The organism is Cronobacter turicensis (genome assembly GCF_041222865.1).
GTDB lineage: Bacteria > Pseudomonadota > Gammaproteobacteria > Enterobacterales > Enterobacteriaceae > Cronobacter > Cronobacter turicensis.
This window is the reverse complement of sequence record NZ_CP165997.1, coordinates 856,276-1,779,021: the sequence shown is the minus strand read 5'-3', so window position 1 is coordinate 1,779,021 and position 922,746 is coordinate 856,276. Positions and strand designations below refer to the sequence as shown.

Sequence of the window (922,746 nt, the reverse complement as noted above, 5' to 3'; positions counted from 1 at the left end):
TTCTGTGGACAGATGATTTTGCTAAGCCCTTTCAGCCCTATGAACCCACTGATTCTTCGCAACGACGTTTACATCAAAGCTATACTCACCCCTTCCGGCGCCTTGCGTGGCGTGTCGATTATTCGGCAGCCGGGTAATGAAACCTGGATGACGATTATCGCGCAGCCGTGTGAGCATCTTGAGGAACAAATTGCGCGTTTTTTATCCCTCAATGCCGATGAGCACGCTACACTGCGTCAGTTCCTTGAACCCTTCTGTAAACCAGAATGATCGGTTATTTACCTTCAATTAATGAAAACGCAATTATTCAGTATTGCTTAAGAAATATCTCAGAGTGATCTGAGCGAATAATCTGATTTTTAAAATTTGCAGATGCGTCGCAATAAACAATAGCTATACTCGCTATGTCTTAAAAACATGTCCGGAGTATTGTATGGAGATTTCAAGCAGAACTGCGGTTTTACTTAACCTGTTCGCCTTTGCTGGTCTACTCCTTTCCTTATCCGTCAGGTTTGGCTGGCTCTGAGAGGCGCACTGAGCCTCACCGCCGTCAACAGTCCCTCGCGCGACGTATCCCCCCGCTCCGGCGGTGAAAGAACATACTACGTTAACGCCTCGGATAAAAAAGCCGCTAATTAAGAGCGGCTTTTTTATGCATATTATTTAGTGCGGGGATATTCGCTGCGGTAAGAAAATATCAGCTGAGATTATTCTGTCCAATACAGCTTATTTAAAATAGGCTGGCGTTTGTGGTGATAGTGGGTTGATGTGGCAGAAAGCCAGGTTACAAGCAATGCATTAGCGCAAGACGAATCGACACATTCTAGTGTTTTGAGTTGTTTTGCGCTAATTTTTTGCCCCATCCATGCCCCATTGCCCATCGATCGAAGCCACCTCTGATGCTAGACTCTGCCCCTTCAAATCTAACGGAATTAGATATGCTCAAGCTCTTTACAAAGTATGCGTCCGTTGGCGTGCTTAACACCCTCATCCATTGGGTGGTGTTTGCCGGGTGCTTCTACGCGCTCGGAACCAGCCAGGCGCTTGCTAACTTCAGCGGATTCGTTGTTGCGGTAAGCTTTAGCTTCTTCGCAAACGCTCGCTTTACATTCAACAGTTCTACGACCACGACGCGCTATGTGCTTTATGTTGGTTTTATGGGGTCGCTTAGCGCTGCTGTCGGATGGGCGGCCGATGAATGCTCTCTTCCACCATTAGTGACGCTGGTCGTATTCTCCGCAATCAGCCTGGTGTGCGGTTTCATCTATTCAAAATACATCGTCTTCAGGGAAGCAAAATGAAGATTTCACTCGTGGTTCCTGTCTTCAATGAAGAAGACACAATACCTATTTTCTATAAAACCGTCAGAGAATATGAGCCACTCAAATCGTTTGAGGTGGAAATCGTATTCATTAATGACGGCAGTAAAGACGCTACAGAGTCGATTATCAACGCGCTGGCCGTGTCAGATCCGCTTGTCGTGCCGTTATCATTCACTCGCAACTTTGGCAAAGAGCCAGCGCTATTTGCAGGCCTGGACCATGCCACCGGCGACGCAGTGATTCCGATTGACGTCGATTTGCAGGACCCGATTGAAGTTATCCCGCAACTGATTGAACGCTGGCAAGCTGGGGCAGATGTCGTACTGGCTAAACGCACAGACCGCTCTACAGATGGCCGCCTGAAGCGCAAAAGCGCTGAAATGTTCTATAAGCTGCACAACAAAATCAGCAACCCGAGGATTGAGGAGAACGTAGGTGATTTCCGACTAATGTCTCGGGAAATAGTGGATAACATCAGGCTGCTGCCGGAACGCAACCTGTTCATGAAGGGTGTCCTGAGCTGGGTTGGCGGTCGCACAGACGTAGTAGAATATTCGCGCGCTGAACGCGTGGCCGGAAGCACCAAATTCAACGGGTGGAAGCTCTGGAACCTTGCGCTGGAAGGGATTACAAGCTTCTCAACTTTTCCGCTTCGCGTATGGACGTACATAGGCCTCATCGTGGCCGGAGTCGCATTTGTGTACGGAGCATGGATGATTATCGATACGTTAGCATTTGGCAATGCTGTACGTGGATATCCATCTCTGCTTGTTTCCATCCTGTTCCTTGGTGGCGTGCAACTTATTGGTATTGGCGTTCTTGGGGAATATATTGGCAGGATTTATGTTGAGTCCAAGCAACGCCCAAGATTTATTCTGAGGAAAAGGAATAAAGATGTTTAAGTTGAATAGATTTGATAGTGGGTGCTGGGTAATAGTTGGTGTTACCGCTCTCTTTGTTTTGCCTATCCTGCTTTCAGGTGTTTTGTATCAGGACGATATACTCAGGGCGGCAAATGGTGAAGCGTATTGGGGCGTACTTGGACGCCCTCTGTCTGACGTCGCTGTCATGGCACTTGGGTTTGGTTCAGGATTCGTTGTTGATTCTTTCCCATTATCTCTAATGCTGGCAGGAGCATTGCTTGGCGCTTCTTCAGTCATGCTTTACTGTCGTTTCGCGATCAGCCGCGGCATTGCCTCTGGCTTAGTTTTTTCTTTATTTTCATTAAGCCCGTTCTTACTTCAAAATCTTTCTTATCACTTTGACTCCTTCCCCATGATGCTTGGAGTTTTCCTTGCCGCATTGCCTTACTCTAAAATGGCTACATCATTTAAGTTGGCGTTTAGGGTGTTATTTGGGGCTGTATGCCTTGTACTTGCCTTGAGTCTCTATCAGGCAACAATAAATGTGTTCCTATCTTTGTGCGCCATAGAAATAGCTTACGTACTTTACAGTAGGGAAAACGGAACAGATGCATTGCGAATGTCTGTCGAAAGAGCGGCCAGCGCAATTATTGGAATGATAATCTACATGAAGGGTGTGACCCCATTCTTCTTGTCGAAAAATGTTCACTCAGATCTTGTCTTAAAAGCTGATGACCCGGCTAAAAGCCTGTTTTACAACTTTGAACGATTCTGGAATATCGCATCGAGCCTGATGAATGACTCGCTTTACATGGCCTGGGTACTGATTATTGTAGTTGCGATTGTTGGCTTGATAATTCTGTCTTTCAGAGTGGCAAAGTCTGATTTTTCTTTACCATCCAAAATTATTGGCTTTGCTGTATTTGCTTCAGGCATTGCAGTGACACTGTTCTCAATTGCTGGGCCATTTATCTTTATAGATAAGACTGTGGTTGCTCCACGCGTAATGATGGGAGTTCCGGGGTTTATGCTGCTTATCGGCTATCTGGCATCAATGTTGCCATCAAAAAGACTAACAACTATCGCATGCATTATTCCTGTAATGTTCTCCTTGTCTTACTCGTCTGCATATGGAAATGCAAGTAAGCATCAGCGCTCGCTCGAAGATAAGGTGTTCTATGATATAGCATCTTCGTTGCCACCTAAGCTGGATGGCAAAAAGGTGTATATCTCTGGTCAGATATCTACCGCCGTCTCTACTGACATGGAATTTAAGAGATTCCCTTCCCTTAAGTGGATGGTAATGCCGTTGTACAACTGGTCTGGGATGATAATGCTGAAGCATTATGGAATAACCGCTGAGATGGAAAGCAATAGTAAAAACGCAATCAGCGGATCAATTTTGAAGTCCAGCAGGTATTTCGACATAACATCGGATAAAGATATTTATGTAACACTTAAATAGCCCCGAAAGGGGCTTTTTATTTTGTCACAAATACACTCAGCCGGTAATAGAGGTTATATCCAGTGGAAGAGACAGCCGTTTGAAGTGTTACGCTACTACTATCGGCCGCTGCATTCTTAAGTGCAGTAGCACCGGTTGCCCCGGTGTTATCAACAACGAATGCTTCCACTCCCATAAAAAGCCCACCTGAGTGGGTCAATGAATACTTGAGTAATATGGGATGGGAGATAAACCACCTCCTGTCCCATCCGGCATCTTGCTCAGACCGAACTGCATCTGCTACTTGTCGGGATTTTTAGCTCTTCATTACTTTAGCCATTTGATGCTGTTTTTTTCTCTGATTTTCTCTGCAAGCTGGTGACCAAGGTTTACGCAGGGCCTCTCGATGAAGTGATAGGTTATGCAGGACATCACGAAAGTTAAAATCAGAAGGATGATAAAAAGCGTCACGCCTCCGTTTCCCTTATATATTCCGAAATCCCTCAGATAAATCCCCGCCAGTTTTTTAATCACCATGTGGTTAAGATAGAGTGAATACGACATCTCACCCATTACCAGCCAGAAGTTGCCAAATCGTAACTCCCTTCCCTTGCTGAGCATTACCAGTGAGCCAACCAGTGCAAATGAGACGAGCCCCCATCGCTCCACTCCAGCTCCGCGATTGTATCCAGAGATTATTGTGGCTACTGAAATGCAGAGGACGCAAAGCATCAGCAATGAAAACGTCTTATTAAAGATGATCTTATCGCTTACTCTACTGTATAGCTCAGCTATCAGCATTCCGTAAATGAAATCATATACTATTGGGTTTGAAATAAATGTTAGGTTTCTTAGGATGGAATTATCACCGGTGTCTCTAGTGATTGGATCTAATTGCAAGTGCCCACGGAAATAAATTTGAGATGCACATACGATAGCAACCATCAATATAATGCAGACCACCGTTCTGTGTTTGTGGCTAACTGCTATAGAAGCTGCAAATATTGCATAAAATAGCATTTCATAGGTTAGCGTCCAGGCGGGTAGATTTATGCTGTATCCATACCATGGGCCAATAAAGTTGTAATCATTAGGGATCAGGAAAATGCTTTTTACTACTTGAGATATTGTGTGCTGAGCGCTGACATCAAGAAGCAGCAAGAATAACAAAACGCAAAGGTAAACAGGATATAAGCGAAACATTCTTTTAATTGAGAACTCAACAGGCGTGTTCTTTTCTCTATTGCGAGAAGAGTAGACAATGATAAATCCGCTTATCACAAAAAATATATCAACGCCTACTTCTCCAAGACCAAAAAGTCGATCACCTAAATCAGACTGTGCATATACTGAATTTAAGTATTGTCTAAAGTGAAATGCAATCACAAGAAGAACAGCTATTCCTCTTAAAAACTGAATGCTATCTAGTCGATTTGTTTTCACGCCTGAGTCCATTTCAATATCAAATGCGCCCATTATAAGCGCATTTTGATATCATACATGAAAATTTATTTACTTTGTGATCTGCAATGTCAGACGAGAGTACAAGGCATATGCTGTTGATGCCTGTCCCGCCTGGTTGACCTGCCCCCAGTATTAGATACAACGATCAGTTAGTAATGTCGGTTTGTTTACCTTCTAATTTTCCATTTCTCCAGCTTGCTGAAAATTCAGCCAGCGTCTGGTAATTCAGCGATGAATGAGGTCTGGACTCGTTATAGTCCTGCCGCCAGTCATTAATGATTTTCCGGGCATGAAGAATATCGCTGAACCCGTGCTCATTCAGGCATTCATCCCGAAAGCGACCGTTGAAACTCTCAATAAATCCGTTCTGCGTTGGCTTGCCTGGCTGGATTAAGCGCAACTCAACACCATGCTCAAAGGCCCATTAATCCAGTGCGCGGCAGGTGAACTCCGGCCCCTGGTCAGTTCTTATCGTCGCCGGATAGCCCCGAAACAGTGCAATACTGTCCAGAACACGCGTGACCTGAACGCCTGAAATCCCGAATGCGACGGTAATTGTTAGACACTCCTTCGTGAAGTCGTCCACACAGGTCAGGCACTTGATCCTGCGACCGGTGGCGAGCGCGTCCATGACAAAATCCATCGACCAGGTCAGGTTCGGCGCTGCCGGGCGGAGCAGCGGCAGACGTTCTGTTGCCAGGCCTTTACGACGTCGTCTGCGTTTTACGCCCAGCCCGCTCAGATGATAAAGGCGGTACACGCGCTTGTGATTAACATGAAGGCCTTCACGGCGCAGCAACTACCAGATGCGGCGGTATCCAGAACGCCTTCGCTCCAGTGCCAGCTCAGTGATGCGCCCTGATAAATGCGCATCAGCCGCCGGACGCTGAGCCTCATAGCGGCAGGTCGACAGGGACAAACCTGTAAGCCTGCAGGCACGACGTTGCGACAGACCGGTCGCATCACACATAAACTCTACGGCTTCGCGCTTCTGGTCTGTCGTCAGTACTTTCGCCCTGGAGCCACCTGAAGCGCCTCCTTATCCAGCATGGCTTCGGCGAGCAGCTTCCTGAGTCTGGCGTTCTCTTCCTCAAGCGACTTCAGGCGCTTAACTTCGGGCACCTCCATTCCGCCATACTTTTTACGCCAGATATAAAAGGTGGCGTCGGAAATGGCGTGCTTGCGGCAGAGCTCACGGGCAGAAACCCCGGCTTCAGCCTCGCGGAGGATACTGATGATCTGTTCGTCGGAAAAACGCTTCTTCATGGGGATGTCTTCATGTGGCTTATGAAGACATTACTAACATCGCGGTGTGTTAATCAACGGGGAGCAGGTCAATAAATCAGAAGTAAGAAAATCCTTTCATATCAACGCCTCACTCCGCCCAATCCGGCTTATTTAAAATGTGGTCCTGCCAGTCGCGCACTTCAGATTCTTTGACCGCAATATGGCGCACCGAAATACGTTCGGCGTGCATCGCGGCTTTTGAGCCAGCACGCAGCGGGTGCCACTGTGGCAGATTTTTCCCCTCGGCCAGCAGACGGTAAGCGCAGGTGGGCGGCAGCCACTCGAAGGTCGGCAGGTTGTCGCGGGTCAGTTTGATGCAGTCCGGCTCATACTCGAAGCGTCGTTCATAGTTGCGGCACTGGCAGGTTTTGATATTAAGCTGACGACAGGCGACGTTGGTGAAGTAGATTTCGTCGGTGTCTTCATCCATCAGCTTATGCAGGCAGCACTGACCGCACCCGTCGCAGAGCGATTCCCACTCGGCATCGCTCATCTCATCCAGGGTTTTACGCTGCCAGAAAGGGGTTTCGGTCATAACAGTGTCCGCGCATCAAAAATTAAGCTGCACCTTATAAACACTCTGGCGCCAGGATGCAAGTTTTGCCGCCCCACGGGCGGCATCTTTACAGAACCCGTGTGGTCAGGGTGTGATCGTCAAAGGCGATGTCCAGCGCGTCGCCGCTGTTGAGCGGGCCGACGCCTTCCGGCGTCCCGGTGAGGATCACATCCCCCGCGCGGAGTGTGAAGAAACGGCTCATATAAGCGATAAGCGGCACGATCTTATGGATCATATCGGCGGTATTGCCGCTCTGGCGCACCTCGCCGTTCACGCGCAGGCTGAGCGGCGTGTTTTGCGGATCGCCTGCAAACTCCCCTGCCGGGATAAACCCGGAAATCGGGCAGGCGTTATCAAACGCTTTCGCCTTTTCCCACGGCTGCCCGGCCTTTTTCATTTTGCCCTGAATATCGCGAAGCGTGAGATCGAGCGCAACACCATAGCCAGCTATCGCTTTGGCGACATGCTCTTCGCTCGCCTGACGGAGCGTTCCGCCAATCAGCACCGCCAGTTCGACCTCGTGATGCACCGAGCCGAGTCCCTGCGGCAGCACGAGCGGCTGGCGCAGATCGCACAGTGCGGTTTCAGGTTTGATAAACAGCACCGGCTCTTCCGGCGTGGCGCTGCCCATCTCCTGAATATGCTTTGCGTAGTTGCTGCCGACGCAAACGACTTTGCTGACCGGGTAGTCAAGCAGCGCGCCCTGCCAGTGATGATGTTGATACATAGCGTCCCTCTGGGTTCGATGGTAAGACAGTACGTAACTATTCGTCCCGGCCGCGCAAAAAGTCAAACCGCGCGCGTCGCTACAAAAAAAGCGCCGTATGAAACGGCGCGTGGGACTATTTTTTACCGAGCGACTCGAGATGCTGTTTTAGCAAATTTTCCGGCGGCGGCGGCATCTGTAAATAATAGCCCTGATCTTTTAACGCCTGTTTCACTTTTTCGAGATCGGCGTTGGCTAATTTTTTACGACCGTCCAGCGGAAGCATCATGGTCATAATTGGCTGGCCGAAACCAGCCAGCAATTCTTCCGGCACACGCGAAAAATCGTCTTTTTTTTCAACATAAAGATAAGTTTGTTCGCGACGCGCGCTTCGATAGATCACACAAAACATGTTTTTACTCTAATTTAGCCAGATGGTTACTTGCCTGAATATAAGGCTGACTATAACATGCCTGATGTGCTTCGGAATATCATCCCACTGCGGTGGGGATTTAAACTGAATTGAGTAAGGCCAGGATGTCAAACACGCCCATCGAGCTAAAAGGCAGTAGTTTCACCTTATCAGTGGTTCATTTGCATGATGCTCACCCCGAGGTTATTCGCAAGGCGCTTGAAGAAAAAATTGCTCAGGCGCCGGCCTTTCTCAAAAATGCGCCGGTGGTAGTGAATGTTGCAGGGCTTGACGGGTCGATAAACTGGCAGCAGTTACATCAGACGTTTATCGACAGCGGCCTGCACCTGGTCGGCATCAGCGGCTGTCAGGATGACGCGCTGAAAGCGGAGATCGCTCGTGCGGGCCTGGCGCTGCTGACCGAGGGAAAGGCCAGCGCGCCGCGCGCCGCAAAGCCCGCTGAAGCGCCTGTACCGCCTGCCCCGGCGGCAGCGCTGCGTACCCGGTTAGTGGATCTGCCGGTGCGTTCCGGGCAGCGGATCTACGCGCCGGGCGCCGATCTGGTGGTCACAAGCCACGTCAGCGCGGGCGCGGAGCTTATCGCTGATGGCAATATTCACGTCTATGGCACCATGCGCGGGCGCGCCCTCGCCGGTGCCAGCGGCGATAAAGAAGCACAAATCTTTTCAACAAATCTCGCGGCGGAACTGGTTTCCATCGCCGGGGTTTACTGGCTGAGCGATCAAATCCCGGCCGAGTTTTACAACAAAGCGGCACGCCTGCGTCTGGCCGACGGCGCGCTGACGGTTCAACCATTAAATTAAGCCCTTTTAACAAGGAATTCCTTTATGGCACGCATTATTGTAGTTACATCAGGTAAAGGGGGCGTTGGCAAAACCACCTCCAGCGCGGCCATCGCTACGGGTCTGGCCCAGAAGGGAAAGAAGACCGTAGTTATCGATTTCGATATCGGCCTGCGTAACCTTGATCTGATCATGGGTTGTGAACGCCGTGTCGTATACGATTTCGTGAACGTCATTCAGGGCGATGCCACACTGAATCAGGCGCTTATCCGCGATAAACGTACCGAAAGCCTCTACATTCTGCCCGCATCGCAGACGCGCGACAAAGACGCGCTGACCCGCGAAGGCGTGGAAAAGGTACTGGATGAGCTGAAAAAGATGGAGTTCGACTTCATTGTCTGCGACTCCCCTGCCGGTATCGAAACCGGCGCGCTGATGGCGCTCTATTTTGCTGATGAAGCCATCATTACCACTAACCCGGAAGTCTCCTCCGTGCGCGACTCCGACCGTATCCTGGGTATCCTCTCTTCCAAATCGCGCCGCGCCGAAAATGGCGAAGCGCCGATTAAAGAGCATCTGCTGCTGACCCGCTACAACCCGGGACGCGTCAGTAAGGGCGATATGCTCAGCATGGAAGATGTGCTGGAGATCCTGCGTATTCCTCTGGTGGGCGTTATCCCGGAAGATCAGTCCGTGCTGCGCGCCTCCAACCAGGGCGAGCCGGTTATTCTTGACGATACCTCTGATGCCGGGAAAGCCTACGCCGATACCGTCGATCGCCTGATGGGAGAAGAACGTCCTTTCCGCTTCATTGAAGAAGAGAAGAAAGGTTTCCTCAAACGCCTGTTCGGAGGATAAGTTATGGCATTACTCGACTTTTTTCTCTCCAGAAAAAAGAACACCGCGAATATCGCTAAAGAGCGCTTACAAATTATTGTTGCTGAGCGTCGTCGTAGCGATGCTGAACCGCATTATTTACCGCAGCTGAAGCGGGATATTCTGGAAGTGATTTGTAAATACGTTCAGATTGATCCGGAAATGGTCACCGTTCAGCTGGAACAAAAAGGCGACGATATTTCGATTCTCGAACTTAACGTCACCTTACCGGAAGCGGAAGAGACGAAATAACGATAAAAAATACCCCGGCATGCCGGGGTATTTTTTTTGCCGCTTCACTGTATATATTCTCAGTGAATCTCACTTTTCCTGTGAATAATTACAGGTATTGTATTAATAATTCTGCAGCAGCGTTTTTAACGCCTCGCCTAATAACTCGCCGCGCCAGCCACTAATTAATTCCGGCAGTTGATTCTGCGGTTTCAGCTTCCAGTGCCAGTTCAGCAACTGGTTAATCTGGCGGCGCGACGCCATCAGCTCGGCGCTGATCTTGTGCGCCTCGCTTGTCTCCTGCACCAGCGCTTTGATCTCTTTAAACACTTTGCGATAACCCGGCATGTCGACCAGATTCGCCAGCGGCTCCGGCAGCGCGTCTTCCAGCAACGCCTGCGCTTGCGCGACCAGCGCCAGCAGCGTCTTGCCATGGAAGCGGATTTCGCTGCCTGACAGCCCCAGCCCGTCGAGTTCGCCAAGCGAGCCCGGCATGTGGCGCGCCACCTTCCAGAGATTCTCTTCGCGCACCACGAAATTGACCGCCATATCGCGCTCGCGCGCTTTACGCAGGCGCCAGCCGGCCAGCAGCTTCAGGCACGCAAGCTGACGCGGACGCAGCTGCCAGGCGTTGGTGATTTCACGCCAGGCTTCATCCGGATCGAGAACCTCGCCGCGGCGCTGGGTCATCAGGCGGCATTCGTTGATGGCGGCGGTGAGCCAGCCTGCTTCGCGCACCTGCTCCATCAGTTTGTGGGCGATCGGCAGCAGATACCAGACGTCCGCCGCCGCGTAGTCGCACTGGCGCTCCGTCAGCGGGCGCGCCAGCCAGTCGGTACGCGACTCGCTTTTATCCAGCGCCACGCCGGTGTGATGCTCTACCAGCGTCGCAAAACCGCAGGAGAGCGGATGACCGACAAACGAGGCCAGCACCTGGGTGTCGATAAACGGATCGGGCATCATGCCGAACGCGTTCTGGAACACTTCCAGATCTTCGCTGCCCGCATGGAGAAATTTGGTGATGTTCTGATCCTGCAGCAGCGCCTGAAACGGCGCCCACTCGGTAATGGTCAGCGGATCGATCAGCGCGACGTTTTCGCCGTCATAGAGCTGGATGAGCCCCAGTTGCGGATAGTAAGTGCGGGTACGGACAAATTCGGTGTCCAGCGCCAGGGCGCGCTGCGTGCGTGCGGTTTCGCACAGCGCCGCCAGCGCGTCATTGGTGGTTATCATCTGGTAATTCAAATCGCTCTCTCTTTGTCTGCGCCCATAAAAAACGCCGGTAGAACCGGCGTCAGGGCGACGTGATTGCAGCTCAGGCAGTATTGTCACCTGCCCGGCGCGCTTCGTCACGTAGTTCTCGTCGTAAAATTTTCCCGACGTTCGATTTTGGCAGCTCGGTGCGAAATTCCACCTGTTTCGGGACTTTATAGCCCGTCAGGTGCCGACGGCAGAAGGTGATCAGCGCTTCTTCCGTAAGCGACGCCTCTTTCTTCACCACGAAGATTTTCACCAGCTCCCCGCTGGCTTCCGAGGGGATGCCCACCGCCGCGACTTCCTGCACCCCGCTGTGCTGCATCACCACATCTTCGATTTCATTCGGGTAGACGTTAAAACCGGAGACCAGAATCATATCTTTTTTGCGATCGACGATGCGCATGAAACCTTCTTCATCCATCACCGCGATATCGCCGGTGCGCAGCCAGCCGTCCTGGATAATCTCATCAGTGGCGTCCGGGCGCTGCCAGTAACCCAGCATCACCTGCGGGCCTTTAATGCACAGCTCGCCAGGCGCGCCGGGCGCCACTTCGTTGCCCTCGTCGTCAATCAGTTTGACTTCGGTGGACGGCACCGGCAGGCCGATGCTGCCGCTGTGGTAGTCGATATCGTGCGGGTTGACGCTCACCAGCGGCGAGCATTCCGTCAGTCCGTAGCCTTCCAGCAGGAACTGGCCGGTCAGTTTCTCCCAGCGCTCCGCCACGGCCTGATGCACCGGCATGCCGCCGCCCGCCGAGAGGTGCAGCGAGGAGAAATCGAGCTTGTGGAATTCTTTGTTATTCAGCAGCGCGTTAAACAGCGTGTTCACGCCGGTCATCGCGGTAAACGGGTATTTGCCGAGCTCTTTCACCAGCCCCGGAATATCGCGTGGGTTGGTAATCAGCACGTTCTGGCCGCCGAGTTCGATAAACAGCAGGCAGTTCATGGTCAGCGCGAAAATGTGGTACAGCGGCAGCGCGGTGATCACCAACTCTTTACCGCGATGCAGCAGCGGGCCGTACGTGCCGAGCACCTGCTCAAGGTTGGCGAGCATGTTGCGGTGGGTCAGCATCGCGCCTTTAGCCACCCCCGTGGTGCCGCCGGTGTATTGCAGGAAAGCGAGATCGTCAGGCGTCACTTCCGGCTTGATGTACTGCAACCGGTAGCCATTATGCAACGCGCTGCGAAACGAAATGGCGTCCGGCAGATGATACTTCGGCACCAGGCGTTTCACATACTTCACCACAAAGTTCACCAGCGTGCCTTTGGCGGTGGAGAGCTGATCGCCCATGCGGGTCAGAATGACATGCTTTACCGGGGTCTTATCGACGACTTTTTCCAGCGTGTGCGCAAAGTTGGACACAATCACAATGGCGCTGGCGCCGCTGTCGTTCAGCTGATGCTCCAGTTCGCGCGGCGTGTAGAGCGGGTTGACGTTCACGACGATCATCCCGGCGCGCAGAATGCCAAACAGCGCCACCGGGTATTGCAGGAGGTTGGGCATCATCAGCGCCACGCGATCGCCTTTTTGCAGGCCCAGGCCCTGTTGCAGCCAGGCGGCGAAGGCGCGGCTGCGCTCTTCCAGCTTACGGAAGGTCATCACCTCGCCCATGTTGGTGAAGGCGGGTTGATCGGCGAAGCGTGTGCAGGATTGCTCAAACAGATCCACCAGGGAGTGATAACGGTCCGGGTTTATCTCCGCCGGAACATCCGCCGGATAACGGTTAAGCCAAACCTTCTTCAATGCGTCACCTCTGAATGTATTATTCGTCGTCATCACAACCCCAAAGCAATAAACACGGCGTTAACATAATATTAACTCATTGTACCAGTTTATTAATTCACCTGATTTAAGGTTGCGAAGCGCGTCACTAATTATTTTTGTTATACCGATAAAACAAATAAACAGCGGACCGGCCGCTGTTTATTTTATTTACTAAATCAATTGCTTACTCGGTTACTACGGTCTGAACCTGCGCCGGGCCGGGATTATACCAGCCCCACGGGCCATAGCCATATCCCCAACCAGGGCGCGGCCCCCACATCCACGGGTCGATGGGCTGCGGCGGCATCACCACCTGCTGCGTTACGCGCCAGCGCTTGAAGCCGTTCACCTGCATCACCATGAACTTATACGGGCTGGAACCGATTTTACCTTCCACCGTGCCGGTAATGGGGCCTACGACAGTAACAAGTTGATTACGGAAGTCGACCGGGTCGAGAAAGCCGTTCACGTCGGCATAGATGCGCCCGCGCGACGGCTGGCCAAGCAGGGGTCGTGCGGCGCTATCGAGCGGCAACGTGGCGATTTCCAGGCGGGTTTTCCCCTGCTGATTATCGACATTCACCACCCGCCCGCCGAAGCGCGCTTCCTGCCCGATGTAAAGCTGCGGCGCGTTCATCACGCGCACCAGATCCTGTTGCGGCGTCGGGCTGGTGCCTTTAATCGCGTCGGGTACGCTGACGCACCCGCCGAGAAGCAAAACGCTCAGCGCCAGAAACCCGCAGCGCATCATTGATTGTTGACCCACCATAAGCGACTCCTTAAACCCGCCCGCGGCTTGCGTCGGGATGTTATTCCCGGCCTGGCAATTTTTTCCACGCCACTTCGTTGCGCAGATAGACCGGTTCTGCATGTTCGACCGCGACAACGCGCTGTTGTTCGAACAACCGGCACGCCAGCGGCAACATATCTTCCGCCGCCGGGAGGGTTACCTGCCCGTCGGTAAGCGTCAGTCCACTCTCCTGGGCCATATCCGGCCACGCCTGCCAGCCGGTGCCGACCGTCACCCATTCGCCGCTGAGCGTCTTCAGGCGCTCCGCGACCGCGTCCGGCTTAAGCACCGCCTCGGTCTCTTCGCCATGCCAGACGCCCTGCGCGTCGCGCTGGTACTCAGCCCAGTAGACTTCGCCCATGCGGGCGTCGATCGCCGCCAGCACGCGGGTCGCGCCGCTGACGCGCCATGCGCCCTGGGCCATGGTCATCAGCGTCGATACGCCGACCATCGGCAGTTCTGCACCGAGCGCCAGCCCCTGCGCGATGCCAATGCCGATTCGCACGCCGGTGAAACTTCCCGGCCCGCGGCCAAAGGCCAGCGCGTCCATCGCCGCCAGCGCAACGCCGCTGTCGGTGAGGATCTCACTGACCATCGGCAGAATACGCTGGGTGTGCTCGCGCGGGCAGAGTTCAAAGAGGGCGGACGTTTTACCGTTATCCCACAAGGCGACGGAACAGGCCTCAGTGGCGGTATCAATAGCCAGAATTCGCATGGATCAATAACACTCTTACGCGTCGTGGTGGTTCAAAAAGGGGCGCATCTTATCACAGTCTGGCATAAATTACTGCCGCGCCGCGTCGGTGAGAAAGCGCGCCGCCTCGCCGATATCGCGGGTGCGCGGCGTCGGCGGCAGGCTTTTCAGGAAGACGGCGCCGTAGGGGCGCATTACCAGGCGGTTGTCGCAAATCACCAGCACGCCGCGGTCGTCGACGTCGCGGATAAGCCGCCCCACGCCCTGCTTGAGCGTGATCACCGCGTCCGGTAACTGGACTTCATCGAACGGATCGCCGCCGCGCAGGCGGCAATCTTCCATGCGCGCTTTCAGCAGCGGATCGTCCGGCGAGGTAAACGGCAGTTTGTCGATAATGACCAGCGACAGCGCGTCGCCGCGCACGTCCACGCCTTCCCAGAAACTGCTGGTCGCCACCAGCAGCGCGTTACCCGCGCTGATGAACTGCTCAAGCAGCTGGCTTTTGCTGGTTTCGCCCTGGAGCAGCACCGGCAACGTCATGGTGGCGCGGAATTGCTCCGCCAGCTCGCGCATCATGGCGTGCGACGTGCAGAGCATAAAACAGCGGCCCTGGTTGGCCTCAATCAGCGGTTGCAACATTCGCGCCAGCGCCTTTCCGGCCTGCGGCTGGTTGGTTTGCGGCAGGCCGCGCGGCACGCAGAGGAGCGCCTGGCGGGCATAGTCGAATGGGCTTGGCAGCAGCAGCGTTTGCGCGTCGTGAATGCCGAGCCGCTCCGTGAAGTGATGCAGTTCGTCATTCACCGAGAGCGTCGCGGAGGTAAAGATCCAGCTGCCGCCCTTTTCGGCGATAACGTCCTGAAATTTATCCGCGACGGTCAGCGGCGTGAGCGCCAGCGTGAAGTGACGCGAGTTGCATTCATACCAGTAGCTGTAGCCCGGCTGATTGATCTCTTTTAAGCGTTTGAGGCGCGCGCGATAGAGCGTGGCGCGCTCAAAGGCGGCGTCCAGCAGCGCCGAACGGCCAAGCGACAGCTTCGCCACGTCGTAGCAGAGCTCCAGCGCGTCATCAAGCAGCAGCAGCGCGCGGCTGATGGAGGCGTCTGCCAGCAGTTCGCGCAGGTTGCCGCGAAAGCCGGGGTCGCCCAGCTGGAGCCTGAAATCCTGGGTGCTTTGCGCCAGACGGTCGGCGCACTTTTGCAGCTGCTGGGTATCTTTCACCTCGGTGCGGTAGGCGATGATAATGTCTCTCGCGAGGTCAAGCAGCTGGCGGCTGGAGAGCGACTGGCCGAAATACTGGCTGGCGATATCCGGCAACTGATGGGCTTCGTCGAAAATAATCACTTCAGCCTCCGGGATAAGCTCCGCAAAGCCGCTCTCTTTGACCACCATATCGGCGAGAAACAGGTGATGGTTCACCACGACGACGTCGGCTTCCATCGCCTTTTTACGCGCTTTCACGACAAAGCAGTCTTTATAGAGCGGGCAGTCGCTGCCGAGGCAGTTATCGTTGGTGCTGGTGACGAGCGGCCAGACGGGGGCATCTTCCGCCACGCGCCCGCAGGTGCTGATGTCGCCATCCACGGTTTCGTTGGCCCAGCCGCGCAGATGGATAACGTCGCTTAAGGTTTGTACCGGCAGATCGCCGCCCGCCAGCGCCTGTTGCTCCAGGCGCTCAAGGCACAGATAGTTGGAGCGCCCTTTTAAAAGCGCCAGGCGGCCCTTGTACTCCAGCGCTTTGGCGACCGTGGGTAGATCGCGGCTGTAGAGCTGATCCTGCAGCGCCTTCGAGCCGGTGGAGACAATCACTTTCTTACCGGCGCGCAGCGCGGGCGCCAGATACGCGTAGGTTTTCCCGGTCCCGGTGCCCGCTTCCACCACCAGCGGTCTGGCGGCCTCAATGGCGGCGCTGACCGCCTGCGCCATCTGACGCTGCGGCTCGCGCGGTTTAAAGCCGGGTATCGCTGTGGCTAGCTGGCCATCTGCTGCAAAATCGTCCGTCACACTGCCCCCTGGTTAAATTGCCAGTGATTATGTCAGGGCGGCCACGCTTACGCCAGCCGAACAGATGACGGCGGGCGCGCTTTATGGCAGGCTTGCGCTTTGCTGAACAGAACAGGAAAAGGAAACAGCGATGACAATCGTGCGTATCGATCCCGCAGATCGTTGGTCTGACGCGGTGATTCACAACCAGACGATTTACTACACGGGCGTGCCGGAAAATCTCGATGCCGACGCTTATGAACAAACCGCCAATACGCTGGCGCAAATCGACACCCTGTTAACCGCACAGGGCAGCGATAAATCCCGCATTCTTGATGCCACGATTTTCCTGGCCGACAGCGACGATTTCGCGCTAATGAACAAAGCGTGGGATGAGTGGGTGGTGGCAGGCTCCGCGCCGGTACGCTGCACCGTACAGGCCCGCCTGATGAATCCACGCTATAAAGTAGAAATCAAAATTATCGCCGCCGTGTGATCCCGCCGCCACTGTTCGCCGGTGGCGGTCACTTCAGGTTTTTCCCCATACGAATCAGATGTTGCCGCTGCAGGCGCAGCAAATCGCGCACGGACAATAACGGGTACGGCAGGCCGTGTTCGCGCGCCACCTCCGCGATAATGGCGCTCAGCGCCGGAAAATGGCGATGGCTCCAGTCAGGGAAGAGATGATGCGTCAGGTGCAGGTTTAAACCGCCGAGCCAGTACCCTATCTGGCGTGGCCGCGTACGCCAGTCAAACGTGGTGGCAAACGCATGGTGATAAGGGCTGTTCGGCATGACGTTATCTTCCGGCGTCGGATAAAAATGCCCTTTTGCCCAGTGCGTACCGATAAGCAGCGAGACAAACATCCCTGAAACCAGCATCTGGCTTACCAAATAGACCGCGAGAACAGCAGGCCAGGAGCGCGTCCCGGCAAGGGCCAGCGCCGGTATTCCCAGCGCCAGCATAAAATGCCCGATTTTTAGCAGCAGAAAGAGCGCAACGCCTCTTGCGCCCGGATGGGGTAAATGGCGCGTGAAGGGCGTGTTTCCCAGTCGGTCACGCCAGTCCATCCACCAGCCATACCAGGGAAAGGTCAGCGCCGCCACCAGCGGCCAGTAGAGATATTGCGCGCGCATAAAGGGCTTCCAGCGCTGGAACGGCGTCTGGCAGAGAACGCCATTTTCATCGATATCCGGATCGTAGTCCTGAATATTGGTGTACGGGTGATGAAACTGCACGTGGCGGACCTGCCAGCTGTCGGCATCCAGGCCCAGCGGAAGACTGATCGCACGCCCGAGCCAGGCGTTCGCCGCGCCGGTGCGGCAGAATGCGTTGTGGCTGGCATCGTGCAGCACGTTCACCACCAGCAGCATGGCGAAAAAGATAAAGCCAAAATACCAGAGCGCGAAGCCCATCGCTGCCGATGCCGTCAGGCTCAGCAGATAACAGGCCGCGCAACAGAGCGCGAGAAAAGCGAGCTTCGCCCACATGCCTTTGTCGGCAAAGCGATGCTCCTGCTGCGTCGTCAGATAATGCCGACAGGCCGTGCGAAACGCTTTATGCAGCGCCGGATCGTGGCGTTCCACACGTAACGGCGGCAGGTTACGCTTCATGCGGGTGCCCCATCTGTGTCAAAAATGCCCGCTGCGCGGCGCGCAGTTCGCGATAGCTGATGCAGCGGTACGGCAGGTTATGTTCCTGGGCCAGCCGCGCTACGATCCGCGCGAGCGCCGGGTAATGGCGATGGTGCCAGCCTGGAAACAGATGGTGCGTCAGGTGATAATTCAGCCCGCCGGTAAAGGCCTCCTGCCAGCGCCGGGGCGTGAGCCAGTCGCAGGCGGTGGTGAAATTATGGTGATACCAGCCATGCGTCATCTGTTGGCTTTCGCCTTCCGGCGCCTGATAAAACGTCGTCCCGGCCCAGTGCGTGCCCAGCAATAAAAACACCACCAGCAGCGAGGCGCACATCTGGATCAGCAGATAAATACCCGCCACCATCCACAGGTTATGGCCCGCCATGATCGGCACGCCCAGCATCAGCGTCAGATGCGCTATTTTGCTGAAAATAAAAGCTCCCCACCCTCTCACGCCAGGCAGCAGGCGCTCCGCCTGCAGCGGCGTGCGGCCCAGCCTGTCGGCCCAGTCAAACACGATGCCTATCCAGCTCAGGGATAACGCCGCCACCAGCGGCCAGTAAAGATGCTGAAAGCGCATCCAGCCGCGCCAGCGCTGAAACGGCGTCTGGCGTAAAATCCCGTTCTCTTCGGTATCCAGATCGTAGTGTTCAATATTCGCGTAGCGATGATGAAAACTGACGTGACGGGCGCGCCAGTAGACGGGCTCAATACCGGTTGAGATAGTCACCGCGCGGCTGATAAACGCATTCCAGAAACGGCTGCGGGTAAAGGTCTGGTGAGAGGCGTCATGGTTAACGTCAATATTCAGCCACATCATCAGCATGGCAAAGGCCGCATACCCCGCCATAAATACCACCGGCTGCGACGCCGCCAGCGCCTGGATATAACACGCCACGCTTGCCAGCAGGATCAGGGCCGCCTTGACGCGCGCCCGCCGGTCGGCGAAACGATGGTCGCCGCGGCGGCGGAGATAACCATACGCCTCCCGGTGCAGCGCCCGGTGAAATGCGCCCTCTTCTGCCGGGCTGAAGCGCAGCGGAGCGAGCGTGTTAGCCATGGCCCAGCGCCCTCGTCTTCACGACAGGCATGACCAGGACTATCAAACCGTGCAGCGCCAGCGCGGGCAGGCTGACCTGCCAGATAAGCGCCTGCCAGCCAAAAACCGACAGACACAGCAGCGGCATCAGGCTGGTCACGACCGCCCAGCCGAGGCGACTGGCGCGATGCCCGTCGCTCATCAGTCCCATCATGACTGATGCGGCCACCAGCAGTAAAAACAGCGTGATTTGCTCCCCGCCGATATCGTCATAGCCATACCCGTAACGTTGTATGTAGCCGATAACCGGGATAAACAGCAGCAGCGTACCGCTCACCATTATCAGCGGCGCGGGGCTCGGTCTGGCGGGAGACGGCTGCGGACGAAAACCAAGCAGGCGGGCGAACGGCGCGTTGCTCTCCCGCAGCGGATTGGCAGAGGCGCTATAGCCTTTTACGCCGTACTGATGCTCATCCCGCGCGGGCGGCGTCTGGCTAAACGATCCGAAAAGCTTATCCCAGACGATCAATGTACCGCCGTAGTTACTGTCGGAGAAACGCCGCTCGCGCAGGTGGTGAACACGGTGATGGGACGGCGTCACCAGCAGCCGCTCCAGAATGCCGAGCCGTCCGGTAAAGGCGTTGTGGTTAAAAAACTGAATACTGTAGTGAATGACGGAGACTGCAAGAAACACCGACAGCGGCACGCCCGCCACCGCCAGCAGCATAAAAAAGGGCACCGAGGTCAACGACGAATACCAGGAATTGCGCACGCCAAGCGAGAGGTTATAGTGCTCGCCGTGGTGATGCACGCTGTGTACCGCCCAGAGCAGCGGCCATTGATGATGCAGCCGGTGCAGCCAGTAGAACCCAAAATCCCAGGCGATAAAGGCGAATACCCACACCGCCACGGCAGGCAGCGACTGGAACAGATCGAGACTCGCCGTGCGGGACACCAGGCTGTAGCACAGCACTTCCAGCCCGCGAAACAGCCACAGCATCATCTGGCCTGAGTTGACGTTAAACACCACATCGCGCCAGTTAACCGCCGCGTTGCCGCGCCACTTAAGCAGCAAGGCCTCTCCGAAAACCAGCCCCAGCATCACTACGATGGGCAGCGTTAACTCATTCATGATTCAATTCCTTTTGTATCATCCGGTAAGACAGCATTTTACGCGCCAGCATGCCTGCCAGCAGCGTGAGGGCGACGCCCCCGACGAGATCGATAAACAGGTGTCGCCGCAGTTGTAAAATCGAGACGCTGATCGCCGCGCCCCAGAGCACGGCGGTGAGCGTGTAGCGCCACTGCCCGCGTTGGCTGATGCCCCAGACCATTAACAGGGTGAGCGCCATATGGAGCGACGGGAAACAGTTTTGCGGCGAATCCACCGCCAGCAAAAGACGCAGCGCCTCGACGCTGATCCCCTCGCCGCTGACCGCGGGGTACGCCATCGTCGTCGGCCAGGCCAGATAGATAACCCCGGCGCACAGCGCGGCCAGCTGGGTCGCGCGCATCAGCCATTTCACCTGCGACAGCGGCGTCAGCCAGTAGCCTGCGGGAACGAGCAGGAAAAACGACATATAGAGCCAGATGGCCGACGGTGAGAAGTCTGTCAGCGAATCGAACCACAGCGGCGGCAGTTTATGCCCGGCACGCTGAAGCAGGTCGGTCGTGGAATAGACCACGCCGACGCTTCCCCACCCCAGCAGCAGCGCTCTCAGGCGATAACTCGCTTCCTTCATGCGGTCTCCCTCATGCGCACAATGCGCCGACGCTTGGCCCCGGCGGCAGCCGCGGGGATCTGTGTTAAATGCGTCCAGCGAATGTCGCCGCACGCCACGCCCTGTTGTTCAAAAAGCGCCATTAGCGCGGCCTGCGCCTGCGCGCGCTGCGCGTCGTCAGCCTCAACGATGAGCGTCAGGCTCTCCGCGCCGTGCTGGATCAGCCGGTAATCCGCCGTGAGCGGCAGAACGCGCGCCAGCGCCCGGTTGCAGAGATCGCCGAAGATGGCGCGCTCGCCGCCCTGGCCATCCGGCAGCAGGAGCTGATCGTCCTGTCGCCCTTCAATATGCGCCAGCGCAAGCGACGGATCGCCGCAGGCGCAGGGCGTGTCGCGCACCGCCAGCACATCATCCAGCCGGTAACGCACGATGGGCTGCGTGGTACGGGTGAAATCGGTGATGACCGGGACAAAGCGCCGCGCATCCAGCCATTCTTTTTCAACAAAGATAAACGCCTCGTTCAGGTGCAATACCCCGTGCGCGCAGGTGGCGGCGAGGAAACCTTCGGTCGCCTGATAGACTTCGCCGACGTCAGGAAAGACCTGCGCCAGCAGCGCGCGATCCTGCGCGTCGAGCACCTCCGCCACCGATATCACCTTCTTCGGCGCTATCTTCAGCTCGCCTGCCTGTACAGCCAGCGCCAGCGCGCGCAACACCTGCGCAGGCGCAACGACTATCGACGGCGATTCGGCTGCAAGCCGCGCCAGTAAGGTGTCGAAGGGCTGAAAGAGATCGTAAAAACCAAGACTCAACCAGCGGCTGTTCACGCTCTGGTAGAGGTTATTATCCGCGCGTAAAAAGAGCGCCACCCGCTCGCCGGCGAACAGACCGTCAGGCAGCATCTTCGCGAGCATCGCTCCGGCCCACAGCGCCTGCTCCTGCGGGCTGACGGCAAAAATCCCGCGCCGCCCTGATGTACCGCTCGACAGCCCCACGCTGTAGCGCCCGACCGTCGGCGTAAAGTTTCGGTCATTTTCACTCTGTAGCGCGCACGCCATGACTTCATCGGCTTTCAGGCCGCCGGTGTTCATCTCATCGAAATGCGCCATCATCCGCGCTTTGTCCATGGTCGGCCATTCGCTGAACGACAGCGTGCTGTAGCGCCTGAACCACGGGCTTTTCGCCAGCACGCGCGCCGCAAACCGCCCGAGCTGTTTTTGCTGGTAGCGTTCAAGCGCCGCGCGGCTGTGAAAACGCAGACGCCGCACACGGAAATAGTGCCAGAGCATGGCAAGCTTATTCACAAATCGCCCTCGTGCGCGAGACGGATCTCCGCGCCGCCATCGCGCCAGAGCTGATGCAGTAAATCGAGCGTGCGCGAGGCGGCCGCCGGATCGGCAATCACCAGATTCGCCAGCCGCGACGGGCCGCGCAGTTCGCGATAGCTGACCGGCGACCAGGCCGCGTCGGCGGCGAGCAGCACCCAGCCGTTATCCGTCAGCACAAACGCGCCGATATGCCCGGCGGCGTGTCCCGGCAGCGGCACCAGCAACACCTCGCCGTGACTACCAGGCAGTAAAAAGCCGGTGTCGAATGGCGCGAGCGCGGCGGGCAGCGCCACGCGCTCAAAGCGCTCAATAAAGCTGACTGCGCTTTCGAAATTCTCAGGTATCAGCCCCGGCACGAACGCCTGGCGCAACGCGGCGAACCCGCGCAGCGTGCGGGTCTGCGTCCAGCCCTCTCCGGAGCAGATAAAACGGTTGTCAGCGAAATCGCGCAGCCCGGCAATATGATCGGCGTGAAAGTGCGACAGGATCAGCGCGTCAATGTCATCAGGGCGATAGCCTTTCTCCGCAAGCTGACGCACCAGCGACTGTTCCGGCGAAAAGTAAACCGGCGTGACGCGACGGTAGAGTTGATAGATCCCGCGGCGGGTGTAGTCGTCAAACCACGAGGCGTAGCCGGTATCCCACAGCCAGCGTTTGCCGCCCGCTTCGATAAGGCTCGCCCGGGCCAGAAATTTGCAGACTTTCCATGCCGCGCCCTTCAGCGCGATACAGCCTAAATGGGTGCAGTAGCCGGTTTCAAATGTCGTGATCGTCGCCATTCAGCCTCTCCTTTCGCGCAGCCAGGCGCCGGTAAGCCGCACGCCTTCCGCCAGCGAGATCGGCGGGCGATAGCCGAGCCGGGTTATCGCCTTCTCCTGGCTTAACGTCATATCAAAGCTGACGGTGCCCGCGCTGTAGCGCGTCAGGCGCGGTTCAGCGCCGGTGAGATGTCCGTGGATTTCCATGCCCTGCGCCACAACCGCGAGCAGCGGCCAGGGCACCGACTGTACCCGATACTGCAACTGAAGCTCGTCGCCGAGCAGGCTGTCGAGCATCTCCACCAGCCGCTGCGGCTGGTGGTTGGTAATATTGAACGCCTCGCCGGAGACCAGCCCCGGCTGCCCGGTGGCAAGGCGCATCGCATGCACCACGTTGCCCACCCAGGTTAAATCCAGCAGCGCCTCGCCGCCGCGCGGCAGACGCAGCACGCCGCGGTCGGCCTCAAGCTGGCGCAGCAGGCGTGGAATAATGACGCGATCGTGCGCGCCGAACAGCCCGCGCGGGCGCAGAATAATAAATGTGACATGCGTAAATCGCCTGGCCGCCGTCTGAATCACCTGTTCGGCCGCATATTTACTGCTGGCGTAGTGGCAGGCGAAACGGACGGCCCGGTACTGTTCATCGACATCATGATGATGTTGAAAATCGAAATAGATAGCGGGCGTGGAGATATGAATAAAGCGCGTGACGCCCGCCCGCGCGGCGGCGTGGGCCAGCCTTTCGGTCGCCGCGACATTCACCGCGTGAAACGCCTGCGCGCGGCCCCACGGCGACGACTTTGCCGCGCAGTGCCATACCACATCACAGCCCTGCATCAGCGCGTCGCAGCGGGCATCGTCGGCCTGCGCAAGCTCCAGCGGCACGAAGTGCGCGCCGAGCGCGGTCAGTTCGGCCCCGGCCTTTTCGTCACGCCCGGTCGCGCGCACGTCACACCCTTGCGCCAGCAGCGCCTCGACCGCATTACGCCCAAGCCCGCTAGTCGCGCCCGTCACCAGATATTTCATGGCAGCAGCACCATACCGGCGAGCGTTAACCCGGCGGCCGTGCCGACCAGCATCAACGGCTCGCCCGGTTTCACGCGCCCGGTGATGAACGCCTCGTGAAGCGCGGTGGGAATCGAGGCCGCGACCTGGTTGCCGTGCAGGCGGTAGATATCCACTAACACCTCCGGCTTCACCTTCAGCCGTTTGCGCATATGCTCAAGCGACAGATGGCTCGCCTGGTGCGGCACCACGGTGGCGATGTCATCAAGCGTTAGCCCGGCGGCATCAAGCAGCCGCTGCCAGAACCCGTCAACCAGCGACGAGGCCTGGCGGAACAGCGCCTTGCCCTGCATATGAAACAGAAAGTCGCTTTCCTCCATGCCGGCGCGGGGGTTTTTCCTCGTGCCGCCTGCGCGGATCTCGCACAATTCGCTGCCCTGCGGGTAGGTTTCCGCTTTCATGGCCAGGATCCCCGCGCGCGCATCGCCCGCCTCGACAATCGCGCAGGCCGCGCCGTCGCCGAAAATCAGCGACGACTCTTCATGCTCCCAGTCAATGCCGCGCGAGGCGATATCGGCTGAAACAATGGCGATACGTCGATAGCTGCCGCTCGTTAACAGCGCCGAGGCCACCTGCATGGCGCTGATAAAGCTCACGCAACTGCTGTTGATGTCGAACCCCGCCGTACCGGCCGGTAAGCCCGCGGCTTTCATGATGTGTACCGCCGAACAGGGCAGCGCCTGGACGGCGATGGCCGAGGCGGAGATCAGCAGATCGATGGAGGCCGGATTAATCGCGTGACGACGGCAGGCGTCGTGCAGCGCGGCGGCGGCGAGCGCGGCCTGACTGTCGTCGTTCGCGGCATGGTAGCGGTGCAGAATGCCTGAGCGGCGCTCGACGTATCCCTCCCGCTTGCCGAGGCGGCGATCCAGTTCGGCGGACGTAATAAGGTGTTCAGGCAGCGCCTTGCCGGTCGCGATGAGATGCAGCCGTGAGGCTGGCGGGGAGTGAGGTGTAAAGTCCATGAAGCGCTGTCCCTAAGCTAAACGTCCCCGCCAGGCAGGGACGTAAACGGAAGTGATGTCTGGCGTTGTTATGCGTGGTGCGCACGATAACACGTCAGCAGGGACAAAAAAATTCTCGCTACCTTTTCCAGGAGTCGAACGCTTATTCCTCTTCGTCCTCGTCTTCAAAGCGCGCGACGATGCGATCGCCTGTATGGGTGGCGCGGATCTCCTGCGCGACCTGTGTAATGGCCTCGCCGCTGCTCATGCCCTGCGACATCAGCTCCTGAATACGTTCGACCGCTTGCTGTTGTTGTTCATGGGTGAGAGAAGGTAAACCTGCAAACATCGCTGACTCCTGTTACATTGATGAGTTCAATTATTTCACGCCGCGCGCGCAGGCGCCAGACGCCCCGCGCCGTTGTTAGCTGTCGTCCTGATGAATACGAACCTGACTCCTGAACTGATCTCCCTGCCCTGGCGCGCCGATGCGCTGCAACAGACCTTTTCTGCGCTACAACATCTGCCCTGGGCGATGTTGCTGCACTCGGGTTTTGCCGAGCACGCCCATAACCGTTTCGACATTCTGGTGGCCGACCCGCGCGTCACGCTGACCACGCGGGGGGCGCTCACTATGACGCAAGACGCAGAGGGTTGCCAGCACAGTGAAGACGATCCGCTGCGTCTGCTGCACGCGGCGCTGGCGCGTTTTCCGTTTACACCCGCGCCAGCGGACGATTTCCCGTTTCAGGGCGGCGCGCTCGGGCTGTTCGGCTACGATCTCGGGCGACGCTTCGAGCGGCTGCCCGCCAAGGCCAGCGCCGATCTCAACGCGCCGGACATGGCGGTCGGCATTTATGACTGGGCGCTGATTGCCGATCATCACCGCGAGCGGCTGACGCTGCTCTGCTATGGCGACGCCAACGCGCGCCTCGCCTGGCTTGAAGCCCAGCAGCCTGTTAACACCGCGCCGTTTCGCTTAACCACGCCCTGGCGCTCGAACATGACGCGCGAAGAATATGGCGAGAAATTCCGCCAGGTGCAGGCGTATCTGCGAAGCGGCGACTGCTACCAGGTCAATCTCGCGCAGCGTTTTCGCGCGCAATACGAGGGCAGCGAATGGGAAGCGTTTTTAACGCTCAATGCCGCTAACCGCGCCCCGTTCAGCGCCTTTCTGCGCCTGCCGGATCAGGCGATTTTAAGCCTGTCGCCGGAGCGGTTTATTCGTCTGCATGACGGCGCGATTGAAACGCGCCCGATCAAAGGCACGCTGCCGCGTCTGGCCGACCCGGCTGAAGACGCCCGTCAGGCCGCGCGGCTGGCGCACTCGCCTAAAGATCGCGCCGAGAACCTGATGATTGTCGATCTGCTGCGTAACGATATTGGCCGCGTGGCGACGCCTGGCAGCGTGAAAGTGCCGGAGCTGTTTGTGGTCGAGCCGTTCCCGGCGGTGCATCATCTGGTCAGCACTATTACCGCGACGCTGCCGCCGCAACTACACGCGACCGATCTGCTGCGCGCGAGTTTCCCCGGCGGCTCTATCACCGGCGCGCCCAAGGTGCGGGCGATGGAAATTATCGAAGAGCTGGAGCCGCAACGGCGCAACGCCTGGTGCGGCAGCATCGGTTATCTCAGCTTCTGCGGCGCGATGGACACCAGTATTACCATCCGCACGCTGACCGCCGACGGCGGCGCGCTCTGTTGCTCTGCGGGCGGCGGCATCGTGGCGGACAGCGAGGAAGCGGCGGAATATCAGGAAACTTTTGATAAAGTTAACCGTATCCTGCACGCATTAGAGAGGTAACGATGGAGAATAATCCGCTGACGCTCGACCGGTTTTTATCGCGTTTCCAGCTCCTGCGCCCGCAGATGAGCCGCTCCAGTCTGAATCAGCGCCAGGCCGCGGTGCTGGTGCCGGTGGTGCGCCGCCCGGAACCGGGCCTGCTGCTGACGCAGCGCGCCGCCACGCTTCGCAAACACGCGGGCCAGGTGGCATTCCCCGGCGGGGCCGTGGATGCCACCGATGCGTCGCTGATTGCGGCGGCGCTGCGCGAAGCCCAGGAAGAAGTGGCCATCCCGCCCGAGGCGGTAGAGGTTATCGGCGTGCTGCCGCCGGTCGACAGCGTGACCGGGTTTCAGGTGACGCCCGTGGTGGGCATTATCCCGCCGGATCTACCTTATCACGCCAGCGAAGATGAAGTGGCGGCGGTCTTTGAGATGCCGCTCGCCGAGGCGTTACGGCTCGGTCGCTATTACCCGCTCGACATCCACCGGCGCGGCAACCATCACCGCGTGTGGCTCTCCTGGTATCAGCACTATTTTGTCTGGGGCATGACCGCAGGCATTATTCGTGAGCTGGCGCTACAAATCGGCCAGAAACCCTGACTATTATTGTGGGTGAAAAGTGCGATCCGCAGCACTTTATTAGGCGGCTTCGCCTTATTCATTAGTTTAATTCATGTGAATAGTTAACTGCGCAGCACAATAACCTTTTACACTATGCGCTGTTTTCACACCGTCATTTGCCATGCAAATGACTCTGTCAGGAGTTACCACGTGATTAGTCTATTCGACATGTTTAAGGTGGGCATTGGCCCCTCCTCTTCCCATACCGTAGGTCCGATGAAGGCCGGGAAGCAGTTCGTCGATGACCTGGTCGAAAAAGGATTATTGCAGGACGTGACCCGCGTCGCGGTGGACGTCTACGGCTCGCTCTCATTGACCGGCAAAGGCCACCACACTGATATCGCCATTATTATGGGCCTGGCGGGCAACGAACCCGCCACGGTGGATATCGACGCCATACCTGCGTTTATCCGTGATGTCGAAACCCGCGGTCGCCTGCTGCTCGCGCAGGGCGCACATGAAGTCGATTTCCCGAAAGACAACGGCATGCGTTTTCAGAGCGACAATCTGCCGCTGCATGAAAACGGCATGACCATTCACGCCTGGAGCGGCGAGAAAGAGATCTACACCAAAACCTATTATTCCATCGGCGGCGGTTTTATCGTCGACGAAGAGCATTTCGGCAAAGCCGACAGCAATGAAGTGAGCGTGCCGTATCCGTTCCACTCCGCCAAAGATTTGCTGGCGCATTGCAAAGAGACCGGCCTGTCGCTCTCCGGCCTGATGATGAAAAACGAGCTGGCCCTGCACAGCAAAAAAGAGATTGAAGACTATTTCGCCGATGTCTGGCAGACCATGCGCGCCTGTATCGATCGCGGTATGAATACCGAAGGCGTGCTGCCGGGCCCACTGCGCGTACCGCGTCGCGCCTCCGCGCTGCGCCGCCTGCTGGTTTCCAGCGACAAGCTCTCCAACGACCCGATGATCGTGGTGGACTGGGTGAATATGTTTGCGCTTGCCGTGAACGAAGAGAACGCCGCGGGCGGCCGTGTGGTCACCGCGCCGACCAACGGCGCGTGCGGTATCGTACCGGCGGTACTGGCCTACTACGATCACTTTATCGAGTCGGTCAGCCCCGATATTTACATTCGTTACTTCCTGGCGGCGGGCGCTATCGGCGCGCTGTATAAGATGAACGCGTCTATCTCCGGCGCCGAAGTGGGCTGTCAGGGCGAAGTAGGCGTCGCGTGCTCAATGGCGGCGGCGGGCCTGGCGGAACTGCTGGGCGCGAGCCCGGAGCAGGTCTGCGTGGCGGCGGAAATCGGTATGGAGCATAACCTGGGGCTGACCTGCGACCCTGTCGCGGGCCAGGTGCAGGTGCCGTGCATCGAACGTAACGCGATTGCCTCCGTGAAGGCGATCAACGCCTCGCGTATGGCGATGCGCCGCACCAGCGAGCCGCGCGTCTCGCTCGATAAAGTCATCGAGACCATGTACGAAACCGGCAAAGATATGAACGCCAAATACCGTGAAACCTCACGTGGCGGCCTGGCCATTAAGGTCCAGTGCGATTAATGCCTTAAGCGCCGCCCTCGCGGCGCTTTTTTTATCCCTGCCCGCCTTTTATTTCTCCCGTCGCGTCAACGCCCACTACACTCTTAACATTCGCCTTCATAACTCAGATGAGTCTGAGAGACCGAGCCTATGCAAAAAGCGCAGCGCATTATCCGTGCTTACCGCCGTCGGCGGTTAATCCTCTGTTTTGCCCTCGCCCTTCTGACGTTATTGCTGACGCTGGGAATACGCTATCTTGCCGACCGTAAACAGTATCAGCACGACACCACGCGCTACGCCGCCCGCGCGGTAGAAACGATTGAAGAACTCCTGGTGCCGCTCGATGCCGCCCGCGCCGCGCTGCTGCCGCTGGTGGGCATGCCGTGCCTGCAGGTGCATCGCCAGTTGCGCGAAATGGCCGCCAGCCTGCAGACGGTACGCTCCATTGCGCTGGTTAATGACGGCATCCTCTACTGCTCAAGTATTTTCGGCGAGCGCAACGTGCCGGTGCATCAGTTACAGCCCCACCTCCCCGCTCCGAAACCCCTGATGCGACTGTCGCGCGACAGCTCGCTGATTAAGGGAAGCCCGGTGCTGATCCTCTGGACGCCCTCTCTCGATAACGGCCAGTCGGGCGTATTGCAGTCGGTCAATATTGAGTTCATCGCCAGCCTTCTGCTGAACCCGGACCCGCCCGTTATCGAGCATGTGCTGTTCGACGTGGCGGGCAAACATCTGGAATATGGTCGTGGTCTGAGCGAAACGTCGCACGCGAGCGAAGGGCTGACGCAATACCAGCAGACCTCGGAGCGCTACCCGTTCTCCGTGACACTGCTGGGCCCCTCGCCGGACGCGCTGGCGCTGAAAAATCTGCCGGGCCAGTTGCCGCTTGCGGTGCTGCTGAGCCTGCTGATTGGTTATATCGCCTGGCTTGCGACCGCCCGACGCATGAGTTTCTCCTGGGAGATTAATCTCGGCATCGCTAACAATGAGTTTGAAGTCTATTGCCAGCCGCTGGTGAGCGGGAAAACCGGCGAATGCACAGGCGTGGAGCTGTTGCTGCGCTGGAACAACCCGCGTCTTGGGCCGATTGCGCCGGATGTGTTTATCCCGCTTGCCGAACAGCTCAAGCTGATTAACGCGCTGACGCGTTATGTGCTGATAAAGACCGTCGCGCAGCGCCACTATTTTCCGGCGTCTGCCGATTTTCATATCGGGGTGAATATCGCCGCCAGCCATTTTCATCAGGGGGTGATCATTGACGATCTGAAGCGCTACTGGTATCCCTCCAGCCCGGTCCAGCCGCTGTTTCTGGAACTCACCGAGCGCGACGCGTTGCCGGAAGTGGATTATCGCGTGGCCCATGATTTACGTCAGCTGGGCGTGAAACTGGCGATCGACGATTTCGGCACCGGTCAGAGCTCGCTCTCGTATCTGGAAACGCTCAGCCCGGATGTCCTCAAAATGGATAAACGCTTTACGGCCGCTATTGGCACCGACGCGGTGAACTCGACCGTCACGGACATTATTATCGCGATGGCGAGAAGGCTGAAAATCGAACTGGTGGCGGAAGGGGTGGAAACTGAAGAGCAGGCCGCGTATTTGTGCCGCCTTGGCGTGCCGGTATTGCAGGGGTATTTATTCGCGCACCCGATGCCGCTCAGCGAGCTGCCGCAGTGGCTGGAACAACGGCGCGCCCATCCGGGCACGCCGTTCTGGCGCCGGAGACTTCCGGCGCCGATGGTCTGACGGTTACTCTTCTTCGTCGTGGTGCGGCGTGTCTTTCACCACACGCACCAGATCGACGCGGTAAGGGTTAGCCTCGACGATAGTAATACGCAGCGGCGGCATCGCCAGTTCATCGCCCACGCACGGGATCTGCCCGTTGATGGCGATAACCAGCCCGGCGACCGTCGCGATATCCTCTTCGTCATTAACGAGCGACGGGAGATCCAGCGTCTGCTGCAGCGCATGGAGGTCGGTTGAGCCTTTCACCAGCCAGCCGTCGCCATCGTTGACGATTTCCGGCGTTTCGTCGGCGTCCGGGAATTCCCCGGCGATGGCCTCCAGCACGTCCAGCGGCGTCACCAGCCCTTGCACCACGCCAAACTCGTTATTAACGATAACAAAGCTGCCGCGCGCGCGACGCAGCACGCCGAGCAGGTTGATGGGGTCCAGCGTCTCCGGCACGACAATCACTGGCGTCGCCGAGGCGATTGCCGCGACGTCAACGCCCTCTTCCAGCGCCACTAACAGCTCCTTCGCACGCACCACGCCGATGATTTCATCCAGCTCGCCGCGGCACACCGGGAACAGGCTGTGCGGTGAGGACAATAACTGCTCGCGAATTTCATCCACGCTGCGGTTCGCATCCACCCAGCTGATTTCGCCGCGCGGCGTCATGATGCTGCGAAGCGAACGGGACGCCAGCGTCAGCACGCCGTTGATCATGTAACGCTCTTCTTCCGCAAACGCCTCGGCATGGACAGGCACCACGGTGTGATGCTCCGTTTCACTGACCGGCGCCGGACGGCGACGATTGCCCATCAGACGCAGAATCGCTTCCGCCGTACGCGCGCGCAGCGGCAGGTTAGACTGATGCTTCAGGAAGTTGCGACGCGCCACCTGGTTGAAGAATTCAATAATGATAGAGAAGCCAATCGCCGCGTAGAGGTAGCCTTTCGGAATATGGAAACCAAAGCCTTCCGCCACGAGACTCAGACCAATCATCAGCAGGAAGCTCAGACAGAGCACCACGACCGTTGGATGCGCGTTGACGAAGTTCGTCAGCGGCTTCGAGGCGAGCAGCATGACGCCCATCGCAATCACCACCGCAGCCATCATTACCGGCAGATGGTTCACCATGCCCACGGCGGTAATCACAGCATCCAGCGAGAAGACGGCGTCCAGTACCACAATCTGCGCCACGACAACCCAGAAGCTGGCATAGCCTTTACCGTGGCTGTCATTATGCTGACGGTTTTCCAGCCTTTCATGGAGCTCGGTCGTGGCCTTGAACAACAGGAACAGACCGCCGAACAGCATGATCAAATCACGGCCGGAGAAGCTCAGTTCCCATACGCTGAAGAGCGGACGGGTGAGCGTCACCATCCAGGAGATCAGCGACAACAGACCCAGACGCATCACCAGCGCCAGGGATAAACCAATCAAACGCGCTTTATCGCGCTGCTTCGGCGGCAGTTTATCCGCGAGAATGGCAATAAACACCAGGTTGTCGATGCCGAGGACTATCTCCAGCACCACAAGCGTTGCTAAGCCCACCCATATCGAGGGGTCCATTAAGAATTCCATAACAGGCTCCTGCACAAGGAATGACTAAACGGCACCCCAACGATGTCGGGCGCTTTGACATGATTTATCAGAGAGTTAAGGCGAAAGCCTTGTGACATGACGGCTGATGAAAGCCTGGAAAAGAAAAGACGTCGGTGACGGTCCATACGGTGGGCTGCTGCCCGCTACTCCTGTAAGTTAATCGGAAAACTACCTTAACAAAGGGTAATAGCCTTTGGCAAAGATTTACCAGAATTTGCAATCGACGTGACACAAAAAACGCGCATATTTTGAGCTTACGCCGAATGCCTTGTTTTGATGGCAAAATTACTGACCTTCATCACATACATTATTTTTTCGCGTTCTAAAATAAATCGTGCTTGGGTTTTGAAAGCTTACAAATCCTTATCTGAATCGATTCGATAAGCGAATCACTGTTAGCGGTGCCTCTAGGGGCATTGACAATAACCACGGAGGTAGCAAGTGACCATTGCTATTGTCATAGGCACGCATGGCTGGGCGGCTGAACAACTGCTCAAAACAGCAGAAATGCTGTTGGGCGAGCAGGAAAACGTAGGCTGGATCGATTTCGTCCCCGGCGAAAATGCGGAAACCTTGATCGAAAAATATAACGCACAGCTCGAAAAACTGGACACCAGCAAAGGCGTTGTCTTTCTGGTCGATACCTGGGGCGGCAGTCCGTTCAACGCGGCGAGCCGCATTGTTGTGGACAAGCCCAATTATGAAGTCGTCGCCGGGGTGAATATCCCGATGCTCGTCGAAACCTTAATGGCGCGCGATGATGACCCCTCTTTCGATGAACTGATAGCGATTGCCGTTGAGACCGGCCGCGAAGGCGTTAAGGCGCTGAAAGCCAAACCCGCTGTAAAAGCCGCTCCCGCAGCTCCTGCCCCGAAAGCGGCGGCGCCTGCCAGGCCGATGGGGCCGAACGACTATATGGTCATCGGCCTCGCCCGTATCGACGACCGTCTGATTCACGGCCAGGTCGCCACCCGCTGGACCAAAGAGACCAACGTTTCGCGCATTATCGTGGTGAGCGATGAAGTCGCCGCCGACAACGTGCGTAAAACGCTGCTCACTCAGGTGGCTCCACCAGGCGTCACCGCGCACGTGGTGGATGTCGCCAAAATGATCCGCGTTTATAACAACCCGAAATATGCGGGCGAGCGCGTAATGCTGCTGTTCACCAACCCGACCGATGTTGAGCGCGTCGTGGAAGGCGGCGTCAAAATCACCTCCGTCAATATCGGCGGGATGGCCTATCGCCAGGGCAAAACCCAGGTGAATAACGCGGTGTCTGTCGATGAGAAAGACATCGAGGCCTTTAAGAAACTCAACGCGCGCGGCATTGAGCTGGAAGTGCGTAAAGTCTCTAACGATCCCCGTTTAAAAATGATGGATTTGCTCAGCAAAGCCGCGAAATAACGGCATTGCGGGTTCACGATTACTCAGTTTTTACACGTAAGTTTGATATCACAGGAGAAGTACAATGGAGATTACCACTCTTCAGATTGTGCTGGTGTTCATCGTCGCCTGTATCGCTGGTATGGAATCGGTGCTTGATGAATTTCAGTTCCACCGCCCGCTGGTGGCCTGTACTCTGATCGGTGCAGTACTGGGGGATATGAAAACCGGCATTATCATCGGCGGTACGCTGGAAATGATAGCGCTCGGTTGGATGAACATCGGTGCTGCCGTGGCGCCTGACGCCGCGCTGGCGTCCATCATCTCGACCATTCTGGTTATCGCCGGGCATCAGAGCATCGGCGCCGGTATCGCGCTGGCGATTCCGCTGGCCGCGGCAGGCCAGGTGCTGACCATCATCGTGCGTACCATTACCGTCGGCTTCCAGCACGCGGCGGATAAGGCGGCGGAAAGCGGCAACCTCAGTGCGCTGTCCTGGATCCACGTCTCGTCCCTCTTCCTGCAGGCGATGCGTATCGCTATTCCGGCAGTCATCGTGGCGATTTCCGTCGGCACCAGCGAAGTGCAGAGCATGCTGAGCGCTATCCCGCAAGTCGTGACCGGCGGCCTTAACATCGCAGGCGGCATGATTGTGGTGGTCGGTTACGCGATGGTCATCAACATGATGCGCGCGGGCTACCTGATGCCGTTCTTCTATCTCGGCTTCGTTACCGCCGCGTTCACCAACTTCAACCTCGTGGCGCTGGGCGTCATCGGCGCCGTTATGGCGGTGCTCTATATCCAGCTGAGCCCGAAATATAACCGCTCCGCAGCGGCACCCGCGCACACTGCTGGCGCGAACGATCTTGATAACGAACTGGATTAACAGGTGAGCGACATGGTTGATATGACTAAAACAACTGGTGAGAAAAAACTGACCCCGGGCGACGTGCGCGGCGTGTTTATCCGCTCCAACCTCTTCCAGGGATCGTGGAACTTTGAACGCATGCAGGCGCTCGGCTTCTGCTTCTCGATGATACCGGCGATCCGCCGCCTCTATCCGGAAAACAACGAGGCGCGTCGTCAGGCCATTAAACGTCATCTGGAGTTTTTCAACACGCATCCGTATGTGGCGGCCCCGGTGCTCGGCGTGACGCTGGCGATGGAAGAGCAGCGCGCCAACGGCGCGGAGATCGACGACGGCGCGATTAACGGTATCAAAGTGGGCCTGATGGGGCCGCTGGCAGGCGTCGGCGACCCGATTTTCTGGGGTACGGTACGTCCGGTGTTCGCCGCGCTCGGCGCGGGTATCGCCATGAGCGGCAGCCTGCTCGGCCCGCTGCTGTTCTTCGTGCTGTTTAACCTGGTGCGCCTCGCCACGCGCTACTACGGCGTGGCTTACGGCTACCGTAAAGGCGTCGATATCGTTAAAGACATGGGCGGCGGATTCCTGCAAAAACTGACCGAGGGGGCGTCAATTCTCGGCCTGTTTGTGATGGGGGCGTTGGTTAACAAGTGGACGCATGTGAACATTCCACTGGTGGTATCACGCATCACCGACCAGAACGGCACGGAAAAAGTCACCACGGTGCAAACTATCCTTGACCAGTTGATGCCGGGCCTGGTGCCGCTGCTGCTCACCTTCGCCTGTATGTGGCTGCTGCGCAGGAAAGTGAACCCGCTGTGGATTATCGTTGGGTTCTTCGTGATTGGTATTGCCGGTTACGCGGTCGGCCTGCTCGGCCAGTAACGGTTAATGTTATGCGCCGGGGCCAGTGGCTCCCGGCTTTTTTATTTAAGGGAGACGGCATGACGCTGACTGATGGAGTTCTGGTCATTTTTATTATCGCGCTGCTGGGCTGGGCCATGTATGACCAGTGGGGAACCGAGCGTCGCCACGGGAATACCCTGCTGCGCGTACCGCTGCTAAAACGCGGACGCGCCGACAGCCTGATCTTCACTGGCCTGGTCGCCATTCTTATCTGGCAGAACATCGCCTCACACGGCGCGCTGCTCACCACCTGGCTGCTGGGTGCGCTGGCGTTAGTCGCGATTTATCTTTTCTGGCTCAGAGAGCCGCAATTACGCTTTAAACGTGAAGGCTTTTTCTTTGCCGGCGGCTGGGTGAAATATGACCAGATTAAAGCAATGAATTTATCTGAAGACGGCATTCTGGTCATGCAATTAGCAAGGCGCAGATTGCTTATCCGCGTTAAAAATATCGATGATCTGGAGAGCATTTATCAATTTATGATTAACAATCAATAAGTTAAAAAATATAGCACAGGCTATTTTTGCGGGCAAAAAATAACCATGCTTATAGCCCGTGCTATATTTTTATACGCTGCTTTTCTTTAATTCTTAACAAGTCCGTCACGTCCTGCCATTAAGCGAAAACCATTCTCATTTATAACCAAAAGGTTATTCGCTCATTATTGTCTTTGCCGTCTGGAATATGGTAAGGTTGCGCCCGTCATTGGGGAGTAGCCAATTTCCTTAAGGAAATGTACGCGTCAACATACTCGTTGCAAAACGTGGCGCGTACGGACTGAAGCCCTTTCAGTCAGGCGAGACCATAGGCACGCGGCCGCTGTTTACTGGGGGCGGTCGGCGTGTATATGGTGATCCCGGTCAGGACCTCAATATGAATCTTTCCGCAACCCTGCTTCTCGCCTTCGGCATGTCTATGGACGCGTTCGCGGCCTCCATCGGCAAAGGCGCCACGCTCCATAAACCGAAATTTTCCGAAGCGCTCCGTACGGGCCTGATCTTTGGCGTTATCGAAGCGATCACGCCGCTGGTAGGCTGGCTGCTGGGCCTGCTGGCCACGCAGTTTGTCCTCACCTGGAACCACTGGATTGCATTTGTACTGCTGGTATTTCTCGGCGGCCGAATGATTATCGAAGGCGTGCGTGGGTGTGATGAAACGCCTGAAAAAATCCGTCGCCACAGCTTCTGGCTGCTGGTGACCACAGCGTTCGCCACCAGCCTTGACGCGATGGCGGTCGGCGTGGGCCTCGCCTTTCTTCAGGTCGATATTGTGAAAACGGCGCTCGCCATCGGCTGCGCCACGCTGATTATGTCAACGCTCGGCATGATGGTCGGCCGCTTTATCGGCCCGCTGCTTGGCAAACGGGCCGAAATTCTGGGCGGCGTGGTGCTTATCGGTATCGGCTGCCAGATCCTCTGGAGCCACTTCGCGGGCTAATCCTCGCGTCGCCAGACCCGCAGGCAAAAATCCGTTTCACAGCGAAACGCGCTCTGCGCGCGCAGCGTCTCCCACACTTCCGGGCGCGCGCGCCACGCGAATGGCGTCATCTGCAAAAGCGTCGTCGCCTCTTCGCCGTTCAGGCTCATCTCATAACGTAACGCCTGCTCTTCAGCGAGCGTAAAGCCGTGGAGCGACTCCTCATTCGGCGCATGCAGCCGCACCTCATCATAGATAAGCCCTTTAAGCTGGATAAGATGGCGCGGGCCAGGCGTGACGGTCACTACAACGCCACCAGGCTTCACCACGCGCGCCAGCTCTTCGGCTTTGCAGGGCGCGTAGATGCGCACGATGGCATCGAAAAAAGCATCCGGGAACGGCAACCGGTGGCTGGATGCCACGCAAAACGCAATATCGGCGTAACGCTTCGCGGCAAAGCGGATGGCGCTGCGCGACACATCAAGCCCAAAGCTCTGCCCGCCGTGGGCGGCGGTAAGCGCCGCGAAGGCGCTGGTGTAGTACCCTTCGCCACAGCCAAGATCCAGCAGCGTCGCGCCGCTCTGCGGCAGATTCTCAGCCAGCCGTCTTGCGGTATGCTCTCGCAGCGGCGCGTAGTGGCCAGCGTCAAGAAACGCGCGGCGCGCCTGCATCATTTCGGTACTGTCGCCCGGATCCCGCGAGCGCTTATGCTGCACCGGGAGAAGATTCACATACCCTTCCTTTGCGATATCGAACTGATGGTTGCTGGCGCACCGGAAGCTTCTGGCTTGCGCCTGTAATGGCAAATGGCAAAGGGGGCAGATAAAAGACATGACGACTCCGGAACAGCGCAAAACGCGAAGTTTAACGTGATTCGGCGAGCGGGGAAACGCTGATACGCGTCATGAATGAAAAAGCCCCGCCAGTGGGCGGGGCTTTAAAATAGCTGGCCGGTGGAAACAAGGCACCGGGTCAGTTTAAGTGCGATTAGATAGCAACTACGTTAACAGCTGCCGGACCTTTCTGACCGTCCTGAATCTCGAACTCAACGTTCTGGCCTTCAGCCAGAGTTTTGAAGCCATTACCCTGGATTGCAGAGAAGTGTACAAACACATCTTTGCTGCCGTCAGCAGGAGTAATGAAACCAAAACCTTTAGATTCGTTGAACCACTTAACTTGACCTTTAATCTTTGCCATTTCGCAAATTCCTTCAATTGTTTTGTTCGCCCGCAGGCGCTGACTTAGATAAAACAGAGACATTACTGCTTGAGGCACTAAAATAAGGTTCGGCAGAGAAGCGGTATTCAACGACAACGTGTTTACTCAGGACTTCTTTACTGAAAATGCCACACATAAACAGAACTGTACCTCGTTTAACCCAAAACTTGTTATCACATACAACGTAACCAATGGCAAGCCATTTTTATACGCTGCACGATCTGTCGCACAGATTCCTCAACAGATCGCTATGTCACTGACAATAAAGCACAGAACGGGCACGCGAAGCCCTGTAGAGGTTGCCTCGCCGCCCGGTTCTGGCTTACAGCCAGAATGCACTTTTTAACAGTAGCTCAATAACTTCGGTTCGTCCAGGCGACACGGGAAAGCAATCGGGTTATTTTCCGCTCTGTTATTATTTCTGCAAAAGCTTATTCATAAATGTGGTTAAACTTCATTTTAACGAGGCTTTATTACAGCCTGACGGCAGTAAACAATGTACAAATCAAAAAAGCTTGTACAAGCTAATTTCTCTCTGCACCAAAATAATGACATTTTAATGAAAGTTGCCTCAAAAAGAGGCAAGCGGAATAAGACAAAGTGATTAATAAATCATCTTACAGAAGCGACTTTAACCCGCCAGATATATTCTTACTCGGGCTTATTCGTCGCCAGCGATAAATATTGTCCGATACGGCGCGGCGCGAACGTTTCCGCTTTTTCGCCTCGTTCGGCAAGGGCGCTTATCAGCTCGGCAGGCGGCGCATCCAACGATTCATCCGCCAGCTCAAACACGCCCCAGTGGATGGGAATGGCGAGCGGGCGCCCTACATCCTGCCAGAGCCCGACCGCCTGCTGCGGATCCATATGGTGCGGCGCCATAAACCAGCGTGGCGCATAGGCGCCGATGGGAATGGCCGCGCCCGTCAGCGGCCCCAGACGGCGTGGGATTTCCAGCAACTCAGACGTATAACCGCTGTCGCCGCTGAACCAGAAACGCTGCGAAACGCTTTCAATGACCCAACCACACCACAGTGAACGGTTTCGGTCCCACGGGGTGCGCATGCTCCAGTGCTGCGCCGGAACGGCGGTCATGTGCAGGCCACCCCAGGACCGGCTCTCCCACCAGTCGAGTTCAGTAACGTCACGGATGCCACGCTTCACAAACCACCCTTTCAGGCCCAGCGGCACAAAAAACGCCGCGTCAGGAAAGCGTTTCACAAGGCGGCGTACCGTGTTGTTGTCCAGATGATCGTAATGATTGTGTGAAATCAGCACCGCGTCGATACGCGGCAGGCGGGCAAGCTCCAGCGGCAACGGCGTTTTACGGGCGGGGCCGTAAAAGCTCACCGGCGAAGCCCGGCGGGAAAAAAGGGGATCGGTGAGAATATAACGGCCATTGAGACGAATCAGCAGCGTGGCGTGACCGAGCCACCAGACGCCGTCCTCTTCGCCCTCAATAACCGCAGGCTGCCACCACTGCCGGATAAACGCGTCGTACCCGCCACCAGGCGGGTGCGGCAGCCCCTGGGCTTTGCGTTCATCCTGCCAGCGGCGCAAATCGCCGGGCTGATGCCCGACCTCATGCGTGTTGCAAAAGCCGTCAGGGCGGTGATGCGCTTTCGTGGGATCGTACCAGGGATTCTTCCAGACCATGCTAATCACCTCCGGGGCGTTGGCGATTAGCGCTCAGCCACCAGGCGGACGAAACCGTCGTCGTCGTCCTGCGTCGCCGCGGGCGTGGCCGTTGGCGTCTGCGCCTCCGGCTCGTTCGCGTCGCACAGACGACGCAGCAGCGCCGTCTGGCGCTTTTCCTGCTCAAGCAGCGCTTCCAGCAGTTCAACCTGTTGGTTTGCGCGCACGCTTGCACGGTTAATAAAGAACCAGGCCACCAGCGCCACGAGAGCGCCAAAGAGAGAAATCGCCAGGGAGGCGACGTTTAAAGCACCAGAATTTACAATATCGTTCATGCTAACCACCTCAAGGAAACGCGCTATCTTACCACCGCTGCGGCGTAAGGGCATCGCCTGACTGACGCGTTACCAGGGAATGAACTTATTGATGGTGCAAATGCCGCTGAAAAACTGAACGTCCTGATCGCACATCACATTGATAGTCTGCGTCCACAGCAATAAACAGGCCACCAGCACGGCCAGCAAAATAGCCCATCTGAATTTTTTCACTACCTTCTCCGTTACGGCATCTACAGGGCCAAATTATCACGGAAACCTTAAACCAAATATCACTGTAACGTTAAGTCACCTAATACGGAATCCTCTCCTTGCGACGAAGCGGCAGGCGCGGCAGGCTGTACGTCTGAACGTAAACAAACGGAGCCGTTATGCGCTATTTGATTCGTATCGCCGCACTCGTCATCGTGGCCTGGGTTGCGCTGCTTTTCAGCGGTTATGGAGTGTTGATTGGCAGTCATGAGAATGCCGCGGGCTTAGGATTGCAGTGCCGCTATCTGACAGCGAGACAGGTGGTCAACGCGCAGTTCATCCATTCTGACACCGGGATCATCGGCATTACCGCCTGCCCGGTGCTGCGTAAAAGCGAAACCGTCGTGGATAACAGCTAACGCGACGCAATAAGACGCCGCAGACCCGCTGCGGCGCTTTCATCAGAACGGGTAATCGTTATAACCCATCTGTTCGGAGATTTTCCGCGCGGCGGTATGCAGAATTTCCACATACTCGTGCAGACGCTCTTCGGAGAAACGCAGCGTCGGGAAAGAGATACTCAACCCGGCGATCACTACGCCAAAGCGGTCGAATACCGGCACCGCGATGCAACGCAGCCCTTCTTCCTGCTCTTCGTTATCTTCGCCGTAACCGTGTTCACGGACCTGATCCAGCACCGGCAGCAGCGCCTCCGTAGAGACAATTGTGCGATCGGTGCTGCGTTTATACTCGACGCCTTCGAGGATTTGTCGTACCTCGTCGCGATCGCGCCAGGCCAGCAGCACTTTACCGATAGCGGTACTGTAGAGCGGATTGCGGCGACCGATGCGCGAATACATGCGCAGGTTATACATCGAGTCGATTTTATGGATGTAGACAATGCTGTCCTCGTCCAGCGCGCCCAGGTGAATCGTCTCCTTTGTCAGGCGCGACAGTTCACGCATCTGGATATCCGCGCTGCGGATAAGATCGACATTCTGTAGCGCACGGGCGCCAAGCTCAAAGAGCTTGAGCGTCAGAGAATACTTTTCTGACTCTCCTTCCTGAGCGACATAGCCCAGAGATTTCATGGTCTGCAAAAAGCGGTAAACCGTGCTTTTTGACATCATGACGCGCTGCGACAATTCGGTGATACCAATTTCCCGCTCTTCACCCAACGCCTGCAAGATACCAAAGACCTTGAGCACCGAAGAGACGGAGTCAGGCTGTTTATCTAAGTCTGCGATTGCCATTGATCACCTCGATCGCATTTGTTTTATAAAAATCAGAACCGGTTTTTATTATAAATTCCGGGCGACGGCGCCGCAATGTATCTGTGCTCGCGCATGAAAATTCTGCGACATAAAACCTGATTAGCGCTCAGGATATATCTTCAGCGGCGGATCAAGCGCTTAGCTTCTGTCTGACAGACGTAAAAAAACGCGAGAGGCTTCTGACGCCCAAAAAAAAGCGCGCCCTCAGGCGCGCTTTCGACGTTATCGCGTATGCGATTACTTCAGGTATTCACCGCTACGCAGCGCTTCGATACGTTTATCCAGCGGCGGGTGCGTCATGAACAGTTCACTCAGCGATTTCGATTTACCGTTGATGCAAAACGCCATCATGCTGCTCGCTTCCTGCGGCTCGTAGCTGGTTTTCAGGCGCTGGAGCGCTGCAATCATCTTTTCGCGGCCCACCAGTTTCGCGGAGCCGGCGTCAGCGTGGAATTCACGGTAGCGTGAGAACCACATCGTGATAATGCTCGCGAGGATACCAAACACCAGTTCCAGCACGGTCGCAACTGCAAAGTAAATCAGCGGGTTGCCGTTGCTCTCTTCGCCTTCGTCGCGGTTGCCGCCGAGAAAACCTGCCGCCACCTGCGCGATGATACGCGAAATGAAAATCACAAAGGTGTTCACCACGCCCTGAATCAGCGTCATGGTGACCATGTCGCCGTTGGCGATGTGGCTGATTTCATGCGCGATAACCGCTTCCGCTTCATCGCGGCTCATGTTCTGCAACAGGCCGGTACTCACCGCCACCAGCGAGGCGTCGCGACGCGCGCCCGTAGCAAATGCGTTGATATCCGGCGCGTGATAGATAGCCACCTGCGGCATGGCGATGCCAGCCTGGCGCGACTGCTGCGCCACGGTATCCATCAGCCAGCGTTCCGTTTCATTACGCGGCGCTTCGATAACTTCACCACCCACCGATTTCAGCGCCATCCATTTGGACATCAACAGCGAAATAATCGAGCCGCCGAAGCCAAACAGCAGCGCCATGATCAGAAGGCCCGTCACGCTGCTTGACTGGATCCCTGTCAGGCTGAGCACCAGACCGAACACCATCATGACGGCCAGGTTAGTCAACAGGAAAAGCGCAATTCGCATCATAATTTTCTTTTTACCTCGGTTTAACAATACGCAGTATGCGATTACACACATCGTAGGGGCGCGCACGGCGTTTTCAAGCATCAGAGGCTGGCAAGTCTCTAAAAATACGAAACTTTACATTTTGTAGCATTTCGCTGACGGGGCTAAACACGACGCTAAAAAACCGGCGCCTCAGAGGGCGCCGGTTGGGGAGTTTTATTTCTGCGGATCAGCGGGCTGCGCCGTTTTCTCTTTGGTCATCTTCGCCAGGTCAAGGGCGATATGCACCGTTTCATCAAGATACGGATCGGGCTCCTGATAATCCTTCGGCAGATCCTCAAGCTTCGCCAGCGGCGGTTTGCCTGCACGCTTCAGACGATCGTTGATACGCGCCAGTCGGGTTGCGTCATCTTCATGGTTCTCTTTTTCACGCTGGGCAAGGTTAAGCGAAACCATATTGCGCTTATCTTTCATCGCGTTATAACGAGCAATATCCTTGATGATGTACTGGAACTCCGGATCTTTCGCGATACGTTCGTTGTGGTCTTTCAGCAGCTCAGGACCGAGCGGTTTCAGATCGCCGGATTTCTCATACGTAGCCGCATTGATGCTGTCCCACGGCAGTGCGTTATCCTCGAATTTCTCGCCGGTTTCCGTCTCTTCATTGCCGGTTGGCATGATGATATCCGGCGTGACCCCTTTACGCTGGGTACTGCCGCCGTTAACGCGGTAGAATTTCTGGATGGTGTACTGCACGGAACCCAGCGCCGGCCATTCCGGACGCAGCATCTGATCGTAGATGCGGTTCAGCGAACGGTATTGCTGCACGGTGCCCTTGCCGAAGGTCGGTTCGCCGACAATCAACGCGCGGCCGTAATCCTGCATGGCGGCGGCGAAAATCTCAGACGCCGAGGCGCTGAAACGGTCGACCATCACTACCAGCGGACCTTTGTAATACACCACGCCGTCGGTGTCGCGATCTTCACGCACCTTGCCGTTGTTATCACGCACCTGCACCACCGGGCCAGACGGAATAAACAGACCGGAGAGCGAAACCGCTTCCGTCAGCGCACCGCCGCCGTTTGAGCGCAGGTCGATGATCACGCCCGCCACATTCTGCTTCTCAAGCTTCTGGAGCTGCACTTTCACGTCATCGGTTAGGCCGACATAGAAGCCCGGGATATCCAGCACGCCGATTTTTTCTTTACCGACATTTTTCACCGACATCTTCACCGCGCGATCTTCGAGACGAATGCGCTCGCGCGTCAGCGTCACGATGCGGGTCTTGGTGCCTTTACCGGCAGGCAGAACTTCAAGGCGTACTTTACTGCCCTTCGGTCCTTTGATGAGCGCGACGACGTCGTCCAGGCGCCAGCCGATCACATCCTGCATCTGCTGGCCGACCTGGCCTACGCCGACAATGCGATCGCCAACGCTTATCGCCTTGCTTTTCGCGGCCGGGCCGCCCGCGACCATGGAGTTGATGACGGTATAGTCATCGTCCATTTGCAGAACGGCGCCGATGCCCTCAAGCGAGAGACTCATTTCGGTGTTGAACTGCTCGGTGCTGCGCGGCGAGAGATAGTTGGTATGCGGGTCAATCTCATGCGCGAAGGCGGTCATCGCCAGCGAGAACACATCTTCGCTGTTGGTCTGCGCCAGACGGCGGATCGCGAATTTATAACGCTTGGTCAGCGTTTCGCGGATTTCCGCATCGGTTTTACCGGTCAGCTTCAGGCTCAGCTCGTCATATTTGACTTTGCCGTCCCAGAGTTTATTCAACTCCGCTTCGCTGGCAAGCCAGGGCGCCTTGCTGCGATCGATATCAAACGTATCGTTACCGGTAAAATCCATGGGTCTTTCCAGCACTTTCAGCGCGTACTGATAACGTTCAAAACGACGCTGCTGTGCCAGATTGTAGAGATCGTAAAACACATCAAGCTTGCCGCTACGCAGTTCATCGCCAATCTGCCCTTTTTTCTTCGCGAACTGCTCAACATCCCCCGCCAGCAGCACGTTATGGCTGTAGTCGAGGAGGTTGAGGTAACGATCGAAGATTTTGGCGGAGAAGGCTTCGTTAAGATCGAACTGGCGGTAGTGAGAGCGGGTGAACCTTGAGGTCACGCGCTCGCTAACGGTGGCATGCTGCGGCTCTTCTTTCAGAACCGGGATCTGGTCAGGACGGGTAATGTCATCCACGGCCAACGCCTGACCCGCCATCAGCAGCAGGCCGGCGACGGCGGTAAGCTTAAAAAAAGTGTTCATGCCCTGGTTGACCTCCGTTTCAGAACAATAAATGTTCTGCGCGTACAATCATCGACATACCAGAAGTCAGCTGTACACGGACGCCATCTTTGGTAATTTCCTGCACGGTGGCGTCCATCGCGTTGTTGCCTGCTTTGACCTTAATGGCCTGGCCGACGCTAAGCGCCGTAATGTCAGACACCGGAGTATGGCGCTCTTCACGCGCAGGGCGCGATGGTTTGGCGGCGGCAGGTTTAGCGGCGCGAGGTTTGCGCTCGGCGTTTTCCTGGCGACGCGGAGCCGGACGCGGCTTACGTTCACGACGCGCAGCGCCGTTCTCTTCGCCTTCAGCGCCTGCCGCTTCGCGTTTTTTCGCCTGCTGTTCGGCACGCTGCGCCTGAACGCGGGCTTTCGCTTCTTCAAGCTGCTTGCGGGCGTGTTCAACGTGCTGTTCTTCCAGAACGCCGCACGGGTTGCCGTCGAGATCGACGCGCGTGGCACCGGGTTTGATGCCGTAAAGATAGCGCCAGCTCGACGTATAAAGACGTAATGCGGAACGAAGTTGCGTTTTGCTGAGGTTCATTTCGCCCTCAACACGCTCCACCAGATCCTGAAAAATGCCGATCTTCAGAGGACGCGCTTCGCCTTCAGCACTGAAACACTGTGGAAAACGTTCGGCCAGAAAGGCGATAACTTCTTTACTGCTATTCAACTTAGGTTGATTTTCCATGAAATTTCCTGATTACAACGGATGTTGCCAACAAGCCGCAGGCATGAACAGGCGTCATTATAATGACGCCATCCGTAAATGCCACGTTATCCGTTGCTTATCATGCGACTGGCGCAAAGAATTTTTTAAAGTCGGTGGCGGCGATAACGGCTTCAAGCTGTTCTGTCAGGGTACGCAGCCCCTGCTCGTCCTCAGCATCGAAGCGGTTAAAGACGGTGCTGTCGATATCCAGAACGCCGATAATCTGTCCGCCCGCGCGCAGCGGCAGTACGATTTCAGCATTGCTGGAAGCGTCGCAGGCGATATGGCCGTCGAACGCATGCACGTCATCCACGCGCTGCACCTCACCGGTCGCGACCGCTGTACCGCATACGCCGCGGCCGTAAGGGATACGCACACAGGCGATTTTGCCCTGGAACGGGCCGAGCACCAGCGTCTTGTCTTCGAGCAGGTAAAAACCCGCCCAGTTCACGCCCTCAAGGCGTTCGAAGAGCAGCGCGCTGGTATTCGCGAGCGTCGCGAGAAAACTGGTTTCCCCTGCCATAAGGGATTGAAAATCGCGATTGAGTTCCGCGTAAAATTGTGTTTTGTTCATTAATCCGATCGCTTTGTTGTCTTACTTACTCTGCCAGCCTACTAAAATAAGCATTAAATGCGCTCATGCTCAAGATTAATCATTTCATGAGTTACGATAACAGAATCATATAAAAACATGCTTCGCACATGGCACTCAAAACTCAACAGCTTGCTTCTGGCAAAAAACTGAACATTCACGCCATCGGCGAGCCGTTGCCGATGGCACATTATCAGCGTTGTCCGCAATGCGATATCCTTTTTATGCTGCCCGTGGTGAAGTCGAACCAGACTGCGCACTGCCCGCGCTGCGATGCAAAAATTCGCGACGGGCGCGACTGGTCATTAACCCGGCTGGCGGCGATGGCCATCACTATGCTGCTGTTGATGCCCTTCGCGTATAGCGAACCATTGCTGCGCCTGTATCTGCTCGGCACGCGCATCGACGCCAACCTTTTCCAGGGCATCTGGCAGATGACGCGCCAGGGCGATACCATCACCGCCGCAATGGTGCTGTTCTGCTCGGTGGGTGCGCCCGCGACGCTGGTCGCCGCCATCGCCTATCTCTGGTTCGGCAATATTCTCGGCATGAATCTGCGCCCGGTGCTGCTGATGCTGGAGCGATTGCGGGAATGGGTGATGCTGGATATCTATCTGGTCGGTATCGGCGTTGCGTCCATTAAAGTTCGCGAATACGCCTGGCTTGAGCCGGGCATCGGGCTGCTCGCGTTTGTGGCGCTGGTGGTGTTGAGCGTGCTGACGCTGATTCATCTGAATGTTGAAGAGCTCTGGGAGCGATTTTATCCCCAGCGCCCCGCCACGCGCTATCATGAGGATCTCCGCGTCTGTCTCGGCTGCCATTATACCGGCGTGCCGGATAACCGCGGGCGCTGCTCGCGCTGTCATATTCCGCTGCGCCGCCGTCGCCGTCAGAGTTTGCAGAAATGCTGGGCGGCGCTGATTGCCTCGATGGTCTTTCTGCTGCCCGCCAACCTGCTGCCTATCTCCATTATCTATATCAACGGCTCGCGCCAGGAAGATACGATCATGTCGGGTATCATCTCGCTGGCGCAGAGCAATATTCTGGTGGCAGGCGTAGTATTCGTCGCCAGTATTCTGGTGCCGTTCACCAAAGTGCTGGTGCTGCTGACGCTTTTAGTAAGCATTCATTTTAAATGTCAGCAGGGGTTGCGCGCGCGCGTGCTGATGTTACGCCTGGTGGCCTGGATTGGCCGCTGGTCGATGCTCGATCTGTTTGTGATTTCTCTTACGATGTCGCTGGTCAACCGTGATCAGCTGTTGTCGTTTGTCATGGGGCCGGCGGCGTTTTATTTCGGCGCGTCGGTGATTTTGACTATTCTTGCTGTTGAATGGCTGGACAGCCGCTTACTTTGGGACGCACATGAGTCAGGAAACGCCCGCTTCACAGACTGAAGCGCGAATTAAAACAAAACGTCGCATCTCCCCGTTCTGGATCCTGCCCGTTATCGCGTTGATGATAGCGTGCTGGCTTATCTGGACCACCTACGAGGAGCGAGGCACCACCGTGACTATCGACTTTATGTCCGCCGACGGCATCGTGGCCGGGCGCACGCCGGTGCGCTATCAGGGCGTCGAAGTCGGCACCGTACAGGATATTCGCCTGAGCGAAGATCTGAATAAAATCGAAGTCACGGTCAGTATCAAGAACGACATGAAAGACGCGCTGCGCGACCAGACGCAGTTCTGGCTGGTGACGCCCAAAGCGTCGCTGGCGGGCGTGTCCGGGCTGGATGCGCTGGTAGGCGGTAACTATATCGGCATGATGCCGGGCGAAGGCGAGCCGCGCGACCACTTCCGGGCGCTCGATACCCAGCCGAAATACCGTCTGAATACCGGCGAGCTGATGATCCATCTGCACGCGCCGGACCTCGGCTCGCTCAACAGCGGCTCGCTGGTTTATTACCGTAAAATCCCGGTCGGCCGGGTGTATGACTACTCGATTAACACCGATAAACAGGGCGTCACTATCGACGTTATCATTGAGCGGCGCTTTACCAATCTGGTGAAAAAAGGCAGTCGCTTCTGGAACGTCTCCGGCGTGAAAACCAACATCGGGCTTAGCGGCGCCAAAGTGGAGCTGGAGAGCCTGGCGGCGCTGGTCAACGGGGCAATCGCCTTTGACTCGCCTGCGGATTCCGCTCATGCCGATCAGAACGACACCTTCGGGCTGTATGAAGATCTCGCCCACAGCCAGCGCGGCGTGCTGGTGAAGCTCGATCTGCCTGGCGGTCAGGGTCTGAAAGAGAACGCCACCCCGCTGATGTATCAGGGGCTTGAAGTAGGCACGCTCACCAAACTCAATCTCAACCCTGGCGGCGCCGTTACCGGCGAACTGACGGTCGATCCGAGCGTAGTGAATCTGCTGCGCGACGGCACGCGCATTGAGATGCACAGCCCCAAAATTTCGCTGAGTAATCCGGAAATCAGCACGCTGCTGACGGGCAGTACGCTGGAGCTGGTGCCGGGCGAAGGCCAGCCGCGTAATCATTTTGTCGTTCTGCCGGATGACAAAACGCCGCTGCAAAAGCCGGGCGTGCTGACGCTGACGCTGAACGCGCCGGAAAGTTACGGCATCGACGCCGGCCAGCCGGTGATCCTGCACGGCATTCAGATAGGCCAGGTGCTGGAGCGCTCGCTGACGGCCAAAGGCGTCAGCTTCGCGGTGGCGATTGATCCGCAGTACCGCGAGTTGCTCAAAGGCGACAGTAAATTTGTGGTTAACAGCCGCGTGGATGTGAAAGTCGGTCTCGATGGCGTGGAGTTTCTCGGCGCCAGCGCCAGCGAATGGCTGAGCGGCGGTATTCGCGTGCTGCCGGGCGCTAAAGGCGAGATGAAAAACGACTATCCGCTCTACGCGAATCTGGAAAAAGCGGTCGAAAACAGTTTAAGCGACATGCCAACCACGACGCTGACGCTGACCGCCGAAAGCCTGCCGGACGTCCAGGCCGGGTCGGTGGTGTTGTACCGTAAATTCGAGGTGGGCGAAGTCATTACCGTGCGCCCGCGCACCAACGCCTTTGATATCGAAGTGCATATCAAACCGGAGTACCGCAAGCTGCTCACGCCGAACAGCGTCTTCTGGGCCGAAGGCGGCGCGAAAGTGCAGCTCAACGGCAGCGGATTGACGGTACAGGCCTCGCCGCTCTCCCGCGCGCTCAAAGGCGCCATCAGCTTTGATAATCTCAACGGCGCCAGCGCAGGTCTTGGCGAAAAAGACAAGCGCACGCTCTACCCGTCGGAAACCGCCGCCCGCGCGGTGGGCAGTCAGATAACGCTGCACGCGTTTGATGCCGGGAAGATCGCGCCGGACATGCCGATTCGCTATCTTGGTATTAACATCGGCCAGATTGAATCGCTGAAGCTCCTCACCGATCGCAACGAAGTGCAGGCGACGGCGGTGCTCTACCCCGAATATGTAAATACCTTCGCGCGCGCCGGCACGCGGTTCTCGGTCGTCACGCCGCAGATCTCCGCCGCGGGCGTCGAGAATCTCGACACCATCCTGCAACCCTACATCAACGTTGAGCCAGGCCGCGGGCCGGGCCGCCGTAGTTTTGAACTGCAGGAAGCAACGATAACCGATTCCCGCTACCTCGACGGCCTGAGCATTACCGTGGAAGCGCCGGAAGCCGGTTCGCTGAATATCGGCACGCCGGTGTTGTTCCGCGGCATCGAAGTGGGCACGGTGACCGGGATGTCGCTTGGCAGCATGTCCGATCGCGTGATGGTGGCGATGCGCATCAGCAAGCGCTATCAGCACCTCGTGCGCGAGAACTCGGTGTTCTGGCTCGCCTCCGGCTACAGCCTGAACTTCGGGCTGGTGGGCGGCGTGGTGAAAACCGGCACGTTTAACCAGTTCATTCGCGGCGGCATCGCGTTCGCCACCCCGCCCGAAACGCCGCTCGCGCCGAAAGCGCAGGCCGGTAAGCACTTCCTGCTGCAGGATGGCGAGCCGAAAGAGTGGCGTCAGTGGGGCACTGCCCTTCCCCGTTAACGCCCGCGCCCCGGTGTCACGCCGGGGCGTTTGTGTTACACTTCGCGCCCTCTTTTTCTGCCCGCTGAGGTGTCCCGTGGCGCAATCCGGTTCTGTCTGCCTTCCTGAAGCTTTCCTTGATGTTATGCGTGACGCGATGCCCGCCGGGCTTGCGATGGACGATTTCATCGCCGCCTGCCAGCGCCCGTTGCGTCGCAGCATCCGCGTCAACACCCTGAAAATCAGTGTTGAGGCGTTTCTTGCGCAGGTCGCGCCTTATGGCTGGCAGTTAACGCCAGTGCCGTGGTGCCCGGAAGGCTTCTGGATCGAACGCGAGGACGAGGACGCGCTGCCGCTCGGCAGCACCGCCGAGCACTTAAGCGGCCAGTTTTATATTCAGGAAGCAAGCTCCATGCTGCCGGTGGCGGCGCTGTTCGCCGACAACAACGCGCCCGCGCGGGTGATGGATGTGGCGGCGGCCCCCGGCTCAAAAACCACGCAGATCGCCGCGCTGATGCAAAACCAGGGCTTTATTCTCGCCAACGAATACTCCGCCAGCCGGGTTAAAGTCCTGCACGCGAATATCAGCCGCTGCGGTATTCGCAATGTCGGGTTGACCCATTTTGACGGCCGCGTTTTCGGCGCCGCGCTGCCGGAACAGTTCGACGCCATTCTGCTGGACGCGCCCTGCTCCGGCGAAGGCGTTGTCAGAAAAGATCCGGATGCGCTGCGCAACTGGTCGCCGCAAAGCAATCAGGAAATCGCCGCCACCCAGCGCGAGCTTATCGACAGCGCGTTCCATGCGCTCGCCCCCGGCGGCACGCTGGTCTACTCCACCTGCACGCTAAACCGCGAAGAGAACCAGGAGACGGTGCGCTGGTTGCTGGCGCGCTACCCGCAGGCCGTGGAAGTGCTCTCGCTTGAAGCGCTCTTCCCGGGCGCCGACGCGGCGCTGACCGAAGAAGGCTTTCTGCATGTCTTCCCGCAGATTTACGACTGCGAAGGTTTTTTTGTCGCACGACTGCGTAAAACCGCGGGCGTCGAGCCGCTGCCCGCGCCGACCTACAAAGTGGGCGCCTTCCCCTTCGCGCCGATGAAAACCCGTGAGGCGCAGGCGGTCATCACTGCGGCCAGCAAAGTCGGGCTCGCCTGGGACGAGACGCTGGCCCTGTGGCAGCGCGATAAAGAGATCTGGCTTTTCCCGCAGGCGTTTACGCCGTTCATTGGCAAGGTGCGCTTTTCCCGCACTGGCATTCGACTGGCTGAGGTCCATAATAAAGGGTACCGCTGGCAGCATGAAGCCGTAGTGGCGCTGGCCGGAAGCGATAACCCACTGGCCTTTGAGCTGACCGCCGAAGAGGCTCAGGAGTGGTATCGCGGGCGCGATGTCTGGCCACAGACGGCGCCGGATACCGATGACGTGATTGTCACTTTCCAGCATCAGCCGCTGGGGCTTGCCAAAAAAGTGGGCAGCCGACTGAAGAACAGTTATCCACGCGAGCTGGTGCGCGACGGCGTCTTGTTCGGCGCGCCGCTGTAAGGCGCGCAAAAAATCACCAACGCATTTTTGGCATTTCTTGCGCTTTGGACTACGCTTAACGGTGGGGCCTGACTGGTCATACCACCTGTGTACTGTCTGAGGGAGAACGTTATGTCAAAAACCAGCGTAAAAATCGGCACTTTCGAGATAGATGATGCAGAGCTGCACGGCAACGCGCCTGGCGAGCGCAAACTGAGCATTCCCTGTAAATCGGATCCGGATCTCTGCATGCAGCTTGATGCCTGGGACGCCGAAACCAGTATTCCTGCCGTCCTGAACGGCGAACACTCTGTGCTATACCGCGAACATTACGATCAACAAGCTGATGCCTGGATCATGCGCCTTGCCTGATTCAAAAAGAACCCGTCGCTGAAGGCGGGTTATTTATTTACGCCCTCTGATTCAGAACCTTCGGTTTTCCCTTCGCCCTCGCTTCTCCTACACTTATACCAAACGTTGTCACTCAGAGGACGCCATGTTCGCTCTGGTTTTATTTGTTTGTTATCTGGATGGCGGTTGCGATGACATCGTCGTGGATGTGTTCAATACGGAACAGCAGTGTCTGAAAGCGATGGATGAGCAACGGATGCGCCATGGAGGCTGCTATCCGGTTGAAGATTTTATTGATGGCTTCTGGCGCCCGGCGCGGGAGTACAGCGATTTCTGATCACTGCACGCGAATCAGCGTCAGTGGATTGCCGAAGACCGCGCCGGTATCAATATAATGCAGATTCCCGCCGATAAGCGGTTCGCGCAGCGGCGTGTGACCAAAATAGAACGCGTCCGCGCCCTGGATATCCTCTTCTTCCCCCGCCAATACCCGGTTTATTCTCGTCCGGCTCCAGACCACGGCGTGTTCATCAAGCGCCTGCTCCCATACATAGCGCGACGCCGGATAATCGGCGTGCGCCACTACGATTAACCTGTCGTGACTTTGCAGCTCAATGACCAGCGGCAGTTCGCGCGCTTTAGCGAGCTGCGCCTGAGCCTCCTGCTTCGCCACGTCAGAGAGCCCGAAATACCAGTTGCCGCCGTTGATCGCCCACAGCGCGTTATCGCCAGTGTCGAGCGCCTCCAGCGCCATCGCCTCGTGATTGCCGCGCACCGCAAAAAACCAGCGTTTACCGATAAGCCGCAGACAGCCCAGGCTGTCGGGGCCGCGATCGATTACATCGCCGACCGAAATCAGCGCATCGACGCGCGGGTCAAAACGTTCGCGCCTGAGCGTGCTGACCAGCGCCTGCAAACAACCGTGCAGATCGCCCACGATATATATGTGCCGCCACGCCGCGCCGTCGATTCGCTGATACATCGCCTGCTCCTCTGGTTATCAGGCAAGTATAGCGCTGCGCGCCATGCCGTATGGCACTTTACCCGGCGATACTCTCGCTGGCGTGTTGTCCTTGCGCCCATCGCACCAACCAAAAGTATGTTGTAACTAATGACCACACGTAAAATAGCCGTTGTCTCATTAATTCGTGGCAGGACGCTTACCCGGCTACGGATGTTCTATGCTTAAGAAAAGCAACGTCGGGAGGTGTCCTGTGAACATTTTTACTCACGAAGCTATCGTCAGTTTTATCGGATGCGTGGTGGCGGCGATTTTTATGCTCTGGCTGTTTAGCCGCAAGCACGATAAATAGCCCTGCACGCGTCAGGCCGGTTTACCACAGCCCCATAACGGATGAGGCGCCGGCCAGTTCACGCAGCGCGTCGAGTGTCAGAAGCAGGCCAAAAACATAGATAAACGGATTCATCGGGATTAACTCCTTGTTTTCCTTCTTCCACTATACTTCATCCCTTAGCCTGCTACCGGTTCGCTCTCACAAATCCACCAGATTTGGTGGGCAAAAATCCTTCAGTCTGCAACCCGCGCCAGATGAAACCGCGCCTCGTACCGCTGGCGTGCCTGTGCCGCCGTGATGGTTTTAACGGTGGCGATAAAAAAGCCTGGACGACGATACCGCAGCCTGTGTTATGGTTGAGGCAGGAAGGTAAAGCGGAAGTTATGGATGAACGCGCGACCCTTCCCCTGGACAAAAAAAGACCGAATACGATTCCTGTATTCGGTCCAGGGAAATGGCTCTTGGGAGAGAGCCGTGCGCTAAAAGTTGGCATTAATGCAGGCTCAGTCGCCTTGCCTTTTAAGAATAGATGACGACACCAGCTTTTCCAGTCTGCGACCAAACTCGCAGCAAAAAGCGGTAAGAACGTCATAAAAAAGAAAAACCGCAACGCGCCTTGCTGCGCTGTTGCGGTTTTTTTATGCGTGGCAGGAAATTAGCAGAGTTTCTGCGCGCGCTCGATAAACGGCGCCAGGCTCATCTTCTGCCCCGGATGCGCCGGATCGTCAATCTGAATGACTGAAATCGGCTGGCCGGTTACTTTCCCCTGCGCCAGCTGTTTTTCAGCGATGTCGTTCAGCGGATACTGCATCAGCGTGCTGGGATTGATAGCAAACAGCGCATCGCCCGGACGGCACGCGAGCATCACCTCCTCACGGTTGAACGCCCATTTGTCTTTGCCTATCTCATAGCGGCTGACCGTAATAATCTGCGGCGCGGCGAGAGCCATGCCGGAACAAGAGAGCATCAGCAGCGCAAGCAGCGATTTCTTCATTTATTTCTCACCCGTTAAAAAGGTTCCCAGGTGGCGAACAGGCTGACGCTTAGCAGCACCAGCGCACCGAGCGCCACCTCCAGTTTTGTCATCAGGATAAACCGGCGCTGCGCCGTCGCCTGACGTGAAAATTTCGGCACCAGAACATAGCGGTTAATCAGCGCGATGGCCACCATGACCGCCACCAGCGCGATTTTAAATGCCAGCATCCGGACATAGCCGCTCTCAAAGGGCCAGACCATGCCGAGGATCAGTATGCCGTTAATGATGCCTGTCGCGATAACTCCCGCCACCGCTACGTGCCCGTAGCGTGAAAAACGCATCATGGCGGTGATGGCGTCCGCGCGCCACGGCGCGTCTTTCGCAACGCGCATCAGGATCAGGAGCGGCACGAGACCGCCGAACCACCAGGCGGCACACAGCACATGCAGCGCATAACAGAGCCGCTGGAGCGCGCCGGTTAGCCCCTCGTACATCGCGCCATGCCCGACGCCCGCAAGCAACACAAGCTGCACGCAAAATAAGATAAGCAGCAGTCCACTGCGCCGCGCCGCCAGCCAGACGCACGGCAGCGTCACGAGCGCCAGCAGGATTTGCCACAGCCACACCGCGCCAAAGCGCGTCGATAACATCGCCTGCCAGATAGCCGGGCGCAGACTGTCCGCCGCGCCGTCGCCCATCAGTCCCGCCTGAACCGCGAAAATCGCTACGGCGCTGATAACCGTCGCCAGCGCAGCACTGCGCCAGCGCGCGCGCAGGCGCTGCGCGAGATGTCGTCCGAGCGCGTCAGGCGCCAGCCACGCGCAGAACAGCGCCCCGCCCGCGCCGAGCATCAGCGCGGCGACATGGACGAAACGCAGCGCGACATAAACGCTTTCCAGCACGACGTTACTTCACGCTAAACCGGTAGCTGCCTTTGGTTTTATGACCGTCCACCGACACCACGTGCCACTGCACCTGGTACTCGCCGCTCGCGAGCGGCGCGGCAAGCGGCGCTACCAGCTGTTTATCATCATTCGGCGCGCGTTTGACCGCGCCGGTATCCGTTTTTTTGCCATCCGGGCCTGTCAGCGTCACGCCGCTGAACGCAGGCTCGATGCCTTCGGAAAAGGTTAAGGTCAGCGCCTCGGGCGATGCGTCAACCGTCGCGTTGGCGGCGGGCTGTTGCGTTTTAAGGTGCGCATGCGCCAGTACGGCGGGCGTGGTCATGACGGCGGCGACAAGCGCCAGCGCACGGCAAAAACGTGCGGCAAAAGGTGCCATATTATTCATTCCTTTTTATTATAAATCAGTCGCAAGAATACCCTCGCGTCAATGGCAAGTCGAGCCGGGAAGGCACATCCCGCCACATAAGGCTTGTCATCCGGCGCGCGGCGCAGTACCTTCACGGCGATTAAGAGGAGCACACCATGAACCAGAACCTTGCCCTACTTCCGCAGGAAGAGATGGATAAAGTGAACGTCGATCTGGCGGCTTCCGGCGTGGCGTTTAAAGAGCGCTACAATATGCCGGTCATCGCCGAAGCCGTAGAGCGCGAACAGCCTGAGCATTTGCGCGACTGGTTTCGCGAGCGTCTTATCGCGCATCGCCTGGCGTCGGTGAATCTCTCCCGCCTGCCCTACGAACCTAAAATGAAATAACGGCTTTCTGCCTCGCCCGCGGTCATCACTGATGACGGCGGGCGTCTGTTTTCCCTTCCGGCGGAGCGCATATGCTACGGATTATTGATACCGAAACCTGCGGACTGCAGGGCGGCGTTGTCGAAGTGGCGTCGGTGGACATCATCGACGGCGCGATAGTCAACCCGATGAGCGATCTGGTGCGCCCGGACCGCCCTATCAGCCATCAGGCGATGGCGATACATAAGATTACCGAGGCGATGGTCGCGGATAAGCCGTATATCGAAGACGTTATCCCGCGTTACCACGGCAGCCCGTGGTATGTGGCGCATAACGCCAGCTTTGATCGTAAAGTCCTGCCCGAAATGCCGGGCGAATGGATATGCACCGTCAAGCTGGCGCGCCGCCTGTGGCCAGGCATTCGCTACAGCAATATGGGGCTGTATAAATCCCTCAAGCTACAGGTTGAAACGCCTGCGGGCCTGCATCATCACCGCGCGCTGTTTGACTGCTACATTACGGCGGCGCTGCTGCTGGAGATCATGAAAGTCTCCGGCTGGACGCCGGAAGAGATGGTCAATATTACCGGGCGTCCGCAGCTTATCGCCACGCTGCCGTTTGGCAAATACCGCGGCGAGCCGGTGGCCGACATCGCCGGGCGCGATCCAGGGTATCTGCGCTGGATGCTGAATAACGTCAAACAGCTTAACCCGGATTTGCGTCTGACGTTAAAGCACTACCTCGATAACGATTAATCCGCGAGCGGGTCCGGCGGCAGCGTGCCCTGGGCCAGCCCAATCAGAAACGCGTACTCCATCGCCACGCCCTCGTAAGATTTAAATCGCCCCGATTTCCCGCCGTGCCCGGAATCCATATCGGTACACAGCAGCAGCAGATTGTCATCGGTTTTCAGTTCGCGCAGCTTCGCCACCCATTTTGCCGGCTCCCAGTACTGCACCTGCGAATCATGCAGGCCGGTCGTCACCAGCAGATGCGGATAGCGCTGCGCGCTCACGCAGTCATAAGGGCTGTAACTCTTCATGTAGAAGTAATATTCCTTATCCGCCGGATTGCCCCACTCTTCAAATTCACCGGTGGTAAGCGGAATGGATTCGTCGAGCATAGTGGTGACGACATCCACAAACGGCACCTGCGCAATCACGCCGCGAAACAGCGTCGGGCGCTCGTTAATCGCCGTGCCCATCAGCATACCGCCCGCGCTACCGCCCATGCCGAAGAGATAATCCGGGTCGCCATAGCGCTGCGCCAGCAGCGCGTCGCACACGTCCAGGTAGTCGTTAAAGGTATTTTTCTTCTTCAGGAATTTCCCTTCTTCATACCACTGCTGGCCGAGCTCGCCGCCGCCGCGCACATGGGCGATAGCGTAGACGAAGCCGCGATCCAGCAGGCTCAACCGGCTGGCGCTGAAATCGGCGTCGATACAAGTGCCGTAAGAGCCGTAGCCGTAGACCAGCAGCGGGTTTTTCCCTTCCCGGAAATGGCCTTTGTGCCAGACGAGCGACACTGGCACCTCGACGCCGTCGCGCGCGGTGATCCAGAGGTGTTCGCTCTGGTAGTTGGCGGCGTCAAACCCCGCCACTTCGGTCTGTTTCAGTACGCGGCGCTCGCCGGTTTCCATGTTCAGCTCAAAGAGCGTGTCCGGCATGGTCATCGATGAGTAACCATAACGCAGCTTGCAGGTTTCCGGCTCCGGGTTATAGGCAACCCAGGTGACATACGCCGGATCGTCAAAGGCAATGCCTGTTGATTCATGCGTTTTGCGGTTGATTTGCCGCAGGCTGGTGAGGCCGCGCTGGCGCTCTTCCACGACCAGCCAGTCGGCAAACAGCGTAAAGCCCTCCAGCATCACGTGCTCGCGCGCCGGGATTATCTCTTCCCAGCGAGCTTCATCGCGCACGCGGCTGCGGTACAGCCCGAAGTTTTTCCCGGCGCGGTTAGAACGGATGTAAAACATATGCTGGAAGTGATCGACGCTGTATTCGTGATCTTTACGACGCGGCAGGAAGCTTAGCGGCGGCGCGTCCGGGAGATCGGCGTTCACCAGCAACACCTCTGTCGTGGTGGCGCTGCCGAGGAAAATCAGAATGAAATTCTGCGACGTAGTTTTATAGAGGCTGACGTAAAACGTCTCGTCTTTCTCTTCATAGACCAGTTCATCCTGATCGGCGGCGGTATCGAGGGTATGACGCCAGATCTGGTACGGCAGCAGCGTTACCGGATGTTTACGCACGTAATAGAGCGTGCGCGAGTCGTTGGCCCAGACAAAGCTCGCCGAAACATTTTCCAGCACCTCCGGGTACCACTGCCCGGTGTCCAGATTACGAAAGCGCAGCCCATACTGTCGGCGCGAAAGAAAATCTTCCGCCACCGCCATCACGGTGTTATCCGGCGCGATATCCATACCGCCGAGCGTATAAAATTCGCTGCGGGCGGCGCGCTTATTGCCATCCAGCAGAACGTCCCACTCTTCCCACTCGCTGTGTATCACCGACTGACGCTGATAAATCGCGTATTCGCAGCCGGTTTCGTAAATCTGCCGGTAGCGATAGCCGTTTTTGACGTAAGGCGCCGAGACGTCACGCGGCGGAATACGGCTGACCATTTCAGAGAGCAACCGCTCTTCCAGCGCGCTTTGCGTGGACATCACGCGTCGCCCGTAGTCGTTTTCCTGATGCAGGTAATCCAGCACGTCCGGCTGCGCGCGCGTGTCGTCCCGCAGCCAGTAGTAGTTGTCGATGCGGGTGTCGCCATGCTGTGTAATGGCGTAGGGGATCTGTTTCGCTTTCGGTGGCATGTCGCTGTTCTTTTTGTTTAACACACTGTAAGGGTGGCAAAACCCACGCGCGTTGCAAGCGAAACATGCCTGTTTATGGCATTATCTGCTTATCCCGGCAGCGCTTTTTTCTCCTGCTGGATGTCGCGTTCAATCTCGTCACGCACGTCCTGCGGGATTTTCAGAGCGTCGCCGAGCGCCTGCAGATAGCTGCGCTCCATGAAGTGGTCGATATCGATTGCCGCACAGCTCAGGAAGTAAAGCTCCAGCGCCTCTTCTTCGTTTTTCACGTCGGCGGCAAGACGCATCGGATCGAGCGGCTGATTAATCGCCTGCTCCACCAGTACGCGCCCCTGCGCTTCAATACCGGCTTCACGCAGCTGACGTTCAATGGCTGCGCGCTCGCTGTCATCAATGTGCCCGTCGCTTTTAGCGGCGAACACCAGCGCCAGCACAAGACGCTCTGCGCGGCGATCCAGCGGCGTGTGCTGCTGGCCGTACTGCGGCTCATCCTGATGCGCGGCGCGAATTCTGTCTTTGTATTTGTTCCACAGCACCGTCCCGGCAACGGCACCGCCGCCCACCAGCAATGCGCCGCCGCCATATTTCGCGAGCAGTTTGCGCGATGATTTGCTGGCCACCAATAAGCCCGCGAGACCGCCGAGCGCGCCGGGGGTGATCAGATTACTGAGTCCTTTGGAGCGCAATGCATCCTGAATGCCGGACTTACCGGATGCAGCTGCGCCGCTTTGCCCCAGCATTGACTGAAGCTGTGTTAACCAGTTGCTCATTATGTTCCTCTGCGCTGATGAGTGATAACCCAAGCGTAAGCGAGCGGACGTCAAGATGTGTCGGGGAACCGCAAGGAAGGGAAAAGACGCGGCCCCGGTAAGGGCCGCAGAGGATCAGTGCTGATAGTGCGCCTGGCCCGCGGCGCAGTCGACCATCACCTGGTAGTGAATATCGGTGTTTTTACCGCGCACGGTCAGCGGCACTTTCCATTTATCGTTTTTGCCCACGATCTCTTTGCTGTTGATCCAGGCGACCGGATCGGCCTGCCCCAGCGTTTTCTGATCGTCAGCCCATTTCACAATACGGTTTTGCAGATAGTCGCGCTTGACGCTCGCCGCGATACCTTCCGCCGTCATGCCTTCGCATTTCGGGAAATGCACCTGGCGCGGGTCATCCGCGTGCGCAGCGCTTGCGGCGGTGAGTAATGCAAAAGAAATCAGGGCTCCTGCGATTTTTTTCATCGTGCTTCTCCGAAGACGGGTGATGAAAAAAGTCTGGTACAAAAACAGCGAAGCGCAAGGGAACCCTACAAAATGAGGGGGTAAAACTGAGGGGGGAACGTGAGAGTAGGCAGCGGACAGCGGACTATGTAACCGTAGTCCCACCCAAAACACCCGCTAACGTGAAAATGGTACTCACGTTGAGCAAACGCGAAAGATCAGCCGCAAGAACCCGACGCGCGAGAAACCGCGCCGCTGGCGCTATAATGCCGCCAGCGGCACAGGGAGAAGACGATCAGGCCGCTTTGGTGCGTTTACGCGCGCTGTGCAGCGCGACAGCGCCCTCTTCACCTTCAGCCGACGCTTCCGGGGCAGCTTCTGCCGCGCCGTCAGTGTGCTCGCTGGTTTCCTGCGGCAGACGACCGGTGCGCACGATAGTGCTGAGGTTGTCTTTCTGCTCGGCCATCCACAGCGCCAGCTGCTCGACCTGACCTTCCGCGAAACCGACAGGCGCCTGTCCCAGCCAGCCTTCCAGGGCTTCGGCTAAGTCCAGCATTTTGTCCCAGGCGTCGGCTTCCTTCTTACTGGCAAATGACATTTTTTCCACACCCTCACGGATAACGACGTATTTAATTTCTACCGCCATGATGCAACTCCCGTTACTGTATTTATATACAGTATAAACCTGCGCGAACCGAAATGCAAACCGTCTGCGATGCGCAAAGCAAACGTTTTCGTATATACTGCCGCCAGAATTTCACACAGCAGGAATACCGCTATGGCTATGTTAGGTACCGCACTGCGCCCGTCAGCAACCCGCGTGATGCTGCTTGGCTCAGGAGAACTCGGAAAAGAAGTGGCGCTTGAATGCCAGCGTCTGGGCATTGAGGTGATCGCCGTTGATCGCTACGCCGATGCGCCCGCCATGCAGGTGGCGCACCGCAGTCACGTTATCAATATGCTCGACGGCGCAGCGCTGAAAAAACTGGTAGCGCAGGAGATGCCGGACTTTATCGTGCCGGAAATCGAAGCTATCGCCACCGACGCGCTCGTTGAGCTTGAACAGCAGGGCCAGCGCGTGGTGCCTGGCGCCCGCGCCGCCCGTCTGACCATGAACCGTGAAGGCATCCGTCGCCTCGCCGCCGAAGAGCTTGGCCTGCCGACCTCAACTTATCGCTTCGCCGAAAACGAAGCGGAATTTCGCGAGGCGGTGGCGGAAATCGGCCTGCCGTGCATCGTCAAACCGGTCATGAGTTCCTCCGGCAAGGGCCAGAGCGTTGTTCGTAGCAGCGATGCGCTGGACGGTGCCTGGCAGTATGCGCAGCAGGGCGGACGCGCCGGCGCGGGGAAAGTCATCGTCGAAGGCGTAGTGCAGTTTGATTTTGAAATCACGCTACTCACCATCAGCGCCGTGGACGGCGTGCATTTCTGCGCGCCTATCGGTCATCGCCAGGAAGACGGCGATTACCGCGAATCCTGGCAGCCCCAACAGATGAGCGAGGCGGCGCTGGCGCGCGCCCAGGAGATTGCGCAGAAGGTGGTGCAGGCGCTCGGCGGTTACGGCCTGTTCGGCGTCGAGCTGTTTGTCTGCGGCGACGAGGTGATATTCAGTGAAGTATCGCCACGGCCGCACGATACCGGGATGGTGACGCTTATCTCTCAGGATCTCTCAGAGTTCGCGCTGCACGTGCGCGCGTTTCTCGGTCTGCCGGTCGGCGGTATTCGCCAGTACGGCCCGGCCGCCTCGGCGGTGATCCTGCCGACGCTGAAAAGTGATGACGTGAAGTTTGGCGAGCTCTCCGGGGCATTGGGCGCCGGTCTGCAACTGCGCCTCTTCGGCAAGCCGGAAATCGACGGTTCACGCCGTCTGGGCGTGGCGCTCGCCACCGGCGAGACGGTTGATGACGCCATCGCGCGCGCGAAGGCCTCCGCCGCCGCCGTGATCGTAAAAGGCTAAAAAAAACGCGCCGCCCGTGAAGGCGGCGCGCTGCATTTCAGGTCGCGTAAAAAGTTACTGCGCGCCTTCCACCGCTTCGCGGGCAAGTTTCGTAATGCGATCCCAGTCGCCCGCTTCCATCGCATCCGCCGGCACCAGCCAGGAGCCGCCGATGCACAGCACGCTTTTTAGCGCCAGATAGTCACGGTAGTTGGCAGGCGAAATGCCGCCCGTCGGGCAGAAACGCACCTGGGAGAACGGGCCTGCGATAGCCTGCAGCGCTTTGGTGCCGCCGTTGGCTTCCGCCGGGAAGAATTTAAACTCTTTCAGGCCGTAATCCATGCCCAGCATCAGTTCGGAAACGGTGCTGATGCCAGGGATCAGCGGGATGGTGCCTTCGGTCGCGGCTTTCAGCAGCGGCTCGGTGAGGCCCGGGCTGATGGCGAACTGCGCGCCAGCCTCAGTCACCTCTTTGAGCTGCTGCGCGTTCAGCACGGTGCCCGCGCCGATGATGGCGTCCGGCACTTCTTTGGCGATAGCGCGGATAGCGTCCATCGCACATGCGGTGCGCAGGGTCACTTCCAGCACGCGCACGCCGCCTGCCAGCAACGCCTTCGCCATCGGGACCGCGTGCTCCAGCTTGTTAATCACAATCACCGGCACGACCGGACCGCTTTTCAGGATCTGTTCGGCACTCGTTTTCCAGTTTTTCATCTGTGGATCTCTCCCGCCATTTTTAAAGAGTGTGGCGCGCGCCTGCGCACCTGATAGTTAAAAGTCGATGCAGGTCGCGCCCTGCTCCGCCCCGGACAGTTTTTCACGCAGCGCACCGAACAGCTCGCGCCCCGTTCCCACGCGCTGGGCGCTGAGATTCGGGTGGTAAGGCTCACGCCGCGCCAGTTCGTCTTCATCCACCAGCAGCGTCAGTTCGCCGGTCTGTCCGTTGACGCGGATGATATCGCCGTCGCGCACTTTCGCGAGCAGCCCGCCGTCGTAAGCTTCGGGCGTCACGTGGATGGCCGAAGGCACTTTCCCCGACGCGCCGGAGAGGCGACCATCCGTGACCAATGCAATTTTGAAACAGCGGTCCAATAATACACCAAGCGGCGGCATAAGTTTATGTAATTCTGGCATCCCGTTCGCTTTTGGCCCCTGATGGCGCACCACCACGACGCAATCGCGGTCCAGCAGCCCGGCCTCAAAGGCAGGCAAGACGTCGTGCTGGCTTTCGAACACCACGGCGGGCGCTTCGACGACCTGGTTTTCCACCGGCACGGCAGACGTTTTCATCACCGCGCGGCCAAGGTTGCCGCTCAGCACTTTGGTGCCGCCATGCTTCGAGAACGGGGTGTCGAGGGTCGCGATAGTGGCGTTATCCAGCGAGGCTGGCGCCCCGTCGCGCCAGGCAAGTTCGCCGTTGTCGAGCCACGGCTCCTGGGTATAGCGCGCAAGACCAAAGCCCGCCACCGTGTTGACATCTTCATGCAGCAACCCGCCTTTCAGCAGCTCGCGCATCAGCACCGGTACGCCGCCCGCAGCCTGGAAGTGGTTGATATCCGCCGGACCGTTCGGGTAGAGGCGCGCCAGCAGCGGCACAATGTCGGAGATCGCGGAGAAATCATCCCAGTTAATGATGATGCCCGCTGCACGCGCCATCGCCACCAGATGCATGGTGTGGTTGGTGGAGCCGCCGGTGGCGAGCAGCGCCACGATGCCGTTCACCACTACTTTTTCATCCACCAGTTTGCCAAGCGGCATCCAGTCGTTGCCGTTGCCGGTAAGGCGCGTGACCTGACGCGCGGCGGCGGCGGTCAGCGCGTGGCGCAGCGGCGCGTCCGGGTGAACAAACGAGGAGCCTGGCAGTTGCATCCCCATAAATTCAATGACCATCTGGTTGGTATTGGCGGTGCCGTAGAAGGTGCAGGTGCCGGGCTCGTGATAAGACGCGGCTTCGGATTCCAGCAGCGCCGCGCGATCCACTTTGCCTTCGGCGTAGAGCTGGCGAATGCGTACTTTTTCTTTGTTCGGCAGGCCGCTCGACATCGGGCCGGACGGGATAAATACGGCGGGCAGATGCCCGAAAGAGAGCGCCGCCATCGCCAGCCCCGGCACGATTTTGTCGCACACGCCGAGGTAGAGCGCGCCGTCAAACATGTTGTGCGACAGCCCCACCGCCGCCGACATAGCTATCACTTCGCGGCTCAGCAGCGACAGTTCCATACCGTCCTGCCCCTGCGTCACGCCGTCGCACATGGCGGGCACGCCGCCTGCGACCTGCGCCACCGCGCCGACGCTGTGCAGCGCCTCGCGGATCTGCTGCGGATAGTTTTCGTAAGGCTGGTGCGCGGAGAGCATGTCGTTATAGGAAGTAATGATGCCGATATTGTTACGCAGCATACTTTTCAGCGCCGCTTTGTCATCCGGCTGGCAGGCGGCGAAGCCGTGGGCCAGATTGCCGCAGGCGAGGCTGGCGCGATGCACGGTCTGGCTTTTCGCCTCTTCGATGCGGGCCAGGTAAGCGTCACGCGTGGCGCGGGAGCGTTCGGTAATACGTTTTGTTACCCGTAACAATTCAGGATGCATAAAAAGTCCTCTCTGGTTTTCTGCCTGAGGCCGCCTTTCCAGACGTTGCGCAACATACCGGAGTTGTCACGTATACGCGCCAGCCGCGCCTCGCAAGAGCAAAATCGCTTCAGCCAGTGTAATGAAAAAAGCCCCGCTGGTGAATCCAGTCGGGGCTTTAAAACAGAATTTTTTACACAACCACTGTTCCGGATCATGTTACCGGTAAAGTAACACGCTTCCGCGATGGTCGATTATTCGAATTCGTTCCAGGAGCGGCCATCGCGTGTGATCATCGCTACCGAGGCGACAGGGCCCCAGGTGCCGGCCTGATACGGTTTCGGCGCATCGTTGTCCGCCGCCCAGGCTTCGGTGATGGAATCGACCCACTTCCAGGCCTCTTCCACTTCATCACGACGCACGAACAGCGCCTGGATGCCGCGCATGGTTTCCAGCAGCAGACGCTCGTAGGCATCGGCCAGATGGCTTTCATTGAAGGTTTCGGAATAGCTCAGATCGAGTTTGGTGATTTGCAGGTTGTGCTTGTGATCCAGTCCCGGCACTTTGTTCAGCACCTGGATATCCACGCCTTCGTCCGGCTGCAGACGGATAGTCAGCTTGTTCTGCGGCAGATCCTGCCAGGAATCTTTAAACAGATTCAGCTCCGGCGTTTTGAAATAGACCACGACTTCAGAGCATTTGGTCGGCAGACGCTTACCGGTACGCAGGTAGAACGGCACGCCAGCCCAGCGCCAGTTGTCGATGTCGACGCGGATAGCCACAAAGGTTTCCGTATGGCTGGTCTTGTTGGCGCCCTCTTCTTCCAGGTAGCCCGGCACTTTTTTGCCCTGGGCAAAACCCGCGGTGTACTGGCCGCGCACGGTTTTCTCACGCACGTTGGAGCGGTCGATACGGCGCAGCGAGCGCAGTACTTTCACTTTTTCGTCGCGAATGCTGTCGGCGGTCAGATCAGATGGCGGCGACATCGCAATCATGCAGAGAATTTGCAGCAGGTGGTTCTGGATCATGTCGCGCATCTGGCCCGCCTGATCGAAATAGCCCCAGCGGCCTTCGATGCCCACTTCTTCGGCCACGGTGATTTCCACGTGATCGATAGTGCGGTTGTCCCAGTTATTGACGAACAGCGAGTTCGCAAAACGCAGCGCCAGCAGGTTCAGCACCGTCTCTTTACCGAGGTAATGGTCGATACGGTAGACCTGGCACTCTTCGAAGAATTTACCCACCTGATCGTTGATCTCGCGGGAGGTTTCAAGCGAGGTGCCGAGCGGTTTTTCCATGACCACGCGCGCCGGTTTGGCGTTAAGCTTCGCCGCGCCGAGACCTTCGCAGATCGCGCCGAACGTGCTTGGCGGCATCGCGAAATAGTTAATGGTGACGCGGTTTTTCTGATCCAGCATTTTGCCGAGACGAGTAAACGCGGCGGTGTCATTGACGTCCAGATTACAGAAATCGAGACGGCCGCTGAGGGTATCCCACAGGGCTTCGTCGATTTTCTCTTTCATGAAGGTTTCAAGCGCTTCACGGACGACTTTGGTATAGGCTTCTTTATCCCAGTCCGCGCGGCCTACCCCCAGAATGCGGGTATCCGGATGGATTTGGCCCGCTTTTTCCAGCTGATACAGGGAAGGCAACAGTTTTCGGCGCGCCAGATCGCCTTTGGCGCCGAAAATCACTAAGTCGCACGCCTGCGCTGTTTGCGTTACCGCCATGTCTTTCTCCTCGTTTCGGAATACCTGTCGGGACAGGTCATCATTGTAATTTTCTTACACTGCACTCTACTGCTTTTAAGACTTTCAGGATACTCCTAAGCGTCCGGCGTCGGTCACTAAAGCGCCACGCGCCGCGGTGATCGCTGAGAAATTGGGCCGTCGCGCCCGGCTGGCGCTTTTTACGGCATCGCCGCCATAACAAAATCAGACAGCGATCATGTTATGAAAAAAAACAACAACATTGTCTTTAGACGCCAGCCCGCACCTGTACTATCAGGAGTATATTCTTGATAAAACTAATCGTCGTTTCCCAATCGTGTGAAATGACTCTTTCTGCGGGTCTCATGTTAGCAATGAACATGCTGGAAAAGATCCAGTCGCAACTGGAACATCTGAGTAAATCTGAACGCAAAGTCGCCGAAGTGATACTGGAATCGCCTTCACAGGCCATTCATTCGAGTATCGCGACGCTGGCAAGCGAGGCGGGCGTCAGCGAGCCGACCGTCAACCGCTTCTGCCGGAGCCTTGAGACCAAAGGCTTTCCCGATTTCAAACTACATCTCGCCCAGAGCCTCGCCAACGGCACGCCGTATGTGAATCGCAACGTCGATGAAGATGACAGCGTCGAAGCCTATACCACCAAAATTTTCGAATCGGCGATGGCGAGCCTCGATCACGTGCGCCAGTCGCTTGATATGGCGACGGTGAACCGGGCCGTGGATATGCTCACCCAGGCGAAGAAAATCGCGTTTTTCGGGCTGGGCTCTTCCGCGGCCGTGGCGCATGACGCCATGAATAAATTCTTTCGCTTCAACGTCCCTGTCGTCTATTCCGACGATATCGTAGTACAGCGCATGAGCTGCATGAACGGCGGCCCCGATGACGTCGTGGTGCTGATTTCGCACACCGGGCGCACCAAAAGCCTGGTGGAGCTGGCGCGACTCGCCCGTGACAACGATGCGCTGGTGCTGGCGATCACCTCGCGCGGTTCACCACTCGCCCGCGAAGCGAGCCTCGCCCTGCTGCTGGACGTGCCGGAAGATACCGACATCTATATGCCGATGGTATCGCGGCTTGCGCAACTGACGGTGATTGATGTGCTGGCGACCGGGTTTACGCTGCGCCGCGGGGCAAAATTCCGGGATAACTTGAAGCGGGTCAAAGAAGCGCTCAAGGAATCGCGTTTTGATAAGAGCTTACTGATTTCTGACGACCAGTAAGCATTTCTATAACAAAGTTGTAACTTATAAAGCCATTCGGTTATGGTTTGTGTCTCTATTCGAAACAGGCCACCGCGCCGAATTTATGTTCACGCAACACCAAAGTTGTTTCAGTCAACGGAGTAATACATGTCCAGACGGCTTCGCAGAACCAAAATCGTTACCACGTTAGGCCCGGCTACCGACCGCGATAATAACCTGGAAAAAATTATCGCCGCCGGCGCGAACGTAGTACGTATGAACTTCTCGCACGGGACGCCGGAAGATCATCAGCTTCGCGCTGATAAAGTCCGCGAGATCGCGGCCAAACTGGGACGCCACGTCGCTATTCTTGGCGACCTTCAGGGACCGAAAATTCGCGTCTCCACCTTTAAAGAAGGCAAAGTTTTCCTCAATATTGGCGATAAATTCCTGCTCGACGCCAACCTCGGCAAAGGCGAAGGCGATAAAGAAAAAGTCGGTATCGACTACAAAGGCCTGCCGGCGGACGTGGTGCCTGGCGACATCCTGCTGCTGGATGATGGCCGTGTGCAGCTGAAAGTGCTGGATGTTCAGGGCATGCAAGTCTTTACCGAAGTCACCGTGGGCGGCCCGCTGTCGAATAACAAGGGCATTAACAAGCTGGGCGGCGGTCTTTCCGCTGAGGCGCTGACTGAAAAAGACAAAGCGGACATTATCACCGCGGCGAAAATCGGCGTGGATTATCTGGCCGTCTCCTTCCCGCGTTGCGGCGAAGATCTGAACTATGCCCGCCGCCTGGCGCGCGATGCAGGCTGCGACGCCAAAATTTGTGCCAAAGTCGAGCGCGCCGAAGCGGTGTGCAGCAATGAAGCGATGGATGACATCATTCTGGCGTCTGACGTGGTGATGGTCGCGCGCGGCGATCTGGGCGTTGAAATCGGCGACCCGGAGCTGGTCGGCATCCAGAAAACCCTCATTCGTCGTGCCCGTAAGCTGAATCGTGCCGTCATTACCGCGACACAGATGATGGAATCGATGATCACCAACCCGATGCCGACCCGTGCGGAAGTGATGGACGTGGCGAACGCCGTGCTGGACGGCACCGACGCCGTCATGCTGTCAGCTGAAACCGCCGCGGGCCAGTACCCGGCAGAAACCGTTTCAGCCATGGCGCGCGTCTGTCTCGGCGCGGAGAAAATCCCAAGCATCAACGTGTCCAAACACCGTCTGGACGTTGAATTTGATAACGTCGAAGAAGCGATTGCGATGTCGGCCATGTACGCCGCCAACCACCTGAAAGGCGTGAGCGCGATTATCACCATGACCGAATCGGGCCGTACGGCGCTGATGACGTCCCGTATCAGCTCCGGTCTGCCGATTTTCGCTATGTCCCGCCATGAGCGCACCCTGAACCTCACCGCGCTCTATCGCGGCGTGACGCCGGTCTATTTCGACAGCGCCAACGACGGCGTGGCGGCGGCGCAGGATGCCGTTAATCTGCTGCGTGACAAAGGCTATCTGGTGACCGGCGATCTGGTTATCGTTACCCAGGGCGATATGATGGGCACCACCGGCAGCACCAACACCACGCGCGTGCTGACCGTCGAGTAAACCTCATAAAAAAGGGGCCTGCGCCCCTTTTCGTAATGCATAAGCCGCTCGCTCTGAGCGGCTTTTTTATTTCGGATAGAGATCTTTGCGGCGGTACGGCTCAATCTCGCCCTCTTTGCGCGTTTTCAGAAGCTTGAGGATCCAGGCGTACTGCTCCGGATGCGGGCCGACAAAATGCTCCACCTCTTCGTTCATGCGGCGCGCCAGCGTCACGTCATCGGCATCCATCAGGTCATCCATCGGCGGGCGCACCAGCACGTCCAGACGGTGCGTTGTGCCGTTATAGACCGGGAAAAGCGGGATCACGCGCGCGCGGCAGACTTTCATCAGGCGGCCCACCGCAGGCAGCGTCGCTTTGTAGGTCGCGAAGAAATCGACAAATTCGCTCTGCTCCGGTCCGTGGTCTTCATCCGGCAGGTAGTAGCCCCAGAAGCCGTCGCGTACCGATTTGATAAACGGCTTAATGCCGTCCTGGCGGGCATGCAGACGACCGCCAAAACGCAGGCGGACTTTATTCCAGACATAATCCAGCAGCCGGTTGCCCTGATGATGGAACATCGCCGCCACGTGTACGCCGCGCGAGGCCAGCAGCATCGCCGGAATATCCACGCCCCAGCCGTGCGGGACGAGCAGGATCACACTCTCTTTGCTTTCCAGCATCTCGTTGAGAATGGCTTCGCCGTGCCAGTCGACGCGGCTGAGCACTTTTTCCGGGCCGCGCAGCGCCAGCTCGGCCATGAAGACCATCGACTGCGGCGCCGTGGCGAACATATTGTCGATAATCGCTTCACGCTGCGCCTCGGAGAGCGCCGGGAAGCAATAAAACAGGTTGATGCGCGCGCGACGGCGGGCGCTCTTGCCAAACTTCCCTGCCAGCCGCCCGACTTTACCGAGCAGCGGATCGCGAAAAGACGGCGGCGTCAGAGCCAGCGCCGCGCAGGCGCCAATCCCAAGCCAGGAGCCCCAGTAGCGCGGATGCAGGAACGCACGCTCAAAGGTGGGTATGTATTCACTTTTTGTTTTTGTTGGGTCCATGACGGTTCTCAGGCCAGAGCCGGGTAATCAAAAGAGAAAATAATGAAGGAGTTTAGCGGCGCGAAGGCCGTCAGACAAAATAAAAAGCCGGCGCGCGAAGGCACCGGCTGTTAATTGCCGCGCTTTTAATCAAGCGTCAGTTGCGGCACCACTTGTTTAACCTGCGCCAGGTAATCGCTGCGATCCGAACCGGTAAGCCCTTCAGAGCGCGGCAGTTTGGCGGTCAGCGGGTTAACGGCCTGCTGGTTGATCCACATTTCATAGTGCAGGTGCGGGCCGGTAGAGCGGCCGGTGTTGCCGGAAAGCGCGATGCGATCGCCGCGTTTCACTTTCTGGCCCGGTTTCACCAGCAGCTTCTTCAGGTGCATATAGCGTGTGGTATAGGTGCGGCCATGACGGATAGCGACATAATACCCCGCCGCCCCGCTACGCTTCGCCATGACCACCTCGCCATCGCCCACGGCCAGTACCGGCGTACCTTGCGGCATCGCGAAATCGACGCCTTTATGCGGCGCGACACGCCCGGTCACCGGATTCAGACGGCGCGGGTTGAAGTTAGAGGAGACGCGGAACTGACGCGACGTCGGGAAGCGCATAAAGCCTTTGGCAAGGCCGGAGCCGTTGCGGTCATAGAATTTGCCGTCTTCCGCGCGGATCGCATAGTAATCTTTACCGGACGAACGCAGACGCACGCCGAGCAGCTGGCTCTGTTCGCGCTTGCCGTCGAGCATTTCACGCGACATCAGCACCGAGAACTCGTCGCCCTTTTTCAGCTTGCGGAAGTCCATCTGCCACTGCATCGCTTTGATAACCGCGCTGATCTCCGCGCTGGTGAGCCCCGCCTCTTTAGCGCTGGCGACAAAGCTGCCGCCGACGGTGCCTTTCATGACGTTATTGACCCAGTCGCCCTGCTGCACTTCGCTGCTCATTTTAAAGCCGCCGGCAGGCGTGCGGTCATAGGTGCGGGTTTCGCGGCGCGACATCTCCCAGGTCAGGCGCTGTAACTCGCCGCTGTCGGTAAGCGTCCAGGAGATTTGCTGGCCGATTTTAAGGTTACGCAGGTCTTTATCGACCGACGCGAGCTGGCTGATATCCCCCATGTCGATACCGTACTGGTTAAGCACGCTGCTTAAGGTATCGCCGGTGGAGACTACATATTCATGCACCCCGGCTTCGCCGGCGGTTTTATCGTCAAGTTCATCCTGCGGAATAGCTTCGTCATCTTCTGGTGCTGCCTGATCGATAGGCTCGCTCGCCTCCGGCAGCAGAGAGCGGATCTCGCTCTTACGCAGCTCGATGGTTTTAACGACAGGCGCCGATTCAGATTCGGGGTGGTAAATGTACGGCCGCCAGACGGCGACCGCGAGTGTGAGAACTGTAAGAGACCCCAGCATAACGCGATGGGGTCGTGGCAGGTTGTTAAATGCCAGGGCGACAGAGCGGGCTATCTGTTGCACGTATCCACTTCCTCGTTAATCTCCTTTCAGGCAGCTGGCATATTGGTTAGATAACTGAGTCAGGAACTGCATGTAGCTGTCCTTACCCAGGCTGACAGACGTTCCCAGCGGGTCGAGCGTTCCCATTCGAACTTTCGTGCCCCTGGCAACGGCTTCAATCACCGCTGGCCTGAACTGTGGCTCAGCAAAAACGCATTCTGCTTTTTGCTCAACCAACTGTGTTCTTATTTCATGTAAACGCTGCGCACCAGGCTGGATTTCGGGATTCACGGTAAAATGGCCGAGCGATGTCAGGCCGTAATGTTTTTCGTAATAGCCATAAGCGTCATGAAAAACGAAGTATCCTTTCCCTTTCAGCGGTGCCAGCTCGTTCGCCACCTGTTTGTCTGTTCGGGCCAGTTCGGCCTCGAAGCGCTGGAGGTTGGCGTCCAGTTTGGCTTTGCTTTGCGGCATAAGTTCCACTAATTTTTCGTGGATTGCAACCGCCGACGCCCGGGCGATTTCCGGCGACAGCCAGATGTGCATGTTATAATCGCCATGATGGTGATGTTCGTCACTTTCTGCGCCATGATGAGCGTGATCTTCATGCTCGTCATCGTCATCATCAACGCCTTTCATCAGCAGCGGTTTCACAGAAGCGAGCTCAGCCAGCGCCAGATTTTTTTGTGCGGGTAGCGCCTTCACGGATTTATCCATAAAGGCTTCCATGTCAGGACCGATCCAGACCACTAAATCCGCTTTCTGTAAGCGTTTAACATCGGAAGGGCGCAGCGCATAGTCATGCTCTGACGCGCCGTCTGGCAGGAGAACTTCGGTGGGAGTCACGCCATCGGCGATAGCCGCGGCGATAAAGCCTACCGGCTTAAGCGAAGCGACCACGGCGGCCTGAGCGCTGGTGGCTGCGCCACCCAGGATTGCTGCACTGAGTGCAGCGCAAAGAAGCGTATTTTTATGTAACATAATGCGACTTATCATCGTTATGAATGTTGGAAGTGTGATATTATAACATTCGAAAACTTCTGCAATCACTAAATTGCCATGACTAATCTTGTATCGCTTCAGAATGTTAGCGTCTCCTTCGGGCAACGCCGCGTTTTATCTGACATTTCTTTAACACTGACGGGTGGCCGCATCCTGACATTGCTGGGCCCCAACGGCGCCGGAAAATCGACGCTGGTAAAAGTGGTTCTTGGGCTGGTAGCACCCGATGAAGGGGTTATCAAGCGTGAACCCCAGTTGCGCATCGGCTACGTGCCGCAAAAGTTGCACCTCGACGCCACCCTGCCGCTCACGGTCAGTCGTTTTTTACGTCTGCGCCCCGGCACCCGCAAAGCGGATATCCTGCCTGCGCTCAAGCGCGTCCAGGCCGGGCACCTCATCGACGCCCCGATGCAGAAACTCTCGGGCGGCGAAACCCAGCGCGTGCTGCTGGCGCGCGCCCTGCTCAACCAACCGCAACTGCTGGTGCTCGACGAACCGACCCAGGGCGTGGATGTCAACGGCCAGGTGGCGCTGTATGATTTAATCAACCAGTTACGTAATGAACTCAACTGCGGCGTGCTGATGGTGTCGCACGACTTGCATCTGGTGATGGCCAAGACCGACGAAGTGCTGTGTCTGAACCATCACATTTGCTGCTCCGGCGCGCCGGAAGTTATCTCCACTCACCCCGAATTTATCTCTATGTTTGGCCCGCGCGGCGCAGAGCAACTGGGGATTTATCGTCACGAACATAACCACCGTCACGATTTGCAGGGACGGATTATTCTGCGCAAGGGAAATGGCTCGTTATGATTGAACTTCTGCTTCCCGGCTGGATGGCCGGTATGCTGCTGGCCTGCGCCGCAGGCCCGCTGGGCTCATTCGTGGTCTGGCGCCGGATGTCTTATTTTGGCGATACGCTGGCGCACGCTTCGCTCCTCGGCGTGGCGTTCGGGCTGCTGTTTGATGTCAATCCGTTTTATGCGGTGATTGTCGTCACGCTGATGCTGGCGGGCGGGCTGGTGTGGCTTGAGAAGCGCCCGCATCTGGCGATCGACACGCTGCTTGGCATTATGGCGCACAGCGCGCTGTCGCTGGGTCTGGTAGTGGTGAGCCTGATGGGCAATATCCGTGTTGATTTAATGGCCTATCTGTTTGGCGATCTGCTGGCGGTGACGCCTGCCGATCTGATCTCCGTGGGGCTCGGCGTCGCGGTTGTCCTCGGCGTGCTGTGCTGGCAGTGGCGCAATTTGCTCTCCATGACCATCAGCCCGGATCTGGCGTTTGTGGATGGCGTGCCCTTACAGCGCGTTAAAATTTTGCTGATGATGGTGACGGCCCTGACGATTGGCGTGGCAATGAAATTTGTCGGCGCGCTGATTATTACGTCGCTGCTGATTATCCCGGCGGCCACGGCACGTCGTTTTGCCCGCACGCCGGAGCAGATGGCAGGCATTGCCGTCGTGCTTGGCATGGTGGCGGTGACCGGCGGCCTGACATTCTCCGCGTTCTACGACACGCCCGCCGGGCCGTCGGTAGTCCTGTGCGCGGCGCTGCTGTTTATTCTCAGCATGACGAAGCGCCCGCCTGCCTGACGCGGGCCGCCCGGTGAGCTTGTTAACAAAAAAGCGCCCTGAGGGCGCTTTTTTTATGCATGGCTTTCACTCTCAACAGTGATGTCACGGCATCTGCGGCGGCGTAATGCCGAAGTGGTTCCAGGCGCGGGTCGTCGCCATTCTTCCGCGCGGCGTGCGCTGCAAAAAACCCTGCTGGATGAGGAACGGCTCCAGCACATCTTCGATAGTTTCACGCTCTTCGCCGATGGCCGCCGCCAGGTTGTCCAGCCCGACCGGGCCGCCGAAGAATTTATCGATCACCGCCAGCAGCAGTTTGCGGTCCATATAGTCAAAGCCTTCGGCATCGACATTAAGCATATCCAGCGCCAGAGATGCCACATGCTGGTTGATAACGCCATCGTGACGCACCTCGGCGAAATCGCGCACGCGCCGCAGCAGGCGGTTGGCGATACGCGGCGTGCCGCGCGAGCGTTTCGCCACTTCGAAGGACGCCTCGTCATTCATCTCAAGCCCCATATGGCGCGCGCTTCGGCTGACGATGTGTTGCAAATCGGCGACCTGATAGAACTCCAGACGCTGCACGATGCCGAAGCGGTCACGCAGCGGCGAAGTGAGCGACCCGGCGCGGGTCGTGGCGCCAATCAGGGTAAACGGCGGCAAATCGATTTTGATCGAGCGCGCCGCCGGGCCTTCGCCAATCATGATATCGAGCTGGTAATCTTCCATCGCCGGATAGAGCACCTCTTCCACAACGGGCGAGAGGCGATGGATTTCATCGATAAACAGGACGTCGTGTGGCTCAAGGTTGGTGAGCATTGCCGCCAGATCGCCCGCCTTTTCCAGTACCGGCCCGGAGGTGGTGCGCAGATTAACGCCCATTTCGTTGGCGACGATATTCGCAAGCGTGGTTTTCCCAAGCCCCGGCGGGCCGAAAATCAGCAGATGATCGAGCGCATCGCCGCGCAGCTTCGCCGCCTGGATAAAAATCTCCATCTGGGAACGCACCTGCGGCTGGCCGATGTACTCGTCGAGTAATTTGGGGCGCATGGCGCGATCGGCCACCTCTTCCGCCACGATGCTGCCCGGCGCCACCAGGCGGTCTGCTTCAATCATCCTCTACCTCACAATGCCGCGCGCAGCGCTTCGCGAATCAGCGTTTCGCTGCTCGCATCCGGCTGGGCGACTTTACTGACCATACGACTGGCTTCCTGAGGTTTATAACCCAGCGACACCAGCGCGGCAACGGCTTCCGCCTCGGCATCATCCACCGCAGGGCTGGCAGGCGACGTCAGTACCAGATCCGCCGCTGGCGTGAAAAGATCGCCATGCAGACCCTTGAAGCGGTCTTTCATCTCCACCACCAGACGTTCGGCGGTTTTCTTGCCGATGCCCGGCAGTTTCACCAGCGCGGCTGGCTCTTCGCGCTCAACCGCGTTAACGAACTGCTGGGCGGACATGCCGGAGAGAATAGCCAGCGCCAGTTTCGGCCCGACGCCGTTCACTTTGATCAGTTCGCGAAACAGCGTGCGCTCTTGTTTGTTATTAAAGCCGAACAGTAAATGCGCGTCTTCACGCACCACAAAATGGGTGAAGACCACCGCTTCTTTGCCGGTTTCCGGCAATTCATAGAAGCAGGTCATCGGCATATGGATTTCATAACCGACGCCGCCCGCCTCCAGTAACACCAGCGGGGGCTGTTTTTCCAGTACGATGCCTCTGAGTCTGCCTATCACGTTGCGCTCCTGCGTAGGGCTTATAAAGTTGCTGGCTATAATATAAAAAAAGCTGGACAGATATCCAGTCAAGAAATCGCGGCGCCGGTAAGGGATGTGACAGTTGCGAGTCGTCTCGCAAAGGAACGGTAACGCCGGTTACCGTTAGCGCAAACGCCCGCGCGCCAGATTCAGGCGCGATTCGCTGACCTGCATCGCGTTCTGGCTGACGTGGCAATGGGTAATGGCGATGGCGAGCGCATCCGCCGCATCCGCCTGCGGGTTAGCGGAGAGTTTCAGCAGCGTGCGCACCATATGCTGCACCTGGCTTTTTTCCGCGCTGCCGATGCCCACCACCGTTTGCTTCACCTGACGCGCCGCATATTCAAACACCGGCAGATCCTGGTTCACCGCCGCGACAATCGCCGCGCCGCGCGCCTGCCCAAGCTTGAGCGCCGAATCGGCGTTTTTCGCCATAAAGACCTGTTCGATAGCGAAATAGTCGGGGTGGAACTGGGTGATGATTTCGCTGACGCCCGCGTAAATAAGCTTCAGACGAGAAGGCAAATCCGTGACGCTGGTGCGGATACAGCCGCTGCCGAGATAGGTCAGCTGGCGCCCGGTCTGGCGGATAACGCCGTAACCGGTGACGCGCGACCCCGGGTCGATGCCCAGAATAATGCTCATTGCGCGTCTCCTGGAGAAAAGCCTGTGAGAACAAGAGAAGAGATCAGGCTGCGGACGTCGCCGCCCGCAGCCTGAAAGATGACGGGTATCACAGGGTCGCCGCAACCTCGTCGGAGATCTCACCGTTGTGGTAAACCTCCTGCACGTCGTCGCAGTCTTCCAGCATATCGATAAGACGCAGCAGCTTCGGCGCGGTTTCCGCATCCATATCGGCTTTGGTGGACGGGATCATGGACACTTCCGCGTTATCGGCTTTCAGGCCCGCCGATTCCAGCGCGTCACGTACCGCGCCCATCTCTTCCCAGGCGGTGTAGACGTCGATAGCGCCGTCGTCATACGTCACCACATCTTCAGCGCCCGCTTCCAGCGCGGCTTCCATAATGGTGTCTTCGTCGCCCGCGTCGAAGGAGATAACGCCTTTCTTGCTGAACAGGTACGCCACGGAGCCATCGGTGCCGAGGTTGCCGCCGCACTTGCTGAAGGCGTGACGCACTTCGGCAACGGTACGGTTACGGTTGTCGGAGAGACATTCCACCATGACCGCGGTGCCGCCAGGGCCGTAACCTTCATAAATGATGGTTTCCATGTTCGCGTCTTCGTCACCGCCGACGCCGCGCGCGATGGCGCGGTTCAGGGTGTCGCGCGTCATGTTATTGGCCAGCGCTTTATCGATAGCCGCGCGCAGACGCGGGTTAGAGCCCGGATCGCCGCCGCCCAGACGCGCCGCGGTGACCAGCTCGCGAATAATTTTAGTGAAGATTTTACCGCGCTTGGCATCCTGTGCCGCTTTGCGGTGTTTGGTGTTGGCCCATTTACTATGACCTGCCATAAAAATATCTCCAGAAAGCACGCCTTTTCAGGCGGCGTTAATAACAAATTCTTCAATCGCCTGCCGGTTGCTCCAGGACTTGGTCAGCGTGGCCGCCTCGGCGGCGTCCACCCAGCGGTACGTCAGATGCTCGGTAAACACGATCTCCCGCTCCGTCGGCAGCGCCAGACAGAACCAGGACTCCGTATTACGCGTGACCCCCGGCGCATAGCGATGACGTAAATGACTGAAAATTTCAAACTCCACCGTGCGCTGACAGTCCATCAAGGTCAGTCGCTCAGAAGCAACGTCAATGGAGACCTCTTCCTTTACTTCGCGCACGGCGGCCTGCGGCGCGGTTTCCCCTTCTTCCAGGCTGCCGGTGACCGACTGCCAGAAATCGGGATCGTCGCGCCGCTGCAACATGAGCACCCGTTTCGTGTCCTGGGCGTAGATAACCACCAGCACAGAGACAGGGTGCTTATAGTGCATATTACTTATTCTCCGGCGACGCTTTTTTCACGACTTCGATGCCCAACTCAGCCAGCGCTGTCGGGTTCCCGAAGCTCGGCGCTTCGGTCATCAGACAGGCGGCCGCGGTGGTTTTCGGGAAAGCGATGACATCGCGGATGTTATCCGTGCCGGTCAGCAGCATGGTCAGACGGTCAAGACCGAACGCCAGGCCCGCGTGCGGCGGCGTACCGAATTTCAGCGCGTCCAGCAGGAAGCCAAACTTCTCGCGCTGCTCTTGCTCATTGATGCCCAGAATGCCGAACACGGTCTGCTGCATTTCGCCACGGTGGATACGCACCGAGCCGCCGCCCACTTCATAACCGTTGATAACCATGTCATAGGCGTTCGCCACGGCCTCTTCCGGCGCCGCTTTCAGCTCGTCGGCGCTCATGTCTTTCGGCGCGGTAAACGGATGGTGCATCGCGCTCAGGCCGACTTCGCCGTCGTCTTCAAACATCGGGAAGTCGATAACCCACAGCGGCGCCCATTTGGCGTCGTCGGTCAGGCTCAGGTCTTTACCGAGCTTCAGGCGCAGCGCGCCCAGCGCGTCGGCGACCACTTTTTTGTTGTCGGCGCCGAAGAAAATCATGTCGCCATCCTGCGCGCCGGTGCGCTCAAGGATAGCCTCGACGATTTCCGCGTTCAGGAATTTGGCCACCGGGCTGTTAATGCCGTCCAGGCCCTTCGCGCGCTCGTTGACTTTGATATACGCGAGCCCTTTAGCGCCGTAAATTTTGACGAAGTTGCCGTAGTCGTCAATCTGCTTACGGCTCAGTTGGGCACCGCCCGGCACGCGCAACGCAGCGACGCGGCCTTTCGGATCGTTAGCCGGGCCCGCGAAGACCGCGAACTCTACGTTTTTCAGCAGATCGGCAACGTCCACCAGCTCCATCGGGTTACGCAGGTCCGGTTTATCGGAGCCGTAACGGCGCTCGGCTTCGGCGAAGGTCATGACCGGGAAATCGCCCAGATCCACGCCTTTCACGTCAAGCCACAGCTGACGGATCAGTTTTTCCATCACTTCACGCACCTGCGGCGCGGTCATGAAGGAGGTTTCGACGTCGATCTGGGTAAATTCAGGCTGACGGTCAGCGCGCAGGTCTTCGTCGCGGAAGCATTTTACAATCTGATAGTAGCGATCGAAGCCGGACATCATCAGCAGCTGTTTAAAAAGCTGCGGAGACTGCGGCAGCGCGTAGAACTTGCCTTTATGTACGCGAGACGGCACGAGGTAGTCACGCGCGCCTTCCGGCGTGGCTTTGGTCAGCATCGGAGTTTCGATGTCGAGGAAACCGTGGTCATCCATAAAGCGGCGCACGAAGCTGGTGATTTTCGCGCGGGTTTTCAGGCGCTGGGCCATCTCCGGGCGACGCAGGTCGAGATAGCGGTATTTCAGACGCGCTTCTTCGCTGTTGACCTGGTTGGAGTCGAGCGGCAGCGGCTCGGCGCGGTTGATGATGGTCAGTTCAGTGGCGAACACTTCCACTTCGCCGGTCGCCATATCGCGGTTGACGTTTTTCTCGTCGCGCGCACGCACGGTCCCGGTGATTTGAATGCAGAACTCATTACGCAGTTCAGAGGCGAGGCTGAAGGCGTCGGCACGATCCGGGTCGAAGAACACCTGAACGATGCCTTCACGATCGCGCATGTCGATAAAAATCAGACTGCCGAGATCGCGACGACGGTTGACCCAACCACACAGAGTCACTTGCTGTCCGACGTGGGACAGATTGAGCTGCCCGCAATATTCTGTACGCATGAGATTTCCCTTAATTTAGCCGCAGGCCGTTTGTCACCTGCCCTGCAGGCACCACTGTCGCAGCTTTGGCTGAATGTCACTACTGGGTGAAAAGGGGGATATTATACTGGAAATTCCGCGCCGCGATAAGCCCGAAGCCGCGCGCTCGCGCGATTGCTGCGCGTAAAATGTCGCTTCTCACAAAATTTAACAAAAATAGACAACCGCCCGGCGCGGGACGCCAGTAAGGTACTCATCCAAAACCTACTTTCAAGGGGAGTCTCTATGTTAACGCTTAATCCCGCCACCACCGCGCTGGTGGTTATTGATTTACAGGAAGGGATCCTTCCCTTTGCCGGCGGCCCGCACAGCGCCGACGACGTCGTGGCCCGCGCCGCAAGGCTTGCCGAGAAGTGCCGCGCCGCGGGCGCGCCGGTAGTGATGGTGCGTGTCGGCTGGTCGAAGGATTTCAGCGAAGCATTGAAGCAGCCCGTAGATGCGCCGATTGCCGGTCATACGCTGCCCGAAGAGTGGTGGCGCTACCCGGTCGCGCTCGGCAAACGCGACAGCGACATCGAAGTGACCAAACGCCAGTGGGGCGCCTTCTACGGCACCGATCTGGAGCTACAATTACGTCGTCGCGGCATCACGACGATCATTCTGTGCGGCATCTCGACCAACATTGGCGTGGAATCCACCGCGCGCAACGCCTGGGAGATGGGTTTTGAACTGGTGATCGCCGAAGACGCCTGCTCAGCCGCCGACGCCGACCAGCACAACGGCAGCATGACGCATATTTTCCCGCGCATCGGGCGGGTTCGTTCTACAGAGGAGATCCTCGCAGCCCTATGATTTATCTTGGTCTGCCGCAGTGGTCGCACCCGAAATGGGTGCGACTTGGCATTACATCGCTTGAAGATTACGCCCGCTACTTTAACTGCGTGGAAGGCAACACCACGCTGTACGCGCTGCCGAAGGCGGAGATCGTCGAGCGCTGGCACGCGCAGACCCATGACGATTTCCGCTTCTGCTTTAAATTCCCGGCCACCATTTCGCATAACGCCGCGCTGCGTCACTGCGACGATTTAACCGCCGAGTTTTTCGCGCGGATGGCGCCGCTCGAAACCCGCATTGGACAGTACTGGCTGCAGTTGCCCGCCGCGTTCGGCCCGCGCGATCTGCCTGCATTGTGGGCGTTTCTCGACGCCCTGCCCGGCGGTTTTACGTATGGCGTTGAAGTGCGCCACCCCGATTTCTTCGCCAAAGGCGAGGCGGAGCTTTCGCTCAACCGCGGGCTTATCGCGCGCGGCGTCAACCGCGTGATGCTCGACAGCCGTCCGGTGCATGCCGCCCTGCCTCACAGCCCGGCGGTGATCGACGCCCAGCGCAAAAAGCCTAAAGTGCCGGTCCATGCGCTCGTCACGGCGCAGCATCCAATGGTGCGGTTTATCGGCAGCGATGATATGGCGCAAAACGCGGCGTTTTTCGCGGTCTGGCTTGCCAAACTCGCGCAGTGGCAGCAGACCACGACGCCCTATCTCTTTCTCCACACGCCGGATATCGAGCATGCGCCGGAGCTGGTGCACACGCTCTGGCCCGCGCTTCGCGAGGCGCTGCCGACCCTTGGCGACGAGCCCGCCATCCCCCACCAGGACACCCTCTTTTAGGGCAGCGACAATATGGCCGCGCCACGCTATCATAAAGGCGCCATTAACAGCGTTAAACGGAGTTTCTATGGTAAGCGCGCTTTATGCGGTTCTGGGTGCGTTGTTGTTGATGAAGTTCTCTTTCGATGTGGTTCGTCTGCGCATGCAGTACCGCGTCGCCTATGGCGATGGGGGTTTTAGCGAACTGCAAAGCGCTATCCGCATACATGGCAACGCGGTGGAGTATCTGCCCATCGGCCTGTTGCTGCTGCTGTTTATGGAGATGAACGGCGCGCAGAACTGGATGCTGCACGTCTGCGGCCTGCTGCTGCTTGTCGGTCGTCTGATGCACTATTACGGCTTCCATCACCGGCTGTTGCGCTGGCGGCGCAGCGGCATGAGCGCCACCTATACCGCGCTGCTGCTGATGGTGCTGGCCAACATCTGGTATATGCCCTGGGAGTTGGTTTTCTCGTTTCATTAGCGCAAAATACGCCCCTTTCGTTTTCCCCAGGATTTACGCTATGTCAAATCGCGACACGCTGTTCTCCGCGCCTATCGCCCGTCTGGGCGACTGGACTTTCGATGAGCGGGTGGCTGAAGTCTTCCCCGATATGATCCAGCGTTCCGTGCCGGGCTATTCCAATATCATCTCTATGATTGGCATGCTGGCGGAGCGCTTTGTCCAGCCCGCAAGCCAGGTTTACGATCTTGGCTGTTCGCTCGGCGCCGCCACGCTCTCGGTGCGCCGCAACGTGCATCATGACGGCTGTAAAATCATCGCGGTGGATAACTCGCCCGCCATGGTGGAGCGCTGCCGTCGCCATCTTGATGCCTTCAAAGCGCAGACCCCGGTCGAGGTGATTGAGGACGATATCCGCAATATCACCATTGAGAACGCCTCTATGGTGGTGCTGAACTTCACGCTCCAGTTCCTGAACCCGGACGATCGCCAGCTGCTGCTCAATAAAATCTATCAGGGGCTGAATCCTGGCGGCGCGCTGGTGCTGTCGGAAAAATTCAGTTTCGAAGACAGCGTGGTGGGCGAACTGCTGTTCAATATGCACCACGACTTCAAGCGCGCGAATGGCTATAGCGAACTGGAAATTAGCCAGAAACGCAGCATGCTGGAAAACGTGATGCTTACCGACTCCGTGGAAACCCACAAAGCGCGCCTGCGCAAAGCAGGGTTTGAGCACAGCGAACTCTGGTTCCAGTGCTTTAATTTCGGCTCGCTGGTGGCGGTGAAAGCCGGGAGCGCAGCATGATCGATTTCGGCAAATTTTATCAGCAGATCGCCTGCGGCCCGCTCGCCCACTGGCTGGAAACCCTGCCCGCCCAGGTCGCGGCCTGGCAACGCGACGCCCTGCACGGCCAGTTTAAACAGTGGTACAACTCTCTCGACAATCTGCCTGCCCTTGTGCCGGACCAGCTTGATTTGCTGCACAGCGTCAGCGCGCAGAGCGCCGAGCCGCTGAGCGACGGCCAGCGTAAGCGCATCGAACAGCTGCTGCGCACGCTGATGCCGTGGCGTAAAGGGCCGTTCTCGCTCTACGGTATCGATATCGACACCGAGTGGCGATCCGATCTCAAATGGGACCGCGTGCTGCCGCATATCACGCCGTTGGCCGGGCGCACCATTCTGGATGTCGGCTGCGGGAGCGGCTATCACCTGTGGCGTATGGTCGGCGCGGGCGCGCAGCTCGCGGTCGGCATCGATCCGACGCAGCTTTTCCTGTGTCAGTTCGAGGCGGTGCGTAAGCTTTTAGGCGGTGACAACCGCGCCCATGTGCTGCCGCTCGGTATTGAGCAGATGCCCGCGCTGAACGCATTCGACACCGTCTTTTCGATGGGCGTGCTCTATCATCGCCGCTCGCCGCTGGATCATCTCTGGCAGCTTAAAGATCAGCTGGTGAAAGAAGGCGAGCTGGTGCTGGAAACGCTGGTGGTGGAAGGCGATGAAAACACCGTGCTGGTGCCGGGCGAGCGCTACGCGCAGATGCGTAACGTCTATTTTATTCCGTCCGCGCCTGCGCTGAAAAACTGGCTGGAGAAGTGCGGTTTTGTGGATGTGAAAATCGCTGATTTCTCGGTCACCACCGTAGAAGAGCAGCGCCGCACCGCCTGGATGGAAACGGAATCGCTGGCGGATTTCCTCGATCCCGATGACGCCACCAAAACCCGCGAAGGCTACCCCGCCCCGCTGCGCGCCGTCCTGGTCGCACGTAAGCCCTGATGGGTTCTCCCGCACCGGCGTGCGGGAGAGGCGTTTTTATTTCGGAATACGCAGCACCTGGCCTGGATAAATTTTTTCCGGGCTGGTCAGCATCGGTTTATTGGCTTCAAAGATTTTTGGATATTGATTCGCGTCGCCATAAACCTCTTTCGAGATAGCGCTGAGCGTGTCGCCTTTTTTCACCGTATAGTACTGGCTTTCCGGCGCCGGGCTCGCCACCGCGACATTATCATCGACATGCCCGATACCCGCGATATTGCCGACGGCCACCAGGATTTTCTCTTTCGCTTCCTGGCTTAAGCCCTGCCCGGTTACGGTCGCTTTGCCGTCATCCACCTGCACCTGCACTTTATCCGCATCCGGGATGCCGGTTTTTTTGAGGTGCTCCTGCACTTTGGCATTCTGCGCCGCCGCATCGTTATGTCCGGAAACGCTGTCCCAGATTTTCTCGCCCGCTTCTTTCACAAAATTCAGTAATCCCATAGTTCCTCCTCAAAAAAAATTCACCCTGAGAAGTCTGGCAAACAAATCGAGGAATAAACCAGGCGGCAACGTGCTGGTTGCGTTAAAAGCGACCAGCCTGGCGGGAAAACCGTCAGCGGGCGCAGAGAAAACAACAAGCCCGGCGATGCCGGGCTGATAAGCGCTAGTTGTCGCAGCGCGCGTGCCATTCATGATTAACCCGCTCGCTGCATGCCTGCGGATCGTTGAGGTTACGGCACAGCGGCGGCATGGGCGGCGGCGTGCCGCAATCCGTCGGCGCAGGCCCGACGCGCCCGGGGCTTGCCTCGCCGCGCGTGACGACAGGCTGCGTATCCTGCGGCGGCGTGGCCTGCGGTTTGCCCGGCAGCAGCGCGCGCACGCCGGTGATGATGGCGAAAAACAGCAATGCCAGCAGCACCTGTTTCTTCAAACCGCTGCGTTTCGGCGTCGGGGGTTTGCGATACCGCCGCAGCGCGCCGGGATAGCGCCAGAGATCGGTCCAGGCCAGCGATAGCGTCACAATGACAAATACCCACATCGCCAGCCGGCCGCAGATCGCCGCGATAACGAGGCTGACCACGCAGAACGGAATTACATGCGCGAACAGCCGCCAGCGTTTGCGCCGCCGGGAGTAGATAAACCGCGGCAGCAGCCGCTCGCTCAGCGCCGCGTCACTGCCTGAGAATGGCTGGGTTAATCCCTGCCATAAGACCAGCGGGAAGATACCCACCAGCATCGCCACAACAGGTGCCACCAGCACACGCACTACCACGCCCCAGGGGGTGATGGTTCCGTGATATAACGCGGGCAGCATCCAGCTGAAGGTCGCCATCATCAGCCCGACAAACCAGATGCTGCGCAGCATCGGACCGTGCGCCTCATTAAGCTTGTGGTACGTCTGTTGCCACGCGTGGATATCCGCGCCCGCAAAACGCGGGATAAGCGCCGGATGGCCGAGCGTCAGCAGGTCGTTCAGCCTGGCGCAGGCCTGCCAGTCTTCATCGGTGTAGTCGATCCCGGCCAGCATGCGGGCGTCTTCATCCTGCACGCGCAATACCATCTGCGCCGCCCGGTGCGCCGGGCTGTCGCCTGGGGCGTCGCGCTGCGCCGCAAGCTGCGCATACAGGCGTTCATCCTCGTCGCGGGCGATGACCTGCGCCCACAGCTCCGGCAAATCCGGCCGCTCGCCGCGCGTCTCATCCCAGTGAAATAGCCTGCACAGCGCCGCGAAGCGCTCTGGCAACCAGTCAGGCTGCGCGTCCAGCAGCGTCAGCGCCAGCTGTTGCAACTGGCGTTGCCCGTCGTAGCTTTGCAGCCAGGGCGTATTCGCCAGCGCGCGCAGGCAGGCGATATAACGGGCATCGTGCCCCTCCTCCAACGCCGCCTGCATCTGTTCGGCATAAGGCGCGAGCAGCACGGTGCGCAGCCGGTTTTGCTGTGCGTCGTCCGGGGTCAGGCGTTGCCCTGGCGTCAGCCACTGAAAAAGCGCCTGCGCGCGGGCGGCAAAAGCGTGCTCATCAGGGGCGAGATGCCACAGACAGCGCGTCAGCACCGCCTCTTCGAAGACACGCGCCTCCCCCGCCTCCTGGGCCGTCAGCCAGCGCGCGTTAAGGTTTTCTTCATTTAACCCGTCGATCAAGGCCGCCGTGCGCGGCGGCGCATATACCGGCGCCCGGCGAACAGGCTCGCTTTGTGGCGGCTCAGGCTCGCTGAAGTGCGGCGTCAGCGGCGGGGCATCGGCCTCCCTGCGCGCGTCTGCTTCGCTGTCGTCATCGTGCTCTTCGTCGGTATCGTCACAGGCGTCGTCTTCGTCGTATTCGTCTTCGTCGTCCGCGACGCCGCGACGCGCCTGCTCCAGCGCCTGTTCATAGGCGTCGCGCAGTTGCTGAAAACCTTGCGGATCGTCATCCGGTCGGCACCCTTTCAGTAATCTGGCGTAGGCACGTTTAATGGCGCGCTCGTCCGCGCCGGGCGCAAGCCCGAGGATCTGCAGCGCGCGCATCAGAAGAGCCACATCCCGGCTTCGATAGCGTCCGCCTGCTGCGTTATCTCGTGACGGACTTTATCGATGCGCGCGTCATCCTGGCTCTCCAGCGCCTGCTGGAAGCGCACCCCGAGATAGCTAATCTCCTCGCGCAGTTCGCCGGTGTTTTCCTGGTACAGGCGGTCGAGCCGGGCCAGCAGATGCGTGTTGGGCTGACGTTCGCGCGGATGAATTTTCAGCGCGCTCAGCTGTGCAAGGCGTTCGGCAATCTCTTGCGGCGTCAGCACGCCGGGGTTATTTTCGATAATCAGCTGCTGGCGCTCGCCGGTCAGCGGCACCGTGACTTCCGCTTCCAGAATGCCGTTGACGTCGTAAGTAAAGCGCACATCCAGCGCTACCTCGCCCGCCGGTTTCGGCGGCACCGATACGCGCATCCTGCCAAGCTCAATGTTGTCCTTCACCAGACGGCTCTCGCCCTGGTAAATGGTAAACTCCACCACCGTCTGGTTATCCGCCAGCGTGCAGACTCTTTTCATCCGGCTCACCGGCACCACGACGTTGCGCTCAATCACCGGCAGATAGTGGCCCTCGTCAAGGTGACGGCCAAAGGCTTTAACGGTTTCAATGCCCAGCGTATAGGGGCAGACATCGGTCAGCACCACTTCTTCCAGCGCCGCGTCGCGTTTTTTCAGCGCGGCCTGAACGGCGGCGCCGAGCGCCACCGTCTCGTCAGGGTTTATCGACACCGACGGAAAACGGCCAAACAGGCTGGCGGCCAGACGGCGCACCAGCGGCATACGGGTCGCGCCGCCCACCAGCAGAATGTCGTCGAGATCCGCCACGCGGATGCGGGCGTCGCGCAGCGCGCGCTCAATCGGCTGGCGAAGCCGGGTCAACAGCGGCACGAAAATATCATTCAGATCGCCCTGATGAATCGTCTGACTCCAGATCTGGTCTTCGGCGCGCAGCGTAAAGGTGGCGACATGACTCTCGCCAAGCGCATGGCGCACCCGTTCGGCCTCGCGGCGCAGGGCGTGGGTGTGCGCCGCCGGGTCCGGCAGGCCGCCCGACGCCCTCTGGCGCGCCACGAAAACCTCAATCAGCGCCTGGTCGAAATCTTCGCCGCCGAGAAAGTTGTCCCCGGCGCTGGCGCGCACTTCCATCACGCCCTCGAACAACTCCAGCACCGAGACGTCAAAGGTGCCGCCGCCGAGATCGAACACCAGAAACGTGCCCTCTTCTTCCCGCCGATGCAGGCCGTAGGCCAGCGCCGCCGCGGTGGGTTCGTTAATCAGTTTTTCAACCTTCAGCCCGGCCAGTTCGCCCGCGATGCGCGTGGCTTTACGCTGGGCATCGCTGAAGTACGCCGGTACGCTGATGACCGCTTCGGTAACCGGCTCGCCGCAGGCGCGCTCAATATCTTCTTTCAGGCTGCGCAGCACCAGCGCCGACAGCTCTTCGGCGCGGAACAGTTTATCCCCGAGCCGGACGGTCCAGGCGGTGCCCATATGACGTTTGAAAAGCGCGGTAGTGAGGTGTGGGTGCGTATGCAGGCGCTCACGGGCGGCTTTGCCCACCAGCACGCGCCCTTCGTCGTCAAGGCCGACGACGCTTGGCGTAAGCCATTCGCCCATCGCGTTGGTGATGAGTCTGGGGCTGCCTTCCTGCCAGATGGCGGCGAGGCTATTGGTGGTGCCGAGATCGATGCCGACGATCATCCTGTTCTCCCTTTGCAGGTCTGCGACAGACATTGACAATGCGTGGCATCTTCCCTGAGCGGCCCGGTAAAGACAAGACGACCACCAGATCTGGTAGGCGGCCGCGCGCGCATAAAAAAAGCCCCGGCAAAAGACCGGGGCCTGGTACGAGCAAGCATCATATTGGGCGACATGATGTGCGGTAAAAACTGAGGGCAAAAATCAGTGCGCTGACGAAAGCACCGCCTTCATGGCGGCTACCGCGTCGCCATCCACCTGGTAACGTGAGTATTCGTCGGCGCTGGCGTCCGATGACATCGAGACGCCGGTATTGCGATAACGCATGGGAGAGGCAACGTGGATGCCCGCCGAGCTGTGAAGCTCGTCAATCCCCTGCGCCAGGAACAGGTTAAGGTTGCTAAGCCGTACCCCTGCACCGGCCATAATGATTGGAGCACGGGTTCTGCGCTTTAGTTCCGTAATTAATAAAATTCCTTTTTCCGCGCTCGCCTGCTGGCCGGAAGTCAGGATGCGCGCCACGCCGAGATCGGTTAATTCTTCCAGCGCTTTCAAGGGGCTGGCGCACATATCAAAGGCGCGATGAAACGTCACCGCCATCCCTTCGGCAGCGCGCATTATCTTGCGCATCCGCGCCAGATCCACCTCGCCGTCTTCATTCAGCACGCCCGTCACCAGCCCCGGAAAGCCCAGGTCGCGGGTAAACGCGATGTCGTCCAGCATCGCCGCAAACTCGCTCTCGCTGTAGCAAAAATCGCCGCCGCGCGGGCGCACGATAGGATGAACGGGGATCGATATCTGCGCCCGCACGCCTTTGAGCACACCCGCGGAGGGCGTCAGGCCGCCCTCATTCACCGCAGAGCACAGCTCAATACGATCAGCGCCCGCCGCCTCTGCGGTCTTCGCGCAGGCCTGGCTGTAACAGCAAATTTCCAGTACCGCCATGGGTAACTCCCTGTAAATTAAAGTAGTGGTCAGCGCCCGGTAAACGGCTTAGTCTGAAAGCCCCTTTGGCGCAGGACAACGTATCATGGCATTCAATTTCGACGAAGAGATCAACCGCCGTCACAGCGACAGTATTAAGTGGAACGCCCATGAGGAATCGGTGCTGCCGATGTGGGTGGCCGACACCGATTTCCGCTCGCCCGCCTGCATTACCGACGCGCTGATGGCGCGCGTGCAGCACGGCGTGTTTGGCTACGGCGCGCATCCGCAGGGGCTGGCCGAGGCCTTCGTTGAATGGTGCCAGCGCCGCTACCAGTGGCGCGTCGACCCGCAGTGGCTGGTCTTTATGCCGGGCATTGTCGCGGGGCTGAATCTCTCGGTACGCGCGTTTACCACGCCTGAAGAAACCACGGTTGCGCCCACGCCGATTTACCCGCCGTTTCGTAAATCCGCCGCGCTTGCCGGACGCGCCCAGCTTAACGCGCCGTTACAGGCGCGCGGCGAGCGGCGGGTGCTGGATCTCGAAAGCCTGCGCCCGCAGCTCACCGGGCGCGAAAAACTGCTGATGCTCTGTAATCCGCAAAACCCCGGCGGCACCGCGTATCGACGCGACGAGCTGGAGGCGCAGCTCGCGTTCGCGCAGGAGCATGACCTTATCGTCTGCTCCGATGAAATACACTGCGATCTGATCCTCACGCCCGGCGTGCAGCATATTCCGTTCGCCTCGCTGAGCGAAGACGCGGCGCGGCGCTCCATTACGCTGATGTCGCCTTCGAAAACGTTTAATATCGCGGGGCTTGGCGCCTCGGTGGCGGTTATCCCGGATGCCGCGCTGCGTCAGCGTTTTTGCGCCGCGCGCGAAGGTATTGTGCCGCATGTGGATGTACTGGCGCTGACCGCCGCTGAAGCGGCCTGGCGCGGCGGCGAGACATGGCTTGCCGAACAGCTTTCGTATTTACGTCGCAACCGCGACCGCTTATACGCGGCTATTGATGCGCTGCCGGGGTTGGAAATGGCGCGCCCGGAGGCGACCTATCTGGCGTGGGTGGATGCAGCCGGGCTTGGTGTGGAAAACCCGACGCGCTTTTTTAAGCGCCAGGGGCTCGGTTTCTCCCCCGGCGCGGATTTCGGGGCGCCGCAGCACGTGCGGATTAACTTCGGCTGCACGGCCGCCACGCTGGAGATCGCCATTACGCGTCTGCAGCGTGCGGTCGAAGCCGCGAACGTCAGGGCTTAAACACCGCCCGCACGCAGCCGTCCTCTTTATTTTTGAACATTTCATAGCCGCGCGGCGCGTCTTCCAGCGAGAAGCGGTGCGTGGCGAGGAAATCGGTGCGCAGTTCGCCACGCGCGGCGTGATCCAGCAGGCGTTTCATGTAGGTCTGTCCGTGCTGCTGGGCGGTGCGGATGGTTAACCCTTTATTCATCGCCACGCCGAGCGGGAATTTATCCATCATCCCGTAGACGCCCAGAATGGCGAGCGTGCCGCCTTTACGGCAGGCGCGGATCGCCTGGCGCAGCGCGGCGCCGATGTCGGTATGCATTTTGAGCGCTTGTTTGGTGCGGTCATACGCGTACTCCAGACCTTCGCCGTGCGCTTCCATCCCTACCGCATCGATGCAGCTGTCCGGGCCGCGGCCGCCGGTTATCTCAAGCAACGCTTCGTAAATATCCACTTTGGTGTAATCCAGCGGGATCGCGCCGATGATGTCGCGCGCCATCGCCAGCCGCTCCGGGAAACGGTCAATGGCGATCACTTTCTCAGCGCCCATCAGATACGCGCTCTGGGCCGCCATCAGCCCGACGCCGCCGCAGCCCCACACCGCGACCGTATCGCCGGGGTGGATATTGCAAAAATCCGCGCCCATGTAGCCCGTCGGCGCGGCGTCGGACAGAAACAGCGCCTGCTCGTCAGAGACGGTTTCCGGCACGATAAAGCAGTCGTTATCGGCGAACGGCACGCGCACATATTCGGCGTGCGAACCGGCGTAACCGCCGAACGCATGGCTGTAGGCATAAATACCTGCCGTCGGGTAGCCCAGGATTTTTTCCTGCATGTGCGCGTTCGGGTTGGTGTTATCGCAGCAGGAGGTCAGCCCGTGGCTACAGTACCAGCAGGAGCCGCACGAGATAAACGACGGCACCACGACGCGGTCGCCGCGGCGGATGTTTTTGACCTCCGGGCCCACTTCCACTACTTCGCCCATAAATTCATGGCCGAGAATATCGCCCTCTTCCATGCTCGGGATAAGCCCGTCGATGACGTGCAAATCGGAGCCGCAGGTCGTGGTCAGCCCCACTTTAAGGATCACATCATGCGGGTTGACGATAGTCGGATCGCCCACGGTCTCGACACGCAAATCGTTGACGCCGTTCCAGCAGAGTGCTCGCATCGGTTATTCCTCCACTTTATCCATACCCTCGTGACGCCCCGCCGGTTGCGGTTTGTTGGTCGCGATTTCGCCCGTCTCGGCAAGGCTTTTAAAGCGCCGCAGCGCCTGGCTTAGCATCGCCTCCGGCACCAGATCGATTTTCTTCGACAGCCACTCGCCTAAAAAGCCGCCCGGCGGATCGAAGTGCAGCGCCAGCGTCACTTCTGTGCCGCGCTCGTCCGAAATATGACGAAACGTCAGCCTGCCGGCATTTGGTACGGTGGCTTTTTTCTCAGACGCCCAGCTGATGTAGTGGCCGCGCTCTTCATCGACGATATGCGCATCCCACTCGACCGTTTTGCCAAGCGGCATCCGCACGGCCCAGTGGGACGCGGTATTGCTGAGAATGGTGATGCGGGCGAAGTGTTCCATGATGCGCGGCAGGGTTGAGGGGGCGCGCCACAAATCAAACAGCTCCTCGGCGGAGCGGTGGATAAGCAGGGAGCGGCGCAGCCCAGGCTCATCACGGTTAATCCACAGATCGGTACGTTTTACGGTTTGTTGCATGAGTCTCTCCCATCGGTCGAAAACAGGCGTCGGGTTTCTCCTTACTCTTTTCATGCGGGGGCGTGCGGGAAAAGGTCCCCTGAATACTATAGACAAAAAACGGGGCCAGACTTTGCGCCAGTCGGGCCCCGTGCGTTATCGCGAGCGATTATTGCTGTTCGCTTGCGACGATCTCTTCAATGGAATAGGGATGGAATTTGATGGTGACGATACGGTCGGTGACGGCAAGCGTCGGGTTCGGCAGCCGCTCATGCTCGCCCGCCGGCGAACTGGTTTTCACCGAAATGTCCGGCGCCATCAGGCCTTCGTCGCCCAGCAGCGCCAGCGCGCGCTGGTTGAGCGTTTCCGGCGCGCCGGGCAGGACGATTTCAATATGCTCCCAGCCTTCGTGCGGGTAGCGCTTCTCGCCAGGCCACGGCAGCTCGACGACCGTAAAGCGCCACGGCCCGACGCAGACCGGCTCATCAAGACGAAAGAGGCAAATCGGGCGGCCATTAATGATGTTTTCGCTAAGCAGCGTGCCGCACTGCTCGAACCCTTTACGCCAGCGCTCGGCAGTCGCGTTCTGGTGGCAGCGCAGGGAGATGTGATCGGCGTGCAGCCCGTTAATATCGAGCGCAAGACGCCCGGCAAGCGTCTGTAACGCCGCGTCAAAGCGCGGCAGATCCGCGCGGATATCATGGAGTGCTTCTGGTGAGTGCCAGTGGGTCATCGGCTTTTCCCGTACGGTGACAAAGGCGCTAATCTACCCTGTTTGACGCCCGCGCTCCAGCGCGCGCCGCCCTGCCCGACGGTGCTGACGCCGCCGCCTAAATGCAGTATACTTTTGCCCTCTTTTTTCTTAAGTCCGCACGCTGCCGCCTTCGACAGGCAGCGTTATTAACGTAAGGTATCCCGGTGAATATTCAGGCTCTTCTCTCAGAAAAAGTCAGTCAGGCGCTGATTGCCGCAGGTGCGCCTGCGGATTGCGAACCGCAGGTTCGTCAGTCAGCCAGAGCGCAGTTCGGCGACTATCAGGCTAACGGCGTGATGGCTATCGCGAAAAAACTGGGCATGCCGCCGCGACAATTCGCCGAGCAGGCTCTGGCCCATCTGGATCTCACCGGGATCGCCGCGAAGACCGAAATCGCGGGCCCTGGCTTTATCAATATTTTCCTCGACCCGGCTTTCCTTGCGAAAAACGTTGAAGCGGCGGTCGCCTCCGATCGCGCGGGCGTTGAGAAAGTGAGCGCGCCGCAGACTATCGTTGTCGATTACTCCGCGCCGAACGTCGCTAAAGAGATGCACGTGGGCCACGTTCGCTCCACCATCATCGGCGACGCCTCCGTTCGCACGCTGGAGTTCCTGGGCCATAAGGTCATTCGCGCCAACCACGTCGGCGACTGGGGCACCCAGTTCGGTATGCTGATCGCTTACCTTGAGAAGCAGCAGAAAGAAAACGCCGGCGAGATGGCGCTCTCTGACCTCGAAGGGTTCTACCGCGAAGCCAAAAAGCATTATGACGAAGATGAAGCGTTCGCCGAGCGCGCGCGCAGCTACGTGGTGAAACTGCAGGGCGGCGACGACTATTGCCGCGACATGTGGCGCAAGCTCGTGGACATCACCATGACGCAGAACCAGATTACCTATCAGCGTCTTAACGTCACCCTGACGCGCGATGACGTCATGGGCGAAAGCCTCTATAACCCGATGTTGCCAGGCATCGTCGCCGATCTGAAAGCCAAAGGGCTGGCGGTGGAGAGCGAAGGCGCCACCGTGGTGTTCCTGGACGAGTTCAAAAATAAAGAAGGCGAGCCGATGGGCGTCATCATCCAGAAAAAGGATGGCGGCTACCTCTACACCACGACGGATATCGCCTGTGCGAAATATCGCTACGAAACGCTGCACGCCGACCGCGTGCTTTACTACATTGACTCCCGTCAGCACCAGCATCTGATGCAGGCGTGGACCATTGTGCGTAAAGCAGGCTACGTGCCGGAATCCGTCCCACTGGAACACCACATGTTCGGCATGATGCTCGGCAAAGACGGCAAACCGTTTAAAACCCGCGCGGGTGGCACCATCAAGCTTTCCGAGCTGCTGGACGAGGCGCTGGATCGCGCGCGTCGTCTGGTCGCCGAGAAGAACCCGGATATGCCTGCCGACGAGCTGGAAAAACTGGCCAACGCCGTGGGCATCGGCGCGGTGAAATATGCCGATCTCTCAAAGAGCCGCACCACCGACTACATTTTCGACTGGGATAACATGCTGGCCTTTGAGGGCAACACCGCGCCGTATATGCAATACGCCTATACCCGCGTGCTGTCAGTGTTCCGCAAAGCGGGCGTGTCGGAGAGCGAACTGACCGCGCCGGTTGTCATTCAGGACGATCGCGAAGCGCAGCTCGCCGCGCGCCTGTTGCAGTTCGAAGAGACGCTGGGCGTCGTTGCCCGCGACGGTACGCCGCATGTCATGTGCGCCTATCTCTACGATCTGGCGGGTCTGTTCTCCGGTTTCTATGAGCACTGCCCTATTCTCAGCGCGGAAACCGACGCGCTGCGCCAGAGCCGTCTGAAGCTGGCGCTGCTGACCGCGAAAACCCTGAAGCTGGGTCTGGATACGCTCGGTATCGAAACTGTCGAACGTATGTAACATAAGGTTCAGCGGTAAAAAAAGGCCCGTCACTGACGGGCCTTTTTATGGCTACTCTCCGGCGGCTTAATATTTTTGCGGCAGCTTGCCGAGGGAAATCAGACGGCCACGCTGAATTTCGATATACCCGCCTTTGCGTAACTCCTGAATCACTTTCATCACGTAGCTTTTCGATAAATTAGTCGTGCTGGTAATGTACTGGCTGGCGTTAATATTCATACGCGTTTCCGGCGTCATTTCACCAAGCGTAATGAGCGATTTCCTCACTAATACGTAAGAATCAGCCGCATAAAAATGATAGCTTTTCCACAACAGAACATGGTAATAAAAAGAGATTACGTGGCTCGTTTCCTGCCACAGTTTTTGCTCTTCGATAACTTTAAAAAAATCCGCCCGACTTATCTTTTTGACCAGACTGTCTTCTTTTATTATTAAACGAAAACGTTCAAACCGGGGGTTATGGGGCTCCAGAGAAATACCAATAATGTTGGGCCGGTGAATTTCAAAGAAAATGAGGTTATCCCAATCCCGCGTCATTGCGAGACTGCCTGACAGTAAAATATTTACAGACTCCTCATTCTGCGTCAGACAGGCGCCGCGCGGATATTCTTTAATGGTCCCATGACCCTGCAGAGCGTTAATCAGCGCGTTTATCTGGGCGTCTGGCCGTTGAGGTAAAGGATAGTGGTTCATTTATATGATCCATCAGGATTAACGGCTTCGCATACCCGTACTGTGATTCCGGCGACTATCCGGGATTCAGGCCGGCAGGCGAATGCGTTATCAGTTATGCCATCGCGTAGCCAGACGAAAAACAGTATCCTTTAGTCAGCTTAATGCCGTAACGGTCATTAACGCGACATAAAAACACCGAGCGAAATATATCCATGAACAGCATTTAAAGAGAATATTCTTCGCATAATGCAAAGAATCACAGGCGTCATAGCAACGAAATTACGAAAAATTACCTGATTATTGTTTCTGATAAAATGAATCAACAATAATGGCAGTGCGGCTGGCATTTTAAGGAATGACTACAAAGAAACAAGCTACAATGAATTACTTTTTTGGAAAAATTTAATATTGAAAATATAATAATAGCCGAATAAGCGCATTATAAATATCATCAGAGCCATAAGAAGAGGCGTACTGTATAAATAAGCTAATACTGATGATTTAAATGCCTTAATGGTAATGAGGGTAGCCGGACAGGTGTCGCAGCACGACAGTTAACATTAAAAGCCGTGTAAGGATAATCAAATCGCCGCCGCGCGACGGGGGTGGCGCGCGGCGGACAGCGTTACAGGTAAGTGCGCAGATATTCCGTCAGACAAAGAATAGCCATCGCCTGACCGTAAGGCATCGAGGTAAGCGGGATCTGGCGATAAAAGTCGAGATCGCTCCCCATGCCGGTGCCGAATGAGACCTGCAGCAGCTCACCCTGCGGCGAGACGTTCGCCACCACGCCTTTGATGGCTTTCTCCGCTACCGCGGCGTACGCCTTGCCGATATAGCGTTTGCGCACCGCTTTCAGCAGGCCGCAGGCGAACCCGGCGGTGGCGGACGCCTCCAGGTAGGAATCAGGATCGTCCAGAAGCGTATGCCACAGGCCGCTTTCATCCTGACACGCCGCCAGCGCCGCCGCCTGGCGCTCCAGCACCTGCGTCAGGTAGCGGCGCACCGGGTGACGTTCGGGCCAGTCCATCAGCTCCAGGAAATCGGGGATAACGATAGTCACCCAGCTATTGCCGCGCGCCCAGCGGGCGTTAGCGAAATTATGGCAACCCTCATAATTCCAGCCGTGGAACCACAGCCCGGTTTCCCTGTCCATCAGGTTCTCAACGTGCAGCAGGAACTGATAGACCGCCTCATCGACATACTCCTGACGCCCGAGCAGCTTGCCGATTTTCGCAAGCGGCAGCACGGTCATCATCAGCGTGTCGTCCCACATCTGCTGGTGATTCTCCTCGGCGAGCGTAATGTGCTGCATCCCGCCGTGGTCGGTGCGCGGCATCTCATACATCGCCCACTCCGCCCAGGTTTCAAGCCAGGGCAACAGCGCGGCGTCGCGCGTCTCTTCATAGCGGTACGCCAGCGTCAGGAACGGGGCCATCGTATTGACGTTTTTGGTGGTGGCGCCTTCGGCAAAGCGCGCCGCGAACCAGTCGTCAATCACCGCGCGCATCCGGTCGTCGCCGGTCTGACGGTAATATTGATAAATACCGTACAGCCCCACGCCGTGCGTCCACTCCCAGCCAGCCCAGCCTTTGGTGTCAATGACGCGCCCGTCGTCCAGGCGCAGCAGGAACTGTCCGGTTTCATCCTTAATGTTGATCAGGTTGTCGGTAATTTTGTGGATCATTGCCTTGAGTTCGTCACGGGCAATGAAACGCTCCGGCTGACGCAGCAGCGGGCTGTGTTTTACAGGCCAGACAATCATTAACTTAACCTCTGTGTCGTATCGAATTCGGGAGTGACGGTTTTAAGCGCCGGTGCCGCCGGCTTATTGCGATTCAGATAACCGATATTGTTGTTGCCCCACAGGTTTTCGTAAGGCATTCCCGCCAGCATTTCGACCGTCGCGCGGTTTGCCGGGCTGATGCTCTCCGGCATCACGCGGCCGCTGGCGCGCATCTTCGCGGTTTCATCACGCAGAATGCTATGGGTTTTCAGGTTGAGCTTAAAGCGCAGGGAAATCAGGAAGCCGCAGGCCAGTACAATTAAGGTGCCGACGCTTAAAATCATCAGAATGGTATGACTCACCGCGGGCGCCTGGGTGCTCTGGCCGGAGACGAAACCGGACATCTGCATCACGATCCCGACCAGCATCACTGCGCCCGCCTGGGAGGCCTTACGGGTCAGCGTCATAATGCCTGCGAAAATCCCTTCACGGCGCTGCCCGGTCACCACTTCATCGACATCGGCGATATAGGTATAGGTGTTCCACGGTACATAGTTAATGCCGCCGCGCCCGAGGCCCGCCAGCGCGGAGACCAGCAACAGCAACGAGTAAATATCGCTCATGCCGGCGTAATAGAGCAGCGCGTAGGAAAGCGAGCTCAGACCAAACAGCACCACCACCATGCGGTAAGACGGCGCAGGCCCGAAGCGGATACACAGCGGGATCATCGCGATGACGGCGATAAACTGGAAAATCGCCATCGTACCGAGCAGGTTAGACGCGACTGACGCCTCCTGCATCAGCACAAACACGACGTAATAGGTAAACACGGCATTGAACACGTCCTGCGCGATATAGCCGCCGAGATACATACCGAGATGCTGACGGAAAATGCGGATGCGCAGCGTAGAGGAGAGTTCAACCACCAGGCGGCGCAGACTTTGGCTGAGCGTCAGGGTTTTCTTCTCTTCTTCGGCGCGCAGCGCGGCTTCAGACCAGTCTTCACGCGGGCGCTCCCAGGTGAAAATCCACACCAGCGTCAGCATAATCGCGCAGAGTACCGAGAAGACCAGGCTTGCATAGAAGAACGACACCGCATTGTCTTTCCCGAAGTGCGTCAGCAGCACGCCAGGCAGGAACGAGGCCAGAATGGCGGACATCTGCGCCATGGAAATGCGCGCGCCGGAGAATTTGGTTTTCTGTTTGAAATCGTCAGTCATCTCCGGCACCAGGGTTTCATATGGCACCAGGATCATGGTGTAGACAATATCAAACAGCAGATAGGTCAGCAGGTAGTACCAGAAACCCATATCCCCCACCCACATCAGCGAATAGCTGAATACGCAGGGAATGCCGAGCAGGATAAAGAACTTACGGCGCCCGAAACGGCGACCAAGCCAGGTGGTGCCGAAGTTATCGGTCAGAAAGCCCATTAGCGGGCTGACCACGGCGTCGGCGACTCTCGCCGTCGCGAAAATAAAGGTCGCCTCAATCGGGCTTAAACCGCAGAAGGTAGTGTAGAAATACAGAAGCCATGCTGCCGTCAGGGCGGTCGTTCCTGCACCGAGGAAGTCTCCTGACCCGTAGGCAAGGTAATTTGCCAGTCCTGGTTTACGCGTTTTCATCGCCGTCACCCTGTGTGTTTTTATTGGGAGCCCCTCAGGGCACTGGGGAGCTATCAGGGCTAAAGTAAAAGTATGGCGGGTGGGAAACCTTTCCTTTTCTGCCACCTGAAACGGAAAACTGGCAAAAATACAAAGAGCGCTGCCACCAGCTTCACTGATTTATAAAACAGCGTTTCGAAGTGTTCAAAGCGGGAGTTCAGAATTGCGAGCCAGCCGCCAAAAAACGTGGCGGCTGAAAGAGTAAAACGCGCATGGCGCGTTTTACAGGAGAGAATTAGCGGTAGTTGACGATGACCTGACTGCGGCGCACGTCCAGCGCGGGAAATAGCCTGCCGCCGCCCGGCACTTCAAAGATAAAGCGCAGCGGCTCGGCGGCGGAAACATTGGTAAAAGCGCGCGTAGTGCCCGTCTGGTCTTCCACTTCCACACAGCGGGTCTGAGAACAGAGCCGCGCCACCATACCGGCAGGCGTCGGGCCTGCCAGTTCATAGCGCCAGACCACCACGGTCATGACGCCCTGCGGCGGCGGAGAGTTCGGCGCCAGCACCGGCGACGAGGCCGCCATGCCGCGCTGGCTTAATACCGGCCCCATTGCGCTCGCCTCCCAGGCGCCTTCGCCCGCGGCGTTCGCCAGGACAGGCAGCGTCAGTAATGCCATCAGCCAGAGCGCGCGCATTATTTACCTCCGATGCTGGACGTCATGCGGATATTGCGATTATCGGACAGCTCGAGGTTCGAGAGCACCACCAGCTGCGGCAGATTGCGGCGCAGGAAGCGCGCCAGCAACGGACGCAGCGCATGGTTAACCAGCAACACCGGCGGCGCGCCGAGCATCTCCTGGCGCGACAGCGCCTCTTGCGCCTGCTCAAGCAGACGATCAGCCAGACCCGGCTCCAGACCGCCGCCGCCCTGCAGGGCCTGTAGCAGCAGACGCTCAAGCGAGGTATCCAGCCCGATGACCTGAACTTCATCATTACCCGGGAACCACTGCTGGGTAATGGCGCGGCCCAGCGCCACACGGACCACGGTAGTGAGTTCGTTCGGATCGTTCTGTACCGGCGCGTGCTCGGCGAGCGTCTCCAGAATGGTGCGCATATCGCGAATGGGCACTTTCTCGGCAAGCAGGTTTTGCAGCACTTTATGCAGCGTCGTCAGCGTCACCACGCCCGGCACCAGATCTTCGGTCAGTTTCGGCAGTTCTTTGCTGACGCGCTCAAGCAACTGTTGCGCCTCCTGACGGCCAAACAGCTCTGCGGAGTATTGCGCGATCAGGTGGTTCAGATGCGTCGCCACCACGGTGCTGGCCTCAACCACCGTAAAGCCCTGGATTTGCGCCTGCTCTTTGAGCGCGCTTTCAATCCAGATAGCCGCCAGGCCAAAGGCCGGATCGATGGTCGGCTCGCCCGGCAGAGAGCCTGCGGCCGTGCCCGGGTTAATCGCCAGCCAGCGGCCCGGATAGGCTTCGCCGCTGCCGATTTCGACGCCTTTCATCAGAATGCGATAACGGGCCGGCGGCAGATCCATATTGTCACGGATATGCACCACCGGCGGCAGGAAGCCGAGATCCTGCGCGAATTTCTTACGAATACTGCGGATACGGCCTAACAGTTCGCCGTCCTGCTGCATATCCACCATGGGGATCAGGCGGTAGCCCACTTCCATCCCGAGCGAATCTTCCAGCTGCACGTCGTTCCAGGTCGCTTCCACCGCCTGCGGGTTATCCTGCTGGATAACCGGCGCGGGCGCGGCAGGCGCCTGCAGATCGCGGCCGCGCATCCACCAGGCGAGGCCCAGCAGCGCGGCGGTAAACAGCAGGAACACAAAGTTAGGCATCCCCGGCACCATACCGAGCAGGCCGAGAACGGCGGCGCTCAGCACCATCACGCGCGGGTTATTGAACAGCTGGCCGACCATCTGCTCGCCGACATCCTGATCGGTGGCGACGCGGGTCACGATAACGCCCGCTGCGGTCGAAATCACCAGCGCCGGGATCTGTGCGACCAGGCCGTCACCGATGGTCAACAGCGTATAGCTTTCCGCCGCCTGACCGACCGGCATACCGTGCTGTATGACACCCACCAGCAGGCCGCCGATGACATTGATAACCATAATGAGCAGACCGGCGACGGCGTCGCCGCGCACGAATTTACTCGCACCGTCCATCGAGCCGTAAAAGTCCGCTTCCTGGGTGACTTCGGTACGACGTTTTTTCGCTTCCTCTTCGCCGATAAGCCCGGCGTTAAGGTCGGCGTCGATAGCCATCTGCTTGCCTGGCATCCCGTCAAGCACGAAGCGCGCGCCCACTTCCGCGATACGCCCCGCACCCTTGGTGATAACCATGAAGTTGATGATGACGAGAATGATGAACACCACGATACCGATGGCGAAGTTGCCGCCGACCAGGAAGTGGCCGAACGCTTCCACCACTTTACCCGCCGCCGCCGCGCCGGTATGGCCGTCCATCAGAATGATACGCGTGGACGCAATGTTCAGCGCCAGACGCAGCAAGGTGGTAAACAGAAGAATGGTCGGGAACGCCGCGAACTCCAGCGTGCGCTGGGTGAACATCGCCACCAGCAGCACCATAATGGAAAGCGCGATGTTAAAGGTGAATAGCAAATCCAGGATGAAGGCCGGCAATGGCAGCACCATCATCGACAGGATCATCAGGATGATAACCGGCCCGGCGAGGATCTGCCATTGGGTCGATTTCAAATTGCCAGGCAGGCGCAGCATTGCCACCAGATTAGCCATCAGTGTCCTTCTCGTTCAAGAAATCCAGCGCCTCAGGCACCGGAAGGTTTTCAGGTTTCTTCGGAATCAAGCCGCCAGCCAGACGCCAGCGCTTGAGTTGCCATACCCATGCCAGCACTTCCGCCACGGCGGCGTACAGCTGCCCCGGGATCTGCTGGCCGATCTCCGCATGCCGGTATAACGCACGCGCCAGCGGCGGCGCTTCCAGCATCGGAATTCGGTGTTCATTACCAATCTCACGAATACGCAGGGCCACCAGCCCTGCGCCTTTGGCCACCACTTTCGGGGCGCTCATTTTGTTCTCGTCATACTGCAACGCCACCGAGTAGTGCGTCGGGTTAGTGACGATAACGTCGGCTTTCGGCACGTCCGCCATCATGCGACGACGAGCCGCTTCGCGCTGCTGCTGGCGAATACGCCCTTTAACGTGCGGGTCGCCTTCCTGGTTTTTGAATTCGTCGCGAATATCCTGGCGCGACATACGTAATTTTTTGGTGTGGCTGACTATCTGCCAGAACACGTCGAAGCCAACCATCGGCACCAGACCCATCACGATCAAAATGCAGCAAAGCGCGACCAGATTCATCGCGTTGCGCATCGCGGAGATGGGCGATTCGCTGATAAGGCGCATCATGTCCGGCCAGTTGTACCAGAGGAAACACCCGGTCACGATGCCCACCAGTACCGACTTCAGCACCGCTTTTAACAGCTCCGCCAGCGACTGCGATGAGAAAATACGCTTGATACCCGGCAGCGGGTTCAGTTTTTCGGGCTTAAACGCCACGGCTTTGGTGTTAAACAGCAGGCCGCCCAGCAGCATCGGGGCGAACAGCGCCACGATCACCACGCCCATAATCAGCGGTACCAGCGCCACCAGCGCCTGCTTTATCAAAAAGCTGATCTGTCCGACCACGAGTTTCGGGTCGTTAATAATGCTGTGATCAAAATGGAGGCCGTGAGAGAGCATTGCTGCCAGCTGACGTGCTAACAACGAACCGCCCATCCAAATCACCGCGACGCCGACCAGCAGCATCAGCATGGAGGTCAGTTCACGGGAACGGGGGATCTGCCCTTCTTCTCGCGCCTTTTCTCGTCGGTGGGGTGTGGGGGCTTCTGTTTTGTCGTCGCTATCGTCTGACACGATTCGATTCTCGCAGCTACTATTACGCAGCTAGCATGCCAGAGGCGGGAAAAGCTAATGGGAAGAGAAAAGCGCAAAACCGGTGGTTGTTTCGCGCTTTAATGCCCTCCCCGAAGGGAGGGTTAACTGGGATCAGAAGCCCAGACTGTCGAGCAGGTCGTCGACCTGATCCTGGCTTGCCACGACGCCGGCGGCGGTAGCGTCCAGCTGCGGACCATTGAGCAGGCTCTCGTTCGGGCGCTTGGCGCGCGCGTTCGGCTCCGGCATGTTCTCCAGCAGCACCATCAGAAGCTGGCGCTCAATCTCCTGGATAACATCCATCATGCGCTTGATCACCTGACCGGTCAGATCCTGGAAATCCTGCGCCATCATGATTTCCAGAAGCTGGGCGTTGGTGAAGCTCGTGTGATCCGGAACCTCTGCCAGATACTGGCGGGTGTCGGTCACGAGTTCGCGCGCGTCGCTCAGTTCGATCGGGTTCTCGAACCATTCGTCCCAGCGGCCGCTCAGCGCTTTCGCGTCGTTTTCCAGTTTGTTCTGGTGAGGCTGCGAGGCCTCGACGCAGTTCAGGGCGCGTTCTGCGGCCTGCGCCGTCATCTGCACCACGTAATCCAGACGGTCGCGCGCGTCCGGTATAGCTTCCGCCGCTTCCGCAATCGCCTGATCAAGCCCCAGTTCGCGCAGGCTGTCACGCAGCATGCGGGTCAGACTGCCGATACGGACAATAATGTCGCCAGTCGAATGCTCGTCAGTCGGTTTTATCGATGCCGTCATCTGCCTGTCCTCACATGCCGAGTTTTTCGAAAATCTTGCTCAGTTTTTCTTCAAGCGTCGCCGCCGTGAACGGTTTCACCACGTAGCCGCTGGCGCCTGCCTGCGCTGCCGCGATGATGTTCTCTTTCTTGGCTTCCGCTGTCACCATCAGTACCGGCATGGAAGCCATGCCACCGTCGGCGCGAATGGTTTTGAGCAATTCAAGACCATCCATATTGGGCATGTTCCAGTCGGAGATGACAAAACCGAAACCGCCGGTCTGCAGTTTGTTGAGTGCATCCACACCATCTTCCGCTTCTTCTACGTTGTTAAAACCCAGCTCTTTGAGCAGGTTACGTACAATGCGGCGCATGGTGGAGAAGTCATCCACAACCAGAAACTTGAGATCTTTATCCGCCATAAAAACTGTACTCCTCGTTAAATACGTATTGCCTGTCCGGCACTGATTTTCGCCAGCATCTGCTGGCTGACCTGGCTTAGATCGACGACTTCGCTGACGCCACCCATATTGATGGCCTCACGCGGCATGCCGAACACCACACAACTCGCTTCGTTTTGGGCAATGGTCCAGGCGCCCGCCTGGTGCATCGCCAGCATTCCCGCCGCGCCATCGTTGCCCATCCCGGTGAGGATCACGCCCACCGCATTGCGCCCCGCATGTTTGGCTACGGAGTGAAACAACACATCCACGGCCGGACGGTGCCGGTTAACCGGCGGCCCGTCGTGGATCTTGATCTGGTAGTTAGCGCCGCTGCGCGCGAGTTCCATATGCTTATCGCCCGGGGCGATATAAGCATGGCCCGGCAGCACGCGCTCGCCGTCTTCGGCTTCTTTCACGCTAATCTGGCACAGCTTGTTCAGTCGCTCGGCGAAAGAACGGGTAAAACCTGGCGGCATGTGCTGGGTAATCAGCACCGCCGGGCTTGAGAGCGGCAGCGGCTGGAGCACATGGCGGATAGCTTCGGTGCCGCCCGTGGAGGCGCCGATGGCAATCAGTTTTTCCGAGCTCAGCAGCGGGCCTGCTTTCAGCGTTTTCGGCACCACGTCCGGCATGCGGGCGGAGATCCGCGCGCGCGATGCGGTACGCACTTTATCGGCAATCAGTTCGCTGTAGGCCAGCATCCCTTCGCGGATGCCGAGCTGCGGCTTGGTCACGAAATCCACGGCGCCCAGCTCCAGCGCGCGCAGGGTGACTTCTGACCCTTTGCCCGTCAGCGACGACACCATCACCACCGGCATCGGACGCAGACGCATCAGTTTTTCCAGGAAATCGAGGCCGTCCATACGCGGCATTTCGACATCCAGCGTTAACACATCCGGATTGAACTGCTTAATCAGATCGCGGGCCACCAGGGGGTCCGGCGCTGTCGCCACCATCTCCATATCGCTGTGGCTGTTGATAATTTCGGTCATGATCTGACGCATCAGCGCCGAATCATCTACTGACAACACTCTGATTTTACTCATTCTTTTTCCTTACTCAGGGCATACACCGTCTGACCGCGCAGCGAGAAATCCCGACTGAGGTTACTGAAGTTTTCTGAGTGGCCCGCGAACAGCAGACCGCCCGGCTTCAGCAGCGGAACAAAGCGTTTGAGGATCTCCTGCTGTGTCTCTTTATCGAAATAAATCATCACATTGCGGCAGAAAATCGCATCAAATGGCCCTGGTACGTTGTACTGCTTATCAAGCAGGTTCAGCGAGGCGAACTCAATCTGGTTCGCCAGTTCGTTACGCACGCGCACCAGCCCCTGGTGAGGACCTGTGCCGCGCATAAAATAGCGTTGCATCTGCTGCGGAGAGAGGGTTTTCAACTCCTCCTGCCGGTAAACGCCGCTTTGCGCCTTTTGCAGCACTTCGGTATCGATATCCGTGCCGTAAACTTTCCAGCGGCCCGGCGCGGTGCCAAGCGTATCGGCAAGCGTAATGGCGATAGAGTAAGGCTCCTCGCCGGTCGATGCCGCGGCGCTCCAGATACGGTACTCGCCGCTGCGCTTACGCGCGTGCTCCGCCAGAACCGGAAAATGGTGCGCCTCGCGGAAAAACGCCGTCAGGTTCGTGGTCAGCGAGTTGATAAACGCTTGCCACTCGGCGCTGTTCGCGTTGGCTTCCAGCATGCTGAGATAACGTCCGAAATCATCCAGCCCGAGCGTACGCAGACGTCGAACCAGACGGTTGTAGACCATATCTCGCTTATGTTCGGCCAGCACGATCCCAGCGCGCTGGTATATCAATTGACATATCCGACGGAAGTGGGTGTCGGACAGCGCGAGGCGCTGTGTCATCTGTACTAATAATGACGTTTGCCCAGCAGGCATGGATGATGTCATATTGCCTTCTTCTTCACAGTCAGAGTGTTACTGGCACCACGCTCAGGGTGGTGCGGCCATCTTGTTACGCTTACAAAAGCCGTGTTCAAGGTTTAAGACTGAATCTTTTTTCATCTCAGACGCGCCGTGCAGCGCGCATCTGATTCTGTTCGTTTGCACGGACGTGCTGCGCAGTACGTCCCCTGCTTTAGCGCTGCGCGCTGATCCCAAAAACCCTTCCGACAGCGTTCCCCTTTGGTACAACATGCCTGCTTCCTTAGCCGGTCATACGCCGGAGTCTGTTCAGAATGTTTCCCAGTTATCCTGGCCTGCGACGGCCGGTTTGCTTGCCGCCGCGAGCGCCGGGCTTGCGCTCACTGGCGCGGCCGCGGGTTCGCTACGCGGGGCGTTAGCACGCGCGCTGGCGAGACGGAAGGCGGCGACCGCCTGCGACAGACGGCTTGCCTGGTCTTCCAGCGCGCTCGCGGCAGCGGCAGACTGCTGCACCAGCGAGGCGTTTTGCTGCGTAACGCGATCCATCTCGGAGACGGCCAGCGCCACCTGATCGATGCCGCGACTCTGTTCGTCGGAGGCGGAGGCGATCTCGCCCATAATGTCGGTCACGCGCGTTACCGCCCCGACAATCTCCTGCATCGTCTCGCCCGCGCTTTCTACCAGTACGGAGCCGGAATCGACGCGTGAGACGGAATCTTCAATCAGCGCCTTAATCTCTTTGGCGGCCTGGGCGCTGCGGCTGGCGAGGTTACGCACTTCGCCCGCCACCACCGCGAATCCGCGGCCCTGCTCCCCTGCCCTCGCCGCTTCCACCGCGGCGTTCAGCGCCAGGATGTTGGTCTGGAAGGCGATGCCGTCAATGACGCTGGTAATGTCAGAAATCTTTTTCGAGCTGGCGGCGATGTCGTGCATGGTGTTCACCACGCCGTCCACCACTTTGCCGCCGCGCTGCGCGGTATCCGATGCGCTCAGCGCCAGTTGCGACGCCTGACGGGCGTTCTCGGCGTTCTGCTTCACGGTCGCGGTCAGCTCTTCCATACTGGCGGCCGTCTGCTCCAGCGCCGAGGCCTGCTCTTCGGTACGTGAAGAGAGATCGGTATTGCCCGCGGCGATTTCGCTGGTGCCGCTGTAAATCGCATCAGTGCCTTCACGCACGCTGCTTACCGTCTGGATCAGCGCCTGTTGCATATGCTGAACGCTCGCGGAAAGCTCCGTAATCTCGTTACGGCCGGAGACCGTAATGGTTTCAGTCAGGTTGCCGCCCGCTATCTCGCGAATGTGGTGGATAACGCTCGCCAGCGGCGTCAGCAGAACGTGGCGAATGCCGTACCACACCAGCGCGATAACCAGCACCACCAGCACGGCCAGAATGGCGGTCTGCCACTGGGCCAGACGGAAATCGCTGCGGCTTTCGTCCCAGGCCTGCTGCGCCAGACGCACGTTCACGTCGTCATAACGGGTGACGGCTTTTTCCAGCGCGTTCTGTTTGCCCTGGGTCGCCTGCGCGAAGTAGGCGTCCATGTTGCTGGTTTCCAGGTACTGCACCAGTTCGCTCAGCGCCTGGTAGTAGTCGCGATAGCTTTGCTCAACGTCGCCTGCGACGGCGTTGATTTCCGGCACATCCACTTTTACGCCTTTAAACGCGCTGAAATGGGTATCCGCTTCAGCCAGCACTTTTTTCGCCGTGTTGAGCAGATCGGTTTTCGCGCTGCTCTGCTGGTTGCTGGCGTCCATCATCATGCGCGCCGCCGAACGGCTTAAGTTGATGCGGGTTTGCAGCAGCAGGTTCCACGACTGGTTGAGCTGCGCCTGTTGCAGTCGCAACTGGTGCGACGCGGCGAAACTCTGCTGGTTTTCATTCAGCGACGAAAAAAACACCCCACCGGAAATGAATTGCAGCAGTGCGAACACCACCAGCACCATCATCAGCAGTGAGACAACGCGGATACGATTCAACATGCGACACCTTCCTTCTGGTTCCTGAAGGGGTTATCGGCATGGCCTGGGGGAACTTTATCGTTGTGTAAAGGAAATTTGCGTTAGTCGGCGGCGGGGTCAGAAGGCGACGTCCACCACCAGCGTATCGGTGTAGCTCCCGGCGGGCGGCGTGTTCTGGGTCGCAAGGATACGCGCCGTGTATTGATAGGATTTCAGCAGGCCGTCGGTGCTGACCTGCGAGGCGCTGGCGCTGGCCCAGCGTTCGGTGCCGCTGACGCCCCAGCGGTTCGTGGTGTTGCCTTTATAAATCTCATAGCTCAGCCGGTTCGCCCCGCTCGCCATATTGCGCACGCTACCCACGGCATTGTTGCCGTTATTGATGCCGACGGTATAGGCGCTGCCTTTGGTGCAGGTGATAGCGATGGTTTGCGATACCGGCGCGAAGTCTTTTACCAGCGGCGCGCTGGCGAAGTTAAGGTTCGGCGCGGTGATGGTGCTGCAATCGTTGGTGACGGTGAGCGTTACCAGGCTGGTAAAGGTGGTGGTGCCGTTCTGCGGGGTCAGGCAGACCGCGACGCCCAGCGCGCAGATGCTGTAGTTAACGCTGAAGTTGAGCGTCACCTGATAGGCGCCTGCCGCGACGTTCTGCCCCTGAAGCGTGCGCAGGTAAATCGGGAAGGTATAGCGTTTACTGGTTAACAGATTCAGTAACGACTGCCCGGTCCAGCGGTAGTTGCCATTGATGGCAAGCTCACTGCCGGACGGGCAGCCGCTCTGGGCGCACACCTGGAGCGGAATACGGTCGGTGGTATCGCCGCTGCGCCCGAGCGTGGCGCGGGTGCCGGAGGTCGTGGTGGCGCCGGTCAACGTCAGGGTCACAAAGTCATTATTGAGCACGTTCAGCACCGAGTCGCAGTCCAGCGTCAGCGTCGCCGTGGTGGTCTGTACGGCGCTGTTGATGACAAAGGACGTCTGGCTGCCGTAAGCGGCGCTGGTGCCGCTGACGCGGCACTCCGCGAGCGCAGGCAGGCTGACAAGAGACAAGACGATGACCAGCAGCAGACGAATCATGGCGCAACCTCACGACAAATAAGCGGACCATAGGTTTCCAGGCGATGCGTGCGGTTCGCCCCGACCGTCAGGGTGACGCGGCACGTTTTACCGTCAGGCTTCATGACGCGCAGCGGGTTAACTTCACCGATATCTTCAATCCATGCGATGCCGTCATAGCCCACGACCGCCGTCGGGCGATCGTCGCGAAACACCTGGCTTGATACCGGCAGCGGCTGGTCGTTTTCATCATGCAGGATGACGCTTGCCACGCGCTCCTGCTCCATCGGGAACGTCACCAGATAACCGCTGTTGCGCCGCAACGCGAGGCGCCGCTCGGTATCGCGAATGCGGGTATCGGCGGGCAGATTCAGCGCGTCGATGCTGTAGGTCGCCGGGTAGTAGGATGTCACCCCGCTTACCAGCAGATAGCCCTCCTCGTCGGTCTCCCCTATCGGCTGGTTTTCAAAGTTCACCGTCACGCCCGGCTGCCCTTCGGTACTGACTACCGCGAAAGCGTCGTTAATCTGGTTGGCCGCAAACAGCTCGCCGTCCATCGTCACCAGCGAGCCGGTGGCCTCGCCCCAGCGCGTGAAGTTTTTGGACTGACCGTAGATGCCGCCCTGCGTCTCGACGTGGTTATTGCGCCAGCCCAGTGTGGCCTGCTGATAGTTGTCATCGCGCGACTGATTCGCATACGCCAGGTTCCAGCTAAAACCGCCGTCGCTTGGCATCGCGCTATTCACGTTAACGCGCTGGGTCGAGCCGCCCTGCGGCGTGTTTTCGGCGCTGATCGCCACAGAACTTTGCGCACCGAGCGGAATTTGCAACGAGAGCGCGAATGTCCAGTCGCGCTCCTCGTAGTCGTGGCTCGCGGCCAGATAGAGACTGCTGTTCCACAGCGTTTTATTCCAGGAGACGTTCAGCAGCCGCGTGTGGTCGCGGTTGAATGATTGCACATCAAGCCAGGCCGCGCCGACGCTGCCCGCCGCGTCCATATTGAGCGTCAGCGCATACTGCGTGGTGGCGCGGCTTAACGTGATGATAGGCTCCTGATACTGATCGTAGCGCACGGGCTGATCGTAGAGCGCCAGGTTGCCGAACCCGCGCGTGCGGCGGGTCTGCTGCGTGGAAAGGCTAAAGCCCGCCGTGTTGTACTGATAACCCCAGTTCCACTGCTGGCCGCTGTTATCACGCATCTGGCTCCAGCTGCCTGCGCCGTTGACCACGCCGAAGCGGCCAAGCTTCACCAGCGACCCGACGCCGCCGAGTTTCAGTTTTTCCGCCGCTTCGCCGTGGGTCTCCAGCGTCCAGAAATCCGTCACCCCGTAGCGCCAGGAACCGCTCGCCGCCGCCGGGCCGTAATCGAAATTTTTCACGCCGTAATTGCGGCGCAGCGCGCCCGCGCTGAACGAGCCGTCGCTTAAGCCGGGCTTGAGCAGCTCGCTTGCCACATAGAATGGCAGCGTGGTGGAGACCTGACGGCCCAGGGCGTCGGTCGTGACCAGCACCGCATCGCCGGAGCCATTGATATAAGGCAGATTGGTCAGCGTGAACGGGCCGGGGGCGAGCTCGGTGGAGCCGGAGCGGTAGCCGTTGATAAACACATCGACCGTGCTCGGCACCGCCGCCTCGCCGGAAAAAGCGGGCAGCGGATAGGTGATGAGATCGGGGCGCAGCGAGAAATCGCGCCCGACCGAGATGCCGCCCATGCGCACGCTGTTGCTCCAGCTCAGGCTGTCGCTTATCACATCGCCCAGCGACCAGCTCCAGGCATTGTCGTCGTTGGTGCTGTTAAACATCGTGTCGTAGCGCATATAGCCTTCATCCTGGCCCGGATAGCCGCGAAAGACTTCCCGTAACGCCCCGGTGGACGAGAACGACCCCGCGTTGCCAAAGAGGCGCATCTCGTGCCAGAGCGACGCCTGGCGCAGGCCGTGATTGGTGTCGCTGGCGTAAAAATCGTAATTGAGCACCGCGCCGTTGCTGGCGCGCGGCCGCACCCGCCGCTCCTGCTCGCCGAGCGCTACGGTACGCGCAGGCACCCAGTCGGCGGGTACGGTCAGCAAGAGCCGCTGGCCGGTACTGTCATAACGGCTCTTCACCTGCGGGAGCGCATCGACATTCACCTCGCCCTGCGGGATTTTATCGCCCGGCAGCCCGGCGCGCTGAAGATCCGCCGACGAGACCCACATGGCGCCGCCGCGCCGCGTCACCGGCGCCACCAGCCCGGTATCGTAATAGTTCACCACCAGCGACAGGTGAAACACCGCCTGGCGGTCGATAGCCTGCGCGTCCGGCGGCGGCGGCAGCGCATCGTCTCCGTCCAGCGCGTTTACGGCGGGAGAGACGACACACAGCAGGCTGATTATCACCCCCCGACTCACCGGGCGGCGGCTTGCCATGTCCCCTCGCGGGCATTGACGGAGGCGCTAAGCTGCGTGGGCTGCGATATACCGGCGGGCAGAGCAAAAACGCGCGACTGCCCTGGCAGCACGTAACCCAGTAACCCTTCCGCCAGCACGCGCGGCTTGCCGCCCTGCTGCACCGTCACTTTACTGATCCGCGCATGGATCTGGTCACGGTTGGTGATTTCAATCGCGGGCTGGCCGTTTTCCCTGACCACGCGCCAGGAGAGGTTTTCCGGCTGCAGATAAGCGTGATGGGCGCCCGCGCGCTCGGTGGCGACGCCCTGGCCATAGACAAATAGCGGGATCGAGTAGCGCATCTGCAGCTTCAGCCCGAGCTGCGGTTTGCCAGGATCGGTCGGCTGCGGGATCTCATCGACCACAATACGGTAAGCCTGCTCCACGCCTGCCGGTACCTGAGCCTGGCTTATCAGGCGGATTAACTGCTTTTTGCCGCCGTCGATGCGCACGATGGGCGGGCTTGCCGCGACATCCTGCTGTTGCTGATAGCGCTCGTTGCCGCCCTCCTGCCGCCAGCGCACGATACGCACCTGCATGGTCATTGGCGTGGCGCCCTGATTCTGTATCCACAGTTCTGCGGCGTTGTCGTCTGCCGCGAGGTAAGGATCGATAGGCCAGATAAGCATATTACCGGCGGCCCAGGCGCTGCCTGTGGCCAGCCAAAACGCGGCGGCCAGTCCGAGCCGCCTGAGAGACGTTGCGCCTTGCATCATGTCTGCTCTCCCTGTATCACCATGATAATGTCACCGTCAGCGTGTCGGTATAGCTGCCGGCGGGGCTAAAGCCCGTGAGCTGCGCTGCGCCAAAGAGAGGCAGCGAAATGTTATTGCTGTTGCTGTAAGCGATGGACACCGCCTGGTTGACGCCGATTTCACTCGTCGCATTTAACGAACTCGACGTATAGAGACGATACGGCACCCGCTCGGTGCCGCCGCCGCGCACCATATTGCGCACCGAGGAGCCATAATTCTGCCCGCCGTCAATGCTCATGCTGAGCGCCACGCCTGGCGTGCAGGCGAGCAGTAATGAAGAGGACGGGACAAAGCTGGTGCTGACGCGCGTGCTTTCCACGCCGCTGCGGGTGCCGAAATTAAGCGTTCCCATCACGCCGCCGGCACCAGTGGTGACGGAGCAGCCAGCGGCAATGGCGGCGCTCACCTGAAACGACTGCGTCGTCACAGCCTGCGCGCCGCCGCAAGCGACGCCGAACAGACCCATGGCTCCCCACAGAATGCGCCGCACAGCGCTCTCCAGGGGCAACCGCACCCGGTTGCCCTTCATCCTCATCGTGGTTCTGCTGGCGCTTAGTACGTGACGCTGACGTTAATGGTGTCAGTGTAAGTGCCCGGTACGACCGTGACGCTGTTACCGCCGCCCTGGATACGGCCATAAATGGTGTAGTTGCTTACCCCGCCCGTGGTTGAGGCGGCCGGAATGGAGGCGTTATTGGCGATAACGTTCTGGAAGGCGCTATCGCTGTAGAGGCTGTAGGCCACCCCCTGCGCGGTGTTGGTGGTATTGACCAGATAACGCCCCGGCGTCCCTGGCGTACCGACGACGGTGCCTGGGGCCTGATTGGTGCTGCCCGTTATCTGTACGGTGTATTCGGGCGTGGTGCACTGAATAGAGAAGGTGTTGCCGCCGCCTGCGCCGGCCAGCTGAGTCGTCAATGTGGAGAAGGTGGCCGGGCTGGTCCCGAAGTTCAGGGTACCGAAGTTAATCCCGTTCTGGCTCGGCGAGCCGTTGATCAGACAACCATTAGTCAGCGTTAAGGTTGCGCCGATGGTCCCGCTACTGGTGACCGCAAAGCTTACCGGCGCGCTCAGCATCATGCCGGCACCGAAGATAACCGCTAACAGACGTGTTTTCATCGTGTTTATCCTCAAACTCTCAACGGAAGTGATGCTGTGCCGGACCGGGATGACCACCTGAACCATAAAGCGCAGCGCGTCAGACGAGACGCTAATCTGAAATTTAGTTTATGTTTCAAAACATCACAAAAGTTGTAAAAAGTATCAGTGAGGCTGAGTGAGAGGAGATAAACAACAATGATAACAACCAGTTAAACAGTTTTTGAGATTTCAGAATGTAAATGGCAAATGATATATTGATTTATATGTGACATTCATCACGTTTTAAACGGCAATTCCTTCCAGAGCGCCTGCTCCTTGTTCGCGACGCAGGGCGCGGCCCGACGCGATGTTCCCGGATAGCAGGCGAAAAAAAGGGGCGCTTACGCGCCCCGTGCCACTGCTTTTCTTGTTGTCACGCCACGCGGGCGGTTGCGCTGTCAATCAGCTCCATCTCTTCGCTGTTGAGCAGCTTCTCAATGTGTACCAGAATCAGCATACGTTCGCCAATAGCGCCGAGGCCGGTCAGGTATTCTGTGGAGAGCGTCACAGCGAATTCCGGCGCCGGGCGGATCTGTTCGGCGGTGAGGGACAGGACGTCGGAGACGCCGTCAACCACGATGCCGACCACACGCTGGCCGAAGTTCAGAACGATCACCACGGTGTTTTCATTGTATTCCACATCGCCCTGCTCAAACTTCACGCGCAGGTCAACGATAGGCACGATAACACCGCGCAGGTTGGTCACGCCTTTGATGAAAGACGGCGTGTTGGCAATGCGGGTTACCTGATCGTAACCGCGGATTTCCTGCACTTTCAGAATATCGATACCATATTCTTCGTCGCCCAGGGTGAATACCAGGAACTCCTGGCCAGACGGCTCGCCGGCCAGTTTAGTGACGTTGCTCATACCGGTCATATTACTTACCTTTTCTACGATAGTGGCTTCAGGCGGCGGTCGGCGCCATACGTTGCTCACGGTTTAAACTTTGCAGCGCGGATACATCAACAATCAGCGCCACGCTACCATCGCCCAGAATCGTGGCGGCCGAAATACCCGGCACCTTGCGATAGTTACTCTCAAGGTTTTTCACGACGACCTGGTGCTGACCAATCAGCTGATCGACCAGCAGTGCATAACGGCGGCCGGCGCTTTGCAGGATAACGACAATGCCCTGCGTCGCTTCGGTTTTCGCCCCTTGCACATCAAAGACTTTCCACAACTCAACCAGCGGCAGATATTCGCCGCGCACTTCCAGTACGCGCTCGCCGCCTGCCAGCGGATGCAGATCTTCTTCACGCGGTTGCAGCGATTCCATTACCGCGTTCAACGGCAGAATAAAGACTTCTTCGTTTACCTTAACCGACATGCCGTCGAGGATCGCCAGCGTCAGCGGCAGCAGGATACGGATTGTTGTGCCCTGGCCCTGACGGGAAGCGATTTCAACATGGCCGCCCATCTCCTGAATGTTACGTTTCACCACGTCCATGCCGACGCCACGACCGGAAACATCGGTCACCTGCTCCGCCGTGGAGAAGCCAGGGGCGAAGATGAGCATGCCCACGTCTTCATCGGTCATGCTTTCGCTGACGGCCATGCCCTGAGACATCGCTTTCGCCAGAATACGCTCACGGTTCAGGCCTGCGCCGTCGTCGGTCACTTCGATACAGATATTGCCGCCCTGATGCTCTGCGGAGAGGATCAGGTTGCCTACCTGGGATTTACCCGCGGCCTCGCGTTTTTCCGGCGACTCGATACCGTGGTCAAGACTGTTACGCACCAGGTGCGTTAACGGGTCGATAATGCGTTCGATCAGGCTCTTGTCGAGTTCGGTGGAACTGCCCTGCAGCGTCAGTTCAACCTGTTTGCCAAGCTTGCTTGCCAGATCGCGAACCAGACGCGGGAAGCGGCTGAAGACGTATTCCATCGGCATCATACGGATGGACATCACCGATTCCTGAAGATCGCGGGCGTTACGTTGTAACTGACTCATGCTGGTGATCAGGTCGCCATGGGTGACCGGATCAAGCTCATTGGAGCGCTGCTGGAGCATAGACTGGGTAATCACCAGCTCGCCCACCAGGTTAATCAGCTGGTCAACTTTCTCTACGGCCACGCGGATACTGGTGTTTTCTTTTTCGCGGGCCGGTTTGTTCTGCTCGGCGCGCGGCGCGCTGGCGGCAGGCGCTTTGGCTACCGGTGCGGCAACCGGCGCGACGGCCGCAGGCGCTGCCTGGACCTCCGGCTCAGCCGGCGCGGCAGGCGCTGCTTCGGCGGCGGGCAGCGGCAGGAATTCAATCTGATCGCCTTCGATGACAAAGCAGAGCACCGCGGTGATGTCATCCGCGCTGGCGCTGGTCTCGAGGGTGGCGACCAGATAATCCTCACCCTTTTCAATCTGGCTTAAGGCGCCGAGATTGCCGAGCTCTTCCTGCAAGAGTTCCGTCTCAGTGCCTTTGAGTTTGCCAAGCTTTATGCGCAGCTTGCCGCCATCCGTGGTTGCGGCAGGCGCAGCGGATTCGGTTTCGACAACAGAAAGTTTCGCCGCCGCCGCAGGCGCTTCGCCTTTGGCTTCGAGCGCCAGTTGGCGCAGCGCCTGACAGATATATTCAAAGCTGGCTGCGTCCGGCTCCGAAGAGCTTTTATAAGCGTCAAGCTGTTCCTGCATAATATCTTTGGTTTCCAAAAACAGGTTGATGATGTCGGTGTTGAGTTGCATTTCACCCCGACGTGCTTCATCCAGCAGGTTCTCCATCAGATGGGTGGTTTCCTGCAGGATGGTGAAGCCAAAGGTCCCCGCACCACCCTTAATAGAGTGTGCGGCGCGGAATATGGCATTTAGCTGTTCGGCATCCGGCGCCTCGGGCACCAGATCGAGCAAATGCTGCTCCATGTCAGCTAACAGTTCGTCAGCCTCATCGAAAAATGTTTGATAAAAATCGCTAATATCCATACTCACGCTATCACCTCGTAACCGGTTGGGACGGTGTTGGGTTTGAGGCCGGGGGGACGGCGCCCGGTTGTTGTAATACGCTCAGTGACTCATTTTCGCTTTCGGCGTTTTCATGCACGATGGCATCTTCCGATTGCTTGTTAAGTACCAGCAAACTTATGCGGCGGTTCAGGGCTTCATTCGCACCTTTCTCCGCCAGGCGCATCGTGGCGGCCATGCCGACCACGCGCAAAACTTTGCCATCATCAAGCCCGCCGATAACCAGCTCGCGGCGCGACGAGTTAGCGCGGTCTGCCGAGAGTTCCCAGTTGCTGTAACCGCGTTCGCCATTCGCGTACGGGAAGTCATCGGTGTGGCCTGACAGGCTCACTTTATTCGGTATTCCGTTCAGCACCGGCGCGATGGCGCGCAGGATGTCGCGCATGTAAGGCTCGACTTCGGCGCTGCCGGTTTTAAACATCGGGCGGTTCTGGCTGTCGATAATCTGAATACGCAGCCCTTCCTGCACCAGATCGATGCGCAGATGCGGGCGCAGCGCGCGCAGTTTCGGGTCGGCCTCGATCAGCTGATCCAGATCGCCGCGCAGTTTCTGCAGGCGGTTACGCTCCATGCGTTTTTTGAGCTCATCAATATTCGGCTCTTGTTTTTTCACTTCGCCTTGCGTCTGCGTGACATCATCCCCACCCCCGGAATCGGGCTATCGCTATCCGCGATGCGATGCCCGCCGGTGATGGCGGCCGACAGCGGCGTGCGGAAATATTCCGCAATCTGCGTCAGTTCCTTCGGACTGGAGATGGAGATAAGCCACATCACCAGGAAGAAGGCCATCATGGCTGTCATAAAGTCGGCGTAAGCGATTTTCCAGGAGCCGTGCGAACCGCCGCCGTGCCCTTTATGCTTGCGCTTTTTTACGATAACGACGGGGTGGTTGCTGTTTTTCATGCGTCTTCTGTCACCTGCTGCTGGTTAGGCGATTTCACCGCGCGAACGTGTTCATCCAGTTCGGTGAAGGACGGACGCTCGCTCGAATAGAGCGTCTTACGACCAAACTCTACGGCGATAGGCGGCGCGTAACCGTTAAGGCTCGACAGCAGCGTCACTTTCACGCACTGCATCATCTTGGTGGTTTCAGCGCTCTTCTGACGCAGCACGGTGGCGAGCGGCGAGACAAAGCCGTACGCCAGCAGGATGCCGAGGAACGTCCCCACCATCGCGTGCGCGATAAGCGCGCCGAGTTCCGCCGCCGGACGGTCTGCGGAGGCCAGCGCATGCACCACGCCCATAACCGCCGCCACAATCCCGAACGCCGGGAGCGAGTCACCCATCAGCGCCAGGCTGTTAGCCGGCACTTCCGCCTCGCTTTCGTGCGTTTCAATCTCTTCGTCCATCAGCGCTTCAATCTCAAACGTGTTCATGTTGCCGCTGATGATGAGGCGCAGATAATCGGTGATGAACTCCAGCATGGTGTTGTCCGCGAGGATGCGCGGGTAGCTGGTGAAAATCTCGCTCTCTTTCGGGTTCTCGATATCACGCTCCAGCGAGAACATGCCCTGCTGGCGCGATTTGGTCATCAGGCGGTACAGCAGTGCCATCAGATCCATGTACATACTTTTGGTGTATTTCGAACGGCGAAACAGCAGCGGCAACGCTTTTACCGTGCCCTTAATCGCTTTCCCGTTGTTACCGACGATAAACGCACCCACACCCGCTCCGCCGATGATAATTAATTCAGCAGGCTGATAGAGTGCACCAAGCTCCCCTCCGGTCATCATGTATCCACCGAAGACTGTTCCCAGAATGACCAGGTAACCTATTAAAATCAGCACGACATCATCCTTCCGCTGTTGGCTATGGCGAGGACGTTCAGGTGAGCAGAAAACGTTGCCGGTTTAAGTTAGGAAAAAAAAAGCAGCGGCCTTTTGGGCCGCTGCTGGAGTGGTTTTCCACACCTATCCGGTTAAACGGCCTGTTCGACCTGTTCATCCAGCAGTTGTGGAATAATATCGGCAGCATCTCGCGAAAGTTTACGTCTTTTTACGGCGCGAGACGGTGGTTGGCACAGGCTGCATGCGAAGCTGCCAACCGGCTGGTGTGCATGGGTAACAAAATTGCCGCCGCAGCTGTTGCAGCGAGATAATTCAAGCATTCCGCTGTCCACGAAGCGGACCAGCGTCCAGGCGCGAGTCAGCGCCAGCAGCGGGCCTGCGTCATTTTCTTGCGGGCATTGCTCCAGGTACAGACGGTACGCTTTGATAACAGCGTCAACGCCTGAACATAACCCGGTGCGCAGCAGATACTGCCATGCGTTACAGAACATCGATGCGTGGATGTTCTGCTCCCAGGTCATGAACCAGTCCGTGGAAAAGGGCAACATACCTTTTGGCGGCGGGCTGCCCCGCAGCTCTTTATAAAGTTTGATGAGTCTACCGCGGCTAAGTTGCGTTTCACTTTCCAGCATCTGTAAACGTGCGCCAAGGGTAATGAGTTCCATGGCGAGCTGGATATCACGGGCTTCCTGAACAATGCTCTTGTCGGTCATAGATTACGCCCTTTTCTTCCTGGCGACGTCTTCGGTGCCATTGGCCTCGTTGAGCAGACGCGTGGAGAGCAAAATACCGGTGTGGATCTGTTGCAGATCGTCTACGCGTGATTCTTGTGTTAAACGCGTAATCGACTGATGATCCTGGAAGCGGAACTGACAGACAAGCTGATTGGTTTCAGCCAGTTTCACCATCTGCGGAAGCGTCAGGTCGCCAAGCGTGGACGCCATCTCTTCGCTGATACCCAGGCGAAACATCGCAGACGCTTTATCCTGACTAATCAAGCGCTGTGCAAGCAACAAATATGACAGGTTGATGTCGTAGATATGTTTCAGCAACTCGGATGTATGCATTTTTCCCATCCAATAACAAACTATTATTTTAACGCGGCTACGCCGCACCCCGTGATGTCGCCGGGCAAATCCCGGTAAAAAAATAAATCGTTACGGCCAAAATGCATCGGTGAAACCAGACTTGTCGGTGAAACATTGTTCCCGTCAAATTCGAGTTATCCCTGGCAGGCTCCGTGCACGCCTTTCATCATTTCCTTACACTTACTTAAGATTTTTCCTAAATCGAGCAAATCGTACTCGGCGGACACCGTTCACACAATGTGCTTATGAAGAGAATTTGGAAAAAGTGTGACGAGTATCACACATTTTCGGAAAAAGTCACTAAAAAACCATCAGAATCGCTTTTCTTTTGTACAAAAAATAGACAATCAAGCGGCTTGCAATGCGTAAAATTCCGAATATTCATTCATCCTTAACTAGGATGTAGCATCCGGTCATACTTTCATTTCGTAACTATTTGACATCACCTGATCACGTAAAGTCACTATAAAAGAAACAGTACTATTCGAGGAGTACTTAAATCAACTTAATGAATAAAAACAGTGAGTTGCTTCAAAGAAATGCAAGCATGCTAATGATGTTATTTTGAACGGAATGCCAGGAAATTTGTGTCAGGGCGCGCCTCACGGCGAAGTTACAAGATGTTACCAGACAGAAATAATGGTTAAATTATTCCTTTGATAAGAATACCTAATGTATTCAGAAGAGGCGTTTCACCGTTCTTAAAGCGGCTTCACATTCTTTCGTGGCACGTCCGTCGTACTATTTCATCATTGCTGCTTCCTGCAGTTTTCTCTGGCGAAAGGACATCACTATGAGCTATTCCCATGTACTGGTTGCCGTGGCTGTTACGCCCGAAAGTCATCGCCTTATCAGGCGGGCGGTTTCTCTTGTGAAACCGGTAAACGGCAGTATCACCCTTATTACTATCGCCACAGATCCGGAACTCTTTAATCAAATGTCAGCCCCAATGCTCGAAAACTTGCGCGACGTCATGTATGAGGAGACACAAACGTTCCTGGAAGCCCTGAAAAACGGGGCCGGATACCCGATCGCAAAAACCATCATCGCCAGTGGTGAACTCGGAGAATATATTCAGGATATATGTGAGAAAGATGACATCGACCTGGTGATTTGCGGGAATCACAACCACAGTTTTTTCAGCAAAGCGCTGTGCTCAGCGAAAAAAATCGTCGCCACCAGCAGAACCGATCTTCTGCTGGTGGCGCTCGATTAGTATGGCGTCCCCGGGCGGGCGCCCGGGAGGGCGAGATGGCCCGTCAGGCCAGTTTCGGGAAGGTCGCCACTTTATTCTGCAGCTCGCGTTCAGGGCTGCGTGGCGATATCTGCTTTAGATCCTGGATAAAGGCCTCCTGCCAGTGGTTGATGTCGTTTTTACGGACAATCTCCAGCATCTCACTGTGGCGCGCGATACGCTCGGCGAGCGGCATTTTCAGCGCACGGTCAAGCGCGGCCGCGACATCATCGCGATCGTAAGGGTTAACCAGCAGCGCGGCGGTCAGCTCATTGGCGGCGCCGGCAAACTGAGACAGCACCAGCACGCCCGGATTTTTCGGGTCCTGCGCCGCCACGTACTCTTTCGCCACCAGGTTCATCCCGTCGCGCAGCGGCGTCACCAGGCCCACATCGGAGTAGCGGAAGACTTTCATCAGCAGCTTGCGGTCGAAATGCTGATTGAGGTAATAGAGCGGCGTCCAGCCAAGCTGACCATATTTGCCGTTGATACGCCCGGCTTCGGTCTCCAGCTGATGACGAATATCCTGATACGCCTGGACATCGCCACGCGACGTCGGCGCAATCTGGGTATAGCGGATTTTACCGTGGTGCTCAGGGTATTTCTCAAGCAGCGTCTCAAACGCCTGGAAACGCTCCGGCAGCCCTTTGGAATAGTCCAGGCGCTCCACGGAGAAGATATTCTTCACGCTGGCAAGCTCAGCCTTAAGCTGGGCCAGCTTCGGCGGCAGCGGGCCTGCGGAGGCCTGCGCAATCTCTTCCGGTTCAATACCAATCGGATAGACTTGCGTGCGGAAGGTTTTACCGTAAGCGGTATGGTCGCCGTCGTTGCTGGTGGAAAGGTGCGTATGCATCGCCAGACATTCCAGGAAGGCGACACGGTCATTTTCCGTCTGGAAGCCCAGCAGATCGTAATCGCACAGTTGCTCCAGCAGCTCGGTATTCGGCGGCAGCGCGTTGAAAATTTCCGGAGTCGGGAACGGGATATGCAGGAAGAACCCGATGCGGTTATTCACGCCGCGCTTGCGCAGCTCGCTTGCAAACGGCAGCAAATGGTAATCGTGGATCCACAGGTTATCGTCAGGCTCAATCAGCGGTTTGAGCTTATCCGCCAGCAGGCTGTTGACGCGCAGATACCCTTCCCACGCTTCACGCTGGAAGTTCACCAGATCCAGACGGTAGTGGAACGCAGGCCACAGAACGCCGTTGGAGAACTGGTTGTAATACTGGTCGTGATCCTGTTCGCTCAGGTTAAATGACGCCCAGGTAATGTTGTCACGGGTGACTTTTTTAAGCGGGGCATCCTCATTGCCGATTTCACCGCTCCAGCCAAACCACAGGCCGCCTGCTGCTTTCAGCGCTCCCAGTATCCCTACCGCGAGGCCCCCCGCGCTGCTCTTTTTGTCATCCGGCGGGGCGATACGATTAGATACTACGACTAAGCGACTCATAGCCTTCTCTCCTTTTATTTGACGTTTTTTTTTCTTGTTCTTGAACTAATTGTTCCAGCCACGCGTGGACCGCCGGGACATCGGCAAGTTGCCACTTCGCCTGGGTGTCCCCCTGCCCGACTTTCACGCTAATGCCATTAAGCTGGTTTACGACGTAAAACCCGGCTTCGTCGGTGAGATCGTCACCCACAAATACCGGTACGCGGCCTGCGAACGGCGCTTCATTCATGAATGCCTCGATAGCCGCGCCTTTATTGATGCCCAGCGGTTTTAACTCCACTACGCATTTGCCCGGTTGCAGCCCCAGCTGCTTATGTTCGCTGGCGATGCCTTCCGCCAGCGCCAAAATCTGGTTTTCATACTCCGGCGCGCCGCGATAGTGCAGCGCAAACGCCATCCCTTTTGCCTCAAGCTCGGTGCCAGGCATCTGTGAGAGCGCCGCTTCAAGACGCTGATGCAGATGCTCTACCAGCGATTCCGGCAGCGACACGACATGGCTCTGACCACGGATATCACGACGCTCGGCACCGTGGACCCCGGCCAGCGGAAAATGGTGCGGCGCGGCAAGCTGGTCCAGCTCCGTCATGGAACGTCCTGAAATCAATGCCAGGGCTCCGTCATTCATGTCGGCGAGTTTTTGCAGCAGGCGACGAACATCGGAGGGGATGAACACTTGATCGGGATGCGGCTTGATGTCGGCAAGCGTGCCGTCAAGGTCGAAAAAAAAGGCAAGATTATCGCGGGCTACGGGCGGTACTGCTAACACTTCGTCCACCAGTGTTTCCTCCTATCCTTACGGGTTAAACAGCTAACCCTGAGGTTATCTGATAGTTTTACTGACCGTGTAAGTATAGACAGTGTGACGAGTGTCGCCATTCGGCAACGCCTTCCGACTGTCTGAAAAAACAGGTCGGAAGGCGTTTTTGCGAGGATTTAAGACGGGTCAAAACGCATTATGCGACGCGTTTCGCTTTCTGTTTGTAACGGTCGAAAATCACCGCCGCAAGCAGGATCAGCCCGCGTACCACGTACTGCGCAAACGGGGAGATATTCAGTAAATTCATTGCGTTTTCAACGGTGCCAAGGATAAGAATACCCGCCACCACATACGAGATTTTTCCTATGCCGCCTTTCAGAGAAACGCCACCCAGCACGCACGCCGAAATCACGATCAGCTCATAACCGATGGAGGTCATCGGCTGGCCGCTGGTCATACGCGAGGCGAGAATAATGCCTGCCGCAGCGGAGACCAGGCCCGAGAGCACAAAGATAATGATTTTGGTGCGCACCACCGGCACGCCCGCCAGACGCGCGGCCTCTTCGTTGCCGCCAATCGCCAGCGTATTACGCCCGAAGGTGGTTTTATTCAGCAGGAAGCCGAACACGATAAGACAGGCGACCGTCAGCCAGATAGGCGCCGGCAGCCCGAGCCAGTTGGCATAGCCGAGGGTAAAGAAGCTTTCGTCTTCGATGCCGACCGCTTTACCGTCAGAGATGATGTACGCGAGGCCGCGCACAATCTGCATGGTGGCAAGCGTGGTGATCAGCGCGTTGATTTTAAGCTTCGCGATGACAAAACCGTTGACCAGGCCGCTCGCGACCCCAAGCAGCAGGCCCGCCGCGACGCCCAGCCACAGGCTTTCAGTCATGTTGATGACTACCGCCGTGGTGACGCCCGCGCAGGCGATTACTGACGCCACGGAGAGGTCGAAATCCCCGGAGGCGAGGCAGAACAGCATGCCGCAGGCCACCATCCCGGACATCGAGATAGCCAGCCCCAGGCCTTTCATATTGATAAAGGTGGCGAAATTCGGCACGAAGATAGCGCAGGCAAGGAACAGCACGGCGAAGACCACCAGCATGCCGTACTGATCCCAGATGCGACCCACGGAGAATGAGGACTTCGGCGCACCGGATGTAGTTAGTGATGACATAATTTCTCCTTACTTAAGCGACAGCCTGGCTGGTTTTAGGCATAGCGAGGCTGAGCGCCGTTGATTCGCTGGCCTCCTCGTGCAGTAATTCACCGGCGATTTCGCCTTCGCGCATCACAAGAATGCGGTCGGCCACGCCGAGGACTTCCGGCAGATCGCTGGAGGCGAAGAGCACCGCCACCCCCTGCGCCGCCAGCGCGTAAATCACGTTGTAGATTTCATGCTTCGCCCCGACGTCAATGCCGCGGGTCGGCTCATCAAGCAAAATCACTTTCATCTCTTCCGACAGCCAGCGGCCCAGAATCGCCTTCTGCTGGTTGCCGCCGGAGAGATTCATAATCAGCTGCTCAGCGCCAGGCGTTTTAATATTCAGCGAGCGAATATGATGGCGGGCGTTTTCCTGCTCCCAGCCATTGTTGATAAGACAGCCCGCGCTGATGTGTTTGCGTCGCGCGCTGATGTTGATGTTGTCCTGCACCGAATGCACCGGAATGATGCCGTCGGCTTTACGGTCTTCGGGGCAGAGCATCATGCCCGCGCGAATGGCGTCGCCCGGCGCGCGGATAGCGATAGGTTTACCGTCGATCAGCACCTGGCCGCTGGTAATGCGCGTGCCGCCAAACATGCCTTTCATTAACTCGCTGCGCCCGGCGCCCACCAGCCCAAACAGGCCGACGATTTCGCCGCTCCTGACGCTTAAGCTCACCGGCGCGCGTACGCCCGGCGCTTTCACCGCGTCGAGACGCAACCGCTCCGGGCCATAGTCGCGCGGCTGCCAGCCATAGATATCCCCCAGATCGCGCCCAACCATCGCCTGCACCAGGCTGTCGTTGTTCACCTGCTGCATATCGCTGAAGGTACGCACGTAGCGGCCATCCTTGAAGACGGTGATGGCGTCGCTTAAGGCGAAGATCTCTTCCATGCGGTGCGACACATAGAGAATGACGCGCCCTTCTTTGCGCAGCTCGCGGATAACGCGGAACAGGTGTTCAATCTCACGCGCCGAGAGCGAACTGGTCGGCTCGTCGAAGGCGATGATTTTGGCGTTGCGGGCCAGCGCTTTGGCGATTTCCACCATCTGCCACTGGCCGATGGAGAGATATTTCAGCGGGGTCTGCGGGTCGATATCGAGCCCCAGATGCTCCAGTTGCAGCTTCGCCTCGTAGTTGAGCAGCGAGCGGTTGACTATCCCGGCCTTGTGAGGGATCTGGCCCAGATAGATGTTTTCCGCCACGCTCATCTCCGGCACCAGATGCAGCTCCTGGTAGATGATGGCGACGCCCGCGTTGAGCGCCGCCGTGGTGTCGCTAAAGGTGACTTCTTCGCCTTTGATGGCGATGGTGCCAGTGGTCGGCGCGTAGTTGCCGCTGAGAATTTTTAACAGCGTCGATTTACCGGCGCCGTTTTCGCCCATCAGCGCATGAACCTGGCCTGCGTGGCAGTCAAAGCTGATGTCCGAAAGCGCCTTCACACCGGGAAAAGTTTTCCCGATGCCGCGAAACGAGAGATAGGGTGAAGATGTCTGCATGATACCTCCGGGCCACTCAAAAAGCGGGCGCGCAGGCGCGCCCGAACCGCGATAAATCGCCCATTACTTGCCGCCGAGACCTTTTTTCGCCAGTTCTTCTTTAAAGTTGTCGCGGGTGATCAGCACCACATCGGTGACTTCGGTGAACGTCGGCGGCTCGGCGCCTTTGGTCACCCAGTTGTAGAGCATTTCGCTGGATTTATAGCCGTGAACGTCCGGGCTTGGCAGCAGCGAGCCATAGAAGCCGGTCGCCTGCGCTTTGGAAAGCTCGCTCACCGCATCCACGCCGTTGATGCCGATGCCGATAACGTCAGCCGCTTTAAAGCCCTGCCCTTCGGTCGCGCGCACGCCGCCCAGCACGGTGTTGTCGTTCATGCCGACCACCAGCCAGTGTTTCACTTCCGGATGCTGAACGAGCATAGAGTTGGCGGCGTCAAACGCGCCGGGGATATCGTTGGATTTAGTCGGTACTTTGTAGATCTGTTTTTCCGGGAAGCCTGCCGCTTTCAGCGCGTCCATAGAGCCGCTGGTGCGGCGGCGCGCGGTGTCGAGTTCATCGGCGGTAATCGCCATCACGCCGGTTTCTTTCACATCCCAGCCGCGTTTCTGCATCTCTTTATAGAGTTCCTGCCCCTGGCGCTCGCCGATTTTGGTCGCGGCCATCATTACCAGCGGCACGGTTTCCATCGGTTTGCCTTTGGCCGTCACAAACTGGTCATCCACGGCGATGACTTTCATATCGTAGCCACGCGCCTTGGCGACAATCGCCGAGCCGAGTTTCGGGTCCGGCGTACAGATAACAAAGCCTTTCGCGCCGCTCGCCGCGAGGCTGTCGATGGCGTTCAGGGTTTTCTCGCCATCCGGCACCGCAATTTTGATTACCTCAAAACCCAGGTCCTTACCGGCTTTATCCGCGAATTTCCATTCGGTCTGGAACCACGGTTCTTCAGGCTGTTTCACCAGAAAACCGAGCTTCATGGTCTCGGCGATAGCGGATTGTGACATAACGGCAGCGAGCCCAATGGCCGCCAGCGCTTTAGTAAATTTGTGCATGGTTATCTCCAGCTTTAGCTTTCTTTTATGCAGGGTAAAAACCTGAAAGGTTCTGTTAATCGGACAGAAAACAACGTATTAGCCGTTCCCTCCCGGAAGCGGCGAACGCTGGAGATAGTTTTAGCGGGAAATTAATTCTCCATAGGAGAGCGAAATCACATCATGGAATTACAGTGATTGCGTACATAAATACAGCAATATCGGGCATAAATCTGACCCGATATGTATGATGATTAAAGAGGGGTTTAGCAGATATCTCCATAAGCCCAGCCGGGGAATCCCTGAGGGCTACCAGAGTGTGACAAGACCGCCTTCAGTGCCAAAGAGCGGATCGCGTGACGGCTTCGCGACCTGGGCCACATTTTTGCGCGTTTGCGCCAGTTGCGCAGGCTCATCAAGGAATTTATCGGGCGATAGCCCTTCCGGGTAGGCGCCTGCGGCCATGAAATCGGCGCTGGCGTCAATTTGCTTATGACCCACACCCGCCGGGATCAACACCGCATCGCCCGCGCGAAGGGTGACGACTGGCCCCGCTTCGCCGCCCAACTGGATCTGCGCCTCTCCGGCGTAGATGCCGAGCACCTCATGGGTGTTAGTATGAAAGTGGGTATAAGTAAACACCGGATAGCGCCAGCGTGCCGGCCACTGGTGCTGCGCGAAGCGCTGCTCAAACCAGACCGCCGCATCGTCCGCGTCGGCGGGCAGCGCCTGGCGATAAAGCAGCACCGGCAGCGCGTTGTTCGGCACGCCGCCGCAGGGCTCGCGCAGATAAAGGGTTTCACACGGTTGCGTCATACTTTCCTCCTTATCGCGAACAAAGGTTAAGTATAGCCCGCCGCGCCGCGCGGCTTTACCAGGGGTAATAGATATGGTCGGCGTGTTCGCGCGCGGCGGGCTCATCGCCGGTAAGACGTGACGCCACCGTCAGCGCAAAATCAAATACTCGCCCCAGCCCCTTGCCGCTGATGAGATTGCCATCCTCAACGACCGGCGCATCCACATACTCGCCATCGCGCACGTCCTGCCACAGATCGCCCGAGCAGACATAGCGGCGGCCTTTTAAGAGGCCATTCGCGCCGAGCACGCGCGCGGCGGCGGAGCAGATGGGGCAGATGAGCTTTCCGGCGGCGTCGTGGCGCGCCACAAACGCGATAACCTGCGGGTCTGCCGCCAGATTTACGCTGCCCTGCGGGCCGCCCGGCAGCACCAGCGCGTCATAGGTGTCTTCGAGACGCTCCGCCAGACGCGCATCGGCCACCAGCGGAATGGCGTGGTAGCTTACGACAGCGCGCGTATCGGCGCAGGCGAGCGTGTCGACCTCAATGTTCAGCCGCCGTAATATATCGATAGTGACAATCGCTTCTCCTTCTTCAAACCCTGGCGCCAGCAGCACCGCCGCTCTTTTCATTTCTCGCTCCTTATACGTGAATAAACCGTGCCCGGCACGCCGGGGGTTTAATAATGAAACAATGTTTCAAAAGTATTCCGGCGCTGCGTCACGTTTTAAGAAAGAAACGGTTGGAGTGGCAAATAGCCACAGTTATACCAGGCTTAATACATCAGGGAACGATAATGCACGCTTCTCAATTATGACTGACGAGTGGCCACCCGCCGGGAACTGGCGGACCCGCGCTCACCCGTCGCGGTCATTGACCGTTCCCCTTATCTCCTCAATAAGGATATTTATATGGCTCCCCCCGGCGTAGTGCAGAAACTGAATGCTCAAATGAATCAGGAATTTTATGCATCGAACCTGTGCCTTTATTACAGCGACTGGTGCGCGCAGCAGAGCCTGAACGGCAGCGCGACGGTGCTGAGACAGCAGGCGCAGCACAACGTCACCCAGATGATGCGGCTGTTCGATTACCTTAAACAAACCGGCGCGAACCCGGTGGTCGGCGCGCTTAAGTCGATGAAACCCGACTGCTCAAGCCTTGAGGCGATTTTTCGCCAGATGCAGGATGAGCTGAGCGGTCGCCATGCGGCGCTGGCGCGTCTGATGAGTGAAGCGCAGGCGGCGCATGACGACGCGATGCTCGCCATGCTTGGCGACTTCGAACAGGAGTTGCGGCTGGATGAAGCGCTGCTCGCCACCATCCTTCATGAACTGACCCTGGCGCGTCAGGCCGGGCTATGCGCCGAAGAAGGCGGACCAGCGCCTGCTGGAGATGATGGAACAGACCCACTGATTTTCACTCAGCCCCGCGCCCTCGCCCGAGGGCGCTTACGTTTCTCCCCTGCCTTTTCCTCGCCTTTCGCTGCAATGTTAGCGCTAGGTTAACAATGTATTGTTTTTGTTATGTTTTTATAAATCCGATCTGGCTCCCGTTGATTAACCGCACAATTTGTAATGCTTAAGCGATTCACCCAACATTGCGTGGCAGGAGCCTTATGATCACCCTTGAATTTATCGTCATTATTCTGTGCTTGCTGGCGGGAACCCGTTTCGGCGGAATGGGGCTTGGCCTCATCAGCGGCATCGGTCTGTTTCTTTTAACGTTTATCTTTGGGCTGGAGCCTGGCAAGCCGCCGGTGGATGTGATGCTGACCATCCTTGCGGTGATTGGCTGCGCCGCCACGCTGCAAACCGCTGGCGGCCTGAATGTGATGATGCAGTTCGCCGAGCGGCTGCTGCGCCGTCACCCGCAGCACATCACGCTGCTGGCGCCGCTCACCACCTGGACGCTGACCTTTCTGTGCGGCACCGGGCATGTGGTCTACACCATGTTCCCTATCATCGCGGACATCGCGCTGAAGAAAAATATTCGCCCGGAGCGGCCGATGGCCGTGGCGTCCGTCGCCTCGCAGATGGCGATCACCGCCTCGCCGGTGTCGGTGGCGGTGGTGTCGCTGGTGTCGATTCTTGGCGCGCAGCATGGCGTCGGGGAGGCCTGGAGTATTCTGGAGATCCTCGCGGTTTCCGTACCGGCCTCGCTCTTTGGCGTACTGATTGCCGCGCTCTGGAGCCTGCGTCGCGGTAAAGATTTAAAAGACGACGAGGCATTCCAGGCGCGCCTGCGCGATCCGAAACAGCGTGAATACATTTATGGCGGCAGCGAAACGCTGATGAACCAGCGCTTTGACAAACATGCCTGGTGGTCAACCTGGATTTTCTTCGCCGCGATAGCGCTGGTGGTGCTGCTCGGCGCGCTGCCTGCGCTGCGCCCGGCGTTTGAGGTGAAAGGCAAAATCGCCCCGCTCTCCATGAACCTGGTTATCCAGATGATGATGCTGATTGCGGGCGCCGTGATGCTGGTGGTCTGCAAAGTGAACGCGGCGTCCATTTCCAGCGGGGCGGTGTTCAAGGCCGGGATGGTGGCGATTTTCTCGGTGTTTGGCGTGGCGTGGATGAGCGACACCTTTTTCCAGGCGCATCTCGACGAGCTGAAGCTGGTGCTGGAAGGCGTGGTGAAAAGCCATCCGTGGACCTACGCGATTGTACTGTTCCTGGTCTCAAAACTAGTGAACAGCCAGGCGGCGGCGCTCACCGCTGTCGCGCCGATGGGGCTGATGCTGGGCGTTGAGCCCAAAATGCTGGTGGCATTTTTCCCGGCGTCTTACGGCTATTTCGTTCTGCCCACCTACCCAAGCGATCTGGCGTGCATTGGTTTTGACCGCTCCGGCACCACGCGCATCGGCAAATTCATTTTAAACCACAGCTTTATTCTGCCCGGCCTGATTGGCGTAAGCTGCGCCTGCGCCGCCAGCTATCTGCTGGTGCAACTGTTCTTCTGACCACGTTTTTTACCAGTGCGGCCTGCGGGCCGCCTGCACAAATCTTCCAGACTTTTGTTAAAGACTCGTTATGCTAGAGTTTCCTTTCACAGGAGACGCTATGGCTAAAGACTGGATAGAATTACGTCAGCACGCTGATACCGGCATCGAAACCATTCGCGCCCATTTTGAAGGCCACGCCTACGATCCACACTGGCACGACAGTTATCTGGTGGGCATCACGCAGTCCGGCACCCAGCAGTTTCACTGCCGCCGGGAGCGGCATCAGAGCACGCCGGGAGCGGCGTTTTTGCTGGAGCCGGGCGAAACCCACGACGGCGACGCGCCGCTCGCGGGCGGCTTTACCTATCTCACCTTTTATCTTGATGAACGCTGGCTGCGAGAAACGCTTGGCGGGCTTTACGCCGCCGTACCGGATAGCTACGAGCTGCACTTTGCAAAGACCATTGCCCGCGAGCCCGCGCTGGTACAGGCGATCGCCTCGACGTTTACGGCGCTGCATCACGATGAGATGCGTATTGTGCAGCAGGGTGTAATGGATAATCTGTTAAGTCAGCTGACGCGTCACTGTCAGTGGCGCAAACGGCTGCCGGGCGACATCCGCGACGCGCAGATGGCCCAGCGCGCCCGCGACTACCTCTGGGCGCACCTTGGCGATAATATCGGGCTGGCGGAACTGGCCGCGGCGCTCGGCACCGATCGCTTTACATTGTCGCGCACGTTTAAACACGCGTTTGGCATGGCGCCCCACGCCTGGCTGGTGCAGTTGCGCCTCGCCCGCGCCAGATCACTGCTCGCGCGCGGCATGACGCCCGTGGATGTGGCGGCGGCGCTCGGTTTCGCCGATCAAAGCCATCTTGGACGCTGGTTCCAGCGCGCCTACCGGCTCTCCCCGGCACACTACCGCAGGCTGTGCACAAATCTTCCAGACGTCAGCGGGTAAGCGCCCGAAGATAGAGGCTCAGACAACGGGAGATGCCATGAGCCTGCTTACACAACAACTGCCTTTCTTATTCTTTGCCTTTGTGGCCTCTATTACGCCGGGGCCGACCAATATTCTGATCCTCACCAACAGCCAGCGCTACGGTACACGCGCGTCGCTGCCCGCGGTGCTCGGCGCCTGTTTCGCCTCCAGCGCCATTGTGCTGCTGTGCGGCGTCGGGCCTGGCGAAGTGCTGCGCCACGCCCCGTGGCTGGCGCGCCTGATGGCGCTCACCGGCGCGTTGTGGCTGAGCTGGATGAGCTGGCAGTTGTTCACCTCGCCCGCGGTAGCGCTCTCGGGCGAGGCGACAAAACCGTTCGGCGCCCGCGCGGCGGCGGCGTTACAGCTGATTAACCCGAAAACCTGGATGATGGCGATGGCGGTCGTCACGGTGTTTGCGCCGCATAATGGCCGCGCGCTGACTACGCTCGGGTTTCAGGCGCTGGGCTTTCTTGTGATTTCGCTGGCGTGTCTCGCCGCCTGGGCCTGGCTTGGCAGCGGCGTGCATCGGGTGTTTCGCAGCGACAAAGCGCTGGTGCGCTTTCAGCGGCTGATGGCGCTGTGGCTGTTCGCCTGCGCCTGGATGGGATTTTTTAACTGACAACGGCCCCGACGGGGCCGTTTTGCTTAGTGCGCTTCGCTCTGCGGGGTAAAGCGCAGTTCAATCAGCGCTACCGCTTTCTGAATGGCGCGCAGCGTCACCGGATCGGCGGAAGGATGGCCGGAAAAATCGATGCTTTTCAGCTGGCTCGCCATTTTGTCGCGCACTTCCACCGGCGCGATGACGTCGATAACGTCGAGGATCTGTTTAATCACCAACTGGCAGGCGACCACGTCGGAAACCAGTTCATCTTCGGCAGTGAGGGATTGTGACATTGCGTTCTCCTTAGCGTGAAGCGGCACATAGTAGCGGCAAAGCCCGGCGATTGCGAACCCGGCGCGCGAAACGCGTAAAAATGAACCGTGATTTCAGAAAACGAAAAGCGAGGGTTTCAGAACGTTGCGAAGGCGGGTATAACGGGAGTCGCAGACATAAAAAAACCTGCCATGCGGCAGGTTTTTTATCAGAACATCCCGCCCGGCGGAACGTCTTTAAAGGTTTTGCAGTAGTTTTCAAACATGCTTTTGAGGATTTTACGCAGTTTCATGGCGTGCTCCGGTTTTATTCATTCTGGTTAGCGTGTTGCTTCCGGTCAATAATATGACTTGCGTCACAAAAATCAACCATTTTGTGATTAAAATCACGTCTCATGGTTAATGAAAATGAGCACAATGTTAATAAAATGCTGTTAATTCCGGCGCTTAGTCACTGTACTTTTTGGTGAATTTTACAAAAAAATTTTAGGGAGCAGGCATGGGGCAGAAGACGGCGAAAGCAGGCGCAGGCGGAGTCTCTCCCGCCGCGCTGCTGGTGGCGGGCGCCTTTTTTATGGAATTTCTCGACGGAACGGTGATCGCCACCGCCCTGCCGACCATGGCGCAGACCTTCGGCGTCGAAGCCGTCGCGCTTAATATCGGCATCAGCGCTTATCTGCTGACGCTCGCGGTATTGATACCGGCAAGCGGCTGGATTGCCGATCGCTTCGGCGCGCGTAAGGTGTTTACGCTGGCGCTGGGAATTTTTACCGGCGCCTCGGTGCTGTGCGGGCTGGCGAATTCGCTGGAGATGTTCGTGCTGATGCGCGTATTGCAGGGCGCGGGCGGCGCGCTGATGGTGCCGGTCGGGCGCCTGGCGGTGCTGCGCGTGACGCCCAAACACCAGCTGATTACGGCCATCGCCACGCTGACGTGGCCCGCCCTGGTGGCGCCGATTATCGGGCCGCCGCTCGGCGGATTTATCACCAGCTATGCGAACTGGCGCTGGATCTTCTTTATTAACCTGCCCGCCGGGCTTATCGCGATGGCGCTCGCCTGGCGCCTGATTCCTGACCATCACGACAATGACCGCCGTCCGTTCGATACGCCCGGTTTTCTCGCCACCGCGCTGGCGATGGTAGCGCTGGTGTGCGCCATGGAGATGCTGGCCGCGCGCGACGCGAACGGCCTGTTCGCGGGCGCGCTGTTGCTGGCGGGCTGCGGCGCGCTTATCTACGCGCTGCGCCATTTTCGCCGCGCGCCGTTCCCGATGATCCGCCTTGATGCCATGGCGGTGCCGACGTTTCGCGTCACGATGTATGGCGGGTCGCTGTTTCGCGCCTCTATTAGCGCCGTGCCGTTTTTATTGCCGTTGCTGTTTCAGGTGGGTTTCGGGATGGACGCGTTTCATTCGGGGTTGCTGGTGTTGGCGGTCTTTGCGGGCAACCTGACTATCAAGCCCGCTACCACGCCGCTCATCCGCTGGCTGGGCTTTAAAAAATTGCTGCTGATTAACGGTCTGCTGAACGTGCTGGCGCTGCTCGCCTGCGCGCTGCTGACGCCCCAGACGCCGGTGTGGCTTATTCTGCTGATCCTTTTTCTGGGCGGCGTCTTTCGCTCGATTCAGTTTACCGGCATCAGTACGCTGGCGTTTGCGGACGTGCCTTCCGGCGAGATGAGTTACGCCAACACGTTGTTCAGCACTGCCACGCAGCTCGCCGTGGGGCTTGGGGTGACGCTCGGCGCCATCGGCATCCGCCTTGGCGAGGTCGTCAGCGCGTCCTTTTTCACTGGCGATATTCCGGGCGTGAGCTTCCGGCTGGCATTTGTGATAATTGCGTTGATAAGCCTGGCGGGAATGATAGATACGCTGCGCCTCGCCGCGCATGCCGGGCATAGCGTCTCCGGCAAACAGGCATAAAAAAAGCCAGCCCGCGGGCTGGCTTTTTCATCAGGCTTTATCAGCCAAGGATTTCACGCACGAAACCTTCGATCGCTTTATCCTGGCAGTTATCAAAGAAGCACTGCTGGAAACGCTCGCCGGAAACGGCGGTTTTTACCAGTTCAGGATCGATGGCGCGCAGGGTATCAAGATAGTTCTCTTTCACCACAGCGGCTTTCACCTGATTCAGGATACCCGCGTTGCGCACCTGCGGCTCTTTACGCTCCGGCGGATAGCCCTCGCCGTTGCGGCCGGTGAACGCTTTTTCAAAGATGAAGCGCACGTTGAGTTCGGCGCCCCAGCCAAAGCCTTTCGCGAACGGCAGCGCCAGCGCGTTGCCGTTGTTGATCTGCGCGAACAGGAACGCGTCCGCCGGATCGATGCAGTAGCCGCACACCACGCCCGGATGAATATTCAGGGACATCAGCGCGCCCTGCCCGGTGCCGCAGCCGGTAACCACGAAATCCACCGCTCTGGAATTCAGCAGGATGCTCGCCATAATCCCGAGGTGAATGTAGGTCAGATGATGATCGTTCTCATCGCTCATGCCGACGTTGTACACCGGGAAGGCTTTTTCATCCGCCACCGCTTTCAGCTCTTTATAGATGATCGCGTTTTTGGCCGCCTGACTGTTTTCCATCATCAGTGCAATTTTCATTGGGTTGTCTCCTGAAAAGGCTATGAATAGCAAACTGTGCATTCACCATACTATTCACCAAACGCACTTTCAAATTAAATGAAAGATTGTTTTAAAAAATAGAGTGGTGCTCACAGTTTTCTTTCAGGCCCGGTTTTTCAGAAGGTTTCCCAGTTCGTTTCCGTGGCGACCGCTTTCGGCGCGCTAACGCCTGCTGGCGATGGACGCACAAGCGACGCGGCAGCGGCAGGCTTCGCGCGCTCCGTCTGACCGCGCAGGCGGAACAACCCGACCACTTCGGTCAGGTGTGCAGCCTGACGCTCCAGATCGGCGGAGGCCAGCACGGATTGCTGCACCAGCTGGACGTTCTGCTGGGTTACGGCATCCATTTCTTTCACCGCGATGCCCACCTGGCTGATGCCGTCGCTCTGCTCGCCGGACGCGCTGGCAATCTCGGCCATAATGTCGTTGACCTGACGCACGGCGGCCAGGATTTCATCCATCGCCTCGCCCGCCTTTTTCACCTGACCAGAGCCGGTCTGAACATTACTGACCGATTCGTTAAGCAGCGTTTCTATCTCTTTCGCCGCCTGCGCGCTGCGGCTCGCGAGATTGCGCACTTCACCCGCCACCACCGCAAAACCGCGCCCCTGCTCACCCGCGCGCGCGGCTTCCACCGCGGCGTTGAGGGCCAGAATGTTGGTCTGGAACGCGATGCTGTTAATCACATTAGTGATATCGACGATTTTGCTGGAGCTGCTGGAGATGCGCGACATGGTTTCCATCACCTGCTTCACGGATTCCCCGCCCGTCTGCGCGGTGCGTGTGGCGTTACCGGAAAGCTTACTGGCATGGCTCGCGTTTTCCGCGTTGAGTTTTACCGTGCTGCTGAGTTGCTGCATGCTGGAGCTGGTCTGCTCAAGCGCCGCCGCCTGTTCTTCCGAGCGCGTAGAGAGTTCTGTATTGACGCCCGACACATCCCCCGCGTGGCTGCGAATCGTTTCAGCACTGACGCGAATGGCAGTAACGGTTTTCTCCCAGTTATCCTGCATCCGCTGAATATATGGCACCATCAGCCCGACGCAGTTGCGCCCGAGATCCTGAAGCTTCACCTCCAGATTCCCGTCCGCCAGCACGTTCAGATGGCCGCGGATGATCTCCACGGGACGCACCAGGCAGAAGTAGAGATAACGCTCCATCAGAATGGTGAGGGTAATACTGCCCACTACCGAGAGGACTAACAGGAGCTGGGCGGTGTCGACCCAGCCAGCCTGCTCGGCGTTCAGTTTAAGACTATTTTCCAGGTGATGTAGAAACCAGAGCGTCGCTCCGGAGACCCCCACCCAGGCGATGGTGGATAAGAGCAAGACCCATACCACCATCGCGCGGATTTTAACGTTGCGAATAAAGTTCATAGTGTCGATTCCCGGTGTTTAAGAAGCCGTCCCTGAGCGAAGCATGACGGTATCTGTCCCGGTCCTCTCTGCACTTCTTTTTACGTCGCAGATAAAGACTTACCGTATCGTAGTTGTCGGCCTGCGCTCCTAAAACTTAAGTAATGTAACAATAAAGTTAAGTAATTATTTAAAATCACCCTGCGTTATCATAAGGCCAAAGGCGCGGGAAACGGGGTGAACCGGGGGCTTTTCAGGCGATTGCGAATGGCGCTTCCATGGCATGATGTTATGAAGGCAAACTTTGTGAGAACACCGATGCGCAAGGTCATTTTCATTACCGCGCTGCTCGCCCTGAGCGGTTGCACCATTACCAAAACGCCGGAAATCGTCGGCGGCAGTAAAGTTACCGGCACCGTGAGACTCGGCATCAGCGAACAACCGCTGCAACATGCGAAAGTGGATAACTACGTCGCGCAGTCGATGGCGAATCGCCAGTGTCAGGACTGGGGCTATGCGGTTGCTGAAGCGTATGGCGCGCCAGTAAAAACCTGCTCCGTCGTGACAGGCACCCAATGCATGACGGAATCTATCGTCCTGGAGTATCAGTGCCGCGGCTTTACCATTAATAACCGCGCGGTTAGCGGCTGGTAAAGTGGCTTTACAGCTGCCGTCGCCCGGCGGTGGCTGTGCGCCCTCTTTTTATACGTGTATTTCCCCGTCGCGATCAGGTTTATCGTCTTATTCCAGGATGCTTTTATTTCCGCCTCCCCGCACAATAATAATTCTCATTTAATTAATGAATGACTTTAATTCCCATTTGCATTATTAACGCCGCGCATTTTTATTTTATCTTTTGCAAACAGTTTAATAACAAATTATAGTGCAGCGATAATTACCCCCCTTATTGCGGAGAGAAATATGCTGAAGCCGGATATGATTGAAAAACTCAATGAGCAAATGAATCTTGAACTCTATTCTTCTCTGCTTTATCAACAGATGAGCGCCTGGTGCAGCTATCACAGTTTTGAAGGGGCGGCGGCGTTTTTAAGCCGTCACGCGCAGGAAGAGATGACGCATATGCAGCGTCTCTTTAACTACCTGACAGATACCGGGAGTTTCCCGCGCATCAACGCCGTGCCGTCGCCGTTTGCCGACTACGCCTCTCTCGATGCGCTGTTCCAGGCGACTTATGAGCATGAGCAACTGATCACCCGTCAGATTAATGCACTGGCGCATGTGGCCATGACCACTCAGGATTACCCGACGTTTAATTTCCTGCAATGGTATGTTGCGGAACAGCATGAAGAAGAAAAACTCTTTAAATCCGTGCTGGATAAACTGAGCCTCGCGGGTAAAAGCGGCGAAGGGCTTTATTTCATCGATAAAGAACTGGCGACGCTCGACACTCAGGCCTGATATTGCCCCGGTAATGGCGCCCGTCATTACCGGTTTTAATTTCCCTTCCCTTTTATTTCTTTTAACGCCTCCCTTTTTCTGTATGCGCATACTGCGCCGGACGATTGTTGCCCGAGATAAGTTCGTAAAGATAAAATTACACTTCGCGTAACGCCAGTTTGACGAAGCCGTCAGAATTCTTTACCCTGCGCAGCATAAATTTTCAGTCGATCATTGCAGGGCAGAACACCGCGTGAAGAACCGCACTCTTGGCAGTATTTTTATCGTCGCCGGTACCACCATCGGCGCAGGGATGCTGGCGATGCCGCTGGCGGCGGCGGGCGTCGGCTTCGGCGTTACCGCGCTGCTGCTTTTCTTACTCTGGGCAGTGATGTGCTATACGGCGCTGCTACTGGTGGAAGTCTATCAGCATCATCCGGCCTCCACGGGCCTTGGTACGCTGGCATTGCACTATCTTGGTAAGCCAGGCCAGTGGCTGGCGGGCTTTAGCATGTTGTTTTTGATGTATGCGCTGACGGCGGCCTATATCAGCGGCGCGGGTGAACTGCTGGCCTCAAGCCTCAGCCAGTGGCTCGACATGCATATCACGCCTGCGACCGGCGTGCTGGCGTTTACGCTGGTGGGCGGGCTTATCGTCAGCATCGGCACGCACAGCGTTGATATGGTGAACCGTCTGCTGTTTACCGCCAAAACGGTATTCCTGGTCGTGATGCTGGCGATGATGATGCCGCATATTCATCAGGTGAATCTGCTGACGCTGCCGGTGGAAAAAGGCCTGGCGCTCTCTGCACTGCCGGTTATCTTTACCTCGTTCGGCTTTCACGGCAGCGTGCCGAGTGTCGTGAGCTACATGAAAGGCGACGTGCGCAAGCTTAAGCTGGTTTTCATTACCGGCAGCGCGATCCCGCTGGTGGCGTATCTGTTCTGGCAGCTTGCGACGCTGGGCGCCATTCCGTCAGACACCTTTATGGGCCTGCTCGCCAACCATGCCGGGCTGAACGGGCTGCTGCAGGCGGTGCGCGACGTCGTCGCCTCGCCGCATGTTGAGCTCGCGGTACATCTGTTCGCCGATCTGGCGCTCGCCACCTCGTTCCTCGGCGTGTCGCTCGGGTTGTTTGATTATCTGGCGGATATGTTTAAACGCCGCCGTACCGTGGCAGGCCGCGCCCAGAGCGGACTGATGACGTTTGTACCGCCGCTGGCCTTCGCGCTGTTCTACCCTCAGGGGTTTGTCATGGCGCTCGGCTATGCGGGCGTGGCGCTGGCGGTACTGGCGCTGCTGCTCCCGGCGCTGCTGGCCTGGCAGAGCCGTAAACGCCACGCGATGGCCTGGCAGGTCACGGGCGGCAACATCATGCTGGCGGTTATCTTCGCCTGCGGCATCGGCATTGTGGCTATCCAGTGCCTGATTAGCGCAGGCGTATTGCGCGAAGTCGGTTAAACATAAAAGGCCCCCTGACTCGGGGCCTTGTTTTTAGCCGTGACTGAGCGCCTTACCGAGATAAAAGCGGGAATGGCCTGCGTGATAATCCGGCGCCACACCGTAAATCTCATAGCCCTGTTTGCGGTAAAATTCCGGCGCCTGAAAACTAAAGGTATCGACAAATACTCGTTTGCAGCCGCGCTTACGCCCTTCTTCTTCGGCCATCGCCATCAGCGCCGCGCCGGTACCCTGCCCGCGCAGCGATTCATCAACCCAGAGAAACTCGATATGCAGGCAGCCCCAGTAGCTGCGCCCGGTAAGGCCTGCGCAGAGCTCTCCCTGCGCATCGTTCACGCTGATAATCAGCTCCTGCGCGTCAGCCGTCATATGCGCTGCGTTATACCGGCCAAGCTGTTTTTTAATGCGCGTCTTGAGTTCGTCATCGGGGGTGTCGGTCAGAAGGTATTCCATCATCGTCTCCTTGTTATCATAAAGAGACCATAAGCGTTTTAGCCAAAAGGGGGTAAGCCCTCAAATCCGGCAGGCGCCATTTTGAGAAGATTTTGGGGTTAGCAGGCCGCCTGCGGCCAAAAAACAGCCAGTCCTCATGGACTGGCTCAGTATGTAGTAGTTTGCGCCGTCCTGGCCCTTGTTCCGCAATGTACGATTCTCCCCGAGGGGTCCGCGGCAGAATGGCTCAACCCTGGGGCCTGCCCGCAGACCTGGAAAACTCACTGCAGCTTATGGATAGCACCATGATGGGGTGCATTTAAAAGGTAGCAGCCGCCCCGAAAAGTGCATACATGATATATTGTCATGCACCATTTTCTTGCGGGAGTGTGATTATGATCAAGCCGCACAGCAGAACGCCTCTCGCCTCTGCAAATGGTGGTCGTCGTCATCTCGTTAACCACTGTTATCAGGACGCCCGCTTAACGTTTTACGTCATTGCATGAGCGCCCGGCGTGACGCTCTGACACTGACGAAGCTATGCCCAACGCTTTCTTAATACGAAACGGGCCAACGCGTCCAAATCCTTATGTGCCTCGCCCCCACTCTGTTTAAAAACGCGGCGAATAAAACCGAGATGAATAGCCCTATAGCCGTCCGGGCATATAAGCGGTTAAAATAAACGTTGCTAAACAAAATTTTATATGACTTAATAGCGTCATCGGTTTGGAATACAGACCTTATGAAAGCAGTTTTAGTAAAGCAGTCCTCAGTTCAAGTGTTATCAGCAGATATCCTTCCTCATGAGCCTTCTCCTAAGTGCCAAATAAGTATCTCTCTAATGACAGGCCATCATCGCCACACTTAGTGGCTCATAAATTAAGGAAGTATCTATGTCTAATAAAATGACTGGTTTAGTAAAATGGTTTAACGCTGATAAAGGTTTTGGCTTTATCACCCCGAACGACGGCAGCAAAGATGTGTTCGTACACTTCTCTGCGATTCAGAGCGACAACTTCAAAACGCTTGATGAAGGCCAGCAGGTTTCTTTCACCATTGAAAATGGTGCTAAAGGCCCGGCAGCAGGTAATGTCACTCCGCTGTAAGCGATGAGAGTATCAGCAGGTCTTACGACTGCGACGAAGGTTATCACCTGAGCAGCTAAGCGCTACTGATAATAAAAGAACCCGCCTTGTGCGGGTTTTTTATTATATTAATTCAGCCCCCCTTCATTTCACCCTCCCCGCTTCGAATAAAATATTAGTCTGGAAAGTGTTAATACTCAGGGCAGCATTAAAGATTCTATACCAATCCACTTCACCGTGGGCTGCCAGCACAGTTTTAGCGGAGGGAGAGGAATTTTCTGTCCTTCTGATTCAAGCTCACCCGGATAAATAGTCCATTTTACGTTTGCATATTCTTGATAAATTTTAAATACGACATACGCTGACCCATAATCATCGTTATTCGTGATCCTTGGGACATTACGGTGCACTTCATCACTGTTGATGTCATAAGGTGAAGGCCTGGCATATTTCATATTGTCCCCCGGGAAATCGTAGGGAAACGACGTCGTACCGAGAAAAACGTCGGGCCGGGCGCTAAGACGTTTCCCATCGCCCAGGTCGATCCAGCCTTTACGGGTATCCAGCATAATGGGTACAGGCGGCTGGCCTTTGCTTCCCGGTCGCGAAGGACGTTGTCGGCCTTTGTTCCAGGGCACCAGCTGAACATAAAATTCGGGCCGGGCTTCAGGCCCCTGCACAAACGGGATAGTAAAATAGCTCCGTTTCTGCGGCATATAATTGCCAGGGATCGCATGATCGTAAAGATAGGTTTCAATAATGATGTCTTTCTTCCCGCCCGGGCTGTCGATACTGAATTCATACTCACTTTTACACAGATCGATATAGCCAGGCCGTTCTCTCGGATAGGGTATACATCCCCCTGAAAGCGTAACGGCGAAGCGTAGCAACCACGCCCCATTTGAGGTGTCCTGATAGTGACATGACGAAGTCCTTTTGAAATATCGGGAGGCGTTGCGTAGATGAGTAGTACTTTCGTCATCAACCTGGCATATTTGCCCTCCTGCTTCGCTTAGAGGACGCGCTTCGGGCAAAGAGGGTCATGAGGCTATATGTGAGTAAGCCAGGCCGTGAAAGAAGCCGGGAAGGATTTCACAAGGGAATCAGGAAAGAAATCAGGAAAAGACGGTACAAAATAAAAAACCACCCGAAGGTGGTTTGCACGACACTGCTTATTGCTTTGATTATTCTTGTTTTTCCCATGGTGCCCGGGGCGGGACTTGAACCCGCACAGCGCGAACGCCGAGGGATTTTAAATCCCTTGTGTCTACCGATTTCACCACCCGGGCTCGGGAAGAAAGTGGAGGCGCGTTCCGGAGTCGAACCGGACTAGGCGGATTTGCAATCCGCTACATAACCGCTTTGTTAACGCGCCAGAATTGCTTTGCCTTTTCAGGCTGACACCAGCAAAAGGCTGATATCGAAATTTGGAGCGGGAAACGAGACTCGAACTCGCGACCCCGACCTTGGCAAGGTCGTGCTCTACCAACTGAGCTATTCCCGCTTATCGAAGTAACTGAAGCGAATCGCTTAATCTAATTACTTGATTTACTTATCGTCCAACGAACCGTGCCGCCGTTCGATGCGTTGCATTCTACTTACCTCACGCAACGAGTCAACGAAATTTTCAGGCAACGCGATTCGTTTGCTGAATTTTGCGCCGTATAGATCACCGTTCGAGCAAATCGCCGCGTGCGGCGTTCAAATACTGGAACATCGACCAGAACGTCAGCACCGCGGCGACGAAAAAGAGCGCAATCCCGGCATATTCGATCCACATGTTCGGGCGCCACAGTAAGCCTATCAGCGCCAGCATCTGCGCCGTGGTTTTTACTTTGCCAATCCACGAGACCGCCACGCTGCTGCGTTTGCCGAGTTCCGCCATCCATTCGCGCAACGCGGAGATAATAATTTCGCGCGCGATCATGGTGGCCGCCGGCAGGGTTATCCACCAGCTGTGGTAATGCTCCACCACCAGCACCATCGCGATACCCACCATCACTTTATCTGCGACCGGGTCAAGGAACGCGCCGAAGCGCGTGCTTTGATTCCAGCGGCGGGCGAGAAAACCGTCAAACCAGTCGGTGATCGCCGCAAAGCAGAAGATCAGCGCGCAGAGGAAAGGCGCCCAGTGAAAAGGCAGATAGAACGCGAGCACGAAAAACGGGATCAGAATGACACGAAACAGCGTCAGCAATGTAGGGATATTAAATCGCATAGTGCAGGTAACTATTTGTCATAATTTGAGATTACCGCTATGTTGCTACATAGCCCTTAATGTTTCAACGAGTAGTAGATCTTTTCTGCGAGGGCCTGAGAGATACCCGGCACTTTCGCAATTTCTTCAACCGACGCGTTCAACAGCGGCTGCAATCCACCCATGTATTTGAGCAGCATCTGGCGGCGTTTCGGCCCGATGCCTTCAATCGTCTCAAGCGTGCTGGTGTTCTTCACTTTGGCGCGTTTTTTACGGTGACCAGTAATCGCATGGTTGTGCGACTCATCGCGAATATGCTGAATCACATGCAGCGCCGGGGAATCGGACGGTAACGCGAAGCCCTCCCCTTCCGGCTCCAGAAACAGCGTTTCCAGCCCGGCCTTGCGGTCGCTGCCTTTCGCCACGCCAAGCAGCAGCGGATGATGTTTATCCCAGGGCACGTCCAGTTCGGCAAAAACCGTTTTCGCCTGGCTAAGCTGCCCTTTGCCGCCATCGATGAGGATGATATCCGGCACTTTACTCTCTTCGATGGCTTTGCCGTAACGACGGCGCAGCACCTGGTTCATCGCCGCGTAATCATCGCCCGGCGTGATGTCGGTAATATTATAACGGCGATATTCCGCGCGCAGCGGCCCGTTGGCGTCAAATACCACGCAGGAAGCCACCGTCTGCTCGCCCATCGTATGGCTGATGTCGAAACACTCCATACGCTTTATTTCCGGCAGATGCAGCGCCTGCGCCAGCGCGGTGAGGCGCTGGCTGATTGTCGACTGCTGAGAAAGCCGCGTGGTCAGCGCCGTCGCCGCATTGGTGCGGGCAAGCTTCAGGTAGCGCGCGCGATCGCCGCGCGGCCGGGTCTGGACATTCACCCGGCGTCCGGCGATTTCAGTCAGCGTCTCAGCCAGCAGCTCCGGCGTGGTAAGCGGGAAATCAAGCAGGATCTCGCCAGGCAACGTGCGCATCTGGCTGCCCTGCAGATAGAACTGCCCGACAAAGGTTTCCACGACTTCCGCCAGTTCAGTGCCGCTCGGCACTTTCGGGTAGTAGCTGCGGCTGCCCAACACTTTCCCCTGGCGGATAAACAGCACGTGCAGACAGGCCATGCCCGACTCAAACGCCACACCGATGACGTCCAGATCGTCGCCGTTATTCGAGACAAACTGTTTTTCCGTCACGCGGCGCACCGCCTGAATCTGATCGCGCAGGCGCGCGGCCTCTTCAAACGCCAGATTCTGGCTCGCCTGCTCCATGCGCGACACCAGCTGGTTAATCACCTGATCGTCTTTACCGGCGAGAAACAGCCGCACGTACTCCACCTGCTGCGCGTAATCTTCTTCGCTCACCAGCCCTTCGACGCACGGCCCGAGGCAGCGGCCAATCTGATATTGCAGACACGGGCGCGAACGGTTGCGATAGACGCTGTTCTCACACTGGCGAATCGGGAAAATCTTCTGCAGCAGCGCGAGGGTTTCACGCACCGCGTAGCCGTTCGGGAACGGGCCGAAATACTCGCCTTTGGCGTGTTTGGCGCCGCGGTGTGTCGCAAGCCGCGGATGCGTATCGCCGCTCAGGAAAATATACGGGTAAGATTTATCATCGCGCAGCAGCACGTTATAGCGCGGCTGGTAGAGCTTAATGTAGTTATGCTCCAGCAGCAGCGCTTCGGTTTCGGTGTGGGTTACCGTCACGTCGATATTCTGGATTTGCGCCACCAGCGCTTCGGTTTTACGGCTGGCGAGATTGCTGCGGAAATAGCTGGCAAGGCGTTTTTTGAGATCTTTGGCCTTGCCGACGTAGATAACCGTCCCGCTGGCGTCATACATACGGTAGACGCCAGGCTGGCTGGTGACGGTTTTCAGAAACGACTTGGAATCAAAAACTTCACTCACTGACTTGATAAGGTCTCCGCGTTACACAGGCCATGGCGGATGGCCAGATGCGTCAATTCGACATCGCCGTGAATGTTTAGCTTACTAAACATACGATAGCGGTAGCTGTTGACGGTTTTGGGACTGAGATTAAGCTGCTCAGAGATTTCATTGACCTTCTGGCCTTTGGTAATCATCAGCATAATCTGCAATTCCCTTTCCGACAAACTTGCGAAGGGGGATTCGCTGCGGTCGGGCTCAATCTGACTGAGCGCCATCTGCTGTGCGATGTCGGAAGCAATATAGCGCCGCCCGGCGTGTACCGATCGAATAGCGCTCACCACTTCGGCGGGAGCCGCACCTTTACTCAGATATCCTGCGGCACCGGCCTGCATCACTTTAGCCGGAAGCGGATTTTCCGTATGTACGGTTAACATGATCACTTTAATGTCTGAAGAATAACGAGCGATTTTGCGAGTCGCCTCCAGGCCGCCAATGCCCGGCATATTCATGTCCATCAGCACGACATCCACGGGGTGAATGCGGCACCATTTGATGGCGTCCTCGCCGCAGCAGGCTTCGCCTGCCACTTTAATGCCCTTCATATCTTCAAGTATGCGTCGTATCCCTGCGCGCACCAGTTCGTGGTCATCAACAAGAAGAACGTTGATCAAAGGAAAACACTCCTCAAAAAGGGATAACGCTGCTGGTAACTTATTCGCCCCATATTAGCGTTTTTTAACTCAATTTTGAAACGCAAAAAATGCACTTATGTAAGCATCAGCACTGTTAAACCCTATTAAAACGCCTTTTTAAACCACTGACAGAAGCGCAGACACTTAAAAACCGCCGAAAAATCAAGGTACAGCATTTTTGGGTATAACTTATTACAGGCTGACAATTTTAAAGCACTGATAAACAACTTTTAAATTTACAACGAAGAAACTTATTAGAAACATATATTTTTACCGCTACGCCAGCGAACCCTGTGTAATCCGGCATATCAGGGAAAGCTTATTATAATAAGCCGGGCGCGCGGTAAAACGCTCAAAAAATCGGCGCTAATTACTTTTTTGGACCTTATGGTATACTCCGCCGCCTTATAACATCGACAGGCGTGCCCCGCGCACGTAGTTACACTGACAGAGGACAAAATATGAGCGCTCCCGATATTTCCACCGCAGAGAACAACCAGGAACTGGCCACCGAGGTGTCCTGCCTGAAATCCCTCCTGACCCTGATGCTACAGGCGATGGGTCAGGCGGACGCGGGCCGGGTTATCCTTAAAATGGAAAAACAGATAGCCGAAATGGAAGACGCGGAGCAGGCGGCGGTTTACACCAACACTGTTAAGCAGATTAAACAGGCTTACCGCCGTTAATAAAAAAACCGGCTGGAGAGCGGTTATTCTTCCAGCCGGTTCGAGTGTCTGACACGCAGAACAAATTACCCGATCAAATCAGCCCTATTGCAGCAGCATAACAGGCAATTTGGGTTTTGTTCGGAGCATTAAACTTCTTCTGCATATTTTTCTGGTGGAAATTAACGGTATTTTCCGAGATAGATAATATTATCGCTATTTCCGCAGATGTTTTACCTTCCGCCGTCCACTGCAATATCTCTTTTTCTCGCTTACTCAGTTTCATTTCCAGCACGGTCGCCGCCGGATCTTCCAGACGCATCATCGCGACGAGGCTTTGTTCCACTAAATGCTGAAGTCGCAACGCCAGTTCGTCATCCGGCATGGAGTGTCCACGCGGGCTGGTTCCAGAGACGGACAAAAATCCCTGGGCGCGGTTAGGCGCAATGACGCACTGCGTTACGCCCTTGACCAGACCGTGGTCGCGCGCGGCATTCCAGAGCTCCTCTGCGGCGCCGGCAAACAGCGCGTCATTCCATGAGAGCGGGCCTATAAGATAGTTGGCGGGCTTCAGCACCGGATCTATCACGAAGTAATTTTCCGCCTGATAATGCTCAAGCCAGGCTTCAGGATAGGTGGTGTGCAGCGTCAGTTTGGGGCGCGTGAAAGGCACAGGATGGCGAACGCAAAGTGCGAAATAATCATATTCCATGTTCTGCGTTTCGGTTTTCAGGAGCGAATAAATGTCGCCTGAATCCTGAATTTCCTGAAAGCGGGTCGTCATTTCCCGACGCCAGTTAAAAAAGTCACTTTCCTTCATGCTGTGGGGCGAAACTCCTGTCGTGCTGTAAGCATTATTTTTTGTGATATGACAAAGTAACACATTCTACATAATTATTAATATCAATAATCGGCATTCTGCACGGGACATTGCGCCAGACGCAGGCTTTAAGGCAAATTAAATCGCTAAGGGACTGTTGATGCTGATTAATTGGCCAGGCGTATTTTAAAGCTTATTTTTTACAGGGTTTCCAGGGGAGCACCCGGCGCGGGAAACACGCCGGGCAACGAGTCAGGCATTGAGAAACTTATCTAAAAACTGCCGGGTGCGCGGCTGCGTCGGGTTGGCAAACAGGGTTTTCGCCTCGCCCTGTTCGACGATTTTTCCCTGATCCATAAAGATGGCGCGATCGGCCACATCACGCGCAAAACTCATCTCATGGGTCACAATCACCATCGTGCGCTTCTCCTGCGCCAGCTGGCGAATCGTGTTCAGCACTTCGCCCACCAGTTCCGGATCCAGCGCAGACGTCGGCTCATCGAACAGAATCACCTCCGGGCGCATCGCCAGCGCGCGGGCGATCGCCACACGCTGCTGTTGTCCGCCGGAGAGGCGCTTCGGGTAGCTATTTTCTTTACCGGAAAGCCCCACTTTCGCCAGCAGTTCGCGGGCGCGCGCCGTGGCGTCGGCTTTCGGTTCGCCTTTGACGATAACCGGGCCTTCGATAATGTTCTCAAGCACTGTGCGATGCGGGAACAGATTGAAGCTCTGAAAGACAAAGCCAACCTGCTGGCGCAGCTGACGGACCAGACCACGCTGTTCGCGAATCGATTTGGCGGTATCAATCATGATATCCCCCACGCGCACAGTGCCGCTCTCAGGCTGTTCCAGCAGGTTAATGCTGCGCAGGAGCGTGGTTTTACCGGAGCCGCTGGGGCCGATAATCGCCACCACTTCCCCGGTCTGTACTTCCAGGTCGATGCCGTGCAGCACCGTCTGCCCGTGAAACGACTTCACCAGGTTTTTGACCTCTATGGCACTCATTTCGGATCGCGCTCCTGTCGGTTCAGCTGGTTTTCAAAATGGTTTTGCAACGCGGAAAGCACCGTCGCCATCACCCAGTAAATCAGCGACGCGGCCAGATACATGGTAAAGACTTCCAGCGTGCGCGAGGTAATGAGCTGCGCCTGGCGGAACAGTTCCGGCACCTGAATGGTGGCGGCGAGCGAGGTATCTTTCACGAGGCTGATAAAACTGTTGCCGAGCGGCGGCAGCGCCACGCGGGCGGCCTGCGGCAGGATGGCGCGGCGTAGCGTCTGCCACGGCGTCATGCCGATACTGGCCGCCGCTTCCCACTGCCCTTTATCGATAGACGAAATCGCCGCGCGCAGCGTCTCGGAGGTGTACGCCGCCGTATTAAGCGAAAGGCCGATCATTGCCGCCGGGATCGGGTCCAGCTCAATACCGAACTGCGGCAGACCGTAGTAGATCATAAACAGCTGTGCGATAAGCGGCGTACCGCGAAACACCGAAATATAAAAGCGCGCCAGCCACGATACCGGCCAGAAAGGCGAAAGGCGCATCATCGCCAGCAGAAAGCCTAACACCAGGCCGAAAAACATGCCGCCGATGCTCAGCTGTAGCGTAAAAACGGCCCCTTTCAGAAGAAAGGGCGCCGAATCGATAACCAGTTGGATACTTTCCTGCATTATGTTGGTTTCACCCTGCGTTTTCAGACATGCGGATGGTACGCGAACAGCGCCGGAGCGCCGCCGGTGTGAATAAAGAGAATCGGTCCGTTATCTTTGAAACGGTTCTGCGAGATGCCGTCAATCAGCCCGGCCATCGCTTTGCCGGTATAAACCGGATCCAGCAGAATGCCTTCAAGGCGCGCCAGCAGCTTCACCGCTTCCATGCCTTCGTCATTCGGCATGCCGTAGCCTGGCGCGAAGTAATCGTCCCACAGCACAATATCGGCCCGCGCTTCCAGCTCCAGCGCCTCGGCGACGCCCTGCTGCAACGCCACCACTTTCGGCTTCTGCATCGCAACGCTTCGCGACACCGTTACGCCGATAAGCTCGGCGTCGGGCATCCCCTGCTCCAGCCCGACGGCCAGCCCCGCGTGCGTACCGGCGCTGCCGGAAGCTACCACCACGGAAGACGGACGCACGATGCCTTCGCACTGCTGCACAATTTCAAGCGTGCTTTCGACATAGCCGAGCGCGCCCAGCACATTCGAGCCGCCGACCGGGATCACATAAGGCCGAAAGCCCTGTGCCTCCAGACGCACCGCCAGTTCGTCAAGCTGCTGGTCCGGCGCGTCCAGCGCGTCGCACATTTCAACCTGCACGTTAAAGAGATCCAGCAACAGCCGGTTGCCGTTCGTCAGATAGTTCTCTTCACGCGTGGCGATCGGGTTTTCCAGTAGCGCCACGCAATGTAAACCGAGGCGCGCGGCGACCGCCGCCGTCTGGCGCACATGGTTAGACTGGATAGCGCCCGCGGTCACCAGCGTGTCGGCGCCTTCGCGCAGCGCCTGAGCCGCGAGAAACTCCAGCTTGCGCAGCTTATTGCCACCCATTGCCACCGGCATCGCGTCATCGCGCTTGATAAAAATTTCACGGCCCAGGTAGTCGGACAGGCGCGGCAGGAAATCCAGCGGCGTGGGCGCGCCGATAAGCTCAAGACGCGCAAAGCGGGTAAGATTATGCATGGTGAAACCTCATGCCAGTTCAGCGGTTAAACCGTCATTATGCAGCAATTCTTCGCAGGCATAAAAAAAGGCGCTGATATCAGCACCTTTTTTGCGCAACGAAACCCTTATTTGGTCACGTCCGCGCCAAACCACTTCTCAGAGATTTTCTTCAGCGTGCCATCTTTCTGCATCTCAGCGATGGCGCTGTCGACGGCCTTCACGAAATCGTCGTTGCCTTTACGCACCGCGACGCCCGCTTCCTGACGAGAGAACGGCTCACCGGCCGCGGCCAGCGTATTATTGGTTTTCTTCACCAGATCCAGCGCCGCCAGGCGATCCACCAGAATGGCGTCAATGCGGCCTACGCGCAGATCCTGATATTTGGTCGGGTCGTCGTCATAGGTACGGATATCCACACCCTGCACGTTCTGGCGCAGCCACTCTTCGTAGTTGGTACCAAGCCCGACGCCGACTTTTTTGCCCTTGAGATCGGCGGCGGTTTTAATGCTCTGCGCGTTCTCTTTCTTCACCAGCGCCTGAATACCGGAAACGGTATACGGCGTTGAGAAATCATATTTTTTCTTGCGCTCGTCGGAGATAGTGACCTGGTTAATCACCACGTCAATACGCTTAGAATCCAGCGATGCCAGCATCCCGTCCCATTTGGTCGGCTTAAGGGAGGCTTTCACGCCCAGGTGCTTTGCGAGCGCCTCGGCGAACTCCACTTCAAAGCCAGTCAGCTTGCCGTCATCGCCCTGGAAGCTAAACGGCGGATAGGTGCCTTCCAGCCCCACCAGCAGCGTGCCGCGTTCTTTAACTTTATTCAGCAAATTTTCCGCAGCATAGGTTTTCACGCTCATGCCTGCTACCAGCGCGACCGCCATGACGCCCATGAGTGCCTGACGACCAAAAAGTGCAAGTTTCATAAGTACCCCGAATTAACGAAATTGAGTGCTAGTGTAAGTAGTTACGCAAAGAAATCAAAATCACTGTGCTACAACTTATGCTTTTTTAATATATATCAGAAGTTGCCGAGGAGTCGGTTTTCTCCGTCGGGACTAAGGAGACTTGCTGATACTGGGCATACTTACGAAGCGCAATACGGTAATTATTGGTACTGGTGAGCGGCAGCCACGCCTCCAGATGCTCGTCGAGATTATCCTGACGGGCAAGGGAGAGCGGCACCTGGCGTTGGGTGAGATGCGCGCCGAGACGGCGCAGGCGCACCACATATTCGCGAATCGTGCCATGGCTCATATCGGTCTGCTCGAAGAGATATTGCTTAAAGCCGATGATATCGAAATAGTTGCTCTGCTCTTTGCAGTGCAGATCGCCACAGAAGCGACAGAGCGCCACCCAGTCCTGCTTTTCCTGCTCCCAGGCGGTCTCGTCAAGTAACGTATCAAGCGCAGCGATAGCGACCTTGTTCACAATCTCGCCGCGATGGACCAACGTAATGCGATCCAGCAGCTTGTGACAATGGGCACAATGCGTCTGTGAGTGCTTAAAATCTTTAAGGTAGCGGCTCAGGGGCCGCCTTTTAGGTTGCTGCGCCGTCATGATAACTCCTGGTTGTCGTAACTGTATGCGGCATTACCAGGATGATGACGAATCAACAACCTATAGCTTACCCAGCTTGGTTCGCAGACGTTTAATGGCCTGGCTATGCAACTGGCTAACCCTTGACTCGCCCACTTCCAGTACCGCGCCAATCTCTTTGAGATTGAGCTCTTCCTGGTAGTACAGCGTCAGCACCATCTGCTCGCGCTCCGGCAGCGATTCAATCGCTTCCATGACACGCTCGCGCAAATTGCCTTCCAGCAGTTGATGCAGCGGGTTTTCGTTCTGGTTATCTTCCGTCACCAGTTCGATACTATCGCCATGCTCTTCACGCCATTCGTCATAAGAGAACAGTTGACTATTGTTCGTGTCGAGCAACATCTGACGATATTCTTCAAGCGGGATACTCAGTCGCTCTGCGACCTCCAGTTCCGTCGCGTTACGTCCCAGTTCCTGCTCCAGTTGGCCTATTGCCTGCGCCACCTCGCGCGCGTTGCGTCGGACACTGCGTGGCACCCAGTCACGGCTGCGCAGCTCGTCCAGCATCGCGCCACGTATACGCTGCACTGCGTAAGTGGTAAATGCCGTTCCTTGCAGGGCGTCGTAGCGTTCTACAGCATTCAGCAAGCCGATGCCGCCCGCCTGTAACAAATCGTCCAGTTCGACGCTCGCCGGCAAACGCACCTGCAGGCGCAACGCTTCGTGACGCACCAGCGGGACATAACGCTGCCAGAGCGAGTGTTTATCCATTACACCATCAGCGGTATAGAGAGAATTCACGATAAACAGCCCTGCGTTAGTTGAGTTATCGGCGTGATTATCTAATTCTACAGCGCTTTTTAATCGGGAGAATAATGGTCTAAATAAGGGGTTATTTTAAGGTTATGCGTTAAATCACTGAAAATAAGCTGATTAATAAGAAATTAAAGTTAAACGTCGGGTCAGCATTTCGGCCAACGGGTACCCATCCCAGAGCAAAGAAAACTGCATACTCTGCCCAATCGGGACTATGCGATCGACGCCGCGCGGTTTGGCGGTCGCCAGAAACCGTTGAAATTCCTCAGGATCAACCCCGAACGTGACGATCGTCTGGCACTTCTCCCCGCACAACGGCGCGATGTCCAGTAGATCCTGCGCGACATATTCAATAAACAACCCGCTCTGGTGATGATCCGCCAGCAACGCGCCATTCGGCGTGTCAGTTTGCGCCAGGAAAAGACGATTGTCCGGCTGCGCGATGCGCCTGAGCGTCGGATCCTTCACCGTCTGCGCGCAAAACCACGCCAGGTTACTTACCGCCGTCGTCGGCAGCGGCGCATAGCGCTCGCCGCACCAGTCGCGAAACGCGGGCCAGAACTGCGCGCGCGCTTCAGCGGCACGATCGCCGGTCCAGACCACCATTTTCGCAGCTGTGCACGCCTGCTGGCTCGTCAACAGCGTATCGTTATAAAACCCTTCCAGCAGGCGCGCTTTATCAGGCGCGGCAAGCCAGGCGTCGGCGTCGATCACCGCAAAGGAGTAACGATCCGCAAAGGCGATATCCACCGCGCGCGGACGCAGCGCCGAGCGCCGCACCTCGCTAATAGTGCGATCGCCGCCCCAGATAAGCCGCGCGTCGCACAGCGCGGAGAAATAATCGGTCAGCGCCGCGTCGTGCGGGTACTGCACCAGACAAAGGCTATCAGCCATCGCGGGCACATGGGCCAGCGCCCCTTTCAGCGCATCGCAAATCAGCGCGGTCTGGGGAAACGGTTTTGAAGAGAGTCGGACAATATTGGCGTTGCCGGTAAGCAGCCCCGCCGCCAGCGAAAACGCGAAGTTCACTGCCACGTTGGACGGGGCGATATGAAACGCGACGCCGCGGCCCTGGGTGATGCCCTGCGGCATAAACTCCTGGCGCAGCTTTTCCAGCGACGCCGGTCGACACCAGAACGCCAGACTCACCACATCGCTGTAGGCGCGCGCGCGCGGGTCGGCCAGCAGCTGACGGGAGAACTCGCTTAAGAACGTAAGCGTCTCGTCATCGAACGGCGCGCGCGGGCGAAACGCTTCCAGCGCGGCAAGCTGGGCGGCATCGCCCAGCAGAAAAGTCAGGTTGTCAAAACTGGGCTGCATAAGTGTCGCTACATCCTCTGATTTCGGCCTGTTGCAGGCGTCCGTTGATGCGGAAATATTTACCGTGCCGCCCACAGGGACAGTCATCCTCGCCAAGCAAAACGCCCTCATCTTCCGTGAGCAGCGAATGCCCCGGATAGGATTCCGGGATCAGCGACAGCACCTGCACGATCCCCGCGCGCCCCGGTGGACAGACCGAGAAATCGTGCGGATCGCGAATAATCACATCGGAAAAAATACTGGCGTGCAGATGGCCCTGTTCGCACTGCATATAAATGCAGCCGGTCTGCTCCACCATGCCGTAATAATCATAAATACGCGTCAGCCCGCATACGTCGTGCAGACGGCGGGCGAACTCCTGCGGCGATACCGCCTCGCTGATAAGCTTTTTCCAGCCGCCGCCGTGGATCAAAATCCCCTGGCTGAGATCGAGCCGCTGGCCACTTTGCGCCAGCGCGCGCCAGAAGTGCTGCCAGATCATAAAGGTGAAACCGAACAGCAGCACCGGCTTGCCCGCGTGTTTCGCAAGAAACGCCGTGATGCCGTCGATATCAAGATTCATCTCGTCATCGAGCGCAAACGCGCGATCGGCGCCGAAGATCGAAAACCCCAGAATGCCCGCGCCGCGCGCGGAAAACATGGTGCGATCTTTGAGCACCGACGGCGCGTCGATAATCAACATCGGCAGACGCCCCGCGCCGGTAAAGGCGCTGACGATCTTCACCAGCGTTTTTTGCTGGTTGGCCGCCGTTTGCTTATCAAGATAAATGCGCGATACCGCCTGGCCCGTGGTGCCGGATGAGGTCATCACCTTCACGGCTTCGTCGGGCGGAATGCTGGCAAGCGTCAGGGTTTTAAACAGCGACACCGGCAGAAATGGCACATCTTCCGGCGCTTTCAGGGCGGCGACATCCACGCCGAGGCCGTCAAGCATGGCGCGGTACGGCGCGCAGTGCGCGCGGTGATGGTCCGTCAGCCATTGCAGGCGCTGCGTCATCAGCGCGCGCTTTTCATCGCGCGCCAGCGAATAAGGGGGTTGCTGTAACCACTGCGCGTAATCAAGCACTGAGCGCCTCCAGTTGTGCGTAAAGCGTTTTTCCGGCCGCGTTTTTCGGAATCGCGTCCAGGATCACCACGCGAAACGCGCTGTGATGTAACTGGCAGGTCTGCGCCAGCCAGCTTTTTACCGTTTCGGCCTGGGTTTCATCGGTGAGAAACAGCGTAATACGGTCATCGACGCCGCCCGTGGCGCACTCCAGCCCAACAAACTGGTTTTTCACCAGTTGTTCCAGCTCATCCAGCCCGACGCGATTGCCGAACACTTTCAGGAACCGTTTTTTGCGCCCGACGATGGTATAAACGCCGTTGTCGTCGCGGCGGGCCAGATCGCCTGTCGCGAGCCGCCCTTTAAAATCATCGCCGCGCGCCAGGCACTCGCGCGTTTGCGCGTAGCCAGGACAAACGTTCGGGCCATAATAGATAAGCTCGCCGGTTTCCTGCGCCGCGGTAATTTCCGCGCCGTTCTCATCTTCAAGCGTAAAGCGCCCGCCCGGAATAGCCACTCCCATCGCGCCCGCCATGGTTGCCGCGTGCTCCGCAGGCAAATAGCCCATCCGCGAGGTGGCTTCCGACGCGCCATACATCACCACGAAACGCTTGCCCTGCTCCTGCGCCCAGGCGGCGAACGCCTCATGCAGCGCCGTGGAAAGCTTACCGCCCGCCTGCGTTAACGTGCGCAGCGAGGGGAGCGTCATGCGCATAAAGCGCAGCTTATTGAGCATTTCGAAAGTATAAGGCACGCCCGCGAGCGACGTGGCCTGCTGGCTTTTTACGAACGCCCAGAAGCCCGGCTGCACCGGGCCGCTGCGGGTCATCAGCAACGTCGCCCCTTGCGCCAGGTGGGAATGGATAACCGATAAGCCATACACATAATTCATCGGCAGATAGACCAGCGGACGCTCGTTCGCGTCTATAGCCAGATAGTCGCAAATGCTGGCGCAGTTACTGAGGAGATTCTCATAGCTCTGGCGCACCAGCTTCGGGCTGCCGGTCGAGCCGGAAGTGGTTATCAGCAGCGCCAGCGCGTCGTCCATCGCCGGTGCCGGCTCATGGGTGGCGATAAGCTGATAACCGTTGTGGCGCAGCAGCACCTCGCCCGGCCACGCGCGGCCTTCCGGCAGCCAGAGAAAACCCGGCCGCCAGCGCGCCAGCAGCGCATCAGCCAGCGTCTCATCGAGTTGACCGTCGAGCATCACCGGCACCGCGCGGGCGTTCAGCGCCGCCAGATAACCGGTCAGCGACGCCGCGCTGTTTTCGCAAAAGCAGAACATCAGCGCGCGAGCGGGCAGATGCGCGCGCACCTGCGTCACGCGGTCAGCCAGCTCGCCGTATGAGAGCGTCGCCCCGCCGTCTTCAATCAGCGCCACGGCATCGCGCGGCGCCTGTGTCAGTTGCCAGAAAGGCACAGCATTCATAACACCGCGTCCAGAATCTGTTGTGTTACCTGTGGCGCGGTCAGGCCGCACTGCTCCAGCATCCAGGCGTATTCGCCCGCCGGGCCGTAGCCCTGAGGAATGCCAAGACGCAGCAGGCGCGGCGCCCCGCCCTGTTCAGCGAGATACTCCGCCACCGCGCCGCCAAGGCCGCCCACGACGCTGTGTTCTTCCAGCGTCACCAGCAGACGGCTGCCGAACAGGCTCTTAAGCGTGTCGGTGTCGAGCGGTTTGATGGTGTGCATATCAACGACCGCGCAGCGCAGCCCGTGAGCTTCCAGCGCATCGGCGGCTTTCAGCGCCACCGCGACCATGCTGCCGGTGGCGACCAGCGCGATATCGTCGCCGTCACGCAGGCGCATCGCTTTACCGAGCTCAAACACGGCCTGCTCCCGGTAGACCACCGGCGTGCGCATCCCGCCGGTCAGGCGCAGATAGACCGGACCGTGATGGCGCGCGGCCAGTTCGGTCAGTTGCGCCGTCGCCGTCGCGTCGGCGGGCGAAAGAATGGTCAGCCCTGAAATCGCACGCAGCGTGGCGATATCTTCAATGCCGTAATGCGTGGTGCCGAACATCCCCATCGCAAAACCGGAGGCCAGCCCCACCACTTTAACGTTCTCTTGTAAGTAGCCGAGATAGTGGCGCATCTGCTCGCAGGCGCGCAGCGCCGCGAAATTGGCGAACGTGGTGGCGAACGGCACCAGCCCCTGAGAGGCCATGCCCGCCGCCACGCCGATTAAATTCTGCTCGGCGATGCCGAGGTTAAAAAAGCGCTCCGGATAGGTGCTGCTAAAGCGCTCCATCCCGGAGGTGATGGCGAGATCGGCGGTCAGGCCGACCAGCGCCGGGTTCTCTTCGGCAAGCTTTAACAGCGTGACGCCAAAGGTGCCGCGCGTGCCCATCATGGACCAGGCGCGGATCTCGGCAGGCGTAATCGTCAGGCTCATGCGTGTGCCTCCAGTTCGGCGAGCGCGGCGTCGCGCTGGGCCGCCGACAGACGCGCGCGGTGAAACGCGTTGTTATGCTCCATAAACGACACCCCTTTGCCTTTCACGGTGCGCGCCACAATCGCTTTCGGCTTGCCGTGCGACGGCGCGTCGAGCGCGGCCAGCAGCGCCGCGATATCGTGGCCGTCGCAGGTTTCCACGTGCCAGCCGCAGGCGGCCCACAGCGCCGGGAAATCCATTTTTATCGTCTGCTCGCAGGACCAGTCGGACTGAAAACCGTTGCAGTCAACGATAGCGGTAAGCTGATCCAGCCCCTGCTGGGCGGCGAAAAACGCGCTTTCCCAGACCGAGCCTTCATTGCACTCGCCGTCGCCGAGCACGATGTAATGACGCCAGCTTTCGCCGCGCAGACGCTGCGCCAGCGCCGCGCCGCAGGCGTAACCGACGCCCATGCCGAGCGAGCCGCCCGCGAAATCAATCCCGAGCGGCGGGTTCATTGGCGTCAGCGCCGGAAAGCGCGAGCCGCTGTGATCGAACGTCGCCAGTTCTTCGTCGCTCAGCACGCCGTAGTGGTGCAGCGTGGCGTAGAGCGCCAGCGCCGCATGGCCTTTACTGAGCAGAAAACGGTCGCGCGCCATCGACGCCATATTCTTCGGATCAAAGCGCATCACCGCGCCATACAGCGCGGCGGCGATCTCCACCATCGAGAGCGCCGGGCCAAGATGCACGCCGTCTACCGGCGCCGCGCTGGCGGTGCGAATAATCGACTGACGGATGGCGCGCGCGTCGAGGGCGAGCTTACCGACGCGGGCGTTCATCGCAGACCGCCGTCAACGCGCAGCGTCTGGCCGGTCACGTAGGACGAGAGATCGGACGCCAGCCAGACGGCGGCGGCGGCTATCTCCTGCGGCGCGCCGAGGCGGCGCAGATCGGTGCCGTTACGGGTCTCTTCGATAATGTAATCCGGCATCGTGGAGAGCATGTCTGTTTCGGTCATGCCCGGCGCGATGCAGTTGGCGCGAATGCCCTGCTCGCCCAGTTCCGTGGCGATGGTGCGGGTCAGCGCGACGACCGCCGCTTTGGCCGCGCCATAAGCCGCTTTACCGGCATTGCCGTCTTCGGCGGCGGTCGAGGCGATATTCACAATGCTGCCGAAACGCTGACGGGTCATCAGTTTTGACACCATCTGGGTAAAGCTGAACAGCGAGAAGAAGTTCACTTCGAATTGCTCACGCAGCGCCTGCATCGTGGTCATCTGGAACAGCGCGTTCCAGGTGACGCCCGCGTTGTTCACCAGCGCATGCAGCTGTCGTTTGTCGCTCATCAGGCGTTTAACCGCGCCTTTCATCGCGTCGTTATCGGTCAGATCGAAGCACAGCGGCCAGATCTCGACCTGGTAACGTTCGGCAAGCGCCGCCATGTCGGCCAGAAATTCCGGCGTTTCGCTGCGCGCATGGGCGTAAATGCACGCGCCTTCGGCGGCGAAAGCCTCCACCATCGCGCGCCCGATACCGCGCGCGCAACCGGTGATAATGACGTTTTTCTCTTTTAACAACATGGGCTTCCCCTTTTAATAGCCGATCCCGCCGTCGACGCGCACCACCTGGCCCGTCACGTAGCTTGCCGCGTCTGAGCCGAGCCATACCAGCGTGTCGGCCACTTCGTCCGCCCGTCCGGTACGGCGCAGGGCGCTCTGCGCCAGCTTGCTGTCCACCACGTCGCTTGCAAGGTTTTCGGTCATCGGCGTGGCGATAACGCCTGGCGCCACCGCGTTCACGCGAATGCCCTGCGGCGCCAGCTCAATGGAAAGCGTTTTGGTCGCCGCCACCATCGCGGCTTTCGAGGCCGCGTAGGCGAGCTGACCGCTGTTGCCGTCGAGGCCGGAAATACTCGCGATGTTAATGATGCTGCCGCGTTTATTGCGCAGCATCAGGCGGGTGAGATACTGGGTGAACACCATCTGTGAAAAGAAGTTGATGGCGAAGGTCTTGTGCAGCTGCTCCATGGTGACCATCGGGAACAGCGCGTCGAGCGTCACGCCCGCCACGTTCACCAGGATATCCACCGGCACTTTCGCTTTCTGAATCGCCATCGCGGCCTGCTTGATGGACGCATCGTCCAGCAGATCAAAGCAAACCGGCGTGATGGTCACGCCGTATTGCGAAGCGAGTTCAGCGATTTGCGCGCTGAACGCCGCGTCTTCCTGCTGAACGCAGGCGAAGATATTCGCCCCGTGGCGCGCGTAAGCGACCATCGTGGCGTTGCCGATCCCCTGCAGACAGCCGGTAATTACCGCATTTTTTCCTGCGAGCAGCATGCTGACCTCCGTCATATCAGGCGATTTCTACGTCGTATTTTTGCAGGATCTCTTTACCTTTCTGCCACGAGGAGAAATCGATGATGTCTTCGGTATCCATCATGATGTCGAAGGTTTCTTCCAGTGCGGCGATCATGGTCATGTGGCCGACGGAATCCCAGGACGGGGTGTCCTGATATTTGTAATCCGCGAGCACCTCTTCCGGCACTTCAAACGTTTCCATAAAAATGGTGTTGTACTTCGCTAAGTTAGTCATGGTCATACTCCAGATAAAAAATGTTCTGTCGCGGCGCTTATTTAAACACCTTGCCCTGGGTGTTCTGGCGCATCGCCCTGGCCGGGTTGCCCAGTACGATCGTGGCGTCCGCCACGTCGCTGAATACCGCAGAGCCCATGCCGACGATGGCGTCATCGCCGATGCGGGTCTGCTCTTTTACGCAACTGTTCATACCGATAAACACGCGCTCGCCCACTTCACAGTGTCCCGCGAGCGCCACCAGGCTTGAGACGACGCTGTACGCGCCGATAGCGCAGTCATGGCCGACGCAGGCGCGCGGCTGGATCAGCACGTTTTCGCCGATCGTCACGCCGCAGGAGATCAGCGCGCCGTCGCAGAGGATCGCGCCGGGGCGGATCTCGCTTTGCGACGGAACATCGACATTCGGGTGAATGAGCGTCGCGAGTGGCGCGACGCCTGAGAGCTTCTGCGCCAGGCGCTGACGCAGCGCGGGTTCGCCGATAGCGATAGCCACTTCGCACTCTGCCGGGCGCGCGTCGAAACGCACCACCGACGCGCCGTAGACCTCCTGCGCGTCGGTCACATCGTCAATAAAGAAAATCTCGCTCCAGCGCGACGTGCACTGGTTAATGGCGCGCGCCAGCATCAGCACCTCGCGCCCTAACCCGCCTGCGCCGTAAATGCCAAGCTTCATGCCACTTTCTCCGCAAGCCCCAGCGCGGCCTGCGCGCGGATGGCATCCACCACGCGGCGCTGATCGTCTTCGGTCAGATCCGGGAAAATCGGCAGACACAGGATGCGCTCGGCGATACCGGTGGCGATCGGCAGGTGCTGCGGCTGCGCCGACGGCAGATGGCGGTACATGGAGAACGCGCTGATCAGCGGGTAGAAATAGCGGCGCGAATAAATGTTTTCGGCTTTCAGCGCTTCATAGAGCGCGTCGCGGCTTACCGGGAACTCCTCGTTCACGCGGATCGGGAAGTAAGAGTGGTTCCACTCCACGTCATCCGGCGCGCTGAAGGTTTCGATGCCAGGGATATCGGCCAGCCATTCGCAGTAGCGGTCGTGGATAGCCGCGCGATTCGCCAGCGCTTTATCGATATGCCCAAGCTGCACCAGGCCAAAGGCCGCCTGCACTTCGTTCATTTTGGCGTTGATACCCGGCGCGACCACGGTCGTTTCCCCGGCGAAGCCGAAGTTTTTCAGGTAGTCGATGCGCTGTTTCATGCGCGCGTCCGGGCAGATGATCGCCCCGCCCTCAAAGGTGTTGAAAACTTTGGTGGCATGGAAGCTCAGGATCGACAGATCGCCGCAGTTCAGGATGCTCTGGTGGTTTTTCTTTACGCCGAACGCATGCGCGGCGTCATAGATAACCTTCAGACCCCAGGCGTCGGCGATGGACTGAATTTTGTCGACATCGCACGGCAGGCCGTAGCAGTGGACCGGCAGGATAGCCGAGGTCGCTGGCGTTATCAGCTGTTCGATTTTGTTCGGATCGATGTTGCAGGTGACCGGATCGATATCGGCGAAAACCGGCGTCAGGCCATTCCACAGCAGCGAATGCGAGGTGGCGACGAACGAATACGGGGTGGTGATCACTTCGCCCGTAATGCGCAGCGCCTGAAGCGCGGTCAGCAAGGCCAGCGTGCCGTTGGAAAACAGGCAGAGGTGTTCCACGCCGAGATACTCAGCGAGCCGGGTTTCCAGCTCCTGATGAAACGGGCCGCCGTTGGTCAGGTATTTGTTTTCCCAGATCTGCTCAAGATACGGGATAAACTCTTCCAGCGGCGGAAGCAGCGGGCTGGTGACAAAAAGATTTTGCATAGTACACCTCGGTGTTTTACACCAAACGTTTCCGGCCCCGGCCGGTATGGGTGATGCCGTCGCGACGCGTTATTCCTCGACGAAGAACGAACGCGGCGCCTCTCCGGTACAGTAAATTTTCCACGCTTCGCGCAGCCCTTTTTCAAAGGTGTCGGCCACCCGGAACCCGTCGGCGTTATCGGTCGGGATGCGGCTGCGCATAGAGAGGCGAATCGCGTTCAGTTCCTCAAAGCGGCCCTGCCAGGAGAGCGCTTTTTCGACGTAGTCCGCTTTATCGTTCGCCACGAATTCCGGCAATCCATAGCCGTTCATAATGTCCACGCCCTGACGCCCCGCCATCGTTTCGCCGCAGAGCGTGAGCGTAGGAACGCCCATCCACGCGCCGTGGTTGGTGGTGGTGCCGCCGGTATACGGGAAGGCGTCGAGCAAAATATCGATGTGATGGTGGTATTCGAGATACTCGATAAGCCCGGTACGCGTTCTGAAAATGAGCTGTTCCGGGCGCGCGCCGAAATGCGTCAGGCGGCGCGTCATCATCGCTATCATCTCGTCATCGGCCATAAAGCCCATCAGCAGCTTCGCGCTCGGTTCGCGCACCAGGATCTGCGCCCAGAGCTCAAGCACGTCATCGTTGACTTTTTTCGGGCGGTTGAAGCTCGCGAACGTCAGATGGCCGTTACGCAGCGCCGGCAGCGAGTTAACGTCCGGGCTTTGCGGATGCGGCTCGAAAATTTTGCGCATCGGCACCCAGAGGATCTGTTCGGTAAACTGCTCGGTCATGCCCGGCGGGCTTGCCAGCGTCGAGGAGAGCAGGCGGTAATCCATCGCCGGCACGCCGGTGGTGCCGGGGTAGCCAATCCAGGTCATTTGCAGCGGCGCCGGACGCAGCGCGAACATCGGCAGTCGCGTCCAGGTGGTATGCCCGGAGAGATCGATAAGAATGTCCACGCCATCGTCGTTGATCTGGCGCGCCAGCTCGCGATCGCTTAACTGATACGCGTCGCGCCACAGTACGGCGCCCGCGCGCAGATGATCCGTCACCTCGTCATGCATCGGCGCGGCGTTATAGCCCACCAGCTCAAACTGCGTGCGGTCAAACGACGCCCAGAACGGCAGCAGAAAGTTGCTGACCGGATGCGTGCGCAGATCGCCTGAAACAAACCCGACGCGCAGTTTGCGGTTCGGATCTTTCACATTATTGAGCGGCAGATCGAGCGCGCAACGTACGGCGTGGGCGGTGACGCGCTCGCCATATTCGCGGTGCTTCGCCAGCAGCTCCTGTGCGCTGACGCGATTGTCATGGGTCAGTACAAACAGCAGGCTGGTGAAGCAGTCGAAATCCTGCGGCGCTATCTCAAGGGATTTTTCCAGGAAGTAACGCGCTTCGTCGAGCTTCTGGTTATCGCTCAGCACCACGCCCATCATCGCCAGATAGCGCGGGTTACGCGGCTGGAAGCGAAACGCCTCGCGGGCGCATTTTTCCGCAAGCGTCATATCGCCGCGCGCGTGATAAAGCGTACCGAGCGAGTTCCAGAACCCGGCGTTTTTCTCATCGAGACGCAGCAGGCCGCGCACCACTTTACGGGCGTTGAAGTGATCGAGCGTTTTTTGCAGCGCCGTCGCCAGATCGTAATAGATGTCGAGGCTGGAAAAGTAATGGCCCATCAGGCGGCAGAGCGCCTCCAGCGCCTCGTCCCACGCGCCGGTCAGCACGCAGGTGCGCGAGTAGCAGCGCAGGACATGCATATTCTGCGGATCCTGCGCCAGCAACTCGCGGGTATACTCGCGCGCTTCTTTCGCCATTCCTTTGCCAATCAGCCGGTTCGCCTCTTCATAGACGGCATCCATTTTGACGCTGTCGGTCTGGCTGTCGGCGTCCATATTGGTTTCGCTTTGCAGCAGGCCGCCGCGCCGCTCGCTGACGCTTAACAGCAGCAGCGTATTCAGGCACTGTTTCAGCCAGGCCACTTTGCCGGTGCGCAGAAACGGCTGAATGGCGTTTTTCCAGGCCAGCGGCGAGCCGTTCAGCACGCCGCGAATGCGCAGCGCGGTAAAACTCGCCCACGCCTCGTCATCGGTCGCGCACATGCCATCGCGCAGCCAGCGCCAGTGCGCGGGCGCGACGGTAACCGCCTCGCCCCACAAGTTCAGCACGCGGGTCTCTTCGTCGGTCTCAGGTAGCGGCGCAACCGGTGCCAGAATGTCGTTTTCCGCGAGATTATAGGGCCCCGGCGCCGCACTCCAGTGCAGCCCGTCGAGGTTATTGAGAAACAGATCGCGCAGCGATTCCAGCACCAGCTTGCGGGTGTCGTCGCCCGGACGCTCCGGCAGGCGGCAGTTAAAGACCAGCTGGTCGACGCTCAGGCTCATCGGCCAGGCGCCCGCCAGCAGGTCGAGAATTTGCAGCGTTACCGGGTTTTCTGTACGCACCGGCACGCCGGACTGTGAAATATGGCCGCTGACCACTTGCCCGTTAATTGTGAAAACGCGGGTGAAGTTGCCGGCCCAGTGCAGCGACTCAAGGACAGCCAGATCCGGCACGAACGACGGCTCTGCCGCGCCTGTGGCGCACAGCAGGGTGAAACGCTCGCGGCGGTTGACCGCGAAGTCGAGATACTGGCGCGCGCTGTGGCGATCGCTCTGCCCCGCGATCATGGCATGGAGCTGCTGCTGGCGTTCGCCCCAGGACGCGGCAAGCTCGGTCTGCGGGAGCGCATCGCCGATGCACGCCAGATCCAGCGCCTGCATTTCGCGGGCGAAATCGGTGTAGTCGCTCGCCGCCGCGTCGCTGGCCGGATAGCGCTGCATCAGCGATGCATCGTCCAGCGCTTCCGCCTCCAGCACCTGGGTTTTCAGCGCGCCGTCCGGCAGCGTCATCGCCAGATACCCGAGCATGGCGCGCGCCGAGGCGAGCTTTTCATTGTGAGTTGCGGCACGCTGGCAGTGAAACGCGAGCGCGTCGCGAAGGGTGGCGTCGTCGCGGTTCTCCGCAAGCGCCGCGTGATACGCAATAATCCCCTGCGCGGAGAGATGCTGACGGCACCAGCGCAGCAGGATGTCGCGCGTGTCTGCGTCGGTGCGCGAAAAGAGGCCGTGAATGATGATGTAGTCGAATTCGCCCGGCGATACCGCCAGCAGATCGCCAAGCCCTGCGGCGAACAGTTCGATATTGTTAAGGCCGCTTGCCTGGATCTGTCGCTGCCCTTCGCCGATACGCGCCTCATCAAGGTCGATACCGAGCGCGATACTGTTCGGCCAGGCGCGGGCGTGCGCGATCAGCGCCTCGCCTGCCCCACAGCCAATCTCCAGCACCCGCGCGAACGCAGGCGACGCCGCCGCCACATGGTTAAGCGCGGCGCTGGCGTGCAGGGCGACAGGGCTAATGCGGTGTTCCGGGTAGAGCGTCTTCACATCATTCATCCGTTTTATAAAGTCCAGAGCTTATGCGGCGAGGTATTTCGCCATCAGGCTGGTTTTGTAATCGTTATAAGTGCCAATACCCTCTTTGGAGGTGGTCACTACCCAGCTGAAGGCGTCCGCCGTGTGGTTAATACTGATAAGACGCGCGGCCTCTTCGCGGCGGATCCGCATCTGCTCTACCGCAGGCAGCGTGTCGAGCGCAAAGGAGAGCGCCACCTGATCGAGGAACCATTCGTTGTTTTCCGCCGCCAGGTTGCGGTCGATAAACCGGGCCACGATATCCAGATAGCGGCAATTCGCCTCTGTCGGCCGGGCATAGATAAAGCCGCCCAGCACGCGCTCCCAGAGCGGGGCCCCGTTGCTGCAGGTAAGGATAAGGTCGGCGTCGTCAAGGCCCGCATGCACGTCGGCCCACGGCTGGCGTACCAGGCAGTCGGCGTCCAGCAAAATAACCGGCGCGTCGAACTGCTCCAGCGCATGGCGCAGAAAGACAAAACGGCGCGAGGCGAAATGCACGTTAATCCCGCGCACCGGCGTGATGATTTCGCTGCTAAGAGAAAGGTTCAGCCCAGGGAACGCCGCCTGCATCTCATGCACGCGGGCTTCGCAGCGCGCGTCGCAGTTATAGATGTGCAGATGCACATCCAGCGCCGTGCCGTTTGTTTCATAGACCGAGGCCACCAGCGCCTGGGCGTGATTGAAGAAATATTTCGGATCGCAGGAGACCAGCACGGTGGTATTGCCGGTCGCCGCTTTCGGGATGTGCCAGGTATAACGGCTGTAGTCCGGCAGCGGCAGCGGTTCGGTCAACGGGCGAAAATCGATAAAGGAATCCGGGCAGCCGCCGAGCTTATAAATGCCGCAGACGATCATCAGCAGCACCAGCGACTCTTCTTCTATTAAGGCAGAATCCGCCGTCAGCGCCTGAATCACGACCTGCGCCTGGTTGTAGTCTTCTTCCATCAGGCAAATGAGCAGCAGAATTTTCAAAACCGGCGCGCTGGTACTGAGGTTTGACAGGTGGTTGGAAATTAAAAACACCGCGCCGTCGATTTCGCCCACGCGAAACAGCAGCTGAATGGCGACCACCACAAAATTGACCGAATCGTCACGCTGAAGCGCTTCGACGACATGCGCCGTCACCTGCTCGCTGAAACCGTCTACCGCGGCCACCTGATGGCCCTGCTTTTTGCTGTCGAAAGCCTGGTTGGCAAGCGTCGCCGCGCACAGCAGATGCTTAATCGCCAGCGCTTTTTCTTCATCAAGATCGGGTGGGGTTGGCGCCGCCATGATGGCAGGCTCCATCGCCGCGTAATCGGTGCTCCAGAAGTGCAGCACTTCCGCCACAAGGTGGGACGGCATCACATCCGCTTCAGGGAGATAAATATTGCGGGTGAAGATGTCACGATAGTACTGGTGCATTGCACGACACTGGGCAAACTGATTCATCGGTTTTAACTCATCATTAATTGCAACGCGCGACGGCGTTTTGCCAGTCAACCCGGCCATATCTGTCGCAACCTGGAGATTATTCCCGTTCGCGGCACGCAAAGAGGAAGCTTTCCTGAAAGGGTAACATCGGGCGCGCAGGCATAATGGAGGGAAAAACCCTGCGAATAGCGGCTTATTTTGGAGATTGCATTTAAGGAGAAGGCCGATAACTAACAGGCAAAAAAAAGGTTGCTGTTTCCAGCAACCTTTTTGAAAGCTTGAGCGTCTATTAACGCAGCAGGGACAGCATGGACTGCGGAACCTGGTTTGCCTGAGACAGTACAGAAGTACCAGCCTGTTGCAGGATCTGAGCGCGAGACATGTTAGAAACTTCGGTCGCGTAGTCAGCGTCCTGAATACGGGACTGTGCCGCAGACAGGTTGTTGATAGAGTTGTTCAGGTTGTTGATGGTAGATTCAAAACGGTTCTGAATCGCACCCATGTTAGAACGCGCGGTATCGATCTTAGCGATAGCAGCATCAGCAGCAGAAATCACAGCCTGAGCGGTGGAGTTGTCTGCGATAGAGGTGCTCAGGCTAGAGTCCAGAGTACCAGAAGTCGCGTTGATCAGGGCGTTGCTGTCGATGGAGATGGTATCGTTAGAAGAAGTACCAGCGCCAACCTGAATTTTCAGAGCGGTGCTTACAGAACCGTCCAGCAGTTTTTTGCCGTTGAAGTTAGCACCACCAGCGATACGGTCGATTTCAGACAGACGCTGAGTGATTTCCGTGTTGATGGAAGTCAGGTCGGTAGAACCGTTGGTGTCGTTCGCAGCCTGAACAGCCAGCTCACGGATACGCTGTAAGTTGGTGTTGATTTCGTTCAGGTTACCTTCAGCGGTCTGAACCAGGGAGATGCCGTCGTTTGCGTTACGAGCAGCCTGGGTCATACCTTTAACCTGAGAGGTCATACGGTTAGCAATCGCCTGGCCAGCAGCGTCGTCTTTCGCGCTGTTGATACGCAGACCAGAGGACAGACGCTCGATAGCAGTGCCCAGAGCAGACTGAGATTTGTTCAGGTTGGTCTGAGTGGTCAGGGACAAAAGGTTAGTATTGATAACTGACATAATTTAATTCCTTCAAAAATTGGGTTTAGGTTCGGTGCCTAACACTCACGGCGTCTCTCACCGTCAACAAGGTTATCGACGCTTCTTAAAAAGACTTTAGAAACAAACTCAAAAAATTTACATGTTATTGTTTATTAAAGGTTTATTTTATTTAATGTCTTTTTATAAGTCTCGGAACTAAGATTTTTCTTATGTATTGTATAAATAAATTCTGGCTGCATTTTCCCTTTTATTAATGCGCCATTGCTCTTTTTTGCAGACTTTTTTCCAGACATATAAAGAAGGGGAATATTTCGCTTAAGGCAGGCTATCGGTTCAATAGCCTGCGTCTGCGTCATCTATTCCTGGGATCATTTTTTTGCCGCCGGGAGTAAACTTTTGCTTTGCGTCGCCGATAAGAGACTGAAACGACCATCGACTTCAAGGAAATCACGCATGGCTACAATCAGTAATCTCGGGGTAGGCTCGAATCTTGGGCTTGCCGATCTGTATGACAAGCTGGAAGCGGCAGAACAAACCAAACTGACGGTTATCACGAAACAGCAGAGTGCTTATAACACGCAGCTGAGCGCCTACAGTAAGCTGCAAAGCTCGCTGCAGAGCCTGCAAACCGCGACAGCGACCCTTGGTAAAACCGCAACATGGAACTCCACGTCGGTCAGCAGCACCAATACCGCGTTTGCCGCGACCACCACCAGTGATGCGATGACCGGTGACTACACCGTTAACGTGAAACAGATGGCGAAAGCCCAGGTGCTGACCTCCGGCTCTATCGCCAGCAGCACCACGCAGCTGGGGGCCACAACGGGCACCACCCGTACCGTCACCATCAGCCAGCCGGGCACCTCAAAACCGCTGACCGTTTCTCTGGCTGATGGCGATACGTCGCTGAACGGCATTGCGAAAGCTATCAACAAAGCGGGCGGTAATGTCTCTGCGAGCGTGATTAAGGCCTCTGACGGCGATTTCCGCCTGATGCTGACCTCCAAAACCACCGGCACCACCAATGACATGACCGTAACGGTCACCGGCGACGATACCCTGCAGGGCATTATCGGCTTCGATTCCAGCACTAAAACCGGCGCGCTCTCCATCCAGACGGCCTCTCAGAACGCCAAAGTGGTGGTGAACGATATCGAGATCGAGCGTTCCACCAACGTCATTTCCGATGCCCTGCCGGGCACCACCCTGACGCTGAAAGCGCAGAGCACCGCTAACGAAACGCTCTCTGTGACCCGCGCGACCGACGCCAACAAAAAGGCGGTCACCGACTGGGTTACCGCGTACAACTCGCTGCAGTCCACCATCGCTTCTGTGACCAAATACGTCAAAGTTGATAAGGGCGACACCCAGTCCTCCAGCAACGGCGCGCTGATTGGCGACAGTAACGTACGTTCTATCCAGTCTCAGCTGCGCAGTACGCTGACGCAGGTGCAGAGCGGCAGCGTCGCTATTCTGGCGCAGCTCGGCGTGACGCAGGATCCGGTTCTGGCCGCTGATGGCGCCGCCGGCGTACTGAAAATTGACGATGCGAAGCTGACCAAAGCGCTGAACGAAAACCCGGACGCCGTTCAGGCGTACTTTGTGGGTGACGGTAAAACCACCGGTTTGGCTACGCAGATGAATAACACCCTGACCTCAATGCTCAGCACCACGACGGGCAAAGAAGGGGTGATTCAGAACGCGAAAGACAGTATTAACGACACGCTGAAATCGCTGGATAAACGCTATACCTCGATGGAAGCTTCAATCGAAGCCACCATGGCGCGTTATAAGGCGCAGTTTAGCAACCTGGACTCCCTGGTGAGCAAACTGAACAGCACCTCAACGTACCTGACTAAACAGTTCTCCTCTTCAAGCAGTTAAGGAACGGATATGTACAATAGCTCTGGTGTTCAGGCCTACCAGCAGGTGGGCCTGGAAAGTGCGGTAATGAGCGCAAGTCCACACCAGCTGGTCGTAATGTTGTTTGACGGGGCACTCAGTGCCCTTGTCCGCGCGCGTCTGTTTATTGAACAGGGCGACACGCAGGCGAAAGGTCAGGCCCTGACCAAAGCCATCAACATTATTGATAACGGACTTAAGGCCGGCCTGAATATGGATATTGGCGGTGATTTACCCCAAAACCTGGCCTCGCTTTATGAATATATGGTGCGACGTTTACTGCATGCGAACCTGCGTAACGATGTTGATGCCATCAATGAAGTCGAAACCCTGATGACCAATATTGCTGACGCCTGGAAGCAGATTGGTCCCGGCAACACTCTCGCGCAGGAAACCTATTGATGAATGATTTCATCTCATCCCTAAATAACTGGCAGGCGCTTTACGCGCTTAGTAATACCATGCTCAGCCTGGCGAATTCAGGACAGTGGGATGAGCTGATTGAACAGGAAGTAAAATACGTCACCCTGGTCGAGGCGATTGCCCGTAACCCGATTGAGCCGGACAACAGCGTGTTTCATGAGAAAGCGCGTGACCTGCTGACGAAGGTGCTGGCCAACGAAGCCGAGCTAAGAATTAAACTTCAGGCGCGCATGGAAGATTTGCGCGTTTTAATAGAGCAGAACGGCAATCAGAAATCCCTGGTGACAGCCTACGGTAATCTTTCCGGCAACGTATTGATGCCAAACGATCTGAATCAATAATTTCCTGTCATCCAGGGCCGTGGCGTTAAAACCACGGCCCTGCGCTTTTCTCCCGTCCGGGAACGTAAAAATTGTAGTGTGATGTGTGAAGCGGGTGTCTGGCCTGAGGGTGGGTGTTTCGCCTGAGGGTGGGTGCGCTTACGCTTACCCACCCTACAAAAATACTCCAGCCCGCAGGGCGGGTAAGCGCAGGCGCACTCGCCACCCGGCGCCCATAAAAAAGCCCGGCACGCATATACGCGCCAGGCGCATTTTCACTGCCAACACACGGTTACGGCAGCGGCGTGTCCAGCGGATTTTTGGCGAGGAAATCCGCGCACTCGGCCGTCGGACGGTCCACGCGCACAAGCGTCATCCCCGCGTACTCCAGCGTGTCGCCTTCGCGCGCGAGCTTATAAACCTCCAGCTTCCTGGTCACGTTATAAAGCGCATCGCCGCGCCGCATCAGCTTGCCGGGCAGCGCTATCACCCGCTGCCACTGACGGCAATCAAGCGTATCGCCGTCGGCCGTCACCACCAGGCTCGCCATCGCTTCCGGGCTCACCAGCTCGCTCTGCGGCCCTTTCGACTGCCAGTACCCCGCAAGCCCCGCCGGCGGCGGCGTTTTCACCACGTCGTTATAATTCTCCACCTGAACGCATCCGCTCAGTCCCAGCATCATCAATCCCAGTGCGATTTTTTTCATCGTTTGTCCTGCCCGTGAAGAAAAAAAGATTGTGGCATTAAAGCGTTAACGCTTCCACCCCAACGCCGCGCCGCAGGAATTGATCCAGATTCACTTTTGCCGAATTTTTGCTGTGCGAAAGCCGCCAGCGGCGTAATATGCGGGCTTCTTTTGGCGCCCGCGCGGCGCCTTTTAGTTCCGTCTGAGTTCAGAGGCTAAAATTCATGTCATGGCACGACTTTAAACAGCAATACCTCATTCGTTTCTGGGCCCCGCTGCCCGCCGTAATCGCCGCAGGCATCCTCTCCACTTACTATTTCGGGATAACCGGCACCTTCTGGGCCGTCACCGGCGAATTCACCCGCTGGGGCGGACAGCTCTTACAGCTCTTTGGCGTTCACGCCGAAACCTGGGGCTACTATAAGCTGATTCATCTGGAAGGCACCCCGCTCACCCGCATCGACGGGATGATGATCATCGGGATGTTTGGCGGCTGCTTTGCAGCGGCGCTGTGGGCGAACAATGTGAAGCTACGTATGCCGCAGCACCGCATCCGCATTATCCAGGCGGTGGCGGGCGGCATTATCGCGGGCTTCGGCGCGCGTCTGGCGATGGGCTGTAACCTGGCGGCGTTCTTTACCGGCATTCCGCAATTCTCCCTGCACGCGTGGTTTTTCGCGCTGGCGACGGCCATCGGCTCGTGGTTCGGCGCGCGCTTTACCCTGCTGCCGCTGTTTCGTATTCCGGTGAAAATGCAGAAAGTGAGCGCCGCCGCGCCGCTGACGCAAAAGCCGGACCAGGCAAAGCGCCGCTTTCGCATCGGGATGCTGGTGTTCGCGGGGATGGTAGGCTGGGCGCTGCTCACCGCAATGAACGCGCCGAAACTGGGTCTGGCGATGCTGTTTGGCGTCGGTTTCGGCCTGCTTATCGAACGCGCCCAGATCTGCTTTACCTCGGCGTTTCGCGATATGTGGATAACCGGCCGCACCCATATGGCCAAAGCGATTATTTTCGGTATGGCGGTCAGCGCCATCGGTATTTTCAGCTATGTGCAACTGGGCGCCGAGCCGAAAATCATGTGGGCCGGCCCGAATGCGGTGCTGGGCGGGCTGCTGTTCGGCTTCGGTATTGTGCTGGCGGGCGGCTGTGAAACCGGCTGGATGTATCGCGCCGTGGAAGGTCAGGTGCACTACTGGTGGGTGGGGCTTGGCAACGTGATAGGCTCGACCGTGCTGGCCTATTTCTGGGACGACCTCGCGCCGTCGCTTGCCACTAACTGGGATAAAATCAACCTGCTGAATACGTTCGGCCCGCTTGGCGGGCTGCTGGTGACGTATCTGCTGCTCTTTGCCGCGCTGATGCTGGTCATTGCGCAGGAGAAACGCTTTTTCCGCCGTCAGAAACCTGCTACCACCGTTGCTGCTGTTAAGGAGGGCGCATGAACGCCATTACCCCTGATTATCGCCTGGATATGTCCGGCGAGCCCTGCCCTTACCCGGCTGTCGCCACGCTTGAAGCGCTGCCGCAGCTGAAAAAAGGCGAAATACTGGAAGTGATCAGCGACTGCCCGCAGTCTATCAATAACATTCCTTTAGACGCCCGCAACCACGGCTATACGGTGCTGGATATCCAGCAGGATGGCCCGACCATCCGTTATCTCATCCAGAAATAACCCTCTGCGCCCTCCCCGCCGGGAGGGCGCGCGGTTCCTGCCCTATACTTCGGTAAAGCCTGTTAACCGGAGCCTGCTATGTGCGGCAGATTTGCCCAGACATTAAGCCGTGAAGCATACCTTACGGCGCTTGATGAGACGAGCGAGCGTGATATCGCTTTCGATCCAGAGCCGCTGGCGCGCTATAACGTAGCGCCCGGCACGCGCGTGCTGCTGCTGAACCAGCGCGACGATCTGTTGCATCTCGACCCTGTCCACTGGGGCTATGCGCCGCAGTGGTGGCATAAAACCCCGCTGATTAACGCGCGAGTGGAAACCGCCGCCGCCAGCCGGATGTTTAAGCCGCTGTGGCAACACGGGCGCGCCATCGTTTTCGCCGACGGGTGGTATGAGTGGAAACGCGAGGGCGATAAAAAGCAGCCTTATTTCATTCACCGCGCCGATGGCCAGCCGCTGTTTTTCGCCGCGATCGGCAAAGCGCCGTTTGAGCATGGCGACGTTCGGGAAGGTTTTGTGATTGTCACCGCAGCGGCGGATAAAGGGCTTATCGACATCCACGACCGCCGCCCCGTGGCGCTGACGGCGGAGGCCGCGCTCGCCTGGCTGAGCCCGGAGACCTCAGACGCCCGGGCCGAAACGCTCGCGCACGACGGCGCTCTCGGCCCGGACGCGTTTCTCTGGCACCCGGTGGATCGCGCGGTCGGGAATATCAGAAACCAGAGCCCTGACCTGCTCGCACCCATTAATGACCCCGTAGTGTGACGCTTTTATTAGATAATCCGCCGCGTTACGGGCATGATGTTAAGGAAGAACTTAATCAGGGAACAGAGACGATGCGCAAGACGACGATTATTTTAGTGGTAGTGGCGGCCGTGGTCTGGGGCGCCGATTATATGGGCTGGCTGTAAATCCTGATAATGTGGCCCGTCGCGACGGGCCGCAGGGGAAATAATGGTCAGCGCGCCACCGCCAGCCAGACGGTTCGACCGCCGCTTGCAGCGTCATTAGGGCGAAACGTGAGAACGTCAAACTCGTGCGCATTCAGCAATTGCGTATATTCTTGCGGCGATAAACTCGCGTGATATAAAGGCGCCCCCAAAAACTCCCCCACCGCTTCGCCATTTTCCGGCCCGCTGTTGAAAAGTATTTTTGCGCCCGGCTTCGCGTGCTGCTGAAAAATGGCAAACATGGCGCGCTGATCCTCTCGGGTGAGATGAAAAAAACTGTCCCAGGCAATCAGCGCATCAAAACGCGCGTTAAGCGACAACGTTCTCATATCGCCGGTTAACCAGCGGTGGCGCGGCAGTCGCTCCCGACAAAGCGCAATTAGCGCAGGCGTAACGTCAACGCCGGTGATGTCAAACCCTTTGCTGTCGATGTACGTGCCAATCGGGCTCCCCGACCCACAGCCGATATCAAGCACCTGGCCGCCCGCCTCAACCCCTTCCAGTACGACATCGAGCCACGGCTGCTCAACAAACCGCGCCTGTCTTATCTCGTCCCACTGCAGGGCATGGTGACGGTAAAAATGGGCGACGGACTTTGAGGAAGGATGGTTCATGTGGCGTATCCTGAGTCAAATTGAAAAAGAGAGTATACGCGCCGTGGCGAGCGCCAGAAGCCGCGGATTCCAGGTGGGTTACAGCAAGCGCATCGTAGGTTACGCGGCCATGAATGGCGTTCAGTCTTGTTACCTTATTGCGTATACCAGGCAGCTCACGATGACGGTTTTTAGCAGGTTGACAACCCTGTACGCATCGGTGAGGATCAATATAAATTAATGCACGGAAAGCAGATGCAGCAAATAATGAATGTTTTATTAAGCTTATTACCCCTGATTGTGATTTGTATTCTGCTCAGGCTGTTCCTTCGCAATCTGCGCAACCCAAAGCCTGCCTTATCAGATAGCAACGAAATGAAACAGATATCATATAATCCTTCGCTATTTGGCTGGGGCCTGACGAAAGAACGCTATTTTTTTGACAAGCACTCTTTATACAGAATCAAGGGAGATAATACGGAAGAAATTAATCTTTCTGACATCGTCAGTGTTAAACCAGGCTATACCACGGTCAATAACCGCCGTAACTGGGTGGTGATTTATAATAATAATGGCATGAAAAAAGAAGCGCGCTTTTTTCATAACATCACGCTGCTAAATCACAACTTCGCACAATTCCTTGTTGCGGTAAAACAAGCCAACCCTGAAGCGGACGTTAAAGAAATATCGCTTTTTAACGTCTGAAGCCAGAATCATGGGCGCTTCTCTGATGCGGTGCTATGCCATCCCTGCTCTCCATGCTCGCTCCAGCCTCACGCCCCATTCTGATGACCTCGCCTGGCGTGATGCCGCTGATGTTTGCGAAAGGTGCAAGCGACAGTACCCAGCCTGCAACAGGCACGGGCGTGTTCGGCGGCATGATAAGCGGGACGCTGCTGGCGGTGTTTTTCGCTACCTGCTTTTATGTTGTTATTACGCGCGCCGTTGAATATCGCCAGCGAAAGCGGGATTAAAAACGCGCTATGTAATGGCGTGCTTATTACGGCGGTTCGATTTACTGAAGCGCCGTAGTTCATGTACCGAATTATGCCCGGCAAAGTGACTGCAACAAACTGATATTAGGCGGTATTGTATCCACTCAATAAGTTATCCCTTATGTTTTCCTTTCGGGTAGCAAATCTTATCATCCCTGTGTGTTCTGTAGCCTATAAATGCGCCGCCATTAGCATCGACATAATAGTTGATCGGAGAGGAGAAAAACGCACCTTCCCAATCCAGGTCTGCGGGAGAACCAACATTGGTGCTAACTTCCCAACATGTCCCTCCGTCCATAACAATAACCCTGGCCTGACAGAATTTGTCATCCCATCCGTTTTCTATTAATTTAACCGCGTTATCTCTGGCTATTCTTATTGCCTCTTTTTCTGTGATCATTTTTGCATACCTTAGTAAACATTATACATTACCCCTCCGACAACCACCGGACCCAGAAGTATACCAGCTGTCTCATGCCATAATGCGGCATAAGTGATTTGATAATGATTGGTTAAAGGGAACTTAAGACTTTCTATTATATATCTTGAAGACACGCCATTAGCGCGAAGTTTTGCTACCGTTTCCGCTAATGCTTCTTCGAGATATCTTAGCAAGTAAGACTTCGTATAAGCGCTGTGGCGCATAAATGTCCTGAACTCACGGAGGAAAAAGAATTTCGCAGCAATGAACTGATGAACCCGTTCATGATATATTGCCTCCAGAACATGGTGAGCAGCTTCTTTTGAGGACTTTTGTGTTCTGTCATACATTCTCCCAATGGTTATGTCTCCACCCGGAGAAGTACTACCCAATCCTGCCGGCAGCCTGTCAGTAAATCTGATTTTCGGACGATACCGCCAGCCTCCGTCAGAATTCACTGGCAGATGCATACGTGCCGAAACCGCCTTGCCATAACGTGGCATAATCGTACCCCTATGAGGGGTTTTAAAGGTATCAGCTGGTTTTTTCTTTAATAAAATAGCCAGAACGGTATTTACCCCGATCAACGTTATAGCATCTGCCAGATCTTGTGCCGCCTCATCAAGCTCGGCTTCATTGTGAGCATTGTTTGTCTTTAGGGCAAAATCATACAATTTTTTTCCAGCCTCCACCGCTACACCACCTGGCGCAACCCACCCCACAATTAAAAGAATAACATCAGCAATTTCACCAATACCGAAGAAATGCGCGCCTGCCCAGATAACTACAATTGCAGCCATCGTTGCCAGGGCTTCTGGCGTGATTACAGCAAGAAGGTGTTGTCCCACATCAGCAGGCAGCAGTACTGCAGCTTTTCTGATTACAACGTCAAGTCTTGACGATAAGTTAAGGCGAATGACTTCCATTTTATATCCTCCATGAAATACCTTTATAGAAATGCATTATATAAGAACGAAAGCATCGAAAACTTTAAATTACTGGAATACAAAACACCAGCACCTTTCATAATTATAAATTTATGCATTTAAAAACAATAACATCGAAATATTCACTTCATAAAGGACTTAGCAGATATAAAAACCACCATGAATATATATTTAACCCATTAACTTTAGAATTAATAATTTAACTCAACTCATTTCTTCAACGAATAACAGATTGTGACACGGTGAATAACGATCCTTCATTCCCGTCATTCGGTCTTAAATGAGATAATCAAGGAAACATGCCTGCTTGCGCGCCTGGGGTCTGATTTTACTTTAAGGGGGGAATCCGTATGCAGGAATAGCGTTATTGAAAACAGCCAGACATGGGGCAGTTGTACTAATGCAAAAGAATTTTTGAGGGTAACAGGTTTCTGCGTCAACCGCCGCGCATATCACTCGGCACCGGGATGTCCCACTGCATCATCCCGCACGCTTCAATCCCCTGTCAGTTAGATTAGCCCGTACCGCCAACCCGCTTGCGGCACACAGCCCATAAAACAAAAAAGCAGGCAGCCCTGAACAGACAGAGATTCTCTGCCAGCTCATCGCCACCTGCTCATAAAAGCGTGCCTGATAGTTTTCTATCAACGCATTTAGCGGGTTACTACACCTGCATATTCATAATGTCCTGGTATGCCGCAACCAGCTTGTTACGCACCTGGACGCCCATCTGCAGTGAAATGGACGATTTTTGCAGGTCAACCATCACATCGTTCAGCGCCACGCCCGGCGTGCCGATTGCGAATTTTTCCGACTGAGTGCGGGCGGCGTTTTGCGTATCGCTGATACGTCCAAGCGCGGCCTGTAACTCTCCGGCGAAACTCACGGAGGGCGGGGTCTCGACAGCATTATTGCGCGCCACCTGCATGGTGGCCTGCATCTGCTGGAGTACCCCTTCAATACCCTGAATAGCCATCTTTTACCCCTGGATGATTTTTCAACGGGGTGCAGAGTAACATTTTGTCAATGGGATAAAGGCTCTAAATAACGATAAAAAACCAACCTATTTGACCCATAGAAAATCGCGTAACAGCCAATAATGACCCTCGCCATCATAGTGGAACTTTAGTCGTGCTTGCCGACCCTGGAGTCCGTTTTGCTTCATAACACGCATTATTCTGTCAACGCTGAGTCAAGAGGGGCGCAATGACTGCCGCAGCTTCAACTCAAACGCCACAAAATAAAACCGTAGAGTGGCTCAACCGCTTACGCGCAAACCCGAAGATCCCCTTAATGGTGGCCGGGGCCGCCGCGGTTGCTATCATTGTGGCTCTGGTGCTCTGGGCAAAACAGCCGGAGTACCGCGTGCTTTACAGCAATCTGAGCGATCAGGACGGCGGCGCTATCGTCACCCAACTGACTCAGATGAACATCCCTTACAACTTCGCGGATAACGGCGCCTCTATCATGGTGCCTGCCGAGAAGGTGTACGATCTGCGTCTGCGTCTCGCCCAGCAGGGGCTGCCGAAAGGCGGCGCCGTGGGCTTTGAGCTGATGGATCAGGAAAAATTCGGCATCAGCCAGTTCAGCGAGCAGGTTAACTACCAGCGCGCGCTGGAAGGCGAACTGGCGCGTACCATCGAGACCTTAGGTCCGGTGAAGTCGGCGCGTGTTCACCTCGCCATGCCAAAACCTTCTTTATTCGTTCGCGAGCAGAAATCGCCTTCCGCGTCGGTCACCCTGAGCCTGCAGCCGGGTCGCACGCTTGATGACGGCCAGGTCGCTGCCGTCGTGCATATGGTTTCCAGCGCGGTCGCGGGCCTGCCGCCGGGTAACGTGACGCTTGTGGATCAGGCAGGTCGCCTGCTGACCCAGTCCGGCACCGGCGCTCGCGATCTTAACGACGCCCAGCTGAAATACGCCTCCGACGTTGAAGGCCGTATCCAGCGCCGTATCGAATCTATCCTTGCGCCTATCGTCGGCAGTGGCAACGTCCATGCTCAGGTTACCGCGCAGATCGATTTCTCTAATAAAGAACAGACTGAAGAGCAGTACCGTCCGAACAGCGACCCGTCGCAGATGGCGGTACGTTCTCGCCAGCTGAACACCAACGACCAGGTGGGCGCTGGCAATCCGGGCGGCGTACCGGGCGCGCTCTCTAACCAGCCGGCACCGGCGAACAGCGCGCCTATCGATGCGCCTGCCGGGCAGAATGCCAACGGACAGAACGCTAACGGTCAGAATGCGAATGGCCAGAACGCGCAGCGTACGCAGAGCACCAGCACCACTGGCGCCAGCAGCGGCCCGCACAGCAGCCAGCGTGACGAAACCACGAACTACGAAGTGGATCGCACCATTCGCCATACCAAAATGAATGTGGGCGACGTGCAGCGTCTCTCTGTTGCCGTGGTGGTGAACTACCGTCAGTTGGGCAACGGCAAGCCGCTCGCGCTGACCGCCGATCAACTGAAACAGATTGAAGACCTGACCCGCGAAGCGATGGGCTACTCCGACAAGCGCGGCGACACCCTGAACGTGGTCAACTCGCCGTTTACCGCGAGCGATGAAGCCGGTGCCGAACTGCCATTCTGGAAGCAGCAAGCCTTCATCGATCAGCTCCTGTCCGCAGGTCGCTGGCTGGTGGTGCTGATTGTCGCCTGGCTGCTGTGGCGTAAAGCGGTCCGTCCGCAGCTGCAGCGCCGCGCTGAAGAAGTTAAGCGCGTACAGGAAATTCAGCAGCAGCGTCAAGAAGTGGAAGAGTCCGTGGAAGTTCGCCTGAGCAAAGACGAACAGACGCAGCAGCGCCGCGCTAACCAGCGCCTGAGCGCAGAAGTGATGAGCCAGCGTATCCGCGAAATGTCAGATAACGATCCGCGCGTGGTCGCGCTGGTCATCCGCCAGTGGATGAGTAACGAGCTATGAGTAACGCTAATTCCAACGCTAATCCGAATGGGCTGTCCGGTACCGACAAAAGCGCCATTCTGCTGATGACCATCGGCGAAGACCGCGCGGCGGAGGTGTTCAAACACCTCTCGCCTCGCGAGGTGCAGCACCTCAGCGCCGCGATGGCGAGCGTGCGTCAGATCTCAAACAAACAGCTGACTGACGTGCTGGCGGAGTTTGAACAGGAAGCGGAACAGTTCGCGGCGCTGAGCATCAACACCAACGACTACCTGCGTTCGGTGCTGGTCAAAGCGCTGGGCGAAGAACGCGCCTCCAGCCTGCTCGAAGATATTCTCGACTCCAAAGAGACCACTTCGGGTATGGAAACGCTCAACTTTATGGAGCCGCAGAGCGCCGCCGACCTTATTCGCGACGAGCACCCGCAGATTATCGCCACCATTCTTGTGCACCTCAAACGTGCCCAGGCGGCGGATATCCTGGCGCTGTTCGACGAGCGTCTGCGTCACGACGTGATGCTGCGTATCGCCACCTTCGGCGGCGTCCAGCCGGCGGCGCTGGCGGAACTGACCGAAGTGCTGAACAACCTGCTCGACGGCCAGAACCTCAAGCGCAGCAAAATGGGCGGCGTGAGAACCGCGGCGGAAATCATCAACCTGATGAAAACCCAGCAGGAAGAAGCCGTTATTACGGCGGTTCGCGAGTTCGACGGCGATCTGGCGCAGAAAATCATCGACGAGATGTTCCTGTTCGAAAACCTGGTGGAAGTCGACGACCGTTCCATCCAGCGCCTGCTGCAGGAAGTGGAGTCCGAATCTCTGCTTATCGCCCTCAAAGGCGCCGAGCAGCCGCTACGCGAGAAGTTCCTGCGCAACATGTCGCAGCGTGCGGCGGATATCCTGCGCGACGACCTGGCCAACCGCGGTCCGGTGCGTCTGTCTCAGGTGGAAAACGAACAGAAAGCTATCCTGCTCGTCGTCCGTCGTCTGGCGGAAACCGGCGAGATGGTAATTGGCAGCGGCGAGGATACCTATGTCTAATAAGCTTCCCTGGCAGCGCTGGATGCCGGATGACCTCGCCCCGCCTGTAATGCCGGAATTTATGGCATTCGAGGAGACGGTCAACGGCGAAAGCGAAGAAGTCGACGAAGAGCAGTTACGCCTGCAACAGCAGCAGCAAGCGCTGGTGATGATGCAAACCCAGGCGCATGAGCAAGGCTATAACGCCGGGCTCGCCGAAGGGCGTCAGCAAGGCTTCGAGCAGGGCCGCCAGGAAGGCCATTCGAAAGGACTTGAACAAGGGCTCGCCGAAGCGCGCGCCCAGCAGGGGCCGATCCATGCGCGTATGCAGCAGCTGGTGAGCGAATTCCAGTACACGCTGGACGCGCTCGACAGCGTGATCGCCTCTCGCCTGATGCAGATGGCGCTGGAAGCCGCGCGCCAGGTGATCGGCCACGTCCAGGTGGATAACAACCATCTGATTAAGCAGATCCAGACGCTGCTGCAGCAGGAGCCGCTGTTCAGCGGAAAACCGCAGCTGCGCGTACACCCGGACGATTTACAGCGTATCGAAGAGATGCTCGGCGCGACCTTAAGCCTGCACGGCTGGCGTCTGCGCGGCGACCCGACGCTGCATCCGGGCGGTTGCAAAGTCTCCGCCGATGAAGGCGATCTTGATGCGAGCGTGGCGACGCGCTGGCAGGAACTGTGCCGCCTGGCCGCACCAGGAGTGGTGTAATGACCGCCCGTCTGACTCGCTGGCTCAATACCCTCGATAATTTCGAGGCCAAAATGGCGCAACTGCCGTCGGTGCGCCGCTACGGTCGCCTGACCCGCGCCACCGGCCTGGTGCTGGAAGCGACCGGGCTGCAACTGCCGCTCGGCGCGACCTGCATTATCGAGCGTCAGGAAGGCACGCAGCTCCAGGAAGTGGAAAGCGAAGTGGTCGGCTTTAATGGCCAGAAACTGTTTTTAATGCCGCTTGAAGAAGTGGAAGGCATTTTACCAGGCGCGCGCGTTTATGCCCGCGCGGGCCTGGGCGAAGGGTTACAGAGCAGCAAACAGCTGCCGCTCGGCCCGCAACTCCTCGGCCGCGTGCTGGATGGCGCGGGCAAGCCGCTTGACGGTCTGCCCTCCCCTGACACCGAAACCACCGGGGCGTTGATCACGCCGCCGTTCAACCCGCTGCAGCGTACCGCGATTGAAGATGTGCTGGATGTCGGCGTGCGCCCGATCAACGCCCTGCTCACCGTTGGTCGCGGCCAGCGTATGGGCCTGTTCGCAGGTTCCGGCGTCGGTAAATCGGTGCTGCTCGGCATGATGGCGCGCTACACCCAGGCGGATGTCATCGTCGTAGGGCTTATCGGCGAGCGTGGCCGCGAAGTCAAAGACTTTATCGAGAACATCCTTGGCGCCGAAGGGCGCGCCCGCTCGGTGGTGATCGCCGCCCCGGCGGATGTCTCTCCTTTATTACGTATGCAGGGCGCCGCGTATGCCACCCGCATCGCAGAAGATTTCCGCGACCGTGGTCAGCACGTACTGCTGATCATGGATTCGCTGACCCGTTACGCGATGGCGCAGCGTGAAATCGCGCTGGCCATCGGCGAGCCGCCGGCGACCAAAGGCTATCCGCCTTCTGTTTTCGCCAAACTGCCCGCGCTGGTGGAACGCGCCGGTAACGGCATCACCGGCGGCGGCTCGATTACCGCGTTTTATACCGTACTGACCGAAGGCGACGACCAGCAGGATCCGATCGCCGACTCCGCGCGCGCCATTCTCGACGGCCACATTGTGCTGTCGCGCCGCCTCGCGGAAGCCGGTCACTATCCGGCAATTGATATCGAAGCGTCCATCAGCCGCGTGATGACAGCCATCATCAGCGAAGAACATTACGCGCGCGTGCGGACCTTCAAACAGCTGCTCTCAAGCTTCCAGCGCAACCGCGATCTGGTGAGCGTCGGAGCTTATGCCAAAGGCAGCGATCCGATGCTGGATCGCGCCATTACGCTGTGGCCGCAACTGGAAGCGTTTCTGCAGCAGGGTATTTACGAACGTTCCGGTGTAGAGGATGCGTTGCAGGCACTGGAACTTATCTTCCCGTCAGTATGATGAGGTATGAGGGAGGTAGCCATGAAACAAAATGGCGCGCTGAACACGCTTAAAGATATGGCTGAGAAAGAAGTCGACGATGCCGCGTTGCGGCTTGGCGAAATGCGTCGCGGCTGTCAGCAGGCGGAAGAACAACTTTCGATGCTGATGAACTATCAGCAGGAATATCGCAATAACCTGAATCAGACCATGACGCAGGGGATTGCCAGTAACCGCTGGGTCAATTACCAGCAGTTTATCCAGACGCTGGAAAAAGCGATTGAACAGCATCGCCTCCAGCTGTCGCAGTGGAACAACAAAGTCGATCAGGCGCTCTCGTTCTGGAAAGAGAAAAAGCAGCGTCTTCAGGCCTGGCAAACACTCCAGGACCGGCAGGCCAGCGCGGCGCTGCTGGCGGAAAACCGGCTCGATCAAAAAAGAATGGATGAATTTGCCCAGCGGGCATCAATGAGGAAAGGCGAATGATTACGTTGCCCAATGTTGTGCTGACCAGCGACGTCGATGCGACCGGCACCGGTGCCGGGCTGAAAGGCCTCGATGCGAAAGGCGGCGACGCGGCGCAGGATTTCCTGGCGCTGTTAGGCCAGCATTTCGCAGGCGGGCTCCCGCTTGCTGACGGTAAAACGCTGTCGCTCGCGCAGTTGCAGGGCGCTGGTAAAGAGACGCTGGCGGGGAAAACGCTGGCCGACGCCACGGCAGGCCAGCCAGGCGTGCAGAACGATCTGGCGCGACTGCTGGATCAACTGACCAACGGCGAAATCACCCCGGCCGATCTGACGCTTGCCGCAGGCGATGCGCAGGCGGTGACGGCTGACGCCGCGAAGCCCGCGCTGAAAACCGCCGGTCTTGACGACGATAAAAAGCTCAGCGATGAAGATATGGCCGCCTTAAGCGCCCTCTTCGCCATGCTGCCGCCGACTCAGCAGCCGAACGCGGCCGCGGGCGCAACGATGCAGACCCAGGCTCAGGGCGTCGCCGCACTGAGCGCCAGCGGCTTTAGCCCGGCGGCGAGCCTGACTCAGACGCTCGGCAACGCCAAAAGCGATGCCAAAACCAGCGCTAAAAGCGATGACGCCGCCACCCCGCTGACGGCGGCCGCCGCCAGCGCGCCGGTGACCGGCCAGGTTGCCGCGGATGTCGTCGCGCCTGTGTCAACGCTCGATAAAACCGCCGCCGACGTCAGCAGTACGCAGGTGCCGCACAACCTGAACCTGCATGCGCTGTCCTCCACGACGACTCAGGGTTCGCAGAACACCGCCCCGGTGATCGCGATGCCGACCCCGCAGGTCACCGCGCCGCTCGGTACCCCGGACTGGCAGAACTCGGTGAGCCAGCACATTACGCTCTTTACCCGCAACGGCCAGCAGAGCGCCGAGCTGCGCCTGCACCCGGAAGAACTGGGCGCGGTACAGATCAGCCTGAAGCTTGACGACAATATGGCGCAGGTGCGGATGGTGTCGCCGCACAGCCACGTGCGCGCCGCGCTGGAAGCGGCCCTCCCGACGCTGCGCGCGCAGCTCGCGGAGAGCGGTATTCAGCTGGGTCAGAGCAGCATCAGCAGCGAAAACTTTAGCGGTCAGCAGCAGCAAAACAACCCGCAACAGTCTGCCTCATCCCGTTCCGGCGGCGGTTTTAGCCTGAATGGTGAAGAAGAAGCGATTGCCGCTCCGGCAAGCCTTCAGGCAGCCGCTCGCGGCAACGGCGCGGTCGATATCTTTGCCTAACGCCAGAGGTAACGTGATTATTCCCGTTTTTTCCAGGCTTTGACTGCGCGCAGAGACGGGATAATCACTCTATCGCAGTACTGATACAGGAAACCCGAGTCTGATGACTGACAGCGCAATCACCAAAGGTAAAGGCCGTAAACGCTCCATCTGGATCCCGTTACTGGTCATTATAACTCTCGCTGCCTGTGCGACGGCAGGCTATAGCTACTGGCGTATGCAGCAGCATGGCACCACCGCGGCTAAAGCGGCGCCAGAACCGCCGCCGGCGCCGGTCTTTTTCGCACTGGACACCTTCACCGTGAACCTGGGTGATGCCGACCGCGTGCTGTACGTCGGCATTACGCTGCGTCTGAAGGACGAGGCGACCCGCCAGCGTCTGAGCGACTATCTGCCGGAAGTGCGCAGCCGTCTGCTGCTACTCTTCTCTCGTCAGGACGCCTCGCAACTGGCGACCGATGAAGGCAAGCAGAAGCTGGTGGAGGCTATCAAACAGACGCTCTCCGCGCCGCTGGTGGCAGGACAACCGAAGCAGGTAGTGACTGACGTCCTCTACACTGCCTTTATCTTGCGGTAAAGCCATGGGCGACAGCATTCTTTCTCAGGCCGAAATCGATGCGCTGTTAAACGGCGACAGCGAGCAGAGCGCGGAACAGCAAGCGACAGGCGGCGATGGCGACATCCGCCCCTACGATCCCAATACCCAGCGTCGCGTGGTGCGCGAGCGCCTCCAGGCGCTGGAGATTATCAACGAACGCTTCGCGCGCCAGTTCCGTATGGGGTTGTTTAACCTGCTGCGCCGCAGCCCGGACATCACCGTGGGGGCGATTCGTATTCAGCCTTACCACGAGTTTGCCCGCAACCTGCCGGTGCCGACCAACCTTAACCTGATTCATTTAAAACCGCTGCGCGGCACCGGGCTGTTTGTGTTTTCGCCAAGCCTGGTGTTTATCGCGGTGGACAACCTGTTCGGCGGTGACGGCCGCTTCCCGACTAAAGTGGAAGGCCGCGAATTTACCCACACCGAACAGCGCGTCATCAACCGTATGCTCAAGCTGGCGCTTGAAGCCTACAGCGACGCGTGGAAAGCGATTAACCCGCTGGACGTAGAGTATGTGCGTTCAGAAATGCAGGTGAAATTCACCAACATCACCACCTCGCCGAACGATATCGTGGTTAACACCCCGTTTCACGTTGAGATTGGTAACCTGACCGGCGAGTTTAATATCTGCCTGCCGTTCAGCATGATTGAGCCGCTGCGCGAGCTGCTGGTCAACCCGCCGCTGGAAAACTCCCGTCAGGAAGACCAGCACTGGCGCGACAACCTGGTACGCCAGGTTCAGCACTCGGAGCTGGAGTTGATTGCCAACTTCGCCGAGATCCCGCTGCGACTCTCGAAGATCCTGAAGCTGAAGCCAGGCGATGTGCTGCCCATTGAGAAGCCAGATCGCATTCTGGTGCACGTGGATGGCGTACCGGTTCTCACCAGTCAGTACGGCACCGTGAGCGGACAATATGCCCTGCGCGTTGAACATTTGATCAACCCAATTTTGAATTCGCTGAATGAGGAACAGCCCAATGAGTGACATTAACAAACCGTCCGATGAAAAAGCAGGTGACGTGGACGATCTGTGGGCTGATGCATTGAACGAACAAAAAGGCACCGGCGATTCCGCAGAGGATCTGTGGGCCGATGCGTTGAGCGAGCAGAAAACCGCGGGCAAGAGTTCGGCGGACAGCGTGTTCCGCGCGCTGGAAGGCGGCGACATGATTGGTGCGTTGCAGGATATCAACCTGATTATGGATATCCCGGTCAAACTCACCGTGGAGCTGGGCCGCACCCGCATGACCATCAAAGAGCTGCTGCGTCTGACGCAGGGTTCCGTGGTCGCGCTTGACGGTCTCGCCGGCGAACCGCTGGATATTCTGATTAACGGTTACCTGATTGCTCAGGGTGAAGTCGTGGTCGTCGCCGATAAATATGGCGTGCGCATCACCGATATCATCACCCCGTCAGAACGTATGCGTCGCCTGAGTCGTTAAATGAAAAATCAGACCACTGTCCCACAGCCGGCAATGCCCGACGCCGGCTCATCCTTAATCCAGGTAAGCGGCGCGCTAACGCTGATTATCCTCTTTATTCTGCTGTTTGCCTGGATGGCAAAGCGTTTTGGCTTCGCGGCTAAAACCACCGGGATCCGTGGTCTGAAGCTTCACAGCAGCCTGAGCGTTGGGGCTCGCGAAAAGATTGTGATTGTCGAAGTGGAAGATGCCCGCCTGGTGCTGGGTGTGACCGCCACCTCGATTACGCCGCTGCACACCCTCCCGCCTGCGCCGCCCGCGCAGGAGCCGGAAACCGTGCCTGGCGCTGAATTCCAGAACCTGATGAAAAATCTGCTTAAGCGTAGCGGGAGAAAGTAATGCGTCGTTGGTTGAATCTTTCTTTCCTCGCGCTCGGCCTGCTGGCCGCGCCGGCGATGGCACAACTGCCGGGTCTTGTCAGCCAGCCGATGTCTGGCGGCGGTCAGAGCTGGTCGCTGCCGGTACAGACGCTGGTGTTTATCACCTCGCTGACGTTCCTGCCCGCCATTCTGTTAATGATGACCAGCTTTACGCGCATCATCATTGTGTTCGGTCTGCTGCGTAACGCGCTCGGCACCCCTTCCGCGCCGCCAAACCAGGTGCTGCTGGGCCTCGCGCTATTCCTGACCTTTTTTATCATGTCGCCGGTTATCGATAAGATCTATTCCGACGCCTATCAGCCGTTCACCGAAAATAAAATTTCGATGGAAGTGGCGCTCGACCGCGGCGCGCAACCGCTGCGTGAATTTATGCTGCGTCAGACCCGCGAGGCGGATCTGGCGCTGTTCGCGAAGCTTGCCAATACGCAGCCGATTCAGGGGCCGGAAGCGGTGCCGATGCGCATCCTGCTGCCCGCGTATGTCACCAGCGAACTGAAAACCGCATTCCAGATTGGCTTTACCGTGTTTATCCCCTTCCTGATCATCGATCTGGTGGTGGCGAGCGTATTAATGGCGCTCGGGATGATGATGGTGCCGCCTGCGTCTATCGCCCTGCCCTTCAAGCTGATGCTGTTTGTGCTGGTCGATGGCTGGCAGCTCCTTGTCGGTTCGCTTGCCCAAAGCTTTTACAGTTAACGAGGTGCATGATGACGCCAGAATCGGTCATGATGATGGGCACGGAAGCCATGAAAGTCGCGCTCGCGCTTGCAGCGCCCCTGCTGCTGGTGGCGCTGGTTACCGGCCTGTTTATCAGTATTTTGCAGGCGGCTACCCAGATTAACGAAATGACGCTGTCGTTCATTCCGAAAATTCTGGCGGTGTTTGTGGTTATCGTGGCGGCGGGCCCGTGGATGCTCAACCTGCTGCTCGACTATATGCGCACCCTGTTTTCTAACCTGCCGTATATCATCGGCTGACGGCCGCGCCCATGCTGCAATTCACCAGCGACCAGTGGCTTCACTGGCTGACTCTGTACTTCTGGCCGCTGCTGCGGGTGCTGGCGTTGATCAGCACCGCGCCTATCCTGAGCGAGCGCGCTATCAGCATCCGCGTCAAAATTGGTCTGGCGCTGCTGATTACCATTGCGCTTGCGCCGAATATCCCTGGCAGCAACGTGCCGATTTTCTCGCTGGAAGGGCTGTGGCTGGGGCTACAGCAAATGCTCATCGGCGTCGCCATCGGGTTTACCATGCAGTTCGCGTTCGCGGCGGTGCGTACCGCAGGCGAGCTTATCGGGCTGCAAATGGGACTGTCATTTGCCACGTTTTTCGATCCGGGCAGCCGCCTGAATATGCCGGTACTGGCGCGTTTTATCGACATGCTGGCGATGTTGCTGTTTCTCACGGTTAACGGTCATCTGTGGCTTATCTCCATTCTTGCCGATACGTTTTATACCCTGCCCATTGGCGGTGACGCGATTAACAGCAACGCCTTTATGGCCCTGGCCCGCGCCGGCGGTTTGATATTTGTTAACGGGGTTATGATGGCGCTGCCGATGATTACGCTGCTGCTGTCATTAAACCTGGCGCTTGGCCTGTTAAACCGTATGGCGCCGCAGCTGACCGTTTTCGCTATTGGCTTCCCGCTGACGCTGAGTATCGGGATAATCGTTCTGGCTGCGTTAATGCCTTTAATAGCACCGTTCTGTGAACATTTATTCGCAGAAATATTTCACTTGTTGACTGATATCGTTAGCGAAATTCCTGCTAAGGGTTAACCCTCCTTTTTAAATGGTCATCCTAAGGATATTCCTAATGTGGAGAATATATTCTCCGGCTGACCATACATCCCAGGCGGAATTAATGATTTTACGCCTCTCACAGAACCGGATCGCCTCTTTACTTTAAGAACTTTCCTGGCAAATTATACGTAACTTTACGGGATAGTTGGGGTCGCCTGAATGACTTCGATACCCGGCTGATACGATTCACGCTATCGGTCTGCGGTACGCCGTTTGACGCTTTATTATCCCGTAAATGCTGGTCTTAGCAGAACGGCGGTCGTTCTCAGGCTGGTGGAGCAATCGTTGTGCTTTAACGGATAACGCGTTTAGTGAGGGTAGGCTATGTCAACGATTATTATGGATCTCTGCAGCTATACCAGGCTCGGGCTAACCGGTTATTTATCGACGAGAGGAGTGAGGAAACGACAGATATTTCATGCTGATAGCGTTGAAACTCTGGAAGAAGCCTGTCAGCTACGTAAGCCCCATGTGGTGTTTATTAATGAAGACTGTTTTATTCACGATCCCGAAAGCAGTCAGCATATAAAGCACATCATTAATCAGCATCCCGGTACGTTATTTATCGTTTTTATGGCGATTGCTAATATTCACTTTGATGAATATTTACGGGTGCGTAAAAATCTGTTAATTAGCTCTAAATCGATTAAACCGGAGTCGCTGGATGCCATTCTGGGAGATTATTTAACCAAAGATATGCAGTGCATTGGCAAAATCAGTTTGCCTACACTTTCTTTAAGCCGTACTGAATCCAGTATGCTGAAAATGTGGATGTCGGGCCAGGATACGATTCAGATTTCCGATCAGATGAATATTAAGGCCAAAACCGTTTCGTCACATAAAGGCAATATAAAACGTAAAATCAAGACCCATAATAAGCAAGTGATCTATCATGTCGTCCGGTTGACCGATAACGTTACCAACGGCATTTTTGTGAATATGCGCTAACGCCATATATTACTATTACCCTGTACCCTGCACGCTTCGCTTCTGGCGCTCGCTGGAAGGATAAATGAATTCTTCATCGTATCGCTCAGGCGAGGATGAACCCTGCCGTAAAATAACGCCGCCCCGAATTAACGGGGCGGCGTAACAATAAGCAGAAAGTATGACGCGTTATTCTACTTTTTCGACAAATACGCCGTCCGGGTGATCTTTCTCATTAAAGAACCATATTCCCAGCGGATACTCCTCAAGCGAAACCAGATACATCGTACCTTCATTAAAAGGCTCAACGGCCAGCACGACGCCTGGGCGGCGCGGCCCGCCATCCGTCTTAACGGTAACCCGATCGTTAACGTTCATAACTGCTCCTCTTATCACTATTGAGCCAGTGTAGAACAAAACCGCTTTGCTGGCACCGGGTACAGGGTAGCGACTGCGTAAGGAGAGCTATAATTAGCGTGATGGGGCCGCCTGAGGTAAATGCCATGAAACCGGAAAACCCAACGCCAGAAACGCCGCAGGCCGACATCGACGCTCTGCTGGACGCGATCGAGGTGATTAGCGAAGACGAGCAGCACACGCCAGAATGCGTCTCCCCGACGCAGGCGGATGCGCGCAGGCAGGATGCGTGTCGGGAGCTTGGCGAGGAGTTCGAACTGGATATCCGCGACGCGGGGCCGAGCGAAGTGAACCGCTGAGCATAAAAATATCCCGGCCTGGGGAGCCGGGATAAGCTTGCGAAAGCAAGAAGCACTTAAAATTCGTTACACCAGGGAAACTGATGTCGATGAACAACATACCGCAAAATTTTTGTGGCACAAGGATATATTCTCTTGGTGAATAATACACTGCTAATATTATGCGAAGATATATTCACTGCGAGCCAATAACCGCGCGCCTTCCATGGAACCGATCCCGAAATAACCCTGCAAACGAGGCCGATTAATTGAGATTATTCCTGGTCAGCCGCGTAGTCGGCAGCGCATAAAAAGGAGCCAACATGGCGCATCTGAATGACGATTTGCTGGTGATCACCGACCTTGACGGCACGCTGCTTGACCCGAACACGCATGAGTGGGAGCCCGCGCAGGCGTGGCTAACGCGCCTTATCGACCATCAGGTGCCGGTTATTCTCTCCAGCACCAAAACCGCAGCGGAGATCGTCGCATTACAGGACGCGCTGGGGCTCTCCGGGCAGCCGTTTATCGCCGAGAACGGCGCGATTATTCAGCTCGACGCCCGCTGGGAAGATAACCCCGATTTCCCTCGCCTGCTGAATGGCATTCCTCATGACGATATTCTCGCGGTGATCAATCGCCTGCGCGACGAACATGGCTATAAGCTTTTCTGCTTCAGCGATGTCGACGAGAAAACCATTGCCGAATGGACCGGACTTAACCCGAAACTCGCGGCGATGGCGAAGCTGCTGGAGGCTTCAGAGACGGTTATCTGGCGCGACAGCGACGACAACCTGGCGCGCTTTACCGCAAGCCTTGAGGCGCTCGGTTTGATGATGATTGAGGGCGGTCGTTTCTGGCATGTGCTGGACGCGCGCGGCGGCAAAGGCCAGGCGGTGAACTGGCTTAAGGAGCAATACCGCAAGCGCGAAGGCACACTGCGCACCACGCTTGGGCTCGGCGACGGGCCGGACGACGCCTCGCTGCTGGATAACGTCGATTTCGCGGTGGTGGTGAAGGGCCTTAACCGTCAGGGCGTCACGCTAAAGCAGGATGAGCCGCAGCGTGTCTTTCGCACCCAGGAAAGCGGCCCCGCGGGGTTTCGCGAGGGGCTCGATCACTTTCTGGGTAAGGCGTAAGCCCTACCCTTCGTCGCACACCAGGTTGCGCCCGCGCTGCTTGGCAAGATACAGCCGGCGATCGGCTATTGATTGCAGATGCTCGAAATCGTAATCGCCGTCTCGTAACGCCTCGCTGATGCCGACGGACACGCTGATGCGAATGGTGGTGTCCGGGCGCACCAGAATCTCCTGGCTGTTAATACGCTGGCGTATCCGCTCAGCCACCTGCCGCGCGCCTTCCGAGGGCGTACCCGGCAGGATAATGCAGAACTCTTCGCCGCCGACGCGCCCGGCAATATCTTCCGCGCGCAGCGAACGGCTTAACATCCCCGCCGCCCATGTCAGCACCTTATCCCCCGCCTGATGGCCGTAGCGGTCGTTGATGCTCTTGAAGTGATCGAGATCGAGCTGGATAACCGAGAACGGCGCCTGCTGCGCGTCGCATGTCTTCGCGGCCAGACGCGCGCGCTCAAAGAACGCGCCGCGGTTATAGAGCCGGGTGAGCGTATCGTACCAGGCGCGCCACTTCAGCGAACGCTGCATGGTAAGCATATTGCGCACCATCCCGACAATCACTCGCCAGGAGATAAACAGCATGGCGGTAAAGAGCAGCCACAGCAGGCCGAGCACCATCGCCACCTTGCCGAATTTCCCTTCCGCGCTTTGGGACACCGTGGTGACTTTCACCAGTACGCCGTCGAAATAGTCGAGCTTTGCCCAGGCGATAAAACGGGTATCCATGCGCGCGTCGCCCTCATTAGCAAGCTCCATCTGGCGCGCCAGCGCCGCTTTATCCTGCGCCGTGAAGTGCAGCGCGGTGTCGTTGCGGGACGAGGTGGTGGTGATGGGGCTGAGCTGGCGATCGAACAGCAGGATCTCGCCGCCGCTGTCGTCGTCATTAAGCGCGTTTTGCAGGAAATCACGCATCGCAGGGATAGGGAAATCCATCGCCAGCACGCCAAACCAGCGGCCGTTATCATCCAGCGGAATACTGGCGGTAACGCGCTGACCGGACGGCATGCTGAGATCGCGCCCGTGCAGCCAGCGCACGCCGCGTCCCGGATTGCGCCGCAAAGATTGATCGAGAAACCAGCGGCTGCTGACCTGCTGATAATAGAGCTCCGGAATGCTTCCGTGGCCGAAAAACGGCAGATTGGTGAGGTAAAACCCGGCGCGCGAGACATAGAAGGTACGCACTTCCGGGCGCTCGCTACGGGCATCGGCGATACTCAGCATATGGCCGAGCGCCAGCGTGGCATTCAGTTCGTTGTATAACAGCGCCTCGTCGCGCTCAAGCAGCGTACTCTGGGCGATAAACGCATCCGACACGCCCTGTATCTCCGGCGCCAGATCGCGCCCCGTAGGCAGCATCCATTCACGCTTGTGGCGATCCGCGTTGAAGCCTGCCATCACGGCGTCGGTCTGCGGGCCCTCCAGCAGATTGTGCATGGCATAGCGCATACCGGCGCGATAGAACAGCAGTTTATCAACGCTGTATTGCAGATTGCGGTCCATCGCCGTGGCGATACTGTCAAGCTGGTTGCGCTGCGAGGAGATAAACGCATCCTGCAAAATCACCCCCTCACGCCATGTCAGCAGCGTGGAGAAGATAAATACGACGCAAAAACAGAAGTTGACGACCCGTATGGGGTTTTTGGTCCGCCAGCGGCTGATGAGTATCTTGTCAGGCACGTCAGACTCCCTGTACTGATAAAGGCTCGACTCGTTGAGGTTGAGTGAAGATCGGGCGGCTCAGATAATACCAGGCGGCGCGGATATTAAAAGTGTGGCCGGTTTTTTACGGATTGTCGCCTGAAACGTGAAAGGATGTCGTTGATCTGTTACAGGATGGGGAAGGAAAGAAAACGCCCGGCGCAGTGGCCGGGCGTTATGTTAACGACGTTCTTCGCGAGACTTCCTTTCGCCCGGAAGGAGTTCGTCTTCACGAAACGCCTCCCGCTGCACGCCGTACCCGTCATACCAGCGGCATTCCACCATGCCGCTCGAATAACCGGTCACAACCATGCGTTGACCACTCTTTTTGCGCTGGACTTCATCGCTGACTAAAAAGACCATGACTGCCTCCTTTATCAGTGTGAAAACATCCAGAAGATAGTCAACGCGCGCGATTTTCGCCTGTCACGCCGCAAATTTCAGGACTATTCTCAGTGCGCCGGTTTGCGGCGCAGCCGTCCGATAAGCGAAACAACCGCGAGCACAAGGGCGCCGATGATAAAACCGAGCACCAGATTCAGCACGGTGGGCATCACCGCCGCGCCAATACCGCCGAGACCCTGCGCCCAGTATTCAATGGCGTGATGCAGCGGCGCGATACCATGCACCACAATGCCGCCACCTACCAGGAACATCGCCACTGTGCCGAGGATCGAGAGCGCCTTCATCAGCCACGGCGCCGTGACCAACAGCCCTTTGCCGACGCCGCGCGCCAGCGCCGAGCGCTTATCCGCCAGCCAGTAGCCCATATCGTCAAGCTTCACGATAACCCCGACGATGCCATACACGCCGAGCGTCACGAGAATGGCTATCCCGCTCAGCACCAGCACCTGGTTTAACAGCGGCGCTTCGGCCACGATGCCAAGCGTAATGGCGACGATTTCCGCCGAGAGGATAAAATCGGTGCGCACCGCGCCTTTCACTTTATCGCGCTCGTAGAGTTTAGGGTCTTGTTTTGCGATGTCGTTAAGACGCTGCTGCTTCTGCTCCGGCGTCTCTTTATGTTTACGCGCGTGCAGGCTGTGCACCACCTTTTCCACGCCTTCGAAGCACAGAAACGCGCCGCCGACCATCAGCAGCGGCGTAATCGCCCAGGGCGCGAAGGCGCTGATGATAAGCGCGAGCGGCACCAGAATCAGTTTATTGAGCAGCGAACCTTTCGCCACCGCCCAGACCACCGGCAGCTCGCGGTTGGCGCGTACCCCGGTCACCTGCTGAGCGTTAAGCGAGAGATCGTCGCCCAGTACGCCTGCGGTCTTTTTTGCCGCGAGTTTTCCCATCATTGAGATATCGTCAAGTAAGGTGGCGATATCATCCAGCAGCGTTAATAAACTACTTCCGGCCAAAATTTCATTCCTTCGTGTTGTGATTCTGGAGTGTTAAGTATGGAGCAAAAGCCGTGGCCCCGAAACTACCACCTTCTGTCAACGCAAAATTAACCTAAGTGAAACAATTAAAAACCTCGCCTCGGCAATAATTTTATCGTTCACTATAAGCGTTCTTTATTTCGCGTCGTGAGGGCGTATGCGTTTCGGTCGAGTTTTACCGCTGTTGGGCGCGCTGTTCGCGCTGTATATCATCTGGGGTTCCACCTATTTTGCTATTGCCGTCGGCGTGAAAAGCTGGCCGCCGTTTATGATGGCGGGCGTGCGCTTTCTGTGCGCGGGCGTCCTGCTATTGACGTATCTGCTGGCGACCGGCCATAAACTCCCGGCGCGGCGCCCGATGCTGAACGCGGCGCTGATTGGCGTTCTTCTGCTGGCCGTCGGCAACGGCTTTGTGACGGTCGCTGAGCATCAGCATGTGCCGTCAGGCATCGCCGCCGTGATGGTCGCGACCGTGCCGCTCTTCGCCCTCATTTTCAGCCGTTTCTTCGGCATCCAGACCCGCAAGCTGGAGTGGCTGGGCGTCGCCATCGGCCTTGCAGGCATCGTGCTGTTAAACAGCGGCGGCAACCTGAACGGCAACCCCTGGGGGGCGCTGTTGATTCTGATTGGCTCGTTAAGCTGGGCGTTCGGCTCGGTCTACGGCTCGCGTATCGAACTGCCGACCGGCATGATGGCGGGCGCCATTGAGATGCTGGCGGCGGGGCTGGTGCTGATGGCGGCGTCGCTGCTGACCGGCGAACGGATGACTGCGATGCCCGACCTCTCCGGCTTTCTGGCGGTGGGCTATCTGGCGCTATTCGGTTCGGTTATCGCCATTAACGCCTATATGTACCTTATCCGTAACGTCTCGCCTGCGGTGGCCACCAGCTACGCCTATGTCAACCCGGTCGTGGCGGTGCTGCTCGGCACCGGTTTTGGCGGGGAAAGCCTGTCACAGATTGAATGGATGGCGCTGGGCGTAATCATTGTGGCGGTACTGCTGGTGACGCTCGGTAAATATCTGCTGCCGGCCAAACCGGTCATTACGCCCTGTGACGTTCAGAAGTAAACCTTAACCGGCGGGCGGCGCAGGCGGCTCGCCGTCAAGGGCGTGAATGCCCTGAATGTCTATTTCGGCATGCGCCCCGCCGCTGCAAATCCACTCTTCCAGCCGTTCGGCAAGCGCCTCGTCAGAGAGCTTTTCGCGGCCCCGCAACGCGCACTCCCAGACTAACAGCACGCGCCAGCCCTCGTTTAACAGGGTCGCCACGTCGCGCTTATCGCGCGCCACGTTTTTGCCAATTTTATCGAGCCAGAAATCGGTGCGGGTAGCGGGCACTTTAAAGAGATAACAGTGGTGGTGATGCCAGAAACAGCCGTGGGTGAAAATGACGCAGCGGTAGTCGTCGAGCACAAAATCAGGACGTCCGGCGAGCGCGGCGTCCTGTACGCGAAAGGTAAAGCCTTGTTCTGTGAGCAGCGCGCCGAGCCGCTTTTCAATGGCGGTATCGCGCGTGGCGATGGCGCGCATATTTTTACTACGAATGGCCTTGCTATGAACGTCCGCCATCGGTCTTCTCCAGACGCTGACGCACCGCCTGCGCGATGCGCGGGCGCAGTAGCTGGGCGACGGCGGCAAAGGCGGGCACCACGACCGAGTTGCCGAACTGGCGATAGGCCTGAGTATCGGAAACCGGAATGCGAAACGCGTGGCTCTGCGGCGCTTCAAAACCCATCAGCCGCGCGCATTCGCGCGGCGTCAGGCGGCGCGGACGGCGCTGCTGGTTGGTCGCATCATCAAAATCCTGCTCGCCCAGCGCTTTATCCCAGCCGCGGTCGATTAAAATTTCCGCGCCATCTTTGTAATAGCGCGCCGAGAGGGTGCGCGCCACGCTGGCGGGGTTTTGCGGGTCCACCAGGCCATAGCCGAAGCCGTTGCCCTTCGCCTGATGCTTCTGGGCGTAGCGGTAGAGATATTTCCACAGCGTCGGCGTCAGCACATAGCGCGCGTCGACGGTCGGGTCGAGCAGCTCGCCAAACGCCGGGCGTCGCGCCGGGTAGAGCTCAGGCAGCGCGCGCAGCGTAAAGCCGTCGTGCAGGTTGAGATCGCGACGAAAGCCCACCAGCACGATGCGCTCGCGGTGCTGGGGCAGGAAATGTTTGCCGTCGATAATTTTCGGATCGTCCGGGCCCATCTCGGCGGCGTCCGCCACTTCATAGCCCAGTTCATCCAGCGTCTGCATGATGATTCGAAAGGTAATGCCTTTGTCGTGACTCTTGAGGTTTTTGACGTTCTCCAGCACGAAGATCGCGGGCTGACGCGCGGCGATAATACGCACCACGTCGAAAAAGAGCGTGCCCTGGGTTTCACAGGCGAAACCGTGCGCGCGGCCCAGCGCATTTTTCTTCGAGACGCCCGCCAGCGAAAACGGCTGACACGGAAAGCCCGCCAGCAGAACGTCATGCGGCGGAATGCACGCGCGGATGTGGTCGGCGGCGGCCTCGTCGCTCACCTCGGGCTTGTGGCTTAGCGTGACATCGCGGATGTCTTCATTGAACTGGTGCAGTTGCGGGTCGCAATACCAGTTAGCTTTATAGGTGCGCACCGCGTGTTTGTTCCATTCACTGGTAAACACGCACTGACCGCCCGCGGCTTCAAAGCCGCTGCGGATGCCGCCGATACCGGCAAAGAGATCGATAAAGCGAAAGGCGTAGTTCGGATGATGGCGCGGCGGCGTGGGGAGCAGCGCAAGAAGACGGCGATACTCTTCGGCGCCAAGGCGCGCGCCGCCCGCGATGAGCTGCTGGCGTTTCAGCCTGGCGCGGCTCCAGCGTTTTTCGCCTGCGTCATTTAAGATAGCCACCAGCGTTTTGGTGTCGTAAATCTCCAGCACTTTTTGCAGCAGCGCATGCGCGCTCAGCGCAGGGGCGGCGTTAAGATCCGCGCCTGCCAGTACATCCTCAGTAACAGAGTGATTGTCGAGCATTACCTTCGCCATACAAAACCGATATCTGACAGAGTAACACACTTTCGCGCGGGGCTGCGGTTAAGGCGTGACCTGAATAAAGCGCCGCAACACCTCTTCATCAAGCTGGCAAAAATCGCCTTTCAGCTCGGCGCAAAGCTTAGCCATGTAGTGAACGAGAAAATCGGCGTTATGGCGCGCCAGCGCCCTGCCCGCCTCAGTTTGCATGGTGGCAGGCAACGTCAGCAGTTTTTTCTGGAAGTGATCAAGCGCCCAGGCGGTGTCGTCAAGCTCACGATCTTCAGCGAGCGGATCCTCACTGTCAAACAGCGCCCTGCCCAGCGCGCCGGAGACATAAAAGACCCGCGCCAGTCCGATGGCCCCGAGCGACTCCAGACGGTCGGCGTCCTGGACGATTTTCGCCTCAAGCGTCGTGGGGGCTATCCCGGCGCTGAAGCTGTGCGCCCGCACCGCATGGGCCACATCGTCATACGCGTCGCGGGGGAAATCGGGAAAGTGAGTTTCCAGAATGCGCAGCGTCTCCTGGGCGGCAAGCGTCGACGCCAGATGGCGCTGCGGATGATTCTTGGGAAGATTAACAATATCGTGGAAGTAACAGGCGGTCAGCACCACCAGGCGGTTGGCTTCGCTGCCTGCCATGATCTGCTGGGCCGTATTCCAGACGCGGCGAAAGTGCGCGACATCATGTGCTTTATCGTCCTGATTCCAGCTTTGATGCAGCCAGTCGTCAAAACGCTGCTGCCAGTGGGTTAGCGACATAAAGGCTCCTTGTGCGCGGGTCAACCCGGTTTATTTCTGTAATGCAGATCACAAAATTAGCACGCTTTGCACGCTTTTGCGCGAGTCGATTTTTCCACGGCGCAGCGCTGCCGGTGATTTCTGGCTGTTCGCCACGTGCGGGGCCGTTTATATATTCACTTAACAAATATTTTGCAATTAAAGCTGGCTGTTATTCAACGTGCTTACCGCCATTCATTGGCGGGAAATAAATATTCTCCACGCCGAAACCAGACTTTTTTCGGCATTTTTTAATGGATTTAATACCGCTATATTTTCCGAAAATTCGTTATCCTGATAATAATTCACAGGGGAATGATATGTTAACGACGGGCGGATTAACAGAGCGTTTCGCGGCAGCCATTTATCGTGCGCAAACGCAGGCCCTGCGCGCGTCGCCAGATTTCCCCGGACAGGTTTATTATCGGCCGTCATTTTCTGCATCGGCTTAATAAATAGATATAAATAATAATTAAAACGATACAATAACCCCGACGAATACAGAAAATAAAACGACGACACGCACAGGAAAATAACTTTTGTGGCGATTTTTCATTCTGCTAATATGCGTGCCGCGGACACCCTTCCGCCACGTCATTCATTTACACCATTCATTGATATTATTTATGACGATAAGGAAATTAATAATGAAAAGAAAAGTACTGGCTCTTGTTGTACCCGCATTATTATTCGCAGGCGCTGCCAATGCTGCAGAGATTTATAATAAAGACGGCAATAAACTTGATCTGTTTGGTAAAGTTGACGCGCGTCATACGTTTTCCGATAACCCGGGCGACGACGGCGATGGCACCTATATCGAGTTTGGCTTTAAAGGCGAAACCCAAATCAGCACGGAACTGACCGGCTATGGCATGTGGAACTACAAAATCATGGCCAACAGCCCGGAGGACAGCAACACCTCCTATAACAAACTCGCTTTCGCAGGCCTGAAATATGGCGATTACGGCTCTTTCGATTACGGCCGTAACTATGGCGTGATTTACGACGTCGAAGCCTGGACCGATATGCTGCCGGTGTTCGGCGGCGACTCCTATACTTACAGCGACAACTACATGGTGGGTCGCGGTAATGGTATGGCGACGTATCGCAACACCGATTTCTTCGGCATGGTCGATGGGCTTAACTTCGCGCTGCAATACCAGGGCAATAACGAAGACGACGGCAACGGCAACGAAGGCACCGCGGGCGGTCACGGTATCCAGACCCAGAACGGCGACGGCTTCGGTCTGTCCACCACTTACGATTTCGGCATGGGCTTTAGCGCATCAGCCGCTTACTCCAGCGCCGATCGTACCACCAAACAGGTCAACTATGGCCGTGGCGATTCTATCGTCGCAGGCGGCGATCGCGCCGATGCGTGGGCCGCCGGTCTGAAATATGACGCTAACGATATCTATCTCGCCGCCACCTATGCCGAAACCCGCAACATGACGCCGTATGGCGACGGCGATGGCATCGCCAACAAAACGCAGAACATCGAAATCGTGGCGCAGTACCAGTTTGATTTCGGCCTGCGTCCGTCGCTGGCGTACCTGCAGTCCCGCGGCAAAGACCTGTGGCATGCCGGGAAGTACCAGGACAACGATCTGGTCAAATACGCGGATATCGGCGCCAGCTGGTATCTCAACAAAAACTTCCTGACCTATGTTGATTACAAAATCAACCTGCTGGATGAAGACGACGACTTCTACAAAGACAACGGCATTGCGACCGATGACATCGTCGGTATCGGCATGGTGTATCAGTTCTGACGCGTAACGCATCTCCCCTTTCAGGCCCGCCGCGCGCGGGCCTTTTTATTTTTCACGCATCTTCGCGCGCGCCTTCACTCTCCACTTTACCGGACGTCATACGGGCGCTATAGTGTGCCAGGACTGTATATATATCCATACTGTGGAGTTTTCCATGTTTGTTGAACTGGTTTATGACAAACGCAATGTCGCAGGCTTGCCCGGCGCGCGTGAGATTATCCTGGCCGAGCTGACCCGCCGCGTACACCGCATCTTCCCGGATGCTGACGTGCGTGTTAAGCCAATGCAGGCCAACGGTCTGAATTCCGACGCCACTAAAAACGATCGCGAAAAGCTGAACCGGATGCTGGAAGAGATGTTCGACGAAGCCGATATGTGGCTGGTCAACGAATAAGCGACGCTAAAAAACCCGCCGGTGCGGGTTTTTTAGTCTCTGCGGGCCTTATGGAACCACGCTCAGCCCGCGTGTGATTACAGAATCGAGCGGTAGGTACCGCCTTCCACGCGTACCGCCGCGCCGTTCGACGCCGCCCCCAGCGGGCTTGCCAGCAGCGCCACCATCGCAGCTATCTCATCGGCTTCAATCATGCGCGCAATCAGCGAGCTCGGACGATACGTGGCGAAGAAATTCGCTTCGACCTGCGCGTCGGTCATACCCGGCCGCGGCGCGGTCTGTCGCAGATATTCCATAATGCCTTCCGAGCGGGTGGCTGAGGGCAGCACGCTGTTCACCGTCACGCCGGTGCCTTTGGTTAACTCCGCCATGCCGCGCGACACGGCAAGCTGCGCCGATTTACTCATCCCGTAGTGCACCATATCCGGCGGCGTAAACGCGCCCACCTCGCTTGAAATAAAAATGACGCGGCCCTGGTTCTTCGCCAGCATCTGCGGGAAATAGTGCCTGGAGAGCCGCACCCCGGACATCACATTAACCTCAAACATCCGTAGCCACGCTTCGTCGGTGATCTCCGCAAACGGCGTCGCCTCATAAAACCCGAGATTATTGATCAGAATATCCGTCTCAGGCTGGTTTGCGGTCAGCGTCGCGACGCCTTCTGGCGTGCTGACATCCGCCAGCACACCGGTAACGCGGGCGCCTTTTGCCCCGCTTTCAATCGCCGCTACCGCCTCGGCCAGCTTCTCTCGGTCGCGGCCGGTAATCGTCACCGCCGCGCCTTCCTGCGCCAGCGTCCGGGCGATGGCAAGGCCAATGCCCGCCGTCGCCGCCGTCACTATCGCCGTTTTGTGGTTCAGTTGCAGATCCATTTTGGTTCCTTAATGCAGTGCGTCAGGGGTTAGTGGAGACGTTCCAGTAGCGCCTGCGCTACCGCCGTCGCCGAAGCCGGGTTCTGGCCGGTGATCAGTTCCCGATCCGTCACGATATGCGACGTGAACGGTTCGCTATTGCTGCTGTACTTTCCGCCTGCCTGCTCAAGCGCCGTTTGCGGGTAAAATTTCATCGCGCCGCCTTTCGGCAACAGGCCTTTGGCTATCTCCTCTTCCGCATTGCTGATGACCGTCATCCGGTAGCCCGCGTAGATCCAGTCGCGCTGCGCCGAAGCGTGGCCCGTTTCCGCCAGTTGTCGGGTAAACGCCGGGGCGTCCGGCAAAGTGGAGAGCAGCGCGATGGGGCCGTGACAGACCAGCGCCGTGGGCTTACCGGCGGCATGGAACGCGGCCAGCGCCTGTCCGAGCGCCGGGCTGGTCAGCAGATCCTGCATCGGCGCATGGCCGCCCGGAATGTAGATAGCGTCAAACTCGCCGTAGCCGCGCTGCGCGGCGCGCGCCAGGCTGATAACCGGCGAAGACACAGGCGAAGTGAGCCTGAGCTTATCGAGTAGCGCGCGATGCGTGCGCCACGCGTTGACGTCGTTGTTGAAATACATTTTGTCGTCAGAGGATTTATCAAGCGTCGGTGCCAGCCCGTTTGGCGTGGCAAACGTGACCTGATGCCCGGCGTCCAGCAGACGTTTTACCGGCTGCATCAGCTCATTCAGATAAAATCCCGTCGGGAACACCTTACCGTCTTTGAGATCCAGATGGTCAGCGTCAGACAGCACCACCAGTACGCTGGCGGCGTGCGCGTTCAACGCAGAGAGGCCCAGCGCTGCGGCGAGCGCGAGATGACGAACGATTTTCACGATGTACTCCTGTTCATGTCGGTGGATTCGCAAGCCTCGCCTGCGTTATGCGCACACTGTAGTGTTTCCTTAAAAGTGGATAAACTACCGCTAAAGACATTCATTTGTTCTTCAGGAGACATAATGAGCCGACGCTTTGCCCATCTCAGCGATGTGGAAATCTTCGTGACGATAATTGAGAAAGGCTCGATCACCGCGGCGGCAGTGGCGCTGGGCACGACGGCATCGGTGCTGAGCCGCGCGCTGACGCGGCTTGAGACGCGCCTTGGGGTTCAACTGGTGAGGCGCACCACGCGCCAGCTCAGCCTGACGCAGGCCGGGCGGCACTATTACGAACAGGCGTGCAGCGCCTTCAGCGTTTTCGAACGCGCCGAGCGCGATATCCAGGGGCGTGGGGCCGAGACGGTGGGCCATGTCAGGCTAAGCGCGCCGACCACCTACGCACATTACCGGCTCCCGGCGCTGTTGACGCGTTTCGCCGCGCAATATCCGGGCATTACCGTTGAGCTTAACATCGCCAACCGTAACGTGGATTTAGTGGCGGAGGGGTACGATCTGGCGATCCGTCTGGGCACGCTGCCGGACAGTCGCCTGGTCGCGCGTAAGCTGGAGGAGGCGCCGCTGTGTCTGGTCGCCGCACCGTCCTACCTGCGCCAGCACGGCGAGCCGCAGCAGCGAGCGGATCTGGAAAATCATCGCTGCCTGCCGTTTATTATGCCGAGCAGCGGACGCGTCGCGCAGTGGAGCCTGTGTGAGGAGGAAAAGCCAGTCGAGTGGACGCCGAAGGGGCAGATTCAGGTCTCTGATGACATTCTGGGCGTTATCTCGCTTGCCGTCAGCGGCGCGGGCATCTGCCAGACGTATGATTTTATCGCACGCCCGTTTATGGAAAACGGCCTGCTGACGGAGATCCTCCGCCAGACCCGTGGGCGAACACGTCCTTTCTCGCTCATCTATGCGCCGCATAAAGGCCTGTCGTCCGCCTGTGAAGCGTTTATCCACTTTATGCAGCAGGCGACAGGCTAACACCTCCATCAGGGCAGACGCACCGCGCGGTCGCGGCCGGTGCTTTTGGCCTGATACAGCGCCTCATCCGCCCCTTTGATAAGCTCGGTCAGGCACGCCATCCTGCCATCCGCCGTCATGCTGTAACAGCCTGCGCTGATAGTCACCACCCCTTCGGGCAGCTCGGTATCCGGGTGCGGCAACGCCTGCTCTCTGACCATCCGCACCACCTTTTCCGCCACATGCAGCGCGTCGTCTGAGGCGGTCTCTGAGAGAATAATCGCAAACTCTTCGCCGCCGTAGCGCGCCACCAGATCGCCATGGTTAAAAGAGGCCTGTTGCAGCACGCCGCCGATACGGCGTAAACAGGCATCCCCGGCGACATGACCGCGGTTATCGTTATAGCGTTTGAAAAAGTCGACATCGATAAGAATGAGCGAAACGGGGTGCCCGGTCACGGCGGAGTCCGCCAGCGCCTGTTCAAGGAAGGCATCAAAACGTCGCCGGTTGGCAAGCCCCGTCAGGCCGTCGATCATCGCCATCGAGTGCAGCGTATGGTTGATTTTGACCAGTTCGTCACGCAGCGTCGCCAGCTCGTTACGGTCGCGAATGTTGACCCTCACCTGCCTGAACAGCACGATGCCCATCAGAATGATGGCAGTCAGCAGCGCGCCATTGATGAGTAAATCCGGAATACTGTTTTTAAGCCAGGTCGCGCGCAGATTGTCTTTGTCATACCCCGCCACCACGACAATCGGATAACGCGTCGAGCGTGCGAACCCGTAAATCCGGACCACCTGATCGAGCGCGGAGAGCCAGGTGGCGCTTCCCTGCCGCGATCGCAACAGCACCTGCGTAAAGAGCGGGCTGGCAGAGAGATCTTTACTCAGCACGTTTTCATCAAAGGGGCGAATGTACAGCGGTTTACCATCCACCAGCAGCAGCGCCAGAATGTCGTTATTGGTCAGTTCAAAATAGCTGTAAAACTGACGGAAATAGTCCATTTTCACCGTAGCCATCACAACGCCCGCGAAGCCGCCGGTGATGTCGTTGAGGCGCAGAGAAACCGGAATAACCAGCTGGCCGCTGATTTTACTGCGCACGACATGTCCGATGTGTACGCCCATCCAGCCATGATCCTTGTGATAGAGAAAATCATTGCTCTCCGCCATGTTTTCCTCATCGGGCGCCTGCGCGAACGAACTATTACGCCACGCGCCGCGCGCATCGTAAATAAACAGCCCGTCGAGCTGCGGCAGGCGCTGTTCCAGCTCGGCAAGCGAGGCATTAAGCTCCTGATCGGGAAGATAGCCATAGGCGAGGTTGCGACGGATCTCCTGTAAGGTCAGCTCCGTCTGTAAAAAAGTGTCATCCGCCTGCCGTACCTGGGAGAGCGATAAATTAATCGCCTTGCTCTCCGCCTCCTCAACGGTGCGCTCCCAGGAGAGATACAGCGTCACCGCATTGGCCGCAATGCTTCCTGCCAGCAGAATAAACAGAAAGAAGGCCAGGCTGCGGCCCAGCGGCGTATCCAGCGCCAGTATACGGATAAACTGTTTTTTCTCAGGCACGACGGCCACCTCCTGCGTATCCTGCCCGCGTCTCATTAATAGTACTGAAGTTTATCAGAAACCGCGTCCGGCCCACCTTTTTACACGCAGGGGTAGCCCATGGACGACAAACCTGAAAATTCCGGGGCTTATCTTCAGCCGTGTTGAGGTAAGAATAGACCCGATCACGCCGTTGACGGCACTTTTCTGAAGACGAGAGCAGGAACCGTTAAATATGCTGTTGTTTAACGGGCGCGCATTTTTACGCAGAAAAAACCGCCCGGAGGCGGATTAACGCCAGTGTGAATTAATACCAGCTTACTGCGGTTTTACTGAAATAATGATTCTCTTGCGCAACCTTATCATCACGAACTTTTTTCGTGATGGCGGTGCATTCGCGCGGGACTTTCCGGTCATCATAAAGACAGGTACTTTCGCCATAAACGGTATACTCCTGGCCAAATACCGTTTTCATTTTAAAATCGAGCGGCTTATTGTTGATATCGGAATACGTCACGTCTGAATAGGTGGCAACCTTATCATTCAGGTAATACTCACTTCCGGCAAAGCTGTCGCCAGCAATATAGCGGTAGGCAGAGAATTTTTCGCTGTTAGCCATTGTCTGTTCAATCAGGCCCGCGTTATTAAGCTTAAACGTTTTAACGCCGTATTTGTCCGTCATGCTGACCAGATTGCACTGGTTATCGAAGACATAGCTGACCGGGCTGTTATCAAACGTGCCTGTTAAATCATTTCCCTGGCGCTTCAACGCGATATTGCCATAAGCCCTGTCACCGCTGCGCTCGAATTGTTCAATACAACCCTGCGGGGACAGCGTTAGCGTAATACTGAAATTTTCCGTTTCACTGCGCACGGTGGTTGTCAGCGTTTTAACGTGTCCTCGCACCGGGTTAAAATCGTACATCACGGAGAAATTATATAATGAGGGAATATATTTTTCGGCGGCCAGCGCATTACATGCCAGGAGACCTGTCGTCAGCGCCAGTACGTTTTTGATGAGTGCCATCTTTATTGCTTTCCCTGTTATGAAAAGCCAAAAATATCAGAATAGCCTTATCAGGTCGACCTTATGAACAGCCCGGCCCGGTGAACGGCACATGCACAGAAAGCACGCCAGGGCACACTAAATAATGCAAAGAAAGGTAAAAAGCACGCAGTCGAGACGAGAACATGGGCACAATTCACGGCGCGATTAATCTCAATTTATCTCAACGGGATTGTTATCACTGAAAAACGAGGCGGTAAGTGCTTGAATAGTGGCGGAGAGAGGGGGATTTGAACCCCCGGTAGAGTTGCCCCTACTCCGGTTTTCGAGACCGGTCCGTTCAGCCGCTCCGGCATCTCTCCGTACTTGAGGTTGCCATGATGCCAGGATCTTTGGCATTTTAACAGCCCCTGCCTCTTCGATTTTGTTCAAGTGACGAGTTTGCGAGCAATAAGATGATTAAGTGGCCCTGGAAAGCAAATGAAACCGCCGAACTGGCGCCCCTTCCCTGGGAAGCGGCGCTTGCCATTCCGTTACTGGCGGGCCTGAGCGACGAACAGCAGCAAAAGCTGGTGCGCCTCGGCGAGCGTTTTTTACAGCAAAAACGGCTGGTCCCGTTACAGGGCTTTGAGCTGGATGAACTGAAAAGCACCCGTGTCGCCCTGCTCTTCTGTCTGCCGGTGCTGGAGCTCGGTTTCGAGTGGCTGGACGGCTTTCACGAAGTGCTGATTTACCCCGCGCCGTTCGTGGTGGATGATGAATGGGAAGATGATATCGGGCTGGTGCACAATCAGCGCGTGGTGCAGTCCGGTCAGAGCTGGCAGCAGGGGCCGATTATCCTCAACTGGCTCGATATTCAGGATTCGTTCGATGCCTCCGGTTTTAATCTCATCATTCACGAAGTGGCGCATAAGCTCGATATGCGTAACGGCGATCGTGCAAGCGGCATCCCGCTTATCGCCCTGCGCGAAGTGGCTGGCTGGGAGCATGACCTGCACGCGGCGATGGAAAATATTCAGGATGAGATAGATCTGGTGGGTGAAAGCGCCGCCAGCATCGATGCCTACGCCGCCACCGACCCGGCGGAGTGTTTCGCGGTGCTCTCCGAATATTTCTTTAGCGCGCCAGAGCTTTTCGCGCCGCGCTTCCCGTCGTTGTGGCAGCGCTTTTGTCACTTTTACGGCCAGGATCCGCTGTTGCGCCTGCGCCAGCGCGAGACCACCGCTTTTCCCGAAGGCGGTCAGGTGCATTGAAACCGCAAACTGACGCAGAATTAAGCATTTGAATCCATAGCGTAATTTTTTGCGTTGACACCGATACGGGGCATGATTATTATGCGCCCCGTTCACACGATTCCTCTGTAGTTCAGTCGGTAGAACGGCGGACTGTTAATCCGTATGTCACTGGTTCGAGTCCAGTCAGAGGAGCCAAATTCAAAAAAGCCCGCTTTTTAGCGGGCTTTTTGCTTTTCAGCTTCCGCGCCTCGTTGTTTTACACCTTGCTGTTTTCATACACCGTCGTGATTCTCGCCACATAATCCTCTGTTCACACCGCTTCCCTGAGTCAAATGGTCCTTTCACGCCCGTCACGGCGCAAAACGGTTTTCACCCGACGGCTGTCGCTGTAGTCTCAGTGACGGCTTTTTTGGCTGCGTACGATGTGAGTAACCTTCAATCTGCTTTGATAACAATAAAAATACAGAATGTTGACGAATGGACAGGACAACGATGGATTCCACGCTCATGACTCCCCGCCCTAATGAGGCGCTCCCTCCTTTCAACCGTGCACGCCGTGCCGCCTGGGGCAGCTTTGCCGGCGCGGTCGTAGACTGGTTTGATTTCTTACTCTATGGCATTACTGCGGCGCTGGTGTTTAACACCGAGTTTTTCCCGCAAATCTCGCCAGCGATGGGAACCCTCGCCGCCTTCGCCACCTTCGGCGTCGGCTTTCTATTCCGCCCGCTCGGCGGCATTGTCTTTGGTCACTTCGGCGACCGCCTGGGCCGCAAGCGGATGCTGATGATGACCGTCTGGATGATGGGCATCGCCACTGCCTGCATCGGCATTCTGCCGTCGTTCGCCACGATTGGCTGGTGGGCGCCTGCGCTGCTGGTGACGCTGCGCGCCATCCAGGGGTTCGCCGTAGGCGGCGAATGGGGCGGCGCGGCGCTACTTGCCGTAGAAAGCGCGCCCGCTGGCAAAAAAGCGTTTTACAGTAGCGGCATTCAGGTGGGATATGGCGTCGGGCTGCTGCTTTCCACTGGTCTGGTGTCGCTTATCAGCTATCTGACGACCGATGCGCAGTTCCTGAGCTGGGGCTGGCGCCTGCCATTCCTGTTCAGCATTGTGCTGGTGCTGGGCGCGCTGTGGGTGCGTAACGGCATGGAAGAGTCCGCCGAATTCGAGCGGGCGCAGGCAGCAAAGCCTGCCGGGGCGAAAAAGCGGCTACCGGTCTTTGAGGCGCTGGTGCGTCACCCCGGCGCATTCCTGAAAATTATCGCCCTGCGCCTGTGCGAACTGCTGACCATGTATATCGTCACCGCGTTTGCGCTTAGCTACTCGACGCAGAATCTGGGCCTGCCGCGCGAGCTGTTTCTCAATATCGGCCTGCTGGTGGGCGGCGTGAGCTGTCTGACCATTCCGCTGTTCGCCTGGATGGCCGATCGTTACGGACGTCGACGCATTTACATTACCGGCGCGCTGCTCGGCGCGCTGAGCGCCTTCCCCTTCTTTATGGCGCTGGAAGCTCGCTCGATTGTCGGCGTAGTGATTTTCTCGCTGATGCTCGCGAATATTGCGCACGATATGGTGGTCTGCGTGCAGCAGCCGATGTTTACCGAAATGTTCGGCGCGGGGTACCGCTACAGCGGCGCGGGCGTCGGGTATCAGGTGGCAAGCGTCGTAGGCGGCGGCTTTACGCCGTTTATCGCCGCCGCCCTGCTGACCTTCTCCGGCGGCGCATGGCATACCGTGGCGATTTACCTGATGGCGGGTTGTCTGCTGTCGGCGCTTACCGCGCTCTTTATTAAAACGCCGCAACCGCAGTAATCATCACGCCCCGTCAGCTGCCCGCTGGCGGGGCGCTCGCCGCTAAATCTGATAATCGATCACCACTTCACCGGCAGGCTCCAGCGCCTGCTGCTTAATCTCCTCAAGCGACAATCCGGCGTTGCACAGTTCAATAAAGCGCCAGACGTAGTTGCGCTGAAGTTGCCCGCGCTTCAGGCCCAGCCAGACGGTGTTGGCGTCGAAAAGATGCTTTGTGTCGAGCCGCGCGAGGAGGCTTTCTTCATGGGGTTCGCTCGCCTGCTCTGCCACCAGCCCGATGCCCAGCCCCAGTTCAACGTAGGTTTTGATGACGTCGGAATCCTGCGCGCTCAGGACGATATCCGGCGTCAGCCCTTTGCGGCTGAAGGCTTCGTCAATACGCGAGCGACCCGTAATGCCTTGCCGGTAGGTAATAAGCGGCCAGCGGCTGATCTCTTCAAGCGTCAGCGGGCTGGCCTGCGTGAGCGGGTGATCCTTCGGCACGAGCAGGCTGTGATGCCAGCGAAACCACGGATAAGCCACCAGCCCCGGATCGGCGCTTAAGCGTTCGCTGGCGATACCGATATCCGCCGTCCCGCTTTGCAGGAGTGATTCTATCTCCTGCGGCGTGCCCTGAATCAGCTCAAGGCGCACCTCGGGAAAGAGCGAACGAAAGGTTTTGATAACCGATGGCAGGCTGTAACGGGCCTGGGTGTGCGTCGTGGCGATAGTCAGCACGCCACTGGCGTCGTTGGTGAAGAGATCGGCTAAGCGGCGCACGTTACTGGCTTCGTTAAGGATGCGCTCGGCAATCACCAGCAGCGCTTTGCCAGGCTCGGTCATGCCCAGAAGGCGTTTGCCGCGGCGAATGAAAATCTCAATGCCGAGCTCTTCTTCCAGCTCGCGGATATGACGGCTGACGCCGGACTGCGAGGTATAAAGCATGTTGGCTACTTCGGTGAGATTAAAATCCCGCCTCGCCGCCTCACGAATAATTTTCAGTTGCTGGAAATTCACAGCGCCCCCGGGAGCGATTTAACATGACGCTATTGTTAAAGTCCCCCGGCGGGCATCACAAATAATAAAAAGCTGTCTGTTATTCCGTTGTGGAATATCTGTCAGCCCACCAGCAACAGCTCGCGGTTTTCCAGCGCCGGACGCGCCACCAGCGACAGCAGAATATCTTTCACGGCCTGCGCCTGCGGCGTTAACGGCGCGCGGGAGGAGACATTGAGCGAGAGCGGCAGCGTCATTGACGGGCTGGTAATACGGGCGAGCCAGCCGTTCGTCGAGCTGGCGAGCGAGCGCGCCGCGGATTCCGGCAACACCGTTACCCCCATACCGCTGGCAATTGCGGCGCTCAACGTGGACACCGATTCGATTTCTCCGATGATTTTCGCGGTCAGTCGGCGTAGCGAGAAAGCTTCATCCACACGCTTGCGCACGGCGCTGTAATCGCGCGGCAGGAAGAGATTCATCTGGGCGACGCTCGTCAGATCCACGCTCTGCCCCGGACAATCGCGCGTGCCGACCAGGAACAGATCTTCTTTAATGAGCGGCTGGCTGGTGAGCCCGGCCACCGGCGCGCGGTCATATAACACCGCCATATCGAGCTGGCCGCTCAGCAGTTTATCGTTCAGCGCAGCACCGCTGTCTTCATGCAGATACACCAACACGTCCGGGAGTTCGGCGCGCACGGCCTGCAACAGCGGCATAGTCACCGAGGAGGCGGCCGTACCAGGCGCAAGCCCGACAGAAACCTGGCCCTGAAGCGTCTGGCCGACATTGTTGACGGCAAGCTGCGCCTGCTCACACTGGCGCAAAATGGTGCGGGCATGCGCATAAAGGATTTTCCCGGCTTCCGTTGGCGTGACGCCCCGTTTGGTACGAATCAACAGTTGCTGATCCATCTCCCCTTCGAGCGTCGCGACCTGCTGGCTTAACGCGGGCTGCGCGATATGCAGCACTTCCGCCGCCTGCGTCAGGCTACCGATATCGACGATTTTCACGAAGTATTTCAGTCGTCTTAAGTTCATTTTGCCTCCTGTACGGAATGCCAGAGCCAATGCCGGCAATGATGTCGTAACAGGTTTTGCAAGATGCTTGCCAGTTTTTAAAAAGATGGCATGGCTTATATAAGCGCTTAAATTATAAGAGGAAGCGATAACTTATCGCTGGTAATGATTGAAACACTGTTTTGCTTATGCCCCATAAGAGGTACTTTCGCACCAGAATAGTGCACGAGCAGAAGGCGCGTGCAATTTGACGGTTTTCTCAGCAAACGAATTATCTGGCGCGTTCAGGGCTTTACAACGTCAGGCGACCCCGGTACTATGCGCCCCGTTCACACGATTCCTCTGTAGTTCAGTCGGTAGAACGGCGGACTGTTAATCCGTATGTCACTGGTTCGAGTCCAGTCAGAGGAGCCAAATTCAAAAAAGCCCGCTTTTTAGCGGGCTTTTTGCTTTTCTACGGTATGTGTTAATCGCGCCATCCCATTGCCGGTGCGATGTGGCGCAGAACAGCCTCAATAACGTGTACGTTATAGTCCACGCCCAGCTGATTCGGCACCGTCAGCAGCAGGGTATCCGCTTCGGCAATCGCCTCGTCCTGCTTAAGCTGCTCAATGAGTTTCTCGGGTTCGGCGGCGTAACTGCGCCCGAAAATGGCGCTGGTTTTCTCATCCAGAAAACCGACCTTATCGCTGTCGTCACGGCTACTGCCGAACCAGGCGCGATCCCGGCTGTCCATCAGCGGAAAAATACTGCGGCTCACCGATACCCGGGGCGTGCGGGTATGCCCTGCCTCGGCCCAGGCGGCGCGGTAGGCGCGGATCTGCTGCGCCTGCTGAATGTGGAACGGCTCGCCGGTTTCATCATCCTTCAGGGTCGAGCTTTGCAGGTTCATGCCGAGCTTCGCCGCCCAGACGGCGGTGGCATTGGAGCCCGCTCCCCACCAGATGCGCTCGCGCAGTCCCTCAGACCAGGGTTCGAGTCTTAACAGGCCGGGCGGGTTAGCAAACATCGGCTGCGGATTGGGTTTGGCAAACCCTTCCCCACGCAGCACCTCCAGCAACGCTTCGGTGTGACGGCGCGCCATGTCGGATTCGTTTTCACCGGCGGCGGGCTCATAGCCGAAATAGCGCCAGCCATCGATGACCTGTTCCGGCGATCCGCGGCTGATCCCCAGTTGCAGACGTCCGCCGGCGATGAGGTCCGCAGCACCTGCGCTTTCCGCCATATAGAGCGGGTTTTCATAGCGCATGTCGATAACGCCGGTGCCTATCTCAATATGGCGGGTTCTGGCGCCGATAGCGGCCAGCAGCGGAAATGGCGAGGCGAGCTGACGGGCGAAGTGGTGCACGCGAAAATACGCCCCATCCGCGCCCAGCTCTTCTGCCGCGACGGCCAGATCGATGGATTGCAGCAGGGCATCCGCCGCGGTTCGCGTGGCGGACTGCGGCGATGAGGTCCAGTGACCAAATGATAAAAAGCCTATCTTTTTCATGCTTATCCCGTTTTCAGGGCGGGCGTTGCTGGCGCACGCGCCATGCCCGCCGCATGGTCTGGTTCAGATACCCTACTCTGTCCTGATCTCGGGGAAGAATAAATGCCCTTTGTTTAACATAATGGTTCAAATTTATTGACGGACAGGCTGCGTCGCGGGTTTTAAAGATAATAACGCCTGGCTGGCGCCAGGAATACTGGCAATAATGCATTCGGGGCCTGCGCCCCGTGACATTTTCTTATCTGGCCGTGGGCCAGCTTACCGACGGGGCGCGGTTTAATAGCGGCCTGGCGAACAGATAGCCCTGGAAATATTTAATGCCCACCGTTTCCAGCCAGCACCACTCCTCCACTTTCTCCACGCCTTCCGCTACCACCGTTATCTCAAGCTCAGCACAGCACCGGATGATGCCGAGGACAATGGCCTGTTTCGGGCCATGAAGATGGATATCAGCAACGATGCTGCGGTCGATTTTAATGCGCCCGGGCTGAAAGCGCGTAAGCAGCGACAGCCCGGCAAACCCGGCGCCAAAGTCGTCTATCGCCAGGTTGATGCCCGCAGCGCGTAACTGGCGAATCACAAACTCAAACTCATCAAAACGCGAAATCACTTCGCTCTCGGTGACCTCAACAATGACTTGCTGCGGTAACAGGCCCTGACGCGCTATCTGTGCCAGTAAGATCTCAACCGCATCCGGAGCCTGCACCAGCGATCCGGGCAGCAGGTTGACTGAAATCATCTGGCTGCCGATATTCACCGCTTTCGCCAGCGCGAAAGCTTTTTCTTTGGAATGAAGATCGACGTTATAGAGCGTTTCGCTGGACATCGACGCAAACAAGGCGGCAGGCGAGCCGCCATCGGGAGAACGGATCAGCGCCTCAAACGCTTTAATTTTGCAGGTCAGCGGCTCCACAATCGGCTGCAGGGCAAACTGGCAGGCGATATCCATCAAGGCGGGCGGCAAGTCGTACCCAGGTTGCTGCTGGGGCGGCGGTTCGACCCGCCAGGCATCCGGTGTAAACTGGCGCGAGATCTGCTGGCGATGCGGGTTACGAAGGAAGGAGCGGATAAATTTATACACCCTCGCTTCACGGGCGAGATTGAACGGCACCACGCTGGATTTAACTACCGACTTCAGTACCGCATGGGCTTTGACATGGCGCAGGTCGAACAGCGCCATGCCGACGTTTTCAAAGTGCCGATGCGGCGCGTAGTCGCGCATCAGCTCAACGATGAAATCGTGCCGCTCGTCCCGGCTGATGCGTTCGAACAGGGCGTCAACCGAGCTCAACGGCCCTTCAAGCACCTGCAGAAACTGGTAGCCATCAAACACCAGAATGCCGCTGACCTGCATCGCGGCATTACGCGTCTGTGCCTGCCTCACGATCGCGGCCAGACTTTCATGGTCGATATCAGCTTTAAGCCGACTGCGGTAAATGAGGGTAGATAGCATCGTTTTTCTGCATTCTTAGGTCATATAGAGGGGCAGTATACCCGGTTGCCTTTCGTTGCAATCCGCGAAGTTGCCCGCATATATTCTTTCAATCAATGCCATTGCGCCCTTTAATTAGCAAAAACAGGCGTATAGCCGGTGCAAATATTTATTCATAAAGTGAATGTTCAAGGGAAACGGCGAAGGCAGGAAAATCAGCGAACAGAAAGGGATACATTAAACGCAATGCGATCGGCCGGGCATTTTACAGATTAATGCCATTGCGCCATTCCCTTAAGTTTCATAAACCTGTGCCATATTAACAGACATAGTGCAGCTTCCCGCTGTGCCACGTGGGATCAGGAGACCAGATGAATACCACTGCAACACCTCTGACGCCCGATGAGGCGCTCGACAAACTGGAAGCGTTATATGATGACGCGGTTAACGCGCTGCGCGACGCGATTGCAGCCTTTATTAACGAAGGACGCCTGCCGGATGAGGCGCAGCGCGCGCAGGGATTATTTGTGTATCCGCAGTTGCGGGTATGCTGGGACGGCGACGGAAGCAAAGCCGAGAAGACGCGCGCCTACGGGCGATTCACCCATGCGGGGTGTTACACCACGACCGTGACGCGCCCCGGACTGTTTCGCAGCTACCTGCGCGAACAGCTGATCCTGCTGTATGAAGATTACGGCGCGACGATTGAAGTCGGCCCGTCGCAGCATGAAATCCCCTACCCGTATGTGATTGACGGCTCGGCGCTGACGCTGGACCGCTCGATGAGCGCGGGTCTGACCCGCCACTTCCCGACCACCGAGCTGGCGCAAATTGGCGATGAGACCGCCGACGGTATTTTCCACCCGACCGAGTTTTACCCGCTGTCGCACTTCGACGCCCGCCGCGTTGATTTCTCACTGGCGCGCCTGCGCCACTACACCGGCACGCCGGTCGAGCATTTCCAGCCCTTCGTGCTCTTTACCAACTATACGCGCTATGTCGATGAGTTCGTGCGCTGGGGATGCAGCCAGATCCTTGATCCGGACAGCCCCTACGTGGCCCTCTCCTGCGCGGGCGGCAGCTGGATCACCGCCGATACCGAAGCGCCGGAAGCGGCGATTTCCGATCTCGCCTGGAAAAAACATCAGATGCCCGCCTGGCATTTAATTACCGCCGACGGTCAGGGCATTACGCTGGTGAATATCGGCGTCGGGCCGTCGAACGCCAAAACGATTTGCGACCACCTCGCGGTACTGCGCCCGGATGTCTGGCTGATGATCGGCCACTGCGGCGGCCTGCGCGAAAGCCAGTCGATCGGCGATTATGTGCTGGCGCACGCGTATCTGCGCGACGATCACGTGCTGGACGCGGTGCTGCCGCCGGATATTCCGGTGCCGAGCATCGCCGAAGTGCAGCGCGCGCTCTATGACGCTACGAAGCTGGTGAGCAATATGCCGGGCGAGGAAGTGAAGCAGCGGCTGCGCACCGGCACCGTGGTGACCACGGACGACCGCAACTGGGAGCTGCGCTACTCCGCCTCGGCGCTGCGCTTTAACCTGAGCCGTGCGGTGGCTATCGATATGGAAAGCGCGACTATCGCCGCCCAGGGTTATCGCTTCCGTGTGCCCTATGGCACGCTGCTGTGTGTTTCCGATAAACCGCTGCATGGCGAGATCAAGTTGCCGGGCCAGGCGAACCGCTTCTACGAGGGCGCGATTTCCGAACACCTGCAGATTGGCATTCGCGCCATCGATTTGCTGCGTGCCGAGGGTGAACGCCTGCACTCGCGCAAACTGCGCACCTTTAACGAGCCGCCCTTCCGCTGATGTCAGCGCAGCCCCGGCGTGGCGCTGGCTGCGCCGGGGTTTGCGGAATTATTCAGCAAAAGGTTCAGCATTTTACATTCAGGCTTTGACAACCCGGAACGCTGCCGTTACTATGCGCCCCGTTCTCGCAATTCCTCTGTAGTTCAGTCGGTAGAACGGCGGACTGTTAATCCGTATGTCACTGGTTCGAGTCCAGTCAGAGGAGCCAGATTTTAGTTCTGAGATGTTTTAGTGAATCTTGGGATGCAATACAAAACACATTAACCCGGCGCTTCTGCAGAAGATCGCCGGGTTTTTTGTATTTTAAATTTACGCGCTGGCCTCACGGTTCACGGGATCTCTCTGCTTCGGCTTTATCCAGTTGAGCGCTGGCGTCGTCAAACCGTGCAAACCAGGCCATGGACGACGCTTTCTCAAACTGTACGTTTTCATAGCCTGAAAAGAAGTGCAGACCATTATGCCCGTCATACCGCACCGGGCGAATAATCTGGTTCACCTTAATCAGGAGTGGCGATAACCCTTCCGTTTTCATGTCGCCCAACGCCGGAGGAAGCTCTCCCGCCTTAAGGATCACACCGTTGTTGTAAGGCAACAGCCTGATTTCGGGCGTTTTAACCAGGCGATGCGTTAACTGTTCTGCGCCGCCAAGTTTTTCCAGCCACGGGGTGCCGAGAATGGTGTACCAGCAGGCGCCTTTTAATCTATTCACTGCAACTCTGCCTTCAAGCGTACCAATAGAGTCCACCATCACGCCGGAAAAACGCTGCGCCAGGGCGTACTCATACGGGAACATCCGTTCGAATGCGTAAGGAAGAACAAAGGACAGCCCGGCATAGCCGCTTTCCACAGCAAAGGTGTTACACAGCCACAGCAGCCAGCCTTCATATCGCGCTTTACCGTCAGGCTCTTTCAGCAGCGAGAGCGGAAATGTCAGTTTAATAACGGAGCGATCAGTATCTTTATGGAAGATACGCTTGCCCATAATAAGAATGTCGTAATCGGGCGCTAAGAAGTCTTTCTCTGCGCTGCCCATATACCAGGAAAAGATTTCTTCAGGTGTTGAGTCGATAATTTCCTGTCGCTTTTTGGCGTAATTCTTCTCCGTAATACCAACCCAGTTTTTGGTGAGATGCTTTTTCAGATATGGCTTAAATGCCGTATAAAAGCGATCGACACACTCCACCATCCTGCGGCGCACGTCAGGCGTATGCCCGTCTTTAAAAAATACCGTGATAATCAGACCAAGATTAACTGCCGGGCTGCCGTCTTTATATTTCACCGATGCTTCCGGCAGCCACTTCTCAATGTAGTTCAGCTCAAAATCCCGTAATAACATACCTGCTCCTTTTTAACCGGCACCCAGCGCCGCTGCGCCTGCGCCACCGCCGAGAATTGTTACAAGGGTTTCCCATGCGCTTATCGCCAGACGAATAATCAGTAAAAATGCGCTAATAATGGCCTCCGGGATACCCAGCGTCACGACCAGCACGCCGACGCCGACAGCAACCAGGATAACGCCCACCGTTTTCGCTACATTCGTTAGAATCTGTACCCAGTCCACCTGCTCTAGCATGTCCAGCGTCATATCGGTGGCGTGCTGGATTTCTGCCCATGCAGTTTTAATCTGGGCGTTGGTCCAGGATTTCACCACTTTACCGTTTCTGCTTGCCCAGACCCAGACTTCACTTCCCTGCCGGTAGATCCACTCCCCGCTGTCGTTAAGCCAGCCTGCCGCCGAGTTCAGGTGCTGCTGAGTCTCTTTTGAGAGGGCATTCCAGCCTTCAGCGATGCCATGAAGCGCGCCCTCGCTGAGGTCGGCCACGGCTTTACCGGCATAAGTCCACGGTTCAATTCTAACGGCTACAGGTGTGGAGGGCGGGCCAGGCATAAATATCGGCGGGTACAGAAACAGCGGCCAGTATTTTGCCCTGCTGGTTTGCCAGGCTTTCATCGTCACATTCACGACCTGATCGACCCACTGCTGCTTTTGCGGGCGGCAATCGTGGATCTCAAGAATGGTCATACGCGTGGCATCGTCAGCAACAATCTGCATATATTCGTCATATTGCTCACGGTACAGAACATCACCCGGAAACTTGACCTCTACCAGACGGGCCAGATTGTCGCCATGCATACCTGGAGGGTCATCGTGATCCGGCCCCGCCAGCCCAGGCCAGCGATCCTGTTTGTCTTTCACGATAATCACGTCAGGGCGGCGGTAAATGCCTTTACCGGGTACCGGGAAGGGATTGGTAGTGTGGCGTCTGCGAGCGCCGTCGTCTTGCTTCAATGTACGGCTAAGAAACGGACGTGGCGGCGTGGTGCGCATATCAAACGGCACTTCTGCTTTGTAATACCAGTAGTAATTACGGGCGATTTCATCCGCGCGGATGAGACCACTCATCATGAGCTGTTTCAGGCTCATCGGGTACGTTTTTCCTTCACGACAAATTTTTGCTGCCAGTTGAGGAAAACGCATGGCGTATTCCACCTTAAGATGCAGGTATTGACGGTTTTCGGTAGTTGGCAGACGCGACTGTTTTTCAACCATCTCAACCCCTGTCGTCGTGCAGTCCCATGGCTGATTTTTCTCGCCGGTGGGGGTGATGGGCGTGGTTGTCGGTGTGTCGGGTAAAGCGGGCATGTCCATTATGACGGGTTCTCCCTGAGTTCGGTTTGCAGTTGATATACATTCGTTTCGCCTACAAACCACATTGATTCTTCCGGCGATGCTGTTTTGTGCAGAATATGCAGTTCCACATCTTCCGGCTGGCGGGTATAGACCGGTACGGAACGGCCTTCAGTATCGCTGTATCCAGCTATCGTCTGCCCAGAGGGCGTGGTGAGGCGGTAAGGTGTGTTGATGAGAATATTGCCGCGCTTGTCCTGGAGTTGATAAATCGCGGAATATATATAGGCCGTTCCCACGCGGTGCACTTTCAATGGCATACTCTTCGGTGCGCCCACCATTGTCCGCTCCACCTTGCGTAAATACGTGGCCGTCGTTCCGTACTCTATTTTCCCCTGCTCTATTTTCAGGTAGCTGCCGCCACCAATCAGCGTCACCTTCTTCTTGCCGGCAAACAGCATATCGCTTGTCGAAACCAGACTTATTTTTCGCTGCGCGCTCAAAGACATCGCGCCGTTCTGTGCCTGAAACTGCACCGGACCTTCACCGGAGATAACGTTCAGTTTGCCCGTGCGGGCAAACAGGCCGATTTTTTCACCGGCGTTCAGGGTCATGTTGCCCATTGCGCCCATACTGAGAGAGCCTCCGGCGTTCATCGCCATGTTCTGGCTGGCCGTCATCTGTAGATGTTCGCCGCTGGTGAACGCCACTCCTTCCGGGCCATGAAAATGCACCATCTGGTTTAGCGGTTTTAATCGTTCATCAAACATCGCTATCTGACTGGCAATATCTGCCTCCAGCGCCTGTGCCTGCGCTGCGGCGTCAGCTAACTGTTGGATCTGGTTAAGGCAAATTTCAATTTCTCTGAGCGCCGCCGCCCTCTCCAGCACCTCGCCTGCGGCTTTCGTCTGGCCATCAGCGGTGACAAACAGCCCTTTCGCCACGCGGATAACGCCATATTCATCCGTTCTGAGTTCAAAACCCGCGCCCCTTTGCTGGCTCTGTTCATCTGTAATATGGCCCTGATTCAAAGAGGTGGCGCCGTAAGGGGTGGAGAGCGCGATATGCTCCTGCCCGCGCAGGTCTTCCAGCCGCAGTTCATTGTGCGCCGCGGTGCGCAGGATGTTCTGGCTGCGGTTGTCACGCGTGACGATGTCGGCATGTTTAGCGTCATGAAACGTATGGGCGATATACGGACGGTCGATATTGCCGTCGTCATACGCAATGCTGACTTCGGTGCCGTCCAGAAGCGGCGTGTGCCAGCCGATAGTGTCACCGGCATAGGGCTTTGCCTGACGAACCCACAGGTAGTGGTAACCCGGCTCTGCGTCTTCACGGCTGAAATCCAGCTTAACCCGGTAGCGACCTGCGCCGTCGAGGTGAGCATAAATGTCATGTGGCTCACGGCTTTCGATACGCGCAGGCAGCGTACCGTGAATTTCCGGGCGGACGATCTCAGCGGGGCGATAATTCACCCGTTCGGAATAAGGAATGCCCCACAGCGACACATGCAGGCGGGTGTCCCGCGCGGCACGGTACGTGGCAAGCGTAATCAGCATCCCCTCTTTCAGCGCGGTAACCGGGCTTTCCGGCGTTTCCAGCACCTGCCCCGGCGCGAGATGTGAGGCGTTGCTGAACAGATGCAGCCGCGTGGCCTTGTTCAGTTCGCGCTCATGGTGGAGGCGTGCATAAAACGCGCCGCTTTCCGTTTCCGGCGCAGAAATCGCGTCGTCGCCCGCTTCAAGAAACGGCGCGCCGTACCGGTAGTGCTCGCCGGTGGTGGTAGCATCGCTTCTTACCGTCACGGCAGAGTCCATGGGGGTCTCAGCGGTGCGATAGTTGTAATCACGGGTCCGGACTACCCCGGTGACCGTGTTATGCCAGCACCGCACGTCCCACACGGCGTCTTGCGCGCCGTCATACAGGCCGGATGGCTCCTGGTATGGCATGCTGATGTCGAACACGCAGTTAAGCTGGCTGTCGCCAATGATGAGGGTTTCCAGTTGCGTCACCGCGTTCATTTCTGTGCGAAACCAGATACCCACCTCAGAGAGAATGCGCTGAATAAATTCGAGATCGGTTTCCCGCCACTGTGTGATGAGTTCCCGCTGCGGATACGCACGCTCCAGACGGAAATCAAAGTCTGGCCCTTCCAGACCGTGGGCGCGCAATATCTGCTCCACCAGCTCGGGCACAGAGAGATTCTGGTACACCGCGCAGCGGCGGGTCAGGCTCAGCAGCGCCAGCCGCGAAGCGAGTGTCACCGCGTAGCGCGTCTGGTCTGCTGACGTCCCCAGCCATTCAAAACGGGTAATGACGCCATATATGACGCGGCCAGAAAGCATACTCAGACTGCCGTATCTCAAGAGAAGATCATCGGCCGCCAGGTCGCTCTGCGGTGTGGTGAACTCAATGCGCCACGTGTATGGCTCGCTAAGGGCTTCGCGCCCGTGAAAATTAAGTACGTCGGGTTGTATACGGCTGTGGGCAATTTCAAGCGTATAACGTGAAGGCTCACTAAACCCTTTACCGGAAATATCCATCCTTCATTCCTTTGAAAAAAGATTGCCGCGTCCGGCAATCGGCTGAGCATTTTTAATAACGAAAAAACAGGATAAGCCGCAAAAAAATGGGGTCAATCGGGGAAAAGGTAATAAATCATTTTTAGCCAGGGTTATTTCGATGCGAATACCTGCTATAGCTGCCACGCAAGAAAAACAATGCATAATATTTATTGTTTGACTACCGGAATATATAGCCAATTATATTTACCACGCAAATAAATTAACTTATTAAATAAATAATAAGAATAAATAGATTTATAAACGAATTTTTGCGGGGGGTAAGGAATACCGTTTCGCTGAAAAATAGTCGTCATAAGGCGAGGTAACGAGCATAAAAAAGCCCGCGTAGTGCGGGCTTTTACTTTTACGTCTCAGGCTTACATCGCCCTCGGCTGACCTGGTGGCGCAGGGGTGTCCAGCACTACGGGTCGCTTCGGCGGCCGCGGATATTTTTGCAGCCATTTGCCGCTCACCATACGCCAGTAGAAGAAGACGCCGCGCACCGCCCAGTCGAGGAACATCCCGAGCCATACGCCCACAACGCCCATGCCGAGCACGATCCCAAGCGTATAGCCCGCGACGACGCGACAACCCCACATGCCGAGCATCGACACCCACATCGCAAACCGTGCGTCGCGCGCGCCCTTAAGCCCCGCCGGCAGCACCCACGAGGCCGCCCAGATCGGCATAAACGCGGCGTTGAGCCATAGCAGAATTTTAACGACCTCTTTGACATCCTCTTCCTGGGTGTAAAACGAAGCAAACAGCCCGGCAAACGGCGCACTCACCCAGGCGATGGCGGTTAGCATAATCGTTGAAAGCCAAAAGACATGGCGCAGCTCGCGCTCGGCCTGGCCAATCTGCCCTTTGCCGAGGCGTTTGCCGGTGATGATGGTCGAAGCCGAGCCGAGCGCGTTACCCGGCAGGTTAATCAGGGCGGCGACCGAGAACGCGATAAAGTTACCGGCAATGACGTTGGTGCCCATGCCCGCCACAAACATTTGCGTCAGCAATTTGCCGCCGTTAAACAGTACCGATTCAATGCTCGCGGGCAGCCCGATGCCAAGCACTTCCCAGAGAATATTGAGCTTAAGCGGCGAAAAATAGCTTTTGAGCGAGATACGCAGCGCCGGGTTGAAGCCAATCATCAACACATAAAGAATGGCGATAGCGCCGATATAACGCGAAATGGTCAGCCCCAGCCCGGCGCCGATAAAGCCCAGACCGTCCCAGGAGAACAGCCCGTAAATCAGAAAGCCGCTGATGACGATATTCAGGATGTTCATCCCGCCGTTAATCAGCAGCGGAATTTTGGTGTTGCCCGCCCCGCGCAGCGCGCCGCTGCCGATAAGCGCGATGGCCGCCGCCGGATAGCTCCAGGCCGTAAGCTGCAGATAGACGAGCGCGAGCGCTTTGACCTGCGGCGCCGCATCGCCCGCCACCACGTTAATGATGTATTCGCCGGTTACATGCACCAGCGCCGCCAGCAGAATCGAGACGATGGTCATCAGCACCAGCGACTGTCTGGCCGCCGCCCTCGCCCGCTTGCGATCGCGCTTGCCGAGGCTGAACGCCACAACAACCGTTGTGCCTAAATCCACCGCGGCGAAGAAAGAGAGCACCACCATATTGAAGCTGTCGGCAAGGCCCACGCCCGCCATCGCTTCTTTCCCGAGCCAGCTCACAAGGAACGTGCTTAGCACCCCCATCAGCAACACACAGGTGTTTTCCAGCAGAATAGGCACCGCCAGCGGCGTGATTTCACGCCAGAACAGAACCCGATAGCTTTTTCGTTTCTTGTACCAGGGCGTGCGAGCGATGGCCTGGCGAACAGTGGTGGTTACACTCAAAATGAACCTGCGCGCGAAAGTTGAAACCTCATTTCAAATAATGAGTTAGAACCCGCGATCCTGCAAAGGCTTTCCACAGATATTGTCGGAAAATAACTCGTTATGTTCATAGAATGTCCGAACGCGCAGACCGAAGGAAAATGGCATTTGACAATTGGCGCGGGGCCGCTATGATTAGCCTCCACACGATTCCTCTGTAGTTCAGTCGGTAGAACGGCGGACTGTTAATCCGTATGTCACTGGTTCGAGTCCAGTCAGAGGAGCCAGATTCAAAAAAGCCCGCTTTTTAGCGGGCTTTTTGCTTTTGGTCCAGCGTAATGTCGTTCCACCTCTTCCTGCTGTATTTTCTGGCTTCTCTGCTTCATAAATTCCGCGCCTGATGCATTTCTTATGATGTAAAACCCACATGCCATAAAAAACCTTTAAAAATAAATTTCTGCGTCGTCAGTAACTATCAGCGTGCATCGGGTACAACTCGCTGTTTGATAATGCCAGCATCACCCCGGCACAGTAGCGCTGTTGCAGACCAGTGAGCTTATTCCAGAAAGGTGCCTAAACCTATGACATCGGCCGTAAGGTTCAACGGCACACACCGGAGCATCGTCTGATCAATATTTCATGATTTTTTAAAGTTTAATATCCGCAGACGAAAGCCAGGCTGGCAGGGAATAAAAATGGGATTTTATAGTCGACTGGAAAAAATAGATGCGGCAATTAACCGGGGATATACCCGCTGGGGCAAATGGATCTGGTTTGGGTTATCACTGCCAGTGATGATATACGCCGCGTGGCTGGTATGGGCAAGCATCTGGGGACCGCCAACCGGGGCGGTAACGCTGATAATTCATAGCGAACTGGATCGTCCGGTTCTGGGCTTTAGTGTTAATGGCGTGGCGGGTTCTAATGCATCAGCCCATGGCGGTGGTGGTGCTACCTGCTGCGGCAGTATTGAAGGTAAGACAGCAGAGGTTATCTGGACGTTGAGTACCACTCGCGCTCAGTATGATGCCGGAATGCGTAAAGAAACTCGCCGTGTCCTTATGCCACTTCCGAGGCGAGAATGGGGAGAAAACTATTTGCATGTTTATTTCCTTGCAAAGGATAAAATTTATTTATGGTGGGGATCAGGATTCTCACATCCGAATATAGACTCTCTTTATAAAAAAAACAGATTAATAGTCAGGAATTGCAATAATGGATATCGAAACTTTAATTGCGGCGGCAAGCCGCGCACAGCAGGCCAGTGAGCATAATATTGGTAATTGTTCACGTATCTGGCATGTCGGTTTCTTTTCTGATGGCGTTGGCCGCAATATTTGGAAGGGCGTTACGGCGCAACGTCTGGTTAACATTTAATAAGTGTGTAAACAAAAACCACCTAAAAATAAACGTCACACTGACAAGGAATAAAAATGGGATTTTATAGTCGGCTCGAAAAAATAGATATGGCAGTTAACCGGGGATATGCACGCTGGGGCAAATGGATCTGGTTTGGGTTATCACTGCCAGTAATGATATACGCCGCGTGGCTGGTATGGGCAAGCATCTGGGGGCCACCAACCGGGGCGGTAACGCTAATAATTCATAGCGATCTTGATCGCCCTGTTTTGGGTTTTAGTGTTAATGGTGTGGCGGGAGGAAATGCTTTTGTTCGGGATCCCTCAAACCCTTATTCATCTGATACCGGGGGTGTTACCTGTTGCGGCAGCATTGAAGGTAAGACGGCGGAGGTTATCTGGACGTTAGATATAACGCACGAGCAGTATTTGAAAGGTATGCGTTTAGAAACTCGCCGTGTCGTTATACCACTCCCGAAGCGTGAATGGGGCGAGGATAATTTACATGTCCATTTCTTACCGGGTGATGAAGTGCTGCTGGGCTGGAGTAAGGATGCCTGGTCACCCTATGAGAAGCGCCCGGATAACATCAAACAACCGAAGAGTTAAAGGGAAAAAATGGATATGGATATAGAAAGTCTAATAGCGGCAGCAAGCCGCGCCCAGCAGGACAGTGAGCATAATCTTGGTAATTGTTCCCGTATCTGGCATATCGGTTTCTTTTTTGATGGTGTAGGTCGTAATCTCGAGCATGATGCGCCGAATCGTCGTCTGAGTAATATTGCGCGCTTGTTCAGAGCTTATCCAACACCCCAAATGAATACTTCACATATAAGTTACTCAAAGCTTTATTTCTCAGGTCTCGGCACCCCCTTCCATGAAGATTTAACCACAAAACTTCACACCCTTATGGATAGCGCGCAAGACACTGCGCTGGATGATTTAAAAGATCAGCCCAAAGAGATGGCAAAAGACGCTGGTAAAGAAATACTGAAGGGCAATAACTGGTATGAGGTTCTAAAAGAGAGCGGTAAGAAACTGCTTAATCCTGCTGAATGGCGTAATCTGATGACGGGTATTGGTACTGATATCGTAAAAAAAGTCGGTATTGAAGCGACGCCCTGTATACGTGATAACCCACTGGTTGCTGATATTCTGGTCACAGGCGTGGATACACGGATAACGTCTGCCGAAGTGCGTTTTAAAGAATATTTTGAAAGAGCCAAAGCCAGTAGCGAAGTTCCCATCAAACTTATCTCCGTCTCCCTGTTTGGTTTCGATCTTGGCGGCACGCTGGTGCGGAAATTTATTGATGAATTTCTGAGCGAGATGTGCCAGAAGCAAGGCGACAGCTACACCTGGCAGGGTATTCCGGTAGATATTATCTTTACCGGGCTGTTTGACTGTTCGCGGGACACTGCCGCCAGTAACAATAATGGCCTGGACTACGTTATCAGCGCCGCTGGCGGGCCATTACGCTCGCTCAGCGTGATGTTTGGTAGAAAATATATCGACCACTTTTCGGTATTACCGGAGGCGGTAAAAAATGCGCTGCATCTGGTGGCGGCGCATGAGCGGCGGGTATGGCGGTGCCTGTACCGGCTTGGCAGTAATCATCCTAAACATCGGGAAGAGCTAATGCCGGGCTGTAGCGAAGATATCGGCGGTGGGCTGAAACCCGGCGAACAAAAACCCAGTGCAGAGTTATGCCGGGTCGCCCTGCAGCGTATGTACCGGGAAGCGACGATGGCTGGCGTGCCGTTTCCTGATTTTCGGACATTGCAGCAAGTGTCTGAAACTGTCGCCAGCTATTTCATCATGCAGGATAACGTTAAAAACGCGTCCGTGGAGCAGTGGGTGCAGCGTTATCAGAAAGCCGTGTGGTACAAAGCCGTCAGCCCTTCCACGCAAAACCTGCATCTCGACAGCTATTTTGAGTGGCTGGGGCTGCAATATTATCAGTACCGCTGTGAGCGCCAGCGGCTGGAGAAGCGTCAGGCAGAAATCACGCTGGCGGCAGGCAGCAGCGCCGGGCTGCTGGGAATAACCCCGCAGGGCAAGGAGCAGGCGATGAATGTCCAGAATAAAACAGAGGTCCTGGACCGCCACTGGGGCTGGTTAAATGAAATTAATGATGCCGCTCGCGCATTGATTAACACGATTGAACACCCCGGCCCGCATGATACACAGATGTGGCTCTTCCCGGATGTTTACGAGCCTGCCTACCAGCGGGCGAAGTGGTTTCACCAGTGCAGGATTAACGCTTATCTTGGAGAAGCGCCACCGCAGCCCTGGTTTACTGCGACGCCGGAAATATTCGCTTATTTTGTCCATGACCTCATTACGGTTGACAGAGGCGCACGCATTTCACGGGATTTTCTGGTGGTACGCGCATCGGAAATTCCCCAGTCTGAATAAGCGGAAAATGCAATACGGCGTTTAGCTTATCAGGCTGTTCATAGCGAAAGCGCACCCGCTAAAAACAGATTCAAAAAGCCCGCTTTTTAGCGGGCTTTTTGCTTTGGAGATTCGCCAACCAACAGAGACGTGCGCCACGCCGCAGACATAAAAAAACCGCCGAAGCGGTTTTTTTAAACTTATTCTTCGCCTTTCGGCTCGTGCACTTTCAGCTCGCCCATCGCTTTGAGCTTTTTCGAAATCTCGCGGCGCTCTTTGGAGATCTCGGCGTTTTTGATGATGTAGTCATCAACACGGTCTTCGTAGTCGCTCTTCATGCTGGCGATAATGCCCTGGATGGCTTCCACGCTCATGCCCGGCTTAATGTAGTCGCTCAGGTTGTCGAGCAGCAGCACGCGCTTCTGGTTGTCACGAATTTTCTTCTCGACGTCCTGAATTTCACGCTGCAGCTTGTTCTTACGGCGGAACAGACGTACGAACTCAAGAACGTCCTGGAATGAAGGTTTGCTGTTTTCCATTTTTACACCCCTGCTGAATATAAGACTCGGATTCGTTAAAACAACCGCATAGCGTAAACCTTACTGGCAGCGGCGGTTGATGACAATGGTTTTATCCCGTTCAGGATGCCTGCGGCTATCATACTCTGAAACGGCGCTGAATCGAAACAAGCGCCTGCCGTCTGCGGATTATTTGCGCAGCGCCCGGCAGATGAGCTGTGAAAGGCGCTCCAGCTGCTGCGCCAGTTCCATGCTTAACCATACATAGCCGTGAATCGGCGTTTCCACCAGTTCACTCTGCTGCCCCTCTTTCATCAGCGCACGCAGTTCAAGGGCAATTTCCACCAGCTTCTCACGGTTTGCCATGACCGGCGACGGGTTGCCTTCGCGCAGCGCCTCGGCAATCGCCGCCAGCGTGTTTTCGGTCATCTGCTGCGAATCACGCAGGGTACGGGCGTTAATCATCAGAAAATGGCTTTCCCGCGAGGCCCACCAGGCGTTGATCTGCATCTCCAGCGTACAGACCATATTGCGGCTGGTGGTCTGAATCGCTTCGAAAATCGCCCGCTGAATGTGCGTCTCTTTACTGGCGGGCGTGATAAACGCGCGCAGCTTCACCACACTGCCAAGCATATTCTGTAGCGGCTTATCGAGCCGCGGGCGCTCCACCAGGTTGGGCGACAGCCCGGCGTGATAAATCTTTGCGAAATCGCCGACAAACTTCGCCATCTGGATACGCCAGTGGATAAATGCTCGCTGCGGCCAGAGGCTCGTAAAAAGCATCGCCAGCAGCGAACCGAAAATCACATCACCGCCGCGCCAGAGCGCAACCAGCATATCGCCCTGCGGCGCGCCGACCACCACCGAGAGCGTGATGCCAATCAGCAGCGCCTGATAAGGCCGTTTGCCGAGCGCCAGAAAGCCGCACAGAAACATCGCCAGCGCGCACCACAGCAGCATCAGCGGCAGCGACCAGCCTTCGAGTTGCAGCGCCACCAGGCCCAGCGCTGCGCCAAGAATTGTGCCGCCGATACGTTCAAACGCGCGCGGTACGACATTCCCCCAGAACGAGATGGGCCCCATCACCACCACCAGCGTGATGAGCGGCCAGGTGCCTTCCGGCACGTTCAGCATCCGCACCAGTAAAAATGTCAGGATAAACGCCAGCGCAATGCGCACGCCATGCACGATGCGGTAATGCTCGTAGAGACGAATTTCAAAAGAGGAGAGCGATTTATCAGCACGCACGCTTTCTTTCCCGTTAACAGCCTTGATGAAACGTCGATTCAGGCGAAGCGCCTGAAAATGAGGGGCGTTATTTTCTGACAAAAATCGGGGAAAAGCTGTAAATTTTCGGAAAAGGTGGACGAATAATCGAGGAATTAACGTAATTTCGCCATTTGCTTAACAAAAAATCGCGCCCGCCGTGACAACGGGGGCGCCAGTGGGTTATTCGCCTGAGGTTTGCACCGGGATATACATGTCTATCTCCCAGTAGCCGTCCCGTTTACCATCGTTGAGATAGATTTCAAAACACGGACGCGCCGCCATCTGGTAACGCACGTCCTGATGCAGACGGGTAAAGAACGCGAGCCACGGCGTGCCGAAATCGTGGTTCTCAACGCGCGCGCGCGCCACCGCATACTGACCGCCCGGCAGGTCCGTCAGGATAACGCCGACGCTGTTCTCCGGCAGGGTGAAATCCGCCGGCACCTCAACCACCGTATCGGCGCGAAGCTTCTCCGGGGCGACCTGCTGCGGATTATCGTAATAAACCGCCAGCCACGCCTGCGGCTGGATATGGAAGTTATCCACCCACAGCGTGAGCTGTTCAAACCCCTGCGGCACTGTTTTCTCCCACGGGCCGACCAGATGAAAACCGGCAATTTTACGCGTTAAGACATGCTCGATGGTGTAATCCATGTTCACTCCTCGCTGTTCAAAATAGCGAGTATAGTGTGCGGCGCTCATCCGAGCGTCTGTGAGCGCCTTCGCGTTCGCAAAAAACGGTTACAGCGTCAGGTGCAGCCAGTCGCCAAAGCGCGAGAACACGCCGCCCTTTTTCACTTTCTCAAGCGTCACCAGCGGCATACGCGCAATGATCGTATCGCCGTTATAGAGCTCTATCTCACCCACTTTTTCATTGGCGTCCAGCGGCGCGTCGAGGCGCTCGCGATCGAGCAGATATTTCGCCTTCACGTTGGCGAGCTGCGCCTTCGGCAGCGTCAGCCAGAAATCGCGATCGGTGCCGACCGCCACCTGCTCGTTTTTGCCGTACCAGACGCGCTCGGTGCCCACTTTTTTGCCTTTTTGCAGGATCTCCACGGTGTCGAAAGTCTGCTGCCCCCAGTGCAGCAGTTTACGCGCCTGGTCTTCGCGCCCTTTCGGGCTGTCAGCCCCCATAATCACCGCGATCAGACGGCGTTTGCCGTCGACGCTGGAGGCAATCAGGTTAAAGCCCGCCCCGGAGGTGTGGCCGGTTTTCAGCCCGTCGACATTGAGCGTCTTATCCCACAGCAGGCCGTTGCGGTTCTGCTGGGTGATGCCGTTCCAGGTCAGGCTCTTTTCGCTGTACATATGATAAAACGCGGGCTCGCCGTGAATGATGGCGCGCGACAGCACCGCCAGGTCGTAAGCGGAGCTGTGCTGCCCCGGCGCGTCCAGACCGTGCACCGTTTCAAAATGGGTGTCTTTCAGGCCGAGCTTTTGGACATAGTCATTCATCATCGAGACGAACTGCGGCTGGCCGCCCGCCACGTAATCCGCCAGCGCCACGCAGGCGTCATTGCCGGAATCGACAATCAGACCGCGGCTGAGGTCGCGCACCGTGACGCGATCGCCCGCCTTCAGGAACATCAGCGACGAGCCTTCGAACACCGGGTTATCTTTCGCCCAGGCGTCTTTCCCGACCGTGACCACGTCATCCGGCGTGATGCGATGGCTGTCGATGGCGCGGTCCACTACATAGCCGGTCATTAGTTTGGTCAGGCTCGCCGGGTTACGCTGTTGATGTTCGTTATTTGCCGCCAGTATTTGTCCGGTCGTGTAATCCATCAACACATAGCTACCCGCCATAATGGCTGGCGGCTGCGGCATGGAAAGCGCGGCGGCGTGCGCCTGCGCGGTAATACCGGCCAGCATGATGCAGGAAGCGGCAATCATTGGTCTAAATTTCAACAGCATATCCTCTGTAACTTCGCGATGGGGCGCCTTTTTTACGGCAGTTTGTATTTCCTTGCTCCGGTAAATTGCAAGGAAATATGAATAAGACGTGTCTTAACCGAAATTTCTGGCTTTTCGCTTATCCCTGATTACCGGGCTGCGGAAAATCTGATAATAAACATTTCACGTACTCTTCCGATTGTTATAGAGGCCGACTCTTTTTAGCCTGGTGACTTTTAAAAGGCTGAGGAGAAGGAGTATGGCGCAGGGTAAAAGCTGGTCGCCGGAGCTAGAGGGGTTACGCGGCCTCGCGTCGCTGTGGGTACTGCTGGGGCATATTTGTCTGCTGGTGCAGTGCCGCATTCCTCTGTTATACGATCCGGGTATGGGCGTCGATCTATTTATTTTGCTGTCGGGTTTTCTGATGGCGAAAAATTATATGGAACGACGGGACATTGAGCCGTGGACCAGTGGCCATACTATGCGTAATTTCTGGCTGCGGCGCTTTTTCCGCATCGCGCCGCTCTATTATTTCCTGTTGCTGCTGGCGCTTATTTTCGGCGCGGCGTTCGGCGAATGGCGCGACGTCATCGCCCAGGCCTGGCCGTCGACGCAAACCGAAAGCCAGCGCTATGCCGATACCTCCGCAGGCAATATTCTCGCGCATATTTCGTTTGTCTTCGGCGCTATCCCTTATTATTCGTTCCGCACGGTATTGCCGGACTGGAGCATCGGGCTCGAAATGCAGTTCTACGTGCTGTTCCCGTTCATTATGCTGCTGGTGATGCGCTGGGGCTTCTTCGCCGCCGCTTTCGCGGTGATGGTGGGTTGTTTTGGCGCGCGCTGGGCGTTGCCGGGGTATTTCGAGGCGTTCCCGATGCCCTCGATGATCCTGATTAAGCTGCCGCTGTTTGTCGCGGGCATGCTGATTGCCGCCGCCGTGCGCGACAGCCGCCGCCTGTTATTGCTGCTGGCGTTTCTGGCGCCGGTGCTGGCCTGGCAGATGCATATCGCGGTGACGCCGGTTCGTCTTATCGCCCAGTGCGTGATGATTGCCGGCCTCGGCGCGCTGCTGTGGCAGGCGCAGGCAAGCTCGCTGCTGCATCAGGCGATGCGGCTGCCGCGCTGGCTGCTGACGCGTCGTATCAGCCAGTTCCTGGGCGATGTCTCCTATTCGGTCTATCTGCTGCATCTGATGATTGTCATTCCGGTTATCGGGCTACTGGTGGAGCACAGCGCGTTTGAACAACACGCCTCGCCGGTGCGCCTGCTGATTGCCGCGGCCATTAGCCTGCCGGTGACGTACGGACTGGCGACGGTTCTCTTCCATCGCGTCGAAAAACCAGGCATTGCGCTCGGCAAACGGCTGATTACCCGCAAACCGGTGCAACCGGAGCAGGTCATGCCTTAAGACCGCTGCCACTTCTTCCGGAGAGGGCTATGGTTTACCATAGCCCTGTTTTTTTACTTACTCTGGATGGTGACCTGGTGTCTGATTCTGCCGCGCAACCGACTTTTCTGTTCCACGATTACGAAACCTTCGGCAAAAGCCCCTCGCTGGATCGACCGGCGCAGTTTGCTGCCCTGCGCACCGATGAGAATTTCACGGTCATCGGCGAACCGGACGTCTTTTACTGCAAGCCCGCCGACGATTATCTCCCGCAGCCGGAAGCGGTGCTGATAACCGGCATCACGCCGCAGGTGGCGCGCGCGCGCGGCGAAAACGAAGCCGACTTCGCCAGACGCATTCACGCGCTGTTTACCGTGCCGAAAACCTGCGTGGTCGGCTATAACAACGTGCGCTTCGATGACGAAGTGACGCGTAATATTTTCTATCGCAACTTCTACGATCCTTACGCCTGGAGCTGGCAGAACGATAACTCGCGCTGGGATCTGCTGGATGTAATGCGCGCCTGTTACGCGCTGCGACCGGAAGGCATCGTCTGGCCGGAAAACAGCGACGGCCTGCCAAGCTTTCGTCTTGAGCATTTAACCGTCGCCAATGGGATTGAACACGCCAACGCGCACGATGCGATGGCGGATGTCTACGCCACCATCGCGATGGCGCAGCTGGTGAAAACCCGCCAGCCGCGGATGTTTGACTATCTCTACACCTACCGCAGTAAGCAAAAGCTGGCGACGCTCGTTGATATCGTCCAGATGAAACCGCTGGTGCATGTTTCTGGCATGTTCGGCGCGTGGCGCGGGAATACCAGCTGGATAGCGCCCATCGCCTGGCATCCGGACAACCGTAACGCGGTGATTGTGGTGGATCTGGCAGGCGATATCAGCCCGCTGCTGGAGCTGAACGCCGACGACCTGCGCGAGCGGCTCTATACGCCGAAAGCGGCGCTTAACGACGCGAGCCCGGTGCCGGTGAAGCTGGTGCATCTTAATAAGTGTCCGGTGCTGGCGCAGGCCAATACGCTGCGCCCGGAAGACGCAGAGCGTCTGGGCATCGACCGCCAGCGTTGTCTGGATAATCTGAAGGTGCTGCGCGATTCGCCGCAGGTGCGCGAAAAGCTGGTGGCGCTGTTTGCCGAAGCCCCGCCCTTCCCGCCCACCGATAACGTGGATGCGCAGCTCTACGACGGCTTTTTCAGCGACGCCGATCGCGCCGCGATGCGTATCGTGCTGGAAACGCCGCCGCAGAATCTGCCGGCGCTGGATATTACGTTCGTGGATAAGCGGATCGGGAAGCTGCTGTTTAACTACAGGGCGCGCAATTTCCCCGGCACGCTCAGCGAGCAGGAACAAGAGCGCTGGCTTGCGCACCGCCGCGATGTGTTTACGCCGGAATTCCTCCAGACGTATGCCCAGGAATTAGAGATGCTCTATAACCAGTACGAGAGCGACAAAGAGAAAACGGCGCTGTTAAAAGCGTTGTATCAGTATGCGCAGGAGATTGTCGGGTAAGCGCGGGGGACGGCCTGACGGGAAAATGGCGGGTGCGTGTTTCGGTTGGGAATTTGTAGGGCGGGTAAGCAACGCGCACCCGCCGCTCCACGCCATCGACATCCCCATCCGCCGCCCCGACCAAAACCACCGCCAACAAAAAAGGCTCCCGACGGGAGCCTTTTTGCTGTGCGTATCGCTGTAATTACGCGATATCTTCACGGTACTGCGGTACCGGGTTACGGAAGCTGCGGGTCACGCACGCCAGGTAAACCACACCGATACCCGCCCAGATCAGGCCCAGCACCATTGAGCTTTCTTCCAGGTTCAGCCACAGAGCGCCCACGGTCAGCGCGCCGCAGACCGGCAGCAGCAGGTAGGTGAAGTGGTCTTTCAGCGTCTTGTTGCGGCCTTCGCGGATCCAGAACTGCGAAATCACAGACAGGTTCACGAAGGTAAACGCCACCAGCGCACCGAAGTTAATCAGCGCGGTCGCCATCACCAGGTCGAAGTTAATCGCCATCAGCGCAATCGCGCCCACCAACACCACGTTCAGCGCCGGGGTGCGCCATTTCGGATGCACGTAGCCGAAGAAGCGGTTCGGGAACACGCCGTCACGGCCCATCACGTACATCAGACGCGCAACGCCTGCATGCGCCGCCATACCGGAAGCCAGTACGGTCACGGTGGAGAAAATCAGCGCGCCGACCTGGAAGGCTTTGCCCGCCACGTACAGCATGATTTCCGGCTGAGATGCATCCGGATCTTTAAAGCGCGAGATATCCGGGAAGTAAAGCTGGATAAAGTACGTCGCGAAAATAAAGATCATGCCGCCAATCAACGCAGTCAGGAAGATAGCGCGCGGGATCACGCGTTCAGCGTCTTTGGTTTCTTCCGACAGGTTGCTGATGCCGTCAAAGCCGGTAAATGAGAAGCACAGAATGGTCGCCCCGGTGATCATCGGGATGACGTGCGCATTCTCAGACCAGAACGGCCGTGAGCTGGTCAGCGTACCCGCGCCTTCGCCGTGCGCCACACCGTAAATCACCATGCCCAGAATCACGGCGATCAGCACCACCTGCAACACCACGATAATGGTGTTGAAGTTCGCCACGCCTTTCAGGGTACGCATGTTGAAAACGGTCATGAACGCAACCAGCAGCACCACGAAAATCCACGACGGGATCCCAGGCACCAGCGCTTCAAAGTAAATTTTCGCGAGCAGGATGTTGATCATCGGCGCGAACAGGTAATCGAGCAGCGACGACCAGCCCACCATGAAGCCCACGGTCGGGTTAATCGCTTTCTGCGCGTAGGTGTACGCCGAGCCCGCAGACGGGAAGCGTTTGACCAGTTTGCCGTAGCTCAGCGCGGTAAAGAGGATCGCGACCAGCGCGAAGGCGTAGGCGGTCGGCACATGGCCGTCCGTCAGGCCGGATACGATACCGAATGTATCGAACAGCGTCATAGGTTGCATATAGGCAAGGCCCATCATAACAACCGGAATCAACGTAAGCGTTTTACGTAATTCCACGCGAGAGGTTTTTGGAGTTGCGTTAAGCGACATAATTATTCTCCTTTACGGTGAACATCGCCGCATAAGCGAAAAATTGCCCCATTTTCTGTATTCCTCAGCGACAACAACTGTCGGATTTTAAGTAAGTATCTATCCGGTACGAAGCCCGGCCTCTTGAATTTAATTACGATGCTCTTGACTGCAAAAAAATAACCGACGCGTTGACGTCGGTTAATATCTTATTTTGCAGGGCGCGTATTTTGCACCACTTTGAGGCAGGATGACAAGACGTTGAGACCTTCTGTCACAATTTCTTTCTCGGCGGTCAGCGGAACAAGAAAACGAATGACGTTCGCACGCACGCCGCAGGTCAATAAAATCAGCCCCTGACGCCCTGCCTCCTGCACCAGTTGCTGGGTCAATTCTTTATCCGGGCGATGGCTGTCGCGCTCATGCACCAGCTCCATCGCCACCATCGCGCCAACGCCGCGCACATCGCCGATAAAGTCATACTCCTGCGCCAGTTCGCGCAGGCGGCTCATCAGCAGTTCGCCCTGGGCGACGGCGCGCTCGTTCAGATGCTCCTTTTCGATGAGATCGGTCACCGCCAGCGCCGCCGCGATACTCACCGGCGACCCGGCGTAGGTGCCGCCAAGCCCACCCGGCAGCGCCTTGTCAAACAGCGCCTTTTTACCCACCAGCGCCGAGAGCGGGAAGCCGCCCGCCAGGCTTTTCGCCATGGTAATGAGATCCGGCTCGACGCCTGAATGTTCAATGGCGAAGGTTTTGCCCGTACGGCAGAAGCCGCTCTGGATCTCATCGACAATCAACACGATGCCGTGTTTATCGCACAGGGCGCGCAGCTGCTGCATAAACTCGGCAGACGCGGCGTAAAACCCGCCCTCCCCCTGCACCGGCTCGATGATAATCGCCGCAACCTCTTCCGGCGCCACGTCCGCGGCGAAAATCCCCGCCAGCGACGCCAGCGCCTGGGTGTCGCTCACGCCCAGATACGCCGCCGGATAAGGCGCGTGGTAAATACCTGCCGGGAACGGGCCATAGCCTTTTTTGTAGGGCTGCACTTTGCCGGTGAGCGCCATGCCAAGCAGCGTGCGGCCATGAAACGCGCCGCGAAACGCAATTATCGCCGAGCGCCCCGTGGCGATACGCGCCACTTTGATGGCGTTTTCCACCGCCTCGGCGCCGGTCGAAAGAAACAGCGTCTGGCAGGGCTCGCTGATGGGGGCCAGCGTATTGAGCCGCTCCGCCAGTTCAATGTAATTTCCGTAAGGCGTCACCTGGAAACAGGGGTGCGTAAAATTATCGAGCTGCGCCTTCACCGCCGCGATAACCGCCGGGTGGTTGTGTCCGGTATTGAGCACCGCAATGCCGGAGGCGAAATCGATATAGCGCCGCCCCTCCACATCCCAGATTTCCGCGTTCTTTGCCCGCGCGACAAATACCGGCAGCGCGTTGCCCACGCCCTGCGGCACCGCCTGCTCGCGTCTCTCCTGCCACTGCTCGTTGCTTTGCATCATTGACTCCTGTGCGCAAAAAGCCTCCGCCCAAAAAGACGGAGGCAACATTATTCTCATCGGTATGTTGGGGACGTTAACGCCAGGAAAAAAAGCGGATCGGCTACGTGGTATCGCGAAGAAGGATGGCGAAAACCGCTCAAATAACGCCCGTGATCAAAACATAGCTCAAGGCGAAAGTTCCGCCAGAGCGGGCGCGTGGAAAGTTGACCCGCTGCGAATGCTCAACTACAGGATCTGTATCCCAGCGAAACAGGCCAGCAAGCATGACCGTAAACACACCGCCGTTGATTGGCGTATTGATGTGTCAGAGTAATCAGCAAGGACAGTTGATCTTAACCGTAGAAAACCTTTACCTGGCGCCGCTCTACCACGCAGGCGCCGTAGCCATACCCCTGCCTCACCATCTGGCGGATGACCCGCTGTATCTGGCGGCGGCCCTGAAATCGCTGAGCGGGATTTTTCTCCCCGGCAGCCCGTGCAACATTGAACCGCACCACTACGGCGAGGAGGCGCAGGAAACCAGCAACGATCCGGGGCGCGACAAACTGGCGCTGATGCTGGTGCGCCATGCGCTCAATACCGGCCTGCCGCTGCTCGGCTCATGCCGCGGCGTGCATGAAATGGCTGTAGCCACCGGCGGCAAGCTCTGGCGACAGCTACACAATGTTGAAGGGCTGCGTGAGCATGAAGTCAACCCGAGCGGCAGCCCGGAGGAGAAATTCGCGCCGGTGCACGGGCTTGAGATTACGCCTGGCGGCTGGCTCGATAGCTGGGTAACGCCCGGTGAAACCGTGCGGGTCAATACGCTGCACCAGCAAGGGATACGCGAGGTGGGGCCGGGCGTGTTTATCGAAGCGCGGGCTGACGACGGGCTGATTGAGGCTATCAGTATTCCTGAGCACCCGTTCGCCTTCGGCGTACAGTGGCACCCGGAATGGGGCGCGCTGCATGACGAACCGCTCTCAAAGCAGATGTTTGACGCCTTTGTGGCGGCCTGCCGCGTCTGGCAGGCCGACCATCAGGCGCTTACTCCATTGGCATAACCAACGGGTTCGGGTAGAGATACTCGAACCCCAGTTCATGGCAAATCCGGTTGCCGTCAATCAGCTTGCCTTTGGTGCCCGCCGGGCTTTCGCTAAAGCGCGGCGGCTCAAGGCCAAGCTGGCGCGCCATCACCGGATAGAACTCGGCGCGCGCCGGGTGCTGCGGGGCGCACAGATTATAAATGTGTCCGCCTTTCGGCGACTGCAACAGAAGGGTAATCGCGCCGATCACGTCCTCAAGATGCACGAGATTGACGCCATGATCGCCATTCGGCGCCATTTTTCCGGCAAAGAAGCGGCCCGGATGACGCCCCGGCCCCACCAGCCCCGCGAGGCGCAGAATATCCACCGACGTGCCCGGTAAATTGTGCAGCCACTGCTCAAGCTCTCTTAACACGCGGCCGCTTTCCGTCACCGGATTAGCAGGCGTGGTCTCTTTACAGATACCTTCCGCTTCACCGTACACCGAGGTGGAGCTGGTAAAAATAATGCGTGGGATCTGGTGCGCCAGCGCGCTGTCCACTACCTGCTGTACCGCCTGCAAATAATACTCCCCGTTGCCGCCGGTACGCCGCGCGGGCAGCGTCACCACCAGCGCGTCGGCGTTAAACAGCGCCTCCAGATCGTCGCTGTCGCATACCATTTCCGGCAACAGCTCAAGCTGATAACTTTCGATACCGCACATGCGCGCGGCTTCCACGCCGTCGGCTGTGGTTTTGCTGCCGGCAACCTGCCAGCCACGGGCGTTAAGCGCGAGCGCCAGCGGCATGCCCAACCACCCTAATCCGACAATCGCGACCTTTTTCATTTCTCTCTCCTGCTCCGTCTTTGCGCCTGCATCTTTTCAGGCTACGCCAGCCGCCGCGGGCTGACAATTGATGTAGTGAATATGAAAGGTTTTAATGATGAAAAAAAGCCCTTGCCTTCTCTCCCCGGTATGGTTTACGGTTAAGACAGGTTTTGAATAAGCATTCAACAAGAGAATTTTATGACACGCGTTCAGTTTAACAACCACCACCATCACCATCATCCTGACTAGTCTTTCAGGCGATGTGTGCTGGAAGACGATCGGATCTTCCAGTGGTGCATGAACGCTAAGAGAGCCCCCGGAAGATCATCTTCCGGGGGCTTTTTTATTGGGCGTTGGCAGACGAATTTAACGAGATCAACAAGGATAAGGCGAGATGACAGACAACAACCGTTTACGCATAGCTATTCAGAAATCCGGCCGTTTAAGCGATGATTCGCGCGAACTGCTGGCCCGCTGCGGCATAAAAATTAATCTGCACACCCAGCGTCTGATCGCGCTGGCGGAGAATATGCCCATCGACATCCTGCGCGTGCGTGATGACGATATTCCGGGTCTGGTGATGGATGGCGTGGTCGATCTCGGCATCATCGGCGAAAACGTGCTGGAAGAAGAGTTGCTGACCCGCCGCGCCCAGGGCGACGACCCGCGCTATTACACCCTGCGTCGCCTCGATTTCGGCGGCTGCCGCCTCTCGCTCGCCACGCCGGTAGATGACGTCTGGGAAGGCCCTGAAAGCCTGAATAACAAGCGTATCGCCACTTCCTATCCGCACCTGCTCAAACGTTATCTCGATCAAAAAGGCGTGCAGTTTAAATCCTGTCTGCTGAACGGTTCGGTGGAAGTCGCGCCGCGCGCCGGGCTTGCCGACGCTATCTGCGATTTGGTTTCTACCGGCGCGACCCTTGAGGCCAACGGCCTGCGCGAAGTGGAAGTGATTTACCGCTCCAAAGCCTGCCTCATCCAGCGCGACGGCGACATGCCTGACGTGAAGCAGCAGCTTATCGACAAACTGCTGACCCGCATCCAGGGCGTTATCCAGGCGCGCGAATCGAAATACATCATGCTGCACGCGCCGACTGAGCGTCTCGATGAAGTTATCGCCCTGCTGCCGGGCGCCGAGCGTCCGACCATTCTGCCGCTGGCAGGCGATCAACAGCGCGTGGCGATGCACATGGTGAGCAGCGAAACCCTGTTCTGGGAAACCATGGAAAAACTGAAAGCGCTGGGCGCCAGCTCCATTCTGGTGCTGCCGATTGAGAAGATGATGGAGTGACCGCCATGACCTTTACGACGATCGTTGACTGGAATACCTGTAGCGCGCAGGCGCAGCGTGAACTGCTGATGCGCCCGGCCATTTCGGCCTCAGAGAGTATCACCCGCACCGTGGCCGATATCCTGAATAACGTCAAGGCGCGCGGCGACGCGGCGCTGCGCGAGTACAGCGCGAAGTTTGATAAAACTGACGTCGCGGCGCTGAACGTCACCCCGGAAGAAATTGACGCCGCCGCCGCGCGCCTTGACGACAAGGTAAAACAGGCGATGGCGGTCGCGGTCGCGAATATCGAGAAATTCCACCGCGCGCAGCAACTCGCGCCCGTTGATATCGAAACCCTGCCCGGCGTGCGCTGCCAGCAGGTGACGCGCCCGGTGGCGTCGGTCGGGCTCTATATTCCCGGCGGCTCCGCGCCGCTTTTCTCAACGGTGCTGATGCTGGCGACGCCCGCGCGCATCGCGGGCTGCAAACGCGTGGTGCTCTGCTCCCCGCCGCCCATCGCCGATGAAATCCTCTACGCCGCGAAGCTCTGCGGCGTGCAGGAAGTGTTCCAGGCGGGCGGCGCCCAGGCGATTGCCGCGCTCGCCTTTGGTACGGAAAGCGTGCCGAAAGTGGATAAAATTTTCGGGCCGGGCAACGCGTTTGTCACCGAAGCCAAACGCCAGGTGAGCCAGCGTCTTGACGGCGCGGCGATCGACATGCCCGCCGGGCCTTCCGAAGTGCTGGTAATTGCCGACAGCGGCGCGACGCCGGATTTCGTCGCCTCCGATTTACTCTCACAGGCCGAGCACGGCCCGGATTCGCAGGTGATTCTGCTCACGCCGGACGCCGCCATGGCGCAGGCCGTGGCCGACGCCACCGCCCGCCAGCTTGAGGCGCTGCCGCGCGCGGAAACCGCCCGCCAGGCGCTTTCCGCAAGCCGTCTCATCGTGGCGCGCGATCTCGCGCAGTGCGTGGAAATCTCCAATCAGTACGGCCCGGAGCATTTAATTATCCAGACCCGCAACGCGCGCGATCTGGTCGATGGCATCACCAGCGCGGGGTCAGTGTTTTTAGGCGACTGGTCACCGGAATCGGCGGGCGATTACGCCTCCGGCACCAACCACGTATTGCCGACTTACGGCTATACCGCCACCAGCTCAAGCCTCGGCCTGGCGGATTTCCAGAAGCGCATGACGGTACAGGAGCTAACGCCCGCGGGCTTTTCCGCGCTCGCTGAAACCATCGAAACCCTGGCGGCGGCAGAACAGCTCACCGCCCACAAAAACGCCGTGACGCTGCGTGTGGCAGCCCTGAAGGAGCAAGCATGAGCATTGAAGAACTCGCGCGCGAGAACGTGCGTAATCTGACGCCCTATCAGTCTGCGCGCCGTCTTGGCGGCAACGGCGATGTGTGGCTTAACGCCAATGAATACCCGCAAGCCGTGGAGTTTCAGTTGACTGCGCAGACGCTCAACCGCTACCCGGAGTGCCAGCCGAAAAGTGTCATTGAACGTTACGCGCAGTACGCGGGGGTTAAGCCAGAGCAAGTGCTTGTGAGCCGCGGCGCGGATGAAGGCATTGAGCTGCTGATCCGCGCGTTCTGCGAGCCGGGCCGCGACGCGGTGCTCTACTGTCCGCCGACCTACGGCATGTACAGCGTCAGCGCCGAAACCATTGGCGTCGAGTGCCGCACCGTACAGGCGACGGACGGCTGGCAGCTTGATCTGCCGGCGATTGCCGGACAGCTGGATGGCGTTAAAGTCATTTTTGTCTGTAGCCCCAATAACCCGACCGGTCAGCTGATTAACCCGCAGGATCTGCGCACGCTGCTGGAGATGGCGCGCGGCAAAGCCATTGTGGTGGCCGATGAAGCCTATATTGAGTTTTGCCCGCAGGCGACGCTCGCGGGCTGGCTTGGCGAGTACCCGCACCTTGTCGTGCTGCGCACGCTCTCTAAAGCTTTCGCGCTCGCCGGGCTGCGCTGCGGCTTTACGCTCGCGAATGAAGAAGTCATTAATCTGCTGCTGAAGGTCATTGCGCCCTACCCGCTCTCGACGCCGGTCGCGGATATCGCCGCCCAGGCATTAAGCCCGGAGGGCATTGCCGCGATGCGTGATCGCGTGGCGCAGGTGCTGGCTAACCGCGATGCCCTGATAGCGGGCCTGCGCGAGACGCCGTGCGTCGAGGCGATTTTCGACAGCGAAACCAACTATGTGCTGGCGCGCATCACGGCCTCCAGCGCAGTATTTAAATCGCTGTGGGATCAGGGCATTATCCTGAGAGACCAGAACAGACAACCGACACTCAGCGGCTGCCTGCGCATTACCGTCGGCACCCGCGAAGAGTGCCAGCGCGTGATTGACGCCCTGCGTGACCAACCCGGCCTTGCGGCCACGGAGCGAGTATGAGCCAGAAGTATCTCTTTATTGACCGCGACGGCACCCTGATTGCCGAGCCGCCGGAAGATTTCCAGGTCGATCGTTTTGACAAGCTGGCCTTTGAGCCGGATGCGATCCCGGTACTGCTGCAACTGCAAAAAGCGGGATTTAAGCTGGTGATGATTACTAATCAGGACGGTCTTGGCACTGACAGCCTGCCGCAGGCGGATTTCGACGGCCCGCATAACCTGATGATGCAGATTTTTACCTCTCAGGGCGTGCTGTTTGAAGACGTGCTGATCTGCCCGCATTTCCCGACGGACCATTGCGACTGCCGCAAGCCTAAAACGAAGCTGGTTGAACGCTATCTGGTGCCGGGCGTGATGGACGCGGCGAACAGCTATGTGATTGGCGATCGCGCGACCGATGTGGAGCTTGCCGACAACATGGGCATTACGGGCCTGCGCTACAACCGCGCCGACCTGAACTGGTCCGCCATCGGCGAGCACCTGACAAAGCGCGATCGCTACGCGCACGTCGAGCGCAGCACCCGCGAAACGCAGATTGACGTCAAAGTGTGGCTGGACCGCGAAGGCGGCAGCAAAATCAACACCGGCGTCGGCTTCTTCGACCATATGCTTGACCAGATTGCCACCCACGGCGGCTTTCGCATGGAAATCGGCGTCAAAGGCGATCTCTATATCGACGATCACCACACCGTGGAAGATACCGGCCTGGCGCTGGGCGAAGCGCTGAAACTGGCGCTCGGCGACAAGCGCGGCATTAACCGCTTTGGCTTTGTACTGCCGATGGATGAGTGTCTGGCGCGCTGCGCGCTCGATATTTCCGGGCGTCCGCACCTCGAATATAAAGCCGAGTTCAATTACCAGCGCGTGGGCGATCTCAGCACCGAAATGGTGGAGCACTTCTTCCGTTCGCTCTCCTACACCATGGGCGTCACGCTGCACCTGAAGACCAAAGGAAAAAACGATCACCACCGCGTCGAAAGCCTGTTTAAAGCGTTTGGCCGCACGCTGCGCCAGGCTATTCGTGTCGAAGGCGAAACCCTGCCCTCATCAAAAGGAGTGCTGTGATGAACGTGGTGATTCTGGACACCGGCTGCGCCAACCTGCACTCGGTACAGTCTGCGGTGCGCCGCCACGGCTATGAGCCTGTGGTGAGCCGCGACCCGGATCTGGTATTGCGCGCCGATAAACTCTTTCTGCCAGGCGTCGGCACCGCCGAGGCGGCGATGCAGCAGATCATCGCGCGCGATCTGGTCGATTTAATCAAAGCCTGTACCCAGCCGGTGCTGGGGATCTGCCTCGGTATGCAGTTGCTCGGCAGCCGCAGCGAAGAGAGCAACGGGGTCGATCTGCTGGGCATTGTCGACCAGCCGGTGCCGAAGATGACCGACCACGGCCTGCCGCTGCCCCACATGGGCTGGAACCGCGTGTATGCCAAAGCGGGCGACCGGCTTTTCCGCGGCATCGAAGATGGCGCCTGGTTTTACTTCGTGCACAGCTACGCGATGCCGGTGAACGCCAGTACGATCGCACAGTGTACCTATGGCGAGGCGTTTACCGCCGCGGTGCAGAAAGATAACTTCTGGGGGGTGCAGTTCCACCCGGAGCGCTCAGGTGCCGCGGGCGCGCAGCTGCTGAAAAACTTCCTGGAGATGTAAATGATTATTCCGGCTCTCGATTTAATTGACGGCGCGGTAGTGCGCCTGCATCAGGGCGATTACGGTAAGCAACGTGATTATGGTCGCGACCCGCTGCCGCGCCTGCAGGATTACGAAGCGCAGGGCGCAAAGCTGCTGCATCTGGTGGATTTAACCGGCGCGAAAGATCCGACGCAGCGCCAGATCGCGCTGATTCAAAAGCTGGTGGCGGGCGTGAGCGTGCCGGTGCAGGTTGGCGGCGGCGTGCGCAGCGAAGACGACGTGGCGGCGCTGCTGGATGCGGGCGTAGCGCGCGTGGTGGTCGGCTCAACGGCGGTGAAAGCGCCGCAGGATGTGCAGCGCTGGTTTAAACGCTTCGGCGCAGACGCGCTGGTGCTGGCGCTCGACGTGCGTATCGACGACGCGGGCAATAAGCAGGTCGCCGTGAGCGGCTGGCAGGAAAATTCCGGCGTGACGCTGGAAACGCTGGTGGAGAGCTATCTGCCCGTAGGGCTTAAACATGTGCTGTGCACGGATATCTCCCGTGACGGGACGCTGTCGGGCTCAAACGTGGCGCTGTATGACGAAGTCTGCGCGCGCTATCCGCAGGTGGCGTTCCAGTCCTCCGGCGGCATCGGCGAGCTTTCGGATATTCGCGCGCTGCGCGGCAGCGGTGTCGGCGGCGTGATCGTCGGCCGCGCGCTGCTGGAAGGCAAATTTAACGTAACGGAGGCGATCCAATGCTGGCAAAACGGATAATCCCCTGTCTGGACGTCCGCGACGGACAGGTCGTAAAAGGCGTACAGTTTCGCAACCATGAAATCATCGGCGATATCGTGCCGCTCGCGAAACGCTACGCCGAAGAAGGCGCCGATGAACTGGTGTTTTACGATATCACCGCCTCCAGTGACGGCCGCGTGGTGGATAAAAGCTGGGTGACCCGCGTAGCGGAAGTCATCGATATCCCCTTCTGCGTGGCGGGCGGGATCAAAACGCTGGAAGACGCGGCGCAAATTCTCTCTTTCGGCGCGGATAAAATTTCCGTCAACTCACCGGCGCTGGCGGACCCGACGCTGATCACCCGGCTTGCGGATCGCTTCGGCGTGCAGTGCATCGTGGTGGGCATCGATACCTGGTTTGATGAGCAGACCGGTAAATATCACGTCAACCAGTATACCGGCGACGAGAGCCGCACCCGTGTGACCCAGTGGGAAACGCTGGACTGGGTGCGCGAAGTGCAACAGCGCGGCGCGGGTGAAATTGTGCTGAACATGATGAACCAGGATGGCGTGCGTAACGGCTATGATCTGGTGCAACTGAAAAAAGTGCGTGAGGCGTGCCGTGTGCCGCTGATTGCTTCCGGCGGCGCCGGAACGATGGAGCACTTCCTGGACGCGTTTCGCGAGGCGAATGTCGACGGCGCGCTGGCGGCGTCAGTGTTTCACAAACAGATCATTAATATTGGCGAGCTGAAAGCGTTTCTGGCTCAGCAAGGCGTGGAGATACGGGTGTGTTAACAGAACAACAGCGGGCCCAACTGGACTGGGCAAAAACCGACGGGCTGCTGCCGGTCGTGGTGCAGCATGCGGTTTCCGGCGAGGTGCTGATGCTGGGGTATATGAATCAGGACGCGCTGCGTGAAACCGAGCAGAGCGGTAAGGTCACTTTTTTCTCGCGCACCAAAGGGCGTCTGTGGACCAAAGGCGAGACGTCGGGTCACTTTCTCAATGTGGTGAGCATTACGCCGGACTGCGATAACGATACGCTGCTGGTGCTGGTTAACCCGATTGGCCCGACGTGTCATCTTGGCACTTCCAGCTGCTTTGGCGAGGCGCATCACCAGTGGCACTTCCTTTATCAGCTCGAAGCGCTGCTGGCGTCACGTAAAACCGCGTCGCCGGAGAGTTCTTACACCGCGAAGCTGTACGCCAGCGGCACCAAGCGTATCGCGCAAAAAGTGGGGGAAGAAGGTGTTGAGACAGCGCTGGCTGCCACCGTTCATGACCGCGACGAGCTGGTGAACGAAGCTTCTGATCTGGTGTATCACCTGCTGGTGCTGCTTCAGGATCAGGAACTCGATTTAAGCGCGGTGATTGAAAACCTGCGCGCAAGACACAAATAACCTTGCGTGAAACACCATTAAAAAAGGCCGCGCGATGCGGCCTTTTTTCTGTGTGGCAGATTAACGCAGCTGGCGGGCGGTGTGCTCGCGGATCGCGTTGCGGCACAGCACAATCGCCGAGCCAATCAACCCGCCCAGCAGTACGGCGAGGACCAGAACCAGCGCGCGTTTCGGACTGTCGCGACGCAGCGGCTCGGTCGGCTTCATCACATAGCGATACGCATGCAGTGACGCTTCGTCGATTTTAAGCTTCGAGATATCCAGCATGTTCTGTTTCGTCAGGTAGTAGGCATCCGTAAAGACCAGCGGACGCGTTGACTCGTTTTTGATCATTGACGAGAGCGCCTCGCTGCCTAACAGGAACAGCGTATCCTGTGTGATTTCCTGCGCCTGCGGCATCTGCGGCGAGGTGACATTCGATTCCTGCGCGAATTTCAGCGCTTCGGCGATCTGCTTGATACGCAAATCTTTCTGCTCCTGCGCTACTTTCTCCTGCGTGGAGAGCGACTCCTGCAACTCTTTTGCACGAGCCGTCACGTTATCGGTGATGTCTTTGTTTAACTCTTTCGCGATCTGCTCATCGACCTGCTGAATGTATTCCGCCAGCTTTTTCTGGGCCGCCTGCGCGGATGCCCCCTGATAAGTCACTTTCAGCGGTAGCGGCTGGCCTTTCACTGCCATATCGATGGTCAGCTGTTCCGGCTCTTGCTGGTTTTGCAGCGTTTCAGACAGTGCGGAAAACGCAGAGCTGAAGCGCCCTACCACGCGTTGCTGCACGTCGGTGACGTTCGGCGCGTTGGTGCCATACAGGATATTCATCGCGTTGTTGTAGCTGGCAATCTGACCGGCATCCGGCATCGTTACGATAGCGGTCGACGTCCATTTTTCTTTGGCGACGAAAAGATAAAGCACGGCCAGAATAATCATCACAATAATGGTCGCAACGATGGTGACTTTGCCCCTCCAGAGTTGCATCAGAAGGTCAATAAGATCGATTTGCTCCGGGTTCCCATTGCTGTGCGGTAAAGCGCCACCCTGAAATTCTTTGCTCATAGAATCCTTGTTTCTCATCTAATTATTATGTTGAAGCCACACCAGCCATGAGTGTAGATGCAAGCCATAATGATTGCATAGCGAAGCGCAAAAGAGAGCTGGGAAAATACTGAAAAGCAACGCGCTTACTGGCTACATTTAAGGCTGTTGGCAGCTCCTGGTGCTATCATCAGACGTAAAAAAAGCCCGGCGAAACCGGGCTTGTCTTCTGAATACGTAAAGGTTATTCCATCCACTCGGTGTGGAAGACGCCTTCTTTGTCAGTGCGCTTATAGGTATGCGCACCGAAGTAGTCGCGCTGCGCCTGAATCAGGTTCGCCGGCAGTACCGCAGAACGGTAGCTGTCGTAGTACGCGACAGCAGCGGAGAAGGTCGGCGTCGGGATACCGTTCTGAACGGCATACGCCACGACATCACGCAGTGCCTGCTGGTAATCATCAGCCGCTTTCTTAAAGTACGGCGCCAGCAGCAGGTTAGCGATGGACGGGTTCTCAGCGTAAGCGTCAGTGATTTTCTGCAGGAACTGGGCGCGGATAATGCAGCCCGCACGGAAAATCTTCGCGATTTCACCGTAGTTCAGATCCCAGTTGTACTCTTCGGACGCAGCACGCAGCTGAGAGAAGCCCTGCGCGTAAGAAACGATTTTACCGAGGTACAGCGCGCGGCGGACTTTCTCGATGAATTCGCCTTTATCGCCTGCGAACGGTTTCGCTTGCGGGCCGCTCAGCACTTTGGATGCTGCGACACGCTGCTCTTTCAGGGAGGAGATGTAACGCGCGAATACCGATTCAGTAATAAGAGACAGCGGTTCGCCGAGATCCAGCGAGCTCTGGCTGGTCCATTTACCGGTACCTTTGTTCGCCGCTTCATCCAGAATCACGTCAACGAGGTATTTACCGTCTTCGTCTTTTTTGGTGAAGATGTCTTTAGTGATATCGATCAGGTAGCTGCTCAGCTCGCCTTCGTTCCACTCAGCAAAGGTTTTCGCCAGATCGTCGTTAGACAGGTTCAGACCATGCTTCAGCAGAGAGTACGCTTCAGCGATCAACTGCATATCGCCGTATTCAATGCCGTTATGCACCATTTTCACGTAGTGACCTGCGCCATCCGCACCGATATAGGTCACGCACGGTTCGCCTTCCGCAACGGCTGCGATCTCTTTGAGGATCGGCGCAACCAGTTCGTAAGCTTCTTTCTGACCGCCAGGCATGATGGACGGGCCTTTCAGGGCGCCCTCTTCGCCACCGGAGACGCCGGTGCCGATAAAGTTAAAGCCTTCAGCCGACAGTTCGCGGTTACGACGGATAGTGTCCTGGAAGAACGTGTTGCCACCATCAATGATGATGTCGCCTTTTTCCAGATACGGCTTCAGGGAGTCGATGGCCGCATCAGTGCCCGCGCCTGCTTTCACCATTAACAGGATGCGGCGCGGAGTTTCCAGCGACTCGACAAATTCCTGAACGGTATAATAAGGAACCAGTTTTTTGCCTGGATTTTCGGCAATCACTTCTTCGGTTTTGTCACGAGAACGGTTGAATACGGAGACGGTATAACCGCGGCTTTCAATGTTGAGCGCCAGGTTGCGCCCCATGACTGCCATACCGACGACGCCGATCTGTTGCTTGGACATTACATACTCCTGTCAGGTGTGGTCACCGCGGCGAGTGCGCGGCTTGAAAATGTATTGAAAATGTTAACTCATGATGCACACAAGTAGATAGCGGAAGATGCGTTTCAGCTCTCACCAATGCGGGAAGGCTTTCGCATAAGCGGGATCGAATGGACCTTCCTTAACTTCCATCATTATGGCCTTCTCACTGACGCATTCGACGCTATGTATGTCGCCAGGAGAAAGTTCAACGATGCTCACTCCAGTACCTTCACCTGCAAGAAACTGAGTGAGTATTTCACCTTTAATATTAAAAAGAGTGACTTGTATCTGGCCCTGTAAGATCGTGAACATTTCCCATTGCTGAGGGAGCTCATGGTAGTGAGGTTCAACATAACTTCCTCTAACCATCGCTATCAGCAAGCGCTGGACTTTCTCCTGATGGGAATCATGTAGCAACAAATGCGATCGCAAACGTTCAGAACTTTTTGCTTGTTCAAAAAGTACATCTAATTGCGAAGTTTCTATCAGGCGCATTGCGAAGCCTCCAGACGCATAACAATAGCCTGAGCAGCAGAATGCACTGAAAACTGTTCTTTTAACAATGTATGCGCTCCTGCTCCCATTTGCTGGCGTAACGTGGCATCCATGAGTAACAACTTAGCCGAGTGATAAAGTTTGTCATCTTCACCATTCACATGGATAAAACCAGCGTTGTTACCATTGACAATATCAAGCAAATCATTACCAACATTAACACTACCTAATATTGGGAGTGACTCTACCATATACCCTAAGAGTTTCCCTGGGAAATTATGGGCAGAATGTCTGGCTGAAAGAGAAAACAAACCGACATCCATTTCCGACAAAATAAATTTAAAAGCGTCTTGTTTAACGGAAGGCAAATAAGTGAAATTATTTAAATCCCACTTCCTTGCCAAATTATTAATTAACTCAACTTCATCGCCTTGTCCGATAAAAAGAAAATGAGCTTGCGGATGAATACTCATCTTACGTGCAAGCCGCAACAGATTAGACATATCTTGTGCATGCCCAATATTTCCACCATAAAAAAAGATAACTTTATCTTCAAGTCCTAGTCTTTGGCGGAGAGAAGCATAATTTTCCGGTAATGTTACAGGCTCAACTGAAGCCCAGTTCCTTAATACTTCACATGGATAACCTTTATTGAGAGTCCGAAAAAGCTCAAGATTCTTTTCAGACATAAGCCCTATTCGATCTGCATGTGCATAAGTTTCTTTTTCGAATAAACGAAAATATTGCGCTATCACAGAGTCGTTTTTTATCATGCCTGCATCGATGATCCATTGAGGGAACAAATCACGTAAGATGAGATAAGCCGGACACTGGCAGTGAGTCTTAATTTTTTTACAAGACCTCCCCAAAAAATAGAGGGGGAGTAATAAATAATCCCGTCGAAAGTATCGTTTTGCACACGATATTTAATCGAACGCCATGCTCTCCATGAGAGCAACGTTTCATTGACTGCACGCAGAATTTTATTCACATCTTTAAGAGCGCCACTTTTAAAACGCCACGTTGTCACACCATCTACAATATCTATTGAAAGCGATTTATTGATAGTTGTATCTGGTGTAATTACCGTTACGTCATGTCCGTTCCTTAAAAACTCCTGTGCTAGCTCATGAAACATTTTAGCGCCAACGCGTGTACTATTGGGCAAATAATCGTCTATGATTAACGCAAGCTTCATTAATATTCTTTCCAGACCACTCTTTTAACGTAATCAGTATAGGACTGAATAATCCTGACAACTTTGTCGGATACATTTGGCATAGAATAATCACTTACCTGTCTTAATAAGCGCTCTTCACCGCGTGGCTGGGCAGATAAGATTTCCAGAGCCTGTAATACACGATTGCATTCCAGTCCAACCATCATCACCGAGGCTTCTTCGAACCCTTCCGGGCGTTCGTGAGCTTCGCGAATATTTAATGCTGGAAAATTCATAATAGACGACTCTTCCGTAATCGTTCCGCTATCAGACAGGACAGCTCTGGAATTTTTTTGCAAATGATTATAGTCGTGAAAACCCAGTGGTTTTAGTAATTGAATATTGGGGTGGAATTCAATACCTTGCTCGTTAATGCGTTTACGAGTCCGTGGGTGAGTCGATACAATGACCGGCAAATCATATCTTTCAGCGATGGTATTAAGAATGGTGGCTAGTTTAACCAACTGCTTAGGTGAGTCGACATTTTCTTCACGATGTGCACTGACAACAAAAAAATCTCCCACACGTAAGTTCAGACGAGACAGCACATCAGAGTTGTCGATTTGTGGCATATAGTAGGAAAGCACTTCAAACATAGGGCTGCCGGTTTTGATGATTCTGTCCGGAGGCAGACCTTCAGCGAGAAGGTACTCACGCGCAATATCACTATAGGTCATATTAATATCGGCAGTGTGATCAACAATACGACGATTAGTTTCTTCAGGAACGCGCTGATCGAAACAACGATTACCCGCTTCCATATGAAAAATTGGGATCTTACGGCGCTTAGCGGGAATGGCAGAAATACATGAATTGGTATCACCCAAAACAAGCATTGCTTCCGGCATTTCTTTTTCGAGCACCTCATCAACCTTTATGATGACTTGCCCAATTGTTTCCGCCGCATTTTTACCAGCAGCATTTAAAAAATAATCAGGCTTTCGAACCTCAAGGTCTGTAAAAAAAACTTCGTTTAATTCGTAATCATAGTTTTGACCAGTATGAACAATAATATGTTCGCAGTATTCATCAAGCTTAGACAAAACCCGTGACAAACGGATAATCTCAGGGCGGGTCCCAACAATAGATACAATCTTTAATTTTTTCATTACAAAGGTCTCGCAATAGTATCAGGCTCATCACGGTTGAATATTTCGTTTGCCCAGAGCATGACTATTAATTCCTCAGTTCCAATATTCGTAATGTCATGGGTCCATCCAGGGACTGTTTCAACGATTTTAAACTCATCTGAAGAAACATTGAGCTCATATCGCTCACCTGTAATCACATGTTCAAATTTGAAGCATGCCTGACCCCGAATGACCAGGAACTTCTCATTTTTGCTATGATGATAATGACCGCCGCGAGTAATACCTGGATGCGCTGTGAAGAATGAGAACTGACCTGCTGAGGAAGTTTTCAACATCTCACAAAAGACGCCGCGGTTGTCCTCATAAGACGGTACTGTGTACGAAAATTTATCGACTGGTAAATAACTTAACCACGTTGAGTACAACGCACGAGTGAATCCCAGTCCCACATCCTCAGTGATAAGAGTAGAACGACTTTCCTTGAAGCGATAGAGTAATTCTGCTACCTCGCCTACCGTTGTGGAATATATTGGCTTAACGGTTTTGTAGCCGCTTCCATCCGTGTCAGACAAAAGTTTTATTGCGTCAGTGCAAATATCATCAATATAGACTAAATTGACCACTGCTGATGGGTCATTGATTGTAATATCAATATCATTGACTATGTTGTGACAGAAGGTAGCCACAAAAGAATTGTAATTCGGTTTACACCATTTACCAAAAACGTTTGGATAACGATAAATAAAGTACGCTGCGCCACTTTCTGCTGCATAACGTTGAATTTCTTTTTCAGCAACAGCTTTACTCTCTCCATAAGCATTATCAAGTTCTGCCTGGATGGAAGAACTGATCATAATGGGTATATTTTTTTTCTGCGCTAACAGAGAATCAACAATCTGCTTAGTCAGATTGCTATTTACCTCTGAAAACTCATCAATATTTTTTGGACGATTGACACCTGCAAGATGATAAATGAAATCAGCCTCTTGTAAACCAAGTTCTAAGTCGGCCTCAGTCGAAGTACGGTCTATTTTAACAAGGTCATGATACCCTGCTTCCTGCAGACGTAAGCACAAATTACGTCCAATAAAACCTTCTGCTCCAGTAATCAGGATTTTCATATCATGCATCCAGATCGTATTGTTCACCCGCACGCAATGCGCGTATAAAAGGCAATTTAAGAAGAAGAGCTTTCATCCCTTCAACATCCAGCCGCTCTGTGTTGTGCGAATTATAATCCTCTACGACTGAGATACGGCTATCACCTTGCTCAACATATTTCCCATAGTTAAGATCACGTAGATCAGGTGGCACACGATAGTAATCACCCATATCAATTGCCGCAATCATCTCTTCACGGCTCAGCAACGCTTCATATAGCTTTTCGCCATGGCGAGTTCCTATTACATTGACAGGATGATGCTCGACGTTGAGCAGCTCTTTAAGAGCGATGGCCAATGTTTCAATCGTAGCGGCTGGCGCTTTTTGAACAAAAATATCGCCATTATTACCATGTTTAAATGCGTAAAGAACCAAATCAACCGCATCTTCGAGAGTCATCATGAAACGGGTCATGTTCGGATCGGTAATAGTCAGCGCTTTGCCAGCTTTAATAAGATCAACAAACAATGGAATAACAGAACCGCGCGAGGCCATCACGTTACCGTAGCGAGTGCCACATATGACGGTTTTGTCGCTATTAACATTACGTGATTTCGCAACCATCACTTTTTCCATCATTGCCTTAGATATGCCCATAGCATTGATAGGATAAACTGCTTTATCGGTACTTAAGCAAACAACGCGTTTTACTTGGTTGGCGATTGCTGCTTCAAGAACATTTTCTGTTCCGAGAACGTTAGTTTTAACAGCTTCCAATGGGTGAAATTCACATGAAGGAACTTGTTTTAATGCAGCTGCATGATAGATAAAATCCACTCCGCGTGCAGCACTCAGAATGCTTGAATAATCCCTGACATCACCAATGTAAAATTTCAACTTTGAATTATTGTATTTTTTCCGCATATCGTCTTGTTTTTTCTCATCTCGGGAAAAAATTCGTATTTCTTTAATATCTGTTTCAAGGAAGCGGTTTAACACAGCGTTACCAAAAGAGCCTGTTCCGCCAGTAATGAGTAAAACTTTATCTTTAAACATAGTTAATACCTCAAAATCAAAAAAAATTATAGCAAATTGGATTTTATTATATCCATATACTGTAATGCTCTTGCTTTTGCAGAGGGGAATTGTTCATAAATGGTCGAACCCATAGATACTTTATGGGCAAGAGCTTCCTTATTTAGAAAGCCATTAATAAGGGTATCCCTGATATTTTTGACGTCATAAGGACAAAAATAAAATGCTGCATCTTTGCAAACAGTGTGAGCAAATGGAAGATCAGATGTGAAGATAATTTTTTTCATGTACATTGCTTCCAGATAAGATGCACTAAAGCACTCTAATAAAGTTGGCATGAATAATCCATCACTTGCTTCATACAATGGAGCGCATTGATTAATAGTAATATTACCTATTGTTATGACTTGGTCTCTATACTCTTTTGGTATTAGCTGCAAAAAATCACTTGAAACTGTTAAAACAAATTTATAATGAGAAGGCAAAATTTTTACTAATTCACTAATGACTTCTAGATTTTTATGCGGATAGTTGTGAGAAATAGTCACCAACCATATATCATTGATTTTTTTCTCAGGCAATTTATCTAAAATACTATAGTCATAGCCTTTTGAACTTGTAAATAAACCATTCAACGTATTTGAAACAGTATAGACTTTTCCTTTATCAAAGCTAAGAAGCTTCGTTACACGTTGATTAACGTCATCAGTTTCAGTAAATATTAAATCAGCATTTTTCTTAAAATAGTATGGCTGTAAAAACCTTAAGATACTGGACTTTAATCGAGCTTTGATACCTAATTTTTTGAAAATATGGCTGGTATCATAAATCAGCCATGGAAGAGCAAAACCAATAGCATGCTTAATATTTTTGGGAGACCAATAGCTAGGACCAAAGATTGTGAAAACGACAGAGATATCATTCTCTATGACGATCTCATCAAGTTGTTTTCTTACTTTGAAATTGAGTAATTTTGATGGTGTAGATTTAATAACAATACAGTTTAATGAAGCATTCTTACTTAATTGTGAATAAACTACAGGAGAAACAACTGCAATAAAATCAAACGCTGAATCAGAAAGTTCTTCCAGCACAGAAACAGCAACTTGTACCCCGCCACCAACATACAGATTACTTGCATTAATTAAAATCTTCACTGCAAAAATTCCTTATTGCTGAAATAATATTCCACATCCCACTCTCTGTCATTATAAGCGCCTGGATTTAGAAATTCATATATGTAGTTTTGATAAGGACTATAGAATTTCTCGAAATAATATCCATTCATTATACTGAAATAATTCACAGCAAAATAAATCATGATAAAACAAAAGAAGATCAGACGACTTATTCCTTGTTTAAAATTATAAATTAAATAATTTAACGCCACTAAAAAGCAAGGTACGAAATAAACATCTAGCCTTGTGCTAATAGTACCGAATCTACCAAGATAAACGTCAAGGAATATCATCAAGAAAAGCGATGCATGAATTAAATCATACTTTTTAGTATTAATAAAAATTGGCTCATTAGATTTGATGTAATTAAATCTGTAATCAAATAAAAAAACAGCAATCAACTTAAATGTTAAAGAGAATGTTAATACGGTTCCAGCATAATCATCCTGACTGTACCACTTTATTTTTTCTATGTAACCGCCCGCTGGCAGCATTGAAATTAATTTAATAATGTACTCAATTGGATAAATATTCAGCACAGCAAGAATAACACCAACAACTGTCAGCATTTTTAATATATTCACATTTCTATGGTTTGAAAATGGAATAATCGCGAACACAATAATAGCCGACACATGAAATAGAATAGCTAAGATAGAAAGAGCACAAAATTGAAAAATATTTTTTTGATACAGTTTTTTATATGCTATCAATATAATCGACAAAGCAATTATCTGTCTTAATGCTTCCGAAACAAATATAAACTGATATAAGAAAAAAATACCGATGCAAAATAGATAATTTTTAGTGTATTCTTTGAAATAACGATGCAGACATATTAAGAGAAATGCTGTGATTAGGCCTTGATAAAACCAATATCCTATAAAGAAAGATGACACATAAGAAAGCAGATAATATCCCGGTTCAATAGCTAATGAAGAAGAACTTCCTTTATAAAGATTAATATAAAATGACCAATCAAGTCCAGTTTGATATCTTAGGCCTACAAAGACTACGATTATCGTAAATAGTATAGTATAAAAAAAAGCACGTATCTTTGCATCTGTAACAAAGAAAATATCAGCTAATATGACCAGGAATACGAAAGAGATAAATAGATAATATATCACCACTATTATTCCTTCAACTCATTATGAATTTTTGTCTTCATAACCATAATGAGGACGAAAATACAGGTTATTACTTTTATGAATAATGAAAGCCACAACGTTAAAGAGTCAAGATAAACCACAAAGAAATATGAAGCCAATAATATAACAGAATACCATAACAGTAGAATCCATGATATTGGATTAGATCTTAACATTTTTGTAGCTATAAGATAATGGAAAAATGCAAGCATCAAATATGCTACAACTGTAGCCCATGCCGCGCCATGTATCCCGTACTTGGGTATAAGAAGATAATTAAGTGAAATGTTAATTGTTACAGCAAGTAATGTTCCAATAGAAACAAGTATTGTCTTCTTCTTATAAAATGTAAAGTTTACATAGCTTAAGTAAATATGAATTAAAGAGTTACCTATCAAAATGACTGGAACTACAGTGAAACTTTCTCTATATCGATAATCAGCTAAAATTTCAACCATTTGCTTTGAAAAGAGAATAGTTAAAAAAGATATCACAAGCATCAATATTGAGCTTTTATTTATAATATGAACTATTTTTTCATTTTGGTTTGAATCAAGCAGTTTATATAATCTAGGCTGCCAGGAAGAGTTCCAAGCCATAACCACTACCAATATGCACATTCCGATGTTATATGCAAAAGAATATATACCCGCTTGCCCTTCACCTAACATTTTAGCGATAAATAATCTATCAACTTGAGAAAGTAACGCATTTGAAAGGACATGTATAATTAAAGGAGAACTAAATGCTATTGCAGAGATAAAATATTTTAAATTAAACTTAAAAACAGCTATTTTCTTCAATTGCACAGCGATATAAATTAACAATATTAAACTAACAACAAGCTGAGCATAAATTTTAGCAAGATATTTATCTTTAGTTAATAGCCATGCAAATAAAAAAATAACAAAAACTTCCGATACTTTACTCACTATATTTATTTTAACAAAACCAGAACTAAGCCGTGCCCCTTGTAAATAACTAGTATATATATATATATAGCTTAATAAAATACAAATGGAAACAACCCAATATATATCGGGTTTACTAATGCTCAGTAAAACTGCAAGCGGTGCAGCAAAATACACACTTAAAGCCACTAATATTACTTGTGCAGCGGTTAGCCCCCACAAGACAGACCCAAGATATACTGGAAAATCAACATCATTTTTCATGTAGGCATTGATGACTGCATTCTGCAGATTCAAGCTTATAAAAACATATAAAATCATGACTGCAGAATTAATAAGAGACATTCGCCCATAATCCTCTGGCGAAATTATTCTTGATAGCAATGGCAGCGAGATGAACATGAATCCTTTAACAAAAAGATCACCTAAAAAATAATTTAAAAAATCTTTAAATGTTTTATTTTTATTGCTCATAATCAAATGCTATCCACATAAGCAGCGACCTGTGCTTGTGCTATTTCTTTTTCATTATATAAGCTAGCACCGCAGGCGTAGTGTTCATAATTTTCATCCATTATATTTAACGCATCAATAAAAGATTTTTCATTATTTACATCAAAAACAATACCGTTCTTGTCATTGACTAAATCACTGTGACAGCCTACATGGTTACTAACTATTACGGGAAGCCCTAATGTTAAAGCTTCTTCTACTACTAGCCCCCATGGTTCAGATAAAGAGGGAAGAATAAAACAATCACTCATAAGTAATTCATGTGATAATTTTTTATTTTCAATATACCCTAAAAATTTGATGTTATTGTATCTTTCATCTTCAAGCTGTTTTTTTAAAGAGCCCTCGCCGATTAGAATCAATTCATAAGGAAGAGATTTGAATACATTGACGATGAATTCAATATTTTTTTCAGGTGAAATCCTCCCAACATAGATAAATCGAAGAGGCTTGTTTCTACGATATTTTTTTTTATTAAGCAATTCAGTTTCGTTAAAGTTAGAAAGACCAACACCATGCGTAATCACAGTCTGGCCTTTAAAAGATAAAGTTTCCAGTATCGCTTTTTGTAACTGCCCTGAAGGATAAGCTAATGACATACGCCCTATAGCTAATTTCTTCAAAAACCAAGTTAAACCGCTTTTCTTTGTTTCGATAATACTACTTTCGATTACTATCGCATTTTTTTCCCTTTTGTTAAATAATGCTGCTAAGGTAACCTCTTTCACTTCCCATCCTGAAAAAACAATTTTTTTGTATGAGATCGTTCGTAATTTTTTCAGCAGATTAAATAATGTTAAAGTTTTGCTTCGATCTTCAAAATTACCTTCATTTAGGAACAAATGGTCAAACTTAAAATCAAAAGAATAAAAATTTTCGTTCCGAATTTTAGACTCATTTGAAACGAATATAACTAATATTTCTTTATGCTTACTTATCTCATTAAATAGATTGACTTTATAAAAAGCAGGCACGTTAGTAAGAAATACTGCATCATATTCTTTTCTATTAGATTTCATTCAATAACTCTCGCCATTTAGCAATTACATTTGATTCCTTGAATTTATCTACAGAAGCCGCAGATTTTTTCTGTAACATTTTTCTTTTGTCTTCATTATTTATAAGGAATGATATCGATTGCGATAGCTTTTTTATATCCCCGGTGGGAACTAAAACGCCGTTATCGCGTGTGATTATGGTTTTTGGACCTGCTGGGCAGTCGAAACTAATACATGCTAAACCGCAGCTAAGTGCTTCTATGAGCACCATTCCCAGACCTTCGAATCGAGAAGAGAGTACAAATATTTCGGATGAATAATATAACTGCTGAATATCAGTTTGGAAGGGGATTATTTTAGCGTTGGCTATTTTTAATTTTGTTATGAGCGCAGTTAAATTATCATGCTCTTCTCCATCTCCAACAATCTTTAAGCACCAGTCATGAGTATCGGCTTCAGCCCATGCCTGGAGGAGCAGGTCAAACCCCTTTTGTTTAGTTAATCGCCCTACAGCCAACACAATCTTTTGTTTTATTTCATTTTGAGAAGTATCAAATTCTTTAAAGCTGACAATATTTGGTATGATTTTATGCTTCTTCCGCGGTAGCCATTTTAAGTATTTATGCTGATCTTCAGGGGTCTGTGATACTACTGCTGAAAATCTTGGATATAACTTCTCCCTAATTTTCCTTAACACCGCATTACCGACATCGTGTTCAAAATGCTCAATCGCAATAATTTTGCTTTTTTTTGCAAGCAAAGCTAACAAAAACGACATTTTTATATCGCATGACAGAAGTACATCATTTTTACTAGGGTTAAAATTTATATTTTTTAGCTGCTTAAGTTTCCTCATTATGTATATGAAATCAAATTTTAATCCTGAAATCCCTTTTAGATTACGATTGTACATACTTGTTTCGAAATCATCGTATAAGTATATTACATTGATCTCTTCAGCCGGAATAAATGTCAGATTCTTAGAAGATCGATATAAGCTAATGATAGTAACATCATAATATTTAGCCAAACCATTGGCTAAAGCTACTGAAACACGTTCAATTCCACCTTTCGCGCTTAAATCGCCTAGGAAAATATACAGTTTCATGACAAACTCTTCATCAATTCAACGACTCTCTGGCTACTATTAGCATCATCATATTTGTTTATTATGCTATTTACCTGACCGCGTCTTTCAGTATACTCATCGTTACCGGAGATAATTTTATCAATCGATTCTAATAAAGAATTCTGATTATTTACCTTATCTCCGGGCGTCCAAAAATCAAACGGCTCTAATGTAAATCCACCCCGCGATGAGCTATACGCATCAACATCTGGAACAAGAAAGACTATAGGTTTATTTAAAATTAGGTAATCCAGATAAATTGAAGAATAATCTGTGATTAAAATATCGATTAAGGAAAGTAGCTGATTCAAGTCAATATTTTTTTGAGTAAGTTCTTCAGAACTTATGATAGTAATATTGGAACTTAATGTTGCAACCCCTCGGAAATATTCTTCTTCGTAAGGGTGAAGTTTTAATATCAGATGCGCATTATTTTTTTCAAGGTAACCATCTATTTCATTTAATGAAAAATCATCTACTCTAAGGAAATTGTTATCAGTAATCTCAACACCATCAGAATATCTTTTATCTTCATTATTCATTCGAAAAGTAGGTGCAAGCATAATTATTTTTTTATTCTTGCAAGATTCAAGACCAACATTAGCTAACTCAATTGGTTTGAATAAAAAATCATTACGAGGCTGGCCTGTGATATATACATTATTAGCTTTTTCACGAAAACTAGCTGATATTATTGAGCGCATTACTTCTGAAGTGGCAATCCTGATTGCGGAATAGTCAATCATTCCTTTATAATCATTCTCACCCAAATAACAAATTTTCTTAAAAGGCATCCCATGCCACAAACTAATGTATCTTTGATTTCTGGCAACAGGTCCTATCATTTCATTATGCGTTGTAATTATATATTTACTGGTGAAGTAGTAATAATATTCCTTTAAAGAACCAGTAATAACCTTGCTAAAATTGGACTGATTTATATCCTTTTTTAAGGACCAAACGATGTGATAAGGTAGGTTATTTTCTATAATATAATCGCTTAATGCTTTGCAATTACCCGAGTAGTCTGGTTTGCTTTTAAAAAAAATTCTATTATTTTTCTTTGGAATGAAATAATTTAGCAGTGATATTGTTTTACTTACTGTTTTTCTTAATATTTTTTTAAAGGTAATCATCTCAGTGTCTTCACAACTTCAATAATTTCTGTAGTTGATACTGATGGTGTTCTTGGTAAATATATTACATCACATATATCATTTACCCAGTCGAATCGTCCAGCCCAGTCATCACCCATAACCAGCGTATCCGCTTTGTAATGCTTTATATATTCTTTTTTTAGCTCTAAAGATTCTTCAATAAATACCTCATTTACCACTCTAAGAGAATTTATAATACGACAACGGTCTTCCTGATTATAAATAGGGTAACGTCCTTTTTTACTGAAGTTTAATTTATCTGAACTTACACCAACGATTAAATGATCGCCAAAAGATGCTGCACGCTCAAGGATATTTACATGACCAACATGAAAAACATCAAATGTTCCAAATGTAATGATTCTCTTCATCGTTCTCTCGCAATAAGTAAGCTACCGCCCCTGGCTCAACAGCTACCAGTGCACTGCATAAAAATTCATGTTTCCACAAGCTCATTTTACGTGCTGCCAGTTACCCAGTATCCTCAGTATATTGAATTCACTATTTGCTCGTTCAATCTCTTCGTCTAGCAAGGATGAAACTAGTCTTTTTCACGAAGTATTTTTATTAGGAATTTTGTAAATTCTTATAAGAAAAAAGGCAGACATTGTGAATTGAGATGTTCATCAATCACAACAACCTGCCGTTTTGTAAAGACTTAGAGTTCAACCACGCTCCACTGCGTTTTATTTAGAAAGCAGCTTCTGAATCTGGTTACGGAACTTCTGCCCTTCTTTCAGGTTACGCAGGCCGTAGTTGACGAACGCCTTCATATAACCCATTTTTTTGCCGCAATCGTAGCTTTCGCCGGTCATCAGCATCGCTTCAACAGGCTGATTCTCGTTAAGGCGCGCGATGGCGTCAGTCAACTGGATACGTCCCCAGGCGCCCGGCTCGGTTTTCGCGAGTTCTTCCCAGACATCCGCGGACAGCACATAACGCCCGACCGCCATCAGATCAGAATTCAGCGTCTGCGGCTGGTCTGGCTTCTCGATGAAGTCGACGATACGGCTGATTTTACCTTCGGTATCCAGCGCATCCTGGGTGGTGATCACGGAGTATTCAGAGAGATCGCCTGCCATACGCTTGGCCAGTACCTGGCTGCGGCCATTTTCCTGGAAGCGCGCAATCATAGCGGCCAGGTTATAACGCAGCGGGTCAGCAGAAGCGGCGTCAATAATAACATCCGGCAGTACGACCACAAACGGGTTGTCGCCAATAATCGGGCGGGCACACAGAATGGAGTGCCCAAGGCCCAGCGGCTGCGCCTGACGCACGTTCATGATGGTCACGCCCGGCGGGCAGATAGACTGCACTTCTGCAAGCAGCTGACGCTTCACACGCTGTTCAAGCAGCGCTTCGAGTTCGTAAGAGGTGTCGAAGTGGTTCTCAACCGCGTTCTTGGAGGAGTGGGTAACCAGCACAATTTCCTTGATTCCCGCCGCTACGATTTCGTCGACAATATACTGAATCATTGGCTTATCGACGATAGGTAGCATTTCCTTCGGAATAGCCTTAGTGGCTGGCAGCATATGCATGCCGAGCCCGGCTACCGGGATGACTGCTTTTAAATTAATCATTTTCTCTCCCACCTCAAAAGGTTGATGAATTATAGTCGTTTACCGGACATAAGCCAGTATGAATTTATCCATGGCGTAAGCGCCACAGCCCCGCGACTCTCAGGGAAAGTGGTTATACCTTCTATGAATTCATACCGTTAATCGCCAGGATAATTCGTAAAGTCCGGTCAATCATTTTGTGATCCGCGTCGGCAGCGCAAAATTCAGCATTTCCGTATTCACGTGCTGATGATCCACCCGGTCGATGTCGACTGAACTCTGCCCTTTCTCGTTCACGGCCTGGATGTTCGCAAGCGACAGTAGCGTATCGTCTTTAGCCATAAAGCGGCCGCGCACATCTTTGCGCAGATCAAAGCGCATCTTCAGCGCCGGGCCAACGGACGACTCCTGCATCACTTTCACGTTACGCACAAACAGGTGCTGCGGCTTGTTATGCAGCTCAAGCGTCGCGCGCTTCATATCCACGTTCGTGATAGCGACAAACGAGGTGGCATTCCCGGAGGAGATCTGGATCCCGCGCAGCTTATAAGGCAGGGTGCGGTTATCCATGCAGATATTGTTCAGCTTGAAGTTCTGCGGAATCGACAGGTAATTGCCTTTAATAACCCCGTAGCCGATCAGCATCCCGGCGCTGTTCACCATATTCACGTCATCAATGAGGAAGTTATCGCAGCCGTAAATCGCGACCGTCGCGTTATCGATGCCCGCGGTTTTACTGAAGTCCGGCGTGATGTTTTTCGCTTTTACATTGCGGATGACGAAATGTTTGCCGTTCTCCACATGCACCAGCTGGCGACAGTTGCTGCCGGTGATGTTCGCCACCACGAAGTTCTTCACCGCCTGGCTTTCCGGGTAGGCATTATCGTAGGTGCTGCCCGCAAGGCCGATGCCGATGCCCCAGTTGATTTTGCCGTTGGTGCAGTTGATCTGGTCAAGGACGTGGTCGGAGATAAGAAGCTCCGAATCGTTGATCGCGACGTTCCATTCGATGGCGTCGCCCTGGAGCCGTTCAAAGCGTCCATGAGTGATACGCACGTCGCGCAGTTCGTTATGAAATCCCTGGCGCAGAATGCCGTAGTTGGCGTCGTGGATGTAGATATCGTCAATCACCAAGCCCTGCATCTTCTGCGGCTTTTTGCCGCCGATGTAAATCTGCATCACCGGGCCGAAGCCGCTCATCTCGATGCCTTTAATCGCCACCTGCGAGCCGCGCACGTCGAGAATGATGTTATGCAGGCGCCCTTTTTTCTCGCCCAGGATCTGGCAGCCGTCCTGGAGAATAAAACGTCCTTTGCCGTTGCCTTTGAGCGCGCCGAGCACCCGCAGGGTTTTCCCGGCCGGCATAAACACCGGGCTGTTGATATTGTCACAGGTGAGACTGGCGGGCACTTCTACGGTCTGCGCCTCACTGAAGGCAAGCTTAAACGCCTGGGGCCAGTTGTCCTTGTAGAAATCAGCGACATTCACGGTTTTGCCGCCCGTCACGGCATGGGCGGCGCGGCTGTGCAGCAGCGGCATCAGCGCCGCAGCGGCGCCGGCCTGCACGAAAGTCCGGCGGGAAAGACGCCCGGACGACATGATTTTACGCATAAAACCTCGGGTTACAGGGTTTGCAGCAGGCCCGCGAGTTCGCGGTAGATGCGCTGCTGGTTAAACTCGGTTTCCACTTTTTCACGGGCGCGGCTCAGCATTGGGCGCAGCGTCTGCTCGTCGATTTGCGCAAAGGCCTGAAGCTTGTCCGCCAGCGCATGCGCGTCGTTTTCCGGCACCAGCCAGCCCGATTTTTCGGCGTCGATCAGCTCCGGAATACCGCTGTGCTGCGTAGAGATAACCGGAATGCCGACCGCCATCGCTTCCATCAGCGCGACCGGAATACCTTCCATATCGCCATCCACGCCGGTGACGGAAGGCAGCAGGAACAGATCCGCCTCGTCGAGCATCGCTTTCACTTCATGGCTTGGCTTAAAGCCCGGCATAAACACGCAATCATCAAGACCATATTGCTCAATCAGCGTGCGCAGACGGCGCTCCCACGGCCCGGTGCCCAGGATGTTGTAACGAAAGTCCACCCCGCGGCCTTTCAGCAGGCGGCAGGCCTCGATCGCCACATGCAGCCCCTTTTTCTCGGTCAGGCGCGCAACGGAGATAATCTCCAGCGGCGTACCCGGCTGCTTCAGCGGGCGCAGCGAGAACTTCTCCATGTCCACGCCCATACGGGAGACCGCGATTTTCTCCTGCGGGCAGCCCATCGCCTTCAGGCGTTCGGCCCACAGTTCGCTAATCGGCAGCATTAAATCGCCGCGGCGAAACAGTTGCTGATACTCCGGCGTGTAGCGCGTGAGGACTTCACGGTGCGACACATCGATGCCATGAAACACGGTCGCGATTTTGCCGTCCAGCACGCCCAGTTCGCGAAGCTTGGCGGCAGTGACGCCCGCCGGGCCGAAATGCGCGATAAACACATCGGCCTTCAGCGTGCCGGGCACACGCCCGCAAATGGCCGAGAGAATCAGGTTACGCGCCTCATCGCCGTAGCGGGCCATATTGAGCGCCCGCCAGGTGCGGCCGTTGAACAGCCCGCGGGCGGTATGTCTGGCGCGATATTTCAGCTTGGCGGCTTTGCCTTCCGGCTCTTCCAGCAGAAAGCGGGTTTTCTGCGCCAGGTTGTACTCGGTATACGCGGCATGGGTGTTTTTCAGATCGCCCTTCTGCAGCGAGACGATCTCCACCTCATACCCCATGTTGATAAAGCCGACTATCTGGTTCAGGACGAACGTTTCCGAGGCGACCGGAAATTTCAGCAGAAAGAAGCTGACTTTCATCGGGCTCCTCCCGCGCGCATCAGCACGGATTTCACCATCTGATGACCCTTTTCGCGCTCGGCGGCGACCGCCGTGGCGAGGCGTTCATTAATCGCCGGCAGCTGGCCGAGCGTATCGCCCACCATCGACTGCAACGAGCCGTCCAGCAGATGGCGGATCTCAATCGCCATTTCCGGCATGCCGAGCTGCTGCATGATGCCCGCGGACTTGTGTTCGTAGTTAATGGCAATCGCTGGCGTCCCGAAGTTCATCGAGATAATCGCCGAGTGCAGACGGGTGCCGACGGTCAGCTCGCACGCGCCGAGAATTTTGCCCATCTCAAGGTCGTTCAGTTCATCCATCACCACGTGGAAGCGCGACGGATCTTTCACGAGCTTGCTCAGGTTCAGCGCCACCATACGGTCATCTTTGTTGTAGCTGTCGATGCCGGTGCAGGTGGAGAGCGCCAGCACCTGATAACCTTCGTCGATAATGCGGTTCACCACATTCGCGAAAGCCTGTTCGTAGGCCTGCTGGGTGGTGCCGAGACGTTTGTCGAACGGCGCCAGTTCGCGCAGCGTAATCGCCACGGTCTTGTCGCGCGCCGCCACGTCCAGCCAGTGCTGCACCGCGTAGCTCGCGACGAAATCCTCATTATGATGTTCAACCAGCCAGGCGGTATCGACGCCCAGCTCCACTTTCGAGGTGTCGATCTGGCCTTTCTTCATCAGGTCGAGACTCACGGTTTCACGCAGGATCAGCGCGTCGCAGTGGCCGAACACGTAGTTCGCGAGCTGATTAAACTGCGGCTCCTGGAACGGCCCGACGCTGTGGCCCACCATAAACAGCGGCTTTTTGGCCATAAAGGCGCACAGCGCATGTTCAAATTGCGGGGTGCCGTAGAGATCGACGAAGAACGAGCCGCCGACCTGGATAATCGCGTCATAACCGCCAAGCAGCCCGACGAAATCGGTAAAGCCCTGCGGCAGAGAGATATTGCGCAGCTTCCCGTTGCCGGTCACTTTGGCGAGCAGCACCTGGTGCTGGTAGCGGCGGCGCAGCACTTTCTTCACGCGGCCCATCACGCCCGCCGCGTTATTAAACTGCTTCATCTGTTTGTAGAGCGGATCAGGCATGACCTCTCTGTCCAGCAGCCAGGCGGAGCTCACCGGGTAGCGGCTCATCACGTCCACGTCCGCGGCAGGATCCTGAAGCGCTATCGCATCGATCAATCCGCGCAGGATAGCGCTGTCGCCACGGTTTCCGCAGGTGTGGTTGCCAAGAATGAGTAACTTCATGTTGACCTCTGAAATATGCGCTCGCCCTGTTCGCCGCACGCTGGCAGCAGGGGCTTGCGCATCAATAATTTTTAACGGGATCAGCCTGCACGGAGCAGCATTTTCATTTTATCGTTGCGGCAAAACTGACGTTTCAGCTCTACCACCAGCGCATTGCGCGACAGCACTATCGTCACGACGAAGGCCAGCACGCCGGCGCCAATCTGCACCGCCAGCAGCGGGGCGAGCGCCAGATGTCCTTTCAGCGCCACGCCGAGCGCGTAGCTGACCACAAGCGTAGGCAGAGAGAGCCAGAATGGCAGCAGAATGCTCTGGATATACTCGCGGTAGCTGGAGCCCAGCACCGGTTTAATCATGATGAAATAGCTCAGCACGGTATTGATTATCTGCACCAGCAGGAAGCCGAGCGTCACGCCGAGCGCGCCGCCAAGATGCCCGCCCGCGACAATCGCCGGAATAAACAGGAAGGTTTTAAAGACGTTGAATTTAAAGCTGATATCCACGCGCGCTTTCGCCATCAACAGCGAGCCAATCGGGTTGCCAATGGAGCGCAGGAGACCTACGACACACAGCAGCTGCAGAATCGGCACAATGCCCACCCACTTCTCGCCAAACACCAGCGGCACGAAGTTATTCGACACCACCATCAGGCCGAGCAGCGCCGGGAAGTTAATGATGCCGACCACCGAGAGCAGCTTGTAGAAGTTCACGCGCAGCTTGTCGATATCGTCCTGGATTTTGGCGAACGCCGGAAACAGTACGCGGGTGATAATCGGGTTAAGCTTCATTGGCGGTACGACCGCCACGTTGTACGCGAGGTTATACCCGCCCGCGACCGCCGCGCCGAGAATGCGCGCCAGCACCAGCGTGGAGAGGTTGGTATTGACGTAGTTCACCAGGCTGTCCGCGGTCAGCCACGCGCCGAACTTCAGGTTAGAGGAGACCGACGCCAGCGAGAAATGCAGGCCCGGACGGTAAATCTTGCGCCCGAAGAACCCGAACAGCGCGGTGCGCACCGCCGTGTTGACCAGATAACCGAGAATGGCGGTCATCGCCACCGGCCAGTACTGGGCGGAAATCACCGTAAAGGTGAAGCCCGCCAGCACCGAAAAAGTCTCAATGGCGCCAATCTTGTTGAACTCCAGCTCTTTTTGCATCAGCGCGCGGAACTGCTGGCCGTGCGGGATCACCACGAAGGCGAACGCCAGGGTCCGGATAAGCGGCGCCAGATCCGGGTTATGCAGCACGCCCGCGATAAGATCGCTTAACAGAAACACCACCACACAGACCACAATCCCCAGGCCCACGTTCAGCCAGTAGAGCGTGGTCAGCTCCAGGTTGCTGATGGTTTTGCGCTGGATAATCGAGTTCGCAATCCCGAAATCGGAAAGCGTATCGGCCAGCGCGATAATCACCAGACTGATGGTCAGCAGACCGAACTGATGCCCATCCATCAGCCGCGCCAGGATGGTCATCTGCACCAGCCCCAGGCTGATGATAATCACCGTCGAAATGGCGGACCACTTGGCGCCGCTAATGGTTTTGTCGCGAAGGCTCATGACCCACTACCCTTAATATGCCGCTTTGTTAACAAAGCCTTTGAACACGGTCAGGAAGACGATTTTGATATCGAGCCACACGCTCCACTCGCGGATGTACTCCAGATCGAACTCGATGCGTTTTTCCATCTTCTCCAGGGTATCGGTCTCGCCGCGCCAGCCGTTGATCTGCGCCCAGCCGGTAATGCCCGGTTTCACTTTATGGCGCAGCATGTAGCCCTGAATCAGCGCGCGATATTGCTCGTTATGCGCCACCGCGTGCGGACGCGGGCCGACAATCGACATCTCACCGGTGAGCACGTTAATAAACTGCGGCAGCTCATCAAGGGAGGTGCGGCGCAGGAAGTTGCCCACTTTGGTGACGCGCGGATCGTTCTGCGTCGCCTGCTTCACGACTTTGTCGTTTTCCATCACGCGCATGGAGCGGAATTTCCACACCATAATCGGCTTGCCGTCCATGCCGTAGCGCGTCTGGCGGAAGATAATCGGGCCTGGCGAGCTGAGCTTCACGGCCACCGCGATACAGCACAGCACTGGCGAAATCAGCAGCAGGATCATGGAGGCCAGAACGATATCTTCCAGACGTTTCAGCACGCGGTTAATGCCGGAGAGCGGCGTATCGTACAGCGGCACCACCGGCACGCCGTTCACGTCATCCAGGCGCGAGTGCAGAATGTTGAACGTAAACACATCCGGGATCAGCATCACCGAGCAGGTAGTATCGGAAAGCTGGCGCACAAGTTTCTTCATCTGCGCCCCTTCGCTCATGGACATCGCGATATAGACGTTATGAATTTTGCCCGCGCGGGCGTCTTCCACCAGTTGTTCCAGATTACCCGCCCAGCCCGTCGGCACGCCGCCCGGCTCCGGATCGTGGTAAATGCCTGCGACTTCCAGCCCCAGCCAGGGCTCGTTGCGAAAGCTCTCGGCGAGTTGCAGACCGACCGGCTGCGCGCCCGCAATCGCCACGCGACGGGTGTTATAACCGCGATTACGCAGCCAGCCCGCGCCGAAGCGAATCGCCGAACGGCACATCACCATCCCGACCCCGGTCAACAGATACCAGGCGAAGAACACGCGCACCGGGCTGTCGAAATCGGGATTAAAGGCCATCAGACCGGCGCTGAACACCAGGCTCATGGTCCAGTTCTGTAACAGCAGCAGCAGTTCGGTCGAAATTTTGACGCCGCGCCAGGAGCGGTAAAAATCGGTGATCCCGCCAATCATCTGGAATACAACGAGGGTGGTCAGGGCCATCAGCAGATGCATGTAGAAAAACGGCAGCTCATTGATCCTGCACACCACCCACAGTCCGACGAACATAATGGTTATGTCGGAGAATCGTTGCACCAGAGAGATTAACGATGCATTCGTTTTGGCTCGTTCGCGCTTTTTTAGATTTGTCATCGTCGTACCTTCAGGCGCCGTAAGGCGCAGTTAAGCGACTGTCTGGTCCCGGCAGGCGGGACGTAAGCGTCGCGGCGCACCGCGACGCGCAGACGGCCGCGCCGTTTTACTGATTCAGCAGCGCAAGGATTTCCTGGGTTTTCGCCTGCATCAGTTCCGTATCCGCACGCGACTCCACGTTAAGGCGCACTACCGGCTCGGTGTTGGACGAGCGCAGGTTAAAGCGCCACTCGCCAAACTCCATGCTGATGCCGTCGGTGCGGTCAATGCTGTCCGCCTGCGGCGCGAAGTGATCTTCAACGCGCTTAATCGCGACAGCCGGCTGCGCCAGTTTGCTGTTGATTTCGCCGCTCGCCGGGAACGCCGCCATGCGGTCGCGCACCAGCTCGCCCAGAGACTGGCCTTTCAGACACAGCAGCTCGGTCACCAGCAGCCACGGGATCATGCCGCTGTCGCAGTAGGCGAAATCGCGGAAGTAGTGATGCGCGCTCATTTCGCCGCCATAAATGGCGTCTTCCTGGCGCATACGCTCTTTGATAAACGCATGACCGGTTTTCGACATCACCGGCGTGCCGCCCGCGCCCTGCACCACGTCAACGGTGTTCCAGGACAGACGCGGATCGTGAATGATTTTCGCGCCGGGGTGCTTTTCGAGGAACGCTTCGGCCAGCAGACCGACAATGTAGTAGCCCTCGATAAACTGCCCGGTTTCGTCGAACAGGAAGCAGCGGTCGAAATCGCCGTCAAACGCGATGCCCATATCCGCGCCATGTTCGATAACCGCGTTGCGGGTGTCGTCTCGGCACTCCGGCAGCAGCGGGTTAGGGATACCGTTCGGGAAGTTGCCGTCCGGATTGTTATGCACCTTAATGAACTGCACCGGCACATTCAGCGCCTTAAAGCGCGCTTCGATGGCGTCCACCACCGGGCCCGCGGCGCCGTTGCCGGAGTTAATGACAAGCTTCAGCGGCGTGAGGTTTTTCACGTCGATGTAGCCCAGCAGATGGTCGATATACGCGTCGCGCAGGTCGATTGTTTTGTAGCTGCCGCGGGCGGCTTCATTCACCGGCGGGAAGTCGTTCGCTTCGGCAAGACGCTGCACGTCGCGCAGACCGGTATCGCCGCTAATCGGGCGCGCGCCTTCGCGGACCAGCTTCATACCGTTGTAATCCATCGGGTTGTGGCTCGCGGTCACTTCGATGCCGCCGTCCACGCCCAGATGGAACGTCGCGAAGTAGATCTCTTCGGTGCCGGAAAGGCCGATATCCAGCACGTCGACGCCCGCGTCCTGCAGCCCTTTCGCCAGCGCCAGCTTCAGCGCTTCGCTGGTCAGACGCACATCGCCGCCCAGCACGATAGTTTTCGGTTTCAGGAACTCGCCATACGCGCGGCCGATGCGCCACGCGATATCTTCATTTAACTCTTCGCCCAGACGCCCACGAATGTCGTAGGCTTTGAAACACGTTAACTTTTCCATTTTTTATCTCTTGGGTTCTCTTTTTTGTCGGAAAAAATGCGCAGGATGCCGCCGGATCACACCCGGCCGTAACGGTCGGCGAAGCGAATCACATCGTCCTCTTCCAGATAAGTGCCGGAGCGCACTTCAATCAGGTCGAGCGGGATCTTGCCGGGGTTTTCCAGGCAGTGCGTCGCGCCCAGCGGGATGTAGACTGATTCGTTCTCGCCCACCAGCTTCACGTCGTCGTTGATGGTCACCTTCGCGGTGCCCGCCACCACAATCCAGTGCTCGGCGCGGTGATGGTGCATCTGCAGCGACAGCCCTTCGCCCGGCTTCACGGTGATGCGTTTCACCTGGTAACGTTCGCCCTGATCGATGGAGTCATATTTGCCCCACGGACGGTAAACTTCGCGGTGGATGTGATGCTCATGGCGGCCGTCGGCTTTGATTTTCTCGACCACTTTTTTCACGTCCTGGACGTGATTACGGTCGGCGATTAGCACCGCGTCTTTGGTCTGCACCACGACGAGATCTTTCACGCCGACGGTGGTCACAAGGCCGGACTCGGCATAGACGTAGCTGTTTTCGGTGTTGTGCGAAATCACATCGCCGTGATGCACGTTGCCTTCCGGCGAATGGTTGGAGATCTCCCAGAGCGAAGACCAGGAGCCGACATCGCTCCAGCCTGCGTCCATCGGCACCACCACCGCGTCGGCGGTTTTTTCCATCACCGCGTAGTCGATGGACTCTTCCGGGCAGGCCAGGAAGGCTTCTTCATCAACGCGGATAAAATCGAGGTCCGGGTCAACGGTGCTCATGGCTTTTTCGCAGGCGTCCAGGATATCCGGGCGGTATTTGGCGAGTTCTTCCAGGTAGCGACCGGCGCGGAACAGGAACATGCCGCTGTTCCAGTAATATTCGCCGCTATTGACGTAGGACTGCGCGGTTTCCAGATCCGGTTTTTCGACAAACTGCGCGACGCTGAAGGCGACGGCGTCGACCGCCACTTCCGGGTTAGAGACTTCGCCACGGCGGATGTAGCCGTAGCCGGTTTCCGGCAGGTTCGGCACGATGCCGAAGGTGACCAGCTTGCCGCTCTCGGCGAACGGCATCGCGGCGCGTACGGCATTGCGAAACGCGTCTTCATCCTGAATGATATGGTCAGCCGCCAGCACCAGCATCAGCGGATCGGTCTCCGGGCTGTTGCGTTTTGCCGCCAGCGCCGCCAGCGCGATAGCCGGCGCGGTGTTACGTCCGGCAGGCTCCAGAATGATGTTTTCGGTCAGCTTGTTGAGCTGGCGCAGCTGCTCGGCGACGATAAAGCGATGCTGTTCGTTACAGATAACCACCGGGCTTTCGCACTGCACGCCGTTTAAGCGGCAGACGGTGGTCTGAAGCATTGTCAGATCCCCTTTCAGACAGAGGAACTGTTTTGGGTAAAGCACGCGGGAAAGCGGCCACAGACGGCTGCCGGAGCCGCCTGCCATAATTACCGGAAAGAGTTTTGACTGACTCATGGCTTAACCCCGAATATCAGCGATAAATTGGCTTAACACGTTCTCTTTTTCGAGCGTGCGTTCGGCATATTCACGTGCCACCGTGTTGTCTTTGGGAAGCGCAAGCGCGCTGACGATCCCTTCTGCCAGCGCGTCAACCGACTCTGGCTCTACGCAGACGGCGATGCCTGGCTCCGCGATACAAAGCTGTCCAAGCTCGGTGTCATGCTCGGCGGTGATCACCGCGTTGCCGCCCACCGCCAGGATATTGGTGAGCTTCGACGGCAGTACCGCGTCGGCTGCGCCGCGCTTCTGAATCACCAGATGGCAATCCGCCATCTTGAGAAGCGCCGGGAGCGCTTCATAAGGTTGCAGCGGGAAGAACTTCACGTTCGTAAGCCCCCGCTCTGCGACCATCTTCTCAAGGCGCGCTTTACCGCCGCCCTGGCCGACAATCGCGAAAATCCACGGCTGGTCGGTAAACCGCGCCGCCACGTCAATGGCGCTCTCCAGCCCCTGTTTCTCCCCGATGTTGCCGGAGTAGAGGATGATTTTTTTATCCGCCGGCAGGCCAAGCTGGCTGCGCAGCGCCAGGACGTCCTCTGTCTTCACATCCCGGAACCGCGCCACTTCGGACCAGTTCGGGAAAAAGATCACGCGCTCCGGGGGAACCCCTTTTTCTTTGGCTTTGTTCATCATTGAGCGCGAAATGGTCGAGACGTTATCAACGTTATGCAGACCGCTACGCTCAAAGCGGCTGGCGAGACGGGCGATTTTGCCCCCCTTGCCGCGGCCCGCCATGCCAAGGCCAAGCATGGCGTCCACTTCGTAATCCTGAATGTGCAACAGCGTTTTCGCGCCGGAGAGCTTCGCCAGCAGGCGCATGCCCGGCGTGCAGAACAGCGTTGGCACGACGCCGATGATGCGATCCGGCTTCCAGCGACGCTGGGCCAGCAGCGGGAAGAATGAGCTCGCCGCAAAGCTGCCGAGATGGATCAGGCGTTTTAACGTGGAAGGTTGTTTCGGGACATAAAGCGGGCAGCGCCACACCGTGGCGGCGCCCTGCTCTTTGCGCCAGCGCCAGGAGGAGTAGTTCTCCCCCACTTTCCAGGCCGGGTAGTAAGGCGGTGCGGTAATCACCCGCACCTCATGGCCCTGACGGGCCATCCATTCCACCATCTCGCCGGTGTACTTACCGATACCGGTCAGCTCCGGCGAGTAGTTGATGCCGTAAACCAGGATTTTCATAAGCCCGGCACTCCGGCAAAACGTTCAGCCATGAAATAGGCGCGGCTGTTGTCGTGCACATCTTCACTCGCCACAATCGAGGAGGGCGACTGCCAGCGGTACGCTTCGTGCTGCTCTTTGGGCAGGTTGAGCGCATCCGCTTTTACGCGCAGCCGGAAACCCAGCACGATGTAATGCGTGGTGAAATCGGTCCCGGAGAAGTTGTCGTCATAGAAGTGCTGCCAGACGCCGTAAAACTCTCCCTCCGGCATCGTAAAGCGTTTGCCAAGCTCCGCCTGCGTCAGACGTTCAAACGCCTGCGCCAGCGGCTCATCTTTCTGAACCCGACCGCCTGGCACGAACCAGAAGCCCTGCGCCGGACGGTTGGTGCGATGTCCGAGCAGGAACTCCCCCTGCTCGTTCTCGACAATCAGATCGATGGAGATAAGCGGCGTGGAGCGCACCACGGTGGCAAAATCTTCCTGACTTAAAAACATCCTTACCCCCGGAAACGATGCTGGTTTTCAAGGAACCACTGGTAAGTGCTGGCAAGGCCCGCCTCCAGTGAAATCTCGTGATACCAGCCCAGTGAGTGCAGACGGGTGACGTCGAGCAGTTTGCGCGGCGTACCGTCCGGTTTAGAGGCGTCAAACACCACGCGGCCTTTGTAGCCCACCACTTTGGCGATGGTCTGCGCCAGCTCGCGGATAGTGCAATCCACCCCGGTGCCCACGTTGATGTGCGACAGCATCGGCTCGGTGTTTTCCTGCCACACCTCGCGGTCGAGCTCCATGACGTGAATGCTGGCGGCGGCCATGTCATCCACATGCAGGAATTCACGCATCGGCGTACCGCTGCCCCACACCACCACGTCGGCGGCGTTTTCCTGGGTCGCTTCATGGAAGCGGCGCAGCAGCGCCGGGATCACGTGCGAGTTACTGGGGTGGAAGTTGTCGTGCGGCCCGTACAGGTTCGTCGGCATCACCGAGCGGTAGTCGCGGTTATGCTGGCGGTTGTAAGACTCGCACAGCTTGATGCCCGCGATTTTGGCGATAGCGTACGGCTCGTTGGTCGGCTCCAGCGTGCCCTGTAACAGCTCGCTTTCCGCAATCGGCTGGTTCGCCAGTTTCGGATAGATGCACGACGATCCGAGGAACAACAGCTTGTTCACGTTGTGCAGATGCGCCGCGTGAATGATGTTGCTCTCAATCATCATATTTTCGTAGATGAAGTCCGCCGGGTAGGTGTTGTTGGCGACAATGCCGCCCACCTTCGCCGCCGCCAGGTAAACCTGATCCAGCGCGGCGTCCGCGAAGAACGCGTTCACTGCCGCGCTGTCCAGCAGGTTCAGCTCGTCGCGCCCTTTGAGCACCAGCTCGACATCGTCGCGCTGCTCAAGCTGGCGAACGATGGCCGACCCCACCATCCCGCGGTGGCCGGCCACAAAAATACGTTGCTTTTTCATGCTCAGGACTCCAGCGCGATGGCAACCTCGTAGCCGTGAGATTTCAGCAGCGAGTGTTTCTTCGCGGCTTCGAGATCTTTCGCGACCATTTCAGAGACCATTTCCTGCAGGGTGATTTCCGGTTTCCAGCCCAGTTTTTCGTGTGCTTTGGTCGGGTCGCCCAGCAGGGTTTCCACTTCAGCAGGACGGAAGTAACGCGGGTCAACTTCAACGATAACGTCGCCCGGTTTCACGCCCGGCGCGTCATGGCCGGTCACGGAAACCACGATGCCTTTCTCTTCCACGCCTTTGCCTTCAAAGCGCAGTTTGATACCCAGCTGCGCGGCCGCCATTTCGACGAATTGACGCACGGAGTACTGCACGCCGGTCGCGATAACGAAATCTTCCGGCTGTTCCTGCTGCAGCATCATCCACTGCATTTTCACGTAGTCTTTGGCATGGCCCCAGTCACGCAGGGAGTCCATGTTGCCCAGGTGCAGGCAAGATTCCAGACCCTGTGCGATGTTGGCGATAGCGCGGGTGATTTTGCGGGTGACGAAGGTTTCACCGCGGCGCGGGGATTCGTGGTTGAACAGAATGCCGTTGCACGCGTACATGCCGTAGGATTCACGGTAGTTTACGGTGATCCAGTAAGCGTACAGTTTCGCGACCGCATACGGAGAACGCGGGTAGAACGGGGTGGTTTCTTTCTGCGGGATTTCCTGCACCAGGCCATATAGCTCAGAGGTGGATGCCTGATAGAAACGGGTTTTCTTTTCCAGACCCAGGAAGCGGATAGCTTCCAGCAGGCGCAGAGTGCCCATGGCATCTACGTCTGCGGTGTATTCCGGGGATTCGAAGGAGACCGCTACGTGGCTCATCGCGCCCAGGTTGTACACTTCGTCCGGCTGCACTTCCTGCAGGATACGGGTCAGGTTGGAGGTATCGGTCAGGTCGCCATAGTGCAGGTGGAATTTCGGGTTGGTGCTGTGCGGATCCTGGTAGATATGGTCAACGCGCTCGGTATTGAAGGAAGACGCGCGGCGTTTGATACCGTGGACTTCATAACCTTTCTCAAGCAGAAACTCAGCCAGATAGGAGCCATCTTGTCCGGTTACGCCGGTAATGAGAGCAACTTTACTCATAATTTGTTTTTCCTCTGTTTAAATCGGACTTTGCCTGGCTCACCAGGCCGTTTATTAATTCAGGGATCAGTGTCCTGCTCCCCTTTCCCAAACCCTCTCGGCTTGAGAGGGGAAATCGATGTGGCGCAAAGGGTTACTGCCCCTCCACCCGGTCGCGAACGATCTGCGCCGGATTGCCACGACAAATTTTGTTCGCCGGCAGCGTCTTAAAGACGCTGCTGCGCGCGCCGACCACCGTGCCTGCGCCGATGGTGACACCAGGCGCGACAAACACATCCGTCGCAAGCCAGGCCTTCTCGCCAATCACAATCGGCTCGGCGGTAATATCAAAATGCGGACTCATGTAGTCGTGGCTGCCGGTGCACAGGTAGCATTTCTGCGATACCACGGCGTTCGCGCCGATGGTGATATCCCCGAGCGTATAGAGCACCGCGTCATCCCCGACCCAGGCGTAATCACCGATGGTTAATTTCCACGGGTAGGTAATTTGCACCGAAGGGCGAATCACCACGCCTTTGCCAATTCGCGCGCCAAATAACCGTAATAAAAAGGCGCGCCAGCGATATAATATTTGCGGAGACCAGGCAAACAGCGTCGCCTGAACCGCCCACCACAGTTGAACCTTAATAGGGTGCCCGCCCCGGAAGCCTTTCGGCACCGAGAATCCGCTTAAATCTTGCATATGCTTTCCTTATGGCCAGGCTTTATGCTTTGTTATACAGCGCCTTAGCTTTTCCGGTCGTACGCATGCGTAATAAATAAGAAAGTTCTGTTAATATTCCAGGAACCCGCAATATGTTGCGTTGCACTTTTTTAGCGTCCTGACATAATTCCAGATTATTCGAGGTTGACACGCCACCCATTGAGAATTCTGACACCAGCCCTTTCAGCTTTTTAAAGCCGTAGCCGGATTTATACATTTTGGCGGTTAACGCGTAATCGGATGAGACTTTATATTGCAGATCGTAGGGGTACTTTTTAAGCCCGGAAACCGGGAAGAAAATCGCCTGATGGCTGGCAGGCAGGCTGTGGTAAATATACCAGCCGCTTTTCGCGTTGCGGCGCATTTTATTGCCGTCGCCGAAATCGAGCAGCGCATCGCCAATATACATCGCGTTTTCATTTTCCGGCGCAGCGGCCAGCTGGCGCGCCACGTCGGCTACGCCTGGATGAAATACGTCGCCGGAATTCAGAAAAATCGCAAAGCGGCCGTTGGCCATTTCGATGCCTTTATTCATCGCATCGTAAATGCCGTGGTCTTTTTCGCTGACGAAACGCAGGTTGTACTGACCGTTGAGATCTTCCAGGAACTGCGCGGTGCCGTCGTTAGAGCCGCCGTCCACCACAATCCATTCGAACTCGATTTCAGGCGCCTGCGCAAGATGGGCCAGGGACTGCCAGGTCTTCACCACCCCTTCATAATTGCGCCAGGCGACAGTAATTACACTTAAAAGCATCCGGGCCTACCTCATCAGGAATCTGTAATGTTTAACGCTTTACGCAGAATAAACGGACAAACAATTAAGAACGCATATTCCGGGCTAAAAATCGAACCGGTAAAAAACAGGGATACAGGTGTAAATAACCACAGCTGTACACGAAAATTCTGATTATTACCAAATGCGTTAATCATCATTTTCCCGACCCTGAACATATACCAGCCGGTGAGTAACACTGCGAACCATGAAAAATAAATGATTAGCAGGTAGAGCCCATTGTCTATTGTTTTTCCGACGTCCGCACCGTTAAAAATTCCGAATGATGCGACATATTCGTAAAGCGAACCAAAACGCACTACACCATCGATATTCGTCAGCGAATATCCCACCATCACCAGCGGTCCGATGATGCGATAATAGGATGACGAACCCTCTGTGCCTAAATCACCGATACGCTCCGCGATATACGGGAAGGCGAACACTACGCCTACGATAAACACAGCCAGGGAAACAATTGCCAGCGGCAACTTTTTACGAATCGCGTTTTTATTAAGATACTGAAACGCCCACTCCAGCAAATAAAACAGGATAAATGTCATCACGCCCGAAAACGAACCCGATAAGACTATCCCTAAAAGAATCATACCATCGGTTTTTGGGGTTTTGATACCAAACTGTTTGATGCTGAGCCAAATTGAGATTAACGCCAGAGCGAAGAACGCCGGCTCGAAATACATCGCCGTGGTGCGCCTGCCGCCAAACTTAATGAAATTGAGTACATAGCTGTTGCTGTAGATGAGAAACTTCGAGATGGTTTCCATCAGACTACTGCCGCCGGAGAGGATAATCTGCGCCATCTCCAGCGCCGCCAGCGTAACGATAAAGCCCACCACCAGGTAAAACAGCCGCAGAATTTTGCGGTAGTTACGCGGCGAGATGGTCTTGAAGCGAATGCTCCAGGTCATCCCGATGATGATAACCGTATACAGAAACAGCATCGTCGACGTGACATATTTACTGGCGTCGAGCGATTTACCGAACAGGTAGTTGAACATCGTCAGACCGGCGCCGAGTCCCAGCGCGATCATCAGCTTCTTCAGGTTAATCTTGTCCACGAACAGCAGCAGCAGCACCGGCAAAAACGTCACAATCGTAATCGGGAAACTCTCGCCGAGCTGCGCCAGTTTGACGTTCACCACCAGATAGATGAACGGCAGCAGCAGATAGCTACAGACTCTGATAGAACGAGACATATTCCTCCAGCATCTGTTGGCCGCTGTACGCTTCCCGGCTACGCGCCCGGAAGGCTTCAAGCGTGGTGCCGAAAACCGCTTCGGCGATCTGCGCTTTACCGCGCTGCGCCAGCAGCAGCACGTCATTGTCATCGACCGTTTTACCGCCCGACTTGTTCAGCACTTCCTGCGCCGCCTCGCTATGGGTGGCGATAACCGGCACGCCGATGGAAAGCGCTTCGCACAGAATCAGCGGGTAGTTATCGACGCGCGACGTAAACAGCAGCGCGTCCATCTGATTCAGTTCATTCATCAGTTTACGTTTGTCGGTCAAAAAGCCGTGGTTGACCACGTTGGCGCCTTCAAACGGCGAGAATTTGCCGAAGGTGTGCACTTCCACTTTATCGCCGAGCGCCACCAGATCGCGCACCAGACGCTGATTGGTTTTACCGTCGTAACGTAAATCGTGGGCCACAACGGCGATTTTTGGCGCGCCCGCGCCCGGCGGCATCAGCGGCAGTTCGGCGAGAATGGCCTCCGTCGCCACGTCGATGCCGTTGTTGATGATTTTGCAGCGCCCTGCCCCGTAGAGGCTGTTAAAGGCGTCGGCCACGTGCTGGCTTGGCGAAATAAAATGGCAGCCGAGCGCCAGCATGTCGCGAAAGCGCTGACGTTTGTTGTCGACCAAGCTGTGCGCGCGGTCGACTTTGACCGGCGGATAGTTATCCAGCGTCGGGCATTTCTGGCAGCCGCTTTTCCAGCCTTCGCAGCCGTCGAGAAAGGCGCAGCGGCCGGTGACGCTCCAGTGATCGTGCAGCGTCCAGACGAAAGTGACATCGCGCTTGTGCGCTTTCAGCTTCTGGCAGAACGCCACCACCTTATCGAGATTCAGCCAGTAGCTGTGCAATACATGAAAGTGCAGCACCACCGGCCCGTCGATGCGCGTTACGCGACGGTAGAGGCTGTCGAGCGAGCCAAAGAGATCCTGGTTTACGAAGCGGAACAGCGCGATATTGGCGATCGAGGTCAGTCGCGGCGTATGTTTTTCCACCTCCGGGAAATTATCGTGACTGACGCTTTTTTTACCGCCCTTGCCGTAGCCGTAAATAAAACGGGAACGCATCCCTTTTTGCAGGGCGCGCTGATGAAGATCCAGCGCTACGCCTGCCGCGCCGCCTTCTGCGAGGCGGACATTAAATTGTAATATGTTCATTTAATTACCTTCACCCGCGCTTTTTCGCCGACGACCAGCGCATTATCCGGCACGCTGTCCAGCACCACGCTGCCCGCGCCTATCGTGACGTTATTGCCAATGGTGATATCGCCAATGATCACCACGTTCGCCCCGAGCTCCACGCCGTTGCCGATAACCGGACAGGCGAGGCTTTCCGCGCCGCGGTTGCCGATGGTGACGCCGTGGCGAATGGTGAAATCATCGCCCGCCACCACGTTTTTATTGATAACGACGGCATAACCGTGGTGAATGGTGAAACGGCGGCCAATGGTGGCGGCGGCCTGAATTTCATACCCGAAAAAACATTCGGTAAAGAAGCGGTAGAGCAGCAGCACCGGCGCCGCCCACAGGTTGTTAAGCACGTTTTTTTTGCGCCACACCGAGCAGAAGTGCGCGATGCGATAGGCGACCACCATGCAGCAGGGGCGCAGGTTCCATGAATTCGCGCGCAGATCCTCAAGCAGCATTATTTCCCCCGCAGGCTGTCAGCCAGACGTTTGGTATTACGCACCGACAAAAGCGTCAGCAGCGTGCGCCAGTTCATGCGTTTATTACGGATCTGATAGAGCGTAAACAGCTGATATTTTTTGCTGGCGCGGTCGAATTTATCTTTGTGTTTGCGGTAGAAGTGGAAATAACCGGCAAACTTTTTCGCCGATTTGGTTATCTGCATTTCACCGTGGTTGATATGCAGAATTTGCGTCGCGTCTTCCACTTTCCACGGCTCGCCATAGGTCACGACCATACGCAGGAACATGTCGTAGTCCTGCGCGGCGGCAAGCTCGTTATCAAACAGCGACTCTTTGAAACGCCACGCCCAGGTGAACACCTGGTTGCCGACGATGTTGCGCTTAAAGAACAGCTTCAGCGACCACGGCGATTTCGGGTAGAGCGGCAGGCTGGTCGGCTGCGAGTAGACCTGGCCTTCGCACAGATAGTCGTTGGCGTAGAGAAACGCGTGCTGATTAAGCTTCTCTTTGTGCGCCAGGAAAACGGACAACCGATTCGGCATCCATTCGTCGTCATCGTCGATGCCGGTAATGAAATCGCCCTTCGCCTGCAGAATGGCCTGGTTGCGCACCGCGCACGCGCCGGAGTTAAAATCATTGCGCGTGTAGCTGACGCGCGGATCGTTAAGCGCCAGAACGAAGTTTTGCAGCTGCTCCCAGTTGCTGGAGCAGTCGTCGACAATGATAAGTTCCCAGTTGTCGTAGTCCTGGCGCAGCACGGAATTGATCGCCCGGATAGCCAGTTGCTGGCGGTTCCACGTCGGCATGTAAACAGACACTAAGGGGCGCGCGGTGCTGGTCATTGTGGTTTCTCCGAATGCTTAATGGATGTTATGCACGTTGCCGCAAGGGCGTAGCCGTTTAAGGCTGCGCCGTGTTCATTGCCCTCACCCCCGCCCTCCTCCTCAGAAAAGAGGAAGAAAATAAGCCTGCCGTTGGGGTTGCTTACCCTCCCGCAGAGAGCGGGAGGGCGAGGTGGGGAGGGACGCCGTTACTTGTGGTCCGATTTGTACTCGTACTCGTAGTAGCCGTAGTCCTGGTAGCCGGAAGCGCGACGGAAGATGGAGTTAAGGATAACCCCCCGGACTTCAATGCCGTTCTGCTCGAAGCGGCTCAGGCTGGTCTGTACTTCTTTAAGCGTGTTGACCGCATAACGCGCGACCATCAGCGTGGTGCCGGCGTGGCGGCCGACGACGGCGGCATCGGTGACGGCCAGAATCGGCGGCGTATCGATAAGCACCATGTCGTAGTTCGCGCTCGCCCATTTCACCAGCTCCGCGAAGCGTTCGCTCATCAGCAGCTCAGACGGGTTCGGCGGCACCTGACCGCGCGGCACCAGGTCAAAGCCCGGCACAGAGGTTTTCTGCGCGCAGCGGCTGATATCGCCCTGCCCTGCCAGCACATCAGAGAGCCCGTTGACGTTGGTCGTGCCGAGCAGCTCATGGGTGTAGCCCTTACGCATATCGCAGTCGATCAGCAGCACGCGTTTGTGGGTCTGGCTAATCACCGCCGCCAGGTTGGCGCAGACAAACGTTTTACCGATAGACGGGCTCACGCCGGTCAGCATCAGGACGTTGTTCGGCGCCTGCATCATGGCGAAGTGCAGACTGGTGCGCAGGCTGCGGATAGCTTCGATGGCGAGATCCGTCGGGTTGCCTACCGCCAGCAGCTGGCTCTGTTTGAAGCGTTTAACCCCTTTGACGGTCTTCACGCTGTCGCGCGATTTCTGCCATTCAGAGAGCGGGATACTGGCGTAGACGTTGATTCCCGCCTCTTCCAGCGCCAGCGGGCTTTCGATACCGCGGTTAAACAGCGAGCGCAGCAGCACAATCACGATGGAGAGCAGCAGGCCGAGAATAATGCTGCCAAGCACGATCAGCGCTTTCTTCGGCTTCACAACACCCGGTTGAGTGATAGCCGGGTCGACGATACGCACATCGCCCACGGTGCTCGCCTCGGTGATTTTCAGCTCCTGCTGTTTGTTCAGCAGTTGCATGTACACCTGCTGGCCCGATTCCACATCACGGGTCAGACGGACGATCTCCTGCTGGGTTTTCGGCATCGCGGTGACGCGGTTATTCAGCTTCGCTTTTTCATCTTCCAGCGCCTGGCGTTTTTCCAGCAGCGTGCGGTACGCCGGGTGCGCTTTGGTGTAGAGCTTGGAGATTTCCGCCTCTTTGAACGTCAGCTCGTTGAGCTGAGCGTCAATGTTCACCATCGAGTCCAGCACCGCTTTGGCCTCCAGCGGCAGGTCGACAGAATCCTGCTGCTGGCGATACGCGTTGAGTTTGTTCTCGGCGATATCCAGATTCGAACGCACTTCCGGAAGCTGTTTGGCGAGGAACGCCAGGCTTTTGGCCGCTTCTTCCGATTTACGCTCGATATTCTGCTCAAGGTAATTACGGGTGATGCTGTTCAGGATATCGCGGATCTGATCGCGATCTTCGCCCATATACGTCAGGCTCAGCACGCCGGTGTCTTTACCCGTTTCGGTAACCGTCAGGTTGTTTTGCAGCTGATTGATCATGCCGAGCGTGGAGTATTTGGTGACGGTAAATTCACTGCCTTCCTGCGCGTGAATCTGGTCCACCATCATTTTCACACCGTCTTTGCTCAGCGGTTTACCCACTTCGCCGCGGGCGCTAAAACCGCCGCTGCTGGTAAGCTGATACTGTTTCGGGCCCAGCACCGCGACCGTGAACTCATCCTCCGCCATGCCTTTCGGCAGCTCGAAAGTGGTCACTTTAATCGTTTCGTCGGCGCGGCCCATCAGGCGTTCCCAGCCCGAACCAAACAGCGGGAACGTCTTTTTCTGAACGGCGATGTCGAGATCAAGATCGTCGACGGTTTTGCCGAGCACCAGACGGGACTGGATCAGCTGAATTTCCGCATCCGACGCGGGCGGCTTGTTTTGCAGCGCCGTGCTGATGTCCTGCACCAGGGAGTTGCCCTGATTCTGCTCGATTTGCACCAGCGCGTCGGCGCTGTAGATGGGAGTGGCGAACATGACATAAATCAGCGCGCCCAGCGCAAACAGCGCCGTAATGCCAAGCACCCACCAGCGTGCTTCCACCACAGTGCCCACCAGGCGTCCAATATCTATCTCGTCGCCGCCCTCCACCGGGGCGGCAGAATGTCTCACTTTATCAGTCATCGTTATCCCTGCTGCGTTTTCAGTGCCTGCGCCCACTGGCGGGCAGAGTGATCCAGAAGTGCGTAAACCGCCTCAAAGGCGTCCCGGCTCTTACGATACGGGTCGGGAATATCGCGCTGGTCGTCCCAGTGACCAAACAGCATCACTTTGCCGCGCATCTCCGGCGCCATGTCGCAAATCGAGGAGACATGACGCTTTTCCATGGCGAGGATTAAGTCGTACTCGCGGCACATCGCGCTGGTTAACTGGCGGGCCTCATGGCCCTCCAGAGAGAGGTCGTGCGCGGCCGCCACGCTCACCGCGCTGGCGTCTGCACCCTTCCCGACCAGCGCCCCAAGGCCTGCGGACGCGACCGTCACGTCCGGCAGATGGCGTTTAAGCAATCGCTCCGCGGTAGGGGAACGACAGATGTTCCCCACGCAAACCACAAGTATTTTGTTAAACATAGGCGTTACCACTTGTGAATGTCGTTTGCTGTATCCGTCATGTAACGGACGCCACTGATGGTCGGCAGCAACTGGTTGATAAGACGGTTCCAGCGCGCCACCGGTGCGGTGGTCACATAGACCACGTCATACGGTTGCAGACGGAATTCCGTCGCCATAATGAGCGAAGTCGCATCGGACATATCAAGCTGGTAAATGTTGGCAATCTTGCCGCCGCGCTGGGTGTCGCCGCGCAGAGGACGGATAACAAAGATGCCGCTCGCGTTAGACGTCGTCAGATCGATACCTTCGGCCTGGCCGAGCGCTTCGGTCAGCGTCATACCGCTGAAGTCCATTTTGAGCGTGCTCTGTTTCTTCACTTCGCCCATCACGAAGACTTTCAGATCGTCATTACGTGGAACGAATAAGATATCGCCCGGATAAAGCAGATGGTTCTGGCTCAGATCGCCGTTCTGCATCAGCGCCTGCAGGGAGATGCGGCGCTCCTGACCGTTATGGGTCAGCACGACGTTGCGCCAGTCAGCGGCGTCCGTCAGACCGCCTGCGGCGTTGATAGCATCCAGCACGGTCAGCGGCACGTTGGTGATGGCCTGCTGGCCCGATTTCGCCACCTGCCCTGAGATATAGGCTTTTTGCGAACGGAATGCGGCGATATTAACGTCCACCTGCGGGTCAGCGATGTACTGCGCTAAACGGCCGGTAATATCGCTGCGGATTTCAGCGAGGGTTTTGCCAACAACGTGGACCTTACCAATGTAGGGATAGAACATGGTGCCGTCCGGCTGCACCCAGTTACCGGTGTCGCTGGAGCTGCGGTACTGGCCCGCAGGCGTGGTGAGTTCCGGGTGATCCCAGACGGTAACGTTGAGTACATCGCCCGGCCCTACGCGATACTGGTAGTTGGCAATCTCCTGGTCGAGAGACATATTCGGCTGAGCCACGTTCGGACGAGGACGTAATTGTTCTACCAGTCGCGGCGTCAGCGGATATACGTTCACCATCCGGTCAAGATCAAAGTCTGCATCCTGTTGCTTGATCACGTCCTTTCCCATCGTAGACATATTGCTGCCGGGAAAAACAGTGCAACCGCTCATCAAGGTTACAGACACCAATAAAGGCATCAATTTCAGTCTGGATTTCATCATTGAATTTTTATCACTTTGGCAGAGTAATTATTCTGACCCTTTAAATAAGCCACCGTACCGCTTGTTCCTGCATCAAGAATGCGGCGTCAGGCGCCAGAATATAACTGGAATCATTCCTAAAAGTCGCTTATTTACCCATATACTATTGACAGAATAATTGAGGCTAATTGACAGACTTCAGGCACGCTACCGCCCTTGGCTTTCAGTTACCAATCTACTGCAAAAACAGACGGTTATATTGACACACCCCTGTGGAGCCTCTTCCAATTGGATTTATCTTATTGCAAGAGACGGTTCATTACGCTGGCGCACTGCTCATCCAGAACGCACAAAGAAAAATCCTTGTGTGCCGGTGGGAATAAGAAATGCTGAGTGGATTGTTGCAGCTAAAGTTTTGGCAGGCAAGTTAACGCATCGTTGCAAGGCTGTTTTTAAGAATAATATGAACAGCCCATTTTATTACTTTTAGGATTTTCTTCATGTTGACAGACAGGGGTGTATAAACTACGCAGACAATATAATTAAGATATATCCGGGTAATATTATTATTTCATTCTTTTTCATTATGACCAAAATATGGCATCTGGCTATTTATTAGCTTTTATTTGCCACATTTGGTTAATTTCCCGCCACTCTTCGCCGTTAAGATAATTCTGCCTCGCGTTGCAATTTAAGCGCGATTTATCCAGGATCATCAGACTGCTATTTATCTTAAAAGGTAACTGACCTCATATGGAATGGATTGCCGACCCCTCGATCTGGGCAGGTCTGGCCACGCTTATCGTGCTGGAGCTGGTGCTCGGAATCGACAACCTGGTGTTTATCGCCATCTTGGCTGAAAAACTGCCCCCCGCCCAGCGCGACCGCGCGCGCGTTACCGGCCTGATGCTGGCGATGGTGATGCGTCTCGGCCTGCTGGCCTCCGTCTCGTGGCTGGTGACCCTCACCACACCGCTGTTAACCATCAAAAGCTTCAGCTTCAGCGCCCGCGATTTAATCATGCTGCTGGGCGGCCTGTTCCTGCTGTTTAAAGCGACCGTGGAGCTTAACGAGCGGCTCGAAGGCAAAGACACGGAAAACCCGACGCAGCGGCGCGGCGCGAAATTCTGGGCCGTGGTGGCGCAGATTGTCATCCTCGATGCGGTCTTCTCGCTTGATTCGGTCATCACCGCGGTCGGCATGGTGGATCACCTGGCGGTCATGATGGCGGCGGTGATTATCGCCGTCTCCCTGATGCTGATGGCAAGCAAGGCGCTGACGCGCTTTGTGAATCATCACCCGACGATTGTTATCCTCTGTCTCAGCTTTCTGCTGATGATAGGCTTCAGCCTGATTGCCGACGGCTTCGGCTTCCATATTCCAAAAGGCTATCTCTACGCGGCCATTGGCTTTTCTATTATTATCGAGGCCCTCAACCAGCTCGCGATTTTCAACCGCCGCCGTTTTCTCTCCACCGCCAATCAGACGCTGCGCCAGCGCACCACGGAAGCCGTGATGCGGCTTATCAGCGGTAAGAAAGAAGACGCCGATCTCGACCCGCAGACGGCGTCGCTGCTCGCTGATTACGACAACCATCCCCTGTTCAATCCTCAGGAACAACGGATGATTGAACGCGTGCTGAACCTTAACCAGCGCACCGTCAATAGCATTATGACCTCCCGTCACGACGTCGAGCATATCGATATCAACGCGCCGGAGGCGCAGGTACGCGCCCTGCTTGAGCGCAATCAGCATACCCGCGTGGTTATCCGCAGTGACGAAGACGAGGACGCACTGCTCGGCGTGGTGCACATCATCGATTTGCTGCAACAGTCGCTGCGCGGCGAGCCGCTCGACCTGCGCGCGCTGGTGCGCCAGCCGCTGGTGTTCCCGGAAGGATTGCCGCTGTTAAAAGCGCTGGAGCAGTTTCGCAACGCCCGCACTCACTTTGCGTTTGTGGTCGACGAGTTTGGCTCGGTGGAGGGGGTGGTGACGCTGAGCGACGTGATGGAAACCATCGCCGGTAATCTGCCAAACGAAGTGGAAGAGATTGACGCGCGCCACGACATTCAGAAAAACGCCGACGGTAGCTGGACCGCCAACGGCCATATGCCGCTGGAAGACTTGATTCAGTATGTTCCGCTGCCGCTTGACGAGAAGCGGGAGTACCACACGCTCGCCGGACTGATGATGGAGTATCTGCAACGCATTCCGGGCGTGGGCGAAACGGTCCAGGTGGGACATTACCGGCTCACCACGCTTGCGGTGGAACACCATCGTATTCAGAAAGTGCGAATCACCTCGCAGGCTGTGCCGCAGGAAACACCGACCGCCGCGGCGTAACGCCATAAAAAAAGCGGCCGCCTGGGCCGCTTTTTCGTGTGGTGGTGTTCACAGTTTATCGAGCAATTTTTTCACATCCTGCGCGTCGTTGCTGCCTTTATGGCGCTCGCTCCAGTCGCTCAGCCGACGTTTGGCTTCATCCTGCAGATGCTTACGCAACAGCTGATCGACCTGCAAACTGTAGTTGAGCGCTTTCCACGGGCCGTAGACGCGCAGTGGCACTGGCGTGGCTTTAAGCCACTGCACCAGTTTATCGTCGCCTTTCCAGCCGTCGGTCACCTGCACTTTAAAGCGCGTGTCGCACTGCTCGCGCACCAGATCGAGCGTGCCCTCCCCGCGTAACGCCAGCAGTGAAGACTGCCCCTGCATCTCGTCAAGCGTCAGCTCGCCGTGATCCAGCGTCGCGTACGTGGTGAAGCTGTCGAGCGTGGTGGCGTTGTCGAAATCTTCACGCGCGCTCACCCCGCCGCCGCTGCGTTCTACCGCCTGCTGGATAAGCTGCTGGAAATTCAGCCCTTCCATGCGGCTGCCTTTGAGCGCAAGCGTCGCCTCGCCTTCCCAGTTTTCACGAAACGCCTGGGCGTCGATGCGATCGCCCTGAAACTTACCGTCAACGCTCATTTTGCCGGTCAGCGCGATAGGATAATTAAAGGCGCGCAGGATCTCGCCCACTTCAATATCTTTCGCGTTGACCGTAAAACGCGCGTCCGGGACATCATCGCGCGCGTCAAGCCTTCCCGGCAGCGACAGTTCGCCCGCGCCGAGTTTGCCGGTCAGCGCGCTAAGCGTCAGCAGCCCCGCCTGATTGCGCATCTGCGTGTTGACGTTGCTGAAGGTCAGCCCACGCCAGCGCACGCTGTCGGCCCGAATACGGGCGCTGGCGTTAAAACCACGCAGCCCCACATACGGCGCCTGGTCCACTTCAGCGGCAATCACCGGGCGCGGCAACGCGCTCTGCTGGCCCTGCTGGGCGACGGCGGTAGTGGTGGCCGGGTCCGGCGCGAGCAGTTTATCCAGATCCAGCGCGCTGAAATGCAGATCGAGATCCCAGGCCGGCGTGTCGCCAAGCGTCACGCTCCCCTGCCCGGCAAGCTGGCTGTCGTTGGCTTTCAGGTTAAGCGCGCTGAATTCCAGCCGCTTGTCGCCCTCAAGCCAGCGGGCCTGGAACGTGCCCTCGCCTGTGATGCCGTCACGGGGAAGATCGGCGCCGTGCAGTTGCCAGGAGAGCTGCGACACCGTGGCGCTCAGGGTTTGCGGATAGTCGGCGGCGTTCAGCGCGGCGGTGAGTGAGAGCGTCAGATCGCGCTGATCGCGGCTGATTTTGCCGCTCAGTTCAAGCTGCGCGTCGTGGTGCTCGTTCTGCTCCATTTGCAAATTGATGTTGCGAACAGTGACCTGCTCATCATCTTTATGCTGGAACACCAGCACGCTGTCGGCCACTTTAAGCCGGGCGATGTCGAACGACCAGCCGCGGGTATCTTCTACCAGCGGCGCGCTGCTTTTCGGTCCGACCGGCGCACCGGGTTCGTGCCGCGCCTCGCTCTGGGGCGTGAGCTGCACCACCGCGCCTTTCAGCATCACCTGACGCACAGAAAGCTGGTGCGAGAGCAGCGGAAACAGCGCCACATCCAGACGCATGTTATCGGCGCTGACCAGCGGCTGGCTGGCGCCGGGCGCGGTAAGGCTCATCCGTCCCGAGAGAATGCTAAGCTGCGGCCAGACGTGCCAGCGCAGCGGGCCATCCAGCTTCAGCTGATACCCGCTGCGCCGCTCGACCTGGCTTATCATGTAACTGCGAAAATCGTTGGGATTTACCAGCATCACCAGCGCGGAGAGACCGGCGAAAAACACCACCAGTAAGATCATCAGCGTGGTCAGAACTCGTCTCATGGCATCCTCTGCAGACCGGCCCGCGGGCGCTTAGTCTTTGTCTATACGGCTGGCGACAGCACCCTGCTGATCGCGATATTTCGCATCCTGACGGCGGTTGTACGGGCGCTCTGCCGGGCCGGAAAGCGGCTCGAAGCTCAGCGCGCCAATCAACATGCCAGGACGCAACGCCAGGGGCAACTTACCTGAATTATAGAACTCCAGCACAATACAGCCCTGCCAGCCCGGATCGATACGGTGCGCCGTGACGTGCACCATCAGCCCGAGCCGCGCCAGCGACGAACGGCCGTCAAGCCAGCCGACCAGATCCGCAGGCAGCGTGACGGACTCATAGGTCACCGCCAGCGCCAGCTCGCCCGGATGGAGGTAAAACGCCTCGCCGTCGTTCAGCACGATTTCGTCGCTCATGACGCGATCGAGCGCCGCGCTCACTTCATCTTTCGGGCCGCTTAAATCGATAAACGCGGCGGTATGGCCGCGGAAGGTGCGGAATTTATTGCCAAGACGCACATCCACCGTGGCGCCGTTAATGCGCTCCACCGGCGGACGCGGGGTAATCGCCAGTCGGCCTTCATCCAGCCAGGCTTCAATATCTCGGTCACAAAGACGCATTACACTCTCCTGATGTGTTCAGGCTTCCGGCAAACGCCGAAAGCCTGAGGGTAACTTCTGGAACGGTACACGCAAAACGCAGCTTATTCAAAGAACTGGCTGATTTTCGCCTTGAGAATATCGATAGCGATGCGGTTCTTGCCTCCGCGCGGCACGATGATGTCGGCGTACTGCTTGGAAGGATCGATAAATTGCAGGAACATCGGGCGCACCGTTTTCTGATACTGCGTCATCACAGAGTCCATAGAACGGCCGCGCTCGTTGACGTCACGCTTAATGCGGCGCATCAGGCAGATATCCAGCGGGGTATCGACGAAAATCGAGAAATTCATCTCTTCGCGCAGACGCGCGTCGGTGAGCAGCAGGATCCCTTCCAGAATAATCACCTTTTTCGGTTCGATATGCACCGTCTGCGCGGTACGGGTGTGCTCCACGTAGCTGTAAACCGGCAGCTCGATGGGTTTACCTGCTTTCAGCATTTGCAGGTGTTGAAACAGCAGGTTGTGATCCATCGCGTTCGGATGGTCATAGTTGGTTTTAACCCGCTCCTCCATGGACAGATGACTTTGATCCTTGTAATAGCTGTCTTCTGGAATAACACCAATGTGTTCATCACCGACCTGCTCACGCAGCTCCCGATAGAGGGTACTTGCGATAAGGCTTTTACCTGAAGCCGATGCGCCGGCGATGCCGATGATGACGCATTGATGGGACTTGTCAGTCATAAATTAGCGACCTGGTTTACATAATAAAGAGAAAAGGAAGGGTGACGCCGTCGCGTCAGACGCGGCAATTATAGGGATTTCACGAAATTGATACCAGTCGATGCTGCGATCGTGAGAATAAGTGCGCAAATTCTGTCGTCTGCGGCAGGTGAAAAGCGGTGTTTTTCGCCGTGTAAACAGGCATTAAGCGAGGCGCAGGCTCTCCGGCGCGCTTTTTATTATTCACCACAGTTAATTTATGAGCAGACGCCATAGGAATTGTAAATTGTTTGTACTAGCATAACCGAAACATTTTTCCTGATGCGTCCGGGTATTGCACCTGACGGCAATGCCTATGCGGATTATGTGGTAATGATTAAAAAAAAGAACAAGCAGGAGCTTGCGGCCACGCCGCATCCTCTGCTGCGCTTAGTAAGCCTGGGCTTACTGACCTACATTTTTACGCTCTTTTCGCTTGAGCTGACGCTATTCGACACGCTGCTGGCCCCGCTGTGGTTCCCGACCTCCATTATGATGGTGGCGTTCTTTCGTCACGCCCTGCGCCTGTGGGCGCCGATTGCGCTGGTCTGCGGCGCGGGCACGGTACTGGCGAGCCTGACGCTGTTCCCGGCCGCGCACCTTGAGATCTCTTATACCGCGATCAACATTGTTGAAGCGCTCGTGGGCGCAATCCTGTTGCGCAAACTGCTGCCCTGGTACAACCCCCTAAAAAATCTCAGCAACTGGATTCGGCTGGCGTTCGCCAGCGCCGTGGTGCCGCCGCTGGTGGGGGCATTGCTCCTGACGGCCATCAGCGATGTCCACATCACGCTGCGCCTGGCGCTGGTGTGGATCTTATCGGAAACCATCGGCGCGCTCGCGCTGGTGCCGCTCGGGCTGCTGTTTAAAGCGCGCTACCTGCTGCGTCATCGCAGCCCGCGCCTGCTGGCCGAAAGCCTGGCGACGCTCTGCGTCACGCTGCTGTGCAGCTGGCTGGCGCTGCACTATATGCCGTGGCCCTTCACCTTCGTGATTGTGCTGCTGATGTGGAGCGCCATCCGCCTGCCGCGGCTGGAGGCGTTCACGGTCTTTCTCGCCACCGTCATGATGGTCTCTTTTGTTATCGCCACTAACCCGACGCTTATCGATTTGCCGCACGAAGGCGTGGTAGTCAATGCGCCCTGGCTGCCCTTTTTAATGATCCTGCTGCCCGCTAACGTGATGACAATGGTGATGTACGCCTCCCGGGAAGAGCGCAAGCTCATTACCGAGAGCGAAACGCGCTTTCGCAACGCGATGGAATATTCCGCCATCGGCATGGCGCTGGTCTCGACAGAAGGCGCCTTCCTGCAGGTTAACAAAGCGCTCTGTACGTTTCTTGGCTATACGCCCGAGCAGCTCGCGAATATGAGCTTCCAGCAGATGACCTACCCGGAAGATCTGCATGCCGATATGGCGCAGGTCGAGAAGCTGCTGAACGGCGAGATGAATAACTACTCGATGGAGAAGCGCTACTACACCCGCGCGGGCGATGTGGTATGGGCGCTGCTGGCGGTCTCTATCGTGCGCCAGCGCGACGGCTCGCCGCTCTATTTTATCGCCCAGGTGGAGGACATTACCGATCTCAAGCGCACCGAATGGGTGAACAAACGCCTCATGGAGCGTATTACGCTCGCCAACGAAGCAGGCGGCATCGGCATCTGGGAGTGGGAACTTGGCACCGATGTGCTCGCCTGGGATCAGCGCATGTTTGAGCTTTACGAAGTGCCGCCGCACACGCGCCCGACCTATCAGCTCTGGAAATCGCGGTTGCTCAAAGAAGATGTCGCCCAGGCGGAAGCCACCATCCAGGAGGCGCTGCGCGCGCGCGTGCCGTTTAAGATGGAATATCGCATTCAGGTGAAAAACGGCGTGCGTCACATTCGCGCGCTGGCCAACCGCGTGCTGAATAAACAGGGCGAGGTGGAGCGGCTGCTCGGCGTGAACATGGACATGACCGAGGTGAAACAGCTTAACGAGGCGCTGTTCCAGGAGAAAGAGCGGCTGCATATCACGCTCGATTCTATCGGCGAAGCGGTGATTTGTACCGATATCGACATGAACGTCACTTTTATGAACCCGGTCGCCGAGAAAATGAGCGGCTGGCGTCAGGAAGAGGCTATTGGCCAGCCAATCCTCGCGATTCTGCGTATCACGTTTGGCGATAACGGCCCGCTGCTTAACGATATTCACAACGGCGAAGCCACGCAGGCCGGCACCGGCATTGAACAGGATGTGGTGCTGCACTGCCGCAGCGGCGGCAATTACGACATTCATTACACCATTACGCCGCTCAGCACGCTGGAAGGGGAAAATATCGGCTCGGTGCTGGTTATCCATGACGTTACCGAATCGCGCAAAATGCTGCGCCAGCTGAGCTACAGCGCCTCGCACGACGCCCTCACCCATCTCGCCAACCGCGTAAGCTTTGAAACCCATCTCAAGCGGCTGCTGCAAAGCGTCAGCGACAACCATCAGCGCCACGCGCTGGTTTATATCGATCTCGATCGTTTTAAAGCGGTGAACGATTCCGCCGGGCATGCGGCAGGCGACGCGCTGCTGCGGGAACTCGCGTCGCTGATGCTGGGGATGCTGCGCACGACTGACGTGCTGGCGCGCCTTGGCGGCGATGAATTTGGCCTGCTGCTGCCGGATTGCAGCCTGGAGAACGCCCGCACTATCTGCGAGCGCATCGTGGCGGCCATCAATGAATACCCGTTTGTCTGGGAGAGCCGTCTGCACCGCATCGGCGCCAGCGCGGGGATTACCCTTATCGAGGCGACAAATAACCAGGCGCAGGAAGTGATGTCGCAGGCGGATATCGCCTGTTACACCTCGAAGAACGCCGGGCGCGGCGTGGTGACGGTTTACGAACCGCACCAGCAGCAGCTTCATAATGGCCGCGGCACCCTGACCGCCCAGGAGCAGCAGCGCATGATAAGCGAACACCATCATGTGCTGATGGTGCGTCCAGTCGCCTCGCCGCGCGTGCCGGAAAGCGCCAGTTTCTGGCTGCTGTCGCTGCGCCTGTGGACCAGCGAAGGCGAAATGATAGAGGAGCGCAGCTTCCGCGCGGGGCTGACCGACCCGGAGCTGATACAGGCGCTGGACACCCGCATGATGACCGATTTCTTTCGCGATCACGCCGCAAATGTGGCGCGCAAAGGGGTCGGCGTGGCGCTGACGCTCTCCGGCGCGACGCTGTTAAACGCGCAGCGCCTTGATGCGTTGCTGGCGCAGCTTGCCGCCAGCCCGCTGCCGCCGCGCCTGCTGCATCTGATTATCAACAGCGAGGTGTTAATGCAGGATGCCGCGACGGCGCGCCGCCATCTGGCGCGTCTGCGTGAAGCGGGTTGCCGGGTCGTGCTGAGCCACATCGGCCGCGAGCTGGAAGTGTTTGAACATTTCTCTGCCGCCTGCGCCGATTACATCATGGTGGCAAGCGATCTGGTGACCGACGCCCATGCGAGCCTGATGGATGAAATGCTGCTGACGATTGTGATGGGCAATGCGCGCCGTCTCGGCCTGCAAACCATCGCCGGCCCCGCCGACCAGCAATCGTTGCTGGAAACGCTTGCCAACGTCGGCATCGATCTGGTTTACGGCGAAACGGTGGCCCAGACGCAGGCGCTAACCGCACGCCTCGCCACCAGCTATTTCGCTATTCACTAAGCGGCGTCTGCCAGTCCTGAGCGTACCAGATGTGTAAAAGCGCGTAGGTGCGCCACGGCTGCCAGCGCGCGGCATAGCGGCGGATCTGCGCGGGCGTCATCGGCGCGAAACGCTGCTTAATCAGATAGTCGTCCGGCAGAAAGATATCCGGCGCCTGCCAGCCGCGCATCGCGAAATAATTCGCCGTCCAGGGACCGATGCCCGGCAGTTGCGTCAGCGCTTTCACGCCTGCCGCCACATCCTCCGGGCAGGTGATCGGAAACCGCCCGGCCAGATGTTCATGGGCAAGCTGGATAAGCGCCCCCGCGCGCATCAGCGGCATCCCGAGCGCTTTGAGCGTCGCAGGCTCAGCGCCTGCCATCTCTTCAGGCGTCGGAAAGCGCCAGCCGGTTCCATCCTCAAGCGGCGCGCCCACCGCCTGCACCACTTTGCCGGTCAGCTTCGCCGCCATCGCCACGCTGACGAGCTGCCCGAGAATAGCGCGCACGCCCTGCTCAAACACATCCACCGAACCCGGTAACCGCAGCCCTGGCCTGCTGGCTGCGAGCGGCCCGAGCGTCTCCAGCATCGGCGTCGGGTCGAAATCCAGATCGAACAGCCGCGCCACACGCACCTGCACCGCTTCCGCCACCGGCAGCAGGCCGTCGCTCATGTCGAGCGTCAGCGTCGCGCGCGCCGGATGCGGCGTGACGCTAAACCAACCCTGATGCACGCCGATAGCCAGCGTGCGCCGGTAGCGGCTTTCGCTCACCTCTTCAATGCCCGCCACGGCACGATCGCTGAGAAAACGTAACATCCATGGCCAGTCGTAAGGCGGCTGATAGCGAAGCGTAAACATGGCGTCTCCTTTGTTGATGATTTCTAAAGCTTAATCGCTACGGCCTTTTTTTGCCTTGCGCGGTTATTCCATTTGCCGCCGACGCGACATTTCGCTAAAGTCGCCCCCCTTCTTCACGGCATGGGGAATATGTGAATGTTTATCGGTTTTGACTACGGCACCGCCAACTGCTCTGTGGCCGTCATGCGCGACGGTGTACCGCAGATGTTGCCGCTTGAGCAGGGCTCGACGCTGCTGCCGTCCATGATTGGCGCGCCGGTGCGCGAGGCGATAAGCGAATGGCTTTATCGTCATCAGAATGTCGAGGCGAGCGGCGCGGAAACGCAGGCGCTGCTGCGTCGCGCGGTGAGCTATAACCGCGAAGAGAGCATCGACGTCACGCCCGGTAGCGTGCAGTTCGGCCTGAGCGCGCTGCGCCAGTACATGGACGATCCGGAAGAGGTCTGGTTCGTGAAGTCGCCAAAGTCGTTTCTCGGCGCCAGCGGGCTGAAACCGCAGCAGGTCGCGCTGTTTGAAGATCTGGTCTGCGCGATGATGGTACATATTCGTCAGACGGCGCAGCAGCAGGCGAACGCGGAGATAGACCAGGCGGTGATTGGCCGTCCGATCAACTTCCAGGGGCTCGGCGGCGATGAGGCCAACCGTCAGGCGCAGGGCATTCTGGAACGTGCGGCGCACCGCGCCGGTTTTCGCGATGTGGTGTTTCAGTATGAGCCGGTCGCGGCCGGTCTCGACTTTGAAGCGACGCTTCGTGAAGAACAGCGCGTGCTGGTTGTGGATATCGGCGGCGGCACCACCGACTGTTCGCTGCTGCTGATGGGTCCGCAGTGGCGCGCCCGTCGCGACCGCGATCAAAGCCTTCTCGGCCACAGCGGCTGTCGTGTGGGCGGTAACGATCTGGATATCGCGCTGGCGTTTAAACAGCTGATGCCATTACTTGGCATGGGCGGCGAAACCGAAAAAGGCACCGCGCTGCCGGTACTGCCATGGTGGAACGCCTGCGCTATCAACGATGTTCCGGCGCAGAGCGATTTTTACAGCGCCGCCTGTGGACGCCTGCTGGCGGATTTAGCGCGCGATGCCCGCGAGCCGCAAAAAGTGGCGTTGCTGCAAAAAGTGTGGCGACAGCGTCTGAGCTACCGGCTGGTGCGCGCGGCGGAAGAGAGCAAAATCGCGCTTTCGCAGGCTCCACTCTGCCAGACCGCGCTGCCGTTTATCGAGGCGCAACTGAGCCAGGAAATCACCCAGCAGGCGCTCGCGCTGGCGCTTAACCCGCCGCTACAGCGTATTCTTGAGCAGGTCACGCTGGCGCTTGCGGCAAGCAACGAACGCCCCGACGTGATTTATCTCACCGGCGGCAGCGCGCGTTCACCGCTGATCCGCGAGGCGCTGCAAACGCAACTGCCGGGTATTCCGGTACAGGGCGGCGACGATTTCGGCTCCGTCACCGCCGGTCTTGCACGCTGGGCGCAGGTGGTGTTTCAGTAACAAGCGCCGTCAGACCGGGATCACTTTGCTGCCTTCGGGCAGCTCTACCAGCAAAGAGAGCTTGCCGCCCAGCGCTTCGACATAACGCTTGAGCGTCAACAGTTTGATCTCCTTGCCGCGCTGCTCAATGGCGGCGATAGCGGGCTGCGTCACGCCCATTATCTCCGCCAGCTGCTGCTGCGAAAACGCTCTCTCTTCGCGAATGCGCGGCAGGCCGTGCTCCAGCGCGATTTGGTCAGCCATACGCAGAATTTCAGCTTGCCGTTCCGGGGAAAAGTCCGCCATTACGTCATCAAGAGTTTTCATTTTGTTTCTCCATCGCTTGCACATGCAGGAAGAATTCTTCCTCCGCCTGCCTGATTAACGCGTCATAAAAAAGTTTCTGGCTACGTTTATTGCCAGCGCAGAGCACCACGGCCTGCCGGGCGGCGTCGAACGCAAAAAATACGCGCCAGGGCTCACCGCCATACTGAACACGCAGCTCTTTAAGGTTGGGATAGCGTGAACCTTTTACCGTATCCACCAGCGGACGCCCGACGAGGGGGCCGGAGCAGCGCAAAGTCCATAACAGCGCAGCGATACGATCCTGTAATCCTTCGGGCTGTTGTTGATACCAGTCGTTGAAACGATCGGTAAAAATCACCGTCCATGCCATAACCATCCCTCATAAACTATAGTTTATACCCACCGATAAAACCATACTTTAAAAGCGGTTTTAAGGCCCTGCCAGAGACGGATACCAGCGCTGCGAGACGTCTCGTAAACGTGCGCGATTCAGACACTTCTAAACGGTGTTTCATATTTCCTCCATCTTTCCGCGGTGAAGGCTCACTAAACTTGTATCATTACGCCTAATCGTTTCAGGAAAAGAAGACGTACTGCTTATGAAAAGCACGGTTAAAAAGCGCGGGTGGGTCATCGCCGGTATTGTTGTGGTGGCATTGGCCGCTCTCCTCTACTGGCGTTACGCCGCAACAGAGGCTCCTTCAGGTAAAGCACAGCACGCGGGCGGTCGCGCCGCGATGCGCATGGGCAGCGCCCCTGCCCCGGTGCAGGCCGCGACAGCGCGCAGCGAGGCGGTGCCGCGCTATCTCACCGGCCTTGGGACTATCACCGCCGCGAATACCGTGACGGTGCGCAGCCGTGTGGACGGTCAGCTGATGGCGATTCACTTTAAAGAAGGCCAGCAGGTGAAAGCGGGGGATCTGCTGGCGGAAATCGACCCGAGCCAGTTTAAAGTGGCGCTCGCCCAGGCGCAGGGACAGCTTGCCAAAGATCGCGCCACGCTCGCCAATGCCCGCCGCGATCTGGCGCGCTATCAGCAGCTTGGCAAGACGAATCTGGTCTCCCGCCAGGAGCTGGATGCCCAGCAGGCGCTGGTCAGTGAAAGCGAAGGCACGCTGAAAGCCGATGAAGCCGCCGTCGCCAGCGCGCAGTTACAGCTCGACTGGAGCCGCATCACCGCGCCGATTGACGGGCGCGTCGGCCTAAAACAGGTGGATATCGGCAACCAGATTTCCAGCGGCGACACCACCGGCATCGTGGTGCTGACCCAGACGCACCCTATCGATCTTGTCTTTACCCTGCCGGAGAGCGATATCGCCGCCGTGATGCAGGCGCAAAAGGCGGGGAAACCCCTGACGGTGGAAGCCTGGGATCGCACCAACAGCACAAAGCTCAGCACCGGCGAGTTGTTGAGCCTTGATAACCAGATTGACGCCACGACCGGCACCATCAAGCTCAAGGCGCGCTTCGCCAATGAAGATGACGCGCTGTTCCCGAATCAGTTCGTTAATGCCCGTATGCTGATTGATACCCAGCAGAACGCGGTCGTGATCCCCACCGCCGCCTTGCAGATGGGTAACGAAGGCCACTTCGTCTGGGTGCTGAACGATGACAATAAAGTGAGCAAACACACCGTCACTACCGGCATTCAGAACAGCGAAAGCGTGGTCATCACCGCGGGCCTCTCCGCCGGCGATCGCGTGGTGACGGACGGCATCGACCGCCTGACCGAAGGCGCGAAAGTGGACGTGGTGGAAGCGCAAACGGCGGCGGATGCCGCGAAGCCTGAACGCGGCGAGCGCGCCCCGACCGACAGCGCCCGCGCGGCCAAAGGAGCGCGTTCCTGATGCAGGTGTTACCTCCGAGCGCCACCGGCGGCCCGTCCCGCCTGTTTATTCTGCGCCCCGTCGCCACCACGCTACTGATGGTGGCTATCCTGCTTGCCGGGATCATCGGCTATCGCTTTTTGCCGGTCTCCGCCCTGCCGGAAGTAGACTACCCGACGATTCAGGTGGTGACGCTCTACCCCGGCGCCAGCCCGGATGTCGTGACCTCCGCCATTACCGCGCCGCTGGAGCGCCAGTTCGGCCAGATGTCGGGCTTAAAGCAGATGGCCTCGCAAAGCGCGGGCGGCGCCTCGGTGGTGACGTTGCAGTTTCAGCTAACGCTGCCGCTGGATGTCGCCGAACAGGAGGTGCAGGCCGCCATTAACGCCGCCACCAACCTGCTGCCGGACGATCTCCCCAACCCGCCGGTCTACAGCAAAGTGAACCCGGCGGACCCACCGATTATGACGCTTGCGGTCACCTCGTCGGCGCTGCCGATGACCCAGGTGGAAGATATGGTGGAAACCCGCGTCGCGCAGCGTATCTCGCAGGTGACCGGCGTGGGGCTGGTGACGCTCTCCGGCGGGCAGCGTCCGGCGGTGCGGGTGAAGCTCAACGCGCAGGCGCTGGCGTCGCTGGGCATTGATAGCGAGACGGTGCGCACCGCCATTACCGGCGCGAACGTCAACTCGGCGAAGGGCAGTTTCGACGGCCCGGAGCGCGCAGTGACGCTCTCCGCGAACGATCAGATGAAATCCGCCGACGAGTACCGCAACCTGATCATCGCCTATAAGAACGGCGCGCCGGTGCGGCTTGGCGACGTGGCGACAGTCGAGCAAGGGGCGGAGAACGCCTGGCTTGGCGCATGGGCTAATAAACAGCCTGCGATTGTGATGAACGTCCAGCGCCAGCCGGGCGCCAACATCATCACCACCGCCGAAACCATTCAGAAACTTCTGCCGCAGCTTACGGAAAGCCTGCCGAAATCGGTGCAGGTGAAATTGCTGACCGATCGCACCACGAATATCAGCGCCTCGGTCAACGACACGCAGTTTGAGCTGATGCTGGCGATAGCGCTGGTGGTGATGATTATCTACCTGTTCCTGCGCAATATTCCGGCGACCATTATCCCGGCGGTGGCGGTGCCGCTGTCGCTGGTGGGCACCTTCGCGCTCATGGTGTTCCTCGATTTCTCCATCAATAACCTGACGCTGATGGCGCTGACCATTGCCACCGGGTTCGTGGTGGATGACGCCATTGTGGTGATTGAAAACATCTCACGCTATATCGAGAAAGGCGAAAAACCGCTGGCGGCCGCGCTCAAGGGCGCAGGCGAGATAGGCTTTACCATTATCTCCCTGACCGTTTCGCTTATCGCCGTGCTGATCCCGCTACTGTTTATGGGCGATATCGTAGGCCGTCTGTTCCGCGAATTCGCGGTGACGCTGGCAGTGGCGATTTTGATCTCGGCCGTGGTGTCGCTGACGCTGACGCCGATGATGTGCGCGCGCATGTTAAGCCATGAATCGCTGCGCAAACAGAACCGCTTCTCGCGCGCCTCAGAGCGCGTCATTAACCGTGTCATTGCCCGCTACGGCCAGCTCCTGAAGCGCGTACTGAACCATCCGTGGCTGACGCTCGGCGTCGCGTTCGGCACGCTGGCACTGACGGTGCTGCTGTGGGTTGTCATCCCGAAAGGCTTTTTCCCGGTGCAGGACAACGGCATCATCCAGGGCACGTTGCAGGCGCCGCAGTCGGTGTCGTTCGCCAGCATGGCTGAACGCCAGCGCGCGGTGGCGGATATCATTCTGAAAGATCCGGCGGTGGAGAGCCTCACCTCGTTTGTCGGCGTCGACGGCACCAACCCGTCGCTGAACAGCGCGCGGCTGCAAATCAACTTAAAACCGCTCGATGACCGTGACGACCGCGTGCAGACGGTTATTACGCGCCTCCAGGAGGCCGCGAGCCGCGTGCCGGGGGCAACGCTGTATCTGCAACCGATTCAGGATCTCACCATCGACACGCAGGTGAGCCGCACGCAGTACCAGTTTACCCTCCAGGCCAATTCGCTGGAGGCGCTCAGCACCTGGGTGCCGAAACTGGTGGCGCGTCTGCAAACGCTGCCGCAGCTCGCGGATGTCAGCAGCGACTGGCAGGACAAAGGTCTCGTGGCTTACGTGAATGTGGATCGCGCCAGCGCCAGCCGGCTTGGCATCAGCATGAGCGATGTCGATAACGCGCTCTATAACGCCTTCGGCCAGCGGCTCATCTCCACCATTTACACTCAGGCCAACCAGTACCGGGTGGTGCTGGAGCACGACACCGCCGCCACGCCGGGCCTGTCGGCGCTTGACGGCATTCGACTGACCAGCAGCGACGGCGGCACGGTGCCGCTCAGCGCCATTGCGAAAGTCGAGCAGCGCTTCGGTCCGCTCACGATTAACCATCTCGACCAGTTCCCGTCGACGACGATCTCTTTCAACGTGCCGGAAGAGTATTCGCTCGGCGACGCGGTAGAGGCCATCACCCAGGCGGAGGCGGATCTCGCCTTTCCGGCCGAGATAACCACCCAGTTCCAGGGCAGCACCCTCGCCTTCCAGGCGGCGCTTGGCAGCACTATCTGGTTGATTGTGGCGTCGGTGGTGGCGATGTATATCGTGCTCGGCGTGCTGTATGAGAGCTTTATCCACCCGATTACCATTCTCTCGACGCTGCCCACCGCGGGCGTCGGCGCGCTGCTGGCGTTGCTTATCGCCGGTGCCGAGCTGGACGTTATCGCCATCATCGGCATTATTCTGCTGATAGGCATCGTCAAGAAAAACGCCATCATGATGATCGACTTTGCGCTGGCCGCCGAGCGCGAACAGGGCATGACGCCGCGCGAGGCCATTTACCAGGCGTGCCTGCTGCGTTTTCGGCCTATCCTGATGACCACGCTCGCCGCGCTCCTCGGCGCGCTGCCGCTGATGCTCAGTACCGGCGTCGGCGCGGAGCTGCGCCGACCGCTCGGTATCGGCATGGTCGGCGGCCTGCTGGTAAGCCAGGTGTTGACGCTCTTTACCACGCCGGTGATTTACCTGCTGTTCGACCGCCTTGGCCACGCCGTTCGCCGCCGTCTGCCCGCGCGTGATGAGGAGGCGTAAGTGAAGTTTTACGCGCTCTTTATCTACCGCCCGGTGGCGACGATTCTGCTTTCCATCGCCGTAACGCTCTGCGGCGTGCTTGGCTTCCGGCTGCTGCCGGTGGCCCCGCTGCCGCAGGTCGATTTCCCGGTGATCATGATAAGCGCCTCGCTGCCGGGCGCGTCGCCGGAAACCATGGCGTCGTCGGTCGCAACGCCGCTTGAACGCTCGCTCGGGCGCATCGCAGGCGTCAACGAGATGACCTCCACCAGCTCGCTTGGCAGTACGCGCATCATTCTGGAGTTTAATTTCGATCGCGATATCAACGGCGCGGCGCGCGACGTGCAGGCGGCGATCAACGCCGCGCAGAGCCTGCTGCCGAGCGGGATGCCCTCGCGCCCGACGTACCGCAAAGCGAACCCGTCCGATGCGCCGATCATGATCCTGACGCTCACCTCGGATACCTTCTCCCAGGGCGAGCTTTACGACTACGCCTCGACGCAACTCGCCCAGACCATCGCACAGATTGACGGCGTGGGGGATGTCGATGTGGGCGGCAGCTCGCTGCCCGCCGTCAGGGTGGCGCTCAATCCGCAGGCGCTGTTTAACCAGGGCGTCTCGCTGGATACGGTGCGCAGCGCCATCAGCAACGCCAACGTGCGCCGTCCGCAGGGGGCGATAGAAGACACGCAGCGCCGCTGGCAGCTTCAGACCAACGATGAACTCAAAACCGCCGCCGACTATGAGCCGCTGATCATTCACTACAATAACGGCGCGGCGGTGCATCTGCGCGATGTGGCGACCGTTACCGATTCGGTACAGGACGTGCGCAACGCGGGCATGACCAACGCCAAACCGGCCATTCTGCTGATGATCCGCAAGCTCCCGGAAGCCAATATTATCGAGACCGTGGACAGGATCCGCGCCGCGCTGCCGGAGCTGCGTGAAACCATCCCCGCCGCCATTGATATGCAAATCGCGCAGGACCGCTCACCGACCATTCGCGCGTCGCTGGCGGAAGTGGAGCAGTCGCTGGCGATTTCCGTCGGTCTGGTGATTCTGGTGGTGTTCCTGTTTCTGCGCTCCGGGCGCGCGACGCTTATCCCCGCCGTCGCGGTGCCGGTATCGCTTATCGGCACCTTCGCCGCCATGTATCTGTGCGGCTTCAGCCTCAATAACCTCTCGTTAATGGCGCTCACCATCGCTACCGGTTTTGTGGTCGATGACGCCATCGTGGTGCTGGAGAATATCTCGCGCCATCTGGAGGCGGGCATGAAACCACTGCAGGCGGCGCTTCAGGGCGTGCGTGAAGTGGGCTTTACGGTGCTCTCCATGAGCCTGTCGCTGGTGGCGGTCTTTCTGCCGCTGCTGCTGATGGGCGGGCTGCCGGGGCGGCTGTTCCGGGAATTCGCCGTGACGCTCTCGGTCGCCATTGGGATTTCGCTGGTGGTGTCGCTGACGCTTACGCCGATGATGTGCGGCTGGCTGCTGAAGACCAAACCGCGTGAAGAGACGCGCCGTCGTGTCGGCGTGAACCGCCTGTTGCTGGCGCTGCAGGGCGGTTACGCCCGCTCGCTCGGCTGGGTGCTGAACCACGCCCGGCTGGTCGGGCTGGTGCTGCTGGCCACCATCGCGCTAAACGTCTGGCTCTATGTTTCCATTCCCAAAACCTTTTTCCCGGAGCAGGACACCGGGCGGCTGATGGGCGGCATTCAGGCTGACCAGAGCATTTCGTTCCAGGCGATGCGCGGCAAATTGCAGGATTTCATGAAAATCATTCGCGAAGATCCGGCGGTGGATAACGTCACTGGCTTTACCGGCGGCTCGCGGGTGAACAGCGGCATGATGTTTATCTCGCTTAAACCGCTCGGCGAGCGCACCGAAAGCGCCCAGCAGGTCATTGACCGGCTGCGCAAAAAACTCGCGCGCGAGCCGGGGGCCAGCCTGTTTTTAATGGCGGTGCAGGATATTCGCGTCGGCGGGCGGCAGTCGAACGCCAGCTATCAATACACGCTGTTGTCAGACGATCTGGCGGCGCTGCGCGAATGGGAGCCAAAAATTCGTCAGGCGCTCGCTAAGCTGCCGCAGCTCGCGGATGTGAACTCCGATCAACAGGACAACGGCGCGGAAATGAGCCTGGTGTATGACCGCGAATCGATGGCGCGTCTGGGCATCAGCGTGCAGGACGCCAATAGCCTGCTGAATAACGCCTTCGGGCAGCGCCAGATTTCGACCATCTATCAGCCGCTTAATCAGTACAAAGTGGTGATGGAAGTCGACCCGCGTTATACGCAGGATATCAGCGCGCTGGATCAGATGTTCGTCATGAACAGCGAAGGTAAGCCGATTCCGCTCTCGTGGTTTGCAACATGGCGGCCCGCCAACGCGCCGCTGTCAGTTAACCATCAGGGGCTGTCGGCGGCGTCCACCATCGCGTTTAACCTGCCGACCGGCGTGTCGCTTTCGGAGGCCAGCGACGCCATTACCCGCACCATGACCTCCCTTGGGGTGCCGTCGTCGGTGCGCGGCAGCTTCGCGGGTACGGCGCAGGTTTTCCAGGAGACGATGAATTCGCAGGTGATCTTAATCCTCGCGGCTATCGCCACGGTCTATATCGTGCTGGGGATTTTGTATGAGAGCTACGTGCATCCGCTGACCATTCTCTCCACGCTCCCGTCGGCGGGCGTCGGCGCGCTGCTGGCCCTGGAGGCGTTTGACGCCCCGTTTAGCCTTATCGCGCTTATCGGTATTATGCTATTGATTGGTATCGTGAAGAAGAACGCGATACTGATGGTGGACTTCGCGCTGGAGGCCCAGCGCAACGGCCAGCTCAGCGCCCGCGACGCCATTTTCCAGGCCTGCCTGCTGCGTTTTCGTCCGATCATGATGACGACGCTGGCGGCGCTGTTCGGCGCGTTGCCGCTGATGATTGCAAGCGGTGACGGCGCGGAATTGCGCCAGCCGCTCGGGATTACGATCGTCGGCGGTCTGGTGATGAGCCAGTTGCTGACGCTCTATACCACGCCGGTGGTCTACCTCTTCTTCGACAGACTGCGCCTGCGTTTTACGCGCCGGGCGAAACCTGAGGACACCCTGACCGCGAGCGAATAATTTATGACCGACCTGCCCCAGAACGTGCGCTGGCAATTGTGGATCGTCGCCTTCGGCTTTTTTATGCAGGCGCTGGATACCACTATCGTCAATACCGCCCTCCCCTCAATGGCCGCAAGCCTCGGGGAGAGCCCGCTGCGGATGCATATGGTTATCGTCGCGTATGTGCTGACGGTGGCGGTGATGCTGCCCGCGAGCGGCTGGCTGGCGGACCGCGTCGGGGTGCGCAACATCTTCTTCAGCGCCATTGTGCTGTTCACGCTCGGATCGCTCTTTTGCGCGCAGTCGTCGACGCTCAATGAGCTGGTGGCGGCGCGGGTGCTACAGGGCGTCGGCGGCGCGATGATGGTGCCGGTCGGCAGGCTGACGGTGATGAAAATCGTTCCGCGCGATCAATACATGGCGGCGATGACGTTTGTGACGCTCCCCGGCCAGGTGGGGCCGCTGCTCGGCCCGGCGCTCGGCGGGTTGCTGGTGGAGTACGCCTCCTGGCACTGGATCTTTTTCATCAACCTGCCGGTAGGGATTGCGGGCGCCGCCGCAACGCTCTGGCTGATGCCGAACTACACCATGCAGACGCGGCGTTTCGATTTCTCCGGTTTTGTGCTGCTCGCCTTCGGCATGGCGGCGCTGACCATTGCGCTCGACGGCTACCGCAGCACCGGCCTCTCCCCTGCCGGACTCGGCGCGCTGGTGGCGGGCGGCAGCGCGGCCCTGCTGTTCTACCTGTGGCACGCGCGCGGCAACGAGCGGGCGTTATTCAGCCTGGGGCTTTTCCATACCCGTACCTTTTCGCTCGGGCTGTTCGGCAGTTTATGTGGACGCATCGGCAGCGGCATGTTGCCGTTTATGACGCCGGTGTTTTTACAGATTGGGCTTGGCTTTTCACCGTTTCACGCCGGGCTGATGATGATCCCGATGGTGCTTGGCAGCATGGGAATGAAACGCATCGTGGTGCAGGTGGTAAACCGCTTTGGCTATCGCCATGTGCTGGTGGCCTCGACGCTTGCGCTGGCGCTGGTGAGCCTGCTGTTTATGGGCGTGGCGCTGGCGGGTTGGTACTGGCTGTTGCCGGTGGTGATGCTCTTTCAGGGGATGGTGAACTCGGTGCGGTTCTCGACGATGAATACGCTGACGCTGCGCGATCTGCCCGATGCCATGGCGAGCAGCGGCAATAGCCTGCTGTCGATGGTGATGCAACTCTCCATGAGCGTAGGGGTCAGTATCGCGGGCCTGCTGCTGGGCGCGTTTGGCCACAACCAGCTGGCCGCTGACAGCAGCGACGCCCACGGCGTCTTTTTCTGGACATACCTGTGCATGGCGCTAATTATCGCCGTTCCGGCGCTGGTGTTTGCTCGCGTACCTGACGATGTCAGTAAAAACGCCGTCATCGCACGGCGTAAAAGGAGTGCTTCATGAGGTTCTGGCGGCCCGGCATTACGGGCAAGCTGTTTTTAGCCATTTTCGCCACCTGTATCCTGCTCTTGATAACGATGCACTGGGCGGTGCGCTTTAGCTTTGAGCGCGGCTTCATCGACTATATCAAACACGGCAACGAGCAGCGGCTGGCGCTGTTAAGCGACGCGCTGAGCGATCAGTATCAGCAGCACGGCGACTGGGGTTTTCTGCGCCATAACGATCGCGTGGTGTTCCAGATTTTACGCTCTTTCGAGCGTGAGAACGCCCACGACGGCCCGCCACCGCCGCCGGACGGCAGGCCGCCGCCCCATATGCCCCCGCACGGCTGGCGCACGCAGTTCTGGGTGGTGGATGCCGAACAGAATGTGCTGGTCGGCCCACGGTCGCCGGTGCCGCAGGATGGCGCGCGGCGCGCCATTGTCGTTGACGGCAAACGCGTCGGCTGGGTCATCGCCTCGCCGGTCGAGCGTCTGACGCGCAGTACCGATATCAACTTCGATAAACAGCAGCGGCGCACCAGCTGGCTTATCGTCGCGCTCTCGACGCTGCTCGCGGCGGCCGCCACCTTGCTACTCGCCCGCGGCCTGCTGGCCCCCGTGAAACGGCTGGTGGAAGGCACCCATCGTCTGGCGGCAGGCGATTTCACTACCCGCGTCGTCGCCACCGGGCAGGATGAGCTGGGGCGACTGGCGCAGGATTTCAACCAGCTCGCCAGTACGCTTGAGAAAAACCAGCAGATGCGCCAGGCGTTTATGGCGGACATCTCCCATGAGCTACGCACGCCGCTGGCGGTGCTGCGTGGCGAGCTGGAGGCGATTCAGGACGGCGTGCGCCAGTTTACGCCGGAATCGGTCGCCTCGTTGCAGGCGGAAGTGGGCACGCTGACCAAACTGGTGGATGACCTGCACCAGCTGTCGCTCTCTGACGAAGGCGCCCTCGCCTACCAGAAAAAGCCGCTGGAGATCGTGGCGTTGATTGAGGTGGCTGCGGGCGCGTTCCGCGAGCGTTTTGCCGCGCGCGGGCTGACGCTGAATTTGTCGATGCCGGAAAACGTGACGCTTTTTGGCGATCGCGACCGTCTGATGCAGCTTTTTAATAATCTGCTGGAAAACAGCCTGCGCTACACGGACGCGGGCGGCGGGCTGCTGATTCAGGGCGAGCGTCAGGCGCAGCGCTTTGTGCTGCGGTTTAGCGACAGCACGCCGGGCGTGAGCGATGAACAGCTCGCGAAACTGTTTGAGCGCTTTTACCGGGCGGAAGGCTCGCGTAACCGCGCCAGCGGCGGCTCGGGCCTCGGCCTTGCCATCTGCGCCAATATTGTGGCGGCGCATGGCGGGACGATTACTGCCGATCATTCTTCATCAGGTGGTGTTAGCATCACCGTATCCTTACCGCTTGATGCCGTACTTCCGGGAGACGTATGACAGAGTTACCGATTAACGACAAAACCCCGCGCATTCTGGTTGTCGAGGATGAGCCCAAACTCGGCGCGCTGCTGGTGGATTACCTGCGGGCGGCCAGCTACGCGCCCACGCTGATTAACCATGGCGATCAGGTGCTGCCGTATGTACGCCAGACGCCGCCGGATTTGATTCTGCTGGATCTGATGCTGCCCGGCACCGACGGGCTGACGCTGTGCCGCGAAATCCGTCGCTTCTCTGAGGTGCCGATTGTGATGGTCACGGCCAGAATCGAAGAGATTGACCGCCTGCTGGGGCTTGAGATCGGCGCCGATGATTACATCTGCAAGCCCTTTAGCCCCCGCGAGGTGGTGGCGCGCGTGAAAACGATCCTGCGCCGCTGCAAGCCGCAACGCGATCTGCAAACGCTTGACGCTCAGAGCCCGCTGGTTATTGATGAAGGACGTTTCCAGGCGAGCTGGCGGCAGAAGCCGCTCGATCTGACCCCCGCCGAATTCCGGCTGCTGAAGACGCTCTCCAGTGAGCCTGGCAAAGTGTTTTCCCGCGAGCAGTTGCTGAATCACCTGTATGACGATTATCGCGTGGTGACCGACCGCACGATCGACAGTCATATCAAAAACTTGCGCCGCAAGCTGGAAGCGCTGGACGACGATCAGCCGTTTATCCGCGCCGTATACGGCGTGGGCTATCGCTGGGAAGCCGACGCGGGCCGGGTGGTGTAGAGATAATCGCTGGCGGGTGCGGGTTGCATGGCGGGTGCGGGTTGCATGGCGGGTGCGGGTTGCATGGCGGGTGCGCTGCGCTTACCCGCCCTACAGAAAAGTGTTAACCCGATGCCTCGGTTTCGTAGGGTGGGTAAGCGCAGCGCACCCGCCGTCACGTTCATAAGCCCCCATAACGGTTTGCACGCCCAGGCTGCGGGCGCTACAATTCCCGCCCTTAACGTGGGGGTAAACGTGCCCCCGACCGCTTCACTGTTGAAGCGGGTCTGACCTGTCATCAGAACGAGTTCATCATGTTTAAACCAGAATTACTGTCGCCTGCGGGAACGCTGAAAAATATGCGTTACGCCTTCGCCTATGGCGCCGATGCCGTCTACGCCGGCCAGCCGCGCTACTCGCTGCGCGTGCGCAATAACGAATTCAACCACGAGAATTTGCAGCTCGGCATTAATGAAGCCCATGCGCTGGGCAAAAAATTCTACGTGGTAGTTAACATTGCGCCGCACAACGCCAAGCTGAAAACCTTTATTCGCGATCTCAAACCTGTTGTGGAGATGGGTCCGGATGCGCTGATTATGTCCGATCCGGGGCTTATCATGCTGGTGCGCGAGCACTTCCCGCAGATGGATATCCACCTTTCGGTGCAGGCTAACGCGGTGAACTGGGCGACGGTAAAATTCTGGCAGCAGATGGGGCTGACGCGCGTCATTCTTTCCCGCGAGCTGTCGCTGGAAGAAATTGCTGAAATCCGCGAACAGGTGCCGGAAATGGAGCTGGAAATCTTCGTCCACGGCGCGCTCTGCATGGCCTATTCCGGCCGCTGCCTGCTTTCCGGCTACATCAATAAACGCGATCCGAACCAGGGCACCTGCACCAACGCCTGCCGCTGGGAATATAACGTTCAGGAAGGCAAAGAGGACAGCATCGGCAATATCGTGCATATCCATGAGCCGATCCCGGTGCAGAACGTCGAGCCGACGCTCGGCATCGGCGCGCCGACCGACAAAGTCTTTATGATTGAAGAGGCCCAGCGCCCTGGTGAATACATGACCGCGTTCGAAGATGAACATGGCACGTACATTATGAACTCCAAAGATCTGCGCGCGATCCAGCACGTCGAGCGGCTCACGAAGATGGGCGTCCACTCGCTGAAAATCGAAGGCCGCACCAAATCGTTCTACTACTGCGCCCGCACCGCCCAGGTCTATCGCCGCGCGATTGACGACGCCGCCGCTGGCAAGCCGTTCGACCCGAGCCTGCTGGAGACGCTCGAAGGCCTGGCGCACCGCGGCTACACCGAAGGTTTTCTGCGCCGTCACACCCACGACGACTATCAGAATTATGACTATGGCTACTCGGTATCGGACCGTCAGCAATTCGTAGGCGAGTTTACCGGCGAACGCAACGGCGCGCTGGCCGCGGTGGCGGTGAAAAACAAGTTTTCCATCGGCGACAGCCTGGAGCTAATGACGCCGCAGGGCAATGTCAGCTTTACGCTTGAGCATATGGAAAACGCCAAAGGCGAGAAAATGGACGTGGCGCCGGGAGACGGATACACCATCTGGATGCCGGTTCCGGAAGATTTAGCACTGGAATATGCGCTGTTGATGCGTAATTTCTCTGGCCAGACCACCAGACATCCATACGGCAAATAATTTATAAGGGTTATTTTTACTGCGCGAATGTTTCTTCGAATGGGATCACAAACCGTTATGTTTAAAGCGGTTATTATCCCTGGCGCTGAAAAACATAAACCATAAATGCCCGATGTACCAGGAACCACCTCCTTCAGCCTGCGTAATCTCCCTTACGCAGGCTTATTTTTTTGTCCTTTCAGTCAGTTCTTAAGCGACTCGCCAGACTCTGCGATAAACTCTGTGAATCGGTATTCACTGGAGTGCATTCATGTCCCGTTCCCCTGGTTCATTTCTGATTTTAAATGGTAAAAGCGCTGACAATGAAATTCTGCGCGGCAGCGTCAAGCTGCTGCGTGACCAGGGCCACCCGATAGAGGTGCGCGTGACCTGGGAAAAAGGCGATGCGGCGCGCTATGTCAGTGAGGCGGCGGAACAGGGTTCGCAGACGGTGATCGCCGCAGGCGGCGACGGCACGATTAATGAAGTGGCGGCGGCGCTGGCCTCGCTGAGCGGCGAAGAACGTCCGGCGCTCGGCCTGCTGCCGCTCGGCACCGCGAACGATTTCGCGACCAGCGCAGCCGTACCCGATGACATTGAACTGGCGCTGAAACTGGCGATTGAAGGCCGCGCCGTGCCGATTGATATCGCGCACGTGAATGATAAAACCTGGTTTATCAATATGGCGACCGGCGGTTTCGGTACGCGCATCACCACCGAAACGCCGGAACGATTAAAAGCGGCGCTGGGCGGAGTGTCGTATCTGATCCACGGTTTGATGCGGATGGACGCCCTGAAAGCGGATCGCTGCGAAATTCGCGGCGAGAATTTTCAGTGGCAGGGCGACGCGCTGGTGATTGGCATCGGCAACGGGCGTCAGGCGGGCGGCGGACAGGAACTGTGCCCGGAGGCGTTGATTAACGACGGCCTGCTGCATCTGCGTATTTTTACCGGCGAAGAGTTATTGCCCGCGCTGTTTACCACGCTGACGCAGCCGGAAGAGAGCCCGAATATTATCGATGGCGCGTCGGCCTGGTTTGAGATAACCGCGCCGCATGACATCACCTTTAATCTCGACGGCGAGCCGCTGAGCGGACAGCATTTCCATATTCAGGTGCAGCCCGGCGCGCTGCATTGCCGCCTGCCGCCGGATTGCCCGCTGCTTAAATAAGGTATGCGCGGGTCGGCGTAACGGTTTGCGGGACGGCGGGTGCGCTGCGCTTACCCGCCCTACCACGATGCAAGGGTTTGAGATGTTCCAGGCTGGGTAAGCGCACCCACCAGCACATCACGGAACGGTTGCGAACCGTAGGGTGGGTAAGCGCAGCGCACCCACCGTATCCCACGCCCCACCATATGCCACGCCCACAAAAAACGCGCCCACAGGCGCGTTTTTTGCTGCGTAACCTCAATCGCCGTCAGGCAATCGTCACGCTCTTGTCCAGATAGACGTCCTGCACCGCATTAATCAGCTTCACGCCATCGGCCATCGTTTTCTTAAACGCCTTGCGTCCCAGAATCAGCCCCATGCCGCCCGCGCGCTTGTTAATCACCGCCGTGCGCACCGCATCGGTAAGATCCGCCTCGCCGCCGGACGCGCCGCCGGAGTTAATCAGCCCCGCGCGGCCCATATAGCAGTTGGCGAGCTGGTAGCGCACCAGATCAATCGGGTTATCGCTCGTCAGCGTGCTGTAAACGCGCTCGTCGGTATAGCCGAACTTCAGCGCGGTATAGCCGCCATTATTCTCGGCCATCTTCTGCTTCACGATATCCGCGCCGATAGTGGCGGCCAGATGGTTGGCCTGACCGGTGAGGTCGGCGCTGGAGTGATAATCCACGCCATCTTTCTTGAAATTACTGTTACGCAGATACGCCCACAGCACCGTCACCATGCCGAGCTCATGCGCGCGCTCAAACGCGGCGGAGATCTCCTCAATCTGGCGGCGCGACTCTTCAGAACCGAAATAGATAGTCGCCCCGACCGCCACCGCGCCCATATTGAACGCCTGCTCGACGCTCGCATACAGCGTCTGGTCATACTGCGTGGGGTAACTCAGGGTTTCGTTATGGTTAATTTTCACCAGGAACGGAATGCGGTGCGCGTAGCGGCGCGAGACCGACGCCAGCACGCCGTAGGTCGACGCCACGCAGTTGCAGCCCGCCTCAATCGCCAGCTCGACAATATTTTTAGGGTCGAAATACATCGGATTGGCGGCGAACGACGCGCCCGCCGAATGCTCGACGCCCTGGTCCACCGGCAGAATGGACAGATAGCCGGTGCCCGCGAGACGCCCGGTGTTGTAGAGGGTCTGCATATTTCGCAGCACCGCAGGCGGACGGTTGTTATCGATCATCACGCGATCGACATAATCCGGCCCTGGCAGATAAAGCTGGTCGGAGGAAATGGTCGTACAGCGGTGCTGTAACAGGCTATCAGCATCGTTGCCGAGCAACTGCACAATATCAGTCATCATACGCTCCCGTTATGGTCGACAGGCACAGACCTGCCGGACGATAAAAATCCTTACCCACATCTTAACTGGGCCCTCTTAGCCTGGACTTTATTAGCACAGATTGCCAGACCCGAGCGCATTTTCAGCTAATTCTGCTGGCTCGCTTCACCACCACGCATGAAAATGATGGACGGGCCCAATCCCCTCTCCCACCTCCAGGCTATCCGCCTGTTGCAGCGCTTTAGTGAGCCATGCTTTCGCCGCCGTCACCGTCTCAACCCAGTCAGAATGCTGCGGACGCAGCGCCGCAAGCGCGCTGGAGAGTGTGCAGCCGGTGCCGTGGGTGTTTTTGGTGATGACACGTGGCGCCGTGAAGCGCGTCGCGCCGTCGGGCGTAAAGAGCCAGTCCGGGCTTTCGGCGTCGTCCAGATGCCCGCCTTTCATCAGCACCGCCCCGCAGCCGAGCGCCAGCAACGCCTCGCCCTGCTGGCGCATCTCCGCTTCGCTGCGGGCATGTGTGGTTTCCAGCAGCGCCGCCGCCTCCGGCAAATTCGGCGTGATGATCGCCACCTGCGGCAATAACCGTTCGCGCAGCGTGCGCACGGCCGACGGGCTTAGCAGCGGATCGCCGCTTTTCGCGAGCATGACCGTATCCAGCACGATATTGCGCACCTGGTAGCGTGCGAGCCGCTCCGCCACGGCCTCCACCACATCGGTTTCCGCCAGCATGCCGATTTTGGTGGTGTCGATGCGCACATCGCTTAATACCGAGTCAAGCTGTGCGGCGACGAACGACGGCTCAACCCGATACACCGACTGCACGCCCCGCGTATTCTGCGCCACCAGGGCCGTGATCACTGACGTTCCGTAAGCGCCGAGCGCCGAGAAGGTTTTGAGATCGGCCTGAATGCCTGCGCCGCCGCTCGGATCGGTACCGGCGATGGCGAGCGCGTTAATGCGTTTCATGAGCACCTCCGAACGCCTGCGCGTGCAGACTATCCAGCAACGCGCTGGCGAAACTGCCGGGCCCACGGGAAATGGCCTGCGCCTGTTCGCCCGCCCGCTTCATGAGCCAGCAGGCCGTCGCGACATTTTCCAGCCGATCGCCCGGCAGCGCGCAGCAGGCGGCGACGACCGCCGAGAGCGCGCAGCCGGTGCCCACCACGCGGGTGAGCATCGCGGTGCCGCCCTCGACCGCCAGCGTGCGTTCGCCATCGGTGATGTAATCAACCTCGCCGGTAACGGCGACGACAGCGCCGCTGCGGCGCGCCAGCAAGATGGCCGCCTCGCGGGCCTGATGCGCGCTTTCAGTGGCGTCAACGCCTCGCCCGCCGCCGCTCTCGCCTGCCAGCGCGCGAATTTCCGAAGCGTTCCCGCGGATCGCGGCAGGACGACGCGCCAGGATCTCCTGCGCGAATTCAGTGCGTAGCGTGAGCGCGCCGACGGCGACCGGGTCGAGCGTCCAGGGCTTGCCCGCCGCGCAGGCGCTGTCGATGGCTGCCCGCATCGCCTGCTGCTGCGGGCGCGTCAGCGTGCCGAGGTTGATGAGTAAGGCATCGGCGATGGCCGCGAACTGCGCGGCTTCTTCGGCATCCACCACCATCGCGGGCGAGGCGCCAAGCGCGAGCAGGACATTGGCAGTGAAATTTTGGACAACATCGTTGGTGATACAGTGCACCAGCGGCGCGTGACGACGAAGGTGGGTGACAACAGGCGCGGCGTGCGAGCCGCAAAGCAGGTCAGAAGACATGGTTCTCTCCTGCCAGGCGCGAAGACGGGATACCGGACAGGCATCTGACTTCCCTACGCTGGCATTATCCAGATCAGGTAATACGGGTATTTCTCAGCCTTCACGAAGAAGGGCACCCCGAGTCATTTACTACAAAATCAAAAGGTTGCGATTAACGTCACGTTAATCCCTGTTCTGGATCATGCCAGCGGGAAGCCAAAGACTCAACCCTAAAAAAATACGCTGTGCCCTGACTTATGTCTTCTGCTGTATCCCCTAAGGCGTCAGGCACCATGAAGAATACCCAGGCTCACTTGTTGCTGATTTTTCACTATCGCTAATGCGTTAGTGCAGAGCCAGCGCGTAAGTGTTGAAGAAAAAATAATTACCATGGGTTATGGCATTATTAAAGAAATCGTTAAAAGAATGAGCGCCAGAGAGTCATTAAAAATTAGCCCCCCTAACCGCAAGACTGAATATTCTGTCAATTAGTAGTTCCCTGACTAAGAAGTATCCCTTGCACCTTATCACCTTTCAGATAGTACATAATGCTGTTACTCTGCGTGTATTCATCTGATTTTTCGATATCCTTGTAGTACATAACAATATCTTTCTTAGGTTTATGATTAAAATATTTTTCTGTTTCTTCTTTAGTCGTTAACACAGGCGCCTTAACGGATACGTGTAATACTCCCTTATAAGGTGTACAAGGCGATCCATCTTTCGCTATAGCAACAGCGGTCAAATCCCCCGCCCCCATCTCATTATCAGAAATAAACCAATAGTTGATGCCCTTTGATTCAAGGCAAATCCATGAGGCCAGATTATCTTTATTTATCTTTATGCCCACATTCCTGGCTATAGATTCAACTGTGTTAACCTCAAATTTATACTCGGTGGTTCCTACGACAATGATGGGCGCCAGATCTTTATCTGTCTCATGATTATCTGAATAGACTTCAGTAATATCATCGTAATACCTTGCGCCAAATCCCGTCATTTGGGTTGCCCCGCACGTACCCGCAACTAACCATAAGAATACAAAACTATATTTCATCTCAGTCTTCCACTACCAGTATCTTGTCATTACTGTTATTAATCGTCATACGACCTTGCAGCATCACGATCTAACAGAAACCCACAGAGTCACTTAAAATGACTTCCGATAATGCCACCGCAACCTCAGGTGTTCAATGCGTTAATCTTCAATCCAGCACCCCACCTTTGCCGATGTAATCAGCATTTGCACGGTAAGCGGCGAAGGTTGATGCTTATCGCTTTTTAAATAGTCGGGAAGAATCATATTGGGCAGGAAAAATATCCCTTCGCGCGGAAAATATTTACGAAAGTCGAAAGAGCAATAATTTACGTTGAATTCCGCAAAGTATTCTTCGAAGAATTCTTCAGCATCTTCTGGCAGGACGCCATATTGACCGGTGCTTAACGAATCTTCATCAGCCATCTCCCAGAAATGCTTTTTTATTAACGCCCGAACGCGATCTGCTGTATTCATATAAACGTTCCTTGTAAAGAAGCCTTTAAGCTGCATAGTAAGCAGCTTGCCATGCACGCGGCTACTTTTATTATCCTTACCACCATGACATGAGGATAACCCACCCACTTCTGCCCGCCCGTGAGCAAGCCCCTACCAAATCAGCTCAACGCCGATTGCTATCCGCTTCATTTTTTTATACATAATTAGCCTTGCCCGGCCGGGGATGGCGCAGGAAGATAGCGGCCTGACGGTAACAAAATCAACGGGGCGCAGCGCCCTGACATGTGGAGAAGGTATGTTGAAAACCAGAATGATCGTAGCGGGAGTGCTGTTGATGTCGGTGGCCTCTGCATTCGCCGCAGATGTCGTAAAACCGAAATCCATTGATAGCTATGAAGTGAAAGAGTTTCACTCCGATTCCAAAAAATACACCATCGGCGACATCGTGCCGGACCTCTACCGCACCGAGCAGTACAACATCAAACAGTGGCAGATCCGCAACCTGCCTGCCCCGGAAGCGGGCACCCACTGGACGTACATGGGCGGCTACTACGTGCTTATTACCGATGCCGATGGCAAAGTCGTGCGCGCCATGAACGGCGACATTTTCTACCACCGTTAATTCTTCTGCGCCTGAAACGCCGCCCGGCACTCAGGCGCGTCTTTCCTGTCGTTTCCTCAAAACGCTTTTTAGCTCACACCCCTTAATACGCGTAGTGGTGCAAAAACGCGCCACTCGCTACACTCGCCCTACCCATCAACCTGATGAATATAAAAGGAGGACTCTTATGCTGTGCTGTGAATTGTTTGACTATTCACATCATTTTGGCGATCGCCAGAGCTCAGGCATTACCGGTATCGTGCTGCGATAACTGGACCCTGAGCGAAGATCCCATCACATAACCCTTCTCCAGGGCTTACCAGATTATCGTCAGCGATGTTTGACGAGGCATAACCGTGCCTGAAAATTCTGAGTAAGCGATGAGCACATTACTGACGGCGCACTCTCTGCGCATTGATTCCCCGTTTGGCCCGGTGCTGAACGCCCTTTCCTTTACCCTGAAAAAAGGCGACCGCATTGGCCTGATCGGTCATAACGGCTGTGGTAAAAGCACGCTTCTGAAAGCGCTGGACGGCACGCTTGCGCCTGCCGAAGGCGTTGTGACGCGCGCGGCGCGCTGCCTGCTGGCGCGCGTGGAGCAACATCTGCCGGACGCGCTGCATCAGCAGACGCTACTTGAAGCGCTGCTGGCCCGGCTGCCGGAAACCGAGCGCGAAAGCGGCGCCTGGCGGGCGCAGGCGTTGCTGGCGAATATGGGTTTTGCCGAGGCGGCCTGGTCGCTGACGGCGGGCTCGCTCAGCGGCGGCCAGCATACCCGTCTGCTGCTGGCGCGCGCCCTTATCGTCTCGCCCGATCTGTTGTTGCTTGATGAGCCAGGCAACCATCTCGATCTTCCCACCCTGCTGTGGCTGGAGCAGTTTCTGGCGCGCTGGAACGGCAGCTTTATTCTGGTCTCCCACGACAGCGCGCTGCTGGACAGCGTAACCAACCGCACCTGGATCCTGCGCGACGGTCAGCTCCAGGCGTTCGATCTCCCCTGTACAGCGGCCCGTGCGGCGCTGGTGGCGCGCGATGAGAGCGATGCGCTGCGCCGTAAAGCGGAGCAAAAAGAGATAGACCGCGTCACGGCGAGCGCGAAACGGCTCGCCACGTGGGGGCAGGTTTATGACAACGAAGACCTGGCGCGCAAAGCCAAACAGATGGAAAAACAGGTCGCACGGCTTAAGGAGGAGCAAACCGAACTGGCGCAGGGCAGCCGCTGGCAGCTGACGCTTTGCGGCGATGCGCTGGCGGCGGACCGTCTGCTTAAGCTGGAAAATCTGGCCGTCAGCGCGGCGCCTGACGCCCCCACGCTGTTTACTCTGCCGCTGGCGCGGCTCAAAAGCGGCGATCGCGTGGCGCTGCTCGGCCATAACGGCTGCGGCAAGTCGTCGTTGCTGCGCCTGCTGTGGCAGCAGTGGCAGACGGCGGAAACGGTTCCTGGCGTCACGTTTCATCCGCGCGTGTCGCTCGGGTATTACGATCAGTCGCTGCATCAGTTACCGGATAACGCCACGCTGCTGGAGGTGCTGGAGCCGTTCGCCCCTGAACGGCAACAGCGTAAGCTCGCGCTTATCAGCGCCGGTTTTCCATGGGCGCGGCATGGGCAGCGGGTCGACACGCTCAGCGGCGGCGAGCGCTCGCGCCTGCTGTTTGTCGGCCTGTCGCTCGCGCGCTATTCGCTGTTGATGCTTGATGAACCCACCAACCATCTCGACATGGAAGGCAAAGAGGCGCTGGCGCAAACCCTGCAAACGTTCGCAGGCGGGCTGTTGCTGGTGACGCACGACAGAATGCTGATGGAGGCGAGCTGTAACCGCTTCTGGCTCGTGGAGGATGGCGGTTTGAGCGAGTGGCACAATATGGACGCGCTGATGGCGCGCCTGCGCGCAGCGCCGACGCAGGAGGCGATGGATGAGGCTCATACAGTCACCACGCCGCCTGAGACGAACAGCGATACGCGCCTGCTGGAGCGGCTGATTGACCTGGAAACGCGGCTGAATGTCGATCTCGAACGCAAACTACGCCATCAAAAACCGGCGCTGCAAGCCGAGTGGCGTAAGGAGATAGCGCACCTCAGCGCCGCGCTGGGACTGGAGTAAAACAGCAAGAAAGACTCTCCATAAAGGAGGGTCTTTCTTATTTAATTTAAAAGTATAAGGGTACGCAGATGGATGTTTATCGTTTCGTTACGCCTGGCTGGTAAGCCTGATATTTAGCCTGTTCACGCAGAATACGGTTATAAAAGCCAAGGGCGATGGTTTCCATAAATAACCTGCTATTGATACAACGGACGCTGAATACCGAAAACAATATGCCCAGCAGGGAGCCGATAATATCCCAGCGTCCTGCCCCATCAGAAGAGAGCAGAGACACAAGCACACTAATAAAAAATATCACACTGACAAATACCGCTGCTGCCGCCAGTGTCAGCCACAACTGCAAAGCAAGGAGAGATCCTCTTGCGGCCCCTATCATTGCAGGGATAATCAGCACACAAAAAAGAAAATTGCTAATGAGCATGCCGATGAAAAATGTCGGTCCTGGTAACCCTAAGCTCTGCGAAATAGCCACCCAAAAAGAAACCTGAGGAATGGCGAAGCTAAGAACAGCCATGACCATTGCCAATACCAGTGGCATCCCAAGGCTCCGCCACCCCGTGGGCAGACAAACTTGTTCTTTGAGCTGCGTTTTAAGCCGCTCCAGCGCCTCGGGCCGCTTGTTTTTAATATCATTTTCTACGAAGCGGCCCAGTTGCAGGCTTTTTTTTAAATAATTAAACATCCTTGTTCTAACGGCTCCCGGCCAGTGAAATGGACTGAATAATACCCACAACAAATTTTCCGGTATTTTGTAAATTTTGCGGGTTTCTGATGGTTCCCGAGACGGCGCTTCCAGCAAAGGCAGACGCATTATTGAATGCTTTAATTAATTCATACTGCAAACTCTTTTGTAACGCTTCTGTTGGGAATCGGCTTGGGTAAGCACCAGCTTTAATGAGCGCTTTAATCCCATCATTGGAAATGCCGGGGTTTCTGTTGCGTATAATTTCAATAGTTATACGTTTACGCTCATGTCTGCTCAGTGTTCTGAGCCAATCCAAAGCTTTTGCTGAAGAACCCGCTTTCATCGCCATATAAGCCTTTATGGTACTTCTCAGACCCACGCTTGCTCCAGCAAGAGAAATAACATCAAGTGCTGTCATGGTAGAGGTATACCAATCCTGGGAATCAAACCAGGCGACATTTTCTTCGTAACCATATCCTATAGCAAATAAACGGCCTACGCCTACCGCGCACTGGAACCCTGTAGCCACTGTCCCGGCTGTCATTATTCCTGCAAGGATCCCCGTTGCTCCTGCCGTAAAAGGTATTACGAGCGTTGCACTCACAGTAATTAATGCAGTAGCAACTAATGCACCGCAAGATATTGCAGTTGAGGTTATTTCTGTTGTTAATGAAGGTGCCTGAAGCGGTTTGGTGATAGCTTTCCCTGCATTTTGCGGCGATGTATCATTTACCTGAGTAATAATTACGTGACTGACAGTAGTTTCATTTGGCGTCGCTATACGTCGTGAAGGTCTTACAAGCCAATCGCTAACTCCGTTAGAATAGATGATGCCTACACGATTAAAGTCGCGTGTGCGATCCAGTTCTTTTGCCAGCGCATGGAAATTAAAATCTACTATTCCTGGCCCGCCCCACGTTACTGGCTTATCGAATGAAGGGAGATTATTAGGCGTATTCATCCCTGATAAATAGTCAGACATGACTTTTCCTTCTGGACCCGTTTAAGTTGGGGCAAGGCTATAAATTTATTCAAACAAAAAAATTAAGAATATTCCCAATAGAAAGCTGTACCCCAAAATTTTGTGAGCTACGTCATAGCTCAACCAAGCGCCAGCTATCAGGAATTTGTGCCAAAGAATAAACCAAAAAGCCGCCCTCACAGGCGGCTTTTTTATTACAGCGACTAAGAAGATCAGGCCGAGAGGCGGAACTTCTGCACGGTGCTTTGCAGCTCTTCGGTCTGACGCTCCAGCGCGGCGGCAGCGGCGGAAACCTGCTCCACCAGCGAGGCGTTCTGCTGGGTGACGGTGTCCATCTGGGTGATAGCCAGCCCCACCTGCGAGATGCCCTTGCTCTGTTCTTCAGACGCCGAAGCGATCTGTTTGATGATCGTGCTGACGTTCGACACGCCGCGATAGATTTCCGCCATCGAATCCCCCGCCGCGTTGACCAGCTCCGAGCCTTTATCGATACGCTCGACCGATTCGGTGATGAGCGTTTCGATTTCACGGGCCGCCTCAGCGCTGCGGCTCGCAAGGTTGCGTACTTCGCCTGCGACCACCGCGAAGCCGCGGCCCTGCTCGCCTGCGCGCGCCGCTTCAACGGCGGCGTTGAGCGCCAGGATGTTGGTCTGGAACGCGATGCTGTTAATCACGCTGGTAATATCGGCGATTTTCTTCGAACTACCGGAAATCCCCTGCATGGTCTCGATAACATTCTGCGCCAGCTGGCCGCCTTTACCGGCGTTTTCAGAAGCGGCATGCGCCAGCTCGCTCGCCTGACGAGCATTTTCGGCGTTAAGGCGCACGGTAGAGGTCAACTCTTCCATGCTGGCGGCGGTCTGCTCCAGCGCGGCGGCCTGTTCTTCGGTACGTGACGAAAGATCATTATTGCCCGCGGAAATTTCCGACGCGCCGCGCCAGATATTTTCACTGCCGTGGCGAATCGCGCTCACGGCTTCGCGCAGTTGATCCTGCATCGCGGTCAGCAGCGGCACCAGCTTACCGACGCAGTTGCGGCCAAACGGTTCAACCGGCTGGCTGAGATCGCCGCCCGCAATCAGGGTGAAGTGGTTGCGGATTTTCTCAAGCGGCTTCACCAGCAGCGCCACCAGATAGCGGTCGGTCAGCAGCAACAGGAGCAGACCAATGATCACCGCAATAATAATCACCGTTTTGGTGGTGACGGTCATGCTGTCGACGCGCTCGCGGGTAGCGTCAAGCTTGGCGCCCGCCGCGGCGTTGAATTTCTCGGCGCTCGCGCCAAACGCGCGGCTGAAGACCGGCGTCACTTTGCCGGCGTGCGCGCGGTACGCGTCCGGCGTGCCTTCGCGCGCCAGTTTCATTTGCGGGATCACGCCTTCATCGAGCAGCTTCTGCCAGTCGGCGATCACTTTTTGCGACACCGCCGGATCGAGCGGACCGGGGGAGAGCTGTTTAAACGCGTCGAGCTGGCGCGACATATTGTCGAGCGCCTGCTGCACGGATTCGAGCGATTTGGCGTCCGGCGTGCCGTTTTCCATGGCGCGGGTAAGGCGGGTGACGAAGCGGAAATACTGATCGTTGCCTTTGCTGAGCACGGTCATTTGCGACACCAGCTGGCGGTCCACACGGTTGCCATCGGCCATCGCCGAGAGCGAGTAGACGCTGTAGACGCCCACGGCCGCCCATAACACGCAGAGTACGCCGAGCACCGTCAGCATCACTGCGCGGATGGAAAAGTCTTTAAGCAGGCCCATCAAGAAGTCCTCATTTTTGCCTGATACGGATATATCTTCCCGTTATCGGCAAACGAGGAAAAAGATGTACATAGCGGCGCTATTTATTTTACCGCCGCGATAATCACGCGCCTATCCGCGCAACCCGAGCGCTTCTTTCAGGGTTTTGAGATAACGGCGGCTGACCGGCACCGTCTGACCGTGGCGCAACAGCAGCTCCGCCTGGCCGTTCTCTTCCAGCCGGATTTCCTTCAGGTGCGCCATATTGACCAGATATTGCCGGTGACAGCGCATCAGCGGCGTGCGGCTCTCCAGCGTGCGCAGCGTCAGCTCGGTGAAACCTTCCTGCCCTTGCCCACTCGTCACATACACGCCGCTCATGCGGCTGGCGACAAACGCCACGTCCTCCATTTGCAGCAGGTAAATGCGGCTGTGGCCAGTGCAGGGAATAAATTTCAGCGCCTCCTGGCGCTCGGTGATCGGCGACATGTCCTGCTCGCGCCGCTCGTTGCGCATCCGCGTCAGCGTCTTTTGCAGGCGCGCGGTCTCAATAGGTTTGAGCAGATAATCAAAGGCGTGCTCTTCAAACGCCTGCACGGCGTATTCGTCAAACGCCGTCAGAAAGACAATCCACGGGCGGGTGTCGGGGTCGAGCATCCCGACCATTTCGAGACCGGAGATGCGCGGCATCTGGATATCGAGAAAGACCACGTCCGGGCGCAGGCGGTGTACCGCGCCGATAGCCTCCACGGCGTTGGCGCATTCGCCCACCACCTCGATATCCGCCTCTTCTTTCAGCAGAAGACGCAGATTCTCCCGCGCCAGCGGCTCGTCATCGACAATCAGCACGCTAATCATGTCGTTCCCTCCAGCGGTAAACGTAAGGTAATCCGGGTAAAGCGGTCCTGTTCACAGGCGACCGAAATGCCGCACTCGTCGCCGAAGCGCGCGCGCAGTCGTTTATCCACCAGGCTCATGCCAAGGCCGTTGCTCGCGGCGTTGGGCTGATAGAGCCCGGCATTGTCTTCAATTTCCAGCACCAGATGCTCATCGTCGCGGCTGGCGCGCAGGGCGATTTCGCCGGGGCCTAAAAGCTGCGAGGTGCCGTGTTTAATGGCGTTCTCGACAATCGGCTGCAACGTAAACGCGGGCAGCCGGATATGGCGCAGTTCATCGGGCAGGTTCATGCTCACCTGTAAATGCGACTGAAACCGCGCCTGTTCGATTTGCAGATACGCGTTCACATGGTCGATTTCATCGGCGAGCGACACCACATCCGTCGGGCGCTTGAGGTTTTTGCGGAAAAATGTCGAGAGATATTGCACCAGCTGGCAGGCCTGATCGCTGTCGCGGCGGATCACCGCCATCAGCGTGTTCAGCGCATTAAACAGGAAATGCGGGTTCACCTGGGCGTGCAGCAGCTTGATCTCCGACTGGGTGAGCAACTGCTTCTGGCGCTCATACTGGCCCGCCAGGATTTGCGCGGAAAGCAGTTGCGCGATCCCTTCTCCCAGCGTGCGATTAATCGAGCTGAACAGACGGTGCTTGGGCTCATACAGCTTGATGGTGCCGACCACCTTGCGGTTCTCGCCGCGCAGCGGGATCACCAGCGTCGAGCCGAGCTTACAGTTCGGGTGCAGCGAACAGCGGTACGGTACTTCGTTGCCGTCGGCGTAGACCACTTCGCCGGAATCGATCGCCCGCAGCGTCCAGGGCGACGAAATGGGGCTGCCGGGCAGATGGTGATCCATACCGATGCCGGTAAAGGCCAGCAGTTGTTCGCGATCGGTAATGGCGACCGCGCCTATCTCCAGCTCCTGGCGAATCACCTGCGCCACTTTCATGCTGTTTTCGACGTTAAACCCCTGGCGCAGGATCCCTTCTGTCGCAGAGGCGACCTTCAGCGCGGTGGCGGAAAACGCCGTGGTGTATTTCTCAAACATGGCGCGCTTGTCGAGCAGAATGCGCATGAACATCGCAGCCCCGACGGTATTCGTGACCACCATGGGCGCGGCGATGTTTTGCACCAGATGCAGCGCGTCGCCGAACGGGCGGGCAATCAGCAGAATAATGCCCATCTGGACCATCTCCGCCACCAGCGTAATCGCGCCTGCGGTAAAGGGGTTAAAGATTTTATCGGTGCGCCCGCGACGAATCAGCCAGCTGTGGACGATCCCGCCGAGCAGCCCTTCGACAATCGTTGACACCATGCAGCTCAGCGCGGTCATGCCGCCGAGCGAATAGCGATGCAGACCGCCGGTGAGCCCCACCAGGCCGCCCACCAGCGGCCCGCCGAGCAGGCCGCCCATGACGGCGCCAATCGCGCGGGTATTGGCGATGGAATCCTGGATATGCAGCCCGAAATACGTGCCCATAATGCAGAAACCGGAGAACGTGACGTAGCACAACAGCTTATGCGGCAGGCGAATCGACACCTGGATCAGCGGAATAAACAACCGCGTTTTGCTCATCAGCCAGGCGATCACCAGAAACACGCACATCTGCTGGAGCAGCAATAACACCAGATTGAACTCGTACACGTCCACGCTCCGCTCTGACAATTAAGAGCGCGTAAAATACGCTGCTGTGCCATAACTTTCTATGAAGCAAACCAAAAAAAGAACAGGTCAGCGTCGCTGATGAAGGAGACCGTTATGGAGATTAGACCCTGGGAGGAGAGCGATCGCCCGTTTTTACGCACGCTCTATTTGCACGCCCGCCGCGAGGGATGGCCGTGGCTTGACCCCAGCGAATGGCGACTGGAGGATTTTGACGCCGACACACTCGGCGAAACGATTCTCGTGGCGCAGGAGGATGGCCACCGGCTGGGGTTCGCGTCCATCGCTGAGAATGACAACTTTCTGCATCATCTCTTTGTGGCGCCAGACGCCCAGGGGCGCGGCGTCGGCGCGGCGCTGCTGGAGGCCGTGCAGGCGCGGTTCACCAGCACCGGCGCGCTGAAATGTATGGAGAAAAACGCGCGCGCGCTGCGCTTTTACGCCCGTCACGGCTGGGTGGAGGAAGGACACGGCGACGCCCCGGAAGGCGCCTATGTGCTCCTGCATTTTCGCAAACCCTGATCCATAAAAAACGCCTCCCGTGGGAGGCGTGTTTCATTTTAGCGACAACGACCCGGCATCACACCGCGCGAAACGCGATATCGCCCGGGATCACTTCGCCTTCCCAGTAGAGCTGCGCCGCCACACGGCCCGCCAGCTGGCGGTAAATGGTGGTGAACTCGCTCTCCGGGCGGGAGACCACGGTCGGCTGGCCGCGGTCGAGATCTTCACGCAGCGTAATATGCAGCGGCATCTGTCCCAGCAACTGGGTACGGTAGGTTTCCGCCAGCTTCTGCGCGCCGCCGGTGCCGAAAATCGGCTCGTGATGACCGCAGTTGCTGCAAATATGCATACTCATGTTCTCAACGATGCCAAGCACCGGCACTTCCACTTTTTCAAACATCACGATGCCTTTTTTGGCGTCGATAAGCGCGATGTCCTGCGGCGTGGTCACCACCACCGCGCCGGTCACCGGGATGTTCTGGGCAAGCGTCAGCTGAATGTCGCCGGTACCCGGCGGCATATCCAGCACCAGATAGTCGAGATCCGGCCACATGGTTTCCTGCAGCAGTTGCAGCAACGCTTTGCTCGCCATCGGACCACGCCACACCATGGCGTTATCGTCGGTCACCAGGTAACCGATGGAGTTGGTGGCAAGACCGTGAGACATAATCGGCGCCATGTGCGTGCCGTCCGGCGAGGTCGGGCGTTCGCCTTCCGCGCCCAGCATCGTCGGCACCGACGGGCCGTAGATATCGGCATCCAGAATGCCCACTTTGGCGCCTTCCGCCGCCAGCGCCAGCGCCAGGTTGACGGCAGTAGAGGATTTCCCTACCCCGCCCTTGCCGGAGCTGATCGCGATGATGTTTTTCACACCGTTCACGCCCGGCTGGTTTTTCACGCGTTTTAAGGTGGCGATGCTGTGGGACAGCTTCCAGTCGATCGCGCTCGCGCCGGTTAAATGCAGCAGCTCGGCGCTCACCTGCTCTTTCAGCTCCTCAAAACCGCTGCGCCAGGCGAACGGCATCAGCAGTTCGACATGGATGGTGTCATCAAGCCAGGCGACATGATGCAGCGCTTTCAGCGCCGTGAGGTTGTGCTTCAGGGTGGGGTGCTGGAAATTGGCTAACGTCCCGGCGACCAGCGCACGCAGCGCCTCGGGGGATTTGGCCTGGGATTGCGAATTCATCCCGACTCCTTTGTTGTTCTGATGTTAATAAATTGCAGTCATAGAATCATAACAGAGTCGTGGGGAGTAAGACGACATTAAACGCCCGCTGAGCCTGGCCTGATGTGCGCTTATGCAGATCAGCAGGCGTCTGGCTTCAGGGCGCGATAAACGATACGGCGTATTTTTGCAGTTCACCGCCCGGCTTCATCAGCACATACTCTGCCACCCACGCTTCACCCTTCTGGTAAGCGCCGTTCGGCAGACAGGTCTGATACGCAGGTAAAAGCACCGCGTGGCGCTTTGGGTTTGGGTCATGGCTGGAATAAACCGCATACTGCGTGAAGACATCCCCCGGCCCGGCCTGCGCGGTATAAATACAAACCTCGCCATTGATAATGCGCACGTCGCCGGCGCGATTAAACGTCGCCTGGTCAGCCACGCAGCCAGTTAAATTAACCAGCGACATCAGGAAAATAGCCGATAACGTTTTCATATCTGGCGAGCAGTCCTTTTTTATCCGATTGCGATACGCTTTAAAAACGCAGCCCACCTTTAAAGCATTAGCGCCAGCCTCACTGATATCCATCCCACGGACGCCCGCCATTCAGAATCCCTCGCGCGTGTTATTCCTGGCGGCTCATCGCCTCGCCGTAGGCCGCTATTTCGTCTGCTTTTTTGCGCGCTTTTACCGCCGCGCGGTACTCAACGCGGGTGGATTCGGGTACTATGACTGCCCCATTTGCCACAGAAGACGTAATACTCACTATGACTCAAGTCGCGAAGAAAATTCTGGTAACGTGCGCGCTGCCGTACGCCAACGGCTCCATCCACCTCGGCCATATGCTGGAGCACATCCAGGCTGATGTCTGGGTCCGTTACCAGCGAATGCGCGGCCACGAGGTTAACTTCATCTGCGCCGACGACGCCCACGGCACGCCCATCATGCTCAAGGCCCAGCAGCTTGGCATCACGCCGGAGCAGATGATTGCCGAGATGAGCAAAGAGCATCAGACCGATTTCGCGGGCTTTAACATCAGCTACGACAACTATCACTCTACGCACAGCGACGAAAACCGCGTGCTGTCGGAGCTGATTTACACCCGCCTGAAAGAGAACGGCTTTATTAAAAACCGTACCATTTCGCAGCTCTACGATCCTGAGAAAGGCATGTTCCTGCCGGACCGTTTCGTGAAAGGCACCTGCCCGAAATGTAAATCTGCGGATCAGTACGGCGATAACTGCGAAGTCTGCGGCGCAACCTACAGCCCGACCGAGCTTATCGAACCGAAATCGGTGGTCTCCGGCGCGACGCCGGTGATGCGTGATTCTGAACACTTCTTCTTCGATTTGCCGTCATTCAGCGAAATGCTGCAGGCGTGGACCCGCTCCGGCGCGCTCCAGGAGCAGGTGGCGAACAAAATGCAGGAGTGGTTTGAATCCGGACTGCAACAGTGGGATATCTCCCGTGACGCGCCTTACTTCGGCTTTGAAATCCCGAACGCGCCGGGCAAATATTTTTACGTCTGGCTGGATGCGCCTATCGGCTACATGGGGTCGTTCAAAAACCTGTGCGACAAGCGCGGCGATACCCAAAGCTTCGAGGAGTACTGGAAAAAAGACTCCGCCACCGAGCTGTATCACTTCATCGGTAAAGATATCGTCTATTTCCACAGCCTGTTCTGGCCGGCGATGCTGGAAGGCAGCGGTTTTCGCAAACCGACCAACCTGTTTGTGCACGGCTATGTGACGGTCAACGGCGCGAAAATGTCCAAATCGCGCGGCACGTTCATCAAGGCCAGCACCTGGCTGAACCATTTCGACGCCGACAGCCTGCGCTATTACTACGCGGCGAAACTCTCGTCACGCATCGACGATATCGACCTGAATCTGGAAGATTTCGTGCAGCGCGTGAACGCGGATATCGTCAATAAAGTGGTCAACCTGGCGTCGCGCAACGCGGGCTTTATCGCCAAACGTTTTGACGGCGAATTAGCCGCGGAACTGGCTGACCCGGCGCTCTACAAAACCTTCACCGACGCGGCTGCCGTGATTGGCGAGGCGTGGGAGAGCCGTGAATTCGGTAAAGCAATCCGTGAAATCATGGCGCTTGCCGATCTGGCGAACCGCTACGTTGACGAGCAGGCCCCGTGGGTGGTTGCTAAACAGGAAGGCCGCGACGCCGATCTGCAGGCGATCTGCTCTATGGGCATTAACCTGTTCCGCGTGCTGATGACGTACCTGAAGCCGGTACTGCCGGAGCTGTGTGCGCGCGCCGAGGCGTTCCTGAATGTCGAGCTGACCTGGGACGGCGTTAACGCCCCGCTGCTCGGCCATAAAGTGAACAGCTTCAAAGCGCTCTATAACCGTATTGAGATGAAACAGGTGGAAGCGTTAGTGGAAGCCTCCAGGGAAGAAGTGAAAGCGGCTGCGGCGCCTGCGACCGGCGAACTGGCGGATAACCCGATTCAGGAGACCATCACGTTTGACGATTTCGCGAAAATCGACCTGCGCGTGGCGCTGATTGAAAACGCGGAGTTCGTTGAGGGCTCCGACAAATTGCTGCGCCTGACGCTGGATCTCGACGGCGAAAAACGCAACGTCTTCTCCGGCATCCGCTCCGCCTACCCGGACCCGCAGGCGCTGATTGGCCGTCTGACGGTGATGGTGGCGAACCTCGCGCCGCGCAAAATGCGCTTCGGTATTTCTGAAGGCATGGTAATGGCCGCAGGTCCTGGCGGGAAAGATATCTTCCTGCTGAGCCCGGACAGCGGCGCGAAGCCGGGTCAGCAGGTGAAATAACCTGACGCCCAACGCGCCAGCCGCGCCATAAACCGAGGGGAGATGCATATCTCCCCTTTTTTCGTCCTGCGCCGTGGTTTTCGCCTTTTGTCGCCAGGATACAGGATACAAACTCTTTTTCCCGGTTCGTGCATCACCTACTACATTTAACGGGTAACATTTCCCGAAGAGAACCAGTATGGCGTTATATACGATTGGCGAAGTGGCCGATCTCTGCGAAGTAAACCCTGTGACGCTGCGCGCGTGGCAGCGCCGTTACGGACTGATCAAACCCGTACGCACCGACGGCGGCCACCGTCTGTTCAGCGAGGCGGACATCGACCGCATTCGCGAAATCAAACACTGGATTGAGCAAGGCGTCCAGGTCAGTAAAGTTAAAACGCTGCTCTGCGAGGACGGTGCCGATGAGCCGGAAGGCTGGCGCGAGCGACAGGAGATGCTGCTCGCGAAACTGCGCAGCGGCAATCCAGGCCAGGTGCGTCACTGGGTGAGCGAGCTTGGGCGCGACTACCCGGCCCAGATGCTGGTGCGCCATCTCTATACCCCGCTGCGCCGCCGGATGCAGTTACAGCATGCCACGCTGCATGCCCTGTTAAGCCTTCTTGACGGTATTCTGATTAACTACATCGCGCTCTGTCTGCAATCGGCATGGAAAAAGCCCGGCAACGACGCGCTGGTGGTCGGCTGGAATCATCAGGATGCGACGCAGGTCTGGCTCGCAGCCTGGGTGGCGGTGCAGAAAGGCTGGCGGGTGGATGTGCTGGCGCAGCCGCTGGTGCAGTTGCGCCCGGAGCTGTTTCCTGGCAAAACGCTGCTGGTGTGGTGCGGAGAGCTGCCCGCGGCGCGTCAGCTCGAGCAAATCGCCGCCTGGCATCAACAGGGACACGCCATCTTTTCACTCCATGAGCCGGAAACGATTTAAAGGTTCATTAACAGTCGCGCTTCACCGTATAATTACGCGGTTAACATAAGGAGCAACGCATGAAATTAGTCAGAATCGGGCTTATCACCGGCATGGTCCTGATGGCCATCGGGGGTATCGGCGGCGTTATGCTGGCCGGCTACACCGTTATCCTGCATTCCGGTTCATAACCCGCGCCAGGCGCTCAAAGAGCCGGTCCACCAGGACCGCCGCCAGCGCCACCAGCACCGCGCCCTGAATCACATATGCCGTGTTAAACCCACTCAGGCCGATGATAATCGGGGTGCCGAGCGTGCTGGCGCCCACGGTCGAGGCGATGGTGGCCGTGCCGATATTAATAATCACCGACGTACGGATCCCGGCGAGCATCACTCCAAACGCCAGCGGCAATTCCACTTTGCGTAAGATCTGAGTGCGGCTCATGCCGACGCCCCGCGCCACCTCTTTCACATCTTCCGGCACCGCGCTCAGGCCCGCGAGCGTCCCCTGCAAAACGGGCAACAGGCCGTAAAGAATGAGCGCGACAATCGCAGGCTCCCGTCCGAAGCCCATCACCGGCACGGCAATCGCCAGCACCGCCACCGGCGGGAATGTCTGCCCGGCGGCGGCGAGCGTTTCGGCAAGCGAGCGGAACTCGCGTCCCCACGGGCGCGTTACCGCAATCCCCACCGCGACGCCGCAGGCGACCGACACCGCGCCCGCGACCGCCACCAGGCCGAGATGCGAGAGCGTAAGCGCGACAAAGCTCTCCTGCAGATAGACCGGGCGCGACAGCCCCGGAAGCAGCCAGTGAAACAGTCCTTCGCTGTGCGGCATCGCCAGTAACAGCGCGACAAACAACAGCGCCAGCCAGAGCAGCGGATCGCGCAGTCTATTCACCCCGCGCCTCCCGCTGATTCACCAGATGACGAAAGCGCAGCACGCCGCGGTGCGCGCCTTGCGCGTCCACTACCGACAGCGCCTCGCACTGGCGCTCGACAAATACCGACATCGCCTCGCGCAGCGTTAAGGTGTCCGCCACCGGCGCGCCCTCGCCTGTGCCAGGCTCGATAAATTCCGCCACCTGTTTGAGCGACAGCAATCGCACGCCAAGCTCGCTGCGCCCGAAAAAATCACGCACGAAATCATTGCGCGGCGCGGTGAGCAGCGTCAGCGGCGCGCCCTGTTGCACCACTTCGCCGTTATCCATCAGCACCAGATGCTGGGCAAGCCCGAGCGCCTCGTCGATGTCGTGCGTGACCAGCACAATGGTGCGTCCGAGCAGCTGATGAATGCGGCGCATCTCCTGTTGCAGCGCGCTGCGCGTCACCGGGTCGAGCGCGCCGAACGGCTCGTCCATCAGCAATACCTCCGGGTCGGCCGCCAGCGCGCGCGCCACGCCGACCCGCTGCTGCTGCCCGCCGGAGAGCTGATGCGGGTAGCGATCGCGAAATGCTTCAGGCGCGAGCCCAAGTAGCGCGAGCAGTTCATCGACCCGCGCCTGAATGCGTGCCTTCGGCCACTTCAGCAACTGCGGCACCGTGGCGACGTTTTGCGCCACCGTCCAGTGCGGGAACAGCCCGACCGACTGAATCGCATACCCCATGCGCCTGCGCAGCGCCTCGGGCGAAAACTGACGGATTTCCTCGCCCGCGAAGCGGATCTCGCCTGCGTCGTGCTCCACCAGACGATTAATCATCTTCAGCGTGGTGGATTTACCGGAGCCGGAGGTGCCGATAAGCACCGAAAACGCGCCTTCGGCGAACGTCAGGCTTAAATCTTTTACCGCCGCGCCGCCGTCATAAAATTTACTGACCTGCTGAAATTCAATCATCTCGTTTCGTCTCCAGCGCGCCGATGGCGAGCGTAAACAGCGCGTCCAGCACTACCGCCAGCGCCACGACCGGGATCACCCCGAGCAGCACCAGATCGAGCGCGCTGCTGAGTAATCCCTGAAATACCAGCGCCCCGAAGCCGCCTGCGCCAATCAGGGCGGCAACGACCGCCATGCCGACCGTCTGCACCGCCACCACCCGCAGGCTGCGCAGCCAGACGGGCAGCGCCAGCGGCACATCGACATGCCAGAAGCGCTGCCAGGCGGACATGCCCATTCCGCGGGCGCTCTCCCGCACCGCGTCGGGCACCTGCCCAAGCCCCGCCACCACGCCGCGCACCAGCGGCAGCAGCGCATAGAGCGTGAGCGCAATCAGCGCAGGCGCAAGCCCGGTGCCGGAGACGCCCAGCGCGCCGAGCGCCGGAAATGCCTGCGCCAGCCCGGCGAGCGGGGCCATCAGCAGACCGAACAGCGCCACCGACGGCACCGTCTGAATAATATTGAGCGCGGCGAACAGACCGGGCTGCCAGCGCGGGCGCCGGTGACACAGGATCCCGAGCGGCAAGCCGATGACAAGCGCGGGCGCCAGCGTGCCGAAAATCAGCGTCAGGTGGCGCGCGGCGGCGTCATCAAACACCGTCTGGCGGTTGGCGTATTCTTTAAGAAGCGACAGCGCATCGAAATGACCGCTCAGCAGAAGCCAGAGCGGCGCCATCCAGATCTGCGCCTGTAGCAGCCAGCGCCAGAGCGGCTGGCGCGTCAGCCTGCCGATGGCGTCGCTTGCGGCGAGTAACGAGACCGCAAGCATCAGCCACAGGCCGCTGCCGGGCGAGGTCCGCGCCAGACGACTGCCGGTTTCAGCCAGTCGCGCCGCCTCATCGCCCGTCACAAACAGCAGCGTGATAAAGAGCGCCTGCGCGGCAATAAGAATCAGCAGCGCCCCTGGTTTTCCGGGCACGCAGGCGAGCAGACAGAGTAAAAGCGGCAGCGCCCACAAGGCAGGCGCGATGGCAGGAAAAAGCCCGGAGAGACCGAGCGGCGCGCCGGACACCAGCCGGTTCGGCGCGTAATTTAAAAAGGGCAACAGGGCGGCGGCGGCCAGCAAGACCGCCAGCAGCACCAGCACCCGGTTATGGCATCTGATTGACAAAACGTGTCCCGCAGGCAAACGCCGGAGGCGTTATTTCACCAGTCCTTTTTCTTTAAGCCACTGCGACGCCACTTTACCGGCATCGAGCCCTTCTACCGCGATTTGCGCATTCAGTTCCTGGAGCGTTTTCTCATCCAGCGCTTTAAAGACCGGCTCAAACCACTGCGCCATCTCCGGGTACGCCTTCAGTACCGCCTCACGCACGACGGGCGCTGGCGCGTAAACCGGCTGAACGCCTTTAGGATCGGTGAGCGTTTGCAGACCGAGCGCCGCTACCGGGCCGTCGGTGCCATACGCCATCGCGGCGTTAACGCCGGAGGTTTGCTGGGCCGCCGCTTTGATGGTCACCGCGGTATCGCCGCCCGCGAGCGACAGCATCTGATCCTGATTCAGTTTAAACTGGTAGGCTTTTTCAAAGGCTGGCAGCGCGTCCGGGCGCTCGATAAATTCCGCCGAGGCGGCAAGTTTGAACGTGCCGCCGTCTTTAAGGTAACGGCTGAGATCGGCAAGCGAGGTCAGTTTGTTTTTCTGCGCCAGATCCTGACGTACCGCGATGGTCCAGGTGTTGTTCGCCGCCGCGGGCGTCAGCCAGATAAGCTTATTCTGCTCGGCGTCGAGCTTTTTGACTTTGTCATAGCCCTGCTGTGCGTTTTTCCAGGCCGGATCGTTCTCCTGCTTAAAGAAAAACGCGCCGTTGCCGGTGTATTCCGGGTAGATATCCAGCTCGCCAGACGTTATCGCCCCGCGCACCACGGGTGTGGTGCCCAGCTGGATTTTGTTGACCGTTTTCACGCCGTGGCTGTCCAGCACCTGCAGAATAATGTTGCCAAGCAGCGCGCCTTCGGTGTCGATTTTCGAGCCCACTTTCACCGGCTCGGCCGCCTGCGCGCCTGCCGCCAGCAGTAACAGACCTGCCGCGCTCCAGAGTTTTAGCCTCATGATTTTCCTCTTTTATCCGCTTCGCTAAGGGCTTAAGAGAAAAGCGTAGTTGATAAATCTCAGGGGGAAAGGGAAAAGACGGGAAATGGCATTTTTTAACGGCCGAATGCCATAAAAAAGGGCCGGTTTCCCGGCCCTCTGACAATCGACAGCAGCTTACAGCAGTTCAAATTCGCCCTGCTTCACGCGGGCGGAATCCAGCCCGATGAAGACATTGAATTTGCCTGGCTCAGCGTCATATTTCATGCGCTGGTTCCAGAATTTCAGCGCGTCAATATCGATAGGGAAGCTGACGGTCTGGGTTTCGCCCGGCTTGAGGGTCACTTTTTCAAAGCCACGCAGCTGTTTCACCGGACGGCTCATGGAAGCCGTAACGTCCTGGAGATACATCTGCACCGCAGTCGCGCCTTCGCGCTTGCCGGTGTTGGTCACCGTCACGCTGGCGGTTACTTTGCCGTCGCGCTTCATGGTCGGCGCGGAAAGCTTCACATCGGAGACGCTGAACGTGGTGTAGCTCAGGCCGTAACCGAACGGATAGAGCGGGCCGTTGGCTTCATCAAAGTAGCGCGAGGTATATTTGTTCGGTTTTTCCGGGTTGTACGGACGGCCCGTGTTGAGATGGCTGTAGTACACCGGGATCTGCCCGACCGAGCGCGGGAAAGAGATAGGCAGCTTGCCTGACGGATTGTAATCGCCAAACAGCACATCGGCGATGGCGTTACCACCTTCGGTTCCGGCAAACCAGGTTTCCAGAATCGCATCGGCCTGCTGGTCTTCTTTCACCAGCGCCAGCGGACGGCCGTTCATCAGCACCAGCACCAGCGGTTTGCCAGTCGCTTTCAGCGCGCTGATAAGGTCACGCTGGCTCTGCGGAAGGGTGAGATCGGTGCGGCTGGATGCCTCATGCGCCATGCCCTGCGCTTCGCCCACGACCGCCACGACCACGTCAGACTGCTTCGCGACGTTTACCGCCTCGTCGATCATCTCTTTTGGCGTGCGTTTATCCACCACCACCGCTGGCTCGTAGAGATTCAGGAAGTCGACGATGCCTTTATCGTCGGTCACGTTAGCGCCTTTGGCGAACAGAATTTTCGCCTTATCGCCCGCCACGTTTTTCATACCCTGAAGCAGCGTCACGGACTGGTCAGCCACGCCTGCGGCAGACCAGCTGCCCATCATGTCGCGTTTGCTGTCGGCCAGCGGCCCGACCACCGCGATGGTGCCGGATTTTTTCAGCGGCAGCGTTTCAAGACGGTTTTTCAGCAGCACCAGGCTTTCGCGCGCCACGTTGCGCGCGTCGTCGCGGTGCAGACGGCTTTCGGCGTTGGTGTCTTTCGGGTCAGAGTCTTTCGGCCCCAGATGGCTGTACGGATCGTTAAACAGCCCCATGTCATATTTGACGTTCAGCACGTGACGGGTAGCGTCGTCGAGCTCTTCCATAGAGACTTTGCCGCTCTTGATAAGATTCGGCAGGTATTTGCTGTAGTACTCATCCGCCATACTCATATCGACGCCGGATTTAATCGCCACGCGCACCGCGTCTTCCGGATCGGACGCCGTACCGTGTTTAATCAGCTCTTTGATAGCGCCGTGGTCGGAGATCGTGATGCCTTTAAAGCCCCAGTCGCCGCGCAGCAGATCTTTCAGCAGCCAGCCGTCGGAGGCCGCCGGCGTGCCGTTCAGTGAGTTCAGCGCGATCATCACGCCGCCGCTGCCCGCGTCGAGCGCTTCTTTATAGGGCGGCATGTAGTCGTTGAACAGACGCTGGGAACTCATATCGACGGTGTTGTACTCTTTCCCGCCCTCCACCGCGCCGTAAGCGGCGAAGTGTTTCACGCTGGTCATGACGGAATAGCGGTCCGCCGGGCTTTTGCCCTGCATCGACTCAACCATCGTTTTACCCATCATGCTGGTGAGATAGGTATCTTCGCCGAACCCTTCAGAGCCGCGGCCCCAGCGCGGGTCGCGCGTGACGTCGACCATCGGCGCCCAGGTCATGTTGAGGCCGTCGTCGGCGGCTTCATACGCCGATATGCGGCCCACGGTTTTTACCGCGTCGAGGTTAAACGAGGAGGCAAGCCCGAGGCTGTTCGGGAAAATGGTGCGCTGACCGTGCAGCACGTCGTAGGCGAAAAACAGCGGAATTTTCAGGCGGCTAAGCTGCATTACCTGATCCTGCATCGCGCGGATATCCTGGCGGGTCACGGTGTTGAAAATCGCGCCGACCTGGCCTTCTTTGATCATGTCCCGAATCGCTTCTTTCGGGTTATCCGGCCCGACGCTTATCAGACGCAGCTGGCCGATTTTCTCATCGACCGTCATTTTTTTGAGTAAATCGGTGACGAACGCATCCCGCGCTTCGGGCGTCAGCGGATGGTCGCCAAACGGTTCAGACGCCAGGGCCGGTTGCAGCGCAAGGCTCACGGCCATACCCACAGAACAAAGCCATTTCATAGGATTAACTCTCTTTTAGACGCAGCCGCAACGTTGCCGCCACAACAAATATAAGGTGTGCAGTGTGCCATAAGCCTTAGCAGGGAAGAAGCCAAACGCAAGTTTATACGCTGATTTTTCAACCTTTTCGGACTCGTTGAGAAATTCGCGGCTATGCTTAGAGACGTGCGTTTTCTCTGCCACAAGGAGTGGAACATGACCCTGACACCAACCTCCGGTAACCATGAGGTTATCGCGGAGCTGACCCGCATTACCGGCGCCAGCCATCTTCTCACCGACCCGGCCAAAACCGCCCGTTACCGCAAAGGCTTTCGCTCAGGTCAGGGCGAGGCGCTGGCCGTCGTTTTTCCCGGTACGCTGCTGGAATTATGGCGCGTTCTGGAAGTTTGCGTCGCCAGCGACAAAATAATTCTGATGCAGGCGGCCAACACCGGCCTGACGGAAGGCTCGACGCCGAACGGCAACGACTACGATCGCGACATTATTATTATCAGTACGCTGCGCCTCGATAAGCTGCACCTGCTGGATAACGGCGAGCAGATCCTCGCTTACCCCGGCACCACGCTCTGGCAGCTGGAGCGCGCGCTGAAGCCGCTCGGACGTGAGCCGCACTCGGTGATTGGCTCCTCGTGCATCGGCGCCTCGGTGATGGGCGGCATCTGTAATAATTCCGGCGGCGCGCTGGTGCATCGCGGCCCCGCCTATACCGAAATGGCGCTGTTCGCGCAGATAGACGACACCGGGCGGCTGCGTCTGGTGAATCATCTGGGCATCGATCTCGGCCAGACGCCGGAGCAGATCCTGGGCCGCCTTGACGATGACCGCATTGATCCGACCGCCGTGCGCCATGACGAGCGCCAGGCTTCCGATCGTCATTATATTGAGCGCGTGCGCGATATCGAAGCCGACAGCCCGGCGCGCTACAACGCCAACCCGGAGCGGCTCTTTGAAGCCTCCGGCTGCGCCGGTAAGCTTGCCGTGTTCGCGGTGCGTCTCGATACGTTCGAAGCCGAAAAACGCCAGGAGGTGTTTTATATCGGCACCAATCAGCCTGACGTGCTGACCCATATTCGCCGTCATATTCTCGCGAATTTCCAGAGTCTGCCGGTCGCGGGCGAATATATGCATCGCGATATCTACGACATCGCCGAGCGCTACGGGAAAGACACGTTCCTGATGATCAACAAACTCGGCACCGACAAAATGCCGTTCTTCTTCACGACTAAAGGCCGCACCGACGCCTGGCTTGAGAAAGTGCCGTTCATCAAACCGCACTTTACCGACCGCGTGATGCAAAAACTGGGCGGGTTATTCCCCGGTCATTTGCCGCCGCGCATGAAAAGCTGGCGCGATAAATATGAGCATCATCTGCTGCTTAAAATGGCGGGCGACGGCATTGAAGAAGCGCGCAGCTGGCTGACGAGCTTCTTTAAAGAGGCCGAAGGCGATTTCTTCGCCTGCACGGCAGAAGAAGGCAGCAAAGCGTTTCTCCACCGCTTTGCGGCGGCGGGCGCGGCGGTGCGTTATCACGCGGTGCACGCCGACGAGGTGGAAGATATTCTGGCGCTGGATATCGCGCTGCGACGCAACGATACCGAGTGGTTCGAACACCTGCCGCCGGAGATCGACAGCAAACTCGTGCACAAGCTCTATTACGGCCACTTCTTCTGCCATGTTTTCCATCAGGATTACATCGTCAAAAAAGGCGTGGATGCGCATGCGCTGAAAGAAGAGATGCTGGCGCTGCTGCGCGCGCGCGGCGCGCAATACCCGGCGGAACATAACGTCGGCCATCTCTACGAAGCGCCGGAAAGCTTAAAACAGTTTTATAAGGCTAATGACCCGACCAACAGCATGAACCCCGGCATCGGCAAAACCTCGAAGCAGAAATACTGGGGTGAGCCGGACGGGATCGCACAAACGCCAGACGAGCATACCGCCCGCTGATTCTGGCAGGCTGTATTCTTTTTAAGCACAGGCATACTATATCGTCCATACCGCCGGAGCCCTCCGGCGGTATGTCTTTGAGGATACAGGTATGGCTGTTGTGGAAAATCTCACGGCGTCAAAAGCCGCGATTCGTGACGTTACGCCGGAAGATATCGAGGCTATCTGCGCCATTTACGGCTGGCATGTCGAACACGGTCGCGCTTCCTTTGAAGAAACGCCCCCTACCCTTGATGAGATGAGCGCGCGCGTCAACGCCGTCACGCAGCAGGATTTGCCCTGGCTTGTGGCGGAGATCGACGACATCGTGGTCGGCTACAGTTATGCCTCGCCCTGGCGCCCGCGCCCTGCGTATCGCTATACCCTCGAAGAATCGATTTATATCGACGCCAGCATGGTCGGGCGCGGCATCGGCAGCCGTCTGTTGCAGGCGCTGATCGAGCGCTGCGAGCAAGGCCCGTGGCGTCAGCTGATGGCGGTGATTGGCGATGGCGAAAATAATCGCGGCTCGACGCGTCTGCACCGGCTGCTGGGGTTTGAAGTGGTGGGGAGTTTGCGCAGCGTCGGGTTTAAATTCGGCGGCTGGCGCGACACGCTGATTATGCAGCGTCCGCTCAATCAGGGAGACTGGACGCTGCCGGAATAGCTTATTCGACGCTGTTATTGGCCATTTGCGCCGCTTTCTGGCGCTTATAGCTCAGCGCCGCTTCAGGCACCGGTTGCGCCTTGCCGGTTTCAAGCCAGGTACGCAGACGGCTGGCGTCAGCAAAGTGAGTGTATTTGCCAAAGGCGTCCATCACCACCAGCGTGACCGGGCGGTTTTTAATCAGCGTACGCATCATCAGGCAATGCCCCGCCGCGTTGGTAAACCCGGTTTTGGTCAGCTGGATATTCCAGTTATCGCGGTAGACCAGATGGTTGGTGTTACGAAACGGCAGCGTATACGCCGGGTTCGCGAACGTCGCCATCTCTTCGCGCGTGGTGCTGAGCTGGCCAATCAGCGGATACTGTTTGGTCGCGATTAACAGCTTCGTGAGATCGCGCGCGGTAGAGACGTTGTGGATGGACAGCCCCGTCGGCTCCACAAAGCGCGTGTTGCGCATGCCGAGCGCTTTCGCTTTGGCGTTCATGGCGCGAATAAACGCGTCGTAGCCGCCCGGGTAGTGATGCGCGAGGCTTGCCGCCGCGCGGTTTTCCGACGACATCAGCGCCAGCAGCAGCATATTTTTACGGCTGATCTGGCTGTTTAAGCGCACCCGCGAATAGATCCCTTTCATTTCCGGCGTATGGCTGATATCCACCGTCAGCATCTCATCCAGCGGCAGACTGGCGTCGAGCACGACCATCGCGGTCATCACTTTGGTAATCGACGCGATCGGGCGCACCAGATCCGGGTGGCTTGAGAACAGCACTTCATTGGTGCGCAGATCGACTATCATGGCGCTGCCGGAAGCAATTTGCGGCTCGGCGGCGGCAACAGGCGACGCGGCGGCTTTCGCGGCGGCCAGCGCCGGGGTGGAAAGCGGCGCGGCCAGCAGCAGCGCGAGACTTAACAGAGAAAGACGAATTTTTGTCGACATGGCGAAAGTTCGGAAAATAATTCACGCGCGTAATTAAACGCACCGCCACCAATGGAAAAAGCTATTGATGGCTGGCGCGGGCATCATACTCCGGCCTTCGCGTTTCCCGCTACAGAAGATTCAGCGCAGGGCGCGGTGCCGCCGGTTTTTTAGACCGGCGGCACGCGTCAGAACAGACGATAACCGTAGCCCCACAGCAGGACCGTCAGGGCCAGCAACACTTCCAGCAGCAGCACGCCGATAGCCAGCGTTGAACCGGAAAAGCGCAGCCCCTCTTCCTGGTTAATATTGAGAAACGCCGGAATGCCGATATACAGCAGATAGCCGGTATAAAGCAGCGCCAGCGTGCCCGCCAGCGCGCAGAGCCACACCAGCGGATAGAGCGCCACGATGCCGCTTAAAAAGAGCGGCGTCGCCACATAGCCCGCAAAGACCATACAGCCTGCGAGCGACGGGCGGCGCGGATAGTCGCGCGCCATCCACCAGATGACCCGCCCCATGACCGCCACACCGGCCAGCATCAGCGCATAGAACAGCACAGCCAGATAAAAACCGGTAAAGAGCGACAGCTTCACCACATTGCCGTCGCCGAAATCCCAGCCAATCTGGGTGGTGCCGATAAACGCGCACAGCACGGGAATGGCCGCCATGATGAGTACGTGGTGGGTATAGTGATGCGACACGGTTTCGTTTTCGCGACGAATCATCTGCATTTCGCGGAAAGGATGGGACAGAAGCCCCCAGACATGGTTCATAACGCCCCCTGACACAGGCCGCCCGGAACGGGTGCTTTAAGTATAATCCAGCCTGCGTGATTAAAAAGTAAACAGCACAAAAACACGTGGGCCGTTGTACGAGCAGGGTATGGCGGGCGCGTTATACTTTCGGTTTCGCGCGTGGCGCGAAGAGAAGAGAGGTATGACAAACGGGAGTAAGTGGAATTTATGGATATCAATAACCTGATTGAGCAGTACGGTTATGTGACGCTCTTACTGGGCAGCCTTGCCGAAGGCGAAACGGTCACGCTGCTGGGCGGCGTGGCGGCGCATGAAGGGCTGCTGCGCTTTCCGCTGGTGGTGCTGGTGGTGGCGCTCGGCGGCATGATTGGCGACCAGGCGCTTTACCTGTTAGGCCGTCGGTTCGGCACCCGGGCACTTGAGCGCTTTTCCGGCAAGCAAAAGCAAATCGCCCGTGCGCAGACGCTTATTCAGCGCCATCCGGCGTGGTTTGTGATTGGCACGCGCTTTATGTATGGCTTTCGCATTGTCGGCCCGCTGTTAATCGGCGCGAGCCGGGTTCCGCCGAAGCTCTTTGTGCCGCTGAATATTCTCGGGGCGCTGGTCTGGGCGACGCTGTTCACTACGCTGGGTTATCTGGGCGGACAGGTCATCGAGCCGTGGCTGCATCGCCTCGATCATCATCTCAAACAGCTGGTATGGGTGGCGCTGGCGGTGGGCATTGTGCTGCTGCTGCGCTGGCTGTGGCGTAAACGCAGCAGCAGAGAGGATTAAGCCTTCGGTTTAAACTGCGGGTTGGCAAGCGTAAACCCGCCGTCGATGATAAACGACTGGCCGGTGGTGTAGGTGGCGCCCTCAGAGCACAGCCACGCGACAATGCTGGCAATCTCATCGGTTTCGCCAGGGCGCGCTATCGGGATATTCGGCATCGAGCCGGGTTTCGCGTCGCCCTCTTCCATATCGTTCATCGGCGTGGCGATAGCGCCGGGCGCGACGGCATTCACGAGAATATTATGCTCTACGAGTTCCAGCGCCATTGATTTGGTCAGGCCGCCGAGCGCATGTTTAGCAGCGGTGTAAGCGCTCGCCTCCGGCAGCGGCGTATGTTCATGCACCGAGGTGATATTCACAATGCGCCCGCCCTGCCCCTGCTTCACCATCGCTTTGGCGGCGATTTGCGAGCACAGGAACGCGCCGTCCACGTCCACCGTCTGGATACTGCGCCACTCATCAAACGTCATCTCCAGAAACGGCTTTTTGATCATCGCGCCCGCGTTATTCACCAGCGCGTCGATACGGCCGAAGCGATCGATAAGCGTCTGGATGGCGTTCGCGCCTTCCGGCAGATGACTGAGGTTGAGCTGGATAAGCTCGGCGCGCCGCCCCAGGCTTTCGACTTCCTGCGCGGTCTCTTTCGCGCCTTTATCATCGCTGTGCCAGGTAATGCCGATATCAAACCCCTGCTTTGCGAGAAAAACCGCACACTTCTTGCCGATGCCTGAATCTGACGCGGTGACGATGGCCACTTTGTTTGCAGAACTCATGGTGCCTCCGGGAGTTGCGTTAAAGCGTTAAGTATAGCGAGGCCTGAACATTCGGCACCGGGGAGGGAAAAACGCCATCCGCACTTTTTTCTGCCGCCTTTGCAGGAGCTTCTATACTGATAATTACCTTCATGGATCAACGAGATCCCGCAAAGACAATAAGGAGTAAGTGATGAAAATCATTCTGTGGGCGGTACTGATTATTTTTCTGATTGGGCTGTTGGTGGTCACGGGCGTGTTTAAAATGATCTTCTGATGTACCGGGCGCCGCCTGTTCGCGGCGCCCTTTACGTTACTTCGCGCCGTGGCTGCTGTAGTTGACCGGCACCCAGCGATACCCGTCTCCCTGCGCTTTAATCTTCCCAATCCCCGGAAACGCGATATGCGCCGATGCCACCCAGGCATTGCTCTGCGCCGCCATGTTCAGCGTTTTCTCCCGCATGACCACCGCCTCGTCCTGATTGACGTCAAAATGAATCGCCACCTGCGGCTGCGGCATCTGCACCGCTTTCACATGGATAATGTCGCCCCACAGCAACAGCGTTTCGCCGCTGCGGCTCACTTTATAGATAACGCTGCCAGGCGTGTGACCGGGCGCGGCCAGCGCTTCAATGCCGGGCATAATTTGCGTGGGCGCGCGGAACGCCTTCATCTTTCCGGCGCGGATCACCGGGCGCAGCGACCGTTCAGATTCCGCAAACGTGTGGCGCTGGCTGGCTTCTACTTCCTTCTCGCGCGCCGGGTTCAGCCAGAGATCGAGATCGCGCTGATCCACCCGCACGGTGGCGTTCGGGAAGACCGGTTTACCGTCGCGCTGTACGCCGCCGGAGTGATCGGCGTGAACGTGCGTGAGCAATACCGTGTCGATTTGCGACGGATCGATACCGGCGGCGCGCAGGTTTTCCGGCAGATGACCGCCGTTATTCCCCAGCAGCGCGCCCGCGCCAGTGTCCACCAGGATGAGTTTATCGCCCGTGTTAATGACATAGGCGTTGATAGAGGTTTCGACCTGCGGCGTCAGCGCGTCATCGGCGAGGCGCGCGTTGAGAGCGTCGGGCGCGATGCGGGTGAGCAGTTTATCGGCGGGAATGGTCACGGTGCCGTCAGACACCGCCGTTATCTGCCAGTCGCCCAGCATCATGCGGTAATAGCCCGGCGCCTGGGCGTTGTTGACGGCCATCGGGGCCGCGCACAGCGGCGCGCCCAGCGCGACGGTGAAAAGAGCCAGTAAGGTAGCGGCGGTTTTCATGGTATTTCTCCAGGTGATTTATCTTGCTGAAGTATCCACGCCGCACTAGTATCACTCCAATTGATTGGAGCCATAATGACTATCAAAGAAAACGATTTCCGCAAAATCGACCTTAACCTGCTCATCGCTTTCGCCGTGCTGTTTCGCGAGCAGAGCGTGTCGCTCGCGGCCGATAAACTGCATCTCGGGCAGCCTGCGGTCAGCGGCGCGCTCGCACGCCTGCGCGATATGTTCGACGATCCGCTGTTTATCCGCAGCGGCCACCGGATGCAGCCGACCGCGCGCGCCGTCGCCCTGCATGGCGAGCTGATGCCGCTGCTGGAGCAGCTCCAGTCGGCGCTGTTTCAGCAGGCTGAATTCCACCCGCAGCAGGCGAGCGCCACTATTACGCTTGGCATGACCGACTGGGTGGAGATGTGGCTGATGCCGCAATTGATCCCGGCGCTGCGTGAGGCCGCGCCTGGCCTGCGGCTTAACGTGGTGGCGAGCTCGCCGTTTAGCGATCCGCGCCGCCTGGAAGAAGGCGAACTGGATATGGCGATAAGCGTGGCGCAGGCCGGGCCGCGCTGGCAGGAGCGCGAGGTGCTGGTCAGTATGCCTTTCGTGACGCTCTGGCACCCCTCGCAGCTCCGCCTCGCCGCACCGCTGACGCTCAGCGATTACGTGCGCGAACCGCACCTGATGGTGACGTACCGCGAGGCGACCAGCAGCCTTATCGACACGCTGCTGGCGCGTCAGGGAGAAAGCCGCCGCATTTGTTACACCACGCCGCACTTCGCGGGCCTGCCTGGTCTTCTGATGCAGATGTCCGCGCTCGCGACCGTGCCCGCCGGGCTGTGCGATATGTGGCAGACGGCCTGGGGACTGACGTCGAGCCCGGTGCCGCTCGACGTGCCGCCGTTTGAGGTGGCGCTGCTCTGGCATCAGCGCCATAACAGCGATCCGGCGTTGATGTGGTTGCGCGGGTTTATTCAGCGGCTGGTGGCGAACGGCGAATAACGTCAGTGACGGTTGATGGCGTCGGCAATAGCCGCTGAGGTGGTTAACGCGCGGATTTCGCGGAAAAGCTCTGTCGCCTCGGCGTACTCTTTACGCAGATAGCCCAGCCACTGCTTGATGCGCGCTACGTGGTACATGCCCGTATCGCCCTGTTTCTCAAGCCGGGTGTACTGTTGCAGCAATTGCACCACTTCCGGCCAGGGCATACGCGGCTCGTTATATTTAATCACGCGGCTTAAATTCGGCACGTTGAGCGCGCCGCGGCCTATCATCACCGCGTCGCAGCCCGTCTCTGCCATGCAGGCCTGCGCGCTGGCGTAATCCCAGATTTCGCCATTGGCGATAACCGGGATCGTCAACCGCTCGCGGATTTCGCCAATCGCCGCCCAGTTAATCCGCTCCGCTTTATAGCCATCTTCTTTAGTGCGCCCGTGCACCACCAGCTCCGTCGCGCCCGCCTGCTGGACGGCATCGGCGATTTCAAAACGGCGCGCGCCGCTGTCCCAGCCGAGACGGATTTTCACCGTTACCGGCAGGTGCGCAGGCACGGCTTCGCGCATCGCTTTCGCGCCGCGATAGATAAGATCCGGGTCTTTTAGAAGCGTGGCGCCGCCGCCGCTGCCGTTCACAAGCTTAGACGGGCAGCCGCAGTTGAGGTCAACGCCCCAGGAGCCCAGCGCCACCGCGCGGGCGGCGTTTTCCGCAAGCCACTGCGGATGCTGGCCGAGCAGTTGCACACGCACCCGCGTGCCGGACGGCGTGCGGCTCTCGTGATGCAGCTCCGGGCAGAGTTTATAAAACGATTTCACCGGCAGCAGGCTGTCCACCACGCGCAGAAACTCGGTGATGCAGAGATCGTAATCGTTCACGCCGGTGAGCAGTTCGCGCACCAGAGAATCAAGCACGCCTTCCATCGGCGCCAGTAAAACACGCATAACGCTACCCGTTAAAAAAAGAGGCGCTATGGTAGCGCCTCGCCGCCCCGAAAGGAATGCGCGAGCGCGGACTCAGAGCGTAAAACCGAAGCGCTGGCCGTCCGGCAGCTCGACATCCAGACGCACCGTCCCGCCGAGCGCTTCGACATAGCGTTTCAGCGTGGAGATTTTCATCTCGTTGCCGCGCTGTTCGATAGCCGCGACCGACGGCTGCGCGATGCCCATCTGGCGCGCCATCTCGGTTTGCGACACGCTGAGCGCCTCGCGCAGCGCATACAGGTGGGTTTCCAGCAGCAGCTGCGCCGTTTTCTCTTCAATGCGCGCGCGGGCCTCCGGGGTCTGCGCCGCCAGCACTTCATCAAACGTCTTCATCTATACCTCCCGGTGTGTCAGATAGTCGCTAAACAGTTTGTCAGCAACGCGCAGCATGACCTGATAAAACCGCTTTTCATTGCCTTTTTTATCCGCCGCGCACAGCACAATGGCGTAACGGTGCGGATCAAAAGCGTAAAAGGCGCGCAGGGGCCGTCCGGCGTGCTGGATCCGTAATTCCTTCATACCCGCGTGACGCGAGCCTTTAAGCGTGTCGGCATAGGGACGCCCCAGGTGCGGCCCTTTGATTTTCAGAAGCCCCAGCGCCGCCAGAACATCCTCCTGCAACGGTTGCGGTTGCGTCGCGAGCCAGCACTCAAACTCATGAGTGAGGTAAATAGTCCACATGGCGCTCCTCCCTGTACGTTAGCGACTACCGTGAACGGCAAGGAGCGTTTTATAGATTGTAATCTATAGCCTCAAGGGAATCATTAGCGGTTTGCGTAACGCCGCGCAAAAAATTCACGCGGCCCGGAAAGGCTTACCGCGAACCTGAGCGGCAACTCGAAAGTTTAGGTATGCTGGGCTGGCTCCTGTGATCGGTAGCACAGTTTTCATTTTAATTGTATGATGAATGCGTTCGGTTTAAAGGTGACCTCCTATGAGCACAATGCTGACTTCTCTCTGGCAACTGGTACGCGCGTTTATTTTGATTTACGCCTGCCTCTATGCAGGTATCGCGATTGCCGCGCTGCTGCCGATTACTATCCCCGGCAGCATCATCGGCATGCTGATTCTTTTTGTGCTGCTCGCCTTTCAGATCCTGCCTGCAAAGTGGGTTCAGCCCGCCTGCAATCTACTGATCCGTTATATGGCGCTGCTGTTTGTGCCGGTGGGTATTGGCGTGATGCAATATTTCGACGTGCTGCAGGCGCAGTTCGGCCCGGTGGTGGTCTCCTGCTTTATCAGTACGCTGGTGGTGTTTATGGTGGTGAGCTGGAGCGCGCATCTGGCGCACGGCGAGCGCAAAGTGGTAGGCCAGGAAAGGAGCCGTGAGAAATGATCCAGAATATCTGGTGGTCGCTGCCGCTGACGCTGCTGGTGTTTTTCGCCGCCCGTAAGCTTGCCGCGCGTCTCAAAAGCCCGTTGCTCAATCCGCTGCTGGTCTGCATGGTGGTGTTGATCCCTTTTCTGATGCTGGCGCATATTCCTTATGAGCGCTATTTTCAGGGCAGCCGCATTCTGAATGATTTACTGCAACCCGCCGTGGTGGCCCTGGCGTTCCCGCTGTATGAACAGCTGCACCAGATCCGCGCGCGCTGGAAATCGATTATCACGATTTGTTTCGCCGGGAGCGTGGTGGCGATGGTCACCGGCACCTCTGTTGCGCTGTTAATGGGCGCCAGCCCGGAGATCGCGGCATCGGTGCTGCCGAAATCCGTGACCACGCCGATTGCGATGGCCGTGGGCGGAAGCCTCGGCGGCATTCCTGCCATCAGCGCCGTTTGCGTGATTTTCGTGGGTATTCTCGGCGCGGTGTTCGGCCATGCCGTGCTGAATGTGATGCGAATAAAAACCAAATCCGCACGCGGGCTCGCGATGGGCACCGCCTCGCACGCCCTGGGTACGGCGCGCTGCGCGGAGCTGGATTACCAGGAAGGCGCGTTCAGTTCGCTGGCGCTGGTGATCTGCGGCATTATCACGTCACTGCTGGCGCCTTTTTTGTTCCCGCTTATTCTGGCGATATGGCGCTAAAACATGCGATATGTCGCGCATTTTCATTCTAAATTTCATTTGTTGCATAGCCAGTGAGAGTTAAATCACATATAAAGCCTCAGGAGCGCCGTAAACTACGGTTCTGGTTATCTATTTTGAGGCTTTGCCATGCACCCACGTTTTAAAACTGCCTTCGCACAGCTGCCGGCAGCGCTGCAAGCCGCGCTGGCGCCGCTGATTGCCGATATTCATTTCCCGGCGATGCTGAACGCTGAACAGGTCGCTGACATTCGCCGCCAGAGCGGTCTGGATGATGACGCGCTGGCCTTCGCGCTGCTGCCTTTAGCCGCCGCCTGCGCGCAGACTGAGATTTCTCATTTTAATGTGGGCGCTGTGGCCCGCGGCCTGAGCGGCAGCCTCTATTTTGGCGCCAACATGGAGTTTCGCGGCGCGGCGATGCAGCAGACCATTCACGCCGAGCAGAGCGCCATTACCCACGCCTGGATGCGCGGCGAAACCGGTCTTGCGGCCATTACCGTTAACTACACGCCGTGCGGCCACTGCCGTCAGTTTATGAATGAGCTGAACAGCGGGCTTACCCTTCGCATTAATCTGCCGGGGCGCGCGCCTTCACAGCTTGGCGATTACCTGCCGGACGCCTTCGGCCCGCGCGATCTTGATATTAAGACGCTGATTTTTGATACCGAAAATCATGGCTATGCGATTGAGGGCGACGCGCTGGCTCAGGCGGCGATCGCCGCGGCTAACCGCAGCCATGCGCCTTACAGCCAGTCGCCTTCCGGGCTCGCGATTGAAACCCGGGACAGCGCGGTCTTTACCGGCAGCTATGCCGAAAACGCGGCGTTTAACCCTTCGCTGCCGCCCTTGCAGGCTGCGCTGAACCTGCTGAGCCTGAACGGCTACGCGTGGGCGGATATCAAGCGCGTCGCGCTTGCCGAACTGAACGAGGCGACCATCGTTCAGCGTGATGCCACCGCTGCGACCCTGAACGCGCTGGGCTTCACCGGCCTTGAGCGGGTTACGCTCGCCTGAAATATCACAGCGGGCGCCCTGCCCGCTGTGACGAAAAATGCTTCAACCGGACGTTCGATTCTTGCTCTTGCCCGACGGGTAAAGTAGCCTTGAATCTCTTTCCTTTTTGCTTCGAGCTGCCTGAATGTTAAAGCGTTTGTTATACAGCCTGCTGGCCCTGATTGGCGTACTGCTGTTAACAGCGCTGCTGCTCGACCGCTGGATCAGCTGGAAAACCGCGCCTTACGTCTATGACGAGCTACAGGATTTGCCCTGGCGGCAGGTGGGCGTGGTGCTCGGCACCGCCAAATATTATCGCACCGGCGTCATTAATCAGTATTACCGCTACCGCATTCAGGGCGCGCTGAACGCCTATAACAGCGGCAAGGTGAATTACCTGCTGCTGAGCGGCGATAATGCCCAGCAGAGCTATAACGAGCCGATGACGATGCGCAAGGATTTGATAGCCGCAGGCGTCGATCCGGCGGATATCGTGCTGGATTACGCCGGTTTCCGCACGCTCGATTCTATCGTTCGCACCCGTCGGGTGTTTGATACCAACGATTTCATCATTATTACCCAGCGTTTCCATTGCGAGCGCGCGCTGTTTATCGCGCTGCATATGGGCATCCAGGCGCAGTGCTATGCGGTGCCGTCGCCGAAAAATATGCTGTCGGTGCGCGTACGCGAGTTCGGCGCGCGTTTAGGCGCGCTGGCGGATCTCTATATCTTTAAGCGCGAGCCGCGTTTTCTCGGCCCGCTGGTGCCGATCCCCGCCCTTAGCGAAGTGCCCGACGACGCGCAGGGTTACCCTGCCGTGACGCCCGAGCAGATGCTGGAATTGCAGAAGAAGAAGTAAACGCGGCGGCATGGTGGGTGCCACGTGGTGGGTGCGCTACGCTTACCCACCCTCCAAACCACCCTTTCATTTATGAACATATGGCGGGTGCGCTGCGCTTACCCATCCTACGGACTCGCATCCTTCGTTGTAGGGCGGGTAAGCGTAGCGCACCCGCCGTTACCCCTTTCCCCCGCCCATAAAAAAAGCCCCCGCAGGCGGAGGCTTTTTCGATGTAACGACGCTTATTTTTTACGCGCGTATTTCAGGGAATCCAGCGCTACCGCGAAAATAATAATCCCGCCCTTGATGATGTACTGCCAGTACGGGTTAATACCGATATACGTCAGGCCGTAGTTAATGACGGTGAAGATAATCACGCCGGTCACCACGCCAAGCACCGTACCCACGCCGCCGCTGAAGGAAACGCCGCCCACCACGCATGCCGCGATGGCGTCGAGCTCATACATAAAGCCCAGGTTGTTGGTGGCAGAGCCGATACGGCCCGCTTCCAGCATCCCGCCGAAAGCGTAGAACACGCCGGAGAGCGCATAAATCATCAGCAAGTTCAGCGCCACGTTCACGCCGGAGACTTTCGCCGCTTCCGGGTTGCCGCCGATAGCGAAAATGTTTTTACCGAAGCGGGTTTTGTTCCACAGGATCCAGACGAACGCTACGGCGATTAACGCGTAGAACGTAATGTAGGAGAGCCTGAAACTACCGAGCGCCACAAAGCCCTGCGTAAAGGTCGAGAAGCCGGAATCGAAGCCTGAAATCGGCGACGCGCCCACGAAGTCGTAATACAGCGAGTTAATACCGTAAACGATGATCATGGTGCCAAGGGTGGTAATAAACGGCGTCACGTTGAGGTACGCGATAATAACGCCGTTCACCAGGCCAATCACAGCGCCGATGGCGCAAACAATCAGGATCACCAGCGGAATCGGCATGGTCGCCATTTCCGGGAACACCTTATTGGCGTTTTCCATCGATTGCAGCAGCGTCGCCGCCACCACCGCAGCCAGACCCACCTGGCGCCCTGCGGAAAGGTCGGTCCCCTGGGTGACAATCAGCCCCGCCACGCCGAGTGCGATAATAATACGCACCGATGACTGGGTCAGAATATTACTTAAGTTCAGCAGGCTTAAAAACGTTGGATCCTGGAAAATAATAATGGCCAGCAACACTAAAAGGACGACGTAAATACCGCCCTCTTTCAGATAAGTGAGAAAACTCTTCTTATTTAACGCACTCATGAGGAGCCCCTGATATTAAAGGTGCAAAGACGCAAGACGCAGAATTTCATTTTGCGTCGTCGTTTTGGTGTCAACAATTCCGGAGACAAGGCCATTGCTCATTACCAGAATACGGTCAGTTATCCCTAACAGCTCAGGCATTTCTGAGGAGATAATAATGATCCCCTTGCCCTTTTTCGCCAGTTCAGCAATAAGCTGGTAGATTTCGAATTTCGCGCCTACGTCGATACCGCGCGTCGGCTCATCGAGCATTAAGATTTCCGGCTGGGTAAGCAGCCAGCGCCCGATAATGACTTTTTGCTGGTTACCGCCGGAAAGCGAACCAATTTGCGTGCGATGACCCGGCGTTTTAACACGCATTGAGTCAATCACCCACTGGGTATCGCTTTTCATGCGGGAATTATCCAGCAAGCCGATTTTGCTCTTATAGTTGCGAATATTGGAAATCAGGGAGTTGAAGCCGATATCCAGATAAGCGTAGATCCCCGTTGAGCGGCGCTCCTCGGTCACCAGCGCAAAGCCGTTATTAATGGCTTCATTCGCGCTGTGGTTATTGATCTTTTTGCCGTGCAGACTAATGGTTCCGCCGGATTTCTCGCGGATGCCAAATAAGGTTTCCACAATATCGGTGCGTTTCGCGCCCACCAGGCCCGCAATCCCGAGAATCTCGCCTTTATGTAGATCAAAGGAGACATCGCGAATCGACGGCTGGCGCAGCGAAGTCAGGTTGCGCACTTCAAGAATCACTTCACCCGGTTGGTTTTCACGATCCGGGAAGCGCTGGTTAAGCGAACGCCCCACCATCATGGCGATGATCTTATCCATGTCCAGGCCGTCGAGCGGCTGGGTGGCTATCCACTGGCCGTCGCGCAGGATGGTGATTTCATCGCACAGCTGGAAGATCTCTTCCATTTTGTGGGAAATATAGACGATACCGCAGCCGCGATCTTTCAGCTTACGGATAATCTTAAAGAGGTGATTGACTTCTTTCTCGGTCAGAGAAGACGTCGGTTCATCCATGATGACGATTTTGGCGTCATAGGAGAACGCTTTGGCGATTTCAATCATCTGCATCTGCGATACGGAAAGCGTACCCACGCGAGCTTTAGGATCGATATCAATATCGAGCTCGTCGAAAATCGCTTTGGTATCAAGATACATTTTTTCCTGGTCTACAAACATGCCTTTGGTCGGGTAACGGCCAAGCCACATGTTGTCCATGACGGAACGTTGTAATACCAGGTTTAATTCCTGATGCACCATTGATATTCCATTCTCAAGCGCCTCTTTGGCAGAATGGAAATCGATTTCTTTCCCCTGGAAAAGAATACTGCCGGAATCTTTTTGATAGATCCCGAAAAGACATTTTAATAACGTTGATTTGCCCGCGCCATTCTCACCCATCAGAGCATGAATAGAATGGGGACGAACTTTTAAATTAACGTTATCGAGTGCCTTAACGCCCGGGAAACTCTTGTTGATATTCGTCATTTCCAACAAGTATTCGCCTGACGACTGCGTATTATTGCTGACCATATTTATACCTGGCTGCGAGAGTGTTGTCTGAGCATGGCACGCTAAAGGGGGCGCAAAATGCGCCCCGTAAAAACTTGGCAATTATTTTTTGCTGGTGATTTCCGCCAGGTTGTCTTTATCAACACCGACATAAGGAATACGCACCACTTTGTTTTCAATTTTCCAGTCAGTGCCGTCTGCCGCGCCTTTGCCTGCCGCCAGGTTTTTGGCAAGGTCAAAGGTCGCTTTCGCCTGGTTGTTGGCATCGTTCAGCACGGTACCGGCCAGCGCGCCAGATTTCACCAGCGCCAGCGCTTCCGGCAGCGCATCCACGCCGAAGACCGGAACGGAAGATTTGTTGTGCGCTTTCAGCGCTTCTACCGCACCCATCGCCATGGCGTCGTTGTTGGCGATAACCACTTCGATTTTGTTAGCGTTCGGACCAGAGAGCCAGGCGTCCATTTTATCTTTCGCCTGAGCGGTGTCCCACATGGCGGTATCCAGCTGCAGCTGCTGGGTTTTGATGCCCTTGTCGTTCAGCTCTTTGATAACGTAAGTGGTGCGCGCTTCAGCATCCGGATGACCCGGCTCGCCTTTCAGCAGCACGTACTGGATCTGACCGTCTTTGTTCAGGTCCCAGCCCGCGTTGGCTTTCCAGTGCTTGGCAATCAGATCGCCCTGGATAATGCCGGATTCTTTAGAGTCGGTGCCCACGTAATAAGCTTTGTCATAGCTGTCCAGCGCTTTGCGGGACGGCTCTTTGTTGAAGAACACGATAGGGATGTTCTGACCGCGCGCTTTTTCAATAACGGTGCCTGCGGCAGCCGGGTCAACCAGGTTTATCGCCAGAGATTTGACGCCTTTCGCCAGCAGCACGTCAATCTGATCGTTCTGCTTGGACTGGTCGTTCTGGGAGTCGTTCATCAGCAGCTGAAAGTCAGGCGCCGCAGACGCGTCTTTTTCAATGGCTTTACGTACGACGGACATGAAGTTGTCGTCATATTTATAAATAGTTACGCCAATACGGTCAGCTGCCTGAGCCGCGGTGCCAAAGAGCATGCAGGACATAACGGCAGAGAGGGTCAACACCTTCTTATTCATGGTATCTCCGGTTTTTATGCAGGGTAGCAATCGTGAAAAACGGGCGGCAGGACGGTAAGGAAAAAAGCCTTACTGAATGCCGAAGTTCACTAATAAATAACGCTTCCATGCTCGGTAAGACTTCCAGTAACGCTTTTTTATCGTTCAGGGGCGGCAGATAACGTCAGTGTTAAATCGCCGTTACATAAAGTTTCAGGCCCATGAGACGCCGTCATCATAGTCAGCGCAATGTTAATATACTGTGAATTTACTCACAGATTGAAAGCGGTTACATCACCCTCGTTTATAAACTAGTGATCGGGGCCACATTTTGCCGCGCCGCCACAGAATGACGACGCACCAGCGTCGGCATAAAACAGTGCGTGGACGCCGGATCCAGCTCCCCTGCTGCGCCCTGTAACGCCAGTTCGGTGGCGAGACGCGCCATTGAGACCACCGGATAACGCACGGTCGTCAGTTGCGGGTCGGTGTAACGGGCAATCGGAATATCATCGAAACCAATGACTGACAGATGCTGCGGCACCAGAATGCCGTTATCTTTCAGCGCCGTCAGCGCGCCTGCCGCCATGCTGTCGTTATACGCAAACACAGCGGTAAGATGCAGGTTACGGCCCAGCAACTCCACCATCGCCGCCTCCCCGCCCTGCATGTCCGGACTGCCGGTACCCACCCAGCTTTCTGGCGGCTGTATACCCTCATCGGACAGCGCCCGCTGCCACCCTTCGCGGCGTTTGTCGTTATCATCAATGTGGTGACTGGAGGCGAGATAGCCGATGCGCTGATGTCCGCTGCTTTGCAGCATCCGCGTCGCCATCATCGCGCCGGTGACATTATCAAGACCGACGCAGCGATGCGCGTAACCCGGCACGATGCGGTTAATCAGCACCATGCCCGGCACGTGTTCGAGGAAGGTTGAAAGCTCGTCGTCGCTGAGCGATTTGGCATGCACGATAAGCGCGCTGCAGCGCTGGCGGATCAGCACTTCGATGGCGTGACGCTCTTTCTCCGCCTCGTGATAGCTGTTGCCGATAAGCACATACTTGCCGTGCTGCTGCGCCACCACGTCAACGGCTTTCACCAGCGCGCCGAAAAATGGATCGGAGACGTCCATCACGACGACGCCTATCGTGTCGCTGACCTGGGTGGCCAGCGCCTGGGCGTTCGCGTTCGGGCGGTAGCCCAGTTGCGTGACCGCCTGCATGACGGTTTCGCGCGTTTCGGGGCTGACCAGCGCGCTGTTATTGAGAACGCGGGAGACCGTCGCGACAGACACCCCTGCCAGACGGGCAACGTCACGAATGGTGATCATGGCGACCACCCTGAAGAGCTGAAATGCGTCTCACAGAAACCCCCTGTGTTAAGTCAGGTGGCTATTCTGGCAGTGCGCCCTCACGCGCTGCGTGAAGCGCATCACAGCGCTGGAAACGGTTACATGCGATTTGTTAACGATTGTGATCCAGATCGTTATCTGGATGATGCAGTTTGCGGTGCGCCTGCGGCAAGGCGCGTCAGACGGCGCCATACCCACTCCAGCGGCCCCTGGCGGAAATAACGCAGCCAGAGCACTGAGAAGGCGAGGTTAACGGCCCAGACCGCCGGAACAAATGCCAGCAGCGACAGCCGGTCGAACCTCATAAACAGGCCGAAGTGATTAAACAGCGTGGTGCAGATAAGGCTTTGCAGCAGATAGTTGGTGAGCGCCATCCGACCGACGCAGGCAACGGCGGTCATCAGTTTCAGGCGTCCCAGCCGCGGCCAGTAGCCGAAAACCAGCGCGGTATAGCCGAGCGCCTGCAGCGGCGCGCCAAGCTCGCGCGGCGCCTGAAGAAGAAACGCGCACCAGCGGTAGTCCCAGCCAAGCCGCCACTGAACGACTATCGCCGGCAGATTGATGATTATCCCCAGCGCCACCAGCCCTAACCCGGCGCGCCGGTAGTGACGCAGGCTGAATTCGCCGCGCAGCCAGCCGCTGCGCATCAGCGCCGCCCCGATAAGCATCATGCCCGCCAGCTGCCAGCCATACTGCGCGCCGAGCGCCAGCAGCATGGAGGAGAGCAGATCGAGGCGGCTGCGCACGGCCTCCATGCCCCCTTCCAGACGCCAGAATTTCTCATAGAACAGATCGGCCGCCTGCGGCGTCCAGGAACGGCTCATATGGTCGTCAGACATCATGCCGAGCAGCAACAGCACCGCAATGCCGATGAGATAAAGCACAACGCCGGTTTTAAACAGCGATTTGACGCTCTGGGCGTCGCGCACCATGCGCCAGCAGACCAGCCCCACCAGCCCGTAAGCCAGCAGAATGTCGCCATCCCAGATGAAAATCGCGTGCAGGAAACCAAGCAGCGCCAGCAGCGTCAGGCGCGCCTGGATCCAGCGCTTGCCGCGCGGCAACAGCATTTGCAGACCGGCGCCGAACAGCAACGCGAACAGCGTGAGGAATTTGACCTGGGCGAAGAGATCGAGCAGCGCCCAGGTCCAGGCGTCGCGGGAGGTAATATCGCCGTACCAGGCGGGGTTGAGATAAGCCGCCTTCGGGAGCCCAAAGGCGGTAATGTTGAGCAGAAGAATGCCGAGGATCGCCAGACCGCGTACCGCGTCGAGAGTGATATTCCTCGTCATCCTGCGTCTTAGCCGTTGTGGTGACGCACGGCGCGCAGAAACTCCTGGCGCGTGTTCTGGCTGGACTTAAACAGCCCGCCGAGCGAGGTGGTCGTGGTCGCGCTGGTGGCGTCGCGAATGCCGCGCGCTTTCACGCAGTAGTGCACCGCGTCTATCGATACCGCCACGTTATTGGTGCCAAGCAGCGTTTGCAGCGCCACCAGCACCTGCTGCGTCAGTCGCTCCTGCACCTGTGGACGTTGAGCGAAGAACTGCACGATGCGGTTGATTTTTGAAAGCCCAATTACCGCGTCTTTCGGAATATACGCGACGGTCGCTTTACCATCGATGATCACAAAATGGTGTTCACAGGTGCTGGTCAGGGTGATATCGCGCACCGTGACCATTTCATCCACCTTCATTTTATTCTCAATGACGGTTATCTTCGGGAAATTGGCGTAATCGAGGCCGGAGAAAATCTCATCCACATACATTTTCGCGATGCGATGCGGGGTTTCCATCAGGCTGTCATCGCTCAGATCCAGGTTAAGCAGCTGCATGATTTCGGTCATGTGACCCGCGATAAGGCGCTTGCGGGTTTCGTTATCCAGTTCGTTGACCGGCGGACGCAGTGGCGTCTCCAGACCGCGCGCGACCAGCGCTTCATGAACCAGGGCCGCTTCTTTACTGAGTGATGGCATTGTTATTTTCTCCTGCAGGTGTAACCAGACTCTGCCCGGCCGGGGCTGAGCGTGGGCTCATTGTGCGTGAGCGAACGCACATAATCCAGTGGCCGGGGCGAAATTGTTGAAATCGTCGCGGCCTTTCAGGCACGCCGGAAGACCAGCGCGCCGCCGATAAAGAGCGCCACGCCCGCCAGCCATAATGCGGGCTCCAGCTGGCCGGTAAAGTGGCTGGAGAGCGCCGATGTTACCGGCCCGACGAGCTGGCCTATCGCATAACCGGTGGTGAGCAACCCGGCGAGATAACGCGTATGCTGCGGCGCCAGCTCGCGTCCACATTGTAATGAGAGCTGCACCGCGCACAAAAAACCGCCGCCGACCAGAAGCGATCCTACCACCAGCCCGGACAGCCCCGGCAGCAGCGCCGCCGCCAGCACGCCGAGCCCCTGAAGCCAGAGCACGACGGCGAGCCGCTGCGACGCCGTACCGCGCGTGCGCCAGAGAATGCCGAGCGCGATCCCGGCGACCGAGGCCGCGCCGAACACCGGCCAGACAAATTGCGCGAACAGACTGCCAGGAAAGCGCGCCGCCGCCATCTGCGATAAAAACGTGGCGGGCAGAATATAGCCGTAGCCCGCCAGACTGTAGCTCCAGACCAGTCTTTTCAGCGCGGGCGTGAGTTCCAGCGGCGCGGGTGGCGTATCCGCCCGGTGCAGCTCGCCTTTGCGGGGTAAATAACGGGCGATAAGCGCAATCAGCGCGAACGCCAGCGTGCCGTAAATCACCCAGCCCTGCGCCGCGCTGAGCGCCGCGCCGTGGATCCAGACCGCCAGCAGACCGCTGATGGTGATGCCGACGCCGGGACCGGCGAAGACCGCCGCGCTTAAACCCGGCCTGCCGTGATGGGCCAGATGTTCGTTGGTCCAGCCTGCCGCCATCACCAGCGCCCAGCCGCTCATGCAGCCAATCACGAAGCGCACCACGCCGTGCGACCACGGGCCGTCCGCCAGCGCGGAAATCAGCGTCAGCAGCACCGCTCCCCAGACGCCCATATGCAGCCGGTATTCGACATGGCGGTGAGCGCGCATGGCGTCCCAGGCGCCGAGCAAATAGCCAAGATAGTTGGCGGCGGCCACAAGACCCGCGCTGGTGAGCGTCAGTTCGCCCTCGCCCACCATGAGCGGCACCTGCGGCGTAAACGCGAACCGCCCGATCCCCATCGCCACCACCAGCGCCAGAAAGCCGGTTAATGCAATACGCAGCGCCACGCCGCCCCCATTTGTTAAAATAAAGTTATCAATATGATGCGCTATGATCCCGGCCCGGTGAAGTGAAACTTGCTCACCTGGCGTATAGACTGCACTATCCGGGTTTGAACAAAAGGAGCCTCTATGGAACTGCTCGAAGAACACCGCTGTTTTGGCGGTTTACAACAGCGCTGGCGTCACGACTCCCGCGTGCTTAACTGCCCGATGACCTTCAGCATCTATCTCCCGCCCGACGCGCAGACCCCGCCGCCGGTGGTATGGTGGCTGTCCGGGCTGACCTGTAGCGATGAGAATTTCACCACCAAAGCGGGCGCGCAGCGGGTGGCCGCTGAGCTTGGCCTGGCGCTGGTGATGCCGGATACCAGCCCGCGCGGCGACGCGGTGGCGGATGACGCCAGTTACGATCTCGGCAAAGGCGCGGGCTTTTACCTGAACGCCACCGAGGCGCCGTGGGCTGCGCACTACCGGATGTTTGATTATCTGAGCAATGAGCTGCCGCAGGTACTGGCGGAGAACTTTACGCTGGCGCCGAAGGCGGCGATTAGCGGGCATTCGATGGGCGGCCACGGGGCGCTTATCATGGCGCTGAAAAATCCGGGACGTTTTAGCTCGGTGTCGGCGTTCGCGCCGATTGTGAACCCTACCGAGGTGCCGTGGGGTAAAAAAGCGTTCGCGGCGTACCTGGGAGATGACGAGAGCCAGTGGCGCCAGTGGGATAGCTGCGCGTTGATGGAGCAGGCGTCAGCGGAAAACGCGATCCCGACGCTTATCGATCAGGGCGACAGCGATCCGTTTTTCGGCGAACAGCTCCAGCCGGAGCGGCTTGATGAAACGGCGCGCGAGGCGGGCTGGCCATTAACGTTGCGTATGCAGCCGGGTTACGACCACAGCTATTATTTTATCGCCACGTTTATTGAAGAGCATTTGCGCTTTCACGCGCAGCATTTGCGTTAACAGGGCGTGATTCGAAGGGAGTAATACGGCACGGGTGGGTGCGCTTCGCTTACCCACCCAACATTCTTTGCACCTTATATAGCCCAGGGCGGGTAAGCGCAGCGCACCCGCCTTCATCAAAAAACACCCAATAAAAAAGGGCGCCTTACGCGCCCTTTGCTTTATTTTTTCAGATGATCGGGGAATTCCATATCGCGATAACTTACGAAACGGGAGCCCTTCGTCAGCTTGTAGCCAAACCAGATAATCAGGAACAGCGGAATGCCGATATAGGTCGCCGCGACGGCAGCCCAGTCAATGGTATCCGCGAGGAACGCCTGATAGTTCTGGCCCAGCGTAATAATCAGGCACAGCACGAAGGCGAAAATCGGGCCCAGCGGGAAGAAACCGGAACGATACGGCAAATCGTTGATATCGTTGCCTTGCAGCACATAGCCGCGACGGAAACGGTAATGGCTGATGGCGATGCCAAGCCAGGCGATAAAGCCCGTCATCCCGGAGGTGTTCAACAGCCACAGATAGACCGTCTGGTTGCCGAACATTGAGGTCAGGAAGCACAGACCGGCGATAATCGTGGTCGCGTACAGCGCGTTGCGCGGCACGCCGCCTTTCGACAGCTTCGAGAAAATGCGCGGCGCTTTGCCGTCGCAGGCGAGCGTATAGAGCATACGGGTGGAGGCATACATCCCGGAGTTACCCGCCGAGAGCACCGCCGTCAGGATAACCGCGTTCATGATCGCCGCCGCCCCCAGCAGACCGGCATGCTCGAACACCAGCGTGAACGGGCTGACGCTAATATCTTTTACGTCGTTGCGCAGCAGGCTCGGGTCGGTGTATGGGATAATCAGGCTGATAATCAGGATAGCGAACACATAGAACAGCAGGATACGCCAGAATACCTGACGCACCGCGCGCGGAATGTTTTTCTCCGGCTCCTCGGATTCGCCCGCCGCGATGCCGATAAGCTCGGTGCCCTGGAAGGAGAAGCCGACTATCATCGCCACGCCAATCATCGCCGAGAAACCGCCTGCGAACGGCGCATCGCCAATCTTCCAGTTGCTCCATCCCGCCGGTTCTGAACCTTTGAAAATACCCACGATCATCGCAATACCCACCACGATAAAGATAATCACGGTGGTGACTTTGATTAACGAGAACCAGTACTCCGCTTCGCCGAAGCCTTTCACGGAAATCACGTTCAGCAGGAACATGATGCCGAGGAACAGCGCGCTCCAGATCCAGCCGGGCGTGTCCGGGAACCAGTAGCTCATGACCAGTTGTGAGGCCACGAGATCAACCGCGATGGTCACCGCCCAGTTGTACCAGTAGTTCCAGCCGAGCGCGAAGCCGAAGCCTTCTTCGACATATTTCTGGCCGTAGGTGGAAAACGAGCCCGATACCGGCATGTAGGCTGCCAGCTCGCCAAGGCTCGTCATCAGGAAATAGACCATCAGACCGATGAGAATATAGGAAAACAGCGCGCCGCCGGGGCCCGCCTGAGAAATGGTCGCTCCTGAAGCGACAAAAAGCCCTGTGCCGATGGAGCCGCCAATGGCGATCATGGTCAGGTGGCGCGCCTTCAGTTCGCGACGCAGCCCAGGCGCTTGTGTGGTTTTAGATTCGGAAACCATATAAAAATAATGCCCATCCATCAAAAGAGGCGCGATTGTAGCAGAGTTGCCGCAGAGCGCCTGGTGGAAATACGCGGTTATAAGAGAGCTTCATGATCGCTCGAGGATTATAAGTAAAGCAGCGAATCGGGGCGGCGGAAGGGAAAAAAACTGATGATGAGCGCGCCGTGTGACGCGCTCCGCGAAATCAAAGTTCGCAATAGCGCAGAAAACGCGCCAGCGCGCTGGAGAGATGTTTCTGACGGTGGTGAATGCGATAAAGCCGACGTATCAGCGGCGGCAGCGGCAGTTTTACTTCCACCAGCGAGCCGGTTTCCAGCTGTTCGGCAATCACCCGACGCGACAGGCAACTGACGCCAAGCCCGTGGCGCACCGCATGTTTAATGGCTTCTGAGTTGCCAAGCTCCATGCTGAGACGAAACTGCGGCAAATGCGACAGCAGCAGATAATCGACAATTTCGCGCGTACCGGAGCCTTTCTCGCGCAAAATCCACGGCATGGCGGCGAGCCGCTCCAGCGTGACCTCGCCTTCCAGCAAAGGACTCGCAGGTGAAGCGAACACCACCAGCTCATCCTCAAGCCACGGCTGCGCCACAATCTCCGCCATATGGCACGGCCCTTCGATAAGCCCGATATCCACGCGGAAATCGCACACCGCCTGCACCACGTCGAGGCTGTTGCCGACGCTCATCTCAAGCGGCAGATCCGGGAAGTCGCGACGGTAGCGGGCGATGATCTCCGGCAGAATATAGTTGCCGATGGTGCTGCTGGCGTAAACGCGGATAGCGCCGTTGTCATTACGAAACAGCCGTTCGATTTCGCCCGCCTGCTCCAGCAACGCCACGGTGCGCGGATATAACAGCCGCCCATGTTCATTCACGACCAGCCGCTTGCCGACGCGGTCGAACAGTTGCACCCCGAGCTGGCCTTCCAGATCGGTGAGCGCCGCGCTGACGGCAGACTGAGAGAGGGACAACATCTGTGAAGCCTGGGTCGTCGAGCCGCTTTTCAGCACTTCGGCGAACACTTCCAGCTGGCGTAAGGTGATGTGCATGATGACCTCGTGCGAACGCAACGGTGCTTACCACTTATTGAGATTAATTATAAATATATAATCAATTTTAATTTTATACCAGAACGGCATAAGCTTATTCCATAACAGGAGGACGCTATGACCACACTGACTTTTTCTGACCGCCATCATGGGGTTACGCATTTTTTGCCGGGCCTGGCGCTGACCGGGCTGTTGACTGCCGCCGCCCTTTGGGTCGGCGCTATTCCCGCCGTCGGGAATGCGGGCTTCAGCGCGCTGACCGTCGCCATTCTCGGCGGGATGATCATCGGCAACACGCTGTACCCGAAAATCCACACCCACTGCGACGGCGGCGTGCTGTTCGCCAAACAGCATCTGCTGCGCCTTGGCATTATTCTCTACGGTTTTCGTCTCACCTTCTGGCAGATAGCCGATGTGGGCGCCAGCGGCATTCTGGTGGATATCCTCACGCTCGGCAGTACGTTTACCCTCGCCTGCTGGCTCGGGCAGAAAGTCTTTAAGCTTGACCGCGAAACCAGCTGGCTGATTGGCGCGGGCAGCAGCATCTGCGGCGCCGCGGCGGTGCTGGCGACCGAGCCGGTCGTAAAAGCGCAGGCGAGCAAAGTCACCGTGGCCGTGGCGACGGTGGTGATTTTCGGTACGCTGGCGATTTTTGTGTACCCGCTGCTGTGGCCGTGGCTTTCGCCGTGGTTTAGCGAACAGACCTTCGGCGTCTATATCGGCTCGACGGTGCATGAAGTGGCGCAGGTTGTCGCGGCAGGCCATGCGGTCAGCCCGGAGACGGAAAACGCGGCGGTGATCGCCAAAATGCTGCGCGTCATGATGCTGGCTCCGTTCCTCCTGCTGCTGGCAGGCCGGGTAAAACAGCTCGCGCCGCGCGGCGGCGAGAAAGCAGGCAAAATTACTATTCCGTGGTTCGCCCTGCTGTTTATCGTGGTGGCGGCGTTTAACTCGCTCCATCTGCTGCCGCAAGGCGTGGTAAATACGCTGGTGACGCTCGACACCATTTTGCTGGCAATGGCGATGGCGGCGCTTGGTCTGACGACCCATGTCAGCGCGCTGAAAAACGCCGGTGTGCGGCCGCTGCTGATGGCGCTGGTGCTTTTCGCCTGGCTGATTGTGGGCGGCGGCGCGATTAATCTCGCGGTCACGCATCTAGTGGCATAAACCGGCACGCCTTTCCCTGATCTGTCCGCTATGATAAAACGTTCCCCCTTTTGCGGGTATGACAGGAGAAAACGATGAAGTTTATAGGCGCGCACGTCAGCGCATCGGGCGGGGTGGCGAACGCCCCGGCCCGCGCGGCGGAGATTGGCGCGACAGCCTTTGCGCTGTTTACCAAAAACCAGCGCCAGTGGCGCGCGGCAGCGCTGACGCCTGCCGTCATCGACGAGTTCAAAGCCGCCTGCCGCCAGCATGGTTACGGCCCCGGTCAGATCCTGCCGCACGACAGCTTTCTGATTAACTTAGGGCACCCGGAGCCGGAAGCGCTGGAGAAATCCCGCGCGGCGTTTATCGACGAGCTGGAGCGCTGCGCGCAGCTCGGGCTGACGCTGCTGAACTTTCACCCCGGCAGCCACCTTCAGCAGTTAAGCGAAGAGGCGTGTCTGTCGCGCATCGCCGAGTCGGTGAATATCGCGCTCGATAAAACCACAGGCGTCACGGCGGTAATTGAAAACACCGCAGGCCAGGGCAGCAATCTCGGTTTTCGTTTTGAGCATCTGGCGGCGATTATCGACCAGGTGGAAGATAAATCCCGTGTCGGCGTCTGCATTGATACCTGCCACGCCTTCGCAGCGGGTTACGATCTGCGTACCGAAGAAGATTGCGAGAAAACTTTCGCCGAATTTGACCGCATCGTCGGTTTCCAGTATCTGCGCGGAATGCACCTGAATGACGCCAAAAGCACCTTCGCCAGCCGGGTCGACCGACACCACAGCTTGGGCGAAGGCAATATCGGCTTTACGCCCTTTCGCTGGATCATGCAGCAGCCGCATTTCGACAACATTCCGCTGATTCTGGAAACCATTAATCCGGATATCTGGAATGAAGAGATAGCCTGGCTGAAGGCCCAGCAAACTGACGGCGCGCAGGCGTAATTACGCCTCTCCCTCGGGGCGCGGCGCTTCAAGCTGCGCCGCAAGCCAGTTTAGCGAGGCTAACCCGGCGCGGGCGCTCTCTTCGGCGCCCACCTGCTGCCACGCATCGCTGAACACTTCCAGCGACCACGGCCCCTGATATCCGCTGTTCATTAATGTGCGTGCGAAATCGACGACCGGCAGGCTGCCTTCGCCCGGATAAGCGCGAAAATGGCGGCTCCACGCCTCAAGCGGTAAATTCTTGCGCGGCGCGTCGGCGAATTGCGTAAAGAAGATTTTTTCCGGCGGGATGGCGTCAAGCGCCAGCGTATCCCCGCGCGCCAGCACGTGAAAGCTGTCTAACACCAGGCCGAGCGACGAATGATCCACGGCGCTCACCCGCTCCCAGGCCTGCGTATAGCGGTTCACATGGCGGCCCCAGGCGAGCGCCTCGTACCCCACCCGCGCGTCAAACTCCGCCGCGATCTCCGCGAGGCGCGCTAAATCTTCCGTCTGCCGCGCCGGATCGGCGCTGCTGTTCGCCTCCAGATTGCTGCAGGCCAGCAGACAGCGACAGCCCGTTTCGCGCATCGTCTCAAACGTGCGGTACGCGCGCTCGCGGGTTTGCGGCCACGTTTGCGGCGGTACGCCTTCGCCGTTACGCAGCGGCTGCCAGAGAAAAATGGTTAAGCCCAACTCCCGACACAGCGCAGCCAGCCGCGCCGGGCTTTCGCCCCATTCCGTGAAATCGGGTTCGAATATTTCGACGCCGTCGAAACCGGCCTGCGCGATGGCGCGCAGCTTTTCCGGCAGGGTTCCGGCGACACATAGCGTGGCGATTGAGCGCAGCACAGCGTCCTCCTTTAAGCGATACAAAGACTTAAGTGTTGACGTAAACGGCGCAGAGGGCAAAAAAGGCGTGTAACGGAGAGTGACAGAAGGGATAAAAAAACTCCCTGCCGGAGCAGGGAGTTATCAGCATCAGGCCGCTTTCGCCGCCATTTCGCTTTCAGGACGCTTCAGGAAGGCGTAAACCAGACCCGCCAGCAGCGAACCTGCCACGATGGCGAGCAGGTAGCCCAGCACCGGGGTAATGGCGCCCGGGATCAGCAGGACGAACAGACCGCCGTGCGGCGCCATCAGTTTCGCGCCAATCGCCATGGAGATAGCGCCGGTCAGCGCGCCGCCCGCGATACAGCACGGGATCACACGCATCGGATCACGCGCCGCGAACGGGATAGCGCCTTCGGAGATAAAGCACAGGCCCAGCACCAGCGCCGCTTTGCCCCCTTCCTGCTGGCCTTTGTCGAATTTACGACGCGCCACCAGGGTGGCGATACCCATCGCCAGCGGCGGAACCATACCGGCCGCCATAATCGCCGCCATCGGCGCATACACCTGAGAACTCAGCAGCCCCACGCCAAAGGCATACGCCGCTTTGTTCACCGGACCGCCCATATCGGTACACATCATCGCGCCGAGGATGGCACCCAGCAGGACGGCGTTCGCCGTACCCATGCTCTGCAGCCACGCGGTCAGGCCCGCCAGGATTTTGGCAACCGGCGTACCGATCACGTAAATCATCGCCAGACCCACAATCAGGCTGGAAAACAGCGGAATAATCAGGATCGGCTTCAGCGCTTCCATGCTCTGCGGCAGTTTTACTTTACCGCTGATGGCTTTCGCCACGTAACCGGCCAGGAAACCCGCGATGATACCGCCGATAAAGCCAGAACCGGTGCTGACCGCAAGCATACCGCCGATAAGACCCGGCGTGAGGCCCGGACGGTCGGCGATAGAGAACGCGATATAACCTGCCAGTACCGGCACCATCAGGGCGAATGCAGAGCCGCCGCCGATTTTCATCAGCGCAGCCGCCAGCGTCCCTTCCTGTTTAAACGCTTCGATACCGAACACAAACGAGAGCGCAATCAGCAGACCGCCCGCTACCACCATCGGCAGCATATAGGACACGCCGGTCAGCAGATGACGGTACGGACCCGCGCCGCCCTGCTCTTTTTTATCCGTCGCCGCAGCGCCTGCGCCTGCAGGCTGGTACGGTTTCGCTTCCGCTACCGCTTTGTCGAACTCCTGCGCGGTTTTCTTCAGCGCCAGACCAGTCGAGGTGCGATACATCGGCTTACCGGCAAACTTCGCCAGATCCACTTCGATATCCGCCGCCACAATGACCAGATCCGCCTGCGCCACTTCTTCCGGCGTAATCGCATTACCCGCGCCGACAGAGCCGCGCGTTTCCACTTTCACCCACCAGCCGCGTTTTTTGGCTTCGGTTTCAATTGCTTCCGCTGCCATAAAGGTGTGCGCCACGCCGGTCGGGCAGGCCGTGACCGCCACGATGCGTTTCGGGCCGCTGGCGTTTACGCTTGCCGCAGGAGCGGCGGCAGGCGCGGTATAAGCCTTCGCGTGAGATTTCGCTTCGCTTAAGAACAGCTCCGGGTGCGCCACGGCACGATTAATATCGCCGAGGTAAACCTTTTTGCCGTTCAGGGATGCGTCCGTCGGTACGGCACTGCCGATAACAATCGCCAGCTCCGCATCGTTCGGGTTATCGGTTAATTCCAGCTGTGCTTTTTGCGCGGCGGCGCCAAGCAGCGTTTTCGCCATATAAGCGCGGGCCTGTCCATACCCGGGCTCGATAATCAGCAGCGTTTTCATTATGCCTCTCCTGCTGTTAGTGGAAGGGTTTTAAGTCGACACGCGCCATCATTGCGGCCAACTGTGTCCTGTCGGTGATGCCGACGTTGCTCTGGCTGACCGCCAGCGCCGCCACCGCCGTTGCAAGACGTAGGGTATGCTCACTGGATTCACGCATCAGCAACCCGTAAATCAGGCCGCCGACCATGGAATCCCCTGCCCCGACCGTACTGACGACTTCGCAGGACGGCGGTTTGGCGATCCATTCACCCGACGCGTTCACCCACAGCGCGCCTTCCGCGCCCAGAGAGATCACCACATGGGCGATACCCTGTTCGCGAAGCGCGTGAGCCGCCTCGATAACATCTTTCAGTTCCGGCAGTTTGCGGCCGGCCCAGATCTCCAGCTCGCGGCGGTTCGGTTTCACCAGCCACGGCGCGGCTTTCAGCCCCGCGACCAGCGCCTCGCGGCTGCTGTCGAAGATAATGCACGGACACTGGCTGCGCAGGCGGGTCATCCAGTCGGTGAACGCTTCCGGAGAAACGCCCGACGGCAGGCTGCCGCTGACGCACACCATGTCGAACTGGCCAAGCCAGGTTAAGGAGTCATTAACGAAACGCTCCCAGTCGGCAGGCGTCACTTCAAAACCGGAGAAGTTCAGGTCAGTCACTTCGCCGTCTTTTTCCGTCAGTTTGACGTTAATGCGGGTACGGCCCTGGACCACCTGGAAACGGTTGGCGATGCCAAGTTCGCTGAACAGCTGCTGAAAGCCGTCCTGGTTATCTTTACCCAGAAAACCGCCCACGGTGACGTCGATGCCTAAATCTTTGAGCACTTTAGCGACGTTAATGCCTTTACCCGCAGCATGCAGACCGGTGGTCCGCACGAGGTTAACTTCGCCGCGCTCAATCTCTGCGCAGTAACCTACCAGGTCATATGCCGGGTTGAGAGTAATAGTGGCGACACGTCTGCTCATGCTGCGCCCTCCCCAAGACCCGCGTTGATCGCTTCGCCGATGGCGTCCAGCGCCGCCTGCGCATCCTCGCCCTGCGCGGTAAAGCGCAGGCGATGGCCTTTCTTAACGCCCAGCGCCACGACTTTCATCAGGCTGCGGCCGTTAGCCGGTTTACCGGTGCCGTCGAGGTTGGTGACGGTGACATCGCTGTTGAACTGTTTGATGGTGTTCACCAGCACAGTGCCCGGACGCGCGTGCAGACCGTGCTCGTTACGAACGGTGAACTCCGCGCTCAGCACGTCTTCGCCCGGCGCGTCGTCACTGGTCAGCAGCGTCAGCAGCGTGGCGGCGTCGGCGTTCAGCAGACGGTCAGCTTTTTTCGCGATCAGCAGTTCGCTGACGCGGCCCAGCACCTGCAGCGGCTGATCGTCAGCGACTGCTACGGTCAGCAGCAGGCCGACGCTTTCGCCATCCTGGGTGAACGGCTGCGCCGGACGGCTTACCGCGACCGCGCTTGCCAGGTTGCCCTGCGCGCTGTCAGCAAGCCAGACGCCCTGGCCGAGGTTCAGCGGTTTGGCGTTAATCACGTGGCTCACGAATTCAGCATCCACCGCGCCCGCTTCGCTGAGGCGACCGGCGTTCAGCGCCTGCAACGTCACAAGGCTTGTGGCCGCGACGTCAAGCGTGATGGTGTCGTTATCCAGTTTCATGCCCGCGCTTTGCTTCTCGCCCATCAGCAGAGCGCGCAGCTCTTCGGCGGTGGTTGCGGTTTTCAGCTGTTCAGCAATCGCGTCGTCGCTCAGCACATGGGTGAGCTGACGCAGCAGACCTAAGTGTTCATCGGAGCTGGCGGCGATACCAATGGCGACATAGGCAACCTGATCGTCGCCCCAGGCGACGCCCTGCGGGAACTGAAACACCTGCACGCCGGTCTTCAGCACCTGATCGCGCGTGTCAGTGGTGCCGTGCGGAATGGCGATGCCATTGCCTAAGAAGGTGGAAGTTTGCTTTTCGCGGGCCAGCATGCCGTCAACATAACCGGCGCTGACGTTGCCCGCTTTCACCAGCGCGTCAGCTACCTGACGAATCGCCGCTTCTTTATCACCGGCGTGGGCGCCGGGATGGATATCCTGAACAGATAACTGGAACATGGTCTCCTCGCTTGCTGAACCCGAATCGTTTCAGCCGTTGTGAGAAAAAGAGCGCTGCCCCGCCAAATGAGCAAAACGAGACAACGCTGAAACGTTTCAAGAAAGTCTGCATTTTCTGCTCGCTGCGCGCAAGAAAAGCCGTTATTCACGTGTTGAATATTAGAGATCCCGCACATTTCATCCTTTAGTTAAACGCAGCGAGGGCGCACTTCAGCACTTTTGGGGCAACGTTCAGCTCGCTTCAGCAAAGCGGCAGAATCATTCTGAAATGCTATTTTGATTTTTCGTGGCGTCACGGCGTCGGGTATCTGTTCAAATAATGACAAGGGGCGTAAACTCCGCCCCTTCTTTACTGACACTGCCCAGGTTATGCAAAACGACTCCCTCACAGCGCCGCAACGGCCCCTCGATTTCACGTCAGCCTCGTTTCTGATTGTCGCCTTTCTCACCGGTATCGCGGGCGCGCTGCAAACCCCGACGCTGAGCCTGTTTCTGACGGAAGAAGTCCACGCCCGCCCGGCGATGGTCGGCTTCTTTTTTACCGGCAGCGCGATCATCGGTATTTTCGTCAGTCAGTTTCTGGCCGGGCGCTCGGATCGCAAAGGCGATCGCAAATCCCTGATTTTCGTCTGCTGCCTGCTGGGCGCGCTGGCGTGCCTGCTGTTCGCCTGGAACCGCAACTATTTTATTTTGCTGTTTGTCGGCGTATTCCTGAGCAGTTTTGGCTCGACCGCCAACCCGCAGATGTTCGCGCTGGCGCGCGAGCATGCCGATCGCACCGGGCGCGAGGCGGTGATGTTCAGCTCGGTGCTGCGCGCGCAGGTGTCGCTCGCCTGGGTGGTAGGGCCGCCGCTGGCGTATGCGCTGGCGATGGGTTTTGGCTTTCAGGTGATGTATGTCAGCGCGGCGGCGGCGTTTGTGCTCTGCGCGCTGATGGTCTGGTGCTTTTTACCGTCGATGCGCAAAGAGCCGCTCGCCACCGCCGCGCCCCTGGAAGCGCCGCGCCGCAACCGGCGCGACGCGCTGCTGCTGTTTTCGGTATGCACGCTGATGTGGGGCACCAACAGCCTTTACATCATTAATATGCCGCTGTATCTGATTAACGAACTGCGCCTGCCGGAAAAACTGGCGGGCGTGATGATGGGCGCAGCAGCCGGTCTTGAGATCCCGGTGATGCTGATTGCAGGCTATTATGCCCGTCGATTTGGCAAACGCTTTCTGATGCGGGTGGCGGTAGCGGCGGGCGTGCTGTTCTATCTCGGGATGCTGACGCTGCACAGCCCGGCGCTGCTGCTGGCGCTACAACTGCTGAACGCCATTTATATCGGTATTCTGGCGGGTATCGGCATGCTCTATTTTCAGGATTTGATGCCAGGCCAGGCGGGCGCGGCGACCACGCTTTACACCAATACCACGCGCGTGGGCTGGATCATCGCCGGATCGCTTGCGGGCGTGATTGCGGAGCTTCTCAACTACCACTCGGTGTTTTACGTGGCGCTGGCGATGACCGCAGGCGCGGTCTGGTGTTTGTGGCGCATTAAAGATGTTTAAGGCGCGGTCAACGCCTCAAGATGAATAAGAAAGGTCAACGCGTCGTGGCGGCTCTCGCCGCACATCTCTTTCGAAGGCTGAAGGCCGCCGCACACTTTCGGGCGCAGCGGCGAACCAAAGAGCTTACAGCGCAGGCGTTCGTCAAGCTGGACGCAGGGCGTGTTCGCCGGTTTGCCGTCGGGCATGCCGGGGATCGGGCTTGAGATCGACGCTGCAGTGCAGCAGGCGCCGCAGTCGGGGCGACATTCCATACATTCTCCGTGACGACGCTCAGGCGTCGGTCAGTGATATTTCAGGCAGCAGCCGGTAGTCTGCCGCCTCGCCCTTCTTTTCCAGCCCGATAGTTTGATAGCTTGCGGCTCAGCATGGCGCGGTTCGCGTGAAAGCCGGGCATTGTAGCTTTTTGCCTCGCCCGGTACAGCCCTGTGGCTTAAAAATTCGCCGCGCGCCGCTTTTTCGGCCTGCCTCGCAATGTGCGTAATTCCGCTTGCCTGGCGCGTGTCTCGCGAGTAACTTGTCGCGATATTTTGCATATTCCAGCTTAACAGGACACGTCGATGCCAAGAGCGAATGAAATTAAAAAAGGTATGGTGCTGAATTACAACGGCAAACTGCTGATTGTGAAAGATATCGATATTCAGTCACCGAGCGCGCGCGGCGCGGCTACGCTGTACAAAATGCGTTTTTCCGATGTCCGTACCGGGCAGAAAGTGGAAGAGCGTTTTAAAGGCGACGATATCCTTGACACCATTACGCTGACCCGTCGTTTTGTCGATTTCTCTTACGTCGACGGCAACGAGTATGTCTTTATGGATAAAGAAGACTATACGCCATACACCTTCACGAAAGATCAGATTGAAGAAGAGCTGCTGTTTATGCCGGAAGGCGGTATGCCGGATATGCAGGTGTTGACCTGGGACGGTCAGCTGCTGGCGCTTGAACTGCCGCAGACGGTGGATCTGGAAATCGTGGAAACCTCGCCGGGCATCAAAGGCGCCTCCGCCAGCGCCCGCTCCAAACCAGCAACCCTCTCTTCGGGCGTCGTGATTCAGGTGCCGGAGTACCTGAGCGCCGGTGAGAAAATCCGCGTGCATATCGCAGAGCGCCGCTACATGGGCCGCGCCGAATAATCGCCGCCCTGTAAACGTAAAAAGCCCCGCCAGTGCGGGGCTTTTTTTATGGCGGTACTGACGATTACAGCAAATCCGGGAACAGCACTTTTTTCAGCGCCAGCTCCACGCCGCGCACTTCCGCAAGCCCTTTCAGGCGGCCAATCGCCGAATAGCCAGGGTTGGTTTTCTTGCGCAGATCGTCAAGCATCTGGTGGCCGTGATCCGGACGGAACGGGATCGGGCGGAGATCGCCGGCCTTTTTACGGCGCTGCTCTTCGGTCAGGATCGCTTTCACCACTGCTACCATATCGACGTCGCCATACAGATGCGCCGCCTCGTGGAACGTTTTCGGGTTCGCCTCGCGGCAGGTGGCGCGCAGATGCGTGAAGTGAATGCGATCGGCAAAGGTTTCTACCATCCGCACCAGATCGTTATCCGCCCGCACGCCGTAAGAGCCGGTGCACATAGTGAAACCGTTATGAATGCTGTCGACGGTCTCTTTCAGCCACTGCATATCTTCAATGGTGGAGACAATACGCGGCAGGCCGAGGATCGGACGCGGCGGATCGTCCGGGTGGACCGCCAGACGCACGCCCGCTTCTTCCGCCACCGGGACAATCGCTTTCAGGAAATACGCCATGTTATCGCGCAGCGCGGCTTTATCGATATGGTCATACTCGCTCAGACGGGCGCGGAACTGATCGAGCGTATACCCCTCTTCGGCACCCGGCAGACCGGCGATGATGTTACGCGTCAGCGTCTCAATCTGCGCTTCGCTCATCGCCCTGAAATAGTCCTGCGCCTGGCGCTGCTCATCCTCAGAATAATTATCCCGCGCGCCGTCGCGTTTTAAGATGTGCAGTTCAAACGCCGCGAAGGCGATGTGATCGAAACGCAGCGCTTTTGAGCCGTCCGGCAGCGTGTATTCCAGATCGGTACGCGTCCAGTCAAGGATGGGCATGAAGTTATAGCAGACGGTATCGATGCCGCAGACCGCCAGATTGCGAATGCTCTGCTGGTAGCTTTCGATATAGCGATCATACTGACCGGAGTGGGTTTTGATATCTTCATGCACCGGAATACTTTCGACGACTGACCAGGTCAGCCCTTTCTGCGCAAGCTCCGCCTGACGTTTTTTGATCTCCTCGACCGGCCAGATCTCGCCGTTAGGAATGTGGTGCAATGCGGTGACGATGCCGGTCGCCCCGGCCTGTCTGATGTCATCCAGCGATACGGGATCGTTCGGCCCGTACCAACGCCAGGTTTGTTCCATCGCCCTCTCCTTAAAAAGTTGTTATACCAATATTGCGGAACACTATGATGACTACCATACATGTTTGGCCGAAACCGTCAAACCGCACGCGAGCCGCTATTGATCCAGCTCACAATCCCCGGATATTTACGGCACACCAATTCAATTTGCTGTCATATAACTTTACACTGGTTTTGTTAAATAATGGTTATCAGGATATGTGAGAAATGAATAATATCGCTTCTGCCACGCTGCCCGCGTCGGTTCAACGCCCGACTTACGACCGCCGCGCCCTGCAAACCCGCATCGTGCATTTCGGCTTCGGCGCGTTTCACCGCGCGCATCAGGCGCTGCTGACCGACAGAGTGCTTAACCTGAACGGCGGCGACTGGGGCATTTGCGAGATAAGCCTGTTCAGCGGCGATGAACTGATGAGCGCGCTGCGCGCCCAGGATCATCTCTATACGGTGCTGGAAAAAGGCGCTGACGGTAATCAGGCTATTATTATTGGCGCAGTGAATGAATGCCTCAATGCGAAACTCGACGGGATGGACGCGATTATTGAAAAATTCTGCGAGCCGCAGGTTGCTATCGTCTCGTTAACCATTACGGAAAAAGGCTACTGCATCGATCCCGCGACCGGCCATCTCGATACGCAAAACAGCCGTATCGCGCACGATCTTGAAAACCCGCACCAGCCGCACTCCGCGCCCGGCCTGCTTGTGGAGGCGCTGCACCGCCGCCGTGCGCGTGGGCACGCCCCGTTTACCGTGCTCTCCTGCGATAACATTCCTGATAACGGCCATGTGGTGCGCGAAGCGGTGCTCGGCATGGCGCACAAGCGCGACCCGTCGCTGGCGCAATGGATCGCGGATAACGTGACCTTTCCCGGCACCATGGTCGACCGTATCGTGCCGGCAGCGACGCCGGAATCACTACAGGAAATTGCCGACGCGACCGGTGTAGCCGATCCGTGCGCGATCAGCTGCGAGCCATTTATTCAATGGGTGATTGAAGATAATTTCGTCGCGGGCCGCCCTGCCTGGGAAGATGCGGGCGTACAGATGGTGGATGACGTGCTGCCATGGGAGCAGATGAAGCTAAGAATGCTGAACGGCAGCCACTCTTTTCTCGCATATCTCGGTTATCTCGCCGGCTATGCGCATATCAGCGACTGTATGAACGACGCGCATTTTCGCGACGCGGCGCGACAGCTGATGCTGCGCGAACAGGCGCCGACGCTGCGTATCACCGGCGTGGATCTTAACGGCTATGCCGACAGCCTGATTACGCGTTTCGCCAATCCGTCGCTGAAGCATCGCACCTGGCAGATTGCCATGGATGGTACCCAGAAACTGCCGCAGCGTATGCTGGATTCGGTACGCTGGCATTTGCAGCACGGCGGCGAGTGGTCGCTGCTGGCGCTGGGCGTGGCGGGCTGGATGCGCTACGTGAGCGGCGTGGATGACAACGGAGCGTCCATCGACGTGCGCGATCCGCTCGCGGAAAAAATCGCGGCGTTAGTGCAATCAAGCAGTGAAGACGAACGCGTCGGCGCGCTGCTGACGCTCAAAGAGGTGTTCGGCGAAGATCTGCCGCAGCATCCGCTGTTCATCCATACGCTGAACGCCGCCTGGCAGTCGCTGTGCCGCCTGGGCGCGAAAGAGGCGGTTGCGCGGCTCGCGCGTCGCTGATTTTTAACCCTGAATGCTTTTAACGCGGACGCAGCCCCTGCCCGTCCGCGTTGCCTCTTCTCATGCCCGCTATTTTTATCCAGAATGACGCCTGATGATTTATTCCCGTCAGATATTTATCAGGAGCGCATGTGACCCGTACCAATCTCATTACCGGCTTTCTTGGCAGCGGCAAAACCACCACGATCCGTCATCTGCTGGCGCATAAAGATCCGGCGGAAAAATGGGCCGTCCTGGTCAATGAATTTGGCGAGGTGGGCATCGACGGCGCGCTGATGGCCGACAGCGGCGCGCTGTTAAAAGAGATCCCCGGCGGCTGCATGTGCTGCGTCAATGGCCTGCCGATGCAGGTCGGGCTTAATACCCTGCTGCGCCAGGGAAAACCCGATCGTCTGCTGATTGAGCCGACGGGGCTTGGTCATCCGAAGCAGATCCTGGATATGCTGACGTCCGAGATTTACGAACCTTATATCGACCTGCGCGCCACGCTGTGCCTGCTCGACTCGCGTCAGCTGCTGGATGAAAAATATACCGCCAATGAGAATTTCCGCGACCAGCTGGCCGCGGCGGATATCATTGTCGCCAATAAACAAGATCGCAGCGACGCGGCCAGCCTCGCGGCGCTGAACGCCTGGCGCGACGAACACGCCGCCGACCGGGAACTGGTGTTCGCTATCCAGGGCGAAATCGACCCGGCGCTGCTCGATAAACCCCGTCTGAACCTGCGCGAACTGCCCGCCAGCGCGCATCACGCCCATTCGCACGCACCGCGCAGCGGCCTTGCCGCGCTGAGCCTGCCGGGCAGTCAGCGCTGGCGTCGCCGTCTTAATAGCGGACAGGGGCATCACGCTTGCGGCTGGATTTTTGATGCCGACACGGTATTCGATACTATCGGCATCCTGGAATGGGCGCGGCTCGCCCCGGCTGAGCGTGTAAAAGGCGTACTGCGTATTCCCGAAGGGCTGGTGCGTATTAACCGCCAGGGACAGGATCTGCGTATCGAAACCCAGAGCGCTCCGCCGCCGGACAGCCGGATTGAGCTGATTACCGCTGCGGAAACCGACTGGAACGCACTTCAGTCCGCCTTGTTGAAGCTTCGTTTAGACACACCGCTTTAACGTTACCCTTTTGTGAATATTCAGACTGCCATGACCAATACCCGTTTCCCCGCGATCCTGCTGCTTAATCTCGCAGGCGCCGTCCTTTTTCTTTCCTGGTATCCGCCGGCGCAGACCGGTTTCTGGTTTACCCTCGATGCCGGGATTTTCCACTTTTTTAATCACCTGGCTGCGACCAGCCATACCTTTTTATGGTTTCTGGCGATTACTAACAATCGCGCGTTTGACGGCTGCTCGCTGCTGGCGATGGGTCTGCTGCTGCTCTGGTACTGGCGTCAGGCTACGCCGTCGGGCCGCCGCCACATCATTATTATGGGCGTCGTGATGCTGCTATCAGCGGTTGTACTCAATCAGCTTGGCCACCTGTTGCCGGTGTCGCGTCCGAGCCCAACTCTGACGTTTGAAGACAGCCTGCGGGTGGGTAAGGTCGTGGGGATTTCCACCAAAGACGCCTCGACCGACAGTTTTCCGGGCGACCATGGCATGATGCTGCTTATATTTGCGGGATTTATGTGGCGCTATTTCGGCGGTAAAGCTTTCGCGCTTGGCCTGTTGATATTCTGCGTTTTCGCGCTGCCGCGCATGATGATTGGCGCGCACTGGTTTACAGATATCGCCGTTGGCTCTTTGTCAATCATTTTTATTGGTCTTCCGTGGATTTTATTGACGCCGCTTAGCGATAAAATAATTACCTGGCTTAATAATCATCTGCCCGGTCAAAAAACAACAAATTCATAACAATTAATTAATAAATTAATTGTATCACCAACAGGGATCGTTAAGGGTCCCTGTTTATTTTATATGCACCCCCCTCCTGACGCTTTTCGCCAGAATTTCACAGATTCGTCATAAAAATGAATACGTTGTCTATTTTTGCGGCAAATCGCGCCCCCTTTTCCTTTCTCTGCAAATGCTATACCGGGCATTACAATTTCTTATAAAAAAATAACTAAAACCACTCGCCATATGGGGTTTGTTAAGGTAATCTCGGGAGCGTTTTGCGGTTTAAGGGCATTTATTGGTAATGCAAATAAAAAGTGTGGACTGACACACAAATTAGCTCACCAGGAATTGTCTTACCCCCCAGAGCTCATTAGTCTCGGCACGTTTAGCTTTTTTTATAACGATTTTTATCGTTAAGGACTTCAAGGGAAAACATACATAATGGTCAAATCTCAACCAATCCTGAGATATATCATGCGGGCTATCCCCGCAGTCGCTGTGGCAGTTTTGCTTTCAGCATGTAGCTCTACCAATACCGCAAAAAACATGCATTCTGAGACGCATGCAGTAGGTGAAAACGACGGGCTGTTACTGCAAGCCTCTCAGGATGAATTTGAACAGATGGTTCGTACGCTGGATGTTAAATCCCGCATTATGGATCAATACGCTGACTGGAAAGGCGTGCGCTATCGCCTCGGCGGCAGCAACAAAACGGGCATCGATTGTTCTGGTTTTGTGCAGCGTACCTTCCGCGAACAGTTTGGTTTAGAACTGCCGCGCTCAACGTATGAGCAGCAGGAAATGGGCAAACCGGTCGATCGTACCCGGTTGCGCTCCGGCGATCTGGTGCTGTTCCGCGCCGGCTCTACCGGCCGTCATGTAGGCATTTACATCGGTAATAATCAGTTCGTACATGCGTCAACACGTAGTGGCGTCATGATTTCCAATATGGACGAACCATACTGGAAGAAGCGCTATAACGAAGCGCGCCGCGTACTGAGCCGTAGTTAATTCCGGTATGACGATTTCCCTTGATCGTCCTCGCTGAACGATAAAAAACGCTGCTGATGCAGCGTTTTTTTTGTCTACGATTCTGGATGCCCGCCTCGCCCTTTCCCCTCACCTTACGCGGGATTGTCTGTTAAGCTGGTTTCACGCTAGTTGCTCGCACAGGAACTAAAAAGGATGTTATCCAGTCCGCCTTTTGCATCAACGCTCTCCACGCCCCGTAAAATTATTCTGGTCGGTATAGCGACCGGGCTGGCCCTGACGTTGATGATTACGCTCGCCGCCCGCGGCTGGCTGCACCAGCAGCGGGAAAACCAGTACGACATGCTGGCGCGGGATATCCATCATTATCTCAATACATATTTTGCGCAGCTGAAAGCCTCCGCCGACGCGCTGCAACCGCTGACGCTCGCCGAATGCGGCGCCGTATCGGCCGAACTCACCTCACGCGCGGCATTTAACGTCAACGTGCGCGCCTTTTTATTGATAAGAGACGGCGTCGCCTATTGCTCCTCCGCCACCGGCAAGCTTCATCTGCCGCTTCGCGACCTTGTGCCGGATATCGATACCCGCAAAACGGTGGATATCAGTATTATTCCGGGCACGCCGATGATGCCCGATAAACCCTCCATCGTGATGTGGTTCGGCAATCCGCTGATGGAAGGTCGTGGCATTGTCACCACGCTTAACGTCAATCTCACGCCCTATCTGATTTATACCGCGCGGCAGAACGATCTCAACGGTCTGGCGCTGGTGGCGAAAGATCGGGCGCTGACCACCTTTTCCGGGAAAGTAATGACGCCGGACGAACTGCCCGCCGAGCCGCTGCGAAGCGAGAGCGTGCAGGGTTATCCGCTCAAACTCTACCTGTATGGCGACACCATGCCCGCTGAAGACCGCCATCTTGCGCTGCTGCTGGGTCTATTAATCGGGGTCCTGGGCGGTGCGCTGACGGTAATTCTGCTGGCGCTGCGCGCGCGATCCGGGCGCGAGATCCTCAGCGCCATCAAACGCAACCAGTTTTTTGTGGTCTATCAGCCGGTGGTGGACGCCGCTACGCGCCAGATCCGCGGCGTGGAAGCGCTCATGCGCTGGGAGCACCCGAGTGCCGGCATGATCCCGCCAGACGCTTTTATCAGCTTCGCCGAGGCGCAGGGGCTTATCGTCCCGCTAACTCATCATTTGTTTAAATTGATTGCGCAGGATGTGCCGCGCCTGCAACAGTCGCTGCCGCCCGGCGCCAAGCTCGGCATTAATATTGCGCCCGGTCACCTTCATTCCGAGCAATTCAAAGCCGATATCCAGAAACTGCACGCCTCGCTGCCGCCGGATTACTTCCAGCTGGTGTTTGAGATTACCGAGCGCGACATGATCCGCGAAGAAGAAGCGATGGATCTTTTTACATGGCTGCATGAACAAGGCCATGAAATTGCGGTGGATGATTTTGGCACCGGTCACAGCGCGCTGATTTATCTTGAGCGCTTCACGCTTGATTATCTGAAGATCGATCGCGGATTTGTAAATGCGATCGGCACCGAAACGATCACCTCGCCGGTGCTTGATGCCGTCATCAGCCTGGCGAAACGCCTGAATATGGTGACGGTGGCCGAGGGCGTGGAGACACAGGAGCAAGCGAAATGGCTGACCGTGCGCGGCGTAAACTTTTTGCAGGGCTATTATTTCAGCCGTCCGGTGCGCGCCGCTGATTTGCCTGCCAGCATGAAAGAAGCCGACGCATAACGCAGGGCTATTTCACAATCCCGCGCGGCTCCCTTATTATGCTGCCATGCTGTTACCGCGCCCGCTCAGGCCCCGGAGAAGGACACACCACCTCAATGATTGCACGCGCGTTCGTTTTGCTGTTTTTGATGTTCAGCGCGGTTTGTCATGCGCAGACCATTCATGAAAGTTACTCCCTGGCGGTGCTCGGGGAGCCGAAATACGTCGTTAACTTCAACCACTTCGATTACGTGAATCCGGCGGCGCCGAAAGGCGGCAGCATCACGCTGGCGGCCATCGGCACGTTTGATAACTTCAACCGCTACGCGCTACGCGGCAATCCTGGCGTGCGTACGGAAACGCTCTACGACTCGCTGTTTACCAGTTCCGACGACGAGCCGGGCAGCTACTACCCGCTGATTGCCGAAATGATCCGCTACCCGGACGACTTTTCCTGGGCGGAAGTGACGATAAACCCTCAGGCGCGCAACCACGACGGCTCGCCCATTACGGCTAAAGATGTTGCGTTCACCTTCCATAAATTTATGACCGAAGGCGTGCCGCAGTTCCGGCTCTATTATAAAGGCGCGACGATCAAAGCCATCGCGCCGCTGACCGTGCGCATTGAGCTGGCCCAACCCGGCAAAGAAAATATGCTGGGCCTGCTGACTCTGCCGGTGATGCCCGAAAAATTCTGGCGCGACCATAAGCTTAGCGATCCGCTCTCCTCGCCGCCGCTGGCGAACGGCCCCTACCGCGCGACCCAGTGGCGCATGGGGCAGTACATTGTTTATTCCCGCGTGAAAGATTACTGGGCGGCCAACCTGCCCGTTAACCGTGGCCGCTGGAATTTCGATACCATTCGCTACGATTATTATCTGGATGACAACGTCGCTTTCGAGGCGTTTAAAGCGGGCGCGTATGATTTTCGCCCGGAAACCAGCCCGAAAAACTGGGCGACGCGCTATACCGGCAGCAATTTTGACCGTGGCTATATCGTTAAAGACGAGTTCGAGAAAACCACCGCCCAGGATGCCCGCTGGCTGGCATTCAACATTCAGCGGCCTTTCTTCGCCGACCGCCGCGTGCGTGAGGCCATCTCGCTCGCTTTTGATTTCGAATGGATGAATAAGGTGTTGTTTTACAACGCCTGGCGCCGTCCGAACAGTTATTTCCTGAATACCGACTATGCCGCGCGCCACTATCCGGACGCCGATGAGCTCACGCTGCTGGCGCCGCTAAAAAAAGAGGTGCCGCCGGAAGTCTTTACCCGTATCTACGAGCCGCCGGTGTCGCGCGGCGACGGCTTTGACAGGGAAAATCTCATCAAAGCGCTGGCGCTCCTGAAAGAGGCGGGCTGGGAGCTTAAAAATAACAAACTGGTGAACCGCGAGACGGGCAAGCCCTTCACGTTTGAGCTGCTGCTCGGCTCACAAGGGAATAACCAGTGGGTATTGCCTTTCCAGCACAGCCTGGCGCGGCTGGGCATTACCATGACCCTCCGCCAGGTCGATAATTCGCAGCTTACCAACCGACTGCGCAAACGCGATTTCGACATGATGCCCACGCTCTATCGCGCCGCGCCCTGGCCCGATACCGGCTTACAGATAAGCTGGGCCTCGGACTACATCGACTCCTCGTGGAATACCCCCGGCGTGCAGAACCCGGCGGTAGATAAACTCATCGCGCAGATTATCGCCAGCCAGGGCAACCAGCAGAAGCTGCTGCCGCTCGGCCGTGCGCTCGACCGCGTGCTGACCTGGAACTACTACATGATCCCGATGTGGTACGCCGCCGCGGATCGCGTGGCGATGTGGAACAAATTCTCACGCCCGGCCACCAGCCCGCTCTACACCATTGGCTTTGATACGTGGTGGTATGACGTGAATAAAGCCGCCACGCTGCCAGAAGCGCGGCGCTGAGGAGAGTTATGGGCGCGTATCTGCTTCGTCGCTTGCTGTTGTTGATCCCGACGCTCTGGGCCATCGTCACGATTAACTTTTTTATTGTCCAGATAGCGCCCGGCGGCCCGGTGGATCAGGCGCTTGCGGCTATCCAGTTTGGCAGCGGCGGCGGCGTACCTGGCGTTCAGGGCGGCGGGATGCAAAGCGCTCGACCGCAAAACGGCGTGATGAATGTTAACGAGAGCCACTACCGCGGATCTCGCGGGCTCGACCCGGAAGTGGTCGCCGAAATCACTCACCGCTACGGGTTCGACAAACCGCTGCATGAGCGCTACCTGAAAATGCTGTGGGATTACGCGCGTTTCGATTTCGGCGACAGTCTGTTTCGCAGCGCGTCGGTCATTGATTTGATTAAAAACAGTCTGCCGGTATCAGTCACGCTCGGTCTGTGGAGCACGCTGATTATCTATCTGGTGTCGATTCCGCTTGGCATCCGCAAGGCGGTTAACAGCGGCAGCCGCTTCGACGTCTGGAGCAGCGTGGCGATTATCACCGGGTACGCCGTTCCCGCCTTCTTGTTCGCGATTTTACTGATTGTCGTTTTCGCGGGCGGCACCTGGTTCGATCTCTTCCCGCTGCGCGGGCTGGTCTCGACCAATTTCGACACGCTCCCGTGGTATCAGAAAATCACCGACTATCTCTGGCACATTACGCTACCGGTACTGGCGACGGTCATTAGCGGCTTTGCGACGCTCACCATTCTCACCCGCAACGCGTTTCTCGATGAGATCCGCAAACAATACGTAGTGACGGCCCGCGCCAAAGGGCTGGGCGAACAGCAGATCCTCTGGCGCCATGTTTTTCGCAACGCCATGCTGCTGGTGATCGCGGGCTTCCCGGCGACATTTATCAGCATGTTTTTTACCGGTTCGGTGCTGATTGAAGTGATTTTCTCACTGAATGGTCTCGGACTGCTGGGCTATGAAGCCACCGTGTCGCGCGATTACCCGGTGATGTTCGGCACGCTCTATATTTTCACCCTGGTCGGCCTGCTGCTGAATATCCTGAGCGATATCACCTATACGCTTGTCGACCCACGCATTGATTTCGAGAGGCGCGGATGAAAGGGCTGAATCCGGTCAATCAGGCGCGCTGGGCGCGGTTTCGCCATAACCGGCGCGGCTACTGGTCGCTGTGGATTTTCGCGGTCATTTTTGCGTTGAGCCTCTGCGCCGAGCTTATCGCCAACGATAAACCGCTGGCGGTGCATTACCAGGACCGCTGGTATTTCCCGCTTATCCATCACTACAGCGAAAGCGATTTTGGCGGCCCGCTCGCCACGCCTGCCGATTATCAGGATCCGTGGCTGCAACAGCGGCTGGAGGAAAAAGGCTGGGTGCTCTGGGCGCCGGTGCGTTTTAGCGGCACCGCGATTAATTTTGCGTCGGATCACCCCTTCCCTGCTCCGCCGTCGGCGCAAAACTGGCTTGGCACCGACGCCAACGGCGGCGATGTGCTGGCGCGCGTTCTGTATGGCACGCGCATTTCATTGCTTTTCGGACTGATGCTCACCTTCTGTGCAAGCGTCCTTGGCATTACCGTCGGCGCGATTCAGGGCTACTACGGCGGCAAAATCGATCTCTTTGGCCAGCGCTTTATCGAGATTTGGTCAGGCATGCCGACGCTGTTTCTGATTATTATCCTCTCAAGCGTGGTGCAGCCGGGTTTCTGGTGGCTACTTCTGATAACCGTCCTGTTCGGCTGGATGGCGCTGGTGGGCGTAGTGCGCGCTGAGTTTCTGCGTACCCGCAACTTTGACTATATCCGCGCCGCCCAGGCGCTCGGCGTCAGTGACCGCGCCATCATCTGGCGTCATATGCTGCCGAACGCGATGGTGGCGACGCTGACGTTTCTGCCGTTTATTCTGTGCAGTTCAATTACCGTGCTGACGGAGCTCGATTTCCTGGGCTTCGGGCTGCCGCTCGGCTCGCCGTCACTCGGCGAATTGCTCTTGCAGGGCAAAAATAATCTTGAGGCGCCCTGGCTTGGGCTCACTGCCTTTTTCTCGGTGGCGATCCTGCTGTCGCTGTTAATTTTTATCGGCGAAGCCGTTCGCGACGCCTTCGATCCTGGTAAGGCGGTCTGATATGGCGCACCCTCTGCTTTCCATCGACAATCTCTCCATCGCGTTTCGCCAGCAGGGCGTGGAGCGCCAGGTGGTGGATTCCCTGTCGCTGACCATCGAGCCGGGCGAAACCCTGGCGCTGGTGGGCGAGTCGGGCTCCGGCAAGAGCGTCACGGCGCTTTCCGTACTGCGCCTGCTCCCGTCGCCGCCCGTCGTCTATACGCAAGGCGATATCCGCTTTCAGGGCAAGTCCATGCTGAACGCCAGCGAGCGCGAGCTGCGCGCGGTGCGCGGCAACCAGATAGCGATGATTTTCCAGGAGCCGATGGTTTCCCTTAACCCGCTGCACAACGTGGAAAAACAGCTCTATGAAGTGCTCTCGCTGCACCGCGGCATGCGCCGCGAGCCCGCGCGCGTCGAGATAATCAGCTGCCTTGAGCGCGTCGGCATCCGCAATGCGGCGCAGCGGCTGAACGATTTCCCGCATCAGCTCTCCGGCGGCGAACGTCAGCGCGTGATGATAGCCATGGCGCTACTGACCCGCCCGGCGTTGTTAATCGCCGATGAACCGACCACCGCGCTGGACGTCACGGTGCAGGCGCAAATCCTGCAACTGCTGGCGGAGCTTAAGCGCGAGCTCAACATGGGTCTGCTGTTTATCACCCATAACCTGAATATCGTCAAACGGCTGGCGGATAACGTGGCGGTCATGCAGAACGGACGCTGCGTGGAGCAAAACCGCGCGGTGGCGCTGTTCGCCGCGCCCGCGCATGACTATACCCGTCGCCTGATTAACGCCGAGCCGGACGGCGCTCCGGTGCCGCTTCCTGAGCCCGCCGTGCCGCTGCTCAGGGTGCAGGGGCTGAGCGTGGCGTTTGAGAAGCGTCGCGGGCTGTTCAGACGCATCGTGGGCTATCATCACGCGCTAAACAACTTAAGCTTTACGCTTCATGCGGGGGAAAGCCTGGGGCTGGTGGGCGAATCGGGATCTGGCAAAAGTACGTCAGGGCTCGCGCTGCTGCGGCTTATCGCCTCAAGAGGAGAGATTGACTTCGACGGTCATCCGCTGCATCAGCTTAACCGCCGTGCGCTGCTGCCGCTGCGCCGTCGTATCCAGGTCGTGTTCCAGGATCCGAACTCATCGCTCAACCCGCGTCTTGACGCGCAAAGCATTATCGCCGAAGGGCTGCGCGTGCATCAGCCGACGCTGACCGCGGCGCAACGCGAGGCGCAGGTGATTGAAGTCATGCGTGAAGTGGGGCTTGATCCTGAGACGCGTCACCGCTACCCGAGCGAATTTTCCGGCGGCCAGCGTCAGCGCATCGCCATCGCGCGAGCGCTGATCCTCAAACCAGAACTGTTGATCCTGGATGAACCCACATCGTCGCTCGATCGCACCGTGCAGGCGCAGATCCTGTCGCTGCTGAAAAAACTACAGCAGGACTATCAGCTCGCTTACCTGTTTATCAGTCACGATCTTCAGGTGGTGCGTTCGCTGTGTCATCAGGTGGTGGTGTTGCGTCAGGGAGAGGTCATTGAGCAGGGCGACTGTCAGACTATCTTCGCCGCCCCGCGTGAGGCTTATACGCGCGAGCTGTTAACGCTGCGCTGACGCTCAGAAAGGATTCTGGCCGGAAAACGGCTCAGCAATCGCCACGCCGAAATTCTTGAGGCGGCAGGTGGCCGCGAACTCATCCTGATGGTTCACGAACAGGCACGGCTCGCCTTCACACTCCAGCACAGAACAATCGACCGAGATATCGCTCAGCGCCTGGCTGAGCTTATGCATCACCGGCCAGGCTTTTTCACCGTCCGGGCTTAACAGGCGCAGGCCGACCAGGCAGTTATCGCAGTCGGGGCCCTGATGCGGAATCGGTTCAACTTTTGAACCGGCGAAACCCGCCCGCCACCGATAGCTCTGCGGCAAGCGATGAACGATAGAGAGTTGTAGCGTATTCAAGATAGTGTCCCCGGAAACATAAATTTTACAAGTCATTCACATAAAGATTAACACATGTTGACAAAAAGTGATCGCGTCAACAAAGAAAACGGTTTCATTGCAAGCGGTCGCCGGTTATTTCCTCATCAGCGAGGCGGTTATTTTGTGCGTTGGCTCGCATTTTGGCGCTATATGTACCCCGTTACGCGTGATGACACAACCTTTTTTAATACAAGGCTGTGACTTTTTACACGATATATTTTTACATTCAGGAAACGAAAACGGCTTACGGACGCGCGCCAGGGGAGTAAAAGCGTGAGGTAAGAGCGGGAGGGAAACTCCCGCAAGAAGATTAGATTGCGTGCCTGCGAGGACGGCTGGCGTAGAGATAAAAGAGAATCGAGCAGGTGGCGCAGAAGAAGATAGAGAGCAGCATCGGCCAGGCGGAGTTAAACGTCGCCATGGAGAGCAACGCGCCCATAATCGCCCCAATCCCGAAGCGGAACGTGCCCGCCAGCGACGACGCCGTGCCCGCCATGTGCGGGAATTCGTCCAGGATCACCGCCATCGCATTGGATGCCACCAGCGATACGCAGCCCACAAACGCCGCCACGCCCAGCACTAGCGACCAGAAGCCGATATCGAACTGGGCGCTTATCACCAGCCACACCGCCATCGCAAACTGAATAAACAGCCCGGCGCGGAACATTTTCAGCGCGCCCACGCGGCGCACAAAGCGGCTGTTGATGATGGTCATCACGAACAGAAACACGATGTTAAGCGCGAAGTAATAGCCAAAATGCTGCGGCGACACATGGTTCAGTTCGATATAGACAAACGGCCCGGCGCTTAAAAACGAGAACATGCCGGCAAAGCTGAAGCCGCTCGCCAGCATATAGCTCAGGACGCGCTTATGGCGAAACAGCGTGGCGAAGTTACCAAGGGTGGTGCGAAAGTGAAATTTCTGGCGGCGCTCTACCGGCAGCGTTTCGCGGATGAGAAAGAAAATCATGGCGCAGGCCAGCAGCGCCAGTACCGCGAGGATCCAGAAGATAACGTGCCAGTTAAACCAGACCAGCACCGCCCCGCCCGCCATCGGCGCCAGCAGCGGCGCGATGGTGGTCACCAGCATCACGAACGACATCATGCGCGAGAACTCCTCCTTCGGGTAGATATCGCGCATCAGGGCGTTGATCACCACGCTTGCCGCCGCGGCGGAGAGCCCATGCAGAAAACGCATATAAATGAGCTGGTCGATAGTCTGCGCCAGCGCGCAGGCGATGGCGGCCGCCGCGAAAATCAGCGTGCCGCCGAGGATCACCGGCTTGCGTCCCAGGCTGTCGGCCATCGGGCCATAGAAAAGCTGGCCGATGGCGAAGCCCAGAATATAGGTGCTGAGCGTCATCTGGGCGCTGCCCGCCTCGACGCCAAACTCGCTGGCGATAACCGGCAGCGCCGGCAGGTACATATCGATAGAGAGCGGCATCAGCATGGCCAGCAGGCCAAGAATAAACACAATACCCAGAGACGAATTCTGCCTGGTGGTCACTGTAGACTCCTGAAATTAGCGCGACGGCATGCCAACGCTGGCAATTTCGTCTTCGGTTAACGGGCGATATTCGCCAGGCGCAAGCTCAGGATCGAGCTCAATCGCGCCAATGCGCTCGCGATGCAGACCGACGACGTGATTACCCACCGCGGCAAACATGCGCTTCACCTGGTGGTAGCGCCCTTCACTGATGGTAAGACGCACTTCGGTCGGCGTTATCACTTCAAGCTGCGCCGGTTTGGTGAGATCTTTTTCGTTATTCAGCTGCACGCCTTTGGCGAACAGCGCCGCGGTGTCATCCGCCACCGGCGATTCCAGCGTCACCAGATACGTTTTTTCGCAGTGGTGGCGCGGCGAAGTAATGCGGTGCGACCACTGGCCATCGTCAGTCATCAGCACAAGGCCAGTGGTGTCGATATCGAGCCGCCCTGCGGCATGCAGCTTATGGGCGACCGGCTCGTCCAGGAAATAGAGCACCGTCGGATGATCCGGATCGTCGGTGGAGCAGACGTAACCCTGGGGTTTATTCAGCATAAAATAGCGTGGGCCATTCTGCTGGGTCAGCGGATTACCGTCATACTCGATCTCGTGGTCCGGCAGCAGTTTAAAAGCGGTGTCTTTTACAATATCGCCATTCACCGTTACCCGGCTGGCGCGGATCTCACGACCAGCAATAGCGCGGCTGACGCCAAGCTGCTGGGCGATAAATTTATCAAGTCGCATTATGTTTATAAGCCTGTTGTTGATGCAGTTCCGACGCGGGGGCGGGCAAGGCGCCCGTCAACATTCATGAAGCGGAATCAGAGCCGTCAGTATAACGGGCAATGGCCCGCTCACAAGATGAAATTGATTCGTGGCATAATATTAGCGTGATCCCTATTTCTGCAGGCCCCATGTCTTTTACTTTACGTCCCTACCAGCGCGAAGCGGTGGATGCCACCCTTAACCATTTTCGCCGCCACGACGCGCCAGCGGCGATCGTTCTGCCGACCGGCGCAGGCAAAAGCCTGGTTATCGCCGAACTGGCGCGGCTTGCGCGCGGCCGCGTGCTGGTGCTCGCCCACGTGAAAGAGCTGGTGGCGCAAAACCATGCGAAATATCTGGCGCTCGGGCTTGAGGCCGACATCTATGCGGCGGGCCTCGCGCGTAAAGAGAGCCACGGCAAAGTGGTGTTCGGCAGCGTGCAGTCGGTGGCGCGCAACCTCGACCATTTTCAGGGAGAATTCTCGCTGGTGATTGTCGATGAGTGCCATCGCATCAGCGACGACGACGACAGCCAGTATCAACAAATCCTCACGCACCTGCGTAAGCAGAACCCGCGCCTGCGGCTGCTGGGGCTGACCGCCACGCCGTTTCGCCTCGGCAAAGGCTGGATTTACCAGTTCCATTATCACGGAATGGTGCGCGGCGATGAAAAAGCGCTGTTTCGCGACTGCATCTATGAGCTGCCGCTGCGCTATATGATTAAGCACGGCTACCTGACGCCGCCTGAGCGCCTCGATATGCCGGTGGTGCAATATGACTTCAGCCGCCTGCAGGCCCAGAGCAACGGGCTGTTCAGCGAGGCCGACCTCAACCGGGAGCTGAAACAGCAGCAGCGCATCACGCCGCATATCGTGAGCCAGATTGTCGAATTCGCCGCCGACCGGCGCGGCGTGATGATTTTCGCCGCGACCGTTGAGCACGCGCGTGAAATCACCGGCCTGCTGCCTGCGGGCGAAGCGGCGCTTATCACCGGCGAAACGCCAGGGCGCGAGCGCGACGCGATTATCGAGGCGTTCAAAGCCCAGCAGCTGCGTTTTCTGGTCAACGTGGCGGTCCTGACTACTGGCTTTGACGCGCCGCATGTGGATTTAATCGCTATTTTGCGCCCAACCGAATCGGTCAGCCTCTATCAGCAGATTGTCGGACGTGGGCTGCGGTTGTCGCCGGGTAAAACGGATTGTCTGATCCTCGATTACGCAGGCAATCCGCACGATCTCTACGCGCCGGAAGTGGGCGCGCCGAAGGGCAAAAGCGACAACGTGCCGGTGCAGGTTTTCTGCCCTGCCTGCGGCTTTGCCAATACGTTCTGGGGCAAAACCACGGCGGACGGCACGCTGATTGAGCATTTCGGCCGCCGCTGCCAGGGCTGGTTTGAGGATGACGAGGGCCACCGCGAACAGTGCGATTACCGCTTCCGCTTTAAAAACTGTCCGCACTGCAACGCGGAAAACGATATCGCCGCGCGGCGCTGCCGCGAATGCGACAAGGTGCTGGTCGATCCGGACGATATGCTGAAAGCGGCGCTGAAACTCAAAGATGCGCTGGTGCTGCGCTGCGGCGGGATGCAGCTCCAGCCTGGCGCCGATGAGAAAGGCGAATGGCTGAAAGTGACCTATTACGATGAAGACGGCGCGGACGTCAGCGAGCGTTTCCGCCTGCATACGCCCGCCCAGCGCACCGCCTTCGAGCAGCTTTTTATCCGCCCGCATACCCGCACGCCGGGCGTGCCGCTACGCTGGATAACCGTCAACGATATCGTGGCCCAGCAGGCGCTGCTGCGCCACCCGGATTTTGTGGTGGCGAGGCTGAAAGGCCAGTACTGGCAGGTCCGTGAAAAGGTGTTCGACTATAACGGCCGCTTCCGGCGCGCCAATGAATTACGCGGTTAGCGGCGGTTTTCATTGCCCGTGCGCGCTCAAATAGCTATAATGCCGCCCGCTTTTGCATCCGCAAAGCCAGTCATTTGCCTGTTGCTGGGTCGCCTGTAACAGGTTTCTTTATTAAGAGAGATGTCAATGTTTACTATCAACGCTGAAGTACGTAAAGAGCAGGGTAAGGGTGCGAGCCGCCGCCTGCGTCACGCCAACAAGTTCCCGGCTATCATTTACGGTGGCACCGAAGCTCCGGTTGCTATCGAACTGGATCACGACAAGCTGATGAACATGCAGGCTAAACCGGAGTTCTACAGCGAAGTGCTGACTCTGGCTATCGATGGCAAAGAAGTTAAAGTTAAAGTTCAGGCTGTACAGCGTCACCCGTACAAACCGAAACTGCAGCACATCGACTTCGTTCGCGCGTAATTGCGATGAAGGAAAAAACGCCGCGCTATGCGGCGTTTTTTTTGCCTGTTATTCAGGCTCAAAAAAAGGGCGGATATTCCGCCCTTTTTCTTATCTCACGTTTATTTACCGGACATGCGGCGCTGTAACTGATCGCGCAGGTTCGGCGGCGTGCCTTTGATAGTCAGCGTGTCGGTCGCCGGGTCCCAGAAAATACGTTCGCCGAGCAGCATGGCGTCGAAATTAATCGTCAGCCCACCGCCGCTGCCGGCGTATTTGGTCAACTGGCGCAGCGTACTGCGGTCCGCCGGGAAGGTCTCTTCCAGCTCGTAGCCCTGCTCCGCCGTAAACTCCTGGAAGCTTTTCTCGCCGAAATTCGGCAGCTCTTTGGACAGCTCAGACAGCGCAATCTCTTCGCCCGCCTGCAATTGCTCGTTGCAGTAGCTGTAGACCTGCGCACGCACATTCTGGCGCTCGGCTTTATCGAGCTGCGCCTCGGCGGTGAAATCGTCCAGCGCCTGCAACAGCCCGCGGTTCTGCGCTTTGGTGTCGAGACCCACGCTCGCGCCCAGGAAATCCATAAAGAAATCGGCGACCTTGCGCCCTACCCGGCCTTTCAGGAAGGTTAAGTAGCGGGTCGATTCCGGATTGGTTTCCCACTCGGTTAGATCGATGCGCGCGACGATATCGGCATGGTTGATATCCAGGTAGTGCGTGGCGCTGATGTCGAGCTGCTCGTTGACGCGCATGCTGCTTAAGTTGTTCAGCACCGCCACCAGCAGGTATTCCACCGCCAGATAACGGTAGTGACAAAACAGCACGATGCCGCCATCCGCGAACGGGTATTTCGCCAGCTCGTCACGCAGACGGCCCGTGGCCGCGCGGCTGAACGCCAGGAAATCTTCATCGCCGCGACGGCACTGGCGCAGCGCCTCGGCAAGCTCGCTTTCTTCATTAAAAAGGCCGTAAGCTTTGCTTTTCGCGCTGTAGACGCGATGCAGCTCGGCCATCATTTCCGTGACCGTATTGCCAGGTTCAAGCAGCGAGTCGCGCAGGATAAGCTCCAGATTCTGCTCATCGCGCTTAATTAACTGATGTAAGGCAATCTGGGTAATATCCAGACTCATGATAAACTCTCCTGTTGGGCAGGGGCGTATTCAACCACTGCCCGCCGTCCTGCGCAACCGCAGATAAAAAAGCGGAAATAAAGCCACTGCTACGGTAAGATATTGGACTTTCCTGAACAAACTGATGTTGATTTATGCCACAACTATCCCGCTATAGTGATGAATGCGTTGAAGAATTACTGACTGAACTGGCGAGCGTGCTGTCTAAGCACAAGGCGCCGACCGACCTTTCCCTGATGGTGCTTGGGAACATGGTCACCAATGTTATTAATAACAGCGTGGCTCCCGCGCAGCGCAAGACGCTGGCGCGCTCCTTCGCGGAGGCGTTGCAGTCCTCCATTCGCGACGATAACGCGCATTAAGGAAGAACGTTAAAAAGCTATGGTGACTAACCGTCAGCGCTACCGCGAAAAAGTCTCCCAGATGATCAGCTGGGGGCACTGGTTCGCCCTGTTCAATATTCTGCTCTCCATTGTCCTTGGTAGCCGCTATCTGTTCATCGCCGACTGGCCCACGACCCTGACGGGCCGGATTTACTCCTACGTCAGCCTGGTGGGCCACTTTAGCTTTCTGGTCTTCGCGACCTACCTGCTGATCCTCTTCCCGCTCACGTTTATCGTGATGTCACAGCGGCTGATGCGGTTCCTGTCGGCGATCCTCGCGACCGTCGGCATGACCCTGCTGCTGGTCGACAGCGAAGTCTTCACCCGCTTCCACCTGCACATCAACCCGGTGGTCTGGCAGGTGGTGATTAACCCCGATCAAAGCGAAATGGCCCGCGACTGGCAGCTGATGTTTATCGCGGTGCCGGTGATTTTGCTTATCGAGATGCTGTTCGCCACCTGGAGCTGGCAGAAGCTGCGCAGCCTGACGCGCCGCCGCCGGTACGCGCGCCCCGTGGCGGCGCTCTTTTTCGCGTCGTTCGTGACCACGCATGTGATGTATATCTGGGCCGACGCCAATTTCTACCGTCCGGTTACGATGCAGCGCGCGAACCTGCCGCTCTCCTATCCGATGACGGCGCGCCGTTTTCTGGAAAAACATGGTTTGCTGGACGCGCAGGAGTATCAGCGTCGACTGGTGGAACAAGGCGATCCGGAAGCGGTGAGCGTGCAGTATCCGCTGAGCGACCTGCGGTACGGCGATATGGGCTCCGGCCATAACGTACTGTTAATTACGATAGACGGTCTGAACTATTCGCGCTTTGAAAAACAGATGCCGTCGCTGGCGCAGTTCGCGCATGACAACATTAACTTTACCCAGCATTTCAGCTCCGGGAACCTGTCGGACAACGGCATTTTCGGCCTGTTCTATGGGATTTCGCCGGGCTATATGGATGGCGTGCTGGCCGCGCGCATTCCGGCAGCGCTTATCACCGCGCTTAATCAGCAGGGTTATCAGCTGGGCCTGTTCGCCTCTGATGGCTTTAGCAGTTCACTGTACCGCCAGGCGCTGCTTTCGGATTTTTCGCTCCCTACGGCGAAGCCGCAGAGCGACGATCAAACCGCCTCGCAGTGGATCAGCTGGCTGAATAAATACGCCTCGGAAGATAACCGCTGGTTCTCGTGGGTCTCGTTCAACGGCACTAATATTGACGAAGATACCCAACAGGCCGCCTTCACGCGCCGCTACGCCCGCGCGGCAGGGAATGTGGATGCGCAGATTAACCGTGTGCTCGCGGCGCTGAAAGCGAGCGGCAAGCTGGAGAACACCGTCGTGATTATCACGGCGGGCCGCGGCGTTCCGTTAGGCCAACAGCAGGAGAGCTTCGGCTGGGATCGCTCGCGCATTCAGGTGCCGCTGGTTATCCACTGGCCGGGCACGCCTGCGCAGCGCGTGACGAAACTAACCGATCATCAGGATGTGATGACGACCCTGATGCAGCGCCTGTTGCATGTGCGCACACCTGCATACGAATATTCACAGGGCGAAGATCTCTTCTCCCCTGCCCGTCGCAATAATTGGGTGGTCAGCGCGGATAACAACACGCTGGCGGTAACGACGCCGCAAATGACGTTGGTGCTGGATAACAACGGCAACTACCGGATGTACGACCTGCGCGGCGAGCGGATGAACGACGATAAACCGCAGCTCAGCCTGCTATTACAGGTGCTGACGGATGAAAAACGGTTCATTGCTAACTGATTGATTATTTATAAATCACTCAGCCTGGCGTGGCTTGCAATCAGCGTGAAAACGGGTAGTATAAGCCTCCACGTCGGCACGTAGCGCAGCCTGGTAGCGCACTGTCATGGGGTGTCAGGGGTCGGAGGTTCAAATCCTCTCGTGCCGACCAAAAAATCCCAAAAAAACCAACCCATCGCGGTTGGTTTTTTTATGCGTGCGATTTAGCGAGGGTGAAAGTGCTTTGGCTGGCACGTTGAATACCGCCCCGTCCAGAGCCGGGGCGGATCGAAAGCGTGTTTATTGAAAGCGCATCGCCGCAGGCGGTCGGGCAGCGTGCCGTGAATATCGCTCAGAAGCGATAAGTGACCTTCAGACCGCCCACAGGCGAGGTTTTTCGGTGAACAAGGGGGCTATTGCTGGCATCCCCCGTTAATTGCGTAACGCCCGCTGCGGCATTCACGCTCCAGTTTTGGTTGAACCTGTGGGCCCAGTCAATATTCAGCGAATAGTCATAAATTCCGGCTCCGGCATCATATCGTGCAAATCCTGAGCCTGCAGACTGCGCCGCATTTACCCCGTAGTAAGTCTGCATGTACTTGCGGGATCCCCAACTGCTGTTCAGCGCCAGCGTCACCGTATTTTTCCATGATTTAAAGAGCGGGCTGACAATGCTGAAGTGCACAGCCTCACCATTGTTCCTCTCAGAAACCGGCACCTCGGCCTGTAATTGCAAAATCAGCCACTCGTTCATCTCATATCCCAGACCAGGCACCACGATCGCCGAGCCTTTGATGTCTCCCACCCCCCGCAACTCGTCGCTGCCATAGCTTATCGAATCGCTGCCCACGTCACGATCCTTACGGCCTGGACGATAGCTCAGCCCCGCGCTGTAATCTAGCTTCCCGATATGGTTGCCGTAGCCAATCCCCCGCGTGGTGCTGATAAAGAAACCATTGACCATGGCGTAATCCAGCACCACAGCCGTTGTGGCGCGGCTTTTATTCGAACCCGAATAGCGTGGCGCGACATCCACGCCGCCGCCCAGGGTCAATACGTTGCTCCCGGCTTGTTCTGCCGCCTGTATCGGGCTGGCCAGTAACGCCAGGATGGCTGCCGGCACGATTTTTTTCAGACTCCGCCCCGGGAATAAAAGGGGAAACTTATGACGCCGTTCGATGTTTCTCATTAAAGAGGTCCTTATGGATTCCACTGATTGCGATATAAGCGGTTTGTTTAAACGCCAGAGCGCTCAGTGTGAATGCCCACCCTAAGGTTCTCATGAGCCAAAAATGAAGAATGACTGAAGCACGTAATGATGCTGCAAACCTGATAGATTGCCTGGTACCGTTTTTTCTTAAGATGTTCTTCATTCACTGCTGATACCCTTGCCATTGTGAAAATTCTACTTATCGAAGACGACCTGGATCTCGGCAATGGCGTACGTATCGCCTTTGCCGATCAAGGGTTTGATGTCATATGGGTTCGCCGCAAAGAGGATGCGCTGCATCAGCTTGATGTCTGCGTGCCGGAACTGATCCTGCTCGATCTGGGCCTGCCCGACGGCGATGGCATGAGTCTGATGGCGTACGTGCGCCAGCGGTTCAAGGGGCTCCCCGTCATCATCCTGACAGCGCGAGGCACGCTGCAGGATCGCCTGAGCGGGCTCGATGCCGGTGCGGATGACTATCTTGTAAAACCTTTTGTTCTCGCCGAGTTGCTGGCAAGGGTTCGAGCACTGGCGCGACGCAGTTATGGTTTTGAGAATGAAGCGATCGAAATCCGGGGATTATCTCTGCATGTACCCACGCGTCGCGTGACGGTAAGCGCGCGTCACGTTGAGTTGACGGCAAGTGAATATGCGCTGCTTGAAACATTAATGCTGCGGCCTGACCGCGTGCTGACACGAGGGTTTCTGGAAGAAAGGCTATTCGGCGCTAAAGAAAATCTAAGCAACGCTCTGGATGTGCATATGGGTAACTTACGTCGAAAAATCGGCGACGGCTATGTACGAACGGTGAGAGGCGTAGGGTATGTCATTGATACCGTACCGATCCACAAGGTGTCTGATTGATGCGAAATATGTGGCGCCGCCTGAAGCTCCCGACGCTCGTAAGACGGATAATCATCGCTCAGATGGTGCTGCTTGCCTTGCTTTGGTGTCTTTTTTTGACCTTCATTTTGTGGGAAGACCTGCGCAGCCCTCCCATCCTCACCGGCAGTCAGACATACGACACCCTTTTTACCCTGGTGGAGAAAATGGCCGACCGCCCGCAGGATCGAACCGATGTGCTGGAGGCGTTCAGCAAGGCATTACGGGAAGGGTATGGCGGCGGTGACGATCCGGCACTGTCAATCAGCCTCATCGTTCGCAAGAATAATGCGATTATTTTTTCGTCTGATGGCGCGCCCACAGGGGTGTTCAACACCCGATTAGGGGAAGTTCAGCGTATTCAGAGTGAAGGCCGCGCCTGGACAAGCCGAACGCTAAAATCCGCGAACGCCGACGTAGAGGTGACGCTTTTCACCCCTGCCGGAGGCTGGAACTTCTTTATCTATCTCAACTCGCGCGGCTACTACATATTGCCGCTGCTAATATGCATTCCTTTTCTTTTGCTTCCCGCGTGGCTCTCCATCCGCATTGCCATGCGTCCCTGGAATAACGTGGTGAATGAAATTACTTTACGGACGCCAGAAGATCTCTCGCCCTTAAAAGAAGTCCCCAGACACAGAGAGCTTCGCCAGATGGTGGACGCGATTAACGAATTTCTTGCCAGGGTGCGGGAAGGCGCTGAAAGGGAACGGGTATTCATTGCCGATGCCGCTCACGAGCTGCGTACCCCCCTGGCGGCGATGCGAATTAATGTTGAGGCTTTACAGTCCTGGGTCAGTAGCGAGAATCAACAGGAGTTGCTGGCAGGGATTATTCGCAGCAATAGCCGGGCGGCGCGTCTCGTCAATCAGTTGCTGCTGATGATGCACAGTGAAGCGCGTGTTGACACGGTGATGCAGCCTGTGCCGCTGACGACGCTCATCCAGGAACGAATGGCTGCGCTGGAACCCCTCGCGACGGAGCGCAGAATTGAGCTGGAATTCTACTCGCTTGATGAAGTCTGGATCACGGGTATTCGGGAACGCCTGATGTCGCTGATTGACAACTTAATCGAGAATGCCGTGAAGTACAGTCCTGAAGGTGGGCGCGTTGAGGTGGAAGTATGGGCTGCAGATAAATCCACTCGGTTACGCGTCTCAGACGCGGGCCCCGGCATTCCGGTTGCCTTAAGAGAGCGGGTATTTGACAGGTTTTTTCGCGATCCAGGCCAGCTGCAAAGCGGGAGTGGTTTGGGGCTTGCCATCGTCAAAGCGGTAGCGCAGCAACATAACAGCAGCGTATGCCTGAGTACGTCCGCAGAAGGCGGTCTCATGGTCACGGTAGACTTTCCCGACGGCAAAGGCGGCTCCTGATACCGCCGCGGGTTAAGGGATGACCTCCCTGTCATTCATACCGATGATAACGTCACTTCTACCGTGGCGTTATTTAACACGCCGCGCACAGGACTCGCACAGCAGGGCCCTGTTCGCTTTTACTGACCCGGTTATTTAGCTGAATCTTTCATCTGCTCAGCAGATTTCAGGTGCGCCTCCACGACCGGCGTATGCGCATCGGCCAGCGCTTTCACATCCGGATCCTTGATGTTTTTGGCGTCACTTTGCAGTTTCGACAGCACCATTTTGTGATCTTTGGTGCCCGCATTTTCCATATACATCTTGTCAAAGGCGTCGCCGCTCTCTTTTTCGAGCTTAGCGGCCATCGCCTTGTGCTTAGCGTCCGGCTCAGTCGGCAGCGTCACGCCTTTTTGCTGGGCGACTGTCTGAACTTTGCTCAGCGCAGCGCTATGGTCGTCGACCATCTTCTGTGCAAAGGCTTTGACGTCGCTGTTCTGGGCTTTTTCCAGCGCAATCTTAGCGGCGGCGACCTCATTGATATTGGCCTGCGCCATGTCCTTCAGCGCTTTTTCGTCGCCGGCGCTGAGTTTGGCATCGGATGCGGTCTGGCTTGCGTCGCCAGTCTGCGCGGTACTCGCTGGCGTCCGGGCTTGCACGCTCAGCGTGCTGAACATCGCTGCGACTGCTGATACGACCAGCAACCCTTTCACGGTTTTGCTCTTCTGCATTTTGTTCTCCTGATGGCCATGAGTAAGGCTGATGCAAGGTCATTAACCGTGCTCAGCTTCAGAGGTAAATGACAACTGCAAAGCTCAGTATAGGATAACAATCTGAGATAGCCGTTTCCGTCAGGGTCTTTCACGGCCAAGCGAAGCGAATCACAGCAGTAAAGAAGCGGAAATGGGTCGTGGCAGCGATATGAGCCATGAGGGCATGTTCAGGCGTTACGCGTTAAAGGGACCTCTCCTTTGCGCAAGTGGCAGAATTCTCTTATTCTGACGTAACGCAGCATTTCTTTATAACGTGTGATGAGGGAGGTTCCTCTGGATACCCTGGAGAAATGAACTCCCTGTCATAACGTGCTGGCATACTTTTTAAAGCAGGCCTTTTTGCGTAAAAGTAACGCGGGTCGCTTCATTTAAATCGATATTTTTTAGCATCTCAGGGGAAACCCACATAATTTCCTGGAACTCGTCATTAAACGTAATATCCCGATTAGCGCTGATGCAATCGAAGATAAGATAAATCATATATATCTCTTCGGTTGTGCCATCCGGATACGTTTTATTGCGAATATCGTCACGGAATGTCCAGGGCTTAATCTCTGTGATTAACAGCGCCTCGCCTAACTCCTCCATTATTTCACGCCTTAATGCCGTTTCCAGGGTTTCTCCGGGCTCCATCCCACCGCCGGGCAACGCCCATTGTCCGGGAAATACCCCGCGATCGGACGCCATTTTACAAAGCAAATACTCGCCATCATTTTGTATCACAGGACAAACGATTATCCTCTGGCGCATTTAAACTCCTTTATGAGAAGACGCATGAAGTAGCCACACACATTAAAGGGTAATGTTTTAAATGTGAAGCACCTGTGTTCACATTACCCAGAGAAACGATCCGACCTGCTGCGCAGCCGCCAGGCATCGCATCATCTCACAAGATATTGCGCCCCTCTTTTACTGTCCGCCTTGTTCACTCTTCAGCAATCAATAATTTCGTACTGGTACCACTATTAATGCGCAGATATACACTTACCGCTCAGAAACAGCTTATCGTCATGTCCAGGGCGCAACGCTTTTTTTGATAAAATATATCCTTTTTTATGTGATCTTCATCACAAATACCTGGACATCAATAACCACACAATAAATGCGTCTAAAACAAGGAAATTGCCATGTTTAATCTTAAAAGAATTGAACCCGCTTTTACGGATGATATTTATGGTTTCACACCGAGCCTGCTCGCCTGGATAAATGGCGACAGCGAAACTCCCCCCGCGCTGAACACGCTGCATGAGATTCTTCAGCGCGCCTGGCATGAGAACTCGGCGGTCGATGAGAAAATAGTTCAGCATGCGTTATTTATTATCTACCAGAGCGTACTGTCTCACCCCTTATCAGCGCCCGCCTCCAGACAATACGATCCCGCCATCCTGGAAATAAAAAACGCTGTCGAAGAGCAGTGGATGGAGCATGAATTCGCCGGGCTGGTTATTCCTGATGAAGTGAATACCTCCAGACATTACGGCGATTATTTAAAAACGGTCTGGCACGCCCATAATGCCTCGCATCACCCTCTTTTCGAATTCCTTGAAAAAGATGCTTCTACCAGACAGCTCTATTATTTCTTTAAAAGCGACAGCGCACTTAACTTAATATTCTTTGATCTGGTCGCTTATACCCTCATTGGCTCACAACCGGAAACGCGCGGCACCATCAGCGAAAATCTGTGGGATGAGATAGGCCATGGCGATAACGTCTTCACGCACGTCAATCTCTATAAAGACGTTCTGGCGCGCCAGGATATCACCCTGCCCGCCAATCACTATATTGATATGTACGGCACGGAAGCGCTGGCCGGTCATAACGCGTTTATGCTGGGCTCTGTTAACCGCAAACATTACTACAAATTGCTCGGCGTGATGGCGATGACGGAAGTGTTAGACCCGCCGCAGTATGAGAAACTGGTGAACGGCTGTCTGCGCCTGGGGCTTATCAGTCGCGATGTGAAATACTATACCGAGCATATTACTATCGATATCAAACACGGGGATGACTGGCTTTATAACGTGATTGATGTCATCGCCGAACGTGACCCTGCGACCCGCAAAGAATTTTATCTGGGCAGTTTATTACGGCTGCGCACCGCCGAGCGTTACTACGATCAGCTGATGCAAAAATTGCTCGCGCTGTGATGATAATACCGGCCCGGAGAATAGCGCCGGGTCTTCCTGTATGCTGAACGAGAGGTAATCTGTGGCCTATTTACTGCTCGCTCTCGCCGCGATTTTCTGGGGCGGAAATTATGTGGTGGGGCATATTCTGGTCCAGTATGTGGACCCTTACGGGTTAAGCCTTATTCGCTGGGGCTTTACCACCGCGCTAATGCTGGCGCTTTACTGGCGTCAGTGCTCTGTTGATTTCGCTGCGCTCAGAACACATCTCGGCATTAATACTCTGCTTTCATTTCTGGGCCAGGTCAGTTTCCCGTTGAGCTTATATATCGGGCTTCAGTACACCACCTCCCTGAATGCTGCGATTTATATCTCCAGTACGCCGTGTCTGGTTCTGCTGATCAACCATTTTGTGTTTCACGAGCGCATTTCAGCCCGCAATATTATCGGGGTAATCGCCAGCACGGGCGGGGTGTTATATCTCGCATTTTCCAGCGCAGGCGGCAGCGGCAATATAAAAACCTTCGGCTTAGGCGATGTACTAACGATTATCTCCGCGCTGAGCTGGGCCTTTTACTGCGCGTTTTTACGCCTGAAAGATAAAACCGTGAAAAACACGTCTTTTGTCGCGTTCAGTTCGCTTATCGGTACGATAATTCTGGTGCCGATGTTTCTGCTGCATGCGGCGCTGGCGCCGGATTATCGGGGCGTGATTTACACGCTTTCACCCGCTGTTATCGCAGGCATCCTCTACCTGATTATTTTTCCGTCCTGGCTGTCGTATGTTTTCTGGAATAAAGGCGTTTCGCTGATAGGCACGACCCGCAGTGAAATTTACACCCATCTTATTCCTGTTTCGGGCGGTATCATGGGCATTGTGTTTTTAGGGAATGAACTCAGAAGCTATCACATCATTACCATGTTACTGATTGTCTTTGGCATCGTCTGTTGTTCATACCGCACGGAGCCAAAAACCAGCCCAGGCGTGATGGAGCGCTAATCAATAGCGGCGGCGAGGCCGAATCAGCGCCGTTGAGCGCTATACTTAACGTAAATTCCCCATCTGCCGCGAGAGCGTAATGCAACGAGAAAATGTCATCTCCCGCAGTCTGGCGTCGGTCGGTTATGACTGGGACAGCCGGGTGCTGGAGATAGCCTTTCACAACGGCGCGGTCTATCACTATCTGAACGTGCCGGAGCAGGTGTATCTCGCGCTGGGCAACGCCCTGTCGAAAGGGCGTTATTTTCGTAAAGCCATCAAAGACCGCTTTCCTTACCAGCGCGTGGACGTGGAATAGTCCTCAGGCGTTCGCCGCGTTCAGGGCTTTGAGCAGGCCAAACGCCTGCTTCATCTGGTCCTCACTCACCACGAAACCACGCAGCACGCCCTGCCCGTCCATGCCGCGCGCGATAATGCCGCCAGGGCTTATGCACACCTCCCATGTCAGCTCCTGGTTGCCGGTATCGCCCGCCAGATGCAGCGGCATCAGCGGCGTTTTCACTTTGACGAGCATCGCAGGCAGCGTCAGGTTTTGCGCAGCGCCGGTAAGGTTTCTGGCGAGCGTCATGGCGCACAGCTGTGCTGGTTGCAGGAATGGCAGCAGTTGCCCGCGGATCTCCGCGCAGTCGCCGAGCGCGTAGATATCCGGATGGCTGGTGGCAAGCCGGTCATCCACCACGATCCCGCGCCCGGTCACCAGCCCGGCGCGCTGAGCGAGCGTTAAATCGGGCCGCAGGCCAATGGCGCAGACCACCGCGTCAACGCTCTGCTGATGCCCGTCGGTAAGCGTCGCCACCAGCGAATCGTGATGGCGCGCGAGCGACGACAGGCCCGTGCTGAGCCGCAGCGTTACGCCGTGTTGCATCAGCACCGTTTGCAGGCGGGCGCTGATTTCCGGTATCAGTATTGATGAGAGCAGGCTCGTGCTGGTATCCACCAGCGTCACCTGTTTCCCGGCGCGGTTCAGATCCATCGCAAGCTCGGTGCCAATCAGCCCGCCGCCCAGCACCAGCACGCGTCTGGCGTCGCGTAGCGCCGCCTCGCAGCGGCGATACTCCTGCTGGCTGTTGAGCGTAAACATCAGCTCGCTGCCGCTCACTGGCGGCACAATCGCCTGCGCGCCGGTGGCGAGTACCAGTTGCTGCCAGGAGAAAGTGCCGGCGCTGGTTTCCACGGTGCGCGCGGCGGTGTCGATAGCCGTCACCTGCGTCAACGGATGCAACGCAATGTCATTCTGTTCCGCCCACTCGCCTGCGCGCTGGCGGGTGAGATCGTCCGCGCGCTGCCCGTTAGTAAACACATGGCTGAGATCGGGTTTGTTATAGTCATCGCCGCTGTCCGCCGTGATAAGCCGGATCGGACGGGTCCTGTCCTGCTGGCGCAGGTGGCGCACCAGCTGGCGGGCGGCAAAGCCCGCGCCGATAATAATCAGTTCCTCACGCATGGTTCAGCCCTCGTAAACGTCAAAGACCGATTTACCGATGCCGCATTCCGGGCAGAGGAACGTCTCCGGCACGTCATCCCATAACGTCCCTGGCGCGACATCCTGATTCGGCTCGCCCTTCGCCGGATCGTAGACCCACTGGCAGACGGTACAGATCATGCACTGCCCTGCCAGTTCGTCCGGCTCCTGAATGCTCACGCCGGACGCTTCAGCGATTGCTGGCGCGGCGACAGGCAGCGGCGATAACGCCCAGGCGCGCGCGATTTCGCGGCCATGCTCGCGGCAGATTTCCAGCGCGTCGAGATCCGGGCGCCACTTGGCTTTCAGGCTGAGCGACATCTCAAACCCGGCATCCTGCAGGCGGGTGGAAAGCCGGTCGACTGCGCCGCCGCTCCAGCCGTGTGAGCCAAACGCGCTGGCGCGCTTGTTGCGAAAACGCAGACCGGTCATCTCTTCTACCAGCCCGGCGATTTTCGGCATCATCACGTTGTTCATGGTGGAGGTGCCGACCAGCACGCCTTTAGATCGGAAAACATGCGTGAGGATTTCGTTTTTATCGCTGCGGGCGACGTTGAAAATTTTGACGGCCACGCGCGGGTCCACCTCGTTAATACCCTGAGCAATCGCATCCGCCATCAGACGGGTATTACCAGACATGGTGTCGTAGAAAATCGTAATGCGATCTTCCTGATAATCCGCCGCCCATTTCAGGTACAGCTCCACTATCTGCGTCGGGTTATCACGCCACACCACGCCGTGAGAGGTGGCAATCATCTCCACCGGCAGGTTGAAGCCAAGAATTTCGGTGATTTTCGGCGTCACCAGGCGGCTGAACGGCGTGAGGATGTTGGCGTAGTAGCGCTGGCACTGTTCAAACAGCTCAGCCTGATCCACTTCATCGTTGAACAGATGCTCATCACAGTAGTGCTGGCCGAAGGCATCATTGCTGAACAGCACCGCGTCGCCGGTCAGGTATGTCATCATGCTGTCGGGCCAGTGAAGCATCGGCGTTTCAACAAAGATGAGTTTTTTGCCGTTGCCGATGTCCAGCGTGTCGCCGGTTTTCACCACGTTGAAGTTCCACTCCGGATGGTGGTGGTGGCCGTTAATGGAATCGATGCCGTTGGCGGTGCAGTAGATTGGCGTATCCGGAATGCAGTTCATCAGCTCAGAAAGCGCGCCGGCGTGATCTTCCTCGGCGTGGTTGATAATGATGTAGTCGATATCCGCCAGATCGATTTCGCTGCGCAGGTTGTTAACAAAATCCCGGCTGAATTTATGGTCAACGGTATCGATCAGGACGTTTTTCTCTTCGCGAATGAGGTAGCTGTTATAGCTGCTGCCTTTTAAGGTTTTGTACTCGGTGCCGTGAAAATCGCGCACTTCCCAGTCGCGCTGGCCAACCCAAAAAATGTTGTTTTTGACATGAATGTTCATTGCAAGGTTCCTCTGAAATAATCTGGTTTGCATCAGTTATTGCAGGGAGCGTGCCAGTTTTTAATAGACTGATTTTAAAGAATTTATAAATTGATGATTGTCAAAATGACTACCACAGAGTATTGTTTTTTTGACACTCTATTGTGGAATTGACACGATGACGCTCTCTGCCCAGTCTCTCGCCGCGCTGGCGGTCGATATGCAAAACGGCCTGCCGGGGCGCGACCGCTTTAACCGTATGATCGCCAGCATTCACCGCCTGTTGCACTGCGACGCCACCGCGCTTTTGCGCTATGAAGACCGCCAGTTCCGCCCGCTGGCGACGGCGGGCCTCGCCCCGGATGTAATGGGCCGCCGCTTCAGCCTGGCGGCGCATCCGCGCCTCGAAGCTATCGCGCGGGCAGGCGACGTGGTGCGCTTTCCCGCCGACAGCTTTCTGCCGGACCCTTACGACGGGCTGATCCCGGAGCGCCAGGAGCTGCATGTGCACGCCTGCGTCGGAATGCCGCTGTTCTCCGGGCAGACGCTGATCGGCGCGCTGACGCTGGACGGCATGAGCGCCACGCAGTTTGATGCTTACAGCGATGATGAACTGCGCGGCGTGGCAAGCCTTGCGGGTAGCGCGCTGCACAACGCGCTACTGGTGGAACAGCTGGAGAAAACCGCTGCGCCCTTTAGCCGTGCGCTGGAGAATGTACAGCCGGATGAGCGGCTGGAGATGATTGGCGAGTCGGCCCCGATGCAGCAGCTGAAAAAAGAGATATCGCTGGTGGCGCCGTCGGATCTCAACGTGCTCGTGCTTGGCGAAACCGGCGTCGGCAAAGAACTGGTGGCGCGCGAGCTACACGCGCAGTCCGCCAGAGCCGCGAATCCGCTGGTTTACGTCAACTGCGCCGCCCTGCCGGAAAGCGTGGCGGAGAGCGAGCTATTCGGGCATGTCAAAGGCGCGTTCACTGGCGCTATCCACGACAGGCGCGGCAAATTTGAACTGGCCGATAACGGCACGCTGTTTCTTGATGAAGTGGGCGAGCTGCCGCTGACGCTACAGGCGAAACTACTGCGCGCGCTGCAATATGGCGATGTGCAGCGCGTCGGCGAAGATAAACTGCTGCGGGTGGACGTGCGCATTGTCGCCGCCACTAACCGCGACCTGCGGGACGCCGTGGCCCAGGGCGGTTTTCGCGCCGATCTCTACCATCGCCTGAGCGTCTTTCCGCTCCACGTACCGGCGCTTCGCGAGCGCGGTGACGATATCCTGCTGCTGGCGGGCTATTTCTGCGAGAAATGCCGGGTGAAGTTCGGCCTGAACCGCGTGGCGCTGAGCCCGCAGGCAAGCGAGTGGCTGATGGCGCAGCGCTGGCCGGGCAATATTCGCGAGCTTGAACACGCGCTTTACCGGGCGATTATCGTGGCGCAGGCCGCGAGCCGCGGGCCGGAGCTGCTGCTGCAGGCGCACCACTTCGCTCCAGGCGCCAGCGTTATCGCGCCGCGCGAGACCCCGGCCGCCGCCGCGCCGCCGGTCGAAAACCTTCAGCACGCCACGCGCCAGTTTCAGCGCGATTACATTCAGCGCGCGCTGCATGTTGCCGGTAATAACTGGGCGGCCTGCGCCCGGCTGCTGGAGATGGATCCCGGCAACCTGCACCGGCTCGCGCGCAAGCTCGGCCTGAAGTAACCACCTCCGTTTAGCAAGGCTGGCGTTTTGCCGCCTTGCTCTGTACCATCGCCCGTCCCTGCTGCCCGCAAAGGGCGGCGCTCATGATAAAAACACCTGCAAATACTCATGTCTGATACTCAAACTGCGGCTCGGGCGGTGCCTGAGCTTTCTGTAGCGCATGTACTGCGCACGCCGCGCCTGCTGATGCGCGAAACGCTGGCGGGCATTCTGACTGCGCTGGCGCTGATCCCGGAAGTTATCTCGTTCTCCGTGATTGCGGGCGTCGACCCGAAAGTCAGCCTGGTGGCGTCTATTGTGCTGTGCTTCAGCATGTCTCTGCTTGGCGGGCGTCCGGCCATGGTGACGGCGGCGGCAGGCTCGGTGGCGCTGGTCATCGGCCCGATGGTGCATCAGCACGGCGTCGGCTACATTCTCCCTGCCCTGGTGCTGGGCGGCATCATCCAGATCCTCTTCGGGCTGTGTGGGCTGGCGCGCATGATGCGCTACATTCCGCGCTCTGTGATGACCGGCTTTGTGAACGCGCTCGGCATTCTGATTTTCATGGCCCAGGTGCCGCACGTCTGGGGGCAGAGTCAGATGGTCTGGCTGCTGTTCGCCGCCACGCTCGCCATCGTACTTTTGCTGCCGCGCGTCACCAAAAGCGTGCCATCGCCGCTGGTGGCGATTGTCGCGATAACCGTCATCGCCTGGGTGTGCGGCCTGACGCCGCCGACCGTTGGCGACGAAGGCCCGATGACGCCGGGCCTGCCAGGCTTCACGCAACTGCGGGTGCCGCTCAATCTGGATACGCTGCATATCATCTGGCCCTGCGCGCTGAGCATCGCGTTTGTCGGGCTGATGGAGTCGCTTTTAACGGCGCGTCTGGTGGATGACATCACCGATACGCCGTCCAGCAAGCGCCGCGAATGCTGGGGGCTGGGTGTCGCCAATATCCTGAGCGGGTTTTATGGCGGCATCGGCGGCTGCGCGATGATCGGCCAGACGGTGGTGAACGTGGAGCTGGGCCGCGCCCGCTCGCGCTTTTCCACTATCGCCGCGGCGCTGGTGCTGCTGCTGATGGTGACCGGGCTGAGCGCCGTGATGGCGCAGATCCCGATGGTCGTGCTGGCGGGCATTATGATGGTGGTCGCGGCGAAAACGCTGAACTGGCACAGCATCGCGCCTGCCACGCTCAAGCGGATGCCGGTGTCTGAAACGCTGGTGATGGTCGTCACCGTCATCGCCACCGTCTGGACCGGCAACCTCGCCATTGGCGTGGCGGGCGGCGTGTTGTTTGCGATGATGCTCTTCGCGCGTCGTGTCGCCCATGTGGTGCGCGCCGAGCGCGAAATTATCGATAACGGCAACGCGGTGCGCTACCGGGTGCGCGGCCCGCTGTTTTTCGCAAGCAGCAACGATCTCTACGAGCATTTCCGTTACGCGGAAGATCCGGCGCGGGTGATTATCGATTTAACCCATGCGCAGATCTGGGACGCCTCGACCGTCGCGGCGCTGGACGCCATCGAAACCCACTACCAGCGCTATAACGCGAAAGTGGAAATTGACGGGCTGGATATGCGCAGCCACGAATTCCACCAGCGGCTGAGCGGCAAGCTCTGAAAAAAAACCACCGACAGCGCGGTGGTTTCAGGCTCGGTAAGGCGGAAAGGACTTCCGCCTTTTTTATGCGCGCGGGTTAGCTGCCGGTGCGCGCCAGCACATCGCGGCTGGCGAGCTGGCGCTCTTCGCCGGTGAGCTCGGACAACACGCCCTGGCGCATCTCCAGCAGCCGGTCGGCATGGATGAAATAGTGATCGTCATGGCTGATGGCGAACACGGTTTTGCCCATCTCTTTCATCAGCGGCAACAACACCTGATAGAACTCACGGCGGAAATGCGGGTCCTGATCGGCGGCCCACTCATCCAGCAGGATGATATCGCGCCCTTCCGCCAGCGCCAGCAGCAGCGCCACGCGCTTTTTCTGCCCTTTTGAGAGTTTCAGGTTGAGGATTTTGCCGTTCTCAAGCGTTAGTTTATTGACCATTTTCAGACGTTCCAGCCAGCTTCCCACAAGCGCAGGATCCGCCTCTTCGCCGCCGGGGCCGAGCAGTTTGTCAAACAGCCAGACATCGGTGAACACCGCCGAGAAGTGCTGGCGGTACGCGTTCATATCATTTGCGGTGACCGGTTTGCCGTCGATCAGGATCTCGCCGGAAGCGGGTTCATACAGCCCGGTTAAGAGCATCGCGAGCGTGGATTTGCCGCTGCCGTTGCCGCCAATGAGGAACAGCAGCTCGCCGCGGTGAAGGGTGAGATTAATCGGCCCAACGCTGAAACTGCCGTCGTGGTAAGTAAAGGTGACGTCACGTAATTCCAGCTGCTGCCAGCCATCATTGCGCGCCGGGCGTTCAAATTCAGGCTCATAAGGCGCGAGCTGGAACTGTTTGAGTTTATTAAACGCCACCTGGGCGGAGAGCAGCGTCGGTAGCGCGCCCATCGCCGAAAGCAGCGGCGTGCGCAAAAAGAGCAGCGCCAGCGAATAGGTGGCCGCGACCGTAGTGTCGGCCCAGCCGAGTCCGTTCGCCATCCAGAACACCAGGCCAATCACGCCGAGCATCATGATATTCGACCAGTTAACGGCGCTCAGGTGGAAGGTGTCGGCGCGGATAATATGATCGCGATAGCGCTGCGCGTCCGGTTTGTAGATCTTGTCGAAGAGATACTCCGCGCGCTCGCGATTAAGCGAAAGCTCTTTGCGCCCTTCCAGCACGGTCTGGAAATCCTCATACAGGCTGTCTTCCACTTCGCGAAGCGTGGCGAGATGCTTATAGACGCGCTGCACCAGCAGATAGCCTGTCCAGAGCGTTACGGCTATCCACAGCGCGGTCACCAGCAACATTTTGCCGGACAGCCAGCCGAGATACGCGGCGCTGCCGATGGTCAGGATAATGCCCTGTACCAGCTCCGGCAGACGCACAAACGCGACGGTGATGTTGCGCACGTCGCTCGACAGCCCCGCCAGCAGCGTGGCGCTGCCAAGCTTTTCTATCTGCTCGACCGGCGTATCCATAATGCGCTTGATAAATTCGCTGCGCAGCCGGTAGACGAAGTGGTGGCCGAGCATGGTCAGCGCCAGCTGCGAACCGAGCGTCACCGCCATCAGCAGCACCAGAAGGCCAAGGAATTCCGGCAACACCGAGGCGGTGAGATCGACGGTTTCAATCAGGCGTTGATTAATAAAGGCGATAAGCCCGATACCGAGCGCCGCGCTGGCGAGGCTCAGCGCGAGCACCAGAGAAAACGGCCAGCGATACTGGCGCCAGACGAGGCGCAGAAGTTCCATAAATAAACATGACTCAGGCAGTGAAAACTGCGAGCAGTTTAAACGGCTGCGCGTTCACATCAAGAATAATTCTTATTTTTATTTGCGTGCCTGGCGGAACGTCAGGTTATAGCGATATTCTCCGGTCGTCGGGTGCTGTCCGGGCTTAAGTGGCTGTATGCCATGGTAAAAAAGCCGCGACGGCCCGCCCCATACCACCACGTCGCCATGCTCCAGCAAGAGACGCTTTAGCGGATCGTTGCGTTTCAGGCCGCCGAACTGAAACACGGCGGGCAGGCCAAGCGAAACGGAGACAATCGGCGCGCGCAGATCCGGCTCGTCTTTATCCTGATGCAGCGACAGCTTCGCGCCCGGCGCGTAGCGGTTGATAAGGCAGGCATCCGGCGTGAAATCGGGATAACCCGCCGCACGCGCGGCCGCGTCGCACAGCGTGCGAAAGGCGTCGGGCATCGCGGGCCAGGGCGCGCCGGTTTGCGGATCGACCTGCGCGTACAGGTAGCCTTTCAGATTGGTGCTCCAGCCCACCTCGCCGCAGTTGGTCATCGCGACCGACATGGTATAGCCGCCGGGCGTCACCATATGACGAAACGGCGAGCGGGCCGCGACGGCGTCAATGCCCGCCATCAGCGCGGGCGCCGGGGCCAGCGCGAAACGGCGCAGCACGACCGCGCCGTCGGCGAGCGGTTCCTGCCAGGGTTCAGCATCGGCAAAGAGATCGAGCATTACTTCTCCTGTTCACGTTCGCGGGCGAGCAGCCGCGCCTTACGGTCTGCGCCCCAGCGGTAGCCGGAAAGCGCGCCGTCGCGGCGCACCACCCGGTGACACGGCACGACGATCGCCAGTTTATTGGCCGCGCAGGCGCTGGCGACGGCGCGCACCGCCTGCGGGTTGCCGGTACGTTCGGCGAGCGTCTGGTAGCTGATGGTGCTGCCGGGCGGCACCGCCTGTAGCGCCTGCCAGACGCGCAGCTGAAACGCGGTGCCGCGTAAGTCGAGCGGCAGCGCCAGTTCGCCCTGCGGCGCATCGAGCCATGCGGTGACCTGCGCCACCTGCGCGCTGAATGTTGCATCCGGCGCGAGACGCTCCGCGTGCGGGAAAATCGTCGCAAGCTCGGCTTCCAGCGCCGCGGCGTCATCCGCCAGCAGTACGGCGCACAGGCCGCGGTCGCTTGCTGCCACCAGACATAACCCGGCCTCGCAGGGCGCGATGGCGTAGCGAATCGCTATTTTCTCGCCGCCGCGCCGGTACTGCCGCGGGCTCATCCCCAGCGCCCGGTCGGCGTCGCGGTAGAGCGCGCTGCCGGAGGAAAACCCGGCCTCCCAGAGCGAATCGGTGACGCTCATGCCGCCGCGCAGCGCCGCCTGCAGTTTTTGCGCGCGTCGCGCATTTTGCCAGGCTTTCGGCGTCATGCCGGTCAGCGCCTTAAACTCGCGATGAAAATGATACGGGCTCATGGCGGCGCTTTCGGCAAGCGTTGCAAGCGTCAGCGGCGCGTCGCTGTGTTCCATTAGCCGACACGCCGCTGCGATGCGCTGCGCTTTTTGCGCCTGCGGCGTGAGCCCTGCCGGCTGGCACCGTTTACAGGGGCGAAAGCCCGCCGCGCCGGCCGCCGCCGCATCCGGATAAAAACGGACGTTTTCGCGAAGCGGCCTGCGCGCCCGGCACGACGGGCGGCAGAAAATGCCGGTCGTCACCACCGCGAAGACAAAGGCATTATCGGCACGCGGGTCGCGGTTTTCCACCGCCTCCCAGCGGGCGTGATCGCTGGTAAAATCGGTTACGTTCATGGCGCTCTCCTTCTTACAGGTTAGCGTGAGTTTGCCCGATCAGCCGCCTGCGAAAACGCCTCTTCTTGCTTTTTAATTTTCAGTTTGCTCAATAAAGCTTGTGAACTGCGGCGACATCCAGGTCGTGAAGCCGTCGCCCTCGCGGGTGATGAAATAGACCGCGAGCTTCTCGCGCAGCGCCACGGCTTTCGCTTTTTCCGGGCCAAGCACCATCAGGCCCGTATCCCAGGCGTCCGCTTCCAGCGCGGTCGGCGAAATCACCGTCACCGAGACCAGCTTATGCGTAATGGGCCGTCCGGTGGCGGGATCGATAACATGTGAAAGGCGTTTGCCGTCGAGCTCATAATAGTTGCGGTAGCTGCCGGAGGTGCTGATGCCGTGACCGTTGATATCCACCACCGCCTGGATGGCGTTTTCCCGGTCGGTCGGCTTCTGGATAGCCACGCGCCACGGCTGGCCGCCGGGGTTCATACCGCGGCTCGCAAGCGCGCCGCCTACCGACACCAGATAGCGGCTGATCCCCTCTTCTTCCATCAGGCGCGCCAGATGATCGGCTGCGTAGCCTTCACCGACGGTGGAGAGATCGACATAGAGATCGGGCATATCTTTTTGCAGCCACTGCTGCCCGGATCCGTTAATAACTTTCAGGTGCGACAGGCCGGTACGCGCGCGGGCCACGTCGATTTGCGCCTGATTCGGCGTTTTCACCGGCTGTTTATCCGGCCCGAAGCCCCAGAGGTTAACCAGCGGCCCGATGGTGATATCCATGGCGTTATCGGTTTTCGCGCCGACGCGCAGCGATTCGGTCACGATATCCGCCATCGCCTCGTCCACCGGCCAGGGCGCCGTCGTGCGGGCGTGATTAAAGCGCATCAGCGCGGAGTCGTCTTTCCAGGTAGAAAGGAGTTGGTCGTCGGCGTCGAGCCGCGCCTGGATTTTTTGACGCAGATCGCTTGCGCGCGCCGCATCGACGTTTGCCAGACTGACGCGCCAAGACGTGCCCATGGTTTTACCTTCCAGCACCAGCGCCTGCGGGGCGGATGTCGGGGCGTTATCACAGCCTGCGGCCATTAAAGCGGCGGCCAGCAGCATGGTTCGTAAACCGGGTAATTTCACGCGTTTCTCCTCTGTAACGGCGGCCCAAGGTTACCTTATTTTCTTCAGACATAAAAAAAGGAGCCCGCAGGCTCCTTTTGCACATCAGGTCGGGGATTAGAACTGGTAAACCAGGCCTACCGCTACGACGTCATCGGTGCCGATACCAGCCTGACGGGTGAATTTGTTGTCATCCAGCAGGTTGATTTTGTAATCCACGAAGGTGGACATGTTTTTGTTGAAGTAGTAAGTCGCGCCAACATCAACATATTTCAGCAGATCCTGGTCGCCGAAAGATTCGCCAGTAGTTTTGTTGGCGATGTCTTTACCGCGGGACTGCAGGTAAGCCACGGACGGACGCAGGCCGAAGTCGAACTGGTACTGTGCAACCACTTCGAAGTTCTGCGCTTTGTCAGCGAAGCCGTAGATGTTGCTGCGGTCGCCGTTAGAAGTACCGAAACGGGTCGCGTTGTAAGTCTGGGAGTACTGCGCCGCCAGGTAGATGTTGTTAGCGTCGTATTTCAGGCCGCCAGAGTAAACTTCCGCATGATCGCCTTCGCCGAACAGCGCAGCATTGCTGGCGTTCTGGTCAGCGGTACGTTTGGACGTCGCCATCGCGCCACCCACGCTGAAGCCTTCGCCCAGATCGTAGGTCAGGGACATGCCGTAACCGTCGCCGTTCTGTTTCAGCAGGCTGCGACCGCCGGTGGAGTCGTTTTCACCAGAAACGCTGCCGTTTTTACCCTGGTACTGCAGGGCGAAGTTCAGGCCGTCAACCAGACCGAAGAAGTCGGTGTTGCGGTAAGTTGCGATACCGTTGCCACGAGACTGCAGGAAGTTGTCAGCGCCGTAGGTGTCGCCGCCGAATTCCGGCAGAACGTCGGTCCAGGAGGTGACGTCATAGATAACGCCGTAGTTACGACCGTAGTCGAAAGAACCGGCATCGCCGAATTTCAGGCCTGCGAACGCCACACGGGTCCAGGACTGGTTGTCGTTTTCAGCGGTGTTGCCCTGGATCTGATATTCCCACTGGCCGTAACCAGTAATCTGATCGTTAACCTGGGTTTCGCCTTTGAAACCGATACGCATGTAGGTCTGATCGCCGTCAGCGCCTTTGTCGTCAGAGAAGTAGTGTTCAGCGTCAACTTTACCGAACAGATCTAATTTGTTGCCGTCTTTATTATAAATTTCTGCCGCATTGACGCTGCCTGCAACCAGCAGAGCCGGGACCAGCAGTGAGAGAACTTTAACTTTCATTATATTAACCCTCTGTTATATGCCTTTATATACTTATTATTGCCACTGCTCACTAATTCATGGAACTAGCGGGCGAATCCATTGTCCGAAACCGGAGCCGAATAATCCAACAGGAATATGATACGAAAACTTTTTAGGTGTTTCATAATGCCTACAAAATGTAACAAAATATTAATACGGCGGAACTTTTTTTCGCACTAATCGCTAAATATATTCGCACTAATTATCAAGAAATGCCTAATAACCAATACAAATCAATAAGATAGCCATTAAGATTATTTACCGCACTGAATGACAAAACCAAATAAGAAGAGTTCACTAGAATTACTCCCGCTATCATCATTAACTTTATTTATTACCGTCATTCAGATCTGAATGTTCGTTTTACCCCTATTACCGCCGGATGCTCGCATCCGGCATTTTTTTTGCCCTGAGATTCAGGTTCAACTATTTTTGGGTAAATTCGCGTAAAGTTAACGACTATTAAACAATCATATTGCTGCTATTTTGTTCGCCTGCGAATGAATTTTCACTAATAGCGCCCTGCTCCGCTTCTCATTCTCCTGCCCAACAGGCTCCCTGAGCCGTAGTTTCAGACCGTTCTCACCATCTGGTAAATCATACGTTTCGCTTTATACTTCATTGTTTGCGATACTGTTAAAAGAAGACAGCTGTCGCCTCCGACAGGCCCTGTGCTACGGGCGTCGCGCTCTGGTTCATCGCGACGTTGCAGGACAAGAAGGCAAAAAAATGGATAGCTGCCGCCGGCGCAGCACGGTTCTTTATTCTTTACACGGCGCAGGCCGGTGGATTACGCACAATAATGAGTCAGCCAGACGCAATGATCCCCAATAAATTTTCCCTTATGCCGGGCAGTATTACCCGTTTCTTCTTATTACTGATTGTGGTGTTGCTGGTGACGATGGGCGTGATGGTCCAGAGCGCCGTTAACGCCTGGCTGAAAGACAAGAGCTACCAGATAGTCGACATCTCCCACGCGCTGCATAAACGGATCGATACCTACCGTTACGCCACCTGGCAGATTTACGACAACATTGGCGCCAGCGCGGCGGGCCAGAATGGCGAAGGCTTACAGGAAACGCGCCTGCGTCAGGATGTCTATTATCTTGAAAAACCGCACCGCAAAACCGAAGCGCTGATTTTCGGCTCTCACGACAGCTCGACGCTCGATATGACGCAGCGGATTTCGAGCTATCTGGATACCCTGTGGGGCGCTGAAGGCGCGCCATGGTCGATGTATTATCTGAACGGCCAGGATAACAGCATGATCCTGGTTTCGACGCTGCCGTTAAAAGATCTCTCGGCGGGCTTTAAAGAAAACTCCATTAACGCGATTGCCGATTCACGCCGCGCCGAGATGCTTCAGCAGGCCAACGCGCTGGATGAACGCGAAAGCTTCTCTCCGTTACGCAAACTCGCCTGGCAGAACGGCCACTATTTCACGCTGCGCACGACCTTTAACCAGCCGGGTCATCTGGCAACCGTGGTGGCGTTCGACGTGCCGATTAACGATCTCATCCCGCCAGGCATGCCGCTTGAGAGTTTCCGCCTGGAGCCTGACAGCAGCCAGAACGCCCTGGCGGGTCAGAATAAAGAAGATCCGGACAGCGTCACCATTAATTTCAACAGCAATCGTATTGAGATCTCCTCGGCGCTGACCAGTACGCAGCTGCGCATCATCTGGGAAGTACCGTTCGGCGCGCTGCTGATGGAGACGCTGCAAAATATCCTGCTGCCGCTGCTGCTAAATATCGGCCTGCTGGCGCTGGCGCTGTTTGGCTATACCACCTTCCGCCACCAGCCGAGCCGTCCGGTAGAGACCGTCACCACCAGCGCGAATAATGCGGAGCTGCAAATGCTGCGCGCGCTGAATGAAGAGATTTTAAGCGTGCTGCCGCTGGGGCTGCTGGTTCACGATCAGGAATCCAGCCGCACCATTATGAGCAATAAAATTGCCGACCACCTGCTGCCGCACCTGAATCTGCAAAACATTACCTCGATGGCGGATCAACATCAGGGCATTATTCAGGCGACGGTGAATAACGAGCTGTATGAGATCCGACTGTTCCGCAGCCAGGTAGTGCCGCGCACCCAGATTTTCATAATTCGCGATCAGGATCGTGAAATTCTGGTGAATAAAAAGCTCAAGCAGGCGCAGCGCCTGTACGAGAAAAACCAGCAGGGCCGCTCCGCGTTCATGCAGAATATTGGCGCGGCACTGAAAGAGCCGACCCAGCAGCTTGCGCAGCAGGCGGCGCTTATCGAGGCGCCGGAAAGCCAGGTGCTTGCCGAGCAGGCCGAGCGTATTGCGCGTCTGGTCGATGAAATTCAGCTGGTGAATCAGCTGGAGGCGGATTTCTGGCGCCCGACGCCGACCGACTTCACCATTCAGGATCTTATCGATGAAGTGGTGCCGGAAGTGCTGCCGGTCATCAAGCGTAAGGGCCTGCAACTGCTCATCAACAACCAGCTCGCCGCCAACGAAGAACGCCACGGCGATCGCGAGGCGCTGCGCAAAGTGCTGTTGATGCTGCTGCACTACTCCGTCACCACGACGCAGATTGGCAAAATTACGCTGGAGATTATGGCGGAAGAAGGCGCGCGTGAGCGTCTGCTGTTCCGCGTGCTGGATACCGGCGAGGGCATCAGCAACAGCGAAATCGACAACCTGCACTTCCCGTTCCTGAACGACACCTCGACCGATCAGTTCGGCAAAGCCAACGGTCTCACCTTCTATCTCTGCAACCAGCTGGCGCGCCGCCTCGGCGGTCATCTGAATATCAAAGCCCGCAAAGAGCTGGGCACGCGCTATTCGCTGCACGTGACGATGCCGGTGGAGCCGATGGAAACCGAAGAGAGCGACGAGCGCCTGCTGGATGACGTGATTGCGATGATCGATATTACGTCGAATGAAGTGCGTAATGTGGTGGTGCGCCAGCTTGAACAGTGGGGCGCGTCCTGCATCACGCCGGACGAAAGGTTATCAAGTCAAGAGTACGATATATTTTTAACGGATAATCCGTCTAATCTTACTGCCAACGGCCTGCTTTTAAGCGATGATGAGGCCGGCGTTCGACGCATCGGACCGGGACAGCTGCGCGTCAACTTTAATATTAGTCACGCCATGCAGGAAGCAGTGCTACAACTTATTGAAGAGCAACTGGCGCAGGAAGATATTCCTGAATCCCCAATGGGCGGCGATGAAAATGCGCAGCTCCATGCCAGTGGCTATTATGCGCTGTTCGTCGATACGGTACCGGATGATGTTCAGAGATTGTATACTGAATCGTCCGCCGGTGATTTTGCTGCGCTGGCGCAGACAGCGCACCGCCTGAAGGGCGTGTTCGCTATGCTGAATCTGGTTCCCGGCAAACAGTTATGTGAAACACTGGAGCATCTTATTCGCGAGAAGGATGCCACAGCCATAGAAAAATATATCAGCGACATTGACGTTTACGTCAAGAGCCTGCTGTAGCAAGGTAGCCTAATACATGAACAATATGAACGTAATTATTGCCGATGACCATCCGATTGTTCTGTTCGGCATTCGCAAATCTCTTGAACAAATCGAGTGGGTGAATGTTGTCGGTGAGTTCGAAGATTCCACAGCATTAATTAACAATTTGCCGAAGTTAGACGCGCACGTCCTTATCACCGACCTTTCCATGCCGGGCGATAAATACGGCGACGGCATTACGCTTATTAAATACATTAAGCGTCATTTCCCGACGATCTCTATTATCGTACTGACCATGAACAACAACCCGGCCATTCTGAGCGCCGTGTTGGATCTTGATATCGAAGGGATTGTTCTCAAGCAAGGCGCGCCGACCGACCTGCCGAAAGCGCTGGCGGCGCTGCAAAAAGGCAAGAAATTTACTCCGGAAAGCGTCTCCCGCCTGCTTGAGAAAATCAGCGCGGGCGGCTATGGCGATAAACGCCTGTCGCCGAAAGAGAGCGAAGTGCTGCGCCTGTTCGCAGAAGGTTTCCTGGTCACCGAAATCGCCAAGAAGCTGAACCGCAGCATTAAAACCATCAGTAGCCAGAAGAAATCGGCGATGATGAAACTCGGCGTGGATAACGATATCGCGCTGCTGAACTACCTCTCCTCCGTCAGCCTGACGCCGGCGGATAAAGAGTAACGCCTGCTGTCCCTGCCCGCCGGGCAGGGACATATCCTCTTCTCCCGCCCTGCGTTTCCCGCCGCACACGCCTTAAACAGATTAATAACCCTGAGGGTTCACGCGTGCGCGTCGCTAAACGTTCCGTTCAGACTCGTAACGTATCGCGCACCGCCGTCCGTGACGATGCGCGGCGCGATTAGCTGCGCGACTTGCGAACGCGGTCGGCATACACCGCCAGCGTCTGTTTCAGTACGTCCAGCGTCACCGGTTTAGAAAGACAGCTGTCCATTCCGGATTCCAGGCAGCGCTGTTTCTCTTCCGCGAGCGCGTTGGCGGTCACACCCACCACCGGCAGCGTCATGCCCAGCTCACGTATACGCTGCGTCAGGCGGTAACCGTCCATGTTCGGCATGTTGACGTCGCTTAAGACGATATCGATATGGTTTTTGCTGAGCACATTGAGCGCGTCCACGCCGTCATTGGCGGTACGGCACTGATAGCCCAGCGTACCGAGCTGATCGGCAAGCAGCCGGCGGTTAATCGGGTGGTCATCCACCACCAGAATCATCATATCTTCGTTCTGCTCGGCGCTGGCGGAAGCGGCAGGCAGCACAGGCTGGCTACCCGGCACCTCGACATTAATGCTGTAAATGCGGCCCAGCAGAGTCAGAAGCTCATGCGGCGCCGCGACGCTGTGCATCCAGACGCCAGGACTGCGCTCTACCGGCATCCCGATATGACGACGGCAGAAGAAAATAACCGCCCTACCCGGCCACGCCACGCAGTTTTCATCGTCGGTGATGAGGATATCGTCTTTATCCGGCGTTTCGCCGTGGTGATTCTGCACCTGAATATTGTTACGCGAGAGCAGCCCTTGCAGATATTCGCACAGCGATGCGTTGCGCACCGCGAGCCAGCAGCGTTTATGAGAGAGCCCGTCGACATTTGCCTTCGGCGGCAGCTGCGCCTGCCACAGCGGAATGCGGATCGTAAACTGGCTGCCCATGCCCGTCTCGGTATCAACCGAGATATCGCCGTCCATCATGTTGATAAGTTTTTCGCAAATAGCGAGCCCAAGCCCGGTACCCTGGAAGTTACGCTGCACGCCAGTACCCACCTGGAAGAACGGATCGAACAGCCGCACCACTTCCTTCGCCGGGATCCCGACGCCGGTATCACGCACGCGGAAGCAGAGATAGTCGCCCTGGGTGCCGACATGCAGAATAATGCAGCCGATATCCGTGAATTTAATGGCGTTGCTCAACAGGTTGGAGATCACCTGTTGCAGACGCATCGGGTCGCCCAGCAGCGTCATCGGCACGTCAGGCTCGATAAAGCAGTACAGGCCGAGTTGTTTACGCACCACCAGCGGCTGATAGTTAGCGGTGATATGGCTCATCAGTTCACGCGGGGAAAACTCGCGCGGCTCGATCTTGAGCTGTTCCGATTCGATTTTCGAGAAATCGAGAATATCGCTGATGATTTTCAGCAGCAGGCTGGAGGAGTTGTGCATCGCGGTGACGAGGCGATCCACGCCTTTCGGCAGCTCCTGCGTTTGTAGCAGATCCAGGTTACCGATTATTCCGTAGAGCGGCGTGCGCAGTTCATGGCTGACTGTCGCAAGGAACATCGATTTCGACTGGCTCGCCTGCTCGGCCGCCTGGGCCATCTCCTGCAGCGACTCTTCCATTTTGACGCGCGCCGAGACATCCACCAGCACGCAGATCGCCACGTTTTCATTGCGATAGCGCGAATGCACGAAACTGATTTGCAGGTTGGTGTTGTTGCTGGTGAGTACGTCGACGAAATTCACCTGTTGTCCGCAGATGATTTGCGTCAGCCGCTGGCGGTCTTCATGCGTCAGCATGTTCAGGTAGTTATGCGCCAGCTCGTTGGAGATAATATTGGTCCCGTCCTGGGTGCGCAGAATACAGATACCCACCGGCGCCGAGGCGACGATTTTACGGTTGAACTGCTCGTGCTCTTCCAGGCGCTGGGCGTCGTTTTCCGCCGGAATAAAAATGCGTCGCTCATACATGCGCGCCAGCGTAAACAGCACGATCCCCACCAGCACATTCAGCAGCACGGCGTTGAGGATAAGCATCCGGATGCGCTCCAGCACCAGATCAACCGGAACGGAATAGACAATGCTTAATGACGATGGCGGCAGGCTCTTTTTCAGGATCAGTTGCTTAAAGCCAGACGTATAGCCAAACCATGCGCGCTCCTGCTCCCACTCGCCGTTGCGCTCAAGGCGCGTTTCCGAACCGGTGAGTGAAAACAGCGGACGGTCGTTTTCATCGAGGATCGTCACGCCCATCGGCATGCTGCCGGGCGTAAAGAAGTTTTCAATGCGGATGGTCTGCTCAATACCCAACAGCCCCTGCAGGCGGTTCGCCAGATAGACCGGCGTCAGGGAGTAGAAGTTGCCGATGCCCGGACGCGGGCCAGGCGATACCCAGAACAGGCTGTTGCCGCGCTCATCCTGCGGCGCGTTGCGATACTTAATGATGCGCTCATGCAGCGCCTGGAGGGTTTTGTCGCGCTCAAGCGGGATCTCCCGCAGGCCGAAATCCGCCATACAGAGGTTATCGGAGCCTATCAGAAACACGCGGTTTAAATCGTAGGCGGCGGAGAAATTATCGTGCCAGTAGCGTAAAAACCAGGAGAGCGACTGCAACGAACCGCGCCAGCTGGTGCCGAGCGTATTACAGTCAGAATCGGAAAACAGCGGCACAAACGACGGCGCGGTCAGCGCATCGTTTTGCGCGCGCCCGCTTTTCATCAGCGCGTCGATATTCTCCAGCCGGTTTTCAGCCACATACTTCAGCTCTTTCATGACGTCAGAAGTGCGCTGAATATAACGCTGCGCCTGATCGTAACTCAGGTTAAATTCCTGACGAATTTCCGACTCTTTCACATGCAGCGCGCTTACGATGTAAAACACCGAAAACAGGGCGATAAGCAGCCAGAGCAGCAGCGCCAGCGCCCGGAAAAGATAGCGAGACACTTTAAGCGTCGAGCGAAAAGAGACGAAGTATTTCAAAGGGGCACCAGCTAGCCGTGAGGTATGAAAAAGGAATGCCGTTAAGGTAGCCGCAAAACCCTTGTGCCGCAACGGCAACGCGATTATCCGGCGATATTCAGAGCAGCCTGGCGCACCGGGCGCCAAAAAAGAAAGGGCCGGTTAAACCGGCCCTTTCAGATGACAAAACGCGAAGTGCGTAAGTCGCGTGACGATTACTCGTCGGCGTCGTCCGCCGCGTCGTCGTCAACGTCGGTTTCCGGCGCGATTTCATCGTCGCCTTCCGCCACGCTGCCGTCGATAGAGTCGAGCTCTTCGTCATCTACCGGTTCGGCGACACGTTGCAGACCCACCACGTTTTCATCTTCCGCGGTGCGGATGAGGATAACGCCCTGGGTGTTACGGCCCACCACGCTGATTTCCGATACGCGCGTACGCACCAGGGTGCCGGCATCGGTGATCATCATGATCTGGTCTGCGTCATCGACCTGCACCGCGCCGACGACCGGCCCGTTGCGATCGGTCACCTTGATGGAGATAACCCCTTTCGTCGCGCGCGACTTGGTCGGGTACTCTTCCACCGCGGTACGCTTGCCGTAACCGTTCTGGGTGGCGGTCAGGATAGCGCCTTCGCCGCGCGGTACGATAAGCGACACAACGCTGTCGCCCTCGCCGAGGCGAATACCGCGCACGCCAGTGGCGGTACGACCCATCGGACGCACCGCGTCTTCTTTGAAGCGCACCACTTTGCCCTGCGCGGAGAACAGCATCACTTCGTCTTTACCTGCGGTCAGGTCGACGCCGATCAGCTCATCGCCCTCGTTCAGGTTCACCGCGATGATACCGGCGGTACGCGGACGGCTGAACTCGGTCAGCGCCGTTTTCTTCACGGTGCCGCTCGCGGTCGCCATAAAGACGTTAACGCCTTCTTCATACTCGCGTACCGGCAGAATCGCGGTGATACGCTCGTTCGCTTCCAGCGGCAGCAGGTTGACGATAGGACGTCCGCGGGCGCCGCGGCTCGCTTCCGGCAACTGGTAGACTTTCATCCAGTAGAGACGTCCACGGCTTGAGAAGCAGAGGATCGTATCGTGGGTGTTGGCCACCAGCAGGCGGTCGATAAAGTCTTCTTCTTTAATACGCGCGGCGGATTTGCCTTTACCGCCGCGGCGCTGCGCTTCGTAATCCGTCAGCGGCTGATACTTCACATAGCCCTGGTGAGACAGGGTGACCACCACATCTTCCTGGTTGATCAGATCTTCGATGTTGATATCGGCGCTGTTGGCGGTGATTTCGGTGCGGCGCTCATCGCCGAACTGATCGCGGATCAGCTCCAGCTCTTCGCGGATTACTTCCATCAGGCGGTCGGCGCTGCCGAGGATATGCAGCAGCTCAGCGATCTGCTCCAGCAGCTCTTTATACTCGTCGAGCAGTTTTTCATGCTCAAGGCCGGTGAGTTTCTGCAGACGCAGATCGAGGATCGCCTGTGCCTGCTGCTCGGTCAGCCAGTATTTGCCATCGCGAATACCGAACTCCGGCTCCAGCCATTCCGGACGCGCGGCGTCGTCGCCGGCGCGCTCCAGCATCGCGGAAACGGTGCCCAGCTCCCACGCCTGGGCGATGAGGCCCGCTTTCGCTTCGGACGGGTTCGGCGCGCGGCGAATCAGCTCAATAATCGGGTCGATGTTGGCCAGCGCAATCGCCAGACCTTCTAAGATATGCGCACGCTCGCGGGCTTTGCGCAGTTCAAAGATGGTGCGGCGGGTCACGACTTCACGACGGTGGCGAACGAACGCCGCCAGAATCTCTTTCAGCGCCATGATCTTCGGCTGACCGTGGTGCAGCGCGACCATGTTGATACCGAAAGACACCTGAAGCTGCGTCTGGGAATAGAGATTATTGAGCACCACTTCGCCGACGGCGTCGCGTTTGATCTCAATGACGATGCGCATACCGTCTTTGTCAGACTCGTCGCGCAGCGCGCTGATGCCTTCGACGCGTTTGTCTTTCACCAGCTCGGCGATTTTCTCGATCAGGCGCGCTTTGTTCACCTGATACGGAATTTCGTGCACGATAATGGTTTCGCGGCCGTTTTTCGGATCGACTTCCACTTCCGCGCGCGCGCGAATGTAGATTTTGCCGCGCCCGGTGCGATACGCCTCTTCAATGCCGCGACGGCCGTTGATAATGGCGGACGTCGGGAAATCCGGGCCAGGAATGTGCTCCATCAGCCCTTCGATGCTGATATCTTCATCATCGATATACGCGAGGCAGCCGTTAATCACTTCCGTCAGGTTATGCGGCGGAATGTTCGTCGCCATCCCGACGGCGATACCGGATGAACCGTTTACCAGCAGGTTCGGGATTTTGGTCGGCATGACGTCAGGGATTTTTTCCGTGCCGTCATAGTTGTCTACAAAATCAACGGTTTCTTTGTCGAGGTCGGCCATCAGTTCATGGGCGATCTTCGCCAGACGGATTTCCGTATAACGCATCGCCGCGGCGGAGTCGCCGTCGATAGAACCGAAGTTGCCCTGACCATCCACCAGCGTATAACGCAGCGAGAACGGCTGAGCCATACGTACAATGGTATCGTAAACGGCGGAATCACCGTGGGGATGGTATTTACCGATTACGTCACCAACGACACGGGCGGATTTTTTGTAGGCTTTATTCCAGTCATTGCCCAACACGTTCATGGCGTAAAGTACGCGACGGTGTACCGGCTTGAGGCCATCTCGGACATCCGGAAGCGCGCGGCCGACAATAACCGACATCGCGTAATCCAGATAGGAGTTCTTTAACTCTTCCTCAATGTTGACCGGTGTAATTTCTCTGGCAAGGTCGCTCATCTGACCGTTATCCCTCTACTGTGTCCCGGATTCAAAGGTCGCAAATTATAACACAGCCGCGGCCTGTTCGGTAAACCGAATAGCCCCGTCAGGCCGCTTTATTCCCCACTAACGCCTGTTATACTCGACGCTCTTGCGAAGAAAGGAGTAGAGGCGTCCATGAATGCTGAAAAACCGCCAGTTGCGCACAACGTAGACTTAGAAGAAATCGCCAAATTTGAAGCTGTCGCTTCGCGCTGGTGGGACACTGAAGGGGAGTTTAAACCGCTGCATCGCATTAACCCGCTGCGTCTGGGCTATATCGCCGAACGCGCCGGCGGTCTGTTCGGGAAAAAGGTGCTGGATGTCGGCTGCGGCGGCGGCATTCTCTCAGAAAGCATGGCCCGCGAAGGGGCGAACGTCACGGGGCTCGATATGGGCGCGGAGCCGCTGGCGGTGGCGCGCTTGCACGCGCTGGAAAGCGGCGTCGAGCTTAACTATGTCCAGCAGACGGTAGAAGAACACGCGGCGCAGAATGCGGGCGCCTATGATGTAGTGACCTGCATGGAGATGCTCGAACATGTGCCGGACCCGCGCTCGGTGGTGCAGGCCTGTGCACAACTCGTGAAGCCCGGCGGCCACGTCTTTTTCTCCACGCTGAACCGCAACGCCAAATCCTGGCTGATGGCGGTGGTCGGCGCGGAATATGTGCTGCGCATGGTGCCCAAAGGCACGCACGACGCCAAAAAGTTTATCCGCCCTTCCGAACTGCTGGGCTGGGTGGATGAAACGCCGCTGGAAGAACGTCATATCATCGGTCTGCATTACAACCCGCTCACCAACCGCTTTAAGCTCGCGCCGAGTGTTGATGTTAACTATATGTTGCATACACAGGCTAAAAAACCGTCCTGATAGACGCTTTTCGTATTAAAAATTGCGCGACGTTCTGTTGCGCAATTTCTTTCCTGACCAGGAAATCAGCGTTCGATCAAAAATTCATTTTTTTTCCTGCCGCCTTGACAAGGCCTCAAGCCCTTATGACATGAGGACTTACTTAATTTCGAGATTTTGCAACCGCAAATTAACACCGAAATCAAGCCTTGTTCTCAAAAGAATCCGGACTAGAATACTCACCATATAGCGTTTCACTTATCTCAAACCCCCTATATATAGTATTTATCCACAGAGTTAGTCACTTGTGGATAAGCGGGGGATATTTTCTATTTTCACGGATTTCACGGACAGGTATTACCCATGAATCAGAGTCTGCTGGTAACAAAACGAGATGGCAGCCAGGAACGCATTAACCTGGATAAAATTCATCGTGTTCTGGACTGGGCTGCGGAAGGTCTGCATAACGTCTCCATCTCCCAGGTAGAGCTGCGTTCTCACATTCAGTTCTACGACGGCATCAAAACCTCCGATATTCATGAGACCATCATCAAGGCGGCGGCAGATCTGATTTCCCGCGACGCGCCGGACTACCAGTACCTGGCCGCGCGCCTGGCGATTTTCCACCTGCGCAAAAAAGCCTACGGTCAGTTCGAGCCGCCGAAGCTTTACGATCACGTCGTGAAGATGGTGGAACTGGGCAAATACGACCATCATCTGCTGCAGGATTACAGCGAAGAAGAGTTTGCGCAGATGGACGGTTTTATCGACCACTGGCGCGATATGAACTTCTCCTACGCCGCGGTGAAGCAGCTCGAAGGGAAATACCTGGTTCAGAACCGTGTGACCGGCGAGATCTACGAAAGCGCGCAGTTCCTCTACCTTCTGGTAGCGGCGTGCCTGTTCTCGAACTATCCGCGTGAAACCCGTCTGGATTACGTGAAGCGTTTCTACGATGCGGTCTCCACCTTTAAAATTTCGCTGCCGACGCCGATTATGTCCGGCGTGCGTACCCCGACCCGTCAGTTCAGCTCCTGCGTACTGATCGAGTGCGGCGACAGTCTGGATTCCATCAACGCCACCTCCAGCGCCATCGTGAAATACGTTTCCCAGCGCGCCGGTATCGGCATCAACGCGGGCCGCATCCGTGCGCTCGGCAGCCCGATCCGTGGCGGCGAAGCGTTCCACACCGGTTGCATTCCGTTCTACAAGCATTTCCAGACCGCGGTGAAATCCTGCTCTCAGGGCGGCGTTCGCGGCGGCGCGGCCACCCTCTTCTACCCGATGTGGCATCTGGAAGTGGAAAGCCTGCTGGTGCTGAAAAACAACCGCGGTACAGAAGCGAACCGCGTGCGTCACATGGATTACGGCGTACAGATCAACAAACTGATGTACCAGCGTCTGCTGAAAGGCGAAGACATCACGCTGTTCAGCCCGTCCGACGTGCCGGGCCTGTATGACGCGTTCTTCGCCAACCAGGACGAGTTCGAGCGTCTGTACACCACATATGAGCAGGACGAGAGCATTCGCAAGCAGCGCATTAAAGCGTCTGAGCTGTTCTCGCTGATGATGCAGGAACGCGCCTCTACCGGCCGTATCTACATCCAGAACGTGGATCACTGCAACACCCACAGCCCGTTCGATCCGGTTGTCGCGCCGGTGCGCCAGTCTAACCTGTGCCTGGAAATCGCGCTGCCGACCAAACCGCTGGACGACGTGAACGACGACAGCGGCGAAATCGCGCTCTGCACCCTTTCCGCTTTCAACCTGGGCGCTATCGACAGCCTGGATGAGCTGGAAGAGCTTTCTACGCTGGCCGTTCGTGCGCTGGACGCTCTGCTGGACTACCAGGATTATCCGATCCCGGCGGCGAAACGCGGCGCGATGGGTCGTCGTACTCTGGGTATCGGCGTCATCAACTACGCCTACTACCTGGCGAAGCACGGCGTGCGTTACTCCGACGGCAGCGCGAACAATCTGACGCACAAAACGTTCGAAGCGATTCAGTACTACCTGCTGAAAGCCTCTAACGAGCTGGCGAAAGAGCAAGGCGCGTGCCCGTGGTTCAATGAAACCACTTACAGCAAAGGCATTCTGCCGATCGACACCTACAAGAAAGACCTGGATGCGATCGCCAGTGAACCGCTGCACTACGACTGGGACGCCCTGCGCGAATCCATTAAGACGCACGGTCTGCGCAACTCCACGCTGTCTGCCCTGATGCCGTCCGAGACCTCTTCGCAGATCTCTAACGCCACCAACGGCATTGAGCCGCCGCGCGGCCACATCAGCATTAAAGCGTCGAAAGACGGTATTCTGCGTCAGGTGGTGCCGGACTACGAGCAGCTGAAAGATAAGTACGAGCTGCTGTGGGAAATGCCGGGCAACGACGGCTATCTGCAGCTGGTGGGTATCATGCAGAAATTTATCGACCAGTCGATTTCTGCTAACACCAACTACGATCCGACGCGCTTCACGTCAGGCAAAGTGCCGATGCAGCAGCTCCTGAAAGACCTGCTCACCGCCTATAAGCTCGGTGTGAAGACGCTGTACTACCAGAACACCCGCGACGGCGCGGAGGATGCCCAGGACGATCTGGCGCCATCTATTCAGGATGACGGCTGCGAAAGCGGCGCATGTAAAATCTAAAACGCAGGGCGGGGAAACCCGCCCTCTTGTTGTTAAGGCCGTAGGGCGGGTAAGCAAAGCGCACCCATCGTCAACAGCCGATATTGTTTGCAGACAGGATTTACGTCATGGCCTACACCACATTTTCACAGACGAAAAACAACCAGCTTCTTGAACCCATGTTTTTTGGCCAACCGGTCAACGTGGCGCGTTACGATCAGCAAAAATATGAAATTTTCGAAAAGCTTATCGAAAAGCAGCTGTCATTCTTTTGGCGCCCTGAAGAAGTGGACGTTTCCCGCGACCGCATCGATTTCCAGGCGCTGCCGGAGCATGAAAAACACATTTTCATCAGCAATCTGAAATACCAGACGCTGCTCGACTCCATCCAGGGCCGCAGCCCGAACGTGGCGCTGCTGCCGCTGATCTCGATCCCGGAGCTGGAAACCTGGGTCGAAACCTGGGCGTTTTCCGAGACTATCCACTCGCGCTCCTATACCCACATCATCCGCAATATCGTCAACGATCCGGCGGTGGTATTTGACGACATCGTCACCAACGAGCAGATCTTAAAGCGCGCCGAAGGCATCTCGCACTACTACGACGACCTGATCGAGATGACCAGCTACTGGCATCTGCTGGGCGAAGGCACCCACAGCGTTAACGGCAAAACCGTGACCGTAAACCTGCATGAGCTGAAGAAAAAGCTCTACCTGTGCCTGATGAGCGTCAACGCGCTGGAAGCGATTCGCTTCTACGTCTCCTTCGCCTGCTCCTTCGCGTTCGCCGAGCGCGAACTGATGGAAGGCAACGCCAAAATCATTCGCCTCATCGCCCGCGATGAAGCGCTGCATCTGACCGGCACCCAGCACATGCTGAACCTGATGCGCAGCGGCGAAGACGATCCGGAAATGGCTATCATCGCTGAAGAGTGCAAACAGGAGTGCTACGACCTGTTCGTGCTGGCGGCGCAGCAGGAGAAAGAGTGGGCGGAATACCTCTTCCAGGGCGGCTCGATGATCGGCCTGAACAAAGATATTCTGTGCCAGTACGTTGAGTACATCACCAATATCCGTATGCAGGCTGTCGGTCTGGATCTGCCGTTCAAAACCCGCTCGAACCCAATTCCGTGGATCAACACCTGGCTGGTGTCCGATAACGTGCAGGTGGCGCCGCAGGAAGTGGAAGTGAGCTCTTATCTGGTCGGCCAGATCGATTCTGAAATCGACCATGACGATCTGAGCAGCTTCCAGCTCTGATATGGGTCGTATTACGCTTCGCGTGACGGGCACCGAGCTGTCGTGCCCGGACGAACACCCTTCTCTGCTGGTGGCGCTGGAGTCACACGCGGTAGCGGTGGAATACCAGTGCCGCGAGGGCTATTGCGGCTCGTGCCGCTGCAAGCTGGTCGCAGGCCAGGTGCAGTGGCTGACCAAACCGCTGGCGTTTATTCAGGAAGGCGAGATTTTGCCCTGCTGCTGTAAACCGCAGGGCGATATCGAGATAGAGATGTAACGATGCCGTATTGTCGGGTGGCGCGACGCTTACCCGACCAGGGAAACCGTCGTACGCAGGCCGGGTCAGGCGAAGCCGCCACCCGGCAATATCAGCGTTTGTCTTTCAAAAAACTCACCGCTTTATCCGGGAAATCAGTAAACAGCCCGTCCACTTCCGCCTGGTTATACAGCACGTCATAAAGCTGATTCACGTCGGCGGCGTACACCGGCAGCTGGTCGGCGCGCACCGTATACGGATGCACCTGCAAATGGCTGGCGTGCGCCTCTTTCGCCATCCCGGTCAGCGTCACGTGGTCTTTGGTCGCGCCTTCCGCCACCAGCATATGGTAATCCGGCCCGATGCCATCGGCGTACTGCGCAATCTGTTTCATGGCGCCCGGTTTAAACATCCAGTCATAGCGATAGTTTACCCACTTGCCATCGGTCTGCTTCTCCTGGGTTTCGTTCCAGTCGGTGTAAGCGATAAGCTGCACCAGCTTCAGATCCATTCCCATTTTCGGCTCCAGCTCATTTTTAATGCGCTTAAGCTCGTTGGCGTCGAAACATTGCAGATACACCTTATCCTGCTTCGTGGTGTAACCATATTTTTTGAGGGTTTCCAGCGTCTTCGCGGCGATATCCTTGCCTTCCTGATGATGGAACCACGGCGCTTTGATCTCCGGGTAAATACCGATGTTTTTGCCGGTGGAGTGATTCAGCCCCTGCACAAACTCAATTTCTTCTTCAAAGGTATGCACCCGGAAATCTGATTTGCCCATCGGGAAGCGGCCAGGGAACGTCTGCACTTTTTTGCCGTTTTCCAGCTCAAAACCTTCGCTGAATTTCAGCGATTTGATCTCCGCAAGCGTGAAATCAATCGCGTAATAACGGCCATCTTTACGCGCGCGGTCCGGGAAGCGCTCCGCCACGTCGGTGACGCGATCCAGATAGTGGTCATGCAGCACCACCAGCTGGTCATCTTTGGTCAACACCAGATCCTGCTCAAGATAATCCGCGCCCTGCGCATAGGCCATCGCTTTGGCCGGCAGCGTATGCTCCGGCAGATACCCGCTGGCGCCGCGATGGGCGATAACCAGTTTCTCCGCCGCCAGCGCGTTTGCCGACATCACGCCAATCGCCAGCGCCGCCAGCGTCATTTTCAGCTTCATCGTTGCTCCTTATGCGCGTTTCGCCAGGGTCGCATGGTGCTGTCTGTGCTCGCCCACCATCACGATAATCAGCAGCAATACCGCCAGAATGCTGCCGCCAATCATCACCATAAAACCGCCATCCCAGCCGAAGAAATCGACGGTATAGCCCACGATAGCGCTCGCCGCTACCGAACCGCCCAGATAACCGAACAGGCCGGTAAAGCCCGCCGCGGTGCCCGCCGCCTTTTTCGGCGCCAGCTCCAGCGCATGCAGACCAATCAGCATCACGGGGCCGTAAATCAGAAAGCCGATGACAATCATGCACGCCATATCGACATGCGGGTTGCCCGGCGGGTTGAGCCAGTAAACGAGGGTGGCGATGGTCACCAGCGTCATAAAGAACACGCCGGTCGCGCCACGGTTGCCGCGGAAAACTTTATCCGACATCCAGCCGCAAATCAGCGTGCCGGGGATGCCTGCGTATTCATAGAAGAAATACGCCCACGAGGATTTATCCAGCGCGAAATGCTTCACCTCTTTTAAATAGGTCGGCGACCAGTCGAGAATGCCGTAGCGCAGCAGGTAAACGAAGACGTTCGCGATGGCGATGTACCACAGCAGCTTATTCGGCAGTACATACTGCATGAAGATTTGCTTCGCGGTCAGCTCTTCTTCGTGCTTCTCGTTATAGTCGTCCGGGTAGTCATTTTTGTATGCCTCAACGGGCGGCAGACCACAGGACTGCGGCGTATCGCGCATCAGGGCGAACGCAATAATCGCCACCAGAATCGCCGCGAAAGCAGGCATATACAGCGCGGCGTGCCAGTCGTTAAACCACGCCATGCCGAGCAGGAACAGCAGCGGCGGGATCCCGCCGCCGACGTTATGAGCGCAGTTCCACACGGAAACAATCCTGCCGCGCTCTTTCTGCGACCACCAGTGCACCATGGTGCGTCCACACGGCGGCCACCCCATGCCCTGGAACCAGCCGCACAGGAACAGCAGCACAAACATCACCATAATGCTGGAGGTCGCCCAGGGAACGAAGCCCATAAACAGCATCACTGCCGCCGCGAGGATCAGGCCTGCAGGCAGAAAGACACGGGGATTCGAACGGTCAGAGACCGAACCCATGATGAATTTCGAAAAACCATAAGCGATGGAAATGCCAGAGAGCGCAAAGCCGAGATCGCCACGTGAGAAGCCCTGCTCCACCAGATATGGCATCGCCAGCGCAAAGTTTTTACGCACCAGATAGTAAGCGGCATAGCCGAAGAAAATCCCCATAAAAATCTGCCAGCGCAGGCGGCGATAGTGCTGATCGACTTCGCCGTCAGGTAGCCTGGCGCGATGCGGGGCGGGTTTAAAAATACTTAACATCTCTGTCTCCTGCTGATGAGGGTTATATCTATTCGTTTTACTTATGTTTCCTTTGCGAGCGTGATAGTAGGCAAAATGCATTATTTATGCTGTGAAACATCGCACAAATTGTTACAGAATTATGACAATCGAAAACAAATGCGCATCGCGTCACGATTATTTTTCGTTCTGTGCGCGTTTATTTTCGATTAAGTCCAAACAGAGGCAGAGAAATGTGGAGGACAGGTGCGGGTGAGCTGAAAAGAACATAGGGCGAACTGCGGTCAGCGCCGCCAGCAGCGTGGCGGGCCTGACATCAAACACTCAGGAAACACGGGCGCCCGGCGATGCACAGGCGCCCCGTTGCGCCGTCAGACCGTGTGCGTCTCGACAACCTGCACCCAACCCTGGCTTGCCGTCACGTCCTGGCCATTCAGCCAGCGGCGCACCAGCGTAAGCGCCATCATGGCGCAAATCTCCTGGCGGATACGCAGCGCGTAACGGCTGGCGTTAAAGCGCAGACGCACGGCCTGCGTGCCCTGCGGCGTGGTCAGCGCGATGTTGATCTCGTCGTCTTCAAAGCTCGCGATGCTCAGCGCCAGATCGGCGAGATGGCGGCTGCGGCGATCGACGTTCCAGTGGGCGGTCTGCGCCAGCGTCTCCACCTGGGCAGGCAGCACTTCGCTCGCCAGCAGCGGCGCGTCGGCACCCGAGAGTTGCAGCGCCAGCAGGCCCGCGGTGAACTGTTCGCTCAGCGTAATGCTCAGTTGCTGCTCGCGCAGGCAGCGCGCAATCTGGGCAGGCAGCGTTTCAGTGCCTTCAAAAATCAGGCTGTCGCCTGCCACCTCACGCACGTGCGGCCAGAGGGCTTCCATCTCTGCGCGACGCGACGCCGGGCCGGTGAGTTTGAGCTCGATAATCGGCGTGGAGGAGCGGTAGCCCATCGCCACGTCCGGCGGCAGCGTCAGGGGATCGAGTTCTGCGGCGAGATCGCTTTCGGAGCGCCCGAACGTGGTGAGTCGCAGGCAGAGCGGCGGCGCGGGGAGCGTAAAGCGCTCACGCAGGCGCGGCAGGATCTCATGCTCCACCATCCGTTTGAATTCAGACGGGACGCCGGGCGTGAAGAAAATCAGACAGCGGTTGAGCTTAATAGCGAACCCGCAGGCGGTGCCAACCGGGTTGTCGATCATTTCGCTGCCCGCCGGCAGCAGCGCCTGTTTGCGGTTACTCGCGGCCATCACGCGCCCGCGCGCTGTGAAAAAGCGCTCCATCTGCGCGAGCCAGCCTTCATGCAGCACCAGCTCCACACCCGCCGCGCGGGCCGCCGCCTCGGCGCTGAGATCGTCGCTGGTCGGCCCGAGGCCGCCGTTGACGATTAAGATATCGGCGTGCTGGCTGCGCTCGGTCAGCGCGGATACCAGCGATTCCAGGCTGTCGCCCACGGTGTTGCGGCGGGTCAGCGGCAATCCCTGATTAAAAAACAGATCGGCAAGCCAGGCGGCGTTGGTATCGACAATCTGACCGTGCAACACCTCATCGCCGGTCGAGAGCATTTCTGTCTGTAGCATTATTTTCTCCGCAGGAAGGGAAGGCTTTACTATAGCGCGCAGAGAAAAGAAGAAGGAGAAAAACAGGCGCAGCGGAACACCGCGCCCGGAAAATCAGAAGCCTGCGCTGACGCCCAGGTACGGGCCATCGGCCACTTTGCTGTCGCGATCGCCATCTTTACCGGTCATGTTGATGTAGCGGTAACCGGCTTCCACGCTGAGCGGACGGAACAGGGAGAAACGCGCGCCCGCGCTGGCTTCCTGGTAGTCGTTCACGCCGCTGGAAAGCGAATCCGGCGAGTAGTAGTAATCGCCGAACAGCGAGATACGCTGCCCGATATCCCAGCGCACGCCGCCGCCGACAGCCGCCGCGTAGCCTTCATCCCCTTCGTTCGGGTTCAGGTAAATGGCCTTGACGCCCGGCGTGACCATAAACGGCCCCAGCGGCAAGTTGAAGCCCAGACCGGCGCCCACAATATCGCCGTGATCGTCATTGTGCGCCCAGTTGCCGGTCAGTTGCAGACCGCTGCTTTCCGTGCCGAAACCGACGCCCATATTGGTGTAATGCTCGCCCACAGAGCCATTGACGCTGATGGCGCCCGCCTGTGTGGCAGCCAGCAGCAGGCCGGCCAGTGCTAAACGAAGTGTGTTTTTCATTCCATGTATCTCAAAAAAAGAAAAAGAGCCCTGCAAACGCAACGCGGCATTGTACCTGTATCGGGGCGGCGATCAATGCGATGCGCTCACCGCCTCCCTGCGGCACGTGAAAAAGGAGAAAACACCTATGCGGAAAAGCATTAAACGGCGCTTTGGCCGCGCGCGGGCGGATGCAGCGGCAGACGAACGCGCACCAGCAGCCCGCCGAGCTGCTCGCCTTTCAGAAGTTCTGCCCGGGTGCGATGCCAGCGGGCGATGTCATTCACCAGCGCCAGCCCCAGCCCGGCGCCGGGGTGCATCGCGGCATTATCGAGACGGCGAAATGGCGTCAGCGCCTGGTCGCGCTGCGCGGCGTCAATGCCTGGTCCGCTGTCTTCCACCTCAAGGCGCGCCTCGCCTGCGTCAAGGCAGACGCGCACCGTCACCACGCCGCCTGCGGGCGTATATTTCAGCGCGTTATCCAGCAAATTGGCGCACAGCTCCGCCAGCAGCAGAGGCTCGGCGGCGACCCACACCGGCCCTTCTTCGCCCTCGTATCCGAGATCGACCGGTTTGCTGCGCGCCTGCGGCAGGCGGGAGAAACAGCTTTCCCGCGCCGCCGCCACCAGATCCACCACGCCGAGCGCGCGCGTCTCGCCCGGCGCCGCGCGCCGCAGCGTCGCGAGCTGCAACAGGCGTTCGGTCAGATCGATAGTCTGATCCAGCGTCGCGCTCATCGCCTGGAGACTTTCGCGCCACTGCGCCGGATCGGGGCTTGCCAGCGCGACGGCCGCCTGGGTTTTCAGCACGGTCAGCGGCGTTTTTAACTGGTGCGAGGCGTCGGCGCTAAAGCGCTCCTGGCGGGCGATCAGCGCGCGCAGGCGGCTGATATAGCGGTTGAAAGCGATGATCAGCAGCCGCGTTTCCGACCACGGCAGCAGATCGGGCAGCGGGGTCAGCTCGCCGGGCGAGCGTCTCACCATCAGGCGCGAGAGCTTGCGCATGGGCTTGAGTACGCGACGCAGCAGCAATCCGGCGAGCACCAGCGTTAACAGCACCAGCCCGCCCTGCGAGAGCGCGGAAGAGATAAGCAACTGCCGCGCCAGCAGATGACGCGACTGCAACGTCTCGGCGACGTAAATCTCCGCCATGCCGTTAATGCCGTCTTCATTGACCGGCTGCAACAGCCGCGCCACTCGCAGCCGCTGGCCCTGATACGTCGTGTGATAAAACCACGCCAGCGCCGGGTAAAGTTCGGTGCGCGCCACGCCGCGCGGCATCGACGGCAGATCGTCATAGCCAGAGATCACCCGCCCGTGCGTATCCTGTACTTTGTAGTAGAGGCGGTCATTCATGTTGCGCTCGACGCTGTCCAGCACCACCCAGGGCACGTCCGCCTGCAATTCGCCATGCTGGACGTTCAGGCGCTCGGCAATAATGCGCGCCGAGGCCAGCAACGTGCGATCGTAGGCCTGGGTCGCGGCATTCAGCGCGCTGACGTAGCTGTTTAAGGCCGAAAAGGCCCACAGCAGCGAGAGCGGCAGACCGAGAAACAGCAGCAGTTTTCCGAGCAGAGATTCAGGGCGCAACCAGCTCATCGCTGCACTCCAGCACATAACCCAGGCCGCGCAGCGTGGTAATTTGAACATTGCTCGCCAGCAGCTTTTTGCGCAGCCGGTGGATGTAGATCTCAATACTTTCCGGGCTGACGTCGTCGCTTAAGCTGAACACCTGTTCGAAAAGTTGCTGCCGCGTGACCGGACGGCGGCGGCGATACATCAGCACGGTTAAGAGCGCATGTTCGCGCGGCGTGAGCGCCAGCGGCCTGCCCTGTAATTCGAAATAGCCCGCGTCGTGAAAGGTCAGCTCGCCGAGACGCTGCGCCTCCTGCACCTGCCCTTCGCTACGGCGCACCAGCGCGCGCAGCCGCGCCTCCAGCTCGCTCAGCTCAAATGGCTTCGGCAGATAATCATCGGCGCCCTCGTTAAGGCCTTTCACCCGGTCGGCCACCGCGCCGTGCGCGGTCAACAGCAACACCGGCACCGCCTGCCCGCGGCGGCGCAGACGGCTCAGCACCTCCAGCCCGCTCATGCGCGGCATTTCAATATCCAGCACCGCCACGGCGTAGCGCTCGTTTTGCAGCAAGTGCTCCGCCGCCAGACCGTCGCCGACGCAGTCCACCGCAAAGCCGGTGTTCGTCAGCGCTTTCTCCAGCCAGTGAGCCAGCTCACGGTTATCTTCCGCCAGTAAGAGACGCATATCACATCCAGTAAAGTTTCTGTCGCGATGAAAGGAAACTGAAAGGCTTTAGTTTTAACAATCATGCAACCGATACGCTACAAAGCAGTTCACATAATCAGAAACATCACGGCAGTCATGCATGAGGATGAAAATGAAAACATCGCTTCTCTCTACCCTGTTAGCAACGTCACTGGCTTTCTCTTTTACCACCGCACTGGCGGCCGAGGCGCCGTCACGCCCGGAATGCATCGCGCCCGCCAAGCCCGGCGGCGGCTTCGATTTAACCTGCAAACTGATTCAGGTGAGCCTCCAGGAAACCGGCGCGCTGGAAAAACCGATGCGCGTGACATACATGCCAGGCGGCGTCGGCGCAGTGGCCTATAACGCCATCGTGGCCCAGCGTCCTGGCGAGCCAGGCACTGTCGTGGCGTTTTCCGGCGGCTCGCTGCTTAATCTCTCGCAGGGGAAATTTGGCCGTTATAACGTCGACGATGTGCGCTGGCTCGCGAGCGTCGGCACCGATTACGGCATGATCGCGGTACGCGCCGATTCGCCGTGGAAAACGCTGGGCGACCTGATGAAAGCGCTGGAGAAAGATCCGAACAGCGTGGTGTTTGGCGCGGGCGCGTCCATCGGCAGCCAGGACTGGATGAAGACCGCGCTGCTGGCCCAGAAAGCGGGGGTCGACCCGCACAAGATGCGCTACGTGGCGTTTGAAGGCGGCGGCGAGCCGGTCACCGCGCTGATGGGCAATCACGTGCAGGCGGTGTCGGGCGATCTCAGCGAAATGGTGCCGTACCTCACCGGTAATAAACTGCGGGTGCTGGCGGTGTTCGCCGATGAGCGCCTGCCCGGCCAGCTCGCTCAGGTGCCGACCGCCAAAGAGCAAGGCTTTGACGTGGTGTGGCCTATCATTCGCGGCTTCTACGTCGGCCCCAAAGTCAGCGATGCCGACTACCAGTGGTGGGTGCAGGCCTTCGAAAAACTCCAGCAAACCGACGAGTTTAAAAAGCAGCGCGATCTGCGCGGCCTGTTTGAGTTCAACCTGACCGGCAAAGCGCTGGATGAATATGTGAAAAATCAGGTCAACGACTACCGCGAGAAAGCCAAAGCCTTTGGCCTTGCGAAATAGCGCAGGAGGATGTGATGAGCGATCGCATTTTTGCCGGGATCTGGATCGTGCTGTGTATCGGCGGGCTGTTTGTGGCCTGGCAGATCCACAGCGAGTACGCCTACGAGCCGGTCGGCCCGCGCCCTTTCCCGATGGGCATTATCGCGCTGATGCTGCTGTGCGCGGTGCTGTTACTGCTGCGCCAACCGGATGTCGTCGCCTGGCCGCATCACGCCGTGCTGCAACGGCTGGTGGTGATGGTGATTGTGTTGCTCCTTTATGCCTGGGGCTTTGAATGGCTGGGCTTTCCGCTCGCCACCGCGCTGCTGACGGCGGTGATCGGCATGCTTTTCGGCGCGCAGCTTCCGGCAGCGCTGGTATCCGGCGTGGTGATGGGCGGCGTGCTCTGGTACGCCTTTGACCGCTTGCTTGACGTGACGCTGCCCCTCGGGGCCTGGCTTAATTAACGGGAGCTTTTATGGATACCTGGCTTTATCTCTCGCAGGGCTTCGCCGTCGCGCTGACGCCCACCAACCTGCTGATTGCGCTGATTGGCTGTTTTGTCGGCACTATCGTCGGGCTGCTGCCGGGCCTCGGGCCGATTAACGGCGTCGCCATTTTGCTGCCGCTGGCGTTCGCGATTCATCTGCCTGCGGAATCGGCGCTGATCCTGCTCGCCACGGTCTACATCGGCTGTGAATATGGCGGGCGCATTTCATCGATACTGCTCAACGTGCCGGGCGACGCGGCGGCGATCATGACGGCGCTGGACGGCTACCCGATGGCGCAGCAGGGGCGCGGCGGTGTGGCGCTCTCCATCTCCGCCGTCAGCTCGTTCGTCGGCTCGTTTATCGCGATTTTCGGCATTATTCTTTTCGCGCCGGTACTGGCGGAGTGGTCGCTGGCGTTCGGCCCGGCGGAATATTTCGCGCTGATGGTGTTCGCCATCGCCTGCCTTGGCAGCATGATGGCGCAAAACCCGCTGAAGTCGTTCCTGGCCGCGTTGATTGGCCTCGGGCTTGCGACGGTCGGCGTGGACGCCAATACCGGCGTGTATCGCTTTACGTTTGACAGCGTACATCTCTCGGATGGCGTGCAGTTCATCGTGGTGGTGATTGGCCTGTTCTCGGTGTCTGAAATTCTGCTGATGCTGGAAAGCACCAGCAGCGGCCAGACGCTGGTGCGTAAAACCGGGCGCATGATGTTTAACGCCAAAGAAGCGGCTGCCTGTACGGGCGCGACGCTACGCTCGTCGGTGATCGGCTTTTTTGTCGGCATCCTGCCGGGCGCAGGGGCGACTATCGCCAGCGCCATTACCTATATGACAGAGAAAAAGCTCGGCGATAAAGACGGCTCGTTCGGCAAAGGCGATATTCGCGGCGTGGCGGCGCCCGAGGCGGCGAACAACGCCTCGGCCTGCGGCTCGTTTATCCCGATGCTCACCTTAGGCGTGCCCGGCTCCGGCACCACGGCGGTCATGATGGGCGCGTTGACGCTCTATAACATTACGCCGGGTCCGGCAATGTTTACCGAACAGCCGGATATCGTCTGGGGGCTTATCGCGGCGCTGCTTATCGCCAACGTGATGCTGCTTATCATGAACATTCCGCTGATTGGCCTCTTCACCCGGATGCTGACCATTCCGCTGTGGTTCCTGGTGCCGGCCATCGCGGCGGTTTCAGCGGTAGGCGTCTACGCGGTGCACAGCACGACGTTCGATCTGGTGCTGATGGTGGGCCTCGGCGTGCTGGGCTATATCCTGCGTAAAATGCACTTCCCGATGTCGCCGCTGATCCTGGGTTTCGTGCTGGGGGAGATGCTGGAGCAGAACCTGCGCCGCGCGCTCTCTATCAGTAACGGCGAGCTCGGTATTCTCTGGCAGAGCGGCGTGACCAAAACCCTGCTTATCATGGCCACGCTGGTGATTGTCGTGCCGCCGCTGGTGAAGCAGCTACGCAAGCGTCAGCTAAAAACGCAGGACGATCCTGCCTCCTGAGGGTAAAACGTCGCTGGTCGCCGCGTAGCGGCCAGCGACGGAAACCATTGTATTTTCGCCGTATCTGCCTGATAGTTACCGTTTCAACTTTCTGGTTATCCGTTATGACCGTCGCATCGTCCCGTTCGGGGTTAACATTCGCAGCGCTGGCGCTGGTCCTGATTCTTGTTTACACCGGTATCAGCGCAGGAGACAAACTCACCTGGCTGATGGAAGTAACGCCGGTCATTATTATCGTTCCGCTCTTGATGGCCACGTATTCGCGCTATCCGTTAACTCCGCTGCTTTATGTGCTGATTTTCTTCCATGCCATCATTTTGATGGTCGGCGGTATGTACACGTACGCAAAAGTCCCCCTCGGTTTTGACGTTCAGGCGTGGCTGGATTTAAGCCGCAATCCTTACGACAAACTGGGACACTTTTTTCAGGGACTCGTACCGGCGCTGGCGGCGCGGGAAATTTTGCTGCGCGGCGGCTACGTTCACGGACGTAAAATGCTCGCCTTCGTGGTCTGCTGTATTGCGCTGGCGATTAGCGCCGTTTACGAGTTGATCGAATGGTGGTCGGCGCTGGCGCTGGGACAAGGCGCGGATGACTTTCTCGGCACCCAGGGCGATCCCTGGGATACCCAGTCGGATATGTTTTGCGCCCTGCTCGGCGCGCTGACCACCGTTTTAGCCTTGAGCCACTGGCATACAAAGCAGCTATTGCACATCCAGCGCGCCTGAGTCAGGAATGGCCTGCTGGTTTACCCAGTCACGTAACGCCCGGCGGGATATTTTAATCCCGCCTGCTTTCAGCGCTTCAGGCAGCCGCAGCCAGCGCACCGGCTGCTGAAAGCGCGCCAGCTTATCGGCGCACCAGCTTGCCAGCACGGACAGGTCGCCCTGTTCGCTGCACTCCACGACCGCCACCGGCCGCTGGCCAAATTCCGCATCATCCTGCGGCACAATAAAAATTTGCTCAATCCACGGATGGGCGGCGATCACCCGCTCCACGTCCTCCGGCTGAATCCCTTCTCCGCCGCTAAAAAAGAGATTATCCAGTCTTCCGAGGAGGGTCAGCCTGCCCTCGTCAATTCTGCCGCCATCCCGGGTGGCGAACCATCCGTGCTCATTGGTCAGCGGGATAATTTTCCCCTCGCGCCAGTAACCTGCGGCCATGCTGTCCGAGCGAAGCCAGACTTCGCCATCGACAATCCGCAACTCGCCTCCCGGCAAAGGCTGCCCGACATCCGCCAGACCATCCGCCTCTTTGGCGCATACCGTGGAGGCAAACTCGGTCAGCCCGTAGCCGCACCAGCAGCGAATACCGCGCTTACGGGCCTGTTCGGTTAGCGCCACCGGGATCGCCGCGCCCCCCAACAGCACCGCTTTAAGCGACACGTCGACGCCGCTATTCAGAAGACGCCAGAGCTGGGTCGCCACCAGGGAGGCATGCGTGCAGCCGTGTAACGCCTGTTCCAGCGGCTGCTTGTCGCGTACCGTCAGGCCTGCGCCCGCAACCAGCCAGCGCCAGAGAATGCCCTGGCCGGAAACGTGAAACAGCGGCAGCGAGAGCAGCCAGTCGTCATGCGGGGCAAACGGTATCATCGCCAGTACGCCCTCAGCGCTGGCAAGATGGGCGCGAAAAGTGTGCACAGCCGCTTTCGGTAGTCCGGTCGAACCCGAAGTCAGCGTCAGGGAAGCGATACGATCTTCTCGCCAGGGCGCCGCGCGCTCGCCTGTGGCTGGCTGCAACGTCAGTGAATGAAGCGCCACCGGCAGACAGCCGCCGTTCAACACCAGCGCATGGCGCAGACCCAACGTCGGCAGCAGTTCAGCCAGCAGGGGCGCGGGCAGCTGCGGATTTAGCGGCAGGACGCGAGCGCCGCACTGCAGCAGGGCCAGCCACGCCAGCAAAGCATCGGGCTGATTATAAGCGCGCAGCAGCACGCCATCGCCGTCGCGAACGCCCTGGGCGTGAAATCCCGCCGCCAGCGCATCAATGCATGCGCACAGTTCCCGCCAGCTTAGCCGCCGCTCGTTCAGGCACAGCGCCTGCGCTTCCCCTCTCAGTCGCCGCCAGTGACGCCACGGCCAGTCAAAAAAGTTCACAGCAGCGGCTCCAGCGCATCCACCGACCAGCACGGCAGCGGGCTGTCAGGCCACGGGCGCACCAGTTGGGCCTGCATCAGCGCGAGCGTATCGAGCCCCGGCGTGACACCCGGCGTCAGCCATGCGGCAAGCCGCGCAAGCTGGGTTAAGCCGAGACTGGATTCCAGAGAGGAGCTGATTACTGCCGTCAGCCCCGCCGCGTGCGCGCAGGCAATCTGCTCGCGCACCCGCTCAAGGCTGCCGGTGAGCGTCGGCTTGATAATCACCGCCCGCAGGCCAGGCTCCGCGGCGACGGTAAAATCCCGCTCGCGCAGGCTCTCATCCCAGGCGATAGCAATGCCGGTTTGCGCCGCGAACGCGCGGGAATCGTCAGGCGTTTTGCAGGGTTCTTCGATAAATTCGATGCGCGAGCGGTACGCCGGATTAACGTACTTCGCGAACTGCTGCGCTTTCACTGGCGTCCAGGCGCGGTTAGCGTCAAGCCGCAGGCGCAGCGCAGGCAGCGCCTCCAGCAGCAGGTTGACGACCATGCCGTCTCGCACCGCCTCATACAGCCCTACTTTGACCTTGGCGACGTTATCGCCGCGCTGCCCGGCAAGGCGCGCGAAGAGTTCATCCGGATCGCCGGTGCACAGCGGCGCGACGTGATAGTTCCCGGCCTGCGGCAGCGTGCCGTGAAGCTCCGCCTGCGCGAGACTTAAGCCGAACGCGACGCTCGCCATCGCCGGCAGCGCAGGGGCATCCCCGCGTTGCCACGCCAGAAGCCAGTCGCGCGCGGCAGGCAGCGCGGCGTCCAGCGTCTCTTCGCTGAATCCCGGCAGCGGCGCGATGTCGCCCCACCCTTCGCGCCCGCTGTCACGCAGGCGCACCAACAGGCCGTCGCGGGTTTTCAGGCGCCGCTCCCGCAGCACCACACCCGCGTCCATCGGCACCTGATAACGATAAAGCTGTGCCGCGCGCATTACGGGTTACGCTTAAATTTGCTGAAATCCGGCTGGCGCTTCTGGTTGAACGCATTGCGCCCTTCCTGGCCCTCTTCGGTCATATAAAAAAGCATGGTGGCGTTGCCCGCCAGCTCCTGAAGCCCGGCCTGTCCGTCGCAGTCGGCATTGAGCGCCGCTTTCAGGCAGCGCAGCGCCATCGGGCTGTTTTGCAGCATTTCGCGGCACCAGCGCACCGTCTCTTTCTCAAGCTCCGCCAGCGGGACGACGGTGTTCACCAGCCCCATATCCAGCGCCTGCCGCGCGTCGTACTGACGGCACAGGAACCAGATTTCACGCGCCTTTTTCTGGCCGACGATGCGCGCCATGTAAGAAGCGCCCCAGCCGCCGTCAAACGAGCCGACTTTCGGCCCCGTCTGGCCAAACACCGCGTTTTCCGCCGCAATCGTCAGATCGCACATCATATGCAGCACGTGACCGCCGCCAATCGCAAAACCCGCCACCATCGCCACGACCGGTTTCGGGCAGGTGCGGATCTGGCGCTGGAAATCGAGCACATTAAGATGATGCACGCCGGAGTCGTCCTGATAGCCGCCGTAGTCGCCGCGCACTTTCTGGTCGCCGCCCGCGCAGAAGGCTTTTTCGCCTTCGCCGGTCAGGATAATCACACCGATATTGTCGTCATAGCGTGCATCCGCCAGCGCGTTAATCATCTCTTTAACAGTGAGCGGGCGAAACGCGTTGCGCACCTGCGGGCGGTTAATGGTGATTTTGGCGATGCCGTCAGTGGATTTCTGATAGCGGATATCGGTGTAGCCTGCTGAACAGTCGAGCCATTCGGCAGGCGCATACAGCATCGCTTCATCAGGATAGATCATGGGAGTTCTCCGTTAGGGGCGCAAAATCGCGTTAAGACAGCAGGCCACCGCTGCCGGGTTTTCCCGGTGCGCGTTGTGGCCTGCGCCAGTAATTAAATGTAGAGACGCATTGAGCGTGGCGGCGAGCGCGCGAAATTTTGTATCGCGCTCGCCGCAGAGGTAATGAAACGGTACGGGCAACTGCGCCAGCGGCGCATACAGCGGCGGCTGGCGGCCAAGCGAGGTGGCTTCCAGCATCGTGGCCAGGGCGGCGGGTTTATTACGGGCGCGCAATGTTATTAATGCCTCGCGCTGTGTGTCGGTCAGCGTGGCGAAAACGGGCTGGCGATACCAGGCGTCCAGCACCGTTTCAATCGGTTCATTGTGAAACCGCTGCGCCCACTGTTTATCAGCAAGGAAACGCGCGTTGCGCTCATCGGCATTCAGAAGCCCCGGATGGCCGCCTTCCACCACCAGCCCACGCAGGCCGGGCGTATCGCCCTGCGTGGCGTGAAACATTGCTATCCGCCCGCCAAGCGAGTAACCCACCAGCCAGTAGTTAAGTATGTTGTAACTATCTAACGTTGCGATGAGCTGTTCGTTAACGTGCGCAAAATCCACGGCGCTGAGCTGCGCCGAGCCGCCGTGGCCCGGCAGATCGATAAACAGATGGTCGTGCTCCACGCAGGCCGCAGCGACTGCCTGCCACTCGCGCTGGTCGCCGAGAAAGCCATGTAGCCAGACGACAACGCCGCGCGCGGCGGCGCGGGCAGGCTGAAAATACGCGGCCAGCGGCATCAGGCGCACACCTGTCTGATTAAGCGCTGGAACACCTGCGCGCCGGCGGTTTCCGGGACGCGCAGTTCAATGATGGTCGCGACCGGCGAGCGCCATGCGCGCGCCATCGTCTCTTTAAGCGCAGCCAGGCTCTCCGGCGCGTCGTAGTTCAGCGAAAACATCGCCGCCGCAGGCGCAAAGCTGACGTTTTGCGGCATACAGTAGAATTTTTCGCGCTCGCTGGCGGGCGTCGGGAGCATGGAGAAGATCTGCCCGCCGTTGTTGTTCACGACGATAAGCACGAAAGGCGCGGGCGCGTCGCGCAGGAGCGCCAGCGCGTTGAGATCGTAAAGCGTGGAGAGATCGCCCAGCACCGCAAGCGTGGGTTTACCGGTGGCGCGCTGCACGCCCGCCGCGGTGGAGACCAGCCCGTCGATGCCGCTCGCGCCGCGGTTGCCGTAGACCGGATAACCGGCAGGCAACTGCGCCAGCGCATCCACCAGCCGCACCGTCAGGCTGTTGCCGAGAAAAAGTTGTCCATCCGGCGCCAGAAGTTCCGGCAGCCGGTGCGCCACCTGCGCCTCGCCCCATTCGGTGAGGTCGCGCGCCACGATGCGTTGCGTCTGCGCCGCCAGCCCTTCGAGCGGCTCGGCCCACGGCATCACGGGATGCGCCGGATGGTGTTCGAGCCAGGCGGAGATATCCGCCACCAGCCGACGCCCGCAATGATGCGCCGGATCGAGCCGCCCAGGCAGCGGATCGACAATCCAGTACTCCTGCGCACGACACTCGCTTTGCCACTGCAATACGCGTTTACCGGTCAGGCTGCCTCCAAACTGCACGACAATCTGCGCCTGCGCCAGCAGCGCGGCGGCATCAGGGTGTGCGAGCCAAAGATCGGCGCATGGCAACGGCTGGCCGGTTTGCGACAGTACATCGCCAATCAGCGGCCAGCCAAGACGCGCCGCCCACTGCGCGACGGCCTTGCCTTCCTGCGCTGTGAGCCTGCCTGCCAGCACCACGCCGCGCTGTTCGCGCCAGAAGGGCCAGTCGGCCTGCGTGCTGACGGCCTGCGTATTCTCATAGCGCAACCAGGGCGCATTCATCTGCCACCATTCGCCCGGCGCCTGTTGCCACGCAAGGCCCGTATCGTCCAGCTCGCCATAGAGCGGTTCGGCGAACGGGCAGTTGATATGCAGCGCGCCTGCCTTTAGCGCGCCCATTTTTTCATCGATGGCGCTGATAAGCCAGGCGGCGGGAATGGACGGCGTGGGGCGCGGTAAATCGAGTGCGGCGGCGGGATGCGAGCCAAAAATGGCCTGCTGGCGAATCGCCTGATTTGCGCCGCAATCAATCAGCTCCGGCGGGCGGTCGGCGGTGATCACCACCAGTTTTTCGCCCGTCAGCCCCGCTTCTATCACTGCGGGGTACAGATTCGCCACCGCCGTACCGGACGTAACAATCACCGCCACCGTCTCGCCGCTCGCTTTGGCAAGCCCCAGCGCCAGATGGCCAAGCCCTCGCTCATCGAAATGGGTATGCGGCATAAACGCCGGATTTTGCGCGGCGGCGAGCGTAAGGGGCGTGGAGCGCGAGCCCGGCGCGATGCAAAGATGGCGCACGCCATGGCGGCTCAGCGCCTCAAGGATGACGCCGGCCCAGCGGCGGTTGAAAGTGCTTGTCGACATAAGCTTGTCCGATATCAATTTAGCCGGTTTATTATAAAGCCTCGTCGAAATCGAATTTTGATATGGGTCGGGTTGTGGCGCGGCTCACTGCGCAAGAAGCGTGAGCAGGGCCGCGGCTTTGTTCTCAATTTCCTGCCATTCCAGCGCGGCCTGCGAGCCTGCCACCAGCCCGGCGCCCGCATACACGCGTATCGTCTCATCCTTAAGCCGCGCCGAGCGCAGGCTGACGCAAAACTCTGATTGCTCCAGCGACAGATACCCGGCTGAGCCGGCGTACCATTCGCGATCGAACGGCTCATGCTCAGCGATAAAACGACGCGCCGCCTCGCGCGGTAACCCCGCCACCGCGGCGGTAGGCTGCAACTGACGCAGACACGCCGCGTCGTCCGGTGCGTAAAGCCGCGCCGTGATAGCGCATTTCAGATGCTGCACCCGCCGCAGCCGCACCACTTCAGGCAACCGCGCAGAGATACTATGCGCAATCGCCTGTAGCCGCTCGCGAATATCTTCCACTACCAGCGCATTTTCACGCTGATTTTTATCATCGGCCAGCAGCCATGCGGCGCGCGCCTGCGCCTGCTCGTCGTCAGGAAGATTCTCCACCGTGCCCGCCAGCGCCTCGGTGTCAAGCGCCAGCCCGCGGCGCCGCCACAGCCGCTCCGGCGTGGAGCCGAGAAACGCCTCGCGCGCGCTGAACGCCAGATAAAAATGGTAGCAATGGTGATTGGCTTCACGGCTTGCGGCCATCAGGGCGGTCGCATCAGGAGGCGCGACAAAACGCAGATCGGTGGCGCGCGCCAGCACCACTTTGGCGATGTCGCCGCGTTCGATAGCGCTCGTCGCCGCGCCGACCAGCTGCGTCCACGGCTGCGCCTGTGGGACATCGCAGCGGCTGACGCGGCGCGGTGGGCGTTGCATCAGCGTTTGTCGCGCCGGTTGTAGGTTATGAATGAGCGGCTTTAAGGCCTGCGCCGCCCTTTGTTGCGAGCAGGCGCTGTAGATCGTCACAATCAGCCAGGCGCGATTCTCCTCCCGGCGCAACTCCAGACGCGGGACGAAGAAAAGCCCGTTTTGCGGATCAAACGCGTTCAGCCCCCATGCGCGCAGCCCTGGCGTATCCGCATGCTGGCGCAAAAACACCTGCGCCTCGTTAAGACTTGAGAATGTGCACGCCGCGCCAAGCGTGGCGGTCTCTTCATGACCCTCGCGAGAACGCCAGTAAAACTGCGGGAAACCAGGCTGCGCGCCAAGCCAGGCGAGAAAATCACAGGATTCAGGGGAAAATTCAAAGGCGCAACGCCAGAGGCCGGGCGTATCCGGCGCGTCGGCAAGCGCCTTTTCAGCCAGCGCCTGCGCAGCGGCGAGGGTATTCACAGGTTTCCTTTCCTTTGCTTAAAACCATGCATTCTACAGGGTCTTAAAGGCAAAAAAAATGGCGCACCCGAAATGGATGCGCCGGTGCGCGATGTGCCGTGAATTAACGGCGGGCTAACAGCAGGCCCAGCACCAGACCTGCGGCGGCGCCGATACCTACGCCCTGCCACGGTTTTTCATGCACATAGTCATCGGCACGATAGACCGCCTGTTTGGCGCGGAAGTAGTAGTTGTCGGACGCCGTGCTGACGCGGCTTTTCACGTCATGCAGCGCCTGCTCAGCGCGGGCTTTCAGCTCAACATATTTTTGATCCGCCGGGTCGCCGGAAGAACGCAGGATCTCTTCCAGAGTATCGCTCAGCAGGGTCAGATCATCGTCTACGCGCGTTTCATAAGGTTGTGAAGATAAAGGCATAACTGGTCTCCGTGTTAACAAGTTACCGGTTTGCTAACTATAGACACTCTCACGCTTTTTTGCCTGGACGCGGTTCGCGCCGCATCCCGATGTGCGGTATGCCGTCTTCGTCATAGATATCGGTGGCGGGAACAAAGCCAAACTGCGCGTAAAATGCCTGGAGATGCGCCTGTGCGCTCAGGTATAGCGGGCTCTGCGGCCAGTTGCGCTCGCAGCTCTCCACGGCGCGTTTCATCAGCGCTACCCCCAGCTTTTCACCCCGCGCGGCGCCGGAAACAATGACCCGCCCTATCGCAACTGGTGTGTGTGGATCGTCACTTTTCAGAATCCTCGCATAAGCAATCAGCTTGTTATCGCGCCAGGCGAGCAGATGGCGGTTCTCGCCCACCAGATCTTCACCATCCACATCCAGATAAGGGCACGTTTGTTCAACCACAAACACTTCACAGCGCAGCTTCAGCAGCGCGTATAACGTCGGGACATCCAGTTCGGCGTGATGTTTATCCTGCCAGTCGATCATATTGGGCTCCAGAATGTACGGCGATCCTCGTTATACTAAAAGCTTTCGCTCAATCGTACAGAGTAAATTGCTCATGGAACTGACATTTTTAGGCACCAGCGCCGGGCTGCCCTCGACGACCCGCAATGTGACGGCCATCGTGCTGAACCCGCAAAATAATCAGTCGGGGCTATGGCTTTTTGACTGCGGCGAGGCCACCCAGCACCAGATGCTGCGCGCCAGCGCCAACCCCGGCAAGATAGAGAAAATCTTTATCACGCACCTGCATGGCGATCACATCTTCGGGTTGCCGGGCCTGCTGTGCAGCCGCTCCATGGCGGGCTGCGAGACGCCGCTTGAGGTTTATGGCCCGAAAGGCATCGCCGAATTTATCGAAACTACGCTGCGCCTGAGCGGCTCCTGGACCAGCTACCCGCTGAGCGTTCATGAGATAACCGAAGGACAGCTGTTTGACGACAGCGAGCTTACCGTTACCGCATTCCCGCTCACGCACCCTGTAGAGTGTTACGGCTATCGCATTGAAGAGCATGATAAGCCCGGCGCGCTGGACGCGGCGCGCCTTAAGGCGGCGGGCGTCGCGCCAGGGCCGCTGTTTCAGCAGCTTAAGCGTGGCGAGACAGTGACGCTTGATGACGGACGCACGCTATGCGGCGCCGATTACCTGAGTGCGCCGCGTCCTGGCAAAAAGATAGCGATTTTCGGCGATACCGCCCCGACGCCGCAGGCAGTGGCCCTCGCCCGTGATGTGGATGTGATGGTCCATGAAACCACGCTTGAAGCGGCGATGGCGGAGAAAGCCAACGGCCGCGGACATTCAACCACGCAGCAGGCGGCGACGGTGGCGAAAGACGCGGGCGCGAAGCGTCTGGTGATGACGCATTTCAGCTCACGCTACGGCGCGGAAGACTGCCAGCGGCTCCTCGCGGAGTGCCAGGCCGTGTTCCCGGCAAGCGAGCTGGCGGAAGATTTCCTGACTATTACGGTATAGTGCCCATAAAAAAACCGCCGATAAACGGCGGTTTTTTAGCTTAAGCGCATGGCTTACATCAGCGGTTTCGCCAGCTGCACCAGCGTAATCAGCGGCTGCGGCCAGACACCCAGCACCAGTACCAGCAGCGCGGAGATCAGTACCACGACGCCGCCCGCGCTGTACGCCCAGTTGGACGGTACGTCGCGGTTAAGCTGCTGCGGCGCGTTCAGGTACAGACTCACCGCTACGCGCAGGTAGTAGTAGAGGCCAATCGCAGAACCCACCACCACAGCGCCGGTCAGCCACCACAGGTTAGACTGCACACCCACGGCCAGCACGTAGAATTTACCGATAAAGCCCAGCGTCATCGGAATACCCGCCAGCGACAGCATCATCACGGTCATCACGGCCGACAGGATCGGACGGTGCCAGAACAGACCGCGGTAGGAGTAGAGCGAATCCGCGTCCGGTCCGCGATACGGGCTGGACATCAGGCTCACCACGCCGAACGCGCCGAGGCTGCTGAAGAGATAACCCGCCAGGTAAACGCCCACGGCTTCCATCGACATTTCGCCGCTTTTCAGCGCAATCAGCGCGACCAGCAGATAGCCCAGATGCGAGATGGAGGAGTAACCAAGCAGACGTTTAATGTTGGTCTGGGTCAGCGCCATCAGGTTACCGAAGATGATGGAGGCGAAGGCGAGCACGCCTAACACCACGCGTACCGCCTCGCTGTCACCTAGCGGCGCGTAGAGGAACAGACGCATCACCACGCCGAAGATAGCGATTTTGCTCGCGGTCGCCAGGAACGTGGAAACCGGCGCAGGCGCGCCCTGGTAGACATCCGGCGTCCAGAGGTGGAACGGCACCAGAGAGAGCTTAAAGCCGAGGCCGACAATCATCAGGCCCAGACCCGCCAGCAGCAGCGGCTCGCTCAGCATGTTGTCCGCGAGGCTCTTACCGAGCGTGACGAACGACAGGCTGCCGGACTGCGCGTATACCAGCGCCATACCAAACAGCAGGAAGGACGAGGCCGCGGCAGACAGGATGGTGTATTTGATAGCCGCTTCCAGCGAGCGTTTCTGACGAAATGCGTAACCGACCAGGCCAAACAGCGGCAGAGAGATAAGCTCGATACCCAGGAACAGCGCCGCCAGATGATTGGCGTTCGCCAGCAGAATACCGCCCAGTGCGGCAATCAGCACCAGCAGGTAGAACTCTTCCTTGTTATCGTTGTAGCCCTGTAGCCACGGATAGGCGAAGGTGCAGGTGGCGAGGCTCGCCAGCAGCACCAGACCGGTATACAGCATGGCGTAACCGTCCACGCGCATCAGCGGCGTGACGTCCATCGCACCTGCCTGACCCACGAACCACAGCGACAGCAGCGCGGCGTTCAGGCCGACAACAGACAGCGTGGCGTTGAGGAAGTGATTACGTCGCCACGCAATGGAGAGCATCACAACTACCACCGTCAATCCGACGATCAGCAGCGGTAGCAGCGCGATCAATTGTTGAGTAGTTATTGTCATGGCGAATTACGGCCTTGTAGTTGAAACAGAATCGGTAAACCACTGCTGAATATTGCTCATCGCCGAATGGGATGTATCCAGAATTGGCTGGGGATAAAAGCCCAGCAGTACCAGAAGCACCACCAGCAGCAGGATCATAAACAGCTCGCGCGGCGACAGGCCGCGAATCTCCTGACTCGCCGCTTCGCTCTTCGGCTGGCCGAAGTACGCGCGATGCAGCATCGCCAGCGAGTAAACGGACGCGAATACCAGACCGAAGGTCGAAATCACGGTAATCACCGGGACGACCTGGAAGCTGCCGAACAGGATCATGAATTCGCCGACGAAGTTACCGGTGCCCGGCATACCGAGCGTCGCCACGGCAAAGAACATCGACAGCGCCGGCAGCCACCTGATTTTGCTCCACAGGCCGCCCATCTGGCGCATATCGCGAGTATGCAGACGCTCATAGAGCTGGCCGCACAGAATAAACAGACCCGCCGCGGAAAGACCGTGAGCGATCATCTGGATAACCGCGCCCTGATAAGCAAGCTGGCTGCCGGTGTAGATGGCGATCAGCACAAAGCCCATGTGGGAAACGGAGGTGTAGGCGATAAGACGTTTGATGTCGTACTGGGTAAAGGCCATCCACGCGCCGTAGAAGATGCCAATCACACCAAGCCACATGGCGATCGGGGCGAATTCCGCGGAAGCGTTCGGGAACAGCGGCAGCGCGAAGCGCAGCAGACCGTAGGCCGCGGTTTTCAGCAGAATACCCGCGAGGTCAACAGAGCCTGCGGTCGGAGCCTGAGAGTGCGCGTCCGGCAGCCAGCCGTGCAGCGGCACCACCGGCATTTTCACCGCAAACGCGATGAAGAAGCCCAGCATCAGCAGATATTCAACACCGTGGGACATCGGCGTTTTCAGCAGGCGTTCATAGTTGAACGTCCACTCGCCCGTGGCGTTGTAGTGCACAAACACCAGCGCCAGGATAGCAATCAACATCACCAGACCGCTCGCCTGGGTATAGATGAAGAATTTGGTCGCCGCCGTGATACGCGTTTTACCGTCCGATGCCTTATGGCCCCACAGGGCAATCAGGAAGTACATCGGCACCAGCATCATTTCCCAGAAGAAGAAGAACAGGAACATGTCGATGGCGAGGAACACGCCGATAACGCCGCCCAGGATCCACATCAGGTTGAGGTGGAAGAAGCCCTGGTATTTTTCAATTTCATTCCACGAGCAGAGCACCGCCAGCACGCCGAGCAGGCCCGTCAGCACTACCATCAGCAGCGACAGACCGTCGATGGCTAAGTGGATGGTGATCCCAAAACGCGGGATCCAGTCGAGAATGTACTGGTCCTGCCACTTCGGAAACTCACCGGATTGCGTCAGGGAGTAGCCGCCCTGCAACCAGAGTTGCAGGCCGAGCGCCAGCGTCAGCCCCATGGTAATCAGCGCAATCCAGCGCGGCACCTTGACGCCGAAGCGTTCGGTCTGCCAGCACAGGAAGCCGCCGATAAAGGGAATCAGTATTAGCCAGGGTAGTAACATGGCGATTTTTGTTCCTTGTTTAAGTCCAGCTCAGGCTATCTTACTCGCCACCGTGAACCCTGCTGCGCGCAGAAGGTGTCCACGGTGACTTCGCTGATAACGCCTGTCCTTTCAGACTTGATTTTCAACGAATTCTTTTAAAATTCACTTATGAATCAACGCAACACCATCAGCAACACCAGCACGACCACCGCACCAATGCTCATTGAGGCCACATACCAGCGCAGGTAGCCGTTCTCGCTCAGCAGCAGACCGCGGCCTGCGTAGCGGGAAAGGATGGCCGGAATGTTCATCAGCGCATTCAGCGGATCGCGTTGCAGCAGCCAGGCGATGCCCAGGAAAGGCTTGACGAACACTTTGTCATACAGCCAGTCGAAGCCCCAGGCGTGATACCACCAGGTGCCGAAGAAACGACCCGGCGCGCTCTTGGCGACGGCGCTGACCAGCGTACGCTTGCCAAGCCACAGCCAGGCGGCGATCAGGATACCGACAATCGCTACCACGCCCGAGGTGATTTCCAGCGCCATTTTGCCTTCGTGACCGAAGTGGTTTTCCGGCAATACGCCCGCCAGCGGCGGCGTAATCAGCGCGCCGACAAAGGTGGAAAGCACCAGCAGCACGATAAGCGGCAGATGATGGGTAATCCCCTTCCCTGCGTGTGCGTGAATTTTTTCTTCGCCGTGGAACACGATGAAAATCATGCGGAAGGTATAGATGGACGTCAGGAACGCGCCCACCAGACCCGCCAGCATTAAGTAGTTATGACCGTTGGCAGCAGCGCCCCACAGAATTTCATCTTTACTGTAGAAGCCTGCGGTCACGACCGGCAGTGCCGCAAGGGCTGCGCCGCCCACCAGGAAACAGGCGTAAACCAGCGGAATGGATTTACGCAGGCCGCCCATTTTGAAGATGTTCTGCTCGTGGTGGCACGCCAGAATGACGGAGCCGGACGAGAGGAACAGCAGCGCTTTAAAGAACGCGTGCGTCATCAGGTGGAAAATCGCCGCATCCCACGCCTGGACGCCAAGCGCCAGGAACATGTAGCCAATCTGGCTCATGGTGGAGTAGGCGAGTACGCGTTTGATGTCGGTCTGCACCAGCGCGGCGAAGCCCGCCAGCACCAGCGTAATGGCGCCGACGATACCGACCAGATGCAGCACGTCCGGCGTCAGCAGGAACAGACCGTGGGTACGGGCAATCAGGTAAACGCCCGCGGTCACCATGGTCGCCGCGTGGATCAGCGCAGAAACCGGCGTCGGGCCCGCCATCGCATCCGCAAGCCAGGTCTGGAGCGGAAGCTGTGCGGATTTACCGACCGCGCCGCCGAGCAGCATCAGCGTCGCCCAACGCAACATTTCATTGCCATTAGCGAAGTGCTGCGGCGCCAGTTCCACCATTTCGCGGAAGTTCAGCGTGCCGAGTTCGTTGTAGAGAATAAACAGCGCGAACGCGAGGAAGACGTCGCCCACACGGGTTACGACAAACGCTTTCATCGCCGCGGCGCCGTTCTTCGGATCGGTGTAGTAGAAGCCGATCAGCAGATAGGAGCAGAGACCCACGCCTTCCCAGCCGAGGTACATCAACAGCAGGTTATCGGAGAGCACCAGTACAACCATGCTCGCGATAAAGAGGTTGGTGTACGCGAAAAAGCGGGAGTAGCCCTCTTCGCCGCGCATATACCAGGACGCGAACATGTGGATCAGGAAGCCTACGCCGGTAACCACAGAAAGCATGGTCAGCGAAAGGCCATCCAGCACCAGGTTGACGCCGATGTTGAAATCGCCAACTGACATCCAGGTCCACAGCGGCAGCGAGAATGCCTGCTTACCGTTATTAAAGAAATCAATGCCAGCGTAAGCGGTGACCAGCGCCGCCAGGCCCACAGAGCCGACCCCAATCGTCGCGGAGAGGTTTTCCGACCAGCGACCACGGGAGAAGGCGAGCAGAATATAGCCAATCAATGGCAAAATAATGGTTAATGCGAGCAGGTTCATCCACGCATCTCACTTACTGAATCGATATTCAGGTTCTGGCGACGACGATGGAGTTGCAGCAGCAGCGCGAGGCCGATACTGGCTTCCGCCGCGGCTAAGCTAATCGCCAGGATATACATTATCTGACCGTCAGTCTGGCCCCAGTAGCTGCCTGCAACCACGAAAGCGAGCGCGGCGGCGTTAATCATGATTTCCAGCCCAATCAGCATAAACAGCAGATTGCGACGGATAACCAGACCGGTCAGACCCAGGACGAACAGAATAGCCGCCAGGATCAGTCCATGTTGTAACGGGATCATGCGCGCTCCTCCGTTTTTCTTTTCGACGCGTCCGACGGAGCACCGCCGCGCACGCTTACCACATCGCCCGCTTTCTCTTCACGGCCAAGATGGAAAGCCACGACCAGGCCCGCCAACAGCAACATGGAAGCGAGTTCCACCGCCAGTACGTAAGTCTTGAACAGGTCGGTACCGACGGCTTTTGCGCTAATTGGGTTGCCTTCAATGCCCTGATCGTTAACGCCCAGAATGGCGTAGACAATCACTACCAGCAGGACGGCCGAGAGAATGCCAGGGCCAATCCAGATCTGCGGTTTGAGCCATTCGCGCTCCTGACGCACCACGGAATCGCCGAGGTTCAGCATCATGACCACGAACACAAAGAGCACCATGATGGCGCCTGCGTAGACGATGATTTCCAGCGCACCGGCGAAGTAAGCGCCGAGTGAGAAAAAGACGCCTGCGATCGCCAACAGCGAAATGATCAGGTACAGCAGCGCGTGTACCGGATTGCTGTGGGTGATCACCCGGGCGGTGGTCAGGACCGCCACAAGGGCGCAGATATAAAAAGCGAATTCCATTCCTGACTCCTTAAGGTAACAGGCCTTTGACGTCGATAGGTTTGGCTTCGTTTTCCGCGTCGCCTTTATCTTTGCCGTCGATTGCCATACCCGCCATCCGGTAGAAGTTATATTCCGGGTATTTGCCCGGACCGGAGATCAGCAGGTCCTCTTTTTCATACACCAGATCCTGGCGCTTAAACTCGCCCAGCTCGAAATCCGGCGTCAGCTGGATAGCGGTGGTCGGGCAGGCCTCTTCGCACATACCGCAGAAAATGCAGCGTGAGAAGTTGATGCGGAAAAACTCTGGATACCAGCGGCCATCTTTCGTCTCCGCTTTTTGCAGAGAGATACAGCCCACCGGGCAGGCGACCGCACAGAGGTTACAGGCCACACAGCGCTCCTGACCGTCCGGATCGCGCGTCAGCACGATACGGCCGCGGTAGCGCGGCGGCAGATAAACCGGCTCTTCCGGATACATGCGCGTTTCGCGTTTGGAAAACGCGTGCAGGCCAATCATCCAGATACTGCGTAGTTGGGTGCCGAAACCAACCACTATGTCTTTCAATGTCATGGTTTTCTCACCCCTTATGCCGCTGTCTGCCAGAGAATGACAGCCGCGGTTACCAGCAGATTGATAAGCGTCAGAGGCAGGCACACTTTCCAGCCGAAGGACATTACCTGGTCATAACGAGGACGCGGTAATGCGGCGCGAATCAAAATAAACATCATCATGAAAAACGCGGTTTTCAGCGCGAACCAGATGAAAGGCGGTAACCAGGGGCCCTGCCAGCCACCGAAGAACAGCGTCACGATAAGCGCGGAAACGGTCACAATCCCGATATATTCGCCCACGAAGAACAGACCGAACTTCATGCCGGAATATTCGATATGGTAACCGTCAGCCAGTTCCTGCTCCGCTTCCGGCTGGTCAAACGGGTGACGGTGACACACCGCAACGCCTGCGATAGCGAAAGTGATGAAGCCAAAGAACTGCGGGATCACGTTCCAGAGATGCGCCTGGTTGTTGACGATATCGGTCATGTTGAACGACCCCGCCTGCGCCACAACGCCCATCAGCGAGAGACCGAGGAACACTTCGTAGCTCAGCGTCTGCGCAGAAGCACGCATCGCGCCCAGCAGCGAGTATTTGTTGTTGCTCGACCAGCCGGCGAACAGCACCGCGTAGACGCCAAGGCCCGCCATCATCAGGAAGAAGAGGATCCCAATATTGAGATCCGCCACCACCCAGGTGGGGCTCACAGGCACAATCGCGAACGCCAGTAGCAGCGAGGTGAACGCGATCATCGGCGCCAGCGTAAAGATGACGCGGTCAGAGAAGCGCGGGATCCAGTCCTCTTTAAAGAACATTTTGATCATGTCCGCGACCAGCTGGAGCGAACCGCCCCAGCCAACGCGGTTCGGCCCATAACGGTTCTGGAAGAGGCCGAGCAGACGGCGCTCCCCAAAACTCATGAACGCGCCGCAGCTCACGACCACCAGCAGAATGACCACCGCTTTCAGGATGCTGAGCAGGATCTCGATAACATCCGGTGTCAACCAACTCATTGCGCAGCCTCCTGCAGATTTTCAAGACGAGCGCCAGCCATGACAGGCGCGATGCCCGGCATCCCCATCGGCAGACCAACCTGCCCTTCCGTCAGTCCTTCAGACAGCTGCAACGGCAGCGTGATAGTCTGGCCTTCATAGTTGAAGGAGACTTTCGCGCCCGCGTTGACGCCAAGCTTCGCGGCATCTGCCGGATTCAGGCGGATATACGGCTGCGGCATGCGGCTCTGGAAGACCGGCGAACGCTGCGACAGCTCATCGCTGCCGAACAGGTGGTAATAAGGCGCGATACGCCACTGGCCATCCTGCGGCGCGAAACGCTGCGGTACGGTCGTGAAGTAGTCGATAGCGCCCTCGCCCGCCTCAATGAGACGCACGCCCGGATCGCCGTGACGCAGGTGCCCGCCCACTTCGTCCTGGAATTTGTTCCAGGCCTGCGGGGAGTTCCAGCCCGGCGCCCAGGCGAACGGCACCTGAGAACGCGGCGCGTCCGGATGGTTGTTCCCTTCCATTGAGAAGGAGAACATGGTGTCTTTATCCTGCGGCTGACGCGGCTCGTGAACGCTGATGTTCGCGCGCATCGCGGTGCGACCGCTGTAACGATGCGGTTCGCGCGCCAGTTTCTGGCCGCGGATGCGGAAATTCGCGTCCGGCGCGGCGTCTTTAATGCCCGCCAGGTGCGGCAGTTTCGCGATGCAGGCGTCGATCACGTGGTCGAGCTGCGTCCAGTCCGGATGGCGGTTTTCCAGCGTGCTGTGCAGCGAATGCAGCCAGCGCCAGCTTTCCAGCATGGTCACGGTGTTGTCATAGTATGACGGGTCATAAACCTGGAAGAAGCGCTGCGCGCGGCCTTCGTTGTTGATGACCGTGCCGTCGCTTTCAGCGAAGCTCGCGGTGGAGAGCACGAGATGCGCGTGATCCATGATAGCGGTGCGCTGATGATCGATTACCATCACCAGCGGCGCTTTCGCAAGCGCGGCGTCCACACGTGCCGCCGAGGCGTGACGGTGCAGATCGTTTTCCAGCACGATAACGGCGTCAGCGCTGCCGGTTTCCAGCTCGTTCAGCGCGTCGTCAAGCGAACCGCCGCCAATCATGCCGAGGCCGACGCTGTTAACCGCGCGGGCGATCAGGGTGATCCCCACATCCGCGCCGCGGCCTTTCAACGCTTTCGCGACGTTCGCGGCCGCCTGGATCACTTCCACGCTGCCAGCGTTGGTGCCGGAGATAATCAGCGGCTTCTTCGCCCCTGCCAGCGCCTGAACAATCACGTCGACTTTGTTTTGCAGGTCGCGATCCAGCCCGTCGACCGCAGGCGATGCGGTATCCAGCGCGTTGGCGATAGCAAAACCGAGACGCGCCTGATCTTCCACAGGCGCGCGATAGGTCCACGCGGCAATATCGTCCAGACGGGTGCTGTCGACGTTAGTCACGAACAGCGGATGTTTGGCACGCTGGCCGATGTTCAGGATGGCCGCGATCTGCCAGTCAGCTACTTTCTGGGCCGCCGCCATTTCGCGCGCTTTGCCTTTCACTGCCTGACGAACCGCCAGCGCCACGCGCGCGCCGGTCTGGGTGATGTCTTCGCCCAGAATCAGCACGGCATCGTAAGATTCAATCTCACGCAGCGCCGGAGTGCGAATGCCGCTTTCGCGCAGCACTTTCAGCATCAGTTGCAGACGTTCCTGCTCGCCCGCCGCGATGCCGGTATAGAAGTTTTCCGCCCCGACCAGTTCGCGCAGCGCGAAGTTGCTCTCAACGCTCGCGCGCGGGGAGCCGATACCGATGACTTTCTTCGACTGGCGCAGAATATCCGCCGCGCCCTGCATCGCCTGCTCGGCGTTCAGGGTGATCAGGTCATCGCCACGGCGCTGAACCGGACGACGCGGACGGTCTTTCAGATTGACGTAGCCGTAGCCGAAACGGCCGCGGTCGCACAGGAAGTAGTGGTTAACGGTACCGTTGTAGCGGTTTTCGATACGACGCAGCTCGCCATAGCGTTCGCCAGGGCTGGTGTTGCAGCCCAGCGAGCATTGCTGGCAGATGCTCGGCGCAAACTGCATATCCCATTTACGGTTGTAGCGCTCGGAGTGCGTTTTATCGGTGAATACGCCGGTCGGGCAGATTTCGACCAGGTTACCGGAGAATTCGCTCTCAAGCGTACCGTCTTCCGGACGACCGAAATAGACGTTGTCATGCGCGCCGTAAACACCAAGATCGGTGCCGTCAGCGTAATCTTTGTAGTAACGCACGCAACGATAGCAGGCGATGCAGCGGTTCATCTCATGATTGATGAACGGCCCCAGATCCTGATTGCGGTGAGTACGCTTGGTGAAGCGGTAGCGACGGAAGCTATGGCCGGTCATCACCGTCATATCCTGCAGGTGGCAGTTGCCGCCCTCTTCACAGACCGGACAGTCGTGCGGGTGGTTGGTCATCAGCCACTCCACGACGCTTTCGCGGAACTGTTTCGCTTCGTTGTCGTCAATAGAGATAAAGGTTCCATCGGATGCCGGCGTCATGCAGGACATCACCAGGCGACCACGGGTATCTTCCGCGTTCTGATATTGCTTCACCGCGCACTGGCGGCAGGCACCAACGCTACCCAGCGCCGGATGCCAGCAAAAATAAGGAATATCGAGGCCGAGCGACAGACATGCCTGCAGCAGGTTGTCCGCGCCGTCTACCTCATATTCTTTGCCGTCTACATGAATCGTAGCCATAGTCAGCATGCTTCCAGTTGGCCTGGCGCGAGCCAGGCGTTAATCAAAATGCTTTTACCAGCGCGTCTTGAGCAGGTTCGGCTGAATACCATTAATGGCACGGGTGTTGCCGGGGCTCTGCTTAATGCCCGCTTCGAATTCGTCACGGAAATATTTAATGGCGCTCTGAAGTGGCTCTACGGCACCTGGCGCATGGGCACAGAACGTTTTACCCGGGCCCAGGAAGCGGCAGAGCTGCTCCAGGGTTTCGATATCCCCCGGCTGCCCTTCGCCGCGCTCCAGCGCGCGCAGGATTTTAACGCTCCACGGCAGGCCGTCACGGCACGGCGTACACCAGCCGCAGGACTCGCGCGCGAAGAACTCTTCCAGGTTACGTACCAGCGACACCATATTGATTTCGTGGTCGACGGCCATCGCCAGCGCAGTGCCAAGACGGCTGCCCGCTTTACCGATGCTGGCGAACTCCATCGGGAGATCGAGGTGCGCGTCGGTCAGGAAATCTGTCCCCGCGCCGCCCGGCTGCCAGGCTTTGAATGTCAGGCCGTCACGCATGCCGCCCGCGTACTCTTCAAGGATTTCACGCGCGGTAGTGCCGAACGGCAGCTCCCAGACGCCCGGGTTTTTCACGCGCCCGGAGAAGCCCATCAGTTTGGTGCCTTTGTCTTCGCTGGTCGACAGGCCCTGATACCACTCCACGCCATTGGCGAGAATGGCCGGCACGTTGCACAGGGTTTCGACGTTGTTAACGCAGGTCGGTTTGCCCCATACGCCGCTGGACGCCGGGAACGGCGGCTTAGAACGCGGGTTGGCGCGACGGCCTTCCAGCGAGTTGATAAGCGCCGTCTCTTCGCCGCAGATATAGCGGCCCGCCCCGGTGTGCACGAAGAGTTCAAAATCGAACCCCGAGCCGAGAATATTTTTACCAAGCAGCCCGGCTTCGGTCGCTTCCGCGATAGCGCGGCGCAGACGTTCGGCGGCTTCGATATACTCGCCGCGCAGGAAGATGTAACCGCGGTACGCTTTCAGCGCGAACGCGGAAATCAGCATGCCTTCCACCAGCAGGTGCGGCAGCTGTTCCATTAGCATGCGGTCTTTATAGGTGCCCGGCTCCATTTCATCGGCGTTACACAGCAGGTAACGGATGTTCATGGATTCGTCTTTCGGCATCAGGCTCCATTTCAGACCGGTGGAGAAGCCCGCGCCGCCGCGCCCTTTCAGACCCGCGTCTTTCACGGCGTTGACGATTTCATCCGGCGCCATGCCGGTGAGCGCTTTACGCGCGCCTTCGTAGCCGTTTTTGCTGCGGTACTCTTCAAGCCAGACCGGTTGCTTGTCGTCACGCATACGCCAGGTCAGCGGATGCGTTTCGGCAGTACGAATAATCTGTTTCATTTGTACTGCTCCAGAAGTTCAGGGATCCCTTCCGGCGTCAGATAACTGTGAGTGTCCTCATCAATCATCATGGTCGGCCCTTTGTCGCAGTTGCCAAGGCAGCAGGTCGGCAGCAGGGTAAAGCGTCCGTCAAACGTAGTCTGGCCCGGTTTGATGCTCAGATGTTTTTCAATCGCGGACTGAATCCCCTGATAGCCGGTGATGTGACACACCACGCTATCGCAGTAGCGAATCACGTGACGACCTACCGGCTGGCGGAAAATCTGGCTATAGAAGGTCGCGACCCCTTCGACGTCGCTCGCCGGAATGCCGAGGACGTCCGCTATCGCATAGATAGCGCCGTCCGGCACCCAGCCACGCTGCTTCTGAACGATTTTCAGCGCTTCAATGGACGCCGCACGCGGGTCTTCGTAGTGGTGCTTCTCGTGCTCAATCGCCTCACGCTCTGCCGCACTCAGCTCAAAAGCCTCGTTCTGTGGTTGTTGATTCTCGTGCATAGTTAGCGATCCACATCAGACATTACAAAATCGATACTACCCAGATAGACAATCAGGTCGGAAACCAGGCTGCCGCGGATCACCGAAGGAATCTGCTGAAGATGCGGGAAACTCGGTGTACGGACGCGGGTACGGTAGCTCATGGTGCTGCCGTCGCTGGTCAGGTAGTAACTGTTAATCCCCTTGGTTGCCTCAATCATCTGGAAGGATTCGTTGGCCGGCATGACCGGGCCCCACGAAACCTGCAGGAAGTGAGTAATCAGGGTTTCGATATGTTGCAGCGTGCGCTCTTTCGGCGGCGGCGTGGTCAGCGGGTGATCCGCCTTGAACGGGCCTTCCGGCATGTTTTTCAGGCACTGCTCAAGAATACGCAGCGACTGGCGCACTTCTTCGACTTTCAGCATCACGCGGGTGTAGCAATCGCTGATGCCGCCGCCGACCGGCACTTCGAACTCGAAGTTCTGGTAGCCAGAGTACGGGCGCGCTTTACGCACGTCGAAATCGATACCGGTGGCGCGAAGGCCAGCCCCGGTGGTGCCCCATGCCAGCGCTTCTTTGGCGTCATACGCCGCCACACCCTGAGAACGACCTTTCAGGATGGTGTTTTTCAGCGCTGCTTTGACGTAGGAGTCGAGACGTTTCGGCATCCACTCCAGGAACTCTTTCAGCAGGCGATCCCAGCCGCGCGGCAGATCGTGCGCGACGCCGCCGATGCGGAACCAGGCCGGGTGCATACGGAAACCGGTGATCGCTTCGACCAGATCGTAGATTTTCTGACGATCGGTGAAAGCGAAGAAGACCGGCGTCATCGCGCCCACGTCCTGAATAAACGTCGAGATATACAGCAGATGGCTGTTGATGCGGAACAGCTCAGAGAGCATCACGCGGATCACTTCCACGCGCTCCGGCACCTGAATCCCCGCCAGTTTTTCCACGGCCAGCACGTACGGCATTTCGTTTACGCAGCCGCCGAGGTATTCGATGCGGTCGGTATAAGGAATGTAGCTGTGCCAGGACTGACGCTCGCCCATTTTCTCAGCGCCGCGGTGGTGGTAACCGATATCCGGCACGCAGTCGACAATCTCTTCGCCGTCCAGTTGCAGGATGATACGGAACGCACCGTGCGCCGACGGGTGGTTCGGGCCGAGGTTCAGGAACATGAAATCTTCAGTGTCGTTGCCGCGCTTCATGCCCCATTCTTCGGGCTTGAAGGTCAGCGCTTCCATTTCCAGCTCTTCTTTTTGCTTGGTGAGCGTAAACGGATCGAATTCAGTCGCGCGCGCCGGGTAGTCTTTACGCAGCGGGTGCCCTTCCCAGGTCGGCGGCATCATGATGCGGCGCAGGTTCGGATGACCGGTGAACGTAATACCGAACATTTCCCAGGTCTCACGCTCATACCAGTTGGCGTTCGGGAAAAGACGGGTAAAGGTCGGCACGTTGAGATCGTTTTCAGAAAGCGCCACTTTCAGCATGATGTCGCGGTTGCGATCGATAGAAAGCAGGTGGTAGAAAACGGAAAAATCCGCAGCCGGTAAACCGTTGCGGTGAGTGCGAAGGCGCTCGTCCATGCCATGCAGGTCATACAGCATGACATAGGGTTTAGGCAGCTTTCGTAAAAATTCGCCAACTTCCAGTAATTGTTCACGCTTGACCCAGACAACCGGAACTCCGGTGCGGGTAGCCTGAACAGTAAAGGCATCCGGCCCAAAACGGTTACGCAGTTCGCCAATAACCGGGTCGTCGAGGTGATCCCTGGTCTGCCACACAGGCAAAACGGCGTCTTGCGCAGTTAAATCGGTCATATTGTTCACCATTGCCAATGGTCTGTGATGACTGTCGGGCGGCGGCTTCTCGCTGTCGTTTATTGGTATACGTGAGAAGCGACCTCCCGCAGGCGCAAATTAAATTTCGTCCGGCGTACGCAGGTTGGTGACTGCGATACGTTCGCCGCGTTTACGCTCACGCTCTGACTGCATGTTGGCGCGATAAACGCCCTGATCGCCAACCACCCACGAAAGCGGACGGCGCTCTTTGCCAATCGACTCCTGCAGCAGCATCAACGCCTGCATGTACGCTTCCGGGCGCGGCGGGCAGCCTGGGATGTACACATCCACGGGCAGGAATTTGTCCACGCCTTGCACAACGGAATAAATATCGTACATACCGCCGGAATTCGCACACGCGCCCATGGAAATAACCCATTTCGGCTCCAGCATCTGGTCATACAGGCGCTGAATCACCGGGGCCATTTTGGTGAACGGCGTACCGGCGACCACCATGAAATCGGCCTGGCGCGGGGAAGCACGCAGTACTTCCGCACCGAAACGCGCGACGTCATGGACCGCGGTGAACGAGGTCACCATCTCCACGTAGCAGCAGGAAAGGCCAAAGTTATAAGGCCAGAGGGAGTTTTTACGCCCCCAGTTCACCATGTCATGCAGGGCATGCTCGAGCTTGCCCATGTAGACGCTGCGGTGTACATGCTGTTCCAGAGGATCAGTCACAATCTCCTGTTTTTGCAGGGGGTAACGGTCATTCTCACCGTCGGGATCTATGCGGGTGAGCGTATAGTCCATCTTATTGCCTCGCTGTTACTGCGTATGACGATTAGTGAGACTGCCAGCTTCTTCGGTGTTCAAACGTTCGCGACGTGAGCGCGAAGGCGTCCACTCCAGCGCGCCGATACGCACCAGATAAACCAGACCAGCCAGTAGCACTAAAATGAAAATTGCGGCCTCGATAAAGCCGACCCAGCCGACTTCACGAACTGATGTTGACCAGGCGAAGAGATAGAGCGCTTCCACGTCAAAGATGACGAAAAACATCGCTACCAGGTAGAACTTCGCGGAAAGCCGTAAGCGGGCGGTGCCGACCGAGTCGATCCCCGATTCGAACGGGGTGTTTTTGTACCTGGCGCGAGCGCGTCCGCCAAGGAACCAGGCGCCCGCCAGCATCAGACAACACAGGCCAATGGCAACAATAAGAAAGATACCGAACGCCCAGTGATGAGCGATAACTTCAGTGGATGTTGACATACTCATTGCTTACTCATCAAAAGTGGCGCTAAAGCCTCTGCTCTTGCTGGCAGATGAACGCCACATCGATTCAAGGGGAGGAACAATCAACCGTACAATAACTGCCGGAAATATAACTTAGGCAGCGAATTGATGGGGTTTTTTACTCCTTTCTATAACCTTTTGTCAACTTTAACAAAAGAAACCTAACATTAGTTTACATCTCCCCAAGACCCTTAACATTTGATGCTTTTAGCGTCCTGTGAGCCGCGTGCGAGACTACGGAGCCCGGCGGGTGAATCGTGTCCGTTAAAAGAGAGGAGACATAAACACCCCTTATTTTGGCAGGAATTTCTAACTATTCCTCCCCCTCGTCGGGAGTATTTTCTTGATCTGAGACACGCTTTTGTTAATTGACCAGTAAAAACAGCAACAAAGTCGCTCACTTTTTAACAACAAAAGTAAAATTTTCTGCTGGCATTGACGACGCCGCGGCGGGATTTCGAAACGGAAAAGGTGTTGAAATGGTGTTATGATTTATGTTAATTACAACCACTTAGCTAAGTAAAATGTATAAAAAAAGCCTCTGATAATCGCTGGATTACCAAAGGCTTTATTAACAACTTTTTAACTTAGACGAAAAAGTTACTCCAGATCGCCCTGCATTAGCAGCGTATCATCGCCACCTTCAATCGCAGCGGTGTAACGCCACGGCTGGTAGTGGCTTTCCATGGCCTGAAAGATGATCTCTGCCATTTCGTTCTTGCTGTTGGTATTGCGACACAGCATGTACTGCGTTTCCGGCAGCACGGGCAGGCCGTCAGACGTACCCAATACGCGCAACTCCGGACTCATCATCTCTACCGGGCGGGCGGTAATGCCAAGCCCCGCTTTTACGGCGGCACGCACCGCAGGCAACGTGGACGCGACGTAAGAGATACGCCACGGCACATTCGCCGCGTTGAGTTGCTCAATGATGATGTCACGATGCGGGTTCGGCTCATCGAGCATCACCAGCGGCACCGCTTCATTTTTGTGCAACGTATAGTCCGCCGCGCAATACCAGAGTGTGGGCGAGGTACGCAGCACCAGCGAATCCAGATTCTCCGGCTGATGCGTGGTAACGACCAGGTCTATCTCCTGTTGGTTCAACATTTCGATAATGTACGGATTACGCTGAACGCGTACATCAATCGCCAGTTTCGGATAGACCGAACTAATGCGGTTGAGAAGATACGGCAGAATGGTATCCGCCGATTCGTCAGAAGCGCCAATGGTCAGGACGCCCTGCAAATTGCTATACATTAGCGAAGTGCATGCTTCATCGTTGAAGCGCAAAATTTTACGTGCATAACCGAGCAACTGGATGCCGTGTTCGGTTAAGAGCTTATTGCGCCCATGGCGGGCAAACAACTCTTTACCGACCAGTTGTTCCAGGCGCTGCATCTGCTGGCTGACGGCCGACTGCGTACGGCATACCGCTGCCGCCGCGGCGGCAAACGTATTCAGATCGGCGACTGCGACAAACGTTCTCAGCAGATCGAGGTCGAGGTTTAAGATCGGACGATTTGCGTTAATCATATTGTTATCACTTTCAGGTAACCGCACGTAGCGGACACCGTCTGTTGCTATGTGTAAAGGAAAGAAAGCAATTCCTTTTGAAGCATGCTTCCGGGCTAACACAACCCGCGTCGGAAGACCGCCATGCGCGTTTCTAATTCAAACCCCTGGTTATTAAAACAGTAAAAGGGTGTTTTTTTCTGCTATCGCTGTGCCCTTACATCAAATATTTTGCACAGCGAACCCGTGATTTGAATTAAAAATCTGGCTACGTTGGCTAAGGCGAAAAGCAACGACTTTGCGACCTTAACATACTCTGCCAAAAGAAAGAGAAGAGTATATAACTATGCCTGACTCGTGTCCTGAATGACTATAGAAACAACCAGTTGCCCGAAAGAAGGCTCCCGGCCCGGCTGCGCTGGCGAAACGTCTCGCGCCAGGAGCTGTATAATATCGCAAATCTGTTCTTTTTTTAAGACTCCATGCGATTTTACTTATACGGGACAGCAAATTTCTAAATTTTCGTAACTCTATTACAGACATCACCAAAACCAATAATTAATATTATTTAATAATTCATTATTTCTCGGCCTTTTCATATAACAAGATCGTTACAAAGCGCGTTATGCCACATTCTTTTTTACGGCAATAAGCGTGATGATAAAACCTCGCTATTAACTGTGGGTAAAGTTCATATCGTGTGAATTAATTAACGCGCTAATGTTGTGCGTTTCTTAGTATGGTGGCATCGACCATAGTTAAAACTTATACCAGCACAAAAAACATAACTCACTTCTTTTTACGATATTTTATAAAAACAAAAGTAACTTATAAGAAAGATTACACCAGCGCGACAAGGGCTTACTGCAAGCATTCGGTTGCAGGCGAGGCTTTAAAACCCTGGACGGGAGGAGTAAATTGTCGGCCATCGGCTTCCATGGCAGGAAGCGCAAAACAAGTAAGGTTCTGACGTTATGTCGCCCATCGAAAAATCCAGTAAGCTCGACAATGTCTGCTACGACATCCGCGGCCCGGTGCTAAAAGAGGCCAAACGCCTCGAAGAGGAAGGTCAAAAAGTTCTTAAGCTGAATATCGGCAACCCGGCCCCTTTCGGCTTTGACGCGCCTGATGAAATTCTTGTGGATGTCATCCGCAATCTGCCTACCGCCCAGGGCTACTGCGATTCCAAAGGGCTCTATTCCGCCCGTAAAGCTATCATGCAGCACTACCAGGCGCGCGACATGCGCGACGTCACGGTTGAGGATATTTATATCGGCAATGGCGTTTCTGAGCTTATCGTTCAGGCGATGCAGGCGTTACTGAACAGTGGTGATGAAATGCTGGTGCCGGCGCCCGACTACCCGCTGTGGACGGCGGCGGTGTCACTCTCCGGCGGCAAAGCGGTGCACTATCTTTGTGATGAATCCTCAGACTGGTTCCCGGATCTCGACGACATTCGCGCCAAAATCACGCCGCGCACCCGCGGAATTGTCATTATCAACCCGAACAACCCGACCGGCGCGGTCTATTCGAAAGAACTGCTGCTGGAAATCGTTGAGATCGCCCGCCAGCATAATCTGATCATTTTCGCAGACGAAATTTACGACAAGATCCTCTATGACGACGCCCAGCACCACTCGATCGCAGCGCTGGCGCCGGATCTGCTCACCGTCACCTTTAACGGCCTCTCCAAAACGTACCGTGTGGCGGGCTTCCGTCAGGGCTGGATGGTGCTGAACGGGCCGAAAAAACACGCCAAAGGGTATATTGAAGGGCTGGAAATGCTTGCTTCAATGCGCCTGTGCGCGAACGTTCCTGCGCAGCACGCCATCCAGACGGCCCTTGGCGGTTATCAGAGCATCAGCGAATTTATCGTACCCGGCGGGCGGCTTTACGAACAACGCAACCGCGCGTGGGAACTGATCAACGAAATCCCAGGCGTCAGCTGCGTAAAACCGCGCGGCGCGCTCTACATGTTCCCGAAAATCGACGCAAAGCGTTTTAATATTCACGACGATCAGAAAATGGTGCTCGATTTCCTGCTGCAGGAAAAAGTACTGCTGGTTCAGGGGACCGCGTTTAACTGGCCGTGGCCTGACCACGTACGTATCGTGACGCTGCCGCGCATCGATGAACTCGATCTCGCCATTAACAAGCTGGGCCGCTTCCTTTCCGGCTACCATCAGTAATCGATTCGGGGGAGATTTGCATCTTCCCCCCGCTCCCCTCACAATGGTTTTTTGTCGCAGTCACAGACAAGGGATCTTTATGAGTCAGAGTCATTTTTTCGCCTACCTTTCCCGCCTGAAGTTAATCAATCGCTGGCCGCTGATGCGCAACGTGCGCACTGAAAATGTCTCTGAACACAGTCTGCAGGTGGCGATGGTCGCCCATGCGCTCGCGGTCATTAAAAACCGCAAATTTCAGGGCAACGTCAACCCGGAGCGCATCGCGCTGCTGGCGATGTACCACGACGCCAGCGAAGTGCTGACAGGCGATCTGCCCACGCCGGTGAAGTATTTCAATTCCCAGATAGCGCATGAATATAAAGCCATTGAGAAAATCGCTCAGCAGAAGCTGATTGCGATGGTGCCGGAAGAGTTACAGGACATCTTCGCCCCGCTGCTTGACGAGCATCACTATACGGAAGATGAAAAATCGCTGGTGAAGCAGGCAGATGCGCTGTGCGCCTACCTGAAATGTCTGGAAGAGCTTTCGGCGGGCAATAACGAATTCCTGCTCGCCAAAAGCCGTCTGGAAAAAACGCTGGCGCAGCGTCACAGCGCCGAAATGGAGTATTTCATGCAGATCTTCGTTCCGAGCTTCCATCTCTCTTTAGATGAAATTAGCCAGGATTCCCCGCTCTGAGGCTCTCAGAACGGGAACAGCACCGGGATTAACAGCACGCAGACGACCATCACGATAACGGTAAACGGTACGCCGGTTTTCACGAAATCGCTGAAGCGGTAGTTCCCCGGCCCCAGCACCAACGTGTTGACTGGCGAAGAGACCGGCGTCATAAACGCCGCCGAGGCCGCCATCGCCACGCCCATGGCGAACGGGTACGGCGATACGCCCATGGTCTTGGCCGCCGCCAGCGCGATGGGCGCCATCAACACCGCCGTCGCGGTATTGGAAATAAACAGCCCGATGACGGCGCACATCACAAACAGGCAGCCCAGCATCATATGCGGACCATAGCCGCCGCCGACGCGCATCAGACCGTCGACAATCAGCGTCACCCCGCCGGTTTTTTGCAGCGCCTGCGCAAACGGCATCATGCCGACAATGAGAATAATGCTCGGCCAGTGAATGGCTTTCCACGCGCTTTCCGGGTTGATGCAGCGAAACTTGCCCATCAGCAGACAGGCGATAATCGCGGCGACGGGATTCGGGATTTCATCCGTCAGCATCATCGCCACCATCAGCGCCAGACAAAAGATGGCGTGCGGCGCCTGGCTGTGGGCGGGCGAAGCGTCGCTCTCTTCCACCGGCAGGTTCAGCACCACCACATCGCGGTTTTTCTGCCCCAGTTGGCTGATAAGCTTCCAGGTCCCGACCACTAAAAGTAAATCGCCAAGCTCAAGCGGCTCATCCACGATCGCGCCCGGTAACGCTTTACCTTCGCGTTTAATGCCGACGACATTCAGGCCATAGCGGCTGCGGAAATTTAGCTCGCGGACGGTTTTGCCCGCCATGGTTCCTTCCGGCGTCAGCGACAGCTCCGCCATACCGACATCCAGCGCCTGATCGGAAAAATAGTCGCCGCGCAGGATCATCGGCTCCAGTTGCTGCTCGCTGCAAAACTGGCGCAAGTCGATATCAGACGCAGATATGTCTATCAGCAATACGTCCCGCGCCCGGAATTCCGTGACCCCGTTTACATCGACAATCACCCGGCGGAAATGACGCCAGCGTTCAACGCCGATGACGTTTGCGCCGTAGCGCTCACGCAGCTTTAAATCGTCAAGACGGTGGCCGATAAGCGGCGAGCCAGGGCGAATCGCCAGGCGGCGCGCCCGGCCCGTGAGATGGTAATCGCGGATAAAGTCGCGAAAGGTGCGGCGGCTCCACGCCTGCGGCTTTTCGCGACCATCGCCTGAACCAAGCATGAATCGCATCACCAGCATATAGAGAATGCCAAGCACAAGAATCGCCAGCCCCACGGGCGTCACGCTGAAAAAGCCAAAACCCGGATGCCCTTCGCGCAGCAGTTCGCTGTTAACGACCAGATTTGGCGGCGTCGCCACCAGGGTCATCATGCCGCTGATAAGCCCGGCGAAGCTTAACGGCATCATCAGTCGCGACGGCGCGATTTTCATCCGCGCGCAGACGCTTATCACGACCGGAATAAATATCGCCACCACACCGGTGGAACTCATAAACGCGCCGAGCCCAGCAACGGTCAGCATCAATAGCACTAACATGCGGGTTTCGCTGCTGCCCGCCATCTGCACCAGCCAGGCGCCCATCTTGGTCGCGACCCCGGTGCGAACCAGCCCGTCGCCAATAACAAACAGCGCGGCGATAAGAATGACGTTGGGATCACTGAAACCGGCAAACGCTTCATTAACGGTTAGCGTACCGCTGAGAATGAATGCCACAATCACCAGCAGCGCGACGGCATCCATACGGATTTTAGCGGTAGCGAACAGCATCACCGCCACGCCAAGCAGAGTCAGAACCCAGATTAATTCACCATTCACAACGTATCCTTCTGTTGTCATCACGGCCTGAGCAAAACGAAAACGGCGGGAAACCCGCCGTCAGAGAAAGGTGGCGCCGCAGCGCCAGAAGGCGGCGGGCCGTTACGGCTGCTTTTTAACGCTTACCCAGCCGTCCGCGCCTTTTTCCACTACCAGTTCGGTAAGGGTTTTAATCACCAGCGCCGCCTCGTCAAGACGCGGCGTATCGACTGGCGGATTAGCGGCAATCACCGGACAGCCCGCCGCAAGACCGGAGAGAATGCCCGCCGGCGCGTCTTCCACAACGGCGCACTCATGAGGCGCGAGGCCCAGCAGTTCAGCGCCGAGCAGATAGGCATCCGGCTCAGGTTTGCCGCGCTTAACGCGCTCAGCGGTGACGAACACCTCTGGTTCCGGCAACCTCGTCGCGCCGCGGCGCGCGGAGGCGACGGGCATGGAGCCCGAGGTCACTATGGCCCAGGGAATGCGGGCATCGTTCAGATGGTTCAGGAGCGCCAGCGCGCCCGGCAGCGCGACGATGCCCTCGGTATCGCTCGCTTCTATTTGCTCCAGGCGATGAAACTCCGCCATGATTTCGTCCTCGCTGTGTCCCGCCATAAAGTGGCGCAGCGAGGTGATCGCCTGCTTACCGTGAATAAAGCCCAGCACCTCGTCATGCGCGATGCCAAAGCGATCCGCCCAGTGACACCAGGCGCGTTCAACGGCAGGCAGAGAATCTACCAGCGTACCGTCCAGATCGAACAAAAACCCTTTACATTCCACAGCCTTCTCCCGTCAGGCGTTAATAATTTGCATAATTTCGTTGGCGCACAAATGGTACTGACGCGGGCACGCCTGCCACACTTTCAGCATCCGTTGATATTTCTCCCACATCGGGGTTTGCGCGTTGAAGCCGTGCGTACCGGCGTCGAAATGGGTATAGCGCCCTTCGGTATTGACCAGAAAGCGCACATAGCCAAGAAAACGCGCTTCGGTGGCGGCGTCGAAGCCTAAAAAGGTGACGCGACGCTCATCAATGGTATGCGCGTCTTTCATGTTGGCTCTGGAGACCTGGAGGGCGTGATACATCTCCATGACGTCGATGACGGTGCGGCAGGTTTCTTCGCTCAGCTCGCCGAAATCGCGGTCGAGTTCGCGCATCTGTAAACCGTAGCCGCGCTCAATGATGGTTTGCAGGCGGCGATAACGCTCGCCATTTTCCGGATCGAGCAGGGTCATCATTTTATACTGGTTGGAGAGAATAAGACGCTGGGCATGGGTCATTTCCATGGTGTGCTCCTGTTACAGGCGAAGCCCGATCAAAGTGGGATACTGCCCTTACTTTGCCTTTTTTTGCCCAGGCGTCTTTTGATCAATTACAAGTCATCAAGAAAAGTTTTATCAAGTTGCTTAAACGCACGTTTCAGCGTGTCGGCCAGCGCCTGATAATCGGGCTTGCCTTCCACCGGCGCGAGCGCTTGCCCCGCTTCCTGCAATTTCGTGCGGACTTCATAAAACCAGCTCAGCGTGACGGGCGGGAGCGGCGTGACAGAGCGCTTGCCAAGCCACCACAGGCCCTGCATCGGCATACTCAGCGCGAACAGCGCCGTGGCGACCGCTGGACCAAGCTGGCCGCCGAGCGCGATTTGCCAGCACAGCGTAAACACGGCGACGGGCGGCATGATGCGGATCGCGAAACGCGTGGCGCGAATGACGCGGTTTTCGACAAAGACCGGAGCCAGGCGTTTATCAATCGGCCAGGTCTTTGAGTAGTGCTGCCCACGGCGAAACAGGCTAAAAAAGCTTACGGGGCGATTTTCAGGTGTCGACATGGCCTTACCTCAACTTCATTAATAAAAAATAAAATTTTCCTGCAAGATAACAACTCTCCATGACAACGTTCAAAATATTTTGTCAATGCAAGTCGCAATCAGTTATCCTGTGCGCGCCTGCGATGGCGTAGAAGGCAAAGCCCGCGCTGTCAAATCTTTAAGGTCGTCTTTCGCGCCGGAAATTTGCGCAAAATGGCGTAAACTCTGTTTATTTCTTCGTCACAGCAGAATCTCTCTTCGCTATGACGTTAATCATAAATGTCGGCGTCATCTTACGCTACGCTGAGAGACTCACTGACGTTTTTTTAGCCACGTATCATTAATAGGTACTTCCATGTCGAGTAAGTTAGTACTGGTTCTCAACTGCGGTAGCTCCTCACTGAAATTTGCCATCATCGATGCTCTTAACGGTGACGAGTACCTGTCCGGTCTGGCCGAATGTTTCCATCTTCCTGAAGCGCGTATTAAATGGAAAATGGATGGCGGCAAACAAGAAGCGGCGCTTGGCGCCGGTGCGGCTCACAGCGAAGCGCTGAACTTCATTGTTAATACTATTCTGGCACAAAAACCAGAGCTGTCTGCACAGCTGACCGCGATTGGTCATCGTATTGTGCACGGTGGCGAGAAGTATACCAGTTCCGTGGTCATTGATGAGTCTGTTATTCAGGGCATCAAAGATTCCGCTTCCTTCGCACCGCTGCATAACCCGGCTCACCTGATCGGTATCGCCGAAGCGCTGAAATCCTTCCCGCACCTGGCGGATAAAAACGTGGCCGTTTTCGACACCGCGTTCCATCAGACCATGCCGGAAGAATCTTACCTCTATGCCCTGCCGTACAAACTGTATAAAGAACACGGCATCCGTCGCTATGGCGCACACGGCACCAGCCACTTCTATGTGACTCAGGAAGCCGCAAAAATGCTGAACAAGCCGGTGGAAGAAGTGAATATCATCACTTGCCACCTGGGTAACGGCGGTTCTGTTTCCGCTATCCGCAACGGCAAATGCGTTGACACCTCCATGGGTCTGACCCCGCTGGAAGGTCTGGTCATGGGCACCCGCTCCGGCGACATCGACCCGGCTATCATCTTCCATCTGCACGACGCGCTGGGCATGAGCGTTGATGACATCAACAAACTGCTGACCAAAGAGTCTGGCCTGCTGGGTCTGACCGAAGTGACCAGCGACTGCCGTTATGTTGAAGACAACTACGCGACCAAAGAAGACGCGAAGCGCGCGATGGATGTCTACTGCCACCGCCTGGCGAAATACATCGGCTCCTATATCGCGCTGATGGAAGGTCGTCTGGACGCGGTCGTCTTCACCGGCGGCATCGGCGAGAACGCGGCGATGGTTCGCGAGATTTCCCTCGGCAAGCTGGGCGTGCTGGGCTTCGAGGTTGACCACGAGCGCAACCTGGCCGCGCGTTTCGGCAAATCCGGTTACATCAACAAAGAAGGCACCACCCTCGCGATGGTCATCCCGACCAACGAAGAACTGGTTATCGCGCAGGACGCCTGCCGCCTGACCGCCTGATCCCTCACCGCCAGCCTGCGCTGGCGGTGTTGTTTTATGTGGTGCCAGCCGCGCGGCTGGCTGCAACAAAAAGAGGATAAACCGTGTCCCGTATCATTATGCTTATTCCTACCGGAACCAGCGTCGGCCTGACCAGCGTCAGCCTCGGCGTGATCCGCGCTATGGAACGTAAAGGCGTTCGTCTGAGCGTCTTCAAACCTATCGCCCAACCTCGTACTGGCGGCGATACGCCGGACCAGACCACGACCATCGTGCGCGCTAATACTAATCTGCCAGCCGCTGAACCGCTGCGCATGAGCCACGTCGAGTCGCTGCTCTCCAGCAACCAGAAAGACGTGCTGATGGAAGAGATCATCGCTCGCTTCCATGAAAACACCAAAGATGCAGAAGTGGTGCTGGTGGAAGGCCTGGTGCCGACCCGTAAGCATCAGTTCGCCCAGTCGCTGAACTATGAAATCGCGAAGACTCTGAATGCGGAAATCGTGTTCGTCATGTCTCAGGGCACCGACACCCCGGAACAGTTAAAAGAGCGTATCGAACTGACCCGCAGCAGCTTCGGCGGCAGCAAAAACGCCAACATCACCGGCGTTATCGTCAACAAACTGAACGCGCCAGTGGATGAGCAGGGCCGTACGCGTCCGGATCTCTCCGAGATTTTCGATGACTCCACCAAAGCGAAAATCATCAACATCGACGCGCAGCATCTGCAGGCCATCAGTCCGCTGCCGGTTCTCGGCGCGGTGCCGTGGAGCTTTGATCTGATAGCCACCCGCGCTATCGACATGGCCCGTCACCTGAACGCGACCATCGTTAACGAAGGCGATATTAAAACCCGCCGCGTGAAGTCTGTGACGTTCTGCGCGCGCAGCATTCCGCATATGCTGGAACACTTCCGTCCGGGCTCCCTGCTGGTGACCTCCGCGGATCGTCCGGATGTGTTAGTGGCCGCCTGCCTTGCCGCGATGAATGGCGTAGAAATCGGCGCCATCCTGCTGACCGGCGGTTATGAAATGGACGAGCGCATCAACAAGCTATGTGAACGCGCTTTCGCCACCGGCCTGCCGGTATTTATGGTGAACACCAACACCTGGCAGACCTCGCTCAGCCTGCAGAGCTTCAACCTTGAAGTGCCGGCAGACGACCATGAGCGCATCGAAAAAGTGCAGGAATATGTGGCAAGCCACGTCAGCGCCGAGTGGATCGACTCCCTGACCGCCACGTCCGAGCGCAGCCGTCGTCTCTCTCCGCCGGCATTCCGCTACCAGTTGACCGAGCTTGCGCGTAAAGCGGGCAAACGCGTCGTGCTGCCGGAAGGCGACGAGCCGCGTACCGTGAAAGCGGCGGCCATCTGCGCCGAGCGCGGCATCGCGACCTGCGTGCTGCTGGGTAACCCGGACGAAATCAGCCGCGTGGCGGCCGCACAGGGCGTAGAACTGGGCACCGGCATCGAAATCGTCGATCCGGAAGTGGTGCGTGAAAGCTACGTGGCGCGTCTGGTTGAGCTGCGTAAGAGCAAAGGCATGACCGAAGCGGTCGCCCGCGAACAGCTGGAAGATAACGTGGTGCTCGGCACGCTGATGCTGGAGCAGGACGAAGTCGATGGTCTGGTATCCGGTGCGGTACACACCACCGCGAACACCATCCGTCCGCCGCTGCAGCTCATCAAAACGGCGCCGGGCAGCTCGCTGGTCTCCTCCGTGTTCTTCATGCTGCTGCCGGAACAGGTTTACGTTTACGGCGACTGCGCAATCAACCCGGATCCGACTGCAGAACAGCTGGCCGAAATCGCGATTCAGTCCGCCGACTCCGCTGCCGCTTTCGGCATCGAACCGCGCGTGGCGATGCTCTCCTACTCCACCGGCAACTCCGGTGCGGGCAGCGATGTAGAAAAAGTGCGTGAAGCCACCAAACTGGCGCAGGAAAAACGCCCGGATCTGGTTATCGACGGCCCGCTGCAGTATGACGCCGCCGTTATGGCTGACGTAGCGAAATCCAAAGCGCCGAACTCGCCGGTTGCAGGCCGCGCTACCGTGTTCATCTTCCCGGATCTGAACACTGGTAACACCACGTACAAAGCGGTACAGCGCTCTGCCGACCTGATCTCCATCGGGCCGATGCTGCAGGGTATGCGCAAACCGGTTAACGACCTCTCCCGCGGCGCGCTGGTTGACGATATCGTCTACACCATCGCACTGACGGCGATTCAGGCGTCACAGCAGTAATTACTACCAGCAAGAAAGCAAAAGGCCGCGCGATGCGGCCTTTTTTAATCCTGCCCTTCCGTCGCGCTTATGCGCGCTCCAGCGAAAACCAGCGCCGCCATACGAAGCGAATCACGTAATACTCCACCGCGCCGAGCAGTAAAAACCAGATGCAGAAAATAATGGTATAGAGCTGGTTAAGATCGACCAGATGGAACATGGACATTAGGTGTTGCGCCAGCGTCAGCGTGAGTCTCGGGGCCGGCAGCAGCAGGCAGGAGAGAAACGCCAGCAGCAGAATGCCGCCAGCCGTGATCAGCGTTTCAAGAGGATGCTTCATGAGAGGCTTTCGGTCTGTTCAAAAGCGCATTGTCAGGGAATTTGACGCGCTATGCAAACCGCGCGCCTTCTCAGTGGTTCGTCGGCGCGTCGCCCTGCTTGCGCCACGTGCCCGGCGACATCTGAAATTTACGCGTGAACAGGCGCGTAAAAGTTTGCTGGGAGTCAAACCCATATTTCATTGAGATATCCAGCACGCGATCGTTAGTAGCGCGCAGATCCTGCGCCGCCAGACGCAGCTTTTTCTCCCGGATGTAGCGCCCGATGCTCTCCCCTTTGTGGTGATGGAAAAGCCGTTGCAAATGCCATTTGGAATAGCCCGCGTGGCGCGCAATATCATCAATGCGCAACGGCTTGTGAAGATTGTCATCAATCCAGTCAGTCAGCGTTTCAATAACCTGAGCGGGAAGTTCCATAGAATCCCTCCAGTTGTGTTAATCGCAGTGATATTTCAGGCATTCGCCTGCCCTGAATTCCGGCTCGTATGAGCGCCTCGCTCATTTTCCAGGCGCAAAAAGCCTGTACACGGCGCAGTGAAAATACTGGCCAGTGAAACTTGATAATGAGTGAGTAAACACTCATTATAGGAATGTAAGTCGATTCGTCAACTCTGTTTTTGCCCTGTGATCGCAAGCCTTGCAGCGGATCGGCGAGTCATGATTCAATCTGCCCTTTTTACAGGAGAGCAAAGCCCGTGGCGCGTCCCCGCAGTGAAGATAAAAGAATGGCGATTCTGGAAGCCGCCACCGAAGCGATAGCCGAGGCGGGTCTTGGCGCGTCAACCGCGCTTATCGCGCGTAAAGCGGGGGTGGCTGAAGGCACCGTGTTTCGCTACTTCGCCTCCAAGGACGATCTCTATAACGCGCTTTATGTACATCTGAAGCAGGATTTCTGCCGCTCGATGATAGGCAAGCTCAACAGTAACAGCGATCACCGAGAAAATATCCGGCACGTCTGGAACAGCTTTATCGACTGGGGACTGACCAAACCGGAAGCGAACCTGGCCGTGCGTAAGCTCGAAGTCAGCAGCCGTATTACCGACGAAAGCGAGAAGCTCGTCGCCGATATCTACCCGGAGCTGCATGACCTGTGCGAAAAGTGTATTTCGCCGCTGTTCCGCTCCCGGGAGTTTCGCGCATTTGGCGATGAGATCTTCTTTGCGCTGGCGCAGACGACCATGGATTTCGCCACGCGCGAACCGGCGCGTTCTGACGAATTTAAAGCGGTGGGATTTGATACGTTGTGGCGGGCGTTGTGCGATAACTAAGGCGCTTGTGCTGATGCCGTAAAAGGCGCCCCGCGCGTCATACTGACCATCGCGGGGCCGCGGCGCTTAGCTAAGCGAGGCGTTTTTCTCTTCCTGCTCTTTCTCTTTACTGTGACCGCTGCTCTCCTGCCCGGCGTTACGGCTCAGCCAGAGTGAAAGCGCTTTTAGCGTATCCGGCGTAAATTCATCGCAGCGCGCCGTTATCTCTTCCGGCTCCATCCAGCAGACGTCGCTGATTTCGCTCTCCTGCAGCGCGAACGGACCGTGGGAGACGCAGCTGAACAGCCCGCCCCAGACGCGGCAATGCTCATCTGCAAAGTAGAACTGTCCATGCTCGGCGAAAGGTACGCCCGCGATGCCCAGCTCCTCTTCCGCCTCGCGACGCGCGCTCTCAAGCAGCGCTTCGCCCGCCTGCACCACGCCGCCTGCGGTGGCGTCAAGCATGCCCGGCATAAAGTCTTTGATATCGGTGCGGCGCTGCACCAAAATTTTGCCCATGCCATCATGCACCACGATATAGGTCGCGCGGTGACGCAGACGTTCGGCGCGCATCTGCGCCCGGCTGGACTGCGCTATCACCTCATTGTCTTCACTGACAATGTCCACCCATTCCATGTCTGCCAAATGATTCTGCTCCACCATCAGGAAACCTTCTTCAATAAGCGCTCTTACGGCGCGTTCTGGTTGTTCGGTAAATTAAGGGGAAATCGCGATCTGTGCAATAACCTGCGAGGTTTCCAGGGTGATTACGCTCAGCGTATCGTCATTTAAGAACCCATAGCTTGCAGGGTACCCGCCTTTCGGCATGCTGACGGAGCCCGGATTAAAGTGGATCTGCTCGCCATGGCGCGCGGCCACCGGAATATGCGTGTGCCCGTAAACCAGTACATCGCCTGCGGCCAGCGGCGGCAGATTATCGGGGCTGTAGAGATGACCGTGCGTCAAAAAGAGCCGCTGTTTCGCCAGCAGCACCTGCTGCCAGGGCGCGGTGACGGGGAATTCCAGCAGCATCTGGTCGACTTCGCTGTCGCAGTTGCCGCGCACCGCGATAATACGGTCAGCGACAGTATTGAGTCGTTTCGCCACCTCGCCCGGCGCATAGCCCTCCGGCAGCGGGTTGCGCGGCCCGTGATTTAAAAAATCCCCCAGCAATACCAGCCAGCGGGCGTCGCTGTCGGCAAAGCGCGCCAGCAGAAGCTCCGTGGCAGGCAGCGAGCCGTGAATATCCGAAGCAAACATCAGCTTCATTACTCACCTTCCGAATGAAAATTGTGGTGCACGCATGATAACGGATCGCGCCGGGCTTATCAGCCCGCACGCCTGGCAGAAAGTGCGATATAACGCTGCACCGACGCCCGCTGCCACTGGAATGCCGCGTAGTCGGCAAGGGCTTCCGGCACCGGATCGCCATGTATTGCCAGACGGTTAATCATCAGCGCCAGATCGGTATCGGCGAGCGACCATTCACCAAAGAGATTTTGTTGCCCATGCGAGAGTAACGCCTGCGCGCAGGCGATAAGCTTATCCGCCGCCGCCTGACCGTCGGCGCTCAACGGCGCATAACGTGCCGCGCCGAAGATAACGTCGGTCGGGCGTTCAGACCGCAGCGGTCCCAGATCGCTGCGCAGCCACGCCTGCACCTGACGGGCACGGGCGCGCTTTTCGAGCTCATGCGGATAGAGGCGCTCCCACACTGGCGGCGCGAAACGCTCTTCGAGATATTCCGTAATCGCCGACGACTCGCTCAGCGCGAAATCGTCAATCACCAGCAGCGGCACCCGGCGCGTTAAGGCAAAGCCCTGCCAGTCGGCCTGTAAATGCTCTGCGCGGGATAAATCGCGCGTTTGTAGCTGAAACTGCAGGCCTTTTTCCTGAAGCGCCACCCATACGGACATCACATACGGGCTAAAGAAACTGGCATCGGACCAAAGCGTAATGACGGGCTGCGACATGGCTTTTCTCATCTCTGATGGCGGATAGCTAAAACTATACCGTAAACCGTTTTCTGTCATGCCGCAGAATATGGGGGTTGCCGCATTATTCACCAAAGCGCCTATACTTTGAGCACGCCGAACCCCCTTCACAAGGACGCTGTCATGCTGGATCTCTACTACGCCCCGACGCCGAACGGCCATAAAGTTACGCTGTTTCTTGAAGAGGCCGGGCTGGAGTATCGTCTCCACCGCGTTGACATCAGCAAGGGCGAGCAGTTTAAGCCGGAGTTCCTCGCCATTGCCCCGAACAATAAAATCCCCGCCATTATTGACCATGCGCCGTCCGACGGCGGTCCGCCGCTGAGTCTGTTTGAATCGGGCGCGATTTTGCTCTACCTCGCCGATAAAAGCGGAAAGCTGCTGAGCGGCGAGCTGCGCGAGCGCCAGATAGCGTTACAGTGGCTCTTCTGGCAGGTGGCCGGTTTCGGGCCGATGCTCGGTCAGAATCACCACTTTAACCATTTCGCGCCGCAGGCGGTGCCTTACGCTATTGAACGGTATCAGGTGGAAACGCAGCGCCTGTACGGCGTACTGAATAAGCGGCTGGAGAAGTGTCCGTGGCTCGGCGGCGAGCGTTACAGCGTCGCGGATATCGCGACGTATCCGTGGGTGGTGTCCCATGAACGTCAGCGAATCGACCTCGATAACTTCCCGGCGGTCAGCAACTGGTATGAGCGCATCAAAAACCGCCCGGCAACCGAACGCGCGTATCAGCTCGCCAGCAGTTAAAACAGGCAGCGAACTGATAACCGCTTCTCTTTACAGGAAAATATCGCCCGGCGTGCTCAATATCGCAGGCAATCGCCGCCGGGTCGCCTATGCTGAAGAAAAGGCAACATCACTTCATGCGCGGGCGGCGCAACACGCACGCAGGAGGCAATTATGGAGATTCTGGTAACGGGCGGCACCGGACTGATTGGCCGCACGCTGACATCACGCCTGCTGGCGTTAGGCCATCACGTCACGGTCGTGACCCGCAACCCCGATAGCGCCCGCGCGCGGCTCGATGCCGGCGTCACGCTGATACCCGGGCTGGATCACTTCAGCAATCTCGACGCTTTCGACGCGGTTATCAATCTCGCGGGCGAACCGATTGCCGATAAACGCTGGACGGCGGCGCAAAAAGAACGGTTGTGTCAGAGCCGCTGGCAGATAACCCAGCGACTGGTGGCGCTGATGGCGGCCGGCAGCGAACCGCCTGCCGTCTTTCTTTCCGGCTCAGCGGTAGGCTATTACGGCGATCTCGGCGAGGTGGTGGCTGCGGAAGATGAGCCGCCGCACAGCGAATTTACCCATAAACTCTGCGCCCGCTGGGAGCAGATAGCCGAAGGCGCGCAAAGCGATAAGACCCGCGTCTGCCTGCTGCGCACCGGCGCGGTGCTGGCGCCGGACGGCGGCATGATGGGCAAGCTGCTGCCGCTCTTTCGTTTAGGCCTTGGCGGGCCGATGGGCAGCGGCCGCCAGTATCTCTCGTGGATACATATCGACGACATGGTAAACGCGATTATCTGGCTGCTGGATAACGATCTGCGCGGGCCGTTTAATATGGTGGCCCCTTACCCGGTGCGCAACGAGCGTTTTGCTCACGCACTCGGCCATGCGCTGCATCGCCCCGCGTTTATGCGCGCCCCGGCGACTGCCGTGCGTCTGCTGATGGGGGAATCCGCCGTCCTGGTGCTGGGCGGCCAGCGCGCGCTGCCGAAACGTCTTGAGGAATCGGGGTTCGGTTTCCGCTGGTTCGATTTGGAAGAGGCGCTGGCAGATATCGCCGCGCGAGCACGCTAACCTTTTACACTCGCTTCGCGGGCAGCAACACTGCCCGCGCCACGCTATTTTCCCGTTCTTTGCCCCACCGCTGGCTTTCTCTGGCCTGGTTACGTTATAATCAATATCACGAATATCATTTATATCACGAAGGGGGCGCTATGACTTCTCGTCCACGCCACGCAAAACTGAAAGAGTATCCGCTGGAGGTCAGCGTCGAGTTTGTCGACGTCGGGCATCTGGTAACGTCCCTTCACGAGACACCCGCGCCCTGGGGACACATTCAGCTTTCGGATATCCCCGGTGAAGACGCCGGGCGCTACCTGATGCTGAAAATGCCGGACGATGTCGACGAAGAGACGATGGATAACGATCTGCGACTCGCGATTGTCAGCGCCGTGACGGCCGTGTCGCAAATGAAGCGCGCCGGGCAGAGCAGCGAGCCCGCGCATGCTGTGCCGTTGCAGGCCCGTAACCGCGAGCGGCTCGACGCGCTGCGCCAGACCGTGCTGGACGAAAGCCGGTGGCTTTCCGCCGGTGAAGTGAGCCTTGCGGCAGGCGCGGCGCTGAAAAACCCGAGCGCGACGGCGAACCGCTGGAAGCAGGCAGGTAAAGTGTTCGCCCTGCCGGTCAATGGCAAAGACCGTTATCCCGCCTGGGCGTTTGACGAGGGCGGTCAGCCGTTGCCGTCGCTCAAATCTATCCTTGCGCTGTTTCGCGAGAAAACGCCCTGGACAATCGCGCTCTGGTTTCATTCGCCCAATGCCTGGCTTGGCGGCGAAAAACCCAAAGACCGGCTAAAAGCCGATCCGCAGGCGGTGCTGGACGCCGCAAAGGCGGAAGCCGAGGGGCCGATGCATGGCTGATGTCAGGGATGAACGCCTGCCTGCGCCGCCTGCGGATATGCAGGTGCCGCGCGTCACGGTATGGCCCGCAGGGAAGCGGATAGTTCGCGTACACAGTCGCCAGTTCGCGGGCGACGCCTTTAACCCCGGCTACGGAAACGCGCGTTTCAGCCCGCTACAGCGCGCCGACGGCCGCCTCATTCCCACGCTCTATGGAGGTATCGACGCCGAAGTGGCGATCATGGAATCGCTGTTTCACGATGTGCCGAAAGACGCGTCCGGCGCGAGCTTCGATCTGCATAAAGCCCATGATCTTTACATCAGCACGTTAACGCCGCAGGCGGCGCTTGAACTGGCGAATCTGACCCCGGTGCTGCTGCGCCGCTGGGGCGTCACACAGGCGGCGCTGACCGCCAGCTCCCCGCGCCTCTACCCGCAGACGCGCCTGTGGGCAGCCGCTATCCACGCCGCGAATCCGCGCCTGCATGGCATTAGCTGGGCGTCACGCCAGCACGGCGGTAAGGCGCTGATGTTATTCGGGGATCGTATCCGCGCGCTCAAGCTGCATGAAAGCCTGCCGCTGACGCAGGGGGCGCTGACCGACATTTACCGTCTGGCCGAAGAGATGGGATTGGTACTGATAGACAACTAAGCGCGACCGGCGTCCCTGCCGGTCAGTTTTGCATTACTTCAGCGAGCCTTTCAAAAACTGCTGCAACCGCGGGCTTTGCGGGTTATTAAAGAGCGCGTCCGGCGGCCCTTCTTCTTCGATTTTGCCCTGATGCAGGAAAATCACATGTGAGGAAACGTGACGGGCAAACTCCATTTCATGCGTCACCACGACCATCGTTTTGCCCTCTTCAGCGAGTTTCTGCATGATGCGCAGCACTTCGCCCACCAGCTCCGGATCCAGCGCGGAGGTCGGTTCGTCGAACAGTAAAACATCCGGCTCCATCGCCAGCGCGCGGGCAATCGACACACGCTGCTGCTGACCGCCGGAGAGATGCACCGGGTATTTGCCCTGCGCGCGCTCATCGATGCCCACTTTGGCGAGGTATTTCAGCGCCCGCTCGCGCGCATCCTGTTTGCTTAAGCCCAGCACCTGAATCGGCGCTTCCATGACGTTCTCCAGCACCGTCATATGGCTCCACAGGTTAAAGTGCTGAAACACCATCGTCAGGCGCGTGCGCAAAAGGCGTAGCTGATTTTTATCCGCCACCTTAAGCTGGCCGTCTTTATCGCGCACCAGCGTGATGTTCTGGTTATTCACCACGATGGTGCCTTCGCTGGGCTTTTCCAGGAAGTTGATGCAGCGCAGGAAGGTGCTCTTGCCGGAGCCGGAAGAGCCGATAATGCTGATGACATCACCGGCGTTCGCCTTCAGCGACACCCCTTTGAGCACTTCATGTTCGCCGTAGCGCTTGTGCAGATCGGTAACGTTTAATTTATTTTCAGACATGCGTAGCCACTCAGTGCGTTGAAGCCGGTTTCAGGTGCCGCAGCCAGCGCTTTTCCGCTTTGCGGAACAGGCTTATCAGCACATAAGAGATAATCAGATATAGCACCGCCGCTATGCCAAACGCCGTAAACGGCTGGTAGGTGGCGGCGTTAATGTCACGGGCGATCTTCAGCAGATCCGGCACGGTGGCGGTAAACGCCAGCGCCGTGGAGTGCAGCATCAGGATCACCTCATTGCTGTAAGCAGGCAGCGCGATGCGCAGCGCCGACGGCAGAATAATGCAGCGGTACATTTTAAAGCGAGAAAAGCCATAAGCGCGCGCCGCTTCGATCTCGCCGTGCGGTACAGCGCGAATGGCGCCCGCGAAAATCTCGGTAGTGTAGGCGCAGGTGTTGAGCGTCAGCGCCAGCACGGTACAGTTCAGACCGCTGCGGAAAAACTCATTAAGTAATGGCGTGCCTTTCACCACGTCCAGCGTATACATGCCGGAGTAGAACACCAGCAATTGCACATAGAGGGGCGTGCCGCGAAAAATATAGGTAAACAGCCAGATGGGAAACCAGACCACTTTATTTTCCGAGACGCGGCCAATGGCGAGAAAGAGCGCGAGTACGCCGCCCATCACCACCGAGGCGATAAGCAACCAGAGCGTAATCGCCACACCCGTGAAGCGATAGCCGTCGGTCCACAGCAGGGATTTCCAGTACTCCTGAATAATCTCTATCACAGGTCGGCCCTCTTCACGCCCACGGTATAGCGGCGCTCAAGCAGCAGCAGAACGCCATTCGAGAGCGTGGTAAACACCAGATAAATCAGCCCGCAGACAATCGCAAAGTAGAACGGCTGCCACGTGCTTTTCCCGGCAAGCTGCGTCGCCTTCACGACATCCTCCAGCCCCAGCAGCGACACCAGCGCGGTCGCTTTTAAAATCACCTGCCAGTTATTGCCGATGCCCGGCAGCGCATAGCGCATCATCGAGGGAAAGAGAATGCGGCGGAAGGTTTGCGAGCCGGTAAAACCAAATGCGGTGGCCGCTTCGATATGGCCTCTTGGCACGGCGAGAAACGCGCCGCGGAAGGTTTCGGTGAAATAGGCGCCGTAGATAAACCCCAGCGTGATGATGCCCGCAATCATCGGGTCGATATCAAACTGGCTGAACCCCAGCGCGTCGGTAACGCTGTTGAGCGCAATCTGCAAACCGTAAAAAATCAGCAGCATCAGGACGAGATCGGGCACGCCGCGAATCAGCGTTGTATACGCTTCAAAAACCAGCGCCAGCGGGCGGTTGCGTGAGAGCTTCGCCCCTGCGCCGACCAGCCCAATCGCCACCGAAAGAACCACGGCGCTGAGCGCCAGCTCCAGGGTGACGAGCGCGCCCTGAAGGATTACCTGTGAAAAACCATACAGCATGGTGACTTATCCTGTACTCAGCGTGCGCACGGCCCATCGGCGCCCCGCGGGGCGCCGTGCAAACGCGTGCGGATTACTCGCCGTAGACGTTGAAATCGAAATACTTTTTGGCCAGCTTCTCGTAGGTGCCGTCGGCGCGCATCTCTGCAAACGCCTTGTTCAGCGCCTCGCGCAGTTCGTTATCCTCTTTACGAACGCCCATGCCGGTGCCGACGCCAAAGAGTTTTTCATCTTTAATCGACGGGCCGCCGAACTGATAGCCCTTGCCCACCGGCTGCTTCAGAAAGCCTTCGCTGGCGGCGACTTCATCCTGAAACGCGGCGTCGATACGGCCTGCGGTCAGGTCGGAGTAGATATTGTCCTGCCCCTGATAGGAGACAATTTCCACGCCCTTCGGCGCCCAATGCACGTTGCCGTAGGTTTCCTGGGTGGTGCCCTGCAATACGCCCACGCGTTTGCCTTTCAGCGACTCAAGCGTCGGCTGGACAGGCGAGCCTTTCGCCACAACCAGGCGAGAATCGGCGGCATAGAGCTTGTCGGTAAAACCAATCTCCTGCTGGCGCTTTTCGGTTATCGACAGCGACGACATAATTGCGTCGATTTTTTTCGCTTTGAGAGAGGGGATCAGCGCGTCGAGCGGCTGCTCAATGAAAGAACATTGCGTCTGGATGCGTTTGCACAGCTCTTTGGCCAGATCGATGTCGAAACCGACGAGCTCGCCCTGCGCGTTTTTCGATTCAAACGGCGCATAGGTGGGATCGGTGCCGATACGTAAATGCTGCGGAATTGCTGCGAAAGCCCCAGAAATGCTGGACAGCGCCAGCCCCAGAGAAAGTGCTAACAGCCTTTTTTTCATAACTATCCTCATCAGACGCGCATATTTAAATGTCAGGCGGAAAAACTGCACTTATCGTGCCATCACTGCCGCCTCGTAATCAAAACTTTATGCGTGCTGAGATAGATTTATTTTCATTCTTCGTGCTTAGAAATGCGCTTATGCCCTTTTATGGTGCATAAGACGCACTATTTTGCGTCACGCCAGCCAGGCACGCACTATTGTGGTGACCGGCTGGCGAAAAGGTGACAGACGGTCAGTCGCCATAGACGTTAAAGTCGAAATATTTCTTCGCCATTTTGTCGTAGGTGCCATCTTTGCGGATTTCGCCGAGCGCTTTGTCGAACGCCGCTTTCAGCTCGGCGTCATCTTTGCGCAGGCCCACGCCGGTGCCGTCGCCGAAGTAGTTTTTATCTTTTACCGACGGGCCGGCAAACGCGTACTCTTTCCCGGCAGGCTGTTTAAGGAAGCCTTCGCTGGCGGCCACTTCATCCTGGAGCGCCGCATCCAGACGACCGGCGGAGAGATCGGAGTAAATCAAATCCTGGTTCTGGTACGCCACTACATCAACGCCCTTCCCGCGCCATTTCTCATTCGCGTAGGCTTCCTGGGTTGAGCCCTGAAGCACGCCCACATGTTTGCCTTTCAGCGATTCAATGGTCGGCTGAATGGTCGCGCCTTTGGCGGCGATCAGACGGGAATCGGCAGCGTAGAGCTTGTCAGAGAAGGCGATCTCTTTCTGGCGCTTTTCGGTAATCGAGAGCGAAGAGATAATCGCGTCGATTTTTTTCGCTTTCAGCGACGGGATCAGCGAATCGAAATCGCTGCCAACCCAGGTGCATTTCACCTGTATGCGTTTGCACATCTCGTTGCCGAGATCGATATCAAACCCGACAAAATCGCCTTTGGCGTCTTTTGAGGAAAACGGCGCGTAAGTGGCATCCGTACCAATGCGCACCGTCTGGGGCAGCGCGGCGAAAACGCTGGCGCTGGTGGAAAGGCCAAGCAGTAAGGAGAACGCGAGCACCTTCTTCTTCATACATTACCCTCAAGTTTTCTGATTTTATTATCTGTTGCGTTGTGTGTTGCAACCAGACGTTGCACTTCCCATGCCAGCTTTACGCGGATCGCGCCTGCCGACTGGATTTGTTAAAAAATGGTTGCAATGAAGTTGTGTGAATGAAAGATAGCACTCCGCACAGCAGACGCTGAGCGTGAAATAGCAAAAGGCGGGATTAAATGTCGAGGATATGATCGCGCTTGCAGAATTGCCCCAAAATGAGGCGCCGCGTTGCGCTTTGCCTCACCGTGGCGCGTGTTACGCGCCGGGCCAGCGGGTGAAAAGGTCGGCGGGCAGCGTGATATCAAGCTGATCGAGCGCGCGATTTACCGTCTGGTTAATCACCTCGTCCAGCGTCTGCGGGCGATGATAAAACGCGGGCATGGGCGGCATGATAATCGCCCCAAGTTCCGCCGCCTGGGTCATCAGGCGCAGGTGGCCGAGATGCAGCGGCGTTTCACGCACGCACAACACCAGCCGGCGTCGCTCTTTCAACACCACATCCGCCGCGCGGGTCAGCAGGCCGTCAGTATAGCTGTTCACGATGCCGGAGAGCGTTTTAATCGAACACGGCAGGATAATCATTCCGTCGGTTTTAAACGAGCCGGAGGAGACGCTGGCGGCGATATCGCGCGCGTCGTGATTTACGTCGGCCAGCGCCTGCACGTCGCGCACGCTCATATCCGTTTCCAGCGCCAGCGTCTGGCGCGCCGCCTGGCTCATGATGAGATGCGTTTCCACATCCGGCACGGCGCGCAGCGTCTGCAACAGCCGGATGCCGTAAATCGCGCCGCTGGCGCCAGAGATGCCGACAATGATTTTTTTCATGGAGTTATCTGGAAAAGGAGCACTGAGCGAGACTTTGCCGCAAGACGCGGCGAGATGCAAACGGGGATTTCGCCCCTCGCGTTGCGCAAGGGGCGACGGCACGCAGGAAGGTTAGCCTTCGTTGTGCATTTCTAAGTTTTCGACTTCGTTCTGGCGCATTACCGCTTTGGCGTCGTCGTTACGCAGAGATTCGAGGTATTCCAGGTACTGGTGATCGACATCTTTGGTGACGTAAACGCCGTTAAAGACCGAACATTCGAACTGCTGAATATCCGGGTTCTCGGCGCGCACGGCTTCAATGAGGTCATCGAGATCCTGGAAAATCAGGCCGTCAGCGCCGATGATCTGGCGGATTTCGTCCACTTCGCGGCCGTGAGCGATAAGCTCGTTGGCGCTCGGCATGTCGATACCGTAAACGTTCGGGAAGCGAATTTCCGGCGCGGCAGAGGCCAGATAGACTTTCTTCGCCCCCGCCTCGCGGGCCATCTCGATAATCTGCTCGGACGTGGTGCCGCGCACGATGGAATCATCGACCAGCAGCACGTTTTTATCGCGGAACTCGGCGCGGTTGGCGTTGAGTTTGCGGCGCACCGACTTACGACGCAGATGCTGGCCCGGCATGATAAAGGTTCGGCCGACATAGCGGTTTTTCACAAAGCCCTGGCGGTAGGGTTTGTTGAGAATACGCGCAATCTCAAGCGCGATATCGCAGGAGGTTTCCGGAATCGGGATCACCACGTCGATATCCAGGTCTTCCCATTCGCGGGCGATTTTCTCGCCGAGCTTTTTGCCCATTTCCACGCGGGCGCTGTACACGGAAATCTTGTCGATAAAGGAGTCCGGGCGCGCGAAGTACACATACTCAAACAGACACGGGTTGCTGACCGGGTTATCGGCGCACTGGCGGGTGAACAGCTGGCCTTTTTCGCTGATGTACACCGCTTCGCCAGGGGCGACATCGCGCAGGAATTCAAAGCCCAGCGTATCAAGCGCCACGCTCTCGGAGGCCACCATGTATTCGGCGCGGCCGTTGCCGGCGTCGCGTTTGCCAAGCACCAGCGGGCGGATGCCGTTAGGATCGCGGAACGCTACCATGCCGTGGCCGATAATCATCGCCACGCACGCGTAAGCGCCGCGGATCAGGCGGTTCATCGCCGCGATGGCCGCGAAGATGTTGTCCGCTTCCAGCGGGTAGTGACGGAAGTTATCCAGCTCGCTGGCGAAAATATTGAGCAGGATTTCAGAATCTGAGGTGGTATTGATATGACGGCGCTTCTCTTCAAAGAGCATTTTGCGCAGTTCATGGGCGTTCGTCAGGTTGCCGTTATGGGCAAGCGTAATGCCGTAGGGCGAGTTCACATAGAACGGCTGGGCTTCAGAGGCGCTGGAGCTGCCTGCTGTCGGGTAGCGCACATGGCCGATACCCATATTGCCCTGCAGACGCTGCATGTGGCGGGCTTCGAATACATCATTCACCAGGCCGTTCGCTTTACGCAGACGGAAGCAATTATTCGCATCGATGGTGATGATGCCTGCGGCATCCTGCCCGCGGTGCTGAAGCACCGATAACGCGTCATAAATCGACTGGTTGACCGGCATAACACCGGCGATCCCGACAATACCGCACATGTTGTCTTTTCCTCAATTCAAAGACCGCCCCCGGCACGATTACCGGGGCAGGAAACTTGACGAGCTTTGCAGATAGTCAAAAAACCATCTGATGATGAAACTGAACTGTGGGATGAGCTGCGACTTTTGCCAGTCCTCGCTTTTGGACAGGCCCGTGAAGGTATCAAGAAAGAACAGAATGGCGGCGACAATCAGCACGCCTCGCAAGGCGCCGAAACAGATCCCCAACACCCTGTCTGTACCCGACAGGCCGGTTTTCTCCACCAGCGCGCCAATCACATAGTTGACTATCGCACCGACGATAAGCGTCGCGATAAACAGCACCGCGATAGCAATCCCATTACGTACCAGTTCGTCTTCAAAGCCGGTGAACCAGACTGCCAGGTAAGTGTAGTAATGACTGGCGACAAAGAAAGCGCAGCCCCAGGTGACCAGCGACAACGCCTCTCTCACGAAGCCGCGGATGAGGCTGACCAGGCACGAGAAACCCACTACTGCAATGATGGCGTAATCTATCCAGACCATGAATGTGTCCCACGATAAAACGCCCTGACATCCGGTTCGGGGCGCATTCTAACAGAAAAAGAAAACGTTTGCGTAGGGATTTCCTTTCCACGCGTTAATAAAAAATGGCGTTGAAAAAATCTTCAACGCCATCCGTCCGTTACGCCCGCGGGCGGTAAAAATGCGCCTGCTGCGGGCCGTCTGTGGCGCGATGCGGTTTCTCGGTGCGCCTGCGAAAAAGGCGCCGGACCGCTTAGTTCACGCTGTAATTCATTATCACGCCGTTCAGCCCCGACAGGCTATTCAGCTCGCCCAGCGACGATTTTAACTTATCTTTCGACGCCTCCGGCCCTACCAGAATGCGGGTGATTTTCCCCTGCACCGGCGTGGACGGCGACGTATACGCCCGGTAACCCGCCGAGCGCAGTTTGCCGACTATTTCGTTCACTTTATCGGCATTTTTCAGCGCGCCGAGCTGCACGACATACGCCTTGCCCGCTGGCGGCGTTTGCGGTTTCTCCGGCGGCGTGGTTTTCGCAGGCGCTGGCGCTTCGGCCTCGCTCACCATCGCCAGCTGCTCGTCGGTTCTATCCCGCTGCGGCTTGTTCTGAGGCTTATCGGCAGCGCGCGTTTTCGCGGGCTCCGACGCCTTCGGCTTCGCAGGCGTCACCGGCACTTCATCAAGCTCCGCGCCGGTTTCGGCAGGCAGCCGCGTGGTATCGATGGAAGAAGTCGCCGCGTTACCGGCCCTCACCTCTTCCGCCGCGCCTTCCGGCGGCTGAGACGGCAACGCCTGCGTCGCGGCAGGCAGCATATCCGGCTCGTCGCGATCGCCAGGCTTCGGCACCAGCGGGATCGCCGCGAACTCATCCTGATAATGTTTTTTCTGGCCGTCCAGCAGCCCTGGCAGCACGATAACCCCCAGCGCCACCAGCACAATCGTGCCGACTAATCGGTTCTGAAACTTACTCGCCACCTCGTCTCCCCGCGTCCATCTCTTCCATTACCTGTGCGACGGTATGAAACGACCCGCATACCAGTACCGTATCGGCAGGCTGCGCGTCGGCCAGCGCCGCATGCCAGGCCTGCGCCACGCTATCAAAGACAGCGCTGGCCTGCAGATGTTCCGCAAGCTCTTCGGCGCGGGCGCCGCGCGGCCCGTCCAGAGGGGCACAATACCAGCTATCCACGACCCTCTCCAGACAGGCGAGGGTGCCGGCGATATCTTTATCATGCAGCATGCCGATAACCGCCAGTACGCGCCCGGCGGACGGCGACTGTTCGAGCCGCTGCGCCAGATACCCCGCCGCGTGCGGATTATGAGCGACATCCAGAATGATGCGCGGGGCCTCGCTCACAATCTGGAAACGCCCCGGCAGCGTGGCGCGCGCAATGCCGTCGCGGTAAGCCTGCTCGCTAACCGCAAGGCCGCTTGCGCGAAGCGCGGCAAGCGCGGTCGCCGCGTTAGGCTGCGGCACCTGCGGCAGCGGGAGGTGAGTGAGTTCGCCATCGCCGTCGCTAAAGCGCCAGCCGTCACGATCGGCCTCATAGCGCCAGGCGTCGTTCACGCGCAACAGCCGCGCGCCCTTCTCCCGCGCCACCTGCGCGATGGACTGCGGCATATCCGTCTCGCCCACCACCGCCGGTTTGCCCGCCCGGAAAATACCGGCTTTCTCACGCCCAATGCTTTCGCGATCCGGCCCCAGCCAGTCGGTGTGATCGAGCGCAATGCTGGTGACCACCGCCACATCGCAATCCACCAGGTTGGTGGCGTCCAGACGCCCGCCGAGCCCCACTTCGAGGATAACGACATCCAGCTGCGCCTCCTTAAAGAGCCACAGCGCGGATAGCGTGCCGTATTCGAAATAGGTAAGCGAAGTCTCGCCGCGCACGGCTTCTATCTTTGCAAACGCGGCGGTGTGCTGGCTTTCGGCCAGTTCTTCGCCCTGCACGCGCACGCGCTCGGTGTAGCGCACCAGATGCGGCGAGCTGTAAACGCCCACGCGAAATCCGGCGGCCATCAGCACCGCTTCGAGCGTGCGGCAGGTGGTGCCTTTGCCGTTGGTGCCCGCGACAGTGAAGACAAACGGCGCGGGTTTCACCACATCAAGCAATGCCGCCACGCGTGAGACGCGCTCAAGGCCCATGTCGATGGTTTTACCGTGCAGGTTTTCCAGATAAGAAAGCCACGTGGCCAGAGGCGACGTGGCTTGGGGAAGATGTTGCTTTTCCATGGTGCCCGTATCCTGGTTACGGTTCATAAACAAGAAGGGCAGCGCCTGGTGGCCCTGCCCTTCATGACTATCAGGCCTCTTGATCCTGCTCCGGCACCGGCGGCACCACCACCGCTTCACGCGGCGCGTCCGGGCTTGGCGCCGGGAGGTTCATCAGCTTCGCCAGAATGCTGGCAAGCTTCAGGCGCAGCTCCGGACGACGCACGATCATATCGATAGCGCCTTTTTCGATCAGGAACTCACTGCGCTGGAAGCCAGCCGGCAGTTTTTCACGCACGGTCTGCTCGATAACGCGCGGACCGGCGAAGCCGATCAGGGCTTTCGGCTCGGCGATGTTCAGATCGCCAAGCATCGCGAAGCTCGCGGAAACGCCGCCCATGGTCGGGTCGGTCAGCACGGAGATGTACGGCAGTCCGCGCTCCTGCATTTTCGCCAGCGCAGCGGAGGTTTTCGCCATCTGCATCAGCGACATCAGCGCTTCCTGCATACGCGCGCCGCCGGAGGCGGAGAAGCAGATAAGCGGGCAGTTGTCTTCCAGCGCCTGCTCAACCGCACGCACGAAACGCGCGCCAACGACGGAGCCCATGGAGCCGCCCATAAAGGCGAACTCAAACGCCGCCGCGACGATCGGCATACCGTGCAGGGTGCCTTTCATCACTACCAGCGCGTCTTTCTCGCCGGTTTCTTTCTGGGCGCTCGCCAGACGGTCCTTGTATTTTTTGGAATCACGGAACTTCAGCACATCTTTCGGCTCAAGCTCACTGCCCAGTTCCACCAGCGACCCTTCGTCTAACAGGCTGTGCAGACGGTCGCGCGCCGCCATGCGCATGTGGTGATCGCATTTCGGGCAAACCTCAAGGTTACGCTCCAGTTCGGCGCGGTAGAGTACCTGGCCGCAGCTGTCGCACTTGGTCCACACCCCTTCCGGGATGTTTGCCCTGCGAGTGGGAGTAATATTGCTTTTATTGAGAATTCGTTCAATCCAGCTCATTGATAACCTTTCTGCCTGAACCTGGTCGATGCCAGTTTTTCTGTGGGGGCGCATAATGCCATTATTGCCTTCCACAGACCATAAATGGTGCTCATTAAACCATAACGGCCCGCGACTTTGGATAAAAAAGTGGTCGAACCGCCAGAGGGCTTATTTTGTCTGGCGCGCCGCGGCGCGTTTATGACGCACCACTTCATACACGCCCGGCAATACCGAGAAGACAATAATGGCGACGATCAGCAACTTCAGATTGTCCTGAATAAACGGCATCGCGCCAAAGAAGTAGCCTGCGTAGGTAAACAGCAGAACCCACAACAGCGCGCCCACGACGTTAAACAGAGCAAAATGACGGTAGGACATATGCCCCATCCCGGCGACGAACGGCGCGAAGGTGCGCACGATCGGCACGAAACGGGCGAGGATAATCGTTTTACCGCCGTGGCGCTCATAAAACGCATGCGTTTTATCAAGATAGCTCTGCCGGAAGATTTTTGAATCCGGGTTGCTGAACAGCCGCGCGCCAAAGAGTCGGCCTATAGTGTAGTTCACCGCGTCGCCGAGGATCGCGGCGATGACCATTAAAAGCGCCATCAGGTGCACATTGAGATCGTTGGACGGCAGCGACGAGATAGCCCCCGCCACGAACAGCAGCGAATCGCCCGGCAGAAACGGCGTCACGACCAGCCCGGTTTCGCAAAACAGGATCAGGAACAGAATCGCGTATACCCAGATCCCGTACTGTGCCACCAGTTCCGCCAGATGCACGTCGATATGTAAAATAAAATCAATCAGAAAGCGAATAATATCCATACTGGTTCTTCTTCCCCGACTGCCGTCAGTCAGCTAAAAAAAGTGGGCCCATCGGCGGCTTCGGAAGCGCAAACTGCGCCGGATAATCCACCGACACCAGATACAGCCCTTCCGCTTTCGCCGTCGCTGCCGCGAGCGTTCTGTCCTTAGCCGCCAGCAGTTCTGCCATCCAGCTCTCCGGCTGGTTACCGCAGCCTATTTCCATCAGGCTGCCAACGATATTGCGCACCATATGATGCACAAACGCGTTAGCCTTGATATCCACCACAATGTACGCCCCGAAGCGCTCAACGTTGATATGCATCAGGTTGCGCCAGGGCGTGCGGGACTGGCACTGCACCGCGCGAAACGAGGTAAAGTCGTTCTCGCCGATAAGGCACTGCGCCGCCCGGTGCATACGCTGTGCGTCCAGCGGCAGGTGGTAATGCGTCACCCCCTGCGAGAGCACCGCCGGCCGCAAACGGTGATTATAGATAACGTAGCGGTAACGGCGAGCCGTGGCGCTGAACCGGGCGTGGAACTCCGCGGGCACATCTTTAACCCAGCGCACCGCGATGTCACCAGGTAAATTCGCATTTACGCCCAGCGTCCAGGCGGCGTCCTTGCGCACAGCGGTGGTTTCAAAGTGCACCACCTGGCCGGTGGCGTGCACGCCCGCGTCGGTGCGGCCCGCGCAGAAGACGTTAACCGGCTCGTTCGCCACCTGCGAGAGCGCCTTTTCAAGCTTTTCCTGAACGCTGCGCACTTCCTGCTGACGCTGCCAGCCGTAATATTTACTGCCGTCGTACTCAATGCCGAGCGCGATTTTCCTCACCGGCTTTTCCAGACCTTCCGACATCAGTACACGTACTCCTGCAGCAGTTTCTCCGCGGTTTTGATGGCCATCAGCGCGCCGCCGAAGCGCACGTTATCGGCGACCGACCAGAACTGGATCTGCTCCGGCATCCCGTAGTCGTTACGCACGCAGCCGATAGAGAGATGCACGCTGCCGGAGGCGTCGCCCACCTGGGTCGGATAGTCATTCTCTTCCGACAGCGCGATATCCTGATCGCGCTCCAGCGCGTCGCGCGCCTCTTCCGCCGCGAGCGGTCGCAGCGCTTCGAAATTCACGATCTGGGCGTGGCCGTAAAACACCGGCGCCTGCACGCTGGCCACGGAAATCATCAGCCCGTCGTCCTGCAACACTTTGCGCACTTCATCCACCAGACGGCGATCCTGGCGCACGCTGCCTTCGCGGTCCGGCAGCAGCGGCAACACGTTGAACGCCAACTGGCGGCCAAAGTGATCGTCGTCATCGACCGGCATCCCGTTCAGCAGGCGCGCGCTCTGCCCCGCCAGCGCATCCACCGCCGCTTTGCCCTGGGCGGATGCCGCCAGCAGGTTCGTCACCTGAATACGCGACAGCCCGCCCGCTTCCATCAGCGGGCGCAGCGCCGTCAGGAGCTGGCTGGTCAGGCTGTCCGCCACCGCCACCACGTTACGGTTACGGTAATCGGCCAGCACATACGGGTTCACATCCGGCACCACCAGCGGCACGTCCGGCTCAAGCGCAAACAGGCCGCTGGAGTCGATAACCAGACAACCGGCGTTGGTCGCGTCATCAACATAGCGCGCGCTGGCCTCCGGGCCCGCGACGAAAAAGGCGAGCTGCGCCTGGGTCCAGTCGAAATTCTCAGCGTCCTGCACCTGCACGCTTTTACCGTTAAAGCGCAGCGTTTCGCCCGCGCTTTCGTTGCGCGCCAGCGCATAAAGGTCACCCACCGGGAACTGACGCTCGGCGAGTTGCTCAAGCAGGGCCTCTCCCACGGCGCCCGTCGCGCCCAGTATGGCGATATTCCAGCCTTCAGACATGGTGGTTTTACTCCAGAAAATAAAAATGCCTTCCCCGCCCGTTGTGCGGGGAATAAGAGAATCAGCGATTAACGGATCGGATGATGGGTCGCGTTAAAACCCAGCTTTTGCAGCAGCGCGGCGGCGGCTTCGTCATCGCACTGCACATAGAGCGACGACCATTCGCGGCGCTCCTGGTAATTTTTGCGAAGCTTATCAAACTCGCCCGGCACGCCCGCCACACGCCGAAGCGGGGCATCGTCGCGGCGCACATCATACACCAGATGCACCAGCCGTTTCAGCGTCGCCTGATCGAGCGGCCCCTGGAGCGTCACGCGGCCGAATTCCGGCGGCGGCAGCAGTGTAGCCAGCGCCACCTGCTGCGGTGAGCCGAGGAACTGACTGTACGCCTCAAACACCTGCGTGGTGCCGCGCGCTTTGCCTTCGAGCGTATAGCCCGCGATATGCGCGGTGCCAATATCAACGCGTTTTAAAAGCTCAACGTTCAGCGCAGGCTCCGGCTCCCAGACGTCCAGCACGACGCTGAGCGGCTGCCCCGCCTCAAGGCGCGCCAGCAGCGCGGCGTTATCGACCACCGGGCCGCGGCAGGCGTTAATCAGGATAGCCCCAGGCTTCAGGCGCGCGATCAGCGCCTCGTCGGCCAGATGCAGCGTTTTGTACGGCCCGTCTTTAAAGAGCGGGGTATGGAACGTGAGGATATCGGCCTCGCGCACCAGTTCGTCAAGCGGGCGGAAATCGCCGCAGTCGCCGCGATCGGCACGCGGCGGATCGCACAGCAGCGTGCGCACGCCTAACGCCTCCAGGCGCGCCTGTAAGCGAGAACCGACGTTGCCTACGCCGACGATCCCGACGGTGCGGTCGGTGAGCGCAAAACCGTCGCGCTCGCCGAGCATCAGCAGCGCGGAAAAGACATACTCCACCACCGCAATCGCGTTGCAGCCAGGCGCGGCGGAAAACGCGACGCCCGCCTCGCGTAAATAGTCTTCATCAACGTGGTCGGTGCCCGCCGTGGCGGTACCGACAAACCGGATGTTTTTACCGTCCAGCAAATCGCGATTCACCTGCGTCACCGAGCGCACCATCAGGGCGTCGGCATCGCTCAGTTCCGCCTGCGGGATCGGGCGGCCCGGCACGGCCTGCACCTCGCCAAGACGGCTGAACAGCTCGCGTGCGTAAGGCATATTTTCATCAACGAGGATTTTCACGTTTCTCTACCTGTTTATGTGCGGGAGATAGCCGTTAAGTGTGCCATAATCTCGCCGCCAGGCATACTTAACAGCGTGGTTAGTTTCGCGGCACTGTCCGGTCAGGTTAAGGATTATTGATGATGCAACCCATTCATGGCGCCACGCCCCGCCCGGCGGGCGAGCCTCCCACATCGCCCCACTCCGCAGGCGAGCAGCCGCTTTCCACTCAGCAGCGCACGGTGCTGGAGCGGCTTATCACCCGCCTCGTGGCGCTGACCCAGCAGCAAAGCGCTGAAGTCTGGGCCGGTATGAAGCACGATCTGGGCCTAAAGAGCGATGCGCCGCTGCTCTCCCGCCACTTTCCCGCCGCGGAGCAAAACCTTAACCAGCGGTTAGGCCAGGCGCAGCAGTCCCACACGCAGCGCCAGGTGTTGTCGCAACTGACCGAGCTTCTGAGCGTCGGCAACAACCGCCAGGCGGTGAGCGATTACATTCGCCAGCAGTTCGGCCACACCGCGCTGAACCAGCTTTCCGGCGAACAACTGAAAAGCGTGCTGACGCTGCTGCAAAACGCGCAGCTTAATATCCCGCAGCCGCAACAGCGCCCGGCGACAGATCGGCCGATGCAGCCTGCCGAGCACAATACCCTCAACCAGCAGGTGACCAAGCTTGCGGCCGCAACCGGCGAATCGCCGAAGCTTATCTGGCAGTCGATGCTGGAGCTTTCCGGCGTGAAAAGCGGCGAGCTGATCCCGGCGAAGCATTTCGCGGCGCTCTCCACCTGGCTTGTCGCGCGCCAGACGCTGGCCGACCAGCCCGCGCCGACGCTGCACAGCATTCAGGCCGCGCTGCGCCAGCCGCTGGAGTCGCGTGAATGGCAGGAGATAAGCGACTACGCGCAGCAGCGCTTCCAGGCGACGCCGCAAACGGTGCTAACCACCGCGCAGGTGCAGGATATTCTTAATCAGGTCTTTATTCGTCGCTCTGAAGGGTCGCCGGAAACGCTCGAAGTGCGCCATATTCAGCCTATCTACAGCCCGTTTATCGCGTTTTTCACCCAGCCGATGAAGCAGATTTCCGCCAAACCCGGCCTTGCGATGTTCCTGCTGGTGCTGGTTCTCCTTCTGCTCTGGCTGGTTATCTGACAGACAGCAAAAAGGCGTCTTTCGACGCCTTTTCTTTTACTGCCATTCACGTATCAGAAACTTAACGACACGCCCGCTATCACGCTGCGGTTGCTGTTGCGCCCGTCGCTGGTCTCCTGCTCGCCGGTCAGATTCAGGTTCAGCGCCGGATTGACCTGCCAGCCCAGCGACACCGCGCTGGTGAGCGTTTTCTCAGGCGCCGTCACGCCGTGGAGCGGCACCGACTGATCCACGCCGGTAAAGCTCGCCTGATAGCGCCCTTCATCCTGGCTTAACGCGCGTTGCAGATGGGTCTGAAAGCTCAGATCCAGCCGCCCGTGGGTTTTCAGGTCGAACGCATAAGCCGCGCGCAGCCCTGCGCCCGCCTGCCAGCGTGTGGTGGTCTGGTTGTCGGCGCGCAGGCCGAAACCCGAGGCGCTTTTCTCGCTAAAGGCGTCCTGCTTCAGCGTGATGTATTGCGTATCGACAAACGGCGTCACTTCCAGACCTTCTACGCTGAAGCGATAGCCGGTCTCGCTGCCAAGCGACATCCAGCTGCCGCTCTGGCGGCTGTTGACGCGCTCGGAACGGCTGCCGAGCCACAGCATACGTTTCTGCTGGCCGTCGTAATAACCGGATGCCAGGCGCCCGGTCAGGTAGTAGCCGCCGTAAATCTTGCCGCCGTACAGCGCGGCTTCGCTGAGGCTGCCGGTGTTGCGCTCGCCGCCGCTGCTCAGCGCGCTGAATGTTTCCGTGCGCGAGAGCGAAGTGCCGATAAACGTATGCTCATCGATAAACCGATCCTGGCCGGTCACCCACCCTTTCATGGAATAACTGACCGGCGAGAACCCGTTGCGTCCGAGGCTGCCGTTCCAGGAGAGCGTGTCGCTCCAGCTGCGGCTTTGCGGCGCGTCGAGCAGTTCACTGATGTGCGTCGCGCTGCTGCGCTGATTCACATTGATAGCCTGCCAGGTCAGGGCCGCCGTTGCCGCCGGAAGCTGGCCAGAGAGACTCTCCAGCGCCGCGCGGGCAGACTGATTGTTCGGGATGCGCTGCAATTCGGCTGCCGCCGAGGCGAACGAACTGGCGCGTACCGTCACGCCGCTCGCCACCTGCTTATCGAGCTGCGTGAACGCCTGCTCCAGACGCGCCGCGCCGGAAAGCGAGGCCGCAGACGTGCTGGCGACTTTCGTCTGCGTGACCTGCAAACGTTTGATGTTAAGCCATACCTGCTTTGTGCTGTACCCGAGCGAGCCGGTCAGGAAAACGCCCGCCGACTGCGTAAAGCGGCTGAACCGGCCAGACAGTGCGCCAGCGTTGACTACCGGCTGGCGCGCCTGGGTGACGTAGCCTGTCGGCACGCCAAGCAGATGCAGATTCCCCGCAAGCGTCGCGCGTCCGGTGACATCCAGCGTCGAGCCGAGCATAAACGCCAGGCTGCCGGTGGCGCGCTGCGTGTAGTTGCGCACAAAGCGCGTTTTGCCGTCACGCAGCAGTACATAACCGCTGTTATCGACATTGCCTTTTACCGTGCGTACATCCAGCGTGCCCGCGCGACCAATCGTCACCGCGGAGGCCAGGCTTTTCGCGGACGACAGCGTGCCGCCCAGCACCTGCGTTGTGCCGGTGTAGCTGGCGTCCTGCGTCAGCACCAGCTTACCGGTACCGCTTTTAACTAATCCGCCGCTGCCGCTGATAGCATTGCCCCAGGTCGAGGTGTAGCTGTTAAACGCCACGCTCACGGTGCCCCAGTCAAATTTCGCCGGGCCGTTAATCGCCTTCGCCGCATTCAACAGACCGTAGCCAAACACCGCGTCCACACCGGGCGCGCCGATGTCGGTCGCGGTGCCGAGCACCGTCTGGCGCACCAGATCGTTAGTGAAATAGGGGTATTTCTGCCACACCATCGCCGCCACGCCGGAGACCTGAGGGGCGGCGAAGGACGTGCCGCTGACCAGGCGCAGCACCGGTTTGCCGGTGCTGTCGGTCGATTGCACATAAACGCTGCCAGGCGCCGCCAGACAACTGTTTTTCATGACGCCGCAGCGGTTGGCGTAGCTTGCGATATAGCTCGGGTTAAAGGTGTCGACCGCCGTGGCGACCAGCCAGCCTTTATCCAGTCCGGATTTCGGTGACAGCGAAGGAAGCTTCGCTACGCCTACCGGGTTCGCCGCGCCGTCGTTGCCGCTCGCAAACACAATCAGCCCGTTGTACGACGAGATAAACGGCTTCCAGGCGTTCACGAAATAATTGGTCGTGGCGGTACTGGCCGGGTTCCAGTCAGGGATACCCCAGGAGTTGTTAATGATCTTCGCGCCTGCACGCGCCAGATCGTAGTTGATCTGCCCGAAGTTCAGGCTCTGGCGGGTATTGGCGACATCAGGAATGATACGCGCGCTGATAAGCGTCGCGCCCGTCGCGGTGCCGCCGGTAAACAGATCGGTCTTACGGCCCGCAAGCGTCTGGGCGACCATCGTACCGTGGCCGCGGACATCGCCGACGCTCAGATTGTTGGTGTTCGGATCGACATAGTTCAGGGTGCCCTTCACCACGCCCAGTAGGGCCGGGTGCGTGGTCAGAATACCAGTATCCGCCACGCCGACTTTAATGCCCGCGCCGTTGATGCCCGCCGCGCGCGCGGTGGACGCGCTGGTGATGAACAACGGTCGGTTAAAGTTAGTGCGCGTGACAACATCCGCGGCCATTACAGAAGGCGCATACGTAAAGACGTCATCGGCATCCTTTTTTACGCTGGCAGAGGCCGCACCTGAACACGACAGGATAATGAGTGGAATCACTCTCCCTTTGGTTAATAAAGTCCCTTTACCCAGAGATGTGTCTGTGGGCATGGTTGGTTTCCCCGGCTGGCAAGGCCTCGTAAGAGGCAAACAACTAGTCCCTGAATTCCGCAAACAGATTTCGGATTTCTTTTATGCTGCGTCCTTCACTCTTATCTTTTTGAAAAGATTAAGAATGGCATGATGTGATATGCGTTTCCGCTAAGCGTTACCGTTAATAGAATTCAACGACCGCTTATCTATACATAGATATATCGTCAAAAAATGCCGTAACTTTATGGAAGGAGCCAATAAAGTGACTCTTGTTGAAATAAATATTATTTATCAGCTAGTTATTTTTAAGTTAAATTAATTTTTAATGACTTAAGTGAAATTAAATAAATCACCAGTTATTTAAGCTCAGGTAAAATAACGCAATTTTTGAATAGCCGTGACGTGCCAGGGTTTGAAGGTAACATCTATTAAAACAAGAGGTTATTCTTAAGATAAATTTTATGTATGACGCCGCGGCGACAAGGAGATTATCCGGAATATTTCAGATAAGGAAATGCGGGAAAGTAAAACGCGGGAGATAAACATAAAAAAAGGAGCCTTTCGGCTCCATTTCTTTTAAAGAGACATTACGCCTGGTATTTACGCATGACCAGCGTGGCGTTGGTGCCGCCAAAACCAAAGCTGTTGGACATGACGGTCGTCAGCTCGCGCTCAACTGGCGCGGTGATGATGTTCATGCCGTTCGCCTGCTCGTCCAGTTCTTCAATGTTGATGCTCGGCGCGATAAAGCCGTGCTCCAGCATCAGCAGGGAGTAGATAGCCTCCTGCACGCCTGCGGCGCCCAGCGAGTGGCCGGTCATCGCTTTGGTCGCGGAGATAGCCGGCGTGTTGTCGCCGAACACTTCACGGATAGCGCCAAGCTCTTTCACGTCGCCAACCGGCGTAGACGTACCGTGGGAGTTCAGGTAGTCAATCGGCGTATCCAGACCGTGCATCGCCATCTTCATGCAGCGTACCGCGCCTTCGCCAGAGGGCGCGACCATGTCGGCACCATCGGAGGTTGCGCCGTAGCCGACGATTTCTGCGTAAATGTGCGCGCCGCGCGCCAGCGCGTGCTCCAGCTCTTCGACCACGACCATACCGCCGCCGCCTGCGATAACGAAACCGTCACGGCTCGCATCATAGGTACGGGAGGCTTTTTCCGGAGTCTCGTTGTATTTGGTAGAGAGCGCGCCCATCGCGTCGAATTCACACGCCATTTCCCAGCCCAGCTCTTCGCCGCCGCCGGCGAACACGATGTCCTGTTTGCCAAGCTGGATCTGCTCAACCGCGTTGCCGATGCAGTGCGCGGAAGTCGCACACGCGGAGCTGATGGAGTAGTTAACGCCGTGGATTTTAAACGGGGTCGCGAGGCAGGCGGAAACCGCAGAGGCCATCGCTTTGGTGACCACATAAGGGCCGACCGCTTTCAGGCCGCGCGGGCTGCGCATCGCGTCAGCGCCGAACACCTGGGCTTTGGACGAACCACCGGAGCCGGCAACGATACCGACGCGCGGGTTATTCTGATACACCTCGTCGGGCAGACCCGCGTCTTTGATAGCTTCCTGCATGGAGAGGTAAGCATAAATAGAGGCGTCGTTCATGAAGCGCACCACTTTACGGTCAATCAGACCGGTCGTGTCCAGCTTCACGTTGCCCCAGACGTGGCTACGCATACCTGCGTCGAAAAATTCTTGAGAGAAAGTGATCCCCGAGCGTCCTTCACGCAGGGATGCCAGGACTTCCTGCTGGTTATTACCGATGCTGGAAACAATGCCCAGGCCAGTAATTACTGCACGTTTCATTCAATACCTCTTCGAGTACGCTAAGTAAGTGTCGTGTCGCAAGATAGCGTACAGTTGTACGCCGAACAAGTCCGATCAGCCAGATTGGCAAGAAATTTGCGATGTCCGACCGGGCTCGCTAAGATCGTGCGACTGCCTGTCATTCGAGCAATTTACGTGAAACCTATCGCCATCCAGCCTGCCAGCCTGACGTTTAATAATGAGGGTACACCTGTTTCCCGAGATTTTGATGACGTTTATTTTTCCAATGACGACGGTCTGGAAGAGACCCGCTACGTCTTTCTGAACGGCAATCAGCTCCCTGAACGCTTTATGACACACCCGCGTGACAGCTTTATTGTCGCCGAAAGCGGGTTTGGCACCGGGCTTAATTTTCTGACGCTCTGGCAGGCGTTCGCGGCGTTTCGCGACGCGAACCCGGACGCCGCGCTACAGCGCCTGCACTTCATCAGTTTTGAAAAATTTCCGCTGACGCCTGCCGATCTTGCCAGCGCGCACGCCCACTGGCCGGAACTCGCGCCCTGGGCGCATCAGCTCCAGGCGCAGTGGCCGATGGCGCTGCCGGGGTGTCAGCGGGTGCTGCTGGATGACGGTCGCGTCACGCTCGATTTATGGCTCGGCGACATCAACGAACTGGTCGACACGCTGGATGACACACACAACCGCCAGGTGGATGCCTGGTTTCTGGATGGTTTCGCGCCGTCGAAAAACCCCGACATGTGGACGCCCGGCCTGTTTGCCGCGATGGCGCGCCTCGCCCGCCCCGGCGGTACGCTCGCGACATTTACCTCCGCGGGCTTTGTGCGCCGCGGGCTGATTGACGCCGGTTTTAACGTGGTGAAGCGCAAGGGGTTCGGGCGCAAGCGCGAAATGCTGACGGGCGCGCTGAGCGTTGATGCCCCGCCGCCTGTTCGCGCGCCCTGGTATGCGCGCCGCCCGGCGAGCGGTGATAAAGACGTGGCGATTGTCGGCGGCGGTATCGCCAGCGCCCTGCTCGCACTCGCCTTACAAAGGCGCGGCTGGCAGGTAACGCTCTACTGCGAAGATAACGCTCCGGCGCAGGGCGCGTCGGGCAACCGCCAGGGCGCGCTCTATCCTTTATTAAGCCACCATGACGCCGCGCTGGCCGCCTTCTTCCCGACGGCGTTCACCTTCGCCCGCCGACTCTATGACGCGCTGCCGGTCAGTTTCGATAAAGAGTGGTGCGGCGTAACGCAGCTTGGCTGGGATGAAAAAAGCCAGACCAAAATCAGCCAGATGCTGGAGCTCGGTCTGCCAGAATCCCTGGCGCGCGGCGTTGACAGCGATACGGTGCGCGAACGCAGCGGCGTGGAAACCGGCTGCGGCGGCATTGAATATCCGCAGGGCGGCTGGCTCTGCCCGGCGCAGTTGACTGCGGGCGTAGTGACGCTTGCGCAGGCGCATGGCCTGCGGGCGCGTTACGGGCACAGGGTCAGCGCGCTGTACCAGGAAAACGGGAGCTGGCGGCTGGATTTCGCGAGCGGCGCGCAGGCGCGTCACGCCGTTCTGGTGCTGGCGAACGGTCATCAGCTCAGCGGCTTTCCGCAAACCGAAACGCTGCCGGTCTACCCGGTCGGCGGCCAGGTGAGCCATATCCCCACCACGCCGGGCCTCGGCGCGCTGCGCCAGGTGCTGTGTTATGACGGCTACCTGACGCCGCAAAATCCGGCGAACGGCATGCACTGTATCGGCGCCAGCTATCATCGCGGTGTCAGCGAGATGCGCTATCAGGAAGAGGATCAGCAGCACAACCGCCAGCGACTGATCGACTGCCTGCCTGCCGCAGCCTGGACGCAGGAGGTAGACGTCAGCGCGGGCGACGCCCGCTGCGGCGTGCGCTGCGCCACGCGCGATCACCTGCCGATGGTTGGCAACGCGCCGGATTACGCCGCCACGCTTCGCGATTACGCTACGCTTTCCCACCATGCCCGCACGCCGGAAACGGTCGCGCCCGCGCCGGTGCTGGAGAATCTCTTTGTGCTGGGGGCGCTCGGCTCGCGCGGGCTGTGCAGCGCGCCGCTGGCCGCGGAGATGTTAGCCTCGCAGATGAACGGCGAGCCGCTGCCGCTGGATGGCGCGACGCTCGCGGCCCTGAATCCTAACCGGCTGTGGGTGCGTAAACTGCTGAAAGGCCGCGCGGCCGGTTAACGCTTTTGCGGCGCGTCAGCGCGCGCCGCAATGGCTGGTACACGCTTCTGATATTTCTGAAAAAACATTTCACTAAAGGTTGATCCAGGTTAATAAAGCCCTCTGCGGAAACCCAGGCGCGTGCCGTTAATAGTATTTACCGTTCCGGTAAATACTATGGCCCGCTAACAATGAATAATCTTAAATTTTCTCAAAAGATAATAATGAGCCTCTCTGTTATTCTTGCATTGATGCTCGTAATGGGAGCTTTATCACTTTATTTTCTCAGCAATAATAATAAGAGCGCATCGTTTATTCTGACCGAGCGCTTTCCGGCCGTCCGGTATACGCTTGAAATGCGTGGCGTTTTATCGGAACTACGCCTTCAGCAGGTGCAGATGATCGCCTCCACTACGCATGCCGAGAGAGAAAAGCATCAGAAAGAGTTGCAACAGGCGATTAATAATTTCCTCGACGCGCAACATCATTATGTTCGTTTATATCAGGGGGCCGCTCTGCCGCCGCTCGCGACAAAAATCGTCGATAATTTTAAAGCGTTTTCACAATCCAATAGTCAGGTGCTGGCGGCATTAGCACAGGAAGACATTGTGCTTGCCAGTAAAATCAGCGGCGATAACTCGCGCCAGTACCGCACGCAATTGATGGCGGATCTGGCTGAACTTGAGAAAAACGAAATCGCCGCGGCGGACGTCGAGGCGAAAAGCGCGGCGCAGGGCTATTCGTCCGCGACATGGATACAAATTATCCTCGGCATGGTGGCGCTTGCGGCAAGCGGCGTGATTGCGACCCTGCTTACGCGCAACCTGATGCGTCAGCTCGGCGGTGAACCGGCCAAAGCGCAGGCGATCGCGTACACCATTTCGCAGGGCGATCTGAGCCACCCGGTGACCTGGCGCGGCGATAACAATCTGCTGAGCTCGCTCGGCACGATGCAAAATGAACTGCGTAAGCTTATCTCTGCCATTCGCCACTCGGCGGAAACGGTCTTCAACCACGCGGGCGAAATCGCCTCCGGCAACCGCGAGCTTTCCGCTCGCACCGAGCAGCAGTCCGCCGCGCTTATCGAAACCGCAGCCAGCATGGAGCAGATCACCTCCACCGTGAAAAATAACGCCGAGCATACGCATCAGGCGCGGCTGATGGCGGGCAACGCCGCCTCCAGCGCTCAACAAGGCGGCGTGGTGATGAGCCAGGTTTCCGGCACCATGCAGGCGATTTCCGCAAGCGCAGACAAAATGACCGAGATTATCGCCCTGATAGAAGGGATCGCGTTTCAGACTAATATCCTCGCGCTGAACGCCGCCGTAGAGGCCGCGCGCGCCGGGGAGCACGGCAAAGGGTTCGCGGTCGTTGCGGGCGAAGTGCGCAATCTCGCCCACCGTAGCTCAGAAGCGGCAAAAGATATTCGTCAGCTGATTGCCGGCACCACCAATAAAGTGGGCGAAGGGGCGACGCTGGTGAAGACGGCGGAAAGCGCCATGCACGATATCATCGCCAACGCGACGCGCGTTCACGATCTGCTGAACGAGGTCAACATGGCGACGCAGGAGCAACAGCGCGGCATTGAGCAGATAAACCTGGCGATTGCGGAACTGGATAAAGTGACGCAGAGCAACGCGTCCATGGTGGAAGAGCTGGCGGGATCGGCGGATGTGATGTCGGAGCAGGTGACCCGGCTGAACGCGGGAACGCGGGTGTTTAGGCTGGAAGCACAGGCGTAATAAGGTGATGACCTGCGCGCCCGGCGCGCGCAGGTTTTCAGGCTCAGTTGAGCTTAGCCTGCTGGAACAGGTTATCCCACATGCCCAGCACCAGCGACTGATCGCGCGGCGAGAGTTCGCCCGCGTGGATCGCGGTTTCGAGACTGTTAGTCACCTGGGTATACACCGCCTGCTGGGAGTGGTCGTCACCCTGCTCAAGCGCCGCGACAGCAAGCGTCAGGTGCCCGCGCAGATAGCCGCTGGCGAACAGTTCGTCGTCGCTCGCGTGCTCCACCATCTCATCAATCAGCGCCAGAATACGTGCTTCAAATTCGGCAATCATTCGTTTTCCTCGGTTAATAACATGGCGATTAGCACAAGTCTTCCGGCCATGGGAATTGTTGCGCCGCCAGCGGCGGCGTCTGGTAAAAATCCTGTAATGCCGCGATAAAGCGCGCCGGACGTTCGGGAATGCCGTCGGTCAGATACTGCATCACCTGGCCGTGTACCCGGCGCTGAAACGCAATGCGATCCGGGTCGAAATCGCCGTTGAGGTTGTCGCAGCTGACGTTAAACGGAAAGCCCGCCGCCACGCAGAACAGCCATTCCAGCGCCTGCGGTTTGACTTCGACGTCTTCAAACTGGCTCTGTGTCTGCGCATCGCGCCCGTCCGGGCAATACCAGTAGCCGAAATCCACCAGCTCGCGCCGCGCTTTACCCGCGATGCACCAGTGCGAAATCTCATGCAGGGCGCTGGCGTAAAACCCGTGCGCGAAGACCACGCGGTGATAAGGCGCATCGGCATCTGCCGGAAGATAGATCGGTTCGTCGTCGCCTTTAATCAGACGGGTATTAAAATCGACGGCAAAACAGCCGTCGAAAATAGAGATTAAATCCTGATAGTGGTGTTCACACATTACGCCATCCCCAGCCAGTGGAGGATCTCCTGTCCGTGGCTGTCATATAACAATTTGGCGCTCATCACCGCCGAAACGATAACGATCATCGGGCGGATCAGGCGCTGTCCTTTACTTAATACCAGACGCGAGCCTAAGCGCGCGCCGAGAAACTGACCGGCAAGCATCACAAAGCCGGTACCCCAGATAACTTTGCCGCCGATGATAAACAGCAGCAAACCCCCGACGTTAGAGGTGGCGTTAAGCACTTTGGCGTGGGCGGTGGATTTGGCGAGGTTAAAACCGGCGAGCGTCACAAACGCCAGCGCATAAAACGAGCCCGCGCCGGGGCCGAAAAAGCCGTCGTAAAAACCAACGCAACCGCCCGCCACCAGCGCGAACGGCAGGCCATACAGCCTGCGCTGGCGATCGTCCTCGCCAAGGCGCGGCATCAGCAGAAAATAGAGGCCGATGGCGATCACCAGCACCGGCAGGATCTGGCGCAGAATATCGGACTGCACATGCTGCACCAGCAGGGCGCCGCTGGTGGAGCCGATAAACGTCATCAGGATGTTGAGTTTCTGGTCACGCAGGCTGACCACGCCGCGACGGATAAAATAGAGCGAGGCGGACAGCGAGCCGCCGCACGCCTGCAGTTTATTGGTCGCCAGCGCCTGGGCAGGCGACATGCCCGCCGCCAGCAGCGCGGGAACGGTCAACAGCCCGCCGCCGCCCGCGAGGGCATCGATAAAGCCCGCCAGCAACGCGACAAAAAAGAGCGCGGTCAGCAACAGCGGCGAAACCATAAACCAGTCCATCACGGCCATCCTTAGTCGGTGTTAAAGAACGTGTTTGTCGAGCAACGCCTGACACGACGGCGGCAATGGCGGCGGCGTGGTTTTCTCAGGTTTGCTGCTGCCAGGCGCCGCAGGCTTAAACCAGCTTTGCAGCTCGTCGCCGCAGCCATCCCCCGCCGGCGGCGGATCCTGCTCCACGCACTCCAGGCTGTCCGGCGGGCAACGCAGACGCACGTGCATATGGGCGCGATGCTGGAACCACGGACGCACTTTGCGCAGCCAGTCGCGATCCGGCCCGGCATCCAGGCAGAGCTGCTGCTTGATGGCCGGATTTACGAAGATGCGGGTCACTTCATCATCAAGCGCCGCGAGCTTGATCAGCCCGCCGATTTCCGGCTTCCAGAGTGACTGCACCACGGATTTCCCGTCGTCTGACACCAAATCCAGCGCCTGCGGACGGCGCAGTTGCGCCGCGCTCCAGCGCGTTTTCGGCAGTTGCAGGAAAATATCGACATCAAGCCCCGTCTGGTGACTGGCGTGGCCGCCGTTAAAGCGCCCGCCCGCCGGCATACCCATATCGCCCACCAGTACGGTGCCGAGCTGTAACTGATTGACCTGATTGCTCAGACGTTCGATAAAGCGCACCAGCTCCGGATGACCAAAATAGCGGCGCTGGTCGGTACGCATTATCTGATAATGCTCTGACTGTATCGGCAGCGGCTGCGCGCCGACGATACACCCATTGGAAAAGGTACCGATCGACTGGGCGGCGCCCGGGATCGGCTGCGTGATTTTCTGCCACGGCGTGGCGGCGCTTGCCGCGCTGCAAGCAAGCAGCGCCAGCAAGGCTAAGCAGAGTTTTTTCATTTACTTACCAGCGAGGAAGCGTGGTGGTGACATCCGCGTTCTGGGCGCGGTGACGCAGCAGGTGATCCATCAGCACGATAGCCATCATCGCCTCGGCGATCGGCACCGCGCGTATGCCCACGCACGGATCGTGACGCCCGCGGGTGATCATCTCCACTTCGTCGCCGAAGCGGTTAACGGTGCGGCCCGGCACGGTGATGCTGGAGGTGGGCTTCAGCGCGATATTCGCAACAATCTGCTGGCCGCTGCTGATGCCGCCGAGAATGCCGCCCGCGTGGTTGCTCTGAAACCCCTCTTTGGTGATTTCGTCGCGGTTCTCGCTGCCTTTCAGCGCCACGACGCCAAACCCTTCGCCAATCTCAACGCCCTTAACGGCGTTAATGCTCATCAGCGCGTGGGCGATGTCAGCATCGAGACGGTCAAATACCGGCTCGCCGAGGCCCGGCGGCACGTTGTCGGCGACAACCGTCACTTTCGCGCCGATGGAGTCGCCCTCTTTTTTCAGCGCGCGCATCAGTTCGTCCAGCGCTTCCAGCTTATCGGCATCCGGTGAGAAGAACGGGTTCTGCTCCACCTGCGCCCAGTCTTTGATATCCAGCGGAATATCGCCCATTTGGGTCAGGCAGGCGCGGATGACGATGCCGAATTTCTGCGCCAGATATTTTTTGGCGATAGCGCCTGCCGCCACGCGCATGGCGGTTTCACGTGCGGAAGAGCGCCCGCCGCCGCGATAGTCGCGCAGGCCATATTTCTGTTCGTAGGTGTAATCGGCATGCCCTGGACGGAACACATCTTTAATGGCGCTGTAATCCTGGGAGCGCTGATCGGTGTTTTCAATCAGCAGGCCGATGCTGGTGCCGGTCGTCACGCCTTCAAACACGCCGGAGAGAATTTTCACCTGGTCCGGTTCGCGGCGCTGCGTGGTGTAACGGGAGGTGCCAGGACGGCGGCGATCGAGATCGTGTTGCAGGTCGGCTTCGCTCAGCGCAATGCCCGGCGGCACGCCGTCAATGATGCAGCCGAGCGCCAGACCATGCGACTCGCCGAAGGTGGTTACGCGAAAGAGTTGTCCAAGAGTGTTGCCTGCCATCACGGCTCCGTTGTCGTGTCGTTGTGGTGTTGTCGTTATTCAGCGGGCCCGCGCCCGCCTGTTTTTAATCTTTGTAGATGCTGAAGTGTTCGCGCGCGCTGATGAGCTGCGCTTTAGTCAGCATAAAGACGCCGTCGCCGCCGTTGTCGAACTCAAGCCAGGTAAACGGCACGTCAGGGTACTGCTCCATCAGATGTACCATGCTGTTACCGACTTCACAAATCAGAATACCGTTGTCGGTCAGGTAGTCCGGCGAGCAGGCCAGAATGCGGCGCGCGAGCTTCAGCCCGTCGCTGCCCGCCGCCAGGCCGAGTTCCGGCTCGTGGCGATATTCGTTCGGCAGATCGGACATATCTTCTTCATCCACATACGGCGGATTGGTGACGATAATGTCGTACTGCACTTTCGGCAGGTCGCGGAACAGATCGGAGCGGATCGGCGTGACGTGATGGATAAGCCCGTGCTCTTCAATGTTGTGCTCGGTAACGGCCAGCGCGTCGGTGGAGATATCCACCGCGTCGACTTCCGCATTCGGGAAGGCGTAGGCGCAGGCGATAGCGATACAGCCGCTGCCGGTGCACATATCGAGAATGTGCTGCGGTTCGTGGTCGATAAGCCCGGCGAAGTGATTATTGATTAACTCGCCAATCGGCGAACGCGGCACCAGCACGCGCTCATCGACATAAAATTCGTGGCCGCAGAACCAGGCTTTGTTAGTGAGATAGGCCACCGGAATGCGCTCGTTAACGCGGCGGATCACTCGCTCGACAATACGGTGGCGCTCGCTGGAGGTCAGGCGCGCGGTGCGCATATCTTCCGGAATATCCAGCGGCAGGTAGAGCGACGGCAGCACCAGTTGCACCGCCTCATCCCAGGGGTTGTCCGTGCCGTGACCATACCAGATGCCGGCCGCGCTGAAGCGGCTCACCGCCCAACGCAACATATCCTGAATGGTATGCAGTTCACTGACTGCCTCATCGACGAAAATTTTATCCACACTGCCCTCCGCATGACGCTCCGCGTTAAATTCGGCGGCTAGTTTGCCATGAAGGCGGCGATAAATCAGCAACCGGCGCGTCATCCCCGAAAAATGGCTTTTGTTTGGCGACGCGCCAAACTCGGGTAAACTGCCTGCGCAAAGAGGAAGAAGAGAAGAAGATGAAAAAGAAGCCATCGCTGAGTGAGGAAGAAAAGTCGCTGTTTCGCGCGCTGATGAGCGGAACGCGCGAGCTGAAACAGGACACCATCGTGCACCCGCCTGCGCGTAAAAAGCTGCGCGAGGTGCCGCCCAAACGCCTGTTGCAGGAGCAGGTAGACGCCAGCCACTATTTTTCCGATGAATTCCAGCCGCTTCTGAACAGCGACGGGCCGATGCGCTATGTGCGCCCCGGCGTGGATCACTTCGAGCTGAAAAAACTGCGCCGTGGCGACTATTCGCCCGAGCTGTTTCTCGATCTCCACGGCCTGACCCAGATGCAGGCCAAGCAGGAGCTGGGCGCGCTTATCGCCGCCTGCCGCCGCGAACATGTGTTCTGCGCCTGCGTGATGCATGGCCACGGTAAACATATTCTCAAACAACAGACGCCGCTGTGGCTGGCTCAGCATCCGCACGTGATGGCCTTCCATCAGGCGCCGAAAGAGTATGGCGGCGACGCCGCGCTGTTGGTGCTGATTGAAGTGGAAGAGTGGCAGCCGCCGCAACTGCCTTAATCACACCGAACCTGATAGCAAAAACAGAAAGAGCCGCATCAGCGGCTCTTTTTCTTTTCAGGGTACAGGCGGGTATTACATCGCTTTCGCCATTTTGAGATTGCAGGGGCTCATCTGCCAGTTAAAGACGCCCTTATCGTTATCGCCCTCAACCGTCACGCAGGCGATAGCGGACGTGGAGAACATCGGCGGCGTTTCGCCAGGGCAGAGTTCCGCCACCAGATAACCGACCAGCGGCAGGTGGGAGATAACCATCACCGCGCTGACGCCGTCACGGGCCAGAACATGGAGGTAATCGCTCACCAGACCCACATCGCCGCAGGGCGTAAGCTCCGGCAGCACTTCGGTTTTGACAGGCAGGCTCATGGCCTCTTTCACGACGTCCAGTGTCTGTTCGGCTCGCAGGAAAGGGCTCACCAGAACACGTTCGATATCCACCTTTTGACCTTTTAACCAGGTCGCCATTTGACGGGATTCATCACAACCGCACACGGTCAGAGGACGAACCGAATCACTGGCGGCATCGAGTGCTGCGTCGCCGTGACGCATGATAAAAACTTGCATATTGCACCGCTTTTGTTGACCAGAAGCGCCAGCGAAGCCTTGAAAAAAGCAATGCGCTTTTTAAGGGTATCGTCTGGCGGTCGGGCATTGTGCCTGATCCGTACTTCGAATGAAACGCTGTTTTTTACCTTATTGACGTAAGTATAGTCAATCACTGTTTACAAATTAGCCAGCGCTGCGTTTTCGAAGCCAGGAACTACGCTATATCAGACCGTCAGTTCAGCCTGCGGGTTCCCCGCGTGCCAAAATGTTTGCCCGGTCTGCGCCATGCGCAACAGCCTGTCGCACGGGGTAAAACGGTCTCCGTAACGGGTGGAAAGACGAGTGAGCGTCGCCACCACTGCCGCCGCGCCGAGCGTATCCATATAACGGAACGGGCCGCCAAGAAACGGCGGAAAACCGATGCCAAACACCGCGCCGATATCGCCGTCGCGCGCCGAGCGCACCACGCCTTCATCCAGACACCGCGCCGCCTCGTTAAGCATCATCATGACGCAGCGCTCGGCTATCTCCTCGCCGCTCAGTTTCCCACCCGGTTTGACGCCAATAAGCCCGTAAACCGCAGGGTCAGCCTGCTTGTTGCTTTTACGCCCTTTCGCCGGATAAAGATAGAAACCGCGGCCATTTTTTCTGCCTTTGCGATCGTCATTCAAAATTGCTGCAACGGCGTCTCCCGGCGCGCTGAATCGTGGCCCGTAAGCGCGCTCCAGCACCGGCATAATTTTAGTGCCGACATCAATCCCGACTTCATCCAACAGCTGGATCGGGCCGACCGGAAAGCCCCTTTTGACCAGCGCCTCGTCGATTTTCTCAATGCTCTCCCCTTCCATCAGGCAGCGCATCGCCTCATTAATGTAGGGCGCCAGAATACGGTTAACGTAGAACCCGGCGCAGTCGGCTACCACAATCGGCGTTTTGCCCTGCTTTTTGGCAAGCTGCACGGTGGTGGCAATGGTTTCCGCGCTGGTGCCCGCGTGCGGGATAACTTCTACCAGCGGCATTTTATCCACCGGGCTGAAGTAATGTAGGCCAATGACCTGCTCCGGGCGCGCGGCGCCTGCGGCGATATCGCCGATAGGCAGCGACGAGGTATTAGAGGCGAAAATCGTGTGCGGCGCGGTATGCGCTTCGATTTCCGCCACCATGTTTTGCTTGAGCGTTAACTCTTCGAAAACCGCTTCCACAACAATATCGCGCTGATGGAACCCTCGATAATCGGTGCTGGCGGAGATAAGCGCCATTTGGGCGTCGCGTTCGCTGGCGCGCAGATGACGGCGGCGCACTTTTTTCTCAAGCAGATCCCAGCTGTATTTCAGGGCGTGGTTAATGCCCTTTTCGCTAATGTCTTTGATACGCACCGGCAGCCGGGCTTTGGTGGCGGTGACATACGCAATCCCGCCGCCCATCAGCCCGCCGCCCAGTACGCCGACCGAATGCAGCGCGCGCGGGGCGGCCTCGCTGCCGGTCTCTTTTTTAAGTTCGGTGGTGGCGAAGAACAGCCCTCGCAGCGCGGCGGATTCCGGCGTCATCGCCAGTTCGCCAAAGGCGCGGGCCTCTGCCTGATAACCGCTGGCGCTGCCCTGCTCAAGCCCGGTGCGCACCACGTCGATAATGCGCTGCGCCGCCGGGTAGTTGCCGTGGGTTTTCTGGTGCGTTTTCTGCGTCACCATGCGAAACAGCAGCGCGCGGCCAAGCGGGCCGGCGAGCACGCGCTCGCGCACCGGCAGGCGGCGCGGCGCAGGACGGCGCTTTTTCGCCAGTTCGGCAGCGGCTTCCAGCAGAATAGACTGCGGCACCACATCATCCACCAGCCCGGCTTTCAGCGCCTGACGCGGCCTCAGCTGTTTGCCTGCCAGGATCATCTCAAGCGCGGTGCTGACCCCCACCAGACGCGGCAGTCGCTGCGTACCGCCGGAGCCTGGCAGCAGCCCCAGTTGGACTTCCGGCAGCCCAAGCTGCGTTTTCGCATCGTCGGTACAGATGCGGCTGTGGCAGGCGAGCGCGAGCTCCAGCCCGCCGCCGAGACAGGCGCCGTGAATGGCCGCGACTACATGCACCGGCAGCGCGCGGATCTCCGCCATGATCTGCTGCCCCTGGCTTGCCAGCGCTTCGGCCTCCTGCGCGCTCTGGCAGTGCGCAATCATGTTGATATCCGCCCCGGCGATAAAGTTATCCGGCTTGGCGGAGATAAACACTACGCCCGCGAGATCGCGGTTGTCGCGAAGCGTTTTCACGATGGCGCGCACGTCGCGGGCAAATTCCGCTTTCAGCGTGTTCATTTTCTCGCCCGGTACGTCGATGGTCACCACCGCCACGTTGTCCGGGCGCATCTGTAAATCAAATGCGGATGTCGATTCCATTATTCGGCCTCCAGTACCATTGCCGCGCCAAGCCCGCCCGCCGCACACGCGGTGACCAGCCCGAAACCGCCGCCGCGGCGGCGCAGTTCATTAAGCGTCTGGGTGATCATTCGCGCGCCGGTCGCCGCGAACGGGTGCCCGTAGGCGATAGATCCGCCGAGCACGTTAAATTTGCTTTCATCCACCTCGCCGGTGGCCTGGCTGCGGCCCAGCACCTCGCGGGCGAAGCGGTCGCTTGCCAGCAGCTTCAGGTTGGCGAGCGTTTGCGAGGCGAACGCCTCATGCATATCAATAAGCGTGAGATCGGCCATCGTCAGTCCGGCGCGCTCCAGCGCCAGCGGCGTCGACCAGGCCGGGCCCAGCAGCATATCCTGCCAGACATCCACCGCCGTAAAGGCGTAGCTGCGCAGGTAGCCGAGCGGCGTCAGGCCGAGTTCGCGGGCGCGGGATTCCGTCATCAGAATCACCGCTGCCGCGCCATCGGTGAGCGGCGTGCTGTTGGCGGCGGTCACGGTGCCATGTTTACGGTCGAACGCCGGACGCAGTTTCGTGTAATCGGCCAGCGACGAGTTTTTACGGATGTTGTTATCTTCACTGAGCGGCTCGCGGTATGGCGGCGTGTAAGCGGTCATCACTTCTTCACGCAATTTGCCCTCCGCCCACGCCTGGGCCGCCAGCTGGTGCGAGCGATGCGCCAGCGCGTCCTGTTGTTCGCGGGTGATGCCATGCGTTTTCGCCATCTGCTCGGCGGTATCGCCCATGCGAAGCCCGGTGGAATATTCCGCCACGGCGGGCGGTACCGGCAGCAGATCGCGCAAACGCAGGCGCGAGAAAAGTTTCAGTCGCTGCCCGGCAGTGCGGGCTTTGTTCGCATCCACCAGCGTGCGCGCCAGTTTTTTACTGACGCCTATCGGCAGTACGGAGGAAGAATCGGCCCCGCCGGCGATCCCGGCGCGAATAGTGCCCGCCATCAGGCTTTCTGCGACGTTCGCCACCGCCTGAAAACTGGTGGCGCAGGCGCGGCTGACGCTGTAGGCGTCGGTATGGACGCTCATGCCGGTGCCAAGCACAATTTCGCGCGCGATGTTTGGCGCCTCCGGCATTTGCACCACCTGACCGAAGACGAGCTGTTCAATCACGTCAGGCGGAATTTCGCTGCGGGCCAGCAGTTCGCCGACCACCATTTTACCGAGATCGACCGCCGGAACGCCGTGGTACGCCGTCGCCTGACGGGCGAAAGGCGTGCGCAATCCACTGACAATGGCAATGCGATCCCCCTGACGGGTGACCAGCGGTAGTGCCTGACTCATAACGTTCCCCTGTAAAAGGCTAAAAATGTATTAAGTGGTCTGACCTGATAACAGTTTTAACCAGAATTTTACATTCAGCCAATCACATAAAGGAAAAATTGCGAGGCAAAACACGAATTACGTAACAAGAAATGCGCCCCGGCGAGACCGGGGCGTAAGCGGCAGGATTAACGCAGGCTCAACTGGAAAATAACGGTTTCGGCCTGGCAGGCGAAAACAAAATCGATGTCCAGACGCACGCCGTCGGCTTCTTCAGTAAAGCGCGGGGTTATCTGGCATGGCTCGGACTCGACTTCACGCGCTCTGGCGGTGAGTGCCGCCAGGGTGGCGTCGGCGTCGGCGCGGTTTGCGAATACGCGGCTGTAAGAGGCGACGCAGTCGGTGTTATCTATAATGGTGCCAACATCAATACAGCAGCAAACCGGGGTTTCATCAGCACTGCATTTGGTCATGGTGATTTCCTCTGTATTTACTGAAAAGGGATACGTCTATTTTACGCCCCGACCCGAGACCTCTCTACCTGTTCTTCCGGTTTGCGCCCATAAGTGACCGAAATCACACTTAAAAATGATCTAACGCAATAATCACCAGATTGATGAATTGTCGCACCCCGAAATTTTGCTAAACGGATCGCGTTTCTTAGATCACAATTGAAAAAACTTATAAACATACTTGCAACATCTCTGCTGGTCGGACCTATACTCTCGCCACTGGTCTGATTTCCCTGCCGTACCTCAGACCCTACACTCCGCGCTCCTGTTACGTCACGTAACATTATTTGAATAAAAATAAATGGATGAGGTTATGGTCATGCGCCAGAAAACCCTGTTTACCAAATCTGCTTTAGCAGTCGCAGTGGCAATCGTGTCTTCTCAGGCCTGGTCCGCAGGTTTCCAGTTAAACGAATTCTCTGCCTCCGGTCTGGGCCGCGCCTATTCCGGTGAAGGCGCTATGGCGGATGACGCAGGCAACGTCAGCCGTAACCCGGCGCTGATTACCATGTTTGATCGCCCGACTTTCTCCGGCGGGGCGATTTTCGTCGACCCGGATGTGAATGTGTCTGGTCAATCCCGTACGGGCCGCAGCCTGGACGCCGATAACATCGCGCCGACCGCCTGGGTGCCGAACCTGCACTTTGTCGCGCCGATTAACGAGCAGTTTGGCTGGGGCGCGTCCGTCACCTCCAACTACGGTCTCGCCACCGAATATAACAATGGCTACACCGCAGGTTCCGTCGGCGGCAAAACCGACCTCGAAACGCTGAACCTGAACCTCAGCGGCGCGTATCGCCTCGATGACCACTGGAGCTTCGGTGTAGGCTTCGACGCTGTGTATGCGCGCGCCAAAATCGAGCGTTATGCGGGCGACCTGGGCCCCATCCTTGCAGGCTCTGGCCGTGTCCCGCCTGCGTTAGCTCCGACCGTTGCAGGTATTCCCGCTGATACGCAAATCTCCTATCTGAAAGGCGACGAGTGGGGCTTTGGCTGGAACGCCGGTATTCTTTATGAGCTGGATAAGAACAACCGCTACGGCTTTACTTACCGCTCTGAAGTGAAAATCGACTTTGACGGCGACTATAAAAGCAGCCTCCCGGGCGCCTTTAACCCGCTGTTAAGCCAATTTGGTCTGTTCGGTACGGGCGGAGAAACCATCCCGGGCTCGCTGACCCTGAACCTGCCTGAAATGTGGGAAATCTCTGGTTATAACCGTATCGCGCCGCAGTGGGCCGTTCACTATAGCCTGACCTACACCAGCTGGAGCCAGTTCCAGGAGCTGAAAGCGACCAATAACAACGGCGACACGCTGTTTAAGAAAGAAGAGAAATACCGGGACGCGTACCGCATCGCCCTCGGCACCACCTATTATATGGACGACAACTGGACCTTCCGTACCGGTATCGCCTTTGATGACAGCCCGGTGCCAGAGCAGCAGCGCTCCATCTCTATTCCTGACCAGGACCGTCTCTGGCTGAGCGCCGGTACAACTTACGCCTTCAATGAAGACGCCTCTGTGGATGCCGGTGTGTCTTATATGCACGGCCAGCACGTTGAATTCACCGAAGGCCCGTACACCTTCAAATCTGAAGGTAAAGCCTGGCTGTATGGCGTGAACTTTAACTACCGTTTCTGATAGAAATATCACGACAAAGGCGAGCTGCGGCTCGCCTTTTTATTGCGCCTTATCGTTCAGAAATAAAAAAGCGAGCCCCGGCCCGCTTTTTTTATTTGTCCTAAGAATGAACGTTTCCGGCGTTTTATTCCGAATCGATATCCTTGAGATCCCCTTCAATCGCCTGCGCGTTGGGGTTTTCATTCGGCTTGAGCTTACCGCCGTTGGCGATAAAGTCGTGACGCTGGAAATAGGCCTCACGCACCAGGATGTAAGGATCGGAGGACTGGCGCAGCAGGCCGTCGGAATCCAGCAGCTGAGCGCGCGACTCCACGCCTTCTACCGCCCATTTACCGAGCGACAGCGGCCAGGTCAGCCAGGAGAGCACCGGATACGTGGTGTCCGCCATATCGCCGACATCCTCACGCAACGTAAAGCTGCCGTAGAACGGCAGTTGCACATACGGCCCGTAACCGACGCCATAAGTGCCAAGCGTACTGCCGAAACGGTGCGGCTCTTCGCGCTGCAGTTTCGGGTTCGCCATACCGGCCACGTCGATAAAACCACCCATCCCCAGCAGGGTATTCAGGAAGAAACGGGTGAAGTGCACCATCCCCTGGTAGGGGTCGCCCTGGATGAATTTATTGAGCATCGAGGCAGGTTCTTCCAGGTTGCTGGTGAAATTGCCCAGCCCGTTGCGTGCCGGTTGCGGCACGTAGTCGCGCCAGGCGACAGCCACCGGGCGCAGCACATAAGGGTCAACCACGTCATAGTTAAAAGTAAACATGGTGCGGTTGAACCCTTCTAAGGGGTCGGAACGCCCTTGCTGCGGCTCTGACGAACTGGCGCAGCCCACTAAAAGCGTGGCCGCCAGCGCAAGCCCGGTAAGGCGAAAGTTCATAGCAGTCTCCCTGTAAATGGTAACTAACCCGCTCCTGATGGCGAAGGCGCAACCAGGACGTCCACCGGCGAAGCCGGGTTGAGCGTGGTGAAACGGCGCTCGCCTGTCCAGTCTCCGGGTTGCACGGCCGCGTTGCCGTCCCGGGAAATATGCACCTTCACAATGCCCTGCGTGACATGCTCAAGCCCCCGTTCAGGGAGCATCGCGTCAGCGTCATCAAGCATTATTGTCAGCGGAAAATGGCCCAGCGGCAATTTTTTCACCAACACGGGCACGCCGGATACGCCATCCGTCACGCTGATAAAGAGTATCCCTTTATCCGGCAAGGCTTTATTCGAAACGGGTGAGAGCGTGATTTTAACAGCCAGTCTGGCGTTGTCCATGCCGCTGTCCACCCTCGCCTGCGCAATGCCGCGCATCACGGCCGTCCGGCGCGCATCGTCCGGCGGCAGGCGCGTCAGCATCGCCTGCCAGATGGCGATCGCCTCCGGATAGCGCTGCTGGCGAAACGCGCTGAAGGCGAGCAGCCCCTGCGCACGCAGATTATCCGGCGCCTGCGCCGCGACTGTTTTAAGCATTTGCTCGCCGAGGCGGTTATCGTCCGGCTGCGCCGAGCGCGCCAACACTTCAGCATAGTCGAGCCGCGCTTCGGTGCTTTGCGAATTGAGCTGCCAGGCGCGTTTAAATGCCTCTGTGGCGGTATCGGCGTTATTCAGCACCATACCGATGCGCCCCAGCATCGCCCAGCCCGCGGCGTTGCGTGGTTCTTCCTGCAAACGCGTGCGCAGCCCAAGCCCGAGGCGCGTCAGTTCATCCACCGTGAGCGGCGCCGCGTGCGGGTCCATTACGCGCGCCACCAGTGAAGGCGTCTCGCGCGCCGCCGCCTGCCAGGCATTCACCTGTTTAAGGCTATGCGTCGCCATGAACAGCCCGCCGCTCACCGCGACGACCAGCAGCACGCCCGCCAGCAGCGCGCCATAACCGGTATGACTCGTTTTCTGCCCGCGCGGCTCGGGGATATCCGCCAGCAGGCTGTGCTGCAATTCCACCACCAGCGCCTCCCGGGCTTCGGGCGGTTCATCGTTAAGCTCCCGCAGGCGCGAATAATAGAGTGTGCGGTTCAGCGCATCGCGGCTGAGCGCGCGCTGGTCGCGCCACGGGTAAAGCACCAGCGCCGCAACGCCCGCCAGCAGGACGACGATAACTATGATTAACGCGCTCACGGGCGTTTTCCTTCTTCATTCAGCAGCGCGCGCAGCCGCTCCTGTTCGTCTTCATCAAGCGCGAGAGGCTCCCGGCGGGTGCGACGCGTGCGCGCCACCAGCACGGCAACGCCGCCTGCCGCAAACAGTGCGGGCAGCAGCCAGAGCAGTATCGTGCCAGGCGTGACGGGCGGATCGTAGGTCACGAAATTCCCGTAGCGCGCCACCATATACGCCACAATTTGCTCGCGGCTCTGCCCCTGTTGCAGCAGTTCATAGACCTTCTGGCGCATATCGGCCGCGATCATCGAACCGGAATCGGCAATGCTGTTGTTCTGGCACTTCGGGCAGCGCAGCGCGCCGGTCAGCTCGCGGAACTGCTGCTCCTGCGCCTCATTGTGAAAAGGGTACGCCTCGATGGCGGCAAAAACATGACACGTCAGCAGCAGACCGGCCAACAGGCTTAACAGGCGTTTCACGGCTCGACCTCCTGGTTGAGCGCATCCCACAGCGGTTTGACGTCCTGACGCCAGACCTGGTCATTCAGATCGCCCGCGTGGCGATAGCGAATCACGCCACGCCCGTCGATAACAAACGTCTCCGGCGCGCCATAAACGCCCAGATCCAGCCCCAGCATCCCGCTGCCGTCAAACAGGCTCAGCGCGTAAGGGTTGCCAAGCGTATTGAGCCACGCCACGGCTTTGGCGCGATCGTCTTTATAGTTAAGCCCGACGATTCTTACGCCCTTCGCGGCCAGTCCGTTGAGAAACTGATGTTCGGCGCGGCACGTCGGGCACCACGTCGCCCAGACGTTAAGCAGTAGCGGCTTACCATTCACAAGCGCGGCGCGATCGTAGGTCACGCTCGGGTCATCAAGCGCGGCGAGCCGGAACGCGGGCAGCGGCTTGCCCACCAGCGTGGACTCCAGCAGAGACGGATCATCGCCCGCCGCGTTGCGCGTCAGTTGCCAGAACAGCACGGCGGCAAGCAGGAGAAACAGCGCCAGCGGGATCAGTAAAATGCGGCGTCTCATGCAGCCTCCTGCGCTTTTTTCAGCCGGTAACGCGGGTCAAGCATACAAAGCAGCCCGCCGAGCGCCATCAGCAGCCCGCCATACCAGATCCAGCGAACAAACGGTTTGTAATAGAGCCGCACCGCCCAGCTGCCGTCGTCGAGTGCTTCGCCGAGCGCCGCGTAGAGATCGCGCGTCAGCCCGCCGTCGATGGCGGCTTCGGTCATCACCACACGGTTGCTGTTATAGGCGCGCTTTTCGGCGCGCAGCGTCGCCTCGGGTTTACCGTCGCGCAGCACATCGATAATGCCCACCGCGCCGCGCCAGTTCGGTCCCTGCGCGTCGCGCACCTCGCGGAACACAAAGCGGTAATGGTGAATATCGACGCTGTCGCCCGCCGTCATGCGCACGTCGCGCTCCACGCTGTAGTTCTGGCTGAAAGCGATGCCAGTGACCGTCACGGCAAGCCCCACGTGCCCGAGCGTCATGCCCCACTGGCTGCGACTTAATTTCCACAGCCCGCGCCACAGACTATAGCGGTGCGTGGCGCGATCAATCAGCTCCATCAGCGTTAACACCAGCACCCAGACCGCCATCATCAGCCCGGCGACCGTCATCGCTTTGACGCTGTCCTGCAAAAGCCAGGGCAGGATCAGCGAGGCCGCGAGCGTGACCACCAACGCCGTCAGCAGACGACGGCGCAGCTTCTGCGGCTCATCACGCCGCCAGCGCACCAGCGGCCCGACGCCGAGCAGCAGCGCGAACGGCGCCATCAGCGCGCAAAACAGCACATTAAAAAACGGCGCGCCGACGGAAATCGACCCCAGCCCCAGCGCCTTATGCACCAGCGGCAGCAGCGTGCCGAGCAGCACCACCAGCATGGCGGTGATCAGCAGAATATTGTTGCCGAGCAGAAAGCTCTCACGCGACCAGAGCGCATTGCCCACCCGCGCCCTGACGCTGCCGCCTTTTACGGCATACAGCAGCAGCGAGCCGCCGATGACAATCACCAGCAGCGCCAGAATAAACATGCCGCGCGCCGGATCGGAGGCGAACGCGTGCACGGACACCAGCACGCCGGAGCGCACCAGGAATGTGCCGAGCAGGCAGAGCGAAAAGGCGGTGATGGCGAGCAGCACCGTCCAGGCGCGGAAGCTGCCGCGTTTTTCGGTGACCGCCAGCGAGTGCATCAGCGCCGTGCCCGCCAGCCACGGCATCAGCGACGCGTTTTCGACCGGGTCCCAGAACCACCAGCCGCCCCAGCCCAGTTCGTAATAGGCCCAGGCGGAGCCGAGCACGATGCCGATGGTCAGAAACACCCATGCCGCCTGCGTCCACGGGCGCGACCAGCGCGCCCAGGCGGTGTCGAGCCGCCCCGTTAAGAGCGACGCCACGGCAAAGGCGAACGCGACCGAAAACCCGACATAGCCCATATACAGCAGCGGCGGATGAAAAATCAGCCCGATATCCTGAAGCAGCGGGTTGAGATCGCGCCCTTCAATCGGAAATTCCGGCAGCGTGCGGGTGAAGGGGTTTGAGGTCAGCAGAATAAAGAGCAGGAAGCAGAAATTAATCCCGCCCATCACTGACAGCACGCGGGCGATCGCCTCCTGCGGCATCCCGCGGCTGAAGATAGCCACTGCAAACGTCCACGCGCCCATCAACAGCACCCACAGCAGCAGCGATCCTTCATGCGCGCCCCAGGTCGCCGCCACGCGATACCAGACCGGCAACTCGGTGTTGGAATTGCTCGCCACATAGAGCACCGTGAAATCATTCACCACAAAGGCGTGCACGAGGATCAAGAACGCGCCCAGCAAGCAGGCAAAGAGCGCACAGGCGAGCGGGCGCGCCAGCGCCATCAGGCGCGGCGCCTGACGCATCGCGCCCCACTGCGGCCAGAGCGTGAGCAGCAGCGCCAGCCCGGCGGCGAGGCACAGCAAGAAGTTACCGATTTCCGGCATCATGGGCGGTTATCCTTATACGCCGCTGCCGGGCGCGAGTGGTTGACGTCCATCGCCGCTTTCACCTCCGGCGGCGTATAGTTTTCGTCATGCTTCGCCAGCACTTCGCGGGCGTGAATGCGCTGATCTTCGCCCAGCACGCCTTGCGCCACCACGCCCTGCCCTTCACGAAACAGATCGGGCAGAATGCCGTCGTAATCGACATCCACCACGCCGCGCGCGTCATAGAGCCGGAAGCTCACCTTCAGGCTCTGGCTGTCGCGCTTCACACTCCCTGGCATCACCATGCCGCCGACGCGCAGACGCTGGCCCGGCTCCGGCTTCTCCTGCGCAGCGCCTTTGCCGTAGAGGATTTCGCCCGGCGTATAGAAAAGATCGATATTGGCGCGCAGCGCATAGAGCACCAGCGCAAGCGTCAGCCCGAGGCCCGCCAGCACGGCGAGCGCGACCCACAGGCGCGTTTTACGACGTGAGTTCATCGCGACACCTCCGCGCCCTGGCGCCGGCGCTCGCGCGCCTGACGTTTCGCGATCTCCCGGCGTAGCGCGCGACGTGCGAAACATGTATGCGCTATCAGCAGCGCCAGCGGAATGATGGTCATCGCCGCCGCCAGCCAGACGTAAAAGGCGTAGCCGCCCATCAGGAAAAACGTGGTCAGCGCGGCGGTCATGATTTTTTCTCCAGCACTGCCGCCACCCACGGGCGATGGCGATCCTGAAGCAGCAGCAAATTGCCGAGGCGCATCAGCGTGAGCGTGACAAACAGGCACAGAAAACCGGCGAGATTCCAGCGCAGCGGCGCGCGCATGCTCGGGTCGATGCTCTGTTGCATATCGGTGGAGCCCTGATGCAGCGTGTTCCACCACTCCACCGAGTAGTGAATAATGGGCAGGTTCACCACGCCCACCAGCACCAGTACGCCCGCGGCGCGGCCCGCGAGGCGGCGGTCGTCAAAGGCGTGCCAGAGGGCGATCACTCCCGCGTATAAAAACAGCAGCACCAGCTCGGAGGTAAGCCGCGCATCCCAGATCCACCAGGTGCCCCACATCGGTTTACCCCAGGCGGAGCCGGTCGTCAGTGCAATAAAGGTATAGACCGCGCCTACCGGCGCCATCGCCATCACGCCAAGATCGGCCGCCCGGTTCTGCCACACCAGCCCGATAAACGCCGCGATCGCCATTGAGGCGTAAATGCCCATCGATCCCATCGCCGCCGGGACGTGCAGATACATGATGCGGTAGCTGTCGCCCTGCTGGTAGTCGGGCGGCGCGAAGACAAACCCCCAGACGCAGCCCGTCGCGAGCAGGACTGCGCTCAGCCACGCGAACCACGGCGTCAGCCGTCGGCAAAGCCCGTAGAGCCGCTCAGGCCGGGCCCAGGGGTGTAAGAATTTCCACATGTTGTTGCTCACATAAACGTTATCGCCCGCACGCGCGGGCCTACTGAATACTGATACGCAGCGCCGCTGCGGTGGCAAACGGCAAGAGCGTGACGCTTCCCGTCAAAAACGCGCCGGCGATCGCGAAAAAGCCGCCGACCGGAAGCTGCATCATGGCGGCGTCCACCGCGGCGGTGGAGAAAATCAGCAGCGGGATCGCCAGCGGCAGAATAATCAGGCTCAGCAGTATGCCGCCGCGCCGCAGCCCGGCCGTCAGGGCCGCGCCCAGCGCACCGAGAAAGCTCAGCGTCGGCGTGCCGAGCAACAGCGTCAACATCAGCGTCAGCGCCGCATGTCCGTTCAATCCCATCAGCAGCGCCGCCAGCGGCGAGAGCACCACCAGCGGCAGCCCGGTCGCCACCCAGTGAGCGGTCACTTTCGCGATAACCACCACCGGCAGCGGCGTTGGCAGCAGCATCAGTTGTTCGAGCGCGCCATCGCGCGCGTCGTCGCGAAACAGCCGGTCCATCGCCAGCAGCGAGGCGAGCAGCGCCGCCACCCACACCACGCCCGGCGCGATGCGCGCGAGCAGTTGTGGCTCCGGGCCTGCGCCGAGCGCGAACAATACAATCACCACCAGAAAGAACCACAGCGGGTTAAGGAGCTCCGCACGATGACGCGCGGCAAGGCGCAGCTCGCGGCGAATAATGCGGCCCATCATGCGGCGGGCTCCGGCGTCAGGGTTAACGTGCGATGCGCGACGTTAAGCGCCAGCGGCTGGTGAGTGGTGACTACCACCGCCCCGCCGCGTGCCGCGTGCGCCTCCAGACGCGCCGTCAGCCTCGCCACGCCGGCGGCATCAAGCGCCGTCAGCGGTTCATCCAGCACCCACAGCGACGCGTCGCTGAGCCACAGACGCGCCAGCGCCACGCGGCGCTGCTGGCCTTCTGAGAGCTGCTCAACCGGCAGATCTTCATAGCCGCCAAGCCCGATGGCGGCGAGCGCCTGCCAGCGCGCCTCGCGACGGGTGTGCGGGTGATAAAACGCGAGATTTTCATCGGCGGTAAGCGCCGCTTTGATGCCCGGCAGATGGCCGAGCCACAGGAGTTCCTGATGAAAGGCTGAACGCGTGTGCGCCAGCGGTTCGCCGCGCCAGCAGATATCGCCCTCTTCCGGGCGCGCCAGCCCCACCAGCAGGCGCAGCAGTGAGGTTTTCCCGGCCCCGTTCGCGCCGGTCACGTGCACGATATCTCCCGGCGACACGCGAAACGAGAGCGCGCGAAACAGCAGCCGCTCATCGCGTATGCAGGCAAGATTCCGGGCTTCTAACATGGGGCGGCTCCTTTCAGGCGAGTCGGGAATAGTACCACAGGGGAATGACGCGGCCACCTCACGCGCCGCACAGGTGGCGAAACCCCGTGCGATAGCGCGCGAAATCGCCACCGCGCAGGCCGAATTGTCTGTTTTTCCGGATAACAGCCGCCGACGCGCTACGCTTAACGAAGCCCCCTAACCTGACAGGAACCCCATATGGACAAAATCGGCGAGGAAAAAATCGACGACGCGGATGAGCTGGAAGTCGAGAGCGAAGAGAAAAAGAGCGGCGAAGAGATAGAAGTGGATGAAGAGGCGCTGCCGTCGCGCGCGATGGCGATCCACGAGCATATTCGCCAGGACGGCGAGAAAGAGATGGAGCGCGACGCGATGGCGTTGTTCTGGTCGGCCATCGCCGCCGGGCTGTCGATGGGCGCGTCGCTGCTGGCCAAAGGGATTTTCCATGTGCACCTGGAAGGCATTCCCGGCGGATTTTTACTGGAAAGTCTCGGCTACACCTTTGGTTTTATTATCGTCATCATGGCGCGCCAGCAACTCTTTACCGAGAACACCGTCACGGCGGTGCTGCCGGTGATGCAGAACCCGACCGGCACCAATATGCTGCTGTTGCTGCGGCTCTGGGGCGTGGTGCTGCTCGGGAATATCGTCGGCACCGGCCTTGCGGCGCTGGCGTTTGAGTTTATGCCGATTTTTGATGAGGCGACGCGCGACGCGTTTGTGACCATCGGCACGGAAGTGATGCACAACTCGCCTGGCGAGATGTTCGCTAACGCGATTATCTCCGGCTGGATCATCGCGACCATGGTGTGGATGTTCCCGTCTGCGGGTGCGGCGAAGATTGTGGTGATTATCCTGATGACCTGGCTTATCGCGCTCGGCAACACAACGCATATCGTGGTCGGCACCGTCGAGATCCTGTACCTCGTGTTTAACGGCACTATCCACTGGAGCGAATTCTTCTGGCCGTTCGCCCTGCCGACGCTTGCGGGCAACATCATCGGCGGTACGTTTATCTTCGCGCTGTTAAGCCATGCGCAGATCCGTAACGACATGAGCAATAAGAAGAAATCAGAAGAGAAAGCGCGCCTGAAAAAAGAACAGGAAGCGCGTGAAAACGAAAGCGGGCGCGGCTCACAAAAACGCTGACGATGGCGATTGTTTAACCGAACAGGCGGCTAAGCCCTTAACGGCGGTGTAAAAATCGGTATACTGACGCCGCCTCGTCCCCTTAGTTAAATGGATATAACGAGCCCCTCCTAAGGGCTAGTTGCAGGTTCGATTCCTGCAGGGGACGCCAAATGCCAGTCTCTTAACGTATCTCAAATTCTACTTTATGCATTCTATTCAGTAATTTATTTCAGCCCCATAGTCCACCTGTGTCTCTAGTAGTCCCACAAAATCCACAGTGTCATGTTGTTACAATTGTTGGTATGTTTGGTTCGATAATGCAGATACCATCAGCCGAGGATTTTACTATGCCGCCCACTGAGTTAAAGGTAAGAAATGCGAAGGCTGCTGCGAAGCCCTTTAAAATGACAGACGGTAATTGAGCTGCCCCCAGTATTAGATACAACCGCCAGTTAGTAATGTCGGTTTGTGACCCTACTCCCGAATATGCTCCAGCCATAATCAGGGATACCAGCTTAAGTCTGACTGCATATTCTAGTAACCAGCAGATTCTCGGCAATGTCGGAAGTGGTCATCCATCCCAGTGCAGAATGGTGATGCTTTTGGTTATAGTGTATGCGCCAGGCCTTGATTTTGCACCGTGGCATTGTCCGTAGGTGTTCCCGGTCGAGAGAAGTCTATACGGCTCCCTTGTTCATACCCCCATTTGTCCAGTATTTTTCCTGAAAATTCTGAGCCGTTATCGTTTTTCAGCAAGTGGGTAAAGGACGTTTGAGCGCAATGGTGTTCATCATCTCTGCAACCTCCGTTGAGCGCAGATTCTGGACCACGCAATTCCACCAAGCATTTACATGTGTAGATGTCAGCAGATGTAACCGACGCCTGTTAAATAAGACGTCAAAGGCAAAGTCCATACCCCAGACATGATGCGGATACCGTCCATGAAGCTGAGGCTGTCGACGCTGTGCCGAATTATTCCGGCGTGGGTGTTTGAGACGCGGGGACAGACCCTGCTCGCTGTAGAGTCGATAAATGCGTTTGTGATTATCTCGCCAGACCTCCCGCCTGAGCATGACGTGAACCCGGTGATAGCCATAGTGGATCCGGGTTTCGGTGCTCTCCCTGATACGAAGTCGTCTGCCGCCACAGAACGATAGCGGAAAGAGCTGCAGCTGACCTGTAATGCAAAACAGACCTGCCTCTCGCTGGCCCCATAGCGTACCTGCAGGCTCCGGCCCCATTCGCGCAGAAGCGCCAGCATCAGTTCTTTTTTGCCAGCACATCCTGGAGCATGGTTTTGTCGAGACTGAGATCGGCAATCAGCTTCTTCAGCCTAAGATTCTCTTCCTCAAGCTGCCGCATGTGCTTTAATTCAGAAGGAGAAATCCCACCATATTTCTTGCGCCATGTATAGAACGTGGCATCAGAAATTTCCAGCTTACGACAGACCTCCGGCACGGACATCCCCAGTTCGGCCTGCTTCGGGGCAAAAACGATCTGCTCTTCGGTGAATCGTGACTTTTTCATCGGCACCACCTCCGTTTAGGGAGTGTAGATGCTTCAATGCTGGCAGCAGCAGCCTCAGTGCTGCAGCATTACGCCCGGTAACTATTACCCTGCACAATACGGCTGGCATCCGCGAGACCAATACCAGTGGTCGCCCCGTAATTAATATATTTTTACCTGCAAACCGTGACATCTGACTTTCCCCTGTAATTAACCGACGATGCGTAGAGTCTGATTCTGGTGCTGGACTGGCGAGTAAAAGTTTTTTCCCGGTGTTTTCAAAAAAAGACACTGAAATCCGGCCATTCTTTTTGTGGCTGCGGTGTGGCGCCTTGCAGCTGAATAGTGGTGCGACTGCCCCGGACGTCCCTAAACTTTCCATAATCTAAATAGTTGCTGCCAAAGGCATTTTTATGTAAAAAAGAAGCTGATATCATTTAAGTATCATTAGACCTGATGTCCAATTACGATGATAAATAAAATACTGGTAAGTGCCTGTCTGATGGGATTTAAAGTGCGCTATGACGGGAGCGAAAAAGCACAGATGATCGATCAGCTGCGGCGTTGGCAGAAAGAGCAGCGTCTCGTGATCCACTGTCCTGAACTGGCTGCGGGTTTACCCACTCCACGCCCTCCGGCTGAGATTGTTTCTGGTGATAATAAAACTCAGGACAGAATAATTGAAATTACAGGAAAAGATGTAACAGAGCACTATCAGCTTGGCGCCTGGCTGGCGCTACGCACGGCGCAGGATACGGGCTGTACCGCTGCGCTGTTAACGGACGGCAGCCCAACATGCGGTAGCCAGTTTATCTATGACGGTTCATTTAGTGGCCGGCGCAAGTCAGGTATGGGCGTCGCAGCATCGCTACTCTCTGCACATGGTATAGCCGTTTTTTCTGAGAATAACCTCGCCGATTTAATTGCATGGATTGATGAGAAAGAACGCTGAATATATTCTCGTGAAGATACAAAAAGGAATCAGGGCTTATCTGCTATTTTCGTCAGCCTTTATGCGCTGGAGGCTATCGCTTTCCTCTCTGCCTGTTAAGATTTGAAAGCATCCCGCTCTGCCTGCATTTCTTTAAATTCTTTGACATATAAGGCCGATAAGGGGTTATCATCAACCGCCAGAGGATTGTCAATCGGGAGAGATTATCCGCTATAAATTTCAGCCAGGGCAACATTATCCCATGCAATCTGCAAATTTTAAACGATAAATACGATTTATGAAGCTATCACTCTCTCGCGAAAATACCGGCTGGCCTGACGCATCACTTAAAACGCGACAAAACATATGATTACCTGTGTCGCCTCATGTAGTATTATCTTATTGTTACCCTGACCTGTATAAAACAATGTGCACTTATTCTTTCTATTTTTATCGTTACACACCTTTAGCAGTACATTATTCTTGCAGGTTAACCAAAAATGAAACGCCCCTGGAATTAAAAAACAAACTGATTGATGGCCTGATTCTTTATCTTAAACAAGGTCATATAGACCCATGGTATATCAATTGTGATTGTGAAGATGAAGGTTCAGAAGAGGCCGATCATTATCTACGTAAGCTCGATGTGATTGATGCAGAAGTATCAGCGTATTTCAGAAAGAAAATAGTAGAATCGACGTTTATACAAAATGGACTGTTTAAATCCTTTTGTCTGGATAGACTGCTTCTGTCAGATAAATACAGACCCTACGCAATTAATTACTTGTGTGAAAACCATTCAGCGTTATCTTTATATCCATTAAAAGCGGCAATGTTTTATTTTATCTGCGCTAAGAATGATCCTTTGAATGATAACGATATCCCTGCCGGACTCATCTCAGCACTGAAAAATCGTTATAAAAAAATCACAAAAGAAAACGAGGCGCCACGTCATCAGGAGTTGTCAGCCTGTGAGACATTTTCAGATTTTGAATTATGTGAGCTGAACACCGAATATGAGGCGTTCTGTAAAACGTATCCTTAATAGTTAGCACCAAGAGAATAAATTCATCTTAGAAACTAAATATATCAGCCAAACTTACCGGAACGTTCAAGCTCACCAACAACATGTTCGTTTTGAGTAGACGCGAGAGGTCGCCCGCCTTAACAGCGTCTGCCATCCATAATGTCCTGTGTAAATTTAATATAGCCTGCTGATTTATACATAAACCCAACGACACCCTAACAGCACGCTCATTTAACCTCAATTTAATCACATAAAACATCATCTCTACACAAGTCTTAATATTTTTGTCCAGAATAAGAACAACGCGAGATTCTGTTATTAATTTTAAACGCTATGATGTTCCGCCGTTAAATAAACAGTTATTGGTAATAATACAAATAAGGAACATTCATATGTTGAGAAAAGGTGCGGCTGAGTTTTTCGGCACATTCTGGCTGGTATTTGGTGGCTGCGGGAGCGCTGTGCTGGCTGCGGCTTATCCCGAACTGGGCATTGGTTTTACAGGGGTTGCGCTGGCGTTTGGTCTGACTGTCCTGACAATGGCGTATGCCGTAGGGCATATTTCCGGCGGACATTTTAACCCGGCCGTCACGTTAGGCCTCTGGGCGGGTGGTCGCATTACCTTTTGGGATGTGATTCCTTACATCATTTCCCAGGTCATCGGCGGTATTGCCGCGGCAGGCGTACTGTATGCGATAGCGAGCGGCAAACCGGGCTTTGACGCCGTCGCCAGCGGCTTTGCCGCCAACGGCTATGGCGAACATTCGCCGGATGGTTATAGCCTCTCGGCAGCCATCCTGACTGAACTGGTGCTGACGGCGTTCTTCCTGCTGATTATCCACGGCGCAACGGATAAAAACGCGCCAGCGAAATTTGCGCCGCTGGCGATTGGTCTCGCCCTGACGCTGATTCATCTGATCAGCATTCCCGTTACTAATACCTCGGTGAACCCGGCAAGAAGCACCGCAGTCGCTATTTTCCAGGGCGGCTGGGCTTTACAGCAACTGTGGGTTTTCTGGGTAGTCCCGATGGTGGGCGGCGTAGTGGGCGGCCTGATTTATCGCTTTCTGTTGCAGAGCAAAGACTGATTAACGTCATTTGTAGCGGGTATGTACGGCGTTAACTGGCACCTGAGGCATCTCAGTCCTGTTTTACATCCCCATAAAAAAACCCACCGCAGAAACGGTGGGTTTTCGGACATGCCGAAAAAGGTAGATGATAAGGATTAACTAAATACCATACCGCCGTCGATCAGCAGTGACTGGCCGGTCATGTAGTCGGAGTCCGGGCCTGCCAGGAACGAAACGCAGGCGGCGACATCTTCCGGCTCGGAGAGGCGGCCAAGCGTGATGCGTTTGGCGAACGCTTCGGTGCCGTAGCCGAGCGGTTTGCCGGCGGCTTCGGAGATCTGACGGTCGATTTCAGCCCACATTGGCGTTTTCACAATGCCCGGGCAGAAGCCATTTACGGTGATGCCGAGCGGCGCTAAATCGCGCGCGGCGGTCTGGGTCAGCCCGCGCACCGCGAATTTACTGGAGCTGTACACAGCCAGCTCCGGGTTGCCGACGTGGCCCGCCTGCGAACAGGCGTTGATAATTTTCCCGCCATGCCCTTCGGCTTTGAACGCTTCAATCGCCGCCTGCATGCCCCAGATAACGCCTTTGACGTTGATGTTGTAGACCCTGTCGATAACGTCTTCGGTGATCGTCTCAATCGGCGTTGACGGCGCGATCCCGGCGTTGTTGACGATAACGTCGAAGCCGCCGAGCGCTTTGCGGGTCTGTTCTACGGCTGCGAACACCTGGTCGCGCTTCGAGACATCCACGGTCACCGCCACGGCGCTGCCGCCCTGCTCGTTAATCTCCTGCGCCACGGCATTGGCCGTTTCGGCGTTGTAATCGGCAATCGCGACCGCAAAACCGTCTTTGACCAGTCGGAGGGCGATGGCTTTACCAATCCCCTGCCCTGCGCCGGTAACCAGTGCTACTTTTTTCATAATCCGTTCCTTTTGGTAAGTCAGAGAATCTGGCTGAGATGGAGCTGGCCCATCAGCAGCGGGTTATCGCTGTAGTCCACCGGAATGGCGACGACCGCCGGCCCGTCGACATCCATCGCGGCGCGCAGTGTCGGCTCCAGCGCCTCGGCGCTTTCCACCGCGAACCCGGCAGCGCCGAACGCTTCGGCGTAAACCTTGAAATCCACCGGCCCGAAGCTCACGCCCGAGAGCCGCTGGTATTTTTTCTCTTCCTGAATCGCCACCATATTGTAGGCGTTATCCACCCAGATGATGTGTAACACATTGGCTTTCAGGCGCACCGCGGTTTCCAGCTCCATGCTCGATTGCAGGAAACCGCCGTCGCCGGAGACCGACACCACTTTGCGCGAAGGCTCCACCAGCCATGCGCCGATGGCCCACGGCAGCGCCACGCCCATGGTCTGCTGACCGTTTGAAATCATCACCTGACGGGCGCGGAAGCTGTAGAGATAGCGCGCAATCCAGATGTGGAAGCTGCCCATATCCACGGTGAGCGTCACATCGTTGTTGATGATGTCCTGCATGGCCCGCACGATGCGCAGCGGATGCAGCGCGAACTGGTTTAATTGCGCCCCCCGGCGCGCCAGCAGCTCGCGCTGATTCTGGCGGTCGATAAGGATCTCTGAGGCCCGGTCGCTTAACACCAGCGGCTGTTCGATACGCCCGGCCAGTTTTTCCAGCGTGCCGGCGATATCCCCCACCAGCTCGATTTCCGGCGCGTAGTGGCTCTCTTCATAGGCTGGCAGCACGTCGATGTGCACCAGCGTCGCGTTACCGCGATTCCACATGGCGGGTTCATATTCCACCGGGCTGTAGCCGATGCAGATGATGAGATCTGCCAGATGCAGCAGTCGGTCGCCCGCCTGGTTGTTGAAAAGCCCGACGCGGCCCGCAAAGCGCGTGAAATGCTCCTGATTCACCGCGCCCGCCGCCTGGTAGGTACTGGTGACCGGAATATGGCTTTTCTCCAGCAGTCGGTGCAGCGCGCGGCTGTTCTCCGTCTGGCTCGCCATCAGGCCCAGCAGAATGACCGGGTTTTTGGCGTTGCGAATGAGCCCGGCCACATGATCGATAGCGGCATCCGGCGCAGGCCCCACCTGCGGCGCGTTGCCCGCAGGCAGAATGTTGCCCTGGGCGGGCTGATCGACGATATCCTGCGGCAGGCTCACGAAGGCGCTGCCCGGTCTGCCATGCTCCGCCACGCGAAAGGCGTTGGAAACCACTTCCGCGATAGCGTCTGAGGACGAGACCTCTACGGAATATTTCGTTACCGGGCTGAACATCGCCACGGTATCCATGCTTTGATGCACCTGGCGCGCTTTATCCGCGCGACGCACCGCCCCGCCGAGCGCGACCACCGGGTCGCCTTCGCTGTTGGCGGTCGCCATGCCGGTGATGAGGTTGCTGCACCCCGGCCCGGAGGTAACCAGCGCCACCCCGGCTTTGCCGGTGATACGCCCGACGGCGGCGGCCATGAACGCCGCATTCGCCTCGTGACGCACCGGGATAATCTGGATAGTGGAATCCAGCAGGGAATCGAAGACCTTATCGATCTTCGCGCCGGGAATGCCGAAGACCTGTTTTACGCCCTGGGCTTCAAGCTGGCCGACCACCATGTCGGCGCCGTGCGCCCACTGGCGCATCCGGTTTTCGTTATCCATGATATTTCCCCTTTCAGACTGTTAGTTTTCAACCGAGCGGATGGCCGCATCGAGGTTGTCGGGATGCAGATTGGCGTTGAGGAACGCCGGGTCCGTCGGCAAATCGATCATCAGCTTGTGGATCTCCCCGAAGGTAAGAACGCCGTTCTCCAGCTGGTAGTCGAGCAGGTGCCCGCCCCCTGACGATCGTCGGTGATGAAATGTTCGTGGTAGCCCGCGACGTTGATGCCCTGCATATGCTGCGGCGTGCGGAACCCCACGAGGACGCCGTCGCGGCCGTCGAAGCGGAACACCGGCTGGTCGTCCAGCACGTCGGTCATCGCGCGATACGGCGGCGTCTGGCGCGGCACCGTGCGGGTGTGGGCATGGCGGAAGTGGCCGTCGATGCGCAACGCGCAGAAGATGTTGTCGGACGGCACCTGGCGGTCTATCACGTCATGGATCTGCTGGCGGCTCATCGGCCGGTCGAAGCGCTGACGGTAATGCGGTTTAAACCAGGTCATTACCGCGAACGGCGTTTTCTGGTCGGGCTGCGCTTCACGGGCGCTGCCGTCGGCGCGCAGCTGGTGAACTTCATGGCTGAAGGCGATGAGTTCGCCGTCGAGTTCGTTAAAGGTGCCGAGGCCAAAATCGCCTTTGGTCAGGAGATCCGCGATGGTGGTATTGCCTTCATAAACCCCACTGAGCAGAGCGCTCATCATGGATGTTTGATATATCACACATTCTGTATCTTTATCCCGTAGCGCCCGCACGGTTTCCAGCAAGCTTTGCTCGCAAGAACAATCGGTTGCATGGCTCATTGCACTGATCCTCACTCATATTCCGTAAGAAAGATTAATCAAATGTTGACGCGATTCAGCGCAGGGTTCCAATATAGAAAGCATCCCGGTTTGAGTCGTATTTGATATGGAACTTCGATATTTGCGTTATTTCGTGGCGGTAGCCCAGACGCGGCACTTCACCCGTGCCGCTGAATTACTGGGTATTTCTCAGCCGCCGCTCAGTCAACAGATCCAGCGTCTTGAGCGCGAAGTGGGCACGCCGCTGCTGCGCCGTCTGACGCGCGGCGTGGAGCTTACCGAGGCCGGCGAGGCCTTTTATCAGGACGCCTGCCAGATACTGGCGCTTAGCGACGCGGCGCTGGAGAAAACGCGCGGCATTGCCCGTGGCGTCAACGGCACGCTCTCGATAGGCATCAGCAGCTCTAACGCGTTTCATCCGCATATCTTTTCGCTGCTGCATGAATTTCAGCACCGTTACCCGGCTATTACGCTGCTGCAACAGGAGGCCAATATGGCCTCGCTGATGCACGATCTGGAAGAAGGCTTGCTGGACGCCGCGTTTGTCCGCCTGCCGTGCGAGAGCAGCAAAGCGTTTAACCTGCGCCTGATTGATATAGAGCCGATGGTGGCGGCGCTCCACCGCAGCCATCCGCTGAGCGGGCGTGATGAAGTGGCGCTGAGCGAACTGGCCGGCACGCCGCTTATTCTTTTCCCACACGAGGTGGCGCCTGGGCTGTATGAGCTGGTGTTTAACGCCTGCCTGCGCGCGGGTCTGACGCCTGCGGACAGCCAGCAGGCTTCGCAGCTCTCTTCCTCGCTCAGCATGGTGGCGGCGGGGTTCGGCTTCACGCTGGTGCCGGTCTCAATGCAGTGCATCGGGCATCCGGAGGTGACATTCCACCGGCTCAGCGATCAGACGCTGAAAACCGATATCGCGCTGGCCTGGCGTAAATTCGAACGCTCGCCGTCGGTGCGTCGGCTGGTGGAAATGTTTTAAGCGCCAGAATCGGCTGAATTGTTGCGAAAAAGAGGAAGCCCGCGCCCACGCTGTTTATAGTTACCCGATAAGCGTACCGCCAGGGATGAAAAAATGATTGTTAACAGCATGGTGTACCGGCGCGACAAGAAGCCGGAAGTGATTAACCTCGAAGATATCAGCGAGGCGATTGAAGATCCGGACGCCTTTATCTGGCTGGGGCTCTGGCAGCCCGATGCGCCGTTTATGCATATCATTCAGCAGGAATTCGGCCTGCACGAGCTCGCGATTGAAGATGCCCTTACCGCCCATCAGCGCCCGAAAATCGAACAGTATGGCGAATCGCTGTTTATGGTGGTGAAAACCGCGTGGATGAACCGTCAGGAGCAGATAGAGTTTGGTGAAACGCATCTGTTTATCGGGAAAAACTTTCTGATAACGGTGCGCCACGGTGCCTCGGAAAGTTATGCGCCTATCCGTGCCCGCGCCGAGGAAAAACCCGACATGCTGGCGATTGGGCCGGGCTACGCGCTCTACTGCCTGCTCGATTTTATCGTCGATAACTATCTGGAAATCACCTCTTCGCTCACCAGCCGCATCGGCGAGATGGAAGATACGATGTTCCGCACCGAGTTTGACAAGCAGGCGGTGCAGCAGGTCTATACGCTGCGTCGCCAGTTGCTGGCGATTCGTAACGCCGCGCTGCCGGTCGATGAGATCTGCAACCAGCTGATTCGCCTGCATGAAGATATCGTGCCGAAGACGCTGCGCCCCTACCTGCGCGACGTACAGGATCACGCGCATCATGTGGTCATGGACGCGGAAGATATGCGTGAGATGCTGACCAGCGCCATGCATGTGAACCTGGCGCTGGTTACCGTTCAGCAGAACGAGGTGGTGAAAAAGCTCGCGGGCTGGGGGGCAATCCTGGTGGTGCCGACCGTTATCTTCAGTATGTACGGCATGAACTTTGAAAATATGCCGGAGATACGCTCGGCGTTCGGGTATCCGGTGACCATCGGCGGCACCATCGCCATCTGTTATCTGCTTTACTGGAAGCTTAAACGCTCGGGCTGGTTGTGAGATCCACCCGGTCGCCGCGCGTGGTCGGCTGGGAGATAACCAAAAACTCCACCGCCTCTGGCGCGTCGTTGCGCGCCTGATGCGGCGCCTGCGGCGGGATTTCTATCGCTTCGCCAGGCGCAAGCGTTACGCGCTCGCCGTTCAGCTCCATCGTCAGCACGCCGCTCAGCACAAAAAAGCACTGGCGCGACTGCTCATGGTAGTGGCGCTGCTCGGCGCGCCCGCCGGGCATCCGCTCATGGATAACGCTCAGACCCTGGCTTTTTACCAGATGCCAGCCGTCGCAGTCGCCGCCCCACAAATAATGTTCCGCATTCGCCTTGCTGATTTTCATACGCGCTCCTGTTTTTCAAAACGCCACAATCCCGATAAACGAGGCTGCTGACAAGCTCCAGAAATTTGGAATTACGCACCGTGATTAATTTATTTTTTATTGTTTTTTAAGGAAAAATGGTGAGTGAAAAAATTTCCGGCCCCTGTGCCGCGCGTCGCTTGTCACCTCTGAAATAAAGGATTACATTAGCGCCCGCTGACGTCATTTGACGCGCTCGATTTCCAGAGAGCGGTAGCCGCCGATGGGGAATAGTCCCAAAGTGAATCGGCTGCGGCTTCATCTCTCTATACTGTGACCTTGCGTATTGATTCAGGCATGTTTTCAGGCATGCGGAGCGATGTAACGTGAAATATTTCTTTATGGGCGTATCGGTGATTTTACTGTTGTGGGCCGGCACGTTCGCCCTGATGATTTAGTAAAACACCTGAGTAAAAAAAACAGGAGCCACTGGCTCCTGTTTTTTTATTCGGCGTCCTGCGCCGCGGCGTTCTTCGTACCTGCCGGTAGCAGCCCGTCGGCCCGGAACATCGCTTTTATCCCGCGCACCGCCTGGCGGATGCGATCGCGGTTTTCAATCAGCGCGAAGCGCACGTGGGTATCGCCGTAGTCGCCAAAACCAATCCCCGGCGAGACGCAGACTTTCGCGTCCTGAAGCAGCTTTTTGGCAAACTCCAGCGAGCCCATCGCCGCGTAAGGCTCCGGGATTTTCGCCCAGACGTACATCGACGCTTTCGGGCATTCCACCATCCAGCCCGCCTCGTGCAGCCCTTTCACCAGCACGTCGCGGCGGCGTTTATACTGTTCGGCGATATCGCGCACGCACTGCTGATCCCCTTCCAGCGCGGCGATGGCCGCCACCTGGAGCGGCGTAAAGGTGCCGTAGTCGTGATAGCTTTTGATGCGAGCCAGCGCGCTGACCAGTTCCTGATTGCCCACCATAAAGCCGATGCGCCAGCCTGCCATGTTGTAGCTTTTGGAGAGCGTGAAGAACTCAACCGCCACGTCGCGCGCGCCCGGCACCTGCATGATGGACGGCGCTTTCCAGCCGTCATAGACGATATCGGCGTAAGCCAGATCGTGCACCACCAGCACGTCATAACGCTTCGCCAGCGCCACCACTTTTTCGAAAAACGCCAGCTCCACGCACTGCGCCGTCGGGTTCGACGGAAAACCTAAAATCATCATTTTCGGCTTCGGGTAGCTTTCGCGGATCGCGCGTTCCAGCTCGTTGAAGAAATCCACGCCCTCCACCAGCGGCACCGAGCGCACCTGCGCGCCAGCGATAACCGCGCCGTAGATGTGGATCGGATAGCTCGGGTTCGGCACCAGCACCGTGTCGCCGTGATCGAGCGTGGCGAGCATCAGGTGCGCCAGCCCCTCTTTCGACCCGATGGTGACAATGGCTTCGGTTTCCGGATCGATCTCAACCTCGTAACGCTCCTGATACCAGCGCGAAATGGCGCGGCGCAGACGCGGAATACCGCGCGAGGTGGAGTAACCGTGCGTGTCCGGGCGCTGGGCCACGGTGCAAAGTTTTTCGACGATATGCGGCGGCGTGGGGCCGTCCGGGTTGCCCATGCTGAAATCGATAATATCTTCGCCGCGCCGACGCGCAGCCATTTTCAGCTCAGCAGTGATGTTAAAAACGTAAGGGGGAAGGCGTTCGATACGCGAAAAACGGCGTTTAGGACTGAAATCAGCCATAGGTTCCTCGAAGTGACGTAAGCGCCCGGACCGTCCGAGCGACGCTGCCGCTGATGCGGCTCTAAGAACATAGCCTGGAAAATTTTCCGCTGTCGAGAGGCCAGCGCAAAAAAAGTTACGGAACAAAAAAACGGGAACTTTCATTTGAAAGTTAACCCTGTTTTATTTGACACAGCACGGCTATATTAACTTCGACGCAACAAAACAATAACCCTTTTTCCCGATTGCCGGAGTACCTGCTATGACCCTGCACATTCCCGATCTTCCCGCCGCTATCCGTGAGATAAAACAGCGCTTGCGCCAGGCGCTGCCGAACTATCAGGCCGTGTTTGCCGACCTGGAAGCCGATATCGCGCGCCAGATAGAAACCATCAAAAGCGAAACCGCCCGCGGCGAAAGCCCGGTGCCGCAGATCCTGGCCGACGACATTATTAACGGCCGCATCAGCGACGCGCAGAAAGCCCGCATCCGCGAACGCGGCTGCTGTGTTATCAAAGGCGTATTCCCGGAAAATCAGGCGCGCGCCTGGAACCAGGAGGTGGGCGATTATCTGGCGCGTAACGATTTTGTCGAAAAGCTCAAGAACGCGGCGGAAGATAACTATTTCGGCACACTTGCCGACAGTAAGCCGCAGATTTACGGCATTTACTGGTCGAAGCCGCAGGTGGAAGCGCGCCAGCACGAGCGCATGAAAGCCGCTCAGGTGTTTCTGAATAATCTCTGGCAGACCGAAAGCCAGGACAAACAACATTTTGACCCGAATCGCGTGGTGACTTACGCCGACCGCACCCGCCGCCGTCCGCCGCGCTCGTCGTCGCTCGGACTCTCGCCGCATGTCGATGGCGGCTCGGTGGAGCGCTGGCTTGATGAAAATTTCCGTCACGTTTACCGTCACGTTTTCAGCGGCGAGTGGCAGCGCTACAACCCGTTTGAGGCGGAAGGACGCGTCGAGGCGCGTGAGATCCCCTCGCCTGCCGTCTGCTCCATGTTCCGTACCTTCCAGGGCTGGACGGCGCTCTCCGAGCAGCGCAAGCACGGCGGTACGCTGACGCTGCTGCCGGTGGCGAACGCGATGGCGTATATCCTGCTGCGCGCGTTGCAGGACGATGTGCCGGACGATTCGCTGTGCGACGCGAAGCCGGGCCGTGCATTATCCATTAACGAACGCTGGCATCCCCTTTTACTGACCGGGATTTCCTCAATTCCCGATATGGCGCCGGGCGATACCGTGTTCTGGCACTGCGATGTTATTCATGCGGTGGAAAACGAGCATCAGGGCGAGTTCGACAGCAACGTGATGTATATCGCCGCCGCCCCGTGGTGTGAGAAAAACGACGCCTATCTGAAGCGCCAGTGGCCGGCGTTTGTGGAAGGCCGCTCGCCGCCCGACTTCGCGCCGGACGATTTCGAGGTCGATTTCAGCGGACGCGCCACCGAGGCGGATCTCACCCCTGCCGGACGCGAGCAGCTCAACGGCGCATAACCGGCAACACCTGGCGGCTGGTCAAGGGCCGTCAGGTTTTCTATCATGTCCCCTTTCCTGCCAGACATCGGATTTTCCGTGCACGAGATTTTCGACATGCTGCTGGCGGTCTTTGACCGCGCGGCGCTAATGCTGATTTGCCTCTTTTTCCTGATTCGCATCCGCCTGTTCCGCGAACTGCTGCATAAGAGCGCCCACACGCCGAAAGAGCTGCTGGCGGTCACCGCGATCTTTTCGATGTTCGCGCTGTTCAGCACCTGGTCCGGGGTGCCGGTGGAAGGCTCGCTGGTGAACGTGCGCATTATCGCCGTGATGTCCGGCGGTATTCTCTTCGGCCCGTGGGTCGGCATCATCACGGGCGTTATCGCCGGGCTACACCGTTACCTGATTGATATTGGCGGCATCACCGCCATTCCCTGTTTTATCACCAGCATCGTCGCAGGCGTGCTCTCAGGCCTTATCAGCCGCCAGGTGCCGAAAGCGCAGCACTGGCGCGCGGGCATTCTGGGCGGCATGCTGTGCGAAACGCTGACCATGATTCTGGTGGTGGTCTGGGCGCCGACCACGGCGCTCGGGCTGGATATCGTGTCGAAAATCGGCGTGCCGATGATTTTAGGCAGCGTCTCTATCGGCTTTATCGTGCTGCTGGTGCGAAGCGTCGAGGGCGAAAAAGAGGCCAGCGCCGCGCGCCAGGCCAAACTGGCGCTGGATATCGCCAACAAAACGCTGCCGCTGTTCCGCCATGTGAATACCGAATCCCTGCGTCAGGTGTGCGACATTATCCGCCGCGATATCAACGCCGACGCGGTCGCCATCACCAATACCGAAAAGGTGCAGGCCTATGTGGGCGTGGGCGAGCATAATTATCAGGATAACAGCGACGCGCTAAGCCCCACCACGCAACAGGCGATCCGCTACGGCAAAATCATCATCAAGAATAACGACGAAGCCCACCGCACGCCGGAGATTCACTCCATGCTGGTGATCCCGCTGTGGGAGAAAGGCATCGTCACCGGAACGCTGAAAATCTATTACTGCCATGCGCATCAGATAACCTCCTCGTTGCAGGAGATGGCCGTCGGCCTGTCGCAGATCATCTCTACGCAGCTTGAGGTGTCGCGCGCCGAGCAGTTGCGCGAGATGGCGAATAAAGCGGAGCTGCGCGCGTTGCAGAGCAAAATCAACCCGCACTTTCTCTTTAACGCGCTGAACGCCATTTCTTCGTCCATACGCCTCAACCCGGACACCGCGCGCCAGCTGATTTTTAACCTCTCGCGGTATCTGCGCTACAACATCGAGCTGAAAGACGACGAGCAGATCGACATTAAAAAAGAGCTGTACCAGATTAAGGACTACATCGCGATTGAGCAGGCGCGCTTCGGCGACAAGCTGACCGTGATTTACGATATCGACGACGAAGTGAACTGCCGCGTCGCCAGCCTGCTGATCCAGCCGCTGGTGGAGAACGCGATTGTGCATGGCATTCAACCGTGCCGCGGCAAAGGCGTGGTGACGCTTAGCATCGCGCAGAGCGGCAGCCGGGTGCGGATCGCGGTGCGCGATACCGGCCACGGCATCGATCCGCAGATTATCGAACAGCTGGATACCAACGAGATGCCAGTAAATAAAATCGGGCTGATTAACGTGCATCATCGGGTGAAGCTGTTATATGGCGAAGGGCTGCATATTCGCCGCCTGGAGCCGGGCACCGAGATTGCGTTTTACGTGCCGGATCAACCGCCGCGTCCCGGCGCCGCGACGCTGTTGTAGAGAGAGAAAGCGATGAAAGTGATTATCGTCGAGGATGAAGTCCTCGCGCAGCAGGAGCTGAACTGGCTGATTAAAACCCACAGCCAGATGGACGTGGTCGCCACGTTTGAAGACGGGCTGGATGTGCTGAAATACCTTCAGCAGCACGACGTGGACGCCATTTTTCTCGATATCAATATTCCGTCGCTGGACGGCGTGCTGCTGGCGCAGAACATCAGTAAATTCGCCCGCAAGCCGTTTATCGTGTTTATCACTGCCTGGAAAGAGCATGCGGTGGAGGCGTTCGAACTGGAAGCATTCGACTACATTCTGAAACCGTATCAGGAGTCGCGCATTATCGGGATGCTGCAAAAGCTGGAAGCCGCCTTTGCGCAGCAGAGCGCGCCACACGCCGCCGCGCCTGCCGGGCGCGAGAACGCGACCATTAATCTCATCAAGGATGAGCGGATTATCGTCACCGATATCAACGATATTTACTACGCCGAAGCGCACGAGAAGATGACGTTCGTCTACACGCGCAAAGAGGCGTACGTGATGCCGATGAATATTACCGAGTTTTGCAGCCGCCTGCCGGAGGCGCATTTCTTCCGCTGCCACCGCTCCTACTGCGTGAATCTCAATAAGATCCGCGAGATCGAGCCGTGGTTTAACAACACCTACATTTTGCGCCTGCGCGATCTCGATTTTCAGGTGCCGGTGAGCCGCAGCCGGGTTAAAGCATTCCGCCAGCTGATGCGGTTGTAAGGAATAACAAAAAGGCGCCGCGCGGCGCCTTTTTTGTCAGAGGATCTGCCCCAGCGTCTGGCGCAGATGCGCGCCCGCGCCGAGCAGCCCTGGCTGGTCGTGAACAATCAGATAGACCGGAATATCCTGTACGTAGGTTTTAAAGCGGCCTTTATCTTCAAACCCGCCGCGAAAACCGCTGGAGGTGAAGAAATCCAGGAAGCGCGGCACGATGCCGCCTGCGATGTAGACGCCGCCAAAGGTGCCGAGCGTCAGCGCCAGGTTGCCGCCGAAACGGCCCATGATGACGCAGAAGAGGGACAGCGCGCGACGGCAGTCGGTGCAGCTGTCATCCAGCGCGCGTTCGGTGATGTCTTTTGGACGCAGGTTGTCCGGCAGACGACCATCGGCTTTGACAATCGCGCGGTAGAGGTTCACCAGACCTGGCCCTGACAACACGCGCTCGGCGGAAACGTGGCCGACTTCGGCGCGCAGCTGCTCAAGAATAATCGCCTCTTCTTCGCTGTTCGGCGCGAAATCGACGTGGCCGCCCTCGCCCGGCAGGCTCACCCAGCGCTTATCGACATGCACAAGGTGCGCGACGCCAAGTCCGGTGCCCGCGCCATAAACGGCGATCGGTTTATTGGGCTGCGCTTCGCCGCCGCCGAACTGGATCAGATGGTCGGTTTTGAGCATCGGGATCGCCATGGAAACGGCGGTGAAATCGTTAATAATTTCCAGATGATCGAAGCCGAGATTCTTTTTCATTTCGGCGACAGAAAACGCCCAGACGTGGTTGGTCATCGCCACCCAGTCGCCGGTAATCGGACACGCAATGGCGATGCAGCCATCCGTTACCGTGGCGTTATGCTCTTTCAGATACACCCGCACCACCGCTTCAAGGCTCGGATAATCAAGGCCGGAATAAGTTTTCGCCTTGAGTATCTCGCCGCTGTCTACGTCGCACAGCGCTAAGCGTGCGTTGGTGCCGCCTACGTCTCCCACCAAAGCATATTTGGTCATTCTGTTGCTGCTCCGCTAAATACAAAATAATCTTGGCACACTCTAAATTCCCGGCGCCTGAACAACAATGACCATAGCATAAGTGCCCCGCGTTTAGAGACTTACATCACAGATTACCTTGAACGTTTCAGCATCTTCTGTACCGAAAGGCGCTTATTCATCCTGCGCGCCGTTACGGGCTTCCAGCGCCCGGCTGACGGCATCGAGCAGCGGCGGCACATCGTCGCGCGGCAGCATCACTTCAATTAACGACAACCGCTCGGGCCGCGACAGGCGTTCCAGCACGTCTTTAAGCTGCGCCGCGTCGCTGACCCGCCAGCTTTGCGCCTGGCTGGCGGCGTGCAGCGCGTGCGGCAGTTTTGTCCACTGCCACGGGGCGATGTCGTTATAGCGCTGCGTCGCGCCGTGAATGGCGCGCTCGACGGTGTAGCCATCGTTGTTGAGCACCATCACCACCGGGGCCTGCCCGTCGCGCAGCATCGACCCCATTTCCTGAATAGAAAGTTGCGCTGCGCCATCGCCAGTAATCAGCACCACACGGCGGTTCGGACAGGCGGTCTGCGCGCCGAATGCGGCGGGCAAGGCGTAGCCTATCGAGCCCCAGAGCGGCTGCACCAGAAAATCGCAGCCGGCGGGCAGACGCAGCGCGGCGGCGCCAAACGCGGCGGTGCCCTGATCGACCGCGATGATATCGCCTGGCTGTAAAAACGCTTCGATCAATGGCCAGAAATTCTGCTGGTTCAGCGCGCCTGCGGCGGTGGATTTTATTGCAGGCGGCGTAGCGTCCGGCGGCGCGAGGCGCGCGCTATGGCGTTTGGTGATGTCATGCAGAATCGCCACTGCCTGATCCATGGCGATGCCGCTAAACCAGCGGTCGCCCACGCGGGTGGCCCAGGGCTGGACATCGATGGTCTGGTCGCGCGTCAGGCGCTGGGTAAATCCGGCAGTGATGGTATCGGCGAACTGCACCCCGACGCAGATAACCAGCTCCGCCTCTTCTATCGCCCGGCAGACCGCCGGATCGCTTGCCGCGCCGCTGTAGGTGCCCGTAAAGCCGGGCTTTGTTTCATCCAGCACGCCTTTGCCCATCAGCAGCGAGCTGTGCGGCATCGGCGTGTCGTCCATCCACTGATGCAGCGCGTTTTGCACGCCGAAGCGCTGGGCCAGAAAATCCGCCAGCAGCGCCACGCGCCCGCCTTTGGCGAAGCGCGCCTGCGCCGCCTCGCGAAATGCGGCCAGTTGGGCGTCGTCGCCCTGTGGGCGCGGCGCTGTGATAGCGTTTACAGGCGCGGTCGCAGGCGCGCGTGCCACATCGGTCGGCAGCACCAGATAACCAGGACGACGGGTACGCAGCATTTCCGCTATCACTCTGTCGATTTCGCTACAGGCGTTCGCGGGGGTAAGCCAGCCCTGCGCGGCGGTGACTTCGCGGGCGATGCGCAAAAAGTGGTGAAAATCGCCGTCGCCCAGCGTGTGGTGCAATACTTCGCCTTTGCGCTGCGCCGACTGACACGGCGCGCCAACGATATGCAGCACCGGCACCGCCTCAGCGTAGCTGCCCGCCACGGCATTAAGCGCGCTTAGCTCGCCCACGCCATAGGTCGTCAGCAGCGCGCCGATGCCGTTGCAACGGGCGTATCCATCGGCGGCATAAGCGCCGTTGAGCTCGTTGGCGCAGCCGACCCAGGTGATACGCGGGTGGGCGATGACGTTATCGAGGAACAGCAGATTGTAATCTCCAGGCACGCCAAACAGGTGCTTAACGCCACATCCCGCCAGACGATCCAGCAGATAATCGGCAATACAATAGTTAGCTGGCATATTCGCCATCCTTTTTCAGGAGCCTGTAGTGAGTATTAGTGAAGTGTGATCGCTGTCCAGAATGCGGCAGCAAAAAGCGGTGGCAAGCAAGATTTACGCACGTCGGGCGTGTAGGCTGTCAGCTTTCGCAATGGGTGTAACCGTATACACTTGCGGTATCGCTTTGCATATTAACGCGATACTCAAACCGTACAGCAACCACGTACAGAGGTGAATAAACATGGTTTATCAGGCAGATCCTGCGCGCTACGCCACGATGGAATACCGCCGCTGCGGACACAGCGGCCTGAAGCTTCCGGCCATTTCGCTCGGCCTGTGGCATAATTTTGGCGACGCTACGCTGGTGGAGACCAGCCGCCAGCTGCTGCGCCGGTCGTTTGACCTCGGCATCACCCATTTTGACCTCGCCAATAATTACGGCCCGCCGCCGGGCTCCGCCGAAAGCCATTTTGGCCGCATTCTGAAAGAAGATTTTCTGCCCTACCGCGACGAGCTGATTATCTCCACCAAAGCGGGCTACACCATGTGGGACGGCCCTTACGGCGACTGGGGCTCACGCAAATACCTGATTTCAAGCCTTGACCAGAGCCTCAGGCGCATGGGCCTTGAATACGTGGATATTTTCTATCACCACCGTCCGGACCCGGAGACGCCGCTCGAAGAGACCATGCGCGCGCTGGACCATATTGTGCGTCAGGGTAAGGCGCTGTATGTCGGCATCTCTAACTACCCGGCGGATCGCGCGCGCGAGGCTATCGACCTGCTGGCGCAACTCGGCACGCCGTGCGTTATCCATCAGCCAAAATATTCGATGTTTGAGCGCTGGGTGGAAGACGGTCTGCTGGATTTGCTCAAGGAAAAAGGCGTCGGCAGTATTGCCTTTTCGCCGCTGGCGGGCGGGCAGCTCACTGACCGCTACCTGAACGGTATTCCGGCGGATTCGCGCGCCGCCAGCGGTAGCCGCTTCCTGAATCCGGATCAGATAACGCCTGAGAAGCTGGAGAAAGTGCGCAAGCTGAACAGTCTCGCGGTACAGCGCGGGCAGAAGCTGTCGCAGATGGCGCTCGCCTGGGTGCTGCGCGATGAGAACGTTACGTCGGTACTCATTGGCGCCAGCAAGACCAGCCAGATAGACGATGCGGTGGGAATGCTGGCGAAGCGCACCTTTACCGTCGAAGAACGTCAGGCGATCGAGGCGATACTCGCATAGTGCATGAGGTGACGCTGCTTTAGCAAAATGTGCGGTCATACCTGTTTTCGGAGTCGGAGCGATGCTGCAGAGATTTACAGGTCCGTAATATTACTGCAACAGGCCACTACGGCCCCGATCGTGAAGGAGATAAGTATGTTCAGGTCACTGATTCTTGCAGCAGCGTTACTGGCGGGTACGGCGCCGCTTATCGCCAGCGCTAGTGAAATCACCCTGTTGCCATCCATCAAATTACAAATTGGCGATCGCGACAATTACGGTAACTACTGGGACGGCGGCCGCTGGCGCGACCGCGACTACTGGCGCAATCATTACGAGTGGCGCGGCGACCGCTGGTGGCGTCATGACAATGGTCGTCATCGCGGCTGGGACAAACACCGCGGCTGGGACGACCGCCGGGCGTATGAGCGTGGCTATCGCGAAGGCTGGAGCGATCGCGATGACCGTCGCGGCTGGGATAAACATGGCCGCGGCCATGGTCATCACCACTGAGTTCACTCGCGTAATAACAAAAAAGGCAGGCCCGGAGCCTGCCTTTTTTACGTCGTTATAATCCGAGCGCCGTGCCCACCAATAGCCAGATATTCAGCGCTACCACCAGTACGACAATCGCCCAGCCGGTGCGTTTTACCCACGGTGTGTTGACCAGCTCGCCCATCAGCGTTTTGTTGCTGGTAAAGAACAGCAGCGGCACCAGCGCCAGCGCGATACCAAAGCTCAGCAGCACCTGGCTCATCACGAGAATGCGCGTCGGATCGAGGCCCATCAGGATAACGATAAACGACGGCGCCATTGTCACCGCGCGACGTACCCACAGCGGAATGCTGAAGCGCACAAACCCCTGCATCACCACCTGCCCTGCCAGCGTGCCCACCACCGTGGAGGAGAGCCCAGCCGCTACCAGACTTAAACCAAAAATGGTCGCCGCCGCGTGGCTCAGGAGCGGTTCGAGCGTCAGGTACGCCTGATCGAGCTCGGCCACTTTGGTATGTCCGCTGAAGTGAAACGCCGCCGCTGCGGTCGCCATCATCGCCAGATTCACAAAACCGGCGATGGTCATCGCGATCGCCACGTCCCATTTGGTCGCGGAGTAGCGTTCTTTACGCGAGCCGTCATGCAGGTTTTGCGTGAGCGACGAATGCAGATAGATAACGTGCGGCATGATGGTCGCCCCCAGGACGCCTGCGGCCAGGAACACGGCTTCGGAATTCGGCAGGCTTGGGATAAGCATCCCTTTGCCGAGCGCGGCAAGCTTCGGCTGCGAGAAGAAAAGTTCGACAATATACGCGGCCGCCACAAACAGCAGCAGCCCGCCGATGACTTTTTCCAGCGGTTTCTGCCCGCGCTTTTGCAGCATCAGGATAAGAAACGTGGCGATACCGGTCAGCACCGCGCCCTGCAGGAGCGACACGCCAAGGATCAGCTTAAAGCCTATCGCCGCGCCGATAAATTCCGCGAGATCGGTCGCCATGGCGATGATCTCCGCCTGCACCCAGTAAAACCAGACGACCTGGCGCGGATAGTGATCGCGAATTTGCTCGGCGAGATTTTTGCCGGTAGCGATGCCAAGCTTGGCGGAGAGCACCTGAATCAGCATCGCCATCAGGTTCGCCCAGACCACCACCCACAGGAGTTGATAGCCAAAGCTCGCGCCCGCCTGGATGTTGGTCGCAAAGTTACCCGGATCGATATAGCCAATGGCAGCGATGAAAGCTGGCCCCATCAGCGCCAGCCTTAACTTTCGCGCTGTACGGCCACGATTTTGCTCAACGCGACTGTGGTTCATTCTCTGCCTCTGAAATATAGCCTTTGCTATGTTTCATGCTACCAAAATGAGAATGATTATCAAGTTCATAAGACCGGACAATCTCTGATGGCTCTGATAGCTGAAATCAATGAAAGGTGAGTTAAGATCGAGGAATACGCGGAAAAGTCTACCGCATGTGACCACGTATGTTAAAAGTGTAGCAGGAAAAGATAACCTTTCACTGCTTTACGTAACATCACATTTTTGTATGTTTGATCACTCTTTTCATGTTTTGTCACATGACGTAACTATAGTGTGTTGCAGATCTCGTTTTCTAAATGGTTGTTGCATAGAATGTGCACGGAAATTAAACCTGCCTCATATTTGGAGCAAATATGTCCCGCGTTCTTCATTTCGTTTTGGCGCTCGCCGTTGTAGCGCTCCTTGCTTTGCTGGTTAGTCACGACCGCAAAAAAATTCGCCTGCCCTATATTGGTCTGCTGCTGGTTATCGAAGTGCTGCTGGCCTGGTTCTTCCTGAACTCAAACATTGGCCTGGGCTTTGTGAAAGGCTTTGCCGATATGTTTGAAAAACTGCTCGGCTTTGCTAATGAAGGGACTAACTTCGTCTTTGGCAAAATGAACGATGAAGGTCTGGCTTTCTTCTTCCTGAAAGTGCTCTGCCCTATCGTCTTTATCTCTGCGTTAATCGGTATTTTGCAGCATATTCGCGTTCTGCCGATTGTTATCCGGGCTATCGGTACGGTTCTCTCTAAAGTGAACGGTATGGGTAAACTGGAATCCTTCAACGCGGTAAGCTCGCTGATTCTGGGACAATCAGAAAACTTTATCGCCTATAAGGATATTCTCGGCAAGATGTCGCGCAACCGTATGTACACTATGGCTGCGACCGCGATGTCCACCGTGTCCATGTCGATCGTCGGCGCGTACATGACCATGCTGAAACCGCAGTACGTTGTGGCGGCGCTCATTCTGAACATGTTCAGCACCTTTATCGTCCTCTCCATCATCAACCCGTACCGTGTTGAAAATGAAGAAGATTTGCAGATGTCTAACCTGCATGAAGGGCAGAGCTTCTTCGAAATGCTGGGCGAGTACATTCTGGCAGGTTTCAAAGTGGCGATTATCGTTGCCGCGATGCTGATCGGCTTTATCGCGCTGATCTCCGGCCTGAACGCGCTGTTCGCCGCTGTACTGGGCATCTCCTTCCAGGGCATTCTGGGCTACATCTTCTACCCGGTTGCCTGGGTGATGGGCGTACCGGCCAGCGAAGCGCTGCAGGTGGGCAGTATTATGGCGACCAAACTGGTGTCCAATGAATTCGTCGCAATGATGGATCTGCAGAAACTGGCGGGCACTATCTCTCCGCGCGCGGAAGGCATTCTGTCGGTATTCCTGGTTTCCTTCGCGAACTTCTCCTCTATCGGCATCATCGCAGGCGCTATCAAAGGCCTGAATGAAGAGCAAGGCAACGTGGTTTCTCGCTTCGGCCTGAAGCTGGTGTATGGCTCTACGCTGGTGAGCGTACTCTCCGCGTCTATCGCCGCACTCGTGCTGTAAGATAACGCGACGCGTTAAAAACCGGGGCCTGGCTCCGGTTTTTTTATGCCCTGCGCTCAAGCGGCTCAGGCTGCCCTGGCAGATAGCCCTGAATATACTCCACGCCAAGCGCGAACAGCAGATCGCGCTGCGCCGGGGTTTCAACGAACTCTGCTACCACCGTCAACCCGCGCGCCTTCGCCAGATCGCAAATCGATTTCACCACCAGCGCGTCAAACGTATTGCTCACCACGTGACGGACAAAGCAGCCGTCGATTTTAATGATATCGGCCTGTAAGCTTTTGAGCCGCTCGAAATTGGCGTAACCGGTGCCAAAATCATCAATCGCGATGCAAAACCCTCGCGCCTGCAAAAGCGCGATATTATGCATGGTGTTTTCCGAGCCGGAGAGCGCCTGCTCCTCCGTTACCTCCAGAATCACCGCGCTAATCGGCACCTGGTAGCGCTCAAACAGCGCAATGGCCTGCTGGGCGATGCCCTGCTGTTGTAGCGTTAAGGGCATCAGGTTAACGGAAAAGCGCGCGCCTGGGCGCGTTTGCGGGTGCGCGTGCAGATATTTCAGGAGTTTCTCCAGCACCTGCATATCAAAACGCGCGCTGAGGTTAAAACGGGCGATCAACGGGATAAATTTCGCGGGCATAATGAGCTCGCCATCGCACTCAAGCCGCGCCAGAATTTCAGCATACCCCTCCCCCTGCGCATTGCGTATCGGCTGCGCGAACAGCGTGACGCCATCCCCGGAGAGCGCGCGTTTTACCTTCTGCAGCATCAGCACCGGCTCGCTGGTTTGCCCGGAAATGCCCTGGCTGCGGCTTTCCAGCGCCACCACCGGCTCGCCGGGATGTGCAAGTTCCGCGAGATAACTCAGTTGCCCGATGGTGCGGTAAAGCTCCTCTGGCGCCTGCACCTGATGTACCGGCGCCCAGGCGGCGCCATAGTCGAGATCAAGCGGCGTGCCGTTCCACTGGATACGTTTGCTGTTCAGCAGATCCACCATGTGCCGCAACCGGTTATGCGGCTCAGGGCCTGCCAGCCAGATAAGCAGGTCGCTGTCCGGTAACTGAAAGACTTTTTCGCCGGCGTTCAGCCAGGGCAACAGGAGCGTCGTCACCTCTTTTTTGCACTGGATGCGCATCATCAGGCCATAGTGACGGCTAAGAAACTCAAGATTGGTCACACGCAGGCAGCAGAGCGCGCCGCCAGAAGCACTTTGCAGGTGCCGCTCCAGCGCGCGCAGGTTTGGCAGTCGCGTAAGGGGATCGGTCAATGCCAGCATACGATATTGCCGTTTCATCCATTCATTTTTGTTAAAAATGACCGTCATGAAACGCATCGAAACTGCAAATGCAATAAAGCCAGACAGCATAAACGCCAGCAAAAAGCCGTTTTTATCTGCCGGTAAAAAGCTGTTGGAGCTACCCATTAACAATAATAAAGCAACAGACCAGAGCAGCGTAATCAGCACGGGACCGATAAGAAAAATCCCGGTGGTAAATAAAACGAAAATGACCGGCAGCGTATAAATCGAAATTAAAAAAACTTTAAAGGGCAGCAGAAAGAGCGTCAGCAGAATGAATACCGAGGCAAACCAGCCTGTGGCCAGCAACTTTTTTTCCGGCGCGAGCAGCGGAATAATGCAGCGGCGCCAGAACGCGCGGGCAAACACCGGGCTTAGCGCCATGCGGACTGGATAATAAAAAATATCGACGAAGATGACCGATGCTGCCATTAAACCCTGGACGGTGACAATACTGTAAAACGACGTGCTTTCGCCAAAATAAGACGCAATAACCTGAGGATAATCAAGCCAGTGCCCTGAAATCATCATTAAGAGCTTGATCAGACAAGGCGCCATCAGGCCAGTCAGGAAGAGGCGTAACCCCGCGCCGCGCCGGGCCATCGCAAAGCGCCAGCGCGGACCTTTCAGGGCGCGGCACAAGCCGCACGCCAGCGTAATCGGCAATAAAAAACTCGCGATAAACGCCAGCAGTTGTTGGCTATTTAGCGGGAAAAACCAGCCATAAAAAATAAAAATGAGAGCGCCAGGGGGAGTAAGGCATAGCGGCCGAAAAGATAAATCATCGCCAGCATCAGGCTGAGCGGTAAAAACGTTAAATATATTCCTGCGCCATCGACAATAGCCTCTGGCGATAACAGGCGCGCTAGCGGCAACAACAGGACGCACAGCAACAACGCAATGCCTGACTTACGCAAACCGTGGCGATAATTCATAAGAAGCTTCTTACAGGCATGGCGGCGTTTCTACAGACTTTAATGATAAAAACCTTTCGCCTGGCTGGCAAGAAAATGGGGAATGTTCAGAAGAAGCGGCGGATGACGAGTAGAAATAATCCACCCTTAAAAACAAAAACCCCCGCCATAAGGCGAGGGTTTCAATTTTGGTGGAGCTAAGCGGGATCGAACCGCTGACCTCTTGCATGCCATGCAAGCGCTCTCCCAGCTGAGCTATAGCCCCACGAGATTCTGGTGTTACTGACCAAACCTGTTGGGATAAAGGTTTGGTGGAGCTAAGCGGGATCGAACCGCTGACCTCTTGCATGCCATGCAAGCGCTCTCCCAGCTGAGCTATAGCCCCGTCGGAACACCTTGTCGCGTTGACGGGCGGGATAATAAGAATTCCACCGGACAGTGTCAACGCCAAATTCATCTTTGCATTTCAAGTGCCGAAAAAGCCAGCAAAAAGGTTCCAAAAAATCGCATCTCCCGATACGCTAGTTATTCCCGTCACAGTTTCCTGTACTGTGTTCTTGTACGATAAACGACTAACAGGTTACATGTTGAAAAGGATGAGTTATGGTCAAGGATCGAATGACCCCGGACGAGCTGGCGCATTACACCGGATATAGCCGCCAGACTATCAATAAATGGGTGCGCAAAGAGGGCTGGCACACGTCGCCGAAGCCCGGCGTACAGGGCGGCAAAGCGCGCGTGATTCATGTTGATGAACAGGTGCTGGCGTTTATCCGCAGCGCCCGCCGCGTCTCTGATAACGTCGCCACCTATACAGCGTCTGTCGACGCGCCCCTGGAAAATCTGCTGCTGAATTCTCTGAAAGAGATGAGCCAGTCAGAGCAAAAACAGCTAACCTCGTTACTGCTGCGTGAAGGCATTGCCGGCCTGTTGCAGCGGCTGGATATTCGCCACACGGATTAAGCCATGAACCGATTTACACGCTGGATGACGGCGAAAGAACTGGGCGAGCTGACGGGCTATACGGCGCAGACCATCAGCGGCTGGGCGCGGAAGTACGGCTGGAAGCGTATTCCGCTCAAGGGGCGTAAAGGCGGCGCGCAGTTAATTCTTATCACGCAGCAGGTGTATGACTATTTTCTGTCCACCGATAAGCTGCGCTACTCAGCCCACCTCTATCGCCGCGTTGAAGAGAACGATGCGCCCTACGTGACCTGGGATAACGAAATGATGGCGCAGTTTATCCGCACGCTGGAGATGCTGAACCCGCAGGAACAGGCGCGCCTGAGCGAGCTGATTAATGAAGAAGGGACGGCGGGTCTGGTGAAAAGGCTCGGCCTTAGCGACGAAAAATAAAAGCCGGCTTGCGCCGGCTTTTTTATTACTGCTGGTTTTCGCGTTCCGCGATAAAGGCCAGCGCTTTGTTGATACGCTCTACGCTTCGGGATTTACCAATCGCGTGAACGGTCACGTCCAGGCCCGGTGATTGCCCTGCCCCGGTCACCGCGACGCGTAGCGGCATGCCCACTTTACCCATGCCCACTTCCAGCTCATCGGCGGTCGCCTGAATGGCATGATGCACATTTTCAGCGGTCCAGTCGGTCACCGCAGCGAGTTTATCGCGCACCACTTCCAGCGGCTGACGCGCCACCGGGCGCAGGTGTTTTTTCGCCGCGTCGGCGTCGAACTCGCTGAAATCTTCATAGAAGTAGCGGCAGGTCTGCGCCATCTCTTTGAGGGTTTTGCAGCGCTCGCCCAGCAGTTTTACCAGCTCCGCCAGTTGCGGACCGTTGCGGGTGTCGATGTTTTCCTGCTCAATATGCCACTGCAGATGCGTCGCCACATATTCCGGCGCCAGCGTGTTGATGTAGTGGTGGTTGAGCCACAGCAGTTTATCAGTGTTAAACGCACTCGCCGATTTGCTCACTGCATCAAGCGCGAAGAATTTGATCATCTCTTCACGGGAGAAAATTTCCTGATCGCCGTGGGACCAGCCCAGACGCACCAGATAGTTCAACAGCGCTTCCGGCAGATAGCCGTCGTCGCGATACTGCATGACGCTGACCGCGCCGTGACGTTTGGAGAGCTTTTTACCGTCATCGCCATTGATCATAGAAACGTGCGCATACAGCGGCACCGGCGCGCCCAACGCTTTCAGGATGTTAATCTGGCGCGGGGTGTTGTTGATATGGTCTTCGCCGCGGATCACGTGCGTGATTTCCATATCCCAGTCATCCACCACCACGCAGAAGTTGTACGTCGGGGAACCGTCAGTACGACGGATGATCAGATCGTCGAGTTCAAGGTTGCTGAATTCAATCGGGCCGCGGATCTGATCGTCAAACACGACGGAGCCGTCCTGCGGGTTAGCAAAACGCACGACGCAAGGCTCATCGTCAGCGTGATGCTCATGGCTGTGGCGGCAGCGGCCGTCATAACGCGGCTTCTCGCCCTTCGCCATCTGTTCTTCGCGCAGCGCTTCCAGACGCTCTTTTGAGCAATAGCACTTATACGCCGTTCCCGCCGCCAGCATTTCATCAATTACCGCGTTGTAGCGATCGAAACGTTTGGTCTGGAAATACGGGCCTTCATCCCACTCCAGGCTCAGCCAGTTCATCCCATCCATAATGGCTTCGATGGCTTCCGGCGTGGAGCGCTCAAGATCGGTGTCTTCAATGCGCAGCACAAATTCGCCGCCCTGATTGCGGGCGAAAAGCCAGGAATAAAGAGCGGTACGGGCGCCACCGACATGCAGATAGCCGGTCGGGCTTGGCGCGAAGCGGGTTTTGATTTTCATTGATTGGCCTTAGTGTTAAACAATGCCATTAAGCGGCACATGCCAGGGAGTGACAAAGTGGGCAATATTCTACCACCGTGCGCTGATTCCTCAATGTTGATACCTTCCGCCCCTCTTTTCAGTCGTTATCTGTTGAGAAATCATACCTTAACGCCCAGAAAACCAACGCGCTGTCTAATTTTACGACGAACAAACAAAAACTTTGGAAAAGGCGTTGACTCATTTTCAACTCTCCCTATAATGCGACTCCACACAGCGGGGGTGATTAGCTCAGCTGGGAGAGCACCTCCCTTACAAGGAGGGGGTCGGCGGTTCGATCCCGTCATCACCCACCACTTTAACGTGGTTCCCGCAGTGTAGATAAGAAATGAGAAGTGGGTGATTAGCTCAGCTGGGAGAGCACCTCCCTTACAAGGAGGGGGTCGGCGGTTCGATCCCGTCATCACCCACCACTTTCTCGCCAGCGAATTTCTTATCATGCAGTAACAGAAGTACCGAAGTGGGTGATTAGCTCAGCTGGGAGAGCACCTCCCTTACAAGGAGGGGGTCGGCGGTTCGATCCCGTCATCACCCACCACTTCGGGTCGTTAGCTCAGTTGGTAGAGCAGTTGACTTTTAATCAATTGGTCGCAGGTTCGAATCCTGCACGACCCACCAATGTAAAAAGGCACCCTAAAGGTGCCTTTTTGCTTATCTGAACGTAAGAAAGATTCGAACCTGCAGCAGGTTCGTGTCGAGCCATTTATGGCGAGACAACGGAGCCGCTTGCGGCGACGGCCCGAAGGGCGAGCGAAGCGAGTCATCCTGCACGACCCACCAATGTAAAAAGGCACCCTAAAGGTGCCTTTTTGCTATGCGCGCTATCCACATCCTCACGCCTTTTACCGTATCTACCCGCCCTGCTTCGCTTTTATACGCGATTTCGCCATTAAGCACTCAGCTTTCCGGTTCCGGTGCCGATACCTTCTCCAGGCCTATAACAAAGGAGAACATGATGTCGACTACCATTACTGCATCAACCCCGTCGGTACAGACAAGCAGCAGCAGCGCGTCCAGCGGCAACGATATTGCGTCGCAAATTGCCCGCCTGACACAGCAAATCACCAAGCTTACAACCAAGCTAAAAGATCTCGCCACCAGCGAAGGCAGCGCGGAAGAGAAGCAGAAACAGCAGCAGCTTATCCAGAACCAGCTCAAAATGTTGCAGGCGCAGCTGGCTCAGTTGCAGCATGAGCAGGCTGAACAGGCGCAGAAAAAACAGGAAAGCAAGCAGGTGGAAGCCGTGAAACAGGCCTCCAGCGACCATCAGATTGACATCTACGTATAAGAATAACGTTCTCACGGGCCGGTAACAGGGCCACGGTGAAATGGCAGGAAAAATCACGGCGCGAATTTTCGCGCCGTTTTTCAGGGCTTTTTCAGCGGCTGGACCAGGTGGCCCAGCCCTTCTGATTTAATCAGCAGCGTCACCGCCATCAGCTCGCCAAGTTTTCCCGCGGGAAACTCATCCTTGCGGGCAAACCACAGCAGATACTCTTCCGGCAGATCGATAAGCCGGCGGCCTTTGTATTTACCAAACGGCATTTCCGTATTGGCGATAGCGATGAGTTGCTCTTTTTCCATATTACTCACCCAACAGGCGCAACATTTCCGCCTCGTCGATGACCTCAATGCCCAGCTCCTGCGCTTTCGCAAGTTTGGAGCCCGCCGCTTCACCGGCGATAAGCAGATCGGTTTTCTTCGACACGCTGCCGCTGACTTTCGCCCCCAGCGCCGCGAGGCGCGCTTTGGCGTCGTCGCGCGACATCTGGCTTAACGAGCCGGTCAGCACCACGGTTTTCCCGGCGAACGGGCTGTCTATCTCTTCAGCTTTCACCACCTGCGGCGCGGGCCAGTGAATGCCCACCTCTTCGGTGAGATCGCGGATCACCGCGCGGTTGCTCTCTTCTTCAAAGAAGTTGAACACATGCGTCGCGACCACAATCCCGACATCCGGTACTTTTTGCAGGTCGTCAATCGAGGCGTTAATCAGCGCCTCCAGCGTGCCGAAATGAGCCGCGAGCCCGGCGGCGGTCGCTTCGCCCACTTCCCGGATGCCGAGCGCATAGAGAAAACGCGCGAACGTGGTTTCTTTGGCTTTTTCCAGCGCAGTGACCAGATTTTGCGCCGATTTCGGCCCCATGCGATCGAGTCCGGTCAGTTTACCCGCCGTCAGACGGAACAGATCGGCAGGCGTATGGACATATTCTTTCTCAACCAGCTGGTCGATGATTTTATCGCCCATGCCGTCCACATCCATGGCGCGACGCGAGACGAAATGCTTAAGCGCCTCTTTACGCTGGGCGCCGCAGATAAGCCCGCCGGTGCAGCGCGTCACCGCCTCGCCCTCAACACGCTCGACATCCGAGCCGCAGACCGGGCACTGCGTCGGGAACACCACCGGTCGCGTTTCTTCCGGGCGCTCAGAGAGCACCACGTTGACCACCTGCGGAATAACATCGCCCGCGCGGCGAATCACCACTTTATCGCCGATACGCAGCCCAAGGCGCGCAATTTCATCAGCGTTATGCAGCGTCGCGTTGCTCACCAGCACACCCGCCACCTGCACCGGTTCCAGGCGCGCGACCGGCGTAATAGCACCGGTACGTCCGACCTGGAACTCGACGTCACGCACGGTCGTCAGTTGCTCCTGAGCCGGGAATTTAAACGCCACGGCCCAGCGCGGCGCCCGCGCCACGAAGCCCAGCTGTTCCTGAAGCTCAAGCGAATCGACTTTAATTACCACGCCGTCAATGTCAAACCCGAGCGTCGGTCTGTCGGCCTCGACCTGGCGGTAAAACGCCAGCACGTCTTCCGGCGTTTTCACGAGGCGAATGCGATCGCTCACCGGCAGGCCCCAGGCTTTAAACTGTTGCAGACGAGCCATATGGCTGCGCGGCAGCTCGCCGCCTTCCAGCAGCCCGACGCCGTAACAGAAGAAGGTCAGCGGGCGTTTGGCGGTGACGCGCGGATCGAGCTGACGCAGCGAACCCGCCGCCGCGTTACGCGGATTAGCGAAAACTTTTCCGCCGGTGCGCCGGGCTTCTTCGTTGATCTTTTCAAAGCCCGTCTGGGGCAGGAACACTTCGCCGCGCACTTCGAGGCGCGCCGGAATGTTATCCCCATGCAGCTTCAGCGGAATGGCGCGAATGGTGCGCACGTTAAGCGTGATATCTTCGCCGGTTGTGCCGTCACCGCGGGTGGCGGCACGCACCAGCAGTCCATCTTCATAGAGCAGGCTGACCGCCAGGCCATCGAGTTTTAGCTCGCAGCAGTACACCAGCGCATCGGTGTTTTTCAGGCGATCCTGCACACGCTTGTTAAACGCCAGGAAACTCGCCTCGTCAAACACGTTATCCAGCGAGAGCATCGGCACTTCATGACGCACCTGGCTGAACGCGGTCAGCGGGGCTGCGCCAACGCGCTGGGTGGGCGAATCGGGCGTCACCAGCTCCGGATGCGCCTCTTCCAGCGCGCGCAGTTCGCGCATCAGGCGATCGTATTCAGCATCCGGCACTTCCGGCGCGTCCATGACATGGTAGAGAAATTCATGATGGCGAAGCGTGGTTCGCAGTTGAGTCAGTTTTTCTTCGATTGATTCCATAACGCACCATCAATGATAAAAAACCCCCGACAGGCGGGGGTTATGGGAGAAAGCTTAACGGCGGGCGGTTAGCCGTTCGCCTCTTTCACATCGCGAATTCTGTCCTGATATTCACGCAGCTTCTGCGGCGTCATCATACGGCGCTGATCGTCCAGCACCACGCCGCCAACTTCATCGGCGATATGCTGCGCCGACTGCAACATCAGCTTGAAGTTTTGCAGCTCATCGCCAAACCCTGGCACCTGCATAAAGATGGTGATACCCGGCGTGGTAAAATCGGTCATGGTTTCCGGATCAAACGAACCTGGTTTAACCATATTCGCCAGGCTGAACAGCACAGGTCCGCTGCCGTCCGGGCTCAGATGACGATGGAAAATGTTCATGTCGCCAAATTTAAAACCGGCCTGCTGAATGCTGTTGAACAGCACATCGCCATTAAGCTGGCTGCCCGCGTGGGCCGCCACGTTCATAATAATAACGGTTTCTTTCGGCTGTGGTTTTGCCGGGGCGCTTACGGGCGCGGGTTCGGAAACCGGCTCTGGTTGCGGCACATGCTCGGCGACCGGCTGCGGCGCGGGCTGGCGCATTGCAGGCTGTGCTGGCGCAGGCTGTTGCGGTTGCGGCGCAGTCTGGCGAACCGGCTGCGGCTGTTGCGGCTGATGCAATGGCGCTTCAGGCGTTTCTGTGTACGCAGCCTCGTGTTCCGGCTCGATCGGCTCGCGAACAGGCTGACGCGGCTGAGAAGGCGCGTAAGGCGGCTGATAGTTATGCTGAGGCTGGCGAGCCGGCGCGCTTTCCGGCACCGGCGCGCTGCGGCGCACGCGAACTTCGCCAACGCCGTCGTCATCCGGCTCATCGACGTCGTTTTCGTCTTCATCCTCATCGCGCTTCGATTTCATGCGCTTCATCGGACGATCGCGGAACATAGAAGAACGCTCCTTACGGCTGGTCCACAGACCATGCACCAGTAAGGCGATTATGGCGATCGCGCCAACAATGATTAATATCAGACGCAAATCCTGCATCATTATATTCTCTGTTGTTCTAACACCTTGCCATGACGGCAAACATTTACTCACTAAGAGTATTTGCCCATTACGGCAAGTGCAAGTGCGCGCTCGGTTTTCCGGACAGAAAGATGAAAGAAATCGTGCTTTTTGCTGTTTTTTCGACCATTTCTCGGGTGGCGCAAATTTCCCTCTCGGTTAAGATAACCGGGCCCCGGTTCGGGGAGGCTAATAAGGAGCTTTGTGGAACTATGGTTTCAAACACAGGCGCGGGTTCGCGCAGCGGTCTGTACTACCTTTCAGAGGGATTCAGGCTGATAAGCCAGCCGGGTATCCGGCGCTTCGTGATCCTTCCTCTGCTGGTCAATTTTTTGCTGATGGGCGGCGCGTTCTGGTGGCTGTTTACCCGTCTCGATAACTGGATCCCGCGACTGATGTCTCATGTCCCGGAATGGCTGCAGTGGCTTAACTATCTGCTCTGGCCGCTGGCGGTAATCTCTGTCGTCCTGATTTTCGGCTATTTCTTTTCTACCGTAGCCAACTGGATAGCCGCGCCGTTTAACGGCCTGCTGGCGGAACAGCTGGAGGCCCGGCTTACCGGCGCCACGCCGCCGGATACCGGTATTTTCGGCATCATGAAAGATTTGCCGCGCATCATGAAGCGCGAATGGCAAAAGCTCGCCTGGTATCTGCCCCGCGCGTTAGTACTGCTGCTGCTCTACTTTATTCCCGGAATCGGCCAGACCATCGCGCCGGTGCTCTGGTTCCTCTTTAGCGCCTGGATGCTCTCTATCCAGTATTGCGACTACCCGTTCGATAACCATAAAGTGCCGTTTAAAACCATGCGTACTGCGCTGCGCGAACGGAAAGGTTTAAATATGCAGTTCGGGGCGCTGGTCAGCCTCTTTACGCTGGTGCCGGTGCTGAATCTCGCGATTATGCCCGTAGCAGTCTGCGGCGCAACGGCGATGTGGGTAGATTGCTATCGCGGCAAACACGCCAGCTGGCGCTAGTCCGGCTGGCATATAGCCGGGCTTATTCCATACTCTTAAGCATTATTTCGCACGAGCATAACGATATACGAAATCCTTACTTCCTCAGACGCGTTGAGCGGGTATGCTGGTGTGGTTCCCAAAATTCATACAGTTAAGGACGGGCTATGAGCAAGATTTTTGAAGACAACTCGTTGACTATTGGCCATACGCCGCTGGTTCGACTGAACCGCATCGGTAACGGACGCATTCTGGCGAAGGTGGAGTCACGTAACCCGAGCTTCAGCGTTAAGTGCCGTATCGGTGCCAATATGATTTGGGATGCAGAGAAGCGCGGCGTACTAAAGCCGGGCGTGGAGCTGGTCGAGCCGACCAGCGGTAATACCGGTATTGCGCTGGCGTATGTCGCCGCCGCGCGTGGTTATAAGCTAACGCTGACCATGCCGGAAACCATGAGCGTTGAGCGCCGTAAACTGCTGAAAGCGCTGGGCGCCAACCTGGTGCTGACCGAAGGCGCTAAAGGCATGAAAGGCGCTATCCAGAAAGCTGAAGAGATTGTCGCAAGCGATCCGTCGAAATATCTGCTGTTGCAGCAGTTCAGCAATCCGGCTAACCCGGAAATTCATGAAAAAACCACCGGTCCGGAAATTTGGGAAGATACCGACGGCCAGGTTGACGTGTTTATCTCAGGCGTTGGTACTGGCGGGACGCTGACCGGCGTGAGCCGCTATATCAAGAACACCAAAGGCAAAACTGATCTGATTACCGTCGCGGTTGAGCCGACGGATTCCCCGGTTATCGCTCAGGCGATCGCAGGCCAGGAGCTGAAACCGGGCCCGCACAAGATTCAGGGTATCGGCGCAGGCTTTATCCCGGGCAACCTGGATCTCAAGCTGGTCGATAAAGTCGTGGGCATTACCAATGAAGAAGCTATCTCGACCGCGCGCCGCCTGATGGAAGAAGAAGGCATTCTGGCCGGTATCTCTTCCGGGGCCGCCGTTGCCGCCGCGCTCAAACTTCAGGAAGATGAGACCTTTACCAATAAGAATATTGTGGTTATCCTGCCGTCTTCGGGTGAACGTTATTTAAGCACCGCGCTGTTTGCCGATCTCTTCACTGAGAAAGAATTGCAACAGTGATGCCAGATTGTTAAATATGCGCAAAAAAGCACCCAAAGGGGTGCTTTTTTGTGGCATGCATCAAACTTTTGCCTTGTATGGCATTGCCTGGATCGACCGGGTCTGGTATTTAACCAGCAATTATTTCGATGCGTGAAATTAATCCCGAGGCGAATTGATGTGTGCTGAATCGATTTAACGATTTGGTCATGCTACTTCGTTCGCGTCATAATGATTAATGACGAGCGAAACGCGAGCCGCATGGAACACGATGCCATGCGTTTTTCGTGATTCAGGCATCCATGCTGCGTTCCGTTACGCCGGCGCTAACTATACAGGCTAAAGTCCCGCCGCCAGGCTAGACTTTAGTTCCACAACACTAAACCTATAAGTTGGGGAAATACAATGTTCCAGCAAGAAGTGACTATTACCGCTCCGAACGGTCTGCATACCCGCCCTGCTGCTCAGTTTGTAAAAGAAGCCAAAGGCTTCACCTCCGAGATCACTGTGACTTCCAACGGCAAAAGCGCCAGCGCAAAAAGCCTGTTTAAACTGCAGACTCTGGGCCTGACTCAGGGCACCGTTGTGACCATCTCCGCGGAAGGCGAAGATGAGCAGAAAGCAGTAGAGCATCTGGTAAAACTGATGGCTGAACTCGAGTAAGTTCCGGGTTCTTATTAAAATCAGTCACAAGTAAGGTAGGGTTATGATTTCAGGCATTTTAGCGTCTCCGGGTATCGCTTTCGGCAAAGCATTGCTGCTGAAAGAAGATGAAATTGTCATCGACCGGAAAAAAATTTCTGCCGATAAGGTTGATCAGGAAGTTGAACGTTTCCTGAGTGGTCGCGCCAAAGCCTCCGCTCAGCTGGAAGCAATTAAGATCAAGGCCGGCGAAACTTTCGGTGAAGAAAAGGAAGCTATCTTCGAAGGCCACATCATGTTGCTGGAAGATGAAGAGCTGGAGCAGGAAATCATAGCCCTGATTAAGGATAAGCACATCACTGCCGACGCGGCAGCGCATGAGGTTATCGAAGGTCAGGCGACCGCCCTGGAAGAGCTGGACGATGAATACCTGAAAGAACGCGCCGCTGACGTGCGCGACATCGGTAAACGTCTGCTGCGCAACATTCTGGGCCTGGCCATTATTGATTTAAGCTCCATTCAGGATGAAGTTATTCTGGTGGCAGCGGATTTGACCCCGTCGGAAACCGCACAGCTGAACCTGAAAAAGGTGCTGGGCTTTATTACCGATCTGGGCGGCCGTACCTCCCACACCTCTATCATGGCGCGCTCTCTTGAGCTGCCAGCGATTGTGGGCACCGGCAGCGTCACCGCTCAGGTGAAAAACGACGACTACCTGATCCTCGATGCGGTTAACAATAAAGTCTACGTTAACCCGACGAACGACGAGATCGAATCGCTGCGCGCGATTCAGACTCAGGTCGCCGAAGAAAAAGCAGAGCTTGCGAAGCTCAAAGATCTGCCGGCCATCACCCTTGACGGCCACCAGGTTGAAGTCTGCGCGAACATCGGCACCGTGCGCGATGTGGCGGGCGCCGAGCGTAACGGCGCTGAAGGCGTAGGTCTCTACCGTACCGAATTCCTGTTCATGGATCGCGACTCCCTCCCGACGGAAGAAGAGCAGTTCCAGGCGTATAAAGCCGTGGCTGAAGCGTGTGGCTCGCAGGCGGTTATCGTGCGTACCATGGACATCGGCGGCGATAAAGAGCTGCCGTACATGAACTTCCCGAAAGAAGAAAACCCGTTCCTTGGCTGGCGTGCGATTCGTATCGCAATGGATCGTAAAGAGATCCTGCGCGATCAGGTACGTGCGATCCTGCGCGCCTCCGCGTTCGGCAAACTGCGCATCATGTTCCCGATGATTATTTCGGTTGAAGAAGTGCGCGCGCTGAAAAAAGAGATCGACGTTTTCAAACAAGAACTGCGTGACGAAGGCAAAGCTTTCGACGAAACGATTGAAATCGGCGTAATGGTGGAAACGCCGGCGGCCGCGACTATCGCGCGCCACCTCGCCAAAGAAGTCGATTTCTTCAGTATTGGTACCAACGATCTGACGCAGTACACCCTGGCGGTTGACCGCGGTAATGATATGATATCGCATCTTTACCAGCCGATGTCGCCATCAGTCCTGACCCTCATCAAGCAAGTTATTGATGCATCTCATGCTGAAGGTAAGTGGACCGGCATGTGTGGTGAGCTTGCTGGCGACGAACGTGCTACACTTCTGTTGCTGGGGATGGGTCTGGATGAATTCAGTATGAGTGCCATTTCTATCCCGCGCATTAAGAAGATTATCCGTAACACGAACTTCGAAGATGCGAAGGTTTTAGCAGAGCAGGCTCTTGCTCAACCGACAACGGACGAGTTAATGACGCTGGTTAACAAGTTCATTGAAGAAAAAACAATCTGCTAATCCACGAGATGCGGCCCAAATTACTGCTTAGGAGAGAAGGCTAATGGGGTTATTTAGTAAACTGTTCGGTGATAAAGGCAATAGTGACACCGGAACCATTGAGATCGTTGCTCCACTGTCTGGTGAAATCGTTAACATCGAAGATGTGCCGGATGTAGTGTTCGCAGAGAAAATCGTTGGTGATGGCATCGCTATCAAACCGACCGGTAACAAAATGGTTGCGCCGGTTGATGGCACCATCGGTAAGATTTTCGAAACTAACCACGCTTTCTCTATCGAATCGGACAGCGGCATCGAACTGTTCGTTCACTTCGGTATTGATACCGTTGAGCTGAAAGGCGAAGGCTTCAAACGCATCGCTGAAGAAGGCCAGCGCGTGAAGAAAGGCGATCCGGTTATCGAATTCGATCTGCCGCTGCTGGAAGAGAAAGCAAAATCCACGCTGACGCCGGTTGTCATTTCTAATATGGACGAAATCAAAGAGCTGACCAAGCTTTCTGGTAGCGTGACCGTCGGTGAAACGCCGGTCATCCGTATCAAGAAATAAGACTGACTCGTGTACAAAAATGGCGCCGCAAGGCGCCATTTTTTTATCTGAACGCTGACCAAGGACTCCAGACCATGCGCCACTGGCGTTTCCTCTGCCTGTTTTTCGCCCTGCTGCTGCCGACAGCGCCGCTTTACGCGGGCTCGCCCGGCCCTTATGTGCTGGCCTTTATCGATATCTCCGCCCCGCCGCTGAACGACGGCCAGGCGCTCACCGCAGCGCTTCGTAAAGCGCCGACCGTGCCCGGTCGAGCGTCCTGCTTTTTATGCGAAGAGAGCGATCAGGTTGAAATGCTCTATCTGTATCGCCTGCCGCCTGGCCTGTCGGTCGACACGCTGCGCCTTGCCGTAAACGGCGATCGCGCCGCACGTCATCAAATGCAGCAAAAGCTCGCGGCGTTTGAAGATAAAGACGGTTATAAGGTGGACGGGCTGCTCATTTACGAGCACAAACCTGACGAGGTGCGCCTGTACGCGATGCCCGCCACGCCCGGTAAGGCGTTGCATAAAGTGAGTAAACCGGTGAAACGCTACCTGTCGCTATCGAGTCTGGACAAGCTATTTGAAGACGCGGCGGCTGAAATTCCGCGTGAAATCTGAACCGGCGGGCGCACGCCCGCCGTGATTGCGTTAAATGCCCGCGCCCTGGCTGTAGATCTCCTCGCTAAAGACGCCTGTGGAAAGATAACGGTCGCCCCTGTCGCAGATAATCGCCACCACGACAGCGCCCGGATTCTCGTGCGCCACGCGCAGCGCGCCGCATACCGCGCCGCCGGAGCTGACGCCGCAGAAAATACCTTCTTTACGCGCCAGATCGCGCATCGTGTTTTCCGCATCGCGATGATGAATATCCAGCACGTCGTCCACCAGCGAGGCGTCAAAAATACCCGGCAGATATTCTGCGGGCCAGCGGCGGATACCCGGAATACTGCTGCCCTCTTCCGGCTGTAAACCGACTACGGTCACCGATTTTTCCTGTTCGCGCAAAAAGCGGCTGACGCCGGTGATCGTGCCGGTCGTGCCCATGCTGGAGACAAAATGGGTGAGGCGTCCTTCAGTCTGACGCCAGATCTCAGGGCCGGTCGTCGTGTAGTGCGCCCAGGGGTTATCGGGGTTATTGAACTGATCGAGAATAATACCTTCGCCGCGCGTTGCCATCTCTGCGGCCAGATCGCGCGCGCCTTCCATTCCCTGCTCCCGGCTCACAAGCACCAGCTTCGCGCCATACGCCTGCATGGCCGCCTTGCGCTCCATGCTCATGTTATCGGGCATCAGCAGCGTCATGCGATACCCTTTAACAGCGGCAATCATCGCCAGCGCAATGCCGGTATTGCCGCTGGTGGCTTCAATCAGCGTGTCGCCAGGTTTGATGTCGCCCCGCGCCTCGGCGCGGGTAATCATCGCCAGCGCCGCCCTGTCCTTGACGGAGCCTGCCGGGTTATTGCCTTCGAGTTTGACCCAGATTTCGCTGCCGTTGTCCGGCCCCAGGCGCTGGAGTTTTACCAGCGGTGTGTTGCCGATAGTATTTTCGAGTGTATTCACGATGTTTACTCAATAAAAAAGCCGGGCATCGCTTTGCTTACCCGGCCTGGAAGATGCAGTGATGACTGTCGGCACGGCAAGCGTAGCGCCACCGGCGATAAACCTGCTCAATAAGCTATCAGGCAGACTTCGCCAGAGCAATATTCTCGCGCGTCTCGATGCGCTCGTTGCCGTGGTAAATACGCGCATGTTGCAGGCCGACAAACAACCGCTCGCCGCGCTGCGGTACGTAATCTTCACGCAGCACCACCGTCAGCGGTTCGTCATACCAGCCCTGCGGCTGCACCACGAGCTGCATATAGTGGCCTTTCGGGCTCACTTCCAGCACATGCACCGGCAGCGGCGAATCAAGGTTCGTACGGCGGCTCACGTCCACTTCCCACGGGCGTAAGAAGAGATCCACCGGCCCCTGATAGGCAGGCGTAAAGCCGAGCGGCCAGCGATGCGCGCCGACGTGGAACTGTCCGCCGCGCACGGTGCCCTTCAGGCGATTCACTTCGCCTAAAAACTCCAGTACGAAGCGGGTTGCCGGCTCACGCCACACCTGCTCCGGCGCATCGGCCTGTTCGATATCGCCCTGGCTCATCACCACCACGCGGTCGGCCACTTCCATCGCCTCTTCCTGATCGTGCGTCACGAACACGCTGGTGAACTTCAGTTCTTCATGCAGCTGACGCAGCCAGCGCCGAAGCTCTTTACGCACCTGGGCGTCGAGCGCGCCGAAGGGTTCATCCAGCAGCAGAATTTGCGGTTCTACGGCCAGCGCGCGCGCCAGCGCCACGCGCTGTTTCTGTCCGCCAGAAAGCTGCGCCGGGTAGCGGTCGGCCAGATGCGCCAGCTGTACCATTTCCAGAAGCTGGGTCACTTTTTGTTTGATCGCCGCCGCGTTCGGGCGTTCGCGACGCGGTAAGACGGTGAGGCCAAACGCGATATTGTCAAATACCGTCATATGGCGAAACAGCGCGTAGTGCTGGAACACAAAACCGACCTTACGCTCACGCGCATGCAGGCGGCTCACGTCCGTACCGTGGAAGCGAATATGACCGCTGGTCTGGTGTTCAAGCCCGGCGATAATGCGCAGCAATGTGGTTTTCCCGGAGCCGGACGGCCCCAGCAGCGCCACCATCTGGCCGGAAGGGATATCCAGAGAGATATCATTCAGCACCTGGGTGCGACCAAAAGATTTCTTAATATTGGCAATCTCAATGCTCATGATTTCCCTCCTGTTGCACGCGTTTTTCCTGGTTATTCAGGCGCCATTGCAACGCACTCTTTAAAAACAGGGTCAGAATCGCCATCAGGGTCAGCAGCGCGGCGGCGGTAAACGCGCCGACGGTGTTATAGTCCTGCTCCAGCAGTTCAATCTGCAGCGGCAGTGACAGCGTCTCGCCGCGGATAGAGCCGGACACCACCGACACCGCGCCGAACTCGCCGATGGCGCGGGCGTTGGTCAGCACCACGCCGTAGAGCAGCGCCCAGCGAATATTTGGCAGCGTTACGCGGCGGAACATCTGCCAGCCCGAAGCGCCCAGCAAAATCGCCGCCTCATCCTCATGGCTGCCCTGGCTTAACATCACCGGCACCAGCTCGCGTACCACGAACGGACAGGTCACAAATATCGTCACCAGCGCCATACCGGGCCAGGCAAACATAATCTGCATGTTGTGCGCGTCCAGCCAGCCGCCAAGCGGGCCGTTGGAGCCGTAAAACAGCAGGTAGACCAGCCCCGCCACCACAGGCGAGACGGCAAAAGGAATATCCAGCAGCGTCAGCAGCAGCTGGCGACCAGGGAAGTTAAAGCGCGTCACAAGCCAGGCCAGCAGCGTGCCGAATACCAGATTCACCGGAACGGTAATCAGCGCGATCAACACGGTCAGCCAGATGGCGTGCAGCATATCGGGGTTAGCGATATTCTCCAGCACCGGCATCAGGCCATCGGAAAAGGCTTTGGCGAAGATATAAATCATCGGCACCACGAGAATAAATGCCGACAGCAGCATCCCGATGCCGATAAGCAGCCATTTACCCCAGTTTATGCGCGCCTCTGCGCGCGCCTGCGTCATCATTGTCATCAGTGTCCCACCACCCTGCGTCCAAACCGGCTTTGCAGCGTGTTAATCGCAAACAGCAGCAGCAGCGACGCGGCAAGGATAACCGAGGCGATAGCGCTCGCGGCCGGGTAGTCAAACTCCTGCAAACGCACAAAAATCATCAGCGAGGTCACTTCGGTTTTCCAGGCGATATTGCCCGCGATAAAAATCACCGCGCCAAATTCGCCAAGGCTGCGGGTGAAAGAGAGCGCTACGCCCGCCATCAGCGCCGGAGAAAGCTCCGGCAGCACCACTTTGCGAAAGCTTTGCAGGCGCGTGGCGCCCAGGGTTTCCGCCGCCTCTTCATACTCCGGGCCCAGCTCTTCAAGCACCGGCTGAACGGTACGCACCACAAAAGGAATACTGGTAAACGCCATCGCCACCGCGATGCCAAGCCAGGTATAGGTTACTTTGATATCAAACTTCGCCAGCCACTCGCCGTAGAAGCCGTTCACCGAAAACAGCGAGGCGAGCGTCAGGCCAGCCACGGCGGTCGGCAGCGCGAACGGCAGATCCATCAGCGCGTCCAGCAGCGTGCGGCCCGGAAAACGGTAGCGGGTTAAAATCCAGGCCATCAGCAGGCCGAACGCGCCGTTGAACAGCGAGGCGACCGCCGCCGAGAGCAGCGTCACTTTGTACGCCGCCACGACCTGCGGGTTGGAAATCACGTCCCAGTACTGCGCCCAGCTCATCTGGGACACCTGCATCACCAGCGCGCTCAGCGGCAGCAGCAGGACAAGGCAGACAAACAGCAAACTGGTGCCGAGGCTTAACGTAAACCCCGGCAGCACGCGTTTAGACACAGCAAACATTACTTACGCCCCGCCGCCACCAGCTTGTCGAACTCACCGCCGCTGGAGAAATGGGTTTTCATCACGTCCGGCCATTTGCCGAACGCGTCTTCCACGCGAAACAGCTCGGTTTGCGGGAATTTGTCTTTCAGCGATTCCATCACCTGCGGGTTATTCACGCGGTAGTAATAGCTGGTGATAATCTGCTGCGCCTGCGGGCTGTAGAGCCAGTTGAGGTAGGCTTTGGCCGCTTTCTCTGTGCCGTTGGCCTTCACGTTTTTATCGACCCACGCCACCGGGAATTCCGCCAGGATATTCACCTTCGGCACGACCACTTCATAGCCTTCTTTGGCGTACTGATTACGGATGTTATTCACTTCCGATTCAAAGCTAATCAGCACGTCGCCGAGGCCGCGCTCCACAAACGTAGTGGTTGCGCCGCGACCGCCGGTGTCGAACACCTCAACGTTTTTCAGGAACTGGGTCATGAACTGCTGGGTTTTGGCTTTGTCGCCGCCGTCGGCTTTATCCGCCGCGCCCCAGGCCGCCAGATAGGTATAACGCGCGTTGCCGGAGGTTTTCGGGTTCGGGAAAATCAGTTTCACGTCCGGGCGCACCAGGTCATTCCAGTCGTGAATGTTTTTCGGGTTCCCTTTACGCACCAGGAACGCCATGGTGGAGTAAAACGGCGAGCTATTGTTCGGCAGACGCGCCTGCCAGTCGGCCGGGATCAGATTGCCTTTGTCATGCAGGATCTGAACGTCGGTCACCTGGTTATAAGTTACAACGTCTGCTTTTAAGCCCTGTAGAATCGCGAGCGCCTGCTTGGAGGAGCCCGCATGAGACTGTTTGATCGTCAGCTTATCGCCGTTGTTATCCTTCGCCCATTGCTGTTCAAACGACGGGTTCAGGGCAGCGAACAGCTCGCGCGAAACATCATAAGAGCTGTTAAGCAGTTCAGTCGCCTGCGCGGAACCTGCCATCAGCAGAGAAATCGCCAGCGCGCCCCATGCTTTTTTCACTGATTTCACGGCCATTTTGCACCTTATAAATGTGATAACGATCGAGCCATCAGTGTATTTATACGGGTGGGAAAGCTATACCGCTTTTATATACCGTTTGGTGATTTGCAAGTGCAAAAGGATATAAGACGAAGGGCGTGAGGGCGCGGCCCGCAAGGCCGCGCGCGAAGGGGATCAGAGGTTAAGCAGACGGGTCAACGACGGGGCGAAATAGTAGCCGCCGGTCACCGGCCGCGTGAAGCGCAGCATGGCGTCGCGCTTGCCGTCAGTGTCGCCAAACATGCTCCGCAGTTGCTGCTCAATATTATGGAGACGCGCGCAGTAGGCGCAGAAGTAGAGGCCATGTACGCCGCTGGCAGTACCGTAAGGCAGGCTCTGGCGCACAATCTTCAGGCCTTTGCCGTCCTCTTTCAGATCAACGCGAGAAAGATGTGACGTGACCGGACGCGCGTCGCCGTCAATCTCTTCGTTAGCGGCTTTGGTGCGCCCGATCATCATCTCCTGATCCGGCACGCTCATACGGTTGAGCTGTTTCAGGTTATGCTCCCAGCGCTGCACAAATACGTAGCTGCCGCCCATGTCGACGCCGTCCTGAATCACCGCCACCTCGCGGCGCGTCTCTTCGCCCGCCGGGTTTTCGGTGCCGTCGACAAAGCCGCTCAGGTCGCGATCTTCCACCCAGCGAAAACCGTGGGTTTCTTCTTCAATGTTCAGCGCGTCGCCGAAAGCCTCCAGCGCCGCCTGGGCGACCGAGAAATTCACATCATGGCGCAGCGAGAGAATGTGGATCAGCACGTCGTGCTGGGTAGCAGGCGCAAGCCCTTTGCCGAGCGGCGTAAAGTCTTTCAGCTCTGCCGCGCTGTCATCATTCGTCAGCGAACGCCACAACGTATGGCCGAACGCCACGACGACGCCGAGATTCGCCTCGGGAAACTGCGCCTGAAAGGTCGCTACTTTATCGGCGAAAATTTTACTCGCCCCGCGCAGCGTCTCGCGCTGGCTTTCATCAACGCTCGCTTCAAGCCAGATAGCCGCGCGACAATGCTCCGGCAAAATGCCGCTTTGAACCACAGACATCACTCCTCCTGATAAACCGCTGCCACCGGGGTGGCAAAACCGGGCATATTGTACCCGATTTAACGGCTCAGGCGTTGCGTTTACGCAAGAGTCAGCGGCGCCAGATAATCTTTTTCAGCGTCCAGCCTTTAAGCGCGTCATCCGGCGGCATCAGCTCCTGCGGGCCGCGCCATTCGCCGCTAAAGACATAGCTAATATGCTCGCTGCCAGGCGCCTTACACTCCACGCCCGCGTCATCCGGCGCGCTGGCTTTCTGACAGGCGCCCTGGGCTTTTTTATAGAGATCGCCAAACGGGGTGCCGATCTCCACGCCGCTGTCGGTGGGTATCGCTTTATCCAGTACGTCGATGCGGCTCACCGTGCCGTTTTCACCGTCAATGACCAGCGCCAGCTGGTTCTCTTTCATCGCTTCGAAATAGCGCACAATGGTGCCGCCGTTGGCGCGCATGCCGCTGCGCAGGCGATAGTCGTCGCCCAGCGCCTCGCTCACCGCCGCTTCCTGAAGCGGCGTATCGGCAGTGATATCGCCGACGCCTTTTTCCGTCACTTCCAGCGACGATCCCCACCCGTCAAACCAGTGCCACGGCGCCGCCTTTGACCAGTTAACGTTAGAGAGCGTCGAGCACCCGCCCAGTAACAGCGATGTTCCACACAGCAGCAGAGGCAATTTCTTCATTACGGTTCCTTATTCAGTCGACAATGTCTCGTTGGAGCGCAAAGACGGCAAAAAGTGCCGTTCAGGGCTGCGGCGTTTCAAAACAGGCGCGTAGACGGCGATGCGAGACCAGCAGCCACAGCGCCCAGGCATCCAGCGCCAGCAGGGCCAGGGCGATGCCGCCCGGCATCTCGCGCCAGAGCAGCAAGGCCTGCGCTATCAGCATCACGGCCTGCGTCAGCATCAACACATAACGCGCGCCGCGCCACAGGCGCGGATAGTCATGCCGCCGCCCGCTTAATAAAAACGTCAGCATCGCGGGCATGCCCGCAGCAAGACCCAGCCAGAAGCTTTGACGGTCGGGGTAAAAGAGCCCCAGTAGCGCCTCGCCCTGCCCGCGCGACGCGCCCGCCAGCACAAATAACCCCCAGGTACGCGCCTGTAATAACAGCACCGCCCAGAACAGCGCCGGGGGTTTCAGCCAGCCGCGACTATCGTAATCGGAAGGTAAATACACGTATAAACCCTGGACTCTTTCGGTATTCGGTCCAGAATTATGTATTGTCTCACCAGACGAAGAAAGGTCTTCGTCGTACGTAACCCAAGGAGATGGAAATGAAAAAACAGCTTATTGCTCTGTGTATCGCCGCTTCAGCGCTGTCCGTAACGCCTGTGATGGCGCAGAAAGGCGGCTTCTCTGGCCCGGATAACAGCGCCAGCGCTAACGCCACTAACAAAGGCGGTTTCCAGGGGCCGGACGCCGCAAGCACCACCGTCAGCGAAGCGAAGAACCTGCGCGACGACGCGTGGGTGGTGCTGGAAGGCAACATCGTGCGCAAGATGGGCAAAGAGCTCTATGAGTTCCGCGACGCCAGCGGCAGCATCAACGTAGACATTGACGACCACGTCTGGAACGGCGCGACCATCACGCCGAAAGACAAAGTGCGTCTCGAAGGTGAAGTCGATAAAGACTGGAATTCCGTCGAAATCGACGTGAAGAAAATCACCAAAGGCTAAACGCCTGGCTCACCCGGCCCTGACCGGGTGAACCGTTATCAGTATTCCTGATCTTCAATGAGCCGTTTGCCAAGGCTAATCACATCCTGATGTTCATAGCCAAGCCGCTCGTACATGCCGAGCACGACGTCGTTTTCTTCGCGGATCTGGATATTGATTTTCGGGCAGCCGCGCGCGATGAGCTTCTTCTCCAGGCGGTTTAAGAGCGCGTTCGCAATGCCGCGCCCGCGAAATTCCGGGTGCACGCCCAGGTAATACGCCGATCCGCGATGACCATCATAGCCGCCCATGATGGAGCCGACGATTTCGCCGCTCACTTCCGCCACCAGAAAAAGATCCGGGTCATGGTTGAGTTTACGTTCGATATCCATTTCAGGATCGTTCCACGAACGCAGCAGATCGCAACGCTCCCACAGGGTAATGACTTCTTCAAAGTCGGCCTGGCGAAAAACGCGTATCTCCATGGTATTCCCCGTCTTTTATGGCATAAAAACCGAGATTATGGCGCTACCGGCGCCAATAGCCAATATCTTCGGCAAAAGTTCGTTGAAAATGGCATACTGGCGACTCATCACGCCCTGAAATGAATAGTAAAACTTTTGTTGCAACAGGGTGTCGTTTCACCCCGTTACGCCAGGTTATAACACTCCAGGACAGTAAAATCAGAAGTCAGGACGCATGAGCACTTTCAAACCCTTAAAAAAACTCACCTCGCGACGTCAGCTATTGCGCGCAGGCCTTGCCGCGCTCGCACTGACCGGTATTAACCAGGCGCTGGCGAAAGAAGAGAGCCCGGCGCTCAGCACGCGTAACAGTCACAGCAAACCGAAGGCGAAAAAAGCGGGCGCGCGCCGTCTCGTGATGCTCGATCCGGGCCACGGCGGCATCGATACCGGCGCTATCGGCCATAACGGCTCGAAAGAAAAGCATGTGGTGCTCGCCATCGCGAAAAACGTGCGCGCCATTCTGCGCGCCCACGGCATCAACGCCAAACTGACGCGCAGCAACGACACCTTTATCCCGCTCTACGATCGCGTTGAAATCGCGCACAAACACGGCGCGGACCTGTTTATGTCGATTCACGCCGACGGCTTTACCAGCCCCAGCGCCGCGGGCGCGTCGGTCTTCGCGCTCTCCAACCGCGGCGCCAGTAGCGCCATGGCGAAATACCTCTCCGAGCGTGAAAACGCCGCCGACGACGTGGCAGGCAGCAAGGTCAAAAATAAAGATCACTATCTGCAACAGGTGCTGTTCGATCTGGTGCAGACCGACACCATTAAAAATAGCCTGACGCTCGGCTCGCATATTCTGCGCCAGATAAAACCGGTTCATCGCCTGCACAGCCGTAACACGGAACAGGCGGCGTTCGTGGTGCTGAAGTCGCCGTCGATTCCGTCCGTGCTGGTGGAAACCTCGTTTATCACCAACCCGCAGGAAGAAAAGCTGCTGGGCACGGCCGCTTTTCGCCAGAAGATAGCGACCGCCATCGCCAATGGGGTCATCAGCTATTTCAACTGGTTTGATAACCACAAAGCCCACTCGAAACGAGGCTAACGATGGCACCCGATATTCAGCGCGTAAAAGCTTTTCTGCTCGATTTACAAGACCGCATCTGCCAGCAACTGGCGGCGGTGGACGGCGACCATTTCGTCGAAGACGCCTGGCAGCGTGAAGGCGGCGGCGGCGGACGTAGCCGCGTATTGCGCGACGGCGTGGTGTTCGAGCAGGCGGGCGTGAACTTCTCCCATGTGCATGGCGATGCTATGCCCGCGTCCGCCACCGCGCACCGCCCGGAACTGGCAGGCCGCAGCTTTGAGGCGATGGGCGTGTCGCTGGTCGTGCATCCGCGCAACCCGTATGTGCCGACAAGCCACGCCAACGTGCGCTTTTTCATTGCCGAGAAACCGGGCGCCGATCCGGTCTGGTGGTTTGGCGGCGGCTTTGATTTAACGCCGTTTTATGGCTTTGAAGAGGACGCCTCGCACTGGCACCGCACCGCGCGGGATCTCTGCGCGCCTTTCGGCGATGACGTCTACCCGCGTTATAAAAAATGGTGCGATGATTATTTCTATCTGAAGCATCGCCAGGAAGCGCGCGGCATCGGCGGGCTGTTCTTTGACGATCTCAACACGCCCGATTTCGATACCTGCTTTGCGTTTATGCAGGCGGTGGGCGACGGCTATCTCAAGGCTTATTTGCCCATCGTGGAGCGCCGTAAAGCGCTGCCCTGGGGCGAGCGCGAGCGCGAATTCCAGCTCTACCGTCGCGGCCGCTATGTGGAGTTTAATCTGGTGTGGGACCGCGGCACGCTGTTTGGCCTGCAAACCGGCGGGCGCACCGAGTCGATACTGATGTCGATGCCGCCGCTGGTGCGCTGGGAATATGGCTATCAGCCGGAAGAAAACAGCCCGGAAGCGGCGCTGTACCGCGATTTCCTGCCGGTGCGCGACTGGGTGAAATAACGCGGCGTCCGCCTCGCGCGGACGCCGTTTTTACCCGGCGAAACGCCCGTTCGCCACATCCTCCGGCGTCACCACGCCGCTGTCCAGCACCCAGCCGCTAATCAGCGCGGCCGGGGTCACGTCAAACGCCGGGTTATAGACCCGCGCGTCTTCCGGCGCCCACTGTACCGCGCCGAAACTGCCCGCCACGCCGGTGACTTCCGCCGCTGAGCGCTGCTCAATCGGGATCGCCGCGCCGTTCGGGCACGCCGGATCGAGCGTGGTCTGCGGGGCCGCCACGTAAAACGGCACGTTGTGAAATTTCGCCAGTACGGCAAGCGAATAGGTGCCGATTTTATTCGCCACGTCGCCATTGGCCGCGATGCGATCCGCGCCCACCCAGACGGCGTCCACCTGCCCCTGCGCCATCAGGCTCGCCGCCATCGAATCGGTGATCAGCTGATACGGCACGGCAAGCTCGCCAAGCTCCCAGGCGGTTAAGCGCCCACCCTGCAACAGCGGCCGGGTTTCATCCACCCAGACGTTCGCCACCTTGCCCTCTTCATGCGCGCGCGCAATCACGCCCAGCGCCGTGCCGACGCCCGCCGTCGCGAGTCCGCCGGTATTGCAGTGGGTGAGCAGACGGCTGCCCGGCGCCACGAGTTCACTCCCGGCGCGCGCGATGCGCTCGCACAGCTCGCGATCTTCCTGCACCAGGCGCAAGGCTTCCGCCCCCAGCGCCGCCGCGAAGTCCGGCTGCGTGAGCGCCTGTTTCATGCGGTCGAGATTGTTCATCAGGTTCACCGCCGTCGGGCGTGCCGCACGCAGTACGTCGAGCGCCTGACCTAGCGCGTCGCGCGTCATGCCATGTTCGGCCAGCAGCGCCAGCAACAGGCTTGCCGACAGGCCAATTAACGGCGCGCCGCGCACCCGCAGCGCGTGAATGTGTCCCACCAGCGCTTCTGTGTTATCGGCGGGCAGCCAGTTTTTCTGCTGCGGCAGCGCCTGCTGGTCGAGGATCCAGAGCTTATTATCCACCACCCGCAGGCTGGTCGTCTGAAGTGTCTGCATGCGTTAAATCCTTGTTGCGTTAATGTGTTCCATTGTGTCAGGATGAAATCCAGATGTATAGACGTCTGTACGGCTTTATAACCAGATTGAATGAGGATATCAGCAATGTCGCAATACCGAACCTTTACGGCCAGCGATGCGGTGGCTTATGCGCAACAATTTGGCGGACTCAGCGCGCCGGAAGAACTGGTCAGCGCGCAGGAGATCGGCGACGGCAATCTCAATCTGGTTTTTAAAATCTTTGATACGCAGGGCACCAGCCGCGTTATCGTCAAACAGGCGCTGCCCTACGTGCGCTGCGTGGGGGAATCCTGGCCGCTGACGCTCGATCGCGCGCGCCTCGAAGCCCAGACGCTGGTGGCGCATTATCAGCACTGCCCGGCGCATACGGTCAAAATTCATCATTACGATCCGGCGCTTGCCGTCATGGTGATGGAAGATCTCTCCGATCACCGCATCTGGCGCGGCGAACTCATCAAAGGCGCGCACTACCCGCAGGCGGCTCAACAGCTTGGCGAATATCTGGCGCAGACGCTGTTTCATACCAGCGATTTTTATCTGCACCCCCATGCAAAAAAAGCCGAAGTGGCGCGCTTTATTAATCCGGAAATGTGCGAAATCACCGAAGATCTGTTCTTTAACGATCCGTATCAGGTTCATGAGCGCAATAACTACCCGGCCGAGCTTGAAGCCGAGGTCGCCGCGCTGCGCGACGACAACGCGCTGAAGTGCGCCGTGGCCGCGCTCAAGCACCGCTTTTTCTCCCATGCCGAAGCGCTGCTGCACGGCGATATTCACAGCGGCTCGATTTTTGTCGCCGACGGCAGCCTGAAGGCTATCGACGCCGAGTTCGGGTATTTCGGCCCGGTGGGCTTTGATGTTGGTACGGCCATCGGCAACCTGCTGCTGAACTACTGCGGCGCACCGGGCCAGCTCGGCATCCGTGAAGCCGCCGACGCGCGCGAACAGCGTCTGATCGATATCGCCACGCTGTGGCACACCTTCGCCGAGCGTTTCCAGACGCTGGCGCGCGAGAAAACCCGCGATGCGGCGCTGGCCCAGCCGGGGTACGCCAGCGAGTTTTTGAAAAAGGTGTGGACGGATGCCGTTGGTTTTGCCGGTACGGAGCTTATTCGCCGAAGCGTCGGGCTGTCTCACGTGGCGGATATCGACACCATTCAGGATGAAGAGATGAAGCTGTCGTGCCTGCGCCACGCCATCGGGCTTGGCAAGGCGCTGATCCTCCTTGCCCCGCGTATTGAGAGCGCCGACGAGTTTATCGCCCGCGTGCGGCAGTACGGTTAATCGGCCCCGGTGGGTGCGCTACGCTTACCCACCCTACAGGGAAGAAGGCCAACGTCGACTTTGTAGGGCGGGTAAGCAAAGCGCACCCGCCATCATATCTCCCCCCCGCTCCGTAGGGCGGGTAAGCGCAGCGCACCCGCCATCATCCTGTCCGCACCCGCCGTCGCTTTATCCCAGATACTCAATCACCGACAACCCGCCGTTATAATCCGTGCTGTAAATAATCCCCTGCGCATCTACAAACACATCGCACGACTGAATCACCGGCGGGCGTCCGGGGCGCGTATCCATCATTTTTTCTGGCGCGGCAGGCACCAGCGCGCCGGTCTCCACTGGCCGGTACGGGTTGGAGATATCGTAAGCGCGCACGCCCGCGTTCTGCCAGGTGGCAAAAATCAGCGTCGAACTCACAAAACTACCAGGGCGGTTCTCGTGCAGATTATGCGGCCCGAAGTGCGCCCCTTTCGCCACATAATCCGTTTCATCCGGCTGCGGGAACGTCGAGATACTCACCGGGTTCGACGGCTCGCGGATATCAAACAGCCAGATATGCTTTTCACCATCCTGCTGGTTATCCAGCACGGCTTCATCCAGCACCACCAGCAGGGAGCGATCCGGCAGAGGCAGCGCGGTATGCGTGCCGCCGCCAAACGGCGGGCTCCAGTTGCGGTGGCTGACAAGCGTTGGCGCGCTGCGGTCTTTCACATCCAGAATCGTCAGCCCGCCGTCGCGCCAGCTCCCGTAGGCCGTATCGCCTGCGATAATCGCATGGTGCAGCGCGTAGCGTTTGCCTTCGGGCCAGTCGGGCGTTTCCCCCGCCGCCTGATGCATCCCCGGCAGCCACCAGCGCCCCGCCACTTCCGGTTTGCGCGGGTCAGCCAGATCGATAGTCAGGAAAATATAATCGGTAAAGCCGTCGAGAAGCGCCGAGACATACGCCCAGCGCCCGCCCACGTACCAGATACGGTGAATGCCGATGCCATCGAGCGGCAGAAAGCCGATTTCGCGCGGTTTATCGGGTGTGCTGATATCAAACACCCGCAGCCCCGCGCTCCAGCCTTTATCGTTGACATCGCGCACCGTCTCGCCGACCGAACGGGTGTAATAGACTTTTTCATCGGCGAAGCGCGCATCGGCAAAGAGATCGCGGGCGTTAATCACCAGCAGCAGGTCATCGTGCGCCTGTAAATGCACGTTCCAGGTGCCGGGCGGCGCAGGCACGTAGCCCGCCGCTTTCGGGTTTTTCGGGTCGCGCACGTCAACGATGGAAAAACCCTGCGACACCATATGGCCAATATACGCAAAGCCCCGGTGCACCATCACCTGCACGCCATCCGGGCGACCGCCCTGATCGGAGTGCCCAATCAGCCGCATATTGCGGCTGTAGTCCGGGCGCGGTAACTCAGTCGCCATTATTTGTGCTTCGCTTCAAGCGTCGCAAACCACGGCGCGACGAAATCCTCCGTCTGGCCCCAGCCCGGAATGATTTTACCGAGCGCCGCCACGTTCACTGGCCCGGTCTGGCTTGCCAGCAAAGCCTGCGGGATCGCCGCGGCTTTAAAATCATAGGTGGCCGGCGTCGGCTCACCAGCGATTTTATTGGCGATAAGCCGCACGTTGGTCGCGCCAATCAGCTTCGGATCGACCGCCACGCTCACTTTCCACGGGCTGCCCGCTTCACGCATCAGCTGCAAATCCTGGTTGGAGATATCGATGCTGTAGAGTTTGATCTCGGTGCGTCCGTTCTCTTTCAGCGCCTTGTAAGCGCCCTGGCTGAAAGCGTCCCAGGTGCCCCAGATGGCGTCAATCTGGCCTTTCGGGTATTTCGCCAGCACCGCGCCGACTTTGTTCGCGGTATCGCCCTGCACGTCCGAGGAGACCGCGCCTATCGATTCCAGCTCTTTAATGCCGGGGTTTTGCTTCAGGATCTCCTGGTACGCCGCCTGGCGACGCTCCATCGGCGGGAAGCCCGCGACCCACAGCTTGATGATATTCGCCTTGCCGTTGAAATCTTTCACCAGCTGCCCTGCGGAGAGCTGCGTGAGCGACGCGTCATCCTGCTGGGTGACGGTGACGCCCGGGATTTCGCCCTTCACGGCGGTATCAAATACCGAGACTTTAATACCCGCGTCCACGATGCGTTTCACCAGTTCGGTGGAGTACGGATCGCGCCCCTGGGAGAGAATAATGCCGTCATATTTCTGGCTGATGGCCTGATTAACAAAGTCCTGGAATTTCGCGTCGTCGCCGTTGCTTAAAAAGGTGCTGACCTTAAAGCCGAGCTTTTTGCCTTCCTGAATCGCGCCCGCCACAAACTGCGTGGTGTTGTCGTCCGAGCCCAGATTGCGGATAACGGCGATGCGTACCGGCCCGTTGTGACTGGCGATGGCGTCCGGCACCGGCGCGGGCGTGGCGGCGAAACCGGGGAGCGAAGAGAGCAGACCCAGCGCCAGTAAAGAGAGCGTCAGTTTTTTCATTCTGTTTATTTCCCTGTCTGTGATTAACGTCGCTGGATGTAAGTGATGGCAAGCGCCCCAGCGAGCACCAGCCCTTTGATAATGTCCATCGCGTAATACGGCACCGAGAGCATCACCAGGCCGTTGGACAGCACGCCCAGAATCACTGCGCCCACTAATGTGCCGAGCGCGTTCGGCTTGCCGGAGCCCGCCAGCGAAAAGCCAATCCACGCCGCCGCAACGGCGTCCATCAGATAACCGCTGCCCGCGTTCACCTGCGACGAGCCGATGCGCGAAGCGAGCAGAATGCCGCCAAGGCCCGCCAGCAGCGAGGCGATGACATACGCCGCCACCTTATAGCGCGTGATTCGAATGCCGGAGAGGCGCGCCGCCTCCGGGTTGCCGCCGATGGCGTACATGCGCCGCCCGTGGGTGGTCAGCGACAGCCCAAGCTGCGCCACGACCGTCACCACCAGCATCACAATCACAATAACCGGCACCTGGCCAAGCAGGCTGAATGCGTCAGGAATAATGCCCTCCGCCATGTCGCCGCTCGGCAAGACCATGTTCTGGGTGATCGAGCCGCCGTAGCTGTAGGTCATCGCAACACCCTGAATCACAAACAGGCTGGCAAGCGTGGCGAGCATGTCCGGGATTTTCAGCACGACGATGAGAAACGCGTTAAACAGCCCGACCAGCGTGCAGAGCGCAAGCGTGATGACAATCGCCTCCGTTGTGCCGAAGCCGTGCCAGACGAACAGCGAGATCACCAGCGCATTGGCAAGCGAGGCCGTCGAGCCTACCGAGAGATCGAATCCGCCGATGGTCAGCGAGATGGAGACGCCAATGGCGATCACCGTGACGATGGCGATCGAGCGCAGAATATTGATGATGTTGAAGGGATCGAGAAAGTTGTCCGAGGCGATGCCGAACAGCGCGACCAGCGCCACGACCGTCAGCAGCATCCCCCACTTATAGAAAAACTCAAACAGCTGGTGGCGCGCCGACGGCGTGCTCTTCAGGGTTGCGGCCTTGCTCACGCGGGGGTTCCTCCGGTGGAATAGAGTAATAAGGTTTCTTCGCTGGCTTCACGGCCATCGAGCTCCGCGACGATGCGACCGTCCCACAGCACGCAGATGCGGTCGCACAGGCCCACCAGCTCGGCGAATTCGCCGGAGGCGTAAATAATGCCCTTGCCCTGACGGGCGAGCCCGTCAATCAGGTTGAACAGATCGGTTTTGGCTTTGACATCCACGCCCTTGGTCGGCTCATCGAAAATCAGCACGTCGTTATTCCCGCGCAGCCATTTGCCGATAGCGACCTTCTGCTGATTGCCGCCGGAAAGCCTGCGAAGCCGCTGCTCTGGCCCGCTCGCGCGAATGCCGAGACGCGAAATGACCTCCTGCGCCCAGCGCCAGGCGTCGCGGCGACCAAACACCCCCCAGCGGGTAAAGCTGCCGTCGGCGCTGGCGGCGAGATTCATGGCAATTGGCTCGTCGATAAAAATGCCCTCTTTACGCCGCTCTTCCGGCACCAGCGCCAGCCCGCGCGCCACTGAATCGGCAGGATCGGTGGGCCGCCACGGACGCCCCGCAAGCTCGCCCTGACGCAGCGTGCTTTTGCTCGCGCCAAAGAGCGCCTTGCACAGCTCCGTTTTTCCGGCGCCGGCGAGCCCGGCGATGCCCAGGATCTCCCCTTTGCGCAGACGCAGCGAAATGTCCTGTAGCAGCGTCTCGTCATGCAACCCGTCTACCGCCAGCAACACCGCATCGTCAGGCGTCGGGCGGCGCGGCGGGTAGAGCGTGTCGAGCGCGTGGCCCAGCATTTTCTCGACAATCTGCGAGCCGGAGAGCGAGGCCATCGGCCCGCTCTCAATCAGCCTGCCGTCGCGCAGCACCGTCAGGGTGTCGCAGATGGCCTTCAGTTCATGAATGCGGTGAGAGATAAACACCACGCCCATGCCCTGCGCCTGGAGGCGTCTGACCACCGCGAACAGGCGTTCGCTTTCATGTTGATCGAGCGGCGCGGTGGGTTCATCGAGAATCAGGTAACGGCAGTGATGCGAGAGCGCCCGCGCCAGCAGCACATGCTGTTTTTCGGCAAGCGAGCAACTGTCGATACGGCGATTGACGTCCATATCGACATCAAGCTGCGCCAGCGCCGCACGGGCGCGGCGGCGAGTTTCACCCCAGCGGTAGCGCAGCCCGCCCTCGCGCAAGCTGTCGAGCATAATGTTTTCCGCGACGCTCAGCCCCGGCACCAGCGCGGCGTCCACTTCCTGCTGCACCAGATGAATGCCGAGCGCCTTGGCGTCGCGCGGGGAGCGGATGTTCGCGGGTTCGCCATCCAGCAGGATCTGGCCCTGATAGTGATCCCAGGCGCCGGAGAGCACCGCCATCAGCGTCGATTTTCCGGCGCCGTTTGCCCCGGTAAGCGCATGCACGGACCCGGCGCGCAGGATGAAATCCACCTGCGTCAGCGCCGGGAAGCCGCTGAAGGCCAGGGATATCGCGCGCATCTCAAGGCGCTGGTTCAGGGACATAGCGAGACGTCTCCACACGAATGATTAATCAGTTAAGCCAATCATTCACGCGGATATATTCGCTGGCAATGAATGAATCGGCATAAGATAAAGCAAAAAATTATTAGCCGTCCAGATGTCTGGACGTAATATTAGGATTTTTCAGGTTGCCGCCGCGTTTCGCCGCCAACGTGAAAAAATTGCATGCGCGCGGGCGACAATAATCGGACGTCCGGACGGCTTTTTGTGGCAGGATGGTAAAAAAGACAAGGACACCCTTCATGAGCGATACCGACATCCGCGTGGTTCCCGGCCCGGCAAACTACTACTCCCACCCTGGCGCACTGGCGCGCCTGCATGATTTCTACACCCCTGCGCAACTCTCCCGCGCGGTCTGGGTATATGGCGAGCGGGCGATGGCCGCCGCGCGCCCTTTTCTCACCGACGCCATTGACGCGCCTGGCGCCACGCAGATTTTGTTTCGCGGGCATTGCAGCGAAAGCGATGTGAGCGCGCTTGCGGCCCGGGCGGGCGACGACCGCGCGGTTGTGATTGGCGTCGGCGGCGGCGCGCTGCTGGATACCGCCAAAGCGCTGGCCCGACGCCTTGGCCTGCCGGTCGTGGCTATTCCCACTATCGCCGCCACCTGCGCGGCCTGGACGCCGCTCTCCGTCTGGTATAACGACGCCGGTCAGGCACTGCACTTTGAGATTTTCGACGACGCCAACCATCTGGTGCTGGTGGAGCCGGACATTATCCTGCGCGCGCCAGCGGAATATCTGCTCGCGGGCATCGGCGACACGCTCGCCAAATGGTATGAAGCCGCGGTGCTGGCGCCTGCGCCTCATACCCTGCCGCTCACCGTGCGGCTCGGCCTTAATGCCGCGCTCGCCATTCGTGACGTGCTGCTGGCGCAGAGCGAAACGGCGCTCGCCGATCAGCATCGTGGCCTGCTCACGCAGGATTTCCGCGATGTGGTGGATGCCATCATCGCGGGCGGCGGCATGGTCGGCGGGCTTGGCGAGCGCTATACGCGCGTCGCGGCGGCCCATGCGGTGCATAACGGTCTGACCGTACTGCCGCAGACGGAAAAATACCTGCACGGCACCAAAGTGGCCTACGGCATCCTGGTGCAGAGCGCCTTGCTCGGCCAGGACGACGTTCTCGCGCAGCTCATTGACGCCTGGCAGCGCTTCAGGCTGCCCACCACGCTCGCAGAGCTGGATGTGGATATTCACAACGCCGCCGAGCTGGACCGCGTTATCGCCCATACGCTGCGCCCGGTGGAATCGATCCACGCTCTGCCGGTGACGCTGTCGCCCGCGTTACTGCGCGCCGCCTTCGAAAAGGTGGAACACTTCGCCCGCTAAGCAAATCGCACAGGGTGCGATGCCACTTTTTGCGAAATCCCTGTAGGCTTAAACCTCTCGCGCGGCGATAACAATTCCTTCACGCCGCGTTTTAATACGTTCGGGATGGTTTATGGCTTCTGTACACTCTGATGGCGGCGCGTCGCTGCTGGCGCACCGTTCGTTTGTCGCCTTCTGGCTGGCGCGGACCTGCTCCGGTTTTGGTTTCCAGATGTTGTCTATCGTGGTGGGCTGGCAGATTTACGCCCTCACCCACAGCGCGTTTTATCTCGGTCTGATAGGCCTGGTGCAGTTTCTTCCGTCCGTGACGCTGGCGCTCTGGGCGGGGCATATCGCCGATCAGCGCGATCGCCGCCGGGTGGTGTTGATTGGCCAACTGGTGGAGTGGCTCGCCATCGTCGCGCTGGCCGCAGCCACCGTGGCGCACCTTGCCGACGTGAAGATTATCCTCGGGCTGATTTTTATTATTTCCGTCGCCAAAGTGATGGAGGCGCCGTCGTTGCAGTCGATGCTGCCGGCGCTGGTGCCGCCCGCCCTGCTGGCGCGCGCCACGGCGGCGAGCGCGGTATCAAGCCAGGCGGCGATGATCATGGGCCCGGCGCTGGGCGGGCTGCTGTATGTTTTCGGCGCGCAGGTGGTGTATGCGCTAACCGCTGTGCTGTATCTCATTTCTGTCGCGATGGTCAGCCGCCTGCGCTATGAACAGACGCCGCCTGCGCGCCAGCCCGCGAGCCTCGCCACGCTGTTTGCGGGCGTGAAGTTTATCCGCGAGCGCCCGGACGTGCTGGGCGTGATTTCGCTCGATCTCTTTGCGGTGCTGCTGGGCGGTGCCACCGCGCTGCTGCCGATTTACGCCCACGATATTCTGCATACCGGCCCGTGGGGGCTGGGGCTGCTGCGCGCCGCGCCCGCCGTCGGCGCGCTGCTGGTGGGCTTCTGGCTGAGCCGCCGGTCGCTTGAGAAACATGTCGGGATGATTATGTTTTTGTCCGTGGCGGGCTTTGGCGTGGCGACGCTGGTGTTCGCGCTCTCCAGCAACCTGTGGCTGTCGCTTATCGCGCTCTTTGCGACAGGCGGGTTTGATATGGTGAGCATGGTTATCCGCGGCGCGCTGGTGCAGCTCGATACCCCCAACGAGATGCTGGGCCGCGTGAACGCCGTTAACTCAATATTTATCAATACCTCGAACCAGCTTGGCGAATTTGAATCCGGCATGCTGGCGGCGCTGCTGGGCACCGTGCCCGCTGCGGCCATCGGCGGCATCGGCACGCTGGTGGTAGTCGGACTCTGGATGCGCCTGTTTCCGTCGCTGCGCAAACGCCAGCGCCTCGAAGAGACAACAGCCTGACGCCACAACGCAACGCCTTCTTCGGAAGGCGTTTTGCGAGACGTCACGAGAAACCTTACTCTGCCGCTTTCCTCCTTCCCTCACCCCGTTTAACGTTGCCGCATAAGAAAATGCTTTTCGGAATAAAACTTATACTCTTATATTTTACTTATAATATGGAAGCGGATAGAGTGAGGGAACGCAATGGAAATTAGATGGACGAAGCGGGCGTACAAGCAACTGGGCGCCGTACCGGAAAGCGACCGACTCACGCTTTATAAGAAGGTCTCCGCCCTCTCCACCGAAGAGACCAGGCTGGACATTGTAAAACTGGCGGGGCTGAAACCCCGATATCGACTGCGGGTGGGGAGTTATCGGGTTATTTACGAGCGTGTGGCGGGTGTTCCGGTTATCTGCCTCATTCTGGAAGTTAAACGCAGAACCACGACCACTTACCTTAATTAACGGGGGTTAGATATGCTCAACGCACAAATTATTCATGATAAACAGGGCAAACCCGAGTATGCGGTCATCCCTTACGAACTCTATCTGTCTGTGCTGGCGCAGCTGGAAGATGACGAGGCGCTGGCGTCATTGCCCTGGGAGCCGGACAGCGACGATGACGTAACGATACCGCATGAAGTGGTGGCGATTTCCGTCGAACAAGAGGTCAGCTTACAAGCCGCCTGGCGCATCTGGCGCGGCCTCTCTCAGCAAGAGGTGGCGGAAAAACTCGGCATCAGTCAGTCGGCGGTTTCACAGCTCGAATCGCCGGATTCACGTCCACAAAAACGCACCCGCGAGAAACTGGCGGCGCTGTACGGTTGCCAGCCGGAACAGCTGATCCTTTACCGTTGAGGCTCGATGCTCAACAGCATTTCGCCCCGCCTTTCGCACCATAGCGGGCATCCTGGCGTTCGCGGAAGAATTCCTCATAGGTCATCGGCGTCTGGTCAGGGTGGTTAACGCGCATGTGTTCGACGTAGTTGTCGTAATCAGGCACGCCGATCATCATTTTTGCAGCCTGGCCGAGGTATTTCCCGGCTTTGGCGAGGGTATCAAACATTTTTTATCCTTAACGGTTGGCTTCGTTGATGACGTGTAGCCTGGTTCACCACGGCGGGTGCGCTTCGCTTACCCGCCCTACAACTAAGAACAGCGCGGTTGCCGCACGTAGGGTGGGTAGCGTCAGCGCACCCACCCTTCTGGCGTCCACCACCTCACTCAATGCGCGCTTTTCGCCTGTGCGACCCTCTGCTCCACACTGGCGGGCATCGGCTCATACGGCGTCTCGTTGGCCGTCGGCTTATCCTGCTTCAGCGCCGCCCGCGCGGTTTTGATGGAGAACAGCGCCAGCACCACGACGACCACCATAAAGAAAATGGTCAGGCCCGCGTCGAGACGGTTATTAAACACCAGTTGGCTCAGCTGCGCCTCGGTGTACTGCGGCGGAATGTTCCCACTCTCCAGAATCGCCTGGAATTTACCGGCGATGGCGAGAAAGCCCACTTTATTATCCGGGCTGAACGCCTTCTGCCAGCCAGCAGTGAGCGTACAAACCAGCAGCCACGCGGTCGGCACCAGCGCCACCCATGCATAACGCTGGCGCTTCATCTTAAACAGCACCACGGCGCAGAGCATCAGCGCCATGCCCGCCAGCATCTGGTTGGCGATACCAAACAGCGGCCACAGCGTGTTAATACCGCCGAGCGGATCCACCACGCCCTGATGCAGGAAATAGCCCCATGCCAGCACGCACAGCGCCGTCGCCAGCAGGTTGGCGGGCAGTGAATCGGTGCGTTTGAGGCCTGGCGAAATGACGCCGAGCAGATCCTGCAGCATAAAGCGCGCGGCGCGGGTGCCCGCATCCACCGCCGTCAGGATAAACAGCGCCTCAAACAGAATGGCGAAGTGATACCAGAACGACACATCCATCAGGCCGCCGAGCGCCCCATGGAGAATATACGCCATGCCCACCGCCAGCGTCGGCGCGCCGCCCGCCCGCGAGATAATCGTCTGCTCGCCTACTTCGTTCGCAATCTGATTAAGCGTATCCGGCGTTATCTGGAAGCCCCAGCCGCTCACCACCTGGGCGGCCGACGCGACCACATCCGCCGTGCCTGCGGGCGCCAGTACCGCCATCGGGCTGTTCATCGCGAAGTAAACGCCGGGGTCGATAACGCAGGCCGAGACCAGCGCCATGATCGCGACAAACGACTCCATCAGCATGCCGCCGTAGCCGATAAAGCAGGCCTGGTTTTCATTGGCGAGCATTTTCGGCGTGGTGCCGGAGGCGATGAGCGCATGGAAGCCCGACACCGCGCCACAGGCGATGGTGATAAACAGGAACGGGAACAGATTACCGGTCCAGACCGGGCCGGTGCCGTCGATGAATTTGGTCATCGCGGGCATCGTCAGCGTCGGGCGCATGATCAGAATGCCGATGGCGAGGCCGACAATGGTGCCGATTTTGAGGAACGTCGAGAGGTAATCGCGCGGCGCAAGGAGCAGCCAGACCGGCAATACCGCCGCGACAAACCCGTAACCCACCAGCATCCAGGTTAACTGTACGCCGGTGAAATCAAACCACGGCGCCCACGTCGGGCTCTGCGCCACCCAGCCGCCGGAGACAATGGCAAATACCAGCATCACCAGGCCGATAACTGACACTTCGCCGATGCGTCCTGGCCGCAGATAACGAATATAAATGCCCATAAAGAGCGCAAGCGGAATGGTAAAGGCGACGGTATAAGTGCCCCACGGGCTGTGGGTCAGCGCTTTCACGACGATCATCGCCAGCACCGCCAGGATGATAATCATAATCATGAAGCAGGCGACGAGCGCGATGACGCCCGCGGTGTTGCCCATTTCTTCTTTGACCAGTTCGCCGAGCGACCGACCGTCGCGGCGGGTGGAGACAAACAGCACCATGAAATCCTGTACCGCGCCTGCCAGTACAACGCCTGCGAGGATCCAGATCATGCCAGGCAGATACCCCATCTGCGCCGCCAGTACCGGCCCCACCAGCGGCCCGGCCCCGGCTATCGCCGCAAAATGGTGACCGAACAGCACTTTTTTATCGGTGGGGACATAGTCGAGCCCGTCGTTATGGCGCACCGCGGGCGTCATGCGCGTCGGGTCGACGGCCAGCACGCGTTTGGCGATGAAGAGACCATAAAAACGGTAAGCGATAAGATAGATACAGACGGCGGCGACCACGATCCAGAGCGCGTTGATCTGCTCGCCGCGGTTAAGGGCGATATAGCCCAGCGCAAATGCGCCCACCACGGAGAGCGCCGCCCAGATAAGGTATTTCCCTGAGTTCGTCATAATAGTTATCCATTCAGTGAAACAGTGAGTGAAACATAGGTGTTACATTTTGTTTCTATATCACCAAAATGGATTTAACAACTTAGCCACCAGAGAAACGCGTCCTGGCGGCAGGGATTTACGTCAGTCTGTTAACGGGATCACGGGGCTGGCGGGTTCCCGGTGGTTTAACGCGGCGGGTGCGCTGCGCTTACCCGCCCTACACACTTTGGGACCGGGCTTTCGTAGGGCAGGTCAGCGAAGCGCACCCACCACACATAACCTACCCCATAACCGCCGTACTTAACCGGCTGGTGCAGCAGCGCCGCCCCTGTTCGTCATAAATCACGATCTCCCAGCACTGGCTCTGCCGCCCCAGATGCAACGGCTGACAAACGCCGCGCACCTGGCCCTGCGACACCGCGCGGTGATGAGACGCGCTGATTTCGGTGCCCACCACGCACTGCCCGTCACGGGTAGTCAGGTAACCGGCCATCGAGCCGAGCGTTTCGGCAAGCGCCGCGGAGGCGCCGCCGTGCAGCAGACCGAACGGCTGATGCGTGCGCGTATCGACCGGCATGGTGGCCTCCAGCAAATCATCGCCGAGACGGGTATATTCGATCCCCAGATGCTCCACCAGCGTGCCGACGCTGGTCGCGTTCAGCGCCTCAAGCGTCATGTGTCGTTTCCAGATCATCTATGCTCCAAGCGTTGAGCCGCCGTCGATAACAATATCCTGTAGCGTAATGTGGCTTGCGAGATCCGAGGCGAGAAACAGGATGGTGTTCGCCACGTCCTGCGGCTGCGCAATCTTGCCGAGCGGAATACCGAGCTTAAACTGCCCGGCAAAACCGCGAATGCGCTGCTGTTCAGCATCGTCGCTTTTCCAGAGCGTGCGCTGCATATCGGTGTCGGTCGAGCCCGGCGACACCAGATTTGCGCGCACGCCAGAGGACGCCAGCTCCAGCCCCACGGTCAGCGCCAGGCTTTTGAGCGCCGCTTTCGAAGCGCCATACGCCGACATCCCGAGGCGCGGCGTATGGGCGGCGTCGGACGCGACGGTCACGATAGCCCCGCCCTTCTGCGCGCGAAACTGCGCCATCGTCTGCTGAAAGAAGTTAAACGCGCCGCCCACGTTCACCGCGAACGTCTGCTGCCAGTCGTCGGGAGAGAGTTCATCCGTCGCGCCCATGCGCAGAATGCCCGCCGCGTTCACCAGCACATCAAGACGGGCGCTATTAGTGAGCAACCGCTGGCAAACATCCGCCACCGCCGCGGCGTCCGCCACATCGAGCGTTTCACACGCAAACGGATAATCGGCCAGTGGAAATGCCAGATCGAAACCGGTTACCTTCGCGCCCGCCGCGACAAACGCCAGCGCGGTGGTATAGCCAATGCCCTTGCCCGCGCCCGTCACCCAGACGTTTTTCCCCCGGAAATCGAGCGTCATGCCTGCGGCTCCCGGCTCAGCAGCGCCCACCAGGCATCGATGGTCGGGTTTTTCGCGAGCATCACGAAATCGATATCGCCATGTACTTTGCGCCAGCGCGCCGCGAGCGCCATCATGCGCACGGAATCCAGACCGTAGTCGATCAGGTTTTCGTCATCTTCCGGCTCGTCGGACTCATCCAGCAGCGGCAGCACCAGCGCGCGCAGCGCCGCTTTGCTGCCCGGCGCGTCCGAATCATTAGCAGGCAGCAGATCGGCGGTCATCACCACGCGCCCGGCGCGACCCGCGACGTAATTGAGCGCCATCAGATGCTCATCACGGCTGAAATCCGCCAGCGCGTCGGCCACCATAAACGGTTTGATATCGCGCATAAACGCGTCGGTGGCGGTGATCATGCAGCCGATGTGGGCGTAAACGCCGCAGATGATGAGCTGATCGCGACCCGTCTCTTTCAGCGTGTGTTCAAGCGGCGAGCGATGAAACGCGCTGTAGCGCCATTTCACCAGCACGGTGTCGTCGGCATCCGGCGCCAGCGCCGCGACCACCTTTTGTTTATCAGGATGATTGTTCAGCCCCGGCCCCCACATGTCGTTCAGCAGCGCGCGGTCGGCGTCGCTCTGATTATTGGGCTGCGCGGTGTAGTAAACCGGGATGCCCTGCGCCTTGCAGTACTTTCTCAGCGCGGCGATATTCGCCACCACCTGTTCGATCATCGGGCAGTTTTCGCCCCAGAAGTTAAGGAAATACTCCTGCATATCATGGATGAGCAGCGCCGCGCGCGGCGGCTCTAACGCCCAGCTCACTTTATTTTGCGGGAGATCGGCCGCCGTAGGCAGCGTATAGGCGTTTAGTTTTGGAATAGCCATAGTCTTTCCTTACTCAGAGACGGGCTGACGCGCGGCCAGCCACAGACGCAGTTGTTTTTTATCCACTTTGCCGACCGGCGTGAGCGGCAGCGCATCGACGCGCTCCACGCGATCCGGCAGTTTAAAATCGGCGATGCCCAGCTCGCGTAGAAAGCGTCGGATCTCCACCGCCCTGACCGGGCGGGTGGTGACGATATACGCGCAGCTTTTTTCGCCAAGCAGACTGTCTTCCATCGAGACCAGACCCGCATGGACGATAGCCTCGTGACCGAGCAGCAGGTTCTCGATCTCTTCCGCGGCGATCTTCTCGCCCCCGCGGTTGATCTGATCTTTCTCACGCCCCTGAACGGTGATGTAGCCCTGCTCATCGATGGCGATCAGATCGCCGGAGCAGTAAAAACCGTTCTCATCAAAGGCGCTGGCGTTGTGTTCAGGGCTGTTGTAGTAGCCGCGGAAGGTGTACGGGCCGCGCGTCATCAGCCGTCCCGTCTCACCGCGCGGCAGCGGATTGCCGTTTTCATCGGCCACCCAGACCTCATCGTCCGGGCTCATCGGGCGGCCCTGCGTGGTGAAGATGCGCTCGTCCGGATCGTCCAGGCGGGTGTAGTTGACCAGCCCTTCGGCCATGCCGAACACTTGCTGGAGCTGACAGCCGATCTCCGCCGGAATACGTGCGGCGAGCGTGTCGGAAAGCCGCGCGCCGCCGACCTGCAACAGTTTCAGCGACGCCAGCTGGCGGTTACCGCCCCACTCCTGAATGGCCTGCAGCCAGAGGCTGACGGCGGGCGGCACCAGCGCGGTGACGTTAACCTGGTGCGCCTCAATCAGCGGGAAGCAGAGCGTCGCGCTCGGATCGCGCGCCAGCACCACGCAACCTTCGGCGAAGAACACGCCGAGCGCGCCGGGGGAGCTTAACGGGTAGTTGTGCGCTGCAGGCAGCGCGCAGAGGTAGCGCGTTTCGCGGGTGAATTCACAAATCTCCACGCTGCGGCGGATGCTGTAGTAGTAGTCGTTATGCGTGCGCGGGATGAGCTTCGGCGTGCCGGTACTGCCGCCGGAGAGCTGGAAAAACGCCACTTCATCGGCGGCGGACGGCGTGAAAATAACATCCGCTTCAGGCTCTGAAATCAGCGCGTCCAGCCCGTCTCCGCGCAGAAGCGTCATACGCAGCGACGAGTGCTGCGCTTTCAGCGCAGTGATATACGCATCATCGCCAAAGAGCGCGTGCTCGCGGTCGGCAATCAGCAGCGCCGGAGCAATCTGGCGCGCGTAAGCGTCAAGCTCGGTGCGCTGATGACTAAACAGCGCGTTGACCGGCGCCACGCCGATTTTCAGCAGCGCGAAGAACACGATGTAAAACTCCGCCACGTTGCCAAGCTGAACCAGCGCGGTGTCGCCGCGAGACAGCCCACGGCGCGCCAGCGCGCCCGCAAGACGTGTGGCTGCCGCATCCAGCTCGCGGTAGCTGTAGCGGCGCTCGCCGTCGATAAGCGCCGTCGCGGCGCTCTGCGCGTGGCGGCTGACGATATCGGTAAGCGGCAGGTCGAGCCAGTAGCCGCGGTCGCGGTAGCGCGCGGCGAGATCGTCCGGCCAGCGGGTGTAAGGGATCGTCATGCGTAAAACCTCAGTGAAGACCTAAAACGTGGAGCATGGTGGAGAGCTTGACGCCGGTTTCGCGCCACTCCGAAGCCGGGTCGGACGCCGGAACAATGCCCGCGCCCGCAAACAGCCGTACCTGGTTTTCCTGCAAACGCGCGCAGCGAATGGTCACCGCCCATTCGCCGTTGCCATCGGCATCGCACCAGCCGACAATCCCGCCGAACAGCTCGCGATCGAACGGCTCCAGCCCGGCGATATACGCTTTCGCCGCCTCATGCGGGTAACCGCTCAGCGCAGGCGTCGGGTGCAGCAGGCAGGCGAGCGACAGCGCGTTGTCATCCGCAAAGCGCGTTTCGCCCTCGACAGGCGTCGCGAGATGCCAGAGCGTCGGCGTGGTAATCAGCTCCGGCGCGCCCGGCATCGCGAGGCGCTGGCTGCGATGCGCGAGTACGTCGCGCATCGCCTGCGTCACCAGTTCATGCTCATGGCGATCTTTGGCCGAGCAGAGCAGCGCTTGCCCTGCGCTTTTATCCTGCGCCGCGTCGGCATGGCGGCGCGCGGAGCCCGCCAGCGGCAGCGAGCTGAAGGTATTGCCATCTTTACGCAGCAGCAGTTCCGGGCTCGCGCCAAGCAACGCGCCGCCCTCCGCCAGCGGCACGTGGAAGTTAAAACTCGCGGGGTTTTGCGCCACCAGACGCGCCAGCAGCGCCAGGCTGTCCGGTGCGTCTTCTGTCGTGATGTCGATAAGGCGGGAGAGCACGATTTTACTGACCGCAGGCGTGTCGGTCAGCGCGGCGGCGCGCGCCACCATCGCCATGAACGTCGCCTCGTCCGGGAGCGCTTCACGGCGGACAACACGCGGCGCGGCGCTATTTTCGATAAGCGAATACCCGCCGCGGGCGGTATCGCTGTGGCTTTCAGGAATAAACAGCGCGGACGGTTTGCGGGTATCGAATGGAATAGCGCCGACGACGACAGGGCGCACGATGCCCTGCCTGCGGGCGCGGTCGAACGCGTCACGCAGCGCGGTCTGAAACACGCCGTGGCGCTCTGCGCCGTCGGCGGCTGGCGTCTCCAGGCGCATGAAACAGCCGCGGGTGGTAACACTGCGATAAGGCGACATGAAGAAAAAACTGTCGGATGAAAGGGATGCGGTCGCGTCGCCGCGTTCTCCGGCCAGTGACGTGTCCATGCGATCCTCCTGTACCAAAAAGTGAACTGATAATTGTTATCATTTGTATTTGGAGGCGTAACCTAAGGCGAAATGGCAGGGTTGTCAACCGTGAGCATGCCGTGAAGCCCTCAGCGACGCTTGCAACCTGTCGGCAAATGATGAAAATGAGAAGCATTATTAACTCATATTACAGGAATCGTTGCCGTGACGTTCACTTCCGCCCTGCGCGCCATACTCGCCGCCAGCCTGCTGGTTTTAGGAATTTCCTCAGTTTCACAGGCGGCATCCTGGCCGCGCCAGATAACCGACAGCCGCGGCGTACATACGCTTGATAAGGCGCCGCAACGTATTGTCTCCACCAGCGTCACGCTGACCGGTTCGCTGCTGGCGATTGACGCGCCGGTGGTGGCGAGCGGTGCTACGTCGCCCGGCAACCGTGTTGCCGACGACCAGGGATTTTTACGTCAGTGGGGCGACGTGGCGAAAGCGCGTCATGTTGAGCGGCTCTATATCGGCGAGCCAAACGCCGAGGCCGTGGCTGCGCAGATGCCGGATCTGATTCTGGTGAGCGCGACCGGCGGCGATTCGGCGCAGGCGCTCTACGAGCAATTTTCTGCTATCGCGCCGACGTTAATCATCAATTACGACGATAAAAGCTGGCAGGCGTTGTTAACGCAGCTTGGCGAGATCACCGGTCATGAGAAGCAGGCCGCCGGGCGCATCGCGCAGTTTGACCAGCAGCTCGCGCGGGCGAAAACGCAGATGACGCTGCCGCCGCAACCCGTGAGCGCGCTGGTCTATAACCCTGCGGCGCACGGCGCGAATCTCTGGACCGCCGAATCGGCGCAGGGGAAACTGCTCGGCCAGCTCGGCTTTACGCTCGCGCCGCCGCCCGCCGCGCACGGCCTCACCAGCATGGGCAAACGCCACGATATTATTCAGCTCGGCGGGGAAAATCTGGCGGCAGGGCTGAACGGCGAGACGCTGTTTTTGTTCGCGGCCGATGATAAAGACGCCGCGGCGCTGATGCGCGATCCGCTGCTGGCCCACCTGCCGGCGGTGAAAAATAAACGGGTTTACGCGCTCGGCACCGAAACCTTCCGGCTCGATTACTACAGCGCCAGCCTGCTGCTCAAACGGCTTGAGACATTATTCAACGCATAAATGGGGGGCCGGTTGGCCCCTTTTTTAATGGGGCGCGGGTTCCGGCGGCGGCTGACGCAACCGGCGCAGTTCAGCAAAAAGCAGCGCCAGCGCAAGGGTGATAACGGCCAGCCCAAGCCCGCCGACGCTGGCGGCGCTCACTGGCGAAAACCAGGCGCCCATACCGCCGAGCGCCGCCGCGCCGATGGCGTCGCCCGTGACATTTTGCGCGGTCCACAGTCCGTTGATACGCCCGAGCATGTGATCCGGCGTCCGGGCCTGGATAAGCTGGTACTGGATAAGCGAACTCACGCCGCTCAGGTAGCCGAACAGCGTCAGACAGACGAACGCCAGCGGCCAGAATGGCATCAGGCTGAACACGCCGACGGCCGCCAGCGCCAGCACCGAGGAAATCAGCAGCGTGCGGCCAGGGCGCGGGGCGTGCGCGAGCCCGCCGCTGGTGAGCGCTCCCAGCGCCGCGCCGAGCGGCACAGCGGCGTACAGCACGCCGATTTCACCGCCCGCCATCTGCCAGTGGTTCGCAAGCGACGGATACAGCACGCGCACCGCGCTCGCCATCGTCAGCAGCGCGCCGACCAGCGCCACGCCGCCCACGACCGGGCTTGCCGCAAGAAAGCGCAGCCCGTCGGCCAGCGCGCGCAGCGGATGCTGACGCTGCATCTGCGGCGCGGGGAGCGCCGGGAGGGTGAGCAGCGGCAGGAGCGTGAGAAACGTGCCGAGCGCCGCCAGCGCGTAGTTCCAGACCACGCCGCCCCAGGCCAGCAGCACGCCGCCGAGCAGCGGCGAAATCACCGAGCCCAGGCGCACCGTCAGCATGGTGATCGCGCCCGCCTGCATCAGGTTTTCACGCCCCACGATAGCAGGCGTCGCCGCCAGCAGCGCCGTTACGCCGATCGCCCCGTAAAACCCGTCCCACACCCCGAGCAGATAAATCGCGGTGACCGACGGCGCGGGCAACATGGCGTTGATCCAAAGCCCGATAAACCCAAGACCACAGGTGGAGCGCGCCAGCAGAATGAGCGTTTTGCGCTCGTAGCGGTCGGCCAGCACGCCGCCGGTCATCAGGCCGATAAACATCGCCGCCCCGGTCAGCGTGACCGCCAGCCCCACCTGAAAAGGCGAGCCGGTGAGCGTCTGGATCTGCACCGGCACCGCCACGCCAAGCAGTCCAAGACCAAGAATGGAGATAAAACGCGCCAGAAAGACGGCGCGATAAGCGGGATGGGTTTTCAGCAACGAGAGGTTCAGTAACAGCGAATGTCGGTTCATTACAGGGCCTTAACGCGAATTTTCCTTGCCGGATAACGGGACGGCCATGCTAACATAGCCAGATAAGAGTGATAATAACTATCATTATCGATTCCAGGGTGTGCGTTATGTCGGCCTCGCGCCTTTCCTCCAGGATGGTTGTCCTGGGGTGTCTCTTTTTATTGCTGCTGTTGATGGTTGCCCTCAGCCTGCTGGTGGGCGCCAAATCCCTGCCCTTATCTCTTGTGGTGGACGCGCTCACCGGCGCCTGCCGCGAGGCGGACTGCACCATCGTGCTGGATGCGCGCCTGCCCCGCACCCTCGCCGGTATTGTCGCCGGGCTGTCGCTCGGGCTTGCCGGGGCGTTAATGCAAACGCTGACCCGCAACCCGCTCGCCGACCCCGGCCTGTTAGGCGTCAACTCCGGCGCCAGTTTCGCCATTGTTCTGGGCGCGGCGCTGTGGGGCGTGAGCGAGCCGCTGCACATCCTCGCGCTGGCGCTGTGCGGCGCGCTGGCGGCGACACTGGTCGTGGCGTTTACCGGCAGCGCAGGCGGCGGACAGCTTAGCCCGGTGCGCCTGACACTCGCCGGTGTGGCGCTGGCGGCAGTACTGGAAGGGCTTTCCGGCGGTATCGCGCTATTAAACCCGGTGGTGTATGACCAGCTGCGCTTCTGGCAGGCGGGCTCGCTTGATATCCGTACCCTGACGACGCTTAAAGCCATCGCGCCGGTCGTGCTCACAGGCGCCGTTATCGCGCTGCTGCTGGGGCGTGCCCTGAACAGCCTGAGCATGGGAAGCGACACGGCGACGGCGCTCGGCAGCCGCGTGGCGCGCACGCAGGTGCTCGGGCTTATCGCCATTACGCTTCTGTGCGCCAGCGCCACCGCCGTGGTGGGCCCCATCGCCTTTATCGGCCTGATGATGCCGCACCTGGCGCGCTGGCTGGTGGGGGCGGATCACCGCTGGTCGCTGCCAGTGACGCTGCTCGCCACGCCGTCGCTGCTGCTGCTCGCGGATATCATTGGCCGGCTGCTGGTGCCGGGCGAACTGCGGGTGTCGGTGATGAGCGCGTTTATCGGCGCGCCCGCGCTGATTTATCTGGTGCGCCAGCGGCGCGGCGGAGCGTCGCTATGAGATCCGTTTCCCCCCGTTTAGGCCTCTTTTGCCTGCTGACGTTGAGCCTGTGCATCGGGCTCGGCCTCTGGGCGCTGACGCAGGGTGCAGTAACGCTCGAAGCCCGTAAGGTGCTGGAGGCGCTGACCGGCCATGCCCCGCGCACTGTTGCGCTTATCGTTACCGAATGGCGCCTGCCGCGCGTGGCGATGGCGCTGCTGCTGGGCGCGGCGCTCGGCGTAAGCGGCGCGATTTTCCAGTCGCTGATGCGCAACCCCTTAGGCAGCCCGGATGTGATGGGCTTTAACACCGGCGCCTGGAGCGGCGTGCTGGTGGCGATGGTGCTGGCGGGCCAGCACCAGGCCGCTATCGCCTTCGCCGCTATAGCTGGCGGCACGCTGACGGCGTTTATCGTGTGGATACTCGCCTGGCGCAACGGCATCGACACCTTCCGGCTGATTATTATCGGCATCGGCGTGCGCGCGATGCTGGTGGCGTTCAATACCTGGCTGCTGTTGCAGGCGTCGCTTGAGACGGCGCTGTCGGCGGGCCTGTGGAACGCCGGTTCGCTGAACGGCATTACGTGGGGGAAAACGCTGCCCGCCGCCCCGCTGCTCCTGCTGGCGCTGCTGGCGAGCGCGCTGCTGGCGCGCCGGATGCGGCTTCTGGAGATGGGCGACGACAGCGCCTGCGCGCTGGGTGTGGCGGTGGAACGCTCTCGCCTGCTGCTGATGCTGACCGGCGTGGTGTTAACCGCTGGCGCGACGGCGATGGCCGGGCCGATTTCTTTTGTCGCGCTGGTGGCGCCGCATATCGCCCGTCGGTTAAGCGGCACCGCGCGCTTCGGGCTGACCCAGGCGGCGCTGTGCGGCGCGCTGCTGTTGCTGGCCGCCGATTTGTGCGCCCAGTATCTGTTTACGCCTTATCAGCTGCCGGTGGGCACCGTCACCGTTTGCCTCGGCGGCATGTATCTCATCGCCTTGTTGATACAGGAGTCACGCAAGAGATGACTATGACTTCACGCTTAACCGGCGAAGCGCTGACGCTGGGCTACGGCGATTTTCGCGTCGCAGACGGGCTGAATGTGGCTATCCCCGACGGGAAATTCACCGCCATTATCGGCCCGAACGGCTGCGGCAAATCGACGCTGCTGCGCACGTTGAGCCGCCTGATGAAACCGCTCGGCGGGCAGGTGCGCCTCGATGGCGAGGCGATCCAGCGTTTCGCCACCAAAGAGGTGGCGCGGCGCATTGGCTTGCTCGCGCAGAACGCCAGCGCGCCGGGGGATATCAGCGTCCAGGAGCTGGTAGCACGCGGGCGTTATCCGCATCAGCCGCTGTTTACGCGCTGGCGCGATGAGGATGAGCGCGCGGTGCAAAAAGCGATGGACGCGACCGGCGTGACCGCGCTTGCCGACCAGAGCGTCGATACGCTGTCCGGCGGTCAGCGTCAGCGCGCCTGGATTGCGATGGTGTTAGCGCAGGAGACCTCGATTCTGCTGCTCGACGAGCCGACCACCTGGCTTGATATCAGTCATCAGATTGATTTGCTGGAACTGCTGAGCGCGCTTAACCGCGAGCAGGGATATACGCTTGCCGCGGTGCTGCATGATTTGAACCAGGCGTGCCGCTACGCGAACCATCTGATTGCGTTGCGGGACGGGAAGATTATTGCCGAGGGCGCGCCGTCAGAGATTGTGGACGCGGCGCTTATCGAGGCGATTTACGGGTTGCGGTGCATGATTATTGAGGATCCGGTAGCAGGTACGCCGCTGGTGGTGCCGCTCGGGCGACGGTAGTGGGCGATGCGTGCGCCCGGGTAAATGATGGGTGCGCTCGGGTAAATGGTGGGTGCGCTACGCTTACCCACCCTACAACCACTTACTCTACGAACACCGGGTAAATGGTGGGTGCGCTGCGCTTACCCGCCCTACAAAATCAACCTTTCCCGTAGGGCGGGTAAGCTTGCGCACCCGCCATTAACGCCTTACAGCGGGTTGGTTTGCGCTTCGACCACGGCCAGCGCCACCATATTCACGATACGGCGAACCGAGGCGATCGGCGTCAATACGTGCACCGGTTTCGCGACGCCCATCAACACCGGCCCTACGGTCACGCCTTCGGAGCTCGACACGCGCAACAGGTTATAGCTGATACGCGCCGCTTCCACGTTCGGCATAATCAGGATGTTGGCCGAGCCTTTCAGCGGGCTGTCCGGCATACGATCGTTACGAATGCTCTCCACCAGCGCCGCGTCGCCGTGCATCTCGCCGTCGATCATCAGATCCGGGGCGCGCTCACGCACCAGCTGCAACGTCTCGCGCATTTTGCTGGCGGCAGGCGAATCGGAAGATCCGAAGTTTGAATGCGACAGCAGCGCCACTTTCGGCTCGATCCCGAAACGACGCACCGTTTCCGCCGCCATGACGGTGATCTCCGCCAGCTGTTCCGGCGTCGGATCGTCGTTCACATACGTGTCGGCGATAAAGGTGTTGCCGCTCGGCAGCAGCAGCGCGTTCATCGCGCCTGCGGCTTTTACGCCGTCGCGATAGCCGAAAATCTGCTGAACCACGCTGAAATGCTCATGATAATCGCCAATCGTGCCGCAAATCATCGCATCCACTTCGCCGCGATGCACCATGATGGCCCCAATCACCGTGCTGTTGCCGATAACGGCGCGCTGGGCCTGCTCCTGCGTAATGCCGCGACGTTTCATGATGCTGTAGTACTCGTTCCAGTACTCTTTAAAGCGCGGGTCCGATTCGTTATTCACGATCTCGAAATCTTTGCCCGCCTCGATTTGCAGACCGAGTTTTTTCAGTCGCATCTCAATAACGCCAGGGCGGCCCACCAGCACCGGCTTCGCCAGCCCAAGCGTAATCAGCTCCTGGGTCGCATGCAGCACGCGCGGCTCTTCGCCTTCGGTCAGCACCACGCGCTTCGGATCTTTACGCGCCTGGTTGAATACCGGCTTCATAAACAGGTTGGTTTTGTAGACAAATTCGGTGAGTTTGTCTTTATACGCGTCGAAATCCTCGATCGGGCGGGTCGCCACGCCGGAGTCCATCGCCGCTTTCGCCACCGCAGGGGCGATGGTCACAATAAGACGCGGGTCGAACGGTTTCGGGATGATGTAATCCGGGCCGAACGATAGCTCCTGATCTTCATAGGCCGAAGCCACCACGTCGCTCTGCTCGGCATGCGCCAGCTCGGCAATGGCGTGTACCGCCGCGAGCTTCATCTCTTCGTTAATGGCGGTCGCGCCCACATCCAGCGCGCCGCGGAAGATGAACGGGAAGCAGAGGACATTATTCACCTGGTTCGGGAAATCTGAACGGCCGGTGCAGATGATCGCATCCGGGCGCACTTCTTTGGCGAGCGGCGGCATGATTTCCGGCTCAGGGTTGGCGAGCGCCAGGATGAGCGGCGAAGCGGCCATCTTTTTGACCATCTCCTGAGTCATCACTTTCGGGCCGGAGCAACCGAGGAAAATATCCGCGCCTTCGATCACATCGCCGAGCGTGCGCTTGCCGTTATCGTCAATCGCGTAGGCGGCTTTGGTTTCCGCCATGTTCTCTTCGCGGCCTTTGTAGATGACGCCTTTGGAGTCGCACACCACGATGTTGCGCTTCTGCATGCCAAGCGCCACCAGCAGGTTCATACAGGCGATGGCGGACGCGCCCGCGCCGGAGACCACCAGCCGCACGTCGGAGATATTTTTTTGCACCACGCGCAGGCCGTTTAACACCGCGGCGGTACAGATAATGGCGGTACCGTGCTGATCGTCATGGAACACCGGAATGTTCATGCGCTCACGCAGTTTCTTTTCGATATAAAAACATTCCGGCGCTTTGATATCTTCCAGGTTGATACCGCCGAAAGTCGGCTCCAGCGCCGCCACCACATCCACTACTTTATCGGGATCGTGCTCGTCGATTTCGATATCAAACACATCAATACCGGCGAATTTCTTAAACAGGACGCCCTTGCCTTCCATTACCGGTTTACCGGCCAGCGCGCCGATATTGCCAAGCCCCAGCACGGCGGTGCCGTTGGAGATAACCGCCACCAGGTTGCCGCGCGCGGTGTATTTATAGGCGGCCAGCGGATCGGCGGCGATCTCCAGACACGGTGCCGCCACGCCTGGCGAATACGCCAGCGCCAGATCGCGCTGGGTCGCCAGCGGTTTGGTCGGAGAAACCTGAATTTTGCCTGGAACCGGGAATTCGTGAAAATCGAGGGCGCTTTGTTTTAGTTGTTCATCCATTTTACTGATCCTTTTTCTCTTGCAGGGTATGAAGCGGCGTGTCGCACGCTCGTTTAACCAGGCCGTCAGTATCGCCCGTTAGCGGCGGCTAAACTTTGAAGACCGCCAAACTCTGAGTCATGCAACCCTTTGATGTTATCAATTTATAGCAGCGATGTTGCTGGGTCGGGAAAGCATTGCTATGTGCGTCTGCTATGCTTTTTTGTTATGTCCCTGATGAGATCCCGGCGGGCGACACTGACAGCGCCCCATAAAATCTTTTCTTTTCAAGGAGTAGCAAAATGAACCAACTCGATGGCATTAAACAATTCACAACCGTAGTCGCCGACAGCGGCGATATTGAATCGATTCGTAACTATCAACCCCAGGACGCCACCACCAACCCTTCCCTGCTGCTGAAGGCCGCCAGCCTTGAGCATTACCAGCATCTGTTCACCGATGCGCTGGAATACGGCAAAAAACGCGGCAGCACGCAAAAAGAGCAGGTGGCGGAAGCCAGCGACAAACTGGCGGTCAATGTGGGTGCGGAAATTCTGAAAAGCATTCCGGGACGCGTCTCAACGGAAGTCGACGCGCGTCTGTCGTTCGACAAAGAAAAAAGCATCGCCAAAGCGCGTCGCCTGGTGGAGCTTTATCAGGATCAGGGCATCGATAAATCACGCATTCTGATCAAGCTCGCGTCCACCTGGGAAGGTATCCGCGCGGCGGAGGAGCTCGAAAAAGAGGGCATTCACTGCAACCTGACGCTGCTTTTCTCCTTTGCCCAGGCACGCGCCTGTGCCGAAGCTGGGGTGTATCTGATCTCCCCGTTCGTCGGACGTATCTATGACTGGTACAACACCCGCAAACCGATGGACCCGTATGTGGTCGATGAAGATCCCGGCGTGAAGTCGGTGCGTAACATCTATGACTACTACAAGCAGCATAACTACCAGACCATCGTGATGGGCGCGAGCTTCCGCCGTACCGAGCAGATCCTGGCGCTGGCGGGCTGCGACCGTCTGACCATCTCCCCTAACCTGCTCAAAGAGCTGCAGGATAGCGATGCGCCGGTCGCGCGTAAGCTGATCCCGGCATCCCAGGGCTTTAGCCGTCCGCAACCGATGACCGAAGCGGAATTCCGCTGGGAGCATAACCAGGACGCGATGGCGGTTGAAAAACTGGCCGAAGGCATTCGCCAGTTCGCGGTCGACCAGCGCTCGCTGGAAGATCTGCTTGCCGCCAAACTTTAACTTTTGCCATGGAGAGAAACATGTCTCATCAGCTTTTAGCCAACGCCATCCGCGCGCTCAGCATGGACGCGGTTCAGAAAGCCAAATCCGGTCACCCCGGCGCCCCGATGGGGATGGCGGATATCGCCGAAGTGCTGTGGAACGGCTTCCTCAAGCACAACCCGACTAACCCGACGTGGTATGACCGCGACCGCTTTATTCTTTCCAACGGTCACGCGTCGATGCTGCTTTACAGCCTGCTGCACCTCTCGGGCTACGACCTGCCGATGGAAGAGTTGAAAAACTTCCGCCAGCTGCACTCCAAAACGCCGGGCCACCCGGAAATCGGCTATACGCCAGGCGTGGAAACTACCACCGGACCGCTCGGTCAGGGGCTGGCGAACGCGGTTGGTCTGGCTATTGCCGAGAAAACGCTCGCGGCGCAGTTCAACCGTCCTGGCCATGAGATCGTCGATCATAATACCTATGTATTTATGGGCGACGGCTGCCTGATGGAAGGCATCTCCCATGAGGTGTGTTCGCTCGCGGGCACGCTGGGCCTTGGCAAGCTGATTGGCTTCTACGATCACAACGGCATTTCCATTGATGGCGAGACCGAGGGCTGGTTTACCGACGACACCGCCAAACGTTTTGAAGCCTACCACTGGCACGTAGTGCATGAGATTGACGGCCACGATCCAGAGGCCATCAAGCGCGCCATCGAAGAGGCAAAACAGGTTACCGATAAACCGTCGCTGATTATCTGTCGCACCGTGATTGGCTTCGGCTCGCCGAACAAAGCGGGCAAAGAGGAATCCCACGGCGCGGCGCTCGGCGAAGAAGAAGTGGCGCTGACCCGCAAACAGCTCGGCTGGAACTACCCGCCGTTTGAAATTCCGGATGAAGTCTATAAAGGCTGGGATGCGAAAGAAAAAGGCCGCCAGGTTGAAGCGAGCTGGAATGAGAAATTCGCCGCTTATCAGGAAGCCTACCCGGAGCTGGCGGCAGAGTTTAACCGCCGTATGGGCGGCGAAATGCCGGAAAACTGGCAGCAGCTGACGCAGGAGTACATTGAAAAACTCCAGGCGGAACCGGCGAAAATCGCCTCCCGTAAGGCTTCCCAGAACGCGCTGAACGTCTATGGCCCGGCGCTGCCGGAACTGCTTGGCGGCTCGGCGGATCTGGCGCCCAGCAACCTGACTATCTGGTCGGGCTCGACATCGCTGAAAGAAGATCCGGCGGGCAACTATATTCACTACGGCGTGCGTGAATTCGGCATGACGGCTATCGCCAACGGCATCGCTCATCACGGCGGCTTTGTGCCTTACACTGCGACCTTCCTGATGTTCGTCGAATATGCCCGCAACGCGGCGCGTATGGCGGCGCTGATGAAGGCGCGGCAGATTATGGTCTATACCCATGACTCTATCGGCTTAGGGGAAGACGGCCCGACGCACCAGGCGGTGGAGCAGCTCGCCAGCCTGCGCCTGACGCCGAATTTCAGCACCTGGCGTCCGTGTGACCAGGTGGAAACCGCGGTGGCGTGGAAAGCCGCTATCGAGCGCCATAACGGCCCGACGGCGCTGATCCTCTCCCGCCAGAACCTGGCGCAGATCGAGCGCTCGCCGCAGCAGCTGAAAGAGGTGGCGCGCGGCGGGTATATCCTGAAAGACGCAGGCGGCAAACCGGATCTGATCCTGATTGCCACCGGTTCTGAAGTGGAAATCGCCGTTCAGGCGGCCGAACAACTGCGCGGCGACGGCGTAGCGGTCCGCGTGGTGTCGCTGCCGTCGACCGATGTGTTTGACGCGCAGGATGAAGCCTACCGCGAATCGGTGCTGCCGTCCGACGTCAGCGCGCGCGTCGCGGTGGAAGCGGGCATCGCCGACTACTGGTACAAATATGTCGGCCTGAAAGGCGCTATCGTCGGTATGACCGGCTATGGCGAATCCGCGCCTGCGGAGAAACTCTTCCCGTACTTCGGCTTTACCGTCGAGAACGTGGTGGAAAAAGCCCGCAAAGTGCTCGGCAAATAAGCCTGCCTTAACGGGCTGAAGCCGATCGTTTAAGCGTACCTGAACGATCTGCCAGTAAGAAATAAGCCAGAGTCAGTTTCCTGATTCTGGCTTTTTTATGTCTGAACACGATAGGGATCTCGTTATCCGTTCAGCTCTGGATCACGTAAGGCGTAAGTGAACGACATTACTGCAGATGCCAGAGTTATTCTTTACAGGCCGCTTTCAGCAGCAGACTTCGCACGAGTAATGGCTCCGACGTTAAATATTGGATGCTCATAGTTATCGGTTACATCACGAACCCGGTATATCCTCCAGATGCCTGACTCCCGACGAACAAAAACTTCCAGCTCTAATTTTTTCCCGCCCTCCCTGCCAATCCATACCGGCATTACCTCGCCCCCCATGAACGGTTTGGCGGCACCGACAGTGAGCGCCGATACCCATGATGGATCATAGTCCTGTGCATAAGCGAAGTAATCCGATCCAATCAGGTCTTGTTCTGATATCGACTCGATATCCTCCAGTCTCATGATCGTGTCGGCTGATACATATTTGCGCAAATCAGACGGCGAGTATTGATTGTCGCTACGCGTAAGAGACATCAGATAAGTGGAATAAAAAGAATGTACTCGCGTCGGCGCGCTCTGATCCGGCTTAACTGAGCAAGCGGAGAGCAAGAAAGCGCATAACATTATTGCTGCTCGCATCAATTCATCCTGTATATTTTGAAAGCCGGTTGAGCGGCGCGATACCCTGGGCCCGGGTACATACTGCTCTGTCTGAAATCGGAGATCCATTGCGTGCCATCATACATCGTCATATGCCCGCTCGGGTTCCCTCCGGGATACGGCTGAATCACAGCAACATCACCGCCCAATAATGTTGAACCCGGCGGGACTTCACGAAATCCAGCGCGCAGTAATGCAGGTCCGTAATCTTTTGCGTTTAGCGTTCTTTCCAGTCGTATACCGCCAGCAGCTATGGCCTCCCTTGTAAAGGTCGCACATTCGTTATGTGAACGACCAAGCGCGCGGGAGCGGAGATGCGAAATAGCAACGTCTTTATTCCAACTCACTCTTAGTTCCTTTAAGCATGTAAAAATGGAATTATTGCGTTAACCATAACTATTTTGCGGGATAAAAATGCTGAAATTATCACCACGTAAAATTATTATTTTCAGACCTGGCCCGGCAAAAAGCCCCAGCACACCAATGGGATCGAACGGGTGCCACTCGTCCATTGGCGCAAGGGCTTTAAGTTTTCTTTGCGTCCATAATTTGCCTGTCTCCGTTGCTGGATTGAACATATAAAAACAGGCAATTACAGAATCTTAATTACAGTCTCGATACGAGCGTTCGGTGCTTAATGTTCCGCCTGAGTACCCATTCAGCTTTACGTCACGTAAGTCGTAAGTGAACGGCATTAGCCTTAACGGGCTGGCTTTTTATTTCCTGCGCCGTGTTACTTCAGTACTTTCAGCGTTTCGGCGCGCTTGTTTATCACAATATCTTCCGCTTTCTCATCCCACTGCGCCTGCGCGACGATCACCTGCCCCGGATGCTGTGGATCACGCGCCACCAGCGACTTGCCGTCCACATCTTCCTGCACGTTCAAGTTCATGGAAAACGAAGGAACGGCTTCCACCCACTGCTGTTGCTGCACGTCATAGAGATACGTCGCCCGCCAGGCGCTGCTCCACCAGTCAGGATAGATCAGCGCGCGGTCGCGTCCGCTGTCGTCAAGACTGGAAAGCGCCTCCACGCCGCCGCCGATACAGGAGGCGATAGACGCCGGTTTAATGGCCGGATCGCTGTTCCAGAGCTGGCACTCGCAGTCGCCGCTCTCATCGCAGACGCCGTTGGTTTTCGGATCGTGCGCCGTCAGCCAGGCGTAGCTTTTGGTGGTGCCGTTAAAGCGCCCGCCCGCCAGCCGGGTATCGCGGGTTTTCTGCCGGTTCGCCTCGGTTATCCAGTCGGTTTCTTCGCTGACGCGCCAGCCTGCGGCCTGTTTCGTTAAAGTAAGCTGCGCCGGATAGTTGCGCGGCGTTTGCGGCTCAAGCCCCGCCTGTTTCACAAACGTCGCCTGCACCGAAAGCGGCTGCCCGTCCTGTTCGGTCAGCGTGATATTGCTGACGACAGTCTGGGCGTAATGCGGATGTTTTTGCACGAAGGCGGCGTTCTCCTGGATAACGGCGTCGCGCGCGAGCGCTTTGCCGTACCAGCTTATCCGATCGCCGTAGAGTGCCTCGCCCGCCTGGGCCGTGGGGTGATTTTTAAACTCGTTCCAGCGCGCGACCAGTGCGTTCGCCTCGCGTTCGTCCTGCGCCGTCATTGCGGCGCTGGCGCTAAGCGTTAATCCTGCGAGCGCCAGCCCGATTGCGGCGCGCAGCCCCTGTGTGAATGCCATAAATTCCCTGCCATTTTTATGTGGTTATGATAAGCCACAGGAATATACGCAAAAACACGCGCCGCCAGAAGCGGGATTATTTGGTGACCCAGAGCGTCGGCCAGGCGTCGGGGCCGTGCCAGCCATCACAGCTCGGCTCTTCGGCGTAGCGCACCAGACGAAACCGCTGGCCGTCGAAACGCCAGCGCGTCGCGACGCCGCAGTCGCCAAGGCCGCGGCCTTTGGAAAGCGTGGTCAGCTCTTTGGTTTTTTCATCGAAGCTCGCGTTCATCAGCTCCAGCTCCTGCTCTTTATCGGCAGGCACAAAAGGCAGGCGCAGGCGCACCATCCGTGAGGCAAAAGGCTTCTGGCGCGACACCAGCCAGGCGAGATCCACCGTGTTGTAAGCACCGGCTTCACAGCTGATTATCATCAGCGCCGTGTCGTCAGTGAGCGCGGAAATACGCACTTCGCGGCGCATCGGATCAAGCGAGCACTGGCTGTTGGTCATCCGCCAGGTGCCGTAATCAAGCAGTTCATTCAGCTCGTCATGGGAGAGCGGCGTTGGCGTCGGGTTAGTGATTTTGACGCCCTTCAGGGCAGGCGCAGGCGGCACGCTGAGCGGCGGGTTGGTGCCCTTTTTAATCCAGGCGGTTTCGCTGCCGACGCGTTTTTGCTGGGCGTCGATAAACAGCAGCGCGGCTTTCAGCCCGTCGAGCGACAAACGCCCCGGCCCGTCTTTCAGCGTGATAAATGACGACTCTTTAATTTGATCGAGAAAATCGATGATGGTGGCGGGATCGTCTGTCAGCAGGCGGCGCGGCGCATCGCGCCATTTGCTGCCCGCAGGCACCAGCGTTTTGCCATCCACCAGCAGGCGCGGCGCGAGCGGCGGCGCTTTGCTGACGGCCGCCTCCGGTTTGCCCGTCTCGATGCGCAGCGACGCGTCGGTTTTGGCGCCAGCGCTGCGCGACAGCGTCATCACGAGATCCTGATGGCTGCCCACGTTTCGGGCAGTGCAGAAATTCTGGTTATTGCAGGTCACCTGCCAGTCACTGAAAACCTTCTGCGCGGGCGCGGCATAGAGCGGCGCGGCGAGCAGCAGAGAACAGCTAAGCAGTGACAGCAGACGAAAAAGCATGGACGGCGCGTATCCCGGGCGTTAACAGCGGTAGTAAGAAACGCGCCTATCTTCGTTGCCCTGCACGGGCGGCTCAATCGGATTTATCGGATAGCATTATCCGTAATACCGCCTCTCATTGTGAGGAGAATCAGTTCATTATTCCGCGCAGCTGAAGATGCTGCAGCAACAGCACGGTTTTCGCATCGCGGATCTCGCCCTGTTTTACCTTCTCCAGCGCCTCGTCAAACGGCATTTCCAGCACCTCGATCTCTTCATCTTCCACGCCGCCGCCAGCGTTCGCGCGCGAGGCGTCATCATATTCGGCGATAAACAGATGGATAAGCTCAGTGACGCCGCCGGGCGAGGTATAAAGCTCAAAAACCTTTTCCGCCGCATTTACGCGATAGCCCGTCTCTTCGATGGCCTCTTTGCGAATGCAGACTTCCGGCTCATCATCGTCCAGCAGACCCGCGCAGGCCTCAATCAGCATGCCGTCCGGGTTACCGTTCACCCAGGTGGCGACGCGGAACTGGCGGATCAGCACCACGCTTTTTTTCTCGCGGTTATATAACAGCACGGCGGCGCCGTTGCCGCGATCGTAGACTTCGCGCTTGTGGCGAACGATTTCGCCATCTTTTCGCGTCAGATCGTAGGTAATATTGCGCAGAACGAAATAGTTTTCCGACAGAATTTTATCTTTTATCAGTTCGACATTTAACGACATAGCGACTCCATAAACGCCTGGTGTTGGGTGAATAGTACGACCCGAAACGCCATTTGTCGCCCCCGGCGCGCTGTCGGAATAGACGCGCTGACGCCGGTATTCCGCCCATTGGGCGCGGCGGCTCGCGGTTAAGCTTACGCACAGGCTATGGTTTATCCAGGCGCAGAGAATAAAAAACAACCACAGACCGGAGTAAGCATGTCGCAGATTATCCCCTGGCACGTCCTGATTGTTGACGATCACCCGCTGATGCGCCGCGGCCTGCGCCAGTTGCTTGAGACCGACGCGCGGTTTCGGGTGACGGGCGAGGCCAGCAGCGGCGCAGAGGCGATAGCGCAGGCGCAGGAACTGGCCCCGGACGTCATTTTGCTGGATCTGAATATGCGGGGCTTAAGCGGGCTGGATACGCTCAATATGCTGCGCCGCGACGGCGTGAGCGCGCGGATTATCGTGTTGACGGTTTCTGACGCGCGCAGCGACGTTTACGCCATGATAGATGCGGGCGCCGACGGTTATCTGCTGAAAGACAGCGAACCGGAAGCGCTGCTGGAGGCCATCCGCGACGGCGCGGCGGGCGCTGGCGTGTTCAGCGAGCAGGTGCAGGCCTATCTGCTGACGCGCGAGCCTGAAGAGCAGCGTAACGCGCCGTTTGCGTTGCTGACCGGGCGGGAGCTTGACGTGTTGCAGGAGGTGGCGCGCGGGCTGTCGAATAAACAGATTGCCGCGACCTTACATATCTCCGAAGAAACGGTAAAAGTGCATATTCGCAATTTACTGCGCAAACTTAACGTGCGCTCACGCGTCGCGGCGACCGTCCTGTTCCTGGAATCCCGTAGCGTGTAAGGCTCTGTGGGTGCGTCGCGCGAGATAATTTACATTATCTCCTTATTTTCTCCACGTTTGCTCTGCCCCCTGGGGCTACAGTGATTGCGGCTACCAATAATAACGACGCTAAGCATTTAAGAGGTCCTGACTCGCATGGCGAATTTTTTTATCGATCGCCCGATTTTTGCCTGGGTGCTGGCAATTCTCATCTGCCTGACCGGCACACTGGCGATATTTTCACTTCCCGTTGAGCAATATCCCGAACTGGCCCCGCCTAACGTGCGCATCACGGCCAACTATCCCGGCGCCTCCGCCCAGACGCTGGAAAACACCGTTACCCAGGTTATCGAACAGAATATGACCGGCCTCGATAACCTGATGTATATGTCGTCGCAAAGCAGCGCCACCGGCCAGGCGACCGTGACGCTGAATTTCAAAGCGGGCACTGACCCGGATGAAGCGGTCCAGCAGGTGCAAAACCAGCTGCAATCCGCGCTGCGCAAGCTCCCTCAGGCCGTACAGACGCAGGGCGTGACGGTGCGTAAAACCGGCGATACCAATATCCTGACCATCGCGTTTGTCTCCACCGACGGCAGCATGGATAAACAGGATATCGCCGACTACGTGGCGAGTAATATCCAGGAGCCGCTGAGCCGCATCAACGGCGTCGGGGATATCGACGCTTACGGATCGCAATACGCGATGCGCATCTGGCTTGACCCGGACAAACTCACCAGCTTTCAGCTCACCACGGCGGATGTGGTGGCGGCGATTAAATCCCAGAATAGCCAGATAGCGGTCGGCCAGCTCGGCGGCACGCCGTCTGTCGATAACCAGGCGCTGAACGCCACCATTAACGCGCAGTCGCTGTTACAGACGCCGGAACAGTTTCGCGCCATCACGCTTCGGGTAAATCAGGACGGTTCAACCGTCACGCTCGGCGACGTGGCGACGGTCGAAATGGGCGCCGAGAAATATGATTATCTGAGCCGCTATAACGGCAAAGCGGCGTCGGGGCTTGGCGTGAAGCTCGCCTCCGGCGCTAACGAGATGGCAACCGCGCAACTGGTGCTGAACCGGCTCGACGAGCTGTCGCACTATTTCCCGCACGGGCTTGAATATAAAGTCGCCTATGAAACCACTTCATTCGTGGAGGCCTCAATTACTGATGTGGTGAAGACGCTGCTTGAAGCCATCGCGCTGGTGTTTCTGGTGATGTATCTCTTCCTGCAAAATTTCCGCGCCACGCTGATTCCGACTATCGCGGTGCCTGTGGTGCTGCTTGGCACTTTCGCGGTGCTCTACAGCTTCGGCTACAGCATTAACACCCTGACGATGTTCGCAATGGTGCTGGCGATAGGCCTGCTGGTGGATGACGCCATCGTGGTGGTGGAAAACGTCGAGCGCATCATGAGTGAAGAGGGGTTGTCGCCGCGCGCCGCCACGCGCAAATCAATGGGACAGATCCAGGGCGCGCTGGTAGGCATCGCCATGGTGCTCTCGGCGGTGTTTATCCCGATGGCGTTTTTCGGCGGCACCACCGGCGCGATTTACCGCCAGTTCTCCATCACGATTGTCTCGTCGATGGTGCTGTCGGTGCTCGTCGCCATGATCCTCACTCCTGCCCTGTGCGCCACGCTGCTTAAGCCGCTGAAAAAAGGCGAACATCACGGCTCGCGCGGCTTTTTCGGCTGGTTTAACCGCACCTTTGAGCGCAGCGCGCTGCGCTATGAATCCGCCGTCGGGAAGATTTTGCAGCGCAGCGTGCGCTGGATTTTGCTCTACGCCCTGCTGCTGGGCGGCATGGTGTTTCTCTTTTTGCGCCTGCCCACGTCGTTTCTGCCGCAGGAGGATCGCGGCATGTTTGTGACGTCAGTTCAGTTGCCCTCCGGCTCCACCCAGCAGCAGACGCTGAAAGTGGTGCAGCAGGTAGAGCGTTACTTCTTTGAGAAAGAAAAGGCCAATGTGGCCTCGGTGTTCGCCACCGTCGGCTCCGGCCCCGGCGGCAATGGCCAGAACGTGGCGCGTATGTTTGTACGCCTGAACCCGTGGGAAGATCGCGACCCGGATACCGGCAGCGCGGACGCGATCATTGAACGCGCCACCGCCGCCTTCCGCCACATTAAAGAAGCGCGCGTGTTCGCCAGCAGCCCGCCTGCCATCAGCGGCCTTGGCAGCTCTGCCGGGTTTGATATGGAGCTTCAGGATCACGCCGGGCTGGGTCATGACGCGCTGATGCAGGCGCGCGATCGCCTGCTCGATATGGCAAGCCAGGAGCCCGCGCTGACCCGCGTGCGTCACAATGGTCTGGATGACAGCCCGCAGTTGCAAGTCGACATCGACCAGCGCAAAGCCCAGGCGCTTGGCGTTTCCATTGACGATATTAACGACACGCTGCAAACCGCGTGGGGCTCAAGCTATGTGAACGACTTTATGGATCGCGGGCGCGTGAAAAAGGTCTATGTACAGTCTGCCGCGAAATACCGGATGCTGCCGGAAGATATTACGCGCTGGTATGTGCGCAATCAGGCGGGCGCGATGGTGCCGTTCTCGGCCTTTGCGACGTCGCGCTGGGAGACCGGCTCGCCGCGCCTTGAGCGTTACAACGGCTATTCGGCGCTGGAAATTGTCGGCGAGGCCGCGCCGGGCGTCAGTACCGGCACCGCGATGGACGTGATGGAAAAACTGGTGCGTCAGTTGCCGACCGGGTTCGGCCTGGAGTGGACGGCGATGTCGTATCAGGAGCGGCTATCAGGTTCGCAGGCGCCTGCCCTGTATGCGCTGTCGCTGCTGGTGGTGTTCCTGTGCCTGGCGGCGCTGTATGAAAGCTGGACGGTGCCGTTCTCGGTGATGCTGGTGGTGCCGCTCGGCGTCATTGGCGCGCTGCTCGCCACGTGGCTGCGTGGGCTGGAGAACGACGTCTATTTCCAGGTGGGGTTGCTGACGGTTATCGGGCTGTCCGCCAAGAACGCGATACTGATTGTGGAGTTCGCCAATGAGATGAACAGCAAGGGCCATGAGCTTATCGCCGCGACGCTCGACGCCTGTCGCCAGCGTCTGCGGCCGATTTTAATGACGTCGCTCGCGTTTATCTTCGGCGTCTTGCCGATGGCGACCAGCAGCGGCGCGGGTTCCGCCAGCCAGCACGCGGTGGGCACTGGCGTGATGGGCGGGATGATTTCCGCGACCCTGCTGGCGATTTTCTTTGTGCCGCTGTTCTTTGTGCTGATCCGCAGACGTTTTCCGCTGAAGCCTGCGACGGAAGAATAACCCGGCAAAGAAAAAGGCGGCCTGTTCAGGTCGCCTTTTTTAGCGTTTTACGCTATCGCTGCTGTGTGTCTATTAAAGCGATGTGCTCTTGCTTATTGCTGGATTTATTTACGAAGCATCGCTTCAATAAAGTCTTTCCAGTTCCCCAGTTCATGTTCAATCATAATGACCTCTCTTATTATTGTTTGCATGATACAAAAATAACGGCCTGGCGTGAAGACAATTTAACCAATCGAATTGATAAGCCTCCTTCATGTATTTCTTATCGGCGCTGAATTCAATATGACGAGGATAAGTTGTCTATAATGTGACGGCTGGCAATATTCGCGAATTTTTTAGCCACTGAGAGGTAAACTGGCATGCGCATCATCACACATCAGCACCTTGAAAACCCCGACTGGCAAGCGCTGGCGACGCTGATAGCGCGCGCAGGGCTCGGCGCGCGCGACCCACAGGAAGTCGAACGCTGCTACCGCAACAGCACCTTCGGCTGGTATGGCTTTCATGAAGGAAAACTGGTGGCGACGGCGCATGCCATTAGCGATCTCACATGGTCGAGTTATGTCGCGGATATTGTTGTCGATCCCGATTATCAGGGCCGGGGTTTCGGGCATCAATTAATGGACGAAATCCTCGAAACGCTTTTGCCTTTTGGTAAAGTTTTTATCTATGCAGTTTTGGATAAAGTCGCTTTTTATAAAAAATATCAATTCCGCGAATTGACCAGCGGAATGGTGTGCGCCAGCGATGAAAACTTATTCAAAATGTATGAGAAGGGATTTATACGCTAACCATAATTGTGAGTGATGCGTTATATTAGCAGGCTATTGTTTACCCTATTATCTATTCGGATAATTTGTTTAAGTAAACGGCTTTTGGACAAAAGGATTCAATTATGGTCGTGATGTACGGCATAAAGAACTGCGATACCATCAAAAAAGCACGCCGCTGGCTTGAAAATAATCACATAGATTATCAATTCCACGACTACCGCACTGACGGCCTTGATGCACAAATGATGCATAAATTCATCACTGAGCTGGGCTGGGAGGCGCTGCTGAATACCCGCGGCACCACCTGGCGTAAGCTTGATGAGGCGCAACGCGCGGCAATTACCGACGCCGACCGCGCAGCCGCGCTGATGCTGGAAATGCCGGCAATCATTAAACGACCATTGCTCTGCGCGCCGGGTAAGCCTATGCTGCTTGGTTTTAGCGAATCCACTTACCAGCACTATTTTAACGAGGTCTAGTGTTATGTCTTGCCCGGTTATTGAGCTGACGCAGCAGCTTATTCGTCGCCCTTCTCTTAGCCCCGATGATGCGGGCTGCCAGGCGCTGCTGATCGAGCGGCTGCGTGCCGTAGGGTTTACGGTAGAGCCGATGAATATTGGCGACACGCAGAACTTCTGGGCATGGCGCGGCACCGGCGAAACGCTGGCCTTCGCGGGGCATACCGATGTGGTGCCCGCAGGCGATGTTGAGCGCTGGATCAATCCGCCGTTTGAACCCACGATCCGCGACGGGATGCTTTTTGGCCGGGGTGCGGCGGACATGAAAGGCTCGCTGGCGGCGATGGTCGTGGCGGCGGAGCGCTTTGTCGCGCAGCATCCGCACCATCGCGGGCGCCTGGCGTTTCTTATCACCTCTGATGAAGAAGCGAGTGCCGCCAACGGTACCGTTAAAGTAGTGGAAGCGCTGATGGCGCGCGGAGAACGTCTCGATTACTGCCTGGTGGGCGAACCGTCCAGCAGTGAAGTGGTCGGCGATGTGGTGAAAAATGGCCGTCGCGGCTCGCTCACCTGCAACCTGACCATTCACGGCGTGCAGGGCCACGTGGCGTATCCGCATCTGGCGGATAACCCGGTGCACCGCGCCGCGCCGATGCTTAATGAACTGGTCGGTATCGAGTGGGATCGCGGCAATGAATTTTTCCCGCCCACCAGCATGCAGATTGCCAATATTCAGGCGGGCACCGGCAGCAACAACGTCATTCCAGGCGATCTCCACGTGCAGTTTAATTTCCGCTTCAGCACGCAGCTGACCGACGAGATGATTAAACAGCGCGTCGTGGCGCTGCTGGAGCAGCACCAGCTGCGCTATACGCTGGACTGGTGGCTCTCCGGCCAGCCATTCTTAACCGCGCGCGGTAAACTGGTCGATGCGGTCGTCAACGCCGTTCACCACTATAATGAAATTAAACCGCAGCTGCTGACCACAGGCGGCACGTCCGACGGGCGCTTTATCGCCCGCATGGGCGCGCAGGTAGTGGAGCTTGGGCCGGTCAACGCGACGATTCACAAGATCAATGAATGCGTCAAAGCGTCTGACCTGCAGCTGCTGGCTCGTATGTATCAACGCATTATGGAGCAACTCGTCGCCTGACGAGCGCTCTCAAGACGAGGATAACGTCATGGAATGGCTTGGAAAATATTGGTGGGTGCTGGTGCTGGTGTTTCTGCTCGGCGTCCTGCTGAACGTGATTAAAGATTTAAAACGGGTGGATCATAAGAAGTTTATGGATAATCGCCCGGAACTTCCTCCCCACCGCGATTTTAACGATAAGTGGGACGACGAAGACGACTGGCCGAAGAAGAAGTAAGCGCCTGCTTAATCCTCTCCGGCTTCTCCGTCAGGCTACCCGCCTGACGGAGCGCCCCGCGTTACATCATCTGAATCACATCGTCATCGCCAGGCTTACCGCCGCTTAACGCTTCATCAAAATAGTGCTTCGGCACGGTATAGCGCAGATGATCGAGCGCCAGCTGCATGCTGCGGTTATCGATCGCATGCCCCAGATCCTCAACGATATCGAGCGTCACGTCGCCGCCGGCGCGCAGCAGCGCATCCGCCGCCGCCTGGGCGTAGCGGGAATCGATCACTTCATCATCCTCACCGTGGATCAAATGCACCGTCGTGGCGGTCGATGCCGCCGTCGGCAGTTCAGCAAAGCGCCCGTTAAACGCAATGACGCGAGAAGCCAGGCCAGGCGCGGCTTTTACGCCTTCCAGCACCATGATCGCGCCCTGCGAAAACCCGATCAGCGCCGTGGCGGTCGGGCTGACGCCGCTTTCGCGCTGCCAGTGACGCACGGTGTCGATAAATGTCGGCATAATTTCATCCACCCGCTGCTGGCGGTTGGATTCGGTCACGCCCTGGACGGAAAACCACTCTCTTCCCGGTGCCGGGCCGCTCGGCGCGGGCCCGCCGACGCTGACGACCAGCGCGTCCGGGAACAGCGGCGCGAAATAGCTGCCTATCTCGCCCATGGCCACCGGGTTATCCCCGACGCCGTGGAACAGCAGCAGCAGTTGTCTGGCGGGCAGTTCAGGGCTCTGAACCACAAAATGATCATGTCTCATGGCACTCTCCTTCATGGGTTACAGCCAGTTTACGCCGGCCTGAACAGATGACCATCGCAATTCATTGATGGACTTAGTGGAAAAATTGCCATTGCATAAGTTGCGCATTTAATGCCGCGGCGCGCTGCGCATCAAGCGCTTCCAGCGCCAGCGCGGTTTCCTGACGCAGTGCGGCGAGTAACGCTTTACGCCCGGAAAGCCCCAGCTGGCGGCACAGCGCGTCCACCGGGGTTTGCAGCGCCAGCCGCCCGCGCAGCGCCTGCAATGCCTGCGGGCTCGCCTCAAGTAACCGGTACAGCGGGCCGAGAGAGGTTTCCAGCGGGCGGTGCGCGAACGCGAATCCGGCAAGCGCTAACCAGTCATCTTCATTAAGGGTAGCCTGGGCGGCGGGCGTCAGCGGCAGCGTTTCATCCACCCAGCGCTGGAGCATCGCCGCATCGCGCGCCAGCCGCTGGTGTTCTTCACGCGCGAGCCTCGCGCCTGCCGTGCTCAGCGGCAGCAGCGCCATCGCGTTATAACAGCCGCTGCTGGCCTCGCGATGGCTGCCAAAACGCACCAGCGTAAAACCGCAGCGCTGCCAGAAATGCCACAGCGCGGGCGTATAGCCGAAGCTCACCGAAAGATAGTCACAGCCGTCAGGCGCCTGCGCGCGCGCCTGCTCAATTAACTGACGGCCAACGCCTTCGCGCTGGCGGCCCGGATGTACCGCCACACGGCTTATGCGCAGTCCCCTGAGCGTAGCGGCGAGCGGATCGCCGCCGTGGGCCGCCAGCGACTGCGCCACCAGGTTGCCGCGCGGACGGCGATAACCGGCCCACACCGCCTGGCTCAGCGCCGCCTCAAGGCCGCCTTCCGCCACTAACCACAGCGCGCCGACGGTCACGCCGCCCGCTTCGGCGGCGATAAACGACTGATTCGGGGCATCCATCATGCGGCGCAAATCGAGCGGCGAGGTGCGATAGTGCGCGCCCGCCAGCAACCGGTAAAGCGCGGCGGCGCGGTCGGGCATCGTTTGCCAGTCTCGCTGATGAACAGGATAAAAACGAACCTCGCCTGCGGGTGTGCGCGCGAAATCGTCATCGTCAAAGAGCAGCGCCTGGCTGACCAGCCGCTCCAGCGGATCGTCCTGCGCCCAGCGCACCGGCGTACTCAGCGTGCGGTAGCGCAGTCCGTCGATGCCCGCGCAGAATTTAAGTAAGAAACCGCGCCCGGTGCCTTCATAGCCCTGCACGGTACTGGTCAGAAGCGCGGCGGGAAACGCCCGCACCAGCTTTTGCAGCACCGGGCCTGGCAGCGCGGCGGCTTCATCTATAATGAGCCAGTCGCAAGGCGCGAGCGTGCCGTCCTCAAGCGCGGCCAGGAGGGCGTCCGGCGCCATAAACTGAAATTTATCGCCCGCGTGCGCGGCGATAACCTCCGCCGAGGCGCGCGCAGGCGCAGTCACCAGCGCCCTGCCCGGCAGCGCGCGAATAAACATACCGGCGAGCGCCGATTTCCCGCGCCCGCGCGCGGCGGTGATCACCGTCACGCCATCGGGGGTGGTTAAGAGCTCATCCAGCAGCAGCGCCTGCTCCCGCTGCGGCTCGCCGCAGGCCGGGCGCCAGCGCGGGCGCGGCGCAGACGGGACTGCCTGCAATGGCTGCTCCTGCCGCCAGCAGATAACGTCCGGATCCTGTGTGAAAAGGTGCTGGAGATGATGAATAAAATGCGGCGTGGCGATAGGCTCGCGGCTGTCGCTCCAGCGGCAGGCGTCGTTATCGACACGCGTGGGCCACGCCTGCCACGGCGGCGTTAACAGGACCAGCCAGCTGCCCGCTTTGAGCGTGCCTGCGAGCGCGGCAAACGCCGCAGCGTCAAAACCGCTGCGGGCGTCAAAGACCGCATGCAGGTATTCGCGCCCGAGCAGCGTATTGATAGCGCCCGGCGCGCCATTCAGCGCCATCTCCGGCGCGCTGCCCACCCACAGCCAGTCGCCGGGCAGCGTGTTCGCCAGCTGTTGCGCCTGCTGCGAGCTCCACGTTTCATCGCCGCTTAATACCAGCAGGCGGCGAATGCCTGCGGCTTCCATCTGCGCCGTCAGCGTGGCGAGGCTTTCATTCACGACCATCTTTCTGCGTTACAGCGCATTGCCAAAGGTGTTGCACTGCGCCGGATCGCCGCTGTCAAAACCGCGTTTAAACCAGCTGTAGCGCTGATCGGACGTGCCGTGGGTAAAGCTGTCAGGCACAACGCGCCCCTGGCTTTGCTGCTGAAGACGATCGTCGCCAATCGCCTGCGCGGCGTTGAGCGCCTCCTGCAAATCGCCGGTTTCGAGCACGCCCTCTTTGTGCATGGCGTTGCCCCAGACGCCTGCAAAACAGTCCGCCTGTAACTCAAGGCGCACCGAGAGACGGTTCACTTCCGTCTGCGAGGCATTCTGCTGGAGCTGGCGCACTTTCGGCTCGATGCCGAGCAGCTTCTGCACATGGTGGCCGACTTCGTGAGCGATAACATAACCCTGCGCGAAATCACCGCCTGCGCCGAGCTTCTCTTTCATTTCGTCATAGAAGGAGAGATCGATATATACCGTGCTGTCCGCCGGGCAGTAGAACGGGCCCATCACTGACTGGCCTGTGCCGCAGCCGGTGCGGGTCGCGCCGCGGTACATCACCAGTTTCGGGTCCTGATAAGTACGGCCCATTTTCTGGAATTGCTGGCCCCAGCTCTCTTCAGTCGTGCCGAGAATAACCGAGGTGAATTTCGCCGCTTCGTCTTCGTTCGGGCTGATGGAGCGTGATGCCTGCTGACTGACCGGCGCGCCGCCAGTCAGAAGCCCGGTGAGATCGACGCCGTAATAACTGGCGACCACCACAACCACCAAAAGCACCAGCCCGCCTTTTCCGGCAGGCAGGCGGAATCCGCGTCCGCCCATCATCGGCGAACTGCTGTTTCGTCTGTCTTCCACGTTGTCGCTTTCGCGACGTCCTTGCCAACGCATACTCTGACCTCATCACTACTTTCAATTATTATGATAATGATCGTAGGTGGTTCAGGCGCGCTTTACCATAAGAAAACGGGGGAAGGCGCAGGGTATGAGGGCCATACCCTGCGAAAAATCGAAGGGAAAAGCGGTTAGTCGAGATTTACGCCAAGACGGCGAGCGACTTCTTCATAGGCTTCAATCAGGCCGCCCAGGCTCTGGCGGAAGCGGTCTTTATCCATTTTATCCATGGTTTTTTTATCCCACAGACGCGCGCCATCTGGCGAGAACTCATCGCCCAGCGTCACTTCGCCGTTGAACAGACCAAACTCCAGCTTGAAATCAACGAGGATCAGGCCCGCGTCGTCAAAGAGCTTTTTCAGCACGTCGTTGGCTTTGTAGGTCAGCTCTTTCATGCGCGCGAGGTTTTCCTGGCTCACCCAGCCGAAGGTTTCGCAGTAGGATTCGTTAACCATCGGATCGTGCATCGCGTCGTTTTTCAGGAACAGGTCGAACAGCGGCGGGTTAAGTTCGATGCCCTCTTCAATGCCGAGACGCTTCACCAGCGAGCCCGCCGCGCGGTTGCGAATAACGCACTCCACCGGGACCATATCGAGCTTTTTCACCAGCGCTTCGGTATCAGAAAGCAGCTGTTCCATTTGCGTCGGAATGCCCGCTTCGGCCAGTTTGCTCATGATGAAATAGTTAAACTTGTTGTTCACCATTCCCTTACGGTCAAACTGCTCAATGCGGGCGCCGTCGCCTGCTGACGTATCATTGCGGAACTCGAGCACCAACAGATCCGGGTTTTCCGTGCTGTATACGGTTTTCGCTTTGCCACGATACAACTCAGCTTGCTTTTGCATCTTTATTACTCCAGGTATGGTGACCGCTCGCGCGGCCTGATGATTTATCACAAAATTTGCCGGTTTCTGCCGACGCACACGTTTGCGTATGCCACAGAAAAAAGGGCCGGAGTGATCCGGCCCTGCGTATTACTTGCTGAATGCAGCCTGGAAGGCGGCGACCAGCGCGTCGTTCTGCGACTGGGTCAGCGTATGGCCTTTCGGGTCGATGAACTGCAGGCTGGTGCGGTTATCGAGATCGCCGACCTGAAGTTTGTAATCGCCGTTAGAGAGGCCCGGATCGCGCGCGCCCAGTGCCTGCCAGTCGCTGTCTGACAGCGCTTTGTAGGTCACGGCGACGCTGCCCGTGGAACGGGTGGAGTCGGTCACTTTCATGCCCACTTTCGCGAGCGTATCCGGCAGGCGGTTCCACACGGCGTTAAACGGCGCGCGAACGACCAGTACCGGCAGGCCGACATCGTCGGAACCGCTGGTCACGTCGATCTGCGACGCGGTGCGGTTATCGGCGGCGTTCTGGCGCGCGGTGTCGTTTTTATCAACCCCGGATGCGATTGCGTTCAGCATTTCAGCGCTGTAACGCTGCAACGAGGCGGTATCCGCCACTGGTTTGCCATCCTGCTCAAGATTGATGAGCTTCACCACCAGCGCCTGCTGGTAGCCCTGCGGCTTCACGCTGACCTGATAACGGCCGCGATATTGCTGATCTTCATCGGCGCGGTTCCACTGCACCCAGTCAGTGTTAAGCGTCTGGGAGGCGTCGTCGCGTTTCTCGATCGTGTAATTGAGCGACTGTACTACGCTGACCACCTGCGGCCAGAGCGAACCGTTGCGGCCGCTTTCCAGCAGCAGCGTGGCGGTGTCGCCAGTGAACTGGGTACGCGCGCCGCTGACCAGCGCCAGCGGCTGTGTTGGCGGGCGAATATCAAGCTGTTTGCCAACCGGGCCGTTGCTACGAGAGGCCGGGATGTTATAGTCGCCGTTTTGCACCGGCAGGATCATCCCGGCCGGGGCGTGCAGTTCTGCCAGCGGAGCCGCGTCCAGATAGGACTCGTCGCCGCTCACCTGACGCTTATAGCGCGAATCGGAACTACAGGCGGCGAGCAGCATCACCAGCGATACGGTTGCTACTTTCGCCACACGCGACTTCTGTACTGAGTAAGCCATCAAATCTCCCTAAACTTTACAGCAGACCGGCATGCTTAAGCGCGGAGCCAATAATGTCGCGACCGGCATCGGTAATCGGCGTCATCGGCAGGCGCAGCGTATCGGTCGCCACAAGTCCCAACTCCTTACAGGCCCATTTCACCGGGATCGGATTGGGTTCGACAAATAATTTATGGTGCAAAGGCATCAGGCGACGATTGATGATGCGCGCATCGTCAAACTTCCCTTCCGCCGCGAGCCGGCACATATCGGCCATATCGCGCGCCGCGACGTTGGTGGTAACGGAAATCACCCCGTGGCCGCCAAGCTGCATGAAGTCCATCGCCGTGGCATCGTCGCCGCTTAACAGCGCGAAATCATCAGCGACCAGCTCTTTGATCAGGTGAACGCGGCTTAAGTTCCCGGTCGCTTCTTTGATACCGACAATATTTTTAATTTTCGCCAGACGTCCCACGGTCTCCGGCAGCATATCGCAACCGGTACGGGACGGCACATTATAGAGGATCTGCGGCAAGTCGGTATGCTCCGCGATAGCTTTAAAATGCTGGAACAGGCCTTCCTGAGTCGGACGGTTGTAATATGGCGTAACGGTCAGGCAGCCTGCGATGCCGCTGTCATTGAAACGCTGGGTCAGGCCGATGGCCTCGGAAGTGGCGTTCGCGCCCGTGCCTGCGATAACCGGGATGCGGCCGTCGGCAAGCTCCAGCGTCATCATCACCACCTCAACATGTTCGTCATGGCTGAGCGTAGCGGATTCCCCGGTCGTCCCGACCGATACAATCGCCGACGTTCCGTTAGCGACATGGTAATCAATCAGTTTTTTCAGGCTCGCCCGGCAGACATTACCTTTTTCATCCATCGGCGTGATAAGCGCGACAATACTTCCCGTGAACATTGGCCATCCTCTGTGCAAACTGGAGCCTCAATGGTACGTTTGGTGCCGTAATAAAAGCAAGCGGCCAGGGGGCGCTATGCGGTTGTATGGCGGATTTTTTTATGGTTTCCTAAGGATTAATTCATCGTTTCAACAGGAAGCACAGGTTTGACATCCTCATCCCCCCATTATCTGGTGATTACCGCGCTGGGCGCCGACCGCTCGGGTATCGTTAACACTATCACCCGCCATGTCAGCAGTTGCGGCTGCAATATCGAAGATAGCCGTCTGGCGATGCTGGGAGAGGAGTTCACGTTCATCATGTTGCTGTCCGGCAGCTGGAACGCGATTACGCTGATTGAATCCACGTTGCCGCTTAAGGGCGCCGAGCTGGATTTGCTGATTGTGATGAAACGCACCACCGCCCGTCCGCGCCAGGCGATGCCGGCGTCCGTCTGGGTACAGGTAGAGGTAGAAGACTCACCGCATCTGATTGAGCGCTTCACCGAACTGTTCCATTCTCATGACATGAATATCGCTGAACTTATCTCGCGTACGCAGCCTGCGCAGGAAAATAAGTCCGCACAGCTCTATATTCAGATAACGGCGCACAGTCCGGCCTCACAGGATGCGACGATTATCGAACGGCCTTTCCGCCAGCTCTGTACAGAGCTGGACGCGCAAGGCACTATTAGCGTGGTTAATTATCCACAGCAAGATGAACAGGATGGAGTGTAGTGATGAATCCACTGAAAGCCGGTGATATCGCACCGAAATTTAGCTTGCCCGATCAGGACGGTGAACAAGTAAATTTGACCGACTTCCAGGGACAGCGTGTTCTGGTTTATTTCTATCCCAAAGCCATGACGCCGGGCTGCACCGTCCAGGCATGCGGGCTGCGCGATAATATGGATGACCTGAAAAAAGCGGGTGTGGAAGTGCTGGGCATCAGCACTGATAAACCTGAAAAGCTCTCGCGTTTCGCTGAAAAAGAGCTGCTTAATTTCACGCTGCTCTCGGATGAAAATCATCAGGTGAGCGATCAGTTTGGCGTCTGGGGCGAAAAATCCTTTATGGGGAAAACCTATGACGGCATTCATCGCATCAGCTTTCTGATCGATGCCGAAGGCAAAATCGAGCATGTGTTCAATGATTTCAAAACCAGCAATCACCACGATGTGGTAATGGCCTGGCTGAAAGAGCACGCCTGAATACGCGTTGCCGGGCGGCGCAATGCCTGCCCGGCTTGTACGACGTTACTCTTGCGCCGTCGGCGTCGTTTCCGGCCAGGCGTGAGCCACCGCTTTAATCAGCGTCGCCAGCGGAATGGCGAAGAAAATCCCCCAGAACCCCCACAGCCCGCCAAAAATCACCACCGAGAGAATAATCACCAGCGGATGCAGATTCACCGCCTCTGAGAACAGCACCGGCACCAGCACGTTGCCGTCCAGCCCCTGAATAATCAGATATACCGCAAAGCAACTCCAGAACTCCGTGCCCATGCCGAACTGAAACAGCGCCACGCATACCACCGGAATGGTCACCATAAACGCGCCGATATACGGGATGAGCACGGAAATGCCCACCAGCACCGCCAGTAATAGCGAATAGTTAAGCCCGAAAATCAGAAAGCCTATCCACGTGGCGACACCCACCACAATCATCTCCAGCACTTTGCCGCGAATGTAATTGGTGACCTGCTGGTTCATCTCCACCCAGACCTGGCCTGCCAGGCCGCGGTTGCGCGGCAGCACGCGCCGCACCGCGTTGAGCAGTTGTTCTTTGTCTTTAACCAAAAAGAACACCATTAGCGGCACCAGGATCAGATAGATGGCGAGCGTCAGCAGGCCCACCAGTGAGGCGAGCGAATATTTCACGACGGAATCGCCAAGCGTAATGATGCGGGTGCGCATATTTTCAGCGATCGCATCGATAATGCCCGCGTCCATCAGCGCCGGGAAGCGCTTCGGCAGCGTCGCCGCAAAATCAGAGAGCTTATTGAGCATGCCGGGAATATCGCGGATCAGGTAAATCCCCTGCTGCCAGGCCACCGGCACCACCACGAACGCCATTACCAGCACAATGCCGATAAAGAGCACCAGCACCAGCGTCGCGGCAAGCCCGCGCGAACAGCCGATGCGTTGCAACCGTGAAGTCGGCCATTCCAGCAGATAAGCGAGGACGATAGCCACCAGCAGCGGCGCCAGCAAACCGTGGAGAAAGAAGAGGATACAAAAACCGGCGACCAGAATCGCCAGCAGCGCTATCGCCTCCGGATCGCTGAAGCGACGACGATACCACTGGGTTAACATTTCAAGCATAAAAGACCTTCCCTGACGGGTGACGGCACAGGCGCGAGGGCGAATTGTATCGAAATGTCACAAAAAAGACCGTGATTTTTGTGCCCCCTGGCAGACAACCCGCCGTCGGATGAATATGATTTCCCGACGCATTTGTAAAACGGACTTCCCAGCCAGGCGCGCAGACTGAACAAAGCGATGCCGGGCGGGTCAAAAGAGACTCTATACAGACGGGAAAGAGGCTATGTTCAGGCAGTTGAAAACGACACTGGTTGCAACGCTTATCGGCAGTATGCTGGCAGGCCCGCTTGTGCCCGCCTTTGCAGCGGATCCGGCCGACGGTTTGCCGGATATGGGCACGTCAGCGGGCAGCACGCTCTCTATCGGTCAGGAACTTCAGATGGGCGATTATTACGTCCGTCAGCTGCGCGGCAGCGCGCCCCTGATTAACGACCCGCTACTGGTGCAATATATCAACGGGCTGGGTATGCGTCTGGTCTCGCACGCCGATTCGGTAAAAACCCCTTTCCACTTCTATCTCATCAATAACGACGAAATTAACGCCTTCGCCTTTTTCGGCGGCAACGTGGTGCTGCACTCGGCGCTGTTCCGCTATGCCGATAACGAAAGCCAGCTCGCCTCGGTGATGGCGCACGAAATCTCCCACGTTACCCAGCGCCATCTGGCGCGCGCGATGGAAGATCAAAAGCGCAGCGCCCCGCTCACCTGGGTCGGCGCGCTCGGCTCTATACTGCTGGCGATGGCGAGCCCGCAGGCGGGCATGGCGGCGCTCACCGGCACGCTCGCCGGTACTCAGCAGGGCGTCATCAGCTTTACCCAGCAGAACGAACAGGAGGCCGACCGCATCGGCATCCAGGTGCTGCAACGCTCCGGCTTTGATCCGCAGGCGATGCCGACCTTCCTCGAAAAATTGCTCGACCAGGCGCGCTACTCCACACGCCCGCCGGAAATTCTGCTCACGCACCCGCTGCCGGAAAGCCGTCTGGCGGACGCCCGTAATCGCGCGAACCAGATGCGCCCGGTGGTATCGCAATCCTCCGAGGCGTTTTACATGGCGAAGGTGCGCACACTGGGCATGTACAACTCCGGGCGCAACCAGCTCACCAGCGATATTCTGGATTCGCTCGCCAAAGGCAATCAGCGCGAACAGCACGCCGCGCAGTATGGCCGCGCCTTGCAGGCGATGCAGGATAAACGCTTCGCCGAGGCGCGCCAGCAGCTGGAGCCGCTGTTGCGCGCGCAGCCGGGCAACGCCTGGTATCTTGACCTCGCCACCGATATTTCGCTTGGCGAGCACAAAGCGCAGGAGGCGATTGACCGTCTGAAAAGCGCGCCGGATCTGAAAACCAATCCGGTGTTGCAGCTTAACCTCGCCAACGCGTATCTGGAGGGCAGTCAGCCGACGCAGGCGGTGACTATTCTTAACCGCTACACCTTCACCTGGCCTGATGACACCAACGGCTGGGATCTGCTGGCCCAGGCGCAGGCGGCGCTGGGCAATCGCGATCAGGAGTTAGCGGCGCGCGCCGAAGTGATGGCGCTGCTGGGTAAACTTGATCAGGCGATTACGCTGCTTAGCAGCGCCAGTTCGCAGGTGAAACTTGGCAGTCTGCAACAGGCGCGCTATGACGCTCGTATCGATCAGATCCGCCAGTTGCAACAGCGCTTCCGCCCTTACGAAAAAATGTAACAGGAGAGACCATGTCCCGGGACGTGACGATTTACCATAACCCGCGCTGCTCGAAGAGCCGCGAAACCCTGAGCCTGCTGACCGAACGCGGCATTGAGCCTGATGTCGTGCTGTATCTGGAGACGCCGCCGGATGCGGCGACGATCAAAACGCTGCTGAAACAGCTCGGGTTCAGCCAGGCGCGTGAACTGATGCGCACGAAAGAAGAACTCTACAAAACGCTGGATCTGGCCGACGCGTCGCTCAGCGAAGAAGCGCTGATCCAGGCGATGGTGGCTAACCCGAAACTGATTGAGCGCCCGATTGTGGTGAGCGATGGCAAAGCCCGGCTGGGGCGCCCGCCGGAACAGGTGCTGGACATCCTCTAAAAAAAACGCCGCGATCGCTTCTCGCGGCGTTCTTCTTTCTACGACGGCTTTTACAGCCCGAGCGTGTCTTTTACAAACGGGATCGTCAGCTTGCGCTGGGCGCTGATCGAAGCGCGATCGAGCTGATCGAGCGTCAGAAACAGCGTGCGCATTTCGCGATCGAGGCGTTTTAACAGAAAACGGCCCACATCCTCCGGCAGCTCGAAACCGCGCATCCGCGCGCGCAGTTGCAGCGCCTGGAGCTTATCGTCATCGGAGAGCGGCTGGAGCCGGTAGATTTGCCCCCAGTCGAGGCGCGAGGCGAGATCGGGCAGCTTCAGGTTCAGCTGGCGCGGCGGCCGGTCGCCGGTGATAAGCAGCCGGGTATTGCCTGATTCCAGAATGCGGTTGTACAGATTGAAGATAGCCATTTCCCAGAGCTCGTCGCCTGCGATGCACTCGATATTATCGATGCACACCAGCGAGAGTTGCTCCATGCCTTCCAGCACTTCCGGGACAAACCACGTGCGTTTATCCAGCGGCACATAGCCGACCGCGTCTCCGCGTTGCGAAAGCTCGGCGCAGGCGGCATGTAGCAGGTGGCTGCGTCCGCCCCCCTCCCGGGACCAGAAATAGATGTAGCCGCTGCGGTCGTGACGCAGCATCGTCTGGAGTGCGGCTAATAAAGAGGGGTTGTCGCCCGGCCAGAAGCTGGCAAACGTTTCGTCATCGGGCAGCCAGAGCGGCAAGGAGAGCTGTGCCGGTGTGTTCAGAAGGACCTCTTCAAGGACATGCGAAAAAACGCATTGAGTCTATCACACAATCGCTTCGCTGTTGAACCGGGCGGACAGCGCCGCCCGGCAGGAGGATCACTGCGGCGATTTTTCCTGCTCGTCAGCGTCAAGCACCGTCTCTTCAGGGCGCAATACGTTGATAAGTTTGAAAATCAGGCTCAGCGCCACGCCAACGATCGTCGCCAGCGCCATGCCTTTCAGCTCGGCCGCGCCGACATGGACTTTCGCGCCGCTGACGCCGATGATCAGGATTACGGAGGTCAGGATTAGGTTCTGCGCCTTGCTGTAATCCACTTTAGATTCAATCAGTACGCGAATACCGGAGGCGCCGATCACGCCGTAGAGCAGCAGTGAAACCCCGCCCATCACCGGTACCGGGATAATCTGGATCGCCGCCGCCAGTTTGCCGACGCAGGAGAGCAAAATCGCGATAATCGCGGCGCCGCCGATAACCCAGGTGCTGTAGACGCGGGTGATCGCCATAACGCCGATATTTTCGCCATAGGTCGTGTTCGGCGTGGAGCCGAAGAAGCCCGAGATGATCGTCGAGAAACCGTTAGCGAACATCGAGCGGTGCAGGCCCGGATCGCGAATAAGATCTTTTTTCACGATATTCGCCGTCACCACAAGGTGCCCGACGTGTTCGGCGATCACCACCAGCGCCGCAGGCAGAATGGTGAAGATGGCAAACCATTCAAAGCGCGGCGTGTAGAACGTCGGCAGCGCGAACCAGTGGGCATTGGCAATCGGCGCGGTATCCACCACGCCCATCGCGAAAGAGAGCGCATAGCCCGCCAGTACGCCGATGAGAATCGGGATGATCGCAAGGAAGCCGCGGAACAGCACCGAGCCGAACACCGTGACCGCCAGCGTGACCAGCGAAATAGTAATGGTGGTGGAATCCGCCGTCTGGCCTTCCGCTGGCAGCAGCCCTGCCATATTGGCGGCGACGCCTGCAAGCTCAAGACCGATAACCGCGACAATCGCGCCCATCGCGGCAGGCGGGAACATGACGTTCAGCCAGCCGGTGCCCGCTTTTTTCACAATCAGCGCCACGATACAGAACAGCACGCCGCAGACGATAAACCCGCCAAGCGCCATCTCGTAGCCAAGCGGCAACAGCAGCAGCACCGGGGAGATAAAGGCAAAGCTTGAGCCCAGATACGCCGGGATTTTGCCTTTGCAGATAAAGAGATATAGCAGCGTTCCGATGCCGTTAAACAGCAGCACGGTGGCCGGGTTGATATGAAACAGGATGGGCACCAGCACGGTTGCGCCAAACATGGCGAACAGGTGCTGCAAACTAAGCGGGATAGTCTGTAAGAGCGGCGGACGTTCACTTACCCCGATAGCACGGCGCGTCATAGCGTTTTCCTCAAGAGTGTTGATGTGTGATGTTTAAGTGTGGGACCAAAAAAAAGCCGACTAATAAGTCGGCTTAATGTTTATTTCGTACCAAATATTTTATCGCCCGCATCGCCGAGGCCCGGAATGATGTACCCGTGCTCGTTAAGCCCCTTGTCGATGGACGCGGTATAGAGTTCGATATCCGGATGCGCATTCTCCAGCGCCTTGATGCCTTCCGGCGCGGCAACCAGAACCAGCACCTTAATGCTGGTGCAGCCCGCTTTTTTCAGCAGGTCGATGGTGGCGATCATCGAACCGCCTGTCGCCAGCATCGGGTCGACAACCAGCGCCATGCGCTCGTCGATGTTAGAGACCAGCTTCTGGAAATACGGCACCGGCTCCAGAGTTTCTTCATCACGGTAAACGCCGACCACGCTGATGCGCGCGCTCGGGACGTTCTCCAGCACCCCTTCCATCATGCCAAGACCGGCGCGCAGGATAGGCACAACGGTAATTTTTTTGCCTTTGATTTGCTCGATTTCCACCGGGCCGTTCCAGCCTTCGATGGTCACTTTTTCGGTCAGCAGATCGGCCGTAGCTTCATAGGTCAGCAGGCTGCCCACTTCAGAGGCGAGTTCACGAAAACGCTTGGTGCTGATGTCATGCTCGCGCATCAGGCCCAGCTTGTGTTTAACCAGCGGGTGTTTCACTTCAACGATCTTCATTCTCTTTCTCCCCAGCAAGATGGCAACCACAAAAAAAATCGCCGGATTATACCGCTTTTTGCAGGCTGCGCCATACGTAATGGGCTTGATCGGGATCAACCGAACAGAAGTCAGTCATCTTATAAGTGTGTTTTATTCAGCGCAACAAGCGCTCGCAAACGTTTGCCTGGACTGTTAGAATTGCCGCGATTTCTCTACTACCACCAACCGCAACCGCGTGGGGACTTTAGCAGTGACCGACAAAACCTCTCTCAGCTATAAAGATGCCGGTGTTGATATTGATGCTGGTAACGCTCTGGTCGACCGTATCAAAGGCGTCGTGAAAAAAACCCGTCGTCCGGAAGTGATGGGCGGCCTGGGCGGCTTCGGCGCCCTCTGCGCGCTGCCGCAGAAATACCGCGAGCCGGTACTGGTCTCCGGGACGGATGGCGTCGGCACCAAGCTGCGTCTGGCGATGGATCTGAAGCGTCACGACACTATCGGCATCGACCTGGTGGCGATGTGCGTTAACGATCTGGTGGTACAGGGCGCCGAGCCGCTGTTCTTCCTCGATTACTACGCGACCGGCAAGCTGGATGTGGATACCGCGGCAAGCGTGATTAACGGTATCGCAGAGGGTTGCCTGCAGTCCGGCTGCGCGCTGGTCGGCGGCGAAACGGCGGAAATGCCGGGCATGTATCACGGCGACGACTATGACGTGGCCGGTTTCTGCGTCGGCGTAGTGGAAAAATCAGAGATTATCGACGGCTCGAAAGTCGCCGACGGCGACGTGCTGGTAGCGCTGGCCTCCAGCGGCCCGCACTCCAACGGCTATTCGCTGGTGCGTAAAATTCTTGAAGTGAGCGGCGCGGACCCGCAAGCCACCGAGCTTGACGGCAAACCGCTAGCCGATCACCTGCTGGCGCCGACCCGCATCTATGTGAAGCCGGTGCTGGAACTGATTGAGAAGCTTGAAGTTCACGCCATCGCCCACCTGACCGGCGGCGGCTTCTGGGAAAACATTCCGCGCGTGCTGCCGGACAACACCCAGGCGGTGATTGATGAAGCCTCCTGGCAGTGGCCCGCCGTCTTCAACTGGCTGCAGCAGGCGGGCAACGTCAGCCGTCATGAGATGTACCGCACCTTTAACTGCGGCGTCGGGATGGTTATCGCCCTGCCAGCCACAGAGGCAGATAAAGCCGTAGAACTGCTCAACAGCCTTGGCGAAACCGCGTGGAAAATCGGCGCGATTAAAGCCTCCGATGCCCAGGAACGCGTGGTTATCGCGTAATGAAGCGCATCGTAGTGCTGATTTCCGGCAGCGGCAGTAATTTACAAGCCATTATCGACGCCTGCGCGCAGAAGAAAATCAACGGCGTGATTAGCGCCGTCTTCAGCAACAAGGCCGACGCGTTCGGCCTCGAACGCGCGCGCGAAGCCGATATTCCCGCCCATGCGTTAAGCGCAGCCGATTTTGCGAGCCGCGAGGCGTTTGACCGCGAACTCATGCAGGAGATAGACGCTTACGCGCCGGATCTGGTGGTGCTGGCAGGCTATATGCGCATTCTGAGCCCGGCCTTCGTGGCGCACTATGAAGGACGACTGCTGAACGTTCACCCTTCCCTGCTGCCAAAATATCCGGGGCTGCATACGCATCGCCAGGCGCTCGCCAACGGCGATGAAGAGCACGGCACGTCGGTGCATTTTGTGACAGACGAGCTGGACGGCGGCCCGGTGATTTTACAGGCCCGCGTCCCGGTATTCTCCGGCGATAGCGAAGAAGACGTCACCGCGCGCGTTCAGGCGCAAGAGCATGCCATCTACCCCCTGGTGGTAAGCTGGTTTATCGACGGTCGCCTCGCGATGCGCGAGGGTCGCGCCTGGCTGGACGGGCATCCGCTCCCACCGCAGGGTTACGCTTCCGAAGAGTGATTAAAGGGCCGCGAGGCCCTTTATTTTTTCTGTCCTCTGCCGTTAATTCAGTCATCGGCACTGAAAACTTGCCCGGCAACATCACGGTTTCACAGGCTTTTTTGTCGGTTTCTCGAAAGCCTGCGGATAACTGTCATACTTTTCTGGCACAGTTGGACAGAGCATGACAAAGCTCGCCATAATAACCCCGAGACGGATTTGCCACGTCCCGAGTTAATCAACCGGAGTGTGAGTAGTAATGGGTCAGGAAAAGCTTTATATCGAAAAAGAACTGAGCTGGTTATCGTTCAACGAACGCGTATTGCAGGAAGCGGCGGATAAAACCAACCCGCTTATCGAACGCATGCGCTTTCTGGGCATCTACTCCAATAACCTTGATGAATTTTATAAGGTCCGGTTTGCCGAGCTTAAGCGGCGCATTATCATCAGCGAAGAACAGGGCTCGAACTCCCACTCTCGCCACCTGCTGGGCAAGATCCAGTCTCGGGTGCTGAAGGCGGATCAGGAGTTCGATGGCTTGTATAACGATCTGCTGCTGGAGATGGCGCGCAACCAGATCTTCCTGATTAACGAACGCCAGCTTTCTGAAAACCAGCAGGTGTGGCTGCGCCACTACTTCAAACACTACCTGCGCCAGCACGTCACCCCAACGCTGATAAATCGCGATACCGATCTGGTGCAGTTTCTGAAAGACGATTACACCTATCTGGCGGTCGAAATTATTCGCGGCGAATCCATTCGCTATGCGCTGCTGGAGATCCCGGCCGATAAAGTGCCGCGCTTTGTGAATCTCCCGCCGGAAACCCCGCGACGCCGCAAGCCGATGATTCTGCTAGATAACATTCTGCGTTTCTGCCTGGATGACATTTTCAAAGGCTTTTTCGATTACGACGCGCTGAACGCCTATTCCATGAAGATGACGCGCGATGCGGAATACGATCTGGTGCATGAGATGGAATCGAGCCTGCTGGAGCTGATGTCCTCAAGCCTCAAGCAGCGCCTCACCGCCGAACCGGTGCGTTTCGTCTACCAGCGCGATATGCCGGACGCGATGGTGCAGATGCTGCGCGAAAAGCTCTCTATCTCGCGCTATGACTCCATCGTGCCGGGCGGCCGTTACCATAACTTCAAAGATTTCATTAGCTTCCCGAATGTCGGCAAAGCCAATCTGATCAACAAACCGCTGCCGCGCCTGCGCCACATCTGGTTTGATCAATTCCGCAACGGCTTTGACGCCATCCGCGAGCGCGACGTGCTGCTCTACTACCCGTATCACACGTTCGAGCATGTGCTGGAGCTGCTGCGTCAGGCGTCGTTCGATCCGAGCGTGCTGGCGATTAAAATCAACATCTATCGCGTGGCGAAAGACTCGCGCATTATCGACTCGATGATCCACGCCGCGCACAACGGCAAAAAAGTGACCGTCGTGGTGGAATTGCAGGCGCGCTTTGATGAAGAGGCGAATATCCACTGGGCGAAACGGCTCACCGAGGCGGGCGTGCATGTGATCTTCTCGGCGCCGGGTCTTAAGATCCACGCCAAGCTGTTTCTTATCTCGCGCAAAGAGGGTGACGACGTGGTGCGCTACGCGCATATCGGCACCGGCAACTTCAACGAGAAAACCGCGCGCCTTTATACCGACTACTCGCTGCTGACCGCCGATGCACGCATCACCAATGAAGTGCGCCGGGTGTTTAACTTTATCGAGAACCCCTACCGGCCGGTGAGCTTCGACTACCTGCTGGTGTCGCCGCAAAACTCACGCCGCCTGATGTACGAGATGATCGATCAGGAGATCGCCAACGCGCAGCAGGGGCTGCCGTCGGGGATTACCCTTAAGCTGAATAACCTCGTCGATAAAGGCCTGGTGGACCGCCTCTATGCGGCCTCCGGCTCCGGCGTGCAGGTTAACCTGCTGATCCGCGGCATGTGTTCGCTTATCCCGCAGCTTGAAGGCCTGAGCGATAATATTCAGGTCATCAGCATCGTAGACCGCTATCTTGAGCATGACCGGGTCTATATTTTCGAAAATGGCGGCGATAAACGCGTTTATCTGTCGTCTGCCGACTGGATGACGCGTAATATCGACTACCGCATTGAGGTTGCTACGCCGCTGCTGGACCCGCGCCTTAAACAGCGCATTCTGGATATCATTGATATTCTGTTCAGTGATACGGTGAAAGCCCGTTATGTGGATAAAGAACTGAGTAATCGCTATGTGCCGCGTGGCAATCGCCGCAAAGTTCGCGCACAATTGGCGATTTACGATTACATAAAATCTCTGGAACAGCCTGAATAATCTATGCCGATAATTTCTGATGCTCCACGACCGGAGGAATTTGCTGCGGTCGATCTCGGCTCTAACAGCTTCCATATGGTGATTGCCCGTGTGGTGGATGGCGCCATGCAAATCATTGGTCGTCTGAAACAGCGCGTACATCTGGCCGATGGGCTGGATGAAAATAATATGCTGACCGAAGAGGCGATGGAGCGCGGCCTCGCCTGCCTCTCCCTGTTCGCCGAGCGCCTGCAGGGTTTTTCCGCCGCTAACGTCTGCATCGTGGGTACCCACACGCTGCGCCAGGCGTCGAACGCTACGGATTTTCTGCGTCGCGCGGAAAAGGTCATCCCCTATCCGATTGAAATTATCTCCGGCAATGAAGAAGCGCGTCTGATTTTCATGGGTGTGGAACATACCCAGCCGGAGCGCGGACGCAAGCTGGTTATCGACATCGGCGGCGGCTCGACGGAACTGGTCATCGGCGAAGATTTCGAACCGCAACTGGTGGAAAGCCGCCGTATGGGCTGCGTCAGCTTCGGGCAGCATTTCTTCCCGAACGGCGAAATCACGCCGGATAATTTCCGCCGCGCGCGTCTCGCCGCCGTACAAAAGCTCGAAAGCCTCGCCTGGCAGTATCGTCTTAAAGGCTGGACCGTGGCGCTTGGCGCTTCCGGCACCATTAAAGCCGCACATGAAGTGCTGGTGGAGATGGGCGAAAAAGACGGTTTTATCACGCCAGATCGCCTCGATATGCTGCGCGATGAAGTGCTGAAATTCGGCCATTTTTCGGCACTCACCCTGCCGGGTCTGTCGGAAGAGCGTAAAGTGGTCTTCGTGCCTGGCCTGGCCATCCTTTGCGGCGTGTTCGACGCGCTGGCTATTCGCGAGCTGCGCCTGTCAGACGGCGCGCTGCGCGAAGGCGTGCTCTATGAGATGGAAGGCCGTTTCCGCCATCAGGATATCCGCATTCGCACCGCCCAGAGCCTCGCCAACCAGTACCATATCGACAGGGAACAGGCGCACCGGGTGCTGGATACCACCATGCTGATGTATGAGCAGTGGGAACAGCAGAACGCGAAGCTTGCGAACCCGTCGCTGGCGGCGCTGCTGAAGTGGGCGGCGATGCTGCATGAGGTTGGGCTTGGCATCAATCACAGCGGGTTGCACCGCCATTCGGCCTATATTCTTCAAAACAGCGATCTGCCGGGCTTTAACCAGGAGCAGCAGATGATGATGGCGACGATGGTGCGCTATCACCGCAAGGCGATTAAGCTCGATGAGTTGCCGCGCTTTACGCTGTATAAGAAAAAGCAGTTCCTGCCGCTGATCCAGCTGCTGCGCCTCGGCGTGCTGCTGAATAATCAGCGCCAGGCGACCACGACGCCGCCGAGGCTGGTGCTGAACACCGATGAGAATCACTGGACGCTGCGTTTCCCGCACGACTGGTTCAGCCAGAACGCGCTGGTGCTGCTGGATCTCGAACGCGAGCAGCAGTACTGGGAAGGCGTCACCGGCTGGAAGCTGAATATCGAAGAAGAAGCGAGCCCGGAAGTGGCCGCCTGAAACGCAAAACGGTGAGCCTGGCTCACCGTTTTTTTTAACTATCGCGTCGCCGTTTCCGGTTTCGCCACAATGAGCGACTCCAGCGGCTGCGGTTTGCCAATCACATACCCTTGCAGATAATCGATACCGAGCGAACAGGCGACGTTTTTAATCTCTTCGCTTTCGACATACTCCGCCACCACCTGCATGTTCTTCATCCGCGCCAGATGGCACATCGATTCGACAATTTGATAATCCAGACTGCTGGTAACGATATTGCGAATGAAGCTGCCGTCGATTTTTAAAATATCGGCGTTAATGCTTTTCAGCCGCGCATAGCTGGCGTAGCCGGTGCCGAAATCGTCAATCGCAATACGACACCCCATTGCGCGCAGCCTTGAGAGCGTGACCTGCGTCTGTTCCACATTGGTGAACGACTGGCTTTCGGTGATTTCGAAAATCAGCTGCCAGGGCTCAACGTGATAACGCGCCAGCAGCCGCTGGACCTCACCCGGAAACGGCACGCGGCAGACGGTGGCAGGCGTCAGGTTGATGGAGAAACGGCTGGCGGGCAGTTGTTCGCGCCATTCGTCCATGAATTTCAGCGTGCTTTCCAGCACCATCAGGTCGATGCGCGACGAGAGGCCGAACTCATGCGCCACCGGCAGGAAAATCTCCGGCGCGATAAGCTCGCCGTCATCGCCGCGCATACGCAGCAGGATTTCGTAATAGCTGTCGCCGCGCATCCCTTCGATCCGCTGCGCCATCAGACGGAAGTGATGGTTATCCAGCGCCTGCTGCAAGCGGTTGAGCATATCCACTTTCAGCTTCACGGCTTTTTGCACATGGTTGGCGCCGCGACACTGCAAACTTTCAGGCTGATTGGTGGCAAGCGACAAATCCGCCATCGTGCTCATTTCGCCAAGCAGCAGATGCAAATGCGTGACTGGCGAGCGCACAAAGCTGTAGCTGATGCCGACCTGCGGCTGTAACGGCATACCATCCCACATAAAGCGGAACTGCCGCACGCGTTTATCCAGCGCGTCGATGCGTTCGAGATAGGATTCCGTATGAATACGCAGGACTACATCGTGCCCGGAAAGCTGATACGCCAGCTCATCCGGCAGCAGGATCTGGCGCAGCCACGCCGCCATTTGTTGCTTGTAGAGAATGCGCAGCATTACCCCGTAGTTACGCCCGAGCAGCTCAAGCTCAGGAATACGCATAAAGCACAGCACCGACCAGGGCGCTTTGCCGAGATCCCGGTTCAGCGCCCGCAGATTCGGCATGTGGCTTAACGGGTCGATCAGCGCCAGACGACGGCCGCGCAAGTGCATCGCGCGCTGGCGAGTGGCGGTCAGCGCCATGAACACGATGACCAGTGAAAACACGCCGTAGCTGGAGGTATTTATCACCATCTGGGTTTCGTAGCCGGGCACCGACGGGAAATAGAGATAGTAGTAGTGGCACAGCAGCGCCAGCACTGGCGTCCAGGCGGTGGTAATAAAGAAATAGCCGAAACGCATCGCGCCCCACAGCATTACAGGCAGCAGCAGCGAAAGCGTATACGTGGTGCTGAACAGCGAACTGTTATCGCTCGTCGGCTGCACCAGACAGCCGAGCAGGAACAGAATAATGCCAAGCCAGATAACCACTTCCGCTTTGCTGACTTTCTTATCGCGCTGCGCCCGCGCCTGGGAGAGAAAGCTTTTGAGATAGCGTGGATGGCGCAGCACGCGGATAAGCAGATAGAAAAATGGCATGCCAGTGAGGCAGCCGACCAGCACAGCCTGGTAGCTGATAAGCGTCAGCACGGTAAAAGGGTTATCGCCCGTCAGCGATGTCGGCCGCTCATACAGCCCGAGAAACGCGGCTATCTGGTAAAAGAGCATAAACACCGAAGCATTGAAAAACACCAGCCAGAACATGCGCTGCGAACCGCTGCGAGCGTGCCACCAGGAAACGGCATGTTGACCTGGCGCGAAAATGCGGTAGCCCGCCCAGCTCAGCATGGTCGGCACGAAAAAATTCAGCAACGTGACAGAGAGATCTAACAGCCCGACGTTGCGGTGATAATAAACCACGACGCCAAGGGCGATGCCGGGCAGCGCGCGACGACCATAAATCATAATGAAAGCGCTAAGCAGCGACAGCGGCAGGTAATAAAGCACCACCAGACCGCCTTCAATATGGACGTAGGTATTCCCGGCGCGGGCGAGTGGTAATAACAGCAGCGGTAATACCAGCGGCAGGGCCCACCATTTGTCTTTATTTTTCTTGAGTGTTTCAACCGATAACATAGATGCTCGATACCAGACTCCCGTTCCCGGGCAAGAATTTCAGGCAGGCATCCGACCTGGCTGTTGATATGCGCGACAGACCGGAGCCGAACGCGGCGCGGTTAACCAATCTTAGCCAGAGGAAACCGCTTTCCATTGATATACATCAACTCATGCAGCCGCACCAGACGGGAACCGGCATTTGCAGAAAAAGACCTTTATCACTTTATTCATCAACTGCTTAAATCCATTAATAAAAAACAGATTCGGCGGATCCGTACAGAATTTTACATGATGAATAATTGACCTCTTCGTCTCGCTGTGCCTTAATATTTACGTCGCCCGCAGTTGACGGGTAAACCTGAAGGGTAAAGGCGTGTCACAGGCCACCAGCATACGAAGACGGGACAGATTTAACGGTCGAATGACCCGTATTGTACTGCTTATCAGTTTTCTTTTCTTCTTTGGTCGCTTTATCTACTCCGCCGTCGGCGCGTGGTATCACCACCAGGATAAAGTCCAGGCCCAGCAAATCAGCATGTCTCTCGACGCCTCCTCGCAGCAACAGCAGCCACGCTAGTGTCTTAAGCTCCCTTTGCGACGTCAGAAAACGCCCGCAATCGATTATGAGCGGGCGTTTTTGTTCCATTCCTTCCATGATTATAAGCCTGGATGTAAAGTAAAGCCGGGACAGCATAATGTGGTATGTATTCAGCGAAGTACTGATTAGCTGATAAATAATTTATAGCGCTGATATTCAGCTATTACAAAAGCGTAAGGGCAGTAACGCGCCTGCTGGCGATCTTGCACTCTGCGTTTGTCGGGAATGGAGCGGAGCGATTTATAACGCCATTCTTATCAGGCTGGAGGGCATTGAAAACTATAGGTAAACGATAATTTTTACCTTTCTTAATACCCTCAGGCCATTATCAGACGCTTAAACAGCAGCGGCTGGACATCCTGCCGATGCGCCAGGATCGCATGCGCGGTCACTAAGGTTCCGTCTACGGAATACAAAACCCGATAGCCTTCAGCGTTATTAAACTCCCGGTATTTTGCGCAGCCAATTTTCAGGAGTTCAGGGCAAATCTGGCAGACCAGCGGGAACTGGCCAACGGTATTCTCAAACTGTGTGAGAATATCTGCGATAACCGGGTGTGAATCAGTATCAACACGGCGCAGGAAACCCTCAATTGTATCAATGCAGTGCTTTACCGTAAGCGTGTACTCAAAGGTCACCTGCTGTTCCATGGAAATCCCTTAACGTTGAGCGCGCTACGTTTAATCCTTAAGTCCACTCAGCAACTGGTCTTTCGAGAACATGCGCCCATCAGCTTTATCTTTCTCTGACAAGGTAAGCAGCTTCAGCAAAGCAATGGCATTTTCCCGCTCCTGCTGCTGGTCACAGGACTCGATAACATAAGCAGGCACACCATTTTGTGTGACCAGGATGGGTTCTGACAGATCAAGCGTTGCTGCGTTCTTTTTAACGTAGCTGATTGTCTCTACTTTCATTGTTCATTAGCCTGGTGGTCATGTCTCGGTTTTGATACAGACCATATTTAGACCACCAATAAGACCTCATGCAACCCTGCTCTTCCTGGAAATCAGCCCGGTCTTGCGGTCTTCCAACATGCAAATGCCCTGGCGAATGAACATCAAGAGAATTACAGGATCCTGCATGACGCCATCAACCACACCATCAAAGCAACCCCACGTGCTGAACGGATAATTGCTGCTTATGACCACGCTAAAACTGGAGCAGACAGCAGCCTGTTGACAGCCCATATTGGGGACATGAAACATTCTCCTGCATTTATGGCGATCCTATTTTCGGCTGACTGATATAACCAGTATTTAAGTTACTGACGGTAAGCCTTTCTGTACTGAAGAGGAGACTTCCCTATATGCTTACGGAAGCTGGTGATAAACCAGGCATAACCCAAATATCCCACTTTTCCCGCAATTTCTCTGACACTGAGTTGTGTATGAATCAGAAGTTCACAGGCCTGCCGTAAACGCCGCATTGTCAGGTATTCCTGAAGCGTTCCTCCCGTTTCATCATTGAAACGACGACACGTATGGCCCAGAGAGCATCCTGCTACTGCCGCAATTTCTTCCAGCGAACAGCTTTCATGATAATGCTCGTCAATCCAGCGAATAAGCCGAGTGGAAAATGTCTTCTGTCCGGATTCGGTTTCAGCCTGTGGCAACAGACTCAGTAGCTGCATGATCAGAAATACATTGTCGCTAACCGAAAAAAAATCATCTGTCATCTGTTTTTCAAAACGTACCAACAATAATTCCACATAATCCTGTATATCACTGATATCAAACACCCGAGCAGGTTCACTCCGTTCACTTATCTGACGCAGCACTGACTGCTGTCGTGGGAAATCCCGGAGATAATGAATAACGGTCAGAGCGTTAAAATGAAGGGTTGTACGGTGATAATTATTCCGCGGACTCTGTTCAACAAACACCTTGTGTAATTTACCCGGAGGGAAAATAAATAGCCTTCCGGGACGGATCGTATATTTTCGATGATCTACTAATACAATTCCCACTCCACGGGAGACAAAAAGGATCTCTATACACTGATGCCAGTGATAATAATTGGCAGGAACATCTTCCAGCATTCGATTAAAATAAATGGAGTTCTCCTTGAGAGAAATCCGTTCCAGGCAGCATGCTTCTCCCTTCAGGTTTTCTTTTTCCATGTCACCCTCCATTGTTAGTAAAATTAAACTTTCGTTAATATCGTGAAATTTTCCTGCTTTTCGCCAGCAAAATTCATTTTATCTTTCCTCTACCGCTCTAAAATTCGACAGAAATCACAATTAAAATGGTGTTTTAGTTTTTTACTGTGCGCCATTCCAGTCCGGAAAGAGAAAGTGAATAGAATGCACGGCAAGCAAAATCACCCTCAGATCGCATTGTGCTGGATAGCGAATGCGGCACGACATTTTTCGCCTGGCCATTCACGAATCAAAATGGGTGAAACCTCGACACCGTACCCGGCCGACATCGCTGAGCCGCTGGAACCGGTCCAGGCTATTCCTGAAGCGAGTCAGTTCATCATTTATGACACTCATCAGGAGCATGCCTGGATGCTGATGCTCAGTACCGATGACAGCTACTTTAGCGGTCGTCGTGAGTGCCGGGACGTCGTGATGGCCAATGCGTGGCTGCGCAGTGAATGGTTTCCCTGGCCGGATGTGGGAGTGATTACCTGGCTGCTGCCATCCCTACGGGGACAACTCCGCATTTACCAAGCATCTGCTCCACGACAACTGAAAGCGGTGAAGACGGGTTCTCCATTAATTTCCATGCAGAAGCAGCTACCTGTACCGACAAATATCACATTCGATGACCTATACCCGAAACTCACGCTTTCTGGCAGGGCCATTTCCATTACATAGCAACTCATCACCGTGACTTTTAAATGGAGTACATTATGTCTGAAGTCTTACAATCCACACGCTCAGCGTATATAAAGCTCAGCTTGTTTGTCTTTTTATTTACTTTCACCTGGTCTGCCGGTTTCGGTATGTATGCTATCTGGCTTGGTGATAAAGCGGGACTGAGTGCAATTGATATCGGTACGGTTTTTGCCGTCAACGGTGTGTTTGCCGTCCTGGTTAAACCTGTATATGGCTTTATCATGGACAAAACCGGCATGAAAAAGCATTTGCTCTATTTCGTCTGCCTTATTTCCGCACTGATGGCCCCTTTTTATCTGTGGTGCTACTTGCCCTTACTACAAAGTCACTTTCTGGCAGGCATGATCATTGGCGCGTTATTTTTCAGCTTCGGCTGGTACGCGGGTGTAGCCGCTGAAGAGTCTTATGTGGATCGTTTTAGCCGCCTGTATAATATGGAGTTCGGTCGTATCAGAATGTGGGCCGCACTGGGATGGGCGGTTGCTGCATCGTTTTCTGGCTACGTTTATAACATTTCCCCAATAATTAACTTTACCATCGGCAGCGTATCTGCAGTGTGTATGTTGCTGGTGCTAATTTCACTTAAAGTTGATCATTTCGGGCAGGAAGAAAATAGCGTTCTGTCTAAAGATAAAATTGTTATCGCGGATGTGTTTCATCTGTTCAGAAATCCAAAATTCTGGATGTTCGCTCTGTATATTGCAGGCGTGGCCTGGATGATGTTTATTGCCGAACAGCAGTTCTCCCGTTATTTCGTCACTTTCTTTAACACCAAAGAACAGGGTAATGCCATGTTTGGTTATATGAGCACGACCCAGTCGTGTACCGAATTCTTTGGCATGATGCTGGTTCCTGCGCTGGTCAACCGGATTGGCGCCAAACAGGGGATGCTGCTCACAGGCCTGATCGTCAGTTTGCGCCTTATCATCTCGGGTCTGACAACCGACCCTCTCATCATCTGTCTTGTAAAACCGCTTTACGGGATTGAAATCGCGCTGATTCTGGTCTCCGTCTTCAAGTACATTGCTGAGCACTTCGACAAAAGGATTAACGCGACCATGTATCTGCTTGGCTATCAGGCCATGGTTTATGTGGGCTCCATCGTGGTTGCCCCTCCCGCTGGCTACGCCTATGACACCATAGGTTTTGAACATACGTATCTGATTATGGGCACCATTTCACTACTGTTTACGATTGTGTCGGCTTTCACACTTTCTGATTGTCAAAAGCATAAAAAAGTCACCTCCGCCTCCCATACAGATCAAGCATTAAATTAAGAAACGATACGAGAAAACTATGTTGCAGAATATTCATGAAGAAGCGATTTCCCAGGTAAAACTGGCACCAGGTGAGCGCGATGTTATCCTGGAGAAAGTTAAGCAGATCGTGCCCGATATTTTACAGGCCGTTGACCGTAATATGGCCTGCTGGCAGGAGCGATTCCCGGATGCCGCCTGTCAGAATGGTCTTTACCCGGTTATTGATAATGTCGAATGGACCACCAGCTTCTGGAGCGGGCAACTCTGGCTGGCATGGGAATGGAGCGGCGATCAAAAATACCGAACTCTGGCAGAAAAGCATGTTCAGTCTTTCGGCGAGCGTATTATTCACCGAAACAACACCAATCATCATGACCTCGGTTTTCTTTACAGCCTGTCCTGCCTTAGTGCCAGTACGCTTACTAACAATGCGCGGGCGCGCTATATTGCCCTGCTGGCAGCAGATGCGCTGATGGAACGTTATCACCCTTGCTGCGGTATTATTCAGGCATGGGGCGAGCTGGATAATCCGCAACAACAGGGACGAATGATTATCGACTGTAATATGAATTTACCGCTGTTATACCAGGCCAGCCTTATTACCGGGGATGAACGTTATGCTCAGGCCGCCACCACGCATATCATTCAAGCCAGCCGCTATATAGTACGCCCGGACAGTTCGACCTGGCACACGTTCTTTATGGACGTGCATACAGGAGAGCCTCGTTACGGCAATACGCACCAGGGCTATGCGGATGATTCCTGCTGGTCTCGCGGCCAGGCGTGGGGCGTGTATGGATTTCTGCTGAATTATCGTTATACCCGTAATGAAGATTTACTGACACTCAGCCAGAAGCTGGCAAATTATTTCATTAATCGGCTTCCGGATGATCTGGTGTGCTACTGGGATCTGGCGCTGACCGACCCAACAAGCTGTCGGGACAGTTCATCTACAGCAATTGTCGCCTGTGGTTTGCTGGAAATGATAAAACATTTGCCGCTTTCTCATCCCAACCGCGCAAGCTATGAGAGCATTGCCTTGCGTATGGTCGGAAATATGATCGACCACTATTATAATCGGGAGCATATTCCCGGTGCAGGGTTGCTTAAACACTCAGTCTATCACTTTAATGGAAATATTGGTGTGGATGAGTGCTGTTCATGGGGCGATTATTTCTTTATGGAAAGTATCACCCGTATTATTAAAAACTGGAAGCTGTACTGGTAATTACATCTCAATATAAAAATTTAACGTTTATGCCTCCCTGCCATTTTTGCAGTGAGAGTGTTTCTCTGTGTCTTATGGAAGGAATATAAAATGAAACTCTGTAATAATGTTATTATTCTGTCTATTGTATTAGGTAGCGTATCAGCATATAGCTATGCGGATACAACAGTGACGGCACCGGGTCAATCAGTAAAATATACGCCTTTTACGACCGTCTATTTCGCGCCTCGCACACAGTACCATACCGCCAGTGAAGGTTTTCTTCAGCGACTGATGCTGACAGGCGTGGTACAGGATCCAGACAGCATACTGAAAAATATGTACTGGAGTTTTGAAACGGATTCCGATCTCGGAAAGCACCTGAATCAGTGGAAGAGTAGCTATCAGGAAGTAGAGCTGAACAAACCTTTTCCACTCGGCCGTAGCCAATTTTTTCTTGAACCCGGCACCGTGTTTCACTGGGAGTCAGCAGGTTCCCGTATCGACCCCTATCTTGGAATAGGTTATCACTTCGATCCAACTTTCACGGGTGTCCTGCGTTACCGTTATAACCATCAGAATCATGACTCCCAGACCCTAAATGGGGACTGGGACGACTCTTCAGAACATCGTGTAGATTTATATATTACCAAATACTTTACACCCGATTTTTATGTGCAATATAACCCTACCTATTACAGCAAAGTACACAGTGATGAATTTAACTATGCGAATGGAAAAAATCACACTCTCCAGCATAATTTTATTTTTAATTTTCATGCTACTACTCGATTTTATCCTTTCTTCGAATTGGGTTATCTCGATAAATACCAGGACGGAGATGACACGAAAAATGAATATCAAATCCGCGTTGGATTCAGGTATAATTTAAATTAAAAAAAGACATGAAAGAGCTTAGCTAATGAAATAATACAATCAATTCTATGTATGGTATGTCTGAGTGGCATTGCTGTGATCTGCTCTGGTACGGCACAAGCTGCCTATCATTATATTTCCTGCAATACATCAGGCGTCCCCTCAGGAAAAGGAATCTTCGAGTATAACTATACTTATAACAATAACGGAGGGTTTTTAATTATTTTCCCGTATTCAGGCGCAGTAACGAACGGTACAGTAATACGCTATAACCTGAGTTAATAGTGACAAAGCACGCCTGTTTCAGGTGGGTACTGGCAGCATTAATAACTCGCTGGTTTATAATTGTTGAAAACGTTATGAGAGTGTGAAAAATCCGGTTAATACCCGGTGGCTAAAATAACTGGGGCCTGCATAAAGCGGTTGTGGCCCCAATAAAATAACTGGCACAAGCCTGGATATCGAACCAGGTTAGCGCATAACAAGCTGACCTGACGCCCCATTCATTGACGACGTATCCACAGTTACACTTAATGTTTGAGCAACTTCATCAAATACAATCTGAATTTCTGGCGATTTGCTGACGACGCTGCTGACAGGCAGAGCGTTTAGAATAAATTGTATTTCTGACAGGCTTCGCGTTGGGTCAGAAAAGGCCATAATACAGTCATCGCCGACCTGCTGAATGAGTATGGATCCCGATGTATTGGCCTGAACAAACTCAAGACTCCCGGGCTGATAAAAATTCCCTCCCCATACAGAATTATCTGTCAAAGCAATCGCCTGTTGGCGCTCATCATTATTAATGATGCGGACTGGTGGATTGGCTTGATAGCTCCGCGTCTGTTCAGGCGAGTAATTGGGCAAAATAGCGTAAGCTATCTTCTGCCCCGTGGGATATTCTCCATGAGGAACGCTGAGCGTGGCGTACTGTTGTATGACAAGAGTCTCACTTCCTCCATCATTGACCCATTGCCATGCTCCACTTCTGGACACATTCTCAGCTATGAGGGGAACAGGCGCAAAAAAAACATATCCGAGAGGTGCCTGATTCACCTCATCGGTCAAAGTAGCAAAGGTAGCATTTTCAAATTGTTGCATTGTTGACGCAGGAATAGTTATGCCGTTTACCTGAAGGGTCTGCGTTTCAGCATCGTTGAGCTGCCTGTTTTCAATAATTGACTCAACCGGGGCAGAATCTGAGCTGCTAATTCCGGCCACCAGAGCAATAATCTGATCGTCCAGCATGAACCATGATTTTACAGCTGACAGTGAGCTTCCTGTTACGCCCTCAAGATTGTAAATAAGACTGGCATGTCCTGTTATCCCATTACTGACACCACCGCACCAGTTACGCTCATCAGCATTGGGATAAAGTTGCCAGTCGGAAAGGACACCGCTCATCCCATCGGTTAACGTACCCGGAAGCCGTAACATATTAACCGTCGGCCAGTAATTTTTATCAAACTGAGTACTGTTAGCGTTATAAATATATAACATTCCTGTACCGGTATACCATCCTTGCTTGTTCTCGCCATTCCCATATTCAAATGCAGTAATTTTATGAGAGAACAAGCTAAGTCCGCAGGCAAAAGTCCCTTTCTGATGAATCATCTGGCACATGGCAGCCAGCATTTTATTTTCATTCCGGTAGTCATTTTCAACAGGGATATCCGGATTATTCATCAATGCTCTCAACGTCTGGATTTGTGAGAGCGACAACCCGCGGTAATAATCTTCGTAAAACTTGTCAGAACTGATGGCACTTTTGACAAATGTTGCCCATGTGTACTGATAATCCGTTGAGGTATGCCTCCCGGAAATAAAATAAATATCATATAAAAGTACCCGTGCCACGCTATGTGCCGGTGATGTTTCTCGGCTGATCCCCCGTCCACGGGTCATATCAAAATCAATGTCACTGTACAATGTAGGAGCATAAGTCTCAGGGATAGTCGTATAAATATTTTCAACATTTGCCAGAGAACCAATCCATGATGTATTCGTTAAAAGAATGAAAATATCACAGGTTCTGCTTAGTAAGACCTCACCATAACCACCGGTATACGGCACGTTAGCATGCTGAATAAATGACCCATCATGATAATATCCATCCCCATCGGTGACATATTCATATACGCTTCCAGCGTCGGTCAGGCCCTGTTGCACCCTGGTGTTATCCTGTGACAAAACACCGCTCAGCATTGCAATGAAGCATTTATCGAGTAGGTTCGCGCCAGTTTCCACCACACCAGTAGCCTTACGCACAGTCGGATCGGGAACAAAATAATTAATTGCTGCAATACATGCCGAATTTAAAGCAGATGGGAGGTATGCAGACGACAGGCACAGAACATCGTTCAACGCTTCAGGTGAACCAATTTCCCAGTCCCACCAGTTATCATATTCTTGCGCAATAGTAGTGTTGTAGCAATGCAGATTTACCCAGTCGACAGCATAAATGATAGCAGTCTGAAGCTGAGCTGAGAGATAAAAATCAGAGGCAGTAGTTTGCTCCTGTATTGCCATTTTTCGAATATTTTGCCACATCAGCGTAATCGCAGCCGAGCTTGAGGGCCAGTTTTTAGCATCTTCCCATAGCCAGGCAACGGAAGAATCTATATTCATCGTATCCCATATGCCTGTACCGGATGAATTAGACACCGCAGCATCCATCTGACTTACCTGAGCCATCAGTTCAGTATCATCTGATGATACGGGTTCACCGGTCAGATTGGTACGCCAGTTCACCTGGCTTGTTTCAAAATCATTTTGCATATTCATATACTCCTTTAAGAGATAACAGAACGTACAACCAGAAACAGATGCGCATTATCTCCCGGAATATAAGAACCATAATGAGATCCAGGTTCTTCGACTATTATTTAATTTTTCAGAACAAAAAAATATAAATGTCAAAAAATTATAAAACTCAAATCTTTTTTCAGTCTGAAATAAAACGTTTCATTTATCTGACTTCGCAGGAAAGTTGAGTAGATAAGGTGTTGAAGAGGGGGACAGGGAGGCCGTATAGAAAGTGGCTGCCTGTGCTGGGATGTAGCGCGCTGATTAATTTCTAACACTTCCGCTGACTGCCAGAAGTGGACCTTGATAAGTCCGCACTACATTAATTAGAAGGGAGCGGGTCAAAGCTTATAGCTTGATGAGCATGATTTTCAATACATCATTAAAAAGGCAAAATTGACTATCTTTATAATCCTGCACCATTCCTGTATTCCTGTATTCCTGTATTCCTGTATTCCTGTATTCCTGTATTCCTGTATTCACATTTATACTTTGTTTTACATCAGTAGAAATGAGGTTTACCGTCAGGAACTGCGTTACATAGAAAACCATGAAACGCATAAAAAAACCCTCTGTAAAAACAGAGGGTCGATTCACGTTTAATCGCTTATGAACGCGTCGGAAAGCTGCCGATCATTCCCACTCAATGGTCGCGGGCGGTTTACCGCTGATATCATAAACTACACGGGAAATACCGTTGATTTCATTGATAATGCGGTTGGAAACGCGGCCCAGGAAATCGTACGGCAGGTGCGCCCAGTGAGCGGTCATGAAGTCGATGGTTTCTACCGCGCGCAGCGAGACCACCCAGTCATATTTACGGCCGTCGCCCATCACGCCAACGGAGCGCACCGGCAGGAATACGGTGAATGCCTGGCTCACTTTGTCGTACAGATCCGCACGGCGCAGCTCTTCGATAAAGATAGCGTCGGCGCGGCGCAGCAGGTCACAGAACTCTTTTTTCACTTCGCCCAGAACGCGAACGCCCAGGCCCGGCCCCGGGAACGGATGGCGGTACAACATGTCGTACGGCAGGCCCAGCTCCAGACCAATCTTGCGAACTTCGTCTTTAAACAGCTCTTTGAGCGGCTCGACGAGGCCCATTTTCATCTCTTTCGGCAGACCGCCCACGTTGTGGTGAGATTTGATCACGTGCGCTTTACCAGTGGCAGACGCCGCGGATTCAATCACATCCGGGTAGATGGTGCCCTGCGCCAGCCATTTCACGTCTTCCAGCTTCAGCGCTTCTTCATCGAACACTTCCACGAATACGCGGCCGATGGTTTTACGCTTGGCTTCCGGCTCGTCGATACCCGCCAGCGCGTCAAGGAAACGTGCTTCCGCTGGAACGTGAACGATGTTCAGGCCAAAGTGGTCGCCAAACATGTCCATCACCTGCTCGGCTTCGTTCAGGCGCAGCAGGCCGTTATCGACGAAGACGCAGGTCAGACGGTCGCCAATCGCGCGGTGCAGCAGCATCGCGGTCACAGAGGAATCCACGCCGCCGGACAGGCCCAGGATAACGCGATCGTTGCCCACCTGCTGACGAATGCGCTCAACCGCGTCGTCGATGATTTTCGCCGGCGTCCACAGCGCTTCGCACTCGCAGATGTCACGCACGAAGCGCTCCAGCATACGCAGGCCCTGACGGGTGTGGGTCACTTCCGGGTGGAACTGTACGCCGTAGAAACGCTTCTCTTCGTTCGCCATAATCGCGAACGGGCAGGTTTCGGTGCTGGCGACGGTCACGAAATCAGACGGAATGGCCGTCACTTTATCGCCGTGGCTCATCCAGACATCCAGCAGTGGGTTGCCGTCGGCGCTCAGCGCGTCCTGAATGTCGCGCACCAGCGCGCTGTCAGTTTTGACCTCTACCTGCGCATAGCCGAATTCACGCTCGTTAGAGCCTTCCACGTGGCCGCCGAGCTGCATCGCCATGGTCTGCATGCCGTAGCAGACGCCGAGTACCGGCACACCGGCGTTAAAGACATATTCCGGCGCGCGCGGGCTGTTCTCTTCCGTGGTGCTCTCCGGGCCGCCGGACAGGATAATCCCGTTCGGATTAAAGCCGCGGATTTGCTCTTCCGTCACGTCCCAGGCCCACAGCTCGCAGTAAACGCCCAGCTCGCGCACGCGGCGGGCCACCAGTTGGGTGTACTGAGAACCGAAGTCGAGGATAAGGATACGATGCTTATGAATGTTGTCCGTCATTGACGCGTTTTCCAGAAAGTAGCTGATACAAAGTAAACGCCCGGCGCGAACGCCGGGCGGGGAAAATTAAGAACCCATACGGTAGTTCGGAGACTCTTTGGTGATGGTCACATCGTGTACGTGGCTTTCCTGAATGCCCGCGCCGCTGATGCGCACGAATTCCGCTTTGGTGCGAAGCTCATCGATCGTGGCGCAGCCGGTCAGGCCCATGCAGGAGCGCAGGCCGCCCATCTGCTGGTGGATTATCTCTTTCAGACGGCCTTTATACGCCACGCGACCTTCGATGCCTTCCGGCACCAGCTTGTCAGCGGCGTTATCGGTCTGGAAGTAGCGGTCGGAAGAGCCTTTGGACATCGCGCCCAGCGAGCCCATGCCGCGATAGGATTTGTAAGCGCGGCCCTGGTAGAGTTCGATTTCGCCCGGAGATTCGTCCGTACCGGCCAGCATGGAGCCGACCATCACGACGCTTGCGCCAGCGGCGATTGCTTTGGCGATATCGCCGGAGAAACGAATGCCGCCATCGGCGATAACCGGAATGCCGGTGCCTTCCAGCGCTTCAACCGCGTCCGCCACCGCGGTGATCTGCGGTACGCCCACGCCGGTCACGATACGGGTGGTGCAGATGGAGCCCGGGCCGATGCCGACTTTCACCGCGCTGACGCCCGCGTCCGCCAGGGCTTTCGCGCCTGCGGCCGTCGCCACGTTACCGCCGATGATTTGCAGATCCGGGTATTTCGCGCGGGTTTCGCGAATGCGTTGCAGCACGCCTTCGGAGTGGCCGTGGGAGGAGTCAATCAGCAGAACGTCAACGCCTGCGGCAACCAGCGCGTCAACACGCTCTTCGTTACCGGCGCCTGCGCCTACCGCCGCCCCTACGCGCAGACGGCCCTGCTCGTCTTTACAGGCGTTCGGTTTACGTTCGGCTTTCTGGAAATCTTTCACGGTGATCATCCCGCGCAGGTGGAAACTGTCGTCCACGACCAGCGCTTTCTCAACACGTTTTTCGTGCATTTTCGCCAGTACGACGTCGCGGGACTCGCCTTCGCGAACGGTTACCAGGCGCGCTTTCGGCGTCATATAAACGCTGACGGGCTGGCTCAGGTCGGTCACGAAGCGCACGTCACGGCCGGTAATGATACCAACCAGTTCGTTCTCTTCAGTCACAACCGGGTAGCCAGCGAAACCGTTGCGCTCGGTCAGTTCTTTTACTTCGCGCAGGGTCGTGGTCGGCAGTACGGTCTGCGGGTCGGTGACCACGCCGGATTCATGTTTTTTGACGCGACGGACTTCTTCAGCCTGACGTTCGATAGACATGTTTTTGTGGATAAAGCCGATGCCGCCTTCCTGCGCCAGGGCAATCGCCAGACGCGCTTCCGTTACGGTGTCCATCGCCGCTGAAAGCATCGGGATGTTCAGGCGGATGGTTTTGGTCAGCTGAGTGCTGAGATCCGCGGTATTCGGCAGAACGGTAGAGTGAGCGGGAACGAGGAGAACGTCGTCAAACGTCAGTGCTTCTTTAGCGATACGTAGCATGGGCAATATCTCAACCTGGGGTGAATGAGAACAGATAAAATATTGCCGCGGCATTATACAGAGCGTAACCGATTGCTTCTACATTTTTTTGCGAAAAAAGGTTGCGATAGTCAGCGCGCAGGTTACTATCGATTGAATAACCCGCTGATTTAAAATTTGATCCAGCTCACATGCCGCTTACTCCGACACCCTCAATTTTTACCGTCAGCCGCCTTAACCAGAGCGTACGTCTGCTGCTTGAACAGGAGATGGGCCAGGTCTGGATCAGCGGCGAAATCTCGAATTTCACCCAGCCCGCGTCCGGCCACTGGTACTTTACGCTGAAAGACGACACCGCCCAGGTGCGCTGTGCGATGTTCCGCAACAGCAACCGCCGCGTTACCTTTCGTCCGCAACATGGCCAGCAGGTGCTGGTGCGCGCCACTATCACGCTCTACGAGCCGCGCGGCGACTATCAAATCATCGTCGAAAGCATGCAGCCCGCCGGTGAAGGCCTGTTGCAACAGCGTTATGAACAGCTCAAGCAGCAGCTCGCCGCCGAAGGGTTGTTCGATCCGGCGCTGAAAAAACCGCTGCCCTCCCCGGCGCGCCAGGTCGGCGTGATTACGTCGAAAACCGGCGCGGCGCTGCATGATGTGCTGAATGTGTTACGCCGCCGCGATCCGTCGCTGCCGGTGGTTATCTACCCCACCGCGGTACAGGGCGACGACGCGCCCGCGCAGATCGTGCGCGCCATTGAGCTTGCCAATCTGCGTGACGAATGCGACGTGTTAATCGTCGGGCGCGGCGGCGGCTCGCTGGAAGATTTGTGGAGCTTTAACGACGAGCGCGTCGCGCGGGCGATTTTCGCGAGCCGCATTCCCATCGTTAGCGCCGTCGGCCATGAGACCGACGTTACCATTGCCGATTTCGTCGCGGATTTACGCGCGCCGACGCCGTCCGCCGCCGCCGAAATGGTCAGCCGCAACCAGCTGGAGCTGCTGCGCCAGGTGCAGGGGTTACAGCAGCGTCTGGAAATGGCGATGGACTATTCGCTGGCCAACCGCCAGCAGCGTTTTACGCGCCTGCATCACCGTCTTGAGCAGCAACACCCGCAGTTGCGCCTTGCCCGCCAGCAGACGCTGCTGATGCGCCTGCGCCAGCGTATGGACAACGCGCTGGACAGCCGGATGCGCCAGGCCACGCAGCGTCAGACTCGCCTGACGCAACGCCTTAACCAGCAGCAGCCGCTGCCGCGTCTGCACCGCGCCTCGGCGCGTATTCAGCAGCTGGAGTATCGCCTTGCACAGCTCGTCACCGCACGCCTGAGCCACACGCGAGAGCGCTTTGGCAACGCCATCACGCACCTGGAGGCTGTCAGCCCACTGGCGACGCTGGCGCGCGGCTACAGCGTCACCACGGCGCAGGATGGCAACGTGCTTAAAGCGACGAAACAGGTGCAGCCCGGCGATACGCTAACCACGCGGCTCGCGGACGGCTGGGTGGAAAGCGAGGTGCGCCAGATTACGCCCGCCAAAAAAACGCGCAAAAAGAAAACAGGATAAACCTCAGGGGCGCCTGTCTGGTCGCGAACTATACTGCAAGTGTTGGTTTTTTCATCGGCACTTGCCGTGTAAGGAGACCCTATGAACCAGTCACGTTATCCAACCGTCATTCCCCCGTATATTCTGCGCCGCATTATCGATCATGGCTCAGAGCCCCAGCAGCAGAAAGCGCGCCAGACCCTCACCCACGTCCAGACCCTGATGGCGCATCACCATGCGAAAGCCGCCGTCGCGCACGTTTCCGCGAAAGGCGAGCTGGAGCGCGATATCTATGACGCGCAGAATCGCGAAGAACTACCAGGCCAGATCGTGCGCCGCGAAGGCGAGCCTTCGAATGGCGACGTCGCCGTGGATGAAGCCTATGATTATCTCGGCGTCACGCACGAGTTTTTCTGGAAAGCCTATAAGCGCGATTCGCTGGACAACAAAGGGCTGGTGTTGAGCGGTACTGTCCATTACGGACGCGAATACCAGAACGCCTTCTGGAACGGGCAGCAGATGGTCTTCGGCGACGGTGACGGTGAAATCTTCAACCGCTTTACTATCGCCATTGACGTGGTGGGCCATGAGCTCAGTCACGGCGTGACGGAAACCGAAGCCGGGCTGATTTATTTCGAGCAGGCGGGCGCGCTCAACGAATCGCTTTCTGACGTCTTCGGCTCGCTGGTGAAACAGTATCAGCACCAGCAGACGGCAGATCAGGCGGACTGGATCATCGGCGAAGGACTGCTGGCGGAAGGTATTAACGGCAAAGGGCTGCGCTCAATGTCAGAGCCCGGCACCGCGTATGACGACCCGCTGCTCGGCAAGGATCCACAGCCTGGCCACATGAAAGACTATGTGAAAACGCGTGAAGATAACGGCGGCGTGCATATCAACTCCGGCATTCCGAACCGCGCGTTTTATCTGGCGGCGACAGCCATTGGCGGTTACGCCTGGGAAAAAGCCGGTTATGCATGGTATGACACAGTTTGTGACCGCTCACTCTCGCAGAATGCGGATTTCGCAAGCTTCGCGAAGCTGACTATCGAGCATGGCCGTAAACGCTCCGGCGACAGCGTGGCGCAGGCCATTGAACAAGCGTGGAAAACCACAGGAGTGTTGTAATGGATTTGCCAGATCTGACGGATGACGCCGTCGTGGAGCTGGCGCGTGAAGGCGGCGTGGCGTATATGCCACGCCTGGCCGGACAGCGGCGCATCGCCGTCGCTGAGTTAAACGCCCGGCAGCGTCAGCGGCTTATCGATATTCTGCATCAGGCGCTGCCAGAGGCGTCCCCGCCGGGCCAGCCCGATTCGCCAGGGCGCGGCGATCAGCGCTATTTCCGCATTCAGATCCTCTGGACGCAGCATAATCAGGCAGGCTACGCCGACATCGTTCTGCTGGTGCCGGAAAACACCGCGCCGGAAGGGCTGCGCGAGCTCTGGAAGCGCGGCGAAGACTGCATCTGCGACTAATGCGCCTGTAACGTAAATTCCACGCGTTTGCTGGAAATCAGTCCGTGGCCGTTACGGCAGAAATAGTCCACCGCGCCGCACGCTTTGAGCACTTCCAGCGGCTGGTGGCACTCGGGACAGCGCGCCTCAACCCGATAATCCTGATGACACGCCGAGCAATGCGCGCCGCGCTCGCTTTGTTCAAGCTCGTGCTGACAGTTCGGACAACGTAATTCCACGAGATACCTCCTTAAAAACACAGCGGGAGTCATAATGACTCCCGCTCCGGTTATTTACTTTTCTTGATGTGCTTAATCAGGCGCTTACGCTTACGCAGCTGGTTTGGTGTCAGGGTATTGCGCTTGTTGGCGAACGGGTTCGCGCCTTCCTTGAACTGAATGCGGATCGGCGTGCCCATCACATCCAGCGATTTGCGGAAGTAGTTCATCAGATAACGCTTATAGGAATCCGGCAGGTCTTTTACCTGGCTGCCGTGGATCACCACAATCGGCGGGTTATAACCGCCCGCATGCGCATATTTCAGCTTCACGCGGCGGCCGCGCACCATCGGCGGCTGATGGTCTTCTTCCGCCATTTTCATGATGCGGGTCAGCAGCGCTGTGCTGACGCGGCGCGTGGAGCTGTCGTAGGCTTCGCGTACCGATTCAAACAGATTGCCTACGCCGCTGCCGTGCAGCGCGGAGATAAAGTGTACGCGGGCGAAATCGATAAAGCCGAGACGGTAATCCAGCGTCTCTTTCACTTCATCTTTCACTTCCTGGCTCAGGCCATCCCACTTGTTGACGACGATAACCAGCGAACGACCGCTGTTAAGGATAAAGCCCAGCAGCGAGAGATCCTGATCCGAAATACCTTCACGGGCGTCAATGACCAGCAGCACGACGTTCGCGTCTTCAATCGCCTGCAGCGTTTTGATAACCGAGAACTTCTCAACTACATCGGTGATTTTGCCGCGTTTACGCACGCCCGCCGTATCGATAAGGACGAACTCGCGCCCGTCACGCTCCATCGGAATGTAGATGCTGTCGCGCGTGGTACCCGGCATGTCAAAGACCACGACGCGGTCTTCGCCAAGAATACGGTTAGTAAGCGTTGACTTACCAACGTTCGGGCGGCCGACGATAGCCAGTTTGATCGGCAGATCCTGCGGGTTGAAGTCGTCTTCCTCTTCTTCGACGACTTCACCGTTCTGCTCGGCTTCAAACTGCGCCCAGTATTCGGCTTCTTCATCCACTTCTTCCGGCGGATCGACATCGTCCATCCACGGCACCAGTACGTGCTCCAGCAGCGACGTCACGCCACGGCCGTGCGAGGCCGCGATCGGGTGAATTTCACCGAGACCAAGCGAATAGAAATCCGCAACGGCCTGATCCGGATCGAGACCGTCAGTTTTGTTGGCGACCAGGAACGTCGGTTTCTGGCGGCTGCGCAGATGTTTAGCGATAGCCTCATCCGCAGGCATCAGGCCAGCGCGGGCGTCCACCATGAAAAGCACCACATCGGCTTCTTCAATCGCCAGCAGCGACTGTTCCGCCATGCGGGTTTCCACGCCCTCTTCCGCACCGTCGATACCACCGGTATCGATGCAGATAAATTCACGTCCTTCCACTTCGGCACGACCATATTTGCGGTCACGCGTCAGCCCCGGGAAATCCGCTACCAGCGCATCCCGGGTGCGGGTTAAACGGTTGAACAACGTGGATTTTCCGACGTTAGGGCGCCCGACCAGCGCGACCACAGGTATCATTCTTAAAGCCTCATTACTGATAAATCATTGTTAAACCCGCAGAAAATCCACGGGCTTCAGAAAACAGGAAACGGCCCCTGCAATAATCAGGAGCCGTTTTAGCTGTGCTACGCCTGTCTGTTAACGCGTAATCGCGTAGAGCGTACCGTCTTTGGCCTGGATAAGGATCTTGTTATCCGCCACGACCGGCTCGGTCTGGAAGCCAGAGCTGTCCACTTTTTGCTGAGCCACGAAACGCCCGTTATCGGTATCCATCCAGTGCAGGTAACCTTCGCTGTCGCCCACTACCAGCGATCCATTATAGAGCACCGGCGCGGTCAGGTTACGGTGCAGTAGCTGCGTCTGTGTCCAGAGCGTAACGCCGCCTTCCACATTCAGCGCCAGCACGTTATCGTTCTGGTCTACCAGGTAGATACGTCCGCCGTCAACGATGAAGTCATTCACCGAGCCCAGCTCGCGTTTCCACATAATCTGACCAGAACGCAGATCCAGGGCGGTCAGGTTGCCGTTATACGCCAGCGCGTAAACCACGCCGTTGACGATAACCGGCGTCGTATCGACGTCGCTCAGACGATCGATTTCCGTCGCGCCGGTCGCCTGCGAGATGCGTTGCTGCCAGATCAACTGGCCGCGCTGCATCAGCACCGCGCTGACGCGGCCGTTATCACCGCCGACAATCGCCGCGCCAAACGCGGACGCCGGTGCGGATTCACCGCGCAGCGAGAGCGACGGCATATCCAGGTTAACGGTCCACTTAATCGCGCCGTCGCTTTCGTTCAGCGCCTGCAGCATACCGTTGCTGGTATGAACCAGCACCAGACCATCGCTGACGACCGGACGGGAAAGCGCTTCACCCGCCACTTTGGCCTGCCAGGCGATGGAGCCGTCAGAGGTATTCAGCGCGTAAACCTGCGCCTTTTCGCTGCCCACGTATACGTGCGCGCCGACGGCGGTCAGGCCGCCAGAGAGCAGCGCCGGACGGTTACGGGAGAAGAAGCCGGTTTTCTCAGAGAGATCGATGCTCCAGATTTCTTTACCGTCCTGCGCGTTGACGGCTTTCACCGTACCGCGACGATCGGCCGCGTAGACGTTGCCATCAAGGAACGCCGGGTGCAGGTTAGAGTAAAAATCGCCAATCCCGCTACCTACAGAGGTGTCCCAGGCGACTTCCGGTGCGAACTGGTTTTCGACGGTCGGCAGCGGCGACATTTTCACCACGTCTTCTTCACCGCTAAACAGTGAGCAACCGCTTAACAGCGTGACGGAAAGCATCGCTGGCAGAACTAATTTACGCAATTGCATCGGGTCCCTCTCAGATGGACAAGTTATTGATTTTCATCTGCATCATATCGCCAAGCGCCGGAGAATTTTTATCATCCGCCCCTTTGCTCCAGGCATCGCGCGCGCCCTGCTTATCGCCTTTGCTCAGCAGCGCATCACCGCGCAGATCGGCAACCATCGCCGACCAGTTTTCGCCTTTTACGTTTTCCAGGGTTTTCAGCGCGGCATCAGCCTGTTTCTGCTGGATCTGAATGCGCGCCAGGCGCAGATTAATCAGCGAGCGCAGATTCTCGTCCTTCGTGTTCTCAATGCCCTGCTGTAACTGCTGCACGGCTTGAGCGAGATCGTTTTTATCCACGTAACGCTGCGCGAGTTCCAGCGCGGCCAGCGCACCGTAGCTGTTTTGATTCTGAGCGACAAACTGCTGCGCCGCGCTCAGGGTTTTCGGATCGTCTGCGCGCGCATCGGTCATCACATTCTGATAATGCAGCGACGATTCGCGAGCGGAATCCACCTGTGAACCGTTCCAGAAACGCCAGCCAACCAGCGCGCCAATCCCTAATACCACACCCACCGCCAGCGCTTTGCCGTTTTCAGCAAAGAAACGCTTTACCGCGTCGAGCTGCTCGTTTTCGTTCTCGTAAATTTCCACGCAGTCCTTCTCCTTAACGATATGTCGCCGGGAAATCAGCCCAGCAGCGTCTGCAGATGCGCGGCCAGTTCGCTTTGCGCAAGCGCCTGCTGCTCACCTGAGCGCAAATCTTTCACCACAACCTGACGGTTGGCGACTTCGTCCTCGCCCAGCACCAGCGCGATGCGTGCGCCCCATTTGTCTGCGCGGGCGAACTGCTTCTTGAAGTTGCCGCCGCCATAGTTGGTCATCAGCTTGCAGCCCGGCAGCGCGTCGCGAACCCGCTCGGCCAGTTGCATTGCCGCCGACTGCGTGCCGTTGCCGGACGCAATCAGGTATATATCGACAACAGGATCCGCCGTAAATTCCGGATTGACCGCCTGAACGAGTAAAACGAGGCGCTCAAGGCCCATCGCGAAGCCCACTGCAGGGGCCGCGCGGCCGCCTAATTGCTCAACCAGACCATCGTAACGGCCGCCCGCGCACACGGTGCCCTGCGAGCCGAGGCTCGTAGTGACCCACTCAAAGACGGTGCGGTTGTAGTAGTCGAGACCGCGCACCAGGCGCTGGTTGACGGTATAAGCGATACCGGCGTCATCCAGGAAAGCGCACAGACCGGCGAAATGTTCGCGGGATTCTTCATCCAGATAATCGCCCAGCATCGGCGCGTCGTTTAACAGCGCCTGTACGTCCGGGTTTTTAGAGTCGAGTACGCGAAGCGGGTTCGAATACATGCGGCGTTTGCAGTCTTCATCAAGCTTATCGACATGCTGCTCAAGGAACGCGACCAGCGCATCGCGGTAGTTCGCGCGCGCTTCCAGCGAGCCGATAGAATTCAGCTCAAGCGAAACGTGTTCCGCGATGCCAAGCGCACGCCACCAGCGCGCGGTCAGCATGATAAGTTCGGCGTCGATATCCGGGCCCTGCAGGCCAAACACTTCGACACCCAGCTGATGGAACTGACGGTAGCGCCCTTTCTGCGGACGTTCATGACGGAACATCGGGCCGATGTACCATAAGCGCTGTTCCTGATTGTACAGCAGACCATGTTCGATGCCGGCGCGCACGCAGCCCGCGGTGCCTTCAGGACGCAGCGTCAGGCTGTCGCCGTTGCGGTCCTCAAAGGTATACATCTCTTTTTCAACCACGTCGGTCACTTCACCGATAGCGCGTTTGAACAACGGGGTCTGCTCTACAATCGGCAAACGGATTTCGCTGTAACCGTAGCTGCCGAGCACCTGCTTGAGTGTGCCTTCAATGCGCTGCCATATGGCGGTATCGCCCGGCAGGTAATCGTTCATGCCGCGGATGGCTTGAATGTTTTTTGCCACGTTTATTCTCTTTTTCTATACAAAAAATGAACCCGAAACAGACCGCTCCGGTGTGGCTGGGGCGGTTCGCGGGTTCAATCATACACGGGAAGCACGCCGCTTCCCACGTTTGCGTTATTTTTCCAGCTGCTGCACGCTGATACGACGGGTCTCGTCGAGCATCGACGCCTTGGCGCGGATGCGCGCTTCCAGCTGCGTGATCATGTCATCGTTATCGAGACGATCTTTGCGCACGCCTTCTTCATAGAAGCCGCTTTTCTTGTTGCCGCCGGTGACGCCGAGCGTCGAGACCAGCGCTTCGCCCGGACCATTCACCACGCAGCCGATAATCGAAACATCCATCGGCGTGATGATATCTTCCAGGCGCTGCTCCAGCGCGTTCACGGTGCCTATCACATCAAATTCCTGACGCGAACAGGTCGGGCAGGCGATAAAGTTAATGCCGCGCGAGCGAATACGCAGCGATTTCAGGATATCGAAACCGACTTTGATCTCTTCCACCGGATCGGCCGCGAGCGAAATACGCAGCGTGTCGCCGATCCCCTCGGACAGCAGCAGCCCCAGCCCGATCGCAGATTTCACCGCGCCAGCACGGGCGCCGCCCGCTTCGGTGATCCCCAGATGCAGCGGCTGATCGATCTGCTTCGCCAGCAGGCGGTAAGACTCGACCGCCAGGAAAACGTCGGAGGCTTTCACGCTCACTTTAAACTGATCGAAGTTCAGCCTGTCGAGATGATCGACATGGCGCATGGCGGATTCCAGCAGCGCCTGCGGCGTCGGCTCGCCGTATTTTTCCTGAAGATCTTTCTCAAGCGATCCGGCGTTCACGCCGATGCGGATCGGAATGTTTTTATCGCGCGCGCAATCCACGACCGAGCGGATGCGCTCTTCGTTGCCGATATTGCCGGGATTGATGCGCAGGCAGTCGACGCCGTACTCCGCCACTTTGAGCGCAATGCGGTAGTCGAAGTGAATATCCGCGACCAGCGGAACATTGACCTGCTGCTTGATGAGACGAAACGCCTCGGCGGCATCCATCGTCGGCACCGAGACGCGAACGATATCCGCGCCCACGCGTTCCAGCGCTTTGATTTGGTTTACCGTCGCCTCGACATCCGTCGTGCGGGTATTGGTCATTGACTGAACGGCGATGGGTGCGCCATCGCCGATAGGGACGTTACCGACGTATATCCGTTTAGATTTTCTACGCTGAATGGGCGCTTCGTTATGCATGACAAATCTCCCTCATTGCCCGTCTGTTACTGCGTTACTGATTGTTCGGCATTGAGGGTCAGACGCGCAACCTGGTTAGTTCTGATAAAACGGCTCAAATCCACCGGTTTGCCCTGGTACTGAATCTGCACGGCCGACGGCGCGCCGATTTTAAGGCGGTACGGGGCCTCACCGGACAGATTCAGATTAGTATCTTTACGTTGCAGACCGCTGAACAATTTCTTACCGGTCGCGTCAGTCACTTCAAGCCAGCAATCGGCGGTAAAATTCATCACCAGCGCGTTGCCATCCGCCGCAGGCGCCGTAGAGGCCTGGCCTACCGGCAGCTGGCTTTGTGTAGACTGTGTCGTATTTTGCTGCGCCGCGGTATCGGTGTTCGCCTGGCTCGGCGGAACCACCACAGGCTGCTGGCTCGCCGTGTTCGGCGACGGCATCGGCGTCGGCTGCGGGCTGTTAGACGCGGTGTTCTGGGTATCGCCTGACGGCAGATCCGCAGGCGGCGTCGCCTGATCCTGCGGCGCGTCAGCAGTGGTATCGGTATTCAAGGGAACGGATTGCGGGCTGTTGGCCGCATTCTGGCTCAGCTCGGCGCTGGACTGGTCAGCCATGGTGCTGATCTCTTCCTGCTGCGCTTTGTGGTTTTGCCACCACCAGGCGCCCGTCAGGCCGACGACGACAAAGAGCACAAGCCAGGTAAAGCTCATCAGCCAGCCGTCGCGTTTTTTACGGCTTTTACCAAGCGCGTAGGTTTGCATCGGTGCGACCTGTGCGGTTCTCACCGGCGCCTGTTTGGCGAGCATCGGAAGCAGTTCATCTTCCGGAACATGCACCAGACGCGCATAGGAACGGATATAACCGCGCAGGAACGTCGAAGCCAGATCGGCAGGCGCATTGTCCTCTTCGATGGCGCGAACGGTGGATACCTTCAGGCATAAACGTTCCGCCACAACCTGTTGGCTGAGTCCCAGTTGTTCACGGGCCAGGCGCAGGCGCTCACCCGTGGTATGTGATGCATTTTCTTCGTGAGTGGCTTCAGTATTCATTAGCTACAACTGCTGGTACTGTTTTCATTAGGAACTGGCACCGGCAGGAATAAGACAACGTTTCGCTGTCCTGTCTGCCCATACCGCGAAATCATTCTCATCGGACACACGCACTGCGCGTCATCCGTTACCCGTTTCCGTATTTTAACGCCGCAAACGGCATAACACCGCAGGCGATAATCAGAAACGTTAGTTAACCATAGCCAGCTTTTTATCCTGTGTCTGTTAAGTGACGCCAGATAAGCCAGAAAGCCCCAGCTAACATGTTGTTGCGACGCTACATACTGCCTCAAAGCACAGAGAAACGCACCGTAATTATTTACCGTGTGCGCTTCTTTACGCAGCAATCGCTGCGCCTGCGCTGAAAGTGGTCACGCGATAGCCTGCTCGCGTGACCTTACCGGCTTTTCGCTACCTGTCAGACGGCTTTAACAGCGATCGGTTCACCCTGCATACGCTTGCGCATGGTGCGTTTGGTACGGTCGATAACGTCGCCCGCCAGCTGTCCGCAGGCCGCGTCGATATCGTCACCGCGCGTTTTACGCACGATCGTGGTGAAACCATAGCTCATCAGCACTTTGGAAAAGCGATCGATACGGCTGTTGGAGCTGCGGCCATACGGCGCGCCCGGGAAGGGGTTCCACGGAATCAGGTTAATCTTGCACGGCGTATCTTTCAGAAGCTCCGCCAGCTGATGCGCATGTTCGGTACCGTCGTTCACATGATCCAGCATGACGTATTCGATAGTCACGCGGCCCTGGTTGGCGTTGGATTTGTCGAGATAACGACGCACGGCCGCCAGGAACGTTTCGATGTTGTACTTTTTGTTGATCGGTACAATTTCATCGCGAATTTCATCGTTCGGCGCGTGCAGAGAGATAGCCAGCGCGACGTCAATCATATCGCCAAGCTTATCCAGCGCCGGCACAACGCCGGAGGTAGAGAGCGTGACGCGGCGTTTGGACAGCCCAAAGCCGAAATCGTCGAGCATAATTTCCATCGCCGGGACGACGTTGGTCAGGTTCAGCAGCGGCTCGCCCATGCCCATCATCACTACGTTAGTGATAGGACGCTGGCCGGTCACTTTCGCCGCGCCGATGATTTTCGCCGCGCGCCATACCTGGCCGATAATTTCCGACACGCGCAGGTTGCGGTTAAAGCCCTGTTGCGCGGTCGAACAGAATTTGCACTCCAGCGCGCAGCCCACCTGGGATGAAACGCACAGCGTGGCGCGATCGTCTTCCGGAATATAGACCGTCTCAACGCGCTGATCGCCGACCGCAATAGCCCACTTAATGGTGCCGTCGGAAGATCGCTGCTCTTCGACCACTTCCGGCGCCCGGATTTCCGCCACTTCCTTGAGCTTGCCGCGCAGCACTTTGTTAATGTCGGTCATCTCATCGAAATCATCGCTGCAGTAGTGATACATCCACTTCATCACCTGGTCGGCGCGAAACGGCTTTTCACCCAGCGTTTTGAAGAACTCGCGCATCTCCTGGCGGTTCAGATCGAGGAGGTTAATTTTTTCAGATTTAATAGCAGGCGCCGCTGAGGCATCCTCAGGCGTGACAATGTGTTCAGACATATTCGATCCTGGCCTCGTTGTTACACGTTACGGCCTCTGGAGGGTTGATAAAAAAGAAGACGCCCCGGTAAGAGCAGGCTCATCCGGGGCGCAGCATTGTACAAATTCTATGGCAGTGACGCCATGGCTTAAAGCGACATCATGAAAATAAAATGTAAATGTCGCTTTGCCGTTTCGCTAATTAGCGAGTGCGCGGGCAGATTTCGCCTTCGCCGAAGAAGTAAGCGATTTCGCGGTTAGCGGATTCAACGGAATCGGAACCGTGGGTGCCATTTTCGGTGAAGCTGTCTGCGTAGTCAGCGCGCAGGGTGCCTGCCAGCGCGTTCGCCGGGTTGGTGGCGCCCAGCAGATCGCGGTGACGCTGTACCGCGTTTTCGCTTTCCAGTACGGAAACCACGATCGGGCCAGAGGTCATGAATTCCACCAGGCCGTCAAAGAACGGTTTGCCTTCGTGCTCAGCGTAGAAACCACGCGCCTGCTCAACAGACAGATGCAGCATTTTGGTGCCGATGATTTTGAAGCCAGCGGATTCAAAACGCGCGAAAATACTGCCGATAACGTTTTTAGCGACTGCGTTCGGCTTGATGATGGAAAAAGTACGCTCAATTGCCATGATAACCTCTGTAAGTTGTTCTGTTTGCCCGACAGGCAAGTTTAGAATTGGCGCCGATTATAATGAGCAACGCTATCCTTGCCTACGGTTAGGAGTAACATTTTTTTAAAATAATATTACCTTTGGCAACACTTAATGTCGAAAGCGCGCTTTTTGGGCTTTTTGTTTACTCCACCCGGAATTGCGCCGCAGCAATCTGTCCTGCCTCGTCCATTAACAAGACCTGATAATCGCCGCTTTTATCAAAGGTCAGCGTTACGCTGTCGCCTTCTTTATCGAGCGGCTCGCCATTTAAAAACCACCAGTGACGTCCGCCGCCGCCCTGACTGCGCAGCGGCAGCGACAATGCAGCCTGCCCCGGCAGCCGTTTCAGGACAGCGCCCTCGCGCACGCCGGTCAGCAGCAGCGGCACCAGATCCTGCTGATGCACGGGCGGACACTGCGGCGAGACCGGCGGCAGACGTGCCGCTCGCCGCTCGCCGGGCGGCAGCCACGGTTCAAGCGGTAACGGCCAGAGCAACACGCGGCTTTCAGCAACGTGCGGACAATCCGCCGCCACTCGCTCACCCTTCGCGTTAAGCCACAGCGGGAACTGAATGCCGCGGCTCCCCTCCTGCCCTTCGGCCAGTAGTGTTGGCGGTTCGCTGTTATCAAGAAGCCACGTCGACAACCGGCGGCGGCAGTTGCTGTCGCCCGCCGGTAGGTGCTGCCCGCCTGGCCAGCAGATGGTTCCCGCCGACACCGACGCCGGACGCGGATCGACCGGCTGTCTCGCCTGCTGGACCGCCGAGGCAGCGCCCGCCTGCAACAGATTATTGACCTGGTTTAGCACCGGCACGGCGCTTGCGAAACCGAACTGTCCGGCGACCGGCGTCGCATCCGGGCGGCCGGTCCAGACGCCAATCAGATAGCGCGACGTCACACCCACGGCCCAGGCATCGCGATAGCCGTAGCTGGTCCCGGTTTTCCAGGCGAGCGGCACCACCTGCGGCAGCGAGCCGTCCGGCAGCGGCTGCGCCTCGTTCGCAAGGATACGGCGAATAATCCATGCCGCACCTGGCGACATCAGCGGACGCTCCACCAGCGGATCGCCTTTCACCACGCGCAGACGCGCCGCCTGGCCGTGACGGGCGAAGGCGCTATAGGCCGCTACAATCTCATCAAGCCTGGCGCCCGCGCCGCCCAGGATCACCGCAAGGCTTGGCTGCGCCGTAGGCGGAAAACGCAGCGCCAGCCCGACATTACGCAGCCGCGCCGTGAAGCGCTTCGGTCCGTAGGCTTCCAGCACCTGAACGGCAGGCAGGTTCAGCGACCGCACCAGCGCCTCGCTCATGCTCACCGGCCCGTTAAAACCGCTGTCGAAATTGCCTGGCCGGTAGTCGCCGAAGCGACGCGGCACATCCTGTAACAGCGAGGCCGGGTGGATAAGCCCTTCATCCAGAGCCAGCCCGTAGACAAACGGCTTGAGCACCGAACCGGGTGAACGAATCGCCGTCACCATATCGACATGACCAAAACGGGCGTCGTCCTTGATATCCGCCGAACCGACCCAGCCGCGCACTTCCATGGTGGTGTGATCGACCACCAGGATCGCCAGTGAGGTACGTGCCGGGAGACGGCCTTTCCAGTTCAGCGCCAGATCTTCAAGCTGACGTTGTAAAGCGGCATCCAGCGTGGTGGTGATTTTGGTGTCGCGACGCTGCGTCACCAGCCGCCGTGAGAGCAGCGGCGCGAGTTGCGGCATCTGACGAGGCGCCAGCCATACGGGCTCTTCCAGCGACTCCCGCACCTGTTTTTCACTCCAGACGCCCTGCGTCGCCATTCGGCGCAACACTTTATCGCGCGCCGCTTGCGCGCGATCTGGCCAGCGGTCGGGTCTGAGCCTGCTTGGCGCCTGCGGGAGTACCGCCAGCAGCGCGGCGTCGGAATAGCTTAGTCCTGATGGCGGCTTGCCGAGATACACCCAGCTGGCGGCGCCAATTCCCTGCAACGTGCCGCCAAACGGCGCGCGGTTCAGGTAGAGCGTGAGGATCTCCGCTTTGGAGAGATGCCATTCGAGCTGCATCGCCCGCCATACCTGGCGCAGCTTGCCGCCGAACGTACGTGGATGAGGATCCAGCAGTCGCGCCACCTGCATGGTGAGCGTACTGCCGCCGGAGACGACCGAGCCGGAACGCAGATCCTGCCAGGCCGCGCGCGCGATAGCGAGCGGGTTAATGCCAGGATGACGCCAGAACCAGCGATCTTCATAGTTCAGCAACGCCTCAAGATAGCGCGGCGAAACATCGTTAATGGTTACCGGGTAACGCCAGATGCCGTTTTTGTCGGCGAAGCGCCAGAGCGGCGTGCCGTCCTGGGCCACCACCACACGCGCGGGCTGCACCTCATACAACGGCAGCGGCCAGCACTTATCGGCAAGCCACAGCGCAGCGCACAATAAAAGCGGCGCCGCCGCCAGAATTATCCAGCGGCGGCGCCTTTTAAACAGGCTTTTAATCACAGCTCACCTGTCAGGGGTTGATGGTCAGCGCAGGGATGGTCGCACCGGTCGAACGCCATTGCGGCACATACATCGACTCGACCTGCGGCGCCGGCACTTTATAGGTGCCCGGCGTCACGGCGCGCGCCATGTAGACCAGCGTGGCGTTAACGCCTTCGTTCACCGGCAGCGCCGCGACGAAGCGATCGTCACGGAACTCCATATGCTGAATGTCCATCTGCTGCATGCGGTTGATAAGATCGCTTGCCTCACCCGCGCTGCTCAGGCTGGCGCTGGCGTTCGCCAGGTTCTGGTTTTCCAGCTCAAGCCCGGCCGGGAGGAGATCGACCACCAGCGCGTCAGGCACCGTTTTGCTGGCCGAAACTTCAAGCCACACCAGCACCAGCTCGCCGCTCTTCAGGTTGGAGAGCGAAATCGACTCGCCTTTGCTGTTGAGGTAGTGGCGCTCAATATGCAACACGTTGCTTGACGGCTGCGGCGCGACATCCGGGTAACCCTGGCTGTCAAGACGCAGCCAGAGCGGGGTCTGTGCCGTGTTAGTGACCTGCAACGCGCCCAGCTGATCGGCGTTAAGCGCGACACTCTGCGCTTTGTCGCCGCTCATGAACTGGCCTGCCAGCGTGGTTTGCGCCTGCCAGTTCCCCGGCTGGTTTACCAGATTGCGGCCCGCAAGGAACAGCGCATTGCTTTCCTGGGTGGAGAGCCAGCGCTGACCATATGCTTCATCAGAAAGCGCGTTAAGCAGCGTACTTTGCGTGTCAGCCTGCAGGTTATATTCCTGCAACAGGCTCAGCTTCAGCGCATCGTCACGCAGATCGCTGCCGTAGTCGCCAAGCCAGACATCGTTATGCGGCCGCTCGGTTTTCAGGCCGAGATCCAGCGCGGCTTTACTGCGCGGCGCATCGCCCATCAGTTTCAACGCCACGCCAAGCTGCACCAGCGGCAGACCGCCGCCCGCTTGCGCGCGATGCTCCCAGAGGTCGCGCAGCGCGCCGAGCGGCGCTTTCTGCTGACGAGCCAGCACCAGTCCGGCATAGGACTGCACCGCAAAGCGCGAGGCCGCGTTGTTTTCGCTGTAACGCAGCGCGATGGTGGCCGGATCCTGGAGATAACGCAGCAGGCGCGCGTTGGCGTTATTCAGCGCCTCGGCCGGCACGCTGTAGCCCTGCTCGCCGGCGCGCACCAGGAAGTCGGTCACATAGGCCGTCGCCCAGTACTCTTCCGGACTTTCTTTATCCCACAGACCAAACCCGCCCTCTTCGCGCTGCATCTCCAGCAGGCGCGCAATGCCGATATCCACCGCCGCGCGGCGCTGTTCATCGGTGTCGCCTTTGATGCCAAGCGCTTTAAGCTGCGCGGCGTTCGTGTACAGCGACGGGAACAGGCCGCTGGTGGTCTGCTCAAGGCAGCCGTACGGATAAGCGCGCAGTTCCTCAATGTAGCGGGCGATATTGAGCGGCGGACGACCGCTCAGCAACAACCGGCCTTCCAGCGTGGAAGCGTTAAGCCCCTGCAGATGCGAGGCAGGCACGGTCCAGATTTCACCCGCGCGCAGCATCGCGCCGCTGTTGACGGTCTGCGCCGGATACGCCGGACGCACACCGATTTTCCACTCACGCATAATCGGCGCGAAACGCTCACCCGGCAGCGAAAGCCCCGTGATCTGCGCCTGTACCGCGCCGTCGCCAAACCCGTTGCTGGCGGCGACCGGTACGAACAGCGTCGTGCGCCCGCCCGCTTTCAGGTTCACCTGCTGGGTCGACTGCGCATCCAGGCGCACCAGACCGCTGGCGCTAAAGGTGACGTTAAGCTGCTGCGGCTGTTCGGTCAGGTTCGTAACATCCAGCGCCAGGCGCGAGGTATCGCCGCCCGCGAGGAAGCGCGGCGTGCTCATCTCGGCAATTACGGGCGCCGCCACGATAACTTTACTTTCGCCATTGCCGAAGCGGTCGTCGCTCCAGGCCTGCGCCATCACGCGCAGTTCGCCGTTAAAGTCGCCGACAGGCAGCGTAATCGTGCCTTCGCCCTGGTCGTTCAACTGCACCGGCACCGCCTGTTCAGCGATGATAGTGACGTGGTTGACCGGCGGTTTGCCGCCGCGGTTCAGCTCGTCGCCGTCGCCACCAAAGCGCAGCGCCGCCAGACGGCCCTGGCCTTCAATCACCTGGCCGTAGATATCATAGATATCCGCGCCATAGCGTTTCTTGCCAAAGAAGCCGCGCCACGGATCCGGCGTGACGTAGTCGGTGATGTTAAGCACCCCGCTGTCCACGGCAGAAACCAGAACGTTGATCTGCTTCGGCAGTTCGCCGTTTTTCACGCTGGCTTTTACTTTCACCGACAGCGTGCTGTCCGGGCGCATTTTCGCGGGCGCTTCCAGCGTCAGGTTCAGGCGACGGTTTTCATCGCCCATCGGCAGATGCAGCAGGCCGACCGCGCGTTTTTGGGTCGCGGAACGGGATTTATCGCCAGGGCGGACCACCAGCGTGCTGAGATAGAGATCGTGGCGTTTCCAGGCTTTGTCGACCGGAATGTCCAGATCGAGCCCTTTCTCCGGCACGTCGATTTCCTGCCACCACAGCGGGCCTTCAGAGGATTCCACCATCGCGTAGCCTTTGCCTGCGGCTGGCGCGGCGATGTGCAGCTTGATGGTGTCGCCAGGCTGATAGAACGGTTTGTCGATTTTCAGCGTGACGCGATCCGGTCGCGGCGCGCTGGCGCCGTCGCTGTTATCCTGCCAGCTGTAACCGGCCCAGAAGCGCATGCTGCTGACCAGATCGTCAGGCGAGACCACTTCAAGGCGATACGAACCCCACTCCACCGGGAAGCTCACTTTGCCGGTTTCGCCCGCAGCGAGATCGATAGTCTGTTCGGCTTCCACCAGATCTTTCTGGTCGAACTGAGACAGCCAGCCTTCAGAATCTGACCAGTTCCAGTAGTAGTCGCGACGCTCGCGCACCAGACGCACTTTCAGGCCTTTCACGGCGACTTTTTCGCCCTGCGCGTTGGCATAGACGATATCGAAACCGGCATTGCCGTTTTCATCGACCATCGGCTGATTGACGGTATCGTCGGTACGATAGTCGTAGACCGCTTTCTCGCCAAACTGCGGGCGAATGCCCACCAGCGCATCGGCAGGCCAGATGGTCTGTTCGGCGCGACGGGTGACCGGGCGACCGCCCGATTCCAGCAGGCTCGCCTGCAAAATCAGGCGCAGCGGAGAGCGCACATCCTGCCACTGGCTTTCGGTAGTGACCTGCGCGACACCCGCGTCGTCAAGATTCAGCTGCACTTCATCCAGGCTACGGGAGAGGTTTTCTTCCGCGATGTTACCGAACTGGAAGCCCGGCAGTTGCGGCACCGCATCACGCAGCGGACGCAGATAGAGCTGGCCCTGCAGGCTATTGCCTGCCGCAGGCGCGCCGTAGAGGTAGTGGCCTTCAATACCGAAATTGACGGTATCCGAAGGCGCCAGCGGCGTTTTCTGCACGTTGAGGCTGAGCGCCATACGCTCCGGCATAAAGTCTTCCACATGGAAGAGCCAGTTGCGGTTCTGGTTATCGCCGGTATTGGCGCGGATCACCCACTGGCCGGTCGCGGCCTGAGCATCCAGCGTCCAGGTCAGCTGATAAAGCCCGTTATTCGGCTCCACCACCTGCGTGCGCGCCACCTGGCCATCCGGGCGCACCACTTCGAATTTCACCGGTTGCGCCGCCAGCGGTTTGCCGTCGCTGTCGCGCAGCAGACCGTTGACGATCACCGTTTCGCCAGGACGGTAAAGATCGCGCGGGCCAAACATAAAGAACTGTTTGCTGTAGCCGCGATCGCCGCCGGTATCAAATTCCGCCAGATCCAGCGCCGGGAGGTTGAGATCGAGCATCGTGGTCTGCTCGCCCATACGGGCCAGCACCAGCGCCGCCTCTTTCGGGTTATCCAGACGCACATGACCCGTGCTGTCGCTGGTCGCTTCCGCCAGCGTCTGTCCTTTATCGTTCAGCAGACGCACTTCGACGCCGCTTTGCGCCGCTCCGTTCTCCAGGCTCTGGGTGAAGATATCCATGCGGTCATGATAGCGGTGCAGCGAAAGACCGACATCGCTCAGCGTAAAGAGCGTCGCGGCGTTGCTGTAGTTGTAATGCCCCGCCTGGTTCATCACCGCCAGATAGACGCCCGGCTGTTGCAGCGGCTTGATGTCGCTTAACGGCAGCAGCAGTTTTTCGCGCGTGTTGCGGGCCGGATTGAGATCAAAACGCCCGGTATAGACCAGATCCGCCATTTTCAGCAGTTGGTCAGATTCCCAGTTGCTGAGTGAATTCCGGTACTCCCACTGGCTGACCATCGCCGCCAGAGATTCCGGTTTCACGCGGTAGAAGTTAACGTCGACGCTTGAGATATTGAGCGCCATCACCGGCAGCCCCTGCACGACTTTGGTCGGCAGCAGCGAGCCGCGGCTCGCAAACCCGACGCTCGGCGCGATATCGCGCGTGGTCAGGGCTTTCTCATACGCCATGCCAAAGGTGGCTTTATTGAGCGCCAGCAGTTCGCGATCGACGCTCAGCACCAGTTCGCGGTTCGGCTCAAGGTGGCGCAGGCGAAGCTCTTTTAAGTTCGGCGCAAGCTCCCACGCGCCGTCCACCTTGCCCTCTTTCTTATCGACAAGATGCGCCACGCGGCCGAAATCCTGATTGGGATCGAGCGGCACCGAGAAGGTAAGCACCAGCGTACTGGCGCCATCAAGCTGAACCTCTGAGGCGTCCAGTAATTTGAGCGGTTTACCGGCGCTTTGCTGCGCCAGCTTTTGCAGGTCGGCCGCCTGCGGCTTGGCCTGCGACGCCGGAGCGCTGCTTTGAGCCGCTGGCGCGGCGGAGTCGGCGGAAGCACTCTCCTTGTCGTCGCACCCGCCGAGAGTGAAAGACGCCAGTAATGCTGTCGCGATGACAGCCAGACGCAATGATTTCATAGTTTTCCCTGGCCGTAGTGGCCGTCGGTTTCCGGTAACGGCGGCTATTATGCTTAAAAGCGATGACAAAAAAAAACCACCAAAAATAAATAGCGGAGGATGCTTTGCAAATTCTCTGCAACGGCCTGCAAAACGCTGCTTTTCTCCTCACCGTCCCCGGATGTTACCGCGATCACAGTGCGTAACGTTACATGTTACCTTCAGAGTTATTTGTTTTTAAAACAATCAGATAACTGGCTTCTTTATGCGGCGAGTTGCTACCTTTGAGCGGTGCCTCTGCACATCAGGTGGTTTAGCCAGACGATAAAAAAGAGAGAGCTAAATGAGATACGCCGTAAACGCCCTACAAAATTTTGGCAAGTCCCTTTACGGACCGGTATTGATTCTGCCGATTGTCGGCCTGTTTATCGCCTTCGGCAACGTACTGGGGAATGGCAGCCTCGCGGGTTATCTGCCGTTTCTCGGCCATCCGGCGCTTCAGCACACCGGGCAGCTTATCGCCAAATCGGCGGTCTCGGTGCTGGCGAATCTGGCGCTGGTCTTCGCCGTCGGCATCCCTATTGGTCTTGCGGCGCGCGATAAAGGCTACGCGGCGCTGACGGGTCTGGTGACGTTTATCGTATTTATTAACGCCATGAATGTGACGTTACAGTTGCAGGGCGCGCTGGCGCCCGCCGATCAGATGCGCGCGGCCGGGCAAAGCATGGTGCTTGGCGTGCAGGTGCTGGAGATGGGCGTATTCGCGGGCATTCTGACGGGCGCGCTCTCCGGCTGGCTCTATAACCGCTACTCCGGCGTGCAGTTCTCGGGCGCGATGGCGATTTACTCCGGCCACTGTTTTGTCGCCATCATTATGCTGCCGGTTTCGATGGTATTAGGCGTGGTGATGAGCGAACTGTGGCCCTTCGCCCAGCATGGCATCAGCGCGATGGCGCTGGCGATCAAAGACGCAGGCGCGTTCGGCGTGGCGGTATATGGCTTTCTGGAACGCATACTGGTGCCGACCGGCCTGCATCATCTGGTCTATACGCCGTTTCTTTATACCGAACTTGGCGGCACCCAGGACGTCTGCGGCACGATCTACCAGGGCGCGCGCAACATCTATTTCGCTGAAATGGCCTGCCCTTCCGTCACGCAATTAAGTCCGACCGTAGTGTGGGACGCCCGCGGCATTAGCAAAATGTTCGGCCTGCCCGCGGCGGCACTGGCGATGTATATGACCGCCAAACCAGAGCGCAGAGCCGCCGCCAAAGCGATTTTGATCCCGGCGGCGCTGACATCCCTTTTGGTAGGCGTCACCGAACCTATCGAATTTTCATTTCTGTTTATCGCCCCGCTGCTGTTCGTGGTGCACGCGGTGCTGACCGGCATCGGCATGATGCTGTTCTATCTGCTGGACGTTCACGCCATCGGCGCCAACGGCATTATCGATTTCATCCTCTACAACCTCCCGCTTGGCACGACGAAATCGAACTGGCCGATGTATCTGCTGGTCGGGCTGATTATGGCGACGCTCTATTTCACCGTGTTCCGCTTCCTGATCCTGCGCTTCAACATGAAAACGCCGGGGCGCGAGGATGACGACCAGGAAACACGCCTCTACAGCAAACAGGAATACCAGGCGAAAGGCACGAATGACGGCCTTGGCGAAGCGATTATCGAAGGGCTGGGCGGCCGGGCCAATATCGAAGTGGTGGATAACTGTTACACCCGTCTGCGCGTTACGGTGCGCGACGTGGCCGTTATCGATGAACCGCGTCTGAAAGCGACCGGCGCGAAAGCGGTGATTAAACAAGGTAATAACGTTCAGGTGGTCTACGGGCTACATGTGAAAAAAATGCGTGAAGCAGTCGAAATGTTTCTCTGACAGGAGCTGATGATGTTGAAACCTCCCTTTATTCTTGCTATCGCCGGCGGCGGCAGCACTTATACGCCGGGTATTGTGAAAAGCCTGATGGTGCGCTTAAACGATTTCCCGCTTGCCGAAATTCGTCTCTATGACATCGACAGCGCGCGTCAGGAGACGATCGCGCCGGTGGTGGAGAAAGTGATCCGCGACCACAGCCAGACCATCAAGTTTACCACCACCGGCGACCCGGAAGTGGCGTTCAGCGGCGCGCATGTTGTGTTCGCCCAGATGCGCGTCGGCCAGTACAAAATGCGTGAGCAGGATGAAAAAATTCCGCTGCGCCACGGCGTGGTGGGCCAGGAAACTTGCGGCCCTGGCGGTCTCGCCTATGGCCTGCGCACTATTCTGCCGATGGTGGAGCTTATCGACATGGTGGAGCGGTACGCCGACAGCAAGGCCTGGATTGTGAACTACTCCAACCCGGCGGCGATTGTGGCGGAAGGCGTGCGTCGCCTGCGCCCGACCGCCCGCGTGCTGAATATCTGCGACATGCCAGTGGCGGCGATGCGCAATATGGGCGCTATCCTCGGCGTCGACCGCCACAAGCTTGAAGTGGATTATTTCGGCCTGAACCACTTCGGCTGGTTTACCCGCGTGCTGGTGGATGGCGAAGATCAACTGCCCGCGCTGCGTCGCCATATCGCGAAATTCGGCCTGCTGACCGAAGACGCGGCGCAGACCGATCCGCAGCACTCCGATCCGTCATGGGTGAAAACCTGGCGCAACATTAAACCGATTATGGATAACTTCCCGGATTATCTGCCGAACCCGTACTTACAGTATTACCTGATGCCAAACGAGATAGTGGAACACCAGAACCCGGATTACACCCGCGCCAATGAAGTAATGGACGGGCGTGAGAAAAAACTGTTCGCGGCGGCGGAAGAGTACAAGCGTACCGGCATTCTGCCGGATGCGTTCCACGTAGGCGTTCATGGCGCGTTTATTGTTGATGTCGCCTGCTCGCTGGCGTTTGATTTACGCCAGCGGCATCTGGTGATTGTCGAAAACAAAGGCGCTATCGCCAACCTGCCTTACGACGCGATGGTAGAAGTGCCGGCGTATATCACCGCCGCCGGGCCGGAGCCGGTGCGCATGGGCGCAGTGCCGCTGTTTCACCAGACGCTGCTGATGCAGCAGCTCGCCTCCGAGCAGTTACTGGTCGAGGCGACGCTTGAAGGCAGCTACGAAAAAGCGCTGCAGGCGTTTACACTTAACCGTACTGTCCCCACGATGCAGCACGCCAAAGCGATCCTCGATGACATGATTGAGGCGAACCGCGACTACTGGCCGGCGCTGCAAAAAGCCTGGGTGAACGGCGAAGCAGCGTCATAACCGGAGCCCGCTCGCGACATCAGCAATGGTGGCTTGTGGTGAGATGAAAAAGCGCTGACAATCCGTTCCTCAGCGATGACACGGAGAACGCCATGTCCACATCCTATTTTGTCGCGAGCCACTGGCTTGCAGAGCATATCGACGACCCGGAAATTCAGATCCTCGACGCCCGTATGGCCCCTGCGGGCCAGGAACACCTGCGCAATATGGCGGAAGAATATCGCGCGGGCCATCTTCCCGGCGCGCGCTTTTTCGATATCGAAGCGCTGTCCGATCATTCAACCTCCCTGCCCCACATGATGCCGCGCCCGGAGGCGTTCGCGGTCGCGATGCGCGAGCTGGGCGTCAGCCACGATAAACACCTGATTGTTTATGACGAAGGCAACCTCTTCTCGGCGCCGCGCGCCTGGTGGATGTTGCGCGCCTTCGGCGTACAAAACGTGTCGATTCTGGCGGGCGGCCTTGCCGAATGGCAGCGCGACGGTTTGCCGCTGGAAGAGGGCATGGTCGACGCGCCGGAAGGCGACTTTGAAGCCAAATTTGACGACGGGCTGGTCAAACGCCTGACCGATGTCTTACTGGCAAGCCACGAGAAAACCGCACAGATCGTTGACGCCCGCCCGGCGGCACGGTTTAACGCCGAAGCCGATGAGCCGCGGCCGGGCCTGCGGCGCGGCCATATTCCCGGCGCGCTGAACGTGCCGTGGACCGATCTGGTGGTCAAAGGCCAGCTCAAAACCACCGACGAGCTGCGCGAGCTATTTGCAGCCCAGGGCGTGGATTTGCATCGCCCGATTATCGCCAGCTGCGGCTCTGGCGTGACGGCGGCGGTGGTAATGCTCGCTCTCGCCACCCTTGAGGCAAATGACGTGAAGCTCTATGACGGCTCCTGGAGTGAATGGGGCGCGCGCGACGATCTGCCCATCGAACCGGCGCCATAATGGATAACCGCCTGACGCCGCTGCTGATGCGCGGCGAGTCGCTGACCCGCGCCGAGTATCGCGTACTTTCCCACCTGACGGCGCATCCGCTGCGGGTGGGGAATATCACGGTGCGCGAACTGGCGCAGGAGACGTTTGTCTCCACCGCCACCATCATGCGGTTGTGTCATAAGCTTGGCTTCAGCGGTTACAGCGAACTCATCTGGCACTGTAAGCAACTGCTTACTGACACGCCCCATCTCGCCATGGAACCCAACGCCGCGCCCGACGCCCTGCCCGCTCTGTTTAACCGCTTTGTCGACAATTATCAGCAGACCTTTCGCTGGGTGACGCCGGAGAAAATCACCGCTTTCAGTCAGTTGCTGCGCGAAAAGGAGCGGTTTTTTCTCTACGGAGCGGGGTTTTCGTATCTGTTTGCGGAATACCTCACTAAGAAATTACAGGTGCTCGGCAAGACGGCCTTTATCTCCGGCCCCGGCGACAGCCGTAATATTTTTCTCAGCAACGCGGCGCGCTATGAAGTGTTTATTGCGGTATCGCGCAGCGGCGAAACGGAACAGGTGCTCGACAAAGCGCGCATCGCCCGCAATGTCGGCATGGAGGTCGTGGCGTTTACCCGCGCGTCGCCAAATCCACTGGCGGAGCTGTCCGGGCTGCATTTTCCACTGTATGACGAGGCTATCCATTTCGCCGCCGAAGCGGCGGGGATCACCTCGTTTGAATCCAATCTGGTGATGCTTATCGACCTGCTGCTGTTGCAGGCACAGGCCTAACAGCGCGGCCCGCAGGCCGCGCCGCCTCCCTTACGAGAAACGCGACAGCGCGTCGCGCGCGTGGATGGCGTTAAGGTTACGCACCAGCAACTCTACCAGCATGTCGACGGAGTACGCCTTACGGCCGTCCCCTTCGCGAAGCCCGCCAATAAACACAAACGCCAGCTTACGCTTGCCGCGTTTCACGCGGGTGTAGTTTTTCCAGCGGCCGCCAACGGCGCGCGGCGGCTCAAACCCTTCGCGATAAATCAGCGTCACGGTGGTGGTATCGTTGGCGGTTTGCACCGAAAAGTCTTCGATAGCATTCAACGGAATGCCCGCCGTGAACTGACGGCAGTGCAGCGAATCGGGCGTCATCGTCAGGAACGGGATTTCACGCTTCTGCCACTGCTGCCAGAGCACGTAACAGGTCAGTAAGCCCAGCAACCCCGTGCCAATCGCGATGGCGACGATTTTACCGTCGTCAACGCCCTGAATAGTAAACGGGTTAACAATTTTCAGCATGGCGACCGTCGCGACAAACAGCACCGCTACCAGAATCCCGCCGACGAAAAAGACTTTTTTGCCGGAGTAGAGCGTGACGGCCTCGCCGGACTGCTGCACAACCTCTTCCAGCTCGCGGCGGAACTCCTCGCGATGCTCCGCGGCTTTCCCGGCAAGTTCGCCGGTCATCGTGCCGGACAGCGCCTCAGGCTGCGCGAACCACAGACGCAGATTTTCCCACGGATCCTGCGGCACCGCGCGGGTGGCGTGGTGAATCAGCGAGTCGTCGATAGCGCAGCCGAGCGCCTCAATACGCGCGCGTGACGGCGGATGGCTGTCGGTCGGGTGCGCGGCTTTGTGCTCCAGATAACGCTGGATATCGCCAAAACCTTCTTCGCGCAGGCGGGTCACCAGCGCAGCCACCAGATCCTCAAAGCCCGGTTTACCGTTAAAGAAATCCTCAAGCGTATTATTCAGCGGCTCGCTGACGGCGGAAATACGCAGCAGCGACGACGCCAGCGCCTGCGGTGAGCTGGCGCGCGCGCCCATCTCATCGGCGGCGTGCTCGCGGATGCGGCTCCAGTGGCTCACCGTCTCATGCAGCTGTTCGATAAAGTAGACGCCCATATAAAGCGACGGATAGAGCACCACGTGATCGATAAACGGCGCGCTCTGCTGGTTTTGCGCCATTGTGTTGATACTGTTGGTAATGCCCGCGTACAGCGGCGCGAAGCGCAGGCTGTACTGCGTATCCTGGCCTGCGAAGTGGCCGAGCTCGTGGCCGATGACCGCGCAGGTTTCGTCGTTATCCAGCAGCGCCGCCCACGTGAGCGGGAAATAGAGCGTCTGGCCGGTCAGCAGCGGGCCGTCTTCAAGCTGCACGTTGTTGGCGGTCACGTAGAAGCCTTCCAGCATCCCGACCACGATGTTATCTGGCATCATCGCCCCGGTTTTCCGGGACAGCGCTTCCACCATGCTCCAGAGCGCGGGCGCCTGTTCGCGAGTCAGATTATGGCCCACCACATGATTCGGCTCCGGCTGGAACAGCGCGAAGCAGCGACGAATGCTGCCGAGGCTTTTATAAAGCACCCAGAGAATACCGAACAGGATCACCAGCGCGAACAGCATCACTTTGAGGCCGCCGGCGTTCATTTTGTAATGCGTGGCGAACCAGAGCGTCTCATACCCGACGACCGCGAACAGCGCCAGCCCGCAGCAGACGATCTGCGCGACCATTAGCCACGGCAGCAGCTTGCGGCACTTATCAAACGCCTGCACCAGCGCGTCCTGCGACTGCTTCGCGAGGGTCACGCTGCGCCGACACAGCGCGATCGCCCCGGCGTTCAGCACAATGCACAGCAGCGCCAGCCCAACGGCGAAGGACGCCAGCCCGCTCTGGGTGCGGGCCAGCATGATCTGGCCGGCGTATTCGTTCTGAACACTCCGTTCGCTCTCAATCACTTCTGTCGCCGGAACGCGGTAGTTTTTCCCGTCGCTGGTAAATTCAATGATCGCTTTCGGATCGTGTTGCAGCGCGTCGCTCGCCGTCTGAATCAGGCTGTTGGAGCTGTCGACGCTCTCAAGAATGTCGCTAACGCGCCAGTGCTGCCAGACGGCATAGCAGGCCACCAGCAGCGGCACCAGAAAAAGATAAGCGAGATGCTTCCTGTTCATCGTTACGTCGTTTCCTTGTTTATCCATAGACTGCGGGGCGCGCCCCGCGGTTAAAAGCGCCTGTCGACGGACAAGCGCCGCATCCCACAGCCCTCTGACGGGGCCGGTGGTTTAGTGCATCTTATGGAGCTCCGCCTGGGCGGCGGGCGCATGCAGGTATAATTCCACCAGCTCCATCAGTCCTTCCTGTGAAACCGGTTTGTTGTCGGCATCACGCAGTTTGCCGCTCACATCCAGCAGCATCTGACGCTCTTTTTTATCCACGTGGCGATATGCCCGAAAGCGCGCGCCAGCAAGCGGCGGAGGCTGGTAACCCTCTTTGTAATCAAGCCCTATCAGCATCCCGCTTTTTGAGGGCAAGAACAGATAGCCGGTCAGCGCGGAAATCGGCACCGGCTCCGTCAGCTCGCGGAAAATCAGACTTTGCGGCGTTAAGACCATCAGCGGCTGCTGGCTTATGCGCCAGTAACGCAGCACGCTCCGGATCCCAAGCCAGCAGAAATACGCGAATACCAGCGTGATGATAAGGCCCACCAGCTCTGGTTTACCAGGCGGGAATTGCCACTCGCGATCGGCATGAAACGCCACAATCATCGACACAAACGTCACGATGGTCAGCACGCCGCCGCGCGAAATACGGCTACGGGAGAAGATCGCCTGTTCGCCCGAGGCCGCTTCCACCACGGTTTGCAATTCGTCGCGCCAGGCGCTGCGATGTTCAGCGACCTGCCCGGTAAGCGCTGCCGTGAGCGCGCGGGCCAGCCCGTCGACATCCGCGAACAGCGTTTGCAGATGCGCATAACTCTCTGGGCTTACCGGCCGCGAGGCCTGAATCGCTGAAAGCTCGACCGAACAGCCGAGGGCCTCGATGCGCGAACGGCATGGCGGGTGGGAGTCGTAAGGGTGCGACGTTTCGTTTTCCAGGTGTTCGCGCGGGTCCGGCAAGGGGTGGCCGCTCAGGTGCGCCAGCAGCGACGCCACCACGTTATCGGTCTCAACACGTGCCTCGTAAACGGCCTCCAGGTACTCATTCACCGGGCCGCTCAGCGACACGATGCGCAGCAGCGCTGACGCAAGCGCCTGCGGTGAGCTGGCCTGCGCGCCCGCCTCATCGGCAGCGTGCTCACGACGCTTGCGCCACAGCATTACCATGCCGTGGAACTGTTCGAGAAAGTAATGCGCGCTGTACAACGCGGTGCGTAATTCGAGCACGCTGAAATACGTCTTTTGACCTTCCTTCGGCTCCAGCGCGTCAAGGCTGCGGCTGAAACCATCATAGAGCGGCAGAAAGCGCTGGCTGAATTCGGTATCTTTACCGGAGAAGTGCCCCAGTTCATGGCCGATCACCGCCGTCATCTCCTCCGGGCTCAGCAGCGCCGCCCAGGTCAGCGGAAAGTAGAGCGTCTTGCCGGTGACCTTTTCGCCATTATTCAGCAGCAACGGGTTTGCGGTGACGTAGAAGTTGTCGGTAAGCCCTACCACAATATTATCCGGGGCAACCGCCTTGCCTGCCAGCGCGTCCACCGCCTGCCAGAGCGCAGGCGCCTCGCCACGGCTGAGACGATGCCCCATCACCGGCTTCGGCACCGGGCGAAACAGCGCGAAGCATCTCACGACCGTCATCAGGATTTTCCAGAACATCCAGAGCACGACGCCCGCGACGATCAGGAGAAAGAGAACGACTTTGCCAGGCACCAGGTGGAGATTAAACGCGATCGCCGCCCAGACTATTTCATAAAACGCGATACTGAGCTGGTAAAACGGCCCCACCAATAGTTGCGCGGCCATAATAAAAGGCAGCAGCAGACGGCACAGCCAGAACGCCCTCAGTAACGCGCCCTGCGAACGCTGGCCCTGCGCCACGCAAAAGCGGCACAGCGCCACGGCACCCGCGTTAATCAGCAGACTGATAAACGTGAAGAACATACCGCTGCGCGCCAGAAACTGCTCAATATCCGCCGCGCCAATCCACTCCCGGTTTTCTGCGAGATACTGCTGCGCCCGCTCCTGCGCGTCGATGGCGGGCATTTCCGTCTCCTGCCCATCGTGACGGTAAGTCAGCGTCGCGCGCGGCGACTCGCTCGCGGCCGCGACGATTTGCGTTTCATACTGGGCGCGCTCCAGCACGTGGCTAACGCGCCAGTTCTGCCAGGCGGCATAGAAAAACAGGATCAGCGGAATTAAAAAGAGGTAAGTGACGCTCTTTTTATGCATGGTATGGCCCTTGTGCGATGTGAAACAGGAACGGCGCCCGCCCATGGATTCAGGCAGAGAAAGCGTGGATAAACGTAACGGGGGCGCAGAAGGCCGGAAGCTTAACAAAGCGAGCCCGCAGGCGGGCCTACCAGAATTTGGCTTGCTACAGAAAACAACGTGTTAACAGGGCAGAAAAACGCGGCGTCGTGCGCCGCGTGGGAAGATGCAGGGTTAAATAATGCGGTTTTGTTTGAAATCGCGCAGGAAGCTGCCCCAGCGGCGCTCGTAGAACGGCGTCAGGTGCGCCATCATAAAGTGGCTGATGCCCTTCTCGCCTTCCACCACCTGGCAGATATCCACCGGCTCATCGCCCGGCAGGGTATCGGTCGCCACACTGCCAGCGGCGTTAATCACCGCGTCGATGTCGCCGTCCGCCTCGATGCCGATAAGATAGTTCGCGGGCTCGTCGGCCCCCTCTTTCAACAGGCACAGCCAGGCGCGCTTCACGGTTTTCATCTCTTTAAACAGCACGGTCAGCGATTCGATCATCTGGGCGGGCGGTTCGGCCACCTCAGAAAGCAGCAGCGAGGCGCCGCCTTCCAGCACTTCCTGCTGGCTGAGCGCCGAGCCTTCAGGGCTTATCAGATGGCGAATCTCATTGGGCGTAAACTCTTTGCCGGTCGGCAGTTTGGCGTTGAGGAACAGCGTTTCGCCAAGGGTCATCTCAAACAGCGTGCGCACCGGCATCGCCACGAACGCCTGTTCGCCTTCCACCGCCTGCTCAAGGGCCGCAGGAGAGCTGAAGAAAGGGATGACAGAGGTGCCGTCGTCTTTTTCCCAGTGCTGTAGATCCACGGCGCTTTCAGCGACCACCGCTTCGCCATCCGCCGCCTCGCCTGGCACCCACACGGTGGATTCCAGCAGCGTGCGGAAAAACGCCGGACGGAACGCAGGCTCCGCGGCCGCTTTCTCCAGCAGGGTTTCGAGTTCGTTGTTTTCTGCGTTGTTTTCGTTTTTTGTTTCGGACATAGCGTTTGTATTTTTCAGTGATGAGTAAGAGAAAAGCCTCTCACCCCGGCCCTCTCCTGTCGGAGAGGGGGAACCCGCGGCATCGCGTTAATGGTGATGTAAGGCGAATAAAGGCAGCGTAATCATCGCTTCACATTATTATCGCGTTAGTGGGTGCGCTTCGCTTACCCACCCTACAGGAATAAGGCTTTGTTTCCGGGGCGGGTAAGCAAAGCGCACCCGCCACGCCCGCCGTTACTCGCCGGTCAACAGATTCGCAAGGGTACGCACGCCGATACCGGTCGCGCCTGCCGCCCACTGCTCCACCGCCGCTTTACGGTAAGTCGCGGAGCAGTCGATATGCAGCCAGCCTTGCTGGTAGTTCTCCACAAAGTGCGACAGGAAGCCCGCCGCGGTGCTGGCGCCCGCCGGATAGGCGCCGCCCGCCGTATTGTTCAGCTCGGCAAAGTTAGACGGCAACTGGTTGCGGTGAAACTCCGCCAGCGGCAGACGCCAGAAGGCTTCGTTTTCCGCCTGCGCGCTTTGCAGCAGACGATTCGCCAGCGCGTCGTCAAAGCTGAACAGCGCATGGTAATCGTTGCCGAGCGCCGTCTTGGCCGCGCCGGTCAGCGTCGCGGCGTCGATAATCAGCTCCGGCTTCTGGGCGCTGGCGTCAATCAGCCCGTCCGCCAGCACCAGGCGCCCTTCGGCGTCAGTGTTCATCACTTCCACCGTTTTGCCGTTGCGATAGCGAATGATATCGCCCAGACGGAAGGCGTTGCCGCTGATCATGTTATCCGCGCAGCAGAGGATCAGCTTCACGCGCTTGTTCAGGCCGCGCGTAATCGCGAACGCCAGCGAGCCGGTAACCAGCGCCGCGCCGCCCATGTCAGATTTCATTGAATCCATAAACGCGGTCTGTTTAATGCTGTAGCCGCCGGAGTCAAACGTAATGCCTTTGCCGACGAGGCAGGCATACACCGGCGCGCTGGCATCGCCCGTCGGGTTGAAATCGAGCGCCAGCAGGACCGGCGGGCGTTCAGAGCCGCGGCCTACGGTATGCAGCCCCATGTAGTTCTGCTCGCGCAGATCCTCGCCTTTGGTAATGCGATAGCTCACGCGCTCGCCGCCGACATCCGCCAGCAGATCAACCGCGCGCTGCGCCAGATGCTCCGGGCCCATCTCTTCCGCCGGAGCGTTAATAACATCGCGCACCCAGTCGATGACTTTCAGGCGGCTGTTCAGCTCTTTCTGCTGCGCGTCGTCAAGCGGCGCCCAGGTGACGGCGCGCTTGCCTTTCGGGCCGCGATAGCCCATCCAGAACGCCCAGCTTTTTTCCACATCCCAGTCATCGCCGGCAAGCTCAACGTGTTTAAGCCCCTGGCCGTCGATTTTGCGCCCGGCGCGCTGGATAAGACCGAGATCGTCTTTGCCCGTCAGGTGCAGAGCGATACCGTCTTGCGTAAAACTGTACAGTGCTTTTTCACCCCAGCGAGCATCGGCAGGCTCGTGGGAAAGGGTAATCTTCATGGCTTCGGTCATTTTATTTTCCTTATATCGCCTGATGCGCAACGAAAACGGGCCGCCTTCTGGCAGCCCGTTGCGTTATTCTGCTTCGTCTAACCAGACCAGCAGTATAGCCTCTAAAATCTTTTCGTTAGAGGCCTGTGGATCGTCATCGAACTCTTCGAGAGAGCAGATCCACTCGTGCATATCGGTAAAGCGCACGGTTTTCGGGTCCACGTCCGGGCGGCTGTCATACAGCGCCTCGCCGATTTCGCGGCTGTCGGTCCATTTCAGTCCCATATTAATGCTCCCTGGCGTGGTTGATGGTGTAACGCGGCATCTCCACAACCAGATCTTCGTCAGTGACGCGCGCCTGGCAGCTCAGACGGCTTTCCGGCTCCAGCCCCCACGCTTTATCCAGCATGTCGTCTTCATCTTCGGTGCTTTCCGGCAGCGAATCGAAACCTTCACGCACGATGCAGTGGCAGGTGGTGCAGGCGCACGATTTTTCACAGGCGTGTTCGATTTCAATGCCGTTGCGCAGCGCAACGTCAAGAATGGTTTCACCGCTTTGCGCTTCCAGTACTGCGCCATCAGGACAAAGATCCTGATGAGGCAAAAAAACAATCTTAGGCATTATTAAACCTCGTCGACGGAGTGGCCTTTAAGCGCCTGACGGATGGATTCATCCATGCGGCGAGCGGCAAACTCCTGGGTCTGTTTATCTGTATTTTTTATCGCGTCTTCAATGGCGCTGGCGTCGTCGCCGTCGGCGGCGGCGCGCAGTTGCGCCATCGCGTCATCAATGGCGGTGCGTTCGGTCGCGCTAAGCAGCGCGCCGTCGCTTTTCAGCGCGCCGTCGAGGCTTTCCAGCACTCGCGCGGCTTCCACTTTCTGCTCGGCGAGCATTCGCGCTTTCACGTCCTGCTCGGCAAAGCTCATGGAGTCCTGAATCATGTTAGCGATTTCGCCGTCGGTCAGCCCGTAAGACGGTTTCACCTGAATGGACGCCTCCACGCCGGTGGATTTTTCCATCGCGGTCACGCTCAGCAGGCCGTCGGCATCCACCTGGAAGGTGACGCGGATATGGGCGCCGCCCGCTGGCATCGCCGGAATGCCGCGCAGCGTAAAGCGCGCAAGCGATCGGCAATCCTGCACCAGTTCACGCTCGCCTTGCATGACGTGAATCGCCATCGCGGTCTGGCCATCTTTAAAGGTGGTGAATTCCTGCGCGCGCGCCACGGGGATCGTGGTATTGCGCGGGATCACTTTCTCCACCAGGCCGCCCATGGTTTCAAGACCGAGCGACAGCGGGATAACATCCAGCAGCAGCATTTCGCTGTCCGGCTTGTTGCCCACCAGAATATCAGCCTGGATAGCGGCGCCGATGGCGACCACGCGATCGGGGTCGATAGCGGTCAGCGGCGTGCGGCCAAAAAATTCGCCGACGCGCTCGCGCACCAGCGGCACGCGGGTCGAACCGCCGACCATGACCACTTCCAGCACTTCGCCCGCTTCCACGCCCGCATCTTTCAGCGCGCGACGGCACGAAAGCAGCGTGCGCTTGACCAGCGGCGCGATGAGTTCATTGAACTGCTCGCGGGTGACAGTGCCCTGCCAGCCCGCCACGTTGACGTGCGCGACATCGGCGTCGCTGAGTTCGATTTTCGCCTGGGTGGCGGCATCGAGCAGCTGGCGCTGAAGGCGGTTGTCGCTGCGATCGGCGATGCCCGCCTGCTCGCGAATGTAATCCGCCAGCAGATGGTCGAAATCGTCGCCGCCGAGCGCGGAATCGCCGCCCGTCGCCAGCACTTCAAACACGCCGCGGCTTAAGCGCAGCACGGAGATATCAAACGTGCCGCCGCCTAAATCATAAACGGCGATGACGCCTTCCTGACCGGAATCGAGGCCGTAGGCGATCGCCGCCGCGGTCGGTTCATTCAGCAGGCGCAGCACATGCAGCCCGGCAAGACGCGCGGCGTCTTTGGTGCCCTGGCGCTGCGCATCATCAAAGTAGGCCGGAACGGTAATGACCACGCCGTCGAGATCGCCCGCCAGCGCTTCGCGCGCGCGTTCAGCGAGCGTTTTAAGGATATCGGCGGAGATACGTACCGGGTTCAGCAGCCCTGCCGGAGTGTCTATCATCGGCAGGCCGTTTTCGCTCGCGCGCAGCTGATACGGCAGATGCGGGTAGCGCGCCTGAATATCGGCGAGGGAGCGGCCCATCAGGCGCTTTACGGAGCTGATGGTGTTAACCGGATCGTCCGCCGCCTGGGCGCGGGCGTCATACCCGACGTTGTAGCCCTGTGACTGGTAGTGCACCACGGACGGCAGCAGGTGGCGCCCCTGGTGGTCCGCCAGCGTTTCCGGCTGACCGCTGCGCACGGTCGCGACCAGCGAATGCGTGGTGCCAAGATCGATGCCCGCCGCCAGCTTGCGCTGGTGCGGCGCGCTACTCATGCCGGGCTCACTGATTTGTAATAAGGCCATGTTGAGCTTCCAGAATTAAAAATCGAGCCACTTTTCTTCGAGTTGTTCTGACTGGCTTAACAGCTTGTCGAGAAAACGCAGCTTGCGTACCGTATCGGCCGCCTGCGCCCACGCTTCGGCGTCCAGCTCCGTCACCATGTGCTGATGGCGTTCCTGATACATCGCTTTGACGTTACGGACGAAGGCTTCAAGGCGGTCGGCGTCTTTGGCCTGCTCAATCTCATCCAGCGCTTCACGCAGCTCCAGTTGCTCCATCAGAAACGCGGTGTCGCGCACGGTGTGCTGTTCATTCGCCAGATCGAAGCTGTGCAGAGAGAGCAGATATTCCGCGCGCGTCAGCGGGTGGCGCAGCGTTTGCCATGCCTGATTGATGGTGGCGGATTGCGAGAGCGCCGCCAGTTGTTCGGCCTGGGAATGGCTTGCGTATTTATCGGGATGATACTGACGTTGCAGATCCTGGTAACGAGCCGCCAGTTGGGCACTGTCCAGCGCATAACGGGCCTGCAGCCCAAAGAGGGTGAAGTAATCCATAACAGTCTCGGGGTCAGTCAACGTGATAAAGCAAATACCCCGCCTGCGGCTGGCGCAGACGGGGAGAGGCGGGAAAGATTATCAGACGTTAAAGCTTTCGCCGCAGCCGCACTCATCTTTAACGTTCGGGTTGGTGAATTTAAACCCTTCGTTCAGGCCTTCTTTGACGAAGTCCAGCTGAGTGCCATTAAGGAATTGCAGGCTTTTACCATCGACCACCACCTTCACGCCCTTGTCTTCGAACACCGTGTCTTCTGGCAGCGGCGCGTCAACAAATTCCAGCACATAGGCCATGCCGGAACAGCCGGACGTACGCACGCCAAGACGCAGGCCAAAACCTTTACCGCGGTTGGCCAGGAAAGCGTTGACGCGCGCGGCGGCGGTGTCGCTAAGGGTAATCGACATACTACAACCTCAACTCATCAATGATTATTTTGCTTCACGTTTGCTTTTATAGTCCGCAATAGCGGCTTTGATAGCGTCTTCCGCCAGGATAGAGCAGTGAATTTTTACCGGCGGCAGTTCGAGTTCGTCTGCGATATCGGTATTTTTAATTGCCTGCGCTTCGTCCAGGGATTTGCCTTTGACCCACTCGGTGACCAGCGAGCTGGACGCGATAGCGGAGCCGCAACCGTAGGTTTTGAAACGTGCGTCTTCAATGATACCTTCATTGTTGACTTTGATCTGCAACTTCATCACGTCGCCGCACGCCGGGGCGCCGACCATGCCGCTGCCGACGTTGTCGTCGTTGTTGTCAAAAGAGCCGACGTTGCGCGGGTTTTCGTAATGATCGATGACTTTTTCGCTGTATGCCATGTGTTATTTCTCCTGAATCCGATACCGATTAATGATGAGCCCATTCGATGGTGGTTAAATCCACGCCCTGCTTAAACATCTCCCACAGCGGAGAGAGGTCGCGCAGGCGGCCAATGGATTTGCGTACCAGTTCGATGGTGTAGTCGATCTCTTCTTCAGTCGTGAAACGGCCCAGAGAGAAACGGATAGAGCTGTGCGCCAGCTCGTCATTCATACCCAGCGCGCGCAGCACGTAAGACGGCTCAAGGCTTGCAGAGGTACAGGCGGACCCAGACGATACCGCCAGGTCTTTCAGCGCCATGATCAGCGACTCGCCTTCCACGTAGTTAAAGCTCACGTTCAGGATGGTCGGAACGCCCTGCTCCAGGTCGCCGTTCAGGTAAACTTCTTCGATATCTTTAATGCCGTTCCACAGACGGTTACGCAGACCGCGCAGGCGTTCCATCTCGCTTGCCATTTCTTCTTTAGCGATACGATAGGCTTCGCCCATGCCGACGATCTGGTGAACCGGCAGGGTACCGGAACGCATGCCGCGCTCGTGACCGCCGCCGTGCATCTGCGCTTCGATACGGATACGCGGTTTACGACGCACGTAGAGCGCGCCGATGCCTTTCGGGCCATAGATTTTGTGGCCGGTGAAGGACATCAGGTCCACTTTCAGCTGGGTCAGGTCGATAGGCAGCTTGCCCACGCTCTGGGTGGCGTCAACGTGGTAGATGATGCCGCGCGCGCGGCACATTTCGCCGATGGTGGCGATATCCTGCACCACGCCGATTTCGTTATTCACGTGCATAATGGAAACCAGGATGGTGTCGTCACGCATCGCGGCTTCGAGTTCTTTAAGATCGATAATGCCGTTGCTCTGCGGGGCGAGGTAAGTAACCTCAAAGCCTTCGCGCTCCAGCTGACGGCAGGTGTCCAGCACCGCTTTATGCTCGGTTTTGCTGGTGATGATGTGCTTGCCTTTTTTCTGGTAGAAATTGGCCGCACCTTTGATAGCCAGGTTATCGGATTCGGTCGCGCCAGAGGTAAAGACGATTTCACGCGGGTCCGCGCCGATGAGATCGGCCACCTGGTTACGGGCGATATCCACCGCCTCTTCCGCCTGCCAGCCAAAACGGTGGGAGCGGGAGGCCGGGTTACCGAAGGTTCCGTCCATCGTTAAAAACTGCATCATTTTCTCGGCGACGCGCGGGTCCACCGGCGTGGTCGCGGAGTAATCGAGGTAAATCGGTAATTTCATTGCTCTTAAGCTCCGTACATCTCAAAGCGGTGAATCAGGCAGCCGGCTGGATGTACGCCGCAGTCTACAGGATGTCGCAGCACCCTGGCCTGATTCGGGAAAAGCGTATTATTTTTTTAAGCGCGCAGTTTGACGTCGATAGCGTCCTGAGCGCGGGTCGGGCGATGGGCTTCATTATGCTGACGGTCAGAGACATCCAGCACTTCCTGGTTGTTCACCAGTTCACCTAAGGTAATGTTGTTCAGAAAACCGGTCAGGCGATCGCTCAGATCGCGCCACAGCGCGTGGGTCAGGCATTTATCGCCGCCCTGGCAGCCGCCTTTACCCTGACAACGGGTTGCATCGACAGATTCATCAACGGCGCTGATGACTTCACCGACCGCAATCTGGCCCGCGTCTTTACCCAGCAGGTAGCCGCCGCCCGGACCACGTACGCTGGACACCAGGCCATTTTTACGCAGGCGAGAGAACAGCTGCTCCAGATAAGAAAGCGAGATACCCTGACGTTCAGAAATATCTGCCAACGGTACCGGACCGGATTCGGAGTTGAGCGCAACGTCCAGCATTGCGGTCACGGCATAGCGCCCTTTAGATGTCAGTCTCATGTCTTACTTAACCTCAAGCTCGCCCCTCGACGCGGGGGTTTTTATGAAAATGGGGGTATTGCATAGCAGGCGCAAGTCTGACATTCCCGAGTAAAATGGTCAACTATTTACCCGAGTATTTTACTCAAGTATTAAGGCTTCTCATTACGGCTGCTTTCTATCGACGCCAGCATGCCGCGCAGGATGTTAAGTTCCTGACTTTCCGGGCGTGCGCGGGTAAAAAGACGGCGTAATTTGTTCATCACCTGGCCGGGATGATTAGCGCGGATGAAGCCGGTCGTGAGCAAAACTTGCTCAAGATGACCGTAAAAACGCTCAAGATCGTCCACCAGCGGATAGGGGGTTTCTTCTTCTTCGGCATGCGCAGGCGCCTGGGCATCCTGAGTGGCGAGCCACGCCATGCGAACTTCATAGGCTACCACCTGCACCGCCATCGCGAGGTTCAGCGAGCTGTACTCCGGGTTGGCCGCGATAGCGACGTGATAGTGGCACTTTTGCAGTTCGTCGTTGGTCAGCCCAACGCGCTCACGGCCAAACACAATCGCGACCGGCGCATGCGCCGCTTCAGAGACGCTTTTCAGACCGCATTCGCGCGGGTCGAGCATCGGCCAGGGCAGCGTGCGGGAACGCGCGCTGGTGCCGACCACCAGGCTGCACCCCGCCAGCGCTTCATCCAGCGTATCGACGATGCTCGCATTGCCGATCACATCGCTGGCGCCTGCGGCGAGCGCGATAGCCTGGGAATCCGGTTTCACCAACGGATTCACCAGCCACAGGTTGGTGAGGCCCATGGTTTTCATGGCGCGGGCAACAGAACCCATGTTGCCGGTGTGTGAGGTTTCAACCAGCACGATACGAATGTTTTGCAGCATAGCGACTCAGTATCCGAAAAGAATATCAGGACATCTTATCATAAACCTGAGACATATTCCGAACCCTCTGCTATAATCCGCGCCGTTTTCCCGTTCTTTAACATCCAGTGAGAGAAACCTGATGCATCCGATGCTCAACATCGCCGTGCGTGCTGCGCGCAAGGCCGGAAATTATATCGCCAAAAACTACGAAACCCCGGACGCCGTAGAGACCAGCCAGAAAGGCAGCAACGACTTTGTAACGAACGTGGATAAAGGCGCAGAGCGCATTATTATCGACACCATTCGCCAGTCCTACCCGCAACACACCATCATCACCGAAGAAAGCGGTGAACACGCAGGCACCGAGCAGGATATTCAATGGGTTATCGATCCGCTGGATGGCACCACCAACTTCGTTAAACGTCTCCCGCATTTCGCCGTTTCTATCGCTGTACGTATCAAAGGCCGCGCAGAAGTCGCCGTGGTTTACGATCCGATGCGTAACGAACTCTTCACCGCCGTTCGCGGCCAGGGCGCGCAGCTTAACGGCTACCGTCTGCGCGGCAGCACTGCTCGCGATCTGGACGGCACCATTCTGGCGACCGGCTTCCCGTTCAAAGCTAAACAGCACGCTACGCCGTACATGAATATCGTGACCAAACTGTTTACCCAGTGCGCTGATTTCCGCCGCGCCGGTTCCGCCGCGCTGGATCTGGCCTATGTGGCCGCAGGCCGCGTGGATGGTTACTTTGAAATCGGCCTGAAGCCGTGGGATTTCGCCGCAGGCGATCTGCTGGTGCGTGAAGCCGGCGGTCTGGTGTGCGATTTCATGGGCGGTCACAACTACATGATGACCGGTAACATCGTGGCAGGTAACCCGCGCGTCGTGAAAGCGATGCTGGGCAATATGCGCGATGAGCTGAGCGAAGCGCTGAAGCGTTAATCGCTTCCAGGCAAGAAAAAGGCAGGTACGCGAGAGCGGCCTGCCTTTTTTGTTGGTTTTTTATGGCGCGTGGGGTCTGGTGAGCTGGTGGGTGCGCGGCCCTTACCCACCCTACAAAAACACACAACCCTCGCAGGGCGGATAAGCGGATGCGCACCCGCCATCATCCCGCCGTTAAAACGGTCTCAACCCTTGTGCGACGGGGGCTGCGCCTGACCACATCACCAGCGCGGCGGCCACTAATACCACGCCGCCTGCAAGCGCGAGCGTCGCCCCGCCCGTCCGCCGCCACAGCGGGGGCGTCTTCTTCCCGCCGAGCCGCACCGCCAGATGCCGGGAACTGTGCACAAACAGCGCGATGGCTGAAATGGTCAGCGACGTTCCCGCCGCCATCGCCAGCGCCGACGCCACACCCCAGCCAAACACGCCGATCACTTTACTGAACAACAACACCATCAGCGCGCCGGAACACGGACGCATCCCCATCGGGAGCACCACCATCAGCCTGGCGCGCCAGTCCTCGCCGCGCTCAAGCTGCGCCTGCGACGGTAAATGCTGATGCCCACAGCCGCAGGTGTCGCTGTGCGTATGGTGCGGGCTAAAGGCGGTGAAGACCGGGCGGCGCGCCAGCCCGCGCAGCGTTTTCACCGCGCGCCAGCAAAGCAGCAACCCCAGCGCCCCCACCAGCAGATAGCTGCCCTTTTCCAGCCAGTAGCCGCTCAGGTGCAATTGCCGCGCAGGCAGCGCCAGTACCGTCAGCACCACCGTCACCAGGGCAATCGCCACCAGACCCTGTAACAAGGACGACGCGAACGTCAGTTTCAGGCTGGTTTTCAGGCGCGACGGGTGGGTGGCAAGCCAGGTCGCGATAACCACTTTGCCGTGGCCCGGCCCCAGCGCATGCAGCACGCCATAGATAAAGCTGAACAGCAGCAGCGAGCCGCCCGCCCGCGTCGGGTTTTCCGCCACCTGCTGAAGGAGCGCGCTCATCTCACGGTTGATGCCGCGCTGCCAGATGATGCTTTTCATCAGCACCTGCGGCCACTCAAGCCACAGCCAGACGCCTGCGCCCAGCGCCAGGACAACAAACAGCGCCAGGGGCCAGAAGTGCAGCCAGCGGCGCGGCGCGAACGGTGTTGAAATTACTGACATTGCAACGTCACCTGTTGAGCGAATTGTTTGCCTAAATCCATATCTTCCGGCGGCGCATCGGATTTATCGAGCGACAGCGCGAAATCCTGCACGGCCGCATCCGGCTGCGGCGTTTTCACCGCCACGTTGCAGTGCTCGCGCAGCGCCTCGCCGAGCGTCACATCGCCCGGCGCGTCATAACTCATCGACACATAATAAGTGGGATCGAAGGTGGCGAAGGTATAACGCTCGCCCGAGACGGGTTGCGGATGCGCGAGCGGCAGCGTAAACGTCAGCACCGCCTGATGCCCCTCGCGCGCCAGCCCATACGCCAGCGGCGTTGCGGCGAATTTGACCTTCTGCCCCTTATGCCAGAACTCGGTGAAATAGTGCTGCCCGATAACATTAGCCATCACTTCCGCCGCCAGCTTTTTCCAGACCGGCGAGCCGGGCGCGGCGTCGCCAGCGTCATACAGTAGATCCGCTGAAGTGATTTCATCCATTTTCCAGCGCATTTTAAGCGCAGTTATCTGCCCCGCTTCGCTGACGATTTCGGTTTTCAACGAGATAAAGCTGTGCGGATGCGCCAGCGCGTCCTGCGCCGGAACCAGCGATACTAAAGCCGCACCACACATTAACCGGTAAAGATGAGCGCCCATTATCTTCCTCTGGCGAAAAATTCTGTGAGCCAAGCAGAATTCCGCGATCAAACTGCGCACCCTGAACGGCATTCAACGATCCTTTAGCTATTCTTAGCAATATTCTCACTCACTGGACAAAACGGATGATGACTCTGCTCTGCCCTCCACCATCTGTGCTTTCCAGTCCGCAGCGCCGCTGCCAGGCACTTTTAATGCTCTATCTGCCGGGGCAAACCATCACACCGGAAATGTTAGGCCGGCTGAATGGCGTCGACGGCGCCATCGCCCGTCAGGATATTGCAGAAACCGGCGACGAAATTAAGCGGTATCACCGTTTGAGTATTATCACCCAGCAGGATGGCAGCTACCGGATTGAAGGCACGGCGTTAGACAGACGTCTCTGCCTGCTGCACTGGCTGCGCCGGGCGCTGCGCCTGTGCCCGCAGTTTATCCAGCAGCATTTCACACCCGCGCTGAAAAGCGAACTGCGCCAGCACGGCATCGCCACGGCGTTGTATGACGATACAAATTTACACGCGCTGGTCAACCTTTGCGCGCGCCGCCTGAACCGTCAATTCGAGGCGCGCGACGTGCAGTTTTTGCGTCTGTACCTGCAATATTGCCTGGTGCAGCACCATTACGGCCAGACGCCGGAGTTCACCGAGCCGCAACAGCTCTGGATGCGTGCCCGCGCGGAGTTTCTGGCCGCGCAGGAGATCGTGCGCCACTGGCAGCGGCGCGTCGCGCAGTCGCCGCACGTTAACGAACACTGCTTCCTGGCGCTGCTCTTTATGATGCTGCGCACGCCCGATCCGCTGCGTGACGCGCACCCGGAAGATGACCGCCTGCGTCATGCCGTCCTTTCACTCATTGCCCGCTTCCGGGAGCTATCCGGCATGGCGTTCAGCGATGAACAGGGGCTTGCGGATCAGCTCTATACGCATCTCTGCCAGGCGCTCGACCGCAGCCTGTTCGGCATCGGTATTGATAACGCGCTGCCTGAAGAGATTAACCGCCTCTACCCACGTCTGATGCGCACCACCCGCAAAGCGTTTGACCGCTTTGAAGAGGAGTACCGGGTAACGTTTTCTGATGAAGAAGTAGGACTGGTGGCGGTGATTTTCGGCGCGTGGTTAATGCAGGAGGCCGATCTGCATGAAAAACAGGTGCTGCTGCTGACGGGTAATGACGCGCAGCTCGAAGCGGAAATCGAGCAGCAGCTACGGGAACTCACCCTGTTGCCGCTGAATATCAAACACCTGACGCTGCACACCTTCCAGCAGGAAGGCGCGCCGAAAGAGGTGGCGCTGATTGTGACGCCATACACCACCTCGCTGCCGCTCTTCTCGCCGCCGCTTATCCACGCCACGCTGCCGCTGGGTGAACAGCAGCAGCAGCGGATACGCGAAATTCTGGAAGCTTAAGCGCGCGCCGCCACGCGGGGGCGCAGAAAAAGCGCGGGCAGCGCGACCAGCGCCATCACCCAGAAGACGCCGCCGGCGAGGTGCTGGTAGAGGAATCCGGCGAAAACGGTCATCACCGCAATCCCGCCGCCCATCGCGACGGCGGAGTAGACCGACTGTAGCCGGATAACTTCCGAGCCTTCGCGCGCGGCGATATAGCGCATCGCCGCCAGGTGGCAGATAGAGAAGCTGCCGCAGTGGAGGATCTGCGCCACAATGAGCCACGGCAGCGCCGTCGTCCAGCCCATCAGCCCCCAACGGATAATTCCCAGCACGCCGGAGAGCAGCAGCAGATCGCGCGCGCTAAACCGGCTGAACAGCCGTTTACTAAGCGCGAAGATAACGATTTCCGCCACCACGCCGAGCGACCACAGATAGCCCACCACCGAGGCGGAATAGCCCTTGCTCTGCCAGTAAATAGCGCTGAAGCCGTAATAGGCGGCGTGCGCGCCCTGGAGCAGACTCACGCAGGCGAGAAAACGCCAGTTTTCAGCAATCAGCCTGCGCCACACCGGCCAGCCCGCCGCCTCGTTATGACGCGCCTCGCCCTGCGGCATGATGGAGGGTTTCAACAACATACCGATAAGCATTGACGCGACGCCGAGCGACAGCAGCGCCAGAATGGCGCGGTAGTCATAAACACTGACCAGCTTGCCGGTCAGCGCCGAGCCAATCACAAACGCCAGCGAGCCCCACAGGCGCACGCGTCCGTAGTCCATCGTTATCTGGCGCTGCCAGGTGGCGGCGAGCGCGTCGGTCAGCGGCACCAGCGGCGAGAAAAAGAGGTTAAAGCCCACCAGTACGACAAACAGCCAGGCGGTCTGATGCCCGAACCAGAAGCCGAGCGCGAAAACGAGCGTCAGCACGGCAAGCAGGCGCAACGCAAACACTAAACGGGAAGGATCTTTGACGCGGGGCGCCAGCAGGAGGCTGCCAAGAAAGCGTGCAATCAGGCCGGAGCCGAGCAGCAGGCCGATCGTTTCCGGCGCGACGCCGACGCCTGCCAGCCAGACGCTCCAGAACGGCAAAAAAATACCGTAGCTGAAAAAATAGGTGAAATAGCTGAGCGCCAGCCAGCGCGTGGATTGCAACACCATGAGTCCCTCCCGTTTCGGCAGGCGTTAGTCTGGCGGGAAAGCGCAGGGGTTGCAAGCGGCGCATAACACGCCCATAACAATTCGCTTTTACTGCGTAATAAGGCCGCCGCAGCGGCCTCTCCTGTCAGACGCCCGCCTCGACAAAAACCTTTTTGGCGGTAAACATCGCATTGAGCGCCGCCGGAAAACCGGCGTAAAGCGCCATCTGAATAATGACTTCGATGATCTCTTCGCGCGTGCAGCCCACGTTCAGCGCGGCATGCAGATGCACCGCCAGTTGCGGCTGCGCGTGCCCAAGCGCGGTAAGCGCCGCGACCGTCGCCAGCTCCCGGCTTTTCAGCGACAGTCCCGGCCTGCTGTAGACATCGCCGAAGCCGAATTCAATGACGTAGCGCCCCAGATCCGGCGCGATATCGGCCAGCGCTTTGATAACATTTTCACCTGCTGCGCCGTCGATTTCGGACAGTCGCGCAAGGCCCGTGTCATAACGTGATGAGGTCATACCGTTCTCCTTTTGTGTGGTTCGGATAACGGTAAGGCTTCGAGTTAACTCCAGGTCAAGCGCTGTTTTTTAACAGCGTCTCGTCGTAGTACGCCATTTTGTCTTTAAGGCGCGCCAGATGCTCAGCCTGCTCCGCCAGCCGCGCTTCGAGCCGCTGGGCGTGCTGCGCCAGCAGTTCACGACGCGCGCCCGCCGTCATCTCTCCTTGCGCGCGCAGCATGGCGTAGCGCTGGATCTCCTCAAGCGGCATATCGGTCGCTTTCAGGCGTTTAATAAATGCCGCCCAGTCGAGATCCGAGCGATGATAGTCGCGATGTCCGCTGGCGTTACGGGCCGGCACCAGCAGCCCCAGCTTTTCGTAATAGCGCAGCGTATGAACGCCAAGGCCAGTCAGCGTGGCGAATTCCTGAATACGCATGGCGGTCTCCTGTATGCCGTCGCCCCATAAAAAAAGGCCGCGCGAGGCGGCCTTCATCGGTGTGTGAACGCTTACGCGTAAACCGGGAAGCGTGCGCAGATATCCAGCACTTTACCTTTGACGCGCTCAATAACCGCTTCATCATGGATGTTGTCCAGGATGTCGCACATCCAGCCTGCCAGCTCTTTCACTTCCGCTTCTTTAAAGCCGCGGCGAGTCACAGACGGAGAACCGATACGGATACCGGAGGTCACGAACGGGCTCTTCGGATCGTTCGGCACGCTGTTTTTGTTCACAGTGATGTTGGCGCGGCCCAGGGCAGCGTCAGCATCTTTACCGGTCAGGTTTTTATCCACCAGATCCAGCAGGAACAGGTGGTTTTCCGTACCGCCGGAAACGACTTTGTAACCGCGTTCCAGGAACACTTCCACCATCGCTTTCGCGTTTTTGGCCACCTGCTGCTGGTAGGTTTTGAACTCTGGCTCCATCGCTTCTTTCAGCGCGACCGCTTTCGCCGCGATAACGTGCATCAGCGGGCCGCCCTGCGCGCTCGGGAACACGGCAGAGTTCAGTTTTTTGTACAGCTCTTCGCTGCCGCCTTTGGCGAGGATGAGACCGCCGCGCGGGCCTGCCAGCGTTTTGTGCGTCGTGGTGGTCACCACATGCGCGTGCGGAACCGGGTTCGGATAGACGCCAGCGGCAATCAGGCCCGCCACGTGCGCCATGTCGACGAACAGGTACGCGCCGATGCTGTCAGCGATTTCGCGCATTTTTGCCCAGTCAACGATGCCGGAGTAAGCGGAGAAACCACCGATGATCATTTTCGGTTTGTGCGTCTGCGCCTGCTTCGCCATGTCTTCGTAATCGATTTTGCCTGACTCATCGATACCGTAAGGGATGATGTTGTAGAGCTTACCGGAGAAGTTGACCGGGGAGCCGTGCGTCAGGTGACCGCCCTGCGCCAGGTTCATACCCAGCACGGTATCGCCCGGTTGCAGCAGCGCGGTGTAGACCGCGAAGTTGGCCTGCGAGCCGGAGTGCGGCTGCACGTTAGCGTAGTCGGCTCCGAACAGTTCCTTAGCGCGATCGATCGCCAGTTGCTCAACGATATCGACGTATTCACAGCCGCCGTAGTAGCGTTTGCCCGGGTAACCTTCGGCATATTTGTTGGTCAGCTGAGAGCCCTGCGCCTGCATCACGCGCGGGCTGGTGTAGTTTTCGGAGGCGATCAGTTCGATGTGCTCTTCCTGACGTACTTTTTCCTGCTCCATAGCCTGCCACAGTTCGGCATCATAATCGGCAATGTTCATTTCACGCTTTAACATCCGCATCTCCTGACTCAGCTGACAATAAAATGTACTGCAATTAGGGGCCCTTTTGGGGCGACGGCCAACAGTGTAAACCGATTGGCAGGATGAAGATAGGTCTTGACAGAGGTTTTTACGCAAACGATTGGCATGGCGTGGCGCAAGGGTTTGAACGATTAAGCAAACGCACGGTTTACGCGACTTATTTTCACGTTGAACCGGCCTTTTTTTCATCTGTGATGCGCATCATTCATAAGCCTGATAAAACCATTTACAACGTGCAGGTATTTTTTATAAGATGCATTTAAAATACATTTTATAAAAACCGGAAGGAAGCAATCATGCTGGATAGTCAAACCATCGCCGTCGTGAAATCCACCATCCCGCTGCTGGCGCAGACTGGCCCGAAACTCACCGCTCACTTTTATGACCGGATGTTTACGCATAACCCGGAGCTGAAAGAGATTTTCAACATGAGCAACCAGCGCAATGGCGATCAGCGTGAAGCGCTGTTCAACGCTATTTGCGCCTACGCCGCCAACATTGAAAATCTCGCGGCTCTGCTGCCTGCGGTGGAGAAAATCGCGCAAAAACATACCAGTTTTAATATCAAACCGGCGCAGTACAACATCGTGGGCGAGCACCTGCTGGCGACGCTCGACGAGATGTTCAGCCCAGGCCAGGAGGTGCTGGATGCCTGGGGTAAAGCCTACGGCGTGTTAGCGGGCGTGTTTATCACTCGCGAAGCCGAGATTTACCAGAGCAACGCCCGGAAAACCGGCGGCTGGGAAGGCACACGCGAATTTCGCATCGTGAGTAAAACGCCGCAGAGCGCGATTGTCACAAGCTTTGAGCTGGAGCCGGTGGATGGCGGCCCGGTCGCTGATTACCTGCCCGGCCAGTACACCGCCGTCTGGATCAAGCCGCAGGAGTTCGCGCATCAGGAGATTCGCCAGTATTCGCTTACCCGCAAGCCGAATGGCAAAAGCTATCGCATCGCGGTGAAACGCGAAGGCGAAGGCCAGGTGTCGAACTGGCTGCACCAGCATGCGCAGCCGGGCGATGTGATTCATCTGGCCGCCCCGGCGGGTGATTTCTTTATGGATGTCGAGCCGCAGACGCCGGTGACGCTTATCTCCGCGGGCGTGGGTCAGACGCCGATGCTGGCGATGCTCGATACGCTGGCAAGCGCGCAGCATCCGGCGCAGGTGAACTGGTATCACGCGGCGGAAAGCGGCGACGTGCATGCGTTTACCGATGAAGTGGCGCAGCTTGGCGCGAAACTGCCCCGCTTTACCCGCCACGTCTGGTATCGCGTGCCGAGCGACGCCGATCGCAGCGCGGGCCGTTACAACAGCGAAGGGTTGATGGCGCTTCGCGATCATGAGGCGCACGTGACCACGCCCGGCATGCAGTTTTATGTCTGCGGCCCGGTGAAATTTATGCAGTTCGCCGCGGAGCAGTTAGTGAGCCTGGGCGTGAATAAAGAGAACATTCATTACGAGTGTTTCGGCCCGCATAAGGTGTTGTAAGGGTTCGGCGTTTTGTGCGCGGTTCGGCGAGTGCGAAGCGCACCCACTACCTTCGCCAACATCCTGTAGGGTGGGTAAGCGCAGCGCACCCACCATTTACTTGCGCGCCCCATGAACGCCGGACATAAAAAAAGCAGGTCCACGGACCTGCTTTTTTTGTTTGCCGCGCACGCTTAAATCGCGGCGTCGTCTTCCTCGCCGGTACGGATACGCACCACGCGCGCGACGTCGAAAACGAAAATCTTGCCGTCGCCGATTTTACCGGTCTGGGCGGTACGGATAATCGTATCCACGCAGGTATCGACGATATCGTCGGTCACCACGATCTCGATTTTCACCTTCGGCAGGAAATCCACCATATACTCTGCGCCGCGATAGAGCTCGGTATGCCCTTTCTGACGACCAAACCCTTTCACTTCGGTCACCGTCATCCCGGTGATCCCGACTTCCGCCAGCGCTTCACGTACGTCATCGAGTTTGAAGGGTTTAATAATCGCATCAATCTTTTTCATGGTGGATCCTTAATTCCTGCCAGCGCCTGCACGGCGATTCAATTCGCGTAATCGGTTGCTCAAATTACCATACCTTGCGGCGGTTTGGGCATCAAAAACTACTCTTTAAAATCATTCGCCTCAAGCTCATGGCGGGCCAGTAATTTATAGAATTCCGTGCGGTTGCGCCCGGCCATCCGCGCGGCGTGCGTCACGTTGCCTTTGGTGATTTGCAGCAGCTTGCGCAGGTAGTTGAGCTCAAACTGATTGCGCGCCTCGACAAACGTCGGCAGCACCGTGTTTTCGCCCTCCAGCGCCTGCTCCACCAGCGCTTCGCTAATGACGGGCGCGGAGGTTAGCGCCACGCACTGCTCAATCACGTTCACCAGCTGGCGCACGTTGCCCGGCCAGCTCGCCGCCATCAAACGCTTCATCGCATCGGTAGAGAAGCTGCGCACGAACGGCTTATGCCGGTCTGCCGCCTGACGCAGCAGATGGTTGGCGAGCAGCGGGATATCTTCCGCCCGCTCCTGCAATGCCGGGATCTTTAAGTTCACTACGTTCAGGCGATAAAAGAGATCTTCACGAAACTCGCCGCGCGCCATCGCCTTCGGCAGATCGCGGTGGGTAGCGGAGATAATCCGCACGTTGATATCAATATCGCGGTTACTGCCGAGCGGGCGCACTTTGCGCTCCTGCAATACGCGCAGCAGTTTGACCTGCAACGGCACCGGCATATCGCCAATCTCATCCAGAAACAGCGTGCCGCCTTCCGCCGCCTGAAACAGCCCTTCACGACTGCTGACCGCGCCGGTAAACGCGCCGCGCGCGTGGCCGAACAGCTCGGACTCCAGCAATTGCTCCGGCAACGCGCCGCAGTTAATAGCGATAAATGCGTTTTTAGCGCGCGGGCTGGCGTTATGGATAGCCTGCGCCAGAATCTCTTTCCCGGTGCCGCTCTGGCCGTTAATCAGCACGCTGACGTCCGACTGCGCCACCATATGCGCCTGCTCCAGGAGGCGCAGCATCGCCGGGCTGCGGGTGACAATCGTCTCCCGCCACTGCTCGTCGCCCGCAGGCGCGGCATGGGCCAGCGCGTCGTCGATAGCTTTATACAGCGCGTCTTTATCCACCGGCTTGGTGAGAAAGCTGAAAACGCCCTGCTGGGTCGCGGCGACCGCATCGGGGATCGAGCCGTGCGCGGTCAGAATGATCACCGGCATGCCCGGCTGGAGCTTCTGGATCTCGGCGAAAAGCTGCATGCCGTCCATTTCATCCATCCGCAAATCGCTAATCACCAGATCGATTTTCTCGCGCCCTAAAATGCGCAGCCCTTCATGGCCGCTTTCGGCGGTCTCGACCGTAAACCCTTCGCTGGTCAGGCGCAGGCCCAGCAGTTTCAGCAGGCCCGGATCGTCATCCACCAGCAACAGGCGCGCGGGTTTATGCTGCGTCATGGTTTGGTCTCCTCCTGCGTAGGCGCAGCGCCCTTATCGGCTGGCGCGGCGTTGTCTTTCTCCGCGTCCTCCGGGCTGTGGCTGCTGTCCTGAATATAGCCGCCCGCGCTTTTGCGCGTGGAGAGCTGCCGTTCGATATCGGTCAGGTTTTCCAGCTTGCGGGTGGTGAGCTCAAGCTGGCTGCGCAGGTGGCGCTGCTGCTCGCGCAGGGCGTCCAGCTCGCTGTCGGTGCTTTCCTGAAGCTTGCTGTAGCGGCCGCGCTCTTCCGAGAGGGCGAGCTGCGCCGCCTGGCCGTCGCGCCAGGCCTCATACAGCGGGCGCACGTGCGCGGGGATCTCGCCGGCGGTGGCGCTGAGCGTCGTGAGATAGCCGCGGCGCTCGGCAGGCGTGATACGGGCGTTGGCGAGCAAAATGCCGCGCCGGAAGGCGTGCTGCCAGGTGTCGTCCGGGAAACGACGCGCCTGCGCGCGCGCCTCGGCAGGCGCAAGACGTTCCGCGCAGTCCATGCCGCGCAGCCAGAACAGCGGGTTATTCTCGACATTTGTGCCGGAGAGCTGCCAGATGCCTGAACACTCGGTAAAGAGAAAATCCGCCAGCTGTTGTTCCGGCATTTTAGGATCGTGCGTTTGTTTGATGTGGCTCGAAACCGGGCTTTGCACGCAGCCTGCCAGAAGGCATGGCAACAGTACGGAACACGCCCGCGTGCGAAGAGAGAAAAACGGTGTGCCGCGCGAGCGCAGGCTGCGCCATGCGCTTACCAGACGTGAATTCATTTTTTTAATCGTTCCGGGTCAAAGAGCGGTAATGCGATACGAAAACAGACGTCGGCGGTGTCATCCTCCACCAGACGCAGTTCGCCGTGCATACGTCGGATGCAATCCTGTGCGATGCTCAGGCCCAGGCCGCTGCCTTTCACCGCCCCTTTACGTTGATGGCTTCCCTGATAAAAGGGCTCAAAAATCATTTGCCGTTCCGCCTCAGGAATGGGCGTGCCGGTATTCGCCACCTCAATACATACCGTATTGTTAAGGCGGCGGCTACGCAGATAAATGGTACCGGATTCGCGTCCGTAGTGCACCGCATTGGAGTAGAGATTATCCAGCACGCTCATCAGCAGCATCGGCTCCGCCAGACAAGGCGCGTCAGCCAGCGACACGTCGGTATGCATCATTTTAGCCCGCGCCGGCAGACTGTGTGAGGTGATAACCATCTCCACCAGCGGCGCCAGATCCACTTTTTCAAGCTCCACCGCGCCGCCAGCCAGTTTGCGATTGTAATCAAGCAGTTGTTCTATCAGCGTTTGCAGGTTGCGGCTGCTGGTATCGAGAATTTCCACCACTTCGCGCTGCTCCGCAGTGAGCGGCCCGACGACCTGATCGGCAAGCAGTTCGGTGCCCTCGCGCATGCTGGCGAGCGGCGTTTTTAATTCATGGGAGATATGACGCAGAAACTGGTGGCGCTGGGATTCAAGCCACGCGAGACGTTCGCTTAACCAGATAATGCGCTGACCCACCGATCGCAGTTCGCGCGGACCTTTAAACATTATCGTGGTGCCGGGCGATTTCCCCTCGCCCAGCCGGTTGATCATCCGCTCGATGCCTTTGACCGGGCCGATAATCATTCGCGTAAAGAGCAGCACCAGCGCGAGGCTTGCGAGAAACAGCGCCAGCGCCTGCCAGCCAAACAGCCGACCGCGCGCGGCAATCTCTTGCTGAAGCTGCTGGCCGCGGGCGTAAATGACGGCGCGGGTGGCCTGCACCAGACGCGTATTCGTATCGGCGAACGCTTCCAGACGCGCGGCGGCGTCCGGCTTCGGGCCGCTGTTATGACACTCCAGCGACGCCAGATCCACCAGACTCTGGCGCAGGGCTTTGTAGAGTTTCGCATCGGGCAGCACGCCCGCCTGCGCCTCCAGCATCCGGGAATAGCGCTGGCGCTGGCTTTCGTAGACTTTCGCCAGGGTGACGTCATCCAGTACGCAGTACTGGCGGTAGCTGCGTTCCATTTCGAGCGCGATATTGGTCATCGCCTCGCTGCGCCGGGCGTCCATCTGGGTCAGCGTGTTGGTCTGCGCCGCCTGGGCGCTTAACGTGTTGAGGCTCTGCCAGGCCTGCCAGGCGAGAAACAGCAGCGGCACCATCACCAGTAAGAAAGCCATCATGACCAGTTGGCGAAGCGAGCGGGGAAAAGCAGGCCAGCGTTTCACAGCGTTATCCCGAAGTGGTTGCAAAAGCCCGATGCTAACCGAGAGGCGCGCCGGTGCAAAGCCAAACGCAAAAAACAACAAAGGCAGGGGATTAACCCTGCCTTTGTGATGGAATCAGGCGGTGCCTTACTCAACGTGTCGCCCGGGGTTCTGAAATAGCAGCGCTATGATCAGCAGTTGGACGGCAGGCACCTTTTAGTGCGTCATTCGAAGTTTATGTAGCGCTCGCTATGGGGCTGACATAAGAAGGTGAATGAGCCACTGACTGTTATTATGCAGTAACCGTGCCAGGTTTTCTACATAAATCATAACTGTCTGTTATATAATGCATTTAATTATATGAGCCGCTTCAAAGTTTCGCGTTATTTTTGACCAGAGTGTCGCTAAACCCCAACACTTCCCTCGCTGCTTTTTATGGCCCATATAAATCAATGAGTTAAATGTCGCAAATTAGAGACACCGTGATCCTGCCGTTGTCGCAATTTACCGACACATACCGAAATCGCACAGGGCTGAGAAAGACGCGCAAAGATAAAAGGCCTCTTGCGAGGCCTTTATCAGGATTAAAACGAACGGGATTAACCGAGCTGTTTGCGCGCGTTGCGGAAAATGCGCATCCACGGGCTGTCCTCGCCCCAGTTCGCCGGATGCCAGGAGTTCGCCACGGTGCGGAACACGCGTTCCGGGTGCGGCATCATGATAGTGACGCGCCCGCTTTCGCTGGTCACCGCCGTGATCCCGTTCGGGGAGCCGTTCGGGTTCGCCGGGTAGGTTTCCGTCACTGCGCCGAAGTTATCGATATAGCGCAGCGCCACCAGGCCTTTGCTCTCAAGCGCCGCCAGATGCGCGTCGTCGCGCACTTCCACGCGGCCTTCGCCGTGAGAAACCGCAATCGGCATATGGGAGCCGGTCATGCCGTCCAGCAGCAGCGACGGGCTGGCGGTCACTTCCACCAGGCTGAAGCGCGCTTCAAAACGATCGGACTGGTTACGCACAAAGCGCGGCCACAGTTCGCTGCCGGGGATCAGTTCACGCAGATTGGACATCATCTGGCAGCCGTTACAGACCCCAAGCGCCAGCGTCTGCGGACGGTGGAAAAACTCGGTGAACTCGTCACGCACGCGGTCATTGAACAGGATGGATTTCGCCCAGCCTTCGCCTGCGCCCAGCACGTCGCCGTAAGAGAAGCCGCCGCAGGCGACGAGCGTATGGAAATCGCCGAGACCGCGACGACCGGCAAGCAGATCGCTCATATGCACATCGATAGCCTCAAAGCCCGCGCGGTGGAACGCTGCCGCCATCTCGACATGAGAGTTAACGCCCTGCTCGCGCAGTACCGCGACTTTCGGGCGCGCGCCGGTGGCGATAAACGGCGCGGCGATATCTTCTTTGATATCGAACGTCAGTTTCACGTTGAGGCCCGGATCGCTGTCATTGGCTTTCGCCTGATGTTCCTGATCCGCGCACGCCGGGTTATCGCGCAGACGCTGCATCTGCCAGGTGGTTTCCGCCCACCACATGCGAAGCTGGGTGCGGCTTTCGCTGTACACCACGCTGTCGCCCGCCGTCAGCGTGAAGCGATCGCTGGCCACGGCCTTACCAAGGTAGTGCGTGCATTCGCCAAGACCGTGATCTTTCAATACGCGCTCTACCTGCTCGCGCTCGGCGGCGGCAATCTGAATCACCGCGCCCAGCTCTTCGTTAAACAGCGCCGCCAGCGCGTCGTCGCCGAGGGCGGCGATATCCGCCTCGATGCCGCAGTGACCGGCAAAGGCCATTTCCGCCAGCGTCACCAGCAGGCCGCCGTCGGAGCGGTCGTGGTAGGCCAGCAGTTTACGCTGCGCCACCAGCGCCTGGATGGCGTCGTAGAAGCATTTCAGCTGACCGGCGTCGCGCACGTCGGCAGGCTTGTCGCCAAGCTGACGATAGACCTGCGCCAGCGCCGTCGCGCCCAGCGCGTTATGGCCATTGCCGAGATCGATAAACAGCAGCGCGTTATCTTCGGTGGTGAGTTCCGGCGTCACGGTGCGGCGCACATCTTCCACACGGGCGAAGGCGGAGATCACCAGCGACAGCGGCGAGGTCATCTCGCGCTGTTCGCCATCCTGCTGCCAGCGGGTTTTCATCGACATCGAATCTTTGCCGACCGGAATGGTCAGGCCAAGCTGCGGGCAAAGCTCCTCGCCCACCGCTTTGACGGCGGCGTAGAGACCGGCGTCTTCGCCAGGGTGCCCCGCCGCCGCCATCCAGTTGGCGGAGAGTTTCAGGCGTTTAATGTCGCCGATTTGGGTCGCCGCAATGTTAGTGAGCGCTTCGCCTACCGCCAGGCGAGCGGAGGCGGCGAAGTCCAGCAGCGCCACCGGCGCGCGCTCGCCTATCGCCATCGCTTCGCCGTAGTAGCTGTCGAGGCTGGCGGTGGTTACCGCGCAGTTCGCCACCGGCACCTGCCACGGGCCGACCATCTGATCGCGCGCCACCATGCCGGTTACGGTGCGATCGCCAATGGTCACCAGGAACGTTTTCTCCGCCACCGTCGGCAGATGCAGCACGCGCTTCACCGCGTCGGCAAGCATGATGCCCGCACGATCGAACGGCTGGCCTTCGGCCTGTAAGCGCGTGACGTCGCGGGTCATTTTCGGGGTTTTGCCGAGCAGAACGTCAAGCGGCATATCTACCGGCTGGTTATCGAAGTGACTGTCGTTAAGCGTGAGGTGCTGCGCTTCAGTCGCCTCGCCGATCACGGCGTACGGCGCGCGCTCGCGGCGGCACAGCTCGTCAAACAGCGCCAGCTGCTCGGGCGCGACGGCCAGCACGTAGCGCTCCTGGGATTCGTTACACCAGACTTCCAGCGGGCTCATGCCCGGCTCGTCGCTTAAAATATCGCGCAGTTCAAAACGCCCGCCGCGCCCGCCGTCGCTCACCAGCTCCGGCATGGCGTTGGACAGACCGCCCGCGCCGACGTCATGGATAAATACGATAGGGTTGGCCTCGCCAAGCTGCCAGCAGCGGTCGATCACTTCCTGGCAACGGCGCTCCATCTCCGGGTTATCGCGCTGTACCGAGGCGAAATCGAGATCGGCGTCAGACTGGCCGGACGCCATCGAGGACGCCGCGCCGCCGCCGAGGCCGATATTCATCGCCGGGCCGCCGAGCACAATCAGCTTCGCGCCTGGCGGAATGTCGCCTTTCTGCACATGATCGGCGCGAATGTTGCCGATGCCGCCTGCCAGCATAATGGGCTTGTGGTAGCCGCGCAGCTCTTCGCCATTGTGGCTGGCCACTTTCTCTTCATAGGTACGGAAATAGCCGTTCAGCGCCGGACGACCGAATTCGTTGTTGAACGCCGCGCCGCCGAGCGGGCCGTCGGTCATGATGTCGAGCGCGGTGACGATGCGATCCGGCTTGCCGAAATCTTCTTCCCACGGCTGCTCAAAGCCCGGAATGCGCAGGTTCGAAACGGAAAAGCCCACCAGGCCCGCTTTCGGCTTCGCGCCGCGGCCCGTCGCGCCTTCATCGCGGATTTCACCGCCGGAGCCTGTCGCCGCCCCTGGCCACGGTGAAATGGCGGTCGGGTGGTTATGGGTTTCGACTTTCATCAGAATATGCGCAGGTTCCTGATGGAAAGCGTAGCGGCCCGCGTCGTGATCGGCATAGAAGCGGCCCACAGACGAACCTTCCATGACCGCCGCGTTGTCTTTATACGCGGAGAGCACGAAATTCGGCGTCTTCTCAAAGGTGTTTTTGATCATCTTAAACAGCGACTTCGGCTGTTTTTCGCCGTCGATAACCCAGTCGGCGTTGAAAATTTTGTGGCGGCAGTGCTCAGAGTTAGCCTGCGCGAACATATAGAGTTCGATGTCGTTCGGGTTGCGCCCCAGGCGGGTGAACGCCTCCTGCAGGTAGTCGATTTCATCATCGGCCAGCGCCAGCCCCAGACGCACATTGGCGTCCGCCAGCGCCTGACGGCCCTGCCCCAGCAGATCCACGCTCTGTACCGGCGTGGGTTCGTGATGCGAGAAAAGCCGTGCGGCGTCTTCCAGCGCGCCGAAGACGCTCTCCATCATGCGGTCATGCAGCACGGCTGAAATCTGACGCCAGGCGTCGTCGCCCGCGGTTGGATCGACATCGAGATAGTATGCCACGCCGCGCTCCAGGCGTTTTACCTGGCCGAGCCCGCAGTTATGGGCAATATCTGTCGCTTTAGAAGACCAGGGAGAGATGGTGCCGGGACGCGGCGTCACCAGCAGCAGACGGCCTGACGGCGCGTGGCCCGCAAGGCTCGGGCCATATTGCAGCAGGCGCTCAAGGCGCGCGTGCTCTTCGGCATTCAGCGGTGCGGCGAGGTCAGCGAAATGGACATACTCGGCATAAATGGTCTTCACCGGAAGGTGAGCGTCTTTGAAACGAGCCAGCAGTTTATTAATACGAAATGCCGACAGAGCGGGCGAACCACGCAGAATTTCCATCATCTAATCTCTCGTCTTCGAAGCGCCGGAGGGCACCTCAGTGGGCGCAAGGGGGAAAACGGGCGTCATTATAGTGAATCCGGCGCGCTGACGAAACCGTTTGCGTAGAAATAAAATCCCGCCGTCGCGTTAACGTTTGGTGTGGCCGATTCCTCTAATTAGTTGCCAAGTGGCGCTTTGTTACGCAAAATGCCGCTCCATGCCATTCAAACGAAACGGTTTACTAACGATTGTTCGCTGAGCCCCGAGGCAACGCAGAGAATTAACTAATTGAAAAAATTAAAGCTTAATTATCTGCTCATCGGCGTCGTTACCCTGCTGCTGGCAGTGGCCTTATGGCCGGCCATCCCCTGGTCCGGCAAAGCCGATAACCGTATCGCCGCGATTCAGGCGCGGGGGGTTTTGCGCGTCAGTACCATCGCTACGCCGCTGACTATGTACCGCGCCAATGAAACCATCTCCGGGCTCGATTACGAGCTAAGCCAGGCGTTTGCCGACTATCTGGGCGTGAAGCTTGAAGTCACCGTGCGCCAGAACATCAATCAGCTTTTTGACGATCTCGACAATAACGAGGCCGATCTGCTTGCCGCAGGTCTGGTCTATAACGAAGCGCGCAGCCAGCACTACCAGGCGGGCCCGATTTACTACTCGGTGTCGCAGCAGATGGTTTACCGCGTCGGCAGCCTTCGACCGCGCAGCCTCGCCAGTATAAAAGAGGGGCAACTGACCATTGCGCCCGGCCATGTGGCGCAGAGCGAGCTTGAACAGCTCAAAGCGAACAAATACCCGGACTTAAGCTGGCATGTCGACCCGAAACTCAGCAGTAACGAGCTGATGTTGCAAGTGGCGCAGGGAACGCTGGACTACACCATCGCCGATTCGGTCGCCATCGGCCTGCTCCAGCGCGTCCACCCGCAGCTCGCGGTCGCGCTCGACCTCAGCGACGAACAGCCGGTGACGTGGTTCAGCCGCCGCAGCAGCGATAACTCACTCTCCGCCGCCCTGCTTGATTTCTTTAATCAGATCAATGAAGACGGCACGCTGGCGCGTCTGGAAGAGAAGTATCTCGGCCATGGCAACGATTTCGATTATGTGGATACCCGCAGCTTCCTGCGCGCCGTGGACAGCGTACTGCCGGAACTACAGCCGCTGTTTGAGAAGTATGCGACCGATATCGACTGGCGGCTGCTGGCGGCCATCTCGTATCAGGAATCCCACTGGGATAGCCAGGCCACCTCCCCGACCGGCGTGCGCGGGCTGATGATGCTAACCCGCAATACCGCCCAGAGCCTGGGCCTGACCGACCGCCTTGACGCCGAACAGAGCATCAGCGGCGGCGCGCGCTATCTGAAAGATATGATGAGTAAAGTGCCGGAAGGCGTGCCGGAGGAAGAACGGATTTGGTTTGCGCTGGCGGCATATAACATGGGGTACGCGCATATGCTGGACGCCCGAGCGCTGACGGCGAAGCAAAAAGGCAATCCGGATAGCTGGTCGGACGTAAAACAGCGGTTGCCGCTGCTAAGCCAGCGCCCCTATTACAGCAAGCTCACTTACGGCTACGCGCGCGGTCATGAAGCCTATGCGTATGTGGAGAATATCCGCAAATACCAGATAAGCCTGGTCGGTTATCTGCTGGAGAAGGAAAAACAGGCCGCCGCGGCGGCGCAGCCTAAGCTTGTGCAAAGTTACCCTGCGAATATCACGCCGCAGGGTCTGTTCCCGTCGCCGTTTTCGCCGCTTCCTTTAGGGCCTTTTTCTCAAGCCGGCGCTGTCGGAAAAACGCACTCAACATTGCCGAACACTCTGTCGCCAGTATCCCCTCGATGACCTGCACCTGATGATTCATGCCGGGGTGCCCGGTGATATCCATCAGCGAGCCCACCGCGCCGGTTTTGGCGTCGCGCGCCCCGAACACCAGCGTGCCAATTCGCCCGTGCACCATCGCGCCTGCGCACATGACGCAGGGCTCAAGCGTGACATACAGCGTGGTATCCAACAGACGGTAGTTTTGCAGCACCAGCCCGCCCTGGCGCAGCGCCATGATCTCCGCGTGCGCGGTCGGATCGTGGCGGCCAATCGGGCGATTCCAGCCTTCGCCAATGACCTGATTATTGTGCACCAGCACCGCGCCTACCGGCACTTCACCCTCGTCCCAGGCGCGCTGCGCCAGCGTCAGGGCGTGGCGCATCCAGTATTCATGGGTGAGTTCAGTCTGTGACACAAGCTTCTCCGGGAGTATAAGGCGGGCGGCATTATACACACCGTTTATGGGTTGCGAAACGCGCCTTATTCGAGCTGCTGCAGCTGCCCTTGCGGCGTGACGCGCCAGCGATGCTGGCAGAAGTAAAGTAGCGGATTATCTTGCTTGCTGTCGCTGTAGCCGCTATAGAGACGCAGCGGTGTGCCAATCTGGCGCTCCAGTTGCGCCACTTTTTCATGGCCGAGACAGCGCAGCGTCAATACCCAGCCGCCGAAGCGGCGCTCCATCTGGCTGGCGATGACATTCACGCGCGGCAGCCACGGGGTATCGTAATAGACCTGTTCCACCAGCGTCTGCGGCGAGCCGGTGATGAGCCAGACGTCGGCGTCGGTGCTGGTGAGGTAGCCGGTCAGGCGCTCGTGCACCACCGGAAAGGTGACGACATGCGTGCGGAACCACGCGGCAAAGGCTTTCTCAAGCGCTTTAAGACGCGCCTCGCTGTGGCCGAAGGTACAACCCCAGAGCAGCAGGCTCATCGGCCAGCGGGCGGCGCGTCCTTTGATTAGCAGCCCGCCAAGGATAACGGGCAGCAGAGGAATAACCAGCAGCAGGTTGAGCGGCTGACGCCGCAGCAGATAGCGCATAAAGGTGCCGAACATATCCTGTTGATGCAATGTGCCATCCAGATCGAAAAACACTACCCGACGCTCGTTATTGGCCAAACCTTACTCCTCTGGATCGTTAAAGCCCAGGAACCACGTAAACAGAAAACCGGCGATCACCGCTACCAGATAGCCTAACAGATAGAGCGTCACTTTTCCGGTCACGATGGTGAGCGCCAGCGGTAGCCCGGAGATGCCGAAAGTGATAACCGTCGCCACTTTAAAGTAGCTGATAATCGCGCCGCCTGCCGCCCCGCCAAGGCATGCGCCGATAAACGGTTTCCCGAGCGGCAGCGTCACGCCGAAGATGAGCGGCTCGCCGATGCCGAGCAAACCGACCGGCAGCGCGCCTTTGATCACCTTTTTCAGCCGCGCGTTGCGGGTTTTCAGCAGCACCGCCAGCGACGCGCCAATCTGCCCGACGCCCGCCATCGCCAGGATCGGGAACAGCGCGTTATAGCCGTGCGCCTGAACCAGCTCGACGTGAATGGGCACCAGCCCCTGATGCAGGCCCGTCAGCACCAGCGGTAAAAACGTGCCCGCCAGCACCGCGCCCACCAGCAGCCCGCCTTTATCGATAGCGAGCGACGCGCCGTGCGCGATGGTTTCCGAAATCCAGCCGCCAAGCGGTTGCAGCGCCACGATGGCGACCGCGCCGGTGATAAGCGTCGTCAGCAGCGGGTTGAGGATAAGTTCGACCGAGACCGGCAGCAGGTTACGCAGTTTTTTCTCAAGCCAGCACATCAGCATCACCACCAGCAGCACGGCGATGACGCCGCCTCGTCCCGGCTGTAACGGCTCGCCGAAGAGCGTAATCTGCGCCAGCTGCGGGCTGGAGAGAATACCCGCCATCACGCCGCCCATCGCCGCTGAGCCGCCAAACACCCGCGCGGCGTTAACGCCGACCAGAATATTCATGATAGCGAACACGGCGCTGCCGAAAATGCCCAGCAGTCCCAGCAGGTTCGGATAGCTGGTGGCGAAGCCGCCGACGATATCCGGGCGTTTGAGGATATTGATAATCCCGGTAATCAGCCCCGAGGCGATGAACGCCGGGATAAGCGGAATAAACACGTTTGCGAGCTGGCGCAGCGCATCGCTCATCGGCGCTTTGTAGCGCGCTTTCGCCTGAGCCCTGGTACGCGCGGCATCATCAATCGCCGGTCCGGTGGACGACGCGCCCTGCATCTGCGCGCGCATCGCATCGACGACTTGCGCGGCGCGTCCGGGGCCGGCAATCAGTTGATGCTGCTCGCCCTGCTTCACATAGCCGCTGATGCCGGGCAGCGCCTTCAGCGCCGGGAGATCCATCAGGCTCTCGTCGCGCAGTTCAAGGCGCACGCGCGTCATGCAGTTTTCCAGCCGTAAAATATTACCTTCACCGCCCACGCCCTTGAGGATCTGCGTGGCGAGCGTCGTCGATTTTTCCATACGTTACGTCCCCTTACGGCTGCAACGCCGCTCTTAAAAAGCCGTTATGCGCCGCAAGGCGCGCGTGGGCGGCCTGCGCGTCCAGCCCGGTCAGCACCATTAAAATCGCGGGTTTCACTTCATAATCGGTCTGGGCAAGCACCGCTTCGGCCTCGTCACGCGTGACGCCGGTCGCTTCCATCACCATCCGGCAGGCGCGATCCACCAGTTTGACGTTGGTCGCTTTCATATCCACCATCAGGTTCTGGTACACCTTGCCGCACTTCACCATCGCGCCGGTGGAGATCATGTTGAGTACCAACTTCTGCGCGGTACCGGATTTCAGGCGCGTGGAGCCAGTGAGCGCCTCCGGGCCGACCACGGGCGAAATGGCGATTTCCGCCGCTTCGGCTATCGGCGAGCCGGGGTTGCAGGAGATGGCTGCCGTCGCACAGCCCAGCGCGCGGGCGTACTTCAGGCCGCCAATGACATACGGCGTGCGCCCGGATGCCGCCAGCCCCACCACCATATCGCGCGCGGTAAGCCCGATGGCTTTGAGATCGTCCTCGCCGAGCTGCGCGTTATCTTCCGCGCCTTCGACAGCTTTCAGCAGCGCGCCAGGGCCGCCTGCGATAAGCCCGACTACCACGCCATGCGGCACGCCGAACGTCGGCGGACACTCCGAGGCGTCCAGCACGCCGAGGCGCCCGCTGGTGCCAGCGCCCATGTAGATGAGCCGTCCGCCGCTTTTTAGCGCCGTCGCCGCCGCGTCCACCGCCTTCGCCACGTCCGGCAATGTTTCACTGACGGCGTGCGCCACACGCTTGTCTTCTTCGTTAAAACGCATCAGCATCTCAAGCGTCGGGAGCGCGTCGAGATCCCGCGTAGCGGGGTTTCGGGTTTCTGAGACCAGCGAGCCAAGATTCATATTGCACCTCTGAATTTTTAATTCATAATGATGACGCTATAATGGAATATAAAATTCAAAGTGGCGAGTCAATTTCCCGGCAATGAAAAGCCGATCACACTTAATCCAGCCGGAGGCGTTGATGAATACCCTGATCCTTATCCGCCAGCGATACCCGACGCTGGCGCAAAGCGACCGAAAGCTTGCCGACTTTTTGCTTCAGTTTCCTGACTACGCCCGTCATTTAAGCTCTCAGCAGTTAGCGGCGGAAGCGGGCGTCAGTCAGTCGAGCGTGGTGAAGTTTTCCCAGAAGCTGGGTTATAAGGGGTTTCCGGCCCTGAAACTTGCCATCAGCGAAGCGCTCGCCAGCCAGAGCAACATTCACTCGGTCGCGGTACATAACGAGATCCTGGGCGACGACCCGCTGCGTCTGGTGGGCGAAAAGCTCATCAAAGAAAATGTCGCGGCGATGCACGCGTCGCTGGATATCAACCCGGAAGAGAAGCTGCTGGCGAGCGTCGGACTGCTGCGTAATGCGCGGCGCATTGTGCTGACCGGCATCGGCGCTTCCGGGCTGGTGGCGAAAAACTTCTCCTGGAAGCTGATGAAAATTGGCCTCAATGCCGTCGCCGAACAGGATATGCACGCGCTGCTGGCGACCGTACAGGCGATGGAGCCGGAGGATTTGCTGGTGGCGCTCTCCTACTCCGGCGAGCGGCGCGAGATTAACCTCGCCGCCGACGAAGCGCTGCGCGTGGGCGCGCGCATTCTCGCGATCACCGGCTTTACGCCAAACGCGCTGCAACAGCGCGCGACGCAGTGTCTCTATACCATTGCCGAAGAACAGGCGACGCGCAGCGCGGCTATCTCGTCCACTTCCGCCCAGATGATGCTCGCGGATTTGCTGTTTATGGCGCTGGTGCAGCAGGATCTGGAGAAAGCGCCGGAGCGTATTCGCCACAGCGAAGCGCTGGTAAAAAAACTGGTCTGAGCAACAAATGGGCGTATAATGCCCGCCCTGTTTGTGTTGTTTCTGAGATTTTCCTGATGGCGCTGCTTATCACTAAAAAATGTATCAACTGTGACATGTGCGAGCCGGAGTGCCCGAACGAGGCTATCTCAATGGGAGACAACATTTATCAGATCGATACCAGCCGTTGCACGGAGTGCGTGGGCCATTACGAGACGCCCACCTGTCAGAAAGTGTGCCCGATCCCGAATACGATTATTAAGGATCCGGCTCATGCGGAAAATGAAGAGCAGCTGTGGGATAAGTTCGTGCTGCTCCATCATGCCGATAAGATCTAGCTTTCGATAATCACCGTCGCGCAGGCATAGTGCCGCTCATCGGCAAGCGTGACGTGTACCGATGTCACGCCCATACGCGCCGCCAGCCGTTCAGCTTCATCCCACAGCCGCAGCTTCGGTTTTCCCAGCTCATCGTTAAACACTTCAAACTGATTAAACGCCAGCCCGTTGCGAATGCCGGTGCCAAAGGCTTTCGCCGCCGCCTCTTTCACCGCGAAGCGTTTCGCCAGAAAGCGCACCGGCTGCTGGTGCTCCTGATACTGCGCCCATTCGTTCGCGCTCAGCACCCGCTTCGCCAGCCGATCGCCGGAGCGGGAGATGACCGCCTCGATGCGGTCAATCTCCACGATATCGGTCCCCAGACCCAGAATCGCCATTAGCGACGCGCTTCCAGCATCAGACGTTTCATCTCAGAAACCGCCTCTTTCAGGCCGCTCATCACGGCGCGTCCGATAATCGCGTGGCCGATATTCAGCTCATGCATTTCCGGGAGCGCGGCAATCGCCTGGACGTTGTGGTAGGTCAGCCCGTGCCCGGCATTCACTTTCAGGCCTTTGCTCGCGGCGTAGGTAGCGGCTTTGGCGATACGCTCAAGTTCGCGCACGCGGGTGGCGTCGTCTTCGGCATCCGCATAGCAGCCGGTGTGGATTTCAATATATGGCGCGCCGACCGCGACCGCGGCGTCAATCTGCGCGTTATCGGCGTCGATAAACAGCGACACCAGAATGCCCGCCGCCGCCAGACGCTGACAGGCGTCGCGCATTTTATCGAGCTGACCCGCGACATCCAGGCCGCCTTCGGTGGTCACTTCCTGACGCTTTTCCGGCACCAGGCAGCAGAAATGCGGCTTTGTCTCGCAGGCGATGGCCAGCATCTCTTCGGTGACGGCCATCTCAAGATTCATACGGGTGTGGAGTGTCTGGCGCAGGATACGCACATCGCGATCGGTGATATGACGGCGATCTTCGCGCAGGTGAACGGTGATGCCATCCGCGCCGGCCTGTTCGGCGATGAACGCCGCCTGTACCGGGTCCGGGTAAGCCGTGCCGCGAGCGTTACGCAGCGTGGCGATGTGGTCGATGTTGACTCCTAACAGCAATTCAGCCATGACAATCCTCGTAAATCGACAAAAAGTGCAGGCAGTTTACACCTGGTCGGGAAAGGCTGGCTATGGTTGCGCGGTCAGGCGGTTTCGCCTTCCGGCGGAAGCGGACGTTTTTTCGGCACAAACTGGCGAAACAGCTCGCGGCTTTTTAACGGTTTGCCGCCAAGATAGGGTTTAAGCGCCATACGCGTGAAACGCTTGGCGGCGCGCAGCGTGTCGGCATCGGGGAAATCGCGGGTGGCGAGCGCTTTGAGCTGGCGGCCGGTAAAGGAGGTGTTGTCGATAACCAGGCTCGCGATAAAGCCCTTCTCTTCACGATAGCGGTAGGTCATGGCGTCATCGACTTCATCGCCGGTGCCTGCGCAGTGCAGAAAATCCACGCCGTAACCCAGATGCCCGAGCAGCGCGAGTTCAAAGCGGCGCAGCGCAGGCTCCGGCGTGCCGGTCGCGCCCGCCAGCGCCTGAATGCAGTGCAGGTAATCGAAGAAAAGCTCGGAAAAGCGGGTTTCCGGCTCCAGCACGCGCGCGACCAGTTCGTTAACGTACAGGCCGCTGTATAGCGTGATGCCGGAAAGCGGAAGCGCCAGGGAGACGGCTTCGGCGCTGGTGAGGTTTTTGACGTCGCCGCGCCCGCTCCAGCGCACCAGCAGCGGGGTAAATGGCTGTAGGGCGCCTTTGAGGTTAGAGCGTTTGCGGCGCGCGCCTTTGGCGACAACGCGCACGCGCCCGGATTCTTCGCTAAACAGATCAATAATCAGGCTGGTTTCGCTCCACGGACGCGCGTGGAGCACAAAAGCTCGCTGCCAGCCTTCCATCACATGGCCTTAAAGATCGTCGACGTAACCGAGACTGCGCAGGGCGCGCTCGTCGTCGGCCCAGCCTGATTTCACTTTAACCCACAGCTCAAGATGCACCGGCGCTTCAAACATGTCCTGCATGTCTTTACGCGCTTCGATGCCGATGGTTTTGATTTTGGCGCCTTTATTGCCAATCACCATTTTCTTCTGCCCTTCGCGCTCAACGAGGATCAGCCCGTTGATGTCGTAACCGCCGCGCTCGTTCGTTACGAAACGCTCAATTTCGACCGTCACCGAATACGGCAGCTCAGCGCCCAGGAAACGCATCAGTTTTTCACGGATGATTTCGGAAGCCATAAAGCGCTGCGAGCGGTCGGTGATGTAATCTTCCGGGAAGTGGTGAATCGCCTCTGGCAGGTGCTTACGCACGATCGACGCGATGGTATCCACATTCATGCCGGTCTCCGCAGAGAGAGGCACGATATCGAGGAAATTCATCTGGCTTCCCAGGAACTGCAGATGCGGCAACAGCTCCGCTTTATCCTGCACGTTATCCACTTTGTTGATCGCCAGAATGACCGGCGCTTTACCGTCGCGCAGTTTGTTCAGGACCATTTCGTCGTCCGGCGTCCAGCGGGTGCCTTCGACCACGAAAATCACCAGCTCAACGTCGCCGATAGAGCTGCTGGCCGCTTTGTTCATCAGGCGGTTAATCGCGCGTTTTTCTTCCATATGCAGGCCGGGGGTATCAACATAGATAGCCTGATACTCGCCCTCGGTGTGAATGCCCACGATACGGTGGCGCGTGGTTTGCGCCTTACGGGAAGTAATAGAAATTTTCTGCCCGAGCAGTTTGTTCAGCAGCGTTGACTTCCCGACGTTCGGGCGGCCAACGATGGCGATAAATCCGCAGTGTGTTTTGGTTTCGCTCATTCCAGCTCCAGTTTTTTCAGCGCCTGCTCAGCGGCTGCCTGCTCCGCTTTGCGGCGGCTGGAACCCGTGCCGACCACCGGTTCGCTCAGGCCACTTACCTGGCAGTGGATAGTAAATTCCTGATCGTGAGCTTCCCCACGCACCTGCACTACCAGGTAAGACGGTAGCGGCAGATGGCGCCCCTGCAGATATTCCTGCAGACGCGTTTTAGGATCTTTTTGTTTATCGCCCGGACTGATTTCATCCAGACGTGTTTGATACCAGGTGAGAATTAAGCGCTCGACGGTCTGAATATCGCTGTCGAGGAAAATGCCGCCGATTAAAGCTTCAACGGTATCGGCAAGAATCGATTCGCGACGAAAACCGCCGCTTTTCAGCTCGCCCGGCCCAAGACGCAGGCACTCGCCCAGCTCAAATTCACGCGCGATTTCAGCGAGCGTATTGCCGCGTACAAGCGTTGCGCGCATACGGCTCATGTCGCCTTCATCGACGCGCGGGAAACGGTGATACAGCGCGTTCGCAATCACGAAACTTAAAATGGAGTCACCCAGAAACTCCAGACGCTCATTATGTTTGCTGCTGGCACTGCGATGCGTTAATGCCTGCTGCAACAGATCCTGATGATGAAAAGTGTAGCCCAGCTTTCGCTGAAGCCGATTAATTACGATGGGGTTCATGCGATACCAATTAATGAATGCGTCAAAAATTCAGCACACGGAACAGGGCTGAAGGGGTTCAAAGCTGTTTCGTGTGCCGTGGCTCCCTTGCGGGAGCCAGCCGGAAATCGTCGGGGGAATATTCTATACACAACGACAGGGGATGTCGTTAGTTCCAACAGATTTAATTCGTTAATGAATGCCGCCGATTCGATTCAGGCGCACGCCTGTCGGCCATTCACCTTCCTGCTTCTCGAAACTCATCCAGATAGCGGTCGCTTTACCCACGAGATTAGCCTCCGGTACGAATCCCCAGTAACGGCTGTCGGCGCTGTTATCGCGGTTGTCGCCCATCATGAAGTAGTGACCCGGCGGGACAATCCAGGTGCCGGTCTGCTGGCCCTGCTGGCGGTAGTAAATACCCACCTGATCCTGCGCGATAGGCACCGTCAGAATGCGGTGCGTGACGTCGCCTAAGGTTTCCTTACGCTCGGTCAGGCGGATGCCGCCGTCTTTGCTTTCGTTCTTCGGTACCTGGAAGAAACCGCTGCTCGCCTCGCCGCCGCTCTGACGGCCAAAGGTCTGCACGAAATCGCTCGGCTCGACGTTCGAATAGGTGATCGGCAGCGCGTTCGCGCACGCCTGGCCTGAACTGCAGTTCGGCTGGACGGTCACTTCTTTCGCCACCGGATCGTAGCTGACTTTATCGCCCGGCAGACCAACCACGCGCTTGATGTAGTCAAGGCGCGGATCGCCCGGATATTTAAATACCGCGATGTCGCCGCGCTTCGGATGGCCGGTTTCGATAAGCGTCTTCTGGTAGATCGGATCTTTAATGCCGTAGGCGAATTTCTCCACGAGGATAAAATCGCCGATAAGCAGCGTCGGCATCATTGAGCCTGACGGGATCTGGAACGGCTCGTAGATAAACGAGCGCACCACCAGAACGACGGCCAGAACCGGGAAGACCGACGCGCCGGTTTCCAGCCAGCCCGGTTTCGGGCCCGCTTTCTTCGACACGCCTGCGTCCTGCGCATCCGTGGCGGCAAGCGCCGCGCGCTCGCGACGCTTCGGCGCGAAGATAAATTTATCCACGCACCACAAGATGCCCGTCACCAGCGTTGCGATGACCAGGATCAGGGCAAACATATTCGCCATGCCAACTCCTTAGATTATTTACCGTCTTTCCCAACGTGCAGAATGGCGAGGAACGCTTCTTGCGGCAGTTCGACGTTACCGACCTGCTTCATGCGTTTTTTACCCTCTTTCTGTTTCTGCAACAGCTTTTTCTTACGGCTGACGTCGCCGCCGTAGCATTTTGCCAGCACGTTTTTACGCAGCTGTTTCACTGTGGAGCGGGCAATAATGTGGTTACCGATAGCCGCCTGAATGGCGATATCGAACTGCTGGCGCGGGATCAGTTCTTTCATCTTTTCCACCAGCTCGCGGCCGCGGTACGGCGCGTTGTCGTTGTGGGTGATCAGCGCCAGCGCATCGACGCGCTCGCCGTTGATCAGTACGTCAACACGCACCATGTTCGAGGCCTGGAAGCGCTTGAAGTTGTAATCCAGCGACGCGTAACCGCGCGAGGTTGACTTCAGACGATCGAAGAAGTCGAGCACGACTTCCGCCATCGGGATTTCATAGGTCAGCGCAACCTGATTGCCGTGGTACACCATGTTGGTCTGCACGCCGCGTTTTTCGACGCACAGCGTGATGACGTTGCCGAGGTATTCCTGCGGCAGCAGCATGTGACACTCGGCGATAGGCTCGCGCAGCTCCTGAATATTGTTCAGCGGCGGCAGCTTGGACGGGCTGTCGACATAGACCACCTCGTTGTTGGTCATCTGCACTTCATACACAACGGTCGGTGCCGTAGTGATGAGATCGAGATCGTATTCGCGCTCCAGACGCTCCTGGATTATCTCCATGTGCAGCAGGCCGAGGAAGCCGCAGCGGAAGCCGAAGCCCAGCGCCGTAGAGCTTTCCGGCTCGTAGAACAGGGAGGCGTCGTTGAGGCTCAGCTTGCCGAGCGCGTCGCGGAAGGACTCGTAATCATCAGAGCTTATCGGGAAGAGACCCGCGTAAACCTGCGGCTTCACTTTCTTAAAGCCTGGCAGCGCTTTTTCCGCCGGGTTGCGCGCAAGCGTCAGGGTATCGCCTACCGGCGCGCCGAGAATGTCTTTAATCGCGCACACCAGCCAGCCTACCTCGCCGCATTTCAGCTCGGTACGGTCAATCTGTTTCGGCGTGAAAATCCCAAGACGGTCAGCGTTGTACGTCTGACCAGTGCTCATGACTTTGACTTTATCGCCCTTGCGCAGGGTGCCGTTCTTCACACGGATCAGTGACACCACGCCCAGATAGTTATCGAACCAGGAGTCGATGATCAGCGCCTGCAATGGGGCATCCGGATCGCCTTCCGGCGCAGGGATGTCGCGCACCAGACGCTCCAGTACATCCTGCACGCCAACGCCGGTTTTCGCCGAACAGCGCACCGCATCGGTGGCGTCGATGCCGACGATATCTTCGATTTCTTCCGCCACGCGCTCAGGATCGGCCGCAGGCAGGTCAATTTTGTTCAGTACCGGCACCACTTCGAGATCCATTTCGATCGCGGTATAGCAGTTGGCGAGGGTCTGCGCTTCCACGCCCTGCCCTGCGTCCACCACCAGCAGCGCGCCTTCGCACGCAGCGAGGGAGCGGGAAACTTCATAGGAGAAGTCCACGTGGCCGGGGGTGTCGATAAAGTTAAGCTGGTAGGTTTCGCCGTCGGAGGCTTTGTAGTCAAGCGTCACGCTCTGGGCTTTAATGGTAATGCCGCGCTCGCGCTCCAGATCCATGGAATCCAGCACCTGCGCTTCCATTTCGCGATCGGAAAGGCCGCCGCAAATTTGAATAATACGGTCAGACAGCGTCGATTTACCGTGGTCGATGTGAGCGATGATCGAAAAGTTGCGTATGTTCTTCATATAGCGAGATTTTTATGCCTTATAAATCCTGAGAGGCTCGGCGCAACGCGCGGTACTGAGCATGATGTCTCTGGCTGTCTTATGCCTGAAACGCTGCATTCTACACTACAACCAGAAAGCGGGGAAACTGCGTCTCAGCTAAGCATAGACGGCGAATGAAAATCTCAGGGAAAGGATGCGCAAAACCACGCAGCCGGCGGGTTACCGGCTGTCTGAGGAAGGAGAGGTTTCGACGCGCAGCGCATCCGGCGGGAGGCCGACGCTGAGAATAATCGGCTGCCAGCTTTCACGCGACGCGAACGTCGGCGACAGGCCGCGCGCCAGCAGAAAACCGCCCACGCCGCCAAGCGCCGCGCCGCACATTGCAGCAAGATCGGAGCCAAATAACGCCTGGAAGATCCCGGCCATCATAAACAGGCCCAACAGCGGCGACAGGTACACCAGCATTGCGGAGCCAAGCAAGCTGCCTTCGGCGATGCCCAGCTCTACTTTCTGACCGGCCACCAGCGGCTGTTCGCTCGGCACGTTAATATAGTGCGTATTCTGCGGCCCCAGCTTGTTCAGCACGCGCGTGCCGCAACCGGCGCGGGACGCGCAACTGCTGCAGGAGGCTTTTACGTCGCAGCTAAGTACGGCTTCGCCGTTTTGCCACGAGACTACCGTGGCCCACTCTTTAATCATTGGGATACCTTGAATCGGATACTACTCGCGATGCGCTTCGCCGTCGGCGGCGGCAACTCCCCCACCACCGTGATTTCGGCATTATTGCGCACTTCGGTGCTGACGGTGCGTCTGCCAGTACGCAGCATCTGTTCGCTGCTGTTGGCGCTGGCGCGGTTCACGTTAATCGAAAAACTAAACAGCCCGTCAGAATAGAGCCGCGACTCCACCGGCGAATCAATGCCAGGCAGCGGTCGGCGACTGCTGGATATTTCGGTAAAGCCCTGCGGCAGCCAGGAGACTGACCAGTCAAACTTCACCTCATCGCCCGCCGGTACGGAGAGCAGCGGCGGCAGCGAGGCTTTCGCCAGATTCTGCATCATTGTGCCGGGCTTATCGTTCACGGTAAAGGAGACGACACGGAACTGCTCCAGCGTTTCGCCGTCGCGATCCAGCAGATCGACGCGCATCGGCAGACGGGTGTCGCTGTCGAGCCAGGCGATGTAGCCATACCGGGTGCCGTCACGCGCGACAACGCGGATCACTTCGCAAAGCCGGTCGGCAATGCGGGTGCGCCCGACGGAGATAAAATCGTAATACGGCGCGAGGCGGCGGAAATCGGTGTAAACCAGCGAAGGCAGCGAATCGACGATGAAATCGCCGTTCAGGGTAAACGGCTCAAGCCCTGGCTCGAAATAGCTGATTTCCGAACCACGCTGCACGACTTCGCGACGTGGGCCATCCAGCTGTAATAATTGTGCGAGGGGCTTATTGTCGAGCCTGGCGTGGCGGTAGCGTAATGATTCCACACCCTGCTTGTTGATGCTGACAAATGAGAGCTCGTAGTTGAGTGACTGGCTCGCCAGGTTCATCTGCTGCAACAACGCCTCGGACGATGCATCCGCCGAGGCGTTGAAGGAAACGAACAGGCTGCCCGTCAAGAGAGAGACGGCGCACCAAAGTTGCTTCATTACTGCGATTGAGTTCCTAAAGTCTGGTTACCAGGCACTTGTAAGGCCGCCTGCTGCGTCTGCGACTGCTCCAGCTGGAGTTGTTCAGCATGCAGACGGCGTTGCAGTTCGTAATCCTGCAACATCGCATTGATGCGACGACGCTGTTCCTGAACCTGCGGCTGACCGCCCGCGGCGTTAGTATCCGCCGTCGGCACGCCGAGGCTGACCGGGCTGGCTTTGCCCATCATTGGCAGCGTGTTGAAAACCGGGGCTTCCGGCTGTGCGGTCGCGTCAGGCTGGCCGTTATAGTGCTGAACGCCGACGATCACCGCCAGCGACACGCACGCGGCCATGCCGACCTGAGTGAGCTGACTCGCCCAGGGACGCACTTTATGCCAGAACGGCATTTTGCTCCACTGATGCGGCGCGGGCTGTGATTCAGGGATGAGCGGCGCTGCCTGACGGGCGGGCTCGTTTTCGATAGCCGCCATGACGCGTGCGGAGATATCGAAATGAAGCGTTTCGCCGGTATCGCCGCGCAGGGTATCACGAATGAGGTGATAGCTTTCCCAGGTTTGCTGCAGCGCTTTGTCGTTTTCGACGGCGCTCAGCAATTCGCTGTCCAGTGCTTCCCCATCCATTAAAGCGGAAAGTTTTTCTTTCTGCATGCTTAATACCTTTTCCAGTATCCCGCTATCGTCAACGCCTGATAAGCGGTTGAACTTTATTATCAATGGCTTCCCGCGCACGGAAAATGCGGGAGCGTACCGTACCGACCGGGCAATCCATGATAGCCGCTATCTCTTCATAGCTCAGGCCATCCAGCTCCCGCAACGTAATTGCCATGCGTAAATCTTCCGGGAGTGACTCTATGGTACGGAATACGATCTGTCTCAGTTCCTCAGACAACATTAAGTTCTCTGGGTTCGAAATTTCTTTCAACGCGCCGCCGCTTTCGAAGTTTTCCGCCTCAATGGCGTCCACATCACTGGACGGCGGGCGACGGCCCTGAGCGACTAAGTAATTTTTTGCCGTATTGACGGCGATACGGTAGAGCCAGGTATAAAACGCGCTGTCGCCGCGAAAGGAATCAAACGCGCGCCAGGCTTTAACAAAAGATTCCTGAACAACATCAGAGACGTCGCCTGAGGGGACATAGCGGGATACCAGATTCGCCACTTTATGCTGGTAGCGAATGACCAGTAAGTTAAAGGCTTTCTGATCTCCCTTCTGGACCCGTTCGACAAGGACCTGATCCGTTAACTGCTCGCTCATCCGAGGTAATGTCTCCCCAAACCTTAATTTCCACGCGTAATCGAAATGCCACCCGAACTCTGCATTGTGAGCAAGCAGAAGCTTAGAGCGCCGGTTGCCCGGAAAGTTCCGTTACGCCTTTGTTTTTGTGCGGCAATAGCGAACGCCGGTTCTACTCATTATATGTTCACAATATAAATGACGACCTGTAAGGACGGTATTTTGTTGCCCAGGCCGCTTGCAGGGTAACGCAACACCACCATTTTTTCACGTTTAAATCTTCGGGATGCGCGGCGTTACGCAGCGTTTTTATTATGCCATGTCGTATTAAGGCAGAATGTCTCCCCCGTGTTTAGTGGTTACAACGAAGATTAAAAAAACCGTGTTTGATTTCGCATTCTGGTGCTATGCTGGCTCAACATTGTTTAGTAAATTAAACACCGCGATGACTATGACACCTGAACTTCACTGTGATGTGCTGATTGTTGGCAGCGGCGCCGCTGGCCTTTCCCTGGCGCTGCGTCTGGCGGAACATAGCCAGGTTATGGTTTTGAGCAAAGGCCCGTTGAGCGAAGGCTCCACCTTTTATGCCCAGGGCGGCATTGCCGCGGTTTTCGACGAAACCGACAGCATCGCCTCACATGTGGAAGACACGCTGATTGCGGGCGCGGGTCTGTGCGATCGCGACGCGGTAGAGTTTGTCGCCAGCAACGCGCGCCACTGCGTGCAGTGGCTTATCGATCAGGGCGTGCTGTTTGATACCGAAGTGCAGTCGAACGGCGAAGAGAGTTATCACCTCACCCGCGAAGGCGGCCACAGCCATCGTCGTATTCTTCATGCGGCGGACGCCACCGGTAAAGCCGTCGCCACCACGCTGATGGATAAAGCGCTCAACCACCCGAATATCCGCATCCTTGAGCGCCATAATGCCGTGGATTTGATTATCTCCGACAAAATTGGCCTGCCGGGCACGCGGCGCGTGGTGGGCGCCTGGATCTGGAACCGTAATAAAGAAGAAGTGGAAACCTGCCGCGCGAAAGCCGTGGTGCTCGCCACCGGCGGCGCGTCAAAAGTCTATCAGTACACCACTAACCCTGATATCGCCTCGGGCGATGGCATTGCCATGGCCTGGCGCGCCGGTTGTCGCGTTGCGAATCTTGAATTCAATCAGTTTCACCCGACCGCGCTGTTTCATCCGCAGGCGCGCAATTTCCTGCTGACCGAAGCGCTGCGCGGCGAAGGCGCGTATCTGAGACGCCCTGATGGCTCCCGCTTCATGCCGGAGTTTGACGCGCGCGCCGAACTGGCGCCGCGCGATATTGTAGCGCGCGCCATTGACCATGAAATGAAACGCCTCGGCGCCGACTGCATGTATCTCGATATTAGCCACAAGCCGGAGACGTTTGTCCGCCAGCATTTTCCGACAATCTATGAAAAGCTGCTGGGGCTTGGCATCGACATTACCCGTGAACCGGTGCCGGTCGTGCCCGCCGCGCATTATACCTGCGGCGGCGTGATGGTCGATGAGCACGGGCGTACCGATGTGGACGGGCTTTACGCCATTGGCGAGGTAACCTATACCGGGCTGCATGGCGCCAATCGTATGGCCTCGAATTCGCTGCTGGAGTGTCTGGTCTACGGCTGGTCGGCGGCGGAAGATATCCGGCTGCGCCTGCCCTACGCCCGCGACGTTAAGACCCTGCCCGCCTGGGACGAAAGCCGCGTGGAGCATCCGGACGAACTGGTAGTGTTGCAGCATAACTGGCATGAGCTGCGGCTGTTTATGTGGGATTACGTGGGTATCGTGCGCACCACCAAACGGCTGGAGCGCGCGCTGCGGCGCATCACGATGCTACAGCAAGAGATAGAAGAGTATTACGCCAACTTCCGCGTCTCCAATAATCTTCTGGAGCTGCGCAATCTGGTTCAGGTGGCGGAGCTTATCGTGCGCTGCGCCATGATGCGTAAAGAGAGCCGCGGGCTACACTACACGCTGGATTACCCGGAAATGCTGCCGGAATCCGGGCCATCGGTGCTCGCGCCGCTGGTTCACATAAACAGATAGAAAGCTTCCGTCAGGGCGCAATAGGCCGGTGAATAGTGCTGATCCGGCCCGCGGATCAGCACATCATCGCAAAAGCATTCGCCGGGCGATGGGGAGAACGCCAGCAACACCCGGTGCGGCAGTTTTCCTTCGTTTTCCGCCACATCGGTACGCAGCCGCAAATGCCACCCCTGCTCGCCGGCCAGACGGCTGAAGCCTTCGCCGCTGCTTTCCGGCAGCACCACGCAGAAAAACCCTTCTTCGGTAATTAACTGGGCCGCGCAGGCGAGCAGCGCGCCGTGATCGAGCGTGGTGGTATACCGCGCCTGTTCACGGGCGGGCGTGGCGCAGGCGACGCCTTTGTCATAATAAGGTGGATTGCTGACGATAAGCTCGTAGCGTTGCGTCTGCTGCTGCGCCCAGGCCTGAATGTCAGCGTCATGTACCTGAATACGCGCCGCCCACGGCGAGGCTGCGACGTTTTCGCGCGCCTGCTCCGCGGCCTGTGAATCGAGTTCAACGGCGTCCAGCGTCACGGTATCGTCCGTGCGCTGCGCCAGCATCAACGCCAGCAAGCCGCTGCCCGCGCCGATATCCAGCACCCGCTGCGCCTTCGCGACCGGCGCCCAGGCCCCCAGCAAAATGCCGTCGGTACCGACTTTCATCGCACAGCGGTCGTGCGCGACAAAAAATTGTTTGAAGGTAAAACCATTGCGGCGTAACGGGATTTTTGGCTGCGACATCTTAAGGACCTGGTAACAAAACCGCTGTAGCATAGGCGAAAGCGCCGCCGGGGAAAAGGAGAAGCCGGGAAAGGGATGAACATTGGGCGCTGAACGTCTATAATCTGCGCCCCACACTGAGGTAGAAAATGACTGTAACCACTTTTTCCGAACTTGAACTTGATGACAGCCTGCTGGACGCGCTCCAGGAAAAAGGCTTCACCCGCCCGACCGCTATCCAGGCGGCCGCCATTCCGCCTGCGCTTGACGGGCGTGATGTGCTCGGTTCTGCGCCGACAGGCACCGGTAAAACGGCAGCTTATCTGTTGCCGGCGTTGCAGCATCTGCTCGACTTCCCTCGCAAAAAATCGGGGCCGCCGCGTATTCTCATCCTGACCCCGACCCGCGAGCTGGCGATGCAGGTTGCCGAGCATGCGCGCGAACTGGCAAAGCATACGCATCTGGATATCGCCACGATCACCGGCGGTGTGGCTTATATGAACCACGCGGAAGTCTTCAGCGAAAACCAGGATATCGTGGTCGCCACGACCGGTCGCCTGCTGCAATACATTAAAGAAGAAAACTTCGACTGCCGCGCGGTGGAAACCCTGATCCTCGATGAAGCCGACCGTATGCTGGATATGGGCTTCGCGCAGGATATCGAAACCATCGCGGGCGAAACCCGCTGGCGTAAGCAGACCCTGTTGTTCTCCGCCACGCTTGAAGGCGACGCGATCAAAGATTTCGCCGAACGCCTGCTGGAAGAGCCGGTGGAAGTCTCCGCCACGCCATCCACCCGCGAGCGCAAAAAAATCCACCAGTGGTATTACCGCGCCGATAACATCGAACACAAAACCGCGCTGCTGGTGCATCTGCTGAAGCAGCCGGAAGCCACTCGCTCCATCGTGTTTGTGCGTAAACGCGAGCGTGTGCATGAACTGGCAAATCAGCTTCGTCAGGCAGGCATCAATAACTGCTATCTCGAAGGTGAAATGGTGCAGGTGAAGCGTAACGAGGCCATTAAACGTCTGACCGACGGTCGCGTTAATGTGCTTATCGCCACCGATGTGGCCGCACGCGGTATTGATATTCCGGACGTAAGCCACGTCATTAACTTCGATATGCCGCGCACCGCCGACACCTATCTGCACCGCATCGGCCGCACTGCCCGCGCGGGACGTAAAGGCACCGCGATTTCGCTGGTCGAAGCGCATGACCATCTGCTGCTGGGCAAAGTGGGCCGCTACCTTAACGAGCCGCTGAAAGCCCGCGTGATTGACGAGCTGCGCCCGTCCACGCGCGCGCCGAGTGAAAAGCTCACCGGCAAGCCGTCCAAGAAAGCGCTCGCCAAACGCGAAGAGAAGAAGAAAGAGAAAGAAAAAGAGAAGCCGCGCGTGAAGAAACGTCACCGCGACACCAAGAATATCGGCAAGCGCCGTAAGCCGAGCAGCACGGCGACACCGTCATCTGACAACGCCGAATGATAAAAAAACCGCCAGCATATGCTGGCGGTTTTTGTTTTGACCGACGGCGCGCCGCCGGTTCCTCTTCGCCTGAACTTACAGGCTTTCGGTAAAGGTACGGGCAATCACGTCGCGCTGCTGTTCCGGGGTCAGCGAGTTAAAACGCACCGCGTAGCCGGAAACACGAATGGTCAGCTGTGGATATTTTTCCGGGTGCTTAACGGCATCTTCCAGCGTTTCGCGACGCAGCACGTTCACGTTCAGGTGCTGACCGCCTTCCACACGCACTTCCGGTTTGATTTCCATCGGAATTTCACGGTATTCGAACTGGCCGAGCTGGCTTACCGGAACGATGTCATCTTCATTGAAACCGCCTTTGGCGCAGACGCAGCGCGCTTCGCCTTTTTCGTTATCGAGCAGCCAGAATGAATTCAGCAGATCGTCGTTTGCGGCTTTAGTAATCTGGATACCTGTGATCATAAGTTGCCTCCCTGTGGGCTTGTTTGATGCGTTCAGCCAGCGGGCTGCCGAGCAGGCGGCTGGCTAATTGGTAAAACCATTGTTGTCTTATTGTTTTATATACCACCAAAGGGCGGTCATTCTTTGATTTAAATCAAAATAAACCCCTCTCGAAGTAGGGGTATAACACAAAGGAATTGCTTTACATCAACTTAGGTACGGCAAACCCTCTTAAAAATTTTGTAAACGTCCGTCTGAATGGTCCTGGTTTTGTTCTTCGGAAATAAGGCGTTAAGCTTAGGAAACAGAAAATCGCAGGAGAGCGAGATGACCGATAAACTGACCTGGCACGACGTGCTGGCTGATGAAAAAGAAAAACCCTATTTCCAGAAGATACTGACGACGGTCGCTGCAGAGCGCGACGCGGGCGTCACTATCTATCCGCCGCAGAAAGATGTGTTTAACGCCTTCCGGTTTACCGAGCTTGGCGACGTTAAAGTGGTGATCCTGGGCCAGGATCCCTACCACGGGCCAGGACAAGCGCATGGTCTCGCCTTTTCGGTGCGTCCGGGCGTGGCGCCGCCGCCGTCGCTGGTGAACATGTATAAAGAGCTGGAGCAATCGGTGCCGGGTTTCACCCGCCCTTCTCACGGCTATTTAGAAAGCTGGGCGCGCCAGGGCGTAATGCTGCTTAATACCGTGCTGACCGTCCAGGCCGGGAAAGCGCACTCACATGCGAATCTGGGATGGGAGACGTTTACCGATAAAGTGATCGCGCTGATTAACGAGCATCGCGAAGGCGTGGTGTTTCTGCTGTGGGGATCGCATGCGCAGAAAAAGGGCGCGATTATCGACCGTGACCGTCACCATGTGTTGCAGGCGCCGCACCCGTCGCCGCTCTCCGCGCATCGCGGTTTCTTTGGTTGCGGCCATTTCGTTAAAACCAATGCGTATCTGGAAAGCCGCGGCGAAGCGCCCATCGACTGGATGCCGGCTCTGCCTGAAAACGCCCAATAAAAAACCTCCCGCAGGAGGTTTTCTCGTTTATCGCGCCAGCGTCACGCTGGCGTTTTTTACGCTTTATTCTGACGCCACCACTCGGCGAGCAGAACGCCGGTCGCCACAGAAACGTTCAGGCTTTCCACGTTGCCGGTGCCGTCGATAGACAGGCTTAAATCGGCATTCGCCTGCGTCGCTTCAGAAATACCTTCGCTTTCCTGACCCAGCACCAGCACCATTTTCTTCGGCAGCGTCGCTTTAAAGAGCGGCGTACCTTTATGGCTGGAGGTGGTCACGATGGCGTAACCTGCGGCGCGGAACTGCGCCAGCGCGTCGCTAAAGCTGTCGCCGGTAATCGGCTCGACATGCTCGGCGCCGCCTTCTGCGGTACGCACCGCCGCGCCGGATTCCAGCAGCGAAGCATCCTGCACGACCACGCCTTTCACGCCGAAGTGCGCGCAGCTGCGCACGATAGCGCCGAGGTTATGCGGGTTGCCCACATCTTCCAGCGCCAGCACGCAATCTTCATCGCCCGCTTTGCTCAGCCACTGCTCGACGCTCGCGCCGCTGCGTTTTTTAATCAGGAAGCAGACGCCGCCGTGATGCTCGGTGCCGGAGGCTTTGGTGAGCTCCGCGTCGTCCACCACGTGGTACGCTTTGCGGTTTGCCGCCATCCAGCGCAGCGCTTCTTTAAAGCGCGGCGTCACGCTCTGGATAAACCAGGCGCGAACGATAGACTCCGGGCGGCTCTGGAACAGCGCCTGACAGGCGTTTTCGCCGTAGACGCGAGTTTCTTCGGCGCGCTGACGACGCAGCACTTCCGGGTCGATAAAACTTTTGCCGCTGATGCCGCCGTGATCCGGCTTCTCAGGGGCTTCCGCGCCCGGCGCGCGGGAAACGGTGCGCCATGGCGACGCGTCACGGTCGGCGTCGCGGCCACGGTCGCGATCACGGCTGCGTTCACGGTCAGCCGGTCTGTCATTGCGCGCAGCACGACGACCGCCTTCCGGTTTACCGTTGCCTGCGGGACGACCGCCGCCTTTTCCGGTACGTGGGTTTGAGCTGCGTTTGTCCGTATTTTCATCACTGCGGACATACATCACTTTGACCTTGCCGCTCTTGCCTTTAAATTCGTCGTTCATGTCTTTCTCCACCTGCGCTGCGCGAAGCGCGCAGATTACCCGATGTGTCCACGCTTAGCCATTCTTTCGCGCAAAAGCTAATAACTATTGTACTCATTGGATAAAACGGTTTGAGCCTGGAAACAATGTTGCAGATAATAGATAACATTATTGAAACATAGCCGATGTTTCCTCATCGGTTTCTGTCACCTGCAACCCAGAGGTTAGCTATGAATACCGTTTGTGCCGCTTGCCAGACTGTCAATCGCGTGGATGAAGAGCGTATTGAAGACGGCGCGAAATGCGGCCGCTGTGGCCACGCGCTGTTTGACGGCGACGTGATTAACGCCACCAGCGAAACGCTGGATCAGCTGCTTAAAGATGACCTGCCGGTAGTGATTGATTTCTGGGCGCCGTGGTGCGGCCCGTGCCGTAGCTTTGCGCCGATCTTCGAAGATGTCGCTGAAGAGCGTAACGGCAAAATGCGCTTTGTGAAAGTGAATACCGAAGCCGAGCCGGAGCTGAGCGCGCGTTTTCGCATCCGCAGCATCCCGACCATTATGATGTTCAAAAACGGGCAACTGGTGGATATGCTCAACGGCGCCGTACCGAAAGCGCCGTTCGATACCTGGCTCAACGAAGCGACAAACGAAGCCGTATAACGTCTGCCGCGGGGCGCACCTTGTGCCCCGCGATTCCCTCTGCGACAATGGCGTTTTTGCCGACTTCCCATGACTGAAAACGCTGTCCTTCGCCTGCGCGCCGAGCGCCTGGCGCGCGCCACCCGCCCTTTTCTCGCCCGCGGCAATCGCATCACGCGCTGCCAGCGTTGCCTGTTGCCCTTACGCCACTGTTTATGCGACACGCTGCAACCGCAGCCGGCCCGCAGCCGTTTCTGTCTGGTAATGTTCGACACCGAGCCGATGAAGCCCAGCAATACCGGCAGGCTTATCGCCGATATTCTTCCCGCTACCGAGGCATTTCAGTGGTCGCGCACCGAGCCGCCCGCCGCCCTTCTTGAACTCGTGGCCAGCCCTGACTACCAGCCGATGGTCGTGTTCCCGGCCTCTTACGCCGATGCCGGGCGCGAAGTGTTAAGCGCCCCGCCGCGCACCGGTAAGCCGCCGCTCTTTATTATGCTCGACGGCACCTGGACCGAAGCGCGCAAAATGTTTCGCAAAAGCCCTTATCTCGACGCGCTGCCGGTTATCTCGGTGGATTTAACGCGGGTATCGACGTATCAGTTACGCGAAGCGCACGCCGACGGTCAGTATTGCACCGCGGAAGTGGCGATAGCGCTGCTGGATGGCGCGGGCGATACCGCTGCGGCGCAGGGCTTAAGCGATCACTTTGCGCTGTTTAAAACGCGTTATCTCGCCGGTAAACCTCATCATCAGGGCAGCGTCACAGCAGCGCAGACAGAAAACGTTTAAAATCATCAGTTCACTTCGACGCCGGAGGAAATGATGAGCCAACATGGCCTGGAAGCGCTGTTACGTCCCAAATCCATCGCCGTCATCGGCGCGTCGATGAAACCTGACAGAGCCGGTTTTCTGATGATGCGCAATTTGCTGGCGGGCGGTTTCAGCGGGCCGGTTCTGCCAGTGACGCCCGCCTGGAAAGCGGTGTGCGGCGTGCTGGCCTGGCCGGATGTCGCAAGCCTGCCGTTTACGCCCGATCTCGCGGTGCTGTGCACCAACGCGAAGCGCAACCTGACGCTGCTTGAAGCGCTCGGCGAGAAAGGCTGTAAAACCTGCCTGGTGCTCTCATCACCTCCGGAACAACATGCTGAGCTGCTGGCCTGCGCGGCGCGCTTCCAGATGCGCCTGCTCGGCCCAAACAGTCTGGGGCTGCTGGCGCCGTGGCAGGGCCTGAACGCGAGCTTCTCTCCGGTACCGATCCGCAAAGGCAAACTCGCGTTTATTTCGCAGTCCGCTGCCGTCTCTAACACCATTCTCGACTGGGCGCAGCAGCGCCAGCTCGGCTTCTCCTGGTTTATCGCCTTAGGCGACAGCCTGGATATCGATGTCGATGAACTGCTCGATTATCTGGCTCGCGACAGTAAAACCAGCGCCATTCTGCTTTATCTGGAACACCTGAGCGACGCCCGACGCTTTGTCTCCGCTGCGCGTAGCGCCTCGCGCAATAAACCCATTCTGGTGATTAAAAGCGGACGCAGCCCCAGCGCGCGTCGCCTGCTGAATACGCATGCGGGGCTGGACGCCGCCTGGGATGCGGCTATCCAGCGCGCCGGTCTGCTGCGCGTGCAGGATACCCATGAGCTGTTTTCGGCGGTGGAAACTTTAAGCCATATGCGCCCGCTGCGCGGCGAGCGGCTGATGATTGTCAGCAACGGCGCCGCGCCTGCGGCGCTGGCGCTCGACGAACTCTGGCGGCGGCAGGGGAAACTCGCCACGCTGGATGACGCGATGCTGACCCGGCTGCAACAGCAGTTGCCGGAAGGCATCCACGCCGACAATCCGCTCGATCTGCGCGACGACGCCACACCCGCCCGGTATCTGAAAGCAATCGAAGCGCTGCTGGACAGCCACGATTTCGACGCGCTGATGGTTATCCACTCCCCGAGCGCCGCCGCGCCCGGCAGTGAGAGCGCCCGCGCGCTGATCGATCTCTTTAATCGTCATCCGCGCGGCAAGTATGTGACGCTGATAACCAACTGGGGCGGCGAGTTTTCTTCTCAGGAGGCGCGTCACCTGTTCAGCGAGGCGGGTATTCCCACCTATCGTACGCCGGAAGGCGCGGTTACCGCGTTTATGCATATGGTGGAGTATCGACGCAACCAGAAGCAGCTGCGCGAAACCCCGGCGCTGCCCGCCACGCTCCCGGCGGATACCGCCCAGGCGCATCAGCTGTTGCAGCAGGCCTGCGCTGAGGGCGTGACGCAACTTGATACCCATGAAGTGCGCCCGATACTGGAGGCCTATGGCCTGCACACGCTGCCGACGTGGATAGCGGGCGACAGCGCCGAGGCGGTGCACATCGCAGGCCAGATTGGCTACCCGGTGGCGCTGAAGCTGCGCTCGCCGGATATTCCGCACAAATCTGAAGTTCAGGGGGTGATGCTTTATCTGCGTACCGCCCACGAAGTACAGCGCGCCGCGGACGCGATGCTCGACAGGGTGAAAATGACCTGGCCGCAGGCGCGCATTCACGGCCTGCTGGTGCAGAGCATGGCGAACCGCGCAGGCGCGCAGGAACTGCGGGTGGTCGTCGAGCACGACCCCGTTTTCGGGCCGCTGATTATGCTGGGCGAAGGCGGCGTGGAGTGGCGTCCTGAAGCGCAGGCCGCCGTGGCGCTGCCGCCGCTGAATATGAATCTGGCGCGCTATCTGGTGATTCAGGCGATCAAGAGCGGCAAAATCCGCGGGCGCAGCGCGTTACGGCCGCTGGATATTGCTGGCCTGAGCCAGTTGCTGGTGCGGGTGTCTAACCTGGTCGTGGATTGTCCTGAGATCGCGCGTCTGGATGTTCACCCGCTGCTCGCTTCCGGCAGCGACTTTACGGCGCTGGACGTTACGATGCAGCTTGAACCCTTTAACGGCGATGCGGACGCACGGCTGGCGGTTCGCCCTTACCCGCATCGTTTAGAAGAAGGAGTAACGCTGAAAAATGGCGAGCGCTGCCTGTTCCGCCCCATCCTTCCGGAAGACGAGCCTCAGTTGCAACGCTTTATCTCACAGGTAACGAAAGAAGATCTTTATTACCGTTACTTTAGCGAGATCAATGAATTTACCCATGATGATTTAGCCAATATGACCCAGATCGACTACGATCGAGAAATGGCTTTCGTGGCGGTGCGTCAGCAGGCAGGCAGTGAGGAGATCATCGGCGTCACCCGCGCGATCTCCGATCCGGACAATATCGACGCCGAGTTCGCGGTTCTTGTCAGATCCGATCTTAAAGGGCTGGGACTCGGGCGCAGGCTGCTGGAAAAGTTGATCGCCTATACGCGCGATCATGGTCTGTCGCGGCTTAACGGCATTACGATGCCTCATAACCAGGGGATGGTCGCGCTGGCCCGTAAGCTTGGGTTTAGCGTCGATATTCAGCTGGATGAAGGCATCGTTGCGCTGAGCCTGGCGCTGACTAAACCCGCCGATTCGTGAGTAAGGTACTGGAAATGTTGACCACATTTTTGGACAGTAATGGTATTATCGTCCGCTTCAGTCGTCTGCATTGCACAGAAGACCATCCACTTCAGAGAAGATATGCACTGTGATGTTGTCAAAATTTAAACGCAACAAACATCAACAACACCTTGCCCAACTACCGAAGCTTTCTCAGTCAGTTGATGATGTCGCGTTCTGTTTCGCTCCCGCCGATTTCCGCAAACAGCTCCTGGAAAAGATAGCGACGGCGACCACGCGTATTTGCATCATCGCGCTCTATCTTGAGCAGGACGATGGTGGTAAAGGCGTGTTGTCGGCGCTTTATGAAGCCAAACGCCAGCGTCCTGAACTTGACGTGAGCGTCCTGGTCGACTGGCATCGCGCGCAGCGCGGACGCATCGGCGCCGAAGCCTCAAACACCAATGCCGACTGGTATTGCCGCATGGCGCAGGAGAATCCTGGCGTCAACGTACCGGTGTACGGCGTGCCGGTGAATACCCGTGAAGCGCTGGGCGTGCTGCATTTCAAAGGCTTTATCATTGATGATTGCGTGCTTTACAGCGGCGCCAGCCTGAACGACGTTTATCTGCACCAGCACGATAAATATCGCTATGACCGCTACCACTGCATCCGCAACGCGAAGCTTGCCGATGTGATGTATGACTGGGTGCGCACGCAGTTAATGAACGGCCACGCGGTGAATCGTCTTGACGATCCGAATCGTCCAAAAAGCCCGGAAATCAAAAACGACATTCGCCAGTTCCGCCATGTGCTGCGCGACGCCGCGTATCACTTCCAGGGCGATGCCGATAACGATCAGCTGGCCGTCACGCCGCTGGTCGGGCTGGGTAAATCGAGCCCGCTGAATAAAGCGATTTTTCATCTGATGCCCTGCGCCGAAGAGCAGCTGGTCATCTGTACGCCGTACTTTAACCTGCCTGCGGTGCTGGTGCGTAATATCATCGCGCTTCTGCGCGACGGCAAAAAGGTGGAAATCATCGTCGGCGATAAAACGGCGAACGACTTTTACATTCCGGAAGATCAGCCGTTTAAGATTATCGGCGCGCTGCCTTATCTCTACGAGATCAACCTGCGTCGTTTCTTAAGCCGCCTGCAATATTACGTCAACACCGATCAACTGGTAGTGCGCCTGTGGAAAGATGGCGATAACAGCTATCACCTCAAAGGCATGTGGGTGGACAGTGAATGGATGCTGCTGACCGGCAACAACCTTAACCCGCGCGCGTGGCGTCTCGATCTGGAAAACGCAATCCTTATCCATGATCCGAAGAAGCAACTGGCCTCTGTGCGCCAGCGCGAACTTGCGGAGATCCGCACCCATACCACGGTGGTGAAACACTATCGCGACCTGCAAAGCATCGCCGATTACCCGGTGAAAGTGCGCAAGCTTATCCGCCGCCTGCGCCGCATCCGTATTGATCGGTTGATTAGCCGTATTCTCTGACGCTTGTCGCTTAACGAAGCCCTGCCACGCAGGGCTTTTTTATGGAGAACGCTATGCGCGCCCTGCTGCTTCCTCTCGTCGTCGCTCTGACCGGCTGTAGCCATATGGCGCAGGACAGCTGGGCAGGCCAGGACAAAGCCCAGCACTTTTTAGGATCGGCGCTGCTCTTTGCTGCCGGCAACGAATATGCGCAGCGCCAGGGGCACTCTTCCGATCGTTCCGCCGCCTTCGGGCTGATGTTTTCGGTGTCTCTCGGCGCGACGAAAGAGCTGTGGGACAGCCGCCCGGCAGGGAGCGGCTGGAGCTGGAAAGATCTGGCATGGGACGTGGCGGGCGCCAGCGCCGGCTACGCAGTCTGGCAGATGGCCGGGCATTAAAGCCGCATGCCTTTTCCTTTGCGGTGAAGTTTTAGCGAGACCAGAAACGCGACGGCGCCCATCGCCGAGACGTACCAGAAAAACGCCGTTTCTGAGCCCAGCGATTTGAGCGAAAGCGCCACATACTCCGCCGAGCCGCCAAAGAGCGCGTTGGCGACCGCGTAAGAGAGACCGACGCCCAGCGCGCGCACCTGCGCCGGAAACATCTCCGCCTTCACAATGCCGCTTATTGAGGTATAGAAGCTGACAATCAGCAGCGCCAGCATCACCAGCCCGAATGCCGCGAGCGGCGAACTGACATTTTGCAATGCCATGAGGATCGGCACGGTACAGAGCGTGGCGAGCGCGCTGAAGCAGAGCATCGAATTGCGACGGCCAATTTTGTCAGAAAGCGCCCCGAAGAACGGCTGCAGCAGCATAAAGACAAAAAGCGCGGCGGTCATCACCATACTCGCTGTGTTCGCATGCATTCCCGCCGTATTGACGAGATATTTCTGCATATAGGTTGTAAACGTATAGAAGCTTAGCGAACCGGCGGCGGTAAACCCGAGCACCATGACGAATGCCCGACGGTTGCGCCAGAGCCCTTTCAGCGAGCCCGCTTCTTTGAGCGCGCGCGTCTCCTGCTGCGAGGTTTCATCCAGCGAGCGACGCAGCCACAGCGCCACCACCGCCAGCACCGCGCCAAGCGCAAAGGGAATGCGCCAGCCCCAGGCGCGCAGAGCGTCGTCTGACAAAATCTGTTGCAGCACCACGACCACCAACAGCGCCATTAACTGCCCGCCGATAAGCGTGACGTACTGGAAAGAGGCGTAAAAGCCTTTGCGCCCTTCGATGGCCACTTCGCTCATGTAAGTGGCGCTGGTGCCATATTCCCCCCCGACCGACAGCCCCTGAAACAGACGCGCCAGTAACAGCAGCAGCGGCGCCCAGGTGCCGATCACCGCATAACCCGGCAGGCAGGCAATCACCAGCGAGCCGAAACACATCATACAAACGGAAATGAGCATCGAGGTTTTACGCCCGTGTTTATCGGCGATGTAACCAAAGAGCCAGCCGCCAATGGGGCGCATCAGAAAGCCCGCGGCGAAAATGCCTGCCGTTTGCAAAAGCTGCGTTGTGCTGTTGTCGGAGGGGAAAAAGATATGCGCAAAATAGAGGGAGCAAAAAGAGTAGACGTAGAAATCGAACCATTCCACCAGGTTGCCTGACGAGGCGCCGACAATAGCCCAGACGCGCCGACGGGTATCGCTGGAAGTCAGTGACGGTTTGTCTGTCCGGGCCGTAACTTCAGTCATCTTTCTCTCCTTTTCAACCCGGCGACTTTTTACGTCGGGGCAATGCGCAGGCCATAAAATATGATGTTAATTATATGTTAACAAAATTTCCGTGAGGGAGCGGGAATTTTACGCAGCGTTAGCCCCACTTTTCCTGATGGGCTTTTTTACGTCGCAGATAGTCTGCATCCGCCCGGATGCGATCCCACCACCCTTTAAACACCGTCGCCGCCGCCGCTTTGGTGGGGTCATTACCGCGCGGGTTGAGGTTACGGTCGGCGTCATATTTTTTGCCGCCTTTGTAATTGGCATAGCGACGCGCCCGGGTGTATCCCATCTGAATGAACTTGCGCGCCATATCCATACCGACAAAATCGTCTTTTTCACGGTACTCTTCGAACAACTGATAGATTTTTTCTGCCGAGGCTTTGGCGCTCTCTTCATCTTTATAGCGCCAGTACGGGAGGATTTCGCTTTTGTAAGGCTCAACCAGCAACACGCCCTGCTCCCCCCGCCCCACCTGATACCGTTCCGGGTGCGCGCGAAAGTCGATGCTGTCGAAGTCCTGCTGGTAATCAAAAGGTTTAATGGCCACGAACATGCCTCCTTTAATACGGTTCGTATAACCATAGCAGGCTTCAGAGAACTCCCGCTTTTCGCTTACCGGCATGAAGTGGACTACCCTTCAACAGGTTAGCTTTTCGAGCGCAGCTCAGGATCTATGCGCACACTCACCTGACGCGAGGCACGATAATGACCAAAAAAACGAGCGATTTTTTTGTAGAACGACTGAAAGCGTGGGGCGTAACCCGGATTTACGGCTACCCCGGCGACGGCATTAACGGCGTGCTGGGCGCGTTGCAGCGCGCCGATAAAGCCGGCGACGGCATTGAGTTTATTCAGGTGCGCCATGAAGAGATGGCGGCGTTTATGGCTTGCGCCCATGCGAAATTTACGGGTGAGCCTGGGGTTTGCCTCTCGACCGGCGGGCCGGGCGCCACACATCTGTTAACCGGCCTGTATGACGCGCAGATGGACCATATGCCGGTTATCGCCATCGCAGGCCAGGCGGAAACGACCGCCCGGGGCGCGACCTATCAGCAGGAGCTGAATCTCGATCGCGTATTCAGCGACGTGGCGAGTTTTGTTCAGGAGGCGGCAACGCCCGCGCAGTTGCGTCATCTGGTGGATCGGGGCGTGCGGATCGCGAAAGCGAATAATGGCGTGACGGTGCTGATCCTGCCAAAAGATCTTCAGGATGAACCCTGGCAGGAGCCGCAGCACGCGCACGGCTTTACACATTCCGGGCCGGGTTATCAACGCCCGCACGTGATCCCTCATCAGTACGATCTCCAGCGCGCGGCGGATATTCTCAACGACGGCAAAAAAGTGGCGATCCTGATAGGCGCAGGCGCGCGCGAAGCGGCGGTTGAAGTGGTACAGGCGGCGAACCTGCTCGGCGCGGGCGTGGCGAAAGCGCTACTCGGCAAAGATGTTCTGCCGGATGACGCGCCGTTTGTGACGGGCTGTATCGGCCTGCTTGGCACCGAGCCGTCATGGGATCTGATGCAGGACTGCGATACGCTGTTAATGATTGGCACCGGCTTCCCGTGGACGGAATTCCTGCCGAAAGAAGGCCAGGCGCGGGCGGTGCAGATAGATCTGGACGCCTCCATGCTCGGCCTGCGTTACCCGACAGAAGTGAATCTGCACGGCGATGCCGTGAGCACATTGCAGGCGCTGCTTCCACTGCTGAAGCGTAAAGAAGATCGCAGCTGGCAGGAGAAAATAGCCGTTTCCGTCAAAGCGTGGTGGGAAAAAATCGAAGAGCGCGCGATGGCGAAAGCGACGCCGGTTAACCCGCAGCGCGTGGTATGGGAGATGTCGCCGCTGCTGCCGGATAACGCGATTGTGACATCTGATTCCGGCTCGTGCGCTAACTGGTTTGCGCGGGATTACAGGGTCAAACAGGGACAACGGGCGTCGCTCTCGGGCGGTCTTGCCTGTATGGGCGCCGCCGTACCTTATGCCATTGCCGCGAAATTCGCCTTCCCGGAAAAACCGGTGGTGGCTCTGGTGGGCGACGGGGCCATGCAGATGAATAATCTCGCGGAGCTGATTACTATCCAGAAATACTGGCAGCGCTGGTCCGATCCGCGGTTGATCGTCTGCGTATTCAATAACCAGGATCTGAATCAGGTGACATGGGAGCAGCGCATCATGGAAGGCAACCCGCGGTTTGCCGCGACGCAGGACGTGCCGGACGTGCCCTATGCGCAATTTGCGGAATCGATCGGCCTGAAAGGGATTTACGTCGACTCGCCGGAAGCCCTTCAGGCTGCCTGGCAAGAGGCGCTGGCGGCGGATCGCCCTGTGGTACTTGAAGTGAAAACCGATCCGGAAGTGGCGCCGCTGCCGCCGCATATCAGTTTCGCCCAAGCGAAAGGGTTTATGTCTTCTATGGCGAAAGGCGATAAATCGGCTGGTAAAGTCATTGCGGATACCGCCCACCAGGTGATGAATACTGTCCTGCCGGGCAAAAAATCGTAACGTGTCGGCTCCTCAGGCAGACTGAGGAGCCCCTTTTCTGTTATTTACGCAATAACTTTTGCAGCCGCTGCTGCTGCCAGTGCTCGATCCACCCTCGCAATAAAAACAACCGCCCCCCTTTCACGACCAATAACCCACCCCAGATAAGAACCACCCATAATGACCAGTGACTTTCCGGCGCAGTAAAGCGGTTGAGCAGGTAAAGTCCGGTACAAACCACAAGCGCGGTAGTTAAGCTGCGATAAAAGTGGCCCTCTGCATCCAGACGCCTGCGGGCAGTTAATACCGCGTCATCCAGCGGGCCTGCAGCCTGAAGCGGCGCCCCCGTCAATTCTTCAACACGCGTTTCAAAAACAGCGGCCAGCGCGCTTAAGGTTTCGAGCGAGGGTGGCTCGCCTTTTTCGATACGCTGAATAGTGCGCACGCTGACTGCGGAGAGCTCAGCCAGTTGTTCCTGGGACCAGGCTCGAGCGAGGCGAAGCGCGCGGATGCGGTTTTCGGTTTGCATAACGGTGACCTTCTGTAGGAGAAATGTGGCAGACAGTATGTCGCTTTGCAGGCGAAAAGCGCCACGACACGAACCTGACAGCAACCCGACAGTATGACGACAGCCTGGTAACAGACTTTACGGGGTTTATTTTTATAAAGCAGGATATGCCGTGACTCCTGATGGGGGCAAGAGGCGTATATTCGAGAGCGGGAATTGAAATGTGACGGGGAAGCTATTTTGAACCCGCTGTGCGTTTGAAATTATTATCCGCTTTCTGCATAGCTGCAGGGAGCCAATTACCTACATGCAGGCGTTATGCCGCGAGAAAAGCAAAAACGCAGCGGTAATGAGAAGTGCCGCAGCTGATGTCTTATCGTTTATGACGGACCTCAGTCCCCTTCCTCTGGAGCATGTCTTTTAGAGCAATGTCTGGGGTGGAGACGCATTCTTCAGGAGAACGTTTTTCAGTAAGGCATAGACACAAGGCTTTTTTACCTATAAAAGCAAAAACCCCTCAGCAGCGCTGAGGGGTTCTTTATTTGATGCCTGGCAGTTCCCTACTCTCGCATGGGGAGGCCCCACACTACCATCGGCGCTACGGCGTTTCACTTCTGAGTTCGGCATGGGGTCAGGTGGGACCACCGCGCTACAGCCGCCAGGCAAATTCTGTCTGTTCACCGCTTTCGCCATGAACATTATCCGTCACAAGCTGAATCTCTCTCTCAACACGCCAGACTTCTTTGGCGTTGTAAGGTTAAGCCTCACGGTTCATTAGTACCGGTTAGCTCAACGCATCGCTGCGCTTACACACCCGGCCTATCAACGTCGTCGTCTTCAACGTTCCTTCAGGAGACTTATAGTCTCAGGGAGAACTCATCTCGGGGCAAGTTTCGTGCTTAGATGCTTTCAGCACTTATCTCTTCCGCATTTAGCTACCGGGCAGTGCCATTGGCATGACAACCCGAACACCAGTGATGCGTCCACTCCGGTCCTCTCGTACTGGGAGCAGCCCCCCTCAATTCTCCAGCGCCCACGGCAGATAGGGACCGAACTGTCTCACGACGTTCTAAACCCAGCTCGCGTACCACTTTAAATGGCGAACAGCCATACCCTTGGGACCTACTTCAGCCCCAGGATGTGATGAGCCGACATCGAGGTGCCAAACACCGCCGTCGATATGAACTCTTGGGCGGTATCAGCCTGTTATCCCCGGAGTACCTTTTATCCGTTGAGCGATGGCCCTTCCATACAGAACCACCGGATCACTATGACCTGCTTTCGCACCTGCTCGAGCCGTCACTCTCGCAGTCAAGCCAGCTTATGCCATTGCACTAACCTCCTGATGTCCGACCAGGATTAGCTGACCTTCGTGCTCCTCCGTTACACTTTGGGAGGAGACCGCCCCAGTCAAACTACCCACCAGACACTGTCCCCACGCCGGATCACGGCGCCAGGTTAGAACATCAAACATTAAAGGGTGGTATTTCAAGGTTGGCTCCACGCAGACTGGCGTCCACGCTTCAAAGCCTCCCACCTATCCTACACATCAAGGCTCAATGTTCAGTGTCAAGCTGTAGTAAAGGTTCACGGGGTCTTTCCGTCTTGCCGCGGGTACACTGCATCTTCACAGCGAGTTCAATTTCACTGAGTCTCGGGTGGAGACAGCCTGGCCATCATTACGCCATTCGTGCAGGTCGGAACTTACCCGACAAGGAATTTCGCTACCTTAGGACCGTTATAGTTACGGCCGCCGTTTACCGGGGCTTCGATCAGGAGCTTCTCTTGCGATAACCCCATCAATTAACCTTCCGGCACCGGGCAGGCGTCACACCGTATACGTCCACTTTCGTGTTTGCACAGTGCTGTGTTTTTAATAAACAGTTGCAGCCAGCTGGTATCTTCGACTGACTTCAGCTCCACCCGCAGGGGCTTCACCTACATGTCAGCGTGCCTTCTCCCGAAGTTACGGCACCATTTTGCCTAGTTCCTTCACCCGAGTTCTCTCAAGCGCCTTGGTATTCTCTACCTGACCACCTGTGTCGGTTTGGGGTACGATTTAATGTTACCTGATGCTTAGAGGCTTTTCCTGGAAGCAGGGCATTTGTCACTTCAGCACCGTAGTGCCTCGTCATCACGCCTCAGCCTTAACTTTCCGGATTTGCCTGGAAAGTCAGCCTACACGCTTAAACCGGGACAACCGTCGCCCGGCCAACATAGCCTTCTCCGTCCCCCCTTCGCAGTAACACCAAGTACAGGAATATTAACCTGTTTCCCATCGACTACGCCTTTCGGCCTCGCCTTAGGGGTCGACTCACCCTGCCCCGATTAACGTTGGACAGGAACCCTTGGTCTTCCGGCGAGCGGGCTTTTCACCCGCTTTATCGTTACTTATGTCAGCATTCGCACTTCTGATACCTCCAGCATGCCTCACAGCACACCTTCGACGGCTTACAGAACGCTCCCCTACCCAACAACACATAGTGTCGCTGCCGCAGCTTCGGTGCATGGTTTAGCCCCGTTACATCTTCCGCGCAGGCCGACTCGACCAGTGAGCTATTACGCTTTCTTTAAATGATGGCTGCTTCTAAGCCAACATCCTGGCTGTCTGGGCCTTCCCACATCGTTTCCCACTTAACCATGACTTTGGGACCTTAGCTGGCGGTCTGGGTTGTTTCCCTCTTCACGACGGACGTTAGCACCCGCCGTGTGTCTCCCGTGATAACATTCTCCGGTATTCGCAGTTTGCATCGGGTTGGTAAGCCGGGATGGCCCCCTAGCCGAAACAGTGCTCTACCCCCGGAGATGAATTCACGAGGCGCTACCTAAATAGCTTTCGGGGAGAACCAGCTATCTCCCGGTTTGATTGGCCTTTCACCCCCAGCCACAGGTCATCCGCTAATTTTTCAACATTAGTCGGTTCGGTCCTCCAGTTAGTGTTACCCAACCTTCAACCTGCCCATGGCTAGATCACCGGGTTTCGGGTCTATACCCTGCAACTTAACGCCCAATTAAGACTCGGTTTCCCTTCGGCTCCCCTATACGGTTAACCTTGCTACAGAATATAAGTCGCTGACCCATTATACAAAAGGTACGCAGTCACCCTCTTACGAAGGCTCCCACTGCTTGTACGTACACGGTTTCAGGTTCTGTTTCACTCCCCTCGCCGGGGTTCTTTTCGCCTTTCCCTCACGGTACTGGTTCACTATCGGTCAGTCAGGAGTATTTAGCCTTGGAGGATGGTCCCCCCATCTTCAGACAGGATATCACGTGTCCCGCCCTACTCATCGAGCTCACAACCTGTGTGCTTTCATGTACGGGACTTTCACCCTGTATCGTGCGACTTTCCAGACGCTTCCATTAACACACAAGCTGATTCAGGCTCTGGGCTGTTCCCCGTTCGCTCGCCGCTACTGGGGGAATCTCGGTTGATTTCTTTTCCTCGGGGTACTTAGATGTTTCAGTTCCCCCGGTTCGCCTCGTTTGACTATGTATTCATCAAACGATGATGCACCAGAGTGCACCGGGTTTCCCCATTCGGACATCGTCGGTTATAACGGTTCATATCACCTTACCGACGCTTTTCGCAGATTAGCACGTCCTTCATCGCCTCTGACTGCCAGGGCATCCACCGTGTACGCTTGTTCGCTTAACCTCACAACCCGAAGAAGTCTTCGTGCTGCGAGTTTGAGAGACTCTGACACACCGCGCATTCCTTATTACGGAGAAATGCAACAGCATGTCTGTTTCAATTTTCAGCTTGTTCCGGATTGTTAAAGAGCAAATATCTCAAACATGACTTTACAGTCAGTTTTGAGATATTAATCGGTAACGCCTTTCACTCATTACCAGCAGGTGGCGTCCCTTAGGGGATTCGAACCCCTGTTACCGCCGTGAAAGGGCGGTGTCCTGGGCCTCTAGACGAAAGGGACTTCGCTTTCGCAGACAACCCTGCTTCTTTACTTTCTATCAGACAATCTGTGTGAGCACGCGAGGTTGTATCTTTCAGGTAAGGAGGTGATCCAACCGCAGGTTCCCCTACGGTTACCTTGTTACGACTTCACCCCAGTCATGAATCACAAAGTGGTAAGCGCCCTCCCGAAGGTTAAGCTACCTACTTCTTTTGCAACCCACTCCCATGGTGTGACGGGCGGTGTGTACAAGGCCCGGGAACGTATTCACCGTGGCATTCTGATCCACGATTACTAGCGATTCCGACTTCATGGAGTCGAGTTGCAGACTCCAATCCGGACTACGACGCACTTTATGAGGTCCGCTTGCTCTCGCGAGTTCGCTTCTCTTTGTATGCGCCATTGTAGCACGTGTGTAGCCCTGGTCGTAAGGGCCATGATGACTTGACGTCATCCCCACCTTCCTCCGGTTTATCACCGGCAGTCTCCTTTGAGTTCCCACCATTACGTGCTGGCAACAAAGGATAAGGGTTGCGCTCGTTGCGGGACTTAACCCAACATTTCACAACACGAGCTGACGACAGCCATGCAGCACCTGTCTCAGAGTTCCCGAAGGCACTCCCGCATCTCTGCAGGATTCTCTGGATGTCAAGACCAGGTAAGGTTCTTCGCGTTGCATCGAATTAAACCACATGCTCCACCGCTTGTGCGGGCCCCCGTCAATTCATTTGAGTTTTAACCTTGCGGCCGTACTCCCCAGGCGGTCGACTTAACGCGTTAGCTCCGGAAGCCACGCCTCAAGGGCACAACCTCCAAGTCGACATCGTTTACGGCGTGGACTACCAGGGTATCTAATCCTGTTTGCTCCCCACGCTTTCGCACCTGAGCGTCAGTCTTCGTCCAGGGGGCCGCCTTCGCCACCGGTATTCCTCCAGATCTCTACGCATTTCACCGCTACACCTGGAATTCTACCCCCTCTACGAGACTCAAGCTTGCCAGTTTCAAATGCAGTTCCCAGGTTGAGCCCGGGGATTTCACATCTGACTTAACAAACCGCCTGCGTGCGCTTTACGCCCAGTAATTCCGATTAACGCTTGCACCCTCCGTATTACCGCGGCTGCTGGCACGGAGTTAGCCGGTGCTTCTTCTGCGAGTAACGTCAATGACTGCGGTTATTAACCACAATCCCTTCCTCCTCGCTGAAAGTACTTTACAACCCGAAGGCCTTCTTCATACACGCGGCATGGCTGCATCAGGCTTGCGCCCATTGTGCAATATTCCCCACTGCTGCCTCCCGTAGGAGTCTGGACCGTGTCTCAGTTCCAGTGTGGCTGGTCATCCTCTCAGACCAGCTAGGGATCGTCGCCTAGGTGAGCCTTTACCCCACCTACTAGCTAATCCCATCTGGGCACATCTGATGGCATGAGGCCCGAAGGTCCCCCACTTTGGTCCGAAGACGTTATGCGGTATTAGCTACCGTTTCCAGTAGTTATCCCCCTCCATCAGGCAGTTTCCCAGACATTACTCACCCGTCCGCCACTCGTCAGCAGAGCAGCAAGCTGCTCTCTGTTACCGTTCGACTTGCATGTGTTAGGCCTGCCGCCAGCGTTCAATCTGAGCCATGATCAAACTCTTCAATTAAAAGTCTGATGCTCAAAGAATTAAACTGTTAGTTCGTAATGAATTAACTGTTGTTCACTTGAGACTTGATATTCATTTATCGTCCGAGGACGTTAAGATATCAGTGCCCCGAGTGCCCACACAGATTGTCTGATAAATTGTTAAAGAGCGGTGCGACGCGGCTTATAGCCTGCTGTCGCGAGGTGGCGTATATTACGCTTTCCTCTTTCAGAGTCAAGCGTTTATTTTCGCTTTCGTCTGCCTGACGGGCCGGCTCGTTCGCCGTTGTGCCGTGTCAGTGGAGGCGCATTATAGGGAGTTCTTCTGCGCTGACAACCCCTAATTTCAAAAAAGTTTTCGTTCGCTTAATTTCCAGGCAATATGCCTGAAGAACAAGCATCATCGCCTGGTTTATAAACAAAAACGAGCCCCGAAGGGCCCGTTTTTCATATTTTGCGAGTTACTGCACAGCGACGATATGGTCGTCACGCACTATCAGCTCGATAGTTTTACCGGGCACCAGCTCTCCGGAAAGGATTTGCTGCGCCAGCGGGTTTTCAATCTGCTGCTGGATGGCGCGTTTCAGCGGACGCGCGCCGTAAACCGGGTCGTAGCCGTTCTCGCCAAGCAGTTGCAACGCGTCATCCGAGATATGCATTGCATAACCGCGATCTTCGAGGCGCTGATAAAGCCGCTGCAACTGAATTTGCGCGATAGAAGCAATATGCTGCTGTCCTAATGGATGGAACACGACCACTTCATCAATACGGTTGATGAATTCCGGACGGAAGCTTTGTCCAACCACGCCCATCACCAGCTCTTTCATGCTCGCGTAGTCCAGCGCACCAAAACGCTCCTGAATCAGATCGGAACCGAGGTTGGACGTCATGATCACTACGGTATTGCGGAAATCGACCGTTCGGCCTTGTCCATCCGTCAGACGTCCATCGTCCAGCACCTGCAACAGAATGTTGAAAACGTCCGGATGCGCTTTTTCCACTTCATCCAGCAGGATAACGGAGTAAGGACGACGTCGAACCGCTTCAGTCAGATAACCGCCCTCTTCATAACCGACATATCCCGGAGGCGCGCCCACCAGACGAGACACCGAGTGTTTCTCCATAAACTCGGACATGTCGATACGCACCATCGCGTCGTCGCTGTCGAACATAAAGTTAGCCAGCGCTTTGCAGAGCTCTGTTTTACCAACGCCGGTCGGCCCGAGGAACAGGAACGAACCAATCGGCCGGTTCGGGTCGGAAAGCCCGGCGCGACTGCGGCGAATCGCATTCGAAACCGCTTCGACCGCCTCATCCTGGCCAATGACACGCTGATGCAGATCCTCTTCCATACGAAGAAGCTTGTCGCGCTCGCTTTCCAGCATGCGGGAGACCGGAATACCAGTCCAGCGCGCCAGCACCTCGGCGATTTCCGCATCGGTTACTTTATTACGCAGCAGTCGCATCGTTTTGCCTTCCGACTGCGTGGCGGCGGCGAGCTGTTTCTCAAGCTCAGGGATTTTGCCGTACTGCAGTTCGGACATCCGCGCCAGGTCACCCACGCGGCGCGCCTGTTCGATGGCGATTTTCGCCTGCTCAAGCTCTGCTTTAATGGTCTGCGTACCGGAGAGTGACGCTTTTTCCGCTTTCCACTCTTCTTCCAGTTCAGAATACTGGCGCTCTTTGTCCGACAACTCATCGTTCAGCATATCGAGCCGTTTTTTACTGGCCTCGTCAGACTCTTTCATCAGCGCCTGCTGCTCCAGCTTGAGCTGGATGATACGGCGGTCGAGCCGGTCAAGCTCTTCCGGTTTCGAGTCAATCTGCATACGAATGCTGGACGCCGCCTCATCAATAAGGTCGATGGCTTTGTCCGGCAGCTGACGGTCGGCAATATAACGGTGCGACAGCGTCGCCGCCGCGACAATCGCCGGGTCAGTTATCTGCACATGGTGATGTAGCTCATAGCGCTCTTTCAGGCCGCGCAGAATCGCGATGGTATCTTCCACCGACGGCTGGGCCACAAACACTTTCTGGAAACGACGCTCCAGCGCGGCGTCTTTTTCGATGTACTGTCGATATTCGTCAAGCGTCGTGGCGCCCACGCAGTGCAGCTCACCACGCGCCAGCGCCGGTTTAAGCATATTGCCCGCATCCATCGCGCCATCGGCTTTACCCGCGCCGACCATGGTATGCAACTCATCGATAAACAGGATGACGTTGCCTTCCTGTTTCGAGAGATCATTCAGCACGCCTTTCAGACGTTCTTCGAATTCGCCGCGGTATTTCGCGCCGGCCACCAGCGCGCCCATATCCAGCGCCAGCACCCGACGCCCTTTCAGGCCTTCCGGCACTTCGCCGTTAACAATACGCTGCGCCAGCCCTTCGACGATGGCGGTTTTACCTACGCCAGGTTCACCAATGAGTACCGGGTTGTTTTTGGTACGACGTTGCAGAACCTGAATCGTACGACGGATTTCTTCATCGCGGCCAATAACCGGATCCAGCTTGCCCTGTTCGGCACGCTCAGTCAGATCGACGGTATATTTTTTCAGTGCCTGCCGCTGATCTTCGGCACCTTGATCGTTCACGCTTTCGCCTCCGCGCATATTTTCAATCGCTTGTGTGACGTTCGCTGTCGTGGCGCCCGCAGCTTTGAGTAAATCCGCAAGCGTGCCGCGCGACTCCAGCGCCGCCAGAACAAACAGCTCTGAGGAAATAAAGTTGTCGCCCCGTTTCTGCGCCAGCTTGTCGCAGAGATTAAGCGCTCGTACCAGATCCTGAGACGGTTGAACGTCGCCGCCGGTGCCTTCCACCTGCGGCAGGCGGCTCAGCGCCTGTTCAATATCGGTGCGTAACTTCCCGGCGTTCACGCCAGCGGATGTCAGCAATGGGCGAACGGAACCGCCTTCCTGGTTTAACAGGGCGCTCATAAGGTGAAGGGGTTCGATAAACTGGTTGTCGTGCCCCAGTGCGAGAGACTGGGCATCGGCGAGAGCAAGCTGGAATTTATTGGTAAGACGATCCAGACGCATAACTCCTCCCATAACAGGTCAAAATTGCTACTGGAGATTAAATGAGGTCATCCCTCAATTATTCAAGGTTAATGGCCTGAAATATGTTGAGCGTTAGTTATCCGTACCGGATCGTCTTGATTCACTAGGTTATATCAGCCAAATGAAACTTGCCAGACGACCTGTCGTTCTGTCGCGGCGATAAGAAAAGAAATCGTGGCTTTCGCTAAGCGTGCAGCGCTCTCCACCATAAACGGCGGTCACGCCCATTTTTGCCAGACGCTGGCGCGCCAGCAGGTAGATATCGGCGAAGTATTTCTCGCCGTGCGAGCGAAAAGCGGCTGTGGCGGCGGGATCTTTGGCGATAAAGGCCTCGCGCACTTCCGGGCCGACTTCAAAAGCCTGCGGGCCAATCGCCGGACCAAGCCAGGCCTGAATAGTGGCAGGCGGCGCGCGAAAACAGGCGACGGTTTCTTCAAGCACGCCTTCGCACAGTCCGCGCCAGCCCGCATGCGCCGCCGCCACCTCGGTGCCGGACGCCTCGCAAAACAGCACCGGCAGGCAGTCGGCGGTCATCACCGCACAAACCGTTCCCCGCTCGCGGGTATAAGAGGCATCCGCGCGCTTAGAGGCATACGGCCCGCCGTCGAGATGAAGCACGTCTTTGCCGTGGATCTGTTCAAGCCAGACGGGCGCGGAAGGGAAATTCGCCGCCTGATAAAAACGACGACGGTTTTCTTCGACATGTTGAGGATTATCCCCGCAGTGCGCGCCCAGGTTTAACGCGTCATAAGGCGGCAGGCTGACGCCGCCGTGGCGAGTAGAGCTACAGGCCGCGACGCCCGAAGGCAGCGGCCACTGCGGAGTAATCAGTTTCATAACCAGTCCACGCCGTCTTTATGGGCTTCGAAATCGGCACGCAGCGCGTCGATAAGATCGACCATATCCTGCGGAATTGGCGCATGCCACTCCATCAGAATGCCGCTGACAGGATGATAGAGACGCAGCATCGTCGCATGGAGCGCCTGGCGGTCAAACTTACGCAGCGCCTGAATAAACGCCTCACTCGCGCCTTTTGGCGGACGCGGACGGCCACCATAAAGCTGATCGCCCACCAGCGGATGCGTGATATGCGCCATATGTACGCGGATCTGGTGCGTACGGCCGGTTTCGAGGCGCAGGCGCAGGCGGGTGTGAATCCGAAAATGCTCCATGATGCGGTAATGCGTCACTGCCGGCTTGCCCATCGGGTGCACCGACATATGCGTGCGTTTGGTCGGGTGGCGGCTGATAGGCTCGCTGACCGTACCGCCCGCCGTCATATGACCGATCGCCACCGCCTCATATTCGCGGGTGATTTCGCGCAGCTGCAGCGCTTCGACCAGGCGCGTCTGCGCCGGGACGGTTTTCGCGACCACCATCAGGCCGGTCGTGTCTTTATCCAGACGATGCACAATGCCCGCGCGCGGAACATCGACGATAGGCGGGTAATAGTGCAGCAGCGCGTTCAGCACGGTGCCGTCCGGGTTACCGGCGCCCGGGTGAACCACCAGATCGCGCGGCTTATTGATAACCAGGATATCGTCATCTTCATAGACGATATCGAGCGGGATATCCTGCGGCTCGAAGCGCGCTTCTTCTTCTATTTCAGCATTGATGGCGACACGTTCTCCACCCAACACTTTCTCTTTCGGCGTATCGCACATCTGGTCGTTTACCAGCACGCGCTGGTCGAGGATCCATTCTTTTATGCGTGAACGTGAATAATCCGGGAACAATTCGGCCAAAGCCTGATCTAAGCGTTGACCGAGTTGTGACTCGGACACCGTTGCGGTGAGTTGTACTCGTTGTGCCATATACAGCTTCTTCGTTAACGTTGGGTTTTACGGCTTTGCCGTTTAATATAGTGTGCTATTGTAGCTGGTCTTAATCGGGAGCTGGAACAGTGAAACTCCCGCATAACATCTGAGGAAAGTCAAAACGTCATGACGCGCATGAAATATCTGGTGGCAGCCGCCACGTTGAGCCTGGCTTTGGCGGGCTGCTCCGGTTCTAAGGAAGAGGTGCCCGATAATCCGCCTTCAGAGATCTACGCGACTGCGCAGCAAAAGCTGCAGGACGGTAACTGGAAAGCGGCAATAACGCAACTGGAAGCGTTAGATAACCGTTATCCGTTTGGCCCTTATTCTCAGCAGGTACAGCTGGATCTGATCTACGCCTATTATAAAAATGCCGATCTGCCGCTGGCCCAGGCCGCTATTGACCGCTTCATTCGCCTTAACCCGACCCACCCGAATATCGACTACGTGATCTACATGCGCGGCCTGACCAACATGGCGCTGGATGATAGCGCGCTGCAGGGCTTCTTCGGCGTCGATCGCAGCGACCGCGATCCGCAGCATGCGCGCGACGCGTTCCGCGACTTCTCGAAACTGGTCCGCGGCTATCCGCAGAGCCAGTATTCAACCGACGCCACCAAACGTCTGGTCTATCTGAAAGATCGTCTGTCGAAATATGAGCTTTCCGTTGCGCAATACTACACCAAACGCGGCGCGTGGGTGGCGGTTGTGAATCGTGTGGACGGTATGTTGCGTGATTATCCGGATACCCAGGCGACCCATGAAGGTCTGGGCCTGATGGAAAATGCCTATCGCGAGCTGCAGCTCAATGCGCAGGCGGATAAAGTGGCGAAAATTATCGCCGCGAACAACACCGGCGCCTGATCCTCGCTTCAGCGTAAAAAGCCAGCCCACTGGGCTGGCTTTTTTTATGCCGTTACTCTCCGGTCCAGCCCGAGCCGTCGATAAAAATCACCCGGTCATCCAGCCACTCGCGCACAATGTTATCGGCGCCGTTACGGGCATTTTCCGCCGTCCAGCCACGATCTTTCTGAAGCCATTCCGCGGTCGCCTTGCGCGCGGGCTCAAGCGCCGCCAGCGCTTTTTCACGCTGCGCTTTCGGCCAGGCGGCGTCATCCTTCCACTCGCGGATCTCGTTTTCAGACTCACGCGGCTTTTTACCCGGCTCCGCAGGCTTGAGGTAATCCTCAGGCTTAACGGACACGTGCAATTCAAACATCCGCCAGTCCGCATAGCTGGAAAACTGGATGGTTCCGGCGCCATCGCTGGCTTTACTCAGCGCATCGCTGAACGCATCGTTGAGCGCCTTCCAGGCCGGCGAGCTGAAAATCGCGGCCTGCGGCGCGCAAATCGGCGCGGCGCCATCGCGTGAAGAGCCATACAGCGCCCCGAACGCCTCATAGGCGGCCTGGCCCTGCGCCGGGAAAATAAAGCAGTGTACGTACGGACGATCGTCATCGTTTCCGTAGTCGAGCCTTTCGATATGCATACGCAGCAGCGTCAGCACCGCCCGGTCTTTACTCTCTTTAGGGTCGCTGTCGATATCTTTCATTATGGAGTAAGCGAAATCATCATCCTTCAGACCGTCCAGGGCCATCTGGTGACGCTTGCTTGCCTCCTGCGCCGTCACGCCGCTGGCAGGCACGAAATGGTTGAGATAAACCAGCCACGCGGAAGCGAGCGGCGTCTGATACTGGCGCAGCTTATCAGCCGCCGTGGCCGGGGCTGTCGGGATAAGGCTCACCGCCGCATCGAAATTCTGCGTCGCGCGCTGTGCAATATCCTTGAGCGCTTGCGCGCGGGGTGTCATGGAAGCCGTCAGGCACGCGTTAAGCTCGTTCGCGCTACCCGCGCAGGCGTTGCGCGTTTTAAGCCACGCGCGCTGTTCCGTGCGTAGCGCCGCGGCATCCTGCGCACTCATGCTTCCCGTCGCGCGCAGGTAACTATCATTAATTTTGCTGTCGAGCTCGCCGAGCGGCGGTTGCTGGCAGATGGCGCGCTCAACGGGCGTGCCCGCTTTATCGCAGTCAAATGACGCGGCGACGGCAGGCGCTGCGCTACAGGCGAGCGTTACACAGAACGTAAGACGGCGAAGCGCCGCCAGCCGGGAAGTGGCTTTCATAACAATCCTTTTTATGTAAATGCCTGCACATTCAGGCAGGCGGTAATAACGCATTATTGCCGAAGCCGCCGTTTTCGAGGAGCTCTTAAAAAAGGTACAGGCCTGAAGTGACGGAAAAATGTTCGTAAATGCAGGATTGATGAAGCTTTAAACAGGAAGGGCGATGAGGTTAACTCATCAACTATGACCGCTTTTCACGAGGCCGACAAGGGAAATCCGCCCTCTTCCTGTCCTGACTCACAAAAACGTTTTATTGACAAAAAGTGACAAAATTAAGTGATCTGAATCACGCAAATTGACGCTGGGGCGGTTATGCTGAAGTTACCAAGACGGGAAAGACAAGAGGTAACATTTATGACAATGAACATTACCAGCAAACAGATGGAAATCACCCCCGCTATCCGCCAGCACGTCGCCGACCGTCTCGCCAAACTTGAAAAATGGCAAACTCATCTGATCAATCCGCATATCATTTTATCTAAAGAACCCCAGGGGTTCGTCGCTGACGCCACCATCAATACGCCTAACGGGCACCTGGTCGCCAGCGCCAAACATGAAGATATGTACACGGCTATTAATGAACTCATTAACAAGCTGGAAAGGCAACTGAACAAGGTGCAGCATAAAGGCGAAGCCCGCCGCACCACTGGCTCCGTTAAAGACGCTAACCTCACCGAAATCGAAGAAGAAGAAGAGTAAAAACTTCAGCGTCATCTTTTATCACGCGCCTTCAGGCGCGTTTTTTATTGACAGAACAAAAAGGGTACGGGTACTTTACCGGTATGCTTATTAAGGAATCTCTCATGAAGCAACACGCGTTTTTCTTCGCTTTCTTTTTTACCTTCCCCTGAACGGGAGGCGTGTCGTCGTACAGAAAGCAAGCGAAGACGAACTAACAGGCCTCCCACTCCGGGGGGCCTTTTTTATGGTTATACACAAGGTGGCGTTATGACTGCGGAAAACCCGTTGCTGGCCCTGCGCGATAAGATAAGCGCGCTGGATGAACAATTACTCGCCCTGCTGGCGCAACGCCGAACGCTGGCCGTTGAAGTGGGCAAAGCGAAACTCGCCACCCATCGTCCGGTCAGGGATATCGATCGCGAGCGCGATTTACTGGAGCGGCTGATTAGCCTTGGCAAAACCCACCATCTCGACGCGCACTACATCACCCGGCTTTTTCAGCTGATCATCGAAGACTCTGTTCTTACCCAGCAGGCGCTGCTCCAGCAGCATCTTAACCAGACCAATCCGCACTCCGCCCGTATCGCGTTTCTCGGCCCGAAAGGCTCTTATTCGCACCTGGCCGCCCGCCAGTACGCGGCCCGCCATTTCGATCACTTCATTGAAAGCGGCTGCGCGAAATTCCACGACATTTTCAATCAGGTCGAGACCGGCCAGGCCGATTACGCCGTGGTGCCGATCGAGAACACCAGCTCCGGCGCGATTAACGACGTCTACGATCTGCTGCAACACACCAGCCTGTCGATTGTCGGCGAGCTGACGCTGCCTATCGATCACTGCGTGCTGGTCTCCACCTCCACCACGCTTGAGAAAATCGAAACCGTTTACAGCCATCCGCAGCCGTTCCAGCAGTGCAGCCAGTTCCTCAAACGCTACCCGAACTGGAAAATCGAATATTGCGAAAGCACTGCCGCCGCGATGGAGAAAGTCGCGCACGCCAGCTCCCCGTATGTCGCCGCACTCGGCAGCGAAGCGGGCGGTGCGCTGTACGGTTTGCAGGTGCTGGAGCGCAACCTTGCCAACCAGACGCAGAACATCACCCGCTTTGTGGTGCTGGCCCGTAAGGCAATCAATGTGTCCGATCAGGTGCCGGCGAAAACCACGCTGTTAATCGCCACCGGCCAGCAGGCTGGCGCGCTGGTCGAAGCGTTACTGGTGCTGCGTAATCACAATCTGATTATGACGAAGCTGGAGTCGCGTCCGATTAACGGCAACCCGTGGGAAGAGATGTTCTATCTGGATGTTCAGGCGAACCTCCACGATGCCGCGATGCAGCAGGCGCTGAAAGAACTTGCGGAGATCACCCGGTCGATGAAAGTGCTGGGCTGCTACCCGAGCGAAAACGTGGTGCCGGTCGATCCGGCGTAACCAGAAGCGGCCGGAAACCCGGCCGCTGTTTTCATCCTTTGAATCGCGGTTTCGGCAGCCCCGCGACGCTGACCTCCAGCGTAAAGAGCGCGCCGGAGAGCGGAAACCTCGCCAGCTCCTCCAGATCCATGTTTTCGCGCGTACTGGTGATATAAATCGTTTTCATCTCCGGGCCGCCAAAACAGACCATCGTCGGGCAGCGCACTGGCAGGCGGTACTCTTCAAGCTGCTCGCCGTCCGGCGAAAACCGCGCGATGCGGTGACCGTCATACATAGCCGTCCAGTAGCAGCCTTCCACATCCAGCGCCGCCCCATCCGGGATGCCTTCGCCTTCGCCAAAGGTTTTGAAAATTTCGCGTTTGCCCGGCTCGCCGAGCTCGTCAAGCGGCGTGCGATAAATGACGCCTTTCGGCGTATCCGAAGTGTACATCCAGCGTTTATCCGGACTGAAGGCAAGCCCATTGGCGCCGTGAATATCACTCTGGATAACATGCGCGCTCAGGTCAACGTCCACCCTGACCAGCAGCGCGCCTTTGTAATCGCCAGGCGCCCAGAAGGTGCCCGCGTAAAAGCGTCCATCGTGGTCGGTGCCGCCGTCGTTAAAGCGGGCCAGCGCCGGATTATTAGGATTATCGCAAACCTTCTGTCCGAGAATGCCGCGCTCGTCGGCAAGCCAGATGCCGCTGCGCAGCGCGACGATAAAACCGCCCTTCTCACGCAACGCGAAGCAGCCCACCTCTTCCGGGAACTGCCAGACCCGGTGTTCGCCGCTTTGCGGCTGATAGCGATGGATCTCCTGCTCCAGGATATCGGCCCAGTAAAGCGCCTGCTCCTGCGCGTCCCAGGTCGGGCATTCCGGCAAATGGCCGGTGTAATCAAACAACAGCTGCGGTTGCACCATTTCGTTCATCCTTTTTCGCCATAAAAAAAGCCAGCGGAACTGGCTGCTGGCTTTTGAGTATAAGCGGATTTTGCGTTACTGGCGGCTGTCGTTCGCCTGGCGCAGCAGCGCGCGGCTCTCCTGCTGGAATCGCTTCGCATAATCGCCGAACCAGTGTTCAACTTTACGGAAACTGTCGATAAAGGCGCGCTTATCGCCCTGTTCCAGCAGGCCTATCGCCTCGCCAAAACGCTGATAGTAACGCTTAATCAGCGCCAGGTTGCCCGGCGACGACATAATAATGTCCGCATAGAGCTGCGGGTCCTGCGCAAACAGGCGCCCCACCATCGCCAGCTCCAGCCGGTAAATCGGCGAGGAGAGCGCCAGCAACTGCTCCAGCTGTACGTTCTCTTCCGCCAGATGCAGGCCGTAGGCGAACGTCGCGAAATGGCGCAGCGCCTGAATAAACGCCATGTTTTGATCGTGCTCGACCGCGCTGATGCGGTGCAGCCGCGCGCCCCACACCTGGATTTGCTCAAGGAACCACTGGTACGCCTCCGGCATGCGTCCGTCGCAGTAGACCACCACCTGTTTGGCGAGGCTGCCGCTGTCCGGCCCGAACATCGGGTGCAGACCCAGCACCGGGCCGGCGTGCACTTCCAGCATCGCCTGAAGCGGCACGTTTTTCACCGAGGTTAAATCCACCAGCACGCAATCGTCAGGCAACGCAGGCAGCTTGCGGATAATCGCCTCAGTGAGATGCACCGGCACGCTGACAATCACCATCCCGGCGTCCGCGCACAGCGTCTGCGCCTGCGGCCAGTCCTGCTGCTCCAGAATTCGCACCTGGTAGCCGGAAAGCGTGAGCATTTTTTCAAACAGCTGGCCCATCTGGCCGCCGCCGCCGACAATCACCACCGGGCGCAGCGCCGGGTTAAGCGTTTTAAACCCTTTATCGTTTTCACTGGAATAGGATTCACGCATCACGCGCCGTAACACGTCTTCGATAAGATCCGGCGGTACGCCGAGCGTTTCGGCCTCCTGACGGCGCGACGCCAGCATAGAGGCCTCGCGCTCCGGCACATAAATCGGCAGGCCGTAACGGCTTTTCACTTCGCCGACTTCCGCTACCAGCTCCAGACGGCGCGCCAGCAACCCCAGCAGCGCCTTGTCCACTTCATCAATTTGATCGCGCAGCGCGGTCAGTTCAGCCACCATCGTTAACCCCTTACGCCAGGCGCGCCGCCAGCGCCCCTTGCAGACTCTGATGAAGCTCGCGCAGCAGCGCCTCGGTGGTTTCCCAGCTAATGCAGGCATCAGTGACCGAAACGCCGTACTTCATGGCGCTGCGCGGCTGTTCAGAGGACTGATTGCCTTCATGAATATGGCTTTCAATCATCAGACCAATAATAGAACGGTTGCCGTCTTTAATCTGCGCCACCGCGGATTCCGCGACGCCCGGCTGGCGGCGGTAATCTTTATTCGAGTTGCCATGGCTGCAGTCGATCATCAGCGCCGGACGCAGACCCGCCTGCTCCATCTCTTTTTCGCACTGCGCGACATCCGCCGGGCTGTAGTTCGGCGCTTTGCCGCCGCGCAGGATAACGTGGCCATCCGGGTTGCCCTGGGTTTGCAGCAGGCACACCTGGCCTGCCTGGTTGATGCCGACAAAACGGTGCGGCATGGCAGCGGCGCGCATTGCGTTAATGGCGGTCGCGAGACTCCCGTCGGTGCCGTTTTTAAAGCCGACCGGCATTGAGAGACCGGACGCCATTTCGCGGTGCGTCTGGGATTCCGTGGTACGCGCGCCAATCGCGGACCAGCTAAAGAGATCGCCTAAGTATTGCGGGCTGTTCGGATCGAGCGCTTCGGTCGCCAGCGGCAAGCCAAGGCTGACCAAATCCACCAGCAGGCGGCGCGCGATTTTCAGCCCCGCTTCCACATCGAACGAGCCATCCATATGCGGATCGTTAATCAGCCCTTTCCAGCCGACCGTGGTGCGGGGCTTTTCAAAATAGACGCGCATGACAAGGTAAAGACTATCGCTGACCTGTTCGGACAGGGTTTTAAATCGACGAGCATATTCCATCGCGGCTTCAGGATCGTGGATCGAGCAAGGTCCACACACCACCAGCAGACGCGGATCGCGACCGGCGATAATATCGGAAATGGTCTGGCGAGAGCGCGCGATCTGCGCCTCCTGTTCAACGGTCAGCGGGAACTGGGCTTTGAGTTGTTCGGGAGTGATTAACACTTGTTCATCGGCGATGTGAACGTTATTCAGCGCGTCTTTTTGCATGATGGCGATCCTGTAAGTTTGCTCGTTGCGATAGTTTTTCCTCAGCGAGGAGGAGCAAACAATATCACAGATGGTAAAGATTTCAATCCATAATACGTACCGATAACTTTACAACAAGAAAATAAATGCCGCTTAACGGGCCTGTATCTGTAAATATAAGTTTACAAAAAATGAAAGGCGGGTTTCCCCGCCTCATGCTTATACCGCATCCTGCGCAAGCGGTTTACGACGCCCCTGCCGCCAGCGCCAGTGATCCATAATGACCAGTATAGCGAGGCTGACGCCCATTACCGGCAGCGCCAGCCCCAGCAGCGCGGCTATGGCGATCGTGATGACGCGCCAGACAACAGGCAGATTCAGCCAGCCCTGACTCAGCGTCGCTGCCGGGCTAACCAGCGGCCCCTGCGGGCGACGCAACCACCAGAGCCGGTAGCCGAGCACAATCGCGACGCACAGAGCGATACCGAAGGCGATAAGCAACAGCTGGTTCGGCAGGCCGAACAGGATGCCCATATGGAAATCGACACCCCAGCGCGTCAGCTTCGCCATCAGCGGGTAATCAGCAAAACGTGTGGTATCAATTACCTGAAGCGTGGCGCCGTCCACCGCCGCCGCGTCCACCTGGGTGGGCCAGGCGCGGTCGATTTCCGTAACCGTCCAGGCGCGCCCGACTTCACGCGGTGGACGAATTTCCAGCCTGCGGGCGTCAATGTCGGCGTTTCTCGCCGCCTGCAACACCTGATCATACTGGCGCGCATCGATATGCAGCGCTGGCATGTTCATCGCGCCGTGATGCATATGGTGCTCCGCATGCGGATCGTGCGCCTGCGCCCCGCCATGCAGTTGCGTATTGACCTGCGGCGTCAGCCAGTCAAACGCGGCACGCATTTTATCGACGTTCGCGCCCGCCCACTGCGACCAGGTAAGCCCGGTTGCGGAAAAGAGCAGCATACCGGCGAGCAATGCCCAGCCGAGGCCGGAGTGCAGGCGGCGCGTTGTCTGAAACGCATTTTTCATACGCCGTTTCAGTCGGGTAAAGCTCCAGAGCGCAATACCGCCAAGCGCCGACACCCACATCCATGAGGCCGCCAGCTCGCTGTAGACGCGCCCGACATTGCCAAGCAGCAGCGAGCGGTGCGCGTAGTCAATCCACTGGCGCAGGGGCAGAATGCCGCTGGTGCCATAGACGGTTAAATCGCCTTTTACCGCAAGCGTCACCGGATCGATAAATATCGCGCGCGACTCCGATTCGCCAAGCGACGGGTCAGCAAACATCACCCGCGTGGTTTCGCCGGGCGTTAACGCCGGACGCACCGCCGAGAGGCGCAACTCGCCACCGTTTTTTTGCTCCGCCACCGCGATTTGCTGCGCCAGCGGATGCCGCTCGCCCAACGTGGCACCGGACAGCGCATCGCGATAGAGCCAGTTTTCGAGCTGCGGGGTCGCGACATAGAGCGTGCCCGTCAGCGCCGCGATGAAGATAAACGGCCCGATAAACAGGCCAATATAGAAATGAAGGCGTCGCAGCAGGTTTACCCATGCCGCGCGCGGAGTGCAGGAAGTCATACTTTTCCTTTTTTAAAAGCAGGTGATATCGCTGCGCCTGGGCGCAGGAGTTTTTAGCAGGAAAAAGCAGACAGGCGCGGCGGCGCGCGGGTATCAGGCCAGAGCCGCGGGTAAAAACGCCAGTGTCTGGCCACCGGACGCGGAACCGGTAACCGGACGCGTTGCAGAATAAAGGAAACGAGCAGCGCCAGCGCCAGCAGCAGGCCAGGCACATGGGCCAGCAGAACGCAGTAGCCGCACGCTTCGCCATGATCGACAGGCATGGAGACCGACTGAGGGGCAGACATCTCGTGGCGCATGTCCTGATGCATATCGGCCATGTCGCCCATATCTGCCATCGGCATCTCATGATGCATGCCGGGCATGGCGCTCATTGGGTCTTTTTGCAGGCTGACGGAGATAAGGGGCGCCACCACAATCAGCAGGATCGCGAACAGCGCAAGCAAGGCCGCGCGATAACGAAACACTGACTGATAAAAGATGTTGCTGCCCACAGCACCTCCAGAAAGGGAGGCTTATTGTAAATGATTTGGATGTGAAAGGTTAACGCAAAGGAAGGAAAACCGTCCGTCTTTACACTGCGCTAAAGCGCCGGAGACAAAAAAAGGGCCAGCCCGCAGGCCAGCCCTTTTTATATCGGATGTCGCGAAAGCGAATCTTAGTTAAGACGCTCTTTGATACGAGCAGACTTACCAGTGCGCTCACGCAGGTAGTACAGTTTAGCTTTACGTACAGCACCACGACGTTTAACAGCAATGCTGTCAACTACCGGAGAGTGAGTCTGGAAGACACGCTCAACGCCTTCGCCGTTGGAGATTTTGCGAACAGTGAATGCAGAGTGCAGACCGCGGTTACGGATAGCGATAACCACGCCCTCGAATGCCTGCAGACGTTTTTTGGAACCTTCAACAACCCATACTTTCACTTCCACGGTATCACCCGGACGGAAGGAAGGTACGTCCTGCTTCATCTGCTCTTGTTCAATTTGCTTAATAATGTTGCTCATAATTTAATCTCTTATCCTGGGTAAACTGATGTTTCGGGTAGCGGCTTACGCGTCGCCAGTCCCATCATGTCTATGTTGCTGTTGCGCGTGTTCTGTTTTGAACTCCGCCAGCAACTTTGCTTGCTCTTCAGTCAGAGCCAGGTTTTCCAGAAGTTCAGGTCTTCTAAGCCAGGTACGGCCCAGCGACTGCTTCAGGCGCCAGCGTCTGATTTGGGCATGGTTCCCCGACAGTAAAACTGGCGGTACTTCCATCCCTTCTAACACTTCAGGCCGGGTATAGTGCGGGCAATCCAGCAACCCGTCGGCAAAGGAATCTTCCGTTGCCGACGCTTCGTGACCGAGTACGCCCGGAATAAACCTGGCGACCGAATCAATCAGCGTCATGGCGGGTAGCTCGCCGCCGCTGAGAACGTAATCGCCGATTGACCATTCTTCGTCAATTTCGGTCTGAATTACGCGCTCATCTATCCCCTCGTAGCGGCCACAAACCAGAATTAACTTCTCGTTCGTCGCCAGCTCACTGACGCCCGCTTGATCAAGCTTGCGTCCCTGAGGTGAAAGGTAAATCACCTTTGCGCCCTCGCCTGCCGCGGCTTTCGCTGCGTGAATGGCGTCCCGTAAGGGTTGCACCATCATTAGCATCCCCGGTCCGCCGCCGTAGGGCCTGTCGTCCACGGTACGGTGCCGGTCGTGCGTGAAGTCGCGAGGACTCCAGCTATCGATGCTCAGCAGGCCATTTTTTACTGCCCGGCCAGTTACCCCGTAATCGGTAATCGCGCGGAACATCTCAGGAAACAGGCTGATTATGCCAATCCACATAGCGCCGTTTATTACCGTTTGTCCGGAGGTTTAAAAACCAGGATCCCAATCTACTTCAATGGTTTGAGTAGCGAGATCGACTTTCTTGATAACCTGCCCATCGAGGAACGGAAGTAACCGCTCCTTGATACCGAACGCATCTTTCAGGTTTGCCTTCACGACGAGAACGTCGTTCGACCCGGTTTCCATCATGTCGATGACTTTACCGAGGGTGTACCCTTCAGTGGTGACTACCTGGCAACCGATAAGATCTTTCCAGTAATAGTCGCCTTCTTCGAGGTCCGGCAACTGCGAGGAATCCACGACAATTTCGCAATTGGTCAGCAGATTCGCAGCATCACGATCGTCAACGCCTTTCAGCTTGATGATGATGTCCTGATTGTGGTGCTTCCAGCTTTCCAGCTGTACTTGCTGCCACTGACCCGCCTGCTGGATAAACCAGGGCTGATAGTCAAAAATGCTTTCGGCGTCTTCGGTGGAGGAAAACACTCTGAGCCAACCACGAATGCCGTAACAAGAACCCATTTTCCCGAGAACAATCGGGTTAACAGGGGCTTTAGCGGCGTCTTGCTTGCTCATCATGACCACCGTGACAGATTAAGCTGCTTTTTTTGCTGCTTTGATCAGCGCGGAAACGCGATCGGAAACGGTAGCGCCCTGGCCAACCCAGTGCTCAATACGATCCAGATCCAGGCGTACGCCTTCTTCTTTCTCGTTAGCGATCGGGTTGAAGAAACCAACGCGCTCAATGAAGCGACCGTTGCGTGCATTACGGCTATCAGTAACGACAACCTGGTAGAACGGACGCTTTTTAGCGCCGTGACGAGCTAAACGAATAGTTACCATAACATCCTCTTGTGTGAATAAAACACCGGGCCCCATCGAGGAACGGAGCCCGGCGTCATATTAAAAGCCCGAAAATTTTACTGATTTCTGAGGAAAAAGCAATCTGCATATAGCAACAGAGGACAATCAGGCGTATATCGTTGCAGCCAGTTTCGTCACGGCGTGCGCGCAGGAAGCGGAGCGTACACGCAGTACGTGAGCATTCCGAGCACACTCCGGGACGAAAATGGCAAATAAGATAGCCTGATTTTTCTCTGTTTAGCGGCCAGGGAAGCCCGGCGGCATCATCCCTTTCATGCCACGCATCATCTTCGCCATCCCGCCCTTCTTCATCTTCTTCATCATGCGCTGCATGTCGTCGAACTGTTTCAGAAGACGGTTAACGTCCTGCACCTGCATCCCGCAGCCTGTCGCGATACGGCGTTTGCGGGAGCCTTTGATGATTTCCGGCTTCGCGCGCTCTTTCAGCGTCATCGAGTTAATGATGGCTTCCATGCGTACCAGCACTTTGTCGTCCATCTGCGATTTCACGTTGTCAGGCAGTTGCCCCATGCCCGGCAGCTTGCCCATCAGGCTCGCCATGCCGCCCATGTTTTTCATCTGCTTGAGCTGCTCAAGGAAATCGTTTAAGTCGAAGCCGTCGCCTTTTTTCAGTTTGGTGGCGAGTTTCTCCGCCTGGGCGCGATCGACTTTGCTTTCGATATCTTCGATAAGCGACAGCACGTCGCCCATGCCGAGGATACGCGATGCGATACGATCCGGGTGGAACGGCTCCAGCGCTTCGGTTTTTTCGCCGACGCCGAGGAATTTAATCGGTTTGCCGGTGATGTGACGAATCGAGAGCGCCGCACCGCCGCGAGCGTCGCCGTCCACTTTGGTCAGCACCACGCCGGTCAGCGGCAGCGCTTCGTTAAAGGCTTTCGCGGTATTGGCGGCATCCTGGCCGGTCATCGCATCGACCACAAACAGCGTTTCCACTGGTTTGATAGAGGCGTGCACCTGCTTGATTTCGTCCATCATCGCTTCGTCGACGTGCAGACGACCGGCGGTATCCACCAGCAGTACGTCGTAGAATTTCAGCTTCGCTTCTTTCAGCGCCGCGTTAACGATGTCGACCGGCTTTTGCGCCACGTCGGACGGGAAGAAATCCACGCCCACCTGCTGCGCCAGCGTTTCGAGCTGTTTGATCGCCGCCGGGCGATAGACGTCCGCAGAAACCACCAGCACCTTTTTCTTGTGCTTTTCGCGTAGGAATTTACCAAGCTTACCGACGCTTGTCGTTTTACCGGCGCCCTGCAGGCCCGCCATCAGCACCACGGCGGGCGGCTGCGCGGCCAGGTTCAGGCTCTGGTTCTCTTCGCCCATTGCCGCCACCAGTTCGTTACGAACAATCTTCACGAACTCCTGGCCTGGCGTCAGGCTTTTGTTAACTTCATGCCCTACCGCTTTCTCTTTTACGCGGTTGATGAAGTCACGCACTACCGGCAGCGCGACGTCCGCCTCCAGCAGCGCCATGCGCACTTCGCGCAGCGTCTCTTTAATGTTTTCTTCAGTCAGGCGCCCACGGCCGCTGATATTGCGTAGCGTGCGCGACAAACGGTCAGTTAAATTATCAAACATGATCTCTTGCCCAAGGGTAACTTTAGGCCGCCGCAGCGACACCGAGTAAGAATGAGGCGCAGTATAACATGAAGCCGCCCTGGTTGTGATGCAACGGTTGGAGCAGGCGGCGCGTAACGCTATACTGCTTCTCTTTCTCTTCTGGCTAATCCGACATCCTATATGCCCGTTTTTTCACTGCTGGCGCTTGTCGCCTACTCGGTAAGCCTGGCGCTTATCATTCCCGGCCTGCTTCGCAAGAACAGCGCGTGGCGTCGTCTTGCGATACTTTCGGCGGTGATTGCGCTCGTTTGCCACGCCGTGGCGCTGGAAGGCCGACTATTCCCGGACGACAGCAGCGGCCAGAATCTCAGTCTGCTCAACGTCGGTTCTCTGGTCAGCCTGATGATCTGCACCGTGATGACGATTGTCGCCTCGAAAAACCGCGGCTGGCTACTGTTGCCGATTGTTTACGCGTTCGCCCTGATCAACCTGGCGTTCGCGACATTCGTGCCGAATGAATACATTACGCATCTGGAAACCACGCCCGGCATGATGGTGCATATCGGCCTGTCGCTTTTCTCGTACGCGACGCTGATCATCGCCGCGCTCTATGCGCTGCAACTGGCGTGGATAGACTATCTACTGAAAAACAAAAAGCTGGTGTTCAGCGCCGATATGCCGCCGCTGATGGGCATTGAGCGCAAGATGTTCCATATCACTCAGGTCGGCGTCGTCCTGCTGACGCTGACGCTCTGCACCGGTCTGTTCTATCTTCAGAACATGTTCAGCATGGAGAATATCGACAAAGCGGTGCTATCCATCGTCGCATGGTTTGTCTATATCATCCTGCTCTGGGGACACTATCATGAAGGCTGGCGCGGTCGCCGCGTGGTGTGGTTTAACGTCGCAGGCGCCGCTTTGCTGACGCTGGCTTACTTCGGCAGCCGGGTTATCCAGCAATTCGCTGGCTAAACATCTAAGGACACACGTTTGGAACATATCTCAACCACCACACTCATCGTAACGCTTATCGTGATGGTGGTGGTCTCCGCTTACTTCTCCGGTTCCGAAACCGGGATGATGACCCTCAACCGCTACCGACTGCGTCACCTGTCGAAGCAGGGCAATCGCGCGGCAAAACGGGTGGAGCGCCTGCTGCGCAAGCCCGACCGGCTGATAAGCCTGGTGTTAATCGGCAATAACCTGGTCAATATTCTTGCCTCCTCGCTCGCCACTATTGTCGGCATGCGCCTGTATGGCGACGCGGGTGTGGCTATCGCCACCGGCGTGCTGACCTTCGTGGTGCTGGTTTTCGCTGAAGTCCTGCCGAAAACCGTCGCGGCGCTCTACCCGGAAAAAGTGGCGTTCCCGAGCAGTTTTTTACTCGGCCCGCTGCAAGTCATCATGATGCCGCTGGTCTGGCTGCTGAATATGATTACGCGCGTGCTGATGCGCATGGTCGGCATCAAAGCGGATAACGTCGTCAGCGCCGCGCTTAGCAAAGATGAACTGCGCACGCTGGTGCATGAGTCGCACTCGAAGATTTCCCGCCGCAATCAGGACATGCTGCTTTCGGTGCTGGATCTGGAAAAAGTGAGCGTCAGCGACATCATGGTGCCGCGTAACGATATCGTCGGCATTGATATCAACGATGACTGGAAATCCATCGTCCGCCAGCTTACCCACTCGCCGCACGGACGCATCGTGCTCTATCGCGAATCCCTCGACGACGCCATCGGTATGCTGCGCATCCGCGAAGCCTGGCGGCAGATGAATGAGAAAAAAGAGTTCACCAAAGAGGTGATGCTGCGCGCCGCCGATGAGATCTATTACGTGCCGGAAGGCACGCCGCTCAGCGTCCAGCTGGTGAAATTCCAGCGCAATAAAAAGAAAGTGGGCCTGGTAGTCAATGAGTACGGCGATATTCAGGGGCTGGTGACGGTAGAAGATATTCTTGAAGAGATTGTCGGGGATTTCACCACCTCGATGTCGCCGACGCTTGCCGAAGAGGTGACGCCGCAAAATGACGGCTCGGTCATCATCGAAGGCAGCGCTAACGTGCGGGAGCTGAATAAAGCGTTCAACTGGCGTCTGCCGGAAGAAGAAGCCCGCACCGTCAACGGCATGATCCTCGAAGCGCTGGAGGAGATCCCCTCCGCCGGCATTCGTCTGCGTCTGAGCCAGTACGATATCGATATTCTGGATGTGCAGGAGAATATGATCAAACAGGTGCGGATAACGCCGGTAAAACCGCTGCGCGAAAGCGTGGAAGGCAGTTAACGCTTCCCCCATTAAAAAAGGCCAGTCGATAACTGGCCTTTTTCATTATTGCGCGGCTTACGCCTTCGCTTTCGCGACGGTCACCATCGCGGCGCGAATGGTACGGCCGTTCAGGGTATAACCTTTCTGCATCACTGCCAGTACGTGGTTCGGCGCAACGTCTTCCGATTCCACCATGGCGATAGCCTGATGCACGTTCGGATCCAGCGGCACGTTAGTATCGGCAATCACTTCCACGCCGAACTTACGCACCACGTCCAGCATGGATTTCAGGGTCAGTTCGATCCCTTCCACCATGGCGGCCATATCCTGATTTTCTTTGTTCGCCACTTCAAGCGCGCGATCGAGGCTGTCGATAACCGGCAGCAGCTCGTTGATGAATTTTTCGAGCGCGAATTTATGCGCTTTCTCGATATCCTGCTCGGTACGACGGCGCAGGTTTTCCATCTCCGCTTTCATGCGCAGCACATTGTCGCGCTCGCGGGTCTGGGACTGCGTCAGTTCGGACTGCAACCGGGCTATCTCTTCATCGCGCGGATCCACCTGCTCAGCAGATTCGGCAGATTCTACAGCCTCAACCTCTTCATGCTGCTCCGTGACGATCTCTTCCGGGGCTTGCCCGTCAGGCGTTTTCTGTTCTTTACTACTCATGAAATTCTCCGCGTTTATGCATTCGTATCGCTAACCTGGATTATTATGGGGATCAGTTTGCGGGTTTCAAGGGAAGCAGACAGATTGTCCCCCTTTCCACGCCTATAAGGACGACCAGGAAAATGAATAACCATTTCAACTGCATCGGTATTGTCGGACATCCACGCCACCCTACCGCGCTGACGACGCATGAAATGCTCTGGCGCTGGCTCTTAGATCGCGGCTACGACGTCATTATCGAGCAGCAGATAGCCGAGGAGCTCAAACTCAGCGACGCCCGCACCGGGACGCTGGCGGAAATCGGCCAGCAGGCGGATCTGGCGGTCGTGGTCGGCGGGGACGGCAATATGCTGGGCGCCGCGCGCGTCCTGGCGCGCTACGACATCAGCGTCATCGGCATCAACCGCGGCAACCTCGGGTTCCTCACCGATCTCGACCCGGACAACGCCCAGCAGCAACTGGCGGACGTGCTTGAAGGCCACTACATTCGCGAGCAACGCTTTTTGCTGGAGGCCCAGGTCTGCCAGAAAAACTGTCAGAAGCGCATCAGCACTGCCATCAATGAAGTGGTTCTGCACCCAGGCAAAGTGGCGCACATGATTGAATTTGAAGTTTATATAGACGAAAAATTCGCCTTCTCCCAGCGCTCTGACGGCCTGATAATCTCAACGCCCACCGGCTCAACCGCCTATTCGCTCTCCGCAGGCGGCCCTATCCTGACGCCGTCGCTTGATGCTATCACGCTGGTGCCCATGTTCCCGCATACGCTCTCGGCGCGTCCGCTGGTTATCAACAGTAGCAGCACTATCCGCCTGCGCTTTTCCAACATGCGCAGCGATCTGGAAATCAGCTGCGACAGCCAGATAGCGCTGCCCATTCAGGAAGGGGAAGATGTGTTTATCCGCCGCTGCGACTATCCGCTGAACCTGATCCATCCGAAGGACTACAGCTATTTCAACACATTAAGCTCAAAACTCGGCTGGTCAAAAAAATTATTCTGAAACCCGCATTAGCCACTTTACTGTATATAAAACCAGTTTATACTGTATGCAATTACAGCTCTGTGAGTTTATACAGGAAAGCGGCTATGCTGGCACAATTAACCATCAGTAATTTCGCTATTGTTCGTGAACTGGAAATCGACTTTAACGCCGGGATGACCGCCATCACGGGTGAAACCGGCGCCGGTAAATCCATCGCGATCGATGCGCTGGGCTTGTGCCTGGGCGGTCGTGCGGAAGGCGATATGGTGCGTGCCGGCGCCAGCCGCGCGGATCTCTGCGCCCGCTTCGCACTGAAAGATACACCCGCCGCGCTGCGCTGGCTGGAAGAAAACCAGCTTGAAGACGGCAGCGAGTGCCTGCTGCGTCGCGTTATCAGCAGCGATGGCCGCTCGCGCGGATTTATCAACGGCACCGCCGTGCCGCTCTCGCAATTACGTGAACTCGGCCAGTTACTGATTCAAATTCACGGTCAGCACGCTCACCAGCTTCTGCTCAAGCCTGAGCATCAGAAACGCCTGCTGGATGGCTATGCGGGCGAAGGCGATCTGATGGCGCAGATGGCGCAAAGCTACCGTCAGTGGCATCAAAGCTGTCGCGATCTGGCCCTGCATCAGCAGCAGAGCCAGGAGCGCGCCGCCCGCGCCGAGCTGCTCCACTACCAGTTAAAAGAGCTTAACGAATTCAACCCGCAAGCGGGCGAGTTCGAGCAAATCGATGAAGAGTACAAACGCTTAGCCAACAGCGGGCAGCTGCTTTCTACCAGCCAGCAGGCGTTAAACCTGCTGGCCGACGCGGAAGATGCCAACCTGCAAAGCCAGCTCTACAGCGCACGCAATCTGGTGACCGATCTCGTCGGCATGGATGACAAACTCTCCGGCGTGCTGAATATGCTTGAAGAGGCCGCCATCCAACTGAGTGAAGCCAGCGACGAACTGCGTCACTACTGCGAACGCCTGGATCTCGACCCGAACCGTCTGTATGAGCTGGAGCAGCGCATCTCCCGTCAAATCACGCTTGCGCGCAAGCACCATATCGCCCCGGAAGAGCTGCCCGCGTTCCACCAGAAGCTGCTTGAAGAGCAGCAGCTTCTGGACGACCAGGCCGATTGCCTGGAAACGTTGACCCTGGCGGTCAACAAACATCACCAGCAGGCGCTGGCGCTGGCTCACGCGTTGCACGAGAGCCGCGTGGTCTATGCCCGCGAACTGACGCAGCTGATTACCGACAGTATGCATTCGCTGTCGATGCCGCACGGTCAGTTCACGATTGACGTCCTGTTTGAGGAGCACCACCTGACGGCGGAAGGCGCCGATCGCATCGATTTCCGCGTGTCCACGAACCCAGGCCAGCCGCTGCAGCCGCTCGCGAAAGTCGCCTCCGGCGGCGAGCTCTCCCGTATCGCGCTGGCGATTCAGGTGATTACCGCGCGTAAGATGGAAACCCCGGCGCTGATTTTCGATGAAGTGGATGTGGGCATCAGCGGTCCGACGGCGGCGGTGGTCGGTAAACTGCTGCGCCAGCTCGGCGAATCGACGCAGGTGATGTGTGTGACCCACCTGCCGCAAGTCGCGGGTTGCGGCCACCATCATTTCTTCGTCAGCAAAGAGACTGATGGCGCGATGACCGAAACCCATATGCAGCCGCTGGATAAAAAAGCCCGCCTGCAGGAGCTGGCCCGCCTGCTGGGCGGCAGTGAGGTGACGCGCAATACACTGGCGAACGCCAAAGAGCTGCTGGCGGCATAATTATCGCCAGGGCGGGGCTCTGCGCCCCGTCCTTTCGCTCAGAAAAGCAGCAACAGAAGCGCGCGGCGTGCTTTAATCGCTTTTTGGGCTAACTTTTTTCCTCCGCTACGGTCATAGTGAAGCGCCTTAAGGTTTTAAACTGACTGAAGGTTTATTATCATCGGCTAATTATGTATGAGCCGCGTGTTGCTCGGGCCCGAAAAGGAATCTAATCACTATGCGCTGTAAAACGCTGACTGCTGCCGCAGCGGTCCTTCTGATGTTGACCGCAGGCTGTTCTACTCTGGAGCGAGTGGTTTACCGCCCCGACATTAACCAGGGTAACTACCTGACGCCTACCGACATTGCTAAAATCCGTATCGGCATGACGCAACAGCAGGTTGCTTACGCGCTGGGTACGCCGATGATGACGGACCCGTTCGGCAGCAATACGTGGTTCTACGTTTTCCGTCAGCAGCCGGGCCATCAGGATGTCACTCAGCAAACGCTGACCCTGACCTTCAACAGCAACGGCGTGCTGACCAATATGGATAACAAACCGAAGCTCGACGCGCAGCGTTAATCGCGCATGATGCTCAAACGAAAAAAGGTGCCTGAGAGGCACCTTTTTTATTGGGCGTTTTATGGCGTGAGCTTAACGCCCACCGAGACTAACGCGTACCGCGGCTTACTTTCTCGCCGCGCGTTCGGCGCGCTGGCGGCGTAGCTCTTTCGGGTCGGCTATCAGCGGCCGGTAAATTTCCACCCGGTCGCCATCATTAAGCCTATCGGCAAGCTTCACCGGACGGCTGTAAATCCCGACCTTATTCTTTTTCAGATCGATATCTTTACGCAGCTCCAGCAGGCCGGAGGCGATAATCGCCTCTTCCACCGATGCGCCTTCAGGCAGTTTTACCTTCTGCAGGTACTGTTTTTCGGGCAGGGCATACGCCACTTCCACCTGAATCTCACCCGGCACTGTAAACCTCTTTGGCGCGCTGCGAGAACGCCTGCACCATGCTGGAGGCGAGCTCTTTAAACACCCGGCCAAACGCGAGTTCGATGAGCTTGTTGGTGAATTCAAAATCGAGATTAAATTCAATCTGGCAGGCGTCTTCGGTCAGCGGCGTAAATTTCCAGCCGCCCATCAGTTTCTTGAAGGGGCCATCGACCAGATGCATCAAAATGCTCTGATTGCTGATCAGCGTATTGCGGGTGGTGAACGTCTTGCTGATGCCGGCTTTCGACACTTCGACCGCCGCCGTCATCTGGCCCGGAGACGATTCCAGCACGCGGCTTCCTACGCAGCCTGGCAGAAACTCAGGGTAGGATTTCACATCGTTCACTAACTTGTACATCTGCTCAGCGCTGTAAGGCACCAGGGCAGTACGACTAATCTGGGGCATAGTATTTCCTGTGAGTCATACGACTTAGAAATAATAACATTTATCATCCATTAAACAAAAACTCGCCGGCAGACATGCTAAGATAACCCTTTTCCACCCCGGGAAAGGGGTGCGTTTTACGACCGGATTACCTATACTGAGCGGCACTATGACCAAGAAAAAAGCACACAAACCTGGCTCAGCCACTATTGCGCTCAACAAGCGCGCCCGCCATGAGTACTTCATCGAAGAAGAGTTTGAAGCAGGTCTGGCGCTCCAGGGCTGGGAAGTAAAATCCCTGCGCGCAGGCAAAGCCAACATCGGCGACAGTTACGTGATCCTGAAAGATGGCGAGGCGTATCTGTTTGGGGCAAACTTCCAGCCGCTGAACGTGGCGTCCACCCATGTAGTCTGCGACCCGACGCGCACCCGTAAGCTGCTGCTGAATCAGCGCGAGCTGGATAGTCTGTATGGCCGCATGAACCGCGAAGGTTATACCGTGGTGGCGTTATCGCTGTACTGGAAAAACGCCTGGTGCAAAGTCAAAATCGGCGTGGCGAAAGGTAAGAAGCAGCACGATAAGCGCTCCGACCTGAAAGAGCGCGAATGGCAGCTTGATAAAGCACGCATTATGAAAAACGCAGGGCGCTAAGCGTACCGACAAAAAAACCGGCGACAGCCGGTTTTTTTATGGACGTGGCGAGCACGAGACGTGCCGCTATAGCGCGGTAGGTGCGCTGCGCTTACCCACCCTACATGGCTGCATCACCCTTTATCGCCTTTGGTGGGTGCGCTTACCCACCTACAAACTTATGGATATCCCTGCGTAGGGCGGGTAAGCGCAGCGCACCCGCCACCTCAATATCAATAACACCCGCCACCTCACTCTCACGCCACAAACCTACCGCTCCCTTAACGCCTCTTTCACCTTGTTGAGCGGCTTAATCAAATAGTCGAGCACCGTTTTCTGTCCGGTTTTAATCTCCACGTTCGCGACCATCCCCGGCAGGATCGGGAAGCGCTTGCCGTTACGGTTCTTCAGTTCCGCGCTCTGCGTGCGCACATAAACCCGGTAATAAAACTGATCGCGCTTCACTTCATCCTGGAGCGTATCGGGCGAGACCATCTCCACCTCGCCTTTCAGATCACCGTAAATAGACGAATCGTAGGCCGTGATCTTCACCGTCGCCGGTAACCCAGGCCGGATATAGGCGATATCGCGCGGATTAATGCGCGTTTCCACCAGCAATTGATCTTCCAGCGGGACTATCTCCATCAGCTTGCCGCCGGGCTGGAGCACGCCGCCCACCGTCGTCACCTGGATATCTTTCACCACCCCGCGCACCGGCGAAAACAGCGTGGCGCGATCGAGTTGATCCGCCTTGCCCGCCATTGCCTGCAACTGGGCGTCGAGATCGGCGTTATTCTTCACCTGCTCTTCACGCGCGCGCACCGCAAACTGGTTACGCGCGTCGTCCATTTTGCCTTTCAGCTCCGCGGCCTGACGCTGCAAACGAATAACTTCCACTTCACTGGCGGCGCCCTTCGCCACCAGCGGCTGGGTCATGCGCAGTTCCGCCATCACCAGATTGTAAGTTTTTTGCAGGTTCTCCAGCGTCTCGTCAAGGTTGCGGCGGCGCGATTCATAGAGCTGGCGTTCGCGGGCCACCAGCGCCGATTCACGCAGCGACTCCTCGCTAAACTGAAGCGGTTCGCCGGTCAGCTCCGAGCGCAGCCGCTCGCTGGAGGCGCGCAGCGCGCGCGCTCTCGCCGCCGCCTCGCCATAGTTCGACTGAAACCGCGTCGGGTCGAGCCGCGCCAGCATCTGCCCGCGCTCCACCACATCGCCTTCATGCACCATCAGCGCGTTGACAATCCCGCCGTCCAGACTCTCAATCACCTGCGCGCGGCTCGACGGCGTTATTTTGCCGGTGCCGACCGTCACTTCATCGAGCGTCGCAAACCACGCCCAGACGAAAAACAGCACCAGCGCCGCCAGCGTCAGCCAGATAACCGACGAATAAAAACGCCCCTGACGCGCCAGCTCTTCCTGCATGGTTAATTGGCTCATCAATGCTCCTTACGCCACCGAGGCGACGTTGCTGTTGCGCTGCGCCGTCTGCAAAATGGCGTCGCGCGGGCCGTCCGCCACCACTTTGCCGTTCTCCATCACCACCACCCGGTCGACCAGCGACAGCAGCGCCGGGCGGTGCGTCACCAGCACCAGCGTGCGGCCGGTCAGCCACTGATGAAGCTGGCGAATAACATAGCTTTCCAGCTGTTCATCCATCGAGGCGGTCGGCTCATCCAGCAGCACAATCTGCGGGTTACGCACCAGCAGACGGCTCAACAACACCATCTGGCGCTGCCCGCCGGAAAGTCCGCGCCCGCCTTCGTTAATCAGCCGGTCGAGGCTTGCGGCGTCATGCTGCACCATTGAGAGCGCGCCGCTGATACGCAGCGCCTGCAACAGCTCGGCATCCGTGGCGTTGGGGTGCCCGAGCATCAGGTTCTGGCGCAGCGTACCGAAAAAGAGCCGCGACTCCTGCGACAGAAACCCCACCTGGCGACGCACATCCATCGGATCGATATGCGCCAGATCCACGCCGTCGATAATCACTTTGCCCTTGCTCGCCTGCGCCTGACCGGAAAGCAGCTTCAGCAGGGTGGATTTCCCGGCGCCCACTTTGCCGAGGATCGCCACACGCTCGCCGGGCTTAATGTCAAGCGACGGGACCAGCAGCGCCTGATCGCCCTTCTCTTTGTCATAGCTGTACTGCACATCCTGAAACTGATAATGGCCCGCCAGCACCGGGCAGTGCGCCATCTTGCTGCCCGCTTCTTTATCGAGCGGCTTTTTCAGCAGTTCATTCAGCCCGCTCATGGCGGTTTTGGCGTGCTGCCAGCGGGAAAAGACCATCGTCAGCTGCATTAACGGCGCCAGCGTGCGTGAAGAAAGCAGGCTGCACGCCACCAGCGTCCCGGTGGTGATTTGCCCGTCGAGCACCAGATAACTGCCGAATACCAGCATGCCGGCGTAGGTAATTTGCTGCACCGTCGAGGCCCAGCCGCTTAAGCGCGCGCCCCAGACGCGCTGCTTCATGCCGATGCTCGCGCCGACGCTGTGCGTGTGTTCCCACTGACGCTGAAAATAGGGCTCCGCCTGCAGCGCTTTAATATCTTCAACGCCCTCGATCGACTCCACCAGCACGGCATTGCGGATAGCGCTCTCGCGCATCCCCTCTTTGGCGAGCTTTGCCATCGGCCACTGGATCAAAAGCCCCGGGATCACAATCAGCGGGATCGCGATAAGCGGGATCGCCACCAGTTGCCCGCCCACCAGCGCCATGATCCCGAGAAACAGCAGCACGAACGGAATATCCATCGCCGCGCCGACGGTCGTGGAGGTCAGCAGCTCGCGCACCTGATCGATTTCACGCAGCTGTGAGATAAACGATCCGGTAGATTTTGGCCGTTCGTCGTTTTTAATCGCCATCGCGCGGGCATAAAACAGCGACGATACATTGAGATCGATATGCTTGCCCATGATGTCGGAAACGTGCGTGCGGGCAAGGCGAATGAAAAACTCAAACAGCGCCGCCAGCAGCACCCCGAAGAACAGCACCCACAGCGTCGGGAACGACTCCGCCGGGATCACGCGGTCATAGACCTGCATCGAGAACAGAATGCCTGCCAGCGCCAGCACGTTGCCGAGCACCGACGCCAGCGAAATCTCCGCAAGCTTACGTCCGGTGTGCCGGAAGTGGCGCCAGAACCAGTGTTGTTCATAAGGACGGGTGAAATCATCGATGCGCGCGTCGCGCCCGCGCGCGGCGATACCGAGCAGCGCCACGTCGGGTTTAACGCGCTTTAGCAGCGCCTCCAGCGGTTCTTCGCGCACCAGGTCGCCGCCCTCGCTCAGCCAGTAAGTCACCACGCCGTCGGCGTCGATCGCTTCCAGCAGCATCAACCCGCCCTCTTCCAGCTGCACGATGACCGGCAGCGTCTGGCTGTTCCAGCGCATATTTTTAATGGGCGTCAGGCGCACCTGTAAGCCCATCAGCGCCGCGAGCCGGTCGAGTCGCGGCTCCAGCGGCAAATTTTCAAACCAGCGCATCTGCTGGCGCACCGCCGGCGCGTCGGCGGGCAGTCCGAAGCGCCCGGCCGCGCGCGTCATGGCGCGGATCCAGCTTTCGGTATCGGGGATCTGGGACATCGCTACTCCTTAAAGTGCCGCGCTTACAGCGACGGCAGGGTATCGCCGGTCATGCGGGCGCGTTCAATGCCGAGCATATCGAGCAGGTTATCCACCGCGGCGGCGTAGCGCACTGCCGCATCCCACGCGTCATAGCGGGCGGTAATGGCGAGCGTGTCGGCCTGGAAAACATCCTGTTCGATGCTCAGAAGATCGTTAAGGCTGCGTTTGCTGAGCCGGTATTCATCGCGGTACACCTCGCGGGCGTGCCCGGCGCTGGCTATTTGCTGTTCACCCGCCTGCTGGCGCTGCTGCGCGCCGGTCAGATCGGCCCAGGCGGTGGCGGCTTTCTGGTTAATATCAAGCTTGCTCGCCTCGACATCCGCGCGCGCGCGCTGGCGCGATCGCCTTCTGCCGCCTCCACGCGGGCGCTCACGGCGCCGCCCTGATAGACCGGCGCGTCCACCACCAGCTGCACCTGATCATCCCAGTAGTTGGCATTATCGTTCTGGTAGCGCGTGCGCCCGGCCTGCACCGATACCGTCGGCCAGTGCTGGGCCTGCGCCTGGCGGATGCGCTGTTCGGCGGCCAGCTGTTTGGCCTGAGCGGCGCGCACCGCGTTGGTCTGTTCATAAGGCAGCGATTTGAGCGTGATCGGCTGGCGCAGCAAATCCTCCGGCAGATCCGGCAGCGTGTCGGCCACCACGCCGGTAAGCACGCTTAACGCCGCCTGGGCCGAACGGGCCTGGGCGCGATATTGCTCAAACGTGGCGTTCATTCCGGCGATGCGGCTTTGCGCCTGCAACACGTCAGACTGGGTGCTGAGCCCGGCTTCTGCGCGTAAATCCGCCATGTTCTGTACCGAACGCAGCGATGTCAGATTTCGCTCGGCCGCCGCCGCGAGGCTCTGGTAACGACGCACCTGTAAATACGCCTGGAGCGTCTGCATCCCGACCTGATTCAGCGTGTCGTAAAGCTGAAAGCGGTAGGCCTCGGAGAGATTCTCCTGCTCGTCGATACTGCCGCCGGTCTTGCCGAAATCGTAGAGCAGCTGTTTGAGGTTCACGCCGCCTGCGGCGTTACTGTTGAGGGAGCCTGAGGAGTCGGTGCGATGGTTGCGCCCGACATTGCCCTGTAAGGAGACTTGCGGGAACCAGGCGCTCTGCGCCTCTTCCAGATTGGCCTTGCCGACGCGGATTTGCGCCGCGGCCTGTGCGATTTTGGGGTTACGCGCAAAAGCGCGAAGAATGGCTTCTTTTATGGTGAGCTGCGCCTGTAGCTGCTCGCTTGGGGCCGTCTGCCAGGCTATCTCCTCTTGTGAAACGGCGGGAAAACTTAAAAAGACCGTGGTCAGCAGCAATGCCAGCCGCCTGTAGCGCATTGTGTTGTTGTGCATCCTGTTCCACCTTGATGATGCCGTCTGCGCGGCCGGTGATATTGTTAAAATGACGCAGGCGCCTCATCCCTGAGGCACCGTGGCGTTAGACCATATTGACGTGCAGTCCGTGCTGGATCAGAACATCTCCCAGAGTGTTGCTTTGCGAACTGTTATGCCAGACGTCGAACTGCAGGCCGTCCACTTCCCGCTGTCCGCTCACTTCCCAGATATCGCTGCCGCCTTTCACCAGAGTGACCTGATCCCCGTTCACGCCTTTGACGAGCAGATCGTCTTCCGGCTTGTCGGTTAAGGTCAGCGCCTGGTGCAGATCCAGCGTCAGGCTGTTGGTGCCGGACTTGCCGAGATCGACGATCTCGATGTGCTGGATCTGGCCGCTCTGCGCGGTCAGGTCGAGTTTGATATTGACGCCATCGATAACCAGCGTGTCGGTCCCCGCGCCGCCGTCGAGCGACGCAAAGCCGAGCGTGGCGAGGTGAATCGTGTCGCTGCCACTGCTGCCCTGCACCGATTCGCCGCTATAGCTGGTGCCGTCGGCGAGATCGATGCTGATCCCGCCAATAGTATAGCCACCCGTCACGCTGGCGCTGTCGTCCGCCGGGGTAGTGCTGTCCTCATTATTCGTTTCTGTGATCGCGGCGACAGCGGCGATTTTCGCCGTCGCGGCGGTTTGCTGACTGTCGGTCTGCGTCGCGGTCTGGCTATTCTCATCGGAAAGCGCGAGCAGCGAGGCCTCGTGCTCGACGCTCATGGCCGCGAACGTCGGGTTCGGATTGGTGGTAGAGATAATCTGCCCGCCGAGACCGACGTTAAGGTAGCCGGTGTTGCCCGCCACATCGGTAGCGTAAATATTCAGAACGCTGGAGAGCGACAGCAGTTGCAGAATATTCAGCCCCAGGCCGAGCGTGGTGGACCAGTTGCCGTTGCTGTCGGTCAGCGCCGTGGTGTTAACCGTCCCGTTCAGCAGCGAGAGATGCACCACCGAGCCCGGCGCCAGGTTAGTGGAGCCGCCGCGCAGCGTCAGCCCGGTCGAGAGCAGCGTGAGCGGGTTAAGGCTTGCCAGCGGCGTAAACGACAGCGTCGGGGTCGTGAGTTTCACCGTTACGTCGCTGCTGGTGCTGTTAACGTTGCCCACTTTGTCCGTCACCGACACGCCCACTTTCAGCGCGCCGCTGTTCAGCCCCTGCAAAATAGTGCTGGTGACCGGCAGCGTCCAGGTGCCGTCGCTGCCGACCGTCGCGTTATAGGTGTTGGTGCCGAGCGTCACTTTCACCGTCGCGCCATCCGCCGCGCCGCTGATTTTCCCGCTGATGGTCTGGCCGCTGCCCGCTTCGCTGACGTTGAGATAACCGTCGTTGCCGAACAGCGAGGTGAGCGACACGGTCGGCAGCGAGTGAGTGATCACATTCAGCACGCCGCTGGTGCTGGTGCTGTTGCCCGCCGGGTTGGTGACGCTGGCGTTGACCGTCAGCGTGCCGTCGAGCAGCCCGCTGAGATCGGTTTTCGGCACCGACAACTGCCAGGTGCCGTCGTTACCGACCGTCGTGACGTAGTTTTTACCGCCGAGCGACACCGTGACCTGCGAGCCTACAGCGTTGGTGCTGGTGCCGGTAATGGTCTGGGCGCTCAGGATATCGGTGGCGTTAAGGCCGTTATCGCCAAACAGCGAGGTGATGGCGAGCGTCGGCAGCGCGCCGATGTTCACCGTCAGCCCGCCGCTGGCGCTGGCGGTGTTGCCTGCCGCATCGCGCGCCGTCACGGTAACGCTGAGCGGGCCGTCGGTCAGCCCCTGAAGAGAGGTGGTCGGCACCGAGACTTGCCAGGTGCCGTCGGCGCGCACCGTGGTGTTAAACGTCAGCGCGCCCAGTTTGACCGTCAGCGCGCTGCCCGCCGCCAGATTGGTGGCGGTCCCGCTAATAAGCTGCGGGCTGAGCAAATCGCTCAGGCTCAGGTTGCTGTCGCCAAAGACAGGGTTCACCGCCACCTGCGGCAGCGCCTGGACAATCGCGCTCACCACCTGCGAGCCGGTCGCCACGTTGCCCACCGGGTCGGTAACGCTGGCGCTGACCGTCAGCGTGCCGTCCTGAAGACCTTTCAGCGTCGCGGCCGGGACATTCACCGACCAGGCGCCGTTAGTAATGGCCCCCGTAAAGGTGTTACCGCCCACGTTAAGCGTGACCGTACCGCTCGCGAGATTACTGGTGCCGGTAATGAGCTGTCCGGCGTTCGCTTCCGTCGCGTTCAGCCAGCCGTCGCCGCCAAAAAGCGTATTAATGGCGACCGTCGGCAGCGAGGTAATGCCCACCACTACCGGCGCGCCGTTAACCGTTGTGGTATTGCCGTCCGGCGTCGTGATAGTGACGCGCGGCGTCAGTGAGCCTTCCGCCAGCGAGGCGAGATCGGTCGGGTTAAGCTGAATAGTAAAGCGCCCACCGGTGCCTACCGTGCCGGTAAAGGTGCGTGAACCGAGCGCCACACTGACGCTGGAGCCTGCCGTCGCGTTAGTCACCACGCCCGAAATCGTCTGGCTGACCAGCGCCTCAGTGGCATTCAGCAGGCCGTCGCCGAAGACCGAGAGCGAGGTGAGCGCAGGCGCCACCAGATCCAGCGTCAGCGAGCCCGTCGCGGAGGCGGTATTGCCGCTGGCGTCAGACGCGCTCACGGTCACCGTCTGGTTTCCGGTCGCTAACCCTGTCAGCGCGCTTTGTACGGCTTCCGGCAGGTTGACGCTCCAGACGCCGTTCGGGCCGACCGTCGCCGTAAAGGCTGGCGTGTTGCCGATCTGAATGGTGATCGTCTGCCCGGCGAGGCCCGTCGTGGTGCCGCTCAGCACGCCCTGCAACAGTTCAGGAATGCTCAGCGTGCCGTCGCCGAACAGCGAGCCGATATTAATGGTCGGCAGGTTATTAATCGCGACGTTAAAAGTCGCGCCAGTGGTATTGACGTTACCCGCATTATCGGTCACCACCACCTGCAGCGCGGCCTGCCCATCCGGCAGCGCGCCGAGCAGCGTGGACGGCAGCGTCGCCGTCCAGCGTCCGGCCTCATCCACCACCGCCGTCAGGCGCTGACCTGCGAAGTTAACAATAATCGACGAGACATTTTCCGCATTGCTGACGACGCCGCTGATGGTCTGGTTAACGGCGCTCTCGGCAAAGTTAATCAGGTTATCGGTGCCGACCAGCACCTGACTTACCACCGGGACATCGGTCAGCGCGAGGTTGATGTCGATAATTTCGTTACGCACGTTGCCAAAGGCGTCGGTGACGTTGAGCTGCACCTGGAGGGTGTTATCGACAATGCCCTGCCAGAGGCTTGGCGGGAAATCGACCGAAATGCGTCCGTCGCCAGCCACCAGCGCGTTCAGCGGAATGTTCACATTCGTGCCGACGAGCGTTGCCGTCACCGTCGCGCCGCGGTAGTCGCCGCTCAACTGACCGGTCAGCGTCTGCGTCACCAGCGATTCCGCCACGTTCAGGATGCCGTCGCCGCCGAACAGATCGTTCACCAGGATGCCAAGACCTTGATTCAGCGCCACGTTCAGCGCCACGTTATTGGTGGACGTGTTGCCCTGCGCGTCGGTGGAGGAGATGTTGATGACCTGCGCGCCGTCGGTCAGGGTAGTGAGATCCAGTTGCGGGAAGGTGTATTTCCAGTTGCCGTTCTGATCCACGGTGGCGGTTTCGGTCAACGGGCCGAGACGCAGCGTGACGGTCTGGCCCGGCTCGCCGGTGCCCTGCAACAGCAGGCCCCCCGCCGCATTCACCGTGTTAAGCACCGCAGGCACGCCTGCGGCGTCCACGGTCAGCAGCGGCCCGGTGGCATCCAGCGTGACGTTACGGGTGGCGGTGTCGGTATTGCCCGCCGCATCGGTCAGCGTCGCGGTGACCGGGTAAGTCCCGTCAGACAGCCCGTTGAGCGCGCTTTGCGGCACGGTGATGTTCCACGCGCCATCGTTGCCCACCACGGCATAGTAGGTTTGCCCGTTGAACGTGACGGTAACCTGACGCCCCGCTTCGGAGGTGCTGGCGGTGCCGCTCAGCACCAGCGGCTGACTGGCTTCGGTGGCGTCGATAATGTTATCGCCGGCGACAGCGCTGATAGTGACATCCGGCGCCACGGTATCCAGCGTCACCGTTACGTTGGTGGCGGCAGGCGTGGCACCGTCGGTCGTCGCAACGATGGTGTAGTTGCCCTGATCCGGGAACTGCGTGGCGGGCACATCCAGCGACCAGCTGCCGTCCGGCTGAACGGTCGCCGTGCCGACGGTCGCGCCGTTAATCTGCACCGTCACTTCCGTCACGCCGCCAAGCGTGGTGCCGGAAATGGTCACCGCATCGCCCAGCTCGCCCGCGTTAATGATGTTATCGCCCGCCACCGGGTTGATGGCGACAGCGACGGCGGGCGGCGTGGTGTCGATCTCTACATTCACCGCAGGCGCGGTCGCGACGTTGCCTGCTTTATCAGTCACCGTGGCGGTGAGCTGTTCGGTGCCGTTCGTAAGCGTCGCCAGTTGCGCCGGAGAAAGCTGAAGCGACCAGGTATTGCCGTTCTGGACCGTGGTGGTGAAGGTCTGGCCTGCGAGCGTGACCGTGATGGTCTGCCCCGGCTCGACGTTGGTCACCGTACCCGTGATGGTCTGGGTCTGCTGGCTCTCCGCCCCGCTCAGACCATCGCCGCCAAACGGTGCGTCGATGGCGAGCGTCGGCGCGGCAAGCGACACATAGAGCGGCGCGCTGGCGGCGGCGGTATTGCCCGCGCCATCCACCAGAGTCACATTCACTGACTGGAGGCCGTTGGGTACGCCCGCCCAGTCATCTGCCGTAAGATTCAGCGTCCAGGTGTTGCCGGTGACGGTCACACGATCAGGCCCGAACGTCTGATTGCCAAGGGTAACGGTTATCTGGCTGCCCGCCGGGAGATCGCTGGTCAGCGTGCCGCTAATGGCGCTGGCGGCCCCCGCCTCGGTGATATTGACGTAGCCATCGCCAAACAGGGGCTGGGTGAGCGCCACCTGCGGCGGCGTCAGCGCGGCCTGGAATGTCACGTCAATACCCTTGCTATTACCGAAGTTATCCTGCGCCACAATGGTCAGCGTGTGTTCGCCCGGCGTCAGCCCGGAGAGCGCGCCCGCCGGGAGCGGCAGCGTCCAGTTGCCTGCGTTATCAACATTCGCCACATAGGTGGTGCCGTTAACGTCGATAGTCACCGTCACATACTGGTTGTTGCCCGTAATACCCGTCGTGCCGGCAAGCGTCAGCGCCCCGTTGGCTTCGCTGATGTTCAGAATGTCGTTGTCGCCAAACAGCGTGGTCGCCACAGGCGTCGGCAGTTGCGTCTGAACCTGGAACGAGCCCGGCTGGCTATCAGCATTGCCGTAAGCGTCGCTAACGTTAACATCAAAGTTTTGCGTACTGCCCGGCGTCAGGCCTGTAAACGCCGTGGACGGCAGGGTCACCGACCAGTCGCCGTTCTCCAGCACCGTCCCGGTGTAGGTGGTGCCGTTCAGCACAATCGCTACCGTCTGGCCCGCCCCGCTGACGCCGGTGCTGCCGGTGATCGTCTGGGCCGCGCCCGCCTCGGCGTTATTGAGCGCGCCGTCGATAAACGGCGTGTTGATGGTGGCGTCCGGCACGGCGTTAACGCGCGCTTCAAAGCTGGTGGTGCCGGTGTTGGTGTTGCCCGCCGTATCGGTGACGACCACAGTGACAGGGATTGCGCCATCCGGCAGCGCTTGCAACTGCGCAGGCGTGAGCGGCAGCGACCAGTTGCCGTCGGCATCGACGGTGGCCTGCGCCATCGCCCCGTTATTAAGGCTCACCATCACCGTAGAAATGCGGCCAGCAGGCAGATCCGTCGTCCCGCTGAGCGTGCCGCCCGCAGCAGCTTCGGCGGCATTGAGCACGCCATCGGTAAACGGTACTGTCACCACCGGCGTCGGGAGCGGATCGGCATAGACGGTAAAGGCGGTATCCGGGCTGGTCACGCTGTTGCCCGCGCGGTCAGACACGGTGACAGAGAGGGTGTGATTGCCCTCCGCCAGCGCATCTATCTGCGCAGGCGTCAGCGCCACGGTCCAGTTGCCGTTGTTATCCACGGTGCCGGTAATCGGCTGGCCGCCGTCGATAGTGATTTGCACCGTCTGACCCGCGCCGGTCAGCCCGGTATTGCCGGTGAGCTGCTGGCCGAGCGCGGCTTCACTCTGATTGATGCTGCTGTCGCCAAAGAGCGGATCCGGTACGGCCGCCGTCGGCAGGGTACGCAGCACGTCCACCTCCACGCCCGCCGTCGCCGGGTTGCCATACTGATCCTGCGCGGTGACGTTCAGCGCGTACTGGCCGTTTTGCAGCGCATCCAGCGCATCCGCGCCGACGTTAATCTGCCATGCGCCGCCCGCGCCAATGGTGCCGTCCAGCCTGACATCGCCAATAGTGACCACAATCGGCGTGCCTTGCGCAAGGCCGGTCGAGGTGCCGCTAATCACCCCGCCGCTCTGAATTTCGGCCAGGTTAATCAGCCCGTCGGTGAAGACGGTGCCGATGGCGACGGTCGGTACGGTGTCGTTACCGACCGTGACCGGCAGCGGCAGCGTGCTGGTATTGCCGTTCGGCGCGGTGACGTTGAGCGTCAGTTGCTGCGGCCCGTTATCCAGCGCCTGCAACTGCGCCGCCGGAATGGTGATACTCCAGGTGCCGTCATTGCCCGCCACCGTAGAGAGGGTCTGCCCGCCGATAACCAGTTCAACCGTCGAGCCCGCCGTTGTGGTGCCGCCGAGCGTCTGCTCGGTCAGCGATTCGCTGACGTTCAGAATGCCGTCGTCCAGGAAGCTGCCAGGGTTGAGGCCGTTAGCGGGCACGGTGGTATCGACAGACACAGAACTGCTGTCGGTAGCGGTGTTTTGCGCCGCGTCGCGGGCGGTGGCCGTGACGGTATAGGCGTCATCCGGCAAAGCGGAGAGCGCCGAAGCCGGCACCGTCACGCTCCACTGGCCGTTAGCCCCGGTGGTGCCGGTATAGGTGACGTTATTGAACACCACGCTGACGATCGTGCCCGGCGCGAGATTCAGCGAGGTGCCAGTGATGGCCAGATCCTGACCGCTCTCCTGGCTGTTGATGATGTCGTCGCCCGCAATGGCGTTTAGCGTCAGCTGCGGCTGCGAGCCCGGCTGAGCCGTAAAGGTGACCGGATACTGGACAAACGCCTGGTTGCCTGAGGCGTCCGTCACCGTCACCCCGATAATCTGCTGTCCGTCGGCGACCTGCGCCAGCGCCGCGTTGGGTACCGTCACGCTCCAGGTGCCGTTCGGCTGCACCTCGCCCGTGTACGTCTGCCCGTTCAGAGTGACGCTCACGGTCTGTCCCGCCTCCACGCGGGTGGTGGTGCCGGTAATTTGCAGCGGCGACTGCGCCTCCGTGGCGTTGATAAAGTTATCGGTCGCTACGGTGTTGACCGCCACCAGCGGCGCGTTCACCGGCGACGCATCCAGCGTCAGCGAGACTCTTTCGCTCGACGTATTGCCCGCCGCGTCGCTGACGGTCGCGATAACGCTGACCGGACCATCCGGCAGCGTGGTGAGCGCGCCCGCAGGCAGCGTCACGCTCCAGGTGCCGTCGCTCTGCACCAGCGCGCTGTAACTTTGCCCGCCTATCTGTACCTGCACGGTTTGCGGGTTTTGCGGATCGTATGGCGTCGCGCTGCCGCTGATGGTGAGCGGCTGCGCCGCTTCCGTGGCGTTGACGATGTTATCGGCGGTGATGTCGTTCACGGTGAGCACTGGCGCGGAGAGATCGACCGTGATAGTGCTTTGCGACGTGTTCTGGTTGCCCGCAGCGTCGGTCGCGGTAACGACCAGCGGCGTCTCGCCTTCTGTCAGCCCTTGCAGCGCAGCAGGCGGCAGCGTGACGGCCCAGTTGCCGCTGCTGTCCACGACGGCGTTATAGGTCGCGCCGTTAAACTGTACGGTGACGGTTTGCCCTGCGCCGTTCACGCCGGTAGAGCCGCTCAGCGCGCCGCCTGCGCTCACTTCAGCGGCGCTGATGATGCCGTCGGTAAACGGCGTATTCAGCGTCACGTCCGGCAGGTCGGTGGTGATGATGGTAAAGCTCTGGTTACCGGAGACGACCGCGCCGTTTTCATCGGCGCCGGACACGGTCAGCGTCGCTTTGCCGTCGCTGATATCCAGCGCGTCGACGCGCGGTACGGTGACGCTCCAGCTGCCGTCGGGGCCGGTGGCGGCGGTGTATTGCTTGCCGTTGAGCGTAATCGTGAGCGTGGTTTGCGGCGCGAAGTTCACGCTGCTGCCGCTCAGCACCAGGCCGCCTGCGATATCGTCAAGCGAGACGCGGTTATCGCCGGTCACCGGCGCGACCGTCAGCGCGCTGATATCGGTGTCGACGCTAAAGCCGCGATCGAGACTGACGCTGTTGCCCGCCGCATCACTCACCGCCGCCGTGATGGTGTAAGTGCCGTTGGCCAGGCCCGTTAAGGCGTCGGCTGGCAGGTTCACCTCCCAGCGACCAGCGGAATCCACCACGCCGGTGAAGGTGTCATTGCCAAGCGTAATAGTGACGGTTTGGCCTGCAGTGACGTTGGTGGCGGTGCCGCTCAGCGTCACGCCGCTGGCGCGCTCGCCGGCGTCAATCACGCCGTCGCCCCCGATCGGATCGAGGGTCAACAGCGGCGCGCGCGCCGGATCGACCGCGACGGTAATCGGGCGCGTGGCGGTTGAGGTGTTGCCTGCGGCATCGGTCACCGTCACGTTAAACTGCGCCTGGCCGTTCGGCAGCGCCTGGAGATCCGCCGCCGGAATATTCACTGACCATTCGCCGTTCGCGCCGGTCACCGTCGTGGTATAGGTTTTCCCGTTCAGCGTGACGGCGATAGCGTCGCCCTGCGCCGCGCCTGTCGCGACCCCGGAGAACGCCTGCGCCTGGCTTGCTTCGGTGATGTTCAGCGCGTCATCCTGCGCGAACGGATTAATCGTCAGCGTCGGCGCTTCAATATCGACGGTAAAATCGGTGGTGGTGGTCTGGCTGTTGCCCGCCGCATCGCGCACGACGATTTGCAGCGGCACCGGCGAATCATTACCGGTGAGGGCATCCAGCGCGCCGGAAGGCAGCGTCACTGACCAGTTGCCGTTCGCGTCCACCGTGCCCTGATACGCCTGACCGTTAAGGGTGACCGTCACCGCCTGGCCTGCGCCGGTAACGCCCGTTTTACCGGTCAGTACCTGATCCACGCCCGCTTCCGCCTGGCTTAAAGTGCCGTCAGTAAACAGCGGATCGATGGTGGTATCCGGGAGGTTGTTGATAATAACGGTCAGCGTATGGCTGTCGCTGACGCCGCCCTGCTGCGCGGTGGCGGTGACTTCATAGTTACCATCCGCCAGCCCCTGCAAATCGGCCGCCAGTACGGTGGTCTGCCAGTTGCCGCTGGCGTCGACCGTCGCGGTGTAGTTGATGCCGTTGAGCGTGACGGTGATGTCGGTATTGGCCGGGAGCCCGGCGCTGGTGCCGCGAATGGTTAACGGCGAATCCGCTTCGGTACGGTTAATAAAATCATCATCGGAAATAATACTGATGGCGACGCCGGACGCCGCGGTATCCACCGTGATGGGCGCCGGTATCGTCGTCGTCTGGTTCCAGGTATCGGTGACGCTCACCTGAATGACGTTATCGCCATTCGCCAGCCCCTGAAGCACCACCGCAGGCACATCCACGCGCCAGTTGCCCGCCGCGTCCACCGTCGCCGTGGTGCTCCATGCGCCGATAGCCACCGTCACCACGCTGCCCGGTTCGGCGTTGGTCACGCTGCCCTGTAACGGCTGCGCGGTTTTTATCTCCGCCGCATCCAGCGCGTTATCGCCGGTGAACGGCGTGACGATAACGGACGGCTGGGTGGTTTTTACGTTCAGCGAATCGGTGACCTGCGCGGTGTTGCCCGCCGCGTCGGTGGTGGTAACCACAATCGCGTTGGCGCCAGACGCAAGATTACCAAGATCGGCGGCAGGCAGCGTGATTTGCCAGTTGCCGTCGCTGCCGGTGGTGGTGGTGTATGTCTGGCCATTGAGAGTAACGGTGACGGTCTGCCCCGCTTCAGAGCTGTTGCCGGAGAGCACCTGATTGGTGGTCAGCTCCTGGGCATTCAGCTTGCCGTCGTCGGTCAGCGCATAGAGCGAGAGCGCGGGCGGCGTGCTGTCGACAGTCACACTTGAACTGGCGCTGGCGCTGTTGCCTGCGCCGTCTGTGACCGTAACCACGATGGGCGTCTGCCCTGGCGGCAGCGTTTGCAGCTGCGAGGCGGGAATGGTTACGCTCCAGCCGCCGTCAGCCCCTGCCGTGGTGGTAAACGTCTGGCTGCCGAGCTGTACGGTGACCGTCTGGCCGCTGCCGCTGACGCCCGTGTTGCCGGTGAGCGTCTGGTTCTGCTGCAGATCCGCCGCGCTCAGCACGCCGTCGCCGAACGGCGTGACGATGGTGGGATCAGGCAGATCGTTAATCTCGACGTTTATCACGCGATCCGCCGTGGCCGTGGTCTGCCCGGACGTGACGGTCGCCGTCACGGTGCGCGGGCCATCCGGCAGCGTCGCCAGATCCGCCGCCGGAATGAGCACGCTCCAGTTGCCTGCGCTGTCCAGCACGGCGGTGTAGGTTTTATCGTTAAACGTCACCGTTACCTGCGCGCCCGGCCCGGTCACGGTAGTGACGCCGCGAATTTCCAGCGGCTGGGTGGCTTCTGCCGCGTTGAGGTAGTCATCGGTCGAGAGAATGGCGATTGAAACCGACGGAACCGTGCGATCGACGGTCAGGGTATCGGTAACGGTCAGCGGCGCGCCGGCGCCGTCAGGCACGCTAACGGTGAGCGTCGCGGTGCCATTGGCGAGCGCCTGGAGATCGCCGCTCGGGATAGTCACCTGCCAGGTGCCGTCGCCGCCGACAGTGGCGAAATAGTTCTGACCATTGAGCGTTACCGTGACGACGGTGCCAGAAGCGATATTCTGCGTGGTGCCGCTCAGGATCTGATCGACGGCGAGCTCGGAGCCGTCGAGTACGTTATCTCCCGTGAAATCATTCACCGCCAGCACCGGCCGGTCAAAGTTCACGGTAAAGCGCGTTTCACTGGTAGTGGTGTTGCCCGCGAGATCCGTGATGCTCACATTGAGCACATACTCCTGCCCGTTCTGCAACGCCAGGAGATCCGCAGACGGAATGGCGGCCTGCCAGTTGCCGTCCGCGCCAACCGTCGCGGTATAGGTTTTGCCATTCAGCGTGACGGTAACGGTTTGCCCTTCTTCCGCTACGCCGGTAGCGCCGCGCAGAATTTGTGTCGTTGCAGCCTGTTCGCCGCCCAGCACGCCATCCGTAAACGGGATCAGCTGTAAGCCGGGCGCCACGGTATCGACGTTGATATCCACCGTCTGGTTCACCGTGTTGCCATTGACGTCAACCAGCGTCACGGTGATGGTATTGAGCCCCTGTGGCAGGGTTTGCAGCGCGCTCGCGGGCAGCGTCACGCTCCAGCTGCCGTCGGCGCCGATAACGCCGGTGTAGGTGTTGCCGTTGAGCGTAACCGTGATGGTGCGGCCCGCATTGGCGGCATCCACCACGCCGCTCAGCACCTGGTTTTGCAACACTTCGCTGCTGTTTAATATGTTGTCATCGGTAAGCGGATCGAGCGCGATTTCCGCCGGGTCCGGAGTTTCACCGCCGCCATTGTCGCCGCCGCCGTTATCACCGCCGCCGTTATCACCGCCGCCATTGTCCCCACCGCCGTTATCGCCGCCGTTGTTGTTGTCGTTATTGCCGCCACCGTCGCTGCTGTTGCTGGCCGCAATCGCCACGCCGGAAATAGCGCCGATCGCCGCGATGCCGCCCAGCGCCTGGAGCGTGGTCAGCCCTTCTGCGCCGGTGAGCGCGCCGAGCGATGTGTCAGCCAGCGTCGGGGTGATCGCCTCGGCGACTGCCGGGCCGGGTTCAGAGGCGAACGGAAACAGCGCATGATGCACGCCCTTGTCATCTTCAAAGATGAGTTCGCTGTGCTGGCCTTCCGCATCAAGATGGAAAAAATTCTGGTAGCGAACCGTTGTCCCGTCTTTCATATGGACAATCAGGTCATTCCCCTGCCGTTCGTAAGAATTAACCGTTTCGGGAGAAGCATTTATTCGCACAATGCTGGTCTGGGATAAATTGACCACCCGGTCAGCATTCTGTGAATAATGAGTAATTACATTTCCCGTATCCTGATTAAGAATATCGACGGTTGGCGAAAGACTATTTTGGACGGCCATTCTTCATTTCCTCTGACTGGGGAAGCACACAGCCCTGCATAAGCGTTCATTAATGGACACTTATGGGTTACCCCTTACCAGACAGGGCGGCAGCGGGGAGGTGTATTTACTCGAAACGAGTTGAAATACTTGTAAAAAAACAAAAAAACAACGACTTAGTGAAAAGCGAAGCGGTTTATATGTACAAAACCTTAACAAAATGTATAAGCAACGCGGTGCGGTTTGGCAAAAAAATCATAAAAAAAAGAGGGGTTGCATAATTAAAAAAGGTGGTCTACCCCAATTAATTTATTGCTAAATAAAGGGAATTTAAAAAAGGCCACAACCGTTATTAATGCCAATGAAAATCATCAAAAATGAATTAATAAGCGCATTTTTAAAGAAGCGTAAAAATATATCCTATTTTGAATGCGCTTTTATTTACCTGGAAAGCAAAGGGGTATCAGGTGAGTGTTATATTTAGCCAGTTCATCATTTTGTGAGGACTTTCTCGTTTTTATGCAACTTCAACGCTGCCCAACGAAAAGCGCAAAAAAGCAGCAATCAGCAGGCGAAGCGATATGGACTGGTCACGCATGGGTAAACTCTGTTATACTTAGCATTACACTTTTGGGGCTGATTCTGGATTCGACGGGATTCGCGAAACCCAAGGTGCATGCCGAGGGGCGGTTGGCCTCGTAAAAAGCCGCAAAAAAATAGTCGCAAACGACGAAAACTACGCTTTAGCAGCTTAATAACCTGCTTAGAGCCCTCTCTCCCTAGCCTCCGCTCTTAGGACGGGGATCAAGAGAGGTCAAACCTAAAAGAGATCGCGTGGATACCCTGCCTGGGGTTGAAGCGTTAAAACCAATCAGGCTAGTCTGGTAGTGGCGTGTCCGTCCGCAGCTGCCAGGCGAATGTAAAGACTGGACTAAGCATGTAGTACCGAGGATGTAGGAATTTCGGACGCGGGTTCAACTCCCGCCAGCTCCACCAAATAAAACAAGGGGTTACGCGCAAGCGTAGCCCCTTTTTCTTTGGCTTTGGCGGCAAAATGGCGACAGCGTTTTGGTTGTGGCGACGCTAGGCATAAAAAAACCCGCCGCAGCGGGGTTTGCTTAACGCCAGAGTTGTTGCTGTCCATTGGTCGCTGGATGCGGCGGCGCAAAATCGATTTTGGCTGGAGTGACGATGAAACGCTCGACTGTTTCCATCGTGACGAAGGTGCAACTGCAATTGATGTTAGTACACTGGTGATAACGTTCTTTGGTGTTCTTGCTGAGATAACGGCTTGTGCGAGCATGCGCGGCGTGCTGGCATTCTGGACAATGAAACATGGCAACCTCGTCACTCTTGTAATGTGAACTCATAATACCGCCTAGTTCTCTTTTTGAGAACAAGGTTGTTTTCTTTTTGGTAAATTCATAGGGAATGAAATGTCACTTATCAAAACAACACTTGCCTCGGTTTTACTCCTTATCTCCGGCAGCTCCCTCGCCGCAAACTCCGTCCAGCAAGCGCTTGAGAAAGCACTGAAGCCGTGGCAACCGGTAGAGATCTCCAAATCCGATAACACGTTAACCGTGGCGTTGCCTGGCAGCAGCATGACATCTGAAGCTTATGAATCAGTAATAATGAGCGGGATACGCCCGTTGGCATGGAGCAAAGACGCATCCAAATCTACACTTAAAGGCCTTAAGGAAGTGAACGTCATTAACCAGTATAAAGCGCTCGGTTATACCTTAGAGAACCCGCTTTCCACCTGCACAGAGATCGGAAAGCTGATGGATAAGCCAGCCAAAGTTATGCTGATGGGTAATACGCATATGTTTACCGGCAAGGCTAAATAAATCATTAAAAAAGTAACCCGGCAAACGGGTTACTTTTACCTGAATTACGCACCCTGCTTTAATCACCCTGCTCTATTTCATATTCCACATCTGACAGCTTTACCTCCAGTTCCAGCGCTGTAACAAAACCGCTGTTATTAAGCGAATGCGTTACCTTTGTGATCGTCCAGTCCTGCTCGTCTATGATGCGCTTAAAGCCGCTCACCTTTGCCGGCGTTTCCGGGTAAAGCTCGGCGCGGCCGCGCGCCAGAGTGATGGAAAACTCCGCCACGCCGCGCTGTAACTTATCCCACTTCGCCTGGGCCGCACGCATCGCCTGGGCTTTTGAGGCGTAAGTTGTCGTCAGTACAAACACGTTATCCGCCTCGCCGGCCATGTATTCGCCTTCTCTGGCCTCCGGCTCCTTCTTCTCCTTTTTCTTCTTCGTGGCTTTGGGGTGCTCCAGCGCGCGCAGGTGCTTAACCTTTGGCTTGCGTTTTACCTTTACCTCTTTGGGCTTCGGGTCTTTGGTGTGCAACCATTTAGCCGTCACGCCGGTATAGGCGCCACGGTCAGCGATGGCGAACTGGTGGCGGTCACCGTCGCTGCGGGTGATGGTGATTTGCGGGATCGCCTTACCACCTGCCGTCATGCCGGCACCGGCTTTAATAAACATCAGCACGCCGGCTTTTATCGCCACTTCAGCGCCGTTGCGCTCCGCAAGCCGGGTCAGGAATTTGGCGTCGCTCTCCTGCGCCTGGTCGATATGCGACAACGGAATACGCGCCAGCTCAGGCGCTATCCGGGCCTTAAGTTTGTTGCGTGTGGCGATGGTTTCCACCACGGCGCCGAGTGTGGTGTCGTGGTAAGACTCCTCCCGGCGCGAGTTAAGCGTGCCGCGAAAATCCGCGCTGCGCGCCCGGATGGTCAGGGTGTCCGGCGCGCCCCGGTGTTCGATTTCATCGACGGTAAAATCACCTTTCCCGATAAGCGCCTCGCCCTGCCAGCCCATGAACAGCGTCAGCACCGCTCCCCGGATCGGCAGCTCAAGCTGGCCGTCGGCATCGTCGAGCTCAATATCGAGCTGGTCAGCCTCAAAGCCGCGGTTATCGGTCAGCGTCAGGCTCAGGAGACGCTCGCTGATAACCGTCGTGATATCTTTCGCGTTAATCCTCAGCATATAGGCCGGCGTCATGCCTGCGCCGGCGCCGTTGTAAAAATCGGACAGCATCAGAAAAAACCTCCCGCCACCGTTTTCACTTTCTGCAGGGTGTCGCCGGCTTTGCCGACAAGTGTCTGCGCCTGCTGACTCAGGTCGCCATAAAGCGCGGCGAGTGAATCATCGACGCGTGTCAGCGTCAGGACGAAGTCAATTTTTCGCGGCGAGCCGTCAGAAAAAAACTCGGTGCCGGTCGTCTCCACGCTGTTAATCACAAACAGCCCGTAAATAACGCCGGTGCCGTCCATCAGCGGCCAGGCTTTGCCTTCTTCCGCCATCAGCTCGACCGCTTTCAGCGACAGCTTGCCGCCGGTGATTTCCGGGTAAAGCGTGCCGTTCAGCGTGATTTTCTCCTCCTCCACGCCGAGGAACTGAAAAGAGGGCCGCCGGCCAATGCGACTGTTGGACGGCCACCGGTAATCGACCGACCGCTGCATACTCTGATAAGGCAGCGTCTGCCGCATAAATACAAACATCCCGAGCACAAGCATCATCGTGCAGTCTCCTTAACCGTCATGGCCCATACTGGCGCGGCTGCGTGCGCGCTTCTCCCGTTCGATACGCTCCAGCTCCTCGCGCATCTGCTGGGCAAGAGGCGCGCCGCCGGCACCCGCACCGCCGGCTACAGAAATGTTGTAGTGGTTGCGGCTCTGGTCGATATAAGAACGCCCACCCGCCGCGCTGACCGGCTGATAAGCCTGATAGGCCGGTGACTGGCCGAACATGCCCGCCGGCACATGTGCCGCCGCTGCACCACTCATACCGCCTGCACGCGAGGCGACCGCATTTGCCTTTTCGGCTCTGGCATCGAGCGCGTCGGATTCCTTGTTAACGATGCCGAGCTTTTCCAGCACCCACGTAATGCCTTCGCGCAGCTTGTCAAAAGCCTTAAGCGGCAGCAGCAGCGCATCGGCGAGCCCCTTACCGAAGCGCTCACCGGCGCTGCGGCAGTTGTCGAGCGTTTCCTTACTCGACTGCACCGGCTCGATAAGGTTTTTAAACCACTGCCACACCGCCTGGAGCTTTTCACCGAGCCAGGTAAATACCGGTTTGAACGGCGCGAACAGCTCGCCCACCGGCCCGAATGCTGCGCGCAGGCCGTCCATCACACCGCCGAAAAAGGCGCTGATGGGTTGCCAGTATTTACGGATCAGGAGCGCGCCGGCGACGATGGCCGCCACCACGGCCACAATCGGCCAGGTGAGCGCGCCAATGGCGGTGGCAATCGCGCCCCCGACGGCGGTGAAGATAGTGCCGAGACTGCCGGCCACCGCGATGATCGCGTTTATCCCGGTAATAACCGGCCAGGCAACCAGCCCGATAGCCCCCACGACGCCAATCACGGCGGTTGCCACGCCGGCAATCGTGGTTAAGGTGCCTGCCAGCGCCTTGTTGTTTTTAATCCAGTTATCGAGACGCAGTACGTAGCGGGTGGCGGTTTGCACCAGTTTGCGCAGTGAGCTTTCCTGCTGGTCGAAAAGGTCTGTGCCGACCGCCTCATATGCCGACTGAAACTCTTTAAAATCGCCGCCGAGGTTGTCCTGCATCACCTTGACCAGCTCCTCCGTTTTCCCGTCGGATGCTTTCAGCGCTGCGGCCAGCTTATCGAGCTTTCCGGAAGTCGCGCCCTGCAAAAGAGCATTCGCTGACTTAAGCGCTTCCTCGCCAAAAATGGTTTTAAGGTATTCGCCCTGCTGCGCGTTCCCGAGCTTATGCCGGGCAAAGCTCGCGTTGATTTCCTTCAGGATGGTAAAGACAGGCCGCATATTGCCTTTGCTGTCGGCGGTCTGAATCCCCAGCTCTTTTAGCGCGTTGAAAGCCTCACCCGTAGGAGCCTGTAATCGGGTGACTACCGCCGAGCTCCCCGTGCCTGCCATAGAGCCAGTAATGTTGTTATCGTGAAGCACGCCCGTCATTGCTGCGGCTTCTTCGAGGCTGACCCCGGCGGCACGCGCAACGGGTGCCAGATAGGTCATTGCATCGCTTAGCCCCTGAAAATCAGCGGCCGATTTGTTCATCGTGGCGGAAAGCACGTCGCCAATATGAGCAACCTTGTCATTCGATAACTGGAAGGCGTTTTTTGTACCCAGCAGTAACTGCGCGTTTTCCTCCATCGTCTGGCGGTTGGCGAGCGACATATTCAGCGTGACGGGCGTTGCCGCCTGAATAGCTGCCGCATTGCCACCCGCTTTGGCAATGATAATCTGCGCGGCCGCCGCATCATCCGCCGAGGCGGCGGTGTGGTCGCCGAGCTGGCGCGCCTGGTTACGCAGCGCCTGCATTTCCGCTGATTGCTTTTCCACGCCGAGCACAGCCTGAAGCTCGGAGTTTTTCTGCGCAAACTCATAACCGGGGCGCATCAGCGCCGTGCCGGCCACAATGCCGGTTGTCGCCATCCCCACGGCAGCGGCGCCGGCGCCGGCGGCACTGCCGGCAAGCTCCTTGCCTTTCTGGTAGCGCGCCTTGACCGCGTTCAGCTTTTCCTGCTGCGCACTGACGCGGGCAAGCGCCTCGCGCTGCCTGGCAAGCTGCGCCGTGGTTTCGCTGATGCTGGTTTTCAGGCGCTGCTCACCGGCGGCCAGGTTGCGGGTATTAATCCCGGCTTTCCCGAGTTCGTCTTTCTGGCGCACGACCGACTGGCTCAGGCTGTTGTATTTGGCCTGGAGCGACTCCGCCTTGCGTTTCGCGGATTCCATCGCGCGGCCCTGCGCCAGCGTCGGCTTTTCGGTGTTTCTGAACTGCGCCGCCAGCGCTTCCGCTTCCGCCTTCGCTTTCTGCAGCGACTGCCCGGTCACCGCCAGCTGCGCGCTGGCCTTGCGAAAGCCGTCAATTTTCCCGGCCTGCGCGTTAAGCTCGCGCAGGGTTTTCTGCGTGCCGCGAATTTCACCCGAGAGCGCTTTGCTCGCCGTCTCGATGTGCTTAAACGGGCGCGTTGCCTGGTCTACCGCCTTCAGAAAGACCTGTAGCTTTACGTTTTCACTCATTCATGTTTCCGCTTCGCTGGAGCGCCTTTTCGCGCCATGTGATGAGCTCGGACACGCTCAGGGAAAAGAGCTCTGACAGCGGCCAGTGAAAAATCACCGCGATATCCGCTATCAGATCGTCCGTCGAAAAATGTTCCGGGAACGTCAGGCTTCCGAAGTCGGCGACAAAAAACCGACAACCTTCCCGGCGAGCGCCATCAGGTCGGGCAGCTCCAGCGCGATGACTTCCTGCTCGGTGAGGTTCGGATAGGTCATACGCGGCAGCACCTTAATCAGCGCATCCACTTCACAGGTTGCCAGCGCGGCCAGCCCCACGCCGCGCAGCGTGCCGGCATTGGGTTTGATAACGGTAAGGGTGCTGATTTCCTGCTCGCCACGTTTAACCGGGTTTACCAGGGTGACGGTATTTTCATTAGTTTGAGTCATGACGTTCTCGCTTTATGGATAGGTTAAAAGAGCCGGCCAGCAGAGGCTGACCGGGTTACATCAGGCCAGCCCGATATTGCGGCGGTGCTGCTCCAGACGGTCGACGCCGTTCACCTTCTCCACCATGTTCACGGTGTCGATTTCAACAAGCTCCTTGCCGTTCATGGTGAGCTTGAAATAGGTGCACTGCGTGCTGATTTTGGTTTCAGTGTCTTCGCCCTGTTTACTTTCGCCGCCGTCGATTTCCTTATGACGGCCACGCATCACCACCTCGACGGCCACCGTTTCGCCGGTGTCGTCACGCTGGTAGGAGCCGGCAAAGCGCAGGGCTACCGAGTTGGCACCGGCGGCGCCGTACTGCGACCAGATGGACTCATCGGGAAAGCCCCCGAGCGTCCACTCCATCGAGAGCGCGTCGTCATCGAGACCGAAATCAACCGGGGCGCTGCCGTTCATGCCGGCGCCGCGATAGTTCTCCAGCTTGCGGGTCAGCTTCGGCAGAGTGACCGACTTCACGACGCCGAGATAGCTCAGGCCGTCGTTAAACAGATTCATGTGTTTGAGCTTGCGCGGAAGTGCCATGTGCTTTTGCTCCTTAAGCGTTAGCCACTGACGAAATCAGATTCGCCAGGTATTTGTCAGTGATGCGCTGGCGCAGGGTCAGGTTGTCCAGCGGCGGGACCGGCGTGTAGTCGTAGTCAATCATCAGCTTGCCGGCCTTCAGGGTCTCTTTGTCGTTCGCCGACTCATCCACCCAGCACTGCGCATCGACGATATAGCCAGCGGTTTTCAGCTCGCGGAATTTGGCGTTAATACCGTCCACGATGTCGCGGATAAGCGTCGGCGTGACCGGTTTATCCATCGCCCACATATGCGCCTCGGCAATGGTGTCGGCGAGTACCTGTGCGGTGCGGGTGTAGTTCTCAAACAGGAACAGCGGATCGTCTGAACAGCAGCGGTTACCCCAGAAGCGGAAACCGTCTTTGCGGATAAGCGTCGTGACGCCGGCCTGGTTCAGCAGGTCGGCATCGGTGCCGGGCTCCTGCAAATCCCAGAACACCGAGGCGCTGATGCCGGTCACGCCGTTAACGGCGACGTTGGAGAGGGTTTTATGCCAGCCCGTTTCCTGGTCGATTCTGGCGCGCAGGCCGAGCGCGCGCGCCGTGGCGAAGGCGGTATCGCTGGCGCTGGTTGTGGTGTTCCAGGCGATAAAGTCCGGCCAGATGAGCATCAGCTCGCGCTGACTAAAGTTTTTACGGTAGGCGATAACGTCAGAGACAGTTTTACAGCCCCATGCGCTGACATAGCCGAACGCGCGCAGCTTCTGACAAATGGAAGCAAGCGCGACCGCCACTTCCAGCTTATCGAAGCCCGGCACGCCGAGAATGCGCGGCTTGACGCCGGTCACCGCCTCGGCGGTCAGCAGCGCTTTCATGCCGGTGAGCTGGCCGTTTTCATCCGTGCCGCCGATGATGTTCGAGACGGTCTGTGCAAGCGCCTCCTCGCTGTCGCCGGTGCCTTCAGCCACGCGCACGACGACGGTGACGGGCTTCGCCTGGTCGGCGATGGCCTGAAGGGCGGCGGCCAGCGTGCCTTTTCTGCCGGCTTTGGCGATAGCGCTCTGCACGTTGGTGATCAGTACCGGCACGTTAAGGGGAAAGGTGGCGGCGTCGGCATCGCTGGCCGTACAGACCATGCCGATGATTGCCGTGGAAACAGTGGAAATGACGCGCGTGCCGTCGTTAACTTCGACGACCTGAACGCCGTGATGGTAATCACTCATCCGGGTAACTCCGTGGGGTTAGGGGTGAGTGTTATTTTCAGGCCCGCCGGGGCGGCGGGCTATTAATGCGGGTTGGGGGATGGCTGGTACAACAATCTTTAAAAGGCAAACGCCTATTTAGTTACCTTTCGCTTTTAATATTTTCCCCGCCAAATCAGCCAACACATCTGTTCCATCCATAACAGAAGGGATCTTATCTTCATTGGGTTGGATAGGGCTAAATATCAAAGCTTCAAACGCTTTCCATGATTCACTAACTTTATCAGAATGAGTTTTATCTCGTGTTTCGACATAATCGTAGATAAACTCACACAAATTTAATCTAAGATCTATCTGTACAAGCTGGCTTTTTAGAGATTTAACTTCAACATAAAATAATCTCATAAAGTAGAAAAACAATAACTCAAGACTGATTAACGGAACGTAAATCAATAACCCTGAAATCGAAACATTTATTTGACCTGCATAATAGGCGTGTTTGAAAACACTTACCGGAAGCGCTATTAAAAAAACAATAAAAAGCCACATTCTGAATTGTGCATAAACCACCTCTTTATTTTTATTTATCCTTAAAGTGGAAAACGCTTTTGCCAATAGCTTAAAATTACCTTCTCGCTTTATATCCGTTAACCTTTTACCGAGGTCCTCAGCTTGTTCTTTTACCGCCTCAAGATACTCCACACTGCTGGTTGCTGAGTTTATAATCTTTTGTACACTACCCTCTAATTTTAACTTTTCGTTTTCGACATTTTCTATAAGAATTTTTGCTTCCTGCAAGCGAGGATCACTTAAAAAATCGCGATAAATCTCATATGGCATTATATCCTTTATCCATGTAAAAGGCGGGGTAGGAAAATAGACCTCCTCACCCCATATAGCCTCATCTGCTTTATCAAGCCTAGTTAAATTCTCACCGTCCATGTGAGGTTTATCTAGTGGAAAGAAAGGGCCATTGACAGATAAAGAATATTCCCACATGAATCGCAACAAAATACTAAGATGATACTTAGGATCTGATGCAACTGTATTTTTATCAAAAATTTGCTCACCAACATGCTTTCTATTAAAAGGTGTCTGATCATCGAGCTGCTTGGGTGTTTGCATAGCTTGCTCAAGATGTTTCCATGCTGAAAAATAAACCCAACAAAGAAGCTCATCATCTTTTAAACAATCATGACTAGAGAGGTTATTTTTAACAGCCAAGTATCCTTTGCGGTATTTTTTATTTATAATTTCATTACAAGCCGAAAAATCATTTTTCACTGAGTTCGCTGAAAAAGAAAACATAAATCCCCTTATATGTGAATTATAAATTCATCCCACTACATATAAAATTTATCTAAAATTTGAAAAACCATATCATAACTTGTGTGCTTTTAAATTTGAAAGTTCTAACTTTATCCTCGATAGGAAGACGAGCATAGGCCCGTCTTTACGCTGGGAGTTGTGGCCATTGGATATCCGGTGCCCGTGACGTGTCAACTGCCGCAAGCGCTTCCAGATAATCCAGCCAGGCTGTAAAAGCTGCCTGTTCCTGTTCGTTCAGACGCCCGAGTGTGAGCCGGGAGGGCCACTGCTGCTGGCTGATAATCTCGTTTGCCATGCCACGCAGGCTTGATTTCATCGCTTTCGCGTTCTCCACATCAGCAGCGCGGCGGGCATCCTCATTTGTCACCCACGCCTTCCCGTTCCAGACGTCAAAGCGGGTCGCCGGCGCGGCACGCGTGGTGCCGGCAGGATAATCGCCCGGCAGTGTGATTTTCACCGGCTCCCCTGTCACTGTGCTGTAGACCGTCTCGCCGCGATGATCCGGCAGATACTCCCACGCGGATAAATCAGCAGTGCGGCAGATAACCAGCCCTTCCACTGGTTCACCAGGCGCATCGGTACAGGATTTTGCCGGCAGCCCTACACCCTCGGCCAGATATTCGCGGCAGGTGGATAAATACTCGCGCGTCGTTTCGTCGTAATTATGGACGGTGATAAAGCCGGCCTGCTCGGCCAGAAGCTGATGATTTAAATTAACCTCGGCCATTATGCAGCCCTCACAATGTAGTTAAATGCGATGTTACGTGGACGAGTCTCTGTAGATGTTCGGGCTACTTTAGACATATCAAAAGTAGTGATATCTGCATTACGGTTTTCTGTGCCCCCTGGCATCCCAAACCCATTAGCTCCTGTTTGCCTGCCATAGGCAAATGCACCTGTAGCTCCAGAAATACAGCCAGTCTCTGACTGTTGATATCCTCGCGATACAATCGTACCGGTAACATTTTGAAGAGTATCTCCCTGAGCAGATAATAAAGAACGCCCGGTATCTACCCCTCGCCCGTCATCCCAGCCGCGAATAAACTCCCCGCGAAGATCCGGCAACACGCCGCCGGGATAAATCAGGGCAAGTTTTGGATAACGGGCTTTATCAAAGGGCGCTCCGTTGTATTTCAGCCAGCCTTCTGGCGGGATGTCTAAAGGCCACGGCACCGGCACCCCGACCGGCAGCGCCGAGCCCTCACCAAGTCCGAGCCAGGAAAGCACGCCGCTTACTGTCTTCCCGGACAGCGCGGTCAGCGTGTTATCAAGCGGCTGCTTACCGGCCAGCGCCTTTGTCACGTTGGCAGCGAAATTCGCATCGTTACCAAGCGCGGCTGCCAGTTCGTTTAAGGTGTCCAGTGCACCCGGCGCATTGGCGACCAGGGCAGCAAGCGCCGTTTTTACAAAGGCAGTGGTAGCAATCTGCGTGTCATTCACTGTCTGCGCCGGCGTCGGTGCCGTGGGTTTTCCGGTCAGCGCCGGCGAGGCTTTCGGGGCATACTGCGTGTGCGGGTCGGCGGCCTTCAGGTGCTGCGCCATCAGCTGATCGGCATACTGCCTCACCTCGATAGCTTTATCGTCGGCATATTTACGGGTCGCCAGTACCACAGACGGATCGATTTTCAGCGCCACGGCATCGGTCGCCGAGACAATCAGCACCAGGCGAATGGTCTGTGTGCGCCCGCTGCCTTCCTGTAACTGCGGCTTGTAGGTTTCCGGGCAGTTCGCCACGGCTATCAGCACGCCGGCATCGTCATACAGCCCGATTTCACGGATCCAGTAGCCGCCCTCGCTTTCAGGGATGATTTGCTCGGCGATAATCTGGCTTGTATTCACCGGGTCGACAGACAGCATATTCAGCGGCGCGCGGCGCTTTTCGTTAATCAGCCGGGTCTGCGTCGTATCCGGCACCGGCAGGCTTCCGCCGCCGTCACCGACGGCGAGCTGCGTCAGGTTAAGTTTCGTGCCCAGCGCGGCCGCATTCGCCAGCCGCGCCGCGCCCTGGTTGGTCAGAAGAGCAAAATATTTTGCGGTCATGCCGTCACTCTCAGGTTATCGATTAAATGAACCGCCGCGCCGGCGCTTAACGTGCCGCCCACGGTGATTTCCTCGGGTAAATAGGGGTAAACGGTGAGCGTGTCGCCGCTGTAGCTGGCCGCCCCGACAAACGCCGCGCCGTCAGCGCTCAGGCTGATATTGAGCCCGGTCAGATGCCGGCTTGCGGGTTTGGCATCCGAGATAAGGCGCTCAAGTTCCTGATACATTTCTTCGGTGATACCGTTATCCAGCACGCCCACCACAAGACGAAACGTGCCGGGCGTCTCGTTGAGTTCCCACCACTCGCGCACGTCAATCAGGTAGCCGAGCGGCTCCACCACGCGACGTAGCGCGCTGATGGTGCCTTTGTGCTTGTGCACGTAAAACGACGCGGCGATAACGCTGCGTTTTGTGGTCTCACTCCAGCGCTCATCCCAGCGGTCAACCGACAGCGCCCAGGCGAGATAGGGCAGCAGGTTTACGGGACACGTGGCGGGGTTCCACAGGGTGCGCAGCGGCACCGGCACACGGGTAATTTCCGCGCACGCTTTCGCGGCAGCCACCTCAAGCGGTGACGAGCCTACCGGCAGCAGGCGGTTATCACTCATCAGTACCCCCGACCGTCAGCGAGTAATCGGTGCACAGCGACGCCTGATGCTTGCCGAGCGCGAGGTCGGCGACCGGGCTTTCCAGCTCAACCCGCTGCACGCCTTCGACATGAATGGCGGCATAAATCGCTGACCGGCGGATATCCCGACCAAGCCGGTGCTGTGTGGTGATGTAGGTTTTAAGCTTGCTCTCGGCGGCCTGGCGGATCGGCTCCGCTTCCGGGCCGGGATAAAGATAGAGCGTTGCATGAATGGCATACGGCACAATCTCGGCGGCCTGCACCGTTACCCGGTCGCCCACCGGGCGCACATCTTCGGCATTGAGCGCGCGGTCAACCACAGCCAGCAGGGCGGTATCAGCCACACCGTCGTTATCACGCGACAGCACCGTCACGGTAACGCAGGCCGGCGACGGGCTTACCACCGACACATCCGCGACACGCCCGTCGGCGCTACGACCGTGATATTCATATGCACCGACCGGCCCGGCCACGCTTAACCCCTCAAACGCCTGCTGCGCGCGCAGACGAAAATCGGTGTCGCTTTCCATCTCGGCGGGGGTTGGCGGGAGCGTGGACGCATCCGCCGGCGTGATGGTCAGGCGGACGGTGTTGAGGTTACCGGCGCTCACGTCCAGATCGCTCCCACTGGCATAGGCGAGCATCACGGCGCGTGCCGCCTCGTTAACCCGCTGACGCCAGATGATCTCGCGGTAAGCATTTTCCTGAAGCAGCTTCACAATGGGCTCAGACTCCAGCGCCAGCGTGCGCGCGACAGCGGCCTGCTCCTCCTCGGGATACAGGGAAATCAGCGTCGCCTTTCGCTCGGCAAGAATGGTTTCAAAATCGAGCTCCTCGACCACATCGGGGGCGGGTAGCTGGCTCAGGTCAATGGTCGGCATGGTTATCAGCTCACAGGAATGGTTAAGGAAATATCGCCGCCCGTGTCGGTGCGCTGGCCGCTGATTTCCACGACCATTTCACCATTAAAGCGGGTTTCAAAAGTCAGCCCGGTCAGGCGTACGCGCGGCTCCCACTTCAGGATCGCCATGTAGCACGCCGACATAATTTGCAGGCGCAGCGCCTGGTTTTGTGGCTGGTCAATCAGCATCGACAGCAGCGAGCCGTAATCGCGGCGCATCACGCGCGAGCCGACCGGCGTCGTGAGAATGTCGCGGATGCTCTGGCTGATGTGCGCCGCATCGGTGAGTGTCATGCCGGTGTCGCAGCTCATGCCGCTGTAACGTGCCGTCATTTCGTGCCCTCCGTCCAGCTTCCGCCGCGCTGAACGCCGCCGTGACTGTGTTCGTCAACCTGCACGCCGTTGGAGGTGAGCGCGCCGCCGCTGTGCTGGATGTTGCCTTTCATCGTGCCGCCTTTCTGCACCTCAAGGGTGCCGGTGATGAGTTTGTCGGTGCATATCACTTCCGGCGTGTCGAGGGTGATACGCGTGGAGGCGGTGACGGTAACGACCGGCACGGTCACGGTTGCGGATTTCGACGCGCTGATGCTGGCCGTCTGAATGCCGGAAACCTGAAGCGCACCGCTTGCGGGCTCGTACTCAATAACCGCCCCGTCAGGAAATGCGAGGTGAACGGCGTCAGCGGAGGCCGACGGCGCCGGGTTGTCGTCAGAGAAAATGCCCGGCAGCACAAACGCGGTATCGAGCTCGCCGCCCACGGCGAGTATAAGCACCTGCTCACCGACCGACGGCGCCCACCAGGTGCGCGAACGCCCGGCGCGGTGGGTAAGCCACTGCAACCAGTCGGTCACGTTTTTCCCGGTCTGCACGCGACAGCGCCCCGCGTCGGTATCCACCGAGACGATGACGCCGGTGCGGATCATATTTCGCAGCAGGCGCGAGATTTCATTGAATTGAGTTTGCATGGCCTTATGATGTGTTCAGGTTGACACACTTCACAGCAAAAGCCGTTTTATGGTTGATGGCACAACTACACAGAGACAGGATACCTATGGAAGATGTAAATTATTTCAGCTCTGATGCTTTCAAAGCCTCAGCAACGCATTTTTTGAAATTAATCGATAACCATGTCAGCACGGAATATAATGCTCTAAGTCTTTTCGAAATACAGTTATGCAATACGCTCTCCAATATATTAAACAACATGATTCAATTCCCTCAGTTGTGGGGGGAAAGATGTGCATTAAAAACAGAAGAGCAGAATAGTCATCTCACCTTCATCTTAAATGAAAGCAGCACGGATATTAATCACACCCAGAACATCTATGCAGAATTATATTTTTATATTATTGAAGCGGTATCCTTCAGTCCATCCTACCCGTCGAGCACGCTTTCTTCATACTTTGACTTCGGTCTAGAGTACCTAGGCGAGTTCGAAAAAGAAAGCAAACGAAAGATATACTCTGCATTGCTGCGCCTGCCGGTTAGTATTTTAAATAAGAGCATGGCAAAGCTTAACGTAGAAGGTTATCACAAGTCCTTATTGCAAATAGAATCAACCGAAAAAAAACTAGCAAGCATGCAAATTGATTTAGAGAAAAAAATCAAAAGAGTTGAACGACTGGAAGCTCAATTAAAAAACCAAGAAACCGCGTACAACTTCGTAGGCTTATACAAAGGATTTGTTAAGTTAGGAACAATGAAAAGCGCAGAATTAAAAGAAACCAAAAGAATACTGCTGGGTCTTGCAACTGTAATCCCTCTATTGATCTTTGCTGAAGTTATTTACTTCGCCCTTTCTGGAAAAAACGACACCACTGTCACACATATTATCAAACTTATACCTTTGGCTTCGCTCGTTCTTATACTTTTGTATTACTTCAGGGTAGTGCTTAGCTCCTTTAACTCTATAAAATCGCAGCTAATGCAAATTGAACTAAGAAAGAGCCTCTGTCGCTTTATCCAAAAATACGGCGAATACTCTAAAGAGATAAACGCCAATAGCAAGGAAGGAGATAGAAACCCCTTAGCTAAATTTGAGGATATTATTTTTTCAAACATTATGGCCTCAGATGATAAAACCCCCTCAACATTTGACGGCATGGAACAACTAGCTAGCATGATAAAGGCTGTTAAAGGGAGCTAATCATAAAAGCGAGCCCCTTAACGGGGCTCGTTTAAAATTGAAATAATGAGTTCCTCAACCGCCTGCCGGTCGCCCTCATCAAACCCGAGCAACGGGCGCGCCGGATACTGAACCGCCCTGCCGTTGCGGCCAGGTTTATCTTTCAGGCCGTACTGATGCACCCGCGCGATGCGCTGCACCTTACCGGTAAATTCCACCACGGCGGCATCGCTGCTGCCAGTGGCTTTCATAAAACGGTTAGTGCGAAGCTTCGCGAACATTTCGCGCTTTACCCGGCCTTTTTTGGCGCGGGCGGGCTGTTCCCGCCGCGGCGTGTAGGCGCTGCCGTCCGGGGCTTTCTGCGCCTTAATGCGCTGCTGCTGCCGGGTGCGCAGCGTCTTCGCGATATCCTTCGCCATCCGGCGCCGGCCCGCCGGTAACAGGGCGGCAATCAGCGCGGAAAGCCGCTTTTCAAACGGGCTGAAATCATTCATGCCAGCGACTCACAAATTCACCGTTGATATAGAGCTCAGCCGGACGCGTGACCGGCTCCGGCAGCGGCGGCTCCGGTAGGTCAGAGACATACAGCGCACCGTCCGACTCCTTAACCAGCGTGCGCTCGCTGATTAACAGGCTGATGCTGACATCGACGCTGCTGTCGTTGTTGATATCCGCATACCAGGTAAATCCCTTTTTCATGCCGTCGTCCGTGGTCATGATATCGGGCTGATTTTCCCGTAACCACGCGGCGACCGGCACAAGCAGCAGGTTAATATCGCCGGTGTAATCGGTCACGACCACATTCAGCGTGTAGCGGTTTTCAAACGACAGCGAGGCGGCGAGCGTGGCGACAATCTGGCCGTTGTCGATAAACAGGCGCAGCATATCCGGGTTAGTACGCAGCACCGGCAGCGCATCAGTCAGGGCTTTTCGCAGGCTCTCGGGCTTTTTCATCAGTTTCATCCTGGCAGTGTTTCACGGCTTCCACCTGAAGCGCGCAGCTCTCAAGCGCGCGCTCCAGGCGACGGATATCCGCACTCAGATCGCCGTTAGTGATCGGGTCGCTGCCCGGCATCTGGCACAGGCTCACTTTCGGGCAGGCGTTGTAAACAGTGACCGGCAGAGGCGCAGGCGGGACGTTGGTGCACCCGGCGCACAGCATCAGGCAAATCAGTGCGATACCAGCGGCGAAATTCGTCGTTTTCATTGAGTAACCTCATGATGGTCTGTTCCTGTCGCTGCGCCGCCTCGCGCGCTGCGTCGAGCTGGCCGCGCAGCTTCACCTGCGCCCGCTCGTTGTTATCCGCCATGCTGACGGCCACGCTGAGCTGATTTTTCAGCATTCCGATTTGTCTTTTCTGGCCGTCGGCTACGCGATTCGCCTTTTCAAAGCTTCGCGAGAGCGTGCTGTTTTCGCGCCCCAGCCAGACCAGACCGGCGAGCGCCAGCAGAAGTAAAATGATCAGCGTTTTCATGATGCTCCTTTCAGGCACAGCGCCCGCTCACGGGCGCGGCGGTTTTCAAGGCCGGCGTTACGCACGCCGTTGACATACACCCAGCGGGGGAGCTGATCGCACGCCTGCGCCCACTTTTTCGCGTTGATAAACCCCATCAGCGTTGACCGGCAGGCCGCGCCGGTGCCGACGTTAAAAGAAAAGCTGACCACCGCGTCATAAACCGGCGGCGGCATGGCGACCGGCGCGCAGACTGCGAGCGCTTTCTCCACCTTCAGCACGTCGCCGACCAGGTTCACGGCGGCCTCGCGTTCGGTAATATCCCGCGCCGGCACCACTCCCGCCGTGTGACCGATGCCCGACGTCCAGACGCCGGCGCTGCACTGGTAGGGCTTCAGGCGGCACCCCTCCAGATCGCCAATCAGCGCGAGCCCCTGCGGCGAGGTATGCAGGCGCCCGAAATCGGGCAGCAGCGCGGCCAGCGCCAGCACGGCGCCCACGGCACAGCGTTTAACGATTAAGTTCACGGATAATTTCCTCTTTGCTTGCGCGCGTGGTGAGAAACAGCATCGCCTGGCGCCGGTAATACCAGTTCACGGCCACCGTGACGGCGACGCCGCACATGCCGAAATAGGCGGCAACGTCCTGCGGCGTCATGGCACCGAAGAAGGCCAGCAGGACGGAAAGCCAGTAGGCTAAAAAGGTGCTGATTTTTTCCATGGTTAATCCCATAAGTTGATACTCTCAGCGGCGGGCGCCGGCGCGATATCAGGCAGCTCGACCGCCGTGCCGTGGGGCAGAACGGCGCCGAGCTCGGCAAGGCCCGGATTGGCAGTCAGCACCGTCTCGACAACCCCCTCCGTGCGCCCGTAATGGCGCGCACAAATCGCATCGAGCGTGTCGCCCTGTAACGCGAAGGTTTTCATCAGATTTGCCCTATGATGCAGTGCGGCCTGTCCTGAAGGCGGGCCACTGACCAGCGCATATCCCGCCACAGTTCATCGACCGTACTGTCGATGCTGTCGGCCTTTTTATCCCCTTTGCCGCTGGCGTCGGCGCCGCGATAGCGCCCGTAAAGCGAGGCGGTCGCCATCGCGCTGACGGCGCGCAGATACAGGAATATCCGCACGCTTTCGCCGTCGAGCACATCCGCCGGCACGTCAGCAAGACGCTTAAAGCCTGCGGCCTGCTGCGCGCGGCGGTATTCCGTCAGCTCGGCGTTGGTTTCCGCGATGCCGGCACAGATGGCCTCGCGTACGCGCGCCGGCGAAAATGTCTGCTCAAGGCGCATCAGCTCGCGGACCCGCTTCGGCTCCACGTCCGGGAAAAACGGGGTGTTCTTAATCACCGGCTCATCACCGGGCGGCGTGAGGTCTGCCGGCCCGCCAGGCTGCTCCTCGCCGCTGATAATCCGCATCATTACTTTCTCCTGTCAGGGTGGGCGGTGGACGCCGGTCGCAGACCGGGTAAAACCCGCATTGACCGGCGTGCCGCCCTGGCGCGTGGCGCATTCTGTTAAACGGCGTTTTTCCTCGGGCGACCACGTTTTGCGGGCGTCGCGGATCGCGTTGTCTTTTTACGGGGCGCGGCGGTCTTTGCCGCCGGCCTGGCGGGTTTCGGTTGCAGCTCCCGGTCGAGGCGCTCAATCTCTTTTTTCACGCCGGCCTGTGTGTCGAGCTGCATCGCGCGGCGCAGGTGCTCCAGCGCGGCGGCGGGTTCTCCGGCATCGCGCAGCACAAGTCCGGTGACTTTATGCAGCTTCGCGCGTACCTGGTCGGGCATATCCGCGGCCTGCGTGAGCGCCAGCGTATCGGTCAGAAGCGCAGTACTGACCGTCTCGCCGGCGGCATGGGCGCGCATCGCGGCGAGCGCCACCTCCTCGGTAAAGAGGTACGCGGGCGCGCGGCGGTGCTGTCCGGGCATGGTCAGGCCGTAGCGCAGGGCATAGCGGGCGATATCGAGCGCGCCGGCAATGTCGCCGGCATCGAGACGCCAGAGCATGACTGTCATCAGAATATCGTCCTGTGCGCCTTTGCCCTGCTGAAGTACGCCGGTGACCCACGGCTGATAGAACGGCAGCAGCTCGCGCTTTTTCTCCGCCTTACGCTCGGTGGAATGGATTTGTTTAAGGGTGCGTTGGTCGGCGGCCAGCTTAACCAGCATCTGCTCGTAAGCAGTGGCATGGCGCAGCAGGCTGTCCTGCCGCTGCGCGGTTTCACTGGCCGAGACCCGCATCATGTGACGCTTTGCGGGACTCGTCATGGCTTAGCCTTCCTGCGCTGGCGTTGCGGTTTCCTTCACGTCTGGCGCGGCCGTGGTGAAGGTGCCGACCTTGATGTTTTCCACCAGGCAGCCGGCGGCGTAGTCTTCCACCACGTAATCGATATTCATCGACTCGTAGTTCTCCACACGGTCGAGCTTCGCGTTTTCCTCGATAACGCGGCGGTGGCTCTCATCCATGAAGTAGATAGAGAGGTTTTCCAGCGTGGTGATCATCAGCGCATCCGGCGGGAAATACGGCACGCGCACCGCCGGCAGGTTGCCGATTCGTTTCTGGCTGACAATGACGTCGGCGGCCAGCAGGTCGCTGTTATCCTGCTGCTTATTGACCAGCGGGAAGTATTTGTCGGCCAGCAGCTGACGACCGCAGATAACCACCATATCCGGGTTTTCCTGGTGCCACGGCGCAATCATGGTGTTGGTCGCATCCATGACCAGCGCGTCGAGGTTTTCATAGTCGCCGCCCTTGCCGACGCGGATCACGTCAGACACAACCTCACCGCTTTCAGCCGTGACCTTATCCATCACGCGCGACGGTGCCTGGTTGCGGTACTTCTGAAGCCAGCCCACCGCCACATCCTGAAGCATCGGGTTTTCAGCGCGGTTAGACGTTGGCGCACGCTTCACGCCGTTAAAGCCGGCCATGATGAAATCGAGCGCCTGACGCTTGATGATGGCGTTGCGGATACGCAGCTGGAAATCCTGAAAACGCGCCCACAGGTCGAGGGTTTTGTAGCGCAGGTGAAAGTCGAAGTTAATCTGATCGCACTCGTACTTGTTGGACTCCAGCGCGGCGAAATCCCCGGTTTCGCGGGCATGGCCATTCGCGGTGTCTGCCGTGCTGGCGATGGAGCCGGTAACGCCGACGCCAATCTTTTCGCCCTTGAGTTCGCTCACCGGCACGATGTTGATTTTCGTCAGAAACTCCGAGGATTCCTGCACGGTATCCATCAGGGTTTGCGTGACCGACGGCTGCACGCTGAATTTTTTCGACACGTCGCCGACGCCGATACCGTTCAGCTCGGCAATACGGGAGAGGTAGGCATTAAATTTAAAGCGGGTTTCCTGGCGCATGGTTTTTCCTGTTGTCAGGTGAATTTACGGGTGTGCGTGCCGGCGCGGCCGGTCAGCAGTTGGTCGACAGCGAATCACCTTCGCCGCCGGTCGCCTGCGTGCGTCGGGGCTGCGTAAAGCTCTCGGTGTTGTCGAGCGTGCTTTTCAGGTCGGTGAGCGCCTGGCTGGTCTGCGTGGTCTGGCTGGTCACGTCCTGCTTCAGCGCGCTGAAGGCGTTTTCCATCGCCGCGATACGCTGTTCGGTGGCGCTCAGATTTTCCGGGCTCGCTTTAAAGCGGTTAAGAGGATTTGATTTGGCGGTGCGGCAGAATTCGAGGTATTCGGTACCGAGGCTTGCCGGATCGTCAGTCACGGCCAGGCCGACCAGATAGCATTTACCGCTGTTGGCAAAGTTCGGCTGAATTTCCATTGAGGTGTAAACCTTCTGGCCCTTGCCGACCATGTCGACCAGGTTATCGAGCGGGGCGATTTTCGCAAACAGCGCCCATTTGCCGTTAAGCGCAGAATCGTCATCAATCTTTTCGGCTTTTAGCTCGACCACATCGCCATAGCGGTTAAAGACGCCTTCGGGCAGGATGCCGCGCAGGTGCTCCAGGTTGATGCGGCAACCATAAACGCGCGGATCAAAACTCGCGGCCATTTCCTGAATATCGCCGGCGCTGATAACGCGACCGTCGCAGGTGTCGCCCTCGACGCCGATACGAAAGAATTTTGAGACTTTTTTTGCCATTGTCAGGAGTCCTGATAGTGGGGTTACGGGTTCGGGGTTAGTTTCCCGGCGCCGCGTTTCCTTCGCTATCAATCCCGGATGGATAAGCCTCCACACAACAGCGCCTTAGCGAATCGCCGGGCGCGCTTAAGTAGCCTTGCCGTGTACCACTTACGGCGAGGCTTTCATGACCATCACCACCGACACCACGCTTTTAAACGACCCGCGACGACAGGCGGCGCTGCTCTACTGGCAGGGCTTTTCCGTGCCGCAAATCGCGGAGATGCTTAAGACCAAACGCCCCACCGTGCAGAGCTGGAAGCAGCGCGACGGATGGGATGCGACGGCACCCATTCAGCGCGTCGAAAACACGCTTGAGGCGCGGCTGATTCAGCTTTATGCAAAGCCCGAGCTGACCGCGCACGACTTTAAAGTCGCGGATTTTCTCTCGCGTCAGATGGAGCGCCTCGCCAGGGTGAACCGCTACGGCCAGACCGGCAACGAGGCGGATTTAAATCCCAACGTGGCGAACCGCAATAAAGGTGACCGCCGCAGGCCGAAAAAGAATTTCTTCAGCGAGGAGGCGATTGAGAAACTCAGGGAGATTTTTTTCGAGGAGTCTTTCGACTATCAGCTGCGCTGGCACAGGGCCGGGTTAGAGCACCGCATCCGCGACATTCTTAAATCGCGCCAGATTGGCGCCACGTTCTACTTTTCCCGCGAGGCGCTGCTGCGCGCGCTGGAAACCGGCCATAACCAGATATTTTTATCCGCCTCCAAAACGCAGGCGTATGTGTTTCGCGAATACATCATCCAGTTTGCGCGCCGGGTGGATGTTGAGCTGTCAGGCGATCCGATTGTCATCGGCAACAACGGCGCAAAGCTGATTTTTCTCGGCACCAACTCCAACACCGCGCAGAGCCATAACGGCGACCTGTATGTCGATGAGATTTTCTGGATACCGAATTTCCAGCGGCTGCGTAAAGTCGCCTCGGGCATGGCGTCGCAGAAGCACCTGCGCTCGACCTATTTCTCGACGCCCTCCACTCTCGGGCATGGCGCGTTTCCTTTCTGGTCTGGTGAGCTGTTCAACAAGGGCCGCACCTCAGCAGCCGAGCGCGTGGATATTGATATCAGCCACGCGGCGCTCGCCGGCGGCATGCTGTGCGGGGATGGTCAGTGGCGCCAGATTGTCACCATCGAGGACGCGCTCGCCGGCGGCTGCGACCTGTTCGATCTTGACGCGCTGAAGCGTGAAAACAGCGCCGAGGATTTCCGCAATCTCTTCATGTGTGAGTTCGTCGACGATAAAGCGTCGGTGTTTCCGTTCGAGGAGCTGCAACGCTGCATGGTCGACAGCCTGGAGGAATGGGAAGACTTCTCGCCCTTCGCGGCGCGCCCGTTCGGCTCGCGCCCGGTGTGGATTGGCTACGACCCGTCGCATACCGGCGACTCCGCCGGCTGCGTGGTGCTGGCGCCGCCGGTTGTCTCGGGCGGCAAGTTCCGCATTCTGGAGCGCCACCAGTGGAAAGGTATGGACTTCGCCACCCAGGCGCAGGCCATCCGCGAGCTCACTGAAAAATATCAGGTCGAGTACATCGGTATCGATGCAACCGGCATCGGCCAGGGCGTGTTTCAGCTTGTGCGCGCCTTCTGGCCTGCCGCGCGCGAAATCCGTTACAGCCCGGAAGTCAAAACCGCAATGGTGCTTAAGGCAAAAGACACCATCAGCCGCGGCTGTCTGGAGTACGACGCCGGCGCCACGGATATCACGCAGTCCTTTATGGCTATCCGCAAGACCATGACCAGCAGCGGGCGCAGCGCCACCTATGAGGCGAGCCGCAGCGAGGAAGCGAGTCACGCGGATGTTGCGTGGGCCACCATGCACGCCCTGTTAAACGAGCCGCTGACCGCCGGGAGCGGCCAGGCATCATCCTCAATTCTGGAGTTTTACCGATGAGTAAACGTAAAAACCGCCAGCGCGATAACCGCGCGGCCACGACCACCGCCGGCACGCAAAAGATGGAGGCTTTCACGTTTGGCGAGCCGACGCCGGTACTCGACCGCCGCGATATTCTCGATTATGTCGAGTGCATCAGTAACGGCAAATGGTATGAGCCGCCCGTCAGCTTCGCCGGCCTGGCAAAAAGCCTGCGCGCCGCCGTGCATCACAGCTCGCCGATTTATGTGAAGCGCAATATTCTGGCAAGCACGTTTATTCCGCACCCGCTGTTATCACAGCAGGATTTCAGCCGCTTCGTGCTGGATTTTCTGGTGTTCGGTAACGCCTTTCTTGAGGCGCGAAAAAGCGTGACCGGCAAGGTTATCAGGCTGGATGCCTCGCCGGCCAAATACACGCGGCGCGGCGTGGAGGAGGATGTTTACTGGTGGGTGCCGGGCTTTTCTCAGCCGCAGCAGTTTGAGCCGGGCTCAGTGTTTCACCTGCTGGAGCCGGATATCAACCAGGAGCTTTATGGGATGCCGGAATATCTCAGCGCGCTTAACTCGGCATGGCTGAATGAATCCGCGACACTGTTCCGTCGCAAGTATTACCAGAACGGCGCGCACGCGGGGTACATCATGTACGTGACCGACGCAGCGCAGAGCAGCACCGACGTAGAGGCGATGCGTGATGCGATGCGCAGCTCGAAAGGGCTCGGCAACTTTAAGAATCTGTTTTTCTACGCGCCGAACGGCAAACCCGACGGGATTAAAATCGTGCCGTTAAGCGAGGTCGCCACCAAAGACGACTTTTTTAATATTAAAAAGGTGAGCGCGTCCGACATGCTCGATGCCCACCGCATCCCGTTTCAGCTCATGGGCGGCAAGCCGGAAAACGTCGGCAGCCTGGGCGATATCGAGAAGGTGGCAAAGGTGTTTGTGCGCAACGAGTTGACACCGCTTCAGCAGCGCTTTAAAGAATTAAATGATTGGCTAGGAATAAAGATAATTGATTTCATAAACTACAGCATATAGAAACACGCCCCTAACATGCACTTAGGGGCTAATTAAACTGGATAAAATCACAAATTATGAACAACCTCACAGACTTTTGTTAATGATAGCCTGTTCTCATTTTCAATTGTAAAAATGGGGAACCCATTTTGCGTATCAGGATCCGGCAACGGATTTCTTACTGTGCATCTCTTATAAGGCTGTCTTCTTCGAGATAACTTACTTATAACACCCACATATCCGACCTTTTTTGTTAAATGACCATGAAGCCTCAATACAGAATAAAACCATTGACACAAATGGATACCAGTTATTACTTGCTTAACTGCTCCCGTTGCGGCATATGACTTTAAGTCAATAACAACAAAATAATCAACATCTTTATAAGTTGTAACAAAAACACCGTCACAAACGGAACAAATCCCCTCTAACGATGAGGGTTTAAGAAATTTCCAGACTGGCTTTGGAACGCTTGGGGAGTCCAAAGAAAAACCATAGATCCCACTACCATTTACTAATAATTTCTTATTGGCAGCCCCGGGATTTTCTTCAACAACAGCCCAGCATTCCTGTTCTCTTTTCAATTGAAAAGCTGGTTCAATACAGCCTTGCATAACATTCACAATACTATTCATAATTATCGGCACCCTCATCCATAGAGCGACCATCCACTAAGGAATAATAAATCTCGTCATTATCATAATTAATTGAATTAATCACCTCATCGAAGGTAATTGCATTAATACCCTCATTCGTTTTTTTCATTTCACTCACGGAATTATTATCAAAAACGTAAGCAGCAACGCACTCAGGGTTTAATATTGACTCTATACTAATCCCTTGTTTTTTCATTAGAGCATCTCTTTCTGAAACAAGCTCATCAGGAACGGAGTGAAGCATCATCAAACTGTTGATTTCCTTGACAAAGTAATCACTGTGAGTACTTACAACAATACGCAACCCTGAATTTACAAGTTTTGCAAGGAATCGTGCGATAACGCGCTGATTTGAAGGGTGTAAGTTCAATTCAGGTTCGTCAATCATCAATATATCCCCTTTCTTGGCTTGATGCTCCAGGTAAAACCAAAGCCCAAAAAGACTTTTCACAGTAGATGATGATAAGTGCAATTCAATTTTTCTCGCTGTTTTATTTCCTTTTTTATAAGTTGAAAAATAAATTTGCCCTTCAGTATCAACCGAATATTTACCAGAAATTATTCTCTTGAGCTCTTCAGCCAGATTATGAAACTCACCATTTTTATTCTTTCTATTGACCTTGATCTCATTAAGCCAATCAATATAATTCGCAATAGGGGCAGAGTATTTAGACTTCATAACATCATTCAAGAGAGAGTTTAAATCAAATTGTTCTTTAGAAGCATGATGCAATAAAGCCGTCCTCCTTGAGCTTAACTCATTAAAAAACAAATGAAGGCCATTCCTTTCCGCTGGAATTAAAAATGCAGGGTTTTCATCATATTCTATTTTCAACAACTGACTTAATACCCTGTTGATAAATGACTCTAACCTAGGAAAACCAGAGTCCAGTAAAGTCATTTGTAACATATCGCTATGACTTTTTTTGGTAATCAGCATTATTTCTTTTTTCCCAGTCCCCAAAATGAGACTGATCTCTACTTTTTTTTCTAGCACATTCGCTTTCAAAGCGTTTTCATCTATAACCCAATCAAAAGCTGAATCGGCAAATATATCTTTATCGCTTGTATTAAAAACATTCTCAAGCATCTTTGAAGATGTTTTATTGAACTCCTTTTTTATTGCAGCAAAATTATCTTCAATCCATTCAATTACATTAAACTCAAAATTACCAACTTCAACCAATTGTTTTGCAAAATTTGCAACTTGTGGCAACTTCAAGAAAGGAGATGGCATATTCAAAAAACCATATAGGCTATACATAACCCATGTTTTACCTGTATTGTTCTTACCGCACAACAGAGTCAATGGCTTGGCATCAATTTCACCTCGTGAAATGCATCCTATGTTTTTAAAAGAAAATGTCCAAGATGCTAACTTTTTAACAATTGGAGTTTTAATGTTTTCCACTGAACGTCCTTAACTGATTACATTTTTAAAGATCAAACCTTGAAGATCCAGGAAAGTCAATCTCATAGAAAGCGCGCAATGCTATCCCCGCCTCGCCTGCCCGCTTCCTGGGGTGGTTTTAATGCAACTGCATCAACGGTCGCGAGCCGTGCCAGCGCTGGCGTGATGCTGCTTAGGGGTTGTACAGTAACGCATGCAATCCCATGCATCTTATACATGCATGGCTTTTTTATGATTTTGTGACGCCAATAATAAAAAAGCCCATCAATGATGGGCCTGAAAAAATACCGTTAGTGATCACTGCAATTCGAGCTGGAAATCGTCATTAAAATGACCGAAAGGTGGCTCTGTCCGGGTGCGGTCTGTTAAATAAGTGCAACCCTGGCTTAGTGATACCGGCCACGGTATTTCAAACATAAACACACCGTCACAAGTTCGCCCCAGCCAGTACCCACCGCCGCACTCTGTGGGGCGCTGGAAAAAGGCCAGACCGCCGGGAACATAGCGCGGGAGGGCTTCGCCCCGGTAAACGACCTGATAGTCATCGTCTTTTTTACCCATTGCCTAACGCCTCGCTTTGCTCGTTATTCAACGCCGAAGCCGGCAGGAAATTTCCTTGCCGGCTTCGGCGTTCACTCAGTGCATCCAGCTGTCGTATGACCAAACTATGCCAGAATGCCCATCACGCGCTTTTATCTTTGACCGGACTAAACTCGCTTAACTCAAAATCGTTAGCGCTGTTTTTACAAATGCATTTCCGTTTCCTCGTTACCGCGAAGAGTCATCTATGGAGCAGGAATAATCATGGTTGCGGATTTTTGCCATCAGTTCATCGGTAAGCTCAGAAACCCACTGAATAGCGAGCCGCTTTTCTTCATCGTTGCAGTCGCTGGCAGCTACCAGTTTCATAAAAAAATCAATACGCTGAAGTTTTACCGACTCCCAGAAACACTCTTGCATTTTCCCTCCTGACATCAACTACCGAACAAAATACTGTATATAAATACAGCATATAACACTCAGGATGTTGTAAACCTTTTTCCGGTTTCAAGAGGATGATTCTGATGTAATTTTTAAGCGCAACTATCGCAAATCATGAGTTAGCCCATGCATTAGCCAACCGCTCTGATAGCGTTAAACTTCACTAAAACCCGCTCCGCTCTCGCCTTATATTGGGCCTCACTAAGTACAGGCTTTGGCCCTCGCGCAGCAAATATTTCTCCAGAGCCCGATCCCCTGCACCATTTCCCGTTAATACACATCTTCGCCCCGCTCATAAGCGACAGGGCTTACCCACGGCTAAGAGTTTCACCGGTTAAAAGCTGGATCTCGTCTATTGTCCTGACGATGCCAGCCACGTTTCTTTCGGTGGCATGGTTAAAGGTTCGCCGTTTCACCGCTTTCCTTTCTCTCAACCGGTCAGTCAGTTGACGGCGTTCGCGGCGGGTCAATGGCCGGGTGAGATCAACCGGCGGCCTTTCTGCAGGATCTGGCCCTGCCTCCGGCGTACAGTTATTGACAGAACTCCGAGAGGGCGCAAAAGCGCCCTTAACTTCAAAACCTTCGGCCTGCGGCCGTTTAGCAACAATCTTCCACTGCTTGAGCCGCGTAATAATGGGCGTGCAGTTGCCGACTTCCTTGTCATAAACCCCACGAATGCGCACACACTCCTCGCCGTATTCGTTAACCGCATCGGTGCTTTCGTACCAGGTGCGCACCTGAAGCTCATCACGGCGCACAAACGGGCCGCCCTGGGCGTTAACGTAGCCTGCCCAGTCGCCCGCATCAGCGGCATCATGCACAAGCGCAAACTCCACACTGAGCCCTTTCGCCGTTTCAGCGTCGGCCATCCGGCGCAGTTCGCGATAAACTGTCACCGGCGCACCGCCCACAAACTGAAACTGACGGATGCGCCAGCGGGCCGCCCAGGCCGATACGGCCGGCGCGGTTTCCCTGAGCATTTCGCCGCTCTCGTCGTCGCGCTCATCATCAAGCGCGTAACCGTCGATATTTTTGCTGATGTATTTCGCCACGTAGCCGGTGGCGCTGCCCTTGTCCGGGTCGATAGCTTCAGCGTGAAAGCGGGCCTTGCGAGCCTTCTCGCTTTTAAGCTCGTGATGGTCTTCTTCACGGGCATATCGCGTAATCACGGCGCGCACGCGGACGACATCCTCCGGCAGCATAAACATCAGCATATGCCAGTGTGGCGTGGCGTCGTGGTGCGGCTCGGCGACGCGAATACCGAATATGCGAATATCGTCACGGTGCAGCTTCGCGCGAATGCGCGCCCACAGCCCCGTTAAATAGCGCTGTGTGTCAGCCGGGCTGGCGCCGTTCCATCTGCTGTTACGGTAGCCGGCCTTTGTGGTGGCGTGGAATTTAGACGGGGCGGTCAGCGTGTAAAACTCGCCAACATAGCCGAGCTCGTTACAGATATTTTCGAAGCCGCGGATGCGGGTCATTAGCTCGCAACGGCGGATCGCCGGGTTGGCGACGCTACCGTCGTATTTTTCGATAAGGCTGATGCGGTTGCCTTCTTCATCTTCCAGCTCCATCCCCTTGAGAAATTCGCGGGTGCGGCGTTTCTGTTCGCGCCAGTCACTCACACAGCTTTTGCTGGCATACGCGCTGTGCTTTTTGCTGACGTTCCCGAGCGCGATGTGCAGATGCTCGCGCCATTCTGCGGCGACGCGGCGCAGGCGGCCTGTCCACCATTTCTCGGTCGCCATGCGCAGCACTGCCGGCCCAACATCTTCGGCGGTCACATATTTTGTGGTGATTTTTTCCCACAGGGGCGGAGCGTTTTTAAAGTGGCGGGTGATACGCGCGGCGCACATATACGAGGCGTGCAGCGCCTTTAACTCGCTGCCCTCCTGGATTTCAACGGTGCCTAATTCAGCAACGATAAAATTGGCGATATCGCCGGCAAGCAAATCGATATCGGCTTTCGACATATCAGCCAGGCGGTTATAACGCGCGGTCATGTTCACAAGCCGCGTTGTCAGGTAACGGGCTGACACATCATCATCCCGGCCATCAAAAACTGGCAGGGCCACATCTGGCGAAATAGCCTCAATACGATATTTCGCCGCAACCAGTTCAAGGCGTGGTAATGCCCTCCGGGTGAAATTCACCAGAAAGGCATTAGCTCGCTGAACATCATGCTCACGCTCCAGCTCGTCGGCGCGACGGCGCACGCCGTAACGCACCAGGTCAGGCTGTTTTTCCAGCTCGTTACGCGCATGCAGCAGCGCCGCAATCATCCGATCGCGGCGGCGCTCCTGTTCATAGGTCAGATACGGGCTGGCGATGGCCTCGTGTGGCGCATTGAATGCATAGGCATAAACAGCATCGGTCATTCACATACGCCCGCATAGATACTGCTGCAAACAGACAGGTCGTTTGTTGCAGCCAGTAAATCAAACTGTGCGCCACCCCGGCTTGTCATGGCCCAGTCGCGATAACTTTCGATGCCATAGGCGCCGACAGTCACTACCTCGATTCGTTTTTCCGCCCGGCGTGGGTCATGTGTGGAAGGGAAAAAGGTTGAGTTTCCGCGGCGCGAACAGGCAGCAACCAGGCGTTCCCACTCTGCGACGCGTTTTATTTCTTCTGGCCAGCGGCTGAAAATCTCCGCCAGTTCGGATTTGCGGGCGTGGATACAGGGCATGCATCCGACTCGGCTGCACCCCTGCTGATACAACGGGTTCGGTTTGATTCCGTGGCGTTTGGCAATAGCGAAAACGTCTTCGTGTAGCCATTTTAAAATTGGCCGGTATACGTGCAGCCCTGGAGTGTTATCGGCGTCTTCCTCCCATTCCGGCAATAACGCGCGTGCGGGGGATTCCTGAGCCCTGACTCCCTGCCAGCTGATAACCTCAGTGTACTCTTCGAGCGCAGGAACAATAACCTGCGCCCTGACAGGCTCATGCTTAAGGTCGAAGGTGCAGAAACGAGCCTTTGTTGAAGGGAAGCGTCCTTTCAGCATGCAGAGATCCAGAAACGGATTCCCGGTTGGGTGCAGTATCTCAAGAGCCTGTGCCACACGTTCGGCCGCCTCATCAGCCGACATACCGCACTCTTCAACCAGAGTAACGGGCCAGCGGGTGGCGATGAACTGGCGTTTACCCGCAATCTGACGGGTGAAATCAGCCCTGACGCGCTTTACTGGACCTAACTTCTGCTCCAGATACTCCAGGTATTCCATGGTCTGTGGATGCTCATGCCCGGTATCTGCAAATACATTGAGATAAGCCACACCGGCTTCAATAGCGCGCAGCCACTGCGCCAGGCTGTCTTTTCCTCCTGATACAGAGATAATGTTGATGGTGTCCTTCATTGAACAGCGTGGATCAATGTTGTTCATACAGCCCCCTTATAATGCAGGCTTTTAAGCTCCTTAATTTCCTGGCAGGTCACACAAAGCTCAACACCCGGTAATGCGGCGCGGCGCGCTTCAGGGATAGGCCCGTTGCATGATTCGCAGAGAAAACGAGAAGGCGCAGCCTGCCGGCTGCGCGCTTTGTGGATATGGCGCTCGCGTTCTTCCTCGACGCGCTGCTGTACAAGGTCCATTACATCGGCCATCAGTGCAGCTCCTGCGCTTCGTTGACAATCCTCACCGCCTCATCGCGCAGCAGCTCGGCGGCCTCGGTACTGGACAACCGACCATTTGCAATGTGATCGGCCAGGTTATCGAGGCGGGAGGCCATCACATCAGCGCGACCGCGACGCTCATCGAGACGCGGCTGGGCCAACATCGAAACAATTCCGGCATCGTCCGGACCAATTTGGGTTTTACGTGTCTGCATATTACGCATATTGCTTTCTCCTGATTTTGGGCAAAAAAATGCCCGGCGGGTTTACGCCATTAATTTCTTTACGGGTTATTTACTCGGGTAAAACAGCTTCATGCAGCGAGAAACGGCGCGGCAGGATATCGCCCCATCGCGTTATTTCATTCATCGCCCTGATAAGCATTAAACGGCGAGGCTGGTCGAAATACTCAAACGGTTTTCCAACTTCATCGCTTTTGAATGTTCCCGGCTCCATGCGGTTAGCCAGCGTCATCACGACAAACTTAAAGTTGTCGTCAAGCTTATTGAAATTACGCAGCGCACCGTTTTGCGTCGCCTTTAACTGATGATGAAACCGCGCAAAACATTCCACACCGGTCATTTTCTCCGGTCGGGTTTCTTCACAACGGGCATTATTAAACGGCTTCGCACCGGGCTTAATTGGTGCTGATATGGTGTTTTGGTTCATACCGACTCCAGAAAAAGTTTTATCCGACTCACCAGTGAAGGTTTAGCGCTGTTGCGCAGGCCGTTTAATAATGCCGACTGATCGCGGCTCGGGTGCCAGCGCTGACCTTTTTTACCGACTATCCAGCCATGTCCGTAATGCATGGACGGGCTTTGTTTTTTTAACAGTGAAGCAAAAGAGGGCTCCATGCTTCACCTCACATCAGGCCAAACGTAGCGCCAATGCCGCTAACGGTATCAACAGCGCTTGCAACCGCCGGACTGCCTTGGATGCGATGCTGGACTGCGAGAGCCGCCAGGAATAAGCAGCGAATCCCCGTGTTGACATTCGTTACCAGCGAGCTTTTGCGACATTGGGTCATGTGCTCGGAAGAAATGGCCCCTGCTGCTAACTGCCCCACCTCTGCTGTTGCTTTCATGACATATACGGGCAGCTTTTCAGTTGCCAGCTCGTTAACCGGCACGCAAGGCATGCAATGCATTTGCGCGAGAAAACCGTCAACCAATGTCGAGTCTTCCGTGATATCGGTCAGCAACATAATTTCTTTCGCCGTCAACTCATGCGGCTGCTCAGGGTTGAGCTTATTAGTTAGCGTCTGCGGTTTTATACCGGCCTTTTTTGCCAGGCTGGTAACGTTATGGCGTGCAGCAAAAGCGCGACATGCTTCGTCATAATGCGGATGTATGGAAACGCGAAAATCAAACATGCTGTAAATCCTTTTATGTCTCAAAATGGGACCAGTTACCCAACAACAATTCTGAAGTTAGAGTGACCTAAGGATTCGCGTACCTGATCTGCCTTATAAGCAAGATAACGAATACGCACATGATCTTTATTTTTTATCTTTGGAACTATGTACTTAGCCAGTTTTCCATGATGGATTTTTTGATACACCGAGCCACGGGAGATACCTTCCCATTCTGCGAACTCGGCAGGCGTCGCAAACTCTTTAAGTACACAAATTGATATATCAGTGCTCATAAGGCAGTATCTCTAAGTTTTGTTCCGTTTTATCTCGTTTTATAAAGTTAAGGTTTGTTTTTCAAACCTTGAGTGGATACTAAGATCGCGTTTTGTAAACGTCAAGGGTTTTGATTATGAGATTTATCAAAGTTGGCAACGACAGCGGTGGCCGGGATGCGATTAACCGGCTTATCAAAGCTTATAATTTCAGCTCCCGACAGCAGCTTTGTGACCATCTGTCGGTGTCTAAAAGCACTATGGCAAACAGATACTTAAGGGATAGTTTTCCTGCGGAATGGGTGATTCAATGCGCCCTTGAGACAGGAGTCTCGCTGCTTTGGTTAGCGACTGGGCAAGGAGATAAATCAGACAAAAAACCAAGTACTGATTATGTGAACTCGGCTGATATCAGAAACCTTTCTGAGGTGGTTGCTCCTGAAATTGACAAGGTTAAGTTGCATGGTGGAGCTTTGGTTGAGGATGGCAAGGTCATTCTGGATAGCAGCCTAATTCCAAAAGATATTATCGATCCGCTGCTGGTTAGTGCCGAAGATAGTTTTTACTTAATTGACCATAGCGTAACGCCGCCGGTTAATGGTCTGTGGCTCGTTGATATCGACGGTATCAAGAGCATTGCTAAACTCACTCGCCTGCCTGGTAACCGTTTAGTTGTTACTCAGGGAGAATCTTCATTTGAATGCTCACTGGATGAAATCGATGTCATGGGCCGAGCGGTCAGGATGATTAAGAGCATTTGAGATGACTGTAAGAAAGCAATCTAACGGGAAATGGTTGTGCGAATGCTATCCGAACGGACGCGAAGGTAAGCGCGTCCGTAAGCAGTTCGCGACAAAAGGCGAAGCCATAGCGTTTGAGAACTTCACTATGGATGAAGTGAATAAAAAACCATGGTTGGGAGAGAAAGAAGATCGCCGTCGTCTATCTGAAGTTATTGAACAATGGCATTCGCTGTACGGGCAGACACTTGCAGACCCTAAGCGCCTGATGGCTAAACTAAGCATCATATGTAACGGCCTCGGCAATCCGATAGCGTCAGAGTTGACCGCTGGCGACTTTACTAAATACCGGGAAGCGCGGCTTAAAGGGGAAGTAAGAAGCGAGGATGGGACGTTAATGTCGCCCGTAAAACCTCGGACGGTAAACCTTGAGCAACGCAACCTATCTTCTGTTTTTGGCACACTGAAAAAGCTCGGCCACTGGTCAGCGCCTAACCCGCTCGCCGGCTTACCAACATTCAAGATCGCAGAGGGTGAGCTGGCGTTTCTTACACCGGAAGAAATCAAACGCCTGCTGGATGCCTGTGCGGAGTCTCAAAGCCCATGCCTGTTGATGATCGCAAAGATATGCCTGGCCACTGGTGCGCGATGGAGTGAAGCCGAAAACCTTCAGGGCCATCAGTTATCAAAATACCGCATTACTTACACCAAGACGAAGGGCAAGAAAAACCGAACTGTGCCTATATCTCAAGATCTGTATGACGAACTTCCCAAAAACCGAGGGAAGTTATTCACGCCATGCAGAAAAGCCTTTGAGCGTGCGGTGAAGCGTGCTGGTATCGACTTACCTGAAGGCCAGTGCACACATGTTCTGCGCCATACGTTCGCCAGTCATTTTATGATGAACGGCGGAAACATCCTTGTTCTTAAAGAAATTTTAGGGCATGCCGATATAAAAATGACAATGATTTACGCTCATTTTTCTCCAGATCACTTGGAGGATGCTGTGACAAAAAACCCTCTTTACAGCTTAATTAAATAAGGGAAAAGTATACAATGGATCTGAACATAAATGAGATAATTAAGTATTCTGTTGCGATAATTACCCCAATCATCCAAATATTCGCAGTGAGATCCGGGTGGGTATTCCCAAAGGATAAAATCTTTAACTCACGTAAAAACATAAGTGAGTTTTCTTATACCCTTTACAAAAATACAGACGCCCCTGATTTTAAAAAATTCGCTTATGCTTATGGCATTGCAGCAATAACGAAAGACAAAAACCTAACGCCAGAACAAAGAGAAATCCTTTTAGGAGTTAATGATCCAGTTAATGACATTGATAACTATAGCAAATGCCAAAGACTTATTTCTATTCACAGTGAAAAGCAGATATTTAAATGGGCAAAAAAAATATATCGTTTTTGGTTATACAGAAAACTGGTGCAATTAATATGTTTAATCTTTTATTTTATTGGGGGGTTTATAACTTCCTTACCTTTGGTATACGAAGGTTTTGTTACTCAACATATAGTAGATAAAATACATAAACTAACCGATATGCAAAGATTAGGGATGTCTTGCTACTTTCTAGCACTTGGGATTTGTGTAGCATTGATGAGTCTTCACAAGCTATCAACAATTGCTATTGCTGAAAAAACTATCAAATCGAATCGCTGTAAACCCACAGATTTCAGCTCAAGATCCAGATGATGTGGCGACAATGTGGCGGCAGAGCATTAAAATCCTATAAAGCAGACAAACACCAGATAACACTAATGCTATGTTTTTAAACACAAATACCTGTTTTCATTATGATAAAAATGGTATGTAGGAATTTCGGACGCGGGTTCAACTCCCGCCAGCTCCACCAAAATTCTTGGTTGATGGTCACCAGAGCCAGTCAACGAAGTCCTAAGAGCCCGCACGGCGCAAGCCCTGCGGGCTTTTTTGTGTCTATTGTTAGCTGCGTGTACCCGGCTAAATTTAAAGAAAAATGGGTATACGTTTAGGTACACGCGCTATTAAGCATGTATCAATTTTGGACAGCAACGGGCATGGCTCGCATCACTCGCACTTCACTAACAGCAAAAGCCTTAAAGCTAAACCCCACGATAAAGACTTCACTCCACATGCTGGGGGTGACCTGTTCTTACTCGTTAAAACATCTGGTAAAAAATTCTGGCGCTTCCGTTATCAACGTCCGGCAACAAATCAGCAGACAACGATGGGACTCGGTGCCTTCCCTCCTTTTCGCTTGCTGATGCACGCGGGTTAAGAGCGGATTACCTTGCCTTATTAGCCAACGGAATCGACCCGCAAATTTAAGCTGAAGTTGCATAGGAACAGCAGCAAAGCGCGCCATACCGGACAGTATTTTCTCGACGGTCGCCGCTAACTGGTTCCAGCTCAAAAGCAAAAGCGTTACCCTTGATTACGCAAAAGACATTTGGCGTTCACTAGAGAAAGATGTATTCCCTGCCATTGGCGAGACCCCCGTTCAGCAAATCAAAGCCCGGACACTGGTTGAAGCTCTTGAGCCAATCAAAGCTCGTGGGGCGCTTGAGACTGTTCGTCGACTGGTGCAGCGCATAAACGAGATAATGATTTATGCCGTAAACACTGGTCTGATTGAGTGGCACTGCTGACCCTTGTTCGCCCTTCTGAGGCTTCCGGTGCCCGGTGGGCAGAGATTTATCTCGATGCAAAACTCTGGACAATACCTGCAGAACGTATGAAAGCTAAGAGCGAACACATCGTACCATTATCATCTCAGGCGTTAGAAATCCTGAATGTGATGAAACCAATTAGTGCTCAGCGAGAGCATCTTTTTCCCAGCAGGAATGACCCTAAGCAAGCTATGAATAGCCAGACTGCTAATGCTGCTTTAAAACGTATTGGTTATGGTGGTAAATTAGTAGCACACGGCCTAAGGTCTATAGCCAGCACTGACTTAGATGAATCAGGATATAATGCAGACGTCATCGAAGCAGCTTTATCACATATAGTAAAAATGAAGGGCGTAGTGCTTACAATCGTTCAACTTATCTAAGTCAAAGAGTTTCCTTAATGCAGTGGTAGGGGAAACATGATAAAAAAAAGGAGAGTAAAATTGAAGATTAATAGTTTTCAAGCCGATTCAGTATATGGATATTTAAATTTTAATATTGATTTTAATGATGATCTATCTTTTTTAGTAGGTAGCAATGGCACTGGGAAAAGCACAGTAATAAAATTAATTCAGGCATTGATAACTGTTGATGTCAAGGAGTTGCTAGCAATTCCATACGAACAGATAATTCTCACATATACCAACAGAAACGAGAAATATAAAATAGTTTCAAGAAAAGATCGGCAGCACATAAGGATAGTGCATACAGATATTGAAGAAGCACTTATCATCCCTATACTCGTCAAAGAAGAATTTATTGGCAGCGATAGAGATGTTAAAGTTTTTAGTCATGCTGATAGAGATTTAGCTGCTAATGCCACACTTAGAAAAATAAAATCCATAGTCCCTCCTGTGTTTCTAGGACTAGATAGAAAAACCTTCGGCTTTGATGATTTTGATTTGGATTATGAAACAACACTTTCTCGAAGAAATGATATTTTGATGCATAAAAAAATGCTAACATCAAAGAAAAGATTAATTACTGGGAGTCTAGGGGAGGCATTATTATCTGTAGAAATGATCATTCAAGATAAATACAGAAAAATAAGAGAGTTCGAAGACAAACAAGCTATTTACCTTAGAGACAGGATTTTAAAATCGTCTTTTAAATTCAACAGTTATAATGAAATGTTCTCCAATGGGCACGCTCTTGTTTGGGAGGATAAACAAAAAATACTCAAAAGAAAAAAAGAAATCACAGAAGCAGTTAAAAAAATCGGCAGCTTAGATAAATCATTAATGATAGATATTGAGAAGTTTTTCGATAATTTGAGCGATCTATTTGAAGAATTAAAAAACAGTGATGGACTTAATATAAACTGGCTACTTAACAAAGTTCAAATTGATAGAATTTCTGACATCCTTGATGTAATTGACGAATATAATGAAAAAATAGCCAGAATGTACAGACCTATAAATAACTTCTTAAACACAATAAACTCATTCTTGATTGATTCAAGAAAAAAGGTTGAAGTGAATACTGTTGGCAGGCTTGTTGTTGCTCGCCCAGACACTGAAAAATGTGATATTGATATTTTATCTTCTGGCGAGCGTCAGTTATTGGTAATAATAGCAAATGTCATGCTTAATAAATTCACAAATATCAGCAGGGTTATTATTATCGATGAACCGGAATCTCGCTACATTTAAAATGGCAGGAAAGATTCTCAGAAACCATATTGGCAATCAATCCAGAAACACAATTTATTATGGCGACACACTCCCCTGATATCGTAGGCGACTTAAGTGATAAATGTATTCTGGTGGGAGCACAATAAAATGTTAGAACGTAGTTTGGCCGCACGCAAAGCAAAATCAGTTTTCTTTGAAGAAAGAAACACTATAGATATATATATAGAAGACACGGCAGTTGGATATAAAAAAATCCATAAATGTATCCTGAATAGAGTATTAGGGGAGAAGTATCTCATTAATGATGTTTTTCCTTTAGGTGGTAAGTCTGCAGTTATTCATTCATGGGAAAACAATGGAAACAAGCGCAACAGGCCCCAACTCCACATCATAGATGGAGACATAGATTTATTAGGCGGTATTCGAAGATGCGAAGCTGGGCTGTATACGCTACCGTACTATTGCATCGAAAACATTTTTCTCTGCGAAAATTCACTACTTAATATACTCGTTGAAGAAGACCCTGAGAGGGAGAGGGACGAACTCAGTCAATTATTCAATTTCTCTGAATGGAATCAATTAAACATCGAACCTTTAATTGAGCTTTTTATCGTATATTTCCTCACAAAAAAAATACATTCCTGAAACCCCTAACGTTCATTTTCAAATAAGTAAACTCGTTAGTAATAACTCTGGTATTGTAGACAGCCAAAAAGTTAGAGCAAGAATTACTGAACTTGAAGTTGAAATACAAAAAATTATATCTGAAAAAAATTACCTTGAAGAGAAAGCTAATATTTACGCTACTATTGATGGTGATTTCAATATTAAGAAATATATTTCAGGAAAAGACTATCTACTCCCATTAATAATTACTCGAATGAAAAGCATTGTTAATACACGCATTAGCAACCTTAACCTGAAGCATCGGGTAAGTCAGTATTGTAATACTGCTGATATAAATGATATCGAAAGATATATATTCCTTCCGTAACATCTAATCTAACAGGCCACTTATTATTTCGGTGGCCTGTTAGGCAGCATATAAAAATCAGAAAAACCAGCAAGCCATTGCTCAATACTTTTAAAATCTTCATTATGCAAACAATGCAGTTTTGATGTATTCAAATCATGAACATCATTATCATCTAATAAAAAATTTAATTCAGAGCCATGGCGCGCAATGCTATCCCCGCCCCGCCTGCCCGCTCAATGGGGTACTTTTAATGCAGGTGCATGAATGGCCTCAGGGCGCGCCAGTGCTGGCACTGGCGGGGGATTCAGTGTCGTTAAAATGCATGCATGGCTTTTTGCGGGAAAAAGGCGGGATTTTCGGGAATTGTTGCAAGGACTACTGTGCGGCCAGTTCTGCACGACGACGAGTGTAATTCAGGTTCTGTGCGGGTGTGAATTTTTCACGGTTATCATCGCGCGAAGCCGTGTCAGGCCTGAATCTCATGTCAGTTATAATGTCATGATCCTGCGCCGAATGATTAATCTCTCAGCGGTGGTCGCACCTTTAATGCCTCCCGCTGATAATCGGCCTGGCACTGCATAACACAGAACTGAATAGCAGGATGTCACCCAGGATATTTACCCTATCGCCAGCATAAAACCTCCGTCCTTAACTTGCCCCTGGTCAGCGCATCCCTCACTATCACCACTCACCACCGATCGCGCTGGGAAAACCTATGTACCTCACAGACGCTGAAATCGCCAGCAGGGTTCCTGTCTGGCATGCCCTGTCAGAGATTTTTACCGGGCGGGAATTGCAGGATTACGATTATCGATGGATGGCACAGGTGTTGAAAGCATCTGGCAAAAGTCGTGAAAAGATCCTGACCATTCTGGATGAGGAAGTTGCGCCTGCCTTACAGATCAACCTTTTGTATAACCCTGCACCGGTCATGCAGGGCTGGTCAGAAGAAGATGTAAAAGAGATGGTTCTGGCATACGTCATCAGAAAACCAACGTTGATTGAGCGCCTCGTACCAGCACTATCCTCTCAAAGCGTCGCAGGAAATACATTCAGACTGAAATTGAGAGGCTTTGTGCTGAACTGGTAAAGATAACATCAAAACGTGCTGGATAAATTACATACCCGGTTGCCATTATTACTCTATTTTCCGATGACGAATCTTTTCTGAAACTTCGCTTTCACGCTATAACTTTAAGTAAAATCCTTCAGGGTATCATCCTGATGTCGCTCATCATTTAGCCTCACACCAATAGTAGCAACAGGACGGTGTATAAATAAAATCGCCTTACCAATGCGTATTTTTTATAATTGATTGTATAAATTTCATAAAGCAGTAAAATTGCGATAATAATTTAAAAATTCATTAAATCACGCATCTGGGAATATATATGTTATGGATTGGATTTCTGGCAGGGTTTGTTTTCGCAACGTTATTATTTACCGTATTTGCATTTACATCCAGCAGTAACCGTTTAAAAAAAGGCTTCAGTAACTTTAAAACGGAGCTCCGTATCATTCTGTTTGCCAGAACCACAGTAGCGCTGGAAGTTGCCGCAAGAAACTTTCAGCTACGGCTGCAAAAAATAATTTTCTTAACCCTGACCCTCGTGCTTTGTGTAAAAGGCGGGCTCGAGTTACTTCAAACGTTCGGAGTGTTCCCCCAGGATAAAGCGAGCCTTTACTCTTTTGATGAGGCTATTTATTTTATCATCCACTTTAGCACGTTAAAGTATGTCGCCTCAGCACTGGCGATTTCATGTGGTATCCAACTCGCGTACATGCTGGTGACAGAAGGGCCTGATGAAGCGGTTGAGCCGATTATGCTGGGTGTCGCCTCAGGGATTTTGCTGATTCTGTCTGATGCCAATGCAACGGAATGGGATGCAGATCGTTCTGTTGCTGTCTTTTTACTTATAGTAAGCATCCCTGTTTTATATGCTTCTTCTCGATGGATGAATAAGAATCGTGAAGAAGAGAAAAAACAACGTCAGGAAAGACGCATCAATAACAAAAAAGAGACTTAGTTTTTTCTTATGTTCCTGCCTTACAACACGGTAAACCGGCGCACGCCGCTGTATAAGCGGCTGCGCCAGTCGGAAAGGAAAGATTAGAGTTCCTCTAACGCCTTAACCACCGCGTCGGGCATAGAAGGTCTGCCGTTAACCAGACAGGTGGCGACGAAGGTTGCTTCGGCATAGGGCGCGCCATTCACGCAGATCTGCTGAGCGAAGTTGACGCGGTTGCGTTTGACGTTTTTTTCAAGCTGGCAGGTCACTTCCACGGTGTCGCCTTTCTTCAGGCTCTGGCGAAAACGCAGGGAATACTCCAGCACCATGTACAGGCGCCCCTGCTTAAACTCTTCCTCAATATCAATCCCCAACGCTTCTTTCATAAACGCGTGGCGCGCCCATTCCATGTAAAACGGGTAGTAAAGCCCGTCCACGACGCCCTGAAAATCGATATGGCTGTCATCAACCTCATAAATTTTACTGAACATCTCTGCTCCTGATTCCGGGGCCACTGGCTCTGCCTGGTTTAACGTGTGTTTGCGAATATTGCGTTGATTCTAACGCGTAACCGCGCGTAAGGCTTCTGGCGCAGATTATTGCCGCTGTGGAGATCAGGCTGGCGTATTAAGGGTAAAGGAGAGATATCTGTCCGGTCTGTGTGCAAGGGCCGTCTTCCTGGGAGGAAATTTATGAATGGTGTGGCATTGATAGTCGCTCGACCAGGTAGCCTTCGGAGCCGTTTTGGCTCCCTGTTCATGTTCATCTGATATTTCACTAGATAATCTTGCCGCGCTGATACGCCTTATAGCCATGCCTCAGTAAAGCCATCGCCCGGCCTTTGCAGACTCGATTAACATAGATATGGTTAATGGCTCAGGATCTTTTATTTCCACCCGCAGTGCTCGAGGGCGCAAGCAATTCGGCCACATACCTGTTTCAGGGGCCAGTATCTGAAAAAATCAAAGCCCGTGTCATCTACAGAAAACCGGTCAAAATAGTCCTTCATAATTTCATCTCCCGTCTCTCGTGCCCACGGATAGCGGCCTGTTGTGAGGCTGGTTTCAGGCGTCAGCGGTATTTTCTTGCGCAATAGTCCAGGGAGATTCCACTTTTCGTCATACCATTCCAGAACGGCTGTTGTGGTTTTCTCTTTCAAATTCATAATCGATCTCATTTATTTTTAATAATGTAAGAAATTATCATCATTTGATATTTTCAGTCATAAGAGTTGATTTTAAGTATCCCTCATTACAGCCCCAAAAACCCGAGCAATATTCCCAATTGATTGCTATTGCAAACGACCACTAATTTCATCTCATCAAACAAAAATATCATCTCCAAAAAATTGAATGGAGACTGAAAGATGGCTTATATAGCAGTAACACCCCGCGCTTATATTGGAAAATCCGTAGGAAATGGCCAGTGTGTCGCCTTTGCTCAGAGAGCAGCAAATATGCCGTATACGGTTGCGTGGCGACGTGGAGCGTTGGTTAAAGGAAACAAAAATATCGTTCCTGGAACAGTGATAGCGACTTTTGATGGAAACAACCATTACGGTAATCATACAGATGGTCGTTCGCATGCCGCCATCTATCTCGGGCAGGATGCGAATGGCATTCAGATTCTGGATCAGTGGATAAAACATGATGGCGCGGGAATGTCTATACCCCACCCCGTCAGCCAGCGTACAATTTATTTCCGGCATGCGCCACGCGCGGAAAACAACGGGGATAATTATTATGTCGTGGAATAATACGTTACTGCTGAGTACAGCTGTGCTTATCTTTTCAGGCGCTGCCTGTGCCGGGAAAATAACATGCCCGAACACGTTACAGAGTGCCTTAACCACGCACCGCTTAAATGATGCCAGTCTTTTCCAGGGACCGCCGGAAAAACACGGCGAGCTGATGCCTGATAATGACAACCGCATAGTCTGGACGCTGAAAGATTATCAGGCGTACGGAAAGAAAATGGATTTACCGCTCTGGCTGGTGTGTCGGTATGAAAACACAAACCATACCGTTCAATTAAACGTGCCGGATAGCGCGAGTCAATGTAAGGCCGGATTAGGGGATAATAGCCCCCGGTTTTTCGCGTTGTGTGAATAACCCCTTCCCGACCCGCTCGGCGATCAATATTAATCCCCGCCAGCGCCCCATAAAAAAGCGAGAGGGTATTACCCCGTCTCGCCTTTCAATAAACCCCGCGTTTTTCAGAACAAACGAAAAATTACTTCGCCAGCTCCTGCAACGTGCGCAGCTGAGCGACCGCTTCCTGCATCGCGTCCATCCCTTTGGCGACCACCTTCAGGCGGCCCAGGCTCTGGGCGACGTTTTCGCGCTCTTCGCTGGTCTGCTCGCTCATCGAGGCGATACGGTCCGCGGCTTCGATACTGCGGTCGGCCATGGTCTGAGTCGCGCTGACCGTTTCCGTGGTGACCTGACGAATACGCGCAATCGTCTCGACAGACTCATTGATGCTGTGCGCCGTCGCCTCCGCCTGCTCGCGTGAAAGATGCGCCAGGCGGCGCACTTCGCCCGCAACCACGGCGAAACCGCGTCCGGATTCCCCGGCCCGCGCCGCTTCCACCGCGGCGTTAAGCGCCAGCAGGTTGGTCTGATCGGCGATAGAGCGGATCCCGCTGGTGATTTTGGTGATGCCGGCTGAAATGGTTTCCAGATCGTTCAGCCCCTGCTCCAGCCTGTCCTGCGCCTCACGGGTATCGCGCGCGGCACTGCTCATGGAGCGGATATTGCCCTGCGCGATATCCAGCGTTTCCGTCTGCTGCGTCGTGGCGTGCTCCAGCAGCGGCAGCGTGGAGAGCAGCGGCGACAGCTCCTGCTGATAGCTGATGACCTGCTCAATCACCTGCGACTGCATGCGGTGCATCGCCTCCCAGCGGCGCAGCGTGCGCTGCGCATAGTGGGCCGCGTAGGCCGCGTATTCCACCGGGAACTGACTCATCGCCTGGTTAGGCTTATCGAAGAACACCAGCGCGGAGAGCGTCTGGTTGATAGGCACCCCGAGGATCTCCCCAAAGCTTGAGAAGCCCGCCGCCGGGATCTTGCGGAAGAAATCGGCGCGCGGCAACGTGCCGAGGTTGTTCATACGGCGCAGTACGCAGTCGTTGAGCAGCATCCCGGCCGGTTTGCCGTAGCGACGCGTAAAGTCCTGCCAGTCGTGGTCAGTGTGCGCGACAAAATCGGTCGCTTTCATCAGGTACAGCCTGTCGCCAAACTCCAGATCGCAGAAGAAACGGATCTGTGAGGACTCAATCTGCGCCACGGAGCGAATAAAGAAATCATCGCCCACTTTGACCGCGAAGGTGTAACCCTCCAGCGCCTGCCCGAGCTGATCGGGTTTGCAGTTGAGCTGGCTTGCCAGATACGACGTAATGGGCTGCTGTTGATCCTTCGCGTCAAACAGCGACGTGACGGTGCGCGCGACCGGATCGGCCTGCGCCACCAGCCAGCTTTTGTCGGTCGGCTGGAAGTTCTGGCTTTTGAATGGCGCGAAGGATTTGCCTGGCGCCATTTCACACAGAATGACAATCGCGCGGCCGTCCATCATGCGTCCATTGACGCTCATCCAGGTGCCGCTGAAATCGAGCTTGCCGCCCGCCGCCCCGCCGACAGCGAGACACGGGAAACGCCCGGATTTATACCAGGCCTGCATCAGGAAACCTTCGGAGGCGGCGAGTCCGTCGCAATAAATCATCGCAAACGTACGGTCGGCGCTGAGCGGCATCTGCACGTCGAGCGCGCTGAGATCGCGCGAAATCGCCTGCACGCGCTGCGCGGCGCCCGGAATGCGGGTGTGCAGATCGACAGAATGCACTTCGTGGCGACCAATCAGCGCTTTGGGCAGCAGCAGCCAGCTCCCTTCGTCGCCTTCCAGATCGCAATAGACCGTCGCTTTATCCTGCTGGCACAGCGTGCCGGTGGAGGAAAGCACGAGTACGGTGCGTTCCGGCGTGGCGAAGCGCTGCCAGACCTGACTGACAGCATGAAAATTCGCATTGGGCGGTACAAATACCATCAAGATGCCCGGCTTATCCGGCACGCCCGCGTCTCGTAACGATGTGGGTAGTTTCTGACAGCGATACACACCGCTACGGGGGCTTTGCGCCGAAAATGTCCGTCCTGGACCCGTTATTAATGTTGACAGGATCCCCATGGTGGCCTCTTTTTATCTCTATTTTTCAAATTATTCAGAGAAAAACGCCTCTCTGCCCCTCTGTTATCGGCAAAAGTTTCGATTAAAACAGTTCATTTCCTAAAATATTGTTAAGCGTGAGTAAACCCGCACACTTTGTACGCAATAAAAATGCAACATAACGGTTAAAGCGTGAGCACGTTCGCAATGGCGTAACATGCTGATAAAGGAGGTGAGAAACGGCAGGGAAAATGCATAAAAAAACCCGCCGTAGCGGGTCCGTATAAGTGCGGGGGTTAGTTTTTGGTTTGCACCCAGAAGGCGTGGATCAGGCCCGGGAAATAACCGAGCAGCGTCAGGATGATGTTGATGATAAACGCCCCGCCCAAACCTTTCCCGATCAGTACGCCAAGCGGCGGAAGTAGGATAGTAAAAACGACTCTCCAGAATCCCATAGTTACTCCTGTATTGTTTTTGCAGGTTTTGTAAGTGACTTATTTTTATTAAGTTTAGTCGCTGAACCGCAAAGCGCCACCTTGCATACAGGACTTTACCTGGCCTAACGCGGCTATACAGACCGCGATCGCTCCCCCTTTTCCAGCAAAGCGCGGGCTGGCGGTTGTCGGTGAACGCGATGGTGGGCTACTGTTACAGAAACCCTATGAATAAACAGGAGGTCATCATGTTTGCAGCAGGCGATATCGTGCAACCGCGTCTGGGCGGCCCGAAGCTTAAAGTGATCGAAGTGCATGGCGATCAGATTGTCGCGGTGCGCCCGGATGACGAACAGGGCGAGAAAGTGACGCTGAAAGCCGCCGACGTGGCGCTGTATCAAGAAGACGGCGATTTCGGGGTGTGTTGATTCGAAAGCCGCGCCCGTGTTGGGTGGCGGTGTTTCAGGGTGGGTGCGCTTCGCTTACCCACCCTACGATTTACCTCTGGCGGATAAGCGAAATGCATCCGCCTTACCTTACATTACCCGTACTTTCCCTGAACACCTGCTCGCTGAGCTGGTGATAAAATCCCAGAATCTCCTTAAGTAATTCCTGAATCTCTTCATCAGGCCACGCCGCCAGCGGGCGCGCCTGCGGTGCGCTGAAATGCGCGCGCAACTGGTAAAGCGGGCATTGAAGTGCCTCAGGCAGCGCGCCTGGCTGGATGTCGATGAGGGTTTCAAACCAGAAGCGCCGCAGCTTTTTGCGCAGCTCTCCTTCGCGCGCGAGCGCCATAATGCCCCGCTCAACCTGATATAAAACGTCGCTGATTGCGTCCATGGTAATGGCTGATACTCGTTAAAAAAACCGGCGGGCATTATCCGGCAGCGCCTGCGTGAATGGGCTGAATAATAGTTAAAGCCGTTTTACGGCAGGCTAATCATATTCATCGCACCGATGATATCGGCGGTGATGCCTGAACCGCCCCCAGGTCGTCCTTTAAAAACAGCATAAATAACTGCTTTTTAGGTTAATGCGCTATCTGAAACTCCACAGCATGCCACAAAACCGCCCTGCGAAAAATTCTCTGCCGCTTACGGCTCGACACCGTCGCCTCAAAAGAAATAATCCTTTGAAATTAAATGAAAAATCCGCAAGCGCCGCTAAAAAATAGCGAAGTGCCGCACGCTTTTGAATTTACAGAGGATTTTATGGACAAAGCGGCGATAAATAAAAATTTATCGCTAATTGAAAGCAATAAGGCAGCCATATACTCTATCATCTACGCAAAATGCCAGGCATATCGCCAGCATACCCCTTACCTTTCCCATTTTCCCTGTTGATGAGCCAGGAGCTTAATTCGATGTTTTCGCCGCATTCTCGCCTGCGTCACGCCGTAGCGGACACCTTTGCCATGGTAGTGTATTGCTCCGTCGTGGGGATGATGATTGAAATATTCGTCTCAGGAATGAGCTTCGAACAATCGCTCTCCTCACGTCTGGTCGCGATCCCGATCAATATGGTGATTGCCTGGCCTTACGGGCTCTATCGCGATGCGGTTATGCGCTTTGCCGCGCGCATCGGTAAAGGCCGCCTGGTGAAAAACATCGCAGACGTCATCGCCTATATTACCTTTCAGTCGCCGGTGTACGCCGCCATCCTGCTGTTCGTCGGCGCGGATATCCCGCAGATTATCGCCGCGGTGAGCTCCAATATCGTGGTATCGATGATGATGGGGGCGGCTTACGGGTATTTCCTCGATTATTGCCGCCGTCTGTTCCGGGTAAGCCCCGCCGCGCCGGTCAGCGCGTAGGCCTGAGAAGGGACGGTTTACTGCGGTTCGCCAAATAAGCCGTTCAGATAACGCTCCAGCGCCATGCGGGAGCTGAATCCCAGCGGGATGCCGTAATGCTCCTGCGCGTCGCCGCCAAGCCACAGCGGAAACTGCTGGTAGTGATCGCAGGTTTTCATATCTGAAGCCGGGTCCGCCAGCGACTGGCTGCGCTCCCTGAGCGTCGGGTGAATAATCAGCGCCGTACGCCCCATCCGCGCTTCACGATTCACATAGACATAATTCTCGCCGCGACGATAACCATAAGTTTTTGGCGTCACCACATCCATGGTAAACCCTGCCTTCTCCAGTACGCGCGCCACCTCATCGGGTCGTAAATACATAAATTTTCCTCATCTGCTTCAGCTGCGGGGAAACCTTACATTAGGAGGAATAGCAGGGCTTTCGGAAAAGTCCAGAAAGGGCGCCCAACGGCCCCACGCGCCGGAGCGGCTCACATTTTGTTCTATACTGTGATCAAGTAAACACAAAAAAGGGAGAGCGTTATGTTTAACCGAATGACCCGTAGTGACGTGAACGATGGCGTGGATGACATCAACCAAGACATTAACCGCCTTGCCGATACGCTGGAAGGCGTACTGAAATCCTGGGGCAGCGACGCCAAAGGTGAAGCTGACGTGGCGCGCCGTAAAGCGGAATCCCTGCTGCGTGAAACCCGTGCGCGTATGCACGGCAGAAGCCAGGTCTCGCAGGCGGCCCGCGACGCGGTAAGCTGCGCTAGCACATTCGTGCGTGAACGCCCGCTAAGCAGCCTTGGCATTGGCGCGGCCGTCGGTATCTTCCTCGGCGCGCTGCTCATTACCCGTCGCTAATCTGAAGCACGGTTCAATGCCTCTTCCCCGGCCTCGCCGGGGAACAGTTTCTCTGTCAGTCTCTTTTCGTCCTCTTCCCTCGTCCTGATAAGCTTTTTTCGCCCCCGCTGGCGGCCTGCATGCGTTTGCATGGCGTTGAGGCTCCGAATGGCATAAACCCTATATATTGCGTAGTTGAAAGTTATCATAACTACATCTAGTATCTTTCTTATCAGATAACCCCAATCAACACTGCCTCGCGGTGGTGATTTTAACCTATTGATGAGAATACGAATCATGCGCATAACTATTTACACAAGAAATGATTGCGTCCAGTGTCACGCCACTAAACGCGCGCTGGAGAGCCGCGGGATCGCGTTTGACACCATCAATCTCGACGAACAGCCGGAAGCTATCGATACGCTGCGCGCCCAGGGTTTTCGCCAGTTGCCAGTGGTGATGACCGATGCCCTGAGCTGGAGCGGTTTTCGCCCGGACATGATTAACCGCCTGCGCGCGGACTCGCTTGCGGCGAACGCATGAGCGCCCTGATTTACTTCTCCAGCCGCTCGGAAAATACCCACCGGTTTATCGCGCGGCTGGGGCTTCCGGCGGCGCGTATTCCCCTGGAAGACCGCGAGCGGCTGCGGGCGGACGAGCCTTATATCCTGGTGGTGCCGTCCTACGGCGGCGGCGGAACCGCTGGCGCCGTGCCGCGCCAGGTTATCCGTTTTCTCAACGAGGAACATAATCGCGCGCTGCTGCGCGGGGTGATCGCCGCGGGCAACCGCAATTTCGGCGAAGGATTTTGCCGCGCGGGCGACGTCATCGCCCGCAAATGCCAGGTGCCGTTTCTCTATCGCTTCGAGCTGATGGGCACCGGGCAAGACATCGAAAACGTACGTAAGGGAGTGAGCGAATTTTGGCAACGACAACATTAACCGGCGACGCCGTGCGGCAAACGACGCCGGACTATCACGCGCTGAACGCGATGCTCAACCTCTACGATGCCGACGGGCGCATCCAGTTTGAGAAAGACCGCGAGGCGGTGGAAGCGTTTATGGCCGCCCACGTCCAGCCGCGTTCGGTGACCTTCCCTGATACCCACGCGCGTCTCGCGTATCTCGTGAGCGAAGGCTATTACGATGAGAATGTGCTCAAACGCTACGACCCTGACTTTGCCGCCGGGTTGTTTGACGAGGCGCACCGCGACGGCTTTACGTTTAAAACGTTCCTCGGCGCGTGGAAGTTTTACACCAGCTACACGCTGAAAACGTTCGACGGCAAACGCTATCTGGAGCACTTCCCGGATCGCGCCTGCATGGTGGCGCTGACGCTCGCCTGCGGCGATGAAACGCTGGCGCGCCAGATCCTCAAGGAGATCTTAAGCGGCCGCTTTCAGCCCGCCACGCCTACCTTCCTGAACGGCGGGAAGCAGCAGCGCGGCGAGCTGGTTTCCTGCTTCCTGCTGCGCATTGAAGATAATATGGAGTCCATCGGGCGCGCGGTTAACGCCGCGCTCCAGCTCTCCAAACGCGGCGGCGGCGTGGCGTTTTCGCTCTCAAATCTCCGGGAAGCGGGCGCGCCGATTAAGCGCATCGAAAATCAGTCCTCCGGCGTGATCCCGGTAATGAAAATGCTGGAAGACGCCTTTTCTTACGCCAACCAGCTCGGCGCGCGCCAGGGCGCGGGCGCGGTGTATCTGAACGCGCACCACCCGGATATCCTGCGTTTTCTGGATACCAAACGCGAAAACGCCGATGAGAAAATCCGTATCAAAACGCTCTCGCTCGGCGTCGTGATCCCCGATATCACCTTTGAACTGGCGAAAGCCAACGCGCAGATGGCGCTCTTTTCGCCCTATGACGTGGAGCATATTTACGGCAAGCCGTTCGGCGATATCAGCGTCAGCGAGATGTACACACAGCTGGTGGAAGATGAGCGTATCCGCAAGCGCTACATCAGCGCGCGCGAACTGTTCCAGCGCCTGGCGGAAATTCAGTTTGAATCCGGCTATCCGTACATCATGTTTGAAGACACGGTGAACCGCGCCAACCCGATTGCCGGGCGCATCAACATGAGCAACCTGTGCTCGGAGATTTTGCAGGTCAACAGCGCCTCCACGTTTGACGAAAACCTCAATTACGCCACCACAGGGCATGATATTTCCTGCAATCTCGGCTCGCTGAATATCGCGCATACCATGGATTCACCCGATTTTGGCCGGACGGTGGAAACCGCCGTGCGCGCGCTGACGGCGGTCTCCGACATGAGCCATATCCGCAGCGTGCCGTCCATCGAAGCGGGCAACGCCGCCTCGCACGCCATCGGGCTTGGGCAGATGAATCTGCATGGCTATCTGGCCCGCGAAGGCATCGCCTACGGCTCGCCGGAAGGGCTCGATTTTACCAATCTCTATTTTTATACCGTCACCTGGCACGCGCTGAACACCTCCATGATGCTGGCGCGCGAGCGCGGCGAACGTTTCGAAGGCTTTGAAGCTTCCCGCTACGCGAGCGGCGAGTATTTTGACAAATACCTCACGCAGACATGGACGCCCCGCACCGCGCGGGTCGCTGAACTGTTTGCGCGCGCGGGCATTACGCTGCCGACGCCTGAAATGTGGCGCCAGCTTCGCGACGACGTGATGCGCCACGGGCTCTATAACCGCAATCTCCAGGCGGTGCCGCCGACCGGCTCTATCTCGTACATCAACCATGCGACATCGAGCATTCATCCGATCGTCTCGAAAATCGAAATCCGCAAGGAAGGCAAAATCGGCCGCGTCTACTACCCGGCGCCGTTTATGACCAACGAGAATCTGGCGCGCTATCAGGATGCCTATGAAATCGGCCCGGAGAAAATCATCGATACCTACGCCGAGGCGACGCGCCATGTGGATCAGGGGCTGTCGCTGACGCTCTTTTTCCCGGATACCGCCACCACGCGCGATATCAACAAAGCGCAGATTTACGCCTGGAAGAAAGGCATTAAGACGCTTTATTACATTCGACTGCGCCAGCTGGCGCTGGAAGGCACCGAAATTGAGGGCTGCGTCTCCTGCGCCCTGTGAGGAAACACCATGATCCGTTTAAGCCGTATTAGCGCCATTAACTGGAATAAGCTTCAGGACGAGAAAGATCTGGAGGTGTGGAACCGGCTCACCAGCAACTTCTGGCTGCCGGAAAAAGTGCCGCTCTCGAACGACATCCCGGCCTGGCAGACCTTAACGCCCGGCGAGCAGCAACTGACTATCCGGGTTTTTACCGGGCTGACGCTGCTCGACACCATTCAGAATGCGGTCGGCGCGCCCGCGCTGATGGCCGACGCGCTGACGCCGCATGAAGAAGCGGTGCTCTCAAACGTCAGCTTTATGGAGGCGGTGCATGCGCGCTCGTACAGTTCGATTTTCTCCACGCTCTGCCAGACGCCGGACGTAGACGCCGCTTACGCCTGGAGCGAAGAGAACGCGCCGCTGCAACGCAAGGCGCAGATTATTCTTGCGCACTATCGCGATGACGATCCGCTGAAGAAGAAAATCGCGAGCGTGTTTCTGGAATCCTTCCTGTTCTACTCCGGCTTTTATTTGCCGATGTACTGGTCGAGCCGCGGCAAACTCACCAATACCGCCGATCTGATTCGTCTCATCATTCGCGACGAGGCGGTGCATGGCTATTATATCGGTTACAAATATCAGCAGGGCCTGGCGCAGGTGGACGACGCGCGGCGCGAATCGCTTAAGACCTTCGCGCTGGATCTCATGATGGAACTCTACGATAACGAACTTGCCTATACCGAGGCGCTGTACCGCGACGTCGGCTGGGTGGACGATGTCAGCGCGTTCCTGTGCTACAACGCCAACAAAGCGCTGATGAATCTCGGTTACGAGGCATTGTTCCCGCCGGAAATGGCGCAGGTGAACCCGTCGATTCTGGCCGCCCTCTCCCCCGGCGCCGATGAAAATCACGACTTTTTCTCCGGCTCCGGTTCGTCTTATGTCATGGGCAAAGCGGTGGAAACCGAAGACGCCGACTGGGATTTTTAATTCGCTTGCAGGCGCAAATAATCAAAAATAATGCCGCAGAATTATTTGCTGCAAAATTGTAAAATCAGCCTAAATATCTCTGCGGTCTTCCCGACCGCTATTTCCATTGTCTTACGGGTGAATCACGCCGATTCACCCGTCATATCGCCATGCAAAAAGTAAAAATATCACCCGCCATTCATTGCCGCTCAGCCCAGCAATAGCGGGAAATAATCGCCATCTGGCGGTGCATTTCGCCCCATAGCGTGGAAATTGAGGGTTGTCTCAGAATCTGAGTATGCTAGGGTATGCCCCGGTAACTATTTCCTGCAGGAATGATCTTAACGGCAAAATATAACAGGACTTACTCTATTGCATGGCAATTAAATTAGAGATTAAAAATCTATACAAAATATTTGGAGAACACCCGCAGAGGGCCTTTAAATATATTGAACAGGGGCTTTCTAAAGCCGAAATACTGGAAAAGACCGGGCTGTCTGTCGGCGTAAAAGACGCCACTCTGGCCATTGAAGAAGGCGAGATATTTGTGATCATGGGATTATCCGGCTCGGGTAAATCCACTATGGTTCGCCTTCTCAATCGCCTGATTGAACCCACCCGCGGCCAGGTGCTGATTGACGGCGAGGATATCGCCAGAATATCTGACGCCGCGCTGCGCGAGGTGCGCAAGAAAAAGATAGCGATGGTATTCCAGTCATTTGCGCTGATGCCGCATATGACAGTATTAAATAATACCGCCTTCGGCATGGAATTAGCTGGCGTGCCGCTGAAAGCGCGTCAGGAAAAAGCGCTCGACGCCCTGCGTCAGGTCGGGCTTGAGAATTACGCCCATGCTTATCCCGATGAACTTTCCGGCGGTATGCGTCAGCGCGTCGGGCTTGCGCGCGCCCTGGCGATTAATCCCGATATTCTGTTAATGGACGAAGCCTTCTCGGCGCTCGATCCGTTAATTCGCAGCGAAATGCAGGATGAATTAATTAAGCTTCAGGCGCGCCACCAGCGCACCATCGTGTTTATTTCGCACGATCTGGATGAAGCCATGCGAATTGGCGATCGCATCGCGATTATGCAAAACGGCGAAGTGGTGCAGGTCGGCACGCCGGATGAAATTCTTAATAATCCGGCGAACGATTATGTGCGCACCTTTTTCCGCGGCGTCGATATCAGCCAGGTCTTCAGCGCGAAAGATATCGCGCGCCGCAGCCCTGCTGGCCTGTTGCGTAAAACGCCAGGCTTCGGGCCGCGTTCAGCCATCAAGCTGTTGCAGGATGAAGATCGCGAATTTGGTTATGTCGTCGAACGCGGCAACCGCTTTGTCGGCACCGTCTCGGTGGACTCCCTGAAAGCGGCGCTGGCGGCAGGCCAGGGACTGGACAGCGCGTTGCTGGACACGCCTGCGGCGGTTAGCGCCGACACGTCGTTAAGCGAACTGCTCTCGCCGGTTGGGGTCGCGCCGTGCGCCGTCCCGGTCGTCGGCGACGAGCAGCAGTATGTAGGCGTTATCTCAAAAGGGGTACTGCTGAAAGCTTTAGATCGCGAGGGGGCCGCCCATGACTGATCAAACGCAAAGTCCGTGGGAGACCGGCGCCGCTGACGCCGCCGCGAACAGCGCCAGCAGCGCAGACGCCTGGGGCAGCCCGACGCCTGCGCCAGAGAGTGGTTCAACCGACTGGCTGAACAGCGCGCCTGCGCCCGCGCCCGAACATTTCAACATTCTGGATCCGTTCCATAACACGCTGATCCCGCTCGACCGCTGGGTGACGGAAGGCATCGACTGGGTGGTGACGCACTTCCGCCCGCTGTTCCAGGGCATTCGCGTGCCGGTGGATTACATTCTGAATGCCTTCCAGCAGTTGTTGCTGGGGATGCCTGCGCCAGTGGCGATTCTGCTTTTCGCGCTGATCGCCTGGCAGATTTCCGGCGCGGGGATGGGCGTTGCGACGCTGGTATCGCTGATCCTCATCGGCGCTATCGGCGCCTGGTCGCAGGCGATGGTGACGCTGGCGCTGGTGCTGACTGCCCTGCTGTTCTGCGTGCTGATAGGTCTGCCGCTTGGCATCTGGCTTGCGAGAAGCCCGCGCGCGGCGAAAATTATTCGCCCGTTACTGGATGCGATGCAGACGACGCCCGCGTTTGTTTATCTGGTGCCGATCGTGATGCTGTTTGGCATCGGCAACGTGCCGGGCGTGGTGGTGACGATTATCTTCGCCCTGCCGCCGGTAGTGCGCCTGACGATCCTCGGGATCAACCAGGTACCGGAAGATCTCATCGAAGCGGCGCGCTCGTTCGGCTCCAGCCCGCGCCAGATGCTGTTCAAAATACAGTTACCGCTGGCCATGCCCACCATTATGGCGGGGATTAACCAGACGCTGATGCTGGCCCTCTCCATGGTCGTGATCGCCTCGATGATCGCCGTCGGCGGGCTGGGTCAGATGGTATTGCGCGGTATTGGCCGCCTCGACATGGGGCTTGCCACGGTCGGCGGCGTGGGGATTGTTATCCTCGCCATTATTCTCGACCGCCTGACCCAGGCCGTGGGGCGCGACGCCCGCAGCCGCGGCAACCGTCGCTGGTACGCCAGCGGGCCGCTTGGTCTTATCACCCGCCCATTCATTAAATAAAGCGCTGGCGGCGCAGGCCGCCCGCTTTCCCTTATCTGAATAAAAGGAATAACGATGCGACATTCTGTTCTTTTCGCCACAGCTTTCGCCACACTCGTTACCACCAGCGCCTTTGCCGCCGACCTGCCAGGCAAAGGCATTACCGTCCAGCCGGTGCAGAGCACGATTTCCGAAGAGAGTTTTCAGACGCTGTTAGTAAGCCGCGCGCTGGAAAAGCTCGGCTATACCGTGAATAAAACCAGCGAAGTGGATTACAACGTCGGCTACACCTCGATTGCCTCCGGCGATGCCACCTTTACCGCCGTGAACTGGCAGCCGCTGCATGATGATATGTACGCGGCCGCAGGCGGCGACAAAAAGTTTTACCGTGAAGGCACCTATGTGACCGGCGCGGCGCAGGGGTATCTGATTGACCGTAAAACCGCCGAGAAATATCACATTACCAATATCGCCCAACTGAAAGATCCGAAGCTCGCGAAGCTGTTCGACAGCAACGGCGACGGCAAAGCGGACATGATGGGCTGTACGCCTGGCTGGGGATGCGAGGCGGTAATTAACCACCAGAACACGGCATACCACCTGCAGGACACCGTGACGGTGAACCACGGGAACTACGCGGCGATGATGGCGGATACCATTGCGCGCTTTAAAGAAGGCAAACCGGTGCTCTATTACACCTGGACGCCGTACTGGGTGAGCGACGTGCTGAAGCCGGGTAAAGATGTGGTGTGGCTGCAGGTGCCGTTCTCGTCCCTGCCGGGCGAGCAGAAGGATATCGACACCAAACTGGCGAACGGCAATAACTTTGGCTTCCCGGTGAATACGATGCACATTGTGGCGAACAAAGCCTGGGCGGAGAAGAACCCGGCGGCGGCGAAGCTGTTCTCGGTGATGAAATTGCCGATTACCGATATCAACGCCCAGAACGCGATGATGCACAGCGGCAGAGCGAGCGAGGCGGATATCCAGGGCCATGTGGACGGTTGGATCAAAGCCCACCAGCCGCAGTTTGACGGTTGGATAAAAGAAGCGCTGGCCGCGCAGAAATAAGCGCGTTAACGAGACGAGACCAACACCCGCCGCCCGGCGGGTGTTTTTGTTTTAAGGCAGTTTTTTGTGTCAGGGCGGGTGCGCTGCGCTTACCCGCCCTGGATTGTGAATGTTATTGGTTCGTAGGGTGGGTAAGCGCAGCGCACCCACCGCCGCTAAAACGCACAATCCGACACGTAACAATTCCTCTACATTCTGGCGCTACGGTGCGGTTCCGTTATCATAATGGCTTTCGGCAAGCGTTTTCCCGCCCCTCTTAATGACATAACAGAACGAATATGACCAAACAGACTCAAGGACTTAGCACCTCGCTGACGGTATTGATGTCCGTCGCCACGGGCCTTGTGGTAGCCAGCAACTACTATGCCCAGCCGCTGCTCGACACTATCGCCCACGCCTTCGCCATTACCGCCAACCAGGCGGGCTTTATCGTGACCGCCGCCCAGCTCGGCTACGCCTTCGGGCTGCTGTTCCTGGTGCCGCTTGGCGATATGTTTGAACGCCGCAGCATGATTGTGGTGATGACGCTGCTGGCCGCCGCCGGGATGCTTCTCACCGCAAGCAGCCATACGCTGGCGATGATGATTCTGGGCACCGCGCTGACTGGTCTCTTCTCCGTGGTCGCGCAAATCCTGGTGCCGCTCGCCGCCACCCTCGCCGCGCCGGAAAAACGCGGTAAGGTCGTGGGCACCATTATGAGCGGCCTGCTGCTCGGCATTCTGCTGGCGCGCACCGTTTCCGGCGCGCTGGCGAGCCTTGGCGGCTGGCGCACCGTCTACTGGGTCGCGACGGTGCTGATGGTCATTATGGCGCTGGCGCTCTGGCGCGGCCTGCCGACCGTGAAACAGACCAACACGCTCAACTACCCGCAACTCCTCGGCTCCATCTTCAGCCTGTTTACCCGCGATAAACTGCTGCGCACCCGCGCGCTGCTCGGTTGCCTGACCTTCGCCAACTTCAGCATTCTCTGGACATCGATGGCGTTTTTACTGGCGGGCGCGCCGTTTCATTTCTCAGACGGCGTAATTGGGCTGTTTGGCCTTGCGGGTGCGGCAGGCGCGCTCGGCGCGCGTCCGGCGGGCGGTTTCGTCGATAAAGGCAAAGCGCACCTCACCACCACCTGGGGGCTGGTTCTGCTGCTGCTGTCGTGGATTGCCGTGGCGCTCGGCCAGTTCTCGGTTATCGCGCTTATTATCGGCATTCTGGTGCTCGATCTCACGGTGCAGGGCGTGCACATCACCAACCAGAGCGTTATCTACCGCATTCACCCCGACGCGCGTAACCGTCTCACGGCGGGTTATATGACCAGCTACTTTATCGGCGGCGCGGCCGGATCGCTTATCTCCGCGTCGGCCTGGCAACACGCAGGCTGGAATGGCGTCTGCGCGGCGGGGGCCATTATTGCCCTACTAAATCTGGTAGTGTGGTGGCGCGGCTATCACCGCCACAGCGGGACAGAGTGAGGCCTGCGTCGCACCTTTGCCGTCCTGAATGCCCGCGAAGGGTGTTAAGGGCGGTAACACTCTGTTAAGGTTATGCGGAGTTATTTATTCGAGTGATTTTAACTTCGGTAATATATCAAAAACGTATATGGATATACCCACATCTTTACGCCCCTCCCTGCCTTTTGGCACGTTCTTGCAGGCAGGGCGCATAAGCGACATTTTGCCATCATTTATCAGCGGCTTGTCCGTGGCGCTTATCCCGCGTTTCTGCACTGTACCGCCTGGTTTGACATCATCCGAATCGACTTCTTACATTTCTGTTACTTATATGAACGACCGCCGGCACGCACCGTTTTTCGCCGATACGCATATCGCGCAGGCGTCGTCGCTTTCATATGATGCCCGCCTGGCAAGGCGGCGGGCGCTCCGGGCTATGGAATAGTCCGGAAGCTCATGACGGTAACGTAGCCATTAATGATTCATCTGAATAATAGATTTACATGATTTGTTACCGTCGTTATTATATCGGCTGCAATTAATGAGGTTATACCCAAATGGATAGTTCGTTTACGCCCATTGAACAGATGCTTAAATTTCGCGCCAGTCGCTATGAGGATTTTCCGTACCAGGAAATTCTCCTGACTCGCCTGTGCATGCATATGCAGGGCAAGCTGCTGGAAAACCGCAATAAGATGCTGAAAGCTCAGGGGATTAACGAGACATTGTTTATGGCGTTGCTGACCCTGGAATCTCAGGAGAATCACAGCATTCAGCCGAGCGAGCTGAGCTGCGCACTGGGATCGTCGCGCACGAACGCCACCCGCATTGCCGATGAGCTGGAAAAACGCGGCTGGATCGAACGTCGCGAAAGCGATAACGATCGTCGCTGCCTGCATCTTCAGTTGACCGAAAAAGGTCAGGAATTTTTACGTCAGGTGCTGCCGCCGCAGCATCACTGCCTGCACCTGCTCTGGTCTTCTTTAAGCGGGCAGGAAAAAGAACAGCTTGAGCAGATTACCCGCAAACTGCTCGACCGCCTCGACCAGATGGAAGAGGACAATACGCTGCTTGAGGCCGTTCGCTAAGGCGCTGATAAGCGCTCGTTTCGCAAACGTGCCGTTGCAAGGAAAACGCTACACTGACAGGCCAGCATCTGAATGCTGGCCTTTTTGACAACAGAGGTCGGCGACCGCCGACAACAACAATAAGAACGTGGAGATAAACATGAGCGCAAATGCGGAGAACACCACCCCGCAGCAACCGGTCAATAATAAGAAGGGCAAACGCAAAGGCGCCCTGCTGTTATTAACCTTGCTCTTTGTTGTTATTGCCGTGGCGTATGGCGTTTACTGGTTTTTAGTGGCACGACATTTTCAGGAGACCGATGACGCCTATGTGGCCGGGAATCAGGTGCAAATCATGGCGCAGGTCTCCGGCAGCGTGACCAAAGTCTGGGTAGAGAATACCGACTTTGTGAAACAAGGCGACGTACTGGTGACGCTCGATCCGACCGACGCCCAGCAGGCGTTCGAGAAAGCGAAAACGGAACTGGCCTCAAGCGTGCGTCAGACCCGCCAGCTGATGATTAACAGTAAGCAGTACGCCGCGAATATCGACGTCCAGAAAACGGCGCTCGCCCAGGCGCAGAGTGATTTGAACCGCCGCGTGCCGCTCGGCAGCGCGAATTTGATTGGCCGTGAAGAGCTCCAGCACGCCCGCGATGCGGTCGCGAGCGCTCAGGCGCAGCTTGACGTCGCCATTCAGCAATACAACGCCAACCAGGCGATGATCCTCGGCACGAAGCTTGAAGACCAGCCTGCGGTGCAACAGGCCGCTACGGAAGTGCGTAACGCCTGGCTTGCGCTGCAGCGTACGAAAATCGTAAGCCCGATGACCGGCTTTGTGTCGCGCCGCGCTGTTCAGGTGGGCGCGCAGATTAGCCCGACGACCCCGCTGATGGCTATCGTACCGTCGAGCGGACTGTGGGTGGATGCGAACTTTAAAGAAACCCAGCTCGCGCATATGCGCATCGGCCAGCCCGCCACCGTCGTGAGCGATATCTACGGCGATGATGTCGAGTACACCGGTAAAGTGGTCGGTCTCGATATGGGCACCGGCAGCGCCTTCTCGCTGCTGCCTGCGCAGAACGCCACTGGCAACTGGATCAAAGTGGTCCAGCGTCTGCCGGTACGTATCGAACTTGACGCGAAACAGCTGGAGCAGCATCCGCTGCGCATCGGCCTTTCCACGCTGGTGAAAGTCGACACCACTAATCGCGACGGCGGCGTCCTCGCGACCCAGACCCGTTCTGAGCCTGCGTATCAAAGCAACGCGCGCGAAATCGGTCTGGAGCCGGTGAACAAGCTGATTAACGATATTGTGCAGGCGAACGCGGGTTAACCGGCGGAGGTTGTATGCAGCAACGTAAACCGCTTGAAGGGGCGCAGCTGGTCGTCATGACCATCGCCCTTTCGCTTGCCACCTTCATGCAGGTGCTGGACTCCACCATCGCCAACGTGGCGATCCCGACCATCGCCGGTAACCTGGGCGCCTCGTTAAGTCAGGGCACCTGGGTGATTACCTCGTTCGGGGTGGCGAACGCCATCTCGATTCCCCTTACCGGCTGGCTGGCGAAGCGCGTCGGTGAGGTGAAGCTGTTCGTTTGGTCTACTATCGCGTTCGCGATCGCCTCCTGGGCATGCGGCGTTTCCAATAGCCTGAACATGCTGATTTTCTTCCGCGTGATTCAGGGAATTGTGGCCGGACCGCTGATCCCGCTCTCCCAGAGTCTGCTGCTGAGCAACTACCCGCCCGCCAAACGCTCTGTCGCGCTGGCATTGTGGTCGATGACGGTGATTGTCGCCCCTATCTGCGGCCCGATCCTCGGCGGCTGGATCAGCGATAACTATCACTGGGGCTGGATCTTCTTTATCAACGTGCCTATCGGCATCGTCGTGGTATTGATGACGCTGCAATCGCTGCGCGGGCGAGAGACCCGCACCGAGCAGCGGCGCATTGACGCCGTGGGGCTCGGGCTGCTGGTCATCGGCATCGGTTGCCTGCAGGTGATGCTCGACCAGGGGAAAGAGCTCGACTGGTTTAACTCGACCGAAATCATCGTGCTGACGGTCGTGGCGGTGGTGGCGCTGAGTTTCCTGATTGTCTGGGAGCTGACCGACGATCATCCGATTGTCGATCTCGCGCTGTTTAAGTCGCGCAACTTTACCATCGGCTGTCTGAGCATCAGCCTTGCCTATATGCTCTACTTCGGCTCGATTGTGTTGCTGCCGCAGTTGTTGCAGGAGGTCTACGGCTATACCGCGACCTGGGCGGGGCTTGCCTCAGCGCCGGTCGGGATAATCCCGGTCATCCTCTCGCCAATTATCGGACGCTTCGCGCACCGGCTGGATATGCGCCGCCTGGTGACATTCAGCTTTATTATGTACGCGGTATGTTTCTACTGGCGCGCATATACGTTCGAGCCGGGGATGGATTTCGGGGCGTCGGCGTGGCCGCAGTTTATTCAGGGCTTCGCGGTGGCGTGTTTCTTTATGCCGCTCACCACCATCACCCTCTCCGGCCTGCCGCCGGAGCGGCTGGCGGCGGCATCGAGTCTGTCGAACTTCTTAAGGACGCTCGCGGGCTCCATCGGCACCTCGATAACCACGACGCTGTGGACCAACCGGGAATCGATGCATCACGCGCAGCTGACCGAATCGGTGACGCCGTTTAACCCCAACGCGCAGGAGATGTACAACCAGCTTCAGGGCATGGGAATGACGCAGCAGCAGGCGTCCGGGTATATCGCCCAGCAGATAACCAATCAGGGACTGATTATCTCCGCCAATGAGATTTTCTGGGCATCCGCGGGCGTGTTCCTGGTGCTGTTAGGGCTTATCTGGTTCGCCAGGCCGCCTTTCGGGGCGGGCGGCGGCGGCGGCGGCGCTCACTGACGTTACTCACAAAAAGGCCCGCACTGGCGGGCCTTTTTTATTCACCGCGTTAATCTTTCACCGGGGGAACGCCCTGCCCGCGCAGTTGCGCTTTCAGGCGCTCAAGCGGCAGCGGCCGACACATCAGATAGCCCTGGGTTTCATCGCACTGATACATTTTAAGCTGCGCCAGCTGCTCCTGCGTCTCCACGCCTTCCGCGGTAATGCTCAGGGAAAACGCTTTGCCGAGCCCGATAATATTCTCCACGATACTGTTGGCGTTATCCGAATGCGGCATACCCGCCACAAAGGATTTATCAAGCTTAATGCCGTCGAACGGGAACGTGCGCAGGTAACTTAACGACGAATAGCCAGTGCCGAAATCATCAATAAGCAGCCGCACGCCAAGCGCTTTCAGGCCGTTCATCAGTTCCAGGCTCTGCTCAGGATTCGAGAGCGTGGCGTTTTCGGTAACTTCCAGCTCCAGACGCTCCGGCGCAAGCCCGGTCGCGTTCAGCGCCTCCTGCACCCGCTCCACCAGCCCCGGCGTGCGGAACTCTACCGCCGAAATATTCACGGAAATCGCAAGGCCCGGCATGTCGCGCTGCGCATCGCGGCAGGCGGCGTTCAGCACCCAGTCGCTGATGGCGATAATCAGTCCGGTCTCTTCCGCGAGCGGAATAAACTGATCCGGCATCAGCAACCCAAGCGTCGGATGATGCCAGCGCAGCAGCGCTTCGACCGCCACGATTTTTTCGGCGTTCATGTCGTAGCGCGGCTGATAGACCAGCTGGAACTGCCGATCGCGGATAGCCTCGCGCAGGCTGTTTTCCATTTCACGGCGCTGGACAATCTGTTCCGCCATATGGGCGTCATAAAACACCCAGCCGTTGCGCCCGCTGCTTTTCGCTTTATAGAGCGCGATGTCGGAAAAACGCAGCAGATCGGTCGCGTTCACCGCGTCCTGCGGCGCGAGCGCAATCCCCATGCTGGCGCCGATTAAAATCTCATGATCCTGTACGCTGAACGGACGGTTGATCTCGGCGAGAATGCGCTCGCAAAGTTGCTCCAGCGCTTCTTTGCGTTCGATGTCCGGGATAATCAGGATAAATTCGTCGCCGCCCTGGCGCGCCACCAGATCGAAATCACGCAGGCAGGCGCGCAGACGCGCGGAAACCTGATGCAACAGTTCATCGCCGACGCCGTGGCCGAAGAGATCGTTGACCGGCTTAAACTTATCGAGATCGAGGCTAATCATCGCCAGCGGATGCTCGCGCGTCGGGCGCGACTGGAGTTTGCCTTCCAGGAACTCTTTCATGCGTACCCGGTTGGGCAGGCCGGTGAGTTCGTCATGCAGCGAGAGATACTGCACGCGCGCCTGGGCTTCGACTTCAAGCGTGACGTCAGTCGCGGTGCCGCGAAAGCTCAGCCCGCCTTCCGCCGTGGCGATGGGCTTCGCCACCAGATTGCAGTAGCGCTGGTGCCCCTGCGCCGACAGATAGCGGCAATGAGTCATGGCGCGGTGCCCGCCGTGCCCTGGCTGGTGGAACCACGCCTCCAGCGTCGCGCTGTCTTCCTGGATAAATTCCGTTACGCGCCGTCCCAGCCAGTCGGCGATACGATAGCCGGTGATGACCGGGAAGCGCTCGGAAAGCCAGGTGAAGCGCAGGTCATCGTCGGTTTCCCAGATCCAGTCGGTGGTAGCCTCTGCGACATCGCGAAAACGCCGTTCGCTGGCCGCCAACGCCAGTCGATTCTGCTCCAGCAGAAAAGCGTTTTCATCATTGAGCCGCGCTTTCGTCAACGCGTTGCGCATAGCGATGCCTGCGACCAGCCCCGTAAAACACATCAGGAAAATCAGCAGCGGCAGGATGACGACGATAAGATCGTGGCCGGGATCCTCGCTGCGCCAGACCATGGTCACCTGACCGTTGCCAAGCGGCAGTCCCAGTGTGACCTGACGGTAGTCGGGCGACGCCTCGCCAGGCTTACGCACGTGCAGATCCTCAATGCCGTACTCATGCCCCATCTGCACGAGTTCCGCGCTGGTGAGCACATCGATAAATATCAGCAACGACGGCGTGCCGGGTTCGGCCTGGACATTTTTGTCGCCGCCGCTGCGTATCCAGGCAGCCCCCACCAGCGCGGGCTGGCCGTGATATTCCATCGGCGTGACGATGGAAGCGCCATCGGAGGCATCCAGCGCGGTGCGCAGGCTGCTCATCAAGGGCGCGCCGATCCAGTGTTCTACTTTCTGGTTTCTGAATTTGCCGTTAACGACGCTGTAGCGGGTGATGTCGCTACCGTCCGTCACGAAGACGCCGTCATAGCCGAACATGTCATAGAGCGATGAACCCAGATTTCCGCGATCCCACGCCCAGGTCACGTCGAGGGTTTGATGCAGATTCACCCAGGCTTCGCCCCAGTCAGAGTAATCATTAAGCGTGGTTTTTAGCGTATCCTGGCGATTTTGCAGGGCTTTTAATAACAGATGGCGGCTGTGCGCATCGGTGCGTTCGTTAATATCATTTGCGATGTGCAAAATAGAAAGCATCGCTACCAGGAAAAACAGCCCTAACAGAGCGCCCATAAAAAGCAATGTGCGCCGGATAAAGCGCGTGGTATTTCCCGTCTCGTTAACGGATAAGTCAGCAACGCCGCGTCTGAAAAAACCTGTCATTCCTCGATCCCGATCTGCTATTGCCTTGATAATAATTATGACGCCCGTGAAAAGATCTGCGCGCAGCGACGACAGCGTGGCGTATTCACGCGGGTTGCCGCCCAGGCGCGGTACACTGACGATATACAAAAATCGGACGCGGCCCGCCACGCATCGGTACACTCATTCAGGGTATGCTTCAGGTGTTAATAGTTTAAAACCGATATTTTATTTCGCGGCTATATTTCACAGGCAACAAAAATTTGTTTTAAGTCACCCGGCGCAGGCCAGAGAAGGCATAAATATAACCGTAGCGGCAATCATATAATAAAAAAGGAGCCATTAAGGCTCCCTTTCTAATAATTATTTTTTATTCCTACAGGTGCAGTTCCTGTAATTTTTCTTTCGGCAGCGCCAGTTCATCGTTGCTGTTAACGCCCACGCCACGCTCGATAATGTGACGCGCGATATCCTGCGCTTCTTCCAGTGAGTGCATTTCGTACGTGCCGCACTGGTAAACGTTCAGTTCCGGGATCTGGTTCTGTTCTTTCACTTTCAGCACGTCCTGCATCGCCGCTTTCCAGGCGTCAGCCACGCGCTGCTCGTCAGGCTGGCCGATGAGGCTCATGTAAAAACCAGTGCGGCAGCCCATCGGGGAGATATCGATGATCTCCACGCCGTTGCCGTTCAGATGATCGCGCATGAAACCGGCAAAGAGGTGCTCCAGCGTGTGGATGCCCTTTTCCGGCATCACTTCTTTGTTCGGGGCGCAAAAACGCAGGTCAAACACGGTGATAGTGTCGCCGTGCGGCGTGTTCATGGTCTTCGCCACACGTACCGCAGGCGCTTCCATACGGGTATGGTCGACAGTGAAGCTATCAAGCAATGGCATCTGATCACCTCCGATGAGTGATTTTTTAAAATTAAACTGAACTAATGTTCACGGGCCGGGTCTGAATCTATGAAAGACGCGCATTTGTTATCATCATCACTGAGTTCAGAGATGACAATTTGGCCACAGCGATGTGGCCTTTTTCTTTTGTCTCACGCCTGCTTCGTCAGCCATTCATCAAAAGGCTCGGTATCCGCAGCTTCAATCTCACGCTGACGCGCCAGCGACGCCGCCTGCTCCTGACGGAAATCCTCTTCATGCAGCGTCTGCAACGGCTCTTCACGCAGCATGGTGCGATAGTTATCCGCCAGCATCCGTCCGGTTCCGCCAATCCCGTTTTCAATCATCGAGCGCAGAATACGCGCCGAGTAAGTGAGCTCCGGATCGTCAAAGCACGCCACCAGTCGGTCGCAGACCTGCTGGTACTCCTGCCCGCCGTGAATGCCGTCGAGCGTTCGCGCCACGCGACGTAAATCGCGGAACAGATCTTTGCCCACTTTCTCCAGCGGGAACTGCGCCGTTTCGCACCCAATGCCGAGCGTCAGCCCAGGCTTGCGGCCTTCCAGAATCACACGGTTCCAGTTGGCGCGGGTACACAGCAGCTCATCGCTGCTCATCTCCGGCGCATCTGCCAGCGCGCACCAGACCATAAAGAGATCGAGGAAACGCACCTGATTTTCATCGACGCCAATCGGCGAGAATGGGTTGATATCGAGCGAGCGCACTTCAATGTATTCGATGCCGCCGCGCAGCAGCGCGTCGGACGGCGATTCGCCATCGCGCGTGACGCGCTTCGGACGAATTGGCGCATACAGCTCGTTTTCAATCTGCAAAATATTGGTGTTGATTTGCAGATATTCGCCGTCTTTCTTCAGCCCCAGCTTCGCGTACTCTTCCGACGGGGTTTTGATGGCGCGCTTCAATCCTGCCACATAACTGTGTAGATCGTTAAATGTAATCCCGAGATTGCTTTGCGATTTATTGGTATAGCCCAGATCGCTTAAGCGCAGCGAGGTCGCGTAAGGCAGGTAGTACATACCGCAGTCGGTTTTCTCGAACGGCAGTTTGGTCGGCTTGCCCTGCAGGAAAGAGGAACAAATCGCCGGCGAGGCGCCAAACAGATATGGGATCACCCAGCCAAAACGGTAGTAGTTGCGGATCAGACGGAAATAGCCTGCTGAAATCGCCTCTTTGCCGCTCTCGGCATCTTCCACCTGACACTTCGCCTGCCAGAACGCCAGCGGCAGTGAGAAGTTGTAATGCACGCCGGAGATGGTCTGCATCAGCGCGCCGTAGCGGTTCTTCAGACCCGAGCGATAGAGCGTTTTAAAACGGCCGATATTCGAGGTGCCGTATTGCGCGAGCTCAATGTCCTGCCCTTCTTTGATATAGCAGGGCATGCTGAGCGGCCACATACGCTCGTCGCCGAGCGCTCTGGCGGTGTGGCGATGAATATCGCGCATCACCGTCAGCATATGATCGATATCGCCATCTACCGGCGTGATAAATTCCAGAAGGGCTTCGGCAAAATCCGTCGTGATCCACTTATGGGTTAACGCGGAGCCCAGGCTTTCCGGATGCCCCGTGGTCGCCAGCTCGCCGTCAGGCGTGACGCGCAGCGTTTCGCGCTCAAGCCCACGGCGAATGCCTTTCAATGCCTCAGGATGCTCGGTTAACCAGGCCAGCGCCTGTGATACGTCCGGGATCAAATTGACCTCCCGCCTGTCGTGTCGAAAATATTTTTATTAAGCATAATTGTAATGGTAAAGGTTGACGATGAAAGGTCGCTCAAACAATCCAATTAGTGCCACCACGTCATACCCTGTAAAGTCGCTGCCGCGATAATGATGTAGCGCAGCGCCTTGCCAAGGCACAGAAAAAAAATCACCGGCCCCCAGGGAAGGCGCAGCCACCCTGCCAGCAGGCATAATAAATCACCGACCAGAGGCAGCCAGCTTAACAGCAGCGCTGGCGCGCCAAACCGTTGCAGCCAGCCCTGCGCGCGCTCCTGCCAGCGCGATGACTCGCGCAGCGGAAACAGCCGCCCAAGAATAACGTTAGTTAACCCCCCAAGGCTATTACCTATTGTTGCGGTTAATACCAAAAGCCAGGGGGCGGTTTTCACGCTTACCAGCAGCGCCACCAGCACCGCTTCGGAACTACCCGGCAGCAGCGTGGCGCTCAGAAAACTGCTGGTAAAGAGCGAGAGGAGCGACAGCGCGTCGCTCACAGCAAACGCACGTCCACAGCGTCCATTCCCGCCAGACGCGCCGCTTCGAGACCGAAATCCGCGTCCTCAAACACGACGCATTTTTCAGGCGCGACGCCCATGAGCGTTGCGCAGCGCAGGAAAGTATCGGGAGCGGGTTTATGATGTTGTACATGATCGGCGGCAACCACCGCGGTGAAGTAGCGACGCAGGCCAAGATGCGCCAGCAGCGCTTCCGCCATCGCGCTTTCGCTGCCGGTGCCGACGGCCATAGGACGGCGGCCGTGCCACGCTTTGACAACGTCAATGAGCGGCAACGGACGCACCGTATCCAGCAGCATCGCCTGCACCGCGGCGGTTTTTTCACGCGCCAGCGCATGGGGACAGAGATCGGCCTGATTCAGCTCAATGACCGCCTGAGCGATGCGCCAGGTAGGCGAACCGTTCAGCGCGACCATCGCCTGTTCGTCAAACTGCATGCCGTAGCGGCCAAGCACGTCGCGCCAGGCTTTCCGGTGCGTCGGCTCGGTATCGAGGATGGTGCCATCCATGTCAAAAATCAGCCCGTCGTAACGCTCGTACATCATGTCCTCATTACCTGACCGCCAGGAATGTTACTTTAGCTTAAACCGTTAATTTTGTCGCTGTTAAGGCATACAGGAGGTACAGATGGCGTAATGAATGAGGCGTATAAAAGGGATTCAGGGGGATGTGTAAAGGAGCGGCTTTGCGAAATAGCTTTGATCAGAGAAAAGGAAGATTCAGGAGAGAAGCTGGGTGCATCCGGGAGGATTACTTGACTTTGGCTCACCCTGACGGGCCGCTGCGAGAGCTGCGTTATCCTCCCTGGAATTCGCGACAATCATCGCTTACCAGGTCACGTCATCATTGCTGATACCGCGGAAAAATATGGTGCATCCGGGAGGATTCGAACCTCCGACCGCTCGGTTCGTAGCCGAGTACTCTATCCAGCTGAGCTACGGATGCATCGGGGATACTGCTTTACTGCGGCCTACGCCATCATTGCTGATACCGTAGAGAAATATGGTGCATCCGGGAGGATTCGAACCTCCGACCGCTCGGTTCGTAGCCGAGTACTCTATCCAGCTGAGCTACGGATGCATCGGGGATACTGCTTTACTGCGGTCTACGCCATCATTGCTGATACCATAGAGAAATATGGTGCATCCGGGAGGATTCGAACCTCCGACCGCTCGGTTCGTAGCCGAGTACTCTATCCAGCTGAGCTACGGATGCATCGGGGATACTGCTTTACTGCGGCCTACGCCATCATTGCTGATACCGTAGAGAAATATGGTGCATCCGGGAGGATTCGAACCTCCGACCGCTCGGTTCGTAGCCGAGTACTCTATCCAGCTGAGCTACGGATGCAAAATGGCGGTGAGGCGGGGATTCGAACCCCGGATGCAGCTTTTGACCGCATACTCCCTTAGCAGGGGAGCGCCTTCAGCCTCTCGGCCACCTCACCACACGCCTCTTACGAGTGCTTCGAAGAGCTTGTTTCGTCTCATCGTCGCTGCGTGGCGCACATATTACTTTCTGGGACTTATAAGTCAAACAATTTTTCCCGACTCTGCATCGTTTGCACAATTACCGCCCAATCCGCCTGCTTTGCCAACAAAAAGGCTGTTTTATCAACGCAAATGCGGTGATGCAGTGGATATTATTAAAGGCAAAAGGGAACGGGAAAGCGTGTCAGGAGACGGAGGAAAACAGAAGAAACGAAGAAAAAAGGGGATGCGCCTCGCCGGTGTGAGCGAGACGCGACAACTCAGTAACTGGACTGTTGCGATTTTTCAGCCTGGATACGCTGGTAGATCTCTTCACGGTGTACAGATACCTCTTTGGGGGCGTTCACGCCAATACGTACCTGGTTGCCTTTTACCCCAAGAACTGTCACGGTCACCTCATCCCCAATCATGAGGGTTTCACCAACTCGACGAGTCAGAATCAGCATTCTTTGCTCCTTGAAAGATTAAAAGAGTCGGGTCTCTCTGTATCCCGGCATTATCCATCATATAACGCCAAAAAGTAAGCGATGACAAACACCTGAGGTGTAAGCAGTCACGGCATTACATTCTGTTAAACCTAAGTTTAGCCGATCCAGAAAAAATCAACCCGACTTTATCGTTATAGTTCGGGCACAGATAAAGACGCCATAACAACAAAGGGTTATGGCGTCTTTCTGCCGTTTTGGTTATTACAGCTTCGCGGTTACCCAGCTTTCAACGCTGCCAAGCGCTGCGGGCAGCGCTGCGGCATCGGTGCCGCCAGCCTGCGCCATATCCGGGCGACCACCGCCTTTACCGCCGACCTGCTGAGCAATCATGCCCACCAGTTCGCCAGCTTTGACGCGTTCCGTCACATCTTTCGATACGCCCGCGATCAGGGAAACTTTCCCCTCCGCCACGGTCGCCAGCACGATAACAGAAGAACCGAGCTGGTTTTTCAGATCGTCCACCATCGTGCGCAGCATTTTCGGCTCAACGCCTGCGAGTTCGCTGACCAGCAGTTTCACGCCGTTGATGTCGATGGCTTTGCTGCTGAGGTTCGCACTCTCCTGCGCCGCCTGCTGTTCTTTGAGCTGCTGCAGTTCTTTTTCCAGCTGACGGGTGCGCTCAACCATCGCACGAACTTTGTCGTTCAGCGTCTGGCTGTCGCTCTTGAGCAGATGAGACAGCTCGTTCAGACGGTCGTTCTGAGCATGAACCAGAGACAGCGCGCCTTCGCCAGTCACCGCTTCGATACGGCGAACGCCTGCGGCGGTGCCGGATTCAGAAACAATACGGAACAAGCCGATATCGCCAGTGCGCGACGCGTGAATACCGCCGCACAGTTCGGTAGAGAAATCGCCCATGCTCAATACACGCACGCGGTCTTCATATTTCTCGCCGAACAGCGCCATCGCGCCTTTGGCTTTCGCCGCTTCCAGATCCATGACGTTAGTTTCAATCGGCAGGTTGCGACGGATTTGCGCGTTCACCAGATCTTCAACTTTGCGGATCTCTTCCGGCTTCATGGCTTCGAAATGCGAGAAGTCGAAACGCAGGCCTTTGTCGTTAACCAGAGAGCCTTTCTGCGCGACATGGGTGCCCAGCACCTGGCGCAGCGCGGCGTGCATCAGGTGCGTCGCCGAGTGGTTGAGACGAATACGCTCACGGCGCGCCTGGTCCACTTCCGCTTTAACGCCCTCGCCCACTTTCAGAACGCCGCTGGTCAGCTCGCCGATATGCCCGATCGCCTGACCATATTTCTGGGTGTCGTTAACGGTGAAAGTGAAACCATTGCCTTTCAGCTCGCCTTTATCGCCCACCTGGCCGCCAGACTCCGCATAGAATGGAGTTTCATCCAGCACCACAACGGCCTGCTGGCCCGCCGCTACCTGCTCAACGGATTTACCATCGATAAACAGCGCGGTGACCCTGGCGGTCAGTTCGGTCTGATCGTAGCCTTTGAATTCTGACGCGCCATCAACGCGGATCATCGCGTTGTAGTCGGCGCCGAAACCGCTGGATTCGCGCGCGCGACGGCGCTGCTCTTCCATGGCGGCTTCAAAGCCCGCTTCGTCAACTTTAATGTTGCGCTCGCGGCAGACGTCCGCGGTCAGGTCAACCGGGAAGCCGTAGGTGTCATACAGGCGGAAAGCCGTTTCGCCGTCGAGCGTATCGCCCGTAAGCTTCGCCAGCTCTTCATCCAGCAGCGCCAGACCACGCTCGAGCGTGCGGGCAAACTGCTCTTCTTCAGTTTTCAGAACCTGTTCAACCTGCGCCTGCTGACGTTTCAGCTCGTCGCCCGCCGATCCCATAACATCCACCAGCGGCCCAACCAACTTGTAGAAGAAGGTGTCTTTCGCGCCCAGCATGTTGCCGTGACGGATCGCGCGGCGAATGATGCGACGCAGCACATAGCCGCGGTTCTCGTTAGACGGGATCACGCCATCGGCAATCAGGAAGGCGCAGGAGCGGATATGGTCAGCAATAACGCGCAGCGATTTGTTGCTCAGATCGGTCGCGCCGGTAACGTTCGCCACCGCCTTGATAAGCTTCTGGAACAGATCGATTTCGTAGTTAGAGTTAACGTGTTGCAGCACCGCGGCGATACGCTCAAGGCCCATGCCGGTATCCACGGACGGCTTCGGCAGCGGTTCCATGGTGCCGTCAGCCTGACGGTTAAACTGCATAAACACGATGTTCCAGATCTCAATGTAGCGATCGCCGTCTTCTTCCGGGCTACCCGGAGGGCCGCCCCAGATGTGGTCGCCATGATCGTAGAAAATCTCGGTGCACGGGCCGCACGGGCCGGTATCGCCCATCTGCCAGAAGTTGTCGGACGCGTAAGGCGCGCCTTTGTTATCGCCGATACGGATAATACGTTCGCGCGGGATCCCGACTTCTTTTTCCCAGATTTCGTAAGCTTCGTCATCGGTTTCGTAGACGGTCACCCACAGGCGATCTTTCGGCAGGTTAAACCACTGCGCGCCGGTCAGCAGCTCCCAGGCGTACTGGATAGCGTCATGTTTGAAGTAGTCACCGAAGCTGAAGTTGCCCAGCATTTCGAAGAAGGTGTGGTGGCGGGCGGTGTAACCGACGTTTTCCAGGTCATTGTGCTTACCACCGGCGCGCACGCAGCGCTGCGCGGTCGTCGCGCGGGAATAATTACGCTTGTCGAGACCAAGGAATACATCCTTGAACTGGTTCATCCCGGCGTTGGTAAACAGCAAAGTCGGGTCATTATTAGGGACCAGAGAGCTACTGGCGACTACCTGGTGTCCCTTGCTATGGAAAAAGTCGAGAAACGCCTGACGGATCTCAGCGGTGCTCTTGCTCATAATTATCCTGAAATCAAGCTAACGAAATGTGTCACCCGAGTGGCGCAGCACGCTGCCGCCAGACCAGGCTAAACGGAAAAAAGTGGGAATAAGATAAGTTTTCTTTACAGGGAAGTAAAACCCCGCATGGGGTCATCACTCAAAATTTCGGTAGATCGCCTGGATATCTTCCATGTAATAGCCGCGATACAGCAAAAAGCGTTGGACTTTGCCTTTTTCGGGGAAGGTGCGCGGCAGCGGCGCGCCGAATTTGCGCTCGGCCTGATCGCGGGCCTGCGCTTCCCAGTCGACCTCACAGGCGGCGAAGGCGCTATCACATGCGGTACGGGAGATGCCCTTCTGTTGCAGCTCCTGACGAATGCGCTGCGGTCCGTAGCCTTTACGACCGCGGCTGGCGATATAGCGCTCGGCAAAATGATCGTCGTCGAGGTAACGCTGCTCATGGCACCAGGCGATCACTTTCTCGATATCTTCCGGGGTAGCCTGCGCCTGCTCATCGTCGTTTTTCCCTGGCAGCACGGCGCCAAGCTTGCGTCTGAGCTCTTGCTCGCTGTGATCGCGCATCGCGAGTATTCGCATGGCGCGGTCGAGAAGTCGGGAATAAGCGGAACGGCGGGGAGTAGCATCAGTCATAGGCGTGAAAACAGTGGCGATGTTGAAGGGAAAGAAAAAAGTAAGGGCTGCATCAGCAGCCCTTGAGATTAAAACTCTTCGTTGGTTTCTTCAACACCGCCGTCGTTATCATCGACGGTGAAGTCAGGCGTAGCGTCCTGATTGTTGAGCAGCATTTCGCGCAGCTTCTTCTCAATTTCGTCAGCCATCGGCTTGTTCTCTTTGAGGAAGTTGGTCGCGTTCGCTTTACCCTGACCGATCTTCTCGCCGTTGTAGCTGTACCAGGCGCCCGCTTTTTCAATCAGCTTGTGCTTCACGCCAAGGTCAACCAGCTCGCCATAGAAGTTGATACCTTCACCGTAGAGGATCTGGAATTCAGCCTGTTTGAACGGCGCAGCGACTTTGTTTTTCACTACTTTCACGCGGGTTTCGCTGCCTACCACTTCTTCGCCCTCTTTCACCGCGCCGATACGGCGGATGTCGAGACGGACAGAAGCGTAGAATTTCAGCGCGTTACCGCCGGTCGTGGTTTCCGGGTTACCAAACATCACGCCAATCTTCATACGGATCTGGTTGATGAAGATAAGCAGGGTGTTAGAGTTTTTCAGGTTACCGGCCAGCTTACGCATCGCCTGGCTCATCATACGTGCCGCGAGGCCCATGTGAGAGTCACCGATTTCGCCTTCGATTTCCGCTTTCGGCGTCAGGGCCGCAACGGAGTCGACAACCAGCACGTCAACCGCGCCGGAGCGCGCCAGCGCGTCACAGATTTCCAGCGCCTGCTCGCCGGTGTCCGGCTGAGAGCAGAGCAGGTTATCGATATCTACGCCGAGTTTACGGGCGTAGACAGGATCGAGCGCGTGCTCGGCGTCGATAAACGCACAGGTTTTACCGGCACGCTGCGCCGCGGCGATAACCTGCAGCGTCAGCGTGGTTTTACCTGAAGATTCCGGGCCGTAAATTTCCACGATACGCCCCATCGGCAGACCGCCCGCTCCCAGCGCGATATCCAGGGAGAGAGAGCCGGTGGAGATCGTTTCCACATCCATGGTGCGATCTTCACCCAAACGCATGATGGAGCCTTTGCCGAATTGCTTTTCAATCTGGCCGAGTGCTGCCGCCAACGCCTTCTGCTTGTTTTCGTCGATAGCCATTTTTACTCCTGTCATGCAGGGTGAGCCCAATTGCGCCACGCTGCGAATTTGTTTCGTTGGTGCAATTATACTGTATGAGCATACAGTATCAAGTGTTTTGTATAAAATGTTGCCACAAGGTTTGCAGCGCAAACGCGGTCGCCTGACGGCGCACAGAATCTCGATTTCCATCAAAGCGTTGCATGCGTGCCTCGACCCTTCCCTGGTTGTCGGCAAAGCCAAACCAGACGGTGCCGACGGGCTTGTCAGCGCTGCCGCCATCAGGCCCGGCGATACCGCTAACGGAGACGGCGTAAGAGGCCGCGGCGGCATTCAGCGCGCCCTGCGCCATTTGTCTCACGACCGGTTCGCTGACGGCGCCATGCGCCGCGAGCGTGGCGCCGTCCACGCCGATAAGTTGTTCTTTGGCCTCATTACTGTAGGTCACGAAGCCGCGTTCAAACCAGGCGGAACTGCCGGCGATATCGGTAATGACTTTCGCCACCCAGCCGCCGGTGCAGGATTCCGCCGTCGTCACGGTCGCGCCCTGCGCTTTTAACGCAGCGCCAAGCTGCTGACTTAACTGCATTAATTCGTTATCTGTCATGACGGCTCCGATTGTAAACGTAACCCCAGGCATCCCACAGCGATTTTTAAGCGTTGCAGGCAGTTACATCGGGTTTTACGAGGCGAATTCAAGGTTTGCAGTAGTGTTTATTTCCCCGCCCGGACAGGCGGGGAAACGTCTTACTGCACCCGGGCGAGCGCCACCGCCTGGCCGAGCTGCCAGACCGCCATGGCGTAATGCGTACTATGGTTATAGCGCGTAATAGCGTAGAAGTTTGGCAGGCCGTACCAGTACTGGTAGCCGCTGCCGATATCAAGGCGCAGAAGGCTCGCTTCGGTGTGATCGCCGATCGGCTGCTGCGGCGTTAAGCCTGCCGCCGCCAGCTGGCCGACGCTGTATTTGGTTTTAAAACCGTTCTCAAGCTGCGGCGCCTGACCGTTGGCTGGCACGGCCACCAGATCGCCCTTCACCCAGCCGTGTTGCTGGAAGTAGTGCGCGACGCTGCCAATAGCGTCTTCCGGATCCCACAGATTGATATGCCCGTCGCCGTTAAAGTCGACCGCATACTCTTTATAAGAAGACGGCATAAACTGGCCGTAGCCCATCGCGCCTGCGAATGATCCCTTGAGCGCCAGCGGATCATCGCCTTCATCGCGCGACATCAGCAGGAACGTTTCGAGCTCGGCGGCAAAATAGTCGGCGCGGCGCGGGTAGTTAAAGGCAAGCGTCGCCAGCGCGTCGATAATACGGGTTTTACCCATCACGCGGCCCCAGCGGGTCTCCACGCCGATAATGCCAACCACGATTTCCGGCGGCACGCCATAGACCTGCCAGGCGCGGTTAAGCGCGTCCTGGTACTGGTTCCAGAACGCCACGCCGTTTTGCACATTGTCCGGCGTAATAAATTTATTGCGATAGCGCAGCCAGGCGCCGTTCGGCCCCGGCGCAGGCTGGGTGGTCGGCGCCTGGCGATCCATCAGACGCAGCACGTAATCGAGCCTTTTCGTCTGTGAGAATACTTCCTGGAGTTGCTGACGGTTAAACCCGTGCTTGCTGACCATCATATTGATGAAGTTTTCCGCCGCCGGGTTGCCGGTAAAGTCCCCGGTCGGTAACAGCATATCGTGCTGCGGCTGGAGCAGGAAGCCGCCCTGGCTTGCGCCTGCGGTCTGGGTGGTAGCGGATTGAGACTTCGGCTTGCTGCTGCAGGCGGCAAGCGCCATCATCAGCGGCAACAGGGCGACATAGCGACGCTTTAACATGAGATATCCATATGGCTGTTCAGAACGAATGGCAGTAATGGTAGATCATCCAGGGCCAGGCGAGGAAGCGCGGCGCGAGGCGCAGGCGGGAAATTTTACCGCCTGCGCGCGCTGTCAGAGAACTTTGCTGAGAAAAGCCGCAGTACGCGGGTTTTGCGGGGCGGTAAAAAGCTGTACAGGCGGGCCTTCTTCCTGAATCACGCCGCCGTCGATAAATATCACCCGGTCGGCGACTTCGCGCGCAAATCCCATCTCGTGGGTAACGATAACCATCGTCATGCCCTCTTCGGCAAGATTTTTCATTACCGCCAGCACTTCGCCGACCAGCTCCGGGTCCAGCGCGGAGGTCGGCTCATCAAAGAGCATGACCGACGGGTTCATCGCCAGCGCCCGGGCAATCGCCACACGCTGCTGCTGGCCGCCAGAGAGGCTCGCAGGCCATGCGTCGCGCTTATCGCTAAGGCCCACTTTGGCCAACAGCCCTTCGGCGAGCGTCACCGCCTGCGCGCGTTTCATGCTCTTCAGGCTCATCGGCGCCATGATGAGATTTTCCAGCACCGTCATGTGCGGGAAGAGATTAAAGCGCTGGAACACCATCCCGACGCCCGCGCGCAGCTGGTTCACATCGGCGTTGCGGTCATGCACCGCAAAACCGTTAACCAGGATGTCGCCCTCTTCTGCCATCTCCAGCGCGTTAAGGCAGCGCAAAAAAGTGCTTTTGCCGGAGCCGGAAGGGCCAATCACGCAGACCACTTCTTCTGGTTTAATGTCACAGCTGATGCCGCGCAGAACGTGGCTTGCGCCGAAATGCTTGTGCAAATTTTTAACGTGAATCACTTTTGCCGAACCTCTTTTCCAGCCGCGCCACCAGTTGCGATAGCAGGAATGTAATCACCCAGTAGACCAGTGAAATGGTCAGGTAGGGCTCCCAGTAAGTGGCGTAGGCGCCGGAGACGGTACGCGCCGCATAGGCGAGATCCGCAAGACCGATGGCAGACGCGAGCGACGAGTCTTTCACAATGGCGATAGCATTATTGCCAAGCGGCGGCAGAATACGGCGAAACGCCTGCGGCAGGATCACTTTGCGCATGGTTTTCCACCACGGCATGCCGAGCGCGCGCGACGCTTCCATCTGCCCACGGTCAATCGACTGAATGCCCGCGCGGAAAATTTCGGAAACGTACGCGCCCGCATTAAGCGTAATCGCCACGATACAGGAGAGAAACGCGCCGTAATCGGAGCGCAGCATACGGGCGAATTCGCTGCTCATCATCCCGCTCTCCACCAGCCAGCCGTCGCGCGGGTTAATAAAGAGCGGCACCAGCGCGAAGTGCACCACCATGATCTGCACAAACAGCGGCGTGCCGCGAAACGCGCTGACATAAAAGCGCACCGGGAACTGCACCAGGTAGCGCAGCACATATTTCCACGGCCCGTGCTCCGCGTGCGCCATGCGCCCCAGCCCGAGCGTTAAGCCCCACAGCGTGCCGAGTATCACGCAGATGATGGTGCATTTAATGGTCATCCAGGCGCCCTGCATAAACAGCGGGCCATACTCCTGGATTATCTCCCAATGAAATCCTGACATGTCCATTTCCGAAAAAGAGGCGGCTGACGTAGAGACGGTCAGCCGCTAAATAACAGGAAGCGAAAAAGCGCGATTACTGCGCAGGTAGCGTCGGCACGTTGTCGTCAAACCAGGCTTTGTAGATTTTCGCGTAGGTGCCGTCAGCGACGATTTTCGCGAGGCCCGCGTTGATTTTATTGCGCAGTTCGTCATTGCCTTTCGCTACCGCGATACCGAAATACTGGCGTTCAAACTTCGCATCCGGCACCAGTTTGAACTGTTTTTCCGGATGCTGTTTGATGTAGTACTTCACCACGCCCACATCGCCCACGGCGGCGCTGACGCCATCTTCAAACAGCTCCTGAAGCATCAGCGGCGTATTGTCGAAACGCTTGATGGCCGTGTTGTTTTTGCCAAGCACGTCAGAGACCACGATATCCCCGGTGCTGGAGTTCACGACGCCGACCTTTTCATTTTTCAGCGCGGCAAGGGAATTCACTTTTGAATCTGCAGGCACAACAATCGACTGTTCAGCCGGGAAGTAAGGCGCAGAGAAATCCACCATCTGCTTACGCTTATCGGTGATGGTGATGCCGGAGACAAGAATGTCGCGATCGCCGGAACCGAGTGTCGCGAAAATCCCTTCCCACGGCGTGTTCACCAGCTTCACGTTGAAGTTTTCCGCTTTGGCGATGGCTTTAATAATGTCGATATCGAAACCTTCCAGCTCTTTCTGGCTGTTTTCGAATTCAAACGGACGATAGGTGCCGCCTGCGCCGACAACATAGGTTTCCTGCGCCGCAAACGCGCTGCCCGCGAGGGCTGCCATTAACAAACCGGCCTTGAGTAAAGATTTTACCATGATCGCAACCCTCATTTTTATGCACTTAATATGAATAAAAATACATACATTAGTCAGGGCGCGCAACAAGAATATATTCTCTGTTCACTCACCCGCCCCGCCAGTTCTGGTAGTCAAGCGCAGCGGGACCGATGCCGATAACGCTCAGTGGTTTTCAAATCAAGGGGCTGAAATGAAACGACATCCTGTCCAGTCGAAAACGTTTAAAAGCGCAGGTTACGATCCGACCTGTTCGATTATGGAAATTGAGTACGCCAACGGGCGCGTGGAGCAGTTTCTCGGCGTACCGGCGAAAACCTGGCAAACCTTTCTGATGAGCAACGAGAAAGAGAGCTGGTTTAGCAACAATATCAAAAGCAGCTTTTTCAAAGTCGCGGTCAGCTAAGACATAAAAAGACGGCATAAAAAAAGCGTGGCTCGCCACGCTTTTTTATTTCTGCATCCGTCAGGGAATCAGAACGTTTCCCAGTTATCACCGCCTGCGGGGGCTGCCAGCGCGGGTTTCACCGGCTCGATGCGCGCAGACGGCGCAACGCCGGTGCGCGTCGAGGTGCTGACCACGCCGCGCGAGACTTTAAAGGCCGCTACGGCCTGGCGCAGTTGCTCAGCCTGATCCTCAAGCGCCCCGGCGGCAGCGGCGGATTCCTGCACCAGCGCGGCGTTCTGCTGCGTGACGCTGTCCATCTGCGACACCGCGAGGCTCACCTGCTCAATGCCGCGGCTCTGCTCATCGGACGCCGAGGCGATTTCGCCCATGATATCGGTCACGCGGGTCACCGCCTGCACAATCTCTTTCATGGTGTCGCCCGCTTCCTGCACCTGGCCGGAGCCGGTATCGACGCGGTTTACTGAATTTTCGATAAGCGCTTTGATCTCTTTCGCCGCGTTGGCGCTGCGGCTGGCGAGCGTACGCACCTCCCCCGCGACCACCGCGAAGCCGCGGCCCTGTTCACCTGCACGCGCCGCTTCTACCGCGGCATTCAGCGCGAGGATATTGGTCTGGAAGGCGATGCTGTCGATGACGCTTGTGATATGCGCAATCTGCTGCGAGCTCTCGGCGATGGATTTCATGGTCTGCACCACGTTATCCACCACGCGCCCGCCTTTGTCTGCGGTCTCCGAGGCGTTTTTCGCCAGCTGCGAGGCCTGACGCGCGTTATCGCTGTTCTGTTTCACGGTGGCGGTCAGTTGCTCCATGCTGGCGGCAGTCTCTTCCAGCGACGCGGCCTGCTGCTCGGTGCGCGAAGAGAGATCGTTGCTGCCTGCGGAGATTTCACCCGCCCCGGTATAGATGGATTCCGAACTGTCGCGTACCGCCGTAACGGTGCCCGCCAGCGCCTGCTGCATTTCCTGAAGTGACGCGGCAAGCTGGCCCATTTCGTTACGTCCTTCCACCGCAATCTGGCGCGTTAAATCGCCGCCTGCGATCGCACGGATATGTTCCATCGCCTCACGCAATGGCCCCAGCAGCAGATGACGTAAGCCCTGCCAGATAGTGGCAATCGCCAGCACGACGATGATAGCGATAATGCCGAGCGTCCAGAGCATGCCGGTAAAGCTCTGCTGGTTCTCCTGGGCGGCGGCCTGCAACAGCGTGGTGTTCTGCGCGCGCCAGGTGGTGTAAACCTCTTCCATCTCATCCTGCGCTTTCTGGGCGTCGAGATTGCCGTAAGCCTCGTAGTTATTCGCGCCGAGATAGCCGATGGATGCCTGAAGAATGTCATGCAGCGCCTGGTATTTTTCGGCAATCTGGCTGGCTGTCGCTTCATCCTGTCCGTTCAGGCGCGGCGAGCCTTTGTAGAGCGCAAAGTGTTTCTCCGCTTTGGCAAGCGAGGTGGAGGCGGTCGCCAGCAGTTTGTCGATTGCCGCCAGCGACGCCGGATCGCGCTGGTTTTTCAGGAAGCGGATCGCCACACGGTTTACCGTGACGCGGGTTTTCACCAGCGTCTGAAAACTGTCGCCAAGCTGCTCCTGCTGGAAATTAAGTAAATTCGCATTCTGGAAATTATTTCTGTCATTATTGACTGCCGAATAAAAAAGGCTGCCGGTGACCATTTGCAACACCGTAAAGGTCAGCAAGATAATAATAATCCCGCTAACCACTTTTATATTTTTAATCATCGTCCATCATCCCCTGAACCAGGCGCTATTGTGTAGCTGTTATCGGAACGGCGTGCGCAAACTTTATCCACTCCGCTGAAATATGCGAGCGGCGCCATGATTTAAAACAAAAAGATAACCCCCCTGATTTTTTAGCCGATAGTAAAAGTATCCCTTTCACTCCGCGATGCGTTCCAGAACGTCCCTTTCCGGGTTTTAAGGAGGCACGATGAAAGAGCTCAACAGCTTCGGTCAGTATGTCGGCCCACCCGTGGCGGAGTGGAAACCACGCGAATTACCGCAGAAGAAAATGTTCGCCGGGCATTTTTGCCATCTTGAGCCTGTCAGCGTGCGTCACGCGCTGGCGCTGCATCACGCCTGGCACAGCATTGACGACACGCGCGACTGGACTTACCTGACCGATGAACGCCCGCCGACGCTGACCGCCAGTGAATATTATCTGCGCCGCCTGGAAGCCGCGACGGACGTCTGGTATTTCACGGTACTGGAAAATATCAGCGGGCAGCCCACCGGCACGCTGTGCCTGATGAATGTCGATAAAACGCACGGCGTGATTGAAATCGGCAATGTGAACTGGTCGCCTTCCATGAAAAGAACCCATTATGGTACCGAGGCTATCTATTTATTACTGGTGTATGTTTTCGAAGAATTAAAATACCGGCGCTGCGAATGGAAAACCGATGAGCTGAATATCCCGGCCATTCAGGCCGCCCAGCGCCTCGGCTTTATTTACGAAGGGACATTTCGGGAATGCCAGGTCCGAAAAGGCCGCAACAGTAATGTGAACTGGTATTCCATTGTCGAAGCCGAATGGCCGCATCACGCTAAAGCGCTGCGCGCCTGGTTGCGCCCTGAGAACTTTAACGATCGCGGGCGCCAGATTAACCATCTGGAGGATTTTAAAGACAGGTAAGATACTACGTGAGACGCGATAAAACGGGCGGCGCTATTTTATTTAGCCATTGCGCCGCCATCAAATTATCACTTATTCGCAAGCCGCAATAAGCTTGCTGTTTTTATCATAGGTGACAGAGCATTTTTTAGCGGTGGCCGGAACAATCAAGTTCACCGTCTGCTTCGTATTCTTGTACAGACAGACAAAATAGAGCGCGGTTTTACTCTTTTTGGCCTCGTCCTGATAATCAGCCAGTGTCCAGACGGTATCGCGATCATTATCCGGCATCAGATCAACTAACGCTTCTGGCGGCCCGACAAACAAACTGGCATCGTCTAAAGCGTGTGTTTTATCCTGCGACGTCGGGTATTGCGGGCATAGCGTCACGGTGGCCTGCGCGCCCGTCACGGATAAGAGCAGTCCGGCGCTGAGTAAAAGGGCTTTACTCCACAACATAATAATTATCTCCATTGTTTTCCGCGCGGGGCGCTTTATGAAACCGGATGGTGCGTTTACTCACCGCGTGCGGCGTCGCTACGCGCTGGCCGTTGGGCAACGTTCGATGCGTCATCCATTGATCCAGAACCTGTATTCCCGACGCATCCTGCCCCAGGTAAATCGCGACATGAGAACTCCCGTCAGTATGATTGCCATATCGACCATTGGCATCAAACGTAGCGATGGCCGTACCGGGTGCAATCGTCATATTTCCCTTTACTAATTCACCCCGTTTCCACGCCACAGTACGCGGCATGTTCGCCGCTCTTTGCGTATATGCCACACACTGACCATTCCCCACAGACTGACCGACATACGCTGACGGCGTGCTTGCGATATATGCCATTATATTGATATCCCTATGGTTAAGTGGCGCCATTCTGCCTCTAATGTAAAGATATGCAAATGGAGGATTAAGAGGCGATTTGCAATTAAGATAATTCCTGGCGAGGCGTTAATTTTTAACCTTTCATCAGCAGGTTATATTCATACAGGCGGGTCATAATGACAGCTTTTCTGAAGGCTTATAGCACCCATTTTTGGTGGGGTGCTGACGCCAGCGGCCCAGCCCTTAGTCCGAAATGCAGCCTCATGGGCGATAACTACCAGCCGCGTTTGTCTTCCACACTCGCCTTGCCTTTTTCCCCCGGCCTCCTCATTTCTTTCGCTTTAAACCACACGGGCTTTGCCTTTTGTTTGCCTGCCAAAAAGACTCCGTTATCATGCACCCTGGGTATTCAGGAAAAGCGATGAGGCTGCGCGGTATGTAGCCCTGTTTTCCAGAAGACAGGCTGGCAACGTCCCCTTTAACCTGTATTCAGATACAGGATTTCAGGAGCTGAAATGAGCCACAGTGAAATTCAATAATCAAAATTAACATCACTAACTCATTCATATTTAAGTAAATGGACATCAAAAAACGATGAGCACAAGCGAAACCTTCGACGCCCACACGCCAATGATGCAGCAGTATCTGAAGCTCAAGGCGCAGCACCCTGACATTCTGCTGTTTTATCGCATGGGCGATTTTTACGAACTCTTCTATGACGATGCGAAACGCGCGTCGCAGTTGCTGGATATTTCGCTGACCAAACGCGGCGCCTCGGCGGGCGAGCCGATCCCGATGGCGGGCGTGCCGCACCACGCGGTAGAAAACTATCTGGCGAAGCTGGTTAACCTTGGCGAGTCAGTGGCTATCTGCGAGCAGATTGGCGATCCGGCCACCTCCAAAGGCCCGGTGGAGCGCAAAGTGGTGCGCATCGTCACGCCCGGCACCATCAGCGATGAAGCTCTGTTGCAGGAGCGTCAGGACAACCTGCTGGCCGCCATCTGGCAGGATGGCAAAGGCTTTGGCTACGCGACGCTCGATATCAGCTCCGGTCGTTTTCGCTTAACCGAGCCGCAGGACCGGGAAACCATGGCGGCGGAATTGCAGCGCACCAATCCGGCAGAGCTGCTGTATGCGGAAGATTTCGCGGAGATGGCGCTGATTGAAGGCCGTCGCGGCCTGCGCCGTCGCCCGCTCTGGGAGTTTGAACTCGATACCGCGCGCCAGCAGCTGAACCTGCAATTTGGCACGCGCGATCTGGTGGGCTTTGGCGTTGAGAACGCGCCGCGCGGGCTGTGCGCCGCCGGTTGCCTGTTGCAGTATGTGAAAGACACGCAGCGCACCAGCCTGCCGCATATCCGCTCCATCACCATGGAGCGCCAGCAGGACGGCATCATTATGGATGCCGCCACGCGCCGCAATCTGGAGATCACCCAGAATCTGGCGGGTGGCGTCGAAAACACGCTGGCGTCAGTGCTGGACTGCACCGTTACGCCGATGGGCAGCCGCATGTTAAAACGCTGGCTGCATATGCCGGTGCGCGATGCCAGCGTGCTGCGCCACCGCCAGCAGGCCATCGCGGCGCTGATGGAATACAGCACCGACATCCAGCCCGTGCTGCGCCAGGTCGGGGATCTGGAGCGTATTCTGGCGCGCCTGGCGCTGCGTACCGCTCGCCCGCGCGATCTGGCGCGTATGCGTCACGCCTTCCAGCAACTGCCGACGCTCAATACCTTACTTACTGATATTGACGCCGGGTATGTGCAGACCCTGCGCGAACAGATGGGCGAATTTACCGAGCTGAGAGATTTGCTGGAGCGCGCCATTATTGAAGCGCCGCCCGTGCTGGTGCGCGACGGCGGCGTGATTGCGCCAGGCTACCATGCAGAGCTCGACGAATGGCGGGCGCTGGCCGACGGCGCGACGGATTACCTTGACCGTCTGGAGATCCGCGAGCGCGAAAAGCTCGGCATCGACACGCTCAAGGTGGGCTTCAACGCAGTGCATGGTTACTTTATTCAGGTCAGCCGCGGGCAGAGCCATATGGTGCCGATTCACTACGTGCGCCGCCAGACGCTGAAAAACGCCGAGCGCTATATCATTCCTGAGCTCAAAGAATATGAAGACAAAGTGCTGACCTCCAAAGGCAAAGCGCTGGCGCTGGAAAAACAGCTCTATGACGAGCTGTTCGATCTGCTGCTGCCGCACCTGGCGGAACTGCAAAAAAGCGCCGCCGCACTTGCCGAGCTGGACGTGCTGACGAACCTTGCCGAGCGCGCCGACACGCTGAACTACCACTGCCCGACGCTGACCGATAAACCGGGCGTTCGCCTGGTGGAAGGTCGGCACCCTGTGGTGGAGCGTGTGCTGAATGAACCGTTTATCGCCAACCCGCTCTCGCTCAGCCCACAGCGCCGGATGTTGATCATTACCGGCCCGAACATGGGCGGTAAGAGTACTTATATGCGCCAGACGGCGCTGATTGTGCTGATGGCGTATATCGGCAGCTTCGTGCCCGCCGAACAGGCGGAAATCGGCCCGATCGATCGCATTTTTACCCGCGTAGGCGCCGCCGACGATCTGGCCTCCGGGCGTTCGACCTTTATGGTCGAGATGACCGAAACCGCCAATATCCTGCATAACGCCACCGAGCATAGCCTGGTGCTGATGGATGAGATCGGGCGCGGGACGTCAACCTATGACGGGCTGTCGCTCGCCTGGGCGTGCGCCGAGAGCCTCGCGAACCGTATTAAAGCGCTGACGTTGTTCGCCACGCACTACTTCGAGCTGACCCAGTTGCCGGAGAAGATGGAAGGCGTGGCTAACGTACATCTGGATGCGATTGAGCATGGCGATACGATTGCGTTTATGCACAGCGTTCAGGACGGTGCCGCCAGCAAGAGTTACGGCCTGGCGGTCGCGGCGCTGGCGGGCGTGCCGAAAGAGGTGATTAAGCGCGCGCGCCAGAAGCTGCGCGAGCTGGAGAGTATTTCCGGTAACGCGGCGGCAACGCAGGTGGACGGCACGCAGATGTCGCTGCTGGTCGCCGCCGAAGAGACCAGTCCGGCGATAGAGGCGCTGGAGAATCTCGACCCGGATTCGCTGTCGCCGCGTCAGGCGCTGGAGTGGATCTACCGGCTGAAGAGCCTAGTGTAAGCTGCTGTGGCGGGTGCGCTTCGCTTACCCACCCTACGAAAATGTGGCGGGTGCGCTCCGCTTACCCGCCCTACGGAACAAAAGGCGATAAGATTATGTAGGGCGGGTAAGCGAAGCGCACCCGCCGTTCTACTTTACGCACCCACCATTTAAACCTTCGCCCGGAGGGTTAGCGTTTACCCTCCGCCAGCAGCGGCGGCACCGTCGGCACTTCCGGCGCGTTATCGATATCTGCCTGCGTCATCCGGAACGCCTCGGGGTAATGCTCGCGGCAGGTGCGGCGCAGCGGCTCGGTATCGCGCCAGGTGTACAAACAATGCTGGCACTGATATACCGTCCAGACGCCTTTCACCGGCGACGTCGCCATAATTTCAATGGTTTCATCGGCACAACGTGGACAAATCATCTCGTCTCCTTATTTATTACGGTTAGCCAGCATGGCGGTCAGCTTCTCAACCCACTGCGGGGTTTCCGGCAGGTCTTTCACCGGCTGGCTGTAATGGCCACGGTTATCCGGCGCGACCGGCGTCGTGGCGTCGATAATCAGCTTGTCGGTAATCCCCGCCGGGCTTGATCCAGGGTCGAGCTCCAGCACCGACATATTCGGCAACTGCACCAGATCGCCCGCCGGGTTCACTTTGGACGACAGCGCCCACATCACCTGCGGCAGATCGAACGGATCGACATCCTCATCCACCATAATCACCATCTTCACGTAGCCGAGCCCGTGCGGCGTCGTCATCGCACGCAGGCCCACCGCACGGGCGAAACCGCCGTAGCGTTTTTTGGTGGAGATAATCGCAAGCAGCCCGTGGGTGTACATCGCGTTTACCGCCTGCACTTCCGGGAACTCCGCTTTAAGCTGCTGGTAGAGCGGCACGCAGGTCGCCGGGCCAATCAGGTAGTCGATTTCGGTCCACGGCATCCCGAGATAGAGCGATTCGAAAATCGGTTTGGTGCGATAAGAGACTTTATCGATACGCACGACGGTCATATTGCGCCCGCCCGAGTAGTGGCCGGTGAACTCGCCGAACGGCCCTTCTATCTCACGCTTGCGCCCTTCAATCACCCCTTCGAGGATCACTTCCGAGCCCCACGGCACGTCGAAACCGGTCAGCGGCGCGGTGGCTATCGGGTACGGGCTTTCGCGCAGCGCGCCCGCCATTTCATACTCCGACTGATCGTATTTCAGCGGCGTGGCGCCCATCAGCGTGATGATCGGATCGTTGCCAAGCGTAATCGCGACCGGCAAATCCTCGCCGCGCTCCTCGGCCTTATGCAGATGCAGCGCGATATCATGCATCGGCACCGGTTGCAGCCCGAGCTTACGCTTGCCTTTCACTTCCATCCGGTAGATGCCGACGTTCTGCTTGCCGAAATGGTCCGGATCGAGCGGATCGCGCGAGACCACACACGCTTTATCGAGATAAAAACCGCCGTCGCCGTCGTTTAAGCGAAACAGCGGCAGAATGTCGAACAGGTTGATCGCGTCGCCGTCGACGCTGTTTTCCGCCCACGGCGGATTATCGCGGCGCTCGGGCGCGACCGGGAAGGTATCCCAGCGGCGGATAAATTCCTCAATCTGCTGCTTTACCGGTGTGGCAGGCGGCAGACCAAGCGAAATCGCGTGATTCGGCCAGGAGCCAATCGTGTTCATCGCCACCCGCGCGTCGGTAAAGCCGCGGATATTATCGAACCAGAGCGCGGGCGCGCCTTCGCCTATACGCCCGGTCGCGTTGGCGGCGGCCGCCAGATCCGGCTCCGCCTGCACTTCTTCGCTGATCTTCAGCAGTTGCCCCTGTTCTTCAAGCGCCTGCAAAAAGCTGCGCAGATCGTCAAACGCCATGCGTGTTTCCTCCTCGTGATGAATGGGTGTCGGCTTCTTTCGCAGGGTGCAGCCCCTGCCAGCGACGGGCGTTGCGGGCGTCGAGCCCGAACTGATCGAGCACGCGCGCGACGATATGGTTGATGATGTCGTCAAGCGACGCGGGATGGTTGTACCAGGCGGGCATGGGCGGCACGATGGCCACGCCCATCCTTGAGAGCGCCAGCAGGTTTTCCAGATGAATGGTGCTGAGCGGCGTTTCGCGCGGCACCAGCACCAGTTTGCGGTTTTCTTTCAACACCACGTCAGCCGCGCGACCCACCAGCCCTTCGGCATAGCCCGCGCGAATGCCCGCCAGGGTTTTCATGCTGCACGGAATAATCACCATGCCATCGGTGCGGAACGAGCCTGAGGAGATAGTCGCGGCCTGATCCGCCGGGCTATGCACGACATCGGCAAGCCCTGCGACATCCTGCCAGGAGAAAGGCGTTTCCAGTTCAATCGTGGTTTTCGCCCATTTCGACATCACCAGATGGGTTTCCACCCCGGGCATCGCTTTCAGCGCCTGTAACAACGCGACCCCAAGCGGCGCGCCGGTTGCGCCCGTCATTCCGACTATCAGTCTCATGCATTACCTCATTATTGTTCGTGTACGAACATATGAAGTAAAAGTACGCCCGCCAGAGGGGATCTGGCAAGATCGTTCGTGTACAGTCACACTTTTTGTTAAAAAGCGCCGCGTTAGCTTTCAGCGCCGGAGCGGTTATTATGGTGACGAGATCCTGATTCCGGAGAGCGTATGGCCGTTAACCAACAAGCCTTTCATCTGTTACGCCAGCTTTTTCAGCAGCATACGGCGCAATGGCAACTGGCGCTTCCTGAGCTGACCAAGCCGCAATACGCGGTGCTGCGATCGATAGCCGAAAACCCCGGCATTGAGCAGGTAGCGTTGACCGGGGCCGCCGTCAGCACCAAAGCGACGCTTGCCGAAATGCTGAGCCGGATGGAGAGCCGCGGCCTGGTGCGTCGTGAAAGCGCGCCGGAGGATAAGCGCCGCCGGTTTATTTACCTCACCCCGGAAGGCGAGGCGCTGCTGCGCGCCAGTATTCCAAAGGGCGACGCGGTGGATGAGGCGTTTTTAGGCAAGCTGAACGCCGAAGAGCGCGCGCTGTTCGCAACGCTTATCACGCGGATGATCGACAAACCCTAACGCTATTTGCCGGCCGCCGCCTGCGCTTCGCGGTCGCGCAGAAAATCAATAAACCCCCGCACCTTGCCGGAAACGTGGCGTGCGTCCGGATAGACCGCATAGACGCCCTGCGCGGGGAAACGATACGCCGGCAGCAAGCGCACCAGCTTTCCCTCTTCCAGCGCCGTGTTAACCAGCCACGCGGGCAGCAGCGCCACGCCGCACCCCTCCAGCGCAAAGCTCATCAGCGCGCCGGCGCCATCGGCTGCGATTGCGGGCGGGCGCGTTATCTCAAACCACAGCGTCTCGTCGTGCGGTCCGGTAAGCGCCCAGCGCAGCGGCGACGCCAGCCGGGTATGCACCAGCCACTGCGCCTGGCTGAGCGCCTCAGGCGTTGATATCGGGTGGCGTTCAAGCCACGCGGGCGATGCGACAGGGAAAATATCGAAACGGGAAATCAGCGCCGCGCGGTAGGCGGAATCCTGCAACGTGCCGAGCCGGATAGCGACATCAACGCGCTCAGAGATTAAATCAGCGTGCTGCGACGACGAGAAATGACGAATGCGCAGCGCCGGATGCGCCCGGCTGAAGGCGGCCAGCGCCGGGCCGACCACGTGGCTTGCGTATTCCGGCGTGGTGGTTACACGCAACTCTCCGCTAAACCCTTCATGGCTCGCCTGCACATCTTCCAGCAGTTCACCGGCGTTTCTCAGCAGTAGCAGACTGCGCTGGTACAAACGCTCACCCGCGTCGGTCAGCGTCAGGCGGCGCGTCGAGCGCAGCAGCAGCGTCACGCCCAGTTCGCTTTCAAGCTGGCGGATGTTAAAGCTGACTACGGCTTTAGTCTGCCCGAGGGCGGCAGCGGCGCCGGTAAAGCTTTTCGCGTCCACAACGGCGACAAACATAGCCAGCCGCGATAAATTCAGCATCTTCGTTGCGCCGATTGTCAAAAAAGGTTTGACAGTATATCAACCCAAACGCCGTTTTTCCTTTCATCGCGAACGTTTACAGTGCCCCTCTTTCCCTGAGGGCGTGTCATGACCTACCGAAATAAAGTAACCCTGATTTACCTGCTGGGCTTTTTTCTCGATCTTATCAATATGTTTATCGCGGCGGTGGCCTTCCCGGCCATCGGCGAGGCGCTGCACGCGTCGGTATCGCAACTTTCCTGGATAAGCAACGGCTACATTGCCGGGCTGACGGTGGTGATTCCGCTCAGCGCCTGGCTTACGCAGCGCCTCGGCGCGCGCCGTCTGTTTTTATTGTCGCTGGCGCTGTTCACGCTCGCGACCGCCGCCTGCGGCCAGGCGGCGTCGCTGGAGTCGCTCATCTTCTGGCGCATTCTCCAGGGCGCCGGCGGCGGCGTGCTGATCCCCGTCGGGCAGGCGCTGGTCTGGCAGCTGTTTGCCAGCCATGAGCGCGCCAGGCTCTCTTCCGCCGTGATGCTGACGGGCCTGCTGGCGCCCGCGCTTTCGCCCGTCGTCGGCGGGGTGATAGTACAGACGGCGGGCTGGCACGGGGTCTTTCTGGCGAGCCTGCCGCTCTCAGTGATGGCGCTGGTCATGGCGTTCTGCTGGCTCAAACCCGATGCGCCAGCCCGCGATAAACGCCCGCTCGATATGCTGAGCGTTATCACTGGCGCAGGCGGCCTGCTGCTGGTGCTGTTCGGGCTGAACGGGCTTAGCGAAAACGCCGCGCCGTGGCTGGCGGCGGCAAGCCTGGCGTCGGGCATCGTACTTATTGTCATTATGCTGCGACGCTGCCGTCGCCACCCTGCGCCGTTGCTGAAGGTGCATCTGCTGGGCGAGCCGCTATTGCGCTTTTCCATGCTGGTTTATCAGTGCGTGCCCGGCATGTTTATTGGCGTTAACGTGGTCGGCATGTTCTGGCTACAGACCGTGGCGGGGCTTTCGCCCGCCGCCAGCGGCGCGCTGATGGTGCCGTGGTCGGTGGCGTCATTTATGGCAATTTCCGCCACCGCCCGTCTGTTTAATCGCCTCGGCCCGCGGCCGTTAATTACCCTTGGCAGCCTGTTGCAGGCGGGCGGGATTTTGCTGCTGACGCAGGCTGGCCCACAGAGCCCGTGGGCGCTGCTGGTCGCGGCATTCTTTCTGATGGGCGCAGGCGGCAGTTTATGCAGTAGTACGGCGCAAAGCAGCGCGTTTTTGCATACTGCCAACGCCGATATGCCTGATGCCAGCGCGCTGTGGAATATTAACCGTCAGCTCAGCTTCTGCTTTGGCGTCACGCTGGTGAGCCTCGCGCTGAATGTACTGCTGACGTGGCTTTCGCCCGTTGTTGCCTGGCAGATGACGTTTACCCTTGCGGCGGCGCTGACGCTGGTGCCGCTGATTTTCGCATGGCGCTTGCCCCGTCAGGCTGCCACCCTGTCATTCGTAGCAGAAAAGGAGAAGCGATGAACCGCTGGTTTACTGAAGTACTCGACGCCCATGTGGCGATTGAACGCTGGCTCGGCCAGCATGAGGGCGATGTTCAGGCATTGCTGGGCCGCTTTAGCCCGGACTATTCCATGATCCCGCTGAACGGCGCGCCGCTGGATATTCACGCGCTACACGCGTTCTTTACCGGCGCGGGCGGCAGCAGGCCGGGGCTGGTGATTGAAGTGGATGCGCTTTCGGTTATCGCCGAGTGGCCTGGCGGCGCAGTGGTGGGATATCGCGAAACGCAGCGAATAGCGCAGGAGAGCACGGTGCGCTGGTCGACTGTCGTGTTCGAACTCTATGACGGGAAGCCGCGCTGGCGTCACCTGCATGAAACGCGGCAGGCATAAGGCACAAAAGAAAAAGGCCAGTCAGATGACTGGCCCTTTTGACAGGAATGGTGATTATTCGCGGAACAGCGCTTCGATATTCAGCCCCTGGCCCTGCAGAATTTCACGCAGACGGCGCAGGCCTTCAACCTGAATCTGGCGAACGCGTTCACGAGTCAGGCCGATTTCACGACCAACATCTTCAAGCGTCGCCGCTTCGTAACCGAGCAGACCGAAACGACGGGCCAGAACTTCACGCTGTTTGGCGTTCAGTTCGAACAGCCATTTGACGATGCTCTGTTTCATATCATCGTCTTGCGTGGTGTCTTCCGGGCCGTTGTCTTTTTCATCGGCCAGGATGTCGAGCAGCGCTTTCTCTGAATCACCACCCAGCGGGGTGTCAACAGAGGTAATACGCTCGTTCAGGCGCAGCATACGGCTAACGTCATCAACTGGTTTATCCAGCTGTTCAGCAATCTCTTCCGCACTCGGTTCGTGGTCCAGTTTATGGGACAGTTCACGAGCGGTACGCAGATAGACGTTAAGCTCTTTCACGATGTGAATCGGCAGGCGAATCGTACGGGTTTGGTTCATGATTGCCCGTTCGATGGTCTGACGAATCCACCAGGTTGCGTAAGTGGAGAAACGGAACCCGCGTTCCGGGTCAAATTTCTCAACAGCGCGGATAAGCCCCAGGTTGCCCTCTTCAATCAGATCCAGCAGCGCCAGACCACGATTGCTGTAACGACGGGCAATCTTCACCACCAGACGCAGGTTACTTTCGATCATGCGACGGCGGGAGGCAACATCACCACGCAGAGCGCGGCGTGCAAAATAAACTTCTTCTTCAGCAGTTAGCAGAGGTGAATAACCAATCTCGCCCAGATACAGCTGAGTTGCATCTAATACACGCTGTGTTGAACCCTGCGACAGCAGCTCTTCTTCAGCCAGGTCGTTATCACTGGGTTCCTCTTCTACCAAGGCTTTTTCGTCAAAAGCCTCTACTCCGTTCTCATCAAATTCCGCGTCTTCATTTAAGTCATGAACTTTCAGCGTATTCTGATTCATAAGGTGGCTCCTACCCGTGATCCCTGAGCAAAGCGCCTGAAGAAGCGCACTCTGCCAATTTATCGCTGCGGCAAATAGCGCAGCGGGTTTACGGATTTCCCCTTGTAACGAATTTCAAAATGCAAGCGTGTCGAACTGGTTCCGGAGCTACCCATGGTAGCGATTTTTTGCCCCGCCTTAACTTCTTGTTGTTCCCGGACCAGCATTGTGTCGTTATGGGCGTAGGCACTCAGGTAATCATCGTTGTGTTTGATGATAATAAGATTACCGTAACCGCGAAGCGCACTACCTGCATACACAACGCGTCCATCTGCGGTCGCGATGATTGACTGCCCTTTGCTGCCTGCGATATCGATCCCTTTGTTCCCCCCTTCAGCGGCGGAGAAGTTCTCGATAACGTTGCCTTCGGTCGGCCAGCGCCAGGTAGCGACAGGTGCGCTATTGGTCGTGCTGCTTACGGTCGGTTCTTGCGTGCTAACAACAGGTGCTGTGGAAGGAGCTACGACTGCCCCAGAGCTCACATTCCCAGGCAACATTTTGTTAGCACTCTGTTCACCTGAATCCTCAGAGTAAATAATTGTCGGTTTTGACGCAACCACCGTGCTGCTATTTTGCGCAGGTTTTGAGACTATTCCTTGTGCGCTTGCATCAGCTTGCGTAATTGCATTGCCACCTGTGATCGGCGTACCGGATGCGTTCCCGACCTGCAAGGTCTGGCCGACATTCAGGCCGTACGGGGCTTCGATATGGTTACGCTGAGCGAGATCGCGGAAATCGTTCCCGGTAATCCAGGCAATATAGAACAGCGTATCGCCGCGTTTCACGGTATAGGTGCTGCCGCCGGTATAGCTGCCTTTCGGAATATTCCCATACTTGCGATTGTAAACAATGCGACCGTTTTGGGTCTGTACGGGCTGATCGGGGATGGCCTGCGCCTGACGCGGCTGGCTAATCTGCGGCTGAACCGGCGCGGGCTGGATCTGCGGCTGGCTGGCTTGCGTTGAGATATTCGATGGCGGCATGATCATCCCGCCGCCTGCGCCGGAACTGGCCCCTGCGCTGCTGGTGTTTGCGCTGCCGCCAACGGAACTGACGGGCGCCGGTGCGGAGGAGTTATTTGAATTACATGCCGCCAGACAAAGCGAAATCAGTGACAGCGCCGCGACACGGCGTGCTGTGAAGGTTGGGCTTCCCGCGCTCATTTATCCCCCTGGAATGGTTTACTTCTCTAAAAAATACGATGACAACCGCTCTGGTCGGCGCCTGGCCGACGCGATTTTTGCTCACCATACGCCAAAAACGCGCTAAAAACTCAGGAAAAATTCCTGGTTTACGCCAGCTCCCCTTTCACCAGAGGAACAAAGCGCACGGCTTCTACGGTGTCGATAATAAACTCGCTCCCCCGCCGACGAACGCGCTTTAACACCTGCTGTTCGTCGCCCACGGGAAGAACCAGAATGCCGCCCTCGTCCAGTTGCGACAGTAAGGCCGTCGGGATTTCAGGCGGAGCGGCAGTCACAATAATAGCGTCAAATGGCGCGCGCGCTTGCCAGCCCTGCCAGCCATCACCGTGGCGGGTAGAAATATTGTGCAGATCGAGCTGCTTCAAACGCCGTCTGGCGTGCCATTGCAGGCTTTTAATGCGCTCGACGGAGCAGACGTGATGCACCAGATGGGCCAGAATCGCCGTCTGGTAGCCAGAGCCGGTGCCGATTTCCAGCACACGTGAGGCGGGCGTGAGCGTCAAAAGCTCCGTCATCCGCGCCACCATATAAGGCTGAGAAATAGTTTGCCCGGAACCGATAGGTAGCGCCACGTTCTCCCAGGCTTTGTGCTCAAACGCTTCATCGACAAACTTTTCACGCGGCACGCGCGAAAGAGCCTCAAGCACGCGTTCATCTTTGATGCCCTGAGCACGCAGTTGATTCAGAAGGGTCTGAACACGATTGTTTACCATTGCCCGTTCACTCCGGCGCTGGATAACCAGCGGGTCACCACGTCCTGCGCGCTGTGCGCGGTTAAATCGACATGCAGCGGCGTGACGGAGACATAACCTTCGTCCACCGCGGCGAAATCGGTATCCGGACCGGCATCGAGCTTATCGCCCGGCGGGCCTATCCAGTAGAGCGTGTTGCCGCGCGGATCGTCCTGCGGAATGACTTTATCCGCCGGATGACGGCTGCCGCAGCGGGTGACGCGAATGCCTTTGATTTCCTCAAGCGGCAGATCGGGCACGTTGATATTGAGAATACGCCCGGTGCGCAGCGGCTCGCGGGCGAGCGCGCGTAACAGCGTGCAGGTCACGGCAGCGGCGGTCTCGTAGTGCTCGTAGCCGTTGAGTGACACCGCCAGCGCCGGCAGCCCCAGATGACGGCCTTCCATCGCCGCCGCCACCGTGCCGGAATAAATCACGTCATCGCCAAGATTTGGCCCGGCGTTAATGCCGGAAACCACGACGTCGGGGCGCGGGCGCATCAGCGCGTTAACGCCGAGGAATACGCAGTCGGTCGGCGTGCCCATCTGTACCGCGATGTCGCCGTTGGGGTAAGTGAACGTGCGAAGCGAAGATTCCAGCGTTAAGGAGTTAGACGCGCCGCTACGATTGCGGTCGGGAGCCACCACCTGAACCTCGGCGAATTCACGCAGCGCTTTCGCCAGCGCCTGAATACCCGGCGCGTGGATCCCATCATCATTACTCAGCAATATCCGCATAACGCGCGTAATCCTTTCCTGGTGTTAAACATGGAAGCGTGATTCCTTAAATCTCGTTCTGCTTTTTCTGTTTTGCCTGCGCTGAAGCTGATTCAGGCAGAAGGCCGGATAGCCGCTCGCTGGCATTCTAACGCGCGATGCCGCTGTCCGGTAGGGCCGATTTTCGCAATATCATGTTGTTACATGAGCAGAAGCGATAATGCCCTGCGCTGCGCGTCATCAGTTATTAGTTCATTTTTGCCAGGAAAGCCAAACTGACCCTGCTCAGGGAAGAGAGTGTGATGCCTGGCCGCGTGTTTATCCGATCTTTCGCTTGCGGCGTTGTAAGCGCTATACCCGGGTCCCTATACTTTTTCGGGATAAGCCACAGGGAAGGATGACATGATGAAGGACAACCACGACGTGCTGGCTTTCTTTCGTAAGGCATTGCCCACGCTTGTCGATCTCAGGCTTAACAGCATCCCTCTCGAAATAGATGATGCATTGCAGGAATATGCGGAGCCTGACGATCTGCTGGCAGCCATTAACCAGTACGATCAACATTTTCATGTCGATATGTCAGCAATGAACTGGGATCGCTATTATCCGTGGGAAAAACCGTGGTTCTTTCGTCGATGGTTCGTCCGTAAACCTGTCGTGCAGACGGCGAAACCGTTGACCGTACGCATGTTTGCGCAATCCGCGAAAGCCGGGCGCTGGCTGTTTGACTGAGCGTGAAGACAAAAAAACCGCCCTGGGGCGGTTTTTTTATGCGTCGCGAAAGAGTCAGCGCCATCGCCTGTTACTCGCTGATATCCGCGACATCGTCTGAGGTATTGAAAAGCTCTCTGATAACGCTGGTGGCGAAGCTGCCGGCGGGCAGCCAGAAGCTCACCTCAAGCGTCGCATCATCCTGCCACTGCCAGCGCATCTCACGCGGGAACAGTAACATGGCGCGTCTGGCGGCCTCGACCTTTTCACGGGTCAGCAGCGTCAGCAACTCGGTTTCGCTTTCAAGCGTCGCCTGCTCAAACGCCAGCGCCGCGCGCTGGGTGCCCCAGTCGCCGCTGCCGGGCAGCGCGGCGGTGATGAGCAGCTCGCCGTTATCCACACGGGCCTGCAAATCAGCAAGCTCCTCAGGGGCCGCGACAAACCAGCTGCCCCGCCCGGCGAGTTGCAGCGCGTCGCCGTCCATCACCTGACTGAAATCCGGCTGTTGCAGTCGTTCGCTGACCAGCGTGTTAAACATCAGGCTGCGCGCGGCGGAGAGCGCGAAGCTGCGTTTATTGCGCTCGCGCGGCGGCTGGCCGGTTTGCGCCCAGCGTTTCGCCTGGTAAATATTGCTGCCGCCAATCCCGAAACGCTGTGGGCCGAAATAGTTCGGCACGCCCTTCTCGCCAATCAGGCTCAGGCGCTGTTCGATGTCATCGCGGTGCGTGATATCGCGCAGCACCAGCGAGAAGCGGTTGCCTTTCAGCGCGCCCAGGCGCAGCTTGCGACGATGGCGGGAGAACTCCAGCACTTCGCAGCCCTCCAGCGTAAACGCGCGCATCGCAGGCATCTCTTTGCCCGGCAGGCGCGCGCACAGCCACTGCTCCGTTACCGCGTGTTTATCTTTCTGCCCCGCGAAGCTGACCTCGCGCGCCGCGATGCCAAGAAACTTCGCCAGCGCATCCGCCACAAAGCGGGTGTTGCAGCCGGTTTTGCGAATGCGCACCAGCAGGTGTTCGCCGTCGCCGTCCGGCGCGAAGCCTAGATCCTCGACCACCTGAAAATCGGTCGGGCTGGCCTTCAGACGCCCCTGCCCTTGCGGCTGACCGTGCAGCCAGCGCAGCGTGTTGAAATCACTCATGCGCCTGCCTTCATCAGCAGCGCCACCGCCTCGCAGGCGATGCCTTCGCCGCGCCCGGTAAATCCGAGTTTTTCCGTGGTGGTCGCTTTCACATTCACCTGCTCCATATGGCAGCCCAGATCTTCGGCGATAAACACGCGCATCTGCGGAATGTGCGGGGCCATTTTCGGCGCCTGGGCGATGATGGTGACATCGACGTTGCCAAGCGTGTAGCCCTTCGCCTGGATACGACGCCAGGCTTCGCGCAGCAGCTCGCGGCTGTCGGCGCCTTTAAAGGCCGGATCGGTATCCGGGAACAGTTTGCCGATATCGCCCAGCGCCGCGGCGCCAAGCAGCGCGTCGGTCAGCGCATGCAGCGCCACGTCGCCGTCGGAGTGCGCCAGCAGACCTTGCTCATAAGGAATACGGACGCCGCCAAGAATAATCGGGCCTGTGCCACCAAAAGCGTGTACATCAAAACCATGTCCGATACGCATTATGCCGTCTCCATAGGGGTTAACCGGGTAAGATAAAACGCCGCCAGAGCCAGATCCTCAGGGCGGGTGACTTTAATATTGTCCGCGCGACCGGCGACCAGCTCCGGGTGGAAACCGCAATGCTCCAGCGCCGAAGCTTCGTCGGTAATGGTCACGCCTTCGGTGAGCGCGCGCGTCAGGCAGTCGCGCAGCAATTCCAGCGGGAACAGCTGCGGGGTGAGCGCGTGCCAGAGATTTTCGCGATCGACCGTATGCGCGATGGCGGGTTTGCCCGGCTCCGCGCGCTTCATGGTGTCGCAGGCAGGCGACGCGAGAATGCCGCCCACCTGGCTGGTTTCCGTCAGGGCCAGCAGGCGTTCGAGATCCTGGGCGCTAAGACACGGACGCGCGGCGTCATGCACCAGCGCCCAGCGCGCGTCGCCCGCAGCCTGAAGCCCGGCCAGTACGGAATCGGCCCGCTGCGCGCCACCGCGCACCACCTGAATATCCGGATGGGCCGCGAGCGGCAGCCGGGCGAAGGTGGTGTCGGCGGGGCTTATTGCGATAATCACCCGGCTGATGCGCGGATGCTGCAACAGCGGGGCGACCGCGTGTTCGAGAATCGTCTGGTTCCCGATGGTGAGGTATTGTTTGGGACATTCCGTCTGCATACGGCTGCCGATTCCGGCCGCCGGCACCACGGCAATCACGTCCGCAAAGGAAGGCGCCATGTGTAAAACCCGCTTCTGGTTATCGATTATTTTGCGCAGGCCCACCGGCGCGCTTAGCGGCGTCCGGCACCAGACGATAGAAGGTTTCGCCCGGTTTGGTCATGCTTAATTCGTTGCGCGCGCGCTCTTCGATAGCTTCCTGACCGCCGTTGAGATCGTCAATTTCGGCGAAAAGCTGATCGTTACGCGCTTTGAGTTTGGCGTTCGTGGCCTGCTGTACCGCCACGTCGTCAGCTACGCGGGAATAGTCGTGGATGCCGTTTTTTCCAAACCACAGCGAATACTGTAGCCAGACCAGCAAAGCCAGCAATAGCAGCGTTAGTTTACCCATTCTGCCCCCTGAAAAACGGCTTCATCATCCCATAACTTCCCGCCGGACTCTACCCGGCTTGCTACGACGTGCAGGTTAAGAAATTAAACAGCGGCAGAATGTACCACAGAAAGCGCGCCGATGCGTATGCGCCTGTTGAGAGAGCGTGAAAATCGCGGAAGGTTAGCTCACCAGCCAGAGAAAGAGCAGCCCGAACATCAGCCCGACGCTTATCAGCGTGGCAAGCGTACTGTAGACCAGACGGCGCTCAAGCAGCGAAAAGACCGCCACGCCGACCAGCACGGCCACCGGCATCAGCGCCAGAAAAAACGGCCAGGTGTAAAGCATAAAAAAAAGCGTGTTAGAGCCGTAAAGCATAAACGGCGCGCCAAGCGCCAGCAGCCACGAAATAAAGCCCACCACGGCGCCAGGCCAGGCCCAGGTGGGTTCTTCGACGGCAGGCGCGTTATCCGCCTGGGTGACAATCATATTCGTGGTATTCCGCATCGCTTATCCTGTGACATGACGGGCCGGGAAAGGGTCTCCCGGCGCGGTCTCAGGATTTGATGATATCTTCGCGACGCAGCAGGTCTAATAATTGCGCCATCAAATTTGTTACCAATTGTTGGCCGTCGAGATGAATTTCCGGCGTCTTTGGTGCCTCATACACGGCATCAATACCGGTAAAGTTACGCAGTTCGCCCGCGCGGGCTTTTTTATACAGCCCTTTCGGATCGCGGGCTTCACACACCGCCAGCGGGGTATCGACGAACACCTCGATAAAGCGCCCTTCGCCCAGTTGATCGCGCACCATCTGACGCTCGGCGCGGTGCGGCGAGATAAATGCGGTCAGCACCACCAGGCCCGCATCCACCATCAGTTTCGCCACCTCGCCGACGCGGCGGATGTTCTCTTTACGATCGTCATCGCTAAAGCCCAGATCGCTGCACAGGCCGTGGCGCACGTTGTCGCCATCAAGCAGGTAAGTGCTCACGCCAAGCTGATGCAGCGCCTCCTCAAGCGCCCCCGCGACGGTGGATTTTCCGGAGCCCGAAAGCCCCGTAAACCACAGCACCGCGCCGCGATGGCCGTGGAGCTGCTCGCGCTGCGCCGCGGTCACCGGGTGGGCGTGCCAGACGACGTTTTCGTCATGCTGCGCCATTATTTGCCTCCCAGCAGATCGCGCGCGCCCCAGTGGGGGAAGTGACGGCGAACCAGCTGATTCAGCTCCAGCTCAAACGCGCTGAACGCGGAAGGCTCCTGATACACATTCTGTTGCGGCTCGCGCACCATGCCCGCGCCGACCGTCACGTTAGAGAGACGATCGATAAAGATAAGCCCGCCGGTCACCGGGTTCTCCTGGTATTTATCCAGGTTCAGCGGCTCGTCGAAGGTCAGATCCACAAGGCCGATGCCGTTGAGCGGGAGGTTTTCCACCACGCGCTGGGTCAGGTTGTTGATATCGACCTGATACTGGATGTTGTCCACGCGCGCGCGCGTTTTCTTCCCGGCGATTTTAATGTCGTAGCTCTGGCCGGGCACCAGCGGCTGTTCAGCCATCCACACCACGTCCACCGCCGCGCTTTGCACCGCCGCCAGCGTCTGGGTGGCGTCCACCAGCAGGTCGCCGCGGCTGATGTCGATTTCATCTTTCAGCACCAGCGTGACGGCTTCGCCCGCGCCCGCTTCCTCTAAATCGCCATCGAAGGTGACGATGCGCGCCACGCTCGACTCCACGCCGGACGGCAGCGCCTTCACGCGCTGGCCCACTTTCACCACGCCGCCCGCGACGGTGCCTGCGTAACCGCGGAAATCGAGATTAGGGCGGTTAACATACTGCACCGGGAAGCGCAGCGGCTGTTCGTCGACCACGCGCTGGATCTCAATATTCTCCAGCACTTCCAGCAGCGTCGGGCCGGTATACCACGGCATATTCTGGCTCTGCACCGCCACGTTATCGCCTTCCAGCGCCGACAGCGGCACAAAGCGGATATCCAGATTGCCCGGCAGCTGGCCCGCGAACGTCAGGTAATCCTGGCGAATGCGCTCAAACGTCTCTTCGCTGAAATCCACCAGATCCATTTTGTTGACGGCGACTACCAGATGCTTGATGCCCAGCAGCGTCGAGATAAAACTATGGCGGCGGGTCTGATCCAGCACGCCTTTACGGGCGTCCATCAGCAGGATCGCCAGATCGCAGGTAGAAGCGCCGGTCGCCATGTTACGGGTGTACTGCTCATGCCCTGGCGTGTCGGCGATAATAAATTTGCGTTTTTCCGTGGAAAAATAACGGTACGCCACGTCGATGGTAATGCCCTGCTCGCGCTCGGCCTGTAAGCCGTCCACCAGCAGCGCGAGATCCAGCTTCTCGCCCTGGGTGCCATGACGTTTGCTGTCATTGTGCAGGGAAGAGAGCTGATCTTCATAAATCTGGCGGGTATCGTGGAGCAGGCGGCCAATCAGGGTGCTCTTCCCGTCATCCACGCTGCCGCAGGTCAGAAAGCGCAGCAGGCTCTTGTGCTGTTGGGCGTGCAGATAGGCTTCCACGCCGCCTTCGTTGGCGATCTGTTGTGCGATAGTGGTGTTCATGGCGGCTCCTTAGAAATAACCCTGACGTTTTTTAAGCTCCATTGAGCCTGCCTGGTCGCGGTCGATAACACGCCCCTGGCGCTCACTGGTGGTCGAAACCAGCATCTCTTCGATGATTTCCGGCAGCGTCTGCGCGTTCGATTCCACCGCGCCGGTCAGCGGCCAGCAGCCCAGGGTACGAAAGCGAACCATGCGCGGTGTGATCTCTTCGCCCGGCTGCAAATCGATGCGATCGTCATCGATCATCATCAGCATGCCGTCGCGCTCCAGCACCGGACGCTCGGCGGCCAGATACAGCGGAACGATCTCAATATTTTCCAGGTAGATGTACTGCCAGATATCCAGCTCGGTCCAGTTGGAGAGCGGGAAGACGCGAATGCTTTCGCCTTTGTTGATCTGACCGTTGTAGTTGTGCCACAGCTCCGGGCGCTGGTTTTTCGGGTCCCAGCGGTGGAAGCGGTCGCGGAAGGAGTAGATACGCTCTTTCGCGCGCGATTTCTCTTCATCGCGACGCGCGCCGCCGAAGGCCGCGTCAAAACCGTATTTGTTCAGCGCCTGCTTCAGCCCTTCGGTTTTCATGATGTCGGTGTGCTTGGCGCTGCCGTGGACGAACGGGTTAATGCCCATCGCCACGCCTTCCGGGTTTTTATGCACCAGCAGTTCGCAGCCGTAGGCTTTGGCGGTGCGGTCACGGAATTCGTACATTTCACGAAATTTCCAGCCAGTATCCACATGCAGCAGCGGGAACGGCAGCGTGCCGGGGTAAAACGCCTTGCGCGCCAGATGCAGCATGACGCTGGAGTCTTTGCCGATGGAGTACATCATCACCGGGTTGGCGAATTCCGCAGCCACTTCACGAATGATATGGATGCTTTCCGCCTCCAGTTGCCGCAGGTGAGTGAGTCGTTTTTGATCCATAACCTTTCCTTAAGCCAGATTCACCACGGAAGAACGAATCGCTTCCGCGTCGGTTGAATGTTGAAACCAGGCGAGCTGCTGGTGGAGCTGCACCACTTCGCCTACAACGAGCAGCGCGGGCATCGGCGCGTCTTTCGCAAGCGTACTGAGGGCGTCGAGCGTGCCGGTCAGCACGCGCTGGTCGTCGCGCGTGCCGCGGCTTATCACCGCGACCGGCGTCGTGGCGTCACGACCATGCGCGATAAGCTGCTGGCTTATCTCCGCCGCTTTCATGGTGCCCATATAGATGGCGAGCGTCTGACGGCTTTTCGCGAGCAGCGCCCAGTCGAACGGCTCGCTGTCCGGTTTATAGTGGCCGGTGACGAACACCACGCTCTGGGCGTAATCACGGTGAGTCAGCGGAATACCCGCGTAGGCCGTGGCGCCGCTGGCCGCCGTAACGCCGGGCACCACCTGAAACGGCACGCCTGCGACTTTGGCCGCTTCCAGTTCTTCGCCGCCGCGCCCGAAAATAAACGGATCGCCGCCTTTCAGGCGCACCACGGTTTTGCCCTCACGGGCGAAATCAATCAGCATCTGGTTGGTCTCATGCTGCGCCACCGCGTGCGCGCCCGCGCGTTTCCCCACACAGATGCGGTCGGCGTCGCGACGCACCAGATCCAGCACGCCGTCGCTCACCAGATGGTCGTAAAGCACGACATCCGCCTGCTGCATCACCTGCAAACCGCGCAGCGTCAACAGCCCGGCGTCGCCGGGGCCCGCGCCCACCAGAATGATTTCGCCCTGCGGGCCTTGCGGCGCGTCCAGTTCGGCTTCCAGCACCGCTTCGGCGGCGCGGGTGTCACCTGCGGCCATCAGGCTCGCAAAGCGGCCGCGAAAGGCTTTTTCCCAGAAGCGACGGCGTCCGTCGGTCGTGGGTATACGCGCTTTAATACGATCGCGAAAACCGCCCGCGACCTCGGCCATCCGTCCGAGGCTCGCAGGCAGCAAGGATTCAATTTTCTCGCGCAGCAATCGCGCCAGCACCGGCGCGTTGCCGCTGGAGGAAATAGCGACGATAAGCGGCGAGCGGTCGACAATCGACGGGAAAATAAACGAGCACAGCGGCTGATCGTCCACCACGTTGACCAGGCGCTGACGGGCATTAGCCTCATCAAAAACCCGGCGGTTGAGCGCGGCGTCGTTGGTCGCCGCGATAACCAGAAACACCGCGTCGAGCTGCGCAGGCTCAAACGACGGGGCCAGCCAGCGCAGCGCGCCTTCCTGCTCCAGCGCCGCCAGCTCCGGATGCAGTTTTTTCGCCACGACAGAGACGCAGGCGCCCGCGCGACGCAGCAGCGCGATTTTACGCAGCGCCACTTCGCCGCCGCCGACGACCAGCACCGGGCGTTGTTTCAGTTGAGCAAATAACGGGAGATATTCCACGGCGATACAACTCGCTAACAACAGGGGACCAGAGGGGACTATAGGGGGAGGCCGATCGCAGATGAAATTACGAATTGGCATTTATAGTTCCACAAAGGAATAAGGCGGCAGAAATGCAAATACCAAAAAGTGCTTAAGCCGTGAAATTTCGGGCGTTTAACGGTAAATCAAATTGTGTAACCGCCGTCACAGTTTCATACTAAGCGCCACGATTTGATCGCGCTTTTTTGAGTAAGGACGTTCTATGTTTTCCGCAGTGCGCCGCGGCACCCTGAGCCTGGCGCTGAGCGTATGCTTCACCCTGCCCGCTTTCTCGCAAACGCTTCACTCCGGCGCTATCGCCAGCGAGCAAACCCGTCACATCGCGACGTTATTTCCTGGCCGCATGACCGGCACGCCTTCAGAGATGCTCGCCGCAGACTATCTGCGCCAGCAGTTCGTGCGCCTCGGGTATCAGAGCGATATTCGCGCGTTTCACAGCCGCTATATCTATACCGCCGGAAACCATCGCACTAACTGGCAGAACGTGACCGGCAGCACCGTGATTGCGGCCCACGAGGGCGCATCGTCGCAGCAGATCATCATCATGGCGCATCTGGACACGTATGCGCCGCAGAGCGACGCGGATGTCGATAACAATCTCGGCGGGCTGACGCTACAGGGCGTGGATGATAACGCGGCGGGCGTCGGTGTGATGCTGGAGCTGGCGGAGCGCCTGAAAGATGTGCCGACGCGCTACGGCGTGCGCTTTATCGCCACCAGCGGCGAGGAAGAAGGCGGCATGGGGGCGGAGAATCTGCTTAAACGCATGAGCGCGATAGAGAAAAAACAGACGCTGCTGGTGATTAATCTCAGCCATCTGGTGGCGGGGGACAAACTCGCATTTACCAGCGGTAAAAGCACGCCTGCCGCGGTGCGCCAGCTCACACGCGACAGCGCGCTGAAGCTCGCGCGGCGCTTTGGCATTCCGGTGGCGGCCAGCAGCGCGTTGCCTGCGGATAATGACGCCGCCGCGTTTGATAAAGCAGGCATTCCGGTACTGTCGGTTTCCGCCGTCAATGACGCTGCCCGCCATCGCGGCCGCCACGCGCTCGCGGCCGTGGCGCATAATGCCCGCGAGGATAATCTGCAATATCTGGATCAGACGCTGCCAGGACGCATCGATAAGCGCTGTCGCGACGTGATGCGCGTACTGCTGCCGCTGGTGAAAACGCTGGCGAAAGCGGAGAAGTAAAAAAGCGCGCCTCCGGGCGCGCTTTTTATTAGCCTTCGTGCAGACCGCACTCGCGTTTAAGACCGAAGAATCGGGTCTCTTCTTCCGCCATGCCGGGCTCCCATTTGCGGGTGGTATGGGTATCGCCCACCGAGAGATAGCCTTCGTCCCACAGCGGATGGTATTTCAGCCCATGCTTCTGGAGGTACTGATAGACCGTACGGTTGTCCCAGTCGATAATCGGCAGGATTTTAAAGACGCCGCGCTGCACGCCCAGTACCGGCAGATTCGCGCGGCTGCCGGACTGATCGCGGCGCAGCCCTGCAAACCAGGTTTGCGCGTTAAGTTCTTTCAGCGCGCGGTTCATCGGCTCGACCTTATTGATGTCGTTGTATTTCTCAATCCCCTCAACGCCCTGCTCCCACAGCTTGCCGTAGCGCGCTTCCTGCCAGGCCGGGCTTTGTTCGGCGCGGTAGATTTTCAGGTTCAGGTTGAGCTTTTCGGTCAGCTCGTCGATAAAGCGGTAGGTTTCCGGGAAGAGATAGCCGGTATCGGTGAGGATCACCGGAATATCCGGGCGCTGCTGTGTGACCAGATGCAGGCAGACCGCCGCCTGAATGCCGAAACTTGAGGAGAGCACAAACTCGCCCGGCAGGTTTTCCAGCGCCCAGTTGACGCGCGCTTCGGCGCTTAACGCTTCAAGCTGCGCGTTGGTGTCGGCGAGCGCGTCGGCGCGGGCCTCTTTTTCCAGTGCGTTCAGCGCATGTAGATCGAGTACAGACATGTGAACCTCGCTTGCATGAATGTGATACCGGTGCGGCGGTGACGCGCCAGGCGCGTGCTGGCGGGTGCGCTGCGCTTACCCGCCCTACGGAAATATCAACCTTTCGTGTGGCGGCGGGTGCGCTTACCCGCCCTACGGAATCATCCGTTCTGGCAGAATCGTTGTAGGGTGGATAAGCGCAGCGCATCCACCGTTACCGCCCGCCACCCTAACCGCTTATTCCCAGAAATCCCGCGCCGGATCGAGCACCGGACGGATAATCCCGGCGCGCACCGTGAAATCGCCAAACCCTTCGCCCGGCTCGCGCTCCTGCGCCCAGCGGCCGACCAGCTCGTCGATATTATCGAGGATCTCCGACTCGGTGATGTTTTCACGATACATCCGCGGAATACGCGTACCGATGCGGTTGCCGCCCAGATGCAGGTTGTAACGCCCCGGCGCTTTGCCCACAAGGCCCAGCTCCGCCAGCATCGCGCGGCCGCAGCCGTTCGGGCAGCCGGTCACGCGCAGAACAATGTGTTCTTCCGCCAGGCCATGCTTCGCCATGATCCCGTCGACCTTATCGATAAACTGCGGCAGGAAGCGCTCCGCCTCGGCCATCGCCAGTGGGCAGGTCGGGAAGGAGACGCACGCCATCGAGTTTTCGCGCTGCGGCGTCACACCGGCCATTAGTCCGTGGGCGCGGGCAATCTGTTCGATCTTCGCTTTATCGCCTTCCGGCACGCCCGCCACGATCAGGTTCTGGTTGGCGGTCAGCCGGAAATCGCCTTTATGGATCCTGGCTATCTCTTTCAGCCCGGTTTTCAGCGGCTTGTCCGGGAAATCGAGAATACGGCCGTTTTCGATAAACAGCGTCAGGTGCCATTTATCATCGATGCCTTTCACCCAGCCGATGCGATCGCCGCGACCGGTAAATTCATACGGACGAACCGGCTCAAAGGTGACGCCTGCGCGGCGCTCTACTTCCGCTTTAAAGACGTCAGGCCCGACGCGCTCCAGCGTATATTTGGTTTTGGCGTTTTTACGATCGGTACGGTTGCCCCAGTCGCGCTGGGTCGTCACCACCGCTTCGGCCACCGCCAGCGTATGCTCCAGCGGAATATAGCCAAACTCGGTGGCGGTGCGCGCATAGGTTTTCTTGTTACCGTGCTCAATAGAGAGCCCGCCGCCCACCAGCAGGTTAAAGCCCACCAGCTTGCCGTTTTCCGCAATGGCGATGAAGTTCATGTCGTTTGCATGCAAATCGACATCGTTTTGCGGCGGCACCACGACGGTGGTTTTGAACTTACGCGGCAGATAAGTCGCGCCGAGAATCGGTTCTTCGTCGGTGGTCGCCACTTTTTCCTGATCGAGCCAGATCTCTGCGTAGGCGCGGGTGCGCGGCAGCAGATGCTCAGAGAGCTTCTTCGCCCACTCGTAGGCTTCGGCATGCAATTGCGACTCGACCGGGTTTGACGTGCAGAGCACGTTACGGTTCATGTCGTTGGCGGTCGCCAGCGCGTCAAGGCCGACCGAGTGCAGCATCTGGTGCGCCGGCTTGACGTTTTTCTTCAGCAGACCGTGATACTGGAACGTCTGGCGGTTGGTCAGACGAATGCTGCCGTAAATCGTGTTTTCTTCGGCGAACTTATCGATGGCGAGCCACTGCTGCGGCGTCATGATGCCGCCCGGCAGACGGCAGCGCAGCATCATCGCGTGACGCGGCTCCAGCTTCTGAGCCGCGCGCTCGGCGCGGATATCGCGGTCATCCTGCTGATACATGCCGTGAAAGCGGATCAGCAGAAAGTTGTCGCCATTAAACCCGCCGGTCAGCCCGTCATGTAAATCTTCGGCAATGGTGCCGCGCAGGAAGTTACTTTCACGCTTCATGCGTTCCGCATCGGAAAGTTTTCCTTCGACCACCAAAGGTCCTGGGTATTTTTCGCTCATCAGTAGACGTCTCGCTGGTAACGGCGCTCAACGCGCAGCTCACTTAAATATTCATCCGCCGCTTCGGCATGCATCCCGCCGTAAGCCGCAATCACTTCCAGTAACGCCTGCTCGACATCTTTCGCCATGCGATTGGCGTCGCCGCAGACATAAAGGTGCGCGCCTTCCTGGATCCAGCGCCACAGCTCCGCGCCCTGCTCGCGGATTTTGTCTTGTACGTAAATTTTATGGTCCTGATCGCGAGACCAGGCAAGGTCGATGCGGGTTAACAGCCCTTCTTTGACATAGCGCTGCCATTCAACCTGATAGAGGAAATCTTCCGTAAAGTGCGGGTTGCCGAAGAAGAGCCAGTTTTTACCAGTGGCGCCGTCGGCTTCGCGCTGCTGCATGAAGGCGCGGAACGGCGCGATGCCGGTGCCTGGGCCAATCATAATGACCGGCGTTTCTGGCGTTGCCGGCAGGCGGAAGTTGTCGTTGTGCTCAATGAATACGCGCACTTCGCCATCTTCTTCCAGACGATCGGCAAGATAGCTCGACGCCCCGCCCGCACGCGGACGGCCTTCGATATCAAAACGCACCACGCCGACAGTGATATGCACTTCGTTTTCGGCTTCCGCCTGCGACGAGGCGATAGAGTAAAGACGCGGCGTAAGGGGGCGCAGCAGGCCAATCAGCTGTTCAGCGTCAAGCTGGGCTGGCGCGAAGCGCGCCATATCGACGATGGGCGTCGTGGCGGCATAGTGTTGCAGCTTCGCTTTATCGCCCACCAGCGGCAGTAAGGTTTCGCTGCGGGTTAGCGTCGCGTAGTTCTCAACGATAGCGGCAGTGTTCACCGTCAGCTCAAAATGCCATTGCAGCGCTTCACCGAGCGGCAACGTTTTCTCACCCACGGTGACCGGCTCGTCGCCTTTCAGCCACAACAGCTCAAGAAGTTCCTGCACCAGCGCCGGATCGTTCTGATACCAGACGCCGAGCGCGTCGCCCGGCTGATAGCGCAGGCCCGCATCGCCAAGATCGATTTCAATATGGCGCACATCTTTTTGTGAATGACGCCCGGTGATTTTCTGGTTCACCGAGAGCGTGGCGGTGAGCGGCGCTTCTTTGGTGTAAGGCGTGGAATCGACCAGATTAACCGTACCGCTGGCGGTGATCGCCGCCTGGGACGGCGCCTCTTTCGGTACGCGCGCTTTCAGTACGTCAACCACGCGCTGGCGCCACGCCTGAGCGGCCGCCTGATATTCGACATCCGCATCCACGCGATCCAGCAGGCGCTCGGCGCCAAGCTCCGCAAGGCGGGTATCGAAATCTTTACCGGCCTGACAGAAGCGCTCATAAGAGGTATCGCCAAGACCAAAGACCGCGAACGCCGTGCCGTCAAGCTTCGGCGCTTTTTTCGACAGCAGGAATTTGTGCAGCGCGACGGCTTCTTCCGGCGGATCGCCTTCGCCCTGGGTAGAGGCCACGACGACCAGCAGTTTTTCCTGGGCAATTTGTTTGAATTTATAGTCGCCCGCGTTAACCAGATTCACATTGAGCTGCGCCGCCAGCAGATCGTCGCGCAGCGCTTCCGCCACGCGGCGCGCGTTGCCGGTCTGGGAAGCGGAAATCAGCGTAATGACCGACGCAGGCGCCGCGGGCGTTTGCACCACCGCCGCACCTGGCTGTTGGTTTACCATTCCCCAGAAATAGCCCGAAAGCCAGGCGAGCTGCGTGGGGGTGAAATCATGAGTCGCCGTCTGAAGGCGAGCCAGCTGCTCCGGGCTGAGCGGGAGCAAAGCGTTCGGTGGGGCCTGAGTCGTCATGCGTCGTTATGTTCCAGTAGCAAAGCTGTTTTTTTATCGCAAAAACAGAAGAGAAAGTAAGGGTAACGGCGGCAAGAATAACAATTAAAGAAGGGATGGAAATAATAAATAACCAAATGGACTAACCAGTTTTACCAATAAGCATAAGCGTTAAAACGGGTTAAATATCTATTTGAAAATAATGGTTATTTTTTTAACTAGCGGTGCGTTTTGCACGCTTATCGTTTATGAGGGTTTTAGTTAATGCTAAAAACGGTCAATTCCGGTACTATGCGGCGGTTTTTTTAGCAAGACTGAGACTGCGTTATGCCTACCACCCTGTTTAAAGATTTTATCTTCGAAGCCGCTCACCGACTCCCCCATGTCCCCGAAGGCCACAAGTGCGGTCGTCTGCACGGACACTCTTTTATGGTGCGCCTGGAGGTAACGGGCGAGGTAGACCCTCATACCGGCTGGATTATCGATTTCGCCGAGCTGAAAGCGGCGTTTAAACCGATTTACGATAGCCTGGATCACTATTATCTGAACGATATTCCGGGGCTTGAAAACCCGACCAGCGAAGTGCTGGCGCGCTGGATCTGGGCTCAGATGAAACCGCGTCTGCCGCTGCTGAGCGCGGTGATGATTAAAGAGACCTGCACCGCCGGTTGCGTGTATCGCGGCGAATAAGGTGCTGGCGTTTTGATGGCGGGTGCGCTGCGCTTACCCGCCCTACAATACAAACGCGATGCCATTCTCGTAGGGTGGGTAAGCGAAGCGCACCCACCGTTCACCTGCCATACATAAAAAAAGAGGGGCTTATGCCCCTCTTTTTTATGCGATATTCAGATACTTGTGCGTCTGCATCGACAACCGCCAGTTGCGGGCGATACAGGTCTCAATGCACAGGCGGGTCGCATCGTCCTTCTGGCTAATCGGCTGAAGCGCAATTACCCGCTGTCTTTCGTCATGCAGGCGCGCCAGCAGTTCATCCAGCGCCTCGATATCACGCATACGCCCTACCGGGTGCTTGATTTCATCGGCACGCATCAGCGCCTGATCCAGCACCTCGTACCCGCCGCGCATATTCACCTTCGGCGATACGGTCACCCAGGTCCCTGTGGTGCAGCGCACCTCATGGGTGCCGCTGGTTTCAATCTGGCAGCTATAACCGTGCGCTTCCAGAAGCTCCGTTAAGGGCAGCAGATCGTGGATACACGGCTCACCGCCGGTGATAACCACATGGCGCGCGGTATAGGCCTGGCGCTCAATCGCCGCCAGCAGCTCTTCCGGACTCGCCGAACCCCATTTATCGCTCTCTTTGGTTTTCGCGATAATGCTGAAAAGCGACACTTCCCGATCGGCGAGCGTCTCCCAGGTGTGTTTGGTATCGCACCAGGCACAACCTACGGGGCATCCCTGCAGACGAATAAAAATGGCGGGCACGCCGGTAAAATAACCCTCGCCCTGCAGGGTCTGAAACATCTCATTAATCGGGTACTGCATGATTCACTCGGTTGATGACTAAAACGGTAATTATTACAGATAACCGCCAGACTAGCATGTGCCATTTGCGCCTTACCGGAAGCCGTCGCCAGGACTGATGCGCATTTGCCCCTCAATTCCAGGGCATTGGCAGGGCCATAAGACGACGGTTACTATGGCGCGGCTCGGCCAGCCGGATAACAAGGAAAAGGCGAAAGTTATGGTACGCACATTAACGTCATTCATTCTGACGGTAGCGCTGATGTTAGTGAACGTCAGCGTGCTGGCGCAGCCCCTCGACGTGCCGCCGATGCGTGGCGTTATCAACGATCCCGCCGATATGCTGAGCGGCCAGGAATACGTGGCCTTGCTTGACGATGTGTCAGCTATCAATACCCGCACCCACGCGCAAACGGCAATTCTGGTGTTACCGGAATTAAAAGGCGACAACCTGGAGAGTTTTGCGACGCGCGCCTTCAACACCTGGCGGCTCGGCAATGCGCAGCGCAACGATGGCGTGCTGATCCTGGTCGCCTGGCACGATCGTCAGGTACGCATCGAAACGGGACGCGGGCTGCAGAAGACGATTCCGGATGAACTGGCGAGCAGGGTAATTAAAGAGTATATGCTGCCCTGGTTCAGGGCGGGCGATCTCACCGAAGGCCTGCGTCAGGGGCTTACCGGTATCGACGCGCTGCTCAGCCATCAGCCGCTGCCGCCTGCGGCATCGCCTTCCTGGGTACAGGCCTGGCTAAAACCGTTGCTGCTGAATTTCTCTTACTGGCTGGCGCTGCCTGTTCTCGCCATCGTGCTGTTTGCCTTAATCATGCTGCGCAAAAAGAAAACGCTGGTGACGCTTTTTTTCGGCACCTTCTGCCTGCTGACGCCCGCGCTTGCCATCACCAGCAATTTCGTCCCCTGGGTGGAGCCGTTTCTCTGGCTTAGCTTTTCTGTGCCCTTTTTGCTGATGATCCTGGCGCTGGTCGTGCTGTTTGCCTTCCCGAATTATCGACTCAGCGCGACAGGCGGCGGGGAGTCGTCAGGCGACGCCTCCTCCGCCTGGCTTGCGACCAGCCACCTTCATTCTTCCTCAGGCGGCGACAGCGCCAGCCATCACAGCAGCCACGACAGCGTCAGCTCGGGCGATGGCGGATCCAGCGATGGCGGCGGCTCGTCAGACAACTGGTGAGCGCAGCGCGTCGGCAAAGCGGCGGGTAATCTGCTGCGGGCGTGTAATAGCCCCGCCCACCACCACCGCGTGCGCGCCCAGCGCCAGGCAGCGCGCCGCGCCCTCGGGCGTATCTACATTGCCTTCGGCGATAACCGGGACCGTCACCGCCGCCAGCACGGCTTTTAGCAGCGCAAAATCGTTCTCCGGGAGGCGATGCCCCTGGGTGTTCGCCGTATAGCCGTAAAGCGTGGTGCCCACGCAGTCGAAACCGAGCGCTTCGGCCGTTACGGCCTCTTCAACGCTTGAGACATCCGCCATCAGCAGTACCTCTGGCCAGGTAAGCCGGATCTTCCCAACGAGCTGTTCGAGCGTTTCGCCGCCGGGGCGCGGGCGCGCGGTGGCGTCGAGCGCTATCATCTCTGGCGCGGCGTCCATTAATTCAGTGATTTCGCGCATCGTCGCGGTGATAAACACGTCGCTTGCGGGATAGTCCCGCTTGATGATGCCGATGACCGGCAGCGCCACCTGTTCTTTAATCGCCCGAATATCCGCCACGCTATTGGCGCGGATCCCCGCCGCCCCGCCCTGCGCGGCGGCCAGCGCCATTCGCCCCATAATAAATGGGCTGTGCAGTGGTTCGTTTTCCAGCGCCTGGCAGGAGACCACCAGCTTTCCTTTGATGTGCTCTAACATCGTTGACCTCAGCTTAATAACTCTTCGATTTCGTTTTTAATAATCGTGACGTGCGGACCGTAGATAACCTGCACACCGTTGCCGCGCAGGATCACGCCGCGCGCGCCGGTCACTTTCAGCGCGGCCTCATCCACTTTGGTTCCGTCGTTCACGGTGACGCGTAACCGCGTGGCGCAGCAGTCAACTTCCTGAAGGTTATCCCGCCCGCCAAGCCCGGCCACCACGGCCTGCGCCCGCTCGCTGTCTTTCATCGCCACGCTTTCCTGAGTTTCTTTTTCCCGGCCTGGTGTGGCGAAGTCGAAACGCGTGATCAGGAAACGGAAGGTGAAGTAATAGAGGAAAAACCACGGCACGCCGACCAGCGGCACCATCAGCCAGTGCGTTTTCGCCTCGCCCTGCAAGACGCCAAAGAGAATGAAATCGATAAAACCGCCCGAGAACGTCTGGCCGATAGTGATGTGCAGAATGTGCGCCAGCATAAAAGCCAGCCCGTCGAAGAAGGCGTGAATGACATACAGCACGGGCGCGACAAACAGGAAGGAAAACTCAATTGGCTCGGTGATGCCGGTCAAAAATGAGGTCAGCGCCGCAGAGAGTAGCAGCCCGGCGACGCGCTTTTTATTCTCCGGCTTCGCCGTGTGGTACATCGCAAGGCATGCGCCGATCAGGCCGAACATCATGGTGATGAAGCGCCCCGACATAAACCGCGACGTGCCGATATAAAACTGCGTCGTCGTCGGGTCAGCAAGTTGTGCGAAGAAGATGCGCTGCGTGCCTTCCACCAGCTGGCCGTTGACGATTTCGCTGCCGCCAAGCGCCGTCGTCCAGAAAGGCAGATAGAAGATGTGATGCAGGCCGAACGGGCCAAGCATACGCAGGATAAAACCATACAGCAGCGTGCCGACATAACCGGTCGCCTCAACCAGCCCGCCAAGCCCGAAAATCATTTTCTGAAAATGCGGCCAGACGATGGTCATCGCCGCGCCGACCACAATCGCCGCCAGCGCGCTGATAATGGGCACAAACCGCGATCCGCCAAAAAAGCCCAGAAACTGCGGCAACGCGATTTTATTAAACCGCTGGTGCAGCGCGCACGTGACCAGACCGATAACGACGCCGCCGAAAACGCCGGTCTCCAGCGTCTGAATGCCGAGCACCATTCCCTGCCCGACCGCGCCAGGATTGCTCTGCGCGAGCTGGCCGGTCAGGGTCAGCAGCGCATTGATGGTGGCGTTCATCACCAGAAAGGCCAGTAACGCGGCGAGGCCCGCAGTGCCTTTATCGGTACGCGCCAGGCCCACCGCCACGCCGACGGCAAACAGCACCGACAGATTCGCGAAGACGATGGCCCCGGCGCTGCTCATGATCGTGAAAATCGCCTGCAGCCAGCCGACATCGAGAAACGGATAAGCCGTCAGCGTGTTGGGATTGGAGAGCGCGCCGCCCACGCCGAGCAAGAGACCTGCCGCCGGTAACACGGCAATCGGCAACATAAATGACTTGCCAAACCGCTGCGCCTTTTCAAACCAGCGCCCTGAAGATGTTCCGCTGAAAAATGCCATGATGAAATCCCCGTCGTTGTTATGATGAAAATATTTATCACATTAAAAATATATAGTGAAAATTATCATCAGCAATAGCGAAGCCGATCATACTTTTTTAAAATGGCTGGCATTGATAGCGGCCTTTCCCGCACACTCATCGGCAGTCGTCGGTGCTTCAGGATCCTGTTATGTCTGACCATGAAAATTTACTGCTTAAGCTGCGCCAGGAGCTGTCAGGGTTTAGCCCCACGCAGCGCAAACTCGGGGAATATGTACTGGGCGATCCGGCGCGTGTGCTCTACCTGACCATTACCGAGCTTGCCCGTGAGAGCGACACCAGCGAGGCCAGCGTGACGCGGTTGTGCCGCACGCTCGGGTGCAAAGGCTATACCGAATTTAAAATGGCGCTGGCGCTGGATGTGCAGCGCGGGCAGGCGCCTCGCGCGCAAAACGGCGATGCGCTGGACGCGCTGGTGGAGGAGTCGGTGCAGGCGCTGCGCGATACCGCGCAATTGCTGGATCGCGCTATGCTTGAGCGGGCCGCGCAGGCGCTGCATCAGGCGGGTTCGGTGCAGATTTACGGCGTCGCGGCGAGCGCGATTATCGGCGAGTATTTGCATTACAAGCTGCTGCGGCTCGGTAAACCGGCACACCTGTTCAGCGACATGCACCGGGCGTCGATGAACGCCACGACGCTTGGTGAAAGGGATCTGGTGGTCGCCATTTCCAGCTCCGGCTCAACCCGTGATCTGCTGCATGCCGTGAAGCTCGCGCGAAAAGCCGGGGCGCCTGTTCTCACGCTGAGCAACACGCCGCGCAGCCCGCTGGCATCAATAAGCGATATGCTGCTTGTGGCCGCCAAGCCGGAAGGCCCCCTTAACGCCGGCGCGCTGAACGCCAAAGTGGGCGCGATGTTGCTGGTGGAGTTATTAACGGCGTCGCTGATAGCGTCTGACAGCCGTTACACTGAAATCAGCCAGCAGACGGCCAGCGCCACGCTGCCTTTATTGCTGTAATAGTCCGGCGTTGCAGGATGCGAATAATCTGCAACGCCTTTTTAAAATCATCAATAATGTAACCAGACGTAATTTTTATGGCTTATCTGATTCTTTTTACGCGCTGTTAATTGACTGCAATTAACAATTAAAAACAATAAATTTCAGTAACATAACCATTTTGTTTAATACGCATGGACTTTTTTTCTGGTTTCGCTGTCCCATATTAATCCCATTTGCGACTTTCCTTAAAATAACCTTAATTTCCGCTTTTTTACCCCGCACCCTTATTTACGCGCCGTTTACTTTTCTGGTCCTACAATCCGCCCAATTAACCCAGGTGGAATAACATCAATGACAACTTTATTAATAACGGGCGTAACGGGTTTTCTGGGCGGAGCAGTATTAGAGAAAATTCTTCAGCGCAATGAGAAGGTCGATTTATTACTGCTGGTACGTGCCGGAGACAGCGAAGCCGGGCTGACGCGCGTGCTCAGCAATATGCGTAAATTTAATCTCAGTGAGGCACAGCTTTCGATGCTGAACGCCTCGCATATACTGTGCGGCGATTTAGGCGAGCCGGAGAGTTTTCTGCACGACCCGCGTCTGGATAGCGTGACGCACGTTATTAACTGCGCGGCCGTAGCGTCGTTTGGCAATAATCCGCTTATCTGGAAGGTGAATGTTGAAGGAACGCTGGCGTTCGCCCGCCGTATGGCTGACGTCGCAGGTTTGCAGCGCTTTCTGCACGTCGGCACGGCGATGTCGTGTACGCCCGAGCCGCATTCGCTGGTGCCTGAAAGCGCCGAGTTCCGCGAAAACGCCGAGCATCTTGTCGCCTATACGCATTCGAAATCGGCCATTGAACAACTGATGCGCCAGCACTGCCCACAGCTGCCGCTGGTGATCGCCCGTCCTTCTATCGTCGTCGGGCATACTCATCACGGCTGCCAGCCCTCCACCAGTATTTTCTGGGTCTTCAGCATGGGGCTGATGCTTCAGAAATTTATGTGCTCGCTGGAAGATCGCGTGGATGTGATCCCGGTGGATTATTGCGCCGAAGCGCTACTGCTGCTTCTGCACAAAGAGATGGCACGAGGCGAAGTTGTCCATATTTCCGCCGGTGAAGAGAACAGCGTGCGTTTTGCGGATATTGATATCGCGATGGCGAAGGCCCAGGAAAAAGCGCCGATTGCGGATCATTACGCGCAGGTGAGCTATGAAACGTTAGTGAAAATGCGTCGTGAACTGAAAGATATTTTCGGGCCGTGTAATGAGCGCCTGATGCTGAAAGCGATGCGTTTATATGGCGCGTTCGCCACGCTGAATGTGCGTTTCAGTAACGATAAGCTGCTGAAACTCGGGATGCCAAAACCGCCGCGCTTTACTGACTATATTGCACGCTGCGTGCAAACCACGCATGGGTTGACTATTCCGCAGCAGATGGAAGTCGATTTTAAGTAAAAAAATGCCAGTCAATCGACTGGCATTCTTCTGAGTAAAAGGTCGGGCGATTATGCCTGGCCTTTGATCTCTTTACGGCCGTTGAACGGTGCTTTTTCGCCCAGCGCTTCTTCGATACGAATCAGCTGGTTGTATTTAGCAACGCGGTCAGAACGGCTCATGGAACCGGTTTTGATCTGGCCAGCCGCAGTACCTACCGCCAGGTCAGCGATGGTCGCGTCTTCAGTTTCGCCAGAACGGTGAGAGATGACAGCGGTGTAGCCAGCGTCTTTCGCCATTTTGATCGCAGCCAGAGTTTCGGTCAGAGAACCGATCTGGTTGAATTTGATCAGGATGGAGTTAGCGATGCCTTTCTCGATGCCTTCTTTCAGGATTTTGGTGTTGGTTACGAACAGGTCGTCGCCCACCAGCTGGATTTTGTCGCCCAGTACTTTAGTCTGGTAAGCAAAACCGTCCCAGTCAGACTCGTCCAGACCGTCTTCGATAGAAACGATCGGGTACTGTTTGGTCAGGTCTTCCAGGAAGTGAGTGAACTCTTCAGAGGTGAACGCTTTGTTGCCTTCGCCGGCCAGAACGTATTTACCGTCTTTGTAGAATTCAGACGCTGCGCAGTCCATCGCCAGGGTGATGTCTTTGCCCAGTTCGTAGCCCGCTGCTTTTACCGCTTCAGCGATAACAGCCAGAGCTTCGGCGTTAGAACCCAGGTTCGGCGCGTAGCCGCCTTCGTCACCTACAGCGGTGTTCATGCCTTTGCTTTTCAGCACTTTCGCCAGGTGATGGAAAACTTCAGAACCCATGCGGATAGCTTCTTTAACGCTGGAAGCGCCAACCGGCTGGATCATGAATTCCTGGATATCAACGTTGTTGTCAGCGTGCTCGCCGCCGTTGATGATGTTCATCATCGGAACCGGCATAGAGAATTTGCCCGGGGTGCCGTTCAGTTCAGCGATGTGCTCGTACAGCGGCATGCCTTTGGAAGCAGCAGCAGCTTTAGCAGCAGCCAGAGAAACGGCCAGAATGGCGTTTGCACCGAAGTTAGATTTGTTTTCAGTACCGTCCAGATCGATCATGATCTTGTCGATACCAGCCTGATCTTTAGCATCTTTGCCAACGATAGCCTGAGCGATCGGGCCGTTAACCGCGCCAACCGCTTTGGTTACGCCTTTGCCCAGGAAACGGGATTTGTCGCCATCGCGCAGTTCCAGCGCTTCGCGGGAACCAGTGGAAGCACCTGACGGGGCAGCAGCCATACCTACGAAACCGCCTTCCAGGTGAACTTCGGCTTCAACAGTCGGGTTACCACGGGAGTCGATGATTTCACGACCGATGACTTTAACGATTTTGGACATTAGATTTTCCTCAGTACAAGTTAAACTAAAACTCCAGACAAACAACGCGCGAAAGGGTCGCGCGTTGCCGTTCTAACTCTGCTTACTTCGCCTGGCGTTTCTGGTACTCGCTGGCGGCTTTAACGAAGCCTGCAAACAGCGGATGCCCGTCGCGCGGTGTGGAAGTAAATTCCGGGTGGAACTGACAAGCAACAAACCACGGATGATTTGGCACTTCGATGATCTCGACCAACTGATCATCACCGGAACGGCCCGCAACGCGCAGGCCAGCTGCTTCAATCTGCTTCAACAACATGTTGTTGACTTCATAACGATGGCGATGACGTTCCGTAATAACTGGCTCGCCATACAGCTTGCGCACCAGGCTGTCGTCTGACAGCTGGCACTGCTGCGCGCCCAGACGCATCGTCCCGCCGAGATCGCTCTTCTCAGTACGCGTCTCAACATTACCGTTTTCATCACGCCATTCGGTGATGAGCGCCACGACCGGGTACTTACAGTCTGGCACAAATTCTGTGGAGTTGGCGTTCTCCATGCCCGCCACGTGGCGTGCATATTCAATCATCGCAACCTGCATACCGAGGCAGATGCCGAGGTAAGGAATGTTGTTTTCACGGGCGTAGCGCGCGGTGGCGATTTTGCCTTCCACGCCGCGATAGCCAAAGCCGCCAGGGATCAGGATCGCATCCAGACCTTTGAGCAACTCTTCGCCGCGGGTTTCTACGTCCTGCGAATCGATAAGCTTGATATTGACGGTCACGCGGTTCTTCAGGCCGCCGTGTTTCAGCGCCTCGATAACCGATTTATAGGCGTCCGGCAGTTCAATGTACTTGCCGACCATACCGATAGTGACTTCGCCCGCCGGATTCGCTTCTTCATAAATAACCTGTTCCCATTCAGACAGGTTAGCTTCCGGACAGTTCAGGCTGAATCGTTTACAAATATAATCGTCCAGCCCCTGCGATTTCAACAGGCCTGGAATTTTATAGATGGAATCGACATCTTTCAGAGAAATAACCGCTTTTTCCGGAACGTTACAGAACAAAGCGATTTTGGCGCGTTCGTTGGCCGGAACGGCGCGATCGGAACGGCAAATCAGCACATCCGGCTGAATACCGATAGAAAGCAATTCTTTAACGGAGTGCTGAGTCGGTTTGGTTTTCACTTCACCAGCCGCCGCCATATACGGCACCAGCGTCAGGTGCATGAACATCGTGTGTTCGCGACCCACTTCAACCGCCATCTGACGAATGGCTTCAAGGAACGGCAGGGATTCGATATCGCCCACGGTGCCGCCGATTTCAACCAGCACGACGTCATGGCCTTCGCCGCCCGCCAGAATGCGTTCTTTGATAGCGTTGGTGATGTGCGGAATAACCTGAACGGTCGCGCCCAGGTAGTCGCCACGGCGCTCTTTACGCAGAACTTCAGAGTAGATACGACCTGTCGTGAAGTTGTTGCGACGCGTCATGCGGGTGCGGATAAAACGCTCGTAGTGCCCCAGGTCCAGATCGGTTTCAGCGCCGTCTTCAGTAACGAACACTTCCCCGTGTTGGATTGGGCTCATGGTGCCCGGATCGACGTTGATATACGGATCCAGCTTCATGATAGTCACGTTGAGGCCACGGGCTTCAAGAATGGCTGCGAGGGAGGCTGCGGCAATGCCTTTACCCAGAGAGGAAACGACCCCGCCGGTCACAAAAATATAGTTCGTTGTCATGCTGAACCTGAGAAGTTAGGTTTAAAGACGATGGAATAACCAGGACGGGAAAGTAGTATACCCGAACAGAACGGGGGTCACAAACTTTCATTCTTCACAAACACCCCCTGGCCTCGCCAGACCCAAGCCGGTAGAAAATAGCCCTTTTCGAAGAAATGTTTTTGACGCAAATCAAGCGCTTGTTGGAAATAAATGTCCACAACACGCGCTTGATGCGGAAAACCGTTAACTTTCAACTTCCTGGCGTTTAACGGTTTGCCATGCCGCTTCCATTTGTTCGAGGCTCGCCTGCTCCATTTCCAGGCCCTGCGCGCGAATAATCGCCTCGACCTGGCGGAACCGACGCTCAAACTTGCGGTTGGCTTTTTGCAACGCGGTCTCGGCTTTCGCTCCCAGATGGCGGGAAAGATTGACGGTCGCGAACAGTAAATCGCCGATCTCTTCTTCCAGTTTCGCCTCGTCAATAACCGCCTGTTGCGCCTCGTGCATCACTTCGTCTATTTCTTCATGCACTTTGTCGACCACCGGGCCAAGCGATGTCCAGTCAAAGCCGACCGCCGAACAGCGTTTCTGGATTTTCTGCGCGCGCATTAGCGCCGGCAGGCTTTCCGGAATATCGTCCAGCGCCGAATGCTGCGCTTTTTCCGCGCGCTCGGCGCTTTTGGTTTTCTCCCAGTTGACCAATACCTCAGCGCTGTTGCCGAAATCCGCGTCGCCAAAAATATGCGGGTGACGGCGCTCAAGCTTATCGCTGATGGCCGCGCAGATATCGTCGAAATTAAAACGCCCCTCTTCCTGCGCCATCTGGGCGTAAAACACCACCTGGAACAGCAGGTCGCCCAGCTCGCCGCGCAGATCGTCGAAATCCTCACGCGCAATCGCGTCGAGCACTTCATAGGTTTCTTCAAGCGTATATGGGGCGATGGTCGCGAAGGTTTGTTCTTTATCCCACGGGCAGCCGGTTTGCGGGTCACGCAAACGCTTCATAATGCCGAGCAGGCGGTCGATTTGAGTCATGGAAAGTCCTTATAAAACAGACGTGGAGAGAACCGCCACGCGCCTCACGCTGGAGGAGAAAATAAAGGCGGCGCGGCGTTGCCGCACGACGCCGCCGCGCGCGTCAGCCGCCGTGCAGGCGGCGCGCATCGATGACATCAGGCACCTGATTGAGTTTGCCAAGCACGCGGCCAAGCACCTGAAGGTTATAGATTTCGATTTCCATATCGATGGTCGCCAGTTGCTGGCGGGTCTCGCTGCGGCTGGTCACGCCAAGCACATTGACCTTTTCGTTAGCAAGGATCGTGGTGATATCGCGCAGCAAACCGCTGCGGTCATTGGCCGTCACGCGCACGACAAGCGAATAACCCGCCGAGTAGCTTTCGCCCCATACCGCATCGACAATGCGTTCCGGCGCATGCGACTGCAGCTCCGCCAGCTGGTCGCAATCGGCGCGGTGGATAGAGATGCCGCGGCCCTGGGTAATAAAGCCGACGATATCGTCGCCCGGGATTGGCTGGCAGCAGCGGGCGATATGGTGCATCAGATTACCGACGCCCTCGACCACCACGCGGCCATTATCACGGGTGCTGCGCCCCTGCGGCGTGTAGGTTTTTTGCTGCAACTGGCGCAACGCCGCGGCGTCCTGCTCCTCTGCGCTGGGCTTGTTAAACTGCGCCTGAAGGAAATTCACCATCTGGTTAAGGCGAATATCGCCCCCGCCAATCGCCGCCAGCAGCTCGTCGACTTCATTGAAGTTGTAGCGCGGCAGCAGGTGTTTTTCGGCTTCTTTCAGGCTGATGCCAAGATGCGCCAGCTCGTCGTCGAGGATCTGACGACCGGCGATAATGTTTTTATCGCGATCCTGTTTGCGGAACCAGGCGTGAATTTTGGCGCGCGCGCGGCTGGTGCCGACGTAGCCGAGGTTCGGGTTCAGCCAGTCGCGGCTCGGGTTCGGCTGTTTCTGGGTGATGATTTCAATCTGATCGCCCATTTGCAGCTGATAGGTAAACGGCACGATCCTGCCGCCGATTTTCGCGCCGATGCAGCGATGCCCGACATCGCTGTGGATGTGGTAGGCGAAATCGAGCGGCGTGGAGCCTGCGGGCAGGTCGACGACATCGCCTTTCGGGGTAAACACGTAGACGCGGTCATCAAAGACCTGACTGCGCAGCTCGTCGAGCATCTCGCCGGAATCCGCCATCTCTTCCTGCCAGGCGATGAGTTTACGCAGCCAGGCGATACGGTCTTCATGGCCGTTGCGCACGCCGCTTGCCGCGCCCTCTTTGTACTTCCAGTGCGCCGCCACGCCGAGCTCAGACTCTTCATGCATCTGTTTGGTGCGGATCTGGATTTCAACGGTTTTACCGCCGGGGCCAAGCACCACGGTATGAATGGACTGGTAGCCGTTGGGTTTCGGGTTGGCGACGTAATCATCAAATTCATCGGGCAGATGGCGATAGTGCGTATGCACGATCCCGAGCGCGGCGTAGCAGTCCTGAAGGCGCTCCGCGACAATGCGCACGGCACGCACGTCAAACAGTTCGTCAAACGCCAGATGCTTTTTCTGCATCTTGCGCCAGATGCTGTAGATATGTTTCGGACGCCCGTAGACCTCCGCCTTCACGCCCTCTTCCTTCATGGCGGTGCGCAGGTGCGTCACAAATTCGTCGATATAATGCTCGCGATCGATGCGCCGCTCATGCAGCAGCTTCGCGATGCGTTTGTATTCGTCCGGATGCAGATAGCGGAAGCAGAAATCTTCCAGCTCCCATTTGAGCTGGCCGATGCCAAGACGGTTCGCCAGCGGCGCATAGATATTGGTGCACTCTTTCGCCGCCAGGACGCGTTCATCTTCCGGCGCGTCTTTCACCTCGCGCAGATGCGCGATGCGCTCCGCGAGTTTAATCACCACGCAGCGGAAGTCATCGACCATCGCCAGCAGCATGCGGCGTACGTTATCGACCTGTTCGGAAGAGACGGAATCGTGATGCGTGGCTTTGAGCTGGCGAATGGCGGCCATATCGCGCACGCCATGGATTAACCCGACGACGGATTTGCCAACGCTCTCTGTCAACACCTCTTCGCTCACCACGCCGCTGTCCACCAGCGGGAAGAGCAGCGCGGCGCGCAGCGTATCGATGTCCATACTCAGCATGGTGAGGATTTCAACCATCTCCACGCCGCGCCAGAGCAGGAGTTCCGCCTGCGGGTGTCCCTGAGTCTGCTGCTCGCAATAGCGCCAGGTTTCGGTTAAGCGTTCACACGACGGCTGACTGGCGATGCCGAGGCTCGCCACCCATTTTTCATGGTCAAATTCGCCAGCTTTATTAAGATGTGCACTTCTTACCGCAACCATCGTCCTCTCCTTTCGGGACAGCCTGCCCGCACCGCGCGGCGGCCTGACTACTTAATCTCTTTCAAACAACGCCATCGATTCCAGATGGCTGGTATGCGGGAACATATCCAGCATCGCCAGCCGTCCGGTGCGATAGCCCGCCGCGAGCAGCGCCTCACTGTCACGCATCAGCGTGGAAGGGTTACAGGAGACATAGACCACCCGACGCGGTTTTAATTTCACAATATGCTGCATCACGCCCGCCGCGCCCGCGCGCGCCGGATCGAGTAGCACTTTATCAAACCCCTGCTGCGCCCACGGCTGCCGGGTAACGTCCTCTTCCAGGTTATGCTGAAAGAAGGTGACATTTTTCAAGGTGTTAAGACCGGCATTATAGCTGCCTTTCTCCACCAGCGCCGCAACCCCTTCCACGCCCACCACGCTTTCCGCGCGCCGGGCCAGCGGCAAGGTAAAGTTGCCCATGCCGCAGAACAGATCCAGCACGCGCTCGCCAGGCTGAATATCCAGCCATTCCAGCGCGCGGGCCACCATCTGCTGGTTTACGGCATCGTTGACCTGAATGAAATCGCGCGGGCTGAAGGTGAGCCGCAGGCCGTCAAATTCATACCACGGCATCTCGCCGTTAAGGTTCTCAAGGGTATCGCTCTCTGGCGCAAGGTACAGCGCCACGCCTTCGGAATGCGAAAAGCATTCCAGTTTTTCGCGATCGCAAGCGTTGAGCGGCTTGAGGTGGCGCAACACCATCAGCGGACCGCTGGTAACGTCCACCAGTTCAACATGGCCAAGATGACGCACGCCATTGAGGCTACTTAAGCACTCGCGCAGTTTCGGTAGTAACGCCTCAAGACGGGGCACAAGCACAGGGCAGCGATGCACATCCACCAGATCGTTTGAGCCCGCCTTGCGAAACCCCATCTGTAAGCCTGGTTTGCGCGGCGAGAAATTCAGGCTCAGACGCGCCCGGCGGCGGTAGCCCCACGCCGGCCCGCTGATGACCTCATCCACCTCGCGCTTCATCATCCGCCCCAGCGCCTGCGCTTTACTGCGCTGCTGTAATTCAACGCTGGCATGCTGTTGCTGGCAGCCGCCGCATACGCCAAAATGCGGGCATAGCGGCGTCACGCGCTCGGGGCTTTGCGAAAGCCGTTTTTTGACTTCACCGCGCGCGAACTGTTTTTTCTCTTCGCTGAGCACCACTTCCGCGTGCTCGCCAGGCAATAAACCGGGAATAAACAGCGCTTTGCCGTGGTGGCGCGCCACGCCCTGCCCAAAGGCATCGAGGCCGTCGGCCGCCACGGTTATGATTTCACGCGTCGTCACGCGTCGCTTTGCAGAGTAGAATTGCGCCATCGCCAGGAAATTTCTCACATAAACTGAATGTCGCTGATTGTCCCATAACGGAACCCCATGACCAACTACAGCCTGCGGGCGCGGATGATGATTCTTATCCTGGCGCCCACGTTTATTATCGGCCTGCTGCTCAGCGTTTTCTTCGTTGTGCACCGCTATCACGATTTGCAGCGCCAGCTGGAAGACGCCGGAGCAAGTATTATCGAGCCGCTGGCGGTTGCCAGCGAATATGGCATGAGCCTGCAAAATAAGGAGTCGGTGCGCCAGTTGGTCAGCGTACTGCATCGTCGGCATTCAGAAATTGTACGCGCCATTTCCGTTTACGATCGCGACAATAAACTGTTTGTCACCTCTAATTATCAGCTTGACCCGTCCGAACTTCAGCTCCCGAACGGCGCAGCGCTGCCGACCGGCCTTAGCGTCACGCGCCGCGACGATATGCTGATATTGCGAACGCCGGTGGTGTCAGAGCGCTATTCTCCTGATGAATCTGAAGTCTCTGACGCCAAGCTCAGCGCTAATCCGCTGGGCTACGTGGCGCTGGAGCTTGATCTGAGATCGGTACGGCTTCAGCAATATCAGGAGATCGCGATTTCACTGCTGATGATGCTGATTTGTATGGCCTGCGCGGTGCTGTTCGCCTGGCGCCTGATGCGCGACGTCACCGCGCCTATCCGCAATATGGTTAACACCGTCGACCGCATCCGCCGCGGCCAGCTCGACAGCCGCGTGGAAGGCTTTATGCTGGGCGAGCTGGATATGCTGAAGAACGGCATCAACTCGATGGCGATGTCGCTTGCCGCCTACCACGAAGAGATGCAGCACAACATAGACCAGGCGACATCCGATCTGCGCGAAACGCTGGAACAGATGGAGATCCAGAACGTCGAACTGGATCTGGCAAAAAAACGCGCCCAGGAAGCGGCGCGCATTAAATCTGAGTTCCTTGCCAATATGTCTCACGAGCTGCGCACGCCGCTGAATGGCGTGATTGGCTTTACCCGCCTGACGCTGAAAACCGATCTGACCCCTACCCAGCGCGACCATCTCAATACGATCGAGCGCTCGGCGAATAACCTGCTTAGCATCATTAACGACGTACTCGATTTCTCGAAGCTTGAAGCCGGGAAACTGCTGCTGGAAAGCATTCCGTTCCCGCTGCGCAGCACGCTGGATGAAGTGGTCACGCTGCTCGCGCACTCCGCGCATGACAAAGGGCTGGAGCTGACCATCAGCGTGCGGCACGACGTGCCGGATAATGTCATTGGCGACCCGCTGCGCCTTCAACAGGTGATCACCAATCTGGTCGGCAACGCCATTAAATTCACCGACCACGGCAATATCGACATCGTGGTTGAGAAGCGCGCCATCAGTAACAACAAGGTGCAGATTGAAGTGCAAATCCGCGATACCGGCATCGGCATCCCGGAGCGCGATCAGTCGCGTCTGTTCCAGGCGTTCCGCCAGGCCGACGCCAGTATTTCACGCCGTCACGGCGGCACCGGGCTTGGGCTGGTCATCACCCAGAAACTGGTGAACGAAATGGGCGGCGATATTTCGTTCCACAGTCAGCCGCATCGCGGCTCGACGTTCTGGTTCCATATCAGTCTCGACCTGAACCCTAACGCGCTGGTGGATCGCCATGCCACCGACATGCTGGCGGGGATGCGTCTGGCGTATGTCGAGAAAAACGAAGCGGCGGCGAAAAGCACGCGAGATCTGCTCGCCAATACGCCGCTCACGGTTGTCTATAGCCCGGATCTGGCAACGCTTCCGCAGGCGCATTACGACATCCTGCTCTTTGCCGCCCCGGTCACGGACCGCGAACCGCTGTCGATGCGCCACGATCAGCTGGCCCGCGCGGCGACGCTCACGGATTGTCTGATCCTCGCCCTGCCGTGCCACGCGCAGATCAACGCCGAGATGCTGAAAAAAGAGGGAGCCAGCGCCTGCCTCCTGAAACCGGTGACGGCCACGCGTTTAATGCCGCTGCTGCTGGAGCATTGTCGTCTTATTCATGCCCGCGAACTGCCAGACGGCGATCAGAGCAGGATGCCGATGACGGTGATGGCCGTGGATGATAATCCGGCTAACCTGAAGCTTATCGGCGCGCTGCTGGAGGATATGGTGCAGCATGTGGTGTTGTGCGAGAGCGGGCATCAGGCGGTGGAGCGTGCCATGCTTCAGCCGTTCGACATTATTCTGATGGATATCCAGATGCCAGATATGGATGGCATTCACGCCTGCGAACTTATCCGCAAACTGCCGCAACAGCAGCATACGCCGATTATCGCAGTGACAGCCCACGCGATGTCAGGACAGAAAGAAAAACTGCTCAGCGCCGGGATGAACGATTATCTGGCCAAACCCATTGAAGAAGAGAAACTGCGCGCGCTGCTGCTGCGCTATCAGCCGGGCTACGCCGTGCCGGTTGTCGCAAGCGTTCCCGCGATCGCGGCGCCCACCGTTAATCCGGACGCCACGCTCGACTGGAGCCTGGCGCTGCGCCAGGCCGCCAATAAGCCCGATCTGGCGCGCGACATGCTGCAAATGCTGCTGGCGTTTTTACCGGAAGTCCGCAACCGCGTGGAAGAACAGCTGGTCGGGGAAGAACCCGAAGGGCTGACCGATCTCATCCATAAACTGCACGGCAGCTGCGGCTACAGCGGCGTACCGCGCCTGAAAAATCTCTGCCAGTTGATTGAACATCAACTGCGCAGCGGGGTTCCCGCGAGTGAACTGGAGCCGGAACTGCTGGAATTACTCGATGAGATGGATAACGTAGCGCGCGAGGCGCATCGTATTTCCGGAATATAAACCACGTCGGCGCGCGTAACGCCGACGCAGCGGTTTACTTCAGTAGCGCGCTCCACCCCTCAACCCAGGGGCTGGAGAGCGTTTCCGGCTCCGGATATTCCACAGCGTCAATGTATAACACCTCGCCGACGCGCTGTGCCGCATGTTCCTGCAATAGCGCGTCAAATTTCTTGCCGCCGCCGCAAAAATGGCTGTAGCTGCTGTCGCCCAGCGCAATCAGGCCGTAACGTCGCGTCGGCTGATGGCCATGCTGGTCTTTGATCGCCTGATAGAGCGGCATGATGCTGTCCGGCAAATCGCCCTGGCCGGTCGTGGAGGTGACGATAAGCGCGTACCCGTCGGCATAACGCTCCCAGTCGCTAAGATCGGCATCTTCATACACCGTCGCGTCATGCCCCTGTTTTTTCAGGATCGCCTGCGCTTCTTCCGCCACCAGCAGTGAATTCCCGTACATGGTGCCGACAAAAATCCCTACGCTCGCCATCGTTTACTCTCCTTATGGATTCAGACTGCCTTCATCCTGAGGGTTCGCTACGGGAAACTCAACCCCATCGGCTGCGGGGAGATATGACTGCCAGCCAAAATGCGCCAGCGCCTGGCGCCAGACGTCATCAAGACCCGCCCGAATGGTCAGCGGCGCGCCGGTGAACGGGTGAGTCAGCGTCAACTCGCTGGCGTGCAGCATTAACCGATGACAGCCGAAATGCTCCGCCGCCGCGCGATTCTGGCGCAGATCGCCATGTTTTGAATCACCGATAATCGGGTGGCGCAAATGCGCCATGTGGCGACGCAACTGATGCTTGCGCCCGGTCTGCGGCAGCATCTCCACCAGGCTGTAGCGCACCGACTCGTAACGCCCGACCGCCACGGGCTGGGTGGTGGTCGCAAGGCCGCGATAGTGCGTCACCGCGGGCTGCGGTTCTTTATCCTGGCGGGAAAATTTATCGGCGATTTTATCAAGCTCTTCCACCAGCGGATAATCCAGCACGGCGCTGTCGGTAAGCCAGCCGCGCACTATCGCGTGGTAACGCTTCTGGATTTGATGCTGTTCAAACTGCTGCGCTAAAAGCCTTCCCGCCTCGCTGGAAAGCCCCATCAGCAGCACGCCGGAAGTTGGTCTGTCGAGACGGTGAGCGGTAAAAACGTGCTGGCCTATCTGATCGCGAACCGTTTGCATGACGACGACTTTTTCATCGCGATCGAGCCAGCTACGGTGCACCAGCCAACCGGACGGCTTATTGACCGCCACCAGCCATTCATCCTGATAAAGGATTTCGAGGCTCACGCGGCGTCCCCTGCGAACAATGCATCCAGCTCAACCAGCGTCACCAGCACGGCGTCGCGCGCCGGATGACTCGCCTCAAGCGCGACTTCATAATACGGCGCTACGGCAAACGCCTGCGGCAGCGCCGCACCGGCGTCCAGCAGCGCGTGCAAACGCGGGATCAGCACCCATTGCAGCCATTCGTAAGGCTCAAGCGTGTCCATGCAAAAAGGCTGCGTGCTTTCAAACGCGGAGGAATCGGGAGCGACGTTTTGCCACTGTTGATGATGGCGCAACACCTGCTCGACGCGCTGCAGCTGCTGGCGAACCCGTTGATGGCGTTCCATAACAACCTCTGTGAATCAAAAAAACCGGGCGCGCAGCATAGCATTTCCCGGCGACAGAAAAAAAAGCATAAAAAAAGGGAGCACTGTGATAACACAGTGCTCCCGGTTCGTTTCGCAGCAGTCCGGCTACTTTTCGGTGCTCCCTGCTCGTCCGTGACAACTTTTCCTGCGACCTTGCGGCCTTAAATCCGTTTACGCGTCCTGCCCACATCATCCTGATGTTATTGTTGCATCGTCCCGATGCGTGTCCCTGGTCTTCCTGACCCACCGGTAATCCTGACCGGCTCACATTCTCCTTCCTGGAGGTGTCCCTCAGCGCTCCTGCGCCGTCCTTTCGCTTCATCCTGAAGCCTTCCCTGAATCGCCCTCCGGCGTGTCCTTTTTGAAGCGCCATCATCCTGATGTTCGCTTCAGCGCCACTCCGTGTCGGCAGAGATAGAATCTCGCATTACGCCGGCACTTACAAGGCAGCTTACAGGTTCAGTTTAAGATAAGTTTCATTCGTAAGCGCAGCATAATCGCAAAGGCCTTTGAAATATAAGCGTATTCATTTTCAGCTAAGGTAAGAAAACCCTTACTTTGACGGCGATCTCTCACAGGGTTTGTGAGAGATCTCTTACACGGAGGCAAGCAAAAAAGGATTACACAAGGGGGAGAGTTGATTCAGAAACGCGCTGAGCGACGGCGCCAGCACGCGTCGCTGGCGAGTACCGAGCGTCTCGCGCACGACCTCGCCGGTCAGATTACACAGCGAGATAACATCCAGCTCACTATCAAGCGTAGCAATAAAAATCGTAGGCGACAGCTTGAGACGTTTTTGCGTTACCAGGTGGCCTATCAGGTTTTCCTGCACGCGGCGGAAATCGTCCTGGCTCCAGGCCTGTAGCAGCGTTAACGCCACATCCTCATGCTGCGCCGCCATATCGCCAGCGTACTGGCTTGCGTAAAAAGCATGGGCATCAGGCTGAATCACAATATCGAGCGCCTTCTCAACCGCGCCGAGAGAATCTTCGGGCATAAATGGCTGAGGCTGCCACTCTACCGCGTCAGGGTGGGTGGATACAATGCACGGGGAGGAAATACCGATATATTCGTCACTGACGGGCAGGCAGCCCCGCTGTTGCCGCCACGCTTCGCAATAGCGTTCGCTGAATGCCGCCAGCGCCTGTTGTACTTCGTTTTGCACCAGATTCTCTCTTCAGGTCAGGTAAGATACACTGAACCCTGTATTGTACCTGTATTATCACGGTGACACATGACTTCTTATGAAAATCATCAGGCGCTTCACGGCCTGACGCTTGGCAAATCCACCGATTACCGCGACGTTTACGACGCCTCGCTGCTCCAGCCGGTTCCGCGCAGCTTAAACCGCGATCCGCTGGGCCTGCGCGCCGATGCCCTGCCCTTTCACGGCGCGGATATCTGGACGATGTACGAGCTCTCCTGGCTTAACCGCAACGGCCTGCCGCAGGTGGCGATAGGTCAGGTGGAGATTAACGCGACCAGCGTCAACCTGGTGGAATCGAAAAGCTTCAAGCTCTATCTCAACAGCTTTAACCAGACGCGATTTGACAGCCTTGACGCAGTGCGCGAGACGCTGGAGCGCGATTTACGCGCCTGCGCGCAGGGTGACGTTTCCGTGACGCTCCGCCGTCTTGAGGATGTCGAAGGCGAACCGGTCGCGCGTTTGAATGGCGACTGCATCGATAATCAGGATATCGTTATCACCGATTATGAATTCGACGCCGCGCTGCTTTCCGGCGCCGCGGGCGAGGCGCGCGTGGAAGAGACGCTGGTAAGCCACCTGCTGAAATCCAACTGCCTTATCACGCACCAGCCGGACTGGGGCTCCGTTCAGATACGCTATTGCGGGCCGAAAATTTGCCGCGAAAAGCTGCTGCGCTATCTGGTCTCTTTCCGCCATCACAACGAATTTCACGAGCAGTGCGTGGAGCGCATCTTTAACGACATCACCCGTTTCTGCCAGCCGGAACAGCTCAGCGTTTACGCGCGCTACACCCGTCGCGGCGGGCTGGATATCAACCCGTGGCGCAGCAACGGCGACTTTATGCCAGCCATCGGGCGTCTTGCGCGTCAGTAATTGCTAAACATCCCGCAAATCCGTCACAAGGGGGGGCGGGGTGGGTTGTTAAATGTCACATGGCGGGGCTATTGTAATCAGAGGGAGCGGCGTTTATCGCCCCGTAAGGAGCTTACTTGATTACACATATTAGCCCGCTGGGCTCGATGGATCTGCTGTCGCAGCTGGAAGTGGACATGCTTAAGCGCACCGCCAGCAGCGACCTGTATCAACTCTTTCGCAACTGTTCGCTTGCGGTTCTCAATTCCGGCAGTCAGACCGATAACAGCAAAACGCTGCTGTCGCGCTTTGAAAATTTCGATATTAACGTGCTGCGTCGTGAGCGCGGCGTAAAGCTTGAGCTGATTAATCCGCCGGAAGAGGCGTTCGTCGACGGACAGATCATTCGCTCGTTGCAGGCCAACCTGTTCGCCGTGTTGCGCGACATTCTGTTCGTGAACGGGCAAATCGACCACGCGGGGCGCTTTCAGCACCTCAATCTCACCGACTCCATTCATATCACCAACCTGGTGTTTTCCATCCTGCGCAACGCGAAAGCGCTGCACGTGGGCGAAGCGCCGAATATGGTGGTCTGCTGGGGCGGGCACTCGATTAACGAAACCGAATATCTCTATGCAAGACGCGTCGGCAACCAGCTGGGGCTGCGAGAGTTAAATATCTGCACCGGCTGCGGGCCGGGCGCGATGGAGGCGCCGATGAAAGGCGCGGCGGTCGGCCATGCCCAGCAGCGCTATAAAGAAGGGCGTTTTATCGGCATGACGGAGCCGTCCATCATCGCCGCTGAGCCGCCAAATCCGCTGGTGAATGAGCTGGTCATCATGCCGGATATCGAAAAACGCCTCGAAGCGTTTGTGCGTATCGCCCACGGGATCATTATCTTCCCGGGCGGCGTGGGTACGGCGGAAGAGCTGCTGTATCTGCTCGGTATCCTGATGAACCCGCACAATGCAGATCAGGTGCTGCCGCTAATCCTGACCGGCCCGAAAGAGAGCGCCGATTACTTCCGCGTGCTGGACGACTTTATCGTCAACACGCTCGGCGAGAAGGCCCGCCGTCATTATCGCGTCATCATCGACGATCCGGCGGAAGTGGCGCGCGAAATGAAAAAGGCGATGCCGCTGGTGAAAGAGTGCCGCCGCGAAACGGGCGATGCGTATAGCTTTAACTGGGCTATCCGCATTTCGCCGGATCTCCAGGTGCCGTTCGAGCCGACCCACGAAAACATGGCTAACCTGAAGCTCTACCCCGATCAGCCGACGGAAATTCTGGCCGCCGACCTGCGCCGCGCCTTCTCCGGCATCGTCGCGGGTAACGTTAAAGAAGTGGGCATCCGCGCGATTGAGCAGTACGGACGCTATAAAATTCATGGCGATACGCAAATAATGAAGCGCATGGACGATCTCCTGCAAGGGTTCGTCGCCCAGCACCGTATGAAACTCCCGGGCTCCGCCTATATCCCCTGTTACGAAATCTGCACCTGAAATCAGGCGGCCAGCAGGCCGCCTTTTTTATTATCTGCTGCCTGTCCAAAACGTTTGCGCGCTAAAAAACACCGCGCATAATCCCGGAAATTTCTGCGAAAGAATCCGGGTGTGCTGTTTTACGCGTTTTTTACAGGAAAATAATAACCATTTTATTCCGCTCTATTTACCTCATCTGCCGTCAGTGTCAGGCTTTTCGCCCATTAATAGCGGGGTCACGCCCAAAGCCAGTGTTATGATCTAAAAAAAGCATAATAAAAAAGTGGATTATTGCATTTGGGATCGCGATCACTGATAGATTCAGTACGTGAATGTATCTTTCGCACCGCCAGAGTTTTGGGGAAAAATTATAAAAAAATCCCGCTCTACAGGATTTCGTTTTACCGTTCGTCATAAATTTATTGAATGTCACTTTAAAGTTCGTTTTTGCTTCCTCCAGGAGATACACAGATGGAAACGACTCAAACCGTCAATATTGCTACCGCCGCGAAAAGCAGCGCGTGGCGAAAAACTGATACCATGTGGATGCTTGGCCTGTACGGCACCGCGATTGGCGCAGGGGTACTTTTCCTGCCGATCAACGCCGGTGTGGGCGGCCTGCTCCCCCTGATTATCATGGCAATCCTTGCATTCCCGATGACCTTCTTCGCGCACCGCGCGCTGACGCGCTTCGTGCTGTCCGGTAAAAACCCGGGCGAAGACATCACCGAAGTCGTTGAAGAACATTTCGGCGTTGGCGCAGGTAAAGTGATTACCCTGCTCTACTTCTTCGCGATTTACCCTATCCTGCTGATGTACAGCGTAGCGATCACTAACACGGTCGACAGCTTTATTACGCACCAGCTGGGGCTGGCGTCTCCGCCGCGCGCGATTCTGTCGCTGATTCTTATCATCGGTATGATGACCATCGTGCGCTTCGGCGAGCAGATGATCGTTAAAGCGATGAGCGTGCTGGTTTTCCCGTTCGTTGCCGTACTGATGCTGATGGCCTGCTTCCTGATCCCGAACTGGAGCGGCGCCGCGCTGGAAACCCTGTCTTTCAGCCACGCCTCAACCGGTAATGGCCTGCTGATGACCCTGTGGCTGGCGATCCCGGTGATGGTGTTCTCCTTTAACCACTCGCCGATCATCTCCGCCTTCGCCGTGGCGAAACGTGAAGAGTACGGCGCTGAAGCAGAGAAAAAATGCTCCCGCATTCTGGCGTATGCGCACATCATGATGGTTGTTACCGTGATGTTCTTCGTATTCAGCTGCGTACTGAGCCTCTCCCCGGAAAACCTGGCGGAAGCGAAAGCACAAAACATCACTATTCTTTCTTACCTGGCTAACCACTTCAACGTGCCGGTTATCGCCTGGGTAGGCCCGGTTATCGCTATCATTGCCATCACCAAATCGTTCCTGGGTCACTACCTGGGCGCACGTGAAGGCTTCAACGGCATGGTGATTAAATCGCTGCGCAGCCGTGGCAAAACCATCGAAGTGAACAAACTGAACCGCATCACCGCGCTGTTCATGCTGATCACTACCTGGATCGTAGCGACGCTGAACCCGAGCATCCTCGGCATGATCGAAACGCTGGGTGGCCCGATCATCGCGATGATCCTGTTCCTGATGCCGATGTATGCGATTGCGAGAGTCCCGGCAATGCGTAAATACAGCGGTCACATCAGCAACGTTTTTGTGACCATCATGGGTCTTATCGCTATCTCCGCGATTTTCTACTCACTCTTCAGCTAATCCTTTGTCCGCGCCGCCGCCCGGCGGCGCGAGCCCTTCCCAGTTATTTATTCGATGGAAAGCATCATGATCAGCGTTTTTGATATTTTCAAAATCGGTATTGGTCCTTCCAGTTCCCATACCGTAGGGCCGATGAAAGCGGGCAAACAGTTTACCGACGACCTTATCGCGCAGAATCTGCTGCATAAGACGACGAAAGTCGTGGTGGACGTGTATGGCTCCCTGTCGCTGACCGGCAAAGGCCACCATACCGATATCGCCATTATTATGGGTCTCGCGGGCAACCTGCCTGACACCGTAGATATCGACGCCATTCCCGGTTTTATTCAGGACGTGAATACTCACAGCCGCCTGATGCTGGCCAGTGGCGCGCACGAAGTGGCGTTCCCGGTGGATCAGTGCATGAATTTTCATGCCGATAACCTGGCGCTGCACGAAAACGGTATGCGTATTACCGCGCTTGCGGGTGATGACGCCATCTACAGCCAGACGTATTACTCTATCGGCGGCGGTTTTATCGTCGACGAAGCGCATTTCGGCCAGACACAATCGTCCGCAACTGAAGTGCCATACCCGTATAAAACCGCAGCGGATCTTCAGCGCCACTGCCGTGAAACCGGCCTGTCGCTGTCCGGCCTGATGATGAAAAACGAGCTGGCGCTGCACAGCAAAGAAGAGCTCGAAGCGCATTTCTCGCAGGTGTGGGACGTTATGCGCGCCGGCATTGAGCGTGGCACCACCACCGAGGGCGTTCTGCCCGGCAAGCTGCGCGTTCCGCGTCGCGCCGCCGCGCTGCGTCGAATGCTTGTCAGCCACGACAAGAACGACGCCGATCCGATGAACGTTGTGGACTGGATCAATATGTTCGCGCTGGCGGTTAACGAAGAAAACGCTGCGGGCGGTCGTGTTGTCACCGCGCCCACCAACGGCGCCTGCGGCATCGTGCCGGCGGTGCTGGCGTACTACGACAAATTCATTCGCGAAGTAAATGCTAACTCACTGGCGCGCTACCTGCTGGTGGCAAGCGCGGTCGGCTCGCTCTATAAGATGAACGCCTCTATCTCCGGCGCCGAAGTCGGCTGTCAGGGCGAGGTGGGCGTCGCCTGCTCCATGGCGGCGGCAGGCCTTGCGGAACTGCTCGGCGGCAGCCCGGCGCAGGTCTGTATCGCGGCGGAAATCGGTATGGAGCACAACCTTGGGCTGACCTGCGATCCGGTGGCAGGCCAGGTACAGGTGCCATGCATCGAGCGTAACGCGATCGCCTCGGTAAAAGCCGTCAACGCCGCGCGCATGGCGCTGCGTCGCACCAGCGAGCCGCGCGTCTGCCTCGATAAAGTCATCGAAACCATGTTTGAAACCGGCAAAGACATGAACGCCCGCTACCGTGAAACATCACGCGGCGGACTGGCGGTCAAAGTCGTCGCCTGCGATTAATCCCGCCCCTCACCGCCCTGTCAGCAGGGCGGTTTTTTGCGCGTTATCTTCCTGAATCCGCACCGCTTTATGGTGAGCGCTCGTCGAAAATGTTACGGTAACGGCCTGTTATTTTCGTAAGGGATGCCGCCATGCCCGTTCACTTGCTGATTGTCGATGCGCTTAACCTGATCCGCCGGATACATGCGGTGCAGGGGACACCTTGCGTGGACACCTGCCTGCATGCGCTGGAGCAACTGCTTGGCAACAGCCAGCCGACGCACGCCGTCGCGGTGTTTGACGACGAAGCCCGCGCGCAGGGCTGGCGCCATCAGTTGCTGCCCGATTACAAAGCCGGACGACCGCCGATGCCAGACGATCTGCATCAGGAGATGCCTGCGCTACGCGAGGCGTTTACCCGCCGCGGTGTTCCCTGCTGGCATGTCGAAGGCAACGAGGCCGACGATCTCGCCGCCACGCTCGCGGTAAAAGTCGCGACAGCGGGCCATGAGGCGACGATTGTGTCGACCGATAAAGGCTATTGTCAGCTCTTACGTCCGGAAATCCGCATCCGCGACTATTTCCAGAAACGCTGGCTGGACGCCCCGTTTATTGAGAACGAGTTTGGCGTGGCGCCAGGCCAACTGGCGGATTTCTGGGGGCTTGCCGGCATCAGCAGTTCGAAAATACCAGGCGTCGCGGGCATTGGGCCGAAAAGCGCCACGCAGTTGATTAACGATTTTGGCACGCTGGAGGCGCTTTACGAGCGGCTTGATGAGGTGCCGGAGAAGTGGCGTAAAAAGCTGGAGGCGCACCGCGAGAGCGCCTTTATTTGCCGCGATGTGGCGACGCTGAAAAGCGATTTACAGCTCGACGGGAATTTGCAGCAGCTCAGGCTGAAGGGGTGATTGCGGGGCGGTCGATGCCTTAATGAAAAAGGCGGGTGCGCTCACGCTTACCCGCCATACAATACTTATTCAACCGTATATTCCGTAGGGCGGGTAAGCGCAGCGCACCCGCCATTTACCCATGCGCCACGCAACGCGCTTATCGCTCGTCGCGACGCCCGCCGACGGCCGCCCACCAGCGGCGCACATGAACGGTCACCTCTTCACGGTCGTGATACAGCTGACGCGCCTGGATCTGCGCGTTAATTCCGTGTTCGTCCAGCTGCGCCTGAATCGAGGCGATATTCTGCGACACCTCTTCATAGCGCTTTTTCATCGGCAGCTTGAGGTTGAAAATGGTTTCGCGGCACCAGCCGTTCACCAGCCACTGCGCCATCAGCGCCGCGACTTTAGCCGGTTTTTCCACCATATCGCACACCATCCAGGTGATATTGGTGCGGGTCGGGCGATACCTGAACCCGTCCTCACGCAGCCATGTCACCTGCCCGGTATCCATCAGGCTCTGGGCCATCGGGCCGTTATCCACGGAGGAGACCCACATGTTGCGTTTCACCAGCTGATACGTCCAGCCGCCAGGGCAGGCGCCAAGATCCACCGCATACATGCCGTTCGCCAGACGCTCATCCCACTCATCCGCCGGGATAAACACATGGAACGCCTCTTCCAGTTTCAGCGTCGAACGGCTTGGCGCGTCAGACGGGAACTTCAGTCGCGGAATGCCCATATAAAACGGCGAGTTATTAGTGGTATAGGAATACCCGGTGTAGCAGCAGCCCGGCGCGATGAAAAACACATGCACCACCGGGCGTTTCGGCGTTTCGAAATTCGCCAGCACTTTGGCTTCACGCAGCGCGGCGCGCAGCGGCACGGTGAATTTGCGGCAGAACTTCATCAGCTCTTTGCTTTCGTTAGTGTCCGCCACCTCGACGCGCAGCTCACCGCCCTTCTCTACCACGCCCTGCAACATCCCGACGACCGGCGTCACGCGATCCTCCGGCGGCAGATCCTGCAACAGCTCGCCTGCCACAAACATCTGGCGGGCGAAAATCAGCGAGCTGAACGGCAGTTCACGGGCAAGCTTATCGGCCTCTTCCGGCTGATAGCATTCAAAAATCACGTAGGCGCTGTTTTCTTTAACGCGGGCGAAACCAAAAACGCCTTGCTGCGCGGCTTTGTCGGTTATCTCTGCCGCACACTCTTTCTCGAAACCCTGACGGCAGTACAAAATGACCTTATTCATGAACCGAACCTTTACGCTTCAGACGCACCGCGCCAATTAACATTAATATCCAACCGGCCAGAAAACTTACGCCGCCGACCGGCGTAACGAAGGCCCATAAATGCAGATGAGAAAGCGCCAGACAATAGAGGCTGCCGCTGAAAAGCACCGTGCCGAGCGCCAGGAAAACGCTGCTCCAGTAAAACCAGATGCTGATGCGACGCTGCATCGCGACCGCCAGCCCTAAAATCGCCAGCGTATGAAACGCCTGATATTCAAGGCCGGTCTGGATCCAGCCCATCTCCGCAACGCCGAGCGTTTTACGTAATACGTGTGCGCCAAAGGCGCCCAGCGCCACAAAAACAAAGCCACTGATTGAGGCGAAAATCAGCATAAAACGGCTGGTCATGATGTAACCCTACAGTAAGGCGCGACACATTCGCGCGAATCATCGTTATTGATCATAGCGAAAACGGAATTTTTCTTGCTCGCTCGCCGCCTTCGCCAGTATCCATTGCCGAAAGGCCGCTATTTTACCCAGTTCTGCCTGGCTGTCATGACAAACGAGGTAAAAAGCATTTTTACTCACCAGCACATCGTTGAACGGGCAGACCAGGCGGCCAGCTTCAATTTCTGTCTGCGCCATTACGTTGTTAGCCAGCGCCACGCCCTGGCCGTGAATGGCGGCCTGCAACACCATCGCGCTGTGACTGAAAATCGGCCCCTGCTGGACATTAATATGATTGAGACCGAGCTGGCGCGTATAAGTTTGCCAGTCGCGACGCGACGCGTCATGCAGAAGCGTATGGCGGGCTAAATCCTCCGGCGCCTTTAAGGGCTTATCGCCCGTGAGCAGCAACGGCGAACAGACCGGCAGCAGATACTCGGCATAGAGTTTTTCCACACGCAGCCCCGGCCAGTTGCCGCGGCCGTAAAAAATCGCCACGTCCACGTCATCGGCAAGCTTATCTTCCTGCCTGTCGACGGCCTGGATACGCACGTCGATACCCGGCCAGCTACTGTTAAAACTGGAGAGCCGCGGCACCAGCCAGTGGATAGCGAAACTCGGCAGCAGGCTGACCGTTAACGCGCCTTTCGCGCTGCGCGCCTGGAGTTTGCGCGTCGCTTCCGTCAGCTGAGAAAAAATCTCTTTTATGTCCTGGAAATAGCTCTGCCCTTCTTCGGTTAAAAGAAGAGAACGGTTGCGTCGGCGGAATAACTTCAACCCGAGGAAATCTTCTAACGATTTTATCTGATGGCTGACGGCAGCCTGGGTGACAAAGAGCTCTTCGGCAGCTTTTGTGAAGCTTAAATGGCGCGCGGCGGCATCAAAAACACGTAATGCGTTTAACGGCGGTAATCGCTTGGACATGATGTTTGGCTTATGTGTAAATGCGTATTAACAAACGAGAAACAAGTCGTCACCCATTAGTTTTTTTTATCTGAGCCATTATAATTTGTCCGTTGAGGTTACACCAGCAAATACCTATAGTGGCGGCACTTCCTGAGCCGGAACGAAAAGTCTTTAGGAATGAGAGTTCTGGAGGGCTTTTGGCTTACGGTTGTGATGTTGTGTTGTTGTGTTTGCATTTGGTCTGCGATTCAGACCATCGTAGCTAAGCTACTCTTTCACTTCCTGTACATTTACCCTGTCTGTCCATAGTGATTAATGTAGCACCGCACTTTGCGGTGCTTTTTTTTGCCTGCGCGATACGCGATTATTTCTCCAGCGCAACCATCTCTTTCACGTCAGTACGGTTGATCTGCTGCTGGTTACCGTTGGCATCTTTATATTTAATCATGCCGGTATCGTCATCGGTTTTCGGTTTCCCGTCGGTCACAATCGAACGACCGTCATTGGTATGCATTACATAGTTAGGACCGGAACAAGCGCTCAGAGCAAAAGTCATCATGCATGCTGATACTACAGCGGCAAGTTTATTCATGGTTCTTCTCCTTTAGTGTTTAATGCTATGTAAACTTCGTCTGGAAACAGGCTGAAATATTCACCTAACACTATTCAGCATAACCTGCTTTCTCCCCTTTGCCAGAATAAACAGACTTATCCGATGGTTATCAATGACCTTGTTTAACGACGTCAAATGGGCCACGATCGAAGGACTGGAAAGAGGAGTATCATGAAAGTATTCAGCCCCGCCCATTTTCGCGCGCAGTTTCCTGCGCTCCGTGACGCAGGCGTCTATCTCGACAGCGCCGCCACGGCGCTAAAACCGCAGCCGGTCATTGAAGCCAGCCAGCAATTCTATTCACTGAGCGCCGGGAATGTGCATCGCAGCCAGTTCGCCGAGGCCCGGCGTCTCACCGAACGTTACGAAGCCGCTCGTGGTAGCGTCGCAAGCTTACTCAATGCCCCCGACAGCCGTGATATCGTCTGGACGCGCGGCACCACAGAATCCATCAATATTATCGCTCAGTGCTACGCACGTCCGCGCCTGAAGCCGGGCGATGAGATTATCGTCAGCGAAGCCGAGCACCACGCAAACCTGGTGCCGTGGCTGATGGTAGCGGAGCAGACCGGCGCGAAAGTCGTGAAACTCCCGCTCGGCGCCGATCGCCTGCCGGATCTCGCATTACTCCCGACGCTGATAAAGGAACGCACGTTCCTGCTGGCGCTGGGCCAGATGTCCAACGTGACCGGCGGCTGCCCCGATCTCGCCGATGCGATTGCGAAGGCTCATGTCGCAGGCGCGGTGGTGGTGGTGGATGGCGCGCAGGGCGTGGTTCACTGCCCGCCGGACGTTCAGCAACTGGATATCGATTTTTATGCCTTCTCCGGCCACAAGCTCTACGGCCCGACCGGCATCGGCGTGCTGTATGGAAAAACCGATCTGCTGGCGCAGATGTCGCCCTGGCTGGGCGGCGGCAAAATGGTCACCGAAGTGACGTTCGACGGCTTTAAAACGCAGCCGGTGCCGTACCGCTTTGAAGCGGGCACGCCCAATGTCGCAGGCGTGACAGGCCTTAGCGCCGCGCTCGCCTGGCTTGAAAATATCGATCTGGCGAAAGCCGAAAGCTACAGCCGCGGGCTTGCAACGCTTGCCGAGGCGGAACTGGCAAAACGCCCGGGCTTTCGCTCGTTTCGCTGTCAGGACTCCAGCCTGCTGGCGTTTGATTTCGCAGGCGTGCACCACAGCGATCTGGTGACGCTACTGGCGGAGTCCGGCATCGCGCTGCGCGCAGGCCAGCACTGCGCCCAGCCGCTGCTGGCGGCGCTTGGCGTCAGCGGCACGCTGCGCGCCTCTTTCGCGCCCTACAACACGCAAGGCGACGTCGAGGCGCTGATCGCCGCTATCGACCGCGCGCTGGACATACTGGTGGATTAAATGACGACTGCTTACCTGGCCGGGCACCCGTTCGGCGCTTCGATTACCCCTGACACGCTGCGTCAGACGTTTGGCCCGCTCACCCAGTGGGAAGATAAATATCGCCAGCTGATCCTGCTCGGCAAACAGCTTCCGGCGCTGCCGGAGGAATTAAAGCAAGAAGCGCAGGAGATACCCGGCTGTG

847 protein-coding genes, 22 tRNA genes, 3 rRNA genes, 2 other RNA genes, 16 pseudogenes, 2 riboswitches and 2 other annotated features (1 of these 894 only partly in view) are annotated in these 922,746 nt (G+C 57.3%); of the genes and pseudogenes, 320 read left to right on the top strand and 570 right to left on the bottom strand.

The window, feature by feature from the left end:
- Positions 1-39: 39 nt before the first annotated feature.
- The 5 genes from AB8W27_RS08575 (at position 40) to AB8W27_RS08555 (ending at position 3,650) form a co-directional block, all read left to right on the top strand.
- The gene (locus AB8W27_RS08575; RefSeq protein WP_041923649.1) at positions 40-270 is read left to right on the top strand and encodes a hypothetical protein; all 231 of its coding nucleotides are present in this window, start codon (positions 40-42) and stop codon (positions 268-270) included.
- Between the two features lie 163 nt (positions 271-433).
- Positions 434-526, top strand: a complete 93-nt coding sequence (gene yncL, locus AB8W27_RS08570; protein WP_071601081.1) for a stress response membrane protein YncL — start codon at positions 434-436, stop codon at positions 524-526.
- 412 nt (positions 527-938) lie between these two features.
- Positions 939-1,301, top strand: a complete 363-nt coding sequence (locus AB8W27_RS08565; protein WP_041923650.1) for a GtrA family protein — start codon at positions 939-941, stop codon at positions 1,299-1,301.
- Positions 1,298-2,224, top strand: a complete 927-nt coding sequence (locus AB8W27_RS08560; protein ID WP_041923651.1) for a glycosyltransferase family 2 protein — start codon at positions 1,298-1,300, stop codon at positions 2,222-2,224. The genes AB8W27_RS08565 and AB8W27_RS08560 overlap by 4 nt, the downstream gene beginning before the upstream one ends.
- Positions 2,217-3,650, top strand: a complete 1,434-nt coding sequence (locus tag AB8W27_RS08555; RefSeq protein WP_015741556.1) for a glucosyltransferase domain-containing protein — start codon at positions 2,217-2,219, stop codon at positions 3,648-3,650. Before AB8W27_RS08560 ends, AB8W27_RS08555 begins: the two co-directional genes overlap by 8 nt.
- 306 nt (positions 3,651-3,956) lie before the next feature.
- On the opposite strand, the gene AB8W27_RS08550 is transcribed toward AB8W27_RS08555, so the two are convergent.
- The 5 genes and pseudogenes from AB8W27_RS08550 to AB8W27_RS08530 all read right to left on the bottom strand — a co-directional run bounded on the left by AB8W27_RS08550 (position 3,957) and on the right by AB8W27_RS08530 (position 8,054).
- Positions 3,957-5,105 carry an acyltransferase gene (locus tag AB8W27_RS08550; RefSeq protein WP_237656557.1) on the bottom strand — a complete coding sequence of 383 codons (1,149 nt, stop codon included), beginning with the start codon at positions 5,103-5,105 and terminating at the stop codon, positions 3,957-3,959.
- Between the two features lie 133 nt (positions 5,106-5,238).
- Positions 5,239-6,359, bottom strand: a pseudogene (locus tag AB8W27_RS08545) (IS3 family transposase).
- 109 nt (positions 6,360-6,468) lie between these two features.
- Positions 6,469-6,915 carry a YcgN family cysteine cluster protein gene (locus AB8W27_RS08540; RefSeq protein ID WP_007762202.1) on the bottom strand — a complete coding sequence of 149 codons (447 nt, stop codon included), beginning with the start codon at positions 6,913-6,915 and terminating at the stop codon, positions 6,469-6,471.
- An 88-nt stretch (positions 6,916-7,003) separates the two neighbouring features.
- Positions 7,004-7,663 carry a fumarylacetoacetate hydrolase family protein gene (locus tag AB8W27_RS08535; RefSeq protein ID WP_041923652.1) on the bottom strand — a complete coding sequence of 220 codons (660 nt, stop codon included), beginning with the start codon at positions 7,661-7,663 and terminating at the stop codon, positions 7,004-7,006.
- 115 nt (positions 7,664-7,778) lie between these two features.
- Complete coding sequence (locus AB8W27_RS08530; protein ID WP_015741562.1) at positions 7,779-8,054, bottom strand: YcgL domain-containing protein; 276 nt, start codon at positions 8,052-8,054, stop codon at positions 7,779-7,781.
- Between the two features lie 125 nt (positions 8,055-8,179).
- Between AB8W27_RS08530 and minC the strand changes: the two genes are divergently transcribed.
- Genes minC through minE form a run of 3 tightly spaced genes read left to right on the top strand, consistent with a single transcriptional unit; the run spans position 8,180 to position 9,985 of the window.
- Entirely contained in the window at positions 8,180-8,878 is a 699-nt protein-coding gene (gene minC / locus AB8W27_RS08525; RefSeq protein ID WP_041923653.1) for a septum site-determining protein MinC, read from the top strand.
- 24 nt (positions 8,879-8,902) lie between these two features.
- Positions 8,903-9,715 (top strand): septum site-determining protein MinD, encoded by an 813-nt coding sequence (minD, locus tag AB8W27_RS08520; protein WP_007762208.1) that lies wholly within the window; start codon positions 8,903-8,905, stop codon positions 9,713-9,715.
- Positions 9,716-9,718: 3 nt separating this feature from the next.
- Positions 9,719-9,985 (top strand): cell division topological specificity factor MinE, encoded by a 267-nt coding sequence (gene minE / locus AB8W27_RS08515; RefSeq protein ID WP_007762212.1) that lies wholly within the window; start codon positions 9,719-9,721, stop codon positions 9,983-9,985.
- A 102-nt stretch (positions 9,986-10,087) separates the two neighbouring features.
- On the opposite strand, the gene rnd is transcribed toward minE, so the two are convergent.
- From rnd to AB8W27_RS08490, 5 genes are all read right to left on the bottom strand, one after another.
- Positions 10,088-11,209 carry a ribonuclease D gene (gene rnd, locus AB8W27_RS08510; protein WP_282913967.1) on the bottom strand — a complete coding sequence of 374 codons (1,122 nt, stop codon included), beginning with the start codon at positions 11,207-11,209 and terminating at the stop codon, positions 10,088-10,090.
- 70 nt (positions 11,210-11,279) lie between these two features.
- Positions 11,280-12,965 (bottom strand): long-chain-fatty-acid--CoA ligase FadD, encoded by a 1,686-nt coding sequence (gene fadD / locus AB8W27_RS08505; protein ID WP_015741565.1) that lies wholly within the window; start codon positions 12,963-12,965, stop codon positions 11,280-11,282.
- A gap of 205 nt (positions 12,966-13,170) precedes the next feature.
- The gene (locus tag AB8W27_RS08500; protein WP_049787151.1) at positions 13,171-13,755 is read right to left on the bottom strand and encodes a Slp family lipoprotein; all 585 of its coding nucleotides are present in this window, start codon (positions 13,753-13,755) and stop codon (positions 13,171-13,173) included.
- Positions 13,756-13,795: 40 nt separating this feature from the next.
- Complete coding sequence (tsaB, locus tag AB8W27_RS08495) at positions 13,796-14,491, bottom strand: tRNA (adenosine(37)-N6)-threonylcarbamoyltransferase complex dimerization subunit type 1 TsaB (RefSeq protein WP_015741567.1); 696 nt, start codon at positions 14,489-14,491, stop codon at positions 13,796-13,798.
- A gap of 69 nt (positions 14,492-14,560) precedes the next feature.
- A complete protein-coding gene (locus tag AB8W27_RS08490) occupies positions 14,561-16,471 on the bottom strand; it encodes an ATP-dependent DNA helicase (RefSeq protein WP_015741568.1) in 1,911 nt (636 codons plus the stop codon).
- 130 nt (positions 16,472-16,601) lie between these two features.
- Here AB8W27_RS08490 and AB8W27_RS08485 point away from each other — a divergent pair, with 130 nt between their 5' ends.
- Positions 16,602-16,946: a RidA family protein gene (locus AB8W27_RS08485; RefSeq protein WP_015741569.1), complete on the top strand. Its 345-nt coding sequence runs from the start codon at positions 16,602-16,604 to the stop codon at positions 16,944-16,946.
- 28 nt (positions 16,947-16,974) lie between these two features.
- On the opposite strand, the gene AB8W27_RS08480 is transcribed toward AB8W27_RS08485, so the two are convergent.
- The 9 genes from AB8W27_RS08480 to AB8W27_RS08440 all read right to left on the bottom strand — a co-directional run bounded on the left by AB8W27_RS08480 (position 16,975) and on the right by AB8W27_RS08440 (position 25,288).
- Positions 16,975-18,063 (bottom strand): acyl-CoA desaturase, encoded by a 1,089-nt coding sequence (locus AB8W27_RS08480; RefSeq protein WP_041923656.1) that lies wholly within the window; start codon positions 18,061-18,063, stop codon positions 16,975-16,977.
- Positions 18,053-19,144: an acyl-CoA desaturase gene (locus AB8W27_RS08475; protein ID WP_015741571.1), complete on the bottom strand. Its 1,092-nt coding sequence runs from the start codon at positions 19,142-19,144 to the stop codon at positions 18,053-18,055. Before AB8W27_RS08475 ends, AB8W27_RS08480 begins: the two co-directional genes overlap by 11 nt.
- Complete coding sequence (locus AB8W27_RS08470; RefSeq protein WP_015741572.1) at positions 19,137-20,255, bottom strand: sterol desaturase family protein; 1,119 nt, start codon at positions 20,253-20,255, stop codon at positions 19,137-19,139. Before AB8W27_RS08470 ends, AB8W27_RS08475 begins: the two co-directional genes overlap by 8 nt.
- Positions 20,248-20,865, bottom strand: a complete 618-nt coding sequence (locus tag AB8W27_RS08465; protein ID WP_015741573.1) for a phosphatase PAP2 family protein — start codon at positions 20,863-20,865, stop codon at positions 20,248-20,250. The genes AB8W27_RS08470 and AB8W27_RS08465 overlap by 8 nt, the downstream gene beginning before the upstream one ends.
- Positions 20,862-22,148, bottom strand: a complete 1,287-nt coding sequence (locus tag AB8W27_RS08460; RefSeq protein ID WP_041923657.1) for a F390 synthetase-related protein — start codon at positions 22,146-22,148, stop codon at positions 20,862-20,864. Before AB8W27_RS08460 ends, AB8W27_RS08465 begins: the two co-directional genes overlap by 4 nt.
- Complete coding sequence (locus tag AB8W27_RS08455; RefSeq protein WP_015741575.1) at positions 22,145-22,951, bottom strand: MBL fold metallo-hydrolase; 807 nt, start codon at positions 22,949-22,951, stop codon at positions 22,145-22,147. The genes AB8W27_RS08460 and AB8W27_RS08455 overlap by 4 nt, the downstream gene beginning before the upstream one ends.
- On the bottom strand, positions 22,952-23,956 hold the full coding sequence (locus tag AB8W27_RS08450; RefSeq protein WP_015741576.1) for an NAD(P)-dependent oxidoreductase: 1,005 nt from the start codon (positions 23,954-23,956) through the stop codon (positions 22,952-22,954). It abuts the gene before it with no gap.
- On the bottom strand, positions 23,953-24,960 hold the full coding sequence (locus tag AB8W27_RS08445; protein WP_015741577.1) for a 3-oxoacyl-[acyl-carrier-protein] synthase III C-terminal domain-containing protein: 1,008 nt from the start codon (positions 24,958-24,960) through the stop codon (positions 23,953-23,955). Before AB8W27_RS08445 ends, AB8W27_RS08450 begins: the two co-directional genes overlap by 4 nt.
- A 142-nt stretch (positions 24,961-25,102) precedes the next feature.
- The gene (locus tag AB8W27_RS08440) at positions 25,103-25,288 is read right to left on the bottom strand and encodes a YoaH family protein (protein ID WP_007762257.1); all 186 of its coding nucleotides are present in this window, start codon (positions 25,286-25,288) and stop codon (positions 25,103-25,105) included.
- Positions 25,289-25,378: 90 nt separating this feature from the next.
- Between AB8W27_RS08440 and pabB the strand changes: the two genes are divergently transcribed.
- The 4 genes from pabB (at position 25,379) to AB8W27_RS08420 (ending at position 30,588) form a co-directional block, all read left to right on the top strand.
- Positions 25,379-26,743 (top strand): aminodeoxychorismate synthase component 1, encoded by a 1,365-nt coding sequence (pabB, locus tag AB8W27_RS08435; protein WP_015741578.1) that lies wholly within the window; start codon positions 25,379-25,381, stop codon positions 26,741-26,743.
- A 2-nt stretch (positions 26,744-26,745) separates the two neighbouring features.
- A complete protein-coding gene (locus tag AB8W27_RS08430) occupies positions 26,746-27,324 on the top strand; it encodes a CoA pyrophosphatase (protein ID WP_041923658.1) in 579 nt (192 codons plus the stop codon).
- 171 nt (positions 27,325-27,495) lie between these two features.
- Positions 27,496-28,860 (top strand): L-serine ammonia-lyase, encoded by a 1,365-nt coding sequence (sdaA, locus tag AB8W27_RS08425; protein ID WP_015741580.1) that lies wholly within the window; start codon positions 27,496-27,498, stop codon positions 28,858-28,860.
- Positions 28,861-28,989: 129 nt separating this feature from the next.
- On the top strand, positions 28,990-30,588 hold the full coding sequence (locus tag AB8W27_RS08420) for an EAL domain-containing protein (RefSeq protein ID WP_041923659.1): 1,599 nt from the start codon (positions 28,990-28,992) through the stop codon (positions 30,586-30,588).
- A gap of 3 nt (positions 30,589-30,591) precedes the next feature.
- Here AB8W27_RS08420 and yoaE read toward each other — a convergent pair whose 3' ends face one another.
- Complete coding sequence (yoaE, locus tag AB8W27_RS08415) at positions 30,592-32,151, bottom strand: CNNM family cation transport protein YoaE (RefSeq protein WP_015741582.1); 1,560 nt, start codon at positions 32,149-32,151, stop codon at positions 30,592-30,594.
- Between the two features lie 462 nt (positions 32,152-32,613).
- Here yoaE and manX point away from each other — a divergent pair, with 462 nt between their 5' ends.
- The 5 genes from manX (at position 32,614) to mntP (ending at position 36,763) form a co-directional block, all read left to right on the top strand.
- On the top strand, positions 32,614-33,576 hold the full coding sequence (gene manX, locus AB8W27_RS08410) for a PTS mannose transporter subunit IIAB (RefSeq protein WP_015741583.1): 963 nt from the start codon (positions 32,614-32,616) through the stop codon (positions 33,574-33,576).
- Between the two features lie 64 nt (positions 33,577-33,640).
- Complete coding sequence (locus AB8W27_RS08405) at positions 33,641-34,441, top strand: PTS mannose/fructose/sorbose transporter subunit IIC (protein ID WP_015741584.1); 801 nt, start codon at positions 33,641-33,643, stop codon at positions 34,439-34,441.
- Between the two features lie 12 nt (positions 34,442-34,453).
- Entirely contained in the window at positions 34,454-35,305 is an 852-nt protein-coding gene (locus AB8W27_RS08400) for a PTS mannose transporter subunit IID (protein WP_007762290.1), read from the top strand.
- 59 nt (positions 35,306-35,364) lie between these two features.
- Positions 35,365-35,823, top strand: coding sequence for a DUF986 family protein (locus AB8W27_RS08395; RefSeq protein WP_015741586.1), 459 nt, complete (start codon positions 35,365-35,367; stop codon positions 35,821-35,823).
- A 198-nt stretch (positions 35,824-36,021) separates the two neighbouring features.
- A riboswitch (yybP-ykoY riboswitch) is annotated at positions 36,022-36,193 on the top strand.
- 6 nt (positions 36,194-36,199) lie between these two features.
- Complete coding sequence (mntP, locus tag AB8W27_RS08390) at positions 36,200-36,763, top strand: manganese efflux pump MntP (protein WP_007762297.1); 564 nt, start codon at positions 36,200-36,202, stop codon at positions 36,761-36,763.
- Here mntP and rlmA read toward each other — a convergent pair.
- The 6 genes and pseudogenes from rlmA to mgrB all read right to left on the bottom strand — a co-directional run bounded on the left by rlmA (position 36,760) and on the right by mgrB (position 40,143).
- Complete coding sequence (rlmA, locus tag AB8W27_RS08385; protein WP_041923660.1) at positions 36,760-37,575, bottom strand: 23S rRNA (guanine(745)-N(1))-methyltransferase; 816 nt, start codon at positions 37,573-37,575, stop codon at positions 36,760-36,762. The two genes, mntP and rlmA, sit on opposite strands and share 4 nt — an antisense overlap.
- Before the next feature lie 154 nt (positions 37,576-37,729).
- Positions 37,730-37,939: a transcription antiterminator/RNA stability regulator CspE gene (gene cspE, locus AB8W27_RS08380; protein WP_004386688.1), complete on the bottom strand. Its 210-nt coding sequence runs from the start codon at positions 37,937-37,939 to the stop codon at positions 37,730-37,732.
- 15 nt (positions 37,940-37,954) lie between these two features.
- Positions 37,955-38,096 (bottom strand): annotated as a pseudogene (locus tag AB8W27_RS08375) (DUF2627 domain-containing protein); the annotation flags it as partial.
- 515 nt (positions 38,097-38,611) lie between these two features.
- On the bottom strand, positions 38,612-39,616 hold the full coding sequence (locus tag AB8W27_RS08370) for an MBL fold metallo-hydrolase (RefSeq protein ID WP_015741590.1): 1,005 nt from the start codon (positions 39,614-39,616) through the stop codon (positions 38,612-38,614).
- A gap of 26 nt (positions 39,617-39,642) precedes the next feature.
- Positions 39,643-39,930, bottom strand: coding sequence for a YebO family protein (locus tag AB8W27_RS08365; RefSeq protein ID WP_015741591.1), 288 nt, complete (start codon positions 39,928-39,930; stop codon positions 39,643-39,645).
- A 69-nt stretch (positions 39,931-39,999) separates the two neighbouring features.
- A complete protein-coding gene (mgrB, locus tag AB8W27_RS08360; protein WP_007698804.1) occupies positions 40,000-40,143 on the bottom strand; it encodes a PhoP/PhoQ regulator MgrB in 144 nt (47 codons plus the stop codon).
- Between the two features lie 158 nt (positions 40,144-40,301).
- Here mgrB and AB8W27_RS08355 point away from each other — a divergent pair, with 158 nt between their 5' ends.
- Entirely contained in the window at positions 40,302-40,541 is a 240-nt protein-coding gene (locus AB8W27_RS08355; RefSeq protein WP_015741592.1) for a YobH family protein, read from the top strand.
- A gap of 42 nt (positions 40,542-40,583) precedes the next feature.
- Here the strand turns inward: AB8W27_RS08355 and kdgR are convergent, their stop codons facing one another.
- The 5 genes from kdgR to AB8W27_RS08330 all read right to left on the bottom strand — a co-directional run bounded on the left by kdgR (position 40,584) and on the right by AB8W27_RS08330 (position 46,063).
- Positions 40,584-41,375: a DNA-binding transcriptional regulator KdgR gene (gene kdgR / locus AB8W27_RS08350; protein ID WP_007762313.1), complete on the bottom strand. Its 792-nt coding sequence runs from the start codon at positions 41,373-41,375 to the stop codon at positions 40,584-40,586.
- Positions 41,376-41,633: 258 nt separating this feature from the next.
- Positions 41,634-42,515 carry a protease HtpX gene (gene htpX / locus AB8W27_RS08345; protein WP_007762316.1) on the bottom strand — a complete coding sequence of 294 codons (882 nt, stop codon included), beginning with the start codon at positions 42,513-42,515 and terminating at the stop codon, positions 41,634-41,636.
- A 195-nt stretch (positions 42,516-42,710) separates the two neighbouring features.
- On the bottom strand, positions 42,711-44,759 hold the full coding sequence (gene prc / locus AB8W27_RS08340) for a carboxy terminal-processing peptidase (protein ID WP_041923661.1): 2,049 nt from the start codon (positions 44,757-44,759) through the stop codon (positions 42,711-42,713).
- A 19-nt stretch (positions 44,760-44,778) separates the two neighbouring features.
- Entirely contained in the window at positions 44,779-45,468 is a 690-nt protein-coding gene (gene proQ / locus AB8W27_RS08335; protein WP_007762325.1) for an RNA chaperone ProQ, read from the bottom strand.
- A 100-nt stretch (positions 45,469-45,568) separates the two neighbouring features.
- The gene (locus tag AB8W27_RS08330) at positions 45,569-46,063 is read right to left on the bottom strand and encodes a GAF domain-containing protein (protein WP_041923662.1); all 495 of its coding nucleotides are present in this window, start codon (positions 46,061-46,063) and stop codon (positions 45,569-45,571) included.
- Between the two features lie 128 nt (positions 46,064-46,191).
- Between AB8W27_RS08330 and yebS the strand changes: the two genes are divergently transcribed.
- From yebS to AB8W27_RS08305, 5 genes are all read left to right on the top strand, one after another.
- A complete protein-coding gene (gene yebS / locus AB8W27_RS08325) occupies positions 46,192-47,475 on the top strand; it encodes a membrane integrity lipid transport subunit YebS (RefSeq protein WP_041923663.1) in 1,284 nt (427 codons plus the stop codon).
- Positions 47,444-50,077, top strand: a complete 2,634-nt coding sequence (locus AB8W27_RS08320; RefSeq protein WP_041923664.1) for a PqiB family protein — start codon at positions 47,444-47,446, stop codon at positions 50,075-50,077. The genes yebS and AB8W27_RS08320 overlap by 32 nt, the downstream gene beginning before the upstream one ends.
- Before the next feature lie 124 nt (positions 50,078-50,201).
- A complete protein-coding gene (rsmF, locus tag AB8W27_RS08315) occupies positions 50,202-51,596 on the top strand; it encodes a 16S rRNA (cytosine(1407)-C(5))-methyltransferase RsmF (protein ID WP_049787152.1) in 1,395 nt (464 codons plus the stop codon).
- 111 nt (positions 51,597-51,707) lie between these two features.
- On the top strand, positions 51,708-51,947 hold the full coding sequence (locus AB8W27_RS08310) for a YebV family protein (protein WP_007698851.1): 240 nt from the start codon (positions 51,708-51,710) through the stop codon (positions 51,945-51,947).
- A gap of 124 nt (positions 51,948-52,071) precedes the next feature.
- Positions 52,072-52,263, top strand: a complete 192-nt coding sequence (locus tag AB8W27_RS08305) for a YebW family protein (RefSeq protein WP_007762340.1) — start codon at positions 52,072-52,074, stop codon at positions 52,261-52,263.
- Here the strand turns inward: AB8W27_RS08305 and AB8W27_RS08300 are convergent, their stop codons facing one another.
- The 5 genes from AB8W27_RS08300 to yobA all read right to left on the bottom strand — a co-directional run bounded on the left by AB8W27_RS08300 (position 52,264) and on the right by yobA (position 55,478).
- Positions 52,264-52,908 carry a metallophosphoesterase gene (locus tag AB8W27_RS08300; protein ID WP_015741599.1) on the bottom strand — a complete coding sequence of 215 codons (645 nt, stop codon included), beginning with the start codon at positions 52,906-52,908 and terminating at the stop codon, positions 52,264-52,266.
- Positions 52,909-53,260: 352 nt separating this feature from the next.
- The gene (locus tag AB8W27_RS08295) at positions 53,261-53,353 is read right to left on the bottom strand and encodes a hypothetical protein (protein WP_004386672.1); all 93 of its coding nucleotides are present in this window, start codon (positions 53,351-53,353) and stop codon (positions 53,261-53,263) included.
- Between the two features lie 523 nt (positions 53,354-53,876).
- Positions 53,877-54,215 carry a YebY family protein gene (locus AB8W27_RS08290; protein WP_007698868.1) on the bottom strand — a complete coding sequence of 113 codons (339 nt, stop codon included), beginning with the start codon at positions 54,213-54,215 and terminating at the stop codon, positions 53,877-53,879.
- 14 nt (positions 54,216-54,229) lie between these two features.
- Positions 54,230-55,099: a copper homeostasis membrane protein CopD gene (gene copD, locus AB8W27_RS08285; RefSeq protein WP_041923665.1), complete on the bottom strand. Its 870-nt coding sequence runs from the start codon at positions 55,097-55,099 to the stop codon at positions 54,230-54,232.
- A 4-nt stretch (positions 55,100-55,103) separates the two neighbouring features.
- Positions 55,104-55,478 (bottom strand): CopC domain-containing protein YobA, encoded by a 375-nt coding sequence (gene yobA / locus AB8W27_RS08280; protein WP_015741601.1) that lies wholly within the window; start codon positions 55,476-55,478, stop codon positions 55,104-55,106.
- Positions 55,479-55,624: 146 nt separating this feature from the next.
- Here yobA and AB8W27_RS08275 point away from each other — a divergent pair, with 146 nt between their 5' ends.
- Positions 55,625-55,855, top strand: coding sequence for a DNA polymerase III subunit theta (locus AB8W27_RS08275; RefSeq protein WP_007698883.1), 231 nt, complete (start codon positions 55,625-55,627; stop codon positions 55,853-55,855).
- A gap of 71 nt (positions 55,856-55,926) precedes the next feature.
- Positions 55,927-56,589 carry an exodeoxyribonuclease X gene (gene exoX, locus AB8W27_RS08270; protein WP_007762355.1) on the top strand — a complete coding sequence of 221 codons (663 nt, stop codon included), beginning with the start codon at positions 55,927-55,929 and terminating at the stop codon, positions 56,587-56,589.
- Here the strand turns inward: exoX and ptrB are convergent.
- The 4 genes from ptrB to AB8W27_RS08250 all read right to left on the bottom strand — a co-directional run bounded on the left by ptrB (position 56,586) and on the right by AB8W27_RS08250 (position 60,506).
- Positions 56,586-58,649, bottom strand: coding sequence for an oligopeptidase B (gene ptrB, locus AB8W27_RS08265; protein WP_041923666.1), 2,064 nt, complete (start codon positions 58,647-58,649; stop codon positions 56,586-56,588). The two genes, exoX and ptrB, sit on opposite strands and share 4 nt — an antisense overlap.
- Before the next feature lie 89 nt (positions 58,650-58,738).
- A complete protein-coding gene (locus AB8W27_RS08260; RefSeq protein WP_041923667.1) occupies positions 58,739-59,419 on the bottom strand; it encodes a tellurite resistance TerB family protein in 681 nt (226 codons plus the stop codon).
- A gap of 114 nt (positions 59,420-59,533) precedes the next feature.
- Entirely contained in the window at positions 59,534-59,881 is a 348-nt protein-coding gene (gene yebF, locus AB8W27_RS08255) for a protein YebF (RefSeq protein ID WP_007762360.1), read from the bottom strand.
- Between the two features lie 274 nt (positions 59,882-60,155).
- On the bottom strand, positions 60,156-60,506 hold the full coding sequence (locus AB8W27_RS08250; RefSeq protein ID WP_041923668.1) for a YebG family protein: 351 nt from the start codon (positions 60,504-60,506) through the stop codon (positions 60,156-60,158).
- 132 nt (positions 60,507-60,638) lie between these two features.
- Here AB8W27_RS08250 and purT point away from each other — a divergent pair, with 132 nt between their 5' ends.
- Positions 60,639-61,817 carry a formate-dependent phosphoribosylglycinamide formyltransferase gene (purT, locus tag AB8W27_RS08245; RefSeq protein WP_041923669.1) on the top strand — a complete coding sequence of 393 codons (1,179 nt, stop codon included), beginning with the start codon at positions 60,639-60,641 and terminating at the stop codon, positions 61,815-61,817.
- Positions 61,818-61,871: 54 nt separating this feature from the next.
- On the opposite strand, the gene AB8W27_RS08240 is transcribed toward purT, so the two are convergent.
- The 3 genes from AB8W27_RS08240 to zwf form a co-directional block, all read right to left on the bottom strand.
- On the bottom strand, positions 61,872-62,510 hold the full coding sequence (locus tag AB8W27_RS08240) for a bifunctional 4-hydroxy-2-oxoglutarate aldolase/2-dehydro-3-deoxy-phosphogluconate aldolase (protein ID WP_007762363.1): 639 nt from the start codon (positions 62,508-62,510) through the stop codon (positions 61,872-61,874).
- 57 nt (positions 62,511-62,567) lie between these two features.
- On the bottom strand, positions 62,568-64,379 hold the full coding sequence (edd, locus tag AB8W27_RS08235) for a phosphogluconate dehydratase (RefSeq protein ID WP_015741606.1): 1,812 nt from the start codon (positions 64,377-64,379) through the stop codon (positions 62,568-62,570).
- A 233-nt stretch (positions 64,380-64,612) separates the two neighbouring features.
- Entirely contained in the window at positions 64,613-66,088 is a 1,476-nt protein-coding gene (gene zwf, locus AB8W27_RS08230) for a glucose-6-phosphate dehydrogenase (protein ID WP_007762369.1), read from the bottom strand.
- A gap of 353 nt (positions 66,089-66,441) precedes the next feature.
- Here zwf and AB8W27_RS08225 point away from each other — a divergent pair, with 353 nt between their 5' ends.
- Together AB8W27_RS08225 and pyk are read left to right on the top strand one after the other, a co-directional pair.
- On the top strand, positions 66,442-67,308 hold the full coding sequence (locus AB8W27_RS08225) for a MurR/RpiR family transcriptional regulator (protein ID WP_015741608.1): 867 nt from the start codon (positions 66,442-66,444) through the stop codon (positions 67,306-67,308).
- A 129-nt stretch (positions 67,309-67,437) separates the two neighbouring features.
- Positions 67,438-68,880, top strand: coding sequence for a pyruvate kinase (pyk, locus tag AB8W27_RS08220; RefSeq protein WP_015741609.1), 1,443 nt, complete (start codon positions 67,438-67,440; stop codon positions 68,878-68,880).
- Positions 68,881-68,946: 66 nt separating this feature from the next.
- On the opposite strand, the gene lpxM is transcribed toward pyk, so the two are convergent.
- The 3 genes from lpxM to znuA form a co-directional block, all read right to left on the bottom strand.
- Positions 68,947-69,915, bottom strand: coding sequence for a lauroyl-Kdo(2)-lipid IV(A) myristoyltransferase (lpxM, locus tag AB8W27_RS08215; protein WP_041923670.1), 969 nt, complete (start codon positions 69,913-69,915; stop codon positions 68,947-68,949).
- A 125-nt stretch (positions 69,916-70,040) separates the two neighbouring features.
- Positions 70,041-71,372, bottom strand: coding sequence for a murein DD-endopeptidase MepM (mepM, locus tag AB8W27_RS08210; RefSeq protein WP_007762384.1), 1,332 nt, complete (start codon positions 71,370-71,372; stop codon positions 70,041-70,043).
- A 15-nt stretch (positions 71,373-71,387) separates the two neighbouring features.
- On the bottom strand, positions 71,388-72,332 hold the full coding sequence (gene znuA / locus AB8W27_RS08205; RefSeq protein WP_041923671.1) for a zinc ABC transporter substrate-binding protein ZnuA: 945 nt from the start codon (positions 72,330-72,332) through the stop codon (positions 71,388-71,390).
- Between the two features lie 78 nt (positions 72,333-72,410).
- On the opposite strand from znuA, the gene znuC reads away from it, so the two are divergent.
- Together znuC and znuB are read left to right on the top strand one after the other, a co-directional pair.
- Positions 72,411-73,166, top strand: a complete 756-nt coding sequence (znuC, locus tag AB8W27_RS08200) for a zinc ABC transporter ATP-binding protein ZnuC (RefSeq protein WP_041923672.1) — start codon at positions 72,411-72,413, stop codon at positions 73,164-73,166.
- Complete coding sequence (znuB, locus tag AB8W27_RS08195) at positions 73,163-73,948, top strand: zinc ABC transporter permease subunit ZnuB (RefSeq protein ID WP_015741613.1); 786 nt, start codon at positions 73,163-73,165, stop codon at positions 73,946-73,948. Before znuC ends, znuB begins: the two co-directional genes overlap by 4 nt.
- A gap of 84 nt (positions 73,949-74,032) precedes the next feature.
- Here znuB and ruvB read toward each other — a convergent pair whose 3' ends face one another.
- The 6 genes from ruvB to aspS form a co-directional block, all read right to left on the bottom strand.
- Complete coding sequence (ruvB, locus tag AB8W27_RS08190; protein ID WP_007762395.1) at positions 74,033-75,043, bottom strand: Holliday junction branch migration DNA helicase RuvB; 1,011 nt, start codon at positions 75,041-75,043, stop codon at positions 74,033-74,035.
- An 8-nt stretch (positions 75,044-75,051) separates the two neighbouring features.
- Positions 75,052-75,663, bottom strand: coding sequence for a Holliday junction branch migration protein RuvA (ruvA, locus tag AB8W27_RS08185; protein WP_007762398.1), 612 nt, complete (start codon positions 75,661-75,663; stop codon positions 75,052-75,054).
- Positions 75,664-75,807: 144 nt separating this feature from the next.
- Positions 75,808-76,329 (bottom strand): crossover junction endodeoxyribonuclease RuvC, encoded by a 522-nt coding sequence (gene ruvC / locus AB8W27_RS08180; protein WP_007698955.1) that lies wholly within the window; start codon positions 76,327-76,329, stop codon positions 75,808-75,810.
- 88 nt (positions 76,330-76,417) lie between these two features.
- On the bottom strand, positions 76,418-77,158 hold the full coding sequence (locus tag AB8W27_RS08175) for a YebC/PmpR family DNA-binding transcriptional regulator (protein WP_015741614.1): 741 nt from the start codon (positions 77,156-77,158) through the stop codon (positions 76,418-76,420).
- Positions 77,159-77,185: 27 nt separating this feature from the next.
- Positions 77,186-77,629, bottom strand: coding sequence for a dihydroneopterin triphosphate diphosphatase (nudB, locus tag AB8W27_RS08170; RefSeq protein ID WP_015741615.1), 444 nt, complete (start codon positions 77,627-77,629; stop codon positions 77,186-77,188).
- Between the two features lies 1 nt (position 77,630).
- Positions 77,631-79,409 carry an aspartate--tRNA ligase gene (gene aspS / locus AB8W27_RS08165; RefSeq protein WP_015741616.1) on the bottom strand — a complete coding sequence of 593 codons (1,779 nt, stop codon included), beginning with the start codon at positions 79,407-79,409 and terminating at the stop codon, positions 77,631-77,633.
- Between the two features lie 264 nt (positions 79,410-79,673).
- On the opposite strand from aspS, the gene AB8W27_RS08160 reads away from it, so the two are divergent.
- The 5 genes from AB8W27_RS08160 to cmoB all read left to right on the top strand — a co-directional run bounded on the left by AB8W27_RS08160 (position 79,674) and on the right by cmoB (position 83,270).
- The gene (locus AB8W27_RS08160) at positions 79,674-80,240 is read left to right on the top strand and encodes a hydrolase (RefSeq protein WP_041923673.1); all 567 of its coding nucleotides are present in this window, start codon (positions 79,674-79,676) and stop codon (positions 80,238-80,240) included.
- A complete protein-coding gene (locus tag AB8W27_RS08155) occupies positions 80,237-81,055 on the top strand; it encodes a DUF72 domain-containing protein (RefSeq protein WP_015741619.1) in 819 nt (272 codons plus the stop codon). The genes AB8W27_RS08160 and AB8W27_RS08155 overlap by 4 nt, the downstream gene beginning before the upstream one ends.
- Positions 81,056-81,122: 67 nt before the next feature.
- Complete coding sequence (locus AB8W27_RS08150; protein WP_007762436.1) at positions 81,123-81,518, top strand: MAPEG family protein; 396 nt, start codon at positions 81,123-81,125, stop codon at positions 81,516-81,518.
- 40 nt (positions 81,519-81,558) lie between these two features.
- A complete protein-coding gene (cmoA, locus tag AB8W27_RS08145) occupies positions 81,559-82,302 on the top strand; it encodes a carboxy-S-adenosyl-L-methionine synthase CmoA (protein ID WP_041923674.1) in 744 nt (247 codons plus the stop codon).
- On the top strand, positions 82,299-83,270 hold the full coding sequence (gene cmoB, locus AB8W27_RS08140; protein ID WP_015741622.1) for a tRNA 5-methoxyuridine(34)/uridine 5-oxyacetic acid(34) synthase CmoB: 972 nt from the start codon (positions 82,299-82,301) through the stop codon (positions 83,268-83,270). Before cmoA ends, cmoB begins: the two co-directional genes overlap by 4 nt.
- A gap of 36 nt (positions 83,271-83,306) precedes the next feature.
- Here cmoB and lysM read toward each other — a convergent pair whose 3' ends face one another.
- The 4 genes from lysM to cutC form a co-directional block, all read right to left on the bottom strand.
- Complete coding sequence (lysM, locus tag AB8W27_RS08135) at positions 83,307-83,753, bottom strand: peptidoglycan-binding protein LysM (protein ID WP_015741623.1); 447 nt, start codon at positions 83,751-83,753, stop codon at positions 83,307-83,309.
- 163 nt (positions 83,754-83,916) lie between these two features.
- Positions 83,917-85,755 carry a hypothetical protein gene (locus tag AB8W27_RS08130; protein ID WP_015741625.1) on the bottom strand — a complete coding sequence of 613 codons (1,839 nt, stop codon included), beginning with the start codon at positions 85,753-85,755 and terminating at the stop codon, positions 83,917-83,919.
- Complete coding sequence (locus AB8W27_RS08125) at positions 85,755-87,455, bottom strand: molecular chaperone HscC (protein ID WP_041923675.1); 1,701 nt, start codon at positions 87,453-87,455, stop codon at positions 85,755-85,757. Before AB8W27_RS08125 ends, AB8W27_RS08130 begins: the two co-directional genes overlap by 1 nt.
- 201 nt (positions 87,456-87,656) lie before the next feature.
- Positions 87,657-88,397: a copper homeostasis protein CutC gene (gene cutC / locus AB8W27_RS08120; protein WP_041923676.1), complete on the bottom strand. Its 741-nt coding sequence runs from the start codon at positions 88,395-88,397 to the stop codon at positions 87,657-87,659.
- Positions 88,398-88,482: 85 nt separating this feature from the next.
- Between cutC and AB8W27_RS08115 the strand changes: the two genes are divergently transcribed.
- Positions 88,483-89,634: a MalY/PatB family protein gene (locus tag AB8W27_RS08115; RefSeq protein WP_041923677.1), complete on the top strand. Its 1,152-nt coding sequence runs from the start codon at positions 88,483-88,485 to the stop codon at positions 89,632-89,634.
- Here AB8W27_RS08115 and AB8W27_RS08110 read toward each other — a convergent pair.
- The 3 genes from AB8W27_RS08110 to AB8W27_RS08100 form a co-directional block, all read right to left on the bottom strand.
- Entirely contained in the window at positions 89,624-90,790 is a 1,167-nt protein-coding gene (locus tag AB8W27_RS08110) for a zinc-dependent alcohol dehydrogenase (RefSeq protein ID WP_015741629.1), read from the bottom strand. The genes AB8W27_RS08115 and AB8W27_RS08110 overlap by 11 nt on opposite strands.
- 3 nt (positions 90,791-90,793) lie before the next feature.
- A complete protein-coding gene (locus AB8W27_RS08105; protein WP_007760000.1) occupies positions 90,794-91,336 on the bottom strand; it encodes an SRPBCC family protein in 543 nt (180 codons plus the stop codon).
- Between the two features lie 148 nt (positions 91,337-91,484).
- Entirely contained in the window at positions 91,485-92,048 is a 564-nt protein-coding gene (locus AB8W27_RS08100; RefSeq protein ID WP_041923678.1) for a VOC family protein, read from the bottom strand.
- Between the two features lie 185 nt (positions 92,049-92,233).
- On the opposite strand from AB8W27_RS08100, the gene argS reads away from it, so the two are divergent.
- The gene (argS, locus tag AB8W27_RS08095) at positions 92,234-93,967 is read left to right on the top strand and encodes an arginine--tRNA ligase (protein ID WP_015741632.1); all 1,734 of its coding nucleotides are present in this window, start codon (positions 92,234-92,236) and stop codon (positions 93,965-93,967) included.
- 66 nt (positions 93,968-94,033) lie between these two features.
- On the opposite strand, the gene AB8W27_RS08090 is transcribed toward argS, so the two are convergent.
- The 22 genes and pseudogenes from AB8W27_RS08090 to flhD all read right to left on the bottom strand — a co-directional run bounded on the left by AB8W27_RS08090 (position 94,034) and on the right by flhD (position 118,100).
- Positions 94,034-94,660, bottom strand: coding sequence for a helix-turn-helix domain-containing protein (locus tag AB8W27_RS08090; RefSeq protein WP_015741633.1), 627 nt, complete (start codon positions 94,658-94,660; stop codon positions 94,034-94,036).
- 607 nt (positions 94,661-95,267) lie between these two features.
- The gene (locus AB8W27_RS08085; protein WP_041923679.1) at positions 95,268-96,407 is read right to left on the bottom strand and encodes a glycoside hydrolase family 105 protein; all 1,140 of its coding nucleotides are present in this window, start codon (positions 96,405-96,407) and stop codon (positions 95,268-95,270) included.
- Positions 96,407-97,993 carry an MFS transporter gene (locus AB8W27_RS08080; protein ID WP_041923680.1) on the bottom strand — a complete coding sequence of 529 codons (1,587 nt, stop codon included), beginning with the start codon at positions 97,991-97,993 and terminating at the stop codon, positions 96,407-96,409. Before AB8W27_RS08080 ends, AB8W27_RS08085 begins: the two co-directional genes overlap by 1 nt.
- A 274-nt stretch (positions 97,994-98,267) precedes the next feature.
- On the bottom strand, positions 98,268-98,669 hold the full coding sequence (locus AB8W27_RS08075) for a flagellar protein FlhE (protein WP_041923681.1): 402 nt from the start codon (positions 98,667-98,669) through the stop codon (positions 98,268-98,270).
- Positions 98,669-100,747 (bottom strand): flagellar biosynthesis protein FlhA, encoded by a 2,079-nt coding sequence (flhA, locus tag AB8W27_RS08070; RefSeq protein WP_015741638.1) that lies wholly within the window; start codon positions 100,745-100,747, stop codon positions 98,669-98,671. The genes AB8W27_RS08075 and flhA overlap by 1 nt, the downstream gene beginning before the upstream one ends.
- On the bottom strand, positions 100,740-101,888 hold the full coding sequence (gene flhB, locus AB8W27_RS08065; protein WP_041923682.1) for a flagellar biosynthesis protein FlhB: 1,149 nt from the start codon (positions 101,886-101,888) through the stop codon (positions 100,740-100,742). The genes flhA and flhB overlap by 8 nt, the downstream gene beginning before the upstream one ends.
- Before the next feature lie 132 nt (positions 101,889-102,020).
- Positions 102,021-102,662, bottom strand: coding sequence for a protein phosphatase CheZ (gene cheZ, locus AB8W27_RS08060; RefSeq protein WP_015741640.1), 642 nt, complete (start codon positions 102,660-102,662; stop codon positions 102,021-102,023).
- A gap of 10 nt (positions 102,663-102,672) precedes the next feature.
- Positions 102,673-103,062: a chemotaxis response regulator CheY gene (cheY, locus tag AB8W27_RS08055; protein ID WP_007759979.1), complete on the bottom strand. Its 390-nt coding sequence runs from the start codon at positions 103,060-103,062 to the stop codon at positions 102,673-102,675.
- Positions 103,063-103,079: 17 nt separating this feature from the next.
- Positions 103,080-104,129, bottom strand: a complete 1,050-nt coding sequence (locus AB8W27_RS08050) for a chemotaxis response regulator protein-glutamate methylesterase (protein ID WP_007759975.1) — start codon at positions 104,127-104,129, stop codon at positions 103,080-103,082.
- On the bottom strand, positions 104,126-104,992 hold the full coding sequence (gene cheR, locus AB8W27_RS08045; RefSeq protein ID WP_015741641.1) for a protein-glutamate O-methyltransferase CheR: 867 nt from the start codon (positions 104,990-104,992) through the stop codon (positions 104,126-104,128). Before cheR ends, AB8W27_RS08050 begins: the two co-directional genes overlap by 4 nt.
- Before the next feature lie 282 nt (positions 104,993-105,274).
- Positions 105,275-106,945, bottom strand: coding sequence for a methyl-accepting chemotaxis protein II (gene tar / locus AB8W27_RS08040; protein WP_041923683.1), 1,671 nt, complete (start codon positions 106,943-106,945; stop codon positions 105,275-105,277).
- A 96-nt stretch (positions 106,946-107,041) separates the two neighbouring features.
- Positions 107,042-107,995, bottom strand: coding sequence for a spore coat U domain-containing protein (locus AB8W27_RS08035; protein ID WP_041923684.1), 954 nt, complete (start codon positions 107,993-107,995; stop codon positions 107,042-107,044).
- Positions 107,992-110,379, bottom strand: coding sequence for a fimbria/pilus outer membrane usher protein (locus AB8W27_RS08030; RefSeq protein ID WP_041923685.1), 2,388 nt, complete (start codon positions 110,377-110,379; stop codon positions 107,992-107,994). The genes AB8W27_RS08035 and AB8W27_RS08030 overlap by 4 nt, the downstream gene beginning before the upstream one ends.
- Entirely contained in the window at positions 110,358-111,116 is a 759-nt protein-coding gene (locus tag AB8W27_RS08025) for a molecular chaperone (RefSeq protein WP_015741646.1), read from the bottom strand. The genes AB8W27_RS08030 and AB8W27_RS08025 overlap by 22 nt, the downstream gene beginning before the upstream one ends.
- A gap of 16 nt (positions 111,117-111,132) precedes the next feature.
- A complete protein-coding gene (locus tag AB8W27_RS08020) occupies positions 111,133-111,621 on the bottom strand; it encodes a spore coat U domain-containing protein (RefSeq protein ID WP_015741647.1) in 489 nt (162 codons plus the stop codon).
- An 86-nt stretch (positions 111,622-111,707) separates the two neighbouring features.
- The gene (locus AB8W27_RS08015; protein ID WP_007769792.1) at positions 111,708-112,274 is read right to left on the bottom strand and encodes a spore coat protein U domain-containing protein; all 567 of its coding nucleotides are present in this window, start codon (positions 112,272-112,274) and stop codon (positions 111,708-111,710) included.
- A gap of 394 nt (positions 112,275-112,668) precedes the next feature.
- On the bottom strand, positions 112,669-113,172 hold the full coding sequence (gene cheW / locus AB8W27_RS08010; protein ID WP_004384891.1) for a chemotaxis protein CheW: 504 nt from the start codon (positions 113,170-113,172) through the stop codon (positions 112,669-112,671).
- Positions 113,173-113,200: 28 nt separating this feature from the next.
- Positions 113,201-115,207, bottom strand: a complete 2,007-nt coding sequence (gene cheA, locus AB8W27_RS08005; RefSeq protein WP_041923687.1) for a chemotaxis protein CheA — start codon at positions 115,205-115,207, stop codon at positions 113,201-113,203.
- Positions 115,208-115,217: 10 nt separating this feature from the next.
- Positions 115,218-116,149: pseudogene (gene motB / locus AB8W27_RS08000) on the bottom strand (flagellar motor protein MotB).
- A complete protein-coding gene (motA, locus tag AB8W27_RS07995) occupies positions 116,146-117,033 on the bottom strand; it encodes a flagellar motor stator protein MotA (protein ID WP_007769777.1) in 888 nt (295 codons plus the stop codon). Before motA ends, motB begins: the two are co-directional and overlap by 4 nt.
- 131 nt (positions 117,034-117,164) lie before the next feature.
- Complete coding sequence (gene flhC / locus AB8W27_RS07990) at positions 117,165-117,746, bottom strand: flagellar transcriptional regulator FlhC (RefSeq protein WP_015741651.1); 582 nt, start codon at positions 117,744-117,746, stop codon at positions 117,165-117,167.
- Between the two features lie 3 nt (positions 117,747-117,749).
- Complete coding sequence (gene flhD / locus AB8W27_RS07985; protein ID WP_015741652.1) at positions 117,750-118,100, bottom strand: flagellar transcriptional regulator FlhD; 351 nt, start codon at positions 118,098-118,100, stop codon at positions 117,750-117,752.
- Positions 118,101-118,914: 814 nt separating this feature from the next.
- Between flhD and uspC the strand changes: the two genes are divergently transcribed.
- A complete protein-coding gene (gene uspC, locus AB8W27_RS07980; RefSeq protein ID WP_015741653.1) occupies positions 118,915-119,337 on the top strand; it encodes a universal stress protein UspC in 423 nt (140 codons plus the stop codon).
- Positions 119,338-119,380: 43 nt separating this feature from the next.
- Here the strand turns inward: uspC and otsA are convergent, their stop codons facing one another.
- From otsA to AB8W27_RS07945, 7 genes are all read right to left on the bottom strand, one after another.
- Complete coding sequence (gene otsA / locus AB8W27_RS07975; RefSeq protein WP_015741654.1) at positions 119,381-120,805, bottom strand: alpha,alpha-trehalose-phosphate synthase; 1,425 nt, start codon at positions 120,803-120,805, stop codon at positions 119,381-119,383.
- Positions 120,780-121,580, bottom strand: coding sequence for a trehalose-phosphatase (otsB, locus tag AB8W27_RS07970; protein ID WP_007769773.1), 801 nt, complete (start codon positions 121,578-121,580; stop codon positions 120,780-120,782). The genes otsA and otsB overlap by 26 nt, the downstream gene beginning before the upstream one ends.
- 178 nt (positions 121,581-121,758) lie before the next feature.
- On the bottom strand, positions 121,759-122,739 hold the full coding sequence (gene araH / locus AB8W27_RS07965; protein WP_007769772.1) for an arabinose ABC transporter permease AraH: 981 nt from the start codon (positions 122,737-122,739) through the stop codon (positions 121,759-121,761).
- A gap of 13 nt (positions 122,740-122,752) precedes the next feature.
- Complete coding sequence (araG, locus tag AB8W27_RS07960) at positions 122,753-124,267, bottom strand: L-arabinose ABC transporter ATP-binding protein AraG (protein ID WP_041923688.1); 1,515 nt, start codon at positions 124,265-124,267, stop codon at positions 122,753-122,755.
- A 63-nt stretch (positions 124,268-124,330) separates the two neighbouring features.
- A complete protein-coding gene (gene araF / locus AB8W27_RS07955; RefSeq protein ID WP_041923689.1) occupies positions 124,331-125,320 on the bottom strand; it encodes an arabinose ABC transporter substrate-binding protein AraF in 990 nt (329 codons plus the stop codon).
- Between the two features lie 288 nt (positions 125,321-125,608).
- Positions 125,609-126,115: a cupin domain-containing protein gene (locus AB8W27_RS07950; protein ID WP_015741657.1), complete on the bottom strand. Its 507-nt coding sequence runs from the start codon at positions 126,113-126,115 to the stop codon at positions 125,609-125,611.
- Positions 126,116-126,170: 55 nt separating this feature from the next.
- Complete coding sequence (locus tag AB8W27_RS07945; protein WP_015741658.1) at positions 126,171-126,728, bottom strand: DJ-1/PfpI family protein; 558 nt, start codon at positions 126,726-126,728, stop codon at positions 126,171-126,173.
- A gap of 279 nt (positions 126,729-127,007) precedes the next feature.
- Between AB8W27_RS07945 and AB8W27_RS07940 the strand changes: the two are divergent.
- The 4 genes and pseudogenes from AB8W27_RS07940 to AB8W27_RS07925 all read left to right on the top strand — a co-directional run bounded on the left by AB8W27_RS07940 (position 127,008) and on the right by AB8W27_RS07925 (position 130,638).
- A pseudogene (locus AB8W27_RS07940) lies at positions 127,008-127,509 on the top strand (non-heme ferritin-like protein).
- A gap of 202 nt (positions 127,510-127,711) precedes the next feature.
- Entirely contained in the window at positions 127,712-129,055 is a 1,344-nt protein-coding gene (locus tag AB8W27_RS07935) for an anaerobic C4-dicarboxylate transporter (protein ID WP_041923690.1), read from the top strand.
- A 100-nt stretch (positions 129,056-129,155) separates the two neighbouring features.
- Positions 129,156-129,998 carry an AraC family transcriptional regulator gene (locus AB8W27_RS07930; protein ID WP_015741661.1) on the top strand — a complete coding sequence of 281 codons (843 nt, stop codon included), beginning with the start codon at positions 129,156-129,158 and terminating at the stop codon, positions 129,996-129,998.
- A gap of 37 nt (positions 129,999-130,035) precedes the next feature.
- Complete coding sequence (locus AB8W27_RS07925) at positions 130,036-130,638, top strand: LysE family translocator (RefSeq protein ID WP_041923691.1); 603 nt, start codon at positions 130,036-130,038, stop codon at positions 130,636-130,638.
- Between the two features lie 26 nt (positions 130,639-130,664).
- On the opposite strand, the gene AB8W27_RS07920 is transcribed toward AB8W27_RS07925, so the two are convergent.
- Both AB8W27_RS07920 and azuC read right to left on the bottom strand, forming a co-directional pair.
- The gene (locus tag AB8W27_RS07920) at positions 130,665-130,913 is read right to left on the bottom strand and encodes a DUF2766 family protein (protein ID WP_007769747.1); all 249 of its coding nucleotides are present in this window, start codon (positions 130,911-130,913) and stop codon (positions 130,665-130,667) included.
- Positions 130,914-131,101: 188 nt separating this feature from the next.
- On the bottom strand, positions 131,102-131,185 hold the full coding sequence (gene azuC, locus AB8W27_RS07915) for a stress response protein AzuC (protein ID WP_004136622.1): 84 nt from the start codon (positions 131,183-131,185) through the stop codon (positions 131,102-131,104).
- A gap of 206 nt (positions 131,186-131,391) precedes the next feature.
- On the opposite strand from azuC, the gene AB8W27_RS07910 reads away from it, so the two are divergent.
- Positions 131,392-132,813 (top strand): MFS transporter, encoded by a 1,422-nt coding sequence (locus AB8W27_RS07910; protein ID WP_015741663.1) that lies wholly within the window; start codon positions 131,392-131,394, stop codon positions 132,811-132,813.
- A gap of 40 nt (positions 132,814-132,853) precedes the next feature.
- Here the strand turns inward: AB8W27_RS07910 and AB8W27_RS07905 are convergent, their stop codons facing one another.
- Complete coding sequence (locus AB8W27_RS07905; protein ID WP_041923692.1) at positions 132,854-133,492, bottom strand: RpiB/LacA/LacB family sugar-phosphate isomerase; 639 nt, start codon at positions 133,490-133,492, stop codon at positions 132,854-132,856.
- 137 nt (positions 133,493-133,629) lie between these two features.
- Positions 133,630-134,886: a methyl-accepting chemotaxis protein gene (locus AB8W27_RS07900; protein ID WP_041923693.1), complete on the bottom strand. Its 1,257-nt coding sequence runs from the start codon at positions 134,884-134,886 to the stop codon at positions 133,630-133,632.
- A 285-nt stretch (positions 134,887-135,171) separates the two neighbouring features.
- On the opposite strand from AB8W27_RS07900, the gene yecR reads away from it, so the two are divergent.
- The 3 genes from yecR (at position 135,172) to tyrP (ending at position 137,725) form a co-directional block, all read left to right on the top strand.
- The gene (gene yecR, locus AB8W27_RS07895; RefSeq protein ID WP_007699116.1) at positions 135,172-135,519 is read left to right on the top strand and encodes a YecR family lipoprotein; all 348 of its coding nucleotides are present in this window, start codon (positions 135,172-135,174) and stop codon (positions 135,517-135,519) included.
- A 267-nt stretch (positions 135,520-135,786) separates the two neighbouring features.
- Complete coding sequence (ftnA, locus tag AB8W27_RS07890) at positions 135,787-136,284, top strand: non-heme ferritin (protein WP_007769735.1); 498 nt, start codon at positions 135,787-135,789, stop codon at positions 136,282-136,284.
- A gap of 232 nt (positions 136,285-136,516) precedes the next feature.
- A complete protein-coding gene (gene tyrP, locus AB8W27_RS07885) occupies positions 136,517-137,725 on the top strand; it encodes a tyrosine transporter TyrP (RefSeq protein WP_015741668.1) in 1,209 nt (402 codons plus the stop codon).
- Between the two features lie 33 nt (positions 137,726-137,758).
- Here the strand turns inward: tyrP and AB8W27_RS07880 are convergent, their stop codons facing one another.
- Positions 137,759-138,178, bottom strand: coding sequence for an N-acetyltransferase (locus tag AB8W27_RS07880; protein WP_041923694.1), 420 nt, complete (start codon positions 138,176-138,178; stop codon positions 137,759-137,761).
- Between the two features lie 872 nt (positions 138,179-139,050).
- On the opposite strand from AB8W27_RS07880, the gene cspA reads away from it, so the two are divergent.
- Entirely contained in the window at positions 139,051-139,263 is a 213-nt protein-coding gene (gene cspA, locus AB8W27_RS07875; protein ID WP_007720208.1) for an RNA chaperone/antiterminator CspA, read from the top strand.
- Between the two features lie 176 nt (positions 139,264-139,439).
- Here cspA and AB8W27_RS07870 read toward each other — a convergent pair whose 3' ends face one another.
- The 7 genes from AB8W27_RS07870 to uvrY all read right to left on the bottom strand — a co-directional run bounded on the left by AB8W27_RS07870 (position 139,440) and on the right by uvrY (position 144,002).
- The gene (locus AB8W27_RS07870) at positions 139,440-140,132 is read right to left on the bottom strand and encodes a hypothetical protein (RefSeq protein ID WP_041923695.1); all 693 of its coding nucleotides are present in this window, start codon (positions 140,130-140,132) and stop codon (positions 139,440-139,442) included.
- A 312-nt stretch (positions 140,133-140,444) separates the two neighbouring features.
- Positions 140,445-140,531 (bottom strand) — tRNA-Leu (locus AB8W27_RS07865).
- A 12-nt stretch (positions 140,532-140,543) separates the two neighbouring features.
- Positions 140,544-140,617 (bottom strand) — tRNA-Cys (locus AB8W27_RS07860).
- 53 nt (positions 140,618-140,670) lie between these two features.
- Positions 140,671-140,746 (bottom strand) — tRNA-Gly (locus AB8W27_RS07855).
- Positions 140,747-140,911: 165 nt separating this feature from the next.
- Complete coding sequence (pgsA, locus tag AB8W27_RS07850; protein ID WP_007699136.1) at positions 140,912-141,460, bottom strand: CDP-diacylglycerol--glycerol-3-phosphate 3-phosphatidyltransferase; 549 nt, start codon at positions 141,458-141,460, stop codon at positions 140,912-140,914.
- 56 nt (positions 141,461-141,516) lie between these two features.
- The gene (uvrC, locus tag AB8W27_RS07845; protein ID WP_015741673.1) at positions 141,517-143,349 is read right to left on the bottom strand and encodes an excinuclease ABC subunit UvrC; all 1,833 of its coding nucleotides are present in this window, start codon (positions 143,347-143,349) and stop codon (positions 141,517-141,519) included.
- On the bottom strand, positions 143,346-144,002 hold the full coding sequence (uvrY, locus tag AB8W27_RS07840) for a UvrY/SirA/GacA family response regulator transcription factor (RefSeq protein ID WP_004387982.1): 657 nt from the start codon (positions 144,000-144,002) through the stop codon (positions 143,346-143,348). The genes uvrC and uvrY overlap by 4 nt, the downstream gene beginning before the upstream one ends.
- Before the next feature lie 482 nt (positions 144,003-144,484).
- Between uvrY and AB8W27_RS07835 the strand changes: the two genes are divergently transcribed.
- Positions 144,485-144,709 carry a DUF2594 family protein gene (locus AB8W27_RS07835; RefSeq protein ID WP_015741675.1) on the top strand — a complete coding sequence of 75 codons (225 nt, stop codon included), beginning with the start codon at positions 144,485-144,487 and terminating at the stop codon, positions 144,707-144,709.
- Between the two features lie 73 nt (positions 144,710-144,782).
- Here AB8W27_RS07835 and sdiA read toward each other — a convergent pair whose 3' ends face one another.
- The 21 genes from sdiA to AB8W27_RS07730 all read right to left on the bottom strand — a co-directional run bounded on the left by sdiA (position 144,783) and on the right by AB8W27_RS07730 (position 165,972).
- Complete coding sequence (gene sdiA, locus AB8W27_RS07830; RefSeq protein WP_015741676.1) at positions 144,783-145,508, bottom strand: transcriptional regulator SdiA; 726 nt, start codon at positions 145,506-145,508, stop codon at positions 144,783-144,785.
- A 252-nt stretch (positions 145,509-145,760) separates the two neighbouring features.
- On the bottom strand, positions 145,761-146,513 hold the full coding sequence (gene tcyN / locus AB8W27_RS07825; RefSeq protein WP_041923696.1) for an L-cystine ABC transporter ATP-binding protein TcyN: 753 nt from the start codon (positions 146,511-146,513) through the stop codon (positions 145,761-145,763).
- A complete protein-coding gene (gene tcyL / locus AB8W27_RS07820) occupies positions 146,510-147,178 on the bottom strand; it encodes a cystine ABC transporter permease (protein ID WP_007769707.1) in 669 nt (222 codons plus the stop codon). Before tcyL ends, tcyN begins: the two co-directional genes overlap by 4 nt.
- A gap of 23 nt (positions 147,179-147,201) precedes the next feature.
- Positions 147,202-148,182, bottom strand: coding sequence for a D-cysteine desulfhydrase (gene dcyD, locus AB8W27_RS07815; protein ID WP_015741679.1), 981 nt, complete (start codon positions 148,180-148,182; stop codon positions 147,202-147,204).
- Positions 148,183-148,289: 107 nt separating this feature from the next.
- On the bottom strand, positions 148,290-149,090 hold the full coding sequence (tcyJ, locus tag AB8W27_RS07810; RefSeq protein ID WP_015741680.1) for a cystine ABC transporter substrate-binding protein: 801 nt from the start codon (positions 149,088-149,090) through the stop codon (positions 148,290-148,292).
- Positions 149,091-149,175: 85 nt separating this feature from the next.
- Positions 149,176-149,724, bottom strand: a complete 549-nt coding sequence (gene fliZ / locus AB8W27_RS07805) for a flagella biosynthesis regulatory protein FliZ (RefSeq protein ID WP_015741681.1) — start codon at positions 149,722-149,724, stop codon at positions 149,176-149,178.
- 60 nt (positions 149,725-149,784) lie between these two features.
- A complete protein-coding gene (locus tag AB8W27_RS07800) occupies positions 149,785-150,504 on the bottom strand; it encodes an RNA polymerase sigma factor FliA (protein ID WP_007699171.1) in 720 nt (239 codons plus the stop codon).
- 132 nt (positions 150,505-150,636) lie between these two features.
- A complete protein-coding gene (locus AB8W27_RS07795; protein ID WP_015741682.1) occupies positions 150,637-151,839 on the bottom strand; it encodes an acyl-CoA reductase in 1,203 nt (400 codons plus the stop codon).
- Positions 151,823-152,905, bottom strand: coding sequence for an acyl-protein synthetase (locus AB8W27_RS07790; protein ID WP_015741683.1), 1,083 nt, complete (start codon positions 152,903-152,905; stop codon positions 151,823-151,825). Before AB8W27_RS07790 ends, AB8W27_RS07795 begins: the two co-directional genes overlap by 17 nt.
- On the bottom strand, positions 152,898-154,313 hold the full coding sequence (locus AB8W27_RS07785) for an AMP-binding protein (RefSeq protein WP_041923697.1): 1,416 nt from the start codon (positions 154,311-154,313) through the stop codon (positions 152,898-152,900). Before AB8W27_RS07785 ends, AB8W27_RS07790 begins: the two co-directional genes overlap by 8 nt.
- Positions 154,310-155,278 (bottom strand): transketolase family protein, encoded by a 969-nt coding sequence (locus AB8W27_RS07780; RefSeq protein WP_015741685.1) that lies wholly within the window; start codon positions 155,276-155,278, stop codon positions 154,310-154,312. Before AB8W27_RS07780 ends, AB8W27_RS07785 begins: the two co-directional genes overlap by 4 nt.
- Positions 155,275-156,096, bottom strand: a complete 822-nt coding sequence (locus AB8W27_RS07775) for a transketolase (protein ID WP_015741686.1) — start codon at positions 156,094-156,096, stop codon at positions 155,275-155,277. Before AB8W27_RS07775 ends, AB8W27_RS07780 begins: the two co-directional genes overlap by 4 nt.
- Positions 156,093-156,836: an SDR family NAD(P)-dependent oxidoreductase gene (locus tag AB8W27_RS07770; RefSeq protein ID WP_015741687.1), complete on the bottom strand. Its 744-nt coding sequence runs from the start codon at positions 156,834-156,836 to the stop codon at positions 156,093-156,095. Before AB8W27_RS07770 ends, AB8W27_RS07775 begins: the two co-directional genes overlap by 4 nt.
- Positions 156,837-156,848: 12 nt before the next feature.
- Positions 156,849-157,595 (bottom strand): SDR family NAD(P)-dependent oxidoreductase, encoded by a 747-nt coding sequence (locus AB8W27_RS07765; RefSeq protein ID WP_041923698.1) that lies wholly within the window; start codon positions 157,593-157,595, stop codon positions 156,849-156,851.
- 16 nt (positions 157,596-157,611) lie between these two features.
- Positions 157,612-157,851: a hypothetical protein gene (locus AB8W27_RS07760; RefSeq protein ID WP_015741689.1), complete on the bottom strand. Its 240-nt coding sequence runs from the start codon at positions 157,849-157,851 to the stop codon at positions 157,612-157,614.
- Positions 157,852-157,888: 37 nt separating this feature from the next.
- A complete protein-coding gene (locus AB8W27_RS07755; protein WP_015741690.1) occupies positions 157,889-158,527 on the bottom strand; it encodes an acetyltransferase in 639 nt (212 codons plus the stop codon).
- Positions 158,524-159,657, bottom strand: coding sequence for a DegT/DnrJ/EryC1/StrS aminotransferase family protein (locus tag AB8W27_RS07750; protein ID WP_015741691.1), 1,134 nt, complete (start codon positions 159,655-159,657; stop codon positions 158,524-158,526). The genes AB8W27_RS07755 and AB8W27_RS07750 overlap by 4 nt, the downstream gene beginning before the upstream one ends.
- Before the next feature lie 69 nt (positions 159,658-159,726).
- Positions 159,727-163,077, bottom strand: a complete 3,351-nt coding sequence (locus AB8W27_RS07745; RefSeq protein ID WP_041923699.1) for a methyltransferase — start codon at positions 163,075-163,077, stop codon at positions 159,727-159,729.
- Positions 163,078-163,098: 21 nt separating this feature from the next.
- Positions 163,099-164,586, bottom strand: a complete 1,488-nt coding sequence (locus AB8W27_RS07740) for a hypothetical protein (protein ID WP_041924182.1) — start codon at positions 164,584-164,586, stop codon at positions 163,099-163,101.
- A gap of 211 nt (positions 164,587-164,797) precedes the next feature.
- Positions 164,798-165,634, bottom strand: coding sequence for a flagellin (locus AB8W27_RS07735; RefSeq protein ID WP_007769644.1), 837 nt, complete (start codon positions 165,632-165,634; stop codon positions 164,798-164,800).
- Positions 165,635-165,768: 134 nt separating this feature from the next.
- Positions 165,769-165,972, bottom strand: a complete 204-nt coding sequence (locus AB8W27_RS07730; RefSeq protein WP_015741694.1) for a hypothetical protein — start codon at positions 165,970-165,972, stop codon at positions 165,769-165,771.
- A 97-nt stretch (positions 165,973-166,069) separates the two neighbouring features.
- On the opposite strand from AB8W27_RS07730, the gene fliD reads away from it, so the two are divergent.
- From fliD to fliT, 3 genes are read left to right on the top strand one after another with little or no spacing between them, the layout of a single operon-like run.
- Positions 166,070-167,500, top strand: coding sequence for a flagellar filament capping protein FliD (fliD, locus tag AB8W27_RS07725; protein WP_041923700.1), 1,431 nt, complete (start codon positions 166,070-166,072; stop codon positions 167,498-167,500).
- 9 nt (positions 167,501-167,509) lie between these two features.
- On the top strand, positions 167,510-167,920 hold the full coding sequence (gene fliS / locus AB8W27_RS07720; RefSeq protein ID WP_015741696.1) for a flagellar export chaperone FliS: 411 nt from the start codon (positions 167,510-167,512) through the stop codon (positions 167,918-167,920).
- On the top strand, positions 167,920-168,282 hold the full coding sequence (gene fliT / locus AB8W27_RS07715) for a flagella biosynthesis regulatory protein FliT (protein WP_015741697.1): 363 nt from the start codon (positions 167,920-167,922) through the stop codon (positions 168,280-168,282). The genes fliS and fliT overlap by 1 nt, the downstream gene beginning before the upstream one ends.
- Positions 168,283-168,553: 271 nt before the next feature.
- Here fliT and yedD read toward each other — a convergent pair whose 3' ends face one another.
- Positions 168,554-168,967, bottom strand: coding sequence for a lipoprotein YedD (gene yedD, locus AB8W27_RS07710; RefSeq protein WP_015741698.1), 414 nt, complete (start codon positions 168,965-168,967; stop codon positions 168,554-168,556).
- 203 nt (positions 168,968-169,170) lie between these two features.
- On the opposite strand from yedD, the gene yedE reads away from it, so the two are divergent.
- The 4 genes from yedE (at position 169,171) to AB8W27_RS07690 (ending at position 171,526) form a co-directional block, all read left to right on the top strand.
- Positions 169,171-170,388 (top strand): selenium metabolism membrane protein YedE/FdhT, encoded by a 1,218-nt coding sequence (yedE, locus tag AB8W27_RS07705; protein ID WP_007769631.1) that lies wholly within the window; start codon positions 169,171-169,173, stop codon positions 170,386-170,388.
- Complete coding sequence (gene yedF, locus AB8W27_RS07700) at positions 170,385-170,618, top strand: sulfurtransferase-like selenium metabolism protein YedF (RefSeq protein WP_004386794.1); 234 nt, start codon at positions 170,385-170,387, stop codon at positions 170,616-170,618. Before yedE ends, yedF begins: the two co-directional genes overlap by 4 nt.
- A 78-nt stretch (positions 170,619-170,696) precedes the next feature.
- Complete coding sequence (locus AB8W27_RS07695) at positions 170,697-171,380, top strand: SOS response-associated peptidase (RefSeq protein WP_015741699.1); 684 nt, start codon at positions 170,697-170,699, stop codon at positions 171,378-171,380.
- Positions 171,377-171,526, top strand: coding sequence for a hypothetical protein (locus tag AB8W27_RS07690; RefSeq protein ID WP_015741700.1), 150 nt, complete (start codon positions 171,377-171,379; stop codon positions 171,524-171,526). The genes AB8W27_RS07695 and AB8W27_RS07690 overlap by 4 nt, the downstream gene beginning before the upstream one ends.
- A 47-nt stretch (positions 171,527-171,573) precedes the next feature.
- Here AB8W27_RS07690 and AB8W27_RS07685 read toward each other — a convergent pair whose 3' ends face one another.
- Complete coding sequence (locus AB8W27_RS07685; protein WP_015741701.1) at positions 171,574-172,179, bottom strand: class I SAM-dependent methyltransferase; 606 nt, start codon at positions 172,177-172,179, stop codon at positions 171,574-171,576.
- A 234-nt stretch (positions 172,180-172,413) separates the two neighbouring features.
- On the opposite strand from AB8W27_RS07685, the gene AB8W27_RS07680 reads away from it, so the two are divergent.
- Both AB8W27_RS07680 and AB8W27_RS07675 read left to right on the top strand, forming a co-directional pair.
- The gene (locus AB8W27_RS07680; RefSeq protein WP_041923701.1) at positions 172,414-172,863 is read left to right on the top strand and encodes a hypothetical protein; all 450 of its coding nucleotides are present in this window, start codon (positions 172,414-172,416) and stop codon (positions 172,861-172,863) included.
- Positions 172,864-172,934: 71 nt separating this feature from the next.
- Positions 172,935-173,132 (top strand): annotated as a pseudogene (locus tag AB8W27_RS07675) (efflux RND transporter permease subunit); the annotation flags it as partial.
- Between the two features lie 133 nt (positions 173,133-173,265).
- Here AB8W27_RS07675 and AB8W27_RS07670 read toward each other — a convergent pair.
- From AB8W27_RS07670 to fliE, 3 genes are all read right to left on the bottom strand, one after another.
- A complete protein-coding gene (locus AB8W27_RS07670; RefSeq protein WP_015741705.1) occupies positions 173,266-173,553 on the bottom strand; it encodes a hypothetical protein in 288 nt (95 codons plus the stop codon).
- 11 nt (positions 173,554-173,564) lie between these two features.
- Positions 173,565-174,500 carry a hypothetical protein gene (locus AB8W27_RS07665; RefSeq protein ID WP_015741706.1) on the bottom strand — a complete coding sequence of 312 codons (936 nt, stop codon included), beginning with the start codon at positions 174,498-174,500 and terminating at the stop codon, positions 173,565-173,567.
- Positions 174,501-175,185: 685 nt separating this feature from the next.
- Positions 175,186-175,497, bottom strand: a complete 312-nt coding sequence (fliE, locus tag AB8W27_RS07660; protein ID WP_007769597.1) for a flagellar hook-basal body complex protein FliE — start codon at positions 175,495-175,497, stop codon at positions 175,186-175,188.
- Positions 175,498-175,727: 230 nt separating this feature from the next.
- On the opposite strand from fliE, the gene fliF reads away from it, so the two are divergent.
- The 14 genes from fliF to rcsA all read left to right on the top strand — a co-directional run bounded on the left by fliF (position 175,728) and on the right by rcsA (position 187,464).
- The gene (fliF, locus tag AB8W27_RS07655) at positions 175,728-177,443 is read left to right on the top strand and encodes a flagellar basal-body MS-ring/collar protein FliF (RefSeq protein WP_015741707.1); all 1,716 of its coding nucleotides are present in this window, start codon (positions 175,728-175,730) and stop codon (positions 177,441-177,443) included.
- Complete coding sequence (gene fliG, locus AB8W27_RS07650) at positions 177,440-178,462, top strand: flagellar motor switch protein FliG (RefSeq protein ID WP_041923703.1); 1,023 nt, start codon at positions 177,440-177,442, stop codon at positions 178,460-178,462. The genes fliF and fliG overlap by 4 nt, the downstream gene beginning before the upstream one ends.
- Entirely contained in the window at positions 178,455-179,159 is a 705-nt protein-coding gene (fliH, locus tag AB8W27_RS07645; RefSeq protein WP_007769339.1) for a flagellar assembly protein FliH, read from the top strand. Before fliG ends, fliH begins: the two co-directional genes overlap by 8 nt.
- Entirely contained in the window at positions 179,159-180,529 is a 1,371-nt protein-coding gene (fliI, locus tag AB8W27_RS07640) for a flagellar protein export ATPase FliI (RefSeq protein ID WP_041923704.1), read from the top strand. The genes fliH and fliI overlap by 1 nt, the downstream gene beginning before the upstream one ends.
- Positions 180,530-180,550: 21 nt before the next feature.
- Positions 180,551-180,994 carry a flagellar export protein FliJ gene (fliJ, locus tag AB8W27_RS07635; RefSeq protein WP_007699260.1) on the top strand — a complete coding sequence of 148 codons (444 nt, stop codon included), beginning with the start codon at positions 180,551-180,553 and terminating at the stop codon, positions 180,992-180,994.
- On the top strand, positions 180,991-182,253 hold the full coding sequence (gene fliK, locus AB8W27_RS07630; protein ID WP_015741711.1) for a flagellar hook length control protein FliK: 1,263 nt from the start codon (positions 180,991-180,993) through the stop codon (positions 182,251-182,253). The genes fliJ and fliK overlap by 4 nt, the downstream gene beginning before the upstream one ends.
- A 103-nt stretch (positions 182,254-182,356) precedes the next feature.
- Positions 182,357-182,830 carry a flagellar basal body-associated protein FliL gene (gene fliL, locus AB8W27_RS07625; RefSeq protein WP_004388144.1) on the top strand — a complete coding sequence of 158 codons (474 nt, stop codon included), beginning with the start codon at positions 182,357-182,359 and terminating at the stop codon, positions 182,828-182,830.
- Positions 182,831-182,834: 4 nt separating this feature from the next.
- Positions 182,835-183,839, top strand: coding sequence for a flagellar motor switch protein FliM (fliM, locus tag AB8W27_RS07620; protein WP_007769282.1), 1,005 nt, complete (start codon positions 182,835-182,837; stop codon positions 183,837-183,839).
- A complete protein-coding gene (fliN, locus tag AB8W27_RS07615; protein ID WP_015741713.1) occupies positions 183,832-184,296 on the top strand; it encodes a flagellar motor switch protein FliN in 465 nt (154 codons plus the stop codon). The genes fliM and fliN overlap by 8 nt, the downstream gene beginning before the upstream one ends.
- Complete coding sequence (gene fliO, locus AB8W27_RS07610; protein ID WP_015741714.1) at positions 184,297-184,674, top strand: flagellar biosynthetic protein FliO; 378 nt, start codon at positions 184,297-184,299, stop codon at positions 184,672-184,674.
- Positions 184,674-185,411, top strand: a complete 738-nt coding sequence (gene fliP / locus AB8W27_RS07605; protein WP_007769278.1) for a flagellar type III secretion system pore protein FliP — start codon at positions 184,674-184,676, stop codon at positions 185,409-185,411. The genes fliO and fliP overlap by 1 nt, the downstream gene beginning before the upstream one ends.
- Positions 185,412-185,422: 11 nt before the next feature.
- On the top strand, positions 185,423-185,692 hold the full coding sequence (gene fliQ, locus AB8W27_RS07600) for a flagellar biosynthesis protein FliQ (RefSeq protein WP_004388139.1): 270 nt from the start codon (positions 185,423-185,425) through the stop codon (positions 185,690-185,692).
- 11 nt (positions 185,693-185,703) lie between these two features.
- Positions 185,704-186,492 (top strand): flagellar biosynthetic protein FliR, encoded by a 789-nt coding sequence (fliR, locus tag AB8W27_RS07595; RefSeq protein WP_015741716.1) that lies wholly within the window; start codon positions 185,704-185,706, stop codon positions 186,490-186,492.
- Positions 186,493-186,840: 348 nt separating this feature from the next.
- Complete coding sequence (gene rcsA / locus AB8W27_RS07590; protein WP_007699277.1) at positions 186,841-187,464, top strand: transcriptional regulator RcsA; 624 nt, start codon at positions 186,841-186,843, stop codon at positions 187,462-187,464.
- A gap of 168 nt (positions 187,465-187,632) precedes the next feature.
- Here rcsA and dsrB read toward each other — a convergent pair whose 3' ends face one another.
- On the bottom strand, positions 187,633-187,821 hold the full coding sequence (gene dsrB, locus AB8W27_RS07585) for a protein DsrB (RefSeq protein ID WP_007670278.1): 189 nt from the start codon (positions 187,819-187,821) through the stop codon (positions 187,633-187,635).
- A 125-nt stretch (positions 187,822-187,946) separates the two neighbouring features.
- Between dsrB and AB8W27_RS07580 the strand changes: the two genes are divergently transcribed.
- Both AB8W27_RS07580 and AB8W27_RS07575 read left to right on the top strand, forming a co-directional pair.
- The gene (locus AB8W27_RS07580; protein WP_041924183.1) at positions 187,947-188,159 is read left to right on the top strand and encodes a DUF2525 domain-containing protein; all 213 of its coding nucleotides are present in this window, start codon (positions 187,947-187,949) and stop codon (positions 188,157-188,159) included.
- A 302-nt stretch (positions 188,160-188,461) separates the two neighbouring features.
- Positions 188,462-189,277, top strand: coding sequence for a mannosyl-3-phosphoglycerate phosphatase-related protein (locus AB8W27_RS07575; protein ID WP_015741719.1), 816 nt, complete (start codon positions 188,462-188,464; stop codon positions 189,275-189,277).
- A gap of 3 nt (positions 189,278-189,280) precedes the next feature.
- On the opposite strand, the gene dgcQ is transcribed toward AB8W27_RS07575, so the two are convergent.
- From dgcQ to AB8W27_RS07560, 3 genes are all read right to left on the bottom strand, one after another.
- On the bottom strand, positions 189,281-190,951 hold the full coding sequence (gene dgcQ / locus AB8W27_RS07570) for a cellulose biosynthesis regulator diguanylate cyclase DgcQ (RefSeq protein ID WP_041923705.1): 1,671 nt from the start codon (positions 190,949-190,951) through the stop codon (positions 189,281-189,283).
- Positions 190,952-191,152: 201 nt separating this feature from the next.
- The gene (locus tag AB8W27_RS07565; RefSeq protein ID WP_007769259.1) at positions 191,153-191,335 is read right to left on the bottom strand and encodes a YodC family protein; all 183 of its coding nucleotides are present in this window, start codon (positions 191,333-191,335) and stop codon (positions 191,153-191,155) included.
- An 89-nt stretch (positions 191,336-191,424) separates the two neighbouring features.
- A complete protein-coding gene (locus AB8W27_RS07560; protein WP_041923706.1) occupies positions 191,425-192,339 on the bottom strand; it encodes a DUF808 domain-containing protein in 915 nt (304 codons plus the stop codon).
- Positions 192,340-192,517: 178 nt separating this feature from the next.
- Here AB8W27_RS07560 and yedA point away from each other — a divergent pair, with 178 nt between their 5' ends.
- Positions 192,518-193,429 carry a drug/metabolite exporter YedA gene (yedA, locus tag AB8W27_RS07555; protein ID WP_015741722.1) on the top strand — a complete coding sequence of 304 codons (912 nt, stop codon included), beginning with the start codon at positions 192,518-192,520 and terminating at the stop codon, positions 193,427-193,429.
- A 3-nt stretch (positions 193,430-193,432) separates the two neighbouring features.
- Here yedA and AB8W27_RS07550 read toward each other — a convergent pair whose 3' ends face one another.
- Genes AB8W27_RS07550 through AB8W27_RS07540 form a run of 3 tightly spaced genes read right to left on the bottom strand, consistent with a single transcriptional unit; the run spans position 193,433 to position 196,106 of the window.
- Positions 193,433-193,930 carry a very short patch repair endonuclease gene (locus AB8W27_RS07550; protein ID WP_041923707.1) on the bottom strand — a complete coding sequence of 166 codons (498 nt, stop codon included), beginning with the start codon at positions 193,928-193,930 and terminating at the stop codon, positions 193,433-193,435.
- Positions 193,914-195,347 (bottom strand): DNA cytosine methyltransferase, encoded by a 1,434-nt coding sequence (locus tag AB8W27_RS07545; RefSeq protein WP_081469649.1) that lies wholly within the window; start codon positions 195,345-195,347, stop codon positions 193,914-193,916. Before AB8W27_RS07545 ends, AB8W27_RS07550 begins: the two co-directional genes overlap by 17 nt.
- 60 nt (positions 195,348-195,407) lie before the next feature.
- The gene (locus AB8W27_RS07540) at positions 195,408-196,106 is read right to left on the bottom strand and encodes a phosphohydrolase (protein WP_041923709.1); all 699 of its coding nucleotides are present in this window, start codon (positions 196,104-196,106) and stop codon (positions 195,408-195,410) included.
- Between the two features lie 665 nt (positions 196,107-196,771).
- Here AB8W27_RS07540 and ompC point away from each other — a divergent pair.
- Positions 196,772-197,896, top strand: a complete 1,125-nt coding sequence (ompC, locus tag AB8W27_RS07535; protein WP_041923710.1) for a porin OmpC — start codon at positions 196,772-196,774, stop codon at positions 197,894-197,896.
- 154 nt (positions 197,897-198,050) lie between these two features.
- Entirely contained in the window at positions 198,051-198,290 is a 240-nt protein-coding gene (locus AB8W27_RS07530) for a DinI family protein (RefSeq protein WP_007699307.1), read from the top strand.
- A gap of 77 nt (positions 198,291-198,367) precedes the next feature.
- On the opposite strand, the gene AB8W27_RS07525 is transcribed toward AB8W27_RS07530, so the two are convergent.
- On the bottom strand, positions 198,368-199,162 hold the full coding sequence (locus tag AB8W27_RS07525; RefSeq protein WP_015741728.1) for an SDR family NAD(P)-dependent oxidoreductase: 795 nt from the start codon (positions 199,160-199,162) through the stop codon (positions 198,368-198,370).
- Positions 199,163-199,191: 29 nt separating this feature from the next.
- A complete protein-coding gene (locus tag AB8W27_RS07520; RefSeq protein ID WP_041923711.1) occupies positions 199,192-200,037 on the bottom strand; it encodes a type 1 glutamine amidotransferase domain-containing protein in 846 nt (281 codons plus the stop codon).
- Between the two features lie 123 nt (positions 200,038-200,160).
- Here AB8W27_RS07520 and AB8W27_RS07515 point away from each other — a divergent pair, with 123 nt between their 5' ends.
- Complete coding sequence (locus AB8W27_RS07515; protein ID WP_041923712.1) at positions 200,161-201,063, top strand: LysR family transcriptional regulator; 903 nt, start codon at positions 200,161-200,163, stop codon at positions 201,061-201,063.
- Positions 201,064-201,071: 8 nt separating this feature from the next.
- On the opposite strand, the gene AB8W27_RS07510 is transcribed toward AB8W27_RS07515, so the two are convergent.
- From AB8W27_RS07510 to AB8W27_RS07500, 3 genes are all read right to left on the bottom strand, one after another.
- Positions 201,072-202,613, bottom strand: a complete 1,542-nt coding sequence (locus AB8W27_RS07510) for a sensor domain-containing diguanylate cyclase (RefSeq protein WP_041924184.1) — start codon at positions 202,611-202,613, stop codon at positions 201,072-201,074.
- 286 nt (positions 202,614-202,899) lie between these two features.
- Positions 202,900-203,619, bottom strand: a complete 720-nt coding sequence (locus tag AB8W27_RS07505) for a YnfC family lipoprotein (RefSeq protein WP_015741732.1) — start codon at positions 203,617-203,619, stop codon at positions 202,900-202,902.
- 251 nt (positions 203,620-203,870) lie between these two features.
- Positions 203,871-203,960, bottom strand: a tRNA-Ser gene (locus AB8W27_RS07500).
- Positions 203,961-204,053: 93 nt separating this feature from the next.
- On the opposite strand from AB8W27_RS07500, the gene mtfA reads away from it, so the two are divergent.
- From mtfA to shiA, 3 genes are all read left to right on the top strand, one after another.
- Complete coding sequence (gene mtfA / locus AB8W27_RS07495; protein ID WP_041923713.1) at positions 204,054-204,851, top strand: DgsA anti-repressor MtfA; 798 nt, start codon at positions 204,054-204,056, stop codon at positions 204,849-204,851.
- Between the two features lie 101 nt (positions 204,852-204,952).
- Positions 204,953-205,028: transfer RNA gene (locus AB8W27_RS07490), tRNA-Asn, on the top strand.
- Positions 205,029-205,325: 297 nt separating this feature from the next.
- Positions 205,326-206,645: a shikimate transporter gene (gene shiA / locus AB8W27_RS07485; RefSeq protein WP_041923714.1), complete on the top strand. Its 1,320-nt coding sequence runs from the start codon at positions 205,326-205,328 to the stop codon at positions 206,643-206,645.
- A gap of 42 nt (positions 206,646-206,687) precedes the next feature.
- Here shiA and cbl read toward each other — a convergent pair whose 3' ends face one another.
- Together cbl and nac are read right to left on the bottom strand one after the other, a co-directional pair.
- Positions 206,688-207,641: an HTH-type transcriptional regulator Cbl gene (cbl, locus tag AB8W27_RS07480; protein ID WP_015741735.1), complete on the bottom strand. Its 954-nt coding sequence runs from the start codon at positions 207,639-207,641 to the stop codon at positions 206,688-206,690.
- A 101-nt stretch (positions 207,642-207,742) separates the two neighbouring features.
- On the bottom strand, positions 207,743-208,660 hold the full coding sequence (gene nac / locus AB8W27_RS07475) for a nitrogen assimilation transcriptional regulator NAC (RefSeq protein ID WP_041923715.1): 918 nt from the start codon (positions 208,658-208,660) through the stop codon (positions 207,743-207,745).
- Between the two features lie 317 nt (positions 208,661-208,977).
- Between nac and AB8W27_RS07470 the strand changes: the two genes are divergently transcribed.
- Positions 208,978-209,053: transfer RNA gene (locus AB8W27_RS07470), tRNA-Asn, on the top strand.
- 52 nt (positions 209,054-209,105) lie between these two features.
- On the opposite strand, the gene AB8W27_RS07465 is transcribed toward AB8W27_RS07470, so the two are convergent.
- Together AB8W27_RS07465 and AB8W27_RS07460 are read right to left on the bottom strand one after the other, a co-directional pair.
- Complete coding sequence (locus AB8W27_RS07465) at positions 209,106-210,131, bottom strand: LLM class flavin-dependent oxidoreductase (RefSeq protein WP_041923716.1); 1,026 nt, start codon at positions 210,129-210,131, stop codon at positions 209,106-209,108.
- A 238-nt stretch (positions 210,132-210,369) separates the two neighbouring features.
- On the bottom strand, positions 210,370-211,584 hold the full coding sequence (locus AB8W27_RS07460) for a diguanylate phosphodiesterase (RefSeq protein ID WP_015741739.1): 1,215 nt from the start codon (positions 211,582-211,584) through the stop codon (positions 210,370-210,372).
- 350 nt (positions 211,585-211,934) lie between these two features.
- Here AB8W27_RS07460 and AB8W27_RS07455 point away from each other — a divergent pair, with 350 nt between their 5' ends.
- Complete coding sequence (locus AB8W27_RS07455; protein WP_007769204.1) at positions 211,935-213,389, top strand: AMP nucleosidase; 1,455 nt, start codon at positions 211,935-211,937, stop codon at positions 213,387-213,389.
- 132 nt (positions 213,390-213,521) lie between these two features.
- Positions 213,522-213,597: transfer RNA gene (locus AB8W27_RS07450), tRNA-Asn, on the top strand.
- Positions 213,598-213,714: 117 nt separating this feature from the next.
- Here the strand turns inward: AB8W27_RS07450 and AB8W27_RS07445 are convergent.
- The 4 genes and pseudogenes from AB8W27_RS07445 to AB8W27_RS07430 all read right to left on the bottom strand — a co-directional run.
- Positions 213,715-214,725: pseudogene (locus tag AB8W27_RS07445) on the bottom strand (DUF3396 domain-containing protein); the annotation flags it as partial.
- 12 nt (positions 214,726-214,737) lie between these two features.
- Entirely contained in the window at positions 214,738-216,039 is a 1,302-nt protein-coding gene (locus AB8W27_RS07440; protein WP_041923718.1) for a VRR-NUC domain-containing protein, read from the bottom strand.
- On the bottom strand, positions 216,039-218,561 hold the full coding sequence (locus AB8W27_RS07435; RefSeq protein WP_015741743.1) for a type VI secretion system Vgr family protein: 2,523 nt from the start codon (positions 218,559-218,561) through the stop codon (positions 216,039-216,041). The genes AB8W27_RS07440 and AB8W27_RS07435 overlap by 1 nt, the downstream gene beginning before the upstream one ends.
- A gap of 398 nt (positions 218,562-218,959) precedes the next feature.
- The gene (locus tag AB8W27_RS07430; protein WP_007769196.1) at positions 218,960-220,432 is read right to left on the bottom strand and encodes an EmmdR/YeeO family multidrug/toxin efflux MATE transporter; all 1,473 of its coding nucleotides are present in this window, start codon (positions 220,430-220,432) and stop codon (positions 218,960-218,962) included.
- Between the two features lie 190 nt (positions 220,433-220,622).
- Between AB8W27_RS07430 and AB8W27_RS07425 the strand changes: the two genes are divergently transcribed.
- The 4 genes from AB8W27_RS07425 (at position 220,623) to AB8W27_RS07410 (ending at position 224,187) form a co-directional block, all read left to right on the top strand.
- Positions 220,623-220,698, top strand: a tRNA-Asn gene (locus AB8W27_RS07425).
- 408 nt (positions 220,699-221,106) lie between these two features.
- Positions 221,107-221,679, top strand: coding sequence for a hypothetical protein (locus AB8W27_RS07420; RefSeq protein WP_282913994.1), 573 nt, complete (start codon positions 221,107-221,109; stop codon positions 221,677-221,679).
- 165 nt (positions 221,680-221,844) lie between these two features.
- A complete protein-coding gene (locus AB8W27_RS07415) occupies positions 221,845-222,378 on the top strand; it encodes a DUF3304 domain-containing protein (protein WP_015741749.1) in 534 nt (177 codons plus the stop codon).
- A gap of 15 nt (positions 222,379-222,393) precedes the next feature.
- A complete protein-coding gene (locus tag AB8W27_RS07410; RefSeq protein WP_041924185.1) occupies positions 222,394-224,187 on the top strand; it encodes a phospholipase effector Tle1 domain-containing protein in 1,794 nt (597 codons plus the stop codon).
- A gap of 179 nt (positions 224,188-224,366) precedes the next feature.
- Here AB8W27_RS07410 and AB8W27_RS07405 read toward each other — a convergent pair whose 3' ends face one another.
- The 4 genes from AB8W27_RS07405 to dacD all read right to left on the bottom strand — a co-directional run bounded on the left by AB8W27_RS07405 (position 224,367) and on the right by dacD (position 227,861).
- Positions 224,367-224,705, bottom strand: coding sequence for a DUF496 family protein (locus AB8W27_RS07405; protein ID WP_004385327.1), 339 nt, complete (start codon positions 224,703-224,705; stop codon positions 224,367-224,369).
- 168 nt (positions 224,706-224,873) lie between these two features.
- Positions 224,874-225,932, bottom strand: coding sequence for an FUSC family protein (locus tag AB8W27_RS07400; RefSeq protein WP_007769177.1), 1,059 nt, complete (start codon positions 225,930-225,932; stop codon positions 224,874-224,876).
- A gap of 201 nt (positions 225,933-226,133) precedes the next feature.
- Positions 226,134-226,607 (bottom strand): DNA gyrase inhibitor SbmC, encoded by a 474-nt coding sequence (sbmC, locus tag AB8W27_RS07395; protein WP_015741752.1) that lies wholly within the window; start codon positions 226,605-226,607, stop codon positions 226,134-226,136.
- Between the two features lie 87 nt (positions 226,608-226,694).
- A complete protein-coding gene (gene dacD / locus AB8W27_RS07390; protein ID WP_041924186.1) occupies positions 226,695-227,861 on the bottom strand; it encodes a serine-type D-Ala-D-Ala carboxypeptidase DacD in 1,167 nt (388 codons plus the stop codon).
- Between the two features lie 244 nt (positions 227,862-228,105).
- Between dacD and AB8W27_RS07385 the strand changes: the two genes are divergently transcribed.
- Complete coding sequence (locus tag AB8W27_RS07385) at positions 228,106-229,257, top strand: acyltransferase (RefSeq protein WP_015741754.1); 1,152 nt, start codon at positions 228,106-228,108, stop codon at positions 229,255-229,257.
- Between the two features lie 77 nt (positions 229,258-229,334).
- Positions 229,335-230,762, top strand: a complete 1,428-nt coding sequence (gene sbcB / locus AB8W27_RS07380; RefSeq protein ID WP_041924187.1) for an exodeoxyribonuclease I — start codon at positions 229,335-229,337, stop codon at positions 230,760-230,762.
- A gap of 184 nt (positions 230,763-230,946) precedes the next feature.
- Here sbcB and AB8W27_RS07375 read toward each other — a convergent pair whose 3' ends face one another.
- Positions 230,947-232,308 (bottom strand): APC family permease, encoded by a 1,362-nt coding sequence (locus tag AB8W27_RS07375; RefSeq protein ID WP_007769163.1) that lies wholly within the window; start codon positions 232,306-232,308, stop codon positions 230,947-230,949.
- A 188-nt stretch (positions 232,309-232,496) separates the two neighbouring features.
- Positions 232,497-233,792: a 4-aminobutyrate--2-oxoglutarate transaminase gene (gabT, locus tag AB8W27_RS07370; RefSeq protein ID WP_041923719.1), complete on the bottom strand. Its 1,296-nt coding sequence runs from the start codon at positions 233,790-233,792 to the stop codon at positions 232,497-232,499.
- A gap of 266 nt (positions 233,793-234,058) precedes the next feature.
- Here gabT and AB8W27_RS07365 point away from each other — a divergent pair, with 266 nt between their 5' ends.
- Positions 234,059-234,838: a gamma-glutamyl-gamma-aminobutyrate hydrolase family protein gene (locus tag AB8W27_RS07365; protein WP_041923720.1), complete on the top strand. Its 780-nt coding sequence runs from the start codon at positions 234,059-234,061 to the stop codon at positions 234,836-234,838.
- Here the strand turns inward: AB8W27_RS07365 and AB8W27_RS07360 are convergent.
- On the bottom strand, positions 234,822-235,646 hold the full coding sequence (locus AB8W27_RS07360; RefSeq protein WP_015741758.1) for an SDR family oxidoreductase: 825 nt from the start codon (positions 235,644-235,646) through the stop codon (positions 234,822-234,824). The genes AB8W27_RS07365 and AB8W27_RS07360 overlap by 17 nt on opposite strands.
- A 180-nt stretch (positions 235,647-235,826) precedes the next feature.
- On the opposite strand from AB8W27_RS07360, the gene hisL reads away from it, so the two are divergent.
- The 9 genes from hisL to hisIE all read left to right on the top strand — a co-directional run bounded on the left by hisL (position 235,827) and on the right by hisIE (position 243,066).
- Positions 235,827-235,877: a his operon leader peptide gene (gene hisL, locus AB8W27_RS07355; RefSeq protein WP_071601073.1), complete on the top strand. Its 51-nt coding sequence runs from the start codon at positions 235,827-235,829 to the stop codon at positions 235,875-235,877.
- Positions 235,853-235,975: a sequence feature (His leader region), on the top strand. (Overlaps the previous gene by 25 nt.)
- Before the next feature lie 47 nt (positions 235,976-236,022).
- The gene (hisG, locus tag AB8W27_RS07350) at positions 236,023-236,922 is read left to right on the top strand and encodes an ATP phosphoribosyltransferase (protein WP_007769150.1); all 900 of its coding nucleotides are present in this window, start codon (positions 236,023-236,025) and stop codon (positions 236,920-236,922) included.
- Between the two features lie 5 nt (positions 236,923-236,927).
- Positions 236,928-238,232 (top strand): histidinol dehydrogenase, encoded by a 1,305-nt coding sequence (gene hisD, locus AB8W27_RS07345; protein WP_041923721.1) that lies wholly within the window; start codon positions 236,928-236,930, stop codon positions 238,230-238,232.
- Positions 238,229-239,311, top strand: coding sequence for a histidinol-phosphate transaminase (gene hisC, locus AB8W27_RS07340; RefSeq protein ID WP_015741760.1), 1,083 nt, complete (start codon positions 238,229-238,231; stop codon positions 239,309-239,311). Before hisD ends, hisC begins: the two co-directional genes overlap by 4 nt.
- Positions 239,308-240,375, top strand: a complete 1,068-nt coding sequence (hisB, locus tag AB8W27_RS07335; RefSeq protein WP_015741761.1) for a bifunctional histidinol-phosphatase/imidazoleglycerol-phosphate dehydratase HisB — start codon at positions 239,308-239,310, stop codon at positions 240,373-240,375. The genes hisC and hisB overlap by 4 nt, the downstream gene beginning before the upstream one ends.
- Positions 240,375-240,965, top strand: a complete 591-nt coding sequence (gene hisH, locus AB8W27_RS07330; RefSeq protein WP_041923722.1) for an imidazole glycerol phosphate synthase subunit HisH — start codon at positions 240,375-240,377, stop codon at positions 240,963-240,965. Before hisB ends, hisH begins: the two co-directional genes overlap by 1 nt.
- Positions 240,966-241,703: a 1-(5-phosphoribosyl)-5-[(5-phosphoribosylamino)methylideneamino]imidazole-4-carboxamide isomerase gene (gene hisA / locus AB8W27_RS07325; protein WP_015741763.1), complete on the top strand. Its 738-nt coding sequence runs from the start codon at positions 240,966-240,968 to the stop codon at positions 241,701-241,703.
- Positions 241,685-242,461, top strand: a complete 777-nt coding sequence (gene hisF / locus AB8W27_RS07320; protein ID WP_007900586.1) for an imidazole glycerol phosphate synthase subunit HisF — start codon at positions 241,685-241,687, stop codon at positions 242,459-242,461. Before hisA ends, hisF begins: the two co-directional genes overlap by 19 nt.
- A complete protein-coding gene (gene hisIE / locus AB8W27_RS07315) occupies positions 242,455-243,066 on the top strand; it encodes a bifunctional phosphoribosyl-AMP cyclohydrolase/phosphoribosyl-ATP diphosphatase HisIE (RefSeq protein ID WP_015741764.1) in 612 nt (203 codons plus the stop codon). The genes hisF and hisIE overlap by 7 nt, the downstream gene beginning before the upstream one ends.
- A gap of 60 nt (positions 243,067-243,126) precedes the next feature.
- Here hisIE and wzzB read toward each other — a convergent pair whose 3' ends face one another.
- The 35 genes and pseudogenes from wzzB to AB8W27_RS07140 form a co-directional block, all read right to left on the bottom strand.
- Positions 243,127-244,119 carry an LPS O-antigen chain length determinant protein WzzB gene (gene wzzB, locus AB8W27_RS07310; RefSeq protein ID WP_041923723.1) on the bottom strand — a complete coding sequence of 331 codons (993 nt, stop codon included), beginning with the start codon at positions 244,117-244,119 and terminating at the stop codon, positions 243,127-243,129.
- Between the two features lie 223 nt (positions 244,120-244,342).
- On the bottom strand, positions 244,343-245,749 hold the full coding sequence (gndA, locus tag AB8W27_RS07305) for an NADP-dependent phosphogluconate dehydrogenase (protein ID WP_015741766.1): 1,407 nt from the start codon (positions 245,747-245,749) through the stop codon (positions 244,343-244,345).
- A 111-nt stretch (positions 245,750-245,860) separates the two neighbouring features.
- Positions 245,861-246,265 (bottom strand): WbuC family cupin fold metalloprotein, encoded by a 405-nt coding sequence (locus tag AB8W27_RS07300; RefSeq protein WP_015741767.1) that lies wholly within the window; start codon positions 246,263-246,265, stop codon positions 245,861-245,863.
- Positions 246,256-247,463: pseudogene (locus AB8W27_RS07295) on the bottom strand (glycosyltransferase family 4 protein). The gene AB8W27_RS07300 and the pseudogene AB8W27_RS07295 overlap by 10 nt, the downstream one beginning before the upstream one ends.
- Positions 247,463-248,593 (bottom strand): non-hydrolyzing UDP-N-acetylglucosamine 2-epimerase, encoded by a 1,131-nt coding sequence (gene wecB, locus AB8W27_RS07290; RefSeq protein ID WP_015741770.1) that lies wholly within the window; start codon positions 248,591-248,593, stop codon positions 247,463-247,465. Before wecB ends, AB8W27_RS07295 begins: the two are co-directional and overlap by 1 nt.
- Positions 248,593-249,696: a capsular polysaccharide biosynthesis protein CapF gene (locus AB8W27_RS07285; RefSeq protein ID WP_015741771.1), complete on the bottom strand. Its 1,104-nt coding sequence runs from the start codon at positions 249,694-249,696 to the stop codon at positions 248,593-248,595. The genes wecB and AB8W27_RS07285 overlap by 1 nt, the downstream gene beginning before the upstream one ends.
- A 1-nt stretch (position 249,697) precedes the next feature.
- Entirely contained in the window at positions 249,698-250,732 is a 1,035-nt protein-coding gene (gene fnlA, locus AB8W27_RS07280; RefSeq protein WP_015741772.1) for a UDP-N-acetylglucosamine 4,6-dehydratase/5-epimerase, read from the bottom strand.
- Between the two features lie 26 nt (positions 250,733-250,758).
- A complete protein-coding gene (locus AB8W27_RS07275; RefSeq protein WP_015741773.1) occupies positions 250,759-251,868 on the bottom strand; it encodes a glycosyltransferase in 1,110 nt (369 codons plus the stop codon).
- Complete coding sequence (locus AB8W27_RS07270) at positions 251,865-253,022, bottom strand: EpsG family protein (RefSeq protein WP_282913992.1); 1,158 nt, start codon at positions 253,020-253,022, stop codon at positions 251,865-251,867. The genes AB8W27_RS07275 and AB8W27_RS07270 overlap by 4 nt, the downstream gene beginning before the upstream one ends.
- Positions 253,023-253,024: 2 nt before the next feature.
- Positions 253,025-254,425: a lipopolysaccharide biosynthesis protein gene (locus AB8W27_RS07265; protein WP_282913991.1), complete on the bottom strand. Its 1,401-nt coding sequence runs from the start codon at positions 254,423-254,425 to the stop codon at positions 253,025-253,027.
- Positions 254,426-254,427: 2 nt separating this feature from the next.
- Complete coding sequence (locus tag AB8W27_RS07260; protein WP_015741776.1) at positions 254,428-255,483, bottom strand: glycosyltransferase; 1,056 nt, start codon at positions 255,481-255,483, stop codon at positions 254,428-254,430.
- Positions 255,473-256,570: a glycosyltransferase family 4 protein gene (locus tag AB8W27_RS07255; protein WP_015741777.1), complete on the bottom strand. Its 1,098-nt coding sequence runs from the start codon at positions 256,568-256,570 to the stop codon at positions 255,473-255,475. The genes AB8W27_RS07260 and AB8W27_RS07255 overlap by 11 nt, the downstream gene beginning before the upstream one ends.
- A complete protein-coding gene (locus AB8W27_RS07250; protein WP_015741778.1) occupies positions 256,567-257,727 on the bottom strand; it encodes a CDP-glycerol glycerophosphotransferase family protein in 1,161 nt (386 codons plus the stop codon). Before AB8W27_RS07250 ends, AB8W27_RS07255 begins: the two co-directional genes overlap by 4 nt.
- Complete coding sequence (locus tag AB8W27_RS07245; RefSeq protein WP_015741779.1) at positions 257,724-258,119, bottom strand: adenylyltransferase/cytidyltransferase family protein; 396 nt, start codon at positions 258,117-258,119, stop codon at positions 257,724-257,726. The genes AB8W27_RS07250 and AB8W27_RS07245 overlap by 4 nt, the downstream gene beginning before the upstream one ends.
- 315 nt (positions 258,120-258,434) lie before the next feature.
- The gene (gene galF / locus AB8W27_RS07240; protein ID WP_041923725.1) at positions 258,435-259,328 is read right to left on the bottom strand and encodes a UTP--glucose-1-phosphate uridylyltransferase GalF; all 894 of its coding nucleotides are present in this window, start codon (positions 259,326-259,328) and stop codon (positions 258,435-258,437) included.
- Between the two features lie 171 nt (positions 259,329-259,499).
- Complete coding sequence (gene wcaM / locus AB8W27_RS07235; RefSeq protein ID WP_015741781.1) at positions 259,500-260,918, bottom strand: colanic acid biosynthesis protein WcaM; 1,419 nt, start codon at positions 260,916-260,918, stop codon at positions 259,500-259,502.
- An 11-nt stretch (positions 260,919-260,929) separates the two neighbouring features.
- Complete coding sequence (wcaL, locus tag AB8W27_RS07230) at positions 260,930-262,150, bottom strand: colanic acid biosynthesis glycosyltransferase WcaL (protein ID WP_041923726.1); 1,221 nt, start codon at positions 262,148-262,150, stop codon at positions 260,930-260,932.
- Positions 262,147-263,427 (bottom strand): colanic acid biosynthesis pyruvyl transferase WcaK, encoded by a 1,281-nt coding sequence (gene wcaK / locus AB8W27_RS07225; protein WP_007769064.1) that lies wholly within the window; start codon positions 263,425-263,427, stop codon positions 262,147-262,149. The genes wcaL and wcaK overlap by 4 nt, the downstream gene beginning before the upstream one ends.
- A gap of 80 nt (positions 263,428-263,507) precedes the next feature.
- Positions 263,508-264,986 (bottom strand): MOP flippase family protein, encoded by a 1,479-nt coding sequence (locus AB8W27_RS07220; protein WP_015741783.1) that lies wholly within the window; start codon positions 264,984-264,986, stop codon positions 263,508-263,510.
- Positions 264,987-264,998: 12 nt separating this feature from the next.
- Positions 264,999-266,393: an undecaprenyl-phosphate glucose phosphotransferase gene (gene wcaJ / locus AB8W27_RS07215; RefSeq protein ID WP_041923727.1), complete on the bottom strand. Its 1,395-nt coding sequence runs from the start codon at positions 266,391-266,393 to the stop codon at positions 264,999-265,001.
- Positions 266,394-266,499: 106 nt separating this feature from the next.
- Positions 266,500-267,870 (bottom strand): colanic acid biosynthesis phosphomannomutase CpsG, encoded by a 1,371-nt coding sequence (gene cpsG / locus AB8W27_RS07210; protein WP_015741785.1) that lies wholly within the window; start codon positions 267,868-267,870, stop codon positions 266,500-266,502.
- A gap of 56 nt (positions 267,871-267,926) precedes the next feature.
- On the bottom strand, positions 267,927-269,369 hold the full coding sequence (gene cpsB / locus AB8W27_RS07205; RefSeq protein WP_015741786.1) for a mannose-1-phosphate guanyltransferase: 1,443 nt from the start codon (positions 269,367-269,369) through the stop codon (positions 267,927-267,929).
- A gap of 3 nt (positions 269,370-269,372) precedes the next feature.
- A complete protein-coding gene (gene wcaI, locus AB8W27_RS07200; protein WP_015741787.1) occupies positions 269,373-270,596 on the bottom strand; it encodes a colanic acid biosynthesis fucosyltransferase WcaI in 1,224 nt (407 codons plus the stop codon).
- Complete coding sequence (locus AB8W27_RS07195) at positions 270,593-271,072, bottom strand: GDP-mannose mannosyl hydrolase (RefSeq protein ID WP_015741788.1); 480 nt, start codon at positions 271,070-271,072, stop codon at positions 270,593-270,595. Before AB8W27_RS07195 ends, wcaI begins: the two co-directional genes overlap by 4 nt.
- 2 nt (positions 271,073-271,074) lie before the next feature.
- Positions 271,075-272,040 (bottom strand): GDP-L-fucose synthase, encoded by a 966-nt coding sequence (locus AB8W27_RS07190; protein ID WP_007769033.1) that lies wholly within the window; start codon positions 272,038-272,040, stop codon positions 271,075-271,077.
- Between the two features lie 2 nt (positions 272,041-272,042).
- Entirely contained in the window at positions 272,043-273,164 is a 1,122-nt protein-coding gene (gene gmd, locus AB8W27_RS07185; protein ID WP_015741790.1) for a GDP-mannose 4,6-dehydratase, read from the bottom strand.
- A 133-nt stretch (positions 273,165-273,297) separates the two neighbouring features.
- Positions 273,298-273,846: a colanic acid biosynthesis acetyltransferase WcaF gene (wcaF, locus tag AB8W27_RS07180; RefSeq protein ID WP_007769029.1), complete on the bottom strand. Its 549-nt coding sequence runs from the start codon at positions 273,844-273,846 to the stop codon at positions 273,298-273,300.
- Positions 273,847-273,868: 22 nt separating this feature from the next.
- Complete coding sequence (wcaE, locus tag AB8W27_RS07175; protein ID WP_015741791.1) at positions 273,869-274,621, bottom strand: colanic acid biosynthesis glycosyltransferase WcaE; 753 nt, start codon at positions 274,619-274,621, stop codon at positions 273,869-273,871.
- Positions 274,622-274,635: 14 nt separating this feature from the next.
- Positions 274,636-275,856, bottom strand: coding sequence for a colanic acid polymerase WcaD (wcaD, locus tag AB8W27_RS07170; RefSeq protein WP_007769024.1), 1,221 nt, complete (start codon positions 275,854-275,856; stop codon positions 274,636-274,638).
- On the bottom strand, positions 275,831-277,048 hold the full coding sequence (gene wcaC, locus AB8W27_RS07165) for a colanic acid biosynthesis glycosyltransferase WcaC (RefSeq protein WP_015741793.1): 1,218 nt from the start codon (positions 277,046-277,048) through the stop codon (positions 275,831-275,833). Before wcaC ends, wcaD begins: the two co-directional genes overlap by 26 nt.
- Positions 277,045-277,533 carry a colanic acid biosynthesis acetyltransferase WcaB gene (wcaB, locus tag AB8W27_RS07160; RefSeq protein ID WP_085958889.1) on the bottom strand — a complete coding sequence of 163 codons (489 nt, stop codon included), beginning with the start codon at positions 277,531-277,533 and terminating at the stop codon, positions 277,045-277,047. Before wcaB ends, wcaC begins: the two co-directional genes overlap by 4 nt.
- A 2-nt stretch (positions 277,534-277,535) precedes the next feature.
- Positions 277,536-278,381 (bottom strand): colanic acid biosynthesis glycosyltransferase WcaA, encoded by an 846-nt coding sequence (gene wcaA / locus AB8W27_RS07155; protein ID WP_007699479.1) that lies wholly within the window; start codon positions 278,379-278,381, stop codon positions 277,536-277,538.
- A 188-nt stretch (positions 278,382-278,569) separates the two neighbouring features.
- On the bottom strand, positions 278,570-280,732 hold the full coding sequence (gene wzc, locus AB8W27_RS07150) for a tyrosine-protein kinase Wzc (protein WP_041923728.1): 2,163 nt from the start codon (positions 280,730-280,732) through the stop codon (positions 278,570-278,572).
- 2 nt (positions 280,733-280,734) lie between these two features.
- Entirely contained in the window at positions 280,735-281,178 is a 444-nt protein-coding gene (gene wzb / locus AB8W27_RS07145) for a low molecular weight protein-tyrosine-phosphatase Wzb (protein ID WP_015741795.1), read from the bottom strand.
- A gap of 5 nt (positions 281,179-281,183) precedes the next feature.
- Positions 281,184-282,323, bottom strand: coding sequence for a polysaccharide export protein (locus AB8W27_RS07140; RefSeq protein ID WP_015741796.1), 1,140 nt, complete (start codon positions 282,321-282,323; stop codon positions 281,184-281,186).
- 732 nt (positions 282,324-283,055) lie between these two features.
- On the opposite strand from AB8W27_RS07140, the gene AB8W27_RS07135 reads away from it, so the two are divergent.
- Positions 283,056-284,645 (top strand): TerC family protein, encoded by a 1,590-nt coding sequence (locus AB8W27_RS07135; protein WP_015741797.1) that lies wholly within the window; start codon positions 283,056-283,058, stop codon positions 284,643-284,645.
- A gap of 48 nt (positions 284,646-284,693) precedes the next feature.
- On the opposite strand, the gene asmA is transcribed toward AB8W27_RS07135, so the two are convergent.
- The 3 genes from asmA to udk form a co-directional block, all read right to left on the bottom strand.
- Positions 284,694-286,535 carry an outer membrane assembly protein AsmA gene (gene asmA / locus AB8W27_RS07130; protein WP_015741798.1) on the bottom strand — a complete coding sequence of 614 codons (1,842 nt, stop codon included), beginning with the start codon at positions 286,533-286,535 and terminating at the stop codon, positions 284,694-284,696.
- Between the two features lie 30 nt (positions 286,536-286,565).
- The gene (dcd, locus tag AB8W27_RS07125) at positions 286,566-287,147 is read right to left on the bottom strand and encodes a dCTP deaminase (protein ID WP_007699522.1); all 582 of its coding nucleotides are present in this window, start codon (positions 287,145-287,147) and stop codon (positions 286,566-286,568) included.
- A gap of 83 nt (positions 287,148-287,230) precedes the next feature.
- Positions 287,231-287,872 carry a uridine kinase gene (udk, locus tag AB8W27_RS07120; protein ID WP_004386755.1) on the bottom strand — a complete coding sequence of 214 codons (642 nt, stop codon included), beginning with the start codon at positions 287,870-287,872 and terminating at the stop codon, positions 287,231-287,233.
- Positions 287,873-288,172: 300 nt separating this feature from the next.
- Here udk and AB8W27_RS07115 point away from each other — a divergent pair, with 300 nt between their 5' ends.
- Positions 288,173-291,562: a diguanylate cyclase gene (locus tag AB8W27_RS07115; protein ID WP_081469652.1), complete on the top strand. Its 3,390-nt coding sequence runs from the start codon at positions 288,173-288,175 to the stop codon at positions 291,560-291,562.
- Here the strand turns inward: AB8W27_RS07115 and alkA are convergent.
- Positions 291,552-292,400 carry a DNA-3-methyladenine glycosylase 2 gene (gene alkA, locus AB8W27_RS07110; protein ID WP_041923729.1) on the bottom strand — a complete coding sequence of 283 codons (849 nt, stop codon included), beginning with the start codon at positions 292,398-292,400 and terminating at the stop codon, positions 291,552-291,554. The two genes, AB8W27_RS07115 and alkA, sit on opposite strands and share 11 nt — an antisense overlap.
- A 135-nt stretch (positions 292,401-292,535) precedes the next feature.
- On the opposite strand from alkA, the gene yegD reads away from it, so the two are divergent.
- On the top strand, positions 292,536-293,888 hold the full coding sequence (yegD, locus tag AB8W27_RS07105; RefSeq protein WP_015741802.1) for a molecular chaperone: 1,353 nt from the start codon (positions 292,536-292,538) through the stop codon (positions 293,886-293,888).
- A 9-nt stretch (positions 293,889-293,897) separates the two neighbouring features.
- On the opposite strand, the gene AB8W27_RS07100 is transcribed toward yegD, so the two are convergent.
- Both AB8W27_RS07100 and AB8W27_RS07095 read right to left on the bottom strand, forming a co-directional pair.
- Complete coding sequence (locus AB8W27_RS07100) at positions 293,898-294,194, bottom strand: helix-turn-helix domain-containing protein (protein WP_015741803.1); 297 nt, start codon at positions 294,192-294,194, stop codon at positions 293,898-293,900.
- Positions 294,181-294,543 (bottom strand): type II toxin-antitoxin system RelE/ParE family toxin, encoded by a 363-nt coding sequence (locus AB8W27_RS07095; RefSeq protein WP_015741804.1) that lies wholly within the window; start codon positions 294,541-294,543, stop codon positions 294,181-294,183. Before AB8W27_RS07095 ends, AB8W27_RS07100 begins: the two co-directional genes overlap by 14 nt.
- A 229-nt stretch (positions 294,544-294,772) precedes the next feature.
- Here AB8W27_RS07095 and AB8W27_RS07090 point away from each other — a divergent pair, with 229 nt between their 5' ends.
- The 8 genes from AB8W27_RS07090 (at position 294,773) to yegS (ending at position 308,599) form a co-directional block, all read left to right on the top strand.
- Positions 294,773-296,020 (top strand): MdtA/MuxA family multidrug efflux RND transporter periplasmic adaptor subunit, encoded by a 1,248-nt coding sequence (locus AB8W27_RS07090; RefSeq protein ID WP_041923730.1) that lies wholly within the window; start codon positions 294,773-294,775, stop codon positions 296,018-296,020.
- A complete protein-coding gene (locus AB8W27_RS07085; protein ID WP_041923731.1) occupies positions 296,020-299,142 on the top strand; it encodes an MdtB/MuxB family multidrug efflux RND transporter permease subunit in 3,123 nt (1,040 codons plus the stop codon). The genes AB8W27_RS07090 and AB8W27_RS07085 overlap by 1 nt, the downstream gene beginning before the upstream one ends.
- Positions 299,143-302,232 carry a multidrug efflux RND transporter permease subunit MdtC gene (gene mdtC / locus AB8W27_RS07080; RefSeq protein WP_015741807.1) on the top strand — a complete coding sequence of 1,030 codons (3,090 nt, stop codon included), beginning with the start codon at positions 299,143-299,145 and terminating at the stop codon, positions 302,230-302,232.
- A gap of 3 nt (positions 302,233-302,235) precedes the next feature.
- On the top strand, positions 302,236-303,651 hold the full coding sequence (locus AB8W27_RS07075) for an MFS transporter (protein ID WP_015741808.1): 1,416 nt from the start codon (positions 302,236-302,238) through the stop codon (positions 303,649-303,651).
- A complete protein-coding gene (baeS, locus tag AB8W27_RS07070) occupies positions 303,648-305,075 on the top strand; it encodes a two-component system sensor histidine kinase BaeS (protein WP_015741809.1) in 1,428 nt (475 codons plus the stop codon). The genes AB8W27_RS07075 and baeS overlap by 4 nt, the downstream gene beginning before the upstream one ends.
- On the top strand, positions 305,072-305,794 hold the full coding sequence (gene baeR / locus AB8W27_RS07065; protein ID WP_015741810.1) for a two-component system response regulator BaeR: 723 nt from the start codon (positions 305,072-305,074) through the stop codon (positions 305,792-305,794). The genes baeS and baeR overlap by 4 nt, the downstream gene beginning before the upstream one ends.
- A 293-nt stretch (positions 305,795-306,087) precedes the next feature.
- On the top strand, positions 306,088-307,449 hold the full coding sequence (gene yegQ, locus AB8W27_RS07060) for a tRNA 5-hydroxyuridine modification protein YegQ (protein WP_015741811.1): 1,362 nt from the start codon (positions 306,088-306,090) through the stop codon (positions 307,447-307,449).
- A 250-nt stretch (positions 307,450-307,699) separates the two neighbouring features.
- Positions 307,700-308,599, top strand: coding sequence for a lipid kinase YegS (yegS, locus tag AB8W27_RS07055; RefSeq protein WP_015741812.1), 900 nt, complete (start codon positions 307,700-307,702; stop codon positions 308,597-308,599).
- A 247-nt stretch (positions 308,600-308,846) separates the two neighbouring features.
- Here the strand turns inward: yegS and fbaB are convergent, their stop codons facing one another.
- The 5 genes from fbaB to AB8W27_RS07030 all read right to left on the bottom strand — a co-directional run bounded on the left by fbaB (position 308,847) and on the right by AB8W27_RS07030 (position 313,123).
- Positions 308,847-309,899 (bottom strand): class I fructose-bisphosphate aldolase, encoded by a 1,053-nt coding sequence (gene fbaB / locus AB8W27_RS07050; RefSeq protein WP_015741813.1) that lies wholly within the window; start codon positions 309,897-309,899, stop codon positions 308,847-308,849.
- Positions 309,900-310,046: 147 nt separating this feature from the next.
- Positions 310,047-310,847: a bifunctional hydroxymethylpyrimidine kinase/phosphomethylpyrimidine kinase gene (gene thiD / locus AB8W27_RS07045; protein ID WP_041923732.1), complete on the bottom strand. Its 801-nt coding sequence runs from the start codon at positions 310,845-310,847 to the stop codon at positions 310,047-310,049.
- Positions 310,834-311,631: a hydroxyethylthiazole kinase gene (gene thiM / locus AB8W27_RS07040; protein WP_015741815.1), complete on the bottom strand. Its 798-nt coding sequence runs from the start codon at positions 311,629-311,631 to the stop codon at positions 310,834-310,836. Before thiM ends, thiD begins: the two co-directional genes overlap by 14 nt.
- 33 nt (positions 311,632-311,664) lie before the next feature.
- Positions 311,665-311,761, bottom strand: a riboswitch (TPP riboswitch).
- A 333-nt stretch (positions 311,762-312,094) separates the two neighbouring features.
- Complete coding sequence (locus AB8W27_RS07035; protein ID WP_015741817.1) at positions 312,095-312,667, bottom strand: hypothetical protein; 573 nt, start codon at positions 312,665-312,667, stop codon at positions 312,095-312,097.
- A 141-nt stretch (positions 312,668-312,808) separates the two neighbouring features.
- Complete coding sequence (locus tag AB8W27_RS07030) at positions 312,809-313,123, bottom strand: DUF1493 family protein (RefSeq protein ID WP_015741818.1); 315 nt, start codon at positions 313,121-313,123, stop codon at positions 312,809-312,811.
- Between the two features lie 277 nt (positions 313,124-313,400).
- Here AB8W27_RS07030 and AB8W27_RS07025 point away from each other — a divergent pair, with 277 nt between their 5' ends.
- The gene (locus AB8W27_RS07025; protein WP_032804767.1) at positions 313,401-313,727 is read left to right on the top strand and encodes an RcnB family protein; all 327 of its coding nucleotides are present in this window, start codon (positions 313,401-313,403) and stop codon (positions 313,725-313,727) included.
- Positions 313,728-314,086: 359 nt separating this feature from the next.
- Positions 314,087-315,808: an ABC-F family ATP-binding cassette domain-containing protein gene (locus AB8W27_RS07020; protein WP_015741820.1), complete on the top strand. Its 1,722-nt coding sequence runs from the start codon at positions 314,087-314,089 to the stop codon at positions 315,806-315,808.
- Between the two features lie 76 nt (positions 315,809-315,884).
- Here AB8W27_RS07020 and AB8W27_RS07015 read toward each other — a convergent pair whose 3' ends face one another.
- The 5 genes from AB8W27_RS07015 to AB8W27_RS06995 all read right to left on the bottom strand — a co-directional run bounded on the left by AB8W27_RS07015 (position 315,885) and on the right by AB8W27_RS06995 (position 321,751).
- Entirely contained in the window at positions 315,885-316,490 is a 606-nt protein-coding gene (locus AB8W27_RS07015) for a hypothetical protein (RefSeq protein ID WP_015741821.1), read from the bottom strand.
- Positions 316,491-316,497: 7 nt separating this feature from the next.
- A complete protein-coding gene (locus AB8W27_RS07010; protein ID WP_015741822.1) occupies positions 316,498-317,475 on the bottom strand; it encodes a hypothetical protein in 978 nt (325 codons plus the stop codon).
- Between the two features lie 212 nt (positions 317,476-317,687).
- Positions 317,688-319,232, bottom strand: a complete 1,545-nt coding sequence (locus AB8W27_RS07005) for a methyl-accepting chemotaxis protein (protein ID WP_015741823.1) — start codon at positions 319,230-319,232, stop codon at positions 317,688-317,690.
- A gap of 111 nt (positions 319,233-319,343) precedes the next feature.
- The gene (btsR, locus tag AB8W27_RS07000; protein ID WP_007762493.1) at positions 319,344-320,069 is read right to left on the bottom strand and encodes a two-component system response regulator BtsR; all 726 of its coding nucleotides are present in this window, start codon (positions 320,067-320,069) and stop codon (positions 319,344-319,346) included.
- A complete protein-coding gene (locus AB8W27_RS06995) occupies positions 320,066-321,751 on the bottom strand; it encodes a sensor histidine kinase (protein ID WP_041923733.1) in 1,686 nt (561 codons plus the stop codon). Before AB8W27_RS06995 ends, btsR begins: the two co-directional genes overlap by 4 nt.
- Positions 321,752-321,865: 114 nt before the next feature.
- Here AB8W27_RS06995 and AB8W27_RS06990 point away from each other — a divergent pair, with 114 nt between their 5' ends.
- Positions 321,866-322,291 (top strand): GNAT family N-acetyltransferase, encoded by a 426-nt coding sequence (locus tag AB8W27_RS06990; protein ID WP_007762501.1) that lies wholly within the window; start codon positions 321,866-321,868, stop codon positions 322,289-322,291.
- A gap of 58 nt (positions 322,292-322,349) precedes the next feature.
- Here AB8W27_RS06990 and apbC read toward each other — a convergent pair whose 3' ends face one another.
- Together apbC and AB8W27_RS06980 are read right to left on the bottom strand one after the other, a co-directional pair.
- On the bottom strand, positions 322,350-323,459 hold the full coding sequence (gene apbC / locus AB8W27_RS06985; RefSeq protein WP_015741826.1) for an iron-sulfur cluster carrier protein ApbC: 1,110 nt from the start codon (positions 323,457-323,459) through the stop codon (positions 322,350-322,352).
- Between the two features lie 136 nt (positions 323,460-323,595).
- Entirely contained in the window at positions 323,596-323,934 is a 339-nt protein-coding gene (locus tag AB8W27_RS06980; RefSeq protein WP_041924189.1) for a putative T6SS immunity periplasmic lipoprotein, read from the bottom strand.
- Between the two features lie 272 nt (positions 323,935-324,206).
- Here AB8W27_RS06980 and metG point away from each other — a divergent pair, with 272 nt between their 5' ends.
- The 3 genes from metG to AB8W27_RS06965 all read left to right on the top strand — a co-directional run bounded on the left by metG (position 324,207) and on the right by AB8W27_RS06965 (position 327,332).
- Entirely contained in the window at positions 324,207-326,240 is a 2,034-nt protein-coding gene (gene metG / locus AB8W27_RS06975) for a methionine--tRNA ligase (RefSeq protein WP_041923735.1), read from the top strand.
- 178 nt (positions 326,241-326,418) lie between these two features.
- Positions 326,419-327,162: a MerR family transcriptional regulator gene (locus AB8W27_RS06970; protein ID WP_015741829.1), complete on the top strand. Its 744-nt coding sequence runs from the start codon at positions 326,419-326,421 to the stop codon at positions 327,160-327,162.
- A 59-nt stretch (positions 327,163-327,221) separates the two neighbouring features.
- Positions 327,222-327,332 (top strand): protein YohO, encoded by a 111-nt coding sequence (locus AB8W27_RS06965; RefSeq protein WP_015741830.1) that lies wholly within the window; start codon positions 327,222-327,224, stop codon positions 327,330-327,332.
- Here the strand turns inward: AB8W27_RS06965 and AB8W27_RS06960 are convergent.
- The 5 genes from AB8W27_RS06960 to bglX all read right to left on the bottom strand — a co-directional run bounded on the left by AB8W27_RS06960 (position 327,310) and on the right by bglX (position 333,518).
- Entirely contained in the window at positions 327,310-328,041 is a 732-nt protein-coding gene (locus tag AB8W27_RS06960; RefSeq protein ID WP_041923736.1) for an ABC transporter permease, read from the bottom strand. The two genes, AB8W27_RS06965 and AB8W27_RS06960, sit on opposite strands and share 23 nt — an antisense overlap.
- Complete coding sequence (locus tag AB8W27_RS06955; protein WP_015741832.1) at positions 328,034-328,975, bottom strand: ABC transporter ATP-binding protein; 942 nt, start codon at positions 328,973-328,975, stop codon at positions 328,034-328,036. The genes AB8W27_RS06960 and AB8W27_RS06955 overlap by 8 nt, the downstream gene beginning before the upstream one ends.
- Entirely contained in the window at positions 328,968-330,125 is a 1,158-nt protein-coding gene (locus tag AB8W27_RS06950) for an ABC transporter permease (RefSeq protein ID WP_041923737.1), read from the bottom strand. Before AB8W27_RS06950 ends, AB8W27_RS06955 begins: the two co-directional genes overlap by 8 nt.
- Positions 330,126-330,155: 30 nt before the next feature.
- A complete protein-coding gene (locus AB8W27_RS06945) occupies positions 330,156-331,067 on the bottom strand; it encodes an ABC transporter substrate-binding protein (RefSeq protein ID WP_282913989.1) in 912 nt (303 codons plus the stop codon).
- A 153-nt stretch (positions 331,068-331,220) separates the two neighbouring features.
- Positions 331,221-333,518: a beta-glucosidase BglX gene (bglX, locus tag AB8W27_RS06940; RefSeq protein WP_015741835.1), complete on the bottom strand. Its 2,298-nt coding sequence runs from the start codon at positions 333,516-333,518 to the stop codon at positions 331,221-331,223.
- A gap of 195 nt (positions 333,519-333,713) precedes the next feature.
- Between bglX and dld the strand changes: the two genes are divergently transcribed.
- Both dld and AB8W27_RS06930 read left to right on the top strand, forming a co-directional pair.
- Complete coding sequence (gene dld, locus AB8W27_RS06935; protein WP_041923738.1) at positions 333,714-335,465, top strand: D-lactate dehydrogenase; 1,752 nt, start codon at positions 333,714-333,716, stop codon at positions 335,463-335,465.
- Positions 335,466-335,556: 91 nt separating this feature from the next.
- On the top strand, positions 335,557-336,111 hold the full coding sequence (locus AB8W27_RS06930; RefSeq protein ID WP_041923739.1) for a GNAT family N-acetyltransferase: 555 nt from the start codon (positions 335,557-335,559) through the stop codon (positions 336,109-336,111).
- 1 nt (position 336,112) lies between these two features.
- Here AB8W27_RS06930 and pbpG read toward each other — a convergent pair whose 3' ends face one another.
- Positions 336,113-337,045, bottom strand: a complete 933-nt coding sequence (pbpG, locus tag AB8W27_RS06925; protein ID WP_041923740.1) for a D-alanyl-D-alanine endopeptidase — start codon at positions 337,043-337,045, stop codon at positions 336,113-336,115.
- A gap of 167 nt (positions 337,046-337,212) precedes the next feature.
- Positions 337,213-337,800, bottom strand: a complete 588-nt coding sequence (locus tag AB8W27_RS06920) for a Yip1 family protein (protein ID WP_007762538.1) — start codon at positions 337,798-337,800, stop codon at positions 337,213-337,215.
- 189 nt (positions 337,801-337,989) lie between these two features.
- On the opposite strand from AB8W27_RS06920, the gene AB8W27_RS06915 reads away from it, so the two are divergent.
- The gene (locus AB8W27_RS06915) at positions 337,990-338,556 is read left to right on the top strand and encodes a DedA family protein (protein ID WP_015741840.1); all 567 of its coding nucleotides are present in this window, start codon (positions 337,990-337,992) and stop codon (positions 338,554-338,556) included.
- Here the strand turns inward: AB8W27_RS06915 and AB8W27_RS06910 are convergent.
- Complete coding sequence (locus AB8W27_RS06910) at positions 338,553-339,326, bottom strand: SDR family oxidoreductase (RefSeq protein ID WP_007762541.1); 774 nt, start codon at positions 339,324-339,326, stop codon at positions 338,553-338,555. The genes AB8W27_RS06915 and AB8W27_RS06910 overlap by 4 nt on opposite strands.
- Before the next feature lie 172 nt (positions 339,327-339,498).
- On the opposite strand from AB8W27_RS06910, the gene yohP reads away from it, so the two are divergent.
- The gene (gene yohP, locus AB8W27_RS06905; RefSeq protein ID WP_000691708.1) at positions 339,499-339,582 is read left to right on the top strand and encodes a small membrane protein YohP; all 84 of its coding nucleotides are present in this window, start codon (positions 339,499-339,501) and stop codon (positions 339,580-339,582) included.
- Positions 339,583-339,618: 36 nt separating this feature from the next.
- Here the strand turns inward: yohP and AB8W27_RS06900 are convergent, their stop codons facing one another.
- The gene (locus AB8W27_RS06900; protein ID WP_041923741.1) at positions 339,619-340,575 is read right to left on the bottom strand and encodes an MBL fold metallo-hydrolase; all 957 of its coding nucleotides are present in this window, start codon (positions 340,573-340,575) and stop codon (positions 339,619-339,621) included.
- Between the two features lie 75 nt (positions 340,576-340,650).
- Between AB8W27_RS06900 and AB8W27_RS06895 the strand changes: the two genes are divergently transcribed.
- A complete protein-coding gene (locus AB8W27_RS06895) occupies positions 340,651-341,574 on the top strand; it encodes a LysR family transcriptional regulator (RefSeq protein ID WP_041923742.1) in 924 nt (307 codons plus the stop codon).
- A 2-nt stretch (positions 341,575-341,576) separates the two neighbouring features.
- Here the strand turns inward: AB8W27_RS06895 and dusC are convergent, their stop codons facing one another.
- The 3 genes from dusC to AB8W27_RS06880 all read right to left on the bottom strand — a co-directional run bounded on the left by dusC (position 341,577) and on the right by AB8W27_RS06880 (position 343,229).
- Complete coding sequence (dusC, locus tag AB8W27_RS06890; RefSeq protein ID WP_041923743.1) at positions 341,577-342,509, bottom strand: tRNA dihydrouridine(16) synthase DusC; 933 nt, start codon at positions 342,507-342,509, stop codon at positions 341,577-341,579.
- Between the two features lie 72 nt (positions 342,510-342,581).
- Entirely contained in the window at positions 342,582-342,881 is a 300-nt protein-coding gene (locus AB8W27_RS06885) for a helix-turn-helix domain-containing protein (protein WP_007776551.1), read from the bottom strand.
- On the bottom strand, positions 342,882-343,229 hold the full coding sequence (locus tag AB8W27_RS06880) for a type II toxin-antitoxin system RelE/ParE family toxin (RefSeq protein WP_015741845.1): 348 nt from the start codon (positions 343,227-343,229) through the stop codon (positions 342,882-342,884).
- 253 nt (positions 343,230-343,482) lie between these two features.
- On the opposite strand from AB8W27_RS06880, the gene AB8W27_RS06875 reads away from it, so the two are divergent.
- The 4 genes from AB8W27_RS06875 to sanA all read left to right on the top strand — a co-directional run bounded on the left by AB8W27_RS06875 (position 343,483) and on the right by sanA (position 346,428).
- Positions 343,483-343,884 (top strand): CidA/LrgA family protein, encoded by a 402-nt coding sequence (locus tag AB8W27_RS06875; RefSeq protein ID WP_007699662.1) that lies wholly within the window; start codon positions 343,483-343,485, stop codon positions 343,882-343,884.
- A complete protein-coding gene (locus tag AB8W27_RS06870; protein ID WP_015741847.1) occupies positions 343,881-344,576 on the top strand; it encodes a CidB/LrgB family autolysis modulator in 696 nt (231 codons plus the stop codon). The genes AB8W27_RS06875 and AB8W27_RS06870 overlap by 4 nt, the downstream gene beginning before the upstream one ends.
- A 129-nt stretch (positions 344,577-344,705) precedes the next feature.
- Positions 344,706-345,590 carry a cytidine deaminase gene (cdd, locus tag AB8W27_RS06865; RefSeq protein WP_015741848.1) on the top strand — a complete coding sequence of 295 codons (885 nt, stop codon included), beginning with the start codon at positions 344,706-344,708 and terminating at the stop codon, positions 345,588-345,590.
- Positions 345,591-345,714: 124 nt separating this feature from the next.
- Positions 345,715-346,428, top strand: a complete 714-nt coding sequence (gene sanA / locus AB8W27_RS06860; protein ID WP_004387784.1) for an outer membrane permeability protein SanA — start codon at positions 345,715-345,717, stop codon at positions 346,426-346,428.
- A 224-nt stretch (positions 346,429-346,652) separates the two neighbouring features.
- Here the strand turns inward: sanA and mglC are convergent, their stop codons facing one another.
- From mglC to AB8W27_RS06825, 7 genes are all read right to left on the bottom strand, one after another.
- Positions 346,653-347,663, bottom strand: coding sequence for a galactose/methyl galactoside ABC transporter permease MglC (gene mglC, locus AB8W27_RS06855; RefSeq protein ID WP_007762569.1), 1,011 nt, complete (start codon positions 347,661-347,663; stop codon positions 346,653-346,655).
- Between the two features lie 15 nt (positions 347,664-347,678).
- The gene (gene mglA, locus AB8W27_RS06850; RefSeq protein ID WP_007762571.1) at positions 347,679-349,199 is read right to left on the bottom strand and encodes a galactose/methyl galactoside ABC transporter ATP-binding protein MglA; all 1,521 of its coding nucleotides are present in this window, start codon (positions 349,197-349,199) and stop codon (positions 347,679-347,681) included.
- 81 nt (positions 349,200-349,280) lie between these two features.
- Positions 349,281-350,279, bottom strand: coding sequence for a galactose/glucose ABC transporter substrate-binding protein MglB (mglB, locus tag AB8W27_RS06845; protein WP_015741850.1), 999 nt, complete (start codon positions 350,277-350,279; stop codon positions 349,281-349,283).
- 283 nt (positions 350,280-350,562) lie between these two features.
- Positions 350,563-351,588, bottom strand: coding sequence for an HTH-type transcriptional regulator GalS (gene galS / locus AB8W27_RS06840; protein WP_015741851.1), 1,026 nt, complete (start codon positions 351,586-351,588; stop codon positions 350,563-350,565).
- Positions 351,589-351,743: 155 nt separating this feature from the next.
- On the bottom strand, positions 351,744-352,901 hold the full coding sequence (gene yeiB, locus AB8W27_RS06835) for a DUF418 domain-containing protein YeiB (protein WP_015741852.1): 1,158 nt from the start codon (positions 352,899-352,901) through the stop codon (positions 351,744-351,746).
- Positions 352,902-352,909: 8 nt separating this feature from the next.
- Positions 352,910-353,581, bottom strand: coding sequence for a GTP cyclohydrolase I FolE (gene folE, locus AB8W27_RS06830; protein WP_007762579.1), 672 nt, complete (start codon positions 353,579-353,581; stop codon positions 352,910-352,912).
- Positions 353,582-353,706: 125 nt separating this feature from the next.
- Positions 353,707-354,831 (bottom strand): YbfB/YjiJ family MFS transporter, encoded by a 1,125-nt coding sequence (locus tag AB8W27_RS06825; protein WP_041923744.1) that lies wholly within the window; start codon positions 354,829-354,831, stop codon positions 353,707-353,709.
- 123 nt (positions 354,832-354,954) lie between these two features.
- Here AB8W27_RS06825 and fghA point away from each other — a divergent pair, with 123 nt between their 5' ends.
- Positions 354,955-355,785, top strand: a complete 831-nt coding sequence (gene fghA / locus AB8W27_RS06820) for an S-formylglutathione hydrolase (RefSeq protein WP_015741854.1) — start codon at positions 354,955-354,957, stop codon at positions 355,783-355,785.
- A 161-nt stretch (positions 355,786-355,946) separates the two neighbouring features.
- Here the strand turns inward: fghA and AB8W27_RS06815 are convergent, their stop codons facing one another.
- Positions 355,947-357,416: an amino acid permease gene (locus tag AB8W27_RS06815; RefSeq protein WP_015741855.1), complete on the bottom strand. Its 1,470-nt coding sequence runs from the start codon at positions 357,414-357,416 to the stop codon at positions 355,947-355,949.
- Between the two features lie 187 nt (positions 357,417-357,603).
- Positions 357,604-358,470, bottom strand: a complete 867-nt coding sequence (yieE, locus tag AB8W27_RS06810; protein ID WP_041923745.1) for a DNA-binding transcriptional regulator YeiE — start codon at positions 358,468-358,470, stop codon at positions 357,604-357,606.
- A 117-nt stretch (positions 358,471-358,587) separates the two neighbouring features.
- Here yieE and AB8W27_RS06805 point away from each other — a divergent pair, with 117 nt between their 5' ends.
- Together AB8W27_RS06805 and nfo are read left to right on the top strand one after the other, a co-directional pair.
- Positions 358,588-359,637, top strand: a complete 1,050-nt coding sequence (locus tag AB8W27_RS06805) for a YeiH family putative sulfate export transporter (RefSeq protein ID WP_015741857.1) — start codon at positions 358,588-358,590, stop codon at positions 359,635-359,637.
- 74 nt (positions 359,638-359,711) lie between these two features.
- Positions 359,712-360,569: a deoxyribonuclease IV gene (gene nfo / locus AB8W27_RS06800; protein ID WP_015741858.1), complete on the top strand. Its 858-nt coding sequence runs from the start codon at positions 359,712-359,714 to the stop codon at positions 360,567-360,569.
- Here nfo and AB8W27_RS06795 read toward each other — a convergent pair whose 3' ends face one another.
- From AB8W27_RS06795 to fruB, 4 genes are all read right to left on the bottom strand, one after another.
- A complete protein-coding gene (locus AB8W27_RS06795) occupies positions 360,570-361,400 on the bottom strand; it encodes a sugar phosphate isomerase/epimerase (protein WP_041923746.1) in 831 nt (276 codons plus the stop codon). It lies immediately after the preceding gene.
- A 129-nt stretch (positions 361,401-361,529) separates the two neighbouring features.
- On the bottom strand, positions 361,530-363,224 hold the full coding sequence (gene fruA / locus AB8W27_RS06790) for a PTS fructose transporter subunit IIBC (protein ID WP_015741860.1): 1,695 nt from the start codon (positions 363,222-363,224) through the stop codon (positions 361,530-361,532).
- 16 nt (positions 363,225-363,240) lie between these two features.
- A complete protein-coding gene (gene fruK / locus AB8W27_RS06785; protein WP_007750403.1) occupies positions 363,241-364,179 on the bottom strand; it encodes a 1-phosphofructokinase in 939 nt (312 codons plus the stop codon).
- Positions 364,176-365,309, bottom strand: a complete 1,134-nt coding sequence (fruB, locus tag AB8W27_RS06780; RefSeq protein WP_007762598.1) for a fused PTS fructose transporter subunit IIA/HPr protein — start codon at positions 365,307-365,309, stop codon at positions 364,176-364,178. Before fruB ends, fruK begins: the two co-directional genes overlap by 4 nt.
- Before the next feature lie 369 nt (positions 365,310-365,678).
- Here fruB and setB point away from each other — a divergent pair, with 369 nt between their 5' ends.
- Complete coding sequence (setB, locus tag AB8W27_RS06775) at positions 365,679-366,860, top strand: sugar efflux transporter SetB (protein WP_015741861.1); 1,182 nt, start codon at positions 365,679-365,681, stop codon at positions 366,858-366,860.
- Here the strand turns inward: setB and AB8W27_RS06770 are convergent.
- Positions 366,857-367,111 (bottom strand): YkgJ family cysteine cluster protein, encoded by a 255-nt coding sequence (locus tag AB8W27_RS06770; protein WP_015741862.1) that lies wholly within the window; start codon positions 367,109-367,111, stop codon positions 366,857-366,859. The genes setB and AB8W27_RS06770 overlap by 4 nt on opposite strands.
- A 306-nt stretch (positions 367,112-367,417) precedes the next feature.
- On the opposite strand from AB8W27_RS06770, the gene yeiP reads away from it, so the two are divergent.
- Positions 367,418-367,990, top strand: a complete 573-nt coding sequence (yeiP, locus tag AB8W27_RS06765; RefSeq protein ID WP_015741863.1) for an elongation factor P-like protein YeiP — start codon at positions 367,418-367,420, stop codon at positions 367,988-367,990.
- Positions 367,991-368,054: 64 nt separating this feature from the next.
- Here the strand turns inward: yeiP and uxuA are convergent, their stop codons facing one another.
- A complete protein-coding gene (uxuA, locus tag AB8W27_RS06760; RefSeq protein WP_015741864.1) occupies positions 368,055-369,245 on the bottom strand; it encodes a mannonate dehydratase in 1,191 nt (396 codons plus the stop codon).
- A gap of 206 nt (positions 369,246-369,451) precedes the next feature.
- Between uxuA and AB8W27_RS06755 the strand changes: the two genes are divergently transcribed.
- The 9 genes from AB8W27_RS06755 to yejF all read left to right on the top strand — a co-directional run bounded on the left by AB8W27_RS06755 (position 369,452) and on the right by yejF (position 381,127).
- Entirely contained in the window at positions 369,452-370,918 is a 1,467-nt protein-coding gene (locus AB8W27_RS06755) for a mannitol dehydrogenase family protein (protein ID WP_015741865.1), read from the top strand.
- A gap of 131 nt (positions 370,919-371,049) precedes the next feature.
- Complete coding sequence (locus tag AB8W27_RS06750; RefSeq protein ID WP_041923747.1) at positions 371,050-372,036, top strand: GTP-binding protein; 987 nt, start codon at positions 371,050-371,052, stop codon at positions 372,034-372,036.
- A gap of 30 nt (positions 372,037-372,066) precedes the next feature.
- Positions 372,067-372,774 carry a phosphatase PAP2 family protein gene (locus tag AB8W27_RS06745; protein WP_041923748.1) on the top strand — a complete coding sequence of 236 codons (708 nt, stop codon included), beginning with the start codon at positions 372,067-372,069 and terminating at the stop codon, positions 372,772-372,774.
- A gap of 426 nt (positions 372,775-373,200) precedes the next feature.
- The gene (mepS, locus tag AB8W27_RS06740; protein ID WP_032806623.1) at positions 373,201-373,770 is read left to right on the top strand and encodes a bifunctional murein DD-endopeptidase/murein LD-carboxypeptidase; all 570 of its coding nucleotides are present in this window, start codon (positions 373,201-373,203) and stop codon (positions 373,768-373,770) included.
- 174 nt (positions 373,771-373,944) lie between these two features.
- Positions 373,945-375,507 (top strand): cyclic di-GMP phosphodiesterase, encoded by a 1,563-nt coding sequence (locus AB8W27_RS06735; protein ID WP_015741869.1) that lies wholly within the window; start codon positions 373,945-373,947, stop codon positions 375,505-375,507.
- A 95-nt stretch (positions 375,508-375,602) separates the two neighbouring features.
- Positions 375,603-377,408, top strand: coding sequence for an extracellular solute-binding protein (locus tag AB8W27_RS06730; protein WP_041923749.1), 1,806 nt, complete (start codon positions 375,603-375,605; stop codon positions 377,406-377,408).
- Between the two features lie 8 nt (positions 377,409-377,416).
- The gene (locus AB8W27_RS06725; protein ID WP_015741871.1) at positions 377,417-378,514 is read left to right on the top strand and encodes a microcin C ABC transporter permease YejB; all 1,098 of its coding nucleotides are present in this window, start codon (positions 377,417-377,419) and stop codon (positions 378,512-378,514) included.
- Complete coding sequence (locus AB8W27_RS06720) at positions 378,511-379,536, top strand: ABC transporter permease (protein ID WP_015741872.1); 1,026 nt, start codon at positions 378,511-378,513, stop codon at positions 379,534-379,536. The genes AB8W27_RS06725 and AB8W27_RS06720 overlap by 4 nt, the downstream gene beginning before the upstream one ends.
- A gap of 1 nt (position 379,537) precedes the next feature.
- Positions 379,538-381,127, top strand: coding sequence for a microcin C ABC transporter ATP-binding protein YejF (gene yejF, locus AB8W27_RS06715; RefSeq protein WP_041923750.1), 1,590 nt, complete (start codon positions 379,538-379,540; stop codon positions 381,125-381,127).
- A gap of 3 nt (positions 381,128-381,130) precedes the next feature.
- Here yejF and AB8W27_RS06710 read toward each other — a convergent pair whose 3' ends face one another.
- The 3 genes from AB8W27_RS06710 to rsuA form a co-directional block, all read right to left on the bottom strand.
- A complete protein-coding gene (locus AB8W27_RS06710; protein ID WP_007699763.1) occupies positions 381,131-381,475 on the bottom strand; it encodes a YejG family protein in 345 nt (114 codons plus the stop codon).
- Positions 381,476-381,806: 331 nt separating this feature from the next.
- A complete protein-coding gene (locus tag AB8W27_RS06705; RefSeq protein ID WP_015741875.1) occupies positions 381,807-383,003 on the bottom strand; it encodes a Bcr/CflA family multidrug efflux MFS transporter in 1,197 nt (398 codons plus the stop codon).
- Between the two features lie 15 nt (positions 383,004-383,018).
- Complete coding sequence (gene rsuA / locus AB8W27_RS06700) at positions 383,019-383,726, bottom strand: 16S rRNA pseudouridine(516) synthase RsuA (protein ID WP_007762630.1); 708 nt, start codon at positions 383,724-383,726, stop codon at positions 383,019-383,021.
- A 170-nt stretch (positions 383,727-383,896) separates the two neighbouring features.
- On the opposite strand from rsuA, the gene AB8W27_RS06695 reads away from it, so the two are divergent.
- Entirely contained in the window at positions 383,897-385,657 is a 1,761-nt protein-coding gene (locus tag AB8W27_RS06695) for a DEAD/DEAH box helicase (RefSeq protein WP_041924190.1), read from the top strand.
- A 126-nt stretch (positions 385,658-385,783) separates the two neighbouring features.
- Entirely contained in the window at positions 385,784-386,068 is a 285-nt protein-coding gene (gene rplY / locus AB8W27_RS06690; RefSeq protein ID WP_007675837.1) for a 50S ribosomal protein L25, read from the top strand.
- 101 nt (positions 386,069-386,169) lie between these two features.
- Here rplY and yejK read toward each other — a convergent pair whose 3' ends face one another.
- The gene (gene yejK, locus AB8W27_RS06685) at positions 386,170-387,174 is read right to left on the bottom strand and encodes a nucleoid-associated protein YejK (protein ID WP_015741877.1); all 1,005 of its coding nucleotides are present in this window, start codon (positions 387,172-387,174) and stop codon (positions 386,170-386,172) included.
- Between the two features lie 134 nt (positions 387,175-387,308).
- On the opposite strand from yejK, the gene AB8W27_RS06680 reads away from it, so the two are divergent.
- The 3 genes from AB8W27_RS06680 (at position 387,309) to AB8W27_RS06670 (ending at position 389,470) form a co-directional block, all read left to right on the top strand.
- On the top strand, positions 387,309-387,536 hold the full coding sequence (locus tag AB8W27_RS06680; RefSeq protein WP_015741878.1) for a YejL family protein: 228 nt from the start codon (positions 387,309-387,311) through the stop codon (positions 387,534-387,536).
- A 19-nt stretch (positions 387,537-387,555) separates the two neighbouring features.
- Complete coding sequence (yejM, locus tag AB8W27_RS06675; RefSeq protein ID WP_015741879.1) at positions 387,556-389,319, top strand: LPS biosynthesis-modulating metalloenzyme YejM; 1,764 nt, start codon at positions 387,556-387,558, stop codon at positions 389,317-389,319.
- Positions 389,320-389,393: 74 nt separating this feature from the next.
- Positions 389,394-389,470: transfer RNA gene (locus AB8W27_RS06670), tRNA-Pro, on the top strand.
- A 180-nt stretch (positions 389,471-389,650) separates the two neighbouring features.
- On the opposite strand, the gene AB8W27_RS06665 is transcribed toward AB8W27_RS06670, so the two are convergent.
- A complete protein-coding gene (locus tag AB8W27_RS06665; protein WP_041923751.1) occupies positions 389,651-390,487 on the bottom strand; it encodes a MipA/OmpV family protein in 837 nt (278 codons plus the stop codon).
- 207 nt (positions 390,488-390,694) lie between these two features.
- Here AB8W27_RS06665 and AB8W27_RS06660 point away from each other — a divergent pair, with 207 nt between their 5' ends.
- Together AB8W27_RS06660 and AB8W27_RS06655 are read left to right on the top strand one after the other, a co-directional pair.
- Positions 390,695-391,372 carry a response regulator transcription factor gene (locus AB8W27_RS06660; RefSeq protein WP_041923752.1) on the top strand — a complete coding sequence of 226 codons (678 nt, stop codon included), beginning with the start codon at positions 390,695-390,697 and terminating at the stop codon, positions 391,370-391,372.
- Positions 391,372-392,763, top strand: coding sequence for a HAMP domain-containing sensor histidine kinase (locus AB8W27_RS06655; RefSeq protein WP_015741882.1), 1,392 nt, complete (start codon positions 391,372-391,374; stop codon positions 392,761-392,763). Before AB8W27_RS06660 ends, AB8W27_RS06655 begins: the two co-directional genes overlap by 1 nt.
- Positions 392,764-392,894: 131 nt before the next feature.
- Here the strand turns inward: AB8W27_RS06655 and AB8W27_RS06650 are convergent, their stop codons facing one another.
- A complete protein-coding gene (locus AB8W27_RS06650; protein WP_015741883.1) occupies positions 392,895-393,473 on the bottom strand; it encodes a DUF4142 domain-containing protein in 579 nt (192 codons plus the stop codon).
- Positions 393,474-393,839: 366 nt separating this feature from the next.
- Positions 393,840-394,265 carry a nucleoside triphosphatase NudI gene (gene nudI / locus AB8W27_RS06645; RefSeq protein WP_015741884.1) on the bottom strand — a complete coding sequence of 142 codons (426 nt, stop codon included), beginning with the start codon at positions 394,263-394,265 and terminating at the stop codon, positions 393,840-393,842.
- 377 nt (positions 394,266-394,642) lie between these two features.
- Here nudI and AB8W27_RS06640 point away from each other — a divergent pair, with 377 nt between their 5' ends.
- From AB8W27_RS06640 to AB8W27_RS06630, 3 genes are all read left to right on the top strand, one after another.
- The gene (locus tag AB8W27_RS06640) at positions 394,643-395,662 is read left to right on the top strand and encodes an iron-containing redox enzyme family protein (protein ID WP_041923753.1); all 1,020 of its coding nucleotides are present in this window, start codon (positions 394,643-394,645) and stop codon (positions 395,660-395,662) included.
- Between the two features lie 61 nt (positions 395,663-395,723).
- Complete coding sequence (locus AB8W27_RS06635; RefSeq protein ID WP_015741886.1) at positions 395,724-396,641, top strand: DMT family transporter; 918 nt, start codon at positions 395,724-395,726, stop codon at positions 396,639-396,641.
- Between the two features lie 79 nt (positions 396,642-396,720).
- The gene (locus AB8W27_RS06630; RefSeq protein ID WP_015741887.1) at positions 396,721-396,939 is read left to right on the top strand and encodes a KTSC domain-containing protein; all 219 of its coding nucleotides are present in this window, start codon (positions 396,721-396,723) and stop codon (positions 396,937-396,939) included.
- Between the two features lie 3 nt (positions 396,940-396,942).
- Here the strand turns inward: AB8W27_RS06630 and norW are convergent, their stop codons facing one another.
- Both norW and norV read right to left on the bottom strand, forming a co-directional pair.
- The gene (norW, locus tag AB8W27_RS06625; protein ID WP_015741888.1) at positions 396,943-398,085 is read right to left on the bottom strand and encodes an NADH:flavorubredoxin reductase NorW; all 1,143 of its coding nucleotides are present in this window, start codon (positions 398,083-398,085) and stop codon (positions 396,943-396,945) included.
- A gap of 3 nt (positions 398,086-398,088) precedes the next feature.
- Positions 398,089-399,522: an anaerobic nitric oxide reductase flavorubredoxin gene (gene norV / locus AB8W27_RS06620; RefSeq protein WP_015741889.1), complete on the bottom strand. Its 1,434-nt coding sequence runs from the start codon at positions 399,520-399,522 to the stop codon at positions 398,089-398,091.
- A 157-nt stretch (positions 399,523-399,679) separates the two neighbouring features.
- Between norV and norR the strand changes: the two genes are divergently transcribed.
- Positions 399,680-401,197: a nitric oxide reductase transcriptional regulator NorR gene (gene norR / locus AB8W27_RS06615; RefSeq protein WP_015741890.1), complete on the top strand. Its 1,518-nt coding sequence runs from the start codon at positions 399,680-399,682 to the stop codon at positions 401,195-401,197.
- A 108-nt stretch (positions 401,198-401,305) separates the two neighbouring features.
- Positions 401,306-402,799, top strand: coding sequence for a SulP family inorganic anion transporter (locus AB8W27_RS06610; protein ID WP_015741891.1), 1,494 nt, complete (start codon positions 401,306-401,308; stop codon positions 402,797-402,799).
- A gap of 76 nt (positions 402,800-402,875) precedes the next feature.
- Here the strand turns inward: AB8W27_RS06610 and AB8W27_RS06605 are convergent, their stop codons facing one another.
- The 5 genes from AB8W27_RS06605 to AB8W27_RS06585 all read right to left on the bottom strand — a co-directional run bounded on the left by AB8W27_RS06605 (position 402,876) and on the right by AB8W27_RS06585 (position 408,661).
- Positions 402,876-404,522, bottom strand: a complete 1,647-nt coding sequence (locus tag AB8W27_RS06605; protein ID WP_015741892.1) for a multidrug ABC transporter permease/ATP-binding protein — start codon at positions 404,520-404,522, stop codon at positions 402,876-402,878.
- 78 nt (positions 404,523-404,600) lie between these two features.
- A complete protein-coding gene (gene alkB / locus AB8W27_RS06600; protein WP_015741893.1) occupies positions 404,601-405,245 on the bottom strand; it encodes a DNA oxidative demethylase AlkB in 645 nt (214 codons plus the stop codon).
- Positions 405,245-406,309: a bifunctional DNA-binding transcriptional regulator/O6-methylguanine-DNA methyltransferase Ada gene (gene ada / locus AB8W27_RS06595; RefSeq protein ID WP_015741894.1), complete on the bottom strand. Its 1,065-nt coding sequence runs from the start codon at positions 406,307-406,309 to the stop codon at positions 405,245-405,247. Before ada ends, alkB begins: the two co-directional genes overlap by 1 nt.
- A 72-nt stretch (positions 406,310-406,381) precedes the next feature.
- Positions 406,382-407,425 carry an FAD:protein FMN transferase ApbE gene (gene apbE / locus AB8W27_RS06590; RefSeq protein WP_015741895.1) on the bottom strand — a complete coding sequence of 348 codons (1,044 nt, stop codon included), beginning with the start codon at positions 407,423-407,425 and terminating at the stop codon, positions 406,382-406,384.
- 96 nt (positions 407,426-407,521) lie between these two features.
- The gene (locus AB8W27_RS06585; RefSeq protein WP_041923754.1) at positions 407,522-408,661 is read right to left on the bottom strand and encodes a porin OmpC; all 1,140 of its coding nucleotides are present in this window, start codon (positions 408,659-408,661) and stop codon (positions 407,522-407,524) included.
- A gap of 841 nt (positions 408,662-409,502) precedes the next feature.
- Between AB8W27_RS06585 and rcsD the strand changes: the two genes are divergently transcribed.
- Positions 409,503-412,157, top strand: coding sequence for a phosphotransferase RcsD (gene rcsD / locus AB8W27_RS06580; RefSeq protein ID WP_041923755.1), 2,655 nt, complete (start codon positions 409,503-409,505; stop codon positions 412,155-412,157).
- A gap of 16 nt (positions 412,158-412,173) precedes the next feature.
- On the top strand, positions 412,174-412,824 hold the full coding sequence (gene rcsB, locus AB8W27_RS06575) for a response regulator transcription factor RcsB (RefSeq protein WP_007762679.1): 651 nt from the start codon (positions 412,174-412,176) through the stop codon (positions 412,822-412,824).
- 178 nt (positions 412,825-413,002) lie between these two features.
- Here the strand turns inward: rcsB and rcsC are convergent, their stop codons facing one another.
- The gene (gene rcsC / locus AB8W27_RS06570; RefSeq protein WP_041923756.1) at positions 413,003-415,852 is read right to left on the bottom strand and encodes a two-component system sensor histidine kinase RcsC; all 2,850 of its coding nucleotides are present in this window, start codon (positions 415,850-415,852) and stop codon (positions 413,003-413,005) included.
- 194 nt (positions 415,853-416,046) lie between these two features.
- Complete coding sequence (gyrA, locus tag AB8W27_RS06565) at positions 416,047-418,683, bottom strand: DNA topoisomerase (ATP-hydrolyzing) subunit A (protein WP_015741899.1); 2,637 nt, start codon at positions 418,681-418,683, stop codon at positions 416,047-416,049.
- 159 nt (positions 418,684-418,842) lie between these two features.
- On the opposite strand from gyrA, the gene ubiG reads away from it, so the two are divergent.
- The 4 genes from ubiG (at position 418,843) to yfaE (ending at position 423,696) form a co-directional block, all read left to right on the top strand.
- The gene (gene ubiG / locus AB8W27_RS06560; protein ID WP_041923757.1) at positions 418,843-419,574 is read left to right on the top strand and encodes a bifunctional 2-polyprenyl-6-hydroxyphenol methylase/3-demethylubiquinol 3-O-methyltransferase UbiG; all 732 of its coding nucleotides are present in this window, start codon (positions 418,843-418,845) and stop codon (positions 419,572-419,574) included.
- A 342-nt stretch (positions 419,575-419,916) separates the two neighbouring features.
- Positions 419,917-422,202: a class 1a ribonucleoside-diphosphate reductase subunit alpha gene (gene nrdA / locus AB8W27_RS06555; protein ID WP_041923758.1), complete on the top strand. Its 2,286-nt coding sequence runs from the start codon at positions 419,917-419,919 to the stop codon at positions 422,200-422,202.
- A gap of 107 nt (positions 422,203-422,309) precedes the next feature.
- On the top strand, positions 422,310-423,440 hold the full coding sequence (nrdB, locus tag AB8W27_RS06550) for a class Ia ribonucleoside-diphosphate reductase subunit beta (RefSeq protein WP_015741902.1): 1,131 nt from the start codon (positions 422,310-422,312) through the stop codon (positions 423,438-423,440).
- Position 423,441: 1 nt separating this feature from the next.
- Positions 423,442-423,696: a class I ribonucleotide reductase maintenance protein YfaE gene (gene yfaE / locus AB8W27_RS06545; protein WP_015741903.1), complete on the top strand. Its 255-nt coding sequence runs from the start codon at positions 423,442-423,444 to the stop codon at positions 423,694-423,696.
- Positions 423,697-423,787: 91 nt separating this feature from the next.
- Here the strand turns inward: yfaE and glpQ are convergent, their stop codons facing one another.
- The 6 genes from glpQ to tctD form a co-directional block, all read right to left on the bottom strand.
- Positions 423,788-424,846 (bottom strand): glycerophosphodiester phosphodiesterase, encoded by a 1,059-nt coding sequence (gene glpQ / locus AB8W27_RS06540; protein WP_015741904.1) that lies wholly within the window; start codon positions 424,844-424,846, stop codon positions 423,788-423,790.
- Between the two features lie 9 nt (positions 424,847-424,855).
- Positions 424,856-426,208, bottom strand: a complete 1,353-nt coding sequence (gene glpT / locus AB8W27_RS06535) for a glycerol-3-phosphate transporter (RefSeq protein ID WP_015741905.1) — start codon at positions 426,206-426,208, stop codon at positions 424,856-424,858.
- A gap of 350 nt (positions 426,209-426,558) precedes the next feature.
- Positions 426,559-427,755, bottom strand: a complete 1,197-nt coding sequence (locus AB8W27_RS06530; RefSeq protein ID WP_041923759.1) for a nicotinamide mononucleotide deamidase-related protein YfaY — start codon at positions 427,753-427,755, stop codon at positions 426,559-426,561.
- A 93-nt stretch (positions 427,756-427,848) separates the two neighbouring features.
- The gene (locus AB8W27_RS06525) at positions 427,849-428,391 is read right to left on the bottom strand and encodes a YfaZ family outer membrane protein (protein ID WP_032806643.1); all 543 of its coding nucleotides are present in this window, start codon (positions 428,389-428,391) and stop codon (positions 427,849-427,851) included.
- A gap of 140 nt (positions 428,392-428,531) precedes the next feature.
- Positions 428,532-429,968 carry a sensor histidine kinase gene (locus tag AB8W27_RS06520; RefSeq protein ID WP_015741909.1) on the bottom strand — a complete coding sequence of 479 codons (1,437 nt, stop codon included), beginning with the start codon at positions 429,966-429,968 and terminating at the stop codon, positions 428,532-428,534.
- Complete coding sequence (tctD, locus tag AB8W27_RS06515) at positions 429,949-430,629, bottom strand: transcriptional regulator TctD (protein ID WP_015741910.1); 681 nt, start codon at positions 430,627-430,629, stop codon at positions 429,949-429,951. The genes AB8W27_RS06520 and tctD overlap by 20 nt, the downstream gene beginning before the upstream one ends.
- A gap of 133 nt (positions 430,630-430,762) precedes the next feature.
- Between tctD and AB8W27_RS06510 the strand changes: the two genes are divergently transcribed.
- From AB8W27_RS06510 to AB8W27_RS06495, 4 genes are all read left to right on the top strand, one after another.
- Positions 430,763-431,743, top strand: coding sequence for a tripartite tricarboxylate transporter substrate binding protein (locus tag AB8W27_RS06510; protein ID WP_041923760.1), 981 nt, complete (start codon positions 430,763-430,765; stop codon positions 431,741-431,743).
- 11 nt (positions 431,744-431,754) lie between these two features.
- Positions 431,755-432,189, top strand: coding sequence for a tripartite tricarboxylate transporter TctB family protein (locus tag AB8W27_RS06505; RefSeq protein WP_165154810.1), 435 nt, complete (start codon positions 431,755-431,757; stop codon positions 432,187-432,189).
- A gap of 11 nt (positions 432,190-432,200) precedes the next feature.
- Positions 432,201-433,718: a tripartite tricarboxylate transporter permease gene (locus tag AB8W27_RS06500; protein ID WP_015741913.1), complete on the top strand. Its 1,518-nt coding sequence runs from the start codon at positions 432,201-432,203 to the stop codon at positions 433,716-433,718.
- Positions 433,719-433,822: 104 nt separating this feature from the next.
- Positions 433,823-434,446 (top strand): DUF2238 domain-containing protein, encoded by a 624-nt coding sequence (locus tag AB8W27_RS06495; RefSeq protein WP_015741914.1) that lies wholly within the window; start codon positions 433,823-433,825, stop codon positions 434,444-434,446.
- Here the strand turns inward: AB8W27_RS06495 and menE are convergent.
- The 8 genes from menE to AB8W27_RS06455 all read right to left on the bottom strand — a co-directional run bounded on the left by menE (position 434,423) and on the right by AB8W27_RS06455 (position 442,386).
- Positions 434,423-435,814 carry an o-succinylbenzoate--CoA ligase gene (gene menE / locus AB8W27_RS06490; protein ID WP_015741915.1) on the bottom strand — a complete coding sequence of 464 codons (1,392 nt, stop codon included), beginning with the start codon at positions 435,812-435,814 and terminating at the stop codon, positions 434,423-434,425. The genes AB8W27_RS06495 and menE overlap by 24 nt on opposite strands.
- Complete coding sequence (gene menC / locus AB8W27_RS06485; RefSeq protein WP_015741916.1) at positions 435,811-436,776, bottom strand: o-succinylbenzoate synthase; 966 nt, start codon at positions 436,774-436,776, stop codon at positions 435,811-435,813. Before menC ends, menE begins: the two co-directional genes overlap by 4 nt.
- Entirely contained in the window at positions 436,776-437,633 is an 858-nt protein-coding gene (gene menB, locus AB8W27_RS06480; protein WP_015741917.1) for a 1,4-dihydroxy-2-naphthoyl-CoA synthase, read from the bottom strand. The genes menC and menB overlap by 1 nt, the downstream gene beginning before the upstream one ends.
- Before the next feature lie 12 nt (positions 437,634-437,645).
- Positions 437,646-438,410: a 2-succinyl-6-hydroxy-2,4-cyclohexadiene-1-carboxylate synthase gene (gene menH, locus AB8W27_RS06475; protein ID WP_041923761.1), complete on the bottom strand. Its 765-nt coding sequence runs from the start codon at positions 438,408-438,410 to the stop codon at positions 437,646-437,648.
- Positions 438,410-440,077 carry a 2-succinyl-5-enolpyruvyl-6-hydroxy-3-cyclohexene-1-carboxylic-acid synthase gene (gene menD / locus AB8W27_RS06470; RefSeq protein ID WP_041923762.1) on the bottom strand — a complete coding sequence of 556 codons (1,668 nt, stop codon included), beginning with the start codon at positions 440,075-440,077 and terminating at the stop codon, positions 438,410-438,412. Before menD ends, menH begins: the two co-directional genes overlap by 1 nt.
- A gap of 84 nt (positions 440,078-440,161) precedes the next feature.
- Positions 440,162-441,451 carry an isochorismate synthase MenF gene (gene menF / locus AB8W27_RS06465; RefSeq protein ID WP_041923763.1) on the bottom strand — a complete coding sequence of 430 codons (1,290 nt, stop codon included), beginning with the start codon at positions 441,449-441,451 and terminating at the stop codon, positions 440,162-440,164.
- Positions 441,452-441,554: 103 nt separating this feature from the next.
- On the bottom strand, positions 441,555-441,866 hold the full coding sequence (gene elaB / locus AB8W27_RS06460) for a stress response protein ElaB (protein ID WP_007762748.1): 312 nt from the start codon (positions 441,864-441,866) through the stop codon (positions 441,555-441,557).
- Between the two features lie 49 nt (positions 441,867-441,915).
- Positions 441,916-442,386, bottom strand: a complete 471-nt coding sequence (locus AB8W27_RS06455; RefSeq protein ID WP_041923764.1) for a GNAT family N-acetyltransferase — start codon at positions 442,384-442,386, stop codon at positions 441,916-441,918.
- A gap of 73 nt (positions 442,387-442,459) precedes the next feature.
- On the opposite strand from AB8W27_RS06455, the gene rnz reads away from it, so the two are divergent.
- Positions 442,460-443,374, top strand: coding sequence for a ribonuclease Z (rnz, locus tag AB8W27_RS06450; protein ID WP_041923765.1), 915 nt, complete (start codon positions 442,460-442,462; stop codon positions 443,372-443,374).
- 53 nt (positions 443,375-443,427) lie between these two features.
- On the opposite strand, the gene nuoN is transcribed toward rnz, so the two are convergent.
- From nuoN to lrhA, 14 genes are all read right to left on the bottom strand, one after another.
- Complete coding sequence (gene nuoN / locus AB8W27_RS06445; RefSeq protein WP_007762757.1) at positions 443,428-444,885, bottom strand: NADH-quinone oxidoreductase subunit NuoN; 1,458 nt, start codon at positions 444,883-444,885, stop codon at positions 443,428-443,430.
- A gap of 6 nt (positions 444,886-444,891) precedes the next feature.
- On the bottom strand, positions 444,892-446,421 hold the full coding sequence (gene nuoM, locus AB8W27_RS06440) for an NADH-quinone oxidoreductase subunit M (protein ID WP_007762760.1): 1,530 nt from the start codon (positions 446,419-446,421) through the stop codon (positions 444,892-444,894).
- Between the two features lie 155 nt (positions 446,422-446,576).
- Positions 446,577-448,415: an NADH-quinone oxidoreductase subunit L gene (gene nuoL, locus AB8W27_RS06435; protein WP_015741924.1), complete on the bottom strand. Its 1,839-nt coding sequence runs from the start codon at positions 448,413-448,415 to the stop codon at positions 446,577-446,579.
- The gene (nuoK, locus tag AB8W27_RS06430; RefSeq protein WP_004388260.1) at positions 448,412-448,714 is read right to left on the bottom strand and encodes an NADH-quinone oxidoreductase subunit NuoK; all 303 of its coding nucleotides are present in this window, start codon (positions 448,712-448,714) and stop codon (positions 448,412-448,414) included. The genes nuoL and nuoK overlap by 4 nt, the downstream gene beginning before the upstream one ends.
- Positions 448,711-449,274 (bottom strand): NADH-quinone oxidoreductase subunit J, encoded by a 564-nt coding sequence (gene nuoJ, locus AB8W27_RS06425; RefSeq protein ID WP_007699965.1) that lies wholly within the window; start codon positions 449,272-449,274, stop codon positions 448,711-448,713. The genes nuoK and nuoJ overlap by 4 nt, the downstream gene beginning before the upstream one ends.
- Before the next feature lie 10 nt (positions 449,275-449,284).
- The gene (nuoI, locus tag AB8W27_RS06420) at positions 449,285-449,827 is read right to left on the bottom strand and encodes an NADH-quinone oxidoreductase subunit NuoI (protein WP_041923766.1); all 543 of its coding nucleotides are present in this window, start codon (positions 449,825-449,827) and stop codon (positions 449,285-449,287) included.
- A gap of 14 nt (positions 449,828-449,841) precedes the next feature.
- Positions 449,842-450,822 carry an NADH-quinone oxidoreductase subunit NuoH gene (gene nuoH, locus AB8W27_RS06415; RefSeq protein ID WP_004388258.1) on the bottom strand — a complete coding sequence of 327 codons (981 nt, stop codon included), beginning with the start codon at positions 450,820-450,822 and terminating at the stop codon, positions 449,842-449,844.
- Entirely contained in the window at positions 450,819-453,545 is a 2,727-nt protein-coding gene (gene nuoG / locus AB8W27_RS06410) for an NADH-quinone oxidoreductase subunit NuoG (protein WP_015741927.1), read from the bottom strand. The genes nuoH and nuoG overlap by 4 nt, the downstream gene beginning before the upstream one ends.
- Before the next feature lie 54 nt (positions 453,546-453,599).
- Positions 453,600-454,937 (bottom strand): NADH-quinone oxidoreductase subunit NuoF, encoded by a 1,338-nt coding sequence (gene nuoF, locus AB8W27_RS06405; protein WP_007762777.1) that lies wholly within the window; start codon positions 454,935-454,937, stop codon positions 453,600-453,602.
- Positions 454,934-455,434 carry an NADH-quinone oxidoreductase subunit NuoE gene (nuoE, locus tag AB8W27_RS06400; RefSeq protein WP_007699978.1) on the bottom strand — a complete coding sequence of 167 codons (501 nt, stop codon included), beginning with the start codon at positions 455,432-455,434 and terminating at the stop codon, positions 454,934-454,936. Before nuoE ends, nuoF begins: the two co-directional genes overlap by 4 nt.
- A gap of 2 nt (positions 455,435-455,436) precedes the next feature.
- Positions 455,437-457,248, bottom strand: a complete 1,812-nt coding sequence (gene nuoC, locus AB8W27_RS06395) for an NADH-quinone oxidoreductase subunit C/D (RefSeq protein ID WP_023898361.1) — start codon at positions 457,246-457,248, stop codon at positions 455,437-455,439.
- An 87-nt stretch (positions 457,249-457,335) separates the two neighbouring features.
- Complete coding sequence (locus AB8W27_RS06390) at positions 457,336-458,010, bottom strand: NADH-quinone oxidoreductase subunit B family protein (protein ID WP_004388648.1); 675 nt, start codon at positions 458,008-458,010, stop codon at positions 457,336-457,338.
- 15 nt (positions 458,011-458,025) lie between these two features.
- A complete protein-coding gene (gene nuoA, locus AB8W27_RS06385) occupies positions 458,026-458,475 on the bottom strand; it encodes an NADH-quinone oxidoreductase subunit NuoA (RefSeq protein ID WP_041923767.1) in 450 nt (149 codons plus the stop codon).
- A 618-nt stretch (positions 458,476-459,093) separates the two neighbouring features.
- Positions 459,094-460,029: a transcriptional regulator LrhA gene (lrhA, locus tag AB8W27_RS06380; RefSeq protein ID WP_041923768.1), complete on the bottom strand. Its 936-nt coding sequence runs from the start codon at positions 460,027-460,029 to the stop codon at positions 459,094-459,096.
- 953 nt (positions 460,030-460,982) lie between these two features.
- Between lrhA and alaA the strand changes: the two genes are divergently transcribed.
- Positions 460,983-462,197, top strand: a complete 1,215-nt coding sequence (alaA, locus tag AB8W27_RS06375; protein WP_015741931.1) for an alanine transaminase AlaA — start codon at positions 460,983-460,985, stop codon at positions 462,195-462,197.
- Between the two features lie 79 nt (positions 462,198-462,276).
- Complete coding sequence (gene yfbR / locus AB8W27_RS06370) at positions 462,277-462,876, top strand: 5'-deoxynucleotidase (protein ID WP_041923769.1); 600 nt, start codon at positions 462,277-462,279, stop codon at positions 462,874-462,876.
- A 5-nt stretch (positions 462,877-462,881) separates the two neighbouring features.
- Here yfbR and AB8W27_RS06365 read toward each other — a convergent pair whose 3' ends face one another.
- The 4 genes from AB8W27_RS06365 to yfbV all read right to left on the bottom strand — a co-directional run bounded on the left by AB8W27_RS06365 (position 462,882) and on the right by yfbV (position 466,525).
- Entirely contained in the window at positions 462,882-464,714 is a 1,833-nt protein-coding gene (locus AB8W27_RS06365; protein WP_007762825.1) for an SLC13 family permease, read from the bottom strand.
- Positions 464,715-464,816: 102 nt separating this feature from the next.
- Positions 464,817-465,476 carry a sugar phosphatase gene (locus AB8W27_RS06360; RefSeq protein ID WP_015741933.1) on the bottom strand — a complete coding sequence of 220 codons (660 nt, stop codon included), beginning with the start codon at positions 465,474-465,476 and terminating at the stop codon, positions 464,817-464,819.
- A 12-nt stretch (positions 465,477-465,488) separates the two neighbouring features.
- Entirely contained in the window at positions 465,489-465,983 is a 495-nt protein-coding gene (locus tag AB8W27_RS06355) for a YfbU family protein (RefSeq protein ID WP_007762828.1), read from the bottom strand.
- Positions 465,984-466,069: 86 nt separating this feature from the next.
- Positions 466,070-466,525: a terminus macrodomain insulation protein YfbV gene (gene yfbV, locus AB8W27_RS06350; protein ID WP_007762830.1), complete on the bottom strand. Its 456-nt coding sequence runs from the start codon at positions 466,523-466,525 to the stop codon at positions 466,070-466,072.
- 334 nt (positions 466,526-466,859) lie between these two features.
- Here yfbV and ackA point away from each other — a divergent pair, with 334 nt between their 5' ends.
- Both ackA and pta read left to right on the top strand, forming a co-directional pair.
- Positions 466,860-468,062: an acetate kinase gene (gene ackA / locus AB8W27_RS06345; protein WP_015741934.1), complete on the top strand. Its 1,203-nt coding sequence runs from the start codon at positions 466,860-466,862 to the stop codon at positions 468,060-468,062.
- Between the two features lie 83 nt (positions 468,063-468,145).
- Positions 468,146-470,284, top strand: coding sequence for a phosphate acetyltransferase (gene pta, locus AB8W27_RS06340; protein ID WP_015741935.1), 2,139 nt, complete (start codon positions 468,146-468,148; stop codon positions 470,282-470,284).
- Positions 470,285-470,351: 67 nt separating this feature from the next.
- On the opposite strand, the gene AB8W27_RS06335 is transcribed toward pta, so the two are convergent.
- Both AB8W27_RS06335 and AB8W27_RS06330 read right to left on the bottom strand, forming a co-directional pair.
- Entirely contained in the window at positions 470,352-470,603 is a 252-nt protein-coding gene (locus AB8W27_RS06335; protein ID WP_015741936.1) for a DUF1158 domain-containing protein, read from the bottom strand.
- A gap of 70 nt (positions 470,604-470,673) precedes the next feature.
- Complete coding sequence (locus tag AB8W27_RS06330; protein ID WP_007700018.1) at positions 470,674-471,018, bottom strand: RamA family antibiotic efflux transcriptional regulator; 345 nt, start codon at positions 471,016-471,018, stop codon at positions 470,674-470,676.
- Between the two features lie 278 nt (positions 471,019-471,296).
- On the opposite strand from AB8W27_RS06330, the gene AB8W27_RS06325 reads away from it, so the two are divergent.
- Positions 471,297-471,869, top strand: a complete 573-nt coding sequence (locus tag AB8W27_RS06325; RefSeq protein WP_015741937.1) for a TetR/AcrR family transcriptional regulator — start codon at positions 471,297-471,299, stop codon at positions 471,867-471,869.
- A gap of 66 nt (positions 471,870-471,935) precedes the next feature.
- On the opposite strand, the gene yfcD is transcribed toward AB8W27_RS06325, so the two are convergent.
- Genes yfcD through yfcF form a run of 3 tightly spaced genes read right to left on the bottom strand, consistent with a single transcriptional unit; the run spans position 471,936 to position 473,821 of the window.
- On the bottom strand, positions 471,936-472,511 hold the full coding sequence (gene yfcD / locus AB8W27_RS06320; RefSeq protein WP_015741938.1) for an NUDIX hydrolase YfcD: 576 nt from the start codon (positions 472,509-472,511) through the stop codon (positions 471,936-471,938).
- Positions 472,512-472,565: 54 nt separating this feature from the next.
- A complete protein-coding gene (gene yfcE / locus AB8W27_RS06315) occupies positions 472,566-473,117 on the bottom strand; it encodes a phosphodiesterase (protein ID WP_015741939.1) in 552 nt (183 codons plus the stop codon).
- 59 nt (positions 473,118-473,176) lie between these two features.
- A complete protein-coding gene (gene yfcF / locus AB8W27_RS06310) occupies positions 473,177-473,821 on the bottom strand; it encodes a glutathione transferase (RefSeq protein ID WP_041923770.1) in 645 nt (214 codons plus the stop codon).
- Between the two features lie 144 nt (positions 473,822-473,965).
- Here yfcF and yfcG point away from each other — a divergent pair, with 144 nt between their 5' ends.
- From yfcG to AB8W27_RS06290, 4 genes are all read left to right on the top strand, one after another.
- Positions 473,966-474,592, top strand: a complete 627-nt coding sequence (yfcG, locus tag AB8W27_RS06305) for a GSH-dependent disulfide bond oxidoreductase (RefSeq protein ID WP_007762846.1) — start codon at positions 473,966-473,968, stop codon at positions 474,590-474,592.
- 153 nt (positions 474,593-474,745) lie between these two features.
- A complete protein-coding gene (locus AB8W27_RS06300; RefSeq protein WP_015741942.1) occupies positions 474,746-475,648 on the top strand; it encodes a TIGR01777 family oxidoreductase in 903 nt (300 codons plus the stop codon).
- A 140-nt stretch (positions 475,649-475,788) separates the two neighbouring features.
- The gene (locus AB8W27_RS06295) at positions 475,789-476,493 is read left to right on the top strand and encodes a hypothetical protein (protein WP_041923771.1); all 705 of its coding nucleotides are present in this window, start codon (positions 475,789-475,791) and stop codon (positions 476,491-476,493) included.
- Positions 476,486-477,124, top strand: a complete 639-nt coding sequence (locus AB8W27_RS06290) for an RES family NAD+ phosphorylase (RefSeq protein ID WP_015741944.1) — start codon at positions 476,486-476,488, stop codon at positions 477,122-477,124. Before AB8W27_RS06295 ends, AB8W27_RS06290 begins: the two co-directional genes overlap by 8 nt.
- Positions 477,125-477,157: 33 nt before the next feature.
- Here AB8W27_RS06290 and hisP read toward each other — a convergent pair whose 3' ends face one another.
- The 15 genes from hisP to pdxB form a co-directional block, all read right to left on the bottom strand.
- Positions 477,158-477,931 carry a histidine ABC transporter ATP-binding protein HisP gene (gene hisP, locus AB8W27_RS06285; protein ID WP_007762855.1) on the bottom strand — a complete coding sequence of 258 codons (774 nt, stop codon included), beginning with the start codon at positions 477,929-477,931 and terminating at the stop codon, positions 477,158-477,160.
- A 10-nt stretch (positions 477,932-477,941) separates the two neighbouring features.
- Entirely contained in the window at positions 477,942-478,658 is a 717-nt protein-coding gene (locus AB8W27_RS06280; protein WP_007762856.1) for an ABC transporter permease, read from the bottom strand.
- Positions 478,655-479,341 carry a histidine ABC transporter permease HisQ gene (locus AB8W27_RS06275; protein ID WP_015741945.1) on the bottom strand — a complete coding sequence of 229 codons (687 nt, stop codon included), beginning with the start codon at positions 479,339-479,341 and terminating at the stop codon, positions 478,655-478,657. The genes AB8W27_RS06280 and AB8W27_RS06275 overlap by 4 nt, the downstream gene beginning before the upstream one ends.
- A 73-nt stretch (positions 479,342-479,414) precedes the next feature.
- Positions 479,415-480,197 (bottom strand): histidine ABC transporter substrate-binding protein HisJ, encoded by a 783-nt coding sequence (hisJ, locus tag AB8W27_RS06270; protein WP_041923772.1) that lies wholly within the window; start codon positions 480,195-480,197, stop codon positions 479,415-479,417.
- 235 nt (positions 480,198-480,432) lie between these two features.
- Positions 480,433-481,215 carry a lysine/arginine/ornithine ABC transporter substrate-binding protein ArgT gene (gene argT / locus AB8W27_RS06265; RefSeq protein ID WP_015741947.1) on the bottom strand — a complete coding sequence of 261 codons (783 nt, stop codon included), beginning with the start codon at positions 481,213-481,215 and terminating at the stop codon, positions 480,433-480,435.
- Positions 481,216-481,494: 279 nt separating this feature from the next.
- The gene (locus AB8W27_RS06260; protein ID WP_007762866.1) at positions 481,495-482,064 is read right to left on the bottom strand and encodes a UbiX family flavin prenyltransferase; all 570 of its coding nucleotides are present in this window, start codon (positions 482,062-482,064) and stop codon (positions 481,495-481,497) included.
- Positions 482,065-482,175: 111 nt separating this feature from the next.
- The gene (gene purF / locus AB8W27_RS06255; protein ID WP_015741949.1) at positions 482,176-483,693 is read right to left on the bottom strand and encodes an amidophosphoribosyltransferase; all 1,518 of its coding nucleotides are present in this window, start codon (positions 483,691-483,693) and stop codon (positions 482,176-482,178) included.
- A 39-nt stretch (positions 483,694-483,732) separates the two neighbouring features.
- Positions 483,733-484,218: a colicin V production protein gene (gene cvpA / locus AB8W27_RS06250; protein WP_004386645.1), complete on the bottom strand. Its 486-nt coding sequence runs from the start codon at positions 484,216-484,218 to the stop codon at positions 483,733-483,735.
- Between the two features lie 232 nt (positions 484,219-484,450).
- Positions 484,451-485,173, bottom strand: coding sequence for a cell division protein DedD (dedD, locus tag AB8W27_RS06245; protein WP_015741950.1), 723 nt, complete (start codon positions 485,171-485,173; stop codon positions 484,451-484,453).
- Positions 485,163-486,431: a bifunctional tetrahydrofolate synthase/dihydrofolate synthase gene (gene folC / locus AB8W27_RS06240; protein WP_015741951.1), complete on the bottom strand. Its 1,269-nt coding sequence runs from the start codon at positions 486,429-486,431 to the stop codon at positions 485,163-485,165. The genes dedD and folC overlap by 11 nt, the downstream gene beginning before the upstream one ends.
- 70 nt (positions 486,432-486,501) lie before the next feature.
- Positions 486,502-487,422 carry an acetyl-CoA carboxylase, carboxyltransferase subunit beta gene (accD, locus tag AB8W27_RS06235; protein WP_015741952.1) on the bottom strand — a complete coding sequence of 307 codons (921 nt, stop codon included), beginning with the start codon at positions 487,420-487,422 and terminating at the stop codon, positions 486,502-486,504.
- A gap of 150 nt (positions 487,423-487,572) precedes the next feature.
- Positions 487,573-488,232, bottom strand: a complete 660-nt coding sequence (locus AB8W27_RS06230; protein WP_015741953.1) for a DedA family protein — start codon at positions 488,230-488,232, stop codon at positions 487,573-487,575.
- 25 nt (positions 488,233-488,257) lie between these two features.
- Positions 488,258-489,070: a tRNA pseudouridine(38-40) synthase TruA gene (gene truA / locus AB8W27_RS06225; RefSeq protein WP_041923773.1), complete on the bottom strand. Its 813-nt coding sequence runs from the start codon at positions 489,068-489,070 to the stop codon at positions 488,258-488,260.
- On the bottom strand, positions 489,070-490,083 hold the full coding sequence (locus AB8W27_RS06220) for an aspartate-semialdehyde dehydrogenase (RefSeq protein WP_041923774.1): 1,014 nt from the start codon (positions 490,081-490,083) through the stop codon (positions 489,070-489,072). The genes truA and AB8W27_RS06220 overlap by 1 nt, the downstream gene beginning before the upstream one ends.
- Before the next feature lie 68 nt (positions 490,084-490,151).
- Positions 490,152-491,288: a 4-phosphoerythronate dehydrogenase PdxB gene (pdxB, locus tag AB8W27_RS06215; RefSeq protein ID WP_015741956.1), complete on the bottom strand. Its 1,137-nt coding sequence runs from the start codon at positions 491,286-491,288 to the stop codon at positions 490,152-490,154.
- A 119-nt stretch (positions 491,289-491,407) separates the two neighbouring features.
- Here pdxB and flk point away from each other — a divergent pair, with 119 nt between their 5' ends.
- A complete protein-coding gene (gene flk / locus AB8W27_RS06210) occupies positions 491,408-492,415 on the top strand; it encodes a flagella biosynthesis regulator Flk (RefSeq protein ID WP_282899127.1) in 1,008 nt (335 codons plus the stop codon).
- Between the two features lie 53 nt (positions 492,416-492,468).
- Here flk and AB8W27_RS06205 read toward each other — a convergent pair whose 3' ends face one another.
- Complete coding sequence (locus AB8W27_RS06205) at positions 492,469-495,243, bottom strand: autotransporter serine protease (protein WP_049787154.1); 2,775 nt, start codon at positions 495,241-495,243, stop codon at positions 492,469-492,471.
- A 569-nt stretch (positions 495,244-495,812) separates the two neighbouring features.
- Positions 495,813-497,030: a beta-ketoacyl-ACP synthase I gene (gene fabB / locus AB8W27_RS06200; RefSeq protein WP_015741959.1), complete on the bottom strand. Its 1,218-nt coding sequence runs from the start codon at positions 497,028-497,030 to the stop codon at positions 495,813-495,815.
- 156 nt (positions 497,031-497,186) lie between these two features.
- On the opposite strand from fabB, the gene mnmC reads away from it, so the two are divergent.
- Together mnmC and AB8W27_RS06190 are read left to right on the top strand one after the other, a co-directional pair.
- Positions 497,187-499,199, top strand: coding sequence for a bifunctional tRNA (5-methylaminomethyl-2-thiouridine)(34)-methyltransferase MnmD/FAD-dependent 5-carboxymethylaminomethyl-2-thiouridine(34) oxidoreductase MnmC (mnmC, locus tag AB8W27_RS06195; protein ID WP_041923776.1), 2,013 nt, complete (start codon positions 497,187-497,189; stop codon positions 499,197-499,199).
- A 170-nt stretch (positions 499,200-499,369) separates the two neighbouring features.
- The gene (locus tag AB8W27_RS06190) at positions 499,370-500,920 is read left to right on the top strand and encodes a methyl-accepting chemotaxis protein (protein WP_041923777.1); all 1,551 of its coding nucleotides are present in this window, start codon (positions 499,370-499,372) and stop codon (positions 500,918-500,920) included.
- A gap of 43 nt (positions 500,921-500,963) precedes the next feature.
- Here AB8W27_RS06190 and AB8W27_RS06185 read toward each other — a convergent pair whose 3' ends face one another.
- The 6 genes from AB8W27_RS06185 to prmB form a co-directional block, all read right to left on the bottom strand.
- A complete protein-coding gene (locus tag AB8W27_RS06185) occupies positions 500,964-501,242 on the bottom strand; it encodes a YfcL family protein (RefSeq protein WP_007762922.1) in 279 nt (92 codons plus the stop codon).
- Between the two features lie 28 nt (positions 501,243-501,270).
- Entirely contained in the window at positions 501,271-501,816 is a 546-nt protein-coding gene (locus tag AB8W27_RS06180) for an elongation factor P hydroxylase (protein ID WP_015741962.1), read from the bottom strand.
- The gene (locus AB8W27_RS06175; protein ID WP_007762924.1) at positions 501,816-502,613 is read right to left on the bottom strand and encodes a sulfite exporter TauE/SafE family protein; all 798 of its coding nucleotides are present in this window, start codon (positions 502,611-502,613) and stop codon (positions 501,816-501,818) included. Before AB8W27_RS06175 ends, AB8W27_RS06180 begins: the two co-directional genes overlap by 1 nt.
- Positions 502,614-502,634: 21 nt before the next feature.
- Positions 502,635-503,459 (bottom strand): penicillin-insensitive murein endopeptidase, encoded by an 825-nt coding sequence (mepA, locus tag AB8W27_RS06170; RefSeq protein WP_041923778.1) that lies wholly within the window; start codon positions 503,457-503,459, stop codon positions 502,635-502,637.
- A gap of 4 nt (positions 503,460-503,463) precedes the next feature.
- A complete protein-coding gene (aroC, locus tag AB8W27_RS06165; RefSeq protein ID WP_015741965.1) occupies positions 503,464-504,549 on the bottom strand; it encodes a chorismate synthase in 1,086 nt (361 codons plus the stop codon).
- A gap of 64 nt (positions 504,550-504,613) precedes the next feature.
- On the bottom strand, positions 504,614-505,546 hold the full coding sequence (prmB, locus tag AB8W27_RS06160; RefSeq protein ID WP_007762927.1) for a 50S ribosomal protein L3 N(5)-glutamine methyltransferase: 933 nt from the start codon (positions 505,544-505,546) through the stop codon (positions 504,614-504,616).
- Positions 505,547-505,707: 161 nt separating this feature from the next.
- Between prmB and smrB the strand changes: the two genes are divergently transcribed.
- Entirely contained in the window at positions 505,708-506,259 is a 552-nt protein-coding gene (gene smrB / locus AB8W27_RS06155) for an endonuclease SmrB (RefSeq protein WP_004387043.1), read from the top strand.
- A 75-nt stretch (positions 506,260-506,334) separates the two neighbouring features.
- Here smrB and sixA read toward each other — a convergent pair whose 3' ends face one another.
- From sixA to AB8W27_RS06135, 4 genes are all read right to left on the bottom strand, one after another.
- Complete coding sequence (gene sixA, locus AB8W27_RS06150; protein ID WP_015741967.1) at positions 506,335-506,823, bottom strand: phosphohistidine phosphatase SixA; 489 nt, start codon at positions 506,821-506,823, stop codon at positions 506,335-506,337.
- 206 nt (positions 506,824-507,029) lie between these two features.
- Complete coding sequence (gene fadJ, locus AB8W27_RS06145) at positions 507,030-509,183, bottom strand: fatty acid oxidation complex subunit alpha FadJ (protein WP_015741968.1); 2,154 nt, start codon at positions 509,181-509,183, stop codon at positions 507,030-507,032.
- Positions 509,183-510,493, bottom strand: coding sequence for an acetyl-CoA C-acyltransferase FadI (fadI, locus tag AB8W27_RS06140; protein ID WP_041923779.1), 1,311 nt, complete (start codon positions 510,491-510,493; stop codon positions 509,183-509,185). Before fadI ends, fadJ begins: the two co-directional genes overlap by 1 nt.
- Positions 510,494-510,660: 167 nt before the next feature.
- Positions 510,661-510,945 carry a YfcZ/YiiS family protein gene (locus tag AB8W27_RS06135; protein WP_007762938.1) on the bottom strand — a complete coding sequence of 95 codons (285 nt, stop codon included), beginning with the start codon at positions 510,943-510,945 and terminating at the stop codon, positions 510,661-510,663.
- A 358-nt stretch (positions 510,946-511,303) separates the two neighbouring features.
- On the opposite strand from AB8W27_RS06135, the gene fadL reads away from it, so the two are divergent.
- Positions 511,304-512,623 (top strand): long-chain fatty acid transporter FadL, encoded by a 1,320-nt coding sequence (gene fadL, locus AB8W27_RS06130; protein ID WP_282913985.1) that lies wholly within the window; start codon positions 511,304-511,306, stop codon positions 512,621-512,623.
- A 124-nt stretch (positions 512,624-512,747) separates the two neighbouring features.
- Here the strand turns inward: fadL and mlaA are convergent, their stop codons facing one another.
- Genes mlaA through ccmA form a run of 10 tightly spaced genes read right to left on the bottom strand, consistent with a single transcriptional unit; the run spans position 512,748 to position 520,390 of the window.
- Positions 512,748-513,503 (bottom strand): phospholipid-binding lipoprotein MlaA, encoded by a 756-nt coding sequence (mlaA, locus tag AB8W27_RS06125; protein WP_007762943.1) that lies wholly within the window; start codon positions 513,501-513,503, stop codon positions 512,748-512,750.
- Between the two features lie 23 nt (positions 513,504-513,526).
- Entirely contained in the window at positions 513,527-514,726 is a 1,200-nt protein-coding gene (ccmI, locus tag AB8W27_RS06120) for a c-type cytochrome biogenesis protein CcmI (protein ID WP_041923780.1), read from the bottom strand.
- Entirely contained in the window at positions 514,723-515,184 is a 462-nt protein-coding gene (locus tag AB8W27_RS06115) for a cytochrome c-type biogenesis protein (RefSeq protein ID WP_041923781.1), read from the bottom strand. Before AB8W27_RS06115 ends, ccmI begins: the two co-directional genes overlap by 4 nt.
- The gene (locus AB8W27_RS06110; protein WP_041923782.1) at positions 515,181-515,738 is read right to left on the bottom strand and encodes a DsbE family thiol:disulfide interchange protein; all 558 of its coding nucleotides are present in this window, start codon (positions 515,736-515,738) and stop codon (positions 515,181-515,183) included. The genes AB8W27_RS06115 and AB8W27_RS06110 overlap by 4 nt, the downstream gene beginning before the upstream one ends.
- Positions 515,735-517,684, bottom strand: a complete 1,950-nt coding sequence (locus AB8W27_RS06105; RefSeq protein ID WP_015741975.1) for a heme lyase CcmF/NrfE family subunit — start codon at positions 517,682-517,684, stop codon at positions 515,735-515,737. Before AB8W27_RS06105 ends, AB8W27_RS06110 begins: the two co-directional genes overlap by 4 nt.
- Positions 517,681-518,160, bottom strand: coding sequence for a cytochrome c maturation protein CcmE (gene ccmE / locus AB8W27_RS06100; protein ID WP_015741976.1), 480 nt, complete (start codon positions 518,158-518,160; stop codon positions 517,681-517,683). Before ccmE ends, AB8W27_RS06105 begins: the two co-directional genes overlap by 4 nt.
- Entirely contained in the window at positions 518,157-518,351 is a 195-nt protein-coding gene (gene ccmD / locus AB8W27_RS06095) for a heme exporter protein CcmD (protein WP_015741977.1), read from the bottom strand. The genes ccmE and ccmD overlap by 4 nt, the downstream gene beginning before the upstream one ends.
- On the bottom strand, positions 518,348-519,079 hold the full coding sequence (locus AB8W27_RS06090; RefSeq protein WP_015741978.1) for a heme ABC transporter permease: 732 nt from the start codon (positions 519,077-519,079) through the stop codon (positions 518,348-518,350). Before AB8W27_RS06090 ends, ccmD begins: the two co-directional genes overlap by 4 nt.
- A 40-nt stretch (positions 519,080-519,119) precedes the next feature.
- Positions 519,120-519,779 (bottom strand): heme exporter protein CcmB, encoded by a 660-nt coding sequence (ccmB, locus tag AB8W27_RS06085; RefSeq protein WP_041923783.1) that lies wholly within the window; start codon positions 519,777-519,779, stop codon positions 519,120-519,122.
- Positions 519,776-520,390 (bottom strand): cytochrome c biogenesis heme-transporting ATPase CcmA, encoded by a 615-nt coding sequence (gene ccmA, locus AB8W27_RS06080; protein ID WP_041923784.1) that lies wholly within the window; start codon positions 520,388-520,390, stop codon positions 519,776-519,778. The genes ccmB and ccmA overlap by 4 nt, the downstream gene beginning before the upstream one ends.
- A gap of 198 nt (positions 520,391-520,588) precedes the next feature.
- On the opposite strand from ccmA, the gene AB8W27_RS06075 reads away from it, so the two are divergent.
- Together AB8W27_RS06075 and AB8W27_RS06070 are read left to right on the top strand one after the other, a co-directional pair.
- On the top strand, positions 520,589-521,539 hold the full coding sequence (locus tag AB8W27_RS06075; protein ID WP_007762967.1) for a formate/nitrite transporter family protein: 951 nt from the start codon (positions 520,589-520,591) through the stop codon (positions 521,537-521,539).
- Positions 521,540-521,615: 76 nt separating this feature from the next.
- A tRNA-Arg gene (locus AB8W27_RS06070) sits at positions 521,616-521,690 on the top strand.
- A 346-nt stretch (positions 521,691-522,036) separates the two neighbouring features.
- Here the strand turns inward: AB8W27_RS06070 and AB8W27_RS06065 are convergent.
- Positions 522,037-523,048 (bottom strand): annotated as a pseudogene (locus AB8W27_RS06065) (transposase).
- 448 nt (positions 523,049-523,496) lie between these two features.
- Between AB8W27_RS06065 and AB8W27_RS06060 the strand changes: the two are divergent.
- The 3 genes from AB8W27_RS06060 (at position 523,497) to aqpZ (ending at position 526,073) form a co-directional block, all read left to right on the top strand.
- Entirely contained in the window at positions 523,497-523,979 is a 483-nt protein-coding gene (locus AB8W27_RS06060; protein ID WP_015741985.1) for a DUF523 domain-containing protein, read from the top strand.
- 406 nt (positions 523,980-524,385) lie between these two features.
- Positions 524,386-525,003 (top strand): hypothetical protein, encoded by a 618-nt coding sequence (locus AB8W27_RS06055; protein ID WP_282899110.1) that lies wholly within the window; start codon positions 524,386-524,388, stop codon positions 525,001-525,003.
- A gap of 368 nt (positions 525,004-525,371) precedes the next feature.
- The gene (gene aqpZ / locus AB8W27_RS06050) at positions 525,372-526,073 is read left to right on the top strand and encodes an aquaporin Z (protein WP_282913988.1); all 702 of its coding nucleotides are present in this window, start codon (positions 525,372-525,374) and stop codon (positions 526,071-526,073) included.
- Positions 526,074-526,210: 137 nt separating this feature from the next.
- Here aqpZ and AB8W27_RS06045 read toward each other — a convergent pair whose 3' ends face one another.
- The 3 genes and pseudogenes from AB8W27_RS06045 to budA all read right to left on the bottom strand — a co-directional run bounded on the left by AB8W27_RS06045 (position 526,211) and on the right by budA (position 529,481).
- Positions 526,211-526,981, bottom strand: a complete 771-nt coding sequence (locus tag AB8W27_RS06045; RefSeq protein WP_041923787.1) for a (S)-acetoin forming diacetyl reductase — start codon at positions 526,979-526,981, stop codon at positions 526,211-526,213.
- A 20-nt stretch (positions 526,982-527,001) separates the two neighbouring features.
- The gene (gene alsS, locus AB8W27_RS06040; RefSeq protein ID WP_105580624.1) at positions 527,002-528,681 is read right to left on the bottom strand and encodes an acetolactate synthase AlsS; all 1,680 of its coding nucleotides are present in this window, start codon (positions 528,679-528,681) and stop codon (positions 527,002-527,004) included.
- A gap of 21 nt (positions 528,682-528,702) precedes the next feature.
- Positions 528,703-529,481, bottom strand: a pseudogene (gene budA / locus AB8W27_RS06035) (acetolactate decarboxylase).
- A gap of 106 nt (positions 529,482-529,587) precedes the next feature.
- Between budA and AB8W27_RS06030 the strand changes: the two are divergent.
- Positions 529,588-530,460: a LysR family transcriptional regulator gene (locus AB8W27_RS06030; protein WP_015741993.1), complete on the top strand. Its 873-nt coding sequence runs from the start codon at positions 529,588-529,590 to the stop codon at positions 530,458-530,460.
- Positions 530,461-530,553: 93 nt separating this feature from the next.
- Positions 530,554-531,522: a magnesium and cobalt transport protein CorA gene (locus AB8W27_RS06025; RefSeq protein ID WP_015741994.1), complete on the top strand. Its 969-nt coding sequence runs from the start codon at positions 530,554-530,556 to the stop codon at positions 531,520-531,522.
- Here the strand turns inward: AB8W27_RS06025 and AB8W27_RS06020 are convergent.
- The gene (locus tag AB8W27_RS06020) at positions 531,500-531,856 is read right to left on the bottom strand and encodes a cupin domain-containing protein (protein ID WP_015741995.1); all 357 of its coding nucleotides are present in this window, start codon (positions 531,854-531,856) and stop codon (positions 531,500-531,502) included. The genes AB8W27_RS06025 and AB8W27_RS06020 overlap by 23 nt on opposite strands.
- A 359-nt stretch (positions 531,857-532,215) precedes the next feature.
- Here AB8W27_RS06020 and ypdK point away from each other — a divergent pair, with 359 nt between their 5' ends.
- Positions 532,216-532,272 (top strand): membrane protein YpdK, encoded by a 57-nt coding sequence (gene ypdK, locus AB8W27_RS06015; RefSeq protein ID WP_097566156.1) that lies wholly within the window; start codon positions 532,216-532,218, stop codon positions 532,270-532,272.
- 46 nt (positions 532,273-532,318) lie between these two features.
- Here ypdK and alaC read toward each other — a convergent pair whose 3' ends face one another.
- Positions 532,319-533,560, bottom strand: a complete 1,242-nt coding sequence (gene alaC / locus AB8W27_RS06010; RefSeq protein ID WP_015741996.1) for an alanine transaminase — start codon at positions 533,558-533,560, stop codon at positions 532,319-532,321.
- 241 nt (positions 533,561-533,801) lie between these two features.
- On the opposite strand from alaC, the gene AB8W27_RS06005 reads away from it, so the two are divergent.
- The 3 genes from AB8W27_RS06005 to AB8W27_RS05995 all read left to right on the top strand — a co-directional run bounded on the left by AB8W27_RS06005 (position 533,802) and on the right by AB8W27_RS05995 (position 537,557).
- Positions 533,802-535,043 carry a DUF1479 domain-containing protein gene (locus tag AB8W27_RS06005; RefSeq protein WP_015741997.1) on the top strand — a complete coding sequence of 414 codons (1,242 nt, stop codon included), beginning with the start codon at positions 533,802-533,804 and terminating at the stop codon, positions 535,041-535,043.
- 78 nt (positions 535,044-535,121) lie between these two features.
- A complete protein-coding gene (locus AB8W27_RS06000; protein WP_282913987.1) occupies positions 535,122-536,813 on the top strand; it encodes a sensor histidine kinase in 1,692 nt (563 codons plus the stop codon).
- A gap of 12 nt (positions 536,814-536,825) precedes the next feature.
- Positions 536,826-537,557 carry a LytTR family DNA-binding domain-containing protein gene (locus AB8W27_RS05995; protein WP_015741999.1) on the top strand — a complete coding sequence of 244 codons (732 nt, stop codon included), beginning with the start codon at positions 536,826-536,828 and terminating at the stop codon, positions 537,555-537,557.
- Positions 537,558-537,593: 36 nt separating this feature from the next.
- On the opposite strand, the gene glk is transcribed toward AB8W27_RS05995, so the two are convergent.
- A complete protein-coding gene (glk, locus tag AB8W27_RS05990) occupies positions 537,594-538,559 on the bottom strand; it encodes a glucokinase (protein ID WP_015742000.1) in 966 nt (321 codons plus the stop codon).
- A 153-nt stretch (positions 538,560-538,712) separates the two neighbouring features.
- Positions 538,713-540,380, bottom strand: coding sequence for an alpha-keto acid decarboxylase family protein (locus AB8W27_RS05985; RefSeq protein ID WP_015742001.1), 1,668 nt, complete (start codon positions 540,378-540,380; stop codon positions 538,713-538,715).
- 220 nt (positions 540,381-540,600) lie between these two features.
- On the opposite strand from AB8W27_RS05985, the gene mgrA reads away from it, so the two are divergent.
- Both mgrA and AB8W27_RS05975 read left to right on the top strand, forming a co-directional pair.
- On the top strand, positions 540,601-541,590 hold the full coding sequence (mgrA, locus tag AB8W27_RS05980; RefSeq protein WP_015742002.1) for an L-glyceraldehyde 3-phosphate reductase: 990 nt from the start codon (positions 540,601-540,603) through the stop codon (positions 541,588-541,590).
- A 135-nt stretch (positions 541,591-541,725) separates the two neighbouring features.
- Positions 541,726-542,082: a DUF2502 domain-containing protein gene (locus AB8W27_RS05975; protein WP_015742003.1), complete on the top strand. Its 357-nt coding sequence runs from the start codon at positions 541,726-541,728 to the stop codon at positions 542,080-542,082.
- A gap of 55 nt (positions 542,083-542,137) precedes the next feature.
- On the opposite strand, the gene AB8W27_RS05970 is transcribed toward AB8W27_RS05975, so the two are convergent.
- Positions 542,138-543,376, bottom strand: a complete 1,239-nt coding sequence (locus AB8W27_RS05970) for an Nramp family divalent metal transporter (protein WP_041923789.1) — start codon at positions 543,374-543,376, stop codon at positions 542,138-542,140.
- A 356-nt stretch (positions 543,377-543,732) separates the two neighbouring features.
- Here AB8W27_RS05970 and AB8W27_RS05965 point away from each other — a divergent pair, with 356 nt between their 5' ends.
- Positions 543,733-544,917, top strand: a complete 1,185-nt coding sequence (locus AB8W27_RS05965; RefSeq protein WP_007700237.1) for a NupC/NupG family nucleoside CNT transporter — start codon at positions 543,733-543,735, stop codon at positions 544,915-544,917.
- A gap of 43 nt (positions 544,918-544,960) precedes the next feature.
- On the opposite strand, the pseudogene AB8W27_RS05960 reads toward AB8W27_RS05965, so the two are convergent.
- From AB8W27_RS05960 to AB8W27_RS05950, 3 genes and pseudogenes are all read right to left on the bottom strand, one after another.
- Positions 544,961-547,149 (bottom strand): annotated as a pseudogene (locus AB8W27_RS05960) (EAL domain-containing protein).
- Between the two features lie 168 nt (positions 547,150-547,317).
- Positions 547,318-547,393: transfer RNA gene (locus tag AB8W27_RS05955), tRNA-Ala, on the bottom strand.
- A gap of 44 nt (positions 547,394-547,437) precedes the next feature.
- Positions 547,438-547,513 (bottom strand) — tRNA-Ala (locus tag AB8W27_RS05950).
- 218 nt (positions 547,514-547,731) lie between these two features.
- Between AB8W27_RS05950 and AB8W27_RS05945 the strand changes: the two genes are divergently transcribed.
- Both AB8W27_RS05945 and AB8W27_RS05940 read left to right on the top strand, forming a co-directional pair.
- Positions 547,732-548,091, top strand: a complete 360-nt coding sequence (locus tag AB8W27_RS05945) for a YfeC-like transcriptional regulator (RefSeq protein WP_071820305.1) — start codon at positions 547,732-547,734, stop codon at positions 548,089-548,091.
- Positions 548,092-548,094: 3 nt separating this feature from the next.
- On the top strand, positions 548,095-548,484 hold the full coding sequence (locus tag AB8W27_RS05940) for a YfeC-like transcriptional regulator (RefSeq protein ID WP_015742006.1): 390 nt from the start codon (positions 548,095-548,097) through the stop codon (positions 548,482-548,484).
- Between the two features lie 25 nt (positions 548,485-548,509).
- On the opposite strand, the gene gltX is transcribed toward AB8W27_RS05940, so the two are convergent.
- Positions 548,510-549,925, bottom strand: coding sequence for a glutamate--tRNA ligase (gltX, locus tag AB8W27_RS05935; RefSeq protein ID WP_015742007.1), 1,416 nt, complete (start codon positions 549,923-549,925; stop codon positions 548,510-548,512).
- A 259-nt stretch (positions 549,926-550,184) separates the two neighbouring features.
- On the opposite strand from gltX, the gene AB8W27_RS05930 reads away from it, so the two are divergent.
- The 6 genes from AB8W27_RS05930 (at position 550,185) to AB8W27_RS05905 (ending at position 551,252) form a co-directional block, all read left to right on the top strand.
- A tRNA-Val gene (locus tag AB8W27_RS05930) sits at positions 550,185-550,260 on the top strand.
- Between the two features lie 41 nt (positions 550,261-550,301).
- A tRNA-Val gene (locus AB8W27_RS05925) sits at positions 550,302-550,377 on the top strand.
- Between the two features lie 49 nt (positions 550,378-550,426).
- A tRNA-Val gene (locus AB8W27_RS05920) sits at positions 550,427-550,502 on the top strand.
- Positions 550,503-550,506: 4 nt separating this feature from the next.
- A tRNA-Lys gene (locus AB8W27_RS05915) sits at positions 550,507-550,582 on the top strand.
- 31 nt (positions 550,583-550,613) lie between these two features.
- A non-coding RNA gene (locus tag AB8W27_RS05910) (RtT sRNA) lies at positions 550,614-550,744 on the top strand.
- 175 nt (positions 550,745-550,919) lie between these two features.
- Positions 550,920-551,252, top strand: a complete 333-nt coding sequence (locus AB8W27_RS05905; protein ID WP_015742008.1) for a FlxA-like family protein — start codon at positions 550,920-550,922, stop codon at positions 551,250-551,252.
- 80 nt (positions 551,253-551,332) lie between these two features.
- Here AB8W27_RS05905 and AB8W27_RS05900 read toward each other — a convergent pair whose 3' ends face one another.
- From AB8W27_RS05900 to zipA, 3 genes are all read right to left on the bottom strand, one after another.
- Positions 551,333-551,548, bottom strand: a complete 216-nt coding sequence (locus tag AB8W27_RS05900) for a DUF3820 family protein (RefSeq protein ID WP_007700262.1) — start codon at positions 551,546-551,548, stop codon at positions 551,333-551,335.
- Between the two features lies 1 nt (position 551,549).
- Positions 551,550-553,568, bottom strand: a complete 2,019-nt coding sequence (ligA, locus tag AB8W27_RS05895) for an NAD-dependent DNA ligase LigA (RefSeq protein ID WP_015742009.1) — start codon at positions 553,566-553,568, stop codon at positions 551,550-551,552.
- Positions 553,569-553,636: 68 nt separating this feature from the next.
- The gene (gene zipA, locus AB8W27_RS05890; protein WP_041923791.1) at positions 553,637-554,596 is read right to left on the bottom strand and encodes a cell division protein ZipA; all 960 of its coding nucleotides are present in this window, start codon (positions 554,594-554,596) and stop codon (positions 553,637-553,639) included.
- Positions 554,597-554,826: 230 nt separating this feature from the next.
- Here zipA and cysZ point away from each other — a divergent pair, with 230 nt between their 5' ends.
- From cysZ to AB8W27_RS05860, 6 genes are all read left to right on the top strand, one after another.
- Complete coding sequence (cysZ, locus tag AB8W27_RS05885) at positions 554,827-555,588, top strand: sulfate transporter CysZ (protein ID WP_007768197.1); 762 nt, start codon at positions 554,827-554,829, stop codon at positions 555,586-555,588.
- 146 nt (positions 555,589-555,734) lie between these two features.
- The gene (gene cysK / locus AB8W27_RS05880; RefSeq protein WP_015742011.1) at positions 555,735-556,706 is read left to right on the top strand and encodes a cysteine synthase A; all 972 of its coding nucleotides are present in this window, start codon (positions 555,735-555,737) and stop codon (positions 556,704-556,706) included.
- Positions 556,707-557,090: 384 nt separating this feature from the next.
- Complete coding sequence (ptsH, locus tag AB8W27_RS05875; RefSeq protein ID WP_000487600.1) at positions 557,091-557,348, top strand: phosphocarrier protein Hpr; 258 nt, start codon at positions 557,091-557,093, stop codon at positions 557,346-557,348.
- A 43-nt stretch (positions 557,349-557,391) separates the two neighbouring features.
- Positions 557,392-559,119: a phosphoenolpyruvate-protein phosphotransferase PtsI gene (gene ptsI / locus AB8W27_RS05870; protein ID WP_015742013.1), complete on the top strand. Its 1,728-nt coding sequence runs from the start codon at positions 557,392-557,394 to the stop codon at positions 559,117-559,119.
- Between the two features lie 43 nt (positions 559,120-559,162).
- Positions 559,163-559,666 carry a PTS glucose transporter subunit IIA gene (crr, locus tag AB8W27_RS05865; protein ID WP_004385842.1) on the top strand — a complete coding sequence of 168 codons (504 nt, stop codon included), beginning with the start codon at positions 559,163-559,165 and terminating at the stop codon, positions 559,664-559,666.
- 74 nt (positions 559,667-559,740) lie between these two features.
- Positions 559,741-560,265 (top strand): hypothetical protein, encoded by a 525-nt coding sequence (locus AB8W27_RS05860; RefSeq protein ID WP_015742014.1) that lies wholly within the window; start codon positions 559,741-559,743, stop codon positions 560,263-560,265.
- A gap of 30 nt (positions 560,266-560,295) precedes the next feature.
- Here AB8W27_RS05860 and cysM read toward each other — a convergent pair whose 3' ends face one another.
- The 8 genes from cysM to AB8W27_RS05820 all read right to left on the bottom strand — a co-directional run bounded on the left by cysM (position 560,296) and on the right by AB8W27_RS05820 (position 567,359).
- Positions 560,296-561,207: a cysteine synthase CysM gene (gene cysM, locus AB8W27_RS05855; protein ID WP_015742015.1), complete on the bottom strand. Its 912-nt coding sequence runs from the start codon at positions 561,205-561,207 to the stop codon at positions 560,296-560,298.
- Positions 561,208-561,325: 118 nt separating this feature from the next.
- Positions 561,326-562,420, bottom strand: coding sequence for a sulfate/thiosulfate ABC transporter ATP-binding protein CysA (gene cysA / locus AB8W27_RS05850; protein WP_015742016.1), 1,095 nt, complete (start codon positions 562,418-562,420; stop codon positions 561,326-561,328).
- Positions 562,410-563,279 carry a sulfate/thiosulfate ABC transporter permease CysW gene (cysW, locus tag AB8W27_RS05845; protein ID WP_041923792.1) on the bottom strand — a complete coding sequence of 290 codons (870 nt, stop codon included), beginning with the start codon at positions 563,277-563,279 and terminating at the stop codon, positions 562,410-562,412. The genes cysA and cysW overlap by 11 nt, the downstream gene beginning before the upstream one ends.
- Positions 563,279-564,109: a sulfate/thiosulfate ABC transporter permease CysT gene (gene cysT, locus AB8W27_RS05840; protein WP_041923793.1), complete on the bottom strand. Its 831-nt coding sequence runs from the start codon at positions 564,107-564,109 to the stop codon at positions 563,279-563,281. The genes cysW and cysT overlap by 1 nt, the downstream gene beginning before the upstream one ends.
- A complete protein-coding gene (locus tag AB8W27_RS05835; protein WP_041923794.1) occupies positions 564,109-565,125 on the bottom strand; it encodes a sulfate ABC transporter substrate-binding protein in 1,017 nt (338 codons plus the stop codon). Before AB8W27_RS05835 ends, cysT begins: the two co-directional genes overlap by 1 nt.
- 159 nt (positions 565,126-565,284) lie before the next feature.
- Entirely contained in the window at positions 565,285-566,187 is a 903-nt protein-coding gene (locus AB8W27_RS05830; protein WP_041923795.1) for a Dyp-type peroxidase, read from the bottom strand.
- A 91-nt stretch (positions 566,188-566,278) separates the two neighbouring features.
- Complete coding sequence (locus tag AB8W27_RS05825) at positions 566,279-566,863, bottom strand: RpoE-regulated lipoprotein (protein ID WP_015742021.1); 585 nt, start codon at positions 566,861-566,863, stop codon at positions 566,279-566,281.
- 61 nt (positions 566,864-566,924) lie between these two features.
- On the bottom strand, positions 566,925-567,359 hold the full coding sequence (locus AB8W27_RS05820; protein WP_015742022.1) for a DUF2919 domain-containing protein: 435 nt from the start codon (positions 567,357-567,359) through the stop codon (positions 566,925-566,927).
- A 98-nt stretch (positions 567,360-567,457) separates the two neighbouring features.
- On the opposite strand from AB8W27_RS05820, the gene AB8W27_RS05815 reads away from it, so the two are divergent.
- Positions 567,458-567,859 carry a YgiW/YdeI family stress tolerance OB fold protein gene (locus AB8W27_RS05815; protein ID WP_007763011.1) on the top strand — a complete coding sequence of 134 codons (402 nt, stop codon included), beginning with the start codon at positions 567,458-567,460 and terminating at the stop codon, positions 567,857-567,859.
- A 38-nt stretch (positions 567,860-567,897) separates the two neighbouring features.
- Here the strand turns inward: AB8W27_RS05815 and AB8W27_RS05810 are convergent, their stop codons facing one another.
- Complete coding sequence (locus AB8W27_RS05810) at positions 567,898-568,323, bottom strand: GNAT family acetyltransferase (RefSeq protein WP_004388568.1); 426 nt, start codon at positions 568,321-568,323, stop codon at positions 567,898-567,900.
- A 214-nt stretch (positions 568,324-568,537) separates the two neighbouring features.
- Between AB8W27_RS05810 and amiA the strand changes: the two genes are divergently transcribed.
- Both amiA and hemF read left to right on the top strand, forming a co-directional pair.
- Positions 568,538-569,413 carry an N-acetylmuramoyl-L-alanine amidase AmiA gene (gene amiA / locus AB8W27_RS05805; protein WP_015742024.1) on the top strand — a complete coding sequence of 292 codons (876 nt, stop codon included), beginning with the start codon at positions 568,538-568,540 and terminating at the stop codon, positions 569,411-569,413.
- Positions 569,414-569,415: 2 nt separating this feature from the next.
- A complete protein-coding gene (gene hemF / locus AB8W27_RS05800) occupies positions 569,416-570,321 on the top strand; it encodes an oxygen-dependent coproporphyrinogen oxidase (RefSeq protein WP_015742025.1) in 906 nt (301 codons plus the stop codon).
- Positions 570,322-570,351: 30 nt separating this feature from the next.
- Here the strand turns inward: hemF and mtnA are convergent, their stop codons facing one another.
- A complete protein-coding gene (mtnA, locus tag AB8W27_RS05795; protein WP_282913984.1) occupies positions 570,352-571,371 on the bottom strand; it encodes an S-methyl-5-thioribose-1-phosphate isomerase in 1,020 nt (339 codons plus the stop codon).
- 105 nt (positions 571,372-571,476) lie between these two features.
- On the opposite strand from mtnA, the gene mtnK reads away from it, so the two are divergent.
- A complete protein-coding gene (mtnK, locus tag AB8W27_RS05790) occupies positions 571,477-572,676 on the top strand; it encodes an S-methyl-5-thioribose kinase (RefSeq protein ID WP_015742028.1) in 1,200 nt (399 codons plus the stop codon).
- A gap of 168 nt (positions 572,677-572,844) precedes the next feature.
- Here mtnK and AB8W27_RS05785 read toward each other — a convergent pair whose 3' ends face one another.
- From AB8W27_RS05785 to AB8W27_RS05770, 4 genes are read right to left on the bottom strand one after another with little or no spacing between them, the layout of a single operon-like run.
- Complete coding sequence (locus AB8W27_RS05785) at positions 572,845-574,089, bottom strand: LVIVD repeat-containing protein (RefSeq protein WP_015742029.1); 1,245 nt, start codon at positions 574,087-574,089, stop codon at positions 572,845-572,847.
- Entirely contained in the window at positions 574,089-575,153 is a 1,065-nt protein-coding gene (locus tag AB8W27_RS05780; protein ID WP_041923796.1) for a sugar ABC transporter substrate-binding protein, read from the bottom strand. Before AB8W27_RS05780 ends, AB8W27_RS05785 begins: the two co-directional genes overlap by 1 nt.
- 23 nt (positions 575,154-575,176) lie before the next feature.
- Positions 575,177-576,172 carry an ABC transporter permease gene (locus AB8W27_RS05775; RefSeq protein ID WP_041923797.1) on the bottom strand — a complete coding sequence of 332 codons (996 nt, stop codon included), beginning with the start codon at positions 576,170-576,172 and terminating at the stop codon, positions 575,177-575,179.
- Entirely contained in the window at positions 576,169-577,674 is a 1,506-nt protein-coding gene (locus tag AB8W27_RS05770) for a sugar ABC transporter ATP-binding protein (RefSeq protein ID WP_041923798.1), read from the bottom strand. Before AB8W27_RS05770 ends, AB8W27_RS05775 begins: the two co-directional genes overlap by 4 nt.
- A gap of 260 nt (positions 577,675-577,934) precedes the next feature.
- On the opposite strand from AB8W27_RS05770, the gene AB8W27_RS05765 reads away from it, so the two are divergent.
- The 4 genes from AB8W27_RS05765 to AB8W27_RS05750 all read left to right on the top strand — a co-directional run bounded on the left by AB8W27_RS05765 (position 577,935) and on the right by AB8W27_RS05750 (position 581,208).
- Entirely contained in the window at positions 577,935-579,023 is a 1,089-nt protein-coding gene (locus AB8W27_RS05765) for an oxidoreductase (protein ID WP_015742033.1), read from the top strand.
- A gap of 112 nt (positions 579,024-579,135) precedes the next feature.
- On the top strand, positions 579,136-580,371 hold the full coding sequence (locus AB8W27_RS05760) for an MFS transporter (RefSeq protein WP_041923799.1): 1,236 nt from the start codon (positions 579,136-579,138) through the stop codon (positions 580,369-580,371).
- A gap of 183 nt (positions 580,372-580,554) precedes the next feature.
- Positions 580,555-580,815, top strand: a complete 261-nt coding sequence (locus tag AB8W27_RS05755; RefSeq protein WP_015742035.1) for a type II toxin-antitoxin system RelE/ParE family toxin — start codon at positions 580,555-580,557, stop codon at positions 580,813-580,815.
- A gap of 12 nt (positions 580,816-580,827) precedes the next feature.
- Positions 580,828-581,208 (top strand): helix-turn-helix domain-containing protein, encoded by a 381-nt coding sequence (locus tag AB8W27_RS05750; RefSeq protein ID WP_015742036.1) that lies wholly within the window; start codon positions 580,828-580,830, stop codon positions 581,206-581,208.
- A 10-nt stretch (positions 581,209-581,218) separates the two neighbouring features.
- Here the strand turns inward: AB8W27_RS05750 and AB8W27_RS05745 are convergent, their stop codons facing one another.
- From AB8W27_RS05745 to entC, 7 genes are all read right to left on the bottom strand, one after another.
- Positions 581,219-581,416 carry a YbdD/YjiX family protein gene (locus AB8W27_RS05745; RefSeq protein WP_007700351.1) on the bottom strand — a complete coding sequence of 66 codons (198 nt, stop codon included), beginning with the start codon at positions 581,414-581,416 and terminating at the stop codon, positions 581,219-581,221.
- Positions 581,417-581,574: 158 nt separating this feature from the next.
- Positions 581,575-583,680, bottom strand: a complete 2,106-nt coding sequence (gene cstA, locus AB8W27_RS05740; protein ID WP_015742037.1) for a pyruvate/proton symporter CstA — start codon at positions 583,678-583,680, stop codon at positions 581,575-581,577.
- Between the two features lie 262 nt (positions 583,681-583,942).
- On the bottom strand, positions 583,943-584,356 hold the full coding sequence (gene entH / locus AB8W27_RS05735) for a proofreading thioesterase EntH (RefSeq protein WP_015742038.1): 414 nt from the start codon (positions 584,354-584,356) through the stop codon (positions 583,943-583,945).
- Positions 584,357-585,109, bottom strand: a complete 753-nt coding sequence (gene entA, locus AB8W27_RS05730; RefSeq protein ID WP_041923800.1) for a 2,3-dihydro-2,3-dihydroxybenzoate dehydrogenase EntA — start codon at positions 585,107-585,109, stop codon at positions 584,357-584,359.
- Positions 585,106-585,975 carry an isochorismatase gene (locus AB8W27_RS05725; RefSeq protein ID WP_015742040.1) on the bottom strand — a complete coding sequence of 290 codons (870 nt, stop codon included), beginning with the start codon at positions 585,973-585,975 and terminating at the stop codon, positions 585,106-585,108. Before AB8W27_RS05725 ends, entA begins: the two co-directional genes overlap by 4 nt.
- Before the next feature lie 9 nt (positions 585,976-585,984).
- Positions 585,985-587,589, bottom strand: a complete 1,605-nt coding sequence (locus AB8W27_RS05720) for a (2,3-dihydroxybenzoyl)adenylate synthase (protein WP_015742041.1) — start codon at positions 587,587-587,589, stop codon at positions 585,985-585,987.
- Positions 587,590-587,599: 10 nt separating this feature from the next.
- Positions 587,600-588,766 carry an isochorismate synthase EntC gene (gene entC / locus AB8W27_RS05715; RefSeq protein ID WP_015742042.1) on the bottom strand — a complete coding sequence of 389 codons (1,167 nt, stop codon included), beginning with the start codon at positions 588,764-588,766 and terminating at the stop codon, positions 587,600-587,602.
- A 204-nt stretch (positions 588,767-588,970) separates the two neighbouring features.
- On the opposite strand from entC, the gene fepB reads away from it, so the two are divergent.
- Positions 588,971-589,912: a Fe2+-enterobactin ABC transporter substrate-binding protein gene (gene fepB, locus AB8W27_RS05710; RefSeq protein WP_041924191.1), complete on the top strand. Its 942-nt coding sequence runs from the start codon at positions 588,971-588,973 to the stop codon at positions 589,910-589,912.
- A gap of 24 nt (positions 589,913-589,936) precedes the next feature.
- On the opposite strand, the gene entS is transcribed toward fepB, so the two are convergent.
- The gene (gene entS, locus AB8W27_RS05705; protein WP_041923801.1) at positions 589,937-591,181 is read right to left on the bottom strand and encodes an enterobactin transporter EntS; all 1,245 of its coding nucleotides are present in this window, start codon (positions 591,179-591,181) and stop codon (positions 589,937-589,939) included.
- 107 nt (positions 591,182-591,288) lie between these two features.
- Here entS and fepD point away from each other — a divergent pair, with 107 nt between their 5' ends.
- Genes fepD through fepC form a run of 3 tightly spaced genes read left to right on the top strand, consistent with a single transcriptional unit; the run spans position 591,289 to position 594,073 of the window.
- Entirely contained in the window at positions 591,289-592,296 is a 1,008-nt protein-coding gene (fepD, locus tag AB8W27_RS05700) for a Fe(3+)-siderophore ABC transporter permease (protein ID WP_015742045.1), read from the top strand.
- A complete protein-coding gene (gene fepG / locus AB8W27_RS05695) occupies positions 592,293-593,285 on the top strand; it encodes an iron-enterobactin ABC transporter permease (protein WP_015742046.1) in 993 nt (330 codons plus the stop codon). The genes fepD and fepG overlap by 4 nt, the downstream gene beginning before the upstream one ends.
- The gene (gene fepC / locus AB8W27_RS05690; protein WP_041923802.1) at positions 593,282-594,073 is read left to right on the top strand and encodes an iron-enterobactin ABC transporter ATP-binding protein; all 792 of its coding nucleotides are present in this window, start codon (positions 593,282-593,284) and stop codon (positions 594,071-594,073) included. The genes fepG and fepC overlap by 4 nt, the downstream gene beginning before the upstream one ends.
- A gap of 188 nt (positions 594,074-594,261) precedes the next feature.
- Here the strand turns inward: fepC and maeB are convergent, their stop codons facing one another.
- A complete protein-coding gene (gene maeB, locus AB8W27_RS05685) occupies positions 594,262-596,541 on the bottom strand; it encodes an NADP-dependent oxaloacetate-decarboxylating malate dehydrogenase (protein ID WP_015742048.1) in 2,280 nt (759 codons plus the stop codon).
- Between the two features lie 281 nt (positions 596,542-596,822).
- Between maeB and tal the strand changes: the two genes are divergently transcribed.
- Both tal and tkt read left to right on the top strand, forming a co-directional pair.
- Entirely contained in the window at positions 596,823-597,773 is a 951-nt protein-coding gene (gene tal, locus AB8W27_RS05680) for a transaldolase (RefSeq protein WP_015742049.1), read from the top strand.
- Positions 597,774-597,793: 20 nt separating this feature from the next.
- Positions 597,794-599,788, top strand: a complete 1,995-nt coding sequence (gene tkt, locus AB8W27_RS05675; protein ID WP_015742050.1) for a transketolase — start codon at positions 597,794-597,796, stop codon at positions 599,786-599,788.
- A 191-nt stretch (positions 599,789-599,979) separates the two neighbouring features.
- On the opposite strand, the gene AB8W27_RS05670 is transcribed toward tkt, so the two are convergent.
- The 6 genes from AB8W27_RS05670 to nudK all read right to left on the bottom strand — a co-directional run bounded on the left by AB8W27_RS05670 (position 599,980) and on the right by nudK (position 604,002).
- Entirely contained in the window at positions 599,980-600,477 is a 498-nt protein-coding gene (locus AB8W27_RS05670) for a YbjP/YqhG family protein (protein WP_015742051.1), read from the bottom strand.
- The gene (locus AB8W27_RS05665) at positions 600,477-600,845 is read right to left on the bottom strand and encodes a hypothetical protein (RefSeq protein ID WP_015742052.1); all 369 of its coding nucleotides are present in this window, start codon (positions 600,843-600,845) and stop codon (positions 600,477-600,479) included. The genes AB8W27_RS05670 and AB8W27_RS05665 overlap by 1 nt, the downstream gene beginning before the upstream one ends.
- Before the next feature lie 39 nt (positions 600,846-600,884).
- On the bottom strand, positions 600,885-601,076 hold the full coding sequence (locus tag AB8W27_RS05660) for a hypothetical protein (protein ID WP_282913983.1): 192 nt from the start codon (positions 601,074-601,076) through the stop codon (positions 600,885-600,887).
- Between the two features lie 155 nt (positions 601,077-601,231).
- Positions 601,232-602,176 carry a hypothetical protein gene (locus AB8W27_RS05655; RefSeq protein WP_041923803.1) on the bottom strand — a complete coding sequence of 315 codons (945 nt, stop codon included), beginning with the start codon at positions 602,174-602,176 and terminating at the stop codon, positions 601,232-601,234.
- Between the two features lie 76 nt (positions 602,177-602,252).
- Positions 602,253-603,296, bottom strand: coding sequence for a DUF1176 domain-containing protein (locus tag AB8W27_RS05650; RefSeq protein WP_041923804.1), 1,044 nt, complete (start codon positions 603,294-603,296; stop codon positions 602,253-602,255).
- Positions 603,297-603,426: 130 nt separating this feature from the next.
- The gene (nudK, locus tag AB8W27_RS05645) at positions 603,427-604,002 is read right to left on the bottom strand and encodes a GDP-mannose pyrophosphatase NudK (protein WP_041923805.1); all 576 of its coding nucleotides are present in this window, start codon (positions 604,000-604,002) and stop codon (positions 603,427-603,429) included.
- 198 nt (positions 604,003-604,200) lie between these two features.
- Here nudK and narP point away from each other — a divergent pair, with 198 nt between their 5' ends.
- Positions 604,201-604,845 (top strand): nitrate/nitrite response regulator protein NarP, encoded by a 645-nt coding sequence (narP, locus tag AB8W27_RS05640; RefSeq protein WP_041923806.1) that lies wholly within the window; start codon positions 604,201-604,203, stop codon positions 604,843-604,845.
- 135 nt (positions 604,846-604,980) lie between these two features.
- Positions 604,981-608,097, top strand: coding sequence for a multidrug efflux RND transporter permease AcrD (acrD, locus tag AB8W27_RS05635; RefSeq protein ID WP_015742058.1), 3,117 nt, complete (start codon positions 604,981-604,983; stop codon positions 608,095-608,097).
- A gap of 104 nt (positions 608,098-608,201) precedes the next feature.
- Here acrD and ypfM read toward each other — a convergent pair whose 3' ends face one another.
- A complete protein-coding gene (gene ypfM, locus AB8W27_RS05630) occupies positions 608,202-608,261 on the bottom strand; it encodes a protein YpfM (RefSeq protein ID WP_100207200.1) in 60 nt (19 codons plus the stop codon).
- A gap of 195 nt (positions 608,262-608,456) precedes the next feature.
- Between ypfM and AB8W27_RS05625 the strand changes: the two genes are divergently transcribed.
- The 4 genes from AB8W27_RS05625 (at position 608,457) to AB8W27_RS05610 (ending at position 610,698) form a co-directional block, all read left to right on the top strand.
- Complete coding sequence (locus tag AB8W27_RS05625) at positions 608,457-608,888, top strand: GNAT family N-acetyltransferase (protein WP_015742059.1); 432 nt, start codon at positions 608,457-608,459, stop codon at positions 608,886-608,888.
- Positions 608,889-608,992: 104 nt separating this feature from the next.
- Positions 608,993-609,349: an ArsC family reductase gene (locus AB8W27_RS05620; RefSeq protein WP_041923807.1), complete on the top strand. Its 357-nt coding sequence runs from the start codon at positions 608,993-608,995 to the stop codon at positions 609,347-609,349.
- A gap of 4 nt (positions 609,350-609,353) precedes the next feature.
- The gene (gene dapE, locus AB8W27_RS05615) at positions 609,354-610,481 is read left to right on the top strand and encodes a succinyl-diaminopimelate desuccinylase (protein ID WP_015742061.1); all 1,128 of its coding nucleotides are present in this window, start codon (positions 609,354-609,356) and stop codon (positions 610,479-610,481) included.
- A gap of 28 nt (positions 610,482-610,509) precedes the next feature.
- Entirely contained in the window at positions 610,510-610,698 is a 189-nt protein-coding gene (locus AB8W27_RS05610; protein WP_007700459.1) for a YpfN family protein, read from the top strand.
- A gap of 61 nt (positions 610,699-610,759) precedes the next feature.
- Here the strand turns inward: AB8W27_RS05610 and ypfH are convergent, their stop codons facing one another.
- The 6 genes from ypfH to dapA all read right to left on the bottom strand — a co-directional run bounded on the left by ypfH (position 610,760) and on the right by dapA (position 617,342).
- Positions 610,760-611,458, bottom strand: a complete 699-nt coding sequence (gene ypfH, locus AB8W27_RS05605; protein ID WP_015742062.1) for an esterase — start codon at positions 611,456-611,458, stop codon at positions 610,760-610,762.
- Positions 611,459-611,531: 73 nt separating this feature from the next.
- Positions 611,532-613,565, bottom strand: coding sequence for a tRNA(Met) cytidine acetyltransferase TmcA (locus tag AB8W27_RS05600; protein WP_015742063.1), 2,034 nt, complete (start codon positions 613,563-613,565; stop codon positions 611,532-611,534).
- Between the two features lie 9 nt (positions 613,566-613,574).
- On the bottom strand, positions 613,575-614,435 hold the full coding sequence (locus tag AB8W27_RS05595; RefSeq protein WP_015742064.1) for a neutral zinc metallopeptidase: 861 nt from the start codon (positions 614,433-614,435) through the stop codon (positions 613,575-613,577).
- 134 nt (positions 614,436-614,569) lie between these two features.
- Complete coding sequence (gene purC, locus AB8W27_RS05590) at positions 614,570-615,283, bottom strand: phosphoribosylaminoimidazolesuccinocarboxamide synthase (RefSeq protein ID WP_015742065.1); 714 nt, start codon at positions 615,281-615,283, stop codon at positions 614,570-614,572.
- Positions 615,284-615,412: 129 nt separating this feature from the next.
- Positions 615,413-616,447 carry an outer membrane protein assembly factor BamC gene (bamC, locus tag AB8W27_RS05585; RefSeq protein WP_041923808.1) on the bottom strand — a complete coding sequence of 345 codons (1,035 nt, stop codon included), beginning with the start codon at positions 616,445-616,447 and terminating at the stop codon, positions 615,413-615,415.
- Between the two features lie 16 nt (positions 616,448-616,463).
- Positions 616,464-617,342 (bottom strand): 4-hydroxy-tetrahydrodipicolinate synthase, encoded by an 879-nt coding sequence (dapA, locus tag AB8W27_RS05580; RefSeq protein WP_007763133.1) that lies wholly within the window; start codon positions 617,340-617,342, stop codon positions 616,464-616,466.
- A 147-nt stretch (positions 617,343-617,489) separates the two neighbouring features.
- On the opposite strand from dapA, the gene AB8W27_RS05575 reads away from it, so the two are divergent.
- Together AB8W27_RS05575 and bcp are read left to right on the top strand one after the other, a co-directional pair.
- Positions 617,490-618,059, top strand: a complete 570-nt coding sequence (locus AB8W27_RS05575) for a glycine cleavage system transcriptional repressor (protein WP_041923809.1) — start codon at positions 617,490-617,492, stop codon at positions 618,057-618,059.
- A 2-nt stretch (positions 618,060-618,061) separates the two neighbouring features.
- Positions 618,062-618,532, top strand: a complete 471-nt coding sequence (gene bcp, locus AB8W27_RS05570) for a thioredoxin-dependent thiol peroxidase (protein ID WP_015742069.1) — start codon at positions 618,062-618,064, stop codon at positions 618,530-618,532.
- A 45-nt stretch (positions 618,533-618,577) separates the two neighbouring features.
- On the opposite strand, the gene AB8W27_RS05565 is transcribed toward bcp, so the two are convergent.
- The gene (locus tag AB8W27_RS05565) at positions 618,578-619,642 is read right to left on the bottom strand and encodes an AI-2E family transporter (RefSeq protein WP_007763141.1); all 1,065 of its coding nucleotides are present in this window, start codon (positions 619,640-619,642) and stop codon (positions 618,578-618,580) included.
- A gap of 223 nt (positions 619,643-619,865) precedes the next feature.
- Between AB8W27_RS05565 and bepA the strand changes: the two genes are divergently transcribed.
- Positions 619,866-621,332, top strand: coding sequence for a beta-barrel assembly-enhancing protease (bepA, locus tag AB8W27_RS05560; protein ID WP_015742070.1), 1,467 nt, complete (start codon positions 619,866-619,868; stop codon positions 621,330-621,332).
- A gap of 11 nt (positions 621,333-621,343) precedes the next feature.
- Entirely contained in the window at positions 621,344-621,700 is a 357-nt protein-coding gene (gene arsC / locus AB8W27_RS05555) for an arsenate reductase (glutaredoxin) (protein ID WP_015742071.1), read from the top strand.
- Between the two features lie 50 nt (positions 621,701-621,750).
- Here the strand turns inward: arsC and AB8W27_RS05550 are convergent, their stop codons facing one another.
- The 3 genes from AB8W27_RS05550 to upp form a co-directional block, all read right to left on the bottom strand.
- Positions 621,751-622,452 (bottom strand): DnaA inactivator Hda, encoded by a 702-nt coding sequence (locus AB8W27_RS05550; RefSeq protein ID WP_015742072.1) that lies wholly within the window; start codon positions 622,450-622,452, stop codon positions 621,751-621,753.
- A gap of 96 nt (positions 622,453-622,548) precedes the next feature.
- The gene (gene uraA / locus AB8W27_RS05545) at positions 622,549-623,838 is read right to left on the bottom strand and encodes a uracil permease (RefSeq protein ID WP_041923810.1); all 1,290 of its coding nucleotides are present in this window, start codon (positions 623,836-623,838) and stop codon (positions 622,549-622,551) included.
- A gap of 80 nt (positions 623,839-623,918) precedes the next feature.
- Positions 623,919-624,545 (bottom strand): uracil phosphoribosyltransferase, encoded by a 627-nt coding sequence (upp, locus tag AB8W27_RS05540; RefSeq protein WP_015742074.1) that lies wholly within the window; start codon positions 624,543-624,545, stop codon positions 623,919-623,921.
- A 232-nt stretch (positions 624,546-624,777) separates the two neighbouring features.
- On the opposite strand from upp, the gene purM reads away from it, so the two are divergent.
- The 4 genes from purM to ppx all read left to right on the top strand — a co-directional run bounded on the left by purM (position 624,778) and on the right by ppx (position 630,300).
- Positions 624,778-625,815: a phosphoribosylformylglycinamidine cyclo-ligase gene (gene purM, locus AB8W27_RS05535; RefSeq protein WP_015742075.1), complete on the top strand. Its 1,038-nt coding sequence runs from the start codon at positions 624,778-624,780 to the stop codon at positions 625,813-625,815.
- Entirely contained in the window at positions 625,815-626,456 is a 642-nt protein-coding gene (gene purN / locus AB8W27_RS05530) for a phosphoribosylglycinamide formyltransferase (protein ID WP_015742076.1), read from the top strand. Before purM ends, purN begins: the two co-directional genes overlap by 1 nt.
- A gap of 238 nt (positions 626,457-626,694) precedes the next feature.
- Positions 626,695-628,755, top strand: a complete 2,061-nt coding sequence (gene ppk1 / locus AB8W27_RS05525; RefSeq protein WP_015742077.1) for a polyphosphate kinase 1 — start codon at positions 626,695-626,697, stop codon at positions 628,753-628,755.
- Between the two features lie 3 nt (positions 628,756-628,758).
- Positions 628,759-630,300 (top strand): exopolyphosphatase, encoded by a 1,542-nt coding sequence (gene ppx, locus AB8W27_RS05520; protein WP_015742078.1) that lies wholly within the window; start codon positions 628,759-628,761, stop codon positions 630,298-630,300.
- A gap of 38 nt (positions 630,301-630,338) precedes the next feature.
- Here the strand turns inward: ppx and AB8W27_RS05515 are convergent, their stop codons facing one another.
- Positions 630,339-632,579 (bottom strand): EAL domain-containing protein, encoded by a 2,241-nt coding sequence (locus AB8W27_RS05515; protein WP_041923811.1) that lies wholly within the window; start codon positions 632,577-632,579, stop codon positions 630,339-630,341.
- Between the two features lie 355 nt (positions 632,580-632,934).
- Here AB8W27_RS05515 and AB8W27_RS05510 point away from each other — a divergent pair, with 355 nt between their 5' ends.
- Positions 632,935-633,138: a YfgG family protein gene (locus AB8W27_RS05510; protein ID WP_071820308.1), complete on the top strand. Its 204-nt coding sequence runs from the start codon at positions 632,935-632,937 to the stop codon at positions 633,136-633,138.
- Between the two features lie 338 nt (positions 633,139-633,476).
- Here the strand turns inward: AB8W27_RS05510 and AB8W27_RS05505 are convergent, their stop codons facing one another.
- The 3 genes from AB8W27_RS05505 to AB8W27_RS05495 all read right to left on the bottom strand — a co-directional run bounded on the left by AB8W27_RS05505 (position 633,477) and on the right by AB8W27_RS05495 (position 635,278).
- Entirely contained in the window at positions 633,477-633,809 is a 333-nt protein-coding gene (locus AB8W27_RS05505) for a hypothetical protein (RefSeq protein ID WP_015742082.1), read from the bottom strand.
- A 30-nt stretch (positions 633,810-633,839) separates the two neighbouring features.
- Positions 633,840-634,073 (bottom strand): type II toxin-antitoxin system Phd/YefM family antitoxin, encoded by a 234-nt coding sequence (locus AB8W27_RS05500; protein ID WP_015742083.1) that lies wholly within the window; start codon positions 634,071-634,073, stop codon positions 633,840-633,842.
- Positions 634,074-634,420: 347 nt separating this feature from the next.
- Entirely contained in the window at positions 634,421-635,278 is an 858-nt protein-coding gene (locus tag AB8W27_RS05495) for an AraC family transcriptional regulator (protein ID WP_071820309.1), read from the bottom strand.
- Between the two features lie 183 nt (positions 635,279-635,461).
- On the opposite strand from AB8W27_RS05495, the gene AB8W27_RS05490 reads away from it, so the two are divergent.
- The 4 genes from AB8W27_RS05490 (at position 635,462) to AB8W27_RS05475 (ending at position 639,364) form a co-directional block, all read left to right on the top strand.
- A complete protein-coding gene (locus AB8W27_RS05490; protein WP_015742086.1) occupies positions 635,462-635,980 on the top strand; it encodes a hypothetical protein in 519 nt (172 codons plus the stop codon).
- 35 nt (positions 635,981-636,015) lie between these two features.
- Positions 636,016-637,278, top strand: coding sequence for an oligosaccharide MFS transporter (locus tag AB8W27_RS05485; protein ID WP_015742087.1), 1,263 nt, complete (start codon positions 636,016-636,018; stop codon positions 637,276-637,278).
- Positions 637,279-637,297: 19 nt separating this feature from the next.
- The gene (locus AB8W27_RS05480) at positions 637,298-638,488 is read left to right on the top strand and encodes a glycoside hydrolase family 88 protein (RefSeq protein WP_015742088.1); all 1,191 of its coding nucleotides are present in this window, start codon (positions 637,298-637,300) and stop codon (positions 638,486-638,488) included.
- A gap of 90 nt (positions 638,489-638,578) precedes the next feature.
- Positions 638,579-639,364 (top strand): oligogalacturonate-specific porin KdgM family protein, encoded by a 786-nt coding sequence (locus AB8W27_RS05475; RefSeq protein ID WP_015742089.1) that lies wholly within the window; start codon positions 638,579-638,581, stop codon positions 639,362-639,364.
- Positions 639,365-639,814: 450 nt separating this feature from the next.
- Here AB8W27_RS05475 and AB8W27_RS05470 read toward each other — a convergent pair whose 3' ends face one another.
- The 3 genes from AB8W27_RS05470 to guaB form a co-directional block, all read right to left on the bottom strand.
- Positions 639,815-642,127 (bottom strand): polysaccharide lyase 8 family protein, encoded by a 2,313-nt coding sequence (locus AB8W27_RS05470; protein ID WP_015742090.1) that lies wholly within the window; start codon positions 642,125-642,127, stop codon positions 639,815-639,817.
- A 654-nt stretch (positions 642,128-642,781) separates the two neighbouring features.
- Positions 642,782-644,359, bottom strand: a complete 1,578-nt coding sequence (guaA, locus tag AB8W27_RS05465; RefSeq protein WP_015742092.1) for a glutamine-hydrolyzing GMP synthase — start codon at positions 644,357-644,359, stop codon at positions 642,782-642,784.
- A gap of 66 nt (positions 644,360-644,425) precedes the next feature.
- Positions 644,426-645,892: an IMP dehydrogenase gene (gene guaB, locus AB8W27_RS05460; protein ID WP_015742093.1), complete on the bottom strand. Its 1,467-nt coding sequence runs from the start codon at positions 645,890-645,892 to the stop codon at positions 644,426-644,428.
- Between the two features lie 170 nt (positions 645,893-646,062).
- Here guaB and xseA point away from each other — a divergent pair, with 170 nt between their 5' ends.
- The 3 genes from xseA to AB8W27_RS05445 all read left to right on the top strand — a co-directional run bounded on the left by xseA (position 646,063) and on the right by AB8W27_RS05445 (position 648,893).
- A complete protein-coding gene (gene xseA, locus AB8W27_RS05455) occupies positions 646,063-647,436 on the top strand; it encodes an exodeoxyribonuclease VII large subunit (RefSeq protein WP_015742094.1) in 1,374 nt (457 codons plus the stop codon).
- Between the two features lie 81 nt (positions 647,437-647,517).
- Positions 647,518-648,543 (top strand): M4 family metallopeptidase, encoded by a 1,026-nt coding sequence (locus AB8W27_RS05450; RefSeq protein WP_015742095.1) that lies wholly within the window; start codon positions 647,518-647,520, stop codon positions 648,541-648,543.
- Positions 648,543-648,893: a protealysin inhibitor emfourin gene (locus AB8W27_RS05445; protein ID WP_015742096.1), complete on the top strand. Its 351-nt coding sequence runs from the start codon at positions 648,543-648,545 to the stop codon at positions 648,891-648,893. The genes AB8W27_RS05450 and AB8W27_RS05445 overlap by 1 nt, the downstream gene beginning before the upstream one ends.
- Here AB8W27_RS05445 and AB8W27_RS05440 read toward each other — a convergent pair.
- From AB8W27_RS05440 to AB8W27_RS05390, 11 genes are all read right to left on the bottom strand, one after another.
- Complete coding sequence (locus AB8W27_RS05440) at positions 648,890-649,111, bottom strand: zinc ribbon domain-containing protein (protein ID WP_015742097.1); 222 nt, start codon at positions 649,109-649,111, stop codon at positions 648,890-648,892. The genes AB8W27_RS05445 and AB8W27_RS05440 overlap by 4 nt on opposite strands.
- A 50-nt stretch (positions 649,112-649,161) precedes the next feature.
- A complete protein-coding gene (der, locus tag AB8W27_RS05435; protein WP_007763176.1) occupies positions 649,162-650,640 on the bottom strand; it encodes a ribosome biogenesis GTPase Der in 1,479 nt (492 codons plus the stop codon).
- A 120-nt stretch (positions 650,641-650,760) separates the two neighbouring features.
- Positions 650,761-651,942, bottom strand: a complete 1,182-nt coding sequence (gene bamB / locus AB8W27_RS05430; protein ID WP_015742098.1) for an outer membrane protein assembly factor BamB — start codon at positions 651,940-651,942, stop codon at positions 650,761-650,763.
- 10 nt (positions 651,943-651,952) lie between these two features.
- Positions 651,953-652,573, bottom strand: a complete 621-nt coding sequence (locus AB8W27_RS05425; RefSeq protein ID WP_015742099.1) for a YfgM family protein — start codon at positions 652,571-652,573, stop codon at positions 651,953-651,955.
- A 35-nt stretch (positions 652,574-652,608) separates the two neighbouring features.
- Positions 652,609-653,883 (bottom strand): histidine--tRNA ligase, encoded by a 1,275-nt coding sequence (gene hisS, locus AB8W27_RS05420; RefSeq protein WP_015742100.1) that lies wholly within the window; start codon positions 653,881-653,883, stop codon positions 652,609-652,611.
- Between the two features lie 114 nt (positions 653,884-653,997).
- Positions 653,998-655,116, bottom strand: coding sequence for a flavodoxin-dependent (E)-4-hydroxy-3-methylbut-2-enyl-diphosphate synthase (gene ispG, locus AB8W27_RS05415; RefSeq protein WP_015742101.1), 1,119 nt, complete (start codon positions 655,114-655,116; stop codon positions 653,998-654,000).
- A gap of 26 nt (positions 655,117-655,142) precedes the next feature.
- Positions 655,143-656,159 carry a cytoskeleton protein RodZ gene (rodZ, locus tag AB8W27_RS05410; RefSeq protein WP_015742102.1) on the bottom strand — a complete coding sequence of 339 codons (1,017 nt, stop codon included), beginning with the start codon at positions 656,157-656,159 and terminating at the stop codon, positions 655,143-655,145.
- Between the two features lie 418 nt (positions 656,160-656,577).
- Complete coding sequence (locus tag AB8W27_RS05405) at positions 656,578-657,744, bottom strand: bifunctional tRNA (adenosine(37)-C2)-methyltransferase TrmG/ribosomal RNA large subunit methyltransferase RlmN (RefSeq protein WP_007763195.1); 1,167 nt, start codon at positions 657,742-657,744, stop codon at positions 656,578-656,580.
- 181 nt (positions 657,745-657,925) lie between these two features.
- Positions 657,926-658,357 carry a nucleoside-diphosphate kinase gene (gene ndk / locus AB8W27_RS05400; protein ID WP_007712751.1) on the bottom strand — a complete coding sequence of 144 codons (432 nt, stop codon included), beginning with the start codon at positions 658,355-658,357 and terminating at the stop codon, positions 657,926-657,928.
- A 166-nt stretch (positions 658,358-658,523) separates the two neighbouring features.
- Positions 658,524-660,857 (bottom strand): peptidoglycan glycosyltransferase PbpC, encoded by a 2,334-nt coding sequence (pbpC, locus tag AB8W27_RS05395; RefSeq protein ID WP_369832998.1) that lies wholly within the window; start codon positions 660,855-660,857, stop codon positions 658,524-658,526.
- Between the two features lie 10 nt (positions 660,858-660,867).
- Entirely contained in the window at positions 660,868-665,817 is a 4,950-nt protein-coding gene (locus tag AB8W27_RS05390) for an alpha-2-macroglobulin (RefSeq protein WP_041923814.1), read from the bottom strand.
- A gap of 322 nt (positions 665,818-666,139) precedes the next feature.
- Between AB8W27_RS05390 and AB8W27_RS05385 the strand changes: the two genes are divergently transcribed.
- From AB8W27_RS05385 to AB8W27_RS05370, 4 genes are all read left to right on the top strand, one after another.
- Positions 666,140-667,684, top strand: coding sequence for a PTS transporter subunit EIIC (locus tag AB8W27_RS05385; RefSeq protein WP_015742106.1), 1,545 nt, complete (start codon positions 666,140-666,142; stop codon positions 667,682-667,684).
- A gap of 12 nt (positions 667,685-667,696) precedes the next feature.
- A complete protein-coding gene (locus AB8W27_RS05380) occupies positions 667,697-669,061 on the top strand; it encodes a 6-phospho-alpha-glucosidase (RefSeq protein WP_015742107.1) in 1,365 nt (454 codons plus the stop codon).
- A 92-nt stretch (positions 669,062-669,153) separates the two neighbouring features.
- Complete coding sequence (sseA, locus tag AB8W27_RS05375) at positions 669,154-670,002, top strand: 3-mercaptopyruvate sulfurtransferase (RefSeq protein ID WP_015742108.1); 849 nt, start codon at positions 669,154-669,156, stop codon at positions 670,000-670,002.
- Positions 670,002-670,775 carry a MurR/RpiR family transcriptional regulator gene (locus AB8W27_RS05370; RefSeq protein WP_015742109.1) on the top strand — a complete coding sequence of 258 codons (774 nt, stop codon included), beginning with the start codon at positions 670,002-670,004 and terminating at the stop codon, positions 670,773-670,775. The genes sseA and AB8W27_RS05370 overlap by 1 nt, the downstream gene beginning before the upstream one ends.
- A gap of 30 nt (positions 670,776-670,805) precedes the next feature.
- Here AB8W27_RS05370 and AB8W27_RS05365 read toward each other — a convergent pair whose 3' ends face one another.
- The 13 genes from AB8W27_RS05365 to trmJ all read right to left on the bottom strand — a co-directional run bounded on the left by AB8W27_RS05365 (position 670,806) and on the right by trmJ (position 684,199).
- Positions 670,806-672,932, bottom strand: coding sequence for a M48 family metallopeptidase (locus tag AB8W27_RS05365; protein WP_015742110.1), 2,127 nt, complete (start codon positions 672,930-672,932; stop codon positions 670,806-670,808).
- Between the two features lie 111 nt (positions 672,933-673,043).
- Positions 673,044-675,146, bottom strand: a complete 2,103-nt coding sequence (locus AB8W27_RS05360) for a M48 family metallopeptidase (protein ID WP_041923815.1) — start codon at positions 675,144-675,146, stop codon at positions 673,044-673,046.
- A gap of 213 nt (positions 675,147-675,359) precedes the next feature.
- Positions 675,360-676,157 (bottom strand): enhanced serine sensitivity protein SseB, encoded by a 798-nt coding sequence (sseB, locus tag AB8W27_RS05355; protein WP_041923816.1) that lies wholly within the window; start codon positions 676,155-676,157, stop codon positions 675,360-675,362.
- A 234-nt stretch (positions 676,158-676,391) separates the two neighbouring features.
- Positions 676,392-677,678: an aminopeptidase PepB gene (pepB, locus tag AB8W27_RS05350; protein WP_015742113.1), complete on the bottom strand. Its 1,287-nt coding sequence runs from the start codon at positions 677,676-677,678 to the stop codon at positions 676,392-676,394.
- Positions 677,679-677,741: 63 nt separating this feature from the next.
- Complete coding sequence (iscX, locus tag AB8W27_RS05345; RefSeq protein ID WP_041923817.1) at positions 677,742-677,942, bottom strand: Fe-S cluster assembly protein IscX; 201 nt, start codon at positions 677,940-677,942, stop codon at positions 677,742-677,744.
- Position 677,943: 1 nt separating this feature from the next.
- Positions 677,944-678,279, bottom strand: coding sequence for an ISC system 2Fe-2S type ferredoxin (gene fdx, locus AB8W27_RS05340; RefSeq protein WP_004385928.1), 336 nt, complete (start codon positions 678,277-678,279; stop codon positions 677,944-677,946).
- A 2-nt stretch (positions 678,280-678,281) separates the two neighbouring features.
- The gene (gene hscA, locus AB8W27_RS05335; RefSeq protein ID WP_015742115.1) at positions 678,282-680,132 is read right to left on the bottom strand and encodes a Fe-S protein assembly chaperone HscA; all 1,851 of its coding nucleotides are present in this window, start codon (positions 680,130-680,132) and stop codon (positions 678,282-678,284) included.
- A gap of 15 nt (positions 680,133-680,147) precedes the next feature.
- Positions 680,148-680,663, bottom strand: a complete 516-nt coding sequence (hscB, locus tag AB8W27_RS05330) for a co-chaperone HscB (protein ID WP_041923818.1) — start codon at positions 680,661-680,663, stop codon at positions 680,148-680,150.
- Between the two features lie 81 nt (positions 680,664-680,744).
- The gene (gene iscA / locus AB8W27_RS05325) at positions 680,745-681,068 is read right to left on the bottom strand and encodes an iron-sulfur cluster assembly protein IscA (RefSeq protein WP_007763241.1); all 324 of its coding nucleotides are present in this window, start codon (positions 681,066-681,068) and stop codon (positions 680,745-680,747) included.
- 24 nt (positions 681,069-681,092) lie between these two features.
- The gene (iscU, locus tag AB8W27_RS05320; protein ID WP_004385925.1) at positions 681,093-681,479 is read right to left on the bottom strand and encodes a Fe-S cluster assembly scaffold IscU; all 387 of its coding nucleotides are present in this window, start codon (positions 681,477-681,479) and stop codon (positions 681,093-681,095) included.
- Positions 681,480-681,507: 28 nt separating this feature from the next.
- A complete protein-coding gene (gene iscS, locus AB8W27_RS05315) occupies positions 681,508-682,722 on the bottom strand; it encodes a cysteine desulfurase (protein WP_007777299.1) in 1,215 nt (404 codons plus the stop codon).
- Between the two features lie 116 nt (positions 682,723-682,838).
- Positions 682,839-683,327: a Fe-S cluster assembly transcriptional regulator IscR gene (gene iscR, locus AB8W27_RS05310; protein WP_007700622.1), complete on the bottom strand. Its 489-nt coding sequence runs from the start codon at positions 683,325-683,327 to the stop codon at positions 682,839-682,841.
- Between the two features lie 131 nt (positions 683,328-683,458).
- Positions 683,459-684,199, bottom strand: a complete 741-nt coding sequence (trmJ, locus tag AB8W27_RS05305) for a tRNA (cytosine(32)/uridine(32)-2'-O)-methyltransferase TrmJ (RefSeq protein WP_015742117.1) — start codon at positions 684,197-684,199, stop codon at positions 683,459-683,461.
- Positions 684,200-684,320: 121 nt separating this feature from the next.
- Here trmJ and suhB point away from each other — a divergent pair, with 121 nt between their 5' ends.
- On the top strand, positions 684,321-685,124 hold the full coding sequence (gene suhB / locus AB8W27_RS05300) for an inositol-1-monophosphatase (RefSeq protein ID WP_041923819.1): 804 nt from the start codon (positions 684,321-684,323) through the stop codon (positions 685,122-685,124).
- A gap of 174 nt (positions 685,125-685,298) precedes the next feature.
- On the opposite strand, the gene AB8W27_RS05295 is transcribed toward suhB, so the two are convergent.
- On the bottom strand, positions 685,299-686,276 hold the full coding sequence (locus tag AB8W27_RS05295; protein ID WP_015742119.1) for a nickel/cobalt transporter: 978 nt from the start codon (positions 686,274-686,276) through the stop codon (positions 685,299-685,301).
- Positions 686,267-686,914 (bottom strand): DUF1007 family protein, encoded by a 648-nt coding sequence (locus AB8W27_RS05290; protein WP_015742120.1) that lies wholly within the window; start codon positions 686,912-686,914, stop codon positions 686,267-686,269. The genes AB8W27_RS05295 and AB8W27_RS05290 overlap by 10 nt, the downstream gene beginning before the upstream one ends.
- 125 nt (positions 686,915-687,039) lie before the next feature.
- Between AB8W27_RS05290 and csiE the strand changes: the two genes are divergently transcribed.
- The gene (gene csiE / locus AB8W27_RS05285) at positions 687,040-688,320 is read left to right on the top strand and encodes a stationary phase inducible protein CsiE (RefSeq protein WP_041923820.1); all 1,281 of its coding nucleotides are present in this window, start codon (positions 687,040-687,042) and stop codon (positions 688,318-688,320) included.
- On the opposite strand, the gene AB8W27_RS05280 is transcribed toward csiE, so the two are convergent.
- The 4 genes from AB8W27_RS05280 to glyA all read right to left on the bottom strand — a co-directional run bounded on the left by AB8W27_RS05280 (position 688,317) and on the right by glyA (position 691,701).
- Entirely contained in the window at positions 688,317-689,456 is a 1,140-nt protein-coding gene (locus tag AB8W27_RS05280; RefSeq protein ID WP_015742122.1) for a 3-phenylpropionate MFS transporter, read from the bottom strand. The two genes, csiE and AB8W27_RS05280, sit on opposite strands and share 4 nt — an antisense overlap.
- A gap of 124 nt (positions 689,457-689,580) precedes the next feature.
- Positions 689,581-689,958, bottom strand: a complete 378-nt coding sequence (locus tag AB8W27_RS05275; protein WP_041923821.1) for a carboxymuconolactone decarboxylase family protein — start codon at positions 689,956-689,958, stop codon at positions 689,581-689,583.
- Positions 689,959-690,013: 55 nt separating this feature from the next.
- Positions 690,014-690,376 (bottom strand): MerR family transcriptional regulator, encoded by a 363-nt coding sequence (locus tag AB8W27_RS05270; protein ID WP_041923822.1) that lies wholly within the window; start codon positions 690,374-690,376, stop codon positions 690,014-690,016.
- 71 nt (positions 690,377-690,447) lie between these two features.
- Positions 690,448-691,701 (bottom strand): serine hydroxymethyltransferase, encoded by a 1,254-nt coding sequence (gene glyA, locus AB8W27_RS05265; protein ID WP_007763259.1) that lies wholly within the window; start codon positions 691,699-691,701, stop codon positions 690,448-690,450.
- A gap of 323 nt (positions 691,702-692,024) precedes the next feature.
- Between glyA and hmpA the strand changes: the two genes are divergently transcribed.
- Positions 692,025-693,215, top strand: coding sequence for an NO-inducible flavohemoprotein (gene hmpA / locus AB8W27_RS05260; protein ID WP_015742126.1), 1,191 nt, complete (start codon positions 692,025-692,027; stop codon positions 693,213-693,215).
- Between the two features lie 173 nt (positions 693,216-693,388).
- On the opposite strand, the gene glnB is transcribed toward hmpA, so the two are convergent.
- From glnB to purL, 5 genes are all read right to left on the bottom strand, one after another.
- Positions 693,389-693,727, bottom strand: coding sequence for a nitrogen regulatory protein P-II (gene glnB, locus AB8W27_RS05255; RefSeq protein WP_002438074.1), 339 nt, complete (start codon positions 693,725-693,727; stop codon positions 693,389-693,391).
- Positions 693,728-693,825: 98 nt separating this feature from the next.
- On the bottom strand, positions 693,826-695,163 hold the full coding sequence (glrR, locus tag AB8W27_RS05250) for a two-component system response regulator GlrR (RefSeq protein WP_007763270.1): 1,338 nt from the start codon (positions 695,161-695,163) through the stop codon (positions 693,826-693,828).
- The gene (qseG, locus tag AB8W27_RS05245) at positions 695,160-695,936 is read right to left on the bottom strand and encodes a two-component system QseEF-associated lipoprotein QseG (RefSeq protein ID WP_015742128.1); all 777 of its coding nucleotides are present in this window, start codon (positions 695,934-695,936) and stop codon (positions 695,160-695,162) included. The genes glrR and qseG overlap by 4 nt, the downstream gene beginning before the upstream one ends.
- The gene (locus tag AB8W27_RS05240) at positions 695,933-697,369 is read right to left on the bottom strand and encodes a HAMP domain-containing sensor histidine kinase (protein WP_041923823.1); all 1,437 of its coding nucleotides are present in this window, start codon (positions 697,367-697,369) and stop codon (positions 695,933-695,935) included. The genes qseG and AB8W27_RS05240 overlap by 4 nt, the downstream gene beginning before the upstream one ends.
- Positions 697,370-697,947: 578 nt before the next feature.
- Positions 697,948-701,838, bottom strand: a complete 3,891-nt coding sequence (gene purL / locus AB8W27_RS05235) for a phosphoribosylformylglycinamidine synthase (RefSeq protein ID WP_041923824.1) — start codon at positions 701,836-701,838, stop codon at positions 697,948-697,950.
- 267 nt (positions 701,839-702,105) lie between these two features.
- On the opposite strand from purL, the gene mltF reads away from it, so the two are divergent.
- Complete coding sequence (gene mltF / locus AB8W27_RS05230) at positions 702,106-703,665, top strand: membrane-bound lytic murein transglycosylase MltF (protein ID WP_041923825.1); 1,560 nt, start codon at positions 702,106-702,108, stop codon at positions 703,663-703,665.
- Here mltF and tadA read toward each other — a convergent pair.
- From tadA to murQ, 4 genes and pseudogenes are all read right to left on the bottom strand, one after another.
- A pseudogene (gene tadA, locus AB8W27_RS05225) lies at positions 703,628-704,026 on the bottom strand (tRNA adenosine(34) deaminase TadA); the annotation flags it as partial. The gene mltF and the pseudogene tadA overlap by 38 nt on opposite strands.
- Positions 704,027-704,124: 98 nt before the next feature.
- The gene (gene yfhb, locus AB8W27_RS05220) at positions 704,125-704,760 is read right to left on the bottom strand and encodes a phosphatidylglycerophosphatase C (protein WP_015742132.1); all 636 of its coding nucleotides are present in this window, start codon (positions 704,758-704,760) and stop codon (positions 704,125-704,127) included.
- A gap of 3 nt (positions 704,761-704,763) precedes the next feature.
- Entirely contained in the window at positions 704,764-706,131 is a 1,368-nt protein-coding gene (locus AB8W27_RS05215; RefSeq protein ID WP_015742133.1) for a PTS transporter subunit EIIC, read from the bottom strand.
- A gap of 13 nt (positions 706,132-706,144) precedes the next feature.
- The gene (gene murQ / locus AB8W27_RS05210; protein ID WP_015742134.1) at positions 706,145-707,038 is read right to left on the bottom strand and encodes an N-acetylmuramic acid 6-phosphate etherase; all 894 of its coding nucleotides are present in this window, start codon (positions 707,036-707,038) and stop codon (positions 706,145-706,147) included.
- 121 nt (positions 707,039-707,159) lie between these two features.
- On the opposite strand from murQ, the gene AB8W27_RS05205 reads away from it, so the two are divergent.
- A complete protein-coding gene (locus tag AB8W27_RS05205; protein WP_004387386.1) occupies positions 707,160-708,008 on the top strand; it encodes a MurR/RpiR family transcriptional regulator in 849 nt (282 codons plus the stop codon).
- Between the two features lie 56 nt (positions 708,009-708,064).
- The gene (locus AB8W27_RS05200; RefSeq protein ID WP_004387385.1) at positions 708,065-708,325 is read left to right on the top strand and encodes a YfhL family 4Fe-4S dicluster ferredoxin; all 261 of its coding nucleotides are present in this window, start codon (positions 708,065-708,067) and stop codon (positions 708,323-708,325) included.
- On the opposite strand, the gene acpS is transcribed toward AB8W27_RS05200, so the two are convergent.
- The 11 genes from acpS to rpoE all read right to left on the bottom strand — a co-directional run bounded on the left by acpS (position 708,322) and on the right by rpoE (position 717,676).
- A complete protein-coding gene (gene acpS / locus AB8W27_RS05195) occupies positions 708,322-708,702 on the bottom strand; it encodes a holo-ACP synthase (protein ID WP_015742136.1) in 381 nt (126 codons plus the stop codon). The two genes, AB8W27_RS05200 and acpS, sit on opposite strands and share 4 nt — an antisense overlap.
- Complete coding sequence (pdxJ, locus tag AB8W27_RS05190; protein WP_041923827.1) at positions 708,702-709,433, bottom strand: pyridoxine 5'-phosphate synthase; 732 nt, start codon at positions 709,431-709,433, stop codon at positions 708,702-708,704. The genes acpS and pdxJ overlap by 1 nt, the downstream gene beginning before the upstream one ends.
- Positions 709,434-709,507: 74 nt before the next feature.
- A complete protein-coding gene (gene recO, locus AB8W27_RS05185) occupies positions 709,508-710,245 on the bottom strand; it encodes a DNA repair protein RecO (protein ID WP_007763293.1) in 738 nt (245 codons plus the stop codon).
- 9 nt (positions 710,246-710,254) lie between these two features.
- Entirely contained in the window at positions 710,255-711,160 is a 906-nt protein-coding gene (era, locus tag AB8W27_RS05180) for a GTPase Era (protein WP_007763295.1), read from the bottom strand.
- The gene (rnc, locus tag AB8W27_RS05175) at positions 711,157-711,837 is read right to left on the bottom strand and encodes a ribonuclease III (RefSeq protein ID WP_041923828.1); all 681 of its coding nucleotides are present in this window, start codon (positions 711,835-711,837) and stop codon (positions 711,157-711,159) included. Before rnc ends, era begins: the two co-directional genes overlap by 4 nt.
- A gap of 171 nt (positions 711,838-712,008) precedes the next feature.
- Positions 712,009-712,974, bottom strand: a complete 966-nt coding sequence (gene lepB, locus AB8W27_RS05170) for a signal peptidase I (RefSeq protein ID WP_015742139.1) — start codon at positions 712,972-712,974, stop codon at positions 712,009-712,011.
- A gap of 14 nt (positions 712,975-712,988) precedes the next feature.
- Entirely contained in the window at positions 712,989-714,788 is a 1,800-nt protein-coding gene (gene lepA, locus AB8W27_RS05165) for a translation elongation factor 4 (protein ID WP_015742140.1), read from the bottom strand.
- A 201-nt stretch (positions 714,789-714,989) separates the two neighbouring features.
- Positions 714,990-715,469, bottom strand: a complete 480-nt coding sequence (rseC, locus tag AB8W27_RS05160) for a SoxR-reducing system protein RseC (RefSeq protein ID WP_015742141.1) — start codon at positions 715,467-715,469, stop codon at positions 714,990-714,992.
- Complete coding sequence (gene rseB, locus AB8W27_RS05155; RefSeq protein ID WP_041923829.1) at positions 715,466-716,419, bottom strand: sigma-E factor regulatory protein RseB; 954 nt, start codon at positions 716,417-716,419, stop codon at positions 715,466-715,468. Before rseB ends, rseC begins: the two co-directional genes overlap by 4 nt.
- A complete protein-coding gene (rseA, locus tag AB8W27_RS05150) occupies positions 716,419-717,069 on the bottom strand; it encodes an anti-sigma-E factor RseA (RefSeq protein ID WP_007763309.1) in 651 nt (216 codons plus the stop codon). Before rseA ends, rseB begins: the two co-directional genes overlap by 1 nt.
- Positions 717,070-717,100: 31 nt before the next feature.
- On the bottom strand, positions 717,101-717,676 hold the full coding sequence (gene rpoE, locus AB8W27_RS05145) for an RNA polymerase sigma factor RpoE (RefSeq protein WP_007763311.1): 576 nt from the start codon (positions 717,674-717,676) through the stop codon (positions 717,101-717,103).
- A 424-nt stretch (positions 717,677-718,100) separates the two neighbouring features.
- On the opposite strand from rpoE, the gene nadB reads away from it, so the two are divergent.
- A complete protein-coding gene (nadB, locus tag AB8W27_RS05140; protein ID WP_041924194.1) occupies positions 718,101-719,720 on the top strand; it encodes an L-aspartate oxidase in 1,620 nt (539 codons plus the stop codon).
- On the opposite strand, the gene AB8W27_RS05135 is transcribed toward nadB, so the two are convergent.
- The gene (locus tag AB8W27_RS05135) at positions 719,705-720,442 is read right to left on the bottom strand and encodes a tRNA1(Val) (adenine(37)-N6)-methyltransferase (RefSeq protein WP_041923830.1); all 738 of its coding nucleotides are present in this window, start codon (positions 720,440-720,442) and stop codon (positions 719,705-719,707) included. The two genes, nadB and AB8W27_RS05135, sit on opposite strands and share 16 nt — an antisense overlap.
- Positions 720,443-720,570: 128 nt before the next feature.
- Between AB8W27_RS05135 and srmB the strand changes: the two genes are divergently transcribed.
- Positions 720,571-721,905, top strand: coding sequence for an ATP-dependent RNA helicase SrmB (gene srmB / locus AB8W27_RS05130; RefSeq protein WP_015742145.1), 1,335 nt, complete (start codon positions 720,571-720,573; stop codon positions 721,903-721,905).
- Between the two features lie 75 nt (positions 721,906-721,980).
- On the opposite strand, the gene grcA is transcribed toward srmB, so the two are convergent.
- Complete coding sequence (gene grcA / locus AB8W27_RS05125) at positions 721,981-722,364, bottom strand: autonomous glycyl radical cofactor GrcA (protein ID WP_007763323.1); 384 nt, start codon at positions 722,362-722,364, stop codon at positions 721,981-721,983.
- Positions 722,365-722,670: 306 nt separating this feature from the next.
- On the opposite strand from grcA, the gene ung reads away from it, so the two are divergent.
- On the top strand, positions 722,671-723,360 hold the full coding sequence (gene ung / locus AB8W27_RS05120) for a uracil-DNA glycosylase (RefSeq protein WP_041923831.1): 690 nt from the start codon (positions 722,671-722,673) through the stop codon (positions 723,358-723,360).
- A gap of 56 nt (positions 723,361-723,416) precedes the next feature.
- On the opposite strand, the gene AB8W27_RS05115 is transcribed toward ung, so the two are convergent.
- The gene (locus AB8W27_RS05115) at positions 723,417-724,484 is read right to left on the bottom strand and encodes a tRNA/rRNA methyltransferase (RefSeq protein ID WP_041923832.1); all 1,068 of its coding nucleotides are present in this window, start codon (positions 724,482-724,484) and stop codon (positions 723,417-723,419) included.
- 209 nt (positions 724,485-724,693) lie between these two features.
- On the opposite strand from AB8W27_RS05115, the gene trxC reads away from it, so the two are divergent.
- From trxC to AB8W27_RS05090, 5 genes are all read left to right on the top strand, one after another.
- Positions 724,694-725,125, top strand: coding sequence for a thioredoxin TrxC (gene trxC, locus AB8W27_RS05110; RefSeq protein WP_041923833.1), 432 nt, complete (start codon positions 724,694-724,696; stop codon positions 725,123-725,125).
- Between the two features lie 69 nt (positions 725,126-725,194).
- Positions 725,195-725,896, top strand: a complete 702-nt coding sequence (locus AB8W27_RS05105) for a tRNA-uridine aminocarboxypropyltransferase (protein WP_041923834.1) — start codon at positions 725,195-725,197, stop codon at positions 725,894-725,896.
- A gap of 33 nt (positions 725,897-725,929) precedes the next feature.
- Positions 725,930-728,590 (top strand): protein lysine acetyltransferase, encoded by a 2,661-nt coding sequence (gene pat / locus AB8W27_RS05100; RefSeq protein ID WP_041923835.1) that lies wholly within the window; start codon positions 725,930-725,932, stop codon positions 728,588-728,590.
- A 112-nt stretch (positions 728,591-728,702) separates the two neighbouring features.
- A complete protein-coding gene (gene pssA / locus AB8W27_RS05095; protein ID WP_041923836.1) occupies positions 728,703-730,058 on the top strand; it encodes a CDP-diacylglycerol--serine O-phosphatidyltransferase in 1,356 nt (451 codons plus the stop codon).
- Positions 730,059-730,111: 53 nt separating this feature from the next.
- Positions 730,112-730,435 (top strand): YfiM family lipoprotein, encoded by a 324-nt coding sequence (locus AB8W27_RS05090; protein ID WP_015742152.1) that lies wholly within the window; start codon positions 730,112-730,114, stop codon positions 730,433-730,435.
- On the opposite strand, the gene AB8W27_RS05085 is transcribed toward AB8W27_RS05090, so the two are convergent.
- Entirely contained in the window at positions 730,432-731,733 is a 1,302-nt protein-coding gene (locus AB8W27_RS05085; RefSeq protein WP_041923837.1) for an MFS transporter, read from the bottom strand. The genes AB8W27_RS05090 and AB8W27_RS05085 overlap by 4 nt on opposite strands.
- A 118-nt stretch (positions 731,734-731,851) precedes the next feature.
- The gene (locus AB8W27_RS05080; protein ID WP_041924195.1) at positions 731,852-732,307 is read right to left on the bottom strand and encodes a DUF4385 domain-containing protein; all 456 of its coding nucleotides are present in this window, start codon (positions 732,305-732,307) and stop codon (positions 731,852-731,854) included.
- A gap of 158 nt (positions 732,308-732,465) precedes the next feature.
- Here AB8W27_RS05080 and AB8W27_RS05075 point away from each other — a divergent pair, with 158 nt between their 5' ends.
- Entirely contained in the window at positions 732,466-734,262 is a 1,797-nt protein-coding gene (locus AB8W27_RS05075; RefSeq protein WP_007763352.1) for a thiamine pyrophosphate-requiring protein, read from the top strand.
- Positions 734,263-734,302: 40 nt separating this feature from the next.
- On the opposite strand, the gene AB8W27_RS05070 is transcribed toward AB8W27_RS05075, so the two are convergent.
- The 8 genes from AB8W27_RS05070 to rluD form a co-directional block, all read right to left on the bottom strand.
- Complete coding sequence (locus tag AB8W27_RS05070) at positions 734,303-734,770, bottom strand: helix-turn-helix domain-containing protein (RefSeq protein ID WP_041923838.1); 468 nt, start codon at positions 734,768-734,770, stop codon at positions 734,303-734,305.
- Between the two features lie 526 nt (positions 734,771-735,296).
- Positions 735,297-735,412: ribosomal RNA gene (gene rrf, locus AB8W27_RS05065) — 5S ribosomal RNA — on the bottom strand.
- A gap of 90 nt (positions 735,413-735,502) precedes the next feature.
- Positions 735,503-738,404: ribosomal RNA gene (locus tag AB8W27_RS05060) — 23S ribosomal RNA — on the bottom strand.
- Positions 738,405-738,605: 201 nt separating this feature from the next.
- Positions 738,606-738,681: transfer RNA gene (locus tag AB8W27_RS05055), tRNA-Glu, on the bottom strand.
- Between the two features lie 78 nt (positions 738,682-738,759).
- A 16S ribosomal RNA gene (locus tag AB8W27_RS05050) occupies positions 738,760-740,301 on the bottom strand.
- Together the 16S, 23S and 5S rRNA genes with 1 tRNA gene alongside form the textbook arrangement of a ribosomal RNA operon.
- Before the next feature lie 439 nt (positions 740,302-740,740).
- Positions 740,741-743,314 carry an ATP-dependent chaperone ClpB gene (gene clpB / locus AB8W27_RS05045; protein ID WP_015742157.1) on the bottom strand — a complete coding sequence of 858 codons (2,574 nt, stop codon included), beginning with the start codon at positions 743,312-743,314 and terminating at the stop codon, positions 740,741-740,743.
- A 129-nt stretch (positions 743,315-743,443) separates the two neighbouring features.
- Positions 743,444-744,172: a purine nucleoside phosphorylase YfiH gene (yfiH, locus tag AB8W27_RS05040; RefSeq protein ID WP_041923839.1), complete on the bottom strand. Its 729-nt coding sequence runs from the start codon at positions 744,170-744,172 to the stop codon at positions 743,444-743,446.
- Positions 744,169-745,149 (bottom strand): 23S rRNA pseudouridine(1911/1915/1917) synthase RluD, encoded by a 981-nt coding sequence (rluD, locus tag AB8W27_RS05035; RefSeq protein WP_041923840.1) that lies wholly within the window; start codon positions 745,147-745,149, stop codon positions 744,169-744,171. The genes yfiH and rluD overlap by 4 nt, the downstream gene beginning before the upstream one ends.
- A 129-nt stretch (positions 745,150-745,278) precedes the next feature.
- Here rluD and bamD point away from each other — a divergent pair, with 129 nt between their 5' ends.
- Positions 745,279-746,016 carry an outer membrane protein assembly factor BamD gene (gene bamD / locus AB8W27_RS05030; protein ID WP_007763376.1) on the top strand — a complete coding sequence of 246 codons (738 nt, stop codon included), beginning with the start codon at positions 745,279-745,281 and terminating at the stop codon, positions 746,014-746,016.
- 52 nt (positions 746,017-746,068) lie between these two features.
- On the opposite strand, the gene AB8W27_RS05025 is transcribed toward bamD, so the two are convergent.
- The gene (locus AB8W27_RS05025) at positions 746,069-747,274 is read right to left on the bottom strand and encodes a lysozyme inhibitor LprI family protein (RefSeq protein ID WP_041923841.1); all 1,206 of its coding nucleotides are present in this window, start codon (positions 747,272-747,274) and stop codon (positions 746,069-746,071) included.
- A gap of 354 nt (positions 747,275-747,628) precedes the next feature.
- Here AB8W27_RS05025 and raiA point away from each other — a divergent pair, with 354 nt between their 5' ends.
- The 3 genes from raiA to pheA all read left to right on the top strand — a co-directional run bounded on the left by raiA (position 747,629) and on the right by pheA (position 749,383).
- A complete protein-coding gene (raiA, locus tag AB8W27_RS05020; protein WP_015742162.1) occupies positions 747,629-747,973 on the top strand; it encodes a ribosome-associated translation inhibitor RaiA in 345 nt (114 codons plus the stop codon).
- Between the two features lie 103 nt (positions 747,974-748,076).
- Positions 748,077-748,201 (top strand) — a sequence feature (Phe leader region).
- Positions 748,078-748,125 carry a pheA operon leader peptide PheL gene (pheL, locus tag AB8W27_RS05015; RefSeq protein ID WP_192961017.1) on the top strand — a complete coding sequence of 16 codons (48 nt, stop codon included), beginning with the start codon at positions 748,078-748,080 and terminating at the stop codon, positions 748,123-748,125. It overlaps the preceding feature by 48 nt.
- Positions 748,202-748,222: 21 nt before the next feature.
- A complete protein-coding gene (gene pheA / locus AB8W27_RS05010) occupies positions 748,223-749,383 on the top strand; it encodes a bifunctional chorismate mutase/prephenate dehydratase (protein WP_015742163.1) in 1,161 nt (386 codons plus the stop codon).
- Positions 749,384-749,414: 31 nt separating this feature from the next.
- Here pheA and AB8W27_RS05005 read toward each other — a convergent pair whose 3' ends face one another.
- The 10 genes from AB8W27_RS05005 to ffh form a co-directional block, all read right to left on the bottom strand.
- A complete protein-coding gene (locus AB8W27_RS05005) occupies positions 749,415-750,293 on the bottom strand; it encodes an SMP-30/gluconolactonase/LRE family protein (RefSeq protein ID WP_041923842.1) in 879 nt (292 codons plus the stop codon).
- Positions 750,294-750,359: 66 nt separating this feature from the next.
- A complete protein-coding gene (gene tyrA / locus AB8W27_RS05000; RefSeq protein WP_015742165.1) occupies positions 750,360-751,481 on the bottom strand; it encodes a bifunctional chorismate mutase/prephenate dehydrogenase in 1,122 nt (373 codons plus the stop codon).
- Between the two features lie 10 nt (positions 751,482-751,491).
- Positions 751,492-752,562, bottom strand: a complete 1,071-nt coding sequence (aroF, locus tag AB8W27_RS04995) for a 3-deoxy-7-phosphoheptulonate synthase AroF (RefSeq protein ID WP_041923843.1) — start codon at positions 752,560-752,562, stop codon at positions 751,492-751,494.
- A 198-nt stretch (positions 752,563-752,760) separates the two neighbouring features.
- The gene (locus AB8W27_RS04990; protein WP_015742167.1) at positions 752,761-754,128 is read right to left on the bottom strand and encodes a PepSY domain-containing protein; all 1,368 of its coding nucleotides are present in this window, start codon (positions 754,126-754,128) and stop codon (positions 752,761-752,763) included.
- A 53-nt stretch (positions 754,129-754,181) separates the two neighbouring features.
- Entirely contained in the window at positions 754,182-754,622 is a 441-nt protein-coding gene (locus AB8W27_RS04985) for a DUF2946 domain-containing protein (protein ID WP_015742168.1), read from the bottom strand.
- Between the two features lie 164 nt (positions 754,623-754,786).
- Positions 754,787-755,134 carry a 50S ribosomal protein L19 gene (gene rplS, locus AB8W27_RS04980; protein ID WP_006178051.1) on the bottom strand — a complete coding sequence of 116 codons (348 nt, stop codon included), beginning with the start codon at positions 755,132-755,134 and terminating at the stop codon, positions 754,787-754,789.
- A gap of 45 nt (positions 755,135-755,179) precedes the next feature.
- Entirely contained in the window at positions 755,180-755,953 is a 774-nt protein-coding gene (gene trmD, locus AB8W27_RS04975) for a tRNA (guanosine(37)-N1)-methyltransferase TrmD (RefSeq protein WP_007700948.1), read from the bottom strand.
- 30 nt (positions 755,954-755,983) lie between these two features.
- Complete coding sequence (gene rimM / locus AB8W27_RS04970; RefSeq protein WP_032805623.1) at positions 755,984-756,532, bottom strand: ribosome maturation factor RimM; 549 nt, start codon at positions 756,530-756,532, stop codon at positions 755,984-755,986.
- Between the two features lie 18 nt (positions 756,533-756,550).
- Positions 756,551-756,799 (bottom strand): 30S ribosomal protein S16, encoded by a 249-nt coding sequence (gene rpsP, locus AB8W27_RS04965; RefSeq protein WP_007763399.1) that lies wholly within the window; start codon positions 756,797-756,799, stop codon positions 756,551-756,553.
- 258 nt (positions 756,800-757,057) lie between these two features.
- Positions 757,058-758,419, bottom strand: coding sequence for a signal recognition particle protein (ffh, locus tag AB8W27_RS04960; RefSeq protein WP_015742170.1), 1,362 nt, complete (start codon positions 758,417-758,419; stop codon positions 757,058-757,060).
- 162 nt (positions 758,420-758,581) lie between these two features.
- On the opposite strand from ffh, the gene AB8W27_RS04955 reads away from it, so the two are divergent.
- Positions 758,582-759,373, top strand: coding sequence for an inner membrane protein YpjD (locus AB8W27_RS04955; protein ID WP_007763416.1), 792 nt, complete (start codon positions 758,582-758,584; stop codon positions 759,371-759,373).
- An 18-nt stretch (positions 759,374-759,391) separates the two neighbouring features.
- Entirely contained in the window at positions 759,392-760,681 is a 1,290-nt protein-coding gene (locus tag AB8W27_RS04950; RefSeq protein WP_041923844.1) for an HlyC/CorC family transporter, read from the top strand.
- Positions 760,682-760,738: 57 nt separating this feature from the next.
- Here the strand turns inward: AB8W27_RS04950 and grpE are convergent, their stop codons facing one another.
- On the bottom strand, positions 760,739-761,332 hold the full coding sequence (gene grpE / locus AB8W27_RS04945) for a nucleotide exchange factor GrpE (RefSeq protein ID WP_041923845.1): 594 nt from the start codon (positions 761,330-761,332) through the stop codon (positions 760,739-760,741).
- 122 nt (positions 761,333-761,454) lie between these two features.
- Between grpE and nadK the strand changes: the two genes are divergently transcribed.
- From nadK to bamE, 3 genes are all read left to right on the top strand, one after another.
- On the top strand, positions 761,455-762,333 hold the full coding sequence (gene nadK, locus AB8W27_RS04940; RefSeq protein WP_007700972.1) for an NAD(+) kinase: 879 nt from the start codon (positions 761,455-761,457) through the stop codon (positions 762,331-762,333).
- Between the two features lie 86 nt (positions 762,334-762,419).
- Positions 762,420-764,081 (top strand): DNA repair protein RecN, encoded by a 1,662-nt coding sequence (recN, locus tag AB8W27_RS04935; RefSeq protein WP_041923846.1) that lies wholly within the window; start codon positions 762,420-762,422, stop codon positions 764,079-764,081.
- A 217-nt stretch (positions 764,082-764,298) separates the two neighbouring features.
- The gene (gene bamE, locus AB8W27_RS04930; protein WP_015742176.1) at positions 764,299-764,643 is read left to right on the top strand and encodes an outer membrane protein assembly factor BamE; all 345 of its coding nucleotides are present in this window, start codon (positions 764,299-764,301) and stop codon (positions 764,641-764,643) included.
- Positions 764,644-764,748: 105 nt separating this feature from the next.
- Here bamE and AB8W27_RS04925 read toward each other — a convergent pair whose 3' ends face one another.
- Both AB8W27_RS04925 and AB8W27_RS04920 read right to left on the bottom strand, forming a co-directional pair.
- The gene (locus AB8W27_RS04925) at positions 764,749-765,039 is read right to left on the bottom strand and encodes an RnfH family protein (protein ID WP_015742177.1); all 291 of its coding nucleotides are present in this window, start codon (positions 765,037-765,039) and stop codon (positions 764,749-764,751) included.
- Positions 765,029-765,466, bottom strand: a complete 438-nt coding sequence (locus AB8W27_RS04920; RefSeq protein WP_007763442.1) for a type II toxin-antitoxin system RatA family toxin — start codon at positions 765,464-765,466, stop codon at positions 765,029-765,031. Before AB8W27_RS04920 ends, AB8W27_RS04925 begins: the two co-directional genes overlap by 11 nt.
- A gap of 148 nt (positions 765,467-765,614) precedes the next feature.
- Between AB8W27_RS04920 and smpB the strand changes: the two genes are divergently transcribed.
- Positions 765,615-766,097, top strand: a complete 483-nt coding sequence (smpB, locus tag AB8W27_RS04915) for an SsrA-binding protein SmpB (RefSeq protein WP_007700985.1) — start codon at positions 765,615-765,617, stop codon at positions 766,095-766,097.
- Between the two features lie 249 nt (positions 766,098-766,346).
- On the opposite strand, the gene AB8W27_RS04910 is transcribed toward smpB, so the two are convergent.
- From AB8W27_RS04910 to AB8W27_RS04895, 4 genes and pseudogenes are all read right to left on the bottom strand, one after another.
- The gene (locus tag AB8W27_RS04910) at positions 766,347-767,516 is read right to left on the bottom strand and encodes an HlyD family efflux transporter periplasmic adaptor subunit (protein ID WP_015742178.1); all 1,170 of its coding nucleotides are present in this window, start codon (positions 767,514-767,516) and stop codon (positions 766,347-766,349) included.
- Positions 767,517-767,525: 9 nt separating this feature from the next.
- Entirely contained in the window at positions 767,526-769,661 is a 2,136-nt protein-coding gene (locus AB8W27_RS04905; protein ID WP_015742179.1) for a type I secretion system permease/ATPase, read from the bottom strand.
- Positions 769,662-769,684: 23 nt separating this feature from the next.
- A pseudogene (locus AB8W27_RS04900) lies at positions 769,685-771,036 on the bottom strand (TolC family outer membrane protein).
- Between the two features lie 85 nt (positions 771,037-771,121).
- Complete coding sequence (locus tag AB8W27_RS04895) at positions 771,122-783,322, bottom strand: Ig-like domain-containing protein (protein WP_041923847.1); 12,201 nt, start codon at positions 783,320-783,322, stop codon at positions 771,122-771,124.
- A gap of 611 nt (positions 783,323-783,933) precedes the next feature.
- Here AB8W27_RS04895 and ssrA point away from each other — a divergent pair.
- Positions 783,934-784,297: a transfer-messenger RNA gene (gene ssrA / locus AB8W27_RS04890) on the top strand.
- A 122-nt stretch (positions 784,298-784,419) separates the two neighbouring features.
- Here the strand turns inward: ssrA and AB8W27_RS04885 are convergent.
- Positions 784,420-784,638 (bottom strand): DNA-binding transcriptional regulator, encoded by a 219-nt coding sequence (locus tag AB8W27_RS04885; RefSeq protein WP_071601018.1) that lies wholly within the window; start codon positions 784,636-784,638, stop codon positions 784,420-784,422.
- 99 nt (positions 784,639-784,737) lie between these two features.
- Between AB8W27_RS04885 and AB8W27_RS04880 the strand changes: the two genes are divergently transcribed.
- On the top strand, positions 784,738-785,151 hold the full coding sequence (locus AB8W27_RS04880) for a hypothetical protein (RefSeq protein ID WP_015742185.1): 414 nt from the start codon (positions 784,738-784,740) through the stop codon (positions 785,149-785,151).
- A 58-nt stretch (positions 785,152-785,209) separates the two neighbouring features.
- On the opposite strand, the gene AB8W27_RS04875 is transcribed toward AB8W27_RS04880, so the two are convergent.
- The 14 genes from AB8W27_RS04875 to AB8W27_RS04810 all read right to left on the bottom strand — a co-directional run bounded on the left by AB8W27_RS04875 (position 785,210) and on the right by AB8W27_RS04810 (position 797,384).
- Positions 785,210-786,361, bottom strand: coding sequence for a phage late control D family protein (locus AB8W27_RS04875; RefSeq protein WP_015742186.1), 1,152 nt, complete (start codon positions 786,359-786,361; stop codon positions 785,210-785,212).
- Complete coding sequence (locus AB8W27_RS04870) at positions 786,361-786,843, bottom strand: phage tail protein (RefSeq protein WP_015742187.1); 483 nt, start codon at positions 786,841-786,843, stop codon at positions 786,361-786,363. The genes AB8W27_RS04875 and AB8W27_RS04870 overlap by 1 nt, the downstream gene beginning before the upstream one ends.
- Before the next feature lie 12 nt (positions 786,844-786,855).
- On the bottom strand, positions 786,856-789,333 hold the full coding sequence (locus AB8W27_RS04865) for a phage tail tape measure protein (RefSeq protein ID WP_015742188.1): 2,478 nt from the start codon (positions 789,331-789,333) through the stop codon (positions 786,856-786,858).
- Entirely contained in the window at positions 789,326-789,481 is a 156-nt protein-coding gene (locus AB8W27_RS04860) for a GpE family phage tail protein (RefSeq protein ID WP_071601019.1), read from the bottom strand. Before AB8W27_RS04860 ends, AB8W27_RS04865 begins: the two co-directional genes overlap by 8 nt.
- Positions 789,478-789,759: a phage tail assembly protein gene (locus AB8W27_RS04855; protein WP_015742189.1), complete on the bottom strand. Its 282-nt coding sequence runs from the start codon at positions 789,757-789,759 to the stop codon at positions 789,478-789,480. The genes AB8W27_RS04860 and AB8W27_RS04855 overlap by 4 nt, the downstream gene beginning before the upstream one ends.
- Before the next feature lie 60 nt (positions 789,760-789,819).
- Positions 789,820-790,341, bottom strand: coding sequence for a phage major tail tube protein (locus tag AB8W27_RS04850; protein ID WP_015742190.1), 522 nt, complete (start codon positions 790,339-790,341; stop codon positions 789,820-789,822).
- Positions 790,342-790,354: 13 nt separating this feature from the next.
- Positions 790,355-791,542, bottom strand: a complete 1,188-nt coding sequence (locus tag AB8W27_RS04845; RefSeq protein WP_015742191.1) for a phage tail sheath protein — start codon at positions 791,540-791,542, stop codon at positions 790,355-790,357.
- A 117-nt stretch (positions 791,543-791,659) separates the two neighbouring features.
- Positions 791,660-792,829 (bottom strand): hypothetical protein, encoded by a 1,170-nt coding sequence (locus tag AB8W27_RS04840; protein WP_282913957.1) that lies wholly within the window; start codon positions 792,827-792,829, stop codon positions 791,660-791,662.
- A gap of 145 nt (positions 792,830-792,974) precedes the next feature.
- Positions 792,975-793,577 carry a tail fiber assembly protein gene (locus tag AB8W27_RS04835; RefSeq protein ID WP_015742194.1) on the bottom strand — a complete coding sequence of 201 codons (603 nt, stop codon included), beginning with the start codon at positions 793,575-793,577 and terminating at the stop codon, positions 792,975-792,977.
- Positions 793,577-794,890 (bottom strand): phage tail protein, encoded by a 1,314-nt coding sequence (locus AB8W27_RS04830; RefSeq protein ID WP_015742195.1) that lies wholly within the window; start codon positions 794,888-794,890, stop codon positions 793,577-793,579. The genes AB8W27_RS04835 and AB8W27_RS04830 overlap by 1 nt, the downstream gene beginning before the upstream one ends.
- A complete protein-coding gene (locus tag AB8W27_RS04825; RefSeq protein ID WP_015742196.1) occupies positions 794,887-795,498 on the bottom strand; it encodes a phage tail protein I in 612 nt (203 codons plus the stop codon). Before AB8W27_RS04825 ends, AB8W27_RS04830 begins: the two co-directional genes overlap by 4 nt.
- Positions 795,491-796,399 carry a baseplate assembly protein gene (locus tag AB8W27_RS04820; RefSeq protein WP_015742197.1) on the bottom strand — a complete coding sequence of 303 codons (909 nt, stop codon included), beginning with the start codon at positions 796,397-796,399 and terminating at the stop codon, positions 795,491-795,493. The genes AB8W27_RS04825 and AB8W27_RS04820 overlap by 8 nt, the downstream gene beginning before the upstream one ends.
- Positions 796,400-796,404: 5 nt before the next feature.
- Complete coding sequence (locus AB8W27_RS04815) at positions 796,405-796,752, bottom strand: GPW/gp25 family protein (RefSeq protein ID WP_015742198.1); 348 nt, start codon at positions 796,750-796,752, stop codon at positions 796,405-796,407.
- Positions 796,749-797,384 carry a phage baseplate assembly protein V gene (locus AB8W27_RS04810; protein ID WP_015742199.1) on the bottom strand — a complete coding sequence of 212 codons (636 nt, stop codon included), beginning with the start codon at positions 797,382-797,384 and terminating at the stop codon, positions 796,749-796,751. Before AB8W27_RS04810 ends, AB8W27_RS04815 begins: the two co-directional genes overlap by 4 nt.
- Before the next feature lie 86 nt (positions 797,385-797,470).
- Here AB8W27_RS04810 and AB8W27_RS04805 point away from each other — a divergent pair, with 86 nt between their 5' ends.
- The gene (locus tag AB8W27_RS04805; protein ID WP_049787157.1) at positions 797,471-798,565 is read left to right on the top strand and encodes a hypothetical protein; all 1,095 of its coding nucleotides are present in this window, start codon (positions 797,471-797,473) and stop codon (positions 798,563-798,565) included.
- A gap of 17 nt (positions 798,566-798,582) precedes the next feature.
- Here AB8W27_RS04805 and AB8W27_RS04800 read toward each other — a convergent pair whose 3' ends face one another.
- The 11 genes from AB8W27_RS04800 to AB8W27_RS04750 form a co-directional block, all read right to left on the bottom strand.
- Positions 798,583-799,038, bottom strand: coding sequence for a phage virion morphogenesis protein (locus AB8W27_RS04800; RefSeq protein ID WP_015742201.1), 456 nt, complete (start codon positions 799,036-799,038; stop codon positions 798,583-798,585).
- A complete protein-coding gene (locus AB8W27_RS04795) occupies positions 799,031-799,498 on the bottom strand; it encodes a phage tail protein (RefSeq protein ID WP_015742202.1) in 468 nt (155 codons plus the stop codon). Before AB8W27_RS04795 ends, AB8W27_RS04800 begins: the two co-directional genes overlap by 8 nt.
- The gene (gene lysC / locus AB8W27_RS04790; RefSeq protein WP_282913958.1) at positions 799,461-799,706 is read right to left on the bottom strand and encodes an Rz1-like lysis system protein LysC; all 246 of its coding nucleotides are present in this window, start codon (positions 799,704-799,706) and stop codon (positions 799,461-799,463) included. The genes AB8W27_RS04795 and lysC overlap by 38 nt, the downstream gene beginning before the upstream one ends.
- Complete coding sequence (lysB, locus tag AB8W27_RS04785; RefSeq protein WP_015742203.1) at positions 799,594-800,019, bottom strand: Rz-like lysis system protein LysB; 426 nt, start codon at positions 800,017-800,019, stop codon at positions 799,594-799,596. The genes lysC and lysB overlap by 113 nt, the downstream gene beginning before the upstream one ends.
- The gene (locus AB8W27_RS04780; protein ID WP_041923849.1) at positions 800,016-800,525 is read right to left on the bottom strand and encodes a lysozyme; all 510 of its coding nucleotides are present in this window, start codon (positions 800,523-800,525) and stop codon (positions 800,016-800,018) included. The genes lysB and AB8W27_RS04780 overlap by 4 nt, the downstream gene beginning before the upstream one ends.
- Positions 800,509-800,730 carry an HP1 family phage holin gene (locus AB8W27_RS04775; protein ID WP_041923850.1) on the bottom strand — a complete coding sequence of 74 codons (222 nt, stop codon included), beginning with the start codon at positions 800,728-800,730 and terminating at the stop codon, positions 800,509-800,511. Before AB8W27_RS04775 ends, AB8W27_RS04780 begins: the two co-directional genes overlap by 17 nt.
- Positions 800,721-800,924 (bottom strand): tail protein X, encoded by a 204-nt coding sequence (locus tag AB8W27_RS04770; protein WP_015742206.1) that lies wholly within the window; start codon positions 800,922-800,924, stop codon positions 800,721-800,723. Before AB8W27_RS04770 ends, AB8W27_RS04775 begins: the two co-directional genes overlap by 10 nt.
- Positions 800,924-801,418 (bottom strand): head completion/stabilization protein, encoded by a 495-nt coding sequence (locus tag AB8W27_RS04765; protein ID WP_015742207.1) that lies wholly within the window; start codon positions 801,416-801,418, stop codon positions 800,924-800,926. The genes AB8W27_RS04770 and AB8W27_RS04765 overlap by 1 nt, the downstream gene beginning before the upstream one ends.
- Before the next feature lie 95 nt (positions 801,419-801,513).
- Positions 801,514-802,260: a terminase endonuclease subunit gene (locus tag AB8W27_RS04760; protein WP_015742208.1), complete on the bottom strand. Its 747-nt coding sequence runs from the start codon at positions 802,258-802,260 to the stop codon at positions 801,514-801,516.
- Between the two features lie 3 nt (positions 802,261-802,263).
- Positions 802,264-803,352: a phage major capsid protein, P2 family gene (locus AB8W27_RS04755; RefSeq protein WP_015742209.1), complete on the bottom strand. Its 1,089-nt coding sequence runs from the start codon at positions 803,350-803,352 to the stop codon at positions 802,264-802,266.
- A 52-nt stretch (positions 803,353-803,404) separates the two neighbouring features.
- Positions 803,405-804,082 carry a GPO family capsid scaffolding protein gene (locus AB8W27_RS04750; protein WP_041923851.1) on the bottom strand — a complete coding sequence of 226 codons (678 nt, stop codon included), beginning with the start codon at positions 804,080-804,082 and terminating at the stop codon, positions 803,405-803,407.
- A 166-nt stretch (positions 804,083-804,248) separates the two neighbouring features.
- Between AB8W27_RS04750 and AB8W27_RS04745 the strand changes: the two genes are divergently transcribed.
- Positions 804,249-806,021, top strand: coding sequence for a terminase ATPase subunit family protein (locus AB8W27_RS04745; RefSeq protein ID WP_015742211.1), 1,773 nt, complete (start codon positions 804,249-804,251; stop codon positions 806,019-806,021).
- A complete protein-coding gene (locus AB8W27_RS04740; RefSeq protein WP_041923852.1) occupies positions 806,018-807,037 on the top strand; it encodes a phage portal protein in 1,020 nt (339 codons plus the stop codon). Before AB8W27_RS04745 ends, AB8W27_RS04740 begins: the two co-directional genes overlap by 4 nt.
- Positions 807,038-807,084: 47 nt before the next feature.
- On the opposite strand, the gene AB8W27_RS04735 is transcribed toward AB8W27_RS04740, so the two are convergent.
- The 12 genes and pseudogenes from AB8W27_RS04735 to AB8W27_RS04680 all read right to left on the bottom strand — a co-directional run bounded on the left by AB8W27_RS04735 (position 807,085) and on the right by AB8W27_RS04680 (position 815,329).
- Positions 807,085-807,651, bottom strand: a complete 567-nt coding sequence (locus AB8W27_RS04735; protein WP_015742213.1) for a hypothetical protein — start codon at positions 807,649-807,651, stop codon at positions 807,085-807,087.
- Positions 807,644-809,083, bottom strand: a complete 1,440-nt coding sequence (locus AB8W27_RS04730) for an AAA family ATPase (protein ID WP_282913959.1) — start codon at positions 809,081-809,083, stop codon at positions 807,644-807,646. Before AB8W27_RS04730 ends, AB8W27_RS04735 begins: the two co-directional genes overlap by 8 nt.
- Positions 809,084-809,380: 297 nt before the next feature.
- A complete protein-coding gene (locus AB8W27_RS04725; protein WP_015742215.1) occupies positions 809,381-809,644 on the bottom strand; it encodes a hypothetical protein in 264 nt (87 codons plus the stop codon).
- A gap of 207 nt (positions 809,645-809,851) precedes the next feature.
- A complete protein-coding gene (locus AB8W27_RS04720) occupies positions 809,852-810,043 on the bottom strand; it encodes a hypothetical protein (RefSeq protein ID WP_015742216.1) in 192 nt (63 codons plus the stop codon).
- A 152-nt stretch (positions 810,044-810,195) separates the two neighbouring features.
- A pseudogene (locus AB8W27_RS04715) lies at positions 810,196-812,292 on the bottom strand (replication endonuclease).
- Positions 812,293-812,438: 146 nt separating this feature from the next.
- On the bottom strand, positions 812,439-813,449 hold the full coding sequence (locus tag AB8W27_RS04710) for a phosphoadenosine phosphosulfate reductase family protein (protein ID WP_015742218.1): 1,011 nt from the start codon (positions 813,447-813,449) through the stop codon (positions 812,439-812,441).
- On the bottom strand, positions 813,446-813,670 hold the full coding sequence (locus AB8W27_RS04705) for a TraR/DksA family transcriptional regulator (RefSeq protein ID WP_015742219.1): 225 nt from the start codon (positions 813,668-813,670) through the stop codon (positions 813,446-813,448). Before AB8W27_RS04705 ends, AB8W27_RS04710 begins: the two co-directional genes overlap by 4 nt.
- Positions 813,670-813,894 carry a DUF2732 family protein gene (locus AB8W27_RS04700; RefSeq protein ID WP_369833008.1) on the bottom strand — a complete coding sequence of 75 codons (225 nt, stop codon included), beginning with the start codon at positions 813,892-813,894 and terminating at the stop codon, positions 813,670-813,672. The genes AB8W27_RS04705 and AB8W27_RS04700 overlap by 1 nt, the downstream gene beginning before the upstream one ends.
- A 79-nt stretch (positions 813,895-813,973) precedes the next feature.
- The gene (locus tag AB8W27_RS04695) at positions 813,974-814,348 is read right to left on the bottom strand and encodes a hypothetical protein (protein WP_041923853.1); all 375 of its coding nucleotides are present in this window, start codon (positions 814,346-814,348) and stop codon (positions 813,974-813,976) included.
- Positions 814,345-814,536, bottom strand: coding sequence for a phage filamentation protein Fil family protein (locus tag AB8W27_RS04690; RefSeq protein ID WP_015742222.1), 192 nt, complete (start codon positions 814,534-814,536; stop codon positions 814,345-814,347). Before AB8W27_RS04690 ends, AB8W27_RS04695 begins: the two co-directional genes overlap by 4 nt.
- 8 nt (positions 814,537-814,544) lie before the next feature.
- Positions 814,545-815,054 (bottom strand): phage regulatory CII family protein, encoded by a 510-nt coding sequence (locus tag AB8W27_RS04685; protein WP_015742223.1) that lies wholly within the window; start codon positions 815,052-815,054, stop codon positions 814,545-814,547.
- A gap of 35 nt (positions 815,055-815,089) precedes the next feature.
- Positions 815,090-815,329 (bottom strand): Rha family transcriptional regulator, encoded by a 240-nt coding sequence (locus tag AB8W27_RS04680; RefSeq protein WP_071601023.1) that lies wholly within the window; start codon positions 815,327-815,329, stop codon positions 815,090-815,092.
- Between the two features lie 116 nt (positions 815,330-815,445).
- Here AB8W27_RS04680 and AB8W27_RS04675 point away from each other — a divergent pair, with 116 nt between their 5' ends.
- From AB8W27_RS04675 to AB8W27_RS04650, 6 genes and pseudogenes are all read left to right on the top strand, one after another.
- Positions 815,446-816,069 (top strand): phage repressor protein CI, encoded by a 624-nt coding sequence (locus AB8W27_RS04675; protein ID WP_041923854.1) that lies wholly within the window; start codon positions 815,446-815,448, stop codon positions 816,067-816,069.
- A gap of 1 nt (position 816,070) precedes the next feature.
- Positions 816,071-817,090, top strand: a complete 1,020-nt coding sequence (locus AB8W27_RS04670; protein ID WP_015742225.1) for a site-specific integrase — start codon at positions 816,071-816,073, stop codon at positions 817,088-817,090.
- 14 nt (positions 817,091-817,104) lie between these two features.
- Positions 817,105-817,761 (top strand): hypothetical protein, encoded by a 657-nt coding sequence (locus tag AB8W27_RS04665; protein ID WP_015742226.1) that lies wholly within the window; start codon positions 817,105-817,107, stop codon positions 817,759-817,761.
- Between the two features lie 344 nt (positions 817,762-818,105).
- Positions 818,106-819,129: pseudogene (locus tag AB8W27_RS04660) on the top strand (tyrosine-type recombinase/integrase).
- Positions 819,130-819,160: 31 nt separating this feature from the next.
- The gene (locus AB8W27_RS04655; protein ID WP_282913960.1) at positions 819,161-820,369 is read left to right on the top strand and encodes an AAA family ATPase; all 1,209 of its coding nucleotides are present in this window, start codon (positions 819,161-819,163) and stop codon (positions 820,367-820,369) included.
- Positions 820,370-820,498: 129 nt separating this feature from the next.
- On the top strand, positions 820,499-820,996 hold the full coding sequence (locus AB8W27_RS04650; RefSeq protein ID WP_015742231.1) for a DUF4435 domain-containing protein: 498 nt from the start codon (positions 820,499-820,501) through the stop codon (positions 820,994-820,996).
- A gap of 706 nt (positions 820,997-821,702) precedes the next feature.
- Here AB8W27_RS04650 and AB8W27_RS04645 read toward each other — a convergent pair.
- A pseudogene (locus tag AB8W27_RS04645) lies at positions 821,703-821,852 on the bottom strand (phage polarity suppression protein); the annotation flags it as partial.
- 190 nt (positions 821,853-822,042) lie between these two features.
- Between AB8W27_RS04645 and AB8W27_RS04640 the strand changes: the two are divergent.
- Together AB8W27_RS04640 and AB8W27_RS04635 are read left to right on the top strand one after the other, a co-directional pair.
- Entirely contained in the window at positions 822,043-822,417 is a 375-nt protein-coding gene (locus tag AB8W27_RS04640) for a hypothetical protein (RefSeq protein ID WP_015742233.1), read from the top strand.
- A gap of 301 nt (positions 822,418-822,718) precedes the next feature.
- Positions 822,719-823,354 carry a hypothetical protein gene (locus tag AB8W27_RS04635; protein ID WP_282913961.1) on the top strand — a complete coding sequence of 212 codons (636 nt, stop codon included), beginning with the start codon at positions 822,719-822,721 and terminating at the stop codon, positions 823,352-823,354.
- Between the two features lie 83 nt (positions 823,355-823,437).
- Here the strand turns inward: AB8W27_RS04635 and AB8W27_RS04630 are convergent, their stop codons facing one another.
- Together AB8W27_RS04630 and AB8W27_RS04625 are read right to left on the bottom strand one after the other, a co-directional pair.
- Positions 823,438-823,827: a thioesterase family protein gene (locus AB8W27_RS04630; RefSeq protein WP_015742235.1), complete on the bottom strand. Its 390-nt coding sequence runs from the start codon at positions 823,825-823,827 to the stop codon at positions 823,438-823,440.
- 327 nt (positions 823,828-824,154) lie between these two features.
- A pseudogene (locus AB8W27_RS04625) lies at positions 824,155-824,501 on the bottom strand (DUF1493 family protein).
- A 201-nt stretch (positions 824,502-824,702) separates the two neighbouring features.
- On the opposite strand from AB8W27_RS04625, the gene AB8W27_RS04620 reads away from it, so the two are divergent.
- Together AB8W27_RS04620 and AB8W27_RS04615 are read left to right on the top strand one after the other, a co-directional pair.
- On the top strand, positions 824,703-825,092 hold the full coding sequence (locus tag AB8W27_RS04620; RefSeq protein WP_015742237.1) for a BPSL0067 family protein: 390 nt from the start codon (positions 824,703-824,705) through the stop codon (positions 825,090-825,092).
- Positions 825,079-825,447 carry an STY0301 family protein gene (locus tag AB8W27_RS04615; protein ID WP_041924197.1) on the top strand — a complete coding sequence of 123 codons (369 nt, stop codon included), beginning with the start codon at positions 825,079-825,081 and terminating at the stop codon, positions 825,445-825,447. The genes AB8W27_RS04620 and AB8W27_RS04615 overlap by 14 nt, the downstream gene beginning before the upstream one ends.
- A 121-nt stretch (positions 825,448-825,568) precedes the next feature.
- Here AB8W27_RS04615 and AB8W27_RS04610 read toward each other — a convergent pair whose 3' ends face one another.
- Both AB8W27_RS04610 and AB8W27_RS04605 read right to left on the bottom strand, forming a co-directional pair.
- Positions 825,569-827,446 carry a methyl-accepting chemotaxis protein gene (locus tag AB8W27_RS04610; protein WP_032806740.1) on the bottom strand — a complete coding sequence of 626 codons (1,878 nt, stop codon included), beginning with the start codon at positions 827,444-827,446 and terminating at the stop codon, positions 825,569-825,571.
- A 344-nt stretch (positions 827,447-827,790) separates the two neighbouring features.
- The gene (locus AB8W27_RS04605; RefSeq protein WP_015742239.1) at positions 827,791-827,949 is read right to left on the bottom strand and encodes a YqaE/Pmp3 family membrane protein; all 159 of its coding nucleotides are present in this window, start codon (positions 827,947-827,949) and stop codon (positions 827,791-827,793) included.
- A 227-nt stretch (positions 827,950-828,176) separates the two neighbouring features.
- Here AB8W27_RS04605 and AB8W27_RS04600 point away from each other — a divergent pair, with 227 nt between their 5' ends.
- Positions 828,177-828,356: a hypothetical protein gene (locus AB8W27_RS04600; RefSeq protein ID WP_007763533.1), complete on the top strand. Its 180-nt coding sequence runs from the start codon at positions 828,177-828,179 to the stop codon at positions 828,354-828,356.
- Positions 828,357-828,459: 103 nt separating this feature from the next.
- On the opposite strand, the gene AB8W27_RS04595 is transcribed toward AB8W27_RS04600, so the two are convergent.
- A complete protein-coding gene (locus tag AB8W27_RS04595; RefSeq protein ID WP_015742240.1) occupies positions 828,460-828,768 on the bottom strand; it encodes a hypothetical protein in 309 nt (102 codons plus the stop codon).
- Between the two features lie 523 nt (positions 828,769-829,291).
- Between AB8W27_RS04595 and AB8W27_RS04590 the strand changes: the two genes are divergently transcribed.
- On the top strand, positions 829,292-829,741 hold the full coding sequence (locus AB8W27_RS04590; RefSeq protein WP_041923857.1) for an L-alanine exporter AlaE: 450 nt from the start codon (positions 829,292-829,294) through the stop codon (positions 829,739-829,741).
- Between the two features lie 17 nt (positions 829,742-829,758).
- Here AB8W27_RS04590 and AB8W27_RS04585 read toward each other — a convergent pair whose 3' ends face one another.
- Complete coding sequence (locus AB8W27_RS04585) at positions 829,759-830,103, bottom strand: DUF2002 family protein (protein ID WP_015742243.1); 345 nt, start codon at positions 830,101-830,103, stop codon at positions 829,759-829,761.
- Positions 830,104-830,265: 162 nt separating this feature from the next.
- Here AB8W27_RS04585 and AB8W27_RS04580 point away from each other — a divergent pair, with 162 nt between their 5' ends.
- The 12 genes from AB8W27_RS04580 (at position 830,266) to emrB (ending at position 843,685) form a co-directional block, all read left to right on the top strand.
- The gene (locus AB8W27_RS04580; protein ID WP_007763543.1) at positions 830,266-830,592 is read left to right on the top strand and encodes a DUF883 domain-containing protein; all 327 of its coding nucleotides are present in this window, start codon (positions 830,266-830,268) and stop codon (positions 830,590-830,592) included.
- Between the two features lie 276 nt (positions 830,593-830,868).
- Positions 830,869-831,114 (top strand): glutaredoxin-like protein NrdH, encoded by a 246-nt coding sequence (gene nrdH / locus AB8W27_RS04575; protein ID WP_007701113.1) that lies wholly within the window; start codon positions 830,869-830,871, stop codon positions 831,112-831,114.
- Positions 831,111-831,512, top strand: a complete 402-nt coding sequence (gene nrdI, locus AB8W27_RS04570) for a class Ib ribonucleoside-diphosphate reductase assembly flavoprotein NrdI (RefSeq protein ID WP_015742246.1) — start codon at positions 831,111-831,113, stop codon at positions 831,510-831,512. The genes nrdH and nrdI overlap by 4 nt, the downstream gene beginning before the upstream one ends.
- Before the next feature lie 11 nt (positions 831,513-831,523).
- Complete coding sequence (nrdE, locus tag AB8W27_RS04565; RefSeq protein WP_369833007.1) at positions 831,524-833,644, top strand: class 1b ribonucleoside-diphosphate reductase subunit alpha; 2,121 nt, start codon at positions 831,524-831,526, stop codon at positions 833,642-833,644.
- Positions 833,645-833,656: 12 nt separating this feature from the next.
- Positions 833,657-834,616: a class 1b ribonucleoside-diphosphate reductase subunit beta gene (gene nrdF / locus AB8W27_RS04560; RefSeq protein WP_282899874.1), complete on the top strand. Its 960-nt coding sequence runs from the start codon at positions 833,657-833,659 to the stop codon at positions 834,614-834,616.
- Between the two features lie 355 nt (positions 834,617-834,971).
- On the top strand, positions 834,972-836,174 hold the full coding sequence (gene proV, locus AB8W27_RS04555) for a glycine betaine/L-proline ABC transporter ATP-binding protein ProV (RefSeq protein WP_015742249.1): 1,203 nt from the start codon (positions 834,972-834,974) through the stop codon (positions 836,172-836,174).
- On the top strand, positions 836,167-837,237 hold the full coding sequence (gene proW, locus AB8W27_RS04550) for a glycine betaine/L-proline ABC transporter permease ProW (RefSeq protein ID WP_041923859.1): 1,071 nt from the start codon (positions 836,167-836,169) through the stop codon (positions 837,235-837,237). Before proV ends, proW begins: the two co-directional genes overlap by 8 nt.
- 54 nt (positions 837,238-837,291) lie before the next feature.
- The gene (proX, locus tag AB8W27_RS04545) at positions 837,292-838,287 is read left to right on the top strand and encodes a glycine betaine/L-proline ABC transporter substrate-binding protein ProX (RefSeq protein ID WP_041923860.1); all 996 of its coding nucleotides are present in this window, start codon (positions 837,292-837,294) and stop codon (positions 838,285-838,287) included.
- A gap of 278 nt (positions 838,288-838,565) precedes the next feature.
- On the top strand, positions 838,566-839,750 hold the full coding sequence (locus AB8W27_RS04540) for an MFS transporter (RefSeq protein ID WP_015742251.1): 1,185 nt from the start codon (positions 838,566-838,568) through the stop codon (positions 839,748-839,750).
- A 536-nt stretch (positions 839,751-840,286) separates the two neighbouring features.
- Positions 840,287-840,817 (top strand): transcriptional repressor MprA, encoded by a 531-nt coding sequence (mprA, locus tag AB8W27_RS04535; protein WP_007701134.1) that lies wholly within the window; start codon positions 840,287-840,289, stop codon positions 840,815-840,817.
- Between the two features lie 139 nt (positions 840,818-840,956).
- Entirely contained in the window at positions 840,957-842,132 is a 1,176-nt protein-coding gene (gene emrA / locus AB8W27_RS04530) for a multidrug efflux MFS transporter periplasmic adaptor subunit EmrA (protein WP_015742252.1), read from the top strand.
- 14 nt (positions 842,133-842,146) lie between these two features.
- Positions 842,147-843,685 carry a multidrug efflux MFS transporter permease subunit EmrB gene (gene emrB, locus AB8W27_RS04525; RefSeq protein WP_007763565.1) on the top strand — a complete coding sequence of 513 codons (1,539 nt, stop codon included), beginning with the start codon at positions 842,147-842,149 and terminating at the stop codon, positions 843,683-843,685.
- 49 nt (positions 843,686-843,734) lie between these two features.
- Here emrB and AB8W27_RS04520 read toward each other — a convergent pair whose 3' ends face one another.
- The 19 genes from AB8W27_RS04520 to AB8W27_RS04430 all read right to left on the bottom strand — a co-directional run bounded on the left by AB8W27_RS04520 (position 843,735) and on the right by AB8W27_RS04430 (position 860,277).
- Complete coding sequence (locus tag AB8W27_RS04520; protein WP_049787158.1) at positions 843,735-846,344, bottom strand: EAL domain-containing protein; 2,610 nt, start codon at positions 846,342-846,344, stop codon at positions 843,735-843,737.
- Positions 846,345-846,699: 355 nt separating this feature from the next.
- Positions 846,700-847,215: an S-ribosylhomocysteine lyase gene (gene luxS, locus AB8W27_RS04515; protein ID WP_015742254.1), complete on the bottom strand. Its 516-nt coding sequence runs from the start codon at positions 847,213-847,215 to the stop codon at positions 846,700-846,702.
- Positions 847,216-847,367: 152 nt separating this feature from the next.
- A complete protein-coding gene (gene gshA, locus AB8W27_RS04510) occupies positions 847,368-848,924 on the bottom strand; it encodes a glutamate--cysteine ligase (protein ID WP_015742255.1) in 1,557 nt (518 codons plus the stop codon).
- 92 nt (positions 848,925-849,016) lie between these two features.
- Positions 849,017-849,445: a YqaA family protein gene (locus tag AB8W27_RS04505; RefSeq protein WP_007777638.1), complete on the bottom strand. Its 429-nt coding sequence runs from the start codon at positions 849,443-849,445 to the stop codon at positions 849,017-849,019.
- Complete coding sequence (gene yqaB / locus AB8W27_RS04500) at positions 849,442-850,008, bottom strand: fructose-1-phosphate/6-phosphogluconate phosphatase (RefSeq protein ID WP_041923861.1); 567 nt, start codon at positions 850,006-850,008, stop codon at positions 849,442-849,444. Before yqaB ends, AB8W27_RS04505 begins: the two co-directional genes overlap by 4 nt.
- A 326-nt stretch (positions 850,009-850,334) precedes the next feature.
- Positions 850,335-850,411, bottom strand: a tRNA-Arg gene (locus AB8W27_RS04495).
- Between the two features lie 58 nt (positions 850,412-850,469).
- A tRNA-Arg gene (locus tag AB8W27_RS04490) sits at positions 850,470-850,546 on the bottom strand.
- Positions 850,547-850,604: 58 nt separating this feature from the next.
- Positions 850,605-850,681, bottom strand: a tRNA-Arg gene (locus AB8W27_RS04485).
- Between the two features lie 58 nt (positions 850,682-850,739).
- Positions 850,740-850,816, bottom strand: a tRNA-Arg gene (locus AB8W27_RS04480).
- Between the two features lie 4 nt (positions 850,817-850,820).
- Positions 850,821-850,913: transfer RNA gene (locus AB8W27_RS04475), tRNA-Ser, on the bottom strand.
- A gap of 303 nt (positions 850,914-851,216) precedes the next feature.
- Positions 851,217-851,402 carry a carbon storage regulator CsrA gene (gene csrA, locus AB8W27_RS04470; RefSeq protein ID WP_000906486.1) on the bottom strand — a complete coding sequence of 62 codons (186 nt, stop codon included), beginning with the start codon at positions 851,400-851,402 and terminating at the stop codon, positions 851,217-851,219.
- 243 nt (positions 851,403-851,645) lie between these two features.
- The gene (gene alaS, locus AB8W27_RS04465) at positions 851,646-854,273 is read right to left on the bottom strand and encodes an alanine--tRNA ligase (RefSeq protein ID WP_015742258.1); all 2,628 of its coding nucleotides are present in this window, start codon (positions 854,271-854,273) and stop codon (positions 851,646-851,648) included.
- Between the two features lie 135 nt (positions 854,274-854,408).
- Positions 854,409-854,906: a recombination regulator RecX gene (gene recX, locus AB8W27_RS04460; protein ID WP_041923862.1), complete on the bottom strand. Its 498-nt coding sequence runs from the start codon at positions 854,904-854,906 to the stop codon at positions 854,409-854,411.
- A 68-nt stretch (positions 854,907-854,974) separates the two neighbouring features.
- Positions 854,975-856,039: a recombinase RecA gene (gene recA / locus AB8W27_RS04455; protein WP_007701154.1), complete on the bottom strand. Its 1,065-nt coding sequence runs from the start codon at positions 856,037-856,039 to the stop codon at positions 854,975-854,977.
- An 88-nt stretch (positions 856,040-856,127) separates the two neighbouring features.
- Complete coding sequence (gene pncC / locus AB8W27_RS04450; protein ID WP_041923863.1) at positions 856,128-856,625, bottom strand: nicotinamide-nucleotide amidase; 498 nt, start codon at positions 856,623-856,625, stop codon at positions 856,128-856,130.
- Positions 856,626-856,765: 140 nt separating this feature from the next.
- The gene (gene mltB, locus AB8W27_RS04445) at positions 856,766-857,848 is read right to left on the bottom strand and encodes a lytic murein transglycosylase B (RefSeq protein ID WP_015742261.1); all 1,083 of its coding nucleotides are present in this window, start codon (positions 857,846-857,848) and stop codon (positions 856,766-856,768) included.
- Between the two features lie 114 nt (positions 857,849-857,962).
- A complete protein-coding gene (locus AB8W27_RS04440) occupies positions 857,963-858,685 on the bottom strand; it encodes an amino acid ABC transporter ATP-binding protein (protein WP_015742262.1) in 723 nt (240 codons plus the stop codon).
- Positions 858,672-859,436, bottom strand: coding sequence for an amino acid ABC transporter permease (locus AB8W27_RS04435; protein ID WP_041923864.1), 765 nt, complete (start codon positions 859,434-859,436; stop codon positions 858,672-858,674). The genes AB8W27_RS04440 and AB8W27_RS04435 overlap by 14 nt, the downstream gene beginning before the upstream one ends.
- A gap of 73 nt (positions 859,437-859,509) precedes the next feature.
- Positions 859,510-860,277, bottom strand: a complete 768-nt coding sequence (locus tag AB8W27_RS04430) for a basic amino acid ABC transporter substrate-binding protein (protein ID WP_041923865.1) — start codon at positions 860,275-860,277, stop codon at positions 859,510-859,512.
- Positions 860,278-860,449: 172 nt separating this feature from the next.
- On the opposite strand from AB8W27_RS04430, the gene AB8W27_RS04425 reads away from it, so the two are divergent.
- Complete coding sequence (locus AB8W27_RS04425; protein ID WP_015742265.1) at positions 860,450-860,662, top strand: KTSC domain-containing protein; 213 nt, start codon at positions 860,450-860,452, stop codon at positions 860,660-860,662.
- A gap of 68 nt (positions 860,663-860,730) precedes the next feature.
- Here the strand turns inward: AB8W27_RS04425 and AB8W27_RS04420 are convergent, their stop codons facing one another.
- The gene (locus AB8W27_RS04420) at positions 860,731-862,398 is read right to left on the bottom strand and encodes a methyl-accepting chemotaxis protein (RefSeq protein ID WP_015742266.1); all 1,668 of its coding nucleotides are present in this window, start codon (positions 862,396-862,398) and stop codon (positions 860,731-860,733) included.
- 208 nt (positions 862,399-862,606) lie between these two features.
- Here AB8W27_RS04420 and AB8W27_RS04415 point away from each other — a divergent pair, with 208 nt between their 5' ends.
- Entirely contained in the window at positions 862,607-863,311 is a 705-nt protein-coding gene (locus AB8W27_RS04415) for a GNAT family N-acetyltransferase (protein ID WP_015742267.1), read from the top strand.
- A 72-nt stretch (positions 863,312-863,383) separates the two neighbouring features.
- On the opposite strand, the gene AB8W27_RS04410 is transcribed toward AB8W27_RS04415, so the two are convergent.
- Together AB8W27_RS04410 and AB8W27_RS04405 are read right to left on the bottom strand one after the other, a co-directional pair.
- A complete protein-coding gene (locus AB8W27_RS04410) occupies positions 863,384-863,749 on the bottom strand; it encodes an STY0301 family protein (protein ID WP_015742268.1) in 366 nt (121 codons plus the stop codon).
- The gene (locus tag AB8W27_RS04405; protein ID WP_282899875.1) at positions 863,736-864,047 is read right to left on the bottom strand and encodes a BPSL0067 family protein; all 312 of its coding nucleotides are present in this window, start codon (positions 864,045-864,047) and stop codon (positions 863,736-863,738) included. Before AB8W27_RS04405 ends, AB8W27_RS04410 begins: the two co-directional genes overlap by 14 nt.
- A 666-nt stretch (positions 864,048-864,713) precedes the next feature.
- On the opposite strand from AB8W27_RS04405, the gene mutS reads away from it, so the two are divergent.
- Entirely contained in the window at positions 864,714-867,275 is a 2,562-nt protein-coding gene (gene mutS, locus AB8W27_RS04400) for a DNA mismatch repair protein MutS (RefSeq protein WP_015742270.1), read from the top strand.
- 169 nt (positions 867,276-867,444) lie between these two features.
- Here mutS and AB8W27_RS04395 read toward each other — a convergent pair whose 3' ends face one another.
- Genes AB8W27_RS04395 through AB8W27_RS04385 form a run of 3 tightly spaced genes read right to left on the bottom strand, consistent with a single transcriptional unit; the run spans position 867,445 to position 869,728 of the window.
- Entirely contained in the window at positions 867,445-867,681 is a 237-nt protein-coding gene (locus AB8W27_RS04395; RefSeq protein WP_015742271.1) for a non-oxidative hydroxyarylic acid decarboxylases subunit D, read from the bottom strand.
- A 9-nt stretch (positions 867,682-867,690) separates the two neighbouring features.
- Positions 867,691-869,121, bottom strand: a complete 1,431-nt coding sequence (locus tag AB8W27_RS04390; RefSeq protein ID WP_041923866.1) for a non-oxidative hydroxyarylic acid decarboxylases subunit C — start codon at positions 869,119-869,121, stop codon at positions 867,691-867,693.
- Positions 869,111-869,728, bottom strand: a complete 618-nt coding sequence (locus tag AB8W27_RS04385) for a non-oxidative hydroxyarylic acid decarboxylases subunit B (protein ID WP_015742273.1) — start codon at positions 869,726-869,728, stop codon at positions 869,111-869,113. Before AB8W27_RS04385 ends, AB8W27_RS04390 begins: the two co-directional genes overlap by 11 nt.
- A 171-nt stretch (positions 869,729-869,899) precedes the next feature.
- On the opposite strand from AB8W27_RS04385, the gene AB8W27_RS04380 reads away from it, so the two are divergent.
- Positions 869,900-870,310 carry a MarR family winged helix-turn-helix transcriptional regulator gene (locus AB8W27_RS04380; RefSeq protein WP_015742274.1) on the top strand — a complete coding sequence of 137 codons (411 nt, stop codon included), beginning with the start codon at positions 869,900-869,902 and terminating at the stop codon, positions 870,308-870,310.
- Positions 870,311-870,312: 2 nt separating this feature from the next.
- Here the strand turns inward: AB8W27_RS04380 and AB8W27_RS04375 are convergent, their stop codons facing one another.
- On the bottom strand, positions 870,313-871,218 hold the full coding sequence (locus AB8W27_RS04375; protein ID WP_041923868.1) for a LysR family transcriptional regulator: 906 nt from the start codon (positions 871,216-871,218) through the stop codon (positions 870,313-870,315).
- A 108-nt stretch (positions 871,219-871,326) separates the two neighbouring features.
- Here AB8W27_RS04375 and AB8W27_RS04370 point away from each other — a divergent pair, with 108 nt between their 5' ends.
- The gene (locus AB8W27_RS04370) at positions 871,327-872,709 is read left to right on the top strand and encodes an MFS transporter (RefSeq protein WP_015742276.1); all 1,383 of its coding nucleotides are present in this window, start codon (positions 871,327-871,329) and stop codon (positions 872,707-872,709) included.
- Positions 872,706-873,080, top strand: a complete 375-nt coding sequence (locus AB8W27_RS04365; protein WP_015742277.1) for a hypothetical protein — start codon at positions 872,706-872,708, stop codon at positions 873,078-873,080. Before AB8W27_RS04370 ends, AB8W27_RS04365 begins: the two co-directional genes overlap by 4 nt.
- A 54-nt stretch (positions 873,081-873,134) precedes the next feature.
- Here AB8W27_RS04365 and rpoS read toward each other — a convergent pair whose 3' ends face one another.
- Both rpoS and nlpD read right to left on the bottom strand, forming a co-directional pair.
- On the bottom strand, positions 873,135-874,127 hold the full coding sequence (gene rpoS, locus AB8W27_RS04360; protein WP_007663544.1) for an RNA polymerase sigma factor RpoS: 993 nt from the start codon (positions 874,125-874,127) through the stop codon (positions 873,135-873,137).
- A gap of 59 nt (positions 874,128-874,186) precedes the next feature.
- The gene (gene nlpD, locus AB8W27_RS04355) at positions 874,187-875,275 is read right to left on the bottom strand and encodes a murein hydrolase activator NlpD (RefSeq protein WP_282913977.1); all 1,089 of its coding nucleotides are present in this window, start codon (positions 875,273-875,275) and stop codon (positions 874,187-874,189) included.
- Here nlpD and AB8W27_RS04350 point away from each other — a divergent pair.
- Entirely contained in the window at positions 875,193-875,435 is a 243-nt protein-coding gene (locus AB8W27_RS04350; RefSeq protein WP_242658686.1) for a hypothetical protein, read from the top strand. The genes nlpD and AB8W27_RS04350 overlap by 83 nt on opposite strands.
- 22 nt (positions 875,436-875,457) lie before the next feature.
- Here the strand turns inward: AB8W27_RS04350 and AB8W27_RS04345 are convergent, their stop codons facing one another.
- Positions 875,458-876,084 (bottom strand): protein-L-isoaspartate(D-aspartate) O-methyltransferase, encoded by a 627-nt coding sequence (locus tag AB8W27_RS04345; RefSeq protein ID WP_007763606.1) that lies wholly within the window; start codon positions 876,082-876,084, stop codon positions 875,458-875,460.
- Complete coding sequence (gene surE, locus AB8W27_RS04340; RefSeq protein ID WP_041923869.1) at positions 876,078-876,839, bottom strand: 5'/3'-nucleotidase SurE; 762 nt, start codon at positions 876,837-876,839, stop codon at positions 876,078-876,080. The genes AB8W27_RS04345 and surE overlap by 7 nt, the downstream gene beginning before the upstream one ends.
- A gap of 384 nt (positions 876,840-877,223) precedes the next feature.
- Between surE and AB8W27_RS04335 the strand changes: the two genes are divergently transcribed.
- A complete protein-coding gene (locus AB8W27_RS04335; protein ID WP_041923870.1) occupies positions 877,224-877,550 on the top strand; it encodes a DUF1493 family protein in 327 nt (108 codons plus the stop codon).
- Between the two features lie 70 nt (positions 877,551-877,620).
- Here AB8W27_RS04335 and truD read toward each other — a convergent pair whose 3' ends face one another.
- From truD to cysG, 9 genes are all read right to left on the bottom strand, one after another.
- Complete coding sequence (gene truD, locus AB8W27_RS04330) at positions 877,621-878,670, bottom strand: tRNA pseudouridine(13) synthase TruD (protein WP_015742283.1); 1,050 nt, start codon at positions 878,668-878,670, stop codon at positions 877,621-877,623.
- A complete protein-coding gene (gene ispF / locus AB8W27_RS04325) occupies positions 878,667-879,146 on the bottom strand; it encodes a 2-C-methyl-D-erythritol 2,4-cyclodiphosphate synthase (protein WP_007701242.1) in 480 nt (159 codons plus the stop codon). The genes truD and ispF overlap by 4 nt, the downstream gene beginning before the upstream one ends.
- Positions 879,146-879,856: a 2-C-methyl-D-erythritol 4-phosphate cytidylyltransferase gene (gene ispD, locus AB8W27_RS04320; RefSeq protein WP_041923871.1), complete on the bottom strand. Its 711-nt coding sequence runs from the start codon at positions 879,854-879,856 to the stop codon at positions 879,146-879,148. Before ispD ends, ispF begins: the two co-directional genes overlap by 1 nt.
- A gap of 19 nt (positions 879,857-879,875) precedes the next feature.
- Entirely contained in the window at positions 879,876-880,187 is a 312-nt protein-coding gene (ftsB, locus tag AB8W27_RS04315) for a cell division protein FtsB (RefSeq protein ID WP_007663569.1), read from the bottom strand.
- Positions 880,188-880,349: 162 nt separating this feature from the next.
- Positions 880,350-880,673 carry a DUF3561 family protein gene (locus AB8W27_RS04310; RefSeq protein WP_007763632.1) on the bottom strand — a complete coding sequence of 108 codons (324 nt, stop codon included), beginning with the start codon at positions 880,671-880,673 and terminating at the stop codon, positions 880,350-880,352.
- 49 nt (positions 880,674-880,722) lie between these two features.
- Complete coding sequence (gene cysC / locus AB8W27_RS04305; RefSeq protein ID WP_007763635.1) at positions 880,723-881,328, bottom strand: adenylyl-sulfate kinase; 606 nt, start codon at positions 881,326-881,328, stop codon at positions 880,723-880,725.
- Positions 881,328-882,755, bottom strand: a complete 1,428-nt coding sequence (gene cysN, locus AB8W27_RS04300) for a sulfate adenylyltransferase subunit CysN (RefSeq protein ID WP_015742287.1) — start codon at positions 882,753-882,755, stop codon at positions 881,328-881,330. The genes cysC and cysN overlap by 1 nt, the downstream gene beginning before the upstream one ends.
- A gap of 9 nt (positions 882,756-882,764) precedes the next feature.
- Positions 882,765-883,673 carry a sulfate adenylyltransferase subunit CysD gene (cysD, locus tag AB8W27_RS04295; RefSeq protein ID WP_007763637.1) on the bottom strand — a complete coding sequence of 303 codons (909 nt, stop codon included), beginning with the start codon at positions 883,671-883,673 and terminating at the stop codon, positions 882,765-882,767.
- Between the two features lie 9 nt (positions 883,674-883,682).
- Positions 883,683-885,098, bottom strand: a complete 1,416-nt coding sequence (gene cysG / locus AB8W27_RS04290; RefSeq protein WP_015742288.1) for a siroheme synthase CysG — start codon at positions 885,096-885,098, stop codon at positions 883,683-883,685.
- Between the two features lie 244 nt (positions 885,099-885,342).
- Here cysG and AB8W27_RS04285 point away from each other — a divergent pair, with 244 nt between their 5' ends.
- On the top strand, positions 885,343-886,332 hold the full coding sequence (locus AB8W27_RS04285; RefSeq protein WP_015742289.1) for an aminopeptidase: 990 nt from the start codon (positions 885,343-885,345) through the stop codon (positions 886,330-886,332).
- 28 nt (positions 886,333-886,360) lie between these two features.
- On the opposite strand, the gene cysH is transcribed toward AB8W27_RS04285, so the two are convergent.
- From cysH to cysJ, 3 genes are all read right to left on the bottom strand, one after another.
- On the bottom strand, positions 886,361-887,095 hold the full coding sequence (gene cysH, locus AB8W27_RS04280) for a phosphoadenosine phosphosulfate reductase (RefSeq protein ID WP_041923872.1): 735 nt from the start codon (positions 887,093-887,095) through the stop codon (positions 886,361-886,363).
- A 216-nt stretch (positions 887,096-887,311) separates the two neighbouring features.
- Entirely contained in the window at positions 887,312-889,024 is a 1,713-nt protein-coding gene (cysI, locus tag AB8W27_RS04275) for an assimilatory sulfite reductase (NADPH) hemoprotein subunit (RefSeq protein WP_041923873.1), read from the bottom strand.
- On the bottom strand, positions 889,024-890,826 hold the full coding sequence (gene cysJ / locus AB8W27_RS04270) for an NADPH-dependent assimilatory sulfite reductase flavoprotein subunit (RefSeq protein WP_015742292.1): 1,803 nt from the start codon (positions 890,824-890,826) through the stop codon (positions 889,024-889,026). The genes cysI and cysJ overlap by 1 nt, the downstream gene beginning before the upstream one ends.
- 306 nt (positions 890,827-891,132) lie before the next feature.
- Here cysJ and queD point away from each other — a divergent pair, with 306 nt between their 5' ends.
- Positions 891,133-891,495: a 6-carboxytetrahydropterin synthase QueD gene (gene queD / locus AB8W27_RS04265; protein WP_015742293.1), complete on the top strand. Its 363-nt coding sequence runs from the start codon at positions 891,133-891,135 to the stop codon at positions 891,493-891,495.
- A 144-nt stretch (positions 891,496-891,639) separates the two neighbouring features.
- Here the strand turns inward: queD and queE are convergent, their stop codons facing one another.
- Positions 891,640-892,311 carry a 7-carboxy-7-deazaguanine synthase QueE gene (gene queE / locus AB8W27_RS04260; protein WP_015742294.1) on the bottom strand — a complete coding sequence of 224 codons (672 nt, stop codon included), beginning with the start codon at positions 892,309-892,311 and terminating at the stop codon, positions 891,640-891,642.
- A gap of 199 nt (positions 892,312-892,510) precedes the next feature.
- Here queE and AB8W27_RS04255 point away from each other — a divergent pair, with 199 nt between their 5' ends.
- Entirely contained in the window at positions 892,511-893,479 is a 969-nt protein-coding gene (locus AB8W27_RS04255; protein WP_041924200.1) for a YgcG family protein, read from the top strand.
- Here AB8W27_RS04255 and AB8W27_RS04250 read toward each other — a convergent pair.
- On the bottom strand, positions 893,465-894,154 hold the full coding sequence (locus AB8W27_RS04250; protein WP_041923874.1) for an N-acetylmannosamine-6-phosphate 2-epimerase: 690 nt from the start codon (positions 894,152-894,154) through the stop codon (positions 893,465-893,467). The genes AB8W27_RS04255 and AB8W27_RS04250 overlap by 15 nt on opposite strands.
- A gap of 8 nt (positions 894,155-894,162) precedes the next feature.
- Positions 894,163-895,719: a PTS transporter subunit EIIC gene (locus AB8W27_RS04245; RefSeq protein ID WP_282913976.1), complete on the bottom strand. Its 1,557-nt coding sequence runs from the start codon at positions 895,717-895,719 to the stop codon at positions 894,163-894,165.
- A 167-nt stretch (positions 895,720-895,886) separates the two neighbouring features.
- On the opposite strand from AB8W27_RS04245, the gene AB8W27_RS04240 reads away from it, so the two are divergent.
- Positions 895,887-896,714 carry a MurR/RpiR family transcriptional regulator gene (locus AB8W27_RS04240; protein ID WP_041923875.1) on the top strand — a complete coding sequence of 276 codons (828 nt, stop codon included), beginning with the start codon at positions 895,887-895,889 and terminating at the stop codon, positions 896,712-896,714.
- A 333-nt stretch (positions 896,715-897,047) separates the two neighbouring features.
- Complete coding sequence (locus AB8W27_RS04235) at positions 897,048-898,157, top strand: SDR family oxidoreductase (RefSeq protein ID WP_041923876.1); 1,110 nt, start codon at positions 897,048-897,050, stop codon at positions 898,155-898,157.
- A 50-nt stretch (positions 898,158-898,207) separates the two neighbouring features.
- On the opposite strand, the gene eno is transcribed toward AB8W27_RS04235, so the two are convergent.
- From eno to rlmD, 5 genes are all read right to left on the bottom strand, one after another.
- Complete coding sequence (eno, locus tag AB8W27_RS04230) at positions 898,208-899,506, bottom strand: phosphopyruvate hydratase (protein WP_015742302.1); 1,299 nt, start codon at positions 899,504-899,506, stop codon at positions 898,208-898,210.
- A gap of 82 nt (positions 899,507-899,588) precedes the next feature.
- Positions 899,589-901,226: a glutamine hydrolyzing CTP synthase gene (pyrG, locus tag AB8W27_RS04225; RefSeq protein ID WP_015742303.1), complete on the bottom strand. Its 1,638-nt coding sequence runs from the start codon at positions 901,224-901,226 to the stop codon at positions 899,589-899,591.
- Positions 901,227-901,451: 225 nt separating this feature from the next.
- Positions 901,452-902,243, bottom strand: coding sequence for a nucleoside triphosphate pyrophosphohydrolase (mazG, locus tag AB8W27_RS04220; protein ID WP_015742304.1), 792 nt, complete (start codon positions 902,241-902,243; stop codon positions 901,452-901,454).
- Positions 902,244-902,346: 103 nt separating this feature from the next.
- A complete protein-coding gene (gene relA / locus AB8W27_RS04215) occupies positions 902,347-904,581 on the bottom strand; it encodes a GTP diphosphokinase (RefSeq protein ID WP_015742305.1) in 2,235 nt (744 codons plus the stop codon).
- A gap of 51 nt (positions 904,582-904,632) precedes the next feature.
- Positions 904,633-905,931, bottom strand: coding sequence for a 23S rRNA (uracil(1939)-C(5))-methyltransferase RlmD (gene rlmD, locus AB8W27_RS04210; protein WP_041923877.1), 1,299 nt, complete (start codon positions 905,929-905,931; stop codon positions 904,633-904,635).
- Between the two features lie 57 nt (positions 905,932-905,988).
- Here rlmD and barA point away from each other — a divergent pair, with 57 nt between their 5' ends.
- Positions 905,989-908,748: a two-component sensor histidine kinase BarA gene (barA, locus tag AB8W27_RS04205; protein ID WP_015742307.1), complete on the top strand. Its 2,760-nt coding sequence runs from the start codon at positions 905,989-905,991 to the stop codon at positions 908,746-908,748.
- A gap of 34 nt (positions 908,749-908,782) precedes the next feature.
- Here the strand turns inward: barA and AB8W27_RS04200 are convergent, their stop codons facing one another.
- The 4 genes from AB8W27_RS04200 to syd all read right to left on the bottom strand — a co-directional run bounded on the left by AB8W27_RS04200 (position 908,783) and on the right by syd (position 911,545).
- Positions 908,783-909,232 carry a flavodoxin gene (locus AB8W27_RS04200; protein WP_015742308.1) on the bottom strand — a complete coding sequence of 150 codons (450 nt, stop codon included), beginning with the start codon at positions 909,230-909,232 and terminating at the stop codon, positions 908,783-908,785.
- A gap of 12 nt (positions 909,233-909,244) precedes the next feature.
- A complete protein-coding gene (gene truC / locus AB8W27_RS04195) occupies positions 909,245-910,033 on the bottom strand; it encodes a tRNA pseudouridine(65) synthase TruC (RefSeq protein WP_007763710.1) in 789 nt (262 codons plus the stop codon).
- Positions 910,030-910,359, bottom strand: coding sequence for a YqcC family protein (locus tag AB8W27_RS04190; RefSeq protein ID WP_041923878.1), 330 nt, complete (start codon positions 910,357-910,359; stop codon positions 910,030-910,032). Before AB8W27_RS04190 ends, truC begins: the two co-directional genes overlap by 4 nt.
- A gap of 616 nt (positions 910,360-910,975) precedes the next feature.
- Positions 910,976-911,545, bottom strand: coding sequence for a SecY-interacting protein (syd, locus tag AB8W27_RS04185; RefSeq protein WP_369832997.1), 570 nt, complete (start codon positions 911,543-911,545; stop codon positions 910,976-910,978).
- Between the two features lie 69 nt (positions 911,546-911,614).
- Between syd and queF the strand changes: the two genes are divergently transcribed.
- The 5 genes from queF to xni all read left to right on the top strand — a co-directional run bounded on the left by queF (position 911,615) and on the right by xni (position 917,999).
- Positions 911,615-912,460 (top strand): NADPH-dependent 7-cyano-7-deazaguanine reductase QueF, encoded by an 846-nt coding sequence (gene queF / locus AB8W27_RS04180; protein WP_015742312.1) that lies wholly within the window; start codon positions 911,615-911,617, stop codon positions 912,458-912,460.
- A 116-nt stretch (positions 912,461-912,576) separates the two neighbouring features.
- Positions 912,577-913,941 (top strand): nucleotide 5'-monophosphate nucleosidase PpnN, encoded by a 1,365-nt coding sequence (ppnN, locus tag AB8W27_RS04175; protein WP_007763719.1) that lies wholly within the window; start codon positions 912,577-912,579, stop codon positions 913,939-913,941.
- 450 nt (positions 913,942-914,391) lie between these two features.
- Positions 914,392-915,678 (top strand): HAAAP family serine/threonine permease, encoded by a 1,287-nt coding sequence (locus AB8W27_RS04170; RefSeq protein ID WP_041923879.1) that lies wholly within the window; start codon positions 914,392-914,394, stop codon positions 915,676-915,678.
- A 66-nt stretch (positions 915,679-915,744) separates the two neighbouring features.
- Positions 915,745-917,112 carry an L-serine ammonia-lyase gene (locus AB8W27_RS04165; RefSeq protein WP_015742315.1) on the top strand — a complete coding sequence of 456 codons (1,368 nt, stop codon included), beginning with the start codon at positions 915,745-915,747 and terminating at the stop codon, positions 917,110-917,112.
- Positions 917,113-917,243: 131 nt separating this feature from the next.
- The gene (gene xni, locus AB8W27_RS04160; protein WP_015742316.1) at positions 917,244-917,999 is read left to right on the top strand and encodes a flap endonuclease Xni; all 756 of its coding nucleotides are present in this window, start codon (positions 917,244-917,246) and stop codon (positions 917,997-917,999) included.
- Positions 918,000-918,138: 139 nt separating this feature from the next.
- On the opposite strand, the gene rlmM is transcribed toward xni, so the two are convergent.
- From rlmM to AB8W27_RS04140, 4 genes are all read right to left on the bottom strand, one after another.
- On the bottom strand, positions 918,139-919,239 hold the full coding sequence (rlmM, locus tag AB8W27_RS04155) for a 23S rRNA (cytidine(2498)-2'-O)-methyltransferase RlmM (RefSeq protein ID WP_015742317.1): 1,101 nt from the start codon (positions 919,237-919,239) through the stop codon (positions 918,139-918,141).
- The gene (locus AB8W27_RS04150; protein ID WP_007701398.1) at positions 919,232-919,627 is read right to left on the bottom strand and encodes a DUF423 domain-containing protein; all 396 of its coding nucleotides are present in this window, start codon (positions 919,625-919,627) and stop codon (positions 919,232-919,234) included. Before AB8W27_RS04150 ends, rlmM begins: the two co-directional genes overlap by 8 nt.
- Positions 919,628-919,672: 45 nt before the next feature.
- Entirely contained in the window at positions 919,673-920,590 is a 918-nt protein-coding gene (gene gcvA / locus AB8W27_RS04145) for a glycine cleavage system transcriptional regulator GcvA (protein WP_015742318.1), read from the bottom strand.
- A 346-nt stretch (positions 920,591-920,936) separates the two neighbouring features.
- A complete protein-coding gene (locus AB8W27_RS04140; RefSeq protein WP_004385389.1) occupies positions 920,937-921,164 on the bottom strand; it encodes a YgdI/YgdR family lipoprotein in 228 nt (75 codons plus the stop codon).
- 192 nt (positions 921,165-921,356) lie between these two features.
- On the opposite strand from AB8W27_RS04140, the gene csdA reads away from it, so the two are divergent.
- Both csdA and csdE read left to right on the top strand, forming a co-directional pair.
- Positions 921,357-922,562, top strand: coding sequence for a cysteine desulfurase CsdA (csdA, locus tag AB8W27_RS04135; RefSeq protein ID WP_015742319.1), 1,206 nt, complete (start codon positions 921,357-921,359; stop codon positions 922,560-922,562).
- Positions 922,563-922,746, top strand: the 5' end (the start) of a protein-coding gene (gene csdE / locus AB8W27_RS04130) for a cysteine desulfurase sulfur acceptor subunit CsdE (protein ID WP_015742320.1). The gene runs 260 nt beyond the window's last position; only the first 184 of its 444 coding nucleotides appear in the window; its start codon is at positions 922,563-922,565; its stop codon lies off the right edge, out of view.

Coding starts and splice junctions, on each gene's coding strand:
- AB8W27_RS08575 (WP_041923649.1), top strand. CDS start 40: ATGAACCCACTGATTCTTCGCAACGACGTTTACATCAAAGCTATACTC.
- yncL (WP_071601081.1), top strand. CDS start 434: ATGGAGATTTCAAGCAGAACTGCGGTTTTACTTAACCTGTTCGCCTTT.
- AB8W27_RS08565 (WP_041923650.1), top strand. CDS start 939: ATGCTCAAGCTCTTTACAAAGTATGCGTCCGTTGGCGTGCTTAACACC.
- AB8W27_RS08560 (WP_041923651.1), top strand. CDS start 1,298: ATGAAGATTTCACTCGTGGTTCCTGTCTTCAATGAAGAAGACACAATA.
- AB8W27_RS08555 (WP_015741556.1), top strand. CDS start 2,217: ATGTTTAAGTTGAATAGATTTGATAGTGGGTGCTGGGTAATAGTTGGT.
- AB8W27_RS08550 (WP_237656557.1), bottom strand. CDS start 5,105: ATGGGCGCATTTGATATTGAAATGGACTCAGGCGTGAAAACAAATCGA.
- AB8W27_RS08540 (WP_007762202.1), bottom strand. CDS start 6,915: ATGACCGAAACCCCTTTCTGGCAGCGTAAAACCCTGGATGAGATGAGC.
- AB8W27_RS08535 (WP_041923652.1), bottom strand. CDS start 7,663: ATGTATCAACATCATCACTGGCAGGGCGCGCTGCTTGACTACCCGGTC.
- AB8W27_RS08530 (WP_015741562.1), bottom strand. CDS start 8,054: ATGTTTTGTGTGATCTATCGAAGCGCGCGTCGCGAACAAACTTATCTT.
- minC (WP_041923653.1), top strand. CDS start 8,180: ATGTCAAACACGCCCATCGAGCTAAAAGGCAGTAGTTTCACCTTATCA.
- minD (WP_007762208.1), top strand. CDS start 8,903: ATGGCACGCATTATTGTAGTTACATCAGGTAAAGGGGGCGTTGGCAAA.
- minE (WP_007762212.1), top strand. CDS start 9,719: ATGGCATTACTCGACTTTTTTCTCTCCAGAAAAAAGAACACCGCGAAT.
- AB8W27_RS08500 (WP_049787151.1), bottom strand. CDS start 13,755: ATGGTGGGTCAACAATCAATGATGCGCTGCGGGTTTCTGGCGCTGAGC.
- tsaB (WP_015741567.1), bottom strand. CDS start 14,491: ATGCGAATTCTGGCTATTGATACCGCCACTGAGGCCTGTTCCGTCGCC.
- AB8W27_RS08485 (WP_015741569.1), top strand. CDS start 16,602: ATGACAATCGTGCGTATCGATCCCGCAGATCGTTGGTCTGACGCGGTG.
- AB8W27_RS08480 (WP_041923656.1), bottom strand. CDS start 18,063: ATGAAGCGTAACCTGCCGCCGTTACGTGTGGAACGCCACGATCCGGCG.
- AB8W27_RS08475 (WP_015741571.1), bottom strand. CDS start 19,144: ATGGCTAACACGCTCGCTCCGCTGCGCTTCAGCCCGGCAGAAGAGGGC.
- AB8W27_RS08470 (WP_015741572.1), bottom strand. CDS start 20,255: ATGAATGAGTTAACGCTGCCCATCGTAGTGATGCTGGGGCTGGTTTTC.
- AB8W27_RS08465 (WP_015741573.1), bottom strand. CDS start 20,865: ATGAAGGAAGCGAGTTATCGCCTGAGAGCGCTGCTGCTGGGGTGGGGA.
- AB8W27_RS08455 (WP_015741575.1), bottom strand. CDS start 22,951: ATGGCGACGATCACGACATTTGAAACCGGCTACTGCACCCATTTAGGC.
- AB8W27_RS08450 (WP_015741576.1), bottom strand. CDS start 23,956: ATGAAATATCTGGTGACGGGCGCGACTAGCGGGCTTGGGCGTAATGCG.
- AB8W27_RS08445 (WP_015741577.1), bottom strand. CDS start 24,960: ATGGACTTTACACCTCACTCCCCGCCAGCCTCACGGCTGCATCTCATC.
- AB8W27_RS08440 (WP_007762257.1), bottom strand. CDS start 25,288: ATGTTTGCAGGTTTACCTTCTCTCACCCATGAACAACAACAGCAAGCG.
- pabB (WP_015741578.1), top strand. CDS start 25,379: ATGAATACGAACCTGACTCCTGAACTGATCTCCCTGCCCTGGCGCGCC.
- AB8W27_RS08430 (WP_041923658.1), top strand. CDS start 26,746: ATGGAGAATAATCCGCTGACGCTCGACCGGTTTTTATCGCGTTTCCAG.
- AB8W27_RS08420 (WP_041923659.1), top strand. CDS start 28,990: ATGCAAAAAGCGCAGCGCATTATCCGTGCTTACCGCCGTCGGCGGTTA.
- yoaE (WP_015741582.1), bottom strand. CDS start 32,151: ATGGAATTCTTAATGGACCCCTCGATATGGGTGGGCTTAGCAACGCTT.
- AB8W27_RS08405 (WP_015741584.1), top strand. CDS start 33,641: ATGGAGATTACCACTCTTCAGATTGTGCTGGTGTTCATCGTCGCCTGT.
- AB8W27_RS08400 (WP_007762290.1), top strand. CDS start 34,454: ATGGTTGATATGACTAAAACAACTGGTGAGAAAAAACTGACCCCGGGC.
- AB8W27_RS08395 (WP_015741586.1), top strand. CDS start 35,365: ATGACGCTGACTGATGGAGTTCTGGTCATTTTTATTATCGCGCTGCTG.
- mntP (WP_007762297.1), top strand. CDS start 36,200: ATGAATCTTTCCGCAACCCTGCTTCTCGCCTTCGGCATGTCTATGGAC.
- rlmA (WP_041923660.1), bottom strand. CDS start 37,575: ATGTCTTTTATCTGCCCCCTTTGCCATTTGCCATTACAGGCGCAAGCC.
- cspE (WP_004386688.1), bottom strand. CDS start 37,939: ATGGCAAAGATTAAAGGTCAAGTTAAGTGGTTCAACGAATCTAAAGGT.
- AB8W27_RS08370 (WP_015741590.1), bottom strand. CDS start 39,616: ATGGTCTGGAAGAATCCCTGGTACGATCCCACGAAAGCGCATCACCGC.
- AB8W27_RS08365 (WP_015741591.1), bottom strand. CDS start 39,930: ATGAACGATATTGTAAATTCTGGTGCTTTAAACGTCGCCTCCCTGGCG.
- AB8W27_RS08355 (WP_015741592.1), top strand. CDS start 40,302: ATGCGCTATTTGATTCGTATCGCCGCACTCGTCATCGTGGCCTGGGTT.
- kdgR (WP_007762313.1), bottom strand. CDS start 41,375: ATGGCAATCGCAGACTTAGATAAACAGCCTGACTCCGTCTCTTCGGTG.
- htpX (WP_007762316.1), bottom strand. CDS start 42,515: ATGATGCGAATTGCGCTTTTCCTGTTGACTAACCTGGCCGTCATGATG.
- prc (WP_041923661.1), bottom strand. CDS start 44,759: ATGAACACTTTTTTTAAGCTTACCGCCGTCGCCGGCCTGCTGCTGATG.
- proQ (WP_007762325.1), bottom strand. CDS start 45,468: ATGGAAAATCAACCTAAGTTGAATAGCAGTAAAGAAGTTATCGCCTTT.
- AB8W27_RS08330 (WP_041923662.1), bottom strand. CDS start 46,063: ATGAACAAAACACAATTTTACGCGGAACTCAATCGCGATTTTCAATCC.
- yebS (WP_041923663.1), top strand. CDS start 46,192: ATGGCACTCAAAACTCAACAGCTTGCTTCTGGCAAAAAACTGAACATT.
- AB8W27_RS08320 (WP_041923664.1), top strand. CDS start 47,444: ATGAGTCAGGAAACGCCCGCTTCACAGACTGAAGCGCGAATTAAAACA.
- rsmF (WP_049787152.1), top strand. CDS start 50,202: ATGCGTGACGCGATGCCCGCCGGGCTTGCGATGGACGATTTCATCGCC.
- AB8W27_RS08310 (WP_007698851.1), top strand. CDS start 51,708: ATGTCAAAAACCAGCGTAAAAATCGGCACTTTCGAGATAGATGATGCA.
- AB8W27_RS08305 (WP_007762340.1), top strand. CDS start 52,072: ATGTTCGCTCTGGTTTTATTTGTTTGTTATCTGGATGGCGGTTGCGAT.
- AB8W27_RS08300 (WP_015741599.1), bottom strand. CDS start 52,908: ATGTATCAGCGAATCGACGGCGCGGCGTGGCGGCACATATATATCGTG.
- AB8W27_RS08295 (WP_004386672.1), bottom strand. CDS start 53,353: ATGAATCCGTTTATCTATGTTTTTGGCCTGCTTCTGACACTCGACGCG.
- AB8W27_RS08290 (WP_007698868.1), bottom strand. CDS start 54,215: ATGAAGAAATCGCTGCTTGCGCTGCTGATGCTCTCTTGTTCCGGCATG.
- yobA (WP_015741601.1), bottom strand. CDS start 55,478: ATGGCACCTTTTGCCGCACGTTTTTGCCGTGCGCTGGCGCTTGTCGCC.
- AB8W27_RS08275 (WP_007698883.1), top strand. CDS start 55,625: ATGAACCAGAACCTTGCCCTACTTCCGCAGGAAGAGATGGATAAAGTG.
- exoX (WP_007762355.1), top strand. CDS start 55,927: ATGCTACGGATTATTGATACCGAAACCTGCGGACTGCAGGGCGGCGTT.
- ptrB (WP_041923666.1), bottom strand. CDS start 58,649: ATGCCACCGAAAGCGAAACAGATCCCCTACGCCATTACACAGCATGGC.
- AB8W27_RS08260 (WP_041923667.1), bottom strand. CDS start 59,419: ATGAGCAACTGGTTAACACAGCTTCAGTCAATGCTGGGGCAAAGCGGC.
- yebF (WP_007762360.1), bottom strand. CDS start 59,881: ATGAAAAAAATCGCAGGAGCCCTGATTTCTTTTGCATTACTCACCGCC.
- AB8W27_RS08250 (WP_041923668.1), bottom strand. CDS start 60,506: ATGGCGGTAGAAATTAAATACGTCGTTATCCGTGAGGGTGTGGAAAAA.
- purT (WP_041923669.1), top strand. CDS start 60,639: ATGGCTATGTTAGGTACCGCACTGCGCCCGTCAGCAACCCGCGTGATG.
- AB8W27_RS08240 (WP_007762363.1), bottom strand. CDS start 62,510: ATGAAAAACTGGAAAACGAGTGCCGAACAGATCCTGAAAAGCGGTCCG.
- edd (WP_015741606.1), bottom strand. CDS start 64,379: ATGCATCCTGAATTGTTACGGGTAACAAAACGTATTACCGAACGCTCC.
- zwf (WP_007762369.1), bottom strand. CDS start 66,088: ATGGCGGTAACGCAAACAGCGCAGGCGTGCGACTTAGTGATTTTCGGC.
- AB8W27_RS08225 (WP_015741608.1), top strand. CDS start 66,442: ATGAACATGCTGGAAAAGATCCAGTCGCAACTGGAACATCTGAGTAAA.
- pyk (WP_015741609.1), top strand. CDS start 67,438: ATGTCCAGACGGCTTCGCAGAACCAAAATCGTTACCACGTTAGGCCCG.
- lpxM (WP_041923670.1), bottom strand. CDS start 69,915: ATGGACCCAACAAAAACAAAAAGTGAATACATACCCACCTTTGAGCGT.
- znuA (WP_041923671.1), bottom strand. CDS start 72,332: ATGTTACATAAAAATACGCTTCTTTGCGCTGCACTCAGTGCAGCAATC.
- znuC (WP_041923672.1), top strand. CDS start 72,411: ATGACTAATCTTGTATCGCTTCAGAATGTTAGCGTCTCCTTCGGGCAA.
- znuB (WP_015741613.1), top strand. CDS start 73,163: ATGATTGAACTTCTGCTTCCCGGCTGGATGGCCGGTATGCTGCTGGCC.
- ruvB (WP_007762395.1), bottom strand. CDS start 75,043: ATGATTGAAGCAGACCGCCTGGTGGCGCCGGGCAGCATCGTGGCGGAA.
- ruvC (WP_007698955.1), bottom strand. CDS start 76,329: ATGAGCATTATTCTGGGCATCGACCCGGGGTCGCGCGTCACCGGTTAC.
- AB8W27_RS08175 (WP_015741614.1), bottom strand. CDS start 77,158: ATGGCAGGTCATAGTAAATGGGCCAACACCAAACACCGCAAAGCGGCA.
- nudB (WP_015741615.1), bottom strand. CDS start 77,629: ATGCACTATAAGCACCCTGTCTCTGTGCTGGTGGTTATCTACGCCCAG.
- aspS (WP_015741616.1), bottom strand. CDS start 79,409: ATGCGTACAGAATATTGCGGGCAGCTCAATCTGTCCCACGTCGGACAG.
- AB8W27_RS08160 (WP_041923673.1), top strand. CDS start 79,674: ATGTTAACGCTTAATCCCGCCACCACCGCGCTGGTGGTTATTGATTTA.
- AB8W27_RS08155 (WP_015741619.1), top strand. CDS start 80,237: ATGATTTATCTTGGTCTGCCGCAGTGGTCGCACCCGAAATGGGTGCGA.
- AB8W27_RS08150 (WP_007762436.1), top strand. CDS start 81,123: ATGGTAAGCGCGCTTTATGCGGTTCTGGGTGCGTTGTTGTTGATGAAG.
- cmoA (WP_041923674.1), top strand. CDS start 81,559: ATGTCAAATCGCGACACGCTGTTCTCCGCGCCTATCGCCCGTCTGGGC.
- cmoB (WP_015741622.1), top strand. CDS start 82,299: ATGATCGATTTCGGCAAATTTTATCAGCAGATCGCCTGCGGCCCGCTC.
- lysM (WP_015741623.1), bottom strand. CDS start 83,753: ATGGGATTACTGAATTTTGTGAAAGAAGCGGGCGAGAAAATCTGGGAC.
- AB8W27_RS08130 (WP_015741625.1), bottom strand. CDS start 85,755: ATGCGCGCGCTGCAGATCCTCGGGCTTGCGCCCGGCGCGGACGAGCGC.
- AB8W27_RS08125 (WP_041923675.1), bottom strand. CDS start 87,455: ATGATCGTCGGCATCGATCTCGGCACCACCAATAGCCTCGCCGCCATC.
- cutC (WP_041923676.1), bottom strand. CDS start 88,397: ATGGCGGTACTGGAAATTTGCTGTTACAGCCAGGCCTGCGCGAAGACC.
- AB8W27_RS08115 (WP_041923677.1), top strand. CDS start 88,483: ATGGCATTCAATTTCGACGAAGAGATCAACCGCCGTCACAGCGACAGT.
- AB8W27_RS08110 (WP_015741629.1), bottom strand. CDS start 90,790: ATGCGAGCACTCTGCTGGAACGGCGTCAACGATTTGCGTGTCGAGACC.
- AB8W27_RS08105 (WP_007760000.1), bottom strand. CDS start 91,336: ATGCAACAAACCGTAAAACGTACCGATCTGTGGATTAACCGTGATGAG.
- AB8W27_RS08100 (WP_041923678.1), bottom strand. CDS start 92,048: ATGACCCACTGGCACTCACCAGAAGCACTCCATGATATCCGCGCGGAT.
- AB8W27_RS08090 (WP_015741633.1), bottom strand. CDS start 94,660: ATGAACCACTATCCTTTACCTCAACGGCCAGACGCCCAGATAAACGCG.
- AB8W27_RS08085 (WP_041923679.1), bottom strand. CDS start 96,407: ATGATTGTCTGGCCTGTAAAACACAGCCCGCTGCTGCGTCAGCCGGAG.
- AB8W27_RS08080 (WP_041923680.1), bottom strand. CDS start 97,993: ATGAAAACGCGTAAACCAGGACTGGCAAATTACCTTGCCTACGGGTCA.
- AB8W27_RS08075 (WP_041923681.1), bottom strand. CDS start 98,669: ATGCGCGCGCTCTGGCTGATGGCATTACTGACGCTGCCTGTCCTGGCG.
- flhA (WP_015741638.1), bottom strand. CDS start 100,747: ATGGCTAATCTGGTGGCAATGCTGCGCCTGCCTGGCAATTTGAAATCG.
- cheZ (WP_015741640.1), bottom strand. CDS start 102,662: ATGACGGCATCGATAAAACCGACTGACGAGCATTCGACTGGCGACATT.
- cheY (WP_007759979.1), bottom strand. CDS start 103,062: ATGGCGGATAAAGATCTCAAGTTTCTGGTTGTGGATGACTTCTCCACC.
- AB8W27_RS08050 (WP_007759975.1), bottom strand. CDS start 104,129: ATGAGTAAAATCAGAGTGTTGTCAGTAGATGATTCGGCGCTGATGCGT.
- cheR (WP_015741641.1), bottom strand. CDS start 104,992: ATGACATCATCCATGCCTGCTGGGCAAACGTCATTATTAGTACAGATG.
- tar (WP_041923683.1), bottom strand. CDS start 106,945: ATGTTGAATCGTATCCGCGTTGTCTCACTGCTGATGATGGTGCTGGTG.
- AB8W27_RS08035 (WP_041923684.1), bottom strand. CDS start 107,995: ATGATTCGTCTGCTGCTGGTCATCGTCTTGTCTCTTGTCAGCCTGCCT.
- AB8W27_RS08030 (WP_041923685.1), bottom strand. CDS start 110,379: ATGGCAAGCCGCCGCCCGGTGAGTCGGGGGGTGATAATCAGCCTGCTG.
- AB8W27_RS08025 (WP_015741646.1), bottom strand. CDS start 111,116: ATGATGCAAGGCGCAACGTCTCTCAGGCGGCTCGGACTGGCCGCCGCG.
- AB8W27_RS08020 (WP_015741647.1), bottom strand. CDS start 111,621: ATGGGTCTGTTCGGCGTCGCTTGCGGCGGCGCGCAGGCTGTGACGACG.
- AB8W27_RS08015 (WP_007769792.1), bottom strand. CDS start 112,274: ATGAAAACACGTCTGTTAGCGGTTATCTTCGGTGCCGGCATGATGCTG.
- cheW (WP_004384891.1), bottom strand. CDS start 113,172: ATGACCGGTATGAGCAACGTCACTAAACTGGCCGGCGAGCCGTCTGGC.
- cheA (WP_041923687.1), bottom strand. CDS start 115,207: ATGGATATTAGCGATTTTTATCAAACATTTTTCGATGAGGCTGACGAA.
- flhC (WP_015741651.1), bottom strand. CDS start 117,746: ATGACCGACAAGAGCATTGTTCAGGAAGCCCGTGATATCCAGCTCGCC.
- flhD (WP_015741652.1), bottom strand. CDS start 118,100: ATGCATACATCCGAGTTGCTGAAACATATCTACGACATCAACCTGTCA.
- uspC (WP_015741653.1), top strand. CDS start 118,915: ATGAGCTATTCCCATGTACTGGTTGCCGTGGCTGTTACGCCCGAAAGT.
- otsA (WP_015741654.1), bottom strand. CDS start 120,805: ATGAGTCGCTTAGTCGTAGTATCTAATCGTATCGCCCCGCCGGATGAC.
- araH (WP_007769772.1), bottom strand. CDS start 122,739: ATGTCATCACTAACTACATCCGGTGCGCCGAAGTCCTCATTCTCCGTG.
- araG (WP_041923688.1), bottom strand. CDS start 124,267: ATGCAGACATCTTCACCCTATCTCTCGTTTCGCGGCATCGGGAAAACT.
- araF (WP_041923689.1), bottom strand. CDS start 125,320: ATGCACAAATTTACTAAAGCGCTGGCGGCCATTGGGCTCGCTGCCGTT.
- AB8W27_RS07950 (WP_015741657.1), bottom strand. CDS start 126,115: ATGACGCAACCGTGTGAAACCCTTTATCTGCGCGAGCCCTGCGGCGGC.
- AB8W27_RS07945 (WP_015741658.1), bottom strand. CDS start 126,728: ATGAAAAGAGCGGCGGTGCTGCTGGCGCCAGGGTTTGAAGAAGGAGAA.
- AB8W27_RS07935 (WP_041923690.1), top strand. CDS start 127,712: ATGATCACCCTTGAATTTATCGTCATTATTCTGTGCTTGCTGGCGGGA.
- AB8W27_RS07930 (WP_015741661.1), top strand. CDS start 129,156: ATGGCTAAAGACTGGATAGAATTACGTCAGCACGCTGATACCGGCATC.
- AB8W27_RS07925 (WP_041923691.1), top strand. CDS start 130,036: ATGAGCCTGCTTACACAACAACTGCCTTTCTTATTCTTTGCCTTTGTG.
- AB8W27_RS07920 (WP_007769747.1), bottom strand. CDS start 130,913: ATGTCACAATCCCTCACTGCCGAAGATGAACTGGTTTCCGACGTGGTC.
- azuC (WP_004136622.1), bottom strand. CDS start 131,185: ATGAAACTGCGTAAAATCCTCAAAAGCATGTTTGAAAACTACTGCAAA.
- AB8W27_RS07910 (WP_015741663.1), top strand. CDS start 131,392: ATGGGGCAGAAGACGGCGAAAGCAGGCGCAGGCGGAGTCTCTCCCGCC.
- AB8W27_RS07905 (WP_041923692.1), bottom strand. CDS start 133,492: ATGAAAATTGCACTGATGATGGAAAACAGTCAGGCGGCCAAAAACGCG.
- AB8W27_RS07900 (WP_041923693.1), bottom strand. CDS start 134,886: ATGAACTTTATTCGCAACGTTAAAATCCGCGCGATGGTGGTATGGGTC.
- ftnA (WP_007769735.1), top strand. CDS start 135,787: ATGCTGAAGCCGGATATGATTGAAAAACTCAATGAGCAAATGAATCTT.
- AB8W27_RS07880 (WP_041923694.1), bottom strand. CDS start 138,178: ATGGAATACCTTCTGACCGACACCCCCGATGACGAACTCAAGACGCGC.
- cspA (WP_007720208.1), top strand. CDS start 139,051: ATGTCTAATAAAATGACTGGTTTAGTAAAATGGTTTAACGCTGATAAA.
- pgsA (WP_007699136.1), bottom strand. CDS start 141,460: ATGCGATTTAATATCCCTACATTGCTGACGCTGTTTCGTGTCATTCTG.
- AB8W27_RS07835 (WP_015741675.1), top strand. CDS start 144,485: ATGAGCGCTCCCGATATTTCCACCGCAGAGAACAACCAGGAACTGGCC.
- sdiA (WP_015741676.1), bottom strand. CDS start 145,508: ATGAAGGAAAGTGACTTTTTTAACTGGCGTCGGGAAATGACGACCCGC.
- tcyN (WP_041923696.1), bottom strand. CDS start 146,513: ATGAGTGCCATAGAGGTCAAAAACCTGGTGAAGTCGTTTCACGGGCAG.
- tcyL (WP_007769707.1), bottom strand. CDS start 147,178: ATGCAGGAAAGTATCCAACTGGTTATCGATTCGGCGCCCTTTCTTCTG.
- dcyD (WP_015741679.1), bottom strand. CDS start 148,182: ATGCATAATCTTACCCGCTTTGCGCGTCTTGAGCTTATCGGCGCGCCC.
- tcyJ (WP_015741680.1), bottom strand. CDS start 149,090: ATGAAACTTGCACTTTTTGGTCGTCAGGCACTCATGGGCGTCATGGCG.
- fliZ (WP_015741681.1), bottom strand. CDS start 149,724: ATGACGGCGCAGCAACCTAAAAGGCGGCCCCTGAGCCGCTACCTTAAA.
- AB8W27_RS07795 (WP_015741682.1), bottom strand. CDS start 151,839: ATGCAGCCCAGTTTTGACAACCTGACTTTTCTGCTGGGCGATGCCGCC.
- AB8W27_RS07785 (WP_041923697.1), bottom strand. CDS start 154,313: ATGAATGCTGTGCCTTTCTGGCAACTGACACAGGCGCCGCGCGATGCC.
- AB8W27_RS07780 (WP_015741685.1), bottom strand. CDS start 155,278: ATGAGCCTGACGATTACGCCTGCCGAGATCCGCGCCTGGTCCATGATG.
- AB8W27_RS07775 (WP_015741686.1), bottom strand. CDS start 156,096: ATGAACGCCCGCGTCGGTAAGCTCGCCCTCGACGCGCGCGCCATCCGT.
- AB8W27_RS07770 (WP_015741687.1), bottom strand. CDS start 156,836: ATGTTGTTAAAAGAGAAAAACGTCATTATCACCGGTTGCGCGCGCGGT.
- AB8W27_RS07765 (WP_041923698.1), bottom strand. CDS start 157,595: ATGCTGCTCGCAGGAAAAAATGCGGTAATTACCGGCTGTCTGCAGGGG.
- AB8W27_RS07760 (WP_015741689.1), bottom strand. CDS start 157,851: ATGACTAACTTAGCGAAGTACAACACCATTTTTATGGAAACGTTTGAA.
- AB8W27_RS07755 (WP_015741690.1), bottom strand. CDS start 158,527: ATGAAGCTTGGCATTTACGGCGCAGGCGGGTTAGGGCGCGAGGTGCTG.
- AB8W27_RS07750 (WP_015741691.1), bottom strand. CDS start 159,657: ATGCAAAATCTTTTTGTCACCAGCCCGCTGCTTCCGCCGCTGGAAGAG.
- AB8W27_RS07745 (WP_041923699.1), bottom strand. CDS start 163,077: ATGAATGATGTGAAGACGCTCTACCCGGAACACCGCATTAGCCCTGTC.
- AB8W27_RS07740 (WP_041924182.1), bottom strand. CDS start 164,586: ATGGCCGGGTTGACTGGCAAAACGCCGTCGCGCGTTGCAATTAATGAT.
- AB8W27_RS07735 (WP_007769644.1), bottom strand. CDS start 165,634: ATGTCAGTTATCAATACTAACCTTTTGTCCCTGACCACTCAGACCAAC.
- AB8W27_RS07730 (WP_015741694.1), bottom strand. CDS start 165,972: ATGACGCAGACGCAGGCTATTGAACCGATAGCCTGCCTTAAGCGAAAT.
- fliD (WP_041923700.1), top strand. CDS start 166,070: ATGGCTACAATCAGTAATCTCGGGGTAGGCTCGAATCTTGGGCTTGCC.
- fliS (WP_015741696.1), top strand. CDS start 167,510: ATGTACAATAGCTCTGGTGTTCAGGCCTACCAGCAGGTGGGCCTGGAA.
- fliT (WP_015741697.1), top strand. CDS start 167,920: ATGAATGATTTCATCTCATCCCTAAATAACTGGCAGGCGCTTTACGCG.
- yedD (WP_015741698.1), bottom strand. CDS start 168,967: ATGAAAAAAATCGCACTGGGATTGATGATGCTGGGACTGAGCGGATGC.
- yedE (WP_007769631.1), top strand. CDS start 169,171: ATGTCATGGCACGACTTTAAACAGCAATACCTCATTCGTTTCTGGGCC.
- yedF (WP_004386794.1), top strand. CDS start 170,385: ATGAACGCCATTACCCCTGATTATCGCCTGGATATGTCCGGCGAGCCC.
- AB8W27_RS07695 (WP_015741699.1), top strand. CDS start 170,697: ATGTGCGGCAGATTTGCCCAGACATTAAGCCGTGAAGCATACCTTACG.
- AB8W27_RS07685 (WP_015741701.1), bottom strand. CDS start 172,179: ATGAACCATCCTTCCTCAAAGTCCGTCGCCCATTTTTACCGTCACCAT.
- AB8W27_RS07680 (WP_041923701.1), top strand. CDS start 172,414: ATGCAGCAAATAATGAATGTTTTATTAAGCTTATTACCCCTGATTGTG.
- AB8W27_RS07670 (WP_015741705.1), bottom strand. CDS start 173,553: ATGATCACAGAAAAAGAGGCAATAAGAATAGCCAGAGATAACGCGGTT.
- AB8W27_RS07665 (WP_015741706.1), bottom strand. CDS start 174,500: ATGGAAGTCATTCGCCTTAACTTATCGTCAAGACTTGACGTTGTAATC.
- fliE (WP_007769597.1), bottom strand. CDS start 175,497: ATGGCTATTCAGGGTATTGAAGGGGTACTCCAGCAGATGCAGGCCACC.
- fliF (WP_015741707.1), top strand. CDS start 175,728: ATGACTGCCGCAGCTTCAACTCAAACGCCACAAAATAAAACCGTAGAG.
- fliG (WP_041923703.1), top strand. CDS start 177,440: ATGAGTAACGCTAATTCCAACGCTAATCCGAATGGGCTGTCCGGTACC.
- fliH (WP_007769339.1), top strand. CDS start 178,455: ATGTCTAATAAGCTTCCCTGGCAGCGCTGGATGCCGGATGACCTCGCC.
- fliI (WP_041923704.1), top strand. CDS start 179,159: ATGACCGCCCGTCTGACTCGCTGGCTCAATACCCTCGATAATTTCGAG.
- fliJ (WP_007699260.1), top strand. CDS start 180,551: ATGAAACAAAATGGCGCGCTGAACACGCTTAAAGATATGGCTGAGAAA.
- fliK (WP_015741711.1), top strand. CDS start 180,991: ATGATTACGTTGCCCAATGTTGTGCTGACCAGCGACGTCGATGCGACC.
- fliL (WP_004388144.1), top strand. CDS start 182,357: ATGACTGACAGCGCAATCACCAAAGGTAAAGGCCGTAAACGCTCCATC.
- fliM (WP_007769282.1), top strand. CDS start 182,835: ATGGGCGACAGCATTCTTTCTCAGGCCGAAATCGATGCGCTGTTAAAC.
- fliN (WP_015741713.1), top strand. CDS start 183,832: ATGAGTGACATTAACAAACCGTCCGATGAAAAAGCAGGTGACGTGGAC.
- fliO (WP_015741714.1), top strand. CDS start 184,297: ATGAAAAATCAGACCACTGTCCCACAGCCGGCAATGCCCGACGCCGGC.
- fliP (WP_007769278.1), top strand. CDS start 184,674: ATGCGTCGTTGGTTGAATCTTTCTTTCCTCGCGCTCGGCCTGCTGGCC.
- fliQ (WP_004388139.1), top strand. CDS start 185,423: ATGACGCCAGAATCGGTCATGATGATGGGCACGGAAGCCATGAAAGTC.
- fliR (WP_015741716.1), top strand. CDS start 185,704: ATGCTGCAATTCACCAGCGACCAGTGGCTTCACTGGCTGACTCTGTAC.
- rcsA (WP_007699277.1), top strand. CDS start 186,841: ATGTCAACGATTATTATGGATCTCTGCAGCTATACCAGGCTCGGGCTA.
- dsrB (WP_007670278.1), bottom strand. CDS start 187,821: ATGAACGTTAACGATCGGGTTACCGTTAAGACGGATGGCGGGCCGCGC.
- AB8W27_RS07580 (WP_041924183.1), top strand. CDS start 187,947: ATGAAACCGGAAAACCCAACGCCAGAAACGCCGCAGGCCGACATCGAC.
- AB8W27_RS07575 (WP_015741719.1), top strand. CDS start 188,462: ATGGCGCATCTGAATGACGATTTGCTGGTGATCACCGACCTTGACGGC.
- AB8W27_RS07565 (WP_007769259.1), bottom strand. CDS start 191,335: ATGGTCTTTTTAGTCAGCGATGAAGTCCAGCGCAAAAAGAGTGGTCAA.
- yedA (WP_015741722.1), top strand. CDS start 192,518: ATGCGTTTCGGTCGAGTTTTACCGCTGTTGGGCGCGCTGTTCGCGCTG.
- AB8W27_RS07550 (WP_041923707.1), bottom strand. CDS start 193,930: ATGGCGGACGTTCATAGCAAGGCCATTCGTAGTAAAAATATGCGCGCC.
- AB8W27_RS07545 (WP_081469649.1), bottom strand. CDS start 195,347: ATGCTCGACAATCACTCTGTTACTGAGGATGTACTGGCAGGCGCGGAT.
- AB8W27_RS07540 (WP_041923709.1), bottom strand. CDS start 196,106: ATGTCGCTAACCCACTGGCAGCAGCGTTTTGACGACTGGCTGCATCAA.
- ompC (WP_041923710.1), top strand. CDS start 196,772: ATGAAAAGAAAAGTACTGGCTCTTGTTGTACCCGCATTATTATTCGCA.
- AB8W27_RS07530 (WP_007699307.1), top strand. CDS start 198,051: ATGTTTGTTGAACTGGTTTATGACAAACGCAATGTCGCAGGCTTGCCC.
- AB8W27_RS07525 (WP_015741728.1), bottom strand. CDS start 199,162: ATGGATCTGCAACTGAACCACAAAACGGCGATAGTGACGGCGGCGACG.
- AB8W27_RS07515 (WP_041923712.1), top strand. CDS start 200,161: ATGAGCCGACGCTTTGCCCATCTCAGCGATGTGGAAATCTTCGTGACG.
- AB8W27_RS07505 (WP_015741732.1), bottom strand. CDS start 203,619: ATGGCACTCATCAAAAACGTACTGGCGCTGACGACAGGTCTCCTGGCA.
- mtfA (WP_041923713.1), top strand. CDS start 204,054: ATGATTAAGTGGCCCTGGAAAGCAAATGAAACCGCCGAACTGGCGCCC.
- shiA (WP_041923714.1), top strand. CDS start 205,326: ATGGATTCCACGCTCATGACTCCCCGCCCTAATGAGGCGCTCCCTCCT.
- nac (WP_041923715.1), bottom strand. CDS start 208,660: ATGAACTTAAGACGACTGAAATACTTCGTGAAAATCGTCGATATCGGT.
- AB8W27_RS07465 (WP_041923716.1), bottom strand. CDS start 210,131: ATGAAAAAGATAGGCTTTTTATCATTTGGTCACTGGACCTCATCGCCG.
- AB8W27_RS07460 (WP_015741739.1), bottom strand. CDS start 211,584: ATGCTATCTACCCTCATTTACCGCAGTCGGCTTAAAGCTGATATCGAC.
- AB8W27_RS07455 (WP_007769204.1), top strand. CDS start 211,935: ATGAATACCACTGCAACACCTCTGACGCCCGATGAGGCGCTCGACAAA.
- AB8W27_RS07440 (WP_041923718.1), bottom strand. CDS start 216,039: ATGGACATGCCCGCTTTACCCGACACACCGACAACCACGCCCATCACC.
- AB8W27_RS07435 (WP_015741743.1), bottom strand. CDS start 218,561: ATGGATATTTCCGGTAAAGGGTTTAGTGAGCCTTCACGTTATACGCTT.
- AB8W27_RS07420 (WP_282913994.1), top strand. CDS start 221,107: ATGGGATTTTATAGTCGACTGGAAAAAATAGATGCGGCAATTAACCGG.
- AB8W27_RS07415 (WP_015741749.1), top strand. CDS start 221,845: ATGGGATTTTATAGTCGGCTCGAAAAAATAGATATGGCAGTTAACCGG.
- AB8W27_RS07410 (WP_041924185.1), top strand. CDS start 222,394: ATGGATATAGAAAGTCTAATAGCGGCAGCAAGCCGCGCCCAGCAGGAC.
- AB8W27_RS07405 (WP_004385327.1), bottom strand. CDS start 224,705: ATGGAAAACAGCAAACCTTCATTCCAGGACGTTCTTGAGTTCGTACGT.
- sbmC (WP_015741752.1), bottom strand. CDS start 226,607: ATGGATTACACCATCGAGCATGTCTTAACGCGTAAAATTGCCGGTTTT.
- AB8W27_RS07385 (WP_015741754.1), top strand. CDS start 228,106: ATGGCGCAGGGTAAAAGCTGGTCGCCGGAGCTAGAGGGGTTACGCGGC.
- AB8W27_RS07375 (WP_007769163.1), bottom strand. CDS start 232,308: ATGTCGCTTAACGCAACTCCAAAAACCTCTCGCGTGGAATTACGTAAA.
- gabT (WP_041923719.1), bottom strand. CDS start 233,792: ATGCAAAGCAACGAGCAGTGGCAGGAGAGACGCGAGCAGGCGGTGCCG.
- AB8W27_RS07365 (WP_041923720.1), top strand. CDS start 234,059: ATGACCGTAAACACACCGCCGTTGATTGGCGTATTGATGTGTCAGAGT.
- AB8W27_RS07360 (WP_015741758.1), bottom strand. CDS start 235,646: ATGAAAAAGGTCGCGATTGTCGGATTAGGGTGGTTGGGCATGCCGCTG.
- hisG (WP_007769150.1), top strand. CDS start 236,023: ATGACAGACAACAACCGTTTACGCATAGCTATTCAGAAATCCGGCCGT.
- hisD (WP_041923721.1), top strand. CDS start 236,928: ATGACCTTTACGACGATCGTTGACTGGAATACCTGTAGCGCGCAGGCG.
- hisC (WP_015741760.1), top strand. CDS start 238,229: ATGAGCATTGAAGAACTCGCGCGCGAGAACGTGCGTAATCTGACGCCC.
- hisB (WP_015741761.1), top strand. CDS start 239,308: ATGAGCCAGAAGTATCTCTTTATTGACCGCGACGGCACCCTGATTGCC.
- hisH (WP_041923722.1), top strand. CDS start 240,375: ATGAACGTGGTGATTCTGGACACCGGCTGCGCCAACCTGCACTCGGTA.
- hisA (WP_015741763.1), top strand. CDS start 240,966: ATGATTATTCCGGCTCTCGATTTAATTGACGGCGCGGTAGTGCGCCTG.
- hisF (WP_007900586.1), top strand. CDS start 241,685: ATGCTGGCAAAACGGATAATCCCCTGTCTGGACGTCCGCGACGGACAG.
- wzzB (WP_041923723.1), bottom strand. CDS start 244,119: ATGAGCAAAGAATTTCAGGGTGGCGCTTTACCGCACAGCAATGGGAAC.
- gndA (WP_015741766.1), bottom strand. CDS start 245,749: ATGTCCAAGCAACAGATCGGCGTCGTCGGTATGGCAGTCATGGGGCGC.
- AB8W27_RS07300 (WP_015741767.1), bottom strand. CDS start 246,265: ATGCGCCTGATAGAAACTTCGCAATTAGATGTACTTTTTGAACAAGCA.
- wecB (WP_015741770.1), bottom strand. CDS start 248,593: ATGAAAAAATTAAAGATTGTATCTATTGTTGGGACCCGCCCTGAGATT.
- AB8W27_RS07285 (WP_015741771.1), bottom strand. CDS start 249,696: ATGAAAATCCTGATTACTGGAGCAGAAGGTTTTATTGGACGTAATTTG.
- fnlA (WP_015741772.1), bottom strand. CDS start 250,732: ATGTTTAAAGATAAAGTTTTACTCATTACTGGCGGAACAGGCTCTTTT.
- AB8W27_RS07265 (WP_282913991.1), bottom strand. CDS start 254,425: ATGAGCAATAAAAATAAAACATTTAAAGATTTTTTAAATTATTTTTTA.
- AB8W27_RS07260 (WP_015741776.1), bottom strand. CDS start 255,483: ATGAAATCTAATAGAAAAGAATATGATGCAGTATTTCTTACTAACGTG.
- AB8W27_RS07255 (WP_015741777.1), bottom strand. CDS start 256,570: ATGAAACTGTATATTTTCCTAGGCGATTTAAGCGCGAAAGGTGGAATT.
- AB8W27_RS07250 (WP_015741778.1), bottom strand. CDS start 257,727: ATGATTACCTTTAAAAAAATATTAAGAAAAACAGTAAGTAAAACAATA.
- AB8W27_RS07245 (WP_015741779.1), bottom strand. CDS start 258,119: ATGAAGAGAATCATTACATTTGGAACATTTGATGTTTTTCATGTTGGT.
- galF (WP_041923725.1), bottom strand. CDS start 259,328: ATGATTAATTTAAAAGCAGTCATCCCGGTAGCCGGGCTCGGCATGCAT.
- wcaM (WP_015741781.1), bottom strand. CDS start 260,918: ATGCGTAAAATCATGTCGTCCGGGCGTCTTTCCCGCCGGACTTTCGTG.
- wcaL (WP_041923726.1), bottom strand. CDS start 262,150: ATGAAAGTCAGCTTCTTTCTGCTGAAATTTCCGGTCGCCTCGGAAACG.
- wcaK (WP_007769064.1), bottom strand. CDS start 263,427: ATGAAGTTACTCATTCTTGGCAACCACACCTGCGGAAACCGTGGCGAC.
- AB8W27_RS07220 (WP_015741783.1), bottom strand. CDS start 264,986: ATGAGCCTTCGCGACAAAACCATTAGCGGCGCCAAGTGGTCCGCCATT.
- wcaJ (WP_041923727.1), bottom strand. CDS start 266,393: ATGACAAATCTAAAAAAGCGCGAACGAGCCAAAACGAATGCATCGTTA.
- cpsG (WP_015741785.1), bottom strand. CDS start 267,870: ATGGAAAAGTTAACGTGTTTCAAAGCCTACGACATTCGTGGGCGTCTG.
- cpsB (WP_015741786.1), bottom strand. CDS start 269,369: ATGAGTCAGTCAAAACTCTTTCCGGTAATTATGGCAGGCGGCTCCGGC.
- wcaI (WP_015741787.1), bottom strand. CDS start 270,596: ATGAAAATCCTGGTTTACGGCATCAACTACTCGCCGGAGCTGACCGGT.
- AB8W27_RS07195 (WP_015741788.1), bottom strand. CDS start 271,072: ATGTTTTTAAGTCAGGAAGATTTTGCCACCGTGGTGCGCTCCACGCCG.
- AB8W27_RS07190 (WP_007769033.1), bottom strand. CDS start 272,040: ATGAAAAAGCAACGTATTTTTGTGGCCGGCCACCGCGGGATGGTGGGG.
- gmd (WP_015741790.1), bottom strand. CDS start 273,164: ATGAGTAAAGTTGCTCTCATTACCGGCGTAACCGGACAAGATGGCTCC.
- wcaF (WP_007769029.1), bottom strand. CDS start 273,846: ATGCAAGATTTAAGCGGATTCTCGGTGCCGAAAGGCTTCCGGGGCGGG.
- wcaE (WP_015741791.1), bottom strand. CDS start 274,621: ATGCTTTTAAGTGTAATTACTGTCGCCTGGCGCAATTATGAAGGGGTG.
- wcaD (WP_007769024.1), bottom strand. CDS start 275,856: ATGTCTCGTTCTATCAGAGTCTGTAGCTATCTGCTGCTGCCGTTCATC.
- wcaC (WP_015741793.1), bottom strand. CDS start 277,048: ATGAACATATTACAATTTAATGTCCGCCTCGCAGAAGGCGGCGCGGCA.
- wcaA (WP_007699479.1), bottom strand. CDS start 278,381: ATGACCAGCACCGCGCGCCCCTTAGTGTCTGTTTACATGCCGACGTGG.
- wzc (WP_041923728.1), bottom strand. CDS start 280,732: ATGACTGATAAAGTGAGACATTCTGCCGCCCCGGTGGAGGGCGGCGAC.
- wzb (WP_015741795.1), bottom strand. CDS start 281,178: ATGTTTAACAAAATACTTGTGGTTTGCGTGGGGAACATCTGTCGTTCC.
- AB8W27_RS07140 (WP_015741796.1), bottom strand. CDS start 282,323: ATGATGAAATCCAGACTGAAATTGATGCCTTTATTGGTGTCTGTAACC.
- AB8W27_RS07135 (WP_015741797.1), top strand. CDS start 283,056: ATGGAATGGATTGCCGACCCCTCGATCTGGGCAGGTCTGGCCACGCTT.
- asmA (WP_015741798.1), bottom strand. CDS start 286,535: ATGAGACGAGTTCTGACCACGCTGATGATCTTACTGGTGGTGTTTTTC.
- dcd (WP_007699522.1), bottom strand. CDS start 287,147: ATGCGTCTTTGTGACCGAGATATTGAAGCCTGGCTGGATGAAGGCCGA.
- udk (WP_004386755.1), bottom strand. CDS start 287,872: ATGACTGACAAGTCCCATCAATGCGTCATCATCGGCATCGCCGGCGCA.
- AB8W27_RS07115 (WP_081469652.1), top strand. CDS start 288,173: ATGCGTCCGGGTATTGCACCTGACGGCAATGCCTATGCGGATTATGTG.
- alkA (WP_041923729.1), bottom strand. CDS start 292,400: ATGTTTACGCTTCGCTATCAGCCGCCTTACGACTGGCCATGGATGTTA.
- yegD (WP_015741802.1), top strand. CDS start 292,536: ATGTTTATCGGTTTTGACTACGGCACCGCCAACTGCTCTGTGGCCGTC.
- AB8W27_RS07100 (WP_015741803.1), bottom strand. CDS start 294,194: ATGAAAACTCTTGATGACGTAATGGCGGACTTTTCCCCGGAACGGCAA.
- AB8W27_RS07095 (WP_015741804.1), bottom strand. CDS start 294,543: ATGGCATGGACGGTGATTTTTACCGATCGTTTCAACGACTGGTATCAA.
- AB8W27_RS07090 (WP_041923730.1), top strand. CDS start 294,773: ATGAAAAGCACGGTTAAAAAGCGCGGGTGGGTCATCGCCGGTATTGTT.
- AB8W27_RS07085 (WP_041923731.1), top strand. CDS start 296,020: ATGCAGGTGTTACCTCCGAGCGCCACCGGCGGCCCGTCCCGCCTGTTT.
- AB8W27_RS07075 (WP_015741808.1), top strand. CDS start 302,236: ATGACCGACCTGCCCCAGAACGTGCGCTGGCAATTGTGGATCGTCGCC.
- baeS (WP_015741809.1), top strand. CDS start 303,648: ATGAGGTTCTGGCGGCCCGGCATTACGGGCAAGCTGTTTTTAGCCATT.
- baeR (WP_015741810.1), top strand. CDS start 305,072: ATGACAGAGTTACCGATTAACGACAAAACCCCGCGCATTCTGGTTGTC.
- yegQ (WP_015741811.1), top strand. CDS start 306,088: ATGTTTAAACCAGAATTACTGTCGCCTGCGGGAACGCTGAAAAATATG.
- yegS (WP_015741812.1), top strand. CDS start 307,700: ATGTCCCGTTCCCCTGGTTCATTTCTGATTTTAAATGGTAAAAGCGCT.
- fbaB (WP_015741813.1), bottom strand. CDS start 309,899: ATGACTGATATTGTGCAGTTGCTCGGCAACGATGCTGATAGCCTGTTA.
- thiD (WP_041923732.1), bottom strand. CDS start 310,847: ATGAAACGCATTAACGCGCTCGCCATCGCCGGTACCGATCCGAGCGGC.
- thiM (WP_015741815.1), bottom strand. CDS start 311,631: ATGTCTTCTGACCTGCTTTGCGGCTCGCACGCCGCGCCTGTTGTCACC.
- AB8W27_RS07035 (WP_015741817.1), bottom strand. CDS start 312,667: ATGAAATATAGTTTTGTATTCTTATGGTTAGTTGCGGGTACGTGCGGG.
- AB8W27_RS07030 (WP_015741818.1), bottom strand. CDS start 313,123: ATGAATACAGCAGATCGCGTTCGGGCGTTAATAAAAAAGCATTTCTGG.
- AB8W27_RS07025 (WP_032804767.1), top strand. CDS start 313,401: ATGTTGAAAACCAGAATGATCGTAGCGGGAGTGCTGTTGATGTCGGTG.
- AB8W27_RS07020 (WP_015741820.1), top strand. CDS start 314,087: ATGAGCACATTACTGACGGCGCACTCTCTGCGCATTGATTCCCCGTTT.
- AB8W27_RS07015 (WP_015741821.1), bottom strand. CDS start 316,490: ATGTTTAATTATTTAAAAAAAAGCCTGCAACTGGGCCGCTTCGTAGAA.
- AB8W27_RS07010 (WP_015741822.1), bottom strand. CDS start 317,475: ATGTCTGACTATTTATCAGGGATGAATACGCCTAATAATCTCCCTTCA.
- AB8W27_RS07005 (WP_015741823.1), bottom strand. CDS start 319,232: ATGGGCCTGCTTAAAGACTTTTCCATCCGCGCAGTGATGCTGACGGTG.
- btsR (WP_007762493.1), bottom strand. CDS start 320,069: ATGATTAGCGTGCTGATTGTCGATGACGAGCCGCTGGCGCGGGAGAAT.
- AB8W27_RS06990 (WP_007762501.1), top strand. CDS start 321,866: ATGGAGATTAGACCCTGGGAGGAGAGCGATCGCCCGTTTTTACGCACG.
- apbC (WP_015741826.1), bottom strand. CDS start 323,459: ATGAATTCGCAATCCCAGGCCAAATCCCCCGAGGCGCTGCGTGCGCTG.
- AB8W27_RS06980 (WP_041924189.1), bottom strand. CDS start 323,934: ATGAAAACGTTATCGGCTATTTTCCTGATGTCGCTGGTTAATTTAACT.
- metG (WP_041923735.1), top strand. CDS start 324,207: ATGACTCAAGTCGCGAAGAAAATTCTGGTAACGTGCGCGCTGCCGTAC.
- AB8W27_RS06970 (WP_015741829.1), top strand. CDS start 326,419: ATGGCGTTATATACGATTGGCGAAGTGGCCGATCTCTGCGAAGTAAAC.
- AB8W27_RS06965 (WP_015741830.1), top strand. CDS start 327,222: ATGAAATTAGTCAGAATCGGGCTTATCACCGGCATGGTCCTGATGGCC.
- AB8W27_RS06955 (WP_015741832.1), bottom strand. CDS start 328,975: ATGATTGAATTTCAGCAGGTCAGTAAATTTTATGACGGCGGCGCGGCG.
- bglX (WP_015741835.1), bottom strand. CDS start 333,518: ATGAAATGGCTTTGTTCTGTGGGTATGGCCGTGAGCCTTGCGCTGCAA.
- dld (WP_041923738.1), top strand. CDS start 333,714: ATGACCCTGACACCAACCTCCGGTAACCATGAGGTTATCGCGGAGCTG.
- AB8W27_RS06930 (WP_041923739.1), top strand. CDS start 335,557: ATGGCTGTTGTGGAAAATCTCACGGCGTCAAAAGCCGCGATTCGTGAC.
- pbpG (WP_041923740.1), bottom strand. CDS start 337,045: ATGTCGACAAAAATTCGTCTTTCTCTGTTAAGTCTCGCGCTGCTGCTG.
- AB8W27_RS06920 (WP_007762538.1), bottom strand. CDS start 337,800: ATGAACCATGTCTGGGGGCTTCTGTCCCATCCTTTCCGCGAAATGCAG.
- AB8W27_RS06915 (WP_015741840.1), top strand. CDS start 337,990: ATGGATATCAATAACCTGATTGAGCAGTACGGTTATGTGACGCTCTTA.
- AB8W27_RS06910 (WP_007762541.1), bottom strand. CDS start 339,326: ATGAGTTCTGCAAACAAAGTGGCCATCGTCACCGCGTCAGATTCAGGC.
- yohP (WP_000691708.1), top strand. CDS start 339,499: ATGAAAATCATTCTGTGGGCGGTACTGATTATTTTTCTGATTGGGCTG.
- AB8W27_RS06900 (WP_041923741.1), bottom strand. CDS start 340,575: ATGAAAACCGCCGCTACCTTACTGGCTCTTTTCACCGTCGCGCTGGGC.
- AB8W27_RS06895 (WP_041923742.1), top strand. CDS start 340,651: ATGACTATCAAAGAAAACGATTTCCGCAAAATCGACCTTAACCTGCTC.
- dusC (WP_041923743.1), bottom strand. CDS start 342,509: ATGCGTGTTTTACTGGCGCCGATGGAAGGCGTGCTTGATTCTCTGGTG.
- AB8W27_RS06885 (WP_007776551.1), bottom strand. CDS start 342,881: ATGAAGACGTTTGATGAAGTGCTGGCGGCGCAGACCCCGGAGGCCCGC.
- AB8W27_RS06880 (WP_015741845.1), bottom strand. CDS start 343,229: ATGTGGACTATTTACCTCACTCATGAGTTTGAGTGCTGGCTCGCGACG.
- AB8W27_RS06875 (WP_007699662.1), top strand. CDS start 343,483: ATGAGCACAATGCTGACTTCTCTCTGGCAACTGGTACGCGCGTTTATT.
- AB8W27_RS06870 (WP_015741847.1), top strand. CDS start 343,881: ATGATCCAGAATATCTGGTGGTCGCTGCCGCTGACGCTGCTGGTGTTT.
- cdd (WP_015741848.1), top strand. CDS start 344,706: ATGCACCCACGTTTTAAAACTGCCTTCGCACAGCTGCCGGCAGCGCTG.
- sanA (WP_004387784.1), top strand. CDS start 345,715: ATGTTAAAGCGTTTGTTATACAGCCTGCTGGCCCTGATTGGCGTACTG.
- mglC (WP_007762569.1), bottom strand. CDS start 347,663: ATGAGTGCGTTAAATAAGAAGAGTTTTCTCACTTATCTGAAAGAGGGC.
- mglA (WP_007762571.1), bottom strand. CDS start 349,199: ATGGTCAGCAATAATACGCAGTCGTCAGGCGAATACTTGTTGGAAATG.
- mglB (WP_015741850.1), bottom strand. CDS start 350,279: ATGAATAAGAAGGTGTTGACCCTCTCTGCCGTTATGTCCTGCATGCTC.
- galS (WP_015741851.1), bottom strand. CDS start 351,588: ATGATCACCATTCGTGACGTTGCCCGTCTGGCAGGGGTGTCTGTCGCG.
- yeiB (WP_015741852.1), bottom strand. CDS start 352,901: ATGACGAGGAATATCACTCTCGACGCGGTACGCGGTCTGGCGATCCTC.
- folE (WP_007762579.1), bottom strand. CDS start 353,581: ATGCCATCACTCAGTAAAGAAGCGGCCCTGGTTCATGAAGCGCTGGTC.
- fghA (WP_015741854.1), top strand. CDS start 354,955: ATGGAACTGCTCGAAGAACACCGCTGTTTTGGCGGTTTACAACAGCGC.
- AB8W27_RS06815 (WP_015741855.1), bottom strand. CDS start 357,416: ATGGTTTCCGAATCTAAAACCACACAAGCGCCTGGGCTGCGTCGCGAA.
- yieE (WP_041923745.1), bottom strand. CDS start 358,470: ATGCACATCACCTTACGCCAGCTGGAAGTGTTCGCCGAAGTGCTGAAA.
- AB8W27_RS06805 (WP_015741857.1), top strand. CDS start 358,588: ATGACCACACTGACTTTTTCTGACCGCCATCATGGGGTTACGCATTTT.
- nfo (WP_015741858.1), top strand. CDS start 359,712: ATGAAGTTTATAGGCGCGCACGTCAGCGCATCGGGCGGGGTGGCGAAC.
- fruA (WP_015741860.1), bottom strand. CDS start 363,224: ATGAAAACGCTGCTGATTATCGAGCCCGGGTATGGACAGGCCCGCGCT.
- fruK (WP_007750403.1), bottom strand. CDS start 364,179: ATGAGCAGACGTGTCGCCACTATTACTCTCAACCCGGCATATGACCTG.
- fruB (WP_007762598.1), bottom strand. CDS start 365,309: ATGTTCCAGTTATCTGTTCAGGATATCCATCCCGGCGCCCACGCCGGT.
- setB (WP_015741861.1), top strand. CDS start 365,679: ATGCAAAACGACTCCCTCACAGCGCCGCAACGGCCCCTCGATTTCACG.
- AB8W27_RS06770 (WP_015741862.1), bottom strand. CDS start 367,111: ATGGAATGTCGCCCCGACTGCGGCGCCTGCTGCACTGCAGCGTCGATC.
- yeiP (WP_015741863.1), top strand. CDS start 367,418: ATGCCAAGAGCGAATGAAATTAAAAAAGGTATGGTGCTGAATTACAAC.
- uxuA (WP_015741864.1), bottom strand. CDS start 369,245: ATGGAACAAACCTGGCGTTGGTACGGGCCGAACGATCCCGTATCGCTG.
- AB8W27_RS06755 (WP_015741865.1), top strand. CDS start 369,452: ATGAATAATATCGCTTCTGCCACGCTGCCCGCGTCGGTTCAACGCCCG.
- AB8W27_RS06745 (WP_041923748.1), top strand. CDS start 372,067: ATGACCAATACCCGTTTCCCCGCGATCCTGCTGCTTAATCTCGCAGGC.
- mepS (WP_032806623.1), top strand. CDS start 373,201: ATGGTCAAATCTCAACCAATCCTGAGATATATCATGCGGGCTATCCCC.
- AB8W27_RS06735 (WP_015741869.1), top strand. CDS start 373,945: ATGTTATCCAGTCCGCCTTTTGCATCAACGCTCTCCACGCCCCGTAAA.
- AB8W27_RS06730 (WP_041923749.1), top strand. CDS start 375,603: ATGATTGCACGCGCGTTCGTTTTGCTGTTTTTGATGTTCAGCGCGGTT.
- AB8W27_RS06725 (WP_015741871.1), top strand. CDS start 377,417: ATGGGCGCGTATCTGCTTCGTCGCTTGCTGTTGTTGATCCCGACGCTC.
- AB8W27_RS06720 (WP_015741872.1), top strand. CDS start 378,511: ATGAAAGGGCTGAATCCGGTCAATCAGGCGCGCTGGGCGCGGTTTCGC.
- yejF (WP_041923750.1), top strand. CDS start 379,538: ATGGCGCACCCTCTGCTTTCCATCGACAATCTCTCCATCGCGTTTCGC.
- rsuA (WP_007762630.1), bottom strand. CDS start 383,726: ATGCGACTTGATAAATTTATCGCCCAGCAGCTTGGCGTCAGCCGCGCT.
- AB8W27_RS06695 (WP_041924190.1), top strand. CDS start 383,897: ATGTCTTTTACTTTACGTCCCTACCAGCGCGAAGCGGTGGATGCCACC.
- rplY (WP_007675837.1), top strand. CDS start 385,784: ATGTTTACTATCAACGCTGAAGTACGTAAAGAGCAGGGTAAGGGTGCG.
- yejK (WP_015741877.1), bottom strand. CDS start 387,174: ATGAGTCTGGATATTACCCAGATTGCCTTACATCAGTTAATTAAGCGC.
- AB8W27_RS06680 (WP_015741878.1), top strand. CDS start 387,309: ATGCCACAACTATCCCGCTATAGTGATGAATGCGTTGAAGAATTACTG.
- yejM (WP_015741879.1), top strand. CDS start 387,556: ATGGTGACTAACCGTCAGCGCTACCGCGAAAAAGTCTCCCAGATGATC.
- AB8W27_RS06665 (WP_041923751.1), bottom strand. CDS start 390,487: ATGAGAAACATCGAACGGCGTCATAAGTTTCCCCTTTTATTCCCGGGG.
- AB8W27_RS06655 (WP_015741882.1), top strand. CDS start 391,372: ATGCGAAATATGTGGCGCCGCCTGAAGCTCCCGACGCTCGTAAGACGG.
- AB8W27_RS06650 (WP_015741883.1), bottom strand. CDS start 393,473: ATGCAGAAGAGCAAAACCGTGAAAGGGTTGCTGGTCGTATCAGCAGTC.
- nudI (WP_015741884.1), bottom strand. CDS start 394,265: ATGCGCCAGAGGATAATCGTTTGTCCTGTGATACAAAATGATGGCGAG.
- AB8W27_RS06640 (WP_041923753.1), top strand. CDS start 394,643: ATGTTTAATCTTAAAAGAATTGAACCCGCTTTTACGGATGATATTTAT.
- AB8W27_RS06630 (WP_015741887.1), top strand. CDS start 396,721: ATGCAACGAGAAAATGTCATCTCCCGCAGTCTGGCGTCGGTCGGTTAT.
- norW (WP_015741888.1), bottom strand. CDS start 398,085: ATGCGTGAGGAACTGATTATTATCGGCGCGGGCTTTGCCGCCCGCCAG.
- norV (WP_015741889.1), bottom strand. CDS start 399,522: ATGAACATTCATGTCAAAAACAACATTTTTTGGGTTGGCCAGCGCGAC.
- norR (WP_015741890.1), top strand. CDS start 399,680: ATGACGCTCTCTGCCCAGTCTCTCGCCGCGCTGGCGGTCGATATGCAA.
- AB8W27_RS06610 (WP_015741891.1), top strand. CDS start 401,306: ATGTCTGATACTCAAACTGCGGCTCGGGCGGTGCCTGAGCTTTCTGTA.
- AB8W27_RS06605 (WP_015741892.1), bottom strand. CDS start 404,522: ATGGAACTTCTGCGCCTCGTCTGGCGCCAGTATCGCTGGCCGTTTTCT.
- alkB (WP_015741893.1), bottom strand. CDS start 405,245: ATGCTCGATCTCTTTGCCGATGCTGAACCCTGGCAGGAACCGCTCGCC.
- ada (WP_015741894.1), bottom strand. CDS start 406,309: ATGAACGTAACCGATTTTACCAGCGATCACGCCCGCTGGGAGGCGGTG.
- AB8W27_RS06585 (WP_041923754.1), bottom strand. CDS start 408,661: ATGAAAGTTAAAGTTCTCTCACTGCTGGTCCCGGCTCTGCTGGTTGCA.
- rcsD (WP_041923755.1), top strand. CDS start 409,503: ATGATCCCCAATAAATTTTCCCTTATGCCGGGCAGTATTACCCGTTTC.
- rcsB (WP_007762679.1), top strand. CDS start 412,174: ATGAACAATATGAACGTAATTATTGCCGATGACCATCCGATTGTTCTG.
- gyrA (WP_015741899.1), bottom strand. CDS start 418,683: ATGAGCGACCTTGCCAGAGAAATTACACCGGTCAACATTGAGGAAGAG.
- ubiG (WP_041923757.1), top strand. CDS start 418,843: ATGAATGCTGAAAAACCGCCAGTTGCGCACAACGTAGACTTAGAAGAA.
- nrdA (WP_041923758.1), top strand. CDS start 419,917: ATGAATCAGAGTCTGCTGGTAACAAAACGAGATGGCAGCCAGGAACGC.
- nrdB (WP_015741902.1), top strand. CDS start 422,310: ATGGCCTACACCACATTTTCACAGACGAAAAACAACCAGCTTCTTGAA.
- yfaE (WP_015741903.1), top strand. CDS start 423,442: ATGGGTCGTATTACGCTTCGCGTGACGGGCACCGAGCTGTCGTGCCCG.
- glpQ (WP_015741904.1), bottom strand. CDS start 424,846: ATGAAGCTGAAAATGACGCTGGCGGCGCTGGCGATTGGCGTGATGTCG.
- glpT (WP_015741905.1), bottom strand. CDS start 426,208: ATGTTAAGTATTTTTAAACCCGCCCCGCATCGCGCCAGGCTACCTGAC.
- AB8W27_RS06530 (WP_041923759.1), bottom strand. CDS start 427,755: ATGCTACAGACAGAAATGCTCTCGACCGGCGATGAGGTGTTGCACGGT.
- AB8W27_RS06525 (WP_032806643.1), bottom strand. CDS start 428,391: ATGAAAAACACACTTCGTTTAGCACTGGCCGGCCTGCTGCTGGCTGCC.
- AB8W27_RS06520 (WP_015741909.1), bottom strand. CDS start 429,968: ATGAGCTGGTTGCGCCCTGAATCTCTGCTCGGAAAACTGCTGCTGTTT.
- tctD (WP_015741910.1), bottom strand. CDS start 430,629: ATGCGTCTCTTACTGGCGGAAGATAACCGTGAGCTGGCTCACTGGCTG.
- AB8W27_RS06510 (WP_041923760.1), top strand. CDS start 430,763: ATGAAAACATCGCTTCTCTCTACCCTGTTAGCAACGTCACTGGCTTTC.
- AB8W27_RS06500 (WP_015741913.1), top strand. CDS start 432,201: ATGGATACCTGGCTTTATCTCTCGCAGGGCTTCGCCGTCGCGCTGACG.
- AB8W27_RS06495 (WP_015741914.1), top strand. CDS start 433,823: ATGACCGTCGCATCGTCCCGTTCGGGGTTAACATTCGCAGCGCTGGCG.
- menC (WP_015741916.1), bottom strand. CDS start 436,776: ATGCGCGCGGCACAGCTTTATCGTTATCAGGTGCCGATGGACGCGGGT.
- menB (WP_015741917.1), bottom strand. CDS start 437,633: ATGATCTATCCTGATGAAGCGATGCTGTATGCGCCTGCCGAATGGCTC.
- menH (WP_041923761.1), bottom strand. CDS start 438,410: ATGCCGCTGGCCGCGTATTTTCAGCCTGCCCGCGCCGCCGCGCGCGGC.
- menD (WP_041923762.1), bottom strand. CDS start 440,077: ATGTCGACAAGCACTTTCAACCGCCGCTGGGCCGGCGTCATCCTTGAG.
- elaB (WP_007762748.1), bottom strand. CDS start 441,866: ATGCCTTTATCTTCACAACCTTATGAAACGCGCGTAGACGATGATCTG.
- AB8W27_RS06455 (WP_041923764.1), bottom strand. CDS start 442,386: ATGATCGACTGGCAGGATAAACATCACGCCGAACTGGATGTCCCGACG.
- rnz (WP_041923765.1), top strand. CDS start 442,460: ATGGAACTGACATTTTTAGGCACCAGCGCCGGGCTGCCCTCGACGACC.
- nuoN (WP_007762757.1), bottom strand. CDS start 444,885: ATGACAATAACTACTCAACAATTGATCGCGCTGCTACCGCTGCTGATC.
- nuoM (WP_007762760.1), bottom strand. CDS start 446,421: ATGTTACTACCCTGGCTAATACTGATTCCCTTTATCGGCGGCTTCCTG.
- nuoL (WP_015741924.1), bottom strand. CDS start 448,415: ATGAACCTGCTCGCATTAACCATTATTTTGCCATTGATTGGCTATATT.
- nuoK (WP_004388260.1), bottom strand. CDS start 448,714: ATGATCCCGTTACAACATGGACTGATCCTGGCGGCTATTCTGTTCGTC.
- nuoJ (WP_007699965.1), bottom strand. CDS start 449,274: ATGGAATTCGCTTTTTATATCTGCGCCCTTGTGGCGGTCCTGACCACC.
- nuoI (WP_041923766.1), bottom strand. CDS start 449,827: ATGACATTGAAAGACATAGTGGTTGGTTTCGGCACCCAACTACGCAGT.
- nuoH (WP_004388258.1), bottom strand. CDS start 450,822: ATGAGTTGGTTGACACCGGATGTTATCGAGATCCTGCTCAGCATCCTG.
- nuoG (WP_015741927.1), bottom strand. CDS start 453,545: ATGGCTACGATTCATGTAGACGGCAAAGAATATGAGGTAGACGGCGCG.
- nuoF (WP_007762777.1), bottom strand. CDS start 454,937: ATGAAACAGATTATTCGTACTGCCGAAACGCATCCGCTGACCTGGCGT.
- nuoE (WP_007699978.1), bottom strand. CDS start 455,434: ATGCACGAGAATCAACAACCACAGAACGAGGCTTTTGAGCTGAGTGCG.
- nuoC (WP_023898361.1), bottom strand. CDS start 457,248: ATGGTGAACAATATGACCGATTTAACTGCGCAAGACGCCGTTTTGCCT.
- AB8W27_RS06390 (WP_004388648.1), bottom strand. CDS start 458,010: ATGGACTATACGCTCACCCGCATAGATCCCGACGGTGAGAATGACCGT.
- nuoA (WP_041923767.1), bottom strand. CDS start 458,475: ATGAGTATGTCAACATCCACTGAAGTTATCGCTCATCACTGGGCGTTC.
- lrhA (WP_041923768.1), bottom strand. CDS start 460,029: ATGATTAACGCAAATCGTCCGATCTTAAACCTCGACCTCGATCTGCTG.
- alaA (WP_015741931.1), top strand. CDS start 460,983: ATGTCGCCCATCGAAAAATCCAGTAAGCTCGACAATGTCTGCTACGAC.
- yfbR (WP_041923769.1), top strand. CDS start 462,277: ATGAGTCAGAGTCATTTTTTCGCCTACCTTTCCCGCCTGAAGTTAATC.
- AB8W27_RS06355 (WP_007762828.1), bottom strand. CDS start 465,983: ATGGAAATGACCCATGCCCAGCGTCTTATTCTCTCCAACCAGTATAAA.
- yfbV (WP_007762830.1), bottom strand. CDS start 466,525: ATGTCGACACCTGAAAATCGCCCCGTAAGCTTTTTTAGCCTGTTTCGC.
- ackA (WP_015741934.1), top strand. CDS start 466,860: ATGTCGAGTAAGTTAGTACTGGTTCTCAACTGCGGTAGCTCCTCACTG.
- AB8W27_RS06335 (WP_015741936.1), bottom strand. CDS start 470,603: ATGAAGCATCCTCTTGAAACGCTGATCACGGCTGGCGGCATTCTGCTG.
- AB8W27_RS06330 (WP_007700018.1), bottom strand. CDS start 471,018: ATGGAACTTCCCGCTCAGGTTATTGAAACGCTGACTGACTGGATTGAT.
- yfcD (WP_015741938.1), bottom strand. CDS start 472,511: ATGGTGGAGCAGAATCATTTGGCAGACATGGAATGGGTGGACATTGTC.
- yfcE (WP_015741939.1), bottom strand. CDS start 473,117: ATGAAGCTGATGTTTGCTTCGGATATTCACGGCTCGCTGCCTGCCACG.
- yfcF (WP_041923770.1), bottom strand. CDS start 473,821: ATGTCGCAGCCCGTCATTACGCTTTGGTCCGATGCCAGTTTCTTTAGC.
- yfcG (WP_007762846.1), top strand. CDS start 473,966: ATGCTGGATCTCTACTACGCCCCGACGCCGAACGGCCATAAAGTTACG.
- AB8W27_RS06300 (WP_015741942.1), top strand. CDS start 474,746: ATGGAGATTCTGGTAACGGGCGGCACCGGACTGATTGGCCGCACGCTG.
- AB8W27_RS06295 (WP_041923771.1), top strand. CDS start 475,789: ATGACTTCTCGTCCACGCCACGCAAAACTGAAAGAGTATCCGCTGGAG.
- AB8W27_RS06290 (WP_015741944.1), top strand. CDS start 476,486: ATGGCTGATGTCAGGGATGAACGCCTGCCTGCGCCGCCTGCGGATATG.
- hisP (WP_007762855.1), bottom strand. CDS start 477,931: ATGTCTGAAAATAAATTAAACGTTACCGATCTGCACAAGCGCTACGGC.
- AB8W27_RS06275 (WP_015741945.1), bottom strand. CDS start 479,341: ATGCTGTATGGTTTTTCACAGGTAATCCTTCAGGGCGCGCTCGTCACC.
- hisJ (WP_041923772.1), bottom strand. CDS start 480,197: ATGAAAAAAAGGCTGTTAGCACTTTCTCTGGGGCTGGCGCTGTCCAGC.
- argT (WP_015741947.1), bottom strand. CDS start 481,215: ATGAAGAAGAAGGTGCTCGCGTTCTCCTTACTGCTTGGCCTTTCCACC.
- AB8W27_RS06260 (WP_007762866.1), bottom strand. CDS start 482,064: ATGAAAAAAATCATTGTCGGCATCTCTGGCGCCAGCGGCGCGATTTAC.
- purF (WP_015741949.1), bottom strand. CDS start 483,693: ATGTGCGGTATTGTCGGGATCGCCGGTGTTATGCCGGTCAACCAGTCG.
- cvpA (WP_004386645.1), bottom strand. CDS start 484,218: ATGGTCTGGATAGATTACGCCATCATTGCAGTAGTGGGTTTCTCGTGC.
- folC (WP_015741951.1), bottom strand. CDS start 486,431: ATGGAAAAGCAACATCTTCCCCAAGCCACGTCGCCTCTGGCCACGTGG.
- accD (WP_015741952.1), bottom strand. CDS start 487,422: ATGAGCTGGATTGAACGAATTCTCAATAAAAGCAATATTACTCCCACT.
- AB8W27_RS06230 (WP_015741953.1), bottom strand. CDS start 488,232: ATGGATATTATTCGCTTTCTGATTGATTTTATTTTACATATCGACGTG.
- truA (WP_041923773.1), bottom strand. CDS start 489,070: ATGTCGGAAGGTCTGGAAAAGCCGGTGAGGAAAATCGCGCTCGGCATT.
- AB8W27_RS06220 (WP_041923774.1), bottom strand. CDS start 490,083: ATGTCTGAAGGCTGGAATATCGCCATACTGGGCGCGACGGGCGCCGTG.
- flk (WP_282899127.1), top strand. CDS start 491,408: ATGATGCAACCCATTCATGGCGCCACGCCCCGCCCGGCGGGCGAGCCT.
- AB8W27_RS06205 (WP_049787154.1), bottom strand. CDS start 495,243: ATGCCCACAGACACATCTCTGGGTAAAGGGACTTTATTAACCAAAGGG.
- fabB (WP_015741959.1), bottom strand. CDS start 497,030: ATGAAACGTGCAGTAATTACTGGCCTGGGCATTGTTTCCAGCATCGGT.
- AB8W27_RS06190 (WP_041923777.1), top strand. CDS start 499,370: ATGAATAATCTTAAATTTTCTCAAAAGATAATAATGAGCCTCTCTGTT.
- AB8W27_RS06185 (WP_007762922.1), bottom strand. CDS start 501,242: ATGATTGCCGAATTTGAAGCACGTATTCTGGCGCTGATTGATGAGATG.
- AB8W27_RS06180 (WP_015741962.1), bottom strand. CDS start 501,816: ATGTGTGAACACCACTATCAGGATTTAATCTCTATTTTCGACGGCTGT.
- AB8W27_RS06175 (WP_007762924.1), bottom strand. CDS start 502,613: ATGGACTGGTTTATGGTTTCGCCGCTGTTGCTGACCGCGCTCTTTTTT.
- mepA (WP_041923778.1), bottom strand. CDS start 503,459: ATGAAAAAACTCTGCTTAGCCTTGCTGGCGCTGCTTGCTTGCAGCGCG.
- aroC (WP_015741965.1), bottom strand. CDS start 504,549: ATGGCAGGCAACACTCTTGGACAACTCTTTCGCGTAACCACCTTCGGC.
- smrB (WP_004387043.1), top strand. CDS start 505,708: ATGAAAAAGAAGCCATCGCTGAGTGAGGAAGAAAAGTCGCTGTTTCGC.
- sixA (WP_015741967.1), bottom strand. CDS start 506,823: ATGCAAGTTTTTATCATGCGTCACGGCGACGCAGCACTCGATGCCGCC.
- fadJ (WP_015741968.1), bottom strand. CDS start 509,183: ATGGAATCGACATCCGCATTTGATTTACAGATGCGCCCGGACAACGTG.
- fadI (WP_041923779.1), bottom strand. CDS start 510,493: ATGAGTCAGGCACTACCGCTGGTCACCCGTCAGGGGGATCGCATTGCC.
- AB8W27_RS06135 (WP_007762938.1), bottom strand. CDS start 510,945: ATGACCAAATGCAGTGCTGATGAAACCCCGGTTTGCTGCTGTATTGAT.
- fadL (WP_282913985.1), top strand. CDS start 511,304: ATGCGCCAGAAAACCCTGTTTACCAAATCTGCTTTAGCAGTCGCAGTG.
- mlaA (WP_007762943.1), bottom strand. CDS start 513,503: ATGAACTTTCGCCTTACCGGGCTTGCGCTGGCGGCCACGCTTTTAGTG.
- AB8W27_RS06110 (WP_041923782.1), bottom strand. CDS start 515,738: ATGAGACGCCGCATTTTACTGATCCCGCTGGCGCTGTTTCTCCTGCTT.
- AB8W27_RS06105 (WP_015741975.1), bottom strand. CDS start 517,684: ATGATGCCGGAAATCGGTAACTTCTTGCTGTGCCTCGCCGCCGGGCTG.
- ccmE (WP_015741976.1), bottom strand. CDS start 518,160: ATGAACTCACGTCGTAAAACGCGCCTGTGGGTCGCGCTCGCCGTGCTG.
- ccmD (WP_015741977.1), bottom strand. CDS start 518,351: ATGACCGCCGCGCTGACCACGTTTTTCCTGATGGGCGGCTACGCCTTT.
- AB8W27_RS06090 (WP_015741978.1), bottom strand. CDS start 519,079: ATGTGGAAATTCTTACACCCCTGGGCCCGGCCTGAGCGGCTCTACGGG.
- ccmB (WP_041923783.1), bottom strand. CDS start 519,779: ATGATGGGCCGCATTATTCGCCGCGAGCTGCGCCTTGCCGCGCGTCAT.
- ccmA (WP_041923784.1), bottom strand. CDS start 520,390: ATGTTAGAAGCCCGGAATCTTGCCTGCATACGCGATGAGCGGCTGCTG.
- AB8W27_RS06075 (WP_007762967.1), top strand. CDS start 520,589: ATGGACAAAATCGGCGAGGAAAAAATCGACGACGCGGATGAGCTGGAA.
- AB8W27_RS06060 (WP_015741985.1), top strand. CDS start 523,497: ATGATAAATAAAATACTGGTAAGTGCCTGTCTGATGGGATTTAAAGTG.
- AB8W27_RS06055 (WP_282899110.1), top strand. CDS start 524,386: ATGTGCACTTATTCTTTCTATTTTTATCGTTACACACCTTTAGCAGTA.
- AB8W27_RS06045 (WP_041923787.1), bottom strand. CDS start 526,981: ATGAAAAAAGTAGCACTGGTTACCGGCGCAGGGCAGGGGATTGGTAAA.
- alsS (WP_105580624.1), bottom strand. CDS start 528,681: ATGGATAACGAAAACCGGATGCGCCAGTGGGCGCACGGCGCCGACATG.
- AB8W27_RS06030 (WP_015741993.1), top strand. CDS start 529,588: ATGGAACTTCGATATTTGCGTTATTTCGTGGCGGTAGCCCAGACGCGG.
- AB8W27_RS06025 (WP_015741994.1), top strand. CDS start 530,554: ATGATTGTTAACAGCATGGTGTACCGGCGCGACAAGAAGCCGGAAGTG.
- AB8W27_RS06020 (WP_015741995.1), bottom strand. CDS start 531,856: ATGAAAATCAGCAAGGCGAATGCGGAACATTATTTGTGGGGCGGCGAC.
- alaC (WP_015741996.1), bottom strand. CDS start 533,560: ATGGCTGATTTCAGTCCTAAACGCCGTTTTTCGCGTATCGAACGCCTT.
- AB8W27_RS06005 (WP_015741997.1), top strand. CDS start 533,802: ATGACCCTGCACATTCCCGATCTTCCCGCCGCTATCCGTGAGATAAAA.
- AB8W27_RS05995 (WP_015741999.1), top strand. CDS start 536,826: ATGAAAGTGATTATCGTCGAGGATGAAGTCCTCGCGCAGCAGGAGCTG.
- glk (WP_015742000.1), bottom strand. CDS start 538,559: ATGACCAAATATGCTTTGGTGGGAGACGTAGGCGGCACCAACGCACGC.
- AB8W27_RS05985 (WP_015742001.1), bottom strand. CDS start 540,380: ATGCCAGCTAACTATTGTATTGCCGATTATCTGCTGGATCGTCTGGCG.
- mgrA (WP_015742002.1), top strand. CDS start 540,601: ATGGTTTATCAGGCAGATCCTGCGCGCTACGCCACGATGGAATACCGC.
- AB8W27_RS05975 (WP_015742003.1), top strand. CDS start 541,726: ATGTTCAGGTCACTGATTCTTGCAGCAGCGTTACTGGCGGGTACGGCG.
- AB8W27_RS05970 (WP_041923789.1), bottom strand. CDS start 543,376: ATGAACCACAGTCGCGTTGAGCAAAATCGTGGCCGTACAGCGCGAAAG.
- AB8W27_RS05965 (WP_007700237.1), top strand. CDS start 543,733: ATGTCCCGCGTTCTTCATTTCGTTTTGGCGCTCGCCGTTGTAGCGCTC.
- AB8W27_RS05945 (WP_071820305.1), top strand. CDS start 547,732: ATGGTCAAGGATCGAATGACCCCGGACGAGCTGGCGCATTACACCGGA.
- AB8W27_RS05940 (WP_015742006.1), top strand. CDS start 548,095: ATGAACCGATTTACACGCTGGATGACGGCGAAAGAACTGGGCGAGCTG.
- gltX (WP_015742007.1), bottom strand. CDS start 549,925: ATGAAAATCAAAACCCGCTTCGCGCCAAGCCCGACCGGCTATCTGCAT.
- AB8W27_RS05905 (WP_015742008.1), top strand. CDS start 550,920: ATGTCGACTACCATTACTGCATCAACCCCGTCGGTACAGACAAGCAGC.
- AB8W27_RS05900 (WP_007700262.1), bottom strand. CDS start 551,548: ATGGAAAAAGAGCAACTCATCGCTATCGCCAATACGGAAATGCCGTTT.
- ligA (WP_015742009.1), bottom strand. CDS start 553,568: ATGGAATCAATCGAAGAAAAACTGACTCAACTGCGAACCACGCTTCGC.
- zipA (WP_041923791.1), bottom strand. CDS start 554,596: ATGATGCAGGATTTGCGTCTGATATTAATCATTGTTGGCGCGATCGCC.
- cysZ (WP_007768197.1), top strand. CDS start 554,827: ATGGTTTCAAACACAGGCGCGGGTTCGCGCAGCGGTCTGTACTACCTT.
- cysK (WP_015742011.1), top strand. CDS start 555,735: ATGAGCAAGATTTTTGAAGACAACTCGTTGACTATTGGCCATACGCCG.
- ptsH (WP_000487600.1), top strand. CDS start 557,091: ATGTTCCAGCAAGAAGTGACTATTACCGCTCCGAACGGTCTGCATACC.
- ptsI (WP_015742013.1), top strand. CDS start 557,392: ATGATTTCAGGCATTTTAGCGTCTCCGGGTATCGCTTTCGGCAAAGCA.
- crr (WP_004385842.1), top strand. CDS start 559,163: ATGGGGTTATTTAGTAAACTGTTCGGTGATAAAGGCAATAGTGACACC.
- AB8W27_RS05860 (WP_015742014.1), top strand. CDS start 559,741: ATGCGCCACTGGCGTTTCCTCTGCCTGTTTTTCGCCCTGCTGCTGCCG.
- cysA (WP_015742016.1), bottom strand. CDS start 562,420: ATGAGCATTGAGATTGCCAATATTAAGAAATCTTTTGGTCGCACCCAG.
- cysW (WP_041923792.1), bottom strand. CDS start 563,279: ATGACAATGATGACGCAGGCGCGCGCAGAGGCGCGCATAAACTGGGGT.
- cysT (WP_041923793.1), bottom strand. CDS start 564,109: ATGTTTGCTGTGTCTAAACGCGTGCTGCCGGGGTTTACGTTAAGCCTC.
- AB8W27_RS05835 (WP_041923794.1), bottom strand. CDS start 565,125: ATGGCCGTGAAATCAGTGAAAAAAGCATGGGGCGCGCTGGCGATTTCT.
- AB8W27_RS05830 (WP_041923795.1), bottom strand. CDS start 566,187: ATGTCTGTGGTTCAAAGCGGCATTTTGCCGGAGCATTGTCGCGCGGCT.
- AB8W27_RS05825 (WP_015742021.1), bottom strand. CDS start 566,863: ATGAAGAAATTGCCTCTGCTGCTGTGTGGAACATCGCTGTTACTGGGC.
- AB8W27_RS05815 (WP_007763011.1), top strand. CDS start 567,458: ATGAAAAAACAGCTTATTGCTCTGTGTATCGCCGCTTCAGCGCTGTCC.
- AB8W27_RS05810 (WP_004388568.1), bottom strand. CDS start 568,323: ATGGAGATACGCGTTTTTCGCCAGGCCGACTTTGAAGAAGTCATTACC.
- amiA (WP_015742024.1), top strand. CDS start 568,538: ATGAGCACTTTCAAACCCTTAAAAAAACTCACCTCGCGACGTCAGCTA.
- hemF (WP_015742025.1), top strand. CDS start 569,416: ATGGCACCCGATATTCAGCGCGTAAAAGCTTTTCTGCTCGATTTACAA.
- mtnA (WP_282913984.1), bottom strand. CDS start 571,371: ATGCAGACACTTCAGACGACCAGCCTGCGGGTGGTGGATAATAAGCTC.
- mtnK (WP_015742028.1), top strand. CDS start 571,477: ATGTCGCAATACCGAACCTTTACGGCCAGCGATGCGGTGGCTTATGCG.
- AB8W27_RS05785 (WP_015742029.1), bottom strand. CDS start 574,089: ATGGCGACTGAGTTACCGCGCCCGGACTACAGCCGCAATATGCGGCTG.
- AB8W27_RS05780 (WP_041923796.1), bottom strand. CDS start 575,153: ATGAAAAAACTGACGCTCTCTTTACTGGCGCTGGGTCTGCTCTCTTCG.
- AB8W27_RS05770 (WP_041923798.1), bottom strand. CDS start 577,674: ATGTCCCTGAACCAGCGCCTTGAGATGCGCGCGATATCCCTGGCCTTC.
- AB8W27_RS05765 (WP_015742033.1), top strand. CDS start 577,935: ATGAGCGATACCGACATCCGCGTGGTTCCCGGCCCGGCAAACTACTAC.
- AB8W27_RS05760 (WP_041923799.1), top strand. CDS start 579,136: ATGGCTTCTGTACACTCTGATGGCGGCGCGTCGCTGCTGGCGCACCGT.
- AB8W27_RS05755 (WP_015742035.1), top strand. CDS start 580,555: ATGGAAATTAGATGGACGAAGCGGGCGTACAAGCAACTGGGCGCCGTA.
- AB8W27_RS05750 (WP_015742036.1), top strand. CDS start 580,828: ATGCTCAACGCACAAATTATTCATGATAAACAGGGCAAACCCGAGTAT.
- AB8W27_RS05745 (WP_007700351.1), bottom strand. CDS start 581,416: ATGTTTGATACCCTCGCCAAAGCCGGGAAATACCTCGGCCAGGCTGCA.
- cstA (WP_015742037.1), bottom strand. CDS start 583,680: ATGACGAACTCAGGGAAATACCTTATCTGGGCGGCGCTCTCCGTGGTG.
- entH (WP_015742038.1), bottom strand. CDS start 584,356: ATGATCTGGAAACGACACATGACGCTTGAGGCGCTGAACGCGACCAGC.
- entA (WP_041923800.1), bottom strand. CDS start 585,109: ATGACGCTCGATTTCCGGGGGAAAAACGTCTGGGTGACGGGCGCGGGC.
- AB8W27_RS05725 (WP_015742040.1), bottom strand. CDS start 585,975: ATGGCTATTCCAAAACTAAACGCCTATACGCTGCCTACGGCGGCCGAT.
- AB8W27_RS05720 (WP_015742041.1), bottom strand. CDS start 587,589: ATGACGATCCCTTACACCCGCTGGCCGGACGATCTCGCCGCGCGCTAC.
- entC (WP_015742042.1), bottom strand. CDS start 588,766: ATGGACACGTCACTGGCCGGAGAACGCGGCGACGCGACCGCATCCCTT.
- entS (WP_041923801.1), bottom strand. CDS start 591,181: ATGAACCGACATTCGCTGTTACTGAACCTCTCGTTGCTGAAAACCCAT.
- fepD (WP_015742045.1), top strand. CDS start 591,289: ATGTCGGCCTCGCGCCTTTCCTCCAGGATGGTTGTCCTGGGGTGTCTC.
- fepG (WP_015742046.1), top strand. CDS start 592,293: ATGAGATCCGTTTCCCCCCGTTTAGGCCTCTTTTGCCTGCTGACGTTG.
- fepC (WP_041923802.1), top strand. CDS start 593,282: ATGACTATGACTTCACGCTTAACCGGCGAAGCGCTGACGCTGGGCTAC.
- maeB (WP_015742048.1), bottom strand. CDS start 596,541: ATGGATGAACAACTAAAACAAAGCGCCCTCGATTTTCACGAATTCCCG.
- tal (WP_015742049.1), top strand. CDS start 596,823: ATGAACCAACTCGATGGCATTAAACAATTCACAACCGTAGTCGCCGAC.
- tkt (WP_015742050.1), top strand. CDS start 597,794: ATGTCTCATCAGCTTTTAGCCAACGCCATCCGCGCGCTCAGCATGGAC.
- AB8W27_RS05670 (WP_015742051.1), bottom strand. CDS start 600,477: ATGCGAGCAGCAATAATGTTATGCGCTTTCTTGCTCTCCGCTTGCTCA.
- AB8W27_RS05660 (WP_282913983.1), bottom strand. CDS start 601,076: ATGTTCAATCCAGCAACGGAGACAGGCAAATTATGGACGCAAAGAAAA.
- AB8W27_RS05655 (WP_041923803.1), bottom strand. CDS start 602,176: ATGGCATTCACACAGGGGCTGCGCGCCGCAATCGGGCTGGCGCTCGCA.
- AB8W27_RS05650 (WP_041923804.1), bottom strand. CDS start 603,296: ATGCTTTTTCGTCTGCTGTCACTGCTTAGCTGTTCTCTGCTGCTCGCC.
- nudK (WP_041923805.1), bottom strand. CDS start 604,002: ATGTCGTTAAATGTCGAACTGATAAAAGATAAAATTCTGTCGGAAAAC.
- narP (WP_041923806.1), top strand. CDS start 604,201: ATGTCGCAGATTATCCCCTGGCACGTCCTGATTGTTGACGATCACCCG.
- acrD (WP_015742058.1), top strand. CDS start 604,981: ATGGCGAATTTTTTTATCGATCGCCCGATTTTTGCCTGGGTGCTGGCA.
- AB8W27_RS05625 (WP_015742059.1), top strand. CDS start 608,457: ATGCGCATCATCACACATCAGCACCTTGAAAACCCCGACTGGCAAGCG.
- AB8W27_RS05620 (WP_041923807.1), top strand. CDS start 608,993: ATGGTCGTGATGTACGGCATAAAGAACTGCGATACCATCAAAAAAGCA.
- dapE (WP_015742061.1), top strand. CDS start 609,354: ATGTCTTGCCCGGTTATTGAGCTGACGCAGCAGCTTATTCGTCGCCCT.
- AB8W27_RS05610 (WP_007700459.1), top strand. CDS start 610,510: ATGGAATGGCTTGGAAAATATTGGTGGGTGCTGGTGCTGGTGTTTCTG.
- ypfH (WP_015742062.1), bottom strand. CDS start 611,458: ATGAGACATGATCATTTTGTGGTTCAGAGCCCTGAACTGCCCGCCAGA.
- AB8W27_RS05600 (WP_015742063.1), bottom strand. CDS start 613,565: ATGGTCGTGAATGAAAGCCTCGCCACGCTGACGGCGCAGATGGAAGCC.
- AB8W27_RS05595 (WP_015742064.1), bottom strand. CDS start 614,435: ATGCGTTGGCAAGGACGTCGCGAAAGCGACAACGTGGAAGACAGACGA.
- purC (WP_015742065.1), bottom strand. CDS start 615,283: ATGCAAAAGCAAGCTGAGTTGTATCGTGGCAAAGCGAAAACCGTATAC.
- bamC (WP_041923808.1), bottom strand. CDS start 616,447: ATGGCTTACTCAGTACAGAAGTCGCGTGTGGCGAAAGTAGCAACCGTA.
- dapA (WP_007763133.1), bottom strand. CDS start 617,342: ATGTTCACGGGAAGTATTGTCGCGCTTATCACGCCGATGGATGAAAAA.
- bcp (WP_015742069.1), top strand. CDS start 618,062: ATGAATCCACTGAAAGCCGGTGATATCGCACCGAAATTTAGCTTGCCC.
- AB8W27_RS05565 (WP_007763141.1), bottom strand. CDS start 619,642: ATGCTTGAAATGTTAACCCAGTGGTATCGTCGTCGCTTCAGCGATCCG.
- bepA (WP_015742070.1), top strand. CDS start 619,866: ATGTTCAGGCAGTTGAAAACGACACTGGTTGCAACGCTTATCGGCAGT.
- arsC (WP_015742071.1), top strand. CDS start 621,344: ATGTCCCGGGACGTGACGATTTACCATAACCCGCGCTGCTCGAAGAGC.
- uraA (WP_041923810.1), bottom strand. CDS start 623,838: ATGACGCGCCGTGCTATCGGGGTAAGTGAACGTCCGCCGCTCTTACAG.
- upp (WP_015742074.1), bottom strand. CDS start 624,545: ATGAAGATCGTTGAAGTGAAACACCCGCTGGTTAAACACAAGCTGGGC.
- purN (WP_015742076.1), top strand. CDS start 625,815: ATGAAGCGCATCGTAGTGCTGATTTCCGGCAGCGGCAGTAATTTACAA.
- ppk1 (WP_015742077.1), top strand. CDS start 626,695: ATGGGTCAGGAAAAGCTTTATATCGAAAAAGAACTGAGCTGGTTATCG.
- ppx (WP_015742078.1), top strand. CDS start 628,759: ATGCCGATAATTTCTGATGCTCCACGACCGGAGGAATTTGCTGCGGTC.
- AB8W27_RS05515 (WP_041923811.1), bottom strand. CDS start 632,579: ATGTTATCGGTTGAAACACTCAAGAAAAATAAAGACAAATGGTGGGCC.
- AB8W27_RS05505 (WP_015742082.1), bottom strand. CDS start 633,809: ATGGAACAGCAGGTGACCTTTGAGTACACGCTTACGGTAAAGCACTGC.
- AB8W27_RS05500 (WP_015742083.1), bottom strand. CDS start 634,073: ATGAAAGTAGAGACAATCAGCTACGTTAAAAAGAACGCAGCAACGCTT.
- AB8W27_RS05495 (WP_071820309.1), bottom strand. CDS start 635,278: ATGGAAAAAGAAAACCTGAAGGGAGAAGCATGCTGCCTGGAACGGATT.
- AB8W27_RS05490 (WP_015742086.1), top strand. CDS start 635,462: ATGCACGGCAAGCAAAATCACCCTCAGATCGCATTGTGCTGGATAGCG.
- AB8W27_RS05485 (WP_015742087.1), top strand. CDS start 636,016: ATGTCTGAAGTCTTACAATCCACACGCTCAGCGTATATAAAGCTCAGC.
- AB8W27_RS05480 (WP_015742088.1), top strand. CDS start 637,298: ATGTTGCAGAATATTCATGAAGAAGCGATTTCCCAGGTAAAACTGGCA.
- AB8W27_RS05475 (WP_015742089.1), top strand. CDS start 638,579: ATGAAACTCTGTAATAATGTTATTATTCTGTCTATTGTATTAGGTAGC.
- AB8W27_RS05470 (WP_015742090.1), bottom strand. CDS start 642,127: ATGAATATGCAAAATGATTTTGAAACAAGCCAGGTGAACTGGCGTACC.
- guaA (WP_015742092.1), bottom strand. CDS start 644,359: ATGACGGACAACATTCATAAGCATCGTATCCTTATCCTCGACTTCGGT.
- guaB (WP_015742093.1), bottom strand. CDS start 645,892: ATGCTACGTATCGCTAAAGAAGCACTGACGTTTGACGACGTTCTCCTC.
- xseA (WP_015742094.1), top strand. CDS start 646,063: ATGCCGCTTACTCCGACACCCTCAATTTTTACCGTCAGCCGCCTTAAC.
- AB8W27_RS05450 (WP_015742095.1), top strand. CDS start 647,518: ATGAACCAGTCACGTTATCCAACCGTCATTCCCCCGTATATTCTGCGC.
- AB8W27_RS05445 (WP_015742096.1), top strand. CDS start 648,543: ATGGATTTGCCAGATCTGACGGATGACGCCGTCGTGGAGCTGGCGCGT.
- der (WP_007763176.1), bottom strand. CDS start 650,640: ATGATACCTGTGGTCGCGCTGGTCGGGCGCCCTAACGTCGGAAAATCC.
- bamB (WP_015742098.1), bottom strand. CDS start 651,942: ATGCAATTGCGTAAATTAGTTCTGCCAGCGATGCTTTCCGTCACGCTG.
- ispG (WP_015742101.1), bottom strand. CDS start 655,116: ATGCATAACGAAGCGCCCATTCAGCGTAGAAAATCTAAACGGATATAC.
- rodZ (WP_015742102.1), bottom strand. CDS start 656,159: ATGAATACTGAAGCCACTCACGAAGAAAATGCATCACATACCACGGGT.
- AB8W27_RS05405 (WP_007763195.1), bottom strand. CDS start 657,744: ATGTCTGAACACATTGTCACGCCTGAGGATGCCTCAGCGGCGCCTGCT.
- ndk (WP_007712751.1), bottom strand. CDS start 658,357: ATGGCAATTGAGCGTACTTTTTCCATCATCAAGCCGAACGCAGTCGCT.
- AB8W27_RS05390 (WP_041923814.1), bottom strand. CDS start 665,817: ATGAAATCATTGCGTCTGGCTGTCATCGCGACAGCATTACTGGCGTCT.
- AB8W27_RS05385 (WP_015742106.1), top strand. CDS start 666,140: ATGAGATACGCCGTAAACGCCCTACAAAATTTTGGCAAGTCCCTTTAC.
- AB8W27_RS05380 (WP_015742107.1), top strand. CDS start 667,697: ATGTTGAAACCTCCCTTTATTCTTGCTATCGCCGGCGGCGGCAGCACT.
- sseA (WP_015742108.1), top strand. CDS start 669,154: ATGTCCACATCCTATTTTGTCGCGAGCCACTGGCTTGCAGAGCATATC.
- AB8W27_RS05370 (WP_015742109.1), top strand. CDS start 670,002: ATGGATAACCGCCTGACGCCGCTGCTGATGCGCGGCGAGTCGCTGACC.
- AB8W27_RS05365 (WP_015742110.1), bottom strand. CDS start 672,932: ATGAACAGGAAGCATCTCGCTTATCTTTTTCTGGTGCCGCTGCTGGTG.
- AB8W27_RS05360 (WP_041923815.1), bottom strand. CDS start 675,146: ATGCATAAAAAGAGCGTCACTTACCTCTTTTTAATTCCGCTGATCCTG.
- sseB (WP_041923816.1), bottom strand. CDS start 676,157: ATGTCCGAAACAAAAAACGAAAACAACGCAGAAAACAACGAACTCGAA.
- pepB (WP_015742113.1), bottom strand. CDS start 677,678: ATGACCGAAGCCATGAAGATTACCCTTTCCCACGAGCCTGCCGATGCT.
- iscX (WP_041923817.1), bottom strand. CDS start 677,942: ATGGGACTGAAATGGACCGACAGCCGCGAAATCGGCGAGGCGCTGTAT.
- fdx (WP_004385928.1), bottom strand. CDS start 678,279: ATGCCTAAGATTGTTTTTTTGCCTCATCAGGATCTTTGTCCTGATGGC.
- hscA (WP_015742115.1), bottom strand. CDS start 680,132: ATGGCCTTATTACAAATCAGTGAGCCCGGCATGAGTAGCGCGCCGCAC.
- hscB (WP_041923818.1), bottom strand. CDS start 680,663: ATGGATTACTTCACCCTCTTTGGGCTGCAGGCCCGTTATGCGCTGGAC.
- iscA (WP_007763241.1), bottom strand. CDS start 681,068: ATGTCGATTACCCTTAGCGACACCGCCGCCGCGCGCGTCAACGCTTTC.
- iscU (WP_004385925.1), bottom strand. CDS start 681,479: ATGGCATACAGCGAAAAAGTCATCGATCATTACGAAAACCCGCGCAAC.
- iscS (WP_007777299.1), bottom strand. CDS start 682,722: ATGAAATTACCGATTTACCTCGATTACTCCGCGACCACGCCGGTGGAC.
- iscR (WP_007700622.1), bottom strand. CDS start 683,327: ATGAGACTGACATCTAAAGGGCGCTATGCCGTGACCGCAATGCTGGAC.
- trmJ (WP_015742117.1), bottom strand. CDS start 684,199: ATGCTGCAAAACATTCGTATCGTGCTGGTTGAAACCTCACACACCGGC.
- suhB (WP_041923819.1), top strand. CDS start 684,321: ATGCATCCGATGCTCAACATCGCCGTGCGTGCTGCGCGCAAGGCCGGA.
- AB8W27_RS05295 (WP_015742119.1), bottom strand. CDS start 686,276: ATGTCAGTAATTTCAACACCGTTCGCGCCGCGCCGCTGGCTGCACTTC.
- AB8W27_RS05290 (WP_015742120.1), bottom strand. CDS start 686,914: ATGGGCGCTCATCTTTACCGGTTAATGTGTGGTGCGGCTTTAGTATCG.
- csiE (WP_041923820.1), top strand. CDS start 687,040: ATGATGACTCTGCTCTGCCCTCCACCATCTGTGCTTTCCAGTCCGCAG.
- AB8W27_RS05280 (WP_015742122.1), bottom strand. CDS start 689,456: ATGGTGTTGCAATCCACGCGCTGGCTGGCGCTCAGCTATTTCACCTAT.
- AB8W27_RS05275 (WP_041923821.1), bottom strand. CDS start 689,958: ATGACCTCATCACGTTATGACACGGGCCTTGCGCGACTGTCCGAAATC.
- AB8W27_RS05270 (WP_041923822.1), bottom strand. CDS start 690,376: ATGCGTATTCAGGAATTCGCCACGCTGACTGGCCTTGGCGTTCATACG.
- glyA (WP_007763259.1), bottom strand. CDS start 691,701: ATGTTAAAGCGTGAAATGAACATTGCCGATTATGATGCCGAACTGTGG.
- hmpA (WP_015742126.1), top strand. CDS start 692,025: ATGCTGGATAGTCAAACCATCGCCGTCGTGAAATCCACCATCCCGCTG.
- glnB (WP_002438074.1), bottom strand. CDS start 693,727: ATGAAAAAGATTGATGCGATTATTAAACCCTTCAAACTCGATGACGTA.
- glrR (WP_007763270.1), bottom strand. CDS start 695,163: ATGACGCAGCATAAACCCGCGCGCCTGTTGCTGGTGGATGACGATCCG.
- qseG (WP_015742128.1), bottom strand. CDS start 695,936: ATGAATTCACGTCTGGTAAGCGCATGGCGCAGCCTGCGCTCGCGCGGC.
- purL (WP_041923824.1), bottom strand. CDS start 701,838: ATGATGGAAATTCTGCGTGGTTCGCCCGCTCTGTCGGCATTTCGTATT.
- AB8W27_RS05215 (WP_015742133.1), bottom strand. CDS start 706,131: ATGGAAAAATCGACGACGCTCGCCACGCAGATCCTCAAGGGCGTGGGC.
- murQ (WP_015742134.1), bottom strand. CDS start 707,038: ATGAATCTTGGCTCGCTGGTCTCAGAAACCCGAAACCCCGCTACGCGG.
- AB8W27_RS05205 (WP_004387386.1), top strand. CDS start 707,160: ATGAATACCCTGATCCTTATCCGCCAGCGATACCCGACGCTGGCGCAA.
- AB8W27_RS05200 (WP_004387385.1), top strand. CDS start 708,065: ATGGCGCTGCTTATCACTAAAAAATGTATCAACTGTGACATGTGCGAG.
- acpS (WP_015742136.1), bottom strand. CDS start 708,702: ATGGCGATTCTGGGTCTGGGGACCGATATCGTGGAGATTGACCGCATC.
- pdxJ (WP_041923827.1), bottom strand. CDS start 709,433: ATGGCTGAATTGCTGTTAGGAGTCAACATCGACCACATCGCCACGCTG.
- recO (WP_007763293.1), bottom strand. CDS start 710,245: ATGGAAGGCTGGCAGCGAGCTTTTGTGCTCCACGCGCGTCCGTGGAGC.
- era (WP_007763295.1), bottom strand. CDS start 711,160: ATGAGCGAAACCAAAACACACTGCGGATTTATCGCCATCGTTGGCCGC.
- rnc (WP_041923828.1), bottom strand. CDS start 711,837: ATGAACCCCATCGTAATTAATCGGCTTCAGCGAAAGCTGGGCTACACT.
- lepB (WP_015742139.1), bottom strand. CDS start 712,974: ATGGCGAATATGTTTGCCCTGATCCTGGTCATCGCAACGCTGGTGACG.
- lepA (WP_015742140.1), bottom strand. CDS start 714,788: ATGAAGAACATACGCAACTTTTCGATCATCGCTCACATCGACCACGGT.
- rseC (WP_015742141.1), bottom strand. CDS start 715,469: ATGATTAAAGAGTGGGCCACGGTAGTCTCGTGGCAAAACGGCGAAGCC.
- rseB (WP_041923829.1), bottom strand. CDS start 716,419: ATGAAGCAACTTTGGTGCGCCGTCTCTCTCTTGACGGGCAGCCTGTTC.
- rseA (WP_007763309.1), bottom strand. CDS start 717,069: ATGCAGAAAGAAAAACTTTCCGCTTTAATGGATGGGGAAGCACTGGAC.
- rpoE (WP_007763311.1), bottom strand. CDS start 717,676: ATGAGCGAGCAGTTAACGGATCAGGTCCTTGTCGAACGGGTCCAGAAG.
- nadB (WP_041924194.1), top strand. CDS start 718,101: ATGACTATGACACCTGAACTTCACTGTGATGTGCTGATTGTTGGCAGC.
- AB8W27_RS05135 (WP_041923830.1), bottom strand. CDS start 720,442: ATGTCGCAGCCAAAAATCCCGTTACGCCGCAATGGTTTTACCTTCAAA.
- srmB (WP_015742145.1), top strand. CDS start 720,571: ATGACTGTAACCACTTTTTCCGAACTTGAACTTGATGACAGCCTGCTG.
- grcA (WP_007763323.1), bottom strand. CDS start 722,364: ATGATCACAGGTATCCAGATTACTAAAGCCGCAAACGACGATCTGCTG.
- ung (WP_041923831.1), top strand. CDS start 722,671: ATGACCGATAAACTGACCTGGCACGACGTGCTGGCTGATGAAAAAGAA.
- AB8W27_RS05115 (WP_041923832.1), bottom strand. CDS start 724,484: ATGAACGACGAATTTAAAGGCAAGAGCGGCAAGGTCAAAGTGATGTAT.
- trxC (WP_041923833.1), top strand. CDS start 724,694: ATGAATACCGTTTGTGCCGCTTGCCAGACTGTCAATCGCGTGGATGAA.
- AB8W27_RS05105 (WP_041923834.1), top strand. CDS start 725,195: ATGACTGAAAACGCTGTCCTTCGCCTGCGCGCCGAGCGCCTGGCGCGC.
- pat (WP_041923835.1), top strand. CDS start 725,930: ATGAGCCAACATGGCCTGGAAGCGCTGTTACGTCCCAAATCCATCGCC.
- pssA (WP_041923836.1), top strand. CDS start 728,703: ATGTTGTCAAAATTTAAACGCAACAAACATCAACAACACCTTGCCCAA.
- AB8W27_RS05090 (WP_015742152.1), top strand. CDS start 730,112: ATGCGCGCCCTGCTGCTTCCTCTCGTCGTCGCTCTGACCGGCTGTAGC.
- AB8W27_RS05085 (WP_041923837.1), bottom strand. CDS start 731,733: ATGACTGAAGTTACGGCCCGGACAGACAAACCGTCACTGACTTCCAGC.
- AB8W27_RS05075 (WP_007763352.1), top strand. CDS start 732,466: ATGACCAAAAAAACGAGCGATTTTTTTGTAGAACGACTGAAAGCGTGG.
- AB8W27_RS05070 (WP_041923838.1), bottom strand. CDS start 734,770: ATGCAAACCGAAAACCGCATCCGCGCGCTTCGCCTCGCTCGAGCCTGG.
- clpB (WP_015742157.1), bottom strand. CDS start 743,314: ATGCGTCTGGATCGTCTTACCAATAAATTCCAGCTTGCTCTCGCCGAT.
- yfiH (WP_041923839.1), bottom strand. CDS start 744,172: ATGAAACTGATTACTCCGCAGTGGCCGCTGCCTTCGGGCGTCGCGGCC.
- rluD (WP_041923840.1), bottom strand. CDS start 745,149: ATGGCACAACGAGTACAACTCACCGCAACGGTGTCCGAGTCACAACTC.
- bamD (WP_007763376.1), top strand. CDS start 745,279: ATGACGCGCATGAAATATCTGGTGGCAGCCGCCACGTTGAGCCTGGCT.
- AB8W27_RS05025 (WP_041923841.1), bottom strand. CDS start 747,274: ATGAAAGCCACTTCCCGGCTGGCGGCGCTTCGCCGTCTTACGTTCTGT.
- raiA (WP_015742162.1), top strand. CDS start 747,629: ATGACAATGAACATTACCAGCAAACAGATGGAAATCACCCCCGCTATC.
- pheA (WP_015742163.1), top strand. CDS start 748,223: ATGACTGCGGAAAACCCGTTGCTGGCCCTGCGCGATAAGATAAGCGCG.
- AB8W27_RS05005 (WP_041923842.1), bottom strand. CDS start 750,293: ATGAACGAAATGGTGCAACCGCAGCTGTTGTTTGATTACACCGGCCAT.
- tyrA (WP_015742165.1), bottom strand. CDS start 751,481: ATGGTGGCTGAACTGACCGCGCTGCGCGATCAAATTGATGAAGTGGAC.
- aroF (WP_041923843.1), bottom strand. CDS start 752,562: ATGCAAAAAGACGCGCTGAATAACGTTCACATCGCCGATGAACAAGTG.
- AB8W27_RS04990 (WP_015742167.1), bottom strand. CDS start 754,128: ATGACTTCCTGCACTCCGCGCGCGGCATGGGTAAACCTGCTGCGACGC.
- rplS (WP_006178051.1), bottom strand. CDS start 755,134: ATGAGCAACATTATTAAGCAAATTGAACAAGAGCAGATGAAGCAGGAC.
- trmD (WP_007700948.1), bottom strand. CDS start 755,953: ATGTGGATTGGCATAATCAGCCTGTTTCCTGAGATGTTCCGCGCGATT.
- rimM (WP_032805623.1), bottom strand. CDS start 756,532: ATGAGCAAGCAAGACGCCGCTAAAGCCCCTGTTAACCCGATTGTTCTC.
- rpsP (WP_007763399.1), bottom strand. CDS start 756,799: ATGGTAACTATTCGTTTAGCTCGTCACGGCGCTAAAAAGCGTCCGTTC.
- ffh (WP_015742170.1), bottom strand. CDS start 758,419: ATGTTTGATAATTTAACTGACCGTTTGTCGCGCACGCTACGCAATATC.
- AB8W27_RS04955 (WP_007763416.1), top strand. CDS start 758,582: ATGCCCGTTTTTTCACTGCTGGCGCTTGTCGCCTACTCGGTAAGCCTG.
- grpE (WP_041923845.1), bottom strand. CDS start 761,332: ATGAGTAGTAAAGAACAGAAAACGCCTGACGGGCAAGCCCCGGAAGAG.
- nadK (WP_007700972.1), top strand. CDS start 761,455: ATGAATAACCATTTCAACTGCATCGGTATTGTCGGACATCCACGCCAC.
- recN (WP_041923846.1), top strand. CDS start 762,420: ATGCTGGCACAATTAACCATCAGTAATTTCGCTATTGTTCGTGAACTG.
- bamE (WP_015742176.1), top strand. CDS start 764,299: ATGCGCTGTAAAACGCTGACTGCTGCCGCAGCGGTCCTTCTGATGTTG.
- AB8W27_RS04920 (WP_007763442.1), bottom strand. CDS start 765,466: ATGCCCCAGATTAGTCGTACTGCCCTGGTGCCTTACAGCGCTGAGCAG.
- smpB (WP_007700985.1), top strand. CDS start 765,615: ATGACCAAGAAAAAAGCACACAAACCTGGCTCAGCCACTATTGCGCTC.
- AB8W27_RS04910 (WP_015742178.1), bottom strand. CDS start 767,516: ATGAGCCAATTAACCATGCAGGAAGAGCTGGCGCGTCAGGGGCGTTTT.
- AB8W27_RS04905 (WP_015742179.1), bottom strand. CDS start 769,661: ATGTCCCAGATCCCCGATACCGAAAGCTGGATCCGCGCCATGACGCGC.
- AB8W27_RS04895 (WP_041923847.1), bottom strand. CDS start 783,322: ATGGCCGTCCAAAATAGTCTTTCGCCAACCGTCGATATTCTTAATCAG.
- AB8W27_RS04885 (WP_071601018.1), bottom strand. CDS start 784,638: ATGTTTCATTGTCCAGAATGCCAGCACGCCGCGCATGCTCGCACAAGC.
- AB8W27_RS04880 (WP_015742185.1), top strand. CDS start 784,738: ATGTCACTTATCAAAACAACACTTGCCTCGGTTTTACTCCTTATCTCC.
- AB8W27_RS04875 (WP_015742186.1), bottom strand. CDS start 786,361: ATGCTGTCCGATTTTTACAACGGCGCCGGCGCAGGCATGACGCCGGCC.
- AB8W27_RS04870 (WP_015742187.1), bottom strand. CDS start 786,843: ATGATGCTTGTGCTCGGGATGTTTGTATTTATGCGGCAGACGCTGCCT.
- AB8W27_RS04865 (WP_015742188.1), bottom strand. CDS start 789,333: ATGAGTGAAAACGTAAAGCTACAGGTCTTTCTGAAGGCGGTAGACCAG.
- AB8W27_RS04855 (WP_015742189.1), bottom strand. CDS start 789,759: ATGACTCAAACTAATGAAAATACCGTCACCCTGGTAAACCCGGTTAAA.
- AB8W27_RS04850 (WP_015742190.1), bottom strand. CDS start 790,341: ATGGCACTTCCGCGCAAGCTCAAACACATGAATCTGTTTAACGACGGC.
- AB8W27_RS04845 (WP_015742191.1), bottom strand. CDS start 791,542: ATGAGTGATTACCATCACGGCGTTCAGGTCGTCGAAGTTAACGACGGC.
- AB8W27_RS04840 (WP_282913957.1), bottom strand. CDS start 792,829: ATGTTTTCTTTTTCAGCGAACTCAGTGAAAAATGATTTTTCGGCTTGT.
- AB8W27_RS04835 (WP_015742194.1), bottom strand. CDS start 793,577: ATGGCCGAGGTTAATTTAAATCATCAGCTTCTGGCCGAGCAGGCCGGC.
- AB8W27_RS04830 (WP_015742195.1), bottom strand. CDS start 794,890: ATGACCGCAAAATATTTTGCTCTTCTGACCAACCAGGGCGCGGCGCGG.
- AB8W27_RS04825 (WP_015742196.1), bottom strand. CDS start 795,498: ATGAGTGATAACCGCCTGCTGCCGGTAGGCTCGTCACCGCTTGAGGTG.
- AB8W27_RS04820 (WP_015742197.1), bottom strand. CDS start 796,399: ATGCCGACCATTGACCTGAGCCAGCTACCCGCCCCCGATGTGGTCGAG.
- AB8W27_RS04815 (WP_015742198.1), bottom strand. CDS start 796,752: ATGACGGCACGTTACAGCGGCATGAGCTGCGACACCGGCATGACACTC.
- AB8W27_RS04810 (WP_015742199.1), bottom strand. CDS start 797,384: ATGCAAACTCAATTCAATGAAATCTCGCGCCTGCTGCGAAATATGATC.
- AB8W27_RS04805 (WP_049787157.1), top strand. CDS start 797,471: ATGGAAGATGTAAATTATTTCAGCTCTGATGCTTTCAAAGCCTCAGCA.
- AB8W27_RS04800 (WP_015742201.1), bottom strand. CDS start 799,038: ATGAATGATTTCAGCCCGTTTGAAAAGCGGCTTTCCGCGCTGATTGCC.
- AB8W27_RS04795 (WP_015742202.1), bottom strand. CDS start 799,498: ATGAAAAAGCCCGAGAGCCTGCGAAAAGCCCTGACTGATGCGCTGCCG.
- lysC (WP_282913958.1), bottom strand. CDS start 799,706: ATGCTGTGCGCCGGGTGCACCAACGTCCCGCCTGCGCCTCTGCCGGTC.
- lysB (WP_015742203.1), bottom strand. CDS start 800,019: ATGAAAACGCTGATCATTTTACTTCTGCTGGCGCTCGCCGGTCTGGTC.
- AB8W27_RS04775 (WP_041923850.1), bottom strand. CDS start 800,730: ATGGGATTAACCATGGAAAAAATCAGCACCTTTTTAGCCTACTGGCTT.
- AB8W27_RS04770 (WP_015742206.1), bottom strand. CDS start 800,924: ATGAAAACCTTCGCGTTACAGGGCGACACGCTCGATGCGATTTGTGCG.
- AB8W27_RS04765 (WP_015742207.1), bottom strand. CDS start 801,418: ATGATGCGGATTATCAGCGGCGAGGAGCAGCCTGGCGGGCCGGCAGAC.
- AB8W27_RS04760 (WP_015742208.1), bottom strand. CDS start 802,260: ATGACGAGTCCCGCAAAGCGTCACATGATGCGGGTCTCGGCCAGTGAA.
- AB8W27_RS04755 (WP_015742209.1), bottom strand. CDS start 803,352: ATGCGCCAGGAAACCCGCTTTAAATTTAATGCCTACCTCTCCCGTATT.
- AB8W27_RS04750 (WP_041923851.1), bottom strand. CDS start 804,082: ATGGCAAAAAAAGTCTCAAAATTCTTTCGTATCGGCGTCGAGGGCGAC.
- AB8W27_RS04745 (WP_015742211.1), top strand. CDS start 804,249: ATGACCATCACCACCGACACCACGCTTTTAAACGACCCGCGACGACAG.
- AB8W27_RS04740 (WP_041923852.1), top strand. CDS start 806,018: ATGAGTAAACGTAAAAACCGCCAGCGCGATAACCGCGCGGCCACGACC.
- AB8W27_RS04735 (WP_015742213.1), bottom strand. CDS start 807,651: ATGAATAGTATTGTGAATGTTATGCAAGGCTGTATTGAACCAGCTTTT.
- AB8W27_RS04725 (WP_015742215.1), bottom strand. CDS start 809,644: ATGGGTAAAAAAGACGATGACTATCAGGTCGTTTACCGGGGCGAAGCC.
- AB8W27_RS04720 (WP_015742216.1), bottom strand. CDS start 810,043: ATGCAAGAGTGTTTCTGGGAGTCGGTAAAACTTCAGCGTATTGATTTT.
- AB8W27_RS04710 (WP_015742218.1), bottom strand. CDS start 813,449: ATGAACAACATTGATCCACGCTGTTCAATGAAGGACACCATCAACATT.
- AB8W27_RS04705 (WP_015742219.1), bottom strand. CDS start 813,670: ATGGCCGATGTAATGGACCTTGTACAGCAGCGCGTCGAGGAAGAACGC.
- AB8W27_RS04700 (WP_369833008.1), bottom strand. CDS start 813,894: ATGCAGACACGTAAAACCCAAATTGGTCCGGACGATGCCGGAATTGTT.
- AB8W27_RS04695 (WP_041923853.1), bottom strand. CDS start 814,348: ATGAACCAAAACACCATATCAGCACCAATTAAGCCCGGTGCGAAGCCG.
- AB8W27_RS04690 (WP_015742222.1), bottom strand. CDS start 814,536: ATGGAGCCCTCTTTTGCTTCACTGTTAAAAAAACAAAGCCCGTCCATG.
- AB8W27_RS04685 (WP_015742223.1), bottom strand. CDS start 815,054: ATGTTTGATTTTCGCGTTTCCATACATCCGCATTATGACGAAGCATGT.
- AB8W27_RS04680 (WP_071601023.1), bottom strand. CDS start 815,329: ATGAGCACTGATATATCAATTTGTGTACTTAAAGAGTTTGCGACGCCT.
- AB8W27_RS04675 (WP_041923854.1), top strand. CDS start 815,446: ATGAGATTTATCAAAGTTGGCAACGACAGCGGTGGCCGGGATGCGATT.
- AB8W27_RS04670 (WP_015742225.1), top strand. CDS start 816,071: ATGACTGTAAGAAAGCAATCTAACGGGAAATGGTTGTGCGAATGCTAT.
- AB8W27_RS04665 (WP_015742226.1), top strand. CDS start 817,105: ATGGATCTGAACATAAATGAGATAATTAAGTATTCTGTTGCGATAATT.
- AB8W27_RS04650 (WP_015742231.1), top strand. CDS start 820,499: ATGTTAGAACGTAGTTTGGCCGCACGCAAAGCAAAATCAGTTTTCTTT.
- AB8W27_RS04640 (WP_015742233.1), top strand. CDS start 822,043: ATGTACCTCACAGACGCTGAAATCGCCAGCAGGGTTCCTGTCTGGCAT.
- AB8W27_RS04635 (WP_282913961.1), top strand. CDS start 822,719: ATGTTATGGATTGGATTTCTGGCAGGGTTTGTTTTCGCAACGTTATTA.
- AB8W27_RS04630 (WP_015742235.1), bottom strand. CDS start 823,827: ATGTTCAGTAAAATTTATGAGGTTGATGACAGCCATATCGATTTTCAG.
- AB8W27_RS04620 (WP_015742237.1), top strand. CDS start 824,703: ATGGCTTATATAGCAGTAACACCCCGCGCTTATATTGGAAAATCCGTA.
- AB8W27_RS04615 (WP_041924197.1), top strand. CDS start 825,079: ATGTCGTGGAATAATACGTTACTGCTGAGTACAGCTGTGCTTATCTTT.
- AB8W27_RS04605 (WP_015742239.1), bottom strand. CDS start 827,949: ATGGGATTCTGGAGAGTCGTTTTTACTATCCTACTTCCGCCGCTTGGC.
- AB8W27_RS04600 (WP_007763533.1), top strand. CDS start 828,177: ATGTTTGCAGCAGGCGATATCGTGCAACCGCGTCTGGGCGGCCCGAAG.
- AB8W27_RS04595 (WP_015742240.1), bottom strand. CDS start 828,768: ATGGACGCAATCAGCGACGTTTTATATCAGGTTGAGCGGGGCATTATG.
- AB8W27_RS04590 (WP_041923857.1), top strand. CDS start 829,292: ATGTTTTCGCCGCATTCTCGCCTGCGTCACGCCGTAGCGGACACCTTT.
- AB8W27_RS04585 (WP_015742243.1), bottom strand. CDS start 830,103: ATGTATTTACGACCCGATGAGGTGGCGCGCGTACTGGAGAAGGCAGGG.
- AB8W27_RS04580 (WP_007763543.1), top strand. CDS start 830,266: ATGTTTAACCGAATGACCCGTAGTGACGTGAACGATGGCGTGGATGAC.
- nrdH (WP_007701113.1), top strand. CDS start 830,869: ATGCGCATAACTATTTACACAAGAAATGATTGCGTCCAGTGTCACGCC.
- nrdI (WP_015742246.1), top strand. CDS start 831,111: ATGAGCGCCCTGATTTACTTCTCCAGCCGCTCGGAAAATACCCACCGG.
- proV (WP_015742249.1), top strand. CDS start 834,972: ATGGCAATTAAATTAGAGATTAAAAATCTATACAAAATATTTGGAGAA.
- proW (WP_041923859.1), top strand. CDS start 836,167: ATGACTGATCAAACGCAAAGTCCGTGGGAGACCGGCGCCGCTGACGCC.
- proX (WP_041923860.1), top strand. CDS start 837,292: ATGCGACATTCTGTTCTTTTCGCCACAGCTTTCGCCACACTCGTTACC.
- AB8W27_RS04540 (WP_015742251.1), top strand. CDS start 838,566: ATGACCAAACAGACTCAAGGACTTAGCACCTCGCTGACGGTATTGATG.
- mprA (WP_007701134.1), top strand. CDS start 840,287: ATGGATAGTTCGTTTACGCCCATTGAACAGATGCTTAAATTTCGCGCC.
- emrA (WP_015742252.1), top strand. CDS start 840,957: ATGAGCGCAAATGCGGAGAACACCACCCCGCAGCAACCGGTCAATAAT.
- emrB (WP_007763565.1), top strand. CDS start 842,147: ATGCAGCAACGTAAACCGCTTGAAGGGGCGCAGCTGGTCGTCATGACC.
- AB8W27_RS04520 (WP_049787158.1), bottom strand. CDS start 846,344: ATGACAGGTTTTTTCAGACGCGGCGTTGCTGACTTATCCGTTAACGAG.
- luxS (WP_015742254.1), bottom strand. CDS start 847,215: ATGCCATTGCTTGATAGCTTCACTGTCGACCATACCCGTATGGAAGCG.
- yqaB (WP_041923861.1), bottom strand. CDS start 850,008: ATGTACGAGCGTTACGACGGGCTGATTTTTGACATGGATGGCACCATC.
- csrA (WP_000906486.1), bottom strand. CDS start 851,402: ATGCTGATTCTGACTCGTCGAGTTGGTGAAACCCTCATGATTGGGGAT.
- alaS (WP_015742258.1), bottom strand. CDS start 854,273: ATGAGCAAGAGCACCGCTGAGATCCGTCAGGCGTTTCTCGACTTTTTC.
- recX (WP_041923862.1), bottom strand. CDS start 854,906: ATGACTGATGCTACTCCCCGCCGTTCCGCTTATTCCCGACTTCTCGAC.
- recA (WP_007701154.1), bottom strand. CDS start 856,039: ATGGCTATCGACGAAAACAAGCAGAAGGCGTTGGCGGCAGCACTCGGC.
- pncC (WP_041923863.1), bottom strand. CDS start 856,625: ATGACAGATAACGAATTAATGCAGTTAAGTCAGCAGCTTGGCGCTGCG.
- mltB (WP_015742261.1), bottom strand. CDS start 857,848: ATGTTAAAGCGTCGCTATGTCGCCCTGTTGCCGCTGATGATGGCGCTT.
- AB8W27_RS04435 (WP_041923864.1), bottom strand. CDS start 859,436: ATGTCAGGATTTCATTGGGAGATAATCCAGGAGTATGGCCCGCTGTTT.
- AB8W27_RS04430 (WP_041923865.1), bottom strand. CDS start 860,277: ATGGTAAAATCTTTACTCAAGGCCGGTTTGTTAATGGCAGCCCTCGCG.
- AB8W27_RS04425 (WP_015742265.1), top strand. CDS start 860,450: ATGAAACGACATCCTGTCCAGTCGAAAACGTTTAAAAGCGCAGGTTAC.
- AB8W27_RS04420 (WP_015742266.1), bottom strand. CDS start 862,398: ATGATTAAAAATATAAAAGTGGTTAGCGGGATTATTATTATCTTGCTG.
- AB8W27_RS04415 (WP_015742267.1), top strand. CDS start 862,607: ATGAAAGAGCTCAACAGCTTCGGTCAGTATGTCGGCCCACCCGTGGCG.
- AB8W27_RS04410 (WP_015742268.1), bottom strand. CDS start 863,749: ATGTTGTGGAGTAAAGCCCTTTTACTCAGCGCCGGACTGCTCTTATCC.
- AB8W27_RS04405 (WP_282899875.1), bottom strand. CDS start 864,047: ATGCCGCGTACTGTGGCGTGGAAACGGGGTGAATTAGTAAAGGGAAAT.
- mutS (WP_015742270.1), top strand. CDS start 864,714: ATGAGCACAAGCGAAACCTTCGACGCCCACACGCCAATGATGCAGCAG.
- AB8W27_RS04395 (WP_015742271.1), bottom strand. CDS start 867,681: ATGATTTGTCCACGTTGTGCCGATGAAACCATTGAAATTATGGCGACG.
- AB8W27_RS04390 (WP_041923866.1), bottom strand. CDS start 869,121: ATGGCGTTTGACGATCTGCGCAGCTTTTTGCAGGCGCTTGAAGAACAG.
- AB8W27_RS04385 (WP_015742273.1), bottom strand. CDS start 869,728: ATGAGACTGATAGTCGGAATGACGGGCGCAACCGGCGCGCCGCTTGGG.
- AB8W27_RS04380 (WP_015742274.1), top strand. CDS start 869,900: ATGGCCGTTAACCAACAAGCCTTTCATCTGTTACGCCAGCTTTTTCAG.
- AB8W27_RS04375 (WP_041923868.1), bottom strand. CDS start 871,218: ATGCTGAATTTATCGCGGCTGGCTATGTTTGTCGCCGTTGTGGACGCG.
- AB8W27_RS04370 (WP_015742276.1), top strand. CDS start 871,327: ATGACCTACCGAAATAAAGTAACCCTGATTTACCTGCTGGGCTTTTTT.
- AB8W27_RS04365 (WP_015742277.1), top strand. CDS start 872,706: ATGAACCGCTGGTTTACTGAAGTACTCGACGCCCATGTGGCGATTGAA.
- rpoS (WP_007663544.1), bottom strand. CDS start 874,127: ATGAATCAGAATACGCTGAAAGTTCATGACTTAAATGAAGACGCGGAA.
- AB8W27_RS04345 (WP_007763606.1), bottom strand. CDS start 876,084: ATGGTAAACAATCGTGTTCAGACCCTTCTGAATCAACTGCGTGCTCAG.
- surE (WP_041923869.1), bottom strand. CDS start 876,839: ATGCGGATATTGCTGAGTAATGATGATGGGATCCACGCGCCGGGTATT.
- AB8W27_RS04335 (WP_041923870.1), top strand. CDS start 877,224: ATGAAGGACAACCACGACGTGCTGGCTTTCTTTCGTAAGGCATTGCCC.
- truD (WP_015742283.1), bottom strand. CDS start 878,670: ATGAGTGATTTCAACACGCTGCGCTGGCTGCACGGTCAGCCGCAAGGG.
- ispF (WP_007701242.1), bottom strand. CDS start 879,146: ATGCGTATCGGACATGGTTTTGATGTACACGCTTTTGGTGGCACAGGC.
- ispD (WP_041923871.1), bottom strand. CDS start 879,856: ATGGCGCCTTCCTTTGCGGACGTGATTGCCGTGGTGCCGGCGGCCGGA.
- ftsB (WP_007663569.1), bottom strand. CDS start 880,187: ATGGGTAAACTAACGCTGCTATTGCTGGCTTTGCTGGTCTGGCTACAG.
- AB8W27_RS04310 (WP_007763632.1), bottom strand. CDS start 880,673: ATGCGGAATACCACGAATATGATTGTCACCCAGGCGGATAACGCGCCT.
- cysC (WP_007763635.1), bottom strand. CDS start 881,328: ATGGCGCAGCATGACGAAAACGTCGTCTGGCACGCCCACCCGGTGACC.
- cysN (WP_015742287.1), bottom strand. CDS start 882,755: ATGAACACCACTATCGCACAACAGATCGCCAACGAAGGCGGCGTGGAA.
- cysD (WP_007763637.1), bottom strand. CDS start 883,673: ATGGATCAAAAACGACTCACTCACCTGCGGCAACTGGAGGCGGAAAGC.
- AB8W27_RS04285 (WP_015742289.1), top strand. CDS start 885,343: ATGTTTTCCGCAGTGCGCCGCGGCACCCTGAGCCTGGCGCTGAGCGTA.
- cysH (WP_041923872.1), bottom strand. CDS start 887,095: ATGTCTGTACTCGATCTACATGCGCTGAACGCACTGGAAAAAGAGGCC.
- cysI (WP_041923873.1), bottom strand. CDS start 889,024: ATGAGCGAAAAATACCCAGGACCTTTGGTGGTCGAAGGAAAACTTTCC.
- cysJ (WP_015742292.1), bottom strand. CDS start 890,826: ATGACGACTCAGGCCCCACCGAACGCTTTGCTCCCGCTCAGCCCGGAG.
- queD (WP_015742293.1), top strand. CDS start 891,133: ATGCCTACCACCCTGTTTAAAGATTTTATCTTCGAAGCCGCTCACCGA.
- queE (WP_015742294.1), bottom strand. CDS start 892,311: ATGCAGTACCCGATTAATGAGATGTTTCAGACCCTGCAGGGCGAGGGT.
- AB8W27_RS04255 (WP_041924200.1), top strand. CDS start 892,511: ATGGTACGCACATTAACGTCATTCATTCTGACGGTAGCGCTGATGTTA.
- AB8W27_RS04250 (WP_041923874.1), bottom strand. CDS start 894,154: ATGTTAGAGCACATCAAAGGAAAGCTGGTGGTCTCCTGCCAGGCGCTG.
- AB8W27_RS04240 (WP_041923875.1), top strand. CDS start 895,887: ATGTCTGACCATGAAAATTTACTGCTTAAGCTGCGCCAGGAGCTGTCA.
- AB8W27_RS04235 (WP_041923876.1), top strand. CDS start 897,048: ATGACAACTTTATTAATAACGGGCGTAACGGGTTTTCTGGGCGGAGCA.
- eno (WP_015742302.1), bottom strand. CDS start 899,506: ATGTCCAAAATCGTTAAAGTCATCGGTCGTGAAATCATCGACTCCCGT.
- pyrG (WP_015742303.1), bottom strand. CDS start 901,226: ATGACAACGAACTATATTTTTGTGACCGGCGGGGTCGTTTCCTCTCTG.
- mazG (WP_015742304.1), bottom strand. CDS start 902,243: ATGACTCAAATCGACCGCCTGCTCGGCATTATGAAGCGTTTGCGTGAC.
- relA (WP_015742305.1), bottom strand. CDS start 904,581: ATGGTTGCGGTAAGAAGTGCACATCTTAATAAAGCTGGCGAATTTGAC.
- rlmD (WP_041923877.1), bottom strand. CDS start 905,931: ATGGCGCAATTCTACTCTGCAAAGCGACGCGTGACGACGCGTGAAATC.
- barA (WP_015742307.1), top strand. CDS start 905,989: ATGACCAACTACAGCCTGCGGGCGCGGATGATGATTCTTATCCTGGCG.
- AB8W27_RS04200 (WP_015742308.1), bottom strand. CDS start 909,232: ATGGCGAGCGTAGGGATTTTTGTCGGCACCATGTACGGGAATTCACTG.
- AB8W27_RS04190 (WP_041923878.1), bottom strand. CDS start 910,359: ATGGAACGCCATCAACGGGTTCGCCAGCAGCTGCAGCGCGTCGAGCAG.
- queF (WP_015742312.1), top strand. CDS start 911,615: ATGACTTCTTATGAAAATCATCAGGCGCTTCACGGCCTGACGCTTGGC.
- AB8W27_RS04170 (WP_041923879.1), top strand. CDS start 914,392: ATGGAAACGACTCAAACCGTCAATATTGCTACCGCCGCGAAAAGCAGC.
- AB8W27_RS04165 (WP_015742315.1), top strand. CDS start 915,745: ATGATCAGCGTTTTTGATATTTTCAAAATCGGTATTGGTCCTTCCAGT.
- xni (WP_015742316.1), top strand. CDS start 917,244: ATGCCCGTTCACTTGCTGATTGTCGATGCGCTTAACCTGATCCGCCGG.
- rlmM (WP_015742317.1), bottom strand. CDS start 919,239: ATGAATAAGGTCATTTTGTACTGCCGTCAGGGTTTCGAGAAAGAGTGT.
- AB8W27_RS04150 (WP_007701398.1), bottom strand. CDS start 919,627: ATGACCAGCCGTTTTATGCTGATTTTCGCCTCAATCAGTGGCTTTGTT.
- gcvA (WP_015742318.1), bottom strand. CDS start 920,590: ATGTCCAAGCGATTACCGCCGTTAAACGCATTACGTGTTTTTGATGCC.
- AB8W27_RS04140 (WP_004385389.1), bottom strand. CDS start 921,164: ATGAATAAACTTGCCGCTGTAGTATCAGCATGCATGATGACTTTTGCT.
- csdA (WP_015742319.1), top strand. CDS start 921,357: ATGAAAGTATTCAGCCCCGCCCATTTTCGCGCGCAGTTTCCTGCGCTC.